Annotated in this window: 845 protein-coding genes, 30 tRNA genes, 7 rRNA genes, 2 other RNA genes, 9 pseudogenes and 3 riboswitches (2 of these 896 cut by a window edge); of the genes and pseudogenes, 561 read left to right on the plus strand and 332 right to left on the minus strand. The window is 32.5% G+C overall.

The window, feature by feature from the left end; translation table 11 throughout:
- Both EW093_RS12460 and EW093_RS12465 read right to left on the minus strand, forming a co-directional pair.
- Positions 1-807: the beginning of an acyl-CoA dehydratase activase gene (locus EW093_RS12460; protein ID WP_149568731.1), read on the minus strand. Its footprint begins 3,468 nt before the window's first position; the window shows 807 of its 4,275 coding nt (coding positions 1-807); the start codon lies at positions 805-807; its stop codon lies beyond the left edge, outside the window.
- Positions 808-1,404, minus strand: coding sequence for a TetR/AcrR family transcriptional regulator (locus tag EW093_RS12465; protein WP_149568732.1), 597 nt, complete (start codon positions 1,402-1,404; stop codon positions 808-810).
- 108 nt (positions 1,405-1,512) lie between these two features.
- On the opposite strand from EW093_RS12465, the gene EW093_RS12470 reads away from it, so the two are divergent.
- From EW093_RS12470 to EW093_RS12485, 4 genes are all read left to right on the plus strand, one after another.
- Positions 1,513-2,781, plus strand: coding sequence for an MFS transporter (locus tag EW093_RS12470; RefSeq protein WP_149568733.1), 1,269 nt, complete (start codon positions 1,513-1,515; stop codon positions 2,779-2,781).
- Positions 2,782-2,878: 97 nt separating this feature from the next.
- Positions 2,879-4,576, plus strand: a complete 1,698-nt coding sequence (locus tag EW093_RS12475; RefSeq protein WP_149568734.1) for an FAD-dependent oxidoreductase — start codon at positions 2,879-2,881, stop codon at positions 4,574-4,576.
- A 20-nt stretch (positions 4,577-4,596) separates the two neighbouring features.
- Positions 4,597-5,814 (plus strand): YeeE/YedE family protein, encoded by a 1,218-nt coding sequence (locus EW093_RS12480; RefSeq protein WP_149568735.1) that lies wholly within the window; start codon positions 4,597-4,599, stop codon positions 5,812-5,814.
- A 153-nt stretch (positions 5,815-5,967) separates the two neighbouring features.
- Positions 5,968-7,011 (plus strand): ACGS family protein, encoded by a 1,044-nt coding sequence (locus EW093_RS12485; RefSeq protein WP_223111604.1) that lies wholly within the window; start codon positions 5,968-5,970, stop codon positions 7,009-7,011.
- 285 nt (positions 7,012-7,296) lie between these two features.
- Here EW093_RS12485 and EW093_RS12490 read toward each other — a convergent pair whose 3' ends face one another.
- Positions 7,297-8,763 (minus strand): beta-N-acetylhexosaminidase, encoded by a 1,467-nt coding sequence (locus tag EW093_RS12490; RefSeq protein ID WP_187759701.1) that lies wholly within the window; start codon positions 8,761-8,763, stop codon positions 7,297-7,299.
- A 46-nt stretch (positions 8,764-8,809) separates the two neighbouring features.
- On the opposite strand from EW093_RS12490, the gene EW093_RS12495 reads away from it, so the two are divergent.
- Positions 8,810-9,514 carry a DNA alkylation repair protein gene (locus tag EW093_RS12495; protein ID WP_149568737.1) on the plus strand — a complete coding sequence of 235 codons (705 nt, stop codon included), beginning with the start codon at positions 8,810-8,812 and terminating at the stop codon, positions 9,512-9,514.
- Here EW093_RS12495 and EW093_RS12500 read toward each other — a convergent pair.
- Positions 9,511-11,043, minus strand: a complete 1,533-nt coding sequence (locus tag EW093_RS12500) for an NAD(P)/FAD-dependent oxidoreductase (RefSeq protein ID WP_149568738.1) — start codon at positions 11,041-11,043, stop codon at positions 9,511-9,513. The genes EW093_RS12495 and EW093_RS12500 overlap by 4 nt on opposite strands.
- Positions 11,044-11,159: 116 nt before the next feature.
- Here EW093_RS12500 and topA point away from each other — a divergent pair, with 116 nt between their 5' ends.
- The 5 genes from topA (at position 11,160) to EW093_RS12525 (ending at position 18,863) form a co-directional block, all read left to right on the plus strand.
- Positions 11,160-13,505 carry a type I DNA topoisomerase gene (gene topA / locus EW093_RS12505; RefSeq protein WP_149568739.1) on the plus strand — a complete coding sequence of 782 codons (2,346 nt, stop codon included), beginning with the start codon at positions 11,160-11,162 and terminating at the stop codon, positions 13,503-13,505.
- A 4-nt stretch (positions 13,506-13,509) separates the two neighbouring features.
- Complete coding sequence (locus tag EW093_RS12510; protein ID WP_187759702.1) at positions 13,510-15,177, plus strand: sensor domain-containing protein; 1,668 nt, start codon at positions 13,510-13,512, stop codon at positions 15,175-15,177.
- Between the two features lie 63 nt (positions 15,178-15,240).
- Positions 15,241-17,364 carry an ATP-dependent zinc metalloprotease FtsH gene (gene ftsH, locus EW093_RS12515; RefSeq protein WP_149568741.1) on the plus strand — a complete coding sequence of 708 codons (2,124 nt, stop codon included), beginning with the start codon at positions 15,241-15,243 and terminating at the stop codon, positions 17,362-17,364.
- 49 nt (positions 17,365-17,413) lie between these two features.
- Complete coding sequence (locus EW093_RS12520) at positions 17,414-17,626, plus strand: hypothetical protein (protein ID WP_149568742.1); 213 nt, start codon at positions 17,414-17,416, stop codon at positions 17,624-17,626.
- 34 nt (positions 17,627-17,660) lie between these two features.
- Positions 17,661-18,863, plus strand: coding sequence for an SPFH domain-containing protein (locus tag EW093_RS12525; protein ID WP_149568743.1), 1,203 nt, complete (start codon positions 17,661-17,663; stop codon positions 18,861-18,863).
- 18 nt (positions 18,864-18,881) lie between these two features.
- On the opposite strand, the gene EW093_RS12530 is transcribed toward EW093_RS12525, so the two are convergent.
- The gene (locus tag EW093_RS12530; RefSeq protein ID WP_187759703.1) at positions 18,882-19,217 is read right to left on the minus strand and encodes a PilZ domain-containing protein; all 336 of its coding nucleotides are present in this window, start codon (positions 19,215-19,217) and stop codon (positions 18,882-18,884) included.
- 116 nt (positions 19,218-19,333) lie between these two features.
- Here EW093_RS12530 and proC point away from each other — a divergent pair, with 116 nt between their 5' ends.
- From proC to proB, 3 genes are read left to right on the plus strand one after another with little or no spacing between them, the layout of a single operon-like run.
- Positions 19,334-20,125, plus strand: a complete 792-nt coding sequence (gene proC, locus EW093_RS12535; RefSeq protein WP_149568745.1) for a pyrroline-5-carboxylate reductase — start codon at positions 19,334-19,336, stop codon at positions 20,123-20,125.
- Entirely contained in the window at positions 20,122-21,396 is a 1,275-nt protein-coding gene (locus tag EW093_RS12540; protein WP_149568746.1) for a glutamate-5-semialdehyde dehydrogenase, read from the plus strand. The genes proC and EW093_RS12540 overlap by 4 nt, the downstream gene beginning before the upstream one ends.
- Positions 21,393-22,157 (plus strand): glutamate 5-kinase, encoded by a 765-nt coding sequence (gene proB / locus EW093_RS12545; RefSeq protein WP_149568747.1) that lies wholly within the window; start codon positions 21,393-21,395, stop codon positions 22,155-22,157. Before EW093_RS12540 ends, proB begins: the two co-directional genes overlap by 4 nt.
- A 31-nt stretch (positions 22,158-22,188) precedes the next feature.
- On the opposite strand, the gene EW093_RS12550 is transcribed toward proB, so the two are convergent.
- From EW093_RS12550 to hisD, 7 genes and pseudogenes are all read right to left on the minus strand, one after another.
- Positions 22,189-23,613 (minus strand): MATE family efflux transporter, encoded by a 1,425-nt coding sequence (locus EW093_RS12550; protein ID WP_149568748.1) that lies wholly within the window; start codon positions 23,611-23,613, stop codon positions 22,189-22,191.
- A complete protein-coding gene (locus tag EW093_RS12555) occupies positions 23,613-24,011 on the minus strand; it encodes an RrF2 family transcriptional regulator (RefSeq protein WP_149568749.1) in 399 nt (132 codons plus the stop codon). Before EW093_RS12555 ends, EW093_RS12550 begins: the two co-directional genes overlap by 1 nt.
- On the minus strand, positions 24,012-26,576 hold the full coding sequence (gene pepN / locus EW093_RS12560) for an aminopeptidase N (RefSeq protein ID WP_149568750.1): 2,565 nt from the start codon (positions 26,574-26,576) through the stop codon (positions 24,012-24,014).
- Positions 26,573-27,361, minus strand: coding sequence for a hypothetical protein (locus EW093_RS12565; protein ID WP_149568751.1), 789 nt, complete (start codon positions 27,359-27,361; stop codon positions 26,573-26,575). The genes pepN and EW093_RS12565 overlap by 4 nt, the downstream gene beginning before the upstream one ends.
- Positions 27,358-27,753 (minus strand): hypothetical protein, encoded by a 396-nt coding sequence (locus EW093_RS12570; RefSeq protein ID WP_149568752.1) that lies wholly within the window; start codon positions 27,751-27,753, stop codon positions 27,358-27,360. The genes EW093_RS12565 and EW093_RS12570 overlap by 4 nt, the downstream gene beginning before the upstream one ends.
- Positions 27,754-27,755: 2 nt before the next feature.
- Entirely contained in the window at positions 27,756-29,027 is a 1,272-nt protein-coding gene (locus EW093_RS12575; protein WP_149568753.1) for a bifunctional folylpolyglutamate synthase/dihydrofolate synthase, read from the minus strand.
- Positions 29,027-30,324, minus strand: a pseudogene (gene hisD, locus EW093_RS12580) (histidinol dehydrogenase). The gene EW093_RS12575 and the pseudogene hisD overlap by 1 nt, the downstream one beginning before the upstream one ends.
- A 177-nt stretch (positions 30,325-30,501) precedes the next feature.
- On the opposite strand from hisD, the gene EW093_RS12585 reads away from it, so the two are divergent.
- A complete protein-coding gene (locus EW093_RS12585; RefSeq protein WP_149568754.1) occupies positions 30,502-30,936 on the plus strand; it encodes a response regulator in 435 nt (144 codons plus the stop codon).
- Between the two features lie 16 nt (positions 30,937-30,952).
- Here the strand turns inward: EW093_RS12585 and EW093_RS12590 are convergent, their stop codons facing one another.
- The 5 genes from EW093_RS12590 to EW093_RS12610 form a co-directional block, all read right to left on the minus strand.
- A complete protein-coding gene (locus tag EW093_RS12590; RefSeq protein WP_149568755.1) occupies positions 30,953-31,627 on the minus strand; it encodes an anaerobic ribonucleoside-triphosphate reductase activating protein in 675 nt (224 codons plus the stop codon).
- On the minus strand, positions 31,627-32,142 hold the full coding sequence (locus EW093_RS12595) for a thioredoxin family protein (RefSeq protein ID WP_149568756.1): 516 nt from the start codon (positions 32,140-32,142) through the stop codon (positions 31,627-31,629). Before EW093_RS12595 ends, EW093_RS12590 begins: the two co-directional genes overlap by 1 nt.
- A gap of 3 nt (positions 32,143-32,145) precedes the next feature.
- The gene (locus EW093_RS12600; protein WP_246745112.1) at positions 32,146-34,230 is read right to left on the minus strand and encodes a ribonucleoside triphosphate reductase; all 2,085 of its coding nucleotides are present in this window, start codon (positions 34,228-34,230) and stop codon (positions 32,146-32,148) included.
- A 21-nt stretch (positions 34,231-34,251) separates the two neighbouring features.
- Positions 34,252-34,707, minus strand: a complete 456-nt coding sequence (nrdR, locus tag EW093_RS12605; RefSeq protein WP_149568758.1) for a transcriptional regulator NrdR — start codon at positions 34,705-34,707, stop codon at positions 34,252-34,254.
- 92 nt (positions 34,708-34,799) lie between these two features.
- Positions 34,800-36,125, minus strand: coding sequence for a hypothetical protein (locus tag EW093_RS12610; RefSeq protein ID WP_149568759.1), 1,326 nt, complete (start codon positions 36,123-36,125; stop codon positions 34,800-34,802).
- Positions 36,126-36,244: 119 nt separating this feature from the next.
- On the opposite strand from EW093_RS12610, the gene EW093_RS12615 reads away from it, so the two are divergent.
- Positions 36,245-36,757, plus strand: a complete 513-nt coding sequence (locus EW093_RS12615) for a nitroreductase family protein (protein ID WP_149568760.1) — start codon at positions 36,245-36,247, stop codon at positions 36,755-36,757.
- Positions 36,758-36,772: 15 nt separating this feature from the next.
- The gene (locus EW093_RS12620) at positions 36,773-37,918 is read left to right on the plus strand and encodes a DUF8084 family protein (RefSeq protein WP_149568761.1); all 1,146 of its coding nucleotides are present in this window, start codon (positions 36,773-36,775) and stop codon (positions 37,916-37,918) included.
- On the opposite strand, the gene EW093_RS12625 is transcribed toward EW093_RS12620, so the two are convergent.
- The 3 genes from EW093_RS12625 to EW093_RS12635 are packed head-to-tail and all read right to left on the minus strand — an operon-like array spanning position 37,919 to position 40,727.
- Positions 37,919-39,178 carry an alanine racemase gene (locus tag EW093_RS12625; protein ID WP_149568762.1) on the minus strand — a complete coding sequence of 420 codons (1,260 nt, stop codon included), beginning with the start codon at positions 39,176-39,178 and terminating at the stop codon, positions 37,919-37,921.
- A 51-nt stretch (positions 39,179-39,229) separates the two neighbouring features.
- A complete protein-coding gene (locus tag EW093_RS12630) occupies positions 39,230-40,483 on the minus strand; it encodes a M48 family metallopeptidase (protein WP_149568763.1) in 1,254 nt (417 codons plus the stop codon).
- A gap of 49 nt (positions 40,484-40,532) precedes the next feature.
- Positions 40,533-40,727: a hypothetical protein gene (locus EW093_RS12635; RefSeq protein ID WP_149568764.1), complete on the minus strand. Its 195-nt coding sequence runs from the start codon at positions 40,725-40,727 to the stop codon at positions 40,533-40,535.
- 94 nt (positions 40,728-40,821) lie between these two features.
- Here EW093_RS12635 and ung point away from each other — a divergent pair, with 94 nt between their 5' ends.
- Both ung and EW093_RS12645 read left to right on the plus strand, forming a co-directional pair.
- Entirely contained in the window at positions 40,822-41,475 is a 654-nt protein-coding gene (ung, locus tag EW093_RS12640; RefSeq protein ID WP_149568765.1) for a uracil-DNA glycosylase, read from the plus strand.
- Positions 41,476-42,276, plus strand: a complete 801-nt coding sequence (locus EW093_RS12645; protein ID WP_149568766.1) for an SDR family NAD(P)-dependent oxidoreductase — start codon at positions 41,476-41,478, stop codon at positions 42,274-42,276.
- Here the strand turns inward: EW093_RS12645 and EW093_RS12650 are convergent.
- Entirely contained in the window at positions 42,273-43,385 is a 1,113-nt protein-coding gene (locus tag EW093_RS12650) for an adenylate/guanylate cyclase domain-containing protein (protein WP_187759704.1), read from the minus strand. The genes EW093_RS12645 and EW093_RS12650 overlap by 4 nt on opposite strands.
- Positions 43,386-43,438: 53 nt before the next feature.
- Here EW093_RS12650 and EW093_RS12655 point away from each other — a divergent pair, with 53 nt between their 5' ends.
- The 3 genes from EW093_RS12655 to EW093_RS12665 all read left to right on the plus strand — a co-directional run bounded on the left by EW093_RS12655 (position 43,439) and on the right by EW093_RS12665 (position 46,710).
- Entirely contained in the window at positions 43,439-44,650 is a 1,212-nt protein-coding gene (locus EW093_RS12655) for a patatin-like phospholipase family protein (protein WP_149568768.1), read from the plus strand.
- 244 nt (positions 44,651-44,894) lie between these two features.
- Entirely contained in the window at positions 44,895-46,007 is a 1,113-nt protein-coding gene (locus EW093_RS12660; RefSeq protein ID WP_149566950.1) for an IS110 family RNA-guided transposase, read from the plus strand.
- A 61-nt stretch (positions 46,008-46,068) separates the two neighbouring features.
- Positions 46,069-46,710, plus strand: a complete 642-nt coding sequence (locus tag EW093_RS12665; RefSeq protein ID WP_149568769.1) for a PRC-barrel domain containing protein — start codon at positions 46,069-46,071, stop codon at positions 46,708-46,710.
- A gap of 5 nt (positions 46,711-46,715) precedes the next feature.
- On the opposite strand, the gene EW093_RS12670 is transcribed toward EW093_RS12665, so the two are convergent.
- Together EW093_RS12670 and EW093_RS12675 are read right to left on the minus strand one after the other, a co-directional pair.
- The gene (locus EW093_RS12670) at positions 46,716-47,750 is read right to left on the minus strand and encodes a lactonase family protein (RefSeq protein WP_149568770.1); all 1,035 of its coding nucleotides are present in this window, start codon (positions 47,748-47,750) and stop codon (positions 46,716-46,718) included.
- Positions 47,751-47,768: 18 nt separating this feature from the next.
- Positions 47,769-48,611: an AraC family transcriptional regulator gene (locus EW093_RS12675; protein ID WP_187759705.1), complete on the minus strand. Its 843-nt coding sequence runs from the start codon at positions 48,609-48,611 to the stop codon at positions 47,769-47,771.
- Between the two features lie 154 nt (positions 48,612-48,765).
- Here EW093_RS12675 and EW093_RS12680 point away from each other — a divergent pair, with 154 nt between their 5' ends.
- Genes EW093_RS12680 through EW093_RS12690 form a run of 3 tightly spaced genes read left to right on the plus strand, consistent with a single transcriptional unit; the run spans position 48,766 to position 52,731 of the window.
- Positions 48,766-51,186: a beta-mannosidase gene (locus tag EW093_RS12680; protein WP_149568772.1), complete on the plus strand. Its 2,421-nt coding sequence runs from the start codon at positions 48,766-48,768 to the stop codon at positions 51,184-51,186.
- Positions 51,187-51,199: 13 nt separating this feature from the next.
- Entirely contained in the window at positions 51,200-51,880 is a 681-nt protein-coding gene (locus tag EW093_RS12685) for a D-lyxose/D-mannose family sugar isomerase (protein WP_149568773.1), read from the plus strand.
- On the plus strand, positions 51,868-52,731 hold the full coding sequence (locus tag EW093_RS12690; protein ID WP_149568774.1) for a carbohydrate kinase family protein: 864 nt from the start codon (positions 51,868-51,870) through the stop codon (positions 52,729-52,731). Before EW093_RS12685 ends, EW093_RS12690 begins: the two co-directional genes overlap by 13 nt.
- Before the next feature lie 56 nt (positions 52,732-52,787).
- Here the strand turns inward: EW093_RS12690 and EW093_RS12695 are convergent, their stop codons facing one another.
- The 3 genes from EW093_RS12695 to EW093_RS12705 all read right to left on the minus strand — a co-directional run bounded on the left by EW093_RS12695 (position 52,788) and on the right by EW093_RS12705 (position 56,277).
- Positions 52,788-54,182 carry a Do family serine endopeptidase gene (locus EW093_RS12695; protein ID WP_149568775.1) on the minus strand — a complete coding sequence of 465 codons (1,395 nt, stop codon included), beginning with the start codon at positions 54,180-54,182 and terminating at the stop codon, positions 52,788-52,790.
- A 63-nt stretch (positions 54,183-54,245) separates the two neighbouring features.
- Complete coding sequence (locus EW093_RS12700; RefSeq protein WP_149568776.1) at positions 54,246-55,619, minus strand: sensor histidine kinase; 1,374 nt, start codon at positions 55,617-55,619, stop codon at positions 54,246-54,248.
- Entirely contained in the window at positions 55,606-56,277 is a 672-nt protein-coding gene (locus tag EW093_RS12705; protein ID WP_149568777.1) for a response regulator transcription factor, read from the minus strand. The genes EW093_RS12700 and EW093_RS12705 overlap by 14 nt, the downstream gene beginning before the upstream one ends.
- A gap of 71 nt (positions 56,278-56,348) precedes the next feature.
- Here EW093_RS12705 and ilvY point away from each other — a divergent pair, with 71 nt between their 5' ends.
- A complete protein-coding gene (gene ilvY, locus EW093_RS12710; RefSeq protein ID WP_149568778.1) occupies positions 56,349-57,239 on the plus strand; it encodes an HTH-type transcriptional activator IlvY in 891 nt (296 codons plus the stop codon).
- Here the strand turns inward: ilvY and EW093_RS12715 are convergent.
- The 5 genes from EW093_RS12715 to EW093_RS12735 all read right to left on the minus strand — a co-directional run bounded on the left by EW093_RS12715 (position 57,190) and on the right by EW093_RS12735 (position 60,747).
- Positions 57,190-57,870, minus strand: a complete 681-nt coding sequence (locus EW093_RS12715) for an energy-coupling factor transporter transmembrane component T family protein (protein WP_149568779.1) — start codon at positions 57,868-57,870, stop codon at positions 57,190-57,192. The genes ilvY and EW093_RS12715 overlap by 50 nt on opposite strands.
- Positions 57,858-58,601 (minus strand): energy-coupling factor ABC transporter ATP-binding protein, encoded by a 744-nt coding sequence (locus EW093_RS12720; RefSeq protein WP_149568780.1) that lies wholly within the window; start codon positions 58,599-58,601, stop codon positions 57,858-57,860. The genes EW093_RS12715 and EW093_RS12720 overlap by 13 nt, the downstream gene beginning before the upstream one ends.
- Complete coding sequence (locus tag EW093_RS12725; protein ID WP_149568781.1) at positions 58,594-59,151, minus strand: biotin transporter BioY; 558 nt, start codon at positions 59,149-59,151, stop codon at positions 58,594-58,596. Before EW093_RS12725 ends, EW093_RS12720 begins: the two co-directional genes overlap by 8 nt.
- A 4-nt stretch (positions 59,152-59,155) precedes the next feature.
- Positions 59,156-60,034 (minus strand): HTH domain-containing protein, encoded by an 879-nt coding sequence (locus EW093_RS12730; protein ID WP_149568782.1) that lies wholly within the window; start codon positions 60,032-60,034, stop codon positions 59,156-59,158.
- Between the two features lie 640 nt (positions 60,035-60,674).
- A tRNA-Met gene (locus EW093_RS12735) sits at positions 60,675-60,747 on the minus strand.
- Between the two features lie 186 nt (positions 60,748-60,933).
- Between EW093_RS12735 and EW093_RS12740 the strand changes: the two genes are divergently transcribed.
- Complete coding sequence (locus tag EW093_RS12740) at positions 60,934-61,206, plus strand: response regulator (protein ID WP_149568783.1); 273 nt, start codon at positions 60,934-60,936, stop codon at positions 61,204-61,206.
- A gap of 5 nt (positions 61,207-61,211) precedes the next feature.
- Entirely contained in the window at positions 61,212-61,535 is a 324-nt protein-coding gene (locus EW093_RS12745) for a helix-turn-helix transcriptional regulator (RefSeq protein ID WP_149568784.1), read from the plus strand.
- A 22-nt stretch (positions 61,536-61,557) separates the two neighbouring features.
- Here the strand turns inward: EW093_RS12745 and EW093_RS12750 are convergent, their stop codons facing one another.
- Both EW093_RS12750 and EW093_RS17855 read right to left on the minus strand, forming a co-directional pair.
- On the minus strand, positions 61,558-62,823 hold the full coding sequence (locus EW093_RS12750; protein WP_281283523.1) for a sensor histidine kinase: 1,266 nt from the start codon (positions 62,821-62,823) through the stop codon (positions 61,558-61,560).
- A pseudogene (locus tag EW093_RS17855) lies at positions 62,815-63,159 on the minus strand (7TMR-DISMED2 domain-containing protein); the annotation flags it as partial. The gene EW093_RS12750 and the pseudogene EW093_RS17855, both read right to left, overlap by 9 nt.
- Before the next feature lie 299 nt (positions 63,160-63,458).
- On the opposite strand from EW093_RS17855, the gene EW093_RS12755 reads away from it, so the two are divergent.
- The 6 genes from EW093_RS12755 to EW093_RS12780 all read left to right on the plus strand — a co-directional run bounded on the left by EW093_RS12755 (position 63,459) and on the right by EW093_RS12780 (position 72,574).
- Positions 63,459-64,616: an IS4 family transposase gene (locus EW093_RS12755; RefSeq protein ID WP_149567391.1), complete on the plus strand. Its 1,158-nt coding sequence runs from the start codon at positions 63,459-63,461 to the stop codon at positions 64,614-64,616.
- Positions 64,617-64,739: 123 nt separating this feature from the next.
- The gene (locus EW093_RS12760) at positions 64,740-66,311 is read left to right on the plus strand and encodes an ATP-binding protein (protein ID WP_149568786.1); all 1,572 of its coding nucleotides are present in this window, start codon (positions 64,740-64,742) and stop codon (positions 66,309-66,311) included.
- Positions 66,308-67,876 (plus strand): ATP-binding protein, encoded by a 1,569-nt coding sequence (locus EW093_RS12765; protein ID WP_149568787.1) that lies wholly within the window; start codon positions 66,308-66,310, stop codon positions 67,874-67,876. The genes EW093_RS12760 and EW093_RS12765 overlap by 4 nt, the downstream gene beginning before the upstream one ends.
- Complete coding sequence (locus EW093_RS12770; protein WP_149568788.1) at positions 67,873-69,441, plus strand: ATP-binding protein; 1,569 nt, start codon at positions 67,873-67,875, stop codon at positions 69,439-69,441. Before EW093_RS12765 ends, EW093_RS12770 begins: the two co-directional genes overlap by 4 nt.
- Positions 69,438-71,006: an ATP-binding protein gene (locus tag EW093_RS12775; RefSeq protein ID WP_149568789.1), complete on the plus strand. Its 1,569-nt coding sequence runs from the start codon at positions 69,438-69,440 to the stop codon at positions 71,004-71,006. The genes EW093_RS12770 and EW093_RS12775 overlap by 4 nt, the downstream gene beginning before the upstream one ends.
- Complete coding sequence (locus EW093_RS12780) at positions 71,003-72,574, plus strand: ATP-binding protein (protein ID WP_149568790.1); 1,572 nt, start codon at positions 71,003-71,005, stop codon at positions 72,572-72,574. Before EW093_RS12775 ends, EW093_RS12780 begins: the two co-directional genes overlap by 4 nt.
- A gap of 157 nt (positions 72,575-72,731) precedes the next feature.
- On the opposite strand, the gene EW093_RS12785 is transcribed toward EW093_RS12780, so the two are convergent.
- From EW093_RS12785 to EW093_RS12795, 3 genes are all read right to left on the minus strand, one after another.
- The gene (locus EW093_RS12785; protein WP_149568791.1) at positions 72,732-74,660 is read right to left on the minus strand and encodes an InlB B-repeat-containing protein; all 1,929 of its coding nucleotides are present in this window, start codon (positions 74,658-74,660) and stop codon (positions 72,732-72,734) included.
- 13 nt (positions 74,661-74,673) lie between these two features.
- On the minus strand, positions 74,674-76,437 hold the full coding sequence (locus tag EW093_RS12790; protein ID WP_149568792.1) for an InlB B-repeat-containing protein: 1,764 nt from the start codon (positions 76,435-76,437) through the stop codon (positions 74,674-74,676).
- Positions 76,438-76,801: 364 nt separating this feature from the next.
- Positions 76,802-76,874 (minus strand) — tRNA-Met (locus tag EW093_RS12795).
- Positions 76,875-76,938: 64 nt separating this feature from the next.
- Here EW093_RS12795 and EW093_RS12800 point away from each other — a divergent pair.
- Positions 76,939-77,853, plus strand: a complete 915-nt coding sequence (locus tag EW093_RS12800; protein ID WP_149568793.1) for an aldose 1-epimerase — start codon at positions 76,939-76,941, stop codon at positions 77,851-77,853.
- A gap of 116 nt (positions 77,854-77,969) precedes the next feature.
- Here EW093_RS12800 and EW093_RS12805 read toward each other — a convergent pair whose 3' ends face one another.
- Positions 77,970-78,491 (minus strand): hypothetical protein, encoded by a 522-nt coding sequence (locus EW093_RS12805; protein WP_149568794.1) that lies wholly within the window; start codon positions 78,489-78,491, stop codon positions 77,970-77,972.
- An 82-nt stretch (positions 78,492-78,573) separates the two neighbouring features.
- On the opposite strand from EW093_RS12805, the gene EW093_RS12810 reads away from it, so the two are divergent.
- Positions 78,574-80,454, plus strand: a complete 1,881-nt coding sequence (locus EW093_RS12810) for an AMP-dependent synthetase/ligase (protein ID WP_149568795.1) — start codon at positions 78,574-78,576, stop codon at positions 80,452-80,454.
- Between the two features lie 55 nt (positions 80,455-80,509).
- Here the strand turns inward: EW093_RS12810 and lon are convergent, their stop codons facing one another.
- The gene (gene lon, locus EW093_RS12815; RefSeq protein WP_149569614.1) at positions 80,510-82,804 is read right to left on the minus strand and encodes an endopeptidase La; all 2,295 of its coding nucleotides are present in this window, start codon (positions 82,802-82,804) and stop codon (positions 80,510-80,512) included.
- Positions 82,805-82,920: 116 nt separating this feature from the next.
- On the opposite strand from lon, the gene recO reads away from it, so the two are divergent.
- The 6 genes from recO to EW093_RS12845 all read left to right on the plus strand — a co-directional run bounded on the left by recO (position 82,921) and on the right by EW093_RS12845 (position 90,374).
- Entirely contained in the window at positions 82,921-83,655 is a 735-nt protein-coding gene (recO, locus tag EW093_RS12820) for a DNA repair protein RecO (RefSeq protein ID WP_149568796.1), read from the plus strand.
- Between the two features lie 3 nt (positions 83,656-83,658).
- Positions 83,659-85,761, plus strand: coding sequence for a single-stranded-DNA-specific exonuclease RecJ (gene recJ / locus EW093_RS12825; protein WP_149568797.1), 2,103 nt, complete (start codon positions 83,659-83,661; stop codon positions 85,759-85,761).
- Positions 85,758-86,705: a M23 family metallopeptidase gene (locus EW093_RS12830; protein ID WP_149568798.1), complete on the plus strand. Its 948-nt coding sequence runs from the start codon at positions 85,758-85,760 to the stop codon at positions 86,703-86,705. Before recJ ends, EW093_RS12830 begins: the two co-directional genes overlap by 4 nt.
- A gap of 5 nt (positions 86,706-86,710) precedes the next feature.
- Complete coding sequence (gene rpsU, locus EW093_RS12835; protein ID WP_149569615.1) at positions 86,711-86,920, plus strand: 30S ribosomal protein S21; 210 nt, start codon at positions 86,711-86,713, stop codon at positions 86,918-86,920.
- Between the two features lie 86 nt (positions 86,921-87,006).
- Entirely contained in the window at positions 87,007-87,393 is a 387-nt protein-coding gene (locus tag EW093_RS12840) for a rhodanese-like domain-containing protein (RefSeq protein ID WP_149568799.1), read from the plus strand.
- A 17-nt stretch (positions 87,394-87,410) separates the two neighbouring features.
- Positions 87,411-90,374 carry an insulinase family protein gene (locus EW093_RS12845; RefSeq protein ID WP_149568800.1) on the plus strand — a complete coding sequence of 988 codons (2,964 nt, stop codon included), beginning with the start codon at positions 87,411-87,413 and terminating at the stop codon, positions 90,372-90,374.
- Here EW093_RS12845 and EW093_RS12850 read toward each other — a convergent pair.
- Positions 90,363-91,538 (minus strand): lipoprotein N-acyltransferase Lnb domain-containing protein, encoded by a 1,176-nt coding sequence (locus EW093_RS12850; RefSeq protein ID WP_187759706.1) that lies wholly within the window; start codon positions 91,536-91,538, stop codon positions 90,363-90,365. The genes EW093_RS12845 and EW093_RS12850 overlap by 12 nt on opposite strands.
- Before the next feature lie 131 nt (positions 91,539-91,669).
- Between EW093_RS12850 and EW093_RS12855 the strand changes: the two genes are divergently transcribed.
- The gene (locus EW093_RS12855) at positions 91,670-91,855 is read left to right on the plus strand and encodes a hypothetical protein (RefSeq protein WP_149568802.1); all 186 of its coding nucleotides are present in this window, start codon (positions 91,670-91,672) and stop codon (positions 91,853-91,855) included.
- Positions 91,856-91,930: 75 nt separating this feature from the next.
- Here the strand turns inward: EW093_RS12855 and EW093_RS12860 are convergent, their stop codons facing one another.
- The 6 genes from EW093_RS12860 to EW093_RS12885 form a co-directional block, all read right to left on the minus strand.
- Entirely contained in the window at positions 91,931-92,638 is a 708-nt protein-coding gene (locus tag EW093_RS12860) for a pentapeptide repeat-containing protein (RefSeq protein ID WP_149568803.1), read from the minus strand.
- A 65-nt stretch (positions 92,639-92,703) separates the two neighbouring features.
- A complete protein-coding gene (locus EW093_RS12865; RefSeq protein WP_149568804.1) occupies positions 92,704-92,952 on the minus strand; it encodes a TM1266 family iron-only hydrogenase system putative regulator in 249 nt (82 codons plus the stop codon).
- Positions 92,953-92,954: 2 nt separating this feature from the next.
- The gene (gene tkt / locus EW093_RS12870) at positions 92,955-94,916 is read right to left on the minus strand and encodes a transketolase (protein WP_246745035.1); all 1,962 of its coding nucleotides are present in this window, start codon (positions 94,914-94,916) and stop codon (positions 92,955-92,957) included.
- Between the two features lie 121 nt (positions 94,917-95,037).
- Positions 95,038-95,109: transfer RNA gene (locus EW093_RS12875), tRNA-Cys, on the minus strand.
- 49 nt (positions 95,110-95,158) lie between these two features.
- Positions 95,159-96,184, minus strand: coding sequence for a hypothetical protein (locus EW093_RS12880; protein ID WP_149568805.1), 1,026 nt, complete (start codon positions 96,182-96,184; stop codon positions 95,159-95,161).
- Between the two features lie 27 nt (positions 96,185-96,211).
- Positions 96,212-97,120 (minus strand): alpha/beta fold hydrolase, encoded by a 909-nt coding sequence (locus EW093_RS12885; RefSeq protein ID WP_149568806.1) that lies wholly within the window; start codon positions 97,118-97,120, stop codon positions 96,212-96,214.
- 108 nt (positions 97,121-97,228) lie between these two features.
- Here EW093_RS12885 and EW093_RS12890 point away from each other — a divergent pair, with 108 nt between their 5' ends.
- The 14 genes from EW093_RS12890 to EW093_RS12955 all read left to right on the plus strand — a co-directional run bounded on the left by EW093_RS12890 (position 97,229) and on the right by EW093_RS12955 (position 113,797).
- On the plus strand, positions 97,229-98,569 hold the full coding sequence (locus EW093_RS12890; protein ID WP_149568807.1) for an acetate kinase: 1,341 nt from the start codon (positions 97,229-97,231) through the stop codon (positions 98,567-98,569).
- Between the two features lie 84 nt (positions 98,570-98,653).
- Positions 98,654-100,060: a polysaccharide biosynthesis protein gene (locus EW093_RS12895; protein WP_149568808.1), complete on the plus strand. Its 1,407-nt coding sequence runs from the start codon at positions 98,654-98,656 to the stop codon at positions 100,058-100,060.
- Positions 100,051-101,253 carry a DegT/DnrJ/EryC1/StrS family aminotransferase gene (locus EW093_RS12900; protein WP_149568809.1) on the plus strand — a complete coding sequence of 401 codons (1,203 nt, stop codon included), beginning with the start codon at positions 100,051-100,053 and terminating at the stop codon, positions 101,251-101,253. Before EW093_RS12895 ends, EW093_RS12900 begins: the two co-directional genes overlap by 10 nt.
- Before the next feature lie 39 nt (positions 101,254-101,292).
- Positions 101,293-103,098, plus strand: coding sequence for a toprim domain-containing protein (locus EW093_RS12905; RefSeq protein WP_149568810.1), 1,806 nt, complete (start codon positions 101,293-101,295; stop codon positions 103,096-103,098).
- Complete coding sequence (locus tag EW093_RS12910; protein ID WP_149568811.1) at positions 103,098-105,017, plus strand: DNA topoisomerase IV subunit A; 1,920 nt, start codon at positions 103,098-103,100, stop codon at positions 105,015-105,017. Before EW093_RS12905 ends, EW093_RS12910 begins: the two co-directional genes overlap by 1 nt.
- On the plus strand, positions 105,018-106,316 hold the full coding sequence (locus tag EW093_RS12915; RefSeq protein WP_149568812.1) for a cyclic nucleotide-binding domain-containing protein: 1,299 nt from the start codon (positions 105,018-105,020) through the stop codon (positions 106,314-106,316).
- Positions 106,316-107,116, plus strand: a complete 801-nt coding sequence (gene cdaA / locus EW093_RS12920) for a diadenylate cyclase CdaA (RefSeq protein WP_149568813.1) — start codon at positions 106,316-106,318, stop codon at positions 107,114-107,116. Before EW093_RS12915 ends, cdaA begins: the two co-directional genes overlap by 1 nt.
- Positions 107,113-108,051: a CdaR family protein gene (locus EW093_RS12925; protein WP_149568814.1), complete on the plus strand. Its 939-nt coding sequence runs from the start codon at positions 107,113-107,115 to the stop codon at positions 108,049-108,051. The genes cdaA and EW093_RS12925 overlap by 4 nt, the downstream gene beginning before the upstream one ends.
- Positions 108,048-108,422 (plus strand): holo-ACP synthase, encoded by a 375-nt coding sequence (acpS, locus tag EW093_RS12930; protein WP_281283434.1) that lies wholly within the window; start codon positions 108,048-108,050, stop codon positions 108,420-108,422. The genes EW093_RS12925 and acpS overlap by 4 nt, the downstream gene beginning before the upstream one ends.
- A gap of 1 nt (position 108,423) precedes the next feature.
- On the plus strand, positions 108,424-109,281 hold the full coding sequence (locus EW093_RS12935; RefSeq protein WP_149568816.1) for a DUF2225 domain-containing protein: 858 nt from the start codon (positions 108,424-108,426) through the stop codon (positions 109,279-109,281).
- Positions 109,281-110,027, plus strand: a complete 747-nt coding sequence (truA, locus tag EW093_RS12940; protein ID WP_149568817.1) for a tRNA pseudouridine(38-40) synthase TruA — start codon at positions 109,281-109,283, stop codon at positions 110,025-110,027. The genes EW093_RS12935 and truA overlap by 1 nt, the downstream gene beginning before the upstream one ends.
- The gene (locus EW093_RS12945; protein ID WP_149568818.1) at positions 110,027-110,671 is read left to right on the plus strand and encodes a uracil-DNA glycosylase; all 645 of its coding nucleotides are present in this window, start codon (positions 110,027-110,029) and stop codon (positions 110,669-110,671) included. Before truA ends, EW093_RS12945 begins: the two co-directional genes overlap by 1 nt.
- A complete protein-coding gene (gene priA / locus EW093_RS12950) occupies positions 110,664-112,622 on the plus strand; it encodes a replication restart helicase PriA (RefSeq protein WP_149568819.1) in 1,959 nt (652 codons plus the stop codon). The genes EW093_RS12945 and priA overlap by 8 nt, the downstream gene beginning before the upstream one ends.
- A gap of 83 nt (positions 112,623-112,705) precedes the next feature.
- Positions 112,706-113,797: a hypothetical protein gene (locus tag EW093_RS12955; protein WP_149568820.1), complete on the plus strand. Its 1,092-nt coding sequence runs from the start codon at positions 112,706-112,708 to the stop codon at positions 113,795-113,797.
- Between the two features lie 74 nt (positions 113,798-113,871).
- Here the strand turns inward: EW093_RS12955 and EW093_RS12960 are convergent, their stop codons facing one another.
- Positions 113,872-116,568, minus strand: a complete 2,697-nt coding sequence (locus EW093_RS12960) for a CHASE2 domain-containing protein (protein WP_149568821.1) — start codon at positions 116,566-116,568, stop codon at positions 113,872-113,874.
- Positions 116,569-116,685: 117 nt separating this feature from the next.
- On the opposite strand from EW093_RS12960, the gene EW093_RS12965 reads away from it, so the two are divergent.
- The 13 genes from EW093_RS12965 to EW093_RS13025 all read left to right on the plus strand — a co-directional run bounded on the left by EW093_RS12965 (position 116,686) and on the right by EW093_RS13025 (position 130,298).
- Positions 116,686-117,132 (plus strand): hypothetical protein, encoded by a 447-nt coding sequence (locus tag EW093_RS12965; protein WP_149568822.1) that lies wholly within the window; start codon positions 116,686-116,688, stop codon positions 117,130-117,132.
- Position 117,133: 1 nt separating this feature from the next.
- Entirely contained in the window at positions 117,134-118,435 is a 1,302-nt protein-coding gene (locus tag EW093_RS12970; RefSeq protein WP_149568823.1) for an alginate export family protein, read from the plus strand.
- A gap of 23 nt (positions 118,436-118,458) precedes the next feature.
- Positions 118,459-119,454, plus strand: a complete 996-nt coding sequence (locus EW093_RS12975; protein WP_149568824.1) for a FecR domain-containing protein — start codon at positions 118,459-118,461, stop codon at positions 119,452-119,454.
- Positions 119,455-119,465: 11 nt separating this feature from the next.
- A complete protein-coding gene (locus tag EW093_RS12980) occupies positions 119,466-120,935 on the plus strand; it encodes a hypothetical protein (RefSeq protein ID WP_149568825.1) in 1,470 nt (489 codons plus the stop codon).
- 130 nt (positions 120,936-121,065) lie between these two features.
- Positions 121,066-121,941, plus strand: a complete 876-nt coding sequence (locus EW093_RS12985) for an Rpn family recombination-promoting nuclease/putative transposase (protein WP_149568826.1) — start codon at positions 121,066-121,068, stop codon at positions 121,939-121,941.
- Position 121,942: 1 nt separating this feature from the next.
- Positions 121,943-125,053: a DEAD/DEAH box helicase gene (locus EW093_RS12990; protein WP_149568827.1), complete on the plus strand. Its 3,111-nt coding sequence runs from the start codon at positions 121,943-121,945 to the stop codon at positions 125,051-125,053.
- A 45-nt stretch (positions 125,054-125,098) separates the two neighbouring features.
- A complete protein-coding gene (locus tag EW093_RS12995; protein WP_149568828.1) occupies positions 125,099-125,389 on the plus strand; it encodes a nucleotidyltransferase domain-containing protein in 291 nt (96 codons plus the stop codon).
- On the plus strand, positions 125,386-125,862 hold the full coding sequence (locus tag EW093_RS13000; RefSeq protein WP_149568829.1) for a hypothetical protein: 477 nt from the start codon (positions 125,386-125,388) through the stop codon (positions 125,860-125,862). Before EW093_RS12995 ends, EW093_RS13000 begins: the two co-directional genes overlap by 4 nt.
- Before the next feature lie 166 nt (positions 125,863-126,028).
- Complete coding sequence (locus tag EW093_RS13005) at positions 126,029-127,549, plus strand: ATP-binding protein (RefSeq protein WP_149568830.1); 1,521 nt, start codon at positions 126,029-126,031, stop codon at positions 127,547-127,549.
- Between the two features lie 206 nt (positions 127,550-127,755).
- Positions 127,756-128,964 carry an ATP-binding protein gene (locus EW093_RS13010; RefSeq protein ID WP_149568831.1) on the plus strand — a complete coding sequence of 403 codons (1,209 nt, stop codon included), beginning with the start codon at positions 127,756-127,758 and terminating at the stop codon, positions 128,962-128,964.
- A 108-nt stretch (positions 128,965-129,072) separates the two neighbouring features.
- Entirely contained in the window at positions 129,073-129,540 is a 468-nt protein-coding gene (locus EW093_RS13015) for a DUF4143 domain-containing protein (protein ID WP_281283524.1), read from the plus strand.
- 88 nt (positions 129,541-129,628) lie between these two features.
- Entirely contained in the window at positions 129,629-130,057 is a 429-nt protein-coding gene (locus EW093_RS18120) for an AAA family ATPase (RefSeq protein ID WP_484421974.1), read from the plus strand.
- Entirely contained in the window at positions 129,957-130,298 is a 342-nt protein-coding gene (locus EW093_RS13025) for an ATP-binding protein (protein ID WP_149568833.1), read from the plus strand. Before EW093_RS18120 ends, EW093_RS13025 begins: the two co-directional genes overlap by 101 nt.
- 36 nt (positions 130,299-130,334) lie before the next feature.
- On the opposite strand, the gene EW093_RS13030 is transcribed toward EW093_RS13025, so the two are convergent.
- Complete coding sequence (locus tag EW093_RS13030; RefSeq protein WP_149568834.1) at positions 130,335-130,574, minus strand: hypothetical protein; 240 nt, start codon at positions 130,572-130,574, stop codon at positions 130,335-130,337.
- A gap of 314 nt (positions 130,575-130,888) precedes the next feature.
- Between EW093_RS13030 and EW093_RS18125 the strand changes: the two genes are divergently transcribed.
- The 6 genes from EW093_RS18125 to EW093_RS17860 all read left to right on the plus strand — a co-directional run bounded on the left by EW093_RS18125 (position 130,889) and on the right by EW093_RS17860 (position 134,927).
- Complete coding sequence (locus tag EW093_RS18125) at positions 130,889-131,245, plus strand: KOW motif-containing protein (RefSeq protein WP_425473404.1); 357 nt, start codon at positions 130,889-130,891, stop codon at positions 131,243-131,245.
- Positions 131,246-131,387: 142 nt separating this feature from the next.
- Positions 131,388-131,636, plus strand: a complete 249-nt coding sequence (locus EW093_RS13035) for a hypothetical protein (RefSeq protein ID WP_149568835.1) — start codon at positions 131,388-131,390, stop codon at positions 131,634-131,636.
- Positions 131,637-131,917: 281 nt separating this feature from the next.
- On the plus strand, positions 131,918-132,730 hold the full coding sequence (locus EW093_RS13040; RefSeq protein WP_149568836.1) for a hypothetical protein: 813 nt from the start codon (positions 131,918-131,920) through the stop codon (positions 132,728-132,730).
- Positions 132,720-132,989 carry a hypothetical protein gene (locus EW093_RS13045; RefSeq protein WP_149568837.1) on the plus strand — a complete coding sequence of 90 codons (270 nt, stop codon included), beginning with the start codon at positions 132,720-132,722 and terminating at the stop codon, positions 132,987-132,989. The genes EW093_RS13040 and EW093_RS13045 overlap by 11 nt, the downstream gene beginning before the upstream one ends.
- Positions 132,990-133,107: 118 nt before the next feature.
- The gene (locus EW093_RS13050) at positions 133,108-134,628 is read left to right on the plus strand and encodes an ATP-binding protein (protein WP_149568838.1); all 1,521 of its coding nucleotides are present in this window, start codon (positions 133,108-133,110) and stop codon (positions 134,626-134,628) included.
- A 173-nt stretch (positions 134,629-134,801) separates the two neighbouring features.
- The gene (locus EW093_RS17860; RefSeq protein ID WP_281283436.1) at positions 134,802-134,927 is read left to right on the plus strand and encodes a hypothetical protein; all 126 of its coding nucleotides are present in this window, start codon (positions 134,802-134,804) and stop codon (positions 134,925-134,927) included.
- A 49-nt stretch (positions 134,928-134,976) separates the two neighbouring features.
- Here EW093_RS17860 and EW093_RS13055 read toward each other — a convergent pair whose 3' ends face one another.
- Together EW093_RS13055 and EW093_RS17345 are read right to left on the minus strand one after the other, a co-directional pair.
- Positions 134,977-136,452 carry an SLBB domain-containing protein gene (locus tag EW093_RS13055; RefSeq protein WP_149568839.1) on the minus strand — a complete coding sequence of 492 codons (1,476 nt, stop codon included), beginning with the start codon at positions 136,450-136,452 and terminating at the stop codon, positions 134,977-134,979.
- Positions 136,452-137,672, minus strand: a complete 1,221-nt coding sequence (locus tag EW093_RS17345) for a GNVR domain-containing protein (protein ID WP_187759707.1) — start codon at positions 137,670-137,672, stop codon at positions 136,452-136,454. Before EW093_RS17345 ends, EW093_RS13055 begins: the two co-directional genes overlap by 1 nt.
- Before the next feature lie 65 nt (positions 137,673-137,737).
- On the opposite strand from EW093_RS17345, the gene EW093_RS13065 reads away from it, so the two are divergent.
- From EW093_RS13065 to EW093_RS13300, 49 genes are all read left to right on the plus strand, one after another.
- Complete coding sequence (locus EW093_RS13065; RefSeq protein ID WP_149568840.1) at positions 137,738-138,232, plus strand: transcription termination/antitermination NusG family protein; 495 nt, start codon at positions 137,738-137,740, stop codon at positions 138,230-138,232.
- A gap of 383 nt (positions 138,233-138,615) precedes the next feature.
- A complete protein-coding gene (locus tag EW093_RS17700) occupies positions 138,616-138,747 on the plus strand; it encodes an AAA family ATPase (protein WP_281283525.1) in 132 nt (43 codons plus the stop codon).
- 100 nt (positions 138,748-138,847) lie between these two features.
- Positions 138,848-139,033, plus strand: a complete 186-nt coding sequence (locus tag EW093_RS13075) for a hypothetical protein (protein ID WP_187759708.1) — start codon at positions 138,848-138,850, stop codon at positions 139,031-139,033.
- Between the two features lie 502 nt (positions 139,034-139,535).
- Positions 139,536-139,775, plus strand: a complete 240-nt coding sequence (locus EW093_RS13080; RefSeq protein WP_149568842.1) for a hypothetical protein — start codon at positions 139,536-139,538, stop codon at positions 139,773-139,775.
- Complete coding sequence (locus tag EW093_RS13085; protein WP_149568843.1) at positions 139,762-140,136, plus strand: type II toxin-antitoxin system VapC family toxin; 375 nt, start codon at positions 139,762-139,764, stop codon at positions 140,134-140,136. The genes EW093_RS13080 and EW093_RS13085 overlap by 14 nt, the downstream gene beginning before the upstream one ends.
- A gap of 116 nt (positions 140,137-140,252) precedes the next feature.
- A complete protein-coding gene (locus EW093_RS18130) occupies positions 140,253-140,378 on the plus strand; it encodes a DarT ssDNA thymidine ADP-ribosyltransferase family protein (protein ID WP_187759709.1) in 126 nt (41 codons plus the stop codon).
- Complete coding sequence (locus EW093_RS13095) at positions 140,362-141,018, plus strand: macro domain-containing protein (RefSeq protein ID WP_223111605.1); 657 nt, start codon at positions 140,362-140,364, stop codon at positions 141,016-141,018. The genes EW093_RS18130 and EW093_RS13095 overlap by 17 nt, the downstream gene beginning before the upstream one ends.
- 299 nt (positions 141,019-141,317) lie before the next feature.
- Positions 141,318-142,247, plus strand: a complete 930-nt coding sequence (locus EW093_RS13100) for an Rpn family recombination-promoting nuclease/putative transposase (RefSeq protein ID WP_149568844.1) — start codon at positions 141,318-141,320, stop codon at positions 142,245-142,247.
- Positions 142,248-142,459: 212 nt separating this feature from the next.
- Complete coding sequence (locus EW093_RS13105) at positions 142,460-142,798, plus strand: hypothetical protein (RefSeq protein ID WP_149568845.1); 339 nt, start codon at positions 142,460-142,462, stop codon at positions 142,796-142,798.
- A 276-nt stretch (positions 142,799-143,074) separates the two neighbouring features.
- Positions 143,075-143,611, plus strand: coding sequence for a winged helix-turn-helix transcriptional regulator (locus EW093_RS13110; protein WP_149568846.1), 537 nt, complete (start codon positions 143,075-143,077; stop codon positions 143,609-143,611).
- Positions 143,612-144,019: 408 nt separating this feature from the next.
- Complete coding sequence (locus tag EW093_RS17350; RefSeq protein ID WP_187759710.1) at positions 144,020-144,157, plus strand: hypothetical protein; 138 nt, start codon at positions 144,020-144,022, stop codon at positions 144,155-144,157.
- A gap of 355 nt (positions 144,158-144,512) precedes the next feature.
- Positions 144,513-145,235, plus strand: coding sequence for a glycosyltransferase (locus EW093_RS13115; protein ID WP_149568847.1), 723 nt, complete (start codon positions 144,513-144,515; stop codon positions 145,233-145,235).
- Positions 145,236-145,243: 8 nt separating this feature from the next.
- Positions 145,244-145,672, plus strand: a complete 429-nt coding sequence (locus tag EW093_RS13120) for a glycosyltransferase (protein WP_246745114.1) — start codon at positions 145,244-145,246, stop codon at positions 145,670-145,672.
- Complete coding sequence (locus tag EW093_RS13125; RefSeq protein ID WP_149568849.1) at positions 145,669-147,075, plus strand: lipopolysaccharide biosynthesis protein; 1,407 nt, start codon at positions 145,669-145,671, stop codon at positions 147,073-147,075. Before EW093_RS13120 ends, EW093_RS13125 begins: the two co-directional genes overlap by 4 nt.
- Entirely contained in the window at positions 147,068-148,306 is a 1,239-nt protein-coding gene (locus tag EW093_RS13130) for a glycosyltransferase family protein (RefSeq protein ID WP_149568850.1), read from the plus strand. The genes EW093_RS13125 and EW093_RS13130 overlap by 8 nt, the downstream gene beginning before the upstream one ends.
- Positions 148,307-148,308: 2 nt before the next feature.
- Positions 148,309-148,656, plus strand: a complete 348-nt coding sequence (locus tag EW093_RS13135; RefSeq protein WP_187759711.1) for a hypothetical protein — start codon at positions 148,309-148,311, stop codon at positions 148,654-148,656.
- A 38-nt stretch (positions 148,657-148,694) separates the two neighbouring features.
- Positions 148,695-148,994, plus strand: coding sequence for a hypothetical protein (locus EW093_RS13140; RefSeq protein WP_149568852.1), 300 nt, complete (start codon positions 148,695-148,697; stop codon positions 148,992-148,994).
- Positions 148,994-149,572, plus strand: coding sequence for an O-antigen ligase family protein (locus EW093_RS13145; protein ID WP_187759712.1), 579 nt, complete (start codon positions 148,994-148,996; stop codon positions 149,570-149,572). Before EW093_RS13140 ends, EW093_RS13145 begins: the two co-directional genes overlap by 1 nt.
- Positions 149,547-150,374: a glycosyltransferase family 2 protein gene (locus tag EW093_RS13150; RefSeq protein ID WP_149568854.1), complete on the plus strand. Its 828-nt coding sequence runs from the start codon at positions 149,547-149,549 to the stop codon at positions 150,372-150,374. Before EW093_RS13145 ends, EW093_RS13150 begins: the two co-directional genes overlap by 26 nt.
- Before the next feature lie 9 nt (positions 150,375-150,383).
- Positions 150,384-151,409: a polysaccharide biosynthesis protein gene (locus EW093_RS13155; protein WP_149568855.1), complete on the plus strand. Its 1,026-nt coding sequence runs from the start codon at positions 150,384-150,386 to the stop codon at positions 151,407-151,409.
- Entirely contained in the window at positions 151,409-152,518 is a 1,110-nt protein-coding gene (locus tag EW093_RS13160; protein WP_149568856.1) for a polysaccharide biosynthesis C-terminal domain-containing protein, read from the plus strand. The genes EW093_RS13155 and EW093_RS13160 overlap by 1 nt, the downstream gene beginning before the upstream one ends.
- Before the next feature lies 1 nt (position 152,519).
- A complete protein-coding gene (gene wecB / locus EW093_RS13165) occupies positions 152,520-153,677 on the plus strand; it encodes a non-hydrolyzing UDP-N-acetylglucosamine 2-epimerase (protein WP_149568857.1) in 1,158 nt (385 codons plus the stop codon).
- A 61-nt stretch (positions 153,678-153,738) separates the two neighbouring features.
- Positions 153,739-154,827 carry a glycosyltransferase family 4 protein gene (locus EW093_RS13170; protein WP_149568858.1) on the plus strand — a complete coding sequence of 363 codons (1,089 nt, stop codon included), beginning with the start codon at positions 153,739-153,741 and terminating at the stop codon, positions 154,825-154,827.
- Positions 154,828-155,709, plus strand: a complete 882-nt coding sequence (gene rfbA, locus EW093_RS13175) for a glucose-1-phosphate thymidylyltransferase RfbA (protein ID WP_149568859.1) — start codon at positions 154,828-154,830, stop codon at positions 155,707-155,709.
- Positions 155,699-156,250, plus strand: a complete 552-nt coding sequence (rfbC, locus tag EW093_RS13180; protein ID WP_149568860.1) for a dTDP-4-dehydrorhamnose 3,5-epimerase — start codon at positions 155,699-155,701, stop codon at positions 156,248-156,250. The genes rfbA and rfbC overlap by 11 nt, the downstream gene beginning before the upstream one ends.
- The gene (gene rfbD, locus EW093_RS13185) at positions 156,250-157,089 is read left to right on the plus strand and encodes a dTDP-4-dehydrorhamnose reductase (protein ID WP_149568861.1); all 840 of its coding nucleotides are present in this window, start codon (positions 156,250-156,252) and stop codon (positions 157,087-157,089) included. The genes rfbC and rfbD overlap by 1 nt, the downstream gene beginning before the upstream one ends.
- A 2-nt stretch (positions 157,090-157,091) precedes the next feature.
- The gene (locus tag EW093_RS13190) at positions 157,092-158,303 is read left to right on the plus strand and encodes a dTDP-glucose 4,6-dehydratase (protein WP_223111606.1); all 1,212 of its coding nucleotides are present in this window, start codon (positions 157,092-157,094) and stop codon (positions 158,301-158,303) included.
- 10 nt (positions 158,304-158,313) lie between these two features.
- Positions 158,314-159,414 (plus strand): Gfo/Idh/MocA family protein, encoded by a 1,101-nt coding sequence (locus EW093_RS13195; protein WP_149568863.1) that lies wholly within the window; start codon positions 158,314-158,316, stop codon positions 159,412-159,414.
- Positions 159,407-160,717, plus strand: coding sequence for a nucleotide sugar dehydrogenase (locus tag EW093_RS13200; RefSeq protein WP_149568864.1), 1,311 nt, complete (start codon positions 159,407-159,409; stop codon positions 160,715-160,717). The genes EW093_RS13195 and EW093_RS13200 overlap by 8 nt, the downstream gene beginning before the upstream one ends.
- Positions 160,717-161,790 carry a non-hydrolyzing UDP-N-acetylglucosamine 2-epimerase gene (gene wecB / locus EW093_RS13205; protein ID WP_149568865.1) on the plus strand — a complete coding sequence of 358 codons (1,074 nt, stop codon included), beginning with the start codon at positions 160,717-160,719 and terminating at the stop codon, positions 161,788-161,790. The genes EW093_RS13200 and wecB (EW093_RS13205) overlap by 1 nt, the downstream gene beginning before the upstream one ends.
- A complete protein-coding gene (locus tag EW093_RS13210; RefSeq protein ID WP_149568866.1) occupies positions 161,772-162,860 on the plus strand; it encodes a DegT/DnrJ/EryC1/StrS family aminotransferase in 1,089 nt (362 codons plus the stop codon). The genes wecB (EW093_RS13205) and EW093_RS13210 overlap by 19 nt, the downstream gene beginning before the upstream one ends.
- Positions 162,850-163,413 carry an acyltransferase gene (locus EW093_RS13215; RefSeq protein ID WP_149568867.1) on the plus strand — a complete coding sequence of 188 codons (564 nt, stop codon included), beginning with the start codon at positions 162,850-162,852 and terminating at the stop codon, positions 163,411-163,413. Before EW093_RS13210 ends, EW093_RS13215 begins: the two co-directional genes overlap by 11 nt.
- A 201-nt stretch (positions 163,414-163,614) precedes the next feature.
- Positions 163,615-163,911, plus strand: coding sequence for a phosphomannose isomerase type II C-terminal cupin domain (locus EW093_RS13220; RefSeq protein WP_149568868.1), 297 nt, complete (start codon positions 163,615-163,617; stop codon positions 163,909-163,911).
- A 200-nt stretch (positions 163,912-164,111) separates the two neighbouring features.
- Positions 164,112-164,249: a PD-(D/E)XK nuclease family transposase gene (locus EW093_RS13225; protein ID WP_149568869.1), complete on the plus strand. Its 138-nt coding sequence runs from the start codon at positions 164,112-164,114 to the stop codon at positions 164,247-164,249.
- Positions 164,239-165,267 (plus strand): virulence RhuM family protein, encoded by a 1,029-nt coding sequence (locus EW093_RS13230; RefSeq protein ID WP_149568870.1) that lies wholly within the window; start codon positions 164,239-164,241, stop codon positions 165,265-165,267. Before EW093_RS13225 ends, EW093_RS13230 begins: the two co-directional genes overlap by 11 nt.
- Positions 165,268-165,571: 304 nt before the next feature.
- A complete protein-coding gene (locus tag EW093_RS13235; RefSeq protein ID WP_223111607.1) occupies positions 165,572-166,270 on the plus strand; it encodes a cupin domain-containing protein in 699 nt (232 codons plus the stop codon).
- A gap of 188 nt (positions 166,271-166,458) precedes the next feature.
- On the plus strand, positions 166,459-166,740 hold the full coding sequence (locus tag EW093_RS13240) for a nucleotidyltransferase family protein (protein WP_149568872.1): 282 nt from the start codon (positions 166,459-166,461) through the stop codon (positions 166,738-166,740).
- Positions 166,733-167,107, plus strand: a complete 375-nt coding sequence (locus EW093_RS13245) for a HepT-like ribonuclease domain-containing protein (protein ID WP_149568873.1) — start codon at positions 166,733-166,735, stop codon at positions 167,105-167,107. Before EW093_RS13240 ends, EW093_RS13245 begins: the two co-directional genes overlap by 8 nt.
- A 12-nt stretch (positions 167,108-167,119) precedes the next feature.
- Positions 167,120-167,665 carry a hypothetical protein gene (locus EW093_RS13250; protein WP_187759713.1) on the plus strand — a complete coding sequence of 182 codons (546 nt, stop codon included), beginning with the start codon at positions 167,120-167,122 and terminating at the stop codon, positions 167,663-167,665.
- 176 nt (positions 167,666-167,841) lie between these two features.
- Positions 167,842-168,696, plus strand: a complete 855-nt coding sequence (locus EW093_RS13255; RefSeq protein WP_149568875.1) for an Rpn family recombination-promoting nuclease/putative transposase — start codon at positions 167,842-167,844, stop codon at positions 168,694-168,696.
- Between the two features lie 751 nt (positions 168,697-169,447).
- A complete protein-coding gene (locus EW093_RS13260) occupies positions 169,448-170,086 on the plus strand; it encodes an Rpn family recombination-promoting nuclease/putative transposase (RefSeq protein ID WP_149568876.1) in 639 nt (212 codons plus the stop codon).
- A gap of 126 nt (positions 170,087-170,212) precedes the next feature.
- Positions 170,213-171,259, plus strand: a complete 1,047-nt coding sequence (locus EW093_RS13265) for a hypothetical protein (RefSeq protein ID WP_149568877.1) — start codon at positions 170,213-170,215, stop codon at positions 171,257-171,259.
- A 421-nt stretch (positions 171,260-171,680) separates the two neighbouring features.
- Entirely contained in the window at positions 171,681-171,869 is a 189-nt protein-coding gene (locus EW093_RS13270; RefSeq protein WP_149568878.1) for a hypothetical protein, read from the plus strand.
- Positions 171,859-172,104 (plus strand): type II toxin-antitoxin system RelE family toxin, encoded by a 246-nt coding sequence (locus tag EW093_RS13275; RefSeq protein ID WP_149568879.1) that lies wholly within the window; start codon positions 171,859-171,861, stop codon positions 172,102-172,104. The genes EW093_RS13270 and EW093_RS13275 overlap by 11 nt, the downstream gene beginning before the upstream one ends.
- A 110-nt stretch (positions 172,105-172,214) precedes the next feature.
- A complete protein-coding gene (locus EW093_RS13280) occupies positions 172,215-173,045 on the plus strand; it encodes an Rpn family recombination-promoting nuclease/putative transposase (protein ID WP_149568880.1) in 831 nt (276 codons plus the stop codon).
- Between the two features lie 548 nt (positions 173,046-173,593).
- Complete coding sequence (locus EW093_RS13285) at positions 173,594-173,893, plus strand: transposase (RefSeq protein WP_149568881.1); 300 nt, start codon at positions 173,594-173,596, stop codon at positions 173,891-173,893.
- A gap of 8 nt (positions 173,894-173,901) precedes the next feature.
- On the plus strand, positions 173,902-174,729 hold the full coding sequence (locus EW093_RS13290; RefSeq protein WP_149567444.1) for an IS3 family transposase: 828 nt from the start codon (positions 173,902-173,904) through the stop codon (positions 174,727-174,729).
- A 126-nt stretch (positions 174,730-174,855) separates the two neighbouring features.
- Positions 174,856-174,972, plus strand: coding sequence for a type II toxin -antitoxin system TacA 1-like antitoxin (locus EW093_RS18135; RefSeq protein ID WP_425473405.1), 117 nt, complete (start codon positions 174,856-174,858; stop codon positions 174,970-174,972).
- A gap of 2 nt (positions 174,973-174,974) precedes the next feature.
- Positions 174,975-175,496, plus strand: coding sequence for a GNAT family protein (locus EW093_RS13300; protein ID WP_149568883.1), 522 nt, complete (start codon positions 174,975-174,977; stop codon positions 175,494-175,496).
- 466 nt (positions 175,497-175,962) lie between these two features.
- Here the strand turns inward: EW093_RS13300 and EW093_RS13305 are convergent, their stop codons facing one another.
- Complete coding sequence (locus EW093_RS13305; RefSeq protein ID WP_149568884.1) at positions 175,963-176,199, minus strand: helix-turn-helix domain-containing protein; 237 nt, start codon at positions 176,197-176,199, stop codon at positions 175,963-175,965.
- Positions 176,177-177,406: a type II toxin-antitoxin system HipA family toxin gene (locus EW093_RS13310; RefSeq protein ID WP_149568885.1), complete on the minus strand. Its 1,230-nt coding sequence runs from the start codon at positions 177,404-177,406 to the stop codon at positions 176,177-176,179. Before EW093_RS13310 ends, EW093_RS13305 begins: the two co-directional genes overlap by 23 nt.
- A gap of 205 nt (positions 177,407-177,611) precedes the next feature.
- On the opposite strand from EW093_RS13310, the gene mntA reads away from it, so the two are divergent.
- The 6 genes from mntA to EW093_RS13340 all read left to right on the plus strand — a co-directional run bounded on the left by mntA (position 177,612) and on the right by EW093_RS13340 (position 182,447).
- Positions 177,612-178,007: a type VII toxin-antitoxin system MntA family adenylyltransferase antitoxin gene (gene mntA / locus EW093_RS13315; protein WP_187759714.1), complete on the plus strand. Its 396-nt coding sequence runs from the start codon at positions 177,612-177,614 to the stop codon at positions 178,005-178,007.
- Positions 177,991-178,413 (plus strand): type VII toxin-antitoxin system HepT family RNase toxin, encoded by a 423-nt coding sequence (hepT, locus tag EW093_RS13320; RefSeq protein WP_149568887.1) that lies wholly within the window; start codon positions 177,991-177,993, stop codon positions 178,411-178,413. Before mntA ends, hepT begins: the two co-directional genes overlap by 17 nt.
- An 85-nt stretch (positions 178,414-178,498) precedes the next feature.
- Positions 178,499-180,061, plus strand: a complete 1,563-nt coding sequence (locus EW093_RS13325) for an ATP-binding protein (RefSeq protein ID WP_149568888.1) — start codon at positions 178,499-178,501, stop codon at positions 180,059-180,061.
- On the plus strand, positions 180,061-180,537 hold the full coding sequence (locus tag EW093_RS13330) for a hypothetical protein (RefSeq protein WP_149568889.1): 477 nt from the start codon (positions 180,061-180,063) through the stop codon (positions 180,535-180,537). Before EW093_RS13325 ends, EW093_RS13330 begins: the two co-directional genes overlap by 1 nt.
- Positions 180,534-180,824 (plus strand): nucleotidyltransferase family protein, encoded by a 291-nt coding sequence (locus EW093_RS13335; RefSeq protein ID WP_149568890.1) that lies wholly within the window; start codon positions 180,534-180,536, stop codon positions 180,822-180,824. The genes EW093_RS13330 and EW093_RS13335 overlap by 4 nt, the downstream gene beginning before the upstream one ends.
- A gap of 78 nt (positions 180,825-180,902) precedes the next feature.
- Positions 180,903-182,447, plus strand: coding sequence for an ATP-binding protein (locus EW093_RS13340; RefSeq protein WP_149568891.1), 1,545 nt, complete (start codon positions 180,903-180,905; stop codon positions 182,445-182,447).
- 128 nt (positions 182,448-182,575) lie between these two features.
- Here EW093_RS13340 and EW093_RS13345 read toward each other — a convergent pair whose 3' ends face one another.
- The 5 genes from EW093_RS13345 to EW093_RS13365 all read right to left on the minus strand — a co-directional run bounded on the left by EW093_RS13345 (position 182,576) and on the right by EW093_RS13365 (position 185,722).
- Entirely contained in the window at positions 182,576-182,851 is a 276-nt protein-coding gene (locus EW093_RS13345) for a nucleotidyltransferase domain-containing protein (protein ID WP_187759902.1), read from the minus strand.
- Between the two features lie 97 nt (positions 182,852-182,948).
- Positions 182,949-184,517: an IS66 family transposase gene (tnpC, locus tag EW093_RS13350; protein ID WP_149566823.1), complete on the minus strand. Its 1,569-nt coding sequence runs from the start codon at positions 184,515-184,517 to the stop codon at positions 182,949-182,951.
- A 41-nt stretch (positions 184,518-184,558) separates the two neighbouring features.
- The gene (gene tnpB / locus EW093_RS13355) at positions 184,559-184,906 is read right to left on the minus strand and encodes an IS66 family insertion sequence element accessory protein TnpB (protein WP_149566822.1); all 348 of its coding nucleotides are present in this window, start codon (positions 184,904-184,906) and stop codon (positions 184,559-184,561) included.
- Positions 184,906-185,211 (minus strand): IS66 family insertion sequence element accessory protein TnpA, encoded by a 306-nt coding sequence (gene tnpA, locus EW093_RS13360; protein WP_149566821.1) that lies wholly within the window; start codon positions 185,209-185,211, stop codon positions 184,906-184,908. The genes tnpB (EW093_RS13355) and tnpA (EW093_RS13360) overlap by 1 nt, the downstream gene beginning before the upstream one ends.
- Positions 185,212-185,293: 82 nt before the next feature.
- Positions 185,294-185,722: a nucleotidyltransferase substrate binding protein gene (locus EW093_RS13365; RefSeq protein ID WP_149568892.1), complete on the minus strand. Its 429-nt coding sequence runs from the start codon at positions 185,720-185,722 to the stop codon at positions 185,294-185,296.
- A gap of 81 nt (positions 185,723-185,803) precedes the next feature.
- Between EW093_RS13365 and EW093_RS13370 the strand changes: the two genes are divergently transcribed.
- The 7 genes from EW093_RS13370 (at position 185,804) to EW093_RS13395 (ending at position 190,650) form a co-directional block, all read left to right on the plus strand.
- Positions 185,804-185,932: a sugar phosphate nucleotidyltransferase gene (locus EW093_RS13370; RefSeq protein ID WP_149568893.1), complete on the plus strand. Its 129-nt coding sequence runs from the start codon at positions 185,804-185,806 to the stop codon at positions 185,930-185,932.
- Positions 185,933-186,198: 266 nt separating this feature from the next.
- Positions 186,199-187,347, plus strand: a complete 1,149-nt coding sequence (locus EW093_RS13375; protein WP_149568894.1) for an RNA-binding domain-containing protein — start codon at positions 186,199-186,201, stop codon at positions 187,345-187,347.
- 295 nt (positions 187,348-187,642) lie between these two features.
- Positions 187,643-189,208, plus strand: coding sequence for an ATP-binding protein (locus tag EW093_RS13380; RefSeq protein ID WP_149568895.1), 1,566 nt, complete (start codon positions 187,643-187,645; stop codon positions 189,206-189,208).
- A 300-nt stretch (positions 189,209-189,508) separates the two neighbouring features.
- A complete protein-coding gene (locus tag EW093_RS17355; RefSeq protein ID WP_187759715.1) occupies positions 189,509-189,676 on the plus strand; it encodes a hypothetical protein in 168 nt (55 codons plus the stop codon).
- 52 nt (positions 189,677-189,728) lie between these two features.
- Positions 189,729-189,875: a sugar nucleotide-binding protein gene (locus tag EW093_RS13385; RefSeq protein ID WP_149568896.1), complete on the plus strand. Its 147-nt coding sequence runs from the start codon at positions 189,729-189,731 to the stop codon at positions 189,873-189,875.
- Positions 189,872-190,186: a nucleotidyltransferase domain-containing protein gene (locus EW093_RS13390; RefSeq protein WP_149568897.1), complete on the plus strand. Its 315-nt coding sequence runs from the start codon at positions 189,872-189,874 to the stop codon at positions 190,184-190,186. Before EW093_RS13385 ends, EW093_RS13390 begins: the two co-directional genes overlap by 4 nt.
- Positions 190,174-190,650 carry a hypothetical protein gene (locus EW093_RS13395; RefSeq protein WP_149568898.1) on the plus strand — a complete coding sequence of 159 codons (477 nt, stop codon included), beginning with the start codon at positions 190,174-190,176 and terminating at the stop codon, positions 190,648-190,650. Before EW093_RS13390 ends, EW093_RS13395 begins: the two co-directional genes overlap by 13 nt.
- Before the next feature lie 7 nt (positions 190,651-190,657).
- Here EW093_RS13395 and EW093_RS17705 read toward each other — a convergent pair whose 3' ends face one another.
- Positions 190,658-191,218: a YecA family protein gene (locus EW093_RS17705; protein ID WP_246745037.1), complete on the minus strand. Its 561-nt coding sequence runs from the start codon at positions 191,216-191,218 to the stop codon at positions 190,658-190,660.
- A 684-nt stretch (positions 191,219-191,902) separates the two neighbouring features.
- On the opposite strand from EW093_RS17705, the gene EW093_RS13405 reads away from it, so the two are divergent.
- The 5 genes and pseudogenes from EW093_RS13405 to EW093_RS17870 all read left to right on the plus strand — a co-directional run bounded on the left by EW093_RS13405 (position 191,903) and on the right by EW093_RS17870 (position 195,334).
- Complete coding sequence (locus EW093_RS13405; RefSeq protein ID WP_149568899.1) at positions 191,903-193,315, plus strand: HAMP domain-containing protein; 1,413 nt, start codon at positions 191,903-191,905, stop codon at positions 193,313-193,315.
- A gap of 20 nt (positions 193,316-193,335) precedes the next feature.
- Positions 193,336-194,004 (plus strand): methyl-accepting chemotaxis protein, encoded by a 669-nt coding sequence (locus tag EW093_RS13410; protein ID WP_281283528.1) that lies wholly within the window; start codon positions 193,336-193,338, stop codon positions 194,002-194,004.
- 3 nt (positions 194,005-194,007) lie between these two features.
- Positions 194,008-194,106, plus strand: a complete 99-nt coding sequence (locus EW093_RS17540; protein WP_223111608.1) for a sugar phosphate nucleotidyltransferase — start codon at positions 194,008-194,010, stop codon at positions 194,104-194,106.
- 94 nt (positions 194,107-194,200) lie between these two features.
- A pseudogene (locus EW093_RS17865) lies at positions 194,201-194,737 on the plus strand (sugar phosphate nucleotidyltransferase); the annotation flags it as partial.
- An 84-nt stretch (positions 194,738-194,821) separates the two neighbouring features.
- Complete coding sequence (locus EW093_RS17870; RefSeq protein ID WP_281283529.1) at positions 194,822-195,334, plus strand: phosphomannose isomerase type II C-terminal cupin domain; 513 nt, start codon at positions 194,822-194,824, stop codon at positions 195,332-195,334.
- Positions 195,335-195,394: 60 nt separating this feature from the next.
- Here the strand turns inward: EW093_RS17870 and EW093_RS13420 are convergent, their stop codons facing one another.
- Positions 195,395-196,438, minus strand: coding sequence for an MraY family glycosyltransferase (locus EW093_RS13420; RefSeq protein ID WP_149568901.1), 1,044 nt, complete (start codon positions 196,436-196,438; stop codon positions 195,395-195,397).
- A gap of 144 nt (positions 196,439-196,582) precedes the next feature.
- On the opposite strand from EW093_RS13420, the gene EW093_RS13425 reads away from it, so the two are divergent.
- The 26 genes from EW093_RS13425 to EW093_RS13550 are packed head-to-tail and all read left to right on the plus strand — an operon-like array spanning position 196,583 to position 224,948.
- Positions 196,583-197,335: a DUF6675 family protein gene (locus tag EW093_RS13425; protein ID WP_149568902.1), complete on the plus strand. Its 753-nt coding sequence runs from the start codon at positions 196,583-196,585 to the stop codon at positions 197,333-197,335.
- Between the two features lie 41 nt (positions 197,336-197,376).
- Entirely contained in the window at positions 197,377-198,477 is a 1,101-nt protein-coding gene (locus tag EW093_RS13430) for a Gfo/Idh/MocA family protein (protein WP_223111610.1), read from the plus strand.
- Positions 198,470-199,780 carry a nucleotide sugar dehydrogenase gene (locus EW093_RS13435; RefSeq protein WP_149568904.1) on the plus strand — a complete coding sequence of 437 codons (1,311 nt, stop codon included), beginning with the start codon at positions 198,470-198,472 and terminating at the stop codon, positions 199,778-199,780. The genes EW093_RS13430 and EW093_RS13435 overlap by 8 nt, the downstream gene beginning before the upstream one ends.
- Positions 199,780-200,853, plus strand: a complete 1,074-nt coding sequence (gene wecB, locus EW093_RS13440) for a non-hydrolyzing UDP-N-acetylglucosamine 2-epimerase (RefSeq protein ID WP_149568905.1) — start codon at positions 199,780-199,782, stop codon at positions 200,851-200,853. Before EW093_RS13435 ends, wecB (EW093_RS13440) begins: the two co-directional genes overlap by 1 nt.
- Entirely contained in the window at positions 200,835-201,920 is a 1,086-nt protein-coding gene (locus EW093_RS13445; protein ID WP_149568906.1) for a DegT/DnrJ/EryC1/StrS family aminotransferase, read from the plus strand. Before wecB (EW093_RS13440) ends, EW093_RS13445 begins: the two co-directional genes overlap by 19 nt.
- Positions 201,917-203,776 (plus strand): hypothetical protein, encoded by a 1,860-nt coding sequence (locus tag EW093_RS13450; protein WP_149568907.1) that lies wholly within the window; start codon positions 201,917-201,919, stop codon positions 203,774-203,776. Before EW093_RS13445 ends, EW093_RS13450 begins: the two co-directional genes overlap by 4 nt.
- Positions 203,777-203,783: 7 nt before the next feature.
- A complete protein-coding gene (locus EW093_RS13455; protein ID WP_149568908.1) occupies positions 203,784-205,100 on the plus strand; it encodes a hypothetical protein in 1,317 nt (438 codons plus the stop codon).
- A gap of 9 nt (positions 205,101-205,109) precedes the next feature.
- Complete coding sequence (locus EW093_RS13460) at positions 205,110-206,456, plus strand: exopolysaccharide biosynthesis polyprenyl glycosylphosphotransferase (protein WP_149568909.1); 1,347 nt, start codon at positions 205,110-205,112, stop codon at positions 206,454-206,456.
- Positions 206,446-207,978, plus strand: coding sequence for a capsule assembly Wzi family protein (locus tag EW093_RS13465; RefSeq protein WP_149568910.1), 1,533 nt, complete (start codon positions 206,446-206,448; stop codon positions 207,976-207,978). Before EW093_RS13460 ends, EW093_RS13465 begins: the two co-directional genes overlap by 11 nt.
- Before the next feature lie 21 nt (positions 207,979-207,999).
- Positions 208,000-209,466: a lipid II flippase MurJ gene (locus EW093_RS13470; RefSeq protein ID WP_187759717.1), complete on the plus strand. Its 1,467-nt coding sequence runs from the start codon at positions 208,000-208,002 to the stop codon at positions 209,464-209,466.
- 1 nt (position 209,467) lies between these two features.
- Positions 209,468-210,586 (plus strand): glycosyltransferase, encoded by a 1,119-nt coding sequence (locus EW093_RS13475; protein WP_149568912.1) that lies wholly within the window; start codon positions 209,468-209,470, stop codon positions 210,584-210,586.
- Positions 210,583-211,665, plus strand: coding sequence for a glycosyltransferase (locus tag EW093_RS13480; protein WP_149568913.1), 1,083 nt, complete (start codon positions 210,583-210,585; stop codon positions 211,663-211,665). Before EW093_RS13475 ends, EW093_RS13480 begins: the two co-directional genes overlap by 4 nt.
- The gene (locus EW093_RS13485; protein WP_149568914.1) at positions 211,665-212,798 is read left to right on the plus strand and encodes a glycosyltransferase; all 1,134 of its coding nucleotides are present in this window, start codon (positions 211,665-211,667) and stop codon (positions 212,796-212,798) included. Before EW093_RS13480 ends, EW093_RS13485 begins: the two co-directional genes overlap by 1 nt.
- Entirely contained in the window at positions 212,792-213,700 is a 909-nt protein-coding gene (locus EW093_RS13490) for a GNAT family N-acetyltransferase (protein WP_149568915.1), read from the plus strand. Before EW093_RS13485 ends, EW093_RS13490 begins: the two co-directional genes overlap by 7 nt.
- A 3-nt stretch (positions 213,701-213,703) precedes the next feature.
- Positions 213,704-214,999 carry a polysaccharide deacetylase family protein gene (locus EW093_RS13495; RefSeq protein WP_149568916.1) on the plus strand — a complete coding sequence of 432 codons (1,296 nt, stop codon included), beginning with the start codon at positions 213,704-213,706 and terminating at the stop codon, positions 214,997-214,999.
- Positions 214,996-216,087, plus strand: coding sequence for a GumK N-terminal domain-containing glycosyltransferase (locus tag EW093_RS13500; protein ID WP_149568917.1), 1,092 nt, complete (start codon positions 214,996-214,998; stop codon positions 216,085-216,087). The genes EW093_RS13495 and EW093_RS13500 overlap by 4 nt, the downstream gene beginning before the upstream one ends.
- Positions 216,077-216,646 carry an acyltransferase gene (locus EW093_RS13505; protein WP_149568918.1) on the plus strand — a complete coding sequence of 190 codons (570 nt, stop codon included), beginning with the start codon at positions 216,077-216,079 and terminating at the stop codon, positions 216,644-216,646. Before EW093_RS13500 ends, EW093_RS13505 begins: the two co-directional genes overlap by 11 nt.
- Entirely contained in the window at positions 216,647-217,174 is a 528-nt protein-coding gene (locus tag EW093_RS13510) for a D-glycero-alpha-D-manno-heptose-1,7-bisphosphate 7-phosphatase (RefSeq protein ID WP_149568919.1), read from the plus strand. It begins immediately after the preceding gene.
- Complete coding sequence (locus EW093_RS13515) at positions 217,164-217,754, plus strand: D-sedoheptulose-7-phosphate isomerase (RefSeq protein ID WP_223111611.1); 591 nt, start codon at positions 217,164-217,166, stop codon at positions 217,752-217,754. Before EW093_RS13510 ends, EW093_RS13515 begins: the two co-directional genes overlap by 11 nt.
- The gene (rfaE2, locus tag EW093_RS13520) at positions 217,747-219,159 is read left to right on the plus strand and encodes a D-glycero-beta-D-manno-heptose 1-phosphate adenylyltransferase (RefSeq protein WP_149568920.1); all 1,413 of its coding nucleotides are present in this window, start codon (positions 217,747-217,749) and stop codon (positions 219,157-219,159) included. The genes EW093_RS13515 and rfaE2 overlap by 8 nt, the downstream gene beginning before the upstream one ends.
- Entirely contained in the window at positions 219,152-220,240 is a 1,089-nt protein-coding gene (locus EW093_RS13525; RefSeq protein WP_149568921.1) for a glycosyltransferase family 9 protein, read from the plus strand. The genes rfaE2 and EW093_RS13525 overlap by 8 nt, the downstream gene beginning before the upstream one ends.
- Positions 220,234-221,604 carry a hypothetical protein gene (locus tag EW093_RS13530; protein ID WP_149568922.1) on the plus strand — a complete coding sequence of 457 codons (1,371 nt, stop codon included), beginning with the start codon at positions 220,234-220,236 and terminating at the stop codon, positions 221,602-221,604. The genes EW093_RS13525 and EW093_RS13530 overlap by 7 nt, the downstream gene beginning before the upstream one ends.
- A complete protein-coding gene (locus EW093_RS13535; RefSeq protein WP_149568923.1) occupies positions 221,605-222,000 on the plus strand; it encodes a GtrA family protein in 396 nt (131 codons plus the stop codon).
- Positions 221,990-222,919 carry a glycosyltransferase family 2 protein gene (locus EW093_RS13540; protein WP_149568924.1) on the plus strand — a complete coding sequence of 310 codons (930 nt, stop codon included), beginning with the start codon at positions 221,990-221,992 and terminating at the stop codon, positions 222,917-222,919. Before EW093_RS13535 ends, EW093_RS13540 begins: the two co-directional genes overlap by 11 nt.
- A gap of 9 nt (positions 222,920-222,928) precedes the next feature.
- Positions 222,929-223,711: a DUF6675 family protein gene (locus EW093_RS13545; RefSeq protein WP_149568925.1), complete on the plus strand. Its 783-nt coding sequence runs from the start codon at positions 222,929-222,931 to the stop codon at positions 223,709-223,711.
- A 16-nt stretch (positions 223,712-223,727) separates the two neighbouring features.
- Positions 223,728-224,948: a glycosyltransferase gene (locus EW093_RS13550; RefSeq protein ID WP_149568926.1), complete on the plus strand. Its 1,221-nt coding sequence runs from the start codon at positions 223,728-223,730 to the stop codon at positions 224,946-224,948.
- On the opposite strand, the gene EW093_RS13555 is transcribed toward EW093_RS13550, so the two are convergent.
- A complete protein-coding gene (locus EW093_RS13555) occupies positions 224,937-226,229 on the minus strand; it encodes a hypothetical protein (protein WP_149568927.1) in 1,293 nt (430 codons plus the stop codon). The genes EW093_RS13550 and EW093_RS13555 overlap by 12 nt on opposite strands.
- Before the next feature lie 60 nt (positions 226,230-226,289).
- Between EW093_RS13555 and EW093_RS13560 the strand changes: the two genes are divergently transcribed.
- Complete coding sequence (locus EW093_RS13560) at positions 226,290-227,303, plus strand: 3-dehydroquinate synthase (protein ID WP_149568928.1); 1,014 nt, start codon at positions 226,290-226,292, stop codon at positions 227,301-227,303.
- A gap of 5 nt (positions 227,304-227,308) precedes the next feature.
- Here the strand turns inward: EW093_RS13560 and EW093_RS13565 are convergent, their stop codons facing one another.
- Entirely contained in the window at positions 227,309-229,828 is a 2,520-nt protein-coding gene (locus EW093_RS13565; RefSeq protein WP_149568929.1) for an oligonucleotide/oligosaccharide-binding fold domain-containing protein, read from the minus strand.
- 162 nt (positions 229,829-229,990) lie between these two features.
- On the opposite strand from EW093_RS13565, the gene EW093_RS13570 reads away from it, so the two are divergent.
- Entirely contained in the window at positions 229,991-231,523 is a 1,533-nt protein-coding gene (locus EW093_RS13570; protein ID WP_149568930.1) for a cache domain-containing protein, read from the plus strand.
- Positions 231,524-231,546: 23 nt separating this feature from the next.
- On the opposite strand, the gene EW093_RS13575 is transcribed toward EW093_RS13570, so the two are convergent.
- The gene (locus EW093_RS13575; RefSeq protein ID WP_187759718.1) at positions 231,547-232,176 is read right to left on the minus strand and encodes a Crp/Fnr family transcriptional regulator; all 630 of its coding nucleotides are present in this window, start codon (positions 232,174-232,176) and stop codon (positions 231,547-231,549) included.
- A gap of 76 nt (positions 232,177-232,252) precedes the next feature.
- Between EW093_RS13575 and EW093_RS13580 the strand changes: the two genes are divergently transcribed.
- Positions 232,253-233,191, plus strand: coding sequence for a nucleoside hydrolase (locus EW093_RS13580; RefSeq protein ID WP_149568932.1), 939 nt, complete (start codon positions 232,253-232,255; stop codon positions 233,189-233,191).
- 263 nt (positions 233,192-233,454) lie between these two features.
- Entirely contained in the window at positions 233,455-234,795 is a 1,341-nt protein-coding gene (locus EW093_RS13585; RefSeq protein WP_149568933.1) for a PhoH family protein, read from the plus strand.
- A gap of 8 nt (positions 234,796-234,803) precedes the next feature.
- Here EW093_RS13585 and EW093_RS13590 read toward each other — a convergent pair whose 3' ends face one another.
- On the minus strand, positions 234,804-235,160 hold the full coding sequence (locus tag EW093_RS13590; RefSeq protein WP_149568934.1) for a hypothetical protein: 357 nt from the start codon (positions 235,158-235,160) through the stop codon (positions 234,804-234,806).
- A 94-nt stretch (positions 235,161-235,254) separates the two neighbouring features.
- Here EW093_RS13590 and EW093_RS13595 point away from each other — a divergent pair, with 94 nt between their 5' ends.
- The 6 genes from EW093_RS13595 to EW093_RS13620 all read left to right on the plus strand — a co-directional run bounded on the left by EW093_RS13595 (position 235,255) and on the right by EW093_RS13620 (position 241,707).
- Positions 235,255-235,476: a hypothetical protein gene (locus EW093_RS13595; protein ID WP_149568935.1), complete on the plus strand. Its 222-nt coding sequence runs from the start codon at positions 235,255-235,257 to the stop codon at positions 235,474-235,476.
- A gap of 134 nt (positions 235,477-235,610) precedes the next feature.
- A complete protein-coding gene (gene fliS / locus EW093_RS13600) occupies positions 235,611-236,030 on the plus strand; it encodes a flagellar export chaperone FliS (RefSeq protein ID WP_149568936.1) in 420 nt (139 codons plus the stop codon).
- A gap of 369 nt (positions 236,031-236,399) precedes the next feature.
- Positions 236,400-239,081 (plus strand): DNA polymerase I, encoded by a 2,682-nt coding sequence (gene polA, locus EW093_RS13605; protein ID WP_149568937.1) that lies wholly within the window; start codon positions 236,400-236,402, stop codon positions 239,079-239,081.
- On the plus strand, positions 239,081-239,647 hold the full coding sequence (gene coaE, locus EW093_RS13610; protein ID WP_149568938.1) for a dephospho-CoA kinase: 567 nt from the start codon (positions 239,081-239,083) through the stop codon (positions 239,645-239,647). Before polA ends, coaE begins: the two co-directional genes overlap by 1 nt.
- A gap of 10 nt (positions 239,648-239,657) precedes the next feature.
- On the plus strand, positions 239,658-240,368 hold the full coding sequence (locus EW093_RS13615) for an SPOR domain-containing protein (protein WP_149568939.1): 711 nt from the start codon (positions 239,658-239,660) through the stop codon (positions 240,366-240,368).
- A gap of 73 nt (positions 240,369-240,441) precedes the next feature.
- Complete coding sequence (locus tag EW093_RS13620) at positions 240,442-241,707, plus strand: hybrid sensor histidine kinase/response regulator (RefSeq protein WP_149568940.1); 1,266 nt, start codon at positions 240,442-240,444, stop codon at positions 241,705-241,707.
- Here EW093_RS13620 and epsC read toward each other — a convergent pair.
- Together epsC and EW093_RS13630 are read right to left on the minus strand one after the other, a co-directional pair.
- Complete coding sequence (epsC, locus tag EW093_RS13625) at positions 241,694-242,578, minus strand: serine O-acetyltransferase EpsC (RefSeq protein ID WP_149568941.1); 885 nt, start codon at positions 242,576-242,578, stop codon at positions 241,694-241,696. The two genes, EW093_RS13620 and epsC, sit on opposite strands and share 14 nt — an antisense overlap.
- 51 nt (positions 242,579-242,629) lie before the next feature.
- The gene (locus tag EW093_RS13630) at positions 242,630-243,292 is read right to left on the minus strand and encodes a GntR family transcriptional regulator (protein WP_149568942.1); all 663 of its coding nucleotides are present in this window, start codon (positions 243,290-243,292) and stop codon (positions 242,630-242,632) included.
- A 98-nt stretch (positions 243,293-243,390) separates the two neighbouring features.
- Here EW093_RS13630 and uxuA point away from each other — a divergent pair, with 98 nt between their 5' ends.
- The 4 genes from uxuA to EW093_RS13650 are packed head-to-tail and all read left to right on the plus strand — an operon-like array spanning position 243,391 to position 247,590.
- Positions 243,391-244,467 (plus strand): mannonate dehydratase, encoded by a 1,077-nt coding sequence (uxuA, locus tag EW093_RS13635; protein WP_149568943.1) that lies wholly within the window; start codon positions 243,391-243,393, stop codon positions 244,465-244,467.
- Position 244,468: 1 nt separating this feature from the next.
- Complete coding sequence (locus EW093_RS13640) at positions 244,469-246,040, plus strand: mannitol dehydrogenase family protein (protein WP_149568944.1); 1,572 nt, start codon at positions 244,469-244,471, stop codon at positions 246,038-246,040.
- A 45-nt stretch (positions 246,041-246,085) separates the two neighbouring features.
- Positions 246,086-247,024, plus strand: coding sequence for a KamA family radical SAM protein (locus EW093_RS13645; RefSeq protein ID WP_149568945.1), 939 nt, complete (start codon positions 246,086-246,088; stop codon positions 247,022-247,024).
- 2 nt (positions 247,025-247,026) lie between these two features.
- Complete coding sequence (locus tag EW093_RS13650; RefSeq protein WP_149568946.1) at positions 247,027-247,590, plus strand: NUDIX hydrolase; 564 nt, start codon at positions 247,027-247,029, stop codon at positions 247,588-247,590.
- A 1-nt stretch (position 247,591) separates the two neighbouring features.
- Here EW093_RS13650 and dnaE read toward each other — a convergent pair whose 3' ends face one another.
- Genes dnaE through EW093_RS13670 form a run of 4 tightly spaced genes read right to left on the minus strand, consistent with a single transcriptional unit; the run spans position 247,592 to position 254,473 of the window.
- On the minus strand, positions 247,592-251,026 hold the full coding sequence (gene dnaE, locus EW093_RS13655) for a DNA polymerase III subunit alpha (protein WP_149568947.1): 3,435 nt from the start codon (positions 251,024-251,026) through the stop codon (positions 247,592-247,594).
- 48 nt (positions 251,027-251,074) lie between these two features.
- The gene (locus tag EW093_RS13660; protein ID WP_149568948.1) at positions 251,075-251,917 is read right to left on the minus strand and encodes an FAD binding domain-containing protein; all 843 of its coding nucleotides are present in this window, start codon (positions 251,915-251,917) and stop codon (positions 251,075-251,077) included.
- Entirely contained in the window at positions 251,914-252,387 is a 474-nt protein-coding gene (locus tag EW093_RS13665) for a (2Fe-2S)-binding protein (RefSeq protein ID WP_149568949.1), read from the minus strand. Before EW093_RS13665 ends, EW093_RS13660 begins: the two co-directional genes overlap by 4 nt.
- Complete coding sequence (locus tag EW093_RS13670; RefSeq protein ID WP_149568950.1) at positions 252,377-254,473, minus strand: molybdopterin cofactor-binding domain-containing protein; 2,097 nt, start codon at positions 254,471-254,473, stop codon at positions 252,377-252,379. The genes EW093_RS13665 and EW093_RS13670 overlap by 11 nt, the downstream gene beginning before the upstream one ends.
- A gap of 233 nt (positions 254,474-254,706) precedes the next feature.
- Here EW093_RS13670 and EW093_RS13675 point away from each other — a divergent pair, with 233 nt between their 5' ends.
- The 6 genes from EW093_RS13675 to rsmA are packed head-to-tail and all read left to right on the plus strand — an operon-like array spanning position 254,707 to position 261,620.
- A complete protein-coding gene (locus tag EW093_RS13675; protein WP_149568951.1) occupies positions 254,707-256,050 on the plus strand; it encodes a hypothetical protein in 1,344 nt (447 codons plus the stop codon).
- Between the two features lie 40 nt (positions 256,051-256,090).
- The gene (locus tag EW093_RS13680) at positions 256,091-257,245 is read left to right on the plus strand and encodes a PilZ domain-containing protein (protein WP_149568952.1); all 1,155 of its coding nucleotides are present in this window, start codon (positions 256,091-256,093) and stop codon (positions 257,243-257,245) included.
- 30 nt (positions 257,246-257,275) lie between these two features.
- Positions 257,276-258,169, plus strand: a complete 894-nt coding sequence (locus EW093_RS13685; RefSeq protein ID WP_149568953.1) for a hypothetical protein — start codon at positions 257,276-257,278, stop codon at positions 258,167-258,169.
- Positions 258,170-258,171: 2 nt separating this feature from the next.
- The gene (locus EW093_RS13690; RefSeq protein WP_149568954.1) at positions 258,172-259,353 is read left to right on the plus strand and encodes a HEAT repeat domain-containing protein; all 1,182 of its coding nucleotides are present in this window, start codon (positions 258,172-258,174) and stop codon (positions 259,351-259,353) included.
- 37 nt (positions 259,354-259,390) lie between these two features.
- Complete coding sequence (locus EW093_RS13695) at positions 259,391-260,776, plus strand: ComEC/Rec2 family competence protein (RefSeq protein ID WP_149568955.1); 1,386 nt, start codon at positions 259,391-259,393, stop codon at positions 260,774-260,776.
- A complete protein-coding gene (rsmA, locus tag EW093_RS13700) occupies positions 260,742-261,620 on the plus strand; it encodes a 16S rRNA (adenine(1518)-N(6)/adenine(1519)-N(6))-dimethyltransferase RsmA (RefSeq protein ID WP_149568956.1) in 879 nt (292 codons plus the stop codon). Before EW093_RS13695 ends, rsmA begins: the two co-directional genes overlap by 35 nt.
- A 48-nt stretch (positions 261,621-261,668) precedes the next feature.
- Here rsmA and dapA read toward each other — a convergent pair whose 3' ends face one another.
- The 3 genes from dapA to pta are packed head-to-tail and all read right to left on the minus strand — an operon-like array spanning position 261,669 to position 264,339.
- Positions 261,669-262,544, minus strand: coding sequence for a 4-hydroxy-tetrahydrodipicolinate synthase (gene dapA / locus EW093_RS13705; protein WP_149568957.1), 876 nt, complete (start codon positions 262,542-262,544; stop codon positions 261,669-261,671).
- 13 nt (positions 262,545-262,557) lie between these two features.
- Positions 262,558-263,304 carry a 4-hydroxy-tetrahydrodipicolinate reductase gene (gene dapB / locus EW093_RS13710; protein ID WP_149568958.1) on the minus strand — a complete coding sequence of 249 codons (747 nt, stop codon included), beginning with the start codon at positions 263,302-263,304 and terminating at the stop codon, positions 262,558-262,560.
- A gap of 39 nt (positions 263,305-263,343) precedes the next feature.
- Positions 263,344-264,339 (minus strand): phosphate acetyltransferase, encoded by a 996-nt coding sequence (pta, locus tag EW093_RS13715; protein ID WP_149568959.1) that lies wholly within the window; start codon positions 264,337-264,339, stop codon positions 263,344-263,346.
- Positions 264,340-264,441: 102 nt separating this feature from the next.
- On the opposite strand from pta, the gene EW093_RS13720 reads away from it, so the two are divergent.
- From EW093_RS13720 to EW093_RS13790, 15 genes are all read left to right on the plus strand, one after another.
- Positions 264,442-265,185: a prephenate dehydrogenase/arogenate dehydrogenase family protein gene (locus EW093_RS13720; protein ID WP_149568960.1), complete on the plus strand. Its 744-nt coding sequence runs from the start codon at positions 264,442-264,444 to the stop codon at positions 265,183-265,185.
- Between the two features lie 2 nt (positions 265,186-265,187).
- Entirely contained in the window at positions 265,188-265,544 is a 357-nt protein-coding gene (locus EW093_RS13725; RefSeq protein ID WP_246745038.1) for a bactofilin family protein, read from the plus strand.
- A 2-nt stretch (positions 265,545-265,546) separates the two neighbouring features.
- Positions 265,547-266,197: a tetratricopeptide repeat protein gene (locus EW093_RS13730; RefSeq protein WP_149568961.1), complete on the plus strand. Its 651-nt coding sequence runs from the start codon at positions 265,547-265,549 to the stop codon at positions 266,195-266,197.
- Positions 266,198-266,262: 65 nt separating this feature from the next.
- Positions 266,263-267,186 carry a hypothetical protein gene (locus EW093_RS13735; RefSeq protein WP_149568962.1) on the plus strand — a complete coding sequence of 308 codons (924 nt, stop codon included), beginning with the start codon at positions 266,263-266,265 and terminating at the stop codon, positions 267,184-267,186.
- Positions 267,183-268,433 (plus strand): PorV/PorQ family protein, encoded by a 1,251-nt coding sequence (locus EW093_RS13740; RefSeq protein WP_149568963.1) that lies wholly within the window; start codon positions 267,183-267,185, stop codon positions 268,431-268,433. Before EW093_RS13735 ends, EW093_RS13740 begins: the two co-directional genes overlap by 4 nt.
- Positions 268,434-268,435: 2 nt before the next feature.
- A complete protein-coding gene (locus EW093_RS13745) occupies positions 268,436-269,128 on the plus strand; it encodes a hypothetical protein (protein ID WP_149568964.1) in 693 nt (230 codons plus the stop codon).
- A 115-nt stretch (positions 269,129-269,243) separates the two neighbouring features.
- Complete coding sequence (locus tag EW093_RS13750) at positions 269,244-270,011, plus strand: hypothetical protein (RefSeq protein WP_149568965.1); 768 nt, start codon at positions 269,244-269,246, stop codon at positions 270,009-270,011.
- Between the two features lie 315 nt (positions 270,012-270,326).
- Positions 270,327-270,399, plus strand: a tRNA-Lys gene (locus EW093_RS13755).
- A gap of 44 nt (positions 270,400-270,443) precedes the next feature.
- Positions 270,444-270,515, plus strand: a tRNA-Glu gene (locus EW093_RS13760).
- Between the two features lie 86 nt (positions 270,516-270,601).
- A tRNA-Lys gene (locus EW093_RS13765) sits at positions 270,602-270,674 on the plus strand.
- Between the two features lie 19 nt (positions 270,675-270,693).
- A tRNA-Glu gene (locus tag EW093_RS13770) sits at positions 270,694-270,765 on the plus strand.
- An 86-nt stretch (positions 270,766-270,851) separates the two neighbouring features.
- Positions 270,852-270,924, plus strand: a tRNA-Lys gene (locus EW093_RS13775).
- 19 nt (positions 270,925-270,943) lie between these two features.
- Positions 270,944-271,015 (plus strand) — tRNA-Glu (locus tag EW093_RS13780).
- Positions 271,016-271,095: 80 nt separating this feature from the next.
- Complete coding sequence (locus tag EW093_RS13785; protein ID WP_149568966.1) at positions 271,096-272,163, plus strand: uracil phosphoribosyltransferase; 1,068 nt, start codon at positions 271,096-271,098, stop codon at positions 272,161-272,163.
- A complete protein-coding gene (locus EW093_RS13790; protein ID WP_187759719.1) occupies positions 272,141-273,031 on the plus strand; it encodes a tetratricopeptide repeat protein in 891 nt (296 codons plus the stop codon). The genes EW093_RS13785 and EW093_RS13790 overlap by 23 nt, the downstream gene beginning before the upstream one ends.
- On the opposite strand, the gene EW093_RS13795 is transcribed toward EW093_RS13790, so the two are convergent.
- Positions 273,032-273,658 (minus strand): adenylate kinase, encoded by a 627-nt coding sequence (locus EW093_RS13795; protein WP_149568968.1) that lies wholly within the window; start codon positions 273,656-273,658, stop codon positions 273,032-273,034.
- 226 nt (positions 273,659-273,884) lie between these two features.
- Here EW093_RS13795 and EW093_RS13800 point away from each other — a divergent pair, with 226 nt between their 5' ends.
- From EW093_RS13800 to rrf (EW093_RS13820), 5 genes are all read left to right on the plus strand, one after another.
- Positions 273,885-274,385, plus strand: coding sequence for a hypothetical protein (locus EW093_RS13800; protein ID WP_149568969.1), 501 nt, complete (start codon positions 273,885-273,887; stop codon positions 274,383-274,385).
- 314 nt (positions 274,386-274,699) lie between these two features.
- Positions 274,700-276,238, plus strand: a 16S ribosomal RNA gene (locus EW093_RS13805).
- 224 nt (positions 276,239-276,462) lie between these two features.
- A tRNA-Ala gene (locus tag EW093_RS13810) sits at positions 276,463-276,536 on the plus strand.
- A 197-nt stretch (positions 276,537-276,733) separates the two neighbouring features.
- A 23S ribosomal RNA gene (locus EW093_RS13815) occupies positions 276,734-279,703 on the plus strand.
- A 180-nt stretch (positions 279,704-279,883) separates the two neighbouring features.
- A 5S ribosomal RNA gene (gene rrf, locus EW093_RS13820) occupies positions 279,884-279,992 on the plus strand.
- The 16S, 23S and 5S rRNA genes sit together here with 1 tRNA gene alongside, the layout of an rRNA operon.
- A 221-nt stretch (positions 279,993-280,213) precedes the next feature.
- Here the strand turns inward: rrf (EW093_RS13820) and EW093_RS13825 are convergent.
- Positions 280,214-280,414 carry a SlyX family protein gene (locus EW093_RS13825; protein WP_149568970.1) on the minus strand — a complete coding sequence of 67 codons (201 nt, stop codon included), beginning with the start codon at positions 280,412-280,414 and terminating at the stop codon, positions 280,214-280,216.
- Positions 280,415-280,478: 64 nt separating this feature from the next.
- Here EW093_RS13825 and EW093_RS13830 point away from each other — a divergent pair, with 64 nt between their 5' ends.
- On the plus strand, positions 280,479-280,781 hold the full coding sequence (locus EW093_RS13830; protein ID WP_149568971.1) for a Trp family transcriptional regulator: 303 nt from the start codon (positions 280,479-280,481) through the stop codon (positions 280,779-280,781).
- On the opposite strand, the gene EW093_RS13835 is transcribed toward EW093_RS13830, so the two are convergent.
- A complete protein-coding gene (locus tag EW093_RS13835; protein ID WP_149568972.1) occupies positions 280,767-282,545 on the minus strand; it encodes a B12-binding domain-containing radical SAM protein in 1,779 nt (592 codons plus the stop codon). The two genes, EW093_RS13830 and EW093_RS13835, sit on opposite strands and share 15 nt — an antisense overlap.
- 73 nt (positions 282,546-282,618) lie before the next feature.
- On the opposite strand from EW093_RS13835, the gene ylqF reads away from it, so the two are divergent.
- A complete protein-coding gene (gene ylqF / locus EW093_RS13840) occupies positions 282,619-283,545 on the plus strand; it encodes a ribosome biogenesis GTPase YlqF (RefSeq protein ID WP_149568973.1) in 927 nt (308 codons plus the stop codon).
- Entirely contained in the window at positions 283,546-284,157 is a 612-nt protein-coding gene (locus tag EW093_RS13845) for a hypothetical protein (RefSeq protein ID WP_149568974.1), read from the plus strand. It abuts the gene before it with no gap.
- A 9-nt stretch (positions 284,158-284,166) separates the two neighbouring features.
- On the opposite strand, the gene EW093_RS13850 is transcribed toward EW093_RS13845, so the two are convergent.
- From EW093_RS13850 to glpK, 5 genes are all read right to left on the minus strand, one after another.
- The gene (locus EW093_RS13850) at positions 284,167-285,183 is read right to left on the minus strand and encodes a hypothetical protein (protein ID WP_149568975.1); all 1,017 of its coding nucleotides are present in this window, start codon (positions 285,181-285,183) and stop codon (positions 284,167-284,169) included.
- 57 nt (positions 285,184-285,240) lie between these two features.
- Positions 285,241-286,521, minus strand: coding sequence for a malic enzyme-like NAD(P)-binding protein (locus tag EW093_RS13855; RefSeq protein WP_149568976.1), 1,281 nt, complete (start codon positions 286,519-286,521; stop codon positions 285,241-285,243).
- 66 nt (positions 286,522-286,587) lie between these two features.
- Positions 286,588-287,190 (minus strand): tetratricopeptide repeat protein, encoded by a 603-nt coding sequence (locus tag EW093_RS13860; RefSeq protein WP_149568977.1) that lies wholly within the window; start codon positions 287,188-287,190, stop codon positions 286,588-286,590.
- Complete coding sequence (locus EW093_RS13865; protein ID WP_149568978.1) at positions 287,191-288,312, minus strand: Ldh family oxidoreductase; 1,122 nt, start codon at positions 288,310-288,312, stop codon at positions 287,191-287,193.
- 3 nt (positions 288,313-288,315) lie between these two features.
- Positions 288,316-289,800 carry a glycerol kinase GlpK gene (gene glpK / locus EW093_RS13870; protein WP_149568979.1) on the minus strand — a complete coding sequence of 495 codons (1,485 nt, stop codon included), beginning with the start codon at positions 289,798-289,800 and terminating at the stop codon, positions 288,316-288,318.
- A gap of 87 nt (positions 289,801-289,887) precedes the next feature.
- Here glpK and EW093_RS13875 point away from each other — a divergent pair, with 87 nt between their 5' ends.
- The 5 genes from EW093_RS13875 to EW093_RS17710 all read left to right on the plus strand — a co-directional run bounded on the left by EW093_RS13875 (position 289,888) and on the right by EW093_RS17710 (position 293,612).
- Entirely contained in the window at positions 289,888-291,201 is a 1,314-nt protein-coding gene (locus EW093_RS13875; protein ID WP_149568980.1) for an MBL fold metallo-hydrolase, read from the plus strand.
- An 11-nt stretch (positions 291,202-291,212) separates the two neighbouring features.
- Positions 291,213-291,593: a hypothetical protein gene (locus EW093_RS13880; RefSeq protein WP_149568981.1), complete on the plus strand. Its 381-nt coding sequence runs from the start codon at positions 291,213-291,215 to the stop codon at positions 291,591-291,593.
- A gap of 283 nt (positions 291,594-291,876) precedes the next feature.
- Positions 291,877-292,020, plus strand: a complete 144-nt coding sequence (locus tag EW093_RS17360; protein ID WP_187759720.1) for a hypothetical protein — start codon at positions 291,877-291,879, stop codon at positions 292,018-292,020.
- Between the two features lie 12 nt (positions 292,021-292,032).
- On the plus strand, positions 292,033-293,115 hold the full coding sequence (locus EW093_RS13885; RefSeq protein ID WP_246745039.1) for a peptide chain release factor 3: 1,083 nt from the start codon (positions 292,033-292,035) through the stop codon (positions 293,113-293,115).
- Positions 293,116-293,222: 107 nt separating this feature from the next.
- The gene (locus tag EW093_RS17710; protein WP_246745117.1) at positions 293,223-293,612 is read left to right on the plus strand and encodes a hypothetical protein; all 390 of its coding nucleotides are present in this window, start codon (positions 293,223-293,225) and stop codon (positions 293,610-293,612) included.
- A gap of 1 nt (position 293,613) precedes the next feature.
- Here the strand turns inward: EW093_RS17710 and tsaB are convergent, their stop codons facing one another.
- The 19 genes from tsaB to EW093_RS17370 form a co-directional block, all read right to left on the minus strand.
- Entirely contained in the window at positions 293,614-294,282 is a 669-nt protein-coding gene (tsaB, locus tag EW093_RS13890) for a tRNA (adenosine(37)-N6)-threonylcarbamoyltransferase complex dimerization subunit type 1 TsaB (RefSeq protein WP_149568982.1), read from the minus strand.
- Entirely contained in the window at positions 294,279-294,698 is a 420-nt protein-coding gene (tsaE, locus tag EW093_RS13895; RefSeq protein ID WP_149568983.1) for a tRNA (adenosine(37)-N6)-threonylcarbamoyltransferase complex ATPase subunit type 1 TsaE, read from the minus strand. The genes tsaB and tsaE overlap by 4 nt, the downstream gene beginning before the upstream one ends.
- Positions 294,699-294,700: 2 nt before the next feature.
- Entirely contained in the window at positions 294,701-294,964 is a 264-nt protein-coding gene (locus EW093_RS13900) for a hypothetical protein (RefSeq protein ID WP_149568984.1), read from the minus strand.
- 26 nt (positions 294,965-294,990) lie between these two features.
- Positions 294,991-296,079 carry a PilZ domain-containing protein gene (locus tag EW093_RS13905; RefSeq protein ID WP_149568985.1) on the minus strand — a complete coding sequence of 363 codons (1,089 nt, stop codon included), beginning with the start codon at positions 296,077-296,079 and terminating at the stop codon, positions 294,991-294,993.
- Between the two features lie 5 nt (positions 296,080-296,084).
- A complete protein-coding gene (locus tag EW093_RS13910; protein ID WP_149568986.1) occupies positions 296,085-296,957 on the minus strand; it encodes a hypothetical protein in 873 nt (290 codons plus the stop codon).
- Position 296,958: 1 nt separating this feature from the next.
- The gene (gene fliD, locus EW093_RS13915; RefSeq protein WP_149568987.1) at positions 296,959-298,938 is read right to left on the minus strand and encodes a flagellar filament capping protein FliD; all 1,980 of its coding nucleotides are present in this window, start codon (positions 298,936-298,938) and stop codon (positions 296,959-296,961) included.
- Positions 298,939-298,961: 23 nt separating this feature from the next.
- On the minus strand, positions 298,962-299,285 hold the full coding sequence (locus EW093_RS13920) for a flagellar protein FlaG (RefSeq protein ID WP_149568988.1): 324 nt from the start codon (positions 299,283-299,285) through the stop codon (positions 298,962-298,964).
- A 61-nt stretch (positions 299,286-299,346) separates the two neighbouring features.
- Positions 299,347-300,459, minus strand: coding sequence for an IS110 family RNA-guided transposase (locus EW093_RS13925; protein WP_149566950.1), 1,113 nt, complete (start codon positions 300,457-300,459; stop codon positions 299,347-299,349).
- 306 nt (positions 300,460-300,765) lie between these two features.
- Complete coding sequence (locus EW093_RS13930; protein ID WP_149568989.1) at positions 300,766-301,614, minus strand: flagellin N-terminal helical domain-containing protein; 849 nt, start codon at positions 301,612-301,614, stop codon at positions 300,766-300,768.
- A gap of 240 nt (positions 301,615-301,854) precedes the next feature.
- On the minus strand, positions 301,855-302,715 hold the full coding sequence (locus EW093_RS13935; RefSeq protein ID WP_149568990.1) for a flagellin N-terminal helical domain-containing protein: 861 nt from the start codon (positions 302,713-302,715) through the stop codon (positions 301,855-301,857).
- A 124-nt stretch (positions 302,716-302,839) separates the two neighbouring features.
- Positions 302,840-303,943 (minus strand): tetratricopeptide repeat protein, encoded by a 1,104-nt coding sequence (locus EW093_RS13940; protein ID WP_149568991.1) that lies wholly within the window; start codon positions 303,941-303,943, stop codon positions 302,840-302,842.
- Positions 303,944-303,964: 21 nt separating this feature from the next.
- Positions 303,965-304,798: a PilZN3 domain-containing protein gene (locus EW093_RS13945; RefSeq protein ID WP_149568992.1), complete on the minus strand. Its 834-nt coding sequence runs from the start codon at positions 304,796-304,798 to the stop codon at positions 303,965-303,967.
- Between the two features lie 59 nt (positions 304,799-304,857).
- Positions 304,858-305,038, minus strand: a non-coding RNA gene (gene ssrS / locus EW093_RS13950) — 6S RNA.
- A 1-nt stretch (position 305,039) separates the two neighbouring features.
- The gene (locus EW093_RS13955) at positions 305,040-305,315 is read right to left on the minus strand and encodes a cell division protein ZapA (RefSeq protein ID WP_149568993.1); all 276 of its coding nucleotides are present in this window, start codon (positions 305,313-305,315) and stop codon (positions 305,040-305,042) included.
- Positions 305,315-306,133 (minus strand): cell division protein ZapB, encoded by an 819-nt coding sequence (gene zapB / locus EW093_RS17715; RefSeq protein ID WP_246745040.1) that lies wholly within the window; start codon positions 306,131-306,133, stop codon positions 305,315-305,317. Before zapB ends, EW093_RS13955 begins: the two co-directional genes overlap by 1 nt.
- A gap of 3 nt (positions 306,134-306,136) precedes the next feature.
- Positions 306,137-306,496 (minus strand): 50S ribosomal protein L20, encoded by a 360-nt coding sequence (rplT, locus tag EW093_RS13970; protein WP_149568994.1) that lies wholly within the window; start codon positions 306,494-306,496, stop codon positions 306,137-306,139.
- Between the two features lie 15 nt (positions 306,497-306,511).
- Positions 306,512-306,709 (minus strand): 50S ribosomal protein L35, encoded by a 198-nt coding sequence (gene rpmI / locus EW093_RS13975; RefSeq protein WP_149568995.1) that lies wholly within the window; start codon positions 306,707-306,709, stop codon positions 306,512-306,514.
- 21 nt (positions 306,710-306,730) lie between these two features.
- Positions 306,731-307,249, minus strand: coding sequence for a translation initiation factor IF-3 (infC, locus tag EW093_RS13980; RefSeq protein ID WP_149568996.1), 519 nt, complete (start codon positions 307,247-307,249; stop codon positions 306,731-306,733).
- A gap of 625 nt (positions 307,250-307,874) precedes the next feature.
- Entirely contained in the window at positions 307,875-308,018 is a 144-nt protein-coding gene (locus tag EW093_RS17370) for a hypothetical protein (RefSeq protein ID WP_187759721.1), read from the minus strand.
- A gap of 5 nt (positions 308,019-308,023) precedes the next feature.
- Here EW093_RS17370 and EW093_RS13985 point away from each other — a divergent pair, with 5 nt between their 5' ends.
- The 3 genes from EW093_RS13985 to EW093_RS13995 all read left to right on the plus strand — a co-directional run bounded on the left by EW093_RS13985 (position 308,024) and on the right by EW093_RS13995 (position 310,319).
- The gene (locus EW093_RS13985) at positions 308,024-308,746 is read left to right on the plus strand and encodes a hypothetical protein (RefSeq protein ID WP_149568997.1); all 723 of its coding nucleotides are present in this window, start codon (positions 308,024-308,026) and stop codon (positions 308,744-308,746) included.
- A gap of 111 nt (positions 308,747-308,857) precedes the next feature.
- Positions 308,858-309,613, plus strand: a complete 756-nt coding sequence (locus EW093_RS13990; protein ID WP_149568998.1) for a flagellar filament outer layer protein FlaA — start codon at positions 308,858-308,860, stop codon at positions 309,611-309,613.
- Positions 309,600-310,319, plus strand: coding sequence for a flagellar filament outer layer protein FlaA (locus tag EW093_RS13995; protein ID WP_149568999.1), 720 nt, complete (start codon positions 309,600-309,602; stop codon positions 310,317-310,319). The genes EW093_RS13990 and EW093_RS13995 overlap by 14 nt, the downstream gene beginning before the upstream one ends.
- Before the next feature lie 283 nt (positions 310,320-310,602).
- On the opposite strand, the gene EW093_RS14000 is transcribed toward EW093_RS13995, so the two are convergent.
- Positions 310,603-311,451 (minus strand): HDOD domain-containing protein, encoded by an 849-nt coding sequence (locus EW093_RS14000; RefSeq protein WP_149569000.1) that lies wholly within the window; start codon positions 311,449-311,451, stop codon positions 310,603-310,605.
- Positions 311,448-312,236, minus strand: a complete 789-nt coding sequence (locus EW093_RS14005; RefSeq protein ID WP_149569001.1) for a TatD family hydrolase — start codon at positions 312,234-312,236, stop codon at positions 311,448-311,450. The genes EW093_RS14000 and EW093_RS14005 overlap by 4 nt, the downstream gene beginning before the upstream one ends.
- Before the next feature lie 129 nt (positions 312,237-312,365).
- Here EW093_RS14005 and EW093_RS14010 point away from each other — a divergent pair.
- The 7 genes and pseudogenes from EW093_RS14010 (at position 312,366) to EW093_RS14040 (ending at position 317,198) form a co-directional block, all read left to right on the plus strand.
- Positions 312,366-312,449, plus strand: a tRNA-Leu gene (locus EW093_RS14010).
- Positions 312,450-312,495: 46 nt separating this feature from the next.
- Positions 312,496-312,579, plus strand: a tRNA-Leu gene (locus EW093_RS14015).
- A 247-nt stretch (positions 312,580-312,826) separates the two neighbouring features.
- Positions 312,827-313,042 (plus strand): annotated as a pseudogene (locus tag EW093_RS18140) (transposase); the annotation flags it as partial.
- A 594-nt stretch (positions 313,043-313,636) separates the two neighbouring features.
- The gene (locus EW093_RS14025; RefSeq protein WP_149569003.1) at positions 313,637-314,311 is read left to right on the plus strand and encodes a transposase; all 675 of its coding nucleotides are present in this window, start codon (positions 313,637-313,639) and stop codon (positions 314,309-314,311) included.
- 461 nt (positions 314,312-314,772) lie between these two features.
- Positions 314,773-315,366 (plus strand): peptidoglycan DD-metalloendopeptidase family protein, encoded by a 594-nt coding sequence (locus EW093_RS14030; RefSeq protein WP_149569004.1) that lies wholly within the window; start codon positions 314,773-314,775, stop codon positions 315,364-315,366.
- A 48-nt stretch (positions 315,367-315,414) separates the two neighbouring features.
- On the plus strand, positions 315,415-316,374 hold the full coding sequence (locus EW093_RS14035) for a sigma-70 family RNA polymerase sigma factor (RefSeq protein WP_149569005.1): 960 nt from the start codon (positions 315,415-315,417) through the stop codon (positions 316,372-316,374).
- Between the two features lie 38 nt (positions 316,375-316,412).
- The gene (locus EW093_RS14040; protein WP_149569006.1) at positions 316,413-317,198 is read left to right on the plus strand and encodes a hypothetical protein; all 786 of its coding nucleotides are present in this window, start codon (positions 316,413-316,415) and stop codon (positions 317,196-317,198) included.
- On the opposite strand, the gene EW093_RS14045 is transcribed toward EW093_RS14040, so the two are convergent.
- Genes EW093_RS14045 through EW093_RS14060 form a run of 4 tightly spaced genes read right to left on the minus strand, consistent with a single transcriptional unit; the run spans position 317,195 to position 319,703 of the window.
- Positions 317,195-317,572, minus strand: coding sequence for a (deoxy)nucleoside triphosphate pyrophosphohydrolase (locus tag EW093_RS14045; protein WP_149569007.1), 378 nt, complete (start codon positions 317,570-317,572; stop codon positions 317,195-317,197). The genes EW093_RS14040 and EW093_RS14045 overlap by 4 nt on opposite strands.
- 1 nt (position 317,573) lies before the next feature.
- Positions 317,574-317,984 (minus strand): hypothetical protein, encoded by a 411-nt coding sequence (locus EW093_RS14050; RefSeq protein WP_149569008.1) that lies wholly within the window; start codon positions 317,982-317,984, stop codon positions 317,574-317,576.
- Positions 317,985-317,999: 15 nt separating this feature from the next.
- On the minus strand, positions 318,000-318,503 hold the full coding sequence (locus tag EW093_RS14055; protein WP_149569009.1) for a hypothetical protein: 504 nt from the start codon (positions 318,501-318,503) through the stop codon (positions 318,000-318,002).
- Positions 318,504-319,703, minus strand: a complete 1,200-nt coding sequence (locus EW093_RS14060; RefSeq protein WP_149569010.1) for an LIC_12708 family protein — start codon at positions 319,701-319,703, stop codon at positions 318,504-318,506.
- Positions 319,704-319,879: 176 nt separating this feature from the next.
- On the opposite strand from EW093_RS14060, the gene secA reads away from it, so the two are divergent.
- Together secA and EW093_RS14070 are read left to right on the plus strand one after the other, a co-directional pair.
- The gene (gene secA / locus EW093_RS14065) at positions 319,880-322,612 is read left to right on the plus strand and encodes a preprotein translocase subunit SecA (protein ID WP_149569011.1); all 2,733 of its coding nucleotides are present in this window, start codon (positions 319,880-319,882) and stop codon (positions 322,610-322,612) included.
- A 53-nt stretch (positions 322,613-322,665) separates the two neighbouring features.
- Positions 322,666-322,944: a helix-turn-helix domain-containing protein gene (locus EW093_RS14070; RefSeq protein WP_149569012.1), complete on the plus strand. Its 279-nt coding sequence runs from the start codon at positions 322,666-322,668 to the stop codon at positions 322,942-322,944.
- A 22-nt stretch (positions 322,945-322,966) separates the two neighbouring features.
- On the opposite strand, the gene EW093_RS14075 is transcribed toward EW093_RS14070, so the two are convergent.
- Entirely contained in the window at positions 322,967-323,599 is a 633-nt protein-coding gene (locus EW093_RS14075) for a redox-sensing transcriptional repressor Rex (protein ID WP_149569013.1), read from the minus strand.
- A gap of 124 nt (positions 323,600-323,723) precedes the next feature.
- Between EW093_RS14075 and EW093_RS14080 the strand changes: the two genes are divergently transcribed.
- The 4 genes from EW093_RS14080 to pyrB are packed head-to-tail and all read left to right on the plus strand — an operon-like array spanning position 323,724 to position 329,345.
- Complete coding sequence (locus EW093_RS14080; RefSeq protein WP_149569014.1) at positions 323,724-324,833, plus strand: class I SAM-dependent RNA methyltransferase; 1,110 nt, start codon at positions 323,724-323,726, stop codon at positions 324,831-324,833.
- Positions 324,834-324,855: 22 nt separating this feature from the next.
- On the plus strand, positions 324,856-326,298 hold the full coding sequence (locus EW093_RS14085; protein WP_149569015.1) for a hypothetical protein: 1,443 nt from the start codon (positions 324,856-324,858) through the stop codon (positions 326,296-326,298).
- A 9-nt stretch (positions 326,299-326,307) separates the two neighbouring features.
- Complete coding sequence (locus EW093_RS14090) at positions 326,308-327,741, plus strand: P83/100 family protein (protein WP_187759722.1); 1,434 nt, start codon at positions 326,308-326,310, stop codon at positions 327,739-327,741.
- A 17-nt stretch (positions 327,742-327,758) separates the two neighbouring features.
- Complete coding sequence (gene pyrB / locus EW093_RS14095) at positions 327,759-329,345, plus strand: aspartate carbamoyltransferase (protein WP_425473362.1); 1,587 nt, start codon at positions 327,759-327,761, stop codon at positions 329,343-329,345.
- Here pyrB and EW093_RS14100 read toward each other — a convergent pair.
- Complete coding sequence (locus EW093_RS14100; RefSeq protein ID WP_149569017.1) at positions 329,342-329,596, minus strand: hypothetical protein; 255 nt, start codon at positions 329,594-329,596, stop codon at positions 329,342-329,344. The two genes, pyrB and EW093_RS14100, sit on opposite strands and share 4 nt — an antisense overlap.
- A gap of 77 nt (positions 329,597-329,673) precedes the next feature.
- Between EW093_RS14100 and EW093_RS14105 the strand changes: the two genes are divergently transcribed.
- The 3 genes from EW093_RS14105 to EW093_RS14115 are packed head-to-tail and all read left to right on the plus strand — an operon-like array spanning position 329,674 to position 331,651.
- Positions 329,674-330,360, plus strand: a complete 687-nt coding sequence (locus EW093_RS14105; RefSeq protein WP_149569018.1) for a YggS family pyridoxal phosphate-dependent enzyme — start codon at positions 329,674-329,676, stop codon at positions 330,358-330,360.
- Positions 330,360-330,692, plus strand: a complete 333-nt coding sequence (locus EW093_RS14110) for a hypothetical protein (protein WP_149569019.1) — start codon at positions 330,360-330,362, stop codon at positions 330,690-330,692. Before EW093_RS14105 ends, EW093_RS14110 begins: the two co-directional genes overlap by 1 nt.
- 5 nt (positions 330,693-330,697) lie before the next feature.
- Positions 330,698-331,651 (plus strand): RluA family pseudouridine synthase, encoded by a 954-nt coding sequence (locus EW093_RS14115; RefSeq protein ID WP_149569020.1) that lies wholly within the window; start codon positions 330,698-330,700, stop codon positions 331,649-331,651.
- On the opposite strand, the gene EW093_RS14120 is transcribed toward EW093_RS14115, so the two are convergent.
- Both EW093_RS14120 and EW093_RS14125 read right to left on the minus strand, forming a co-directional pair.
- The gene (locus tag EW093_RS14120) at positions 331,626-332,195 is read right to left on the minus strand and encodes an MBL fold metallo-hydrolase (RefSeq protein ID WP_149569021.1); all 570 of its coding nucleotides are present in this window, start codon (positions 332,193-332,195) and stop codon (positions 331,626-331,628) included. The genes EW093_RS14115 and EW093_RS14120 overlap by 26 nt on opposite strands.
- A complete protein-coding gene (locus EW093_RS14125) occupies positions 332,182-332,688 on the minus strand; it encodes a pentapeptide repeat-containing protein (RefSeq protein WP_149569022.1) in 507 nt (168 codons plus the stop codon). Before EW093_RS14125 ends, EW093_RS14120 begins: the two co-directional genes overlap by 14 nt.
- Positions 332,689-332,823: 135 nt before the next feature.
- Between EW093_RS14125 and murI the strand changes: the two genes are divergently transcribed.
- The 14 genes from murI to EW093_RS14195 all read left to right on the plus strand — a co-directional run bounded on the left by murI (position 332,824) and on the right by EW093_RS14195 (position 345,386).
- On the plus strand, positions 332,824-333,606 hold the full coding sequence (murI, locus tag EW093_RS14130) for a glutamate racemase (protein WP_149569023.1): 783 nt from the start codon (positions 332,824-332,826) through the stop codon (positions 333,604-333,606).
- Positions 333,607-333,608: 2 nt separating this feature from the next.
- On the plus strand, positions 333,609-334,529 hold the full coding sequence (gene rsgA / locus EW093_RS14135) for a ribosome small subunit-dependent GTPase A (protein WP_149569024.1): 921 nt from the start codon (positions 333,609-333,611) through the stop codon (positions 334,527-334,529).
- A gap of 40 nt (positions 334,530-334,569) precedes the next feature.
- Positions 334,570-335,193, plus strand: a complete 624-nt coding sequence (locus EW093_RS14140; protein WP_149569025.1) for a hypothetical protein — start codon at positions 334,570-334,572, stop codon at positions 335,191-335,193.
- A gap of 1 nt (position 335,194) precedes the next feature.
- Positions 335,195-335,593, plus strand: coding sequence for a hypothetical protein (locus tag EW093_RS14145; protein WP_149569026.1), 399 nt, complete (start codon positions 335,195-335,197; stop codon positions 335,591-335,593).
- Positions 335,594-335,627: 34 nt separating this feature from the next.
- Positions 335,628-337,037 (plus strand): pyruvate kinase, encoded by a 1,410-nt coding sequence (pyk, locus tag EW093_RS14150; RefSeq protein ID WP_149569027.1) that lies wholly within the window; start codon positions 335,628-335,630, stop codon positions 337,035-337,037.
- 61 nt (positions 337,038-337,098) lie between these two features.
- Entirely contained in the window at positions 337,099-337,446 is a 348-nt protein-coding gene (locus EW093_RS14155) for a hypothetical protein (RefSeq protein ID WP_149569028.1), read from the plus strand.
- Positions 337,447-337,602: 156 nt separating this feature from the next.
- Complete coding sequence (locus EW093_RS14160) at positions 337,603-338,214, plus strand: V-type ATP synthase subunit E (RefSeq protein WP_149569029.1); 612 nt, start codon at positions 337,603-337,605, stop codon at positions 338,212-338,214.
- A gap of 4 nt (positions 338,215-338,218) precedes the next feature.
- On the plus strand, positions 338,219-338,776 hold the full coding sequence (locus tag EW093_RS14165; RefSeq protein ID WP_149569030.1) for a DUF2764 family protein: 558 nt from the start codon (positions 338,219-338,221) through the stop codon (positions 338,774-338,776).
- Positions 338,777-340,543 (plus strand): V-type ATP synthase subunit A, encoded by a 1,767-nt coding sequence (locus tag EW093_RS14170; RefSeq protein ID WP_149569031.1) that lies wholly within the window; start codon positions 338,777-338,779, stop codon positions 340,541-340,543.
- A 6-nt stretch (positions 340,544-340,549) separates the two neighbouring features.
- Positions 340,550-341,848: a V-type ATP synthase subunit B gene (locus EW093_RS14175; RefSeq protein WP_149569032.1), complete on the plus strand. Its 1,299-nt coding sequence runs from the start codon at positions 340,550-340,552 to the stop codon at positions 341,846-341,848.
- Between the two features lie 3 nt (positions 341,849-341,851).
- The gene (locus EW093_RS14180; protein ID WP_149569033.1) at positions 341,852-342,451 is read left to right on the plus strand and encodes a V-type ATP synthase subunit D; all 600 of its coding nucleotides are present in this window, start codon (positions 341,852-341,854) and stop codon (positions 342,449-342,451) included.
- 13 nt (positions 342,452-342,464) lie between these two features.
- Positions 342,465-344,243, plus strand: coding sequence for a V-type ATP synthase subunit I (locus tag EW093_RS14185; protein WP_149569034.1), 1,779 nt, complete (start codon positions 342,465-342,467; stop codon positions 344,241-344,243).
- Positions 344,244-344,256: 13 nt separating this feature from the next.
- Positions 344,257-344,685: a V-type ATP synthase subunit K gene (locus tag EW093_RS14190; protein WP_149569035.1), complete on the plus strand. Its 429-nt coding sequence runs from the start codon at positions 344,257-344,259 to the stop codon at positions 344,683-344,685.
- A 131-nt stretch (positions 344,686-344,816) separates the two neighbouring features.
- A complete protein-coding gene (locus tag EW093_RS14195; protein ID WP_149569036.1) occupies positions 344,817-345,386 on the plus strand; it encodes a hypothetical protein in 570 nt (189 codons plus the stop codon).
- Positions 345,387-345,430: 44 nt separating this feature from the next.
- Here EW093_RS14195 and greA read toward each other — a convergent pair whose 3' ends face one another.
- Positions 345,431-348,112, minus strand: a complete 2,682-nt coding sequence (gene greA, locus EW093_RS14200) for a transcription elongation factor GreA (protein WP_149569037.1) — start codon at positions 348,110-348,112, stop codon at positions 345,431-345,433.
- A gap of 18 nt (positions 348,113-348,130) precedes the next feature.
- A complete protein-coding gene (locus EW093_RS14205) occupies positions 348,131-349,108 on the minus strand; it encodes a tetratricopeptide repeat protein (protein WP_149569038.1) in 978 nt (325 codons plus the stop codon).
- A 98-nt stretch (positions 349,109-349,206) separates the two neighbouring features.
- Here EW093_RS14205 and rpe point away from each other — a divergent pair, with 98 nt between their 5' ends.
- The 6 genes from rpe to recA all read left to right on the plus strand — a co-directional run bounded on the left by rpe (position 349,207) and on the right by recA (position 354,834).
- The gene (rpe, locus tag EW093_RS14210; RefSeq protein ID WP_149569039.1) at positions 349,207-349,881 is read left to right on the plus strand and encodes a ribulose-phosphate 3-epimerase; all 675 of its coding nucleotides are present in this window, start codon (positions 349,207-349,209) and stop codon (positions 349,879-349,881) included.
- A 52-nt stretch (positions 349,882-349,933) separates the two neighbouring features.
- Positions 349,934-350,785 (plus strand): tetratricopeptide repeat protein, encoded by an 852-nt coding sequence (locus EW093_RS14215; protein WP_187759723.1) that lies wholly within the window; start codon positions 349,934-349,936, stop codon positions 350,783-350,785.
- A complete protein-coding gene (locus EW093_RS14220; RefSeq protein ID WP_149569041.1) occupies positions 350,782-352,131 on the plus strand; it encodes a right-handed parallel beta-helix repeat-containing protein in 1,350 nt (449 codons plus the stop codon). Before EW093_RS14215 ends, EW093_RS14220 begins: the two co-directional genes overlap by 4 nt.
- The gene (locus tag EW093_RS14225) at positions 352,124-353,236 is read left to right on the plus strand and encodes a tetratricopeptide repeat protein (protein ID WP_149569042.1); all 1,113 of its coding nucleotides are present in this window, start codon (positions 352,124-352,126) and stop codon (positions 353,234-353,236) included. The genes EW093_RS14220 and EW093_RS14225 overlap by 8 nt, the downstream gene beginning before the upstream one ends.
- Positions 353,237-353,683, plus strand: a complete 447-nt coding sequence (dtd, locus tag EW093_RS14230; RefSeq protein ID WP_149569043.1) for a D-aminoacyl-tRNA deacylase — start codon at positions 353,237-353,239, stop codon at positions 353,681-353,683.
- Between the two features lie 80 nt (positions 353,684-353,763).
- On the plus strand, positions 353,764-354,834 hold the full coding sequence (gene recA / locus EW093_RS14235) for a recombinase RecA (RefSeq protein ID WP_149569044.1): 1,071 nt from the start codon (positions 353,764-353,766) through the stop codon (positions 354,832-354,834).
- A 22-nt stretch (positions 354,835-354,856) separates the two neighbouring features.
- On the opposite strand, the gene EW093_RS14240 is transcribed toward recA, so the two are convergent.
- Positions 354,857-356,731, minus strand: coding sequence for an ABC-F family ATP-binding cassette domain-containing protein (locus EW093_RS14240; protein ID WP_149569045.1), 1,875 nt, complete (start codon positions 356,729-356,731; stop codon positions 354,857-354,859).
- 109 nt (positions 356,732-356,840) lie between these two features.
- On the opposite strand from EW093_RS14240, the gene EW093_RS14245 reads away from it, so the two are divergent.
- Positions 356,841-357,635 (plus strand): hypothetical protein, encoded by a 795-nt coding sequence (locus EW093_RS14245; RefSeq protein ID WP_149569046.1) that lies wholly within the window; start codon positions 356,841-356,843, stop codon positions 357,633-357,635.
- Positions 357,625-358,236, plus strand: coding sequence for a uridine kinase (gene udk / locus EW093_RS14250; RefSeq protein ID WP_149569047.1), 612 nt, complete (start codon positions 357,625-357,627; stop codon positions 358,234-358,236). The genes EW093_RS14245 and udk overlap by 11 nt, the downstream gene beginning before the upstream one ends.
- On the opposite strand, the gene EW093_RS14255 is transcribed toward udk, so the two are convergent.
- The 3 genes from EW093_RS14255 to EW093_RS14265 all read right to left on the minus strand — a co-directional run bounded on the left by EW093_RS14255 (position 358,237) and on the right by EW093_RS14265 (position 362,299).
- Positions 358,237-359,724, minus strand: a complete 1,488-nt coding sequence (locus EW093_RS14255) for a glycogen synthase (protein WP_149569048.1) — start codon at positions 359,722-359,724, stop codon at positions 358,237-358,239. It lies immediately after the preceding gene.
- A 61-nt stretch (positions 359,725-359,785) separates the two neighbouring features.
- On the minus strand, positions 359,786-360,637 hold the full coding sequence (locus EW093_RS14260) for a GNAT family N-acetyltransferase (RefSeq protein ID WP_149569049.1): 852 nt from the start codon (positions 360,635-360,637) through the stop codon (positions 359,786-359,788).
- 3 nt (positions 360,638-360,640) lie between these two features.
- Entirely contained in the window at positions 360,641-362,299 is a 1,659-nt protein-coding gene (locus tag EW093_RS14265) for a glycoside hydrolase family 3 protein (protein ID WP_149569050.1), read from the minus strand.
- Positions 362,300-362,419: 120 nt separating this feature from the next.
- Here EW093_RS14265 and EW093_RS14270 point away from each other — a divergent pair, with 120 nt between their 5' ends.
- The 5 genes from EW093_RS14270 to csrA are packed head-to-tail and all read left to right on the plus strand — an operon-like array spanning position 362,420 to position 366,727.
- Positions 362,420-362,914: a hypothetical protein gene (locus EW093_RS14270; protein WP_149569051.1), complete on the plus strand. Its 495-nt coding sequence runs from the start codon at positions 362,420-362,422 to the stop codon at positions 362,912-362,914.
- A gap of 8 nt (positions 362,915-362,922) precedes the next feature.
- A complete protein-coding gene (gene flgK, locus EW093_RS14275) occupies positions 362,923-364,800 on the plus strand; it encodes a flagellar hook-associated protein FlgK (RefSeq protein WP_149569052.1) in 1,878 nt (625 codons plus the stop codon).
- Between the two features lie 3 nt (positions 364,801-364,803).
- Entirely contained in the window at positions 364,804-366,045 is a 1,242-nt protein-coding gene (locus tag EW093_RS14280; protein ID WP_149569053.1) for a flagellar hook-associated protein 3, read from the plus strand.
- A gap of 8 nt (positions 366,046-366,053) precedes the next feature.
- Positions 366,054-366,509, plus strand: a complete 456-nt coding sequence (fliW, locus tag EW093_RS14285) for a flagellar assembly protein FliW (RefSeq protein ID WP_149569054.1) — start codon at positions 366,054-366,056, stop codon at positions 366,507-366,509.
- The gene (csrA, locus tag EW093_RS14290; protein ID WP_149569055.1) at positions 366,503-366,727 is read left to right on the plus strand and encodes a carbon storage regulator CsrA; all 225 of its coding nucleotides are present in this window, start codon (positions 366,503-366,505) and stop codon (positions 366,725-366,727) included. Before fliW ends, csrA begins: the two co-directional genes overlap by 7 nt.
- On the opposite strand, the gene EW093_RS14295 is transcribed toward csrA, so the two are convergent.
- A complete protein-coding gene (locus EW093_RS14295) occupies positions 366,724-367,593 on the minus strand; it encodes a DMT family transporter (RefSeq protein WP_149569056.1) in 870 nt (289 codons plus the stop codon). The two genes, csrA and EW093_RS14295, sit on opposite strands and share 4 nt — an antisense overlap.
- A 53-nt stretch (positions 367,594-367,646) precedes the next feature.
- On the opposite strand from EW093_RS14295, the gene EW093_RS14300 reads away from it, so the two are divergent.
- Genes EW093_RS14300 through EW093_RS14315 form a run of 4 tightly spaced genes read left to right on the plus strand, consistent with a single transcriptional unit; the run spans position 367,647 to position 371,364 of the window.
- The gene (locus tag EW093_RS14300; RefSeq protein WP_187759724.1) at positions 367,647-368,255 is read left to right on the plus strand and encodes a YgjV family protein; all 609 of its coding nucleotides are present in this window, start codon (positions 367,647-367,649) and stop codon (positions 368,253-368,255) included.
- A gap of 46 nt (positions 368,256-368,301) precedes the next feature.
- On the plus strand, positions 368,302-369,456 hold the full coding sequence (locus tag EW093_RS14305) for a glycosyl hydrolase family 18 protein (protein WP_149569058.1): 1,155 nt from the start codon (positions 368,302-368,304) through the stop codon (positions 369,454-369,456).
- On the plus strand, positions 369,453-370,748 hold the full coding sequence (locus tag EW093_RS14310; RefSeq protein ID WP_149569059.1) for a radical SAM/SPASM domain-containing protein: 1,296 nt from the start codon (positions 369,453-369,455) through the stop codon (positions 370,746-370,748). Before EW093_RS14305 ends, EW093_RS14310 begins: the two co-directional genes overlap by 4 nt.
- Positions 370,749-370,764: 16 nt before the next feature.
- Entirely contained in the window at positions 370,765-371,364 is a 600-nt protein-coding gene (locus tag EW093_RS14315; RefSeq protein ID WP_223111612.1) for a tRNA threonylcarbamoyladenosine dehydratase, read from the plus strand.
- Positions 371,365-371,590: 226 nt separating this feature from the next.
- On the opposite strand, the gene EW093_RS14320 is transcribed toward EW093_RS14315, so the two are convergent.
- From EW093_RS14320 to EW093_RS14350, 8 genes are all read right to left on the minus strand, one after another.
- Positions 371,591-373,702: a glutamine synthetase III family protein gene (locus EW093_RS14320; protein ID WP_149569060.1), complete on the minus strand. Its 2,112-nt coding sequence runs from the start codon at positions 373,700-373,702 to the stop codon at positions 371,591-371,593.
- 332 nt (positions 373,703-374,034) lie between these two features.
- Positions 374,035-375,318 (minus strand): sigma-54 interaction domain-containing protein, encoded by a 1,284-nt coding sequence (locus tag EW093_RS14325; protein ID WP_342781917.1) that lies wholly within the window; start codon positions 375,316-375,318, stop codon positions 374,035-374,037.
- Positions 375,285-375,584: a hypothetical protein gene (locus tag EW093_RS17975; protein WP_342781918.1), complete on the minus strand. Its 300-nt coding sequence runs from the start codon at positions 375,582-375,584 to the stop codon at positions 375,285-375,287. The genes EW093_RS14325 and EW093_RS17975 overlap by 34 nt, the downstream gene beginning before the upstream one ends.
- A gap of 137 nt (positions 375,585-375,721) precedes the next feature.
- Complete coding sequence (locus tag EW093_RS14330; RefSeq protein WP_149569061.1) at positions 375,722-376,063, minus strand: P-II family nitrogen regulator; 342 nt, start codon at positions 376,061-376,063, stop codon at positions 375,722-375,724.
- A 13-nt stretch (positions 376,064-376,076) separates the two neighbouring features.
- Positions 376,077-377,390, minus strand: a complete 1,314-nt coding sequence (locus EW093_RS14335; RefSeq protein ID WP_149569062.1) for an ammonium transporter — start codon at positions 377,388-377,390, stop codon at positions 376,077-376,079.
- A gap of 233 nt (positions 377,391-377,623) precedes the next feature.
- A complete protein-coding gene (locus EW093_RS14340) occupies positions 377,624-379,348 on the minus strand; it encodes a motility associated factor glycosyltransferase family protein (protein ID WP_187759725.1) in 1,725 nt (574 codons plus the stop codon).
- Positions 379,349-379,422: 74 nt separating this feature from the next.
- Positions 379,423-379,494 carry a PASTA domain-containing protein gene (locus EW093_RS18145; RefSeq protein WP_425473406.1) on the minus strand — a complete coding sequence of 24 codons (72 nt, stop codon included), beginning with the start codon at positions 379,492-379,494 and terminating at the stop codon, positions 379,423-379,425.
- A 14-nt stretch (positions 379,495-379,508) separates the two neighbouring features.
- Entirely contained in the window at positions 379,509-381,275 is a 1,767-nt protein-coding gene (locus EW093_RS14350; RefSeq protein ID WP_149569064.1) for a peptidoglycan D,D-transpeptidase FtsI family protein, read from the minus strand.
- 74 nt (positions 381,276-381,349) lie between these two features.
- Between EW093_RS14350 and EW093_RS14355 the strand changes: the two genes are divergently transcribed.
- The 6 genes from EW093_RS14355 to EW093_RS14375 all read left to right on the plus strand — a co-directional run bounded on the left by EW093_RS14355 (position 381,350) and on the right by EW093_RS14375 (position 385,306).
- Positions 381,350-382,390 (plus strand): M23 family metallopeptidase, encoded by a 1,041-nt coding sequence (locus EW093_RS14355; protein ID WP_187759726.1) that lies wholly within the window; start codon positions 381,350-381,352, stop codon positions 382,388-382,390.
- A gap of 8 nt (positions 382,391-382,398) precedes the next feature.
- Complete coding sequence (locus EW093_RS17875; RefSeq protein WP_281283440.1) at positions 382,399-382,533, plus strand: hypothetical protein; 135 nt, start codon at positions 382,399-382,401, stop codon at positions 382,531-382,533.
- Between the two features lie 221 nt (positions 382,534-382,754).
- Positions 382,755-382,967, plus strand: coding sequence for a 4Fe-4S dicluster domain-containing protein (locus EW093_RS14360; RefSeq protein WP_149569066.1), 213 nt, complete (start codon positions 382,755-382,757; stop codon positions 382,965-382,967).
- 11 nt (positions 382,968-382,978) lie between these two features.
- Positions 382,979-384,019 carry a 3-methyl-2-oxobutanoate dehydrogenase subunit VorB gene (gene vorB / locus EW093_RS14365; RefSeq protein ID WP_149569067.1) on the plus strand — a complete coding sequence of 347 codons (1,041 nt, stop codon included), beginning with the start codon at positions 382,979-382,981 and terminating at the stop codon, positions 384,017-384,019.
- The gene (locus EW093_RS14370; RefSeq protein ID WP_149569068.1) at positions 384,012-384,761 is read left to right on the plus strand and encodes a thiamine pyrophosphate-dependent enzyme; all 750 of its coding nucleotides are present in this window, start codon (positions 384,012-384,014) and stop codon (positions 384,759-384,761) included. Before vorB ends, EW093_RS14370 begins: the two co-directional genes overlap by 8 nt.
- A 2-nt stretch (positions 384,762-384,763) precedes the next feature.
- Positions 384,764-385,306 (plus strand): 2-oxoacid:ferredoxin oxidoreductase subunit gamma family protein, encoded by a 543-nt coding sequence (locus EW093_RS14375; RefSeq protein WP_149569069.1) that lies wholly within the window; start codon positions 384,764-384,766, stop codon positions 385,304-385,306.
- 15 nt (positions 385,307-385,321) lie between these two features.
- Here the strand turns inward: EW093_RS14375 and EW093_RS14380 are convergent, their stop codons facing one another.
- A complete protein-coding gene (locus tag EW093_RS14380; protein WP_149569070.1) occupies positions 385,322-386,293 on the minus strand; it encodes an asparaginase in 972 nt (323 codons plus the stop codon).
- 51 nt (positions 386,294-386,344) lie between these two features.
- Here EW093_RS14380 and EW093_RS14385 point away from each other — a divergent pair, with 51 nt between their 5' ends.
- The 7 genes from EW093_RS14385 to EW093_RS14415 all read left to right on the plus strand — a co-directional run bounded on the left by EW093_RS14385 (position 386,345) and on the right by EW093_RS14415 (position 393,659).
- A complete protein-coding gene (locus tag EW093_RS14385; RefSeq protein ID WP_149569071.1) occupies positions 386,345-386,992 on the plus strand; it encodes a hypothetical protein in 648 nt (215 codons plus the stop codon).
- Positions 386,993-389,278 carry a helicase C-terminal domain-containing protein gene (locus EW093_RS14390; protein WP_149569072.1) on the plus strand — a complete coding sequence of 762 codons (2,286 nt, stop codon included), beginning with the start codon at positions 386,993-386,995 and terminating at the stop codon, positions 389,276-389,278.
- A 63-nt stretch (positions 389,279-389,341) separates the two neighbouring features.
- Entirely contained in the window at positions 389,342-389,782 is a 441-nt protein-coding gene (locus tag EW093_RS14395) for a tetratricopeptide repeat protein (RefSeq protein WP_149569073.1), read from the plus strand.
- A 168-nt stretch (positions 389,783-389,950) separates the two neighbouring features.
- A complete protein-coding gene (locus tag EW093_RS14400; protein ID WP_149569074.1) occupies positions 389,951-390,973 on the plus strand; it encodes a type I glyceraldehyde-3-phosphate dehydrogenase in 1,023 nt (340 codons plus the stop codon).
- Between the two features lie 135 nt (positions 390,974-391,108).
- Positions 391,109-392,176, plus strand: a complete 1,068-nt coding sequence (locus EW093_RS14405; RefSeq protein ID WP_149569075.1) for an AAA family ATPase — start codon at positions 391,109-391,111, stop codon at positions 392,174-392,176.
- A 4-nt stretch (positions 392,177-392,180) separates the two neighbouring features.
- Complete coding sequence (locus EW093_RS14410) at positions 392,181-393,284, plus strand: vWA domain-containing protein (protein WP_187759727.1); 1,104 nt, start codon at positions 392,181-392,183, stop codon at positions 393,282-393,284.
- A 33-nt stretch (positions 393,285-393,317) separates the two neighbouring features.
- Positions 393,318-393,659: a hypothetical protein gene (locus EW093_RS14415; protein ID WP_149569077.1), complete on the plus strand. Its 342-nt coding sequence runs from the start codon at positions 393,318-393,320 to the stop codon at positions 393,657-393,659.
- On the opposite strand, the gene EW093_RS14420 is transcribed toward EW093_RS14415, so the two are convergent.
- The 3 genes from EW093_RS14420 to EW093_RS14430 form a co-directional block, all read right to left on the minus strand.
- Positions 393,656-394,393, minus strand: coding sequence for a lysophospholipid acyltransferase family protein (locus tag EW093_RS14420; protein WP_149569078.1), 738 nt, complete (start codon positions 394,391-394,393; stop codon positions 393,656-393,658). The two genes, EW093_RS14415 and EW093_RS14420, sit on opposite strands and share 4 nt — an antisense overlap.
- Before the next feature lie 123 nt (positions 394,394-394,516).
- The gene (locus EW093_RS14425) at positions 394,517-395,854 is read right to left on the minus strand and encodes an MFS transporter (protein WP_187759728.1); all 1,338 of its coding nucleotides are present in this window, start codon (positions 395,852-395,854) and stop codon (positions 394,517-394,519) included.
- Positions 395,841-396,431 carry a YkgJ family cysteine cluster protein gene (locus tag EW093_RS14430; protein WP_149569080.1) on the minus strand — a complete coding sequence of 197 codons (591 nt, stop codon included), beginning with the start codon at positions 396,429-396,431 and terminating at the stop codon, positions 395,841-395,843. The genes EW093_RS14425 and EW093_RS14430 overlap by 14 nt, the downstream gene beginning before the upstream one ends.
- A gap of 90 nt (positions 396,432-396,521) precedes the next feature.
- On the opposite strand from EW093_RS14430, the gene ispG reads away from it, so the two are divergent.
- The 17 genes from ispG (at position 396,522) to EW093_RS14515 (ending at position 418,390) form a co-directional block, all read left to right on the plus strand.
- Positions 396,522-397,568: a flavodoxin-dependent (E)-4-hydroxy-3-methylbut-2-enyl-diphosphate synthase gene (ispG, locus tag EW093_RS14435; RefSeq protein WP_149569081.1), complete on the plus strand. Its 1,047-nt coding sequence runs from the start codon at positions 396,522-396,524 to the stop codon at positions 397,566-397,568.
- A complete protein-coding gene (locus EW093_RS14440; protein WP_149569082.1) occupies positions 397,558-398,442 on the plus strand; it encodes a hypothetical protein in 885 nt (294 codons plus the stop codon). Before ispG ends, EW093_RS14440 begins: the two co-directional genes overlap by 11 nt.
- Positions 398,443-398,451: 9 nt before the next feature.
- Complete coding sequence (uvrA, locus tag EW093_RS14445; protein ID WP_149569083.1) at positions 398,452-401,268, plus strand: excinuclease ABC subunit UvrA; 2,817 nt, start codon at positions 398,452-398,454, stop codon at positions 401,266-401,268.
- Positions 401,269-401,374: 106 nt separating this feature from the next.
- Entirely contained in the window at positions 401,375-404,788 is a 3,414-nt protein-coding gene (locus EW093_RS14450) for an LPS-assembly protein LptD (RefSeq protein WP_149569084.1), read from the plus strand.
- A gap of 103 nt (positions 404,789-404,891) precedes the next feature.
- On the plus strand, positions 404,892-407,051 hold the full coding sequence (locus EW093_RS14455; RefSeq protein WP_149569085.1) for an HD family phosphohydrolase: 2,160 nt from the start codon (positions 404,892-404,894) through the stop codon (positions 407,049-407,051).
- Positions 407,051-407,512, plus strand: a complete 462-nt coding sequence (ybeY, locus tag EW093_RS14460) for an rRNA maturation RNase YbeY (protein WP_149569086.1) — start codon at positions 407,051-407,053, stop codon at positions 407,510-407,512. Before EW093_RS14455 ends, ybeY begins: the two co-directional genes overlap by 1 nt.
- Before the next feature lie 2 nt (positions 407,513-407,514).
- The gene (locus EW093_RS14465; RefSeq protein WP_149569087.1) at positions 407,515-408,273 is read left to right on the plus strand and encodes a hemolysin family protein; all 759 of its coding nucleotides are present in this window, start codon (positions 407,515-407,517) and stop codon (positions 408,271-408,273) included.
- Positions 408,273-410,255 (plus strand): tetratricopeptide repeat protein, encoded by a 1,983-nt coding sequence (locus EW093_RS14470; RefSeq protein ID WP_149569088.1) that lies wholly within the window; start codon positions 408,273-408,275, stop codon positions 410,253-410,255. Before EW093_RS14465 ends, EW093_RS14470 begins: the two co-directional genes overlap by 1 nt.
- A gap of 193 nt (positions 410,256-410,448) precedes the next feature.
- Positions 410,449-411,630, plus strand: a complete 1,182-nt coding sequence (locus tag EW093_RS14475; protein ID WP_149569089.1) for a phosphoglycerate kinase — start codon at positions 410,449-410,451, stop codon at positions 411,628-411,630.
- 60 nt (positions 411,631-411,690) lie between these two features.
- Positions 411,691-412,443 carry a triose-phosphate isomerase gene (tpiA, locus tag EW093_RS14480; protein WP_149569090.1) on the plus strand — a complete coding sequence of 251 codons (753 nt, stop codon included), beginning with the start codon at positions 411,691-411,693 and terminating at the stop codon, positions 412,441-412,443.
- Between the two features lie 23 nt (positions 412,444-412,466).
- Positions 412,467-412,826: a preprotein translocase subunit SecG gene (gene secG / locus EW093_RS14485; RefSeq protein ID WP_149569091.1), complete on the plus strand. Its 360-nt coding sequence runs from the start codon at positions 412,467-412,469 to the stop codon at positions 412,824-412,826.
- Between the two features lie 43 nt (positions 412,827-412,869).
- A complete protein-coding gene (locus EW093_RS14490) occupies positions 412,870-413,280 on the plus strand; it encodes a hypothetical protein (RefSeq protein WP_149569092.1) in 411 nt (136 codons plus the stop codon).
- An 11-nt stretch (positions 413,281-413,291) separates the two neighbouring features.
- A complete protein-coding gene (locus EW093_RS14495; RefSeq protein WP_187759729.1) occupies positions 413,292-414,329 on the plus strand; it encodes a peptidylprolyl isomerase in 1,038 nt (345 codons plus the stop codon).
- 3 nt (positions 414,330-414,332) lie between these two features.
- Positions 414,333-414,710 (plus strand): transcription antitermination factor NusB, encoded by a 378-nt coding sequence (nusB, locus tag EW093_RS14500; protein ID WP_149569094.1) that lies wholly within the window; start codon positions 414,333-414,335, stop codon positions 414,708-414,710.
- A gap of 62 nt (positions 414,711-414,772) precedes the next feature.
- Entirely contained in the window at positions 414,773-416,488 is a 1,716-nt protein-coding gene (locus EW093_RS14505; RefSeq protein ID WP_149569095.1) for a tetratricopeptide repeat protein, read from the plus strand.
- A gap of 2 nt (positions 416,489-416,490) precedes the next feature.
- On the plus strand, positions 416,491-417,777 hold the full coding sequence (locus EW093_RS14510; protein WP_149569096.1) for a trypsin-like peptidase domain-containing protein: 1,287 nt from the start codon (positions 416,491-416,493) through the stop codon (positions 417,775-417,777).
- Positions 417,778-417,790: 13 nt separating this feature from the next.
- Entirely contained in the window at positions 417,791-418,390 is a 600-nt protein-coding gene (locus EW093_RS14515) for a phosphoribosyltransferase (RefSeq protein WP_149569097.1), read from the plus strand.
- A gap of 43 nt (positions 418,391-418,433) precedes the next feature.
- Here the strand turns inward: EW093_RS14515 and thiC are convergent, their stop codons facing one another.
- The 7 genes from thiC to EW093_RS14550 form a co-directional block, all read right to left on the minus strand.
- Positions 418,434-419,735 (minus strand): phosphomethylpyrimidine synthase ThiC, encoded by a 1,302-nt coding sequence (gene thiC / locus EW093_RS14520; protein ID WP_149569098.1) that lies wholly within the window; start codon positions 419,733-419,735, stop codon positions 418,434-418,436.
- Positions 419,725-420,774, minus strand: a complete 1,050-nt coding sequence (gene thiE / locus EW093_RS14525) for a thiamine phosphate synthase (protein ID WP_187759730.1) — start codon at positions 420,772-420,774, stop codon at positions 419,725-419,727. The genes thiC and thiE overlap by 11 nt, the downstream gene beginning before the upstream one ends.
- Positions 420,762-421,361 (minus strand): sulfur carrier protein ThiS adenylyltransferase ThiF, encoded by a 600-nt coding sequence (thiF, locus tag EW093_RS14530; RefSeq protein WP_149569099.1) that lies wholly within the window; start codon positions 421,359-421,361, stop codon positions 420,762-420,764. Before thiF ends, thiE begins: the two co-directional genes overlap by 13 nt.
- Complete coding sequence (gene thiH / locus EW093_RS14535; RefSeq protein WP_149569100.1) at positions 421,358-422,461, minus strand: 2-iminoacetate synthase ThiH; 1,104 nt, start codon at positions 422,459-422,461, stop codon at positions 421,358-421,360. Before thiH ends, thiF begins: the two co-directional genes overlap by 4 nt.
- Positions 422,454-423,224, minus strand: coding sequence for a thiazole synthase (locus EW093_RS14540; RefSeq protein ID WP_149569101.1), 771 nt, complete (start codon positions 423,222-423,224; stop codon positions 422,454-422,456). Before EW093_RS14540 ends, thiH begins: the two co-directional genes overlap by 8 nt.
- 1 nt (position 423,225) lies before the next feature.
- On the minus strand, positions 423,226-423,426 hold the full coding sequence (thiS, locus tag EW093_RS14545) for a sulfur carrier protein ThiS (protein ID WP_149569102.1): 201 nt from the start codon (positions 423,424-423,426) through the stop codon (positions 423,226-423,228).
- 99 nt (positions 423,427-423,525) lie between these two features.
- Positions 423,526-423,625, minus strand: a riboswitch (TPP riboswitch).
- Positions 423,626-423,652: 27 nt separating this feature from the next.
- Positions 423,653-424,654: a beta/alpha barrel domain-containing protein gene (locus tag EW093_RS14550; protein WP_149569103.1), complete on the minus strand. Its 1,002-nt coding sequence runs from the start codon at positions 424,652-424,654 to the stop codon at positions 423,653-423,655.
- 45 nt (positions 424,655-424,699) lie between these two features.
- Between EW093_RS14550 and EW093_RS14555 the strand changes: the two genes are divergently transcribed.
- Positions 424,700-424,969 carry a hypothetical protein gene (locus tag EW093_RS14555; protein WP_187759731.1) on the plus strand — a complete coding sequence of 90 codons (270 nt, stop codon included), beginning with the start codon at positions 424,700-424,702 and terminating at the stop codon, positions 424,967-424,969.
- Positions 424,970-425,001: 32 nt separating this feature from the next.
- Here EW093_RS14555 and EW093_RS14560 read toward each other — a convergent pair whose 3' ends face one another.
- Positions 425,002-425,682 (minus strand): hypothetical protein, encoded by a 681-nt coding sequence (locus EW093_RS14560; RefSeq protein WP_149569105.1) that lies wholly within the window; start codon positions 425,680-425,682, stop codon positions 425,002-425,004.
- Positions 425,683-425,761: 79 nt separating this feature from the next.
- On the minus strand, positions 425,762-426,310 hold the full coding sequence (locus EW093_RS14565; RefSeq protein ID WP_149569106.1) for a hypothetical protein: 549 nt from the start codon (positions 426,308-426,310) through the stop codon (positions 425,762-425,764).
- A gap of 63 nt (positions 426,311-426,373) precedes the next feature.
- On the opposite strand from EW093_RS14565, the gene coaD reads away from it, so the two are divergent.
- The 4 genes from coaD (at position 426,374) to rnc (ending at position 428,122) form a co-directional block, all read left to right on the plus strand.
- A complete protein-coding gene (gene coaD / locus EW093_RS14570; protein ID WP_149569107.1) occupies positions 426,374-426,847 on the plus strand; it encodes a pantetheine-phosphate adenylyltransferase in 474 nt (157 codons plus the stop codon).
- A 71-nt stretch (positions 426,848-426,918) separates the two neighbouring features.
- Positions 426,919-427,107 (plus strand): 50S ribosomal protein L32, encoded by a 189-nt coding sequence (gene rpmF / locus EW093_RS14575; protein WP_149569108.1) that lies wholly within the window; start codon positions 426,919-426,921, stop codon positions 427,105-427,107.
- 27 nt (positions 427,108-427,134) lie between these two features.
- A complete protein-coding gene (gene acpP / locus EW093_RS14580; RefSeq protein WP_149569109.1) occupies positions 427,135-427,371 on the plus strand; it encodes an acyl carrier protein in 237 nt (78 codons plus the stop codon).
- A gap of 46 nt (positions 427,372-427,417) precedes the next feature.
- Positions 427,418-428,122, plus strand: coding sequence for a ribonuclease III (rnc, locus tag EW093_RS14585; protein WP_246745042.1), 705 nt, complete (start codon positions 427,418-427,420; stop codon positions 428,120-428,122).
- Here the strand turns inward: rnc and EW093_RS14590 are convergent.
- A complete protein-coding gene (locus EW093_RS14590; RefSeq protein ID WP_149569110.1) occupies positions 428,106-429,341 on the minus strand; it encodes a CCA tRNA nucleotidyltransferase in 1,236 nt (411 codons plus the stop codon). The two genes, rnc and EW093_RS14590, sit on opposite strands and share 17 nt — an antisense overlap.
- 54 nt (positions 429,342-429,395) lie before the next feature.
- Between EW093_RS14590 and EW093_RS14595 the strand changes: the two genes are divergently transcribed.
- The 3 genes from EW093_RS14595 to EW093_RS14605 are packed head-to-tail and all read left to right on the plus strand — an operon-like array spanning position 429,396 to position 431,765.
- Entirely contained in the window at positions 429,396-429,644 is a 249-nt protein-coding gene (locus tag EW093_RS14595) for a motility associated factor glycosyltransferase family protein (RefSeq protein WP_149569111.1), read from the plus strand.
- Positions 429,608-430,027: a motility associated factor glycosyltransferase family protein gene (locus EW093_RS14600; protein ID WP_187759732.1), complete on the plus strand. Its 420-nt coding sequence runs from the start codon at positions 429,608-429,610 to the stop codon at positions 430,025-430,027. The genes EW093_RS14595 and EW093_RS14600 overlap by 37 nt, the downstream gene beginning before the upstream one ends.
- Positions 430,020-431,765, plus strand: a complete 1,746-nt coding sequence (locus EW093_RS14605; RefSeq protein ID WP_149569113.1) for a DUF5312 family protein — start codon at positions 430,020-430,022, stop codon at positions 431,763-431,765. Before EW093_RS14600 ends, EW093_RS14605 begins: the two co-directional genes overlap by 8 nt.
- Here the strand turns inward: EW093_RS14605 and EW093_RS14610 are convergent.
- The gene (locus EW093_RS14610) at positions 431,740-432,579 is read right to left on the minus strand and encodes a hypothetical protein (protein WP_149569114.1); all 840 of its coding nucleotides are present in this window, start codon (positions 432,577-432,579) and stop codon (positions 431,740-431,742) included. The two genes, EW093_RS14605 and EW093_RS14610, sit on opposite strands and share 26 nt — an antisense overlap.
- Before the next feature lie 252 nt (positions 432,580-432,831).
- Here EW093_RS14610 and EW093_RS14615 point away from each other — a divergent pair, with 252 nt between their 5' ends.
- The 32 genes from EW093_RS14615 (at position 432,832) to EW093_RS14770 (ending at position 460,250) form a co-directional block, all read left to right on the plus strand.
- Positions 432,832-434,733 (plus strand): ABC transporter substrate-binding protein, encoded by a 1,902-nt coding sequence (locus EW093_RS14615; RefSeq protein ID WP_149569115.1) that lies wholly within the window; start codon positions 432,832-432,834, stop codon positions 434,731-434,733.
- 88 nt (positions 434,734-434,821) lie between these two features.
- Positions 434,822-435,775, plus strand: coding sequence for an ABC transporter permease (locus EW093_RS14620; protein WP_281283530.1), 954 nt, complete (start codon positions 434,822-434,824; stop codon positions 435,773-435,775).
- An 8-nt stretch (positions 435,776-435,783) separates the two neighbouring features.
- Positions 435,784-437,196: an ABC transporter permease subunit gene (locus EW093_RS14625; RefSeq protein ID WP_223111614.1), complete on the plus strand. Its 1,413-nt coding sequence runs from the start codon at positions 435,784-435,786 to the stop codon at positions 437,194-437,196.
- 13 nt (positions 437,197-437,209) lie between these two features.
- On the plus strand, positions 437,210-438,370 hold the full coding sequence (locus EW093_RS17725; protein ID WP_149569117.1) for an ABC transporter ATP-binding protein: 1,161 nt from the start codon (positions 437,210-437,212) through the stop codon (positions 438,368-438,370).
- Positions 438,360-439,328, plus strand: coding sequence for an ABC transporter ATP-binding protein (locus EW093_RS17730; RefSeq protein ID WP_149569118.1), 969 nt, complete (start codon positions 438,360-438,362; stop codon positions 439,326-439,328). Before EW093_RS17725 ends, EW093_RS17730 begins: the two co-directional genes overlap by 11 nt.
- The gene (locus tag EW093_RS14640) at positions 439,319-439,561 is read left to right on the plus strand and encodes a hypothetical protein (protein WP_149569119.1); all 243 of its coding nucleotides are present in this window, start codon (positions 439,319-439,321) and stop codon (positions 439,559-439,561) included. Before EW093_RS17730 ends, EW093_RS14640 begins: the two co-directional genes overlap by 10 nt.
- A 65-nt stretch (positions 439,562-439,626) precedes the next feature.
- Positions 439,627-439,968, plus strand: a complete 342-nt coding sequence (locus tag EW093_RS14645) for a hypothetical protein (protein WP_149569120.1) — start codon at positions 439,627-439,629, stop codon at positions 439,966-439,968.
- A gap of 3 nt (positions 439,969-439,971) precedes the next feature.
- Complete coding sequence (gene aroH / locus EW093_RS14650; protein ID WP_149569121.1) at positions 439,972-440,325, plus strand: chorismate mutase; 354 nt, start codon at positions 439,972-439,974, stop codon at positions 440,323-440,325.
- 2 nt (positions 440,326-440,327) lie between these two features.
- Complete coding sequence (locus EW093_RS14655) at positions 440,328-441,803, plus strand: glycogen/starch synthase (protein ID WP_149569122.1); 1,476 nt, start codon at positions 440,328-440,330, stop codon at positions 441,801-441,803.
- A 1-nt stretch (position 441,804) separates the two neighbouring features.
- Positions 441,805-442,521: a M24 family metallopeptidase gene (locus EW093_RS14660; protein WP_149569123.1), complete on the plus strand. Its 717-nt coding sequence runs from the start codon at positions 441,805-441,807 to the stop codon at positions 442,519-442,521.
- A gap of 68 nt (positions 442,522-442,589) precedes the next feature.
- Positions 442,590-442,661 (plus strand) — tRNA-Thr (locus tag EW093_RS14665).
- Positions 442,662-442,668: 7 nt separating this feature from the next.
- Positions 442,669-442,749 (plus strand) — tRNA-Tyr (locus EW093_RS14670).
- Positions 442,750-442,810: 61 nt separating this feature from the next.
- Positions 442,811-442,882: transfer RNA gene (locus EW093_RS14675), tRNA-Thr, on the plus strand.
- 7 nt (positions 442,883-442,889) lie between these two features.
- Positions 442,890-442,970, plus strand: a tRNA-Tyr gene (locus EW093_RS14680).
- Positions 442,971-443,031: 61 nt separating this feature from the next.
- Positions 443,032-443,103: transfer RNA gene (locus EW093_RS14685), tRNA-Thr, on the plus strand.
- 7 nt (positions 443,104-443,110) lie between these two features.
- Positions 443,111-443,191: transfer RNA gene (locus tag EW093_RS14690), tRNA-Tyr, on the plus strand.
- 98 nt (positions 443,192-443,289) lie between these two features.
- Entirely contained in the window at positions 443,290-443,724 is a 435-nt protein-coding gene (locus tag EW093_RS14695) for a YkgJ family cysteine cluster protein (RefSeq protein WP_246745043.1), read from the plus strand.
- Positions 443,721-443,903, plus strand: a complete 183-nt coding sequence (locus EW093_RS14700) for a hypothetical protein (RefSeq protein WP_149569124.1) — start codon at positions 443,721-443,723, stop codon at positions 443,901-443,903. The genes EW093_RS14695 and EW093_RS14700 overlap by 4 nt, the downstream gene beginning before the upstream one ends.
- Positions 443,900-444,925 (plus strand): endolytic transglycosylase MltG, encoded by a 1,026-nt coding sequence (mltG, locus tag EW093_RS14705; RefSeq protein ID WP_149569125.1) that lies wholly within the window; start codon positions 443,900-443,902, stop codon positions 444,923-444,925. Before EW093_RS14700 ends, mltG begins: the two co-directional genes overlap by 4 nt.
- Complete coding sequence (gene dnaG / locus EW093_RS14710; protein WP_149569126.1) at positions 444,925-446,685, plus strand: DNA primase; 1,761 nt, start codon at positions 444,925-444,927, stop codon at positions 446,683-446,685. The genes mltG and dnaG overlap by 1 nt, the downstream gene beginning before the upstream one ends.
- On the plus strand, positions 446,686-448,776 hold the full coding sequence (rpoD, locus tag EW093_RS14715) for an RNA polymerase sigma factor RpoD (protein ID WP_149569127.1): 2,091 nt from the start codon (positions 446,686-446,688) through the stop codon (positions 448,774-448,776).
- An 11-nt stretch (positions 448,777-448,787) separates the two neighbouring features.
- Positions 448,788-449,591: a zinc ribbon domain-containing protein gene (locus EW093_RS14720; RefSeq protein ID WP_149569128.1), complete on the plus strand. Its 804-nt coding sequence runs from the start codon at positions 448,788-448,790 to the stop codon at positions 449,589-449,591.
- Between the two features lie 6 nt (positions 449,592-449,597).
- Positions 449,598-449,954, plus strand: an RNA gene (gene rnpB, locus EW093_RS14725) — RNase P RNA component class A.
- A 19-nt stretch (positions 449,955-449,973) separates the two neighbouring features.
- Positions 449,974-450,906, plus strand: coding sequence for a tetratricopeptide repeat protein (locus tag EW093_RS14730; protein WP_149569129.1), 933 nt, complete (start codon positions 449,974-449,976; stop codon positions 450,904-450,906).
- 15 nt (positions 450,907-450,921) lie between these two features.
- On the plus strand, positions 450,922-451,956 hold the full coding sequence (locus EW093_RS14735) for a rod shape-determining protein (RefSeq protein WP_149569130.1): 1,035 nt from the start codon (positions 450,922-450,924) through the stop codon (positions 451,954-451,956).
- Positions 451,957-451,964: 8 nt separating this feature from the next.
- Positions 451,965-452,810 (plus strand): rod shape-determining protein MreC, encoded by an 846-nt coding sequence (gene mreC, locus EW093_RS14740; protein WP_149569131.1) that lies wholly within the window; start codon positions 451,965-451,967, stop codon positions 452,808-452,810.
- Complete coding sequence (mreD, locus tag EW093_RS14745) at positions 452,803-453,315, plus strand: rod shape-determining protein MreD (protein WP_149569132.1); 513 nt, start codon at positions 452,803-452,805, stop codon at positions 453,313-453,315. Before mreC ends, mreD begins: the two co-directional genes overlap by 8 nt.
- Positions 453,315-455,153 carry a penicillin-binding protein 2 gene (gene mrdA, locus EW093_RS14750; RefSeq protein ID WP_149569133.1) on the plus strand — a complete coding sequence of 613 codons (1,839 nt, stop codon included), beginning with the start codon at positions 453,315-453,317 and terminating at the stop codon, positions 455,151-455,153. The genes mreD and mrdA overlap by 1 nt, the downstream gene beginning before the upstream one ends.
- Positions 455,153-456,481 (plus strand): rod shape-determining protein RodA, encoded by a 1,329-nt coding sequence (gene rodA, locus EW093_RS14755; protein WP_246745044.1) that lies wholly within the window; start codon positions 455,153-455,155, stop codon positions 456,479-456,481. Before mrdA ends, rodA begins: the two co-directional genes overlap by 1 nt.
- Position 456,482: 1 nt before the next feature.
- Positions 456,483-458,948 carry a TIGR03936 family radical SAM-associated protein gene (locus EW093_RS14760; protein WP_149569134.1) on the plus strand — a complete coding sequence of 822 codons (2,466 nt, stop codon included), beginning with the start codon at positions 456,483-456,485 and terminating at the stop codon, positions 458,946-458,948.
- 10 nt (positions 458,949-458,958) lie between these two features.
- Positions 458,959-459,192, plus strand: a complete 234-nt coding sequence (locus EW093_RS14765; RefSeq protein WP_149569135.1) for a VF530 family protein — start codon at positions 458,959-458,961, stop codon at positions 459,190-459,192.
- An 80-nt stretch (positions 459,193-459,272) separates the two neighbouring features.
- A complete protein-coding gene (locus EW093_RS14770; RefSeq protein WP_149569136.1) occupies positions 459,273-460,250 on the plus strand; it encodes a PHP domain-containing protein in 978 nt (325 codons plus the stop codon).
- 21 nt (positions 460,251-460,271) lie between these two features.
- Here EW093_RS14770 and EW093_RS14775 read toward each other — a convergent pair whose 3' ends face one another.
- From EW093_RS14775 to EW093_RS14790, 4 genes are all read right to left on the minus strand, one after another.
- On the minus strand, positions 460,272-460,682 hold the full coding sequence (locus tag EW093_RS14775; protein ID WP_149569137.1) for an FMN-binding protein: 411 nt from the start codon (positions 460,680-460,682) through the stop codon (positions 460,272-460,274).
- Positions 460,679-461,350: a 4Fe-4S binding protein gene (locus EW093_RS14780; RefSeq protein ID WP_149569138.1), complete on the minus strand. Its 672-nt coding sequence runs from the start codon at positions 461,348-461,350 to the stop codon at positions 460,679-460,681. The genes EW093_RS14775 and EW093_RS14780 overlap by 4 nt, the downstream gene beginning before the upstream one ends.
- Before the next feature lie 111 nt (positions 461,351-461,461).
- Positions 461,462-463,231, minus strand: a complete 1,770-nt coding sequence (locus EW093_RS14785) for an alpha/beta hydrolase (protein WP_149569139.1) — start codon at positions 463,229-463,231, stop codon at positions 461,462-461,464.
- Between the two features lie 74 nt (positions 463,232-463,305).
- A tRNA-Gln gene (locus EW093_RS14790) sits at positions 463,306-463,377 on the minus strand.
- A 110-nt stretch (positions 463,378-463,487) separates the two neighbouring features.
- Here EW093_RS14790 and EW093_RS14795 point away from each other — a divergent pair.
- Genes EW093_RS14795 through EW093_RS14810 form a run of 4 tightly spaced genes read left to right on the plus strand, consistent with a single transcriptional unit; the run spans position 463,488 to position 466,846 of the window.
- Positions 463,488-465,248, plus strand: a complete 1,761-nt coding sequence (locus EW093_RS14795; RefSeq protein WP_149569140.1) for a bifunctional homocysteine S-methyltransferase/methylenetetrahydrofolate reductase — start codon at positions 463,488-463,490, stop codon at positions 465,246-465,248.
- 40 nt (positions 465,249-465,288) lie between these two features.
- Positions 465,289-465,723, plus strand: coding sequence for a hypothetical protein (locus EW093_RS14800; RefSeq protein WP_149569141.1), 435 nt, complete (start codon positions 465,289-465,291; stop codon positions 465,721-465,723).
- A 13-nt stretch (positions 465,724-465,736) separates the two neighbouring features.
- A complete protein-coding gene (locus EW093_RS14805; protein WP_281283531.1) occupies positions 465,737-466,486 on the plus strand; it encodes a YaaA family protein in 750 nt (249 codons plus the stop codon).
- A gap of 9 nt (positions 466,487-466,495) precedes the next feature.
- Positions 466,496-466,846 carry a Spx/MgsR family RNA polymerase-binding regulatory protein gene (locus tag EW093_RS14810; RefSeq protein WP_149569143.1) on the plus strand — a complete coding sequence of 117 codons (351 nt, stop codon included), beginning with the start codon at positions 466,496-466,498 and terminating at the stop codon, positions 466,844-466,846.
- Between the two features lie 51 nt (positions 466,847-466,897).
- Here EW093_RS14810 and EW093_RS14815 read toward each other — a convergent pair whose 3' ends face one another.
- The gene (locus EW093_RS14815) at positions 466,898-468,520 is read right to left on the minus strand and encodes an ABC-F family ATP-binding cassette domain-containing protein (protein ID WP_149569144.1); all 1,623 of its coding nucleotides are present in this window, start codon (positions 468,518-468,520) and stop codon (positions 466,898-466,900) included.
- A gap of 120 nt (positions 468,521-468,640) precedes the next feature.
- Here EW093_RS14815 and EW093_RS14820 point away from each other — a divergent pair, with 120 nt between their 5' ends.
- Both EW093_RS14820 and EW093_RS14825 read left to right on the plus strand, forming a co-directional pair.
- On the plus strand, positions 468,641-470,236 hold the full coding sequence (locus tag EW093_RS14820; RefSeq protein ID WP_149569145.1) for a methyl-accepting chemotaxis protein: 1,596 nt from the start codon (positions 468,641-468,643) through the stop codon (positions 470,234-470,236).
- Between the two features lie 12 nt (positions 470,237-470,248).
- Positions 470,249-471,751, plus strand: coding sequence for a carboxypeptidase M32 (locus EW093_RS14825; RefSeq protein ID WP_149569146.1), 1,503 nt, complete (start codon positions 470,249-470,251; stop codon positions 471,749-471,751).
- 12 nt (positions 471,752-471,763) lie between these two features.
- Here the strand turns inward: EW093_RS14825 and EW093_RS14830 are convergent, their stop codons facing one another.
- Positions 471,764-472,636 (minus strand): DMT family transporter, encoded by an 873-nt coding sequence (locus tag EW093_RS14830; protein WP_149569147.1) that lies wholly within the window; start codon positions 472,634-472,636, stop codon positions 471,764-471,766.
- A 41-nt stretch (positions 472,637-472,677) separates the two neighbouring features.
- Here EW093_RS14830 and EW093_RS14835 point away from each other — a divergent pair, with 41 nt between their 5' ends.
- The 5 genes from EW093_RS14835 to EW093_RS14855 all read left to right on the plus strand — a co-directional run bounded on the left by EW093_RS14835 (position 472,678) and on the right by EW093_RS14855 (position 477,352).
- Entirely contained in the window at positions 472,678-473,331 is a 654-nt protein-coding gene (locus EW093_RS14835) for a Crp/Fnr family transcriptional regulator (protein WP_149569148.1), read from the plus strand.
- Positions 473,332-473,394: 63 nt separating this feature from the next.
- Entirely contained in the window at positions 473,395-475,008 is a 1,614-nt protein-coding gene (locus EW093_RS14840; protein WP_149569149.1) for a glycoside hydrolase family 3 N-terminal domain-containing protein, read from the plus strand.
- A 61-nt stretch (positions 475,009-475,069) separates the two neighbouring features.
- Positions 475,070-475,405: a hypothetical protein gene (locus EW093_RS14845; RefSeq protein WP_149569150.1), complete on the plus strand. Its 336-nt coding sequence runs from the start codon at positions 475,070-475,072 to the stop codon at positions 475,403-475,405.
- Positions 475,405-476,097 (plus strand): response regulator transcription factor, encoded by a 693-nt coding sequence (locus tag EW093_RS14850; RefSeq protein ID WP_149569151.1) that lies wholly within the window; start codon positions 475,405-475,407, stop codon positions 476,095-476,097. The genes EW093_RS14845 and EW093_RS14850 overlap by 1 nt, the downstream gene beginning before the upstream one ends.
- Positions 476,087-477,352, plus strand: coding sequence for a sensor histidine kinase (locus EW093_RS14855; protein WP_149569152.1), 1,266 nt, complete (start codon positions 476,087-476,089; stop codon positions 477,350-477,352). The genes EW093_RS14850 and EW093_RS14855 overlap by 11 nt, the downstream gene beginning before the upstream one ends.
- Positions 477,353-477,424: 72 nt before the next feature.
- Here the strand turns inward: EW093_RS14855 and EW093_RS14860 are convergent, their stop codons facing one another.
- Positions 477,425-478,870: a DUF6937 domain-containing protein gene (locus tag EW093_RS14860; RefSeq protein WP_187759733.1), complete on the minus strand. Its 1,446-nt coding sequence runs from the start codon at positions 478,868-478,870 to the stop codon at positions 477,425-477,427.
- A 199-nt stretch (positions 478,871-479,069) separates the two neighbouring features.
- Here EW093_RS14860 and EW093_RS14865 point away from each other — a divergent pair, with 199 nt between their 5' ends.
- Together EW093_RS14865 and EW093_RS14870 are read left to right on the plus strand one after the other, a co-directional pair.
- On the plus strand, positions 479,070-479,336 hold the full coding sequence (locus EW093_RS14865; RefSeq protein WP_149569154.1) for a TIGR03905 family TSCPD domain-containing protein: 267 nt from the start codon (positions 479,070-479,072) through the stop codon (positions 479,334-479,336).
- 70 nt (positions 479,337-479,406) lie between these two features.
- Complete coding sequence (locus EW093_RS14870; RefSeq protein WP_149569155.1) at positions 479,407-480,318, plus strand: phosphatase PAP2 family protein; 912 nt, start codon at positions 479,407-479,409, stop codon at positions 480,316-480,318.
- Positions 480,319-480,506: 188 nt separating this feature from the next.
- Here the strand turns inward: EW093_RS14870 and EW093_RS14875 are convergent, their stop codons facing one another.
- The 7 genes from EW093_RS14875 to EW093_RS14905 all read right to left on the minus strand — a co-directional run bounded on the left by EW093_RS14875 (position 480,507) and on the right by EW093_RS14905 (position 487,981).
- Entirely contained in the window at positions 480,507-481,856 is a 1,350-nt protein-coding gene (locus tag EW093_RS14875; RefSeq protein ID WP_149569156.1) for an MFS transporter, read from the minus strand.
- Positions 481,857-481,951: 95 nt separating this feature from the next.
- On the minus strand, positions 481,952-483,472 hold the full coding sequence (locus tag EW093_RS14880; RefSeq protein ID WP_149569157.1) for a sensor histidine kinase: 1,521 nt from the start codon (positions 483,470-483,472) through the stop codon (positions 481,952-481,954).
- Between the two features lie 7 nt (positions 483,473-483,479).
- Positions 483,480-485,231 carry a type 2 periplasmic-binding domain-containing protein gene (locus EW093_RS14885; protein ID WP_149569158.1) on the minus strand — a complete coding sequence of 584 codons (1,752 nt, stop codon included), beginning with the start codon at positions 485,229-485,231 and terminating at the stop codon, positions 483,480-483,482.
- 49 nt (positions 485,232-485,280) lie between these two features.
- Positions 485,281-486,246 (minus strand): serine hydrolase domain-containing protein, encoded by a 966-nt coding sequence (locus tag EW093_RS14890; protein WP_223111615.1) that lies wholly within the window; start codon positions 486,244-486,246, stop codon positions 485,281-485,283.
- Between the two features lie 66 nt (positions 486,247-486,312).
- Positions 486,313-487,065: an MFS transporter gene (locus EW093_RS14895; RefSeq protein WP_149569160.1), complete on the minus strand. Its 753-nt coding sequence runs from the start codon at positions 487,063-487,065 to the stop codon at positions 486,313-486,315.
- A gap of 179 nt (positions 487,066-487,244) precedes the next feature.
- Complete coding sequence (locus EW093_RS14900; RefSeq protein WP_149569161.1) at positions 487,245-487,496, minus strand: MFS transporter; 252 nt, start codon at positions 487,494-487,496, stop codon at positions 487,245-487,247.
- Between the two features lie 23 nt (positions 487,497-487,519).
- Positions 487,520-487,981, minus strand: coding sequence for a DUF134 domain-containing protein (locus tag EW093_RS14905; protein WP_149569162.1), 462 nt, complete (start codon positions 487,979-487,981; stop codon positions 487,520-487,522).
- Between the two features lie 147 nt (positions 487,982-488,128).
- On the opposite strand from EW093_RS14905, the gene EW093_RS14910 reads away from it, so the two are divergent.
- From EW093_RS14910 to dxs, 14 genes are all read left to right on the plus strand, one after another.
- Positions 488,129-489,478 carry an FAD-dependent oxidoreductase gene (locus EW093_RS14910; protein ID WP_149569163.1) on the plus strand — a complete coding sequence of 450 codons (1,350 nt, stop codon included), beginning with the start codon at positions 488,129-488,131 and terminating at the stop codon, positions 489,476-489,478.
- Between the two features lie 292 nt (positions 489,479-489,770).
- Complete coding sequence (locus EW093_RS14915; RefSeq protein WP_149569164.1) at positions 489,771-490,232, plus strand: DnaJ domain-containing protein; 462 nt, start codon at positions 489,771-489,773, stop codon at positions 490,230-490,232.
- Positions 490,232-491,098: a YitT family protein gene (locus tag EW093_RS14920; RefSeq protein WP_149569165.1), complete on the plus strand. Its 867-nt coding sequence runs from the start codon at positions 490,232-490,234 to the stop codon at positions 491,096-491,098. The genes EW093_RS14915 and EW093_RS14920 overlap by 1 nt, the downstream gene beginning before the upstream one ends.
- On the plus strand, positions 491,091-491,684 hold the full coding sequence (locus EW093_RS14925; protein ID WP_149569166.1) for a flavin reductase family protein: 594 nt from the start codon (positions 491,091-491,093) through the stop codon (positions 491,682-491,684). The genes EW093_RS14920 and EW093_RS14925 overlap by 8 nt, the downstream gene beginning before the upstream one ends.
- 32 nt (positions 491,685-491,716) lie before the next feature.
- Positions 491,717-492,499: a DUF5715 family protein gene (locus EW093_RS14930; protein WP_149569167.1), complete on the plus strand. Its 783-nt coding sequence runs from the start codon at positions 491,717-491,719 to the stop codon at positions 492,497-492,499.
- A gap of 66 nt (positions 492,500-492,565) precedes the next feature.
- The gene (locus EW093_RS14935) at positions 492,566-492,943 is read left to right on the plus strand and encodes a hypothetical protein (protein WP_149569168.1); all 378 of its coding nucleotides are present in this window, start codon (positions 492,566-492,568) and stop codon (positions 492,941-492,943) included.
- 230 nt (positions 492,944-493,173) lie between these two features.
- Entirely contained in the window at positions 493,174-493,881 is a 708-nt protein-coding gene (locus tag EW093_RS14940) for a hypothetical protein (RefSeq protein ID WP_149569169.1), read from the plus strand.
- Positions 493,882-493,906: 25 nt separating this feature from the next.
- Positions 493,907-494,587 carry a hypothetical protein gene (locus tag EW093_RS14945; protein ID WP_149569170.1) on the plus strand — a complete coding sequence of 227 codons (681 nt, stop codon included), beginning with the start codon at positions 493,907-493,909 and terminating at the stop codon, positions 494,585-494,587.
- Between the two features lie 90 nt (positions 494,588-494,677).
- Positions 494,678-496,105, plus strand: coding sequence for a UDP-N-acetylmuramate--L-alanine ligase (gene murC, locus EW093_RS14950; RefSeq protein ID WP_149569171.1), 1,428 nt, complete (start codon positions 494,678-494,680; stop codon positions 496,103-496,105).
- Between the two features lie 3 nt (positions 496,106-496,108).
- Positions 496,109-496,975, plus strand: coding sequence for a YicC/YloC family endoribonuclease (locus EW093_RS14955; protein WP_149569172.1), 867 nt, complete (start codon positions 496,109-496,111; stop codon positions 496,973-496,975).
- On the plus strand, positions 496,965-497,489 hold the full coding sequence (cmk, locus tag EW093_RS14960) for a (d)CMP kinase (RefSeq protein WP_149569173.1): 525 nt from the start codon (positions 496,965-496,967) through the stop codon (positions 497,487-497,489). Before EW093_RS14955 ends, cmk begins: the two co-directional genes overlap by 11 nt.
- Before the next feature lie 60 nt (positions 497,490-497,549).
- Positions 497,550-497,759 (plus strand): DNA-directed RNA polymerase subunit omega, encoded by a 210-nt coding sequence (locus tag EW093_RS14965; protein WP_149569174.1) that lies wholly within the window; start codon positions 497,550-497,552, stop codon positions 497,757-497,759.
- A 16-nt stretch (positions 497,760-497,775) separates the two neighbouring features.
- Positions 497,776-498,663 (plus strand): tRNA (adenosine(37)-N6)-dimethylallyltransferase MiaA, encoded by an 888-nt coding sequence (miaA, locus tag EW093_RS14970; protein ID WP_246745045.1) that lies wholly within the window; start codon positions 497,776-497,778, stop codon positions 498,661-498,663.
- Between the two features lie 268 nt (positions 498,664-498,931).
- A complete protein-coding gene (gene dxs, locus EW093_RS14975; protein ID WP_149569176.1) occupies positions 498,932-500,845 on the plus strand; it encodes a 1-deoxy-D-xylulose-5-phosphate synthase in 1,914 nt (637 codons plus the stop codon).
- Here dxs and EW093_RS14980 read toward each other — a convergent pair whose 3' ends face one another.
- Genes EW093_RS14980 through EW093_RS14990 form a run of 3 tightly spaced genes read right to left on the minus strand, consistent with a single transcriptional unit; the run spans position 500,846 to position 503,300 of the window.
- The gene (locus EW093_RS14980; protein WP_149569177.1) at positions 500,846-501,157 is read right to left on the minus strand and encodes a hypothetical protein; all 312 of its coding nucleotides are present in this window, start codon (positions 501,155-501,157) and stop codon (positions 500,846-500,848) included.
- Positions 501,157-502,140 (minus strand): hypothetical protein, encoded by a 984-nt coding sequence (locus tag EW093_RS14985; protein WP_149569178.1) that lies wholly within the window; start codon positions 502,138-502,140, stop codon positions 501,157-501,159. The genes EW093_RS14980 and EW093_RS14985 overlap by 1 nt, the downstream gene beginning before the upstream one ends.
- A complete protein-coding gene (locus EW093_RS14990; RefSeq protein ID WP_149569179.1) occupies positions 502,137-503,300 on the minus strand; it encodes an HD-GYP domain-containing protein in 1,164 nt (387 codons plus the stop codon). The genes EW093_RS14985 and EW093_RS14990 overlap by 4 nt, the downstream gene beginning before the upstream one ends.
- Positions 503,301-503,420: 120 nt before the next feature.
- Here EW093_RS14990 and EW093_RS14995 point away from each other — a divergent pair, with 120 nt between their 5' ends.
- The 4 genes from EW093_RS14995 (at position 503,421) to tyrS (ending at position 508,838) form a co-directional block, all read left to right on the plus strand.
- The gene (locus EW093_RS14995) at positions 503,421-504,656 is read left to right on the plus strand and encodes a pyridoxal phosphate-dependent aminotransferase (RefSeq protein WP_149569180.1); all 1,236 of its coding nucleotides are present in this window, start codon (positions 503,421-503,423) and stop codon (positions 504,654-504,656) included.
- Between the two features lie 67 nt (positions 504,657-504,723).
- Complete coding sequence (gene gltX, locus EW093_RS15000; RefSeq protein ID WP_149569181.1) at positions 504,724-506,187, plus strand: glutamate--tRNA ligase; 1,464 nt, start codon at positions 504,724-504,726, stop codon at positions 506,185-506,187.
- Positions 506,188-506,232: 45 nt separating this feature from the next.
- The gene (locus EW093_RS15005; protein ID WP_149569631.1) at positions 506,233-507,597 is read left to right on the plus strand and encodes a glycine--tRNA ligase; all 1,365 of its coding nucleotides are present in this window, start codon (positions 506,233-506,235) and stop codon (positions 507,595-507,597) included.
- Positions 507,597-508,838, plus strand: a complete 1,242-nt coding sequence (gene tyrS, locus EW093_RS15010; RefSeq protein WP_149569182.1) for a tyrosine--tRNA ligase — start codon at positions 507,597-507,599, stop codon at positions 508,836-508,838. Before EW093_RS15005 ends, tyrS begins: the two co-directional genes overlap by 1 nt.
- A gap of 109 nt (positions 508,839-508,947) precedes the next feature.
- Here the strand turns inward: tyrS and EW093_RS15015 are convergent, their stop codons facing one another.
- Complete coding sequence (locus EW093_RS15015) at positions 508,948-509,133, minus strand: cyclic di-GMP-binding domain-containing protein, MshE-related (protein ID WP_149569183.1); 186 nt, start codon at positions 509,131-509,133, stop codon at positions 508,948-508,950.
- Positions 509,134-509,251: 118 nt separating this feature from the next.
- Between EW093_RS15015 and EW093_RS15020 the strand changes: the two genes are divergently transcribed.
- The gene (locus EW093_RS15020; RefSeq protein ID WP_187759734.1) at positions 509,252-510,007 is read left to right on the plus strand and encodes a substrate-binding periplasmic protein; all 756 of its coding nucleotides are present in this window, start codon (positions 509,252-509,254) and stop codon (positions 510,005-510,007) included.
- Here the strand turns inward: EW093_RS15020 and EW093_RS15025 are convergent.
- Together EW093_RS15025 and EW093_RS18150 are read right to left on the minus strand one after the other, a co-directional pair.
- Positions 510,004-510,366 carry a VOC family protein gene (locus EW093_RS15025; protein WP_149569185.1) on the minus strand — a complete coding sequence of 121 codons (363 nt, stop codon included), beginning with the start codon at positions 510,364-510,366 and terminating at the stop codon, positions 510,004-510,006. The two genes, EW093_RS15020 and EW093_RS15025, sit on opposite strands and share 4 nt — an antisense overlap.
- A 55-nt stretch (positions 510,367-510,421) precedes the next feature.
- Positions 510,422-510,493, minus strand: a complete 72-nt coding sequence (locus tag EW093_RS18150) for a pyrimidine dimer DNA glycosylase/endonuclease V (protein ID WP_425473407.1) — start codon at positions 510,491-510,493, stop codon at positions 510,422-510,424.
- Between the two features lie 171 nt (positions 510,494-510,664).
- Here EW093_RS18150 and EW093_RS15030 point away from each other — a divergent pair, with 171 nt between their 5' ends.
- From EW093_RS15030 to EW093_RS15055, 6 genes are all read left to right on the plus strand, one after another.
- Complete coding sequence (locus tag EW093_RS15030) at positions 510,665-511,078, plus strand: nuclear transport factor 2 family protein (protein ID WP_246745046.1); 414 nt, start codon at positions 510,665-510,667, stop codon at positions 511,076-511,078.
- A gap of 20 nt (positions 511,079-511,098) precedes the next feature.
- Positions 511,099-511,509, plus strand: coding sequence for an SDR family NAD(P)-dependent oxidoreductase (locus tag EW093_RS17880; RefSeq protein WP_149569187.1), 411 nt, complete (start codon positions 511,099-511,101; stop codon positions 511,507-511,509).
- 23 nt (positions 511,510-511,532) lie between these two features.
- Positions 511,533-512,030: a Rossmann-fold NAD(P)-binding domain-containing protein gene (locus EW093_RS17885; protein ID WP_281283444.1), complete on the plus strand. Its 498-nt coding sequence runs from the start codon at positions 511,533-511,535 to the stop codon at positions 512,028-512,030.
- The gene (locus EW093_RS15045) at positions 512,020-512,976 is read left to right on the plus strand and encodes a YbgA family protein (RefSeq protein ID WP_223111616.1); all 957 of its coding nucleotides are present in this window, start codon (positions 512,020-512,022) and stop codon (positions 512,974-512,976) included. Before EW093_RS17885 ends, EW093_RS15045 begins: the two co-directional genes overlap by 11 nt.
- An 11-nt stretch (positions 512,977-512,987) precedes the next feature.
- The gene (locus tag EW093_RS15050) at positions 512,988-514,559 is read left to right on the plus strand and encodes a phytoene desaturase family protein (protein WP_149569190.1); all 1,572 of its coding nucleotides are present in this window, start codon (positions 512,988-512,990) and stop codon (positions 514,557-514,559) included.
- 118 nt (positions 514,560-514,677) lie between these two features.
- Positions 514,678-516,774: a methyl-accepting chemotaxis protein gene (locus tag EW093_RS15055; RefSeq protein WP_149569191.1), complete on the plus strand. Its 2,097-nt coding sequence runs from the start codon at positions 514,678-514,680 to the stop codon at positions 516,772-516,774.
- A 14-nt stretch (positions 516,775-516,788) separates the two neighbouring features.
- Here EW093_RS15055 and EW093_RS15060 read toward each other — a convergent pair whose 3' ends face one another.
- The 3 genes from EW093_RS15060 to modA are packed head-to-tail and all read right to left on the minus strand — an operon-like array spanning position 516,789 to position 518,948.
- A complete protein-coding gene (locus tag EW093_RS15060; protein ID WP_149569192.1) occupies positions 516,789-517,487 on the minus strand; it encodes an ATP-binding cassette domain-containing protein in 699 nt (232 codons plus the stop codon).
- A gap of 2 nt (positions 517,488-517,489) precedes the next feature.
- Complete coding sequence (gene modB, locus EW093_RS15065; protein WP_149569193.1) at positions 517,490-518,173, minus strand: molybdate ABC transporter permease subunit; 684 nt, start codon at positions 518,171-518,173, stop codon at positions 517,490-517,492.
- Positions 518,174-518,189: 16 nt separating this feature from the next.
- Entirely contained in the window at positions 518,190-518,948 is a 759-nt protein-coding gene (modA, locus tag EW093_RS15070; protein WP_149569194.1) for a molybdate ABC transporter substrate-binding protein, read from the minus strand.
- Between the two features lie 229 nt (positions 518,949-519,177).
- On the opposite strand from modA, the gene EW093_RS15075 reads away from it, so the two are divergent.
- The gene (locus EW093_RS15075; RefSeq protein ID WP_149569195.1) at positions 519,178-519,681 is read left to right on the plus strand and encodes an FKBP-type peptidyl-prolyl cis-trans isomerase; all 504 of its coding nucleotides are present in this window, start codon (positions 519,178-519,180) and stop codon (positions 519,679-519,681) included.
- Positions 519,682-519,731: 50 nt separating this feature from the next.
- On the opposite strand, the gene EW093_RS15080 is transcribed toward EW093_RS15075, so the two are convergent.
- The 3 genes from EW093_RS15080 to EW093_RS15090 all read right to left on the minus strand — a co-directional run bounded on the left by EW093_RS15080 (position 519,732) and on the right by EW093_RS15090 (position 523,044).
- Entirely contained in the window at positions 519,732-520,232 is a 501-nt protein-coding gene (locus EW093_RS15080; protein WP_149569196.1) for a cupin domain-containing protein, read from the minus strand.
- A complete protein-coding gene (locus tag EW093_RS15085) occupies positions 520,229-522,265 on the minus strand; it encodes a methyl-accepting chemotaxis protein (protein ID WP_149569197.1) in 2,037 nt (678 codons plus the stop codon). Before EW093_RS15085 ends, EW093_RS15080 begins: the two co-directional genes overlap by 4 nt.
- Positions 522,266-522,357: 92 nt before the next feature.
- Positions 522,358-523,044, minus strand: a complete 687-nt coding sequence (locus EW093_RS15090; protein WP_149569198.1) for a hypothetical protein — start codon at positions 523,042-523,044, stop codon at positions 522,358-522,360.
- A 114-nt stretch (positions 523,045-523,158) separates the two neighbouring features.
- Here EW093_RS15090 and EW093_RS15095 point away from each other — a divergent pair, with 114 nt between their 5' ends.
- The 5 genes from EW093_RS15095 to EW093_RS15115 all read left to right on the plus strand — a co-directional run bounded on the left by EW093_RS15095 (position 523,159) and on the right by EW093_RS15115 (position 529,622).
- On the plus strand, positions 523,159-523,797 hold the full coding sequence (locus EW093_RS15095) for a TetR/AcrR family transcriptional regulator (protein ID WP_149569199.1): 639 nt from the start codon (positions 523,159-523,161) through the stop codon (positions 523,795-523,797).
- 105 nt (positions 523,798-523,902) lie between these two features.
- Positions 523,903-526,593, plus strand: coding sequence for an MMPL family transporter (locus tag EW093_RS15100; protein WP_149569200.1), 2,691 nt, complete (start codon positions 523,903-523,905; stop codon positions 526,591-526,593).
- 13 nt (positions 526,594-526,606) lie between these two features.
- Complete coding sequence (locus tag EW093_RS15105) at positions 526,607-527,371, plus strand: outer membrane lipoprotein-sorting protein (RefSeq protein ID WP_149569201.1); 765 nt, start codon at positions 526,607-526,609, stop codon at positions 527,369-527,371.
- The gene (locus tag EW093_RS15110) at positions 527,371-528,702 is read left to right on the plus strand and encodes a hypothetical protein (protein ID WP_149569202.1); all 1,332 of its coding nucleotides are present in this window, start codon (positions 527,371-527,373) and stop codon (positions 528,700-528,702) included. Before EW093_RS15105 ends, EW093_RS15110 begins: the two co-directional genes overlap by 1 nt.
- Before the next feature lie 68 nt (positions 528,703-528,770).
- Positions 528,771-529,622 (plus strand): YitT family protein, encoded by an 852-nt coding sequence (locus EW093_RS15115; protein ID WP_149569203.1) that lies wholly within the window; start codon positions 528,771-528,773, stop codon positions 529,620-529,622.
- Here the strand turns inward: EW093_RS15115 and EW093_RS15120 are convergent.
- Positions 529,619-530,068, minus strand: coding sequence for a hypothetical protein (locus EW093_RS15120; protein WP_149569204.1), 450 nt, complete (start codon positions 530,066-530,068; stop codon positions 529,619-529,621). The genes EW093_RS15115 and EW093_RS15120 overlap by 4 nt on opposite strands.
- A gap of 86 nt (positions 530,069-530,154) precedes the next feature.
- Between EW093_RS15120 and EW093_RS15125 the strand changes: the two genes are divergently transcribed.
- Positions 530,155-530,682: an epoxyqueuosine reductase QueH gene (locus tag EW093_RS15125; RefSeq protein WP_149569205.1), complete on the plus strand. Its 528-nt coding sequence runs from the start codon at positions 530,155-530,157 to the stop codon at positions 530,680-530,682.
- Between the two features lie 18 nt (positions 530,683-530,700).
- On the plus strand, positions 530,701-531,540 hold the full coding sequence (gene nfo, locus EW093_RS15130; RefSeq protein ID WP_187759735.1) for a deoxyribonuclease IV: 840 nt from the start codon (positions 530,701-530,703) through the stop codon (positions 531,538-531,540).
- Here the strand turns inward: nfo and amrS are convergent.
- Positions 531,537-532,493 carry an AmmeMemoRadiSam system radical SAM enzyme gene (amrS, locus tag EW093_RS15135; protein WP_149569207.1) on the minus strand — a complete coding sequence of 319 codons (957 nt, stop codon included), beginning with the start codon at positions 532,491-532,493 and terminating at the stop codon, positions 531,537-531,539. The genes nfo and amrS overlap by 4 nt on opposite strands.
- Before the next feature lie 60 nt (positions 532,494-532,553).
- Here amrS and EW093_RS15140 point away from each other — a divergent pair, with 60 nt between their 5' ends.
- The 10 genes from EW093_RS15140 (at position 532,554) to EW093_RS15185 (ending at position 561,476) form a co-directional block, all read left to right on the plus strand.
- The gene (locus EW093_RS15140) at positions 532,554-534,887 is read left to right on the plus strand and encodes a diguanylate cyclase (protein WP_149569208.1); all 2,334 of its coding nucleotides are present in this window, start codon (positions 532,554-532,556) and stop codon (positions 534,885-534,887) included.
- 114 nt (positions 534,888-535,001) lie between these two features.
- Complete coding sequence (locus EW093_RS15145) at positions 535,002-537,257, plus strand: anaerobic ribonucleoside triphosphate reductase (RefSeq protein ID WP_223111617.1); 2,256 nt, start codon at positions 535,002-535,004, stop codon at positions 537,255-537,257.
- Positions 537,258-537,719 (plus strand): anaerobic ribonucleoside-triphosphate reductase activating protein, encoded by a 462-nt coding sequence (gene nrdG, locus EW093_RS15150; RefSeq protein WP_149569210.1) that lies wholly within the window; start codon positions 537,258-537,260, stop codon positions 537,717-537,719.
- A 125-nt stretch (positions 537,720-537,844) separates the two neighbouring features.
- Positions 537,845-541,849: an Ig-like domain-containing protein gene (locus EW093_RS15155; protein WP_149569211.1), complete on the plus strand. Its 4,005-nt coding sequence runs from the start codon at positions 537,845-537,847 to the stop codon at positions 541,847-541,849.
- Positions 541,771-552,180: an Ig-like domain-containing protein gene (locus tag EW093_RS15160; RefSeq protein ID WP_149569212.1), complete on the plus strand. Its 10,410-nt coding sequence runs from the start codon at positions 541,771-541,773 to the stop codon at positions 552,178-552,180. Before EW093_RS15155 ends, EW093_RS15160 begins: the two co-directional genes overlap by 79 nt.
- Positions 552,181-552,194: 14 nt before the next feature.
- Entirely contained in the window at positions 552,195-553,457 is a 1,263-nt protein-coding gene (locus EW093_RS15165) for an ABC transporter substrate-binding protein (RefSeq protein ID WP_187759736.1), read from the plus strand.
- A 146-nt stretch (positions 553,458-553,603) separates the two neighbouring features.
- Positions 553,604-559,507, plus strand: coding sequence for an Ig-like domain-containing protein (locus tag EW093_RS15170; protein WP_187759737.1), 5,904 nt, complete (start codon positions 553,604-553,606; stop codon positions 559,505-559,507).
- 51 nt (positions 559,508-559,558) lie between these two features.
- Positions 559,559-560,077 (plus strand): LacI family DNA-binding transcriptional regulator, encoded by a 519-nt coding sequence (locus EW093_RS15175; protein WP_149569215.1) that lies wholly within the window; start codon positions 559,559-559,561, stop codon positions 560,075-560,077.
- Positions 560,078-560,097: 20 nt separating this feature from the next.
- A complete protein-coding gene (locus EW093_RS15180) occupies positions 560,098-560,565 on the plus strand; it encodes a LacI family DNA-binding transcriptional regulator (RefSeq protein WP_246745120.1) in 468 nt (155 codons plus the stop codon).
- A complete protein-coding gene (locus tag EW093_RS15185) occupies positions 560,565-561,476 on the plus strand; it encodes a hypothetical protein (RefSeq protein ID WP_149569217.1) in 912 nt (303 codons plus the stop codon). The genes EW093_RS15180 and EW093_RS15185 overlap by 1 nt, the downstream gene beginning before the upstream one ends.
- Here the strand turns inward: EW093_RS15185 and EW093_RS15190 are convergent.
- From EW093_RS15190 to EW093_RS15210, 5 genes are read right to left on the minus strand one after another with little or no spacing between them, the layout of a single operon-like run.
- Complete coding sequence (locus EW093_RS15190; protein WP_149569218.1) at positions 561,438-562,214, minus strand: PilZ domain-containing protein; 777 nt, start codon at positions 562,212-562,214, stop codon at positions 561,438-561,440. The genes EW093_RS15185 and EW093_RS15190 overlap by 39 nt on opposite strands.
- Positions 562,215-562,237: 23 nt before the next feature.
- A complete protein-coding gene (locus EW093_RS15195) occupies positions 562,238-564,229 on the minus strand; it encodes a bacteriohemerythrin (protein WP_149569219.1) in 1,992 nt (663 codons plus the stop codon).
- A gap of 58 nt (positions 564,230-564,287) precedes the next feature.
- Positions 564,288-564,812, minus strand: coding sequence for a 3-isopropylmalate dehydratase small subunit (locus EW093_RS15200; RefSeq protein ID WP_149569220.1), 525 nt, complete (start codon positions 564,810-564,812; stop codon positions 564,288-564,290).
- Positions 564,812-566,095, minus strand: a complete 1,284-nt coding sequence (locus EW093_RS15205) for a 3-isopropylmalate dehydratase large subunit (RefSeq protein ID WP_149569221.1) — start codon at positions 566,093-566,095, stop codon at positions 564,812-564,814. The genes EW093_RS15200 and EW093_RS15205 overlap by 1 nt, the downstream gene beginning before the upstream one ends.
- Before the next feature lie 4 nt (positions 566,096-566,099).
- Complete coding sequence (locus EW093_RS15210; RefSeq protein ID WP_149569222.1) at positions 566,100-566,681, minus strand: helix-turn-helix domain-containing protein; 582 nt, start codon at positions 566,679-566,681, stop codon at positions 566,100-566,102.
- 108 nt (positions 566,682-566,789) lie between these two features.
- On the opposite strand from EW093_RS15210, the gene EW093_RS15215 reads away from it, so the two are divergent.
- The gene (locus EW093_RS15215; RefSeq protein WP_149569223.1) at positions 566,790-568,769 is read left to right on the plus strand and encodes a S1 family peptidase; all 1,980 of its coding nucleotides are present in this window, start codon (positions 566,790-566,792) and stop codon (positions 568,767-568,769) included.
- A 30-nt stretch (positions 568,770-568,799) separates the two neighbouring features.
- On the opposite strand, the gene EW093_RS15220 is transcribed toward EW093_RS15215, so the two are convergent.
- Genes EW093_RS15220 through EW093_RS15240 form a run of 5 tightly spaced genes read right to left on the minus strand, consistent with a single transcriptional unit; the run spans position 568,800 to position 575,000 of the window.
- A complete protein-coding gene (locus tag EW093_RS15220; RefSeq protein WP_149569224.1) occupies positions 568,800-570,794 on the minus strand; it encodes an ATP-dependent helicase in 1,995 nt (664 codons plus the stop codon).
- Positions 570,778-572,403 carry a M28 family peptidase gene (locus EW093_RS15225; RefSeq protein ID WP_149569225.1) on the minus strand — a complete coding sequence of 542 codons (1,626 nt, stop codon included), beginning with the start codon at positions 572,401-572,403 and terminating at the stop codon, positions 570,778-570,780. Before EW093_RS15225 ends, EW093_RS15220 begins: the two co-directional genes overlap by 17 nt.
- Positions 572,400-573,143, minus strand: a complete 744-nt coding sequence (locus tag EW093_RS15230; protein WP_149569226.1) for an aminotransferase class IV — start codon at positions 573,141-573,143, stop codon at positions 572,400-572,402. Before EW093_RS15230 ends, EW093_RS15225 begins: the two co-directional genes overlap by 4 nt.
- Positions 573,124-574,434: an anthranilate synthase component I family protein gene (locus tag EW093_RS15235; protein WP_149569227.1), complete on the minus strand. Its 1,311-nt coding sequence runs from the start codon at positions 574,432-574,434 to the stop codon at positions 573,124-573,126. Before EW093_RS15235 ends, EW093_RS15230 begins: the two co-directional genes overlap by 20 nt.
- Positions 574,431-575,000, minus strand: a complete 570-nt coding sequence (locus EW093_RS15240) for an anthranilate synthase component II (RefSeq protein ID WP_149569228.1) — start codon at positions 574,998-575,000, stop codon at positions 574,431-574,433. Before EW093_RS15240 ends, EW093_RS15235 begins: the two co-directional genes overlap by 4 nt.
- A gap of 80 nt (positions 575,001-575,080) precedes the next feature.
- On the opposite strand from EW093_RS15240, the gene flgF reads away from it, so the two are divergent.
- Together flgF and flgG are read left to right on the plus strand one after the other, a co-directional pair.
- Positions 575,081-575,929 carry a flagellar basal-body rod protein FlgF gene (gene flgF, locus EW093_RS15245; RefSeq protein WP_149569229.1) on the plus strand — a complete coding sequence of 283 codons (849 nt, stop codon included), beginning with the start codon at positions 575,081-575,083 and terminating at the stop codon, positions 575,927-575,929.
- Positions 575,930-575,938: 9 nt separating this feature from the next.
- A complete protein-coding gene (gene flgG / locus EW093_RS15250) occupies positions 575,939-576,733 on the plus strand; it encodes a flagellar basal-body rod protein FlgG (RefSeq protein WP_149569230.1) in 795 nt (264 codons plus the stop codon).
- Positions 576,734-576,756: 23 nt separating this feature from the next.
- Here the strand turns inward: flgG and EW093_RS15255 are convergent, their stop codons facing one another.
- The 3 genes from EW093_RS15255 to EW093_RS15265 form a co-directional block, all read right to left on the minus strand.
- The gene (locus EW093_RS15255; RefSeq protein WP_149569231.1) at positions 576,757-577,146 is read right to left on the minus strand and encodes a ParB N-terminal domain-containing protein; all 390 of its coding nucleotides are present in this window, start codon (positions 577,144-577,146) and stop codon (positions 576,757-576,759) included.
- A 3-nt stretch (positions 577,147-577,149) separates the two neighbouring features.
- Positions 577,150-579,663: a transglycosylase domain-containing protein gene (locus tag EW093_RS15260; RefSeq protein WP_149569232.1), complete on the minus strand. Its 2,514-nt coding sequence runs from the start codon at positions 579,661-579,663 to the stop codon at positions 577,150-577,152.
- Between the two features lie 88 nt (positions 579,664-579,751).
- A complete protein-coding gene (locus EW093_RS15265; protein ID WP_149569233.1) occupies positions 579,752-583,183 on the minus strand; it encodes a PPi-type phosphoenolpyruvate carboxykinase family protein in 3,432 nt (1,143 codons plus the stop codon).
- Positions 583,184-583,425: 242 nt separating this feature from the next.
- Between EW093_RS15265 and EW093_RS15270 the strand changes: the two genes are divergently transcribed.
- From EW093_RS15270 to EW093_RS15290, 5 genes and pseudogenes are all read left to right on the plus strand, one after another.
- Positions 583,426-584,526 carry a BMP family lipoprotein gene (locus EW093_RS15270; RefSeq protein ID WP_149569234.1) on the plus strand — a complete coding sequence of 367 codons (1,101 nt, stop codon included), beginning with the start codon at positions 583,426-583,428 and terminating at the stop codon, positions 584,524-584,526.
- A gap of 59 nt (positions 584,527-584,585) precedes the next feature.
- Positions 584,586-586,106: an ABC transporter ATP-binding protein gene (locus EW093_RS15275; protein WP_149569235.1), complete on the plus strand. Its 1,521-nt coding sequence runs from the start codon at positions 584,586-584,588 to the stop codon at positions 586,104-586,106.
- Positions 586,103-587,164: an ABC transporter permease gene (locus EW093_RS15280; protein ID WP_246745047.1), complete on the plus strand. Its 1,062-nt coding sequence runs from the start codon at positions 586,103-586,105 to the stop codon at positions 587,162-587,164. The genes EW093_RS15275 and EW093_RS15280 overlap by 4 nt, the downstream gene beginning before the upstream one ends.
- Positions 587,165-588,110, plus strand: a pseudogene (locus EW093_RS15285) (ABC transporter permease).
- 102 nt (positions 588,111-588,212) lie between these two features.
- The gene (locus EW093_RS15290) at positions 588,213-589,286 is read left to right on the plus strand and encodes a BMP family lipoprotein (protein ID WP_149569236.1); all 1,074 of its coding nucleotides are present in this window, start codon (positions 588,213-588,215) and stop codon (positions 589,284-589,286) included.
- 25 nt (positions 589,287-589,311) lie between these two features.
- Here EW093_RS15290 and EW093_RS15295 read toward each other — a convergent pair whose 3' ends face one another.
- Positions 589,312-590,619: an NCS2 family permease gene (locus EW093_RS15295; protein ID WP_149569237.1), complete on the minus strand. Its 1,308-nt coding sequence runs from the start codon at positions 590,617-590,619 to the stop codon at positions 589,312-589,314.
- A gap of 91 nt (positions 590,620-590,710) precedes the next feature.
- Between EW093_RS15295 and EW093_RS15300 the strand changes: the two genes are divergently transcribed.
- Positions 590,711-591,832, plus strand: coding sequence for an ROK family protein (locus EW093_RS15300; RefSeq protein WP_149569238.1), 1,122 nt, complete (start codon positions 590,711-590,713; stop codon positions 591,830-591,832).
- Here the strand turns inward: EW093_RS15300 and EW093_RS18155 are convergent.
- The 3 genes from EW093_RS18155 to EW093_RS15310 form a co-directional block, all read right to left on the minus strand.
- The gene (locus EW093_RS18155) at positions 591,829-592,005 is read right to left on the minus strand and encodes an EAL domain-containing protein (protein ID WP_149569633.1); all 177 of its coding nucleotides are present in this window, start codon (positions 592,003-592,005) and stop codon (positions 591,829-591,831) included. The two genes, EW093_RS15300 and EW093_RS18155, sit on opposite strands and share 4 nt — an antisense overlap.
- On the minus strand, positions 592,002-592,154 hold the full coding sequence (locus EW093_RS17380) for a hypothetical protein (protein WP_187759738.1): 153 nt from the start codon (positions 592,152-592,154) through the stop codon (positions 592,002-592,004). Before EW093_RS17380 ends, EW093_RS18155 begins: the two co-directional genes overlap by 4 nt.
- Positions 592,155-592,234: 80 nt before the next feature.
- Positions 592,235-593,860, minus strand: coding sequence for a sensor histidine kinase (locus tag EW093_RS15310; RefSeq protein ID WP_149569239.1), 1,626 nt, complete (start codon positions 593,858-593,860; stop codon positions 592,235-592,237).
- A gap of 504 nt (positions 593,861-594,364) precedes the next feature.
- On the opposite strand from EW093_RS15310, the gene EW093_RS17385 reads away from it, so the two are divergent.
- The gene (locus EW093_RS17385) at positions 594,365-594,502 is read left to right on the plus strand and encodes a hypothetical protein (protein WP_187759739.1); all 138 of its coding nucleotides are present in this window, start codon (positions 594,365-594,367) and stop codon (positions 594,500-594,502) included.
- A 57-nt stretch (positions 594,503-594,559) separates the two neighbouring features.
- Here EW093_RS17385 and fbaA read toward each other — a convergent pair whose 3' ends face one another.
- On the minus strand, positions 594,560-595,639 hold the full coding sequence (gene fbaA / locus EW093_RS15315) for a class II fructose-bisphosphate aldolase (RefSeq protein ID WP_149569240.1): 1,080 nt from the start codon (positions 595,637-595,639) through the stop codon (positions 594,560-594,562).
- Positions 595,640-595,770: 131 nt separating this feature from the next.
- On the opposite strand from fbaA, the gene EW093_RS15320 reads away from it, so the two are divergent.
- A complete protein-coding gene (locus EW093_RS15320) occupies positions 595,771-597,030 on the plus strand; it encodes a M23 family metallopeptidase (protein ID WP_187759740.1) in 1,260 nt (419 codons plus the stop codon).
- On the opposite strand, the gene EW093_RS15325 is transcribed toward EW093_RS15320, so the two are convergent.
- Genes EW093_RS15325 through EW093_RS15335 form a run of 3 tightly spaced genes read right to left on the minus strand, consistent with a single transcriptional unit; the run spans position 597,027 to position 599,689 of the window.
- Positions 597,027-597,788 (minus strand): ABC transporter ATP-binding protein, encoded by a 762-nt coding sequence (locus EW093_RS15325; protein WP_149569242.1) that lies wholly within the window; start codon positions 597,786-597,788, stop codon positions 597,027-597,029. The genes EW093_RS15320 and EW093_RS15325 overlap by 4 nt on opposite strands.
- Positions 597,788-598,780: a FecCD family ABC transporter permease gene (locus tag EW093_RS15330; RefSeq protein WP_149569243.1), complete on the minus strand. Its 993-nt coding sequence runs from the start codon at positions 598,778-598,780 to the stop codon at positions 597,788-597,790. Before EW093_RS15330 ends, EW093_RS15325 begins: the two co-directional genes overlap by 1 nt.
- The gene (locus tag EW093_RS15335; RefSeq protein WP_149569244.1) at positions 598,781-599,689 is read right to left on the minus strand and encodes an ABC transporter substrate-binding protein; all 909 of its coding nucleotides are present in this window, start codon (positions 599,687-599,689) and stop codon (positions 598,781-598,783) included.
- A gap of 32 nt (positions 599,690-599,721) precedes the next feature.
- Positions 599,722-599,856, minus strand: a riboswitch (cobalamin riboswitch).
- A gap of 53 nt (positions 599,857-599,909) precedes the next feature.
- Here EW093_RS15335 and EW093_RS15340 point away from each other — a divergent pair.
- Positions 599,910-600,479, plus strand: a complete 570-nt coding sequence (locus tag EW093_RS15340; RefSeq protein ID WP_187759741.1) for an FKBP-type peptidyl-prolyl cis-trans isomerase — start codon at positions 599,910-599,912, stop codon at positions 600,477-600,479.
- A 56-nt stretch (positions 600,480-600,535) separates the two neighbouring features.
- Here EW093_RS15340 and EW093_RS15345 read toward each other — a convergent pair whose 3' ends face one another.
- A complete protein-coding gene (locus EW093_RS15345; RefSeq protein WP_149569246.1) occupies positions 600,536-600,841 on the minus strand; it encodes an isoamylase early set domain-containing protein in 306 nt (101 codons plus the stop codon).
- Between the two features lie 113 nt (positions 600,842-600,954).
- Here EW093_RS15345 and EW093_RS15350 point away from each other — a divergent pair, with 113 nt between their 5' ends.
- From EW093_RS15350 to EW093_RS15360, 4 genes are read left to right on the plus strand one after another with little or no spacing between them, the layout of a single operon-like run.
- Positions 600,955-601,842 (plus strand): HD-GYP domain-containing protein, encoded by an 888-nt coding sequence (locus EW093_RS15350; RefSeq protein ID WP_149569247.1) that lies wholly within the window; start codon positions 600,955-600,957, stop codon positions 601,840-601,842.
- A gap of 2 nt (positions 601,843-601,844) precedes the next feature.
- Positions 601,845-602,207, plus strand: coding sequence for a YraN family protein (locus EW093_RS15355; RefSeq protein ID WP_149569248.1), 363 nt, complete (start codon positions 601,845-601,847; stop codon positions 602,205-602,207).
- The gene (locus EW093_RS17390; RefSeq protein ID WP_187759742.1) at positions 602,204-602,365 is read left to right on the plus strand and encodes a hypothetical protein; all 162 of its coding nucleotides are present in this window, start codon (positions 602,204-602,206) and stop codon (positions 602,363-602,365) included. Before EW093_RS15355 ends, EW093_RS17390 begins: the two co-directional genes overlap by 4 nt.
- Positions 602,349-602,798, plus strand: a complete 450-nt coding sequence (locus EW093_RS15360) for a hypothetical protein (RefSeq protein WP_149569249.1) — start codon at positions 602,349-602,351, stop codon at positions 602,796-602,798. Before EW093_RS17390 ends, EW093_RS15360 begins: the two co-directional genes overlap by 17 nt.
- 6 nt (positions 602,799-602,804) lie before the next feature.
- On the opposite strand, the gene glgX is transcribed toward EW093_RS15360, so the two are convergent.
- From glgX to EW093_RS15385, 5 genes are all read right to left on the minus strand, one after another.
- A complete protein-coding gene (glgX, locus tag EW093_RS15365) occupies positions 602,805-604,901 on the minus strand; it encodes a glycogen debranching protein GlgX (RefSeq protein WP_149569250.1) in 2,097 nt (698 codons plus the stop codon).
- Between the two features lie 56 nt (positions 604,902-604,957).
- Positions 604,958-605,029: transfer RNA gene (locus tag EW093_RS15370), tRNA-Gly, on the minus strand.
- Positions 605,030-605,047: 18 nt separating this feature from the next.
- A tRNA-Gly gene (locus tag EW093_RS15375) sits at positions 605,048-605,119 on the minus strand.
- A 19-nt stretch (positions 605,120-605,138) separates the two neighbouring features.
- Positions 605,139-605,210, minus strand: a tRNA-Gly gene (locus EW093_RS15380).
- A 25-nt stretch (positions 605,211-605,235) separates the two neighbouring features.
- Positions 605,236-605,307: transfer RNA gene (locus EW093_RS15385), tRNA-Gly, on the minus strand.
- A gap of 166 nt (positions 605,308-605,473) precedes the next feature.
- Here EW093_RS15385 and pflB point away from each other — a divergent pair.
- The 28 genes and pseudogenes from pflB to EW093_RS15525 all read left to right on the plus strand — a co-directional run bounded on the left by pflB (position 605,474) and on the right by EW093_RS15525 (position 636,746).
- Positions 605,474-607,714, plus strand: a complete 2,241-nt coding sequence (gene pflB / locus EW093_RS15390) for a formate C-acetyltransferase (RefSeq protein WP_149569251.1) — start codon at positions 605,474-605,476, stop codon at positions 607,712-607,714.
- A gap of 294 nt (positions 607,715-608,008) precedes the next feature.
- Complete coding sequence (locus EW093_RS15395; RefSeq protein WP_149569252.1) at positions 608,009-609,340, plus strand: flagellar hook-length control protein FliK; 1,332 nt, start codon at positions 608,009-608,011, stop codon at positions 609,338-609,340.
- Positions 609,341-609,352: 12 nt separating this feature from the next.
- Entirely contained in the window at positions 609,353-609,787 is a 435-nt protein-coding gene (flgD, locus tag EW093_RS15400; RefSeq protein WP_246745048.1) for a flagellar hook assembly protein FlgD, read from the plus strand.
- A 14-nt stretch (positions 609,788-609,801) separates the two neighbouring features.
- Positions 609,802-611,199, plus strand: coding sequence for a flagellar hook protein FlgE (gene flgE / locus EW093_RS15405; protein ID WP_149569253.1), 1,398 nt, complete (start codon positions 609,802-609,804; stop codon positions 611,197-611,199).
- 5 nt (positions 611,200-611,204) lie between these two features.
- Positions 611,205-611,408: a flagellar FlbD family protein gene (locus EW093_RS15410; RefSeq protein WP_149569254.1), complete on the plus strand. Its 204-nt coding sequence runs from the start codon at positions 611,205-611,207 to the stop codon at positions 611,406-611,408.
- A gap of 4 nt (positions 611,409-611,412) precedes the next feature.
- Complete coding sequence (locus tag EW093_RS15415; protein ID WP_149569255.1) at positions 611,413-612,189, plus strand: motility protein A; 777 nt, start codon at positions 611,413-611,415, stop codon at positions 612,187-612,189.
- Between the two features lie 3 nt (positions 612,190-612,192).
- Positions 612,193-612,927 carry a flagellar motor protein MotB gene (motB, locus tag EW093_RS15420; RefSeq protein WP_149569256.1) on the plus strand — a complete coding sequence of 245 codons (735 nt, stop codon included), beginning with the start codon at positions 612,193-612,195 and terminating at the stop codon, positions 612,925-612,927.
- Positions 612,928-612,999: 72 nt separating this feature from the next.
- On the plus strand, positions 613,000-613,566 hold the full coding sequence (locus EW093_RS15425) for a flagellar basal body-associated FliL family protein (RefSeq protein WP_149569257.1): 567 nt from the start codon (positions 613,000-613,002) through the stop codon (positions 613,564-613,566).
- A 13-nt stretch (positions 613,567-613,579) separates the two neighbouring features.
- On the plus strand, positions 613,580-614,608 hold the full coding sequence (gene fliM, locus EW093_RS15430) for a flagellar motor switch protein FliM (protein ID WP_149569258.1): 1,029 nt from the start codon (positions 613,580-613,582) through the stop codon (positions 614,606-614,608).
- Positions 614,605-615,786: a flagellar motor switch protein FliN gene (gene fliN / locus EW093_RS15435; protein ID WP_246745049.1), complete on the plus strand. Its 1,182-nt coding sequence runs from the start codon at positions 614,605-614,607 to the stop codon at positions 615,784-615,786. The genes fliM and fliN overlap by 4 nt, the downstream gene beginning before the upstream one ends.
- Positions 615,776-616,348 (plus strand): flagellar biosynthetic protein FliO, encoded by a 573-nt coding sequence (locus EW093_RS15440; RefSeq protein ID WP_187759743.1) that lies wholly within the window; start codon positions 615,776-615,778, stop codon positions 616,346-616,348. Before fliN ends, EW093_RS15440 begins: the two co-directional genes overlap by 11 nt.
- Before the next feature lie 20 nt (positions 616,349-616,368).
- Positions 616,369-617,163: a flagellar type III secretion system pore protein FliP gene (gene fliP, locus EW093_RS15445; RefSeq protein ID WP_149569260.1), complete on the plus strand. Its 795-nt coding sequence runs from the start codon at positions 616,369-616,371 to the stop codon at positions 617,161-617,163.
- Positions 617,164-617,171: 8 nt separating this feature from the next.
- Complete coding sequence (fliQ, locus tag EW093_RS15450; protein ID WP_149569261.1) at positions 617,172-617,438, plus strand: flagellar biosynthesis protein FliQ; 267 nt, start codon at positions 617,172-617,174, stop codon at positions 617,436-617,438.
- Positions 617,439-617,648, plus strand: a complete 210-nt coding sequence (locus EW093_RS17890) for a flagellar biosynthetic protein FliR (RefSeq protein ID WP_149569262.1) — start codon at positions 617,439-617,441, stop codon at positions 617,646-617,648.
- Between the two features lie 26 nt (positions 617,649-617,674).
- On the plus strand, positions 617,675-618,223 hold the full coding sequence (locus EW093_RS15460; RefSeq protein WP_342781938.1) for a flagellar biosynthetic protein FliR: 549 nt from the start codon (positions 617,675-617,677) through the stop codon (positions 618,221-618,223).
- Positions 618,216-619,349 (plus strand): flagellar biosynthesis protein FlhB, encoded by a 1,134-nt coding sequence (flhB, locus tag EW093_RS15465; protein ID WP_149569264.1) that lies wholly within the window; start codon positions 618,216-618,218, stop codon positions 619,347-619,349. Before EW093_RS15460 ends, flhB begins: the two co-directional genes overlap by 8 nt.
- Positions 619,350-619,360: 11 nt before the next feature.
- Positions 619,361-621,462, plus strand: a pseudogene (gene flhA / locus EW093_RS15470) (flagellar biosynthesis protein FlhA).
- Positions 621,459-622,601, plus strand: coding sequence for a flagellar biosynthesis GTPase FlhF (gene flhF / locus EW093_RS15475; protein WP_149569265.1), 1,143 nt, complete (start codon positions 621,459-621,461; stop codon positions 622,599-622,601). Before flhA ends, flhF begins: the two are co-directional and overlap by 4 nt.
- A gap of 3 nt (positions 622,602-622,604) precedes the next feature.
- Positions 622,605-623,507, plus strand: a complete 903-nt coding sequence (locus EW093_RS15480; RefSeq protein ID WP_149569266.1) for a MinD/ParA family protein — start codon at positions 622,605-622,607, stop codon at positions 623,505-623,507.
- Between the two features lie 71 nt (positions 623,508-623,578).
- The gene (locus tag EW093_RS15485; protein WP_149569267.1) at positions 623,579-624,139 is read left to right on the plus strand and encodes a hypothetical protein; all 561 of its coding nucleotides are present in this window, start codon (positions 623,579-623,581) and stop codon (positions 624,137-624,139) included.
- Between the two features lie 12 nt (positions 624,140-624,151).
- On the plus strand, positions 624,152-624,940 hold the full coding sequence (whiG, locus tag EW093_RS15490) for an RNA polymerase sigma factor WhiG (RefSeq protein WP_149569268.1): 789 nt from the start codon (positions 624,152-624,154) through the stop codon (positions 624,938-624,940).
- Positions 624,941-624,948: 8 nt separating this feature from the next.
- Positions 624,949-626,907, plus strand: coding sequence for a FapA family protein (locus EW093_RS15495; RefSeq protein WP_149569269.1), 1,959 nt, complete (start codon positions 624,949-624,951; stop codon positions 626,905-626,907).
- The gene (locus EW093_RS15500; RefSeq protein ID WP_149569270.1) at positions 626,888-627,208 is read left to right on the plus strand and encodes a hypothetical protein; all 321 of its coding nucleotides are present in this window, start codon (positions 626,888-626,890) and stop codon (positions 627,206-627,208) included. Before EW093_RS15495 ends, EW093_RS15500 begins: the two co-directional genes overlap by 20 nt.
- 2 nt (positions 627,209-627,210) lie before the next feature.
- The gene (locus tag EW093_RS15505) at positions 627,211-627,720 is read left to right on the plus strand and encodes a hypothetical protein (protein WP_149569271.1); all 510 of its coding nucleotides are present in this window, start codon (positions 627,211-627,213) and stop codon (positions 627,718-627,720) included.
- 1 nt (position 627,721) lies between these two features.
- On the plus strand, positions 627,722-629,602 hold the full coding sequence (locus EW093_RS15510; protein ID WP_149569272.1) for an ATP-binding protein: 1,881 nt from the start codon (positions 627,722-627,724) through the stop codon (positions 629,600-629,602).
- A gap of 63 nt (positions 629,603-629,665) precedes the next feature.
- Positions 629,666-630,664, plus strand: a complete 999-nt coding sequence (locus tag EW093_RS15515) for a DUF128 domain-containing protein (protein ID WP_149569273.1) — start codon at positions 629,666-629,668, stop codon at positions 630,662-630,664.
- A gap of 131 nt (positions 630,665-630,795) precedes the next feature.
- A complete protein-coding gene (gltB, locus tag EW093_RS15520; protein WP_149569274.1) occupies positions 630,796-635,322 on the plus strand; it encodes a glutamate synthase large subunit in 4,527 nt (1,508 codons plus the stop codon).
- A complete protein-coding gene (locus tag EW093_RS15525; protein WP_149569275.1) occupies positions 635,322-636,746 on the plus strand; it encodes a glutamate synthase subunit beta in 1,425 nt (474 codons plus the stop codon). The genes gltB and EW093_RS15525 overlap by 1 nt, the downstream gene beginning before the upstream one ends.
- A 41-nt stretch (positions 636,747-636,787) precedes the next feature.
- Here EW093_RS15525 and EW093_RS15530 read toward each other — a convergent pair whose 3' ends face one another.
- Entirely contained in the window at positions 636,788-638,311 is a 1,524-nt protein-coding gene (locus tag EW093_RS15530; RefSeq protein ID WP_149569276.1) for a response regulator, read from the minus strand.
- 200 nt (positions 638,312-638,511) lie between these two features.
- On the opposite strand from EW093_RS15530, the gene EW093_RS15535 reads away from it, so the two are divergent.
- Entirely contained in the window at positions 638,512-640,095 is a 1,584-nt protein-coding gene (locus EW093_RS15535) for an IS1182 family transposase (RefSeq protein WP_149569277.1), read from the plus strand.
- 198 nt (positions 640,096-640,293) lie between these two features.
- Here the strand turns inward: EW093_RS15535 and EW093_RS15540 are convergent.
- From EW093_RS15540 to EW093_RS15565, 6 genes are all read right to left on the minus strand, one after another.
- Positions 640,294-640,366, minus strand: a tRNA-Asn gene (locus tag EW093_RS15540).
- Between the two features lie 62 nt (positions 640,367-640,428).
- Positions 640,429-640,501: transfer RNA gene (locus EW093_RS15545), tRNA-Asn, on the minus strand.
- Positions 640,502-640,517: 16 nt separating this feature from the next.
- Positions 640,518-640,590, minus strand: a tRNA-Asn gene (locus EW093_RS15550).
- Positions 640,591-640,662: 72 nt separating this feature from the next.
- Positions 640,663-641,841, minus strand: coding sequence for a methionine adenosyltransferase (metK, locus tag EW093_RS15555; RefSeq protein ID WP_149569278.1), 1,179 nt, complete (start codon positions 641,839-641,841; stop codon positions 640,663-640,665).
- 49 nt (positions 641,842-641,890) lie between these two features.
- Positions 641,891-642,559 carry a hypothetical protein gene (locus EW093_RS15560; protein ID WP_149569279.1) on the minus strand — a complete coding sequence of 223 codons (669 nt, stop codon included), beginning with the start codon at positions 642,557-642,559 and terminating at the stop codon, positions 641,891-641,893.
- 3 nt (positions 642,560-642,562) lie between these two features.
- Positions 642,563-643,507 (minus strand): cupredoxin domain-containing protein, encoded by a 945-nt coding sequence (locus EW093_RS15565; RefSeq protein ID WP_149569280.1) that lies wholly within the window; start codon positions 643,505-643,507, stop codon positions 642,563-642,565.
- A 48-nt stretch (positions 643,508-643,555) separates the two neighbouring features.
- Here EW093_RS15565 and mfd point away from each other — a divergent pair, with 48 nt between their 5' ends.
- From mfd to EW093_RS15580, 3 genes are all read left to right on the plus strand, one after another.
- A complete protein-coding gene (gene mfd / locus EW093_RS15570) occupies positions 643,556-646,960 on the plus strand; it encodes a transcription-repair coupling factor (RefSeq protein ID WP_149569281.1) in 3,405 nt (1,134 codons plus the stop codon).
- 57 nt (positions 646,961-647,017) lie between these two features.
- Positions 647,018-647,680: a tRNA (guanosine(46)-N7)-methyltransferase TrmB gene (gene trmB, locus EW093_RS15575; RefSeq protein WP_246745050.1), complete on the plus strand. Its 663-nt coding sequence runs from the start codon at positions 647,018-647,020 to the stop codon at positions 647,678-647,680.
- A 75-nt stretch (positions 647,681-647,755) separates the two neighbouring features.
- Entirely contained in the window at positions 647,756-649,132 is a 1,377-nt protein-coding gene (locus EW093_RS15580) for a citrate/2-methylcitrate synthase (RefSeq protein ID WP_149569283.1), read from the plus strand.
- A gap of 36 nt (positions 649,133-649,168) precedes the next feature.
- Here the strand turns inward: EW093_RS15580 and EW093_RS15585 are convergent, their stop codons facing one another.
- Positions 649,169-651,703 carry an ankyrin repeat domain-containing protein gene (locus tag EW093_RS15585; RefSeq protein ID WP_149569284.1) on the minus strand — a complete coding sequence of 845 codons (2,535 nt, stop codon included), beginning with the start codon at positions 651,701-651,703 and terminating at the stop codon, positions 649,169-649,171.
- A gap of 110 nt (positions 651,704-651,813) precedes the next feature.
- On the opposite strand from EW093_RS15585, the gene EW093_RS15590 reads away from it, so the two are divergent.
- The 13 genes from EW093_RS15590 to rrf (EW093_RS15650) all read left to right on the plus strand — a co-directional run bounded on the left by EW093_RS15590 (position 651,814) and on the right by rrf (EW093_RS15650) (position 665,423).
- Complete coding sequence (locus EW093_RS15590) at positions 651,814-653,910, plus strand: Tex family protein (protein WP_149569285.1); 2,097 nt, start codon at positions 651,814-651,816, stop codon at positions 653,908-653,910.
- Positions 653,911-653,953: 43 nt separating this feature from the next.
- Entirely contained in the window at positions 653,954-654,343 is a 390-nt protein-coding gene (locus EW093_RS15595; RefSeq protein ID WP_149569286.1) for a hypothetical protein, read from the plus strand.
- A 26-nt stretch (positions 654,344-654,369) separates the two neighbouring features.
- Entirely contained in the window at positions 654,370-654,729 is a 360-nt protein-coding gene (locus tag EW093_RS15600) for a hypothetical protein (protein WP_149569287.1), read from the plus strand.
- A gap of 263 nt (positions 654,730-654,992) precedes the next feature.
- A 16S ribosomal RNA gene (locus EW093_RS15605) occupies positions 654,993-656,530 on the plus strand.
- A 464-nt stretch (positions 656,531-656,994) separates the two neighbouring features.
- Positions 656,995-659,964 (plus strand): 23S ribosomal RNA (locus EW093_RS15610).
- Between the two features lie 191 nt (positions 659,965-660,155).
- Positions 660,156-660,264, plus strand: a 5S ribosomal RNA gene (gene rrf, locus EW093_RS15615).
- Positions 660,265-660,830: 566 nt separating this feature from the next.
- Positions 660,831-661,181, plus strand: a complete 351-nt coding sequence (locus EW093_RS15620) for a tyrosine-type recombinase/integrase (RefSeq protein ID WP_149569288.1) — start codon at positions 660,831-660,833, stop codon at positions 661,179-661,181.
- Positions 661,182-661,222: 41 nt separating this feature from the next.
- Complete coding sequence (locus EW093_RS15625; RefSeq protein ID WP_149569289.1) at positions 661,223-661,513, plus strand: toxin; 291 nt, start codon at positions 661,223-661,225, stop codon at positions 661,511-661,513.
- Positions 661,503-661,778, plus strand: coding sequence for a hypothetical protein (locus tag EW093_RS15630; RefSeq protein WP_149569290.1), 276 nt, complete (start codon positions 661,503-661,505; stop codon positions 661,776-661,778). The genes EW093_RS15625 and EW093_RS15630 overlap by 11 nt, the downstream gene beginning before the upstream one ends.
- Positions 661,779-662,026: 248 nt before the next feature.
- Entirely contained in the window at positions 662,027-662,536 is a 510-nt protein-coding gene (locus tag EW093_RS15635) for a hypothetical protein (RefSeq protein WP_149569291.1), read from the plus strand.
- A 170-nt stretch (positions 662,537-662,706) separates the two neighbouring features.
- Positions 662,707-663,051: a hypothetical protein gene (locus EW093_RS15640; RefSeq protein WP_149569292.1), complete on the plus strand. Its 345-nt coding sequence runs from the start codon at positions 662,707-662,709 to the stop codon at positions 663,049-663,051.
- Between the two features lie 876 nt (positions 663,052-663,927).
- Positions 663,928-665,283: an MATE family efflux transporter gene (locus tag EW093_RS15645; protein WP_149569293.1), complete on the plus strand. Its 1,356-nt coding sequence runs from the start codon at positions 663,928-663,930 to the stop codon at positions 665,281-665,283.
- Positions 665,284-665,314: 31 nt separating this feature from the next.
- Positions 665,315-665,423 (plus strand): 5S ribosomal RNA (gene rrf, locus EW093_RS15650).
- A gap of 94 nt (positions 665,424-665,517) precedes the next feature.
- On the opposite strand, the gene EW093_RS15655 is transcribed toward rrf (EW093_RS15650), so the two are convergent.
- The 4 genes from EW093_RS15655 to EW093_RS15670 are packed head-to-tail and all read right to left on the minus strand — an operon-like array spanning position 665,518 to position 668,718.
- Positions 665,518-666,573, minus strand: coding sequence for an NAD(P)H-dependent glycerol-3-phosphate dehydrogenase (locus EW093_RS15655; protein ID WP_149569294.1), 1,056 nt, complete (start codon positions 666,571-666,573; stop codon positions 665,518-665,520).
- Between the two features lie 20 nt (positions 666,574-666,593).
- Positions 666,594-667,037 (minus strand): nucleoside-diphosphate kinase, encoded by a 444-nt coding sequence (gene ndk / locus EW093_RS15660; protein ID WP_149569295.1) that lies wholly within the window; start codon positions 667,035-667,037, stop codon positions 666,594-666,596.
- An 8-nt stretch (positions 667,038-667,045) separates the two neighbouring features.
- Positions 667,046-667,756 (minus strand): hypothetical protein, encoded by a 711-nt coding sequence (locus EW093_RS15665; RefSeq protein WP_149569296.1) that lies wholly within the window; start codon positions 667,754-667,756, stop codon positions 667,046-667,048.
- Positions 667,756-668,718, minus strand: a complete 963-nt coding sequence (locus EW093_RS15670; RefSeq protein WP_149569297.1) for a hypothetical protein — start codon at positions 668,716-668,718, stop codon at positions 667,756-667,758. The genes EW093_RS15665 and EW093_RS15670 overlap by 1 nt, the downstream gene beginning before the upstream one ends.
- Before the next feature lie 204 nt (positions 668,719-668,922).
- Here EW093_RS15670 and EW093_RS15675 point away from each other — a divergent pair, with 204 nt between their 5' ends.
- On the plus strand, positions 668,923-669,177 hold the full coding sequence (locus EW093_RS15675; protein ID WP_149569298.1) for a YbeD family protein: 255 nt from the start codon (positions 668,923-668,925) through the stop codon (positions 669,175-669,177).
- On the plus strand, positions 669,177-671,024 hold the full coding sequence (locus tag EW093_RS15680; RefSeq protein WP_187759746.1) for a BRCT domain-containing protein: 1,848 nt from the start codon (positions 669,177-669,179) through the stop codon (positions 671,022-671,024). The genes EW093_RS15675 and EW093_RS15680 overlap by 1 nt, the downstream gene beginning before the upstream one ends.
- Here EW093_RS15680 and EW093_RS15685 read toward each other — a convergent pair.
- The gene (locus EW093_RS15685; protein ID WP_149569300.1) at positions 671,014-673,188 is read right to left on the minus strand and encodes an ATP-binding protein; all 2,175 of its coding nucleotides are present in this window, start codon (positions 673,186-673,188) and stop codon (positions 671,014-671,016) included. The genes EW093_RS15680 and EW093_RS15685 overlap by 11 nt on opposite strands.
- A gap of 83 nt (positions 673,189-673,271) precedes the next feature.
- On the opposite strand from EW093_RS15685, the gene rlmN reads away from it, so the two are divergent.
- Positions 673,272-674,306 carry a dual-specificity RNA methyltransferase RlmN gene (rlmN, locus tag EW093_RS15690; protein WP_149569301.1) on the plus strand — a complete coding sequence of 345 codons (1,035 nt, stop codon included), beginning with the start codon at positions 673,272-673,274 and terminating at the stop codon, positions 674,304-674,306.
- Positions 674,307-674,328: 22 nt separating this feature from the next.
- Here the strand turns inward: rlmN and EW093_RS15695 are convergent, their stop codons facing one another.
- From EW093_RS15695 to EW093_RS15715, 5 genes are all read right to left on the minus strand, one after another.
- On the minus strand, positions 674,329-675,039 hold the full coding sequence (locus EW093_RS15695) for a DUF445 domain-containing protein (protein WP_149569302.1): 711 nt from the start codon (positions 675,037-675,039) through the stop codon (positions 674,329-674,331).
- Positions 675,040-675,105: 66 nt separating this feature from the next.
- Positions 675,106-675,179: transfer RNA gene (locus EW093_RS15700), tRNA-Arg, on the minus strand.
- Between the two features lie 13 nt (positions 675,180-675,192).
- Positions 675,193-675,265, minus strand: a tRNA-Pro gene (locus EW093_RS15705).
- 26 nt (positions 675,266-675,291) lie between these two features.
- Positions 675,292-675,365: transfer RNA gene (locus tag EW093_RS15710), tRNA-Arg, on the minus strand.
- 13 nt (positions 675,366-675,378) lie between these two features.
- A tRNA-Pro gene (locus EW093_RS15715) sits at positions 675,379-675,451 on the minus strand.
- Positions 675,452-675,599: 148 nt separating this feature from the next.
- On the opposite strand from EW093_RS15715, the gene EW093_RS15720 reads away from it, so the two are divergent.
- The 5 genes from EW093_RS15720 to trpA are packed head-to-tail and all read left to right on the plus strand — an operon-like array spanning position 675,600 to position 681,942.
- Positions 675,600-677,003: a chorismate-binding protein gene (locus tag EW093_RS15720; protein WP_149569303.1), complete on the plus strand. Its 1,404-nt coding sequence runs from the start codon at positions 675,600-675,602 to the stop codon at positions 677,001-677,003.
- On the plus strand, positions 677,000-678,580 hold the full coding sequence (locus EW093_RS15725; RefSeq protein WP_149569304.1) for a bifunctional anthranilate synthase component II/anthranilate phosphoribosyltransferase: 1,581 nt from the start codon (positions 677,000-677,002) through the stop codon (positions 678,578-678,580). Before EW093_RS15720 ends, EW093_RS15725 begins: the two co-directional genes overlap by 4 nt.
- 1 nt (position 678,581) lies before the next feature.
- Positions 678,582-679,991: a bifunctional indole-3-glycerol phosphate synthase/phosphoribosylanthranilate isomerase gene (trpF, locus tag EW093_RS15730; RefSeq protein WP_149569305.1), complete on the plus strand. Its 1,410-nt coding sequence runs from the start codon at positions 678,582-678,584 to the stop codon at positions 679,989-679,991.
- Positions 679,988-681,196: a tryptophan synthase subunit beta gene (gene trpB / locus EW093_RS15735; RefSeq protein WP_149569306.1), complete on the plus strand. Its 1,209-nt coding sequence runs from the start codon at positions 679,988-679,990 to the stop codon at positions 681,194-681,196. The genes trpF and trpB (EW093_RS15735) overlap by 4 nt, the downstream gene beginning before the upstream one ends.
- Positions 681,193-681,942: a tryptophan synthase subunit alpha gene (gene trpA / locus EW093_RS15740; protein ID WP_149569307.1), complete on the plus strand. Its 750-nt coding sequence runs from the start codon at positions 681,193-681,195 to the stop codon at positions 681,940-681,942. The genes trpB (EW093_RS15735) and trpA overlap by 4 nt, the downstream gene beginning before the upstream one ends.
- Here trpA and EW093_RS15745 read toward each other — a convergent pair.
- On the minus strand, positions 681,931-682,602 hold the full coding sequence (locus tag EW093_RS15745) for a hypothetical protein (protein ID WP_149569308.1): 672 nt from the start codon (positions 682,600-682,602) through the stop codon (positions 681,931-681,933). The genes trpA and EW093_RS15745 overlap by 12 nt on opposite strands.
- Positions 682,603-682,725: 123 nt before the next feature.
- Between EW093_RS15745 and EW093_RS15750 the strand changes: the two genes are divergently transcribed.
- Positions 682,726-683,826: a diguanylate cyclase gene (locus EW093_RS15750; RefSeq protein ID WP_149569309.1), complete on the plus strand. Its 1,101-nt coding sequence runs from the start codon at positions 682,726-682,728 to the stop codon at positions 683,824-683,826.
- Here EW093_RS15750 and EW093_RS17550 read toward each other — a convergent pair whose 3' ends face one another.
- Together EW093_RS17550 and EW093_RS15760 are read right to left on the minus strand one after the other, a co-directional pair.
- Positions 683,827-684,285, minus strand: coding sequence for a Sua5 family C-terminal domain-containing protein (locus EW093_RS17550; RefSeq protein ID WP_425473408.1), 459 nt, complete (start codon positions 684,283-684,285; stop codon positions 683,827-683,829). It lies immediately after the preceding gene.
- Positions 684,262-684,773, minus strand: a pseudogene (locus EW093_RS15760) (L-threonylcarbamoyladenylate synthase); the annotation flags it as partial. The pseudogene EW093_RS15760 and the gene EW093_RS17550, both read right to left, overlap by 24 nt.
- 130 nt (positions 684,774-684,903) lie before the next feature.
- Here EW093_RS15760 and purK point away from each other — a divergent pair.
- Both purK and purE read left to right on the plus strand, forming a co-directional pair.
- A complete protein-coding gene (gene purK, locus EW093_RS15765; protein WP_149569312.1) occupies positions 684,904-686,055 on the plus strand; it encodes a 5-(carboxyamino)imidazole ribonucleotide synthase in 1,152 nt (383 codons plus the stop codon).
- 9 nt (positions 686,056-686,064) lie between these two features.
- Positions 686,065-686,580: a 5-(carboxyamino)imidazole ribonucleotide mutase gene (purE, locus tag EW093_RS15770; protein WP_149569313.1), complete on the plus strand. Its 516-nt coding sequence runs from the start codon at positions 686,065-686,067 to the stop codon at positions 686,578-686,580.
- Between the two features lie 32 nt (positions 686,581-686,612).
- Here purE and hisS read toward each other — a convergent pair whose 3' ends face one another.
- From hisS to EW093_RS15780, 3 genes are all read right to left on the minus strand, one after another.
- Positions 686,613-687,911: a histidine--tRNA ligase gene (hisS, locus tag EW093_RS15775; protein WP_149569314.1), complete on the minus strand. Its 1,299-nt coding sequence runs from the start codon at positions 687,909-687,911 to the stop codon at positions 686,613-686,615.
- A 66-nt stretch (positions 687,912-687,977) separates the two neighbouring features.
- Positions 687,978-688,118 (minus strand): hypothetical protein, encoded by a 141-nt coding sequence (locus EW093_RS17395; protein WP_187759748.1) that lies wholly within the window; start codon positions 688,116-688,118, stop codon positions 687,978-687,980.
- Between the two features lie 47 nt (positions 688,119-688,165).
- Positions 688,166-688,900 (minus strand): class I SAM-dependent methyltransferase, encoded by a 735-nt coding sequence (locus EW093_RS15780; protein WP_149569315.1) that lies wholly within the window; start codon positions 688,898-688,900, stop codon positions 688,166-688,168.
- Positions 688,901-688,998: 98 nt separating this feature from the next.
- Between EW093_RS15780 and EW093_RS15785 the strand changes: the two genes are divergently transcribed.
- Genes EW093_RS15785 through EW093_RS15795 form a run of 3 tightly spaced genes read left to right on the plus strand, consistent with a single transcriptional unit; the run spans position 688,999 to position 698,144 of the window.
- On the plus strand, positions 688,999-694,224 hold the full coding sequence (locus EW093_RS15785) for a FlgD immunoglobulin-like domain containing protein (protein WP_149569316.1): 5,226 nt from the start codon (positions 688,999-689,001) through the stop codon (positions 694,222-694,224).
- A 9-nt stretch (positions 694,225-694,233) separates the two neighbouring features.
- Entirely contained in the window at positions 694,234-696,366 is a 2,133-nt protein-coding gene (rlmKL, locus tag EW093_RS15790; protein ID WP_187759749.1) for a bifunctional 23S rRNA (guanine(2069)-N(7))-methyltransferase RlmK/23S rRNA (guanine(2445)-N(2))-methyltransferase RlmL, read from the plus strand.
- Positions 696,348-698,144, plus strand: a complete 1,797-nt coding sequence (locus EW093_RS15795; RefSeq protein WP_149569318.1) for a hypothetical protein — start codon at positions 696,348-696,350, stop codon at positions 698,142-698,144. Before rlmKL ends, EW093_RS15795 begins: the two co-directional genes overlap by 19 nt.
- On the opposite strand, the gene EW093_RS15800 is transcribed toward EW093_RS15795, so the two are convergent.
- The 13 genes from EW093_RS15800 to EW093_RS15860 all read right to left on the minus strand — a co-directional run bounded on the left by EW093_RS15800 (position 698,127) and on the right by EW093_RS15860 (position 710,075).
- Positions 698,127-699,260: a tetratricopeptide repeat protein gene (locus EW093_RS15800; RefSeq protein WP_149569319.1), complete on the minus strand. Its 1,134-nt coding sequence runs from the start codon at positions 699,258-699,260 to the stop codon at positions 698,127-698,129. The two genes, EW093_RS15795 and EW093_RS15800, sit on opposite strands and share 18 nt — an antisense overlap.
- A 16-nt stretch (positions 699,261-699,276) precedes the next feature.
- Positions 699,277-699,618: a hypothetical protein gene (locus EW093_RS15805; protein WP_149569320.1), complete on the minus strand. Its 342-nt coding sequence runs from the start codon at positions 699,616-699,618 to the stop codon at positions 699,277-699,279.
- Between the two features lie 23 nt (positions 699,619-699,641).
- Positions 699,642-700,232, minus strand: a complete 591-nt coding sequence (gene hisB / locus EW093_RS15810; protein WP_149569321.1) for an imidazoleglycerol-phosphate dehydratase HisB — start codon at positions 700,230-700,232, stop codon at positions 699,642-699,644.
- A gap of 2 nt (positions 700,233-700,234) precedes the next feature.
- Positions 700,235-700,849: an ATP phosphoribosyltransferase gene (gene hisG / locus EW093_RS15815; RefSeq protein ID WP_149569322.1), complete on the minus strand. Its 615-nt coding sequence runs from the start codon at positions 700,847-700,849 to the stop codon at positions 700,235-700,237.
- Positions 700,846-701,949, minus strand: coding sequence for an ATP phosphoribosyltransferase regulatory subunit (locus EW093_RS15820; protein ID WP_149569323.1), 1,104 nt, complete (start codon positions 701,947-701,949; stop codon positions 700,846-700,848). The genes hisG and EW093_RS15820 overlap by 4 nt, the downstream gene beginning before the upstream one ends.
- Positions 701,950-702,011: 62 nt before the next feature.
- Positions 702,012-703,958, minus strand: coding sequence for a LysM peptidoglycan-binding domain-containing protein (locus tag EW093_RS15825; protein ID WP_149569324.1), 1,947 nt, complete (start codon positions 703,956-703,958; stop codon positions 702,012-702,014).
- Between the two features lie 43 nt (positions 703,959-704,001).
- Complete coding sequence (gene rsmD, locus EW093_RS15830; RefSeq protein ID WP_149569325.1) at positions 704,002-704,532, minus strand: 16S rRNA (guanine(966)-N(2))-methyltransferase RsmD; 531 nt, start codon at positions 704,530-704,532, stop codon at positions 704,002-704,004.
- Positions 704,533-704,546: 14 nt separating this feature from the next.
- On the minus strand, positions 704,547-704,795 hold the full coding sequence (locus EW093_RS15835) for a hypothetical protein (protein ID WP_149569326.1): 249 nt from the start codon (positions 704,793-704,795) through the stop codon (positions 704,547-704,549).
- A gap of 63 nt (positions 704,796-704,858) precedes the next feature.
- Positions 704,859-706,931, minus strand: a complete 2,073-nt coding sequence (gene recG, locus EW093_RS15840; RefSeq protein WP_149569327.1) for an ATP-dependent DNA helicase RecG — start codon at positions 706,929-706,931, stop codon at positions 704,859-704,861.
- A 6-nt stretch (positions 706,932-706,937) separates the two neighbouring features.
- The gene (locus EW093_RS15845) at positions 706,938-707,522 is read right to left on the minus strand and encodes a YggT family protein (RefSeq protein WP_149569328.1); all 585 of its coding nucleotides are present in this window, start codon (positions 707,520-707,522) and stop codon (positions 706,938-706,940) included.
- A gap of 25 nt (positions 707,523-707,547) precedes the next feature.
- Positions 707,548-708,204, minus strand: coding sequence for a methyltransferase domain-containing protein (locus EW093_RS15850; protein ID WP_149569329.1), 657 nt, complete (start codon positions 708,202-708,204; stop codon positions 707,548-707,550).
- Complete coding sequence (gene smpB / locus EW093_RS15855) at positions 708,197-708,664, minus strand: SsrA-binding protein SmpB (RefSeq protein WP_149569330.1); 468 nt, start codon at positions 708,662-708,664, stop codon at positions 708,197-708,199. The genes EW093_RS15850 and smpB overlap by 8 nt, the downstream gene beginning before the upstream one ends.
- Positions 708,651-710,075: a PEGA domain-containing protein gene (locus EW093_RS15860; RefSeq protein ID WP_149569331.1), complete on the minus strand. Its 1,425-nt coding sequence runs from the start codon at positions 710,073-710,075 to the stop codon at positions 708,651-708,653. The genes smpB and EW093_RS15860 overlap by 14 nt, the downstream gene beginning before the upstream one ends.
- A gap of 158 nt (positions 710,076-710,233) precedes the next feature.
- On the opposite strand from EW093_RS15860, the gene lepB (EW093_RS17895) reads away from it, so the two are divergent.
- From lepB (EW093_RS17895) to hemW, 3 genes are read left to right on the plus strand one after another with little or no spacing between them, the layout of a single operon-like run.
- On the plus strand, positions 710,234-711,157 hold the full coding sequence (gene lepB / locus EW093_RS17895; RefSeq protein ID WP_149569332.1) for a signal peptidase I: 924 nt from the start codon (positions 710,234-710,236) through the stop codon (positions 711,155-711,157).
- 8 nt (positions 711,158-711,165) lie between these two features.
- A complete protein-coding gene (lepB, locus tag EW093_RS15870; protein ID WP_149569333.1) occupies positions 711,166-711,903 on the plus strand; it encodes a signal peptidase I in 738 nt (245 codons plus the stop codon).
- Complete coding sequence (gene hemW, locus EW093_RS15875) at positions 711,884-713,071, plus strand: radical SAM family heme chaperone HemW (RefSeq protein WP_246745123.1); 1,188 nt, start codon at positions 711,884-711,886, stop codon at positions 713,069-713,071. Before lepB (EW093_RS15870) ends, hemW begins: the two co-directional genes overlap by 20 nt.
- Here hemW and EW093_RS15880 read toward each other — a convergent pair.
- Positions 713,065-713,664, minus strand: a complete 600-nt coding sequence (locus EW093_RS15880; protein ID WP_187759750.1) for an SET domain-containing protein-lysine N-methyltransferase — start codon at positions 713,662-713,664, stop codon at positions 713,065-713,067. The genes hemW and EW093_RS15880 overlap by 7 nt on opposite strands.
- Positions 713,661-714,320 (minus strand): PAQR family membrane homeostasis protein TrhA, encoded by a 660-nt coding sequence (gene trhA, locus EW093_RS15885; RefSeq protein WP_149569336.1) that lies wholly within the window; start codon positions 714,318-714,320, stop codon positions 713,661-713,663. The genes EW093_RS15880 and trhA overlap by 4 nt, the downstream gene beginning before the upstream one ends.
- A gap of 74 nt (positions 714,321-714,394) precedes the next feature.
- Between trhA and sbcB the strand changes: the two genes are divergently transcribed.
- Complete coding sequence (gene sbcB, locus EW093_RS15890; RefSeq protein ID WP_149569337.1) at positions 714,395-715,843, plus strand: exodeoxyribonuclease I; 1,449 nt, start codon at positions 714,395-714,397, stop codon at positions 715,841-715,843.
- Position 715,844: 1 nt separating this feature from the next.
- Here the strand turns inward: sbcB and EW093_RS15895 are convergent, their stop codons facing one another.
- Entirely contained in the window at positions 715,845-716,720 is an 876-nt protein-coding gene (locus tag EW093_RS15895; protein ID WP_149569338.1) for a hypothetical protein, read from the minus strand.
- A 148-nt stretch (positions 716,721-716,868) separates the two neighbouring features.
- Here EW093_RS15895 and EW093_RS15900 point away from each other — a divergent pair, with 148 nt between their 5' ends.
- The 5 genes from EW093_RS15900 to deoD are packed head-to-tail and all read left to right on the plus strand — an operon-like array spanning position 716,869 to position 722,269.
- A complete protein-coding gene (locus tag EW093_RS15900) occupies positions 716,869-719,238 on the plus strand; it encodes a chemotaxis protein CheA (protein WP_149569339.1) in 2,370 nt (789 codons plus the stop codon).
- Positions 719,239-719,250: 12 nt separating this feature from the next.
- Positions 719,251-720,552, plus strand: coding sequence for a CheR family methyltransferase (locus EW093_RS15905; protein WP_149569340.1), 1,302 nt, complete (start codon positions 719,251-719,253; stop codon positions 720,550-720,552).
- Positions 720,553-720,602: 50 nt separating this feature from the next.
- Positions 720,603-721,067, plus strand: a complete 465-nt coding sequence (locus EW093_RS15910; protein ID WP_149569341.1) for a chemotaxis protein CheX — start codon at positions 720,603-720,605, stop codon at positions 721,065-721,067.
- Positions 721,068-721,076: 9 nt separating this feature from the next.
- On the plus strand, positions 721,077-721,511 hold the full coding sequence (locus tag EW093_RS15915; protein WP_149569342.1) for a response regulator: 435 nt from the start codon (positions 721,077-721,079) through the stop codon (positions 721,509-721,511).
- Between the two features lie 50 nt (positions 721,512-721,561).
- Complete coding sequence (gene deoD / locus EW093_RS15920; RefSeq protein ID WP_149569343.1) at positions 721,562-722,269, plus strand: purine-nucleoside phosphorylase; 708 nt, start codon at positions 721,562-721,564, stop codon at positions 722,267-722,269.
- Between the two features lie 12 nt (positions 722,270-722,281).
- Here deoD and hisI read toward each other — a convergent pair whose 3' ends face one another.
- From hisI to EW093_RS15935, 3 genes are read right to left on the minus strand one after another with little or no spacing between them, the layout of a single operon-like run.
- Positions 722,282-722,659: a phosphoribosyl-AMP cyclohydrolase gene (hisI, locus tag EW093_RS15925; RefSeq protein WP_149569344.1), complete on the minus strand. Its 378-nt coding sequence runs from the start codon at positions 722,657-722,659 to the stop codon at positions 722,282-722,284.
- Positions 722,652-724,127: a UTP--glucose-1-phosphate uridylyltransferase gene (locus tag EW093_RS15930; protein WP_149569345.1), complete on the minus strand. Its 1,476-nt coding sequence runs from the start codon at positions 724,125-724,127 to the stop codon at positions 722,652-722,654. The genes hisI and EW093_RS15930 overlap by 8 nt, the downstream gene beginning before the upstream one ends.
- A 6-nt stretch (positions 724,128-724,133) precedes the next feature.
- Positions 724,134-724,574: a hypothetical protein gene (locus EW093_RS15935; protein ID WP_149569346.1), complete on the minus strand. Its 441-nt coding sequence runs from the start codon at positions 724,572-724,574 to the stop codon at positions 724,134-724,136.
- A 117-nt stretch (positions 724,575-724,691) separates the two neighbouring features.
- Between EW093_RS15935 and rpsF the strand changes: the two genes are divergently transcribed.
- The 5 genes from rpsF to dnaB are packed head-to-tail and all read left to right on the plus strand — an operon-like array spanning position 724,692 to position 727,676.
- On the plus strand, positions 724,692-724,973 hold the full coding sequence (rpsF, locus tag EW093_RS15940) for a 30S ribosomal protein S6 (RefSeq protein WP_149569347.1): 282 nt from the start codon (positions 724,692-724,694) through the stop codon (positions 724,971-724,973).
- Positions 724,974-724,997: 24 nt separating this feature from the next.
- Positions 724,998-725,507 (plus strand): single-stranded DNA-binding protein, encoded by a 510-nt coding sequence (locus tag EW093_RS15945; RefSeq protein ID WP_149569348.1) that lies wholly within the window; start codon positions 724,998-725,000, stop codon positions 725,505-725,507.
- An 18-nt stretch (positions 725,508-725,525) separates the two neighbouring features.
- Positions 725,526-725,795 carry a 30S ribosomal protein S18 gene (gene rpsR / locus EW093_RS15950; protein ID WP_149569349.1) on the plus strand — a complete coding sequence of 90 codons (270 nt, stop codon included), beginning with the start codon at positions 725,526-725,528 and terminating at the stop codon, positions 725,793-725,795.
- A 16-nt stretch (positions 725,796-725,811) separates the two neighbouring features.
- Positions 725,812-726,333, plus strand: a complete 522-nt coding sequence (gene rplI, locus EW093_RS15955; protein ID WP_149569350.1) for a 50S ribosomal protein L9 — start codon at positions 725,812-725,814, stop codon at positions 726,331-726,333.
- Positions 726,333-727,676, plus strand: coding sequence for a replicative DNA helicase (dnaB, locus tag EW093_RS15960; protein ID WP_149569351.1), 1,344 nt, complete (start codon positions 726,333-726,335; stop codon positions 727,674-727,676). The genes rplI and dnaB overlap by 1 nt, the downstream gene beginning before the upstream one ends.
- Here dnaB and EW093_RS15965 read toward each other — a convergent pair whose 3' ends face one another.
- The 3 genes from EW093_RS15965 to EW093_RS15975 form a co-directional block, all read right to left on the minus strand.
- Positions 727,677-728,846, minus strand: a complete 1,170-nt coding sequence (locus tag EW093_RS15965; protein ID WP_149569352.1) for a hypothetical protein — start codon at positions 728,844-728,846, stop codon at positions 727,677-727,679. It lies immediately after the preceding gene.
- A gap of 76 nt (positions 728,847-728,922) precedes the next feature.
- The gene (locus EW093_RS15970) at positions 728,923-729,690 is read right to left on the minus strand and encodes an outer membrane lipoprotein-sorting protein (protein WP_149569353.1); all 768 of its coding nucleotides are present in this window, start codon (positions 729,688-729,690) and stop codon (positions 728,923-728,925) included.
- A gap of 2 nt (positions 729,691-729,692) precedes the next feature.
- Positions 729,693-731,864: an RND transporter family protein gene (locus tag EW093_RS15975; protein ID WP_149569354.1), complete on the minus strand. Its 2,172-nt coding sequence runs from the start codon at positions 731,862-731,864 to the stop codon at positions 729,693-729,695.
- Positions 731,865-731,965: 101 nt separating this feature from the next.
- On the opposite strand from EW093_RS15975, the gene EW093_RS15980 reads away from it, so the two are divergent.
- Positions 731,966-732,262, plus strand: a complete 297-nt coding sequence (locus EW093_RS15980) for a late competence development ComFB family protein (RefSeq protein WP_149569355.1) — start codon at positions 731,966-731,968, stop codon at positions 732,260-732,262.
- 26 nt (positions 732,263-732,288) lie between these two features.
- Here the strand turns inward: EW093_RS15980 and EW093_RS15985 are convergent, their stop codons facing one another.
- The gene (locus tag EW093_RS15985; RefSeq protein WP_149569356.1) at positions 732,289-733,947 is read right to left on the minus strand and encodes a diphosphate--fructose-6-phosphate 1-phosphotransferase; all 1,659 of its coding nucleotides are present in this window, start codon (positions 733,945-733,947) and stop codon (positions 732,289-732,291) included.
- Positions 733,948-734,092: 145 nt separating this feature from the next.
- Here EW093_RS15985 and EW093_RS15990 point away from each other — a divergent pair, with 145 nt between their 5' ends.
- On the plus strand, positions 734,093-735,322 hold the full coding sequence (locus EW093_RS15990) for an ATP-binding protein (RefSeq protein ID WP_149569357.1): 1,230 nt from the start codon (positions 734,093-734,095) through the stop codon (positions 735,320-735,322).
- Here the strand turns inward: EW093_RS15990 and EW093_RS15995 are convergent.
- The 28 genes and pseudogenes from EW093_RS15995 to EW093_RS16130 form a co-directional block, all read right to left on the minus strand.
- Positions 735,315-737,276 carry a WD40 repeat domain-containing protein gene (locus EW093_RS15995; protein ID WP_149569358.1) on the minus strand — a complete coding sequence of 654 codons (1,962 nt, stop codon included), beginning with the start codon at positions 737,274-737,276 and terminating at the stop codon, positions 735,315-735,317. The two genes, EW093_RS15990 and EW093_RS15995, sit on opposite strands and share 8 nt — an antisense overlap.
- The gene (gene rseP / locus EW093_RS16000; protein WP_149569359.1) at positions 737,276-738,526 is read right to left on the minus strand and encodes an RIP metalloprotease RseP; all 1,251 of its coding nucleotides are present in this window, start codon (positions 738,524-738,526) and stop codon (positions 737,276-737,278) included. Before rseP ends, EW093_RS15995 begins: the two co-directional genes overlap by 1 nt.
- A 4-nt stretch (positions 738,527-738,530) precedes the next feature.
- Entirely contained in the window at positions 738,531-739,652 is a 1,122-nt protein-coding gene (dxr, locus tag EW093_RS16005) for a 1-deoxy-D-xylulose-5-phosphate reductoisomerase (RefSeq protein ID WP_149569360.1), read from the minus strand.
- Positions 739,652-740,515, minus strand: a complete 864-nt coding sequence (locus EW093_RS16010; RefSeq protein WP_149569361.1) for a phosphatidate cytidylyltransferase — start codon at positions 740,513-740,515, stop codon at positions 739,652-739,654. Before EW093_RS16010 ends, dxr begins: the two co-directional genes overlap by 1 nt.
- Positions 740,512-741,207, minus strand: a complete 696-nt coding sequence (gene uppS, locus EW093_RS16015) for a polyprenyl diphosphate synthase (RefSeq protein WP_149569362.1) — start codon at positions 741,205-741,207, stop codon at positions 740,512-740,514. Before uppS ends, EW093_RS16010 begins: the two co-directional genes overlap by 4 nt.
- Positions 741,207-741,749, minus strand: a complete 543-nt coding sequence (gene frr, locus EW093_RS16020; RefSeq protein ID WP_149569363.1) for a ribosome recycling factor — start codon at positions 741,747-741,749, stop codon at positions 741,207-741,209. The genes uppS and frr overlap by 1 nt, the downstream gene beginning before the upstream one ends.
- A gap of 55 nt (positions 741,750-741,804) precedes the next feature.
- On the minus strand, positions 741,805-742,629 hold the full coding sequence (gene tsf / locus EW093_RS16025) for a translation elongation factor Ts (protein WP_149569364.1): 825 nt from the start codon (positions 742,627-742,629) through the stop codon (positions 741,805-741,807).
- A gap of 41 nt (positions 742,630-742,670) precedes the next feature.
- Positions 742,671-743,393: pseudogene (rpsB, locus tag EW093_RS16030) on the minus strand (30S ribosomal protein S2); the annotation flags it as partial.
- 44 nt (positions 743,394-743,437) lie between these two features.
- Entirely contained in the window at positions 743,438-744,022 is a 585-nt protein-coding gene (locus EW093_RS16035) for a Maf family protein (protein WP_149569366.1), read from the minus strand.
- Positions 744,013-744,735 (minus strand): SH3 domain-containing protein, encoded by a 723-nt coding sequence (locus EW093_RS16040; protein ID WP_149569367.1) that lies wholly within the window; start codon positions 744,733-744,735, stop codon positions 744,013-744,015. The genes EW093_RS16035 and EW093_RS16040 overlap by 10 nt, the downstream gene beginning before the upstream one ends.
- Entirely contained in the window at positions 744,729-746,402 is a 1,674-nt protein-coding gene (locus EW093_RS16045) for a BatD family protein (protein ID WP_246745124.1), read from the minus strand. Before EW093_RS16045 ends, EW093_RS16040 begins: the two co-directional genes overlap by 7 nt.
- An 8-nt stretch (positions 746,403-746,410) precedes the next feature.
- Positions 746,411-748,201 carry a vWA domain-containing protein gene (locus EW093_RS16050; protein WP_149569369.1) on the minus strand — a complete coding sequence of 597 codons (1,791 nt, stop codon included), beginning with the start codon at positions 748,199-748,201 and terminating at the stop codon, positions 746,411-746,413.
- Entirely contained in the window at positions 748,201-749,190 is a 990-nt protein-coding gene (locus EW093_RS16055; protein ID WP_149569370.1) for a VWA domain-containing protein, read from the minus strand. The genes EW093_RS16050 and EW093_RS16055 overlap by 1 nt, the downstream gene beginning before the upstream one ends.
- On the minus strand, positions 749,183-749,560 hold the full coding sequence (locus EW093_RS16060; protein ID WP_149569371.1) for a hypothetical protein: 378 nt from the start codon (positions 749,558-749,560) through the stop codon (positions 749,183-749,185). Before EW093_RS16060 ends, EW093_RS16055 begins: the two co-directional genes overlap by 8 nt.
- A 125-nt stretch (positions 749,561-749,685) precedes the next feature.
- The gene (locus EW093_RS16065; RefSeq protein ID WP_149569372.1) at positions 749,686-750,579 is read right to left on the minus strand and encodes a DUF58 domain-containing protein; all 894 of its coding nucleotides are present in this window, start codon (positions 750,577-750,579) and stop codon (positions 749,686-749,688) included.
- A 1-nt stretch (position 750,580) separates the two neighbouring features.
- A complete protein-coding gene (locus EW093_RS16070) occupies positions 750,581-751,585 on the minus strand; it encodes an AAA family ATPase (RefSeq protein WP_246745051.1) in 1,005 nt (334 codons plus the stop codon).
- Positions 751,586-751,721: 136 nt separating this feature from the next.
- Positions 751,722-752,579 (minus strand): hypothetical protein, encoded by an 858-nt coding sequence (locus EW093_RS16075; protein ID WP_149569373.1) that lies wholly within the window; start codon positions 752,577-752,579, stop codon positions 751,722-751,724.
- A gap of 13 nt (positions 752,580-752,592) precedes the next feature.
- The gene (locus tag EW093_RS16080) at positions 752,593-753,219 is read right to left on the minus strand and encodes a hypothetical protein (protein WP_149569374.1); all 627 of its coding nucleotides are present in this window, start codon (positions 753,217-753,219) and stop codon (positions 752,593-752,595) included.
- A gap of 176 nt (positions 753,220-753,395) precedes the next feature.
- Positions 753,396-754,220: a purine-nucleoside phosphorylase gene (locus EW093_RS16085; protein ID WP_149569375.1), complete on the minus strand. Its 825-nt coding sequence runs from the start codon at positions 754,218-754,220 to the stop codon at positions 753,396-753,398.
- 27 nt (positions 754,221-754,247) lie between these two features.
- Positions 754,248-755,195, minus strand: coding sequence for an ABC transporter permease (locus EW093_RS16090; protein ID WP_149569376.1), 948 nt, complete (start codon positions 755,193-755,195; stop codon positions 754,248-754,250).
- On the minus strand, positions 755,195-756,244 hold the full coding sequence (locus tag EW093_RS16095; protein ID WP_149569377.1) for an ABC transporter permease: 1,050 nt from the start codon (positions 756,242-756,244) through the stop codon (positions 755,195-755,197). The genes EW093_RS16090 and EW093_RS16095 overlap by 1 nt, the downstream gene beginning before the upstream one ends.
- Complete coding sequence (locus EW093_RS16100; protein WP_149569378.1) at positions 756,234-757,760, minus strand: ABC transporter ATP-binding protein; 1,527 nt, start codon at positions 757,758-757,760, stop codon at positions 756,234-756,236. Before EW093_RS16100 ends, EW093_RS16095 begins: the two co-directional genes overlap by 11 nt.
- Positions 757,761-757,904: 144 nt before the next feature.
- Positions 757,905-758,141, minus strand: coding sequence for a hypothetical protein (locus EW093_RS16105; protein WP_223111620.1), 237 nt, complete (start codon positions 758,139-758,141; stop codon positions 757,905-757,907).
- Between the two features lie 9 nt (positions 758,142-758,150).
- Positions 758,151-758,543, minus strand: a complete 393-nt coding sequence (gene cdd, locus EW093_RS16110; protein WP_149569379.1) for a cytidine deaminase — start codon at positions 758,541-758,543, stop codon at positions 758,151-758,153.
- A 9-nt stretch (positions 758,544-758,552) separates the two neighbouring features.
- Entirely contained in the window at positions 758,553-759,719 is a 1,167-nt protein-coding gene (locus EW093_RS16115; protein ID WP_149569380.1) for a phosphopentomutase, read from the minus strand.
- Between the two features lie 10 nt (positions 759,720-759,729).
- Entirely contained in the window at positions 759,730-760,395 is a 666-nt protein-coding gene (deoC, locus tag EW093_RS16120; RefSeq protein ID WP_149569381.1) for a deoxyribose-phosphate aldolase, read from the minus strand.
- Positions 760,382-761,389 carry an adenosine deaminase gene (gene add, locus EW093_RS16125; protein ID WP_149569382.1) on the minus strand — a complete coding sequence of 336 codons (1,008 nt, stop codon included), beginning with the start codon at positions 761,387-761,389 and terminating at the stop codon, positions 760,382-760,384. The genes deoC and add overlap by 14 nt, the downstream gene beginning before the upstream one ends.
- A gap of 9 nt (positions 761,390-761,398) precedes the next feature.
- Positions 761,399-762,712 carry a thymidine phosphorylase gene (locus EW093_RS16130; RefSeq protein ID WP_149569383.1) on the minus strand — a complete coding sequence of 438 codons (1,314 nt, stop codon included), beginning with the start codon at positions 762,710-762,712 and terminating at the stop codon, positions 761,399-761,401.
- A 165-nt stretch (positions 762,713-762,877) separates the two neighbouring features.
- Here EW093_RS16130 and EW093_RS16135 point away from each other — a divergent pair, with 165 nt between their 5' ends.
- Entirely contained in the window at positions 762,878-763,912 is a 1,035-nt protein-coding gene (locus EW093_RS16135) for a LacI family DNA-binding transcriptional regulator (RefSeq protein ID WP_149569384.1), read from the plus strand.
- On the opposite strand, the gene EW093_RS16140 is transcribed toward EW093_RS16135, so the two are convergent.
- Positions 763,913-765,145 carry a DEAD/DEAH box helicase gene (locus EW093_RS16140; RefSeq protein WP_149569385.1) on the minus strand — a complete coding sequence of 411 codons (1,233 nt, stop codon included), beginning with the start codon at positions 765,143-765,145 and terminating at the stop codon, positions 763,913-763,915.
- Positions 765,146-765,352: 207 nt separating this feature from the next.
- Here EW093_RS16140 and EW093_RS16145 point away from each other — a divergent pair, with 207 nt between their 5' ends.
- From EW093_RS16145 to EW093_RS16155, 3 genes are all read left to right on the plus strand, one after another.
- Positions 765,353-765,799 (plus strand): hypothetical protein, encoded by a 447-nt coding sequence (locus EW093_RS16145; RefSeq protein ID WP_149569386.1) that lies wholly within the window; start codon positions 765,353-765,355, stop codon positions 765,797-765,799.
- A 31-nt stretch (positions 765,800-765,830) separates the two neighbouring features.
- Complete coding sequence (locus EW093_RS16150; RefSeq protein ID WP_149569387.1) at positions 765,831-766,682, plus strand: nitroreductase family protein; 852 nt, start codon at positions 765,831-765,833, stop codon at positions 766,680-766,682.
- A gap of 184 nt (positions 766,683-766,866) precedes the next feature.
- A complete protein-coding gene (locus EW093_RS16155; RefSeq protein ID WP_149569388.1) occupies positions 766,867-767,370 on the plus strand; it encodes a hypothetical protein in 504 nt (167 codons plus the stop codon).
- Here EW093_RS16155 and EW093_RS16160 read toward each other — a convergent pair.
- From EW093_RS16160 to EW093_RS16185, 6 genes are all read right to left on the minus strand, one after another.
- Positions 767,367-768,302 (minus strand): ABC transporter ATP-binding protein, encoded by a 936-nt coding sequence (locus tag EW093_RS16160; protein ID WP_149569389.1) that lies wholly within the window; start codon positions 768,300-768,302, stop codon positions 767,367-767,369. The genes EW093_RS16155 and EW093_RS16160 overlap by 4 nt on opposite strands.
- A gap of 1 nt (position 768,303) precedes the next feature.
- The gene (locus EW093_RS16165) at positions 768,304-769,911 is read right to left on the minus strand and encodes an ABC transporter permease (RefSeq protein ID WP_187759752.1); all 1,608 of its coding nucleotides are present in this window, start codon (positions 769,909-769,911) and stop codon (positions 768,304-768,306) included.
- A complete protein-coding gene (locus tag EW093_RS16170; protein ID WP_149569391.1) occupies positions 769,911-770,936 on the minus strand; it encodes a thiamine ABC transporter substrate-binding protein in 1,026 nt (341 codons plus the stop codon). The genes EW093_RS16165 and EW093_RS16170 overlap by 1 nt, the downstream gene beginning before the upstream one ends.
- A 28-nt stretch (positions 770,937-770,964) precedes the next feature.
- A riboswitch (TPP riboswitch) is annotated at positions 770,965-771,060 on the minus strand.
- Between the two features lie 39 nt (positions 771,061-771,099).
- Positions 771,100-773,328 (minus strand): caspase family protein, encoded by a 2,229-nt coding sequence (locus EW093_RS16175; protein WP_149569392.1) that lies wholly within the window; start codon positions 773,326-773,328, stop codon positions 771,100-771,102.
- A complete protein-coding gene (locus EW093_RS16180; RefSeq protein ID WP_149569393.1) occupies positions 773,316-774,044 on the minus strand; it encodes a hypothetical protein in 729 nt (242 codons plus the stop codon). The genes EW093_RS16175 and EW093_RS16180 overlap by 13 nt, the downstream gene beginning before the upstream one ends.
- Positions 774,045-774,518, minus strand: a complete 474-nt coding sequence (locus tag EW093_RS16185) for an RNA polymerase sigma factor (RefSeq protein WP_187759753.1) — start codon at positions 774,516-774,518, stop codon at positions 774,045-774,047.
- Between the two features lie 194 nt (positions 774,519-774,712).
- On the opposite strand from EW093_RS16185, the gene EW093_RS16190 reads away from it, so the two are divergent.
- The gene (locus tag EW093_RS16190; RefSeq protein ID WP_149569395.1) at positions 774,713-775,153 is read left to right on the plus strand and encodes an FAS1-like dehydratase domain-containing protein; all 441 of its coding nucleotides are present in this window, start codon (positions 774,713-774,715) and stop codon (positions 775,151-775,153) included.
- 10 nt (positions 775,154-775,163) lie between these two features.
- Positions 775,164-775,577, plus strand: coding sequence for a MaoC/PaaZ C-terminal domain-containing protein (locus EW093_RS16195; RefSeq protein WP_149569396.1), 414 nt, complete (start codon positions 775,164-775,166; stop codon positions 775,575-775,577).
- Between the two features lies 1 nt (position 775,578).
- Here EW093_RS16195 and EW093_RS16200 read toward each other — a convergent pair whose 3' ends face one another.
- Genes EW093_RS16200 through EW093_RS16210 form a run of 3 tightly spaced genes read right to left on the minus strand, consistent with a single transcriptional unit; the run spans position 775,579 to position 777,679 of the window.
- Positions 775,579-776,421, minus strand: coding sequence for a peptidoglycan DD-metalloendopeptidase family protein (locus tag EW093_RS16200; RefSeq protein WP_149569397.1), 843 nt, complete (start codon positions 776,419-776,421; stop codon positions 775,579-775,581).
- The gene (locus EW093_RS16205) at positions 776,405-776,842 is read right to left on the minus strand and encodes a hypothetical protein (protein WP_149569398.1); all 438 of its coding nucleotides are present in this window, start codon (positions 776,840-776,842) and stop codon (positions 776,405-776,407) included. Before EW093_RS16205 ends, EW093_RS16200 begins: the two co-directional genes overlap by 17 nt.
- A 9-nt stretch (positions 776,843-776,851) precedes the next feature.
- A complete protein-coding gene (locus EW093_RS16210) occupies positions 776,852-777,679 on the minus strand; it encodes a PHP domain-containing protein (protein WP_149569399.1) in 828 nt (275 codons plus the stop codon).
- 126 nt (positions 777,680-777,805) lie between these two features.
- Here EW093_RS16210 and EW093_RS16215 point away from each other — a divergent pair, with 126 nt between their 5' ends.
- Positions 777,806-778,762 carry a cyclic nucleotide-binding domain-containing protein gene (locus tag EW093_RS16215; protein ID WP_149569400.1) on the plus strand — a complete coding sequence of 319 codons (957 nt, stop codon included), beginning with the start codon at positions 777,806-777,808 and terminating at the stop codon, positions 778,760-778,762.
- A gap of 6 nt (positions 778,763-778,768) precedes the next feature.
- Entirely contained in the window at positions 778,769-779,404 is a 636-nt protein-coding gene (locus EW093_RS16220; RefSeq protein ID WP_149569401.1) for a Crp/Fnr family transcriptional regulator, read from the plus strand.
- Here the strand turns inward: EW093_RS16220 and EW093_RS16225 are convergent.
- Positions 779,401-779,886: a hypothetical protein gene (locus EW093_RS16225; RefSeq protein ID WP_149569402.1), complete on the minus strand. Its 486-nt coding sequence runs from the start codon at positions 779,884-779,886 to the stop codon at positions 779,401-779,403. The two genes, EW093_RS16220 and EW093_RS16225, sit on opposite strands and share 4 nt — an antisense overlap.
- 31 nt (positions 779,887-779,917) lie before the next feature.
- Positions 779,918-780,352: a hypothetical protein gene (locus EW093_RS16230; protein WP_149569403.1), complete on the minus strand. Its 435-nt coding sequence runs from the start codon at positions 780,350-780,352 to the stop codon at positions 779,918-779,920.
- Between the two features lie 231 nt (positions 780,353-780,583).
- Here EW093_RS16230 and folD point away from each other — a divergent pair.
- The 6 genes and pseudogenes from folD (at position 780,584) to EW093_RS16260 (ending at position 786,321) form a co-directional block, all read left to right on the plus strand.
- Positions 780,584-781,467 (plus strand): annotated as a pseudogene (gene folD, locus EW093_RS16235) (bifunctional methylenetetrahydrofolate dehydrogenase/methenyltetrahydrofolate cyclohydrolase FolD).
- A 16-nt stretch (positions 781,468-781,483) separates the two neighbouring features.
- Positions 781,484-782,179, plus strand: coding sequence for a hypothetical protein (locus tag EW093_RS17900; protein ID WP_149569404.1), 696 nt, complete (start codon positions 781,484-781,486; stop codon positions 782,177-782,179).
- Positions 782,172-783,428 (plus strand): IMP cyclohydrolase, encoded by a 1,257-nt coding sequence (locus EW093_RS17905; RefSeq protein WP_223111621.1) that lies wholly within the window; start codon positions 782,172-782,174, stop codon positions 783,426-783,428. The genes EW093_RS17900 and EW093_RS17905 overlap by 8 nt, the downstream gene beginning before the upstream one ends.
- Positions 783,429-783,448: 20 nt before the next feature.
- Positions 783,449-783,715, plus strand: coding sequence for a hypothetical protein (locus EW093_RS16250; RefSeq protein ID WP_149569405.1), 267 nt, complete (start codon positions 783,449-783,451; stop codon positions 783,713-783,715).
- Positions 783,708-784,652, plus strand: coding sequence for a hypothetical protein (locus EW093_RS16255; protein WP_149569406.1), 945 nt, complete (start codon positions 783,708-783,710; stop codon positions 784,650-784,652). Before EW093_RS16250 ends, EW093_RS16255 begins: the two co-directional genes overlap by 8 nt.
- Before the next feature lies 1 nt (position 784,653).
- Positions 784,654-786,321 (plus strand): YcaO-like family protein, encoded by a 1,668-nt coding sequence (locus tag EW093_RS16260; protein ID WP_149569407.1) that lies wholly within the window; start codon positions 784,654-784,656, stop codon positions 786,319-786,321.
- On the opposite strand, the gene mazG is transcribed toward EW093_RS16260, so the two are convergent.
- A complete protein-coding gene (gene mazG / locus EW093_RS16265) occupies positions 786,310-787,095 on the minus strand; it encodes a nucleoside triphosphate pyrophosphohydrolase (RefSeq protein ID WP_149569408.1) in 786 nt (261 codons plus the stop codon). The genes EW093_RS16260 and mazG overlap by 12 nt on opposite strands.
- Positions 787,088-788,578 (minus strand): pallilysin-related adhesin, encoded by a 1,491-nt coding sequence (locus EW093_RS16270; RefSeq protein WP_149569409.1) that lies wholly within the window; start codon positions 788,576-788,578, stop codon positions 787,088-787,090. The genes mazG and EW093_RS16270 overlap by 8 nt, the downstream gene beginning before the upstream one ends.
- A gap of 255 nt (positions 788,579-788,833) precedes the next feature.
- Between EW093_RS16270 and guaB the strand changes: the two genes are divergently transcribed.
- The 5 genes from guaB (at position 788,834) to EW093_RS16295 (ending at position 794,030) form a co-directional block, all read left to right on the plus strand.
- Positions 788,834-790,273 carry an IMP dehydrogenase gene (gene guaB, locus EW093_RS16275; RefSeq protein WP_187759754.1) on the plus strand — a complete coding sequence of 480 codons (1,440 nt, stop codon included), beginning with the start codon at positions 788,834-788,836 and terminating at the stop codon, positions 790,271-790,273.
- Between the two features lie 10 nt (positions 790,274-790,283).
- Positions 790,284-791,513 (plus strand): adenylosuccinate synthase, encoded by a 1,230-nt coding sequence (gene purA / locus EW093_RS16280; protein ID WP_149569411.1) that lies wholly within the window; start codon positions 790,284-790,286, stop codon positions 791,511-791,513.
- Positions 791,498-793,048 carry a glutamine-hydrolyzing GMP synthase gene (gene guaA, locus EW093_RS16285; RefSeq protein ID WP_149569412.1) on the plus strand — a complete coding sequence of 517 codons (1,551 nt, stop codon included), beginning with the start codon at positions 791,498-791,500 and terminating at the stop codon, positions 793,046-793,048. The genes purA and guaA overlap by 16 nt, the downstream gene beginning before the upstream one ends.
- Positions 793,049-793,139: 91 nt before the next feature.
- Complete coding sequence (locus tag EW093_RS16290) at positions 793,140-793,514, plus strand: Fur family transcriptional regulator (RefSeq protein WP_149569413.1); 375 nt, start codon at positions 793,140-793,142, stop codon at positions 793,512-793,514.
- 30 nt (positions 793,515-793,544) lie between these two features.
- On the plus strand, positions 793,545-794,030 hold the full coding sequence (locus EW093_RS16295; protein ID WP_149569414.1) for a ferritin family protein: 486 nt from the start codon (positions 793,545-793,547) through the stop codon (positions 794,028-794,030).
- A 27-nt stretch (positions 794,031-794,057) separates the two neighbouring features.
- Here EW093_RS16295 and EW093_RS16300 read toward each other — a convergent pair whose 3' ends face one another.
- From EW093_RS16300 to EW093_RS16310, 3 genes are all read right to left on the minus strand, one after another.
- Positions 794,058-795,392 carry an FAD-dependent oxidoreductase gene (locus tag EW093_RS16300; protein ID WP_149569415.1) on the minus strand — a complete coding sequence of 445 codons (1,335 nt, stop codon included), beginning with the start codon at positions 795,390-795,392 and terminating at the stop codon, positions 794,058-794,060.
- Positions 795,393-795,472: 80 nt separating this feature from the next.
- Entirely contained in the window at positions 795,473-796,513 is a 1,041-nt protein-coding gene (locus EW093_RS16305; protein WP_223111622.1) for a ribonucleotide-diphosphate reductase subunit beta, read from the minus strand.
- 9 nt (positions 796,514-796,522) lie between these two features.
- Positions 796,523-798,781, minus strand: a complete 2,259-nt coding sequence (locus EW093_RS16310; RefSeq protein ID WP_149569416.1) for a ribonucleoside-diphosphate reductase subunit alpha — start codon at positions 798,779-798,781, stop codon at positions 796,523-796,525.
- A 173-nt stretch (positions 798,782-798,954) separates the two neighbouring features.
- Here EW093_RS16310 and EW093_RS16315 point away from each other — a divergent pair, with 173 nt between their 5' ends.
- The 4 genes from EW093_RS16315 to EW093_RS16330 all read left to right on the plus strand — a co-directional run bounded on the left by EW093_RS16315 (position 798,955) and on the right by EW093_RS16330 (position 801,689).
- The gene (locus tag EW093_RS16315; RefSeq protein WP_149569417.1) at positions 798,955-799,539 is read left to right on the plus strand and encodes a peroxiredoxin; all 585 of its coding nucleotides are present in this window, start codon (positions 798,955-798,957) and stop codon (positions 799,537-799,539) included.
- Positions 799,540-799,614: 75 nt separating this feature from the next.
- Entirely contained in the window at positions 799,615-800,826 is a 1,212-nt protein-coding gene (locus EW093_RS16320; protein ID WP_149569418.1) for an FprA family A-type flavoprotein, read from the plus strand.
- A gap of 2 nt (positions 800,827-800,828) precedes the next feature.
- Positions 800,829-801,296 carry a thioredoxin-dependent thiol peroxidase gene (gene bcp, locus EW093_RS16325; protein WP_149569419.1) on the plus strand — a complete coding sequence of 156 codons (468 nt, stop codon included), beginning with the start codon at positions 800,829-800,831 and terminating at the stop codon, positions 801,294-801,296.
- 15 nt (positions 801,297-801,311) lie between these two features.
- On the plus strand, positions 801,312-801,689 hold the full coding sequence (locus tag EW093_RS16330; protein ID WP_149569420.1) for a desulfoferrodoxin: 378 nt from the start codon (positions 801,312-801,314) through the stop codon (positions 801,687-801,689).
- A 46-nt stretch (positions 801,690-801,735) separates the two neighbouring features.
- Here EW093_RS16330 and EW093_RS16335 read toward each other — a convergent pair whose 3' ends face one another.
- Complete coding sequence (locus EW093_RS16335; RefSeq protein WP_149569421.1) at positions 801,736-804,186, minus strand: FAD-dependent oxidoreductase; 2,451 nt, start codon at positions 804,184-804,186, stop codon at positions 801,736-801,738.
- Between the two features lie 252 nt (positions 804,187-804,438).
- Here EW093_RS16335 and purB point away from each other — a divergent pair, with 252 nt between their 5' ends.
- On the plus strand, positions 804,439-805,863 hold the full coding sequence (gene purB / locus EW093_RS16340; protein ID WP_149569422.1) for an adenylosuccinate lyase: 1,425 nt from the start codon (positions 804,439-804,441) through the stop codon (positions 805,861-805,863).
- A 40-nt stretch (positions 805,864-805,903) separates the two neighbouring features.
- On the opposite strand, the gene EW093_RS16345 is transcribed toward purB, so the two are convergent.
- Positions 805,904-807,931, minus strand: coding sequence for a M3 family metallopeptidase (locus tag EW093_RS16345; RefSeq protein WP_149569423.1), 2,028 nt, complete (start codon positions 807,929-807,931; stop codon positions 805,904-805,906).
- 162 nt (positions 807,932-808,093) lie between these two features.
- Between EW093_RS16345 and EW093_RS16350 the strand changes: the two genes are divergently transcribed.
- Entirely contained in the window at positions 808,094-809,251 is a 1,158-nt protein-coding gene (locus EW093_RS16350; protein WP_149567391.1) for an IS4 family transposase, read from the plus strand.
- 75 nt (positions 809,252-809,326) lie between these two features.
- Entirely contained in the window at positions 809,327-810,691 is a 1,365-nt protein-coding gene (locus EW093_RS16355) for a TP0584 family protein (RefSeq protein ID WP_149569424.1), read from the plus strand.
- Positions 810,692-810,707: 16 nt separating this feature from the next.
- Here EW093_RS16355 and EW093_RS16360 read toward each other — a convergent pair whose 3' ends face one another.
- On the minus strand, positions 810,708-810,977 hold the full coding sequence (locus EW093_RS16360) for a response regulator transcription factor (protein WP_149569425.1): 270 nt from the start codon (positions 810,975-810,977) through the stop codon (positions 810,708-810,710).
- 607 nt (positions 810,978-811,584) lie between these two features.
- Between EW093_RS16360 and EW093_RS16365 the strand changes: the two genes are divergently transcribed.
- The 5 genes from EW093_RS16365 (at position 811,585) to EW093_RS16385 (ending at position 817,308) form a co-directional block, all read left to right on the plus strand.
- A complete protein-coding gene (locus EW093_RS16365) occupies positions 811,585-813,168 on the plus strand; it encodes a peptide ABC transporter substrate-binding protein (protein ID WP_246745052.1) in 1,584 nt (527 codons plus the stop codon).
- 135 nt (positions 813,169-813,303) lie between these two features.
- Positions 813,304-814,233, plus strand: coding sequence for an ABC transporter permease (locus tag EW093_RS16370; protein ID WP_149569426.1), 930 nt, complete (start codon positions 813,304-813,306; stop codon positions 814,231-814,233).
- A gap of 22 nt (positions 814,234-814,255) precedes the next feature.
- Positions 814,256-815,338 carry an ABC transporter permease gene (locus EW093_RS16375; RefSeq protein WP_149569427.1) on the plus strand — a complete coding sequence of 361 codons (1,083 nt, stop codon included), beginning with the start codon at positions 814,256-814,258 and terminating at the stop codon, positions 815,336-815,338.
- Positions 815,339-815,347: 9 nt separating this feature from the next.
- The gene (locus EW093_RS16380) at positions 815,348-816,334 is read left to right on the plus strand and encodes an ABC transporter ATP-binding protein (RefSeq protein WP_149569428.1); all 987 of its coding nucleotides are present in this window, start codon (positions 815,348-815,350) and stop codon (positions 816,332-816,334) included.
- Entirely contained in the window at positions 816,334-817,308 is a 975-nt protein-coding gene (locus EW093_RS16385) for an ABC transporter ATP-binding protein (RefSeq protein ID WP_149569429.1), read from the plus strand. The genes EW093_RS16380 and EW093_RS16385 overlap by 1 nt, the downstream gene beginning before the upstream one ends.
- A 29-nt stretch (positions 817,309-817,337) precedes the next feature.
- On the opposite strand, the gene EW093_RS16390 is transcribed toward EW093_RS16385, so the two are convergent.
- Genes EW093_RS16390 through EW093_RS16400 form a run of 3 tightly spaced genes read right to left on the minus strand, consistent with a single transcriptional unit; the run spans position 817,338 to position 819,277 of the window.
- Entirely contained in the window at positions 817,338-817,841 is a 504-nt protein-coding gene (locus EW093_RS16390) for a hypothetical protein (RefSeq protein WP_149569430.1), read from the minus strand.
- Between the two features lie 3 nt (positions 817,842-817,844).
- Positions 817,845-818,444, minus strand: coding sequence for a hypothetical protein (locus EW093_RS16395; RefSeq protein WP_149569431.1), 600 nt, complete (start codon positions 818,442-818,444; stop codon positions 817,845-817,847).
- Positions 818,441-819,277, minus strand: a complete 837-nt coding sequence (locus EW093_RS16400; protein ID WP_149569432.1) for a beta/alpha barrel domain-containing protein — start codon at positions 819,275-819,277, stop codon at positions 818,441-818,443. The genes EW093_RS16395 and EW093_RS16400 overlap by 4 nt, the downstream gene beginning before the upstream one ends.
- A 100-nt stretch (positions 819,278-819,377) precedes the next feature.
- Here EW093_RS16400 and trpB (EW093_RS16405) point away from each other — a divergent pair, with 100 nt between their 5' ends.
- Positions 819,378-820,589: a tryptophan synthase subunit beta gene (trpB, locus tag EW093_RS16405; RefSeq protein WP_149569433.1), complete on the plus strand. Its 1,212-nt coding sequence runs from the start codon at positions 819,378-819,380 to the stop codon at positions 820,587-820,589.
- A gap of 167 nt (positions 820,590-820,756) precedes the next feature.
- Here the strand turns inward: trpB (EW093_RS16405) and EW093_RS16410 are convergent, their stop codons facing one another.
- The gene (locus tag EW093_RS16410) at positions 820,757-822,037 is read right to left on the minus strand and encodes a glucose-1-phosphate adenylyltransferase (RefSeq protein WP_149569434.1); all 1,281 of its coding nucleotides are present in this window, start codon (positions 822,035-822,037) and stop codon (positions 820,757-820,759) included.
- Between the two features lie 60 nt (positions 822,038-822,097).
- Complete coding sequence (cimA, locus tag EW093_RS16415; protein WP_149569435.1) at positions 822,098-823,663, minus strand: citramalate synthase; 1,566 nt, start codon at positions 823,661-823,663, stop codon at positions 822,098-822,100.
- A 215-nt stretch (positions 823,664-823,878) separates the two neighbouring features.
- Here cimA and rplU point away from each other — a divergent pair, with 215 nt between their 5' ends.
- From rplU to rsfS, 8 genes are read left to right on the plus strand one after another with little or no spacing between them, the layout of a single operon-like run.
- Positions 823,879-824,190: a 50S ribosomal protein L21 gene (rplU, locus tag EW093_RS16420; RefSeq protein ID WP_149569436.1), complete on the plus strand. Its 312-nt coding sequence runs from the start codon at positions 823,879-823,881 to the stop codon at positions 824,188-824,190.
- Between the two features lie 3 nt (positions 824,191-824,193).
- On the plus strand, positions 824,194-824,553 hold the full coding sequence (locus tag EW093_RS16425; RefSeq protein ID WP_149569437.1) for a ribosomal-processing cysteine protease Prp: 360 nt from the start codon (positions 824,194-824,196) through the stop codon (positions 824,551-824,553).
- Positions 824,528-824,782, plus strand: a complete 255-nt coding sequence (gene rpmA / locus EW093_RS16430; protein WP_149569438.1) for a 50S ribosomal protein L27 — start codon at positions 824,528-824,530, stop codon at positions 824,780-824,782. Before EW093_RS16425 ends, rpmA begins: the two co-directional genes overlap by 26 nt.
- Positions 824,783-824,793: 11 nt before the next feature.
- Positions 824,794-825,780 carry a GTPase ObgE gene (gene obgE / locus EW093_RS16435; RefSeq protein ID WP_149569439.1) on the plus strand — a complete coding sequence of 329 codons (987 nt, stop codon included), beginning with the start codon at positions 824,794-824,796 and terminating at the stop codon, positions 825,778-825,780.
- Entirely contained in the window at positions 825,777-826,358 is a 582-nt protein-coding gene (nadD, locus tag EW093_RS16440) for a nicotinate (nicotinamide) nucleotide adenylyltransferase (protein ID WP_149569440.1), read from the plus strand. Before obgE ends, nadD begins: the two co-directional genes overlap by 4 nt.
- The gene (gene yqeK, locus EW093_RS16445) at positions 826,327-826,911 is read left to right on the plus strand and encodes a bis(5'-nucleosyl)-tetraphosphatase (symmetrical) YqeK (protein ID WP_149569441.1); all 585 of its coding nucleotides are present in this window, start codon (positions 826,327-826,329) and stop codon (positions 826,909-826,911) included. The genes nadD and yqeK overlap by 32 nt, the downstream gene beginning before the upstream one ends.
- On the plus strand, positions 826,898-828,076 hold the full coding sequence (locus EW093_RS16450) for an LCP family protein (protein ID WP_149569442.1): 1,179 nt from the start codon (positions 826,898-826,900) through the stop codon (positions 828,074-828,076). The genes yqeK and EW093_RS16450 overlap by 14 nt, the downstream gene beginning before the upstream one ends.
- On the plus strand, positions 828,057-828,422 hold the full coding sequence (gene rsfS, locus EW093_RS16455; protein ID WP_149569443.1) for a ribosome silencing factor: 366 nt from the start codon (positions 828,057-828,059) through the stop codon (positions 828,420-828,422). The genes EW093_RS16450 and rsfS overlap by 20 nt, the downstream gene beginning before the upstream one ends.
- Here the strand turns inward: rsfS and EW093_RS16460 are convergent.
- Both EW093_RS16460 and EW093_RS16465 read right to left on the minus strand, forming a co-directional pair.
- Positions 828,395-828,679, minus strand: coding sequence for a hypothetical protein (locus tag EW093_RS16460; RefSeq protein WP_149569444.1), 285 nt, complete (start codon positions 828,677-828,679; stop codon positions 828,395-828,397). The genes rsfS and EW093_RS16460 overlap by 28 nt on opposite strands.
- Positions 828,680-828,752: 73 nt before the next feature.
- On the minus strand, positions 828,753-829,229 hold the full coding sequence (locus EW093_RS16465) for a chemotaxis protein CheX (RefSeq protein WP_149569445.1): 477 nt from the start codon (positions 829,227-829,229) through the stop codon (positions 828,753-828,755).
- Between the two features lie 268 nt (positions 829,230-829,497).
- Here EW093_RS16465 and EW093_RS16470 point away from each other — a divergent pair, with 268 nt between their 5' ends.
- Together EW093_RS16470 and EW093_RS16475 are read left to right on the plus strand one after the other, a co-directional pair.
- Positions 829,498-830,406: a substrate-binding domain-containing protein gene (locus EW093_RS16470; protein WP_149569446.1), complete on the plus strand. Its 909-nt coding sequence runs from the start codon at positions 829,498-829,500 to the stop codon at positions 830,404-830,406.
- 187 nt (positions 830,407-830,593) lie between these two features.
- Positions 830,594-831,694 carry a sensor histidine kinase gene (locus tag EW093_RS16475; RefSeq protein ID WP_149569447.1) on the plus strand — a complete coding sequence of 367 codons (1,101 nt, stop codon included), beginning with the start codon at positions 830,594-830,596 and terminating at the stop codon, positions 831,692-831,694.
- A 15-nt stretch (positions 831,695-831,709) separates the two neighbouring features.
- Here the strand turns inward: EW093_RS16475 and EW093_RS16480 are convergent, their stop codons facing one another.
- Complete coding sequence (locus EW093_RS16480) at positions 831,710-832,453, minus strand: hypothetical protein (protein ID WP_149569448.1); 744 nt, start codon at positions 832,451-832,453, stop codon at positions 831,710-831,712.
- Between the two features lie 134 nt (positions 832,454-832,587).
- Between EW093_RS16480 and EW093_RS16485 the strand changes: the two genes are divergently transcribed.
- The 11 genes from EW093_RS16485 (at position 832,588) to EW093_RS16535 (ending at position 858,833) form a co-directional block, all read left to right on the plus strand.
- Positions 832,588-833,928 (plus strand): hypothetical protein, encoded by a 1,341-nt coding sequence (locus EW093_RS16485; protein WP_149569449.1) that lies wholly within the window; start codon positions 832,588-832,590, stop codon positions 833,926-833,928.
- On the plus strand, positions 833,928-849,785 hold the full coding sequence (locus EW093_RS16490) for an OmpL47-type beta-barrel domain-containing protein (protein ID WP_149569450.1): 15,858 nt from the start codon (positions 833,928-833,930) through the stop codon (positions 849,783-849,785). Before EW093_RS16485 ends, EW093_RS16490 begins: the two co-directional genes overlap by 1 nt.
- A 304-nt stretch (positions 849,786-850,089) precedes the next feature.
- Positions 850,090-850,980 (plus strand): 4-(cytidine 5'-diphospho)-2-C-methyl-D-erythritol kinase, encoded by an 891-nt coding sequence (gene ispE, locus EW093_RS16495; protein ID WP_149569451.1) that lies wholly within the window; start codon positions 850,090-850,092, stop codon positions 850,978-850,980.
- Between the two features lie 22 nt (positions 850,981-851,002).
- On the plus strand, positions 851,003-851,281 hold the full coding sequence (gene spoVG / locus EW093_RS16500; RefSeq protein WP_149569452.1) for a septation regulator SpoVG: 279 nt from the start codon (positions 851,003-851,005) through the stop codon (positions 851,279-851,281).
- Between the two features lie 144 nt (positions 851,282-851,425).
- Positions 851,426-852,016, plus strand: a complete 591-nt coding sequence (locus EW093_RS16505; protein WP_149569453.1) for a 50S ribosomal protein L25 — start codon at positions 851,426-851,428, stop codon at positions 852,014-852,016.
- 1 nt (position 852,017) lies between these two features.
- Positions 852,018-852,590: an aminoacyl-tRNA hydrolase gene (gene pth, locus EW093_RS16510; RefSeq protein WP_149569454.1), complete on the plus strand. Its 573-nt coding sequence runs from the start codon at positions 852,018-852,020 to the stop codon at positions 852,588-852,590.
- Positions 852,580-853,566 carry a tRNA lysidine(34) synthetase TilS gene (gene tilS, locus EW093_RS16515; RefSeq protein WP_187759755.1) on the plus strand — a complete coding sequence of 329 codons (987 nt, stop codon included), beginning with the start codon at positions 852,580-852,582 and terminating at the stop codon, positions 853,564-853,566. Before pth ends, tilS begins: the two co-directional genes overlap by 11 nt.
- A 44-nt stretch (positions 853,567-853,610) precedes the next feature.
- On the plus strand, positions 853,611-854,936 hold the full coding sequence (locus EW093_RS16520; RefSeq protein ID WP_149569456.1) for a tetratricopeptide repeat protein: 1,326 nt from the start codon (positions 853,611-853,613) through the stop codon (positions 854,934-854,936).
- Positions 854,933-856,660 (plus strand): S1C family serine protease, encoded by a 1,728-nt coding sequence (locus EW093_RS16525; RefSeq protein ID WP_149569457.1) that lies wholly within the window; start codon positions 854,933-854,935, stop codon positions 856,658-856,660. The genes EW093_RS16520 and EW093_RS16525 overlap by 4 nt, the downstream gene beginning before the upstream one ends.
- Before the next feature lie 52 nt (positions 856,661-856,712).
- The gene (lepA, locus tag EW093_RS16530; RefSeq protein WP_149569458.1) at positions 856,713-858,521 is read left to right on the plus strand and encodes a translation elongation factor 4; all 1,809 of its coding nucleotides are present in this window, start codon (positions 856,713-856,715) and stop codon (positions 858,519-858,521) included.
- A 72-nt stretch (positions 858,522-858,593) separates the two neighbouring features.
- Positions 858,594-858,833, plus strand: coding sequence for a cold-shock protein (locus tag EW093_RS16535; RefSeq protein WP_149569459.1), 240 nt, complete (start codon positions 858,594-858,596; stop codon positions 858,831-858,833).
- A gap of 16 nt (positions 858,834-858,849) precedes the next feature.
- Here EW093_RS16535 and EW093_RS16540 read toward each other — a convergent pair whose 3' ends face one another.
- Positions 858,850-859,134: a hypothetical protein gene (locus EW093_RS16540; RefSeq protein WP_149569460.1), complete on the minus strand. Its 285-nt coding sequence runs from the start codon at positions 859,132-859,134 to the stop codon at positions 858,850-858,852.
- Positions 859,135-859,206: 72 nt separating this feature from the next.
- Here EW093_RS16540 and EW093_RS16545 point away from each other — a divergent pair, with 72 nt between their 5' ends.
- Genes EW093_RS16545 through EW093_RS16560 form a run of 4 tightly spaced genes read left to right on the plus strand, consistent with a single transcriptional unit; the run spans position 859,207 to position 862,053 of the window.
- On the plus strand, positions 859,207-859,767 hold the full coding sequence (locus EW093_RS16545) for a 3'-5' exonuclease (RefSeq protein ID WP_149569461.1): 561 nt from the start codon (positions 859,207-859,209) through the stop codon (positions 859,765-859,767).
- Positions 859,768-859,769: 2 nt separating this feature from the next.
- The gene (rnhA, locus tag EW093_RS16550; protein ID WP_149569462.1) at positions 859,770-860,213 is read left to right on the plus strand and encodes a ribonuclease HI; all 444 of its coding nucleotides are present in this window, start codon (positions 859,770-859,772) and stop codon (positions 860,211-860,213) included.
- A 59-nt stretch (positions 860,214-860,272) separates the two neighbouring features.
- Positions 860,273-861,604, plus strand: coding sequence for an HD-GYP domain-containing protein (locus EW093_RS16555; RefSeq protein ID WP_149569463.1), 1,332 nt, complete (start codon positions 860,273-860,275; stop codon positions 861,602-861,604).
- Entirely contained in the window at positions 861,604-862,053 is a 450-nt protein-coding gene (locus EW093_RS16560; RefSeq protein ID WP_149569464.1) for a YaiI/YqxD family protein, read from the plus strand. The genes EW093_RS16555 and EW093_RS16560 overlap by 1 nt, the downstream gene beginning before the upstream one ends.
- Positions 862,054-862,123: 70 nt before the next feature.
- Here EW093_RS16560 and EW093_RS16565 read toward each other — a convergent pair whose 3' ends face one another.
- The 8 genes from EW093_RS16565 to rpsO are packed head-to-tail and all read right to left on the minus strand — an operon-like array spanning position 862,124 to position 870,849.
- Positions 862,124-863,470, minus strand: a complete 1,347-nt coding sequence (locus tag EW093_RS16565) for a HEAT repeat domain-containing protein (protein ID WP_149569465.1) — start codon at positions 863,468-863,470, stop codon at positions 862,124-862,126.
- Positions 863,471-864,586: a tRNA guanosine(34) transglycosylase Tgt gene (gene tgt / locus EW093_RS16570; protein ID WP_149569466.1), complete on the minus strand. Its 1,116-nt coding sequence runs from the start codon at positions 864,584-864,586 to the stop codon at positions 863,471-863,473.
- Between the two features lie 11 nt (positions 864,587-864,597).
- Positions 864,598-865,686, minus strand: coding sequence for an LptF/LptG family permease (locus EW093_RS16575; RefSeq protein ID WP_149569467.1), 1,089 nt, complete (start codon positions 865,684-865,686; stop codon positions 864,598-864,600).
- A complete protein-coding gene (locus EW093_RS16580; RefSeq protein ID WP_149569468.1) occupies positions 865,686-866,954 on the minus strand; it encodes an LptF/LptG family permease in 1,269 nt (422 codons plus the stop codon). The genes EW093_RS16575 and EW093_RS16580 overlap by 1 nt, the downstream gene beginning before the upstream one ends.
- Positions 866,955-867,971, minus strand: a complete 1,017-nt coding sequence (locus EW093_RS16585; RefSeq protein WP_149569469.1) for a ligand-binding sensor domain-containing protein — start codon at positions 867,969-867,971, stop codon at positions 866,955-866,957.
- Complete coding sequence (gene dut, locus EW093_RS16590; protein ID WP_149569470.1) at positions 867,952-868,380, minus strand: dUTP diphosphatase; 429 nt, start codon at positions 868,378-868,380, stop codon at positions 867,952-867,954. Before dut ends, EW093_RS16585 begins: the two co-directional genes overlap by 20 nt.
- Before the next feature lie 43 nt (positions 868,381-868,423).
- Entirely contained in the window at positions 868,424-870,565 is a 2,142-nt protein-coding gene (gene pnp / locus EW093_RS16595; RefSeq protein ID WP_149569471.1) for a polyribonucleotide nucleotidyltransferase, read from the minus strand.
- Between the two features lie 17 nt (positions 870,566-870,582).
- Positions 870,583-870,849 (minus strand): 30S ribosomal protein S15, encoded by a 267-nt coding sequence (rpsO, locus tag EW093_RS16600; RefSeq protein ID WP_149569472.1) that lies wholly within the window; start codon positions 870,847-870,849, stop codon positions 870,583-870,585.
- Between the two features lie 216 nt (positions 870,850-871,065).
- On the opposite strand from rpsO, the gene pyrE reads away from it, so the two are divergent.
- The 4 genes from pyrE (at position 871,066) to EW093_RS16620 (ending at position 874,978) form a co-directional block, all read left to right on the plus strand.
- Positions 871,066-871,740 carry an orotate phosphoribosyltransferase gene (pyrE, locus tag EW093_RS16605; RefSeq protein ID WP_149569473.1) on the plus strand — a complete coding sequence of 225 codons (675 nt, stop codon included), beginning with the start codon at positions 871,066-871,068 and terminating at the stop codon, positions 871,738-871,740.
- Between the two features lie 198 nt (positions 871,741-871,938).
- Positions 871,939-872,463, plus strand: a complete 525-nt coding sequence (locus EW093_RS16610) for a hypothetical protein (protein ID WP_149569474.1) — start codon at positions 871,939-871,941, stop codon at positions 872,461-872,463.
- Complete coding sequence (locus EW093_RS16615) at positions 872,460-873,503, plus strand: alpha/beta fold hydrolase (protein ID WP_149569475.1); 1,044 nt, start codon at positions 872,460-872,462, stop codon at positions 873,501-873,503. The genes EW093_RS16610 and EW093_RS16615 overlap by 4 nt, the downstream gene beginning before the upstream one ends.
- Positions 873,504-873,685: 182 nt before the next feature.
- Positions 873,686-874,978 (plus strand): MATE family efflux transporter, encoded by a 1,293-nt coding sequence (locus tag EW093_RS16620; RefSeq protein ID WP_149569476.1) that lies wholly within the window; start codon positions 873,686-873,688, stop codon positions 874,976-874,978.
- 990 nt (positions 874,979-875,968) lie between these two features.
- Here EW093_RS16620 and EW093_RS16625 read toward each other — a convergent pair.
- A complete protein-coding gene (locus tag EW093_RS16625; protein ID WP_149569477.1) occupies positions 875,969-876,850 on the minus strand; it encodes a GNAT family N-acetyltransferase in 882 nt (293 codons plus the stop codon).
- Positions 876,851-877,267: 417 nt separating this feature from the next.
- On the opposite strand from EW093_RS16625, the gene EW093_RS16630 reads away from it, so the two are divergent.
- On the plus strand, positions 877,268-878,374 hold the full coding sequence (locus EW093_RS16630) for an IS110 family RNA-guided transposase (protein ID WP_149569478.1): 1,107 nt from the start codon (positions 877,268-877,270) through the stop codon (positions 878,372-878,374).
- Between the two features lie 214 nt (positions 878,375-878,588).
- Here the strand turns inward: EW093_RS16630 and EW093_RS16635 are convergent, their stop codons facing one another.
- Both EW093_RS16635 and EW093_RS16640 read right to left on the minus strand, forming a co-directional pair.
- Entirely contained in the window at positions 878,589-878,876 is a 288-nt protein-coding gene (locus tag EW093_RS16635) for a hypothetical protein (protein ID WP_149569479.1), read from the minus strand.
- Complete coding sequence (locus EW093_RS16640) at positions 878,873-879,736, minus strand: hypothetical protein (protein ID WP_149569480.1); 864 nt, start codon at positions 879,734-879,736, stop codon at positions 878,873-878,875. Before EW093_RS16640 ends, EW093_RS16635 begins: the two co-directional genes overlap by 4 nt.
- 340 nt (positions 879,737-880,076) lie before the next feature.
- Here EW093_RS16640 and EW093_RS16645 point away from each other — a divergent pair, with 340 nt between their 5' ends.
- From EW093_RS16645 to EW093_RS16655, 3 genes are read left to right on the plus strand one after another with little or no spacing between them, the layout of a single operon-like run.
- Positions 880,077-880,823: a site-specific integrase gene (locus EW093_RS16645; protein WP_149569481.1), complete on the plus strand. Its 747-nt coding sequence runs from the start codon at positions 880,077-880,079 to the stop codon at positions 880,821-880,823.
- A complete protein-coding gene (locus tag EW093_RS18160; RefSeq protein ID WP_149569641.1) occupies positions 880,793-880,963 on the plus strand; it encodes a tyrosine-type recombinase/integrase in 171 nt (56 codons plus the stop codon). The genes EW093_RS16645 and EW093_RS18160 overlap by 31 nt, the downstream gene beginning before the upstream one ends.
- Before the next feature lies 1 nt (position 880,964).
- Entirely contained in the window at positions 880,965-882,068 is a 1,104-nt protein-coding gene (locus EW093_RS16655; RefSeq protein WP_149569482.1) for an IS91 family transposase, read from the plus strand.
- A gap of 406 nt (positions 882,069-882,474) precedes the next feature.
- Here the strand turns inward: EW093_RS16655 and EW093_RS16660 are convergent, their stop codons facing one another.
- The 6 genes from EW093_RS16660 to EW093_RS16685 form a co-directional block, all read right to left on the minus strand.
- Positions 882,475-883,080 (minus strand): hypothetical protein, encoded by a 606-nt coding sequence (locus EW093_RS16660; protein ID WP_149569483.1) that lies wholly within the window; start codon positions 883,078-883,080, stop codon positions 882,475-882,477.
- A complete protein-coding gene (locus EW093_RS16665) occupies positions 883,081-883,458 on the minus strand; it encodes a hypothetical protein (RefSeq protein ID WP_149569484.1) in 378 nt (125 codons plus the stop codon).
- Positions 883,452-884,156, minus strand: coding sequence for a hypothetical protein (locus tag EW093_RS16670; protein WP_149569485.1), 705 nt, complete (start codon positions 884,154-884,156; stop codon positions 883,452-883,454). Before EW093_RS16670 ends, EW093_RS16665 begins: the two co-directional genes overlap by 7 nt.
- A gap of 356 nt (positions 884,157-884,512) precedes the next feature.
- Positions 884,513-884,773, minus strand: coding sequence for a Txe/YoeB family addiction module toxin (locus EW093_RS16675; RefSeq protein WP_149569486.1), 261 nt, complete (start codon positions 884,771-884,773; stop codon positions 884,513-884,515).
- Complete coding sequence (locus tag EW093_RS16680) at positions 884,773-885,015, minus strand: type II toxin-antitoxin system Phd/YefM family antitoxin (protein WP_149569487.1); 243 nt, start codon at positions 885,013-885,015, stop codon at positions 884,773-884,775. Before EW093_RS16680 ends, EW093_RS16675 begins: the two co-directional genes overlap by 1 nt.
- Positions 885,016-885,723: 708 nt before the next feature.
- On the minus strand, positions 885,724-886,116 hold the full coding sequence (locus EW093_RS16685) for a hypothetical protein (protein ID WP_149569488.1): 393 nt from the start codon (positions 886,114-886,116) through the stop codon (positions 885,724-885,726).
- Between the two features lie 58 nt (positions 886,117-886,174).
- Here EW093_RS16685 and tnpA (EW093_RS16690) point away from each other — a divergent pair, with 58 nt between their 5' ends.
- The 7 genes from tnpA (EW093_RS16690) (at position 886,175) to EW093_RS17400 (ending at position 890,962) form a co-directional block, all read left to right on the plus strand.
- Positions 886,175-886,480, plus strand: coding sequence for an IS66 family insertion sequence element accessory protein TnpA (gene tnpA / locus EW093_RS16690; RefSeq protein WP_149566821.1), 306 nt, complete (start codon positions 886,175-886,177; stop codon positions 886,478-886,480).
- On the plus strand, positions 886,480-886,827 hold the full coding sequence (gene tnpB, locus EW093_RS16695) for an IS66 family insertion sequence element accessory protein TnpB (RefSeq protein WP_149566822.1): 348 nt from the start codon (positions 886,480-886,482) through the stop codon (positions 886,825-886,827). The genes tnpA (EW093_RS16690) and tnpB (EW093_RS16695) overlap by 1 nt, the downstream gene beginning before the upstream one ends.
- 41 nt (positions 886,828-886,868) lie before the next feature.
- Positions 886,869-888,437, plus strand: a complete 1,569-nt coding sequence (tnpC, locus tag EW093_RS16700) for an IS66 family transposase (protein WP_149566823.1) — start codon at positions 886,869-886,871, stop codon at positions 888,435-888,437.
- 67 nt (positions 888,438-888,504) lie between these two features.
- Positions 888,505-888,798, plus strand: a complete 294-nt coding sequence (tnpA, locus tag EW093_RS16705) for an IS66 family insertion sequence element accessory protein TnpA (RefSeq protein ID WP_149567402.1) — start codon at positions 888,505-888,507, stop codon at positions 888,796-888,798.
- Complete coding sequence (gene tnpB, locus EW093_RS16710; RefSeq protein ID WP_149567401.1) at positions 888,798-889,145, plus strand: IS66 family insertion sequence element accessory protein TnpB; 348 nt, start codon at positions 888,798-888,800, stop codon at positions 889,143-889,145. Before tnpA (EW093_RS16705) ends, tnpB (EW093_RS16710) begins: the two co-directional genes overlap by 1 nt.
- Positions 889,146-889,188: 43 nt before the next feature.
- Positions 889,189-890,718, plus strand: a complete 1,530-nt coding sequence (gene tnpC / locus EW093_RS16715; RefSeq protein WP_149567400.1) for an IS66 family transposase — start codon at positions 889,189-889,191, stop codon at positions 890,716-890,718.
- A gap of 106 nt (positions 890,719-890,824) precedes the next feature.
- On the plus strand, positions 890,825-890,962 hold the full coding sequence (locus EW093_RS17400) for a hypothetical protein (RefSeq protein WP_187759756.1): 138 nt from the start codon (positions 890,825-890,827) through the stop codon (positions 890,960-890,962).
- 135 nt (positions 890,963-891,097) lie between these two features.
- Here EW093_RS17400 and EW093_RS18165 read toward each other — a convergent pair whose 3' ends face one another.
- From EW093_RS18165 to EW093_RS16740, 5 genes are all read right to left on the minus strand, one after another.
- Positions 891,098-891,466 (minus strand): AAA family ATPase, encoded by a 369-nt coding sequence (locus EW093_RS18165; RefSeq protein ID WP_149569642.1) that lies wholly within the window; start codon positions 891,464-891,466, stop codon positions 891,098-891,100.
- Positions 891,424-892,839: an AAA family ATPase gene (locus EW093_RS16725; protein ID WP_149569489.1), complete on the minus strand. Its 1,416-nt coding sequence runs from the start codon at positions 892,837-892,839 to the stop codon at positions 891,424-891,426. Before EW093_RS16725 ends, EW093_RS18165 begins: the two co-directional genes overlap by 43 nt.
- Before the next feature lie 4,767 nt (positions 892,840-897,606).
- Positions 897,607-898,926 carry an ATP-binding protein gene (locus tag EW093_RS16730; protein ID WP_149567813.1) on the minus strand — a complete coding sequence of 440 codons (1,320 nt, stop codon included), beginning with the start codon at positions 898,924-898,926 and terminating at the stop codon, positions 897,607-897,609.
- Between the two features lie 1,390 nt (positions 898,927-900,316).
- A complete protein-coding gene (locus EW093_RS16735; RefSeq protein WP_149569490.1) occupies positions 900,317-901,435 on the minus strand; it encodes a helix-turn-helix domain-containing protein in 1,119 nt (372 codons plus the stop codon).
- 18 nt (positions 901,436-901,453) lie between these two features.
- The gene (locus tag EW093_RS16740; RefSeq protein WP_187759757.1) at positions 901,454-901,762 is read right to left on the minus strand and encodes a type II toxin-antitoxin system RelE/ParE family toxin; all 309 of its coding nucleotides are present in this window, start codon (positions 901,760-901,762) and stop codon (positions 901,454-901,456) included.
- Positions 901,763-902,025: 263 nt separating this feature from the next.
- On the opposite strand from EW093_RS16740, the gene EW093_RS17915 reads away from it, so the two are divergent.
- On the plus strand, positions 902,026-902,160 hold the full coding sequence (locus EW093_RS17915; protein ID WP_281283449.1) for a hypothetical protein: 135 nt from the start codon (positions 902,026-902,028) through the stop codon (positions 902,158-902,160).
- 260 nt (positions 902,161-902,420) lie between these two features.
- Positions 902,421-903,611: an integron integrase gene (locus tag EW093_RS16745; protein ID WP_223111623.1), complete on the plus strand. Its 1,191-nt coding sequence runs from the start codon at positions 902,421-902,423 to the stop codon at positions 903,609-903,611.
- Between the two features lie 8 nt (positions 903,612-903,619).
- Here EW093_RS16745 and EW093_RS16750 read toward each other — a convergent pair whose 3' ends face one another.
- The 6 genes from EW093_RS16750 to putP form a co-directional block, all read right to left on the minus strand.
- Entirely contained in the window at positions 903,620-904,384 is a 765-nt protein-coding gene (locus EW093_RS16750; protein ID WP_149569492.1) for a tryptophan-rich sensory protein, read from the minus strand.
- A gap of 48 nt (positions 904,385-904,432) precedes the next feature.
- Positions 904,433-904,942 carry a DUF1643 domain-containing protein gene (locus tag EW093_RS16755; RefSeq protein WP_149569493.1) on the minus strand — a complete coding sequence of 170 codons (510 nt, stop codon included), beginning with the start codon at positions 904,940-904,942 and terminating at the stop codon, positions 904,433-904,435.
- Between the two features lies 1 nt (position 904,943).
- Positions 904,944-905,768 carry a 23S rRNA (guanine(745)-N(1))-methyltransferase gene (gene rlmA / locus EW093_RS16760; RefSeq protein ID WP_149569494.1) on the minus strand — a complete coding sequence of 275 codons (825 nt, stop codon included), beginning with the start codon at positions 905,766-905,768 and terminating at the stop codon, positions 904,944-904,946.
- A gap of 337 nt (positions 905,769-906,105) precedes the next feature.
- Complete coding sequence (locus EW093_RS16765; RefSeq protein ID WP_149569495.1) at positions 906,106-907,602, minus strand: B12-binding domain-containing radical SAM protein; 1,497 nt, start codon at positions 907,600-907,602, stop codon at positions 906,106-906,108.
- A 75-nt stretch (positions 907,603-907,677) separates the two neighbouring features.
- Positions 907,678-909,144: a ketol-acid reductoisomerase gene (gene ilvC, locus EW093_RS16770; RefSeq protein ID WP_223111624.1), complete on the minus strand. Its 1,467-nt coding sequence runs from the start codon at positions 909,142-909,144 to the stop codon at positions 907,678-907,680.
- Positions 909,145-909,293: 149 nt separating this feature from the next.
- Positions 909,294-910,727, minus strand: coding sequence for a sodium/proline symporter PutP (gene putP / locus EW093_RS16775; protein WP_149569497.1), 1,434 nt, complete (start codon positions 910,725-910,727; stop codon positions 909,294-909,296).
- A gap of 324 nt (positions 910,728-911,051) precedes the next feature.
- On the opposite strand from putP, the gene EW093_RS16780 reads away from it, so the two are divergent.
- From EW093_RS16780 to EW093_RS16790, 3 genes are read left to right on the plus strand one after another with little or no spacing between them, the layout of a single operon-like run.
- On the plus strand, positions 911,052-911,798 hold the full coding sequence (locus EW093_RS16780; protein ID WP_149569498.1) for a basic amino acid ABC transporter substrate-binding protein: 747 nt from the start codon (positions 911,052-911,054) through the stop codon (positions 911,796-911,798).
- Complete coding sequence (locus tag EW093_RS16785) at positions 911,786-912,580, plus strand: amino acid ABC transporter permease (protein ID WP_149569499.1); 795 nt, start codon at positions 911,786-911,788, stop codon at positions 912,578-912,580. Before EW093_RS16780 ends, EW093_RS16785 begins: the two co-directional genes overlap by 13 nt.
- Positions 912,573-913,301 carry an amino acid ABC transporter ATP-binding protein gene (locus EW093_RS16790; RefSeq protein ID WP_149569500.1) on the plus strand — a complete coding sequence of 243 codons (729 nt, stop codon included), beginning with the start codon at positions 912,573-912,575 and terminating at the stop codon, positions 913,299-913,301. Before EW093_RS16785 ends, EW093_RS16790 begins: the two co-directional genes overlap by 8 nt.
- On the opposite strand, the gene EW093_RS16795 is transcribed toward EW093_RS16790, so the two are convergent.
- The 6 genes from EW093_RS16795 to EW093_RS16820 are packed head-to-tail and all read right to left on the minus strand — an operon-like array spanning position 913,273 to position 920,753.
- Positions 913,273-914,094 (minus strand): TlpA family protein disulfide reductase, encoded by an 822-nt coding sequence (locus EW093_RS16795; protein WP_149569501.1) that lies wholly within the window; start codon positions 914,092-914,094, stop codon positions 913,273-913,275. The genes EW093_RS16790 and EW093_RS16795 overlap by 29 nt on opposite strands.
- Positions 914,095-914,151: 57 nt before the next feature.
- Complete coding sequence (locus tag EW093_RS16800; RefSeq protein ID WP_149569502.1) at positions 914,152-915,597, minus strand: bacteriohemerythrin; 1,446 nt, start codon at positions 915,595-915,597, stop codon at positions 914,152-914,154.
- Positions 915,598-915,647: 50 nt separating this feature from the next.
- Entirely contained in the window at positions 915,648-916,001 is a 354-nt protein-coding gene (locus EW093_RS16805; RefSeq protein WP_149569503.1) for a hypothetical protein, read from the minus strand.
- A 48-nt stretch (positions 916,002-916,049) separates the two neighbouring features.
- On the minus strand, positions 916,050-918,011 hold the full coding sequence (locus EW093_RS16810; protein WP_149569504.1) for an adenylate/guanylate cyclase domain-containing protein: 1,962 nt from the start codon (positions 918,009-918,011) through the stop codon (positions 916,050-916,052).
- Positions 918,008-919,954, minus strand: a complete 1,947-nt coding sequence (locus EW093_RS16815) for an adenylate/guanylate cyclase domain-containing protein (protein ID WP_149569505.1) — start codon at positions 919,952-919,954, stop codon at positions 918,008-918,010. Before EW093_RS16815 ends, EW093_RS16810 begins: the two co-directional genes overlap by 4 nt.
- Before the next feature lie 40 nt (positions 919,955-919,994).
- Complete coding sequence (locus EW093_RS16820; protein ID WP_149569506.1) at positions 919,995-920,753, minus strand: hypothetical protein; 759 nt, start codon at positions 920,751-920,753, stop codon at positions 919,995-919,997.
- Positions 920,754-920,882: 129 nt separating this feature from the next.
- On the opposite strand from EW093_RS16820, the gene EW093_RS16825 reads away from it, so the two are divergent.
- Positions 920,883-922,490 (plus strand): SulP family inorganic anion transporter, encoded by a 1,608-nt coding sequence (locus tag EW093_RS16825; RefSeq protein ID WP_149569507.1) that lies wholly within the window; start codon positions 920,883-920,885, stop codon positions 922,488-922,490.
- Here the strand turns inward: EW093_RS16825 and EW093_RS16830 are convergent.
- Positions 922,485-922,746, minus strand: the 3' portion of a protein-coding gene (locus tag EW093_RS16830) for a diacylglycerol kinase family protein (protein WP_149569508.1). 95 nt of this gene lie beyond the right edge of the window; the window shows 262 of its 357 coding nt (coding positions 96-357); the start codon falls outside the window, past its right edge; it ends in the stop codon at positions 922,485-922,487. The two genes, EW093_RS16825 and EW093_RS16830, sit on opposite strands and share 6 nt — an antisense overlap.

The raw sequence follows: 922,746 nt of genomic DNA on the forward strand, positions 1-922,746 counted from the left end.
AGCTTGGGATAGGGTTGTTTTATCTACTCCATCATTATGAAGAGCTGCACCTACAGCTGGGAAAAGTTCTGAGTAATTAGTCTCTACCACTTCACTTTTATCTATTTCCAGTATATCTAAAAATGCCTTTCTTAATTCTGGTTGAAATGTTAATGGTCCACCAGTGAACATTATTTTTGTAAGAATATCTTGACCCCTTGAAAGGGAGTTTATTGATTGGAATGCTACAGCTTTATAAATAGATGCTACAATATCGGAACTTGGAATATCCCTACTTATTAGGTTTTGAATATCTGTTTTTGCAAAAACCCCACATCTAGATGCAACAGAGTATGTCTGTGTTGAGTCTTTTGCCATATCATTAAACTCTGTAACATTTCTATTTAATAAAGAAGCCATCTGGTCAATAAATGCACCTGTACCTCCTGCACAGTTACCATTCATTCTTATATCTGGTTTCCCATCTTCGTTAAAGAAAATAATTTTGGCATCTTCCCCACCTAGGTCAATTAAAGTTCGTACATCAGGGTGCAACTGTTTTACTACTTCTGCTGAAGCTACAACCTCTTGAACAAAATTCATACCTGTTTTTTCAGAGATTCCCATTCCTGCTGTTCCAGTTATGGATGCTGTTATCTCCTCATCACCAAGTTCATTTTTAGCCTCTTTTAAAAGTTTTAGTATAGTTGTTGCTATTTCTGTATTATGTCTTTCATATTTTGAAAAAACAATTTTATTCTCTTTATCTAGAATAATTACTTTTGCTGTTGTAGATCCAATGTCGATCCCTAATTTATTACTTTTCATTTATTCTCCTTTTATATCTCTCCAAAGTAGTCTAATTATCTCTTCTTTACGTTGTTCAACTATCTCTTCATTACTATCTTGCTCTAAAAATGATCGTGTTATTGGTAACAATAAGTTTGAGGATAGGATTAAGCTTACTAAATTCAAGTACAAATTAAGCGGATCCATACTGCGTATAATACCATCTTCTATTGCTCTGTTAGTCTTGTTTATAAAATCATCTAAGTGGGCAGACCCCATGATCTCTTTAATAATTACAATAAGTTTTTTATCATTAAAATACTCCCATAAAAGGAACATTAGTTGTTTATCATGTTTAAGGATGAAAGCTGTATAGGAGTCTATTACCGCACCTAAGTACTTAGGGTAGTCTTCAACGGTTCTAACATCTACAGTATGGAAGGTTGACTGCATTCTTTCTAGAATATCTTTAACGCAGCAAATAAATAACTGCTCTTTACTGGAGTAGTAGTAGTGAATTAGAGCCTTATTTACACCTGCATCATCTGCAATTGCCTTTGTCTTGGCTCCGGATTTTCCGTACATTAGAAACTGTTTTAAAGCAGACTCTAAAATCTTATCTTTAATATTAACCATAAGGTTAAACTATATGGTTGAAATTGTTTTTAATCAATAATAAATAGTCTAATTATTTACAAAAAGTACCTTTATGGTAGAATAACGCTAATTAAGTAAGGAGATTTAATGAAGATTAATAAAAAAATACTCAGTTGGAGCCTTTATGACTGGGCTAATAGTGCTTTTGCTACAACAGTATTAGCCGGATTTTTCCCAACTTTTTTTAGATCATATTGGTCCACAGGGGATAGTGTAGATACTACCTTCTATTTAGGACTTGCAAGTTCTATATCATCCCTAGTAGTTGCAGTATTAGCCCCATTTTTAGGAGCAATAGCTGATAAAACTTCAACTAAAAGAAAGTTTTTACTATTTTTTAGTTTTATAGGAATAATAATGACTGGGTCTCTATCCCTTATTCAATCTGGGAATTGGCCTATGGCCCTTATGTTTTTTATATTAGCATCAATTGGTTGGTCTGGTGGTAATCTCTTTTATGACTCTTTAATAATTGGGGTTGCAGAACAGGATGAGAAGATGTGTGATGACGTCTCTGCTTTAGGTTTTAGTCTAGGGTATATAGGAGGAGGTCTACTGTTTTTAATAAATGTATTAATGTTTAAATTTCCAGAATCTTTTGGATTTCCCAATGGGATTGTTGCAGTAAAAGCATCCTTTTTATCTGTAGCTATCTGGTGGGCCATCTTTTCTATTCCACTTTTTATATTTGTTAAAGAGCCTAAAGTAGATAAGAAGTTATCAATTTTAGGAGCTATCAAAGCAGGTCTAAGTCAATTGAAAACTACTTTTAAGGAGATTCAAAAACTTAAGGTTGTATTTACTTTTTTATTAGCCTATTTTTTCTATATAGATGGTGTTGATACAATAATCAAAATGTCTGTAAATTATGGCGCTAGTTTAGGGTTTAAATCCGAATCCTTAATTGTTGCCCTTCTAATAACCCAGTTTATAGCTTTTCCTGCAGTACTTATCTTTAATATGATAGGTAGAAAAGTTGGGGTGAAAAACTCACTTTATGGTGCTATTTTTGCCTACTCTCTTATTACAATTGCTGGTCTTTTTATGCAAAACGAGACACATTTTTATATTTTAGCAATTTTTATTGGCCTTTTCCAAGGTGGAGTTCAGGCTGCAAGTAGAAGCTATTTTACTAGGCTTATACCAAAGGATAAGGCTGGGGAGTTTTTTGGCTTCTATAATATGTTAGGTAAGTCAGCTGCTATTCTTGGACCATTTTTAGTCGCTATTGTAACTAAATTAACCGGTAGTAATCGAGTAGGGATGATTTCTATTTTATTACTATTTATTTTAGGTTTTATTTTCCTTAAAAGAGTTAATACAGAGAAGGGGAAAGAGTTAGCACAGATTTTGTAATAACCTACCTGGAAGGTAGGTAATCGGTAAAAAAATATTTATTTCCTTTCTTGATAAATATTTTAGTGATAAAATTACTCTATTCATAGGAGGAATTATGTCAAGAAAATATTTAGTTGTAGGAGGGGTCGCTGGAGGTGCATCTGCCGCTGCCCGACTTAGACGGCATAGTGAAGAGGATCAAGTAGTTATATTTGAAAAAGGACCCCACGTTTCATTTTCAAATTGTAGTTTGCCTTACTATTTAAGTGGACTTGTTGAAAACTCTGAAGAGTTGGTAATGATGAATCCAGAAAAGTTTAAAAAACAGTACAATATTGATGTAAGAACAGAAAATGAAGTTTTATCAATTGATAGAAAATCAAAATCTGTAACTGTTAAAGACTTAAAAACTGGTAAGAATTACACAGAAACATATGATAAACTTATACTTTCTCCAGGTGGAAAACCTATTGTCCCTCCCATTCCAGGAATTGAGAATGCAAACTGTTATACCATTAGAAATGTAGTTGATATTGTTAAACTAGGGGATGCTCTTAAGGGGGCACCAAAAAAAGTTTCTGTAATTGGTGGTGGTTTTATTGGAATTGAGACTGTAGAAAACCTAAAAGAGGCAGGTCATAGTGTCACTTTAGTTGAAGCTATGCCACAAATTCTAAGAATCTTAGATGAAGATATGGTTCAGATTCTTCATAAGGAAATCTATGATCATGGTGTAAATTTAATTGTTGGCGATAAAGTATCTGCCTTTGATAAAAGTAATGTAATATTAGAATCAGGAAGAAGGGTCGAAAGTGATGTAGTTGTTTTAGCTATTGGGGTTCAACCTGAAACTGATCTTGCTAAAGGTGCCAATTTAGATCTAGGGAAAACAGGTGCCATGAAGGTAGACCAGAATTTTAAAACCAATGATCCTGATATCTATGCAGTAGGAGATGTTATAGAAGTATATAGTTACCTTTTTAATGACTACTTTAAACTTCCATTAGCAGGACCAGCTCAAAAACAAGCTAGAGGTGTTGCTGACCACATAAATGGAATGCAAATTGATAATAGGGGTTATATAGGTTCATCGATATTAAAGGTTTTTGACTACAATGCTGCATCTACAGGTTTAACCGCTGGATTTATTGAACATGCTAAATTAGGGATTGATTATGACTGTGTTCGAATAATACCTGGGGATAAAGTAGGTTTAATGCCATCAAGTAGAGCTTTACATTTTAAATTAATCTATGAAATCCCAACTGGAAGAATTCTAGGAGCCCAAGCAATTGGTAAGGGAAATGTTGATAAAAGAATTGATGTTATTGCAACAGTCATTAAGTTTAATGGAACCATACATGACCTTAAAGATTTAGAGCTTTGTTATGCGCCTCCATTTGGAACTGCAAAGGATGTTGTTAACTTTGCAGGATATGTAGCTGCAAATATTTTAAAGGGTGATTTCAAACATATACATGTAAATAAAGTTCGATCATTACAGGAGTCAGGCGCAACAATTATAGATGTTAGGGAAGAGTCAGAGTATGAGGAATCCCATATTATAGGAGCTAAAAACATCCCGTTAAGCCAGCTTAGAGATCGAATAGATGAGATCCCTAAAAACAACCCAGTCTATTTACACTGTAGAAGTGGTCAGAGAAGTTATAATGCTGTTCTTGCACTACAGAATTTAGGATTTGATAATCTATTTAATGTTTCTGGTGGTTTTATGGGTATATCTTTTTATGAGTTTTACATAGATAAGATTACAAATAGAAAGCCTATACTTACTGATTACAATTTTGATTAAAAATAAAAAAGGAGATAATAATGAAGAAAATTGAAAACATTATTGGTTTTGTTTTACTTGGAGTGTTATTAATAGTAGGGCAATTATGGTTTAAAGCTAACTTTTTTAGATTGGTAGTAGGTCTAGGATTTGGTTATGCCTTATCTAGGGCATTTATGGGATTTGCTGGTAGTGTAAATAGACCCTATCGTACAGGATCCACAAAGCTGATTAGAACATTGGTCATTATGTTTTTAGCTACAACAGTTATAACAACAGCGTTCTCTTATAAAGATTCTTCTGTTTTAAGTTTATGGATTAGACCAATAAACTTAGGTATGATATTAGGTGGACTTTTATTTGGCTTTGGTATGTCCTTCTCATCATGTTGTGCTACAGGGGTTCTAACAGATTTAGTTACAGGTCTACCAAGGGCATTTATTACATTGATATTTTTTGGAGCAGGTGTATTTTTGGGTAATCCAATTCAAAAAAGCGCAACTTGGATTACTAAAAGTGTAGTTAGTGTGGGTGATAGAAATGGTATTTTTATGCCGGATATGTTCAAATGGGATGGTATGAATGGATTTTTAGGTGCAACTGTTTTGACAGCCCTTTTAGCAGGTTTAGTAATACTTGTGGCTACAAAATATGAGACAACAAGGAAAAACAAAAAAACATATACCGGTGTTGAGTCAGAAAACGTTGAATTATTAAATAGCACAATGTACGAAAAACTTTTTGTAAACCCATGGAGCTTGAAAACTGGAGCTATGGTTATAGTTGCTTTCTTTGCAATTTTAACTGGAATAAGTGGTTCAGGTTGGGGAGCTTCAACTATTCATGGAATTTGGTTTGGTCGAACTCTAAATCTATTTGGTGTATCAGCAGAATCAATGGCAAACTTTAGTAAACTTCCTGCCGCTATGTTAACAGGGTCCTACCTACAACATCCAGTTGCAATACAGAACTTTGGAATAATACTTGGTACTTTTATATATTTACTTACAGCAGGGATATTCAAAAAAACATTTTTTACAGAGTTTAAAATTACGTGGAAGGAAGGTCTGTTATTTGCTCTTGGTGGTTTGTGTATGGGATTTGGTACTCGATTTGCTAATGGCTGTAATGTTGGTGCTCTTTATACTCCAATTGCTAATTTTTCTCTATCTGGGTGGTTATATTTTGCCTTTTTAATTTCAGGAGGTATTATTGGGAATAAGTTAGGTCAAAAAACTAAAAAGGATTGTATTAATTAGCATTTATACTTAATGGCTCCTGAAATATGGAGCTTTATTATAAGGGGGGTCAGAATTAATCTTATTGGAAAAATTGTAAGTACTCTAGGTAGTACATTATGGGGAGTTTTTTTACCTATAATAATATTTTTAGGTATTTATGTAATTTTTAAGATGGTTAAAAATCTTGAAGATATATCTAAAAAAGATAATGGTAAGCTAACATTTAAAAAGGCAAAAAGTGCACTTTCTATATCAGTATCATCTAAAATTGGTACAGGAGCAATAATTGGTGTATTAGCAGCACTTTGGAAAACCTCGGATAATGGAGTAGGAGGGGAGGCCATTGTTCTTTGGGTCCTAATTGGTATGATAATCTTAGTCCCATTAACATATGCTGAGGTTTTATTTTCCCAGGTAACAAAAAAGCTTCCTAGATTATTTGTTGAATTTAATTTAGGTAGTAAAAGTAGTCTTATTTATATTATTTCTTTAGTAATTTTATACTCGTTTGGTTTTGTTGGGTTTCAATTTACTGGGATTCAAACTGTAGGAATAATTCTTTCAGATAAACTATTAGGTTATACTCTTAGCTCTACTCAGATGTTATTTTTTATTGTAGTACCAATGATAGTAGTAACAGCAATAATAATACTAACAAAAAGTCACCTTCTATTTATTAATGTTTTAGGATCTCTCATTTCAATTGTAATTATATTTTATCTAATTATGTTTATTATTTTTTTATATAAAACCAGGTCGTTTATTCCTGAATATATCTCAGATATGTTTAATGATTTCTTAGATTTTAGAACCATGGGGATAGGACTTCCTATAGGTTTAGTTTTAGGATTTCAGAGAATAATACAGATAAGTGAAACGGCGTTAGGGACAAGTGCTCTAGCATCATCTGATAGGGAGAATAGCCCTCGTAAAGAGGCTTTTTTACAAGTTGTGGCAACACTTATTACACTTTTTGTAGCAGTAGGAATCACATCATATGTTTTTGCTTATGGAAGAGCAAACATTGCTGGAGTAGAGTTAAGTGGTAATGGGTTTAATAGAATTGTAGGTTATATAAAAAGTGTTGAAACAATAACTGGAAGTTATGGATTGTTTGTTATACTAATATTCTTTCTTTTTTCAGGGTATTGTACAGTTTTAGGTTCTTTCCACTTTCTTAATACTTCTATGAAGATATCAGATAATAAAAAATAATTTTCTATCTATTTTTGATAACTATATCTGGTATTCTTAGTGTCTCAAATTTTAGTTTTATTTTTGATGTAGTGGATTTATTAATGTTTGTAGTAGGTTTAATTATTATGATCTCACTATTTAATTTTACTAGACGGGGATATATACGATAATTATTAAAAAAAAATTAAAAAAACAAATCTTGATAAATTTGATATTCATTTTTTATTGAATTATAATTAAAGTATATTTTTCTCCAGAGGAAGATTAGTCATTGAGCAATAGCACTAGTCTTCCCCTTTTTTTTTATTCTAAATCTCCCCTGTAATAATTTACTCCCATATTATCTAAGGTTAATTTAAAACTTTTCAATCTATTTTTAAACTCTTCCCAGTCTCTATCCTCAACTCCATACCACATTGTTTCACTTAGGGCTGTTAATCTTGGAAACACCATATACTCTAGGGTTTTAGGATACATAATTAGCTCTGTCCATGTATTCCCTTGCACTCCTAAAATGTGTTTCTTAGCCTCTTCTGTAATACCTTCTGCTATAGGGTTAAAACTCCATGTATCTTTTACACTACAAACACCTAGCCATCCTGGTTCATCTTCATCGTCTAAATGTTTGTGGTCAAAATAACAGGCGGATTGATTTGGACACATAATAACATCGTGTCCCTTATTGGCAGCTTCAACTCCAACTTCAACACCTTGCCAGGAAAAAACGGTAATATCATCAGCAAGGCCACCTTCTATAACTTCTTCCCAACCTAAAACCTTTTTTCCATACTTATTTATAGTTTTAGAAACCCTTTTAATAAAGTAACTCTGTAGCTCTTTTGTATTTTCTAAGCCCTCATCTTCCATTCTCTTTTGGCATAGTGGGCAGCTTTCCCAGTAGTCTTTTAGAGCCTCATCCCCTCCTAGGTGAATATATCTCCCTGGAAAAAGCTCTGCTATCTCTTTTATTACATCATCTAACCAGGTAAAAACACTCTCTTTCCCTGCACAAAGTATTTTATTGTGTACTCCCCATGTAGTTGCAACATTTAACTCTTCATTTATACATGACAACTCTTTTATAGAAGCTATTGCGGCAGTGGAGTGACCAGGAATATCAATTTCAGGTATTACCTCTATATGTCTCTCCATTGCATACTTAACAATACTTTTTATATCCTCTTGGCTATAGAAGTCTGATGAATAATACTCTTTTACAGTATTTAGGACTCTTTTAGAGCCTATTTTAGTTAGTTCTGGGTACTTCTTTATCTCTATTCTCCAGCCTTGATCGTCAGTAAGGTGCCAGTGAAACTTATTAATTTTATGTATTGCTAACAGATCTAAAAACTTTTTTAAGGATTTAACACTCATAAAGTGTCGAGATGTATCCACCATTGCACCCCGCCAAGTAAACCTTGGACTATCTGTAATTATTATGCCAGGTGCCTCTACTCTTCCATCATTAATACAGCATAGCTGTTTAAGGCTTTGTATTCCATAAAATAGCCCAGCACTGTTATTAGCACAGAGTGTTATTGTCTCTTTATATATATTTAGTGTATAGGACTCATCACCTTTTATATCCTTATTATATAGAAACTTAATATTGGCCTTTTCTAAATCTGTAGTGGTTTGAACGTTAAAATGTTCAACTAAACAACTTTTTTCAGTTTCAAATAACCTATCGATAAATAATAACCCTTCTAGATTAAAATTATCCTCTTCTCCTAATAACTTGTAACTCTTTGGTCTTGGTATAATATTCATATTTTTATTATACATCAAAACTATTATCTGTTATATAATTTTTATTATGTTACAAAAATTAAAGAATGAACTAATAAATAAGGCTAATGAAGATAGAAAAATAAAAATGCTTCGATATTTTAAAACTGGGAAGGGTGAGTATGGAGAAGGAGATATCTTTTTAGGGATTTCCAACCCCCATATTAGGAGTTCCATTAAGCCATATATTACTACTTTAACAATAGACGAGATTTCAGAACTTTTAAGGTCAAAGGAGCATGAGTTCAGGTTAGCGGCTTTAATAATTATGGTGGAAAGATATAGAAGAAAGAGTGGGGATAGGGAGTTAATAGTAGATTTATATATAAACAGTACAGAGTATGTAAACAACTGGGATTTAGTTGATTGTTCCGCCCACTATATTTTAGGTCCATGGTTAGAGAGTAGGGAAAAGAGTATTTTATATGAGTTTGCAAATAGTGGAAATATATGGAAACAACGGATTGCTATTATGTCTACTTTTCACTTTATAAAAAAGAATAGGGAGTTTAAAGATACATTTGATATTGCAGATATTCTATTAACCCATAAAGAGGATCTTATACATAAGGCTGTAGGTTGGATGATTAGGGAGGTAGGAAATATCTCAATAATTGAAGAAGAGAAGTTTCTTAAAAATAGATATAATAAGATGCCTAGAACAATGTTACGTTATGCAATAGAGAAATTCCCTAGGGATAAACGTACAGAGTATTTAAAGGGAAGAATTTAGGACTCCCTTTTTATAATATCTAGTGCTCCTTTAATACCATCAGCTCCACTTGAGACTATGCCTCCTGCCCATCCTGATCCCTCACCAACAAAGTATATGTTTGTAAAACCACTACATAACCCTTCCCTAGATCTTTCAACCTGAATAGGAGACGATGTTTTACTCTCTAAACCTAAAATGTTTCCAGTTTCATATCCATATAATTTCCTAGAAAAATCTTTTAAACCCAACCTTAAGGGGTCAACTACACCTTTAGGAAGAAGATCAACTAAATTATAGGGTGTTAGGCCTAAACTGTAGGATGTTTCTCCAATATTAGCTGTAGCTTTTCCATTAATAAAATCGGATATTCTCATTGCTGGAACACTATATCCCCCTGTAGCTCGGTAATATCCCTCTTCTAAATCCTGTAGAAGATCCAGGGATTCTAAAGGGCTAACTTCTCTTTTAAGCTCCTGAGAAAAATTAAAGGATGAAACTACTGCTGCATTTGCAAACTTCCCATCCCTATTATAATTACTCATTCCATTTACTACAGATGTTCTATCTAGGGCTGCTGCTGGAACTACTGTTCCCCCTGGACACATACAAAAAGAGAAGACAGATGAACTATCAGTTTTAGATGTTAACCTATACTCTGCAGCTTTTAACCCCTTTATAGAGTCTACACCCCACTGGGCGTTGTTTATTAAACTCTGTTCATGTTCAGCTCTAAAACCAATTGCAAAATTCTTATTCTTAAATATTAATCCTTTTCTAATTAACTCTCTATATGTTCTAAATGAGGAGTGGCCTGTGGCAAGGATAAGATAGTCACAATCTACTACACCCTTATCAGTTTCTATGTTATTAACCCTACCAAAGCTATCTTTAAAAGTGATAAATGTTGTATTAAACTCAATATTCCCACCTAGGCTTAGAAATTCATTCCGCATATTTTTTGCAACTATCTTTAAATTATCAGAGCCTATATGGGGGTGAACCATGGAGAAAATCTCCTCTGGAGCTCCATTATTTATAAAAGTTGAGAGTATGAACTCTTTCTCCTTAGAAATATGTTTACTTCTTGATGTTAACTTACCATCGGAGTAAGTACCTGCTCCACCCTCACCAAATGCAAAGTTTGAAGTTGGGTTAAAAATAGCTTTATTAAGGAGGTCTTCTATATCACCATCCCGGCTACTGACCTTTTTCCCCTGTTCAATTAGGGTAACATTAAAACCAGCTTGTAAAAGAACAATACCTGAAAAAATCCCAGCTGGACCAGAACCTACAATAACTACATGTTTGTCTCTATCTGTTTTTATTAGGTTTAATGAGCTTTTTGCCCTCTGTTCAAAGGTGATATGGGGCGTATCTATTTCTACCTTTATATTCCAGAATATATTACTTTTCTTTCTGGCATCTAGGCTTTTTCGTAAAATCTTATAATTTGTAAATTTTGAGGCACCTTGTTTTTTAAGGCTATCAATAATCCCTTGATTTGTGTAGTTAATTGGTAATTTTAACTCAAATGTAGTTTTTTTCATTAAAATATTATATATTTTTCTTGACGTAAACGCTATCCTTTATTATTAATTCATATACTAAGCTCGTCGATCCATTCTATTTTCTGAAGTGAGATCTATTAAATAAGGAGATTTTTTTGGCAACAAAAGAGAAAAAACTACTAATTGTGGAGAGTCCCGCAAAAGCTAAGACAATAAAAAAATTCCTAGGAAAAGATTTCACAGTAAAGGCTTCTGTTGGTCATATCCGTGACCTAAAAAAAGGCCGAGGGAAAAAGGCATTTGGGATTGATGTTGATAATAACTATACCCCAGATTATGGAATTATTAAGGGAAAAGAGAAAACAGTTAAAGAGCTTAAAGAGGCAGCAGAGAAAGCAGATGTTATCTACCTTGCACCGGACCCCGATAGAGAGGGTGAGGCTATTGCGTGGCATTTAAAGGAAGCACTTGGTCTAACAGATGAACAGGCTAATAGAGTAACCTACTCAGCGGTAACTAAAAAGGCTGTTTTAGATGCTGTTGCAAACCCATCTAGAATCGATATGGATAGAGTAAATGCCCAACAGGGACGTCGAGTCTTAGACAGATTAGTAGGTTTTAACCTATCCCCATTTTTATGGACTAAAATTGCAAAGAATTTAAGTGCAGGAAGGGTACAGTCTGTAGCTGTGAAAATAGTTGTAGAGAGAGAGCGTGAGATAGCTGCATTTATTCCTGAAGAGTTTTGGAAAATATCAGCAGACCTTAATAAAGATTTAGACTTTAACGCAGAACTAATTAAATGGAAGGATGAAAAATTCGCCCTTGGTAATAAGTTTGCACAAACTTCTGATTCTGTTCTAGAGATTGGGAAGATTCTTAGAGAGAGCGACTTTGTAGTTAAAGATATTGTAAGTAAAGAGAGTAAGGGTAAAGCTGGAGCTCCATTTATTACATCTACCCTACAACAGGCCGCAAGTACAAACCTAGGTTTTGGAACTAGTAGAACAATGCAGGTTGCCCAGAGATTATACGAGGGTACAGAAATAGAGGACGGAGTTCATACAGGTCTTATAACTTATATGAGAACTGACTCTACAAGAATTGCTCCTGAGGGTATTGAAGAGGTTAGAAAGTATATCGGGGAAGTTTATTCCGATAAGTATTTACCAGAGACAGAAAATAGTTGGAGTACAAAAAAGAATGCCCAGGACGCCCATGAAGCTATAAGACCCACATCTGTATATAATACACCAGAGAAAATTAAACCCTTTGTAACAGAAGAGCAGTATAAACTTTATAAATTAATATGGGAAAGATTTGTCGCTTGTCAAATGAAACCTGCAATATATAATATTACTACAATTTCAATAAATGCCAACCAAGGTCTTTTTGAAGCTAAGGGACGTGTTACAATATTTGATGGTTATACTATACTTTTAAAAGATAGTAAAAAAGATGATGATAAGTATCAGGATCTTCCTAAAGTTCAAATTGGTGATAAGATTGATCTAAATAAATTAACCGAGAGTCAGCACTTTACTAAACCACCAGCACGGTTTAATGAAGCAAGTTTAGTTCGAGCTCTTGAAAAAGAGGGTATTGGTAGGCCATCAACCTATGCTCCAATTGTTAAGACAATAAAAGAGCGGGGTTATGTAAGGTTAGAGAAGAGAGCCTTCCATGCTACCGAGCTTGGAATGGCTGTAAACGACATGTTACAGCAAAACTTTACCAATATTATGGAGTTGCAATTTACAGCTGATATGGAGTCTGACCTAGATAAGGTTGAACATGGCCAGAAAGATTGGGTAAAACTAATTGATGAGTTTTACAAACCCTTTTTAGAAGCCATAGAAGTAGCTACTGAGAAGGCTGAACCCCTAAAGGGTAGACCGTATTTAGGTGAAGAGAAGTGCCCTAAGTGTGGTAAGGGTCTTGTTATTAAGTACTCAAAAAATGGAGCATTTTTAGGTTGTTCCGACTATCCAGAGTGTAAGGGTTTAATCGCAATGCCAGGTGAAGGGGTAGAGGATGAAGAGTCTGAAAGATATAAGGATGAGAAGTGTCCTATATGTTCTAGTCAGTTACTTCTTAAAACCACAAGGTATGGAAAAAAATTCCTAGCTTGTAGCCAGTATCCCGACTGTAAAGGTTCTGTATCCCTGGATAACGAAGGTAATATTGTTACCCTTCCAAAAATTGATATGGATTGTAATAAATGCGGAAAAAAAATGGAAGTTAAGGTTGGACGAATGGGCCCATTCTTAGCTTGTTCTGGTTATCCAGATTGTAAAAATACAATAGCTCTTGATAAGAATGGAGAACCAGTTATACTTCCTGAAGTAGAAGGTGAGGTGTGCGAGAAGTGTGGTGCAGATATGGTTGTAAAAAATAGTAGAAGAGGACCATTTCTTGCTTGTAGTGCTTATCCTAAGTGTAAAAATGCTAAGCCTTTGAAAAAAGATGATGAGACTGAAGAAAAGGAAGTTAAAGAATAAAAGGGTGAAGTTTACAAAAGTAGACCGAAGATTTATAGATTTATTGTTAAACTCAACATCAGAGGGTGTCTTTATTTTAGATCACCACAAGTCATTGGTCTATTCAAATAAGCGTTACTTAGAAATAACTGGAAATATTTCAAATAATATAACCGGTAAAATTCCAACCTCTGTTTCCTCTGGCTGGCATGATAACGGTTTTTATAAAAGAATGTGGGAGATTATAGATGTTAATGGTTTTTGGGAAGATGAGGTCTGGGATACTAATAAGCTAGATAACTCTCTTTATGTTATGAACCAAAAATTATTAAAGTATAGGGATGGTTTTAAAACAAAGTATCTAGGAATTATTTCCGACGTAACCGCTAAACTTCAAACTCTGCAAGAGTTACACTATCTTGAACGGATCGATCAAAGTACTAATGTTGCCAATAGGTTTTTTGGTGAGAAAAAACTTAATGAATTTATTAAAGAGAAAAGAGAGAATATTGCAGTAATATATCTAGATGTTAATAATTTTTCTCTAATTCCTGAAACTTTTGGACATAAGCAAGGGGACTCTGTATTAAAAGAGATAGCCTTTAGACTAATTGATTGTATTAAGAGTGAAAATATATTTAGTTTTGGTCTAGATAGGTTTGTTCTCTATTTTACTTATGTTAACTCTGAAGATATAGAGAGCCGAGCCTTTGAAATTATAGACTCATTTTATGAACCATTTAACGTTAAAGGAAATGACTTTTTTCTATCTGTTAACCTAGGGATTGCTCTTTATAATTCCGACGGAGAAACATCAGAAGAGCTTATTCGAAACGCAGATTCAGCAATGCAGGAGTCGAGAAAAGAGGAGTTTAATACCTTCTGTTTTTATGAATCAAATATGAATGAATCAGTTGTTGAGCAGTTCCAATTAATTAGTGATCTTAGAAAATCCATTGAGAGAAGGGAACTTAAGATGGTTTACCAGCCCCAGGTAGATATACTTAAGAATAAAACCGTAGGAGCTGAGGCCTTAATAAGATGGGAAAACAGAGATAGAGGGTTTGTATCCCCAACTAGATTCATTCCAATAGCTGAAAAAAAGGGTTTAATGACTCCTATAGGGGAGTGGGTTCTAAGAAATAGTTGTAATCAATTGGAAAATTGGAAGGAAAATAACCTACGTGAAACAACTATGGCTATAAATATTTCAGGGGTACAGTTTAATGATAAAAGACTACTCCCATTAATTAGAAATATATTTTATAATAAGGTTGATACATCACTAATTGAACTTGAAATAACAGAGAGTGCTTTTGTTGATGATATAGATCTATCAATAAAAACTATGTATGGTTTAAAAGATATGGGTTTTAAACTAGCTATAGACGATTTTGGAACTGGATTCTCATCCCTTAGTTATTTAAAGAGGTTCCCAATTGATAAACTTAAAATAGATAAATCATTTATAGAGAACATTTTAGATGAGCAAGGGAATATTGCTATAGTTAAAAGTATCTTAAACCTAGCCCAAAACCTGGACTTGAAAGTAATTGCAGAGGGGGTTGAAACTGTGGAACAGAGGGATTTTATTAAAAATTTAGGTTGCCCTCTAATTCAAGGTTTCTACTATAGTAGACCTTTAGATGCAAAAGAGTTTATTCTTTTTCATAATGATAAGATTAATAAATAGGCTTTTACTTTACTTTTTGCTTTTTTATACATAAATTGTTAATAACATACCAAGGAGAATACAATGGCCAGTGGCGATAATAATAATCCAGATAATGGAAATAAAGATAAGATTGATGAGGTTATGAAGAAATTAAAGGGTGGAAATGGTAAATTCCCATTTATCTACCTTATTGGAGTAATAATTGCTATAGTTGCAATAAACTCCTACTTTTCAAATATCTCTACTAATACAATACCTCTAAGTGATTTTAAATATAAAATTTCAACTGGCGAAATTAAATATGTTAAAATTGTTGATGGCTTTTATGAAGGTTATTTAACCGATCCAAAGAGTTCTGATATGACTAGAATATCATCTTATAAGGCTGTCCCTCTACCTGCATTAACAGACACTAACTTTACAAAGATGTTAGAGGATTCTAAGGTTGAGTATGAGGTTATTCCAGTTGATAACAACCCTCTAATAGGAATGTTATTACAGTGGGTTATTCCCCTTGGTTTAATGTTTTTAATATGGCGATTTATGTTTAAAAAGATTGGTGGTATGGGTGGTTCCAATGTTATGAATTTTGGCCAAAATAAGTCTAAAATTCTTTCAGAGACAAATACTGGAGTCGTTTTTAATGATGTTGCAGGGTGTGAAGAAGCAAAATATGAGTTAGAAGAAGTTGTAGACTTCTTAAAGAACTCAAAAAAATATACTGAGATTGGTGGGAAGATACCTAAGGGTGTACTACTAGTAGGTCCTCCAGGTACTGGTAAAACTCTAATGGCCAAAGCTGTAGCTGGTGAGGCTGGTGTAACATTTTTTAGACTAAGTGGTGCAGACTTTGTTGAGATGTTTGTTGGTGTAGGTGCTGCAAGGGTAAGGGATCTATTTAAACAGGCTAGGGAGAAATCTCCAGCAATTATTTTTATTGATGAGTTAGATGCTATTGGTAAAAGTAGGGCAGCTGCTATGTCTACAAATGATGAGAGAGAGCAGACTTTAAACCAGTTATTAGTAGAGATGGATGGGTTTGATACCCAAACAGGGGTTATACTACTAGCTGCAACAAATAGACCTGAAATTCTAGACCCAGCACTATTAAGACCTGGACGTTTTGATAGACAGGTTTTAGTTGATAAACCAGACCTTTTAGGTCGAGAAGAGATCCTAAGAATTCACTCTAAGGGTGTAAAGTTAGATGGTGATCTGTGTCTAAAGGATGTTGCTAAGGCTACACCGGGATTTGTAGGTGCAGATTTGGCAAATATTGTTAATGAGGCAGCACTATTAGCTGTAAGAGCTGGTAGGAAAACTGTAATACAGAGCGACTTTGAAGAAGCTATTGAGAAATCAGTTGCTGGTCTTGAGAAGAAAAATAGATTAATAAACCCAAGGGAGAGGGAGATTGTAGCATACCATGAAGTTGGACACGCATTAGTTGCTGCATTTACTCCAGATCAAAATCCTGTTCAGAAGATTTCAATTGTACCTAGGGGATTTGGTGCTCTAGGTTATACAATGCAGACTCCTACAGAAGATAGATTTTTAATGACAGAAGAGGAGCTAATTGGGGAAGTTGATGTCCTTTTAGGTGGACGAGCTGCAGAGCTTTTAATATATAATAAACTTTCAACTGGGGCTTCTAATGATATTGAAAGGGCGACTAAAATAGTTAAAAATATGATTACTGTATATGGTATGAGTGATCGATTTAAAAACGTTGCCTTAAGTGTACAACAAAACTCCTACTTACAAGGTGGAGGAAGTACCAAAGAGTACTCTGAGACAACTCAGCAGTATATTGATGATGAGATTTCAAAGGTTTTATCCGAGAGATATGAACACGTTCAAGTACTACTTAAGAAACATAAGGTATTATTAGAGTCCTTAACAGAGATTTTGATGCATGATGAAGTTTTAACAAGTGAAGAGTTTATGAAGTTCGTTAAAGAGGATGCTGTAGGTTCTCAAAGTTACAGTGATAGAAAAGCGCTGGATATGAAGCCTTCAGAAAGAGCCCAAGAGACTGGAAAAAAACGTAACGATGAGATATTAGAGAGAAATAAAGCTATTATGGAGGCAAAAAAGAATGCACCTCCTAAGGTTAATGTTGAACATAAAAAAGAGAACCCATTTGTTAATGAAGTTGAGTTGAAATTAAAAGATCCAACTAAGGATAAGAAAGAGGATAAATAATAGAATACCGGAGTCTAATCTCCGGTTTTTTAGTTTGGAGGTAAAAAAGTTGATATTTTATAGGTTTATAATTTTTTTAATTCTCTGCTTTGGTGGTTATATTATCTACCGTGTAGCTACAGATGCTTGGAGAAAATCTGATATTGAAGATAAAATAGATAATATTGAGTTAGAAAAAGAGATCCATGATGAAATTGATGGAATTGATACAAATCGAGTAAAAACCAATAAAAGTGACATTGATAATTTTTTAAAATCTTAATATTTAAAATAATAATAAAAAGAGGAGTTTTTTAATGGGGGAAGGGAAATCCACAAGTCCTAGAAAAGTAGGAGTAGTAGTTTTTGTTGTAATAGCAGTAGCAGCACTGTTATTTTTATCTAATTCTTTAGTAACAACAAATAAATCTGGTTATTATCAGGTAAAACAGGCAGCTGTTACTGGAACAATGAGTGTTAGAAGTAAACCTGGTATGTATCCACAACTATTTGGTGATATTACTACATATCAAATATCAGATATGTATTACTTCTCTAAGTATGATGAAGAGGGTGGCTCAGGTTTTGAAGCTGCTCCTATAAAAGTTCGATTTAACGATGGTGGTACAGCAGAGATATCTGGTTCTATAAAGTATAGACTATCCCTAGTTGAGGATACCCAGATAAGTTTACATGCTGATTATAAGTCCTATGAGGCTGTAAAACAGGATCTTGTAAGACAGGTTGTTACCGAGGCATTAATGCAAACTGCAACTTTAATGAAAGCAGAGGAGTCCTACTCATCCAGGCGTTCAGAGTTTACATCTTTAGCTGAAGAGCAGGTTAAGCTAGGAATCTTTGAGACTAGTTCAGAGGAAATTAAAACCAAAGATGCTGATGGCAACCAGTTTATAGAGAGATATGTTGAAGTTAAAGTAGGTCCTGATGGACAAAGATTGATAAGAAAAGAGTCGCCATTTGTTCGTTACCAAATAGAAGTTCTACAGTTTGTTATTAAGGATATTGACTTTGATCAAACAATAGACTCCCTAATAGCAAAGAAAAAAGAAGCAGAGCAGCAGAGGGTAGTAGCTAAGGCAAATGCTGAGAGAGCTAAACAGGATGCAATAACTGCCGAGGAACAGGGTAAGGCAAAGGAAGCTGAAGCTAAAGCTTTAGAGAATGTTGAGAAGATAAAAGCAGTAACAAAGGCTGAAAAAGAGCGGGATGTTGCTAATTTACGATATGAGACTGAAAAGCTAAATGCCCTAGCAACCCTAGAGAAAGCTAAGGCAGAGGCTGAGAAAAATAGACTCTTAGTATCAGCGGGGTTAGCTCCTGAGATGGAAGCACAAATAAATAAAGAAGTAGCTATTGGCGTAGCTGCTGAATTAGCTAAAGTAAAATTCCCAGAGATGATGATTTTAGGTGGAAGTAATGGTGGGGCGTTAAACCCCTTTGATGCCGTTGGACTAGAATCCTTCCTTAAGATACAGAAAGAGTTTTCCGCCAAGGAATAAGTTTTTAAAAAAGGGGTTTTAAAACCCCTTTTTTTTATCCTTTCTCGCCTCTTCAAAGGCTCTCTCTATTGCTCTATCAACAATAAGATTGATATTTTTTGTTTTAAACTCTATACCAGCTACTTGACCCTGTACATTGGCTACAGTTCCTACTATAACATCATTTGTATTATTAATATCTAAACATATTTCTAACTCATCCCCAACAATTAATGTCTGCTTAATCCTAAGTAGAGTTCCAGACTCACTTATGTCATATATATAACAATCCTGCCACTTATCTGCATACCTTAGACGAAAGTACCCATCAAAATTGGCCTGAAATCTGGTTTTTTTTCTAAATTTTTCATTCATAAAAATAACATAAATTAAATATGAATAAAAAGCCATAATTAAATCTAACCTTTTAAGATATTGAAAGAAAAATTATTATGGTTCATTATAATAATGAGTAAAATAGAGGGAGAGATATGAAAAAAATTAGTTTTATTGGCGCTGGTAATATGGCATATGCCATGGCGGATGCTCTTTTTAACGGGAGTAAAGAGAGTACAATAGGTGTTTACGACATAGATAGTAATAGGGTTAAGCTTTTTTTGAACTCTTTTAATACTGCTGTAGAATACCCCTCAATTAAGTCCCTAGCTGATAGTTCGGATATAGTTATCTTAGCAGTTAAACCCCAGATAATTGATATTGTATTAGCAGATCTAGTAGATTGTAATAAGATCGTTGTCTCAATAGCCGCTGGAATAAGCCTAGAGTCATTAGTTGAAAAACTACCTAAAGCCTTTGTTACAAGGGTTATGCCAAATACTCCATCCTTAGTAGGTGAAATGGCAGCAGGTGTATCTTTCTCTAAAACCATGAGTGAAAAGCAAAAAAGTGATGTTCTAAGTTTTTTAAACTACTCTGGGATGGCTATTGAAGTGGAAGATGAGTCTATGGATGCTGTTACAGGAATAAGTGGTTCAGGTCCCGCCTTTGCTGCAAGAATAATGAACCATTTTATTAATGCTGGTATTGACCAGGGCCTAGATAGTCAGACATCAAGGAAGTTAGCACTTAATACATTTTTAGGAACAGCTAAGCTGCTTCTAGAAAAGGATATGGAAATAGAGGAACTAATTAAAATGGTTAGCTCTCCTGGAGGTACGACCGTAGCAGGTAGAGAAATTCTGGAAAGTTCTAATATTGAAAAAATTATAAAAGAGACTGTTATAGCAACTGTTAAAAGAAGTAAAGAGTTAGGTGGAAAATGATAAAAGATAGTGTAATAGCCTTAAAGGGGATAAGTTCTAAGTTGTCCTCAATAGATGTAGATATAAGAAATAGAGCCCTTTTAAGTATAGAGAAGGGGCTACTTGATAATATAGACTATATCCTCTCTGAAAATAGAAAGGATTTAGATAGTTCCCAGGGGTTAAATAACTCTCTATATAAAAGATTAATTTTATCAAGGGACAAAATTGAGACAATTATCTCAGGTATCCAGGAAGTAAGGGGGTTAAAAGACCCTTTAGGGCAGGTGCAATTAAAAAGGGAACTTGATAGCAATTTAACTCTAACTAGGTTCTCAGTTCCTATAGGGGTAATAGGGGTTATTTTTGAATCTCGACCAGATGCCCTAGTTCAAATATCATCCCTATTTATAAAATCTGGAAACTGTGGAATTCTAAAGGGTGGAAAAGAGGCCATCCATACAAATAGAGCCCTCTTTAAAGTAATTAGAGAGAGTCTTTTTACAGTTAGTGAGACTCTAGCTTCTTCCCTTGAGTTAGCTGAATCCCGGGAAGATATAAAAGAGATCTTAGAACTAGATCAGTATATTGACTTAATGATACCCCGGGGTGGTAATGAGTTAGTTCAATATATAAAGAATAATACAAAAATTCCTGTAATGGGTCATACAGATGGTATCTGCCATCTATTTATGTCTAAGGATGGGGACATTGATATGGGGCTTAAATTAACCTTAGATTCAAAGTGTCAGTATCCTGCAGTATGTAACGCCATAGAGACTCTACTTGTGGAAGAGTCAATTGCTAAGGAGTTTTTACCTAGGGTTAAAACATTTTTAGAGGATAATAAAGTCGAGCTTCGAGGTTGTGATAAAACTGTTGAAATTATTGATATTAATAGGGCTACAGAAGTTGATTGGGATACAGAGTATAATGATTATATTCTCTCTATTAAGATTGTTTCCGATCTAGAGGATGCTATATCATTTATTAATAAACACGGTAGTGGGCATACGGACTGTATTGTAACTGACAATAGTGAGAGTTGGGATAAATTCTTAATGAACGTAGACTCTGCATCAGTATTTTTAAACGCTTCAACTAGATTTGCAGATGGGAATAGATATGGATTTGGAGCAGAAGTTGGTATCTCAACTAATAAAATCCATTCAAGGGGCCCTGTTGGTCTAGAAGGTTTAACTATATATAAATATAAGCTAATTGGTCATGGAGATATAGTTGCCGACTACGCAAGTGGAAAAAAATGCTACAGCCATAAGGATATAAAATGAGGATTGTTGTAAAAATAGGAAGCGCCTTAATAAGTCGTGGATGTAGTATTAACTATAACTGGATTGGTGATAAAATTAAGGAAATTTCCGCTTTAATGAAGGCTGGACACGAGGTGGTTTTAGTCTCTTCTGGATCAGTAGCAGCAGGTATGGAGGTTCGTAATGTAAAAGTTAGACCAAAGGACACTGTTGAACTTCAACTATTATCTGGCCAGGGACAGGTTAAACTTATGGAATTCTATAGGAACTGGTTTAGGGATGAATCAATATTTGTTGCTCAGATATTAGTGACCCACCATAATTTTGCGACTTCTAAGGAGAAACAGTCAGTACACAATATTATTGAGGCCTATTTAAAGCGGGGTATTCTCCCAATTATGAACGAGAATGACCTTGTAAATAAGGAGGAGTTAGATTACGAGCGGCTATTTACCGATAACGATATTTTATCCTCCCTTATTGCAAAGGAGATGGAAGCTGATCTACTACTTATGTTAACAGATGTTGATGGATTATATGATGGGAACCCAAAAAAGGACAAAAGTGCAAAACTAATTGAATTAGTAGAAAAAATTGATGATTCAGTTAAAGATATGGCAACACCAGAGACCAATTCCCTAGGTTTAGGTGGAATGATCTCCAAGGTTACTGCTGCTGAAACTTGTACAAAAGCTGGTATTGATACAATAGTTGCTAGTGGTCATAAAAATCTTACAGAGATAATTAATGGTTTAGTACCAAGGACACTTTTTAAGGCATAAAAATTCCTCCCAGTTGGGAGGGATTTATTTATTATATTGTTTTGAGTTTACCTAATTTAAGTTTTTTCATAGAGCTTTTCATCCAGAACCATGCAACTATTGCAGTAACAATCATTGCTGTAATATGACCGTATAACATCCCGTGGAAACCAAGGTCAAAAACAAATACATATATAAGCATTGAAGGTATTACTATTACAAAAAAACGTAACGATGTAAGCATTAACCCAGGTATTGGATAACCAATTGCCTGGTAGACAGCCCTAGTTATAATTACAACAGCGGATATAAGCATAAATGGCATTATTACCCTTGTTTGGGTTACTGCATAAAAGGTAACCTCAGGGGTTTGTTTAAATAATCCATAGATCTTTTGAGCAAATATAAAAAACATTGATGATGTAAATAGAACTATCCCTGCGGATATTAACATACTTACCTTCCACGTTTTTTCTACTCTATCTACACTCTTTCGACCCATATTTTGACCAACTACTGTTATAGTAGCAGCGGCTATTGCAAAAAGTGGCATATAGACTAGCTGTTCGACCCTACCTACAAGGGAGGAGGATGTAACAATTAATGGATCTATTTTTGTAGCAATTAAATTCATAATTACAAAAGCAAAGGACATAATTAACTGACCAAAACTCTGGGGAAAACCTATAAAAAATATTCTTTTCATTATAGATGGGGTTACATGGGAGAATTTCCACTCTAAAGTTACTAATGTCTCTTTTTTTATAAATATTGAAACCAAGTATATAAAGGAGAAAAACTGCCCTATAACCGTGGCTATAGCAGCTCCCTTAACTCCTAGACCAAGACCTGGAATCGTAATAAATTTAAGGTTTATACTTTCAAATATAAAGAAGGGGTCTAATACTATATTTAAGACTGTTCCAATTATCATATAGTTCATAAACTTCTGCATCAAACCTTCACCCTGTAGAATTCCGCCTAGTACAGATCCAAATAACATAAATCCAGTTATTGGTAAAATATAGATAAAGTAGTCGTGTCCATATTTAAAGTAGTCTCCTGTTGCCCCTAAACCAAGAATTATCTGTTCAGAGAAGACGTATCCAAAAACATAAACTAATACAGATATTACTAGGGCTATAAATAGACCAGACTCTGCAGTTTTATATATAATATTATCATCTTTTTCCCCAATACCCTTTGCAACTAGGGCGGATAGCCCTACAGAGAGACCATTAGATAGTGCCATCGCAACAAACATAACTGGAAATATGTATCCAGTACCACCTAAAATAGCTGGGTTTTTAGGGTCTATAAAGTTAATAAACGCTGTATCAACTATTGTATAAAATAGCTGAAATACCATACCTGCCAAAATTGGCATTGCTAACTTAATAATAACAGGAGATAGGGGACCAGTAAAAATCCCTTTAATCTCAGATTTGTCAAATTTATTCTCTTCCATTTTTTCCATCACAGTTTAATTTCTCTTTTTATAATATCTTCAATAGTAATCTTACTAAAAAAGTCCGTTACGTACTCTCTTGTCATTGTCCAAAAGTATGATATATCACACTCCTTTCCACACTTATCCGATGCACAGGGTGTAGGGTTGAACTCTTCGCCAATAGCCTCTAAAACCTCTAAAACTGTAATATCTCCAGGCTGCTTATTAAGGGTAAAACCACCATGGGCTCCACGAATAGACTTAATAATTCCACCTTTTTTTAAAGATCTAAATATTTTTTCTAAAAAGTCAGAGGAGATAGACTCTTGAGTTGCTACCTCCCTAACTGACTTTTGGGTATTAATTGAAAGGGAGAGATTTATTACCGATCTAACGGCATACCTCCCTTTTGCAGATACTTTCATTTAATCCCTAGCTTTTAAAGTTTTTAAAATTATCTCATTTAAACCTGTGGAAATACCCTCTTTTTGGGATATTCTAATAAGTTGCTCTTTCATTAATTTAGCCTGCTTCTCCCCAAGATACTTATATGGCTGGAATGCTGAGGCTAAAGAGGATGAAACGTGGGAGTTATATGAGTCGATATCAATTATTTTATCAGCAATAAATTTATACCCCTGTCCATCTTCACTATGGAAGTGGGCACTGTTTCTACCTGCAAAAGCACCAAATAGGCTTCGAATCCTATTAGGATTTGTATTATCAAATAGTTCATCTAAACTCAGCTTTTTAATATCATCTAAAACAGTCTCATCATCCCTTATTGCCTGGGTTATAAACCACTTATTCATAACTAGGAAGTTATCTTTCCACTTCTCTTTAAAAGATTTGTTCGCTTCGATTCTAACAGTATCACTACACTTTTGAAGGCTCATAAATGCAGCCATATAATCTGTCATATTCTCTGCTAAGGCAAACTGCTTCTGTGCTATCTCTGCAATATCATCTCCTAGGAAACTTAAAATTGAGAGGGCACTGTTTTTTATACTTCTCTCCGCTACAGCATCTATTGCAAGATTATCTTCAAAAAGTCTAAAGAGGTTTGATTTTAACTCTGTTGCTAGCTGTTTTAAGTATATATTTCTAGCTCTATTTGCTAATTTAAAATCATACTCTTCCATAGTTAAAGCGATATCTTTAACCTCCGGAATATATAAAAGAGTTGCTAAATATCTCTTCTCTAGGGTAGGGTCGGTTAAAAGTTTTTTATATGATTCAATTATTCTCTTATCAATACTACACTCTCTATTAGTCCTAATATCCCCAATAATAGTATCTATTGAGATCATAGTTAGTCTTCTAGCTGCATCAAATTTATTAAATTTATCCTTATCTGCAGTTAAAAGTGTAATTAATTCATCGGTGGAGTAGTTATATCTTACCTCGATAGGAGCAGAAAATCCTTGGGCTAAAGATGGTATTACTCTATTTTCTGTTTTAAAAGTAAACTCTTCATACTCCTTGGATATTATTAAATTCTTCCCAGCCTCTGGAGTTAAATCTCTACCATCTTTATCGTAAAGACCAATAGGGAATGGAAAAAATAGGGGTTCCCTAGGACAGTTGTATGATGTTTTTGGTATCTCCTGTTTAACTTTAAGAGTAAACTCCCCATTATTATAGGACGAATCTACACTTATAACAGGTGTTCCCGCTTGGGAGTACCATCTTTTAAACTGTGTTAGATCAAAGCCTGATGCATCTTCCATTGCAGAGACAAAATCCTCTGTTGTTACAGCTTCCCCTGTGTGTCTTTTAAAATATAGATCCATACCTGCTCTAAATTTTTCTTTACCAAGTAGGGTAAAAATCATTCTTATAACTTCAGCTCCCTTTTCATAAACAGTAGCTGTGTAAAAGTTATCAATTGTAAAGTATGATTCTGGCTTAATTGGATGGGAGTTCGGCCCCTTATCCTCAGGGTATTGATGACTTCGTAATATTGATACATCACTTATTCTTTTAACTGTTCTATCAGTTTTATCTGAGGAGAACTCTTGATCTCTAAATACAGTAAGGCCCTCTTTTAGGGTTAATTGGAACCAATCCCTACATGTAACCCTATTTCCTGTCCAGTTATGGAAGTATTCATGGGCTATAACCCCTTCAACACCTTCAAAGTCACTATCTGTAGCAGTTTTTGGGTCAGCTAAAACATAGGCTGAATTAAATATATTTAAACCTTTGTTTTCCATAGCCCCTGCGTTAAAAGAGTCAACAGCGACTACCATATAAAGATCAAGGTCGTACTCTAGTCCAAAGGTATCCTCATCCCACTTCATGGATTTTTTAAGTGACTCCATTGCATGATATGCCTTGTTTGATTGTCCTGGATCTGTATAAATTTCAAGATCAATTACTCTACCGGATTTTGTTGTAAAGGAGTCCGTTATAGACTCTAAATCTCCAGCAACTATTGCAACTAAGTAACAGGGTTTTGCAAAGGGATCTTCCCATTTATTTCTTAATCGGTTCTCTCCAATAGGAGTAGACTCAACTAAATTACCATTACTTAAAAGTTTAGGAAAAACCTTTTTATCTCCTTCTACAGTTATTGTATATTTTGACATAACATCTGGTCTATCTGAGAAAAAAGTTACCCTTCTAAAACCTTCAGCCTCATTCTGTGTACACAGTATGTTTCCAGATTTATAAAAACCCTCCATGGATTTATTGTTATATGGGTCTATTGAAACTGTTGTTGTTAATACAGCCTTATTAGGTAGGTTTTTAATAGTAAGTTTATCATCACTATAGTCAAAATCAAAAATCTCTTTTCCATCTAATAAAACAGAGTGTAATTTTAACTCCTTCCCATCTAGCACTAGGGGTGTATCACCACTACAGTTTTTAACAATAGTTAACATTGATGTAACTACAGCTTCCTTCTCTAATATATTGATATATAATTCAACATTTGGGATTAGGTAATTTGGTTCTATATAATCCTTTAAAAAAATCTCTTTCATCTATTTCCTCCGTATATTTTGAAATTTTCTGATATATTTTCAGTTAACATATTATTCATCTTGTTAAGTTGCCTCTTTTTAAAAATCGACTTGTTTTTAAGTAGAAAATCCTCTGGTGCTTCTAGGTAGTTATTTATACTATAGAGTTCTATTGCTTCTATAGGGTTATACTCTGTTACTATTCCCATAAATATTAAAATAGTACTCTTATCATCCCTACTATAAACAGAGGAGATCTTTTTCCCTGCTGGAATCTCTTGGACAATAGGGAATAGATCACTGGTTTCCCTAATTCCTACCATTTTGACCTCTATCTCATTACCACTTCCCTCTATATTGGGATTATCACTTTCAGGTGAAAGAATTAGAAGTTTATCAAACTCTGTAGGCTTGTTTCCTGTAAACTTTATCCCACTATCCTTAAAGAATGTATAGATATCGATAAACTCTTTAAACCCTAATTTAGGTTGTTCTTTTAAAATTGTATCAATAACTGGTATGTTTTCATTAAAATTAGGTAGACCCTCTAGGTAGATAGTTAGTTCTCCACTCTTTTTAATTATAGCTGAAATGTACTTAATTAGACTATAACTTTGGGAAACATAGTCAGGATAGCTTAGTATAACTGTATCCTTAGACTCTAACTCAGTTTTAATTAGAAAGTCTGGGTTAGTACTATTGGTTGTATAGTATTTAACATCATCATAACTAGGTCTGTTTATCACTTCCTCTCTTTGGCAAGATAGTAAAAATATTAGTGTTATAATTGTAATAATTCTCTTCAACTTAAATCCTCTAAAATGCTTACAAACTTTATTAACTCTCTCTTGTTTAGTTTTAGCTCATAACTCTTATTATTAAATGTAAATTTTACCAATCTACTGTTTATTTTTTCATAGGATACAAAATCTTTTTTGTATAAAACCACAGGATGGTTATGAAAAGTATTATAAAGCAGTATTTTATCCTTTGTTACTCTAGCTTCCGGGTCCAAATGGTTAATTAACAGTAAGACAAGTATAAATATTAAGCCTATAGAGTACTGAATAAGGCTAGAGAGTTTATAATTGTTTATTAATGTTAATAGTGCAAACAAAAAAGGAATCATAGCAAGATAACCATATAGTTGCAGTCCTATAACCTTATGGAATTTTATTACATTATCCTTTTTTCCCATTATTATAATATAATCCTCCCAATCTCTCCAGCCATATAAAAAGAACCTGTTACAAGAATAGGGTTTCCTATATCTTTTGCATAGTTATATGCCCTAAGTGGGGAGTTTATCTTTTTAACTCTGCAATTTAACCCCGTAAATATATCCTCAATAAAGTCTATATCTGACTCTTTAAATGTGCCAGGTGTAGATATAATAATATTTTCAAAGTTTTTTGATACTATATTAGCCATTGATATAATATCTTTACCCTTAATAACCCCAAAAATTATAGTCCCTTTGTTGTATAAGCTGTTAAATGTTTTTACAACTTCTTCTATAGAACCCTTAGTATGGGCCCCATCTAGTACAACTGTAGGTGTTAAATTTACAACCTGGAATCTCCCAGGGATTTTGGCTTCCATAAGACCCTGTTTTATTGTCTCTATATCTATTTGGGGGAGTATCTGTTTCACTGTTTCTATTGCTAAAACTCCATTAATCCCTTGAACACGACCCTCAATACCAAGTTTGTACTTTTCACCTTTATAATATAGGGAACCACCTTCCTTAGTTATTTCATACTTAAAATCCTTTGTGGTAGCGTAGAAACTAGAGGACCTATCTTTAGCTATCTGACTTAGTGTATCTAAAACCTCTATACGGCTATTAGAGGTAAAAATAGGTCTACCTTGTTTTATAATTCCACCCTTCTCAAAACTGATTTTCTCTAGGGTATCCCCTAATATCTCAGTATGTTCTAACTCAATTGATGTTATTATTGATGCCTCAGGTAAAACCACATTTGTAGAGTCTAACCTTCCCCCTAAACCTGTCTCTATTACAGCCCAGGAACAGCCCTCATTTTTAAAAATAATAAAGGCTGCCAGGGTCATAAGTTCAAAGGTTGTAGGTTCCCCACCAGGGAGTATCGATGGTTCAATACTATCTAATTTATCCTTAATGTTATTAATACAGTCTAAGTAACTCTCTTTAGTAAAAAAAGTATGATTATCTGTTATTCTCTCCCTATAATCTATAAGGTGAGGGGAGGAGTACACCCCTGTTTTAAATCCAGCCTTTGTTAAAATAGAAGCCAAGAAAGCGCAGGTTGATCCCTTTCCCTTAGAGCCAGCGACATGAAGGGTTTTATATGCCCTATGAGGGTTCCCAAAAAGTTCTAGAAGATACTCCATCTTATCAAGACGGTATCCTCTCTTTGTAAGATCCGGTTTCTTTTCAAAATTAGTAAAGGATACCATCCATTCAAAAGCTTCATTAATACTACTAAACACTATTTCCTCAATTTAAAAGCATTACCATGGGTAGTAAAACCCTCATACTCTGCAAGTATTGGCACATGTTTATTTAAAGTCTCATACCCTCTTTTTGTAGAGTAGATTACAGATGAAAATTTAATAAAATCCCTAACTCCTACAGCGGAGAAAGTTTTAGCCTTACCACCTGTTGGTAGTACAGCATTAGGTCCTACTGAGTAGTTTACAGCGGAGAACGGAGTTGAATCTCCTAAAATAATCTCTCCAGCATTAGTAATTTTACCCATTGTATCCCAGGGATCCTCAGTATGTAGGGATAGATGCTCAGGTGCAAACTGATTGGATATATCACACGCTTCGTTAATATCCTTGGTTATTATTACTCCACCATACCCTTGTAGAACATCTGTTACAAATGTTTTTCGTGGTTCTGGCAGGTCTTCTATCATCTCTTCCATATATTTTGCACATAGTTCTGCATTCTCCTTTGAATCAGTTAAAAGTAGTGCAGAGGAGTCAGAACCATGTTCAGCTTCTACTAGTAAATCTAATGCCATGTTGTATGGGTTTGCATATTTATCTGCAATTAAAGCAGACTCAGATGGCCCTGCAGGAAGTCCCACATCTACTACACTATATAATAATCTTTTAGCAGCTGTTACATACATACTTCCAGGACCTGATATTTTTACAACAGGTTTAATACTCTCTGTTCCATAGGTTAGGGCTGCAATAGCCTCTGATCCACCAATTTTATATACCTCAGAAATACCACAAAGGAAGCATGCATAAAGTACGCCACTATCGGCTAAACCCTTTGAATTAGGTGGAGTTGTAACACAAATTCGTTTTACCCCAGCTATAACTGCTGGTACAGCTAACATGTATAACATGGATGGGAATGTCCCCGACCACCAGGTACATATAAACCCACCGAATCAATTGGTGTTGCTCTCTCCCCGGCAAAAATACCCTCTGATGTCTCCATCATTGTTATGGCTTCAGGTTTCTGAGCCTCGTGGAATTTTTTAATATTATTAATTGAGAACTGTATTGCCTCTTTAACTTCATCAGTTAACTCATTTTTGGCCTGTACAAACTCTTCTTCGCTTACTTTTAAATAGTTTTTATCTGAAGGTATACCTAGAAATTTCTCATTATAATGGAGTAGGGCCTTATCTCCATCTTTTTTTACATGATCAATAATCTCCTGTACTACTGGTAAAACATCTTCAATATTTTGTTCAGATCTCTTGAAAATCTTTGCTCGCTCATCCTTGGAAATACTCTTCCACTCTCTGATATTAATCTTCATTTATTTAACCCCTTTATAGGATATAAAGATACTTCTATGACCCAAAAATCTCAATAGAAAAAAAGATAAAGATAACAAAAAAAGAGACTGGGCGAAAAATTATTTTTTTTCTATTGCTAATTGTGTCTTGGGTGATTAAAATGGAAGTAGAAATAAAAACAAAATATGGAGTAACTGATGAAGACAAATTCTGACTTCCCATCTATAAACACAAAATCTCCCGATGGAGTGAATGCGGCTGGACAATCATATAGAGTACTTGTTGTTGATGATTCAATGTTTGTTCGAAAACAAATTTCACAAATTCTTACTAGCGAAGGATTTGAAGTAGTCGCCCAAGCTTGTGATGGAGCTGAAGGTCTTGAAATGTATAAAGAACATCATCCAAATGTGGACCTTGTAACAATGGATATTACTATGCCTAAAATGGACGGAGTAACATCCCTTGAGAAAATTATAGAGTTTGATAAAGACGCTAAAGTTATTATGATTAGTGCATTAGGTAAAGAAGAGTTAGTTAAAAAATCTCTTTTAGCCGGAGCAAAAAACTATATTGTAAAACCTTTAGATAGAAAAAAAGTTCTAGAACGAATACTTCAGACTTTAAAGTAGTTATACATTAAGTTCGTTATCGAAGGGTGCAGTTAATACCTGCATCCAAACAGATATCTTTAAACTCTTCTAACTCTTCTACACTATAGGGTTCATTTATATTATACGATGGATCCAGTGTGTTTCCTCTGTTAAAATTAGTAATAAAATATCTCTCTACACCGGAAAGTAGGGGTAAAATTGATATTAAATCACTCTTTGTAAAAATAATTGGAGCAGCAGTGGTTCTAATCTCGTAATCAATCCCGGAAACTTTTAACCAATTTAGACTCTCTAGAATCTTAACTGAATCACTAAAACCAATTGCAGGGTATTTATCTAATGATGTCTTTAGATCCATTGCTATATAATCTGGTTTTAAAGTTTTAATAAGAGATGGGTTTGTACCATTAGTATCTAATTTAACTTTTAAGCCCCACCCTTTAAACATCTCTATATACTCATTTAGATCCTCGTAAAGGGTTGGTTCTCCCCCGGAAATAACAACAGCCCCTATAAGGTTTTTTCTCTTATATATTGCATTTAATACGTCTTCTATAGCATCAAGGGTATCTATTTCTGGATGAACAATTGTAGGGTTGTGGCAATAGGGGCAGGTTAAATTACAACCAGGTAGAAATATCACAGAGGATACCTCTCCCGGGTAATCAAGAAGGGTTGTAGGAAGAAACCCTGCCTGTCTAATTTTCATTATATTATTTTTCTCTCACTAAGTAGTTTTTTAAGGTCAGAGGGTTTTGAAGTTCTACTTACCTCTACCCCTTCACTATCTAAAAAAAGTACAGTTGGAGCAGTGAATATTCCATGTTTTGCAGCCTTTGTAAAACCATTTGAGCTATCTGCATTAACACTCTCCCCATCAATTTCTAGAGAGTCTATAATTGCCTTTACAGGGGGACAGTTTGGACAAGTTGTCCTGTAGAAAAACATATATTTTACAATTTTATTAGTAGAAATTTCTGATTCAGCTTGTTGTTTTACTCTATTTTTTTGCTCTACTGTTCCGTTAGTCTCTTTATTAAACTCTGTATTACTAAAGTTAACCCGGAATTTATACTCTTCTTTCTTACCCTTATTCCAGTTTTTAACAGCTCTGTAGTAACCAACTATTCTTGCGTACTGTTCAGTTTCCCGACCCTTAACACTTAATAACTGTTGCTCTAAAGCTTCAATTTTGTCGTTAATTTTACTCTTTGCCTGAATCATTTTTTAAACCTCTCCATTTGTAATTTTTTGTTTTTTAAGCTCTTCTATCTGTTTGTTTATTTTCATTTTTTCTTCTTCTCTGCATTTGGGACAGTTATCATGGGCTCCGGCTAAATAACCATGAACACTACATATTGAGAAAATTGGGGAGATTGAGAAAAATGGTAGCTTGTAGTTTTGTGATATAGTTTGAACTAACTTTCTACACGCCTTCCAGTCCTTAATAGCTTCCCCAAGCATACCGTGGAATACTGTTCCCCCTGTATACTTAGTCTGTAGTGCATCCTGAAGATCTAGGGCTTCAAATATATCCCTTGTAAAATCAACAGGAAGTTGGGTTGAGTTTGTATAGTATGGGTCATCCTCTCCTGCAGTTATTATATTTGGATAAATCTTTTTATCATGTTTTGCTAATCTATAACTTGTACTCTCTGCAGGTGTAGCCTCTAAATTAAATAGATCCCCTGTCTTTTCTTGATAGTCAGCTAATCTGTCCCTCATGAAAATTAGAATCTCATTAGCGGTATCCTGTCCCTCTTCTGTTGTTAAGTCTGTACCGATATAGTTTTTAAGGCACTCATTCATACCTACTAAACCTATTGTAGAGAAGTGACTGTTTAGATTACTTAAGTATTTTTTAGTATATGGGAAAAGACCGTTTTCCATCATTTTATTAACAACCTTTCTCTTTAATAGAAGGGATGAGGCTGCTAAATCCATCATGTGGCCTAGGTTGTGGTAAAACTCCTCTTTAGTATTACTTAAATAACCAATTCTAGGTAGGTTTATTGTAACAACCCCAATTGAACCAGTTAACTCATCACTTCCAAAAAGACCACCACCCCGTTTTCTTAGCTCTCTTTTATCCAGTTGTAATCTACAACACATGGATCTAACATCCTCTGGGTTTAGATCGCTATTTACAAAGTTCTGAAAATACGGTGTTCCATATTTTGCTGTTATTTCAAAGAGAAGCTTAGCATTCTCTGTCTCCCAGTCAAAATCAGGTGTTATATTGTAGGTCGGAATAGGGTAGGCGAAACCTCTACCGTTGGCATCACCCTCTAACATAAGTTCTAAAAATGCTTTATTTACCATTTTCATCTCTTCTACACAGTCCGAGTAGGTGTAATCCTGTTCCTCTCCACCAACAATTGCTTTTTTATCCTTTAAGTCAGATGGAACAGTCCAGTCTAGTGTAATGTTAGTAAAAGGTGCCTGGCTTCCCCATCTTGACGGGGTATTTACACCAAAAATAAAACTCTGAATAGCTTGTTTTACCTCTTTGTATTCTAAGTTATCAGCCCTTACAAAGGGGGCTAGGAAGGTATCAAAACTTGAAAAAGCTTGAGCTCCAGCCCACTCATTTTGCATAATCCCAAAGAAGTTAACAATCTGGAACATCAGTGTTGACAGGTGGGATGCTGGTTTTGATGATATCTTCTCAGAAACACCACCTAAACCATTTTGTATAAGCTCTCTTAGGGACCAACCTGCACAGTACCCTGAAAACATTGATAGGTCATGGATATGAAATGCTCCAGTTGAGTGGGCCTCTGCAATCTCCTTTGTATATATGTTTTTAAGCCAGTAGTTGGCTGTAATGGTTCCAGAGTTGTGTAAAATTAATCCACCTAGGGAGAAGTTAATATTAGCATTCTCATTAACCCGCCAGTCGGATTGGGATAGGTAACCATCCATTGTCTCATCTATATCTAATAATAGTTTATTTTGGTCTCTAATAGCCTCGTGTCTCGATCTATATAGTATGTATGCTTTTGCTATATCTATCTCTTTAGCTTCCATTAGAGTTGTCTCTACAATATCTTGTATCTCTTCAATGGCTGGAATGGAGTTTGGATGTCTAGTAAGTTGAAATTCTTCCAATTTTTTTTCTGTTAATTTTGTAAGTTTACTATCAAGTTCAGGATTATCAACACCTCTAACAGCTTCAATAGCCTTAGATATAGCCGCAGCAATTTTCTCTGGTCTATATGTGTCTATACTTCCATCCCTTTTTATTATCTTCTTAATTCCTGTTTTAGGGATATTAAGATCTTTATCACCTAAAATTTCACTCCAATCAATACCTGCCAATAGTAACTCCTTTTAACTTTTTAATTTATTAATCTCTTCAATAAACTCATCTACACTCTCGAATTTTCTGTAGACCGATGCAAATCGAATATATGCTACTCTATCAATTTCCGCTAACTTAGAAAGAATTAGGTTACCTAGGAAATCCGAAGATATCTCATGGTTCGCCTTACCTCCTAATTCTGCTTCATCCTCTATATTGTGTAGAGCCTTCTCTATTACCATTTGGGGTACAGGTCTCTTCTCTACAGCTCTGTTAAGGCCCCTCTCTATTTTCTTAATATCAAATGGTTGACGTCTCCCATCATGTTTTATAACCATTAATGGTAACTCTTCTATTTTCTCGTAGGATGTAAACCTGTAGCTACAGGCTGAGCACTCTCTTCTTCTACGTATAGATGTCCCACTGCTGTTTTGTCTAGACTCTAGAACCTTATCTTGTATTAATCCACATAGGGGGCATTTCATAACTTTTTTGTAGCTCCTACACTATATATAGCGTTTTTAATTGAATCTATATTCCTTCTAAATTAAGTTTTTGTCAATAACTTTTTTAGTCATTATTTAAGTTCTAATATAATTGCTATTAAAGTGATAGTTACAGTTAGTGTAATAATACTTAGTATAATATCCCCAGTGTGGGCAATTTTATTCTGTCTTCTGTGGGTAAACCTGTAATAACTTTCCTGAAGGAATATAAATGGGCAAATAAGAATTGTAAGGATAATATTACCTGTAAATGAAGAACCGTTAAAAATATTTACAAAAAAACTATAACTACCATTTAAAAATCTTAAAAATATTAGGGATATAACAATTGGACTTAAAATTACAAATGTCTTTTTCATAGCCATGGTTTTACTATTTATATATAACATAACTATAACAACTTGCCACATAAAAAATGTTCCAAGGGGTAGGAATATAAAGCAGAAAGTAAGGTAGATAAGTGTTGATAGATAGAAACTAGAGTGACTATAAAAATATGGGGACTTTGAGAAAGATGAGTCTTTAATTATATGAAAGCTGATCCCATATATGAAAAATAGAATAAGATGTTTAATAATAAAAATTGTCTTAGGAAATTCTACTAAAAAATCACTATTTCCCGACAGGGTAACAACGTACTCTATAACCAGGCTTGATATAAAATAGAATATGTAGATCATTAAAATTTTTAGGGGTATTGTAAATAGATATTTCCTATTGTGTTTCAAGTGAAATTTAGCTTTTTTTGAGTATAAGTTTATTAAAAGAAGTACTAAAAATGTGAATATAAGGAATGAGTATAAAATATAGGACTCGTTTATATAAAAAACCTTGTCAAAAAAAATATGTATATAGTAGTGGGTGTGAATGTTTTCGTAATTGATATCAGTTTCTAATGTTTTTAGTATTATGTCAGGATCGATCTCCCCCCTAATAATAAGTATTGGGATGTTGTATTCCCCATATATATTTTGTATTTCTGGGCTACGTATTAGGGATGTTAGGTAGAGTGGGAACTCCATTGCAATCTTTTTTTCTAGATTTAACTCCGATAAAAGGATTTTTGCTACTTTAAATGGGGGCCTGAATTTTTTGCTAAAACCGTATAGTTTAATACTGTTATTTTCAACTTCATCTATATAAAAACTAAAAAGAGGTGGGGTTATTATCTGATTATTTAAATACTCTTTTGAGCCTTGGTAGTCTGATTCATCAATTTTATCCTTAACAAGAATAACTTCCACATCATAATTTATGCTTTTACTATTTAAATCCACAATGTTTTTAAACTTTTGATAGGAGTTTTCTTTAGTAGTTACAATAAGTACATTTTCTCTAGAGTATAGAGTAAGGGTTTGTAGAAGAATAATTGAGTATAATAGAATCTTTTTTAGCATTAACCTAGCATAAGTTAACAATTTAATTGGGTCAATAAAACATAAACAAAATTGATAAAAGTTCTGTTAATGAATTAAAAACATTTCCATGATTTTAGAAGATATGTTAGACTTCATTTATGGCAGTTATAGATTTAATAAAGGGACGCTCATCCTGTAGAAATTTCAGTGATAAAAGTATTGATGAGTCTATAGTTAATAGTATTGTAGAGGCGGGGAGACTTGCTCCATCTGCAAAGAATAGACAGCCTTGGAGATTTATAATAATTTCTGAAGAAAATAGAAAAAATAGGTTACTAGAAGCATGTTTTGGTGCAGATGTTATCAAAACTGCCGATAAGATAGTAGCTGTATGTACCACAAATATTAACTATGTTATGCCAAATGGTCAAAATGCCCATGATATGGATCTTAGTATAGCTACATCTTTTATGATGTTACAAGCTGAACATGAGGGGCTAGGATCTTGTATTGTAACTACGTATAATGAAGAGATGATACGGGAGTTATTAACAGTTCCGTTTTCAATGCGTGTATACTGTTTGTTAGCCTTAGGATATAAGGGTGATACTGCTGAAATTAAAAAAGAAAGGAAATCTTTTCAAGATGTTCACAATATGGAACACTGGTAGGGGATAATGGTAGAAGTGGATACAAACCTAATAGAATTGCCGGTTAAATTACTTTTTTCAGATCAAGGTGTTGATTTTTTTATTAAAAATAAAAAGCCTATGAATAAATTTAAGATGCCGGATAATAGTACACAGTACGGGATCGCTTTAAATCAATATAATCATAAAACTGTAAAGCACATGATAGCAATAGGGTATCTATCAAGGATAGAGATCTCAAGATCTGAATTTACATCTAAGAGACAGGATATATTATCAATGACTAAGAGTAATGTTTTTGGTTTCCTTGTTAAAAGATTTGATGAGATGGTTTTTGATATTGTTATGGATTCTGAACTTATAAAAAATTGGAATAGATCTAACCATGGTAGTATATTAGATAGAAAAACAAATATAAACGAGACTGTATTAAGACAGTTATTAGAGAAGAATAAGGATGTTGTTAAGTCTGTAAAAGAGACCCTAACCCTAGCTGTTCATAAGGACTTATATAAAAATGATACATTAACAGAGGATGAGATTACAAGCCAGTCCCTATTATGTAGTGAGTATCTAACATCTCTAAGATCATTTACATGGTTTATTCTCTCTAAGTTTAAGGATGCCCCAACCTACGAAATTCTAATTTTAGAGATATCCCAGCTATTAATTGAGTTTATGAGTAGAAATAAGATCTCCGAGTACATCTCTTTAATGTTAATGGAGCTTCTAAATAGTGCGGAAAATAGGAACCTTAAAGAGTATATTAAAATGATGTATCCAACCCTTGCTTATAATGACATCCTAGAAGAGCCTGAAGCTAGAGTAGGCCTTTTAAAAGAGATGCAGGATAAGGGGAATCACTTCTCATTAAGTTATAAGTTTGATAAGTCTGAAACTAAAATAAGCGCAAAAAAAAGGTTTGAAGTAGCTGTCTTTAATAAGGAGAGCGAAGTTATGATGTTAAAAGAGAAGGTTGATCAACAGATGGCCTCTAAAGTTCGAAAACAATCATTAACCGATTTTTATAGGCGTTCTGGTGGTGATGGGTCTGATCTAGGAATGTTCTATCTATCCTACTTAGGGGAAGAGTGTTCTAAGGTTGGTATTAAGTTTGAATCCCAGGTAAAGGAGATACCAGGATCTGGACAATCCTATACCTCCTTAAGTTTAACCTTATAATTAGTAGCTCTCTAAAAGTTTATCTATATCATTTATTACATCTATATGCTTTACAGGTTGTAACCTACTATTTAGTGGGTTCCTTCCATTATCTAAAATATAGTGTACTTTAAGGGGTCTTTCCCCAGAAATTCCAGAGATTGCAACTTGGTAGCTTCTTGTCATATGCATCTGAGTTCTATATGCTCCAATTACACTATCTCCTATCTCTATTTTCTGGTTTTTATTAGGTATAAGCTGCATATGGTAGTCTATATCCTGTACTATACTGTGATTGTATAAAACCATCCCCTGTTTTTTTGTTTCAGCCCACTTACTTCCTACAAATGTAAACATTTTATCGCTATAATTAGTATGGTAACAACCACCACCATATGCGTAGTATCTATCTTTATACTTATGGGATATCTCAGATAAGTAGAGTATGGCTGTTGATTCCGCTAAATCCTGATAAAATGCGTGGGAGGGGGATGTCCCTATAACCGCATTCCCAGGTTCTACATGGGTAGCCCCTAACTTTTTAAGTATCTCCATCTCACTTGATGATGTATTTCCAGGCATATTGACCTGTTTTATATCAATATTACTATTTTTTAGTATCTCTAAAGCTCTGTTTACTGCACCAATATTTGAAGTAGGGGTAATTTTTTCCTGGGCGGTGTTGTTGTAGTTAAGACAGGGAAATGCGGTAACTCCTACAATGTTAATATTTTTTAACCCACTAATCTGGTTGATAAATGTTTCTATTTCATCAACATGAAATCCACCCTCCTGACCATCAAAAACATAATCTTCATTGTTATATACACGAATTAAAATATCCTGTTTATATCCTAACTTTTTACAACACAGATCAATCCATAAAGCGTGTTCTATATTGTATACAGTAAAAACTTCGGGTTTAAGTTTTAAAACTTCCTCTATAAGGTGTTTAGGTATCTGATTAAGGTGTCCTACATGTCCTAGGGGAATATTGTAATCTCTACAGGCTAGAGCTCCCTGGAAGTCCACAGCAACAATTTTATTTAATCCCATTTTTATAGCTAATGCATTGATATATGGGTTTCTATTATGCTGTTTTGACATTAGGTATGTGGATAGTCCATTTTTTTTAGCACTACTACTAAGAGCCTTAGCATTTTTTGCAACCTGATCTAAGTTTATTACCCATGAGTTAACAGGAATTTCACCCTTTTGATGTAGTTCCATGGTTATTTCTACCATTCTCTCATTGTTTTTTAAAATATTATCTATATACATAACTTCTCCATTATTTAATATTAAACTATGGAGAAGCTTATATTAATTCACTTATTCTACTAAATCTTTCAAATTCTTTACCCTCTCAATTACAGGGGGATGGGAGTAGTGGAATGCCGAATAGTTTTTATCCGGTGTTAAGTTACTTAGATTATCCTTGGATAGCTTTAAAAGTGCCTGTATTAAAGAGTCCGACTCTCCCCTTAGATTCTTGGCAAAACTATCAGCCTCAAACTCATGTTTTCTAGAGAGTAAGTTAGAAAGAGGTGAAAAGAAGAAGGTAAAAGAGCTAGAAATTAACATCATTAATACTAATAGTCCATGATATGTACCCTCTACCATATTAAATGTTGTATAGAGAGGTTTAAAGTTAAGTGCTAAAGAGAGGATAAAAAAAGATAGGGGAACAGAGATAAAGGTTAATATTAGTCTCTTTTTTATATGCCCCTTACTCCAATGACCAATTTCGTGGGCTAGAACACCACATAACTCCTCTGTGCTTAGGTTCTCTATAAGGGTATCGTATAACACAATACGTTTACTGCTACCAATTCCAGTAAAGTAGGCGTTGGAGTGGCCTGATCTCTTTGACCCATCCATAACATATATACCATTAATTTTAAAATTAGCCTTTACTGCCATCTCTTCTAGGGCAATTTTTAGTTCTCCATCTTCTAATGGGCTAAACTTATTAAATATTGGAGCAATAAAATTAGGATATATAACGAGTAGAAGTAGTTGAAATGATATAAAAAATATAGAAGCCCATAACCACCAAAGATCCGCTGTCTTATCCATAAATATAAATAGTGTTGTTAATATAATTATTCCTAGAACAAGGGATAATACTATCTGTTTAATCATATCCCCTATATAAGCCTTAATAGTTAACTTATTAAAACCAAACTCCTCCTCTATTACAAATGTTGAATAGAGGGATAGGGGTAGATCAAATAGACCTAATATAAGTGATACTACTCCAAGGAATAACAGTCCTAATATAATTTTATTTGATGTAAGACCCATTAATATCGACTCTATACCACCTAAAATACCTGAAAACAGGATAGTTACAGTTAATATTAAGGAAAATACTAATCTAAAAATAGAGAAGTGCTCTTTTTTTAATGTATAGGCGATGCTCTTTTCATACTTCTGGGGTGAAATTATGGATTTAAAAATATCAGGAATGTTATCCCTATTTTTTAATACTGAATTTATATTTAGTAGAGTTAATGTATAAAGAGTAATAAACTCTATTGTTAATAGTGTTAAATATATTGTAGCGAAAATGTAGTTGTTCATAAATCTCCTTATAAATAAAAAAACCCTGCAGGACAGGGCTTCATTTTAATTAAAGAGCTGAAATAGCTTCTTTTAATTTTCCGTTTTTAACAGCTTTGTTACACTGTTTACAGATGCTAACTTTCTTCTCGTTTAGCTCGTTTTCGTAAACAGCCTTAATAGCTGTTCTTTTACAAAGTGGACATGTTGTTCTTCCGCTTTTTACTTGGTCTCGGATACCTGCGCCTCTATGTGCTTTTGACATTTATACACCCCTAATAATTATTAGTTATTTATGATTAATCAGTTATGTAATATACTTCTGTTGGAAAATCTTGTCAATGAACCTAGGAGAGTAAATGGCCGTAGAGTGGGAACAATTTATAAAAAATGAGTTAGATGAGGAGTATTTTAGGGTTTTACAGGATAAAATAGCAAAGGATAGGGAAATCTTTACAATTTATCCTAAGGAGTCAAATATTTATAAAGCTTTTGAAATTACTCCTGTAGATAAAATTAAGTGTGTAATAATTGGACAGGATCCATATTTTAATCCAGATGAGGCCCAGGGTCTTGCCTTTTCAGTTGATAGTAGTATTAAAATACCTCCATCTTTAAGAAATATTTATAAAGAGTTATTAGATGACCTGGGGGTATCTAGGCCAGATGGGAACTTATTACCCTGGGGTAAACAGGGTGTTTTTTTAATAAATAGGGTATTAACAGTTAGAGCAGGGGAGCCAAACTCCCACAAGGATTATGGCTGGCTTATATTTACTAAAAAAGTTATAGAGTATATCTCATCCCTAGAGAGACCTATAGTATTTATGTTGTGGGGGGCGGAAGCTAGGAAATTAAAGGGAGTAATAGGTCGTAGACACTTAATTTTAGAGGCTCCCCATCCTAGTCCCCTCTCATCCTATAGAGGTTTTTTTGGTTGTAAACACTTTTCTAAGTGTAACAAGTTTCTTAAAAAAAATGGATTAAAAGAGATAGATTGGGGGAGAGAGTAGATGGTAGCACTTATTACAGGGGCCACAAGTGGTATAGGGAAAAGTTACAGCACCTTATTAGCAAGTAAGGGTTGGGACTTAATAATTACAGGAAGAAGAGATGATATAATAATAAAACATGGAAAGCTTTTAGAAGAGAGATATAAAGTAAGAGTTGAAGTTGTCATTGTAGATTTTAATAGTAGGGAGTCTTTTAACTCTTTTTTAGATAACTACGTAAAAGATAGCTCTAGGGAGATTGGATTTTTAGTTAACAGTGTTGGTTTTTCAAATAGATGTGATTTTTTTAATACAGACTTTGATATTACCCATAAAATGATTGAAGCACACATCTCTAGACTAAGCGAAATAACCCACTATGTGGTAAATAGCATGAAAAAGTATAATAGGGGAGGTTTTGTTGTTAATGTCTCATCCCTTGTTGGTTATCTTCCCTCCCTTCATGACCCATTTTACTCCGGTTCAAAGTCCTTTATCTCTACCTATTCGGAATCCATATCTATGATACTAAAACCCTTTAACATAGTTGTTCAATCCCTATGTCCAGGTTTTACAAAGACAGACTTTCATAAGGATATGAACCTCGCTGAGGATGAGTTTAAAAACAGAGGGTTAAAAAGGTGGATGAGTGCAGATGATGTGGTTTCCTACTCTTATAAAAAATTAAAACCTGGTAAAGTTATTGTAATACCGGGTATCGCTAATAAGATTATATACTACGCTGTTAAAATACTTCCTAAACCTCTTTATTATAAAATAGCGGGGAATAATAAAACTTTAACAAACCGAAGTTTAAATTAATCTTTAAAATTTAGGATATAGATATCTCTTTTGTTATCTATTCCTCTTAATTTAACCCTACGCCTTGTTAGGGTTTTTATACTGCTTTTTAAAATGCTTTTTACCTCTTGATCTTTAAACATATTCTCAGAGATTATAATCTGATTGTTTTTCGCCTCTCCCTGTATTCTTGCTGCAATATTAACAGTTTGGCCAAAGTAATCTAGGGATTTATTTAGAGTAACCATAATTGTTGAACCCTTATGTAAACCCATCTTAACAAGGATCTCCTTCTCTGACTCAATTTTAGTATCGTATTCCTTTAAACTCCTACGTATCTGTATAGCTGCGGATATTGAGTCTCTAGGTGTTTTAAAAGATGCCATAACCGCATCCCCTATGGTCTTTATAACTATTCCTCCATGATCTATAATTATTTTAAAGAGAATATCAAAGTGCTCCCTAATTAATCTGTAAGCTGTAGCATCCCCAACTCTGTTGTATAGAGCTGTTGATCCCTTTACATCTGTAAATAGAATAGATATGTTTTTTATCATTAAGGACTCATCAAATGGAAGATTATCATCATCAAATAGATCTCTAAACTCCTCTATATGTAGGCAGTCTAAACCTGATACAAAGGTTTTTCCCTTTAACATCGAGACCACCTCCATCTTCTGGTCACTGCTTCCATTTATTGCCATTTTCCTCATTTTTTCGAGACCTTCAAGGAATTTTTTAGGTATTTTGATAAACTCCTCTGATGGGGTAAATGCAACACCAATATTCTCATCTAAAATATTGTAGAAATCTACTTGGCACATTTTACAGGATGAGGATTTGGAAACTTCAGCTAAGTGGTTATGAACTTCGGCTACCCCATTACAGGATGGACAGTGGTACTCCCAGCTTATATCCAGTAACTCGTTTTTTGCCATAGTAATAAAGCTCTTTAACATTCTTTGGCTATCTATATTTAAGGATTCTGATAACTCTAATAAATTTATCTGGTATACATCTTCAATTTTAGCAACTCTTTCCCACTCTTTAAATCTTGAATATTCATCACTATTAAAATCTAACTCACTACTTATACTCTCTACTCTATCCCTAAACTTACTAAGTATCATTTTATTCCCCATATTTGTTAAATATTATATAATTATAGTGGAGAGTTTGTTACATGAAAAGAAAAATTGGTTTAGTTCTAGAAGGTGGTGGGGCAAAGGGTGCATATCACCTTGGTGTATATAAGGCTTTAATGGAAATGGGTTATCACTTTTCTGGGGTAGCTGGAACTTCAATTGGTGCTTTAAATGGAGCTTTAATTGCCCAGGGGGATTGGAAAAAAGCCTGGGATTTGTGGTATTACTCATCTAATAATTCTGCCTACGGAATAGATGAGGAGACTTTTAAAAGTATTGGAAAGGGACACTTTAATCCTGAGAATACTAAATACGCTGCAAGTTTTATTACCGATGTAATAAAGGGGCGAGGTTTAGATATAGAGAGTATGAAAAAACTCTTTTTAGATATTTTTAATGAGGATAAAATTAGAAAGTCCAAAACTGAACTTGGAATTGTAACTGTAAAACTACCAGAGTTTAAAAGTGTTGAACTTTTTAAAGAGGATATTCCTAAGGGTGAGTTATTTAACTATTTAATAGCAAGTGCTAACTTTCCCCTCTTTCAAACCAATAATAAGATGGATGGGGCATATATTGATGGTGGTTTTAAAAATAACCTACCTCTAAACATGCTTCCAATGAAAGATATTTATGAGTTAATAGCTGTTAGAACATTTGCCCCAGGAATTACTCGAAAGTTAAAAAGCAAAGACATTAAAGTTACATATATAGAACCTAGTAAAAGCCTAGGATCGATGTTGGATTTTGATAGGGATAAGGCTAGGAGACACTTACAACTAGGTTATTTTGATGCATATAAAAAGATAAAAGGTTATGTTGGAAGGGAGTTCTGTATAATTCCATTAAAAGAAGATCTTGTCTATATAACCAGTATGTTGCAAACGGCGGATGATAGAATTCTATTAGCTGCTAAGGTTATGGGGTATAAAAATGTTAATCCTAAAAGGTTTATGTTCGAAAAACTCTTTCCCCAGATCGCCTACTATTTAGAGATGGATTTAAATACATCCTACGAGGTCTTAATTATTACTTTTTTCGAAGAGGTAGCAATGACTTTAACAATGGATAGAGATAAAATTTATAAGGCTGACGAATTTATATCCACTGTAAGGGAGCTTTTTTTTATTCAGCATAAAAATTACTCAAAATATAAAAATCTTCCTAAGATAATTCAGAGTAATAGTTTCTTTTCATCCTTTGTAAAAAGCGATTTTTTTAAATTTATTATGGATATTTTCTTTAAATAGGTATTATAATTAAAAGTAGAATTGAATATAGGAGGAATGATAAAAAGTAAATATAACCCCTTTGGTTGATAGACTGTTTTATAATTAGTAAGACAGCAAAGCTACTGTTCGTCATATTTATTGGTCTGCGAGACCGCAAAGGAGATTGAAGAGCTGTAGCCGTAACATTCAATGGTCTGCGAGACCGAATAGGAGATTGGAGTTAATCAACCGTACAGGAGCTGTCTAATATAGGGGGCAATATATGAAACTTAGTATAGGTTCAGACCTACACAAAACACAATTTACAACACTTTCACTTAGTGAAGATCGTAAAATTGAAGAATCAGGAATGTATCCAACAAATAAAACGGGGTATGGAGAATTCTTAAAACAGGTTAAAGAATGGATAGAGCAAGGATACGAAATATCTATTGCTGTTGAATCAACTGGAAATGCAAGATTTTTTAGAAACAAAATGATTAGTGCAGGAATTGAAGTAAAAGTTGTGAATACACTGAAGTTCAAAGTTATAAATGAGTCTGTGAAGAAAACAGATAAGCATGATGCAAGAACATTAGCAGAGTTTTTGGAAAAAGATATGCTTCCAGAGTCGATTTTATGTTCTCAGGAAAGTGAAGATATCAGAAGAATATTAAAGTCACGATCTATTTTAGTAAAAACTGTTGTTTCTTTAAAAAATCAAGTTCATGGTCTATTACTTGGATATGGTATTGAATCCAAAAGAGGACAGTTGCAAAGTAAAAAAGAGAGGCAGCGAATCCTTGTGGGTCTCGAAGACCATAGGTTTAACGGAAACGCCGCCAATGCGGTAAGACCGCTACTTAATACGATAGATCAGGTATCATCAGAAGTCAAGATTTTAGAAAAAGTCTTAGCTAAAATGGTTGAAGAAGATGAAGATGTTGCACTTCTTCAAACAATACCTGGTGTTGGAATAATAACAGCATCAACAATAAGAGCATTTACTGATGATATTGAAAGATACAGTAGTGCAAAAAAATATGCAGCACATGCAGGACTTGTTCCATGGGTTCAAAACTCAAATATGACAATACATCATGGTCATATAACGAAAAGAGGACCAGTAGAGCTTAGAACTGCATTTGTACAAACTGTAATGGGAATGATTAGAAGTAAAAAACATACTATGGGATACAGATTAATGAGTAGGTATACAGATATGAAAAAACATAAAGGTTCTGGGAAAAGTATTATAGCTACAGCCAGAAAAATGAGTACCATAGTTTATACAATACTAAAAACTAGAGAACCATTTGATCCTCAGAAAATGGCTCACAATAGTAAATATAGAGAAATGCAGGCGACAGCATTAGGTGCCGCACTTGCTGTGTAGAACAGCACGATATATGCTTTTTTACGGAAGGGTATATATTGACTTTTTATAGGAGATAGTTATGAAGATTCCATTAAAAGCCAAAGTTATATGTAAGGATGGGGAGTATGGAAGTATAAAGGAACTTCTTATTGATCCCTTAAAAGAGAAGGTAACCCATGTTGTTGTTCAGAATAAACATAATGGTAATCAGATAATTATTTCAACTAATATTATCGATTATACATCGGATACTGTTGTTACAATTGAGAAGACAGCCAATGAGTTAAATGACTTCCCTAAATTTATTGTTCATGAGTTTGTTAAGGTCCCTACAGGGGATTCCCAATATGCCTTTTGGGGAGCTGATCCAACAATGCTCCACTCTTACACTATGTTTCCCTATGTAATGCATGAGGGTAACCCAGTTGTGGAAGTTACAAAAGAAGTTGTAGATGATGATGAGCAGAGACTTAGAAAGGGTCTTAAGGTAAAGGATGTTAATGGAAAAAACCTTGGGCACATTGATGAGTTAGTTGTTAATAAGAAAAATGATTTTATTACCCATATTGTTATGAGAACCGGTCATATCTTTGGAACAAGGGAGGTTGTTGTTCCTAATATTAATATCAGATCATTTAAAGAGGACTCCATTATTCTAAATATTGGAGAGGATCAGGTAGCTGACCTACCTGAAGTAGCTTTAAAACGTACTTGGGAGTAGTTCTGTTACAACTCCTTTGTTATACAGACTGGAGTTCCTATATTTAGGGGGAGACCCCACTCCTCCTTTGGAATACCGGTTTTACAATTAAAGGACTTTATAGTAATAAGGCTAGAGTCCTGGTTTGCTATTAATAACCAATCCCCATCTTTAGAGAATTCTATATCCCTTGGTGTTTTACCACCCGAGCTAAATCTTGATTCTAATTTAAACTCTTTCTCAATGTTGAATATGGATATTTTATCTTCAAATCTATTTGAACAGGCTATAGTTTTACCAGAGGGGTGTAACTTTATTGCAGCTGGAGCCTGTAAACTATCAAAATCCTCTACTAGGGGTATCTCTGATTGATATTTAAGAGATCCGTCACTCTCAATTTTTATTAAACAAAGTATTGGTTTTAACTCATTTAATATATAAAGGTTGTCTTGATTAGGGCCAACTATTAGGTGTCTAGGGCCATAACCATTAGGAAGCCTAAACTGCTTTGGATTATTAAAATCCCCATTCCTATGTATCCAAATTGAGTCGCTACCTAAGTCACAAACATATAGCTGTTTATGTTTGTAATCCACTGTTACCTGGTGGGCATGGGGACTCTCCTGTCTATCTTTATTGGGACCAAAACCTGTATAGGAGTGTTCAGATTTTTTTATCAGTGTACCATTTTCTCTAGTATAACTGTATATCTTTCCGTCACCGTAGGATGCTGTATAGTAGGTCTCTGTAACACTGTTTTTAGTAATGTGGCATAGGGACCTTCCAGAGTTTAAAAGGGAGTTTTCTAGCTTCATATTATGGTTATCAACTAGGGATATTGTATGTAAACCTGCTAAATCTCCTTCATTTTCAGCTATAGATACTATCTGTTTATACTCCCTATCCCAGTATAAGTAGGATGGGTTTTTTATATCTAGTTTAGAGTTTATTTCTAAGACTCCTTTGTTTTTATCAAAACTGATTATGACTACTCCATCACCACAGGCATTTGGGGCATGGGGTAACTTCTCTGTATATGTTCCTACTATAAAAAAATCCATTTGCTGCACTTTATACTCCTATATATAAGATAGTAAATTTTTCTCCCTATATTTTCTAGGGGATGTTTTATACTCTTTTTTAAAGAGATTATAGAAGTGGCTATGGGATGGGAAACCTGCCATATCACTAATATCTAATATTTCTAAATTTGTTTGTATTAATAGGTTTGATGCATAGATCAGTTTTTTATGATTTATATACTCTGTAGGTGTCACATTTAGATATTTTTTAAAGTTTCTACTAACATGCTCCCTACTTCTTGTAGCAATAGAGTAGAGGTAGTTTACACCTTTAGTGTAGTTTGCATCCCTCTCTATCTCCATTGTTAGCTTTTGAAACCAATCCGGCTGTCTATTAACCTTATAAAAGTTTGAAGTTATAAATAGAGGTAATAGGGACGTAAGTAGTTCTACGTTGTGTAAACTTCTTATTTTTAGATCTAATGTGCTAATATCCCGCTGAAATTTTCTTTTATAGATCTCAATATCCCCTTGGTTTAGTTTTATACCTGGGGGAAGGTCCCTATCTAGTAGGTTCTCTTCTATTAGTTTCCTATCGTAGAGGGAGAATATTTTATCAAAAGTATCCTTAGAGAAAACTAAATTGTAGAATGCAAAATCTTGGGTACTATCTAAATACTGGTGAGTATCCTCTGGTCGAATAAAAATTAGAGACCCACTCTCTATTGGTGTTTGGACACTATTACACCAGTGAATTGCACTTCCCTCTGTTACAAAGAATATCTCATAAAAATTATGGCTGTGGGCATAGGGGATTATACTATCTCCAATGTGGAAGAAGGTCTGTATTCCAAATCTAATATTTTTATGGCTATCTAGGGCTAATTTATTAATACTCATCACTCTTAATACATTTAAATATATAACCATATAAATATCAATCTCTATTTCTAATAGGTTAAATCAACTTTTATCAGTATTGAGTATTAAAATATCATAATAGAAGAAGAAAATAGTAGAGAGCTATAATAGAGTTAAGGAAATGGGAGGACACATGGTTATAGATTTACAGGGTTCATGGACACTATTAGATGGTGATAATAATAAGGTTTGTAATGTAGAGATTCCTGGGGATATCTACACTGGTTTAATCGATTCAGGAGTTAAAGAGGATCCATATTATGGAAATAATGAGTTAGATTTCCAGGACTTAGCCAAGGAGGATTGGGTTTTACAGAGATCTTTTAATATAGAAAAATTAGAAGATAGAGAAGTTATACTAGATATAAACTCTCTAGATACCTACTGTGACATCTATATAAATAGGGAGCTTGTTGGTAAGTCAGAGAATATGTTTGTTCCATTTAAAAAAAATATAAAAGAGAAGCTTGTTTTGGGGGAGAATAAAATAGATATAAAATTTCACTCAGCTGAAAATAGGGCTCTTGAATTAGAGAAGAACCATCCATATAAACTACCTTACATGATTCTTCCCCTGCAATCACCGGCAAGGAATTATACAAGAAAGGTTCAGTGTCACTCAGGTTGGGACTGGGGACCTGCGTTAATGGTTTCTGGTATTTACAACTCAATTAAAATAAACTCTTACAATCAGGGAGTTATTGAATCGTGGGATTTAGATTATAAGTTAGATAATAGTGAAGTTAATATAAATATTATTATAGAGTATCGGTCATTAGTTAAAGGCAGTACCAGTTTTAATCTCTATGATGGGGATATAAAAACTACTTATAGTCGAGATGTAAACGTCGGTTTAAACATTATAACTATTAATCTTAATAAGGGTGATGTACAACTCTGGTGGCCAAACGGATATGGGGATCAACCTCTATATTGTTTCAAACTAGAGACACTAGATGAGATTAAGGTTAAAAGAGTTGGGTTTAGAGATCTAGAAGTGATTTCTAAAGAGGATAAAATTGGTAAAAGCCTATATTTTAGGGTTAATGGTGTTGATATTTTCTCTAAAGGAGCCAACTGGATACCTGTAGATGCTCTACCATCTAGACAGAGTGATGATAAGTACTACTCCCTAATTAAAGATGCTAGGGATGCAAACATGAATACCCTAAGAGTCTGGGGTGGGGGGCAGTATGAGAAGGATATCTTTTACGATCTATGTGATGAGATGGGTCTTCTAATTTGGCAGGATATGATGTTCTCCTGCTCTGTTTATCCTGCAGATAAAGAGTTTTTATCCAATGTCGAGTCTGAGATAAGGTATCAGATTAAAAGATTAAAAAATCACCCTTCTATTGGTTTGTGGTGTGGAAATAATGAGAATGTTGGGGCCTTAACCTGGTTTGAAGAGAGTAGAAAAGATAGGGATATCTATATAATTGATTATGATAGACTAAATGAGGGTGTTTTAGGTAAAAATATTAAAAAGATAGATCCAAATAGGGCGTGGTGGCCTAGTTCCCCATGTGCAGGAGAGGATGACTATTCTGACTGTTGGCATGATGATAGTAGGGGGGATATGCACTATTGGAGTGTATGGCACGAGGGTAAATCATTTGATGCCTACTACGATGTAATACCTAGATTCTGTTCTGAATTTGGGTTTCAATCATACCCTTCATTAGATGTTGTAAAGAGTTTTGCACCAGAGGAGGAGTTAAATATAACATCTCCATTTATGGAGCATCATCAAAAAAATGAAAAGGGGAATCAGATAATTCTTGAGACTATGTCTAGGTATTATAGAATCCCAAAGGATTTTGAAAATTTCCTATATGTAAGTCAGGTTCAGCAGAGTGTGGCTATAAAAACTGCAATAGAGTATTGGAGATCAAATAGACCTACTTGTATGGGGATTCTATATTGGCAATTAAACGATTTATGGCCTGTTTCGTCCTGGTCATCAATTGAGTATGGTGGCAGATGGAAGCCTCTACACTACCAAATAAAAAAAATATTTGAGCCGGTACATCTTATATCATACTATAAAAAAGATGGCAGTTGTTCATTCTCCATTGTTAACGATAGGTTAGAAGATACCCTTGGGGATGTGAAAATAGATTTTAAGGATTTTAGTGGTAACTCCCTATGGTCAAAAGAGTTTAATATAACTGGAGTGGCCCAAAGTGTTACAAAAATTTTGGATATAGATCTAGAGAGTTTTGACTTTAATAGAACTGATGGATTTTTCTATATAAGTGGTGGGTTTGAAGGTAGGTTGATAACAAACACTCTATTTATAACTGAGCCTAAGCGTTGCAGAATTAATAAGTGTGAAATTTCTACTGTTATAGAGCAGAGAGAAAATGGGGTTTCTATTAAATTATTAAGTAATAACCCAGCCTTTAATGTTGTTTTAAGCTCTAAGGATGGTTCCAGATTTTCAGATAATGATTTCACCCTATTAAATGGTGAAGAGAGAGTAATAGATGTTGATGGAGATATAGGTCTAGATGATCTGAATATTCTCTGTTTAAACAATAGTTTTATATAATAAGGAGATTTAAATGAAAAGATCAGAGATAAATAGGGAGATATTAAACTCTAAAAAACTGTTTGAGTCCATTGGTTTCAAACTACCTGTCTTCGCTTCATGGAGTCCAGAAGATTGGACAGGTATGGGTGATGAGGTTGATGAGATTGTAGAGAATAGTCTAGGTTGGGATGTTACAGATTATGGACTAGGGGATTATAATAAAGTAGGACTGTTTCTTTTTACCATTAGGAACGGTAACTATAAAAATAGGGATAAATACCCTAAGGGCTATGCTGAAAAGATTATGGTAATTAAAGAGAACCAGTTAGCTCCAATGCATTTCCACTGGAATAAGAGGGAAGATATAATTAATCGAGGTGGGGGTATTCTATCCTTAACCCTATATAAAGCGGATAAAGATGAAAATCTAGGTGATGAGGAGTTCTCTGTTTCTATTGATGGAGTTAGAAAGAATTTAAAACCTGGAGCTGTAGTACTATTAAATCCAGGGGAGAGTATCTGTTTAGAGCCATATATATATCACTCATTTACAGGGGTTAATGGGGACGTTGTTGTTGGTGAAGTATCGGATGTTAATGATGATGAAAATGATAATAGATTTTTTGAGCCTATTGGTCGATTCCCTACTATTGAAGAGGATGAAAAACCTATACATCTACTATGTAACGAGTATGTAAAATGGAAAAAATAGTAGGATTAGGGGAGATTCTGTGGGATCTGTTTCCAGATGGGGCTGAACTAGGTGGAGCCCCTGGGAATTTTGCAATGCATGTAAACTCTTTAGGAATGGAGGGTTATGTTGTTAGTTCTGTGGGTAGGGATGACTTAGGTGATAGGGCCATATCTATATTTAACTCTAGAAATTTAAAACATATAGTCTCTAGGTTAGATAAACCTACAGGTACTGTTATTATAGATCTAGACAATGAGGGTAAGGCTACCTATGATTTTACAAAAAATAGTGCCTGGGATTATATTACCCTAGGTGAGGAGTCTCTAAAATTAGCTAGGGAGTGTAGTGCAGTCTGTTTTGGGTCACTTGCCCAAAGAAGTCGTAAATCCAGAGAGTCCATATATAAATTTTTGGAAAATACTAAGGAGAGTTGTTTTAAGGTTTTTGATATTAATATTAGGGAGGATTATTACTCTAGGGATATTATTGAGAGTAGCCTTAATTATGCAAATGTACTTAAGTTAAACGATGAGGAACTACCAATAATTATAGATATGTTTAACCTCTCCTTAGTGGAAGAGCTCGCACTTGAATCCTTAAAAAATAAATTTAACCTGGATTTAATTATAGTTACCAAGGGGTCTGGTGGGAGTAGACTTTACCGTTCAAAAAGTGATGATAGTTTTACAACTCCAGAAAAGACAGAGGTAGTTGATACTGTAGGGGCAGGAGACTCATTTACTGCTGCTGTAGTTGTAGGTCTTTTACGGGGAGAACCTTTAAATAAAATAAATAGAGACGCAAATAGGGTAGCGGCATTTGTTTGTGGCTTTAAGGGTGGAACACCAGATATATCATGTTTGAATTGATTGTAAAAAAAGCCTAGCCCCAACCTTTGGTCGGGGACTAGGAGGAGTGAAGAAAATTATTCGTTAGATAAAATTAACTTTATTTTTTGATTATTTCTAATAACGCTAAAGGATACTTCGCTATCAGCCGTAGAAATTTCATTAAAAAATTCAGTAACATTTTTAATGTTATTGCCTTCTACATTTGTAATTATATCCCCAGGAAGAACACCTGTTAGTTTTGCTATTGAGTCATTTGCTACAGAGATAACAATTACACCCTTTGTAGATGTTCTTAAATTACTGTTGTAGTGTTCATTTATACTATCTACTATTTCTTTAGTAAGATTAACAACATTTATACCAGGCCATAATAGGGATTTTAAACTCTTAGTATCCCTTAGTTCCGGGAATATTTTTAACTGTAAATTTTTATTATCCCTAACTAGCTCAAAGTTGGCAGCTTCTCCTGCAGGAAGATTCCCTACAGAACTTAATAAGTCCTCACTATCTTTGATTACTCTTCCATTAACCCTAGTAATTATATCACCAGGCTTAAGACCACCTTTATCCGCTGGAGAGTCTTTAAATAGACTATGAACAAATGCACCCTTAAGATCCTTATCTCTTAGATCCTGGGAAATATCATTTGGAATATTACCCATACTAACACCAAGCCATCCATACTCTACAGAACCCTTTTCTATTAAGGCTTTAATAACAGGCTTTGCATTATTTATTGGAATTGAGAATCCAAGGCCAATATTTCCCCCAGAACCAGATGCTATCCATGTGTTTATACCAATGATCTCACCGTCGATATTAACCAATGCTCCACCGGAATTCCCCTGGTTTATTGCAGCATCAGTTTGAATATAGTCAGTAAAGTCTGCTTCCATACCTGTAACAGATGGTCTACCCACTGCACTAATAATACCCAGGGTAACAGAGGACTCATAACCTAGAGGGCTACCAATAGCAATTGCCCAATCTCCAATGTACAGATCATCAGAGTCACCTAGTTTTGCTATAGGAATATCATCTTTTGTTTCAAAAACAATTAGACCTAAATCCCTTCTTTTATCCTCTCCAACAATTTCTGCATCGTAACTTCTACCGTTAGAGAAGTGGATAGAAAGTTTGTTTGCATCCTTTATTACATGGGAGTTAGTTAAAACATACTTTTTGTTTCCCCTAGACTCTACCACTATCCCAGAGCCTAGACCTCTAGATTCAAACTCCCTATATTGGGGTGTTTCATTTTCTGAGCCATCCTGGTTCTTAAAGAAAAAATCAAATGGATTTTGACCTGTTTTAACCTTTGTTTTTGTAACAGTATCTATCTGAACCACAACAGGTATTACATCTTTAGCAACCTTTCTAAATGGATTATCACTTGCATTTGAAGCAAATGCCAATGCTGAAATACAACCTAAAAGAATTATTAAAATCTTTTTACTGCTTTGAATCATAACATTTCTCCTTTATATATATAAAGTATACTAATAAATAATTGCTTTTGTATTTCCAGAGCATTACTTTTTTGTAAGGGGGAGGTTTATTGTAAATGTTGAGCCTTCTCCTACAATACTCTCTACATTTACATTCCCATTATGGGCTGTAATTATTGCTCTAACCATACTTAATCCAAGTCCTAAACCTGGTTCATTTCTACTTCTTGTAGAACGGTATAGTCTATCCCAAATATTTTTTATCTCATCTTGGCCAATACCTATACCAGAATCCTTAATCTTTATTATTAATCTATCTTCTATTGAGTATACAACTATCTCGACAACTTCTCCCTTACCAGAGTACTTAACAGCGTTATCTAGAATGTTGGCAATTGCCTGTCTAATCTTAATCTCATCCCCATAAATATACTCTTGGTTAAAATCAAATTTCAGTAGAAGATTAATCGCCTTGTCCTCGGCTATAAAACTATAGAGATCCACACTTTTTTCAATAAGATTTTTAATATTAAACCTCTGAATATCTAGTTTTAATACACCGTTTTCTGAAGCTGTAATATCTAGTAGCGCGTTTAATATTTTTATTATAGAATCAATCTCCTCAATGGTATCAGATAGGGCCTCTATATGGGATTCTGGGTCTGGATTAGTAAGAGCCACCTCGGATATTCCTCTAATTCTTGTTAGTGGAGTTCGTAAATCGTGGCTTACATTATCTAGTGTCTCCTTCATTCCTCTTATTAAGTTTTCATTTGAGTCAAATAGTGTCGAGAATAGGTTTACTAACTCTGATAGTTCATCATCCCCACTATATTTTTTTATCTCTTTTTTTCTTTTTCCAGTCTCTATTATCTCCTTTATAGTATTTGTAAGGTCTAAAACTGGTTTTAAAGTGTTTTTAGAGTACCATAGTCCAAAAATCATACTTGTTATAATTAATGGTATAAGTAGTATGATAAAAACCTTACGCAGGACTCTGGCAAATTGTGTAATATACTGGTTACTAATACCAGTTTGAAAAATTGTGCCATCTTTTGCTATATGGGTTAATACCAGTAGGTTAAATTCATGGAATTCAGACTTTAATATTGTTATGCTGCCTGGTTCAACACCGTTTAATAGAGAGTAGTTGTAATCTGTTTTCCATACAGATGGTCCCATATCGAATACTGAGGGCCCCTTTTGCATTCTAACAAAGTATGGTTTTCCCTCGTACATCATATTTGATATATCAATATCTGAGATTATTAAGTTTAAACCGCCCTTCTCATACTTTGATTCTAAAACATCTAACTGATATCTCATTTGACCGTAGTCTTCGTTTCTTAAAAATCCCATAATTAGTAGGGATAGGGCAGTAAAGATAATTATTGATACAATTGTTGAAAAAAGGGTAAAGGTTAGTGCTATTCTAACATTTACCTTATTTAAGAACATATCCTACACCTCTTATAGTGTGGATTAGCTTCTCATCAAACTCTTTATCTATCTTATTCCTTAATCGACATACTAATACATCAACAACATTTGTTTGAGGGTCAAAGTTATACTCCCAAATATGTTCCATAATTAGGGTTTTAGATAAAACAATTCCCTGATTCCGTATAAAATACTCTAAAAAGGAGAACTCTCTAGGTTGACACTCAATTATTTGCTCTCCCCGTTTAACTTCCCTTGTTAAAAGGTTTAAAGAGAGATCTTTATAGTGTAACTCTGTACTTGTATCCGCCATTGTGGATCTTCTAATAAGAGCTTGTAACCTAGCTAGAAGTTCTGCAAAGGAGAAGGGTTTTGTTATGTAGTCATCACCACCCTTTTGGAAGCCTATAATTCTGTCATCTACACTTCTTTTTGCACTTAAAATTAGAACTGGGGTTTTTATAGAGTTGTCCCTCATTTTCTCTATAACCTGGAGACCATTAAGCTCTCCTGGCATCATTATATCCATAATAGCAGCGTCATAACTGTTGCTTTTTAGCATAATGTAACCCTCTTCACCTGTGTATACCTGATCCACACTGAATCCTGATTCTCTTAGGCCCTTAGAGACAAAGGCTGAAATTTTTTCATCATCTTCTACTATTAATACTTTCATACCATTAATTGTAGCAATAAAATATCTAAAATAGAATTGGATTTTTATTAATTTTATGTAATCCTATTAATATGGATATAAGGGAACTTAAACTTTTTCTAAAATTAGCTGAAACACTACACTATGCAAGAACAAGCCAGGTAATGGCTATTAGTCCATCGGCACTAAGTCGAACAGTACAAAGGTTAGAGGACGAGGTTGGAGAGAAGTTATTCGAACGGGATAATAGGTCTGTAAGTTTAACACCCCAAGGTGCACATTTTAGGGATTATGCAAAGGATGTAATTGAGAGATGGAGTATTTTACAGGAGACCCTTCAGGGTGAGTCTGATGTTGTTAGTGGTGAGATAACGGTATACTCTTCGGTAACAGCGTGTTATGAAATCCTTCCTCCAATTTTAAAGAAACTTAGGGAGTTACATCCAGATGTTCATTTAAACCTAATAACAGGATCTGTTAATGAGGCCTTTGCCCAAGCAGGGGAGGGGGTTGCAGATATAGTTATTTCCGCAGAGCCTGATAACCTACCAGCTACCCTTGAGTTTTTTCCAATAATCTCCACTCCTATGGTATTTATTGCACCTAAGTTTGATGAGAATTTTAAAGTAGATATAACTAGTAGCGATTTTGATCCTACCCAAACAGAACTTATACTTCCCAATAAGTCTCTATTTAGAAAGAGAATTGATGATTGGTTTTTCGAAAGAGGCATTAAACCTGAATCCTACTCTGAAGCCTCTGGGAATGAGGGTATATTAGCCATGAGTAAGTTAGGTTTTGGAGTTGGTATAGTTCCTAAGGTTGTTGTGGATCACTCCTTCTTTGGTTCTGAGATGACGGTTGTTGAGTCTGATATGAAGCCCTTTAATGTTGGTCTTCTAATCCAGAAGAGACGACTCTCTAACCCAATAGTTAAGGCATTTTTAGATATATCAAATATGGTAAAAGAACCAATAAAATAAGTGTAAAATTAATGTTCCTATCCTCTATATCCTCTTTAATCCATCCGTTATAAGACCTTGAGTCCATAGCTTTAGAGATGGTATCAGCCTTTTTGAAAGTTTCAATTAATAGGGGAACAAGGAGTCCTTTAACTAAGTTTAGAGGGTTTCTTTTTATATAAACTCCCCTAGATCTAGCAGATAGCTCAATCTCTTTCCATGTAATTAAAAAAGTAGGAATTAGGTTTATAGTTAGGCTTATATTTTGGGCTAATCTTCTACTTCTAACTATATTGTAGATTCCTGGGGATATCTCATTTGGTCTAGTACTGCCTATAAAAATAGTTCCAAGTAGTAAAATATCTCCAATTCTTAAAATATAGATTAGTGCACCTTTTACAGATAATTGAAGTATCGATATTATTACACCTAAAATAATTAGATATTTTATATCCTTAAATAACATTTTTATACTTAGAGTGGTTATAAAGAAACCAGATAAAATCAGTATGGAAAAATAGGATAATATAAAAATGTTTCCCTTTGATATCATATATGAGGATAACATAAGAAGTATAATTTTTACTGTAGGGTGGGTCCTATGAATAGGAGAGTCTCCCTTTTTGTAAATAAAGATATTCAATTCAGCCATGTCATATCTTCTATTCTATCTTGAATAGGTCGTCTAATATTATATCTCTCAACACACTCAATAAGATCTTTAGGTTCCCCATCTTCTACAATTTTCCCACTATCCATTATTATTAGTCTATTCCCATAACTGGCTATTTTCTCAAGGTCATGTGTTATAATTATTACAGTATATCCCAACTCTTTAAGCCGAATTAAACTCTTTGTTACACTTTTTACCCCAGGGAAGTCTAAACCTATAAATGGTTCATCAAAGATAATTACCTCAGGTTCCATTGCCAAAACTCCAGCAATAGTCACTCTTTTTTTCTCCCCCCCTGAAAGGGTAAAAGGGGCTCTCTCCCTAAGATGGGATATTTCCATCTCCTTAAGGGCTGTTTCGACTACTAATCCTATCTTTTCTCTACAAAAACCAAGGTTTTTTGGGCCAAATGCTATATCGTCATAGACTGTTAGGCCTATTATTTGACTATCCGGATTTTGGAAGATCAATCCAACTTTTGTTTTTAAAAAGTTATCCTTTTTATAACAATCAATACCACTATAGAAAATAGTACCCTTTTTAACAGGGTACAAGCCGTTTAAATGTTGCATAAGAAGGGTCTTTCCAGACCCATTAGCCCCAGCTATTATTAGGAAGTCCCCTCGGTTTAAGGTAAAACTGACCGAGTCTACTCTTTTAATTCCATTAAAGCTCTTTGTAATATTTTTAACTTCTAATAGATTACTCATTGGATAAAAAAGGATCAACCTTCCCTTTAAATAGCTGTATAAATGTTATTGCAAGGGCTATTTTAATTAGGTCTGGTATTAGAAAAGGTGTTACACAGTACTTCATGGTTGTTGCAAAATCCCACAGAGGTTTATTATCCACTGGTGCTATTACATTGTTATATACATACATAGCCCAGGGAATACCTACAGCATATAGGGTTATTGATCCTATTAAAACCGCAACTATTCTAATTATTAAATTTCTGTTATATGCCAGGGATGAAATCAACATTAAAGGTATAAAACCAAATATAAATCCTCCTGTTAATCCTACTAAATGACCAAGGCCTCCCTTTCCATTGGAGAATACAGGTAGACCTATTGCTCCTAATAAAACGTAGGTTGATATTACAATTAGAGATTTTTTGGGCCCTAGTAAAAGTGCTATTAACACTATAAAAAAGTTAGTTAATACTATAGGTACAGGACCTATAGGTAGTGAAATATAGGCTCCTATAATCACTAAAAATGTAGAAGCTGCTATTATAACAATATCCTTTGTCTTCATTAATTTAATCCTCCTGGGTTGAATCCCCAATATATATATTTTTTGAACTATCAAATGTTCTAAGTTCCAATGTTCCTAATCTGTCTATTTTATTAACTAATCCCTGGTATCTAATATTTTTAACCAAAAATGTGTGGTTAAAACCTATAATATCAAGCTTTTTTATATATAGGGGGAGTATTTGACCTGGATTTGATAGAAGATCCTTTATTCTAAACTTAATTTTCTCTAGTATCTCCCTTCTGGGAATTTTAAAACCTGTATAGATTCCAATTCCGACTGTTACCCAACTTACCTTGTTACTAATTACCGAAAAGTCGTGTAAAATACCTGATATTTTTATATTATTAGACCATGTCTCAAATGGCCAACGACTCTGTATAGGGATTTCAAGCTCCTTACTTAATATTTCATTTATAGCTATAACCCCAGCCATAGGAGGTAGGTTTACATCCTTTAGAGCTAGATTGTTCGGTTTTACTATTATGGTAAAGTAGAGGCCTCCTAGGGGGCTGTTAAACCTACTACCATCCTTACTTATTCCAGACTCCTGCTCTTCGGTTAAAACCACGCTCCAATTTTTAGCCTTACCTAAATGGATTAGATCCCTAGCTAGGAACATTGTAGAGTTCATACTCTTTTTATAGATGTAGAGTTCCTCATCCTCTTTAAACTCCATTGGTAGTAGAAGATCTTCCTCCTGTATTAATTGATAACCGTTATTGGTTTTCTCTATATTATACCCTTGGGATATAAGGCTATTTATATTTTTCCATATAGCAGTTCTAGATATTCCTATCTTACTACTTAAAAGCTCACCAGAAATAGGAGCGGGATTCTGTTTTAAAATATTTATAATCTGTGTTTTACTGTTAACCTTCATTTGTTTAAAGGTTAACGAAAAGAGGGAATTGTTTCAAGAGTATAATTTAAAATTAAAGTAGCAGGGGTAGGACTTGTCTTCCATTCGTCAGCATCCTGCTTCCTCATTACAGACACCTTCGTTCACTGTCGTCGACGTCCTGTCGACTACTCCTCCCTAGGGTCGGCGTTCACTTCGTTTCAAGTCCATATAATTAATGAAAGTAGGTTATAAATAAAAAAAGAGATAACCGTAAAAGATTATCTCTTGTAATAGCAGGGGTAGGACTTGTCTTCCATTCGTCAGCATCCTGCTTCCTCATTACAGACACCTTCGTTCACTGTCGTCGACGTCCTGTCTACTACTCCTCCCTAGGGTCGGCGTTCACTTCGTTTCAAGTCCATATAATTAATGAAAGTAGGTTATAAATAAAAAAAGAGATAACCGTAAATGATTATCTCTTGTAATAGCAGGGGTAGGACTTGTCTTCCATTCGTAAGCATCCTGCTTCCTCATTACAGACACCTTCGTTCACTGTCGTCGACGTCCTGTCGACTACTCCTCCCTAGGGTCGGCGTTCACTTCGTTTCAAGTCCATATAATTAATGAAAGTAGGTTATAAATAAAAAAAGAGATAACCGTAAAAGATTATCTCTTGTAATAGCAGGGGTAGGACTTGAACCTACGGCCTTTGGGTTATGAGCCCAACGAGCTGCCAACTGCTCCACCCTGCGTCGTTTCGAGAACTAATATAATAAACTTCTATACAAATGTCAACTATAATGACTTTTATATCTATAATTCCACAAAATGGTTATAGGATTATTTACAAAATTAAAAAAAATCATACTATAGTATTATAATTATTGTATTATCAAATTGAGGGAAAATAATGGCCAAATATTCAGTTCTAATAGCAGATGATGAAAAAAACTCCAGAGAAAATCTGGTTAAACTTTTGCAATGATTACAAAGATATTGAAATTAAAGCTCAGTCAGCAACAGGTGATAATGCACTTACTCATTTAGAACAAAGATACTTCGATTTGGCTTTCATTGATATCGGAATACCAGGAAAAACAGGTGTTGAGGTTGTGCGAGAAGCAATATCTAGGGGCATTAAACTGCATATATTATTTTTGTTACGGCATTTTCCCATTATGGGGCAGAAGCATTCGAACTTGGAGCTATAGATTATTTGTTAAAGCCTGCTTCTGAACAGCGATTAAAAACAGCTATGGATAAGTTTTTAATTTATAAAAATTCTGGTAATTCAACAAGAGAGATGACCATGGAACAGGCTCTTAAGTGTAAATACAATTTAACCAAAAAAGAGATTGATATTTGTTTACTTATTAAAAATGGTTTAATAAGGGAAGATATTCAGAACAAACTTAATCTTTCAACACCAACATTAAAAACCCATTTAACCCATATATACGAAAAAACAGAATTAAATAACAACAGAGAGGGGAGGGGAGATAAATTTTCCCAACTCCTCTACCTGTTGTTTAATCTATAGTTTTACCTAGGGTCACTGAAGGTTATTCGTGCAATAATATTCTGTTTTTCCTGGGGCATAATAAGATTAGAGTCCTTAATATACCCTTTAATCTGTTAATAATATTACCAAGGGATCTTGAGTAATCTACGTGTCCCAGCTTATCCATAGCTAAGTTAATAATTTCAAGATGAACTATTCCATTAATTGAGTGTATTTTTATTTCAATTTCTTTTTGTTCCATTTTATTTAAACTGTATTTAAATGCATTTTCAGCAGGGGGTTGAAGTATAAATGGAGGAACAGGAATCTTTGATAATTCATCATCAATATTGTAAATAATTTCCAATATATCAGGCCATCGTAGCTTCATTAAATCCAAATAATTTTTTAAAAAATTAACCTCTTCCTGTAGTTTAACAATTCTCTTATCGTTGAATTCGGTAATAAAGTGGTAGTTATCAGATAGTAATTGTAAGCTTTCCATTGCACCCTTTGGGGACTCTAGTATTTGGTTAAAAATAATATTCATTGAGTTAAATAAGAAGTGGGGCTTCATTCTATTTTGTAATATTCGGTTGTTTGCATCAATTAATGCTTCCTCTGCTTCAAGTTTCTTGTTCTGTATCATTAGAACTCTATCACCTAATGCAAAGGCCAATAATATTGACTCTACAACGGTTCCAAAATATATCGCATACTCTGTTAGAATATTATCTGGAAGCACATGCACCCTTCTTAGGGTTGTAGCTGCGGAACCTACAATTAGAAATATCCAGGCAACTATATAAAATCTTGCGGGCCTGTAACCCTTTAGGGATATGTATAATCCAGATAAAAATAGTAGCATTATTCCATAAAAGAAGCATAGGGTCGTAAAATTAATAATAATTTCCGAAAGTGGTAACATGAATAAAAGAATATTTAATATAAATATTATAATTGTAATGTTATATACTTTTAGAAGTTTTGAACTATAGGTTTTTACTGATAAAAATGACTTTGCAAAAAAGAGTACAAACACAAAGCTTAAAGACATAAATATATTGTAGTCTTTAGATAAAAACCAATGCCAATTAGGCCATAGGTAATATCTACCAAATCCTTCAACTGTAATGTCATACATTAACATGAAAAATATGTACAAAAAATAATATAGGTAATTTCGATCTTTGGTACTAATAAAAACTATAAGGTTGTAAAGTGCAATGGATATAATAGCTCCAAATACCCAAAAAAGGATTCTTTCATCCCTTATATTATCCTGAAAATAATTTAAAGCTCCGGTAATTTTTAGGCCTGTATGCATTTTTGATCTACTATCCACAGAAACATAGATATCAACTGGTTCATTAGCATTTAAGTAGACTTCGAAGGCTGGGCTTCTATGACTAAACTCTCTTTCTGAAAATTTAACATCACTTCCTGCTGAATCTATAACTATTTTGCCATTAGGAAACATTGCATAAAAATTTAGTCTATCTGCCTTTGTCCACCTACTAAAGATAATCCATGACCCACTTTCTTTAGCCTGTATCCTATAGCGTTCCCATACTCTACTTTTGGTTATTCCATGATCAAATTTAGTTTGAGTACTAAATTCCATATTGTAGATAGTATCTATAGAATATTCTCTATTTTCATCAAATAGCCACTGCCCTTTGTTTCATAATTTTTTTATTTCATATTTATTAGTGATTTTTTTGAGTTTCTAGTGAATTTAAATTGGTAGTAAGAATTATAATTAAAAATAATAAGTAATTTTTTTTGCATATTGATATTATGAGTCAACACTTTTATTTATATCAAGCTTTTTTTATTAAAAATTCTTTTATAGTCTATCATAGCTGTCCAAAACAAAAAAACTACAATTTAAGTATTTTATAAAAGTAATCTCCAAGGTATAATCTAAGTACCACACAAAGCACACACAAGGAGATTACTATGAGTTTTCATGATACTATTTTTCGACAAATACTACAATTAATTCCGAGATATGAATTTGAAAAAATTGTAAAATCAGAAAAAGGAGACTTCGCGAATAAAGGATTTTCCTGTTGGAACCAGTTTTCAGCAATGCTATTTGCTCAATTAAGCGGACAAACAGGTCTAAGGGGAATTGAGAACGGTTTAGAGCTTCAAAGTAAAAAGCTGTATCATTTAGGGATATCCAAAACTAAACGCTCAACGCTCTCTTATGCAAATAATAATCGTCCAAATGAGATCTATGAAAAACTATTTTACTCTTTATTATCAAAGCTTCATAGTAAACATAAAAATCATAAATTTAGATTTAAAAACCCACTTTATAGCGTAGATGCGAGTACTATAGATCTTTGTCTGAGCATGTTTGATTGGGCTCATTTTAGGAAAAAGAAGGGAGGAATTAAACTCCATGTGACATTAGATCATTCCAGTTATATTCCCTCATTTGTTACTGTGACGGATGCAAAAGTACATGAATCTAATGAAATTAAAAATGTTCCTTTTAAAAAAGATGATGTTATTGTTTTTGATAGAGGGTATACCGATTACCAATATTATTCAGATTTAGGTGAAGAAGGTATTTATTTTGTTACAAGACTGAAGAAAAATGCCAAATATTCTGTGCTTGACGATAAAGACGTTTCAAAGTATGAAAATATACTGTCTGAAAAAATCATAGTTTTTGATAAAATAATATCTAAGAAAGGAAAGCCTCTAAAACTGCGGCTTGTTGAAAGTTATGATCCTGATTTGAAGAAAAGTATAACACTAATTACAAATCACTTTTCATGGTCCCCCAGAACTATTTCAGCAATATATAAAGATAGATGGCAAATTGAAATTTTCTTCAAAACAATTAAGCAAAACCTAAAAATTAAAAGCTTTTTAGGAACAAGTCGAAATGCGGTTCTAACTCAAGTTTGGATCGTTATGATTTCGTTTCTGATATTGAAATATATGGAATTTCAATCTACTTTAGGTTGGACTGTATCTTCAATAATGGCTATATTATCTACGATATTATTTGCAAATCTAAACTTAATTGATTGGTTAACAGTCCCGCCTGATAAACAAGCTCCACAGAAAAGTTATCTGCTACAAAAGGAGTTGTTTTGATTGTATTGGACAGCTATGATAGTCTATATTTAAACAGGAAAGGTGTCTGAATTTAGAGAACGTAAACTAAATTGCATTTAACAGTTGGTTAATGTATAATAAAAGCATCCTGGAGTAAATAGAATGAAAAATCTACCTATTGGTATAAGTAATCTAAACATGATAATAGAAAATAATCTTGTTTATGTAGATAAAACAGAAATTGCTTATAATTTAATTAAATCTCCTGGGCGTTATTTTTTATCTAGGCCTAGACGTTTTGGTAAATCCCTGTTCCTGGATACTTTAAAGGAGATATTTGAAGGTAATAAAGATCTTTTTAAAGGCCTTTTTATTTACGACAATTGGGACTGGGACAAAAAATATCCTGTTATAAAAATTGATTTTGCAGGTGGTTCTGTAAAGAACATTAAAGATCTTAATAATAAAATCCAGGCAAATATTAACCATTATAAAAACCTGTATAATATCCAGTTAAATGAAACAGGTATATCCAATCAATTTAATGAATTAATATTCAAAATTCAGGATAAATTCTCATCTAAGGTTGTTGTACTAATTGATGAATATGATAAACCTCTTTTAGATAATATAGAAAATCCTGAAATGGCAATGGAAATTAGGGAAGGCTTAAAGAATTTTTATTCTGTATTTAAAGAACAGGATGCTAATATTCAGTTTGTATTTTTAACTGGTGTTAGTAAATTCAGTAAAGTTAATATCTTTTCTGGAATTAATAACCTTGAGGATATTACACTTAATAAAGATTATGCAACAATTTGTGGCTATACTCAAAATGATCTAGAAGTTTACTTTAAGGAACATCTTGAAGGGGTTGATAGGGAACTACTAAAAAACTGGTATAACGGTTATAATTTTCTAGGCAATGGGTATGCATCTGCTGTATATAATCCCTTTGATATATTACTTTTTCTAAGTAATGGTAAGACCTACAGAAATTACTGGTTTGAAACAGAGACACCCACTTTTTTAATTAAATTACTCAAAAAAAACAATTATTTTTTACCTGACTTATCTAATGTTGAAGTTGGAGAAGAAATATTAAGTTCCTTCGAAATTGATTCGATATCAATTATAACTTTACTTTTCCAAACTGGGTATTTAACTATTGATAGTGTTGATGATAGTATGGGAAAACAGTTTTATAGTCTAAAAATACCTAATAATGAGGTAAAAATAGCCTTAAATGATTATATAATTACTGCTTACACCGATCTTAATGAGCAAAAAACTCCGATACAAAAAAGTACTTTTAGTGCCTTAAAAAGTGGGGATTTTAAAAGCCTTGAAAAAACGATAATTAGACTTTTTGCAGGGATTCCATACCGAAACTTTACAAAAAACAAGATGTATGAATACGAGGGTTATTATGCCTCTGTTCTCTATGCCTTCTTCTCTGCTATAAACTGTGATGTAATACCTGAGGATATTACAAACCATGGACAAGTAGATATGACTATTAAACTTGGTAGTACTATTTGTGTTATGGAGATTAAAACCACTACTAATTTTGAACCAAATTCCCAAAACCTTGCCCTAAAGCAAATACAGGATATGGATTACGCTAAAAAGTACCTAGGAATAACGAACACCACCACAGTCTATGAACTAGGCCTAGTCTTTGATATGGATAAACGAAACTTGGTTCAGTTTGATTGGAGAATAAGAAGATGAAAAACCTACCTGTTGGGATAAGTACATTATCTAAATTGCTAGAAAACAATATGGTTTATGTCGATAAAACAGAAATTGCATACAAACTTATACATAAAGCTGGAGCATATTTTTTATCTAGGCCTAGAAGATTTGGTAAATCTTTGTTCCTAGATACTTTAAAGGAGATATTTGAAGGTAATAAAGATCTATTTAAAGGTCTTTTTATTTACGATAATTGGGACTGGAATAAAAAATATCCTGTTATTAAAATTGATTTTGCAGGTGGTTCTGTAAAGAACATTAAAGATCTTAATAATAAAATCCAGGCAAATATTAACCATTATAAAAACCTGTATAATATCCAGCTAAATGAAACAGGTATATCCAATCAATTTAATGAAGTAATATTCAAAATTCAGGATAAATTCTCATCTAAGGTTGTTATTCTAATTGATGAATATGATAAACCCTTACTTGATAATATCGAAAATCCTGAAATGGCAATGGAAATTAGGGAAGGCTTAAAGAATTTTTATTCTGTAATTAAAGAACAGGATGCTAATATTCAGTTTGTATTTTTAACTGGTGTTAGTAAATTCAGTAAGGTAAATATTTTTTCCGGTATTAATAACCTTGAGGATATTACACTTAATAAAGATTATGCAACAATTTGTGGCTATACTCAAAATGATCTAGAAGTTTACTTTAAGGAACACCTTGAAGGGGTTGATAGGGAACTACTAAAAAAATGGTATAACGGTTATAATTTTTTAGGCAATGTGCATACATCTGCTGTATATAATCCCTTTGATATATTACTTTTTCTAAGTAATGGTAAGACCTACAGAAATTACTGGTTTGAAACAGGAACTCCTACCTTTCTAATTAAACTGTTCCAAAAAAACAATTATTTTCTACCTGATCTTAATGACATAGAAGTTGGAGAAGAAATACTTAGTTCCTTTGACATTGATAATATTGAACCTACAACCCTACTGTTTCAATCTGGTTATTTAACTATAAAGGAAGTAACCACTGTTATGGGAAGGTTAAAATTTAAGTTACAGTTTCCAAATTTCGAAGTAAAAACATCATTTAATGAATACCTTATAAATGGTTATACTTTTTATACCACCCAGAAGATGAAATTAGAGGAATCCATATATAATTCTTTACAAAGTGGCTCCTTTGATACACTAGAAAAAACTATATCCCGTATTTTTGCAGGGATTCCATACCGAAACTTTACAAAAAACAAGATGTATGAATACGAGGGTTATTATGCTTCTGTTCTCTATGCCTTCTTCTCTGCTATAAACTGTGATGTAATACCTGAGGATATAACAAACCATGGACAAGTAGATATGACTATTAAACTTGGTGACACTATTTGTGTTATGGAGATTAAAACCACTACTAATTTTGAACCAAATTCCCAAAACCTTGCCCTAAAGCAAATACAGGATATGGATTACGCTAGAAAGTACCTAGGAATAACGAACACCAAAGTCTATGAACTAGGCCTAGTCTTTGATATGGATAAACGAAATTTGGTTCAGTTTGATTGGAGAATAAGAAGATGAAAAACCTACCTGTTGGGATAAGTACATTATCTAAATTGCTAGAAAACAATATGGTTTATGTCGATAAAACAGAAATTGCATACAAACTTATACATAAAGCTGGAGCATATTTTTTATCTAGACCCAGAAGATTTGGTAAATCTTTGTTCCTTGATACTTTAAAGGAGATATTTGAAGGTAATAAAGATCTATTTAAAGGTCTTTTTATTTATAATAATTGGGACTGGGACAAAAAATATCCTGTTATAAAAATTGATTTTGCAGGTGGTTCTGTAAAGAACATTAAAGATCTTAATAATAAAATCCAGGCAAATATTAACCATTATAAAAACCTGTATAATATCCAGTTAAATGAAACAGGTATATCCAATCAATTTAATGAATTAATATTCAAAATTCAGGATAAATTCTCATCTAAGGTTGTTGTACTAATTGATGAATATGATAAACCTCTTTTAGATAATATAGAAAATCCTGAAATGGCAATGGAAATTAGGGAAGGCTTAAAGAATTTTTATTCTATATTTAAAGAACAGGATGCTAATATTCAGTTTGTATTTTTAACAGGTGTTAGTAAATTCAGTAAAGTTAATATCTTTTCTGGAATTAATAACCTTGAGGATATTACACTTAATAAAGATTATGCAACAATTTGTGGCTATACTCAAAATGATCTAGAAGTTTACTTTAAGGAACATCTTGAAGGGGTTGATAGGGAACTACTAAAAAACTGGTATAACGGTTATAATTTTCTAGGCAATGGGTATGCATCTGCTGTATATAATCCCTTTGATATATTACTTTTTCTAAGTAATGGTAAGACCTACAGAAATTACTGGTTTGAAACAGGGACACCAACTTTTTTAATTAAATTACTCAAAAAAAACAATTATTTTTTACCTGACTTATCTAATGTTGAAGTTGGAGAAGAAATATTAAGTTCCTTCGAAATTGATTCGATATCAATTATAACCTTACTTTTCCAAACTGGGTATTTAACTATTGATAGTGTTGATGATAGTATGGGAAAACAGTTTTATAGTCTAAAAATACCTAATAATGAGGTAAAAATAGCCTTAAATGATTATATAATTACTGCTTACACCGATCTTAATGAGCAAAAAACTCCGATACAAAAAAGTACTTTTAGTGCCTTAAAAAGTGGGGATTTTAAAAGCCTTGAAAAAACGATAATTAGACTTTTTGCAGGGATTCCATACCGAAACTTTACAAAAAATAAGATGTATGAATACGAGGGTTATTATGCCTCTGTTCTCTATGCCTTCTTCTCTGCTATAAACTGTGATGTAATACCTGAGGATATAACAAACCATGGACAAGTCGATATGACTATTAAACTTGGTAGTACTATTTGTGTTATGGAGATTAAAACCACTACTAATTTTGAACCAAATTCCCAAAACCTTGCCCTAAAACAAATACAGGATATGGATTACGCTAAAAAGTACCTAGGAATAACGAACACATCTGTTTATGAACTAGGCCTAGTCTTTGATATGGATAAACGAAACTTGGTTCAGTTTGATTGGAGAATAAAAAGATGAAAAACCTACCTATTGGAATAAGTAATCTAAGTATGATAATAGAAAATGATCTGGTCTATGTAGATAAAACAGAGACCGCTTTTAAATTAATTAAATCTCCAGGACGTTTTTTTCTATCTAGACCCAGACGTTTTGGTAAATCTTTATTCCTTGATACTTTAAAGGAGATATTTGAAGGTAATAAAGATCTTTTTAAAGGCCTTTTTATTTACGACAATTGGGACTGGGACAAAAAATATCCTGTTATAAAAATTGATTTTGCAGGTGGTTCTGTAAAGAACAGTAAAGATCTTAATAATAAAATCCAGGCAAATATTAACCATTATAAAAACCTGTATAATATCCAGTTAAATGAAACAGGTATATCCAATCAATTTAATGAATTAATATTCAAAATTCAGGATAAATTCTCATCTAAGGTTGTTATTCTAATTGATGAATATGATAAACCCTTACTTGATAATATCGAAAATCCTGAAATGGCAATGGAAATTAGGGAAGGCTTAAAGAATTTTTATTCTGTAATTAAAGAACAAGATACTAATATTCAGTTTGTATTTTTAACTGGTGTTAGTAAATTCAGTAAGGTAAATATTTTTTCCGGTATTAATAACCTTGAGGATATTACACTTAATAAAGATTATGCAACAATTTGTGGCTATACTCAAAATGATCTAGAAGTTTACTTTAAGGAACATCTTGAAGGGGTTGATAGGGAACTACTAAAAAACTGGTATAACGGTTATAATTTTTTAGGCAATGGGTATGCATCTGCTGTATATAATCCCTTTGATATATTACTTTTTCTAAGTAATGGTAAGACCTACAGAAATTACTGGTTTGAAACAGGAACTCCTACCTTTCTAATTAAACTGTTCCAAAAAAACAATTATTTTCTACCTGATCTTAATGACATAGAAGTGGGAGAAGAAATACTTAGTTCCTTTGACATTGATAATATTGAACCTACAACCCTACTGTTTCAATCTGGTTATTTAACTATAAAAGAAGTCACAACTGTTATGGGAAGGTTAAAATTTAAGTTACAGTTTCCAAATTTCGAAGTAAAAACATCATTTAATGAATACCTTATAAATGGTTATACTTTTTATACCACCCAGAAGATGAAATTAGAGGAATCCATATATAATTCTTTACAAAGTGGCTCCTTTGATACACTAGAAAAAACTATATCCCGTATTTTTGCAGGGATTCCATACCGAAACTTTACAAAAAACAAGATGTATGAATACGAGGGTTATTATGCCTCTGTTCTCTATGCCTTCTTCTCTGCTATAAACTGCCATGTAATACCTGAGGATATTACAAACCACGGCCAAGTAGATATGACTATTAAACTTGGTGACACTATTTGTGTTATGGAGATTAAAACCACTACTAATTTTGAACCAAATTCCCAAAACCTTGCCCTAAAGCAAATTCAGGATATGGATTACGCTAAAAAGTACCTAGGAATAACGAACACATCTGTTTATGAACTAGGCCTAGTCTTTGATATGGATAAAAGAAATTTGGTTCAGTTTGATTGGAGAATAAGAAGATGAAAAACCTACCTGTTGGGATAAGTACATTATCTAAATTGCTAGAAAACAATATGGTTTATGTCGATAAAACAGAAATTGCATACAAACTTATACATAAAGCTGGAGCATATTTTTTATCTAGGCCTAGAAGATTTGGTAAATCTTTATTCCTGGATACTTTAAAGGAGATATTTGAAGGTAATAAAGATCTTTTTAAAGGCCTTTTTATTTATAATAATTGGGACTGGGACAAAAAATATCCTGTTATAAAAATTGATTTTGCAGGTGGTTTTGTAAGAAATAGAGATGAACTTGATGTAATACTTAAAGAAAAATTTAATGCTATTAAAAAATATCATAATATTTCTATAGAATCTGAAACTGTTTCAGGTATATTCAGTGAGACAATTGGATCTCTTGCATCTAAATATTCTTCTAAAGTTGTTATTCTAATTGATGAATATGATAAACCCTTACTTGATAACATTGAAAATCCTGAAATGGCAATGGAAATTCGTGATGGATTAAAAAGCTTTTATTCTGTAATTAAAGAACAAGATACTAATATTCAGTTTGTATTTTTAACAGGTGTTAGTAAATTCAGTAAAGTTAATATCTTTTCTGGAATTAATAACCTTGAGGATATTACACTTAATAAAGATTATGCAACAATTTGTGGCTATACTCAAAATGATCTAGAAGTTTACTTCAAGGAACACCTTGAGGGTGTTGATAGGGAACTACTAAAAAACTGGTATAACGGTTATAATTTTTTAGGCAATGTGCATACATCTGCTGTATACAACCCCTTTGATATCCTACTTTTTATTAGTAATAATAGAAGTTACAGAAATTACTGGTTTGAAACAGGGACTCCTACTTTTCTAATTAAACTATTCCAAAAAAACAATTATTTTCTACCTGATCTTAATGACATAGAAGTGGGAGAAGAAATACTTAGTTCCTTTGACATTGATAATATTGAACCGACAGCCCTACTTTTTCAGTCAGGGTATTTAACTATAAAAGAAGTCACAACTGTTATGGGAAGGCTAAAATTTAAGTTACAGTTTCCAAATTTCGAAGTAAAAACATCATTTAATGAATACCTTATAAATGGTTATACTTTTTATACTACCCAGAAGATGAAATTAGAGGAATCCATATATAATTCTTTACAAAGTGGCTCCTTTGATACACTAGAAAAAACTATAACTCGGATTTTTGCAGGGATCCCATACCGAAACTTTACAAAAAACAAGATGTATGAATACGAGGGTTATTATGCCTCTGTTCTCTATGCCTTCTTCTCTGCTATAAACTGCGATGTAATCCCCGAGGATATAACAAACCACGGCCAAGCTGATATGACTATTAAACTTGGTAACACCATTTGTGTTATGGAGATTAAAACCACTACTAATTTTGAACCAAATTCCCAAAACCTTGCATTAAAGCAAATACAAGATATGGATTACGCTAAAAAGTACCTAGGAATAACGAACACCACTATCTATGAACTAGGCCTAGTCTTTGATATGGATAAAAGAAACCTTGTACAGTTTGATTGGAATGTAAGGGGGAATTAGAATATTTAGAAAATATTTTAGCTAGACTAAAAAATTATTACAAGGATGCATCTTTAAATGTGTATAAAGAACATAATATGATAATATCCGAAATAATTATTTAATATATATTAAAGGGGGGGCAAAAGCCCCCTAATTAAAATGATATATTATATTACTAAAAAGATTGAACAGCCCGAACCGGATAATTTATGTTCTTAGGGTGGGAGCCCTGACCGCCAGTGACTAATGACTGGACCAACGCCAAGGAATCATTGTTCTCGGACGACGACCAATAGTAAACACCGGTAAACCCACCAACAGCTGCCTTGTTCAGATAAAGCTTATTTAACTCATCTTTTGACGCTAAATACCAATCATCATAAGTTACTCCATCCTCTACAGTTGAGTATTCATAACAAAGTCTGGCTGCATAACTTAATACGTTTCCCTGATTATTTACTATTGTTGTTGTATTTCCCTGGCCCGTTCCAAGTGCCGTTCCGGTTGCCCCGATTGCTATATCATGTTGGTGGGCCCATTGTATTCCAGTACTTAAGTCTGCTGTCGATGCAATAAGTCCGTGGGTTTCACCAGATACATACCCTGGATCACCAGATTGCAGAAAATATGCAATAATCCCTCCCTGAAATGGCATACCTACATAAGGAGCTCTATACACCACCACTGTCTTTGATAAAGTATTTACTGTAACAGTTACATTTTCAGCATTTCCAACAGTAATATTTGAAATAGTTAGTGTTCTTGTAGCTCCTGTTCCAGTTAATGTACTTTTTGTTGCTCCTGTTAAGGTTATATCATCGACTGTAATTGCACCTGGATCAGTACTAAATGTTAGGGTTAAGCTAGCTGTATCTGTAGTTCCTGATACACCGTCATTTTGTGTTACACTGTTAAGAGCAAGCCATTTAGGGTATAAAGTAACATTAGTACTTACCTGAGTAGATGATGTATACTCTGTTCCTCCACCATTAATTGCACTAAACCAACCAACAAATACATACCCATCCCTAGTAGGGTTTGTTGGTAATGAAATTGTTCCGTTTGGTGCAATTTCTTGGGATGGAACAGTAGTTTCTTCACTAATACTACCTCCATCTAGATTAAACTGCACAAGATAAGGGAAAGTTATAGGTCCTATTACATTACTTGGAGCGGAATCTCCAATACTATTGGAAGCTACTAGTCTAAAGTAAATTGTTGAACCTCTATTTTGAGTTATTATCATTGTTTGAGTTCCCCCATCGAAATCTATCCTGGGAGAAAAATCATCATTTTCAGAGAATGAGAAATCTAAACGGAATTTTTTCTCATTATTTGAGTTATCACTCCATGTTAATAAAAGTTTCCCTACATTTAGTTCTGTAGAAGGAGATAGTGTTCCTTGTAAGTTACTTGGTGCTATAGGTTTTTTATTAAAGTCATCTTCTGTAAGATTAATTGTTGATTTACTTATTAAGCCACACTCTATTTGAACAATATCTGTATAGATGCATAAATCCTTATAGTTTTCATCTTGTAGGTATAGTGAAATTTTATATGTTCCCTTATCAAGGGTGTCATTTGTATAGTTAAATGTATTTGTAGCTATATCAACCTCTTCATCGTATATAATAGATATTGGTTCGGCTATTGTACCAAATCTCAAGTCATATTTTGCAACAGGTATTGTTGTTGGCCAGTTAAAAGTAATATCAACGGTACCTTTACTTGTAGTGTTACTATTAGTTATTGTAAAACTTAGGGTTACAGGGGAATCTCCAAGGACTTGGTCTGTTAAAGTGTTACTACCAAATAAATTATCATCATTTTTAATAGCTTCAAGTTTAAACTCCCAGGTTCCTTTTTCTAGGGTAAGAACCGCTGTGGATAAATTTGTGTAAGTTCCAAGTAATTCTTCGGTCTCTCCGGTTTTATTTCCATATAATTTATACTCTTTAATATCTGCACTAGGCATAATTGTTCTTGAATTATCTAATGCAATAGTTACATTAACTAAGTTGCTTTCTTCAGTTTGGAATAGATTACAACTGAATATCGATATTAATAATAACAATGAAGTTAGTATTTTTGTATGTATCTTCATTTATTTCTCCCTTTTAGTTTGTAATGGTTACTCTGAAATTTTTTGAATAATACTGACCATCAGTATCTTTTATTAACAGTGTGAATAATTGAGTTCCGATATCATTTGACGAAACGTTTATACTTATGCTCTTGCCCCAAAACGTTCTTCCATAATAATCTTCATCTCTGTAGTTCCACTTGTAGTCAGAATCATTATCAGAAAATATTTCTGCAACCGATAGTTCCATAGTGTCTCCAACTTTGTAGGTATCCTGTAGACCGATAATAGTTATGGTTTTGTCTACAGTTCCTTCTATGGTTACTCCTACTGTTTGGTTCGGGGAAAATTTAGCATAGAATACTTTGTTTCCTGTGGAACCTTGTGCTATAGATGTAACTACAGAATCAGAGAAGTCATCAGTGGTGTACCAACCGTTAAAAGTGTAGTTTGTTTTAGTAGGGTTTAGTAAGGTAATTGTATCAGTCTCTACAGTGTAAGTTGCTGGGTTAGCAGCATTAGTACCATCATTTAGGTTATAGGTAATAGAGTAGGTTATAGGGGTGAATTTTGCATAGAATACTTTGTTTCCTGTGGAGCCTTGTGCTATAGACGTAACTACAGAATCAGAGAAGTCATCTGTGGTGTACCAACCGTTAAAAGTGTAGTTTGTTTTAGTAGGGTTTAGTAAGGTAATTGTATCGGTCTCTACAGTGTATGTAGCTGGGTTAGCAGCATTAGTACCATCATTTAGGTTGTAGGTTATATCGTAGTTTATAGCAGAATACTTAGCAAATAAAGTAGTATCCATAGTTACTACATCTGTGGAAAAATTCCATTTATTTGTGTAAGAATCTTCTTTGTACCAGTCTATAAAAGTATACCCATCTTTTACAGGTTCAACTGGAGCAGTAATTTTTTCATTTTCCTCTTGTGTAATGTCAGAAATTACAGATCCACCATTTGTATTAAATGATACCTTGTATTCATTAGGTGGAAGAATTTCCCATTTTGCAAATAAAGTTGTATTTTCAGTAACTTTATCAGTAGAAAAATTCCATACGTTAGTTAAACTATCTTCCTTGTACCAATTAATAAAGGAATATCCATCCCTTGTTGGGTTAGAAGGAGAAGAAATTGTAGAATCTTTTGGAGCTTTTATACTGGAAACATTAGTTCCTTGATTACTATTAAATGTAATAGTAAAGTATTCTATTTTATACGATGAACTTGAAACAGAACTATTATTCATTCCATCTTTAATTCCAATAGCCTTAATTGTAATCTCTGCACCATCATTCTTTATTTCTATAGGAGAAGAGTATAAAGTTGAGCTACTAGTTGGTTCTTCATTGTTAAGTGTATAATAAATAGAGCAATTCTCAGTTTCTGAAGTTAAAGAAACTGTTATATCAGAGTTGTAAGTACCCTCAGTAACAGAGAAGGTTATATTCTTTACAGATTCAGCAGCTTCTTCTTTTAAGGTGTAGTTAAAAATTGTCATTGCACTGGAAAGATAACCATCCTTAATTGCAATAGATTTAATTGTTAAATCTTTGTCTAAAAGTATTGGACTAGAATAAACAAAGTCATCAACTGTTGGTTCTTCATTATTTAAAGTGTAATAAATGGTTACCCCATTGGTTTCACAACTTAACGTTATTTCCTTTTGTTCTGAATACTCTCCAGGTTCTAGAGAGGATTTTACACAGGCGATACTTTCATCAATATCTGGGTTACAGGATAGAATTAGCAATGATGAAAGGAAAATAAAAATCATTTTAAAATATAGTTTCATTATTAACTCCTTTTTTTATTAAAATTAAATTAATAATGAAAATTGGGAATCATCTTAAAGTATTAAGCTATAAAAAAAAATAGGATGTTTATAATACTAAAGTATTAATATGGGAGTAAAAAATTAGGTTATAAATAAAAAAGAGATAACCGTAAAAGATTATCTCTTGTAATAGCAGGGGTAGGACTTGTCTTTCAATCGTCAGCATCCTGCTTCCTTTTTTCAGACACCTTCGTTCACTGTCGTCGACGTCCTGTCGACTATTCCTCCCTAGGGTCGGCGTTCACTTCGTTTCAAGTCCATAATATACTTTAGTAATTATTTATAACAAAAAAAGACAACCTTATTGGATTGTCTTATTAAATAGCAGGGGTAGGACTTGAACCTACGGCCTTTGGGTTATGAGCCCAACGAGCTGCCAACTGCTCCACCCTGCGTCGTTTCGTTAAGTAATATACATAAGCCTTGAACTATAGTCAATACTCTTTTAGAATATATCCTATGATTAAACGAAATATAATAGATGGACAGGAAGTTATTACGCTTTCTGCAGGAAAAAATAGCGTATCTGTAGTAAAGAGCTTAGGTGGAATGATCTACGAGTTAGAATTAGATGGTAAAGATGTACTCTTTTCAGATAGGCATAGTGAGCTAACAAAAAATGATCTATTTAGAGGGCGCTTGTTATTTCCATTTAACGACAGAATCCCAAAGGGTGAGTACTGTTTTGACGGAAAAACCCATGCTTTCCCTTTAAATTGTGATGGAAAGGATAGTATCCATGGACTAATTTACAATAGAACAATGGATGAAATTAATACAAAAGAGGATGAAAACACTACAACATTAACCCTAGAAACAGTAATAGATAACTCCGAATTTAAGGGTTATCCATTTAAAATAGGTCTGAATATTAACTATATCATTAGTAATAATGGGTTTAAGATGGATTTCAAAATATTTAATCCAGGGGAGAGCCAGGCTCCCTATGCCTTTGGTTGGCACCCATACTTTACCTTTGGAAATGTTATAGATCTAGCTACTCTACAGTTTGACTCCAATGAGTATTACGATGTTGATGAAAATCTATATTATAAGGGGAACCACTATAGTGTTAAAAACACAGAGTATGACTTTTCAAGCCCTAGGGTAATAGGTGATATGGAATTAGATATTGCTATAAGCCTTAAAGATAGGGGAGAGTTTGTATTAAGTGACTGTTGTAAAAAAATAGAGGTAAACTTCTCAAAAGATCTCTTTCCTGCACTTCAGTTATTTATACCAGATGATAGGTTATCAATAGCTGTAGAACCTATAACTGGGCCATCGGATAGTTTTAACTACCCAGAAGCTGGTCTTAAACTAATAAACCCAGGTGAAGAACACCTAGGTTATGTAGAGGTTAAATTAGGCTGAAACCTTCTCTAATGGAAGAGTTAAAACCGCATGGGTCTCATCGGAGGCCCTAAATATTCTTAGTTGATTAGGGTCTAACCCCATCTCCTTTAACATCATAATCATCATTGCTATACCTAACCCTGCCCCTCTGATGAGTCTGCAAGAAGGGTAAAAGCCTCTGCTACATTATCAAAACCCTTTACTAACTCGAATTTCTCTTTAATTCTGTTCTCTTCAATCTCAGTTAATGGCACATTGTTTAATATACTTAGATCAATGGATTTATCATTCTTTTTTATTTGGAATTTAATATATAGGCCATGTTCCTTTTTTGTTTCATGGTATTTATCCATATTGGAAAATGCCTCATCCTTAAAGTTTTCCATTCCCTTATTATAGTGTTCACTATCCTCAATATTTAGCTGCTTATCCTTAAAATAGCTTCTTTTTGTATTTGCTCTACAAGCATTTCCAGCTAATTCGTGGATACAGTAAGTTAATTGACTAGTTAGATGCTCTAAGTCAGTCTGTTTTAGATACATCTCTACAATTTCATCAATATAATTTCTCTCTTCTGCGAGATATTTATATATTGTAAGAGTCAACCTTTTTGAGTTATCTATAGCGTATGTAATATGAGAATTATTTTTATCCATAACCTATAATATCATAGAATTTTAATACGTAAAATAAAAAATAACCCTTGTTATTCCTACCTTTCAGTATTAAAGTCTATATATGAGTAATACGATATCGCAAATTCTTAAAGATTATGCAACAAAATACAAGGATTACCCTTTGCAGTATATAAAAAATAAGCAGGGTGAATTTGAAGAAGTATCCTATAGTGAGTTCTATAATAAAACATTGGTTTTAGCAACAGCACTTACTGGATTAAATGTAGTTAAAGGTTCAAAGGTCGGAGTTATCTCCGAAAATAGGGGTGAGTGGTTATTAATAGATCAAGCACTAGCTGCACTTAGGGCCGCAAATGTTCCAAGGGGAGTAGATGTTACAAAGGGAGAGTTAGAGTATATTTTAAACTTTGCCGAATGTGAAACTGTTTTTGTTGAGAATAAAAATCAATTAGATAAAACTATTGAAGTAATAGATAAGCTACCTAATGTAAAGAACATTATTATAATTGAAGGTGATAAGATTCAGATCCCTGGAAAGAGTTTATATACATTTGATGAACTTTATAATCTAGGTCTTGGTAAGGATTCATCCTTTGTTGAAAAGTCCATTGATAGTGGGGAGAAGGATGATTTAGCTACTATAATTTTTACTTCCGGTACTACTGGAGACCCTAAGGGGGTTATGTTAAGTCAGTATAACTTTGTTCATCAAACTAAACAGATAGACTCAAAAATACATCTTACACCTGGTAAGGATATTTGGTTAACAGTTTTACCTGTTTGGCATAGTTATGAAAGGGCCATACAGTATATAGCACTAGCTTCAGGTTCAGCATTAGCCTATTCTAAACCTATTGGGTCTGTAATGTTAAAGGATTTTGAAACCCTTAATCCAACCTGGTTAGCATCTGTTCCCAGAATATGGGATGCCCTTAAAACAGGGATATATAAAAAGGTGAATACAGGCAGTAAGGTATCTAAATCTCTATTCCACTTTTTTACTAAAGTCTGTATATACCATAGACATAAGACAGATACTCTATTAGGGCTTAATCCAAGATTTACCCATAGCTCTAAGCTTATAGATAAGTTATTTGCAATACCAGCATGGGTTGTTTTTGCCCCATTAAATGCCCTTGGTAAAGTCTTAGTTTTAAATAAGATTAAGTCCAAATTTGGAAACAGATTTGTTGCTGGTATTAGTGGTGGCGGGTCCCTTCCTGCTCATGTTGAAGAGTTTTTTAGTGCAGCAGGTATTCTACTCCTAGAGGGTTATGGATTAACTGAGAGTGCACCTATAATTGGTTTAAAACATCAGGATAAACCTGTTCGTGGTACAATTGGAACTCCATTTGGTTGTGAGTTTCAAATAAGGGACGAAGAGGGTAATATCTTAACTCCAGGACATAAGGGTGTTTTATATGTTCGGGGTGAACAAGTAATGCTTGGTTATCTTAAGCGGGATGATCTTACAAAAATTGCTATTGATAAGGACGGTTGGCTAAATACTGGGGATATAGCAATAGAGAGTCTTGATGGTGAATTTAGAATTGTTGGCCGAGAGAAGGATACAATAGTTTTATTAGGTGGTGAGAACCTTGAACCTGGACCAATAGAGAGAAAACTAGGTGAGTCTATGTATATTCAGACTCCTGTTATTGTTGGTCAGGATAAAAAGTATCTATCTGCCTTAATAGTTGTTGACATAGATACAATTAAATCCTTTGCTAATGATAATAATATAAGCTACTCCGATGAAGAGGCTCTATGTGAACTTCCTGAGATAAGGGAGATGATAAATGATGAAATTAATAGACTTGTATCAGTAGAAAATGGCTTTAAAACCTTTGAGAGAATCTATAAGTTTAAACTCTTAACTAAACCCTTTGAAGTAGGTAAGGAGTTAAGTGGAAAACAGGATTTAAAACGTCATGCTATAGATGAAATTTATAGAGATGAAATAGACGAACTCTTTAAGTAACTCTTTAAACTTTAAATAATAAGAAGGCCTCCTGTTATAATGGAGGCCTTTTAATTTATAATAAAATATCAATAACTTCTTTCATTAGAGTCACAGGATAAAATGTGATACCCTTTTTTACCTTCTCTGGAATTTCATCTAAATCCCTTTCATTTTGAATAGGTATTATTATATGCTTAATTTTATTTCGCCTTGCAGCAATAACCTTCTCTTTTAATCCACCAATAGGAAGAACCTTCCCAGTTAGGGATAACTCTCCTGTCATGGCAAAACCCTTTTTCACCTGCTTATTTTTAGCTAGGGATAAAAATGTTGTAGCCATGGTTATACCAGCTGAAGGTCCATCCTTAGGTGTTGCTCCCTCGGGAATGTGCAGATGGATAGTATTTTTTTCAAAGAAGTCAGGTTTAACCCCATAATCCTTAGCTATACTCTTAATATATGTATATGCAAGGTTAGCAGACTCCTTCATAACATTCCCCAACTGTCCTGTTAGTTGTAGGGCTGTTTTCCCAGGGGTTTTAACAGTCTCAATAATTAGGGTATCTCCACCGTAGTTAGTCCATGCAAGGCCTATTGCCATACCTGGCTCTGTAACCTTTTTAACCTCTTCATCCCTAAAATATGGTTTTTTAAGATACTCCTCTAAAACATCAGGTGTTATCTCTATAGGCAGTTCTGGCTTTTCTAATATAATCTTCTTTACAACCTTTCTATTTATCTTATCAAGGGCGTGTTCAAAGGTTCTCATACCAGCATCCCGTGCGTAGCCCTCTCCAATAGCCTTAAGAGTCGCATTTGGGAATTTTATTTGAGATTTTTCTAAACCGTGTTTTTTTATAGATTTAGGTATAAGGTATTTTTTAGCAATCTGTACCTTCTCATCTAATATATATCCAGATAACCTAATTATCTCCATTCTATCTAGTAGGGGTTTAGGTATAGTATCTAAACTATTGGCTGTTGCTATAAATAGAACATGGGATAAATCAAATGGTAGGTCAATATAGTGGTCCCTAAATGCGATATTCTGTTCTGGGTCTAAAACCTCTAATAAAGCAGAGGATGGATCTCCCATTGGGCTAGAACTAAGTTTGTCTATTTCGTCTATCATAAAAACAGGTGCCTTTGTTTTTACAATTTTAAGACCTTGAATTATCTTACCGGGCATAGAACCAATATAAGTTCTTCTATGACCTTTAATTTCAGCCTCATCCTTCATTCCACCAACACTAAACCTAAAAAAGTTTCGTCCCATGGATCTGGCAATTGACTTACCTATCGATGTTTTTCCAACACCCGGAGGACCAACTAGGCATATAATAGAACCCTTAGTATCATTTTTTAACTTTCTTACAGCTAAATACTCTAGAATCCTCTCCTTTACATCATCTAAACCGTAGTGGTCATGGTCTAATATCTTTTTACCCTTTTTTATATCAATGTTATCTTTTTTAGGATCACTCCAGGGTAGACCAATTATTGTCTCTAAGTAGTTCCGTGTTACAAAAAACTCCGAGGAACTAGGGTCCATTAGAGAGAACTTCTCTAACTCCTGTTCAACCTGCTCCTTAGCCTCATCCTTAAGATCTAATTTAGCTATTGCCTCTTTAAACTTAATAACATCACTACCCTTACCATCTGCAGGCTCACCTAACTCTTTTTTAATAGCCTTCATCTCTTCCCTAAGGAAGTACTCTTTTTGGTTCTTCTCTATCTTCTCATTTATCTGGTTAGATATCTTTTTCTGAATCCTTAAAAGATCCTGCTCTTTTTTAATATATATTAATACAGCCTCTAGTCTATCCCTTATATCAAATGTACTTAAAATCTGCTGTTGTTGTAGTCTATCAATGTTTAAAATTGAGGCGATGAAATCCGCAATTTTACCAGGTTCATCAATATTAACCATATTAAGACGAACCTCTTCAGATAGAATATGGTTATCATCTGTTATCTGTTTCATCTCAGAGATTAGTGACCGGGTTAAAGCCTTAATCTCTACATTTTTTTCTACTACTTCATCTATATATTTTACACTTGCTATAAGTGGATCCTCATCAATAAAAAAACTTGTAACTTCAAATCTTTTAATTGTGGATATAAATATATTAATACCACCATCTGGAAGGTTTACCTTTTTTACAATTTTGGCAACTGTTCCTATATTAAATAAATTCTCAGGGGAAATGTTATCATCTGTATCATCTATTAATAATAAAAGTCCAATTACCTTATCTCCTAACATAGCATCTTCAACTACTTTTATATCCTCTTGGGAGACAATTAGTATAGGGGAAAAAATGCCTGGAAATATAGGTTTACCCTGTAGTGGTATTATGGGAAGCATAGCCGGTAGATTTTTATCTTCTGGAATTATATCTTTTTTATCCAATTTTCTTTCCTTATTACTCTTTTATATCTTATTATAAATCTATAAATAAAAAGGGCTAACAGCAAGGATAAATGGAAAGAAATATTAAAATCGACTGTATAACACTAAAAAAACTCCAATTAGGGGAGAATAATATAGGAGTTTCCCTTTTAACATCGGATAATGAAGTTCTTTTTGTTATGGCTTTTGGAGCAATGAAACCGAAGAGTAAGTTATTTTCAGGGGTTAACCCCTTTGTAGAGGCTAGTTGGGACCTCTATTATGATCCTGTTAAGGAGTATTACAGGGCTAAGGAAGTTGTTGTTAATAATTTTAATCAGGAGATACAGCTCTCCCTAGAGAGTTATTATACAGCCTCTCTGTTTTTAGAGATAATTTTAAAAAGTCAGGGAAGTGACGGAGTCTATCCTATTTTAAAGCAGTGTCTCTACTATCTATCTAAGGGGGAGAATAGTAAAACTGTTTTAATTCAGTTTCTATTAAGGGTTTTCCTTGAGCAGGGTCTACTTCCCTCATTTAATAGCTGTTCTAACTGTTACACCCAGATTGAAAAAGAGTCTCTATTCTACCCTGGGGATTATGAACTACACTGTTGTAGGTGTAACAGTAGCAGAAAAGCTTTAGAGTTAAACCCAGGGATACTTCGTTACTGTATAAATACTCCCACCCTAGATTTTAATAAAGCACTTAGAATTGGTTTAGGGCAGGACTCTTTAGAACTATTAAAAAAATACCTTTTAGAATTAATAAAAAATTATACCGGAGGAAAGCTTTTGACTTTAAATTCCTCAAATGGTTTAATATAGCCCATGATTTGGGAAAAAACAGAAGTAGAGCCAACAATAGTTAGAGCTCTTAGTGAAAAGTACGGAATAGATACCCTATTGTCATCAATATTTGTAAGAAGGGGGATAACAGCCCCTAATGATATAAAGTTCTTCTTAGAGAAGGATACAAGATTTTTACACAACCCTTTTCTTTTTAAGGATATGGAAGATGTTATAGATCGACTTCATCTTGCAAAGGAAGAGGGTGAGAAGGTCCTTGTTTTTGGTGATAAGGATGTTGATGGGGTTACAAGTAGTGTAATACTCTACGAAAGCCTAGGTATATTAGATTTAGATTTAACTATTACTGTTCCCACAGGAAGTGATAGTTATGGACTCTCTGTAAAAGTTGTAGATGAGGCATACAATAAGGATATCTCTTTAATTATAACAGTAGATTGTGGAATATCCGCATTTGATGCAATTAATAGGGCTAAAGAGCTTGGGATATCTATAATTGTTATTGATCATCATAATCCAAGGGATGGTGAACTCCCTAATGCGGACTTTATAATTAATCCAAAGGTTCTTGGTTCAGGATACCCATTTAGTGGTCTTGCAGCCTGTGGAGTTGTATCTAAGGTTGTATGGGCTCTATGTTTCTCTTTAATAGACTCTATATATAAGTCACCTATATGTTTTTTACATGGTGAAGATAGAAATGGTGATATCGAGTTTAGTGCTGTAAAACTACACAACCTGGTAGAAACTAATAGGTTAGTTAGTAATGATAAGGAAGAGTTAATCGATTTCCTTAGGGGGGAGCAGATCCTTGTCTATGGAGAAAAGTTTCAAAAATCACTTTTTAATAAAGTCTTTGGGACAGCAGTTGAAATACATTTTTTAGATATTGAACCTGAGATACACAGAGTTTTAAGGGGTATTGTAGGGCGAAGTTTACAGGAGTTAACCTCCCTAAGTAAAATGAGACTATATAGTGATTTAGAGTTTAGACAGATAGATTTAATAATAAGCCTTTTTACTACTTATATTGATAGAAGATATATGGATAACTTTGAACCATTTATTAAAACCCTAGATTTAGTAGCACTTGGAACAGTTGCCGACTTAATGCCCCTAAAGGGAGAGAATCGAATCCTTGTAAATAAAGGGATGGATATTTTGTCAAAAACAAAGCGGGAGGGTCTTCTTGCTGTAATGTTAAAGCAGGGGCTACTTGGTAGGGATTTAAATAGTAAGGATATATCCTGGGGTTTAGCACCTATTATAAACTCCGCAGGAAGAATGAAGAAAGCAGATATTGCTGTTGAAGTACTTTTAAATAGAGATTCAAACCAAAAAAACAGGTTAGCCCTTGAACTTTTGGCACTAAATAAGGAGAGAAAATCAATTTCCGACTCTATTTGGAGTGACGTTTATGGGGAGCTGCACTCGGTATATGAGGAGTTTAATAATAAGCTTATAGTTTTATACCATAAAAATATGTTTAAAGGTGTTACAGGTATTATAGCATCAAGAGCCCAGTCCATTTTTAATGTTCCGTCCATTATATTGGCAAAAGAGGATGATGAGTTAACAGGCTCTATTAGATCTCCAGGTAATTTAGATATAAACCAGTTTTTCCAAGGCTTAGGGGATATTCTACTAGAGTGGGGTGGCCATAAGTGTGCTGCAGGTTTTAAATTAAAATATAGTGACCTCTCTAAATTTCTAAGTAGAGTAAAAAAACTACTATCTAGTGGAAAAATTATTACTAAGTTAAACTTAAAGTCTGACAAACTAAAAATTGATGCATTTATACCCTCAGACTACCTGTCTCCGGATATTATTAAGATAAATGACTATTTTGAACCCTATGGAGAAGCCAATAAACCCCTTGTTTTTGGAACAAAGAGGGTAAAAATAGTAGATATTAATTTTATGGGTAAGATGGAGAAAAAACACTTAAAATTACTATTTGAGATTGGTAATTATAAGTGGCCAGGAATATTTTGGAATAGCGCAGAGAGGGTAGGAGTAGAGTTTACTAAGGATGATATTGTTGATATTGCCTATAGGGTCGAAAAGAATTTCTACGGTGGAAACGAGACACTTCAGCTAAATATTATGGATATTATAAAATGAGAAAACTACTATTTTTAACTCTATTGCTTATTGCTTTAACTATTGGAGCTAATGAGTTCTATATGAATGACAGTGTTGTTCAAGGGGAGGTCTTAACCCTTGTTATATCCCCAGTTGAAGAGAGTCTCGATTATATTTTTGAGCTTTTTGATTTTAAAGGTAGTAAAATAGTAACTATTAGTGGTTTTAACTACTACTACTATGAAAATATGACATCCATGGTTTTAGGTTTAATGGGTATCCCATCTAATTTACCCCCTGGGGAGTATAAGGTTAAGGCTACGGGTAGGGGACTTTTAAATACCTATTTTTTTGAAAGGCCCCTATATATAGAGTCTGGAGAGTATCCTACTAGTGAGCTAATAGCCAATGAAAAAATGGACTCAATTATAAATACCCCACTAGATGATGAAAGAATTGAACAGTCAAAAAGATTATGGGATGCTATATCAACATTCTCTCCCTACATTTTACATGAGGATGGACCCCTAATAAAACCAGTAAAGGGCAGGCATTCATCCCCCTTTGGTTATACAAGGTTTACTAAGTTCCCTAGTGGAAGGGATAGTAGTTCTGTCCATAAAGGGGAGGATTTAGCAGCCGATATTGGAACCCCTGTTCTAAGTGACGGAAGGGGTAGAGTACTACTCTCGGAGAGTCGAGTTGTAACAGGGAATACAGTTGTAGTTGAGCACCTACCTGGGGTGGTTTCAATCTACTATCATATGGATAGTTTAGTGGTCGAGAGGGGGGATTACCTTGAAAAAGGGGATAAAATTGGAGAGGTTGGTTCAACAGGATATTCCACCGGTCCCCACCTACATTGGGAGTTAAGATTTGGTACAGTTCCTGTAAATCCAATGGTCTACTTATCTAAGCCACTCCTTGACAAATCTCTTATAATGACTATGATTAGTGAAGCAAATAATAAAAAAGGGGGGTGATTTCTATCGCCAACATTAGGGTTCATGACGATGAGTTATTGGAAAAAGCTTTAAAGCGTTTCAAAAGACTTGTTGAGAAAGAAGGTATTGTTCGAGAATATAAACGTCGAGAATACTTTGAAAAACCTTCTACGATTAACCATCGAAAACGAAAAGCTCTTGTTCGAAAGCAAGCTAAAAAGCTTAGAAAGATACAGGGCAACAAGAATTATTAATATATGATAATTACTTGAGAAGAGGCTGTTCAGTTTTTAACTGTTACAGTCTTTTTTTTTAAACAATTTTGTGATAAAATATCTTCATGTCAACAGCCATTGAGAGGATATCCAAAAAAATTACCTCATTATTTATAAAAACAGAGTATTTCGAAACAGGGTTTTGTGATGAAAAATACAGTGATCCTAAAAATCTACTAAATCTTATAGAGTCTGATAATATAGACTACTGCCTTGTTGATTCCAGGGATAAACGGGATTATGAGAAAGGGCATATTAAAACTGCAAAAAATGTTCCATACTATCTAATTGAGGGTAATTTGCCTTCAGAGAATTTATTTACAATAATAATTGTGTATGGTTATAGCAAAAGGTCTAGTATTAAGGCTGCAGAGGTTTTAAATGAACTTGGCTATTTTAATGTTGTACCATTTGGTCCATATTCTAAATGGACTAATTTTATTGGCAACTAATAAAACGAGGTAAAAAAATGAAAAATATAAATATTAACGTAGGAAATAAAATCCACGGTTTTAAACTGATAAATAAGTATGAATTAGAAGAGTATCGAAGTTTAGGGCTAGAGTTTATTCACGAAAAAACTGGCATGAAACTCTTTCATATATATAATGATGATGTGGAGAATACTTTTTCGTTCTCCTTTAATACTCCGGTTACAAGTAGTAATGGAATTCCCCATATTATTGAGCATTCGGTTCTAAGTGGTTCAAAAAAGTATAACTTAAAAGACCCATTCCAGGCTATGATGACAGGTAGTGTTAACACCTTTTTAAACGCCTATACATTCCCGGATAAGACATCCTATCCAGCCTCTTCTGTTTTAGAGAAGGACTTTTTCAATTTAATGTCTGTATATGGAGATGCTGTATTTTTTCCAAGACTTAGTAAGTTTACATTTTTACAAGAGGGGTGGAGACTCTGTGTTAATGATAATGATGAACTTTACTACTCTGGTGTTGTATATAATGAGATGAAGGGAGTATATAGTTCCCATGATTCAGTAGTTGCAGATATGTCTGTAAAATCAGTATTTAGTCAAGGACCATACACCTTCGATTCTGGTGGTGACCCCCAATATATTCCTAATCTAACATTTAAGGAGTTTAAAGATTTCCATAAAAAATGGTATAAACCCTCAAACTGTTATGTCTATCTATATGGTAATATATTAACAGAAAAGAGCCTTAAGTTTTTAGATGAAACCTTCCTATCCAAGTTTGATCAGGCTAAATTAAACTTAAACGATACGGGAGTAACCCAAAGTTGTGAGGTTTGGGATAGCCCTAGGGAGTTTTTTACATATACTCCAGCACTAGAGGGTGAAAACAGTAAGGGAGACCTACTTCTTAGTTGGAAACTCTTTAATCACGAAAATCCTGAGGATGGCTTAACCCTGGAGTTAATTAATAAAATTCTATTAGGTAGTAGTGCTTCTCCTCTTAAAAAAGCACTTACAGATAGTGACTCCTGGGATGATCTCTCATCCTCTTCAGGTAGTGAGAGTGAACTGTGTAACTACGTATACACAGTAGGGGTTAGGGGAGCTTCTAAAAATAAGTTTAAAGAGTTTAAAGAGCTGGTTTTTAAAACCCTTAAGCAAATTGTAACAGACGGAATCGACCCTGAACTTCTAGAGGGAGCTTTAAGGGAGCTTGAGTTTCGAAATAGGGAAATCCAAGGCTCTTTAGGTCTAAGATTAATGAGAAAGTCTATTAGAGGGTGGTTACACGGCTACTCTCCTATTCAAACATTGGAGTTTGAAAAGTGGATGAGTAATATTCGTAACAAGTGTCAAAAATCTGGCTACCTAGAGGGTTTAATAGAAAAATTCTTTATTAAAAATAACCACAGAGCTGAAATAGTTGTTGAACCATCCTATAAAGAGGGATTAAGACAGAAAGAGAGCTTGGAGAAAAAACTTCGTCTTATTAAAGAGAGTCTAGATCAAAAGGATATTGATTTAATTAAAAGGGAGAATAGGGAGCTAGAGGAGTATCAAAACAGACCAGACTCAACAGAAGATATTAACTCTCTACCTAGATTAGAGCGAGGAGATATCCCTATAGAAGTAAATAAAATTGATACTGTTAAGTTAGAACTAAATGGATATGATTATTATAAAACAGACCTATATACCAATGGAATATTGTACTTTGGTATCGGTTTTAATATGGAGTATTTAGATAAGTTCTTTTTTCAATATCTATTAATATTCTCTAGAATGTTTACAAACGCAGGCTTTAAAGATAAAAAATATGATGAAGTCTCGAAACTAGTATCCCTTAACTTTGGAGGTTTAGGTTCATCTATTGAGACATCAAATACCCTAAAGGATAGAAAGCCAAACTTCTATATTGAAAATTTCTATATTAGGGCTAAGGTTCTAGAGAGCTCCCTTAATGAGGCTACAAACATTATTATCAATTTTTTAACTAAGGTTGATTTCCATGATTATAAAAGATTAAAAAGTATAATTATAGAGCTTAGAAACGATTTAAAGGCGTCCCTGGTTCCTAATGGTTCTTCCTATGCCGCCCTAAGATCAGCTAGAAAATTTTCCCTTTCATCCTGTAGGGAAGAGAGCTGGTATGGAGTAAGTCAGGCCCAATTTTTAGAACAATTAGTTAATGATATTGATAAAGAAGGGAAACTAGAGGAAGTAGCTACTATTTTAGATGGAATTAAAGGGGAACTTATTACTAAACAGGGGCTGTTTTTTCATAGTTCCGGGGACGAGTCCAATAACCGTAAAATAGAGGACTCTCTTAAAAAGGTTATAGATAGCCTACCAGAGGGAGATAGTTTTTTACATCCAATAGAACACTATGATATAAATGATAATATAGAAGGTTTGGTAGGTAACAGCCAAGTCTCCTACACTGGTCTTACTGTTAAGGGGGCCTTTATTGGAAGTAGGGACTACCCTGCCCAATCTATCCTTTGTTACATTTTAAAAACAGGCTACCTATGGGAGAATGTTAGAATGAAGGGTGGAGCCTACGGTGTCTTTGTCTCACCATCCGGGTTAGATGGTTCAATTACATTTGGTTCATACCGTGACCCTAATATAAAATCAACTATAGACCACTTTAAAAGGAGTTTAGAGTGGGTAGCTGCTGGTAATATTACCCAGGAAGAGATCGACCTAGCCCTAATAAGTGTTGTTGGGAAGGAGCTAAAACCTTTAACCCCTAATGAAAAATCGATAATTGGTGTAAGGCGTAAAATAATTGGAATCTCCGATGATCTAAGGCAGGACAATATTAAAATGTTAATGGGGGTAACAACCCAGGACTTAATGGACTTTGCTGCAGCTGTGTTACATCATTTCCATGAGGGGTCTATTGTTGTTTTATCCTCTAAAGAGTTATTAGAAGAGACCTATAGTGAGTTTCCTGGGCTTGAGTATAACCTTGTAGATCTACCTCAGTAGTTTAAAAGAGGAGTTAACAAGATAGAGTGGGGCTATAAGTGCTATAATCTCACCATTACCCTGGACTATTAAACCAGTAGCCTTTAATACTAACATAAAGGCTATTAGTAGAAGTGTGGAATCTATATATAGGGATGAAATACGATAACCTAGATTTTTGAATCTTTTGGTTAGTTTTAAAACTCCACTAATGAATAGTGATATTGTTAGTGGATTTATCATTATTAAATTCCAGTTATTATGAATGTAGTAGTGTTCTGTGAAAAATGACATAAAAAACAGAAGGGATCCAGCAAGTCCAAATATTAAACCTACTAGAACCTGCATTATATTAGATACTTTTCTAAAACGGGATAAACCAAGGGATATTAGGGCCAAAATTGAACCTATAATTAGGTTTAAGACAACCTTAGGTTTAGCATTAACAATTACAGGGTCCCTACCTTTACTTCGGTTTAAAATTATCTTATCCCTAACCAGGGGTTTTTTCCCTCCATTACCATTGGATATATAGACTTCATCAGCTCTTTTAGCAGTGTAGTCTGGTAGAAACATACTCTCTTTCTGGGTAATATTGTAGTCGACCTTAGATCCTAGAACAAACATAATTAGGGTATTGTATAGGTAGTTACTAGAGACATAATCCCTTGATAAATCCCTAAAACTTCTACCAGTTAGTTTAGATGTACCCTTATAAAACTCACCATCTGTTAAGTTGTCTAAAAAGTCACTCATCTGACTTACACAGTTATTATAATAGTGGTCGTACTGGTAGTATCTATTTTCTGGTTTAACCTCATTTAGGAGTTTCTCTATATAAATATCTACCTGTTTTGGTGTTAAATTTAACTCTTGTAGTATTATATCCCTATTCTCTAGGGTGTATGCTCTAAGTTCGTAGTCAGCGGACTTTCTAAGCTTCAAATATGTCATTATACCCTTTATAAAGTTTGGTACAAACTCATCCTGGGAGAATGAAAAGTTTCCATAATCAAAAAGAAGGTCCTTCTTCTCTGGGTAATCTACAACAATGGCAAAGTGCCCCCATCTTAAAAATATATCATCACCAGGTCCAATAGTTGCAAGATATATTTTTGTCTCACTTGAGTAGAGCTGGGTAAAAGTTGAAAAAAGTAGTAATAATATTAGAATTTTAGATTTCATAAGAAATATTATATAATTAATATTACCCATGTAAACGTTATTTGGTATTATATAAAAAATAATTTTTTTTTATGTACAAATTTAATATAGTTGTGGTATTGTTTGTATATTAAATAGGCAAGGAGATTAAAATGGCTGAAAAAGAGGCATTGGTTGTTGCATCAAAAATTAAAAACTATATTAAAGAAAATGGTGATCTTAAGTGTTCTGCAAAGGTTATTGACGCGTTATCTGATAAGATTAGAGAAATTTTAGATAAAGCTATTGTTGATGCTAAAAATGATAAGCGTAAAACTGTTCAAGAGAGAGATATTTAGTTTTTACGTTGCTGGGAAATAAAAAAATCCGGTTTAAACCGGATTTTTTTTATTTATAACATAGAGTCTAAAACTCTATTCCTTAATATTTATCTCTTTCTCATTAGTAAATATATTTCTATTAAGCCTATCCTTAGCCCTTAGATTTTCCTTTAACTGGGAACTCTTTTTTTCGTGTTCACTTTGTATTCTAGAAACTTTTCTTAGTGTCTCTTCCTGTTTAGCTATTTTCCAAGGGGATAACTTCTTTTTTTCTTCTGTTGTTAACTCTCTTCTCTTAGGTTTAGGTTTTATTTTAGTGGTTTTACTCTTAATAACACCCTTCATATTGGTTTTATTTAGACTTGCTAATTTAAGGTTAGTATTAAGAATATTAGCATTTTCTAAATTAGCACCATCAAGGTTTACACTAGTAAGGTCAGACTCTTTAAAAATTGCCCCTACTGCTTCACACTCCTTTAAACTCGCTTCCTTTAGGTAAGAGTTAGATATAACTGCTTTAGTTAGGTTACAGTGGTCTAGGGTAGCCTTCATAAGTTTTGTTCTCTCTAGGTTTGCCCTTGTTAGATTGCACCCTTCAAGATTAGCACCTACTAGATTAGCACCCTTTAAATTTATCTCTTTTAGATTTAAATAACTAAGATTTATTCCGGTCAGATTGGCTACAAAGTACTTTCCACTTGATTTTACAAAGTTATTCCATTGTGGAATATCATTCTCTCTTATTGCTTTTAATAACAATTTTAACTGTCTTTCATTACCAATGAAATTTTCCTGTTCCAATTCTTCCCTTCCCGATAAATAGTTGTGAGAATATAATAATGATTTACCACTACTAAGGCAATAGTCTAAACCTTACAAAGTCCAGATTTTACATTAACTCCATTAAGTCTACCTAATTTCCCTGTTAGTGCTCCTAGTTCATCTGTTGTTGTTTTAACTATTAGGGTAATAACAGAGATAGAGCCGTCTTCGACGGCTGGTATCCCCATTCTACCCATAATAATATGGGAGTAGGTAGTTAGGATTTTCTGGACTTCGATACCAGTTGTAATCTCTGTATTAATCGTTATACCAACAAATCCATATCTACTCATTATTATAATAATCCTAAAAGTTTTTCTGGTGTTAAGCCAATCTCGTTTGCTACCTGATCACCAGGACCTGAGATTCCAAATCTATCAATACCAAATAGAGCATTATTATCAGTTGCAATACTCTCCCAGCCTGTTGTTACACCAGACTCAGCGGTTACAACCCTAACTCCACTTGGAAGTAGTTTTGTTCTATACTCTAAAGGACTCTGTAAAAACAGCTCCTTAGATAACATAGAGATAACTTTAACTCTCTTTGTTGATAATTTTGCAGCCTCTAGTGCAACGTTTACTTCAGAACCTGTAGCCACAATAATAACTTCCGGGTCTTTAACATCTTTAACAGTGTAGGCACCATTTTTAATGTTCTCCATCCAGTTCTCATCGTCTTTTTTGTAAACAGTAATATTCTGTCTGGTTAGTAGAAGGGATGTTGGTCTTCTTTTTTCTTCTACAGCCATTAACCAAGCAATGTTTGTCTCTTGGGCATCTCCTGGTCTAAAAACCTGCATTCCAGGAATAATTCTAAGGGCTGCGTAGTGTTCAATAGGTTGATGGGTTGGACCATCCTCCCCCACATATATTGAGTCATGGGTTAATACGTATATCCCTGGAAGGTTCATTAAAGAGGCAATTCTCATTGCTGGTCTCATGTAGTCACTAAAAACTAGAAAAGTTGCACAAAAAGCTCTATAACCGTGGAGAACTAATCCGTTAACTACTCCAGCCATGGCATGCTCTCTAACTCCAAAGTGGATGTTTCTTCCTGATCTATTGGAAGATGTATAATACTCCTCTCCCTTTATTACAGAATTGTTACTAGGTCCTAGGTCTGCAGAACCACCAATTAGAGATGGAAAAACCTTTGCTATAGCGTTTAATGCGTTACCTGAGGCACTTCTAGTTGCAACCTTATCACCAATATTATATTCAGGGAACTCTATTTTATCTAAGTTACCCTTTCCATTTTTAAAATTATCCCACTCAATTTTTAGTTCTGGGTTTTTATCTGCCCATAACTTAAAGTTACTATTCCATTCATCCTCGGCTTTAGCCCATTTAGCCCTTTTTTCTTCAAAATAGTTAGTTGCTATAGGGCTAATATAATAGGATGTCTCCAGGTCGATACCTAGGGCTTCCCTTGTTAATTTTATCTCATCTGGGCCAAGTGGTGCTCCATGGGCTCCAGCTGTACCACTCTTATTAGGTGAACCAAAACCAATTTGTGTATTTAATTTAATAAGTGTTGGTTTTTTACTCTCTGCCTTAGCCTGGTTTATTAAGTTGTAAACCTCTTCTAAATTGTGTCCATCACCCTCTAATGTTTGCCAACCATATGCTTCAAATCTCTTTAAAACATCCTCTGTAAAAGTAATATCAGTTGAACCTTCAATTGTAATCTGGTTTGAGTCGTATAAAACTATTAGTTTCCCTAACTCTAGGTTTCCAGCTAAACTTGCAGCCTCTGCTGTAATTCCTTCCATTAAACACCCATCCCCAGATAAGGCGTATGTATAGTGATCAACAATTTTAAACTCATCAGTATTAAATTTCTTTGCCATCATAGTCTCGGCCATTGCCATTCCTACTGCATTGGAAAACCCTGCTCCAAGGGGACCTGTTGTTGTTTCAACCCCGTCTGTATGACCATACTCTGGGTGTCCTGGAGTTAATGAGTTTAACTGTCTAAAGTTTTTTATATCATCTAAGGATAGTTTATATCCTGTTAAGTGAAGTAGTGAGTATAAAAGCATGGAACCATGTCCAGCTGATAATACAAATCTATCCCTATCATCCCAGCTACTATTTGCTGGATTGTGTTTTAATATCTCTCCAAAAAGAACAGATCCCATATCCGCACAACCTAAAGGTAGTCCTGGATGTCCTGAGTTTGCATCCTGTATAGCATCCATTGAGAGTGCTCTGACAGATAACGCCGAGGCTTTTAGCCCATCTAAATTAATCATACTTTCTCCTAAAATAAGTTGGGTTTATTATGATAAATCTACAGGTTTAAGTAAAGGGAAATTGACATAAAATAGAATTAGAAAAAAAAAGAGATAAAGAACATGTCTTTATCTCTTAAAGAGGCGCCGACCGGATTCGAACCGGTGAATGATAGTTTTGCAGACTACTCCCTTACCACTTGGGTACAGCGCCATTTGATTGCTTGGACAATATAGCAAATTCATTTTTTTTTGTCTAGTGTTTAAAGGGACAATGAACCATTTATCTCCCATCTATTAAATAATGAGCTAATAGGTGTAGTAAATTTAAGGTTAAATGACCACTCTTTTCTACTATATTCCAGTTTAGATACAAAAACTCTATTAACCCTATCCTCATAACTAATTTTAAACTGATTCTCAAATTGTAAATCTTTACTTATTTTTAAAGTAGTTATTAGGTTTAGATAGTATAGGGGAGTGTTTATATAACGTAGCCTTAGACTTAAACTACTACTAAATCTATTTAAATCTAGTTTCAAACTATCCTCAATAGTGTACTCTCTTCCCTTTTTGCTTCTTATTTGTAATTTTGTATAGTGGGTAAGGTTTGATATGTTAAAAAGTAGCTTTATACTGTTTAATCTTTCATAATTGCTATTTGTTAGGGTTAAATAATTAACGTAAGTAAGCTCTTTATAATAATCTTTATACTCTACCTCAGTTTTAACTTTCATAGAGTTTTCTAGCTCTATAAGCTCTGGAGTTATGTAGTTATTTCTATAATCAAACATTGAGCTTAATTCTAGCTCTCTTATTTTAAAACCGTAAAATAGAAGAAGCCTCTCTCCACTTATATAACTATTAGAGAATAGTTTTGTAAACATTAACTGTAGGGTGTTTACACCATCTCTTTTTAATACTATTCCGTGGTGTACCATGTTATCCTTCTTATCTTCGCTATTTGAGTAGATATTAAAAAATCTAAACTCTATATCTTCTAAACTCTTAAGGAATTCCACTGTATATATAAATCTATTATCCCTTTTTTTTAACTCAAGGGAGATAGTGTTTACAGGGTAAAAAATTAGGTCTAATAGGTCTGGGTCTGGATACTCTTTATTGGGTTTTAGGTTGTTGAGGGTTAAAATAGACTTATCAAAAAGGGTTGAATATATAAAAGCTCTATATCCTGTACTATTTATTACTCCGTACTGGGCAGCAGGGGGTGTGGCAGAAAATAGAGGAAAAAAAAGAAGTATAAAGATTGTTAATAATAATATCTTCATACTTCTCTATAACAAAGTTAATTATATCTACTTCAAAAAGAAGTTAGAAAACTCCTTAAATACTTCGACTTTATTAGTTTCGTTAACACTTTCGTGTCTTCCTCCCTGGTTAATTTTCATCTGAACATTTAAACCCAAATCTTTATATAGTTTAAAAACTTTTTTCACTCCAGAGGCATTTTTTCCTCCAACAGGGTCCATGTCACCGGAGTAGAGGAGAATTTCAAGGTTTTTATCTATCTTTTTCATAGATCTTTTAGAGCATGCAACAGCTACTATCCTAAAAAAGTCTTTATAAAACTTATTTGTACAGATAAATCCACAATTGCTATCATTTATATATTTAGCAACCTCTAATGGGTCTCTAGATAACCAATCAAAGGATGTTGTTGGGTTTTTAATTGCTGCAGCAAATGGCTCATTTACCATTTTATCAAGTAGGACCGCATCTGCTCCTGTGCCCTTAAATTTACATATTATACCCGCTAATAGGGATGCAGATCTGGCTTTTAAAACAGGCTCAAAACCGGTTCCTGAAAGTATTAATCTATTAACTGGTAATTGGTAACTCTGTAATAACGCCCTAGTTACATAGGAACCCATACTGTGGGCTAGGTAGTTAATTTTTAGCTCAGGATGATTCTTTTCTACAAAATAAAAAAACTCACTCTGATCCTTAATAACTCTTTTAAAGCTATCGTTATATGTAAATATCCCCTTTTTCCCAGAGGTTTTTCCATGACCTCTTTGGTCTGTTCCATATACGATTAACCCTAACTCATTCAAATAACAGGCTAACTCATCATATCTTTCAATGTGCTCAGCCATCCCGTGAACAATTATCACAACCCCTTTAGGGCTTTCCACACGATCCCATTTTTTATACGCCAGGGAGTGTCCATCATCTACTTTAAAAAAGCTATAATCTAAATTCATACTTAATATTATAGCTTATTTACAAAAATATTAAAGATTAATATTGCACAAATATTTCAACATGTTAATATAATAACTTCGAGTATTATAAGACTGGGGGGTCTATTTATGATAATTTTAACACTAAACTGCGGTAGTTCATCGGCCAAGTACCAGGTATTTGACTGGGATAAAAGAGAGGCTATCTGCGTTGGTCTAGTTGAGAGAATAGGTGAAGATGTATCACATATTGAGAACGAATCTAAGGATAAAGAAGTTTATGATGCTCAAGAGTATTTTCCTACACATAAGGAAGCTGTTGAGTTTATCTTAAAAATAATTACAGATGAAACCTATGGTTGTATCCAAAGTAGGGATGATATTAAAGCTGTTGGACATAGAATCGTTCATGGTGGAGAGACATTTACAAAATCTGTAGTTGTTACAGATGCTGTTTTAAAAGATATCGAAGATAATATTCCTTTAGCTCCACTACACAATCCAGGGCACTTAATGGGAATTAAAGCTACAATGGATGTTTTACCAAAAGTACCTAATGTAACTGTTATGGATACAGCTTGGCACCAAACTATGCCGGAGAAAGCTTTTAGATACGCTGTTCCTAAACAGTGGTATACAGACCATAAAGTTAGAAAATATGGTTTCCATGGTACAAGCTTTTTATATACAACTAAACGGGCTGCAGCACTTTTAGGTAAGGATCCAAAGGATGTTAACCTAATTATTGCCCACGTTGGTAATGGGGCAAGTATGTGTGCTGTTAAAAACGGAGTTTGTTACGATACAACTATGGGTTTAACTCCATTAGATGGTTTAGTAATGGGTTCAAGAAGTGGAACATTAGATCCAGCTGTTATTAGATACATGGCACATAAAGAGAGTATGACTGTAGATGAAGTTGATACAGCTTTAAATAAAAAATCTGGACTTTTAGGTGTAACAGGTAAGTATATTGATAGAAGAGATGTACTTAAAGGTGCTCTAGAAGGGGACAAAGACTGTATCTTGGCAAATGATATGGAGTGTTACAGAATCAAAAAATATATTGGTTCATTTGTTGCAGCACTTGGTAGAGTTGATGCTGTTATCTTTACAGCTGGTGTTGGAGAGATGGCCCGTCACGTTAGAAAGGGTGCCTTAGAGGGTCTAGAAGTTATGGGTATTAAAATGGATGAGAGAAGAAATGAATTATCCTTTACTCAAAGGGCTGAAACAATAATTTCAGCAGATGACTCTCCAACTAAGATCTTTGTAATACCAACAGATGAAGAGCTAGTAATGGCAGAGGATACTGTTGCCCTACTTAATGGTAACTACGATGTACATACAAATTTTGAGTATAGCTTCCAAAAGCCGGACTATGTAAATAAATCAAGAGCAATTGCCCTTGAGAAACAACTAATTGATAGACCAGAGTTAAAAGAAGTTATTGTTACTCCAAAAATGTAGTAAAATATATAATTTTTAACATATAGACCAGGTAAATTACTGCTTTTACTTGGTCTTTTTTATTTATAAGAGTATTATATTTGTATGATTAATATCCTAATAATTGGTGCCGGGGAAGCTGGACAAACTGTATTAAAAGAGATTCTGGAAAACAGAACATTAAATAGACGTTTTAACGTTGTTGGTTTTATAGATGATAAAAAGGATAGTGTAGAGGGTTATTCGGTCTTATCTTCCATCGATAACGTAAGTACAGTTATTAAAAGTTACAATATTCAGGAAGTCATTATAGCAATACCCTCGGCAAAACGTGGAGTTATAGAGAGAATAATATCCTCCCTTAACGACTGTGATGTTACTATAAAAATTGTTCCAGGTGTAATGGATATTATAAACGGACACTTTAATATTAATCAGATTAGGGATATTGAGATTACAGACCTTCTAGGCCGGGAAGAGATAGGGTTTGATGAAGAGGAACTTATTCTTCAATATAGGGATCAGGTAGTTTTAGTCACCGGAGGTGGTGGTTCTATTGGTCTCGAAATAATTAAACAGCTACTTTTACTGCCTACTAAAAAGGTTATAGCCCTAGGCCATGGGGAGAACTCTATATATGATCTAATAGGAAAATTTGGTACAGACCCAAGATTTGACTATATAATTGGAGATGTAAAGGATTATAGTAAACTGATCCATGAGTTTAATAGGTTTAAACCAGACAGGGTCTTCCATGCTGCTGCCCATAAACATGTACCTTTAATGGAAAAGTTCCCTGATGAGGCTGTAAAAAATAACATTATAGGCACTTATAACTGTGCAAAGGCATCTATTGCATCTGGAGTTAAAAGGTTTAACCTGGTCTCAACTGATAAGGCGGTAAACCCTACATCTGTTATGGGGACTACAAAGAGAATTGGAGAGATGATAATACACTCATTAAACTCAATTCAGACCGGTTGTAAGCTCTCCTTTACCAGGTTTGGAAATGTTTTAGGCTCAAAGGGTAGTGTTGTTCCACTTTTTAAAAAACAGATAAATAATGGTGGGCCATTAACTGTAACCCACCCGGATATAACACGGTATTTTATGTCTATACCAGAAGCCGCAAGGCTTGTTTTAAAGGCTGGTGTTTTAGAGGATGGGGATCTTTTTATTTTAGAGATGGGAGACCCTATTAAAATTACCGATCTTGCAAAAAAAATGATCTCCCTATCAGGTTATGCCCCGGAAGATATTGATATAAAGTATACAGGACTAAGGGCTGGAGAGAAGTTATACGAAGAGTTATTAACTAAAAGTGAAGAGATTGTAGAGACCGGTTACGAGAGACTTCTAGTATCAAAACATAGACAGAAGAACCTAACAGAGGATGAGATCTATCAACTAATAAATAATCTAAAAGAGATATGCGAAACCTACGATAATGACTTAATAAAAAAAGAGTTAAAAATATGGGTAAATGAGTACCAGGAGACAGTTTGTCAATAAAATTTTCACCACCGGATATATCAGAAGAAGAGATTGAGGCTATAACAGAGACCCTAAGGTCGGGATGGATAACAACAGGGCCTAAAACCAGGGAGTTAGAGGAGTTAGTTACAGATTATACTAACTCTAAAGGGGCTGTCTGCCTAAATAGTGCAACAGCGGGAATGGAGATGGTATTAAGACTGTTTGATATAGGCCCCGGGGATGAAGTAATAACAACACCCTATACCTATAGTGCTACTGCTGCTGTTATTCTCCATGTAGGGGCAACACCTGTATTTGCCGATGTAAAAAAAGATAGTTTTATAATAGACCCTAAAGAGATAGAGAGAAAAATAACAAGTAAAACTAAGGCTATAATTCCGGTGGATATTGCTGGATATCCAGCAGATTATGATGAAATATTTAAAATAGTTAGAAATAATAGAGTTTTTAGACCTAAAAAGGGGAGTTATCAAGAAAAATTAGGCAGAATCCTGGTTTTAGCCGATGCAGCCCACTCAATTGGTGCTAAGTATAAGGGAAACTCTATCGGTTCAGTTGCCGACTTCTCATCTTTTAGTTTTCATGCTGTTAAAAACGTAACAACAAGCGAGGGAGGGGTTGTAACCTTTACAAATCTTGATAGCAGGTTAGATACTAATAGTGTCTATAAGGAGCTTAGAACCCTAAGTCTACATGGTCAAAGTAAGGATGCAATTAATAAAATTAAACCAGGAAGTTGGGAGTATGATATTCTATTTCCAGGTTATAAGTGTAATATGACAGATCTAGCAGCCTCTCTAGGTGTAGTTCAGCTTAAACGGTACAGAAGTAGTCTCTCAAACCTTAGGGAGGAGTTTTTTAACCTCTATTCAAAAAAATTAAGTAGGGATAGCAGGTTTATCCTTCCTAAATATATAGATGAAGCAGAGGGGACAAAAAGCTCCTGTCACCTATATCAACTTCGAATAAAAGGTCTAACTGAACAGGAGAGAAATAGAGTTATTCTAGATCTTGCTAATAAAGGGATCCCCCTTAATGTTCACTATAAGCCCCTTCCTCTTTTAACCTGTTATAAGGATCTAGGTTATAAAATGGAGGACTACCCAAATGCCTACAATCAGTATAAAAACCAGGTAACTCTACCACTACATACACTACTTACAAGGGATGATATAGAGCTAATAACAAAAACTTTACTAAGCATTTAGTACTGTACAAAATAGACTTCTATCTGTATTATTTTTAATATGGCAGAAAAATCTACAAAAAATCATTATGACGAGAGTAAGATACAAACTCTAAGCCCCCTAGAACATATTAGACTTAGGTCCGGTATGTATATAGGTCGTTTAGGAGATGGATCTAACCAAAACGACGGTATATATATCCTGCTCAAAGAGATAGTTGATAACTCTATAGATGAGTTCATTATGGGTAATGGTAAGAGAATCGATATCGATATAGACGATAAGGGTTTTGTTAAGTGTAGGGACTATGGTCGAGGTATTCCCCTAGGGAAAATTGTAGACTGTGTTTCTATTATAAATACAGGTGCAAAATATGATAATGATGTATTCCAATACTCTGTAGGTTTAAATGGTGTTGGTACAAAGGCTGTAAATGCCCTCTCCCAACACTTTTTAGTAAGATCATTTAGGGAAGAGAAGTTCTCAGAAGCCATTTTCAGCCGAGGTAAAATTATATCAGAGAAAAAGGGTTCAGCCCCAGGGGAAAAGGATGGAACATACTTTGAATTCCTTCCCGACTCGGAAATATTTGGGGACTGGGAGTACTCTTTCGAGTATATAGAACAGAGAGTTTGGAACTACGCCTGTCTTAATAAGGGTTTAAAACTATACTTTAATAAGCAGAAGTTTGAATCTAAAAGAGGAATTGAAGATCTACTCTACTCCGAAGTAGGGGACGATACCCTCTACGAGATCGGTTACTGTACAGGGGACAAAATAGAGTTTGCATTTACCCATACAGGTAACTACGGTGAGACATACTTTAGTTTTGTTAATGGACAGTTTACCTCCGATGGAGGAAGTCATCTCTCCGCATTTAGAGAGGGTTATTTAAAGGGAGTAAACGACTTTTATAAAAAATCCTTCTCTGGAGTTGATATAAGGGATGGAATAGCAGGAGCAGTAGCTGTAAAAGTTAAGGACCCTGTTTTTGAGAGTCAAACTAAAAATAAACTGGGAAATTCAGACATTAGGGCTTGGATTGTAAACGAAGTTAAGGCTGGAATTGTAGACTTTCTTCATAAAAACCAGGAAGCTGCAGATAAACTACTAGATAAAATAATAAATAATGAGAAGTTAAGAAAAGAGTTAAACGCTGTAAAAAAAGAGGCTAAGGCTGCAGCGAAAAAAATATCAATTAAAATCCCTAAACTAAAGGATTGTAAAAACCATGTTCAAGATGGAGAGAAGGGCGAAGGCTCTATGATCTTCTTAACAGAGGGGGATTCAGCATCTGGTTCAATGGTCTCCTGCAGGGATGTATATAAACAGGCTATTTTTAGTTTACGGGGTAAAATCCAAAATGTTTATGGTAAGGGACGGGCTGCAATATATAAAAATGAGGAGCTTTTTAACCTTATGATGGCCCTAGGAATCGAGAATGATGTGGAGAACTTAAGGTATAGTAAAATTGTTATTGCAACCGATGCTGACTTTGATGGTTTCCATATTAGAAACCTACTTTTAAACTTCTTTTTATCCTACTTTGAGGAGCTAGTAGTCTCGGAGAAGATATTTATATTAGAGACCCCACTTTTTAGGGTAAGAAATAAAAAAGAGACCAGGTACTGTTATACAGAGAAGGAGAGGGATAAGGCTTTAAAAGAGATATCCCACCCGGAAGTAACAAGGTTTAAGGGACTAGGAGAGATAAGTCCTAAGGAGTTTGGACAGTTTATTGGAGAGGATATTAAACTTGTACCTGTATTGGTAAAATCTTTAAAATCAATTCCAGAAACACTAGAGTTTTTTATGGGTAAAAATACACCCCAGAGAAGAGACTATATTATGGAGAACCTAATCTAATGGCTTATGTACAGAAATTATTTGATAAAAACTTTTTAGAGTATGCATCCTATGTAGTTAAAGATAGGGCTATACCCCACTTAGATGACGGTTTAAAACCGGTACAAAGAAGAATAATCCACTCATTAATAGAGAAGGATGATGGGAAGTTTCACAAGGTTGCAAATATAATTGGTCATACTATGCAGTATCATCCCCATGGTGACTCATCTATAGGAGGTGCCTTAGTAACCCTTGCTAACAAGGACTTATTAATTGATAAACAGGGAAACTTTGGTAACAACTTTACCGGGGACCCAGCATCAGCTGCCAGGTATATAGAGTGTAGGTTAACCCCATTTGCCAAGGAGATTTTTTATAACCCTGAGTTAACCCAGTACGAAGACTCCTATGATGGTAGAAGAAAAGAACCAATAACTTTCCCATGTAAAATCCCCTTAGCTATAATACAGGGTGTTGAGGGAATTGCAGTTGGTATGTCAACTAAAATACTACCCCACAACCTTTTAGAGGTCCTAGAAGCGGAGAAAAAGTGCCTAAGAGGGGAGGATTTTCAACTATTTCCAGACTTCCCTACAGGTGGGCTAATAGATGTTACTAACTACGATGATGGTTTAGGTAAGGTCTTAGTTAGGGCCAAACTAGATGTTTCTGACCCAAAAAAAATTACAATTACAGAGATCCCCTTTGGTTCAACAACCGAGAGCCTAATGGACTCTATAGAGAACGCTGCTAAAAAAAATAAGATAAAGATTGGAGCAATTAACGACTTTACTACAGATGAAGTAGAAATAGAGATTAAACTTCCAAGGGGAGTACACTCTAACGATGTTGTAGATGCTCTATACGCATTTACCGATTGTGAAATGTCCATTAGCGTAAACCTTCTACTTATTAATGAAGCTAGACCGGTAATTATGAACCTAACCCAGGTAGTTCAGTATCATGCTAATAAACTAGTCTCTATTTTAAGGGCGGAACTGGAAAATGAGAAGAGAAATTTACAGGATAAACTCCACGCAAGAACCCTGGAGCAGATATTTATAGAAGAGAGAATATATAAGTTAATAGAGGAACAAAAGAGTCGAGTTGGTGTAATAACAGCAGTTCAAGAGGGTTTTATCCCATTTATGTCAAAAATTAAAAGGGAGATAACCGAAGATGACATTGAGAGACTATTAAAAATTCCTATTAGAAGAATCTCCCTATACGATATAAATAAAGTTAAAAAAGAGATGAAAGAGATAAAGGATCGAATTAAAGAGATTAACTTTCACCTGGATAATATTGTAGACTACGCCGTAAGTTTTATTGATAGTATCCTTTCTAAAAAGGAGAATGACTTTGAAAGACAGTCAAAAATTGTATCTTTTAATAAAACCGATGTAAGGGAAGCAGCAGTTAGAAACCTTAAACTAAGATATGACAGTGATTCTGGATATCTTGGATTTGGTGTAACTACAGGTAATATAATTGCAGATGTTTCAGAGTACGATAGGGTATTAATTATTAAAAAGGATACCCACTACTTTGTAACAAATGTCCAGGAGAAAAACTTTATAGGTAAGGGTATACTATATGTTGGCCTTGCAGATACAGAGACAATGGAAAAAGTTATTTTTAATATTCTTTATAAAAATGAGCAAAACTGTGTATACTTAAAAAGATGTAGAATAGAGAAATTTATTTTGGAGAAAGAGTATGACCACCTAATACCAGAGGGTTGTAGCTTTTTAAAACTCTCAATAAAAGAAGATATTTCAGTCTCGGTGGATTTTAAGCAGAAGAAGCTTTTAAGAATTGCCGAGGATCTATACGAAGTAGATAGTTATCTTGTAAAGGGAGTTAAAGCTAAGGGTGTAAGGCTAAGTCCTAAAGAGTTTTCTTCAGCAAAATTTATAAAGTCAAAGAGGTCATAAATGGGTTCAATAGGGTTTATTAATAGTGATAAAGAGTTAAAATCAAGGGTTGAGGAACTCTTTGAAGTAAACGAGTATTATGAAATTGTTTCAATGGACAATAGACACGATATTTCAGACTTTTTAGACTATGAGTTATCAGAGATATTAATTATAAACTTTTCCGATGTTAGTCGTAGTCTAATAGATACAGTTGTTAAAAAACTAAAGGAAGACTCATGGTTACACTCCTTTGGAATTATAGGTGTATACGATGACGACGATGAAGAAGAGGAGTTACTAGATAGATATAGTGACTTAAATATCATGGTAATGATGAGCCAAAGACGTTTAAAATCCCATTTAATAAAATCCCTGGATATAATAAGCAGGGAGAGGCATATTATATTCCAAAAGGTTTTAATAGATAACTTAGTGGAAAATGCATCAGGTACCTTCTTAATAGAGTCGGATGTTTTTATCGCCTCGATATATGCAAGTATTATTACTACAGCTCTAAGCCAACGTGGAGTAATAGCTAAGGATAAAAAGATGTTTATGCAACTAGTTTTATCCGAGATGATAGTAAATGCTATAGAGCATGGTAACTGTGGCATTACCTACGAAGAGAAGAGTGAATTTTTAGAAAAGGGTCTAAATATTGTTGATCTTATAGCAAAAAAGTGCGAAGACCCGGCAATTGCAAGAAAAAGAGTCTACTTTGAGTGGGCAGTAAATAACCAGGAGACTGTTTTTGTTATACGGGATGAGGGATCAGGTTTTGATGTTAACAAATTAAAATCTAAAATAGAAGAAGAAGGTGCCCTTGCCCTCCACGGTCGTGGAATAAAAATGGCTGTTAAATTAGCCAAGGAGATAAGGTATAACAAAAAGGGGAATCGACTAAAATTAGTATTTGAAAACGATGAAACGGTACATAAAGAGACTCCAGGTGGTTTTGATACCGAAGAGGTATTAACCTTAAATAAGGGTGATGTTGTTTTTAGAGAGGATGAGTTAGGTGACTTTTTATACTATATAATTGCAGGTACCTATAATGTCTATGTAGAAGAGGTCCTAGTTGGAAGAATTACCCCTTCAGATGTTTTTATGGGGGAGATGTCCTTTTTAATGCAGAACCATAGAAGTGCTACAGTTATTGCTAACTGTCCAGGAAAGATATTAAAGATATCTAGAAACTCCTATATAAACGCAATAAAAAAATATCCCCACTATGCAATTTTACTATCCAAGTTATTGGCTAAAAAATTAGTAAGAGCTAATGACTTTAAGGTTAGAGGGGAAATCTCAGAGGTATAATGGACTTTTTAAATTGGATTATTGATTATTGGTTTATTAAAGATATTCTAAGACCTGTTATAGATATAATTATAATTACAATTATATTATATCAAGTTTATAAAATACTTGTTCAAACCAAAACAATGCACCTGGTAAAGGGGATATTATCCCTTATGTTACTATACCTATTTGCATTAATATTTAAAATTGACACAGTTTTATGGGTAATGACAAATTTAACCCAGGTTTTAATGATAGCTATAGTTGTAGTTTTTCAACCGGAACTTCGTAAAATCTTTACTAAAATAGGTGTTAGTGGACTATTTAATATAAGGGGAAGGGTAACTTCTAATAATATAGATAGTGCAGTCTCTGCTGCCCAGGTTTTAGCGGACAGAAGAAGGGGAGCTTTAATAGTATTTTCCAGGTCAATGAATCTTAAAAATATTATTGAGACAGGAACTACTATAAATGCCGATGTAACAGCCCCATTAATTATATCCCTTTTTGAATACGATACCCCACTGCATGATGGAGCTATTGTTATTGGAGGAAGCAAAATTGTTGCTGCAGGCTGTTTTCTCCCCCTGTCTAAACAGGATGATATAAAACAGAGTTTTGGAACAAGACACAGAGCTGCCCTTGGACTGTCAGAGGAGTCTGATGCAATAGTATTAATCGCATCAGAGGAGACAGGAGCCCTATCTATAGCCTATGACTCTAACATATATTACAACCTTCCAGTAGACGAGATAACATTTCTAATTAATAAAATTCAATCCTCCGGAAGTGTAGATGTCGAGGTAGGCCTTGTATGATGTTTAAGCGAATTCTACACAACTGGCATGTAAAAGTAATCTGCCTTGTAATTGCTATGGTTTTAGTATTTTTTACAAAGGCAAATGCACTAAAAGAGGAGCCGGTTGTAGTTTTTTTAGAGACAATTACAAATAATAACTACACGTTTACCGAGTCTCTACCATCTAGGGTTACATTAACCCTAAAGGGAGAGGAGTCGGAGATAACAAAAGTCCCGGTAGATGACCTAGTAGCATATATAGATGCTAGTAAAATAACCAAAGATGGAGTTTATGAACTACCTATTCTAATTAAGCAGGATGGAGTTCTTGAGTTTACAAATAATGTGGAGATATCAGTATTTCCAATATCAATAACAACAAAGGTAGAAGAGAAGGTTACAAAATATTTAAAAGTTGAGAGTGTAATTACAGGTATTCCAGCCCATGGATATGAGCTAAATAGTAGGTTTATTAACCCTAGGGTAATAAGTGTAACTGGCCCTAAAAAACATATGGAAGCTCTAGACTCTATTAGCACAGAGCCGGTGGATTTAACTGGTAAGGATAGTGACTTTGTAACAAGGGTTAAGTTAGATAGTTCTGACTCCCTACTTCTATTCCCGGAGGGTAACTTTGTTGAGTTCCAGGGTATTATTACCGAGACTAGTGTTGTAAAAGTATTAGAGAATGTAAATATAGCTATAAAAGATTTAAAAGAGGGACTTGAAGTTGTATCGGAACTACCTCAGATAAGTGTAAATGTAGAGGGTAAACTTTTAAGTCTTCAGAACTTTAGTAAAAATAATGTCTCTTTAACAATAAATTTAAAGAGTATAGAAGTCCCAGGAACCTACGAAGTGCCTATTAACTACTGGACACCTAAATACGCCCATGTATACGATAAATCCAGGGATACAGTTGTTATCTCTGTTAGAAAAAAGGTTTCAAATTGATCTTAGGTACAGGAATAGATATGGCAAAGGTTAAAAGGTTTGATAAGTTTTTAGATAACGAAGCCTTTTTAAATAAGTACTTCCATAAAAGTGAAATAGATTATGTAAAATCCAAGGGAGTATCTGCAGCCCAATCCCTAGCCGGGAAATTTGCAGCAAGAGAGGCGTTTTTTAAGGCCCTTGGAACGGGATTTATAGGTTTTAGTCCCAGGGATATCTCTGTAGATAATAATAAAAGTGGTAAACCCTATATCACCCCTAACCAGAGTGTAATAAACGAGTTAGATAGACTAGCAAATAATTGGAAAATCCACCTCTCAATTAGTCATGAAAAAGAGTACGCTATAGCCCAGGTAATTTTGGAGGCCTAGAATGTCAGAGAAGTCAAAGATAAGTTACTATTCTAAAAATGTTATAAACTGTCCTGTTTGTGGAAAAGAGTTTAAAAAAGAGGACCTTCTAAGTGGTGGAGGTAGAATGAATGCCGGGAATTTAACTGATGAGTTACACAGACTATATATTCCAACTAAAAAATATGGGCCAATCTATCCGTTAATCTACCCTGTAGTTGTATGTCCTACATGTCTCTATAGCGCCTACATCTCAGATTTTGAAACCATATCCCCAGACTCAATATTTGAATTAAAAAATAAAACAGAGTTAAGGAAGGAGGAGGCAAAAAACCTTTTTCCAAGATATAATTTTAGTAAAAATAGAACTATTATAGAGGGAATACTTAGCTATATATTAGCTGCAATTTGTTACGATAGTATCGATTCATCCCACCAACCTATATATAAACAGGGCTTAAGTTGTCTAAGGGCCGCATGGTTGTGTAATGATTATCATTTAGTAGAGCCAAATGAAAATTTTGACTACTTACGGGATGTAATGTATAGAAAGGCAGACTTCTTCTATTCCCAGATGGTAGAAGCAGAGAAAGATGGTATAGAAGAGTACGGAACTATTACCCATTTTGGTCCGGATATTGACCATAACCACGGTTTTGATGGTGCTCTATTTTTAGCAGGTCTGTTAGTATATAAACATGGACAAAAGGATGATAAGGTTAAGAGGCTTAAATCCCTGCATACTGCTAAAATAACTATTTCGCGAATAGTAGGTATGGGAAAGGCTTCTAAATCTAAACCCAGCGACTTTGTAGAGAGCGCTAGGGAGTTACATTCTAAAATAAAAGATGAGATAAATAGATTAGAGGAAAACAGTTAATGAGAAATATAAGATTGAATATTGCCTATGATGGTACAAAGTACTGTGGCTGGCAAATTCAACCTAGGGATATTACAATACAGGAAGTTATCGAGAAGGCCCTAAGTAAAATCCATAAAAAAAAGGTTGACCTAATAGGTTCTGGTAGAACTGATAGTGGAGTACATGCCGATAAGCAGGTTGCAAATTTTGTAACCGATATAGACTCTATTCCAGCTAATAGGTTTAGAGCAGCTATTAACTCCTTACTCCCCCTGGATATTAGGGTTTTAAGTAGTAGGGAAGTTCCCCTGGAGTTTCATTCCAGGTTTAACGCCTTTAGACGAACATATAAATACTATATAAAATTAGCAGATGTTGGACATCCTAGATATAGGGATTTCTGTTATTTAGTAAGAAGGCCTCTTAATTTAAACCTATTAAACGACCTGGCAAGGGAGCTGGTAGGAGAACATGATTTTACAACATTTGCAGCAGCTGGGGATCAAGCCCCAACTAAAATTAGAACTATATACAGCGCTACATTCTACCCTGAGGGGGAGTTTATAGTCTTTAAAATATGTGGAAACGCATTTTTACAAAGAATGGTAAGGTCCCTAACCGGAACCCTTTTAGACTTCTCCTTTAAGGGGAAAACCCCAGAGGATTTAAGATTTATACTACTTGCAAAGGATAGGTCCCTTGTAGGACCAACTGCCCCGGCAAGAGGACTTTTTCTTAATAATGTTGAGTATCCGGAGGATTAATGGAAGAGTTTTGGGAACTTCTAAATTTAGTAGAAGATAAGATAAAGTATGGATATAAGGGGGAGCATGAAAAACCCCAGTTTAAAAATATAAATCCACAAGAAACAGAGTGTCGGGACTGTCCTCTCTACCTAATTAGAAACAGTATTGTCTACGGTAAGGGGTCAGACTCTCCTAAATTAATGTTAGTAGGAACATGGCCTATAGACCAGGATGAGACATTAAATTCCCCCATATCGGCTAATTGTGGGGAGTTTTTAAATAAGTGGATAACAGCCATGAAGTTATCCCCATTTGCAGATACTTATGTAACAAACCTTCTAAAATGTAAAACTGGATGGAATAAGAGGGGTTTTAATGGAGCCCACAACTTATCCGAGGAGATTACAACCTGTTTTAACCACCTGGAAGAGGAGATTAAACGGTTACAACCCCGGGTTATATTAACCCTAGGGGAGAGGCCTGCCCAGGTTTTAACCGACTCCGATAGGGAGCTTGAACAATTAAGGGGACATATCCATAACTATAAAGGAATCCCTGTTGTCTCAACATACCATCCAGAGGTTGCACTAGAGAACTACGAAGCCCTAAGGGGTCCAGTATGGGACGATTTAAAACTAGTTATGTCTAAATTAAATGGATAACTTTCTACAAGTAGTTTTTAATATTCCAGTTAAAGCTACATATACATATAAAAACCTGGAGGATAACCCGGGAAAAGTTGGTTATCGGGTGGAAGCAATGTTAGGAAGGCGAAAACTTATTGGGTTTGTAACTAAAACTACCAATGTGGAACCTACAGAGTTTAAGGCTAATCCTATACTTAGAGTTGTGGATAAAGAACCCCTTTTTAATAGTATCTTATTAGAATTAGCCAACTGGGTTGCTGACTTTACCATGTGTAGTGTAGGGGAGGCCCTAGGTGCCATGCTTCCCGGGGGAAAGAGGGAGAAGGGACTACCAGCCTCATCTATAGAGGAGATCCCGGACCCTAAGGATATTACCCTATCCACAGAGCAGGAAGTCGCAATAACGGCTATTTTAAATGATAAAAACCCTATTTTCTACCTATTTGGAATAACAGGAAGTGGTAAAACAGAGGTTTTTTTACAAGCAGCAAAAGAGGTATTAAATAGGGGGGAGAGTGTAATATATCTTGTCCCTGAAATATCTTTAACACACCAGGTTGTAGACACATTAAAAAGCCGTTTTACCCAGGGTGTAGCTGTTCTTCACTCCCATTTAACCCCAAGCCAAAGGTTAACAGAGTGGAGGCGTATTCAAAGTGGAGAAGCCCCACTTATTATAGGAGCAAGAAGTGCTATCTTTGCCCCCTGTGATAAGTTAGGTCTAATAATAATTGACGAAGAGCACGAAAACTCATATAAATCATCAAATACCCCTAGATACTCAGCAAGACAGGTTGCCATGAAGAGGGCCAGATTACAGGGTTCTAAACTTGTTTTAGGTAGTGCAACCCCATCGGTTGAATCCTGGAAGTTAATGGATGACGGAAAGATAAAGAGATTAAACCTAACAAAACGGCTATCAGGTGGTGCCATGCCAAAATCTACAATTGTAGATATGCGACATGAGGATGGGGTTTTAAGTAAAACCCTAATAAAAAAGATCGAAGAGGCTTATAATCAGGGCAGGCAGACCATTTTATTTCTAAATAGAAGGGGGTTCTCCTACTTTTTCCACTGTAACAGTTGTGGTTACGAGATGGTGTGTAAAAACTGCTCAGTCTCTTTAACCTATCATAAAAACAAAAATAGAATGGTATGCCACTATTGTGGGTATCAGGCCTATCCAATATCAGTTTGCCCGGAGTGTAACTCCTTAGATATTGGTTCTACTGGTTTTGGTGTAGAACATATAGAGGAAGAGGTTGGTAAAATATTCCCTAGCCTAAATATTAAAAGGTTAGATAGTGATGTTCTTAATCAAAAAAACAGTAAAACCCTGTTAAAAGATACACTAAACGACTTTAAAAACAAAAAAATTGACATCCTTTTAGGGACCCAGATGGTGGCAAGGGGGCTTAACTTTCCCGGAGTAAAACTAGTTGGTATAATTATGGCAGATACTGGACTTAAAATGCCCGATTTTAGGGCAGCAGAGAGATCCTTTGGTCTTATTGTACAGGTCTCCGGTAGGGCTGGAAGATACGCCCCGGATGGGGAAGTTGTAATCCAGACCTTTATGCCACAAAATAGAACCATTAATTTAGCCGCAAAAAGTGATATTAACTCCTTTTATACCAGTGAGTTAGAGGATAGAAAACTTTTAGAGTTTCCCCCATATACAAGAATGATCCGTCTAGTTTTTAGGTCTAAAAGATTAGGGGAGATGTTAAAGGTTATAGACAGTTTTGAAAAAGAGTTAACAAGGGGTATAGATAACAGTACCGAGATCCTAGGCCCTAGTGAGTGTCCTATTTCTGTTATAGCAGGAAGTTACAGGCACCAGATATTAATAAGAACAACCAATTTAAATAGTGCCCACAGTGTTACCTACTCCCTACTACAAAGAAGTAAAATTCCAGCCTATATCTACATAGAGGTGGATGTAGACCCTATTTCACTCTTATAATAAAAGAATATCATTAAATAATTCTAAAAAAAGATCTAGAACTGTGTATTGTTTTATATTACATTTAAATAAAGGAGTATTATGTGAAAAAGTTAATATTAATACTAAGTATCTCAAGTTGTTTTTTATTTAATATATATTCAGAGGATGCAGTAAATCTAGTTCCATTAGGGGATGACTTAACAACTCTGTTTTTGGGTATAGGCCAGGATGTAGTTCCTCTTTTACACCAAAATGCCCTCTCGGGGGACACCTATGGTGAGGCTGAAATAGATCAGGTCTTTTTACCCTTCTATCTCTCTATACCATCTATTGGGTTATCTACAACCGACGGAATTGCTACAGTACTATCTAATGATAGTCAGGAGTGGAAATTTGCTATCCAACTTCCAACTTTAGTAGACTCCGCATTAGAAGGGGATAGTAAGGAGTATTTTGACATAGCACAAAATATTTTTGCACTACCAACAGTAAAATTGGGCTTTGGTTTTAAGCTACCTTCTAATTTTGAACTTCATATATCAGGTATATACTTACCTCCACTAGACTTTGGATCCCTTGCCTCTGTTTCGGCACTGGATAACCTATCTTTAAATATAATGGATGTTGGTTTTAAACTACGTAAAACAATATTCCACGACACTTTTTTTAAGCCGGCATTCTCTATTGGAGCCCACTACTACTACTCAACTTTTGAGATGGACTTTACATTTAACCAGATAACAGACTTCCTGGATTCCAGGGTAGATGCAGGAGTTTTAGGGGACTTGGATCTAGGTGGAACTTTTAATATTAATACAAAGGTTCAAAGTTTTGGTCTAGACTTTCACCTATCAAAAAGGTTAATAATTTTTACTCCATTTATTAAACTATCTCCAACTCTATACTACTCTACAATCAGCACCACTGCGGATCTAGATGCAACTCTATACGATGTTGGTACAGAAATTAGTAGTGCAAATCTTAACTCTGGTGGTAGTGTTAATAGTAATGGTGTAATGTTATACGGTTCTGCAGGAATTGAGTTTAGGTTACTATTTATGGTTATACACCTAAGTTTTAATGCGGATCTGCAAAACCCAACACTAACCTTAGGAGATGCAACAAGTGGGGACTTCTCGGAAACATATATTGACAAGTTTGGACTAAACTTAGGGTTTAGATTTAACTTCTAAGCCAGACTATTTTAAACTTAGGGTTTAGATTTAACTTCTAAACCCTAACTTCTAAACACTAAATTCTTAACAGTCTACTTACTACTCATTTTAAACACTCCATCCCAGTCGGAAGGTGGGGCTTTTTTAATATAATCATTACACCTGTTAACATATAGTATCGATGCCGAATCATTTTCTAGTACTTCTAGAACACTATTAAATAACTTTTTAGCTTCTAACCACTCTTTATTTTCAAATAGAGTAAGGGCTTTATCAAAAATAGAGTAGGCTTCTAACTCATCCTTAGTTACAAAACTTCTCTCTTCTATTAACTCATAAAGTCTAATTGGGGTTTTTATACCAATAACCCTAACCCTATCCAGTCGCCTAAATAGAAGGGTGTCTGGACACTGATTCCTTGTCTCCTCGCTTACCATAATCCATGTTCCATATAGTTTATTTACACCCTCAAGCCGTGCTGCAAGGTTTACCGAGTTACCCATAATGGTATAATCCATCTTTTTATCTGTACCCATGTTCCCAACAACCATGTCCCCGGTATTTATACCTATACGGGTATTTATAACATCCTTTGTCCACTCATCCTCTAAAAACTTCTTATTTAATTCAACTTCCACCCGCTTCATAACAACTGCACTATAACAGCACTTATATGCGTGGTTTTCGTAGTAGATTGGAGCCCCAAAAAAGCAGATAATAGCATCCCCCTCATACTTATCTATAGTTCCTTTATTATCCATTACAGTGTTACTCATTGCTGTTAAGTAGGCGTTTAAAAGCCTAACTAAGTCCTGGGGGGATAACTTCTCGGAGAAGGTGGAAAAAGCTCTAATATCTGTAAACATAGCTGTCATATACTTAGACTCTCCACCTAGTTGTAACTTACTTGGGTCATCTAAAATCTCTTTAATAACATCTGCACTAAGGTAGTGGCTAAAAGCCTTATTAATAAAGGACTTCTCCTTTTCCGAGGATAAAAATCTAATTGCTGTAAGGGTAATAAAAGTTGTGACAATAGATAGGGCGGGGAATAGAAGGTCAATATATACCGACGTATACCTAAATATTAGAGCTAATATTGCTATTATTATAACAAGGGCAAAAATACCTATAATCATCGACCTTTTAGGTGGAAGATTTCTAATTACTACTGTTAATAAAAGTGCACTAATTAGGGCAATTATTAGGACAAACAACCTAGGCATTAGGGATATATACTGCTGGTTTAATATTGTATTTACCACATTGGCATGGGTTCCTACGTTCATATACTCCTTCTCAAAGGGGTTTGTACCAATATCTGTAGTTCCTGTAGCTGTATTTCCTATTATTGCAAAGGAGTTATCTGCCTTATCCTTTAACTCTTCCCTTATATCCATTAATTGGGTAAGGGCCTCCTGGGTTTTATTAAACCAACTAGGTATGTCCCTACTTATGGTATTGTAGTTATCATCATCTATAACACCTGCTTCCTTTAACTGCTCTAACCCGGCTAACATAGTATTAGCGCTATCTGTAGTTATAAAATTAACTAACTCTGTAAGTAGAAACTCCTTAGCAGATATATAGGACTCCATATCCGGGGATTTTGAATTAAAAAGTGCAATCTTCTCGCTCTCTATATAGTTTACAACATCTAAAAGAGGGGTTCCCCCGGTATAGGCGTTTAAATAACCCCAATCGGCCCTATCCTTTAGGTTCTTTATAACATAGTTATAAAGTTTGTCGTGGTTCATTAAAGCATCAAAGGGAATGTGTTTAAAACTCTCTTTATAACTCTTAGGGAGCCAGTTAATATTTAATGACCCGGTTGTATTAATTGGAATTACCATTTTATCTAGTTGTCCAAGGGTTGGGTGTATAGGGTTAATTAGGGTAATTTTATCCTTTTCTAATTTAATATCCGGGTCACCTAACATATTTAGTAGTGGCCTAAAGGATAGCTGGGCAAAATATGTACCATTTATACTTCTAAGTAGGTCTACCTTTCTTCTAACACCATCTTCATCAATTAATACGTTGGTAAATCCAGCCCCTGCTGAGTACCTGCTAACATTTAAATTTGTAGGTAGGGCTCCTGTAAAGTTTAATTCAGGGATATCATCAACTACTTCTATATTTTTAATAGAGAAGTTATCTTTAAAAAAAGTATACTGGGGAGTATCTAGGGTATCAGTTCCAGGGTTAACATTAATTGTAAAAAAAAGATTCCCAAATACCCTGGCAGCCTGGCCTAGGTAGATATCATTATTTCTAACAATACTCTGTATTCTATTAACAACATCATCCTTTGTAGAGTTTGTCATATCAACTAAGTCAGGTATAAACTCTTTAACATCCTTAACAGGAATATCCCCACTGGATACTGCTGCAAATAGATCCGCTGTATTTTTACTAATAGAGGATAGTTGCCTATCTATATACTGGGGTACATCCCTGTTTAAAACCTGGTAGTCTACCCCAACAGGGCTTGGGTCGATAAACTCAATATCAAAAACTGTATAATTTGATCCTAACTCCTTAAGTAAAAATATCCCATCGGCATATATATCCCTACTAACCGGGTAGACTTGGGCAGTCTTTATAGCATTATCCCCAAAATCTACTAATAAGATATCGGGATTCTCTTCTATATCCTCTTTTATTAACATAGCAGCATTGTATATAGAGCCTTCTAACTTTTCAAAAATTGGGCTTAATGTAGCTAAACTTAATAAGAGTACAATACTTATTGGTATAACAATAAATTGAACTATATGTTTTCTCATATCTACTCCTTTTTATAACTAGTATAAATTAATTGACTAAAATATTTTACTATTAAATCCATTTCGTATAAAATTAAAGAGAATAAGTAAATTTCTTTCAATTAAAAAGGAGTTAAAATGAAAAAAGTTTTATTTTTCTTAGTGGTTTTAATAGGCTTAAACCCACTATTTTGCCAGTCTAATACTATTATTGATCAGGTCTTAGGCCAGGATTTAGTAGCTTTTGATAATGCAGTTTATCTTATTTTGTCCGCAGGGGATAAGATTGATGAGAATATTTCACCAAAAGAGGCCCTTTTGGAACTAGAGAAACTTAATTGGTCTATAGATATTAAGCAGGCAGAGGATACTATAAATCTATTTGATGCCTCCCTATTAATAATGAACTCACTAGAATTAAAGGGTGGATTAATGTATAAACTATTTCCAATTAAAAGATACGCCTTTAAAGAGATGGTATTTAACGGACTATTCGAAAATGCCAAGGATGGTAATAGGGAGATCTCCGGTATTGAACTATTAACAATACTAGGCAAGAGTCTAGCTTTTAAGGAGGTTCAGTAGTATGTTAAATTTTAAAAGGATATTAATTGTTAACCTGCTAATAATAACAACAACTCTATTCTCTGTAGATTACGGTCTATCTATTGATGAGAGTATTACTGTAAACTCAGGCCTTAGTAACTCTATAAAGGCTACAGCATGGAGTAACATTGGTCTTGGGGATACAAAATTTGAGTTTAAAGGCTCCATATCCCACTCAACAGCCAGCCAGCCGGATTTTCCATATTTTATGGATGTGGATCTGCTTAAGTTCTCTACACTTTTTCCAAAATCCACACCTAAAATGCCAGATACCAGAATATCCCTTGGTAGGTGGACAATGTCGGACCAGACAGGTTATGTAGTTGCCCATAAGTTAGATGGACTCTTTATGAACCTAAAGTATAATACCTTGTCCCTATATAACTATTTAGCCTATAGTGGTCTACTTTGGAAGTCAGGTTCTGGGATTTCCCCATCTGAGTTAGATAGTTTTTATGCCGGGCTTGATAGCCAAACCCTTGGTAGCCCCCGTTTTATAACTATTACAGGGTTAACTCTACCACCAATATTTAAACAGAGAGTAGGGCTAGAGGTTATTTATCAGGTCGATTTAAGGGATGAAGAGTATGTAATTAGCGAGTATCAAGCTCTACCGTCAGAAGGTGATGAAGCCCTTGAGGGTGGTGGTCTTTTAAATACTTTCTACGCCTCTATGAAATTATCAGGGGATATACCGGTTGTAGAGGATTTAAATTACAAAGTTAATTACATATTTAATTCCGGTAGTAAGTTAGGCCAGATCCAGGAAGATGATACATATTACCAAAATTCCACAATATTTGCCCATTTAGTGGATTTAAGACTAGAGAAATTCCTACCATCAATTTACAATTCAATAGTAAGCTACAGGTTTGTTTATAGTAGTGGTGATGGGGATAGTAGTGGAAATGATACTACATTTCTACCAATTACACGGTCTGGCTTTGGAGCAGTTTTTTCACCAAGTTTAGGGAATATTATAGTAAACGATATAAGTTATTCTCTAAAACCATTAGATAAGCTTCAGACCATTGTTAAAGTTTTAGCTTTTACCAGGAGTACAACAGGTAGTATATCTGAGGATGGTCTAGATCCAAACAGTAGTAGTCTGTATTTAGGTTCCGAGCTGGATGTAACAGCGAACTATAGACCATTTTCAGATTTAGGGTTATCCCTAACAGCAGGTCTATACTTCCCATCAAGTGCAACTTACAGTGCAGCTTATTTAGAAGAGAGTCCTATTTTAGGATCAATAAAATTAAATGTTTCGTTTAGCATGTAAATATAGATTTTTGGAGGGTTAGTATGAAAAGAATTATAACCATACTGTTATTTTTAATGTGTAGTTTTGCTATTTATAGCCAAACAGGTGTGCTTAAAAATATTAAGGGTAAGGTCGAGATAAGTAAGGATGGCTCAAATAGTTGGGTTAAAGCTACAGAGGGTATGTCTGTAGAGTTAAGTGATACTATTTCTACAGGTTTTGGAGCCGCAGCAACCCTGGATTTAGGTAACTCGAAGGTCGCGTTAAAACCACTTACAAGAATGAGTGTCGATATGTTCCTAGAGACTAGTAATAAGGTCTCAACTTCCCTGTTTTTACAGGTAGGCTCTGTAGAGGCCGAGGTTGACTCGTCTAATATTAAACAGAGTTTTCAGGTTCAGTCTCCATACTCTACAGCTTCGGTTCGTGGAACCAAGTTTGATTTTGATGGTAGAAAAATCACTGTAAAAGAGGGTACAGTTGCCCTTTTTGTGGGAAAACCAAAAAGAATTATTCAAAAAGCGATAGTTCAAAGAAAAAAAGAGAAGAAAAAAGCTGAAGAGGCCCAGGCCTTAGAAGAGAAACAGGCCGCGGAAGCAACAGGGGATGCTACTTTACAAGAAGAGGAACCAGCTTTAGAAGATGAAGAACCAGCTTTAGAAGAGCAGCCGGAACTAAGTGAGGATTTTTTACAGGAAATAGAGCAAGAAGTTGCTAGTCAGCAGTCGGATTTTAGTGATGATGGAGCAATTTTTGTAAAACAGGGTCAAAGTGTTCAGGTTGTTGTAGAGTTAACTCCTACTAAAAAAACAGAGAAGAAAAAACCTAAAGATGGGGAAGAGAAGGAAGAGGAAGCCTCTATTATAACAGATAAGGATGAAATTGTATCAAACTCTACAGTAATTGCAGATACATCTGTTGCAAAATCTACTCCAAAGAGTGGGTCAGAGAGCGAGGCGGAGACAGAAACACCAGAGGTTTTTGTTCCACCAGTAACAAAACCAACCCGGACTGATATAACAATAATCTGGGAATAAGGGAGGGTATTATGAGAATTAAACTAATATTATTAACACTATTAAGCTTTTTACTTCTATCCTGCTCCATGGTTAGCGAGAAGGGTTCTATCCCTATCAACCTACCAGAAGTAGGACCAGGTAGAGCTTTAGAGAATACAGATACAGCTAGAATATATCTTCTCTCTAGTACTGGGGATAAAAATATTGACCCAACAACTAAAGAGATCTATGTAGATGTTCCTATGGATAAAGGCTCCTACTTAATAGAGGATATTAAGTCAAATAATACCTACCAACTACTTGTTCTTTTTGGAACAAAAGTTGATGGTGTTTTTTCAAATGTTACACAATACGCAGCTAAGGAGAACCTTAAAGTAACTGCAGGTATTAATAACTCTATTAAAATGACAATAGAGGATTCTAAGTTTACTTGGAACTCTAGTTACACAGGTAAAAGTGTAGAGCAAGTTTTAGAAATTAATGGTTCCATATATGTAAGAGCAGTAATAGATGGATCATCAGTTATATATAAAGATGGAGAAGCCCTAGAGATTGATGCAACTGATATTGGTACAATACAGTCCATTGGAAAGGGTGTAGACTTAGAAGGGTTTAATGTTCTATGGATAAATACTAATATTGGTATCTTCCCATATATAAATGGGGATATAGATATGGACTTCCATAAGGGTCTAGTTTCCAATACCCTGGATATTTCCGAGTCCTACGGTTTAAAACTAAGTGATGCTACTAATTCGGAAGATTTTGTATTAATAGCTTACTTCCAAGGCCCGGGTTCAGTTGGTGGTACATTAATTGACAGTGAAACCCCTAAAGAGAGTTGGGAGTGGTTTGATAAAGAGTCTATAATAACAGAGATGCCGGAAATGGAGAGTATATTAGGGGATGTTAACTCTTTAATTTACGACTTTGTATCAAATGGTAACTACGCCTACCTATCAACAGCCCTTCCTATAGCTGCATTTAGGGTAGGGTCTGATACATTCTCGGAAGATAATTCCTTATCAGATGATCCTACATTTGCAGATATACAGGAGTTATTAGACTTTATAGTTGTAAAAGACTCCTCTAACCAGCAGGGAACTGTTACATCCATTGGTCTAGAGGGTTCAACCCTATACCTGGGTTCAGAGTCTGGCCTCTATTATACAGAGATAGACCCTGCTACCGGTGCATTAGTAGATAAAGAGGCAGCAAAGACCGCTGGTACTGAATTTGCCGGTGTAAAAAATGTAATTGTTGGTACAGAGGGGCTATATTTTAAAAAGATAGTTACAACTTCCGGTTATATTGCAGCCTTAACTAATAAATCCATATTAGTAATAGATACAAAAACAAATACAATAACCGATACTTTTAAATTCTACCAGGGTATGCCTGGTAAACCTACTAAGTTAGCAACTGACTTAGCCTGGGACGGTACAACACTATATGTTACCGGGGAGTCTGGTTTAGTTACAAAGAGTTACGGAAATTAAGAATAAAGTTTAATTGTTGTTGACCACCTTATTTAGGTGGTCTTTTTTTAGATTATATATTTGAATTTAATTGTTTATTATACCTATATAATAGTAGCTATTTAGTGGATAATAATTATAGGAGAGTTATATGTATTTTTTAGATGTTAAAACAGATTATGCTTTTAAAAAGGTTTTTGGTAGCCTAGAGAACAAGGATATATTAATAAGCTTTTTAAACTCCCTTATAGACTTCCCCAATAATAGGTATATTACTAGCTTGGAAATAGTAGATCCATACAATATCCCAATGTTAAAGGGTATGAAGGACACTTATGTAGATGTAAAAGCTCTATTAGATAATGGTACTATGGTAATAATAGAGATGCAGATTTTAAACCACTCTGGTCTAGAAAAAAGAATACTATACAATGTGGCTAAAAACTACTCTGTTCAGTTAACCCAGGCAGAGGATTATACACTATTAAACCCTGTTATAGCTTTAACAATTGTAGATTTTGATATGTTCCCAGATACCCAAAGTGTAGTTTCCAGGTTTAAACTACTAGAGAAAGAGTCATTTATTAATTATGCAGACGATATCGAGCTTATATTTATCGAGCTACCAAAATTTAAAAAGCAGTTAGAAAATCTTAAAAATATTAAGGATCAATGGATATATTTTATTAAAAATGCAGGAAGTTTAGAGTATGTTCCAGAATCATTATCTCCTACTGTAAAACAAGCCTTAAATGTAGTAAATACGGCAGGGTTTTCTAAAGAAGAACTAGAGATACAACATAAGAGAAAGGAATTTATATTTATTCAAAATGCATCAATAGATAAGGCAACTAAAGATGGACTAAAAAAAGGTATAAAAAAAGGTATAGAACAGGGTATAGAAAAACGAGACATAGTTATTGTTAAAAATATGTACAACAGTGGTTCAACTATAAACTATATATCCGAAATTACAGGCCTGGATCAGGATAAAATTAAGCAATACTTAAACAAAAAGGTTAATTAGATTGGAATACACAGAAAACGACATAAAAACATATCTTGGAGATATAATATTTTACCGAGCAAAAGATTATTTTAACAAAAACAAAGTACTTATTGTTGCCCCTGAGCAGAAAGCATACCATGGAGAAGTTCTAGGAAGTGGTGGTCAAATTTACAGTGTAGAAGTTGGATACGATGGCTACCATAACTGTTCTTGTCCATATAACGGGCCATGTAAGCATATAGGTGCTGTATTGTTAGAACTATTGCAAATTGAACAAGAGGTCGAAAACTTCGATCCAGTAGAAGAGTTTAGGCATTATGAAACTTTAAAATCCCAGGATTTAGAAGAATTTAACAAAGAGATGTTTAACGATTCAAGTTGGAGAGGGATAAATAAAAATAATAATGGAAGAGAGTCTAGTTTTAAGGTTCAATTTCAGATTGTATGTTCCAATACAAACAAACCTTTAATAAAAGCCGTTCTTCGTTATATAAAAAAAGACGGTGATTTAGGACGGACTGAAAATTTTAGTTATTCTAAAAATATTACAGATATTACAAGTAACTCAGAAGCTGTTCTAAACTATTTACAATTAAAAATGGATTATCAGGAATCCCTTCACACCTGCCTCCCCCTATTGCAATATCAGGAACAGGATATAGTATATAAGGATAGTATAGTTAATATTAAAAGTTTTAACCGTGTAGAAGTTAACTTTACTCCCCATATAAAAACTAATCATAATGTAACATTTACACCGCTATTTAACCTTTATAATGGAGATGAGTTATTGGCAGCTAAAATTCCATTAAGGGATATAGAGCCTAGCCCTGGACGTATAACAGTATTTGATAAAAACAGTAAAACAATACTAGTTAACAATTCCTTTAATATGATTAATAAATTCTTTATAAAAATAGATAACTTATTTGCTCTTTTTTACAAAGATATTACCCTTTTAAAAGAAAAATTTGACGATTCTACTAATATTATTATTAATTTTAACTTAAAAGGAATAAAGAGTTACACTTTAAAACCTGTTCCTGTATTAAAACTAAGGGAAGGTTATTCTGGAGTAGAGTTAGACATCTATTTTAGATATAAAAATGAGGAATTACATATAAATAGTAGTAAAGATATATCAAAACCGGTAATAGAAACTGATTATATAGAGGTCCTAGAGCGGGATTATATGTTTGAAGATCTATTTTTAGCTTATCTAAATAAAATTATTTCCGGATTAAAACCAGCATACAACTGGGAAAAACATAACTACTATTATTCTGGTTTTTTAGACCGTTTTATTCAGCTATATGGAAAAACTTTAGTTGATGATGGTGTAATTTTAAATGTGGATAAAAAAGATATAACAGTTTCTAAAGGAACATTAGGTTATAGTGTTGAGAACAAAATAGACTGGTTCGATATTAAACTATACTTAAAAGATGAAAATGGTATTAGTACACCTATTACAGCTAATACTATAAACTCATCAATAATTAAAGCCTCTAGTGGTTATTTTCTACTAGATAAAGAGTCCATAAAAAGTGTTGATTCTATTAAACGTCAAGCTGAAGTTAAAAATGACCAAATACTTGTAAATAAAAATAATTTTAATATGGTTGATTTTTTATATAATAATAAGACAGATAACAGTAATAAAGCCCTAGAGAAGCAGTATAAAATACAAAAGAGTCTTAAAAATTTTAGTGGAATAGAAGAACAAAAAATAACAAAGGGTTTTAAAGGGAAACTAAGAGATTATCAAAAAGCAGGTTACAACTGGTTGCAATTTCTACACAAAAATAGTCTAAATGGTTGTCTTGCCGATGATATGGGGCTAGGAAAAACAGTACAGACATTAGCTTTACTACAGAGTTTAAAAGATCAAAACAAATTTAAAACATCCCTTTTAGTTGTTCCTGTTGTAACAATGGGTAACTGGGAGAAGGAGTGCGAAAAATTTACTCCTGAAATTGTAATAGAGAAACACGAAGGCAGTAAAAGGGTTAAGGATATAGATTATTTAAAAGAGTTTGACTTAATAATAGTAAGTTACCACACTTTAATTAGAGATATTGAACTATTTTCTAGCCATATTTGGTACTACTTAATTTTAGATGAAGCCCAATATATAAAAAATCCTAAAACAAAGCTTAACAAAGGTATTAGATCCATAAAAGCAGAGCATAGGTTATCCTTAACAGGTACACCTGTTGAGAATTCAACTACAGATTTATATTCTCAAATGGAATTTTTAAATCCTGGTATTCTTGGAAAGCTTGAAAAATTTAATAAAGAGTATGCTAAACCCATAGATAAAAATGGAAATAGTGACATTGAAACCGAGTTATCTAAAAGAGTAAACCCTTTAATTCTTAGAAGAAAAAAAGAGGATGTATTAAAAGATTTACCAGAAAAAGAGATAGTAGTCCAATATATCGAAATGGGCAGTAAACAAAAAAAATTGTATAACTCTTATAAAAAGAGTATTAGAGATGAGGTTGTTGGTATTATTAAAGAGAAGGGTATTGAAAAATCCACAATTTCCATATTAGATGCACTTTTAAAATTAAGGCAGATAGCTTTATTCCCCCAATTAATTAGTGATGAATATAAAAAAACAGAATCCTGTAAAATGGATACTCTAAAAATAATGTTACAGGATATTATAGCCGATGGACATAAAGTTTTAATTTTTTCTCAGTTTGTAAAAACCTTGGAAATAATAGAACTGTGGTTAAATGAATCCAAGTTAGAGTACAGTAAAATTACAGGGAAAACAAAGGATAGAACAAAAGAGATAGATAATTTTAATAATAGTAACAAAGTGTTTCTACTTAGCCTAAAAGCTGGTGGTGTAGGTATTAATTTAACAAGTGCCGACTATGTAATACTTTTTGACCCATGGTGGAACCCTGCTGTAGAAAATCAGGCTATTGATCGTTGTTACAGAATAGGGCAAAAAAACAAAGTTTTTGCATATAAAATGATTGTTAAAGATACTGTAGAAGAGAAAATAATTGAACTTCAGAATAAAAAAAAGGAGTTAGCCGAAGGTTTAGTCTCTGCCGAATCCGGAATTATTAAATCTTTAACAAAAGATGATTTAATGGGGTTATTCCAATAGTTGATGTGAATCCAATATCGTTGCTATAATAATTTGAGGTACAAAATGCGTTTAACATCATTTGAAATTATGTCCATTAAAAATACATTTAAAGAAACTTTTGAAAACGGTAGTATATATCTTTTTGGCTCCAGAGTCGACGATAAAAAAAGAGGTGGAGATATCGATTTGTATCTGTGTCCTACTAAAGTATTTCAAGATGAAAGAAAGAAAAAGATCGAATTTCTAATAAAACTACAATCACTAATTGGTGAACAAAAAATAGATGTTGTTGTTTCTAAGGATAAAAATAGACTAATTGAGCAGGAAGCTTTAAAAAAAGGAATTGAGTTGTGATAGAGAAATCAGAAACATTTTTAGAAAAAATACATGAATGCAATCAGCACAAGTTAAGGTTAAGTAAAGCAAAAAGACATTTAGAAAAAATAATGCCACTTAATGAAAAAAACTATAAAAACTTAGATGATATTAGTATGGGTTTTATAGATCAGTTAATTTTTAGATTTTCTAAATTACAAGATACTATGGGTGATAAATTGTTTTCATCTTTTTTAGTGCTTACAGGAGAAGATATCAAAAAAATGACTTTTATAGATAGACTTAACAGGTTAGAGGAATTAGCGATAATAAATAAAAATGAATGGATTACTTTAAGAACATATAGGAATGATATAGCCCATGAGTACTCTTTTAACCAAGATGAAGTTGTTGCAAGTATAAATATAATTTATGAAATATCTGATCAACTAATTGTTATTTATGATCTGTTTATAGAATATTGTAAAAATAAACTAGAGTTTATGAAGTAGTTATGAAAAAAAACATCCTAGAATATAAATGGGAGAAAGTATAAATTCTGGAAAATCTAAAAGTTATAGGACCAACTTACTTTAGTGACAATACTAAGGGATTAAACTATAATTGATTATATCTCAAAATGATGCTTCGAATACTATAATAAATATAGGAGTTTTAATGACAAAGTTACCAACAGGAATTCAGACATTTTCAGAAATACGAGAAGACAATTATGCCTATGTGGATAAAACTAAAGATATCTATAATTTAATTGAAAATGGGAAATATTATTTTTTATCTAGGCCTAGACGTTTTGGTAAATCACTGTTAATTGATACAATTTCGGAACTATTTAAAGGTAGTAAAGAGTATTTTAAAGGACTTTTTATCTATGATAAATGGGACTGGACTGTAAAATATCCTGTAATAAATATTAACTTTGGTAGTGGTGATTATTCCTCTTCTAATAATTTGAAAAACGGAATATCAGAATTCCTTGTGGATATAGCAGATGATTTTAATATAAAAATTAATATATCTTTAAACTTAAAACAATTAATAAAACAGGTATATAAAACTTTTAACCAAAAAGTAGTAATTTTAATAGATGAATATGACAAACCTATAATAGATGTTTTAACAAATTTAGAAGTAGCTAAGCAAAACAGATTAATCTTAGGAAGTTTTTATTCGGCAATAAAAGCAAGTGACAAATATGTAAAATTTGCAATGTTAACTGGGGTCAGTAAATTCTCTAAAATAAATCTTTTTAGTAACCTAAATAATTTTACAGATATAACTATAGATAAAGAGTATGGAACAATAACTGGTTATACACAAAATGATTTAGAAACCACTTTTAAAGAGCATTTAGTAGGGGTGGATATGTCCAAGATAAAACAATGGTATAATGGTTACAATTATTTTTCAGAACCAATTTACAATCCTTTTGATATTTTAGTGTTTATCTCAAAAAAATACATTTTTGACAACTACTGGTGGGAAACTGGAAACCCAACATTTTTAATAGATATTCTTAAGAAATCTAGATTTTATATACCCGATCTTTCTAATCTGGTAGTAACAAAAGAGATGCTTAATGCTTTTGATGTCGATAAAATCGATTTAATAGCACTACTATGGCAGACAGGATATTTGACTTTTGAAAAGATGGAACAATTTGATAGTGGGATAGAATACACAATGAAAATCCCTAACTTAGAAATCAAAAATTCCCTAAATAATTTGTTTCTATCTTACCTTACTGGGGCAGATATTTGGTTACCTAAAAAATCAGAAATACATAATATTATATCAAAAAAAGACATCGATTCATTTATTTCAAGCTTAAAATCTCTGTTTTCAACCATACCTTATAATAATTATGTAAAAAATGAAATTGCTAACTACGAGGGCTATTATTCATCGGTAATTTATACTTTTCTATCTAGCCTTGGTTACGATACTGTGGCTGAGGATGTTACAAATAGAGGTCGAATAGACCTAACCTTAAAAACAAAATCAGCCATATTTATATTTGAGTTTAAAGTAGATTTAAAAGAAGAAGCCATAAAACAGATTAAAGATAGAAAATACTATGAAAAATATCAAGTTGAAAATAAAGATATATACATAATTGGAATAAACTTTGATTCGGAATCAAAGAATATTTTAGAATATAAATGGGAGAAGATCTAAATTTTTAGCCATAAACAATCAGCAAAGATTAGTCGGTTAATGTCAGAGTAAAAATGAGTATGTTTTAAGTATTCCAAAATGGCTCCTGAGCTACACTACAGATTTGTACTTATCCAACAGACAATAATCAGTTAGTTATACCGATTGCAAAATAGGTATTATAGGACTATACTCGTTAATAGTTGTAAATAAACAGGAGTGTAGTCATGATTAATAAATTATTATCAACATACAAAAGACTTTTAAAGCATACAAATTTTAATCATCATAGATATATTTATAAAGTATTTAATACAAATAATAGGCTAACAGGTTTAATTGGTCCAAGAGGAACTGGAAAAACAACTTTATTACTCCAATACATCAAAGAAAATTTAAAAATTGACGAATGTATTTATACTTCATTAGATAATATCTATTTCTCTCAAAATAATTTAATTGAATTTGTAAATGAACTATATGATGTATATGGAGTTAGATACTTTTTCTTTGACGAAACTCATAAATATCCTAACTGGAATCAAGAATTAAAAAACATTTATGATTCCTACCCAGATGTAAAAATTGTATTTTCAGGTAGTTCTAGTCTAGACCTAATAAAAGGTTCCTATGATTTATCTAGAAGAGGAGTAATATATAGAATTGGAGGAATGTCTTTCCGTGAATATTTATTATTTAATAATATCGTAAATATAGAACCAATAACTTTAGAAGAACTACTTTCAAACAAGAATAAATATGAATCAGAAATTGGATCTATACCAAAAATTCTAGGTTATTTTAAAGAGTATATAGGGTCAGGCTACTATCCATTTATTTTAGAAGATACATTATCCTATAGTCAAAAGATTCAAAGAGTAATTGAAAAAACTATATATGAAGACATATCTAATCATTATAGATTAAAAACTGAAAATCTAATAAATTTTAAAAGAATAATATCTTATATGGCAACAATTCCTCCAGGAGAACTAAATAAAAATAATATAGCCAAAAATATAGGATTGGATAATAAAACAGTTCAAAATTATTTAGAAATATTACAAGAAACAGGACTAATTGAATTAATATTAAAAAATAAAGCAGGTAGTAATATTTTAAAGAAAACAGAAAAAATATTCTTAGACAATACAGATTTATATAAATCTGTAAGTGAAGAAATTGGATTTGAGACACCAATTGGAACTCTAAGAGAGATTTACTTTATCAAAATGATCCTAAATTCCGATAATAAACTTCATTATAGTCAAATTGGAGACTACACCATAGGTAATATAAATTTTGAAATTGGTGGTAAAAATAAATCTTTAAAACAAATAAAAGATAATTTAGAAAACTCATTTCTAGTTAAAGATGATATTTTAACTGGGAGTAAATATGAGATACCATTATATCTATTTGGATTTTTATATTAACAACAGGTCTAATGACAGAGTTAATATTTAACTCATTTTGTACATTTAATATAGAATTAAAATATTAGGCCCAAGACAATCGGGGAAAACAACAATTTCAAAGAAATTATATATAAGTTAAAACCATTTCACAAGAACTATAATAAAAGGATTGTTAAAAATCCAAAAATCTATTTCACTGATACTGGACTGGTTTGTAGTCTTCTTGGGATTAGGAAAAAAGAAGATATAGATTATCATTTTCTAAAAAGAAGTCTATTTGAAACATTTATTGTGAATGAATTTATAAAATCTAGCTTCAACTGTGGTGAAAATTACGACCTTTATTTCTGGAGAGATAACCACAATAAAAAAGTTGATTTAATATTAGATCTAGGAATAGAACAGTATGCTTTTGAAATAAAGTATATTTTTCTAATTTATGGTGGTAATGAAAATTATCTAAGAAATAAATTTAATGTATTATCTTGGGATAATATTTATGATGGACTTATTAAAAATATTATATGTAAGATTAATGAACCAGATTTAATCTATTTATCAGCATTAGCAGCTATGTTGCAAAGTCTTGTATAATAGAATAATATTCCTATATAGCATTAAAAGTCTTTTACAAAAGACATTTATGATATGGAGAGGTTAAAATGTTAATAAAGAAGAAATTATTTACATCAACTTTGAATGGCTAGAACATGAAGAATTAAAGGATTATAAATCACTTAACCAATATATAGAAAATAAGAAAATCCCAGGGAAAATAAACTATATCTTTTTAGATGAAGTCCAGGAAGTCCTAGGTTTTGAAAAAGTTGTAAACTCATTAAATTCTAAGCTTTTATCAGGAGAACTTGCCACATATTTAACATGGCGTTTTTATACTATAGAAGTTCTTCCTCTATCATTTAAGGAAATGTTACACCATGTAAATAGTAAAGATGATCTATTTAATAATTATATACGTTTGGGAGGAATGCCTGGTAGACTTCAATTTGATGATGAAAGAACAGAAAAAAATAATCTTATGGATATGTATAACTCTATACTTCTTAAAGTCGAAGCAGCGAAAAGTACATACCTTATCCACGGGGTATGAAATTTATGTTGGAAAATTAGATAATAAAGAAGTCGATTTTGTTGTTATTGATGGTAATAACAAATTTTATATCCAAGTAACATACTTGCTATCAGAACAATCTACTATTGATAGAGAATTTTCAGTCCTTGAACAGATAAATGATAACTATACAAAAATTGTTATTTCAATGGATACAGTAAATAGAAGTAGAAATGGAATTATTCATAAAAATATAAAAGACTTTTTATTAGAAGAATAAATAATTAATGTTGACCACCTATTTAGGTGGTCTTTTTTACTGAATATAGTCTGCTATTTGGGATCCAAGAACACCTAGTGTTGCAATTGTTGTTAACCATGCTGCATACTCGTTGGGTTTTAAAAATGGGTTGTGTTTTTTATTTGCATAACGTGTAAACTGGAAAAGGTCGTAAACTTTTACACTTCCGTCTTCGCTTCTTATCTCTATATCCCTAAAACTAGCATAGTTAGTAGTTTTTCCACTAATAATAGATGCTAGGGTTGTTAGGCTCATGGCGTCTAATATTTGTGCCTGTTTAACTTCCCCTAAAAGGTATACTCTAAATTTACCCGGGGCTGCAATTATAACATTTACAATAGAACCTGGGTAGGCGTCTAATATAGTCTGTTCAGACTTTCCACCAACAAAGAAAGTAATATCATAAACATCCCCTGGGGTTGCAAGGTAGTCCGGGTATTGGTTTGCTATTATTATAGCAGTGCTAGATGCCGCCTTATTTATAGACTCTGTACTATTTACGTTAGATTGACTAAAAACAGTTAAACTTATAAATATAAGGATAGATAAAATTAAACGAAGTAAAAACCATTTTTCCAGGTTATATATTTTTAAAAACTAAAGAAAACATAGATAATGTAACTCTGCAATTATTAAAAGATACAAAAAATGTTGTTAAAATATTAAACTCCTACAAGGACCCTATACCACTTTGCTGCAACCAGTTAGACTTAATTAAACCTCTGTTAAATCCTAACTTTAAAGCTGAACTATCAAATGTTAATTTTAATAAGGATGATAAGATTGTAGTAATAAATGGTCCTCTTAAGGAGTTAGAGGGTCAAATTATTAAGGTAGATAAAAGGAAGCAGAGGGTTACTGTACAAATAGAGATGTATAACAAGGTTCATAAAATTAATTTCTCCTACATTGATATAAGTAAATAAAGTTCTCAGGATATGCTGATGCGTTACTTGACCTCGAAAAAAGTATAAGGGATAATAAATAATCCAGTATTTACTAGAGGTTTTTTATATGTCAAAAGTAAAAATCAAGCAAGTTTCCTTAAATTTGATTTATGATTATCCCGTGTATTGGTCAAAGTACAAAGTCCTAAGGGACTTTATACAAAACTTTTATGACTCTGTTCCTAACCATGAGTTCCACCAAAGATTCAATTTTAATCTAGAAGATGATAAACTTGTAATGTCCATAAAAAATATAGGTTTTAATTATGAATGGTTAATGCACATAGGAGCATCCACTAAGAGGGAATCAGAAAAAAAACATGCTGGCTATTTTGGAGAGGGATTTAAAATCGCCTCTTTATGTGCCTAAAGGGACCATAATTGGGATATTTCTATAGAGTCAAAAGAATGGCTGTTAAAAGTAACAACAGAGCATTTGCAAATAGATAACAAATACATGAAGACCTTAGCATACGATATTTATGAAAGGAATAATGGTAAAAATGATACTATTCTTGAAATTAATAATTTTTTTGAAGCAGATATAGAAATCTTTTATGCGGCTCTTTATACATTTTATTATAAAAAAATCCTTTATTTGCTGAGTGCCTCTTCGAAAATGAAAATGTAGCAGTTTTTAGACGCTCTAAAATGGAAAAACCCAATGGTTATCCATCTATATCAAAAGATAATGGAGAAGGGATTACCTTTGGCTCATTTCAGGCTTTAGGATCACTAAAAATCCCGTTTATATTTTGTGATCATAGTTATAAATTAAGTGATATGGATAGAAATTCCTTTACAAAAATTGATACAATTAATATTTTAGTTTCAGTTGCGTCAAATTTACCAAGTGATATTTCCAGGATACTGTTGGGGGAATTTGAATCCTACTGGTATTCCTATCCTAAAGAAAAATATGGTCATGATTCATACTATGCTTTTATTAGAAAATTAATTATTAGAGTTTCTTTTTCAGGGTTACAAACAGAATTATTTAGAAAAAATAATCCCAATTTATTGGTGGCAAATAAACTTCTAGGGAGTAATGTACACAAACAAAATTTAAGAAAATTTGCATTGATTTGGCTAAAAAAAGAAGAAAATAGGTATAAATTGGTTCAGGATAGTTTTGAAAGATTGGGGTATAAATCCCTAGAGAAAGCCTGCGAGGATGCTGGAGGATATTCTAATGTTAAAGAACCATCTATTATTGAAATAAATTACATTAAGGTACTAGAAAAATTAACAATTGATTTATTTAAAGATTTATTTAATAAAAATTCCTTTCATTCGGCTTTATCAACTTATTTACATGAACTATGCCATATGTTTGGTGGGGATAAGTCAGCAAAATTTTCTTTAGTATTAACTAAGGCAATAGAAATTTTAATAGCAAATAATCATAAAATTAATAACTATAAAAAAGATTGGGTAGCTGTAGGATTAAAACATGATAAATGACTATAGAAATAGTTCTAGCTACAAAGAAGCCTATGCCCATTCATTTAGAAAGGGTCAAGCTATAGGTTTATTTGAAATACTGATAAACTGTATAGAATACTTTGTTCCCGGTTATTATAAAATGAATAAAAAAAACATTGACTGGTTAAGCGATTATCAATGTAGACAATTATTTGACTTCCTTATAAAAAAAGAATTAAGAACCCTAAAAGAAGAGTTAAGATTTAAAACAATAGTTAACTATATTGATAATTTATAATGGCCAAAGCTACAGAAGGAACGCTTCCTGATCCACTAAATCTTACCCATTTGTTTTTAGTGACATTATTAAGGTATTTCACTATAATAAATTTTGTGTAAATTGAATAGGAGTTATAATGACAAAGTTACCAACAGGAATTCAGACATTTTCCAAAATAAGAGAAGACAATTATGCCTATGTCGATAAAACTAGAGATATATATAATTTAATAAATAATGGAACATATTATTTCTTATCCAGACCTAGACGTTTTGGTAAATCGTTATTAATAGATACAATTTCAGAACTATTTAAAGGTAGTAAAGAGTATTTTAAAGGACTTTTTATCTATGATAAATGGGACTGGTCTATAAAATATCCTGTAATAAAAATTAACTTTGCAGCTGGAACAGTACGTACACCTGAAACTCTAAATTCTAAGATAAATTTTATTCTGGAGGATAATTGTAAACGATTAGGAATAAATTATAATAAAAACATCGATTTGTATCACTTAATACAAAGTGCCCATGAAAAATACGGGCAGAAAGTTGTTGTCTTAGTTGATGAATACGATAAACCAATAATAGATGCAATAAAAAACAAAGTTGTAGCCGCGGAAAATAGAGAAATATTAGGGGATTTTTACTCTGCAATAAAAGCTAGTGATGAATACGTTAAATTTACAATGTTAACAGGGGTTAGTAAATTCTCAAAAGTAAACCTTTTTAGTAATTTAAATAATTTAACAGATATAACCATGAACAAAACCTATGGTACTATAACAGGTTATACCCAAAATGATTTAGAGACCACTTTTAGTAAGCATTTAGAGTGCGCTAATATTAAAAAAGTCAAACGTTGGTATAATGGATATAACTATTTTTCAGAACCAATCTATAACCCATTTGACATCCTGCAATTTATTTTTAATGATTTTATATTTAAAAACTACTGGTGGGAAACTGGCAACCCTACATTCTTAATTGAAACATTAAAAAAATCTAACTTTTATATTCCAGATATTGACCGTCTGATAGTAAAAGAAGAAACACTAAATGCTTTTGATGTCGATAAAATAGATTTTATAGCACTACTTTGGCAAACAGGATATTTGACATTTGAAAAAATGGAACAATTTGATAGCGGGATAGAGTACACCATGAAAATTCCAAATTTAGAAGTAAAAAACTCACTTAACTATCTGTTCTTGACTTATCTTACCAGTGGCGATACATCCCTGCCAAATGGGTCTGAAGTTAGCAAAATATTAAAAGAGGAAAATATTGAATCCCTTATTATTAATCTTAAATCTCTATTTTCAGCAATACCCTATAATAATTATGTAAATAACGAAATTGCTAACTACGAGGGCTATTATTCATCTGTAATTTATACTTTCCTCTCTAGCCTTGGTTATTTTACTGTGGCTGAGGATGTCACAAATAGAGGTAGAATAGATTTAACCTTAAAAACAAGATCAGCCATATTTATATTTGAGTTTAAAGTAGATTCAAAAGAAGAAGCCATAAAACAGATTAAAGAGAGAAAATACTACGAAAAATACCAAGTAGAAAATAAAAATATATACATAATAGGAATAAACTTTGATTCTGAATCAAAGAATATTTTAGAATATAAATGGGAGAAGATCTAAATTTTTAGCCATAAACAATCAGCAAAGATTAGTCGGTTAATGTCAGAGTTAATAGAGTGGTACTATAAAAATGAGTATATTTTGCTAATTTATGGTGGTAATGAAAATTATCTAAGAAATAAATTTAATCTATTTATCAGCCTATAGAAGTTCTTCCTCTATCATTTAAGGAAATGTTACACCATATAAATAGTAAAGATGATCTATTTAATAATTATATACGTTTGGGAGGAATGCCTGGTAGACTTCAATTTGAAGATGAAAGAACAGATTTGTTGTTATTTCAATGGATACAGTAAATAGAAGAATAAATAATTAATGTTGACCACCTTATTTAGGTGGTCTTTTTTACTGAATATAGTCGGCTATTTGGAATCCAAGTACACCTAGTGTTGCAATTGTTGTTAACCATGTTGCATACTCGTCCAGGTAGGACATTGGATGGTTTCTTTTAACCCATATTACATTCTCTGGGCTAATTATTGTATCCTTTGGTAGTTTTTTCCCGTTAATATCCCTAACTGTATAGGAACCAAATAGGTTCTCGGATCTATTAGGCCCACCAGATAGCCCTATGTAGTACTCTGCTGTTCTGTTCTCTATAAATGGTACAGCACCACTACTGTTTACAGCTCCACCTACATATACTACTAACTGTTTAAATGGTATTACTAAAATATCTGCATCTTCCATTACAATGTCAAATTCACTATTTATATTACTTAGAACATCAGTAATATTTATATCAATTTTATCGGAACCCCGTAGTATAAATGCATTGTCTAAGTCACTAGATAGGTTAAAACTCCCATCCATTTTACCTATTACTGTGGATACTCTATTACCCTCTACTATTGTTACAGGTATTTTATTGGATACTGTATAACCAATTTTAGCTGTTTCAGAGTTTATTATTTCATTATTTCCATGGGTTACAGCCCCTTGAATAACAACTCTACTAGAGTATTCCATTTTATTTGCTACTTTTATATTGTCAAAGTCGGACAATTTAACTAAGCGTAAATCCTGTTTATCCCCATTTAAATAAAAAGTCTCCTCTTTATCTACAACCCTCTGTATCTCTATATTAGATTTTTGGGCAAGTTTAGTAAAACCATCGGCATATATGTTAATTAGTGTTTCCAGGGTGTCCCCATCTAGTAGTTGGTAACTACCTGGTCTTTTAACTTCCCCACTAATATTAACTGTCCTTTTATAAGGTCTAATTGTAATTACATCGTTGGGCTTTAAAAATGGGTTGTGTTTTTTATTTGCATAACGTGTAAACTGGAACAGGTCGTAAACTTTAACACTTCCATCCTCACTTCTTATCTCTATATCCCTAAAACTAGCATAGTTTGTGGTTTTACCACTAATAATAGCTGCAAGGGTTGTTAGGCTCATGGCGTCTAATATTTGTGCCTGGTTAACTTCCCCTAACAGGTAGACTCTAAATTTACCCGGGGCTGCAATAATTACATTTACAATAGAACCTGGGTAAGCGTCTAATATAGTCTCTTTTAACAGGTTTTGAACTTCCGAATATATTAGGCCTTTAACATTAACTACACCAATAAAGGATAGGTCTATATTATAATCACTATCTACAAAACCTCTTAATGTTTGGTTTCTCTCCCCCCCTGTTAAAAAGAATATGTCGTATATATCCCCTGGGGTTGCCAGGTAGTCTGGGTATTGGTTTGCTATTGTTATAGCAGTATTAGATGCTGCCTTATTTATAGACTCTGTACTATTTACGTTAGATTGACTAAAAACAGTTAAACTTACAAATAAAAGGATAGATAAAATTAAACTCTTCTTCATTATTTCTCTCCCCTTAATCTCTTCATTTTCTCTGGATCATTTTTAATATTCATCCACGCCTCTTTTAAAAATACAAAGAATATACTAAAAAAGAATCCTGCAAAGGTTACAATTATTACTAACTTTCCTCTACTTGGTCCACTTTTCATCTCGGGTACTTCGGCATACTCTAATACCTGGAATGTGGACCCTGTTCCCTCTGCTGTTAATTTTAAGGTTTCCGACTGTTGTACTAACGCTTTATAAGCTACTAGTTTAACATCTGCCTCTCTTTTTAGTTTTGTTAGTTCTAAGGCTAATCTTGGTAGGTCTTTAACTGGTGGGTAGTCCCCAACTTCTCCGTTTTCTAACTTACTTATAGCGTTTAATATAGCTTCTTTCTCATTTATTAATTTAGTATAACCTGGGTCTCTAATATTAGATACTTTCCCGTAGCTCTCTATCTCTACCTCTTTTTTAAGTAGTTCCGACTGGAATTCAGATACCTGTTTTACTAACTCTTCTGCTACAATTTCTACATCCATTATATTATGTAAGGTCTGGAACTCTATAATCTGGTCCTGTAATCTCTCTAAATCCGCCTCTACAACAGACATTTTATCGGTAATTACACTATACTGGTCTGTATTACGTATCTTATCTATTTTAGCAAACTCTTCCTCTAACAAACTAGTAACCCTATTTACAATATTAGTAGCTAACTGCTTATCTATATCTGTATAGCTAATTGTTAACATTCCTGTATCTTTATCTTCAGCTATAACTAACTTTTCGCTAATTATTTTTCTTAAATCAGTCTTAGGATAGTCTGACTCATAGGTCTCATATACATTCTCTAAATCGAACTGGGTAGAAATTTTATTAATAAAACTATTAGTAGTAACAAGTTTAATAGCTAAAGCACTATCGGAGACTCCACCACTACCACCGGATATCCCTGCAAGGCCTGCTAGGGCACCCATGCCAGAACTATTTATTAAAGAGTCTAAACTACCACTACTACTACCACTACTATTTAACATCACAATAGTTTTAGGGCTAAATTCATTTGGCAGGTAACTCTTATCTGCTGGTAGTTTAAGGCTAATTATTGCATAAATTAGTATCCCAACCATAAAAATAAGGGATATAGCAATTATCCATTTAATATTTTTAACCAATACACTTACTAGGTCTAGTAAGTCGATCTCATCTTCTTTTATTACTTCTATTTCAGACATAAGTATAAAAATAAAGTAAAAACAACCTTTTGTAAACTTACAGATTGTAATAAAATAGCAACCCTATGAATTATTATGTATTACAGGTTGTTACAGGTACTGAGAATAAGGTTAAAGACTCTCTAAGTAGTTTAGATGTAATTAATCCAGAGCGAAAATTAATTATTAGGCGTAAAGGTAAAAAGTTAAACGAAGTAAAAAGCATTTTTCCAGGTTATATATTTTTAAAAACTAAAGAAAACATAGATAATGTAACTCTGCAATTATTAAAAGATACAAAAAATGTTGTTAAAATATTAAACTCCTACAAGGACCCTATACCACTTTGCTGCAACCAGTTAGACTTAATTAAACCTCTGTTAAATCCTAACTTTAAAGCTGAACTATCAAATGTAAATTTTAATAAGGATGATAAGATTGTAGTAATAAATGGTCCTCTCAAGGAGTTAGAGGGTCAAATTATTAAGGTAGATAAAAGGAAGCAGAGGGCTACTGTACAAATAGAGATGTATAACAAGGTTCATAAAATTAATTTCTCCTACATTGATATAAGTAAATAAAGTCCTTAGCATACGATATTATTTGCTGAGTGCCTCTTCGAAAATGAAAATATAGCAGTTTTTAGGGCTACAAACAGAATTATTGGTTGCAAATAAACTTCTAGGGAGTAATGTACACAAACATAATTTAAGAAAATTTGCATTGATTTGGCTAAAAAAAGAATTAAGAACCCTAAAAGAAGAGTTAAGATTTAAAACAATAGTTAACTATATTGATAATTTATAATGGCCAAAGCTACAGAAGGAACACTTCCTGAGCCACTAAATCTTACCCATTTGTTTTTAGTGACATTATTAAGGTCTTTCACTATAATAAAGTTTGTGTAAATTGAATAGGATTTATAATGACAAAGTTACCAACAGGAATTCAGACATTTTAAGAAATACGAAAAGATAATTATGCCTATGTGGATAAAACTAAAGATATTTACAATTTAATTAAAAGTGGGAAATATTATTTCTTATCCAGGCCTAGACGTAAAATCCATGGCTATGGCATTTGCAAAATGATATAAATATTTTATTTCAGATGATCGTGGTGCTAGAGTTTCGGCTAATAAACATTTACAGAATATTGATGGAACAACCTTAAATACAATTAATATGAAAGATATAATGATTCACATTAAAGAAAATTCAGTTGAGTTGAGTATTTCTAGAAAAATGGCTAAGCAACTCTATTTATATGGTGTTAACCCTAAAATAACTGAGAATAAATCACTTAAATCAAGACTAGAAGAAATTCATTCAAGAATGAAAATGGATTTTGATATTAAGGATAATCAGATCTATTATTCTTAATAGAGAACTCCTGTTATAAACATCAATTAAAGTTAACAACAACAAATAAAGAGATTAATGATCCAACTGTTAAGATGCTATTCTGAATCTTTCTTACCTATGGATGAATTTGATAATATTTGCCTGGTCGTAAGCAAGCTTACTGCTCGGCCATGCAGCCTGATTTAGTTGAAAGATTGGATGAAGTCACAAGAACAATATTAGAATATAATAAATAGAGATTGTTTTGTAAACGAATTGCTAATCAGACAAGAGTTGTTTTGTCGCTATACAGGATGCTTTGGGCGTTCCCTTATAAACAAGGTCGGGCTTTCCGCTACAACTCCTCGAAGCAAGCTTCTGTGGGGTTTTCGCTGCAATCCCTAACGCTTTAGGTATAATTGTGTTTAATTAAATGGTAATTGCTCAAAAAGCTTAGAAATAATCTTATCTAATTAAAATGGGACTATTATTGCTTTATAGTCATCATTGGAGGTATAATAAAAAAGGTAGGTAAAACTAAATGGAAGCATTAAGAAAAATAATAGAAAGTGATGAATTGCAGAAAATAATAGCATTACCAGAGAATTTTAGGCATAGAAAGTTAGAGCTAGTTATACTCCCAGCTTCTGATGCAAATTTTATTCATGAACATAAAAAAAGTGTAAGAGGTCTTTTGAGTGAATTTAAAAATCTAGATTTAATTAAATTAGAGAATACTGCTTGGGAAAGTGCGGTTGTAGATAAATATGGCAATAATTGATGCAAATTATATTTTAAGATACTTGCTCAAAGATATAGAGGAACAGTATATTATTTCATCTAATATTATTGAGAATACAGAAGTGACTTTGTTAAATGAAGTATTAGCTGAAGTGGTCTATGTTTTGCAGAAAGTATACAAGGTAAACAGAGAATTGATATATAACGCTTTAGGTTCTATTCTTAATTATCAGAACATCTATTGTTATAATAAAGATGTATTAAGGCTTGCAATTGAAAAATATAAAGATACAAATTTAGATTTTGTTGACTGTATCCTATTTTCATATTCAAAAATTGAGAATGAGAATATTTACACCTTTGACAAAAAATTAAAAAACACTATTGACGAAGATTTTTGAAATCAAACTAGAAGTTACAACTAATCTTTTAAAATCTGGTTTTGGTCTAGAACAAACATCTAACCTAACAGGTGTAGCAAGCAGAATTTTTAATAGAAAATAAACTACCATTCCAATTGATTGAAAAAATTGGTGTCATAGATAATGATATTAAACAGGAAGTTTTACAGATATTAGCCAATTCTGAATACAAACCAGATGTAGAAATAGAGCCGTCATGGTATTATGAACATAGAGGTTAGGATGATATGTTTTAAAGAGGGAAGTCTTCTTAATGATAATGTAGAAGCATTAGTAAACACTGTTAACTGTGTTGGAGTTATGGGAAGAGGAATTGCATTACAATTTAAGAAGAAGTACCCAGAAAACTTCAAAGATTATTCCATAGCATGTAGGGATAAAAAAATCAAAACAGGCACTATGCTTGTACATAGGACTGAAAGTTTAATGAACCCAAAGTTTATAATAAATTTCCCTACAAAGGATCATTGGAGAGGTAAAAGTCAGTTAAGCTATATCGAGAATGGTTTAATTGATCTTGTAAAAATTATTAAGGAATTAAATCCTAATAAAATGATCCAATTGTTGCCTGGTGCTTATTCAAAAGCATCTAGCTACTTACAAAATCATAAAGACACTCAGTCTAATTTTAACAAAGTAGCAGATTTAGTAGAGGGTTTTGAATCCTCCTATGGCCTTGAACTCCTTTCTACTGTTCATTGGGTTATTAAAAACAATAATCTAAACAGTTTCGAAGATTTAGTAAAAACTACCTATGAATGGAACGATAGAAAAAAAAGATTTACCGTAAATCAAATTAAAACAGCTTACACCATTTTATATGATAAGAACTGGTTATCAAAATCTTTTATATTAGAATAGTTCCGGTATGTAAAGAATATTAAACTTCATAGTTTAGATTAGGTTCATAGGATTATTTGTTATTACTCGTTGTAGGATATAGCTACTAATAAGGAAGATTTGGGCGTTCCCTTGCAAGCAAGGTCGAGCTTTTCGCTACAGATGTATGCACATTGCCTCGAAGCAAGCTTCTGTGGGGTTTACGCTGCAATCCCTAACCGGGTAGGTTAATTGGTGTTGTGTTAAACACCCTAGTGATTTTAAAATATAAATAGATTCTCTTCCTGAAGAAATATACAAAAAATTGCTATATAAATAGCATGGAAAATGAAAAAAAAGAAAAAAGAGAAATTGTCCACTTTGATTGGGCTATTAAAAATGTATTAAGAGAAAAGGCGAACTTTGTTGTTCTTGAAGGGTTTCTTTTTGCAGTAATGGGCGAAAAGATAGAAATACTTGAGATATTGGAGAGTGAAAGTAACAAAGAAAGTGAAGACTTAAAACTCACTAGATCAGATATTGCTGCAAAAAATAAGAGTGGAGAAATAGTTCTTATTGAGATCCAGTATAATAAGGAATTAGATTTTTTAAAAAGATTACTTTTTGGTGCATCTAGAAGTATTGTTGATAATCTAAAAGCTGGTGAAAAATATGAAAATGTAAAGAAAGTTTATGTAGTAAGCCTAATTTTTTTTAATTTACATTTTATACTACCTGATAATAGTATTGCTAAAGAATATGTTGTTCATGGAAAAACTTCTTTTACAGGTTTACACAGCAAGGAAGTAGTTTTTATAGACAAGAAAGCTATTGTTGACTATGATAAATTAAGAAAAGAGGAAAATGTATTCCCTGAGTACTATATTATATCTTTAGGTCTCTTTAATGATGAAAATGTTAAAGATTCTCTAGATCAATGGGTTTCTTCTATAAAGAACCATTGCGTAAAGGATGAATTTGATGCCCCCGGAATTAAAGAAATGAAAGAAAAACTTGATTTTTTATCAATGACCGAAGAACAAAAGAAATCTTATATAAAATATTTGGCAGATCAAGCCTCCAGTTATGGTGTAATTGAAGCCGCTAGAGAAGATGGTCGAGAAGAAGGTAGAGAAGAAGAAGCAATTTTAAAAGATATAGCATACATAAAAAATATGACTTCAGAAGGTTTGTCTCTAGAAACTATTTCAAGAATTTCTGGATTAAGCATTCAAAAAATAGAAGATATTATAAATAATAAAGACTATTGACGTTGTAAATTGCAAGATAATATATCCGTAATCTGAACATCCGATATATATCTCGGGAATTTCTTAATCAAAACAGTTTATCTGAATTAAACAATGAAGAAAAAACTGTTTATGAACCTCAAAATACTATTGATACAATGGAATCTGAACCAGAAATGACTCCAGGGAGAGCTTAGTGTCCCCTATGCTTGATCCTTATATTTCCATAAAATATGCAAGAATCCGGGGAGAATCTGCCCCCAAATGCTGAAAATCTTAGACATGTACTAACCCGATATAATGATGGTGGCGATGATCCAAACAAAATGATCCAATTGCTACCAGGTGCTTATATTAAAGCTTCTAACTACTTACAAAATCATAAAGACACTAGGTCCAATTTTAACAAAGTAGCAGATTTAGTAGAGGGTTTCGAATCCTCCTATGGCCTTGAACTCCTTTCAACTGTACATTGGGTAATTAATAACAATAATCTAAACAGTTTCCAAAATTTAGTAGATACTATCTATGAATGGAACGATAGAAAAAAAAATCACTGTAAATCAAATTAAAACTGCTTACACTATTTTATATAATAAAAACTTTTTATCAAAATCCTTAATATTGTAACTTAAAATTAATAATAAAAAATAATAAACTCTATTGACGTATAATAAATAGCAAGTTAATATGTTCGTAATCTGAACACCCGAGATATATCTCGGGCATTCCTTGATCTTTAGCATGTTGCGGCTGCAAAGGGAAAGTCCATTAAGCATTAAATTAACTACTGCCAATGGACGAGAACCCTTCAAATTAATAAATCAATCAAATAACAAAGAATAATTATGGAAAAAGATACCCAAGAATACCTAATACTAAAATCAATCCACGATGGTGAAGAGACCATAAAACAGAGGGATATTGCTAAAATTGCTAATATTTCCTTGGGTAATACAAATTCCATTCTTAAACGTCTAATTGATAAGGGTTTTGTTAAAGCAAGCCACATTAATCAAAAAAGCTTTAACTACTTATTAACCCCTAAGGGTTTAAGTGTAATAACTAAAAGAAGTTCTGACTTCTTAAAAAGAACTATTAGAAATGTAGTTGTGTTTAAAGATGCTATAGAACTAATTGTTAAAGATATAAAAGATAATAACTTTAAATCTATTAACCTAATTGGTGAATCCGATCTATTATTCTTAATAGAGAATTCTTGTTATAAACATCAATTAAAGTTAACAACAACAAATAAAGAGATTACTGATCCAACTGTTAAGAATATCTATTCTGAATCTTTCTTACCTAAAGAAGAGAATAGTAGTAACATATACTTAATAGATAGTTTAGATGAGGCTACTAGAACTATTTGTGATTATTAGTTAATTATATAATTAAGAAGTAGTTATTTTTTAGGTTGATAATAAAGTAATATTAGGGGAGAGATGGGCGTTACCCTAAAGGGTCGGGCTTTCCGCTACAGATGTATGCACATTGCCTCGGAACTGAAGTTCCTGTGGGGTTTTCGCTTTAATCCCTAACGCAGAGTAGGGTAATTGGGTGTTGAGTCAAACACCCAAGAATTTTAACACATAAATAAATTCTTTACAGATGCTATATACAAAAAATAGCTATATAAATAGCATGGAAGAAGAAAACAGAAATTATATATTTTAATTGAGCAATAAACAACATTTTGAGGGAAAAGGCTGGTCATACCCTTTCGGTTACTGCTCGCCCATACAATCTGGAGCAATTTTATTGTTATAGAAGGGTTCCGTTTAGAATTAATGGGCGAAAAGATAGAGATACTGGAGAGCGAAAGTAATAAAGAAAGTGAAGATTTAAAGCTAACCTTATCTGATATTGTTGCAAAAAATAAGAGAGAAAAAATAATTCTTATTGAGATCAAGTATAAAAAGAATTAGATTTTTTAAAAAGATTACTTTTTAGAGCATCTAGAAGTGTTAATAAAAACCTAAAAACGGTTGAAACATATAAAAAATTAAAGAAAGTTAATATAGTAAATCTAGTTTTTTTAATTTGTATTTTATATTACCTGATAATAGTACTGTTAAAGAGTAAGTTTTTCTTTGAAAAACAATTTTTACGATATTAAAATTTATAAAATTTCAGCTGAAAATATAAGCACCTACTTTATTATTAATAGATTTAACAGTGTTTTTATATATATGATATAATATATACTTTAGTTGTATATTATTTGTAAAAAAATGATTAATATTTATTCTCTCGAGAAATTAATTGCTTACAGGATGTTATATGCATGTTTTAATAATACCTTCTTGGTATCCAGAAAATAAAAATGATATTGGTGGTAGTTTTTTTAGGGAACAAGCGTTAGCCTTAAATAGGGCTGGTATCCAAGTAGGTGTAATATATCAAAAGATGGTTCCAATACAGAAATTTAATATTAAATTATTATTGTCAAGAGAGAATAGTTTTATTGTTGATGAGAATGTTCCAACATTTTCTAGTTCAAAGTTAGCTTTTCTTCCTAAAATTCCTTTTGGAAATTCTTACATTGCTGAAAAAGAAGGTATGAAGTTATTTAAAGAGTATTGTAACAATTATGGAATGCCAGATGTAATTCATGTCCATTCTGCATTATATGCTGGCGTTATAGCTCAAAAAATAAAATTAATATATGGTGTTCCATATGTAATTACAGAGCATAGTTCATCATTTTTTAGAAACCAAGTTAATTGGTGGAAAAAAATTATAGCACATAAAGTATTTGATAATTCATTCTTTAATATAGCTGTTAGTAAGCCATATTCTAACTACTTGAGTGAGTATTTTCCTACTAGTAAATGGATTATCGTTCCAAACATATTAAATGATATTTTTTCTAATTCTAATGAGCATTGCCCCAAAAATAATAATTTATTTACATATTTACATATATCATTATTAGATGAGAATAAGAATGTGTCACTAATTCTTAAAGCATTTTCTGAATTAAATAGAACCGAAAAAAAATAGAACTCATTATTGGTGGGCATGGATCTAATTTAAAAAAATTAAAAGAATTAGCTAGTAAATTAGGCATTGAGGATAACGTTTATTTCGTAGGGATGTTATCTCGTGAAAAGATTATAGAGTATTATAATAAAAGTGATGTTTTTATTCTTTCAAGTAACTTTGAAAGTTTTGGTGTTGTTATTATAGAGGCTCTATCACAGGGTCTTCCTGTTATTTCAACTATATGTGGTGGACCTGAAAGCTTAATAGATAATGAAAATGGTATATTGGTTTCAAAAGATTGTGTAGAAGAAATGGTTTTAGCTATGAAAAGTATGAAAAAAAACTATAATCAATATGACCGAGTAGAAATTAGAAATAAAACTCTTAATGAATACGGTGAAAATAATATTACATCTATACTGATAAAGTTGTACCGAGAGGTTGTAAAACATTGATAAATAGAAATAAGAATTTTTTAGAAAGTTTACTGACATTTTCTTTAGGCCCTTTTATCTCGGCTTTACTAGGATTTTTGTTTATACCGTTAACAACAAAACTTATATCACCAGTCGAATATGGTAAAGGATCATTTTTTATAACAATAGTAAATTTGATTAGCTTAGTTATTATATTAGGTCTAGATCAATCTTATGTTAGGTTTTTTAATGAGAGTAATGATAAAAAAAAACTTTTGTATAATTCTGTTTTCATCCCAATACTACTTTCAGTTTTAATAGGTTTTTGTTTGATCCTTTTTTGGAAACCTTTGTCAATATTTTTATTTAGTGAATCTGATTTTTATATAATGTTTCTGCTATCAGTTAGTTTGCTTTTTTCAATTCTTTTAAGGTTTTCATCCCTTGTAATAAGAATGAAAGAAAAAGGATCTCTGTTTTCAATCTTTACAATAGTTAATAAAATTGTCCTTATACTTGTATTGTTTTTATGGGCAAAGTATGTATCAGACAGAATGATCGCTGTTGTTATGTCTTATGTCATATCGTTATTTGTTATATTTTTTTTACAAATACTTGTAGAAAAAAAAGAATGGAATTTTGATCATTTTACCCCCAGTTTAGATGAACAAAAGGCTATCTTAAAATTTGGACTGCCACTTATTGTTAGCGGTGGATTAATGTGGGTGTTAAATTCAATGGATAAAATCGCTCTAAGAGCTTGGTCTGATTTTGAAGAACTAGGATTATATTCAAATGCTTTTAGAATAGCTGGATTATTAACAGTGATTCAGACTTCTTTTACAACATTCTGGATCCCAACAAGTTATCGTTGGTACACTGAGAAGGTAGATTATAATAAATTTAATAAAGTCAGTGAAATTTTGACATTAGTATTGACTTTAGTATTTATATTAATAGTTTGGTTAAAAGGATTTTTTAGATTTTTTATAGATGAAAGTTATTATGATTCAATTGCGATGGTATCTTTTTTGCTTTTCATGCCATTGATGTATACATTATCCGAAACAACAGGGCTTGGCATATCTTTTTCAAAGAAGTCTTGGTTATCAATTTTGGTTGCTCTAATTGCTTCCAGTACAAATATTGTAGGTAATTATATTTTAGTTCCTAGACTAGGTGGTATAGGTGCATCAATTAGTACCGGGCTATCATTTATTGTTTTTTTCTGGGCTAGAACTATAATTTCTAATCGTCTAATGAAACTAGTGAAAATAAAGTTACAAATTATTGCAACGTGTATAATGTTACTATTTGCTTGTTTTTCATACGGAAATAGTGAGTTTATAGAACTATCCAAGATCGCTTTACCCCTTATTGTTATAGTCTCTATAATTCTGATATATAAAATAAAATATAAAGGATTACAAACAAATGTTTGATTTAAGTAAAACACGAATATTATATTTAACTGCTGGAGAGATTCCTTCAAAAAAGAATCTTATATATTCTCAAGTAATAAAAATGGCTATGAAAGTTAAAGAATTAGAGGTTTTTGATGATGTTTGTCTTTTTTCATTCATACCGATAAGAACAATATTAGCTTCCTATTTAAGAAAAAGACCTGCTTCCTTCAAATGGTATAAAGATTTAAATTTGAAAGCAAATTGGGCTAGGTCACTAATGGTTATTGATAGTGTATTTGCCCATTTTTTTAAAGACATGATTATAGAGGCAGATACTAAAAAATTAATAAAAAAATATAGTTTTGTTGAAGGTTTTTCATATATCATTCATTGCCGAAGTTATATTGCTACTGATATTGCCTTAAAAGTATGTGAAAAGTTTCCTGATATAAATATAAAAGTTTTATTTGATATGAGAAGTATACTACCACCTGAATTGTATTATTCTATGGGTAAACTAGGAGACTTTTTCTTTGTCAAATCAAAGATATGGGAACGAGAACTTTTAATGCGTTCAGATTTATCCTTGTTAACTACTGATAGAGGAATTGAATATATTAAACTTGAATCGCCTTTTGTTAATCTGAAGAAGATAAATATTCTAGGATTTGACACTGATTTTAATAATGATGCAGATAAAATATTTGAACATCGCTGGAACGCAAAAAATATATCTTATATAGGTTCTATTGGATTATGGCATCCTTTAAAGATGATAGAAAATTCATTGATTTATATTAATAATAAAATTCAAAATTGTCATGTTAGTATAGTTTCAAGCCAAACCATTGAGACAAATATATCAATTTCACAAAAAAATCATGATGAAATAATGGACTATTACAATACTCTGTTAGCAATAGTTATTCCAGGGAAAGCTCCTACTACATATTTTGATACAATGCAAATGAGTATAAATTTGTTTTCTACTAAAGCATCAGAAGCTCTTAGTATGGGTGTACCAATAATTGTTAATGAAACAATTGTTGAGGTAGCAAATCTTGTAAGAAAAAACAATTGCGGGATTGTTTTTAGAATAAATAAAAATCACGAAATAATTATAGAAGATAATGTTCTCAGTAAGATAAATAATAAAGATTTTTGGTACGAATTGACGAAGAATGCTCATGAATTAGGTACGAATTATACTTTCAAAAAAACTTTAGATACTTATCTAGAATATTATAAAAATATTGATGGAGCATAATGTTGGCTAAATTATCTATAAAAAATACTGGTTTTGAAATTACACCAATTGTATTGCTTTATGGTGTGATTTTATCAGTGATAAATTTGAAATTTTATTTTTTTTTAATATTTCTTGCTTTTTTAATGTTTTCATATAAATGTATGCAAATAAAGTTTGGTACCCCTAAAAATATATTTTTACCTCTGCTTCTTTTTTTTATTAATGGAATATTTGTTTTTATTTTAAATCCCAAAAATGCGAATAGTTTATATCACTTAGGAATATTATTTTTTAGTTTTACTTTAATTATAGCTATGTATTTTTATGGATATAATAATGATTTATCTAAACTAATTAATCTTTTTTAGTATATATTGCTCTTCTTTTTATAGTCTCTATACTTGAAATGAAACTTGATTTAGTTTTACCTATGTCAGCAAAAGCTGAGAATTCTATCTATTCAGAAGCCTTTAAAGGAATTCCTACAGGTTTTTTTTATAATTCAAATGACTTTGCAAGTGCTATATCTCTAGTCATGATTTTTGCATTTACATTTCTGAGTTTTACGAAAAGCAATAAAAGATGGATAATTTTATTTCTTTCTGCCATGATTTTGCTATTTACCGGTTCTAGAGGAGCATTAGTTTCACTTCTTTTTTACCGCTGGCTATTTCTATATCAACTAGAAGAAATAGGAAGAGGATAGTGTTAATATATTTTATATCATTTCTGTTCTTATTCTTTACTCTTACTTTTGTTTCTCTAAGTTCTATTTCCTTTGGTCCTTCAATCTTTGGGAGGACACTAAATAAATTAGTAAGAGGCATTAATATCTTTCAAGGTGGCGGAGATTCTTCTTTTCTAGCTAGATTTTTAATCATAAAATACTCTTTTTCAAATATTTCAAACCTAGTTATAGGTACTGGTCCTGGTGGAGCGGAATCGTTTCTCATAGGATCAAATCCTCTTGGTATAGTAAATCCTCATAGTTTCTTTCTTGAGATTTTAATTAATTATGGGTTTATAGGTTTTATTTTGTCATTGTTTATTTTTATACATGCATTTCTCATATTAAAAAAAATATTTTTAATTACAAACAATATAAATATCAAAGCTTCAGCTGCTGGTGGAATGTCAATAATTTTATTGTTTCCAATTGTATCTGTTGTTTCATCTAGTTTATTGAAAGATTGGGCATTCGCTTGGCTTCCAATTTCGTTAGCATATGCTACATTAGGTAGTTTTAGGAGAAGTAGGCATGAATATTCTAATAGTTATAGTTAATTTTAATGATTCATTTGTTACATTAAACTGTATTGAATCAGTTAATAAATCCAAAAATCATGTAAATATTGATTTGTGTATTGTTGATAACGCATCTGATAAGGAGAATGTACAAATATTAAAAAATGCAAATTTAATAAATTGTAATATAATATTCAGTAATATTAACTTGGGCTATTTCCCTGGTTTAAATCTAGGATTAAGCCATTATAATTTATCGTCTTATGATTATGTCATTGTAGGAAATAATGATATCATTTTTAGGGGAAATTTTTTCAATATTTTATCAGAGAAACAATACTCTGATAAATATTATTGCATAGCACCCAATATTATAGCCATTGATGGATATCATCAAAATCCACATGAGGTAATTAAAATACCTCTTATGCGCCAATTTTTATATAAATTGTATTTTTCAAGCTTTATTTTAGGTAATCTAATGTTTAATTTACAGCAATTGATAAAAAAAATAAGAAATAGAAATAATCGAGTTAAAAATTCTGATAATGAATGTGAAATATACTTAGGTTATGGTGCATTATATATTTTGACAAAATCTTTTTTTGTAAATAATCAATTACTTGAATATCCTCATTTTTTAATGGGAGAAGAGGTTTATCTATCTTATCAAGTATATAAAACTGGAGGGTTCATTCTATATGATCCATTATTAGAAGTAAGCCATTTAGAACATTCTAGTGTATCAAAGATGAGTAGTAGAAAAATGTATGATATAACAAAAGAATCGTTTAAAGGGTATTCTCAATTATTTAACAAGATAAATTTTAAAAATAAGTAAGGAGACTATATGTTTAAGAATAATGTTTTACTAATTACAGGTGGTACAGGTTCGTTTGGTAATGCTGTTTTAAGAAGATTTCTTGATACGGATATTAAAGAGATAAGAATTTTTTCTAGGGATGAGAAGAAACAGGATGATATGCGAAAGAAGTATAATAATCCTAAGTTAAAGTTCTATATTGGTGATGTTAGGGATAAAGAGTCTTTAGTTGATGTTATGAGGGGAGTTGATTTTATCTTTCATGCAGCAGCATTAAAACAAGTTCCTTCCTGTGAGTTTTATCCAATGCAGGCAGTAAAAACTAATGTTTTTGGTACAGATAATGTTTTAAACACAGCAATAGAATCTGGTGTAAAAAGAGTTGTATGTTTAAGTACAGATAAAGCAGCCTATCCTATAAATGCTATGGGGATCTCTAAGGCAATGATGGAAAAAGTAGCTCTTGCAAAAGCTAGGAATATTGGAGGCAAAGGAATGACCATCTGTGTTACCAGATATGGGAATGTTATGGCCTCTAGAGGTTCAGTAATTCCATTATTTTTAGAGCAAATTAAAGCAGGGAGCCCTTTAACAATTACCGATCCAAATATGACAAGATTTATGATGAGTTTAGATCAAGCAGTGGACTTAGTGCTTTTTGCATTTAATAACGGTAGAAATGGAGATTTATTTGTTCAAAAGTCACCAGCATCTACTATTAAAAACTTAGCAGAATCAGTAACTGAAATGGTAGGAAAACCAGACCATAAAATAAATATTATTGGTACAAGACATGGTGAAAAACTCTATGAAGTACTACTTACAAAAGAGGAAAGTGCTAAATCAGAGGATTTAGGAGATTATTATAAAGTTCCTGTTGATGATAGAGATTTAAATTATAATAAATTCTTCGAAGACGGAGAAGAAGTTATAACTGAAGCAGAAGAGTATCATTCCCATAATACCCATAGATTAGATCGAAAAGAAATGATTGATATGTTAAAAGGCTTGCATGAAATTCAGGATGAACTTAAAGAGTTTGGTGTAAAATAATGAATATTTTAGTTACAGGTGCTAAGGGTTTTATAGGGAAAAACTTAATATCAGAACTTAGAAATAAAGGTTATAGCAGTATTTTCGAATACGATATAGATACTTCTTTTACAGAATTGGAAGATTTTACCAATAAATGTGATTTCGTGTTTCATTTAGCTGGGGTAAATAGACCAGAAAATCAAGATGAGTTTATGAAAGGGAACTATGGATTTACTACAGACCTTTTAGAGTTATTGGAAAAACAAAGAAGACAAATTCCTGTACTAATAACATCTTCAATACAGGCTACTTCAGATAATCCCTATGGAAAAAGTAAGAAAGCAGGTGAAGATGTTATTTTTGAATATGGGGAAAAAACAGGAAGTAATGTATATGTTTATAGGTTACCAAATGTTTTTGGCAAATGGAGTAGACCAAATTACAATACAGTTGTAGCAACCTTTTGTTATAAAATAGTAAGAAATCAAGATATTCAAATTAATGATCCAAAAGTCGAGCTTTCCTTAGTTTATATTGATGATGTTGTTACTGAATTTATTAAAACTCTTTCAGGAATAACTGTAAAAGAAGATCAATATTCCATAATACCCGTTGTATATAAAATTACATTAGGTCGCTTAGCTGAGCTGATTAAATCCTTTAAAGATTCAAGAAATAATTTATCAGTTATTAATACCTTAGATGAACTGGAAAATAAATTATATGCTACTTATTTAAGCTTTCTTCCACAGGATGATTTTGGATATAATCTAAAAATGAATGTAGACTCAAGGGGTTCATTTACTGAATTCTTAAGAACTGGTGACAGAGGCCAAGTGTCTGTAAATGTAGCAAAACCTGGAATAACCAAGGGAAACCATTGGCATCATACTAAAAATGAGAAATTTTTAGTTGTAAGTGGAAAAGCTTCAATTAAATTTAGAGCACTTGATAGCAAAGAGATTATTGAATACCTAGTAACTGGTGATAATTTAAGAGTCATAGATATCCCTACAGGATATACACATAATATCGAGAATATTGGAGATACAGATTTAGTTACTGTAATGTGGGCTAATGAATGCTTTAATCCTGAAAAACCTGATACATATTTTTTAGAGGTGTAAAATGAAGAAATTAAAAGTAATGACAGTAGTTGGAACAAGACCAGAAATTATAAGACTCTCTGCTGTTCTAAATATCTTAGATAATTCAGAAGCAGTTGAGCATATTTTAGTTCATACTGGTCAAAATTATGATTATGAATTAAATGAAGTTTTCTTTAAGGATTTAAACCTAAGAAAACCAGATCATTTTCTAAATGCTGCTACTGGAACAGCAATAGAGACAGTTGGTAATATTTTAATTAAAATAGACCCTATTTTAGAATCAGAAAAACCAGATTCTTTCTTAGTTCTTGGTGACACAAATAGTTGTCTCTGTGCAATAGCTGCTAAAAGAAGAAAAATTCCAATTTTTCACATGGAAGCAGGGAATAGGTGTTTTGATCAGAGAGTTCCAGAAGAGACAAATAGAAAAATAGTAGATCATACTGCAGATATTAATATGACGTATAGTGATATTGCTAGGGAATATTTATTAAGAGAAGGCTTACCTGCAGATAGAATAATTAAAACAGGTAGTCCTATGTTTGAAGTTCTTAATTCAAAAAAGAAAGATATTGATAATTCTGAAATATTAAAGACGTTAAATCTACAGAATAAGAAATATTTTGTTGTATCTGCACATAGAGAAGAAAATATAAGTTCTGAACAGAATTTTATGGAGCTAGTTGAATCCCTTAACGCGATTTCTGAAAAATATGATTTACCAGTTATTGTATCTACACACCCTAGAACTAGAAATATGATAAATTCAAAAAATATAGAATTTCATAAAAATGTTCAATTATTAAAACCCCTTGGCTTTAACGATTATGTTAAACTACAAAAGAATGCAAAAGCCGTTTTAAGCGATAGCGGTACAATTAGTGAGGAATCATCAATACTAGGTTTCCCTGCCCTGAATATTAGACAAGCCCATGAGAGGCCTGAGGCTATGGAAGAAGCATCTGTTATGATGATAGGTCTAAATAAAGATAGAATTATGCAGGGTCTAGCAATCTTAGATTTGCAACAAGATAATACTTTGAGACACGTCGCTGATTATAGCATGCCCAATGTTTCAGAAAAAGTTTTAAGAATAATTTTATCATATACTGACTATGTCAACAGGATAGTATGGAAAAGAAAGATTATTAATTGTAACAGAAAGATTTTATCCTGAAGAATTTTTAATTAATGATCTTGTTCTAGAGTTTGAAAAAAACAACTATATTGTAGAAGTTTTGACTCAAATACCAAGTTATCCTTTTGATAAAATTTATGATGGATATACTAATATTGATACTATTGATTATTATAAAGGGATTAAGATTCATAGAGTAAAAACATTCTTAGGTTACAATAAAAGCACTGTAAAAAAAATTGGGGGTTATTTATTATTTGCTTTTTTTACTTGGAAGAAAGCCTTTAATTTAGCTAAAAATATCGATAAGGTCTTTTTTTATCACACAGGCCCTGCCACAATGGCTCATTCATCTATGGTCTTTAAAAAAATATACAAAAAAAAATGTTATATTTGGACTCAAGATATTTGGCCTGATGCCATTTACGCCTATGGAATTAAAAAAACTTTTCTTAGTAATTTATTATTGAAAACATACTTAAAAAAATTATATAAAAATTTTGATAAAGTATTTGTGTCATGCCCAGGTTTTATTTCAATAGTTAAAACATATTATTCTAGAGAAATAAAATATATTCCACAATGGTATCCTTTAGAAAATGATGTTATCAAAATAGCTAAATTAAAATCATCAAATGAAAAATTACAGTTTACATTCTTAGGGAATTTAGGGACTGCACAGAATCTAGAAAATGTATGTTTAGGATTTTTAAAAGCAGTTGATGATGGACTAGATGCTACTTTAAATATTGTTGGAGATGGAGTTTCTTACACAAAATTAAAACAAATTATAGATAATTCAAAAACAGATAAAATCATATTATGGGGTCGAAAGCCACAAAGTGAAATGAATTCTTTTTTAGAAATGTCTGATGTGATGATAGTGTCATTAGCAGATGACCCCTTATTAAATATGTATATTCCTGCCAAATTCCAAGGTTATCTTTGTGCAGGAAAGCCTATTTTAGGGATTTTGAATGGAGAAGTATCTAAAATAATTAAAATAAATAGCTTAGGAGTTACTGTGTCTCCATCAAATATAGAAGAAATATCAAAATCATTTGAATCATTTGTAGGAAAAAAAGATAGAATAATTGAGTTTAGGAAAAATAGTTCAATATTTTATGAAAAAAATTATTTAAAATTTAATTCTATCGCAAATTTAATAACTAATATACAAGGAAAATAAATGAAAGGAATAATACTAGCAGGTGGTAGCGGTACTAGGTTGTATCCAGCAACAGAAACAATTTGTAAACAGTTATTGCCAGTTTACGATAAACCAATGATTTATTACCCATTGTCAACACTTATGTTGGCAGGGATTAAGGACATATTAATTATATCTACTCCTGAAGATACTAGTAGGTTCGAGAATTTATTGGGAACAGGTGCTGATTTAGGAATATCATTAAATTATGCAATTCAGGATGCACCTAATGGGTTGGCTGAAGCTTTTATTATTGGTGAGGATTTTATTGGTTCTGATAGTGTTTGTTTGGTTTTAGGAGATAATATCTTTTATGGACATGGTTTTACTTCACTAGTCCAAAAAGCTGCTAAACAAGAAAGTGGAGCAACAGTTTTTGGTTATTATGTAAATGATCCAGAGAGGTATGGGGTAGTTGAATTTGATAAGGCAGGTAAAGCGGTCAGTTTAGAAGAAAAACCTTTGGAACCTAAGTCTAATTATGCGGTTGTAGGGTTATATTTCTACGATAATTCTGTAGTTGAGATAGCTAAAAATGTAAAACCTTCCCATAGGGGAGAAATTGAGATAACATCTGTTAATCAGGAATATTTAAGAAAAGGAAAATTAGCAGTAGAATTAATGGGTAGGGGTTATGCTTGGTTAGATACAGGAACCCATGATTCATTATTAGAAGCTTCAAACTATGTAAAATTAATAGAAGAAAGACAGGGGTTAAAGATAGCCTGTATAGAAGAGATCGCCTATAGAATGGGTTATATTAGTAAAGAACAATTAATGGTTTTAGCTTCTAAGTATAAAAAGAATAATTATGGTAAATATATAGAAAGACAAATTAATGAGGGACAACATGCCTTTTAATTTTAAAAGAACAGAAATTGAAGGTTTAGTTATTATAGAACCAAGGGTATTTGCAGATGGCAGAGGTTTTTTTTTAGAAACCTATAAAAAAAGTGACTTTGTCAAAGAAGGAATTACTGAGGAATTTGTACAAGATAATCATTCCTTTAGTTGTAAAGGAGTTCTAAGGGGAGTTCATTTACAAAAAGGAGCTTCAGCCCAGGGTAAACTTGTTAGATGCTTAGCAGGAGCTGTTTGGGATGTAGCGGTTGATTTAAGACCTGGTTCTGCGACCTTTGGTAAGTGGTTTGGAATAGAATTATCTTCAGAAAATAATATAATGTTTTATATCCCTCCTGGTTTTGGACATGGGTTTGTAACACTAGAAGATAATACTCATTTTTTATATAAATGTACCCATGAGTATGACCCTAAAAATGATAGTGGAATAATTTGGAATGATGCTGATTTAGCAATTGAATGGCCATTAACAGATGGTCTATCTTTTTCAGATAAAGATTTAGTTCTACAAAGCTTTTCAAAATTTAAGGAAGGGTTGTAATGGTTCTACTAACAGGAGCTAATGGCCAACTAGGTCAGGATTTCCAGAAATTATTTACAGGTTTAGGCGTAAAATTTGTAGCTACAGATTATTTAGAATTGGATATTACATCTTTAAGTGCTGTTAGAGAATTTGTTTCTAAGCGTGTTATTTCTCATATTATTAACTGTGCAGCATATAACGATGTAGATAAAGCAGAATCAGAGCCCGATAAGGCTTTTTTATTAAATAGGGATGCACCAGTTTTACTTGCTAAAGTAGCTTCAGAAATTGGAGCAATTTATGTTAACTATTCCACCGATTTTGTATTCGATGGAACTAAGGGTTCGCCTTATGTAGAAACGGATACAGTTAGCCCAATTAGTGTTTATGCAGATAGTAAAGCTCAGGGAGAGAAGGGTGTTTTAGATTTATATTCTAGAAGTTTTGTAATTAGAACATCCTGGGTTTTTGGTATGGGTAATAACAACTTTAATAAACAAGTTATAAACTGGTCAAAGAATAAGGATATTTTGAATATAGTGGATGACCAAAAATCATCCGCAACCTATTCATGGGATTTAGCAGAATATTCGTGGGCTTTAATTTGTACAGGTAAGTATGGGCTATACCATTTAAGTAATGGCGATGAGTGTTCAAAATATGACCAAGCAAAGTATGTCTTGGATTCAATTGGTTGGAATGGTACATTAGGTATAGCAAAAACAGCAGATTTTAATTTACCTGCAAAAAGATCGGAATATACTAAATTAGACAGCAGTAAACTTGAAGCCGTTATAAGCAAGAAAATACCTAGCTGGCAAAGTGGAATAGATAGATTTTTAAAGGAGTATTTATAATTATGACTTATTTAGTAACAGGTGGAGCAGGTTTTATAGGAGCCAACTTTGTAAAATATATTTTAAAAATACATAGTGACTGTATGGTTATTATCTTAGATAAATTAACCTATGCAGGGAACTTAGGAACAATTAAAGAAGAATTATCTGATAGTAGAGTATCCTTTTATAAAGGTGATATTTGCAATAAAGAGTTAATTGAGAATATTTTTATGTCTCATAATATAGATACGGTTGTAAACTTTGCAGCTGAGAGTCATGTAGATAGAAGCATTGAAGACCCAGGAATCTTTTTAAAAACAAATATACTAGGTACTCAAACCCTAATGGATGTAGCAAAAGCTAATTGGACTACAGGAAAAGATTCAAATGGTTATCCCACATTCTTAGAAGGTAAAAAGTTTTTACAGGTCTCCACAGATGAGGTTTATGGGCATTTAGATAGGGACATTCCAGAGGGAAAAGTACTTGAAGTTACAAATGATGCTTTAAAAGAAGTATTGAAGGGTAGAGAAGATATGCCAAAGGCCTTTGGTAAAGAATTCTTTACAGAAGAAACATCTCTAAAACCAAGATCCCCTTATGCAACAAGTAAAACTGCTGCTGATATGTTGGTTAGAGCCTATGCTGAAACCTATCATTTCCCTGTAAATGTAACCAGATGTAGTAATAACTATGGTCCATATCACTTTCCAGAAAAACTAATACCTCTAATAATTAAAAACATACTAGAAGGAAAATCTTTACCGGTTTATGGAGATGGAAAACAGGTTCGAGACTGGTTGTATGTAGAAGACCACTGTAAAGGAATAGACATGGTAATTAATGGTGGTACTTTAGGTGAAGCATATAATATTGGAGGATTTAACGAAGAATTAAATATAAATATAGTTAAAAAGACCATAGATATTGTTAGAGAATTAGTTTTTGAGGGTGAAAAAGTTAAACCAGAATACTCTTCCTTTGTAAAAGTTAGCTATAATGAATGTAGTTATAACTTAATTAAGTATGTAGCCGACAGACTTGGACACGATGCGCGATACGCAATAGACCCAACTAAGACAGTTAAGGAACTTGGGTTCTACCCAGAAACTCCTTTTACTGTAGGTATTAGAAAAACGATTAAGTGGTACCTAGATAATCAAGATTGGGTTAATGAAGTAGCTAGTGGTGATTATCAGAAATATTATCAAGCAATGTATGGGAATAGGTAGGAGCTAAAAAATGAAATATAAAGTAGCAATTATTGGATGTGGTAGAATAAGTTATAAACATATAGAAGGGTTTATTAGTGTTAAGGATAGGGTAGATGTTGTAGCTTTATGTGATCCTTCTATGGATAAAATGAATGATAGGGTTAAACAGTATAGTTCTGTTGTTTCTGGAAGTGATGTTAAATGTTTTACATCTTATAAGGAGATGTTATCTTCAGTTGATTTAGATTTTGTTACAATAGCTACAGAATCTGGAACCCATCGGGATATAACCATTGATTGTTTAAATGCTGGGGTTAATGTAATAGTTGAGAAACCAATGGCATTAAGTACTAAAGATGCAGATGATATGATTGAATGTGCTAAGAAAAATGGATTAAAGTTAGCAGTTTGTTTCCAGAATAGATTTAATGGACCAATAGTAAAAACTAGAGAAGCATTTGAAAAAGGTAGATTAGGGAAATTATTACATAGTAGTGTACAGGTTAGATGGAATAGAAATATAGATTATTATAGTCAAGCAGATTGGAGAGGAACCTGGGATATAGACGGTGGAACCCTTATGAATCAGTGTACCCATGGAATTGACTTATTACAGTGGATGAATAATTCAGACGTAGTTAAGGTTCATGGAGTAACAAGAAGGTTTCAAAGACCTATAGAGGCCGAGGATTTTGGTTGTGCAATATTAGAGTTTGCAGATGGTTCTGTTGGTATAGTTGAGGGAACTGCAAATGTTTACCCTAAGAATTTAAACGAGAGTTTAAGTTTATTTGGAACTGATGGAACAGTTGTAATTGGAGGACTCGCTGTAAATAAATTTGAAACCTGGAGATTAGCGGATTCTGATAAAGTAGGGGATACTGAGGATAAGGTAATTGATCCAAATGCAAAGGATCCTGATTCAGTTTATGGAAAAGGGCATGGCGCACTATTTGCAGATTTTATCGATGCTTTAGATAATAACAGGGAGCCATTAACAAATGGAGCTGAATCTAAAAAAGCATTAGAAATAATATTAGCAATATATAAATCTCAGAAAGAAGGAAAACCTGTTGAATTACCAATAGATTTTGCTACAACAGAGATGAAAGGAGTTTTTGGTGAATAGTTTTGATACAATAATGAAAAAGATTGAGAATAATACAGAGGTTGTAGGTATTCTTGGTCTAGGTTATGTTGGTTTACCCCTGGCTGTATTAATGGCTAATAAAGGTGTTAATGTTCTTGGCTTCGAAAAAAATCCAAATAAAGCCGAAAATGTTAATAATTGTAAGAACTATATTGGTGATATTACTGAAGATGAGTTAAAAAATGCTGTAAATAGTAAAAAATTATCTGCAACATCAGATTTCTCAAGAATTAAGGAGTGTGATGCAGTAATAATGTGTGTTCCAACACCCCTAGATAAATTTAAAAAGCCTGATATGAAATACATAGAGTCTGCTTGTAGAGATATAGGTAAGTACATGAAAAAGGGAACTTTTGTTTCTTTAGAAAGTACAACTTATCCTACAACCACAGAAAATTTCATGAAGCCTATAATTGAGGAAGAGTCTGGGTTAACAGAGGGTGATGATTTCTGGTTATGTTTCTCCCCAGAGAGAATTGATCCAGGTAACCATACATTTAAAACAGAAAATACCCCAAAGGTTGTGGGAACTCTATCGGAAGATGGGATGAAAATAGCAATGGGAATATATGGAAAGGCAATTAAACATTTACACCCAGTTTCTAGCCCAAGGGTAGCTGAGATGGTTAAAATATTAGAGAACACCTATAGATTAATTAATATCTCTTTAATTAATGAGTTAGCTCTACTCTCTGGGAAAATGGATATAAATATTTGGGAAGTAATAGAAGCTGCAAAAACAAAACCATTTGGATTCCAAGCCTTTTATCCAGGTCCTGGTATTGGTGGACACTGTATCCCTCTAGATCCATTTTACCTAGAATTTATTGCTAAAAACTTCAATTTCGACTTAAAAATGATAGAAACAGCGGGACATATCGATAATATGATGCCACACAGAATGTCAATAAAAATAGCATCAGCATTAAATAGACATAAAAAATCTATAAATGGGTCAAAAATCCTATTTATGGGTGTTGCATATAAACCAAATATTGATGATGCAAGAGAATCTCCTGCTTTAAAACTAATAGATGAAATTGCAGGAAAAGGTGGAGAGATTCTATACCACGACCCATATGTAGATACATGCAAAACACCTAAAGATGTAGTTTATAATAATTCTGAATTAACAGATGAATTACTATCTTCTGTAGATTGTGTTGTATTTACAACAAACCACAAATGCTTTAATGCAGATGAAATAGTTTCTAAATCTAAGCTGGTAGTAGATTTAAGAAATATGGTTAAGGATGCATCTGATAAGGTATATAAACTGTAATGAAGAAAATAGTAACAATCATTGGGGCAAGACCCCAATTTGTAAAGGCTGCAGTAATTAGTCGTTTAATTAAAGAAAAATATAGTAACGAAATAACAGAATATTTAGTACATACAGGACAGCACTACGATGCTAATATGTCAGATATTTTCTTTGACGAGATGAAAATCCCTAAACCGGATCTTAACCTTGAGGTTGGTTCAGGAAGTCATGGTAAAATGACAGGTTTAATGCTGCAAAAAATAGAGGAAGTATTATTAGAGCAAAAACCAGATGCTTTATTAATATATGGGGATACTAATTCAACCCTAGCAGGGGCTTTAGCCGCATCTAAAATATTAATACCTGTAGTACATATTGAAGCAGGACTAAGAAGTTATAATATGGCAATGCCTGAGGAACAAAATAGAATATTATCAGACCATGTTTCTACTCTATTACTATGTCCTACACAAACAGCAATTGATAACCTTAAAAGAGAAGGCATAACAAAAGGTGTTTCCTTAACAGGTGATGTAATGTTTGACGCATCTATTTTTTATAGAACCCTAGAAAACACTAACTCCTTACTACCTAAATTACCTGAAGATTTCTTTTTAGCAACTATTCACAGAGCAGAAAATACAGATTCAAAAGAAAGACTTACTAATATTGTTAGAGCATTAAATGACTGTGGTAAAAATGGTGTTCTTCCGCTCCATCCAAGAACAAAAAAATATCTAGATATGTACGGACTTACTTTTAATAAAAATATAATGCTTATTGACCCAGTTGGATATTTTGACATGTTAGAACTGGAAGCAAAGGCTAATATGATAGTAACAGATTCTGGTGGAGTTCAAAAAGAAGCATATTTTTTTAATAAACCATGCGTTACCCTAAGGGATCAAACAGAGTGGGTTGAAACAGTTGAAGCTGGTTGGAATAAAATAGTTGGATCAGAATATAATGATATTTTAGATGCAATAAGTAATTTTGTACCGCCTCAGGCTCATCCAGACTTGTATGGTGATGGAAATAGTGGGGATAAAATAGTTAAGGAGTTATTAAAGTTATGGAATTCTGCGATTTAAAGAAACAATACGATTTATATAAGACTGAAATAGATAAGGCTATTCAGGGTGTAATTGATACAACCAGTTTTATTAAAGGGCCTGCATTAACTGAATTTGAGAAGAATTTAGCTAAATATACAGGGATAAAACATGCTATTGGATGTGCTAGTGGTACAGATGCACTAGTTTTACCATTAATGGCATGGGGAATAGGTGTTGGAGATGAAGTGATTGTTCCAGATTTTACCTTTATAGCTACAGCAGAAATGGTAAGTTTTGCAGGAGCTACTCCAGTTTTTGTAGATGTTGATCCAATAACATATAATATGTCACCAAAAGCATTTGAGAATGCAATTACAGATAAAACTAAAGCAGTAATTCCAGTATCAATATTTGGACAAATGGCTGATTTAGATGAAATAATTGAAATTGCTCATAAGCATGGGATTAAAGTTATTGAAGATGGAGCACAATCCTTTGGAGCAGAAAGTAAAGGAAGAAAATCGTGTTCAATAGCAGATTGTTCAACAACAAGTTTTTTCCCAGCTAAACCCCTTGGTTGTTATGGTGATGGTGGAGCTGTTTTTACTAACAATGATGAACTAGCTAATAAAATGAGAATAATTTTAAATCATGGTCAAGTAAAAAGATATCATCATTCTGTTGTTGGATTTAATGGTAGATTAGATACTATTCAAGCAGCAATATTAGATGTAAAACTTTCACATTTCGAAGATGAAATAGTCCTTAGGAACAAAGTAGCTAGTGAATATACTAAAAGACTAAAGGGTATAGTTGGAACACCAGAAGTTTTAGTAGAAAACAACTCCGTTTGGGCTCAGTATACTATAATGGTAGAGAAAAGGGATGAACTTGCTGATTATTTAAAACAAAATGATATTCCTACATCAGTACATTATCCAATACCATTAAGCCAACAGGATGTATACAGAAATGAAGCTAAGGTTTCTAATCCTGTAACAGAAAAAATATCAGCTAGAGTATTATCTTTACCAATGCATCCATTTTTAACAACAGAAGAAATTGATTTGGTATGTAATACTATAAAGGCATTTTATGGAAAATAATTATTTTGTACATGAATCTAGCTATGTTGATGAAGGTGCAGAAATAGGGGAAGGAACAAAAATATGGCATTTTAGCCATATTATGCCTAAAGCTATTATTGGAAAAAAATGCGCTATTGGACAAAATGTAAATATTGGTAGTAAAGCAGTTATTGGAAATGGAGTTAAAATACAAAATAATGTTTCTGTTTACGATGATGTTATACTAGAAGATAATGTATTTTGTGGACCATCCTGTGTTTTTACTAATGTAATTAATCCTAGAGCCTTTGTAGAAAGAAAACATGAGTATAAGGAAACTAGAGTAAAAGAAGGAGCATCCATAGGAGCTAATGCCACTATAGTTTGTGGAGTAACCCTAGGTAAATATTCTTTAGTAGGAGCAGGTTCTACAGTTACTAAGGATGTTAAGGATTTCTCCATGGTATATGGAAATCCAGCAAGACATAAGGGCTGGGTATGCGCCTGTGGTGAGAAATTAGATGATAGTTTGGTTTGTAAGTGTGGATTTAAATATAAGTTTAATAAAGATGAACTAAGTTTTGTTGAATAACTAGCTAAAGAATAGATTCTAAAGGTTATTATAATCTGTAGAATCTTTTCTTTAAATTCTTCGGGATTTTTAATATATATAAATTTTGTATTATACAATTGATAACTACCGTGAAAGGGATTGTAAGGGTGGCGAAGCCAAACAACGACAGTTGTTCGAAGCGAAGCGTAGCCCTGAAAAGCCCGACCTTGCTCTGCAAGGATTCGCCCATATAATAAATTACAGGATGAAGCAAGTTCTAAAGGTAAAAAACTAAGTTTACAGTTACACCATAAAAGACAGGAACACTGGACAGTAGTTGAGGGATTAGCTAGGGTAACAGTTGATGATAAAGTAATGAATTTAAGTAGGAATGAAACAACCTATATTCCAGCAGGTGCAAAACATAGGTTGGAGAATTTGGGACAAGTACCACTTTGTATTATTGAAACACAGATTGGCTCCTACTTTGGAGAAGATGATATCGTCAGGTTCGATGATGACTGGAATAGAAATTAGTATAGAAAGAGGCTTATGGTCTCTTTCGTTGTTTATAATTGTTGCAAATTCATTTCTTGTTATTTATACTTAACGTATGAGTAGTTTTATTTGATTTTTTTGTAGTATGGTTTGGATTTTTAATTAAATTTAAGCAATTTTCTACAAATTGATGCTATGTAGATAATAGGTTATTATTAAATTAGCCTTTGGAGGGTATTATGAGAATTGCAAATCCTAGGAATGATGTAGCTTTTAAGAAGATATTTGGAGATGAGAATAAGTCAGAGATTTTAATATCCTTATTAAATTCCATTTTAGATTTTAAAGATAGCAATAGGATGATTAATGATTTCTAATACTATTCCGGAGAAATTTTCTAACTTTGTTTTATTTCAAACCAAAGATGGAAAGGTTAATATAGATGTTTATCTATATAATGAGACCCTGTGGTTAAGTCAGAAACTCATTGCAGAGTTATTTCAGAAAGACAGAACCGTAATATCTAAACATCTAAAAAAAATCTTTGCTGAAGGTGAATTGGATGAGAAAGTGGTATGTGCAAAATTTGCACTAACCACTCGACATGGTGCCATCGATAGTAAAACCCAGGAAAAAGAGGTCATGTATTATAATCTTCGAGCCATAACTGCCGTAGGTTATCGGGTAAATAGTCATCGTGCTATCGAATTTAGAAAATGGGCTACAGAAATTCTTCATGAATACATCATCAAAGGTTTTGCAATGGATGATGAACGGCTTAAGCAGATAAAACATTTTGGTAAGGATTATTTCGATGAGCTTTTAGAACGAATCCGAGAAATCCGTCTTAGTGAACGGAGACTTTATCAGAAAATAACCGATATCTATGCCCTTTCTGCGGATTATGATAAAAATGACGATACTACAAAGGATTTTTTTGCAACAGTTCAAAACAAAATGCATTGGGCTATACAGGGTAAAACTGCTGCTGAGATAATTTATTCAGAAGCTGATGCCCAAAAAATATACATGGGCTTAAAAAGCTGGAAGAATTCACCCAGTGGAAAAATCTTAAAATCAGATGTTGTCATTGCCAAGAACTACCTTAATCAAGAGCATCTTAAAGAACTTGAAAGAATAGTTTCAGCCTATCTTGATCTTGCAGAAAACAGAGCCCGTCGGAATATCGTTACTAACATGAAAGATTGGGTACTGTTTCTAGATAAATTCCTAGCACTTTCAGATTATCCCATACTTTTGGATAAAGGGAAGGTATCTGCATTGGAAGCAAAAATAAAAGCAGAGGCAGAATACGATAAATTCAGGGTTATTCAAGACAGGCTATACATTTCAGATTTTGATGAAGAACTAATAAAACTAATTGAAAAAGAATAAGAGTTAATTTTTTCAAAATTATTATTAAAAAAACATTTAAGTGGTACCTTGATAAGCAAAAATGTGTTAATTAAGTTAGCTAGTGGATACTACCAAATATACGACCAAGAAATGTATGGGAATAGATAAAAAAATTAACAAGGAATTTTTAAATCATAATAAATTCTGTATTATACACTATATAACTACCGCGAAAGGGATTGTAAGGGTGCGAAGCAAACAACGACAGTTGTTCGAAGCGAAGCGTAGCCCTGAAAAGCCCGACCTTGCTCTGCAAGGATTCGCCCATATAGACTATGCTGTAATGGAGAAAAGTTCGATTGTTAAAGTAGTCCCAGCAGATATTGGTTGGTCAGATCTAGGATCCTTCGATTCAGTTTATACAGAGATGTATAATCCAGCTAAAGAGAATGCTATATTAGGTAGTGTAGAGCCTATACTTGTAGATAGTACAGAGAATCTAATAATGTCCGATAGGAAAGTAGCACTTGTTGATGTTTCCGATCTACTAGTTATTGACACCGAGGATGCTTTACTTATTTCTAAAAGGGGAAGTAGCCAAAAGGTTAAGGAAGTAGTTAGTACCCTTCAGAAAGAAAATTCAGTACTACTAGATTCACATATTACAGTTAAAAGACCTTGGTGGCAGGATGCATGGCCGAGCAGTAAGCTTCGCTTACGACCAGGCTCTTATACAGTACTACAGGATGAAGTTAATTTTAAAGTTAAGAAACTAATGGTTACACCAGGTAAAAAACTAAGTTTACAGTTACACCATAAAAGACAGGAACACTGGACAGTAGTTGAGGGACTAGCTAGGGTAACAGTTGATGATAAAATAATGAATTTAAGTAGGAACGAAACAACCTACATTCCCGCAGGTGCAAAACATAGGTTAGAGAATTTGGGACAAGTACCACTTTGTATAATTGAAACCCAAATTGGTTCTTACTTTGGAGAAGATGATATAGTCAGGTTCGATGATGACTGGGGAAGAGAATAGAAAGAGGCTTATGGCCTCTTTTGTTGTTTATAATCCTTGCTATGTAGATAATAGGTTATTGAAGTTTACTAATCCTAAGAATGATGTATTATACTTCTAAGGCATTTAATATTGCAAAACAATTTCTAGAGGACTTTTTAGAGGCTATAGTCTCTTTTTTTTGCCCGATTAAAATGTATAATATCATTATGAATGAAATTGATTTGTTAAAACAGTATTATAATGAACATAAAAATGAATTCGGGATAAAAAAAATAGGTTTTTTTGGTTCTTTTGCCAGAGGTGATTATTCTAATTGTAGCGATATAGATATTGTTGTAGAATTAAGTAGTCCTAAAATGTATAACTTAGTTGCCATAAAGCAGGATTTAGAAGATGTTTATCATCGAAATATAGATATTATTAGAATTCGAGAACATATGAATCCGTTTCTCAAAAAAAGAATACAGGCAGAAGCAGTTTATGTATGATAAATTATTAGTCGTAGAAGTAATAAATCAAATACTACAGGCGATATCAAGAATTGAATATCGGTTTAAACCTGTTACTAACCCAGATTATTTTTTAGCTGATGAAGCTGGTTTAGAAAAACTGGATTCTATTTGTATGGCACTCATTGGTATTGGTGAGAGTTTAAAGAATATCGATAAAATATCTGAAAAGAAATTGTTTATTAATTATACAAATATCCCATGGAAAAGAGTTATGGGTATGAGGGATATCATAAGCCACCACTATTTTGATATAGATGCAGAGACTGTATTTGATGTATGCAATTCAGAATTGAATAAGATTAGGATTGAATTAGAAAAAATTAAAGAAGATTTACTAAGATGAAAAAGCTACCAATTGGAATACAAACCTTTAGCAAAATTAGAGAAGATGATTATTACTATGGGAAACAAACTTGTTTTTATGTTCCAAAAAAATATAGCCTCTAACCTTGAAAGTAACAGAAGTAGCAAAAAGTATAAAAGATGGTTCGATTTTGCAACAAAAACTAAGGATGATAATAATAATGTAAATGATTTTACAGAATTTACCAAGGACAAAGTTTTCTCAGAGGTAATTAAAAGACTAAGAAGGGATAAACTAACAGATGATGATATAAAATATATAGAATCGGAAGAGGAACATATAAAACTAACCCAGGATTTCTATTTAAAACAAAAACTACAGCTTGATGAAAGGGAACAGGAAGGGATTTATATAGGAGTTGGAATAGGTGTTGATAAGGGAATTGGAATAGGAGTAAAAAAAGAGAAAGCTAAAAATAAAGCAGAAAAAAATAAAATGATAAAAAATATGGAATCTAAAGGATTGTCTGTAGAGGCCATAAGTGATTTAACAGGCTTATCTCTAGAAGAGATTAAAAATATTAAGGCTGATGACTAGAATCTTTGTTTATAATTCTTGTAATTTCTTTTCTTAATATTTATACTTAACGTATGAGTAGTTTTATTTGATTTTTTTGTAGTATGGTTTGGATTTTTAACTAAATTTAAGCAATTTCCTACAAATTGATGCTATATGAATAATAGGTTAATATTAAAGTAGCCTTTGGAGGGTGTATGAAGTTTGCTAATCCTAAGAATGATGTAGCTTTTAAAAAGATATTTGGAGATGAAAATAAAACTGAGATTTTAATATCTTTATTAAATTCCATATTAGATTTTAAAGATGGAAAAGAAATAGTATCTGTTAGTCTAGCTAATCCCTATCAGGTTCCAAAAATAGAAGAGTTAAAACAAACAATTTTAGATGTAAAAGCAGTAAACAGGGATGGAGAACATTTTATAGTAGAAATGCAAAATAAGGATTTAGGGGATTTTGCTAAAAGAAGTTTGTACTATACCTCTAAGGCTTATGTTAGTCAGATTAATAGAGGGGAAGACTATATTAATTTGCAGAAGGTTTACTTTATCGGAATCCTTAATTTTAATATGTTCTCTGGGGATAATTATACCTCAAGACATTTAATTTTAAATAAAGAAACCTTTGTTCAAGAGATTGCAGATTTTGAGTTTGCATTTATAGAGCTAACTAAGTTTAATAAAGGATTAACTGAATGTACTTCTGTATTAGATAAATGGATCTATTTTATTAAGAATGCAGAAACCCTAGATATTGTTCCACCTGAATTTAAGGATAGTGTCATACTAGAAGCCTTTGAAATAGCAAAACAAAGCGCTTGGGATAAAAAAGAGTTAGAAGTTTACGATTATATAGCCCTAAAGGAAATGGACGAAAGAAACATGATTACTACGGCAGAAAAAAAAGGGCAACTAAAGGAAAGAGCTAAAAATATAGCAGAAAAATATAAAATGATAAATAATATGAAGTCTAAAGGATTAACTGTAGAGGAAATAAGTGATTATACAGGCATGTCTATAGAAGATATTGAAACATTTGGACTAGATTTATAGTTTTTTGGTAAATTATTATTTTTTATTAAGAATTATGGTGGGTATAGTTGCAAAGATAATTAATCCTCTTTAAAAAAATATACAAAAGTTGTAATTTGTTATTTAATGATATATAATATGTATAAAGGAGACTATTATGGCTACAAAATCTTTTACGAGAACAATTGTAATTAGCGAATCAAAAGCTATTGATAAATTAAGCAGAACTAATAAGTCTCGGATAGATAAAATTCTTAGTAATAATAAAGAAATAATAACTAAAAAGATAAAACCTTCAACCGTTACTTCTATTCTTAATAATTTTTGATGAAAATAGATAGAAATTTTTCTCTATTACCTCTAAAAAATTATTAGAGGATTTTTCTATAGATGAAATATCAAAACAATTTGATATAGATAGTCAAAAAATTCTATATAAAAATAGTTATGAAATATTGATAAATAACCAATCAATAGAATCTTATAGCAAAGATACAATATCTTTAAAGAAAATAAAAGAAAATGCAGAATTTAGAATAAAACAATATTTATCAACTTTTTCATGCAAAAAGAATAATGATGTTGAAAATTTTTTACATAATATAAGCATAACCTTCCAAAAGAAAAATAAAACAAGAACTTATCTTATTGTTTCAGATGACAATTCTTCAATTATGGCATATTTTTCACTGGCAATCAAACCAGTTTTCATAAAAAATGGATCTATATCAAATACAAAATGATTATAAAACAAGAAGAAAATAGATGACTTGTGTATTATGTAAAACATGCTAATCCTAAAAATGATGTAGCTTTTAAGAAGATCTTTGGAGATGAGAATAAGTCAGAGATATTAATATCTTTATTAAATTCCATTTTAGACTTTACAGATGGAAAAGAAATAGTATCTGTTAGTCTAGCTAACCCCTATCAGGTTCCAAAGATAGAAGAATTAAAACAAACAATTTTAGATGTAAAAGCAGTAAATAGGGATGGAGAACATTTTATAGTAGAAATGCAGAATAAGGATTTAGGGGATTTTGCTAAAAGAAGTTTGTATTATACCTCTAAAGCCTATGTAAATCAGGCCGGTTGCACGCCGAGCAGTAAGCTTGCTTACGACCAGGTACATCGTGGTGAAGATTACATTAACTTACAAAAGGTTTATTTTATCGGAATCCTTAATTTTAATATGTTCTCTGGGGATAATTATACCTCAAGACATTTAATTTTAAATAAAGAAACCTTGGTTCAAGAGATTGCAGATTTTGAGTTTGCCTTTATAGAGCTTACAAAATTTAATAAGGGATTAACTGAATGTGTGTCTGTATTAGATAAATGGATATTTTTTATTAAGAATGCAGAAACCCTAGATATTGTTCCCCCAGAATTTAAGGATAGAAGATATTGAAACATTTGGACTAGATTTATAGTTTTGTTGGGGAATTAAATATATTTTTTAATAAAATTAGCATATTTCTAGTAAATTGATGCTATGTAGATAATAGGTTATTATAGAATAGCTATTGGAGAGAGTATGAAGTATTTAGCACCATTAAATTATGATAGATTCTTTAGGAAGGTATTTAGCGATAATACTATAGCAAAACAATTTCTAGAGGATTTTTTAGAGGCAAAGATTGAAGAGATAGAACAGTTAGGGGATAAGCATAGAATAACTGATGATGCGGCTATAGTTGAATTTGATTACAGGTGTAAAATTAATGGAAAGTACATAATTATAGATATGCAGCAGTGGTATAAGCCAGATGTAATTAGAAGGTTTTATCTTTACCATAGCCTAAAGGATAAATATGTTATTAGTGATCCTTTGGTAAGTAAGGGGAAAGTAAAACAAAAGAATTATAGTTTAGTGGAGCCAGTTTATACCCTAATTTGGATGGTAGATGATAATTTAAATTTTAGTGGGGATTATGCAGAGTTTAGTTTAAACCATCAAGATTTAATAAATTTTGTTAGAGATGAACATTTATGGCTAAATCCCGATATTTACGAGATAGCTAAAAGACGAAAAGAGATAGTTCAATTAACAGATAATCAGTTTAAAGATGTAAATTTCTTAGCAGAAAACAAACTTGTTTTTATGTTCCAAAAAAATATAGCCTCTAACCTTGAAAGTAACAGAAGTAACAAAAAGTATAAAAGATGGTTCGATTTTGCAACAAAGACTAAGGATGATAATAATAATGTAAATGACTTTACAGAATTTACCAATGACAAAGTTTTCTCAGAGGTAATTAAAAGACTAAGGCGGGACAAACTGACAGATGATGATATAAAATACATCGAATCGGAAGAGGAACATATAAAACTAACCCAGGATTTCTATTTAAAACAAAAACTACAGCTTGAACAAGAAAAACAGGAAGGGATTGATATAGGAGTTGGAATAGGTGTTGATAAGGGAATTGGAATAGGAGTAAAAAAAGAGAAAGCTAAAAATAAAGCAGAAAAAAATAAAATGATAAAAAATATGGAATCTAAAGGATTGTCTGTAGAGGCCATAAGTGATTTAACAGGCTTATCTCTAGAAGAGATTAAAAATATTAAGGCTGATGACTAGAATCTTTGTTTATAATTCTTGTAATTTCTTTTCTTAATATTTATACTTAACGTATGAGTAGTTTTATTTGATTTTTTTGTAGTATGGTTTGGATTTTTAACTAAATTTAAGCAATTTCCTACAAATTGATGCTATATGAATAATAGGTTAATATTAAAGTAGCCTTTGGAGGGTTTATGAAGTTTGCTACTCCTAAAAATTATGTAGCATTTAAATATTTAATGGAAGATATAGAGGTTGCAAACTTCTAATTTCAACTATTATAGGGCAAAAAATTATTTCTTTAGAATCATGGTTAACAACATGTTTATTAAAGGATTAACTGTAGAGAACATTAGTGAATTGACAGGTTTGACTATAGAAGAGATTAAAGATATTTAATACTCTGTAAATATGTTAATATTAATTAGAGAGGTTAATAATGAAATCTATTACCATAAATATTGATAATGATAAATTGGTAGATAAAGTGACTTGGTTGTTGGATCATTTTAAAAATGATGGATTGGAGATAGTTTCGACAGAAGATATGGAAGATCTAAATATGCTTAGAGCAACTAGAAAAGAAGACTCTATTTCATTTGACCAATACATTCAAAATGGAAATTAGAATACGTAAAAGCGCTATAAAAGATTTATCAAAGATAGATAGTAAACATGCTACTAAAATAAAAAAAATGATTCTTAAATTAGGAGATTACCCAGATGTTTCAAATGTTAGGAAATTAACTAATTTTGAACCAGCATTTAGATATAGAATTGGTAATTATAGAGTTCTTTTTGATATCGTAGATAATGTGATCTTTGTAGGTAGAGTTTTACATAGAAAAGAAAGCTATAAATAATATTAATTTTCCTACAAATTGATGCTATGTAGATAATAGGTTATTATTGAATTAACCTTTGGAGGGTTTATGAAGTTTGCTAATCCTAAAAATGATGTAGCTTTTAAAAAATATTTGGAGATGAGAATAAAACTGAGATTTTAATATCTTTATTAAATTCCATTTTAGATTTTAAAGATGGTAAGGAGATAGTATCTGTTAGCCTAGCTAACCCTTATCAGGTTCCTAAGATAGAAGAATTGAAACAAACCATTTTAGATGTAAAAGCAGTAAACAGGGATGGGGAACATTTTATAGTAGAAATGCAGAATAAGGATTTAGGGGATTTTGCTAAAAGAAGTTTGTATTATACCTCTAAGGCCTATGTAGGGCAGATTAATAAAGGGAAAGATTATAGTACCTTACAAAAGGTCTACTTTATTGGAATCCTTAATTTTAATATGTTCTCTGGGGATAATTATACTTCAAGACATTTAATTCTAAATAAAGAAACCTTGGTTCAGGAGATTGCAGATTTTGAGTTTGCATTTATAGAGCTTACAAAATTTAATAAGGAATTAAGTGACTGTAAAACTATTCTAGATAAATGGTTATTTTTTATTAAGAACGCTGGTTCTCTGGACATTATCCCACCTGAATTTAATGAAAATAGGGAACTATTAGAAGCCTTTGAGATTGCTAAACAAAGCGCCTGGAATAAAAAAGAACTGGAAGTATACGATTATATAGCCCTAAAGGAAATGGACGAAAGAAACATGATTACTACGGCAGAAAAAAAAGGTGAAATTAGAGGTGAAATTAGAGGTGAAATTAGAGGTGAAAAAAAGGGAATTACAAAAGTTGCTAAAAACATGATAGCTAAGGGACATTCCGTTGAGGACATAAGTGATTTAACAGGCTTATCCCTAGAAGAGATTAAAAATATAGAGACTGATGACTAGAATCTTTTCTATAAATTCTTCGGGATTTTTAATATATATAAATTTTGTATTTTACAATTGATAACTACCGCGAAAGGAATTGTAAGGGTGGCCAAGCCAAACAACGATAGTTGTTCGAAGCGAAGCGTAGCCGAGCAGTAAGCTTTGCTTACGACCTCTTTCGTTATATATAATCCTTGCAATTTCATTTCTTGATATTTGAACTTAACGTATGAGTAAATAAATTTGTTTTTTTGGGACTTTAGTTATATTTTCTACAAATTGAAGCTATGTAGATAATAGGTTATTATTAAATTAACCTTTAGAGGGTTTATGAAGTTTGCTAATCCTAAAAATCCTATGATATGCATGTGTACATTGTCCGTACATGATGGTATTATCAATTAAGAGGTTTATATGAATTTAAAGACAACTAGAATTGAATTTAGAACTGATCTTGATTCCAAGAATCTAATAGAAAAAGCAGTATAACGGTCTAACTTTTTTAAACAGCATATTCTAAAAATTAAATTCACTCCTGTATATATAAATGTATAATAGGAGATAATATGGGTAGAAGAAAAAAGCATGATAGTGCATTTAAGTTAAAAGTAGCCTTAGAAGCTATCAAAGAAGAAATTACAGTAAGTGAAATAGCTAGTAATTATGAAATTCATCCTCAGCAAGTTAGGCAATGGAAGAGGGAATTCTTACAGAATGCAGAATCAGTTTTTCAAAAAGATGATGTAGATAAGAAGAAAGTAGAAGAATTAGAAACTGAAAAGGAAGACCTCCAGAGTTTAATAGGACAACAAACTATAGAGATCAATTTCTTAAAAAAAAACTTGAAAAAGTTGAACATCGATTGAAGGTGCCTATGGTCTCTAAAGATGAAAAATTATCACTTTCAAAACAGTGTGATCTACTTAATATTAATCGCTCAAGGATATACTATACCCCTAGAACGAAGTCCAAAGAAGATCTTATGATAATGCGTCTTATTGATGCTTTATATCAAGAGAATCCTTGTATGGGTAGTAGAAGAATGAGTAAAGAAATCTCTAAGACTCATGGTATAAAACTAGGTAGACTTAGAGCTCGTAGGTTGATGAGAGAAATGTGTATAAGTGCTATATATCCCAAGAAAAACCTTTCAGTACCTGATTCAGAGCACAAAATCTATCCATATCTGCTTAGAAATTTACGGATAGAGAGACCTAATCATGTATGGTCTACAGATATTACATATATTCCGCTTTCAGGTGGTTTTGTATACCTTACGGCTGTTATTGACTGGTATAGTAGAAAGGTTCTGACATGGAAACTATCAAATACAATGGATGTTGGCTTTTGTAAATCTGTAGTAGTTGAAGCTATAGCTAAATATGGTACTCCTGAAATATTTAACACAGATCAAGGGTCTCAATATACAAGCAAAGAATTTACAGATCTACTTAAAGATCATGAAATTAAAATCAGTATGGATGGTAAAGGTAGAGCTCTAGATAATGTATTTGTTGAAAGGTTATGGAGATCAGTTAAACAGGAAGATGTATATCTTAAGGATTATAGAGATATTAGAGATGCAAAAAGGCATCTAACTAATTATTTTGAGTACTATAATAATAGACGAAGACATCAATCTTTAGATGATGAATTCCCTGAAGATATATATTATGGTAAGGTTAAATTAATAGCAGCTTAATGGCGGGTGTGAATTTAATTATGCTATATGCCTGTTTGATTAATTAGACCACTATACAGCGATAATCAAAGGACAAACATTAACGTCTTATATCTTAAATAAAATTATAGAATCTGCCAAAAAGATATTGAAGAGGTTGAATCCCTACACGCATCAGATAGTGATAGGGATTTATTTTATTCTCTACTAACAGATCCACCCACCCCTAATGATAATCTTAAAAATCTATTTCGGTTAAAATAAGAATGACCTTAAATATTAAGATTATTCCAATTTCTAAAAAATTAGAATTAAAACAATTTGATTGTGGAATAAATGAATTAAATGTTTATCTTAGTCAATATTCCATAGCAAATGATAAAAAAAATATAGGTAAAACCTTTGTTGCTGTAGGAGAAGAACATAATTTCCCTTTGGGGTATTACACAGTTAGCATGGTTCAAGTATATTTTCATGAACTAACAGACGACATTAAAAAAAGTTTACCTAAATATCCAATCCCTTCAATGAGAATTGGGAAATTAGCAGTTTCTAAGGGAGTACAAGGAAAAAGAATAGGAGCATATTTACTTAGAGACTCATTTCTTAGAGCCATAAGAATATCGGAAGATGTGGCATTAAAATTCATTGTAGTAGATGCATTAAATGAGAAATCTAAAGAATTTTACATAAGATATGGTTTTATACCTTTAAAGGATAATCCTTTAAAACTAGTAATATCACTAGATACAATAAAAATGGCTTTTTTATCCTTTCATAATCTTTAGATTTTTACTTTGTTTCATGCAACTTCTGACAAATTGATGCTATGTAGATAATAGGTTATTATTAAATTAACCTTTGGAGGGTGTTATGAGAATTGCAAATCCTATATACGATGTTGTTTTTAAATATTTAATGGAAGATATAGATTTAGTTTGTTGCTTTAAATTATAAAAGTTAATAGTAAAAGAGATATTATGTTTCATTCAAAAGTTATTGGGGACTTAAATAGAAATTGCTAGCCTATTCTCCAATTACCTATAAAGTAAAAAGTCTTTAAGTAACACAAGGTAAGAATTTAAGCCTACAATACCACAATAAAACTAGGAACACTGAACCACTGAAGACACCCACACTTCTGTGACTAAACAAATACAATTATGCATTATAATTATGGAACTTTTGTTCCATATTCTATCAATATTTAAGGGAGTTTTAGGACTCTCTTTTTTATTTTATAACTAATGTGATTTATATTTCATCTAATGTAGGTAGTCCAAAGCCCTCTTTGTTTTTAAACTCTATCTCTAATCCTAGGTTATCTAGTATTAGATCGAGGGTTTTAACTGAAATACTTACAACTAGACCCCGTTCTAATCTGCCTAAAGTTACTCTACTTATTCCAGACTTATCCGCTAACTCTTGTTGGGTTAAACCGTTATCTACCCTAAGGGTTTTAATATTTTTACCAATTTCGAATAATTTCATCTGGCATCTCCTTAATAGTCTCTAAAGTGAGTGATGTTTTAAATGAGTCGATCATTCTGTATCCTATAGTTTCAAAAGTTGGATTGTTTTTTATATATTCTTCGATCTCGGTGACAGTCTCTTTTAATATATGTAAGCAATTGTTGTAGATCTTATCTGCATCATTTTTTGTTAAATAACAACTCTGCATTGCAAATTTTATTAAATCTTTTTTACCAGACCATAGTTTATTTCCAAATAGTGTTAAGGCTGGTCTATCTTTAAATATATACGCTGTTGTATTAACAATATCATAAGCTGGTGCAAGTTCAATTACTGTAAAATCGGTGTTATAAACAATTCCAAAGTTCTTTAGGTGTGCATCACCATTTTTAAGTAGATAGTTCATAACTATAATTTTAAATAGATCCCTCATAGAACTGTTTTTATTAGTTGTTACACTATATACAACCTTTGCCACCTGCTCGTAACTACCTGAATATTTTCCATCACTATTTTTACCTAATAATCCAAGGATCTCCTCAAAACCTAAAAAAGTATTATTCTCAAAGTCGTAGTTAAAACGCTCAACAAGTAAAAAGTTTTTATTATAGGATAGTATTATGTTTGGAATTTTTACACCTGTTTTCTCTACGGCTTTTAGACAAAAGTACTCATTTTCTGCTAAGTTTGGAAACTCCTCTCCCCAGGTTTTTACAATATACTCTTTTGTTGTAAAACTTGTTTTATTGTTTAATAGGGCTAATGTTTTAGGCTGAACACCAGATATGGCATTTAGCTTTAAAAAAGTGTTTAAAAGCATGGAAAATGTATCTTTTGTATCATTATGTATTACATCTTCTATATCTATCCCATTTATCTCTGATCTATTTAAACTACTTATATAACCAATTCTACCATCAATATTAGGGCCTAAGTATGTTAGTACTAAAAAGTCATTTATATAGCCATGCTCTTTACTAAGTCTATTTTTGAATAATTCATATAAAAAGCCCTCTGGCATATTCATTTCAAAAATTGGGTGTAATCTATTTTTCCTAAAATAAGTGTTTTTTCTATAAGGCATAATTAGGGATATAGGAGCTATATTACTAGTATAGTTAAAGCCATATGTGCTATCTAAACTATTAAAAAATAGTTCACCAACTTTTTCTTTATTAACCGTTATATCTATATTTTTAGATTCATCCATAAGTAAATGTATCATATAGGTATCATTTGTTTCAATATATTATTAAATGTAAACTATAGTTATCTAAATTAATGTTAGCAGGGATTAAGGAAGTTTTATATTTTTATGATAATAGTGTTGTAGTTAAACTACCGGTAAAAAGATCGACTTATACTAAACCAGATTAGAGGGGTATTTTGCCTCTCTTTTTTTTTATCCATTTAAAATGTATAATTATTTTATGAGCATATATGAGCAGGTTGTTTCGAATATTACTAATTATGTAAAAAATGATAGTAGAATTATCTCTGTTTATCTTTTAGGTAGTTATGCTAAAGGAACATTTACAAGTAAAAGTGATATTGATATTGGTATTATATTCCATAATGAACACCTAATTACTAGTTTAGATATATCTTCAATAGCAACAGATCTTACTTACGAAATAGGTATAACAGTAGATGTAGGAGTTATATCATCAAAAAACTTAGTCTATGCTTCAGAAGTTATATATACAGGGAAACTACTATATTGTAGCAATAAAGATTTAGATAATTTAAAAAAAGCAAATTTACTAGGAATGTATCATAGGTTTAACGATGACAGAAAGGAGATTTTAAATGCCTATAGAACTTGATAATGTTGTTTATAATAAAGCATCTATTATAGAAAGATCATTAAACCGTGTTAGGGAAGAGTATTTAAAAGACACTGAACTTAAAAATTATACATTTATTGATGCTATGGTATTAAATATTGAAAGAGCTTGTCAGGCAGCAATTGACTTGTCAAATCATATTGTTGCTAAAATGCATTTAGGGATCCCCCAAAACAGTGCTGATTCATTTAAACTATTAAGTAAAAACAGTATTATAACTGAAGTTATTGCAAAAGAGATGGTAGGTATGACAGGCTTTAGAAATATTGCAATACATGAGTATCAAGAGCTTAATATGTCAATTTTAAAAATAGTAGCTGAAACTAAATATAAATCTCTTATAGATTTCTGCAGCCAATTAGGTATTAAAATTATTGTTGGATAAATTTAGTTACAGACTCCTTTCTTTAATCTTTTAGGTTATGTTACCCTCTCTTTTTTTTTGTCCATTTAAAGTGTATAATTATTTTATGAAAAAGCTGCCAATTGGGATACAGACATTTAGAAAGATAAGGGAAGATAACTTTTACTACGTTGATAAAACCAGGTTTATTAAAGAGCTGGTGGATAATGGTGGAGGATATTACTTTTTATCTCGACCTCGTCGATTTGGTAAAAGCCTTTTTTTAGATACTATTGCATCTGCTTTTAAGGGAGAGAAGGAACTTTTTAAAGGTTTGTTTCTTTATGATAATTGGGATTGGGAAAATCCTGATCTATCTGGAGTACCGGTAATTAAAATTAGTTTTGGATCGGGTGTTAATAGATCGGTAGATGAGTTACAACAATCTTTTTCTTATGTGCTCAATAATATTAGTGGTGAATACAGTATTGAATCAGAGTATTCTGACCTAAAAAACAAATTTTCTGACTTAATTAAAAAAATATACGAGAAGTATAATAAACAAGTTGTTGTTCTTGTTGATGAGTATGATAAACCAATATTAGATTCTATAACAAATAAAGAGTTAGCAACAGAGCTTAGAGAGGAGTTAAAAAACTACTACTCTGTAATTAAGGATTGTGATAGGTATATAAAGCTATGTTTTATAACTGGCGTTAGTAAATTCTCTAAAGCAACGTGCACACGTCTGGGTTTCAGTGGGTTAAACAACTTAAATGATATCACGATAAGACCTGATTATGGTGATATTTGTGGATACACAGAGAATGAGCTATACGCTGTTTTTAAAGATAGAATAAAGGATTTTGATAAAGAGCAAGTAAAGTTATGGTATAATGGATACTCTTTTACTGGTGAATCAGTTTATAATCCATTTGATATACTTCTTTTGTTTGATAATAAAGAGTTTAGAAACTACTGGTTCGAGACAGGAACACCTACATTTTTAATTAAATTACTAGAAAAAAATAGCTATTTTATACCAGAAATTGAGTGTAAAGTTGCAACTGAGAGATTAATAGGAAACTTCGATATTGATGATATTAATGTTGAGACTTTGCTGTTCCAAACAGGATATTTAACAATTAAAAATAAGATGCACAAAGGCAATAGAATTGTTTATACCTTGGACTATCCTAATATTGAGGTAAAAATGAGTCTAACCGATTCTATTTTATCCTATCTATCTAATAATAATATTGAGAATCAACAGAATAACCTTTACGACTCTCTATTAGATGGTAAAGTGGATATGCTTGAACCTGTTTTTCATAGTTTCTTTGCTTCCATACCAAATGACTGGTATAGAAAAAACTCTATGGGTAACTACGAGGGCTACTATGCATCAATTTTTTACTGCTATTTTACAGCTTTAGGTTTAGATGTAATTGCAGAAGATGTTACTAATTTGGGAAGAATCGATTTAACAGTTAAAATTGAAAATATTATATATATTATCGAGTTTAAAGTAGTAGAGATTGTCACAGATGGTAACCCGGCAATAGAGCAGATTAAAAACCGTAAGTATTACGAGAAGTATACTTCATCCTGTGCTGATATCTACCTACTTGGGGTAGAGTTTAGTAAAACCGATAGAAACATAACCCGGTACCAGTGGGAGAAATTGTAATGAAGAAACAGAATGCAATATTATTGGCAAGGTTAAATAAACTTGGTAGTCAGTTAAGTGCTTTAATTGAGTATAAAAATGAGATAGATAAAATATTGTTAGTTAAAAATATTTTTGATATTGAAGTTTTTCAAACACTAAACATAATGGAAAAAGCATTATTAGATGCATACCTAAAAAGGTTTAGTTCTATTCAGGATTTTTTAGGAGCAAAAATTTTTCCATTACTATTAGAAGTTTCAGGTATTGGAACCAGTAAAATGAGTGAAGTTTTAAATTATATTGCTAAAGAAGAAATTATAGATTCATTAGAAAACTGGATTGAAATGAGAGAAACAAGAAATGATTTGGAACACGACTATCCTGATAATATTGAATCAGCTTTAAATGATCTAAAAAAATGCCTTGATTTGTTTTCTTCATTAAAAAACTACACTGATAATTCAATTAGTTTTGCTAAAGGATATTTAGAATGAGATTATCTCCTCGGTTACAAAAACTTTTTGTTAGCACAAGTAGAAATCTGTTTGGTGAATCAAATATCTACCTCTTTGGAAGCCGTACTGATGATAGTAAAAAAGGTGGCGATTTTGATATTGCAATAGAGTATCCTGAATCGGCTGATGAATTTAAGAAATTAAAAATAAAATTTATTACATCAATTATACAACAGGGGTATGATATTAAAATTGACCTTGTTCAGCTTGATTCTTCTAATAGTTTAATAAACTCCGAAATTAGAGAAACTGGTATTTTGTTATAACGAAGATATGTATGGTAAATTTAGTAGATAATATTAAAACTCTTGGTTTAAAAGATAATTAAAGGGTATAATTAACCTATGAAAAAGCTACCAATTGGAATACAAACATTTAGTAAAATTAGAGAAGATGATTTTTACTATGTGGATAAAACACCATTTATAAATAAACTTACCAATACAGGTGGGGGGTATTACTTCTTATCTAGGCCAAGACGTTTTGGTAAGAGTCTGTTTTTAGATACAATTGAGTCAGCTTTTAAGTGTGAAAAAGAGTTGTTTAATGGGCTTTTTTTATATGATAACTGGGATTGGAATAGTCCTCACCCAGTAATTAAAATAAGCTTTGGTTCTGGTGTTTCCAAATCTGTTGTTGATCTTAAAAGAATATTTAGTTATAGTCTGGATCAAATTGAAGAGTATTACAGCATTGATGAAGTGTATACAGATTTAAGGGATAGATTTTCTAATCTAATTAAAAAGTTGTCTGTAAAATATAACTCCCAAGTTATTGTTCTTATCGATGAATACGATAAACCTATTTTAGATAATATTACTGATTCAAAGCTTGCAATAGAACTAAGGGACGAATTAAAAAACTACTACTCTGTAATTAAAGATTCTGACAGATTTATTAAACTCTGCTTTATAACAGGCGTAAGTAAATTCTCCAAGGTTAATCTTTTTAGTGGGTTAAACAATTTAAATGATATAACCATAAGAGCGGATTATGGAGATATTTGTGGGTATACCCAGAGTGAGTTAGATTGTGTTTTTAAAGATAGAATCTGCGATTTTGACTCTACTATGGTTAAGAGTTGGTACAACGGTTATAGCTTTACTGGGGAGTCTGTATATAATCCCTTTGATATTTTATTACTATTTGATAATAAAGAGTTTAAAAATTACTGGTTTGAAACAGGAACACCTAGATTTTTAATAGATTTAATAGAAAAAAATGATTATTTTATTCCAAATATTGAAAATATAGAGTTATCAAGTAATTTAATTGGGGATTTCGATGTTGATAAAATTAATCTTGAAACTTTACTTTTTCAAACTGGATACCTTACAATTGATAAAGTAAATAAATTAGGTAACAATATTTTATACGCTCTAAAGTATCCAAATATTGAAGTTAAAATGAGTTTAACAGAGTATATCTTGGACTCATTAGTTCAAAAAAATATACCAAAAACTAAAAATAATATCGCTCTATATAGAGCAATGCAAAATGGAGAATTAGATAAGCTTGAATCAGTTTTTCACTCATTTTTTGCTTCTATTCCAAACGATTGGTATAGAAAAAACAGTATGGGAAACTACGAGGGCTATTATGCATCAATATTCTATTGTTACTTTACTGCCCTAGGGTTAGATGTTGTAGCAGAGGATGTTACAAATGTAGGAAGGATAGATCTAACTGTAAAAATTGAAGATAAAATCTATATAATGGAGTTTAAAGTCGTTGAGATTGTAACAGATGGGAACCCAGCAATAGAGCAGATAAAAAGCCGTAAATACTACGAAAAATATATAGGTTCTGGAAGTGATATTTATATCCTTGGTGTCGAGTTTAGTAAAACCGACAGGAATATAACCCGGTACCAGTGGGAGAAAAAATAACAGAGTAAACAAGATGTTACTGGTTTAGTTGATATCTCTATAGCTTTAAATGAGCTATCGGAGCTAGGGGGTGTAAATTTTGATAATATGAAAAAGATGGAGAGTGAAGTTAATAGGTTTAAAACAAACTAAATTGTGGAATAGGTGAGTAGGTTAATTCCAACCCTTTTTATATGCTGTTTTAGGTTTTCATTCTCAATATTACAGTATAATGATAGGTCTATTTTATATGGTAACATTAAATCCTCTAGGTTTTCTTCTATTTTGTATAGAGTTTTAATGCTGATATCCTTCCCTGTTATTGTTAAGTCTATATCCGATCCATTTTTGTAACTACCCTTAGCTCTAGAGCCGTATAGAACGACACTATCTATATTTTTATATTTTTTAAATACAGTAATTATTTGATCTAATGTTTGTTGTTTTAATCGTAACCGTCAAATCTATAGGCAGTAACAACTGATATTTAAATATTTAATATTTTAAAAAGGGAATAGCTCTCTAAGAAGGTAACATAATTTTATTAACTTCTATTGGATCACATTTCCATGGAGCTAATTCTTCTAATGAGGAGCCTTCTGGTAATAATGGAGCCTTATCATATAACCATTTTAAATATGCGTATGGATTTAAATCATTTAATTTTGCCGTTTCAATTAAAGAGTAGAAAAAACATAATGCATCCGCACCTTCAGGACTACCCGAAAATAAAAAATTTTTACGACCCATAACAAGTGGTTTTACCACTCTCTCCGCAGCGTTATTATCTGGAGTAAGCTCTGCACAATCAAGGTAATTTATCATTTTATCCCATTGGCCTAATGTATATTTTACAGCTTTCCCCAATTTACTTTCTGGTCTAATATTTATAGCCTTTTTATCAAGCCAGTCTTTTAGGTTATCAAGTAATGGTGTCGCTAACTTCTTTCTTTCTGCTACAAATTCTTCCGGTTTGAGGTTCTTATCTCTAAGTTGTTTTTCTACAACATATATCTTTTGAATTTTATTAATTACAACATTAGACTTATTTAGTTGCTTAGAAGCTTTATAGGCATCGTAAAGCTCTCTCCGACAATGTGCTAAACATGTTACATGTGTTATTTTGTCACTATTTTTAAAAACGGCATTGTAACCTGGGAAACCATCTGACTGACAAAACCCAGAAAAGCCTTCAGTAAAATCTTTAATATATTTTGAACTTCGAGATCTATTATATTCATAGAGAGCTATACTTGAGTCTTTAGGCCCACCACAGGTGACCCATATGTAAGAGTTACTAGAATCTAATTTACCAACTTCCCCATGAACTTTGAGGACTGTTTCATCCATTTGAAGATATGTACCAGTCTTTATGTGATCTTTCATAATATCATTAAGACCTTTTAATTTTCTATAAGCTTTTATAGTCCAGTTTGACATATTCTGTCTGCTTATCGGAATCCCATACCTCTCAAATCTTTTCTCTTGCCGATAAAATGGCAGGTAATCACAAAATTTATTTGTATGGATGTAAGCAAGAAGACCACCAGTCACTATACTTCCTGAAATCAATGATGGTGGTGCAGGAGCAACTCTAAAAGTTGGTTTATCTTCATCTCCTGAACCTTCACAATTCCTGCAGGCATATTTTGGTCTTATATGTTGTTCTACATAAGACTTTTCAGGAATAATCTGTACCCTTTCTGTTACTACTTCATCAATTTTAACCATCTGACATCCACAAGCACACTGTTTATCATCTTCTGATATATCGTGAATGATTTGTTTTCTAGGTAGGGATGGATCTATAGGTTTTCGACCTTTCTTTTTTCTATTATATGCTGGAATAGATATAACTTCAGGTTCATCCTCTTCTTCTATATCCAAGGCGGTTTGCTCAAACTCATCAAATAATTCAGATTGTAAAGGTGTAACCTTTTCACTAGATTTTCCAAATCTCTTTACTCTTTCGAGACGCAACTCTTCTTCTAGTATTTTAACCCTATTTTCAAGAGATTTATTTGAGTTTTCAAGAGACTCAATATATGTAGATATTTCTTCAGGGATTACCTGTTTTTTTATTCCGCCCATCGAGTAAATACTACAATTTTATAAAAGATTATAAAACCCTTTTAATTCATCTCTTTAAAATATATTTCTTTATGGGCTTTCCAAAAATCTATACCAGACAATAGAAGTTTTAATTGTTCTAAAGTTATCTCTTCTGCATCATCTGCCGTTTGTGGCCATGGGAACTTATCTTTCTCGAGTTTCTTTTGCCACATTGCAAAACCATTTTTATCCCAGTATATACATTTCAAGTTTTTTCTGTTTTTGCTACAAAACAAAAATAAACTTCCAGAACCAGAATCTAATTTCATTTCACTTTCAGCTAAAACTGATAACCCATTAATCTGAGATCTCATATCTGTTGATCCAGGGCGAACGAAGATTGATATTTTAGTTAGGTCTAAAAACATCAGTTAACTTCCATTAGTACAGCGATTATTTTACTAATTTTATCTGAATTTATAACTCCACAGATCTCAATCTTTGTATCATTAACAATAATTTTAATATCATGAGTTTTCTTAGAATTACTCGTTTTAGGTTTTATCTTAACCAAATTTGATTTTTCAGTATTTATAGAGAACATTTTAACCCAATAAATAAAAGTTGATGCTTTTAGGTTATTTTCTCTACTAAAAGCTGCAACTGACTGGCCTGATTTATTGAACTCTGATACTAATAATTTCCACTCTTCGTGGCTCTTTCGACTTTTCATATTATCCCTCGGACTTAAGGGTGTAATATTTTATTTATTTTTTTAAGGGCATACTAAATTGACGGTTACTTTTAATCCAAACTTATTCATTATTATCTTCTGTATCTTTAAGTTGTGTCATTTTTAAATTTAATTGGTTATACTCTTTAATGTAATCACCAACAATCAGTTTTATTATCTCTTTTGCTGTACTTTTATTATAAGAATGGGAAGTTCTATTTCTACTTTTTATCATACTCATCCATACTTCACCATTTGTTATTAACCCGTATTTAAAAGCCTCTTTAGTAGCATCCCTTGAACCGTATATCGATAAATTTCCTCTGTATTCAAGAAAATCTTTAAGTAGATTCCAGGCAAGTTCATGGTTATATTCAAAAGATTGAATTAAACCTTGTTCCTCAAGGTCCGAAAGTTCCCTTGTATTATATAATTGGGTTGCACTGTTAAGTTGTTTAAGTGCTCTTTTAAAGTTATCGAATCTCTGAATCCACCTAATATCATTTATCATATTTTGATAATATCATTTATCATATTTATGTATCAATGCATTATACTAGAAGGCAATAACTTTATATGATATATTTTAACTATGAAAAATTTAATACTTTGTGGTGTTATAGGCAGTAGGTTATGGCCTTTAAGTAGGACCTTGATGCCAAAACAGTTCTATCCACTAATTACTGGGAAATCTCTTTTTGAAGATACAGCCCTTGTTTAGCTACAAATAGTTCCCAATATAATAACTGGAATAGATCTTCTAATGATAAGTAAATAATTTCACTTTCACTTCTGTGATTAAACAAATACAATTATTTTTTATAAGGGACTTAACCCTGCAATTAGGGGCTGTACATGGTGGGTTCATCAGATGTATGCACATTGCTGTTCGGTTTTGAATCCAAATCTAAGCTTACTGTTTTTCTATTTATAATTCAGAATTAATTTGCTCTCTTTTTTTTATTTACTAAATGTATATAATAAATTATGGATTTAGACTCGTTTAATCAGATTATTAACCAAGGTGAAAATATTTCAGTAGAGTTTAAAAGTTCTGAAGTAAGAAAAGAATCTCTTGCAAAAGAGATATGCTCTTTTTCTAATACGTCCGGAGGGGTTATACTTTTAGGTGTATCTGATAATGGTGAAATAAAAGGTCTTAATCAGAATTTTAATTATGAAGAGTGGGCTATGAATATTGGCCGAGACCATGTTGTTCCTAGTGTAACTCCTATATATTCTCAGATTGAAATTAATAGTTTACAAGTTGGTATTTTAGAAATTCCAAAGGGTTCGAATAAGCCTTATCAGACTATTGGTAATAAATTCTTATTAAGGGTCGGATCTACTAATAGGGTTGCAACTCAAGCTGAGCTTATGAGGTTGTTTCAGCAATCAGGAATGTTCCATTACGATTTATTACCTGTAGAAAATACAACAATTAATAGTTTAAACAGCTCTTATCTGTCCGATTATTTCACAAAGTATAATATTGATTACACAGATGAGTCAGATGATGAGAGAAAAAAATTACTTATTAATACCGATGTTTTAGCAGAAGATGGTAGTTGTACTGTTGCAGGGTTGTTACTTTTTGGTTTAAAACCCCAGAAATATCTTTATAATGCTTCAATTTCTATTGCAAGATTCAAGGGTAATTTAGTTGGCGATGAATTACTTGATAAACAGGTTATAGAAGGTACTCTCTCTAATCAGATAGATATATCTACATCGATTATAAAAAATTATATTCCTGTTGCAAGTAGAATTGAGGGAAATAAGAGGATCGATATAACTGATACTTATAGTGAAAGAACTATTCGGGAAGTTTTGGTTAATGCTGTTGTCCATAGAAATTATTCAATATCTGGCTCTAGAATACGTATTTTTATATTCGATAATAGGGTTGAATGTATAAGTCCAGGTAGACTACCTAACACCATTACTACAGAGAAAATAAGATATGGTGTATCCTATGCTGTTAATCCAGTACTTGTTAAGTTTATGGAAAACTTAAGGTATATAGATAAGCTAGGAAGAGGTATACCTATGGTCTGCTCCGATGCAAATAAAATTGGTAAAAAAGTAGAGTTTCTGGAAATTGGGGAAGATTTCAAAGTAGTTTTGTGGTTATAATTGTTCTTTAAAATTCTGTTATTAACCTAACTATTGCCAATTGTTATAAATTGGGGGTTTAGGGTTTATAGTTTTTTTTTACAGTATTTTGGGCAGAGGATAAGCATTCTTTGTAGTAAATTTCAACTTTATTCTTACTTATATCCATAACTATTATCTTCTTTATTAATAAATAGTTCACCTACTAAAGAGTTTTCAATTGATACTTGAATATTATCTTTCATCTTTAAATGATAAAACTGGTTATCATAGATGTAATCACTTTTTTTGCCCAATTAATGTATATAATTAACCTATGAAAAAGCTACCAATTGGAATACAGACATTTAAGGATATTATAGATGGAAATTATTACTATGTTGATAAAACTCCATTTATTGATAAGTTAATGCAGGGATCAAAGTACTATTTTTTATCTAGGCCAAGACGTTTTGGTAAGAGTCTGTTTTTAGATACAATTGAGTCAGCTTTTAAGTGTGAAAAAGAGTTGTTTAATGGGCTTTTTTTATATGATAACTGGGATTGGAATAGTCCTCACCCAGTAATTAAAATAAGCTTTGGTTCTGGTGTTTCCAAATCTGTTGTTGATCTTAAAAGAATATTTAGTTATAGTCTGGATCAAATTGAAGAGTATTACAGCATTGATGAAGTGTATACAGATTTAAGGGATAGATTTTCTAATCTAATTAAAAAGTTGTCTGTAAAATATAACTCCCAAGTTATTGTACTTATCGATGAATACGATAAACCGATATTAGATTCTATTACAAATAAGGAACTTGCAACAGAACTAAGGGACGAATTAAAAAACTACTACTCTGTAATTAAAGATTGTGACAGATTTATTAAACTCTGCTTTATAACAGGTGTAAGTAAATTCTCTAAAGCAACGTGCACACGTCTGGGATTTAGTGGGTTAAACAATTTAAATGATATTACCATAGATTCCAATTACGAAGATATTTGTGGTTATACCCAGAGTGAGTTAGATTGTGTTTTTAAAGATAGAATCTGCGATTTTGACTCTACTATGGTTAAGAGTTGGTACAACGGTTATAGCTTTACTGGCAACGTGGATACACCTACTGTATATAATCCCTTTGATATTTTATTACTATTTGATAAAAAAGAGTTTAGAAACTACTGGTTTGAAACAGGAACACCTAGACTTTTAATAGATTTAATAGAAAAAAATGATTATTTTATTCCAAATATTGAAAATATAGAGTTATCAAGTAATTTAATTGGGGATTTCGATGTTGATAAAATTAATCTTGAAACTTTACTTTTTCAAACTGGATACCTTACAATTGATAAAGTAAATAAATTAGGTAACAATATTTTATACGCTCTAAAGTATCCAAATATTGAAGTTAAAATGAGTTTAACAGAGTATATCTTGGACTCATTAGTTCAAAAAAATATACCAAAAACTAAAAATAATATCGCTCTATATAGAGCAATGCAAAATGGAGAATTAGATAAGCTTGAATCAGTTTTTCACTCATTTTTTGCTTCTATTCCAAACGATTGGTACAGAAAAAACAGTATGGGAAACTACGAGGGCTATTATGCATCAATATTCTATTGTTACTTTACAGCCCTAGGGTTAGATGTTGTAGCAGAAGATGTAACAAATGTAGGTAGGATAGATCTAACTGTAAAAATTGAAGATAAAATTTATATTATGGAGTTTAAAGTAGTTGAGATTGTAACAGATGGAAACCCGGCAATAGATCAGATAAAAAGCCGTAAATACTACGAAAAATATATAGGTTCTTGCAGTGATATTTATATCCTTGGTGTCGAGTTTAGTAAAACCGACAGGAATATAACCCGGTACCAGTGGGAGAAGGTCTAAAAAACAATTATGGAATTATAGTTACATATTCTATCAACTTTTAAGAGAGTTCTATGACTCTTTTTTTTATTTTATAACTTGTGTTATTGTATAATAATTAATATTTTTAGGTTATGCCTGGTTAGATACAGGAATCCACGATTAATTACTAGAAGCTACCAAATGGTCTTAAAAGGGTTTATCTTTTTTTTGATGAAATTCATTTAGGTCAATTATTTGAATAATGATAAGTAATATTATCTGTAATATTGGATATTCAACCTCTTAGTTTTACAAATAGTTAAAGTGTATAATTAACCTATGAAAAAGCTACCAATTGAAATATTAACATTTAGTAAAATTAAAGAAGATGATTATTACTATGTTGGAAATTGTAATATACTTTCCATAGGAGCCGTACACGAGCCCCGTATGTACGGTTCTGCAAGAGGGATGAAGCGAGAAATAAAGCCGCGTTATACTACTTAATTATTTTATAACTAATGTGTTATTATATAGCTATGAAAGGAATAATTTTATTGTGGATGATCAAAAATCATTGGCTAAAAGGTCGGCTTATACTAAACTGGATAGTAATAAAGTAGAGGCTGTCATTGGTAAAGAAATACCTAGTTGGCAGAGTGGAATAGATAGATTTTTAAAGGAGTATCTTAATTTAAGATTATGAGATTAACAAATTCTGAATTAGATATTATTATCAAAGTTTTAACAAAATATTTTGGAGAAGATTCTATTATAACACTATTTGGTTCAAGGGTAGACGATAGTAGTAAAGGTGGAGATATAGACCTTCTAATTGAACATAATGAAAATGAAAAAGAGCAGTTAAAATTGAAACTTATGGCTATATCTGAAATGCAAATAAAACTTGGCGATAGAAAAATTGATTTAATTACACATAGTAATTCAGATGTTAATGATACTAGGGCTATATTTTCTGAGGCCAAAAAGACAGGGATAATTTTATGGAAAAAATAGACAGCGCTGAAATTACTATTCAATCTTCAATACAAGAGTGTGATAGTCATGTAAACAGAATTAGAAAAGTACTTAACAATATTAATATTCATAAGCCAGTATTAGAGAAAGAAATTAAAAATGATGAAAATGATATTGTAGCTAAAATAGATCAGTTAATTTATCGGTTTACTAAACTACAAGACTCCATGGGTACTAGGCTATATCCTTCTCTATATACAATACTTGAAGGAAATAATAAAATTATACCATTTTTAGACATTTTAAATAGGTTAGAAAAATTAGGTGTAATAACATCAGTTAGTGATTGGCAGTTTTTTAGAAACCTTAGGAATAACCTTGCTCATGACTATCCTGACAGTTTAGGTAAAACAGTAGAAACAATAAATTTACTTATTTCTGAGATAGAAAAATTGATAGATATGTTTAATCATGCTAAAAATTATTATATAGAAAGGTCATAAAACTTATTTAGCCACAGCACCTTTTATATTTTTTCCCACTACCACAGATACAGGGATCATTTCTTCCTATCTTTTTATATTGATTAAACTGTTGTAAATTAAGACCTGTATTTTCATTTAAGTATTTTTTATAGATTTTTCTAAGAATTTCATGTCTTTTTTTGACATTTAAATTAATATCTGGATATTTCTTTAGTAATTCATTCATAATTCCGTCTATTGAAACTTCATTTGCCCATGTTCCTTTAGAATAATTATATAATATTTCAGAATAGCCCTTTTTTTCTTCAACCTTTTTATCATGAACTTCAAATACAACAAAAAAGACATCTTTACATTTACAGCTAGAGTTAAGGCAATAATAATCTACCAATAAGTATGTTTTGTCATTGTATTCAAAAATAAACTGATTACTATAGGGAAATAAATCTCGATAAATGACCATTGTTCCATTTTCTTCAATTCCAAATTCTAATGATGAAAAGTCATATTCAAGATCATGCAAGTTTTGAGTATCTTTGAATATTTTAGTTTTGAAGTTCTGAAATAAACGGATATATAATCCCACTCATCATCCTTTAAATTTGAAATGAATGACTTTACAAAGTTTTTAGTAATCTGGTTTTCACCTATATCTTTATGTTGCAATAGTTCTTTTTTTGTTATATCGAGATAAAAGGTATATTGATAGGAGCCTTTACTAAAATCTTCCATATCACTTATCTGAAATAGTACATTTGTGCATCTGCACATGGGATTTTGACATAGAATGGACATATTTACATAATATTTTTCTCCTTTGTGTTCTCCCTTTTCAAAATTAAACTCCATTTTGTTACTAATTGTTTTCATGTTTTTTATACCTCATAATTCTTATCGTTTTCTATGAATTTATTAAGTTAGACTTAGGCAGTGTTGTTTTATTAATATAGTTATAGCACTAATTTATCTTAAAATTCATATTTAGTATTAATCTGTTATAGATATTATCCCAGAGTTAGTAGGTCAATTCAAACTCTTTTTATGTGTTGGATTATATCCTTAAACAGGTCTATCCAGTTGTTGTCAGCAAAGTCAAGATTTAACATCACATTATAGTAACAGAGAAGGGAGAGGTTTATTCAATAAAAATCAATAATCTGATGGATTAAAATCGCGTTTCATAATGAATTGCTGAACTAATATCATTTTTCATAATAACATTTATGCTATTTTTGTATCAATGCACTATAATTAATTAGAGGTTAAAATTATGAGCAAAAAAAGTAGTTTTAAAAGAAAGATTTTAGTAATGTCTGGTCTAATATTAGCAGTATCTTTAACTGCTGTTACCTTTATTAATAGTAGTATTGCCAAAGCTAGTATTACAAACAGGTTATTAAACTTTGAAATACCCGCAATAACTAATAATATTATTGCCCTGGTACAAAAGGATATTACCTCTGTATCTATTGGGTTATCAGTAATTGCTGAAGACCCTAATATACAACAGTGGATAATAGATGGAGAACCAGAGGATCTAATTCCCTATATAAATAAAAGGTTAACCTTAACTGCTAATAGGTTTAATACTATGGGGTGTAACCTTGTTGTATGGGGTAGTAAAAACTACTACGAATACGTTAATAATTCTTATAATATAAGAAAGGTTCTACCAGAGGATACCTGGCTTGCAGAGTTTAATAATAGTGGTGTAGAAGTTGGTGTAAACGCCTATACAAACTATCCTCCCTTTGGGGATGTAGCCTTTATGAATGTTAGAATAGATAATAATGGGGATTTTTTAGGGGTTATGTCTGTTGCTATAAATTTAAAGGATTTTGTTCAAAGTGTTAATAATACTACTATTGGAGATTTAGGACAAAATATTATGGTTGATTCTAGTGGGGTAATTAGGATACATCCCAATAGGGAGTACATTAGTAATAAAAATATAAAGGATGAACAGGGATACATAGACCAGTTTAATAATATTAATAATAGGGGTAGTTACAGTTTTAGCTATCTAGATAATACAGGGGATACCCGCTATGTAAATAGTGTATATTTACCCCAACTAGATTGGTACTTAATTACAGAGGCTAGTGGAAATGAGATTTTTAAGGATATTAATGATGCTATAGTAAAAACTATAATAATATCCATAATTCTACTACTTGTTGGTTATGGAATACTATATATAATTACAACTGTAGTCTCTAAAAGCCTTGGAAAACTAACAGTAGCTGTAGATGATATCTCCGAAGGGGAGGGGGATTTAACTAAAGTTATATCTGTTAACTCTAGGGACGAAGCTGGAATATTAGGGGCCTCCCTTAATCTATTTATTTCTAAACTTAAAGACCTGGTTACAAATATTAAAAGTGTTACAACTAGTAGTAAGGAGCTAGGGGAGGTTTTAGCTACCAATGCCGAGGAGATATCATCTACAGTTGTAGAGATAGCATCTACTATGAACTCTATAAACAGTAAAACAGATATTTTAACTAGCCAGATTGATAATTCCCACAAGTCTGTACTAAAAATACGGGGACAAATTGTAAATTTAAATGAGAATATAGAGAGGGAAGGCCAGTATATATCCGAGTCTTCTGCTGCAATTGAACAGATGGTAGCATCTGTTAAAATGTTTCTAAAATATCCGAAAGTAAAAAAGAGGCCATAGAGGAGTTAACTAAAATATCTATTTCCGGGGAAGAGGATATGGAAGCTACCGTAGACTCTATACAATCTATTTCTAGCTCTATAAACTCCCTGTTTGATATGATAGGTGTAATTAATAGTGTATCGGAACAGATAAATATACTATCTATGAATGCGGCAATAGAAGCAGCCCATGCCGGGGATGCAGGTAAGGGTTTTGCTGTAGTAGCAGACGAGATTAGAAAGTTAGCCGAGGCTACATCGAATAATACAAAGGTTATGTCCGACTCTATTAATAAAATAATTAGTGAGGTTCGGGGTGCCGAGGATCTATCAACTAAAACAGGTGTAACTATAAAAACTATAATGGGGGAGATTAAAGATGTATCTGGTAGTTTAACCGAGATTGTTTTATCTTTAACCGAGATATCCCAGGGGACAAACCAGATTACAACCTCCCTAAGTGGTTTAGTTGATATTTCTAACCAGGTAAAGTACTCATCGGAGAATATTGATGACTCCTCGGTACAAATTGAAGAGGCTTTTAGTAAGGTTACAGACCTATCCCTACAAAATAGAAATGGGATAGAGGAGATAAGCCACGGGTTAGATGATATATCTACTGCATTAAATGAGCTATCCGAATTAGGTGGTGTTAATTCGGATAATATGATTAAAATGGAAAAAGAGGTAAATAGGTTTAAAACATAGCAGATGAAAAATTTAATACTTTGTGGTGGAATTGGTAGTAGGTTATGGCCTCTAAGTAGAACTCTAATGCCAAAACAGTTCCCAATATATGTTGGCTACTGACCAACTTTTAAAACATGGGTTAAAAGAGAGTGGTGGGGTTATTGTATGAACCTAAAGGTTTTCTGATCGAAAACTTTAGTGTGGTAGAAATACGGCTCCTGCAATAGCCCTATCTTGTATGGGGTTAGATAGGGACGAGTTAGTACTTGCTACACCCTCCGACCAGTTAATAAGTAATAAAAAAGCCTACAAAGCTGCTTTAAATAGGGCGGTGGAGTTAGCAGAACTTGGTAATTTAGTTACCTTTGGAATTAAACCAACATTTCCCGAAACTGGATTTGGATATATTGAAGCAGATGGCGAAGATGTAGTCTCATTTAAAGAGAAACCTGTCTATTCTGTAGCAAAAGAGTATTTTGAATCCGGGAGCTACTATTGGAATAGTGGAATGTTCTGCTTTAAAGCTGGAGTTTTTTTAGATGAGTTAAAAAAACACTCCCCTAGGGTTTATGATAGATGTTTTACTGTTTTTAATGAGTGTAGTGGTAGTTTAATTAAACCAACCTATGAGTCTATGATGAGTATTCCATCCATTAGTATCGATTACGCAGTAATGGAGAAGAGCTCTATTGTAAAGGTAGTTCCTGGGGATATTGGTTGGTCTGATTTAGGTTCTTTTGATTCAGTATATAACAAAATGTATAACCCAGCTAAAGAGAACGCTATATTAGGTAGTACCGAACCTATACTTATAAATAGTACAGAAAACCTAATAATGGGAGTTGGCGGCACAATTTTTACTAATCGTAAAATTGTCTGTGTAGATGTTTCTGACCTTCTTATTATTGATACAGTAGACGCCCTACTAATTTCTAAAAAGGGTAGCAGCCAAAGGGTTAAAGAGGTTGTTAATATACTGGAAAAGGATAACTCTACTCTATTAGACGAGCCTACTACAGTTAAAAAGCCATGGGGTAGTTACACTGTGTTACAGGACCTTCCATCCTATAAAGTAAAACAACTGGAGATAACACCAGGAAAAAGAATTAGTCTGCAATATCACCATAAAAGAGAGGAGCATTTAGTAGTTGTTCAAGGTCTGGCAAAAATTGAGATAGATGGCATTATTAAAACATATAGTAGAAATGAAACAGCCTTTATTCCAACTAAGGCTAGGCATAGGATAGAAAATATAGGGCAACTTCCATTAATAATTATAGAGACCCAGATAGGTAGCTATTTTGGTGAAGATGATATTATTAGAATAGAGGATGACTGGAATAGATAATAGGGTATAGGCAGGCCAAAAACCTGCTTATACCACTTTAGAACTATATGTAAACTAAATTTATCTTTTAATAACTCCAGCCTTTTTTCTTCTATGTAAAAAACCAAAGAGAATTAAATGTATTATTAAGTTTAGAACTAAACCAATCTCTGTTAATATGTTTGTATTAAAGATAAACAGGGAGGCTAGTGTTCCAGATAATATACATATAGAGTAGATAACAAGAAGTATCTGTTTAGTTCCTAAACTTGTAAAATCTATAAATTTATGGTGAATATGCCCTCTATCAGGGTGGAAAAATGATATTTTTAATTTAGTTCTTCTAATCATAGCCGAGAATACATCGAATATTGGGATTAATAATACAGCTATACCAACAAGTAGAACCCTTCCTTTAACATCTGTATCCTGGAATAATAGAGGGGCTGCAGCTAAAAAGAAACCAATTGTAAGTGATCCACTATCCCCCATAAATATTTTAGCAGGAGGCAGGTTGTAGTTTAAAAAACCAATTAAGCTACCGGCTAATATAAAGCAGATAACTGTTATATTAGTTTGTCCTAATAATAGGGCTACTATTCCTATAGTTATAGATGCAATTACACTAACACCACCAGCTTGCCCATCCATTCCATCTAGTAAATTTAGTGCATTTGTAACACCAATTACCCATATAAAAGTTATAGGATATTTTAAAATTCCAAAATCCAAATTATACCCAATAAAAGGTATATATATATGGGAAAGGGTAAAACCACCAACTATTAGGGTTAAAGATGCAGCTATTTGGGTTAGAAGTTTTACATAGGCCCTAACTGGTTTAACATCATCTACTATTCCACTAATAAAAATTATAGATATTGCTATATAAAAGGAGATAGAAACACTACTTTTTATTAAAATATACATAGTAATAGCGGAGATAACAGTTGCAAGAAAAATACCTATACCACCTAAACGGGGGATATTTCCCACATGGGTTTTCCTGTGATCAGTTACATCAAAAAGGTTCTTTTTGTGGGCAACTGCAATTATAATTGGTGTAAAAATTAAATTTAGTACTAGGGGTAATAAAATACTTAGAGTTAAATATAGAAAGTTCATGATTTTCCTTTTTTTAATATATTTAATATAAAATAATTTTACTTTTTTAATTCCGTAAGTGCAAGGTAATTTAAAAAATATATTATCTAAAACACCTATCTATGATATTAATTAGTAACCGTTTAATAGTAAAAAGGAGCTGTTTTGAGAAGTTTAATATTAAGTTTAATTGTGTTTTGTATAAGTTTTAATCTATTTTCTGTGGATTTAACCAGTAGTGATATTAGCCGTATAGAGTCTGGAAGTTATGCATTAAGGGAGAGAAGTAATTTAAATAGTTTAGAATTACTACCAGAGAGTGATCTAAAAAAAGATTTTATAGAGAACCTTAAACAATACAACCCGGAAATATGTATGGAGATGTTATATATAATAGACAAAAGCAGTGTAGAAAATAGCGATACAGTATCCCTTCTAAATAGTTTAATAGCTTTTTCTGACCAGGTTGGAGTTGAGTACTTCTCTAATAGAAGACAAGCTATGCACCCACTTATAGATGAGTCATATTTTGTAGCAAAGGATGGGAAAACCCCGGTGGCCGACCCTGTTTTTTCTACGGTTGGTCAGATAAAAAATAGAGTTTATTACCAAAAAGATACCACTTTTGATGGAAACTATTATAACCTGCAAACAAAGATTACCCAAAATACTGTATGGTTACAGACTGAGAATTTAGAAAAACTTAAAGTTTACAAAATATTTAAGGCCCTAGATAAGGGTGGGGTTAGAACAAATATTTTAGTTACAACTAATAACGATAAACTATATTTATATATTTTAGCTGCAATAAAAGAGGAACCTAAGCTAAAAAAAATATTGACCTACGAAGTGAATATTCCCTACTCCTTTGAGAGAAGAATGAATTCCATTGCCTTATGGTATTTAGATAGATTATAAAGTATAGATTATTTTATTTAAAAAATGTTATTTTATAGATTATGAAATATAAAGTAGCAATAATAGGTTGTGGTAGAATAAGTTATAAACATGTTGAAGGATTTATAAATAATGTAGAGGGTGTAGATCTAGTAGCACTTTGTGATCCTTCTGTAGATAAAATGGACGCTAGGGTAGAGCAATATACTAATGCTGTACCTGGTGCCACTATTAAGAAGTTCCTCTCTTATAAAGAGATGTTATCATCTATGGACTTAGACTTTGTAACAATTGCTACAGAGTCTGGGCTACATGCAGGAATAACCATAGATTGTTTAAACGCTGGGGTACATGTAATTGTTGAAAAACCAATGGCTTTAAGTACGTCTGATGCAGAAGCTATGGTTAAGTGTGCCAAGGATAATAATAAAAAACTAGCAGTCTGCTTTCAAAATAGATTTAATGCACCAATAGTAAAAACCAGAGAGGCATTTGAATCAGGCCGATTAGGTCGATTAATGCATAGCTCTGTTCAAGTTAGGTGGAATAGAAATATAGATTATTATAAACAGGCCGATTGGAGGGGAACCTGGGATATTGATGGTGGAACTTTAATGAACCAGTGTACCCATGGAATTGACCTTCTCCAGTGGATGAATGAAACAGATGTAGTAAAAGTACACGCTGTAACCAGAAGATTCCAAAGACCAATAGAGGCAGAGGATTTTGGTTGTGCCATATTAGAGTTTGCAGACGGTTCTGTTGGAATGGTCGAGGGAACAGCTAATGTATACCCTAAAAACTTAAATGAAAGTCTTTCATTATTTGGTACAGATGGGACAATTGTAATAGGTGGTCTAGCTGTTAACAAGTTTGAGACCTGGAGACTAAAGGATTCTGATATTGTTGGTGATACTGAGGATAAAGTTATAGACCCTAATGCAAAGGACCCTGACTCTGTTTATGGTAAGGGACATGGCGCTCTATTTGCAGACTTTATAGATGCAATTAAAAATAATAGAGAACCGTTAACCAATGGGGCCGAGTCTAAAAAAGCATTAGAAATAATATTAGCAATATATAAATCACAAAAAGATGGTAAACCAGTTGAACTTCCTTTGGATTTCTCAACTAGTGAGATGAAAGGAGTTTTTAGTGAGTAGTTTTGATGAAATAATGAAAAAGATTGAGAATGACAGTGTAAAAGTTGGAATTCTTGGTTTAGGTTATGTTGGACTTCCCCTAGCTGTATTAATGGCAAACAGAGGGGTTAATATTCTTGGTTTAGAAAAAAACGAAGATAAGGCTAATAGAGTAAATAACTGTAATAACTATATAGGGGATATTACATCAGAAGAGCTAGAGTCTGCTGTAAAAAGTGGAAACCTAGAGGCAACATCTGATTTTAGTAGAATTGCCGAGTGTGATGCAACAATTATGTGTGTACCAACACCTTTAGATAAATTTAAAAAACCAGATATGAGATTTATAGAGTCTGCATGTAAAGATATTGGAAAATATATGACTAAGGGAACATTTATCTCCCTAGAGAGTACAACATACCCAACAACAACAGAAGATTTTATGAAGCCAATAATAGAGAGTGCTTCCGGTTTAAAAGAGGGTGAGGACTTCTGGTTATGTTTTAGTCCAGAGAGAATTGATCCAGGTAACGAGACATTTAAAACAGAAAATACACCAAAGGTTGTAGGAACCCTGTCTGAAGATGGAATGAAAATAGCAATGGGTATTTACGGTAAAGCGATACAGAACTTACACCCGGTATCCTCTCCTAGAGTTGCCGAGATGGTAAAAATATTAGAAAATACCTATAGATTAATAAATATCTCCATGATTAACGAGCTTGCACTTTTAGCTGGTAAAATGGATATAAATATATGGGAAGTTATAGAGGCTGCTAAAACTAAACCATTTGGATTTCAGGCCTTCTATCCTGGACCTGGAATTGGTGGGCACTGTATACCTCTAGATCCATTTTATTTAGAGTATATAGCTAAAAACTTTAATTTTGACTTAAAAATGATAGAGACAGCGGGACATATTGATAATATGATGCCCCACAGAATGTCAATTAAAATAGCATCCGCATTAAATAGACATAAAAAAGCTATAAACGGTTCTAAAGTTCTATTTATGGGTGTTGCATATAAACCTAATATCGATGACCCAAGGGAGTCCCCAGCACTTAATGTAATAGATGAAGTAGCTGGCAAGGGAGCTGAGGTTCTATACCACGACCCATATATAAGTAACTGTGTAACACCAAAGGGGCGAATGTTAAATAACTCCGATTTAACAGATGAACTTTTAAATAGTGTAGATTTAGTTGTATTTACAACAAACCATAGCTGTTTTGATGCAGAGGATATTGTATCAAAATCTAAGCTAGTAGTAGATATGAGAAATGCTGTAAAAGAGGCATCGGATAAGGTTTATAAACTGTAATGAGAAAAATTGTATCAATAGTAGGGGCAAGACCCCAGTTTGTAAAAGCCGCTGTAATAAGTAGACTTATTAAGGATAAATACTCTGATAAAATTACCGAGTATTTAGTCCATACAGGACAACACTACGACCAAAATATGTCGGATATCTTTTTCCAGGAAATGAGAATTCCTAAACCTGACTTAAACCTGGCTGTAGGCTCTGGAAGCCATGGTAAAATGACAGGGGAGATGTTGGCAAAGATAGAAGAGGTTCTACTAGAGCAAAAACCTGACGCACTACTTATTTATGGTGATACAAACTCAACTTTAGCAGGTGCTTTAGCCGCATCTAAGCTTCATATTCCTGTTTGCCATGTAGAGGCAGGCCTTAGAAGTTATAATAAACTAATGCCCGAGGAACAAAATAGAATAGTTGCAGACCACCTGTCTGAACTTTTATTATGCCCAACACAAACTGCTATAGATAACCTGGTTAAAGAGGGAATAACTAAAGGGGTAAGTTTAACTGGGGATGTTATGTTCGATGCATCTATTTTTTATAGAACATTGGAAAATACCAATTCAAAATTAGTTAATATTCCAGAAAACTTCTTTTTAGCTACAATTCATAGGGCTGAGAATACAGACTCTAAAGAGAGGTTAACAGCTATTGTTAACGCCTTAAATGATTGTGGGAAAAATGGAGTACTACCCCTGCACCCAAGAACTAAAAAATACCTTGATGATTATGGCTTAACTTTTAACAAAAATATTAGTTTAATAGACCCTATAGGTTATTTTGATATGTTAGAGTTAGAGGCAAATGCTGATTTTATAGTAACCGACTCTGGCGGTGTGCAAAAAGAGGCATACTTTTTTAATAAACCATGTATAACTCTACGGGATCAAACCGAGTGGGTAGAGACTGTAGATGCCGGGTGGAATGTAATAGTTGGTGCAGATTATAATAAAATAGTCTCTACTATTAAGGATTTTACCCCCCCTGTAGAACATCCAGAACTATATGGTGATGGAAACAGTGGTACAAAAATAGTTGAGGAGCTATTAAAATTATGGAATTCTGCGATTTAAAGAAACAATACGACTTATATAAAGAAGAGATAGATAAAGGTATAGCTGAAGTAATTAATACAACCAGCTTTATAAAAGGCCCAATATTAACTAAATTCGAGACTAACTTAGCTGAATTTACAGGGGTTAAACACGCAATTGGTTGCGCTAGTGGTACAGACGCCCTAATTTTACCCCTAATGGCTTGGGGTGTAGGTCCTGGTGACGAGGTTATAGTTCCAGACTTTACATTTATAGCCACAGCCGAGATGGTATCCTTTATTGGTGCTACACCTGTTTTTGTAGATGTGGACCCAGTAACATATAATATGGACCCTAAGGCCTTTGAGGCAGCAATTACTAGTAAAACCAAGGTTGTAATTCCAGTTTCAATATTTGGACAGATGGCTGATTTAGACTCAATTATAGAGATTGCCCATAAAAGGGAGATCAAAGTTATAGAAGATGGTGCACAATCCTTTGGTGCTTTAAATAAAAATAGAAGATCCTGTTCTGTAGCTGACTGCTCAACAACCAGCTTTTTCCCAGCAAAACCTTTAGGTTGTTATGGTGATGGTGGAGCAGTTTTTACAAATGATGACAAGCTAGCTAACCAGATGAGGGTTATACTAAACCATGGTCAGGTTAAAAGATATCACCACAGTGTTATTGGTTTTAATGGTCGGCTAGATACAATCCAGGCTGCTATTTTAGATGTAAAACTATCCCACTTTAAAAATGAGATAGAGCTAAGAAACAGAGTTGCAGAAGAGTATACAAAAAGACTTAAAGATATAGTTAAAACTCCTATTGTTTTAGAAGAAAACCTTTCAGTTTGGGCTCAATATACAATTATGGTAGAAGATAGGGAAGATTTAAGGGATTACTTGGCAACTAAGAGTATTCCTACAGCTGTTCACTACCCAATCCCCCTAAGTAATCAGGAGGCTTTTAATAATATAAAAAGTTTAGATAACCCAGTTACAAAGGAAATTTCAGCTAAAGTAATGTCCCTTCCTATGCACTCATTTTTAACAATAGAAGAGATTGAGGAAGTTTGTGGGGCTATTAAGGAATTCTACAAATGAAAAGATTTTTAACAATTATACTCTTAACACTTAGTCTTAATATTTATTCACAAAGCCACCTTTCTATTGATATTAATGACCCAGTATATCTACTTTTAGAAACATCAGAAAAAAGGGGTGTATTAAACTTTCTACCCCTATCTAAACCCTATGCTAAATCCTATGTAATTAAACTTCTAAATCAGATTAATTTACATAGGGATCAATTTTCCCAGGGGGAATTAGATGTCCTAGACTACTATTTAGCCGAGTTCGGTGAAAATAGTAAAAAAAACCTGCTAAGTTGGAATAGTAAGGGGGATGGTAACATTCCAGGGTTAGATAACTTCTCTGTTGGTACAATTGTATCAGGTAATTATAGAAGTAACTTAAATAATAGTAAAAGTCCAAATATATATAACGGTTTTTCTATGTTTTTTAAGGGTGATATAGGTTCATCAGCCTCCTATTTTGGACAGTTTGGATTTTCGGTGGATAAGATATCCCCAGATCTATTTTATAATAATATCTCCCTCTGGTTATATAGCCAGGAGAATGACACCCATGGTAATGAGTATAAATACTACATCTCTGGTGGTAAGGTAAACTTTTACTCAGGGGATAATAATGATTTTGTATATCCTGGAACCTACGCTCCCTATCAGTTTGATAGTAGTGCATGGTCTGGACACCATACTCTTTTAAGTGCCGGGTTAATTGATGGTGTTTCCAATGAGTATTCCTATGGTTTAAATACTAAGGATGAGATATCAGTACAGTTATATGATAATAATTTAAGCCTAAGAATGGGAACAATAAAGAGAGAGTGGGGGCATGGTGATGGTTCATTATACCTATCTGGTACTTCAGTTCCCTTTGAGGGAATCGACTTTAATATTAAACCATCTAAGTGGTTTGAATACTCCTTTGTTGTAGGATCTTTAGGTAATTGGTTTGTTGATACATGGATAGATAATAGTGTATCTAACCCTGAGTTTTTCTCAGAACAGAAGATGATATCTCTACAGCAGTTTTCTCTAATATATAATTGGGGTTCTTTATCCCTAGGTAGTTCTGCTATTTGGGGTAAGAGGTTCGAGTTAGCCTATCTATCCCCACTTTTAATGCCTTTTATGAGCCAGGAGTATAATGGTGACTTTGATAATGTTAATATATTTGGTGGAGCAGAGGTTAAGGTTCCTTACTTAGGAAATATATATTTATCAATATTTTTAGATGAGACAAGTCTATCAAAGTTTAGTGAGATTTTTACTTATGCTAGAAATATGTACGCCTACCAAGGTGGTTTACAAAGATCCCTAGCCCTACTTCCATTTGGACAGTTAACCCTACAGTATACTAAGGTAAATCCCTTTGTTTATTCCCACTATGCAGAGGGTAACTACCCCCAGTATAATGTTCCTGTAAGTATGACATATACACATGGTGGACAAAATTTAGGTTACTTTATACCTCCAAATAGTGATGAAATATTATTAAAATATCAGGGTTTTCCTAGGCCAAACCTACTATTTACAGGGTCCTACCAACTAATAAGACATGGAACTAACGAAGTAGTTTATGATGAAGCTGGAGACCCAATCGCTTTTGGGCAGATATTTGGAGATATTTATATTCCCTTTAATTACAAAGAAGTTGATAGCTACCCGTTAAAGGACTTTTTAAATGATGGTATTTACGACTGGTCAAATATTATAAGTTTAAAGGCTGAATACTCCCTTAGTAATAGACCTGTTAAAATTGGTTTAGAGTATATATTCTCTAGTACATTCTGGGTTTTAAATGGAAGGGATATAACAGTTCCTGATACTATTTATCAGAATATTTTAGCTTTAACTTTTAGTATAAATAAGTAGGGCCTAGGTGAGAAAAATACTCTTTGTAGCTATATTTTTAGTTACTGGTTTTATCTATGCAGATCTACACTTTGATCTATCTCCAAATATTCTTCTAGGTAGTAGTGATGTTGTAGATACACCCACACTTTTGGAATTTTATGACTGGTTAGATAGACCATCCTACTCAAAACTCTATCTTGACCTTGGTGATGATATTTTTAAAATTTTTTTTCAGTTGGAACTAAAGTCAGATTTAAAGTCAAACTTTAGTATAGATCCAAACTACCCGGAAGTAGGATATGGAGAGTTTAATTTTGATATTTTTAAGCTATCTATAGGTAGAAGGAAACTAGCTACAGGGCCTGGTTTTTACGGGTTAAATATTGCCCAGCAGGCTCCCTATTTTGACCATATTTGGTTTGAAGCTGGTAAACCTGAAGTAGGTAGATGGAGGTATTATTTTACCACTATTACTACGGATAACTTAGCTACTGGGCAGATATCTGAAAAAGAAGATCCATATAAAACATATATTTCCCACTCTTTTAGTTATGTTTGGGATAATTTTATTTTAAATATTATAGATAGTAGCCTAATTTATGGACGAGTTCCTGATCTACAAGAAGCTGCACCATTTATTCATTACCACGGTCTCTACCAAAGGGGACAAAACGTAATTTTGGATATTAATTTTGACTGGTTGGTAAATAGTAGATTAAGACTCTATGGAGAGGCTCTTATAGACGAGTTCCAGTTAAGTATAGAGAGTAGTGATAGTAACCCGGGAGCTATGGGTTTTATTTTAGGTTCCCAATTTAAAATAAAAGATGGTAGAGGGGCAAAAAAAATACTAAATACCTCTAAGGATCACCTATTAAGAACAGAAAATTTTATTTTTGATAGTGGTCTATATATTAGTTTTGAATCGATGTTTACAACAAAGTATTTATATAATAGGGATGTGGAACTAGGTAAAATAACAAACCCTATACTATATATGTGGGATAATGACTCTGTAATATTTAATACATACTTTGGTGCTGCCTATGGTCCAGATGCTCTTGTAAACAGGTTAGGTCTAACATATAACGTAGATCCATTTAAGATGGATTTAACCTTTGAATCCTTTAGTTTTGGAGGATTTGGGATTAATGGTAGTTTTGACCCTCCCTACAACAACTGGTTATCAATTACATCCCTTACTAATTCTAATTTTAGGATAGCCTTAAATTTAGAATGGATATATAATAGCAATCAAACTTTCTATAGCAATATCAAATATGATTTTGGTTTGTTCAATAACCTTCAGTTTTTATTAGGTTGGGGTATGAAGTTATTTTAGGAGGTCGATTTGCTTAGAGAGCATCATAAATTATTAACTTTTATTCGGGTTTTTTTAGACGTTTCAATATCAATTAGCTCATGGCTAATTTCATACTTTATTAGGTTTAAAATTATTGGTGGTGGACAGCCGGATCTAGGAACATTTTATATTAAATTATCCCCTTTTGTAGCTTTAGCCACCATATATTTCCTATATAGAAAAGGTTTATATGGTCCTCAAAGATTTATAACCTGGCAAAGAGAGTTATTTAATACCTTTATGGCTTCCATATCTGCCTTTGGTGTTATTGTCTTATTCTCCTATTTTATAATGAATGTAATACTCTCAAGATTAACAATATCTATATTTTTAATTATCTCCACAACCTTATTATTAATTATGAGAATAATTATTAGAAATACCATTCAAATGTTTAGAAGAAAGGGACAGAATTTAAGGTATGTTTTAGTAATTGGTTTAGGGGAAAAACTAGAGGAATATTTAAGTAAAATAGAGAAATATAAGGAGATGGGAGTAGTTGTTAGTTCTATAATAAACCCAATAGAGGAGGGTTTTGATATTAGCCAGCTACTTCAAGAGCAATCTGTTGATCAGATTGTTATCTCAATACCCGAGGGGTATGAGTTATTAGAAACAGAGATTTTAAAGGCCTGTTCTAACCAACTTATACCTGTTGTTATTATTGCAAATATACCATACTCTTTTATCGGTTCAAATATTTTAGATTTTAAGGGTATACCTGTATTGGAGTTTAACTCTCCAAGTATCGGCTTTAGTAGTAGAACAATAAAACGAACTGTGGATATTTTTGGTAGCCTGTTTGGTTTAATTGTATTATCCCCTATATTTCTAATTTTATCCCTACTTGTTAAGTTTACATCTAAAGGTCCTATATTTTATGGTCAAGAGAGAATGACCAGGGAAGGGCGTGTATTTAAAATGTGGAAGTTTAGGTCAATGAAGGTTAATGCAGAGAATATTGGATCTGGCTGGACTGTTAAGGATGACCCTAGGCGGACTGTAATTGGCCCATTTTTACGGGCAAGCTCCCTTGATGAGTTACCCCAGTTATGGAATGTATTAATTGGGCAAATGTCCTTAGTTGGACCTAGACCAGAACGTCCTATATTTATAGACCAGTTTAAGGACGAAATTCCTGCATATATGTTACGACATAAAATGAAGGCTGGTATAACCGGTTGGGCACAGATTAATGGTTGGAGAGGGGATACCTCTATAAGTAGAAGAATTGAGTGCGACTTATACTATATTAAAAATTGGAGTATCTTTTTAGATATAAAAATACTTCTACTTACATTTATTAAGGGGTTTATAAATAAAAATGCGTATTAAAACTATCACACTATTTGTTATATATATCTGGAGTACTTTTATTTTTGCAGATGTAGGTGTATTGAACTTTTATAATGATATCGAATATTATAATCGATTAAGTTTAGAAGTTGATCATATTTCACAATATAAAGAAGGTTTTATTGATAAAGATAATAGAGTTTTATTAGAGGGAGATTCTTGGGATTTTAAGATATTTAATCCAACACTTTTTTATTCCTTTAATAGTAGTTTTTCCACTGGAATTAATGATGGTGCATTATGGCAGGGAAAAGGTTTTAATGGACAGCTAGAAACAGGTTTCATTTTTAACTCAGAGAATATTGTTATAAGGCTTTTACCTGAAATATGGTTCGCTCAAAATAAAGATTTTGAAATTGCTCCCTCTAAATACCTATATGGTTCCGTTATAACATGTATAGACTCTTATCAAAGACCTGGAAATGAAACATATTACGATATTAATTTAGGGAAGAGTTCTCTTTTATTCAAATATAATATTTTTGAAGCAGAGCTCTCCTCTGATAATATAATATTGGGGCCTGGAAGAATTTCTCCAATAATTATGAGTGATCATAGTGAGGGGTTTTATCATATAAGATTAGGTTTTGATGAGTGGAAATCCCCAATTGGTTCATTTGAATATAATGCATTTATTGGAAAACTTGATGAATCGTCATTTTTTGATGAGGATGAAACTAATAATTCAAATCTAATTACAGCATATAATTTTGCATATTCCCCTGTATTTATTCCTGGTTTAACATTAGGGTTTAACAGATCTTTAACGGCTCCAATGAGTGTCGTTTCTCCACAGATTATCTTTAAAATTTTCGACCCCTTTATTGCTGGAGGATATATCGGAGAACCTTTTGGTTACGATAAAACAGATCAAAGAATGTCTATAGTTATCGATTGGATATTTCCTGAGTCAGGGTTTAAAGCTTATACTGAAATTGCTAAAAATGACTACTCTACGAATATTGAATTATTATTACGAACTCCAGAGCATACTCTTGCATATACGATAGGATTTTCTAAAATTTTAGGTGATTTTTTATTAGAATTTGAACATACAGATTTACAAGAATCAAGAGAATATGTCTTAGGGGGCTTAGGAGGAGGAGGGTCCTTTTATCGGCATCATATAGTTAGCCAAGGTTATACTAATAATGGACAACTCTTAGGGGCTGGAATTGGATCTGGGTCAGACTCACAAACATTATCTTTATCTCATTTCCTAAAAGATAGAACCTTGAAGGCTTATATTCAACGTATAGCTATTAATAAAGATTATATTTATGGTAAGTATTTAGATCCTGATAATAGACCCTCTGGTTCTCCTTATGCTGTAGATGAGTTGCAGTTTAATATAAGATTAGGTTTTAAAGGTCTTTTTGACTTCGATTCAGTATCCATGTTTGCAGAATTTGCTTATGATTATAGGTCTGCCTTTAACTTCATCCCATATGAAAAGATGAATAATATCTATTTAGCATTAGGCTTACAATATAAATTTTAATAGTAGAGGATAATATTTATTTTGAAGTTTTTAAAAGGAAAAAATAGTTATGGAGAAGCTGTTAAGATACTATTTATATTTGATAATCTAACAAAAATTCTAAATTTTGCAAAAAACATTATAATAGCTGCTGCTTTAGGTTTTACAAAAATCCCTGATGCATATAATTTATCACGTTCAATTAATGGTACGTTTTATGGTACTTTAACAGAAGCTCTACTTGCTGGCTCTCTTCCTCATTTGAACGAAAGAGAAGATATTCAGGAGAAAATAAATTTTCTATATTCACTAATAATAGTTGTTATCTCTTTCTTTACAATTATAAGTTTAGTTCTTTTTATTTTTTTCCCAAATATTATGGATTTATTAGCTCCAGGATTCACTATAGAACAAAAAAGGTTAGTGTTCATATTTTTTCTTTTACAACTTCCAATGTCTTTTCTGACTGTTTTTTCATATGCATTTGAAAGTTATTTTAGGTCTGAACAAATTTTTGGAATAGTTAATGTTGTTAAGTTTATTGTTGCTATAATCGCATTTTCATTAATGTTCTTTTTTATTAAGAATAATTTTTACTTTTTAGCTTTAGGTCCTCTTATTGGAACCGTTATTGGATTTCTATTTCTTCTATCCCAAATCCCTAAAAAAATGACTAAATTTGACCCAAAAGTTATTCAGTTGTTAAGATTTGCATTACCATTAATATTAGGAGGAAGCTTTACTATTATTAATTCTTTTGTAGATAAAGGGTTTTCTTCAACATTACCAGTTGGGCAGTTAACCACACTTGATTTATCTATGAGACTGGTTGAACAGATAAAAGGCTTAATTGCAGGACCACTTGTAGGAGCTTTATATGCCTTTTTATCCCTTTCAATTACAAGAAAGAATTATAAAGTAGCACAACAGCAATTATCACAAATAACGGATAATCTCATTACCTTGTTTTCTTTAGTTTTTATTTTATTTATTCTTTTTGGAAAATTCGCCTTGAGCATTATGTTTCAGCATGGAATTGTTAATTCTGATGATATTAACTTGTTATACGAGGTGACACTTATTAGCTTTCCTGTTTGTTTTAGCCTTGTTAATGTTTTAGTTATGGTTATGTATTCATTTAAAAATTCAAAAATAGTAACTATATCAGGTATTTTTACCACACTTCTTAATGTGTTTCTTAACTTTGTTTTTGTCAAAGTATTTGGAATTTATGCGTTAGCTTCAGCTACTCTTTTTGTTGTACTATTAAATGCATTAATAATATCTTTATTTGTTAAACATAAGTATAATTTTGTGACATATACTTGGAAACATTTTATTATCATATTCACTTCAATTGTCTCCTGTTATTTAATTATTATTTTTGATATTGATATCTATATATCAACAATATTCATTTTAATTCTTATTGGAGAGTTGTTAGCTTTTAGATTGATTACTATGGATAAGATACTAAGTTTAAAAAATAAAGTTATAAAAAGGAGATAGTATGAATATTTTATATATCGCTAATGGTTTCCCTGAAGCCCACAATATTTCATCTGGGGTTTTTAACTATCATAGATACAAAAAGTTAAAGGATTTAGGCCATAATGTTATTATATGTAAGATAAATCACATTCGTGAGAATGGATGGAAAAAAAGTTATAATTTAGAGTTTTTAGATCTACCTGAATTAGATGTTATGTATATTAATTATTTACAAGTTCCAAAACTAAATTTTTATATTGGGTTAGTTTCCAAGCTAAGCAGAATTGTAAAAGAAAATAGTATTGATATAGTACATGTACACTATGCTACTCAATCATTTGCTGCATATCTATTAAAAAAGAAAACTGGGACTCCCTATGTTATTACTTCCCATGGTTCTGGGGTGTCTGTAAATATGTTAAACGCTTTATACGCTAAAAAAACTAAAAAAGCATTTCTATTTGCAGATGCAGTAATGTATGTCTCAAAAGATTTACAAAAATTAGCCCATAATTCAGATCTACATAATTTAAATGAATATATTACCTATAACGGTGTTGATTTTACTCTTAATCCTATTAATAGAAAAATCGAAAATGATAATTTAAATAAAATTTGTTTTGTTGGTAATCTCATCGATATAAAAAGAAGCCAGTATCTGCCAGAAATATTTAGGAGTATAAAGGATAAATATCCTTCTGCTGAATTTACTATAATAGGTAACGGAGAAAATAGAGAATTAATAAAAGAAAAACTTTCTGTATTAGAATTAAATTCATGTGTTAATCTTCTAACTGATACTATTCCTCAAATTGAGTTATTTAAGATCCTTTCTAACAATGACTTATTAATACTACCAAGTAAATACGAAGCATTTGGTTGTGTTTTAATTGAAGCTATGATGTGTGGTTGCCAAGTAGTTGTAAGTGAAAATGGTGGAATGCCTGAAGTTGTTGGAGATTTTGGTTCAATAGTCCCTGATTCAGAGGCATGGATTAATGATTTCTCTTCAGCTGTAGTATATAGACTTTCAAATCCTGTAGGATATGAGAAGTTAAAATTAAGGGCAAAAGAGTTTTCATGGGAGAATACTGTCAAAATGGAAGAGTCTATATATAAAAGGTGTTTAACTAAATGAATATAATTTATCACATACCTTGGGAAATAAAAGTAGGAAGAAAGTCTGCAACTGGAATTAGACCCTTGGAAATGTTAGAGGCTTTTAAAAACCTAGGCTGTAATGTTTATACTGTTATGGGTAGTGGTCATGACAGAAAAGTTGCAATTAGAAGTATAAAAACACTTATAAATAGTGGTGTTAAATTTGATTTTGTCTATTCAGAGAGTTCAACAGCACCTACATTTATAGCAAGTGGTTGGAAAGACTTTTTAAAATATGGAAGTTTAGATTTAAAGTTTCTGAAATATTGTAGAAAAAATGGGTTAAAGTTAGGTCTTTTTTATAGAGATATATACTGGCGATATCCTGAATATATGGAAGAGATACCTTTTTTAAAAAGAATAATTCTTCAATTAACTTACAGGTTAGATCTAATTTGGTATAAAAAGTGGGTAACTAATTTATATCTTCCCTCTGTTAAAATGAGTAGGCTGTTAGGAAAATATAGTTTTAATGTTAAAGGTCTACCTCCAGCAGGGTCAGAAATAGATTATATTGATAATTTAAATAACAAAAAACAGGATCTTAATCTTTTTTATGTTGGTGGTACTAATGAAAATTATAAGTTACATAAACTTTTTAAGATAGTTTCAAATAAGATAGGAACAAAACTAAGATACTGTACACGGAAAGATGAGTGGAATATTGTAAGTTCCCAGTATAAATCAGGTAGCAATATAGAGGTTATACATAAAAGTGGTAAAGAGTTAAAGGAAGAGCTTATTAATGCAGATATCGGCATGCTGTTTTTTGAAACAGATGAATACCGTACTTTTGCTATGCCTGTTAAAATGTTTGAATACTTAAGTTATGGTATTCCTGTTATAGCCACTGAAGGCACAGCTGCAGGTGACTGGGTTAAAAAGAATGGGGTTGGTTGGACAATACCTTATAGTGAAGAAGCATTGGATAATTTGTTAAATAACTTAATTGAAAACCCTAATCAAATAGTTAACACTAAAAAAAATATTAGTAATGTTTTAAAAGACAATTTATGGTCTAGTAGGGCAGAACAGGTTATTAAGGATTTACGTTAATGAAGGTATTAGTATTAGCATCATGGTATCCTAGCCCCATGTGGGAAGATCTAGGGGATTTTGTAGAGAAGCAGGTTAATGCACTAAACAAAAATGGGATAGAAACAGATGTAATTTACCCAAATATATACTCCCCAAAACGGATTTTAAAGTGTAAAAAAATCTCCCTTGGTATAAAAAAAGATAGAAGAAATAATAACAGTGTTTATATAGGGTATGGAATTAAAACCCATTTAAACTCTTTTGATAGTTATCGAACTAAAAGATTAGGCCAGAAACTTTTTAAATTATATGTAAAGGAAAATGGATTACCAGATATAATCCATCTGCATAACTTTATGGCTGGAGATCTGGCAGTATGGATTAAAAATAAGTATGGAATCCCCTATATAGTAACTGAGCACTACACTGGCTTTGCCAGGAATATTGTAACACCCTTTGAAAAAAAGATCGCCGGCAGAGTTTTTGAAAATAGTAGTAGGAATATAGCTGTAAGTGAACCTTTTAGAAAAATTTTAGAAGACGTTACAAATAAAACTTTTATAACAATACCTAACCTTATTGATACTGATTATTTTATACCTGGAGGTAGTAAATTTGATCATTATACCTTTATTAATGTAGCAGATGTTGTACCTAAAAAAAATCAACAGCTACTATTAAGAGCCATCTCTAAACTAGTAGAAAAGGGATTAGATATTCGTTGTATCTTTGTTGGGGATGGACCTGATAAAAAAGGTCTTGAAAATTTAGCAGTATCATTAGGTATTGATAGGTTTGTTACATTTACTGGTTTTAAACCACGGTCAGAGGTTAAGACTTTATTGCAAAAATCCCACTGTTTTGTATTGCCAAGTCTCCACGAAACTTTTGGTATTGTTGTTATAGAGGCTTTAGCTGCTGGTATTCCTGTTATAGCTACTCCCTCAGGTGGTCCTGAGTGGATCTTAAAAAATAGTAATGTAGGGCAAATAATTGATTGGAATATTGAAGAATTGACCCAAGCAATGGAAGATTGGATGACTATATCCATTAATTCTGATACCCTCCATAGCTGGGTAGTTGATAACTATTCGGATAGAGTAATATGTCAATCCCTAAAAAAACTTTATAAAGAGGTATTAGATTGTTAGACCCTAATTTACCAATATTTCTACAGGATTGGTACCTAGAAGCTGTATGTGGACAAGGAAACTATAAAAAATTAGAGATAAAAAAAAATAACAGTGTAATTGCGTGGATGCCTATATTTTTTAAAAAAAGAGGTCCATTTAGATATATAACTCAACCAAATTTCTCCCAATTCCACGGACCTACACTATACTTCCCTAAGGATCAAAAGGTTGTTAAAAAAAACTCTTTTATAGATAAAAATCAGGACCTTATATTAGATCTATTGGAAAAGGAGAAATTTCACTCATATAACCAAAATTGGAATCCAGATGTCTCTAGTTGGTACTCTTTTTATAAAAGAGGATATAATATGTTAGTTCGATATACCTATATTTTAAGGGATCTTTCTAACTTAGACGCTGTCTGGGCCGGCTTTGATAATAGGCTTAGAACAGATATTAGAAAGTCCGAAAAGAACTTTACATATGAAGTATCTGATAGTGTGGATAACCTATATTCAATTGAAGAGAAAACTTTTAAACGACAAAATCTATCAGTACCATTTTCAAAAAGTGATGTAAAAACACTTTTTAATGCAGTAAAAGAGAATAATAGTGGAGAACTACTAATTGCAAAGAGTGAGACTGGGGTTATCTCTGCCTGTGTATATTTAGTATGGGATAAAAAAACATGTTATTATATATTAGGTGGTGCCGACCCAGAGAATAGGGTAGGTTCCCCCCAAGCATTTTTATTATGGGAAGCAATTAAAAGAACTGCAGATAGAGGTCTAGAGTTTGACTTTGAAGGAAGTATGGTTCCTGGAATTGAAAAGTTTTTTAGATCCTTTGGTGGGGAGAGAGTACCCTATTATCAGGTTTGGAAACATAGATCAAAGATTTTTGGTCTGTTAAAGGGTTAAAAATTGATAAGAGTAGAAGGTCCAGATAATAATAGAGTTCAAAGAGAGTATATATGTCATGTTCTATTTAATGAGATCCTAGGTATAGAGTATACATTTACACCTTCTAATAAAGATTCCTGGACAATAGGCTTTGATAATGGACTTATAATAATTCCAGATTTACTTAAGGATAAGTATAACAAAGAGGATATACCCAAGGTAGTTAACTTTTATGAACTTCCATTTACTCCTGAAAAAGATATTCCTGGAATATTTACCCATGGAGAGTATAATAGAAGTGGTAATGTAGTAACCCTTCCCATAGATATCTTCTCCTCTAGCTTTTTTATGTTAAGTAGGTGGGAAGAGTCGGTTTTAAGTGATTTAGCACCAAATGGACGTTTCTCGGCTACCGATAGCCTTTCATATAAAAATAACTTTTTAGATCGACCAGTAGTAAATGAGTATATAACCTGGATATGGAATATTTTAGTTGAATTAGGTTACTCATCAATTAAAGAAGAGAAGAATTGGGAACTAGTAACAACCCATGATATTGATATGATTAGATTTCACCGAGTTAAAAGGTATTTAGGCGATATTGTTAAACACGCCTCCATCAAAAGATTTTTAGGTAGATTAATGTTACTTGGAAGTAATCCCTGGGATAGTTTTGATTGGATAATGGATCTGTCAGAGAGGGCGGGGATAAAGTCTCATTTTTATCTTTTAGTAGGTGGAAAGGATAGAATGGATAGGGATTTTAATCTTAAAGACCCACTAATTAGAAATATTATAGACAAAATTAAGAGAAGAGGTCATATAGTTGGTATACATCCATCATATAGTTCCGCTATAGAGAAAAAACAGTGGCTTCTTGAACTAGATAAAGCAAAAACTTTTACAAATTGTAATATTGTTGAGGGCCGGCAACACTATTTAAGATGGCTCCCCAAATCTACTCTGACTATGTGGGAAGAGGGGAATATGGAGCTTGATTCAACACTTGGCTATCATAATGCTCCAGGTTATAGGTGTGGTACTGGTAATATATTTACACTATTTAACTTAGAAAAAAATAGACCTTCTACTGTAAAGGAGCGGCCTCTTATATTTATGGATGGTACTTTTAGAGACTACTTAAAAGTTACACCAGAGAAGAGCCTAGACTACTTTAAACTCTTTAAAGAGAAATCCGTTAAGTATTCAATGCCCCTAACTATTTTATTCCATAATTCTAGTTTTGATAGACTTACTTGGGCTGGTTGGGACTCTTTATATACTTCTATATTAAATCTATCGGGGGGAAAAAAATGAAAAAGGTACTTTTAGTATCTCCATATCCATACTCTAAAACAGGACGAGGTATGGATGTTTTAACAGAGTGTTTTGAAGAAGAGGATTGGGATACTAACCATTTAAAGTTTCCAAACGTCTTTTATTCTGTAAATAAATCAAACTCTTTTGATACTAAGGTTACAGAGTTTACCTCTAAAAAAGCCCTTATTCCATATGTTGATGGTTTTATGAAGTGGTTTCCAAGGTTTTTATTTAACATAATGGTAAAGTATCAGCAGAAAAAAGCGAGTTTTATAGATTTTAGTAAATACGACTATGTTGTATTAGAGAGTGGTAAACCCCTCTTTCTATTAGATAAAATCCCCCATAAGACTAAAATTATATATAGACAATCAGACTCTGTTCGGCATGTACTAGGGAAAAACAGATACTATATCGCCCTTGAGGATAAAGTTTACAGTAGAGCAACAAAGATTATTGTAGTAAAGGATAGATTTAAAAATTTACTAGATAGCCAGACACAAAAAAAGGTTAGGGTTATAAGAAATGGCTATTCATTTCCAAAGGATGTTAATCTTTCTAATCCATATAGGGGAGATAGAAAAAACGCTATATATGTTGGTTTAACTAAACTAGATGCTCCAACATTAAAAAGTATCTGTTTAAAAAATGATAATCTTGATGTTCATATATTTGGAAACTGTATTACCCCCTGGGATCTAAAAAAACTAAATAAAATTGAGAATTTTTATTACCATGGGTTTGAACCTAGGGATGTCTACCTTTCATATATAAAATACGCAGATGTAGCAATTTTTCCATTTAAGCCATGGGATGCTATGGAGTGGGTTGGTTTTACTTCTAAATACCTAAACTTTATGTATTTTAAGCTTCCTGTTGTTTCATATTTAACAGGTGAATTAAGCGAGTTTGATGGTATGGGTGTTCTATTTCCTAAAGATGCGGAAGAGTTTGCAGTTATGGTTAAGGATGTTATAGAGAGGGGCGAGAAGGTTGATTCTAAAATTGACTTTCATTTCTATTCCCATCCACAGAGAAAAAAAGAGTATAAAGAGTTTATAAAGGAGTGTGAAAATGGAGACTGAATATTTTATTCATGAGTCTAGTTATGTTGATGACGGGTGTAAAATAGGTCCTGGAACCAAAATATGGCATTTTACACATATTATGCCAAATAGTGTTATTGGGGAAAACTGTTCCATAGGTCAAAATGTAAATATTGGAAGTAAGGCAATAATTGGTAATGGTGTTAGAATTCAAAATAATGTCTCTGTATACGATGATGTAATATTAGAAGATGATGTTTTTTGTGGCCCATCATGTGTTTTTACTAATGTGATCAATCCTAGAGCTTTTGTTCAGCGAAAAAATGAATACTTGGAAACTCGGGTTAAAACTGGGGCATCAATTGGCGCTAATGCAACAATAGTTTGTGGTGTTACCCTAGGGGAATTCTCTTTTATCGGTGCTGGTAGTGTTGTTACAAAAAATGTACTACCCTACGCTTTAATGTATGGTAATCCAGCTAGACAACATGGTTGGATATGTAAATGTGGTGAGAAATTACCTAAGAACTTAAAATGTGAATCATGTGGTGTTATCTATAAAAATGATGGTAACACTATCGATGTAAAAAATAGTTAAATGAATAGGGCTCTATTTTTAGATAGGGATGGAATAATCATAAAAGATGTATCCTATCCCCATAAGATTGAAGATCTTATTATTAATAATGAAATTATACCTTATTTAAAACATTTTTTAGAGCTTGGTTTTAAACTTATTATTGTTACAAATCAAGCAGGTATCTCTAAGGGAAAGTTTACTATGGATCAGTATAAAGAGTTTCAAAAAGAGCTGATTAATAGATTATCATTTTTAGGAGTATATATAACTGATACCTACTTCTGTCCATATCATAAAGATGGGGTTGTAGAGCCCTTTAATGTGGACTCTTATGATAGGAAACCAAAGCCAGGAATGTTTTTAAAGGCAGCTAAAGATCATAATATTGATATTAGTAGGTCGTTTATGATTGGTGATAAGTTTAGTGATATAATAGAACTTGAGTCACTTAAGTGTTATATTTTAGAGAGTGAGTATAATAGGGGAGAACCTGGTACTTATACTACAGTAGATGATATTTTTTGGGAGATAAATAGTGAGTTATAACGAAATTATTTTACAACGGTTAGGTGAATCCTCATCAGTTAAAAAAAAGATGGTAGAGTCTACCAAAATAATAGAATCTATAAACACTAGTGTTAAAATTATACTAGATAGTTATAAAAATTGTGATGGATCAATATTTTTTGCAGGAAATGGCGGGAGTGCAGCGGATGCACAACATTTAGCTGCAGAACTTGTTGGACGGTTTTATTTAAATAGAAAATCATTAAAGGCTGAGGCTATTACTGTAAATACTTCAACTATTACAGCTGTTGCAAACGATTATGGTTACGATAATATCTTTTCAAGGGCAATAGAGGGTAAGGGTCGTAAAGGTGATGTCTTTGTAGGCATCTCAACTAGTGGAAACTCAAAAAATATTGTAAATGCAGTTAAACTCTGTAAAGAAATAGGTATTAAAACAATAGGTTTTACAGGAGAAAATCTTGGAATAATGGATGATATTTGTGATGTAATGGTTAAAATACCATCCTCGAATACACCAAGAATACAAGAAGGTCATATCCTTGCCGGGCACATTATATGTGAATTAGTAGAGAAGGAGATGTTTCCTAATGTTTAAAACTATTAAAGAGTCCCTTAATTCTAGATTAAACTATCTAATTATTGGGGATGTTATGATTGATAAGTATATTTTAGGAGAAGTTAAAAGAATTAGCCCGGAAGCTCCTGTTCCTGTATTAAAGGTAAAAAATAAAAAACATAATCCAGGAGGAGCTGGAAATGTTGCTGTAAATATATCTGGATTAAACTCGGATGTTACAATTGTAGGTTTTACAGGGAGGGATGAATCCTTAGATCTTCTAAGTTTAGACTTAGAAGGTTATAAAAATATTGAACTTAGGCCTACAATTTGGTCTAGGAATACCATAACTAAAACTAGACTAATATCTGGGCAGCAACAGATTGTAAGAATCGATGAAGAGGAGAGTTTTTCTCCTACAAGCTTGGAACTAGATAATCTTCTAAGTGATATTAATAATATAGATTTGTCTAATTTTAACGGTATTGTTTTATCCGATTATGCTAAGGGCGTCTGTTCAGATTCTGTGTGTCAAAATGTAATTAAAAGAGCTGCAAATTTAAATATACCAACAATAGTAGATCCAAAGGGGTCTAATTGGGAAAAGTATAAGGGAGCCACAGTTTTAACCCCAAACCTTAAAGAGGTTGGAGATGTTTATGGTATGGAGATACCTAATAATGATAGTGAAGTTGAAAGGGTAGGTCTGGAGCTTTTAAATAGATTTAACCTAACTAATATAATTATAACAAGAAGCGAAAAAGGGATGACCCTTATAAATAGGAATACAACTGAACATTTTCCTACAATGGCTAAGGATGTATTTGATGTTTCTGGTGCTGGTGATACGGTTGTAGCAGGTGTAATAAGGTTTCTAACAGCGGGTTTAGATATAAAAGATGCAATTAATATAGCTAACTTTGCTGCGGGTATTGTTGTTGGACATGTAGGTACCTGGCCAATAAAAATGGAAGAGTTATTGGAAAAATCATCGGATAGTAAAACCCTTAACAGCACTATTATAGACCTTAAAAAGAACCACAAAAAAATTGTTTTTACCAATGGTTGTTTTGATCTACTACATCCAGGCCATGTAGATTATATGCAGAAGGCTAAAGAACTTGGGGATTATCTAATAATTGGACTTAATTCCGATGAGTCTGTTAGAAGATTAAAGGGTAAAGATAGACCTGTTAATAGTGAACAAGTTCGTAAAACTATGTTAGAAGCCCTAGGTTGTGTAGATGCTGTAGAGATTTTTAATGAAGATACACCTTACCAGTTAATTAAAAGGATTTCACCTGATATTTTAGTTAAAGGTGGTGATTATAATATAGAAGATATAGTTGGTCGTGAGTTTGCAAAGGAGACAAAGACAATAGAGTTTCTTGAAGGATTCTCAACTACTAGCTTAATAGATAGGATTAAACAAGCATATGTGTGATAGAGGAAACAGTAGTTTAAGGTTTTTTGATAGATACTTGGGAATACCAATAGTTTTCCTATTAGGATTATTTCATTTTAAAAGGAAAAAACCAGAGAGATTTAATAGTGTTGGAGTTCTTGCTACAGCAGCTATTGGAGATACTCTTTTAATCTCCCCCATATTAAAGGATTTAAAAAAAAGATACCCAGGTTCCGACATTACAATATTTTGTGGAAAAACAAATAAGGCTACATTTGAGATGGCACTACCTAGTTTTAAACTAGTTGTAATCCCTGTTAATAATCCCTTAAAAAGTCTAAAAATAATTAGATCAAATAGTTTTGATATCTTTATAGATTTTGGACCCTGGCCAAGGTTAAACTCTATTTTATCCTATTTTGCTAAATCTAAATACAGAGTTGGGTTTAAATCAATAAATCAACATAGGCATTTTGTTTATGATAAAGTTGTTGACCATTTGGATACTAACCACGAAATTGATAATCTTAGAAGAGTTGTTAAGGAGTTTGATGTAGTTTCTGAATCTATACCATCATTAGGGGATTCGACACCTAACTTAGAAAATCCCTATGTTGTTGTTCATATGTTTCCAAGTGGATATAAGGCTTTTTATAAGGAGTGGAGTGACTATAAGTGGGTAAATTTAATTAATGGTTTAACTGATAATGGTATCAATGTTAAACTAACTGGAGCTCCAGTAGATGTAGAACCTTGTAATAGGATTGTTTCTAGTTGTAAAAATTCTAGTAAGATTGAAGTTCTAGCAGGCAAAACTAATTTAAAACAAGCTGGAGAAGTTTTACAAAAATCTACACTTGTTATTAGTGTAAATACTGGTATTATGCATATGGCTGCAGCATATAATAAATATGTTATAGGCCTACATGGACCAACATCACCCTTAAGGTGGGGACCTATATGTAATAACAAAACAGATTTTACTGCCACAACTAAGGGGGCAGGTTGTCTTCATCTAGGTTTTGAGTATGTTGTAGATGATGTAAATTCCCTTGACTCAATAGATGAGTCTTTAGTGTTAGAAGAAGCTGTTAGGATATACAAGGGAGTATTATGTTAGGGAAAAAAAGGGTTAGTTTTTACATTCCATATCTCTTTATCGCAGCCCTCTATTGGATATTTCACTTAAAGTATATGCCTGAATATTTAGATGATGCATGGACCCTATCCTGGGCATACCGTTTAATGAAATTCAACGACGTTACCGACTATGTTTTTGGTTATGTAAATACAAGGGGATCAATACTTTTTGGACGGGGGTATGCCTACTTTTATGGTATTATTCTTGAACTTATTGGCTGGAGTAGATCAAACGCTGTAATTATATCTACTAGTTTAACTTGGTTAACAGCCTTTATCTGGTTTAAAATAACAGTAAATCTTGGTTATTCAAAAAAGATGGCAAAAATAGTTTCTATATTATTTCTAATTATGGAGATATATTTTGCTTTAGGTAATAAGTTAAGATCTGACTCTTTAGCACTATGTATAATTAGCTTTGCATTTTATCTGTTTATTAAAAAACACTACTTTTTTGCAGGACTTCTATCTATTATAGCATTTGAAGTGCATGTTATATCCCTTACCTACTTTTTATATATATTGGCCTATTTAATATCTATTTTTAAAGATATGAGGGATAGACCTCTATTCTATGTAAAAGGTGCTATAGTTTTTTTACTTGGTGTATCTGTTGGCTTGGTGTATTACTTTTTTTTACAGAGAGAATATTTAGAATACTTCTTTTCCCAAACTACAAGTGAGATGGTAGGCCATACTTTTTACTCTTATTTTTGGAAGATGAAGTTTGCTTGGAGACATTTGCCTGAACTAGTAATAGTATTGGTCTCATTAATTATATTTTTTAAGAAGAAATTGTATAAGATTGATAGTTTTATACTTCCTTTTTTTATATGTACTATTCTATCCACATTTATATTTAGACGGGGAAATTATCACTATACAGCTTTTGTCTACCCTTCAGTTTTATTGTTAATAGCGTTTATTGTTACAAATATTAAACAGGAAAAAATATTTTGGATACTGCTACTATGTTATCTAATACCCCAGTACGGTTTTTTATATTATACTAACCATAGTTTTAGTCAAAAAGAGTATGAAGCCTCTCTACAATCATCTATTCCCAAGGATGGAAGGTTTATATTGGGAAATCCCGGGGCTTGGTTTGCTCTTAAAGATAGGGAATTCCATGAATATGGATATTTTAAAAGGGGTAATCGAGAAGTCTATGAAGTTCCAAATGAGCTCTATCTTATAAGTACTAAGGATTACAGAGATAACATAATGGATCAAAAAGAGTGGAATGATACATTTATGAAGGATTATTTAGAAGAAAAAGTTGACTCTTTCTCTACTTTTGATGGTAATATAGTTGATATATTGCTACTAAAAAAAAGGAAATAAATGCAAATAATTAAACAGGCCGCTAAATTTTCCATTGTTGGGCTTATAAATACTGGTATAACAATTGGATCTATTTTTATTTTGACAAAAATATTTTCTGTAAATTATATAGTTGCAAATGCTATAGGTTATATTTTAGGTCTTATTAATAGTTTTTTTCTAAATAGGTCTTGGACATTTAAAAGTAGGGGTAAATTTAGATCCCAGGGATTAAGGTTTGTTCTTGTTTTTATAATGTGTTACACACTACAATTAGGGCTCTTAATAATCCTTAAGGAGAGATTATATATAAATGTCGATATATCTCAAATTATTGGTATGGTTTTTTACACAGGATTAAATTTTATCTTAAGTAAGTTTTTTACATTTAAAAAGGAGTCTTTATATGAAAGTTAGTATTATAATTCCATGTTACAATGAAGAGGAAGTTATTTCACTAGCCTACCAACGGATTTATAAAGTTATGGAACGTATTAGTTATCAATATGAAATAGTTTTAGTTAATGATGGTAGTAAAGACAATACTTATAACATATTAAAAGAGATATCTAGTAAGAATGACACTGTTAAAGTTATTAATCTTTCTAGAAATTTTGGTCACCAGCCTGCAGTAACAGCTGGTATTGAGCTATGTAGTGGGGATATTGCCATAATAATGGATGCAGATATGCAGGATCCTCCAGAACTAATACCAGATATGATAGATGTCTATTTAAAAGAAGAAGCAAATGTAGTATATGCAGTTCGAGAGAGTCGTAAAGGGGAGTCCTTCTTTAAAAAAGTTACAGCTAAGCTTTTTTATAGGTTCTTGAATTCAGTTTCTGAAATAAAACTTCCATTAGACACTGGTGATTTTAGGTTAATTGATAGATCGGTAATTGAAGAGTTTAAAAAATTAAAAGAGAAAAAGACATATATACGTGGACTAATTACATGGGTAGGTTATAAACAGGTTCCATTTTATTATAAAAGGGATCAAAGGTTAGCTGGAGAGACAAAATATCCTCTTTCCAAGATGTTAAAATTTGCTTCTAATGGCATTATGTCCTTTACTAAAAAACCACTTGAAATTGCCATCGGTTTAGGAACTCTAAACATAATAGTAGGAATTATACTAAGTGTATATGTATTTATCTCCCACTTTTCTAATAGTATAACCACTGTCCCGGGTTGGGCCTCATTAATGATTGTTGTTATATTTTTTAGTGGAATACAGTTATTAAGTTTAGGTTTTATTGGTATTTATTTAGGAAGGGTTTTTGATGAAGTAAAGGATAGACCTGATTATATAATATCAGAGAAAATTAATTTTTAAGGAAGAAGAATGAAAAATATTTTTATTACACTACTTTTACTGTTAACATTGGATATATCTGCATTTAATAGTTTAATGCCAGACTTAACAGATGGGCAAAAAGAGCTTTTTAACAAACAATCCTATCTAAAGGAGAGTGATGTTAAGTATAAGGATGGGTTTAGATTAATACCTAAAGATTACCCTCTTAAAAGCGAATTTTTGAAAGAAGTTAATGAGTATAAACCTGAGTTATGTATTGAACTTCTATTTGAGTTTGATAAACCAAATTTTGAAGGTGAAAAGTTAACTAAATTTTTACAAGAGAATATATTGGCAGTTTCAGACCAGGTTGGTATTGAGTACTTCTCTTTTAATAGAAATAAAATGTACCCTCTAATAGAAAAGTCATATATGGTGGAGAGTTATTCAAATAAAAAAGAGAAGATAAGTGATCCTGTAATTAATGAGGTTAAAGAACTAAGGAGATATACCCTTTTTCAAAAGGACTCTACATTTGGTAGTAATTACTACTCATTAATAAGTAGAACTAAGAAGGGTATTATATGGAATCAAATGGATAATATTACAGACCTGTCTGTCTTTAAAATTTTTAAGGCGTTGGATGAGGGAAGTCTACGTGTTGATTATATGATAATCCCTAATCAAGATAAACTACTTCTTTACTCTGTTGTGCAGATTAAAGATCCTCCAAAGGTAGAGAATGTTCTTGGTAGAAAAGTTAATATACCTGATTCTGTTAGAAAAAGGATACAAGCCATTATTGAGTGGTATATAAAAAAAATTACCTAAAAGGAATTAATAAAAGATGAAGATTGCGATTTTTACTGATACATTTTACCCACAAATTAACGGGGTTGTAACATCATTAACAGATCTAGCAAAGGGAATGACCGATAGAGGTCATAAGGTTTTTATTGTAGCACCAGAGGATAAGGGTGATTATACAGAGTTCCAGTATAAGGATATTGAGGTTCTAAGACTTCCTGCTATTAATGCTTCTTTTTATGAGGGTTTTAAATGGTCTGCTATAATGCATAAACCATCTTTTAAAAAGTTAAAGGAAGAGGATATTGATATTGTACATTTTATGACTCCTATAACAGTATCCGTTTTTGGTATTTTAGTTGCAAAGTTATTAAAAAAACCAATGATTGGTACATATCATACTTTTATTAGTGAGTTAAGTTATATAAGGCAGTTTTTTCCCCACGCTGGTCCTGCAACTCAAAAATTTGCATGGCAATATAGTAACGCCTTTTACAATAGAGCCCACCTAATTACAACACCTTCGGATTTTACAACTAATGAATTAATTAAAAACGGATGCAGACAGAGGGTCATTACTGTATCTAATGGTATTAACCTTTCCTGCTTTGATAATAGTAAAAAAGATGAGATTAAGGCTAAATATAATCCTAATGGTCATATCGTTCTATATGTTGGTAGAGTCTCTATCGAGAAGAATATGATGATTCTATTAGAGTCATATAAAGAGGTTTGTAAAACAGATAAAACAACAAAGTTCTTAATTGTTGGAAATGGCCCATTTTTTCTAGAGAGTAAGGCCTTTGTTAAAGAGGCAAATCTAGAGGATCGAATTATCTTCCTTGGTTCAATACCTAATAATGAGTTAAAAGTCTCTGGTCTTTTTGGTGCATCCCGTCTATTTGTTACAGCATCTAAAACCGAGAACCAGCCTGTAACTGTTCTTGAGGCCAAGGCAAATGGGATTCCATGTATTGGTCCAGACTCTATGGGTATGCCAGGAGTTATAGAGGATAATTATAGTGGTTTTATTGTACCAAAGGATGACTCCAAGGCTATGGCAGAGGTTATTATTAAAATTCTATCAGACGATAGTTTATATGAACAGTTCTCTAAAAACTGTTTAGAATCTGTTAAAACCCATGAACTAGGATTTATATTAGATGAGTGGGAAGAGAGATATAAACATCTAATAGAAAACCCAGTTCGTTTAAAAAAACATAAAAGTTTTAAAAGGGCTAAAGCTAGTTTAAAAGAATAAGCTACTAGTAATATCTATCTCTAAATCTTCCTTCCAGTCAAATGTACCTGAGTCGAAGTCTGAAAGATTTAGGGATATAGAGCCCCTAGCTACAAGGGATTTTAACTTATCCACATAGAGTATAAAGTCTGCTCCTGTACCAATTTTTGGTTTTAGGTAGTCTGTAATACCAAAATCCAGGTGGGGACTAAATATAGCCTCTGCAATATTTTCCAACTTTATAACCCTAATAAAAACGTTGTTATTAGAAAAGATTCCAAATGTACCGTATAAGTCTCCACTAGGGACACCTCTTACATTTCCTCCTAATCCTAATAACTCACTATTAACCGATATAGTGCTTATTAGTTTAGAACCAATTGATATTGGTAGGTCTCCAAAGGTTTTAAAATAGGATCCACTTAAAGAGAACTCTGTAGTTGGTTTTATCTCTTTAGTATGTGTCTGTACAAGGGATATTGAGTTACTAATTCCATAGCTGTAACCGTCCCTAAAGTTCCCTATCCAGTTTACACTGCTTTTCCCTAGGCCATGGCTATATGATAGTGATAATGGAACTTTATACTCATTAATTATAGCGTCACTTGTTATACTGTTTACAGGTTTATGATCGTACTCTGCTATAATAGAGATTTTAGGGGAGTAGTTATACCCCTTAATAAAGTTAAATGTTGAGCTAAGGCTTAATTTAGACTTTAAATAACTCCACTCATAGTCATCCTTGTTACTCCTTTCTAGGGTTTGGTTGTAGGATATATTATAAAATCTATCTAAAATAAGTATCTTATCCACCGATAAACTTGTATCCCAGGTTAGAACCTCTAACTCATTAGTTTCACTATTAAGACCAATATTTACGCCACCTTGAATAAGTGTATTTGTTAAGGTTCCTAAACTATTGTACCAATAGAGTTTCATTGCAACTCTACCACCGGTTTCAGAGTTATACTTAGGGTATCCAAAGGGTATTATACCCCATGCTTCATCTAGATATATACTAATGGTAACGCTATTACCTATTAAACTGTATGTTACATCTGAATCTTCAAATATTCTTAAGTTATCAAGGCTCTGCTTTAATGTTGCAACGTAAATTTCAATCTCTTCTATGGAATTAAAGGTTATATCCTTTGTTATTCCAAGTCTCTTTTCTAAAAAGTATGGTTTAGTAGAACCCTTTATATCATATTTTATATCAGAAATATTATATGATACATTCTCTGCTACTAAAAATGTTATTCCATACAAAAATGTAAGTAAAATAAGTAGTAATTTCTTCATGGAAATAATATATCATATAAACTACTTTAGTCATATATTAATTCTTGATATGATAAATATATGAGTAGTTATGAATTTAATTTTGGACAGTTTAAAACAGCAGTAGGTTTTTACGAACTAGAAAACCTTATACCTGATAGTGGATCACTTTTTATCGCAGATGAAAATACATCCTATTTAATCCCTAAAAAATACTTAGATCGTTGTGTAATTCTACCCCCAGGGGAGGAGTTTAAATCCTGGGAGAGCATAGATAAAATACTTACTAAGGCAGTTGATTTAGAACTAGCTAGGGACGCTAACTTTGTAGGTGTAGGTGGTGGTGTAATATGTGATATGACAGCTTTTGCTGCATCTCTATTTATGCGAGGTTGTTCTGTAACCCTTATTCCCACAACCCTTTTATCCATGGCCGATGCAGCCCTTGGTGGTAAAACTGGAGTTGATTTTAAGGGGTATAAAAATTTAGTTGGTAGTTTTTATCCAGCTAAGGAGTTAAGGATTGCAGTAGACAGTTTAAAAACCCTAAGTAAAAGGGAGTTTTTATCCGGTCTTGCAGAGGTAATTAAGTCTGCTATGATTGGGGATGTAGAACTTTTAGAGTATATAGAAAATAGTAGAGATGATATTTTGGATTTAAAGAAAGAGTCCTTAAACTATATAATTAATAGCTGTATTAAGGTTAAGGGGAGAATTGTAGAGGAAGATCTATATGAGAAATCAGTTAGAGCAAACCTTAATTTAGGGCATACATTTGGTCACGCCCTAGAGAGTGTTACCGGTTTTTCAACATTTAGTCATGGAGAGGGTGTCGTTTGGGGTATAACTAAGGCCATGGATACTTCCCTGGAACTAGGTATTGTTTCTAAGGATTATCATAGTAGGATTCTCAGTTTATTAAAAAGTTATAACTATAGGTTAGAAGCGGATGTTAAAGCTACAGATATTATAGATGCAATGAAACTTGATAAAAAGAAAAAGGGTGGAGTTGTTAAATTTATACTTCAAACAGCCCCGGGAGAGACTCTAATTAGAGAAGTTCCCGAGGATGTTCTATATAGTGTTCTTAAATAGTCTAACTACAGATAAAAAGAGTCTAACTTACTATAAACCCTATTTATAATACTCCAACTATCAGGTTTTACCTGGTTTTTGGAGCTATTAGCCAATGCCGAAATTGCTTCGGTACTCTGGTTTAATGCTGTGTTAAATCTCTTAGTAGACTTAAACCAGTATGTTCCATTGTTATCCGTATTTAGGCTTAAAAAGCCTAACTCGTTTTTACTCTTTTTCTTTTTACTAACAGGAGTTAGATTCATAACATATTTAAGGGATGGTATTAATAACTTCTCAACATCCTCCAGGCTATTTATATGAAAAGTCTCAGATGGAAAATCCATTATTATCTCAGACTCAGGGTTTATTAGTTTTACAGCTTTAAATATTTTATTAACCTTTGCCTCTTTTAGAATTACAAAGTTTTTGAACTTTAACTCACCTCTTAAGTTACCAAGGGATGGAATCTCTTCCCATTTTATACTCTCTACTGCAGGTTTTATATCAAACCAGTTAAACTCCACATACTTATTACCTCTAAACTGTTTTATCGGGAATGTATACTCACCTAAATAGATCTGATTAGTAGTATCTTTCTTAGTTTTATGTGTCTCTCTCTCCCGTTCCCTTTTATTATTAGAGCCCTTCATTATTCCACCAGTAATTAAGTCCAGGTATAAATCCTGGGATATATCCTTAATCCACTGTTTTTTTAAGGGGCTTACACTTCTTGCATACATTCTGCTTGTTTTTACAATTTCTCCTGCTACAATAAAGTCTGGTTTCTCCCTAAAAAGAACGGATCCTGGGTGTATAATTACCTTGTCAGTTGTTGGAGTTCGGTAGATACCTCTACCGGTTTTTGCTCCTATAAACTGTATTAAACCAGCACTTAAACTAATAATATACTCTTTAAAACTAAAGGGTGCATCTAGGGATATTGGTATGCCCATTTCGCTAATAATCGAGCTTAACTGCTCGTGGATATTAACAATTTCGAACATTATCTTCTCATCTAAATAGAATCTTTTACAAAACTTATCCTTTTTTACAGCTTGGTTAAACATTTTAAAAAGTTTTAGATAGGCCGAGAAGTCTCCATTTTCATCTCCAAAGGATGCATGGGCTTCCCTGGCATCTATTTCCTCCCCTGGAGGTAGGGCGTAGGGGCTTCTTGTACTAATAAAACTTGTTGCAATAATTACTTCGTTTAATACATTAGGGTACCTTAAAATTGATTCTACTATCATTCTAGAGTGTCTAGGTAGTAGGGGAAACTGTACCATCATCTCTCCTATACTACTTAGAGAGTTATCACTATTTAATGCTCCAAACTGTTGTAGGGTTTTTACAGCCCCTGTTATACCCTGTTTCCCAGGGGATGATAAAAAGTCAAAGGAGTGGAAATCCCTAATTCCTATCTCTGACATTCTTAAAACAACTTCGGATAGGTCAGTTCTAAAAATCTCTTCTGGTGTATATTTATCCTTTAGTTCATAATCTTTTTTTGAGTAAAATCTATAACAGGTTCCAGGGGCAGTTCTTCCTGCCCTTCCTTTTCTTTGGTCTGCCGAAGCCTTTGATATAGAGTTTTCTATTAAGGACGATGTAAATGTATGGGGGTTGTAGTAATTTAGTTTACTTAAACCAGAGTCTAATACACAGGTAATACCATCAATTGTTACAGATGTTTCTGCAATATTAGTTGATACTACAACCTTTGTTTTAAACAGGGGAGTTTTAACAAAAATCTTCTCCTGCTCTTCCTTACTTAATCTACCATATAGGGGGATTACTAATAGTTTTTTATTAACAATTGAACTCTCAAGGGCTGTTACAGTATCTTTAATAAGTTTTTCCCCGGATAGAAAGATTAAAAAATCTCCATCTCCCTTCTCTTTGTTAATAACATTACGCTCTACTGTCTCTGTTATAGCCCTTATTAGCTCATCTGTATTGTCACTTTTTAGTGGGTGATACATTAGATTTACAGGGTAGGGTTTAGTCTCTATAGAGATTATAGGTGCATTAAAAAAGTAATCAGAAAAACTCTGGGTATTTAAAGTTGCTGATGAAATTATAACTTTAAAATCGGCTCTTTGCCTTAAAATACTCTTTAGTAGACCAAGTACAAAATCAATATTTAGACTTCGTTCATGGGCCTCATCTACAATAATTACACTGTAAGCAGATAAAAGTGGGTCATTTTTTACTTCCTGGAGAAGTATTCCATCTGTCATTATTTTAAGTGCAGTTGTCGGGACTGTTTGGTCGTCAAACCTCATTTTATACCCAACATAACCCGGGATTGTTGTTTTTAGCTGTTTAGCCATATACTCTGAAACAGAGAGTGTTGCTATTCTTCTTGGTTGTGTAATACCAATAACACCGCTTGTTGTATAACCAGCCTCGTTTAATATAAGTGGTAGCTGGGTTGTTTTTCCAGATCCTGTAGGACTCTCTACAATTACAACCTGATTATTTTTAACTGCTTCTAGTATTCTCTCTTTCTCTTTATATACGGGCAATTCTTTTGGATTCATATTATAAGTTTAACACAAAAATGAATCTTTGTCTTTTATCATATTTATATGATCTAATTCTAATTTTAAGACCTTTCTGTTGCAAACTCTTAATTTTGGACAAAGGTTATTAAATAACTTATTATTATAATTATGGATTCTTTAGTGTAAGGTTGGTTACAGATGAAAAAACTTAAAATTGATATAAAACATTTATTATTGTATATACCTTTGCGTTGGTTATTAGTTACACCACTTGTTATTCTATTTATAATTTCCAGTATTAGTATTTTTACTCTTTTTACTGGTGCCTCAAATGATTCTACTAAAGAGAGTGTAAGCCTACTTATGAACCGAATCCAATACGAGTTAAAGTTGGAGTTAGATACCTACCTTGAAGAAGCTTTACATATAAACCGTACAAATAGCCGTTATTTAGAGCTTAATATTGTTGATCCTTATATTCCGGAAGTTCGAGAACCATTTTTCTCTTCAATACTTGATATTTGGGATAGCCCAGTTATGTCTTTTTTTGGGGATCCAAAGGGAGAGTTCTATGGTGCTCGTCGAAACATAGATGGGCTTATAGAAGTAGTCGAAAATAATCAGGATACCAATGGAGCCTCACATTATTTTTCAATCAACGATAGTGGTCGTGCTGAAAAAGTTGCAGCTGAGTATCCTGGATTTGACTGTCGAACCAGACCATGGTATAAAGCAGCCCTTGAGAACAAAACAGCGGTTTTTAGCCCTATTTATAAACACTTTGTTTTCAATGATCTTGCAATAACAGCAAGTCTTCCGATGTACAGGGAAGATGGGGAGATTATAGGTGTTTTTGGTGTAGACTTTTTACTTAATAGAATAAACACATTTTTGAAGGAAAACCGGATAATAGACAATATGGTGATATTTATTGTCGAAAATGATACTGGTCATTTAATAGCAAATTCTGAAAATGTAGCCAACTTTATATCAGAAGATAATAACAAGCTAAGAAGACTCAGACCAGATGAGAGTGGACACACCCAGCTAAAACAAATTTACCTCTCTTTAATGTCAGTAGGAGATAATACTACTGTTCGTAGGGATAGCAACCTTATAGGACACACTAGTTATAAAAAGGAGAACCTTAAGTGGGACTTATACATTTCTATTCCTGAGGAAACTTTCCTCTCTGTTTTTAAACGTATAAGTATAATTTCGATCTTTTATATAATTTTGTTCATTATTTTAACTATTATTATGGCTCTATATCTCTCTAAAACTATTACAGGGCCTATAAGCAATTTATCACTAACAGCAGAATATTTCTCTAATAACCATTTAGACATTCGGGTTCCAATTAAAGGTAATAATGAAGTAACTCGTCTATCTATTTCATTCAATACCATGGCAGAGGAGTTACAGGATTTTTTTGAAAACCTGGAAAAGAAGGTTTCAGAGCGGACAATAGAGCTAACTGACAAAGTACAAATTATTGAAGATAAAAATAGGGATCTAAGATTAGCCCTCGAAAAGATAAATACTTTAGAAGGTATTATTCCTATCTGTTCATACTGTAAAAATATCCGTAACGACGAAGGTTATTGGAAGAGAGTAGAGGAGTATTTCTCTGATGTTACAGAAGCGCAATTCTCCCATAGTCTTTGCCCTGATTGTGTTAAGAAATACTATCCTGATATAGCAAATAAAATTTTAAAAGAAGAAGAATAGGTTACAAGTTTTATTAATAATTATTAAAACTGTTCTACTATTTGTTTTATATCTTCAATTTTATTGATTGTAAAATGTTTATTATCATATTCTAATATCCCTTCTTTTTGACAATCATTTATTATTCTATTTAAACTTCGAATTGGTGTTGCTGTCTCGTTACATAACATTTTTTTTGTTACTGTATTAAGGGACCCTAACTTATAGTGGTAGTATAAACTGCTTAAAACCCTTTCTTTTATAGTCATAAGTGTTAGTTTTAACCTGATCTTTGATGTCTCAGCCAGCCTTTTAGTCAACTCTTCAATAATTAAGATTCCAAGTTCTGGTTCAATACGAATCCATTCTTTAAGTTTAACACCACTTAATTGGTATATTTTACAGTTAGTTTTAGCTTTGACTGTTAATGTTTTATAATCATTATTAAAAATTTCCATCTCCCCAAAATATGTAAAAGGCCCATATTCTCGAATGTTTACAATAGAGCCGTTATATCCCTGTTTATATATTTCTACTCTCCCTTGTAAAATAATATATAGTATATCGTTTTTCATATTTGGATCTAATATAAATACATCTTCCTTATAGTTTTTTTCAACGAAATGATTTGAAATAATATTTGGTGTTCTGTTAAATAATTCTTTAAAATCCATAAAAATCTCCTTTCGGGTCATTTGACCTATATGAACCATACTATAATACCCTATTATATTACTTAAGGAGAATGTTATGAGAAAATTTATTATAGATACTGATACTGGAAGTGATGATGCAATTGCACTAATTATGGCATTAAAAAGTAAAGAAATAAATATAGAAGCAATTACTACAGTATGCGGAAATATTACATTAGAGCAAGCAACATTAAATGCTTTAATGACAATAGAAGTAACAGATACTGTCAAACCACCAGTATTTTCTGGTTCAAGTAAACCATTAAAACGGAAATTGGAAACAGCTGAAGGTGTTCATGGACAAGATGGTATGGGGGGCAAGGGATTAATACATCCAACCCTGAAAAAAACAGGTAGTAATGCAGTAGAGAAAATATTATCAATAGTAGAAGAAAACCCAGGAGAGATAGAGATAATTACAATTGGACCAGTAACTAATCTTGCTCAAGCTATATTAGAAGCACCAGAAACAATGAAAAAAGTTAAGCATATTTATTCTATGGCTACAGGTGGGTTTGGTCCTGGAAATGTCACTCCAGTTGCAGAATTTAATGTTTATGTCGATGCAGAAGCATTTGATATAATGCTAAGATCTGATATTCCAATAACTATAGCTGGTTTTGATATCTGTATTGGGGATGCTGCATTTAATGAGGATGAAATAAACTTCTTGCGTAGTTCAGAAAGTAGTCTAGCTCGATTTGCAATGGATATAAATAGCCAAAAGATTGAGTGGAATATAAAGACATATAACCGTTACGCTGTAAATTTACCTGACCCTGTTGCTATGGCGGTTGCTCTATGGGACGATATTGTTATCGAAAAGGTAGAAGCTCATTGTCACACTTGTATAAAAGAAGAAGCGGCATATGGGCAGGTAATTGTAGATACAGGAAAGTTTGGTAATAAAACAGAAGATTTTAATGCTGTTGTTATTAAATCAATAGATGCGGATTTGTATAAAAAACGTCTGATTAAATTATTAGTAGATTAATATATTTTTTTAATTTTATCATGAAAATAAATAGAGAACTGTCGGTAATGGTTATTGGTAAAGCTATATGAAAATGGAGTAAAAACTAAATATTAGGATTATTTAAATTTATGTATTATAGTTTAAGTAGAGAGGTACTTGAAATGGATACTGAAAAGAAAATCTTTAAATACGATATGAACTCTCAAGAAGTATTATATTAGGTAGCAAAGTATATTCAGCACCATTTTATTTGTCTATAAATCATATTAAAGGAGCTTGCCATGGGTGATATTGATAAAAATGGAAGAAATGCAAAAATTAACAAAGATACTAAAACGTTCGTTATTGATACCAACGTTTTAATTCATCGTCCTGATGCCATATTTTCTTTTAAAAATAGTAAGGTTGTTATTCCTATTGAGGTATTTGAGGAGTTAGACAAACTTAAATCAGAGCACCACTCTGGTAGGGGTAAAAGTGCAAGAACAGCAGTTAGATTAATAGATGGAATTATTAGTAAAAGGGATGTTTCTAAGGGTGTAAAAATGCCTAGTGGAGGACTTCTAGTAATCCCCATTCTAGAGGATTTTAAGGAGTTTCACGGTCTTGTAAAGGGCAAAAAGGATAATCATATACTTTTAACAGCCCTTGCATTAAAACAACAGGGGGATTTAGTATTTTTTGTCTCAAAGGATATAAATGCTAGAATTAAAGCTGAAGCCCTTGGCATTAGAGCTGTTGATTATGAGAAACATAAGGTTAGTACAAACGACCAGTATAAGGGGTATGTTGAACTTGAGGTTTCCGAGGATAAGTGTAAAGAGTTAGAGGAGATGAAGTCTGTAGAACTTGAGGGTAACTTCTATGACAATCAATACTGTTTTTTAACAAACTCATCATCATCTACTATATATATAGGTCGATACGACAAGGAAGCTGAGTGTTTTAGGCATATACCATCTAATTTAGAACCTGTAACAGGTATAAGCGCTTTAAATACCGAGCAGAGGATAGCTTTTGATGCACTTCTTAACCCAAATATCAATCTTGTAACCCTAGTAGGGGCAGCTGGAACAGGAAAGACTCTTTTGGCCATAGCTTCTGGATTGCATATGGTTACCTTTGAAAAACAGTACTCCAGGGTTTTAGTTAGCAGGCCTATTGTTCCGATGGGTAATGATATTGGTTTTTTACCAGGGGAGAAGTCCCAAAAAATGTCCCCTTGGATGCAACCTATTTTTGATAATCTGGAGTTTATTATCGAGAGGTCTAATAAACAGAATGTTAAGAGTGTGGATCAGCTAATTAATAATAAGATATTGGAGATTGAGGCTTTAACCTATATTAGAGGTAGAAGTTTGCCAAAGCAGTATATAGTTGTTGATGAGGCACAAAATTTAACAACCCATGAAATTAAAACTATTGTTAGTAGAGCAGGTGAGGATACAAAGGTTATATTAACTGGAGACCCATACCAGATAGATAACCCATACTTAGATTCGGAATCAAACGGATTAATAACCCTGGTTGAGGCTTTTAAAGAGGAGAAAATATCTGCCCATGTAACATTAACAAAAACAGAGAGAAGTTCCTTAGCTGAGTTAGCTACACAACTTCTTTAATATACTAATTATTCCAGGGTCTCTTTTAAATCTGATAATAGAGTATCAGCATCAAAGGGGCCCATATATTTTATCTTCTTATTTACAGTTAATATAGGAAATGAAAAACTCATGTTTATTAGGGTTTTTACATCCTGATACTCTGATAGATCTTCCTTATATATATCTTTAAACTCTACACTTACCTTATGTTGTAGGGAGGCTTTAATTACAGAATCTTGAAGCTGTTTTGTTAGTTCTCTACATGTTATCTGGGGTATGTTAACAGTGCACTTGTGATCTCCATTATCATCACACCCGCTACACGATGAACAACTACTTGTAATTGGGGACTCTTCTTCACCAAATAATATAATTTCATTCATTCCTCTATTTTGCACATTTAGAAATATAATGTAAATATTAATTAAAGTTTATTATTGTTTTGCATTCCTCTAATATGGTTATTATAATAAAGATATGAGAGATATAGAAAAGTGTGTAATTTGCAATAACGAGATCACAAATACTATGGTATTATGTCCAAACTGTGGGAACGTTATAAACAGAGCAGATTACAGTGAAAATAGGGTAAAGTATAATTACACCCTAGATAAAAATATAGAATCCCTAGAAAAAATTGATATGGCATTATGCCATTTAGAAGAGGAGTTAGATGCCTTTTTGTGTAAAAAAAGATAGACAATCTTCAAATATCTAACACAAAAAACTTTCAAACTATTAAGTTTAATGATAGTGTATCTTTTATTACATGATAAGTTAAAGAGATAGAGCCAGTTTGTCGATAATGACTATAATAACTTTAAGGAGGTCCTATGAGGCGAGGGGCATTAAACTCATATAAAGAGACTAAGGTAACTACTGCAACACAGAGTAAGTTAATTATAATGTTATATGATGAGGTTATAAAACAGATTACTATTGGTGTTGAAGCAGTAAAAACCAAAAAAGCAAAGGATGTTTCACACAACGCTTTTGTAAAATCCCAGGATTGTATATCGGAGCTTATGGTCTCCCTGGATCTTGAGAAGGGTGGTGATATAGCCCAAAACTTATTTAGCCTGTATAACTATTTTAATAGGGAGTTATTGGAAGCTAATACTAGTGGGAAAATAGAAAAAGCACTTGATGTACAGAGTATGATGAAAGAGTTAAGATCGTCTTGGGTCTCTATCTCTGGTACCACTGAACATGAAACAACTCCGGATAGAGTAGGAATAAATATCGCTGGATAGATTAGAAGTTTTAGAAGAGAGGGTTTTTAAATCCATAGAGGAGTATAAAACCCTAATTATTTCCCTTAAAAAATCATTTAAAACAAAAAACACAGATCAGATAACCTTTTTACAGCTAAAAGAGAAGGAACTATTAAAAACCCTAACTAGACGGGTAAAACTCTATAACAGCTATATTAAGGATCAGAAACTACCTCCTGGGGATATAAATAATCGATTAATTGAATTAAACTCATATATAAAAAATATTAGAGACGAGCTAATATTAGATAAAGAGATATTAAAAACAGAAATTTCCAGGGTTAATAAAGTTGTAAGACCCCTTGGGAAAGGACGTGACTATACCGCAGGGAGGATAGATATAACTACATGAGCAACAAGGAACCTTTATATATATTAGATGGATACGCTATTATCTTTAGATCATATTATGCATTTATAAATAGACCATTAAAAAATAGCCAGGGTAACAATATAAGTGCTATTTTTGGATTTTATAGAACACTTTTTAATTTTTTTAAGACCTATAAACCAAAGAATTTTATTGTAGCCCTAGATAGTAAGGGCCCAACCTTTAGAAGTGATATATTCCCGGAGTATAAGGCAAATAGATCCCCTGCTCCAGAGGACTTAATAGCCCAATTTCCTATAATAATAAACATATTAGAGGAGCTTAATATCCCCTCTGTAGGGTTAGTTGGTTATGAGGCCGATGATATTATAGGAACCCTTGCATCCCGGTGCGAAAAAGAGTCTAGGCAGTGTTTTATTATTTCTGGGGATAAGGACTTAATGCAGTTAATATCGGACAATGTAACCCAGTTAATTCCTGATGGTAAAGGAAGTTATACCGTATTTGATAGTAAAAAAGTATTTGAAACAAAGGGAGTACACCCAAATCAAATAATTGACTACCTATCTCTTATGGGGGATTCTGCAGATAATATTCCCGGGGTTAAGGGTATAGGAGAGAAGACCGCAGGTAAACTTTTAGACCAATTTAAAACTCTTGAGAACCTGTATGCTAATATTGAAAATGTTAAAGCTAAGGGGCAAAGAGAGAAGTTAATAAATGGAAAAGAGAGTGCTTTTTTAAGTAAAAAACTTGTTGTATTAGACTTAAATACCCCAATTGACATTGAACCTAAAGACTGTATTCTCCCTGAAATTGATGGGAAGCTAAGCCAGGAGCTATTCGCTGCCCAGGGAATTAATGCCGTATCCCCAGGTGGAACTTCTTCTAATGAGAAACCTAAAGAAGAGGGTAAAAAGGGTAGTTATAAGGTAATTCTGGATAAAGATGAGTTAGATTTAGTTATTAATAAAGCTATTGAGAGTAAAATTGTAGCATTTGATTGTGAGACTGACTCTTTAGATGCTATAAGTGCAAACCCTGTAGGGTTTTCAATATCATTTGTTAAAGAAGAGGCCTACTATATTCCTTTAAAAGCAAAGGGGTGTGAACCACTTGAAGAGGAAGTAGTTAAAGATGCCCTTAAAAAACTGTTTAATAGTGCCCAGATTGTAGGGCAAAATATAAAGTATGACTATAAGGTTTTAGCTAAATGGGGTCTTAATATAAAGAATATTATTTTTGATACAATGGTCGCAGCCTGGATATTAGACTCATCTATTACAAGCTACTCAATGGATAGTTTAGCAAAGAGTAGACTTAATTATACCACAGTAGCATTTAAGGATATTGTTCCAAAAAATGGTGTTTTTAGTGATGTCCATATAGATTTAGCTACAGAGTATGCAGCAGAGGATGCTGATATAACATATAGATTATACCTTGATATGGTAGATGATCTAGATAGGGATGCAACACTTAAAAAATTACTTTATAACATTGAAATACCTCTAATTAATATTTTAGCGAATATGGAGATTGAGGGGGTTTTATTAGATGGGGAGAACCTTAATAACTTCTCAAAAGAGTTAGAGAATAGTATTAAAGAGTGCGAAAAAGAGATTTTTAACATATGTGGAAAAGAGTTTAATATAAGCTCTACTAAGCAGTTACAGGAAGTTCTGTTTGAAGATAGGGGACTTACTCCTATTAAAAAAACAAAGACCGGTTACTCTACAGATACAGCGGTTTTAGAGCAGTTGGCTAAAGAGGATGTTGTTCCAGAAAAAATTATAGAGTACCGTGGTTTATCTAAACTTAAATCAACTTATGCTGATGCCCTACCTAAACTAATAAATAACAGAACAGGAAGGGTTCATACCCACTTTTTACAAACAGGAACAGCTACTGGTCGATTAAGTAGTAAGGATCCTAACCTACAAAATATTCCGGTAAAGGATGATAGGGGAAGACGTATAAGGTCAGCCTTTGTTCCAACGCCAGGTAAAGTATTTTTGTCCGCCGACTATTCACAAATTGAGCTTGTTGTTCTTGCCCACCTTTCTAAAGACCCGGGGTTAGTTAGTGCCTATAATAATGGAAGGGATATTCACACCCAGACTGCGGCAATTATTAACCAGGTAGAATTAGAAGATGTAACACCTGGAATGAGAAGAGTCGCTAAAACTATTAACTTTGGTGTAATGTATGGAATGAGTGCTTTTAGGTTATCTAACGAGTTAGAGATTCCAAGAAAGGCAGCAGCAGATTTTATTAATAGATATTTTACAGAGTTTGCGGGTATTAAAACCTTTATGGATGAGACCCTTCTAGAGGCGGAAGAGCACGGTTATGTATCAACAATTTTAGGTAGAAAAAGGGTTTTACCTGGTATAACAAGTAGTAATAAAATGGTTAAGGCTGGTGCCCAAAGAGCAGCTGTAAACAGTGTTGTTCAAGGTTCCGCAGCCGATATTATGAAGCTTGCTATGTTAGAAATAAACAAGAGAATAAAAGAGGAGTGTCCAAACTCTAAAATGGTTCTACAGGTACACGATGAGTTTATCTTTGAGGCGAACTTAGATGAGGTGGAAATATTAAGATCCCTTGTTAAAGAGTCTATGGAGGGGGCGTATAAGCTAATTGTGCCCCTTACATCCTCAATTGAGACTGGTAATAATTGGGGGGATATTCATTAATGGTTATTGCCCTATCTGGAAAGTGTTGCTCAGGAAAAAACTACATAAGTTCTATTTTTGAGAGTAGGGGATTTAAAATAATAGATGTGGATATTCTTGCAGGAGAGATCTTCTCTAAATTAGATAACCAGATTCTTAAAATTTTTGGAAACACTGTTTTAGTTAATGGAAGAGTAGATAAAAAGAGAGTAGGTGATCTTCTTTTTAAGGATAAGGAAAAAAGAGAGGAACTAGAGGGGATTATTCACCCCTTAGTTTATGATAGAATAATTGAGATAATAGGTGATAAAGGGGACTATATAATAAATATTCCCCTGTTAAAACCAAGTATTTTAGTGGATTATTTAGATTATATAGTATGGATTAAATCTCCACTTTTATTAAGATTATATAGGGCAAAACATAGGGACAACTACACTTTTATTACATTAGTTAGAAGAATATGGGCTCAAAAAAAACTTAGTGTTAAATATTTTATAACTACGGTCGATATTTATTATATATATAATAGTTGGTTTACTAAGGGACTAGATAAACAGGTTAGTTCAATTTTAAACAAGCTTTAAAGAGGTTAGAATGGCAGATAATGTTAAAAAAGATATAAATGATACTAAAATTTCCACAGATACGCTCTTTGTACTACTACTTGTAATTTGCGGGATAGCTGTAATTATCTTAGCCGCCTACCTACTGTACAAACCCCACCAGGGAAGTAATGATGTTGTAATTAGGGATATAATTGTCTCCGGTGCAATTCCAAATGAGAGTGAAAGTGTTCAAAGTGTAGAGGACTCTTTAAAAAATAGTTATTTAGTGGAGCCTACATTAGATGAGGAAAAGAAAGAAGAGCCTAAATTAGAAGAGAGTATAGAAGATGAGACTCTAATAACTAAAAAAGACCAAGACCTTCCGGTAATTAAGGATAAACCAATCTTCAAAAAATCAACTACAACCCCTGTATTAAAACAGACTGTAACTAAAACTACAGTTGTTAAACCTAAAAAGGTTCAACAAAAATTAGTTACAATTAAGGCTTATTGGATACAGGTTGGCTCCTTCTCTTCCAGTGCCCAGGCTAATAAAAGTGTAGACCTTCTTAAATCCAAGGGACTATCTTCCAGGGTTGTATTAAAAAGTGTTAACGGAAAGAGTGTTTATAGAGTTAGAATAGGCGCCTACGAAAGTAAGGATGAAGCTGATAAATTTTTAAGTGAAGTTCAAAAAATTGATGGCTATTCTGGAAGTTATGTATCGGAATCTACAACACAAAAATATATAGATATATAAAAAATCAAACAAACTCTTGCAGTTTAATGATTTTATATTAGAATTAGAGGTATTAAATAATATAAGAGATGCAATGATAGATTTAGATAATACCTTAATGTTCAAGACACTTTTTAAGTTATTGGACCATGATACTCGAAATACCTTTGTTAAGCTAAACGCACTAGTTTCGGATTTAGACGAATCTCCTGTAAAGGATATGATTACTGACTCTGTTCAAGAGCTATACGATATAATAGCCTCTTCTTCCGGTTTTATTGATGGTAAGAAGAGAATTATGTCCATGTATGATATAATATCCCAGTTATCCCTAACATCGGATAAAATCGCGTTGTCCCATCACCATAGGGTAAAACTTACTACAGATCCAAAAATATATCTGTTTGTAGAGGTTTCAGAACTCTTTAACCACGCTATTTTAAATATAATAGAGAATGCATTAAAGTACTCCCCAACTGATACTGTTGTAGAAGTTGATATAAAACGGGAAGAGAACTATGTTACTGTATATGTTAAGGATTCAGGTATAGGTATAGATAAAGGTGAGTTAGAAGCTATCTTTAATCAGGGTTATAGGGCCTCTAATGCTAAGAGTTTTGAAGGTACCGGAACTGGGCTTTGGATTACTAAGAATATTATTCAGAGGGATTCTGGTACTATAGAAGTTTATCAAAATGATGATAAAGGAACTATTTTTAAAGTGATGGTCCCAATATTTTTTACAAATAGCCTTGAAGAGTCTATGGATATTGTAATATTTAACTATGTTGAGGATAACGATGAGTTAGATAAGAGTTTAAGCAGTGTCAAAACACTAATAGATATGCATAATCCACCACCCCAGTACCACTATGACTCCCTTGTGTTTGCAAACTTACTAAACTATCTAAGAAAAGAGAAAAGAAATAAGACTGAGTCCCACTTTAAAGAGAAGTTATTAGAGATCAAATCAAAAAACCCTAATGGTAAAACAGTATTAATTGTAGATGATTCTACCTATGTTCACTACTATTTAGGTTCATTCTTTTCCAAACTCGGTTATAGGGTTTTAGATTTTGCATATAATGGACAGGAGGGTTTTAACCTATATGAAACATATAACCCAGATATTGTAACTTTAGATATTACTATGCCTGTAATGTCTGGTTTAGAAGCTAGTGAGAAGATTTTAGAGTTTGACCCAAAGGCAAAATTACTCTTTTTATCCGGGTTAGGTGGTCATGGGGGGCTTCATGCTACTATTAACAATAAGTTAAAGGGTAGACCCTATGGAATTTTAACAAAACCCTTTAAATTGGAAGATTTAAAAGACGCTTTAACTACTTTTAACCAACTATAGTGTAGTCTATAGGTTTATTATATATTTTAGAGTCCTCTGGAACAGACTTAACTATCCATACATTACCACCTATAGTTGAGTTTTTTCCAACTACAGTCTCCCCTCCTAATATTGTAGCTCCAGCATAAATAGTAACTCCATCCTCTATTGTTGGGTGTCTCTTTATATTCGCTTCCTCTTTTTTAACACTAAGTGCACCAAGGGTAACTCCCTGGTATATTTTTACACTCTTACCTATAACAGTGGTCTCACCAATTACTACCCCTGTACCGTGGTCAATAAAAAAAGATTCACCAATTGTAGCACCAGGGTGAATATCTATTCCTGTTGTTTCATGGGCGTATTCTCCCATCATTCTAGGTATTAATGGGATCTTCATTAAGTAGAACTCATGGGCAATCCTATGGATCATTACAGCCTTTAAGCCAGGGTATGATAGTATAACCTCTTCCATTGATGCTGCAGCCGGGTCTCCTGCTAAGGCTGCCTCCGCATCTAGAAGCAGTTTAGAACGTATTTTAGTCAACCTTGAAAGTAGTTCTAAGGTATGGTCAAGGGATGATGATAGACAACCTTCACAGTTACAAGAGTCCGAGGAAACTAACTTTTTACATGAAGCCTTTTTAGTTTCACTGTAGAGTTTTTTAAAAAGTCTGTTTAACTTTTCACTAGTTCTATAGGATAAAATTGATTGATCAATAACTTCATCTGCTTGGAACCCTGGAAACATTAGGGACTCTATAATCATTAATATCTTTTTAATACTCTCGCGGGAGGGTAGGGATGGCCCATCAATATGGTTTACACCTCCACCTAAGCTATATGATTTTAGTAACTCTTTTTTTATTTTATCTAATTTATCATCATCCATAAAAGTAATTTAAGTTTTCCTATGTAAAAAGTCTACCTATTGTGCTTTATTTTATAGATTATCACTTATATATTCAGCAAAGTGTTCTTTGAAGTAGTTGGACTTAACATCATTTTTAATATGTTTATTTATAAACTCTTCAATTTCAGTTTTATCCCCATTTATTAGTGCTTTTGTAATTTCTTTATGGTCACTATACAGTTTATTTAATTTCTCCTTCTCTAACATATGGAGTCTTCTATATCTTATATAATGGACATTTAACTTCTGAATTAAATTCCAAAGAAACTCTCTCTTTGCAGCTATAAAAAGATTTTTATGAAAAAGATCATCATACTTTAGAAATTTATTAAAGTAGTTCTCTTCTCCAATTACTCTATGTTGTTCCTTAAGAAGCTTTTCAAGCTCTATTATAGTCTCCTTGGACAGGTTTCCACATAGGTCTGTTAATATCTGTTTCTCTAGGGTAGACCTTAAGTAGATTATCTGTTCTACAGACTTAAGGTCTATATAGGATACTCTAGTTGCCCGTTGAGGGGAGATAACAATGTAATCATCAGCTGATAACTGTTTAAGAATATCCCTTACCGGGGTTCTTGATATGCTGTATCTTGCTGTTAATGTAGCTTCACTAAGTGCTGAACCCGGCTTTAGGGTGAGATTAAGTATTTCATCTTTTAATTGGTTTATTATTTGATCCTTTGTTAATGCCATTATTATTTATACACATTAAATATTGAACTTGACAACAGGTAATTTCTAAACTATCGTTAGATATAGTCAAACTTGTATACAAGTTTATAGGAGTTTATATGGAAATGACATGGCGATGGTATGGTGAGAATAATGATTCAATTACACTAGACCATATAAGACAGATACCCGGTGTTACTGGGATAGTTTGGTCCCTGCATGATAAGGCTGCAGGGGATATTTGGGAAATGGATAGAATCCAACAGGTTACCGACCTTATACGGAGTAAGGGATTTACCCCTGATGTAGTTGAAAGTGTAAATGTCCATGATGATATTAAACTTGGACTCCCAACTAGGGATGGATATATAGATACTTACATTGATACAATAGAGAAACTCTCCAAGGTGGGTGTTAAGGTTATTTGTTATAACTTTATGCCAATTTTTGACTGGACAAGAACAGACCTATATAAAGAGCATCCCGATGGTTCTAATGCCCTTTTTTATGAAAAAAATGCTATAGACTTAGATCCAAAGGTTATGGCTAAAAAAATTATTGACGGAGCAGGGGACTTCTCTATGCCGGGTTGGGAACCTGAGAGAATGGCTAAGCTTGATGAACTCTTTAAAGCTTATGAGGGCGTTACAGAGGATATCTTATTTGAAAACCTAAAATACTTTCTAGAGAAGATAATACCTGTATGTGAGAGGTGTGGAGTAAAAATGGCTATCCATCCAGATGATCCTCCTTGGCCTATATTTGGACTTCCTAGAATTATTAGAAGTAGAGACCACATTGCAAGATTTTTAAAACTTGTTGATTCTCCATATAATGGGTTAACACTTTGTACAGGATCTCTAGGTCCAAATCTGTCAAATGATATACCAGCAATAGTTAGGGAGTTTCAAAACAAGATAGCCTTTGCCCATATTAGGAATGTAAAGGTTTTTGATAATGGAGACTTTATTGAGGCCTCCCATAGGGGTAAAGATGGAAATGTGGATGTATATGAAGTTTTAAAAGCATACCATGATAATAACTTTACAGGTTATATTAGACCTGACCATGGAAGACATCTATGGGGAGAAGAGAAAAATTGTAGGCCTGGTTACGGATTATACGACAGAGCCCTAGGGGTTATGTATATGTTAGGGATATGGGACTCTTTAGATAAATTAAAGGAGGGTAAATAGTATGGAATTATCTTTAAACTCTTTAAAAGATAGAGAGGTCTGGGAAAATATAGATATAAAGTTACCAGAGTTTAATATAGATGAAGTAGTTAAAAACACAGAAAATAATCCTAAATGGCTACATTTTGGGGCTGGAAATATATTTAAAGCGTTAATTTGTAACAGGTATCAGGATCTTTTAGATAAAAAACTTGTAGATACAGGTATTATAGCTGTTGAATCCTTTGATTATGAAGTTATTGAAGCTATATATAAGAAGTTTGATAATCTCTCAGTTTTAGTTTTAACCAAGGCTGATGGTAGCCTGGAAAAAAGAGTAGTTGCCTCTGTTACTGATGCTATTACAACTAGAGATTCAAAGCTTAAAGAGATTTTTATTAATCCTGGTTTACAGATTGTAAGTTTTACTATTACAGAGAAGGGTTATGGATTATATAAACCTTCTGGTGAGTATTTAGATATAATAGAAGATGATATAAAGAACGGATTAGAAAATCCTACCCATTTAATGAGTATAATTACTTCTAATCTATATAACAGATATAAAAATGGAGGAGCACCAATAACTGTTTTAAGTATGGATAACTGCTCCCATAATGGGGATAAGCTTAAAAGTGCCGTTTTAACAATTGCAGTTAAGTGGCTTAAAAAATCCTTTGTTGACCAAGGGTTTATTGATTATATTCAAGATCGGTCTAAGGTATCCTTCCCACTATCTATGATTGATAAGATTACACCAAGGCCTTCGGATGTATTCAAACAGGACCTTGAGAAGTCAGGCCTAAAGAGTATGGATATTGTAATTACATCAAAAGGTTCATATATGGCTCCCTTTGTTAATGCCGAAATAAGTGAGTATTTAATAATTGAGGATGATTTTACCAATGGTAGACCAGAATTAGAAGCGGGTGGGATTATTTTTACAACACGAGAGACTGTAAACAGTGTTGAGACTATGAAGGTTACAACCTGTCTTAATCCCCTACACACAGCCCTTGCAGTAACAGGTTGTCTACTAGGGTATACCCTTATTTCTGATGAGATGAAGGACCCGTTACTTAAAAAACTTGTAGAAACAATTGGGTATAATGAGGGATTAAAAGTTGTATTGGATCCAGGAATTATTAATCCTAAAGAGTTTATAGACGAAGTAATATATGAGAGATTTGTTAATCCATATATTCTTGATTCTCCCCAACGAATAGCAACAGATACCTCACAAAAAGTAGCTATTAGGTTTGGAGAGACAATTAAGTCCTATATAAAGAGTGAAACACTTAATGTTTCTGATTTAATTGGTATTCCCTTAGCAATAGCTTCTTGGCTTAAATACTTAACAGGTATAGATGATAGTGGTAAAACTTTTACTCTAAGTCCAGACCCAGAACTTGATGTGTTAAAAGGGAAAATTAAGGATGTATCCGGAGTTAAGTGGATTTTAAGTAACCAGAAGATATTTGGACTGGATCTATATATGGCTGGTTTAGGTGATAAAATTGAGGATATGTACAATGAGATGTGTAGTGGTATTGGTGGGGTTAGAAGGTGTCTTAAAAGATACCTAGATATGTAATTAACATATTCTAAATAAGTTTAAATAGTGGTATTATACTGCTAAATGAAGAGTTTTAGAGTTACAGATTATTATAAATCAATATCAATAAATAAACCCCAACTAGAGAAACAGTTTACTCCGGATATTAGAGAGAAGGATGTATTAAGTTACGAAGTTGGGGATCCTTTAAATGAGGAAGAACACATAGTGGCCCCTAGATTAGTACATAGATACAAAGATCGGGTCCTACTGTTAGTTACAGATAACTGCAGGCTCTACTGTAGACACTGTTTTAGAAGGGATTTTATCGACAGAGGTGATAATGATATTACTGATAAAGAGATAGATGCTGCCTGTTTATATATAAAAAATAACATAGATGTTCATGAGGTTCTAATTAGCGGAGGTGATCCCTTAACCCTTGGTTATAAACGTCTATCCTATCTGTTACATAGTTTAAAATCTGCCAGGGATAATTTAGTTATTAGAATTGGGACAAGGGTTCCAATTGTTGATCCAGACTTTATTGATAATGGGATGTTAGATCTATTTAAGAGTATATCCCCTGTTTGGATGGCACTTCAGGTTAACCACCCGGATGAATTAACACCTAGGGTTAAGGAAGTATTAAATAAGTTAACTTTTTCTGGTGTAACCCTATTAAATCAAGCTGTTCTATTAAAAGGGGTAAATGACAACCTTGAAACCTTAAAGCAGTTGTGTCAAAAGCTTCTGGAGTTTAGGGTTAAACCCTATTATATTTTTCAAGGGGATCTTGCAAAGGGTACTTCCCACTTAAGAGTTCCAATCTCTAAGGGGCTTAAACTTATGGCTTCCTTACGGGATGAAGTATCCGGTATTGCAATGCCTACCTACGCTGTGGATATCCCTGGAGGTGGGGGGAAGATACCTTTAAACCCAGATTTTATAGAGTCTGAGGATGATAACTTTTATTACTTAAAAAATAGTGCCGGTTTTATAGGTAAATACCCAAAGGAGTAGATATGGTTAAAAAGTGGATTACTAAGAGTAAGGAGTTTTTAAATGACTATAGAATATTTAAAACATATAGGGTTAAAAGGGAGAGTTCTGATAGTGGAATTAGTGGAGACTTTTTTTTAGTCGACCCTCCAAACTGGGTAATGGTTATTCCTGTATTAAATAATAGTAATGGGGAGGAGTGTTTTTTAATGGTAAAACAGTATAGACACGGTAGTAACTCTGTAACCCTAGAGTTCCCTGCAGGAATGGTTGATAATAGTGAAGTGGCTATTGAAACTGGTCTTAGAGAGCTTGCAGAAGAGACTGGTTACAACACAACTAATATAAAAGAGATTGGGAATGTAAACCCAAACCCAGCTTTTATGACAAATAAAATTACAACCCTTCTAGCTAGGGATCTAAAGAGAGTTTGGGATCAAGATCTTGATGAGCATGAAGAGATTGATACTTTATTAGTACCGATTAAAGAGTTTGATAAGATGATAGGCGAGTTTACAACCTCAAACTCAGTTGTAAACTCTGCAATTACTCTACAAGCCTATCTTCTATATTTAAAGAGTCTATAATCTATTCTCTCCAGACGTTTTTTACTTTTGGTAGGTTTCGTAGCTCTATAAGAGTAGTATCACCACCATTTATAGTAAGTTGGCTAGATATTCTAATTACAACTTCCCTAACCTGACCGGGTCTTTTAATATGAAAGTAGACCTGGCTATTTCCCTTATTATCCATAATATAAGTTCTTAGATGTTCTAACTCATCCTCGGATAAATCCTCAGGGTGGAACTCCATGTGTATCTCAGGAGCTATAAGCTCTTTTAACTCATCGGGATCTTTTATCTCCTCGACTTTAAAAGATGGCTTGTCCCTAGATGTATCTACATTTCCTGTTATTCCTAAAACAGCATCTGGCTGTAGAAGGTGTCCATACTGTTCAAACTTCTTGGCAAATAGTACTAGCTCTATGGAACCATTATAATCCTCAAGCTCTGCAAATGCCATTCTCTTTCCACTCTTTGTTGTTATGGATTTCGGATTTTTTATCATTCCTAAAATAGAGTATGTCTTATCCCCAGAGGCTGTTTTGGGGTTACTTAAATCCAGGTTTACAGTTCTTTTCCACTGGTCTTTATACTTATCCATAGGGTGCCCCGAGAAGAAGAAACCAATATTCTCTTTCTCCATTTTAAGTAGCTCTAATTCTGGATACTCTTCAACTTCATCCCATACAATATCTGGAAATATCTGCTCCTCTATATCTCCAAATAGGGAGCCTTGACCAAACTGGGTACTCTCTAATTTTTTCTGAATAGTTGTTATAATTTTTTCACAGTTATTCATAATAGTTGCCCTATTATGCTTCTCTATTTTACTAAAAAGACCAGAAGTTATTAGAACTTCTAGAACCCTAGAATTTACAGCTCTTAGTTCAACCTTCTCGATAAAATCTTCAAAGTTTTCAAACTTACCCTTCTTCTGGCGGGCGGTAATAATAGCATCAACAGCGGCTGATCCTATACCCTTCATTCCAGTTAAACCGTAGACAATTTTACCATCTACAACTGTAAAGTACTTCTCCGAGTCATTAATATCAGGTGGGGCTAACTCTATACCCATCTCTTTACACTCACTTAAGTAGTCAGAAAAGGCTGTTGGGTTGGAAATTTCATTTGTAAGGTTTGCAGCCATAAACTCGGCTGGGTAGTTTGCCTTACAGTAGGCTGTTTTATATGCAACCACCGAGTAGGCTGCAGCATGGGACTTATTAAAACCGTAGCCGGCAAAGGGTACTAGCATATCAAATATTTCTGATGCATGTTCCTCGGTGTGTCCTAACTCCTTAGCTCCTTTAATGAATTCGACTTTCATCTTATCCATCTCCGCAACCTTCTTTTTACCCATGGCACGACGTAAAATATCCGCTTTACCAAGACTGAAACCACCTATTATTTGGGCAACCTTCATTACCTGCTCTTGGTATACAATAACTCCATAAGTTGGTTTTAGTGTCTCCTCTAGTAGGGGGTCAGGGTATTTTATCTGCATCTTACCCATTTTAGAATCGATAAACTGGGGAATATACTGCATAGGTCCCGGTCTATATAGGGCATTTAGGGCAATTAAATCCTCTATATTATCTGGTTTTGCCCTACGGAGGATATCCTGCATTCCAGCACTTTCAAATTGGAATACAGCACTACTTTTCCCATCCTGTAACATCCTGTAGGTTTTCTCATCATCTATTGGGACATCATCTACCTTAAAATCCTTATTATGCTTTCTTACTAACTTCTCTGTATTAGAAAGAAGGGTTAGTGTTTTAAGACCTAAGAAGTCCATTTTTACTAGTCCACAGGGTTCAATAATATCCATTGTATACTCACTGGATACAGCCCCGGTTTTCTGATCTTTATATAGGGGTACATAGTCTGTAAGTTTAGTTTTTCCAATAACCATTCCACAGGCGTGGGTAGATACATGCCTGTTCATACCCTCTAATATACTAGCTGTTTCAAATAGCTCTTTATATATCCCACCTCTGTTTTTATACTCCTGGAGTTCCGGGGTTATCTCTAAAGCGACATCTACATTTATTTTTCTTCCATCTGGGGCCTTACCCTCAGGTAGTAGTTTGGATATAGCATTTGATTCAGCAAATGGAATGTCTAAAACCCTGGCTACATCCTTTAATACAGCCTTTGTTTTAAGTGTTCCAAAGGTACATATACCCCCAACTTGCTCCCGACCATACTTCTCTGTTACGTAATTAATAACTTCTCCCCGTCTCTCAAAACAGAAGTCAACATCAAAATCCGGCATTGAAACCCTATCTGGGTTTAAAAACCGCTCAAAGAGTAGCTCATATTTAAGTGGGTCAATATCTGTAATTCCTATGGCATAGGCAATAATAGAACCTGCACCTGAACCCCGTCCCGGTCCAACTGAGATGTCGTGTTTTTTTGCCCAGTCGATAAAATCCCAAACAATTAAAAAGTAACCTTCAAAACCCATTCCTAATAGAATACCAAGCTCGTACTCAGTTCGCTTTTTAACTTCATCAGTTACTTCTTTATACCTCATCTTAATACCTTCCCATGTTATATGGGTTAGATACTCTGCCTGATTTTCAAACTCGGATGGTATTTCGTAGTCAGGTAAAATTGGTCCAGGTTGTGGAATTGTAACATTACACATGTTGGCAATTTTAACCGTATTATCTAGGGCCTCAGGAATATCCTTAAATAGTTCATTCATCTCCTGGGGGGATTTAAAATATAGGTGGGAGCCGTGCATCTTCATACGCTTAGCTTCATTTTTTTTCTTATTTGTACCAATGCATATTAATATATCCTGGGCATTTGCGTGCTCTTTTTTTTGATAGTGGATATCATTGGTTGCAACAAGGGGAATTCCAGTCTCTTTTGATAACTTTTTCATCCCCTCGATAACTATCTTCTCCTCAGGAAGTTCATGATTCATGACTTCAAGGTAGTAGCTATCCTCCTCAAATAGAGAGTTGTAATATAGGGCTCTCTCCTTAGCCTTCTCATAGTTATTATTTAGTATATTTTGTGAAATCTCTCCGGCTAAACATGCCGAAGTACATATTAATCCTTCAGAATACTTCTCTAAAAGCTCATCATCTATTCTAGGTTTATAATAAAATCCATCAATATACGCTTGGGAAACAATAGCTGTTAGGTTTTTAAATCCTATCTCATTTTTACATAGAAGTATCATGTGGTAGTATTTTTTTTTGGTTGAATCCTTATCCTGCCTCTTCCCTGGGGCTATATATACTTCACACCCAATAATTGGGTTAATCCCGGCCTTTTTACAGGCTGATTCAAATCTTAAGGAACCAAATAGATTCCCATGATCAGTTAGGGCAAGATGTTTCATATCGTATTTTTTAGCCATTTCTACTAGGCCATTTATAGTTACCGCTCCATCTAAGAGGGAGTAGTCTGAATGGTTATGTAGGTGTACAAAATCTCTCATTTTAACTCCTGTTAAAAAACTCTATATTATAATTTTAGAAAATTCTACTTAAAAACCCTCAAGGAAGTGAAGTATTATCTGTGCCATTCTATAAATCTCACTCTCTTTTAATCTAGGGTTATCGCTTAAGCTAGTTTTTATAATTGATAATAGAGGCTCTCTAGATCTATAACTAATAGGCATATGTTTTCCTATTAATTCCGCCTCAATCTCCTTGGTTCTAATAATTTTTTTGTTCTCAATATTAAAAGCCATGGACAGGGAGGATATATTACTTTTTTCTATCTCTGCAATAGCGGAGAATGAAATTTCCTTAAATAGGTTAAAAGAGTGGCCCGTTTTATAATATGAACAAGTAGTTGTTGTAATAAGAGGAATCCTTACCCTGGTTATTAGATGCAATCCCCTCTCATCCTTTGTTGAGATATACTGGGTTAGAGATTCCCATTTTGCCCTATTTTTTTTATCTACTAGGGGTATAACCTCTACTTTACAGTTTAAAATTAGAAGTAGGGGTATTATATCGGAAATAATATCCTTATTTGCTATTGTTCCACCTATTGTTGCTAAATTTCTTATAGGGTAAGGAGCCATGGATTCTAGACTCTCTAATAGTATTTTAGGTAGGTTATTTTTTGAACCACAAATAATCTCTTGTATGGTAAACATACTACCGAATTCAAAGTATCTCTCAGTCCTATTCTCTTTTTTTAGTTCAACAATATCATCGAGTATTATTATTACTCCAGGAATTATTAAATTATCACCATTTATTGTTCTAAAAAGAGAAGTTCCCCCTGCAAGTAGAGTAATATCCCTCTCTTTTTTTACTATTTCTTTTAGATCTCCAACTGTTTTAGGTCTGAAAAATCTTGTACCTTTCTTTTTCAAAAGTTACCACCTTCGTAAAAGTTTGCAGATAGGTAGATAGCCTCTTTTAAACTCTTATTATCTGTACAGTCACAGGTTACACTTTGAATAATATTCTCTATCATATCACCTGTTAGCTCTTTACTTCTTCCTAACTGGTAATAAGTTATAAGTAGTCTTGATGGGGCACAATTTGGACATAGATCAACATTAGCTAGTTCAAAGCCCTTTATAATATTGTTATACTCTGATTTTTGTGTAATCCCTTCCAGGGTTACTATAGTCTGGTTTTGTGCCTTTGTTGCAGGGTATAGGCAAGAGTATATTGGTTTATCATTTAATAAAATTAGGCAGTATCCACACCTTCCACATCCACAACTATGTTTTACAGCCTTCCGTCCTAAAATCTCCCTTAGTAATACGGATAATCTAATGTTTGAAGGGGCATCAACCTCCTGCTCTTTACCATTTACATTAAGTTTAAATATCATCTTTTATCAACTCTTTATATATCATCTCTTTATTTATTGGAAATGTATTAATATTTGACCCAATAGCTTGATTCACACCTTGAATATACGCCCCTGGGAGTGTATTTCTAATTAGGGAGCCAACCCCCCTGGGTATATTTTTATTTTTTCCTGTCTCATATATTGAGATATTAATTATAGGGTTAGATTTAACCAGAGGTTTATTATAAAAGTAGTGGGTAGAAAACTCTCCATCCCTCTCTTTGGGTTCGCTATTTTGCAACCAGTTAATAGTCTGATTTATCTCCCTGGATACGGAGTTTAGAAGAGCCTGTTTATTTAAAATTAGACCAACTTCCAACTGAATCCATATCTCCTTTATTATACAGCTTAAACTTCTTTTGTCTATTTCTACTTCCACTGCACAGGCTGCATAAGAGCTGTTTTTAAAGGGTTCTCCCTTCCAGTTTTCATAATTCCAAACATTAGATGATTTTTTCCTTGTAACTTTAAACTGTCTAATAGGTAGTGGATCTTTAAATCGTCTAACCTTAATTTCATCTGCACATTGCTTAATTAGAGGTGTTAAGATTGTTACGTTTTTATTATCTATATTTGGACCAGAGTCCATTATCATGGTAAGGTCCTCGGTAAATATTTTAATATTCTCCCTCTCTATACCTAGTGTTTCAACTAATATATCTTCCCAAACTGTTAAAAGATCTAAATTGTTTATTCTACAACTAACTTTTAACTCTACCATTCCATTTCTCTCTAACTCTACTACTACACTATGGGCAGAGATGTTTTTTTCATTAGAGATAAAACCATTTCCATTATATCCTACAGAAATTCCAACCCCCCTCTTTGCAGAGTAGTGTATTCTCTTCTCTTTTCTTAATAAGGATAGGTTTATAGAGGAATTCTTTCTTAAAAAATCAGACTGCTCAACAACGTTTTTTAACATTATATCCAGGGGTAACTCTCTTTTTATAACGCTTCCTGTTGAGTTTCTATACCCTTTTTTGATTAAATTTTCATTTCTATATAGGTATTGGTCCTTTTTACTCTCTTTTATTATTTTACTAATTAAAAGTTCTGCTACAAATAGAGCATCGGCAAGATATATATCCTTAGAAAGACCAGCTGGTGGAAGATTTGATTTATAACCTGTAACCGTAACCTCTATATTTCTATGTTTATAGTAGGAGGTAACACCGTGTAAAACCCTTAATACCTTCTCTTTTACAAAAATTGGGTATGCTCCACAGTTTATCTTAATATCTAGTTTTATTCCAAGAACAGTATCTTCTGAGTCAAATACAATCTGCCAATTTGCCTCTAGTCCATAAAGTTTGTTTGAGTATAAATATTGATCTTCTGGGGTTGGTATATAAAAGACATTCTTTTTAATAATTGATGAGGATATAGTCGTAAAGGCTGCTGCACTATAACTATCTAGAAGGGGATACTCATCCTCTCCTGTAGTTGTTGGAGTTACTATCTTAATCTTATCAGATTCAACCCCACATATATTTGCTATATTATCCCTTAATGGATACTCCCATATAGATGATGAGTAGATATTATATGAGTCTGCCTCTCTTTTAGTAAATGAACCTAGAAGATACTTACTTTCAATAACGCTTTTTGGTGTTTTAATACTACCAGAAAGGGTTTTATATGGAGTTGTAAAAGCCTCTAATGTATCACCTATCTTTATTGTTTTGCTAAAGAAGATCTCATCTGAAACCTCTTGATCAATATCTATTTTATAAGTTATTTCTATCTTTTTATGTATAGCCTTAAGTTTAGAAATATTAGGTCCTACTAATAGTAGTATTGGCTCACCTATATAGTTTACTTTTTTGTTTGCGAGTATTGGAATTTTATTTCCATCAATTTTCAAGAAATTTTTTCCCTTTAAATCCTTGGAGCTTATTATAGAGTAGTTTTCCTCAACTTCCGGTAAGCTTATATTCTCTATTAAACCGCGTTTTACAGTAGATCGATATACCAATATTTTGTAACTCTTTTTAGTTGCTGTATCTAAGGGTAGGGCATATTTTCCTGAATAGATTAACTTTATGTGTTCGGCTTTATTCATACATTCAAATTATGTGAATTTTTTCTAAAAAAAACAATAGATAATATATAATAGAGCGGGTTCTATAAACTGTTATCCTAGTATTTTATATTATAAACCTTGTAATTAATTTTGATAAGTAGTTACAAGGCTTATTGTTTCTAAAGTTATTTTAATTATATAAAATAAAGTTTAATATCTCTATTTAGATAATAATTAAAGTAACCGATAAAATGACTAGGAGCCTTTAATCAATGAATAAACAGAGTTATTTCGCTATATTATTTTTATTATGTGGGTCAATTTTTGCCCAGTCAACATATTCAGGTAACCTCTCTGTATCCGATGACAACTTTTTTAAAGGATGGGAAGAGAGTTCCGATTACCACTTAGGAGGGTGTAATGCTTTTCCAATTGGAACTTATGTTAATGTTAAATTACCTTATTCTGATGATTCAGTTAATGTAAAAATTGTTACAAGGATACCTGAAGATGGAATTTTTATCTTGGTAGATAAAAGTGCAGGTGAGTCTATGTATCTTGAAACAGGAGATGTTCTTCCTGTAAGAATTCAGGTAATTAACTATATTCCACCTCCTATTTCAGAAATTGATGAATCTATTGATCCTACCCCTGAAATTAAAGGTCTTACTGCTGAAGCCATTAAAAATAACCGGGATGTTTTGCCAGAAACAGAAGTTCTACCAGAAACAGAAGTTCTACCGGAAACTGAGGTTTTACCGGAGACAGAAGTTTTACCGGAGACAGAAGTTTTACCGGAAACTGAGGTTTTACCAGAGACAGAAGTATTACCAGAGACAGAAGTATTACCAGAGACAGAAGTATTACCAGAGACAGAAGTATTACCAGAGACTGAAGTTTTACCGGAGACAGAAGTTTTACCGGAGACTGAGGTTTTACCAGAAACTGAGGTTTTACCAGAAACAGAAGTTTTACCAGAGGCAGAAGTTTTACCGGAGACAGAAGTTTTACCAGAAACAGAAGTTTTACCAGAAACAGAAGTTTTACCAGAGGCAGAAGTTTTACCAGAGGCAGAAGTTCTACCAGAGGCAGAAGTTTTACCAGAGGCAGAAGTTTTACCAGAGGCAGAAGTTTTACCAGAAACAGAAGTTTTACCGGAGACTGAAGTTTCACCTAAGAAGGATACAATTATATATGAGGATGAATTACCTGTAGAATCAATGTTTTCTAATGATAAAATTGTTGAGCCAATTACAGAGATTATTCCTAAAAAAATAAAAAGAGTTTTCTTTTTAGAACCAGCAAATAATAAACCTCCTGAAGGTGGAGTACCAGATATAAAACTTATACCAGTTACTACTGAAAAAGAGAAAGATTTTCAGGATGGGTACTACTTACAAGTTGGTATTTATAAAAATAGTGATATTGCCGAGTTAGATAGAAAAAAATTAGATGAGCTTCATTTTCCTAATATCACTGTTAGAGAAAAAGATGAAGAAATGAGACATAGGCTACTTGTAGGTCCGGTAAATAACGATGAACTTGGAGTTATAATGCTCCATTTAAAAAATAGAGGATTCAAGGAATTTTTCAGATATAAGAAGAAATCTGAATAATAATAATTGCCAATTAGTTTGAATCATAGTATAAGAGAGCATGGCTATTTTTTTAACTTTCTTTCTTATACTATCGTTCTTAATAATTATTCTCTTTATCGTTGGTAGTAGTCAATCTATCTCCCTTGGTGGTGTTGATTTTATAGCTAAGGGTAAAGAAGCTGGTCTTACTGCAAAAGAGATTAAAATGCTCAAAAAGACTGCGGATATCCTAAAATTAGAGAAACCTTTAATACTTCTTGGATCTATTAATAATATTGACGATGCTATATTAAAGCTAAACTCAAAATTACAGGATTGTGATTATCACGATTTAGAGATTATTGATCTTTTAGAAGATCTACATAACTATAGACGAAATATCGAACTTGAAAAGTTAGATAAACGGGGTGTCATCTCTTCATCTAGAGAGATGTCCGTAAGCCAAGAAGTAAAAATTACTGTAGGAAGCATGGAGATTCCCATTGTGGGGGTTGTATCAGATATCACTCAAAATTTTATTACAATAGATTTAAAAAATGAGACAGGGGTAAGACCTGGTGTAAATTGGAATGGACCTATAAATATCTACTTCTGGAGAAGGGACGATGCAGGGTACTATTTTGAATCTAAAGTAATAGAGACTCCCGGAATCTTAAAATGGAATGTAAGCCACTCTTCTAATTTAATTAGAAGCCAAAAAAGGTCAGACCTTAGAGTAGATTATGAAACAAACTGTTATATCTATAAGCTTGAGGATATCACAAAACGAAACTATAATTTTCAAGGCTTTACAGGAACATTCGCCCAGCTAAAGAATATATCCGAGGGAGGAGCAGCTTTTTTAGTTAATGGAAAGGTTCAACCTGGGCTCCCACTAAAGATGGAGTTTAAACTTGATAACAAAAATATAGTTCTATGTGGTCTTGTTAAGGATTCCTCATATAATCAATCAAATAATATATCCTATGTTAGGGTTAAAGTTGTTGATCCTCCCTTTGAGATGCTCTCAATTTTAAGGCCTTTTTTATTTATAAAAAGCAGGGAGATTAACCTAATAAATAAGAATAAAGTTGATAATAGTGTTGAAAATATAGATGAAATAAACAACAATAATAATAATGTGGTAGATAGAGAAGAGATTACTGAAAATGAGGCTGAAGAAGAGATTTTAGAAGTTGAATATCTACCCGAGAGCAGTGGTGCTCTAAATTAGAACATAATAAAATTAAAAGAGGTAACAAGAATGAAACTATTTAAAGGATTTTTACTTACTTTATCCATTGCTTTTATTTTTTCATGTGCAACAACTGAAAAAGGGCCAAAGGAATTAGATTCCGAAGTGGTTGAAGAGCAAGCACAGAAAGAAGAAATAGAGAAAAAAATGGTTGAGAAAGAAGTTGAAGTAAAAACATACTATCCAACAATTGAAGAAACATATTATGGTGACGGTCAAATTGATACAATTACTAAGTACACCTATAACGATAACTATGATCTTATTAAAAAAGTACAAACTAATGAACAAGAAGAAGTTTTAGAGTCCCACATTTATACTGTTGAAAATGGTTTAAAAACAAAGGATGTAAGTTATGGCTTTGGGAATGTATTAAATAGTTATTCCACCTTCGAATATGATGTTAACGGTAATTTAGTTAAAGAGACTCTTTTTGATAAAAATGACTCTGTTCAATCAATTAACACTTATGAGTATCAAGGTAAAAATTTATCAATATGGAGAACCCTAGGTCCTTCAGAGGGTGTATTAGCTATAACAGGATACTTCTATGATTCAAATAACAATATAACTAAAGTTGAAATGAGAAACGGTGGTAATGTTGTAGATGGTACTATTCAAAAGAGTTATAGTGATAATCTTATTACAGAAGAGAAGATATTAGACTCAGAGGGTAATATTGAGAAGTCAATATCCTATATCTATGATGGTAATTTACTTATAGAAAAGATCTATCTTGATGATAAGGGTAATAAAAAAAGAAGTGAAAGTTTTGAGTACTCTGAGTCTAAGCCTGTTCCAGATAGAATAAACCAACTCTATAGGAGTGGAGCTGTTGAAGCTTATACAAATATTCAATATGATCTTAAAATAGTTACAAATATAATTCTAGTTGAGGAGTAAAAATGAGAAAATATTTAATTCTCTCTGTTTTTGTTATTACAGGAGTATTTCAGGGTTTCGCTGGAGATAAGGCCGAGGTTTGGTCTAGACTATATAAAAGAAGTGTTTTACCAGAATTTAAATACTCTATTATGCTAAATATTGTAGAACTTAATGATAGAGCGATGATTCCATTATTAGAAGAGATTTTAACAGAGGATATTATTGCTAATCTAGATAATAAACGTTCTGTAACAGAGGAACGAGATTTTAATGAGTTAACAAAACTAGTTGTTAGAGAGCTAGGAGAGTTAAAGTCTAAGAGATCAGCATCCCTTGTATATACTATTGCAAAAGAGACAAGTGACCCTCTTTTAAAAGTCGATGCTATTGTTGCTCTAGGTAATATGAGAGCAACTGATTATTTAAACGATATCTCTTTTATCTTAAGAAATATAAATATGCGGCCTGTGAAAGGTAAGTCTGCTGAGTTAGAAGCAGAATCAAAAATTGCCTATGGAGCAATTAGTGCCCTTGATCGTTTTAAATCTATAGAGGGTTATTCTTCTGTGTTTTTCGCATCAATTGGATGGTATGATCAAAGGGTTAAATCATTTGCGGATAAGGTTTTAAAAACTATTGTTGATAATCCAATAGAAGCTCTTATTCCAATAATCACAGATGGATTATTTTCTGAGAAAGAGAAAGCTATTTTAGAGGTTGCTAAGTGTGATGCTCCAACTGAAGATAAGGCAAAAGCAGCTAGAGAGGCTATGAAACAGGGGTTAGACAATGTAGCAGAGACTATTAAAGAGGGAATGACACTTACCTCTATAAGAAAAAATGCTATAAAAGTTCTTTACTTTAGTAAGTCTAGTGACCCTGAGGATGTATACTACTTAAGTCAATCAGTTCGAAGTGGATCAGATTTAGAAGAGAAGATCTATGCTATTAGAACTCTAGGATTAAATGGTTCAGATGAGGCTATTGATGGATTAGTTTCTATCTTATCAGACTTTAATGAAAGAAGTATTAGTGGCCTTGATATCTCCTATTCAGACCAAGATATTATTAAAGAGATTATTGTAACTCTTGGTAATACAGGAAATGAGAAGGCAAGTGGTGTTTTAACAGAGGTTCAGTTCTCAAACTACTCTTCTGGAATTGTAAAAGCAGCTAAAACTGCTTTATCTACTCTAAATTAATTGAAGTAAAAATATATAATCTCTCTATTTATTAAATATGAATAGAGAGATTTTTAGTCCATTATCAATTGGGGTTGTTACTATTTGGGTAATAATGTCCTTCAAGATTTTTATTAGTTACTACATACTACTAATAATTTTTTCAGTACTTATAAGCCTTTATACTATCTATAAGGTCAAACTTTATTACAATGTTATTATAATAATTATCGCACTATTTATCGGCGTATTTTCTGTTAATAGAGTAAAAATAGAGTCGAAATATAACTACATCCCAACTTTAAGAAACAGTATTACTAGTGTAGATGTAACTGTAATAAAGGACTCTATCCCTGTTTCAGGTGGTTATCTCTCCTCTGGTTTAGTTTTTCGTGTAAATAGTAGGCAGCATAGTATTATTGCAAATAGCAAAGTTACAATATTCTCAAAAAATAGCTTATATATTGGTCAGATATTCAGAGATATAGATGTAAAGTTTAAAGATGATTCAGCATTTATTAATATTAAAGATCATGGTGAGTTTAAGTATGAAAGTAGTTATTATAAATTTAGAAGTAAGATTTTAAATGGATTAATTGGTCGAACATCTTCACCTCTCTTAATCGCATTAATAACAGGTAATAAGTCTTTACTCGATCTAGATATAATAGAACTCTTTAGAAAAAATGGTTGCTCCCATATACTGGCTCTGTCAGGTTTTCATGTAGGGGTTATTACCGTAATAATTATACTGTTTTTAAGAGTTTTTATTTGGGGTAACTCCATATACATACTTTCATCCTTAACTCTTATACTATACCTTCTATTTGTAGGCCCAACAGCCTCTTTAATTCGATCAATACTAATGTTTATTATCGCCTCAATTTTTAAAATTAAACAGCAAAGGATATCTATATATAAAATTTTAATTATCTCCTTTTATATTATTCTAATTTTTATACCTAGGGAGTTTGAAACCCTATCTTTTAAATTATCCTATCTAGCACTTTTTGGTATTGTTGTTTTAGGGCCTGAGTTAGATAAACTTTTTATATTTAAAAAAATCCCAAAGGTTGTTAGGGTCCCCTTTACCACATCCCTATCTGCGCTTATTTCAACTTCAATTGTAATTATTCCTGTTTTTGGAGTTCTATATCCCTCAGGTCTATTTGTTTCAATACTTATTACACCTATTATTACACTTTTTATGTGGACGGGAGTTTTATCATTAATTGTTCCAAAGTTAGATAGTGTTGTAAAAATATTGGAAAAATCCATATTTTATTTATTAGATTTCTTTTCAAAAGGTGATTTAGAATTAAATTGTGATATAAATTCTCTACTTATACCTTTAATTTTGGCTTCAATTCCTGTTATATTAGTAATACTTAAAATATATAGGAGAGCAGATGCCAGACGATTCAATCTTAAATTTAAATTATGACTCACCCCAAGAGATAAAAGAGTTATTAGATATTATGGGCTTGGGACCTAGAAAGAGGTGGGGTCAGAATTTTTTAATTAATAGTGGTGCAAGAAAAAGAATTGTTGACCTACTAGAGATGAAAGAGGGTGACACTGTTTGGGAAGTAGGACCGGGACTTGGTTCTATTACAAAAATAATTTTAGATAGGGGTGCAAAGTTAAAGGTATTTGAGATCGATCCAGGCTATATTGATTACTTAACAAAAGCGTTTGAAAGTTACCCTAAATTTTCTATTGTTCCAGGAGATGTGATTAAAACATGGAAAGGACATAGACGAAAACCACCAAAAAGGTTTGTAGGAAACCTACCATATAATATTTCATCAGCTATAGTTTCATCCTTTATAGAGAACGACTTTATTCCTGAAAAGATGGTTTTTACTGTTCAACGAGAGATGGGGCAAAGAATGACCGCTAAGCCAAATAATAAAAACTACTCTTCCTTCTCTGTTTTATGTCAATTTGCCTGTGATGTTAAGGAAGTAGGAGTATTAAAGCCAGGTTCTTTTTATCCTGTTCCAGGAGTTTCATCAGCTATTATTTCAATGGTACCCCACCAAAGATATAGGGAACTAGAGGATAAAGAGACATTTTTTAAGGTTACTAGGCAGTTATTCTCATCTAGAAGAAAGACACTAAAAAATAATATTAATTTAAGCCCATATTTAAAAGAGTTTAATAAGGATGATGTGTTTAAAGCTTTTGAGATTGTTGGGATTGATGTAACTAGAAGAGCAGAAACAGTCTCTGTTGATGAGTATGTTGAGTTAGCAAAAGAGATAAGTAAGTTAAAAGATAAATAAAAAAAGGCTGTTGAAAGTCATAATGACTTCTGCAACAGCCCCTTTTTTTTATATTAAATTACTCTCTTTAAGTAAAGTTTTTAGTTTCTCTCTTGTTGAATCCATTGGTTCACAAAGGGGTAGTCGGTATACTTCTTTGCAAATACCCATTAGTGCTAAGGCAGATTTTACAGGAATAGGGCTTGTTTCAAGGAACATTCCCTTACATAAAGGTAGAATCTCGTAATGAATTTTTCTCGCCTCTTCTATATCACCACTTTTAGTTAATGAAACTAATTTTTCCATCTTTCTTGGTATTATATTACTAATAACAGAAACAACTCCATCTCCCCCAAGGGCTACAAAAGGAAAAGCTATATTGTCATCACCAACCATTACAGAAAAACCTTCAGGTTTATTTCTAATAACATCCATCATCTGGGCTAAATCACCGCTTGCCTCTTTAACTCCCACAATGTTTTCATGTTTTGCCATTCTTAATAGGGTATCTGTCTCTATATTAACACCACTTCTTCCCTTAATATTATAAATTAATAGGGGGATATCACACTTATCAGCAATTGTCATAAAGTGTCTATATAAACCTTCTTGAGTTGGTTTATTATAGTATGGAGCTACTTGTAATGATGCGTCTGCACCCATGGATTTAGCAATAAGAGTCATATCAACAGCCTCTTTAGTACTATTGGAACCAGTACCTGCAACAACAGGTGTCTTCCCATCGGCTATTTTTATTGCTTCCTCAACAACTTTTAAATTCTCCTCATGGGAGAGAGTGGGACTTTCACCTGTAGTTCCTACAGGAAGTAGACCTGTTATTCCCTCTTTTATCTGGTTGTTAATTAGGGCCCTATATGAATCAAAATCAATTGATCCATCCTCTTTAAATGGTGTTATAAGAGCTGTGTATACTCCGCTGAACATAAATATCTCCTGTCTATTTTTTTAGAAGTTCTTCAATGAAGTCTTCTACTGTAAAAAAACCTTTTTTATCTTGTAGCCACTCAGAAGCCATAACTGCTCCTAGGGCAAAACCACTTCTATTTCTAGCATTATGGGTTATTTGAATAGAGTCGGCAAAGGAGTCAAGTGTAACAGTGTGTATTCCAGGGATTTGACCACCTCTTACAGATGCTACATGTAACTCATTATCATCTATAGCCCTATCTAACTTATCAGTCCAGATTTTCTCTTTTCTATTATTATTTTTAAGTATTTTTTCCGCAGTTGTTAAAGCTGTACCAGAAGGTGAATCCTTTTTTTTGTTATGATGGTACTCTAACATCATAATATCATACTCTGGTGTATTATTAATTAACCCTGCAGCTTTAGATACTAGGTCAAAAAATATGTGCGCACCAACTGAAAAATTTGAACCGTAGAGAAGGGTACTCTTATTATTTAGAATAATATCTTTTATAATATCTTTTTTATCATCCCAACCTGTAGTACCAATAACAACAGGTGTTTTGGATTGAGCGTAAAGCCTTATATTATTTTCTATACCCTGGGGTAGTGAGAATTCTATAACTACATCAACACCCTTAAGTCCATCTGCAGTTACTTCTGTACAATCCCCATAACCACCCTTGTCTACTCTAAGGGCAATCGAATGCCCCCTTTGGATAAGGATGTTTTCAATCTCTCTACCCATTCTACCATAACCAGTTATCATTACATTCATATCTAATATAATAGCTAACTGGTTATATGATGTAAAGTGCTATTTGCACTGAGTCATTGTAACAGCTGTTGTGTTAACAATATCATCTATGCTACAACCCCTAGATAAGTCGGATATAGGTTTTGCAAAACCTTGTAAAAATGGACCATAGGCACCAGCACCAGCAAATCTTTGAACCATTTTATATCCAATGTTTCCTGACTGTAAATCAGGGAAAATAAGTACATTCGCTTTACCAGCTATAGTTGAGCCTGGAGCTTTTTTAGCAGCAACACTCTCTATTATAGCAGCATCAGCCTGAAGTTCTCCATCAACAATCAGTGTAGGTTCCTCTTCTTTTACGATTTTAAAAGCTTCTGTAACTTTATCTACATTTGGATGTTTTGCTGAACCCTTTGTTGAAAATGATAACATTGCTACCTTTGGCTCTGTATTTAAGAAATCTCTACACGATTGGGCAGATTGTCTAGTAATTGCGGCTAGCTCAACACTTGTTGGGTCCACAATTGTTGCACAGTCACTAAAAATCATAAGACCATCTTTACCCCATTTTGCATCTGGCATATCCATTACAAAACAAGAAGATGCTGTTTTTACACCAGGAGCTGTTTTGATTATTGTAAAACCAGCAACCAACACCTTACCTGTAGAGTTCTCGGCCCCAGCTACCATAGCATCAGCATCATCTAGTCTTACCATCATAGCTCCCCATTTTAATGGGTCAACAATAGCAGTTTTAGCTTCATCTTCAGTTAAACCTTTATGTTTTCTTAATTCATAATACTCTGTAGCGTACTTATTAAGTTTTTCTGATTTTGATGGATCGATTAGAGTAATTCCATCTAAAGATGTATCTACACCCTTTGCAATAGTGTTTATCTCGTCCTTTTTTCCAATTAAAATAACATTACTACATATTTTCTCATCAATTAGAATTCTTGCTGCTTGAATTGTTCTAGGTTCACTACCCTCTGGTAAAACCACAGCTTTTTGTAATTCTATTGCTTTCTCTTTCATTTTATTTACAAATGACATGTTTGACTCCTGGTAAATTGATAATTATATATATAATTTAAACGTAATTTTTTTTAAATACAATAGTGTTTTTTTTATAGATCTCCTTTATAATCACTATTTATGACGATAGGGATATATGGATTAGGTAGATTTGGTGTTTTTTGGGGAGATCAGCTCTCAAAAGTTGCTACGGTTAAGGGTTATAGCCGGAATAGCAGTAGAGTAGCTCCTTCAACAATAAAGAGGGTTTCTGAGGATGAAGTTTTATCCTGTGATGTAATTGTTATTTGTGTTGCAATTTCAGCAATGGAGAGTTTTTTGCACAATATTAAGGATAGGGTTAAACCTGGAACTTTAATAATGGACACTTGTTCTGTAAAAGTTCATCCTATTAAACTAATGTTGGATTTATTACCTAGCAGTGTCGATATTATAGGTACCCATCCTATGTTTGGGCCTGATTCTGGTCGTTTTGGAATTGCAGGGCTACCTATAGTTGTGTCTGAAGTAAGGGTGGATAAATCTAAATATAATAAATGGATTGATTTATTTAATTCTTTGAATTTGTCTGTTATAGAGATGACTCCCCAGGAGCACGATAGAGAGGCAGCGTATACCCAGGGTATAACACATTTTATAGGTAGGACTCTTTCAGATCTTCACTTAAAAAATAGTGCAATATCTACAAGTGGTTACAATAGCCTACTTGAAATAATAAAACAGACTTGTAATGATGAATATCAGTTATTCTTAGATTTACAAAAATATAATTCATATACGTCGGATATGAGAAGGGATTTAAAATCCTCTTTAAATAAAGTTTTAGGCGTTGTTGAAGCAGAAATTAGCGATAAGGAGAGATAAAATTGGCAGAAATTCATTCAAGTAGGGTTAAAGAACACGAATTAGATACAGTAATGGGTGAAGATATAGAATTTACTGGATCCTTAGAATTTAGTGATCCTCTAATGATTAAGGGAAAATTACATGGAGATATAGACTCTGTAGGAATATTATATATAGAGAAGGATGCAAAAGTTGAGGCTAATATTAATGCTGCTAGTGTAAACATTAGAGGTGAAGTAATAGGGGATATTAAGGCCACAGAGAGTGTTATACTTTTTTCAACAGCAAGAGTTACTGGGGATATTGAGGCTCCAAAAGTAAAAATGGAAAATGGTTGCTTCTTTAGTGGTAAGTGCCAGATGACAGGGGAGGCCTAGATTTGCTTAATAATAAACTTAGATCCATATTTTTAATTCTTTCTCTAATGTTAATAACCCTGCCAATCTTCTCTCAAAAAGAGAAAAACGCCTTAGTTTCATGGCGCCAAGGGAATTATGATGAGGCTGTAGATATCTGTTTAGAGGAGCTTGATACCCTGCCTGAGTCTAGTTTTGCAGAGAGAATGGACTCCTATACGGTACTTTGTTGGTCTTTACTTGGGCTTAAAAGGTATGATGAAGTAGTTAAATACGGCTCTGAAGCCTTTGAGAAATCCTCTAGGGATTGGCGATTTGTTGCAGTTTTAGGGGAAGCCCACTACTTTTTAGGTAATAATAAAGAGTCTTTATATTTTTTAGAGAAGTATATAGAGCTTCGAAGCTCTGGGGATAAGGCGGACTATATGTACTACCTTATGGGACATGTTTTTATTCGTCTTGAGGAGTATAATAGGGCTGATGTAGCTCTATCTATGGCTGTGTATTTAAAACCTTTAGATGCTAAATGGTGGGCTAGGTTAGGTTATGCTAGGGAGCAGGCTAAGGATTATCAAAGAGCAAAGGATGCTTATAGTAAAGCGTTATCTATAAACTCATCATTAGTGGATGCTGAGAGAGGTATGAAAAGAGTTCATGAATCTTTAGGTTTATGATTTGTGTATTAGTTCTAACTGGTTTATAATAAGTATGTAAGTAAGTATTATTTAAGGAGTAGGGTATGAAGTATTTGTTAAAGCACATACCAATTGTGTTTTTGTTAATTGGCCTAACATCCTGTGATGTGGTAACAAGCCTATTAACTACAAATTATTTTGAAGGGTTTAGTGATATTAATCCATTTAGCCTAGTAGTTGATGAAAATAGTTTCCCCACAGATGATGATGAAGCTGCTATATTACTAATAAATAAATATACTGATGTTGCTCTATCTGATGATGCAGAGAATTTTTTTGCAGCATTAAAGGGATTGGATACCTATAGGAGTGACTTAATAGCTTATTATAACTCTATTCTTATTACAAAACCTGATAATACACTACCTACCTACCTAGATGATATAGATATCTACCAAAGAAGATCATTAGCCCTTGCTAAAATAGAGCTATACACTAGGAATGCCTATGCAATAGATGGCTTTGATAGACTTTATACAAAATATGTAACAGGTGAAGAAGATGCTGATTTAACTATCAATCTTTTAATTGAGAATGTTTTTAATACAGAAGACCCAGATGTAACACGAGTAAGTTTAGAAGACGATTTCCAAGGATTTTTTAATGCAGGAGACGCTATAGACTTGTTAGGTAAAACTATAGTTGATACTGATAATCCTACTTCTAAAGTATTAGATGAAAATGAAGGTGTATTTATTCTTTTATCATCTATAATCAATAGAGTAGTTGAGCTCTCCCTTGAAGGTGATTTAAGTAATACAAAAAATGAGAATGATGTCTTTGTAGCTCTAGCTGCATACGTTTTAAATGGAACGACTTCGTCTCTCTTAGTATATCCCCAGGACCTACCTCCTGAAGGTGGACAAAGTATGATTGAGCACTATCTAGGTTTAGGTGGGGCTTTAGCATATACAGCCTCAGGTTTCGAACTTCCTGGAGTATCAATTCTTGGAGGTAGTCAATTATGAAAAAATTAATACTACTAATTATAAGTATCTTAATTATATTTAACATTCATGGGGAAGACTCTTTTTTTGAGAAGAAGGTATCTTTTAATAGTCCTAAGATTTTGGGAATGGGAAATACCTTTGTTGCAAATGCCAATGGATTAGAATCCTTTGAATATAATCCTGCAGGATTAAATGGAGATGGAAGTTTTACTATTTTTAATGGTAACTTTAATCTTATTTCTAACTTTATCCAATTAAGCGATGATCTTGTAGCCTCATATAATGAGGCCAATAGTACAGATAAAACTTCTATTGAATTAGGAGATCTAAGTTATTATTTGGACCCAATAAACAGAAGAGAGATAATAGGAGCCCTTATATCTCAAGCTACTACACCCTATTTAAATAATAAATATGCTAATGGACTTGGTTATAGCTCTTCTATTTCTTTAGGGTATGCTGGAAATGGTTTTGGTTTTGGTCTACTTTTCTCACTAGATTCCGAGGTTTATGGGGAGTCTTTAACCGTAACCCAACTGGATAGTATTTTAACAACATCCCTTTTGCTTGGTTATGGGATTTCCCTTGATCTAGGAATTATTGGTTTAGAGATAGGTGCTGCGGCAAGGCCCATGTATAAGATTAGAACTACTACCAGTTTAAACCCTGTTGTTGAGTATCTATTAGCTGAAAACAGTGGTAACACTACTTTTATTGAAGAGTTAGATTATAAAACAGGAGTTGGTATTGGTTTTGATCTAGGTGTAAAAGCCCGTTTTATGGGTTTAACCGCTGGTATCGCTCTATTGGATATTTTTGGAACTACAATTAATTATAGTTCTAGTAGTTATGATGACATTATTAATGGAGACTTTTTAGGCTCTAAATCAGTAGATGATATCTATATAACTCCAACAACCCTTAATCTAGGATTATCCTTTAATCCAGGTCTAGGTAGTGTAAGTAGGGTTTTTAATCCAACATTATCCATAGATTACAGTGTTCCTTTTATTACAGATGGTTCACTGGAAGATTATGCCATGTCTAGCCAGTTTTGGAGGAATTTGTCTTTAGGGGCTGAGGTTGAGTTATTCTCTCTATTATCTTTAAGATCTGGACTAAATCAGGGATATTTTACCGCAGGTTTTGGTTTAGAACTCTTTATCTTAGATGTTAACTTTGCTATATACTCTAAGGAGCTTGGTGCTAGGGTTGGAGATAGGCAGCAGATGGGTGCCGCTTTTGAGATAGGGTTAAGGTTATAAGTATGAGATCAGCTATACTTCTACTATTGATATCTCTTCTCTTAGGCTGTCAGGACATATTTACAACTAGTTATCTATCATCCTTTAAAAAGGATGCATCAGATATGAACTCAAAAGAAATTGCTGAGTATTTATCAACAACACCCTTATCAGAGATACCTGCAGCTGATCTATTAGCTGCAGAAGAGACTCTAGATAATTCTAGAATTACTCTTAGTGAGTCAGATTTAACTAATCCTGTTAAAGTGCAGCAGTATTTAGATGAAACAGCCCAGCTAATCGCTATAAATATGGAGCAAGCTAATATTGATGGATTAATAGAGGATGTTTTAAGTTTAGGTGATTCAGAAGAGGACTCAGATTTTTTAACTAACCTTGTAGAAGATAGTGACCGTTTAGCAAATATAGAGGAGGCATCCTCCTACGCTGTGGATGCTTTTTTAGTAGATCCAGAGAGTTTAACCAGTACTGAGCTTGTAATCGGAAGTGTTGGCTTAGTTGGAAATATCCTACAGGACGAGGATCGATTGACTGATCTTTCAGAAGCTGCAGATTTAGAGACAGCTACCCTTATAACTGCTGGTTTTACTGCAGATGAGATAGATGATATTCAAACCGCTAGTGAAATGTTAGAGCTTGCCAAGTCCGGTTTAGGGGATGATATGGCGAGTCTATTTGAAGGATTGCCATTTTGAAAAAAATACTGATAATACTGTTTTTGTTTTATACCCTATCTACAGGGTACTCTCTATCGGAGGTTACTAATAATACATCTTTATACAATGTTGCGTTAGGGGGCCTCATACTGGGTTGGTACAGGGGTTTGACTCATTTTATAATAATCCAGGGTTATTAGCTTATTACGATGATGAAATATCTTTTTTTAAATTAAATGTTAATCTAAAGGGGGATGCTTTAGATGTTTTAAACCTCTATTTAGGTGGAGATTTATCCCCAGATGATCCTGCAGCACTCTTAACTACACTTCAGGATAAGGGGTTAACTAACCTTCTAGTTGGTTTAGATATAAATGGGCCTCTATCTATAGGTGTAATAGGGAATAACTGGGGATGGTACTTAAAAAACTCAACAAATGTGTATTTAGACCTTCCTGGGATAACTTCTACAGCAGATATTGTTCTTAGGGAAGATTTAGTATTCTCTGCAGGTATAGCTGTTCCATTTAAAATGAGGTTTGGAGACTCTTTTTTTCTAGAGTTAGTGCCTGGAGTAATGTCTAGAACAACTTTAAGGGCAGAGCTACGTATAGAAGAGGATTTATTAGGGTTTATGGGGTATATGAGCGATTTTTCATCCTTGTTAGCAGATTTTCCTCTTAATATTAGTCCAATGTTTGCCCTAGATGCAGGATTTGTTATTAATGTATACGATATAGTCTCATTAAGCGGGGTTGTGAAGGATATATATACTCCTATATTAAAATATCCTGTCTCCTCTTTATCCGATGCTTTAGGCATTTTCACTAGTGGAAATGATACAACAGGTAATTTGGTTTATAGGGAGATAAATTTTGGATTAAGTTCAGATATCCCCTTGGAGTACTATCCTATTTTATAAGCGACCTGGATGTTTATATAGACTATTATGATCTACTTAAATTTGAAAAGAACACCCTATTACATCTAGGGTTCGGAGTAGATCTAGAGCTTTTAGAGAAGTTCCATCTTCTTTCTGGGGTAAATCAAGGACTACTCTCTTTAGGACTAAATGTGGACTTAGGAGCTCTGAATATAGGATTTGCAATGTATGGAACCGAGGAGGGATCCCAGCCTGGTGCTAACTCGGTTTTTAACTTTTTATTAAGTATTGGAATTTCTTTTTAGAATGGTTGACTCTTTTTTAGGAAGTCTATATATTTAGTCTTCGTTGAGCGGGCCGTTAGCTCAGTCGGTAGAGCAACGCCCTTTTAAGGCGTGGGTCGTTGGTTCGAATCCAACACGGCTCAATAAAGAGATTGTATAATCTTTTATGAAGTTTACTTCAGTTTAAGTCTTGTTCGTCTAGGGGTTAGGACACATGGTTTTCATCCATGCAACAGGGGTTCGATTCCCCTACGAGATGTCTGCTTTGAAAAAAGCAAAAAAGTAAGGATTAGGTCTTTACAAACTAAGACGCTTTTATTATTATTCAAGCGTTAATAAGTACTTGGGCTGTTAGCTCAGTCGGTAGAGCAACGCCCTTTTAAGGCGTGGGTCGTTGGTTCGAATCCAACACAGCTCATTGGTTTATCCAAGTACGTGTCTTGTTCGTCTAGGGGTTAGGACACATGGTTTTCATCCATGCAACAGGGGTTCGATTCCCCTACGAGATGTCTGCTTTGAAAAAAGCAAAAAAGTAAAGATTAGGTCTTTACAAACTAGGACGCTTTTATTATTATTCAAGCGTTAAAAAGTACTTGGGCTGTTAGCTCAGTCGGTAGAGCAACGCCCTTTTAAGGCGTGGGTCGTTGGTTCGAATCCAACACAGCTCATTGGTTTATCCAAGTACGTGTCTTGTTCGTCTAGGGGTTAGGACACATGGTTTTCATCCATGCAACAGGGGTTCGATTCCCCTACGAGATGTAGAAAAGCAGATAATTTATTATCTGCTTTTTTTTTGCTCAAAATTATTATATATTTAATTGAACAGAGTGAGGTATAAGATGTCAAATAAAATTATATTAAAAGCTGATGCGTTAGATGGTTATTTAACCAATGAAGATAAAAAACATATAGATGATGTTACACTTTTATATGAAGAGACAATGAAACAATTTAAAATTCTTGATGAACAATCTGAGAATGATAATTTATATGATGAAACAAAAAAGAAAATAATTTCGCTGTATCAAGAGATGGGTGACTTAATGAAGGATATATCTAGTAGGGAAGAGAACCTAAAGATATATGCATTTGAAACTCATCAGACTAAACACGGAGAGGCTTCTAGGATCATTGCTAAACTAAGGGATGAGAAAACAGGGCACGAAGAGTTTGTTTATTATACTCAACGGGCTTTTGAGTTAATGTTTAACCTGGTTTATGGAGATGAAGCTGGTAAGAATAAGAATCATTTAGTGGTTAAAACTCCTGTTACACACCCTGTCCAGAACTATGCTGTTCATAAAATCCCAGATGTAGATAGTGCAATAAACAATACTGTTATGTGTGTCATGTTAAGAGGAGCACTTCTTCCATCTATGATTATGAGTAAGGAAATTCAGGAGTATTCATCAACTGGACATGTTACACCATTTGCTCTATTTAAGATTAAAAGGGATGATTCTAAACATGAAGCTGATATGGAGTATCTATTGGATCTTGATAAGTCATATTTCAACTTAGATGAGATGCAGGATAAAGACCTTATATTTGCTGACCCAATGAACGCAACAGGTGGAAGTATGGTAACTGTTGTTAAATATCTGTTAGATAGTGGTGTAAAGCCTCGTTCTATTAAGTTTATTAATGTTGTGTCAAGTTTAAAAGGTGCCCTGCAAATTTTAAGAGCTTTAGATAATATAACCTGTTATACATTATGGATGGATCCAATATTAAACGATAAAGCCTATATTTTACCTGGATTAGGGGATGCAGGTGATAGACTAAATGGAAAAGATGCGGATGAATATCCTAGGAATATGTTACAATTAGTTGCTGATTATGGGACTAATATTTCCCAATTGTATAGATCTCAGGTTCGTAAGATTGAAGAAACTATTCTGGGTTAATCTATCTTTTATACTACTGTTTTCATGTGTCTCAAATAAAGAAGAGATTGATATTGTTTTAGAGTACTACAATATTGGTAATGCCTTCTATGAGTTAGATCAATTTGATAAAGCAGAGGATTATTATCTTAGAGTATTAAAGATTGATCCAGATTTTCATAAAGCTAGGAACAACTTAGTTTATATATATGTAAAAAAACTTCAGTTTGACTTAGCTAAAGAGAATATTCAATATTTAAAAAATAGCGATAGTGAAAATATAGTTGTAAAAAAGCTAGATGCCTATGTTAAATATAAAGAAGGGAATCTTAAGGATTCTCTTAACCTCTATTTGGAGATATATAATGGGGGAGATAAGTCTAAGAGTGTAGCTATTAGTATTGTTAAACTTTATTATCAATTAAACGAATTTACTAAAGGGCTTAGTTTAATAGAAACACTTATTTTTGATAGTGAAGATTCGAACCTGTTTTTTATTGCTGCATTACTAGCAGAAGGTGCCGGAAATATAGAAAAAGCTATAACTTATTATGAGAATGCTATAATTTCTGGAAATAAAGAAGAGGATATTTTTACTAATTTACTAGCTCTATATAAGGAGTCTAAAGATTATATTAACCAGGTAAGAGTTCTTGAGCTAATTATTAAAGATTTTAGTGGAGAATTAAAATATAATTCATTATTCTTATTATCAAAAATTTATTTCTTGGAAAATAATGATTTTAGTAAGGGGTACTCATATTTAGATAAGGCTATTACTGAAGGTTTTAATAATAAAGAAGAAGCTGAGGATCTTCTTAAGCAACCTGATCTAATTGAAGTAGATAAGATCAGGCAACTATTTAAAGAGAATAGAATCTTAGATTAGCTATTTTAAAACTTCTAATACACTTTTTAATACTTCTGAAGGTGCAGGAGAAGCATCAATTGGACATAAAGAACCAAGCTCTTTATAATAAGCTTTTAATGGTTCTGTTTGAGAGTAATAAACTTCTAGTCTATTTTTGATTGAATCTATTTGATCATCTTTTCTTGTGTAGAGTTCTCCTCCACAGTCATCACAAATTCCATCTTTTTTAGGCGGAACAAAATCTACATGGAAGCTATTACCACATGATTTACACACTCTTCTACCTGATAATCTTTTGATTAGTTCTTCATCATTTAAACTTAGATCAATCACCTTATCTACGGTAGAAAATTTTCCTAATGCTTCAGCTTGAGCTGGAGTTCTTGGAAATCCATCAAGAATGTAGCCATCATTTGTATCAGACTCATCTAATCTTCTTTTAACTACTTCTATAGTAACCTCGTCCGGCACTAGATCTCCTGCTTCAATGATGGATTTAATTTTTAAACCTAAATCATTTTCAGCCTTTATTGCAGCTCTAAAAAGATCCCCTGTAGATATATGTGGTATCTTTAACTCTTTTGTAATTTTTGAGGCAATTGTTCCTTTTCCAGAGCCTGGAGGGCCTAAGAATATAACGTTCATTATTACTCCTTGATTTTTTGAAGAAATCTTCATTACATCTATATTAATTTAATACTAGATTACAGTCAATTCATAGGTAGGTTCATTGCACTTTTTTGTACTTTGAATCGTTGTTGAGTTTTAAAAGCTTTTAATTTTTTTTAACATATACTATTTTATTATGTGTTATATGAAATATATATAATTATGTGTTATATGAAATATATATAATAATTTAGGAGTTAACATGAAAAAACTAAGTTTGTTAATTATTACATCAATTTTTGTTGGTACATCATCCCTTTTTTCTTTGGGTCTAGGAATCCAAGGAAATATAAATGCTGGAGAGTTTTTTGCTCCAGGTGTGGCTTTATCTCTTAAACTAGATTCTGTCCCTTTCTATTTTGCATTTAATTGGCAGTTTGAAGAAGAAGTTAAGAATTTCTCGTTAACCTCTGATTATTGGGCATTAAATAAAACAATGTTATATGTTAATAATCAACCCTTAAATCTCTTTTTTGGTTTAGGAGCCTATTGTAATGTCACAATTGATCAGAGTCAAAATGGAGACTATTTTCAACCATCCCTTGGGCTAAGGATACCAGTAGGAATCAATATGTATATATTAGATAGAGTTCTTGAACCTTTTATTCAGGTTGCACCATCCTTTGGTATTCACTTTATTCCAAGTCTAGGAGCTGATACTGTCTATTGGCCATTATCTGTTGGTATTAGGATGTGGTTATAGCTAAAGATGAACTATTATGTTTTAGTTGTTAAATAGACATATGAAATGTTTTTTATATTTTTTTTGAATGTTTGTTGACAAAAAAAATGTGAGTTGGTATATTCATCGAGCGTTGCAACAGCAACTCTAACTTAAGAGTCTGTTGAGACGAAAAACTTAATAACTTTTATTAGTTGTTAAGGCATGAGCTACTTTGTAGTATCATGTTTACAGTAGTAATAGAGAAGGGAAGAAATACTTTAACATTTAATGTTAATTAAAACCTTGAGTATAAAGATCAACTTAGTTATTACTAACTTCGGTTAGTAAACATAATAACGGAGAGTTTGATCCTGGCTCAGAACGAACGCTGGCGGCACGTTTTAAGCATGCAAGTCGAACGGTAGGAAGTGCTTGCACTTCCGAGAGTGGCGAACGGGTGAGTAACACGTAGATGATCTACCTTTTAGTTGGGGATAGCCCATGGAAACATGGAGTAATACCGAATAATCTCTTTAAGCTTTAGCTTTTAGAGGAAAGCAGCGTTTGCTGCGCTGAAAGATGAGTCTGCGCACTATTAGCTAGTTGGTGGGGTAAGAGCCTACCAAGGCGACGATAGTTAGCCGACCTGAGAGGGTGATCGGCCACATTGGGACTGAGACACGGCCCAGACTCCTACGGGAGGCAGCAGCTAAGAATCTTCCGCAATGGACGAAAGTCTGACGGAGCGATGCCGCGTGGATGAAGAATGCAGAGATGTTGTAAAATCCTTTTATGAGTGAGGAATAAAACTACTAGGAAATGAGTAGTAGATGACGTTAGCTCATGAATAAGCTCCGGCCAATTACGTGCCAGCAGCCGCGGTAACACGTAAGGAGCGAGCGTTGTTCGGAATTATTGGGCGTAAAGGGCGTGTAGGCGGTTAATTAAGTCTTGTTTGAAAGACCGGTGCTCAACACCGGAAACGGACAGGAAACTGATTAACTAGAATCCGGTAGGGAAATGTGGAATTTCTAGTGTAGGGGTGAAATCTGTTGATATTAGAAAGAACACCAATGGCGAAGGCAGCATTTTGGGCCTGGATTGACGCTGAGGCGCGAAAGCATAGGGAGCAAACAGGATTAGATACCCTGGTAGTCTATGCCGTAAACTTTGTACACTTGGTGTCGGGGGTCAAACCTCGGTACCGAAGCTAACGCGTTAAGTGTACCGCCTGGGGAGTATGCCGGCAACGGTGAAACTCAAAGGAATTGACGGGGGCCCGCACAAGCGGTGGAGCATGTGGTTTAATTCGATGATACGCGAGGAACCTTACCAGGGTTTGACATATTAGTGACCGTTCTAGAGATAGTTCTTTCCTTTCGGGGACACTATTACAGGTGCTGCATGGCTGTCGTCAGCTCGTGCCGTGAGGTGTTGGGTTAAGTCCCGCAACGAGCGCAACCCCTATCGTATGTTACCATCATTAAGTTGGGGACTCATGCGAGACTGCCGGTGACAAACCGGAGGAAGGTGGGGACGACGTCAAGTCATCATGGCCCTTATACCCTGGGCTACACACGTGCTACAATGGCCGGTACAGAGTGATGCGAAGCCGCGAGGTGGAGCTAACCGCAAAAAGCCGGTCTCAGTTCGGATTGGAGTCTGAAACTCGACTCCATGAAGGTGGAATCGCTAGTAATCGCATATCAGCATGATGCGGTGAATACGTTCCCGGGCCTTGTACACACCGCCCGTCACACCACCCGAGTTGGGGGTACCCGAAGTCGTTAGTCTAACCTTTATGGGGGACGGCGCCGAAGGTATGCTTAGTAAGGGGGGTGAAGTCGTAACAAGGTAGCCGTACTGGAAAGTGCGGCTGGATCACCTCCTTTCTACGAGAAAGGGAAGCTTAGTTTTTACTAAGTACCTTAAAGATTTATCTTTAAACCCTAAATGTCTTGGGTAAAAGACATTCAAGAGAGGTAACTCTTGTAAAGTAAAACTGCAGTACAATAGGTTAGTATTTTTTCCTTTTCTTTTTTATATTTGATTTTTGTTGAGCCATGGCTTAATAATGATCAGCTAATAGATATAGTTTTACTATATTGATAAGCCTGGGGGTATAGCTCAGTTGGCTAGAGCACTAGATTTGCATTCTAGGGGTCAAGGGTTCGAATCCCTTTACCTCCATAATTAGAAGTTCTTTGAGCTTCTTTTTTTGACTCTTAAATGAGTCTGCAACAAAGAAAGCTTGCTTTCTTTTACAACTAAATAGCGAAGGGTATAAAAATTATAGTGTGAAAGCACAAATATTTTTGATAGTAACAATATGTCTATCGAAGTTTCTTTGAAACTTTTGTCGACTATATTTTGCTAGCAAAATATATGGTCAAGCGAATAAGGATCCATGGTGGATGCCTTGGAGCTATCCGACGATGAAGGCCGTGGTAAGCTGCGAAAAGCTGGGTTAAGGAGCAAACATCCTTTGACGCCCAGATTGCCGAATGGGGTAACCCAATAGACAAGATGTCTATTACCTTTACATGAATAAAATAGTGTATTGGAGTGAGACTCAGGGAACTGAACCATCTAAGTACCTGAAGGAAAAGAAAACAATTGTGATTCCCTTAGTAGCGGCGAGCGGACGGGGAATAGCCCAAACCTTTACTGTGTAATATCTGCACGGAGTTGCAGTAGGGGTGTTGTAGGATGTACTGTTTTGTATTGTGTGATGCGAACTGCAGTAAGAAACTATATTAGTAGCAGAAATTAGCTGGAAAGCTAGTACCAGAGTGGGTGATAGTCCCGTAAGCGAAACTAATATAGCTGTAGAGTATATTCCTGAGTACAGCGGGACACGAGAAATCCTGCTGGAATCTGGGGGGACCACCCTCCAAGGCTAAATACGAGATAGCTACCGATAGTGAACGAGTACCGTAAGGGAAGTGGTGAAAAGCACCCCGGGAGGGGAGTGAAATAGACCTGAAACCGTGGATTTACAAGTGGTCAAAGCGTCCTTGAGACGTGATGGCGTGCCTTTTGTAGAATGAGCCTGCGAGTTACGTTAATATGCAAGGTTAAGGTATAGAAGTACCGGAGCCGGAGGGAAACCGAGTCTTAATAGGGCGCCAAGTATGTTGCCGTAGACCCGAAGCCGAGTGATCTATTTATGAGCAGGTTGAAGCTTGAGTAAAATCAAGTGGAGGACCGAACACTAGTCTGTTGAAAAAGGCAGTGATGACTTGTGAATAGGGGTGAAAGGCCAATCAAACTCGGAGATAGCTGGTTCTCGTCGAAATGGTTTTAGGATCAGCGTGATATGATTTTTGTCGGAGGTAAAGCACTGATTAGGCTAGGGCCCTTCACCGGGTACCAAACTTATTCAAACTTTGAATACCGATAAACAAAATATTGCAGTGAGACTGTGGGTGATAAGATCCATGGTCAAGAGGGAAAGAGCCCAGACCGTCAGCTAAGGTCCCTAAACTATGCTAAGTGGAGAAGGAAGTTCGATTGCAAAGACAGCCAGGAGGTTGGCTTAGAAGCAGCCACTCCTTGAAAGAGTGCGTAATAGCTCACTGGTCGAGTAGTCGAGCGCCTAAAATGTAACGGGGCTAAGCATAGTACCGAAGCTACGGATTCGTATTAATACGGATGGTAGACGAGAGTTGTGTAGGCTGTTGAAGGTGATCTGGAAGGATTGCTGGAGGTATCACAAGTTAGAATGCAGGCATGAGTAACGAAAAGGAAGGTGAGATCCCTTCCCGCCGAAAGCCTAAGGGTTCCTGGGTAAAGGTTTTCTTCCCAGGGTGAGTCGGCCCCTAAGACGAGGCTGAAGAGCGTAGTCGATGGGAAACTGGTTAATATTCCAGTACTTCTGTTAATTTCGATGGGATGACGCATAAGGAGATTCTATGCCGGAGAATGGTAGTTCCGGTCCAAGCAATAAGCTGTTGAGAGATGTAGGCAAATCCGCATTTTGAGGTGAGTTGTTAAGGGTACTAAACCTACGGGTGCAGGAAGATAGAGGATTCATCGTGCCAGGAAATAATCTCTAAGGTTCGATTAACAGGAACCGTACCGCAAACCGACACAGGTAGGCGAGCTGAGTATGCTAAGGCGTACGGGATAACTCGGGTTAAGGAACTCGGCAAATTACATACGTAACTTAGGGAGAAGTATGGCCTACTCCGCGAGGAGAGGTTGCAAAAAAGAGGTCCAATCGACTGTTTACCAAAAACACAGGTCTCTGCGAAATCGTAAGATGAAGTATAGGGACTGACACCTGCCCGGTGCCGGAAGGTTAAGAGGAGTTGTTAGATTTATCGAAGCAGCGAATTGAAGCCCCGGTAAACGGCGGCCGTAACTATAACGGTCCTAAGGTAGCGAAATTCCTTGTCGGGTAAGTTCCGACCCGCACGAATGGTGTAACGAATTGGACGCTGTCTCAACCCGAGACCCGGTGAAATTAAAGTATCGGTGAAGATGCCGATTACATGTGGTTAGACGGAAAGACCCCGTGAACCTTTACTGCAGCCTGATATTGAAATCTGGTTAAACATGTGTAGGATAGGTGGGAGACTATGACCCCTGATCGTTAGGTTGGGGTGAGTCGTTGGTGAAATACCACCCTTGTTTAATTAGTTTTCTAACAGAAGCCGTTATCCGGTTTTTGGACAATGTCTGGTGGGCAGTTTGACTGGGGCGGTCGCCTCCTAAAGAGTAACGGAGGCGCGCAAAGGTTACCTTGATCTGGTTGGAAATCAGATTGTAAGTGCAAAGGCAGAAGGTAGCTTGACTGCGAGACTTACAAGTCGAGCAGGTACGAAAGTAGGTCTTAGTGATCTGGCGGTCCCGAGTGGAAGGGCCGTCACTTAACGGATAAAAGGTACTCCGGGGATAACAGGCTTATTTTGCCCAAGAGTTCATATCGACGGCAAAGTTTGGCACCTCGATGTCGGCTCATCGCATCCTGGGGCTGAAGCAGGTCCCAAGGGTTTGGCTGTTCGCCAATTAAAGCGGTACGTGAGCTGGGTTCAGAACGTCGCGAGACAGTTCGGTCCCTATCTGCCACATGCGTTGAATGTTTGAGAGGATCTATTTTTAGTACGAGAGGACCGAAATGGACGAACCTCTGGTGTATCTGTTATCGTGCCAACGGTAATTGCAGAGTAGCTAAGTTCGGGAGGGATAACCGCTGAAAGCATCTAAGTGGGAAGCCCGCCTCAAGATGAGACATTCCTGAGAGTTTAACTCTCCTAAAGGGACCAGAGAGATGATCTGGTTGATAGGCCTCAAGTGTAAGTGCAGTAATGTATTTAGCTGAGAGGTACTAATCTCCCGTGAGGCTTGACCATATTTTTATTTTCCTTAACAGGATATGATTTTTATACCCTATTTAGTTATTTCCCTTCGGGAAATAATGGAGTATAAATAAGTAGAATAATTTAACTCCAGCGTTATTTAAAATAAACTTAAGTTTTCTTAAGTTGTTTTAATTAAACACTTTTTTTAAGAGTTTTTAATTAAAATTTTTGTCTAGTGATGATAGCACTTGGGCCACACCCGTTCCCATACCGAACACGGAAGTTAAGCCAAGTTGCGCCGATGGTACTGCGTTAGTGGGAGAGTAGGTGATCGCTAGACTTTTTTTTATTAATTTTCTTTTTTTAATCAACACGTTTTGTTTAACATGAACTAACGCAGTTCCATCTCGATGGTACAATGCCAATTCAATCCAGTCATGCAAATAATATATTAAGTTCCATATCAATCTCCTAGTTTAGCAAAACAATTTCTGATCGAAATGTTTTGAGTGGGAGAGTAGGCTAATAACACTGCAATTAGATTTTATGATTATATTTAAATCAATAATGAGGTGGAGGAGTATGATCTAAAGGTTGTTTGGTATTCTCCTCTAATATCATGATCTTTTCTTGTAGAACAGAATTTACTTCTATTAACTTATCCAACTTAATACCCTGCTCAATAATAATTTTATTCATTTGCATCATATAATCTTCTAAATATATAATTTTCATCTCTAAATCTAGTATTTTTTTATCCATAATACATTTATATCAAATTTTAACTTTTATTGACAGAAGCAACTCTATTTAATATGCTCTAAATATGACAGATGAAATGAGTATTAGGGCATTAGATGAACTTTCGCTCTCTTTAGCCAAAATTGAAGATAAAGAGTTGATTAAAGAGTTCTTAGAATGCATTTTAACAGAAAATGAGATAAGTGGTGTTACTTCGAGATGGACACTTGTAAGGCGTCTAAACGAAGGACAGACACAGAGGGGTATAGCAAATGAACTAGGACTTAGTCTTTGCAAAATTACCCGAGGTTCAAAAGAGTTAAAAAAAGAGAGGTCAGCTTTTAAAAAAGTAATAGATATATACGATGATATATTAAGTAAAGAGTAATAATCCACTCTCTTGTGCAAAATTTAAAAATTCTATATCAACATCTCTATCAATTAATTTTGAAGAGATTTTACCATTTACACTATTTAAAAAAGTCATAATCCTTTTGGTATACATTTCAAAAATAACTTCACCACCTAAGTGATACCAACATATAACATTGCTCTTACTAGGTTTAAAATATTTTTTTATCTCAGAAATGGTGTATAAACCGTTATCAAACGCATCTAAAACTGGGTATTTAAAGTATATAAATGAAGATGAATTTGATAGAGTTGGAACCGATTCCATTAACTTATTTTTTGAAATATATGTTCTTTTTTTCACACTCAGTAACGCTTTAGAGTAAGCTGAATGATAATTTATAATATCACAAATAAGAGAAAATTTTTCAGGATTAAAACTATCGTTAATGTACTTTTTAATAATATCAATATCAGTTAATTCTCTATTTTTCCTATAATTAGTATTCCATTTAACAAAATCTTCAATAAATTTGATTGTACTAATTTTTAACTCTTTAGTAACCTGTAACAACCAGCCGGTACTTTTACATTTATTATATATAAAGTCACAAGACTCTTTTAATAATTTAGATTTTCTCATATCTTCTTTACTAAATGTTGGTGATGAAATTACAGTATATGGAGGATTTTTATCAAAGTTTAACTCTAACTCTTCACTATTATCCCAAAGAGCTGTACCAGGTAATACAGATAGAGGGAAAATATCTAAATGGTTTGGTTGCAATGATAAAACAAATTCCATACTTTCTTTAAAACCTTCATAACTATCCCCAGGAAGTCCATATATTAAGTCCAGGCCAAAAGTTACACCATGTTCATTTAATATACCTATTTTATCTTTAAAAAGTTCTCTATCTAAACCTCTATTTACTAATTTTAGAACACTATTATGTGAACTTTGAATTCCTATTTGTAAAGAGGCTTCTATCTTGTTAAATAGGGATGCTATCTCTCTATCAATAAGCTCTGCTCTAACTTCAAAATGAAAATGTGTTCCTTTATTCAATTTTAGTATCAATTCAAGAATTGTTTTTGCCCTTTTTAAATCCTTATTAAATGTAGGATCTAAAACAAATACTTGAGGTACATCCTGTTTAATAATCTCTTTTAACTCTAATTCTACTCTCTCTAAACTGTAATAACGTACACCTTTAGCACCCCTTGATTCAAAACAGAAGTCACAACTAAAAGGACACCCTCTAGATAACTCCCATAAAAAGCCATCATATTTTGTCAGGTCAATAGTTTTATTAAGAATTGGAGATGGAATAGTATTTAAATCATTAACTAGAATAAGATTATTATCGTTAACTCCAGAGATTTCATTTGGATCAGTTTTATTTAGAATACATTTTATAACTTTAGAAAATGTCTCCTCTCCCTCTCCTTGGATTGTATAGTTTATACCCTGTTTTAACAGTTTTAGATAGCTAGACCTTACTTCTGCCCCACCAGCTATAATAATAAGTTCGGAGTTAATAGTTCTAATATAATTAACAAGTTCTAAATAAAAATCTCTGTTCCATAAATAGACAGAAATACCTAAAATAGTAGGCTTTTTTCTCAAAATTTCCGTTGCAAACTCTTCTATCTCCTTATCTAATGTTGATTCTAAGATATCTACCTTAATTTCCTTATTTAAAGAATCCTCTAATAAATATGATTTTAAAAGCGCTGGTGCTAGGGGAATTGCATCTGGTGTCTTATTTATATGTACTGATGTTAATATAATATTCAATTTAACTCCTATTGTTTCCTTGAAAAATAGTATAAGATTATTAATAATATTGCCAGTTCTTAGGGAGTAATTAATGCAAATTCAATGGTTTCCTGGTCACATGAATAAAACCATAAATATAATAAAAGATACATTAACAAAAGTTGATGTAATTATCGAAATTCTAGATGCTAGAGTTCCTGTCTCCAGTAGTAACCCAATGATAACAGAGTTAATTGGAAACAAACCTAGATTAGTTGTTTTAAATAAATTTGACCTTGCTGATCCTGATACTACAGATAGGTGGATGGAATACTTTAGAAATTTAGAACATACACTGCCTGTAAAGGTTTCTAGTAAAACAGGATACAACCTTGATTCTATATCTAAGGTCTGTAAAGAGTTATGTCATGGGGCCAAATGGATTGATAGACGAGAAGTAAGAGGCATGGTTGTTGGTATTCCAAATGTTGGTAAATCTACTATAATCAATGCATTATCTGGTAAAAAAAAGGTAGCAGTAGGTAATAAACCTGGGTTAACTAGGGATCTACAAAGAATAAATATAACTAACTCCTTGCAAATATATGATACACCCGGAATTTTATGGCCTAAATTTGAAGATAAAATCGTTGGGTATAATCTTGCAGCTTTAGGTTCGATAAAAGATACTATACTTGATCTTGTTGCTGTTAGTAGACACGCTATAGAGTATCTTCAGTTAAGATACTCCGGTCGATTAGTAGCTAGATACAATTTTGATGAATTATCCGATGACTCCTATGAAATCCTATTACAAATAGGGAAAAGGAGGGGTTGCTTGCAAACAGGTGGAATCATTGATATTGATAGAGCTGTTGCTTTTTTCCTAAAAGATCTAAGAGATGGAAAGCTTGGTTTGCTATCCCTTGAAGAACCTGATGATATGATAAAAAGGGAAGAGCTTGCAAAGGAAGAAAAGTTTAAAAGAGAAGAGAAGTTAAGACTAAAAAAAGAGAAAAGAAACAAAAGGATAAAGTAGATGAAAAAAGTAGTAATAATTGTCGTTTTTTTATTTATAGGTTTAAATATTCAGGGAGAAAACATTGTTAATATTTGGGCCGATAATTCTAGTCTATACCTAGGATTATCTAAGGATAGAGTTTGGTTGAAATCATATTTTCTATCAAATTTCCAATACTATTCCACTCTAAAGACAGAAACAAAAAAGGGAATTCCAACCATTGTTACAGCCTCTAGGGATCTCTATTTTTTACTAGATAGTTTACTTAAAAATGATAATTATTATAAAAAGGACTCATTTTCAATTTCTAGAGAGGATAAGATCTATACTTTTATAGATGACTCAAATCAATTAGAGATTTCTTTTGGTTTAGAGAAACCAACTAAGGAGATTTTTAATATAATAAACATGGTTTATGAAAATGATCCCAAAACTAGGAAAATAGTTACTGATCACTATTTAGAGAGTTGGGTTATACGTATTTTCTCTGCTGAAAATGTTATTTCTCCAGATATTAATAGTTTAGACTTTGATGATATACTTATTAGTGCAACAATTATTGGTGAAAAGTCCCAATGGTTGTGGGGTGTGCATGATGGAGTAGATTATATTTATAGCTCATTAAAATAAAAACAATCCCTATTCAGGGATTGCTTTTATTTGCCACTTACCGTTATCAAAACCGATCATAAAAACAGCCATTTGTGTTTTTAATACTCTTTCTCCTGACTTTTTCATCATATTGCCAAGAAATAAGAAATCATTTTTACTTGGTCTCCACTCTCTATTTTTATCTATCCAGTGGGGGAAGAGTTCAATATATTCATCATATGAAATTAATTGAGGTTTATAGTTATCTTTATAACTTGCCATAGTAATATATGTATCTTTTGTGATCTCTTTTAAGTTTTCATATAGTGGGAAATTATCCTTGTAATATACTGTCCCATATTCAAGGGAGTAACACTTATCAGATATCAATTCTGTAAACTCTTTCTCATCCTTATTAAATATAGTAGCCATAACTTGTAATGCAAAGTCATTAGCTTGTTCAACAGTCTTAATAGCATTATCGCTTTTAAGTTTATTACTTATATCTACACTAGGTAGAGCTCTACCAGATGCTGATTTTATTTTAGCCTCTTCAGAGAGTTTATCCCATGCCTGTAGTTCAATTCTATAAATCTTTCCCTTATTTATTGTTGTAGGTGGAGATATTATTCTTGCATAAATAGCAGCGTCCCCATCATATATTCTTGATTTACTTCCATCTTCAAACTGGAACCAGTCAGAAAAGCCTTCAAGATCACCATTAAAACCTAAAGGTCTTGTAAATGTAAATGTAGGTCTTTTGAACGTAGAAGTCATAAATTTAATTTGAAAGCTAGTTTTAATTGATGGATCAGAATCTGAGTATTTACTAAAAATCCTCCACTTCCTTACATAACCTTCAGCAGGTGGTGGGAAATCTTCTACAAACGGTTCATTCATAGAACCTATTTTAACCCATTGGGAATTCGCTGACAAATTTATATAGTTACTATTGTCACTACTGTATACTATTTTTTTATCAACTAATCGCCAATCTTCTGTTTCATCAGTATAAGCTGTGTTTAATAAAACAAAAAATAATAAACAAATATTTAAAAATTTCATAAATGCTCCTAAGTAATTTATCGGTTAAAAATAAGTAAAAATTGACATCTTTAGTTGTTATTTCCAATGTTTCTTCATTCTTTCCTTAAGTTCCTGCTTATATAAATCCCAATCTTTTATAGGGTATTTCGCCAAACCTTCTTCACATGCGGCTTTAGCCACAGCTACACTTGCCCACTCTATAACCCTTGGGTCAAATGGTTTTGGTACAATGTAGTTAGGTCCAAAAGAAAAGCTTTGACCATAAGCTGATATAACTTCCTTAGGAACAGGCTCCTTTGCAAGGCTTGCAAGTGCTTTTGCTGCCGCCATCTTCATACCTTCAGAGATTTTTGTAGCTCTAACATCTAAGGCTCCCCTAAAAATGAATGGGAATCCTAACACATTGTTAATCTGATTAGGATAATCACTTCTACCAGTAGCCATAATAACGTCTTCTCTTGTAGATTTAGCAAGTTTATAATCAATTTCTGGGGTAGGGTTCGCCATAGCAAAGACTATAGGATTATTTGCCATTTTTTCTAAGTACTCAGGTTTTAAAGCTCCAGCAGCACTAAGTCCTGCAAAAACATCTGCATTAACTAAGGCTTCTTCTAAGCTTCTTAAGTCTGTATCCTGTGCAAATAAACTCCTCTCTTCAGAGTTATTATCCTCAGAATCTTTAAATATCACACCATTTCTATCGCATAATAGTAGATTCTCAATTCTCACTCCAGCTTTTACAAACATTTTTGCAACAGAAATTCCCGCAGCACCGGCTCCATTAACAACTACCTTAAGGTCACTTAATTTTTTACCAGCAACTTCTGATGCATTAATTAGACCAGCTGTTGTTATTATTGCTGTCCCATGTTGATCATCATGGAAAACAGGTATATTACACTGTTCTATTAGGGTTTTCTCTATAATAAAGCATTCTGGACTTTTTATATCCTCTAAATTGATACCACCAAAAGTTGGTTCCATAAGTTTTACAGTATCAATTATTTTCTGAGGATCCTCAGTATCTAATTCAATATCAAAACAGTCTATATCTGCAAAACGTTTAAAAAGGACAGCCTTACCTTCCATTACAGGTTTACTTGCAAGTGCCCCTCTATTTCCTAAACCTAAAATAGCTGTACCATTAGTTACAACGCCTACTAGATTTCCTTTTGCTGTATACTCATATGCCTTTTCCTTATCCTTATCAATCTCAAGAACTGGTTCAGCAACCCCAGGGGTGTATGCTAATGAAAGTTCATCAGCGCTGCTACACAACTTAGTAGGTATAACTTCAATTTTTCCAGGTTTTCCATTTTTATGATATTCTAAGGCTCTCTCTTTTAGGTTTTTCAATTTTAAGCTCCTATTATTTTATGAGTTATTATCACCTAAAACTGAGATTTATTAAATAGAAAATGATCACCTATAGTTGTTAATTAATCTATCCCTATCTCCCAATTCAAGTAGATTAATTGTCTTTGCGATACTTGGGTATTTTATTGCAGCATCGCTGAGTCTTAAATTATCATAATCTTCAGGTTTGTCACGTTTCAAAAGTTTTAATACCATAACCCGATTGATTGCTGCAATAAAAGATCTCTTTTCTGCTCCAATAGTAATAGTTTCTGGTCTATTTGATAAAAGTTCTAATGCTTTTTCAAGAACAACAACACTCTCCATATTTTTACCAATAATCTCTAATAAAATACCTTGGGTGATTCTGTGATCAATACTATTAGGATCAATTTTTAAGATTGAATCTATAGTGTTTATAGCATCCTCATATCTTTTTAACTTAATTTCTAATTGGTATTTTTTTTGACGTAAAGCTTGGTGTTTTGTAAATTTAGGTAACAATACTTCTATTTCTCTTATTGCATTCTCTATTTTTTCACTATTATTACTCTCTAAAGCATAATTTACACTGTTAAGTGTTACTTCTAAATCCCTTAGATCCTGCTTTCTTGTTCCACATGATAATAAAAGTAATATCATAGTCGTAAATATTATATATTTTTTCATCTAGTTATCCTTCAAAGGGTTTTCTATTGAAAACCTCTGGCTTAGTTCCTTAATAATAAGTTCTAAAGACTCAGGAATAGGACAACCTTTATCCTTTCTTAAGTTCCAAGCTAACCACTCTTTCTCCCCTGCAGTATATATACGTTCTTCGTGGGGAGATTTTTTACTCTCTCTAAGGGATCTTAGAATTGTTCCAGCAATTTTTTTAAATAAATTTCTTCCCATAAAGAAGTCAGGGTCAATAACTATAAAAAAATGACCAAGAGGGTAGGGAATTGGGTCTCCATTTTCATCTTTACCACTTAAATCTTTTAAAAATTTACCATCTTGTAGTGCAGCAGAAAATATTTCAACTATTGTTGCAAAACCATAACCTTTATATCCTCCACCATCTTCACCACTACCTCCTAGGGGATTTAGAGCAGCTTTACCACTTGTTAGAGCTGATAAAATATCAAGACTATTAGTCATTGGATTCCCATCCCTATCAATTACCCAATTGTTAGGGGTCTCTCTCCCTTCTCTTGCATATACCTCAATTTTTCCCCTTTGGCTTATACTTGTTGCACAGTCTAATACAAAAGGAAACTCTTCATCAGTTGGAATACCAAATGTAAATGGGTTTGTTCCTAACATATTCTCCACTCCAAAGGTAGGAGCTATACTAGGTCTTGCATTGGTTCCTGTAATTCCAATCATACCCTCTTTTATAGCCATTAATGGATAGTATCCAGCAATACCATAATGGGTCGAATTTCTTACAGTTACCATAGAAATACCATACTCTTTAGCTTTTTCAATAGCTAAATTCATTGCCTTATATGAAACCACATGTCCTAATCCATTATTTCCATCTAAAACAGCGACACCCTTATTCTCTTTAATAATAGTAACTTTTGTTTCTGGGTTTAGGATACCATTATCAATTCTATCAATATAGATTGGCTTCAATCTACCAATTCCGTGGGAGTCTATCCCTCGTTTGTCAGATGTTATCAAAACATCCGCTACAATTTCAGCTTGATCTTCAGGAACACCTACATTGGTTAAAGATTTAATCATAAAATCTTTTAAAACTTCAAAATCAATCCATTTACACTTATCATACATTTTTAAATCCATTATCTAATCTCCTATTGCTTTTTTTATGGCCTTGCTCCATTCATTAACTCTTTTTTCCCTAGTCTTACTATCCATAGAGGGTTTAAAGGTTCTATCAGTCTTTTTTAAATGCTTAAGTTCATATATATCCTTCCAGAATTTTGAGTATAGACCGGCCATATAAGCCGCTCCTAATGCAGTTGACTCAGTGTTAGTAGGACGTACTATATCCACATTACTAATTCCTGATTGAAACTCCATTAAAAAATCATTTCTACAAGCTCCTCCATCAACTTTCAAACTGGATATTTTTATTTCTGAATCTAGTTCCATTGTATTTATAACTTCCATTGTTCTAAAAGCAATAGATTCTAAAGCTGCCCTGACTATATGAGCTTTTTTTGTACTACGACTAAGACCAGATATTTGCGCCTTTACATTACTACACCAATATGGTGTACCCACCCCTTGAAAAGTAGAAATAAAAATCACACCATTATTATCTTGAACTGACTTAGCTAAAGTATTACTCTCTGAAGCATTTTTTATAATACCAAGCTCGTCTCTAATCCACTGTATTACAGCCCCTCCAACAAAAACACTCCCTTCTATTGCGTAGTAACATCTATTATCATATTCCCATGCCACTGTTGTTAATAGACCGTTGTTACTAAATACAGGCTTTTCTCCTGTATTCATCAATGTAAAACATCCGGTCCCATAGGTATTTTTTATATCTCCAATATCAGTACATAGTTGCCCAAATAGAGCTGACTGTTGATCACCAATTAGACAGTGGATAGGAATACTTCCTTCAAAAATAGAATTTGATATATTTCCAAAGTGGTAAGCAGTGGGTTTTATCTCTGGGAGAATAGTTCTAGGAATGTCAAGAATATCTAATAAGTCATCATCCCACTTTTTAGTATTAATATTAAAAAGCATTGTTCGCGAAGCGTTTGAAACATCTGTATAATGACTTTGTCCATCAGTTAACATCCATAATAACCAGGTATCAACGGTTCCAAAAAGGATATTCCCTTCCTCGGCTTCATCTCTAACTCCATCAATATTATCTAAAATCCATTTTATCTTTGTTGCTGAAAAATATGGATCAAGAATTAATCCAGTTATTTTATGAATCATATCAGCATAACCAGAATTTCTTAACTCATCACAAATATTACTACTTCTTTTACACTGCCATACAATAGCATTATATACAGGTTTTCCAGTTTTTTTATTCCATAATATAGTTGTCTCTCTTTGATTTGTTATTCCAACTGAGTAAATTTGATCTGGAAGTATGTTATTTTTTATTAAACAAGACTTTAATGTATATATTTGAGATTCATATATCTCTAGAGGATCTTCTTCAACCCAACCGTTTTTAGGATAATACTGCTTTATCTCTTTTTGATTTATATCAACTATTTCACCTCTATGATTAATAATTACAGATCGTGAACTTGTGGTTCCTTGGTCTAAGGATATTATATATTTAGTCATAACTATTATTATACAATAAAAGAGTAAATTGTTGATATATTTTTTTGTTGTTGTAAATATCCAAAAATATAATCTATAATTATTCTAATGAAAAAAACTGTAATCACAAAAGGAATTACTTATTTAGAGGTACCAGAAGAGAATATTCGGATTTTATGTGGTTGCCCTGAAAATAGTATTAAATTTATAATGCAGATCGGTTTGACTCAACCTGTTGATATAAATGGCTTTAAACTAGTTAGTGGGCCAAATGCTATATTACTAAATGATTATTCTATTTTAAATTCCCATTTTCTAAACTTTGCAGAATTCCCGCTATTACATCACCAATACTTCCAAGGTGCATCTTTTAATGGTACAAATGAGAAATTTATTCTTATAGGAAATAAGAATAGGGTAGATGATCAATATGAGTATATTAGGAGAGGATTACACGGATTAACCTCATTAGAGGAGATTCTAGAAGCAGGTGTTGATGTTATAACAGCTGAACGAATACTTGCTATTGGAGATTATCATAGAGGTAAAAATAAAGAATTTAATATTATTAATAAGGTTTATCTAGACAAAAAGACCAATATTAAGGGGGATCTGTTTGTCCAACGATTAGCTATTAATAAGTTTAAATTTACATATAATAATGAAGAAGAAATAATTGACATTAATTTAAATGAGTTTTCTAAAGGTGTGGGCCTGCCTTACAAAATACGTAATAGACATATCAAGTTCGATGAGTTTAGTGTCACTACTGTTGGCGATGGGAATGGATGGAATTCAGATGTTCCATGTATGGGAGCAGTCATAAACAGTAAGGGAAAACGATTTTTAGTAGATTCAGGTCCTGGTTCTTTAGATCTAATACGACATTTAGGAATAATGCCATCGGAGGTTGAGGGTGTATTTGTTACCCACTCCCATGATGATCACTTTGCAGGTCTGTTATCCCTATTAAATTCAGAAAATAAGATAAAGTTTTTTTCGACTCCACTTATTATCTCTTCTGTTCAAAAGAAATTCCAAGCCCTATTAAATATTAGTAGAAACGAGTTAAAAAGGCTTATAGATTTTATCGAGTTAAAGGAGAATATGTGGACTAATATTGGGGAGATGGAAGTTAAACCTAACTACTCATTTCATACAATTGAGACAAATATATTTTATTTCAGAGTAAAAAATAGTGATGGTGATTGGAAATCCTATGGACATATAACAGATATAATTTCAAGGAAAGATCTTGATTACATGTTAGAGCATGATCAGAGTCAAAAGATTACTAAGGATTGGGCTAACCTCTGGTTTAATCACTATCTAGAGGAGTGTGATTTAAAAAGAGTTGATGCAGGGGAGGTGTTGTACATGGAGACTCCCACGATTTTTCTGGAGACAACTCAAAAAAAATAATTTTAAGTCATTTGAATCATGATATAGATGTTAGTGAAAATGTGAGGTTCTCCCATCCTACAAAATTTGGACATACTGAAGTTCTAATTAGAAGTGAATATAACTATTTATTGGAAAAATCAAAAAATATACTTAAAGAAATATCCAACTTAACTAAAGAAGTTAAGCTAAATATTTCATATAAAGATATACTCTTAATTGAACCAGGAGAGATTTTACATAAAAAAGGTGACAAGCTTGAAAATGTATATTTAGTTTTATCAGGATTGTTTAAGGATTATGATACAACAGGATATGAAAGAAAATATGTTCAGGGAGATTTTTTATACACATTCAATAATGAAAAAAGAGTAAAACAGAGTTTAGAGCTGTATCATATAGTTATATTTTAAAAATTAAAAATAAGAATTTTAGAAACTGTCTATCCCACATAGGGCTATCACAATGCTTTAAAAGTTTAAGAAAAAATAGATATTTTACATACGGTTTTTCATTAGTGAAATTAATACAGTTGTCTAATATTATGACAAGGAAAAAAATCAAAAAAATCAAAAGATAAATTTTGGAGATAATGATTACTTTTTTATTGAAGATGGCGTTGTAATTATAAATTTTAAAAATAAGAAAGATGTTTTATTAGACTATTCTTCTCTATTTGTATATGACAAAACTGATGTGGATATAGATATTAATGTAAAAGAAAATGGCTATATCCTTCTATTTAAAGATAGTGATCTTAAAGAGTTCACATCTGTTTTATGGTCTATCTTTGAAGAGAAATCGAAAATTAGAACTATTGTTGAAACGGATTTTATATAATATACTTCTGCCATGTCTGAATTAGAAAAAGAAATTAGCAAAAGGTTAACTTTTGCAATTATAAGTCACCCGGATGCAGGTAAAACAACTATTACCGAAAAGTTATTACTTTTTGGTGGAGCTATTCATGCTGCAGGAGCAGTAAAGTCAAATAAGAGTAATCGAGGTACAGTCTCTGATTTTATGAAAATGGAACAAGAGCGTGGAATCTCTATCTCTACATCTGTAATGGGTTTTAATTATAGAAACAGAAAGGTTAATCTATTAGATACTCCAGGACACGCCGATTTCTCAGAAGATACATATAGAACTCTAACTGCTGTAGATAGTGCTCTTATGGTAATTGACTCAGTAAAAGGAGTTGAGGAGAGAACAAGAAAGCTTTGTGAAATTTGTGCTATGCGTGACACCCCTATTATTACTTTTTTAAATAAACTTGACCGTGAGGGTAAAGAACCAATAGAGTTACTTGATGAAGTTGAAAAAGAGTTGAAAATTACGGCATGTCCTATGAGTTGGCCAGTTGGTCAGGGACGTAATTTTAAGGGCGTATACAGTTTATATGAAAATAGATTAGTTTTATTTGACTCTAATAGTTTACAAGATTCCAATAGTATTGAAGTTACTGATATTAATGATCCTAAATTAGATGAATTAGTTGGTTCTGAAGCTTCTAAATTAAGGGACGATGTAGAACTTATTAAAGAGATCTATCCTACATTTGATATGGAAGATTATCTTAGTGGAAAAATAACACCCCTCTTTTTTGGAAGTGCAGTTAATAACTTTGGTGTTAGAGAACTGTTAGATTGTTTTGTAGATATTGCACCATCTCCAACAGTTAGAGAAGCAGATAATCGAATTGTTGAAGCAAAAGAAGAAAACTTTTCTGGTGTTATTTTTAAAATTCATGCCAATTTAGATCCAAGGCATAGGGATAGAATTGCATTCTTAAGGATTTGTAGTGGAACATTCGAAAAAAATAGACAATATAACCTTGTACGAACAGGTAAAAACTATAAAAGCTCTAATCCTACAGCTTTTATGGCTCAAGATAGAAATATTATTGATAAGGCTTACCCGGGGATATTATAGGTTTACATGATACCGGTAGTCTTAAAATAGGAGATACTTTAACAACTGGCGAGAATTTTAATTTTATTGGAATTCCTAGTTTTGCTCCTCAAATATTTAGATCTGTTATTAACACTGATCCTTTAAAAGATAAACAGTTTAAAAAAGGATTAGACCAATTAGGAGAAGAGGGTGTTGTTCAGATATTTACAAGAACTACAACTAAACAGAAATTAGTAGGGGTCGTTGGAGCCTTACAATTGGAAGTAATTAAAGCTCGTATGGCAGAAGAGTATAAAGCATCATGTAAGTTTGAACCTGTTGATTTTACTACAGCCTGTTGGGTAGATAGTGAGGATAAGGCAGCCCTTGATAATTTCATGGCTTATTATGATAGTAAAATGGCTGTAGATGTAAGGGGTCAAAATATATTCTTAGCTCAATCTAAATGGATGTTAGACCGAATACTTGAAGAACATCCTAAAGTAAAGTTCTACTTTACATCTGATTTAAAATAGTCTATTTGCTACTTTCGTGTAGAATTTCAGCTTCGCTTTTTCTTATATATAGTGGTCCTTGATCTATTTTATCAGGACCATTATTATTGTATTCCCTAATACCAAGATTAATTAAGTTAATTCCATATTGATCAATTCTATTAACATCAAGTTTTGTGTTAATCTCACCTTCTAGTTTATTGTGTAGTAGAGGCGAATCTGGTCCTGTAAGTAGAATTTTATGTTTATCCTTTAATAGTTTTATAACTTCATTAAAGGGTAAATCAAGATCTTCAGTTATCTTATTTCCATTTGTATATAAAGATAGGTAGAAACTTTTTTTTCTAGCATCAATAATAGGTATAACTATACCATCAAAGTTGATATTCTCTGCATAAACATCTAGTGTGGGTATAGAAACTAATGGTATATTAAGACCTAAACTAATACCTTTAAGGGTAGACATACTAATTCTTAGTCCAGTAAAGGATCCAGGACCTCTAGTGCAAACTAATAGATCAAGATCTTTTATAGTAATATTTCCCTTAGATAGAAGTTTCTCAATCGTTGGTATTATATTTTCTGAATGTGTAAATCCCTCATCTATAATTTCATAATAGTAGTTCCCATTACTTTTTAAACTAATTATTAATAATTTTGTTGCTGTATCAATAGCAAGTATGTTTTTCATATCTCTACACCTTGAATATTTAGAATTCTATTATTATCACTATCTACATTTATTACTATTTTAATAATATCATCTGGTAGATACTCTTGGATTCTTTCACTCCACTCAATAACAGTCACTCCTTCACCAAAAAGGAGATGATCAACACCTAACATTTCAAACTCATCATAATCTGAGATTCTATATAGATCCATATGATAGTAAGGAATCTTACCACTGTATTCACATATAATATTATATGTAGGACTTGTTATATCCTCTTTTACTTCTAAGGATTGTCCAATTCCCTTAGCTAGAACAGTTTTTCCAGCTCCTAAGTCTCCATTAAGAGTAATAATTTGACCTGGTTTTACTTTTGCTCCTAATTTTAGACCTATATTAAAGGTTTCATCATGAGTTTTACAAATAATTTTCATATTTAAGGTAAGAGTCCCTCTCTGTCATAGTTTTTAATCTCTTCTACAAGAGCTTTTTTAACTGGAAGGGTAGGATAATCTAAATCTTCTATTTCATCAACACTATATACTTTTCCTGAGATAGGTGTAACTTCAATTGCGAACTCTATTTTTGCTCTATTTGTCACAGTACTAGAAATCTCTATCTCTGCAATTGCAGTGTATTTATTCCTATAATAAAGAGGAACATCTTTTCTAATTATATCAATAATTCTAATAACTTTCATATTTTATCCTTAATAATAATTCTAATTTATCCCAACGAATAAATAAAGTTATTTATCAAATTTAAGTTTTTTGCATTAGCTCGGGTAAATTTAACGTGGGTAATTTTACGCCCCCGTGCAATTCGTAATTTTAAAATCTTACCCTGTAATCGAACACTCTTATTTTCATCTATATCAAAATCTAGTTGAATAATACTACCTTCCGGAAAGGGTGTCTTCATGGTAAGAGCACATCCTCCACTGGAAATATCTATAACTTTTCCTACTCTTCCTAATGATTTATTAATTTTATAGGAGTAACGTTTTTTCCCTGGATCAAATGTTTTATTTACAGGATATACATATGTTGAAATAGCGACATCTACACGTTGAAATCCTCTTGCTATACTGTGGCTAGATCGTATTGTATGGGATATTATAATTGCATTAGATGAACCTACATTCTTAATTCCAAGAGTTTTTGACATGAAATGGGACTCTTTATCATTTCTATCAAAGGCTATTATTTTAACCATAGAACCTTTTTTCCACTTTATTTGATTGCCAACAGAATCTATTGGAAGCTTAATACAGAAATAGTTTTCGTAGTTACCAATAACTGAACTTGTATAGGATTTTTTATCATTTCTCTCTATAACAACTTTAGTTCCAATCGATAGCTCATGGGTAGTTTTTACTTGAGAGCTTTTTTGGTACTTATCTAGATGATGTTTTATTCTATAAATTTCTATAATTCTATTCTGTTTGACTGTATCAGAAGTACTCTCTTTCTTTATATTTCTAATAGCCTTTCTAAGTAGAGTATTAAGGTTAGCAGGATGAGTTAGAACCATAAGAGGTTTTTTTATATCTGACTCAATTAGTAGTCTAGACAAAAGCTTTATCTGGTTCTTATTTAGTTGTAGCTCTTTTGCTTTTTTCTTAAAAGTTCTTTTATATTGTCGAAAGTTGCCACTACTACTAAAAATTTTATTAAATACTAATGCTAGTATTACAAAAAGAACTAAAGCCCCAATTGTTATTAACATAGTTTTCGGGTCTGTCTCTTTTTTTGCTCCTAGTAAATTCCCTGAAAAACGTAGTTTTGACTGTAACAATGGTATATTATAAATCATAATAACTATCCTTTTACAAATAAGTCTTCTAATTTTTCAATTCGTGAAGATATTTCATACTCTAATATATCACCAATTAAAACAGTATCTTGGCTTTCATAACCATCTAATAGTTCATTTAATATATCATCTAATCCATCTGTAAATTCATTTAAATCATTACCATTTGTTACTTTCACATTGTTAATATTAAAATTAAGAATTCTTAATACTTTATGTAAAATGTGTGTAAATGTATTCATAACCTTAGCAGCCTTCTCTTCATTCCCGGCCTGAAGATATATCGCAACTGACTCTAAATCTGGTTTTAAAGAGACTAAGACCTTTATACTAGTTATTAACTCCTCTTTTGGATTAGAGAACTCTCTTAATCTTTCATTTAATAGTAGTATAATATCCTCAAAGATATCATTAATACTCTCTTTATCAACACTCTCTTCTTTACAGTTTAAGTAGTTATATCTGTTTAGTAACTCTAAAATAATCTCATTTTTACCATATTCTGGAGTTTTATTATCCAAAGATAGTATATTAGGTAGATGGTTTAGAACAAAAGGGATTTCATCATTAACTTGTAGAAGAATTTCTCTATCCCAATTATCCAAAGCCAAAGTTAGTCGTTGAAAGAAATATTTAATCCAAGATATATTATTTATATTAAGCTCAGTAAAACTTAAAGTTTCGATCTCAATACTTCGTATATCGTCAATTTTTACATTTAAATCCCTATTGGAGTAATCTTCATTATCTATATATAGTTTCTCTACTATTAATTGGTTTTTACTTAACCAGCTACTAATATTAGAAATTACTTCATTTAGATATTTCTCGTTCTCTAATGAAAAATCAATATTATTTTTATCTATTGTTAAAGTCATTTTAGTTATCCCCACTATTTGTTAAATTCTCTATAGCTGTCATACTACTATTTAAATTATTAATTGTTGCATCCATCTGACCATATTTTCGTCTAATACTATCTTCATATGTAATTAAATCATCTTTATAATCTGTAATATCCTTATCATTTCTCTTTATTTGGCTATCAATAGTAGATATTCTATTTGATATAATGCCTCCAGCTCTAGTATATGGCTTTATATTATCATCTACTAACTTAGCAACACCAGTATCAATAATAAAATCATTATTTGAATCGTATCCAAAAAGATTTTTTACCGATGTTATATTATTTTTAAGGGCAGCCTCGAGCTCTTCCACATTAGCCTCTATATAACCCCTTAGTTTGGAAACATTAACACCAGTAGAACCTGATGCATTTGTAGAAATCCCTATACTTTTTAATAAGTTATATTCATTATCATCATTTGTAGCATATGCGTTTGTTATTGTTCTAAGTAGACTCTGTTTAATACTATTTAAGGTTCTATCACCTCTTAATGTTCCCTGTATCTCTTCTGCTTTTTTTTTCGCATCATCATTTGCAAATTCTATCTCTGATATTACAGCTTTATCATCGTTAGTTAGAAGGATAATTTTTTTCATGGATTCATTATAGTTATATACGAAGTCTAAAATTTGATCCCTAGCATAATCCGTATTATAATCGATATTTAATGTAACCTTTTCATTTGGATCAGCACTTTTTAAGTGTAAAGTAGTCCCATCTACTAGGTCATCAATATCATTACTTTCTCTCTCAATTTCCATTCCATTCATATATAACTTAGCATTTTTAGCAATAGTTATTGGGTTTATTGGAACATATTCACCTCTGCCAGCCCCTTTTTTTTGGGTTACTGAGTTAACCAATAAGGTTTTATTACTGTTGTTATTTATAATATTTATGCTTTTAAGTTTTTTTATCTCCTTACCTGTAAAGGTTAGAGTCTGTTTTTTATTATTTATATCAACAATTGGGTTAAGTTTTGTTGTATACTTTTCATCTGAAATTGTAACTATGTTCATATCTAATATAGGTGTACTACTATTATCATTAGGGGAGAATCTTTTTAAAGGCTCACCTATTTCATTATTAATAGTTATATTCTCTAGTGTTACATTAGGAATATTTAAATCTTTTAATAGGGTAGGGTCATTCCCATCCTCTGAAATATCTTTTAATTCAACTTCAATCTCAAAAATATCGTTTTCATTAATACCTGAATCAACTCTAAAACTTACTTTAGACCTAGGGGAGAGATTTAATGTATAAGTTGTTTTAGAAATATCACCAGAAGAAGATATTAGATCATTAACTTTAATTTTGTTGTTTTCGATACTATTTTTTTCTATAAGTCCAATATCTAGACCTAGCTTTATTGCGTCATCTTTTAACTGTAGACTATTTTCGTTACCAGTTTCTAAACTCTCAATTAATAATACTTGAGATGTTTTACTATTTTTGATTAAGGAAGCATGTAATTTGTCAGGATTTCTTTTGTTTAATTTATTAACAAAATCTTCAAAGTCTCCACCACGATATTTTAAGGTAGTTAATTCTTCACCTATAAGAAAAGAGTAGGAACCCTTTTGTACTTTAGCCTCACTATCTATTTGATATGAGACAAATTTATCTGTAGTTGCTATGCTTTCAATTATAAAACTTAGATTCTCATCTATAGCTGTTCTTTCTGTCTCAGCAGTTAATATACTTTCATTAGAACTTATTACACTTTTTTCGTTAAAAGGATTTTCAAATCCATATAGTTTATTTGCTGAATCAGATAGTTTAGAAAGTGTTACATTTAAATCCTGCCAAATACCCTTTAAATCAGTATATTCCTCTTGTTTTATTTCCATTTTTTCAAGAGGAATACGTTTGGCTTTCATTAAATTTTCTATCATTTTAGCTGAATTACTATCACTACTAAAACCAGGAATCGCAATATCAGACAATAAAAACCACCTTTAACTATATTTTATATGAGTTCATTAAAGAGTACACCCATATGAGTTCTAAAATGTTTTCTAAGAACTTGTATATCATGGGAAGGAATCTCTTTAATAATTTTATCGGTTTTTTTGTCCATCACTTTAATGATAAAACCATTATCTTGTTCATCTACACTATATTTTAACTTTGTCTCTTTTAAAATATCAGTTAGTTGAATTTTAACTTCAGGAAGTGTAAGTACATCTTCATTACTTATTTTAGTTTTAGCTTGAACATTTGCTGTTTTTTCATTTCTTACATTACTCTCCCTAAGATCTTGTCTTATAACATTTTCTGTAATAACAGTCATAAGAACCTCCTATAAAAAGTCAATATATACCCTTCCGTAAAAAAGCATATATCGTGCTGTTCTACACAGCAAGTGCGGCACCTAATGCTGTCGCCTGCATTTCTCTATATTTACTATTGTGAGCCATTTTCTGAGGATCAAATGGTTCTCTAGTTTTTAGTATTGTATAAACTATGGTACTCATTTTTCTGGCTGTAGCTATAATACTTTTCCCAGAACCTTTATGTTTTTTCATATCTGTATACCTACTCATTAATCTGTATCCCATAGTATGTTTTTTACTTCTAATCATTCCCATTACAGTTTGTACAAATGCAGTTCTAAGCTCTACTGGTCCTCTTTTCGTTATATGACCATGATGTATTGTCATATTTGAGTTTTGAACCCATGGAACAAGTCCTGCATGTGCTGCATATTTTTTTGCACTACTGTATCTTTCAATATCATCAGTAAATGCTCTTATTGTTGATGCTGTTATTATTCCAACACCAGGTATTGTTTGAAGAAGTGCAACATCTTCATCTTCTTCAACCATTTTAGCTAAGACTTTTTCTAAAATCTTGACTTCTGATGATACCTGATCTATCGTATTAAGTAGCGGTCTTACCGCATTGGCGGCGTTTCCGTTAAACCTATGGTCTTCGAGACCCACAAGGATTCGCTGCCTCTCTTTTTTACTTTGCAACTGTCCTCTTTTGGATTCAATACCATATCCAAGTAATAGACCATGAACTTGATTTTTTAAAGAAACAACAGTTTTTACTAAAATAGATCGTGACTTTAATATTCTTCTGATATCTTCACTTTCCTGAGAACATAAAATCGACTCTGGAAGCATATCTTTTTCCAAAAACTCTGCTAATGTTCTTGCATCATGCTTATCTGTTTTCTTCACAGACTCATTTATAACTTTGAACTTCAGTGTATTCACAACTTTTACTTCAATTCCTGCACTAATCATTTTGTTTCTAAAAAATCTTGCATTTCCAGTTGATTCAACAGCAATAGATATTTCGTATCCTTGCTCTATCCATTCTTTAACCTGTTTTAAGAATTCTCCATACCCCGTTTTATTTGTTGGATACATTCCTGATTCTTCAATTTTACGATCTTCACTAAGTGAAAGTGTTGTAAATTGTGTTTTGTGTAGGTCTGAACCTATACTAAGTTTCATATATTGCCCCCTATATTAGACAGCTCCTGTACGGTTGATTAACTCCAATCTCCTATTCGGTCTCGCAGACCATTGAATGTTACGGCTACAGCTCTTCAATCTCCTTTGCGGTCTCGCAGACCAATAAATATGACGAACAGTAGCTTTGCTGTCTTACTAATTATAAAACAGTCTATCAACCAAAGGGGTTATATTTACTTTTTATCATTCCTCCTTTAGGATATCGAATTAAGGGGAAGGACGCGTCTCCCCCTGAATCCTTAAAGATAAATAATAATTAACATCATTATTTAAAAATACGGAGTATTAGTTTAATAAAGAAAGTACTGATTGTGTCTGAACATTTGCCTGTCCAAGCATTGCAGTACTTGCTTGTTGTAAGATTTTATCTTTCGTTAAACTTACAACTTCTGTTGCCATATCGGTATCTCTAATTCTAGATTCTGCTGCTTGCATATTTTCAGATGCAATTGCTATCCCTTTAGCTGCAGTTTCAAATCTATTTTGATAAGCTCCAAGATCTGCTCGTTGAGCATTCACTGTTTTCATAGCATCATCTAAGACACCGATGGCTCTGTTTGCTTCATCAGTACTAGCCAATGAAATTGATGCACCATCACCTTGCTCATTAGTTAATCCTAGTGCTGTTGCAGTCATAGTTCTTACAGCGATTGTTTCGCTTTGATCCATGTTAGCCCCAACTTGGATTGAAAGAGCACCACCACTTTCTTCTGAAAATCTCCCAGTTAACATATTCATTCCGTTAAATTGTGCTTGGGAAGCAATTCTATTCACCTCATCAACAAGTTGAGAAACCTCTACTTGAATCATAGCTCTATCTTCATCGCTATAAATACCATTTGATGATTGAACAGACAGCTCTCGCACTCTTTGTAGAATATCAGTAGTTTCTGTTAGGAATCCTTCAGTTGCCTGAATGAAGGAAACACCGTTTTGAATATTTTTTTCAGCTTGATTTAAGCCTTTGATTTGACTTCTCATTTTTTCAGATACTGCTAAACCTGAAGCGTCATCAGCTGCTTTATTAATTCTCATCCCAGAAGAAAGCTTTTCCATTGAATTGTTAGAAGCATTCTGAGCCAGTCCTAGCTGTCGATTTGTATTAACAGCTGCCATGTTGTGATTTATTATCATTATTCCCCTCCATGATACTAATTAGTAGGCATCCTTTGCCTACATAAATTATCATAGTGCACAACAAGGAGGATTCAGAAAAAAGTACGCGTCTTTTCTGCTCCGTGTAATCTCCTGTGTCACTAAGATCTTTATCACTTGTGATAAACACCTTAATGCTGTTGTTTTAAACGGGGTCGTATGTCAAAGATCAAAAGTGATGTTAGTAAAAATACTAACATCACCATAGAGTATAATACGTTATTGGAGAAGCTGCAACACTTGTTGTGGAGCAGATTTCGCTTGAGCAAGCATAGCATTGCTTGCTTGGCTAAGAATTTGATCTTTAGTAAGATTAACAACTTCTTTTGCCATGTCAACGTCTCTAATTCTAGACTCAGCAGCTTGTAAGTTTTCAGCACTAATATCAATACCTTTAACAGCTGTTTCTAATCTGTTTTGGTATGCTCCAAGGTCTGCTCTTTGTTTGTTTACTTTTTTAAGAGCTTCGTCTAGAACACCAATACTTTTATTAGCCTCATCTGCTGATTCAAGGGACATAATATCATCAGTTCCTAATTGTCTTACACCTAATGAAGAAGAAGTCATTGTACCAATGTGCATTCTCTCTCTTTGATCCATGTTAGCTCCTACGTGAATCCACATAGAACCTGTAACAGTATTTTCACCTGTCTCTTCTGCAAATCTACCTGTTAGCATATTCATACCATTGAATTGAGCTTGAGATGCGATTCTGTCAATTTCGTCTACAAGTTGAGAAACCTCTACTTGAATCTGCATTCTATCTTCAGCAGTATAAATACCATTTGAAGATTGTACAGATAACTCTCTTAATCTTTGTAAGATATTAGTAGTTGACTCTAAGTGACCCTCTGTAGCCTGAATAAAAGATATACCATCAGATGCATTTCTAGATGCTTGATTTAAACCTCTTATTTGACTTCTCATTTTTTCTGAAACTGCTAATCCAGATGCGTCATCAGCTGCTTTGTTTATTCTTAAACCAGATGATAATTTAGACATACTGTTCTGAATTCCAGAAGTTTTTGTTGCTCCCACTCTTAGTGAGTTCATTGCGCTCATGTTGTGATTAATAACCATACTACATTCCTCCATGAATGATCGATAAATTTTTTATGGAACATCCTTGTTCCAAGTTGAGAAATACTTCTCATATTTATATATCGGAGAGTAGGGGGTATAAACTTTACTAAGATAAAAAAAATTATTCCAATTTTTCTAAATAAAGTTTTGCAATAGAGTCTTCTTCATCATAAACAAGAACAGTTTCAAAATATTTCTTAGCTTCATCCATATTTCCTTGCTTCATCTGTAATATTCCCATATTAGAAATGATTTTTACATCTTCTGGCGTTATTTGAAGAGCTTTTTCAAGAGCCTTTTGACTTTTATCAAAAAGGCCAACTTCTAAATAACAGATAGCAAGTTCATTGTATATATCTACATCTTTTTCATTTAATTTTAGTGCTGTTTCTAAAGCATTAATTGCTTCGGTAAAATTAGACAATCTTCTATATGCCCAACCTAGTAAAAACCACCCATTCCAAATGTTCTCATTATCTTTTAGAAAGCTGATTAGAGCTTCTATTGCTAATGGCTCCTCTTCATTTAAAATTGCAGTATAAGCGTTACTAAATATATCTTCATTACTTATAATACTTTTGTAGTTTAATAATACTTCCTTAGCTTTTTCTATTTTGTCTTCATCATCACTATACTCTATAAATGCACTTAAGCATAATTCGGCTTTTTCAAAATCTCTAATTTTAATAAAGAAAAACCCTCCATTAAAATATGTATCTGTAAGAACACTCTCCCTATCAAGAAGCTGTAAATATATCTCTTTTGCTAAATTTAATAGCTCTTCTTGTTTTTGGAAATCACCTTTTTTACCAAACCAATCAGCTTCATTCTCATTAAGAACAGCTAAATTAAGTAAATTTCTATCCTTTCCTGGGGTAAGTCCATCTAGAGCCAAAAAAATCTCTCTTGCTAAAGAGAAACTATTTTCACTTGATTTAAAAATTGCTGAATCAGTTAACTCCTGAATTATATTAGGTCTAACAGCTTTAACAAAATTTCTGTAATAATCTATATCTTTATGGTTTCTATTATATGCCAATATTTTTAACATAGCTGATACTATAGACTCCCATGTTAGATCCTTAGGTTCCCAGTTTTCTAAACCATTTGTTTCAATTGGAAGAAGGATATTTTTATCTATAGTGAAATCATCAAACTCATTTTTAAAATTATCAGGTATTGATATATAATATATATCTTTTAGTGGGTTATTTATATTTTCCATTTTATGCTCCAAATATTTTTCTTACTCTTTAACTTCAATATCTGTCTTTAATTTGTTCATAAACTTATTAGATTTTAAGTATTCATTAAGTATTATGTTATATTGGACAGGGATATATTTATCGTCGAATTGTACAGCTAATAATACAATATCTTTTCTATTTGCCATAGAGTCTGCACGGATACTTTTACCTAAAAGTGTAATTAGACCGTAATCCTTATTTGAAAATTCAACTTTAATAACTTTGTTGTTTAAAAATTTTGCATTCCCAGCTAAAAGAAATTTCATACCATGGAATGAGAGATCTCGAATAATCGCTTGTCTAGGGATATTATCAATTATCAATTTAATAGCTGTAGAATTTAGTCCAAGTTTTGAAAAATTATTTTTATCAACAATTATTCTCTCTTCAGACCTTTCAGAAGCAATTCTTTTAGCCTCTAGTAATCTACCCAAAATTGTTATTAAAGCTTCGGGTGGCTTACTAATATATTCAAAATGAATAATGTATAGGTTTTGTTCCGGTTTATATGGAGTAATATCTATTGTTCTGCACTTAATAAAGAAAAATAGTGAATCATTCTTCTTCTCTTCATTTTTTAAGGCAAATCTAAGATTTATATTAGTTTCTGTTTTTATAATTTCAATTATGGATTTTGGAACACTAGCAATGATTTTAGCTTTAGTCATTGAGGATGAATAGATTATACACGGCCTTTGAATATCTTTAAATTTAAAATAGATATGCTTAGGTTGTAACCCTAATAATGATGCGATACTCTTTGTGAAAATAACTTCTTCATTTTGATAATTTTTATAAAAATTATCAATGTCTTGTTTTGTTAGTAATCCCATATATGGTTAATATTAATGATATTAAAATGGGTAGTCAACTGCTAAGTTTTAAAAAAAAGAATTTACCCAAAATGCCGTCCAGCGATTTATTCTCTTGAACTCATTTGTTCAAGTGGGCTTCCTATTTAAACATCCTGTTTCACCATAAAGGCTAACAATTCAGTTTTAAAGAGTAGGAATCCCGTAGTTTTGTTTTGTAGAAAGAGAATATCACTGCACAAACGAGCATCCCAGGCACTTACTATTCTAATGCTTCATTTAGGTTTTGTACAAGCCTTTCAATGTGATTTTCTAATAAAATTGATGTGTTGTTTTGAGATTTCATAATTTCATCTACTAAAAATAGTGAAGTAAGAATTGAACACTTTAAAGGATCTTTAATTTTTAATTTTGATTGTGTATTGTTGGTTTTTTCTTTTAAAATAGAGATGATTTGCTCCATATATTCCCTGTTTTCTTTTGATTTAAAAGAAATAACAGTGTCTAATATATCTATATGGAACAAATCATCATTCATTAAAAGATTTCTAGCATTGGGATTGAATAATCACTACTTTTTTTCTTAGTAGTTCCACTTGTTGTATCTTCTACAACTGTATCTTCTACAACTGTATCTTCTACAACTGTATCTTCTACAACTGTATCTTCTACAACTGTATCTTCTACTTCTGTATCTTCTACTTCTGTATCTTCTACTTCTGTATCTTCTACTTCTGTATCTTCTACTTCTGTATCTTCTACTTCTGTATCTTCTACTTCTGTATCTTCAACTTCTGTATCTTCAACTTCTGTATCTTCAACTTCTGTATCTTCAACTTCTGTATCTTCAACTTCTGTATCTTCAACTTCTGTATCTTCAACTTCTGTATCTTCAACTTCTGTATCTTCTACTTCTGTATCTTTTACTTCTGTATCTTTTACTTCTGTATCTTCTACAACTGTGTTTATTTCATCTTCATCTGTATAGTCTTTTTCTTTAGAAGGAAAGGACTCTTCCGTAGTGTTGTCTTCTTGTTTAGAATGATCGTTTTCTACAATATTTTCATTAACGATTGCTGATTCTTCCCTAAGTGACAGCTCTTCGAAAGATTTCTCTTCTTCATTTTCCACAATTTCAAGGTTATCTAATTTAGAAATAGCATCTATTAGACCTAACTCAATTTTAGTTTGACCATCTTCAAGGGATAAAATCATTGTTTCAAGGTCAGTAACTTTATTTTCATAGTTAGAAAGAGTGGATCGCAATTGGGCGTTTTCCTCTCTTAAAGTACTTATTAAACTAACAGCCTGCTTAATCTTAGCATCCAGTTGTTGTACCTGTTCAAGAGTTATCATTTATTAAGCTCCTATTGCTTTTTTTGCTTCAGCTACAATTGCACTGAATGCTTTTGGGTCTTCAATTGCTAAGTTAGATAAAGCTTTTCTATCTAAAGCGATTTCAGCTTTTTTCAATCCGTTTATGAATCTGGAATAATTCAATCCTTCAGCTCTTGTTGCCGCTGAAATTCTAGAAATCCAAAGTCTTCTAAACTCTCTTTTCTTTACTTTTCTGTCTCTGTAGGCATACTTACCTGCTTTAGCTACAGCATCTTTTGCTGTTCTAACACAGTTTTTTCTTCGTCCCCAGTAACCTTTTGCTAATTTTAGAACTTTCTTTCTTCGATCTTTTCTTCTAGTCCCATCAACTGCTCTTGGCATTCTTTTCTCCTAATCTTAACCGTATGGTAAAAGTCTTTTAATTCTTGGTACTTCACATTCACTAACTACAGCCATGTGTCGTAATCTTCTTTTTCTTTTCGCGGATTTCTTTGTAAGAATATGACGAGTACCCATGGATTTGTACTTAACTTTTCCACTTCCTGTCATTTTGTATCTTTTAGCCGCGCTTTTTCTTGTTTTCATTTTAGGCATTGGTGATACATCCTTTATAATTTATTTTTTTACTTTAGGACTTAATATCATAGACATAGTTCGACCTTCCATCGTCGCTCTTTTATCTAAGATATAACAGTCTTCAAGTAATACAAGCACTTTATCTAAAACTACTTTCCCTAATTCAGTATGAGCTAACTCTCGTCCTCTGAATCTGATAGTAACTTTAACCTTATTTCCTTCATCTAGAAAAGTTTTTACATGTTTAGTTTTAAAATCTAAGTCATGCTTTTCTATTTTAGGTTGCATTCTAACTTCTTTTAATTTTACAATTTTTTGATTTTTTTTAGCTTCACGTTTTCGTTTTTCTAAATCAAACTTATATTTACCATAATTCAGAATCTTACAAGCAGGCGGGTTAGCTTGAGGTGCTACTTCAACTAGATCTAATCCAGCCTCTTGTGCAATCGATAGAGCTTCTGCTATTGAAACTACGCCTCTTTGCTCTCCCTCGTGATCTACTAATCTAACTTCTCTTACCCGAATTTGTTCATTGATTCTTAATTCTTTTTGTGCCAAACCTTCTCCTTTAGGATTCCTAAAAATATGTTATATAAAATAATAGTTTTACTTATCCTCGAAAATATATCATTTCATAAGAATATAGTCAAACTTAAAGATATAAAATATGACAATTAAAATAACTAATTATTGTAAATTTTTTCTTTTAATGATATTTTTCAATAATGTTGATTTTTGCAATTATTAGTATACCTACTTTATTTGTTATCTTAGAACCTAGTATAACTTATAAAAAAATAACAGTATTTTTTTGGGGAATAGTACTCTCTTCTATTCTGTGTCTACTTACATGGTCATTAAGTACTTTTTATCAGTTTGAAAGCGATAGTATCTTAAAAACTTTTACACGTATAATTTTTGTCGATTTTATACCGCTTTTTGTTTTATTTTTATATATACTGTTTGTTAGAATAAGTAAGAAGGATGTTAAAAAAGTATCGATGTCTTTCATTTATGGTTTTTTATATTGGAGTTTAATTTTCTCTTTAATAATAGATTTTAAGATTTATTATAATATTTCAATAATTTTAAAACCTATATTCTATGGGGGCATTGTAGTTGTTTTAAGCTTTTTAAGTTGCATTAAATTTGTTAAGTGGGATTATTTGGTTAAAAATATCAGTTATGTATTAATACCGTTTATAATAATGCTTTTTAATCTAATTGCTTCTAGGTCTATACTTCTATCTTTTATACCTTTAATAATACTGTATTCATTTATTATTGTCGTTAAATGGAATATGTTTGGTTTCAAAAATCGAATCATTTTAAATGAAAAATAGCATATATATTTTCTTCTTTTTAATAACTCTTGTTTCATGCGATTCATTTAAAGATAATATTATAGTTCTTGATGATTATTTTGTTAATTTCAATAATATTAATAATAGCAGTTTTGATCATATTATCAATGTAGGAGAGCCCCTAGATTTAAATATTTTTACTAATTTCAGTAGAGTTGTTCTCTCTCCTTTAGTATATAAGTTTTATAATAATGAGTTTAATAGTTTAGATGCTGAGATTATCGTTTTAGATACTAATTTTAATAATCTTAAAAAGGTGCCCAATGTAAAGGGAGTAGTATTAGATAATACAGTTGCATATAATGATATTTTCAAGATTTTTAATAATAATATTTCAGTAATAATGAATTTGAATGATGAACTAGAGTCTAATATATCTAAAAATTTAAAAAATTTAGGAGCTGAGAATAATCTTTTAATTATAGATTCTTCTATTACAAAAAATAAAATTAATAATTTTATTAAAACAAATATCCAAAATACGGATCTATGGATTATAGATAGTTACAGGTATAATAATTATGCATATGAGTTGTTAAAACACAAAAAAATAGTAATTAGAAATGGTGATAAATTAAGATTAAGCAATAATAATATCGTATATTCAATAGAAACTGATTATAATTATTTTTTAAAGCATATAAATAATACGCCCAACCGTAAAATAATATCAAAACTAAAAAAATATTGATTTATTAAACTTTCTTGGCGATAATAAAATTGATATAATGTTTGACAATAGATTCCTAAAGAAATATAATTTCAAGGAATAATTGAGTATTTACTAAGTAAGGAGTTCTAGATGAGACAAAAAGGTCTGTTTATACTGGCTTTATTATTAATTATGCCTATTACAGTCTTTGCTGATAGCTTAATAACTAAAGAAGCAATAGTTGTTGAGTCATTTGATGGTGAAGGTTTAACTAATAATGGTGCAACAGGAAATCCAGTAATATGGAAAGCGAATGGTAGTAAATTTTCTACAGAAGGATATCCAAAAGCAGCATATGCAAATGCTTTCCCAGAAGATTTATTTGGAAAGTATCCTGAGAATGCAGCAGATTTAAATAGCTTTGCTGTATTAGGAAGCTTTACAAGAAAAGGATATAACTATATTGAAATTATTCCAGGAGAAGGTAATGGTGATGAATGGCGTGCAGAACCTTTAATGCTTCCTGGTAAGGTTGAATATTTTGATCTATGGTTTTGGGGGTCTAATTTCGACTATACGTTGGAAGTGCATGTAGTTGACTTTCAAGGAATAATTCATGTTATAGAGATGGGTTCTGTTAAGCACATTGGTTGGAAGCATTTATATGTAAAGATTCCTACAAGTATTAAACAGACTAAACAATACTTACCATTTTTTGAAGGTTTAAAGTTAACTAAATTAGTAGTAAGAACTGATCCTGATGAAAAAGTTGATCTATTCTATATGTATATTGATCAGCTAAAAGTTTTGACAGATACACATGTTAATAGTTTTGATGGTGAAGATCTAACCTCTAAAGATAAAATTGAAGAGATATGGGGAGGTTCTTCTGATGTTCAAGAGTAGTAAAAAAGTTTTATTTACAATCATTGCATTATTTATTTGTACATTACATGGTTATACTCAGGAAGGTGTTTCTGAGCCAGATCCAGGTTTAATTGGTATAGAATCAGCTCAGCAGAGCCTTAGAGAAGTTTCTATTTCTAAATTTGAAGATGCAGCTTTTTGGTATGGAAAAATTGGTGCTGATGATGGTATTATTAGTGTTAGAGATAAAGCTGGTTCTCCTTCTGAAAAAGAAGCTATAGAGGGTGAACAAGAGACAGGTATTAATGAAGTAGATGAGAAAGTTTTAGGTGTTAGAGTAGATTTTTTTAGAAGAGGAATGGTTGATTTTTATATAAATCCAATTAGACCTTTACCTATAGAGGGTATAACTAAAACTGTCTCAATGTGGGTTGTTGGTAGAAATACTCGTCATACACTTAAGCTTATCATTAAGGATCACTTTGGTAATTATGCCGAGTTAACTATGGGTGATTTAAATTTCTCTGGTTGGAAAAAAATGGTTGTAGCAATACCACCAAATATAGTTCAAAGAGATTACCATTACAATGATAAAATGGGTATACAAATAATTGGTTTTAAAGTTGAATGTGACTTAGAAGAGACTTATGGTAAGTATTATTTATATTTTGATGATTTAAGAGCTGTAACTGATCTTTTTGCTGAGCAAAATAGAGATGCAGATGATATAAATGATGCTTGGTAATATTATTTGAGTATCGAATCCTGAACAATTCAGGATTTTTTATTAAGAGTATCGAATCCTGAACAATTCAGGATTTTTTATTAAGAGTATCGAATCCTGAACAATTCAGGATTTTTTATTAAGAGTATCGAATCCTGAACAATTCAGGATTTTTTATTAAGAGTATCGAATCCTGAACAATTCAGGATTTTTTATTAAGAGTATCGAATCCTGAACAATTCAGGATTTTTTATTAAGAGTATCGAATCCTGAACAATTCAGGATTTTTTTTGTTATAAATAAATTAGCTAAAAACTATATCAAGACAGATATTGTAAAATGGTGTAGAAGATATATCATCATAGTATTCATTTATATAAAAGTCGATTTGTGACTGTCTTAGATTCAATCTTGACTGATAAACAAGGAAAAGATCGTTATATAGTTCTTCATTATAACTATTGTCAATCTTTTGACTTAATAATTTAGAGATAGATACAATATCTATAACATTCTGAAATTGTGAATGTGATGAAATATTAAGATGGTTTTCAACACTATCAATAAGAAGTTGAGGAAATTCCCATGAATGAAGAACACCTGCTCCAACTTTGTGGTTATTAATACCAAACTCTTCCATCTCAACATCAATTAGTCTTCTTTTGTGTGATTTCATTTTATTTAAAACATTTTTATAGTTTTCATCAGAAAAATTAAAAAGAATAGCTTGTCCAATATTGTGAAGTAATCCTGCTGTAAAAATATCATCCTCTATTACACTTTTACCTGTATCACAAGCGATAGATTTAGCTATAAAAGCGGTATTTATGGCCTCAGACCAGAATTTTTTATAAAAAATATCCTTTTTATTGTTAATTATCTCAGAGCCTGCAATTAAAAGACATATGGTTTTTACTTTTTTCAGTCCTATTAGTGTAATTGCATCTTTTATTGAATTAATTTCTCTTTGTCTGGAATAGAAAGATGAGTTTGCTATTTTTAGCATACGACTAGTTAGGTATGGGTCCACTATAAGAATCTTTTCAATCTCCTTAGAAGATATATTTACATTACTAGGTATTGCTAAGATGTCTGATACGACCTTTGGTATTATTGGTAAATCAAAAATATATTTATTGTATATACTTGTCATAATTCCTCTTCAAGTTTAAAAATTGCTTTAATATTATTAGTTACCAACTCTTTTAAGTGAAAATCTGTTGTATTTAATTTTTCTGAAACAAAGTTATAACTGTGTATTATATTAAGTGGGGTATTTAATTTTCCTCGTAATGGAGTAGGGGATAAGTAGGGTGAGTCTGTTTCTAATAATAAGTGATCCAGTGGAACATATTTTAGACTCTCTTGTAAATCATGATTTTTTTTATATGTAACATTACCGGCATAGGAAATGTAGAAACCAAGATCTATAAACTCTTCAACCTCTTTTTTCCCCTCTGAGAAGCAGTGTATTATGCCTCTTAATTTGCCTTTGTACTTTTTTAATATAGATATCATATCTTCAGTAGCATTCCTATTATGGATGATTATAGGTAGATCGTGTTTTATTGCTAATTCAATATGAGATATAAAAAAATCTCGTTGTATACTTTTATCTACTGTATCCCAGTAATAATCTAGGCCGGTTTCTCCAATTGCTACCACGCTATTCTTATTAAGTTCACTCTGAACTTTTTTCATTCTCTCTACTAAATTTCCACCAGCAGAGTTTGGGTGTATTCCAACACTGTGGTATATTTTATTGTATTTAGAAGAGTAAAAAGTCCTATCTTTAAAGTTTAATTCATCTACTCCAATATCTATTAAATACTGACCTCCATTACTAAACCAGTTATCAAAGATGTTTTCTAGATCTAATCCCTTCTCTTTCATCTCTAGTATATGAAAATGTGAGTCACTTATATTTTCTATATTCATAATAAGTTCTATATAATCATAAATTAGTATAAAAATGAAGTAAGAAAGGTGATAATAGATTATTAAAAAAAATATTTTTGTATCTCTATTGACCAACCTTAATCATTTATATATTATCATCATTGTTACGCCGAAGTGGTGAAATTGGTAGACACAAGGGATTTAAAATCCCTCGGGCTTCGGCCTGTACCGGTTCAAGTCCGGTCTTCGGTATTTTAACTTTGTTATCTTACCAAGAACAAGTTATGCGTAACATTTTGCCGAAGTGGTGAAATTGGTAGACACAAGGGATTTAAAATCCCTCGGGCTTCGGCCTGTACCGGTTCAAGTCCGGTCTTCGGTATTAGGGGCTGTTGCAAAAGTCATTATGACTTTCAACAGCCTTTTTTTATTTATAAACGTGATTTTCAGTAGTTTTCAAAATAAAAGGGACCACAAAGTAGTCCCAACGTGCTAAAATTTGGTTGTTGACATCAAAAAGGAGCACGTAAATGTATATTACAGACTTTTCCAATCATAAACAATCATATTTAGACTTAAATATTTCTATTCCATTAAAAGTAACAGATCATGAAGCGGCACTAATGCTTATGTTACAGGGTCTAGATTATAGTAAATTTGAAAAACCTAAGAAAAAGTCTGGACGACCTCCTGCTGTGGATAGTTATACAATGATGCTGATACTTCTATATGCTCGAACACAGGGAAAGTATAGCTCTCGTGATACCGAGAAGTTATGCAAGAGAGATCTCTTTCTATTAAAAGTTCTTGATGGTAAAAAAGCTCCTGACCATTCAACCATAGATAGATTCATACAACAGCACTCAGATGCAATAGACAACCTTTTTTATCAGCAAATTAATCGTCTCGGATCTTTGGGAGAATTAACAAAAAATATAGTTTTCCAAGATGGAACCAAAATTGAGTCCAAAGCTAACAGATATACATTTATTTGGAAAAAATCTATTAAAAAGAACCTTCCTAAACTAATAAATCATATAGAAGAAATAATACATGAATCTGTAAACTTATATCCAATAGAATTAGAGAATAGTTCTCCCGAAGATGCTCTAAAAAGTATAATAGAGTATTTAATGGGAACTACTGATAACCTGAAGCCAAATAAAACAGGACGTGGTCATCGGATTACAGCGGAACAGAGAATATTTAGAGATACTAACATATATTTAAAGAAATTAGAGGATTATAAGAGTCAACTAGATGCTATGCCCGAGCGAAATAGTATGAGTAAAACTGATCCCGATGCTACTTTTATGAGGATGAAAGAGGACCATATGCGGAATGGACAATTGAAACCTGCATATAATCTTTAGGTTCTAGTTGATGGAGGTTATATTGTTGGAAACTACGCTAGTTCAGACAGAACTGATTACGCAACAATGATTCCAGCTATCGACCACATGCATGAAAGAATAGATTGGAAGTATAAAAAATATTGTGCTGATAGTGGGTATGATTGTCAGCACAACCATGAGGCATTGGAAAAAAGGGACATTGAGTCATATATAAAGCCAATGAAATATGAACACTCAAAAAAGAGGAAAGTAAAATCAGACATTGGGCTAAAGGATAATATGACCTATGATAAGGACAATGATTGTTTCATCTGTTCTAGAGGTAAAAAGTTAGTTCTAAAACATCTGAAAGTTAAGAAGGATAAGTATGGTAATGAGCAAGTTACGCATGTATACAGATGTAAACGAGGGTGTAAAAGTTGCCTTGTAAAATCTGCCTGTATGAAAAAAAGTAAAGCAAAATATAAACAGGTACAGATAAATCATACTCTTGCAGAGTTTCAGAGAAAATCTACTGAAAGGATTTCTAGTCCCTTAGGTAAAGAGATAAGGGTTAACAGAAGTATTCAAGCTGAAGGAGCTTTTGCACAGATAAAAAATAACTGGTCATTTAAAAGGTTCTTAAGAAAAGGGATTAAAGGTATACATACAGATTGGAATCTGATGTGTATGTCTATGAATATTATTCACTTGGGTTATAGACTAGCAAGAAATGAACTTGGTATCCCATTTTACCATACCCTTGAAAATTCCGCTTAGACTTTAGAGTTGATAACTATTATAAGTCGTCTCATTTTATTTGGTATTACAATCTAACTTTAAATTAAAAAGCTGTTAGAAGAGGATTTTCTTCCGTTTTTATACAATTTTTATCATAATTTATATTCTTTATGTTTATAAACAAAAAAGACTGTTACAAAATATTACTTTTGCAACAGCCCCTTTTTTTTCAAAAATATTTTTAAGAATAATGTAGTTTATAATAGTTTTAGCCGAACATGAAGTAAAGAAAAGAAAGGTGATCAATTGTTAAAAAATATATTATTATTTTATTTATTACAATCTCAATATTTACTATATCCACCCAGGAGACACATATAGTTCAAAGTGGGGAAACTCTTTATCAAATAAGTAAAAAGTATAACATTAGTGTAGACGACATTATAACTCTAAATTCCATTAGTGATATTAGTAATTTATCTATAGGCACAGTTTTAAAGTTGAATGAAGAAGATAAAAAAAGGGATAAAATATCAGCAAAGAACTATATTGTAAAAAAAGGTGATACTCTTTTTAGTATTTCTAGAAATTTTAACCTACCACTTTCCCTCTTAATGGAGTATAATAATTTAAATGCTGGTGATATTATTACGTTAGGCCAAGTATTAAATGTAAGTAAAACCTTTGAGGATGAACCCGTTAAAATTGATAATAGCGGTATTGATGTTGTTAAAACAGCAAGTCCAAGTAGTTTTGCTCCCTATTGGCCTATAAATGGTAATATTACAAAGTATTCTGGTAGAATCCAAGGAGTACAAATAGAGGGCTCTTCTGGAGACTATATTCAGGCTGTATCCTCAGGAAGAGTTATTTGGTACGACTCTTTTAAAGGGATTGGGAAAGTTGTTCTTATAGAAGGTGATAATGGTTTTGATTATCTTTATGGGGCAAAGGATGATTTAAATGTTCATCTAGGTGTTAAGATTAGTGCTGGAGAGAAAATAGGGAGGTTAAAAGAAGAAAATTCTAGTATCATTTTTTCTGTTTTTAAAAATGGAAAACCATTAAATGATATATCCAAAGCACCAAGATAATGTAGAAATTATCATTTATTTATTATTATTAGTTAAAAAAGGATTATTATGACAAAAAGAAAAATTATAAATAGTGAGGTTGCTCAAAATTTCGAGCCAGATTCTTTGGCTATATACTTAAAAAATATTTCTCAATATAAATTATTAAATATTAGTGATGAAATAGAGTTAAGTGAAAGAATGGATTACATTAAAAATCAGTTAAAACAATTAGATGATCTTCTAGATAAGGAAGAACTAACATTTAAAGATCATTATGATAGAAAAAAAATATATGAATATGAATTAGATGCAATAAAAGAAAAAATGATACAAGCAAATTTAAGACTTGTTGTTTCTATTGCTAAGAAGTACCAGCATAGAGGGTTATCCCTATTGGATCTGATAAATGAGGGTAATATAGGCCTTATAGAGGCTGTAGATCGGTTTGATTTCACCAAAGGATGTAGATTCTCTACTTATGGTACATGGTGGATTAGACAGGCTGTTATTAAATCTATAGCAGATAAAGGTAGGGTTATTAGAATCCCTATTCATATGCTTAATACTATAAAAAAATGTTATTTTGTTACTAAACACTTAACCCAGGAGTTTCAAAGAGACCCTACTCCTGAGGAGATAAGCGATTACCTTAATATATCTCCAGATAAAGTAAAAGAAATATTAAGTCTTTCCCAAGAGACTGCTTCCCTAGACTCTACTGTAGATGATGATAATGCTACTAAACTGTCTGATTTAATTAAGGATACTACAACATTAGAACCCTTTGATGCTGTATTTAAGTCTTCATTAAAAGATAGAATTACGCAGGTTTTAGAAGAACTTTCGGATCGGGAGAAGAAAATAATTCAATTACGATTTGGTCTAAATGGAGAAGAAGCTTTAACTCTAGAAGAAACTGGACATATTATGGGTATTACAAGAGAAAGAGTTAGACAAATTCAGGAAAAAGCTAAAAGCAAATTAAGACATATAAAAATAATAAAGGATTTCGAAGAATTACGTTAAAAAGAATTTTAGTAAAACCTACTTTTATAATCTCTATATTGCTATTTGTATCTTGTGTTACAAATAGCAATAAGATTGATCACTATATTGGAACAACTGGAGCTCGTTATGGAATTACTCCATTCCCTGATTCTAATAAGTGGTACTCCTATTTAGGGGATTTGAATCGGGATTTAGGCAAAAAAAAGAATTATTCTATTCTATGGAGTGTCGGTACTTATCGTTTTAATGGTATACAGATGAACTTCCCTGGAGAGGGTGATGATAATCTCTTTTATGATGAAATTGATTATAATTCAAAATATTTAGATTTCTTTAGCAAAAAGAAAGTTAATACCTACCTACTAATTGAAGTACAAAGTTTAGAGATAGATAGAGCTATTAAATCTACCCTAGAGTATTATAAGAAATTCTCAACTGTAAAAGGTATTTGTATAGATTTTGACTTTTTTTCATCGGAACTAATAGAAGATGAGCAAATAGAGTCATGGCTAAAATCTATAAAGGAAATTAATAAAAATTTTAATCTAATAATTAAACACTGGGATATAAATAGAGTTGAAGCATATAAAAACGATTCTGTTTTATACTTACAAAGTTTAGAGGATGTAAACAGTTTAGAAGAAGTAAAGATAAGAAATCTTCTTTGGTCCAAGAAATACTATCCATCAGCTGTGGGTGTTGAAATTGGCTATATAGATAGTAACTTTTGGAGTGAGTATAGTGAACCTATTAAGTATATATATAACGAATTAAATAGTAACTCTATAAGTAATACATCCATTTTCTGGAGTGAGTCATCACTAAAGAAAATTGTAGATTAAAGATGTTCTAAGAGTAGCTTGTCCGAATCAGCAAAATTATCACCAAGTTTTTTTATCTCATCAATTGTAAAGTAATCAAACTTATCATGCTCATTATACTTAATATTGTCACTTTTTAGATCTATATAAAAAGCATAAAGTTTGAATTTGTGTCCATTTGTTGAAAAGTCCTTCATTACAATAAACTTATTAACTTCAATTTCAACATCTAACTCCTCTAAAAACTCCCTTTTTAAAGCATCTTCTAGGGACTCTTTAGACTCTACTTTTCCTCCAGGGAATTCCCATTTTCCACCAATTGATCCTCCAGGTTTTCTTTTGCCCAGAAGGAACTTTTGGTCTTTTTTTATTATACCAGCTACTGATTTTGGCATTCTATAATAACTCGATTGATGGTGCTATAAAGTGTAAAACACTAATAATAATAGCGGCAAAACCAAGTACAACCCGATATTTAAGAAAACTTTTTTTGAAAAACCTAATCATTGATGAGTCTGATTTTTCTTCGTGGGCTATGTATTCAATAAAAAGAGTAACCCCCGAGATTATTGATATTAACGCAGGAATAAAATCTCCTAGAATTATCATATTTCCTGTATACCTCAAGAATAGAGCTAAAATTCCAACAATTGTACCAATACAACCTATAGTTACTTGTATTATCTCAGACTCTATAAGCTGATAAACAAGAGTAAAATTGTCAAATTTCTTATTTAAAAAATCTTTTGCTAAAATTATTCCCATTAAAAAATTACCAAGAACAACCAAAAAATATATTTGAACCACTACTTCCTCCTAAAACTACCTTTCAATGTGAGTTTTTATTTCTTTTGAAAATGTACCTGATGTCAATTTTAATTGTACATATTCAACTTCTAAAATGTTTTCAAGTTTAAAGGTTAAGTACTTATTATCTCCAAATTCTTTGGGAAAAATAATACTATCACTTTTTATTATAGAGTTATTATGAATAATTTCAACTTTTAATTTAGAAGATACTGTTGTTTCTTTTGCAGGTTTGATGTTTTGTGAAATTTTCACTGAAATAAGTATGTTTTCATCAAACTCAATTGCCTTTGCTGTTATTTTGTAGTTATCAACTCTAACATCCTTAGTAATTTTTATAAAAAAAGGAATAATTATTGTAGCAAAAAGCAGTATTATAAGTAGATCTATTATTAAAACTTTAAGTTGAGGATTTCTTTTGAAAAAACTTTTACTGTTCCTCTTCTCGTAAGCTCTCTTTGTCCCACTTGAGGCTGATTGTAATCTCTCTTTTCTACTAGAATAATAGTTAAGATCCATTTAATTCCCATCCTCTATAAGGATTTTGTCAGTTCTCCACATATTTATACCAGCAGCGTACTCTGTGCATAATAAACCAGTAAGTATACCCTCTGGATATGTTGTATAGAAACTTGAGTAAATTATATTGGAGTTATCAATATTTAAATCATATAGGCCTATAATATAACCATTCTCATTTGTAATAGTTAATGTTTGGGATTTCCCTCCATCTGTTTGGGCAATAAAATATAGATATTTACCTTTTACAATATCATGCAAAACATAGATTGTAGATTCACCTTTATCTTCGCCTACTGGAATATCCATCCAAGATATGTAGCTTTGTTCATTTAAATCGTAGTAATATACACGAGACTTAATATAATCCATTGAAATAGTTGCGCCTGTTTTTTCATCCGTTGTTTTCTTATAAAATGTTAATTCAACTAAAACCCTGTCCTTTTCTCTGTCGGGAATTATATTATTAATTTGAGTTATTGAGTCTTCCTCATTTTCTAGTTGTGGTAAATAATCTAAATCAATAATACTCTCATCAATAAACTCTCCTTCCTTAGTGAATCTATAAATTGACCAGAAATATGTAGTTTGAGTTACAACAATAATACGTTGTAAATGATCAGAGTAAATGTCATTAATAAAGGGGAATGGAGTACCCTCTAGTCCATCTTTTCCAATATAATTTATGTAGTTCCCCTTATCATCAAAAAAGGAAATAATTTGTTCGTTTAATATGTGCCTTTCTAAGTCACTTTTATCCTCTGTTGTATCATAGCTTTTATCTATATAATTTTCACTTAAAGCAGTGTCATATTTAATAGAATCAACAATGTAGATATAGTCATCATTTTTAGTTATAACACCTGGCTCATTAAAAGACCAAGAGTTTTCATCATGGGGGATTGAATCTGACTGCCTAGAAGGGGAAATTTTTAATAACAGATCACCATATGAGTTAAACTTCATTATTTTTTTTCCGTTACCATTTGAAATATAAAAAAGACCATCTTTCATTAATATATCAGTCTCTAAAGAGAACGATATCCCATCTCTAGTAAAAAAATCTAACTCGTTTTCCATATTTCCTATAGGAAGGGTAAACCTCTCTTCTTTGTCTAAAACGCCCTTGTTGATATTTTTATCACATGAAAAAAGTGTTAATAATATTGTTAAAATTAATATCAGTCTTTTTGATATCATTTTTTCTCCTTAGTAACTAGGTTAATAATAAATAATCATATCCATAATACAGTTTAATAGAATTTAAATAAAGTAATTCAATTAAATGTGGTTTTTATTATTAAGTCATATTACTCATAAACTTAAAAATAAAGAGAATCTTGACCTCTAATAAAAAAGGAGGTACATTTTAGACTATGATAGAAAAAGCATTAAACCTTTTATTTGGTTCAGAAAGAGAAAAAAATTTAAAAGAACTATTACCAATTTTAAATGAAATAAATTCTAAAGAGTTATGGGCAATGTCACTTAAGGATGAGGATTTTCCTAGAATGACTCAGAATTTTAAAGATAGATTAAATAATAATGAAACACTTGATGATATTTTACCAGAAGCTTTTGCTCTTTCAAGGGAAGCGGCTAGAAGAAAACTAGGTGAGAGAGCCTATGATGTTCAGCTCTTAGGTGGAATAGCCCTACATAAAGGTAATATTATGGAGATGAAAACTGGAGAGGGTAAAACTCTATCTTCAGTAGCTCCATCATATTTAAACTCATTAACTGGAAAAGGTGTTCATATGATTACAGTTAATGATTATTTAGCTAGTCGTGATGCTAAATGGATGACACCTGTTTTTGACTATCTAGGTTTAGAAGTAGGTTGTATCTTATCAAATATGGATCCTGAAACTAGAAAAGTTGAATATAAAAAAGATATAACCTATGGAACTAATAATGAGTTTGGTTTTGATTATCTAAGGGATAATATGAAGTGGGATATAGAGAAAAAAGCTCAAAAATCCCATGCTTTTTGTATAATTGATGAGATTGACTCCATTTTAATTGATGAGGCTAGAACACCTTTAATTATCTCTGGGGCCGTAGATGAAGACACTTCAAAATTTGATATTGTAAATCAATTAGTCTCTTATTTAGATGAAGTTGTTAAAGATCCAAAATCCGGTGAATATCCTAAAGAAGATATTTTTAATCCAGTTGAAATTATTGGAGATTATAAACTCGAAGAAAAAAATAAACGTGTCTCGTTTACTAATGATGGGATGAATAAGATAGAAGAGTTGTTGACTAAAAGAGGTGTTATTGAAGGATCTCTTTTTGATGAAGTAAACTTTGAATTTATACACTACTTTACCCAAGCTATGAAGGCTCATCATCTATTTCATAAAGACGTAGATTATGTAATACAGGATGGTCTTGTTCAAATTGTTGATGAATTTACTGGGCGTGTTTTAAATGGACGAAGATACTCTGAAGGTCTGCATCAAGCTATAGAGTCTAAGGAAGGTATTACTGTAGCAAAAAAGAATAAAACTTTAGCTAGTATTACATTTCAGAACTACTTTAGAATGTATGATAAAATATCAGGGATGACTGGTACTGCGGATACAGAGGCTAGGGAGTTCAGCAAAATCTATAACTTAGATGTTGTTGTAATACCTACAAATAGACCGATAGCTAGAATAGACCAAGAGGATGTAATCTACTTAAATAAAGAGTATAAATTAAAAGCCATAGCTGATGAGGTTAAAGAGGCTAATAAAAAAGGTCAACCTGTATTAATTGGTACAGTTTCCGTTGAAAGCTCCGAGGAGATTTCAAACTATTTTAGAAAAGCAGGGATCAGACATGAAATTTTAAATGCTAAAAATCATGGCAGAGAGGCTACTATAATTGCAGAGGCTGGTGCTAAAGGTTCTGTTACTATTGCAACAAATATGGCTGGTAGGGGTACCGATATTAAACTTGGTGGAAATCCAGAGTTAAGGGCAAGACGAAGAGTTGGAACCGATGCTACCCCTGAAGAGTATAAAAATGCATTAGAGATTGAGATCGAAAAGTCAAGGGCGGATTATGAAGAGGTAAAATCCCTTGGAGGTCTTTTTGTTATAGGTTCAGAAAGACATGAATCAAGGCGTATTGATAACCAACTTAGAGGTAGATCTGGTCGGCAGGGTGACCCTGGTAGAAGTCAATTTTTTGTATCTTTAGATGATGATTTAATGCGACTATTTGGTGGTGATAGATTTAAGTCTACTATGTCCCGTTTAGGTATGGAGGGTGGAGAACCTATTCAACATAAACTTATAAGTAACTCCCTTGAGAGGGCACAAAAGAAAGTTGAAGAAAGAAACTATGAAATTCGAAAACATCTTTTAGACTATGATGATGTTTTAAATAAGCAGAGAATTTTTATATATGAACAAAGAGATGAGGTCTTAGAGAACAGTGATCTTACATCCTATGTTTTTGAAACTGTAGAAGAGATTGTAGATATCTTATTAGATGATTTTGAAAATGAATCAAGAAGTAATAAAACTGAAGCATTTACAAGATTAACTTTAAGATTGAAGGATAACTTCTTTTATGAATTAACTGCAGATATTGATTTAGATTTAAAAAGTCTTAAAGAAAAGATAATCCAGGATCTATATCAGGATGTTGAAACAAAAAGCGAATTAGCTTCTAAGGAAGCCTTAAACCAGTTTTTAAAGTACGAATCCTTAAAAGCTTTAGACAACAAGTGGCAAGAGCATTTAGAGAGATTAGATGCATTAAGAGAAGAGGTAAATCTACGAACTTATGCTCAAAAGAATCCATTAGTAGAGTATAAAAATGAAGGTTTTGCTATTTTTGAATCTCTTATAGATGATGTTAAAGTTGATCTCGCTCGTAAACTAATGAAAATTAAGGTTCATAAAGAGAGAAGAACCCAAGGAATGAGACAAGTTCGTAACATTAATACAACCCACAGATCTATGGCACAAATGGCAGCTGTAAACGGTCAACGTCAAGAAGCTAACGGTAAAGGGGTACAGATTAAGCGGGTTGGTGAAAAGATTGGAAGAAATGATCCTTGTCCATGTGGAAGTGGAAAGAAGTATAAAAAGTGTTGTGGAGAAAATATTTAAGCACTTTTCCTTAGTAACTTTAGTTTATAGAGTATAATATCGATCATTTAACGATGAGTAATTTAAAATATTATAGAGTTCCTGATATATTAGATATAATGTATCAGGATATTATGAGTGGAATATATTTTTCAAATCAATATAGAAATGTTAGCAATAGAATACTGATTTCAAAGTGTAATATTGCTTGTGATTTATTACTTAAAACAGTTTTAACTGAAGATGAAATATTTAAGGAACTAGACTTTCCAGATAAGAATAGTTTTAAAAACTCTTTTAGAAACTTTCTAGGAATATCTCCCCTTGAATTTAGAAAAAGATTTGGAAGTTAAAAGGAGATAGCTCTCCTTTTAACTATTTACAGACTGATAGAACCGCATAGCTTGATGAGAGATCTTCTCGTAAAACAAGAACATCTTTTGGTACTTTTAGCTTTAAATTAGTAAAATTCCATATAGCAGATATTCCCGCATTAACTAACGTATCTGTTACTTCCTGGGCATTCTCAGATGGTACAGTTAAAATTGCAATGTCTACTGATTCATCTTTTACCATAGATGGAAGTTTATCCATTGGATAAGTCTCTACATTTATAATGAATTTTCCAATTTTATCTTCAGATGAATCAAATGAAGCTATTATATCCATACCATTTTGCTTAAATCCATGGTAACCAATAAGAGCTGTTCCTAGGTTTCCTGTTCCAATAACTATAGCCTTATGTTTTTTATCCCAATTTAAGAAAGATTCTATTGCGTTTTTGAGCTCTTTAACATCATAACCAACTCTAGGTTTTCCAACGATTCCTGTAACAGCCAAATCTTTACGAACTTGTATTGGTTCTAATTCTAGTTCGGATGCAATAACCGTTCCTGAGATAACTTTAAGATCTTTTTCTAAAGCTCTACGAATAACATTTAAATACGATGGTAAACGCCTAATAGTAGGAATACTAGCATCTATCTGTGAAAATCTTTTATTTTTCATGACAACCCTTAATTGAATGAATATGTATTAAGATATAAATATATCTATAATAAAATATAACACATTTTTGACAATTATGAAAATTACTATTAATATAATTTTATATCTTTTGTAATATACAAAAGTGACAATAATTAAGATTAAAATAGATAAAATCATTTCGAGTGGAGATGGATTAGGTTTTTTAGATGGTAAAGCGCATTTTGTTCCTCAAGCTCTTCCAAATGAGATAGTGGAAGTTCAGGTGATCGAGAACAAAAAAGGCTTTAATAGATGTAAACTTTTGAACATTATTAAAGCTTCTGAATTTCGAACAGAACCAATTTGTAAATACTACAATATTTGTGGTGGTTGTAATATGCAGCATACTATATATAATAATCAAATCACAATAAAAAAAGATATAATTCAAGATATATTTAGAAGAAATGGAAAAATTGAGTTAGAAGATTTTGAATTTGTTGAATCTAAAGATATTAATTATAGAAATAGAATACAGCTCCATAGGGGAAATAGTGGTATTGGATTTAAAAGAAGACAGAGTAACGAAGTTGTAGAGATTAACAACTGTCCCTTGCTTGTTGAAAAATTAAATCATTTTATACTAAACAAGTCGTATCCTAATGAGAATAAGATAACCTTATTTTCCAACGGTATTAACCATTTTATAGGCGGAAAGGATTCTGAAGCCCATGCCAAGATTCTTAACAAGGATATCTATTTCAATCCTGGTGGCTTCTTTCAAAGTAACATTTCAATACTACCTAAGTTAATTGATCTTGTTAATCGTTATGTAGTTGGTCCAAGGGTAATGGATCTATATTGTGGGGTAGGTCTATTTAGTGCTTTTTTACCAGAGAGTATCCAGAGTATTGTTGCTGTTGAGTTAGATTCCAGGGTTAAACCATTTATAGACCGAAATACTAATGGCAGAAATATAACTTTTTTCCCAATGAGCTTAGAGGAGTATATTTTAAGAGGTGAGCATGAAAAATCTATTATTGATACAATAATTGTTGATCCTCCTAGAAAGGGATTATCAGATGAGGTTAGGAATTTCTTAAAACATATATCATGCAAAAGAGTTATATATATATCCTGTGATCCAACAACCATGGCTAGGGATATAAAAGATCTTAATGAACATGGATATAAATTAATAGAGTTTAAATGTTTAGATTTTTATCCTAATACAAATCATATTGAATCCTTTGGTGTATTAGATTTTGAATAGAACCTATTTTATTATATTTATTTTGTTTTGTTCACATATATTCTCTCAAGATTTAACCCCTATCTGGCAGGTAGCCCTTCCTGGAGAGGTTGTTTCTACACCTGTAGAGAGGAAAAATAGTGAATTAATACTAATCTGTGAAGATAGACGCTTGTACTCTATAAATATAAAAAATGGAAATATAAATTGGAAAGTAAAACCTGGAGGCAAACTATCAGAACTCTATCTTTCCCCTGATGGGTCAATTATTACAAGGGATAACAGAGCTCTGTACTCTTATTATGGGGATGGAACATTAAGGTGGAGTATAGATTTTAAAGAAGGAATTACAAGTAATCTTACTTTGAATAAGAGAGGTGATATCTTTTTAGTTTCTAATATGCAGATATTTCAGATTAGTAGATTTGGCATTAAACATAGTGTTCTTAATAATGTACATACCAAAAAATTAGAAGCCATCTCTAACTCTCTAATACTGTATATTGAAGACAATAAACTATATTCAATTACTTTTGGGGGAGTATCAGCCTTCAATTTCAACTTAAAAAAGTCTCCTAAAATGATTACAAGTGATGATGATTTTTTCTATTTAGTTTTTAAGGAAGGAACTATTTCTAAGTTTAAAAACAGTGGAGAATTTGTTGAAACCTGGGAAAGTAAAATTAATAACCCTACAATGGTTGGCTTTAATCATAGAGGTGAATTAGTCTTAACTGGGGATGGAATCTCATCTATCTTTAAAAATTCGTACACATTTGAGACAAGTGGTGATAAGTCACTATTATTCTCCAATGGTTTTTTGGTTTATGGGAATGAAAAATGGATTTTAACTAGTTATCAATTAGGTTTAAATATTGAATATTATCCCTCTGGTAAAATGCAGGTTAATGATCGTTCTATCTCACTCTCAGATAAAAAAGTTTGGAATGATAGTAAATTAAGCAGTTATTATCGAAACATGATTTTAAGTGGTAATAGGGAGGTTCAATTAGGTGTGCTAAAAGAGCTTAAATTGAAAGTTGGTGATGCCGATATCCTAGATCAATATCCTAATTTTTACGAGATCCTTCTACTTGCTAGTTCTAATGTAGATATTAAGCATGATGTAAGAAAAGAAGCTTATAAAGTTATAGCTTTAAGTAAAGACCTCTCCTTTTTACCCTACTTGCTAAACGATCTTAAAAGTGAAGATTCATATATAATATTAACCTACATTTTTTATGCCTTAGGGCAGTTAGCTGCAGATATGGATGGCGATGTTATATCTCTTATTAGTGATCGAATAGATGATTATTTTGATGAAACCCTGGCAATTAATGGTTTATATGCATTGTATTATATAAATAATTATACAAATGGAGAATATGTCGATATAGTGTTTAGTGGTATAGAAAAAATACTTGCTAATGGTTATTCAAACAGTATTGATGAAAGATGTTACGATATAATAGATAGAATAAAATAGGAGTTAATTTTGAAGAAGTTATTAATATTATTAGTCTTAAGTTTATATTCAAACTTGTTTTCCGTTACTGTGGATAAGTTATTTCTAGAAGCTACTAAGTCAGAAAATCTGCAGTTTGAAAACTATATTGGACCCTATCTATTTTATAACTCAATAGGTGAAATTAGAAGTATTGGAACCTATCTAGCAAAAGAGATATCTACAGAGATTAAAAGTGATGCAAATTATTCTGATAAGTATAAGATGTATCATCGGCCTAAGTTGGAATGGGAAGAGAACATTATGTCCTGTGATGTTTTTGAGATCACATCCAAGGCTTTAATTGATAATTCAAACAATATAGAATTAATAATTTCCCAATACATAATGGATAGTTATGGGTATAATATTGATGATGCAGATCTGTTAGCCCATTTGATCCTAATGTATAATGCAGCCTACAGGTTAGATCAAAAACACTATAGTGACTATTACACAACAGAGAGTATTATATCTACAGAGAATTTAGGGATCGATTTAAGTTATTATAACTGGCCTGGAAAGACTTATATATATATACCTTTATCAAATAATATTAGCTTTGGGAAACTATCAAATATTGATTCAGATATATTAGTTGAAGATAAAATTATTGAAAAAATTACTGTAGATGATACAAATAATATAGAAATACGTGAAGATATAATTGAGTATAAAGAGAGAGAGTTAGAAGAAGTAATTGAAAATTTAGATGAACTAAAAGAGAGTTTGAATCAAATAGAACAACCAAACCAACCTAACGAACCTGAGATTATAAATGATAAGGTAGAAGAAAAACCTGAAGATGTGGCTGCAAAGGAATTAAAAAAAGAGATACTCAAAGTTCAAGAAGATATATTAGAAAAAGATGAAAAGATAGTAGAACTTAGAGATAATCTAGCAGATGATAAAAATGAACAGATAGTTGAAATAAAAAAAACTAACAGTAGTAGCAATTTTAAATATATTATGAATAGGGTAAATGGAGATTCCTACTCTGGAATTATTGTTAATCTAGATCAAGATGGTAATATTATTAATAAAAGTAGTGTAAACAGCATAAAAAATAATACTTTTAGTATCAAAGCTGACTACCTATATATTATAGCTGGTGGATCTAATTCCAATCAAATAATTACCCTTGGTAGATTATCAGCAGCAACCCTTGATAATGAATTATGGGGGGCAGTACCATGTTACGAAAAGTCACCAATATTTATTTCTGGGAAGAATATCTATGTATTAATAGTTGAAGAGGGAAAATACTACCTAGGAGAATTTGACTTAGATTTAAATCTTGTTAGAAAAAATAGTGAGCCTGTATATAAGGATAGTTTTATAGTTCTTAAGAGTGATACTTTTTATATACAAGGTCTTGATAATAATATAAAATTGGTTAATTTGTCTGATTTTTCATCAGATTAATAGATATAGGAGTTTTCATGGTTGATTTTAATAGTAAATTTTTTGGTAGGACTATAGCTGTAGTTGAGGATTTAACAATTGATGAACAGTTGTATTTATACAATAAAACTAGAGAATTAAAAGAGGCTATTTTAACTGGGGAAAATCTTGATAAATTTAAATTAAATGATCCAACATTTGGTATTTACTTAATGTTTTTTGAGAGTAGTACAAGGACAAAAGAGTCATTTAGAAATGCAGCTAAATTTCATAATGTTAAACTAAATAATTTTGATGTTTCAAGTTCTTCATTTAATAAAAGTGAGAGTATTCTAGATACAGTAAAGATGCTTTATGGCTACTCAGATAAGTCTATGTTTATTATGCGAACAGCAAGTGAAGGTGTATGTAGGTTTTTAGAAGAAAAAATCAGCGATTATAGTAACTTAACTAATCTCCCAAGAGCCGGATTTATAAATGCAGGAGATGGTAAACATGAACATCCCACTCAAGAGTTCTTAGATGAGTTTTCTTTTATGGAACACAAAAAATGGGATAGAGAAGAGATACATATAGCACTTGTTGGTGATCTATTTCATGGAAGAACTGCCCATTCTAAAGCAAATGGTCTTAAAATATTTAAAAGAGTTAAAGTAGATTTAATTGCTCCTAAAGAGTTAGCTATGCCCCAAGAGTATATTGACGTTATGGTAGAAAATGGATTTGAAATCAGGTATTTTAATTCAATTGAAGCGTATTTAAATAATGATGAAGTATCAAATATTTGGTATTTTACTAGATTACAATTAGAGCGAATGGGTGATAAAGTTTTAGATAGAGCAGATGAGTTAAGGAATTCTGTAATCTTTAATAAAGAGTTTATAGATAAATTACCACCTAATACTAAATTTTTTCACCCACTACCTAGGCACAGTATATATCCTGTTATTCCATCATTTTTAGATGATACTGAACTAAACGGATGGGATTTACAATCTATTAATGGATATTACACTAGAATTATAGAGATAGGTCTATTAGGAGGGGCATTTGGAAGTGATTTTAAAACACAAAATAGTATAAAGGCGAAATCTAATTCTAATACCTATATTAATGAAATAGAAGTAACAGGTAAGTCTAAAATCCAAGATTCATGGAAAGTTGGAATTAAACCTGTAGATAATGGGATTGTTATAGACCATATCGGACGGGGTCTACCTTTAAATGAAATTTGGGACTTAGTTGATAGAGTTCGTAGAGTTATGAAATTCAATCTAAGAAGTTCCCATGGTGTGTTTCATACTAAAGATACATCGGTTTATAAAGGGATTATCTCAATACCAGATGTTACAGATCTAGATGAAAAACAGGTCAAAATGTTATCAGCCATTTCTCCAGGTTGTTCTGTAAATATTATTAAAAACTCCTACGTTTTTAGAAAATATCGTTTATCTATGCCCCTGCAATTTTTAACTTTAAAGAGATTTCATGTAAAAATCCAAATTGTATATCAAGTAAAGATAATCACGAAAATATTGTTACCTACTTTAATAAATCATCCAATGATAAATTTATCTGTAAGTATTGTAGTAAAAGCTATAGTTATGATGAAATCTGGTAATTAAACTAGGTTGGATAAAAACTTTATACTTTTCACCTTTAATATAGGCCCATTAAATGTTTTTATCCTTCCATAGGTTTCAATTATATCACCTGGTTTTAACTCTATCTCTTTCCTTGTTGAATAATGTATACAAACATCTCCAAAAATATATTTATTTCTATCTACCTGCATCCAGAAATATACTGTATATACACCATAACAATTAATAACTGAAAATGACTTTGAACTTACAATCCCTTTTACCTTCTCCATATATGTTTTTTAGTCCTTTTTTTTATTTTGCTTCATAATTGTGTATTTTTATCATTTAATAATATAATATATGTAATATGTCGATAAAAGAAAATCTAGAATATATACATAACTCAATAGAAGAGATAGCTCTAAAAAACAATAGGGATATATCTAGTATAAAGTTATTAGCTGTATCTAAAACTAAACCCATAGAGCTATTACAGGAAGCATATAATGAAGGTCAAAGACTCTTTGGTGAAAATAGAGTTAGTGAGGCGGAGATAAAAGTGCCTCTTCTACCTAAAGATGCTGAGTTTCATCTCATTGGGCATCTACAGAGTAATAAAGTAAAAAAAGCCTGTAAATATTTTAAATGTATTCAATCTGTTGACTCATTAAAAATTGCAAAAAAAATAGATAAGACATGTTATGAGTTTAATAAGGTGATGGATGTCTATTTGGATATTAATATTGCAAATGATAAAAATAAAACAGGATTTATTGTTAATGATAGTTTCTTTACAATATTTGAGGAATTGAAGGAATTAAAGAATATAAATATATTGGGCTTAATGTGCATTGGAGCTCATGTTGAGGATAGGGATGAAATATCTAACAGCTTTAAGGATCTAAGAATGCTGTTAAATACTTTAAAATCCAAATATCCAGATTTTAATGGGGATAAATTATCTATGGGAATGAGTAGTGATTACTTTGAAGCTATAAAAGAGGGTTCGACTATGGTTCGTATTGGGAGTAGTATTTTTGGTTCGAGGTTATAGTGAAAAAACTTATAGCTTTACTTTTAATATTTTCATGTTTAAATCTATATAGTGAAGAAGCAGTTGCTGAACCATATAAAGCAGATGAGTTTAGTCCTGTTTTACATGATATTAGAAGAGCTTCAATAATATTCTGTGGAGCATTTCCCCTTGGATATATGTACTCATCTATTATAATGGATCCAGTATTTAATAGTTCAGGTGTTTACAATGATCTTGATGAGATAGAAAAGAATAATAAAGAGATAGAAACTAAACTAATTAGTAGTTTAATATTTTCAGGGTTAATAATGTTTATAGATTTCATTATAGAAAAGGTTTTTAGAAGGTAAGATTTTTGATAGAAAGAGAGAGTTTAGAGATTACTGTTAGCTGCAGTAGTACAATACGGATTGATAGATATATTTCGGAAGAAGGGATATTAACAAGAAATCAAATAAAAGAGAGGGATTTAAGAATCTTTCTTAATGATAAAGAGATTAAGCATTCAGCTAAAGCTAAAAATGGTGCTAAATATCAAATATCCTGGAATAAAGAGGTTGAAATAAACATTGAACCTGAAAAAATGGACTTAAATGTTATATATGAAGATAAAAATTGTGTAGTAATATCTAAGGAACAAGGTATTGTTGTTCACCCATCTATAGGAAATTATACTGGAACATTAGTACAAGGGTTAATGTATTATATTACAAACTTATCAGATAATTTTGATGGTGATGTTTTACGTCCTGGTATAGTTCATCGTTTAGATAAAGATACCTCAGGTGTAATAATTACAGCAAAAAATAGTGATTCACTAGCTTTTCTATCTAAGCAGTTTAAAGATAGAACAAATATAAAGGAGTATTTAGCTATAATAAAAGGTACTCCCGTAAAGAAACGAGATACAATAAAGAGTTACTTAAAACGAGATTCTAGGGACAGAAAAAAGTTTATGTCCTCCGATGAAGAACAAAATGGAAAATATGCTGAAACTGATTATGTTATTTTAGCATCTAATGGTGACTACTCTCTGGTAAAACTAATATTAAAAACAGGAAGAACACACCAAATTAGAGTACATTTAAAATCTATAGGTCATCCTATACTAGGGGACCCAATATATTCTAGAACTGATTCAAAATATAGGGAAGAAACATTAATGCTTCACTCATACCACCTAGGTATAAATTTAATGGATACAGAAGATATGTCCCATTTTTACTCTCCAGTTCCCAAAAGAATGTTGGAGTTTTTATCTAAAGAAGAGATTGAGATTCCAACTATTTTAATGGAGCATATAGATTAAACATCTTTTTTTCAGATATTAATATTGATGGAGGACCATGCCCTGGGAAAACTAGGGAATGGTCATCTAGGGTTAGAAGTTTAGTTTCAATAGAATCAATTAGAATCTCCTCTTCAAATTTAGAATCTGTTTTTCCTAATAGCCCTGCTGTAATAACATCCCCTACAAAAAGATAATTTCCAATTTGATATATTAGAGAGTCTGAAGAGTGTCCAGGTACATGTAATACTTTAACCTCTAAGTCGGATAGTATTAATACTTCCCCATCCACAAGACTATTGGACTCAAAATCTCCAATATGGGAGTAGTAAGAATAAATTTCTGCATTGTAAATCTTTTTAATTGTTTTTAATGCGGCAAAATGATGTTTGTGTGCATGGGTAATTAAAATATGTTTTACATAAAAATTATTATTCTCAATTAACTCTAACATATGAATATCCATAATAGCTGGATCAATTAGAATAGCATCTCCACCATTATCTGGACCAACAATATAAGTGTTCGCTTTTCCAAACATAGAAAAGTGTTTAAGTAGTTTCATAGTAGTTTCCTCTATCAAAAAATGCCTCTTCTATATTTGATAGTTTAAATGAGGTTTTATTGTTAATGTAGTCTGAGAAGTCTACTCTTTTTAAGTTACAGTCAGTAAACATTGAATTATCTATAAATGACCCAATAAATCTAGATAGATATAGATCTGAGTTGTTAAAAGTACTGTTTTTTATTGATGAAATATTAAAGTTGTTATTTAATATATCACTATTTGAGAAGTTAACATTTATAATTTCTGATTCAGAGAAAACAGAATCAACAATAATGCTATTCTTAAAGGATGTATTGGTAAAAGTACTATTGTTAAAGAAACATAAGCTTATCTTACTATTAATAAGTTTGGTATTATTGAAAATTCCATTACTAAAAAAACAGAAACTAAAAGTTTTATTAGACATATCAATATTTGAGAAGTCAATATTTGAGAAGTTTTCATTAAAAAATGTACTTTTAGAACAGATATAATCTTTCCATTTACCCATAATCTAACAATAATTTGTTTAGACTTAATTATCAAGGATTGTTATATAAATCTTTTTCCTGGATTTACTATTTATAATTGGTGAATTATACTGTTGAAATGTTTTTTCAAGATTTATATATTAAAGGTTTTTTTCATGGATAAGCCAATAGTTGTTTTTGATTCAGGAGTTGGAGGTTTACCCTATCTAGTCCATCTAAGGAATAGGTTTAGTTGGGAAGATTTTGTATATATTGCTGATAATAAAAACTTTCCCTATGGAGAAAAGACGGAAGAGTCTTTAGTTCAAATTATATCAATACTTGTAACAAATATTATTAAAAGGTTTAACCCTAAGGCTATTGTTGTAGCTTGTAATACAGCAAGTGTAACATCTTTAAAGTATATAAGAGAACTTACATCAATCCCTATCATAGGCGTAGTTCCAGCAGTAAAACCTGCCTCTGATATAACAAGAAATAATAAAATTGGGGTTTTGGCAACAAAAAGAACAGTGAGGGGACAGTATTTACAAGACCTAATAAATAAGTTCTCACCAGATAAAGAAGTTGTATTAGTTGGTGCTGGAGATATTGTAAATTTTGTTGAAACAAAAATGTATAATCTAGAACAAGATGAAATAAAAGAGTATATAAGAGATCAGGTTGAGCCATTTAAAAAGAGCGGGGTAGACTCTATAGTTCTTGGTTGTACCCATTTTATACACGTTTCAGATGAGATTGAAGAAGCTTTAGGAAGTGGTGTTAAGATTATTGATTCAAGGGATGGTGTTACAAGACAGGTAGGTCGTGTTACAGATATAGGTAAAGTTCGTGAAAGAGTGGGTACTAGTTCTTTCTTTTTAACAAATAGTAGGGATGTAGATTCTTATATTGTATTTTGTAAAAAACATAATGTGGAATTTAAAGGAGAATTTTAGAGTTGATAAAAGGTGTAATTCTTTGGGGTATGAACAATATATTTAATGTATTGGTAGATGGAAAGAGGATTGAGTGTAGAATTAAAGGTAAGGTTTTAAAGGATAGAACAAAAGCTTATAATCCTTTAGCAAGTGGTGATATTGTTACCATTGAACTTGATCCTATAAATGAAAACTTTGGTTTAATATTATCAAGGGAGGATAGGAAGAACCACTTTTCAAGATGGAATAAAAAAAGAAATGCACCACAAATTATCGCTGCTAATGTTGATCAAGTTATATGTGTCTGTTCCCCTGAATCTCCCCCTTTTAGACCTCGTTTTATAGATAGAGCTATAATTTCTGCTGAAAATGGTGGAATAAAACCAATAGTAGTTCTCAATAAGATTGATCAAAATATTTCAAAAGAGGTAGAAAACCGTCTAGAAGGATATCGAGAATTAGGATATGAAATTTTAAGAGTTTCTGCTAAAAATGGAGAAAATATTGAAAAACTACGTAGTATTCTAAAATCTAAAACAACAGCATTTGTTGGACAATCTGGAGTTGGTAAGTCAACTTTGTTAAATAGCTTAAATCCGGAACTAATGTTGAGAGTTGGAGAAGTATCAGAAAAATTTAATAGAGGTAAACACACCACTTGTTATGCTGTAATGGTCCCTCTAGAGGATTATACAATAATAGATACCCCAGGGATTAGAGAGTTAAATTTATTTGGTGTAGATCCATCAGTATTATCCCATTTCTTTCCTGAATTTGATATGTATTGGGGTGATTGTAAATTTAAAGGTTGTACACATACCCATGAACCTGGTTGCGCAATTAAGAAAGCTATTGAAGATGGCAATATTAACGAGGATAGATTTAAAGGATATAACTCTATAATCAGTGAACTAGAGGACTCTTTGGTAAAATTTTATTAAGTTCTATTGAAAGAGATTGTTCAAGAGGGTACAATAGACTATGCTTTTTCTGTCAAGTTTTAAATGCAAAATATTTATTATTATTACAATAACACTAATTCTTAGTTCATGTTTAACTATTGAGACGGATTTAAAGTTAAATAGTGATGGAAGTGGTATATTTAAAATTTTATATTCCTTGGATAAAACACTAAATGATATATCTAATTTTGGAAATGAAGATGATATTATCCCGTTAAATCTTAGTCGAGGTTATATCGAGGACATTATAGGGGAGAGTACTGATTTAGTTTTATCAAAATACACTTCTTCTGAAGATGATTTATTTTATAAAGTTAATGTGACTTTTGAATTTAAAACTATTGATGATTTAAATAAGCTGTTACCAAATGAGAATAGTTTTTCTCTTACTCAAGATGGAGATGAAAGTATCCTATCCCAAGGGATAAGTAGTGGAGACAGCGGTGATATAAATGAAGAGAGTTTAAATATTTTAAGAGACATTTATGGAGATCACTATTTTAGATTTTTAGTAAATGTTCCCAGGGATATTATTTCTGTTTCAAATGGTACAAAAACAGAAGATAGAGTTGCTGTATATCAGGAGAGTTTTGTGGATATTATAGCATCAAGTGAAAATAAGGCCTGGAGTATTAGGTGGTAGTATGGAAAGCGCACAATCAATAGAGTGGGATAGGCGTTTAAAAAAGATGTTTGATGAAGTAGATGATTTTCTTGAAGATAAGTATGGTCATCTATATAGACTTCATCCTAATAGGCTTAAAAGAGGTGAAACATCTAATAAAGAGATGGATGGATTGTTTAATATAGGAGCATCATTCTCTCCTGGATATGGTACAGAGTTTGGTCGCGGTTATGTTATTGATCTTCATTTATCAACATTAGCAAAAGTGGAACCTAGGGTTAAAAATGAGATTGAGTTAGATGCGATAAGTATGGTGAAAAGTTTACTTTCTAAATACTTTCCTAAAAGGGAACTTGATATAAAAAAAGATGGCACAGTATATAAATTGTGTGGAGATTTGTCCTTAGGGACATTATAAAAAGAAAATTTTTAAGCTGTGGAGGCTTGTTCGAATGGATAAAAGAAAACAAACGAAAATTGTTGCAACAATTTCAGATTTAAATTGTGGTGTGGATTTCCTTACTACTCTTTATAATAACGGAATGAATGTTGTTAGGTTAAACACTGCTCATCAGTCGCATGAGGGTTCTTTATTAGTAATTGAAAATGTTAGAAAAGTTTCTAGCTCAATTCCTTTATTAGTGGATACAAAAGGTCCTGAAGTTAGAACTTTTAATGTACCAAAAGAGGGTTTAACAGTAGAAGAAGGTGAAATTATTGCTATTGGTGACAACCTTGGTGATCAAAAAGGTTTTTTTACAAACTATGATGGATTTGTAAAAGATATCAGTGTAGGTGCAGATATCCTTATTGATGATGGTGAGACAGCTATGGTTGTTGTTGATAAAAAGGATGATAAATTATTCGTAAAAATATCTAATAGTGGTGTTATTAAGAATAAAAAAAGTATCAATACTCCAGGAGTTCACTTAGATCTACCATCAATTTCTGAAAAAGATGCTGAATACATTAAATTTGCTGCTAAACACAATGTAGAGTTTATTGCTCACTCATTTGTTAGAAACGGTCAAGATGTTAAAGATGTTCAAGCTTTATTAGATGCTGCTGGTTCAGATGCTAAAATTATTGCTAAGATTGAAAACCGTGAGGGTGTTGATAATTTAGAAGAAATTTTAGATGAGTGTTATGGTGTAATGATTGCAAGGGGAGACCTTGGTATTGAGATTCCTGCTCAGGAAGTACCTGCAATTCAAAAACACATGATTGATACATGTATCAGAAGAGCACAACCAGTAATTACAGCTACTCAGATGTTACACACTATGATTGATAATCCTAGACCAACAAGAGCCGAAGTAAGTGATGTTGCTAATGCTATTTTTGATGGTACAGATGCAATCATGTTAAGTGGTGAAACTGCTTATGGAAAATATCCATTAGAAGCTGTTCAGACAATGAATAAAATTGCATTAGAAGTTGAAGCTCATACTCCAGAGTTTAGAGACAATCCTGTTGTATCTTCTGAAAAACAAGTTAGAAGCTTTTTAGCTAAAAAAGCAGTTGAAGCAGCTATTGAACTACCAATTAAATCAATTGTTGTAGATGCTAAAACTGGTTCTTCTGCAAGAATGGTTTCATCTTATAGAGGGAAATTACCAATTTATGTAAAATGTATGCATGAAAACGTTATGAAAACTTTAGCTTTATCATATGGTGTATACGCTTCTACTATTGAAGAGTTTAAACATAGAGATCAGCTAGTTTCTAAAACAATTAGTACATTAATTGATGAAAAACTAATTGAAAAAGATGATCAAATTGTTATCTTAGCAGGTACACCTGGTGATAATGATAAAGCTCCTGAATTTATTCAGATTGCAACAGCTAGTGATTGTTTATAATTATTAAAAAAAATTGCATTAGTAAACACCTCTACTTATAATCTAAGTAGAGGTGTATATAATGGTAGTAGATCAAAACAAATATTTAAAAATTCTAGAACTAGAGCTTGAACACTTAGTTAATGACATATCAAGTGTAATTCAGTACGAAAAAGAACTTCATGACAACCGAACTCATACAAACTTTGTATATCTAGAGAATCTCGTAGTATTAAAAGATGAAATAATGGGAATAAATGGAATTTTAGGAGAAATTACTAATTTCAAAGTAGGTCCCAATGAAAATATTGAGGAAAAACTTCTTGAAAAAATAGAAGCGTTTGTAAAATCGAGGGGTTATCCTACTGCAGTATTACACCTAATAGAAAACAAGATGAGGAAAATAGAGGAAATAAAGGGAATATGCTAGAATTTAAGGTGTTTTAAAGTTGTTCTAAATAAAATATCTTATAATTTTAACTTGTAATAAACTCTTCAAGGTATTAAAATATCTAATATTATATATTTTATAAATAGGTTTAATTATTTGTCTAAAAATTGGGAATAATAAAAATTGGGGGAATTCATGGATGTTCAATTAAAAGAACTAATTGACAAAATAAAAAATGATGGTGTTAAAAGTGCTGAGGATAATGCTAAGAAAATTATCGCAGAAGCAGAGTCTAAAGCTGAGAAAATTATTAAATCTGCTGAAAAAAAAGCAGATGAGTTAAAAGAGAATTCAATTAGAGAATCTGAAGTTACTAAGCAATCTAGTATTGATGCTGTTAAACAATCCTCAAGGGATCTTGTTATTGATCTTAAAAAAGAGATTGAAGGTATTTTTGATGAGTTAATAAAACGTTCAACAGAGGATTCTTTAAAAGGAGACTCTCTTGCAAACGCAATTGTTGCAGTTTTAGGTAATTGGAATAAAGATAGTGTTTCAGACCTTTCAGTTCTATTACCTGCATCAGAAGAAGAAGCTGTAAAGAAGAGCATTAATAGTAAATTTAAAGATTTAATTAAATCAGGATTAGAGATTAAACCACATAGCTCTCTAGATGCTGGTTTTAAAATTTCAGAGAAAGATGGTAATGTTTATTATGATTTCTCTGCAGAAGGTATAGGACAAATGATGGCGGAGTATTTAAGCCCAAGTCTTACACAGTTTGTTAAGGACGTAAAGGAGAGTTAGCATTATGGGACAGTATTATTTTACTGCAGCTTCTTTACCTATATTATCACTAGAGTCCATACCTAGCATAACTTTAGAGTCATTCTTAAGTACATGTGAGCTACATCTTTCAAAGAGAGATTTTAAAATACTCTTTAATAGTAGTATTAAAATTCCTGAAAATGAGAACTCTTTATCAGGAGTAGCAAAAGTATGCTGGGATTGGGAAAAGTCATTAAGAAATGAGTTAGCAAAACTAAGAGCAGCAAAAATCAATAAGTCAGCAGAGGAGTATGTCCGAACTGGTGATATGGTCTTTGATACTCAAAGAATTGCCTCAGAAGCTTTTAAGATTGAGTCACCATTAGAAGCAGAAACATATCTTAATGTTGCTAGATTATCTTTTTTAGAATCTTTAAGTGTTGGTCACTATTTTGATATCACTTTTTTAGTAATCTATTATTTAAAACTTCAAATATTGGATAGAATATCAAATTTTGATACAGATAAAGGTTTTAAGAAATATAAGGAAATATATAAAAATATACTTACAGCTTATGAAGCTGGTGGATCGGAGATATAGATGAAAAGCGTAGGAAAGATCATTGGTGTTAACGGTAATATGGTTACTGTAGAAGTAACTGGAACTGTTTCCATGAATGAAGTTGGTTACATTCTTGTAGATGACAAAAAACTTAAATCCGAGGTTATAAGAATTTTGGGGAATACTTGTCAAATGCAGGTTTTTGAAATGACTAAGGGTATTCGTATTGGAGATAGTGTAGAATTTTCTGACGAATTATTAGCAGTTGAATTAGGTCCAGGCCTTTTAAAACAAGTATATGATGGTTTACAAAATCCACTTCCTGAGCTAGCTGAAGCGGCTGGATTCTTTCTAGAAAGAGGAATTTACTTAAAAGCATTAGATAGAGAAGTTGAGTGGGATTTTACTCCAATTGCAAAAGTTGGAGATAGTGTAGAAAAGGCAGATACATTAGGTAGTGTTCCTGAGGGACCTTTTGTTCACCAGATTATGGTTCCATTTAACTATCTAAAAAAATATAGTGTGAAATCCATAAAAGAAGCGGGCAAATATAAAGTAGATGATGTTATTGCTGTTCTTGAGGATGAAAAAGGTAATACATTTGATGTAAAAATGTATTTCGAATGGCCAGTAAAAAGAGCTATTGACTGTTATTCTGAAAGATTAAAACCAACTAAGCCTATGGTTACTAAAGTTAGGTTAGTTGATACATTTTTACCTGTAGCATTAGGAGGTACGTACTGTATTCCTGGTCCATTTGGTGCTGGAAAGACTGTTCTACAACAGGTTACTAGTAAAAATGCTGAAGTAGATATCGTAATTGTTGCTGCTTGTGGTGAGAGAGCTGGAGAAGTTGTAGAGACTTTAAAAGAGTTCCCAGAGTTAATTGACCCTAAGACAGGTAACTCTTTAATGGAAAGAACTGTAATAATTTGTAATACATCATCTATGCCAGTTGCTTCAAGGGAAGCGTCAGTATATACAGCTGTAACTATTGCTGAATATTACAGGCAGATGGGTCTAAATGTTTTACTTCTAGCTGATTCAACTTCCAGATGGGCTCAAGCTATGAGGGAGATGTCAGGAAGACTAGAAGAGATCCCTGGAGAAGAGGCTTTCCCTGCATATCTCGAGTCTGTAATAGCCGGATTTTATGAGAGAGCGGGTATTGTAAGATTAAAAGATGGCCGAGAGGGTTCTGTAACAATTGGTGGAACTGTTTCTCCTGCTGGTGGTAACTTTGAAGAACCGGTAACACAAGCAACTCTTAAGGTTGTTGGAGCATTCCATGGTTTAAGTAGAGAGAGATCAGATGCTAGAAAGTATCCAGCAATTGATCCTATGGATTCTTGGAGTAAATACCCAAGTGTATTAAATGTTGATGCTGTAAATTATGCAAGAAAAATCCTCTTTAGAGGTGGTGAAATTGAAGCAATGATGAAAGTTGTAGGTGAAGAGGGAACTGCTTTAAGTGATTTTACAATCTACTTAAAATCAGATTTCTTAGATGCTGTATATTTACAGCAAAACTCCTTTGATCCAGTTGATGCAGCAGTAATTGTTGATAGACAAAAGCATATTTTTGCATATATTTTAGAAATTATGGGTGCTGAATTCTCATTTGAAGATAAGGATGAAGCCAGAATATTCTTCAATGCATTAAGACAGGCATTTATTGATTACAATGGTGTTGAGTGGAAAACAGATGAGTTCTATAAGCGAGAAAAAGCGATGTTAGAAACTTTAAATGAAAAGAAAGTTGGGTTGGATAGTACCGCAGCTGAACTACTTAAGGTAGGGGTGTAGGCTAGTATGAGAAAAGTATATAGTAAAATTGAGTCAATTTCAGGAAACGTTATTTCTGTAAAAGCGACGGATGTTCAATACGGAGAGTTAGCAAGAGTGTCTACAACATATGGGGATACACTAGCTGAAGTTATTAAATTAGATGGTGATCTTGTTTCTATGCAGGTTTTTGCTGGTGGAAGGGGTATATCCACTGGAGATGAAGTAAGATTTTTAGGAAACCCAATGAGGGTGTCTTTCTCTGAAAACCTACAGGGAAGAATATTTGATGGGTCCGGTAAACCTAGGGATAATGGCCCTGAATTAACAGAAAATCTCATAACTATTGGTGGGCCTTCTGTAAATCCGGCAAAAAGAATTATTCCAAGGAACATGATAAGAACTGGTATCCCTATGATCGACTTATTTAATACACTAGTTGAATCTCAGAAATTACCAATATTCTCAGTTTCTGGAGAACCATATAACCAACTTCTTTCAAGAATTGCAATGCAGGCTGAAGTTGATCTAATTATTCTTGGTGGAATGGGTCTTAAATATGATGACTACCTATTTTTTAAGGAAGAGTTAGAGAATGGTGGTGCAATGAGTAGAACAATAATGTTTGTTCATACTGCATCAGATCCTGTTGTAGAGTCATTAATGGTTCCAGATATCTCCTTAGCTGTTGCTGAGAAGTTTGCACTTCAAGGTAAGAAAGTTTTAGTGTTATTAACTGATATGACAAACTTTGCAGATGCTATGAAAGAGATAGCTATTACTCAAGAGCAGGTTCCATCTAACAGGGGTTATCCTGGTGATTTATACTCCCAGTTAGCATCAAGATATGAAAAAGCTGTAGACTTTGAAGGTTCTGGGTCTATAACTATTTTAGGTGTAACAACAATGCCTGGTGATGATGTTACTCATCCAGTACCTGATAATACAGGATATATTACAGAGGGACAGTACTATCTAAAGAATGGAAGAATTGAGCCATTTGGTTCGCTATCCCGTTTAAAACAACAGGTTAATGATAAAACTAGGGATGACCATAGAGCCATTATGGATGGTATGATTAAGTTGTACGCAGCTTACAAATCATCTGTAGAGAAAAAATCAATGGGATTTAATATGTCTCAGTGGGACGAGAAACTACTTAAGTATGGTAAACAATTTGAAAAGGGTATGATGGACTTATCAGTTAACATACCTTTAGAAAAGGCACTAGATTTAGGTTGGGAAATATTAGCATCATGCTTTGAAAAGGATGAAACTGGTCTTAAAACTGATTTAATTAATCAGTATTGGCCTGAAGGGAAGTAGGGTATGGCAAAGATAAAGCTTACTAAAAATGAGCAAAAAAAACAGAAAGATGCTCTTAAAATGTATCAGCGATATCTACCTACTCTTATTCTAAAAAAACAACAACTCCAAATGGAAATTCGTCAAGTGGAGTTGAAGGTTGAAGATGTAGAGAGTAAAATCTCTATGATTAATGAGGAGTTTAAATCCTGGATAGGAGTTTTTGGTGAAGACGTAGGTCTTGATGGAAATTTACTAACAGTTAAACGAATTGTTACAGAGAATGGTAATATTGCAGGTGTGAATATCCCCATTTTTGTAGGAGCAGAGTTTGAAGATGTTTCTTATGACTTATTTTTGATGCCACTTTGGGTTGATAAAGCAGTTGAGAAGTTAAAGCAAGTTATGCTGTTAGATTTGGAGATTAAGGTTCTTAGAGAACAGGCTAAACTTTTAGGAGAGGAACTTAGAGTGACAACTCAAAGGGTTAATCTGTTTGAAAAGGTTAAAATACCTGAAACTAAGAGTAATATTAAGAAAATTGCTGTGTATCTAGGAGACCAACAGACAGCTTCTGTTGTTCGAGGAAAGATAGCAAAGAAAAAATTGGTAAAGGTGTCATGATATGATAGCTCAGATGAAGAAAGTATCTATAGTATTATTAGATAAAGATAAACAGAATTCATTAAAGAGTTTAAAGAAACTTGGTATTTTGCACCTTAGTGAAAACTTTGGCTTAAATGAAAATGTTAAAGCTATAGAAGAAAAAATAAAACATGTTGAAACATCTCTTCGTTTTACTGAAGAACACGCTTTAAGTCATAATTTAAAATTTGATGAAGAAGAAGTTATAAGTAAAGTTGATTTAGTTGTTAATCAAGGAGTTGAACTTACAGCTCTTGAAGAAGAAGTTGCAAAAATTAATAGAGATATTGAACTTTTAGAACCATGGGGTGATTTTAATCCTTCAGATCTTAAGCTGCTTGAAGATAAGGGCATAAAAGTTTCTCTTGTAGAACTTAGTAAGGAACAATATGCTAATATTCCAGCTGAGTTAAATTACTTTAATTTAGGTCACACTAAATTAGGTAATCTTATAGCTGTTATTGGTGACTTAAGTGAGAATTACGTAGTATTCGAACCACCGGAATTAGGAATGGAAGGCTCATTAAAGCATTTAGACTCTCTTAAAGTAAAAATTAAAGGTCTTATGCAATCTATTTCTGATCTATCTAAATACCACCATAATATTTTAACCTATAAAAAATTGTTAGAAGATAGGCTAGAGTTTGAAAAAGTTAAGGCTGGTATGGGATATGATGAAGATTTCTCTGTTTTAGAGGGATGGATTCCAACTGAAAAGGTTGAAGATTTCAAGTTGGTAGCTTCAAAAAAAGGGTGGGGAATTGGTTTGTCGGATCCTATAGAAGGTGATGAAACTCCTACTCTGTTAAAAAGTGGTAAAATTGTATCAATGATACACCCAGTTATGGATTTCTTAGGAAATTTACCTGGCTATTGGGAAAAGGATGTAAGTCCATTCTTCCTAGTATTTTTTGGTTTATTTTTTGGAATGATCATTGGAGATGCTGGATATGGTATGATATTTTTATTGATTACTGCAGCTGTGCAGTTTAAAATTAAAAAATTTAACACTCCATTAGCTCTATTTTACTATTTATCCTCATGTACAGTTATCTGGGGAGCACTTACTGGAACATGGTTCGCTAGTGAATCTATAAAAGGTCTAGCAATAATGCAAACTTTTCAATTACCACAGATCTCCACTGGAGCTCAAGTGATGAAACTCTGCTTTGATATTGCTTTAATACATCTATTCCTTGCAAGAATATTCTCTTTTTTCTGTGAAATTAAGAAAGGAATTGCTGCTATAGCTGACCTAGGTTGGGCTTTAATGTTATTAGGTCTATACTTTTTAGTTTTAAATATGGTATTAGATGCAACTATGTATCCTATGCCTAGTTGGGCTTTTACATCGATAATTGTTGGGTTTGTAGTTGTTATAATTTTTGGTGAGCAAACAAATGATAGAAACTTTTTCAAAAGTCTTTTATTTGGTATTGCAGGTTTACCCCTAAAAATCTTAGATTCAATTGGAGTTTTCTCTGATATTATCTCTTATGTAAGATTATATGCGGTAGGTCTAGCAGGAATAGCAGTTGCCCAAAGTTTTAACTTTATGGCTGCCCCAATGATTGAAAGTGGAAATGGAATGATTATTCCAGGATTACTTATTTTATTAGTTGGTCATGCTTTTAATATAGCAATGGCTGCTCTATCAGTACTTGTTCATGGAATCAGATTAAACGTTTTGGAGTTTTCAAATCATTCTGGTTTAAATTGGACAGGTATTAAATATAGCCCTTTTAGGGAAAAAAATTATATACATAATTAAGGAGATTATTTTTATGGAATTTGATTTAGGATTATTAGGATTCGCCGCTTCGTTAAGTTTAGCTGGTATTGGTTCAGCGTTAGGAATGGGTTTTGCAGGTCAAGCTGCAATTGGTGCTTGGAAAAAATGTTTTGCAACAGGTAAACCTGCACCATTTACACTTGTAACATTTGTTGGAGCTCCATTAACACAGTTATTCTACGGATGGATACTTATGGGAAGTCTTTTATCTTCAACTGAGTCTCCTGCAAAGGTTTTTGCAGCTGGTCTTTTTGGTGGTTTAGCTATGGGTGCTTCTGCAATGATGCAGGGTAAAGCAGGTGCAAGTGCAGCTGATGCCTTAGCAGAAACAGGGAAAGGATTTACAAATTACCTTATGGTTGTTGGTCTTATTGAGACTGTAGCCCTTTTTGTAATGGTATTTTTAATGTTAGTTGTTTAATCCTTAGTAAAAGATATAGAAGGGTAGAGAAATCTACCCTTTTTTTATTAATAGTTATTAATATTTGATTTGACTATAAGGGAAATCTAGGTAATAATTAATTAAAATAATTTAAAAATTGGAGTAAAAAAATGAAAAAAATAGGTATTAATGTCTATATTACAGAAGGATGTAGGCTTACCAAGGAGTCTTCTCTTAAACTTATCAAGAAAACCGAAGAAATCTTTAGGAGTAATGGATTTTATTTATCATTTCCTATTATATCCATTACATATGTGGAAAAGATCTTAGATGATGGAACATCTATATTTGATTTTAATATGGATAATAGAATAACAAAATCATATCTATTGAATTCAAACCCACACTTTTTTTCTGTTGAGAAACACAAAGAGATTTCAGTTTTTCCACATAACGATACAATAAATCTTGTATTAGTTAAGAGCTTACATGATACTGGTGTTGACTCATGGCCTAATGCTGCGACCTTTGAAAAGACCAATACCATATTTATATCAGAAACATGTTATGAGACTACATTAGCCCATATAATGATGAAGCACTTTGGTATATCAGATCAATATCATAATCCTAAAAATCTATCCTACGGTTGTGATCTATTAAGACTCGATACAAAGATGAGTGAAGAAGAGAAACTAATTCTTAGTGAAGAGCTAAGCGAGTCAGTTACAAATATATAAAATAGAGTATAAAAAAAACCACACTAAGTGTGGTTTTTTATATTTTAAAAATTATATTTATCTATTGAATCAATTCTGTAGTTAAACATTCGTTCGTTAATTTCGAAACTAAGAACATCTCCTACTACATGACCTAAGAGTTCAGCTCCTAAAGGAGACATATATGATATAATTCTATTAGAAGGATCTGATTCCCATGTACCAAGTATTATATAGTTCTCATTCTCATTTGAATCAATGTTATGTAACATAATAGAAGTACCAAAAGATACTTTTGAAGAATCAACACTATCAGGATCAACAATTTTTGCTTTACCAATCTCTTCTTTTAATCTACCAATTGTTATATTAAGATTTTCTTGTCTCTCTTTTCCTGCTTTATACTCAGCATTCTCTTTAAGGTCTCCCATCTCAATTGCAATACCAATCTCCTTAGAGTTTTTAGGTATTTCAACATCTAAAATATGTTTAAGTTCTTTCTGCTTTTTAGCATAACTCTCTTCTAAGCAGTATAGACCCCTTGCAGAAGAGAACGTTTGTTCCACATCTTCTTCTCCATAAAACTTCATCTTAGGGAATTTTAAAGCAATCTTATCTTTTAATCCTAATCTAATTGAAGGATCTAACTCCTTAACATCATTAATAATACTAAATAGTCTAGCTACTTCATCTTGATCAAATTCGTCTATGAAAGTATTAATTCTACCCTCTTTAAATAGGAAGCTTAATATCTGTCTATTGTACTTTCTATTATTAGCAGCGTCTTTTTTATTTTCAATATCCCTATAAGTCACTCTTAATAACTGAATAAGATTAACTAAAAGTTCACTATAACTTATATCTAGTTTTTCATACCAGTTCTCTTCATCAGCATTTCTAGCAAGCCAAATTAGAGACTCTCTGAACTCACGATGGTGGGTTATAATATCTTTAAAAAGAGAGATAACTCTATCTTTATGTCCAGTATGAATAAGTACTTCTACAGTGTGTTTATTTAAGTAGTATGGAAATAGGTTTACAAAAATATCTACCCAATCTTCACAGTTAGTTCTTATAAGTGAGAGAAAATCCTTCTTATAATCAGCTAATTTTATATTAGAGAATAGTTCTTCTAATTTTTCAATGTCATCAAAAAGTTCATTAAAACTATAGTTAATGCCTGGGTTTAAAAATGGATAAACCTTCATTATATTATTAACAAAAATATAACTTGTTACTACATACTCATTCACATTTGCTGTATTTAAGAAAGATGTGAAGTATGAGAACATCTCTCCAAAAAATTCAGAATCTGGATCAGAGTTTTCTAAAAACTCATTAATAACTTCAAGTCTATTAAAGAACTTTGAGTCAGCTCTAAATTTATTGTATGCTTTTTCCTCATATGATATAGGCTTATCTCTAACAATAAATTTATCAAGGTTATCAGGTAGGTTACCAAAGCTTGAATCAGTTTTTAATGTTTTTCTAGCCTCTGCACCCCAAGTAGTCCACTCACCTGGAGTTAACACAGAAGGTACAAGTTCAGCTTTAATTTTTTTCATATCAGCTGATTCAAAACTATTAATAATTGTAGTTAAAGCCCATTTTACATCACCTTTAACTTTTGCCTTTAATTTATCCTTAGCAATAACACCTTTTAATACCCAAATGTGCTTTTTATTTAAACTTGTTAAAGAGTTCACAGCCATTTTTAGAGACATTGAATGGCCTCTTTTTTTAACAAAATCAATAATGATATTATCACCATCGATATTTTTAATTACCCCAATATCCCATGTTCTATGGTATACAAAGTTTCCAGCATCAAAGGAGATATGTTTTTCAAAATCTGATATTGCATCGTGAACATGTCTCCAGCCTTGGCTTAAATTAGATAATCTTATATATTCGTCAAGATGACTATTATCAGAATATTTATTTTTAAAACAGTTAGTTATCTCTTTTCTTGCCCAACCATATTTAGGATCTAATATAAGAATCTTCTTTAAAATTATTATACATGTATCCCAATCTTCTTCTTCATTAAATTTAGGATAGAGTTCTTCTAAAAGAATAATTGATTTTTCAGCACCAATTATTTTTGTGTTTTTATTTGCTACATGAATAAAGAAATCAATATCAGTATGGCAATACTCGACTAATTTACTCCAAATTTCACCAATATTACCAACCATTTTTTTGTTAATATATCTGTAAATAGCTTTTTTATAATAGCTAACGGCATGGTCAATATCTCCAGCTTCTTCCTTAGCAATAGCTAGTTTTTTAATAATATCAGCTTCTTCATAATCAATTTTGATTAATCTTTCCCATACAGCGTATAAATTTTCTTTATCATTCTCTTGAGTATAGTATTCTGCTAAAGTTTTTAATGCTTGTTTATTCTCACCAAACTCTAATATTTTGTCGCATAAGTATTTAACAATATTCCACTTAGAATTTTTCACGAAGATATTAATTAAGATGATAAAACTAGTATCATCAACAAGTTGAGTTTCTAATGAAATCATTCCTGATAAATAAAGTGCAATTAAACTATTTTTAGAACCTTCTAAGTGTTCATTTGTTAGCTCCATTGCTTCATCCGCTTCATTGTTTTCCGTAATTTCTTCTAATAAATCATTTAGGATATTAAAATTACTAATGCTCCAAGATGCAATACCGCTTCCAGTCCATTTTTCTTCCTTAAGCATATCGCTTAATTTATTAATAGTTTCACTCATCTTTAAAAACACCTCTATCTAATTTAAGTATAAGTCGTAAATTTTTTTATCTAATAGTTTAATATTCAATAAAATTTCTTCAATCTCTGTTTTAGTAGCATTTGTCGAAACAAAAAAATCTAAAAGTCTAAAATAGTGATTAATTAATCTAGGAATTACGATTCCTCTATTAATCTCTCCAATAGTTAGTTGATTGTTAAGCGAGTATATACTCTGCTTTAGTAGTCCAACTTCAATTGGTTTTAGTTCTTTTTTCACTGAAAAAAGTCCTAAGATTGTACCATATACAGGTATCCACTCTTTTAATTCATTTAAAGGATACTCTTTATACTCTAAGTTTTCGATAATCTTTTTAATAATCATCGATTCTAAAGAGTCTAAATCAATATCCTGGGGAGCAATAAAAAAAGCCTCCCTAAAAAACAATTTTGAATGTTTTTCTTCATCAATTAATGAGTAAACATCTGCCAACTGGGCTAAAATAGAAGAGCTGTTTTTTGTAATAGTAACCGCCTCTTCTAGTAATTTTTGAGCTAAATCATAATCACCCAGTATCTTTTGACAAAAACCCTGCTTTAATAGTAGATCAGGATTCTTTTCATTATTAGTTAGCTCACTATATCTTTTGAAAGATATATAAGCGGTATTGTAAATCCAGTGTTCAATATCTTTAACACCATGATCGATTAATATTGAGTTTTGATGTATATAACTCTTAGTAAAACTCTTTGCTTCCCTAAGTAAATACTCACCTTTTTCAAAAAAATCATCAATTTTATCAAGTTTTACTTGACGTTCCTTCCAATACCCTGCTATTTTCATACCAGATTTAGCTTCGATACTCTCGAAATTAATCACCAAAGCATCATGAAATGCATCCCATGATTCTTCTATTTTACCTTGGTATAAAAAATCTTTGGCAAAGTTTAAATGTTTTTCAAAGCTCTTTTGATTAAATTCGCTTAACCTTTTGTTCTTTTTTACACCACTTCGCATTCCTCTAAGAATACATCAGTTAAGGGTGGAGAGTCAACAAACCTACATAAAATAATCTGTATTTGATTATAATATTAAATAGGTGGTATTATTAAAATATGAAAGATGAAGATATAGAAAATAAAAAAATCATAAGTGCACCTTCCGTTTTAAGTGCAAATTTTTCAAAAATGGGAGAAGCCATTAATACAATTAACGAAGCTGGTGCAGATTGGGTTCATTTAGATGTTATGGATGGATCATTTGTACCTGTTATAACTTTTGGTCATAAACTTGTTGAGGATATAAGACCGTTAACTGACAAGGTCTTTGATGTTCACTTAATGGTCAATAATCCAGGTAATCAAATTGAAAATTTTATTAACGCTGGTGCAAACTATTTAACAATCCACTATGAGGCTGATTTACACTTAAATAGTACTCTAAAAAGAATTAGAGATTTAGGTTGCAAATGTGGAGTGTCCATTATTCCATCTACACCTGTATCTGTTTTAGAGCATATTCTCCCTTTTGTAGATCTGGTTTTGGTTATGTCTGTTAATCCCGGTTTTGGAGGACAAACTTTAATAGAAGATACATTAATTAAAGTTACACAACTTGCCGACATTAAAAAAGAGAGAGGTTTTGATTATTTAATTTCCATTGATGGTGGAGTTAATAGAAACACTGCTTCTAAGGTCATTTCATCAGGAATAGATGTATTTGTTGCAGGATCTGCTTTTTTTGGGGCACAAAATCCTAAAGAAGAATTAAAAATAATTAAAGGGTATTAAACGGGGTATTATGTCTTCCAATAAAATTTTGATAGTTTTTTATATAATAATAATGTCAAATTTTTGCTTTGCAGAAGTTTTAGTTGATAATGATATGGTAAAAGGGATAGATTACTATTCAAAAAAGAGTTACTTAGACTCTGTATACCATTTTAATTTAGTTATAGCAAAGAATAATAAACTATTAAATGAGGCTTACTATTGGAAGGCAAAAGCACTGTATGAGTTAAACCTCTATGATCAGTCTAAAAGTACCCTAGAACTTTTTTTTAGAAAAGCTACAATTCAAACTTCATATTATGAAGACTCTAGGTTTTTATATTGTAAAATTTTCTACAAATTAAAAAAGTATGATGATGCTTTACTACTGTTTAATCAGTTTACTAGAAATAAATCATTTAATTTTTATGCTAATGCAGCTATATTTTGGATTGGAGAGACATATTTACAACTCTCTAACTTAAAATTAGCTAAAAAGTCCTTTGAACAGTACCTAAAAATATATCCTGATAATAAGATTGCTCTAAATAGGATTACTAATATAGATAATATTTTATCTATTATGGAAAAGAAGAATTCATCAGATAAAATCACAACTCTAGATAAGGCTTCATGGTTATCTGAATATGTCTCTATTGAGCAGAAAGAGGCAACTAATTCAGATAAAAAGTACATATCAAATTTTTTAGATAGCTTTGAAAATAAGGATGAGTTTTTCGATTGGTTATCAAAATACTACTTAGTAGATAAAAAAAATGAAAAAAGTAGTGATAAAGAGAATATAATTAAAGTAGAAGATAAGTCTGATAAGCCTATGGAGAGTAGTGAATTAGATTATATAGAAAAGGCTCTATTAGATGAACTAGAAATGAAAGTTTTAGAAGAGTTAGGAGTTTCAAATTGAAAAGTAAAATATTTTTACTATACTTACTTATAACTATATCACTATTTTCTGAGTCAAATATTCTAGAAAATTCCAGTTTTGGAATTAAAGAGAGTAGGGATGGGTACATTGATTTATATTTAAAAGGTAAAAGTAGTGAGATTACTACAGTTTTAGACTCTGTAAACTACCTTAACTCCAGGATTTATATAAAAGACAGCGATAAACGATTTTATTTAAGGGATAAATCAAAGTTCGCCATTACCGTAAGTGAAAATCAGTTTGAAATAAAATGGAGATCTGACTCTGCTGATGTTATTGAGATATATAAAATTAACAATCTTGGGTTTGACTACTCTATAGAGTTAATAAATAGAACAGATGTAAATAGAAATTTTGGAATTTATTTAATGTACGATACTTATTTTGGGGAAGATAGTCATGAGCATTTTATTGTTAATGATGATAAAATTGTTAAATATGAGAAAACATATAATAACTTAGAGGTTCCTTTCTCTATTAAGTCTAAAAATGAAAGAGAACAGTTTATTGAGTTTAGATTAACAGATAAAGGATTCACTAAACCAGATAGTGTAATTCTTGGAAATTGGGATCGTTTAGCCTTTAGTAAAAAGTGGCCATATATTCCTAAGGCCGGAGGATTATTCTCCTATGGTTATTACTCGATAAATGACTCTGGGATAGGTTTGGTATTTAATGGACAGTATATAGAGCCTAATGAATCAGTTGTCTTTAAATTTGGGATAAATCTTGTATCAAATAAAATAGTTAATAAAGAAAAAACTACAATTGTTAAAGAAAAGAAATGGATAACCCTAGAGAGAGAGAACGATCTACAGGCAGATGATAAAGTCGTAGAAGATAATGTAGTAGAAGATAATATAGTAGAAGATAATATAGTAGAAGATAATATAGTAGAAGATAATATAGTAGAAGATAATATAGTAGAAGATAATATAGTAGAAGATAATATAGTAGAAGATAATATAGTAGAAGATAATATAGTAGAAGATAATATAGTAGAAGATAATATAGTAGAAGATAATATAGTAGAAGATAATATAGTAGAAGATAATATAGTAGAAGATAATATAGTAGAAGATAATATAGTAGAAGATAATATAGTAGAAGACAATATAGTAGAAGACAATATAGTAGAAGATAATATAGTAGAAGATAATATAGTAGAAGACAATATAGTAGAAAATAAAAAAATAAAAACTGATAAGGAAGAACTTCTTTTAATGCTGGAATATATTCAGAAGAAAAAAAGAGGTGAGGATGTATCAGGATATAATTTTAATGAAGATGACATCTTAGAGAAGCTGAAAGAGAGAAATGAGTAAGAAGCCAAAAGAGATAAAGTTAGGACAGTTATATTTAAATAGAGGAGAGTATTCAAGGGTTATACGTCTATTAGAACCTAAAGTACCTCTTTTCTTGGAAAATAAGGATTTCTACCCAATTTTAGGTAAAGCCTTTTTTTATACTGGAGATTATGCTGGATCGAAATTGTATTTTGATAGAGGACAGAAAATCCATTGGGATATTGAGAGTTCCCTCTATTTAGCTGTTTTAGGGCTAAAAAGAAGGGATTTTAATAGTGCTATTAGAATTTGGTTAGATATTCTAGATGAAGACCCAAGTAATAAAATTGCACAAAAAGGTTTAACAACTCTTAAAAAATACTCTACTATGGATGATCTAGAGAGCTTTATACACTCAAAAAAGCTAGATAAATTAGTTCCAAGAAAATTATTGCTACCAACTAGAGGTACAATTGTTTCATTAATAATAGTCAGTGTATTAGTTTTATTCTCAGTTCTGTTTGTAAAACTAGATTTAGCAGAACACTTTATAAATCTTAATATTTCAAAAAATAATTTAAATGAAGATCGTGTAGGAGTTATGGATTTTAGTCTAGAGAGCTTAGATAAGAACTATTTAGACTTTGAAAAACAATCCATTTATACTTTTAGTAGTGCACAAATAGAAGAGTACTTTAAAACAGCATCACTACTGTTTAAGCAAGAGAAGGATAATTTAGTTCTTAGTTACTTGAATCTTATAAAGTATTCAAATGCAAATGAAACAATAAAGAAAAAGGCTGAACTTTTAAGTGGTTATTTAGTTGAACCTGAATGGACTAGTTATTCTGATGAAATAGAGTATTTTGATGTAGCAAACAATATATATCAGTATGAAGGTTGTATTGTAAAGTGGAAAGGCAGATTATCAAATCTAGAAATTAAAGATAAAAAAATACACTTTTCATTTCTTGTAGGTTATGAGAACGGTAAAGTTCTAGATGGTGTAATTCCTGTAGAGTTAAATGAAAATGTTAAGATTCAAGAGAATCAACCTATTGAAGTATTAGGAAAAGTTGTTCTTAGAAACAACACTTTTTACCTTGAAGCAAAAACTGTAATGCAGTACATAGTTAAAAATTAAATGAGAGCAGTTATACAGAGAGTCAGAGACGCTAGTGTTAGGGTCGATAGTGAAATACAGGGTCAAATTGATGTTGGTTTATTAGTCTATGTTGGTTTTGATGTGGATGATGATGATAAAGATTTAGATTGGATGATTAAAAAGATTCCAAACTTAAGGGTTTTTAATGACATTGATGATGTTATGAATCTCTCTTCAATGGATTTAGGTCATGATATTCTTGTTATTTCACAATTCACTCTTCTTGCTAACTGTAAAAAGGGAAGAAGACCATCCTATGAGCGAGCAGCTAAACCTAATGAGGCAAGGTTAATGTATGAAAATTTTATTTCTAAGCTTAGCCAAACTGGTTTAAATATTCAAAGTGGAGTTTTTCAAGCTGATATGAAAGTTCAGTATCTCAATGATGGCCCGGTAACAATAATTTTAGATAGTAAAGAAAAATAAATTCTACTTAACATTTTTTTAGTAGTATGATACTTTGAATTAATACTAATTTTAAGTGTATTATATTATTAGAGGTGTATATGGCTATTGATGATAAAAAAGAAGATAAACTAAAAGCTTTAGAGGCTGCAAAGTTACAGATAGATAAACAGTATGGTAAGGGCTCTTTAATGCGTATGGGAGAGGCTGAAAAACTTAAAGTTGAAGTTATTCCTTCTGGTTCTATACTACTTGACGAGGCTATCGGTGTTGGTGGATACCCAAAGGGCCGGATTATTGAGATTTATGGGCCTGAATCATCTGGTAAGACTACACTGGCTCTTCATGCAATTGCGGAGTGCCAAAAGATGGGTGGAATTGCTGCATTTGTTGATGCAGAGCACGCTATGGATCCTGCTTATGCAAGAAATTTAGGTGTTAATGTAGATGACCTTTGGATATCTCAACCTGATACAGGTGAGCAAGCTTTGGAAATTACTGAGTCTTTAGTAAGATCAGGAGCTGTGGATATAATCGTAGTTGACTCTGTCGCTGCTTTAACTCCCCAAGCTGAAATTGATGGGGATATGGGTGACTCCCACATGGGACTACAAGCTAGACTTATGAGTCAAGCCTTACGTAAATTAACAGGAGTTATATCTAAGTCTGGATGTAGCCTAATTTTTATCAACCAGATAAGAATGAAGATTGGGGTTATGTTTGGGAATCCAGAGACTACAACTGGTGGTAATGCATTAAAGTTTTACTCCTCTTTAAGAATGGAAGTTCGGAAAATAGAGACTATGTCCAAAGGGCAAGAAGATGCTACAGGAAATAGAGTTAGGGTTAAGATTGTTAAAAATAAAGTAGCTCCTCCTTTTAGAAAGGTCGAATTAGAAATAATTTTTGGTAAGGGTATATCAGCTACAGCTAGTCTATTAGATGGGGCTCTTAAATTTGATTTTATACAAAAAAGTGGTGCTTGGTACTCATATAAAGATGCTAAAATTGGTCAAGGTAGAGAAAATGTTAAGATTTATCTTGATGAAAACCCAGAGATCTTTAATGAACTTGATATTTTAGTTCGAAAGAAAATATTTGGTGAAGTTACACCTATTGAAACTGATAAAAAAACAACAAAAGCTGCCGCTAAGCAGCCTGCTAACAAATAAAAATAGCCCCTTTGTGGGCTATTTAAACTTTTTCTCCTAACTCTTCCCATCTAGTATACTTATCTGTTAACTCCTTTTTTAGGTTTGAGTATATTTTACTGTTTTCTGATATAACATCGGGATTAGTTTCTTTGGTAAAACTCGATTCTAAATCTGAAATTTTATTTTCAATTATCTCTATCTGATTTTCAAGCTGGTCAAACTCTTTTTGTTCTTTAAAGGTTAAGCCTTTTTTATCCTGCCTATTTATCTCTTTAACACCTTTATTTTTATTCTTTTTTATCTCTTTTTTTTGCTCTGCCTTATATTCGGAATAGTCTGAATAGTTACCTGAAAAACCCTTGATATTACCATCACCATCAAAAATAAAAAGAAAATCAACAACCTTATCTAAAAAGTATCTATCATGGGATACAATAATTAAACAACCTGAATAATCTGTTAAAAAGTCCTCTAATAGTGTTAATGTTTGTATATCAAAATCGTTTGTTGGCTCATCTAGAATTAAAAAGTTTGGATTAGTAAGTAATATACTTATAAGATATAGCCGCTTTTTCTCACCTCCTGATATCTCAGAAATAAGAACATGGAACAGTGATTTTGGGAATAGGAAAAGTTCTAAAAATTGAGTTGGTGTTAAACTTCTACCATCATCTAGGGTTATTACACTAGCAATACTTTTTAAGAAGTTCATTACTGTTAAATCATTAGGTAGTTCCCGCCCCATTTGATCAAAGTATCCTATATGTGTATTTATACCCTTATCCACTGTACCACTATCAGTAGGTAAAGTTTGTGTTAATAAGTTTAAAAAAGTACTTTTACCAGAGCCGTTATCTCCTACGATACCAATCTTCTCTCCACGTTTAAATGTATAAAAAAATGGCTTTATTATTTTTTTGTTATCAAATGATTTAGAGATATTCTTTAATTCAAGAATTTTCTTTCCAAGTCTTCTATCGGTTATAGAAAAATCTGAAGAGGAGACTTCTAAGCTTTTGACTTGATCCATCATATCATAGGCTCTGTTTATTCTTCCTCTATCCTTACTAGTTCGAGCTTTAGGACCTCTCGCTAACCACTCAGTCTCTCTACGAAGTATATTGGATAATCTATTTTGTGATTTTTCTTCAGACTCCCTTCGCTCCTGTTTTTTCTGAATATAATATGAATAATTACCATTGTAAGAATAGATACTTTTATCATCTATTTCAATTATTCTATTGGTTATATTATCAAGGAAATATCTATCATGGGTAACTAATATTAGAGCCTTTTTACTTTTTACTAAGTAGTTTTGTAACCATGTTATTGTATCTATATCTAAATGGTTTGTAGGTTCATCTAGTAGTAGTAAATTATAGTCCTGTATTAGAGCGTGGGCTAGGGCTGTTTTTTTTAGCATACCCCCTGAGAGCTCACTCATCCTTAGGTTTTCATTATCTATTCCTAACTCACCTAGAATACTTTTTATTTTTGATTCAATCTCCCAGGCATCTAACTCTTCCATTTTTAAAGAGAGGGTGGCAAATCGATCTTCTTCATCATTACCCTTACTCATTGAGTCTAAGCAGTTATGATACTCTTTTATACACTCCATGATCGATCCTTCCGAATCTAAAATGTGTTCAAGTATTGTATGGTTTTTATTAAAAACTATTTTTTGTCGTAGATAGCTAATTTTAAGGTCATTATTTTTAGCAATATTTCCAGTATAATCCCTCTTTAAACCAGTCAATACTCTTAAAAGTGTAGATTTTCCACATCCATTAACTCCAACTAGTGCTAGTTTATCACCAGAATCTACGCCAAATGATACATTGTTTATTAATTCTTTATCACTTTCTATAAGGGATAATTTATCTATAGATATTAAATTCATAACTGACTTTAACATAACAACATAAATAACAATAGATAGGTGAATTAAATTCGCTTTTTTTTTGCTATTTTTTATAGATAAATATAGTGAAAGTGTACTAGAATACAGTTGATCGGAGGGGTTTATGAATCAAGATAAAGTAAAGGAAATATTATTAGAATTAGATAGTAGTGTTGAAGATTTTAGTGTTGTTTTTACTGGGAAAGAGAGTACTAAAGTTGATGGATTATATAATCGAGAGACTTGTGAAATACTAATCCATAATAGAAATTTTAAAGATGATAACGCTCTAATATATACTGCAATACATGAATTTGCACACCATATACAGTTTACAAAAATTGACCCAGATAGAAGTAGTAGAGCTCATACAGTCTCTTTTTGGAATACATTTCATAGTTTATTAGATGTTGCAGAAGAGAAGAAATACTATATTAATATTTTCAATTCTGATGATAAATTTTTAAATCTTACTAAGGAGATTAAAGAGAATTATTTAACACAGAATGGACAACTTATGAAGGACTTTGGTAAACTTTTAGTTGAAGCGTACGATCTATGTCAAAGAAATCATGCAGAGTTTGAAGATTATGTTGATAGAGCTCTATGTATGAATCGTTCTGCTGCAAAAAATATTATGAAAGTTTATGCAATGGATGTTGAACCTTCCCTTGGTTTTGATAACATGAAAATTGTTGCAGGTGTGAAGGATAATAATCAGAGAAAAAAAGCAGAAGAGTCATTTAAACAGGGTTTAAGTCCTAATGAAGTTAGAGCTGAAATTAATGAAAGTAAGCCTGAACCAAAGATCACAATTAAGAAGTTAGAGTCTGAAAAGGTTAGGTTAGAAAAATCTATTCATGCCCTTCAAGTAAAATTAGCAGATTTAGAGATGAAAATAGATGAATATGAAGGATAAGGTAACTATAGTTGGAATAACAGGTGGTTCTGGTTCTGGTAAGACTACTATTGTAAAAAAGATTGAAGAGATAGTATCAGAATTTGTATTTATTCCCCAAGATAATTATTATAAAACTGCTACTTATGTGAATAATAATAACATTACATCATTTAATTTTGACCATCCGGATGCTTTTGATAGTGATCTTTTACTAGAACAGTTACAATATTTGAAGGATGGAAAGAGTATAGAGATGCCAGAGTATGATTTTGTTAATCACTCTAGGGTGGAGAAGAGAAAATCTGTTAATAGTCAAACGGTTGTAATTATTGAAGGTATTATGCTTTTTTGGGATAAACGTATTAGAGATCTATTAGACCTTAAAATTTTTGTTGATACTCCAGATGATATTAGGTTTATTAGACGTCTAACTAGAGATGTTAAGGAGAGGGGTAGAACTTTAGACTCTGTAGTCACCCAGTATCTTGATATAGTTAGACCTGGGTACTATGAGTTTATTGAACCAACTAAATCCTATGCTGATATAATAATTCCTGAGGGAGGGTTTAATCAAAATGCTCTTCAGGTATTAGTCTCCTATCTTAAGGATTTATCTTAACTACCAACTACGTGGGTATCTATTTGTTTTTCTATCTAGTGCCCACTGATAGATCTCTCCATACTTATTAGCTGAGATCTCCCAGGAGAAGTCTTCCTCCATGGCTCTTTGTTGCATATCAAGTATATCTGCCTTTTTATTATACCAGACCCAGGTAGCCCACGCTACTGTGTCGTATATTGCTCTTGGTGTTAGATCATCAAATATAAAACCTGTACCAGTACCAGTTCTATTTTCATAACATTTAACACTATCTGCTAGACCACCTGTATTTCTAACAATTGGTAGAGTTCCATATTTTAATGAGTATATTTGATTAAGACCGCAGGGTTCATACTTACTTGGCATTAGGAAAAAATCGGCACCAGCTTCTAGGAGATGGCTTAGTTCATTATTAAATGTATTTATAAAGACTAGATTATCTAACTTTTCATCTAATATCCTTAATTCATCCTCACACCAGGACTCTCCAGTTCCTAAAATAACTATCTGAATATTTAGTTCGTGACATATATTAAATAGACTTCCATAGCCTGGTCCACATAGGGCTCCTATCCCTTTTTGATCTACTAATCTAGTTATAATTGTAAATAGTGGAATTGAGCTACTTACTTCTAGGCCTACCATTTTTTGGATATTTTTTTTAATAATACTCTTATTTTCTAGATCATTTTTTGAGTAGTTCAAGGGTGAAATATGTCTATCTAGTTCTGGATTCCATAACTCATAATCACAACCATTTAAGATTCCAAAAAGATCTGATTCTCTTCTCTTTAGTAGATCATGCAGGTTGTGTCCATACTCAGGGGTTAGTATCTCCTTAGAGTAAGTAGGACTTACAGTTGTTAAAACATCAGCCTTGGCAACTCCTGTTCTTAGGAAATTAAATATCCCATCATTGTGGCTATTTCTTGAGATATCCAAATTAGTAAAGTTAATATCTCCAAAGGAGAACCAACCTTGATAACCTAGGTTGTGGATGGTTAATACAGAGGCTGTTGAGTAAAAATCAGGATCAATGTCACTATTGTATAATAGTGCCGGAATAAGAGCAGATTGCCAATCGTGGGAGTGCATGATATTAGGGATCCAGTTAATAAATTTACAAAAGGTAAATGCAGCTTTGCATAAAACAGAAAATCTTCTAGAGTTATCTGGATACTCCTCTGTTGGGGAAGGTCCGTATAATCCATCTCGGCCATATAGCTCTTCATGGTCAATAAAGTAGATTGGTACATCTGTATTAGGTAGTGATGATTTATAAACTTTTACCCACTCCTCACCATAATCCATATTAATACACATTGGTTCTTCGATTGCATCTAACTTATTAATATCAATGGAATAATACCTTGGAAGTATAATTTTAACATCGTATCCATTAGAGTATAGTGCAGCAGAGAGAGATGATACAACATCTGCTAGACCTCCACTTTTTGCAAAAGGGTATGCTTCGCTAGCTATCATTAGTATTTTGAGTCTTTCCATTATTCATTCCTTAATAAATATAATTTTAAGGATCAGAATGATATATGTCAAACAAATTAAATTAGTTGTAATAATAATTTATTTTGTAATCTACTGGATCTATAAATCCAAGCTTTTTATATAAGTGAAGAGCAACACTATTGCTGCTTTTAACAAAAAGAGCAGATGTTAACCCTTTCTTTTCCTCTTCATTGATCATATATTTTAATAAGTTTGTAGAGTATCCCAGGTTTCTTCTACTTTTCCATGTAAAGACACCACCTATTAGAGTGTATTTTTTACTCTTATAAGTAGTTCCACACTTACTTATGGCAATGTTATTCTCATAAATATAGTACACATCATCAGTTTGTAATTTTTTTTTAAAATTTAGCATTGTGGCTTTTTTATTTAGCTCTTTAGGATTAAGTAGTACTTCCTCTTTTTGGTACTCAATCTCAAGGGGTAATAATCTATTTAAATCCCTAGGTGAAGCTTTTAATATATTGTGGGTATTATCTATTATAAGTTTAATATTATTGTCTCTGTGTAGCAGAATGTAGTTATTAATGCCCCTTATTCTCTTAAAGATTATTGAGTCTAAATAATCAACATCATCTTTTAATCCAATAATCCCGTGGGTATTGAATTTAATAGAGGCTAAAATTCTAATCAACTCATTTTTAGATGATATTTTTTCTTGGCTTGTCATCCTAATTATAGGATATAAAAGACCCTTAGCTGTTATGACAATCAGACTGGTAATGACCCCATTATCCCTATAAATAATAGTTAAAACACTACCTCTTAATGGTTGTTTATAATTTCCTTCAGATAGGTATTCTGACAAAGCTTGAATGTTCTTCCATTCATATACTTGTAGGAATTTAATAATATCTATAAGATCATTTTTGTCTGAAATTGTCCAAGGCACTAATTATTCCATCTCTTTAAAATTTAAGGGAAATGTTCCATTAGCAGGTGTAAATCCCTTTAAAGCGGAAAATGCACCACGCATTGACTCTTCTCCCTGGCCATAGGCTGCAATAAAAGTATCTACCCATGGTAGCTCATCAAGATATACAGGAGTTAAAAATGAGAGAACAATTAATTTCCCCTTATACTCTTTTAAGGTTTCTAATACCCTTAGATTTGTTTTACTAGTAAGGCAGAAGATAACAGTATCAAAGTAGTTTGCAGTATCTTTTACATTTTTAAATGTCTCAGGATCAATGATCCAAGTTCTTTTCGCTTCAGGATAGAACTCTTTTCCTATTGTCATAAATCTATTGTAGTTACTAATAAGCAGTACTGAATCGCTGTTATCTGCATTTATATATGGAAAGTTTTTATCCTTAACAACAGTTATACTCCTAGCTGCTTGGCTCTGTATAAATTCATCAGTTCCATCAAAGGGAATATTTTTTATATCTGATACTTGTGGGTTTAGTGTTACGCTACCTTCTCCCTTTAAATACTCTAGTTTTAATCTTAAAACCTTAGTTGCCGCATCTATTACTCTATTTTTTAGTTCTTGGTCACTTTTCATATCCTTTAGTAGACCATCCCAAATTTGTTGGTGAAATCTTGCTGTCTTTGAAACTAATAAAATATCGTTTCCTGCTAAAAGTGCTAACTTACACTCGTCGGCAAATGTTAATCCATCAACCCTTGCTCCATGCATAAAAAGGTCATCTGTAATTGCAACACCTTTAAAACCCATCTCTTCTTTTAGTAGATCTGTAACAAACTCCTTTGATAGGGAGGCTGCTTCAATGGTTTTTGTTATGTTTGGGAATCCTAGGTGACCCATCATAACAGCAGGGACACTCTCTTTAAATAAAAGTTGATAAGGGATTAAATCATTTTTATATAGGTCATCTAAGGTGCTTTTTATAATAGGAAGAGTTCCGTGGGAGTCTTTATCAGTATTTCCGTGTCCAGGAAAGTGTTTTGCTGTTGTAATAACCCTTGTTTTATCTAAACCTTTAAAAAATGCGACAGATAGGTTTGCTGCAAGTACTGGGTCACTTGAAAATGATCTAGGCCCAATTACATCAGCATTTTTATTTTGATATATGTCTACAGTTGGAGCGAAATTCATATTAATACCAATTGTTTTTAGTTCATTCCCAATTAATACTCCAGTATTATAGCTGTCAATTAAATTCCCTGTTGCACCAAGACTTAAGTTCCCTGGGGTAGTTGATAGGTTACCCCTTATATGTTGAACCCATCCACCCTCTTGGTCTGTGGCAATAAGTAGGGGGATTTTGAATCTCTTATTTTTAGCTTCCTCTTGTAAACGTGATATTGTTCTAACCATGTTATAAAGACTAGTTGCATTCCAACCAAATATTTTTATTGAGCCAAGAGATTTTGTTTTAACCCAATATAAGTTTTCTGCAGAGACCCTATCTCCTTCATAACTAAACATTAGGACTTGGCCTAAAAGTTCTTCATCACTCATCTGTGAGATAATTAAGTCACTTAACTCTTTATTTGGTAGTTCAGAGTAAAAATCTACCTCTTGTGAGTATATATTTTGTGCAAAAATACTAATTAATATTGTTATAATTATATGCTTTTTTAACATTTACCAACCTTATACGTTTAAAATCAGTTAAATATAACATATTTTCAAAAAATATTAATAGTTTGTTTTTTTATTAATCTATTTTTTTTTAAGGCCGATGATGAAAAAAGGAGAATATGTATGAATTCAGACAATTTTATAGATTTAAAAGAGAACATGGAAAACCAAGTTACTGTTTTTGAGAGGGTCATTCATGTAAATGATTTTTTTAAACAATCTATCCTTGATAGAGACTGGGGTGCTATAAATAAAAATATTGATCTATTAAATGAGTTAGCCTTTGAAGTAAACAGATTAGATGTGGAGAGAGTGGATATCTTAATATCCATAACAAAAGTTATTAATTCTAAAGAGAGTGAAAACTTATTAACTCTTATCCATAAATCTCCTAAAGAAATGCATGAATCACTTTTTGAAACTTTTTACAAATTAAAAAACGCTATTATACAGGTTAAAGGTGTATTTAAAGGTCTAGATAACTATGTACAACATAGAAAAGAAGTTTCAAAAGAAGTTATAGATATTCTAGTTAAAGACGCAAAGGGGAATGTTTACTCTAAACCTGGTAGAAGGGATTTAGATGGACAGGGCTTTTTAGTTAATAAGCAGCTATAGGAGGCGTTATGGGATCTACATTTGCAGGAATAGAATTAGGAAAAAGAAGTTTAAATGCCAATACAACAGCTTTAACAACCATAGGGCACAACCTAAGTAACGCTGGAACAGAGGGTTATAGCAGACAGCGTGTTAAATTAGGAACTGTTAACCCCTTAACTGATCCAGGACTAATGAGACCAGAAAGAGCTGGTCAAATAGGTCAGGGGGTTGAGATTACTTCAATTGAAAGGATAAAAGATAACCTTTTAGAAAACCGACTAATTTCTAGTGCTGATGAGGTAGGTTTTTGGAAGGCAAAAGACACATATTTATATATGACAGAGAAGGTCTATAATGAAGTAGGTGACTCTTCTATTAGGTCCCAATTAGATGGTTTTTGGGAGTCTTGGCAGGAACTATCAATTAATCCTGAACTTTTAGCATCAAAACAAGTTGTTGTTAAAAGGGGTGAAACTCTTTTAGACTCGATAAATACTAGATTTTCTGGACTTCAAGAGATTCAAACAATGATAAATGATGATGTTAAAGTTACAGTTGGACAGGTCAATGGCCTATTAAATAATATTAAAGATTTAAATGAGCAGATAGTTAAGATTGAAGCTATGGGGGATAATCCAAACGACCTTTTAGATAAGAGAGATCTACTTGTTAAAGAGTTATCTCAAAATATTGAAATCACTGTTGATAATAGGGATCCAAATGAGTTTAGCGTACATACAAAGGGGATGCATCTTATTCAGGGGGGTATTGTTTCTGGTTTAAGAGCAGAGCCTAATCAATTGAATCAAGGTTTTGATGATATTGTATGGGACTACAATGGAGAGAAGGTTTATCCTAAAAGTGGAAAATTAGCTGGTCTAATAGAACTTAGGGATGTTGACCTAAGGGATGAGATAAATCAACTAGATACTATGACTATCAACTTTGTTGATATGGTTAATGAGGTTCATAGAGAGTCACTTAACCCTCTTGGAGAGACAGGAGTTGATTTTTTTACTGAGAACTACTTTATAAATAATATTTCAGGTAATTATGACAGAAATGGTGATGGTGAGTATGATTCATCTTTTATCTTTAGATTAAGAGGTGGGAATAAACTTGAACCTAAGGAACAGTCTGGTTTAAATGGAGTTATTACACTGCCTAGCGCCAATGGTACAGTAGATGTTACATATAATCCAAATGATACAGTTGATGATATTATTACTAGAATAAATAATTCTGGAGCTGATATTTCAGCATCATTAAACAGGAATGGCCAACTTACATTTAAGGCTACACCTAGTAGTAATCAGGAAAATCCTGATTTTGTTATTAGAAGTTTAGAGGACTCTGGTGAGTTTTTAGTAGGTTATGCTGGCCTTCTACAACAGTCTGGTCCTGATGGAGCCTATAACTGGGAACAAGCCGATTCTGTTTTACAACTTGCAGCAGGTGACTCAGACTTCTCTGTTGCTCCATTAAATAACCCATCTGGGTGGGTAACCATTAACTCTAGAATTAAAGCTGATCCAAGTGTTATAGCTTCTGGATTTGGTAATAATAGAGATGATGTAAATGCTGGAGATGGTAGGGCTGCTTCTGCAATTGCAGCCTTAAGAAATAATGATGTAATGATAGGGAAATATAAGAGTTTTGATGATTATTTTGCATCTACCACAGCTGAGATTGCCCTAAAGGGTGAACAAGCTGGAATTTCAGTTGAGTCCCATGAACTTATTATGAATGACTTAATATCCCTTCAGCAATCAGTTAGTGGCGTAAATATGGATGAAGAGATGTCCGAGATGATTAAGTTTCAACATGGGTATAACGCTGCGGCAAAATTTATTGCTCAAATGGATGAGATGATGGATACAATAATTAATAGAATGGGAGTATAATAGATGAGAAGAATAAGTACTAACATGCCTAACCAAGATTTTAGATATAGCTTAAGTGTAAGAAATGATAAATTAAATAGTGTTAAAAATGGCATATCAGGTCAAAGTAAGATAACAGATTTAAGAAATGACCCTATAGCTGCCGCCCACTCTACAAGGTTAACTTCAAATATTAGGCACATAGATAGGTATGAAAGAAATATCGCTCATACCCAGGAGAAATACGCAATTGCAGAGGGGTATATGTCTAGTGGTATCGACGTTATGCAGAGATTAAAAGAGTTAAATGTTCAGGCTTCCCAAGGTACATATAATAAGGAAGATTTAAAAATTATGGCCTCTGAAGTTGACCAACTTCTAGGAGAATTAATAACCATTGCAAATGGAAGGGATTCCGATGGTAGTACTATCTTTTCTGGGGAGAGAAGTGATGTAGAACCCTTTGAAGTTTTAATGGGCCATGTAGAGGGTAAGTCCGGTGTATCCATTACAGAAGTAAATTATACAGGAACACTGTCAAATAATATTGTAGAGATTTCTGAAAACTCATATGTTAAGGAAAATTTTCCAGGGAATGAGGTTTTTTGGGCTGAAAATCAAACAGTATACTCATCTGTAGACTCATCAACTTATATTGCAACAGAGGACTCTAATCTATCAATAAACGGTGTTGATATTGGTATAACTAGTGGAGATAATGTACACACTATTATAGATAAAATTAACAAGTCAGATGTAGCTGTTAGAGCCTCATTAGACCCTGTATATAACTCTTTAGTTTTAAATACAACATCTCCTCATCAATTAATGATCGAAGATAGTGGGAACTCTATGGAGAGTCTAGGTATCTTAGCTCCAAATAATTTAGCACCACCTAATAATTATAATAACTCTGCCAGGGTATCTGGTGGGTCACTTTTTGATGCAGTTATTAGCCTAAGGGATAATATGTTAAAAGGTGATGTAGACTCTATTGGGTCAAAAAACCTAGGTCAAATGGAGTTAGCATTTAATAACCTTACAGCTAAGCAGGCTGAACTAGGTTCATTAGATGAGAGACTAAATTTACGAAGTGATTCCCTTGCTTATACAAAGGAGAGTAATAGTAACTTTAACTCTCTACTAACTGATATTGATATGTCTGAGGCCATTATTGAGATGAATATGTTAGAGTACGCACAAAAGGCTAGCTACCAGTTAGCAGGGAAGATGTTTAAAACTTCTTTAATGGATTATATTAGATAGAGGATAAAATGATAATTGATAGTAAAGCTTATGGTAAAATTTCCGTAGATGATAAACAAATATTTTATTTTGAAGATGGCCTATTGGGTTTTGAAAGTATTAAAAAATTTGCTTTAATAGACGCCTCACAGCCTCCATTTATGTGGCTGCAATCTGTTGATGTAACTCACCTAGCGTTTATAGTTCTAGATCCAAAAATCTTTAGAGATGACTATGATCCTGGATTAGAAAAAGAGGATTTAGAAAAAATAAATATTTTTGAGGAAAATAGCGATGTTAAACTTGTTTTATCTATAATCACAATTCCTGAAAATCAAAATGATATGACAGCTAATCTACAGGGGCCAGTTGTTCTTAATAAAGAGTCTTTATTAGGTAAACAGTTTATTTCAAATAATGATAAGTGGGGAACTAGACACCATGTTATGGATGAATTAGCTGGAAAGAGAGCTGCTACATGCTGATCCTTGCTAGAAAAAAAGATGAGTCCATAATTATAAATGATAATATCTCTATTTCAGTAATAGAGATTAAAGGTGAGAGTGTTAAAATTGGAATTGAAGCCCCAAATAGTGTTAAGATTTACAGGAAAGAGGTCTATGATGCTATTCAAAACGAAAACAAAGCGGCTCTTAATTCCAATGTAACAAAACTTCCAACTAATCTCTTTAATAAAGATTAGGTTGCCGAGTAACTTTTAACCCTTTTATAGACTATATATCCTGATACTATTATTAGAAAACCACCTAACATGGATAATATATCAGGTATCTCCTTCCACAGTACTAGGCCGATTATTATAGCAAAAATGATCCCTGTATAAGTATAGATTGATACCTCTGATGCAGGTGCGTATTTGTAAGCATGGGTTAATCCAAATTGACCAAATGATGCAAATACTCCTGTTAAAAGTAGAATCATAATTTCAAAATTTGTAGGTAGTATAAAATTCGAGATCATTAGTGGGATAGATAGGACTAGGGAGAGTAGGGAGAAGTAAAAAATAATTATACTTGGATTTTCTCTGTTTTTTAGAAATCTGACTAAAGTATATGCTCCTCCTGCGGTGATTGAAGATAGAAAGCCTGACAGTGCAGGGAGTTTAGAAAAGTTAAACTCTGGTTTAATTACCAAAATTGATCCTACTAGGGCTATTATTGTTGAAAATACCTGGGTTTTTGTTAGTTTTTCTTTTAGAAACAAAAGGGCAAAAAGTGAAACCCAAATTGGTGATATCCTATTTAATATCTGTGAATCTGCAAGTTTTAAATTAGTTATTGCATAAAAGTTCAAAACTACTCCAAGAAAACCTAGGGATGCTCTAGAGAAAAGAAATATTTGATTCTCTTTTTTACCAATAAAATCTTCTAATTTTTTAGGTCTAGTCTTAAGTATTATAAATAAGGCTACAAAAAGACTGACTAGGTTTCTAAAAAACACTTTTTCGAATACTGGGATTGTTTGTATATATTTAATTGTGACACTCATTAAGGCGAAGCTTAGAGTTGATAATAATATATAAATTAAAGCCTTTGATTTATCATTCATTTAAGTATAATAATTATTATATAGTTTAAATTAAAGATAAAATGGAGAAAAAAATGAATTATGTAGAGTTAATAGGTTACCTTGCATCAATATTAGTTGCTATATCACTTACTATGAGTAAGATATTAAGGCTTAGAATTATAAATCTTATTGGGGCAGCTACATTTTCGGTTTACGGCTTTTTATTAGGAGCTTATCCTATATTTTTTGTAAACTCTTTTATAGTATGCATTAATATTTACTACCTGATTAAAATGTTTAGAAATAGGGATGTCTTTGATATATTAAATGCAAAGAGTAATAGAGAGTATTTAAATAGATTTTACGAACATTACCAAAAGGATATAAAACACTATTTTCCTAACTTTGTTGAAGAGGATTTAGATAAGTATAAGTCGATTTTCATTCTTAGAAATATGAGGCCGGTGAACTTAGTTGTATTTAATGAGCAATCCGATGGAATAGTAGAGATCTTACTAGACTACACTATTCTAGAGTATAGGGACTTTTTAAATGGTGAATATCTATTTTCCCTATTTAAAAAAAATGAAACAAATGAGAATCAGTTAGTTACTAAATCTAATTCTAAGGAGCATATAAAGTATCTTAAGAAATTAGGATTTGTAAAAAATGACGGTGGTTTATACGTGAAAAAGATTTAACTTGACCATATTCAACTAAGACTCTAATATATTTTGGAGTTTTTTTATGAATATAAATAATGTTTATTTCCCTACTTGGGAGAAAGATTTAGATTGGGGGGGTAATTCTGGTGAGTCTACGTTAGCAAGAATTCCCTCTTACATAACCCATGTAACCCTCTCTTTTCTAAGACCTGACTTAGAGGGTTTCGATTTAAATAAAGATATGAATAGGCTGTTTTATGATGGAAATATACCTCTTTATAAACTTAAGGATGAGATATTTTATTGTAAAAAAAATGGTGGAAATAGTAGGGTTGTTTTAGCATCTGTAGGTGGTGAGATAGCCGGAAACTTTGATAAAGTAAATTATTGTAATTTAGTAGATTCTATTATTGGCTTAGGCTTAGATGGAATAGATATAGATTATGAACCTAATGGTGTTATGACTCAAACAGAGGATGAGGTAAATAGATATTGTACAATTATATCTTCCCTTCGATATGAGTTTGATAAAAGAAGTAAAATAACCGGAAAAAAATACCTTATATCCTGTGCACCAACTGGAGTTGGTCTATTTTCTAAAGATAAATTTGAAAAAAATAGTAATAAGTATTTAGATGTAATATCCAGATTAAAAGGTATAGTACCTATAGATGAGCAAGGGGAAGAGCTTAAAATAGGAGTATTAGGGGATGATAATATCCTAAAGCAGCCCAATTATTTTGTAGGGAGTTTAGCTAGTGTCTTTAACTTTGATTCTGCAGGTAAAATGTTAGATGTATTTTTAATGGTTAATAAGGGTAACTCTTTAAATGATTATCAATTTATAGGGCAGATGGTAGATATTGTTTTTTATCAAGCATATAATATTGGAAGTGGGAATATCCTATCAAGAATTATGTGCTATGAAGAGCATAGAGAGTTATCTGACTATTTTAATAGTGTGAAAGATGGTTCCGGGTTTATTATTGGTCATGGATCACATGTTGGGAAAGAAGCTTGGCCTCATTTTAGTTTTACTAAAAAAAGAATGGGGTATATATATACATACATAAATAAGTTTGGGCGTAATGGAGATGGTGCTAGTTTTTGGAGTTATTTCTCCTCGGTAGAAGATAGCTCTGATTATCTTCCAAATTATGGTATGGGATATAAAAAAAACTATGAACTTTTTAAACATGTAAGTAGTCTATTAGACATAGAAGGTGTTACAGATTGAAAATAAAAAATATACGACAGAATAAAAAGTTTTTTATATTATTAAGAATTAAAATTAACCTATTTTTTCACTATTTACCCCATGTTTTTAAAAAGAGACTCTCTTTTAAACACTTTGTTTTAGTGATAAAGAGAATAAATGTCCTTTTAAAAAGTATAAAGGGTAATAAGTTTTACAAAATTGGTAAAAAACTAAGTATTGATAATAATATTCCTTTTTATGGTAGCGAACTTTTTTATAAGTATATGGATAGGTTTTTAAATTTTGAGTCAAAACTATCCTGTTCTTCGGTTCTTCTATCCATTACAAAGGATTGCTCCTTTAATTGTAAACACTGCTATCAGAAACATGATAATGGAGAAGATCTTGATATTAGCTTATTAGAAGAGACTATTCCTGAACTTATTAACCATGGTGTTACTACATTTAGAATAGAGGGAGGAGATCCCTTTATTAAATTTGATAGATTGTATTCTCTGTGTAAAAAAATAGGACACAATGGTGAGGTTATTATAAATAGTAGTGGAGACGGTGTAACACTTGATAGATTAAAAAAGATAAAGTCTTGTTGCAATTTAAAAAGTGTAACTTTTTCTATTAACTCTCCAATTGTTGATGATGTTAACTTTTTTATGGGTCAGGATTATGCTTGGAATACTATAAAACACGGACTTAAATTGGCTAATCTAGCCTCAGTTCCATCATCATTAAACTGTTGTTTACATAGTGGTCACTATGAGAATGGTAATTTTGAATATCTAATGGAGATTGCAAAGGAATTAGCGGTTTCTCATGTAATGCTTATTCACCCAAAAGCTGCAGGAGCATGGTTGCAAGGACAGTTCCCTGAGTTTAATAAGGATGAGATAAACAGTGTTAAAATCCTAGTAAAAAAGTTTAATAAAAATCGTAAATATTATAAATATCCCGCAATTACTGCCCAGGTTATCGAAGAGGATGAGGAGCACTTTGGGTGTGCTGGAGGCGGATCTGAAAGATTTTATATTAATGCAAAAGGGGATGTTCAGCCCTGTGAATTTTTAAATATCAGTTTTGGGAATATTAATAATGAAAAATTTACTGATATCTTTGAAAGAATGAGAAAAGAGTTTAAAACTCCAGGAACATCTTGGCTGTGTGAGATTTACTCTGAAAAGGTTTTTAGTTTTTTCCAAAAAGATTATAACTTACCTTTAGATCTAGAGACATCAAAATTATTATATGAAAAATGGAGTAGGGGAGATGCAACACCTCTCTATTATAAAATTGAAAATGAATTAGTTATAAAATAATGGAATCGAAAATATTATGAGTATTAAATTTAATAGATTAATTAGATTAACAGGGGAAGAGTCATTTTCAAAAATTCAGAATACAAAGGTTATAATTTTTGGAATTGGAGGGGTTGGAAGTTGGTGTGCTGAATCCTTAATAAGAAGTGGTATAACAAAGTTAACAATAGTTGATTCAGATATTGTCTGTATTACTAATATAAATAGACAACTTCAAGCAACTATGAATAGCTTAGGTGATGTTAAGGTAGAATCCTTACGGGATAGGCTTCTCTCTATAAATCCTGATGCGGAGATTACTATAGTAGAAAAATTCTACAATAGTGATACAAGGGAAGAGTTTAATCTTAATAGTTATGACTATGTTATAGATGCTATAGACTCATTAAGTTCAAAGGTAGAACTAATAGACCATGCTCTAAAATCTAATACAACTCTTTTTTCATCCTTTGGTGCAGCATCAAAAATTGATCCAACAAGGGTTCAAGTTAAAGATATTTGGAAAACATACGGCTGTCCATTAGGTCGTTTAGTTCGTTCTAGGCTAAAAAAAGAGGAATTAAAAAAAAGTTTTTATGTGTTTTTAGTGATGAAGTACTTCCTACACATGATGTAAATAGTATAACAAAACTAGATTGTGACTGTCCTAAAGTTGATAGTTGCGGGGAAATGAACCTGGAGTTTAGTTCAAAAAAGCAGATAAATGGATCGATAACCCATATTACAGGGCTGTTTGGATTTAATTTAGCCGGTTTAGTTATTAAAGATATTATGAAATAAAGAAGGTCCACTTTCGTGGACCTAATAGTTTTTAGTTTTTAAAGTTCATATTTAATCTAAGATTACAGTTTAAATAATAGGTCTTCGTAAGAAGGGAATGGCCATAACTCTTTATCAGTTATAGTCTCAAGCTTATCTCCAAATGCTCTAACATCAGCCATAGCTTTAATTACTTCAGTTGAGTAGAATTTTGCTTGTTCTAATAGGTTATCTTCAAGGGTTAGAGCTTTAGCTTTTACTTCATTTAAAACTTTAACAGTTTTTAAAATTCCTGATAAACCATCACTTAACTCTCCTATTAAACTCTCTTGACCTGTTGTGTCTGCTTTTGGTAAAACTGCTTTAATATCAATTACAGAGTTTGTAAGATTTGAAACATACTCTGTAACAGCAGGAACAATATGTTTAATAGCCATTTCTGATGTAAGATTAGCCTCAATATTAAGCTGCTGTGAGTAAGCTTCTGAGTAGATAGCAACACGTGCTTCTAACTCAGCTTTTGTAAATACTTTGTGCTTAGTAAATAGTTCAACTGAGTAATCTTTTGCCAATTCAGGTAGCGAATCAACTGTAGTTTTTAAGTTTGCTAAACCTCTTTTTTCAGCTTCTGGTATCCATTCAGCACCATATCCATTTCCATCAAAAATTATTCTGTTATGGTTATTGTAACAATCTTTAACTATTGCTGTAACTTCAGCATTAACATCACTAGCCTTTTCTAATCTAGTAGTATATTTTGTTAATATTTCTGCAACACTTGTATTTAATACAACATTAGGACCAGCAATTGATTGATTAGAACCAACCATTCTAAACTCAAACTTGTTAATAGTAAATGCAAATGGTGATGTTCTATTTCTATCTGTAGCATCCTTAGGAAGAGCAGGAAGAGCATTAACACCCATTTCAAACTTCTCTCCAGCTTTATTTTCGATAACTTCACCCTTAGCTATTTTCTCTAAAATAGTTGTAAGTTCCTTACCTAGATAAATAGATATAACAGCAGGAGGAGCTTCGTGTCCACCTAATCTATGGTCGTTTCCAGCTGAAGCAGCACTCATTCTTAAAAGTGGAGCATAAGTATCTACAGCTTCAATTATTGCAGCTAAGAAAAGTAGGAACTGTGTATTCTCTTGAGGGTTAGTTCCTGGAGATAAAAGATTAACACCTGTATCTGTAGCTAATGACCAGTTATTGTGTTTACCTGAACCATTTACACCTGCAAATGGTTTTTCATGCATTAAAGCAACCATACCATGTCTAGATGCTATTCTCTTCATAGCTTCCATTGTTAATTGGTTTCTGTCTGTTGCAACATTTGCACTGTCATATATTGGGGCTAACTCAAACTGGTTAGGGGCAACTTCGTTATGTTGTGTTTTTGCACTAATTCCAAGTCTCCATAACTCATGGTTTAGATCCCTCATAAAGTCAGCAACTCTATCTTTAATTACACCAAAGTAGTGATCGCTCATCTCTTGACCTTTAGAAGGAAGACCTCCAAATACAGTTCGTCCAGCTAATAATAGGTCAGGCCTTTTTTCAAAATACTCTTTATCTACTAAAAAGTACTCTTGCTCTGGACCTACTGACGCTGTAACTTTTTTAACATCTGTACCTAGAAGCTTTAATATTTTTACAGAAGCCTTACTAACAGCTTCCATAGATTTTAGAAGAGGTACTTTTTTATCTAATGCTTCACCTGTATATGAAAAGAATGCTGTTGGAATACATAGAGTTAAACCAGTTTTATCCTCTTTTAAGAATGCTGGTGATGAAACATCCCAAGCTGTATAACCCCTTGCTTCATATGTATCTCTTAAACCTCCATTAGGAAATGAAGATGCATCTGGCTCACCTTTTATTAACTCTTTCCCGGAGAATTCCATCATAATAGAGCCATCTTCATCTGGATCTATAAATGAATCATGCTTTTCTGCAGTATATCCTGTTAAAGGTTGGAACCAGTGAGTAAAGTGAGTAGCACCTTTAGAAATAGCCCAATCTTTCATTGCTGTTGCAACAACATCAGCAGTCTCTTTGCTTAGTTCTATCTCACCATTTTGAACCTTAACCATCTCTTTATAGATTGTCTTTGGTAATTTCTCTTTCATTACGATTTCACTAAAACAGTTAGAACCGTAAATCTCTTCTACGTTTAAAAAGTTACTCATATATTTCTCCCAAAAAATTTTTTTGATTTAATATTCTATTATTTTGTTACTTTTAATATGCATAGTCCATGCCAATTATTAAAAAAAACAAGTTTAAAATAATAAAAAACTTTAACTTGTTGTGTAGTAAGGATTTAATTGTGGTTGATAATTTCGAATCAATAAATACCGATATGCGAAATAAATTATTGTCATACATTTATGTAAGAAAATAATTAAAAATAATTAAAATCCTACATTTATGTTATTTTGTAGTATAAATCCAGTACTTTTATGTAAAACAGTCTAAATATCATACATAATTGTATGATATTTACTGTTGTTTGAAGGTTTTAGCCAAAATAGTGGGTATTTTGTAGATTATACTTTATAACCCGTGTCCCTATTTGTCTCTCGGTAATTCCAAGGTTCCGTGCCGCTGCAGCTCTATTACCTTTGGTGTTTTTTAAAGTCTCTATTAACATCTCTTTTTCTAAAGCTTCGACAGCTTCTTTTAGTGTTGATGTATTTCTTGTTCCACTAGAGTCTGCGGATTGAAGACTTGGGGGTAGGTGATAGCCATGAATTACACTATCAGAACTTAATAAAACAGCTCTTTCTATACTGTTTTCTAACTCTCTTACATTCCCTGGCCAATGATATGAGGTGAATAATTCTATTGCCCCTGATGATATACGTTTAACATTTTTATTGTTTTTTTTATTATACTTCTCTATAAAATGATCACAGAGGGCTATTATATCAGTTTTCCTCTCCCTAATAGGGGGAATTATTATAGGGAATACATTTAATCTATAAAATAGGTCTTCTCTAAATACTCCTTTAGTTATTTCCTCTTCAAGGTTTCTATTTGTAGCAGTGATTATTCTTACATCAACTTTTATTAAGTTTGAACCACCAACCCTCTCTATCTCCCTCTCTTGAAGAACACGTAGAAGTTTTACCTGGATCATAGGTGAAAGCTCCCCAATCTCATCAAGGAATATGGTTCCTCCATCTGCTAACTCAAAGCGTCCCTTTCTGCTATTAAGTGCTCCTGTAAAGGCGCCTTTTTCATGGCCAAAAAGTTCACTTTCAATTAAGTTCTCAGGTAGGGCTGCACAGTTTACTTTTATAAAAGGTTTTGAAGCTCTTAATGAGTTGTAGTGAATTGCATGGGCTACAAGCTCTTTTCCTGTTCCACTTTCACCTCTAATTAAAACTGTCGCTTCACTTTTTGATACTTGATTTATAAGTGTAAATACATCCTGCATAGCTTGGGATGATCCAATCATATTATCTGGTTTATAAGATGCTTGAAGTTGTTTCTGAAGCCTTTTATTCTCGTCTAACAGCCTTTGATTCTTCTCGATAATACTTTGACGCATATAAACATGTTTTGCAATCATAGAGCAGATAATTGATAGGAGTTTTAAATCTTCATCAATATCTTCTATGTTTACATAGACTTTATCCATACTAAATGCACCTATTGTTTCACTACCGTGAAGTACTGGTACACAGATGAAAGATACTCTACTATTGCCCCTAGCTCGCTTTTGTCTAGTTTTATCAAGAAACTCTGGAGATGCCTTAATATCTTTTACAACAATTGGATTTCCTGATTGAATAACCATTCCAGTAACACCTTCACCTGGTTTATATGTAGTCTTTTTTGTTGGTTCTCTGTTAAGTGCACCGACGTTTCAATGGATATTTCATTCGTTTCACGGTTTAGTAGGGCTAGGGTTCCATGTTTCATTCCTAATCTATCAGATAATCTTTCAAGTATAGGGCTAATTATTTCATGTAAATCTCGACTTTCATCTAGAGTTTGGCTAATTTCAAATAGTAGGGTCAGTTCTTCTATTTTTTGTCTATAATGCTGAGATTGAGTTGGCATACTAGTTATTATGTGATTTTGTGGGAATAATTTCAATATTAATGAATTAATAGGTTGAGCTTTGTGCATTTCACTATCCTTAAAAAAGCTAACCTCTCCTTAATTGGAGAGGTAGCGTAGTCTCTTTTTTTTACTATTTAACCAATAGCATCTTCACCAGTTTCACCACTTCGGATTCTGACTGTTTTTTCAATTGGCAATACAAATATTTTCCCATCTCCAATTTGACCAGTTCTAGCACCCCTGATAATTGCATCTATAGTTTTTTCTACAAAACTATCATTTACAGCTATCTCTATCCTCATTTTATCAAGTAGGTTAACCTCTGTCTCAACCCCTCTGTATGACTCGGTAAATCCCTTTTGTTGTCCACAACCCTTTGAATTGGTAATGGATATTTTATGTATGTCATCTTTAAACAACTCTTGTTTTACTTCGTTTAACATGTGTGGCTGAATATATGCAATAATTAATTTCATTTCTTACTCCTCTTTAGACATTATGGAAAATTTGGAATCCTGGATATGATTCTGAACCGTGTTCTGTCATATCAAGCCCTTTAAGCTCTTCTTCTTTTGAAGCTCTTAACCCTATGGTATATTTGATTCCAAGGAATAGTATACCTGCTGTGGCACATACCCAACCAAAAGCTGTTAATACTCCAACTGCTTGAGCTCCTAGTAACTTTAATCCTCCACCATAAAAGAATCCTAAAACACCGTCTTCTGGTCTATTTGCAAATAATCCAACAGCTAATGTTCCAAAAGCACCACATACTCCATGAACTGATATTGCACCTACAGGGTCATCAATGCGTAAAACTCTATCAAAAAAGTTTACAGAAAATACAACAATAATACCTGCTAATAATCCTATAATTATTGCACCTGCTGGTGTAACTAAATATGTTCCAGCTGTTATTCCAACTAAACCTGCTAATGCTCCATTTAGAGACATTGAAACATCTGGTTTACCCATGGATATCCACATAGTGAACATTGCTGCTATTGCACCTGCAGAAGCTGCTAATGTAGTTGTTACTGCAACGTGGGCAATAGATAAATCTGTTCCAGATAGTGTTGATCCTGCATTAAACCCAAACCAACCAAACCATAATATAAATACACCTAATGCTGCTAATGGAAGATTGTGACCAGGAATAGCTTTTACTTCAATCTTACCATCTTTTTTAATATACTTACCAAGTCTAGGTCCTAGGATAATTGCTCCCATTAAAGCAGCCCAACCACCTACAGAGTGAACTATTGTAGAACCAGCAAAGTCCTGGAATCCCATTTCATATAGAAATCCACCACCCCATGTAAAGCTACCAAAAACTGGGTAAATTATACCTGAAATAACTACAGAGTATACTAAATAAGCGTTGAACTTAGTTCTCTCTGCCATAGCACCTGATACAATTGTTGCTGCAGTTGCTGCAAATACTACTTGGAAAATCCAGTCTCTCATTACAGATGAGTCGTCAGTAGTTAAAAATGTATTAGAACTAAAGCCTCCATATGACTTCCCATACATTATTGCCCAACCTACAGCCCAGAAAATAAGTGCTCCACCTGCAAAATCCATAAGGTTTTTCATAATGATGTTTCCAGCATTTTTAGGTCTTGTTAGACCTATCTCTACCATTGCAAATCCTGCTTGCATAAAAAATACTAATGCGGCTGCTAATGTTAGCCAAATCATATCCATAGAAGATATTAGAAGTTCAATTGAACTAGCATCCTCCGCAAATGCTGAAGTTCCTATACCCAGCAACAAAAAAATTGGTAAAATAATTTTTTTCATAATTTTCCTCCGTAACATCTATAACAAAGCAACTGCCGTGCCAATTATTGTTAAATGGAGTTTTTTTATAGTTTATACTGTATCTAATCTGTTTCTGTATAAGGAATTATAAAAAATAATTAGTCTTGGATAATTTTTCTTTGGATAAAAAATTAAGTATTAGCCTTGAACCATGTGTTACGTTTATGTATGCCAGATATGTTGTTCTTACAAAAATGTAGCAATATTTACTTTTATTTATCTTTTAAGGTTCTATCTATTGTACTTATTGATTGATTTAAATATTTAATATGCAGTCTTCCTGTATTAACAATCTCTTTATAAAGATTTTCAGACAATTTTAAACCCTCTAGGGCTGTTCCTTGTTGGGATTCTGTAATTTCATTTATAAACGGTTCAATTATAAAGGAGAGAGTTTGACTATGACTGTAACTAGTTATCGTTTGATCTATAATAGTAAGTTCTTTAAGTAGTTGATTAACTTGTAGACTCTTTTTAAAGTTTTCTTCTATAACTAAACAGATATTATACGCCTTATCTGCTAATGTTATTACTTTTTCTAAGCTATGTTTAAACTGTATTGCTGAATCTAAAATCTGGGGAAGAAAGAAGTTCTTATCAATTTTATTTAGTTTATTAAGTAAGAAAGATTTTTCTTCGATTACTAAGGGGTAGTTTAGAAGTTCTTCTATATCTTTATACTCTATACCATCTATTTTACACCCATTAGGAGATAGACTAAAACTGTTATTACTATTCTGAAGTTTAATTTTTTCTGTAAACCAATCAATATAAATTCCCATTCTTTTATCTGAAAGAATTAAATCCCCGTTGTTTGATAGTACTTTTGTTGGATAACCCCTATATATATAGTTAAATGACTGGGTCTCTATTGAGTTTATTCTATTAGAGTTTAGTAACATGTTATTTTCAAAATAGCTGTTTTTATAGTGGGTAATATTTCCTGGATACCCAAGGTCTTGGCCTATAAAAAAGATTTTAGATAGACCTAACTTATTGGCAAAATCCCATATATTTGTACTTACAGAACCCCCTGATGCAATTTTGGGGAATGGGGAGCGTACTTTTTCAAAGTACTTTCCTAGTGGAAAGGTTGATTGAGTAAAATAGACACGCTCTTTAAACTCTCTTAATGCTGAGGGTTGTATTGATGAATCTGCTATTAGGATAGTTTTGTCTGTTTTTGCCCCCTCTAGGTGTTTTGCATTCCAAAATTGAGAATCAATACTCATTACAAAGTCTGGCTCTATCCCTTCAGCTAAAAGAGATTTTAAAGCTGTATCAACAGCTAGTAATAAAAACCTATCCTTTAATACTTTAAGGTAAGGTATTATTAGCTCCATACTAGGTCCCGCTGAGATTATTATTCCTGGAATATTACTGAATTTACCAAAAATGCTATCAATATTTGATTTGTATCCCATTAGAGGTAAGTTTCTACTCTGATTTTTAACCCACAGTTTCCCGAACTTTAATAGGGTATTTCTATTTATTCTTAATCTTTTAAGATATAGTCTTATTATACTCTCTACAGGCTCAAAAAGATCCTCAAAGCCCCTTGTTCTGTTTTTTAATGGAACATACTTAATGGTCTTTATGTATCTTGGTATTAGGTAATCCTTAATAGACTCTGGTGTTTGTCCTACTAAGACTTTCACCCTGTTATTGTTAAATAGTATTGAGAAATCCCTAACTTTTAGTGCTTCCATAAAAAGATTCATATTAGGCTCATAGATTATAATTATAGCATCTTTATGTATCTCTGATATCTCCTGAGCTAGATAGCCTAAACCAAAGCCGCCTAGTATAATCAAATTTGATTTTTGAACTTCCTTAGCAAGTTTTTTTGCCTCATTTTGGGGACTATATTTTGAATGGATATATAGACCATTATATCTACAGGTTAGATCTTTAGATTTAGTTTCTACTATCTCCATTAATGGATTATCTAGATACTTGTAGTCCCTTAAATTAGGGTATCTATCTATGAGTAATTTAATATTATTTTCTATCATTTAAATTCAAGTGTTACAACTGTCTCCGGTGTTATCTCTGTTCCAGGTTGTGGACTCTGTTTTATCACATTACCACTACCTTCTATAGTAAATTTAATCTCTTTTTATCCAATGCAGATAATACCACCCGTTTGGAAAGACCAATAAAGTTAGGGATTGTTTTCCCAATTCTTATCTCCTGGCTTGATAAATTTATATTAGATTCTACCTTATAAATAGGGGATGAGTCTGTAGGTATATTTAAATAGTTTGTAAAATCATCCACAAGGTTTTTAATTACAGGTACAGCAAGCTTACTTCCGTATATGGATCTACCCTTTGGATTCTCTATAACAACATACATAATAACCTCAGGTTTCTCTGTTGGAAATATTGCCAAGGCAGATGCGATAAATCTATCATCATAATAGGTTCCTGTATCCAGGTTTGTAATTTGAGATGTCCCTGTTTTTGTAGAGATATTTAAACCATCAATTTTAGTTAATCGCCCTGTTCCCCGCTCTGTTGTAGCCTTCATCATCTCTAGAACTGATTTAGCAACCTCTGGTGTAATTACCTCTCTAACAGGTTCTCTTTCATAAACTTTTTTAATAACCCCTTCCTGGGTTGATATTTTTTTTACTATATGTGGTTTTAAAAGAACACCACTATTTGTTAGTGCTGTAGCTGCTGTAACAACCTGAATTGCAGAAACACTTATCTCCTGTCCCATGGATATTGTAGGTTTACTTCTAACAGACCAGGTTGATGGATCTCTTAAAATACCATTACTCTCCCCATTAAAAGTTATACCTGTTTGGTTTCCAAAACCAAATTTTTTTAACATTGAATATAACTCTAACTGGGATACTGTTTCAGATGCTTGGGCTGTTCCATCATTACAGGAGTGAACTAAAATATCTTCAGGGGTTACCCATCCGTGGTTACCTAGGCAATTGATAGTTACACTGTCTTCTTCGTTTACATAGAGTCCGTCACAAAAGAACTCACTCTGAGTTGTTATTCCATCTAATTCTAAAAATGATGCTATAGAGAATACTTTGTATACTGAACCTGGTTCATAGGACTGTTGTGCAATTCTATTTGTCCTCTCACTTTGGGTATATAGGTTAAAATTATTAGGATCATATGTTGGGTATGAAACATAACTTAATATTTCACCGTTTTTTGCATCCATAGCTATAACAGATACTGAGTCGGCAAAGTTAGTTTCATAGGCCTCTTTTGCAGCAATTGCAGTAAAATATTGGAGGTTTAGATCTATTGTTAAGTGAACGTTATGTCCGTACTCCTGTTTATTTGTTGAAACTATCTGTTTTGGTGATAGGGGGCCATTTAGGGTGTATTCTATTCCATCTAAACCAATATTGTCATATCCTACATAGCCTGTTATATGGGATGTTAGTTCTCCTTCTGGGTAGGACCTACCAAACTCTCTCTCAATTCTAATACCTTTTAGCTTTTGAGCATCCAGCAGTTCTTCTATTTTTCCCGCTGCATCCTCAGATATCTGCCTTTTTATATAAAAATAGCTACTCTGTCTCTCCTTTGTTAGGTGATCGTATATTATTTTTTCATCAATATTCAGTATAGGAGCTAATAGTAATGCACTCTCTTTTTCATCTTTAAGCTCTGTAACCCAACCAGCTAGGGAGGGTACCTCCTTTTGAAATGCGAGTATACGTCCATTTCTATCAACAATATTTCCTCTTGCTATTCTAGGAATCTCAGGAGGACTTGGGCTTTTCCCTAAAACCATAACACTAATGAAATTTATCAAAACTATAATAGATGTGCTTAAAGCTATTATTTTTATTATATCTATTCTTTTTAAAGATGGTTTCTTCAAATAATTCTCCTAATTGTAGATATTATATTAATATTTCTATCCCGTCTTGTCGATACTATTTTCTAGAGGAATATATGGTAATATCTTTAGAATCTCAAAATGTAAAAATGAAGCGTTATGTTTCATACTCAAATAAAAGATTGATTAATTTAAAATTTAAAAACATAAAAATTGGTGCACCAGAATTTAGAGTACCTGAAATTCATATAGGTATAAACATGTATCCATATTTTATTGGACTAATAATGTTTTTACTTATTTTTCCAGTCTCTTCAAGGTTTTTTATTCCCAAGCCTAGTACTTATATTGATATTGACTCCGTTATATTACCTGAAAACAGTGCTGATGTTGAATCGAAAAAACTAATTGATAAGTATGGGATTGTAAGTAATGATGACTATTTTTTTGATGTAACTACTTTTAAAGGTGAGACTCTCTCTGCTTTATCGGTGAAATATGGTGTCTCAATTGACACTATTCTTCAATATAATAATATTACTGATATAAAAAAGTTTTCAGAATATAAAAAAATAGTAATACCTAAATACAGTGGTTTTAATCATAAGGTTCAATCGATTGATAGTCTTAATCGTTTAAGTGTTAAGTATAGTGTGCCTGTTGAGGATATTTTTAGGGTAAATAGTCTAACATCTGAGAGTTTATCAGGGTTAGAGTGGATTTTTATTCCTAGTGTTGATCCAACTAGTTGGGGTTTTAAGAGCAATATAAGTAGATTTTTTATATATCCACTAAAAGGCAGTATTTCTAAAAGATATGGGTATTTTACAAACACTATTACAGGAATTACTTCTCTTTATGAGGGAATAGATTTTACTAGTAATTATACAGATATGGTATATGCTAGTAAGGGCGGTTATATTTCAAGAATTGGATATAGTAGTAGTTATGGACACTATATATATATAGATCATACAGGTGGGTTTAGAACCCTATATGCACATTTAGATAAAATCAATGTAGAACTCCACTCCGAGGTAGCCCAAGGGGAACCTATAGGCGTATTAGGAAATAGTGGTTTTACCAATTCTAAAAAGCTGTTTTTCTCTATTTTTTATAGGGATAAAAGTGTAGACCCAGAAATATATTTAAGGTGAGGATAAAAATGAAAAAAATTGTTTATGTAATTATAGCTGCAATGGCTTTAGTATTTTTAGTTAACCTATCTGCTTTTAATAAAAATAGTACTATAAAGATGGAGTCAAGTAGTGGTGTTTTTGAAATAAACCCTCTTTATTAATCTCTTTTACTCTAATTTTTTTCATATTTTTTTTATATCTCAAATCCTTTGTTTTAATGGTAAGACACATTTTTGTAAGCCTCTAATCTTGTATTAATTTTCTCTTTGTCAATAAAGACAAATTATCACTAAAAAAACTAATATGACACAACTTAATAAATTGTCATAATAAAAAAAATAGTGTATAGTTTTATCATAGTAATTGAAAATAGGAGCAATAAATGCGAGGAAAACCCGTAATATTTTCTGAGAAGTGTAAAGGTTGCGAACTTTGTATATATGCATGTCCTAAGGATATCTTAGTTATGTCTGAGGATACAAATAAGAAGGGTGTAAACTACTCTATATGTATAGATGAAGCAAAATGTATCGCTTGTAAGATGTGTGCAATAACATGCCCAGATAATGTTATTGAAATTGTAAAATTCAAATAGGAAGAGTTATAATGTCAAAAAAAATATTAATGAAGGGGAATGAGGCTGCAGCAGAAGCTGCGATAATAGCTGGATGTAGATACTACTTTGGTTATCCAATAACACCTCAAAATGAGATTCCCGAATATATGTCAAAAAGATTACCAGAGGTTGGTGGTACATTTATACAGGCTGAGAGTGAAACAGCTGCTATAAATATGGTTTTTGGTGCATCAGCATCAGGAGCAAGAAGTATGACAAGTTCATCGTCCCCTGGTATAAGTTTAAAGCAAGAGGGAATATCCTATCTTGCTGCTGCCCAGTTACCCTGTGTTGTCATTGATATAACAAGAGGTGGTCCTGGTCTAGGTAATATTGCAGGAAGTCAAGGTGACTACTTTCAGGCTACAAGGGGTGGTGGTCATGGAGACTATAGGGTTATTGTTTTAGCACCTGCAAACTGTCAAGAGTTAGCAGACTTAACGCTAAAAGCCTTTGATTTAGCAGATGAGTACAGAATGGTTGTTATGATTTTAGCCGATGGTTTTCTTGGACAGATGTCCGAGCCTGTAGTTCTACCTGAGCCTACAAATAAGGTTTTTAATAAGGACTGGGCAGTTGGAATTGGTAAAAAAAATAAGGTAGCTTCATTAATTTTATCCCCTGAAGATGGTTTAACTAAACATAACTATGTCTTAAAAGAAATTTATGACAGAGTTGAAGAGGATGTAAGACTATACGAAGAGTATAAGTTAGATGATGCAGAGTATATGTTATGCGCCTATGGTTCATCGGCAAGAATATGTAAACAGGCTGTAGAAGAGTTAAGATCTAAGGGTGTAAAGGTTGGTTATTTTAGACCAATTTCCCTATGGCCATTTCCATATAAAGAGCTTAAGGCTTTAAGTGTAGGTAAAAAGAAAATATTAACTGTTGAGATGAGTCTTGGCCAAATGATAGAGGATGTTAAGTTGGCAGTAGAGGGATCAATACCTGTAGATTTTTATGGTATCCCTGGAGGAATGATTCCTACCCCAGAAGCGATTGAAGAGAGGGTTTTAAGTTATGAGTAGTGAAGAGATAATATACCAAAAAGCTACAAGTATGAGCCAGGGGGAGACTCACTACTGTCCTGGATGTACTCATGGTACGGTTCATAAGTTAATAGCTGAGTGTTTAGACGAGATTAATATGGTAGATGATGCCATTGTAATAGCTCCTGTTGGTTGTGCTGTTTTAATATATGATTATTTTCAAATTGATGGTGTAGAGGCTGCCCATGGTAGAGCACCTGCTGTAGCAACTGGGGTAAAAAGAGTTCACCCGGATAAAATGGTTATCTCCTACCAAGGAGATGGTGATTTATTGGCTATTGGAATGGCTGAAACTATCCATGCCGCTAATAGAGGGGAGAATATTACTGTAATTTTTGTTAATAATGCAATTTATGGAATGACTGGTGGACAAATGGCTCCTACAACTATGGTTGGTCAAAAAACTACAACTACTCCTAGCGGTAGGCAACCAGATGATGTAGGACTTCCTATAAGAGCCTGTGAACTTCTAAATACACTAGAAAGACCTGTATATATTGAGAGGGTTAGTTGTCATAACTCTCCAAATATTTTAAAGGCAAAAAAGGCGATTAAAAAAGCATTGTTGAATCAGAAAGAGGGGAAGGGATACTCTTTTGTAGAAGTCTTAGCTACTTGTCCTACAAATTGGGGACTATCTCCTAAAAAATCATATGATTGGTTAGAAGAGACAATGATTCCTTATTATCCCCTAGGCAATTTTAGGGATAAGGAGGTTTAATTGTGTTAAAAGAAAAAATTATATTTGCAGGTTTTGGTGGCCAGGGAGTAATCTCTGCAGGGAAGTTGCTGTGTATAGCGTCAATGCGTGAGGGGAAAGAGGTTTCCCATATCCCTTCCTATGGAGCGGAGATGAGAGGGGGAACAGCAAACTGCGCCGTAGTAGTTTCTGATGAGTCTATCCCATCTGCTATTGTTCATAAACCTACAATTTGCATTGTTTTAAATGAGCCATCCCTAGATAAATTTGAACCTTTTATTGAGGAGGGTGGAGTTCTAATCTACAACTCATCTATAATAAATCGAAAGCCGATTAGAGAAGATATTAAGGTTTATGCTGTTCCATGTAATGAATTATCAGAGAAAAATGGTTCAATTAGAGCTGCAAATATGGCTGCTCTTGGTGCTCTTTTAAAGATAAAGCCAGAGCTAGCATCATTAGATAGTATGAAAGATGCCCTAGTAGAGGGTATATCTGAGCGAAATCATAAGCATAATCCAACAAATATTAAGGTTATGGAAGAAGCTTACAATTTTGTAGGTTAAATAAAATGGTAGGGATTAATCCATATCCCTACCAATTCTTTGATAAAAGAGTTGTTCAAAATTGCTGTTTTTTTGCCCTAAACTATATATCATTTTTTGTGATGCAGCGTGTACCGAAAGGTCTAATGCTGATAGAGCACCTGCCTCTTTCGCTGCAAATCCTGTTTCATACTGCTCGATTATTGTAGAACCCTTAACACAGGATGTAACTATTACAACTTTTACTCCAGATGATGTTAGTTTTTTAATAGATCCTAGAAGTTGTTTTTGTATATTCCCTGTACCGTAACCAATTAAAATAATACCTTTAATATCAACTCTATCCTCACACCACTCTAAGGGGTTTAAGCTACTTCCAGATAGTTGATTTATTACAACAACCCTATCTTCGAAGTTGGTAAAAAATTTAGGACTACCTTCATATCGTTTAATTCTATTTTCATTTAATCTTATATTTACACCTAAGTTTCCTATAAATGGTGCCCTGGGGCTATTGAAAGCGTTAAAACCCTCTACGTTCTCTTTCAGAGATCGATTACCTCTAAGTATCCTATCTCCAAAGCAGATTACGACCTCTCCAATATCGTCTGTGGCAGCTTTAACAGAGTAAAATAGGTTATTAGTACCATCGGGACCCGGGGCAAACATTGGTAGCTGGGCTCCAGTTAATACTATTGGTTTTCCCAAGTCTTGTATCATATAGTTTAGTGCACAGGCTGTATCTGGCATTGTGTCTGTTCCATGGGTTATTACAAAACCATCAAACTCTCTATAGGAACTCTCTATCTCCTTAACTATTTTTACTCTAATATCCTGGGTCATATTTGTACTATCAATTCTTTCGATTAATTTATACTTAATTTCAGCAATCTCTTTTAACCTAGGAACTATCTTAACTATATCTGCTACTCCTGGCTTAAGGGTTCCATTGTCACCCTTCTCTTGACTGATTGTCCCACCAGTGTCGATAATTAATATTTTTTTCATGTCATAAAATTATCATATAAAGTAAAATAAAAAAATAAGTTGGAGGATTGTATGAAAAGAATTTTTTACTTTATAATATTAAATATTTATATAAGCTCTCTTTTTTCAAGTGATTATAAAGTTCTAGATATAGCATTACAAAAAATTGATTATGATGAAAATAAATTTAGATACCAGACAAAAATGAGTATTTTAGGGGATAAACCCTCATATACTATCTATAGTTTTAATCCTGTTAAAACTCCTAAAGTTGAGTTATTGGAGATTGATGGAAGAAAGCCAGATAAGAGTGATATAAATAAATTCTTAAAAAATATGAATAGGGATGACTCTAGGGGTATAAATACTCTTTTAGGAAAGAAGTATACTTTTATTGAAGAGAAAAACGGTTTATCAAAATACACCTACATAACAGAAGAGAGCTTAATACCAAAAAAAGAGTCGAAAATGTTAGGTGAAGTTTTAGTAGATTTAAATAGTGAATCAATAAAAAAGATTACACTATACACTAAAAAAGAGATTGATATAACTGTGGGTGTAAAGTTACAAGAGTTTTTAATGGTATTTGTTTTTGAAGATTATGATGATGAATTTACTATTGTTAAGGAGTTAAACATGAGTATGAAGGGTAAAGCCTTTTTTAAGGAGTTCTCCCAATCTACTAAAAGTAGCTTATATGCTTATGAAATAATTAATTAGATGATAAAGGATAGAATATCAGTTAGAGACTTAGCCGAATTTAATAACAAAGATGGTAGTTTAGGCGGTAATATTTTAAATAGTTCAAGAGCCCAAATAGGGACTCTAGAGCACAAAAGGGTTCAAGACTCTAGGGGAGAAGGTTATTTAAAGGAGTACTCCCTTAAAACTTCTGTAGAAAAATTTGGAATAATGTTGGAAATATACGGCCGGGCCGATGGTATATATAGTTTAGATGATCCTATAGTTATTGAGGAGATAAAAACAACAAAAGTTGATAAAATTTCAGCCCCCCATCTCTCCCAGGTGAAGTTATATGCCTACCTATACCTTATTGAGAGTAGTCTAAAAGGTGTTCACTATCCAGGAATATCAATAAAGCTTCTATATATAAATATAATAAATAGAGAAGAGAGAATTATAAAAGAGTATTTAACAAGGGAAGAGCTAACTATATTTTTTGAAACACAAATAGACCCATACTTTCTCTACCTAAAGGGATTAAAGAGTTGGAAGGATTTAAGGGATACCTCTTTAAAAGAGTTGGTATTTCCATTTAATAACTTTAGAGAGGGGCAACGGGATTTGTCAGTAAATATCTTTAGAGCTATAAGGGATTCAAAGACTCTTTTTTCCATAGCTCCAACGGGAACAGGTAAGTCTATGGCATCGATCTTTCCCGCATTAAAAGCTATGGGAGAGGGGGTTGTTGAGAAAATTTTCTATTTAACTGCAAAAACAGTGGGGCGTATAACAGCTAGGGATACTATTAATATTCTCAGGGAAGGTGGGGCAAATATTAGAAGCATTGTAATTACTGCTAAGGAGAAGATCTGTATAAATAAGGAGTTTAACTGCTCCCCTGATAGTTGCCCCTATGCCCTTGATTATTATAAAAAGTTGTTTCTAGTAATAAATGAGATATTAGGTATTAGAGACTTTTATGAGGAGAACCTTAAGGATTTAGGGGAACAATACTCCCTATGCCCCTTTGAGTTATCCCTTGATCTCTCGAATTATTGTGATATTGTAATTTGTGACTATAACTATGTTTTTGATTTAAGAGTCTACCTTAAACGATATTTTGAAACAAAAAATAAGGGTTTTACACTTCTTGTAGATGAAGCCCATAATCTTCCTGATCGTTTAAGAAGCTCCTATTCTTGTAAACTAGATAGGGAGTTAATACCTCCTGTATTAGATATTTTATCTCCTATCTGTAAAAAAACTATGAACTCCTTAGAGGCGATAAATAGTATTATGTTAGACGCTATTAAAAGTAATAGTGGTGAATACACACTCTTTGAAGAGGTGCCTACTGATCTGATAAAAGCATTAAAAAAGTCCTGTTTAAATATAGAGGGTAATATTTTAGATTTAGATTTTAAGGGAAAAAACCTTGTTATTGACTGGTATTTTAATACTCTTTTTTTTATTAAACTAAGTGAGTTATATACAGAGGGACACTGTTTTGTACAGGTTAACCGTGGAGGTTTAGGGGTTACTTTAGAAATTTTATGTAATGATCCTTCTATACTGTTTTCTAAAATGTTACAAAAATGTAATAGCCATATATTTTTTTCCGCAACACTTACACCGATAAACTACTTTGTATCCCTACTTATTAGGGATATTGATTATGAAATAGTGGAGATCCCATCTCCATTTCCTATTGATAATTTAAAACTAATAATCAGACCTGATATAAAAACAACATATAAAGAGAGAAGCAGATATTATAGTGAAGTTGCTAATATTATTACAAAAGTCAGAAAGAGTGTTAGTGGGAATTATATGGTTTTTTTCCCCTCATATAAGTATATGGATGAAGTTGCTAAACTAATAGAGTGTGATGTATTAATCCAAAAACCTAGAATGAGTGAGATCCAAAGAGCTGAGTATTTAAATGAGTTTGAAAATAAAAAGAGTATCTTATCCTTTGCTATTACAGGTGGCGTATTCTCAGAAGGAATCGATTTAGTTGGTGATAAACTTATAGGTGTTATAGTTGTTGGTGTTGGACTTCCTCAAATATCCATAAAAAATAACATACTAAAAGATAGATATAACTATCAATTTGCCTATACTTATCCTGGGTTTAATAAAGTTCAACAAGCTATAGGTAGACTTATTAGGCATGAGGATGATAGAGGGGTTGCTATATTAATAGATGAAAGATTTAATACGTCACAATATAGGAGCCTATACCCAAATGAGTGGAGTAATTCAGTTGTATTAACAAATGATGATGATACTATTATGACCATTAAAAAGTTTTGGGAATAATTTTAACTATAGAAGGTTATAAATTTCTTTTAAATTTGGGTTTTATAGAATAAAATAACTACCATGGGTTTAGAATCTGAAACAACTATGTTACACGCTATATCACTTCTAGGTAAGGCAAAGGCGATGAAAAGAACCTCTAAACCTTTGGCTCTTATTGAGTTAATTAAGGGTGTCTCCCTAATGAATAAGTCAATAAAAATGGAACCCAATAATATTGAGAACAGGAAATATAGACTCCGACATCTTTTAGGTGTTACTATGCACTCTCCAAAGAGCTTTATTAAGGAAGTTGAAGATGATTTGAGTTTTTTCCAAGAACAGATAGGCTCTTTAACTTTAGAGGATAGGGCTTATTATCTCTCAGCATTAGGGGAGTATGAGTTTTTTAGGGGTAATAAAGAGAGGGGTATAGAGGTTTTAACAGATGTTATTAATAACTACCCAGACTCTACTATATATGAGTATTCGAAACTCTACCTTGAATCTATTATAGATAAATAACAGTTTATTTTTACATTTGTTGTGAATTTAAACACATTAAGTTTAAGTAAATAACATTCAATAGGATTGAATCATATTCCACATTATGCAATAATAAAATAAAAGATAATTTTATACCCATTGGGTAAAATTGTATAATAATTCAATTAATTTTAAGGAGTTTATTAAATGGGAAAAATCAGAGTTGGTTTTAACGGAATGGGAAGAATTGGTAAAAACGTAATGCGTGTTATCACTTCTACTCTAAGCGATCAAATCGAAATTGTTGCAGGTAATGATTTAGTTTCAGCTGCAGACATTGCAAACAGTCTTCCAAAAGATTCTATTCACGGAAGATTTCCAGTAGATGTTAAACTAATTAGTGATAATGTAATCAAAATTGGTGATAACGAAGTTACTGTATATGCTGAGAAAGATGCTAATAACATCCCTTGGGCAAAACACAATGTTGATATCGTATTTGAGTGTACTGGTTTCTACTTAAGCCAAGAAAAATCTCAAGCACACATTAACGCTGGTGCAAAAAAAGTTATTATCTCTGCTCCTTGTAAAGATGATACAAAAACAGTTGTTATTGGTGTAAACCATGAGACTTTAACAGGTTCAGAAACTATTGTTTCTAATGCTAGTTGTACAACTAACTGTTTAGCTCCAATGACACACGCTATTGATATGACTTACAAAGTAATCAGTGGTCTTATCTGTACTACACATGCTGCTACAGCTACACAAAACGTTGCTGATACATTCGGTGGTGGTAAAAACAGAGCTACATTAAATAACATTATTCCTGCAAGTACTGGTGCTGCTATTGCTGTAGGAAAAGTTTTACCACACTTAAATGGTAAATTAAACGGTACAGCATTAAGAGTTCCAACTGATACTGGTTCTGTTGTTGAGGCTGTTTACGTAATCGAAGGTACTAAATCTGCTGACGAAGTAAAAGCTGCGATTGCTGCAAACGTTGAAAAAATCAATGCATCTACTCCTTTAGGTTTAGTTGCTACATATGGTGATTTCTACGAGTGTTCACGAGACTGTGTTGGTGAACCATATACATCTATGATTACTGACAACATTCAAGTTGTTGCTGCTGGTGAAAATACATTAGTTAAAGTTACTTCTTTCTACGATAACGAAATGGGTTACTCTAACAAAATGGCTGAATTAGCTTTAATCATGACTAAATAATTTAATTATTAAGTTAATAAAGCCTCTGTTTAAAACAGAGGCTTTTTTTTGTCCTAATTATTAATCCCATCATATAGACTATAAGTCAAAAAAGATCTATTCTTTATTGGTAGTTATTACTAATAAGGAGTAACAATGAGAATAAGTCAAGCAAAGGTTGCTATTAAACAGTTATATAAAACAAAGAGTGTTACTGCTCTAATTAGTGAACGGGGTGTAGGTAAAACTTCAGCATATAAACAGTGTGCTAAAGAGCTTGGTATTGGTTATATTGACCTTTATGCTGCAGCTCTTGAAGGGCCAGACTTTATGGGGTTACCTAGTAAAAATCAGAGCATAGGTATAACAGAGTATTTAGCTCCAAGATTTTTACCTACAGTAGAAGCGATAAAAAATGGTTTATATCCAGATTCTGGAATATTGGTTTTAGAAGAGATAAATAGGGTCCCTTCAGATACAGTCTCTGTTTTATATCCACTACTTCTAGATAGAAAGATAAATGGTCACACCCTTGGAGAAAACTGGAGAATTGGTGTTACAATGAATCCGGATAACATGAACTACTTAGTAAATACCCTTGATGATGCTATGTTAGATAGATTTATTACCATATCTATTGAACCAAACATTGATGACTATATTGAATACTCTCTTAGTAGACCCCACAATAAATCTGTTTTAGAGTATTTAAAAGATTATCCTGAAATGTTAATGATAATAAATAAAAACTCTTCAGAGCTTAGTAAGTCTCCTACTCCAAGGGGGTGGAGTTTAGTTCAGGAAGTTCTAAACAGTTGTGATTTTGATGATACTATTAAAGAAGAGGTTATAGCTGGGATTATAGGTGTTAATACGTCTGTTGCCTTTTGGGCTTACTTAAATAGTTACAAGGATTATATACCAAAACCAGGAGAGATTCTTAATAATTATTCTAATATTAGAGGTCGTGTATTAGAATTATTAAGTAATAATAGTGTAGAGGATAGTATAAACTTAATAAACTCAATAATTTCAAACCTTGAAAACAGTTTGGGAAGTTATAGTGAGTTAAATCAATTTTTAAATGATCTACCTAAGGAACTTCTTACATACTTTTATAAAGAGTTAACAGTTAAAAAGCCTAAACTTCTTGAAAATATATCTGATCAACTTGAGAGTTTTGAAAAAGCGACAGACGATCTAATTGACCTAATAGTTGGATAGAAAGGTGGGTAATATACAAGATACAATTTATAAATTACTGGTAAAATACCCTTTTTATGGCTACCTACTATCTAAAATAGGGGTTAAAAAGAGTTCTAGGGTTAAAAACCTTAAAACTGTCTACAATAAAGGGTTTTATCTTCTATATAATGAGGTGTGGTTTTTAGAACTATCAGAGAGTAGAAGAATAGGAGCCATTCAACATGAGTTGTTACATATAGTACTTCATCATAGAACTAGGATAGGAAACCGTTCTAAAGCCCTATGGTCCATATCCTGTGATATAGCTGTTAATCAATTTATTAAACCAGAGAACCTCTTAGATGGTGCATTAACCTTAGACATAATAAATGAACTACTAAATGTTGAATACGATGAGTTTGAAACAAGTGAATACTATTATGATAGATTAAAAGAGTATGAAAATAGTCTAATTTTTGAGTCTATAGATAATGAGTATAAGTTGAAAAATGAAAGCAACATTTTTGTAGGGGATATTCTAGAGGAGAGTAACTTCTCTAGTTTTGGTGAGAGTGTATTAAAAGAGAGTATTAGTGATAGCCTAGAGTATTCTGAGGGGGATTCAACACTTAATAGCTATTTATCAAAAAATATTGAGGATACAAACAGTATAACAACCTTGGACTGGAGAGTTGTATTAAAAAGATTTTTATCAAAACAGGGTAAAATTAATATAAAGCGATCTTATAAAAGGGTTTCTAGGCGATTTGACTACTCTCCAGGGAAGTTAAGATCAAGTGGTGTAAAGGCTCTCTTAGCCTTAGATGAGTCCGGATCCATGGATGACTTGGTTGTAGATAAGTATTTAACAGAGTTGAAGTATATAAATAAAATAACCGGTGTTGATATAAAAGTTACTCGTTTTGATTCCGAGTGCTCAGCTCCCCAGGGGTTAAATGAGTATATTAAAGATGGGGGGAGGATAAAAAAAGGGGCTACAGACTTTAGACCAATATTTAAATTAGCAGATAACTTAAAGTCAGACCAAGTAATTATTTTTACAGATGGAGATGGAATATATCCAGAAAGTGTAAAACAACGCGTTTTGTGGGTATTAACAAAAATGGACTTAACAGGTCAAATATAGGGCAAAATGTATATTTTGAGACATAGGTAGATTATGGATGAGTATTATGAACTAATTGGTGGTTATTTAGAGTTTGATAAAAAAGCTTTTCTTTTAGATATTGTCTCTCCTAAAAGTGAAATTAGAAGATTAATTACCAGTGGGGATCGGGGATTTAAACCTCCTAAGATAGTAAAAAAAGAGAGTTCTGTTAAGGTATTATTCGATGACTCAACTGATATCGATCTGGATAAAAACTATAAAGAATACTTTACTAGGTTGAAAGAAAAATATAAGAAAAAAATGCAGGGAAGGCTTATTGTTAGGGTATCCTGCTACGCCACATTTTTTTCAAATGTTGATTTTAATAGGGATGAGAAGGCCTTTTTTTATTAGGATCTCTCCTCTTCTAGTTTTTTAGATATAGCATCTTTAACTGCGTTAGTTATATCCTTTGTCTTCTCATAATTTTCTGGAAATATTGGGTCTAAAACAAATATCTTCATATTGACTCTTTTATTCCAAACAAATCCTTCACTTGGCATCGAGTTATCGTTACCAACCATACATATAGGTAGTATAGGTCTATTTGTAGTTTTAGATAGAAGGGATGCTCCATCTTTAAACCGAAGTAGTTGCCCATCCTTACTTCTAGTACCCTCAGGGAAAATTGCAATAGACATATTATTATTTAGATGTTTTTCACTGGTTCTCATCATCTTAAACTGACTTTTAGGATCCTTTCTATTTAATAGTATATAGGAGGACATACCCATAATCCATCCAATGAAAGGGATATAAACAAGCTCTTTTTTTGATACATATTTAAATTGTAACGGCTTTAAATATGTTAACATTACAATGTCAGATAAGGATTGATGGTTAGATGCTATTACGTAGTTTTTTTTATAATCAATTTTATCTAATCCATAGGCCTTTGTATTCCAGTATGGATTTAGTGCCATAACCATCTGTCCTACAAAACAGCTTATTCTGTGGTTAATCCTTCGTTGTCTGTCAAAGGGCGTCGATATAATCCATATAATAAATGCAATTGGAGTAGTTAGGGTAAATAGTATTAACTGGGATAAATAGTAGTATATAGTTAATAGAAAGTGAAAAATAATCATTAAATATCCTTTTTTTGTATAATAAATTTCTGTTTATTTTCCTGTTTTTATTGAACTAATGTCAATATTTTTCATAAAAAAAGATGGAAACAAATACATAAATCATTTAATTAAATGGTGTTTTTAATATTTTTCATTTTTTATCATATTGTAATAGTTAATTGATATAGGATATTTCCTTAGAACTAAAATACCAATTATAAGTAGAAAAACTGGAATTGGTCCACAAAGGAAGGCTATTCCATCAAGGGTATTTTTACTCTGTAAAACTATCTGTTTTGATCCATTAACAGGTGGTATAAATCCAACAATATCTAGGGTTAAACCTATTACTAACCCAGCTAAAGCTTGACCTAGTTTTAATAAAAAGTTCCATATACTGTAATAGACACCCTCCCGTCTTATACCACTTCTTATATAATCTAACTCAATAATATCTGGAATAATAGCATTTGGCATAATGTAGTGGGTTGAGAAGCCTATTCCAGAAAAGGAGATGATTATAACAGAGGTGTATGGGCTAGAATATGGGGATAAAAAGTATATTAGGATCAGTCCTATTGAGAATATAGACATTCCTAGAATGTAACTTGGCCCTTTATCTATTCTTTTAGCGATAATAACCCATAGTGGTAGGGATAATAGTGATACTATTATTAGTCCAAATAGAGAGAGTTCAAATAAGCCTTCTTTATTGTATATATATTTGAAATAGTATAAAAATGATGTCTGTATAACAGTTACTGCTGTAACAAATAGTACCCATGGTATAAGGGCAAAAATAAACTCTTTATTAATAAGGGCTTCTTTAAATGAGAGGAATACACTCTTTTGCTTTTTTTTAGCAATCTTACTCTCCTCTACTGTAAAAACCGTAATCCATGAACTTATTAACATTATCAGGCCTAATATTACAGCCATGTAAGTCCACCCTCTATTATCTGTACCAAAATACTCTGCAATAGGTCTCCCAAGCACTGCTAATAGAGTACCTATTATAGCAAAAAACATTCTTAATCCAGTTAGTTTTGTTGTTTCATTATAATCATCTGTTAGTTCAGGCTGCAACGAGGAGTAGGGAATATTTACCAGGGTAAAAGATGTGTTTAGTAGGGAGAACATAATAGTATATACTATAAATGTTGTAACTTTAGAGCTGAATTTAGGTAGAGAGAATGTAATTACTAAAAGAGTAAAAAGTAACAGTGCTCCCCAAAAAATAAATGGTCTTCTTCTTCCAAATTTACTTTTACATCTATCCGATAGGGAGCTAACAATAGGATCACTAATAGCATCCCAAATCTTTCCTATCATCATTGCAGTTCCAGCTAATGCACCTGATAAACCCAGTTCATCAGTTAAATAGAACAAAAATATAAAACCCACAAGGGAGAAGTATAGATTACCCCCAATATCTCCTATGGCAAATCCAAAGGATGTTTTTAAACTAAGCTTTTTCATAGTAACTCCTAAGTTGAAGCATCGTATCTTTAAAAGCTCTCTTAGTTGAGAAATAGTAGAGTTTAGACTCATAATTTTGAATATTTTTATCCTTTATTAGGCTAAGAATGTTAAAAAAATCATTATCATAGGCTAATTCAAGAAGAATTGGATCAAGTATCTGTTTATTACTATTTTCAAAATCAGCTAACTTTCCAGGACAAGACTCTGTAGGTTTTGTATAGATATATTTAGACTCTTTTGAGTCATTATCGTAAATTTTACTGTGTGGAGCCAATATGCAAACTAGGGGCTTTGTATAAGGATGAAGGGAGCAAAAACCTCTAATGTTCATCTTCTCATCCACATCATTAATTAAAAAAGGGCAAAACTTATATGGGTACTTTTTAAATACCATTCTAGGGAATAACATACTGTTTTGCCCTTTAGCTATGGATACAATCCTATTATCAAATAGGGTTTTTGTAGATGTATACCCTCTATGTTTTGCTATTTTATATAGATCGTATAAGTTTAAAAATATCTCCATATCCCCAGAACAACAATCTCCGCAACATTTACACTGAAACTCTTTCATAAAAGGGATATTATTATATTGTTACATTAAGTGCAATAAAGTAGAAATAATGTAGTTGCTGATATGTTAAAAAAGATTTAAAGTTTTATTATGAAAACTAAAGAGATAAAAGTCGGAAATGTTCTTATTGGTGGGGATAATCCCGTTTCTATACAGACAATGTGGGATAGACCCATTACAGTTGTTGATAATAAACTAATAGATAAGTTAAATGATATACAGGCAGCAGGTTGCGATATAATAAGATTTGCTGTACCAAAAATTGAGGATGCAAAAATAATAGGTGATATAGCATCAAAAATATCTATGCCAGTAGTTGCTGATATTCACTTTGATTATAAAATTGCCCTAAAGTGTATGGATTACCCCATATCGAAAATAAGAATAAATCCAGGTAATATAGGAACTAAATGGAAGGTTGAAGAGGTTCTTAAAAAGGCTGTAGATAAAAATATTCCTTTAAGGATAGGGATAAATGGAGGTTCCCTTCCATCTGATTTAAGGGAGAATGACAATCTTTCAAAGGCTCTTATAACAGCAGCGGAGAGGGAGATGGAGTTTTTAGATAAACATAACTTTGATAACTTCCTTGTATCTTTAAAAGCTTCTAATATAGATGATGCATATAGGGCTAATAAAGCTTTTTCCAAAAAGTATAATAATCCTATCCATTTAGGAATAACAGAGGCAGGTTCTCTAATCCCAGCTGTTGTTAAGTCATCTATCTATCTCTACAAACTTTTAAGTGAAGGTATTGGTGATACTCTAAGAATATCCATATCAGATGATCCTCTAAAGGAGATATACGCTGCAAACGAGATTCTATCCGCCCTTAAACTTAATAAGAGGGAGAGGGTTGAATTAATCTCCTGCCCTAAATGTGGTAGAGCATCCTTTGATACCCATGAGTTTAATAACCTAATTCAAAAAAAACTCTCCACAGTAAATAAGAGTATAACTGTTGCAATTATGGGGTGTACTGTTAATGGACCTCAGGAGGCTAAACATGCTGATCTTGGAATAACTGGTTCAGGGAATAGTATTTTAATATTCAAACATGGTGAGATAATCCGTAAAGTAACAAAGGATGAAGCCTTAGAAGCCTTTACCCAGGAGATTGATAATTTTGAGAAATAGTTTACTTATAATTTGTTTAACTCTTCTATCACTACCTCTTTTTTCATTAGATAAGAAACCTAACTGGGTTAACTTTCAAGAGGCTAAAATGTTTTATGAGAGTGGGAATTTTAGAGAAGCCTTAGACTATTATCTTCAAGTTACAAAAAGCCCAACACCTAATCCAGAAGCAGAGTATATGATAGGCTTATTATACCTAGAAGAGGGTGAGTTAGAAATTGCTGAAGAACAAATTTTAAAAGCTATATCCCTTTCCCACTATTTACAGGTAAAGGAAGACTTAATGTTCTATAAGTACTCCTTGGCTAAAGTCTATCTATTGAAGGATGATTATGATAGTTATGTATCAACTTTAAAGGATATTATAGGGAAGAGTAGTATAGACCTACAGGAAGTTAGAGACCAACGAGCCTACTATGATACTATTTTAGAGTCTGGTGTTAATAGGCTACTACATCTATACAGAAAAGATGCTGATAATGTTTTAAACGCAAGAATATACCTTGGTTATTATTACAACAGTATAGGGAAATATTTAGAATCTGTTAATTACCTCCTATCTCCTATGTTATCATTGGTAACAGAGGTTATAAATGATAATATAAAACAGGATAGGGAGTATGTTTTTATCTCAATGGAGCAATTTTTTAAGGAAGTTGGAAAAAACAAGCGGGTTCAAGAGTATTTTGAAGAGAATGATTTTTATAAACTTTTCTATTATTTAGGAGAGTCCTTCTATGGCTTAGGTTTAAAAGAGCAGGCGAATGAGTTCTGGGAGCTTTTAGTAAATAGCAACCTTGAGTCAAAGTGGATTAATAAGGCTAAAAAACAGCTTAAAGATCCTAGTTTAGAAGAGTGGAAGTTTGTATATTAAAGGTTAATTATGAAGAATATAATAATAAAAGGTGCCAGAGAGCACAATTTGAAAAATATAGACCTTGAGTTACCAAGGGATAAGATGATTGTTATATCAGGTAAAAGTGGTAGTGGTAAATCATCTTTAGCATTTGATACAATATTTGCAGAGGGTCAAAGAAGATATGTTGAATCCCTCTCTGCCTACGCTAGGCAGTTTTTAGGTAAGGCTAATAAACCTGACCTAGACTATATAGAGGGGTTATCCCCAGCTATAAGTATTGAACAAAAAACAACTAGTAAAAATCCAAGATCTACAGTTGGAACCATAACAGAGATTTACGACTATTTACGTCTGTTTTTTGCAAGGGTTGGAAAGCCAATGTGCCCAAAGTGTGATATTGAGATCTATGAACAGTCCATTGACCAGATAATAGAGCAGGTAAAAAGCAAGCCTGATGGGGAGAAGATGTTAGTATTGGCTCCTGTTGTAACAGGGCGAAAGGGTGAACATAAAAAAGTCTTTGAAGATGCTAAAAAATCTGGGTTTACTAGGGTAAGAGTTAATGGTGAAGTTCTCCTTCTAGAGGATGAAATAAATCTAAGTAAGCAGAAAAAACACTCAATTGAAATTGTAGTAGATAGGTTAAAACTATCATCGGAAGTTAGAAAGAGACTCTCAGAGTCAATTGAGACCGCATTGGAAGTATCCGGAGGGAATGTTATTATTAACTACATTGATAAGGATTTAGATGAGTTTTTCTCTGAGCACAACTCCTGTCCTAATTGTGGTTTTAGTATGGAGGAGTTACAACCTAGACTCTTCTCTTTTAATAGTCCCTTTGGTGCCTGTCCTGAGTGTTCTGGCCTAGGTAGAACAATGGATTTTGATCCAAAAAAAATAATACCAGATCTAACACTATCCTATAATCAGGGAGCTATTGTAACATCAAATCCAAAAGCAGCATGGTTCTCTTCTACATTTAAGGGGTTATCTGAGCATTATGGATTTTCTTTAGATACACCATTTAATAAGTTAGACCCTAAATTAATAGATATTATGTTATACGGGACAAAGGATAAAATCGAAATACTCTATGAGAATAAGGATAAAACTGGTCGTTTTGAGATTAATAAACCCTATGAAGGGATAATTGCAGACCTTAGAAGAAGGTATAAAGAGACAGGAAGCCAGGGTATGCGTGACTGGTATGAAAAGTTTATGACCGATGAGGTTTGTACAACTTGTAAGGGGAAAAGGTTAAAACCTGAAGCCCTATCTGTATATGTTAATAACAGGAACATAACAGACGTTACATCCTTCTCTGTGGAAGAGGCTATTGAGTTTTTTAATAACTGTACCCTATCAGAATCACAGCAGGTAATTGCAGAACAAATTTTAAAAGAGATTAGAAACAGGTTAAGTTTTCTACAGAGTGTAGGACTATCCTACCTAAATTTAAGTAGAAAGGCTGGAACTCTCTCTGGTGGGGAGTCCCAAAGAATAAGACTTGCAACCCAGATTGGAGCTTCATTAGTTGGGGTATTATATATTTTAGATGAACCAACTATTGGTCTCCACCAGAGGGATAATGATAGATTATTAGCTACACTAGTTCACCTAAGGGACTTAGGTAATACACTTATTGTTGTTGAACATGATGAGCAAACTATTAAAATGGCCGACTATATTGTGGATATGGGACCTGGAGCTGGTATTCATGGTGGAAATATTGTTGCCCAGGGTAATTATGACCAGATATATAAAAACCCTAATAGTCCTACAGGGCAATTTTTAAGTGGTACTATTAAAATTGATATACCAGAGTTTAGGCGGGAAGGTAATGGGAAACAGATCATAGTAAAAGGTGCATCCCAAAATAATCTTAAGGATATCGATGTAAGTTTTGATTTAGGAAAGTTAAATATAATAACAGGTGTATCAGGGTCTGGTAAATCAACACTATTATCCCAAATTTTATACCCAGCACTTGCTAACTCCCTTCATAGATCCCACCATGAGGTTGGAAGTTATAAAGAGATTTTAGGTCTAGAGAATGTAGATAAAGTTATTAATATTGATCAAAGTCCTATTGGTCGAACACCAAGGAGTAATCCTGCTACCTATGTAGGACTATTTAACCATATTAGGGATCTCTTTGCATCTCTACCAGAGTCTAAACTACGGGGATATAAACCTGGAAGGTTCTCCTTTAATGTAAAAGGAGGTAGATGTGAGCACTGCGGTGGTGGTGGAACAAAAAAAATTGAGATGCATTTTTTACCTGATGTATATGTTACATGTGATGTTTGTAAGGGTAAGAGGTTTAATACAGAGACCCTAAATGTAAGATATAAGGGGAAAAACATCTATGAGGTATTAGAACTCTCAATTGAAGATGCCTGTGAATTTTTCAAAAATATTCCTCCAATAAAAAATAAACTAGATACTCTACTATCTGTAGGTTTAGGTTATATAAACTTAGGACAATCGGCTATAACCCTTTCAGGTGGAGAGGCACAAAGGGTAAAACTAGCTTTAGAGCTATCTAAGAGAAGTACAGGTAAAACCATATATATTATTGATGAACCTACAACTGGTTTACACTTTGCAGATGTAAAACTATTAATGGAAGTAATTCACTCCCTGGTAGATAAGGGGAATACAGCTATACTTATTGAACACAACTTAGATGTAATTAAGTGTGCAGATAAAATAATTGATCTTGGACCTGAAGGTGGGGATAAGGGTGGAACATTAGTTGTAATGGGTACTCCGGAAGAAGTTATAAAGTGTAATGATTCATATACAGGGTACTATCTTAAAGATGTTTTAGGACATTAGACTGAAAAAAGCTATAATTATACTAACTCTATTAATTAAAATCACACTGGTTTATTCCCAAGAGATAGATAAGACTCCTTTAGAGGACTTTAGTGTTATCGAGGATATGGCAATTATAAGGGACCTTGAGACTTCTAGCCTAGAAGAGTTAAATATCTGGGCTAAAAGGTTAGATTTACCAGAAGGAAGTAATAAAAACTCTTTAATCTCTTCTATTGCTAAATATTATAATGTAGATCTGCTAGGGAGTTCTAGTAAAACAAATAAAAATGATAAAACAATAAATATAAATAGGGCTGAACTCTCTAAATATTATACTATTGAAGAGGTAGATGAGAGTTTTGCTGAGTTTGAGGGTAGAGTTGAAATAGTTATTGATGATGTAGAACAGAAAATTCAGCACTCAATTATTGGAGATAAAATAAACTTTAATCGAACCTTAAACAGTGTTACAGCCCTAGGAAATGTCCAATATATCAAGACAGAAAAGGGTAAGCCAGAGTTGGTAACAGCTGAGTCCTTAACATTTAACCTATCAAATTGGAAGGGTTCAATGGTAAAGTGCATCTCTAAACAGGATAAAACTATAGATGAAGAGAGTATGGTCTTTTATTATGTAACAGGTGAGATTAAAAAAAGTGATACTGAAATTATGGGAATGAATGATGTAACAATTCAAACTGTTTCAGGCTCTCCATACTTTAATATAAGCGCCAAAGACCTTTGGATGTTAGACTCTTCAGACTTTGTGATTATTTCTCCATGGGTAAAGGTTGGTCATGTTCCCGTTTTTTGGTTCCCTTTTTACTATCACTCAGAAAACAATCTCTACTTTAATCCTGTTTATGGAGTAAGAAGTAGGGAGGGTACATTTTTACAAAATACTCTATATCTTTTAGGTGCTAAACCTGTAGATAAGGAGCAGTCTGACTTCTCATTTTTATCCTTTGATAATGGGGAAGGGGTGAGTAATAAGGAGTTTAATGGATTAACCCTTGTTCCATCTAAGGATAAGAGTAAATACAGTTCTGATTACTCAAAAATAATGTTAGACTATTACTCTAATTTAGGTATTTTTATAGGTTCAGATACTAATCTTAACTTTTCAGGAACTAAAATAGATCTTGAAACAGGACTAGGGTTTTCAAGGAGTATAAATGATTCTACAGGTCTAGTATTTGTTAATAAAGAGTCTATATGGAATCACTCTTATATGTATGGAAATGAAGTTCCCTTTAGATATAACTTTAATTTAGACCTAACATTTCCTTTTGGAAGTTTAAATATTATATCCCTCTCGGATCCTTATTTTAAAAGTGATTTTTATAATAGAAAGGAGAACTTTAAGTGGGTAGACTATTTTACTGACCAGTTAGACCAGGGGCTTGAGTCCTTCTCAAGTGGTGCTGCTTTAGACTATAGAAGGGATACATCGGAGATATCCCTTGTTAGTGAGTACTCCTGGAGTCTAGATTTTAAAAGTTACTCTCCTAATGTATCAAAGTTAAACCCATATATTGATAAATTTACCTTCGATATAAAAAAAATTGAATTGGACTTTAACTCTAAGATTACAAAGGGGGTTACCCTAGATGCCCTGGGGAATCAACAATTAGAGGTTCTATATGAGGATTACGACCCATCATATAAGTTTTTCTACCCAGAAGTAGGGAAAGTTCCTATCTTGCTAAATATACAGGGAAGACTTTTTGATACTTCGTTTAGTAAAAAAGATATAGAAAAGGTGGAGGATAATTATAATTATATCTTTGATAAGTATAACAATTTATTAGACCTTGAAAATCCAACTGTTGTTAAAACTGAAGATAAAGAGAGTTCTTTGGAGCATGGAGAGGTGGAGAGTAAACCTATCTATAATTTTGAATATAGTGAAATTTTTGGTGATGAAAAAATTGCTTCAAAAAAGAGCAACCCTGTTATCAATACAAAATTTAAATATAATGTAAACATTCCCCTAAGCTTATATCTCTATTGGGATAATACACTATGGAATAACCCGGTTGATATAGATTACTCTCTATCCCAGGATTCTATGTTATATAATACTGATCCGTATATTAAAGGTGACTACACATTAGATGTTTTAGACTCATTTATTAAGATTTCTAATACAACAAAGGGGAATATATATCTTAAAAAATATATAGAAGAGGATGATCAAGCAGACCTTATCTCTTTATATAAGTGGAACAAGAGTATTGTAGAGAATGACCTTAAATCCACTATTGATTTTTTAAAACTATTTCCAGAAATAGAAAAACACTCCCTCTCTTTAACTTATAAGCTTAACTCTATGTTATATAAAAAAAGTTTTGATCAGGATGCCTTTGATCTATTAGTAGAAGATTATCCAGTATATAAAATTGAGAACTTTAAGTGGACCAAGGATTATATTGATGATAACGAGTTGTATTTTAAATATACATATAAAGTTGATTTTTCAGAGACATCCCTAGGTTATAAAAAAATCCTCCCACCATTAGAAGAGGAGAGAAGTGTAATTTTTGAGCAAAAGTTCGATATTGATCTTTTAGCTGATCTAAATAACATAAGTACAACAACTGTAGATGTTAATAAGAGCATTACCCAGGAAGAAGTTATTGATACTTTATCGGTTGATCAGGTAAATAAGTTAAAATATAAGAGCCTTGAATTCTCTACCAAGTTTGGAAGTGAATTTGATGGTACTGTTGAGTATATATTTGATAATAAGGATAATTGGGATTTTGACCCATTAGGTTTTGAACTAAAGTATAAACCAACTAAATTTTTTGAGTTATCACTTAGCTCTGATTTTGATTTAAACAGTACAACCCTAGAGTCCTATTATGGGAAGATAAAACTTTGGGATATAGATTTTACCCTTACTTCTTCTTACAATAATCCTGTAAAATGGAATGAAGAAACACTTCGATGGGATACATTAAGTGATTTAGATAAGGTCCTATCCCCAGAATCTTTAACAATAAAACATAACTTTGACCTTAAAAAGTTTAAATTCTGGAAAAATAGAGTTACTCTTAATATCGACTCAAACTTATCATTTAAGAAAGAGTTTATAAAAGTAGACACCTCCTTTTTAAATTATAAACTTGTTTTTGGCTTAGATATATATGAATTTCTTGAACTAAATTTCACCTCATCATCAAGTAATAACTCTATTTTCCAATACATAGAAGGGGATAGTGATATTCTAGGTTTAAATAGTAATAAAAATATTTTAATTGACTTAATTAAATCATTTAACTTTTTTAATAGGGAGGATAGGGTAGAATCAAATTTTAACCTAAACTCAATGAAAGTAGATGCCATATATAAAATGCCTGACTGGAATTTGATATTTAGTTATACAGGAGAACCAAAACTTGAGGACTCAAATATTAACTGGTTTCAGAAGTTCTCATTTTTTATAGAGTGGAAACCATTATCATTAGTAAGATCAGATGTTGTAAATGACGACGATAATTGGAGTGTTTCTACTTCCGGTAAGGAAGATTAGTGCTTGACTATAAAGACTATTTTTTATTAAATGATTTTAATGGATAAATTATTGATACACAATTTTGTAAATTTTCAGATTAAAGCTTATTATAAGGGACAAGATGAAAAATAAATTCTATTTAACCAATTTAAAGCAGTATCTTTCTAGCAACTCACTCTTTACAAATATATTTGTTTTGATGAGTTTTTTGTTATCTGTTGTATTTATACTTTTTTTTAACTATTTTATTGATGCTTTTTTTAATTATAAAGAGAGTGATTTTAGGGTAGGGCAGCCAGCTAAAAGTGACTATGTTTTAAAATCAGATCTAAGTTATTTCAACGAGTTTGAAACAAATATAGCCAAGGGTGTAGAAGAGCAACTTGTGCTCCCTGTTTATAAAATTGATGATGAGATAACCAGTATAGCTATTTCTGAGCTAAAAGCTTTTTATCAATCAATTAACAGTTTATTAGAGGGGAATAGTTCCACAGACCTTATAATAGAGAGAATTAACGATACATTTCCTGATTTATTTACAAGTTATGAAATGGGGGAGTTTCTTAAATTAGACTTAAGGCATTTTTTCTCTCTTTTACTAACAGAACAGAGAAAGATCCTTAATCGTGGTTATATCTCAGAGTCTGGAACCAGTAATGGTTCCGGGTTGATAAGTGTTATATCCAGTGATGATGGAACTCTTAGTCAGGATATAAGTGCTATATCCGTATTAAAGTCCATTAAAATAGACTCATCCCTCTATGGTGATTTTGAACCATATTTTAGTAAACTACTAACAGAGTTTATGAAAGTTAACTGTTTTTATGATAATGATCAAACTAAACACAATAAGGATTTAGCACTATTAAACGTTAAGCCTGTTATTGACTACTACAGAAGTGGAGAGATTCTAATAAAGAAGGACTTTGTAGTAAGTAGTGACATACATAAAAAGATTATGGAAGCAGAGATTCTTGTTAAGAAAAATACTATATCAAATATATTTTTAGTTTTAGGATATATGTTTCTAATCTACGTTGCTGCTATAGTTCTTTTTACAAGTGGTTTTATTCAAAAAAAGTTAAATGAAAGTGATGTCGTTTTATTAGCTGGGATGACACTGTTTTATGTACTTTTTGCAGTATTATTACGTTACTTTATAGGTCTTGAAAATATATCTATATACCCACTATTACTTCCATCTATCCTAGTATCAATGTTAATAACATTTCTTCTAGGTAGTAAAGTAGGGCTTTATCACTCAATATTAACATCATTTTTAGTTCTATTAATCTCTGACTTCTCTATATATGCATTCTCTATTACCCTTATGATTTCTATTTTAAGTACTATTGTTATTCATGATGTGGAGAAGAGAATTGATTTAATGAAGTCTAGTGGTGAACTTGCCATATTACAGACAGTATTAATCCTCTATATGCTAGCCATAGATATTGTTAAAACAGACGATTTATTAATGCTACTATTTGTCTCTGTAGGCTCATCCCTGGTTTTTGGTATTCTAACCCTTGCATTACTTCCCCTATCTGAACACTTATTAAAAATATCTACCTGTTTTCAGTTAACAGAACTTTGTGACTTAAATGCTCCCCTTTTAAAGAGTATGTTAATTAAGGCTCCAGGAACGTATGCCCACTCTATAGCTGTAGCTAATATGGCGGAGTCAGCAGCCCAGAATATAGGTGCCAACGCCCTATTAGCTAAAGCCGGTGGTTATTACCACGATATTGGGAAAATAGATCAACCCCACTATTTTATAGAGAATCAGAAAGGTGGTAAAAATATGCATGATGATATGAAACCATCCCTCTCTGTTGCTGTAATAAAGTCCCATGTGAAGCTTGGAATTGAGAAGGGTAAAAAAATTGGACTACCTAGTGATATTATTGATATTATAGAGCAGCACCATGGTAAGGGCGCCATCTCCTTCTTTTTAGATAAGGCAAAAAAAGAGAGTAAGGGTGGTCTTATCTTAACCGAGGATTTTGGTTATTCTGGTCCTAATCCACAAAGTCCAGAGGCAGCTATTGTAATGCTTGGGGATAGCGTAGAGGCCGCTGTCAGATCCTTAAAAAACCCAACTATTTCCCAGCTAGAGAAATTTGTATGGGAGCTTATACTAAATAAATTAAAAGAAGGAATGTTAGATGCATGTGGTTTAACTCTATCAGACCTTACTTCTATAAAGGACTCATTTATCAGTACTTTAATGGGTCATTATCACTCAAGAATTGAATATCCTACAGGAGCAGATGAATAATGAATGATATTACTTTGATGTATCAAAACATCAATAAGGTTGATTGGGAAGAGAAGTTATTAGGTTTTACAGACTCTATACTCAATCTTTTAGAGATTGATAACTGGGAATTTTCCCTTACACTTTGCGATAATAGTTATATACACAAAATTAATAGAGATTATAGAGATAAGGATAAACCCACAGATGTTATTACTTTTGTTATGTCCGATGAACCATTTCCTGTAACACAGGAGGCGGGAGAACCCTACAGTGCTGGAGATATAATAATCTCCTTGGAAACAGTTGAGGAAAACTCAAAGTATTTCAAAGTGAGCTATGAGGAAGAGTTAAAAAGGGTTTTAATTCATGGAATTCTACACCTAATGGGGTTAGATCATGAAACAAACAGTGAAGATGAAGAGATGTTGATAAAACAGGAAAAGATATTAAAAGATCTTATAGGTAGAGGACTATTCTAAAAATGAGTTTTTTTAAAAGAGTGTTAAAAAAATCCAGGAGCGAAGAAGAGGCCAATCAAAGCATTGAGACCCAAAATATGATCAATGGGATTGTAGAGTTAACAGAGACATCGGTTAAGGATGTTTACGTTCCTAGGATTGATGTTGTCTTTATTGAAGAGGATACAACACTACCCAATGCAATAAAAATAATGGAAGAGAGCGGTCACTCTAGATTTCCAGTTTATAAGGATACCTTAGATGATATCATCGGTATTTTATACCTTAAGGATTTAATTCTTTATATTTATAATCTAGATGATGAGTCTAGTTTTAACATTACTGATGTTATAAGAAAGCCTTATTTCGTCCCTGAGAGTAAAAAATTAGACTCCCTATTAAGAGAGTTTAAAAGGTTACATGTACATATAGCTATCGCCGTGGATGAATATGGTGGAGTCTCTGGAATTGTATCAATGGAGGATATTATTGAAGAGATTGTTGGGGATATTCAAGATGAGTTTGATAATGAGATTGAAGAGATAATTAAAATAGATGACAAGTCTTGGTTGTGTGATGCTAGAGCAAATATAGATGATATTAATGAGAAGTTAGGCCTTGAAATTGATACAACTGATATTGAGACAATAGGTGGGTATGTTTTTAATCAAATAGGGGAGATTCCAGTTAAGTTTGAAAAAATTGATACACCGGAAATGACAATTATAATAACAGAAGTTTATGGTCATAAGATAAAGAGGGTTAAGTTGGTGAAGAAGTAATGATAAAAAAAATTTTATTTCCAATTCTATTTTTTTTAACACTAACATCACTATTTACCCAAACAATTTATGACTATGTAGCTTTGGCAGAAGAGAGTATGTTGTATCAAAAATACTATGAAGCTGTCGAGAATTATAAAGAAGCCCTATCAATAAACTCTGCCGATATAAAGTCAAATAAAGGACTAAGTGACGCTTTTTTTATGTTAGGGGAGTATCAAGAAGCGATAATATACATTGATAAGTGTATAGAATTGAATATTAACAATATTGAGTTTTTAAACTCTAAGGCTAGAATATTAACTGCCATTGGTGATTATAATAAGGCTAAAGAGTTATATGATAGGGTTTTAGATAGAGAAATCTATAATATTAGGGCTAAAAGTGGTTTAGCAGAGTTAAGAATTGCAGAGGGAGATATAGTAGGTTCCCTCTACGACTTTGAGAAAATTCTTAAATTCTCTCCAAATAGTAGGCGTCTACTTCTCTCCCTGGTTGTTTTATATGATAGCCAGGGTAAATATGAAAACTCTAATGAGCTTATACAACAGGCTATTAGAGTATATCCTGAAGATCCTATTGTATTAGAAGCAGCTGTAAATCACTATATAAATACTAAGAGCTATAAAGGAGCCTCACTCTATATGAGTGAACTCTTAAATGTATCTAAAAGTAGTAGCATTAGACTTCTAAATGCTAAATTATTAATTTATCTAGAAGAGTTTGAAAAGGCACTTGATGAATTAACTCAGTATATGAAGATTGAAAAAAAGAATCCAGAGGCCTACTATCTTGCAGCATTAATTTTAGATGAACTAAATCAAGATGAAAAAGCCTTATCTTTAATTAAAAGAGGAATAGACCTTAAACCAGATGATGAGATTTTTCGTTTCTATAGTGAAAAGCTAATGGGTGATATGTATATTCTAAAGGATAGCAAAAGGGATTTGTACTCTAACTGGTATTTAAATCAGGGGCTGTTATTAGAAGATAGATACTTCTATGAAAAGGCTAAAGTGTACTACCAAAGAGGAGTTGAGTTATCCCCTTTTAATAGTAGATTAAGGTATACCTATGGAAATATACTTAAGAAAATGGGGTATCGTCAGAGTTATCTAAAAGAGCTTAACTTTCTATTAAGTAGTGAGTCAAACCTTACTGAAATAGATGATGATATTGATGAGATAATTCTTATAGAGGATAGCCTTCCTAAAAAGCCATTATATGAGAAATGGGGTGAAGAGAGATGGAATTTTGATGATTATTTTAAGGTTTCAACATTTATTAATAACTCCACAGGGGAGGGGCACTTAAGCTCTGGAAAAATAATTAAAGATATTACAAATCGCTTCTTATCAGGGCAAAGTAAATACTTTGTTAGTGATATATCTCTATTTTCAGGTAATCTGTCATCCGCATTTAATCAATCTCGTCAAAGTAACAGTGATTATTTTTTAATTATTAACTTTCTTGAAGGAAGTAGAACTTTCTCTTTAAATGCAAGACTTCATCTAACAAAAAGTGGTAGACAGATTAAAAGCTTTAACTACTTAAAAACTGGGAATAACAGGATATTTAACTGCTTTGAAAATTTAAGTAAGGATCTTAATGACTTTTTACCAACTATAGGATCAGTTATTGATATAAAAGGAGAGTCTGTTCTTTTAAATATCGGTTTAAATCAAAAGGTCCAATTAGATACAGAATTTCATGTAGTTAAAAAAGGTAGCTTCTTTATTATACCCGATTCACCATTTTTAGATTTTGATTTAGATAAGCATTTAGGTGTAGTTAAAATAGAGGCTGTCGGAGAAGGAATGAGCGATGGTTCTTTTACAGCAAACAATAGTTTTAACCTGTTAAATATTGGGGATAATATTCTATATCTACCAGTAGATCAGGGTGAAAAGGTTATAGATGAGAGTTTTAAAGAGAGTATAATGGATAGTGAATTAATAGGGCAGTTATTAAAGGTTAACTAGATAATTGTATTACTGCTTTTTATTGACATTAAAGTCCTAATTTCTTAAAATGCTAATGTATAAATAATTAATGAATAATGGAGGGTAATTATCATAATAATCAACTATCTATCTATCAAATACTCTCGCATAAAAAATATAAATACTTTTTCAATTAAGCAAAAAAATATTACATATATATAAGGAGATAAGGATGAGCCTTACTACTGTTAAAGATTTAGATTTAACTAATAAGCGTGTTCTAGTTCGAGTGGACTTTAACGTTCCTCTAAAAGAAGGAAAAATTACAGATGATACAAGAATGGTAAGGGCATTACCTACTCTAAAATACATTTTAGAGCAGGATGGAGCTTCTCTTGTTGTTATGAGTCACCTAGGTAGACCATCAGAAGAGAGAGAGCCTCAGTATAGCTTAAGCCAATTAAAAGATCATTTAGCTAAATTAACAGGTACAAATGTAATTATGGCACCAGACTGTGTTGGTAGTGAAGTTGAGTTATTAGCTAAAGATTTAAAAGCAGGAGAGATCTTACTTTTAGAGAATACTCGATACCATAAAGCGGAAAAGAAAAATGACGAGGCATTTGCAAAACAGTTAGCAGCTTTAGCCGATGTTTATGTAAATGACGCTTTTGGTACAGCTCATAGAGCCCATGCGTCAACAGAGGGTGTTACTAAATTTATACCTTCATGTGCTGGTTTTTTAATGGAGACTGAGTGTAACTTTTTTGATAAAGTATTAATTGCTCCTGAGAAACCATTTGTTGCAATAATTGGTGGAGCTAAAGTATCATCAAAAATTACTGTATTAGAGTCTATGCTCGATAAGTGTTCTACATTTGTTATTGGTGGTGGTATGGCATATACTTTTATGAAAGTAAAAGGTTATGAGATTGGTAAATCAATGTTTGAAGAGGATTTCCTAGATACAGCTAAGAAGTTTTTAGATGATGCAGAGAAAGCTGGGGTTGAGGTTATACTACCATTAGACCATGTTTGTGCTGCTGAGTTTGGTGAAAATGCTTCTCCTGTAGCTGTTGATGACATTAATATTCCATCTGACCTAATGGCTTTAGATGTAGGTCCTAAAACTTCAGAGTTAGTAAAAGAGAGAGTTTTAGCTGCTAAGATGATTGTCTGGAACGGTCCAATGGGTGTTTTTGAGTTTGATAACTTTGCTAAAGGAACAAAAGATGTTGCCTCATTTGTTGCACAGTGTAAGGGTGTAACTGTTGTTGGTGGTGGTGATTCTGTTGCTGCTGTAAACAAATTTGGTTTTGCTGATCAAATAGATCATGTATCAACTGGTGGTGGAGCTTCCCTTGAATATTTAGAAGGTAAAGTTTTACCAGGTGTTGTAGCACTTAGAAAATAATTTGCTAGCTAGGGGAGACTCTAGCTTTTATTAACATTAACATATTATATAGGAATTAAAATGAGAAAAACATTTATTGCAGGAAACTGGAAAATGAATAAGACTCCTTCAGAAGCTGTAGCTTTTGCAAAGGAACTAGTAGTATCTTTAAAGGATTCAGATACAAAATTAATGATTGCTCCATCTATGACAGCAATCTCACAGGTTGCTGATGTAATTAAAGGATCTAATATTATATTAGGTGCTCAAAACATGGCATCTGTAGAATCAGGAGCTAGAACAGGTGAAACTTCTGTATTAATGTTAAAAGATTTAGGTGTTGAAGCTGTTATTTTAGGTCACTCAGAGAGAAGATCTATTTACGGTGAGTCAGATGTTTTAATCAATGAAAAAATTAAGTTAGCACTTTCCCACAACTTAGAAGTACTATTTTGTATTGGTGAGACTTTAGAAGAGAGAGAGGCTGGTAAAGCTGAAGAAGTTTGTTTTTCTCAAACTGAATTAGGACTTAAAGGTATCTCTGCAGAGGAAATGAAAAATATTGTAATTGCTTACGAACCTGTATGGGCAATTGGAACTGGTAAAACAGCTTCACCTGAGGATGCCCAGGCTATTCATAAGGCTATTAGAGGCAAAATTGAAGAACTTTATTCAAAAGAAGTTGCAGAAAAGGTAATTATCCAGTATGGTGGATCTGTTAAGCCTGGAAATGTTAAAGAATTAATGGCTCAGCCAGATATAGACGGTGGTCTTATTGGCGGTGCAGCTTTAGACACTGATTCATTCACAGCTTTAGCAAATTACAATAAATAAAATATCTTAGACTGGAGAATGAAATGGAATTTGTTTCAACTCTGCTATTAGTACTGTTTATAATTGTAGCAGTTTTATTAGTGGCATTAGTATTATTACAGGATGATCAAGGTGAAGGCCTTGGTAGTATGTTTGGTGGAAATAGTTCATCACCTTTTGGTGCAAAATCTGGAAATGTTTTAGTAAAAACTACAACTGTTCTAGGTATACTATTCTTTGTTTCTTCCCTTGGTTTAGCATGGGTTTCAAGAACACAAAGTGATGATGACATTCTTAAAGCAGCTGTTAAAGCAGAAATAGAGAGTGTTGAAGGTAGCGATTGGTGGGAAGAACCAGCTACTGAGACAGAAACGGACACTGTAACTGATACTGTAAATGAATAATAGATAGGGGGTTCGACCCCCTTTTTATTTATAAGGATTGTTCATGAGAATTTGTATAGCATATAGCTCTACTAAAAATAAAAAAATTGAAGATTACGCTAGGTCATTAGCTAAAGGTATTGAAGATAAAAACAGTGCTGTTATTGATCTAATTAATATAGATAAAGAGAGTGATAAAAGACTAACAGGTTATAATTATATAATAATTGGTAGCAGTAAATCCTCTTTTTTCGGTTCTAAAGTTGATAAACCGATATTACATTTTTTAAAGAACTGCGGTTTTATTACTGGTAAACATACTTTTGTTTATACTACAAGTGGTTTTGGATCTCATAAATATTTAGCATCATTTATGAAAGCAGTTGAAAGTGAAGGCGTATTGTTAAAGAATTCAGCAACAATTAGTTCCAATGATGAAGCTAGAGTAATTGGAAGTAAGTTACACATAAAATAATGGAGTTTACAATGAAAAAAATATTTTTAATAGTTTTAAGTGTATTATCACTTACCATAGCATCAGGGCAGAGTGTTTTTGATACAGTTGTTGCTCAGGTTAAATTAACCAAAACAGAACTAATTAAGTTAAGTTATGTTGAAGAAAAATTAGATGCGGCTGAGAAACAGGTCGGACGGCCATTTACAGTTGAAGAGAAAGATTTTATTTTAGACTCAATTATAAATAATGAAATTATAAAACAAGCTGCAGCTAGAGATGGAATTAATGTAACTGAAGATATGATTCTAAATATGTTACGTCAACAAGCTGGAGGAAATGCCTCAGACCAGCAGATTAAGGACGCAGTTGTTGCCCAATACAAAAGTTCATGGGAAGATGTTTCAAAAGCTTTAATTGAGCAGTTATCTTTACAAGAGTATATAAAAATAGCTGGAGCTGAAGAGTTAAAGAAGTACGCTGTACCACCAACCCAAGAAGAGATAGTTGAGTTTTATAACAATAATAAAACAAAATTTGTGAATCCTGATATGGTTAGAGTAAATCATATTTTCTTTTCAACCCAGGGTAAGGATGATAAAGGAGTTCAAGAAGCTAAAAAGAAAGCTGATGATGCTTTATTATTAATAAAAAAAGGTTCTAAAACATTTGACGAGTTAGTACAAGAAGTTAGTGAAGATAGAAACTCAGCTTTAAATGGTGGAGAACTAGGTTTTATTGCTAGGGATGATGCAAATACTGTACAGTTATTAGGTACAGAGTTTATTAATACTGTTTTTAACCTTCCTATGGATAAAATACATGGTGTATATAAATCTAATTCTGGTTATCATATTGTTGAAATTACCGAGAAAAGATCAGCTAGATTGTTAAAGCTTACAGATCCAATAAATCCATCTACTCCTGCAACAGTTGCCCAGTATATTCAGCAGAGTCTAGGTCAACAGAAATCAACTCAAGCCTTTGCTCAAGTTACAGAGATCGTTATTCAACGATTAAGAAAAGAAGCTGTAATTAAAGTTATGGATAAAAGTATCCCTTGGAAATAATCTGTGGAACCCCGGCATAAGGGCAGAGAGCTTGCCTTTAAAGCACTATATAGTTGGGAATTAAATAAATCCACAATTTTTGCCGATATAACCAATATAGATAATGAATCTTCACCCTTTGGTGAAGATTTGTTTACAGGTGTTATTGGTAATATTGAATATATCGATCAAATATTAAGTAAAAACTTAGTTAATTGGCATATAAATAGAATAAATAAAATAGATTTATCTATTCTAAGACTAAGTATCTACTCTTTAATATTTTTAAAAGATATTCCTAAAGTTATTACTATTAACGAAGCGATAAATATATCAAAGGATTATGGTACAGATCAATCATATAAATTTGTAAACGGTATTTTAGATTCAATAAATATTTAATTAGGAGTATTAAAATTAAGATCAAAAAAAATCTTTTAATAACTGCAGTAACTCTTTTTATATTGTCACTACTATTTTTAAGTGGTTATCTCTATCTAAGTTTTAAAAATAAAAACAGTATCGAGTCCCAAATTATAGTTATAGACTCAAATATTGAGAGTGGTAAATTAGATAAGGCAATAAAGTTACTATCTAAAGCTAGTAAAAATGTACCAGATAGATATAGTAGTTATAGACTACTTAAACGTTCAATTAATATTGCTGAATCAACTTCTAACTACAAAGTTTTTTTAGATGTTGCTTTTAACATTGTTAATACCTTTCCCGGAAATGAGGACCTACAGGCCTATTATGTAATGTCTCTACTTAAAGTAGGAGAGTATGATAAAGCTAAAGAAGTCGCCCTTGATCAATTAACCTCGTCAGAATTTAAACCTCTATTAGCACAGACTATACTTTTTAGTGATAATAAGTCCCAAACCGATAAAGATATTATACACTATATGGAGGGGCGTTTAGATCCATCATTTTTTGAATACTTAGCATCCCTTTTAAATGATACTTCCCTATATATAAATTCTGCACTTTTATGGGCAAAAAATGGAGAACTAGAGAAGGCTTATAGTTTAGTTTCAAATTTAAATAGTAAAAATATAGAAGAGTTAATATCTCTTTTAGCCTATGATACAGGAAGAAGAAGTGAAGCTCTACTACGTCTATTAGAGTTACCTAAGAGTGACTCTATAAAATATACAAACATCCTCTTGATTGCGGATTTATTATACTTAAAAGATAACTATCCACGAAGTCGTTTTTACTATGAAAAGGCTTTGGAGTTAGATGTTATTGATGCAAAACCATTTATCAATATTACATCCATATATAGAAAGTTAGATGACATTAAACAAGCAATAACCTTTGTAGATAGAGGTGTTTCCCTTTTTAATAAAAAGATACGAGAAAAGATTTCCTCTATTGATGAACTTAAAGAGAGTAGTAAGTCATTAAGTGATCCAAATGAGATTAAGCTCTCTAAAACTTTACTACTCCAAAATCAAGATGATCTAACAAAATTAGAGTTTGAGTATAAAAAACTAGTTTTATTATCCTATCATCTATATAAAGAGGTTAACTCTACTAGTGCAATAAAAATATTAGAGGATTATAGAGAGTTATTTCCAAATGATGTAAAAATACAATTACTCTATTTAAGAGAAAATAATAGAACCATTGATCCAGCAATTTATCAGGCCAGATTATGGAGTTTACTAAATAGTGATAAAAATAGTAAAGAGGTTTCAGAATTTCTTGTTTGGTACTATTTGGGTATTAATGATTTTGATAATATCAATCTAATTTTAGAGAGAAGCGAAAATAGATATCCTAATCAGAGCTGGACAAAATATTATAGAGGAATATTAGAAGGTCTACATGGTAACTATAAAGAAGGTATAAAACTATTAAGCAGTAGAGATATAGATGTTGATGAGTGGGAGTTGCTCTTTAATAGAGGTATTTTAGAGATGGGACAGAAAAACTACTCAAATGCAATGGAACTTTTTAATAAGAGTATTATAGCGATTAACCAGAAGGCCTATTTAAAAAATAGAGATGTCTATCTATCTAAAATTAAGACCAAAATTGCAATTGTTCTTATAACTCTAAACGAAGTTGATGAAGCTATTAGGGTTCTTAATAGCGCAATAGAGTTAGATCCAAACAATTATACCAGTGACCTTTTAAAGTCCATAAATATAGATCTTAAGGAGAGTAAATAGATATGTTAAAAAAAATTCTTATTTTATCTTTATCTATATTTTTAATTGGATGTACTACATCAAGAAGTTACCTAGAATCAAGATATATTAATATTGCAGAGGAGGTTTTACCCTCAGTTGTTGAAATAATCTCTGTTGGAATAGAAGAGGACTCAAAGAATAAGTGGTTTGATTTCTTTCAAGATCAAGAAGATTTTCAAAGAGATGATATTAATACAGGTGTTGGTTCAGGTGTAATTCTCTATAAAGAGAGTGATTCTTATTTTATATTAACTAATAAACATGTTGTTGGTAACTTAGATGAGGTTAGTGTTCTTTTATATAATAACGAATTATTAAAAGGTAGTGTTATTGGATTTGATGTAAGATTTGATATTGCTGTTGTTAAAATTGAGACAGATTTGGAATTAAGTGTAGCGGAAATATCCCTCTCTAGTAGGCTTCGTGTTGGACAGTTTGTTGCAGCCCTTGGTAGTCCAATGAGTTATGCTCAATCAATCTCCATGGGTATTATAAGTAATATTGGAAGATTTGGAGGACCAAAGGATAATTTAAGTAACTATATACAAACTGATGCAGCAATAAACCATGGAAACTCAGGGGGTCCCTTAGTAAATATGAAGGGAGAGGTTGTTGGAATAAATACCTGGATTTCATCCCCTACTAGTGGAAATATAGGTTTAGGTTTTTCTATGCCTATAGAGAATGTCTACCCATCATTTTTGAGTATTATAGAAAACGGGTTTGTTCCTGTTGGTTGGATAGGCATAAGCTCCTATGGTTTTCCCGATTCAGACTTTTACAACGTTAATAGTGGGGCATTTATCAATCAAGTTGTTGTAGGCTCCCCTGCATATAAAACAGGACTGCTTCCTGGAGATATAATTTTAGGTATAAATGAGACTAAAATTAGCTCTTCAGAAGAGTTATTTTTAAAAATTTCACTATTAAAACCAAAAGATATTGCAAACCTTAAAATTAACAGATATTCTGATGAACTAAATATTTCTCTTGAATTAGGAGAGAGTGATAAGAATGTTCTTGAGACTTCTAAAAATGTTTTTCCAGGTTTTATTTTATCTGAAAATGAAAATGGGTTAAAAATCATTGAAATATTACCAAAATCAATAGGTTTATCATCGGGTTTTAAAAAGGGTGATATAATAAGTTCTATTAACGGTAATAGAGTCATCGAACTTCAAGAGTTCTACAAGTTTATAAATCTGGGTAATAATCAGTTAATTATTACTAGAGAAGATAAAGAACTTCAATTAGAATTAAAGTATTAAGAGGTTAACTACAATGAAAAAAGATTTTGTTCAATATGACGAAATGAGAAATAACATACTTAAAATGGTCCATCAAATTCATACAGAGGGATTTAGCCCAGATGTAATATATCTATCTTTAAGGGGTGGAGCTTATATGGGGAACATCATGAGTGAGTATTTTAAGATTGTTAAAAAAGATGAGAGACCAGTTCTTTTTGCAGCTGTTGTTGCTAGATCTTATCTTGGTGTTAGACAGCAGAGTAAAGTTATTATAGATGGTTGGACATACGCCCCTGAACACTTAAGACATGGAGATAAGATTCTCTTTGTAGATGATATTTTTGATACAGGTCGAACTCTAAATCATCTAGTAGAAGTAATTCTAGATAAGGGGATACCAAGGGAAGATATTAAAGTGGCAGTATATGACTATAAAGTTTTTCCAGATAAGGAAGCACTTCCAATACAACCTGACTACTACTGTAATAAACATGTAATTAGTGAAGATAATGATAATCCATGGATTCACTATATGTCCCATGAGTTAGTTGGTTTAACAAAGGAAGAGTTTGAAGAACACTATGTTAAAAATGATAGCTCTTTAAAAGATATTACTTCTATTTTTAAATAGTTAAAAAGGCATCATAATCTGATGCCTTTTTTTAAAACTAATTTTAGCTAATTTTAACCTCTTCACCACTTAGAATCTTATTCATATTTTTCACTGCACACATCTCTCCACACATTGTACAAGTATCCTCTTTATCTGGTTTAGCAGATTGTCGATATTTATAAGATTTTTCAGGATTTATCGATAGGGATATCATCTTCTCCCAGTCAAGCTCTGCCCTAGCCTTACTCATGTTATTATCTTTTTCTATAGCACCTGGAAATTTCCTAGCAACATCACCAGCATGAGCTGCTATTTTTGTAGCCATTATTCCCTCGATCATATCATCTTCATCTGGTAGTCTTAAATGTTCTGCAGGGGTTACATAACAGAGAAAGTCAGCTCCAGAACTTGCAGCAATCGCTCCACCTATAGCACTAGTTATATGGTCATAACCAGGAGCAATATCTGTTACTAATGGTCCAAGAACGTAGAATGGAGCGTTAAACAGGAGTTTTTTAGCAATTATCATATTTGTTTTAACCTCATTTAAAGGAATATGCCCTGGCCCTTCTACCATTACTTGAACATTTTTAGCCCAAGCTCTTTTAGTCAGTTCTCCTAGGGTTATTAACTCCTCTAGCTGGGATGCATCTGTCGCATCATGTATGGAACCGGGTCTACAACCATCTCCTAGGCTAATAGTTACATCATACTCATATAAAACATCTAAAAACTCTTCATAGAACTCATAAAATGGATTTTCATTCCCAGTCATCTCCATCCAAGCAAAGAGTAGGGAGCCTCCCCGTGAAACTATATTGGTTAATCGCCTATTTCTTTTTACCCTTTGTGCTGTTTTTTTATTTAAACCGGCATGAATTGTCATAAAGTCAATTCCATCAATAGCGTGATCTTTTACACATTTTAAAAAATCATCCTTAGTTAGATCCTTTAAAGCTTTACCACTGTTACCTATCATATCGTACATTGGAACTGAACCTATCATACATGGGGATACTTCGACTAGATTCTGTCTAAAATCCCTTGTATCACCCCAACAGCTTAAATCCATTATTGAGTCAACATTTAGCTCTATAGCTTTTTTTACTTTTTTTAATTCTACATCCTTATCTGGGCAATCCTTTGATATTCCAATATTAACATTTACTTTAGTGGATGATAGTTCCCCAATGGCTACAGGTCGTATATTTTTATGGTTCTTATTCCCAGGGATAATAAGTCTTCCATTAGATACTTCTTTAATTAGTAACTCCCTATTTATATTTTCATTAGTTGCAACATACTCCATCTCTTTAGTAAATATACCCTTCCTAGCTGCCTCAATTTGTGTTTTATACTTCATTGTAACTCTTCTCCTCTATTTTTCTTATTACTGCTTTTACCTTAGAACTAATGTCATTACTTAAAGTTAATTCTGATACTATTGCTACAGATTTAGCCCCTTGGGAGAGAACTGAATCTATATTTGCTTCTTTAATTCCACCAATTGCCACAAAAGGGATTGATATATTTTTCTCTACCCACTTAAGATAATCTAATCCAACAGCTTTGCAGACATTTACCTTTGTTTTGGTTGGAAAGATTGGACCAACACCAATATAGTCCGCTCCATCTAACTCGGCCTTTTTTGCTTGGGATGGGCTGTGGGTTGATACTCCTATAATTTTATTTTTTCCAATAAGCTTTCTTACTCTATTTATTGGTAGATCATCTTGGCCAATATGGACACCATCTGCGTCTACTAATAGGGCTATATCTATATCATCATTAACAATAAAGGTTACATTATTTTTAGATGTAAGCTCCCTTATTTTTATACACTCTTTAAGTTTCTCCTTCTGGGAGAGATCTTTTTCTCTATACTGGATCAGTTTTAAATCCGCTTTAATAAACTCTTCTACAATATCAATATTTGAACGGCCTCTAGACCCTTTAAGGTAGGTAATCCCATATAAACTAGGAAGGGTTAGAAGTGGTTTTTCCTCTATATAAAATATAATCTCTCTCTCTAGGTTGTAAGTAACATATCTAACCTCTTTAAAAAGAGTATTCTCCTCAAATCTATTAAGACTTTTGGCTATCTCTTCTAAAGTTCTAAGGCCCTCCTGTACTCTTTTAAAATTACCTAATATTATTGATTCTATAGACTTAAACTCTTCTAGATTAAGATCTTGATCAACAATAAGCCCAATGTCCGACTGGACATCCCTATGGTGTAAAAGGGTCTTATCTAATTGATACAGGGATGTTCGAATCCTGTGCCTTGAGACCTTCAACCTCTTTGTAAGATTTAACTCGTTGTATTTAAATCGTAAAATATCTTCAATTACACGAAAGCCCTCACACACCCTATTAATGTTACTATCCATTAGTCTGTACATCTTAAATCCTTAATTGAGTATTTTAAAATTAGTGCCGCCTGTTTAGCTGAGCAGATAGAAACTCCAGGCATAATTGGGCTTATACCATCCTCAATACCAGACTTAAAATCACCAACTACTGTTAGTCTAGAATTTAACTCTCTCTCAACTATTCCATCTGTTTTCCAAAAATTACCAAGACCACTAGCAGAAACACACCTTACATTAGTGGGAATATTCTCTAATAAAGTTTTTTTGGACTCTATAGTATCAAGACCTTCAACAATAAAGTTACAACTTGAAAAAATTTTAAAGATACTATTTTTATCTAGTCTCTCCCTAACAATATCTACAGTTATATTAGGGTTAATCATAAGAAGATTCTCTTTTAATGCTTCTACTTTATAATCTCCTATCTGTTTATAGAAATAGAACTGTCTATTAAGATTAGAAATATCAATTCTATCAAAATCTACTAGGATGAAGTGTTTAAAACCCATTCTTACTAGGTTTAATGCGGTATTAGAACCTAAACCTCCACACCCTGCAATACCAACTATCTTCTTCTCTATACTTAATAGCTCTTGTTTTGTATATAGACTTGTCATACCGTTACCCAATCCTTATAAATAGGTTGATATCCTAAATCTCTTAACCTAGAATCAATTTCAAAGATTGATCTATTATCAGATATTTCAAACTGTTTATCGCTTTTACTTTTTGTATAACCACCTACATCTGTTTTTGAACCTGCAGAGATCTTGGTTACTCCAAGTTGTAATAGGTTATCCCTAAGCTCTGAACTCTCCCTTGTAGATAAAGATATACCCGCTTTTGGAAGGAATAACCTAAATACCACTATAAGTTTAGTGAAAAGCCTGTCATCTATAGTGTACTCCTGCTTAAAATTACCACTACTACTTTTGATTCTTGGTAGTGACATGGTTAAATCTGCATGGGGGTACATCTTAAATAGATATAAACTATGAATTGAAGCCATAAAAAAATCGATAATTGGGTCTCCTAAGCCTAGTAGGACACCTAAGTTTATACTTTTGATTCCGTTAGATAGAGCTCTCTTAGGAGCCTCTAACCTAAAATTATAGTCTGACTTCTCTCCATATAGGTGTAGTTTTTTATATAGGTTCATATTATAGGTCTCTTGGTAGATTGTAACATTGTGAACACCTAAATCTCTTAACTCCTTATATTCCCTATTACTCATTGAGTACATCTCTATTGAAATCGAATCAAAATATTTTTTTGCTGTTTTTATTGACTCTTTAATGTATTTAATTGGACTTTTAACCCTATCCCCACCTGTAAGAAGTAGAATGTGTCTAATACCCTCTTGTTTAAGCTTCAAGCATTCGTTTTCTAGCTCGTAACTACTTAATCGTGATCTTTTTATAGAGTTATCCTTATTAAATCCACAATAAACACACCTATTATTACAGTGGTTTGAAAGATATATAGGACTATATACTAAAACAGTTTTTCCAAACTCTCTAATAGTTAGAGCCTTAGCCCTAATAGCAAGCTCCTCTAAAAGATCATCAGAGGCTGGACTTAGAAGTGTTAGTAGGTCTAAGGGTTCTAGATCCCCTTTATTTAATACCTTTAAAACATCATCTTTAGTAAAACTTTTAAGACTCTTCTCAAAATTATAATTAAGCCAATATTTAAGATTGTTATTAAAATCATCCATTTAAAAAACCTGTTAGGGGGCTAGAGGCCACAGCTATAGAACTTCTACAACCTAAACCTGCTAGATAGGCATTTCTGCCAGATATTACAGCATCTTTAAATGCACTTGCCATCAATATAGGGTTAGGGCTAGATGCAATAGCTGTATTTACTAAGCAAGCATCAACACCCATTTCCATTACAACTGCAGCATCAGAAGGTTTCCCGATCCCCGCATCAACAATAATAGGTAGATCAATAAGCTCGACTAAAACCCTAATCATCTCCATACACCTTATTCCTCGATTACTTCCAATTGGACTTCCTAGAGGCATTATTGCTGCAGCTCCGGCATCCTTTAGGCTTCTTCCTAGGTATAGATCCGCATTTACATATGGAAGAACTATAAAGCCATCCTTAGAGAGTTCCTCGGTAGCTTTTAATGTTTCATAACCGTTAGGTAATAGATACTTGTTATCACTAATAACCTCAATTTTTATAAAGTTACCATGACCTGAAGCTCTAGATATTTGAGCTATTTTTATAGCTTCCTTAGCATCTCTTGCTCCAGAAGTATTGGGAAGTAGTTGTATATTAGGGGGGATGTAGTCCATTACAGACCTATAGGGAGAGTCAAAATCCACTCTTCTAAGTGCAACTGTTATTATCTGGGACTCACTAGCACTTGTTACTTGTGGGATTATTTCATCTGTTGAATACTTTCCAGTTCCTGTAAGTAGCCTTGAATTAAAAAATTTACCACCTAATTCAAATAGATCTTTCATCTCAACCCCCACCTACAATAGACAGAATCTCGATTTGAGACTCCTGTATAATAGAAGTAGACTCAAAGTGTTTTGACTTAATTATTTCTTGATTAAGCTGGATAATAATCTTGTTAGGATCGACTTTAAGATCTTTTAATAGTTCTAATATAGATAAATTGTTATCTATATCCCTTTTTTTACCATTGATAGTAACTTTCATTTAGTCTCCTCTGTGGGGAAACCTTTGAACATTAAAAAAGTCTAAAAAAAAGGCTTTTGAAAATATTACAATTCAAAAGCCATAAATATAAAAAAGTATATTTTTTATTTTAGGCTTCCCTACGACAGTATTAACTGTATCAGGTTCAAAGGGTCAGTATATAACTTCTCAGCCTAAATAGGCTCCCCTAGCATTTATTGAAGATTAACCAATTTTAATTTTTTATTCAAGTCTCTAAATTTAATCGTAAAAAATTTTGAGAAAAGTTAAAATTATCTATTTCTGAGGTAAAAAAACTATTAAGGTGATTCTGTGATCTTATTGCGTTTTCGAGTACTTTATATGCATAACCATATAGGGATGGTGCATTTAATAGTTTTGTATAATAATATCCATCTAAAAAGTCTCTTACTCCACCTGAAACAATAAACTCCTTCTCTTTTCCAAGACCTAGAGAGAGTAGGGTATTTACATTTTTAATCATATCAAACTTACTATTACCAATATTAATAAGAGGTTGACTATTTATCGCTTTACAAGAATTTTTATCCCTTAATAGCTCTAATTTCGTAAAATTAGTCCCACCAAAGGATGCTAAATCAATAACATCTATAGGAAGTTTTAATAACTCTTTTAAGCTACTAGGTCCAAATCCTGCACCAACTTCCTTAACAATTATTTTTGTTTTAAACTGTGGTAGTGTTTTTTCTAAGGTTATTAGTGGACTCTCTTTTAAAAGATCTCCACCCTTTTGTACCCACTCCTGTAGAGGATTAATATGAATAATTAGACCATCTAAATCTAAATTTCTAATAACCTTCTCTATTTTAAATAGCTCATCCCGATTTACTAACTGCTCAATTTGGGAAATACCTAGATTCCCAAAGAGTAGAACTTTATCTCCTGTAAACTCCCTTAGGACAAAACTCTTTGGGTTTTTATTCTCTAAATAGGGGCGTAATGAACCTACACCCATTGGAAGATTAAAAATTTTAGCTGCTGTAGCAATCCTTTTATTTATCTTTAATGATTTTCTACTACCCCCCGTCATACTCGATAAGAAGATTGGAGCTCCAATATTTTGTCCTAAGAACCTGTAGGAGTAGTGCTGAGTTTGATGGTTAGATATTAGTGGTTCATAATTAAATCTAACATCTAATAAATTCTCAGCTACCTGGGATTTTTTAGATAGCTTTATATGTTGGTTTTTTCTTAAACTTATACTCATATCTATAGTATAATATGTTACTATAAATTATTTAAGGAGAATATGTTGGAAGAGGTAGATGGAATTTCTAGATTATCCGAAGTTATGTATATAGAAAGGGACTCTAAGGGTAAGATCTCTAGGGTTTTTGATGTTGATAATAAAGAGATTGATAAAAAAATGTTACATAGATCATTTATGATTCGGGTGGAGAAAAAAGGGTTTTATTATAAAGATGAGTTTATAAAGATGGAAAATATTTTAGAGACTATGAAAAAGAGAGCGTTAGGTTATCAAAGAAGACGTAAGGGTCATAGCTTTGATTCAATTTGTTAAAGGGTAAAAAAAATCCCCCAAAGGGGACTCTCTTATTTAATATTTTTTAGGACTTCCAAAGCCTTATCTGTTACAACTTGTATATAACCACTATCAGGAAGTGTCATATTTGATATTAACTCAAATATCTTATTATTAGTAATCTCAATGTTATTTTTATTTAAATTATCTACAGCTAATAAAAAAGCGTAGGCAAAGTTATGGTCTTTAGAAGAACCGTGAACTTCCATTAATCTAGATATAGTATCAACAACTAACTGAGGATCAGCTGCTGTATTTTTAGATATACCTACAATAATCTCAGAAAGAACCATAGATTCAGTCTCCATCTCTCCAAGTTCAATTAGAGAATTTGCTGAGTTTACGGTATTAATATTACCAAGTAATCTTGTTGCCTTTTGTCTAACCATAGGAAAATTATTAACAATTCGTCCATTGTTAATAGAGATAATACCGGTACCTTCTGCCCCAAGGTCTGTAATAATTCTCATTACAAATGGATCGTTTCCATTGAGTCTTCCCTCTTCGTTCATGGCGGTTAAATCATCAATTGCCATACTCTTTAACTCCCTGTTAGGGGATGATGCTTGGCTGTCGATAATCCTAGTTTCAGCAGGGACTTTTAGATATAAATCCTCAACAGTCTCTTCCTGTGAAGATACAAATGCCAAAGAAGTTGTAAGTAATAATCCTAATAATATTGTTCTTTTCAAATTAAACTCCATATAATAACAAATATTCTAGTTACAATTATATACCATCTTCAAATAAAATAACTAGCTTTTTTTAATACTAATCTGATATGATCCATCCATTATCAGTTCTTATTAACAAATAGACCACAAATTTTTGGTTGTTTGTAAATGTTAATGCCTTAATTTTATTCTCATCGATAAACTGTATTTCATCAATAACAACATTTGATCTACTAGGAATTACTACATAATTAAAGTAGTCTCTTAGTTTTTTAAGCTTAATTCCATAATCCTTTAGTACAGGATTATCTGATAGCTCTTGTAAAAACTTTGTATCACCATACTTATCTATATAGGATTCAGACAAAAGTGTTTGCCAAGTTACAAAATCCCCAGAAGAGATAGTTTTATTTAAATCTGATATAAAAACTTCTATTTGATCAAAAGTTTTATCATACTCTTCCTCAGTAACAACAAAAACCTCAGGTTTTTCTTCGGGAATTATCTTTGGCTCTTCTTTTGGCGTTATTACTTCCGGTTCTACCTTCTCTACAACCTTTTCCTCCACAACTGGAGTTTCAACTTTAGGAGTTAAGCAAGATGTTAATAATAGTATAGTTATAAGAATGTATAATATTTTTTTCATAATATATAAAATAGCACATTGTTATAGCTATTGTCAAAAAAAGTAGGAGTGATAATTTAAATAATGATAAAAGTAGTATTCCCTGGGTCCTTTGATCCACCGACTAAGGGGCATTTAGATATTATTAGAAGATGCTCCAGGATTTTTGATAGCGTAACAGTTTTAATTGCTGAGCACCCAACAAAGAAGGGAATGTTCACAATAAATGAAAGATTAGAATTATTAAATGAAATGATTAAAGATTTTTCCAATGTAAGTGTTGATTATTATGATGGTCTCGTTGTAAAATACGCGGAGCATAATGAGATAAGTGTTATTGTTAGGGGATTACGTAACAATAGTGATTATCAGTATGAGTATGAGTTAGATATGGCCAATAAAGTTGCTTCTAACTCTATAGAGACTTTTTTTATAAATGCAACACCTGGTATGGTTAGTATTAAATCGTCTCTAGTTAAGGAATTATTTGGATATAGTGTTGATGTTTCATCTTTTGTAACACCTAATGTTTATGAAGCGATGAAGAGGAGACAATAATTATATTGACAAAAATACAAAAGTGTCGTAATGTTTTTTTCAACGGCGCATATTAATAAGGAAGGTTTACAATGGCAGTACCTAAATTTAAAGTGTCAAAGGCAAGAACTCGGAGAAGAAGATCAATTAACATGAGAATGACTGCTCCGAATCTAATTAGCTGCTCAAGCTGCGGAAATAAGATCCTAAGACATAGAGTTTGTCCTAAGTGTGGATTTTACAAAGGGCAACAGGTTCTTGAATCTGTAGAGATGGCTTAGTCTTAATTTTTTAGAGGAGAATTGATTATGGATGAATTATTTAACCAGCTTAAAGAGTTGATTGTTGACAAATTAGAAGTTTCTGCAGATGCAGTAACTCTAGATGCGAGATTTAGAGAAGATCTTGGTGCTGATAGTTTAGATACTTATGAGTTAGTTTATGCGATTGAGTCTGAAATGGATATTGAAGTTCCAGATGAAAAAGCAAATGAGTTTGAAAAAGTATCTGATGCTTTAGATTATATTAAATCTCAAAAGAACTAATTTGAAAATTTCTTTTTTAAAGAAATTTAAAGAATCTAATTCTGTTTTGACCAGATCACGTCTGGTTGAACTTAAGACACTTACTAAAGAATTAGATATAAGGTTCAGAAGTTATGAACTTCTGAACCTTGCATTGACCCATCGTTCAGTTATAAGTAAATCACATCATAAATTAAATAATGAAAGGTTAGAATTTCTTGGTGATTCTGTATTAGGACTAGCTGTAACAGAGTATCTCTATCTTAAATTTCCCAATAGTAAAGAGGGTGATCTTGCTAAGATTAAATCCTATGTTGTTAGTGAAGAGGTCCTATCCCAGATAGGGTTCAATATCGGTTTAGATCGATTTTTACTAATTGGAAAGGGTGAAGAAGCTAGTGGAGGTAGGAAGAAGAAAGCAATTCTTGAAGACGCTTTTGAGGCCTTGCTAGGAGCATATTATCTAGATGTGGGGTATAAAAAGAGTAAATCCTTTATACTTTCTTTATTAGCACCAGAAATAGATAAAGTTCTTGATGGGGATTATAAAAAGGATTATAAAACTATTTTTCAAGAGTATATTCAGAAGAAAAGAAAGGTATGTCCTAAGTATAAGTTATTAAGAAAAAGTGGCCCTGACCATGATACGATGTTCATCTATCAAGTAATTGTAAGTGGTGAAGTTATGGGTACAGGTCGTGGTAAAAGTCGTAAAATTGCCGAGCAGAGTGCTGCTAAGACCGCATATAAAAAGATTATTGAAACTCCCTAGCACAGTTTATTAGTTTTTCTTTTGTGTTTAAAGATGGGAATTCTAGGGTTAAAACTAGAAGTTTCTTTAGAATAATTCCAATATTTGGTCCTGGAGTTAAGTTTAAACTTGTTATAAGATCATTTCCTGTTACATCAAGATCAGATATCTTAAATGGAAACTTATTTTCTATCTGTCTCTGTATTACTGTGAAAAGAGTTTTTAGAGAGTTTTTATCAACTGACTTCATTCCTAACCAGATTGTTCTTAGATCATATATATTATCAACTCCAACTTCAGATATAAATCTTCGTACCTGGAAATCACTCTTAATTTCATTTATGTCTATATGGATAAATTTTATTAGGTGTAGGGAGGAATTTATAAAGTTATTAGAGAGTTTTAACTCTTTAAGGCTTTCAAGATGGGTCTTCTCTGGAGTTATTGATAATAACCTAGAGAACTTAATATATGGTTTATTACTTTTAATACTGTCTATATCCTCTAAAGCCCTATTAAAAGTTTCATAGGAGTTATTAGAAACCTTAAAAATTGTAGGAAAGAGTATTTCTAACATTCCACAGTTAAAAAAATGTGTAAAGGCAATAGATGGCTTACTGCTTTTTAAAATTTTAATTAGTTCTTCACTAATTCTCTCTTTAGATACATCCTTTAGTTTGCTTAGAGTAGTAGCCATGGCAATATAGGTTAGTTTTTCAATTGTAAACTCAAGTTGTGCTGCAAAACGACAAGCTCTTACCAATCTTAATGCATCTTCATCGAATCGTTTTTCAGGAATTCCAATAGCCCTAATTATATTATGGCTTAAATCCTCCATGCCCCTATTAATATCTAAAATCTTTCCATTTTTAATATTGTAAGCTATAGAGTTTATTGTAAAATCTCTACGTAAAAGATCCTCTTCAATAGATGGGGTAAACTGGATTTTATCTGGTCTTCTTCCATCGGTATATTTACCATCAATTCTATAAGTAGTTATTTCAAAGCTCTGATCACCAATTAAAATTGTAACAGTTCCATGTTTTATTCCGGTAGGAATCACTCTTTTGAATAGTTTAATAACTTGCTCAGGTTTTGCATTGGTTGTAAGGTCAAAATCCTTAGCTTTTTTGCCAAGAAGCTGATTTCTTATTGCTCCACCAACTAAATAACATTGAAAGCCAGAATTATCTAGAGTATTACTTATATATTTAATCTCTTCAGGTATAAATAAATCCATGTTTAGCAAATTATAACCTTGTAACTTAATTGTCAATGACTTTATAGTAAAACAATGAAGTGCGTTTTAATAACAGGTGGGGAGAGACCACCTTTTTATATGGTTAGAGAGTTAATTAAAGCTGACTATACATGTATTGCTGATTCGGGATTTGATTGGGCTTATGAAAATAGTTTGGAATTTAATATAATTGTTGGAGATATGGACTCGGTTAAAAAGTTAAAAGAGTTTAATAGTATTGATAAAAAAAGATTCTTAAGCTACCTGTGGATAAGGATGATACAGATACTCTATTTGCATTAAAACATCTTCACTCCCTAAAACCAAGCTCTATTACTATTGTTGGCGGGGGTGGTGGACGGATAGACCACTTATTAGGTATTTTTTCCCTTTTGAAAACTGATCTAGCCCCAAATATTTGGATTACAGGTAGGGAGATCATTTACAGGGTTTCCGGACTTTTTTCATTAAAAGATTTTCTAGGAAGTTCTATTTCGGTTTTTCCTTTGGATAAAGATGTTTGCAGTATTAACTCTTATGGTTTAAAATGGGACTTAGACTCAGTAGATTGGAAGTATAAATCTATAGGTATAAGTAACTATGTCCAGTTAGAAGATGGGTGGATAGATTCTGGTAATAATCAAATACTTATAATTATACCTATTAATAGGAAATGTTTTGAATAATAAAAATTTTAATGATCTTGCCCATAATTTAAGTGACTCAGAAAAAAAATCTTTATTGAATCAGATAAACGATAATTTAACAGCAAATCCTATTCAGGTTGATGAAAAATATGCAAGTTTTATTGAAAAAGAGAATAAAGACTTTAAAACCAAGAGCCTTAAAAAAGATGTACAAGAACTTGGTTTTTTTCAAAAGCTTTTTTTAAATATTAGAAGTTTTATCTTAGGTAAAGACATTTTAGAAGTATATAATCATGACTTATTACAGAATATAGAGAGGAGAATTGTATATAGTGCACCCACCCTTGTAAGTGTAAAGCAAAAGAGGTTTACAAGCTTAATAATAAATGATTTTTTAAAAATAAACTCCCTGTCACTCCCTTTTGTAGAGTGTTTTGCAGAGCTATGGGATAGCCCTATAGCTCTAGAGAGATTGATTGGGGCTATAATAGGAGAAAGATATAATTCTATTAAAAGCAATTTGTATGACTTTCTACGGGAGTCAGAAATTGATAAGAGTATAGCCGCTGGGGAGAATCTAGAAACAATAAAAAAAAATCTCTTAAGGTCTATGTATGATTATAGGAAAAAAATACCAGATTTTATTTTCCCTGAGTCCGAAGATGAGCTCTTAAGTTTAATATCTTTAAAGAATATTGTAATGTATAATTACTCTCCTATGTTTAAATTAATGGGTATTAATCAGGGGGATGATTTTAGCTCTGTTTCTAGTAAAACTGTCTCTATGAACCTTGTAGTTAAGTATTTAGAGGAGTTTTATAAGCTACTAATACATTTTACAGGGTCTAACCTTCAAAGAACCAGTATTACTGCTATTTATGAGATGACAAAGATTAATGATGATGGTGATGATTCTGAATTATGGGATAGTTATACTAAGCTATCAGAGAAACTTAAAAATATGACTGTAGTTTATCCATTTGACGATATTATAAAATACTCTAGGAATAATCCCTTTTATAAAATAGATTTTTCAATTCCAAAAATAGATATGGAAGAGTTTTATTTCTCAGCTTTAAAAAAAGAGATGATGTCTGAACTAACTACGGTTTTTGATGTAAGGGAGAAAGCTGTTATTAAGGTTCTGTTTGATAGTTTTTTTAGTAATTATGACCTATTACAACTTAATAATTACAATGTTTTAAAAGATTTTGACCCGATTAAATTAAGTCTACCTTATTTTAAATACATTGAAACAATCAATATTCTATTAAACTTTCTTAAGCACTACTATATTAGGGAGTATAAGGATATTTTGTTTGTATTGAGTAAGCATATATTGGAGAAGAATCACGTACTTCAAAGTAGATCTTTAGAGGTTTCTATTGGGGTTGAGACACTACTAGAGAGAATTCTTAAATTTGATAGATCACTTGCCCATGATAGTGAGTCAGGGAAAACAATGAGAACTCTTTTTAATACAGTAGCAACTAATAGGCAAAACTTAAGAATGTATAAAGCTTTTATTAAACAAAAAGATGAAGAGGCTCTTGAGCTCTGTTCTCTTGGTGCTAAGCTGCTTTTGGAGTTAGATAAATTAATAAATCAGACAGTTAAAAATCCATCTGATACTATTAAGTTACAGGTATCAGCTATCCACCCATCTATAAGTAGAAAGAGCACACTAAAGGATATACTGCTAGATAAGAGTAAGGAGCTTAAAAAGTTCTTAGATATATATAATAAAAAGATTATTTTTGATTCTGAGAAGAGATAAAATCATCTAAGGATGCCCTATCTAAGAGCTTACCTTGATCAATTTTTAAATACTCAATCATAATAGGGTATTTTGTAAATACTTCTCCATACTGCTTAAGTAGGTTTAATCTAAGTTGTTCATCATTTTTTTGTTTTAGTGCTTCTACTAAATACTTCTCATCAGCCTTACTTTGTGCTTCAAAGTTTTGAATATATCTGTTTTTACTTAGAGTATATAGCTGCATATCAGGACTGTTCATGTTTATACTTATTTCACTAAAATCTAAAAAGATGTATTTATCTATTAATAAACTTGATGCTGCCCCTTCTAGGGTTAATAACTGGTTATCCTTTATTTTTGTTAAAATAAATGTCTTTAATACATTTTGTATTTCTAAAGTCTTTTCTGTTTGCCACTGAATAAAGGACTCTTGATCAAAGGAACCATCTTTCAACATTGATAGTAGGTAGTTTGGATCAAATTTAAATGAACCAACTAGGGAGTAGTTGTAGCTAAAGTTTTCAGGGGGTATTGCTGTAAATTCACTATAGAGTTTAGCTGAAGGGAGTTCTCCATTTTCACTATAACTAAACTTAATACTATCAATTTTAAATTTATGTATAGTGTAGTTTGTTGGAATAACCTTCTCGAAGCTCCAATTAAAACCATCTGTACTAATTATTTTATCCTTCCATCCACTTGTTTTGGTGAAAACTGCAGCATATGTATTCTCGCTAAGCTCTAATTGCTCCCAACCTAACCAGAAGATAAAACCAGCAAAAGCTATAATAATTAAAAGTAAAATTCTATTAAAAAAAGATTTAATCTTCATTTTGTTTCCTCGAGCATATATTATGTAACTCTTTATATTTTAAGGAGTTAACATGATTACTGACTATAAGTATAAATGAATATATTTCTAAAATCAAGCAAAAGAAGATAATGGTAATTATTATGACTCTATGTCTATGTTTTTTATTTCTAATGGTAAAGATTTATAATCTTATTGACTGAATAAGTTTAATATTATTAAATAAATTAAGTATACATTAAGTATACAAATACAAAGGAGTGAAATAAAATTATGAAAAAAATACTATTAACTATTTTAGTTATTCTAGTCTCTTTAAGTTCAAATTTATGGGCTAAAGGTCAAAAAGATTATTCAAATGAGCCTGCACTTGTATTAGGAAGCGATGCTTTTAACGAAAAGTTTAGCCCTTTCTATGCTGAGTCAGGTTATGACATGGAAATAAATAAGTTGATTCAAGCAGATCTTATTGGTTTTGATCGAAATGCACAACCGGATAATACTGGGTTAGCCTACTATCAGGATCCAAAAGAGATTATTGGAGCAGATGGTAAAGTAGAGAAAACAATCTATACTTTTAAATTAAAAGATGGAATTACTTTTAGTGATGGAACACCTGTTACAATTGATGATGTAATGTTCTCATATATGGTATTAGCAGATCCTAACTATACTGGACCTTCTACACTTTATTCAGTAAATATTATTGGAATTAATGAGTATCGATTTGATGATATGGATTATACTGATACTGTAGCTGGAATTAAATCAGCTGCTGATAATTATGAACCAACAGAGAAGGAAGTAGCTGATATGGCTGCTGAATTAACAGAATTATATGCAGCCTATGGGGTTAAAGTAGAAGACTTTTTGCCTGAAGGTCCATATTACGAAGATGATACTCTATCTGAAATTAGAAGTAGAAAATATAAGGCTGATGAAGCTGCCTATATTACAGGTAACTTATCAGATGGTATAGATGTGTTATCAATTCCTGGTATTGTTGCTAAGGATGATAAAACTATAGAAATTACAATTGTTGGGGTAGATCCTGCAGCAATATATAAAATAGGTGCTATAAATGTTGCATCTAAAGCATATTATGGAAATGGTTTTGTTAAGGGGTCTCTAGAAGGTATTGAAGCTTTAAATGGTGCTCCAATGGGTGCTGGTGAGTATAGATATGTCTCTTTTGAGAATAACGTTGTATCCTTAGTTGCAAATGATTTATATTATAAAGGTGTTCCTAAAATTAAAAAAATCAAATATCAGGTAACTTCTACTTCTAATAAACTAGAGGCAGTTAAGTTAGGTGATTTTGATATTTCAGATCCAACTGCATCCCCAGAGATGATTAAGAGTATAGAAGAGTCTGATAATATTCATTATGAACTTATTGATAACCTAGGTTATGGTTATATAGGAATTAATGCTACAAATGTTTCTGACAAAAATGTTAGAAAGGGTTTAATGCATTTAATGGATAGAAAGCCGGCAATACAAGCTTATTATGGAAACTTAGCATCTGTTATAGAGAGACCAATGTCTAGGGTTTCATGGGCTTATCCTAAGGACTCAACTGAGTTTTATGGGTATAATACAGAAAAAGCTTTAGAGTATTTTAAGGAAGCTGGTTACTCTGTTGTTGATGGTATTTTACAAAAAGATGGTGTTCAGTTAAGTGTTGAGATTGGTATTCCAGCTGATGGGAGTGGTTCTCACCCAGCCTATGCAATCGTTTTAGGACTAAAAAATGCTGGGGAAGCTATGGGTATGGCTGTTAACTTAACAGATTATGCAGATGGAAATAAGTTCTGGGATGACTTAGATGCAGAGAAGTTAGATATTTGGTGTGCAGCTTGGGGTGCAACTCCAGATCCAGATATGTATCAGATTTATCACTCTAAAGGTCCATCTAATAAATACAAAATTAATGATCCTGAATTAGATAAACTTATTATAGCTTCTAAAGCGACTGCTAATATTGAAGAGAGAAAAAAAATGTACTCCAAAGCCTTAGATATTATTATGGATTGGGCTGTTGAAATGCCTACTTACCAAAGGAAAAACATGTATATCTTTAATACAGATAATGTAAATGTTGATTCGATTCCTAAGGATTTAACTCCATTCTTTGGTTATATAGATGAAATTGAAGTTATGGAATTAAAATAGTCTAAATAATATTTAAAATAAAACAATCCCCTTTATTTATTCTATGGGGATTGTTTTATAAAGGAGTAACGTTCTGAAGAACTTTATTATTCGTCGTCTTTTATTATCAGTCCTAATTCTTTTTGGAGTTTCGATGATAATTTATACAATTGTTCGTATGATGCCAGGAGATTATATATCAAGTATAACTGCTGGTAATCCAATGGTAACCCCGGAAAAAATTGCTAGACTCCGTATGTTGTATGGTCTAGATACAGGAGTAGTAGAAGGATATTTTAAGTGGCTGTCCCAGGCTATAAGAGGTAACTTTGGAGATTCTTTTATCTATAGAAAACCTGTTGCAGAGATCATAAGCTCGAAAATGTGGACTTCTTTTTCTCTAGCTTTTACAGCTTTTATTTTGGAAATAATAATAGCTGTACCATTAGGTATTATTTCTGCAACAAGACAATATTCTAAAACAGATTATGCAGTTACAACCGTAGCTTTAGTAGGTATTTCACTTCCTACCTTCTTTTTTGCAGCTATTTTACAACGTGTTTTTTCCATGGAATTAGGTCTTTTACCACTTCAAGGTATGGTTACTGCCCGTTATGATTATCAGGGATTTATGTTGTTTTTAGATATTGCTAAGCATTTTATACTGCCAATTACTGTTTTTGTTATAACTGGTGTTGGTTCCTTAATGAGATATAGTAGAACAAATATGTTAGAAGTTTTAAATGCGGATTACGTTAGAACAGCTAGGGCTAAGGGGTTAAGTGAGCAAACTGTAATTTATAAACACGCGTTTAGAAACACTCTTATTCCAATTGTAACTTTAATTGGAGGATCACTTCCTGGTCTATTTTCTGGGGCTATTATTACAGAAGGGATATTTGCAATTGATGGTCTAGGTCGTACAGCTTTAATCGCACTAAGAATGGGTGATATTCCGTTTATTATGGCATTTAATATGTTTCTTGCTGTATTAACCCTGTTAGGTACTATAATAGCAGATATTTTATACGCTGTTGTTGATCCTAGGGTAAGGTTAAGTTAGGGGGGATTATGAGTAGTGAAGAAGTGATTAAAGATGAAAAGATAATAACTCCTGGTCAATTAGTATTAAAAAGATTCAAAAAAAATAAGCTTGCCATTGTAGGTGTTTATATTCTTATTTTTATGTTTTTATTCTCTTTTATAGGACCATTTTTCTCCCCATATGGTGAGTATGAAATGTTCTATATAGATGAATTTAACTCCGGAGTATATATTATTGGTGAAAATAACAAAATTACCGCATTAAATGGTGGAGATGGTGGTGTTAGGTGGTTTTTAGAGCTACCTAAGGACATATCTAAAGGACAGACTGCCAGTGATGGTTCTCTGATTGTAACATATAGTGATGGTGAAGTAGTTGCAATCAATCCTAAAACTGGTTTAATAGATAAAGATTTAAGTATTAATATAGAAAACCCTATAGAGTTTAATAGAGATTGGCCAGATGAACTTGATATAACCTTAGAAAGTGGAGAATTATATGCAACTAAGGGTGGAACAATACAAAAGTGGAGTTTTATTCATACAAGTAAAATTGTTTCGGAACCTGTTCAGGATGATTCTAGGAACCTTTTTGTATATAGTGATACAGATGAACTAATGTCAATTAATCCTGTAAGAGGTTTTTCTAGATGGGAGTATCAGAGTAATGATAAAATTAAATTTATTGTTAATGGACCTCAGATGGCAAGAACCCTAGCTACAAAAATGTTACCTAATAAAAAACATATTTTAGGAACAGATCGACTAGGATTGGATGTATTAACACGATTAATGTATGGTGGTCGGATCTCATTAATGGTTGGGTTTGTTGTAATAATAATCTCCCTAACACTAGGAGTATTCCTTGGTGGTGTTGCAGGTTATTATAGGTCTTGGATTGATGTCCTAATTATGAGGATTGTAGATGTTTTCAACTGTATTCCTACTATTCCAATAATGTTAATAATTAGCTCGGTAATGATATCATTAAATGTTGTACCCCAACAGAAAATATATGTTCTCATGTTCTTTTTAGGAGCTTTAGGTTGGCCATATATTGCAAGGGTGGTTAGAGGACAAATTTTATCTCTAAGGGAACAGGAATTTATCACGGCTGTAGAGGCAACAGGTATTAAACCTATGAGAAAGATCTATAAACATTTAATTCCAAATGTAATGCCCCAACTTATTGTTATCGCAACACTTAGTATTGGTAGTGTTATATTAACAGAGTCTGCCCTCTCCTATTTAGGAATGGGGTTGGCTTTCCCCTACGCATCCTGGGGTAATATGGTTGAAGCTGTAAACGACCCAGAAGTTCTAAGAGGATATACAAATATCTGGTTTCCACCAGGTCTATGTATTCTATTAACTGTATTGTCATTTAACTTTATAGGTGATGGTCTAAGGGATGCATTTGATCCCAAGATGAAGCGTTAGGGGGCTAAATAGAATGATTAAAACAATAAAATCACTCTTTTTTGCCAGTGGTGAAAGTAGAGAAGAGTTAAAAAGGGTTGCAAACGAAAATAAAGTAGCTATGAATCTATATAAAGCTAAGAAAAAGCGTAAATTTATTCCAGAGTCTGAATATATAACCCAAATGGAAGACTCTAATAATGTTATAGAGTTCGACAATTTACATACTTATTTTTACACAGATACAGGAACTGTTAAGGCTGTTAGTGGTGTTACTTTTTCAATTCCCAAGGGAACAACTGTAGGTGTAGTTGGAGAGTCTGGCTGTGGTAAGTCTGTTACTTCTTTATCCCTTATGAGATTGATACAAGAGCCTTCGGGGCAAATAGTAAATGGTTCTATTAGGTATAACACGGGGGATAAAGTATTTGACTTAGCTAAAGCCCCTATAAGTAAAATGCAGGAGTTAAGGGGTAATAAGATAGGTATGATCTTTCAGGAGCCTATGACCAGTCTAAATCCTGTATTTACAATAGGCTCACAGATTGATGAGACCATGTTATTACACTATCCAAATACCACTAAGGAACAGGCTAAGGCCAAATCTATTGAAATGTTAAATATCGTTGGTATATCTAGACCAGAGGGCATATATGACTCTTATCCTCATGAGTTATCAGGAGGTATGAGGCAGAGGGTAATGATTGCTATGGCCCTAATCTGCGAACCAAACCTAATTGTAGCAGACGAACCAACAACAGCCTTAGATGTTACTATTCAGGCACAGATTTTAGATTTATTACGGGATCTAAAAAGTAAGGTAAATGCTAGTATTATGTTAATAACCCACGACCTAGGTGTTATTGCAGAGATGGCAGAAACTGTAGTTGTGATGTATGCAGGTAGAGTAATAGAGCAGGGTACTTTAGATGAGATTTTTAGAGAACCTAAACATCCCTATACAAAGGGACTTCTTTTAAGTAAGCCGAGTGGAGATGGAGTTAAAAAGAAACTCTACTCAATTCCAGGAAATGTTCCAAATCCGATTGATATGCCAAATACTTGTCATTTTAAAGATAGATGTGAATTTGCAGTTGATGCTTGTAGTGGTGTCTATCCCCCAATAACCCAGACTTCTCCAACTCAGAAAGTTGCATGCTGGTTATATAATGATGGAGAAAAAGATGGAAAATAATTTAGTAGAAGTTAAAAACCTTAAAAAGTATTATCCTATAAAATCAGGAGTTTTACAAAAGGTAACAGGTCATGTTAAAGCAGTAGATGATGTATCTTTTAATATTGCAAAGGGTAAGTGTTTTGGTTTAGTGGGAGAGTCTGGTTGTGGTAAAACTACAATTGGTAGAACTATGATGAGACTCCACGATGTGACAGCAGGTGACGTTTCAGTTGATGGTAATGATATCTTTAAAATGAAAAATGAAGCATTAAGAAGATTTAGACCACAAATGCAGATGATATTCCAAGATCCTTACTCATCTTTATCTCCAAGAATGCCTGTTGGAGAGATTATAGCTGAGGCTGTAAGAGAGCATAATATAGTTCCTAATAACGAATTAAGAAGTTATGTATTAAAAATGATGGATGATTGTGGTTTACAAAGACATCATATAGATAGGTACCCCCACGAATTCTCTGGAGGTCAGAGGCAACGGATATGTATTGCAAGATCATTAGCATTAAAACCAAAGTTTGTTGTAGCTGATGAACCTGTTTCTGCCCTTGATGTCTCTATCCAGGCTCAGATAATTAACTTAATGATTGATCTACAACATGAGTACGACTTAACTTATCTTTTTATATCCCATGATTTATCTGTGGTTGAGCATATTTCAGACAATATAGGTATTATGTATCTAGGTAGTTTAGTTGAGTTTGGACCTAAGGATCAGGTTTTTTCAAAACCTAAACATCCATATACAAAAGCTTTATTTAGTGCGGTACCATCCACAGACTTGGATAAGAAAAAAGATCGTATTATATTACAAGGGGATATTCCTTCTCCAGCAAATCCACCAAGTGGATGTAAGTTCCATACTAGGTGTCCATCTGCTATGCCAGAGTGTTCCCATATAGCTCCAGTTGAGAAGATGATAACTCCAGAGCATGGAGTATCCTGTCATTTATGGAAATAGAGGATGATGGAAGAACTATAGCGTCAATGGATTTTGATGCTATAGGAGGAAGAAGGAAAGGCATTAAATTTCCTAGAAAAAGTAGATCTACGTTCCAAGGTATAATTTTGACTAAAAAAGAGCGTTTTGCTATGGTAAAGGCTGCTATGTTAGCAGTCTTTCCTATTGTTTTTGCTTTTGGTGGACTATTTTTATTAGCTTTTATTCTAATGGATGTTTTTTGGCTTAATTAGTATATTGTGTTAATATTTTTTATATTTTATAATATTAAAAATAAGACTAAAAGTGAGGGGATTTATTGTTCTATATAAATAAAAAGTATTGGGCTTTTAATCTCTTATTCAAAATATCATCAACACTATACTTTATGAGCTTAATAGTTTTTATAAGTTTTTTTGTTATTTCAAGGCAGGGGATTAGTATTCCTTTAGCAGCGGAATATATTGATATTTTAAGCATGATAACCTATATATCTATTGTTTTAATGTTTTTATCAATTGTAACTATTTTTGTGGTCAAAAGTCGTGTTATGAATAAAATAAAACAGTTTTTTAAGCTACTGTTTAGGATTGTATTGTGTAGTGGTATTTTACTATTTGTAAATACAATCTATATCTTTAGTTTAGGAATAATGGAGTAATAAATGGTAACAGCAGTTAGAGGTGCAACAACTGTAGAGTTTGATACAGAGAGTGACACTATCGATAGAGTTTTAGAATTAGTTGATAACCTTTTTGAAAGTAATAAATTAGAAGAGTTTAATATTATTAGTATTATTTTTTCTGTAACAGATGATTTAGTAGCCATTAACCCTGCAGCAGCTTTAAGAGCAAAGGGTGGTTATGGTGATTACCCTCTATTTTGTACCCAAGAACCCAAAAGTATTGGGGCCTTAAAACAGGCTATAAGGGTTCTTATTACTTGGAATGGAGATGGTACAAAGGGGATCCCTTGTTATCTGCACAATGCAAAAGTCCTTAGACCAGATTTAGTTTAATAGTGGTTGTATATCAATTATCAAGGGAGTTTTATCCTTTTGCTAATGCAGGTGGATTAAAAGAGGTTGTAACTGGAATTGGTGAATCTCTCTATCTAACCGGACATAGTAGTTCTGTCTTTATTCCTTGTTATGGGTTTATTGATAAAAGTAAATATGATGAACCTGATGAATTTAGTATAAGTCCTGGTGGAATTGATACTTCTATAAGGGTTTATAAGACCGAATATAATGGGATTAGAGTCTATCTATTGGAGTTTTCATACTTATTAGATAAAAATGATGTTTATACCTATACACACTTAGATGAGAAAAATAATCCTCTTTTTAAGCGGGGACATGGGTTTATTGATAATCCTGAGATTAATATTATATTTCAATATGCATTCTTAAAGTATGTTGAGCTTTTTTTAATAAAACCCGATATTATCTTACTTCATGATGGGCATACTGGTTTAGTTCCAGTTATGGTTAAATCAAATCCTATATTACGAAAACTTTTTAAATATACTAAAATTTTCTTTATAATTCATAATGCAGGAATTGTTTATCATCAAAGATTTTTAAGTAAAATTTTATATAAATATAGGGTTGTAAGTAAAAAGCTAATCGCTAAAGGGTGTTTTAATGGAGAGATAGATCCTATTTTTATTGCCGCATTATACTCTAATCCCTTAACTGTTAGCCCCTATTATGCAGAAGAGATTTTAAATTTAGTCCATGAGGATACATCTGGTAACTTTGGTCAGTTTTGCAATGAAAACTCTATTAAAATTTACGGTATTACTAATGGAGTAGATATTAAACATTTTAAAAAAATCGGAATTGAAGGTCTCCCAAATGATTACGAGAAGAATATGTTTAAAATCTCTGTATCAGAGAGTATTGGAAGGATCCGTAATGTTAAAGTATGGGGTAATATTAATTTTGATAAAGATACACCTCTTTTTCTATTTCAGAATAGAGTAACAGAGCAGAAGGGCATTGATAAATTTATTGATGCTTATAAAAGTGTGGAGAAAAAAAATATTAAGGCTCAGTTTATTGTAATGGGTCAGGGTGAAACCAAGTATGAGAATAAGCTAATTGAGTTAGCTGAAAAATATCCAAAGAACTTCTGTTATATTCAGGGGTATGATGAAAAAAGTGCTTTATCTCTTTTTATCGCATCTGACTATTTTATTCTAACATCTTTATGGGAACCCTGTGGATTAACGGATTTTGAGGCTCAATTAGCTGGTTCTATTCCTATTGTACATAAAACTGGAGGTCTAAAGAAAGTTATTAATGGAGAAACAGGCTTTGTTTTTGAGGATTTTAAGGACCTTGAAGAGACTATCTATAAGTGTGTAGATATGTTTTATGATGATAAAGAGACTATAACATTAATGCAAAATCGTAGTTACAAAAACATTGAGGAAAACTACACATGGAAAATGGTTTTACAAAATAGATATTTACCATTATTTTTTAAATGATATGCGTGCATCTTTAAAAATTGCTGGGAAAACCCATGAAACCCTTTTCTATAATTTAGAGCCTTTAGTTGTACCGGGGGTAACTTTAATTTTTATATACAATTTTTGTATGGACTTTTTTAAAAGTAAATCCTTGAATATTATCCCCGATACCATTCCTGTAACAATAAATACTAATAATATAGTTTATCATGGTCAAAATTTAGATAGGGTTTTGATTCAAGGTGATATTGTAACAATAGATGTATGTTTTAGATTGGGTGATGGATCTGTAGATGGTGCAAAAACATTTATTGTTGGAAACTGTAGCGATAGAGTTAGAGATCTTGTTGATGTAAGTCGAGATGTTATTAAAGAAGCTGTTAACAGGATTCGTCCTGGAGTAAAAGTTAATGAAGTTGTTAGTTTCATTAGCGACTATATCTCAATTCGTGGTTTTTATCTACTTCCTGATGGAATAGGTCATGGTATTGGAGAGAGTCTACATGTTTCTCCCTTTATATCACTCAATGATTTTACCGACTTTAACTATGTTTTTAAGGTAGGGGATCTATTTACTCTAGAACCAGTAGTTTTAATGTTTAAGGAGGTAATTACTGAGTCTGATAGTGGTGAAGGTATTGCAGATATTACTAATTTTTCTTCCCAGTTTGAAATTACAATTTATATTGATAAGTATGGAAGCATTGTTATTTTGAATAAGGCTTTACTAAATTAATTGATAAACCTATTGACCTTTATCAATGTTTTGATTAAATTACCAAACGTGGCTAATTGCCAGATAATGCCGTCTTAGCTCAGTGGTAGAGCAACGCACTTGTAATGCGTAGGTCATCAGTTCAACTCTGATAGACGGCTTAATAATGGGGAGGTTCCCGAGTGGTCAAAGGGGGCAGACTGTAAATCTGTTACTTCGGTTTCGAAGGTTCAAATCCTTCTCTCCCCATAATTCTGTTTTACAGAATATCTAATCTTATTGGTTAGGCGTACTTTATGTACAAGACAACGCCGTCTTAGCTCAGTGGTAGAGCAACGCACTTGTAATGCGTAGGTCATCAGTTCAACTCTGATAGACGGCTTAATAATGGGGAGGTTCCCGAGTGGTCAAAGGGGGCAGACTGTAAATCTGTTACTTCGGTTTCGAAGGTTCAAATCCTTCTCTCCCCATAATTCTGTTTTGCAGAATATCTAATCTTATTGGTTAGGCGTACTTTATGTACAAGACAATGCCGTCTTAGCTCAGTGGTAGAGCAACGCACTTGTAATGCGTAGGTCATCAGTTCAACTCTGATAGACGGCTTAATAATGGGGAGGTTCCCGAGTGGTCAAAGGGGGCAGACTGTAAATCTGTTACTTCGGTTTCGAAGGTTCAAATCCTTCTCTCCCCAATATTTTATACTAAAATTTTACATTAAAGTTTCCTTGTTTAGACAAGTTGCACTTCTTAGGCTCCTTACTTTTAAGGAGCTTTCTTTTTGGAGAAATTATGAATGATTTTTATGAAAACGGTCTGAATTTTACATGTCAAAGATGTAGTGGGTGCTGTCGCCATGAACCAGGGTATGTGTTTTTATCTGAAGAAGATGTAAAAAAAATGTGTAAACGTCTTGATCTTTCTAGAAAAAAATTTATAAAAAAATACTGTAAAGTAGCTGATTTAATTGGTGTAAAAAGATTATCTTTAATTGAAAAGCCGAATAATGATTGCATCTTTTGGGATAATGGGTGTACTGTTTATGAAGCTAGACCACTACAGTGTAAAAGTTTTCCTTTTTGGGCTCATAACTTAATAAATGAAGAGTCCTGGGCTAGTGTTGTAGAGAGTTGTCCTGGAGCAGGACAAGGTGAATTAAGGTCTAAGGATGAGATTGATAAGTGGCTAGATAAAAGACTTGATGAGCCTTTTATTAACCCTAAATGAGTCTTGATCTAGAAGAGAGGGAGCTATTATCACTATATTTCTTTTTATCTGATAAAGAGGAGTTGCCTGAGCAAGTTGATAGTTACTTACTGAAGTTGGAAAAAAAAGTCTTTAATTGTTTTTCGGTAATGGATATTGAAATGTACCGTAAAAACTATGATGATAAGGGTAAAATTTGAAGAATTTTTTTATATTTTTTTCTATTATTGTTTTAATTGCAACAGGGTTTGGTATATTTTATATAGTACAAAGCCTTGAACCTCAATCTCAAGATACCAAGAAGGTCTCATTCTTTGTAGAAAAGGGTGAAACACTCTCCTCTATTTCATCACATCTGTATGAAAAATCCTTAATAAAAGATGAATTAGTATTTAAGTATTATGGTATTTATAAAAAATATGACGCTAAGTTAAAAGAGGGTGAGTATGAAATCTCACCTTCCCATAGTGTAGAAGAGATATATGCTATACTTCTTGAGGGAAGGCAACAACTAATATCTGTTACAATACCTGAGGGTTATACTTCAAGTAAAATAGCAAAAATACTAGAAGATAAGGGTGTTGTAAGTAGTGACGAGTTTTTAGAAGCAATTAAAAATAAAAATCTCCTAGAGGTTTTTAATATTCCTTTTGACACTGCTGAAGGTTTTTTATTCCCAGATACATACTCATTTCAAGAGGATTATCCAGCCTTGTTAGTTGTACAGAGTTTTTTGAAAAACTTCTTTAAGAATATGGATGAAATTTATCCAAGTTATACAAAGTTAACTCCAAAGCAGTTAGCGGATAAGGTTATATTAGCCTCTATAGTAGAGAGGGAGTATAAAAGTCGATCAGAGGTTAAAAAAATTGCATCAGTCTTTTATAATAGATTAGATAAAGGAATGATGTTACAATCCTGTGCAACTGTAATGTATGTTTTAACAGAAGAGATGGGTCAAGACCATCGTGATCGTCTATTTTTTGATGATTTAGAAGTACCGTCGGATTATAATACTTATCAACATGTAGGGCTTCCACCTGGGGCTATTTCAAATCCTGGTTATTACGCTTTAGAAGCCGCTTTTCACCCTGATAATACAGATTTTATATTTTTTGTAGTTAGGGATAGGGATAAGGGTTTACACCGATTTTCCAGCAAGTACAGTGATCATGAAGCGGCTAGACTTGAGTATTTAAGTGGTTTTGAGAGCAAGAATTAGTGAGAATTCCAGAGAGTACTATTCAGGAGATTTCAGATAAAGCTAGTATTGTAGATGTAGTTAGTGAGTATACATCATTAGTACTAAAAGGTGATAAGCATTGGGGGTGTTGTCCCTTTCATAACGAAAAAACACCATCATTTACAGTTACCGAAGATAAAAATATGTTTTATTGTTTTGGTTGTCAAAAGGGTGGTTCAATATTTAACTTTATAATGGAAATAGAACATATGTCATTTGTTGACGCAGTTGTTCACTTAGGGCAAAAATCCGGAGTCCGTGTAGAGCTATCAAATAATAATCAGAGTGATGAACAGGTAAATTTAAGGGATTCTCAATTAAGTATTTACGATAAGGTTTGTGGTAGTTTTTCTTATATTCTTGAAAAAAAAGAAGAGGGGAAAAAAGCCTTAGATTATCTTTATAGCCGGGGTCTTAATGATGAAATTATTCAGAAATTTAGGCTTGGGTACGCTCCTGTAGGTAGTGGCTGGTTATATAACTTTCTGCGTAATAAAAATTATTCAGATGAATTTCTAAAGTCCACTGGGTTTTTTTCAAAAAAAAATAGCAGGGTTTCAATTTTCTTTGATAGGGTAATGTTTCCTGTAATAAATCATCATAATCAGGTTGTTGCTTTTAGTGGTCGATCCTTATCGGATTATGGTCCCAAATATATAAACTCTCCAGAAACAATGGTATATCATAAAGGGAGTATTCTTTTTGGTATAAACCATGCAATTAAAAGTATTCGAAATAAAAAAGAGTTTATCCTATGTGAAGGGAACTTAGATGTTATTGCTTTACACCAAGTTGGTCTATCTAATGCGGTTGCTCCCTTAGGTACAGCATTTACTGAGTCCCAAGCAAAACTACTTAAAAGATATGCAGATAAAGGTACAATTCTTTTTGATGGAGACTCTGCGGGAATTAAAGCCACGGAGAAAGCGTGTATAATTTTAGAGAGGGTTGGAATAACACCATCGGTGATTTCATTAGCAGAAGGACTCGATCCAGCAGAAATTTTAAAAAAAAATGGCCCAGAGGCATTGATAAAGAGTTGTAAATACACTATAAATAGTTTTGATTATCTACTGAAAAGAGTATTAACTCAGTTTGGTGGAGAATCTCCGGAGAGTAAAGAAAGCGTTGCAAAAGGTATGCTTCCATACATAAATAGTATTATCTCAGACATCAGGAAGGAAGCTTGTTTAGAAAAACTTGCTACTGAGCTTGGTGTAAGTGTGTCTTCAGTATTAAATGCTTCTAAGGCTAATAGTCAAAGAACATTTATTAAAAAGAGAGAGGATAATGGTGAGATTTACGATATTTATAATGATAAAGAGCTATATTTAATGTGCGCCTTAGTTGTAAACAGTGAGTATTTTAAAAATGTGAACCAATATGTTGATGAATTTGGTGTAACAAGTAGACCTGCTCTTACTGTTTATAATGCCATCTCTAACTCATTGAAGGAAGGTATAACCTCTATAGAGTCTATCATTAGAAGAGTTGATAATGACAAATTGAGGCAGCTTATAATAAGCAAATGTACTTCAAGCGAATTTGATGACAATCCGGGTAATATAATTATTGACTCTCTTGTTTTTTTAAAAAGAAAAGCTCTTTTAATTAAAATAAGTGAGCTAGAGAGACATTTAAATGATGTTAGCAGAAGTGGTGATATCAAAGAAATTTCTCTACTATTAAAACAGAAGTCAGAATTAGACGATAAACTTGGAAGAATTGAGGATTATTAAATGGCACAATTGGATAAGAATCCGGCAATAATTAAGTTGTTAGAGTATGGTAGAAAGAAAAGAGTTTTGTCCTATGAGGAAGTAAATAATATGCTCCCTGAGGATATTTTAAACTCTGATCAAATTGAAGATGTTTTAACTTTGATTGAAAAAAATAATATATTATTGGAAGACGATGAGGATGGCTCTGTTGTTGTTCCTGTCGGTCATGTCTTAGTTCCTGATTTAGGAGAAATTGATAGTGACGAGAAAGAAGATGATTCAGAAAGTGATGAAATTGAAGACTCAGAAGAAGACATTGATGAAGATATAGATGAAGAAATTGATGAAGAAATTGATATTGAGGATCCGGATTTTTCATTAGAGGATGATGCTGAAGAGGAAGAAGAAGAAGAGCTTGAGGAAGATGATGACGATGAACCAATTATTGATCCTTCAGCCCTAGGTTTTGGCTCTGATGGAGACTCTAGTGATGACGAAACCCTTGGGTTTAAAAGTAGCATGGAGCTTGAAGAGATTGATGTTACTATAGACGAAGATTTAGAGATTGAAAAAATTTCTGATAATGATATTCCTAAAAGTGTTGCAAAAAAACTGATTGTTGATGAGAAGGACTCTGTAATTGATGATCCTATAAGACTTTACCTTCGGGAAATTGGTAAAGAGAGTCTATTAACTGCGGAACAAGAAGTTGAACTTTCTAGAAGTATGGAAGAGGGTGAGTTAATAATAAAAGAGATTCTTCAGGGTAATGGGATGATTATATCCGAGTATATTAGGCTAATGGAAAAGGCTTCGTGTAAGGATGATCCTAGGGAGCTTGACTTAAGTAAAAAGGAAGTTTCTGAAATATTAGCTGCAAGAAGAAGATTAAACGCCCTATATAGAGAACCTTTAAGAAAGGTGATGCCAAAACTTAAAAAATATATGGCTCTTAAAGAGAAGGTTACAGCAACTGAAGGGGATCCTTTAACTGATGAAAAAGTTTTAGAATTTAAAGAATCTTTAGTTAAAGAGTTAAGTCTTGTAGAGTTATATCAAGATGAGATTATAGAGTTTTCTGATAAGTATATTGTTGCAATTAGAATGATAAATAAACTTAGAAGAGAGCAGTATCTTTTACAAAGGGATCTTAAAGTAAAAAGTTTACGGGAAGTAAGAACTCTTGGTAGAAGTTTAGCCCAGCAGAGTAAAAAGGCACAAATAGAAGAGGAACTAGGTTACACTGCTGATCAGTTAAAAGATAAAATTAGAACTCTGCAAACTAATTATAGAGATCTTAGAAATATAGAATTAGAGTTTGAGAATAGTGCAGATGAAATCTTAGTAATGGGTGATGATATTTCCCATGGTAAGGTTATGATGAAAACTGCTAAGGATAGGCTAATAAAAGCCAATTTAAGACTTGTAGTAAGTATTGCAAAAAAATATACTAACAGAGGTTTACACTTTTTTGATTTAGTTCAAGAGGGAAATATTGGTTTAATTAAAGCTGTAGAGAAATTTGAGTATAGAAAGGGATATAAATTCTCAACCTATGCAACTTGGTGGATAAGGCAAGCTATTACGAGATCTATTTCAGACCAAGCTAGAACGATACGTGTACCTGTTCATATGATTGAACAGATAAATAAAGTTGTTCGAGAATCAAGACTTCTTATGCAGATAAAAGGTCGTGAGCCAAGTGATGAAGAGATCGCTGAGAGATTAGGGTGGAATGTTCAAAGAGTAAAATCTGTAAAGAATGTAGCTAGAGAGCCTATCTCCCTAGAGACTCCTATTGGAGAAGAAGAAGACTCCTTATTAGGTGACTTTATTGAGGATAAAGATGTTGAAAATCCTGCTAATCAAACAGCATTTAAGGTTTTACAAGAACAGTTATCTGAGGTATTATCAACATTGCCTCCTAGAGAGCAGGAAGTGTTGAAGATGAGGTTTGGTTTGGATGATGGTTATTCGTTAACTCTTGAAGAAGTAGGTTTATACTTTAATGTTACTAGAGAGCGGATTAGGCAGATAGAGGCTAAGGCATTAAGACGTTTAAGACATCCAAATAGAAGTGTTAAGTTAAAAGATTATCTAGAGAATTAAGGGGAATATAGGTGGAAAAAACTTTTGAAAAATTAAGACACTTACAAGAAGTGCTTTCAAAGAGAATCGAAATAGAAAAAGAGATTGATGAAATTCCAAAAGCTTTATCTGTTAAAGAAGAGTTATTAAATCGATTACAGAAGTCCTTTATTGAAAAAAATGATAATAAGGTTGCATCTGAAGCTGAACTTTCAAGATTAACAAAGCTTATGAACGAGGCTGAGAGATCTAGAGAAGCTAGTGAAAAAAGAATGGATGAAATTAGTACTCAACGGGAGTATGAAGCTTTAGAGAGAGAGATAAAAGTATCAACTGAAGCGGAACAAGAATATAGAAGAGAGATCCAAAAAGTTGAAAAAACACTTGAAGTTTTATCTGATATGCTTACCTCGGAAGAAGAGTTATTAAACCAGCAAAAAGAAGAGATTGAAGAAGAGAAAAATCGAATTATTTCAATAATTGAAGAAAAAGAGAAAGTTAAAAATTCAATGATCTCTGATGAAAAAGTTATTAGTCAGGATATGGATTCAGAGATTCTTTTTAAGTTTGAAAGAATTATTAAGAATAAGTCTGGTCTTGGTATAGTTCCTGTTAAGGCAGGAGTTTGCTCCGGTTGTCATATGACACTACCTGCTCAATTTGCAAATGATGTTAGAAGAAGCGAAGAGATCTTGTTCTGTCCGTACTGTTCTAGGATTTTGTTTTATGAAGAGTCTGATGATCAATATGTTGCAATTGATGATGATGATGATGACTCTTTAGAAGATCAAGCATCACTTTCTGATCTTATTGACGATGAGTTTTTATTAGATTAATTATTTTTTTCAGACCTAACTATCGCCTGCCTTTAAATAGGTAGGAGGAAAGTCCGGGCTCCATAGAGAATAGTGCCGGGTAACACCCGGGAGCTATTTAGTTCTCTAAATAGCGACAGACAGTGCCACAGAGATATACCGCCTAGGAGTAATTCTAGGTAAGGGTGAAAAGGTAGGGTAAGAGCCTACCGGGAAAACAGTAATGTTTTTTGCTAGGTAAACCTCACTAGGAGCAAAGTCAAGCAGTAGTTCTGGATTTCTCGTCCTATAGGCTACGGGTAGACTGCTAGAACATTAAAGTGATTTAATGTGTAGATAGATGATAGTTTTTAACAGAACTCGGCTTACAGGTCTGATTTTTTTATATTCTGGAGGAAAATAGGTGTATAAAATAAATAAAAAGAAATTTTCTAAAAGAAAAAGTTCTATCTATTTATTAATTATTCTTCTCCCTTTTTTATTTATTTTCATAACTTACTCATTGAATCAAGGTATAAACGTTTATGGTAATACTCTTGTAAAGTCCTTTGAAGAAGAGGATTTGAATAAGTTATGGGAAGATAAAAAGTACTCACAAATAGTTTCAATTTGTGAAGAAGTTTTAAATGAGAATTTTTTAGAACTTAACTATTTATATTTCCATGGGATTTCTAACTTCTATTTAGGTATATCCCAGATCTCCCTAGAGATGAAAATACCACTTATAAATCAGTCTATTATTTCACTTCGTAAAGCATTTATACTATCCGATGGAAAACTAAAAGGTGATATAGCCTATGTTTTAGGTAAAGCTTATTATTATAAGGGGCGAAGTTACTCCGATTTAACAATTAAATATTTAGATATAGCAACCAAGGAAGGATATTTAGGAAAAGATATTTACGAATTTAAAGGTTTGGCGTATTATGAGTTAGGTCAATATACTAAAAGTATAAATGAGTTTAACTCTTTACCAGAGGAGAGACACTCGCCTGAAATAGTTTATATTATTTCAGAGGCCTACGGTTTAATAGGAGATTATGATAAACAAGAAGATTTATTAAATGGAATATTAGAGGGAGCTAGTCAAAAAAATGTTAAACTTAGCTCTAGAATGGATTTATCTGAAATATATTTTAGGAGTAGAAGATATTCTGAAGCTATAAAACAAGTAGAAGAGATTTTGAAAGTTAGAGCTGATGATTTTGATGCTCAGATTATATTGGGAAAATCACTGTTCTTAAGTGGTAATGAAGCAGAAGCAAATAAAATATTTAGAAAATTAATAAAACAACAACCGGGTAATGATGAAGTTATCAGATGGTTAAAAAAATAGATTAAAGGGGTTAAAATGGGGCTTTTTAGCGGTTTCGCATCAGATATAGGTATAGATTTAGGTACGTGTAATACATTAATATATGTTAAAGGTAAGGGGATAGTAAGTAGTGAACCCTCTGTTGTCGCAATTGATCGTAATACAAAGAAAGTTGTGGCAGTTGGTGCCGATGCTAAGAGAATGCTTTGGAAAACTCCAGGTAATATTGATGCAATAAGACCTTTAAGAGACGGTGTAATAGCTGACCTTGAAACAACAGAGAAGATGATCCGTTACTTTATAGCAAAAGTTCTCCCTAATAGAAGGTTAGTAAAACCTAGGATGACAATAGGTGTACCATCTTGTATTACAGAGGTTGAAAGAAGGGCTGTAGAAGAGTGTGCATATAAAGCCGGTGCAAGGGATGTAAAAATTATAGAAGAGTCTCTAGCTGCTGCTATTGGTGCAGATATACCTATTTTTGAGCCTGCAGGACATATGATCTGTGATATAGGTGGAGGTACAACTGAAATCTCTGTAATTTCTCTTGGAGATATGGTTGTAACTAACGCAATTAGAATAGGTGGTGATGAGTTTGACGAGGCTATTATTAAACATGTAAAAAAAGTGCATAACCTTATTATTGGTCAACAAACAGCTGAAAAACTGAAAATGACAATTGGTAATGCTACTCCTGAAACTAAAATTGAAAAAATGGAAATTAAGGGAACTGATGCTATAACTGGACTTCCTAGAAGACTTGAGATCGATTCTGTAGAGGTTAGGGAAGCTTTGCAAACACCTATATCCGCAGTAATACAAGAGGTGAAAAGAACTTTAGGTCAAACACCTCCAGAGTTAGCTGCAGATATTGTTGAAAGAGGTATAGTTATGACAGGTGGTGGTGCTAATTTAAAAGGTTTACCAAAGTTATTAGCTAAAGAGACAGGAGTACCAGTAATATTAGCTGAGAATCCTCTTTTGTGTGTAGCTTTAGGTGCTGGACGTTATTTTGAGTTTGCCAAGGATAATTCAGATAATAGAAGCATCTATGATAGTATAAATTCGTAAGGTTCGTTGTGCATATAAAAAAAAAGAGATTTGATAGATCAATAACTCTTTTTATAACTCTTTTTATTCTCTCTTCTGTAATGCTTTTATCAAATGAAAGTTTTAGAGCAGCAAAAGAGGGAACTTTATCCTTTTTTTCTCTCCTTCAAGCTGGCTTAGATAATACTGTTAAGTTTACAAGGAATACGGTAAATTCAGTTGGAGAATTGAAAGATCTAAAAAATAGATATGATCTACTTTATGCTGAACTAGATGAGTATCGTGGTATACATAGGGATTTTTTAGAGGTTAAAAGAGAAAATAGAGAGTTTAAAAAGTTATTAGGATTTATGGACTCATTAGACCATGATTCAATCCCCTGTGAAATAATAGGTAAAGATCCTAGTAATCTTAGTTCAACTGTGATTATAAATAAGGGTTCAAAACATGGTATAGAGAAGAATATGCCTGTGGTTGCTGAACAGAATGGGATGATTGGGATTGTAGGAAAAGTTATTAATGTAGGAATACAGTCCTCCCTTGTATTACCACTTTTAGATCAAAGCAGCTATATTGCTGGAAGATTATCTAAGTCTAGGTTTGAGGGGTTAATCAATGGTCTTGGCTCTAATGAAGGGTTTTTAGAGCTAAACTATGTTAAAAAAATAGCGTTAAATGATATCTCTGTTGGGGATCTTGTGGAGACTAGTGGAATGAAATCTTTATACCCTAAGGGGTACTATATAGGTAGAATTGTAGATATTAGCAGGGTAGAGTATGAGACCTCTTTAAGTATCAAAGTTGAGCCTATAATCGATTTTTCAAGACTAGAATATGTATCAGTTTTAAAAACTACAGGAGTCAGTTATGAATAATAAGTTATTACTATTTTTATCGGCTCTTGGTATATCTGTTGTTTCCATAGTTATTCAAAGTGTAATATTCCCAATATTTTTTATTAATGATTATATGCCAGATATCTCATTAATCGCCCTAATTTATTTTTCAATTAACTATGGAAAGGTCTTTGGGCAGTGGCTAGGTTTTAGCACTGGTATTATCTTTGACTCATTAAGTGGTGTCCCGTTTGGTCTAAATACGCTTGTAAGGTTAATATTAGGTTTTTTTCTTGGATTTTTTGAGGGAAAGATATTTATGGATAAAATAATTTTACCGTGTATTATTATTACACTTTGTACAGTGGCTAAGTTTTTCCTAATTTCTCTAGTTGGATTATTCTATCCAATTGACTTAAATATTGACTTTTTCTCAGTAAGATATGTCATAGAGATTGGTATGAATATTCTGTTTACACCAATAATATTTATTCTTTTTAATTTTATATCAAAGAGACTAATTTCAAATAGAGATAGAGTTTAATGGATCATAGTGTTAATAAGTTTAGAATTTACACACTTCTAGCAATAGTTGTACTCTCCTTTGGTTATAATTTATATCATCTTTATAAAATGCAAGTAATTGATCAGATTATGTATCAAAAAAAGGCTACAGCTGTTTCAAGTCGAAGTACTTCTATTCGAGCCCCTAGAGGGGAGATTTATGATAGGAATTATGATGTACCCTATGTTGATAATACAGAGTCATTTAGTGTTGTTATAAACCCTGCAAGTGTCGAGAGTGAAGAGTATCCCGAACTAATTGAGAAGCTAGCACTATATTTGGAAGTGGATAAAAGCATAATTGAAAAAAAACTTCCATATTCTGTTCGTCGATCATACAAAAACATTGAAATTCTAGACTCTGTTTCATATGATAAAATTGTATCTATTGCTGAAAATATTGATCATCTTCCTGGAGTTTCATGGGAGAGTATCCCAATAAGAAATTACCTCTTTTCCGGTTCCATATCTCATATTTTAGGTTATGTAGGTAATATCTCCCAAAGTGAGTTTCAAGTTTTATATAACGATGGTTATACTTTAAATGATGATATTGGTAAAAATGGCGTTGAAAAGCAGTATGATATTGTTCTTAAGGGTAAGAACGGACTTAAGTATAAGACCGTAGATGTAAAAGGAAGAAAACTAGATAAAGAAAACTTAAAAGAGGACATTGCACCTATTCCAGGTAAAAACCTTGTTTTAACAATAGACAGAAAAATTCAGACTTTAGCGGAAAAAGCACTTGGTGAAAGAAAGGGATCAGTTGTGGTTTTAAAACCTAGTACAGGAGAAATTTTAGCAATGGTATCCTATCCATGGTATGAACCAAGTGAGTTTTATATCCCTGGGAAAAATGCTTTTGGAAATATTTTGTTGGATGAAGATAAACCTCTACTAAATAGAGCTATACAGGGTTATGCACCAGCTTCAACCTTTAAAATTATAATGTCAGCCGCAGCTTTAGAAGAAGAGGTTCCAGAGGATTTAACCGTTGAGTGTACTGGTCGTGTCTTTTATGGAGATAGGTATTTTGGATGTTGGAATAGAGCAGGACATGGAACTGTAAACCTAGAGTCAGCATTAGAGAACTCATGTAATATCTATTTTTATACTATTGGAAGAGACTATCTAGGCATTGATAAGATTAATACATATGCTAGGGAGTTCGGTTTTGGTCAAACTTCAGGTATCGATCTACCAAATGAAGCAGCAGGTCAGGTTCCAACCCCAGAGTGGGTAAAGAAAAAATACGACGTTACATGGACCCATGGTGATACTATGAATGTCTCTATTGGTCAAGGAAGAACTCTTGCAACACCACTTCAAATAGCTGATCAATTAGCTTTTATTTTAAATGGTGGTGTGGTATATAAACCCCATGTGGTTAAAGAGATTGTTGATCCTCTAACTGGGGAGGTTTTAGAAGTTATACCAAGGGAAGTTATTTTAAAATCATCATACAAACCAGAGACATTTGAGAAGGTTAAATCATATATGAGGGGTGTTATAACAGAGGGTACAGCAAAATATGCAATTTCTACTAAAGCTGTAGAAATTGCTGCTAAGACTGGAACAGGAGAGGTTGGTTTTTCTGATAAATTCCACGACTGGTTTGTATCCTATGGACCCTACGATGCACCCCCTGAGGAGCAGGTTGTTATGGTAGTAATGATAGAGGCTTCCAATGATTTAGATAAATACAGACCATGGGCGCCTAAGGCTACAAACCTAATATATCAGGGTATTTTTGCAGAGCAAACTTTTGAGGAAGTTGTTAAAACCCTAAGACCATACTATTTAAGAGAGCTATTCTAATGAAAAATAAGATAGATGTAGGTAAAAGTTTATCTAGAATTGACTTTTTTATGTTAGCTGCAGTATTTGTTTTAATGTTTTTAGGGGTTATGTTTATATATTCTAGTGGTATCTCTTCAATAGGGGTAAATACATCTAATGAGTATGTAAAGCAAGTTGTTAGAATAATATCAGGACTCTTTGTTTTAGTTTTTTTCTCCCTATATGATATTGAGAAAATTAAGAGTATATCCCTAATAACATATCTGTTTCTTATATTTGTTTTAATCTATACAAGGTTATTTGGTACCCTTGTTAATGGTGCTAGGTCATGGATATATGTAGGGGGGTTCGTTTTTCAGCCATCTGAATTTACTAAACTAACTACTATTTTATTTTTAGGAAAGTATTTAGATGATAATCAAAAGGATATTAGAAGTTTAAAAGTATTTATTACATCATTTATAATAATTTCTATTCCCTTTGGATTAATACTTCTGCAACCGGATATGGGAACAGCATCAGTCTATATCCCAATTTTTCTTGCAATGCTTTTTATATCTGGTTGTAATATAAAATATCTGACCTATTTAATACTTTTAGGTGCTCTAACACTTGTTCTTACAATGTTACCTGGATGGGAGACCTATATATTACAGAGTAATAATACCTTTGTATCTGTATTAACAGAACCTAGACTTATTTTATATTTAATAGGTTCCATAACATTCTCAATTTTACTATCTCTTATTGGGCTTTTATATTTTAAAAAAGAGTATTTTAATTGGTTAATCTACTTCTTTTCAATTATTGTATTCTCACTTATATTATCATTTGTTGCTAGAGAGTACGTTTTAAAAGATTATCAAATAATGAGACTAATAGTTTTTATGAATCCCCAGGTTGATCCTCTTAATTTTGGTTGGAATATAATACAGGCTACCACTGCAGTAGGTTCCGGAGGTTTTAGCGGGAAGGGGTTTTTACAGGGAACCCAGTCCCATTATCAGTTTTTACCCGAGCAAAGTACAGACTTTATATTTTCTATCCTCTCAGAAGAGTTAGGGTTTCTTGGAGCTTTATTAGTTTTTGGGTTATTTTTAATAATTTTAATAAGGGGTCTGTTGATTTTAACCTACGCGAAAAACAACTTTTCCATACTTGTTGGCTCTGGTATTATAGGGATGATTTTCTTCCATGTAATTTTAAATGTGGGAATGAATATAGGATTAATGCCAATTACAGGAATTCCTCTATTTTTCCTCTCCTATGGAGGATCTTCTCTATGGACAGCATTGGCTGGAATAGGTATCCTACAAGGAATTTATCAACGACGTTATAGGAATTAAAATGAATAATATAATTAACAGATATAAATACGATCTTCTAAATATAAGAATGCCTGGCAGGTATTTAGGAGGTGAGTTTGGGTCTATATACCCCACAGGTGATGAAATATTAAAAATGGGAGTATCCTTTCCTGATCTTTATGAGATTGGGATGTCAAATCAAGCTCTTAAAATTTTGTATAATCTGTTTAATAGTGTTGAAGGTGTTATATGTGAGAGAGTTTTTGCTCCAGCTCCTGACTTTGAAGAGTTTTTAAGGGATAAGGAGTTATCTCTTTTCACATTAGAGAGTGGATTTCCTTTAAAGAAACTTGATATTTTAACATTTACGATAGGTTACGAACTATGTCTTACAAATCTATTAACAATGTTAGATGTTTCTAATATTCCATTAAAAGTAGATGATAGAGGGGAGGATGATCCTATTATAATTGCTGGAGGTCCAGCTACAACAAACCCTGTGGCCTTTGGACACATTGTAGACTTTGTTTTTATAGGTGAGGCTGAAGGAGCATTTGAAGTGCTTCTTGAGGATATTGTTACACTTAAAAAAGAGGGAAAAACTAGAAACTCAATATATGAATTTATAAAAAAACAAGATTATATATGGCATAAAGATAAAAAAGACCGGGTTAAAAGAGTATTTTGGAGGGAGTTTGGTTTATCTGCCCAGAAAAGAACTCATCTTCCTGTTGCCTCTATAACTCCTGTTCAAGACCACGGTGTTGTAGAAATTATGAGGGGATGTCCTAACGGTTGTAGATTCTGCCATGCAGGTGTTTATTATAAACCATTTAGACAAAAAGAGTTTGAACACATTGTAAAAGAGGTTGAAGACCTTGTAGATATTTGTGGCTATAGGACAATAACTCTTTCTTCCCTATCATCCGGTGATTATAATGGTATTCATACCTTAGTTAAAGGTTTAAATAATAGGTTTAAAAGTAGGGGAGTCTCATTTTCTCTTCCCTCATTAAGGGTTAACTCTGTCTCCTTACCACTAATTGAGGAGTTATCTGAAGTTAGAAAGAGTAGTTTAACATTTGCCCTCGAGACCCCTAAACTAGGTTGGCAAAGGGGTATAAATAAAGAAGTTCCTAAGGATAGAATAATTGAGATTTTATTAAAGGCTAAGGAGCGGGGTTGGAAGCTTGCTAAATTCTATTTCATGATCGGACTACCTGTAGCCGGTGGAGAAGATGAAGTAGGACCTATAATTGATCTTATTAAGGAGCTTTATGCTGCCACAGGATTAAGGTTTAATGTTAATGTAGGTGTTTTTATTCCAAAACCACATACAACCTATGAGAGATCCTATCAATTTGGTGATGAGCTAGGCTTCTTGAAGTTAAAAGAGATTAAAAGTGGTCTTAAAGGTAAAAATATAAAGGTTAATTTCCACTCTCCATTTTTATCATTTTTAGAAGGTATTTTTACCCGAGGTGATGAGAGGGTTAATGACTTATTAATAAGTGCATATAAAAAGGGAGCTAGACTTGATGCATGGGATGAGTATATAAACAGGGATTTATGGAGAGAGGTTATATCTGAAGCTTCATGGGATGTGGAAGATTTTGTAACAAGGGAAAGGTCTTTAGATGACAAACTACCATGGGGAAATATCTCTCTATTAGAGAGTTCAGCCTTTAAATGTGATCAGTTAGAGAAATCCCAAGAAGAGGAAGCTTCATCCCTTTGTACAGATGATTGTGACCATAACTGTGGTGTATGTAAAAAGGATATCAAGGTTAAATACGCTAAAATTGTAGATAACTTTGAAACAACAGAGCATAAAGATGTTGTTGATAAATCTACCTATAAAAAGATAGTATTTAGGTTTTCTAAAAATGGAAGGGCTATCTTTGTCCCACATCTAAGTACTATGACAATTATTGAGAGGGCTTTTTTTAGAAGTGGTATTGAAGTACGGTTTACTGAGGGATTTAATCCTAAACCAAAATTAGAGTTTGCCCACCCTTTAACTATGGGATTAAGTTCAGATTATGAGATCTTTGGTATTGAGATCTATAACGGTTATGATAATTTAGATGAGAGCATTAAAAAGCTGAATTCCAACCTTCCAGAGGGATTTGAAATAATAAAGGCATATCCAATGAACGATATAGCCCAGGGGCGATCCCATAAAAAATTAATGGCTCTATATGCTGGAGCAGATTATGAAATTTACACTTTAAACTCACCCCTTAATAGCGAGGAGTTAAAAACAAAAATTGAAGAGTTTATAAAAGATAGTGATGTTCTGGATGATTACACCCTGGAGATTATCGATGATAATATTCTTAAAGTAAAAGCCATGTTTAATAATAAAAAGTGGAATAACTGTGTAAAAATGGTTTCAGAAGCAGTTGGAGAGTCCGCTCTTACTAGCGGTTACGATTTTAAACGTACAAGATGTTATGCTAAATCTAAAAAGGGAACTATTATTCTCTTTTCGGATATGAAGTAGGAGCTATTAAATGCAGAAAGAAAATGATCATAGTAAAGATATGCTACATGGGGTTAAATTAAACGATATAGTCACTTTTTTAGTAGACTATTATGGTTGGGAAGAGCTTGGTAATAGAATTAATATTAACTGTTTTATTAATGAGCCATCAATAAAATCAAGTCTTAAATTTTTAAGACGAACACCCTGGGCAAGGAATAAAGTTGAGAAACTATATATTGAAACTAGTGGAGCTACATTATAGATCAGTTTAACAAGATTGTAGTATTAAATGATATCTCCAGTAATATAACAGATATTCTTATTCAAAGAGTTCTTTATCGAATGAAGAAGTCAATTTTTAATGATTTACTTATAATCATTGGTGATAAGGATGAACTAAGTTCTAATATTATAGAAATCCTAAATAGGTCTGCCCTTGAATATATTATAGTTTCTAATATAAGGGAGAGTATTTACGAGAACCTATATGGTTTTCAATTTCCTAAATTCTCTTCTTCTCCATATCCATATATCGTTGTAGATGATTTAGTTGCAAGAAAAATTAAGAGATATAATTTAATTATTGATAAAGAATTAGAGTTGTGGGATAACCATATTCATACCCAATTAGCCTATTGTAGTGAAAATATGAGTGTTGAGAAAAACATAAAACTTGCAAAACTGTTTGGTCTTAAAGGTATTCGTATAACAGAGCATGCTGATCATCTATATTTTAATAGTAGCAACTACAGTGATATAGAGTGTTATACGAAAGGAATTTCATACTCTTTTAAAGAAGATTATAGGATTAAAGAGTTCTTAGAATATAAAAAAAAATTCTCTGATGACTTTGTTGAATTTGGAGTGGAAGTTGGAATCGATTTTAATGGAGAGCTATTAATAGATCCAGAAGATTTACAACATTTTGATTATATATTAGGTGCTATACATGTTTTGAAAGAGTGTACAGCTAATGGGTTTATCTCTACCCTAGAGAAACTACTAAAACATGATATCGATGTATTAGCCCACCCCTTTAGAATATTTAAAAGAAGTGGTGTAGCTGTCCCTAATCAGTTATTTAAACCGGTAGCAAAATTACTAAAAGAGTATAATACTGCAGCCGAGATAAACTTTCATACTAATGAACCACCTGTAGATTTTATTAAAGAGTGTCTATCCCTAGGAGTAAAATTTAGTTTCGGAAGCGATTCACACAATCTAGCAGAGATTGGAGACTTTAGTTATCAATTAAATCTATTAAAAGAAGCTGGTTTTTTTGGAGACTTAAAAGAGATCATGTGGAGTAAAATTACATAATCTCTTAACTTTATGTCTATTTTAGCTATATAGCTTTTTTAGAGCATCTTCAACAGCAGACATAATTCCTTTACTTGTTGCTGTAGCTCCAGATACCGCATCTACCTCGCTTTTTTTCTCGTCTACAATAAAACTTGGAATATATTTTATAGGGGTACTATAAAATCTACTTCCTACTTCATTATGGGAGATAATTTCTACAGAGGTTAAGACCCCTTTTTCTATAGTTATTTCCACTGTTAATCCAGTTCCAAATCCATTTGCAACACCTTGGTAAGTTCCATCTTTTAAATCTAATTGGGATATTATCATACCCTCAGGTATTGAATACTGGATACTACTGTGTCTACCTGACTTTGAAAACGGATTTGCAGTTATCACAAAGCTGCTTAAAACTGTGATAAATAATAATATTGATATCATTTTTTTCATTTTATCTCCTTGTTTATTTTATTTAAAACAAAATTATATGTTAAACACCCCTCTACTGGGCAAGAATTTATACACTCTAAACAGTTAATGCAACTAGGATCTCTTACATGTTTAACTGTTGATATATTAACTTGCATAGGACATTCCTTGTCGCATTTTTTACAATTAATACAGGTTTTAACCTCTCTGTTAATTGAGAAGATTCTAAGGGTACTAACTGCCCCATATCTTGCTCCTTCAAAACATAAGTACCTACAAAATGGTCTCTCTATAAATAACCCAATTATCATTAGTATTCCAAATATAACCCATGAAGATATAGATATAAATTTAAAGTTCCAACTTAGTACCCCGGCGAAGACTCTATATGGGCTATCTAATAAAATGGCAAAAGAGAAACCAAATAGTATAAATATAAATAAAATATACCTACTAAATTTAATAACTCTTTCTACATTTTTATTTACTCTTATCCTAGGGAGATGTAAGAATTTACCAATTTTTGATAAAATATCCTGGGCAAAACCTAAGGGACATAACCATCCACAAAAAAATGGTCCTAGTATAAGTGAACTGATTAAAAAAACAATAAACATTGTGTAGTTAACTGTTATAAGCCCCAGAACTGATAAAACTATAAAAATAATTTGTACTATTTTCCTTTTCATGTAGCTAATTTACTACAAAGATAGCTATTATTGGTTAATTTTAGGTAAAGTTTATGTAAACTTTTGTAAACATGAAACGTATATAAAGAAAATGACATGTCCCTTCAGCTATTACAAATAATAGAAATTATTAAATAATATACTCCCTTCAAAATTTTTAAGATTTATTTCTATTCTATCCCAAGGCTTGTTATCTATTGGAATTTGGAAGTATTGGAAATTAGGATCAATTCTATCTTCCTTTGAGAACGTATTTATTTTAAAAATATTTTTACTTATACCTGGTTCTAACCTGTAGACAAACTCTTTAACACTGTTATCTTTAATAACATTAACTAAAAGATCCAATTCTTTATTAGAAGAGTTTGCCAATGAGAAGATAATGTTCTTAGTTGAAATACTATCTAGCTTATTATTTAGTATAATTTTAGAGTTGTAATTAATCGTAAAATCCCATGTACTTTTACCATTTTTATAGAACGAACGTTTGTGAATATCTTCTGTTTTTAAGTTATAGTTTATTGGCTTATAGTTACTACTTAGAAAGTCGGTGATAATAACTGTATTAGGGAGAGTTGGAATTAAACTAGGTTGTTTAAGGTATTTAACTTCATCTACTACATTTAGTAACTTAAATCTAAATAGTTTAAGACTTAACTCCTTTGCAATCTCTCTTTGATCAATTGCTTTTAAATTATTATTTCTTCCATAAAAAAGCTTTCCTAAACTTGTTGAGTCAATTAAACCCCAATCACTATTAAATTGGGAGTGGTTCACACCCTCAAGGTAGTAGGTTGCTTTTATATTATACTCACTATCATTTGTAAAAGAGATCCTATTAAATTGGGATCTAGCCTTAAAACTTTTAAGATCACCATCATTAGCACCATGCAGTGCAATATAGGATATATTTGTTAGGTTTATACTCTCTCTAAACTGCCTATCTGTCCCAGATAAGGACATAACAGCCTTTATTGGGTAGTATGAGTATTTAGCTGCTATACTAACAGCTTCTCCTCCCCTAGAGTGGCCAACTAACCCAATATTTGATATATCTACCATATTGTAAAAAATTGAGTTTTTATCCCTATTTAGCTGATCAAACAGTTTTATATGTTCTAAGAGTAAAAAAGCCCTAGCATCATTCTCCTTAGGTTGCCCTTGGCCAAGGCTCGTCCAGTTCCCATTTAGGAAATTTTCATCAATAGAAACTGCAATAAAACCGTTAGCTGCTAAATGTTTTAATAGGTAGTCATAACCTTTATGGGATGGATTCTCTGCTAATGCGTTACCGTGTAGTATAAAAACTATTGGGAATACTCCACTTTTTTTGGGGTAATATACCCGTCCATTTAGGGGGAGATTTTTTGTGAACCCCCAAAACATCTTATCATATAGTTTAGCTATGCCACTATTCCCATTATAATATTTACTACTATCAACTATTTTTAATCTGTTATACTCATAAAAATTAAGATCTACTTGTGTCTCTGTTTGTAAAAGATTTGATTTATAATCAATTTTAAAACCCTGCCACATAGATAAAGCTGTTAATGTAATAAATAGCCCCTTGGAGATATTATTTAAATATTTATGTTTAGAAAATAACAATAATAGCATTATTGTAGTTATTATCTGGAGGATTATAGTTGTTTTAAGGGAAACTCTACTAAACTCCTTAAGTAAAAAGAAAAAGATAATATTTATTAAGATGATAAAAAACTTAATCTTTTTTCCTTTTAAGTATTTTATAGGAAAATAGAACAGAAAAGAGATAATAAGTGTTGATAATAAATTTAGAAAAAAAAGAGATCTAATTGGAATAATTCCAAAAAGTAACATTATATATAGGACGTAATAAAACAGAGGAATAAAAATCATTTTTACATTATATAGGAATATTAAGTATAATAAAAAGAGTAAAAAAAAGGGATAAGATTAACTCTCATCCCTAACTTGGTCGGCAGGATTCGAACCTGCGAATGCATGGATCAAAACCATGTGACTTACCGCTTGTCGACGACCAATTGCTTTACGAGATGAATAATACATAATTATATTTTCTTGGTCAACATAAAAATTACAAAAGTTTTATAAATCACTAGATAATGATTATTAATTTATATATGTTTTATTTATGATAAAGGATTTTATAGAAAAAAATATAATTATTTCCGATGGAGCAATGGGAACATATTATTCAGAGTTAACAAAGGATTCTGTAAATAGGGTAGAGGAAGCTAATTTATTTAATAGGGACTTAATTACATCTATTCACAAAGAGTATATTGAAAGTGGTGCTTCTTTAATTAGAACTAATACTTTTGCTGCAAACACTATCTGTCTAAATATAAGTAGAGAGAAACTAAAAAATATTATAGAAAATGCTTGTTTAGCATCAAAGGATGCTAAAGGGGATAAAAATCTGTTTATTGCTGGTAATATTGGCCCTATACCAGAATTTGAAGATGATGGGTCAAAACTCTTATATAAAGATATTTTAGATGAGTATAAATTTATTATTGATTGTTTCCTCAATTGTGGTGTAAATATCTTTAATTTTGAAACCTTTGCTACAGATAAGTATTTAAAGGATGTATTTGAATATATTAAATTAAAAGATAAAGACTCTTTTATTATGGTTCAGTACTCTATATCGAAAAGTGGTTTAACAAGGGTTGGAATAAGTATAGATCAACTAATACAAGACTCTTATCCCGTTGATGTCTTAGGTTTTAATTGTGGAACAGGACCAACACACTTAATAAATAATATAAGGGATAAAAGTTTAAAATATCCCTTATCTCTCTATCCAAATGCAGGTTATCCAGAATTAGTTAACAATAGAACTGTATTTAATTCTGATCCTAAATATTTTGCAAAAGTAGTTTTAGAAGGGGTTGATTTTGGTGCTAAGATAATTGGTGGATGTTGTGGAACAACTCCTAAATATATAAAGAGCATAAACGATCTTTTAAATGGGAATAGAGCAGAGACTCCTGTTGTAGAGGTAAAAAAAGTTGAAACTAAAGAGAGCATTCCAAATAGTGATAAAAAACATATTATTGCAGTTGAACTTGACCCCCCATTTAAACCTAATTTAGATAAATTATTAGAAAGTGCTAGAGAGTTAAAGGATATAGGTGTTGATTTTATTACTGTAGCAGACTCACCCTCAGGGAGAATGAGGCTAAACTCCATATCTGTAGCAGCTAGAATTAAGAGGGATGTAAATATTGATGTAATGCCCCATATTTGTTGTAGGGACCGAAACTTAATAGCGTTAAAATCAGATATACTTGCAGCCCATAGTGAGGATATAAGAAAAATTCTAGTAATAACAGGGGATCCTGTTCCTTTAGAAGAGAGGGATGTTGTAAAAAAAGTATTTAACTGTAACTCTGTCTCTTTAATGGAGTCTATCTCTGGTTTTAATAAGGGAGTAGTTAGTGATTCTCCCTTTATTATTGGTGGTGCATTAAACCTAAACTCGAAGAACCTAGATGTTCAATTAAAAAAATTAGAGGATAAGGTTGAAGCTGGAGCTACACTTTTTTTAACTCAACCTATATATGACAATAGGGCCATAGAATTTTTATCAAAAATTAAAAAGAAACCAGGAGTGAAGATTTTAGCTGGAATACTACCTCTAGTTACATATAAAAATGCTCAATTCTTAAATAATGAGTTTCCAGGTATAACAATTCCAGATGAGTTAATCCAACGTTTTAATCAGGATATGAGTAGGGAAGAGGCCCAAAAGATTGGCATAAATATCTCTATAGAAACAGTGAACAGATTAAAGTCCTTTGTTGATGGCTTCTACTTTATTACACCATTTTTTAGAACATCAATGATTAGAGAAATTATATCAAAAGCATTGATGAATAATAGATAATTAGGTATAAAACAGTATGTTTATAGAATATTTTAATATAATGACAGAGAGCGCACCAGGCGGATCTATTTTTTTAACAATTTCATTTTTACTTATTGTTATAGGTTTTGTATATTTAAAGATTAGGAAAACATCCCCAAGGTTAGTTAAAATAATTCCTATATTAGCTTTCATATCAATTTTTGGTTCTATTTTTAATAAATACAATACTTCTAAGGATTATAGATATCTAAGAGATATCCTAATTAATAAAAAACATAGTGTTGTAGAGGGCAGGGTAGAGAATTTTAAAGAGATGGATGATTTTAATCCAGAATCTTTTAGTGTTGACGGTGTTGATTTTTTTTATAGGGATGATAGATCCAATAGTGCGTTTAACAATATAGCTGCTAATGGTGGCCCTATTAAAGAGGGTTTAGAAGTGCGAATTTTCTATTATGAAAATAGGATAATTGGTCTTTGGATAAAAGAGTAGAATTCTGAAAATAATTTTATCACCTACTAAAAAACAGATTATCTCTCCTCCATCTAAGATTGAACTAAATACCCCCTCCTTTATAGATAAGGCGTCAACTTTAATGGATCTTTTAAGGGGTAAAACATCTAATGAGTTAAAAGAGTTACTTAGTATAAGTGATAAAATTGTAGAAGAAGTATTTCTGTATAATCAGGTGTGGCGTAACAATCCAAAAAAAAATACTGGTTCCACCGCTGTTTTTACCTTTGTTGGAGAGGCTTTTAACTATTTAAATCCTAAGTATTTAACAGATGATGAATTAGAATACGCAGATAAAAAGCTACTAATATTTAGTGGTTTATATGGTTTTCTAAAACCCCTGGATATAATAATGCCCTATAGGTTAGATATTGCTGATAGATTAAAAATTAAGGAGTACAACTCCCTATACGATTTTTGGTCAAAGGATCTAACTTCTTTTTTATCTAAGGAAGTTGAAAAGGATAATTCAGGCCTACTTCTAGATTTAAGTTCTAAGGAGTATTCAAAAGCTATTAAGTTTAATAATATTCCTGCTAAAATAATAACCCCGGAATTTAAGGTAGAGATAGATGGTAAGTTAAAAACAGTAGCTATATGGGCAAAAAGAATGAGGGGCCTAATGAGTAGGGAAGTAATTATAAATAAAGTAACAACAGAAGGTGGGCTACAAAACCTAAAATTTGAGAATTTTATACTTGAGGATGTTACTGATAATAGTTATCTTTATATTAAAAGATAGGAGTTTATTATGAAAATATGGAAATATAATAGATGTGGTAGCTGTAGAAAGGCAATAAAATATTTAGATGAGAAGGGGTTAGAATATACAGCCTTAGAAATATTAGAGACACCACCAACTGTAGATGAATTAAAGTTAATGTTAGGCTATTTAGATGGAAACATAAAAAAGTTATTTAATACTTCCGGTGTAAAGTATAGGGAGGGTAACTATAAGGATAAAATTAAAACTCTATCCCAGGATGAAACACTAAATATACTCTCCAAGGAGGGTGCTTTAATTAAAAGACCTTTTATTTTAACTGAAACTACTGGTACTGTTGGTTTTAAGGAAGAAGTCTGGGATAATATTTTTAAGTAGTTCATAAATTTATAAAGGCTCTCAATTTATTATTTTAAGAGCCTTATTAACCTAAACCGAAGCCTTCTTTGATTCGTAATAGTCGTAATCACCCTCGTATATATTTAGTTTCCCATGATCAACTTCAAATACCCTTGTAATAAAGTGCCTTAAAAAGTATCTATCATGACTTACTATCATAACTGTTCCCTTAAACTCTTTTAAAGCATCTAGTAAAACTTCTCTACTAGCAATATCTAAGTGGTTTGTTGGCTCATCTAGTATAATAAAGTTATATGGTTGGGATAGAAGACAGGCTAACATAACCCTACTTTTTTCTCCACCAGATAAAACAGATATGGGTTTATCTATATCATCTCCACTAAATAAGAAGGAACCTAACAGATTTCTTACATATCCTACAGTCTCATTTGGTAGTATAGAGGATACCTCTTCAAATATTGTGTTTTCGGGTTTTAAAACATCGGAAGAGTACTGGCTAAAGTATCCAATCTCTGTACTAGGTCCAACTGTTGATGAACCCTCTGTTGGTTCCGTTAAATTATTTATTATTTTAAGTAGTGTAGATTTACCTGCACCGTTAACACCTGTTACAGCAATCTTATCCAATCTATTTACGGTTCCTGTGATACCGCTAAAGACTGGATGGGTAGAGCCATCTCCTAAAATATACTCTTTCCCTAGATTCTCTAGGGCAACAACAATGTCCCCTCCACGTTTTATCTGGGGGAGTTGAAGTTTCATAACCTTAGGCTCTGGGGGTATAACTATTCTCTCAATCTTCTCTATGGTTTTAACCCTAGATTGAACCTGGGCGGCGTGGGATGCTCTAGCTGCAAACTTTGCTATAAACTCCTCTTCCTTAGCTAACATTGCATCCTGTTTTCTTTTTGATGCGATTAATTGCTCCCTCCGAATAACCCTCTCTGCCATATAAAAGTCATAATCCCCTGAGTATAGGGTAATAGATCCAGGGGCTACTTCTAGAGTTCTATTACAGAGTCTAGTCATAAATTCCCTATCATGACTTGTCATTAATATTGAACCTTTAAACTCTCTTAACCACTCTTCTAACCAGATAATAGTCTCAATATCTAAGTGATTTGTTGGCTCATCAATTAATAATAGGTCAGGATTAAGTAGAAGTATCTTAGCAAGGGCAATTCTCATCTTCCACCCTCCAGAGAAGGATTCTACAGGTTCATTCCATCTAGACTCTCCTATTCCTAAACCGGTTAATATTGTTTTTGCGTTTGTTTCTAAATCATACCCACCTAAGTCCTGGTACTCCATCTGAACTTTGCCATACTGTTCCATAACTTCATCCATCTTATCTGGATCTAAGTCTGGGTCGCACATATCGTGTTCTAGTTTTGTTAACTTTTTTCCAAGTTCAAAGGCTTTACCAGCACCTAATTGTGCCTCTTCTAAGGCTGAATGGCCACTCATCTCCCCAACATCCTGGGAGAAATATCCTATTACAAAGTTAGAAGGGATTGTTACTGTTCCATCATCGGCTTTCTCTTCCCCACTTAATATTCTAAAAAGTGATGTTTTTCCAGAACCGTTAGGTCCAACTAAACCAATTTTATCCTGGGGTCTTATTATAAAACTTCCATTTCTATAGAGGTTTCTTCCTCCATAACTTAAAGCTATATTCGATACATTTACCATGGAATAAATCTATATTATAAATATATAAGCTTCAATGGTAATTCTATTTAACTAGTAAAAATTTATTTTGATTAAACTATTAAAACTATTGTATACTCATTATGATTAAAGGGGCACTGTGTGAAATTAAATAAAAAAATTAGTGAAATATATAAAGATAGCGATTACGGTGTGCAAAGAATGGCACCAGCTTTCTGGATATTAAGTATAGTTAGTGTTGTTCTTATGTCACTTATACTTATCTTGAAAATTATTAATAAAGAGTCATTTATAGAGAGTATTAATACATATATAATTATTACCGCAATAATATTCTCTCAATATTTTTTATATAAAGGTAAGTATGATGTAGCTACTCTATTTTTCTCTTCCGGTGTATTTTTAGGCTTAACTACAACTATGTTTTTAGAATCTAGGGTAACAATACAAATCCCATATCGTCACGCTGTAAACTATATGCTTTTAATTATATCAACAGGTATGATTAGTCATAAACTTTTTAACCTAAAAATAATTTTTTCAGCAACAATTTTATCTTATGTATTAATTACATATATGGCTATTTCTAAGGGGTTAGTAGAGAGTCATGTTAAATCTCTAAATCTACAATTAATACTACCTACATTTGTAATGTTAGCAGGATCAATTGCAATATATTTTATGAAAAGTATAGAGCTGGGAATAATTCGGGATATATATAATAAACTTAAAATTGCAGATGAAGAGAAGGGTAAACGTCAGGAAGTTCTAAACTCTATTAAGGTTCAATTAAATAAGAGTAGTGATTTAATAACACTATCTGGAACAGCAAATAGTGCTAGTGAAAGTATAGATGAGAGGGTTCAACAGGTAAAAGTACAAATGGATATTCTTCAAACAAAGTTTAGAAATTCTTCTACGGCTCTAAATACAATTTCAAATGAAATAATAAATCTAAAGAGTGTTGCTGATAATCAGTCTGTTAATGTAACACAAACCAGTGCTTCTATAGAGGAGATGAATGCATCTATACTAAATGTTGCCAATGTTATTTTTAAAAAGAAGGATACTGTATCCTCTTTATTAGACTCATCTGCCAATGGGGAGAGATCCATAAACGAAACAATCAACTCATTTAATGAGGTTATTGAGAATTTTGAAAATATAAAGGAGATGACTACAGTTATTGATGACATTGCATCTCAAACTAATCTTTTATCAATGAATGCAGCTATAGAGGCCGCCCATGCAGGGGATGCAGGTAAAGGGTTTGCTGTTGTTGCAGATGAGATAAGAAAATTAGCAGAGAGTAGTTCTTCAAATGCTAAAAATATTGGAAACAGGATTATAGACCTGGTAAAATCTATAGAAAATACAGGTAATGAAGTTAAAAGATCAGGTGATTCATTTCAGAGTATTCACCAGGAAATCATAGAAGTTTCTAGGGCGATGGAAGAGATCTCTTCTAGCGCCTCGGAACTCTCTGAAGGTAGTAATGAGATACTAACAGCAACATCTCTATTAAACAGTTTAACAACAAAGGTTAGTTCTGGTGTTGAAGAGGTTTTAAATAACCATAATATTGTAAATAGTGATCTATCTGGAATTACAGAAGCTTCTGGTAATATTCTCTCATCCCTTAGTAGTATTACCAATGATACATCTACAATTAAGGATGATATAAAAGAGATATCTCAAATGGCTAGGGAGATTGATTCCCATATGAACTCAATATAAAAGGAAAAAATTATGAATTATTTAGAAGCGTTAGAACGATTTAAAAAGTATGTAGAGGATATTAAAAATATTAGTTATGCGGTAAATGTAATGCATTGGGATGGGTCCACAGACGCACCTAAAAGCAGCTTCCCTGTTAGGGGTGAGAGTCTTGGTTTTTTCTCCACCCTAGAGTATGAAATGTTTGTAACAAAGCAGATGGATGAAGACTTAAATACCCTATTAGAAAATATAGATAAGTTAGATGATAAAGAGTCTGTAATGGTACATAAAGCCCGAAAGGAGTATGATAAACTTGTTAAAATACCTTCAGATGAGATTAAAGAGTATCAAATATTAACAAATAGAGCTCAACATAGTTGGGAGGAAGCAAGAAAGAAGGATGATTTTTCAATTTTTAGCCCAGATTTAAAGGAAATTATTAAAACCCTAAGACGATTTGCAGATTATAGGGGTATTAAGAACCATCCATATAATATCTATTTAGATGATTATGAAGAGGGTATGACAAGAGAAAAACTAGATATATTCTTTGATACATTAAGAAAGAGGATTGTTCCCCTATTAAAAGGAATAATGGACTCTAAAAAAAATATAAGAGATGAGTTTTTAAGCAGAGACTACCCCCTTGATTCCCAGAGAGAGGCAGCAACTGAACTTTTAGAGTTTATGCACTTTGATCTAGATAGAGGTCTATTAAAAGAGAGTACCCACCCCTTTACCATGGGTTTAAATATTGATGATGTTAGATTAACTTCTAGGTACGATAAAAATAATATGATCTCTGGTATGTTATCTGTAGCCCATGAGGGAGGACATGCCCTATATGAGCAAAATATTAGTAGAGATTTAATTAATACAACCCTTGCTACTGGAACTTCCCTTGGAATACATGAGTCCCAATCAAGAATATATGAAAATAATATTTTTAAAAGTAGGGAGTTTATAAATTTTTACTTCCCAAAATTACAAAAGAGGTACCCTGAACAACTAAAAGATGTATCAGAGGAAGAATTTTATGAAGCAATTAATAATGTAAAACCAAGCTTTATTCGTGTAGATGCCGACGAGCTTACCTACTCTCTACACATTATGGTTCGATATGAGATAGAAGTTGCACTAATTGAAGGAAGTATAGAAGTCGATGAACTTCCCGAGTATTGGAATAAAAAAATGGAAGAGTACCTAGGTATAGTTCCGCCAAATAATAGATTAGGAGTTTTACAAGATGTTCACTGGTCCCATGGTTTATTTGGCTACTTCCCGACCTACGCCCTAGGTTCAGCCTATGCTGCCCAATTTGCAAATAAGATGGAAAAGGATATTAAACTTAAGGAGACCCTATTAAAGTCTGATTTTAAAACACCCCTAGAGTGGTTAAATAAAAATGTACATCAGTTTGGGTCCCTTCTAACACCAGATGAGATTAGTTTAAAAAGTACAAATGAGTTATTAAATCCTAACTATTTTTGCGAATATTTAGAAAACAAATACTCTAAGATATACAATCTATAAAAAGGTATGGGGTTATACCCCAGCCTTTTTATTAAGTTTAATCTCCCCAAGGAATAGTCCGCAAATAATTAATATCATAGCTATAAACTTCTCCTTAGAAAATGGTAGACCAGTTGTATAGTCAAGTAGAATAGCACTGGATAGTTGTCCTGTATAAAGAAGTAGCACATAAGTTATTGGTTTTAGTTTTAATAAGAGGTAACTTCCCACTGAGACTATAAATATAGCAATAGACCCTCCACCAATAACAAATTGTAATGGAACTTGTCCACTTAACACCTTGGATACAGAGTCCCCCAAAGGTATAAAAATCATCATAATTAAAAGAACAGCCAAGGTACTTCCATAATGAATAATTAGTGTTTTTTTAAAACCAATAGAGAGTATGTTTTGGCTATTCATGTATGATTGTAACATAACAAGCATACCGGGTATCCAAGAGATAAATATCCAATAAAACTCTATATTACTCCTAAGTCCAATAATTGTAGCACCGGGTATTACTAACAGTAGGGAGATAATTTTACCAATTGGCACTCTCTCTCCATTTTTATTGTGCTTAACTAACTCCATAATAGATGCCATTATAACCTGGCCGGCAAGAGTCCCTCCAAGGGTTAATAAGACTCCTCCCATGTTGTATACAGTATTGTTAAGGGTAACTACAACAATTCCCATTACACCAGCTAGTAAAAACCACTTACTCTTTTTTTCCCGTTTCCTAGGTCTCTGTTTTTTTAAAAAGGATAGAGATATTAAAATAAAACCTGTAGAGTGAATAAATAGTAGGGATGGGAAATTCCCTATATAACCATCTAAGGAACCATTAAAAAAGATCATAAGAGATATGCATATCCCTGTTATTAGTGTTAAAATTATATTCATAAGATAACTATAGACCTATTTGTTATAAGGAGAAAGGACAAATGTCCTATTCGGAATTTATTAAGTGTTTTCCTAAATATAATTTTTTAAAACCTCTCTTTGATAAGAATTTAATCCCATATAAGACATGGGACAAGGGAGAAGTTATTTGTAGGTGTAATAGGGAGTTAGACTCTCTTTACTTTTTTACATCAGGCCGGGGTCGAGCATATAGAGGTCTAAATAATGGAAAAGAGGTAATTTATTGCCTATATAGTGGAAAAGAGATAGCAGGGGATGTTGAGTTTTTAATAGATACAGGTACTACATGTAATATTGTAAGTAGTGGAAACCTCTCAGGATTTAGGGTTAAAAAATCTATAATTGACGAGAAGATATATAATCAGCTATTTAACCTTTTAGCAAAGGAGGTTGCTTACAAATTTGTAACTAACTCCTCAAGTACAACTATAAAATTAGGATATAAATTAGAAGAGAGGGTTGCGTACTATGTTTTATATGAGTACGTAGACAGTGTCTACTTAATGGAGGAGTTAGCTGGACTTCTTGGAACCACATATAGACATTTAAGCAGGGTTTTTAAAAAATTTAACGATGAAGAACTACTAAGATTAGATAATAAAAAAATTACAATCCTAAATAGAAGAGAGTTAGAGAGACTATCTAGCGTAATAAAGGAAGAGTTTTATGATTAAGTTTGGTTATATGGCGAAACTTATTACCTTATACTATAATAATATATAGTATAAGGAGATTTTATGAAATTTAAGATTGAAATATTAGAAGATACTAAGCAGAGAGTAGAACAGATGTCTCTAAAACAGTTATTAGGGATACTGTGTTGTCCTAACTATATGAGGGAGGATCAAAATTTCTTTGATACAGCCACAGCTTTTATCCATGAAGGGGATAAAGAGTTTCATAAAAAAATAATGAATAAGATTACAGCCTCTTGTAAAGATAGACCCTTTGTATGTTCCGACTTTGAAGCGGGACCAGGAACTATGATAAATGGAGGTACAGCCTTTCCATCACTCTTTAGTATATCCGTTACTGGAAAACCAGAGTTTGCCTATCAAATGGGTAAAATTGCAGCCTTAGAGGGAAGAGAGTTAGGTTATAACTGGACTCTTGGGCCTGCTGTAGATATTTGTGCAAACCCAGATACTCCTACAACAAGTAGTCGAGGGGCTGGTTTAACCCCGGAGGAGGTTATAACATATGGAGTACAATATTTAAAAGGTTGCCAGGACTACGGGATGATAGCCACTGCAAAACACTTTCCTGGAGATGGGTTTGGAATATACGACCAACACTTAACAACTCCAGAGATTCCACTAACAGTTGACGAGTGGTGGAGAACATCAGGGAAGGTTTATAAAGAAGTTATAGATAGCGGTGTTATGAGTATAATGCCCGGTCACCTAAGTTTTCCAGCATATGATGATATTTGCAGTGAAAATGGACTGTATCCCCCTGCTACAATTTCAAAAAAACTTATGGATAATCTTTTAAGAAAAGAGTTAGGTTTCGATGGAATTATAATCTCAGATGCAGTAGAAATGGTCGGATTTTCAGGGTTTATGAACTACTACGAGGCCTGTGCAAAGTTTTTAGATTTTGGAGGAGATATTCTGCTTTTTGCATCTCCTAATGATAAGATGGAATCTGAATTTAGTAAGTTAATAGATAAGGGCGTTATTACTCTAGATACCCTTAAAAACAGGGCCACTAGGGTATTGTCCTTTAGAAAACAGGTAGATAAGCTCTTTAAAAGTACTACTAATGATTTTAATAAAGATAGGCATGAAGAAGTAGCAAAGGAAGTTATTAGCTCCTCTATAAAAGTTGTTAGGGATAGAAAAAAGATCCTTCCGATAAAAAATACTAAGGATAAAAATGTCCTTCATCTCATTATATCTATACCAAACTTTAAACAGTTATCCCTATTAGAATCAATGAAAACTGAGTTAGAAAGGGAGTTTAAGAGTGTTGAGCAGTGGGTAGATCCAGGTAGCCAAAAAATAATTGATGCGGTTGATAAAAATAAATTTGATCTAATTATCTGTTCTGTAGGGAATGATTATAACTTTGGAACAAATGTTATACGGCTAAATGGTTTTCAATCCAGGAATTTAATGGGAGGATGGGTTCATTTAGATACTCCTGTAATCTTTATATCCCACTTTCATCCCTTTACCCACCTAGAGTATAAAGCTTTAATGTCTACAGTTATTAATACCTATGGAACTGTTCCAAATACAATAAAAATATTAGTTGATAAAATTTGTGGTAAAGAGAAGCTAGAGTTTTCTACAGTAGACTACTCCTTAAGGGACTGGACCCTTAGAGAGTGGTTAAATCATCATTAATTTTCTAATGTGAATAAATTCCCTTGCCGATATATTTAATATTGGAAAGGGAACTATTATTATGGAAAAAACTGTTATAGAACGTAAATTATCCAAACTAAATGCACTACATTATGGTGCTAAAACAGAGGGTGAACGTCTATCGGCTATTAAGGCTAAAACTAGAATTTTAAAAAAATTAGAGACAATAAATAGTGAAGTCGAATATAAATTCTCTTTAAAGAGTAGTCAAAATGTAGATATATTTATTGATATATTAAATAGGTATGAGATTAATCAATATAGAAAACTTAAGAAGGCAGATACAACAATAATTGCAAAGGTTCCGGGACTATTTGTTGATAAGATAATTTGGCCAGAGTATATTTCTACCCCAAATAGATATATAATATCATAATGGAATTAATATTTTTAGTTGAGGATAACAGCAATCTACGGGAGGCTATATCCTCATATCTACTTCTTGAGGGGTACAGGGTTAAAGAGTTCTCCGTTTTAGAAGGTGTCATCGAGTCAGTAAAAAATTTAGAACCAAGCCTAATTATTTTAGATGTTATGTTACCTGATGGGGATGGATTTCTTTTAACAAAAAAAATTAGGGAATACTATGAAACTCCAATAATATTTCTAACAGCAAGGGATTCTGAATCTAGTAGGATAACAGGTTTTGAAATAGGTGGGGATGACTATCTAGTAAAACCATTTTCTACAAGAGAATTAGTTTTAAGGGTTAAGGCACTATTAAAAAGGTCATCAAAAACTAAACCAAAGCATCAAGTAAATAGCTGGAAATATAATAATAATACCCTGGTTCTTGATATAGACAGTCATACCGCTCTATTAAATAGCAAGGAGCTTTTTTTAACCGCTACAGAGTGGAAAATATTAGAATACTTTACATCATCTGCAGGTATTCTTTTACAGAGACAAAAACTACTAACAGCCTGTCTAGATTATAGTATTGATATGTCTGAGAGAACAATCATTACACATATTAAGAATCTAAGGGCTAAACTTGATGATCCAGGTTGGATCGAGACTGTTAGGGGTTTTGGTTATAGATTTAAGGGTGTAGTCAATGAAGATTAACTCTATCTTTTTTAGAATATTTAGTGGTTTTTTAATAATTATAACCCTATTTTCTATAATCCTATTAGTTTCATATAATTGGGGTCTAAGTAGTGCAATTAAAAATTGGAGCAATTACCACTTAAAGAACAGTAAGAGTCTTGCAAAAAGTATTCTTCTTGGAAATGAAGTAGTAGTTCCCCAGGATAACCCTATATTTGTATATAACTTAGATAGAGAACTGATTTTTTCTAATAGGGGGCTAGGACGAAAGAGTGGTGTAGACCAAGAGCTTGAACCTATTCTCTCTAACAACATTTTAACAGGTTATTACTATAGCCCTAGAATGCAGTTTTTAGATATTGAGGCTAATAAAGAGTTTACAAAGGCAATTACAAAGGCTTTGATCCTTGCACTAATTATTTCTACAATAATAGCTACTATTATAGCCCTATTATTTAGCGTCAATATAAGTAGATCTACGCAAAAAATTGTGAAATTTTTAAAGAGATTATCAAAGGGAGACTCCGGTAGTTATATAAAGGTTGAAGGGAGCACAGAAGTTCAGGAGATTATTAACGCTATTAATAACCTAAGTAGAGAGTTATTAAGAGAGGAGGAGTTAAGGTCCCAATGGTCTAGGGATATAGCCCATGATTTAAGAACACCTATAGCTGCTTTAAAAGCCCAATTTGAAGGGATGGAATCTGGTGTCTTAGATATAAATATAGGGCGAATTAAGCAAAATATTAAAGAAGTTTATCGTTTAGAATATATGGTTGAAGATCTATCTGAATTAATGAAACTAGAGGATCCTAAAACATCATTATATATTGATGAAATAAATACCTTAGACTTAATAAACCAAATAAAAATTATTTGTGTTGAGGATATAAATAAAAAGAAGATAAAAACATCTTTTAATAGTAGTTTAACCTCTTTTATAGGGGATGAAATGCTTCTATATCGTGGAATATCAAATATATGGGTTAACGCAGTTAGACATACAAATGTTGGTGGCTCTATAACATTCTCTATATACCAACAAGATATGAATATTATTATAGATATTAATAACAGTGGTGAGATTATACCTAAAAATGAGATAAGTCGTATATTTGATAGATTATATCGAGGTGAGAAATCTCGAAGTAGTCAGGGCTCTGGTCTGGGATTAACCATCTGTCAACAAGTAGTAAGCTTACACAATGGAGATATTACCGTTTGTAGTGATAAATCCACAGGAACAACTTTTAGTATAAAATTACCATTATAAATAAAAAGCTGTAGTGGGTTAGCATAGGAGGAGTACGCCACTATAAAACCACTACAACAAATTTCATTTATATTACTTATTTTTTAATAACTCAATAACCCTATAGGCACCGTTGTATGTTCCAATGTTATGAGCCTTTAGTATATTTTCTGTCATCATTCTTAATATGTTTTTCTCGGTGAACATTAAATTAAGCATTAATTCAATTTTATCACTTGTATCACACTCAATAGTTCCATCTCCAATCTCTGCTGCTCTAACTGCACCCCATGCTTCATGTCCTCCTACTCTTTTAATCATTAATTTAGGAACGGGGTAGAATGCAAGTTCACTAGGTTTTGTAGCTAAAATATCACTAGCCCTCATTAAAAGGTTAGTGCTATATACTGCTGCATATATGTCTTGGTGGTAAAATGTATGAATCCCTTTTATTTCACCATTAATAGCCTGGGATGAGAAATCTAAAGTATCCTGCCAATTATTCATATGTTCTGTTGTACTCTCTTTTAATAATGGTATATCAGAACACAGTTCATCCCACACTTTTTTATGATCACCTACATTTATTAAAAGCACAGCCTTATTGTTATTTACTAGAGGGATTAGCTGATTGATTATTTTTACAAACATCTCTCTTTGGGCTCCAGCTCCACCAACAGTTATTAATACCCTTAAAGCTTTACCGTTATTAATTCTATCTAGCCTTTTAATACAATCATCCTCAATATTTGTAACAATTTCATGGTCTATATAGTGTCCCACCTCAAATAGCTGACCATCTGGCATAGGTTTTAATGTTTTTTTACCCATACCATTTAAAGTCTTATAACCAAAATAGGATGATGGAGTTTGAACAGCGTGTTTTGAACCCTCTGCTAAGTGTAGAGCCATAGGCCAATTATCAGGAATAACATTTACAACATTTGTAAAACCTGCATGGATTGCAGCCTGGGCCGGCCATACATGGGTTGCCGCATATGGTATGTTCTTAGGTATATTTTTTAATACTGGAGCCATTAATTCTGAAACTTTTTGATCCGCCGAATTGTATGTTAATTTTCTAAAACCCTCACTGTTTAGTGGTTCCCAGTAGAATTTATTAAATAGTTTTGATTTTTGTGAAAGTCTTGAACCAAAGGAGTATAAGTTATTTAAGTGGGAGATTACCTTTCCCCCAGTACTCTCTTTATAGTCGTGTAGGTCAAGCCAGTAGGGAGTATATCCTAGATGTTTAGCTGCTGAAGCTATTGCCATAGAAATTCTGTAGTGTCCAAATCCCATTCGGATATTTCCTACAATAAGTGCTTTATCAATATCGATTTGCTCTCCATTATCTTCTAATACAATCTCTTTTACACCTAGTGCTGGTCCAATTATTGGGTTTGATCGAATCCCAATTGGGTAGTTTTTATTTGAATCATCCCCGAATTTTTTAATAAACTTCTTTTTATTTTTTATTGCTTTTTTATATGTAGTATTACTAATTTTATTACCAAATATCACCTTACTCCTATCCATAGGACCTCCCAATTAAAAATATTAATATAATTAATAATTTTATATTAGGTTAATTTTTATATATATTTTACTATGTGTCAACTAAATATTAATCAGATACTCCTAATTCTTTTTATTTTAACTTACAAAGAACTGTAGTCTTTATATATAGTGAATATTAAATATTGACTATTTTCCTATTTATATATATTTTACAGCCATGGAAAAACATAAAATTACACCTAATGGTGTTTGTGCAAAACAAATTGATTTAACAATAACTTCTGATAACCAATTAAAAGATCTAAAATTTACAGGTGGTTGTCCTGGTAATGCAATTGGACTTTCTAAACTTGTAGAGGGCATGGATATAAATAGAGTAATAGATACATTACAGGGAACGTCTTGTGGAAAAAAAGAGACCTCTTGTCCTGATCAATTAGCTTTAGCCCTTAAAAAACTTATAGCAACTAAAATATCGGCTTAATTAACCTTAGCCTAGGTAGCTTTTATAATTTTTTTGTATTGGAAAATATTCTTTAATGATATAATTTTTTATGGATTTTAATATACTCTTTTTTATACAAAAAATAGGGGAACCTTTAATACCAATTATGAAGTTTGTATCTCTACTTGGTTATGGTGAACTATACATTGTTTTAGTGGCTTTTTTATACTGGTCAATAAATTATAAATCTGCTATTAGGGTTGGTTTTACTCTATTTTTAGGAACTCAGATTAATATGGCTTCTAAATTAACTTTAAAATCTCCAAGGCCCTACTGGTTAGATAGTAGTATATCTGCCCATGGTGCTGAAGATTCCTTTGGTATGCCTTCTGGCCACGCCCAGGGAAGTATGCTTTTTTGGGGGCAGTTTGCCTACACGGCTAAAAAAAATTGGTTTTATATTGTTACTGCTGTTATTATATTTTTAACTGGAGTTTCCAGAGTTATTCTAGGAGTTCATTTCCCATCTCAAGTTGTAGTTGGCTGGCTTTTAGGTTTTTTTACAATTGTAACTACTAATTATTTTGAAAAACCATTTATTCGTTGGTTTTCTAAGAAAAGGCTTATATCTCAACTAGCTCTAATACTTATTTTTTCTTCAATTTCTATTATTTATATAGGTGTATTAAGTTATATTCAGGAACCATGGTCCATTCCAGATAATTGGATAAATTGTTCAGCCTCTCTAAGAGACTCTTTTATAGGACTTATTCAGGTTTCAGGAATGTTATTTGGTTTTATCTCTGGAGCCATTTTATTAAAAAGGTATTTTACTTTTAATAGTGATGGAACAATATTTAAAAGAGGCCTTAGATTTTTGGGAGGGTTAATTGTAATCTTTTCAATCTGGTATGGGCTAAAATTTGACTCTTATATTTTACAGTATTTAAGATCTCTTCTATTTGGTTTCTCGATCTCATTTTTATGGCCTTGGATATGCATAAGAATTAAACTATCATAATTAATATCTATGGAGTAGTGATATTAGCAAATCAGTTATGAAAATTGATAAGAGATACGCTATTCCAAATATTTATAGTTATTTAAATGGGGAACCATTAGATCAAAAAGAACCATGGTTATCAATGGAAAATATTGGTACTTGGTAAAATATTTCTATATAGAGGGGCTTCCCCCTCTAATTTATCTTTACTCATCCTTTAATATCTCTTCCGGGTAGAAAAAATATAATACAGCAGATATCAAAAAGCTAATAAGTGAGAATATAGCCGTATAATAGATACCAGTTTGTTGTGCTTTTTCTGGAACTGTTATAAGGCTCTCAATAAAACTTAAGTTTGAACCCATTACTAATATTACAGGAATAACAAAACCGGATATCATAAAAGCTAACTTTAAGAAAAATCCCTGTATTCCAAAAAATATACCTTCAATTTGAATCCCTGTCTTTTGAGTAGATACAGCTGTAATCTCAGATAACATAGCAGGAGGGAAGATGAAACCAGCTCCTGCAATAGGGATACCAGCTAAAGCAAAAAATAGATAGCCTAAATTAGTTGGGAAGATCTTACCAAGGTTAAACAGCAGTAAAGAAACCCCTGATAACATAAAAAGGGAGATAATCATTAGTTTTCTATAACCAAACTTCTTAGAAAGAATATTTACAGGATAGAAAAAGAGTGCTGAAACACCAAAAAGTAGTGCTGCTACAATTGTAATAGAACCAGTTCCAAGTCCCATTATATCAATAACATAATAGTTCATTGTGGCTCTTAGGGTATTAAAACCTATAAAGAAAAAGAGAAATCCAAAAAGGTAGATAATAAAGGCTCTATTTTTAAATGCATGTCTTAAGGACTCCTTTAAACCGTAGTTTGAAGTTTTACCCCCTGATAATTTTTTCTCATCAATAGTAAATACAGTTATATACATTCCTACAGCAGCTAAAATACATAGGGATATAACCATATATCTTACTCCCTGAAGAGTATCTCCCTTACCTAGGACTTTTATTAAAATCCCTGGGGCTATCATTGCAACTGCAGTATAAATTAGTCTAAAAACAGACTGCCAGGTTGATAGGTTTATTCTATCTTTTTGTGAGTGGGAAATCTCTGGAATTAGAGCATTATAAGGTGCACCAACTATGGTATAAAATATAAAAAACAGACACCCTACTATAGATAGGTGTAAAAAGACCATATACTGGGTAGAATCCTTAGGTGGATAAAAAAACAGAACCGTTACAAGTAGTAGGGGAATTGCTCCTACAGCAATAAATGGTATACGTCTTCCCCATTTAGATGTCACCCTATCTGACCAATAACCAACTAAAGGGTCTGCAATAGCATCTACAAACCTTGAAATTAAAAATGCTAGACCTATAAATATTGGTGGAAGTAGAGGAGTTAAACCTGACCCTTCTGGAGGTAGGTAAAAATATATAACCCATTGGGAAAATATCTGATCAACTATTGCATAACTAACACCAAATCCATAAAAGATTTGAAGAGCTACTGTTAACTTAGGTTTATTCATTATTTATCCTTTATTCTTAAATGTAATAAAATTATTATATAAACCAAATCCTTTATTAGCAACCAATTTATATTTCTAGACTATCTATATAAAATTTAACTAATATTTATTGGGATTAAAATAGTTATGTTTATTCCTTTATCTACTCTACTACTACATTGGATTGATCCACCTAAAGTTTGAGTAACAAGATTGTAGACTATATTCATACCTAAACCACTTCCACCACTTCCTCTTTTAGTTGTAAAAAATGGTTCAAAGATTTTCTTTAAATCTTTTTCTATCATTCCTTGTCCATTATCCCGGTATAATATTTTTATATACTCATCAATCTTAATTATTTCAATAATTATTTGGCCATTATCTATATGCTCAAACCCATGAATCAATGAGTTTAATAATAAATTTGTGAACACCTGGGATATAGCCCCTGGATAACTACTCATAAGAATCTCTTCTTTACATTTAATTACTACTTCAATATTGGTTCTCTTAAATTTATAGTGCAAACTTTTTAATATGTCATTTGTATATTCAAGTATTTTAAAATTTCTTTTTTCTTCACTTGTTTGGTCTGTTGCTATATTTTTAAAACTCTTTATTAAACCTGCTGCTCTACTTAAATTTGAAAATATTAATGTTGATGTATCGTCTATTCTATTTAAATAACTCTCAAAGAGTAATTTTGTCATACTATTTGAGTTGTATTTTTGTTTAATTGATTCTGTCTCTTCTATTACAAAGGACGTAGCTGTTATACAAATACCAACTGGGGTATTTATTTCATGGGCAACACCTGCAACTAAATTTCCTAGAGCTGCCATTTTTTCAGATTCTACTAGCTGTTCTTGGGTTATTTGTAACTCCATTAGGGAGTCCCTAAGCTCTTTTGTTCTCACATTTACTTTCTCTTCTAGACCCTTTTTAGACTCCTCTAATCTTTCCACCATTATATTCAAATTTTCTGATAAAATACCTATTTCATCATTACTACTAATCTGGGCTCTAATTGATAGGTTATTATTAGCCATCTCCTTTGCTAAAAGGGTTAGTTTTTCCATTGGTTTTGTTATTTTGTTGGAGATAATAAAAACTATTATAATTGATATAAAAATATTTATTAAAGAGAAGAGAATAAAAATTCTTGTTGCATTGTCGATGGGGGCATAGATAGATCTCTCTTCAGTTCCAGAGATCAAGATCATATTCCAATTGGTAAACTTTTTATAATAATAAAAGTATGTGATGTTTTTTTCTTGAAAAGGTTCTAAATTTCCCTTTTTGAAACCACTTCCCCCAGAAAGGTCAAGTTGACTCTCATTTTCTTTTATTATAAACAGAGGATCCCCAGTGTTTTGTAATTGGGAAGCAAACTGCTCTACTGATTCCCATGATTTTTTGTTAAAAAAACTAGAACTACCTAGACTTAAACTATTAAGATAATCGTATTCAGCCTCAGCAAAACGGTATACCGAATCCAACCTTAGCTGAAGTATTTCAGATTTTCTCTCCATTAACATACCACGACCAACTTTAGAATAGATTATACCAGCTAATAAAATAGGTAAAATGATAAAGGGGAGAATTGTTACCTGTAGTTTTAATCTAAATCTCATAATTCTATTACTCTTTAATTAGATTTAAATAATAATCAAAATCTACACCGTTTGCTTCTTTCCAGAGTCTTCCAAATATACCATTGTCTAATGATTTGTTAAAATATTTTTCCAGTATTGTTATTAACTCAATATTATCTCTACGAACAGGCCAACCAACTGAAAGTCTATCAAATTTTATTGGGGAAACAACAATACCATCAAGATTTTTCATACCTTTAGCCACATATACAGCACCATCAATTACGTAATCCGCCTTTCTATCCTTTACAAAATTGAGTGGGTCATCATAGGTTTCCATATATGAGAATTCAACTGAGAAATTCTTCTCTTTCATTATTTCTGTTATTAGAGTTTCTTGATATGAACCAGGTATAACCGCAAGTTTTTTACCATCTAGCTTAATTATGTCATCAATCTCTTCACCAACTCTTCCAGCTAAAACTTGACCCATAGGCATCATTGGTACAGTTTTTAGTAATTTTTCACGCCATGGGAGAATTGTAAATGGGGCAGTATAAATATCAACTTTATTTAATAGATCGGGAGTATATATTATTGTTGGATCTGTTACTACCCTGTTATCAAAGACACCATCCTTTGAAAAGAAACTTGTAATATCTTCCTGGAGTTGTACCTCTAATTTTAATCCTAGAGTTTGGGCAAAATTTTTGGCTAAGTTATAATCAAAACCATTAATAGTTCCATCGTCTTCTACCTTATATATATCTTCTGCACTAATTGTCCCAATAATTATTTTACCTGTTTCTCTTTTTTTCTCAAGCCATTTTATTTCAGATGGTGTTAAATCCAGTTGATACAACTCTACACCGTCATATTCAATTAAGGAATAGTATTTCTCTAGCTGTACATTGTAATTTTTCTTAAATAACCCATCCATTATTCCAGCCTCATGGGTATATTTAAAAAACTTTTGGATAATCCCCGCAAGAATTTTATTTCCCTTTTTAACACCCCAGGCAACATGTTCTATATCACTAGCTGGTAGTTCCGCCACTAGATTTGGATAATTTTGAAGGGATATTAGCAGGTTTTGTAGGTCTAAAACTGTTCCGTCAATACTACCTTCACTTATATCTTTAAGTATATTTTCTTCAAAAGGAAAGGACTTAAGGGTTAAAGAGTTGTTTAGACGATTATTTATCTGCAAAAGAGTATGTTCATAGGATGAGCCTATTCCGTATCCTATTATTTTACCTTGTAAGTCCGTCAACTCTCTTATTGGATTATCAGCCCTACTTACAAACATCTCCTTTGCTGGAAGATAGGGGATCATATCCATAATCTGTTGTCTCCATGGTAGAATTGTAAGGAAGCTTACATTTAGGTCAGCTTTATTAAAAATGTCAGGGTCATAGGTATAGGCTGGATCTGTTTTTATTCGATCAGGTATAGCTCCATCCTTAGAGAATAGTTCAGAAAAAAGAACTGTTTGTATTTTAAAATCTATGTCTAGGAAATCTGCAAACTCCTTAGTTAAATCATACTGAAACCCAGAAAATGTCCCATTAAATTTTTCCTCAAAGCTTCCCACCATTAAATGGGAAACAACACTAAGGTATCCTTTTTCTTTTAATTTATTAATATAAGCTTTTTCTTCTAAAGTAAAAACAGGAATTGATATCTCCCTATTTTTTATTATTTGCTTATTATCTTCTAATATAACCGGACTCTTTTTGTTACATGAAAACAGGTTCAAAATAATGGTAGAATAAATTATCAATTTTTTAATATTCACAATAGGGCCCCTAGAGATAATTATAAGTTTATGCACATCTTTTTGCAAATTATATCATTCTTAATATTTTTACTATTCTGTTGTTTATTATTTCTGAAAGGTTCCAATTGTAGAGTTTTGGATCCGTGGTACTATAGAAGTTGACAATAACAGCATCTATATCCTTATAATAGTTTGCAAAACTTTGATAACCAGGAACCCAACCAGAATGTTCATACTCATAAATTGAGGAATAAATATTCTGCTCTAAATCTTTAAATATAGAACCGTCGTTTAAAGCTCTTAAAAAAGTACCTACATCTTTAGCTGTAGCAAGCATGCCATAATCATTTCCTTTTAAATCATGGGGATAACCTACATGGTACCCACTCATAACATCATTTATATCAACTTGCTTTAGGGAATTGAATGTATTATTTAGGTTAAGTGGTTTTAGAATTTCATTTTGAATAAATTCAAAGTTATCATAACCTAGTTCTAAATCCATGATTTTATTAATAAATAGATAATTAGTATTACAATACTCATACTTTTTCCCAGGTTCAAAATTTCCAGGTTTATCAAGAATCAAAGAAAGACTTTCTTCATATTTATTTGTAGGCGATTCCCAGTAACCTGGTGAATCTGTAAAATTAGGTAATCCACTTTTGTGTTGAAGCATTAACCTTAGAGTAATTTTATCAGCGTTTTCAATTCTGCCTACAAGTTCCGGAATATAATTTGCTAAGGTTTTATCTAAGGAAAGACGTTTAGATGCAACTAATTTAGTAACCGCTACAGCATCATATAATTTACTAATACTGGCAATCTTGAATAAAGAGTTGGGATCAGCTGATATTTTATCTTCTTTATCCTTCCAGCCTGCAGAGTAAAAAGCAGGTTCTTTTCCTCTTTGGTCTATATATACGATAACTCCATCAAATCCATAATCTAATGCTTCATCTACCTGTTCTTGAATAGTACGTGGTAAAGGACTAATCCAAGCTTTTACCAAGAGCCATGGTACAAAAAACATAGAAACTATTGTACCCAAAAAAAGTATTATTCTAAATATTTGTTTTCCTTTATTATTGGCCATTTATTAAATTACACTCTTTTTTCTAAGTATAATCAAGATTACAGATCCTGAAATTAGAGTAGTAACACCCATTATTGTTAATGCCTGCTGAATATTATAAATATCTGCAGTCCATCCAATAACAGGTATTATTACAGCATATATTAATCTACCTATAAAGCTTTCTGCAGATAAGACAGTAGCTCTCATACTAGATGTTGTTAGCTGATTTATATAATCAGTTACTGCTGCATTTTTAAAACCTCGTACAAATTGCTGTATATAACAAAATGTAAAACTGAATAAAAAAATTAAGTTACTCATTAATAAATAACTTCCACCTATTAACAATGTTAGCATTATTAAAGAGTACTTTTGACCTAGTTTTTGCTCAATTTTATATGCTAATTTTGAAGAAAATCCTGCAACTATCTGAAAACTTGCAAATACAATCCCAAAATATATTATATCTAAGCCTGTTACTTTGAAATATGGCTGATATAACCATAGGGCTGACTGATTAAATGCATATATAACACCAGAATATATTATAATCCAACGAAGTTTTTTATTTTCAATTAGTGATATTTTTAAAATTTTAAATAGTTCTTTTGTATAACCTTTTTCAACGATAATTTTATTTCTTTCAGGTTCATGCATAGTAAATATCAGTGGGATGATTAAAGAAAAAAATGGGATTGTAGCGTAAAAAGTATATCTTAGATTATATTTACCTATTACTCCTCCTAGGGAATTTGCAACAGCTAATGCAATCAATCCATAAAAAAGAGCATTACCCCATATTTTTTTATATTTTTCCTCTTCTCCTAGATTCTGTAGAGTGTCAAAAAGAAAGGCAGAAGCAGTACCAGAAGTAAATGAAACATGAAGAGCAAAAAATGATTCTGCAATAAGAAAGTGAAAAAAGCTATGCCCAATACCATAGGAGACTATTGCTAATACCCCATAAATCCTGCAATTAACAAAGTATTCTTTCTACCATATATATCCGCAAAATAACCAGAAGGAATTTCAAGAATAACTGTTAATAAAGCAAAGAAAGATTGTAAAAGCATAATTTCAGTAAGGTTAAGGCCATTCTCTTGCCAAAATAAAACCAAAATGGGAACTGAAAAAAACATGCCCATAAGTATTTTATATAAATAGAATTTTTTTATGTTTTGTTTTAACTTTTTATTTTCTATCATTATTCCTCTGTTTCTTTATAGAATTATAAATTCTCTTCATCCTCGCAACAATTACAATCACCATGACAAGCACTTCTTGCTTTTATAATCTCTGAACTTTTACAAATAGGACATAAAAGGTCTTCCTTAACATCATGTTTAAAAGGTCTTTTACATATTGTACAGCAATAAACATCTTCTGAGAAAAGAATGGACCCTCCTGATATAATTAGGGTTTTTCCATCTATAATTAATTCCGAAAGTTTCCCCCTTGCCTTATTAAGAAGTTTAGTAAAAGTTGGTCTAGAAACTCCCATTATTTCGGCTGCTTTAGCATGATCGTATCCATTTTTATCAACAAGTCTAATTGCTTCAAACTCATCTAACCTCATTATTACAACAGATTCATCTGGTGGAAAATTAGTTTTTGTTTTATCAGCACTGAATCTAAAATTCTTAGGTGGAGATTCTACTGTTCTTTTTTTTGTTGTCTTCCCATGATGCATTAACTCTACTGTACTCTTTTTTTCAGGTCAAGCTTTACAAACTTAATACTATTCAGTAATATTGAACCATGGTTCAATAAAAAGTTTAAACTAATTCTAGAGGAGACTTTTTTTACCAAATTTAAATCTCATATAAAGGGTACTAAAGTGAAAAAGACAGATATACTAGTAATAGGTGGTAGTGCTACAGGTCTTGTTGCTGCTATGACAGCTAAGTCCGACAATCCACATAAAAATGTTACTGTGATTAGAAAAGAAGAAAAAGTAATGATTCCATGTGGTATACCATACATTTATGGAACTACTGAAACTAGTGATAACAATATTTTACCAGATGGAGGATTAATTAAACTTGGTGTTGATATTGTAGTAGATGAAGCTACTAAAATTGATACAAAAATTAAACAATGTGAAACAAAATCTGGAGAAATATTCTCATATGAAAAGCTTATTTTAGGAACAGGTTCTATACCAGCTGTACCTAAATGGCTAGATGGTACAGAACTTGATAATGTATTTACTATTCCAAAAGAAAAAGTATACCTCGATAAACTACAAAAAAAGTTAGAAGGTTTAAATAAAATTGTAGTTGTAGGGGCTGGTTTTATAGGTGTTGAAACATCTGATGAATTAAATAAGATTGGTAAAGAAGTTACTTTAATCGAGTTATTACCTCATATTTTAGGAGCTACATTTGATGACGAATTTGCTTCTGATGCCCAGGACCAGTTAATATCCCGTGGAGTAACAGTGCGGAGTAATTGTGGGATAAAATCTATAACTGGTAAGGACAAAGTTGAAGCTGTAACTTTTGTTGATGGAAGCTCTTTAGAAGCCGATGCAGTAATTCTTTCTCTTGGTTACATACCTAATACAGACCTTGCTAAGAATATGGGATTAGATCTTAATGAGTTTGGATTTATAAAAGCTGATCAATACCGTAGAACATCTATTACAGATGTATTTGCAGCCGGTGATTGTGCAGAAAAAACGGACTTTGCAACAGGTAGACTAAGCAAAATAATGCTTGCATCAACAGCATGTACAGAAGCAAGAATAGCAGCATTAAGCCTCTATGAACTAAATACGTATAGCAGTTTCAAAGGGACTGTTGGAATCTATTCTACATGTATTGGGGATACAGCATACGGTGTAGCAGGTCTTATTGAAAAAGTAGCTAACAAAGAAGGATTCAATATAATTACAGGTTCTTTTACAGGAATAAATCGTCACCCAGGAAAGATAGAAGATTCCCATAAAGAAACCGTTAAACTAATTGTTTCTGCAAAATCTGGTGTTATTCTAGGTGGAGAAGTACTTGGTGGAAAATGTGTTGGACAATTAATAAATACTATAGGTCTTGCAATACAAAATCATATGACTGTTCATGATCTAATTATGACTCAGATTGGGACACAGCCATTATTAACAGCATCACCTGCAGGTTTTCCTTTAATTAAAGCAGCAGAAATTGTAGCAAAGGAATTAAGAAAATAGAACAAAACTGGGCTTCAAGTATAGTCCAGTCTCTCTAAAAATCCCCAAGCTGTTGCATCAAAAAAATTAAACCGTAAATAGGGTAAGTGCTGAATGATTTATAACCATTTTTGTTTCTAAGGAATAATGATATTTTTATTCAGGTCAAAGTGAGACTTAGCCCTTAATAACTTGTTTTTATTTATGGAAATTTACCCAAAATAAATAAATAAAGTTATCAATTACATATTGTTAATGATTATTTAATAGACTGTCCTGTGCAAAATAGATATATTTAATGTAGGAGTATATTTTGTTTAGAATTATAGGTGGAGTAATAGGTTTTTTTATGGGATCCTTTTTAGGATTGTTTGGAATGTTAATTGGGGCTTATATTGGTTCTTCTTTAGGGCGTTCTGTAGAGACCCTTCTATTTGGCACTAGAAATGATAACTATACAAACCAAAATGCCCAAGACGCTTATAGAAAATTTTATGAGCAATTTTATCAAAATGCTAGCTATGCAAACAATGGCAGATATGACTATAATAACATAAATACTGGGGCTTCTGACAGCCACTATGCTGATATAGGTTGTTCAAGGGCAGATAGTAACGATGTTATTAAAAAGAGATATAGGAAGTTAGTCTCAGAGTATCACCCTGATAGAATAGCAAGTAAAGGGTTATCCCAAGTAGAGATGGCCCAGGCAGAAGCTAAATTTAAAAAGATCCAGGAATCCTACAACATGATAAAAAAGGAAAAAGGAATTTAGTGTTAAAAAAACATATTATTAAGGAACTAAGGGATTGGAAACTATATATAGGTATATCCCTTGGTTGTATTATTTCTGCAGTGGCAATTGGAATCTTTTTAGCTCCAAATAGCGTTGCAAGTGGTGGAGTTACAGGTGCTTCAATGGTAATAAATAGTTTTTTACCAATGTTACCTGTAGGAAAGTTAAGCATACTATTAAATATTCCTATATTTATTCTATGTTTAATAGTTTTAGGGCCCTCATTTGGTGTTAAGTCCCTTTATGCCACATTTTTTCTAGGTTTTTCAATCGATTATTTCTCTTTAGTTACAACACCAACCCACGATATTTTTTTAGCATCCGTTTTTGGTGGAGTTATCCTAGGTTTAGGTCTAGGAATGGTTATAAGATTTAATGCAACAACAGGTGGAACAGATCTTTTAGCAAAGATAGGTCATAAACTTATACCAAGCTTTAGCATTGGTCAGATACTATTAGTTATCGATGTTATTGTTCTAATATCTGCAGCAATTGTTTTTGATAGTGTCGAGATCGGTTTATATGCTGCTATATCACTTTTTATTACAACAAATGTTATAGATGCTGTTATCCTAGGTATCGACTTCTCAAGAGCAGCATACATTGTCTCAAGTAAGAGTGACCAGATAGCCCAGGAGATTCTAACTACCCTTGATAGAGGGGTAACAGGTCTAAGTGGTAAAGGAATGTACTCTGGTGATGATAAAATGGTTCTACTATGCGTCTTAAGAAAGAGGGATATTCCTAAGTTAAGGCAGCTTGTAAAGAGAATTGATAACAATGCATTTGTATTTCTCTCGGAAGTTCGGGATGTAATAGGGGAGGGTTTTAACCCCCATGAGTAAAGTTAGATGGAAACCAGGTAATTTAATATACCCACTCCCAGCAGCCCTTGTTAGCTGTCGGTCAAAAACCCATGGGGATAACTTAATTACCATAGCTTGGACAGGTACTATCTGTACCAACCCTCCAATGTGTTATATTTCAATAAGACCAGATAGGTACTCCTACGACATTATTAATGAGTCAAAAGAGTTTGTTATTAATTTAACAACAACCCAGATGGCTAGGGGAACAGATTGGTGTGGAGTTAAGTCAGGCCGGGATTATGATAAGTTTAAAGAGTGTGGTTTTACTAAGGGAGAAGCTGAGGTTGTAGATGTGCCTCTTGTTAATGAGTCTCCACTAGCTATAGAGTGTAAGGTTGTTGAGATAAAGGAGTTAGGTTCCCACCATATGTTTATTGCAAATGTAGTATCAGCTACTGTAGATGATAAATATTTAGATGATACCGGGGCCTTTAACTTAAATCAAAGTGATCTAATTTGTTACTCTCATAGGGAGTATAGAAAGCTTGGACAGAAGATTGGACACTTTGGATACGCTGTTAAAAAACTTAAAAAAAAACCTAGAAGAAAAAAAATTAATTGACTTTTATCTCCATGAAGGTCTAAATATAAAGTGTGACTAGAAGAGAATATAAACCAAAAGAGTATAAAGCGTTAGTTGCTAAACTCCTTAGTGAAAACCATGAAATATGTAGAATAAAGGGCTTACCTAATACTTTTTATAGGTCAGCACAGGGGGTAGAAGTACTCTCAAATTTTGATTATGTATTTAACTCTTTTGTAAATGAATTTCCCCTATCCCACCTTATGAGCCATGAACAGGTGGAATTTACATTTAAGGTTCTACTTCAACAACAGTTAGACAGCTATTGGTACTCAGGGTTTAAAACTTATTCTACTAATTTAGAGATATATAATGATGATGACCTAGTCTGTTTTAAAGATGTGGATACTAAATTTCAGTATCTACCCCTAGAAGATGGTAAGTATAAGACATCATTACTAAAGAGGTTAATGTTAAAAATTACAAACTCCCCTCTTAAATACTCTACAGGAGTCTTTCTTCCCTACGCTCCATACCCAATGTTTAACTTTTTAAATAAAATATGCCAAGATCTTGATACATCCCTTGTTGTTACAAATGTAATTCGGAGTATTGAATACCAAGAGAGGTTATTAAAACAGGGGCATATAACCCCGTATGAGTCCTCTCATCTATATGGTTACTCTGTGGATATTGACCAGAAGTGGTACAAAAAAAATGATCCACAAAAACATAGGCAAATTGTTAATTACTTAACAAAACTAGAAGATGATGGACAGGTAAACTTTGTAGACTATGGACATATCTGGCACATCTGCCTCTCTCCCTGCTTTTTATCCCTCTATTTTAATTAATTACTTTAAAAAAGTGACAGAATTAAGTAGTATTGTTTTTAATAAGTTATAGATAGTAGGTTTAAAATGAAAGTTATTAAAATATCAATTATTACAGTAATTATACTCTTATCCCTTTGTTGTGTTACTACTAGTAATAAACTTCCTAGTTGGGTAGAGATAAAGCCGGAAAACAGTAAAAATGATATATTCTTCTCCTTTGGTCCTGCTAGTAGTAGAGAGCTGGCAAAAAAGGGACTTTATAAAGAAATTTCTGAATATTTTGGGGTTAACGTATCCTCAGTTGATAAATTTGTAAAAAGTGTTGAGTACAACAATGGGGAGAGTAGTGTTAATCAAACCAAGGAGAGTAGCGTTGAAGTTACCTCTAGGGAGAAGGGCTTAGATTCAATACAAATCAGGGAGATTTGGAGTGATTCTAGGGGAATAACTGGTGTATATTAGCTTCAATCGATATTAACTCGGTAAAGGAGATAGAGAATCAGATTTCTATAGATATAGAGAAGGATCGGGTATTAGGTATATTATCCCTATCGGAGGGGTATACAAAGCAATCTAAGGATATTCTTAATACTATTGATAGCAGGTTTACAGAGATTAAGGGCTTAAGTCTAGAACTAATTAAGGGGTATAAGAGGGTACAAGAGCTAATAAGTAGTAGTGATATAATTCAGATGTCCAAAGCGAGTTTAGAACTATCCAATAAAATATACAGCCTAGATAGTGAGTTAAGTAATCTATTTAATCAGATAGAGATTTTAAATAAAAAAAACAGCCTACTTAGAACCCAGGTAGATATTAATGATATAGCATCTACCGAGTTAGGTTTTTATATAGATGAGAATCAAAAGAGTTTAGAGTTGTCCCAAAATGTTCTTAAAAGGGTTAGGGATATAGTTACAACAACTAGAGATATTACCCAAGAGCTAAATACCCTGCTTCTTAATAGTGAACTTGATACCCAAAGAGATTTAGAGTTGTTAATGTCCCAAATTAATAGTGATTACTCTAAAATTAACAGTTTAAGAGATGAGTCAGAGTTATTATTATCTAACAATGAGAATAACCTAAGAAAGCTAAAGCAGATACTAAATAGCACAACAATAGATAGTGATAATAAGAGTAAACAAACTAAAGAAATTGTTAAAAATATGGAAGATAATTATAATAGGGCAGAGGATATTGTAGGAGATAGTTTTATACTTAAAAACAGTATAGAGAGTAATTATCAAACTATCTCTAAATTAAATAGTGTTTCTGGGGATAAGTTTAATAATTTAACAGAACTCTATAATAATATTAGTGATCCTATATCATGGATAGAGATATATAAAAATAAAAGTTTTGTTCTATATAATAATGGGAAAAAATTAACAGAATAAACATGATTATAATAAGGAGAATTTTATGAAGACAATTCTAAAAATTGTAACAGTTGTATCAATTTTAGTTTTTACAACAGCCTGTGTAACTAAGGAAGAACCAAGGGTTGCAGGGGAATTACCAAGAAAGTGGTGGACAATGGATGTTGATCCACTGGAGAATTTGTATAGAAGCAGTGCTGATGGTGTTGAAACAAGGGTTAAACTCTTTATTGCAATATCCGATGAACCTACTAACGCAACAGAGGTTGATGCAATTGAAGATGCAAATATGAAGGTTGCTGTCCAAGTTTCTAGATATCTAGCTCTTTTAGTTACAAACATCTCCCAGTCTGCTAAGTTTAATGACTACGTTAAACAGGTTGTTCAAGACAGCAGTGTTGAGGGTGGTAAGGTCGAGAGTGTTGTTAATGAGATTAAAAATCAGACAAATAACTTCTCAGCTATGATAACAACTACTCAATTCTCAAGTATGAAGGTTATTGGATCCCATGCAGAGAAGGTAAAAGGTAGTGATAACTATAAGGGTTGGGTTTGTGTTAGTATGACTGATGATATCCTTGAGCAGACTCAGAAGTTACAAGAAGCTGCATTTAAAACAATCCTTGAATTAAACCCGGACTATAAGCAGATTATTGCTGATATTAATACAGAGATTACAAGAAGTATAAAAGAGAATATTACAGATAATACAGAACTTAGATAGTTTTAATATACCCTAGAGAAAATCTAGGGTTATTTTTTAGAATTAGCTAACTATCTAGAACAAAAATTGTTAATCTTGTAACATGGTCCTATGAAATATAAACTTCCAGAATCACTAGTTGGTTACAAAATATTTATGGTAGGTATAAAGGGGACAGGAATGGCCGCTTTAGCAGAACTTTTAACAAAACAAGGGGCTATTGTTACAGGTTCTGACGTACCCCAACATTTTTTTACTGATGACCTATTAAAAAAAGCTAATATACCATATTTCACTGAGTTTAAAGCAGATCATATCGATAGTACAATTCAGATGGTTATTCACTCCTCCGCATACTCTAAGGATGATAATCCAGTTTTAATAAGGGCTAAAGAGCTCTCTCTGCCCACACTTATATATACAGAAGCCCTAGGCTTTTTATCTGAACTATCCTTCTCTGTTGGAATATCAGGTATCCATGGGAAAACTACAACTACAGCAATAACTGGTACAATAATTAAGGAGTTAGGCCTAGAAGCTTCGACATTAGTTGGATCAGGGGTCCCAAGTTTTGGTGGATCAGCTATTAATGTTAATGGTAATAACTATTTTATAGCAGAGACCTGTGAGTATTATAGGCACTTTTTATCTTTTAGCCCAAATATTGTTTTAGTAACATCAATAGAGATGGATCATCCTGATTACTTTAAAGATTATAATGATATTATAGACGCTTTTACATCCTATATTTTAAAGTTACCAGAGGGTGGTGAGGTTATTTACTGTGCCGATGATAATGGGGTTATGGACTTAATTACAAGTTGTAAAGAGTTAAGGGGTGATATTAAGTATACCGGTTATGGTTCTAGGGCAGAGGGGGACTTTAAGTTAGTTAAACACAGTAGTTCCTCTGGTCTAAATAGCTTTTATCTTAAAGGATTTAATGAGGAATTTAGGCTTAAAGTTCCGGGATATCATACGGTTTTAGACTCTATTGGTGGAATATGTATAGCATCCTCACTTTTAAAAGAAGAGGGAATAGACCCCTTAGATAGAGTCTCTGATATCCAAAAAGGTCTTTTAAAATTCTCTGGAACAAAAAGAAGAAGTGAGATAATTGGAGAGAGGGATGGGATTCTATTTATTGATGATTATGGTCACCATCCTACAGCTATAAATACCACTTTAAAGGGTTATAGGGATTTTTATCCAGGTAGAAGAATAATAGTTGATTTTATGTCCCATACTTATACTAGAACAAGTGAGTTATTAGATGAGTTTGCATCTTCCTTCTCATCTGCCGACATTGTTATATTAAATAAAATATACTCTTCTGCAAGAGAGTTGTATAATGGTAAAATAGATGGGGAAACTCTTTTTAATGAGACAAAAAAATATCATGATAGTGTATATTACTGTCCCGAGTATGAAGATGCTATTATAAAAGTAAAAAGCATCTTAAAACCTGGAGATATTTTTGTCACTATGGGTGCTGGTAATAACTGGCAGGTTGGAGAGAGAGTTTTTAAGGAGGTATGATAAATGAGAAGTATGACAGGGTATGGTACAAGTGAGTACTCCGATGAGAATATAAGAATATCTGTAGATCTTAAAGCGTATAATAATAAGTATTTAGACATCTCATTAAATATGCCATCATGGTTAGGTCCGTTAGAAGGGCGGGTTAGGGATATTGTTAAAAATAAGAGAATATTTAGAGGACGAATTGAGTTTAATATAAGAATTAAAGAGTTGGTTGAAAATATTAAAATTAATATAGATGAGACATTAGTAGAGAGTGTTGTCTCTAGTCTTAACTCTGTTATAAAAAAATCATCTTTAAAATCCGAGATCCAACTAAGCGATATCTTGAATTTTGAGGGTGTAATTAAAACCGATAAAACAAGGGACCTTGAGGGTATCTGGGAGCTTCTCTCCCCTGAAATAGAGGCTGTTTTAGATCAGTTTATATTTGAGAAAGAGAGGGAGGGGATACTACTAAAAGAGGATATTTTTAGCTCTTTGGATCTAATTACTTTGGATTTAAAAAATATAACAAAGTATATTCCCTTAGTTGAAGAGAAGATAAAAAACAATTTTAGAGAGAAGTTTACAGAGGTTTTAGGGAATGAAATTGATGAAAACAGAATCCTTAGCGAATTAGGTGTACTTCTTGTTAAGTATGATATAAACGAAGAGATTGTTAGGCTAAAAAGTCATATAGAGAATTTTAAATTAAGTAGTAGGGAGATCCCCTGTGGTAAAAAACTTGACTTTATTTGTCAGGAGATGAATAGGGAAATAAATACAATTGGTTCAAAAAGTCCAATAATAGAGATTAGTAAGTTAGTTGTTAATATGAAAAATAGCCTAGAGCAAATTAGGGAGCAGGCAAGAAATGTTGAATAAAGAGATAAGAATAGCTATTTCTGGAAAGAGTGGGTGTGGAAACTCAACTGTTTCTAAAATTATAAGCCAAGAGTTAGAGTGTAAAATGGTAAATTATACATTCCATAATATAGCTGAAGAAGAGGGTATGGACTTTAAGGAGTTCTGTCTTATGGCGGAAAAGGATCCTAAATGGGACTATTTAGTTGATAAAAAGCAGGTCGAGATGGCAATGGAGTCTTCAAGTGTTTTAGGTTCAAGACTTGCTGTATGGATGTTGGAGAAGGCTGACTTAAAGGTATTTTTAACAGCTAGTAAAGAGACAAGGGCTAAAAGAATATTAGAGAGAGAGGGTGGGGATTTATCTGTTGTATTAGAGGAGACTGATGCTAGGGATAATAGAGATTCTGCTCGGTACAAAAAGTTATATGATATAGATAATAGCGATTATGGTTTTTGTGATCTAATTATTAATACTGATAATCTAGACCAATACCAGGTATCCAAGATAATTTTAGCTGCTATAGGTAAATAGCATTTACAATTTATAGTAAATCTATTATTATTAGATTCACTTTTTATAAAAGGGGCTTTAATGGACGAATCCAAAATGATCATACCTATAGAAAATCTTGTTAATAATACTGGTAATATTTACGAAGTTACTAATGCTGCTATTTCAAGATCAAGACAGTTATCTAAGACAGGGTCTAAGGATTTAGACGACAATTTAGGTAAAATTGTATCAGTATCAATAAAAGAGATTGTTACAGGTAAGGTGAAATATAAATACGAAAAAAAATAAAATCCCAGTTATCTTATTGTTTGGACCTACAGCTGTAGGTAAAACAGAGTTGCTCCTAGAGTTGTTCAAAGATCGTGGAGAGGTTATTAACGCTGATTCTATGCAGGTCTATAATAGACTAGATATAGGGTCAGCTAAACCCACTGAAGAGTACATAAAATTAATCCCACACCATTTAATATCAATTATAGAGCCTAAAGAGCAATTTAGTGTTGCTGACTTTGTAAACAGAGCTGATAAGTTAGTTCTAGATATATATAATCGGGGGAAAATTCCTGTTATTTCAGGTGGGACAGCCTTCTATTTTAAAAACTTTATATTTGGACTTCCAGAACTACCTTCTATTGATAAGGAAATTAGGGCTGGTATACAGCTAAAGTTAGAAAAAGAGGGTATAAGTGGGCTTTATAATGAACTTTTTAAAGTCGACCCCCAAGGTGCAAAAAGTATAAATTCTGGTGATACGTATAGGGTAACAAGAGCTCTTGAGGTATTTACTCAAACTAAAAGATCTATACTCTCCTACCAGGTTTCTAAATCACCTAGGGATAACTATGACTTTTTAATAATTGGGTTAACAAGGCCAAGGGATGAGTTGTACTCTAGAATTAATCGCCGGGTTGATATAATGTTTAAAGAGGGGTTGTTAGAAGAGTTTATAGGACTATATAATTCAGGCCTTACACCTGGGGATCCAGGGATGAAGGGTATTGGTTATAGTGAGTTTTTTAACTATATGTTATCGGGTTGCTGGTTATTAGAAGATTTAAAAGAGGATATTAGACGTAATTCAAGAAGGTATGCTAAACGTCAGATAACTTTTTTTAACTCTTTTGCAGATGTTAAATGGGTTAATCCAGATAATAAAGAAGAGTTAGTTAGATTAGTTAATGAGTTTCTGTAGAATTTATTTTGTAGAAGCCTTGACTATAGATTGAATCATTTGCATAATGATTTAAGTTTTATAACAGTTTAAACTAGGGAGTATTTCAGTGCCTTGTGGTAAAAAGAAAAAGCGAAAAAAAATAGCGACTCATAAGAGAAAGAAAAAGCTAAGAAAAAACAGACATAAACATAAATAGTTTTATGCCTTAAGATCATTAAGACAGCTCTTATATGTATAGGGCTGTCTATTTTTTTTCTAACAAAATTCATTTAAAAAGGAGAGTTCCTTGTCTGAATATCAGATACTATCCAAAATTGAGGGTCCTGAAGATTTAAAAGGTCTAACTCAAAAGGAACTTAACCAGTTATCTTCAGAAATAAGAGATTTTATAATAGATAATGTAAGTAAGACTGGAGGTCACTTTGCCTCAAATCTTGGTATTGTTGAACTTACTATCGCCTTACACACTGTTTTTAATTCACCAAATGACAAATTTATCTTTGATGTTGGACATCAATGTTACCCACATAAAATACTAACTGGTCGAAAGGGGCTTTTCCCTCAAAATAGACAGCTTAATGGTATGAGTGGTTTTACTAGAAGATATGAGAGTCCCCACGATTTTGTAGATGCAGGACACGCTTCTACATCTATATCTTCAGCAATGGGTATACTTTTAGGGGAAGAACTTCAGGGTAAATTTAACTATATTATTCCAATAATTGGGGATGCAGCCCTAACTGGTGGTATGGCCTACGAAGCTATGAACCATTTAGGTCATTTAAGAAAAAAAATGATTGTAATCTTAAATGATAATAATATGTCCATTGATGGTAGTGTTGGTGCTATCTCATCAAATCTAAGTAAAATGACTGCAACTAAGAGTTATCAGACGTTTAAGCACTTTGCAGATTGGACAATGTTACATATACCATTTATCGGTAAGTCATTCTATTCAGGTGTAATGCGGTGGAAAAAGTCGGTTAAAACATTCTTTTATAAATCAAATATTTTTACAGATTTAGGGTTAAAGTATATAGGTCCAATAGATGGGCACAATATAGGTGAGTTGCAGAGGGTTCTAAAAAGAGTTAAATTATTAGAGGAACCAGTACTGCTACATGTAATTACTAAAAAAGGAAAGGGGTATAAACCTGCAGAGGAGGATCCAGGATCCTATCATGGTGTTAAACCCTTTGATCCAAAGTTAGGGCTATTATCTTCCCCATCAAGTAAGACTACATATACTAACGCCTTTACTAAGGCTATTTTAGAGCTGGCTAAAGATGATGATAAAATTGTAGCTATAACAGCTGCTATGATGACAGGAACAGGTCTTTCAAAGTTTTTTAATACTTATCCTAATAGAAGTTTTGATGTTGGTATTACAGAGGAGCATGCGGTTACCCTTGCTTCTGGTATGGCAATAGCCGGGATGAAACCTGTTGTCTCAATATACTCTACATTTATTCAAAGAAGTATAGACCAAATAATTCACGATGTAGCTATTCCAAGATTACCTATCGTATTTACTCTAGATAGGGCAGGTATTGTTCCTGCTGATGGTGAGGCACACCAGGGGTTGTTTGACATCTCTTTGTTAAAAAGTATTCCTGGGATGTTAATTCTAGCTCCTTCAACAGAGAGGGAGATGTTATGGATGTTAGATTTTGCATTAAAGCATAACGGTCCATCAGTTATTAGGTATCCTAAGGATTATGTATTAGAAGAGGATGATACCCTCTCTAAACCTCTAGTAAAGGGGCAGGGGGTTCTTTATAATAACCACAAAAATAGGGTTTTATTAATAACCTATGGAGAACTGGTTAAAGACGCATTATTAGCATCTAATATGTTAACCGATAAGGGTTTTGATACAGATGTATACTCTATGCGCTTCCTATCTCCATTTAATAAAAAAGAGTTATTAAGTACTATCAAATCCTATGATATGGTTGTTGTTTTAGAAGATGGTATTATAAAGGGTGGTATTGGAGAGGAGATTGAATCTCTATCTAGAAATAGATCCCAATCTATATATATATTAGGTGTTGATGGGAATTTTTTAACCCACGGGACAAGGGAAGATTTAAAAAAGATCTCACAATTAGACCCAAATTCAATTACGAATTTTGTTATAGAAAAATCTGACGAAGTTAGACATAGGGAAGTAGTAGAGAGAATTAAAAATAAGTGGTAATTAACCCTTTATACACTCTATCCACTCTCTTGTTTCAAGGTTTTGGGGTTTTAACCCTAACTCCTTGATCTCTTCAAGGGAGTCGTAGGGTATATTTCTAATTAAGTTGAAGCGAGCTCTTAGTAGGTCTGTTTTTATCATACTATAGGATAACTCAACAAGCTGTCTCTGTTTTGGTGATAACTCACTTTTTAAAAGTAGTTTGTAGGCATCCTTTACTGTTTGGTTATTACTAGTTTTATCAATTTTAAGAACAGTATATGGATTGATGTTAAGGTTTATCTCATCAAAAATATTATTAAACTCTTTCATTAAAAAAGTTCACCCTGTACAACTTTATCTATATTGGTATTGCTGTTATTTGCCACAATTTTGAAATCTAAAGCCCGTTTTAAGTTAGTTAGAGGGTTAGAAGACTCTTTAAACTCCAATGTGTGGAAATCCCTAAGGATATGGATAAAGATATTGGACTCTTTTGTAAACTGTCTTTTCTCTTCCCTGTTAGTAAATATATACTTCTCTTTAATTAGAGCCTTTACTATATCCTTAATAATAAGGAGTAGAGCCTTAAAATTCTCATCATCAGAATCATCAAACTCTGCTAAATTAGCGTAACTAAAAAGATATCCTAAGCTTTTTACCGGGAATTTATACATAGTCCCTAGAGCCATTAATCTTGTTGATTCACTAATAGGTATAAATGGAATTATGGATTTGTGTATAACTTCCAATGGAATATTATCAACAGACTCCTCTACAATTGTTAAAATTGTATTTAATAACTCATCTTCTTTTACATTTTCTATATCATCTAGTAGTAATTTAACAGTTTTTGGATACATATCTATTAAAGAGTTTTCTATTACCTCTTTTAATGCATCCACACTGGTTACTAGGTTTTTATCTTGGACAAACAGGGCTGTATCCCTACCTTTAATTAAATATTTGTTTAGGTTTTTAACAGGAGAACTTTCAGCTACCTCGTTAAGGTACTCTGTTACAAGAGTTTGGTTGTTATTGTAAAACTCCTTTATTGCTAAAACACCACATCGGAAGGAGTATAATGGAGAACACTCAGGAATATCAAGTAGTTCAGCCTCCTTATCATCCCCTGTTATTCCATTATTATATGAGTTTAATACATCTAAAATTAAAATAGCTTCATCTAAAAGAACGTGATTAGATGGAATTACCATAGATTCAATTATCTGGGAAGGTGAGTATATTAAGGCTTCTAGGGGTTTAGGATCCTTATCTTCAAAGTATTTTAATAGTGTAGTATCTAAAATGTTCAACTGATTTTGTGTTTTTCCTCAAAATCAACTGCTTCAGAGTAGGATAGAACCTTTTTAACCTGGGAACTATTATCCTCAGATAAGCTAAAGATAGGTCTCTCTGTTAGAACACTATTAGCTGTAGTAGTAATCTGTTGCAGTATTGGGAATGTTGGGTTATCAGGGTTATAGTTTATAGACCTGGCAATTGCCCCATTATCCATCTGAACGTAACACCCTAGAGGATAGATGGTTAAAAGACCTACAAGAGATTTAATAAGTTTATCGTCATACATTGTTCCAATTTGTTGCATCATGTTAAGTAGGCTTGTATGGGCGTCTTTTCCCTTCCTAAATGGCCTATCTGATATCTGTGCATCAAAGGAGCAGGCTATAGCTATTATTTTTCCAAATAAGGATATTTTATGACCAGGTAACTTTTGTGGATACCCAGAGGAGTTTTCCCTCTCATGGTGCTCTAGGACTCCTAGTAAAACATCCCTGGAAACGTTAAGTGTTTTTAATATTCTAAAACTTAAAATAGTGTGGGTTGATAGTGCTTTCTTTTCATCATCATTAATTGCCCCAGTTCCGTTATACAGTCTCTCAGGTAGTTTAAGTAGCCCTATTTCATGGAAAAGACATGAAATACCTAACTCAACTAATTTATGTTGGGGTAGTTTCATTTTATCCCCAAGGGCAATACTTAAAATTGTAGTTTTAGTTGCATGGGTAACCATATAGTCGTGATCAAAACTTGGTAAGCTAGCTAATCTTAATACATATACTGGATCTGTCTTAACCTCTTTAATAATATCTTTTATCTTGTCACTTACACTATTTAGATTTAACTTCTCGTTATTTCTAAAATCTCTAAAAAGTATATTTATAAACTCTAAGCTCTTTCTAAAAAATATCTCTGCTCTCTGTTTCCCCTGTTGTTCCTCTACACCAGCTGTTATTGATGAAGTTAGGGATAGTGGTGCAACTCGATCTTCCTCTGATATCTCCTGTAACTCATTATTGGAGTAGACAAATCTAATATTCCATCGTTTTAGATTATCTGCTATATCCTGGGTAAATTGCATATCAATTGGAAGAAGAAGAAAATTCTTATCTAGATATAGATCAGCATTGTAGTAGTGGTTTATTTTCAGTTGATTTGCAGATGTCTTTATCACTTTATAATATTACTCCCTAATATTTTTACGGATTATTTCAATATTAACTTTAATATATATTTGCACATTTTTACAACTTTTTATAGTATTGATTTGTATTTTATGAATAAAGGGATGAAAATGTATAAAATTACCAAGTCAAATAAGCTTAAAAATGTTTGTTATGATATTCGAGGTCCAATCTTTGATGAAGCTAAAAAGCTAGAAGAAGAGGGTTACCGACTAATTAAACTTAATATAGGGAATCCTGCTCCCTTTGGTTTTCAAACTCCAGAGGAGATAAGTAGGGATATTATTAGAAACTTTTCTGATGCAGATGGATACTCAATGTCTAATGGTCTCTTCTCAGCTAGAAAAGCTGTTATGCATGAGTGTCAAAAAAAGTCTATTAAAAATGTTGATGTAGAAGATATTTTTATTGGTAATGGGGTTAGTGAACTCATTGGAATCTCTATGCAGGCTCTTTTAAATGATGGAGATGAGATTTTAATACCATCCCCTGATTATCCATTGTGGACAGCATCTGCTACATTAGCTGGTGGGAAGGCTATTCATTATCGTTGTGATGAGGAGAATTATTGGTATCCAAATTTAGAAGATATTGAGTCTAAGGTAACAAAGACTACAAAGGCTATAGTTGTAATAAATCCAAATAATCCAACAGGAAGCCTATATCCTGTAGAAATATTAGAGGGAATCATTGATATTGCAAGAAGACACTCCCTGATTATTTTTTCCGATGAGATCTATGATAAAATTCTTTATAGTGGGGAGCATGTATCTATCGCTAGTTTAGCAGATGACCTATTTTTTGTAACTTTTAATGGTTTATCAAAATCCTATAGAGCAGCAGGTTATAGGGCTGGTTGGATGATTCTATCAGGAGAGAAGTCCCAGGCTAAGGATTATATAGAAGGTATCTCTATGTTATCTAATATGAGGTTGTGTGCAAATGTTCCAGGGCAGTTAGGAATACAGACAGCTTTAGGTGGATTTCAGTCAATATATGAACTAACAAAAAAAGGTGGAAGATTATATGAACAGATGAACTACTGTTATAATCGACTAATTAATATTCCAGGTATTACATGTACTAAACCCCAGGGAGCCCTTTATTGTTTTCCCAAAATTGATACTCAGATGTATCAGATAGATGATGATAGCCAGTTTATTAAAGAGTTATTAATAGAGACAAAGGTTTTATTAGTTCAAGGGTCAGGTTTTAATGTAGATACTCCGGACCATTTTAGAATTATATTTCTTGCGGATTTAGAGCTTTTAGCCGAGGCATTAGATCGAATTGAGGGGTATCTTAGAAAGAGAAGAGCAAAAAACCTGAAAGAATCAAATTCCTAGATCACTTGTTAGAACCATGGTTTTTTTTATATAATAGTTTTTCATACAATTAACAAGGAGGTTCCCTATGGAAGTTAGGGTACGATACGCTCCTTCACCAACCGGTTTACAACATATCGGAAGTGTAAGAACGGCGTTATTCAACTACTTTTTTGCTAAGGCAAATGGTGGTAAATTTATTTTAAGGGTCGAGGATACTGATAGAACTAGATATTCTGACGAAGCTTTAGAGGACTTATACAACACTTTTAAGTGGCTAGGTGTAGAATTTGATGAGAGTCCAGAAAAAGGTGGAGAGTATGGACCTTATGTGCAATCAGAGAGAACAGAGCTCTACAGAGAGTATGCACAGAAATTAGTTGAATCAGGTAAAGCCTATTATTGTTATTGTACAGAAGAGAGATTAAATGAATTAAGAGAGTACCAGCAAGCTAATAAGCTAGACCCTGGTTACGATAGAAAGTGTCAACATATATCCGATGAAGAGAAACAGAGGCTTATAGATCAGGGGGTTAAACCTGTTTTAAGGTTGAAGATACCTACAGAGGGAAAGACATCTTTTGATGATATAGTATTAGGTAAGATAACTAGAAAAAACAAGGATGTAATGGTAGATCCTATTTTAATGAAGGGGGATGGGTTTCCAACCTATCACTTAGCAAATGTTATTGATGACCACCTAATGAAAATAACACATATTTTAAGAGCTCAGGAGTGGATACCCACCGGACCTGTACATGTTATGTTATACGAAGCCTTTGGGTGGGAACCACCTAAGTATGCACACCTTCCAAATGTAAATGGTAAGGATGGAAAGAAGCTGTCTAAGAGACATGGTTCTACCTCTATTAAGCAGTTTATTGATGGAGGATATATACCCGAGGGCTTAATTAATTATGTAACATTAGTTGGTTGGTCCTATGATGATAAAAGAGAGTTTTTTACAAAAGAGGAGTTTGAACAGTTATTCACTTTGGATAAGATTAGTAAATCTCCTGGTATTTTTGATTATAAAAAACTTGATTGGTTTAATGGGCAATACCTAAGAAAACTTGAGGACTCTAAGTTAGAGGAGTTATTAATTCCAATTTTAGAGAGTAGTGGTGTTGTATCTAATCCAATTACCCAACAAGAGCGGGATATTTTTATTGGAGCTATGCCTATTTTTAGGGAGCGACTAGTACTAACAACAGATATTGTGGAGTGTATTAACTTCCTTTATAACGATATAGAAGAGTATGATTTAGATATTCTTATACCAAAAAAAATGGAGAAAGAGGATGTTGCTAAGGTTTTAGAGACAACGATCCCTCTATTAGAAGATTTTGATAATCATTCTGTTGATGAGAATGAGGAGATCTTTAAAGAGTTAACTACAACTTTAGATATTAAAGTTGGTCAACTATTTATGCCATTAAGAGTTGCTGTTACAGGAACAAAGGCTTCTCCTCCACTTTTTAGTTCTATTAAGTTAATTGGAAAGGATAAGGCAATAGAGAGGGTTAAAAAGGCCCTAGAAGTTTTAAGATAGAGGAGTTAATAGATGGCTAAAAATAAAAAAATAACAGCAAACAATATGACGGATGAATCTGGAGTTTCAATGGAGAAACTTGTATCTCTATGTAAAAGAAGGGGATTTGTATACCCATCATCAGAGATATATGGTGGATTATCTGCCACATGGGATTATGGTCCCCTAGGTGTTGAGCTTAAGAAAAATATTCAAGAGATCTGGTGGAAAGAGATGACTAGGACCCAGGACAACATTGTAGGTTTAGATGCAGCAATTATGATGCACCCTAAAACCTGGGAAGCCTCCGGTCATGTAGCTAACTTCTCAGACCCTTTAGTTGACTGTAAAAAGTGTAAAACTAGATTTAGAGAGGACAAATTAGAGCAACAGTATGTTGATAACAAAGAGTGTCCAGAGTGTGGAGGCGAATTAACAGAACCTAGAAACTTTAACCTAATGTTCTCAACTCAGATGGGTGCTGTTGAAGACTCATCTATGAAGGTGTATTTAAGACCAGAGACAGCCCAGGGTATATTTGTTAACTTTAAAAATGTTGTTGATACCTCTAGGGTTAAAATTCCCTTTGGGATTGCCCAGGTAGGTAAAGCGTTTAGAAATGAGATTACAACTAAAAACTTTATCTTTAGAACTTGTGAGTTTGAGCAGATGGAGATGCAGTTCTTTGTTAAACCCGGTACAGACGAGAAGTGGTTTGAGTACTGGATGGAAGCAAGAAAAGCGTATTACACAGAGAAGCTAGGTGTTAGACCTACCCACCTTCAGTTCCATAGACATGGAGAGGGTGAGTTAGCATTCTATGCTAAAGACGCATTTGATATTGAGTATAAATTCCCATTTGGTTGGGAGGAGTTAGAGGGAATTCACTCTAGAACAGACTACGACCTATCCCAGCACTCAAAATTCTGTGGTAAAGAGATTAACTACCTAGATCAAGAGACAAATGAGTGGTATATACCATATGTTATTGAGACATCAGCTGGTTTAACTAGATCGGTTTTAATAGCTTTAACAGACGCTTATGAGGAAGAGACCATTGGTGTTGATAAAAAGGGGAATCCTGATGTTAGAACAGTTCTACACTTTCACCCAGATGTTGCCCCTGTAAAAGTTGCAGTATTACCACTTGTTAAAAAAGACGGCATTGATGAACTTGCAAAAAGTATTGAGAAGGAGTTAAGGGAAGATTATAACACTTTCTACGATCAGTCTGGAGCTATTGGTAAAAGATATAGACGAATGGATGAGATTGGTACACCTTTTTGTATAACAGTAGATTATGACTCTAAAGAGGATGACTCTGTTACACTTAGATTTAGGGATTCCATGGAGCAGGTTCGGGTTAAAAGATCGGAATTATCTGCTAGAATCAAGTTAGAGATGAAGAACTACAAAAGGGTAAATAAGTAATGGCTACAACAGATGTAATACAAGTTTTAAAGGATAGGGGTTTTTTTAGTCAGTGTACTGACGAAGCTGGTTTATTAGAGAAGTTAAAGGAACCTACCAGATTCTACTGTGGATTTGATCCTACAGGGCCATCTCTCCATGTTGGGCATTTAGTACCTGTTTTTGCGATGGCTCATATGGAAAAAGCTGGACATAAACCAGTTGTTTTAGTTGGGGGTGGAACTGCAAGGGTAGGGGATCCATCTGGTAAAACAGATATGAGAAAAATGTTAACTATTGACCAGATAAAATCAAATGTTGAAGAGTTTAAAAAGCAACTTGGGAATTTTATTAGTTTTGATGATAAAGATGGGGCTATAGTTGTAGACAATGCAACTTGGCTTGCACCTTTAAACTATATCGATTTTTTAAGGGATATTGGTAAACACTTCTCTGTAAATAGAATGTTAACCTTTGAGGCTTATAAAAAACGGTTAGAAACTGGTTTAAGTTTTATTGAATTTAACTACCAACTGCTACAGTCCTATGACTTTTTAGAGTTAAATAGACAGTATGACTGTTCACTACAAATTGGTGGGGATGATCAGTGGGGAAATATTGTTGCTGGTATGGAGTTAATTAGAAGGATCGAGAGAAAAGAGTCCTACGGTTTAACCTTTAATCTTGTAACCCGTTCAGATGGAAAAAAGATGGGTAAAACTGAGAAGGGAGCTGTTTTCTTAAATAAAGAGATGACTTCTGTTTACGACTTATACCAATACTGGAGAAATGTAGATGATGCTGATGTTGAAAAATTTTTAAAGCTGTTTACATTTTTACCAGTAGAAGAGTGTATTAGACTTGGTTCTTTAGAAGGTGCTGCAATAAATGAAGCTAAGGATATTCTAGCCTATGAGTTTACAAAGATAATACATGGGAAGGAAGAGGCTGATACTGCAAGAGAGGCTGCTAAGGCTGCTTTTACTGGTGGTGGAAATGCTGATAAATCTGGTATGCCAACTAAAGAGTATGGTAGAGATATATTTGAGACAGGGATTAATATTATTGACCTATTTACAGATTGTGGTTTATCAACATCTAAAAGTGAAGCTAGAAGATTGGTAACACAGAATGGTGCATCAGTTAATGGTAAGAAGAATAGTGATCCTAAAGCAATTATTGGAGTAAGTGATATTACAGAAGATAGTGATATAATTCTTAAATCCGGTAAGAAGAAGTTTTTTAGAATAGTTATTAAATAGTATAAAGAGCCTACGGGCTCTTTTTTTTATTATCTACATAGAGACCTTAAATAATTACTTTAACACAAAAAAAGAGATTTATCGACTTTTATAAAGTCATGAATTATCTCTATATCCTACTAGGGGTTTTTTCCAAAAAATACTCAATATCATCATGGGTTATATATCCAAGCTCAATAGCAATTTCACCAAATTTTTTATTAGGTTGTTCTTCCTGTATCTTTAAAATTTCTTCAGCCTGATCAAATGATAGAAGATCGAGGCGTACTAAATATTGACCAATTTTCTCATTCATATCTAATTATATCATATAATATAAAAGTAATTCTATTAATTTCTAGTTAGATAATTATGTTAAATAGTTAAATATGCATTATACTTAATTATATTTAAGAATTTAAAAGGAGGTGTTTGTGAAAGTTTTTATAACAGTGTTACTATTTATAACTCCCCTATTTATATATTCACAAAATAGTACAATAAAACTTTTAACTGATGATAATTTTCCACCTTACTCCTATGTTGTAGATGATAAAATTGTTGGTTACGATATTGATGTTATTAGGGAGATAGAGTCTAGATTGGGACTTACTATCTCTGTTGAGGCTGTTCCATGGAATAGGTTATTAAAATACATTGAATCTGGACAGGTTGATGGTGGTTTTTCTCTATTTAAAAATAGTGAAAGAGAGTCATGGGCAAAATTTACTTCTATACCAATTCATCGTAGTCGATTTACAATTTTTACTAGAAAAGATAATCAGTTTGTTTTTAATAACTTAGATGATTTAATTGGTAAAAATATTGGATTAGATAGAGGCTTTTTAATTAGTGATGAGTTTGATGAGCTAAAGAGTAATAAAACCATTAGTGTTATAGAGTCTGAAGATGCATCAATTAATTTTAAACTTTTAGAGAATAAAAGAATCGATTGTTATATAGGAAACTATTTTACAAGTCTATATGTACTTAATATGTTAGATAAGTTAGATGAGTTTTCAATAATAAAGAGGGATTTAGTTCCAAGTAGAAGTGCATACTTAGTATTCTCTAAAAAGAGTAAAATAGGGAATATTGATGCACTAATAGCTAGGATTACTAAAACTTTAGAAGAACTAGAGATTGATGGTACTTTAGAGCGTATATCTAAAAAATATATCTCAAACTAAACTTCCTCTACAAAAGATATGGCAAGCTTATTAGGATCATAAAACCTTGCAAACTTTAGACCATTTGGTAGTACAATAGAATCAAAGGGTATTCCAATATCATTCAGCTTTTGATTTATCATTTCAATATTTTTAACTTGAAATGTCAATGTTATAGATGAGTTAGAGTTATCTATATCAGTTCTCTGTTTACTCTCAATTAATTCAATGTTTAATCCTGTCTGGTTTGATAAAAAAGTTATAACCATATCATCATTTGGAGAAAATGTATGATCTACTTTAAAATCTAAAACTTCAGAGTAAAATTTTGTTGACTCTTCTAGGGAGTTAACACCTATAGTTACAATGTTTTTTTGCATAAATTAACCTCCGTTTTATATATATTATCACATATCTATATAATTTCCCACTCCTCTATATCTCCCTCCATAGAGCTACTAAACCCTTTGAGTCTAAATATTTTAGATTTATTGACCATAATCTCATAATCACCTCTAATTAATATTTCAAAACGTTATTTATTTTAGGTTAACATTAAGTTTTAGACAAGTTGTTTGACATTAATATCTCGATATGTGATAATAATTCATAATTTTTTTTTTAATTGAAGATTTTGAAATCCGTAATAGAATTAATAATGATCATTTAGGAGTAATTATGAAATTAAATAAAGAGCTAGTATTAGAGCTTTGGTCTAAAACCTACAATACAAAAGGAAAGCCTGATTGGACCCATATTTTTCCTTATTATGATGAAAATATAATCTTTCAGGACTCTATTCAAAGGATAGAGGGAAAGATGGATTTTATAGATATGTGTAATCGATTAACCAAGCGCTGTAAAGAGTTAAATATGGAAATAGTAGATATAACCCAGGAGGGTGATATAATTATTTTTGATTGGATTATGACTATGATGTTTAAAAAATATCCAAGCACTCCTATGTATGGTGCAACAAAGCTCACTTTAGATAGTGAGGGTATTATAGTAGAGCAGAGGGACTATTACGACATGTGGGGGATATCTTTAATAATATTCCAAGGTTTGGTAAAAGTTATAGAAAGTTTCTAAAAAAGAAGTTTGGGTGATATATGAATTTAAAAGCAAGTGATTGGTTAGGTTTTTTATATACAAGTAGGCTAAAGCAGAAGAGTTGTAATTTACAAGCTGATGGGAAGTGGGTTCTAATTACAGGGGCTACATCTGGGATAGGTTATATAACATCATTAAAATATGCCTCAATGGGTACTAATATTATTCTTTTAGTCCGGAATCCTATAACAGGTAGCAAACTTAAAGAGAAGTTAGAGAGGGATTACTCTATTTTATGTAAGCTTTATATAGCCGATTTTGAAGATTTAGAAAGCGTAAAAAAAAGTGCGGAATTAATAGTAGAGCAAAATAGGGTTATTGATATTTTAATTAATAATGCAGGTGCTTATAGAACAAAAAAAGATTACTTGGTAATGGGGTCGACTCAGTTTTTACTGTTAACCATTTAGCTGCATTTTTAATAACAAACATATTGGTAAAATCCCTAAGAAATAGTGATAACCCAAGGGTAATTAATGTGAATTCCGAGGGACATCGTTTTGGTAATGTTAAAATAAATGATCTAGGATTTAATAAAAGGTTATATAGTGGTTTACGTAGTTATGGTGCATCAAAAACAGCACAGCTACACTGTATGTATATACTAAAAGATATTTTGGTAAAAGATAATATTACAATAAATTCTATGCACCCAGGAGCTGTTAGGTCAAATATTGGCAGTCATAGTGGAAGACTCTATAACTTTTATATGAATAATGTATTAAAGTTTTTTTTAAAGGATCCAAAAATTTCTGCTAATGCACTCTACTATCTAGGTGTAAGCCCAGATATGTTAGGGGTTTCTGGTAATTTCTATAATTTAACAAACAAAGAAATTCCTGCACCCCATGGGCAAAAGTCAAACTTCTCTGTGGAAGTATATAATAAAAGTTGTGAATTAACAGAAGTAGGGGGATATGGTGATAAATGAGTTTGTTAAACCAAAAGTTGGAATTAGTACATGTCTATTAGGTGAGGCTGTTAGATATAATGGTGGGCATAAATTAGACCACTACATAAGGGATACCCTAGGGAAATTTGTAGACTTTGTACCAATATGTCCTGAAGTAGAAGCTGGTTTTGGTACACCTAGGGAGGCTCTACATCTCCATGAGACTGAAAATGGAGTTGTTATGCTTACTGAAAAAAGTAAGGAAGATTTAACAGAAAAAATGACATCCTGGAGTAGGAATAAGTTAAAAGAGATAGAGGATATAGAGTTGTGTGGTTATATCTTTAAATCTAAGTCCCCTAGTTGTGGAGTTTATAGAGCTAGAATCCAGAGAGAGGAAAAAGGAGTTAATCTAAATGGTCGTGGACTTTTTGCCCAGGAGTTTATCAGTGCCTACCCACAACTAATTGTAGAAGAAGAGGGGAGACTACATGACCCTGTAATTAGAGATAACTTTATACAGAATATTTTTATTAATCATAGATGGAATGAGCTTAATAAAAATAGAAGTATAAGGGGATTAATGAAGTTTCACGAATCTTTAAAATATTCTCTTATGTCCCATAGTCCTAGGATACTTAAGGAGATGGGGCCAATTGTTGCCAACTCTAATAAAATTGATACAGATGAAGTATTTGATCTATATAAGGTAAAACTTGTTGAAGCTTTAAAAGAGTTAAGCGACAAAAAGAAGAATAAAAATGTTTTAGATCATATAATGGGATATTTTAAAAATAATTTAGATAAAAGTGAGAAAGCCGAACTAAAAGAGGTTATAAATAATTATTATAATGGATTGTTACCTATAATTGTTCCAATTACACTTTTGAATCACTATGTAAAAAAGTATGATGATATTTATTTACAGGGGCAGTTTTATCTAAATCCTCACCCACTTGAGTTAATGTTACGTAATCATGTTTAAGGATATTTAAAATGAATAGAGTAGATACTGTAGTTGTAGGTGGTGGTATAGCAGGTTTAACCGCTACTTCTTATATAGCACAAAAGGGAATAAGTGTTTCTCTTTATGAGAAAGGTCACTATTTTGGCGGTTTAGTGAACTCCTTTAAAAGAGGGGATTTCACCTTTGATGGAGGACTTAGGTCAATAGAGAACTCTGGAATTGTATTTCCTATGTTAAGGGAGTTAGGTATCGATATAGAGTTTGTAAAGAGCCATGTCTCCCTAGTTGTTGGTAAAAATGTTCTTAAATTAAACGGAACAAATAGTTTAGATGAGTATAAAGACTTCTTAATTGAGGAGTTCCCAAATAATAAAATAGAGATTATCTCAATTATAAAATCTATTAAAAAAATTACAGGGTATATGGATATCTTATATGGAATAGATAATCCTCTTTTTTTAGACCCTATAAAAGATAGGGAGTATTTTATTAAGGTTATTACCCCTTGGATATTTAAGTTTTTATTAACAGTTAATAGGATAGAGTCCCTTAACCTACCAGTAAATAGTTATTTAGAGAAGTTTACTAAAAACCAAGCTTTAATAGATAATATTTCCCAACATTTTTTTAAGGATACCCCCACCTCCTTTGCCCTAAGTTATTTCTCTTTATACAATGATTATAATTATCCAATAGGAGGAACAGAAGTACTTCCTAAAAAACTAGAAGAGTTCTGCATTCTTAATGGGGCTGAACTACTTAGTAAGAGGGGTGTTGTTGAGGTTAATCCTGAACAGAAGTATATCGAAGATGAGTATGGGGAGAGAAAATATTACAATAATCTTATTTGGGCCTGTGACTTAAAACAGCTCTATCGTGGGATTAATAAGGATAGTATTAAGAGTAAGAGCTTAAGGAAGAGGGTTCTAAAAAGGGAGTTAGAGTTAGAACAATTACGAGGTGCAGAGTCGGTTTTTACCCTATATCTCACCCTAGATCTTCCTCCATCCTATTTTAGTAGTATAGCAACGGAACACTGTTTTTTTACACCAATTAAAGATGGCCTATCTACTCTAAATTTAGAGTTTGATAAGAGTAATAAGCAGTCTGTTAAAAACTATCTTAGAGAGTATGTAAAGTATAATACCTTTGAAATATCAATCCCATGTTTAAGGGATAGTAATTTAGCTCCTGAGGGTAAATCAGGGTTAGAGATTAGCATCTTATTTGATTATGATTTAACAAAAAATATTATTGAACAAGGGTGGAAGAGGGAGTTTAAAGAGTATATGGAGGACCTTTTAATTGAGCAATTAAATACTCTTTATCCAAAATTAAAAAAGAGCATTATTAAGAGATTTTCTTCTACTCCCTTAACAGTTGAACGGTATACTAGTAGTAGTGATGGGGCAATAATAGGATGGGCCTTTACTAACCCTAAAATGCCTGTTATTCATAAATTCCTACAGGTTGCTAAGTCTGTAAAAACTCCTATAGACTCTGTTTATCAGTGTGGACAGTGGACATATAGTCCTGCAGGGCTACCTATATCCATTTTAACTGGGAAATTGGCGGCTAACAAAATTCTTAAGAAATATTAGCCTAATGTTTAGGTTTTATTAGATTTTTGTTAAACCGTACCTTAAATAAATAATGGAATTTACATATTTTTTTTTAAGGGATATAAACTTCTTAATGACTTATTAAGGAGTATTTAATTTGAGCATAAAGTCAAAGTTAATGTTATATATTGGAGGAACCCTTTCTGTTCTACTTGTCTTCTCATTTTCAATTTTAATCTACCTATCTTATATAGAAATAAAAGATAACCTTGATATAGAGATGAATAATGAATCTACTACTATTACGAAGCAGGTATCAGATTTAATAAATACTTCCGCAAAAAGTTACTTAATGGGTGTTGGTAATAGTGCACTAGTTATATCCCAAAATTTCAAAGGTGATAATAAAGAACAGTTAATTAGTGATCTAGTTAAAATACGTTTTTTAAAAACAGGGTTTATATTTATAACGGATGAAAAAGGAATAATAATTGGTCATCCTAATAAGGATTTAATTGGAACCATCTCTCCTATGCTCTCCTGGTTACAAAGGTTAAAGCATGATGAAAATGAGTTTAAAGAGTACGATGAATTGAATCGAAATAAACTTGTTTATAGGGTCTATGATACACACCTAGGGATAAATATATGTGTTTCAGCTTATACATCAGAGTTTATTAATGCTGTTGATTTAAAAGAGTTAAATAAAACTATGAATAATATAAAAATTGGTAAAAGTGGATATCCCTTTTTAATAGGGTATGATGGTAGAATTATCACCCACCCTAACAGGGAACTTTTACATGAAAACGGAAATGAACTTATAACTAAGATAGTTGAGAGTAAAAGTGGCTTTATTTTGTATAATTGGAGGATTAGTGATGAGAAAATTAGAGAGAAGTATGTTAAGTATAAAAATGATAAAAACTCAGAAATTATAGTTGCTGTTACCGGTTATATAGATGAAGCTTATAGAACACTACATAATCAGATTAAATTAATAATAATTATAGGTTCTCTAGTTTTAATAGTTGTATTACTTCTAATAACCCTTGTTTCTTCAAAAGTTACGACCCCTTTAAATAAATTCACAGACAAATTTAAGGATATATCTATAGGCCAAGGAGATTTGACCCAAAGAATGGAAGTTAAAAGCGGTGATGAACTTGGTATTATGGCAGAATATTTTAACAAGTTTTTGGACAATTTACAGAAAATAGTTAATAGTGTTAAAAACTCTTCATTAAAAACAATGGAGATTAAAAATAGAATATTGTCAGACGTTGATGAGACTTCTATAGCTTTAAGTCAGATAAATAGCAATGTTAATAGAATAAACGGCCAGACAGATGATCTATTTATCAATGTTAATAGTAGTGCCCTTTGTGTAACTACAATAAGCAAGGATATAAAAGAGCTTAATAGCTCAATAAATAAACAGGTTAAGATGTTTGATTTAACCTCACTAGATGTTTCTAATATGATTGAGTCTATTTCAAATGTACTTAAAATAACCGAATTTAAGCAAGAGTCTACAAAAAAATTAGTTGAGAAGTCCCTAGAAGGGGGTGAAATAATTAATAAAACATTAATAGCGGTAAAAGAGGTTAGTTCTAAAGTAAGTAGTATAAAAAATATGGCTGAAGTAATAACAAATATTGCTAGTCAGACCAACTTACTATCAATTAATGCTGCTATAGAAGCCGCCCATGCAGGTGATTCTGGTAAGGGTTTTGCAGTTGTTGCAAATGAAATAGGGAAACTTGCTGATTCTTCTAGTAAAAACTCAGTAAAAATATCATCTGTTATTAAGGATATTGAAAAGTCTATAATTGCCACGGATGATTTAAGCCATAAAACAAGTGATAGCTTTAATCTAATATTGTCAGAAATAAATGAATTAGTTGAAACTTTAGATAGTATAAATAAACGTAATAGAGAGTTAAATAATGATGGCAAAAGTGCTTTAAGTTCAATTAATGAGTTAAATAGTCAATCGCATCTTGTTATGAATATGATAAACTCTATAAAAAATGAATCAGATGAGGTAAAGAGTGCTATGGATAAGACAAAGGTAGTAACTACAAATTTAGTTAGCGGGGTAAAAGAGATTAGTATTAGTGTCAAGGGGATAACAGAGTCTATTGATGGGCACAAATCTACCACTGTTGAGCTTGAAGAGAATAGTCTTTTATTAGATAAACAGATTAATAAGTTTAAAAGTTACCCTATGTCCGAAGTGAGTAAGTCTTAAATAGACAGTATACCCTATCTTCTATATAGGTCATATTTTTTAATTGGATTGCTCTTAATTATGTCAAATATTGAGCCAAAGCCAACTTTTTTGCCCTTTTCTATAACATAAATGTCATCTGTAATTCTCTGTATATCCGGTAGATCATGACTAATTATAAGCATTGGAATGTTTAAACTATCCCCAACTCTTTTTATATATGGTAAAATTGACTCTCTAAGATTGTTATCAACAGCATTAAATGGTTCATCTAATAGTAGTAACTTTGGGGATGTTAAAATAGCTCTTCCAATGGCAACTCTCTGTTGTTCTCCTCCTGATATCCTATTAGGCATAACATCTAAAAGATTATTTAATCCTAATAGTTCTGTAACTTCGCTTAAAGAGATGGATCTATCTTTAATATATCTACAACCAAACTCAAGATTTTCCCTAACATTTAGATGGGGAAATAGAAGTTTTTCTTGAAAAACTACTCCTATTCTCCTCTTATTAGGGGGAATGAAAATTTTCTGTTTTACATTAACTAGAGTCTCTCCATCTAATTTAATAAATCCTGTTGAAGGTCTTAATAAGCCATTTAATAGGGAGAATAAAGAAGTTTTTCCAGCCCCAGAATGGCCATAAATCCCATAGGTTTTATTGTGAAACTCAGCGGATAAGTCTAGTTTAAACTCTCTTCTTTCCAGTTGAATATCAAACTCTAATCCCATACTTAATTCCCTCTCTTTTTTATTTTTTTCTCAAAAATATTAGATATCACCAGCGCTAAAAATGAGATTAAAATGGATATTGTCACAAGTAGGGCGGCATAACCCTCCTCCCCAGGAATTTGAAGTTTCGAGTAGACTGCCAATGGAATTGTTCTTGTTACTCCACTAATGTTTCCTGCAAAAGTCATTGTTGCACCAAACTCTCCAAGGCATCTTGCAAAACCTAAAACAACACCATTTATTATACCAGGAATAATTTGTGGAAGAGTAACTCTTAAAAGTATACTATATCTACTTGCTCCTAGGGTTTTTGCAACACCTTCTAATTTTTTATCCAACATTTCTAAGGAAATTTTTATGCTTTTATATATAAGTGGGAAGGAAACAACCATGGATGTTATTACAACAGCTGCAGGTGTAAATGCTACTCTAATATTAAACCATTTAAATATAATAGACCCTACTAAGCCATTTTTCCCTAGGATTATTAGTAGTAAATAACCTATTGTAACAGGGGGCATAACAAGGGGTAGGTTTATTACTCCATCTAGTAAGCTTTTTCCGTGGAAATCCCCCTTTGTAATAATTAGGGATATAAATAGAGCTATTGGAAGGTTTATAATAGTAGCTAAAGTTGCCATTTTTACCGATAATAGTATAGTTGTTATAAGCTCATTATAATCCATATATTCCCTCTAAAAGCTATTTTTTAGGTATAAAACCATACTTAGTGAATATCTCTTTAGCCTCATTACTATTTACAAGGTAGTCATAAAAAAGCTTACCCTCTTTTGAACTAAACTTTGTTAATCCACAGTAGTACTCTATACTTGGGTGAGACTCTACAGGGAATTGGGAAACAATTTTTACCCTATTTGACTTTTTTGCATCTGATAAATAGACAATGCCTAACTCAGCCTCAGAAAACTCGATAACAGATAGGGCTCCTCGGACATCTAATGTTGGTTGTATACGATCCTTTAATACTTTAAACCAATTAAAATACTCTAAGGCAGCTTTTCCGTAGGCTCCTGCAGGAACAAAGGTAGGGTCTCCTAGGGATAACCTTCCACTAAATAAACTAGGTAGTGAACTATTTTTATCCATATCAAAACTCCTAATTTCCGAATCTATAGGTGCTATTAAAACTAATCTATTACTAAGAAATGGTTTAAAATCTAATAACAATTTAAGGTTATTAACATACTCTATCCATCTACTAGAAGCTGAAATATAGACGTCTGCTACACCTCCACTGTTTAACTGTCTTGCAAGGGTTCCACTTGCTCCTGGGTTTGTATTTACTTTAATACCACTACTTTTTTTAAAAGTTTCTGCAAGCTCTTCAATTAAATCAGTGGTACTAGCGGCGTTATATATTGTTAGCTCTTTTCTCTCATCCCCAAATTGAGCAGGAACTACAATAATTAAATAACAAAGAAAAAGTAGTATTTTTTTCATAAGTTAACTCCTTATAGGAATTACTGTATTATATATTTGATTAATAATCAATATTACCGTAAAAAATTGAGACAATTTACATTTTTGTCAAATTTTAGTTAAAATTTTACATAAATGTAAACTATAAGAATTAATATGAACTTTTTCTGAAATAACCAATTATGTAATTTAAACTATAGAAAAAAAATATGTAAATCTATATTATAATTGCACAATTAAGGATGGTTATATGGTAATAACAAAAAATAGTATGGTTACAGTAGATTATACTCTTAAAGATGATAAGGGTATTGTTATAGATAGTTCAAAAGAGAGTGGTCCATTCTCTTATATTCAAGGAATGGAGGAGACTCTACCTGGAATGGAAGAGATATTGGAAGGACAAAAAGAGGGTTTTACATTTGATGGAGTTATCCCATGTGATAAAGCCTATGGAAAAAGAGATAAAGAGTTTTTTATGCCTGTTCCAAAAGGTGATTTTGAAAATGCTGATGCTTTAGAAGTAGGTATGTCTATCTCAATAATTAATAATTACGATGAAGCTCAAGAGATGGAAATTATTGCTATTGATAATGAAAATATTACTATTGATGCAAATAGCCCATATGCAGATATGGATATTCAGTTCTCTTGCAAGGTTCTAGAGGTGCGTGAAGCTACAAAAGAGGAGATCGAAGAGTCTTTAGAAGAGTTACACCACCACGATGAGGATTGTGACTGCGGTAACCATTAATAAAAAAAGGGGCTGTTGTAAAAGTCATTATGACTTTCAACAGCCTTTTTTTATGTCAACTTTTCAATTATAGTGCTATGTTCTGGATATAGCTTTATAAGCTCTTTGCTTTTAAATAGTTCAAAGTCCATAAAATCAAAACCAAAGCTTACCATACAGCCAACTAGGGATACTCCCTTTCCTGATTTAATATAAGATCCAAATATTGTTCCTGCAGGTACTATTACCTGGGGATACTCATTTTTATTTACATCTAATCCAAGGGTTATCTCACTTAACTTACCACTATTATCTATCATAACAATAGTTAATGGTTCACCTCCGTGGAAATACCACACTTCATCGGATTTTAGCCTATGGAAGTGGGAAACCTCCATATCGTTTAGCATAAAATATATACTACTGGATAAAGCCCTATATTCACTTCTCTCAAGACCAAAATCTCTACCATTTAAAGTGATAGGGGATCTGTATGTTTGTGAATAATAACCTCCCTCAGGATGTGCCGTTAGGGATAGTTTTTTTATAATGTTCTCTCTGTCTATGTTCATAATATGAATCCTTCTAATAATTTTTCTAGGTCATTAGTTGCTTCTTCATTTTGTAATATTACTCTTTTTAACTCTTTAACACTATTTTGAATATTTTTTGTACCATTACTCTGTTCTAGAGATGCCTGTTCAATCTGCTTAAAACTATTTTGTAACCCCTCTATAGAGCTATTCATAATTACGTTTTTAGACTGTTGTAACTTAGTTATCTCTCGTATCGATTGGGTTGAATCCATTAAGGATGTTATCGCCCCTAAAACTTCATTTGTTCCTGCAGACTGCTCACTCATAGCTAAGGATACTTCATCTATTAACTGGCTTGTATGTTTTACATCAACACCTACAATATTTAATGCCTTACCAGCTCCTTCAGATAATTCAACCCCGTTATTAACTAGGGAGATCATTTTTTTTATGTGGTCAGATATCTGTTTTGCACTACCAGATGAATCTTCAGCTAACTTTCTTACTTCCTGGGCTACAACTGCAAAACCTTTACCGGACTCCCCTGCGTGAGCTGCCTCAATAGCTGCATTCATTGCAAGAAGGTTAGTTTTATCTGCGATATTAGTAATAACTGAAACCATCTGTATAATCTCATCAGAAAACTCCTCAACCCGCTTAACAGCTACTATTGATTGGTTTACAGCCTCGCCACCCTTATTTGCTACAGTTACTAGGTTGTTACTAAGGTCATTAGCTGATCTTGTTGTTTGGTTTACAGACTCAATATTTGCTGCCATCTCATTTATTGAGCTTGAAGTTTGTTCAACAAATGATGCCTGGGTTTCAATATTTTGTGCAATCTGTTCCACCGACTCTAACATCTCTTTTAGGTTGTTTGTAGTCTCATTAGCGATCTCAATTTGATCCTTAGTACTTTTTGAAGTCTGTTCATTTGCAGCTACAATGTTATAGGTAGAATCCTCAGTTGTGATTAGAACATTTTTTATTACATTTGCAGATTGTTTTACATTACTCCCTAGGTTTTTAACCTCTTTCAGTAGACTTCTTAGGCCCCCTAGAAAGTTATTAATTGTATCAGTTAGTTCACCTACTTCATCATAATCTAGAATCTCGACCTGTTTTGTTAAATCCCCATTACCCATAGAAATTTCCTTCATCTTACTATTTAGATTTTGCAACTGTTTTCTCTGAAATAGGGATGATGTATATTGAAATATAATTGTAACAATAAGTAGCTGAAAGAAATATATTATATATATAGGGGTTACACTAGGTTTTGTATCTTTGGTGAAATCATAGGGGAATGTTATAATACTTTTATCTACTTGTAAAAACTGGGCAGTCTCCTCTATATAATTCCTTCTTGCCTCATTTAAAGTTAAATCCCCTTTTACTACTTTGTGCAGTAACTCTTCGTACATCATCTCTGAGGTGTATATCATTTTACTAGCATCAATAAGAGTTAGGGATATAAAAACTGTTAATGAGGTTATAAGTATTACATTTTTTCTATGAATAGGCATCTTCCTAGGGGAAGATTCTATTGTATAAATTTTTAGTAGGGACTTCGCCTTATAGATAGACATATTAATAATGTTATACTCAATAACTGAGAATATAGCTGCGGTAGAAAGGGTGTAGAGCAGACTAACAATAAAACTGTTCAAAACAAATGGACTAGTTATTAGGTTTACAATAAAGGATATTAGATAGACAAAAATATTCATAATAATAATTACACTATTTAACCGTGTAATAATTTTTATAGCTCTATCCCTCTCATTTGTATCTAACTCTTCTTTGTTAAATATTTTATAAGTCGTATCATGAAAGGGTTTTAAGTATTTATTTAATATTACACCAATTATAGTTCCAGGTAATAAGCCATATAATAAGGACTCTTTAATTAGGCTTATTCCAAGTCTCTCTTTGTTAACTATTCCATGCATTAAACCCATGGTAAGATTTGAAGATAGGGTTGTTAATGCCAAACTTGCCGATATTACTATTATCGATGTCAGTACTACTTTTAATCTAAATTCCGGATATTCACTGTTTAATCTCATTTTTTTGACTCCACTTATTTTATTAAAATAATTCCTTTAGTTGCAGTAATCAACTATATTATAGAATATTAACAAAAATTTAATGTTTACAATTAATCTTCCTCTAGAAGAATCTCATCATTAAAAAACTCTTCATACATAATATCTTCGATAATCTGAGTTACTTGAATATGTAGATCCTTAGTATAAATAAGTTTATGATCTAGAAAAAGTTGAGCCCTATAATCCTCTCCCTCACTCTCTAAAAACAGAGTTATAACATCTATTAATTCATCTATATCACTTTTATCCTTAACATAAACTTCTATGTTTTCTAAAAGCCGGTTAAAAGCGCTGTATGGTTCATAATCTAAATCTGATAAATCCTTATCTTTTTCGGATTGTAACTCTAGCTGCCCTAAAAGAGATATTAAATAGTTAAAGGCCTCCCTTGTTTTATTATAATTCGATGTAAAGTAGTAGCTATCAAACTCATCATTACCCTTAATTAGAGATAGTTCAAGTTTATGTTCAATCCTCTCACCTATATAATCAGCAATTATTGTTTTATCAAATAGAGTCTCATCTTTAAATTTTACACTTAAAGCTGTAGACCAGTTGTTATCTACACCTAGGTTAATATTTATATACTTATAACCATTTTTTAGTTCCCATGTTTCAACTTCTATATTTGTATTGTATATTGTTCCATTATTAAAAAGATCAATATCCTTAGGTTTAAATATATAACTACTATTAATAAACTGTTTTATACCTAACTTTACTAGTATATCTGTCATTTTATTCTCCTCTCCTATATATAGTTAACAAATATAATTTTAAAATAGGAAAGTGGCAATTGCTATAAGATATCTTTTGATTTACAAGATCCATTTATATGATAATATCAGTTTATGGGACGAACAGAATTAACACCAAAAGAACGGGCTAGAAGATTGAATATTATCCTAGAGGCTTCAAAAACGATATTCCTTAAAAAAGGGTATTTTAAGACTACTATGGAAGATATCGCAATTGAATCTGGTTTAAGCAGAAGGACTATGTATCTCTATTTTAAAAATAAGGATGAGTTATCCTACGAGATAGTATTAAGAGCATTTAAGAGTTTAGAGAAGATGGTAAAAGAGTCTTCCCTCTCTAATAGGTGTGGTTTAGATAGATTAAGGGATGTAAGCCAGGGCTACTTAAACTATTACAAAACAAATTTTGCAGATTTAACATTTACTATGTTTTTTGACTTTAAAATTAATACCAATATTTTAGGAGAGTCCCAGATAAAAGAGTGTCTCTTCCTAATTAGTGAGATTATTAATACAATTGATGACTGTTTAAAAATTGGAATAGAGGATGGCTCAATTCGTAATACTATTAGTGATACACGGAAAAGTGCCATAGCCATAATAAATATTATTCATGCTACAATGCAAAAACTTGCAGTTCGTAGGGATATTCTCGAAACAGCATCTACCTACTCTGCAAATGATCTTATATATGAGATGTTTGATATATTCTTTAATTCAATAAAATCATAATTTTTTTATATTTCATTGACCTTTATAAATTATCTTATTATTTTGATTACACAGTGAGTGTATTAAATACACAGTGTGAGTAATTTAAATAGTAAGGAGTTCATTTTGAAGTGGATATTAAAACATTCAAAAATTGTAATTAGCGTAATTTTACTAATTACAGCTTTTTTAGGGTATCAAATAAAAGATCTAGTAATAGATAATGACGTAAATAATTTTTTCCCTAAAGATAACCCAGTATATGTTAGAACAAAGGCGATAGATGACATATATGGAAGCCAGGTAGTTATGGATATTGCTATTACATCAAAGCAAAAAACCATATTAACAAAGGAAACAATTGAGGTTATTAAAAACATAACTAGAGATATTGAGAATCTAAAGTATGTTGATGATGTAACAAGCCTAACTAACAGTGATTTCCCAGAGGGATCAGACCTTGGAATGACTGTAGAGTCCCTAGTAACAGATGACTTTACAGGTTCTACTAAGGAGTTATTAACTTTAAAACATAAGTTGTTAGACTGGCCTGATATGTATAGAAGGGTTTTATACTCTGACGATTTTAAGTCTACCCAGATTATTACATCTATAGACCATAAAATTGAGTCTGATTCCCTAGGGATACTTTATAATCAAATCCTTGATATATGTGAAAAATATAAAGATGATAACCTTGAGTTTGCAGTAGCTGGTAATCCTGTTGTAAATGAGGTTGCTAAGACCTATATGTATACGGATTTAGCAATACTAATCCCATTTGTTGTATTAGTGATTCTCTTTTCACTTTTTATATCCTTTAAAAAGATAGAAGGAACTATCCTTCCCCTAATTACTGTTGTTATTAGTACCATTTGGACTGTTGGGTTAATTTCCATGTTACATTATGACTTTACAGTTGTAACAACCTGCTTACCTGTTTTATTAATTGCAGTCGGTAGTGCATTTGGAATACATATTATTAACCACTACTACCACGAATTAGAGAAAAAAGCTGGAACTATTTCTAAGGAAGAGCACTTTGAAGTAATTATTGACGGTTTAAAAACTGTAATTAAACCAGTTATTTTAGCATCAGTTACTACAGTGTTAGGTTTCTTATCAATATTATCTAGTCCTGTTGGCCCACTAAAAACCTTTGGTTTATTCTCGGCTATAGGTGTAACAATAGCCCTAGGTCTATCCCTTGTTTTTATTCCAGCTATGTTAGCTACAAAAAAGAGTCCAAAGGGTCTAGTTTTAGTAGATAGCGATGAAATTGAAACAGGTTTTTTAATTAGCCTATATAACTACTTTAGTAAAAAGACTCCCCGGATAATTTTTATTACACTAATTCTATTATGTGTCTCTTTTTATGGTATTAAAAGATTAAATATAGAGAGCTCCCTAATTAAATACTTTCCAGAGGACTCTTTTATTAGATTAGACAATGAGTTAATTGCTGATAAGTTTGCAGGAACTAACGCCTTTGCCATAGAGATAAAGGGTAGTGAGCCTGGGGATTTAACAGATCCAATAATAATTAAAAAGATGGATGAACTCTCGGAGTATATTACAAACAATAATCCAGAAGTTGGTAAGGTATTATCCTTTAGTGATTTTATTAAAAGAATTAATAAGGTGATGAACTATCCAATAATTGATGAGTCTAATATAACAGATGAGTATGTTGATGATAGTTCTACAGATTATACAGAAGAGGACTCCTTGGGCGACTTTTTTACAGAGGATACATCCACTGAAGATGACTCCTTTAGTGACTTTTTTACAGAGGAAACTTCTAGTGAGGATGACTCCTTTGGTGACTTTTTTGCCCAGGATGAAGAAACTGTTGATAGTGAGTTAACAGGGGATTCTAATAACTATACAGAGCAGTATGTAAAAGAGATAACATATAGTGATTTCTTAGATCTTCTACACGATATTCACCAAAATAGTAGCACATTTAACTTAAGTGGTGATGAACTTATTGAAGAGATAAATAAAATATACAACTATAACGGTGCTGCTTATAATGAGGTACCAACAGACCCTAAAAAATATGGTGCAGTGGATACAGAAGAGTTAAAAAATCTTATTTCCCAATACCTACTACTATATTCAGGATCCTTAGACCTATTTGCAGACGATGCATTAGCTCCCTCTGCAGCAAGAATGGTTGTATATATTAAAAATAACGAAACAAATACAACTAAGAAGATTATTAAGGATGTTGAGAACTTTGCAGCAATTAACTTCCCAGAAAATATCACTGTTGAGTGTTCAGGGGTAGCTGCATTAGAACTTGCATTAACAGATATGATTACAGGTTCCCAGATAGTAAGTTTATTAATCGCTCTACTACTGGTTTACATAATTATATCCCTATCATTTAAATCACCAATTGCTGGTCTATTTGGTATTGTACCACTATCAGTAGCAATAGTAATCAACTTTGGAATTATGGGTATATTTGGTATCAACCTTGATATGATAACAGCCCTTGTAGCTTCAATCGCCATTGGTGTTGGAGTTGATTATACTATCCACTTTTTAAATACATATCACAAACAGAGACTACTAAGCGATGACTTAAAAGTAGTTTCTAAAAATACAATTGTTACATCTGGAAAGGCAATTATTATAAATGCCGTTTCAGTAGCCCTTGGTTTTATGGTTTTAGTTTTTAGTAACTTTATTGTTCTAAGATATATAGGTGTATTAGTTGCAATAATTATGATTACATCATCTCTTGCAGCACTAACAATCTTACCAATTTTATTAAAAATCTTTAAACCAAAATTTATATTGAAGTAATTAGGAGAGAAAAATGAAGAAGTTAATAGCTTTATTAAGTTTAGTTTTTATAGCTTCAGGGGTTTACGCCCTTGATGGAAAAGAGATTGCAACTAGCGCACATAATGTTTCAAAGAGTAAAACAACCCATAGTGCAGTATCTATGACTCTAGTTGATAACAATGGTAAGGAAGATGTAAGACTTTTAGAAGAGTTTGGAAAGAAAGAGAACGACCTATCTACAACAGTTATGGTATTTAGATCCCCTGCATCTGTAAAAAATACAAGATTTTTAAAACAAGAGAACGATGGCAGTGCAGATGATAAGTGGATATATCTTCCAGCTTTAAAAAGGGTTAGAAGAATTGCATCCTCTGATGGTTCAAAATCATTTATGGGAACAGATTTTACATACGATGATATGGAGACAAGGGATGTAGAGAGGGATATTCATACATTATTAAAAGAAGAGGCTGTAAACGGTGTGGATTGTTATGTTGTTAAGGCTGAAGCTAAGGACTTAAATGATTCCCAATACTCATACAGGGTTTCTTGGATTAGAAAGGATAACTTTGTCCCAATTAAAATGGAACTATATGATTCTAATAAAGAGTTATTAAAAGTGATGAAGGTTCTTGATTTACAAAATATTGATGGTTTTTGGACTCCAATGGAAGTAGTTATGGAGAATGTTCAAACAGAGCATAAAACAATTTTATCAATAAAAAAAGTAGAGTTTGATAAGGGCGTTAATCCAAAGGTATTTACTCAAAGTTACCTATCAAGTGGGAGGATCTAATGATTAAGTCAATTAAACTACTATTACTTACTACGATATTTACTGTTCTACCCCTAGTAGCAGATGATTTTTTTGATGACTTTGCAACAGATGAGGCAGGTTCTACAAATGGTGTAGAGATTAGTGGAAGTATTGACCTAGGTTTAAGGTCATACAACTTTGAAGATATGTTAGATGAAACAGCAGATGTGGATACAAATGCTAACTTAAAACTTACTTACCAAGGGTCATTAGCTGATATAACTTTAACTACTAAGGTTAATAAAGAGTCTATAACTCTAGATGAGTGTTATACTAATATGTATTTTGATAAGTTTAATGTAGAAGCTGGTATATTAAAAACTGTATGGGGTAAGGGGGATAAACTACATGTTGTTGACCTATTAAACCCTACAGACTACTCAACATACTTTATTACAGACTATTTAGAGAATAAAATTGCAACTCCTACAGTTAAATTTAATATTCCTTTAGGTGCTACAGGACTATTAGAGTTAGCCTACCTTCCAACTTTTAGTTCAGATGTTCTACCAACAAGTGGTAGATGGGTACCAAATGATGTAAAGGTATTATTATCAACTGTTACAAACTTGGTAAAAAGTAGTGCTGCAGCTAAGTACGGTGAAGTTTATACTGCAAATATAGGAACAGCTACACCTGAGCAAATTGGGAATGCTACAGGGTTAGCTTATGCTGCATCACTTGAAGTTCTACAAGCTGGATCAGATATGTCCCAATACTACCAGGATACAAACAGCCTCTCCTTTGGTCAGTATGCAGTACGGGGTACAGCAAGTCTAAGTGGATACGACTTAGGTCTACTCTACTACTATGGGTATAATTCTAAACCAGAACTAAATGAGTCAAAAATGCTTTTAGAGTATGAGAAGAAGCAGATGATAGGGTTAGAGTTTGGTAGAGCTATTTTAGGATTTAACCTAAGAGGTGAGTTAGCATACTACTTAATGGATAAAAGTGAAAACTCCTTAAACTATGTTGCTGGATTCGACTACAATTTTCCTATTCACAATCTTAATTTAAATGCTCAAATTAAGGGTAACTACTTTTTAGATAGTGAAAATGACAATACAAATATGGTTGTAGGTAAATTATCAGATACCTTTAACCACGAAGCAACATCTCTATCTGTAACTACTATCTACTTTGTAGAGGATAAAGATTTTATGATTAAGCCAGAATTTACTACAAATATTGGTGATACAACAAAATTAGAAATTACCACCTGCTTGTTTAATGGTGATAGTGATACAATGCTAGGGCAGTATGATGATAATGATTATATATCAGTTAACATAAATTATATGTTTTAGTTAATTTTTTATTTCCTTTGGCAGGTATTAGTTTACCTGCCTTCCTTAAAATGATATGTTTTATTGTTATGAAAAATATCAAAAAATTTCTACTAATAAACCTAGGACTAATTATTATGTCAGTAGGATTACACTTCTTTCTAATTGCATCGGACTTAGCAGCCGGGGGAATTATCGGTTTAGCTATGGTCATTAACCATTTTTTCCCAATATTACCCATAGGTATTATTATGACTGCCTTAAATATATTACTTACAATTGTTGCTTTAATTCTTTTTGGTAAGAAATTTACAGCTCATACTGTTTATTCAAGTTTAGCCCTATCAGGTATAATATTTCTCTTTGAGTTACTCCTCCCCTTAGATGGACCAGTTGTAGAGGATACACTACTTAATCTAATTTTTGGTATTGTAATACAGGGGATTGGAATGGCTATTATCTTTTATCAGGATGCATCAACTGGGGGCACAGATATTATAGCTAAGGTTTTAAACAAATATTTTCATACAGAGATTGGCCGGGCACTACTAATTACAGACTTTGTTGTTGTAATATTTGCAGGTTTAGCCTTTGGATTTACCCTTGGTTTATGGGCATTAGTTGGAATTATATTAAATGGACTAGTTATAGATAGGGTAATAGCAGGTTTTGAAGAGAAGCTACACATTTTAGTTATTAGCCACAGATATGAAGATATAAATCGCTTTGTTTTAGATAAGATTGATCGAACTACTACAATTTATGATGCAAGGGGTGGTTATTCTGGTGAGAAGAAAAATGTTATCCAGGTAATACTAAATAAAAAAGAGTATATAAGGCTTAAACAGTATATAAGAAGTATAGATAAGGATGCATTTATTAGTGTAAGCTTTACCCACGAAGTCCTAGGTGAAGGGTTTAATCAATATCTACACTCCTAAGGATGATATATTCCACATTTGTAGAAACTCATTATTACTGTGTTTAATTGGAAATTATCCCTATATAGAGTTAAATCTTTTAAATTATACATTAAATGGATATAAGATTTTGTAAACCAACTCTCACTTCCATGGTGTAGTTTTAGTAGGGGTAAAAAACTATCTAGGTCTTGGTTTATAATAAGTTTATACTCTAGTTTTAATAACCTCTTAACTTTTTTACTTATGTGTAGGTTATTAAAGTGTAGTACAGCATAGGCCTCCTGCATCTCTGGGAGTAGAATATCCCCTATATAACAAAAGTTATTGCTGACACAAATAAGCCCCATTTGGGATAGTTTAATATATAACTCCTTGGAAAAATTATCGCTCCAGTAGTAACCTATCCCAGGCTTAAAACCATTCTCTATCATATCTATTGAAATATATGGTATTGGGTCTGTCATTGAGCCTCCTATTTGTTAAACAAGCACATATGTAAACTATACCTATTTTAGAATAATTGTTAATATAACTAAAGGGAGTTTAATAGATGGATGTTTTATTACATGTATGTTGTGGACCCTGTGCAGTTGGTTCTATACCTAAAATAGAGGAACATAATGTTACCCTCTACTTTTCAAATTCAAATATAAATAGCTATGAAGAGTTTGAAAAAAGATATGAAACTGCGGTTACGGTTTCTAACTACTATAAAGAGAGTATAATTAAAGATAAATATGAACACAACAGATGGTCAGAGCATATTAAAGGTTTAGAGGGTGAGCCTGAAAAGGGTAAAAGGTGCCTTAAGTGTTTTGAGTATAGTTTTATTCAAAGTGCAAAAAAAGCTAAGGAGTTAGGGATAGATAATTTTACATCCACCTTAACAATTAGCCCACATAAAAACTCAAAGATTATAATGGAGATCGGAGAGAGGGTTGCAAAGGAGTATGGTTTAAACTACGTAATGGTAGACTTTTGCAAAGAAAATGGTTTTAAACTGAGTACCGACTTATCAAAAGAGTTAGGACTATATAGACAGAAATATTGTGGATGCGAATACTCAATATGGTTTTAAAAACAATGGAGAATTAATATGAAATATATAGGTGCCCACGTATCAGCTAGTGGGGGTGTTGAAAATGCACCATTAAATGCTAATAAAATTGGTGCAAAGGGATTTGCTCTCTTCACTAAAAATCAGAGGCAGTGGGAAGCTAAGGAGTTAACAAAAGAGAGTATCGATCAATTTAAAAAGTATATGGAGGAATTTGGGTATAACGCTAGTCATGTACTACCCCATGGAAGTTATTTAATAAATCTTGGTAACCCTGATCCTCTAAAACGGGAGAAGTCTCTAAACTCTCTAATTGGAGAGATGAAGAGGTGTTACTCCCTTGGGCTAGATAGGCTAAACATTCACCCAGGTAGTCACTTAAAAGGATACTCAGAGGATGAGTGTCTAAAGATCATAGCTCAGCAGGTTAATAAAGCTCTTGGTGAAACTACCGGTGTATCAATAGTTTTAGAGAATACAGCCGGTCAGGGAACTAATTTAGGTTATAAGTTTGAGCATATAAAGCAGATAATTGATCTTGTAGAGGATAAGAGCAGAATAGGCTTTTGCCTAGATACCTGCCACGCCTTTGTTGCCGGGTACGATATAAGAACAGAGGATGAGTATAATAAAACAATGGATGAATTAGAATCCAAAATTGGTTTTAAGTATTTAATGGGTGTTCATGTAAACGACTCTAAGGCTGAACTTGGTAGTAAGAAGGATAGGCACCACTCCATAGGTGAGGGGTTTATTGGAATCGATGCTTTTAAGTTTTTAATGCAGGATGATAGATTTAACAAAGTCCCTATGGTATTAGAGACTATTGACGATACTATTTGGGATAAAGAGATTGAGATTTTAAACTCTTTTATTTAATAAAGACCTCCTAACCCTCTACCACATTTAGGGTTGGGACAGACACCATCTACTAAGTTGTTTTTTATATGGGAATTCAATCTATCCACTAAGATACCCCCACAACTAGGACAGTAGGTATTAGAGCTTGTTTCTCCAGTTATATAGTCTGGGTATACATGTCTTAGTCCAACCTCCTTAGCAACTCTAATAGCCTTGGTTATCATGGGTTTTGTTGTCCCTTGTATGTTTTTAAACTTGTAACTTGGATGGAATGCTTTAAAGTGAAGGGGAATAGAATCTCCTAATTTATTAAAAACCCAGGAAGCTAAGTTTGTTATCTCTGTGGTTGAATCATTTAAGCCAGGGATTAGCAGCATTGATATCTCAAGCCAAGTATCTGACTTTGATAAAAAAAGTATAGTATTTAAAATCGTATCAAGATCACCACCAAGAATACTTTTATATCGATCATTATTAAATAGTTTTATATCTATATTTACAGCATCAATATTTTCAAAGAAGCTAGATAGGTATTTAGAGGATATATATCCACAGGACTCCATATATGTTTTAATACCATGTTTCTTAAATAGCTTAGCTGCATCTACTATATATTCATAGGAAATTATTGGTTCATTATATGTAAATGTAATAGAGTTTAGGCTTTCACTAACGGCCAAATTAAGTAGCTCCTTGGGTTTAAAGTATCTTAAAGTATTACTTTTAAATTTAGAGTGCTCCCTACTAATACTCCAGTTTTGACACCATGGACAAGTTAGGTTACATCCTAGGGAACCCATGGATAGGGTCTTAGTTCCGGGGTATACATGGTAGAGGTTTCTATTTTCAATCTTATCTATACTGCCTATTGAGAACATACCTAGGTTTTGTGTTCTATTTCCACACTTACCAAAGCCATTAGGGGTTAAGAGACAGTTATTAGGGCATAGATCACACTTAAATTTATCCATTAATTTAAGTGTAGGTTAAAAGTTTTTGAATTTACAAATAAATACACATATACTTTATTTATGATCAATGTTGGAATAATAATTACAAATTTATACGACCACTATCAACAAACACTTTTACGAGGAATAGAGTACTACTGTAAAGATAAAAATATAAGATTTTTTGCCTTTGTAGATATGGGAATTACAGATACTCCCTTATCTTCTATTATATATAAAAGTAACTTAGATGTTGTTGTTTTATTATCACCATCCTTAGCATCCTTATATGGTTATGAGAATTTAAGTAGTTTTGTAGATTCCCTTCCGGACATACCTATTATTAGTGTAGGTCTTACACTTCCTGGTTGTTATAATATCCTTGTGGATAATAGAATGGGTGTTTTTAATCTTATGAACCACTTAATTGTAGATCATGGGAAAAAAAGAGTTGCATTTATTAAGGGGCCAGATACAAATAGAGAAGCATTTGAGAGGTTTGAAGCTTATAAAGAGAGTTTAAACCATAATAACATCCCATTTAACTATAAATTAATATCTCCTGGTAATTTTACTCCAGGTGATGGACGAAAGGGCCTATCCCTTATTATGGATATACGAAAGGAGAGTTTTGATGCTGTTTTTTGTTGCCATGACCTATCAGCCTATGAAGTAATCCAGAGTCTTCAAAGTCGTGGTTATAAGGTTCCTGAAGATGTAGTAGTAGTTGGATTTGATAACTTTGACTTAAGTAGTAGCTTCTCTCCTGCATTATCAACTGTAAAACAACCAGTATATAATATTGGATTAATTGTTGGAGAGTATATAGATGGTATAACAAGGGGTAAAAATATATCTAAGGACCTGCTAATTGATACCCAAATAGTTCTAAGGGAGTCATGTGGTTGTATTAGGTCTATTAATTCTGATTTAAAGTTTAAAAAACCAGAAAAAGAGAGGAGTATAGAGGAGTTAGTACAAAAGGCCCAGGGAATAATCCTAGAATCAAATAAATTCAAATATGAAGTAGGAGAGTATAATAAAAAACTTCAAAAATCTATATCATTTTTTTCTGCAAAGCTACTTGAGAGTATAAAAAATAGGGATTCGATAATTCTACTTAAAGAGATTAAGGAACTTCAAATGGGAACAAGTAGTATGGATCTTGATCTTCCATTTTGGAAATATGTCTTAGAGGAGTATAATTTAGTAATTTTAGAAGGCTTATTAGATAGTGAGCTTCAGCTATATATCTCTTCAATATTAAATATGGCCCTTATTATACTCTATGAAAATGAGAGAAAACTAGTTGATGTACAAAATGTAGATAATAGATCAATTATTCAGTATACAAATGAAATAGGAGACCTACTTTTAACATGTAAAAATGACGAGGAGTTGAAAAAAATATTAAAAAATGGTCTCTCAACTGTAAGAATAGATAACTGCTTTATTGTCCTGTTTACAAATAAAGAGGATGTAGGAGAACTCTATTTTAGTAGGAATATGGAGAACCTTTTTGAAAATGACTCCTATGAGTTTAATCTTAGAAGTATAATCCCCAATAATCTTGGGAAAGCATCATTAAAGTCCTATATTTTTTGTGGCTTACAAGTAAATAAAAGCTATGTTGGATATATATTAATCGAGAATGGAGACTACCCTAATATGATGTATAGCTTTATATCTAAAAAGGTCTCCTACGGATTTAAGAATATCTCATTAATAAAAAAGATGAACTCCTACGCTATGGAGCTTGAAGAGGCTGTAAAAGAGAGAACAGCAGAGTTGGAAATGGCAAATAAGAGACTCCAGGAGAGATCAGTAAGGGATCAGCTAACAGGTCTGTATAATAGAAGATTTTTAAATGAGAGTATTATCTCAATAAATGATGTTGGCCTTTATGGTGTTGTGCTAATAGATTTAGACCATTTTAAGCTTGTTAATGATGTTTATGGGCACACTTCTGGGGATAATGTTATTAAAGAGTTGGCAAAGAGTTTAACCTATGTTGTTAGACCAGAGGACTATGTAATAAGGCTTGGAGGAGAGGAATTTCTTTTAGTCTTAAGGAATTTTAAAAGGGAATTTATTAAAAAGTTTGTAAATAAAGTTAGAGATGCGGTTAAAGAGACTAAGTTTATAATGGAAAATGGTGATGAAATATATAAAACTTGTTCCCTTGGTGCCATGGTTTATAATCCTGTAGAAAATAATGTTTTAAATTTTACATCCGCTATTTCAATAATTGATAAGTGTTTATATATATCTAAAGAGAAAGGCCGGGACAGGGGTGTTATTATAGATGTATATATAAACCAGTTTACCGGTTGTTCAGATATTGGGGAGTACATTACAAAGAACTTTCAGAAGTGTATAGAGACTCAAAAAATAAAATTAATCGAATCAAATTAGTTCTAGATATAGACTAGAATCAGAATCTTAGGTATATTAACTCTCCCGAAGCAGATACACAACAAGTAGCGTGTATAGCTGCTTCTTCTGTTTAATAAGCACTAGGAGATATATATGAATATAGTAAAAAGAGATGGAAAAATTGTAAGTTTTGATAGGACAAAGATAGAAAATGCAGTTTTAAAGACCTGCCAAAATTTAGGATATAAATTATCGGATAAGTTATCTAATGTTCCTTCTATTGTGGAGAACCACCTTTTAAAGGATGGGGTTAAACAGATTGAGATTGAAAAGATACAAGACCTTGTAGAAAAAGAGTTAATGCATATCGATGAGGATATTGCAAAAGAGTATATTCTTTATAGAAACAGACGAAATAGAATTAGACGAAGCCGGGTTTACCATCAGATCGATGAAATGATACAGGCTAAAAAAAATGACCTTACAAATGAAAATGGAAATATGAACACAGAGACCCCATCAGGAATGATATCTAAAGTTGGATTTGAGAGTTCTAAGGAGTTCGCATTAGAGAGTCTACTAAACCATGAAGATAGGGTAGCCCACGAAAAGAAGGATATGCATATTCATGACCTAGATTTTTATCTTACAAAGTCTTTAACTTGTATCCAAACAGATCTTGGTAAGGTTTTTAAAAGTGGTTTTGAAACTGTAAATGGAGGAGTAAGAGCTCCAAAGAGAATATCTACAGCTGTTGGATTAACAGCAATTTCAATTCAAACCTCCCAAAATGAGATGCATGGAGGACAATCCATCCACGCCTTTGACTTTAATATGGCACCCTTTGTTTTAATGTCTTTTAAAGAACACTACAGAGAGGGGTCTGATATTCTAGCCATAGATGTAGAGGGTTTAAAGGACTTTTCAATTTCTGAATATAGTAATAAACCCCTAGATGGTTTGCAGGGTGAACAGAGAGTATATCAGTACGCAATAAATAAAACTGTAAAAGAGACAAAACAGGCCATGGAGGGTTTAATCCATGACTTAAATATAATGAACTCAAGAAGTGGAAATCAAGTTCCATTCTCTTCAATAAACTTTGGTACAGATACCTCCCCAGAGGGAAGATTAGTTATTAAAAGTTACCTGGAAGCTGTTCAAAACGGTGTTGGAAATGAGAGAAAGACTGCAATATTCCCAATCTCAATTTTTAAGGTTAAAACCGGAATAAACAGAAGAGAAGGGGATAAGAACTACGATCTTTTCCTCTTTGCTCAAGAGGTTACATCCCAAAGATTTTTTCCAAACTTTATTAATCTGGATGCACCCTTTAATCAGAGTGATAAGTGGGATATTAATGACCCTAACAGATGGTATCATGAACCTAGTACAATGGGTTGTAGAACAAGGGTATATGAGAATCGATTTGCAGAAAATAGCTCTGTTGGTAGGGGTAATGCTTCATTTACATCTGTAAATATTGTAAGAATAGCCTTAAAGTCACTATCAATTGCTGATGACTTAAAGGGTAGAATGGAGTATTTCTATACTGAGCTTAATAATATTTTAGAGAGCGCTGCAAAACAGTTAGTAAATAGATGGAATTGGCAAAAAACTGCGCTAGCTAGGCAGTTCCCCTATGTTATGAAGTATATTGCAGAACATAACGATGGTATTAAGGGTAATGATAATGTAGAAGATATTATAAAGCATTTCTCCCTAAGTATCGGGTTTATAGGTCTAGCTGAAACTTTAGTCGCCCTAACATCAACTAAGGACCTAGATGGTAACTATGTTAAGGGTAAACACCATGGAGAGGATGATACTGTTCAAGAACTAGGTATAGAGATTGTCTCTTTTATGGATAAAAAGTGTAAGGAGTTAGCTGAAACTTATGATAAAAACTTTGGACTTTTAGCTACACCAGCAGAGGGTCTAAGTCACACTTTTACAGACTCTGATAGAAAACTTTTTGGAATAGTAGAGGGAGTTACAGATAGGGAGTATTATACTAATAGTAACCACGTTCCAGTATATTATAAGTGTTCTGTATTTCATAAGGCCCAGGTAGAAGCTAAATATCACTCTTTAACCCCTGCAGGTCATATCTTCTATATAGAGATGGATGGAAATCCATTAGATAACCTTAAAGCAGTTAAAACAGCTTTAGACTATATGTTAGATATAAATATCGGTTATGTTTCTATAAATCACTTTGATAATAGTTGTCTAGATTGTGGTGCCCATTTCTACAATAGACAACCAGAGAAGTGCCCTATGTGTGGTAGCCAGGATATTGATATAACTGAGAGAATTACAGGGTATTTAGTTGGAACACTAGACAAGTGGAATAGGGGTAAATTTGCAGAACAGAGGGATAGAGTATCCCATAATTTTGGAGCTTAAATGTTAAATATTTCAGGGTTTTATGATAGCAGTTGTACAAATGGAGAGGGATGGAGAAGTGTTATCTTTTTTTCAGGATGTCCCCATAAGTGCAAGGGGTGTCATAACCCTGAAACCTGGGACTTTAGTTCAGGAGAACCAATTAGTGTAGATGAACTAACTAGTATGGTCTTAAAAAACAGTAGTTATATTGATGGTGTAACCCTAAGTGGAGGGGAACCCTTTCAAGAACGAAATATTGATGAGTTATTAACTTTAATTAATAATTTAAAAAAACATAACCTTACTATTTGGTGTTACTCTGGTTATAAGTATGAGGATCTTTTAATAAATCCCATGTTTAGGAAGCTTTTAGATAAGATAGATGTCCTAATTGATGGTCCTTATATAGAAGAACTCTTTGATCCTAACCTGAAATTTAGGGGTTCTTCAAACCAAAGTGTTAAATATTTAACAAAATAAAAGAAGCTACCGATAATTATTACTATAAAAGATTAACTAACATTAATAAGTCTTGATTTATATGTTTACCTCATTTATAATGGGACATATTAATTTTTTGTAATATATTTTAGCTTGGGGGCTTCATGATATCAAAGATTTACTATTTTATAGTAGCAACTCTAATTATAGCAACTTTAGTTGCGTGTGAACTTTTTACATCAGGTTATGGGGAGAAGGTTGACTTAAGTGAACCTAGTATCTCAATAAGCGATCCTGTTAATGTGGAGTATAAGGGTGGAACTTTTACTCTAAAGGGTGTTGCCTCTGATGATACTAGTATAAAAGAAGTTGTTGTTGAATTTAAAAGCCCTGTAACTAATGATACAAAAACTAGAACTGCAACTTTAAGCGATAATAACTGGTATTTAGATATTGATAGTGATGACTCCTCCATATTTAAAGATGGAGAAGTTGAATTTACTGTTACTGCTATAGACTCTGTTGATAAAAAGAGTAGCAAAAATATTATAGTTTATCTAGATAACACCCTTCCTACTGTTTTAGTTGAATCCCCAAATTCCCAGGATAAAGATATAATTAATGGTATTCTTGATGTTATAGGATCAGCCAAAGACGCAAGTCTAGAGAAGCTTGAAGTTTACATTGTTTCGTCAGATGATCCTACAAAAAGATATTTAGGTGTAACAGAGGGAACTTCTAGTTGGAAAGCAACATTTAATACAGAGAAATTAGAAATAGGTCTATTATCAAGTCAGACATACTATTTGGAAGTAATCGCCTATGATGTTGCAGGTAATCAGAGTAGTTACTTCTATTATAATGATGACTTATTTAGTGAAGAGATGACTCAAATAAAATCAGACCTTGGGATAAATAGTAGACCTATTGATATGTTAGCAGATATTAATAATATCGATCTTTTTGAATCGATACAGAGGTCAGATAGCTTAGCTGATAGGCTTAATTTTAATATATACCAAGATAGAGATAGACCAGAGATTATTTTGTCTAGTGATTGGGATCTTTCTTCTCCAGATAATCTTAAATCATTTACAAATAGTGTAAATCTATCAGCTCAAGTTAAAGATGACGATGGTATTAAGACCATCGTTTTATCTGTTTATAAAAAGAGTGATAATTCACTTGTTAGACAGGGGACAATTAAACCTCTTGGATCTAGGAGCTATAATTTAGATGTAATACTAGACTCGGTTAATTGGTCTGGGTTTACTATGACCCCTGATCTTAGTAGTGGAATACTTCCAGAGGACTCTTACTATTTTACCCTAACTGTAACTGATATAGAGGGTGCATTTTCAGGTGTTGCAGATTTACCTAACCCGGCAAATTTTGGAATAGACAGAAATAACCCAGAAGTAAAAATATTATCCTCATTATCAAATAAATATTACAATTCAAATGTAGATGTTATTATTGAAGCGAAGGATAATGTAGGTGTAACTAAGGTTGATCTATATATTAACGATGTAGATGATAAAACCCCTCTAAGTGCAATAAAACAAGATGATGGAAATTGGAAATATACAGTAAAAACTTTAGACTATATAACAGAAGAAGATTTAGATGTAAACCTAAGTATAAAAGTTGTTGCCTCCGATGCTAGTGGAAAAACCGACACTGAGAGTATGTCTATTTACTTAGATATATTACCTCCAGTGTTAGAAGATTCAAAGATAACTATGCCAGCTAGTTTAAATCAAACTGTGGAAATAGAAGTTACTCCTGTAGATAAAAACCTTGATAGTGTCGAATATAATTTAGATAATGAAGAAGATTGGAAACCAGTTAGTAAGGTTGATGGTTCTACTAGTATAATTACTCTGTTAACAACAGATTATGCGGATGGAAATCATACTCTTAACTTAAAGGCAATTGATACTGCTGGGAATATTACTGAGCTTTCTAAAATTATTACCATAGATCAAGATTCTGATAAACCTGTAATTACATTTAAAACACCAGATGAAACAAATGATATCAATAGTTTTTCAGGCGCTGTTACTATTTTGGCTGAACTTAAAGATGATGATGCTATTGATGAAGAAAGTATCGTTTTAAAAATTGATGATGAAAAAGTTATTGCTTCAGAATATATAAAGCAGAATGTTGGGGGAGTTGTTACATTAAAATATACTCCAACATTTGATGATGATGGTGATCATAGTGTTTCAGTATTTGTAGCAGATAAAAAAGATATTGGTGTTGTGAAGGATGTAACAAAAAATATAGATTTTGTAATCGACTCTCGTGGTCCTACTATCAATAATATAAAAGTAGATTCAGAAGTTATCTCTAGTTTAATGTATAAAAAATCAGACTTTACTCTTTCGGGTAATGCAGCTGACTTAAAGGATGTTTCAAAGATTACAATAAAAGCTACATTTGGTGATTCGGAACCAGTTATTTATGTTATACCTTTTGATGCTGTTACTCCAAATGTTACATGGATTCAAATTATCAATGTGGATGGTAATGTTAATGATAGTGAAGAAAAGCCTCTTACAGTAACAATAGAAGCAATAGATGCAGCTGGTAATTCAAGCGGTATTGTTACTAAAAATTTAATTATTGATAAAATAAAACCTGTATTAGATAGTGTATTATCATCGAATATTGAGAATTTAAATGGAATAGAGACTATATCTGGAGGAGCTAGTGATGATCATTTATCATCAGTTAAAATAGCTTATATCGGTAAGAATGATGGTAAAACATCTTGGCTTAATATTGAAGGTTCACCGTATTCCTGGAAATATTATCTTGATACTAAAAAAATTGAAGATGGAAATTCCACTTTTTATGTACAAGCTACAGATCTTTCAGGAAATATTTCTAATAAAGAATACACTATAAATATAGATCAGCTAAGCGATAAACCTCAGTTTATATTTGATAAACCTATTATTAGCGGGGGAAATGAGACTACAAACTTGTTTGGATCGTCTGCTTCTGTTTCAGGATCAGTAACAGATGATGACGGTATTGATAGAGGTGAAATAAATATTTATCTATATGATTATGATAATGTATTACTATACACAACAAATTTTATCCCAACTCCAGGTGGTTCTGATAAATCCATACCTTGGGAATTTGATCTATCTTCCTTGTCTCAGGGGATTTATTATATTCAAGTTGAGGCTAAAGATGATATAGATTATAAATTGAATGGAGATGTAGTCTCTTCTAATATTTCAAATAAGAATATTTTTGCTATCGACTTTGGTGCACCAACTTTAGATATATCTTCCCCTTTAAATGCCACTACAGAAATAACCTATCTAAATAGTCAAATGATTCTAGCTGGTAATGTAAAAGATGGTTTAGGAGTTAAAACATTAACTTATCAATTAGGTTCTTTAGACAAAGTTACTATATTTACAGATAAGCAGTACTTAGACTACAACTGGTCTAAAACATTAACTTTAGATGAACTTAAATTAGCAGGAACAAGTTTTAGTATTAACTTAGAAGCTACAGATATTACAGGAAAAGTTATTAAATCTACTATGCCTGTTTTTATTGATGAATCAGGACCAATACTTACAGTTACTACACCACTTAATAATTCTATTAATGAATCAAGTCCTATATCTTTAGAAGGTACTATTCTGGATCTAGGTTCCGGGTTTAGTTATCCAGTGGATGGTGATTTAAGTTCCTTAAATTATGATTTAGCTTATAGTTTAAATAGTGGAGTAGATGTGCCTATTTCTTTAACAGAGGGTGATACTAAGTGGCTAAAAGATTTAGAACTTACTACAGAAGGAACATACAATCTTAAATTTAAATCTAAGGATAGAATAGGGAATGTAAAGAATAGCTCAAATATAACATTCTATTATGATAAATCTAAACCTGATTTTACAGAAGTTGACTCTACTTACAGCGAAACTGAAGTTTTAACTAATAGTAGTGTTAATTTTGGTGGACACTTATCTGATAGTAATGGGCTATTAGCTTTTAATGTTAAAGTAAATACTGAAGATGAAATCAATTTATTAAGTTCTGTAGAGTCTAATGGGACTTGGTCATATACCCTTCCAAAGGTCGATGGGATTATAGTGTTACATTTACAGCAACAGATAAAGCAAATAGATCGGTAGAGATAAATAGGAAGATAAAGATTGATGCGACTCTTCCAGAATTAAATGTTAAAAGTATAGTTTCAGATGTTTCAGGTGTTGATGATGGTAAGGAAGTGCTTTCAGGTAATTATAAATTTGAAGGTAGTTCTTCTGATACAGGTTCAAATGTTAAATCGGTATATTATAGTTTAAATGGAAATGAATACCTGTTAGCAACTGGTACAACAATATGGAATGTAACAGTAGATACCACGTCTTTACCTGAGGGTGTAAATAATATAAAATTTAAAGCTACAGACAACTCAGGAAACTTTGTTGAGAGTAGTGATATAGAGTTTGTTGTAGACCAAAGTGCCCCAATACTAAGTGAAACATTTATAGGTTCATCTCAAAAGAAAACAAACATCTCTTATACTTTAGAAGGAACAATTTCCGATACCTATGGAATAGCTAGCTTAACAATAAATGGTAATGCTCCAACAACAAATAGTGGTGGATCATGGACATATAGTGTAACAACTCCAGTAGAGGGAGAAGAAACTTATACGGTAGTTGCTACAGATAACTCTGGTAGAAAAACAAGTTTAACAAGATCCGTATTATATGATGTAACAGCTCCTGAAGTAGATGGAATTGATGCTATAACTGGTTTTGTAAGTGGTAGTTCATATACATTTAAAGGAGTGGCTTCCGATGATAATGGAGTTACTAACTCTGGGATAAATAAAGTTGAGTACCAAGTAACAGCAAAAGATGTTGCAGTTGTAGAAGAGGATTGGGTAGCCGCTAGTGGAAGTACTAGCTGGAATGGAACCTTTGCTCTTAGTATCTCAGAAGGTGATAAGACAGTACATGTAAGGGTAACTGATGAAGCAGGAAATGTAAGTGTAATATCAACAAAAGATTTTGTTTTTGATCAGGGAGTACCAAGTCTAGCTGTAACAACAAACCCTGTTTCCATAACTAAAGGTTTCTTTACAATATCAGGAACAGCTAGTGATAGTAATGGATTAAAAGATAATAAAATAAACCTAAATGTAGCAGGAACAGACTACCTAATAACAGTAACAGATGGATCTTGGACATATACAGGGGATTTATCTGGTAAAACTGACGGTTCATACGACATAACAGTACTTGCCACAGATGTAGCAGATAGACCAAGTGTAGAGCTTGTAAAATCTATTCAGGTTGATAAGGTAGCTCCACTAGTAGAAGTAGGAACAGTGTCACCTCTTGTAAATACAGATGAAGTAAATGGAACAATAGAGTTTAGTGCAACAGCTTCAGATCCTAATGGATTAGAGGGTGTTCGTTATTGGATACTCCCATCAACAGATGAAGCCCCAAGTTGGGATACTACTAATTATACTCTTTTTGGAGCAGCACCATACTCCGTAACAGGAATAGATACAACAGATACAAGTAAGTTCACAGATGGGAATAGCTACAAAATTTGGGTATTAGCTCGGGATAAGGCTGGTAATGATAATATCGATTCAAAATTAATAACAGTAAACCAGGCCTCAGATATCCCAACCGTTGACTTTACTAATATTGAAAAAATAACATCAGAGATAGCAATAGATTCAACTCCATCAGCAACAAAAAATCTATTTCTATCAACAGTTAAAATAATAGGAACAGTTGCAGATGATGATTCTGTAGATGCTTCTACAATCCAAGTAAGTTTAAATGGAGCAGCTCCAACAGGTGTTACTACAGGTAACAGTTCATCAAATGGTTCTTTAGTCTACTGGGATAATACATTTGCTACTGGATTAGTAGATGGAAATAATACTTTAGTTGTAACAGCCACAGATACAAATGGGAAAGCTTTTACCTCTGATACGTATAACTTTTTTGTAGATAAATCGAATCCAAGTTTAACAATAACAGACAATAAACCTGCAGAAGGTAGTAGTGTAAAAAGTGTTATAACACTTTCAGGAACAGTCTCAGATGCACACTTAGAAAGTGTATTAGTAACTCTAGAAGGTGGAAATGTAACAGAGGCAACAGTAAGTGGTAGTAGTTGGAATCTAGTTTCAAACGCATCAGGGTTTGATGCAGAAGGAACTAAAACTATTACAGTAACTGCAACAGATAAATTTGGTAAAACAACCGAGAAAGAGATATCTGTTTTATATGATAAAACAGCACCAACCTTAGCTCCTGGAGAAATCGACTCAGATGTATCAGGTGTAGCCGAAGGTCTAGAAGTGATATCTGGAGAGTATATATTTACTGGAACTGCAAGTGATACGAACTCTTTAGTAAGCAAAGTAGAGTACAGTTTAAATGGTGCAGCCTATGAATTAGTAACAGGTACAAATAGTTGGAATGTAACAGTAGATACCACGTCTTTATCTGAGGGTGTAAATAATATAAAATTTAAAGCTACAGACAACTCAGGAAACTTTGTTGAGAGTAGTGATATAGAGTTTGTAGTAGACCAAAGTGCCCCAATGCTAAGTGAAACCTTTATAGGTTCATCTCAAAAGAAAACAAACAGCTCTTATACTTTAGAAGGAACAATTTCCGATACCTATGGAATAGCTAGCTTAAAAATAAATGGAAATGCTCCAACAACAAATAGTAGTGGATCATGGACATATAGTGTAACAGCTCCAGTAGAGGGAGAAGAAACTTATACAGTAGTTGCTACAGATAACTCTGGTAGAAAAACAAGTTTAACAAGATCCGTATTATATGATGTAACAGCTCCTGAAGTAGATGGAATAGATGCTATAACTGGTTTTGTAAGTGGTAGTTCATATACATTTAAAGGAGTGGCTTCCGATGATAATGGAGATACTAACTCTGGGATAAATAAAGTTGAGTACCAAGTAACAGCAAAAGATGTTGCAGTTGTAGAAGAGGATTGGGTAGCCGCTAGTGGAAGTACTAGCTGGAATGGAACCTTTGCTCTTAACATCTTAGAAGGTGATAAGACAGTACATGTAAGGGTAACTGATGAAGCAGGAAATGTAAGTGTAATATCAACAAAAGATTTTGTTTTTGATCAGGGAGTACCAAGTCTAGCTGTAGCAACAAACCCTGTTTCCATAACTAAAGGTACCTTTACAATAGCAGGAACAGCTAGTGATAGTAATGGATTAAAAGATAATAAAATAAACCTAAATGTAGCAGGAACAGACAACCTAATAACAGTAACAGATGGATCTTGGACATATACAGGGGATTTATCTGGTAAAACTGACGGTTCATACGACATAACAGTACTTGCCACAGATGTAGCAGATAGACCAAGTGTAGAGCTTGTAAAATCTATTCAGGTAGATAAGGTAGCTCCACTAGTAGAAGTAGGAACAGTGTCACCTCTTGTAAATACAGATGAAGTAAATGGAACAATAGAGTTTAGTGCAACAGCTTCAGATCCTAATGGATTAGAGGGTGTTCGTTATTGGATACTCCCATCAACAGATGAAGCCCCAAGTTGGGATACTACTAATTATACTCTTTTTGGAGCAGCACCATACTCCGTAACAGGAATAGATACAACAGATACAAGTAAGTTTACAGATGGGAATAGCTACAAAATTTGGGTATTAGCTCGGGATAAGGCTGGTAATGATAAAGCAGATTCTAAAGAGATAACAGTAAACCAGGCCTCAGATATCCCAACCGTTGACTTTACTAATATTGAAAAAATAACATCAGAGATAGCAATAGATTCAACTCCATCAGCAACAAAAAATCTATTTCTATCAACAGTTAAAATAATAGGAACAGTTGCAGATGATGATTCTGTAGATGCTTCTACAATCCAAGTAAGTTTAAATGGAGCAGCTCCAACAGGTGTTACTACAGGTAACAGTTCATCAAATGGTTCTTTAGTCTACTGGGATAATACATTTGCTACTGGATTAGTAGATGGAAATAATACTTTAGTTGTAACAGCCACAGATACAAATGGGAAAGCTTTTACCTCTGATACGTATAACTTTTTTGTAGATAAATCGAATCCAAGTTTAACAATAACAGACAATAAACCTGCAGAAGGTAGTAGTGTAAAAAGTGTTATAACACTTTCAGGAACAGTCTCTGATGCACACTTAGATAGTGTTTTAGTAACTCTAGAAGGTGGAAATGTAACAGAGGCAACAGTAACTGGTAGTAGTTGGAATCTAGTTTCAAACGCATCAGGGTTTGATGCAGAAGGAACTAAAACTATTACAGTAACTGCAACAGATAAATTTGGTAAAACAACCGAGAAAGAGATATCTGTTTTATATGATAAAACAGCTCCAACCTTAACTCCTGGAGAAATAGACTCTGAGGTATCAGGTGTAGCCGAAGGTAGAGAAGTGATATCTGGAGAGTATATATTTACTGGAACTGCAAGTGATACGAACTCTTTAGTAAGCAAAGTAGAGTACAGTTTAAATGGTGCAGCTTATGAATTAGTAACAGGTACAAATAGTTGGAATGTAACAGTAGATACCACGTCTTTAACTGAGGGTGTAAATAATATAAGTTTTAAAGCTATAGACAACTCAGGAAACTTTGTTGAGAGTGGTGATATAGAGTTTGTAGTAGACCAAAGTGCCCCAATACTAAGTGAAACCTTTATAGGTTCATCTCAAAAGAAAACAAACAGCTCTTATACTTTAGAAGGAACAATTTCCGATACCTATGGAATAGCTAGCTTAACAATAAATGGAAATGCTCCAACAACAAATAGTGGTGGATCATGGACATATAGTGTAACAACTCCAGTGGAGGGCGAAGAAACTTATACAGTAGTTGCTACAGATAACTCTGGTAGAAAAACAAGTTTAACAAGATCCGTATTATATGATGTAACAGCTCCTGAAGTAGATGGAATAGATGCTATAACTGGTTTTGTAAGTGGTAGTTCATATACATTTAAAGGAGTGGCTTCCGATGATAATGGAGTTACTAACTCTGGGATAAATAAAGTTGAGTACCAAGTAACAGCAAAAGATGTTGCAGTTGTAGAAGAGGATTGGGTAGCCGCTAGTGGAAGTACTAGCTGGAATGGAACCTTTGCTCTTAGTATCTCCGAAGGTGATAAGACAGTACATGTAAGGGTAACTGATGAAGCAGGAAATGTAAGTGTAATATCAACAAAAGATTTTGTTTTTGATCAGGGAGTACCAAGTCTAGCTGTAACAACAAACCCTGTTTCCATAACTAAAGGTTCCTTTACAATATCAGGAACAGCTAGTGATAGTAATGGATTAAAAGATAATAAAATAAACCTAAATGTAGCAGGAACAGACTACCTAATAACAGTAACAGATGGATCTTGGACATATACAGGGGATTTATCTGGTAAAACTGACGGTTCATACGACATAACAGTACTTGCCACAGATGTAGCAGATAGACCAAGTGTAGAGCTTGTAAAATCTATTCAGGTTGATAAGGTAGCTCCACTAGTAGAAGTAGGAACAGTGTCACCTCTTGTAAATACAGATGAAGTAAATGGAACAATAGAGTTTAGTGCAACAGCTTCAGATCCTAATGGATTAGAGGGTGTTCGTTATTGGATACTCCCATCAACAGATGAAGCCCCAAGTTGGGATACTACTAATTATACTCTTTTTGGAGCAGCACCATACTCCGTAACAGGAATAGATACAACAGATACAAGTAAGTTTACAGATGGGAATAGCTACAAAATTTGGGTATTAGCTCGGGATAAGGCTGGTAATGATAAAGCAGATTCTAAAGAGATAACAGTAAACCAGGCCTCAGATATCCCAACCGTTGACTTTACTAATATTGAAAAAATAACATCAGAGATAGCAATAGATTCAACTCCATCAGCAACAAAAAATCTATTTCTATCAACAGTTAAAATAATAGGAACAGTTGCAGATGATGATTCTGTAGATGCTTCTACAATCCAAGTAAGTTTAAATGGTGGCTCTTATGTTTCTGTTGATTCTGGAACAACATCAGATAATGGTTCATTAGTTAGTTGGAGTCATACTTTTTCTAGTTCAGACTTAATTGAGGGAGACAATGAATTTACAGTGAAAGTTTCTGATATAAATACTTTAGCTAAAACTTTAACTTCCGAAGTTTATCATTTCTTTGTTGATAAATCTGACCCTGTAGTTAATGTGTCTGAACCAATACAAAGTGCTTATGTTAAAGGTTCAGCAAGAACCAGTGGAGAAGCATATGATGGTACATCTTTAGCATCATTTACAATTACTGCAAATAATGCATCAACTACATCAGTAATAAATGTAGATAATGCAAATACCCAATGGGGATTAACAACCACAGAAAACACTGGTGAGTTTTATTGGGATACTACTAATGAAAAATATATCTGGGATTTTGCACTCGAACAGTTACCAGATGAATATGAAAATAGACCAATAACAATTTCTTATAATGCAGTCGATTCATTTGATAAAAAGAGCGTTGTAGATAGATCAATTACTATTGATTCTGTATCTCCAGATGTCGATATTCAATATCCTGCACTAGATTCAGTTGTTACTGGATCAGTAACAATTAAAGGGATAACTACAGATGAAAAGATGAAAACTGTTGAAATTAAACTTGGAAACAGTGGTTCTTGGGAGTTATTAGATGGTACATATAACTGGAGTAAAACTATTAATACTGTTGCCACTTCTGTTTATACTGATGGAAATGATCAAGGTGATGGTACATGGGAATATCCTGTACAAATTAGAGCTACAGATTCTGCAGGTAATGTTACTATTGAAAATTCATATCAATTTTATATTAGTCCAGACCTTGATAAACCAACTGTTAGTATTACATCCCCTTCAAATGGAGCAAAACTAGGTGGAACAATATTACTAATTGGAACAGCCACAGATAATGAAGCTGTTAGTAAGGTTTATATTAGAGCAGATGTAAATGGAGATGGGGATTTTGTAGACTCATATGATCTAGATAATAATCCAGGAACTTCTCATATTTTTGATAATGAGTCTTCGTGGACAGAAATTACAAACTTTAGTAACAGTGTATGGCAACAGGAGATAAATAGTGATGGTCTTCTTTACAGTGAAAATTCAAATATTACAGGTGCAACTGGTGTAATAAATATTCAATTCAAAGCTGTAGATCTAAAGGGTGTAGAGAGTCTGTTGGTTACAAGAAATATTGATATTGACAGTACATTCCCTGAAATTACTCAATTTGAAGTACTTGATGATAATTCTAATCCTATAACAGATGTAAAAGGTACTTTTGATATCAAAGTTTCTACAACAGATAATGAAGGTGGAATAACAGCTATAGATATTAGTTATAATGGTGGAATTAGCTATGAATCTGTATTAAGTACAGGTTCTCCTAATGTTACTGAAACGTTAACAATCCCTGTAGATTCTATAAATGAACTAGGTTATACAAATAGTAGTGATATAATTAACGTTAGATTAAAAGTAACAGATACAACAGGTTATCAGTCTTTTAAAAGTCTTCAATTAAGTATTGATAATATTAATCCTACAGCATCTTACACTGGCCGAGTTGATGATATTGGAACTGCAGGGGGAACAGGGGTTGAGAATCGAGTAACTGTTTCAGGTATTTATGAAGATACTGGTCTTGTAAGTAGTTTTGGTAGAATTGAAGCATACTTATCCCAGGATGGAGTAATTATTGATCCAAATACTGGAGAAACAAGTAGTAATACCACTATAGATTTTAATGATGGCAATGGAGCTGTTGTTTATCCAGATAATAATAAAGATCTTATCACAATTGATTGGGATGCTGCTGTCCTAGAGAGAGGGAAAGATGACTCTGGAGATGGAGATGGATATTACGAATATATTTCAACAGCTTCTGGTGTATATAACTGGTCTGCAGAGTTTGATACTAGTTCTATTGATACAGACTTAGGAGCCGTAGAACTTCACTATGTTGTATATGATAAAGCAGGAAACTCTAGTCACTATGTAGAAATAATGTTGATTGTTGGTTCGGACTTAGATGATAGTGGAGTAATTGAGGAGTCAGAGCAGATGGCATACCCTCAATCCTTCCAAGCAAGAAGTGGATTACTTTATGTTGAATTATTTGGTGGTAGTAAAGCAAACTATTATCTAGAAATATCAGACTCTTCAGGTGTGGTTAAAACAACAGATAAAAATACAACTGAAACAACTTTTAATACTTCAGCCTATGATGGTGAAACAGAGTTCATTATTAGGGTTTACGACTATGTTGATGGTGTGAATGATACTTTGAAATTAACTAAAAATTTAGAAGTTGATATGAAGGGAGCTGATACAATTCCTCCTACAATTACAGTTAGTGATTTAACAACTAATTCTGTTGTTGATGGTCATTTAGATGTGGGTGATTTTAGTTCTAATCCTGCAACAAACACCAATGATAAGGATATTAGTGGAGAGCTTCAATTTATTGGAGTAGCAGCTGATGATTCAAGAATAAAAGATATAACATTAAGCATAACGGGAGAAAGTGATGTAGTAATTGCACAGTGGGTTGAAGGTCTATTTAAATCTGTAGATCCAAATACAACAATTGTTAGCCAGGAATTACATTGGAAAGATGGTCATACTGTTAATTTTACATATAACTGGGATACTGAAACTTTAACAAATGTTGCTGATGAAAATAGAGTTGTTGAATTTACAGTTAATGATTTTATTGCAGACCACACTGTAAGTGATATTGACCAGTTTGATGTAGTTCCATATATAACTTCTATTACTAGAAATGGTTTTAATACTAATAGATCTAAACTAGGATTCTACCCAGTAAGAAGAGAAGAGACTGGTTTAATTATAGATGGGTTTAACCTAAGAAGTACAACAATACCTGGTAGTGTTACTATTGATAATATTTCCATTTCATCAACAATTAGTGGAAGTAGTGATAGTTCAATATTAATTGATATACCAACAACAGCAAGATCAGGATATTTAGAACTTACTGTAAATGGCGTTTCAGCCATAAATAATAGTAATAATAACAACTATACTACAAATAGTGAGAAGAATCCTTACCTAGAAGAATCAGAGTTATGGACAGATGATAGATATATTCATATTTGGCAATCTAACAATACATCAACTGGTTCAAATAGAGGGTACTTTACAGGCAGTGATTCACCTAAGTATCCAGCAATGACAATAGACAATAGTGGTCTTTTATATGCATCTTGGAGTAATTATGCTGATTCAACAATAAATTATGCTCCTAATAATGGAAATGCTACACAAATTTATCAGGCATATGACCCATCAGAACATACAGACATCTCCTTTGGAGACAGACTCTCTGTTGTTTGGAATGCAAATATCTATGGGAATAATAGGTGGGATGTAACAGGAGCCGGAGGTGTTTATGTATGGGATTCAAATGCAAATGCTGCAGCTTCTAGAAACTCTGGTAATGCCTATGAATCTGAACTTTTATATCATGATGAACAGTTAATGCAGTTTGTTAATGAGAGAGTTATTACAAATGGTAATGATATTCATGTTAGTTATTATGATACTGATACTAAATCTATAAAATATTGGCATAAAACAAGCGGTAGTAATCCTAGTTATAGCTGGGACAATACTGAAAGAAAATATATTTTTGATAATGAATCCCAGTACTATACTTGGGTAAACTTAGATGGTTATTATGATACCCACGATACTTATAATACAAATCGTGTTTTAGGTGGAACTGGTAGTAGAACAGATACTATGAAGGCTGGTGAGTATAGTGCTATTGATGTAAATAGTAATGGATACCCACTTGTAGCATATTATGATTTAACAAATCAGAAAGTTAAATTAGCTGTTTCAAGTTCGACAAATCCTAAAGTTGGAGACTGGTTAACTCAGGATGTAACATCTAATAGCAGTTATACTGGTAAGTTTATCTCAATGAGAGTAGATTCCAGTAATTATGTTCATATGACATTCTATAAAACAAGTACAGGAGACCTTATGTATATTAAATCAACAAATAATCCATCTGACGGAACAGCTTACACATTTGATGATCCAGTATTAATAGACTCAAATGGATCCGTAGGAATGTGGGCAGACTTAACGTTAGATGGAACAACTCCAATTATTTCATATCTTGATTCTTCTAGAGTTAATACTTTTGATGGTTTAAAAGTTGCAACAATTGAAACAGATTTTGATATAAATAACGATGGCTCAGCTGATACAGTATGGGAAACCCAAAACATACCTTTAGCCTATGAGGCAGACAGTGTAAGAACCAGCGTAGAAGCAGATACTGGAACAAACTTCTGGGATAAGGCTGTTGGATATGGCTCTAGTGATTATTATAGAATTGCTTATTATGTTCCAAAACAGTAATGGGTAGGTTTACATTGAAAGGAAAAGTAATAATAGCAGGTCTTATATTATCATTAGGCCTGTTTTTAACATTTTTAATAGTCATAAATAACAGAAAAAAAATAGAAGGTGAAATTAATTTAGTAATTAATTCCTCAAATAGTAAATACGATAATTTTAGTGAAAATATTTTGAAATCTTATTCATATAAGAGTGATAAGAGGGTTAAAATTACCACGTCGGTTAAAAATGAATCAAATTATTTAGGATATATAAATAAAAGTTTTTTATTAGAAAACAGTGAGGATATTTTTTATACAGTTTTTAGCTCTCAGTTATATAATAGTTTAAGGGAGAAATCAGGGCTTAGATACTTCGATAATTATATAACGGAAGATCTTGTAAAACCATTTTACACCTTAAGTATGGATTCAAGTAGTTATTTTTATATACCTATAACTTGGTCTCCTTGGGGTATATATTATAATAAGGAGATCTTTAAAGAGTACAATTTGAAAGAACCTTCTACCTTAGATGAGTTAGATACTCTTTGTGCAAAGATGCTAGATTACAATATTACTCCTTTTTCTATGCTACAAGATTTAAAATGGCCAATAACCGCATGGTTTGATTACCTTAATATTAGATTAAACGGTATTCAGTTTCATAAAAACTTATTAAATGGATTGATTGAATTTACAGATCAAAGAGTCTTACAAACTTATGAAAGATTATATCTATTGATAAATAAAGGATATTTCTATTTCGATGATTCGATTGAGTGGACAGAAATGTTAAAACAGATTGATAGCAGAGAAACAGCTATGGTTTTAGGAGGAGCATTTTATTACGAAAATGCATCAGAAAAATTAAAGAAGAATTTAGGTTGGTTTCCTTTCCCTCTAGTTGATGTTGGAGAAAGTTATAATGAGATAATATCATCTTCTGGTTTTGTTGGCAAAACTGTTGCAGGTGTAAATGAAGATGTTTTCGAAGACTTCTATAAATATGCTCTATCAGAAGGTGGACAAAATATTGTAGTAAATTATTCAAATTTATATCCTATTAACGAAAAATCTTTAAATAAACTAAATCGAGAAGATTTAAATAAAGCATATACTCATATAAAAAATTCTACATCATTAACATCTTCCTTTGAAAGAAATAGTAATGAAACAATTATACAACCTCTTAAATGGTCTATTTCTTCATTATTTAACATTAGTGATAAAGAAGAAATAAAAGTAATTTTAAGCAAACTAGAAGAAATTCGTATCTCAAGTCTAAAATTGGAATAATATAGATAATATTAAAGAGATGTTTAAAATATATCGTTAATTAAAGTATAGTCTAAATACAATATTACCAAATATTAATATTTGTTGTAATCCTGTAATAAATAGGTTAAAATAGTACAAAATTTACACTTTTAATGAGGTTCTTAATGAAGAAATATATCTATATATATCTACTGGTTATTTTTCTACCAGCAATTGGTTTTTCCCTAGGACAGACAGAGGAGTCCGATTATAAACAGGTCTCTGGAAAGGATAACTGGGAGTATGAAGTTCCTCTAGAAGGGAAGGAGCCTGGAGAGTATAATCTTCTAATAAGAGCTAAAGACAAGGCAAATAATGAGGTGTTTACTGGCCCCTTTGATATCTTTGTTGATCCAGAGTCCGATCTACCACTAGTTTCAATTACAAATCCATCATCCTTTATGAGGGTTGGTGGTAATCTTAATATTGTAGGTACTGCTAGGGATGATGATAGTGTAGATAAAGTTTTAATAAAAGTTAATGATGGTGAGTTTGAAGAAGTTGTAGGTACACAGTTCTGGAGCTACTTTTTAAGTGCAGATAAAGTAGAGGATGGACAGCATACAATAACTGCAAAAGCTGTGGATATTAATGGTCTAGAAGGTAGGGAGGTCTCTGTAACCTATAATCAGGACACCTTAAAACCTACAAATACAATAGAGAACTACAGTAATGGAGTTATTTTTTCAGGTAAGGTTAATATTAAAGGTAAGGTTGTTGATGCCAATGGAATAAAAAATATATCCCTTAGTACCGATGACCAAAAATCATATAACTCTATAAAGTTTGAGAAGGATAAAACCAGCGAGTTTTATTTTTTTGATATAGATATAGATACTAGAAAATTAGAAGATGGGCCTAATATCTACTGGATTAAAAGTGATGATAAAACAGGTTCAACAGCCTATACTGCATTTCTCTTTTTTGTCGATAATATTGGACCAGAAATAACCATTATTGACCCTGTAGAGAAGGATATACTAAATGGTAGGGTCTCTTTAAGTGGTAAAATTAGTGATAAGATTGGAATAAAATCCTTTAAATATATATATAACGAAGTAGAGAAAGAGATAACATTAAAAGCTGGGAACCCCTATTGGACTACAAATATAGATTTTTCAGCTGAGAATAAAATCGATCCTGAAATAGTTTTAATTACAGAGGATACATCTGGAAACTCCACAGAGTTAAAGTACAAATTTAATATAGATAGAGAGAGTGATAAACCTCTACTTAATATAACATCCCCTCTATTGGATACAACATATAAAGAGGATCTAATAATTGAGGGGTATGTTACAGATGATGACTATGTAAAGGGGATATCCTATACATTAGATGGGGATGAACCAGTTGTAATAGAGACATTTAACTCTTTCTCTAAAACATTAGAAAATCTGTCATCTGGATCCCACACAGTTAAACTTAGGGCTATAGATAGTAACGATCTCTATGGAGATGAGATTGAAATACCCTTTGTTATAGATGGAAAATCCCCTGAGATTTTATTAGAAAACCTAAAAAAAGGTGAGAGTGAAATACCCTTTACACCTGGAATAAATGTGACTACAGATGGTGGTTATAGTATAAATGGAAAAGTTTTATCTGGTAATAACATAGTCTCTTTAAAGTATAAGATTGGTAGGGGGGATTTTATTGAGCTTCCCCTTAAAAAAAGTGACAATATTGGAGAGACAAAATTTGCTATAAACATTGATAGTAGTTTTTTTTATGGAGTTCTGGATTTTACCATATATGCTAAAGATGAGTTTGGGAATGAAGTCTCTAAAGAGTCTAATATCTATGTAAAAAACTACTCAGTAGTAAATGAAAATTGGGGTCTATCCTACGCCTCTCTTCCTGGAAGAAATAATATTCTATTAAGGGAAAATAAACCATTTACTATCTATTTTAATGGGCCAGATATTAAGTCGGTAGAGTCAGAACCAAAAAGCGATGTTATTAAAATAAATAATGATACTCAAGTTATTACAATATCAAGTGGAAAAGAGGGCAGAGTAGAGGATTTAAAGTTTATAGTTAATACTGATAAGGGTGTATATGAAACTACTAAGTTTAACTTTAGTGTAGATGTTACAAACCCTATAATAGTGCTAGACAATCCAAAGTTAAATTCTAATCAATCTACAGCCTTAGCTGTTTCTGGTTCTATTAAGGAGACTCTATTAAGTAAGTTAGAGTATAGGTACTCAAATGAAGAGGGATTTAAGGATATTAAGTTTTCAGGAACCACTGGAGATTATAGTTTTAGAACTACTCTAGATATTCCTGTAGTAAGTAGTGAATCACTATCAATAGAGTTACAAGCAACGGATAATTTTGGAAACAGCTCTACAATTAGTAGATCCTTTGGTATAAATGAAAATAAGTTTGTTCAGACTCTTCTTAAGGAGGAGTTAGATTTAAATAGTGGGAAATCCTCTGATAAACCTGTTTTAGAGGTTAACTACCCACAAAATAACGAGGTATTTTTTGATAAGCCTCTGCTCTCTGGGTTTACAAGGGATGATGACTCTATTAAGTCTATTAAAGTAAGTGATGGTTTAGAGGGAGGTAAAGAGATAACTGTAGCAACAAATGGTTTTTTTGATATTCCTCTTACAGAGTTTGGTGAGGGGTCTAAAACCCTCTATGTTACAGCAATAGATATTAATGGGGTCGAGTCTAAATCAAAAAAAATAAGTTATACATTTCAGGCTAAAAAGAGTTCTATAAATATAAAAAGATATAGAGAAGAAGCTTATGAAGGGGATTATAACCTTGGTGTTTTAATTAATAGAGAACCATCTGCATCTTTGATTGGAAGTGTTCTAGAGGATATTAATGGAGACTTAAGTTATAGAATAAATGATGACCCTTTAAAGAAAATTGAGATTATAGATGGCAGTTTTACCATTAACCTACCAAAGGGCCTTCCATGGGGAAGAAATGAGGTTCTCCTTACTTATACCGATATGTATGGTAGAGAGGAGAGCTTCAAATCCTTCTTTTTTATTGTTGATAAGATAAATATAAATGGTATAAAGGATGAGTTAGGTCTATATTTTTCCGATGAAAGATTATCTAGTGAGTATATTGATCTAGGTTCAAATAAGCCTTTAATTGGTTATTTTAATGGTAGAAGTATCAAAGATATAACTTTAGAAGCAGAGAAAGGCACAGTTCCTGATTTTATAGAAGTAAAAAATAGAGATAATACTATTATTATAGACTCTAAGGGAAATGGTATATCTAAGGGTGTTCGAGTTGTTGTTACAACTGTAGATAATGATATATTTTATTCAAACTTTTTTAAGTTTATTAAAGATGATTTTAGTCCGGAGATAGAGTTAGAAACCCTTGATAATCAATTTATTAGGGGTAGCATAAATTTAATTGGTAGGATAAAAGACAACCTAAAAGTAAGTAGTTTAAGTTACTCTATAAATAGTGGAATTACATGGCAGGATCTTGAATTAGCTATACCAAAGGAGCCTGTTAAGAAGGAGAAGTACACAGCTACCTCCCCATTAGATAATATAAAAGTTGTAAAAGAGGAACCAAAAGAGTTTATCTTTACCCAAGAGGTAGATTTTAGTAATAGGGCTGATGGTGGTTATAGCATCTGGATTAAAGGGGTTGATTTAAGTGGCAGGGAAGTTGTAAAAAAAATATCCTTTATTAAAGATAATACAAATCCCGAAATCTCCCTATTTATACCGGGGAACGATGAGATAAATGGTGTAATTACATTAATTGGGAAGTCAAAGGATAATATCGAGTTAGACAGTATATCATACTCTAAGGATGAAAAGAGTTTTACCCCAGTAGTTGCTTCTGGTGTTTTTAACTTTGACATCGATTTTGGAGAGGATGAAGTATTTCCTGAAACTTTTGTAATAAGAGCTCTTGATAAAGCTGGTAATTATAAGGATATATACCCTCTATTTAACATTAATAGGGAGGGGGATAAGCCTGTAGTTCAAATTCAGACACCTATAAATAAAGAGATAATAAGGAATGACTTTATTATTTCAGGTATGGTTTTTGATGATGATGGAGTAGGGGAGATTCTCTACTCGCTAGATGGTGGAGATCTCTATCCTATAGCTAAAAATGAGAATAACTTCTCGGTAAATATTCCCTTAGAGAGTATTACAAATAATGAACATACAATAACTGTAAAGGCTGTAGATGTATTAGGGGTAGAGAGTGATGTTGTAACTTCTACTTTCTGGGTCTCTAAGGAGGAGCCAACTAGTAACCTTATTCTACCAAGCATTGATGATACAAAAAATGGTACAATAAAGCTTGTTGGAACTAGTTTTGATGAAAATGGAATAGACTCAGTTTATGTTTCTACCGATAATGGTGTTTCATATCAAAAAGCCCAGGGTAAGGATAACTGGACATATAATTTTAATACAAAAAATATAAAAGATGGTACATACTCCCTATTTGTTAAAGCAATTGATAAATTAAAAACAGAAGGGTTTTACTCTACCCTTATTAATATTGATAATACCCCTCCTGAGCTTGTGATAATCCAACCGGTTGATGGTGATATCCTATCAGATAAAATTGTATTTAGTGGAAGAAGTAGCGATAATATTGGCCTTAAACGTGTAGATTATAAGATCTATACCCATACCCAGGCAGAAAGTAATAATATAGTTGTAGGGGAAGGAAACCTTACTAACAATGGTATATTTAATATTGATATTCCATTAGAAGGATTTGAGCCTGGTGAGTATAATATAGAGCTAATAGCCTATGATAAAGCTGATAATAGATCTATTTCTACCCGTAATTTTACAGTAACTCCTTCTGATAATGCAGGAGATATTGAGCTTCTATTTCCACAACCCGGCTCTAATCAGACAGGTGTTTTTGAGATATCTGGAAAAATTCTTGGTTTTAAACCTGTAGATTTTGTAGAGTGTTTTATTGATGGGGAGTTATTTAGTGAGATTAAAGTTAATGAATTTAACTACTTTAATCTTAAAGTTAATACTAGAAGTTTTAAAGATGGAGAGCATACTATATCTTTAAAAGGAACCCTTGAAGATGGTCAGGTTTACGATACTCCAAACTACACCTTTAATATTCAAAATAGTGGTGCTTGGTTGGAAATAACAAATATGAAAACCGGAGAGAATATATCTGGAAGGCCATTTTTAACTGGAAAAGCAGGATATATTGGGGATGAGAGTATTACTCCTATCCTAGTAGAAGTAAGTCTTGATAATGGACAAATATTTCATCCTGCAGTTGGTCAGTCCTCTTGGGAATTTAGAGTTGAAACATGGCAGTATGAAGACGGATTAACTCCAATACTTGTACGATCTAAATACTCTAATGGAGAGAGTAAAACAAGTAGAGTTGCTGTTAATATTGATAGAACTGACCCTACGGTCTCTGTTATAGAAGACCTTGAAATGGGTAGGTTTAACGATAGTATTAAAATGTCTGGTACAGCTTTTGATTCCAATGGTTTAACTGATATCTCTGTTATATTAAGGGATGGATCTAAGTCAAACTATGAGGTACCAGGTCTTTTCCAAGGAATGTTTATAGATATTGAGACAGGATATGGAAAGCTTTATGGAACCGGTATAGGATTCACATTTTTTGACGACAATGTAAAACTTCAATTTACATATGGAGAGACAAGAACATCTTCTATTGATGCTAGGATTAAGGGAGCATTTTATGGCGGTAAGTTGTTGGCTAATATCTATACATTAGAGTACGGGGCATTCTTAGGTCCAGATTTTAGCCCATTCTCTTCATCTCTGGCCTTTGGGGCAAGTTTTACTAATAAAACCCTATCTGTAAGTGATATGGATTCAATAATGTGGTACTCAGCTGTTGTAAGTCAATTAGAGTTTATTAAAGTTAAATTTGACTCAAAATATATCAGTTCTCTATCCCTATATTTAGACTTTGAAGCTACACTTATAAGTTCTGAGAATACTGGTGGTTTTTTCCCTAGGTTAGGAATAGGTTCTAGGATAACACTGTTCTAGTAGATACTTTATTTTTTTATACTAATTCTATAAAATAGCTTAGAGGTTTATATGGCAGTAACAATTAATGATGTAGCAAAAATGGCAGGTGTTTCCCATACAACGGTATCATGGGTAATACACAACGATCCTAGAATTACTCAAAAGACAAAGGATAAGGTAAATAAAGCTATTGAAAAGCTAAATTATCATCCTAATTACAATGCGAGAAGTCTTGTTAAGGGTAAAACCGATGCTATTGCTGTAGTTACAAGCTTTTTCTCAACATACTTTGAGTTAAGTGTATTAAGGGGTATAGAGACTGCCATGGGCAACTGTAAGAAAAATTACAACCTTAACCTATACTCCACATCAAATAGGGAAGATGAAGTATTAAACGAGATTCTTTACGGAAGAAGAGCTGATGCAGTAATACTTTTAAGTGAATCTCCATCACAAAAAATAATTAATGATTATAATGCAAAAAACATACCTCTTATTCTTGTAGAAAATTATCATGATGAACTTATATCTGTAAAGTCAAACAGTATTAAGGGGGTAAGGATGCTGCAGATTATCTCTTTAGTATAGGTTTAAGTAAAATTGGAATAATTGTAGAGAATTTAACAGATGAAGATATTCCTGGTCTTAGTCAGGTTGAAAGAATGATAGGGTTTAAAAAGTCCTTTGAAGAGCACGGTTTAACTGTTAATGAAGATTTAGTATTTGAACTAAAACATTTTAGAATGGAAACAGGCCGTAATTTTGCAAGAAAGATTGTTAATGAGAATATCGATATAGATGGAATTTTTTGCGCAGCAGGGGATAAGGTTGCACTAGGTCTAATAGATGAGCTTAAGAAGCTTGGCAAACGGATACCAGAGGATTATGCTGTTGTTGGTTTTGATGATATTGATATAGCAGAGTTAGTATCACCACCTTTAACAACTATTAGACAGGATTTACACGGACTAGGTGAGACCGCATATAATTTAGCTGTTCAGGCTATAGAGAAGGAAGAAATTACCCAGAGACATATAGAGTTTGATACAACATTAATAGTTAGGGGAACAGCTTAATGATAGGTTTAAAGATATATAGCGTCCCAAAAAACATTGAGGATTTTTTTGAGAAAATTAAGAGTATTAATGTTGATACTCTATTTATATCCAAGGAAGTATACTCTTCTAAGGAGTTTGTTTTTACGTTAAAAATTAGGAAAATAACTTTTTACTGTATATTCCAAGTATTTTATAATCCTAGCTATCTTAAAGTTAACCCCTCTGCTTACTCAATAACAGAGAGGGGAGAGAAGGCAATTGATGAGTGGGTACACTTTGTTTGTCCAAGTGATAATAAGTATAAAGAGTACTTAATAGGTGAGGTAGCTTATATAACAGAACAGATAAAACCTACAGGAATAAGTTTAGATTTTATAAGGCAGTTTATCTTTTGGGAAAAAGTTCACGATGTCAGTTCTGAAAGACTTATAAAGAGTTGTAAATGTCCAAGATGTAGGGATAAATCCCCATCTAAGGAGATTACAAACACTGTTAAACTATTTTCATCTTTTATAAAAAAGAGCCAACCAGATTGTATTATCGGCCTACACAGTGTGCCTTGGAAAGAGGGGGAGTTTAATAACGGCTTATTAGAAATTGCAGGACAGGATTTAAATAAATTAGGGAGTTATGTAGATTTTATATCTCCTATGTGTTATTCCCATATGCTAAAAAAAGAGCCTAACTGGATTAACCAAGTTGTAAAGGATCATAAAAACCGGTCACAAATAAGTGTAATCCCAGCAGTACAGGTTAAAGAGTGTTATTTATCAAATAAACTCAATAAAAGTGAGTTAAAAGAGATAATAATAGAGTCTATTAAAAAACCTTCTGGAGGGATTATTTTATGGAGTTGGGATTACATAGTGGATAGTGAAATATATAATTGGTTAAACGTAGAGTTCAGAGACCTCTTTTTCGATATTTGACTGTAGAATATCACCAATATAACCATGAATCTTATTTTTACTATCATCACTCATACTATTTGTAAACATTATAACAACTAATCTCTCTTTATCGGATATATCCCTAGAGCCAAACACAATACCATCAACTAATATTAATTTACCATTTAATTTTAACTGCATTTTTCTTAATAGAGCATTCTTTGATAACTCTACATCTTCATCAAATATACAGGACATACCAACTGAGCTTATATCGTGAATTGTTCCGGTATTTAGTTGTCCTGCAATCTGAACATTAAAGGTTGATTTTGATTTATTTGTTGAAGTCGCTCTAATATACTTTCTCTTTCCCTTACACTCATTTACTTCAAGAGTTTTAAGAATAATCTGTTTACTCTCTTCCTTTCCAAGTTTTAGTTGGATAAAGCCACAGGTAATAGATAGATCCATTAGGTATTTCTCTGCTAAATCATGGTTTTCGTTATATGTCAAAATCCCTATTTGAACTCCTTTTAAGTCCTCATTAGTAGAGATCGACTGAACATAGTCAAACCACTCCTGCTCAGTAAGGTTTTCATCGATATTAATAAATATAATAGAATCATTATACTTTTTTAATAAAAGTTTAACCTTTCTATAGTCGACTAATTTGTATATCTCGTACTCTGAAGATATTAAATCATGAAATACATCCTGCTGAATAACACTATGTGGGTAGAGGAAAAAAACCTTCTTACCAAATTGATTAGAACTCATAACTAATTGTAACAACTCCTTTTTTAGATAACTATATCTTTTCCTTTAAAGAAACTACTATAATCCTTATCAATACCCATTATATGATTAAGAATCCAGTCTTGAAGGAACTCTAGAAGTTCGTTTGATAATATTTTATTTCCAGCCTCAGCATCACTTAATATCTTATCTGCACTATCTAACATATTTTTATGTATCTTTTTATGGGATTCCTTATCTGGATAGTTATACATGTCAAAGGCCTTCTCTTCTGCAGCAAAATGCCAATGTGTATACTCTACTAACTCTCTAATAATATCGATAACTTGACTCTCTCCTAATCCATTTGACATAGCTGTAGATAGCTTATTAATTAGGTCAAAAAGAACCTTATGATGTTTATCAAACTCATTAACACCAACAGATAGTTCCGGTGTAAATGTAACAAAGGCCTGATTATTTATAGTAGATAAAATCTCAACTATTCTGTTTGAATTATCAACTACTTTATTAAAAGTTTTATTTGCCTCTATTAAATTTTCTTTAGCGACATTCTCACAGATAAGTTTTATATTTTGATGAAGTTCGTTATGAACTATGTCTAGATTTTTAATCTGATCACTATTAAGAGATTGCTTTCCAAATTTTGTTATCCACTGACCTAACCTACAATCAGAGCTAGTAATAATACCAGCATCTTCAATAGACATAGTTCCATCAATAATTGCTCTTGATTTTGCTACCCAATTTATATGACCTAGAATTAAATTTTTATATTTAACCTTTTGTGCTAAGTTGGAGTCTGTGTCTGAGTTGGCATTTGACTCTAATTTTGATACTTCTTTTATTAATTTCAATAGTACACCATTTATATCAAAGTAAGACTGAGAAAGTTTAGTTGATACAATATTAATTTCCTTAGACTCATTGTGGAGCTTTTTCATAGACTCATTTAATATTTGAGATAACTCTTTTGTTCCCTCAAATGTCTCTGTAACTCCATTTGCACCAATTTCCATCTCATTCATTGAATTCTTATTATGTTCAGATATCTGTACTAACTCCTGAATGTTTTTTGTAACATTTCTCGCATTACTTAGTAAGGTATCCGATTTATTTGTTATTTCGTTAAATGTATCTACTACTCTGTTAACACCTGTATCAATCCTCTTAAATGTTTCACCACTTTGACTACTCAATTCAGAAGCTAGAGTTATATTTGTATCTAAATCCTTTAATGTAAGAGAGATGTTTTTAGCATTACTAGCAGTTAAGGATGCAAGCTTTCTAATCTCCTCTGCAACAACAGCAAAACCCTTACCGGCTTCCCCAGCATGGGCAGCTTCTATTGCTGCATTCATACTTAAAAGATTAGTCTTAGAAGCTATACTATTAATTACAGTATTTAAAGAGAGAACATCCTCTACACTTCCCTTAACTGTTTTTATAAACTCATTTGTTTTATTTATTTTCTCAGAACCTACTGAAGTTAAGTCTACTAACTCTTTAGACTCCCTAATTCTATCATTTGCTGTTTTGGATATATACTCAATTGATCCGGTCATCTCTGTAATTGAGTTGTAGTTTTCATTTACTTTACTGTTTTGTATAGTCATTTTATCACTAAGACTTGCTATTGAGGCTTGAATCTCTTCTATAGCTGCAGAACCCTCCATAATGTAGTCAGATAAAGTAAGGGTACGCTCCTTATTTTCACTAGCATCAATACTAATATTAGATGCATTAATTAGAATTTTTTGAACTTGGGTACTTAAACGGCTACTCGCCTTCTCTGTATTTATGCTTATATTGTTTATTGACTGGAAAAAAGAGGCAATATTATGCATTCCCTTTTTCAATTTAAGTAGATGTTCATCCCCAGGAATTAGGTCGGGTAGACCATCAGTTTTCTCTATATGTCCCTTAACAAAATCATCAATAACTTTATAAAGATCATCCTTTTTATCCCTTTTTTTTAATAGAAGAATAGTTTCTAATATTAAGGCAATTATTAAAATAAGTATAACTATTAGCATTTGAACTCCAAATTTTAAGTTATACTCATTTTAATCTATAAATAGGGTTTATACTAGCTCAATATTTACTATCAGCATAGCTTAACCAGCCTCCAGCTCTAACTAGATCTTTATCAAAGTCAGATATACTAAATGTAAACTCACTTTTTTTATCACTAGAGGATACTATTATTAGGTTTTTCTCGATATCTACACCAATAATTGTATCTAAACCGGAGAATTCCTCAAATATTTTATCTATACTCTTCTTATCCAGGGTTATTGCTAACATCCCACAGTTGTACATGTTTTGTCTAAATATTCTTGCAAAACCCTCGGCTATAACAACATTGATATCGTTCATCTCTAAAGCCCAAGGTGCATGTTCCCTTGAGGATCCACAACCAAAATTATCCCTTGTTACAATAATTGAGTTTGGCTCAATATCTGTAGTTACATTAAACCCTTCCATTTCTAGATCCTCTAATAAGTAGGGTTTTAAAGCTATTTTTGTAACTTCAGTTAAATATCTTGCAGGTATTATCTCATCAGTATTAATATCAGATCTATCTAGAAATAGGACTTTCCCTTTAAAATTTTTCATTATTTATCCTCCGAAGCTAAAGTTATTTCTCCTGCTATAGCTGTTGCTGCTGCAGAAGCAGGACTCATTAAATGTACCATTCCGCCTTTACCCATTCTTCCTGAAAAGTTTCTATTTGTTGTAGAAGCACAAACTTCACCCTTAGCTAATACTCCGTTACTCATACCTAAACACGCTCCACAAGTTGGGTTTGTAACACAGAAACCAGCAGTATCAAAAATTTCTAATAGTCCCTCTTTAAGCGCCATATTATAGGTTTTAGGACTTGCAGGAGATACTATTGCCCTTACAAATTTATTAACCTTTTTACCCTTAAGAACTGCTGCTGCTTCTCTTAAATCTTCAATTCTACCATTAGTACAACTTCCAATATATACCTGATCAACTTTAGTTCCAGCTAGGGATTCAATTGTCTCTACTTGATCTGGCTTAAAACCAACTGTTGCCACAGGAACTACATCATCAATAGAGAATTCAATAACCTGTGCATATTTTGCATCATCATCGGATTTCCATTTAGCGTACTCTTTTACAGCCATCTCTTTAGTCTTAAACTCGTCCTCAATAAATGGCCACAGGTAGTCTACAGTAGTTTCATCAGGGTAGCAGATTCCAACAGTTCCACCAGCTTCAATAGCCATATTACAAACAGTCATTCTCTCTTCCATTGTCATATCATCAATAACACTACCTGTAAATTCGATAACCTTATTTGTCGCTCCGTTTACACTTAGCTTTTTAATTATTGATAAAATTATATCCTTGGCATAGACACCTTTATTTCTCTTCCCTGTAACATTTATTTTTATTGTTTCAGGTGTTTTAAAAGTACATATTCCCTTTAGAATTCCAACCTGAAGATCAGTTGTTCCTACTCCTGCAGCAAAAGCCCCAAAGGCACCATGGGTACAAGTATGACTATCACCCATAATTATTGTGTAACCTGGCCTTGAAAAACCGTTCTCGGGGAAAAGAGCATGACAAACACCGTTATTTCCAATATCAAAGAAATCCTTAATATCATGACGTCTAGCCCAATCTCTAAGAATCTTAGCCTGCTCTGCAGTTTTACTATCCTTAGATGGGGTAACATGGTCTACAACCGCTTTAATTTTAGTATTATCAAATACCCTATCTAATCCCTTAGCTACAAGATCATTTATTGCAACTGGTGTTGTTATTTCATGACAAAATACAGCATCAAGTTTTAAAACACTAATGCCTCCACTTAATGTGTCTACTGTGTGGGCTTCAAATATTTTTTCTGCTATTGTTTTTCCCATATTTTTACTCCTTAAAAAATAGTATTTTTGGTGGATTAACCATCCAAAGTGCCTTCAGGGGCTCATTGGAAAGACACTCTACCTTATGTGGAATCTCAGAAGAGAAGGAGATGCTGTCTCCAGCTTTAAAAAAGAACTCATCCTTACCGTAGGTCAGTTTTCCTTCACCTTCTAAAATATACCCAAACTCATTCCCTGTGTGACCATAGTCGTCGTGTCCCTTTTGTGAACCCTTACTTATTTCCATTATAAAGCTCTCAATTGCATTCTTTTCTATAGCCCCTGGCAGTACTGAGAGTTGGTGATAAACTATACCATCAGTCTCAATTTTTCTTCGATCTTCTTTTTTTAAAATAGATACCTTTCGTTTCTTCTGGTAATCAGAGAATAGATAGTCTAAATCTACATCTAAAGCTTCTGCTATAGAGAATAGTGTATCTATAGATGGAGAGACTTTATTTCTCTCTATTTGGGATATTAAACTCTCAGATACTGCAACTTTAGCAGCAACTGTTTTTAAAGTTATCCCTTTTTTCTCCCTAATATCTCGTAATTTTTCACCAAATCTATATACTGTCTTCTTCATGTCTACTTAACTCTCTTAAGTATATATTAAGTATATAGATATCTTTAGTCAATATTTAATTGACTAAATAACTTTTAAAGTCCAAAATAATTTTAAATTGAGGTGTTTATGAAATTTAAAAATAGAATAAAATTTGTTGTTATAGCTATAACTATTAGTTTTTTAGGTTGTGTTTCCCCTAAAGATGGTCAAAATCGTACTCTTTCTAACAGAAAAAGAGAGATTGTTTTAAACTCAACTTTTGAAGTTTTAATTAAAAAACCTGTTAAGGATAATTTAACTTATGAAAGAGATTTACCATGGGATAATATCTCCTATAATATAAGGAATGATGAGTACTACTCTATAGGTACAGCTTTCTCTGTATCTGATAAGGAGTTACTTAGTGCCTTCCATGTTATACAGCTAGGAGAGGACTCTTTAGTCTATAGAAATTACTATATAAGAGATAACAAGGGTAATGTATATGAGGTTGACAATGTTACATCTTTTAATAAATCTAAGGATTTTATAAAGTTTACTGTAAAAGATTACACTTTTGATTATTGGTTACAACTTGAGGATACATATACAATTAATACTACTGTATTCTCTGTTGGGAATGCCTATGGTGAGGGTATCATTATTAGGGATGGAAATTTAATTGGTACAATACCTGAGTCGGAAAATGGTCAATGGGTATTTTTAAAGAGTTCATCGGATGTTAATTCTGGAAACAGTGGTGGTCCTTTATTAAACTCAAATGGTAAAGTTATTGGAATTGTTTCTAGTAAAAAAGATAATATAGCCTACTCAATTCCTATAAATGAAGTAATAAGTCAAGAACCAAATAAAGGATTTTTCCACTATAATTTAAGATATGGTTTTAGTCTTTTCCCTGAAAGATTAAAAGCAGAGTACTTTGATTTTAGCTTTGACTTGCCAATGAACTATCAACGAATTATAAAAGAGACTAAGGAGATAGTTAATAGGGAGTATAAGTTAAAAATGGATATGCTTTTTGAGGAAAATCGAGGTGAGACATTTCCCAATGGTAATTCATCCCTAGAAGCGTTAATTGGTAATACCTATAGTTTTATGCCACAGGTTATATTTAAGGATCAAACGAGTAAGGTTTGGACAATATCTGGAATAGAGAATAAGTCTGAAAATCTAAGGGGTGAGGGGAGTTTATCCTATAGTTCACTTTTTGATGAGTCATTTATTATTAATATAGATAAACCAGATAAAATATCCCTAGGTGAGTTAGTTAGTGACTCCTCTAAAGTCATGGATCTGGTGCTAGAGGGTATAAATGTCCCTAGAAAATTTGCTGGTGAGGATATTCGAATACTATCCTATGGGAAACCTATGGAGAGTCGTTTTATTATGGATGATTATGGCAGAAAGTGGAAACGATCAATATGGTTAATTGATTTTTCAGATGAAGTTTTAATATCCTATACACTACCAACACCTAAGGGAGTTTATGGAATAGTTACTAGTAGTCGAAGTTCTAATTTGCATGACCTTGCCTATGACTATGATAAAATGCTTAATTTTGTAGAAATATCCTACTATGGAACATTTGAAGAGTGGTCTGAATTCCTCTCTTTATCAGACTTAATTCCTAATAGGTTTAAGGATATTTCTATTTACAAAAATAATGATGGAAAAGTAGTATTAGACTCCTCTATATTTTCTGTAAATGATTATCAAGATATCTTTGAAAACAACAGTAAACTAGAGATTACACTAGATTTTGATATTTTTAAAAAGAGTGAAAAAAATATATGGGATATAAGAAGGGTAGTTTTTGCAGAGGAGAATAGGGATAACTTTTTTGTTTTATATAATAATCTTAAACCACAAGCTGCTATGAGAAAGGCGTATAAGGAGTCTTGGGAGGACTTTTTAACTGTAAGTCACCCATTTAATAGTTCTCCATTTATTGAGGATAGCTCAGCTAAAATTGGTAAACTTTTAAACTTTGACATTGGAGAGGAAGCTCCTGATGAGATCTTCTCTATCTTTTTAAGTAAAGAGGGTAAAGTTGAAGATGATTTAATGGCTAAATATTTAGACAGTATTAACATATCCCTTAAATAGTATTAGAAATAATCCCATAATTATATGGGATTATTTTTTCCAAGGCATTCTAGAGAAAAATACTTTAGCTTCTTCTTCCTCTTCAACAACATTGTCACACTCAACAACTTCTTTAAGGTTATCAGGAATTTCATCTAGAAACCGGGAAGGAATCGCCTCTACGGTATCATTCATAGACCTTCTTTTTTGACAAGCAGTAATGTATAGATGCTCCCTTGCCCTAGTTATAGCAACATAAAATAGTCTACGCTCTTCTTCCACATTTCCAGACTCTTCCACACTTTTCTGATGGGGAAGTATATGATCCTCCACACCTGCTAAAAATACATTGTTAAACTCTAACCCCTTAGAAGCGTGTATTGTCATTAAGTTAACCTTACCCTTATCGTCATCATCGGATTCACTTCTTGTAATAAGTGTTATTCTATTAAGGTATTTTTGTAGAGTTGGTTCTGTATTATCCGGGTTATTTTCCCATCTAGTAATAAAATCTATAAATGTCTGAATATTATCATACTTCCATTTGGCTATTTTTTCATTATCCGGGTGCTCTGTTACTAACATTCCCCAATAATCAATCTCTTCAACAAACTCTCTTACTGTATCTGATATTTTTAATTCCTCATCATGAAATTTAACCTTAAACTCTTCAATTAAATCTATAAAGTCTGCTAAACCTGAGTGGGCGGCACCTTTTAATGGGGTGAATTGGTCAAAAACTAGCTCTGTTGAGGCTGAGTATAGGCTGGATCTTCTCTCTGTAGACTTTCCTATCATGATTTCCAATGATTTTTTACCAACACCCCGTCTTGGAGTATTTATTATCCGGAGAAAATTAACATCATCATCTGTATTAACTATAAGTTTTAAATAGGAGATAATATCTTTAATTTCCTTTCTTTGAAAGAAACTTGTTCCTCCAGACATAACATAGGGGATATTACATGCTAACAGAGAGTCCTCAATAGCTTTTGATAGGCCATTTGTCCTAATTAGAATACCAAAGTCATCATATTTTTTTCTATCCCGTATAACAGCGCTGGCGATAGTCTCTGCAATAAAGTCAGCTTCAGCTCTCTCATCTTCAGGGTAACTAGTCTGAATTATCTTTGCATTAGGATCGATCTCAGTCCACAGATCCTTGGATTTCCTATTTGTATTATTTTTAATTACAGAGTTGGCTGCTTCTAAAATTATCCCTGTAGATCTATAATTTCTCTCTAACTTAATCTCTTTTAACTCTGGAAAATTTCGCTCAAAAAGTAGTAGGTTTTCGTAGTTTGCTCCTCTCCATGAGTATATTGATTGATCATCATCACCAACTACACAGATGTTTCTATACTTGTCAGCAAGTAGTTTTATAAAGTTATATTGCAGAATAGAAGTATCTTGAAACTCATCAACCATTATATATTTATACCTATTTTGGTACTCCTCTAAAACTTCAGGATTACTCTCTAAAATCTCCTTTGGTCTTACAATTAAGTCGTCAAAATCAACAGCATTATATAGTTTTAGGTGCTCGTTATACTCATCATATAGGGGTCTATGGAGCTCATTATTTGTGTCCCATTTTATTCTTCCAGTTTTTAACCCCGAAATTATATTGGATAACTCGTTTAGTTCTGCCCACTCATATTTTAACTTAAGCTCCCTTGCTGCCTCTTTTATACAGCTATTTTTATCAGTAGGATCATATATGGTAAAGTTAGGTCTATATCCTAAGTAGTGTATTTTTTCCCTTAATATTTTAACTCCAAAGGCATGAAAAGTAGATACAGTTAAATTGCTTAGCTTCTTACCGGTTATAGATTTAACCCTCTCTTCCATCTCTCTTGCTGCCTTATTAGTAAAGGTAAGGGCTAGAATGTTTGATTGGGGAATCCCATGGTTAAGCATATTGGCTATTCTATTTGTAACAACACCGGTCTTTCCACTACCTGCACCTGCAATAATTAATACAGGACCCTCAATTGTGTCTACTGCAAGTTTCTGTTCTGGATTTAAATTAACCTTTGTTCCCATAATACCTCTTCCATATTTTTATATTCTCTCGACCATCCATTTCAAGCTGAATTAGTTTGTATAACTGTGAACAACCAAGCCAACTAACCCTAGAAAAATTGATGCTAAGGCAGTTATTATTATTTAGTTTTGATATTTTAATCAATAGTAATCTTAAACCTTTTAGTAGGTTTGATGGGTCTAGTTTTAGTAGTGATTTAGGATCAAATTCCCCACTATTTAATATTAAAATGTCTTCTTGTTGAAGTAACTCAATTGATCCTACTTTATTATTACTATCCATAATCTCAATAGTAGATTTAGTACTACTCTTTTTATATAAAAGTTTTATCTGGGACCTGCTTGTAAGTGGTATAGACTTAATAAAGTAGTCATTTTCAATTGCTTTTAAAATATTATTATAAAAAAAATCTACTCTATTCCTAAAATTTGACTCAGTTGAAAGATCATCGATTCTTTTACGTATAATAAGGGGTAGATTTTTAAAATCACTTTTTACCCTATCTTCAACAAACTTATAAATGTTGTATGTAAGGTCTGGGCCCTTATTCCCACACTTAACCTTAAAATACTCGATTACTTCTGGCTTTAACTCTGAACTATATAGTTTGAACTCTAGTAAAAGATCAATGTTATAGTTTTTCATTAAGTTTATATTAAGAGGATCATTTTTTATATAATCATTAAGACTTTTAATCTTAATCCCTCTTTCTATATTATTAATAATCTCTTGATTATAGCAGTTAAATTTTAGATCACCTATATCAATATCTTTAATAACTTCATTTAAAGTAATATTTGATAATATTAAAAGAAGTGGAGATAATATATTCCATGATCTAGGATCTAGAGTCTCAATTTTGTCATCTAAGCTATGGTTTGTAAGCCAACTTTTTGGTAGTTTATTAGGGTTCATCTTGTAATCAATAGCTTCTCTATATGGGAGTAGGGAGATAAGAACGGCTGGATACTCGTTTAATATAAGCCCTAAATCATCGGAAAAAAGTGGATTTAAGTAGAAAAACTCACCACTATTTACACTTAATAAAATCTCCTCAGCATTGTTTTTAACCCTATTTATTCTGCCTCTTATAGTGGAATCAATATAACTTTTTTTATAGTGACTCTTAATTAAGTTCTCCCCAGCAGTGCCTAAAAGTATAGTTGTACCAATTCCACACATATCAAAAACATAGAAACTTAGATTATTAATACTCTTAGATCTTAAGTATCTACCTAATTTGTAGGATCCCTGGGATGTAACTGATGAGTCTCCTACTAACTCCTCTTTATCTGTAAAAATAATAATACTATTGTGTTTTTTATTTTTTATACGTTTTCCATGGTATAAAAGGTAAAATACAGCAGCGCTATTATCATTTGCTCCAGGGGTGTTTTCAACCCTATCATAGTGGGCTAATAAAACATTAGAGTGCTCTTTTGATACAAGGTTGTATGGGAAAAGTACTATATGAATAGAGTCTTCAAAGTTTATTATTGAGTAGGGAATACCCTCTCTCTCTAATATCGATACAATTATCTCTCTTCTGTTACAGTTAAGTTCACAAAATTCTTTAAATATCTTCTGCTCTTTTAAACTATTTTTCATAATTTAAGTAAACCTTGGATGTTTTTAACCCGATCTGTTGGTATTCTTAAACTGTCAATCCTACTAACAACTTCTATCCCTCTAATTGAGTTTGTTATAAAAAACCCATCACAACTCTTTAAATCTTCTGTATATATTTCCTTCTCAAAAATTGTGTATCCCCCAATATTTTTTAAAGATAGTAGGTGTGTTCTAATTACTCCAGGTAGTAGTGGCAGAGTAGCAGGAGGTGTTAAAATACTCTCCCCATTTATTAAAAAAATATTTGCTATACCAGTTTCTAATAATCTCTCTTTATGGTCTTTAAAAATTGTATTACTATTTTGTAAATTATTGTAATAATTTAAACTCTTGTAGTTGTATATTGGGTCATTACCCCTTATTTTTTTTGATACTTGAAGCTCATGGACCATAGATTTATATGGGAGTTTAGTTGTTGAAATTAAAAAAGATACTCTCTCTAGATCCTTAAATATCACAATTTTAACCCTTGCTGAGTTTAGGTTGTTCTCCCTAAGAACTGTTTTTATTAAATTCTCAAAGTTCAGTTTAGGAAGATTAAAGTTAAAAAATATAATACTCATCTCTATTCGTTCTAAGTGGTAGTTTAAATGTAAAATATTGTTTTCAATAACTTTAATAGTTGTAAAGAAGCCTTCCCCAAAGTTAAATCCGCTACATAGGGGAGATATACATCTATCATTTTCATCTAAAACTCTATTATTGAATATAATCTTCACAGTTTACCGCCTTAAAAATAGATTTTAGTTTAACTAAGAACTCCAGATACTCATCTGTAGGATCAGAATCTATTGTAACAGCTCCTCCAGAATTAAAAACTATTTTATTATCTTTTATTACAGCGCTTCTAATTACAATATTACTATTAAGATACTCTTTATTCATTATAAATAGCGTTCCGGTATATAAGTTTCTTGAGGACTTCTCTAGCTCTTCGGTAATTTCCATACATCTTATTTTTGGGCATCCAGTAATAGAACCTCCTGGAAATGTAGCTTTTATTAGGTCTACTATGGAACAGTTATCCTCTAGTACACCATTTATAATTGAGACAAGGTGGTGTACACTTTTATAGTGTTCAACTCTTTTTTTATTTACAACCTGAACACTTCCTACTTTACAAACCTTAGATAGATCATTTCTTAGTAAATCTACAATCATATAGAGTTCTGCCTGATTTTTTGAAGATTTATATAGCTTTTTTTGAAGCTCCATATCCTCCTGTAGGTTATCAGAGCGTTTAATAGTTCCCTTTATAGGTCTACTTTCAACTAATCTATTTTCAACGTTAAGGTATAGTTCTGGACTATTGGATATAATAGTATATCCATCTCTTTCTAAATATGCGGAGTAGGGAGCACTGTTTTGATAGTATAATTTTTTAAAAAGAGCTAGTGGTGAGCCTACAAAGTCACCTATTATTCCCTGGGTTAAGTTAACTTCGTAAACCTCCCCATCTAGTATGTACTCCTGTATCTTTTCCACATTTTTTATATACTCTGATTTAGAGAAGTCAGGTGTCAAATTTTCAACTTTAAAATCCGTATCTTTAAAACTCTCCCCAGAAAAGTTATTCTCATCATGGTAACTAATACTTATCTTAAATAACTCTCTATTACTGTTATCGAAATAGTAGTACTCCTTATATAGTGTCCAGTTAAAATAGGGGAATTTTATTAAATCTGTTGTCTGCTTTTTAATATTTTCAATAGAGTGTAAAGCCTCGTAACTTATATAACCAATGGCACCTATTCTGTTTATTGGGTATGGATAGGTGTGAAAATCTGTAGAATTATTTAACTCTTCTACTCTCTGCCAGAAACTGTCTAAGTCTGTAATAGTTACATCCCTAGCAGGTTTAATACCAATAACAGACTGTTTTGAAATATCATCTCGACCTTCTCCTGTTAATATTGAAGGTTTAAAATCCCTATCTAATTGAAGAAAAAATGAGGTGGGTTCACAATAATCGATTTTACTGATTTTATAACTCAATATTCTATTGTTCATATAAGATTATACTCCACAAAAAAATTACTAACTAATTTGTCTCCATACTCTGTTAAAAATGATTCAGGGTGAAACTGCAAGCCGTATATAGGTCTAGTTTTGTGGGTAATGGCCATAATCGTTCCATCCTTTGAGTACCCTAATATCTTAACTTCTTTAGATGGCTCTATAACTAGAGAGTGATATCTAGCTATTTCAATTGTTTTAGGTATATTCTTAAAAAGTGGACTTGTTTTATGGGTAAATATTGATACTTTACCATGTATAGGCCTTACCCCTCTAACAGTTTTACCTCCAAAATACTCATTGATACACTGCATACCAAGACATATGCCTAGAACTGGAGTTGATATTTTTATATTATCAAGAACTTCTTTAACAATTGGTGTAGCCTTAGGCCTACCTGGGCCAGGAGAAATTATAATGGCACTATAATCATCTATTTTATCTATGGATATCTCATAATCCCTTAAAACATCAATAGGCCCTGGATACTGACTTTTTATTAGATGTAACAAGTTATATGTAAAAGAATCATAGTTATCAATTAATAGTATTCTATTCATATCTATTTTATATCAAAAAAAATATCTTTACTAAAGTAAAATCTACATATACCGAAAATAGATTTAAGGGAGGATTGTATATGGTAAGAGGACTTTATACAGGTGCTAGTGGCATGCAGGCTCAAATGCATAAAATGGATGCACTTTCTAACAATTTGGCAAATGTTAATACTACAGGGTATAAAAAAGATACCTCTGTGCAAAAAGCTTTTCCCCAGTTATTACTTAGTAGGTTAAATGATAATGGAGTACATAAATTTCCATTTGGCTCTAGTGATTCCGCACCAATTGTAGGCAAATTGGGTATGGGTGTAGAGTATAATGAAAGTTTTACAGTTTTCGAGCAAGGTTCATTAAAACAGACAGATAACCCATTTGATTTAGCCCTGGAAGATAAGGGGTTTTTCACTATAGATACACCCTTTGGTGAGAGATATACACGGAATGGAACCTTTACTTTAGGTAAAGAGGGAATGTTGTTAACAAAAGAGGGCTATCCTGTAATGGGAGAAGAGGGTCCTATATATATAAAGAAAAACAATTTTATGATTGATAAAGATGGAAATGTTTTCCAAAATGGGGATTATTCAGATGATCCAAAACAGATGGTTTCAATGGAGTCTAATGAGTGGAAAAATACTGAAAAGGTAGACTCTATTAAGATTGTAGGCTTTGACAACGATAGGTTCATTAAAAAAACAGGTTCTTCTTTATGGGCAGCTACTGAGAATTCAGGAAGCGCTGAAATTTTAAGAGGAACAGAAAGACCTAAGGTATCCCAAGGGTTTATAGAGGCATCAAATGTTAACTCTGTTAACGAGATGGTAAATCTTATATCAGTAAATAGAGCCTATGAAGCAAATCAGAAGGTTATATCTACCCAGGATAATTTAACTGGTAAACTTATAAATAACGTGGCAAGGGCTTAGGAGTAGTATATGATGAGATCATTATGGACCGCAGCATCAGGTATGAACGGTCAACAATTTAATATAGATACAATTTCAAATAACTTATCAAATGTTAATACAACAGGCTTTAAAGAGGTTAGGGCAGAGTTTGAAGATCTACTCTACCAAAACTCAAGAATTGCAGGAACCCCAGCAACAAGGGATACTGTAGTACCTACAGGTATACAGGTTGGACACGGTGTAAAAGTTGCTGCGACCCAAAGAATGTTTACCCAAGGGTCTATAAGGCAGACGGATAATGACGCGGATATGGCAATAACTGGTGAAGGTTTTTTTAGAATACAGCAGTTAGATGGCTCTGATGGTTTTACAAGAAATGGAGCTTTTAAAATTGATGTTAATGGACAGGTTGTAACAGCAAATGGAAATAAGGTTGAACCAGAAATTATTTTACCAGAGGGGTTTATTAGAAACTCCCTTGCTATAAGTGCAGATGGTAGGGTTACTGTAAAGGTTCCAGGGAACGATGATAATATAGAGGTAGGGCAGATGGAAATTTATCGGTTTGTAAACCCTGCAGGTCTACAAGCTATTGGTTCAAATACGTTTAAAATTACAAATGCATCTGGGGAAGCAATTGGTGGTAGACCAGGTTTTGATGGAATGGGTGAGATTAAACATAAGTTTTTAGAGAGTTCAAATGTTTCTACAGTAAAAGAGATGGTTAATATGATAGTCGCCCAAAGAGCTTACGAATTAAATTCTAAGGCGATCCAAACATCTGATAGTATGTTAGGTATTGCAAATAATCTTAAAAGATAGATCAAAATGACTGGTAAATCCAGTCATTTTTTTTTGAATAACTTATTAAAAAAGTTTGATATACAATTTATTATTTTACTAAAAAAGGATGGGTTTTGAAGTTTTTTCAGTCTTTGGTAGGCAGATTGTAATTCATAATCTGTAAAATCTTTTCTTACTAGGTTCTCTTCTAACTCCCTCTCAATTAACTCTATTTTTGAAGGGTCATCAATAACTTTAGTCTCAATTAGTTGCCAACCAAGCTGTTTAGCAGACTCTAATCTTCTAAAACCAGATATTAGTTCATACCTATCGTTGATTATTATAGGGTGAAATAATCCATACTTATTTAGGCTATCCTTTAATACTTCCAAGTCCCCTATATCAATTCTGATTCTTTTTTTTATTCGAATCTCTGCTATTTTTACCAACATTTTTTAGTCCCATAATTCGTCTATAGATAAATCCTCATCACTATTACTCTCTGGTTCACTATTTTCAAAGAAGTCTGTTTCCATCTTAATACTATTAAGTATATTCTGATCCGGAGATATTTCAACCTCAATCAGATCCATAATTTTAAATATGGTCTCATTTCTTGCTTCTTGAACAAATGTGTGGTATTCGCAGAAGGTTGTTGGTTCAGTTCCTGTCTTATATACTTCTCTAATGGTATCTGGACAGTTTTGAGATGCCAGGTCTCCAGAAACAGCACAAATAGTTCGCTCAATTATACCATTAGGTCTAAAGAACTGTTTTACAGGTAGATCCTTATGAATTTCAGCCATATATTTTGCCCATACAAAACCGGCTAATACTGCTCCATTATTATTTTGACCTAGTGTATTTGATCCTTTGTCAAAACCATACCATAAACTTGTTGTATAATAAGGAGAGTAACCTACAGCCCAGCTATCCTTCCAGTTTTGACTGGTTCCTGTTTTACCAGCAATAGCCATTCCATTAAAACCTATACCGTACTTCTCTTCTGTTCTCCACCCATAGTTTAGTGTTCCCCCAGGAGCCTTAGTTGTCTCTAATATACTTGTCATAATATATGCATCCTGGGCAGACATAATCTGATTTTCAGGCCTATATGACTTTTGTAGCATGTCATCCTCAACGTGGGTAATTATTGCACCATTTTGATTCTCAATAAATTTAATACCGTATGGGTCATTTGCTTTCCCTTGATTTGCAAATGTTGCAAAAGCTCTTACCATTTGACCTGGAGATACTGTAGTTGTACCAAGTGCCATTGGGAATTTTCTATCAAATTTTCTTCTAATGACACTAGGATCAGTTATTCCAAGTAGAGCAGCAGATCTAGATATTGCGTCATCAAAACCAATTTTTTCCAAGGACTCAATAGCAGGAATATTTAGAGATTTATTTAAAGCATATCTTAATAAAACGTGTCCATACCAATGTCCTCCATAGTTGTTTGGAGTATAAGGCTCTGCACCATCTAAAACAAATGTTTTAGGTTTATCAGTAAAATGGGTACCTGCTGTTAACTTATTACTACTTATACCAGCAGACATATATAGGGGTTTAAAAGCTGATCCAGGGGATATTTGTACATCTGGATTTAAAACTCTATTTAGTTGATTTGTATATTCAAATTTACTACCACCAATTAGTGCTAAAATCTGACCATTTGTATTATCTACAGTTATTAATGCAGTCTCAATCTGGTTATCCAGTGTATCCTTTGACTCATTTAAAGAGTACTGGCTAACACTGTTTAAGGAGTTTATACCGGATATAAGGGATAATAATCTAATTTGAGGGGATAGACTCTTATTAAAGTAGTCGTGTTCCTTCTGCTGTTTAGCCTTATCCTCTACCTTAATATCTTTTATATTGGAAACTAGTCCCATTAAGCTTATTATTGGGGAGAACTGGTTATATACTAACTCTTTTTTTGCATTTGATTGATTTTTAAAACCATCTCTAACCTTTGTTAATCTGCTTAAAACAAATTTATCTGCTGCGGCTTGATAGTTTAAATCCAGGGATGTATGTATTGTATAACCATCTTTATATGGATCCTGTGTTCCATATAGTAGGTTTTTTAACTCTTCCCTAACATACTCTGTAAACCAAGGTGCTTTATCGTCTCTTTTTCTTGCACTATGTACATTCTCAGCTCCATCCCTAGACCAGTCATGATTAAGCCAATATGTTGCAAAACTTTTATCCGCATCTTCTGCTGAAATGTATCCGTTTAACACCATCTGATCTAAAACTCTACGTTGAACTTTTTTAGCACCACTTGGATTTCTAAAAGGGGAGTAGAGTGTAGGTCTAGCTACTTGTATAACACTCATAACAGACTCTGCAGCACTATTTTCCCTAGCTGAATGTTCGAAAAAGTAGTTACTTATCGCCTCAATACCATAGGCTCCATGACCAAAGTTAACTTTATTTAAATACATTTGAAAAATTTCTTGTTTTGAGTACTGTCTCTCAACCTGCCAAGCTTCCCACAACTCTTCTAGTTTTGTAAAAATACTTCGATTAAAAACATTATCTAGTCTAATTTTTGCCAATTGCTGGGTTAAAGTACTACCACCACCACCATCTAGGTTTCCATTCTTTAAAATAGAAAAAACAGCCCGGGAGAAACCACGAACACTAAATCCATTGTGTCTAAAAAATGGGTTATCTTCCCTTGTAAGAAGTGCAAATACCTGATATTTAGGAAGATCATTAAACTCTAACAGGGTTCTCTGTTCAACTCCAACTAATTCAGATATAACTTCACCATTTCTATCTAATACAACAGATGGTAAAGATGGCTTTTCCAAAATAAAATTCTCTATATTTTTGTTATTTATATTAATAGAAACAGCAAAAGCTAGTCCTACTGATAAAACAATTAATAATAAAGTGAATAATGTAAAAAATATTCTAAATCCGATACGGTGTTTATGGGTAAAAATCATAATCAAATATTACTCTGTCTGCCTTAGGGTAGTCAATGGTAAAAAAAAAGCCGGAGAATAAATCCCCGGCTTTAACTTAATGATAAAATTATCTAGCTAATGGGTCAGCACCTATAGTTCCTACAAGATCTTCTCTATATTTAGCAGATTTGTAATAACTTAGTAACTCTTCAGCTTCTTTTAAAGCTACCTTAGCTTTATCAATAACACTCTCTTCATGGGGCTTTGATGAACCTATAAAGTTATTTAAATATTCAACGTTGGACTCATAAAGCTTAATGCTTTTCTCTTGCATAGCATCAAGTCTGTCTTGGTACCATTTAGAGTTTAATACTTCATCTCTAGTAAACATTTTTCTAAACTGGGGAGAGTTTAATGTCATTCCCTGGTATTCACCCTGGGACATAATGTACATTAAAGCCTTTAAAGGAGGCGCAGCAAACTCTACAGATCCATCTTTAATATATTCTGTAGATATCTTCTTATATGTTTCTGTAATATTATCAATTCCATCAACAAATGCCTCTAGATCTTGTAATTCAGGTTTTAACATATCCTCAGGGAATATTGAGTCTGGATTATCAAATATCTTACCTAGGAAGTCCTGGGTAAACTTTTTAGTTAATCTCATTCCTAAAATACTAGCAGGAATAGTTCTGCCTTTGTAATCAAAATCCTCAACTCTCTCTAAATGTCCATTTTCTAATAATTTGTATGCATTTCTCTCATCTTCTGTTAGTCTACACCACAGTTCAGGAATTAAAAGAGACACATCATGGGCAACCTTATACTTATGACCAATATTACCAGCTGCTGATGAATAACCATTATATTCACCTAAAATGTTTGATAACATAACGTTGTTTAAATCTGTAGTTGCAACTAATGCGTTAAAAGGTCCCTTTGTTAATGCACCCTCTGAACCTGCACCTGTTGTAGAAGGAGATTTACCTGTTAAGCTACACATAAAGTCCATTAATAACTCAGGTAGTTCTTGGAAGTGAATTGGTCCATATACAGCTAAGGGTCTAATTCCCTCTTTTCTGTCAATTGGGTTGTTTCTTCTTCCTGATAATATTGCGTTTACAGGATTATGTAGAGGTTTATCCATTGGGATTTCCCTAGATAATCTTGCTCCAATTTTATGAACATCAGATTTTAAAGAGTTGATTAAATCCTTTTGGGTTTCAAGGTATCTAGGGTTTTTAGTTGGGGCACCATTTACAATTCTAGGGTGGCTAGAAATTACAAAGTACTTAATACTCTCATCCCTTTGTACTTCTAATAACATGTCTTTTACAGGGTCCGTATACTTGTTAAAATTAATAGTATCATTTATTAACTCTGTAGCGTACTCCCTAGGAAACGGCTCAAAGTTAGAAATAAACATTCCTGTTGAAGATAGATCTTCCTCAGCCTGTTTATCATAACCTCTAATTATAGCATCATCTGGTCTTTGGAAGAATCTAGACTCAGAGTTAGCTGCCATTTTAACACTTTGGTTTTTATACATTGGGTTTAGGTTTTCTAACATTCTAGCTGGAACAGTTACACTTGCTGTTATATCATCCTCTAACTGTAGTTTGTCAGCTGGTAGGTAGTCTTGTCTTAACTTGTATGTTCTTCCAACACCCTTTGTATCCCTACCAATTCTTAGGTAACTACCACTAATTTTTCTACCATTAAATTTAAACTGATTACCAGGTTTTCCGTTAATAAAATCTACACTAAACTTATCCTTCCAGTTATCTCCCCATGATGGTTCATAAAATCGTTTAACCAAGAAAACAATGGATTTAATTCTTGATGGAACACTCTGCAACCAGTTGTTAAAATCGTCACTCCAGTCCGGGTTCTCGTTTAATAGTCTAATTACTGAACCTAAAGATCTATCCTGGGACAATATTTTTCTACTAACGTTGTTTTTTCTTGGTACTCTATATCTATCGGAATAATCTTTGTTTATAATTTCTTCAACTAAAACAATATCCTCTTCAAAGTCACCAGTAAAGATTGGTCCAAAGTCTATTGCGTCCCATATAGATTTGGAGATCTCTGATTTACCACCACCAGAAACAGTACATGGTTTATGGCAAAAAGTACCTTCAGCATCTGTTCCTACAAGTCTCCAAGCTGGAGTCTGTGGATGTTTTTCCATTCTTACTTTATATCCAGATGGTAAAACGTAGTAAAAGCCAGGTAAAATATGGATCTCTCCACCTTTCCATGTTGCTTTTTGACCATCAATTAATGTAAATAGTGTATCTTCTGGTACATAAATTAATTCAGGATGTCTGTTATCTACAGCGTATCCTTCAGGTTTAATAGTTACATGATCTTTTAATAATTCCATAGCTTTTTTAAAAGTATGTTCCGTATCTATTGTACTATCGGCCTTATAACTCTTTCCAAGGTTTTTACAAGTATAAGCTAGGGCTCCACCAGCATGTTCCTCTTCGTATAAACCTGAAAGGTTTGCAGAGTAACCCATCTGAGTTTTAACCTCTTTTTTACTATAACCAAAGTAGTTATCACCTATTATTGTTACTATAACTCCTCTATCATCCCTAGCTGTTATTTTATATGGTGTACCATCATTGTATAGCTCGTCTTCTTTTTCCCAGCACATTCCATCTTTAATTTGTCTCTCTGTAGCATCTTTTATATTTGGAAGTCCTAAATCTTTCTTTTTTAATTTAGTTATTTGTGGTGCTAAAATAACGCAACCTGTATGACCAGTCCAATTTTTTGGGTTTAATGCAGCATCATTTTCTGGTAGTAGTGGATCACCACCATTTCCAAAAATAGACTCTACAAAATCTAAGTTACAAACTATATTCCCTGGTGCAAAAAAACGAATTTCCATAGATTTTTCTTCTGTGTATCCAGGTATCTCAGGACATACTATAGGCCTTAATAGTAGGGAAACAAAGGTCTCAGCATGTTTCTCCTGGCTAGATGTAAATGGAAGTTTTTTAAACTCTGATCCAGGGTTTAAAGCCGATTTTAATATTCTAGAGAATGCAACCTTTGGAACCTCTTTTTTGTCAAATGGTACAGGTAGACCACCTTCAACAACATGGAATGATCCTTTAGTTGTTCTTCTATCATTTTTAGGGTTGTGAACTACACCCTGTTTTATTCTATATGAACTTACTAGTTCTGTTTTAAATTCATCCTTATCTACAGGAAGAGATAAAACCCTAGCTAATCCGTGTTTATCTAATACAAAAGTATTTGAGGGTAGTCTTTCAGTTTTATCATCAAGATCGTTTAAATAACTATCAAGAAAGTTTTGAATCCTAGTATCAGCTGGACTTAAGTGAGTAGATAATAGTCTATCTTTCTCTCTAAAATGTTCAATTAGATCCCAAGCTGTCTTTAATTCTTCATCATCTTTTCCTTCAAAGTAGGGTAGGCCCATAGAAGCTAATTTCATATTGATATATTTAATATATTTATCAATATTTTCACTTCCCAAAGGGTTAACCTCAATTCCAAAATCTCTATTAACTCGCATTCATATTCTCCCGTTATTGTTGTTTGATATTAGAATCAGTAATACATAGAATCTAATTTACTAATAATATATACAATTTGGAATAAAATGAAAAGGGTTAGAAAATTTTTATTTTGACACATATTAAATATGTCAAGTTAAAATACGACCAAAAACCTTTTTTTGAAGATTATGTTTGACCTTTGCTACTCTAGTATATAAAATTGTTTTTATATTCTACAAAAAATTAGGAGATGTTTAGAATGAAAAAAATTGCTAAAATTCTAGCACTAGTTACAGTTTCATCATTATTGTTTGTTTCTTGCTCAAAAAAAGCTGAGGATACTACAAAAGATGCACCTAAAATGGAACAGGTTAAATTAAAGGTTGGTATGGTTACAGATGCTGGAACTATCGATGACAAATCATTTAACCAAGGTACATGGGAAGGTATTCTAAGAGCTGGAGATGAATTAGGTGTTACAGTTAAATACTTAAAGCCTGTTGGAACAACAGAGGCTGACTATTTAAAAGAGATTGGTAACCTATATGACGCTGGTTATAAATTTATTGTAACTCCAGGTTTCAAATTTGAAACTACTATATTTAAAGCTCAAGATAAATATAAAGACGCCAAGTTTATTTTATTAGATGGTATTCCACACCCAGGTGACTACTCTGTAAAAGTTGGTGAGAACACAGTTTCTATTAACTTTGCTGAGCACGAGTCTGGTTTTGTTGCTGCTATTGCTGCTTCTCTTCAATTAAAAGAGGGTTCAGTTGGTTTTATTGGTGGTATGGAAATTCCTGCAGTTCAACGATTTAACTGGGGATTCCAACAAGGTATAATGTATGCAAACGAAAACTTAGGTACAAGTATTGAACTTGATGCTGAGAACATTATTTATCAAGGTACATTCTCTGATGTAGCTGCTGGACAACAATTAGCTGCTCAAATGTATGATAAAGGTGTAGATGCTGTATTCTGTGCTGCTGGTGGTGTTGGTGTTGGAGCTATTAATGAAGCTAAAAATCGTGCAAAATCAGGTGAGAAAGTTTGGATTATTGGTGTTGACGTTGATCAATATTCTGAGGGAATCTATGAAGGTGATAAATCTATCGTTTTAACTTCTGCAATGAAGAGAATTGATAATGCATCATTTGATATGGTTGCAGCAGAGTTAAAAGGAAACTTCCCTGGTGGTCAAGTATTGACTTTTGATGCTGCAAATACAGGTGTTGGTATTCCAGCTAAAAACCCTAACTTAAGTGCAGATGTACAAGCTAAAGTTGCTTCTATTTATGCTGATCTTCAATCTGGTAAGATTACAGTTGCTGCAGAACAAGGTGATTTAGTTAAATAATATTAATAATTTAATTGGGAAGGTTGAAAAATACCTTCCTTTTTTTTTAGGGGGCTTTTATGGACTACGTTATAGAAATGGAGAAAATTCGTAAGGAATTTCCTGGAATTATAGCTAATGATGATATTTCTATTAATCTTAAAAAAGGGGAGATTTTAGCTCTTCTCGGTGAGAACGGGGCTGGAAAATCAACACTTATGAGCATTTTGTTTGGTTTATATAAACCTGATGGTGGTCATATAAAAGTTAATGGAGAAGAAGTAACTATTCAGAATCCAAACCAAGCTGGTGAACTGGGTATAGGTATGGTGCATCAGCACTTTAAACTTGTACATAACTTTACAATTACAGAAAATATAATTTTAGGTAATGAGCCTAAGGGTTTAAAGATTGATTTAAGTGAGGCTAGGAATAAAATTATATCCCTATCTGAAAAGTATAATCTGAATGTTGACCCAGATGAAAAAATAGAAAACGTTTCAGTAGGTATGCAGCAGAGAGTAGAGATTCTAAAAATGCTCTATAGAGATGCTCATATATTAATTTTTGATGAACCTACAGCAGTATTAACTCCACAAGAGATTATTGAGTTAATGAAAATTATGAAGAATTTAATTGATGAAGGTAAATCAATTATTCTAATAACACATAAATTAAAAGAGATTAAGCAAGTTGCTGATAGATGTACTGTTATTCGTCGTGGAAAAGTTATTGATACTGTTGATGTAAAAAATGCAACATTAGCTGAGATGGCAGAAAAGATGGTTGGTCGAAAAGTCTCTTTCTCTGTAGAGAAGGGTGAGTTTAATCCTGGTCGAGAAATTTTAAAGGTTCAAAACCTTAATGTTATAAATAGTAGAAAAATCCTGGGTGTTAAAGATTTCTCAATAAATGTAAGAGCTGGGGAAATTGTTGGACTTGCAGGTGTTGATGGTAATGGTCAGACAGAACTAATTGAAGCAATTACTGGTATTAGAAAATCCGAGAGTGGTATTATTGATTTAAATGGTAATAATCTTATAGATAAAACAATAAAAGAGAGAATAGATGCGGGGATTTCCCATATTCCTGAGGATCGGCATAAACACGGACTTGTTCTTGATTACTCCTTAGAAGAGAATATGGTATTAGAAAAGGTCGACAGTAGTAGATTTTCTACAAATGGTTTCTTGAATAAGGATGAAATAAGAAAACACGCATTAAAAGTTATAGAAGATTTTGATGTAAGATCAGGGAGAGGTCCTTTAACAGTTACAAGGTCCATGTCTGGTGGAAACCAGCAAAAGGCGATTGTAGGTAGAGAGATTTTTCAAGATCCAGACCTACTTTTAGCAGTCCAACCAACTAGGGGTTTAGATGTTGGGTCTATAGAGTATATTCATAAGCGACTAATAGAGCAGAGAGATAGTGGGAAAGCTGTATTATTAGTATCCTTGGAGTTAGATGAAATTTTAGACCTTTCAGATAGAATTGTTGTTATTAACAATGGAGAACTTATTGGGGAAGTTGATGCAAAGGATACAAATGAAAACCAAATAGGTTTAATGATGGCCGGTGTTAAAGAAGGAGAGCAATCTTGAATTCAGAAAAATTACGACCACTTTGGGTCGCATTAGTTGCAGTATTGTTAGGTTTAATTGCCGGTGCAATACTTATGCTTTTTACTGGAAATAATCCTATAGAGGGGTATTTATATCTTTTTAGAGGTGGATTAATGAACCTCGAAAGGGTTGGAAATACATTAGCAACTGCTACAGCCCTAATACTAACAGGGTTATCTGTCGCTTTTGCATTTAAAACAGGACTCTTTAATATTGGTGCTTCTGGGCAGATGTTAATTGGTGGTTTATTGGCTACAGCATGTGGTTTAACACTAGATTTACCTAAACCTGTACTTATCCCAATAGTAATATTTGCCGGTATTATAGGTGGTGGTCTTTGGGCTCTGATTCCTGGGATTTTAAAAGCAAAATTTAACGTTCATGAAGTTGTTGCTACAATAATGATGAACTGGATTGCATATTGGACTGTAAACTACTCAGTTCCCGCTTTTTTTAAAGGGCAGTATTTAGAGACAGAGTCTAGAAATATTGGAGCAAATGCATCCTTAAGAGTCGATTGGTTAACTAATCTATTTGATGGTTCCTATATTAATATGGGACTTTTTATTGCAATTTTCTGTATTATAGTTATTTCTATTATACTTAATAAAACCGTATTAGGATTTGAGTTGAAAGCTGTAGGTTATAATAAGGACTCAGCTAATTATGCAGGAATGAATGTAAATAGAAACATTGTTTTATCCATGGTTATAGCTGGAGCATTAGCAGGGTTAGCTGGAGTTACATACTACCTTGGATACTCATCAAATATTCAGATCGGCGTATTACCAAGCCAAGGTTTTGATGGAATAGCTGTTGCACTACTTGGTGCAAATAATCCTTACGGAGCATTAGCTACCGCTATATTCTTTGGAATACTACACTCAGGTAAGGGTTTTATGAATGCAATGACAAGTATTCCTCCTGAAATTGGAGATACTATAATTGCAATAATAATCTACTTTGCAGCAACAAGTATGTTAATTCATATGTTCTTAGATAAAATTACAGCCTTTATTAAAAGGGGGAAAAAATAGATGTTTGATATAATTTCAGGGTTATTCCCTTATGCGATAGCTTATACAATACCTCTTTTAATAACAAGTTTAGGTGGCCTTTTTAGTGAAAGAAGTGGGGTCGTAAACATTGGACTAGAAGGTCTTATGGTTATGGGTTCCTTTGCTGGTGCTATTACCATTTCATCCCTTGAAGGAGCTATGCCTAATGGTTCTATATGGATTGGTATTCTAGTTGCCGGCTTAGTAGCTGGTATTTTCAGTCTATTACACGCTTTTGCAAGTATCCACCTAAAAGCCAATCAGGTTATTAGTGGTACAGCTATTAATATGATAGCAGGAGCTATAACAGTTTTTTTTGCAAGAAATATTACTGGAAGTGGGAATATTAGAATCCAATTAGGACTACCTAGGATTTCAATACCTATTTTAAAAGATATCCCCTACTAGGAGATCTCTTTTTCTCAAATACATATATGACTACATGGGTTGTTTTAGCATTACTTTTCATCTCAAAATTTGTAATATCTAACACTGCATTTGGCTTAAGATTAAGAGCCTGTGGAGAGCATCCCAAGCAGCAGCTGCAGCTGGTATAAATGTATATTTTATACGGTATGTAGCAGTTTTTATATCAGGTGTTTTTGCTGGTATAGGAGGGGCTGTAATACTAGTTACTTACTCAGGAGAATTTAATGGATCAGTTGCAGGATTAGGTTTCTTAGCCCTAGCAGCACTTATTTTTGGACAGTGGAAACCATTGGGTATCTTAGGTGCAACATTCTTTTTTGGGTTTGCATCTACAATCGCCAACGTATCCCAGGCTATACCTCTATTAGCTTCCATCCCAGGGGTTATACTAAAAATATTCCCTTATGTAGTTACATTAATAGCACTTGTAGCGTTTTCTAAAAGCTCCCAAGCTCCAAAAGCAGCTGGGGAACCCTTTGATCAAGGAAAAAGATAAACAACCAGAGCTTAGGCTCTGGTTTTTTTTATTGATTAATAAAATATATAATACTATTATGAATAAAAGTTAATATTTATTAGAAATTATTAAGGTGGAATCATGAAAAAATATTTACTCTTTTTATCAATATTATGTATAAATTTCTCTATTTTCTCTTCAGGTAATAATGAACCGGTACTTAAAGTTGAAGACAAGATAGTTGTTGGGTTAATACTCGACTCACCAGGACTTGGAGATAGTTCAAGTAATGATAGTTGTTATTTAGGTTTAGAGCAGGCAGCTGAAGAGGGATTAATTACACTAAGAGTAAAAACATCTAAAAGTCTTGAGGATTCTGTTTTAATTTTAACTAAATATGTTGAGGATAGAGTTGATATTGTATACGCAATTGGTGATAAAAATAAAAAACTCTTAATAGATGGTGCTAAATTGTATAAAAATACAACTTTTGTAGGTATTGATATACTATTTGATGAGAGTGAAATAAGAGAAAATCTATATGGAACTACTTTTAAAGAGCAGGATGGAGGCTACTTAGCAGGTCTTGTTGCTGGGAGCTTGACATATAAATACTTTAATAGACACCCTTTTTTAAACGAGGTAAATCGGGTTGGTATTATTCTGGGAAAAAATAATCCAGAGATAAATAGTTATAAACTAGGTTTTTATTCAGGTGTTAAAAAGGTGAATCCACCATGTGAAATTATTGAAATTAACTTAAATGACTTAGATAATGAAGAGAAGGGGGCAAGTGCAGTCTCTGAGTTAAAGGGAAAGGGTGTAGATATTGTTTTTACTGTTGCAGGGAATTCAGATATCGGTGTTTTTAAATCTGCTATAGAGAGTGATATTTTAGTAATTGCAGTAAATAAGGACCAAGGTGGTTTAAATAATACACTAACTTCTATAGAGAAGAAAATATCAGTTACAAGTTATTTAATGACTAAAAAAATTACAGCAGGTGAGTATAGTACTGGTTCTAATGTAGTTTTTGGTTTAAAAGAGGGGGGAATATCCTTAGCGCCCTATTATAACTTTGATAAATATATTCCTAAAGATCTAAATGTTCTAATTAAGAATAAAACAGAAAAACTTATTAAGGGGTCTGAAATTATACCATTAACTATTGAAGAAATAGAATTTGATCCAGAAGATATTCCAGAAATAGAGTAAGTGGGCTTTCACCCACTTAAACTTTTTAATTAGACTTTAAGAAAAAATCAATAATAAAGAAGGCTGTTATAATGTATGATAATACAGCTACTTTTTTACCCTTACCTGTAAATAAGTGTAATAAAACATAGGATGTCATACCAAAAGCTATACCTTCAGCTATTGAGTAAGTTAAAGGCATCATAATTATTGTTAAGAAGGCTGGTATCGCTTCTAAATAATCATTCCATTTAATCTCAACTACTGGAGACATCATAAAGACTCCAACAATAATAAGAGCAGGTGCTGTAGCCGCACTTGGAATCATTAAGAATATTGGTGATAAAAATATTGCTAAGAAGAAAAGTAGGGAAGTTGTAAGAGCTGTTAAACCTGTTCTTCCACCCTCAGTTACACCAGAGGCTGACTCTACATATGTTGTAACTGTACTAGTACCCATACAAGCACCAAAAGTTGTTCCAATAGCATCGGCAAGTAGGGCTTGCTTAGCGTTTGGTACTTTACCATCCTTAGTTAACATTCCAGCCTTAGTTGATACACCAATTAAAGTCCCAACCGTATCAAACATATCAACAAAAAGAAATGTAAACAGTACAACTAACATATCAATAGATAATACTTGGGAGAAATCAAATTTAAATGCGATCTCAGATAAGTTGAAATTTAAACCCCAATTAGTTGGTAGTGGAGTTATTCCCATTGGAATACCAATTACAGTGGAAGCTAGGATACCAATTAAAAGAGCACCATGAACTTTAAGTACTAATAAGATAGAGATAATTAGTAAACCAATAACAATTAGTAAAGCTGGAGAATTCCATGATAATTTACCAAGTATTAATGGTACAGAGTTAGCATCTCCTAACTGTACAATACCTGTATTACTATTATATAAACCGATAAAAGCTATAAATAGACCAATTCCCACAGATACAGCTTTTTTTACACCAACTGGTATACAGTTGATAATTGCTTCCCGTACATTTAAGAATGTTAATATAATGAAGATTATACCTTCAATAAATACTGCAGCTAATGCCATTTCCCAGGAGTAGCCCATTCCAAGTACTACAGTAAAGGCAAACAGTGCATTTAATCCCATCCCTGGTGCTAATGCAAAAGGTAAGTTGGCAACTAACGCCATAACAAGTGTTGCAACCCCTGCAGAAATAGCTGTAGCTAAAAATACTGCGTTTGCATCCATTCCAGTTGCAGATAAAATGCCTGGATTCACGGCTAAAATATATGCCATAGTCATAAAAGTTGTAATTCCAGCAAGTACTTCGGTTTTTACCGTTGTATTATGCTCTTTAAGTTTGAAGAATTTCTCCATATTTAACCTCCTAAAATTTTATTTATTATAAACAGGTAACAATATGTTTGCAAGTATGTATATTATAATGAAAATATGATAAGTTTTGTGCATGAAACATATTGAATTCTATTTAGCTTTAGACATTGGAGCAGGAGCCGGTGCTAAAATGGGTATCTTTTCTAAGGATAAAACACTAATTAAAGAGATGATGTTACCAAAGAGTCATTATGGAAGCCATGGTGATGAATTTGCTACTGCTTTAGAGGGTATAATTGAAACCAATGTTAAAGAAGCTGGTTTGGATATTAAGAACCTCTTATCTATTGGTATCTGTTGTGCTGGTATATTGGCCTCAGATGGAACATTTATACTATTTAAGAATCAGCCACAATTTAATGGGTATAATATTAGGTTAGCCTTGGAAAATTATTTCTCAGTACCTACTCAGATTGAGAACGATGCAGATGCAGGTGGTCTAGCTGAGTGGAGTGTTTTAAAAATGGAGTTATGCTACTGGGTTTTTGGTGGCGGTTGGGGAGGTGTTTGGATCTCAAAGGATGGAGATATAAATTACCCTTCCTACGACTGGGATGGAAAGGATAGTTCTCTCCATGTCTCAAATGAACCAGGTTACTCTATTGCCCTTGATAAATTAAAATTGAAAACACTATTTTATAAAGCTGGTGCATCCTATGATAATTTTGAAAAAATTTTAAAAGAGGATGAGTCCCTACCTAGTGGGGTTCTTGTTGGTCCTAATGGTGACCCTGGAACACTTAGAGCGGAGACTATTCTATCTGGCCCTGGTAGATGTAGATTATTTCGAGCAGTTGTTGGAGATGATACATTTTATGAGCGATTTTTAGATATTCATGAAGTTGCAAAAATGCATGACCCGTCTGTCGCTGGAGCATTTATTAGTAAGTTATCAAGTATGGGTGTAGATGCTGCAATTAAGACAGATGAATTATATGGTAATATTCTAGCAGTTGCCGCAGGAACATTAATTAATAGTTGTAAAAAAGATGGTATGAAACCAGGAATCCCCCTTTGTTTAGGAGGTAAACCTAGTTATGCACTACCTTATTTTGGACCCTCTTGCCAAAAAAGCCTAAGTAAAATTGGTATCTATAACTATTTAAGGCCCTCTGTAATTGATGAGAGTGGTCAAAGTGCTAATATGTTAGGTGCCCTAGTTATAGCTGAGTTAGCATTAAAAAAACAGAACTAAGGTTTATTTTTTTTCTGTTCTAATAATAACTCTTCAAAATCAGAGACAGGTCCAGGCTTACAATAAAAGTAACCCTGGGCTATATCACAATCAATACTTCTTAATACATTTTGCTGATGGGAATTTTCTATACCCTCTATAACTATTCTTATATTAAGTGCATGACCCTCTATGAATTAAAAGACCTTGTTTCAATGGCAACTAAATCAAACCCTTTTTTTATTGACTCAAGTCTAATATTATCTACTATCTCTCCTAGATAGTATCCATTTATAAATGGAGAAATAACTGCAATTCTTAAAGGTTTCGAAACTTTTTTCATTAATGTCCTTTTATAAAAGATAATTAATATTATATGGTACAATTATAATATATTTAATTACAATCTTAAATATTTTTTGTCTAAGATTTTGTAAATGGTATTGTAACAGTGAATTTACATCCACTTATAACCTTGCCATCACTTCTTTCATAGGGGGAGTTTAGTTCTATATTCCCGTTTAATAACTTAACCTTTTTAAGTATTAGGAAAAGCCCTAAACCACTTCCTGAAATTTGTTCCCTATGGCTTCTTTCCCCTCTATAAAATGGATCAAAAATATATCTTTTCTCTTTTTTAGATACTCCATAACCATTATCTTCTACAGTAAAAATTAAGTTGTTTGGTAGGCTTGTTTTACTATAAACTCGTATGACTCCTCCACTATTATAGGCATGTTTTGCAGCATTTATTATTAAATTTGTAAGTATTAATTCAATTGATTCTAAATCTGAAATAAATTTTTCAGGTAGAGATAATTTTAGTTGTAACTCTGCAGAGTACTCCCTTAAAATTAACTCTTTAATAGATTTTAGACTATCTTCTATCTTTTTACTCTCTATCTGTTTTAGAATAGGAGGCTTCTCTGACCGTCCCTCAAGGCGTGAAAATAGTAGTATCCCTTCGATTAAAGATGTTAACCTCCTTGATTGTCCCTTTATTAAATCCCCATAAGTTAAAATCCTATCAGGTTTTATAATTCCTGTTTGCATATTATCTGCAGCTAACTCAATAACTGCTAAAGGTGTTCTTAATTCATGGGTTACAGAGGCTACAAACTCCTTTTCCATAGATCTTAATTTTTTTAATCTTTTTATCTGTTGGAGTATAATAATGTAGAATAAACCTAGTCCTAAAAGTAATAGTATTGTTAAGATCCACTGCTTGCTTAGAGAGTCTTCTTTTATTTGTAAAAGTGACTTACCCCTAGATGTAACTTCAACAAAAAGATTGGACTCATTAGGTGGTCTTTTAGGGTTTAAAGGTCTAAAATTGAATTGATGGGGGAATTTCCCCCTATCAAATTCAATGAATAAGTTTACCTCAATAAGCCAACTTGGGTTTTGGTTAGTTAATAATCTTTTAATAGATTTAAGAGGAGAAAAGGTATAGACTCTCTCATCTAAAATAACACTGTTTTCAGGTTGCTTAAAGAACCATTTGATTTCATAATTATCTAAAAATGGGTCGCTCCTATTCTCGATATTTTCCTTGTAAAATAAGAGAAGGTCAAAATAAATAAAAATAGTTACATCCTTATTTGTTTTATCAATAAAGCTATATTTCACCAAGCCTGTGTTATATTTATCTGGGATAAACATCCCAATATCCCTGCTATCAAATCTATAATAATTACTAATATTCCAGCTCTTTCCATCATAAATGCTAAGAATGTTATCAGGATTTATGTAACCTATACTACTGATGTATTTAAGATCTATTCCCTCTAACTCTAACCGAAAATCATCCTCATTCTCTTTATAGCTAACATCATATAGGTTATTTAATTCAAAAAAATTGTCTTTTAATTCATAATAGAGAGATCTATATAAAGAGAAACTTAGATTTTTATATAACTCTGTAATATCCTTCTCCCCAGTTGATATTAACCATCGATGTTGAATTATTGATAAAAGAACAAGGGTTATAATTACTAGACTTGTTGAAATTAAATTTAATATTTGACCTTTTGTTTGACTCTTTTTCATGGTTTAAACATAACCCCTTTTTTTATGCCCTACAATAAATAAATTGTGATTTTATACTATTTTTACAATGTTTTTACAAAGTGTTAACCATTTAGAATCTATTTAGGAGTAGCGTTGGTTAACGGAGGATAGGTATGGTTGAAATAGAGATTATACAGGTTGATGATTCATCACCCCTAGTACCTAAACATAAAGAGTTAAAACTGCAATGGGACTAGGTTTTTTTGTTCTAATTATAGGAATAGTTATAGTCATTATATTTCTTCTAAATTTGATGTTCCTAGTTTATAACAGGATATAGAAGCTGATAATTGGAGATTAACACTACATAATCAAGAAGTTTTAAATTGAGAGATTGACAATGAGCAATCAGGTTCAATTGGTGTTAATTATAAGCCATTTAACCACAGTTTAAATGTAATTAAGCCAAATATAACTTTAAAATACAGCAGAAAATATATAAGGCTGAAATTAATTTTCTCTCAAAGTTAGGGGTTTTAGTAAATGATATTAATGGATTTTAAAATTGCTGAAATAGAGTATGAGGAGAGTAGACTCTATTATGTTGAGGCTCAGAATAGACTTTTTGAATCCCTTGTTCAGGAGTATATCTCTTGGATGAATATTCAGGAGTATCTTTAAACATAAAAAAAACCCATCAACTGATGGGTTTTTTAGATAATAATTAAACAAAATTGCTTAGTTTCTATCCATAGCGTTTAAGTCTTTATAAGCTTGTAATACTCTGTTTACTAAGCTCTCTTGACCTTTTCTTAACCAAACTCTTGGGTCGTAGTATTTTTTGTTAGGAGCATCTTCACCGTCTGGGTTACCAATTTGTCCCTGTAAGTAAGCTTCTTTTTCAGTATAGAAGTTTTTAATACCTTCCCATGTAGCCCATTGAGTATCAGTATCAATATTCATTTTAATTGCACCGTAACCAATAGCTTCTTCAATCTTAGCTGGCTCAGAACCTGATCCACCATGGAATACAAAGTTAACTGGTTTATCAGCTGTATTGTGTTTTTCTTGAATGAATTTTTGAGACGCATCTAAGATTGATGGAGTTAATACAACATTACCTGGTTTATATACACCGTGTACATTTCCAAATGATGCTGCAATAGTAAAGTTTGGAGAAACTTTGCTTAACTGCTCATATGCATAGTTAACTTCTTCTGGTTTAGTATATAGGTCTTCTTTAGCAACGTGTGAGTTATCAACACCGTCTTCTTCACCACCTGTAATACCTAACTCTATCTCTAAAGTCATACCCATTTTAGCCATTCTTTCTAAGTATTTAGCAGAAATTTCCATGTTCTCTTCGATAGGCTCTTCAGATAAGTCTAACATGTGGGAAGTAAATAGAGGTTTACCATTCTTTTTAAAGAACTCTTCACCTGCATCTAATAATCCGTCGATCCATGGTAATAATTTTTTTGCACAGTGGTCAGTATGTAATATTACAACTACACCATACGCTTCAGCTAATCTATGTACGTGTTCCGCACCAGAGATTGACCCAAGAATAGCTGCTTGTTGACCATCAAGTTTTAAACCTTTACCAGCATTAAAAACACCACCACCATTTGAAAATTGGATAATAATTGGCGAGTTAGCTTTTTGAGCAGCTTCTAAACACCCGTTAATAGAGTCTGAACCAACACAGTTAACTGCAGGAATTGCGAATTTGTTTTCTTTTGCAATTCTAAATACTTCTTTTACATCATCACCAAATATAACACCTGGCTTTACTTTGTCAAAAATTTTATTAGACATGTTTGTTTTCCTTAAAATTTAGATATAATTAATTATTATTTTATTCTTTTTAATTTTATCTTTCAATAGAATATGGTAGAAAAATAGAATCTATGTTTATCAAAATAAACTTTTATACCGAAAAGAATAAAATGAGCAATGTAAGTCAAAAATCAAGTAGCCAGAAGGCTTTAACGTATTTATTAATAATAGTTTGTGTAATAGCTATGAACATCTACTCTAATAGGAAGTACCTAATTAACTCCTTTAATATAACTCCTCAAGAAGAAATTACCCTCCAGGACAGTAGAGTTAAGACCTTCTTAGAGCCTGAAACATACAATAAACTAGTTAAGGTATTAAGTGGTTACTCTATAGACTCCCTACTGATGAAGGAAGATATTTCAGAATCTTTAGTTATTGCTTCTTCTAGGGCTCTGAAATCTGTTTTTGATCCAAGAGATTTAAAAGCTGGGAGTAGGGTTACAATCTCCTATGATTGGAGGGATCGAAAGAAATTTTTAGGTTATGAGATTGATTTAGGTTATGATCAATCGGTAGTTGTAAAAAGGGATAAAACAGATAATTTTATTGCTAATATAGTAGAAAAAGAGTATTTTACTAAGGTTTTTAATGGCCAAGGTGTAATAGATAATACACTTTATCAGTCAGGTATAGAGAGTGGTATAAGTCCAAATGTTATAATGAACTTAATGCAGTTATACTCCTTTGATGTAGATTTTCAACGGGATATTGTAAGTGGTACAGAGTTTGAAGTTAACTATGAAAACTATTTAGATGATAGGGGAGAAATTATAAAGCATGGGAATATACTCTCTGCTGTTTTAAAAATAGATGGTACTCGATACCCAATATACCGATTTACAACTGATGATGGTAAAAGTGATTATTATAATGAAGAGGGAAAGTCTGCAAGAAAAGCTCTATTAAAAACTCCAGTGAATGGTGCTTATATATCATCAGGTTTTGGAATGAGAATACATCCAATATCATCATATACAGCATTTCATAGAGGTATAGACTTTGCAGTAAGACAGGGAACACCTATATATGCATCAGGGGATGGGGTAATTTCTGCTGCAGTTGTTAGTAATACAGGTTACGGAATTCATATTAGAATTAGGCATCCTAACGGGTATGAGACACTATATGGACATATGGTATCCCATGCAAAAGGGATGAAGGTGGGAGTTAAAGTTACACAAGGTCAAATTATTGGATATGTAGGCTCTACAGGTAACTCTACAGGGCCTCATCTACATTATGAGACAAGATATAATGGTAAATTTGTTAATCCTAGTAGTATTAAAATACCTCCAGGTAGAACATTAGAAGGTAAAGAGTTAGATCGCTTTAAAATTGAAATGGAGAAGGTTAAGTTACATTTCTAAATTGTTAAAATATGTTTCCTACCACTTTTATCTATAACTATTTCGCTACTAATTCCGTAGATGTTTTTTATATTTTCTGGGGTTAAGAGTTTTTTTGTTTTGCCTTGTAACTCTAATTTACCCCGATTAAGCATAATTATGTTGTCACTATAGTGAAGGATTGAGTTAAGATCGTGTAATACTATAATTGTTGTTAATCCTAGCTCCCTTGTAAGTTTTTTTAAAAGTTTCATCATCTCAATATTATGGGCTATATCAAGGTTTGATGCAGGTTCATCAAGTATAAGGTATTTAGGTTCTCCTGCTAAGGCCCTTGCCAGTAGTACTCGCTGAAGTTCTCCTCCACTTAAAGAGTTAATTGACCTATCTCTAAATACCTTAGTATCAGTTAGATTTAGTGCCAGATCTATAGCTTTTTTATCCTTTGCATAGTTCCACTCCTTCTTAAATGGGTATCTACCCATCTCTACAACTTCGTATACAGAAAAGTCAAAATCTCTATATATATCCTGGGATACATAACCTAATATTCTGGATTTTTCTTCAACTGAATATCTACGTATATCCTTATTATTTAAATAAATAGAACCCTTTTCTATCTTTATTAGTGACATAATACCCTTTACTAGAGTACTCTTTCCAGAACCATTGGGGCCTGTTATTACTGTTATCTCCCCTTGGTTAAAAGTTGTTGAAATGTTTTTTAGTATTCTGTTTTTTCCGTAACTAAAAGATAGATTGTTAATATATAGACCCACTAACTACTCCTTTTCTTTAATAGATAGACAAAGACAGGGGCTCCAACTAAGGATGTAATAACTCCAACAGGAAGTTCGTTTGTTAAAATAGATCTAGATAGAGTGTCGCATATCATCATAAATATTGCCCCTAAAGGTAGGGATAAAGATATTACTTTTTTATGTTCAGAGCCAACAAAAAGCCTTGCTAGGTGGGGTATTATTAGACCTACAAAACCTATAATTCCAGTAAAGGATACTATAACCCCTGTTATTATAGAAGCTATAGCTAATAATAGAGTTCTATATTTTTTAACATTTAAACCTAGTGTTTTTGCCACAGGAATACCCATAGTGAAAATATTTAACTCCCTAGAGTAGTAAAATAGTAGTATTACTCCTATTAGATCGGCTAAAAGCATAAGGGTTACTTTAAAATAGTTCATTGTCGAAAAGCTACCTAGTGTCCAAAAGAGTATATCACTACTCTTATTGTGGTTTAGGCTAATTATTAGGGTTAACATAGATGATAGGAAAAAGTTAAGAGAAACCCCATATAAAATTATTCTGTTGGTATTGTAGCTATTACCAGCTATAAAAATAACAAGTATGGATGCTAAAAGCCCCCCTGTTAGTGCAAAAAATGGTACAAAGTTTATACTTAAAACTATAGAAATAGCAGCGCCTAGGGCTGCTCCAGAGGATACTCCTAAAATGTATGGCTCCGCCATAGGGTTTCTTAAAATTGCCTGAAAAATTATCCCTGACATAGTTAAACCCATACCGGCTAGGCATGCTCCTAATATTCTTGGAAGTCTAACAAATACTATGTTTATTTCACTATTAACTGGGAAATCAGTTACATCAAAAATAGTATAAACCCTGTTAATAAGTATCTTTATAGTTTGAACTACTGTTATATTTGCATAACCTATAGTTGTAGAGATTAAAATTACTATTAATATAGCAACTAGGCCTATAAGTAATTTAGACCTATTGTTTTTATTTTTCACTTAGAATAACTCAGGGTGTACTATTTTAATTAAAGCTTCTAAACCATCTCCAACCCTTGGTCCTTGTCTATCAATAAGGTTGTTATCTATCTCATAGACTCTGTTATTTTTTACAGCAGGTAGCTCTTTATACCCTGTAGCACTCTTAATGCCCTGGAGTGTATTATAATATTTAGAGCAGATTATTATATCTGGATTTTTCTCAACAATCTTCTCTAAGGAGTAACTCCAGCCCATGGAGTCTTTAGCAATATTTATTCCACCGGATAATTCTAGTAGTTGGGATATAAATGTATCACCCCCAGAAGTAAAGTCACCATACTCTCCGTAGCTAATTACATAGTATAGGGATGGTTTATCTAGATCTTTAACCATATTGCTTAGCTCTTCAATTCTACTTTTTAAATTGTTTACTACTAAATTTGCCTGATCCTTTTTATTAACAATCGACCCAACATCTAAAATATTACTGTATAATCCCTCTAAACTTCCTAACTCATCAATAATTATAACCTTTAACTTTATATTCTCTAATTTAGTAAGTAGTTCATTTGAAAAATGGGTACTTGCAATAATTACATCAGGATTAAGCTCTACAATCTTTTCAATGCTTGGTTGTAAAAGAGTTCCAATGGACTCTATTTTATCTACTTCTACAGGGTAGTCACAGTAGTCTGTTCTTCCTACTAACTTATCCTCTGCCCCTAGTTTGAAAATTGTTTCAGTAATATTTGGTGCTAGTGATATCACCCTTTGTGGTTCACTAGCCAATACTACTTCCCGTCCTCTATAATCAGTTATTTGTAAAAAACTGTTAGAATTGTTATTGGTTTCACTATTTGATGTAGCGAAAATTACATTTGATGTAAGTAGTAATAAGTATATAACTACTTTTTTGAGATTTCTCATTATTTCTCCTTAATCTGTTCATCGCAGATTATTATTAAAGGTATAAAATGGATGGTAATCCGACTTAAAAATAGAAAATAACTACTTTAACACGGTGGCGGGACCGTAGAGGAGTTTAACCTCTTTCCCCAATTATCTTAAAAAGAACCATTTTGTACTAATCTAATTATTGTTGTTTATAAAGTCAATTGCTATAATGTCTATTTTTAAGGAGAACTATATGAATATAACAGAAAAGAGTGTTGTAAAATTAGACTATAATCTTTCTGATGAATCTGGAAAGATTATAGATTCATCGGAATTAAATGGTTCACTAATATATATACACGGTGTTGGAATGATGATGCCAGGAATAGAAAATGCAATAAATGGACAGGGAGTAGGTTATAGCTATACAGGAATAATTGAACCTGAGGATGGATATGGAGTATATAAGCCAGAGAATGTTATGCCTGTTCCCCGAGCCCAGTTTGCCCACCTAATAGACCAGATGGAGGTGGGGAAGTTATATAATTTTGATGTTGGTGGTGGTAATACTCAACTACTTAAGGTTGTTAGTATTGATGATGAATATGTAACAGTTGATGCAAATCATCCCTATGCAGGAGAGAAGTTAACACTAAATTGCACTGTCCAAGGTGTAAGACCAGCTAGCCTTGATGAATTAAACAGTCTATCTGGTGAATCCTCAGGTTGTGGATGTGGATCCCATGGAAGTGACTCTTCAGGTGGATGTTGCTCATCTAATGATGGTGCTAAGGGGGGATGTTGTTCCTCTAAGGGTGATTAAAAAAGTAGTTGTGGGTGTAACCACTAATAATTAAATGGGGGGTAGCCCCCATTTAGTTAAAGTCTAACTACTGAGTTTTCACTATTAAACTCTGTAGGGGCGTAATAATCTGCTTCCCAATCATTTACCCACTTTTTACCATCTATAAGATATCTAAAATGATAATCCTTACCAACTTCCAGTGTAACTGTAACTGAATAATCTCCAGTTTTATTTTTTTTAAGTTGTGTATCTTCCTTATCCCACCCATTAAAATCACCTACTAAATGTATTGATTTTGCATCGTGGCAAGCTTCTTCGTCTAATTTAAAGGTTACTTTACATTCTGGTTTAGTTTTTAAAAATCTCTTTGTTAATGACATATATCCTCCATTACTTTATTAAGTTTAATTTATTAAATTATTTTTTTCAAAGATTTTTTTTAAAAGGAAAATGAAGAGACAAGAAAATGATAAAACAGTATAATTAACCTATTATGAAAAATAATTATAATGTTGAATACGATATACTTCTCTCTAAAGTTCATAGATGGGGAGAACTTATAAGATTTGGTGGAACTCTTTTAATTGATGATATAGAAGAGGATGTACAAAACTCACTCTATTTGATTCAAAATCAGAGGGACCAGTTTGTATCAAAGGTTTTTTCTAAGAAAAACCTCGATGATATTAAAAAATATGAAATTGAAGCTGTAAATATATGTATTCTATCACTTATTGTTGGTGTTGATCTAAATCTACCCCATGGGGATTTAATTGATCTAGGTGTCGCTGCACTTTTAAAAGATTTAGGAATGAATAGGGTTCCTAAGGAAATCTTGTATAAAAGTGGTCAGTTAAGTGAAGACGAGATAGCTGAAATTAGGAAACATCCTATTTATAGTTCCCAAATATTAGAGGATTTAGGATTTACAAAAAAAATTATAGATATTGTTTTAGATCATCATGAGAGGTGGGATGGTAAAGGGTATCCAAGGGGTAAAAGCCAGGATGAGATTAACTATTTATCTAGAATCCTATCTGTTTTAGATGGTTATATCTCTATGAGGGAAGATAGACCCTATAGGGAGTCTCTGCATGGCTATGATGCTATAAAGTCAATAATTGGTGATAATGGACAGAGATATGATCCATCAATCCTAAATATAGCGGTTAAAAGTATAGGGATATATCCTATAGGTTCATATGTTGCTTTAAATGATGCGTCCATATGCCAAGTTGTAGCTATTAATAAAAGTACTCCTTTAAAGCCTATAGTTAAAGTTATTGTTAATAAAAACGGGACAGAGTCTAAGAGCAATCAACTTATCGATATCTCTGATAATAACAGCTTTTTTATAGTTAAGTCAGTTTTGGAAAGTTAACTTTGGGAAGTTATGAAAAGGGATATTCTGGAGAAAGTTGTGCTTGTGAATATCTTAAGAAAAAAAATTATGATATTATTAAAAGAAATTTTAGGTGTCGGTATGGAGAAGTCGATATTATTATATATAAGGATGGTGAGTTAGCCTTTGTCGAGGTGAAAACTTGGGATACGTTGGATTCATTTGACCTTTCTTACGTAATTAACCGTAAGAAACAGAAAAGAATAACTAATGCTTCGGCAGTTTTCTTACGAGATTATAAGGGTGAATATACATCTATTCGTTTTGATGTTCTTTTATTAAAGAGTAACAAGACTGTATTTGAATACTATACTAATATATATATGGAGAATGGTCTTCCATGATTAAAATTGCGAAACATACTGACCCAGTAAAATTAGAGCAGCTTAAGCATATGATCCATGATGAGGGTTACTTATCAATTGCTATATCCCGTATAGCAATTGACCTAACTAATGGAATTCTTAAGCAGAAAGAGGGATTAAGTGAGTCAAAACACTAACGACAAAAAGAGTAATAGGTATAAGGGTAAACATAGACCTTCGTGGAGGTCTGGTGGTTATAGAAAGAAAAAGTCTGATACTGTAGCACTTTTTACATGTCCTGTTTGTAACGAGGGTGTAAAGGAAGTTGGTAATGCTATTGACTTTAAAGGTGAGGGACCTACCCATTTTGACTGTGTTATAAGATCTTTAACTGAAACTGAAGATCTTAAACCCGGAGAGAAAATTGCATATGTAGGTAGCGGCCGTTTTGGAGTAATTAATAATAAAAAAAATAGTTCTGGTGTTCCATTTACCCTATTAAGAGAGATTGAAGTTGAAGATAGGGAGAAGGTTTTAACCTGGAGAGATGAACGAAAAGTCCATGTCTCAGTTGAAGACCGAAGTAAGCATAAAACAGCCCAAGACAGTGGTGAGGAGAGTAATAAGTGATTTACATCACTTATTACCATCTTCTATAGGAATAGACTCTAGAAGTACTAGAGATTTAGCATCAACAGTATAACTGGTTTGAGTAGGTAAATCTCCAAATTCACCTTTAGGGTATATATCTAAGGGTGAATTATTAGCCGTATCTATTTTAACAACCCATTTTTTATTTTTAGGTGCATTAGAGAAAACAAACTGCATCTTCTGGCTTGTAGAGTTAAGCATTACATAAAAATCATTATCATCTTTCTCTGCAGCTATCTCCTTTCTTGAACCGTCAATAATGAAAGCTAGACATTTATGTTCCTCATTCCAGTTCATTTCATGGCCTGTATAGGTGTACCATGTAATGTCTGCAAGGGAGTTATTACTTATATCTAATCCTGTATAAAAATCAGGTCTTTGAAATGCGGGGTGTCTTTTTCTAAAATTAATCATAATTTTTGTAAATCTTAGAATCTCTTCATTAGAATTTTTCCAATCAAACCAAGATATTTCGTTGTTTTGGCAGTATGTATTGTTGTTTCCACCCTTTGTTCTTCCTATCTCATCTCCCCCTAGTATCATAGGTGTCCCCTGGGAAATAAGTAAGGTTGCAAGGTGGTTTTTAATCTGCTTTACCCTTAATTTCGTTACGATAGGGTCATCTGTATATCCCTCAATACCACAGTTATGGCTTAAGTTATTATTAGAACCATCTCTGTTATCTTCCCCGTTATCAAAGTTGTTTTTATTAGAGTAGCTCATTAAATCCATAAGGGTAAAACCGTCGTGGGCAGTAATGAAATTTATACTATGAAATGGTTTTTTATTTGAGTGGGAAAACATATCAGAACTACCTGCAATTCTAGTTGCTGCTCTTTTAAAGTAGCTTGAGTCCCCCCTCCAAAACTGTCTAATATCATCCCTGTATCTATCATTCCACTCAGCCCATCTCTGGTTGGAGAAATTCCCTGTTTGATGGGCTCCAGCAGCATCCCATGGTTCTGCAATTAGCTTAGTGTTTCGCAGTACAGGATCATCACCTATTCTTCTAATAATAGTCGCGTTCTCGTTAAGTTGGCCATTTTCGTCCCTAGCTAAAATTGATGCTAGATCAAATCTAAAACCATCAACATGCATTTCTGTTACCCAGTACCTTAGGCAGTCAATTATAAAGTCACTAACTATAGGATTATTACAATTAAATGTATTACCACAACCAGAGTAGTTTTTGTAATTTCTTTTATCCCTTTCTAGCATATAGTAGAGAGAGTTCTCTATTCCTTTAAAGGAGTATATAGGACCATCTTGGTTTCCTTCTCCTGTATGGTTGAATACAACATCTAGAACCACTTCTATACCATTTTTATGAAGTTCTTTAACCATCTGTTTAAACTCGGTTACTTGGTTTCCTCCACTATTATTATGGGCATACATCCCCTTGGGGGCGAAAAAAGCACTAGTACTATATCCCCAGTAGTTTTCAAGAGTTTTTCCAGTTTTAGGGTGTTTTCTAGACCCTTCAAATGAGTCAAAAGCAAAGATTGGTAGAAACTCTATAGTAGTTATTCCTAGATCTTTAAAATAGGGTATAAGTTCTAAAACACCCATATATGTTCCTGGGTATTTAAAGTTACCGTTTTTTGTTAATCCCGCAACATGTGCCTCATATATTACTGAGTTTTTCATAGGAATATTTAGTGGTTTATCATCTTCCCAGTTAAAATCTCCGTGACATATCGCAATAGATTTAGGCATGGTACCGTTTCCATGGAGATCCCAAATAAAATTATCTGTAAGGGCTTTAGTGTATGGGTCTATTAAATAATTATTTTTATCATATAGTAAGCCGTTATCCGGATCCCACTGGCCATCCATTTGGTATAGGTATAGAGTTCCATGACTAACTCCTTTAATAAAAATATGCCATATATCACCTGTCTTATTTTTAATTGGATCTAAAGTATAACTTTGTGAAGGAATGTTATCTTTTTCATGTTTGAAAAAATTTAGAACTACTGATTTTGCATTTCTGGAAAAAATTGAAAAATTAATACCTTCATTTGTTATTGTCGCTCCTAGAGGTAGAGCTGAACCTAAATATTTACAACTGTTTTTCTTCATAAAATGAATTATAGTCTAATAGAAGGTGATTGGGTATATAAAAAAGGAAAAAATTAAGCGCCTGATCGGAATCGAACCGACGTCATCAGCTTGGAAGGCTGGGGTAATAGCCATTATACGACAGGCGCGTTAAGTTTTATTTGAAAAGCGCCTGATCGGAATCGAACCGACGTCATCAGCTTGGAAGGCTGGGGTAATAGCCATTATACGACAGGCGCGCTTAGTTTTATTTGAAAAAGCGCCTGATCGGAATCGAACCGACGTCATCAGCTTGGAAGGCTGGGGTAATAGCCATTATACGACAGGCGCGCTTTTCTTTTAAGTTGTAATAGTAAGCGCCTGATCGGAATCGAACCGACGTCATCAGCTTGGAAGGCTGGGGTAATAGCCATTATACGACAGGCGCGCTTTACAACTTGTGAACGATGCTAATTTAGCAAATTATATTGTTAAGGTCAATAGAAATGTTTACTTTTAATTTATAATTTGTTTTAATCATTTTAATAGTAAGGACTTGATACGTTTAGTAGTAGTAATTATTATTAGATATACGAATATTTGGGAGATAAAAAATGAACTTCTTTGATAATGAATGGCGAGGATTTAAAAGTGGTCGATGGAGTGAGGGCATTAATTTACAGAGTTTTATAATGTCAAATATTACTTCTTATAATGGTGATGAATCATTTTTAGAGTCTCCAACAGAGAGTACTAAGAAACTATGGGAAAAAGTTTCAGAACTTTTTAAACAAGAGATTAAAGCGGGGGGTCCTTTAGAGATAGATGTTGATACTATATCTACTATAAGTTCCCACAATGCTGGTTATATAGATAAGGGTTTAGAGAAAATAGTAGGTCTACAGACTGATAAACCCCTCAAAAGATCAATTATGCCATATGGTGGAATTAGAGTGGTAGAAAACTCATGTAAGGCTTATGGTTACGATTTAAACCCAAGTGTTAGTGAAATATTTACTAAATATAGACGAACCCATAATGATGGAGTATTTTCTGCATATAACTCTGAAATTAGAGCTGCTAGAAAATCAGGTATTATTACTGGTCTTCCAGATGGGTATGGTCGTGGTAGAATAATTGGAGATTATAGAAGAATTGCTCTTTATGGACTGGACTACTTAATTGAAGATAAAAAGAATCAAAAACTATCCCTAGATGGGAAGGGTGTTAACGAAGAGTCAATTAGAAATAGAGAGGAGTTAACAGATCAGTTAAAAAGTCTCGCAGAGATAAAAGTTATGGCCAAAAGTTATGGTTATGATATCTCTAAACCAGCACAAAATACATTGGAAGCATTTCAATGGGTTTATTTTGGCTATTTAGCTGCTATTAAGGAGCAAAATGGGGCGGCGATGAGTCTTGGTCGTGTGTCCTCCTTTTTAGATATATATATAGAGCGTGATTTAAAAGAGGGCACTATTACAGAGGTGGAAGCCCAGGAGATTATGGATCATTTTGTAATGAAACTACGAATGGTTCGTTTTTTAAGAACACCATCCTATGATGAACTTTTTAGTGGAGATCCAATTTGGGTTACAGAGGCTATTGGTGGAATGTCATGTGATGGTAGAAGCTTAGTTACAAAATCATCCTATAGGATTTTACACACTTTATATAATTTAGGACCATCTCCAGAGCCAAACTTAACAGTGTTATGGTCAACAAGAAGTCCCCAGAATTGGAAGAATTATTGTGCTAAGGTCTCTATTGATACAAGTGCTATTCAGTATGAGTCAGACTTTTTAATGAGAAAAGAGTTTGGTGATGATTACTCTATTGCCTGCTGTGTATCTGCAATGAGAACAGGTAAGCAGATGCAGTTTTTTGGTGCTAGATGTAACCTTGCTAAAACACTTTTATATGCTATAAATGGTGGAAAAGATGAACTTAGTGGTATCCAAGTTGGACCAAGGTTTGAACCTATTACTTCTGAGTACCTAGATTATGATGAGGTTATGGAAAAGTTTGATAACTTTATGAGTTGGATTGCCCATATCTATGTAGATGCTCTTAATATTATACATTATATGCATGATAAATACGCATATGAGAGTGTGCAAATGGCACTTCATGATCTAGAGATTCATAGAACAATGGCCTGTGGAATAGCTGGTCTATCAGTAGTTGCAGACTCCCTATCTGCAATAAAATACGCAAAGGTAAAGGTTATTAGAAATGAGGATGGTAATGCTGTCTCATACGAAACAGAGGGTGATTTTCCAAAATTTGGTAACGATGATAATAGGGTAGACTCTATAGCAACTGATTTAGTTGAAAGATTTATGCATAAACTACAGGAGAACAGTGCATATAGAAACTCTAAATTAACCCAGTCCATTTTAACAATTACGTCTAATGTTGTTTATGGTAAAAAAACTGGTGATACACCATGTGGGAGAAAAAAGGGGGAACCATTTGCTCCTGGAGCTAACCCTATGCATGGAAGGGATAGTAGTGGTGCTATAGCTTCTATGGCTTCAGTTGCTAAACTACCATATGAGTTTGCAGAAGATGGTATATCCTATACATTTAGTGCTTCCCCTTCTTCCCTTGGAAAAACTAGGGACGAGCAGGTTAATAATTTAACAAGAATATTAGACGGTTATGTTAGGCAGGATGGGCACCATATAAATGTTAATGTTCTTGAGAGAGAGATGTTATTAGATGCGATGGATCATCCTGAGCAGTATCCTCAATTAACTGTAAGGGTTTCAGGTTATGCTGTAAACTTTGTAAAACTAACAAGGGAGCAACAGTACGACGTAATAAATAGGACTTTCCATACAGAGTTCTAAAAACATTATATTACTCCGTTTAATATTTAAACGGAGTTTTTACTTTTTTTTAATTAGTTTTAAACTGTTTTATTTGTTCCTGTAGGGCCTTTGTTGTCCTATCTAAAACACTATTATCCTTATCTAGTTTCCCAACTATATCTTTGAGCTATCTTTTACTTCGCTTGAAATCCTATTAAGAAGGGCTAGGGCGTTTAATATCTCATCTCCACCAATTTTATATCAGAAAATAATAGTTTTACTCATGAGAATTAAAAATCTTTCGATACTAATAAAAGAACAAGGGGATAATTCATGAGAATGATGTCAATGTCTGTTGCTAGGGAGATAAAACCTAAAGAGATAGATAATAAAAAACAACTTGAGAATAAGAGTTTAGAAAAACCTAATAAAATTATTGATCCTAAAGAGACCAATAACTCTAAAGAGGGTAAAGTTGTAGAGAAATCAAATTTTGCTAAAGAGTTAGAAGAAAAACTCTCTGCCCAAGATGATAAAAAAAGTCCTAAAGATAAAGAAGCTAATAAACTAGTTAAAAAGAGACTTGTTTTAAATAGTGACGAAATAAACTCTAAGTTAGATAAAAGTAGTGAGAAGAAAAAGAAACAGCTAACAGATGGTGTTGAAAAACTTAAAAATATTAAAAATTCTACTACTAACAAAAAAGAGGTAGTAAAAAATAAAACAGAAGATAAAAAAATAGATAGCGAAGTAAATCTTAAAAAAAGGGACAAGGACGTTGATTCCCAATCTATTGCTGGAAGTACGGTTGTAGAGGGAAAAAATGAGAGTGTTGATACTAATAAAAATAGTACACCCTTTGATACTGATAATAATGATAACGATAATGATAATAAAATAGATAGTCTAAAAAATGGTAAAACGGAAAATAAGCCTGAGATATCCCTTAATCTTGATACGAAAAGTAAAAAAGAGATTTTAGATAAAAAGAGTAATAAAGATAGTGATAAAAAAACTGAAGGTAATAAGAGTAAAATTACTGATTTAAGAACAAACAAAAAATTTGATGATGTTGTTGATAATAAAAAAAATATAAAAAATCAGGATGTTGAGGTTAAAAATAGTGAAGTTAAGTTTGAAGAGTCAAGCTCTGATGAAAACAGTACTATAACCCTTGGCTCAAAGGAAGTAACTGCCGAGGGAGATGGAGGTAAAACTCAAGCTCCTGTAATGAAAGAGGCGACCCAGATTCTAAAACAACAGTTAAAAGATTTTGGTAATGACTCAATAGTTAAGCAGAGCAGGTTCATTTTAAAGGATAACAATGTAGGGGAAATAAAACTTATTTTAAAGCCGGAATCCCTTGGTGAAGTGAAAATTAATCTTAATTTGAAACAAAATAGTTTAGCAGGACAAATAGTTGTCGAAAATAATAGTGTTAGGGAAATTTTTCAGGAGAATATGGCTCATTTATCAAAGGCCTTAGAGGACCAGGGGTACGATTCTGCTAATTTAGAGCTTTCATTAAATGATAAGGGTGAAGGTTCTAAGGATAATAAAAAAGAGAACAAGCAATATTTTAGTGATAGATTAAAAAAGATTGATCAAAGTGGAAATGTTATCAGGTATGGTTCTGCTACTTCTGGAATCAATCTAACAGCTTAGGAGGGCGTTGTTGTGAGTAATGTAAATATGTCAGGTGCTGAGTATGCAAAGGTTACAAGTGAAGTAAATAACTTTAATAAAGTACTTAATGATGGCAAAGTAAAAAGTCAAGATATGGGTAAGGATGAGTTTTTAAAAATTTTAATAACCCAACTTCAGAATCAGGATCCAACAAAGCCAATGGAAGATAAAGAGTTTATATCTCAAATGGCACAGTTTTCATCCCTAGAACAGATGAATAATTTAAATACACAATTTGAAAAAGTTTCAAATAATCTGGCAAGTAATCAGGCTGTATCCTTGTTAGGTAAAAATGTTTCTTTAACAGATTTAGGTGGAAACAATATAACAGGTAGAGTAGAAGCTGTAACTAGTGGTGCATATCCACAGATACAGGTTAACAATAGATTATATGACTATTCAAGTTTAGAAAAAGTAACAGAGTAAGGAGAGATTAGCTTATGATGCGTTCATTATATTCAGGAGTATCAGGTTTACAAAACCATCAAGTAAAGATGGATGTTTTAGGTAATAACATTGCAAATGTAAACACAATTGGTTTTAAAAAGGGACGAGTAACATTTCAAGATATGGTTTCTCAAAATATGTCTGGAGCTGCTAAACCTACAGAAGAGTTAGGTGGGGTTAACCCTAAACAGGTAGGTCTTGGAATGTCTGTTGCTTCTATTGATACAATACATACCCAGGGGTCTTTACAGACTACAGGGGTAAGGGAAGATCTTGCAATCCAGGGTGAGGGATTCTTTGTTTTAAAAAATGGTGATAAAGAGTTATATACACGGGCTGGAGCCTTTGGTGTTGATAAGGATGGAACATTTGTAAATCCTGCATCAGGTCTTAAGGTTCAAGGATGGTCAGCAGAGATTATTGATGGTCAAACCATTGTAAATACTGCCTCTGATCCAGGGGATTTATATATACCTATAGGTGGTAAGGATGCCGCTAGGGCTACAACTGAGGTTGAGTATGCTTGTAACTTACAAAAAACAACACCTGTAATACCAGAAAATGCATCGGCTGCAGAGATAGCTGAGGGGACATGGACTGTAACAAAGGATGTATATGACTCCTTTGGAGAGAAACATAAGTTACGAGTTGACTTTGTTAAAGATCCTGATTTTAATAACCAGTGGATAGCTACAGCAACAATTGATGCTGAGAGTGCTGCAGGTTCAAATGCAAGAATTTCAATTGGTGGTGCTGAAGCAGATGGTGATCAGTTTAGACTACAGTTTGATAACTTTGGAACACTGCAAAGAGCATTTTCAGGGGATGATATAAATGGTGGAATTAATACAGGAGATCTAAATGTTCAGATTACTTATGATGTTCAAGGATCAAATGTTGATACAGCGGTAGAGGGTTTCCAAACCCAAACTTTTAACTTAAACCTTGGTGAAGTAGGTAGTAATACATCATCAATTACCCAATATGGTTCATCTAGTTCTACAAAGGCTTTTGCCCAGGATGGATACTCAATGGGTTATTTAGAAAACTTTCAAATAGACCAGAGTGGTAATATTACCGGAGTTTATTCTAACGGAACAAATAGGGTTTTAGGTCAGGTAGCACTGGCTACATTTACAAATCCTGGTGGTTTAGAGAAGGCTGGGGAGACAAACTTTGTAGTATCAAATAACTCAGGGGATGCAAACATTGGTCCTAGTGGTATAGCCGGTAAGGGTAAGTTTATATCAGGTGCCCTTGAGATGAGTAATGTTGACTTAGCCGGAGAGTTTACCGATATGATCGTAACTCAAAGAGGTTTCCAGGCTAATAGTAAAACAATTACAACTTCAGATCAGATGTTACAGGAACTTCTGACTCTAAAGAGATAGTTTAAGTGATTGAAGTAACGTTTCTTGGGAAAAAAGGTGAGGTTATGTATTTAAATCCTCACCAAATTGAGTATATACAGTCAAAACCTGATACGGTTATTATGATGTTAAGTGGTAAAAAACTTGTAGTAGCAGAGAGTTATGAGGAAATATATAGAAGAATAGTTGAGTACCGTCGAGAAATTGGTGCTTTTAAAAATGAGGAATAGATAGATGGATTTAGCTTCAATTGGTGGATTTGTTCTTGGAATGGGTCTTATATTATGGGGTATTTTATTTGGTGGTAATGCCCTTGTTCTTTATTGGGATGCCCCTTCTCTAGTTATTGTTGTAGGTGGTTCATTTGCAGGTATGCTTGCAATGAGCCCTATAAGCCGAATAACAGCTTTAGGAAAACTTTTTGGTGTATTTTTTAATATGCAGGTTTTTAATAAAGAGGAGATTATATCCCAACTTGTAGCATTTTCCGAAAGTGCCAGAAAAGAGGGTTTACTAAGTCTAGATGATGCTTTAAATGATGTAGAAGATGACTTTTTACGAGGAGGAATGCGACTTGTTGTTGATGGATCAGACCCTGATGTAATTAAATCGGTTTTATATAGTGACCTTGATAAAATAGAGAGTCGTCACCAAAAGGGGATCGATTTTTTTGGAAACTGGGGAACTTTAGGTCCAGCATTTGGTATGATCGGTACTCTTATTGGTCTAATTGGTATGATGGCGAATCTTGAGGATATATCCTCTGTTGGTAAAAATATGGGTGTTGCCTTAATTACAACATTTTACGGTTCAATTTTAGCCAACTTATTTCTTATTCCTATACAGAAAAAACTAGAAGATAAACATCAGGATGAGATGTTAGTTAAAGAGATTATGGTTGAAGGGATTTTATCAATTCAAGCAGGGGATAACCCAAGAATTCTAGAGCAAAAACTATATACATTCCTTGCCCCAGACGAGAGACCGGCAGGTGGTGGCGGAGAGGAGTAATATATGGCTGATCCTGAACAAAAAAAATGCCCCAAATGTGAAGATGGAGCTCCAGCTTGGCTTGCAACATATGGGGACATGGTAACACTTTTAATGTGTTTCTTTGTTATTTTAATGAACCCTGAAGCTATAGATGGTGCAAGATTAGAGCTGATTTTGGCATCTTTTACAGGTTTAGGTCCCCTAGAAGGTGGTAATACCCTAGAGGTTGGAAACTTAGCTGAACTAGGTAACTCTGTAATGACCCTACCATCAACAGCAAAGGGTCGTGGATTAGATAAGGCTAGGCAGAGTGCAGTAAGTCTATTCTCTCCTGAAATTAAATCTAAACAAGTTATGATTAAAGAGGATGAGAGAGGGTTAGTTATATCCCTTGCAGGGGATTCCTTTTTTAGACCTGCTAGTGCAGAGGTTGATATAGAGAGATCCAGGGAGACTTTGAAAAAAGCAGCAGATCTTCTAAGTAGTTCCCTATTAAGCGATAGAAAGTTTAGAATAGAGGGACATACAGATTCAGGGGCTGTTGATCCAAATGGTAAATGGCCAAGTAACTGGGAATTAGCTAGTGCAAGAAGTAATAATGTATTAAAATATTTAGTAGAATTTGGTTCCGATGAGAGTCAATTTAGTACAGCATCTTTTGCTGATACAGTTCCTGTGGATACAAGTGGAACTCCAGAAGGGGATGCATATAATAGAAGGGTTGAAATAGTTGTTTTAGCCGATGGACATTTATAAGGTAAATAGTTTTATCTATTTGCATTATGTGAATTTTTCTGATATTGTAAAAAAATATGATAGGTGTAGTTTATGTCTGATGAAGAAGAGTTATCAAACGCTATAGAAGGTGATGATGGTTTTGATGCTGGTGGTGGTGTTCCATCTGCTGGTAGTAAGTCCAAAAGTGGTCTTGTAAAAATATTAACATGGGTTGTAGGTATAATTTGTGGTACAATATTTATTGTTACTGTAGTTGTTATAACAATTAAGGTTATAGATAGGGGTAATCAGTCCCAAAGTTTTGCCCAAGTATCTGAAGAGTACAACGCAAAACCTCCAATAATGGTTTTTTATGGATCTAATATGCCTCAAATACGGGGTAGAACTGCGGATAAAGTTCCTCAATCCTTTATTATAGAGTTAGATTTAGGTTATCCTGAGAGTATAAAAGAAGCTCTTTCAACTGAGATAACCTTAAGATTACCAGCAATTGTGGATCTGATTAGAAGTTATTTTAATAGTAAAAAGGCTGAAGAGTTATCCTACGAGAATGAGGAATTTTTAAAACTTCAGTTAAAAGAGAAAATAAATAGAATTTTAACCAATGGTCCTATTGAGACTGTTGTTTTTACAAAAAAAGATATATTTGCTTATTAAGGTTGGATAGTAGATGACAGAAGTTCTTTCCCAGGATGAGATAGACCAATTATTGACGGTTATTTCAGCCGGGGATGTTGAAGGTGAAGATACAAAACAGATCACAGATAGAAAAAACATAAAGATTTATGATTTTAAACGTCCTGATAAATTCTCAAAGGATCAGATAAGAACAGTTTCGGTTATGCATGATGCATTTGCTAGGCATACAACTACTTCTCTATCTGCAATGTTAAGGTCATTGGTAAATGTACATGTTGCCTCTGTAGACCAGTTAACATATGAAGAGTTTATACGATCTATCCCATCAACTACAGCTCTGGCTCTAATTAATATGGACCCTTTAAAGGGTTCAGCAATTTTAGAGATAGATCCAGCTATTACATTTTCAATGATTGATAGACTTTTTGGTGGCCCTGGGGAGAACTCTAAGGTTAACCGTGAGTTAAGTGATATTGAGCAATCAGTTATTGAGAGTATAATCGTAAGAATTTTAGGTAACCTTCGGGAGGCATGGTCCCAGGTAATAGATTTAAGACCAAGGCTTGGTAATATTGAGACTAATCCTCAGTTTGCTCAAATAGTTCCACCAACGGAGATGGTTATTTTAGTAACACTAGAGACTAGAATAGAGGATGTAGAGGGAATGATGAACTTTTGTATTCCATATCTAACTCTAGAGCCAATTATATCTAAACTTTCAGCACAATTTATGTATTCAACAATTAGACGTGGTTCCACTACGGAAAATTTAAACATATTAAAAGAGTCACTTTCTGTTATAGATGTTCTACTTTCTGCCGAAATAGGTAGTATGGAACTACCTGTAAGGGATGTAATATCAATACAGCCTGGGGATACCATACGACTACCAAATGTAAAGATTGGAGATCCTATGATCTTAAAAATTGGTAATAAGGCCAAATTTAAGTGTAGGCCAGGAATGGTTGGTAACTCTGTTGCAGTACAGGTTACTGAAAAACTAGAAGATATTACACCAGAAGAATTTGAAGAGTTAACAGGGGAGGATATTGACGAATGATGAGTGACGGTTCACTATCGCAAGATGAAATAGATGCATTATTATTCCAAGGAGGCAGTGATTCATTAGATGATTCATCTACTCCTAATATAACAGAGGCGGATAAGGATAATGTTCTCTCTTTAATAGATAAAACTAAAGAATCAATTTCAAATACGCTATCTGGAATGTTAGGGAAAAGTGTAAAACTCTCTCTAGGTTCTGCAGATATTACAAATAAAAGTTCACTTTTATCTAAACTGCCAGATGAAATGGTAGAGATAAAACTGGATTACAGTGGAGAGGCTCCAGGAGAGCATCTATATATAACAGAAAAAGATGATGCCTTAAAAATTGCAGGATTAATGTCTGGGCAAGATGGATTAGAACTTGATGCGATGGCACTTGCATCTATTGGTGAAGCGATTTCTCAAATAACTGGAACTCTTTTAACATCAATAGAGAGGGAGGCTAAAAAAAATGTCTCTCCATCAGCTCCAGAGGCTCAAAAAGTTCCAAAGGCGATGGTTAGATTCCCAGATGGCGATTTTGTATCAATTGAATTAATTCTAAATATCGAAGGGGATGGAACTGTTAAGTTTTATGAAATTTTTGATTCATCAATTGTTACAGCTTTAAACTTTCTTCCCCAGGATATCCCCCAAGCTCCTTCCTATATGGGTAATCAACAGCAACAACCACAACAGCAGCAACAGCAACAGCAGCAACCTATGAATATGGGGCAAAACCAACAGATGAATATGGGGATGGGACAAAACCAGCAGATGAATATGGGACAGAACCAACAAAATCAGATGGGAATGGGTCAAAATCCACAGATGATGGGTGGAGGTATGTATCAACAACCTATGTATCAGCAGCAGAATGTTCAAGGTGTTCAATATCCAAATCTAAATCAAGTTGATCTAAGTGGTATAGATAGTAGAAATATCGGCCTATTAATGGATGTTTCCATGGAGCTTACCGTTGAACTTGGTAGGACTAAGTGGCAAATCAAGGAGATTCTAGGTATTGGTGAAGGTACAATTATCGAGTTAGATAAGTTAGCTGGGGAACCGGTTGATATTCTTGTAAATAAAAACTTAATAGCCAGAGGGGAGGTTGTTGTTATTGACGAGAACTTTGGTGTAAGGGTTACTGAAATTGTATCTGCGGGAGCTAAATCCGTTGAGAATTAGAACATTAATAGTGATATTTCTATTCTCAATAAATTTTACTATCTTCTCTCAAGAGGGTAATGAAACAAAAAGAGATGAAGTTGATGAGACTAAGTTAAGCTTAACTGAGAATGCGAATAATACCCCTGAATTAGGTAATAATACCGTGGGGGTAAGGGACTACTTAGTCGTAGTTTTTGTATTAATACTAGTTATAGCTGCTCTTTACTTTGTTCTTAAGGTAATAAAAAAAGTTGGTGGTAATAGGGTAGGATTAGATAATGATTTAATACATGTTATATCAACAAAGGCTTTAAAGGGAACAACAGCCTTACATTTAGTTGAGGTTGGTAATCAGGTTTTTTTAATTGGAGCTACAGATAACAGTATTAACCCGATAGCAGAGATTACTGATAAGGAGACAAGGGATATGATTTCCTTAAATCTCTCCAGTGATAATGTACCACAAACATCTTTTTTTCAGTTTTTTTCAGATAAATTAAAAAGTAATAATATTGAAGAATCTAGTGAGCAGGCAACTCCCAAGGTTCAAACTAATAAGGATAAATTAGATAGATATTAATTTCACCTACTGGGGGGGAGATGAAAAAGTTTCTACTTATAATAGCTCTATTTTTAGCTGTTTTTAATATAAGTGCACAGGAGAATAATCCTGATGGTACAACAACTTTTGAAGAGGGGAATACTACACTTAACTCTATACCTTTTATTGATCTTGCAGTTAGGTCTCCAGAGGATAATAGGGAGGTAGCACTCTCTATACAACTTCTACTATTTTTAACTATATTAACCCTCTCACCAACTCTATTAGTCCTATTAACAGGTTTTTTGCGTATAGCAATTGTTCTAGACTTTGTAAAAAAAGCTCTCTCTCTACAACAGGTCCCTCCTAACTCCGTTATTTTTGGTATAGCCCTCTTTGTTACATCATTTGTAATGTGGCCAGTATTTACTCAGATGTACGATAATGGATTTAAGCCATTTAGTGAAGGACAGATCGATACAACTCAGATGCTTAATGAGGTAGAGAAACCTATAAGACTATTTATGTTTAGGCAGTTAGATGGACACTATGATAATGTTGAACTGTTTATGAGCCTACGGGATCTTCCTGCTCCAAACAATTTATCTGAAGTACCAACACATATATTAATACCAGCTTTTGTTATAAATGAGTTAACAGTAGCTTTTAAAATGGGTATATTAATATATCTACCATTTATAATTATAGATATGATAGTTGCATCAACACTGATGTCAATGGGGATGATCATGTTACCTCCAGTAATGATATCAATGCCATTTAAGCTTATTCTGTTTATATTAGTAGATGGTTGGAGTTTAATTGTATCATCCTTAGTTAGAAGTATCTTGTAGGAGGAATCATGGATAGTGCTATGATAACAGAGATTGTTAAACAATCAATTATTACAATAATTTTAGTAGCTGCACCAGTCTTATTAATAAGTATGATTGTAGGTCTTATTGTCTCCATATTTCAAGCAACAACTTCTATCCAAGATCAAACCTTGACTTTTGTACCAAAAATTATGGCTATTTTTGGAACATTAATTGTATTTGGACCTTGGATGGGGGAGACTGTAATTGATAAAACCCTTTGGATCTTTGGACTAATAGCAGAAGTTAGTTAGATGTTTTTAGAGAGTCTAGCAAATAACTCCGAAATCTATTTTCTCATTTTTGCAAGAATAATTGCCCTGTTTATGACGTCTCCTATTTTATCAAATGCAGTTGTTCCAGGAGTAGTAAGGAATTCACTAGCCCTAATGATAACTATAGTTATATATCCATTTGCAAAGGAGTATATGATACCAGACGATGCAATTTCCTTTTTTTTCTAGCCCTTGGTGAGGTTGCCCTTGGGATTATTACTGGTTTTTTTATTACGATTATATTTGCTATATTTCAATTAGCTGGTCAGATGTTTGCAGTTCAGATGGGTTTTGGTGCATCCCAGGTATTTGACCCAATGGCCCAGGTACAGATCCCTGTAATTGGTCAACTCTTTAACTTTGTTGCACTATTTATTTTTATTACAACTGGGGCTTTTCAAAAAATATTTATAATTGGAATTGTAAGATCCATAGAGTTTGTAAAGGCAACAGACTTAATAGTACAACAGGAGTTTTTATTAGATAGAGCTATTTATGCCTTTAGTACACTATTTTCCCAGGCTCTAATTATAGCTTTCCCAATGTTAGGCACATTGATACTTCTATCTGTAACAATGGGTTTGTTGGCTAAAGCGTCACCACAAATGAATCTTATGATGGTTGGTTTCCCAATTCAAATTACAATTGGTTTTGTTATGATAGCCTTTTCTCTGCCATATTTAATCGAAAAGTTTAGTATAATTTTAGATAATAACTTCTACTTTATTGCAGAGATATTCTCTAGGGTTGCAAACTATGAGTAGGGATCTATATTATAAATATGGTGAAGTTGACCTTCCTTATATAGGGCTTCAATGGTTTGCTGCAGAGGATGAAGGTCGAACTGAGGACGCCACAGAGCAGAAAAAAAAGAAGAGTAGGGAGGAAGGGAAAGTTGCAAAGTCATCTGAACTTGTAGCAGCCCTTGTTGTACTTCTGCCTATATCTACACTAGGTATATTAGGCTCTTTTTTTTGGGGAAGACTATACTCAATGATGAGGTTTTACCTATCTAATATCGATAGGTTTGAACTTATGGAGTTTGGTACTTTAATACCAAGTTTTTTTAGTTATTACGGCTCTGTAGTAGGGCCTATTGCCATAATTGCGGTGATCTCAGCAATACTAGCGAACCTATTACAGGTTGGGTTTCTTTTTACTACAAAGGCTATTGAGCCAAAGTTCGAAAAAATAGCTCCAAATATTGGGAAATATATAACCAAGACCTTATTTTCTATGGAAGCTGTTTATAATTTATTAAAATCAATTTTTAAGATAGGAATCATTGGATTTTTAGCTTATCTTAATGTAAAATCAATTATGCCAAATTTGGTGGTTCTTATGAATCACTCTATAACGGAGTCATTTTCATTAATTGCAGGAACAGCTTTTAAGATGATGATCCAAGCTGCTGTTATTATGCTTGCTATATCTATACCTGATTACCTTTTTCAAAGGAATCAGCATTTAGACTCTATAAAGATGAGTAAGCAGGAAGTTAAAGAGGAGTATAAGCAGATGGAGGGAGACCCCCAAATTAAAGGTAGACTTAAGCAGAAGATGCAAGAGATATTAAATAGTACTATGATACAAAACGTACCAAAGGCTGATGTAGTTGTTACAAACCCTACTCACTTTGCAGTAGCATTAGAGTATGATAGTCAGACCATGATAGCTCCAAGAGTTAGCGCTAAGGGTCAGGATAATATTGCACTTAATATTAAACAGGTTGCAAAGGATAATGGAGTTCCTATTATTGAGAATAAACCATTGGCTAGGGGTTTATATGCAGATACTGAAATAGGGGATACGGTTCCTGATAAGTATTGGAGTATAGTTGCAACAGTATTAGCGGAAGTTAAGAGAATTGATAAAAGTATTAGGGGTTAATTGTAAATAAGATGGCAAGTATTGGTGACAATGTAAAAAAAGTATTAGGTGGAAATACCGGGGATTTTGCCCTTGCATTTGGTATTATTGGTTTAATTGCAATTATTGTAATTCCAATGCCTACCGGCTTTTTAGATTTTTTAATGATTTTAAATATAGCAGGTTCAATAGTTATTATTTTAACTGTAATATATTCTAGAAGTGCATTAGATTTCTCACTATTTCCAACCATGTTATTAACCTCAACAATTTTTGGTCTATCACTAAATATCGCTTCTACAAGGCTTATTTTAACAAAGGGTATTAACTTCTCTGGAAGAATGGTTAGGGCCTTTGCTACAGTTGTTGTTGGAACAAGTGGGGCTGAGGGTTTAGTTGTAGGAATTGTAATATTTATAATAATTATAGTAGTGCAGTTTATGGTTATTACTAAGGGAGCTACTAGGGTTGCAGAAGTTGCTGCAAGATTTAGTTTAGATGCTCTTCCTGGAAAACAGATGTCAATAGAGGCTGAGTTTAATTCAGGTTCATTAACCGAGGATGAAGCTAGAAAGAAGAAGGAAGACCTACAAAAAGAGGTTAACTTTTATGGTGCTATGGATGGTGCTAGTAAGTTTATATCTGGGTCGGTAAAAGCTGGCCTTGCAATAACTTTTATTAATATAATTGCCGGTTTTATTATTGGGATAAGTATTCGTGGCGAGGCCGCAGGAGCTGCTGCTGAGGTATATACCCGTTTAACAATTGGTGATGGTTTAGTATCCCAGGTTCCAACCCTATTAATATCATTTGCAACAGGTTTAATGGTAACAAGATCCATATCAGATGGTACTTTTAGTGCCGATGTTAAAAATCAATTTACAAGAACTTCAAATATCTACTGGGTTGCATCAGTATTTTTATTATTATTATCTTTTATTAAGGGTTTTCCTTGGTACTTATTGGCACCTTTATCAGTCCTAAGTGGATATTTTGGTTATGTTTTAAGCCGTGGGGAGAGAATTAAAGAGGAAAATATTAAAAAAGAGGAAGAACAGAAAGCCAATAGTGTAACTAAAGAGCCAGAAGAGATGGCTCCTGTTGTCCCCTTAGATCCTCTAGCCTTAGAGTTAGGGTATGGCCTTATTCCCCTTGTAGATCAAGAACATGGAGCAGAACTTCTTAACAGAATTACAAAAATTAGAAGGGAAGCTGCCCTAGATTTAGGTTTGGTTGTTCCTCGAATTAGAATTGTAGATAATATGAGATTAGAACCAGCTGAATACTCCTTTAAGATTAGGGGGGTATCAGTAGGTAAGGGAATAATTAATTTAGGACAGTACTTGGCTATAAACCCGGGAGGGGAGAGGGAAGAGTTACCAGGTTCCCACACCACAGACCCAACCTTTGGGCTTCCAGCTATTTGGATAAATGATGACGTAAGGGATACTGCGGAGAGGGCTGGATATACAGTTGTAGACTCGCCATCAATTATCGCAACCCATCTAACAGAGATTATTCGTAACTTTGCCCATGAAATTTTAGGTAGGCAAGAGGTTAAGTCCATAGTTGATGCTCTTAAAGAGAACTTTTCAGCAGTTGTTGAGGAAGTTAATAAGGAGTTTAGTATTGGGGATGTACAAAAAGTTTTACAAGGCTTATTAAAGGAGCAGGTTTCAATTAGAAATATAGTCTCGATTTTAGAGACAATGAGTGACTATTCTGGAATTACTAAGGATACAAACTATTTAATTGAAAAAGTTAGACAATCCCTTGGTAGGCAGATATGTCAACAATACATTAGTGATGACAACATATTACACGTAATTACAATTGAACCATCCTTTGAACAGGAGATAATTGACTCCGCAATGGAGACTACTTCCGGGCGTATTGCAGCCCTATCCCCTGATCGGCAGAGACTTTGGATAAATAGTTTAACAAATGTTATGAATAATGTTGGAAACATGGGCTTTTATCCTGTATTATTATGCTCAGAATCGGCTAGGCCAATTGTTAAAAAAGTATTGAGAGGGATATTGCAGACTTAGCAGTATTATCAGTTCATGAAATATCTGAAAAGGTTAAGGTTGAATCCCTTGGATATGTATCATTAGAGGAAGTTAGCACATGATGTATTTTACAGAGACAGGCCGTACTCACCAGGAACTAATTTTATTAATTAGGGATAAGTATGGTCCTGACGCTACAGTTTTAAGTAGAAAGAAAATTACAGTAGGAGGTTTTTTAGGTTTTTTCCAGAAAGATGGCCTTGAGTATTCAGGTTATGTTTCATCAAAAGGTAGACCTAAACTCTCCGAAAACGATAAAAAAGAGCAGAAGAAAATTTTAGACAGTGTTAAAGTGGAAAAGAAGAGGGAAGACTCTCTACAAAAAATATTAGATGAAGTAAAAAGTCTAAAAGAGGATATTAAATCCGCCCCTTCCAATGAGGGTGGAGGTGAGTTACCTTCACTATTGGCCATTGAAAACTATCTCTTTGAGAACGACTTTTCCCTATCTTATATAAAAAAGACCTTGGATAGACTTAAGGCAGAACTCCCCTTTGCCGAACTTAATGATTTTGAAATTACAATGAACAGAGTTAATAGTTGGATTGAGGAGAGTATTACTATTCATCAGGATCGTAATAAAAAGAGAAATGTTTTTATACTTGTAGGTCCCACAGGAGTTGGGAAAACTACCACTATTGCAAAACTTGCCGCCCAAAAAGGATTAGGTATAGCAGGTAGCCAAAAGTACTCTGTTAGAATGATTACCATAGATAATTACAGAATTGCAGCAAAAAAACAGATCGAAACCTATGGTGAGATTATGGGAATTCCTGTTACATGCTGTGAAAGTTATGAAGATTTAAAGCGAGAAATTGATATTAATAGTGATGTTGATTACATTTTTGTCGATACTATAGGCAAAAGCCCAAAGGATTTTGTTAAGTTAGCAGAGATGCGACGGATTTTAGAGGGTTGTGGGCAAGAGTGTGAAGTCCACTTAGCTTTTAGCGCAACTACAAAAACATGGGATATTAGGGAGATTATGAAACAGTATAATCCCTTTGGTTATGACTCGGTTATAATAACAAAACTGGATGAGACTACAAGGTGTGGCAACCTAATTAGTCTATTACACGAACAGAAACAGAAGGTTTCATATATTACAACAGGTCAAATGGTTCCCCAGGATATAGAAGTTGCAACTAAGGAAAAAATAATGTCATTACTTGTTGGAAGTAAACAGGTAACAAAAGGATAATTTATGGCAGATCAAGCAGAATCGTTACGAGAGTTAATGAAAAATCAGAATGGTGATAATAGCAATACAAATACAGCTATACTTGAATCTACTCCAGAAAAAACAACGGGAAAAACAAGAATAATTGCTGTTGCTAGTGGAAAGGGTGGTGTAGGTAAAACTAACATCTCTGCAAATCTAGCTATTACATATGCTAAACTAGGAAAAAAGGTTGTAATTTTGGATGCAGACCTTGGGCTAGCTAATGTTAACGTTATTTTAGGAATAATCCCTAAATTTAATCTATACCATGTTATTAGAAAGCAAAAAACAATGGAAGAGATTATATATGAAACTGATTATGGAATAAGAATGATAGCAGGAGCTTCAGGTTTTTCTAGAATAGCAAATCTTACAGAAGATGAGAGACAAATATTTATCTCTTCATTCCAAGCATTTGATGATGCGGACATCTTAATTGTTGATACTTCAGCTGGGGTATCTGAGAGTGTTTTATCCTTTTTAGAAGCGGCTGATGATGTTATTATTGTAACAACACCAGAACCTACAGCAATAACTGACGCCTATGGGATTATCAAGGTTATGTCCACAGAGATAGATAGAACTGATCTAAATATTAAGCTTATAGTAAATAGAACCCAGTCAGTAATGGAAGGGAAAAAAGTAGCCACAAGGGTTATTAATATAGCAGGGCAGTTTTTAAATCAGAAAATTGATTATCTAGGTTGTGTTTTTGATGATATTGCGGTACAAAACTGTGTTAGAAAGCAGAAACCTTTTACTATTTATGAACCTAAATGTAAGGCTTCTATGTGTCTAGACCATCTAGTTCATAGACTTGAGAATATTGAGTACAAGGAAGGAAAAGGCCTTAATAGCTTTATTCGTAAATTCATAAATAAATAGAAATCAATAATTGCTTGACTGTAGAGGTTTTTTTACTTAATCTAATAGGGGGATTAATTAAAAAGGACTATATGGATTTAAATATTAATAATGTAAATAAAAAAATCGTAATCTTCTTTTCTGTTTTTAGCTTTATCCTAAGTTTTATCTCTGGAATATTTGCTGGAAGTAGTTTTATTAATCTCATTTTTAGTAGTATTATATCAGGCGTTGTTATAGGTTTATTAATAGTTGCACTAAATTTTGTTGTTATTATTTTTTTACCAGAACTTCTCGAGGATAGTGATCAGATTGATTCAGACACCTTAGATGGTAATAACCGGGTTGATATAGTAATGCCAGAAGAGAGTTATAAAGTACAATCTAGGAATGAAGATGATGATACTCTTGATGCTCAGGTAGGAGAAGATACAGGAGATACACTTGATTCTGGATTTAAAGAAGTTAGCTTAGGTAATTTAGAGAGTTTGTCTTCATCGGATTCATTAACCTCTGATGATTCACAGATAAAAGAGGATTTTTCTGAAAGTGATAGTTTCACACCCTCTGGTTCTAGTGGCTCTACAGGAGTAGAAAGTCACTCTGTAGAAGAGATGGCTAAAGCTGTAAAAACAGTACTTAAAAAAGATTAAAAAGGGATGAGCATGAGTGATGTAATGATTGACGGAATGACTGAAGCTGAAGTTTGGAAGGAGTATAAAAAAAGTGGTGCTCCTAGACTTCGTGATGCTATAATTGTACAGTATGCACCCCTCGTAAAATATGTTGCAGGAAAATTAGCTGTAAATATGCCAAGTAATGTAGATTTTGATGATTTAGTTGGTTATGGTACATTTGGTTTAATAGATGCTGTAGGTAAATATAATCCTAATAAGGATGTTAAGTTTAAAACATATGCAGTTACAAGGATAAGAGGGTCTATCTTTGATGAACTTAGAAGTATGGATTGGATTCCAAGATCAGTTCGTCAGAAGGCAAAGGAAGTAGATTTAACCGTACAGATATTAGAGTCCCACCTAGGTAGGACTGCCACAGAGGATGAGATTGCTGATTATATGAATTTATCCCTTTCTGATTTAAGAAAGACAATGGTAAAAATTAGTGGGACATCTCTTTTATCCCTAAATGAATTATGGAGTACTGGAAATGATAACGATAAGGTCTCTATACAAGATAGTATTGAGTCTCCTAGTGGCCTCCAGCCTGATGTTATTATTGAAAAAGAAGAGATAAAAAGGGTAATTGCAGAGGCTATAACAGAACTTCCTGATAATGAGAAGAAGGTTTTAGTTTTATACTATTACGAGGATTTAACCCTTAAAGAGATAGGACAAATCTTAGAAGTAACAGAGTCTAGAATATCTCAACTACATACAAGAGCTATTGTTAGATTGAGAGGAAAATTAACAAATATAAAAAAAGGTTTATACTAAGAGGTTATATGGTAACAGTCGACGATTTTCGTGAGTACATGACGGAGCAACTAAAGTTGGATAGAGAGAGAAAATCCGTCCAAGTAATTGGTCCTAGTGTTGATGAAGCGTTGTTATCTGCATCTGTTGAGTTGGGAGTACCTAAATTTAGTTTAGAATATGAAGTCCTTGATAAGGGTTCTAAGGGCTTTTTTGGTGTAGGAAGACGAGATTGTATTTTAATAGTTTATCAAAGAGAGAAAAAAGATCACTCCCTACTTACAGACTCTATTGGGGATGACTTTGGGCTTGGTTCGGATATACTAATTAATGAAGATGGTTATTTTACAATAAATCTTAGTGATAAAGGTGCAAACCTCCTTGTCCACGAACAAGTTGGAACAGGAGACCCTGTAAGTGTCGATGCCGTTATACATGGGCTAATAGAACGGGGTGTTGAGGGTTTTGATAGAGATGAAGTAGAAAGAGTTGTAGAAGAAAAGGCTGATGAATTTGTTAAAATTGGGGATTTTACCCATAACTCTTTAAATGATGCCTCCCTAGACATTTCTATTTCTCCAGATGAACTCTTAGTCGAAATGTACGTTACTCCTCCAGGTTTTGGTGGAATGAACCTTACTGAAGAGCAGATAAAAGACGCTTTAGAAGTTGGTGGTGTTCAGTTTGGTATACGTCTAGATCTTATTGAAGATTTTATTAAACATCCTATATACAATGAAAATTATGTGATTGCCGAGGGTCAACCTGTTAAAAATGGTGAGGACTCTAAGCTAATCTACAGCTTTAAACAGACAGGTGATATTGACTTAAAGCAGGATAAAGATGGTCGAATTGACTTTAAAGAGCTAAATAGATTTACAAATGTTGTAGAGGGCCAGCCCCTTGCTACTATTAAGCCTCCAGGTATTGGGGTTGATGGTAAAACAGTTTTTGGAAAATACATTCCGGCAACAGATGGAAAGTATATTGAGGTTAAGCTTGGTAAAAACGTATCTATAGTTAATGATAAAACAATAATAGCTGATGCTAGTGGTCAAGTTCTTCTTATTAACGGTAAAATAACAGTAGAAACCATACTTGTTATAGATGGTGATGTAAATGTAGAAACTGGTAATATAAACTCCCTAGGCTCTATTGTTATAGAGGGTAATGTAGAAGATGGATTTACAGTTAATGCCCAGGCAAATATCGAGGTTAATGGTTACGTTGGTAAATCCACATTAACTTCTGGTGGAGATATAATTGTTAAGCAGGGTATTAACGGTGGTGCAGGAACAGAGATCTCAGCTGGTGGAAGTGTATGGTCAAGTTTTATAACTAACTCCAGGGTAGAATCCGGGGATAGGGTTATAGTTAGTGATGGTATAGTTAACTCCCAGGTAGATGCTACTAAGAAGATACTTTGTAAGGGTAAAAGAGCAAAGATAGTTGGTGGACATTTAAGGGCTGCCCAAGAGATAAATGCAGCTGTTTTAGGTACTTCTGGTGGAACTGAAACATTAGTAGAAGTAGGATTTGACCCTAAAACAAAGGGTGAGATTGAAGAGTTGAGTAGTCAATTAAAGCTTTTAAGTAATAAGCTAGAAGAGGTTAATAAAAATCTTCACTCATTAGTTAAAATGAAAAAGATTAATAATGAGTTATCTGAAGAGAAAGAGAAATTCTTAAAAGAGTTAAAGGTTGAACATAATAATTTAACTAGACAGAAAAACAATCTATCCGATGAACTAAAAGAGAAGGGGGATTATCTTTCTAGTCTCTCTATTGAAGGTGTCGTTGGAGCATCAAAAGAGGTTTTCCCTGGTGTTGTAATAATGGTGGAAGATAAGGAGTACGAGGTTAAGAATGCTTTTAAAAAAGCTGTATCCTTTGTACTAGATCCTGAAGGGTATATTGTTACTAAGGATTATGTTGAGATACAAGAAGACATTGAAAGGAGATCCATTAATGTCGATAACGCCCCTTGATCTTCAAACTCTTTTTTTAAAGATGGCTAATGTTGGTAAAGAACAGGCTACTATTCAAAAATCTGTAGAAAATCAGCAGAAACGTGAGGCTAATCAATTAATTAAAGAAGAGAATAACCGGGATCATTCGGTTAATAGAGTAGATGAAGATAAGGCGACTGAAAAGATAAACGATAAGAGTAATAATCAACAACAGGATCGTCCTAAAGGTGAGAAAAAAGAGACGGATGAGGATCCAGAAGAGACGAAAAAGTATTTTACAGACCCTAATAGGGGACATAATATAGATATATCGGGGTGATAATGAATACAGTTTTAATATGCCTTATAGTTTGCTCTGTTTATAGTATAATTATATATGGGGTTTTAAATTCTAAAATAAATAAGAAAATTGACAATAAAAGCTTTATGAAAGATGTTCGTAATGAGATAAATTCCTTGATTACCCAGATTAATGAGACTTCTGATAGGAACGTTTTATTAATAGAAAATAGATTAGAGCGTTTAAATGATCTACTAGCAGTTTCAGATATAAACATTGCAAATTTAAAAAGTATAAATAAAGCAAAGGAAGTAGAGAGTGTTACTCCTGAGATAAGTGAAGATAAGGTTGTAGCTAAAGCTCCTATTGAGATAGAAGAAGTCATAATTGATAATATCGAAAAGCAAAGCGTTATTGATGATAAATCCTTAACTAGACGGGAAAGGATACTCCTACTGCATAAGCAGGGGATATCTCCAACAATTATAGCTAGTCAGACAAAGGCTACAATTGGAGAGGTTGAATTGATAATCTCATTAAGTCGAGGGTGATATGTTAGTTGAAGAGCTATCCCATAAAAGTGAATTTATATTTGATACAGAAAAAATCCTAGATCGACTTAATATGCTTTTAGTCTCATCTGATTTTCTAGTTCCACAGATATATAGAGAGATTCACTCTTTAAAAGGTGCTGCTGGTTTTGCAGGATTAACTAAAATGGAGAGTTTGGCCCACTCTCTAGAGGGTATTCTAAGTAGTATCAGAAATGGGGAGCAGAGTCTTGATAGTGAAGTTGAAGAGATCTTTTTTAAATCAATAGATTATTTTGTTAAGGACATTAATTTTTGGAAATCTAACTCTACAGAGTTAGAAAGTAACAACTTAGTCGAAATGATTGAGAGTCGAAGCAAGATAAGTTCCGGTTTAGCCATTGAAGTTGTTGATGATAGTTGTGAAAGTAGTAGTTTTTTTACAGATTTTGAAAAGACACTTTTAAAAGAGGCTATGTATAGGTCAGAGCAGTTTTACCGTATAATATGTCATATAGATCGGGATGAAGAGATGAAGTATCCTAGACTGTTTCTCGTTGTAAATAATTTAGAGAAGCTAACTAATGTAGTTAAAATTGATCCACCTATGGCAGACGTATCTAAAAATAGAAGTAAAGAGATTACCCTTTATCTAACTACAAATAAGAGTAAGAGTTTAATATATAAGGGGCTTAGCTTTGATCGTATAAGGGAAGTAGAAGTCTTAAGGTTAGAATACTCGTCCTATATTTCCAATGATATTAAAAAAAATAAAGATAGTGAAACAAATTTATATGGTAAAACCATAGAAGTGGAGACATCAAAAATTGAGGAGATATTTAATTACTCCCAGGACCTACATAACAAACTTCTAAGTGAGGATTTTTTAATTCCAAGTAAAAGAAAAATTGTAGAAGAACTCTTATCTGGTATGAAAAGCTCCCTATCATCTTTAACAACTATAAGTGTAGAAAATGCCTTTTCATACTTCACTAGTTACTGTAATAAGTTAAGTAGAGAGTTAAATAAGATTGTTGATTTTAAAATAGTTGGTGGAGAGATAAGTATTGATAGACAGTTAGCCGAGACCTTAAAGGAGCTACTAATACAGCTTGTTAAAAACTCTATAGACCATGGTATTGAGTTACCAAAAAAAAGATTAGAAAATGGTAAAACTGAGATTGGGCATATAACTTTAAAAGTTTCTAATATTAGTGGAAACCTTGCAATTAGTTTAGAGGATGACGGTGCAGGGGTAGACCAAAAACAAGTTGTACAAAGAGGTATTGATAGTAACTTTATCGATAATAAAGAGGAAATATCCCTTTTATCCCTACTTTCTAGACCAGGATTCTCAACATCAAAAGAGATAAATTACTACTCAGGTCGTGGTGTAGGACTGGATATTGTTGTAAATAGGGTTATTAATAAGCTAGATGGTAAAATTAAACTAAATAATAGACCAGGTTTGGGGCTATCTGTTGATCTATTGATTCCTCCATTAACATCAATTAAAAAATATACTATTTTTAAATATAGAAATCACTCCTTCTGTTTTTCTATGGTAAATGTTGTTGATAAGATAACCCTTGATCCAGAACAGGTCTCCCTAGGTGATAATAAAACTTTAAACTACACGTATAATGGAACTCTCTATCCAATCTATACTCCATGGGGTCGATTAAGTAGTAATACCCCTGAATTAGATGAGAAATATGGCTTTTTAATTAGGTATTTAGGGAAAAGAGCATTTTTCCCTGTAGATGAATTTATTGTTGAGAAAGAGTTTTTTACATCAGTTATTAAGTTTATTGATACTGAGACTCCAACACATAAGCTACTAAAGATTGGAGAAAAGAGAGAGGATTATACTCTTATTCTACCTTCAATTATTAATAGTTAACATTAATGGCAATCACTTGCCGTTTAATTGACATAGATGTAACTTTTCTCTAATATACAAAATATGTCAGATAGTGTAGAAGATAAAAGGCTTAAAATTTTAAATATCTTAAGAGATAATAATGAAGCTTTAAGTAGTCAAAAAATAACTAATCATCTCAATGAACAGGGTATACAGATCTCTGAAAGAACTGTTCGTTTCCACCTTTTAGCAATGGATAAAAAAGGTTTTACCCAGTATATAGGAAGAAAAGGGCGTCTATTAACAGCTCTTGGAGAACAAGAACTTACCAAGGTTAAGGCCTATGAAAAGGTTGGTTTTTTATCATCAAAAATCGATGAATTCTCCTATAATATGAATTTCGATTTAGAAAAAAAAGAGGGATCAGTTCTTGTAAATGTAACACTAATTAGTCAGGATGATTTAAAAAACTCTATTGAACTTCTATATACAGCCTTTGAACACGGATTTGTTATGGGTGAACTTCTTACAATATTTTTTCCTGAGGACAGTGATGATAAAATTGAAATTCCAAAGGGTTTTGTTGGTATTGGTTCTGTCTGTTCAATTACATTAAACGGAATACTCTTGTCTAAGGGAATACCGGTCCACTCTATATTTGGAGGACTCCTTGAAATAGAGGATAGAACTGCAAAAAGATTTGTAGAGATTATACAGTATAACGGAACATCATTAGACCCATTAGAGATATTTATATCTAGTGGTTTAACAGATCATACTAGGTTATGTAGTAGTGGGAGTGGGGTTGTTGGAGCAAGTTTTAGGGATGTTCCTGCATCTAGTAGGGAAAAAGTAATTCAAATATTTGAGAGATGTCAAGAGATTGGGTTAGGCAGCTTTCTTGAGATTGGTTACCCGGGTTCTCCCTTATTAGAAATTCCTGTTTCAGAGGGGAGAGTTGGTTTTATTGTTACAGGGGGATTAAACGCTGTTGGACTTTTAGCGGAATCTGGAATAAAACTATATTCAAAGACCCTATCGGGTTACGTTGACTTTAAAAAATTAGTTAATTATAGAGAGCTTAAAAAGTATTTTAAATAATTTGATTTTAGCATTTAGTTCTTGCGTTAGATGGGATAATAAATATTCATGATTGACAATATTGACATAGGTAGTCATTTTAAGATAGACTTTATGGCATAAAGTTGCCATGAAAACAGTGAGGGTAAAATATGATAAAAAAACAGGGTTTGTATGATCCAGCATTTGAGCATGATGCGTGTGGTGTTGGTTTTATAGCTAAAATTGACGGAGAAAGATCCCATAGTATAGTACAGGATGGAGTTCAAATTCTCTGTAATTTAGAGCATCGAGGAGCAGTTGGTGGTGATATGAAAACTGGTGATGGAGCCGGTATGTTATTGCAAATGCCCCATAAATTTTTTAATAAAGTTACCGATTTTACACTACCTGCTGAGGGTAGTTATGGAGCTGGTATGCTTTTTTTACCTATTGATAGTAAAAGAGCAGATGAAGCAGTAAAATTAACTGAAAAAATATTAAAAGAAGAGAGTGTTACTATTCTAGGTTGGAGGGATGTTCCTGTGAACCCTGACTGTCTTGGAGAACAGGCTCTATCGGTAATGCCGTCTTTTAAACAACTCTTTGTTTCCATTGGAGATTTAAAAGGTGAAGAGTTAGAAAGAAAACTATATATAACTAGAAAAGTTCTTGAAAACAAAGCTAATGATAACGGTTTTCCCCAGGAAGAGTACTACTTTCCATCATTCTCATCTAGAACCTTTATATATAAGGGTATGTTTGTATCTGCACAGTTTGAAACATTTTATCCAGATTTAACAGATCCAGATTTTGAATCGGCAATAGCTTTAGTTCATCAGCGATATAGTACTAATACTATGCCAACATGGCCTTTAGCCCAACCTTTTAGGTATATAGCCCACAATGGGGAGATAAATACATTAAGAAGAAATGTAAATAATATGAAGGCTAGGGAAGCTACATTAGACTCTCCGCTATTTGGTGAAGATCTTAAAAGAATGTATCCTATAGCTAGTTCTAAAGGGTCTGACTCTGCTGCATTTGATAACGTATATGAACTACTAAATCAGGGTGGAAGATCACTAGAGCACTCGGTTATGATGATGATACCAGAAGCGTTTGGTAGTAAGTATCATATATCTGAGGATAAGAGATCTTTCTACGAGTACCACTCTGCAGTTATGGAGCCATGGGATGGCCCTGCCGCTATGGCATTTACAGATGGAACAAAAATAGGAGCAACACTGGATCGATCTGGTTTAAGACCAGCTAGGTATACAATAACTAGAGACGGTAAAATGATTTTAGGTTCTGAGACAGGTATAATTGATGTAGAGCCAAAAAATGTTCTATCTAAGGGAAGACTTGCTCCTGGTGGTATGATTGTTGTAGATACTTCATTAAATAGGGTCTTAACTGATAGGGAAGTAAAATCAGTTGTATCAAGAAGAAAACCATATAGAAGATGGTTGGAGCAAAATGGTATACATTTAAAGGGGCTTTTAGGCACAAGTGGTAAGATTCATGTAGATTCGGAGACTTTAGCCCTTAGGCTTAGAACATTTGGATATACTATGGAAGATATTCAGACAATTGTTGCCCAAATGGCTGTTAACTCCCAGGAGCCTCTAGGTTCAATGGGTAATGACTCCTCTTTAGCTGTACTATCAGAGAGACCTCAACTACTTTTTAACTACTTTAGACAGTTGTTTGCCCAGGTTACAAATCCACCAATTGATCCATATAGAGAGAATTTAGTTATGTCTCTAATGAGTTTTGTTGGACAGGAAAGAAACCTACTAGATGAGACTCCAGAACACTGTAAGCAGTTAAAATTAAAACATCCTATATTAACTAATGATGATATAAGAAGATTACGAAATACACAAAATGAGGATTTAAATACAGCTACAGTCTCTATGTTATTTAGAATAGATGAAAAGAAGGGTGACTTAGAGAGAGCTATTGACGATCTTTGTAAAAATGTTGAAAAAGAGGTTGATAAAGGGAATACCTTTATTATCTTAAGTGATATTGGGACTACAGAACATTTAGCACCAATACCGTCACTCTTAGCAACATCAGCTGTTCATCACTACCTTGTAAGAGTTGGGAAAAGGCATTTAGCAGGATTAATTATTGAGTCTGGAGAGGTAAGAGAAGTTCATCATTTTGCGACTCTTATTGGATTTGGTGCATCTGCTGTAAATCCACACCTAGTTTTTGAATCCTTTAATGACCTTAAAGAGAGGGGGTACATCCCTGAAGATATCTCAATTTCAACAGCAGTTGATAACTATGTAAATGCTGTTAAAAAAGGTATTTTAAAGGTTATGTCTAAAATGGGTATCTCAACTTTAAGAAGTTATAGAGGAGCACAGATCTATGAAGCTGTTGGACTCTCCACAGAACTTATTGAAAAATACTTTACTAATACTCCATCTAAAATAAGTGGTATTGGTTTAGAATCTATTGAGAGGGATGTAATAGAGAGACATACTAAGGCATACTCTAAAAATGATACAAATACAGGGCGTCTCCACTCTGGTGGTAAGTACTCCTATAGAAAATTTCAGGATAAACACCTATTTACACCAACAGCGGTTATTAATTTACAAAAGGCTGTAAGGGAAGGAAACTACGATACTTTTAAGAAGTATTCTAATGAAGTAAACAATGTTAGTGAAAACCTATGTACTCTACGTGGACTATTAAAGTTTAAAGAGAGTAAGGCAATAGATATAAATGAAGTTGAGCCTGCTAGTGAAATTGTAAAGAGATTTGTCTCCTCAGCAATGAGTTTTGGTTCTATATCAAAAGAGGCCCATGAGTGTATGGCGATTGCTATGAACAGAATTGGAGCGATGAGTAACTCTGGAGAGGGTGGAGAAGATGAAAATCGATATACCCCCTTAGCTAATGGAGATTCTGCAAAAAGTAAGGTTAAACAGGTTGCCTCTGGTAGATTTGGAGTTACAAGCCACTACTTGGTTAATGCAGAGGAGCTTCAGATAAAGATGGCTCAAGGGGCAAAACCTGGTGAGGGTGGACAGCTTCCTGGGCATAAGGTTAATGAGGTTATTGCTAGAGTTAGGCACTCAACTCCTGGTGTTATGTTAATTTCACCTCCTCCACACCATGATATCTACTCTATAGAGGACTTATCACAACTTATATTTGACTTAAAGAACTCTAATCCTGATGCTAGGGTATCGGTTAAGTTGGTTTCTGAAGTTGGAGTAGGAACAGTTGCAGCTGGAGTAGCTAAGGGTAAGGCAGATATGGTTCTTATCTCAGGTTCTGATGGTGGAACTGGAGCATCCCCTCTTTCAAGTATTAAATATGCAGGTTCATTTTGGGAGTTAGGATTAGCAGAGACTCAGCAAACACTTGTTTTAAATAAATTAAGAGACAAGATTAGGGTACAGGTTGATGGACAGATAAAAACAGGTCGGGATGTTATTATAGGTGCAATGTTAGGTGCTGAAGAGTTTGGTTTTGGAACAACTACCTTAGTGACAATGGGGTGTATAATTATGCGTAAATGTCATACTAATAGTTGTCCTGTAGGTATTGCTACCCAGTGTGAAACCCTAAGAAAAAGATTTAATGGTAAACCAGAGAATATAATTAACTTTATGATGTTTGTTGCGGAAGAAGTTAGGGAGATTATGGCTGAATTAGGGTTTAAAAAGTTTGAAGATTTAGTAGGTCGAGTTGACTTATTAGAGGTTAATCAAGCTGTTAAACACTTTAAAACAGAAGGCTTAGACTTTTCTCCAATTCTTCATAAGCCTATAGTTCCAGAGGGGTCTGCTATAAGATGTACTTCTAAGCAGGAGCATGATTTCTCCCTATCCCTCGATGATGGTTTAATAAAACAGGCTAAGGACGCCCTTGAAAATGGTACTCCAGTCGTTATTAACCAGAAGATAAGAAACTGTAATAGAACAGTTGGTACAACATTAAGTTCAGAAGTAGCTAAAAGATATGGTGGTAAAGGGTTACCTGATGACACAATTAAAGTAAAACTAGATGGTGTTGGTGGTCAATCTTTAGGAGCCTTCCTATCTAAGGGTATTACTTTTGAAATAAAGGGTGAAACAAATGACTTCCTAGGTAAAGGATTATCTGGTGGAAAAATTGTTCTTTATCCCCATGATGAGATCTCTTTTACAACAAGAAGAAATATTATTGCTGGTAATGTTGCTCTATTTGGTGCTACAACAGGAGAAGCTTATATAAACGGAATGGCAGGTGAAAGATTTGCTGTTAGAAACAGTGGAGCCTTAGCTGTAGTTGAGGGTGTTGGGGATCATGGGTGTGAGTACATGACCGGGGGGACTGTAATTGTTCTTGGTCAAACCGGGGTTAATTTTGCAGCCGGTATGTCTGGTGGTGTTGCTTATATCTTTGATGAAAATCAACTTTTTGATACACACTGTAACCTTGAGATGGTAGATATAGAGTCTGTTGTTGATAGTAAAGATCAGAACTTTTTAAGAGAGACTATTTTAAAACATATTGAGTATACAAATAGTACTGTTGCTAAGGATTTAATAAAGAACTGGGAAGAGTCTTTACCACTATTTGTTAAAGTGATGCCTTTAGATTATAGAAGAGCATTAGAGAAGATTAAGGCTGCAGAGATGCAAGAATCAGATAATTCAACCCTTACAGAGGAGGTGTACAACTAATGACAAATGTATTTGGTTTTTTAGAAAAAGAGAGAAAGAATCCTCCATATAGGGATGTAAAGGATAGAGTTAAAGATTATAAAGAGGTTGCTACTCAGTTAAGTAAAGATGAACTTAAAGAGCAGGCTGAACGGTGTATGAATTGTGGAATCCCATTTTGTCACTCCTACGGTTGTCCTATTACTAACTTAATTCCTGAGTGGAATGATGCGGTATATAACGGTCAGTGGAAAGAGGCTTATGAGAGATTAGAGATTACTAATAACTTCCCGGAATTTACAGGGCGAATATGTCCTGCACCCTGTGAAACAGCTTGTACTTTAGCGATTAATACTGACTCTGTAACCATTAGAGAGTTAGAGTTAAATATAATTGAGGACGCCTTTGCAAATGGACTTGTTGTTCCCCATCCGCCTAAGGTTTTAACTGGTAAAATGGTTGCAATAATTGGTGGTGGACCTGCAGGGTTAGCTGCTGCTCAACAGCTTAGACGAAGTGGTCATGAAGTTACAATTTTTGAAAAATCTACTAAAGTAGGTGGACTTTTAAGGTTTGGAATACCAGATTTTAAACTTGAAAAATCTGTAATAGATAGAAGATTGCAAATTTTAAAAGCTGAGGGCATAGAGTTTGAAAATGGCGTAGAGATTGGTAAGGATATCTCTGTATCATATCTTAGAAATAAATATGATGCTATTTTAGTAACAGCTGGTGCAGGTCAACCAAGAAACCTTCCTGTAGAGGGTAGGGATCTAGAAGGCGTTCACTTTGCAATGGATTTTTTAAGCCAATCAAATAAATTTGTATCTGGTGAATTAGATAAACTTCTAATTGATGCAAAGGATAAAAATGTTCTGGTTATAGGTGGTGGAGATACAGGTTCTGACTGTGTTGGAACATCTATTAGACAGGGTGCTAAGAACGTTTACCAAATTGAAATTATGCCTAAACCTATGGAGTGGAATAAACCCCACAATCCAGATTGGCCAGATTGGCCAAGAATCCTAAGAACTTCCTCTTCCCACTTAGAAGGGTGTGATAGAAGCTGGAATGTGACTACTGATAAGTTCAGTGGGGAGAATGGTAGGTTAAATAAGGCTCATCTCTCAAATATTGAGTGGAAAGCATCAGAGAGTGGTGGAAGACCTGATATGGTTAAACTTGATAGCTATGAATTAGATGTTGACCTTGTATTTTTAGCAATGGGTTTTGTTCATACCGAGCATGGAGTTTTTACAGACCAACTATGTTCTGAAGGGGTTAAGCTTGATGAGAGGGGTAATATTGCAGTTACTGACTTTAAAGCCACTGATGACGGTATATTCGCTGCTGGGGATGCAATTACTGGTGCATCTCTGGTAGTAAGGGCAATAGGTAGTGGAAGAGAGGCTGCATATGAAGTACATCAATATTTAACAAAATAGAGTAAAGATAAAAAAAGCAGACTAAAGTCTGCTTTTTTTTATTAACTCAATCTTTTAACTATTCCTAATATATCATCAATATTTTCTAGGAATATATCAACTAACTTAGGATCAAAATGTTCTCCTCGCTCTCCTTTTATTAGATCTATAATCTTCTCAAGGGGCCATGCTTCCTTATAACACCTCTTATGGTATAGAGCATCAAAAACATCAGCTAAGGCTGTTATTCGTCCATATATGTGAATATCATCCCCTTTTTTCTGGTTAGGGTAGCCCTTGCCATTCCACTTCTCATGATGCTCATAGGAGATTATTGAGGCTGCCTTTAACAGAGGTCTTGTGGATCTTCCTAAAATATCTCTACCAATTTGAGTATGCTGCTTCATAATCTCATACTCTTCTTCTGTTAGTTTATCTGGTTTTAATAAAATTGAGTCGGGAATCCCTGTTTTACCTATATCGTGTAAAGGGGAAGCCATTGTAATTTTTGTAGCTTCATCCTCTGGTAGTCCATACTTTAAAGCAAGGAATCTTGAGACTTGTGCAACCCTTAAGACGTGGTTTGATGTCTCTTTTGATCTTTTCTCCACTACCTCACTTAGGGTCTCAATTATCTCTTTTTGTGTATCAAGTATTTCATGGGTTAGGTGAACATTATTAAACGCCACTGCTACATTATTAGAGAAGATATCCAAAAGGCTTTTATCATATTGATTTATCTCAGACTCGCTGGAAATTAATATTAAGTTGACCATATCATTTTCATTTTTGAAATAACCAACATAATCAAAATGGTCAAAATAACTCTGGCCCAGGGATATAGCTTTATTAAGTTTATCAGTTATGCTTTTTGTAAATAAGTATTCACCTTCTAAATTTTCAAATGAACCCTTAGATGCAATTTTATTAAACTGATTGTTTGAAGTATCTACTATCATGGCGTTAACTTTGTTATCCTTAAGCTCTACTTCTTTGCTTAAGTTTAATAGAACAATTAACTCATTAAGAACAGAGTCAGCAAAAAGTGCACTGCTTTTAAACTGCATTATCCTTCTTGTGGATTCTAATATCTGTTCTAAGCCCTTTTTATTCTTTTCAATAAGATGAAGGTCTCTATATGACCTTAGAGCTGTCATAACTGTTGTAAATAGCTTAGTTGTTGTTAGCTCTGTTTTCTCTTTATAATCGTTTATATCATACTTTGATATAACATCCTTCTCTGGGGCAGAACCTGGTTGTCCTGTTCTTAAAATAATTCTTATTAAGTTGTTTTTTAATGTTTCTCTTATATCTCTTGCTACTAACAATCCTGCATCATCAGTCTCCATAACAACATCTAGAAGCAGAACTGCTATGTCATCATGCTCTTTTAGTATCTCTATTGTCTCGCTTCTAGAATAAGCGTCATATATTTCTACTTTTCTATTTTCATATATAAAATTAGATAAGACAATTTTTGTAATTGTATGTATCTCTTTTTCATCATCTGAAATTAAAATTTTCCAAGGTTTAAGTGAGATTTTTTGTGTTTCAGTAATTTCTTCTGCAAAAATAAAATCGTCCATAAAAATAATTGTAGCAGAGTGGGATTCTAAGGTCAAATAAAATATAAATAAAAAAGGGGCTGTTGCAAAAGTCATTATGACTTTCAACAGCCTTTTTTTATTTATAAACGTGATTTTCAGTAGTTTTCAAAATAAAAGGGACCACAAAGTAGTCCCAACGTGCTAAAATTTGGTTGTTGACATCAAAAAGGAGCACGTAAATGTATATTACAGACTTTTGCAATCATAAACAATCATATTTAGACTTAAATATTTCTATTCCATTAAAAGTAACAGACCATCAAGCGGCACTAATGCTTATGTTACAGGGTCTAGATTATAGTAAATTTGAAAAACCTAAGAAGAAGTCTGGACGACCTCCTGCTGTGGATAGTTATACAATGATGCTGATACTTCTATATGCTCGAACACAGGGAAAGTATAGCTCTCGTGATACCGAGAAGTTATGCAAGAGAGATCTCTTTCTATTAAAAGTTCTTGATGGTAAAAAAGCTCCTGACCATTCAACCATAGATAGATTCATACAACAGCACTCAGATGCAATAGACAACCTTTTTTATCAGCAAATTAATCGTCTCGGATCTTTGGGAGAATTAACAAAAAATATAGTTTTCCAAGATGGAACCAAAATTGAGTCCAAAGCTAACAGATATACATTTATTTGGAAAAAATCTATTAAAAAGAACCTTCCTAAACTAATAAATCATATAGAAGAAATAATACATGAATCTGTAAACTTATATCCAATAGAATTAGAGAATAGTTCTCCCGAAGATGCTCTAAAAAGTATAATAGAGTATTTAATGGGAACTACTGATAACCTGAAGCCAAATAAAACAGGACGTGGTCATCGGATTACAGCGGAACAGAGAATATTTAGAGATACTAACATATATTTAAAGAAATTAGAGGATTACAAGAATCAACTAGATGCTATGCCCGAGCGAAATAGTATGAGTAAAACTGATCCCGATGCTACTTTTATGAGGATGAAAGAGGACCATATGCGGAATGGACAATTGAAACCTGCATATAATCTTCAGGTTCTAGTTGATGGAGGTTATATCGTTGGAAACTACGCTAGTTCAGACAGAACTGATTACGCAACAATGATTCCAGCTATCGACCACATGCATGAAAGAATAGATTGGAAGTATAAAAAATATTGTGCTGATAGTGGGTATGATTGTCAGCACAACCATGAGGCATTGGAAAAAAGGGACATTGAGTCATATATAAAGCCAATGAAATACGAACACTCAAAAAAGAGGAAAGTAAAATCAGACATTGGGCTAAAGGATAATATGACCTATGATAAGGACAATGATTGTTTCATCTGTTCTAGAGGTAAAAAGTTAGTTCTAAAACATCTGAAAGTTAAGAAGGATAAGTATGGTAATGAACAAGTTACGCATGTATATAGATGTAAACGGGGATGTAAAAGTTGCCCTGTAAAATCTGCCTGTATGAAAAAAAGTAAAGCAAAATATAAACAGGTACAGATAAATCATACTCTTGCAGAGTTTCAGAGAAAATCTACTGAAAGGATTTCTAGTCCCTTAGGTAAAGAGATAAGGGTTAACAGAAGTATTCAAGCTGAAGGAGCTTTTGCACAGATAAAAAACAACTGGTCATTTAAAAGGTTCTTAAGAAAAGGGATTAAAGGTATACATACAGATTGGAATCTGATGTGTATGTCTATGAATATTATTCACTTGGGTTATAGACTAGCAAGAAATGAACTTGGTATCCCATTTTATCATACCCTTGAAAATTCCGCTTAGACTTTAGAGTTGATAACTATTATAAGTAGTCTCATTTTATTTGGTATTACAATCTAACTTTAAATTAAAAAGCTGTTAGAAGAGGATTTTCTTCCATTTTTATACAATTTTTATCATAATTTATATTCTTTATGTTTATAAACAAAAAAGACTGTTACAAAATATTACTTTTGCAACAGCCCCTTTTTATTGTAATTACTCCCCCGGACGGGCTCGAACCGCCGACCTAGTGATTAACAGTCACCCGCTCTACCAACTGAGCTACAGGAGAAAGTAGGTTTTTTTAGTTCTCCTTATGAACTTTTTTAGTAAGTAAAAACTTATCTAAAATTACTCCTCCAGACGGACTTGAACCGCCGACCTAGTGATTAACAGTCACCCGCTCTACCAACTGAGCTATAGAAGAATATTAGTTAAAGTTTCTCCCCCGGACGGACTCGAACCGCCGACCTAGTGATTAACAGTCACCCGCTCTACCAACTGAGCTACAGGAGAATATCTCTAACAACAAGCAGTAATATACAAAAGAGTTAAAAATGTGTCAATATTCTTAACTCTTTTTTTTTATTATAGTAGTGCCTTTTTTAACGCCTCTACAACATCTGTCTTTTCCCAAGGGAAATCTGGTCTACCAAAGTGACCATAAGCAGCTGTAGGTGAGTATATAGGTCTTTTAAGATCCAATGTTTTAATTATACCAGAAGGTGTAAGGGAGAAATTATCCCAAACAGCTTTCTCAATTAAGCTATCATCGATCTTACCTGTATTAAATGTATTTACAAAGACTGAAACAGGTTCAGCTACTCCAATAGCATAGGCTAATTCCACTTCACATTTATCTGCAATACCAGCTTTTACTATGTTTTTAGCAATGTATCTAGCCATATATGCTGCAGACCTATCAACTTTAGATGGGTCCTTACCACTAAAAGCACCACCACCATGGGCAGCAGCACCTCCGTACGTATCTACAATTATTTTTCTACCTGTTAAACCTGCATCACCCTTTGGTCCACCAATAACAAAACGACCTGTTGGATTCATATGGAATATTGTTTTATCGTCGATTAAATGACTAGGTAGGGCTTTTTTTACAATCTCTTCAATTAAACCCTCTCTAATCTCTTCATATTTAATCTCCCGCCCATTAACAAACTCATCGTGTTGATGGGAAAGAACTACAGCAGGAATTCTATATGGAACTCCATCTTTGTACTCAACTGTAACCTGGCATTTTGAATCCGGTCTTAAGAAGTCTAAGACCCTGTTATGTCTAACTTCTGATGCTTTTTTCATAATCTCATGGGAGTAGAAAATTGGTGCAGGCATTAACTCTGGTGTATCCTTACACGCATAGCCAAACATCATCCCTTGGTCTCCGGCTCCCTGCTCTTTATGTAGTCCAGCTCCAGCTGTAACTCCCTGGGAAATATCAGCTGATTGTTCATTTATAACAGAAAGTACTGCACAGGTTTGATGATCAATTCCATACTCGGCATTATCATAACCTATCTTCTCTAGGGTTTTTTTTACAGTTTTTATAATATCAATATAACTATTGGTGGTCATCTCTCCACCAACTAGAATCATACCAGTTGATGCAAAACACTCACAACCTACCCTTGATTCTGGGTCGCTTGTTAAAGCTGCATCTAATATAGCATCTGATATTTGGTCACATACTTTATCAGGATGCCCTTCCCCGACACTTTCAGATGTAAATATATAGTTATCTCTATTAGCCATTATTTAGCCTCCATTCGTAATTAAGTATAATATATTATAAATCATTATTTTATACAAATAGGGTTTTAGTTAAGGATTTGTAATCTGTTGAATCATTAATAATTTCGCAAAGTAGGGTAGAACCTAGTAGTTTTACTTTAAAATCTACATTAATGATACTCTCATCAATAGATAATGAGGAGTTTAGAATAAGATCATCATTTTTTATATTAGCTATTTCATCTATGGATTCTGGTAAAAAAATAAAACTATCCCGATTTATTTGGGTTATATAACCTGAGATAAAAGAGAAGTCTTCTGGTTTTACAAAACCTAATCCAATCTCATCCTGTTTGGGAAAGTAAACCTCTGTGCTTATACTTTTAGGTAGTTTCTCCAATATTAATTTTTTTACATCTTTGTAATTTTGATTGTTTATAGGAACTATCAAGCTACCACGTAGAAAATTAAACTCTTTTATCTCTTTATTACCTAGTTCTCCTTCTAATATAAATAGGGTTTGGGTCTCATTGTAGATATCCCTTAGGGATGATAAAAATATTTTCCACATTCTAGGGTAGTCATTACAGGAAAAAAAAACGACACTTGGCTCAATTTCTACTAAGTTATCAATCGCTTTTAATGGATTTTTATATGAAATAGTCTCTATTCCTAGGGATTTGTAAAGGGATTTATATCTATTGTCAAATGGTTTTTCACCAACATAAATCAGTTTCATCTACTACTCTGTTCCAAGATTTAATACTTCATATGTGCTTATATACCAAATACCATCTGTTTTATTTAGATGATATATATACTTTTTATTCTCTATATAGTCTGGAAATTTATACTTTGTATAAACAACTACCTCGGCTTTCTCAGAGGTATAACTAGTATTTGTTATTTCAAACGAGTAGGGAATAGATATCATATTACTTTCAACACTACCATCCATTATATCTCTTTTAAAGTTATCCATCATAGTTAACTGCTCTTCCTCAGTTGCTCTACTGTATTTCCTGCTTCTATCCTCATTATTTAAAAATAGTTGTTTTAAGTCTAAGTATAAAAAGAATTTATTCCACTGGGATTTTGATCTAGCAAGTATAGTGTATTCAACTACCTTATCTGGAGATAGGGCATCTTTTTTTAATACTTCCTTTGTTATCTCTTTTGCAAGTTCCTCTTCTGTGTCCTTGTTTGAACCATTTTTAACAGATAAGACTAGGCTGTTACTCTCGATAACACTATTTTTTACACCATTACTTATATCAGTTAAGAAGTTAGCAGTAACTCTATATAGTCCTGGTTTGTCAATTATTATATATCTTGCAAGGTCAACAATAAAATTATACTCATCCCCAGGTTCTAATCTAACTTCTCTTATAAATACAGGTTGATTTGTGTTCCTCGCTATGATAAATTTCTCCTGGTGGGGAAGAATCTCTTTTTTTAGGGTTTCAACAACAAAGTCAACGTTGAAAATACGTTGATCTGCAATATCAAAAGTTTTGGAAGAAGTAGAGTTGTTTTGTATTAATATCTTTACTGGGATGCTTTTATTTGGATAATAAATAGTTTTATTAAAGTACCTAATTGTGCACTGTAGCTCATTGTTTGCTGCAAAAGCCAATGATGAGAAAATTGAAAATATTATTATTGCTGTAATATGTTTTTTTAGCATGTTTACTCCACACTTGTTATTGTTATTTTTATAGTATCGGATGTTTATATGGTTTCATTATTAGAAAATAAAATTTTATCACTCTTAAATAAAAGTGAGAGTTTCAATTTAGCTACTTCAGCTTTTATTAATAGGGAGTTCCCTATCGAGGTAACTGGGGTACGTGGTGGCTTCTCAACTTTCCTGCTATCAGCCTTTAATAGGTATACAAAGGAGAACTCAGTTATTGTTGTTCCTACTGAACAGGACGCAATAGATCTATACAATGATTTAAGTTTAGTTACAGATAGTGTTCAAATTATGCCTTGGTGGGGGACCATGCTTTATAAGGGTATATCCCCTGGTTCCCAGGTTTTTGGTAAACGTGTTGATTGTTTAAATAACCTGCTATTTAATAAGAAGATAACTACTATCTTATCCCTTAGAAGTTTTATCACCAATTTACCAGATCCTAAATACCTAAAACCTTTAAATAAAGAGTTAAAGATCAAAGATGAGATAGATCTTTTTGAGATTGATACTCTATTAAGTAGTTTTGGATATAATAAGGTTCCAAGGGTAACTATTCATGGGGAGTTTGCATTAAGGGGAGAGGTTTTAGATTTTTTCCCTCCAGGATCTATGGAGGCTGTTAGAATTGTATTTGAATTTGATGAAATAGAGGATATTAAACTTTTTGACCCTGTAAATCAGATCTCCACAGAGAGTATTAAAAAAACAACTATACACCCTATAAAAGAGGTTACTTGGACTGATGAAAGAATCAACTGTTTAGAAAAGAATATCGCGAACTCCTTTGATGGGGACTTCTCTGACCTGATACAGAAGCTAAAGGATTTTAGGGAGTTACGTGGAGAAGAGCTGCTATTTCCTTTAAGTTTTGATGATAAGTTTACTATTTTAGACTATTTAGAGCCATCTTCCCATGTTTATATAATTGACCCTGAGTCCCTTGAGGCTAGAAGCCATAATCTTGATAAGGAGTATTTAGAACTCTATACAAAGGCGCTAGCAACAAACTTAATAGTTCCCAATCCAAAGGATGTTATGTCATCCTATAGTGATCTTTATAATAAGATTGAAAGACTGGTTCTTTTTCCTGCATTGAAGCAAAAGTTTGATTACAATACTAAAGTAAACGTCGATTTTATATGTGAATCTGGAAGGTCTTTTTTTGGTAATGTAAACTACTTAAAAGAAGAGCTTACAATGTATAAAAACAGTGGGTACTCAGTATATATTTTCGCAGAGAGTAAATCCCAGGGAGAGAGAATCTCTCATATGCTTAAGGATTATGATGTTAATGTTATAACAGAGGGGATCTCCTCTGGTTTTATACTACCAAAACTTAAAATAGCTGTAATACAAGAGAATGAAATTTTTGGAAGAAGAAAACGTAACTCAACTGCTGTTAAGAAGGTTAAATCCCAGGTTATTGACTCCTTTATAGAGCTTAATCCTGGGGACTATATAGTTCATGTTAACCACGGAATAGGTCTATTTCAGGGTATTAAGAGAATGACTGTAGGTGGTAATGAAAGAGATTATATAACCCTATTATATGCCGAGGAAGAGACTGTCTTTATCCCTATTGAACAGGTTAATATGGTTCAGAAGTATATAGGGCAAGAGGGGAAAAATCCAAAACTAGATCAGATCGGTGGTAAAAGCTGGGCTAAGAAAAAAAATAAAGTAAGAAAAAGTGTAGAGGACTTAGCGGATATGCTTATTCAGCTCTATGCTAAAAGAGAGAGGGCTGTAGGCTTCTCATTTCCTGCTGATGATGACTTTCAATTAGGTTTTGAAGCTTCATTCCCCTATCAAGAGACATCTGACCAACTTACTGCAATAGCTGAAATTAAAGAGGATATGGAGAGGCCTAAACCTATGGATAGACTGCTTTGTGGAGATGTTGGTTTTGGAAAAACCGAGGTTGCTATGCGTGCAGCATTTAAGGCCGTAATGGGTGGAAAACAGGTAGTCTTTCTATGTCCAACTACAATTTTAGCAGAACAGCATTATGAAAATTTTGTTGAGAGGTTTAAGCAATTCCCAGTTAAAATATCTATGTTATCTAGATTTGTTAATAAGGCTGATCAGAAAAAAACTCTAACTAATATAGAGAGTGGGGAAGTAGATATTATAATTGGAACCCATAGGCTCTTATCAAAGGATGTAAAGTATAAAAAACTAGGTCTAGTTATGGTTGATGAAGAGCAGAGGTTTGGAGTAAAGGATAAGGAGAAATTAAAGGATATGAAAAACTCCATTGACTCCCTGGCCCTATCTGCAACACCAATTCCAAGAACACTTCATATGTCCCTTGTTAAAATTAGGGATATGTCTGTATTAAAAACTCCTCCATATAATAGACAACCTGTAGAAACATTTGTACAAGAGTTTACAGAAGAGGTTGTAGTAAAGGCTATAAGACGGGAAGTTGACCGGGGAGGACAGGTCTTCTTTCTGCATAATAGGGTAGAGAGCTTAGATAATATAAGACTCTTTTTAGAGAAACTAATGCCGGAGGTACTAATTGAGACAGCCCATGGGCAGATGAGTCCCCATGAGTTAGAAGATATTATGCATAGGTTTATCCATGGTGCTTACCAGGTTCTAGTTTCAACAACAATTGTTGAAAACGGTATAGATATACCAAATGTAAATACAATAATAATTGATAAGGCAAATACCTATGGACTCTCCCAACTATACCAGTTGCGAGGAAGGGTTGGCCGTGGAGGCAAACAAGCCTACGCCTATCTACTATACCCTGATGGCAGGGCTTTAACAGACATAGCTATGAAGCGACTACAGATAATTTCAGATTTTACAGAACTAGGTGCCGGTTTTAAAATAGCAATGAAAGATATGGAGGTAAGAGGGGCTGGAAACCTTCTTGGAAGAGAGCAGTCTGGTGAGATTCATACTGTTGGTTTTGACATGTATCTAAGACTTTTAGAAGAGGCTGTATTAGAGAGGTCTCCAGATGCTAAGGATAGGGCTCCTGAAGTATACTTAGAGCTTAGTTATACAGGATTTATTCCCGATTCATATATTACAAGTCAAACAGAAAAGATGGAGATTTACAAAAAAATTGCTGCAATTGATAGTGAAGCTGAACTTGAGGCTGTTCATAAGGAGATTTATGACAGATTTGGACCACTTCCTGATGAGATACTTAGTCTTATATCCCTATCTGAGATTAAAATTGTATGCAAAGAGTTGTGGATTAAGAGTATTTTAGAGAGAAAAAATATACTAGATATTGAGTTTGGGAAGTTAACAGTAATTGAGCCAGATAGAGTTTTAAGATTGATAACAATAAGTAAGGGTAAAGTGCGTTATAATCCAAGTCGACCAAATTTTTTAACTATGGAAGTTGACCCAAATATTGGTTTAAAAGAGAAGTCTGAATTTATAAGGGATAGAATTTCAATGCTTAAGTCATAGTCTTTCTGCTTGATTTTTATACATCTTTTTAGTAATATATATTCAATGGATAGTAAAATGAAGCAGATTAAGAGTTATGTCTTAAGAGCTGGAAGGATGAGCCCTGCCCAAAAAAAGTCTTATGATGAGTTTTTTCCTAAATACTCAATTGAATATAAAGATCATAAAATTGACCTAAATAATATATTTGAGCAAAAAAAAATAGTAGTTGAAATCGGCTTTGGCATGGGTGATGCAACATGGCAGATTGCAAAAGAGAATCCTGATGTAGGTTATATTGGTATTGAAGTCCACACTCCAGGGGTTGGTAAACTACTACATCAAATGAAGAGTCATAACTTAAGTAATATTCGTGTTATAGAACATGACGCTGTGGAAGTATTTAATAACATGCTAGAGAGTGAATCCCTAGATGGAGTACATATATTTTTCCCAGATCCTTGGCCTAAGAAGAAACATCATAAAAGAAGACTGATTCAGGTCGATTTTATAAATAATATTCTTAAAGCAGTAAAACCTGGTGGCTATATTTATGCAGTAACTGACTGGGAAGAGTACGCTGAACATATTTTAGACGTTTTTGAATCTATAGATAGTTTAGAAAATCCTTACAACGGTTTTGCTACGGCACAAGATTGGAGACCTAGAACAAAATTTGAGAACAAAGGTTTGGATAAAAACCATAAGATAAATGAGGTTTTATTCAGAAAAAATAGTTAAACTATTTTTTTACACTTAGCTGTGAAAAATAGTACAGACAAATAGACTTATAACAACAACAGGAGGCTAACCCAAGTGAAGAAGCAAGTTAAGAAAGATGTAGAGGGACAAAATCCACTACTTAGTAATTATTCAGGGTTAGCCCAAGAACACAACAAAATCCCCAGGGATCTCTATGAGAAGTATAGTGTTAAAAGGGGTTTAAGAAATCCTGATGGTACTGGTGTTGTAGTTGGTTTAACAGAGGTTGGAGAAGTTCACGGTTATATTATGGAAGAGGGGGATAAAATACCCCACCCAGGAAGATTAAGATATCGTGGTTATGATCTTTACGACTTAGTTGAGGGATTTCAAAAAGAAGATCGGTTTGGATTTGAAGAGACATGTTTTTTACTACTTCTAGGTAAACTCCCAACAAAGAGTGAATTAGACGACTTTAACTACTATCTTGGACAGCATAGAGAGTTACCCGATGGTTTTATAGAGGATATGATTCTTAAAGCTCCCAGTGATGATATTATGAATAAGCTAGCTAGAAGCGTCTTAGCTTGTTATACATTTGATGACGATCCTGATAATTTAGATATTAGTAATATAGTTAAACAGAGTATGACTCTAATTGCACAACTACCTGTTATGGCAGCCTATGCTTATCAGGCTAAAAATCACTACTATGATAGACAGTCTCTGCATATACATGCTCCAGAGCCTGGTTTTTCCACTGCAGAGAATATATTACGGCTTCTAAGACCAAATAAAAAATTTACTAAACTTGAAGCTGAGATTTTAGATCTCTCCCTGGTTATTCATGCTGAACATGGTGGTGGTAATAACTCTGCATTTACTATGCATGTTGTATCCTCATCAGGAACAGATACTTATTCATCAGTCTCCTCTGCTATTGGTTCTTTAAAGGGACCTCTACATGGTGGTGCTAATATAAAAGTTAGACAGATGATGGAAGATGCAATGAATACAATTCAAAATTGGGATAATGCAGAGGAGGTAGAGAAATATATTCGATCTCTACTAAATAAGGAAGCCTTTGATAAATCCGGTCTTGTTTATGGAATGGGGCATGCAATATATACTATCTCGGATCCTAGAGCTGTTCTATTAAAAAAGAAAGCTAGAAGTTTAGCTATAGAGAAGGGACGGGAAAAAGAGTTTCATCTCTATCATTTAATAGAGACATTAACACCAAAGATTTTTCAAGATTTTAAGAAAACTGATAGGGTAATGTGTGCAAATGTGGATCTCTACTCTGGTTTTGTTTACAATATGTTAAGTATCCCATGGGAGATGTTTACTCCTATATTTGCAATTGCTAGAATTTCAGGGTGGTGCGCCCATAGAATTGAGGAGATTGTATCAGGTGGTAAAATTATTAGACCTGCGTATAAGGCTGTTGCAAAAAAACATCTCTATTCTGATATTTTTGAACGAACATAAAAAAAACCGCATTTAAATGCGGTTTTTTTCTCTAATCTATTTTACTAAAGCTTCTGCTTCTTCGTAATTCTCTTTTACGGCTAGGTCATATGGAGTATCCCCATCCTTATTTATATTCTCTTTATTGGCTCCTATATCAAGAAGATAATCAATTACTTCAATATCAGCATGGTATTTAATTGCTAAATGTAGAGGTGAAAATCCTTTATTATCCATAGAGTTAATATTTTTATCATCAAAAAATGTATTAACACTACTTAGACCATATGTTAGGGCAATAGATACAGGTGTATCCCCATACTTATTTTCTGCATATATATCAGACTTTTTACTAATAAGTATTTTTACAGTATCTTTATTTTTACCAAAAACTGCAGCGTGTAAAATTGTGTTTCCTTGTCTATCCCTAAGTGAAATATCTGCTCCAGCATCTAAAAGTAGGTTTAGTATATCTGGGAAGTTATTTTTTACTGCATAAAATAAGGGAGTTTGCCCATTATTATCCCTAGCATTTAAATTGGATTTGTTTTTAATAAAAAAGGTTACAATATCAGTATCTTCTGTTAAAACCGCCTCGTGTAGTGGTGTTCTGTTTTTAATATTTTTTGCATTGATATCAGCCTTTTTCTCAACTAAAAGGTGGGCGGACTCATATGCATTCCAATAGACACAGGAGTGTAGAGGTGTATTGAGTTGGTTATCCTTTGCTTCAATTGATGCTCCCCTTTCAATTAGTAGGTTAGCAACTATAACATTGTCAGTTGTAATTGCTTGATGAAGAGGTGTCTCCCCATTAATGTTTTTTGCATTTATATCAGCACCTTTATCTAGGATTACTTGAACAATCTCCTTTGAGCCCCAGTCTATAGCATAGAATAGTGGAGTATTTTGTCTGTTATTTCTAAGTGATACTAGTTCAGGGGTTAATATTTCAGTTGCAAACTCTACACCTTTTTGAAAAATAAGATCAAATGGGTTATCTCCACTGTTGTTTATGGCAAAAAAATCAGCTTTATTAACATTAAGTAGGTTTATTATATCTGAGTTGCCAACCATAATAGCTTCATGTAGTGGTGTAGACCCACTTTTGTTTCTAGTGTCAACCTTTGCTCCTTTTTTAATTAGGAACTCTATAATTTTAGAGTCAGCTTTCTCCCTTATAGCTATAATAAGAGGAGTATCTCCATCATTATTTTTAAAATTAATGTTGTTATTATTCATTAACCACTCAAGAACTACTTCACCTTTTTTTATTCCAAGAGTTAAAGGAGACTCTCCTTTATCATTTTTTGCATATATCTCTGCGTCTTTTTCAAGTAGTAATAGTGCAATTGATTTATTGTTTTTATTTACAGCTTCAGTAAGTGGCGTATTTCCTGCCTTATTTCTAACTGTAACATCAGCCCCATTATTAATTAATAACTTGGCAATAGAGCTATCTAGTTTAAGGGAGAGTGTTAAATGTAACGGAGTATTACCAAAATTATCCTTTGCATCTATGTCTGCTCCCTTTTTAATTAAATAGGACGGAATTTGATCTGAGTAACTAAATGCTAAAGAGAGATGTAGTGGTGTATTATTATTAAAATCCCTGGCATCAATATCTGCACCACTATTAATAAGTAGTTCGATTATTTTAAAGTTATTGTTAACTACTGCACCATGAAGAGCTGTATTTCCAGGTCTATCCTTAAGTTCAAGGTTTACACCCTTTTCTATAAACAGTGCCGCAAAACCATAATGTCCATTTTCTGAAGCAATATGGAGGGCTGTTTTATTGAAATCGTATCTAAACTCTAAGTCCTCTGTTTTTAGAACTCTATAGATATACTCAAAATCATCATTTTGTGAGTTCAAAGATCTATTTTTTATTAAAATCTCCGCTGTTTTAGCATGATCTAAAGAATCTTTATCCGTTAATGCATAATCAAGGGGTAGAAGTGATGCCTTATCCCTTAAATTTACATCAGCTTCACTCTCTATTAGATACTCACATACTTTATAATCTCCAGCTTGAGCTGCTAAATGTAAGAGAGACATGCCCTTACTATCTACGCTTTTTATACTCTCTGGGGAGATAAGTGCTTTAACACTCTCTATACCCATTTTTACAGCTTCATTGTAAGGTGTTCTTCCTAAATTATCTTTAATGAAAATGTCCGCACCATTTTTTGCCAAGATTTTTGTTAACTGGGTATTTCCACTTTTAATAGCTATATGAAGCGGTGTATACCCCTGTTTATCTTGTATGTTTATTTTTGCTCCTTGAACAATTAAAAGTTGAGCTATTGTTATGTTTCCTGACTCGCAAGCTACATGTAGTGGTGTTCTTCCATTTTTATCTAGTTCATTAATATTAGTATCAATTTTAAATATTTCATTTAATTTTGATTCATTTCCAGAAAGGACTAATGCGTGGAGTGAGTCTGTTACTACCCCTTCATCTACTGTTTCTACATCCTTTGAGTTATTAGAGTTTCCCTCTTTTACTTCTGGTTGAGAAAGAGCATTAGTAAAAGATGTAAATAAGAATAGATTGACTAGTATAAAAATAAAGCCTTTTTTAGACATAAAATCTCCTGTATATAGTTTTTTTTATTATCGACAAATTTATTTATTGGTAAAGTAAAAATAATAATTTATTCCTATTTTAAAAACTAAAAATTAGTTATAATGTCACTATGAATTTATATTTACAAATTGGAAAAGATTTTGGGATTAGGGAAAATCAAGTAAAAAAAGTAGTAGAGTTATTAGATGACGGATCTACAGTACCCTTTATCTCTAGGTATAGAAAAGAAGTTACAGGTGAATTAGACGAAGTAGCCGTATTAAATATTAAGGAGTCTCTAGAGAAGTATAGGGATTTAGAAAAAAGAAAGGTCGCTATATTAAAGTCCTTAAAAGATAATGATTTTTTAACTAAGGATTTAGAGTCTAAAATATCCAATACCACTTCTATGTCTGTTTTAGAGGATCTATATCTGCCATTTAAACCTAAAAGAAAAACTAGGGGAGTTAAGGCTAAAGAGGCTGGACTAGAACCCCTTGCAAATGAAATCCTTTTAGGAAAAAGTTTTAGTGTTGAAGACTTTTATAATGATATTGTAAAAAACGAGGAAGATGCTATTAAGGGCGCTAAGGATATTATTGCTGAATTGATAAATGAAGATCCTATGGTTAGAAGTTCCTTAAGAGGTGTTTATGAAAAAAGAGCCTCTCTAAAGTGTAGTGTAGTAAAAAGTAAGTTAGATGATGATGCTGAAAAGTTTAAAGATTATTTTAAATATGATGAGCCATTAAATAAGGTTCCTTCCCATAGGTTATTAGCCATTTTAAGGGGAGTGTCAAAGGGTTATTTAAAATTTGGAATCTCGATAGATAAAGATGAAGCCCACTATGTTATTAGTAAATACTACCCCGGTAATAGGCATAGAACTATTATTGAAGACTCTATAGCTGATAGTTATAAGAGATTGCTTCATCCATCTTTAGAAACAGAGATGAAAAATAGGTATAAATTAAGCGCAGATGAGACTGCTGTAGAGATTTTTCAAGGGAATCTAAGGGAGTTGTTATTAGCACCACCCCTAGGGGAGAGGGTTGTTTTAGCTATTGACCCGGGTTTAAGAACAGGTAGTAAAGTTGTATGTCTTAATAAGCAGGGTAATTTATTAGAAAATGTATTAATAAAACCTCTTCCTCCCCATAATAGAACAGAGGAGTCTGGAAAAGTTTTAAAGAGTCTATGTAAGAAGTATAATGTTGAGGCTTTTTCTGTTGGGAATGGAACAGGTGGACGGGAGATGGAGGAGTTTTGTAAATCCCTAAACTTAAATATACCTATAATAATGACCAATGAGTCAGGAGCTAGTATATACTCTGCTTCAAAGTGTGCAAGGGAAGAGTTTCCCGATCTAGACTTAACGGTAAGAGGTGCTATCTCTATTGGAAGAAGATTAATGGACCCTTTAGCTGAGTTAGTAAAGATAGATCCTAAATCAATTGGAGTTGGACAGTATCAACATGACGTTGATCAGAAGTTATTAAAAGTTTCCCTTGAGAATACTGTTGTTAGTTGTGTAAATGCTGTAGGAGTTGAACTTAATACTGCTAGTAAGGAGATCTTATCCTATGTAGCAGGGTTAAATAGTTCTACAGCTTCAAATATTGTGGATTATAGGGGCACTGTTGGTGGATTTAAATCAAGATCAGAACTATTAAAGGTAAAGGGTGTTGGTAAGAAGGCTTATGAGCAAGCTGCTGGTTTTTTAAGGGTTAGAAATTCTAAAAACATACTTGATCATAGTGGGGTTCATCCAGAGAGATATAGTTTGGTTGAAACTATGGCAAGGGATCTTAATGTTAAGGTTGATGACCTGATTCTTAATAGTAGTTTACGGGATAGGATTGATTTAAAAAAATATATCTCTGAGGAAGTAGGTATTCCTACATTGAATGATATTTTATTAGAGCTTTCAAAACCTGGTCGGGATCCAAGGGATGAATTTGAACTTTTTGAATTTGAGGATTCAATTAAAAATATTGAAGATTTAGGTGTGGAGATGATAGTCCCTGGTATTGTAACCAATGTGACAGCTTTTGGAGCTTTTGTTGATATTGGAGTGCATCAGGATGGGCTTGTTCATATTAGTCAATTATCAAATTCATATATTAGCGATCCTTCTCTGATTGTAAAAACGGGGCAGAAGGTAAAAGTTAAAGTTATGGATGTTGATATTAAACGTAAAAGAATATCATTAAGCATGAAATTATAGAGTTAATTTGACTTATAGAGTCAATAAATATATAATCCTGCCTATGATTGGATTTATTATTAAGAAAGCTTTTTTTGATACTTGGGATAACTTAATTAGGTTTATAGTATTTAATTTTATGACTTTGCCATTTTTAATATTGGCATATTGGGGCCTAAAGTTAGTCGCTTTAGGTGGTTTTATAGGTTTTGTTGTTATTCTAATAGCTCTTATGGGGTTAGTTGTGCACCAAGGTACTATATTTTATTTTTTAAGAGATATAGGGAACTCTCACGCTGTATCTCTTAAAGATTATCTTAAATACTTAAGATTAGATTTAAAGATAAAAATACAGTTTGCTGCAGCTTGGGCTATATTTATTACTGTTACGTCGTTTTCCATAGTTTATTATTTAAATGGAAACGGTGTAATCTCTCTTATCCCCTTGCCCTAGTTTTCTGGTTCTCTGTAATGACTTCTATGGCAACACTTTTCTACTTTCCTATTAAAATAAGGTTAGAGGGTGATTTTAAAAAAGTTTTAAAGAAGTGTTTTATACTTTTATTAGATAATCCGGGTGCAGGAATTTTTGTTTTTATATATACAATTTTTCTACTTATTTTATCTATTCCTTCTTTAGGGTTATTACCGCCTGGTTTAGCAGCTATTGGTTGTGTTATAGATACAACGGTACATCTATATGAACTTAAGTATGACTATTTAGAAAAGAACCCGGATGCTAATAGGAAGAAAATACCATGGACTGAGTTAACTTGGGACCTAAATGAGAATATTGGACCTAGAACTTTAAAGGGCATGATTTTCCCTTGGAAGGATTAGTTGTTTTTTTTTGAAATGTTTATTGACAAAAAAAATGTGAGTTGTTATATTCATCGAGCGTTGCAACAGCAACTCTAACTTAAGAGTCTGTTGAGACGAAAAACTTAATAACTTTTATTAGTTGTTAAGGCATGAACTACTTTGTAGTATCATGTTTACATTAGTAATAGAGAAGGGAAGAAATACTTTTAACATTTAATGTTAATTAAAACCTTGAGTATAAAGATCAACTTAGTTATTACTAACTTCGGTTAGTAAACATAATAACGGAGAGTTTGATCCTGGCTCAGAACGAACGCTGGCGGCACGTTTTAAGCATGCAAGTCGAACGGTAGGAAGTGCTTGCACTTCCGAGAGTGGCGAACGGGTGAGTAACACGTAGATGATCTACCTTTTAGTTGGGGATAGCCCATGGAAACATGGAGTAATACCGAATAATCTCTTTAAGCTTTAGCTTTTAGAGGAAAGCAGCGTTTGCTGCGCTGAAAGATGAGTCTGCGCACTATTAGCTAGTTGGTGGGGTAAGAGCCTACCAAGGCGACGATAGTTAGCCGACCTGAGAGGGTGATCGGCCACATTGGGACTGAGACACGGCCCAGACTCCTACGGGAGGCAGCAGCTAAGAATCTTCCGCAATGGACGAAAGTCTGACGGAGCGATGCCGCGTGGATGAAGAATGCAGAGATGTTGTAAAATCCTTTTATGAGTGAGGAATAAAACTACTAGGAAATGAGTAGTAGATGACGTTAGCTCATGAATAAGCTCCGGCCAATTACGTGCCAGCAGCCGCGGTAACACGTAAGGAGCGAGCGTTGTTCGGAATTATTGGGCGTAAAGGGCGTGTAGGCGGTTAATTAAGTCTTGTTTGAAAGACCGGTGCTCAACACCGGAAACGGACAGGAAACTGATTAACTAGAATCCGGTAGGGAAATGTGGAATTTCTAGTGTAGGGGTGAAATCTGTTGATATTAGAAAGAACACCAATGGCGAAGGCAACATTTTGGGCCTGGATTGACGCTGAGGCGCGAAAGCATAGGGAGCAAACAGGATTAGATACCCTGGTAGTCTATGCCGTAAACTTTGTACACTTGGTGTCGGGGGTCAAACCTCGGTACCGAAGCTAACGCGTTAAGTGTACCGCCTGGGGAGTATGCCGGCAACGGTGAAACTCAAAGGAATTGACGGGGGCCCGCACAAGCGGTGGAGCATGTGGTTTAATTCGATGATACGCGAGGAACCTTACCAGGGTTTGACATATTAGTGACCGTTCTAGAGATAGTTCTTTCCTTTCGGGGACACTATTACAGGTGCTGCATGGCTGTCGTCAGCTCGTGCCGTGAGGTGTTGGGTTAAGTCCCGCAACGAGCGCAACCCCTATCGTATGTTACCATCATTAAGTTGGGGACTCATGCGAGACTGCCGGTGACAAACCGGAGGAAGGTGGGGACGACGTCAAGTCATCATGGCCCTTATACCCTGGGCTACACACGTGCTACAATGGCCGGTACAGAGTGATGCGAAGCCGCGAGGTGGAGCTAACCGCAAAAAGCCGGTCTCAGTTCGGATTGGAGTCTGAAACTCGACTCCATGAAGGTGGAATCGCTAGTAATCGCATATCAGCATGATGCGGTGAATACGTTCCCGGGCCTTGTACACACCGCCCGTCACACCACCCGAGTTGGGGGTACCCGAAGTCGTTAGTCTAACCGTAAGGAGGACGGCGCCGAAGGTATGCTTAGTAAGGGGGGTGAAGTCGTAACAAGGTAGCCGTACTGGAAAGTGCGGCTGGATCACCTCCTTTCTACGAGAAAGGGAAGCTTAGTTTTTACTAAGTACCTTAAAGATTTATCTTTAAACCCTAAATGTCTTGGGTAAAAGACATTCAAGAGAGGTAACTCTTGTAAAGTAAAACTGCAGTACAATAGGTTAGTATTTCTTCCTCCTTCTATTTTTATATTTGTCCTAGTGACAGTTAAGTCTTTGGTAAGTATTATTCTGGTTCGATTCCAGTGGCTTAAATATCAAACTTTTCTATTAGAAATGTTTGACTTGCCTTAATTGGCATAAAACTCAATTTAAGTTTCTAAGAGACTTTTTTAGAGTACAACCTTATCGAAGTTTCTATAAAACTTCTGTCAGGTACAACTAAGTAGCGAAGGGTATAAAAATTATAGTGTGAAAGCACAAATATTTTTGATAGTAACGATATGTCTGTCGAAGTTTCTTTGAAACTTTTGTCGACTATATTTTGCTAGCAAAATATATGGTCAAGCGAATAAGGATCCATGGTGGATGCCTTGGAGCTATCCGACGATGAAGGCCGTGGTAAGCTGCGAAAAGCTGGGTTAAGGAGCAAACATCCTTTGACGCCCAGATTGCCGAATGGGGTAACCCAATAGACTGGATGTCTATTACCTTTACATGAATAAAATAGTGTATTGGAGTGAGACTCAGGGAACTGAACCATCTAAGTACCTGAAGGAAAAGAAATCAAACGAGATTCCCTTAGTAGCGGCGAGCGGACGGGGAATAGCCCAAACCTTTACTGTGTAATATCTGCACGGAGTTGCAGTAGGGGTGTTGTAGGATGTACTGTTTTGTATTGTGTGATGCGAACTGCAGTAAGAAACTATATTAGTAGCAGAAATTAGCTGGAAAGCTAGTACCAGAGTGGGTGATAGTCCCGTAAGCGAAACTAATATAGCTGTAGAGTATATTCCTGAGTACAGCGGGACACGAGAAATCCTGCTGGAATCTGGGGGGACCACCCTCCAAGGCTAAATACGAGATAGCTACCGATAGTGAACGAGTACCGTAAGGGAAGTGGTGAAAAGCACCCCGGGAGGGGAGTGAAATAGACCTGAAACCGTGGATTTACAAGTGGTCAAAGCGTCCTTGAGACGTGATGGCGTGCCTTTTGTAGAATGAGCCTGCGAGTTACGTTAATATGCAAGGTTAAGGTATAGAAGTACCGGAGCCGGAGGGAAACCGAGTCTTAATAGGGCGCCAAGTATGTTGCCGTAGACCCGAAGCCGAGTGATCTATTTATGAGCAGGTTGAAGCTTGAGTAAAATCAAGTGGAGGACCGAACACTAGTCTGTTGAAAAAGGCAGTGATGACTTGTGAATAGGGGTGAAAGGCCAATCAAACTCGGAGATAGCTGGTTCTCGTCGAAATGGTTTTAGGATCAGCGTGATATGATTTTTGTCGGAGGTAAAGCACTGATTAGGCTAGGGCCCTTCACCGGGTACCAAACTTATTCAAACTCTGAATACCGATAAACAAAATATTGCAGTGAGACTGTGGGTGATAAGATCCATGGTCAAGAGGGAAAGAGCCCAGACCGTCAGCTAAGGTCCCTAAACTATGCTAAGTGGAGAAGGAAGTTCGATTGCAAAGACAGCCAGGAGGTTGGCTTAGAAGCAGCCACTCCTTGAAAGAGTGCGTAATAGCTCACTGGTCGAGTAGTCGAGCGCCTAAAATGTAACGGGGCTAAGCATAGTACCGAAGCTACGGATTCGTATTAATACGGATGGTAGACGAGAGTTGTGTAGGCTGTTGAAGGTGATCTGGAAGGATTGCTGGAGGTATCACAAGTTAGAATGCAGGCATGAGTAACGAAAAGGAAGGTGAGATCCCTTCCCGCCGAAAGCCTAAGGGTTCCTGGGTAAAGGTTTTCTTCCCAGGGTGAGTCGGCCCCTAAGACGAGGCTGAAGAGCGTAGTCGATGGGAAACTGGTTAATATTCCAGTACTTCTGTTAATTTCGATGGGATGACGCATAAGGAGATTCTATGCCGGAGAATGGTAGTTCCGGTCCAAGCAACAAGCTTTTGAGAGATGTAGGCAAATCCGCATTTTGAGGTGAGTTGTTAAGGGTACTAAACCTACGGGTGCAGGAAGATAGAGGATTCATCGTGCCAGGAAATAATCTCTAAGGTTCGATTAACAGGAACCGTACCGCAAACCGACACAGGTAGGCGAGCTGAGTATGCTAAGGCGTACGGGATAACTCGGGTTAAGGAACTCGGCAAATTACATACGTAACTTAGGGAGAAGTATGGCCTACTCCGCGAGGAGAGGTTGCAAAAAAGAGGTCCAATCGACTGTTTACCAAAAACACAGGTCTCTGCGAAATCGTAAGATGAAGTATAGGGACTGACACCTGCCCGGTGCCGGAAGGTTAAGAGGAGTTGTTAGATTTATCGAAGCAGCGAATTGAAGCCCCGGTAAACGGCGGCCGTAACTATAACGGTCCTAAGGTAGCGAAATTCCTTGTCGGGTAAGTTCCGACCCGCACGAATGGTGTAACGAATTGGACGCTGTCTCAACCCGAGACCCGGTGAAATTAAAGTATCGGTGAAGATGCCGATTACATGTGGTTAGACGGAAAGACCCCGTGAACCTTTACTGCAGCCTGATATTGAAATCTGGTTAAACATGTGTAGGATAGGTGGGAGACTATGACCCCTGATCGTTAGGTTGGGGTGAGTCGTTGGTGAAATACCACCCTTGTTTAATTAGTTTTCTAACAGAAGCCGTTATCCGGTTTTTGGACAATGTCTGGTGGGCAGTTTGACTGGGGCGGTCGCCTCCTAAAGAGTAACGGAGGCGCGCAAAGGTTACCTTGATCTGGTTGGAAATCAGATTGTAAGTGCAAAGGCAGAAGGTAGCTTGACTGCGAGACTTACAAGTCGAGCAGGTACGAAAGTAGGTCTTAGTGATCTGGCGGTCCCGAGTGGAAGGGCCGTCACTTAACGGATAAAAGGTACTCCGGGGATAACAGGCTTATTTTGCCCAAGAGTTCATATCGACGGCAAAGTTTGGCACCTCGATGTCGGCTCATCGCATCCTGGGGCTGAAGCAGGTCCCAAGGGTTTGGCTGTTCGCCAATTAAAGCGGTACGTGAGCTGGGTTCAGAACGTCGCGAGACAGTTCGGTCCCTATCTGCCACATGCGTTGAATGTTTGAGAGGATCTATTTTTAGTACGAGAGGACCGAAATGGACGAACCTCTGGTGTATCTGTTATCGTGCCAACGGTAATTGCAGAGTAGCTAAGTTCGGGAGGGATAACCGCTGAAAGCATCTAAGTGGGAAGCCCGCCTCAAGATGAGACATTCCTGAGAGTTTAACTCTCCTAAAGGGACCAGAGAGATGATCTGGTTGATAGGCCTCAAGTGTAAGTGCAGTAATGTATTTAGCTGAGAGGTACTAATCTCCCGTGAGGCTTGACCATATTTTTATTTTCCTTAACAGGATATGATTTTTATACCCTATTTAGTTACTCATAATCTTAGATTATGAGGGAGTATAAAGAATGCTTGCATTCTTGGGCTCTTAGCTAAGCTTTTTGTTGAAATAAACTTAAGTTTTCTTAAGTTGTTTTAATTAAACACTTTTTTTAAGAGTTTTTAATTAAAATTTTTGTCTAGTGATGATAGCACTTGGGCCACACCCGTTCCCATACCGAACACGGAAGTTAAGCCAAGTTGCGCCGATGGTACTGCGTTAGTGGGAGAGTAGGTGATCGCTAGACTTTTTTTATTTATAATAGTTTTATTTACCATGTATCTGTATTAGGATTTCTCCACTATCGCAGTACAAATATCTTATCATTATACTTAATAAAAAATTACATAGGATTATAACCGCAAATTTAGGAGTGTCAAACATTCTCTGATCGAGAAGTTTGATGTTAGTGGGAGAGTAGGCTAATTGCACTGCAATTAGGTTCATACGCTAGACTTTTTTTATTTATAATAGTTTTATTTACCATGTATCTGTATTAGGATTTCTCCACTATCGCAGTACAAATATCTTATCATTATACTTAATAAAAAATTACATAGGATTATAACCGCAAATTTAGGAGTGTCAAACATTCTCTGATCGAGAAGTTTGATGTTAGTGGGAGAGTAGGTGATCGCTAGACTTTTTCTTTTATAATCAACAGCTTTAAGCTGTGTTAATATAGATCGCCAACCTTTTGAAAGTATTTTATGAAAATAGAATTTATTTCTGGTTGGCTTTTTTATTTATAAATCAGAGCAGAAATAGTTTTATTAAGATAGTATCAATAAAGTAATTTATATAGTTTTCTAAATGTTATCTAGGAATTTAAGTGGTCATAAACCTAAAGGAGTAGATATAAATCAGAAATCTCTCTTTTTAAACTTCTCCTATCAGAAACTATCAGCAGATATGGTAAGAAGAAGGTTTAAGAAATACCTAGAGTTATCAGACCTTGATGGTCAGGGTTTTACTCCCCATTCTTTACGCCATAGCTGTGCTACACACCTACTGCAAAACGGTGCAGACATTAGATATGTTCAGGAGTTATTAGGACATGACTCTATCCAGACTACAGTTGGTTATACCAAAGATATAGTTAAGGGATTAAAGAAACTACATAAAACTTATCATCCAAGAGAAAATGAGCTTTATCCAGAATAAAAGATATTGTTTTGTCTGTACATTCGATGTACAATAGTAACGTGAGATATGAATGGAATCCAGAGAAAAATGAATGGTTAAAGATAGAACGTAATATTTCTTTTGAGAAGATTGGTTTTCATTTAACTAGGGGAGATGTTTGGAAGATTATTAAGCATCCAAATAAGGAACAATATCCAAACCAAGAAATATATTATGTTATCGTCGAAGATTACATTTATGCTGTTTCTTTTGTTGTAGGTACAGATTATGTATTTCTTAAGACAATAATTCCTAATAGAAAAGCAACAAAGGAATATCGTAAAGAGATGGAGATAAACGATGAAATTTGATGAAGAAGAAGAGATGATTCTCAGTGCAATAGAAAATGACGAAGTAGAAGCAAGAACACCTAGTAAGGAAGATATCGAATTTATTAAAGAGACTGCTAAAAATACTTTTAAGAAGAATAAGAGTATTACAATTAGACTCTATGAACATGACTACGTTAATATACAAAAGAAAGCTATGGAGATGGGAATCCCATATCAGACTTTAATATCAGGTTTAATTCATAGGTATGTAGAGGGTGATGTTTCACTTAAAACTGTTTCGTAAAATTTAGTGGTTTTTATTCTATAGCTGAGTTATATTATTGATAGATAGTTAAGAGAAGGGAATTTTTAGAGAGAGCTATAGTGTTTTGATTTCTTTAATTTTGTGTGAATCGCTGAGATGGTAACAACTGGTTTATTTATGCTGGTAATAACCCATTAAGATTCATAGATCCTACTGGATTAGCAAGTCGTGATGCTGATGGTAATTGGTCATATGATGGAAATCTAAATTTATATGAAGCTTCAGATATGGATAATAATGACTCTTCAAAAGGTTTATTAGCTACACATCAAGAAGTTGATTCTGCATATGCTACAAATATAAATAAAGAACTAGACTCTTCTGCTGATATTGCTATAAATGATAATCTAACAATGAAATGGGGTGATTTATCGCAGCAGTTTAAAGAAAACGATCTTATGAAATCCGATATTAAAAAGAACAATTCGAAAGCTGGTGATTTCTTATTAAACGATGGTTTTATGTCGCTAGATGAAGCAACTGAAATATTTGATAATTTTAACAAGACAGGAGACTTAAATGTAGATGATCTTACTGTTCACTTCAGTGTTCGGTACGCATTAAATGATAATTTACAATTTAATAAAATTTCTCCATCTCAGAAACAAAGTCTAATAAATAATGATAATGTTTCTATGTTTGGTACAAATTGGAATTCATTGTCGTTTATTAAGTCTATATTCATGGTCCATTTAGTAATAAAAAGTGGGTTAGTGAAAATGGTCATAGAGAATTAGTAACTAATAAGAAAACTGGAAATGTTGTTACAGATTTTAATATCTTTGGAACATTTAATTTCCGAGGTCCAGATGACTTTAATGGACACAAAAAATATGATGTAGACCCTTATGGTAAATATGGATCTACTCCAGAAGAATATTTTAGTAAACAATAAGGTTGTGTGTACATGATAAAACGTAATGGGATAGGCTTAAATATTATTATTTATACAACTATTGCTCTTTTAAGTACAATTGTTTATGAGCAAATTTTTGACTTTGGAATTTCTTCTACATTCTTAATTGTTTTTGTAGGTTTGATCTTACAATGTTTGTTAAGTATAGCTTTAATTGGGAGTGGAACCTTTTATTTAGCTATTGGAATAATTAATATTTTATTCAGCATTGTGGCAGTTTTCTATATTATTAAGTTTATTAAACATAAAAAGAGTACTTTTTTAGTTGTTAATACTATTTTATGGGCAATTTCAGGGAATGTATCTATTTATTATTTGTTAGTTTATAGTGTGTAAAATTGATATATTAAGCGTAAGCTTTTAGATTTAGTAGTTATTATTATCCATAATATGGACATTGGAGTAGACCCAACAAGTTGGGCAACTCAATTTTTTCATTATGGTTATTTCAGGTAACAGTTAATTTAATAGGCTATCCGGTTTGGGTAGCCTTTTTGAGTTTATAGTCACATCAAATAATATTTGACCCCAAGTAAAAAGGTAGATCGAGGTTGTTTTTACGATAGTTTGGAATATAGACACCTATTACCCTATTCGTAGGAAGTTCTTGATGAAGTAAACAACTTCTGTTTGTGCTTGGACAGGTGAACAGAATACTTCTTATCGGGTGGAAGCGAAGCCGTAACGAACCGTTAATTTAGTTTAGTGTCTTTGACTGCAACAGTTTGGGAAAACTACCTATAGCCTTAATTTAACCTTAACTAAGTTCACTGCCAATAACCCGTGTTCTGATCTTTCCAGAAGGAATTCCCTGGTTAATTATTATGTACTAACAAAAAGTTATGATAAATAACATTCATATCAACTCTTTGTAATTAATTTTAATTACATTGTATGTACAATATATGTATTAGTTGTTTAAAGTTTGAATAGGAAAGGTAACTGTTACTTTAATTAAGTAGTCTAATGTTTTTAGTAGGGCTCTTTTTTATAATCAATAAACTTCTATATTTCAGTTAGTTTAATCTGTATTAACTCTTTTGATTTTCCTATAACAGAAATTGTTGACCAATAATTTTTCATTATGGAAATCTACTTAATAATCTTTCTCTATTACTCTAGGCAACAAATTATTAAAATTATATTAATTGTTAGTAAATAGTATAGTTTTAATTATGTAAAATAGTAAAATGTATATATATAGGAGATTAAATGAACAAAGAGATGAATAAACTCGGTACAGAAAAAATTGATAAATTACTATTTAAAATGTCAATGCCAGCAGTTATTGGAATGATGGTAAATGCTCTGTACAACGTAGTTGATACAATATTTATTGCCAGAGGAGTAGGTACAGATGCCATAGGTGGATTAGCTATTGCATTTCCAATACAGATCCTAATTATGGCATTTGGAATGTTATTTGGAACAGGAGCAGCTTCAATAATTTCAAGGGCCTTAGGAGAGGGTAATCACGACAAAGCAAATAGTAGTGCAGGTAACGTTTTAATTATATCTGGAATTGTAGGTATACTTATTGCAATTCCTTCAATGATCTTCATTGAACCTATTTTACAGCTATTTGGAGCAACTGACAATCTACTTCCATACAGTAAAAGTTATATGGAAGTTATATTATTAGGAGCACCACTAATAATATTTTTAATGGGTGGGAATAATATTGCAAGAGCCGAAGGTAATGCCAAGGTTGCAATGGTTTCTATGGTTATAGGAACAGGTCTTAATATTGTTCTAGACCCTATTTTTATATTTATTTTCAACTTAGGGATAAGAGGAGCAGCTTTAGCCACAATAATTTCACAGTTTGTATCTGTAATTTATCTATTAAATTACTTTATTAGGGGTAAAAGTTCATTACATTTTACAAAACACGCACTAACACTCCAACCTAAAATAGTAGTTAGTATACTCTCTCTTGGTGTTCCATCATTTATTAGACAGGCAGGTGGTAGTTTTGTTGCAGTAATCCTTAATAACGCTTTAGGTACTTATGGTGGGGATATTGCTATCTCTACATTTGGGGTTATGAATCGACTATTAATGCTTGGTTTAATGCCTCTATTTGGAATAGCACAGGGTTTTCAACCAATTGCTGGGTATAACTTTGGTGCTAAAAAGATGGATAGATTATGGGAGGTTTTAAAACACTCAATGGTGTATGCAACAATACTCTGTTTAATTTATAGTTCAATACTATTTTTCTTTCCAGAGTTTATGTTATCGATATTCTCAACAGATCCTGAACTAATCTCTCTTGGGTCCTACGCAATGAACTATATAATAATGTTTTTGCCATTTATTGGTATTCAAGTAGTAGGTTCTACATACTTTCTTGCAATTGGTAAAATTGCACCATCTTTTGTTTTAGGATTAAGTAGACAGGTAATACTACTACTTCCATTAGTATTGATTTTACCAAAGTTTTTAGGGATTCAAGGTATATGGTTATCATTTCCTATTGCTGATGGCTTAGCACTTTTATTAACAGTTACCTGGCTTGTTTTAGATATAATTTATCTTAGAAAGAAAGAGTTAAATAAGTGTTGACTTAAAAGAGTAAAAAGTATTAAATATCAAGGTCAGCGATGATAGCTCCAAGGCCACACCCGTTCCCATACCGAACACGGAAGTTAAGCTTGGATGCGCCGATGGTACTGCGTTAGTGGGAGAGTAGGTGATCGCTGGCTTTTTTATTTATAACCAAAAGAATCAATCAGCTAATTACTATTAAACATAAAAAAAAGCCTGTAAAAATACAGGCTTTTATATTAGATTTGAAAATTAAAATTTTGTTATTTTTAAGTACTTTTTAACTTCATCTTCTGGAGTGGAGTTCTTATTAAGGATATTCCAAACAGTATTTATTATATCTAATTTCAAACCATGCTTTTTAGCTAATTTATATGCATGGCCGACTGCTACAGCACCTTCAGGTAGATATGGAAGTTTATCTAAGTTATCTATTAAGTCATCATAGTCTTTAAAGTTATCTAAAATATTGTTTAGTATAATATCCCTACCAAATCTTCTATTTCGACCATGTATACTTCTACATGTAACATCTAAATCCCCAACACCAGCTATGGATGTAAAAGTCTCAGCATGGGTTGCACCTAAACTTTTACCTAGGGACATAATCTCATTTAAACCTGCAGCTAGTAAAAGTGATTCAGTATTATCTCCAATAGCACTCGATCTCTCTTTTATAGCATCAAGTACACCAAAGGCTATAGCTATTACATTTTTTACAGCAGCTGATATTTGTACACCTACAACATCAAAACTTGAAAAAACATTTAATGAGTCAGAACTTAATAACTCTCTGATTTTTATTGAGTTTTTTGGGTTTTTAGAAGCACTAATTAGGCCAGTAAAGCCTCCAGTTGCAACCTCTTCAGCATGACTAGGTCCAGATATATAGACTAAGTTATCCCTATAAAAACCAGGTAGATAGTTCTCAATTGTTTCAAGGATAAGTTTAGGTTCATCCTTAGATGGAATAAATCCTTTAGCTACAATACCAATTGTCGTTTTTCCCTCTTTTACAAATGGAACATCTAGTAATTTTTTTACACTATCTAATATAAATAGTGACGGACTTGCTAATATTATAATCTCTTTATCATTAGCTGCTTCTAATATTGATGTAGTAGCAGTAATATTTTCTGGTAATTTTATTCCTGGTAAAAATTTCTTATTTTCATGTACTGAATTTATTTGATCACAGCCCTCTTTATCAAAGGACCACATTGTAACATCAATACCTTTTTCTGCAACTATTTTTGCAAGGGCAGTTCCAAATGCACCAGCACCAATTATACCTATTTTGTTAACCAAGTTATTTCTCCTAAGGATATTTAATCTATCCACTCTCTATTGTTATCGTTATATTCTATAATTTCTTCATCTTTAAAATATATGCTTATCTCTCTCTCTGCGCTCTCCACAGAGTCTGAAGCATGTATTATATTTCTCATGGAGAATCCATAATCTCCACGAATTGTACCAGATGGAGCTTCTGGTGAAAAGGTCGGACCTACAATACTTCTTAAAATTTGTACTGAGTTTATACCCTTTAATACTAATAAAACTACTGGACCACTAGTTATATATTTTTCCATACCTGGATAGAAATCTTTATCTAGGTGCTCTTTATAATGCTCCTGGGCTAAACCTTTAGTTAATTGTATCATTTTTAAACCGACAATTTGAAAACCTTTTTTTTCAAGTCTACTAATAATCTCTCCAACAATCCTTCTTTGTAAAACTCCAGGTTTTAACATAGCAAAAGTTCTTTCCATTTTATCTCCTAATTATATGTAAAAGAGTATATAAGAGTTTTTTTTAGAAGGATAACATCTAATAGTGGAATATTAAATATTGCACTACTGTTATTCTCTATTTTACCCCCAACAATACTAGTTATAGTTCCATTTATATTAATTTTTAAGTTAATGTAAGATCCTAAAATATCATTAGGTCCATCATCACCTAAAGAAAAACTCATCATCTCCATGTACTCATCTTGAGAAATACCTTGATTTGCATCAGGGCCTAACATATCTATACTCTCAAGTTTTAGTATAGGCAAAAACTCTTTTAAATATTTATAGTTATCTATGGATAAGTTTATTTTAAATGTTTTATCACCATTACCTTCGGTTATGGAAAATATTTTATTATTGTCAGGTATATTAATAAGTGGATTATAAAAAATATTGTTTATATTAGATACATTAAAGCTACCTGAATACCTATTTTTTATTGTTGATTCAACATTTACATTACTAATACTGTAGTTTCTCTCAAGACCTTTTTCTAATTCTTTAGGGTTTATAATTGAACCATTGTTATTACTATCTATAGCCCCCCACTCATATAGGGTCTTAACTAAGGACTCCTTATTTAAGGTATTAAACTTTACAGTAGCGCTATTATCTTCATTTATATCAATTATATGATTAGATGAGCAGGATAATACAAGAAAGGTCGTTAAAAATAATATTATAATGTTTTTCACTATTTTACTCCGTAGAAATTAGACATTCTCCTATCTGTACCTACTAGCTCATTGTCGCTAAAATCAAGGGTTTGAGTATTATACTTAAAAATATAATCTCTATTGTTTTCAATGTCACTAATATTATACTCTACAATTATGTAAAAACCATTAATAAAATTTATACTATTAGCTTCAACAATATACTTAGGTTCTCTGTCTGAAATGTTACTATAAAACTCTTTTCTTAGTATAAGGTTATTATCTTCCCCTAGGTATAAAACTATCTTTTTATATTTAGCTGGCTCATAAACTACTTTATCCTCTTTAGGTTGAGTTATAATACTAGGTGTTAATGGTGTTAGGGGATATGAATTTTCTTCTTTATTATTATTTAATAAAGATGAATCTTGACTCTTTGATAAATCTAAAAAAGTTGATGTTTCATTTACAATTTCTGAATCTTCAATAGTATTCTCTTCTATTGAAGGAATCTCATCACTTGTTGTATTCTCTTCTATTGTAGGAGCCTCTATTACTTCCTCTTTTTCAGTTACTAAAATTTTATCAGCATTTAAACCTTTATATTTAAATACAGAAGATTTTTCTAGAATTTTAAAATCTACATTTCTGAATCCATAGTTTAACAGGTCAAGGGGTAGGGAGTCATAAAAATAGTTGTTATCTTCCATTTTTGAATTGTTTTTGTAACTAATGTCATTAGTTTTTTTTGCTGATGATTGGTATAAGTCTTCATTTATTTTAATAGACAAATCAAAAAAGCCATCTCTGTTTTTTGTTCTATATATTTTAAAAGAATCTATACCCTTTTTGCTACTTATACTTCCCTGTGCAAATAACATTTCACTACTTGCATTGAAACTATCTTCTAATAAATTTTTATCTATTATATTTTGACTATTAATTACAAAAATATTAAATAATGATATAATTAAAAAAACTAATACACTTCTTTTATACATATAAATCCTTTATATAACTCTTTATTCTAAAATAAATTATGTTATTTTATGTGTAAAACATTATAATGTAAATGAAAGTTAGAATCAAGCTTAGGTTTAAAGTGTATAATTGTTAATATTTGTAGTACAAATTATTGCTTAGGTAGTGATAAAAGCAGGTTTTTTATGTTAATATTTTCAAATAATTATTAAAAAAGAGGTATTATGAAACAAGAACTTCAATTTCCATTAATATATGATTTAAGAGTTATTTATGGAGGTGTAGCTACTGAAGGAATTTCAAAAATTACTAGACTGCTAAAGGATCTTTCAATTGAGTGTTGTAATGAAGTAATTAAGCCTGGGGGGAAACCTAATCTTTCTAGATTAGCTTTTAGTATTACTTTAATTAGTAAAGAGCAGATGGACTCCCTTTATAGTAACTTAAACAGTGTTCCAGGGATTAAATGGGCGACATAATGGATAGAGAGGAAGAGTTATATAGAGTTCTACTAGAAGCTAAGGATAAGTATTATAACAGTGATACTCCTAAAATGAGTGATGCCCAGTTTGATTCCTATGAAGATGAGTTAAGGGAGTTAAATCCTAACCATGAATATTTTAAAATAGTCGGTAGTGAGGATGTTAAATTAGGTAAAATTGTTCACCCAGAACCTATGTTATCAATGGGTAAAGCCAAAACTGCTGAGGATGCAAATAAGTGGTTCAAGAAATTAGATCTACCTGGTATTGAGTACTGTCTACAACCTAAAATTGATGGCCTAGCTGCAACTTGCAAATACAATAATGGACGCCTTGTCTATGTAGCCACTAGAGGGGATGGGAAGATTGGTCAGGATATTTCACATATTGCCAAATATGTTGATGATATAAAAGAAGGTATAACTTTCTCCCTTGGAGAAGTAGAGGTTAGAGGTGAATTATATCTACCTAAAAATACAGAGTATGATACAAAGGGTAAGGCTCTACGTAATAACTGTGTAGGATTAATTAACAGAAAAGAGAATAGGGCAGACTTAAAGTATGTTAGGTTTGTTTGTTATCAAATATCTGGGGATCATAATATAACACTAGAATCTAAAAAAATTGAAACACTGGCTAAAGATGGTTTTAATGTTGTTGATTTTTCAGTACTAAAAACTGGATCTGATATAGGAAACTACTATAAAGAGTATCTAAAAAGCAAAAGAGTTGTTTGGGAGTATGAAACTGATGGAATAATTCTTACTGTAAACGATAATACAAAACATCAAGAAATAGACTCTAGATGGGTTGTTGACCACCATCATCACTATAATTTAGCTATTAAACCACCCTCTGAAGGTAAGGAGACAAAACTACTAGGTATAGATTGGCAGGTTAGTAGACAGGGAAGTATCATTCCTGTAGCCATGTTTGAACCAATAGATATTGGAGGAGCAAAACTAGAGAGGGCTACGCTGCACAACTATGATAATGTCGTCAGCTTAAAATTAAAAAAAGGTGATATTCTCTATGTCGAAAGGGCTAATGATGTTATTCCATATGTAAAAGAAAACAGGTCAAATATTAATAGAGAAGAGGATTTTTTAAGTAACCTTATTCCTAAAAATTGCCCATCCTGTGGGGAAGATTTAGATAGAAATGGTGTTCACATTAAATGTAATAATACAGATTGTAAAGAAATTCTTATTCAACAGATAATATATTGGGTTAAAGAGTCTGATATTGATGGTGTTGCAGAAGGAACCCTTCGAGCACTTTATAAAGAGGGAAAAGTTAAACATATAAAAGACTTATATCATCTAAAATATGAAGACCTTTTTGGGTTAGAAGGTTTTGGGGATAAAAAAATAAATGGTTTTATTAATGGTGTAAAAAATTCAAAAACGGTTACTGCTATAAAGTTATTAAGCAGATTAGGTATACCCCTTGTTCAAGAAAAAGCGTTAATGAAATTGAATATTAAAAGTATTGATGATTTTCTAGTTTTTAATGATGAGACTTTTGTCACAGGACAAAATATTGTAAAGTGGAAAAAAGATCGAGTTAATTTAACATTTTTAGAAGAGTTAATAGAGTCTTTAGATATAATCAAAACTGAGGATGTGGAAAGTCGTGGATTTATATGTATGACTGGAAAGGGTCCAAAATCAAGGAAGGAAATTATAGAGATTATTGAATCTAAAGGATGGTCATTTTCATCTACTATCTCAAAAGATGTTGATATTCTACTTTGTGAAGATCCAGAAGGTAGCAGTAGTAAGTTAATAAAGGCAAAAAAATTAGGAATTAAATTACTCTCTTATAGTGATTTTATTGAGTAGATATTTTTAACCACTTATCCACTTCCCTTAGAAACATCTGCTTTCTTATTGGTTTTGTTATTATACCATTCATTCCAGTATCTAGGCATGTCTGCTTTGCTGTATCCATAGCGTTAGCAGTCATGGCTAGTATTGGAGTAGTGCTATTTAAACCCGATGCTCCACGAATCTCTTTTGTTGCCTTAAATCCGTCCATTATAGGCATTTGTAAGTCCATTAAAATAAGATCAAACTTTATCTCTTCACACTTAATAATTGCTTCTTGTCCATTTTCTGCAATTGTAACTATGTGATTATCCATTTCTAGATGTTTTTTAGCTACAATTTGGTTAACAGGATAATCTTCTACTAATAAAATCTGACTACCCTCTGTATGTTTAATATTATCATCCTGTATCTCAAGGGTTTCATCTACTTTTTTTTCTAAAGTTTGTGCTTTAACAGGTATTTTAATATTAAAAGAGCTTCCTCTATTTATTGTACTCTCTACAGATATGGAACCACTCATTAATTCTATAATTTTTTTACATATAGTAAGTCCTAATCCAGAACCTCTAAACTTTCTAGTTAAACTACCATCAACCTGTTCAAATTTATTAAAAATTGAGTCTATTCTATCCTCTGGAATTCCAATTCCAGTATCAACTATTAATATATCTAGTATTAGATTTTCATCATTATCCATATTTGATGAAATTTTGATTTTAACACTACCTGTTGGTGTAAACTTAATCGCATTGTAAAAAATATTAGAAACTATCTGATAGAGTCTTAACTCATCAGATATAATAATATGTGGTACATCTTCATCAATCTCGCTATATAAAATAATATTTTTATCTCCAGCTTGCACCTGTCCTGACTTCATTAAACTATTTATTAATGATCTTATACTAAGTTCTGTTTCAACTATATTCATTTTACCTGCATCAATTTTTGAATAGTCTAAGAAGTCATTGATTAAATGTAAAAGAGTCTCAGACTCATGAAGTATCTGTTTTACCTGAACAGTTACTGATTCACTGTGATCTTCAGTTAAAATAATATCACAGAATCCCATAATACAGTTTAAAGGAGTTCTTATCTCATGGGATATATTTGCTAAGAATTGGGATTTAAGTGCATTTGCTTCTTCCGCTTTTTTAATAGCCACTGTTAATTGATCATTAGTAGAAATTAGCTCCTGGGTTCTTTTATGAACAACACTTTCCATCTGCTCAAATGACCTAAATAGTTTTATTTCAGAAAGTTCTCGACTTAATAAAACCTTATTAAATGTCTCGGCTAGTTTTTTGAACTCATCATAGGGGTAGTCAAATCTATTTAACTTTTCACAAACTTCATGGGCTGCTAGTTTCTCTGTATTTTGTACTAGATCATCTAATGGTTGAATAATCTTTCTAATATTTCTTTTAGCATTTAAGATTGATGCTAAAAATCTAAATGTTGAGAATATTAGTATAGCAATAAAAAGTTTTAGGTTATCAAGATATTGCTCCTGTGTAGAAAAATATACATATATATCTTCTATGGAATTCTTTACTTTAAGTTTCTTTAAAAGTGTCTTGCTTGTGGACTCTAATTTAACACCGTTAAATATAAATTTCTGATCATTAAATATAAAACCCATTAAGCCATCTTTTTTATATAAAGTTAATAAACTTTTACAATTATTAATATTAAAAAACTGGATGTATCTATGCTCCTTAAAAGTTCTCTCATTTAAAATATAGAGGTTATTATTGTAGGTAACTATTTTATTAGTATAGTCCTTGGAGTTTAAAAATCTTTTATATATTTTATACTCAATTGGTTTAAGTTTTTTTATTAATGGATCATCTATATTACCAAAAAAGATCGAAACACCTCCACAAAATGAAAGTTTATTATTAATTAGGGTGTTTATTTCCGCTATGTATGAGTCTTGATTATCTGCTTTAGTAGTTTCTAGTTTAGAGATTTTATTATAAATTTCATCATTAGTATTAATATTGTTTATATAATCTGAAATATAGATCTTTGACTCATTATATTTGTTATTATAAATGTTTCCTATTAAATTTATACACAGTAGCAACAAAAGTGATGATGTTAATACATTTGTTATTATTGATGTGATAAATGTTGACTTATATATTGTTTTTGTAAATGATTTTAATTTCATAATTTAAGAATTATATTAACTTTTATTCTTTTAGTTCGCAAGTTATTATTCCTTAGATCTAAAAAAAATAATATTATGAAAAAATGATAAATAAAAAGAACTTAATTGGGATGACTCTATTAGAATTAGAGAGCTTTGTTCTAACTCTTAATATGAAAAAATTTAGAGCAAAACAGATTACAGACTGGATATATAATAAAAAAGTAACAAGTTTTGATGAATTTACAAATTTTTCTAAGGATGATAGGGAGAAGTTAAAAAACAGTGCTGTAATTAACTCTCTTAAACCATCTAAAGTTATGGTTTCCAAAGATGGAACAAAAAAGTATCTATTTACCATTGATAGTTGGAAGTCAATCGAGGTTGCATATATTCCTGAAAAGAGGCGTAATACACTATGCATATCTTCCCAGGTTGGCTGTAGAATGGGGTGTCAATTCTGTATGACTGATAAACAGTCATTACAGAGAAGTTTAACTTCCTATGAGATAATAAATCAAATTTTATCCCTACCAGAAGGGGATAGTATTACAAATATAGTTTTTATGGGTATGGGTGAACCTCTTGATAACTATGAAGAGGTGACAAAGGTTTTAGATATTTTAACTAAGCCCTGGGGGTTGAATATTAGTCCCCATAAGATAACCCTTTCAACTGTTGGTCTAATCCCAAAATTGAAACAGTTTTTACAAGAGAGAGAGTGTAATTTAGCCTTAAGTGTTCACAACCCTATTAGTGATGAAAGAAGTTCATTTATGCCAATAGAGAGGGCATATAAAGTTAAGGATGTAATTGATGTAATTAGAGATTTTGATATGCCTAAAAACAGAACTTTTTCAGTAGAGTATATTTTGTTTAAAGATTTAAATGATAGTTTAAAACATGTTAAAGCTCTGGTGAAACTTCTTCATGGACTACGAGTAAAAGTTAATCTAATATCATATCATGAAATACCAGGGGAGGATTATAAAGGGTTATCCTATGATAATATGGTGTGGTTTAAGGATGAATTGAAAAAAAGAGGTGTTATTACAACTATTAGGAAAAGTAGGGGGCAGGATATAGATGCGGCCTGTGGACTATTATCTACAAAAGAGAGTCTTGGTTTAAAAAAATAGGAGGATTAAATCCTCCTACATATTATTTAATAAAGTTCATCCCTGCACCAATTAGGCCTCCAAAGACACCTCCCCAGACAACTAACCATCCAAGATGTTTTTTTATCATATCCTGAATAATTTGTTTAACCATCTTAGGTGTAAGTTCTTCTAGTCTAGACTCAATAATTGTTATTATCTTATCCTCAACACCTCTGTTTATATCAGATGAGAATGCAGCATCTTTAAGGGCTAACCTAAATTTATCCTCATTAGATGCTTCAACTATTCCATCCTTCATTTTTTCAGCAAATGGTTCTCTAAAGGATTCAAGAGCGGAAGCTCCACCAAACATACCTAACATACCACCAAAACTTGAAGATAAGATAACTTGGGATAACTTATCAAAAAAGATGTTGTAGTTTATGGTCTCAGCTACATGAGAAAAATCAATTTTATCAATCGCATCCTCAGATTCATTAAGGAATCTATCTATATTTTCCTTAGTGAAAAACTCTTCCATAATCAGATGTTTTATTCCCGCTTTAAATTCAACAAAATGGTTTGGTATTACTCCTGAACCATAAAGCCCTGGAACCTTCTCAAATAACATGTGAATTGCTAACCAGTTTGTAATAGCACCTGATAATGCAAAGTAACCAATTGATAAAATTAGATCACTAAAAACAGGTGTTATAAACCCTACAATAATTAATAAAACTGCAACTAAATTTGTAACTATACTCTTATTCATAGAAAGAAGTTACTAAATCGAAATGTAAATGACAATAGGAAAATTAAAAGATATGAAAATAAAAATTAGGCCCAAGAGGATTCGAACCTCTGACCCTCGCCTTAGAAGGGCGATGCTCTATCCAGCTGAGCTATGGACCCATATTTTATTATATCGGGATGGCAGGATTCGAACCTGCGATCCCCTGGTCCCAAACCAGGTGCCCTAGCCACTGGGCCACATCCCGTTATATACTACAAAATAAATAAAAATTAGGCCCAAGAGGATTCGAACCTCTGACCCTCGCCTTAGAAGGGCGATGCTCTATCCAGCTGAGCTATGGACCCATATTTTATTTTATCGGGATGGCAGGATTCGAACCTGCGATCCCCTGGTCCCAAACCAGGTGCCCTAGCCACTGGGCCACATCCCGTAGTACGTTAAGAACTATACAGATTCCTTTTTTTTTAATCAATAGGATTTATAAACAAAATTAAGAATTGTTTATAAAATTTAATGTTTCTATTGACAGTAACAATCTCTTGTTGTACTTTGTATCTATTGGTAGAAACGAGGTGAGTATGAAAAAAAGAACAGATGGAATAATTAAAGTCATTTCTGGTGAGAGATTCACTCCATTTGCATTGGCGGAAAAACTAGATGCTAAAGTTATTTTAGAGTCATCTTCCTTAGAAAAGGGTAGGGAGAGATACTCGTTATTATTAATTGAAGAAGCCTTTAGGGTTAAGCAGATAGATGATCAAATAACCCTAATAAAGGATGGAAAGAGGTTTAAGTTGGAACATAAGGGTAGGGATATTCTCTCTGTTCTAGAGTATTTTGCATCCCAACATCCAACAGTTCATCAGGATTTTCCATTTCCAGCTGGTGGTATTGGTTTCCTATCCTATGAGTTTTGTAGGTTTTGCGATGATATTAATATTTCTAAGCAAAACAATGAGTTAGACTTACCAGATGCTGAGTTTATATTTCCCCATGTAGTTGTGGTTGTTGATCACTACTCTGACCTTATCTACTTAATTGGTTTAAATTATAAGGAGTCTGAAACAGACTTAAATGCTCTTGTAGATGAAACTGAAAATAGGATTCATGATCTCAATTTTAATTATATGGCAAAAAAAGAGAGGGAGTATAAGTCTGAAATATTAACACTTGGTGCTGGTAAAGATGAATTTATTAGAGGTGTTGACCTTATTAAGGATGAGATAATAAAGGGTAACCTGCTACAGGGAGTTTTATCTAGAAGACTAGATATAAAAACTGATATACCTGCCTTTGAGGCTTATAGAAATTTACGTTCAGCAAACCCATCCCCATATATGTTTTATATAGATTTTGGTGAGTATCAACTATTTGGTGCTAGCCCTGAAGTCCATGTGAAAATTGATAATGATAGGGTCTTAATGCGTCCAATAGCTGGAACTCGAAGGCGAGGGAAGGATTACCAGGAGGATCAAGATTTGGAAAAAGAGCTCTTAGGAGATGAGAAAGAGAAAGCTGAGCATCTAATGCTAGTTGATCTTGCAAGAAATGATCTAGGACGAATTTGTAAGGGAGGAAGTGTTGTTCCTACTGATTTTATGAGAATAGAGAGATATTCTAAACTTATGCATATTGTCTCTGAAGTTGAAGGAAGACTCCCAGAAGATTTTAAACCCTCTGATGCTATAAGAGCTACTTTCCCTGCTGGTACAGTATCAGGAGCCCCAAAAATAAGAGCTATCGAGACTATCTCAAAATTAGAACCAGAAAAAAGAGGTTTTTATGCAGGCCTTGTTGGTTACATGGGTGTAGAAGGCGAGCTTGATACATGTATTAGTATTAGATGTGCCTTAAAAAGAGGTGAGCATCTATATTTACAAGCAGGGGCGGGGATTGTATATGATTCAACACCCCAGAGAGAGTTTGAAGAGACAGGTGAAAAGATGAGAGCTTTAGCCTTAGCTGTAGGAGTTAACGTATGATACTTATATTAGATAATTTTGATTCGTTTACCTTTAATGTCTATCAGCAACTTTTGCAAGTTACAAATGAAGATGTAAAGGTTATTAGAAATAATAAGATTAGTGTTGATGAAGTGAAAAAACTTAAACCTACCCATATTATTATATCCCCTGGGCCTGGTCGTCCTGAAGATGCTGGTATTTCCATTGATATAATTAAAGAGTTTAAGGGGGTTATTCCTATTCTAGGGGTCTGTCTTGGGCATCAAGCTATAATTAGCGCTTTTGGTGGTGACATAATTGGAGCAAAGAATATAGTCCATGGGAAGGTTGAACCTATAAAATGCGATGGAAAGGGAATTTTTAGAAACCTTGGATCTCCAATAAATTTTACCCGATACCACTCCTTAGTTGGAGATATAAATACTCTTCCGGAATGCTTTGAAATTACATCAACAAGTAGTGATGGGGAGATAATGGGGGTAAGACATAAAGAGTATGATATTGAAGGGGTTCAATTTCATCCAGAGTCTATTGCCAGTGAAAATGGATTATCCCTATTTAAAAACTTTATTAATTATAAAAGAGAACCTTTTGATACTACAAATAAGTTAGAAAGAATAATCTCTGGAGAGGATTTGACCTTTCTTGAAGCTAAAGAGTTTATGGAAGAGTTAACAGATGGTAATTTAAGTGACTCTATTATCTCTGCATTTTCTATAGCCTTAAATTGTAAGGGTATAAGCTCCCAGGAGATAGCTGGATGTGCTAAAGCTCTTAGGGATAAAAGAACCAGGGTTAATGTTCAAGTTCCAGTTATTGATACCTGTGGAACAGGTGGAGATGGGTTAAATACATTTAATATTTCTAGCTTTTCAGCACTTATTGTTGCCTCATGTGGGGTTAATGTTGCTAAACATGGCTCAAGGGCGGTTTCTAGTAAAAGTGGTAGTTCTGACTTTTATACAGAATTAGGTATTAGTTTAGAATCTGATCCAAATTCGATTGTAGATAACATAAATAATACTCAATTCTCATTTATGTTTGCACCCCACTTCCATAAAGCTATGAGGTTTGCAGCCCCAGTTAGAAAAGAGCTTAAGATAAAAACTATATTTAACCTTATTGGTCCCCTTTCAAATCCTGCTAGTGCAGATTATCAAGTTATTGGAGTTTGGGATGAGAGGTTTTGTTTAGTAGTTGCAAAGGCTGCAAAACTATTAGGAGTAAAAAAAGTGATGGTCGTTCATGGCTTAGATGGTATAGATGAAATATCAATCTCTGATAAGAGCAGGGTTGTATATATTGATGAAAATGACAAGGTTGAAGAGTTTATATTTGACCCAAAGAGTGAAGGGATACCAATGTATAACCTATCTGATCTTAGTGGTGGTAGTGCTGAAGTTAATGCATCTATGGCTAGGGAAATATTAAATGGTGGAGGATCAGAGGCTATAAAAGCGGCATGTAGTTTAAACGCCGGAGCAGCCCTAATGGTATATGGGAGAGTTTCAACTATAATAGAGGGGTATGAACTTGCAATGGATGCCATTGAAAGTGGAAAAGTTAAAAATAAGCTAGTAGAGATAGTAGGCTAGTATGGATATAAGAGAAGAGATATCTAATAATAGGAAAAAAAGAGTAGAGAGAGAGGGATATGGGTTATCTATAACTATTCCCGAAAAAAGAGAAGCTCCTTTAATTGATTTTAGTAAGGGTCCCTTTGTCATATGCGAAGTAAAAAGAGGATCTCCTTCAAAGGGACATTTTGCTAAAGAGTTGGACGAAGTAGAGCAAGCAACAAAATATTGGGATAGTGGGGTTAAACATGTTAGTATTTTAACAGAAGAGGACTACTTTTACGGTTCTCTACAAGATCTAATAAACATAAAAAAAAGGTGTCCCACCCTTTCAGTATTAAGAAAGGATTTTTTATTAGACCTTACAGATGTGGAAACAAGTTATCTCTGTGGAGCAGACGCATATTTATTAATTACTTCCCTTCTTGATAGAGACCTTTTATACAGTATGTATTGGCGTGGTAAAGAACTAGGTATGACACCATTAGTCGAGGTTCATGATAAAGATGATGTAGAAAAGGTTAGAGAACTAAGACCATCTATAATAGGTATCAACTCAAGGGATTTAAAAAATTTTACGATCGATCCTTTAAGACCACTTAAAATTAGATCCTATATCGATTGGGAGTGTGACATTATCTATGAGTCTGGAATTAGTTCTAAAGAAGATGGGGAGTTTGCCCGTGACTCTAATTTTTCTGGGGTTTTAGTTGGTGAGTGGGCTGTTAAAAAAGAATCCCTACCAGGGGAATTAGTTTCAGTATTTGAAAAAAGTAGGGTCTATAATCCTTGGGAAAGACTTTTTAATAGTTACAAAGAGAATAGACCCTTTATTAAAATTTGTGGTTTAACCAATAAAGAGGATGTCGATCTAGCAGTGGATCTAGGGGCAAATCTTCTAGGCTTTATACTAGCAGAATCTCCAAGGAAAGTTGAGATAGACTTTATTAAAACCCAAATAATTGATAAAAGAATTTTAAAAGTAGGTGTTGTTGTACTCTCTAAAGGAGAGAAACTATCAGATGATATTAAGCAGTTAGTTTACGATGGTTATTTAGATTTTATCCAGTACCATGGGGATGAAACCCTAAAAGAGTGTATTAATAATGGTGTTCCATTTTATAAAGCTATAAGTATAAAAAATAGGGAATCACTAAATAAAATGAATAGTTATGGTCCTGTCGTTCTATTAGATTCATTTTCAGCTAGTAAGCGGGGAGGAACAGGTAAGAGTATAGATAGAAAGTTAACAGCCATAGCAAGGAATAACCCTAATCTTTGGTTAGCAGGGGGACTTAATACGGAAAATATTAGTTCTGTTTTAGAGGAGTTTAAACCTGAATTTATAGATGTTTCTAGTGGATTAGAATTGTACCCGGGTAAAAAGAGTAAAGAGAAAATGATTAAATTTTTTAAGGAATTGATATGAAAAAATACAATAACTTTTTTGGTAGATTTGGTGGAAGATATGTAGCTGAAGTTTTAAGGGAGCCCCTTAGGGAGTTAGAAGATGCATATAAGAAATATATAGTAGATACTGATTTTATAGATGAGTTAAATAAGTTTGCTAAGGATTTTATAGGTAGGCCAACACCATTACTATTTGCAGAGAACTCTACAAATCAGATCGGTGGTGGTCAAATTTATATTAAACTAGAAGGGCTTGCTAATACAGGTGCACATAAAATAAACAACGCAGTTGGTCAAGCTTTGTTGGCTAAAAGAATGGGTAAAACCCGGGTTATCGCAGAAACTGGAGCTGGACAGCACGGAGTAGCAACAGCAGCTGCATGTGCAAGGTTAGGTCTTGAGTGTGTAATTTATATGGGAGCAGAAGATATAAGACGGCAACACCCAAACGTCTACTGGATGGAGCTATATGGCGCAAAGGTTGTATCTGTTGAATCAGGTTCTAAAACCCTAAAGGATGCAGTAAATGAAGCTTTAAGGGATTGGAGTGGTAGTTTTAATAATACCCACTACATTATAGGTTCTGCCCTAGGCCCATCACCGTATCCAGATATGGTTAGGGAATTCCAATCTGTTATTGGTAGGGAAGTTAAGGAGCAAGCTAAGGATTTAGACATAGCAGTTATGGTCGCCTGTGTAGGTGGAGGTTCCAATGCTATAGGTTTTTTTGAACCATTTTTAGAGATGAATACACCTAGGCTTGTTGGCGTTGAAGCAGGGGGTAAGGGATCTGGTTTAGGGGAAAATGCTATAAGAATGACTGATAGTGGTAAAGATGGAATAGTTCAGGGATATAAGAGTAAATTTCTTATTGATTCTGATGGACAACTTAGTGAAACCCACTCGATTTCCGCGGGACTAGACTACCCGGGGATTGGGCCACAATTAGCAAACCTAGGGGAGATTGGAAGGGTTGAGTTTACATCTATAAATGATAATGAGGCCCTTGAAGCTCTAAAGTTTTTTGCAAGGAATGAAGGTGTTATATTTGCAATGGAGTCTTCCCATGCAGGTGCAGCAGCGATTAAAATTGCTAAAGGACTACCTAAAAATCGAGCAATTATAGTTAATATGTCAGGTCGAGGGGATAAGGATATATTTATTTCAGCTAAAGCTTTAGATGAGAAACCTTGGAAGGAGTTTTTAATGGAGGAGTCAAAATGAATAGAGAGATAGTTTCCCACTTAGTAGCAGGTTATCCCACATTAGAGGGTTCTTTTGAGGTCGCTAAAGGGTTAATTGACGGAAAAGGTTATGCCCTTGAGATCCAGATACCATTTTCTGACCCTTCTGCAGATGGCCCAACTATTGAAGTAGCTTGTTCCCAATCATTGAAACTCGGTTTTAAGGTTGATATGGGGTTTGAACTAATTAAAAGAGTTAAATTATACAGTCCAGAAACACCTATATATTTAATGAGTTATGCAAGTATTGTTTTTACAAACGGTGTGGAAAACTTTGTAAAAAAAGCTAAGCTATATGGTGTTGAGGGATTAATAATTCCTGACTTAACAGTAGGAGCTGATGAGGGTTTATATGAACTAGGTAAAAAGTATGATGTAAACATTATCCCTGTTCTAGTAACCTCTGTTCCCAAAAATAGAGTAGATGAAATTTTGAGGAACAGTAGTTCAGACTGGGTTTATATCGCTTTAAGAGGGGGAATTACTGGAAGTTATACAGAGATCACCAAGGATAACTTAGACTTTCTAGACTATGTTAAAGGGTATAATAAACATGTTATGGCAGGGTTTGGTATACAGTCAAAGGAGCAGATAGATGTTTTAGATAAGCATGTGGATGCATCTGTTGTTGGGTCATATTTTGTTAAAAAGACAAAAGAACTTTTTGATAAAAAAATGGATCTATCAAAGGGTATTAGTCAGGTTATTTCAGATCTAAGAGAGTAACTTAAAAAAAGTCTCCGGTGATGATTTAAAGGAGTACTGTTTCTTTATTGTTGAAGGAATACCTAAATCACTGGAGTTGACTCTTAAAAGAGTCACATTTGGCAGTGCTGTAGCAATATTTTCAAACGGTCCCTTTATTAGTTTTGTATCTAACTCGCTTGTTTCAATCTCTAGTAGCAGTATTTTATTATTGTAATTCTTATGTATCCATTTGTAATAGGATTTTTCTTGAATCTGTAAGTGCTCATCTACAAAGTAGGTATCTGTTGTTATATTCATAATTAAAGGGGAGTTACAATAGGGGCATTTAGGATGGGAAGACCTATCTTTAAAATCTATAAAATCCCATAATTCCTCTGTACAAGCGTTATAACACTGTAGCTTGTTACAACTACCGTTTGGTGTAAAAACTCTACCAATATGGTCTGATAAGTTACTATTCCATGATGTGGAAATAATAAAATAATCCTTATTATTGAATATTTTACTAATTTTACTATTTATATCTATTGTGTTAGATAGGAATCCATTGTATTCCTTAATCTCATCCCAATTAAGTGGATCTATAGGAGGATCTACTTTTTTTAAAATTGAAGCACCTAAACCAATTAATATATAACTTGACTCTTTAACTATTTTTTTTATCTCTTTTACTTTCACAAACTCTATCCTAGATAAATTATAGTTTAGATATAAAATTAAGGAAATAATATTCGTATATTTAATTATAATTTTATTGATTTAAAATATCATTAAATATAATCTATTAATAGGAGTATAATCATGTTAGATAAAAAGTTTAATGACATTTATAAGAATCATTTTTTTGATGGATTATTAGAAGATGAGCTTAAAAGTGTGGATATGAGACTTTTTAAAGAGAAAAAATATAAGGCTGGAGATGTTGTTATACAACAAGATACCCGGGGAGACTTTATGTTTTTAATAGTATCTGGCGAGGTTATAATATCAAAGGTTATGCCCACATCTGAGATTGAGTTAGCTAGAAGAGTTAGTGGTGAATATGTCGGAGAGATGGCTCTTTTTGATGGACAATTACGTAGTGCTAATGTTGTCGCAAGTAGCGATGTAACTGGTTATATAATAGATGCAGACCTTTTTTTCTATCTTTTTAGAAATTTTGAACAGATAAAAATAAATATAATTAAAATTATCAACTCAACAGTTCGAGATACAGGTATAAAGCTTGGTGAGAGTAGTGTAAGTCATAATAAACAGCTCTCAATAAAGGATTCCGAGCTTCTAAAAACTAGAAGTTTATTAAACGAAACAATTGAGTTAAAAAGATATATAGATGAACAGAAGTGTGAATTAGAGTTGATTAATAGGGAGTTAGAAAAGAGAAATAAAGAGTTATATCAACTAACTATTAAGGATGATCTAACCCATCTCTACTCTAATAATCACTTTAATACACTATTAGAAAACGAGTATTCAAGATCAATAAGGTACAGTATTAACTTCTCCTTATTAATGGTTGATATAGATGATTTTGCAAATTTTAATAAAAACTACGGCTATTTTACAGGTGATAGGATTTTAAAGGAGATGGCCTCCACCCTATCAACACTAGTTAGAAAAGAGGATGTTTTAGGTAGAGTTGCAGGGGAGAGATTTGGTATAATTTTACCCCATCAATCTATTGATGATGCAGTAGAATTATCAAATAAGATCTTAAATACTATTGAGAGTAATATGTTTATTTTAGATGGCAAAAAAACTGGACTAACTGTAACTATAGGTATAACTGATAATTATATAGGAGATCCTAATTCAAGTGATGATATGAGAAGTTATGCTGAGATAGCAATGAAAAAAGCTAAGGTTAGGGGTAAAAACTGTTTAGAAGTTTTTATCAAGTAGTTATGCAGAAGCTCTTTTTAGCTTGTCATTTATAGCTTGTCCTATACTTATCTCCGGTATATATGATGTTAATATAAGGTCAAAATTCTCTTTATCAAGATCCCTTAAAGCGCTATATAAATTCTCTCCAGCCTCTATATAATCACTATCTTCTGAAAGATTAACAACACTACTAAGTTTTATATTAGGGGTATTATCCCCAAAAGCTATAAATGCTATATTTCCAGAGTACTCTTTATTGTTATCATATATTTCCAGTTTAGTTGTTGGTGCATAGTGCTTTTCTAACATTCCAGGAGCTTCCGGCTTTGATGAGCTATTAATATTTACAGTAACACTTCCAATGACACTCTCAATCTCTTCCTTGGTAATCCGTCCTTTTCTTAAAATTGTAGGAGTACCAACAAGTGAAATAATTGTAGACTCTATACCAACTCTACAGCTACCTCCCTCTAGGATATAATCAACACCCTCTATAAGGTCTGTAATATGGTTACTCTTAGTTGGGCTTATATAGCCAAATTTATTAGCACTAGGCCCTGCTACAGGTCTATTGGCTTTTTAAGAAACTCAAGGGCTACAGGATGTTCTGGAATTCTAACACCAACACTATTTAGGCCTGAAGTAACAATATCAGGAATATCCTTACTTTTTTCTAAAATTATAGTTAGAGGGCCTGGCCAAAACTTATTAGCAAGCATCTTAGCATTTTCTGGGAAGTTTGAAACGACTTGTTCTATTTTATCAACAGAGTCTATATGGACAATTAATGGATCGTAACTAGGTCTCTCTTTAACTTTAAAAATATTCTCAACAGCACTCTTATCCAGTGCATTAGCTCCTAGACCGTAAACAGTTTCTGTTGGAAATATAACTAAACCACCACTCTTTATTATATTACCAGCTCTGTCTGTATCAATACCAATCTTGTCCATAAAACGCTCCATAAATAGTTATTAGATAATAGTTTAATCAGTTATAGCATGTCAATTGAGTTTATATCTTCTCTATTGATTAATATTCATTTTTTTTAGATATTTATACCTTCTAATAGATGATATTTTAAGGAGTTATGGGATGTACCCTCTTAGTAAGAAAATAGGTATAGTAGGTGGTGGCCAATTAGGTAAAATGATGATTCTAGACGCAAAAAGGTTAGGTTTTTATGTTGTCGTCCTAGATCCATCAGAGAATTGTCCAGCCCACTCAATATGTGACAAACATATAGTTAAATCATTTGATGATATAGAGGCATATAGGGAGTTAGCAAGTTGTGTTGATGTTATAACATATGAGTTTGAACACATCAATTCAAAAATACTCCAAGAGATTGAAAACAGTGGTCATCCTGTATATCCAAGTCCCCACTCATTAGAAATTATTCAAGATAAGAAGATCCAAAAGGATACAATTGTAAAGCACGGTATAAAAACACCAGAGTATATAGCTATAAATAATGTAGAAGATATTAAAGTTGCTGGGGAGAGATTTGGTTACCCTCTTATGTTAAAAGCTCGTAAGGGTGGTTATGATGGAAAGGGTAATACTGTTGTTAGAAATATAGATTCTATTGATAAATCTTATAAAAAACTTGGAAGTGGTAATATCCCACTTATTGCTGAGAAATTTTGTAGTTTTGAAAAAGAGATCTCTGTTTTAGCTTGTCGTGATATTCAAGGGCAGATATATGTATATCCAGTTGCGGAAAATATACATATTGATAGTATTTTAGATGAGACCTTAGTACCTGCATCGATAACAGAAGAGAGTCGGGTAAAAGCTATGGAGATGGCCCACTCTGTTATGGAAGTATTCTCAGATGTTGGAATGTTTTGCACAGAGATGTTTGTTACAGCTGATGGAGAGATTCTTCTAAATGAAGTAGCTCCTAGACCCCATAACTCTGGGCATTACACTATAGAAGGGTGTTATACTAGCCAATATGAAGCACATATTAGAAGTATTGTAGGCTTACCAATAGGAGATGTTTCTCTAAGATGTCCTACTGTTATGAAGAATATACTAGGTAGTGGAATAGAGGGTGTAAGTAAAATAACTGGAATAGATAAGATGTATAGGGACCCATTTGTAAAACTTCATCTATATGGTAAAAATATCTCTAAACCAAAAAGAAAAATGGCACATATAACAGCTATAGGAAAAACATTAGAAGAGGCACAAACTCGGGTCAAAAATGCCTATAATGAAATAGAAATAAAAGGTGAATAGGAGAAAAAGATGAATCCATTAGTAGGAATAATCATGGGCAGTGACTCTGACCTTCCAGTTATGAAGTCAGCTGCAGAGATGTTAGATAAGTTGGAAATACCCTATGAGTTAACTGTAGTATCAGCCCATAGAACACCTGATAGATTAGTTGATTATAGTAAAAAAGCTAGGGATAGGGGAATTAAGGTTATAATAGCTGGAGCTGGTGGTGCTGCCCATCTTCCTGGAATGGTTGCATCCATGACACCTCTACCAGTAATTGGAGTTCCTGTAAAGACTAAGGCATTAAGTGGTTTAGATTCACTATACTCTATTGTTCAAATGCCTCCTGGTATACCTGTGGCTACTGTTGCTATAAATGGGGCGAATAATGCAGGAATTCTTGCAGCTTCTATTTTAGGTGTGTCAAATTCAGATATTTTAGATAGGGTAACTCTATATAAGAGGGAACTTGAAGATATGGTTTTGAATAAGGCGTCTAAGTTAGAAGATCTAAAGTATAAAAGTTATTTAGATCAAATGTGAAAATAACCCCGTTAATTCGGGGTTATTTTTATCTATTCTAAGATAATATCTATAGCCTTACTAATAGATATTCCTTCATAGTTATCTTTTGTATTTAAATCCTTAAGATTAATGGTATTGCTAGCCACTTCATCTTCACCACAAAAAATGAGGTATGGAATTGTCTTGTTATCAGCGTATTTAAATTGTTGTTGAATCTTTTTCTTTATTGGGAAGACTTCTACATTTATCCCATTTTTTCTAAGTTCTGTGGCTATCTTATGGTAGTGACCAATAATTTTATCATCCAAAACTAGGATTAAAACCTGGGTTAGACTCTTTAATTCTGATTTTTTACCTAAAACTTCAAGACCAGCTAACAGTCTGTCTAATCCTATAGATGCACCAACACCAGGTAGTTCAGTTTTTGTATAAAGGGAAGCTAAATTGTTATATCTACCCCCTGAACATACAGATCCAATTTCTGGAAGTTCATTTAAAAATGTCTCATAAACTAAACCTGTGTAATAGTCTAATCCTCTTGTAATTGAAGGGTCTAGGATAAAGGATTTCTCAATTTTATTATCAATAATATATGAGTATATCTCCTCTAGTCTCTTTGTATCATCACTCTCTCCCCCTGATAAAAATATCATCTTATCTAAGGTATCTCTAAAGTTTTTACCTGGCTTTATAAACTCAAGAATTTTTAATGCATTTTCTGTTGTAGTAAGCTCTTCTAATAACTCAACTACTTTTACTTCACCAATTTTACCAAGTTTATCTACAACTCTTAAAACCTCAACAGTTTTATCCTTAAGGCAGAGAGTCTCTAACATTCTATTAAAAATTCCACGGTGGGAAAATCTTATAGTTACATCATTAACACCTAGTTTAAATAGGGAACTTTGCATCATTAGCATTATTTCAAAGTCACTTGAGGGTGAGTCTACTCCAACAATATCAAAGTCACACTGGGTAAACTCTCTATATCTTCCTCTTTGTGTATTTTCCCCTCTCCATACTTTTGCAATATGGTATCTTTTAAATGGAAGATATAACTCATCTAAATGTTGGGATATATATCGTGCAAATGGAACTGTTAAATCAAAACGCAGTGCAACATCCCGTTTCCCACTGTCTTGAAAATTATAAACCTGTTTATCGGTCTCTCCACCACCTTTACCTAGAAGAACTTCTGTATACTCTAGAGCAGGGGTATCAATTGGTACAAATCCAAAATTTTCAAAAATATTTTCAAGCTTTTTTATAACTGATTTTCTCTCAATCTCATTTTCTGGTAAAAAGTCTCTAAACCCTTTTAAAACCCTAGGCTTAATTATTGAACTCATTATATATCCTTATTACTAAATTATAGACTATTTTGCATCAAAAAGAGTTTTAATTCAATCTTTTGTTTAAACTGTTCTTTTAGTTGTTGATGTTCTAGCCTTTACTATCTCTAGTTCTTTTACTAAATCATCTCTGTTGTTTTTTAAGGATTGAACCGCCTTTTGAAGTTCAACTATTTTTTTATCTAATGCAGTGATTCTATTCATTTCATCTCTCCTTAAAATAAATAACGGCACCTTCTAAAAAAAGTTTATTATTTAGTTCCTATTACTACTAATCTTTTTGAATCCATATTATAGGGATCCCCACTGTAATTTCCAAAGATCTCTACCTCTTTAAAGCCTACACTATACATCATTGTTGCTAACTCTACCGCTGAATAGATCCTTGTATCAAATGTTCTCTCGTGCATAACACTATCCTTGTAGTACATCCATTTACTCTGTAAAACAGTAAAGCAGTCCTTTACTATATACTCTAGAAATACTTTAACCCCTCCAGACTCAAACCAGATGTTTCTTTCGTAATCCCTACACAGTAGCTCTTTGCCTTGGGTATCTATTAGATATTTCCCCCCAGGTTTCAATCCGTTAAAAACGTTTTTCAAACCTTCTATTTCATCATCTTCACTATCTAGCAACCCAAAGGATGTAAACATGTTAATAGCGTAGTCATATTTATCAATCTCTTTAAGCTCTGTTATATCACCTAATATATAGTCAAGGTTTTTTACACCTTTTCCGCTCTCTATAGCCCTATCTATATAGTATTTTGTAATATCGATACCTGTAGTTTCAACTCCTTTAAGAGCAAAAAGTTTGCTATAACGACCAAAACCGCAGCAGACATCTAGAAGTTTGTCCCCTTTTTCTAATTTAAGGAGTGTAAATAAATTATCAACATCTTCTTTGGTTTTATCCATTCTGTTTCTATCATACATAAGTAATTCAAACTCTTTCCAAAAAGATTCATCATAACAAATATTCATAAATACCCCTTAACACGTTAAAATAGTAATTTTATACTATATTCTAAAAAAAGATATGTATATAATAAAGAATAGAATTATGGGGAGGTTAATTTTTCATGAAGAAATTTAACTCAGTTGTAGCACTACTATTAGTTGGAAACTTATTATTTGGTGATGTTTTAGAATTAGCTTCACCTGGACTTACTGCAAGTTCAGCTTATTACGAAAGTAATAAAAACACATCAATAGCAATAAAAAATCCTGCTTTAACAGCGGATATACAAAGATATACTTTTGATTTAAGTTATCTATTATTACAGGGAATAACAGGGGATGAGACAGGAACAGGTCACTCTATAGGTATAGGTGGTGCCTTACCATCTAAGTACGGTGTCTTCTCAACATCCTTAAACCTACTTTTAACCAACGGGTTAACCACATCTGATCTTAAGGTGGGAACAGCCGCAGGTTTAAATTTAAACTTTTCAAAGGAGATCTATAGTGATCTCTATTTTGGAGCTGGATTATCATCTATATTTGGTTCTGATTCAACTGGTTTTGATTGGAGTCTTGGTTTAAATCTTGGAATTGTCAAAAATTCAGGAGACTTATCTAAATACTTTAAGGATGTTAGATGGGGTTTTGCTCTAAATAATTTAGGAAAAGGGTATAAACAGGATGGTTTAATAGATGCAAACTCACCATCACCAACCTTTACTCCCTCTGGTTTTTTTGAATTCTCTCTTCTTAATAATTCTGTTTTAGATCTAAATATCGCATCTGAGGTTTCACTTCCATCTTTAACGGATCTAAATCTTGAAATTGGAGCAAGGGCTGTTTTATATAATAAAATAATTATAGATACATCTTTAAATGCAAATCTAAGGGAATTAATTGATGGAGATGTAAGTAGGTTAATTCCATCCCTCTATTTTGGGTATGATTTTAATCTAGGTTCTGATGAAGCAAGGGGTTCACTATCTGCTAATCCATATGCAAACGGAGTTTGGGCTATAGGAGCTTCAGGAACCGTTCCCTTAGGAGATAAGGATAAAAATCCTCCTGAAGTGGAAATTAATTATAATGATATTCAGTATGTATCTCCAAACTTTGATGGAGTAAAGGATGAATTAAACTTTCCTGTAAATGCCACTGACGAGAGATATATTGTTGGATATGAGGTTGTTATTAAGGATAACTTTGGTAAAGTTGTAAAAAGAATAGTAAATAAGGATGAAAGACCTGAAAATGAGTCTATAAAAAATCTATTTACTAAACTAGTTGGTCCAAAAACAGGAATACCAGTGCCAGAGAGTTTTAGATGGGATGGTAAAAAAGATGATGGAGAGCTAGTCCCTGACGGTCAATATAGCTTCTTTACAAAGTTTATAGATGATAATGGAAATTCAACCACATCTGAAATCTATAAATTCTACATAGATAATACAAAACCAAGTCTTGAGATCTCTGAACCTTCCGGTTTAGACCTGATCTTTAGTCCAAATGGTGATGGTAATAAGGATCAGTTATTAATCCCTCAATCAGGGAGTAATGAAGTAAGATGGTATGCTGAGATTACAGATTTTCTTGGTAATGCTGTTAAATCCCAGGCTTGGGATAATAATGAATTAAGTGATTTTACCTGGGATGGAAAGGACGATAGTGGCCAATTAGTTCCAGATGGTGTGTATAAATATAAGGTTTCAAGTACAGATTTAGCAGGTAATAGCAACGAAGACTCTGTTGATAATATAATTATCAATACAAAACAGCCTCCTATAGGGATTAATATAGACACTAATACCTTTTCTCCAAATGATGACGGTGTAAAGGACTACATGGAGTTTGTTTTAGATATACCAGTGAAAACAGGAATTCTTAACTGGAATTTAGTTATTAAAAATAAAAGTGGGGGGATTGTTAACGAGTTCTCTACTAAAAAACAGGGTTACTCAGTAATAGAAGATAATATTAGATTTAATGGAGAGGACTTAAACGGCAAGTATCTTGAAGAGGGGATCTATACTGGAGAGTTAAGTGTAGTTTATCAAAATGGACATAGTCCAAAAGTTTTATCCCCTGAATTTAGTATCGATAATACTGCTCCAAAGGCTAGTGTAAAGGCTAAATATACTATGTTTTCTCCAAATGGAGATGGTAGTAAGGATCAGATTATATTTGATCAAACATCCTCAAAGGAAGAGGAGTGGTTTGGAGAGATTTTTGATGAGTTTGGAACATCAGTTTATAATGTTAACTGGAAGGGTGAGATTGATAAACTTTTCTCATGGAATGGAAAAACAGATGATGGAGAACTTCTAAATGACGGGAAATTCAAATATATTTTATCATCAACTGATAAGTCTGGTAACAGCTACAAAGGTGAACCTGTTGAATTTGAGATTAATACAACTCCAACAGGAATAGACTTAGCCCTTAATAAAGACTCTTTTTCCCCTATTGATGGTAAAGACTTTATAGAACTAAAACCTGTTGTTCAAAGTAGCGTAAACCTAACTAACTACTCATTAGACATTGTTGATAGTAGGGATAGGGTTGTTAAAAATATATCAAATAGTGGAGAATTAGCCCCATCCTATAAGTGGTATGGAAAGGACAACCGTTCTAATCAGTTAAAGGATGATAACTACTATGCTAGAATATCCGGGGAGTTTTTAAATGGAAACAAGGTGGTAACACTCTCTTCTCCAATTATATTAGATACTACAACTCCTGAAGTAACAGTAGTAAGAAAAGACAAATTTAGCGTATTTAGTCCTAATGGTGATGGTAAAAATGATTTTATAACTTTCTCTCAGAAAACTTCCAATGAAGATCAATGGATTGGAGAGGTAAAAAATAGTATTGGTGATACAGTATTTACATCTAAATGGAGTGGTTTTGCTCCTAATGAATATATGTTTACCGGTAAAGATATGGATAACAAAAATCTTCCTGATGGTAAGTATATTTATACTCTTTATTCTAGGGATAAGGCTGGGAACATTGGTCGATCTAAGGATATGAGTGTTGAAATTGATACTGAAAATGTAGAACTCTTTGTAAGTAGTGATAAAACTCACTTTTCGCCTAATGGGGATAGTGTAAAAGATAGTATCGATTTTATTCCTGTTATTAAAAAAAGTGATGGTATCGACTCTCTAACCTATGATGTATTAGACAAGGGTAATAAAACCATCTATTCAAAAAAACTTACAGGAGACTTTACTAATAAAATAACCTGGAATGGTAGAAGTAGTGATAATAAGAAAGTTGCTGATGGGGAGTATTTAGTTCGTCTTACTGTAAATTACAAAAGGGGGGACTCTCCTAATGCATCTACTAAATTTATCCTAGATACAGTGGCTCCTGTAGCTAACATTACAGTTAATAACCTAATATTCTCACCTAATGGTGATGGAAATAAAGATTTTGCAGAGATTATTAATAGTTCAGAGGATAAGGCGACATGGACTCTCTCTATAAAAGATGAAGAGAATAGGGTTGTTAAAGAGAGAACCTTAAATGGTCTAGTAATTAAAGAGTGGAATTTTGATGGTAGAGCCCAGGATTTATCTCTACTTAATAATGGTCGATATACTTACTCTTTAAATGGAATTGATGAAGCTGGTAATAGTTTTAACTCTAAAAATGTTATATTAACTATGGATAACAGCTCTTCTACAGTACTCGTAACCAATGATTATGAAGTTTTTTCTCCTAATAATGATAAAATAAAGGATGAAATAACATTTACAACAAGGGTTGATTCAAAAAGTCCTGTAGAGTCTTGGCTATTTAAAATTGTTAATGAGAAAAATGTAACTGTAAAAGAGTTTAGTGGAAAAAGAGCTCCTAAAGAGATTGTTTGGAACGGACTTAAGGATGATGGTAAAAACCTTGTTAGTCAGGGTAAATATAAGGGCGTTATGAGTGTTATCCATGAAAATGGTAATAATCCTTCAACTTCAACACCTCTATTTGAATTAGACTCACTATATCCAGAGATTGATATAAAAACCTCTAATAAGCTATTTTCACCTAATGGTGATGGTTTAAAAGACTCTGTTTATATTACTCAAAAAGCTACTGGAGAGGATCTATATCATGGTGTCATTTATGATGATAAAAATAGTGTTATAAATGAGTGGTACTGGAAAAACTCTATAGATAATCTAAACTGGGATGGTAAGGACTCATCTGGAAACACTGCTAGGGATGGTGTATATAAGTATGTTGTTGATACTACCGATTTAGGTGGGAATAAAAGTGTAAAAACTATTAAGGATATTACAATAGATACAGAGGATACAGATATCTTTATTACTTATAAAAAACCTGTATTTGCACCGGACCTTTCAAATAGACTCGGGGGGCAAATATTTGGTTTAATTGTAAATAATAGAAAGGGTATTGAGAGCTGGAAAATAACAATTAAGGATAAGACAGAAGTTATTAAGGTTGTAGAAGGTGAAGGATCAATTCCTGATACATTAGAGTGGGATGGAAGGGATAAAAATGGTTCCTTTACAAATGGTTTATTAACTGCCGAGTTTAACGTTGTTTATACTAAAGGGAACTCACCTACCTACTTAACTAAAGAGTTTGTTGCAGATAGTGATACCCCTTTAATTAGAGTAGAGACAACACCTACTCCATTCTCCCCTGATAACGACTTTGTAGATGATGAGTTAGAGATTAGTATAGGTGTAAAAGATCTCTCTAGTATAAAGAGTTGGTCATTTGATATAAAAGATCCTAAAGGAAATGACTTTATCTCATTCCAAGGAGAAGGTAAGCCTGGTAATAAAATTATTTGGGATGGTAAAAGTAGTAAGGGTGAGCTAGTTCAAGCAGCAGAAGAGTACTCATATACTATGAGTGTAGAGGATGTTGCAGGACATACTGGAGTATTTAGAGGTGAGATACCTGTAGATATTATGGTTATTAAAGATGGAAATAAGTTAAAAATTAGGGTTTCAAGTATAATTTTTGAACCTAATTCTTCAAGATTAGCTCTGTCTGGAACTAATGGGGAAGCAAACTTAAAAATACTTAAAAGATTAAGTGAAATATTAGATAAATACTCAAGTTATAAAATTGAGGTTGAAGGTCATGCCCATAATATTTATGGAAATAGAATAACTAAGAGTCAAAGAAGTAGCCTAATAGATTTTTCTAGAGAGAGGGCAGAAGAGGTAAAATCTTCCCTTGAAGATCTAGGAATCTCAGGTAACAGAATGACAACAGTTGGTATTGGTGGTAATGACCCTGTAGTTGAATTTGATGATGTAGAGAATGCATGGAAGAACAGACGAGTAGAGTTTGTTCTTGTGAAATAAGAGGATATATTGATTAAAGATTTAAAATTATTTTGTACCTGCCCTTTAAATACAGAGGAGTTATTAGTTAACGAGCTTGTAGATTTAGGGGCAGAAAATTGTAAGATATCACCATCAGGTGTTGCTTTTAATGGAAATTTAGAGATTGTCTATAAGGCTTGTCTATGTTCTAGAATTGCAGGAAAACTGTTTCTAGAATTAGTTGAGTTTGATCTTAATGATCAACATGATATCTATAAATTTGCTAAAGAGATTCCATGGGATGAACACTTCTCTGTTGATGATACCTTTGCTACTTCTGCTGCTGTAGTTAAAAGTAGGGTAAAAAATAGTAAATATGCATCCCTGTTAGTAAAGGATGCTATAGCTGATTATTTTAAAGATAAGTATGAAAGAAGGCCAAATGTAGACCCTAAAAAACCTTCGGTTAAAGTACATCTGCATATTAGTAAAAATAAGGCAAGTATCTCCCTTGATCTCTCAGGGGAGTCTCTGCATAAACGGGGGTATAGGGATGGGAATGCCCATGCTGCTTTAAAAGAGAATGTTGCTGCTGCACTACTATATCGTGGGAACTGGCCAAAAATGTCCAAGGAAGGTCTAAACTTTTTAGATCCAATGTGTGGTTCAGGAACACTTTTAATAGAAGCTGCATATATCGCTACAAATACCCCTCCTGGATATTATAGACACTACTATGGGTTTCTAGGTTGGCTTAAACACGATGTAGACCTATGGGATGAGGTCTTTGATGATGTTGAAAAGTCTATTAGACCTTATAGTGGAGTAATACGAGGTTTTGATATGGATAGGGATGCAATATCTCAATCTATTCATAATATTAGTAATGCTGGTTTCTCTAAGCTAATTCACGTAGAAAAATCTGAGTTATCTGAATTTGAAGTTGTTGAGAGTATGACCTACAAAAGTGGATTAATATGTATAAACCCACCCTATGGTGTAAGGTTAGGGGATGTCCCTGAACTTAAAAAACTTTATGCAGAGTTTAGTAACCTGTTTTTAGAAAAATTACCTGGTTGGAAACTCTCTGTAATTACTGGCGAGGATGAACTTTCAAGGGTTATACCACTAAAAATCGATAAAAAACATACCCTTTTTAATGGGGCAATAAAGTGTACAGTCTCCCATTTTACCCTTGAGGATAATAAAAAGAAGGTTGAAGCACCTCTTTCCCAGGGTGGTATTTCCTTTAAAAATAGATTGATAAAACGTAGTAAACACTTAGGTAAATGGGCTAAAAGATCAGGGGTATCCTGTTACAGAGTATATGATGCTGATCTTCCAGATTACAATGTAGCAATAGATATATATGAGAATACTTGGATTACTGTTTCTGAATACCAAGCTCCAAAAGAGATTGAGTTACATGTTGTAAAAAAAAGGTTAGATGAAGTTTTAAGGGTTGTTCCAGAGGTTTTAGACGTAGATAGTGATAACGTATATCTAAAAGTTCGAAAAAGACAAAAAGGTTCGACACAGTATTACAAAAATGATACATCAAAAGAGTTTAATATTGTACATGAGTCGGGAGCAAAATTTTATGTTAACTTTAAGGATTACCTAGATACTGGTATATTCTTAGACCATAGACCTATAAGGCGATGGATTAGGGATAATGTTGAAGGAAAGTCTCTTTTGAATTTATTTAGCTATACAGGTACAGTTACTAGTTTAGCAGCTATAGGAGGTGCTAAATCAACAACAACAGTTGATGCAAGTAAAACCTATATAGAGTGGGCTAAAAGAAATATACAGTTAAATGGACTCTATAGTGAGAATCATAAATTCTTTGTTTCTGATACCAAGGAGTGGTTAAAAAAAGATAGAAATAGTTACGATGTAATATTTTTAGACCCACCTACCTTTTCTAACTCTAAAAGTGGAAGAGATATATTTGACGTGCAAGTGGATTATATTGAATTAATTCAATTATGTGCTAAAATACTTAAAAAGAGTGGTGTAATAATATTTTCAAATAACTTTAGAAAATTTAAATTTGATGAAACACTCTTTCCTGATCTTGAGATAAAAGATATTAGTAGTAGTACTATAGATCAAGATTTTAGTAATAATCCTAAAATACATAGATGTTGGGAGATTAAATGGCAGACGAACCATTAGAACTGGAAGATTCAGAGATAGTATTAAATCCGATACCTGATTATATAAATAAGGATAGAAAGGAGAGAGAGTCCTTTCTATCCCAAGTTGGTAACTTCTCAACAGAGGAGAGAGAACTTTTTAACCTATTATGCGACAACTGGGAACATGAGATAGGTTATGCAAAATTTGTCACAAAAATAAATAAAAAACATCCTATTGATGAAAAATTCCTCGACTCTCTAATGAAAAAATTACGATCAAGTAGTTGTGGGATTTTACTAACTAAATTTGTTAGAGGTGAGAGGGGAGTAGATAAGATAATATTAACTAACGTTGATTCTCATTTTTTCTACTACTACTTTATTAATAATGAGTTCCAAAAAAATCTGGAAGAAGTATCAAATGATTTTATAGATGAGTCTAATTTTGAAAAGTATGATATTAATACATCATCTTTTACTCCATTAGAACTTCCTATTAATCAACTAAATAAGGGTTTTATTCGAAGAGAACAGAATAGAAATAGTGTTTTTCAGATAAAGTTAGAGGGGTATAAAGCCTTCTATGTTACTAGTGAATCACTCCAAGATCTACTGAAAATTTCCATAAGAAAGATAAAGTACTATTTTAAAAGTGATAATTTCATCGCCTTTATTGCAAAAATATTGAATAGCTCAATATCTAAAGTCAGAACAATAATTGCAAATTTTGATATATCTACTTGGAAAACATTTTCTTTTGAAATATTAAAAAACAAGAAACTAATTAACTCTAAATTCAAAAATATGAGCAGTAGCTTTTTTAAAGCTGTAAGTATCCTTTACCACTATAGTAATAGTGAACTTAAGCAAAAAGATAAAGAATTAGAAGACGAAAAAAAATTAAAAGCTACTCTAAAGGAAATTTCAGAGAAAGTTAGAGCTAATGAGTTTAAACCACTAACTCAAGAGAGCTTTAATTCACTATTTGAAGTGTATGATAAGAGTGCACCTGAAATAAAGGCTAAATTTTATGAACTTTATGTTGATAATAAGACTAAAACAGGGTTAACAGAGGTTGTTTTTGTTGGGCAATACTATATTCATCAAGACAACTTATATAAGGTTTTTTTAGACCAGGTAGCATTAGCAACAGCTGAATTAAACGAGTATTATATTGGAGAGTTTAGAAAGTGTCTCTTATCCAATAGTTCAGATGCTTCACTTTTAGAGGGCTATCCATTTGAAGCTAGTATTTCTGATAAACTACAGTCCGATTATCCAATTATATATGATCTTTTTAATAGAAAGGGGATATTAGCTGAGTCTATTATACATTTTTCAAAAAAGCGGAGTCACTCCCAGGGTAAAATGCACAATTTACTTGCAATGTATTTTATAGAGGGGAGTTCAGAATTAAAGAGTTTTAGTCGAATTTTCAATTTAGATGTTACCAATCTATTTGAAAAGGCCTATGATATCCTTCCAATTGTTAAACGATTTTTTATTATAATCTTTGGACAATATAATAAGTATGTTGAAAGGTTCACAGGACATAAAAAATCCAAGAAGGGGAGCAATAAAAAGGGGCGAACTAAAAGTAGTTCATACTCATCATACTCCAATAGTAATGACTACTCTAATATAAACGATTATAGCCCTAGAAGCAAAACCAAGGAAAAAGATACAAAATCTTCTTATAAGCAGAAAAAAGTATATAATAAAGAGCAAATTGATGATGCTTGGAATAATCTAGGTAGTGAATTGACTAAAAAAAGAGAACTTAAAGTTCTCTTTTTTTTATATCTTTTGTCTTAATTCTAAAAGGTAATCTGAAACCTGGGAGTTTCTTATTCCCAGCTTTTGGAACTGGTTTAAGGCTTCAATAGCTTTACCAATTTCATTTTTAGCTTCGTAACACTCTGCAATTTCTATATATAGTCTAAAGTTTTTAGGCTCGTTATATACTAAATCTACTAGAGAGGATATAGCCTCTTCAAAGTTTCCTTCTTCTTTATTTATTAGAGCAATACCTATAATAGCGTATACGTCAAACTCAATGTTTAGAGCTTTTCTATAGTATCTTTCAGCATTTCCAAGATCACCCATATGACGGTATGCATCCCCTGCTCTTGTTAATATCACCTTATTTCTTGGATCTCTTTCCAATATTTTTAACCAATGAACTAGAGACTTATCAGGCTTATTTAAACCTCTAAAACAGTCAGCTAAACCAAAAAGAGCATAAAAGTTGTTTGGCTCTATAAGTAGGGCTTTTTCAAAATATTTAACACCATCTTCATAGGTTTTTAACTTCCTATGACAGTTCCCTAGGGAGGTTAGAACTCTAATATCTACATTATCTTCATTATGATTATACATCTTTTCCCAATATTTCAGTGCAGATGTATACTCTTTAAAGTCGTAATGAAGATGACCTAATCCTATTAATGCGTAGGAGTTTTCAGGTTGCATATCTAGAACTTTTAAATATATCTCATTGGATTTTCTAAAATTTCTAACCTTTCTATAGGCATCAGCTATTCTTGTTAAAACAGTAATGTTTTTATCATCGTGTTTTAAATACTCTTCCCATATATCAATAGCTCGATTAAATTGTTTAAGAGCTTTAAAACAGTCAGCTAAACCAAAAAGAGCATAGTTATTACCACCATGTAAATCTAAGCATTTTTGATAATAATTAATAGCATCACGATACTTTCGATCTTTTCTATATGTATCCCCTAATCCAACTAATGCATAATTGTTATTATCATCAATATTAAGAATTTCTTTAAAACAACTAACAGCTCTATCTGTTAGACCCTCTTTCAATAATTGATAACCTCTTTTGGACAACTCTGAAATCTCATTAATCTGATCCTCATTTAGATCACTTACGGGACTCTTTGGGATTTCCAAATCTTCAAACATATCTAATACCTCTTTATTAACTTTTTAACCAAACTCTTAACACATCAGCCATTTTTTTAGATATGTTTTCGAGTTTTGCTTGGGCTTTCGCCGCTTTATACATTTTAAGAGCTTCTAGAGTATTACCATTATTTTCATAATAATCTCCAAGTCTAATTAGACCAGCAGAATACTCTATGGCTAAGTAAATTCTTTTAGCTCCATTATAGTCTTTTTTATTCATCAATTCATTTGCTTTACGAACTAATACAACTCTATCCCCAGAACTAACAACAACAGAACCTGTTTTGGGGATTTTAATAAAACCTTCTTCAGGTATAATATTAAATATAGTCTTTTTTTTATTATTATCAACCAATTTTATATACCATATTTATTATATTAAAGTTTTCCCTTTGTGGACATAGCATCAGTTCCACTTTCTATTGGTGTATAAGCATCCTTAATAGCCATACCTAAAGCTTTAAATAAAGCCTCTGACATATGATGGGAATTCTCTCCATATCTACAAATAGCGTGAAGGGTAAATGCTCCCTTAGAAGTTAAACCATGGAAAAACTCTCTAAGTAGATGCATCTCAAAATTACCAGATCTCTCTTGAGGATAGTTAACATTATATACTAAGTAGGGTCTCATACAGACATCAATTACAACCTCAGATAGTGCTTCATCCATAGGAATAACTTTGTAAGAGTATCTCTTTACTCCCCCATACTTAGTAACTGTCTCTTTTAAAGCTTCTCCTAAAACAAGTCCTAGATCCTCTACAAGGTGGTGTTCATCAACTTCTATATCCCCACTCGCAACTACTTCTAAGTCGAACTTACCATGGAAGGCCATAGCTGTAAACATGTGGTCTAAATAAGGTATGCCAGTTGTGGATTTTACTATACCACTACCGGAAAGATTTAACGTTAAATCTATATTTGTCTCTTTTGTTACTCTATTTATATGTACAGTTCTATCACTCATATCTAATCCCTAAGTATCTCAATTAATTTATTTATTTTCTCATAATTTGTCTTATAATACGATGGGTTAGCAATCAAATTAACTTTAATATCACTTAAAGTTCTAATAACTTCTAAATTATTTGCTTTTAGAGTACTTCCTGTCTCTACTAAATCCACTATATATGGAGTTAAACCTAAAATTGGAGCTAACTCTACAGAACCATTTAAGTTAATTATTTTTACAGGAGTTCCTTCATTATGAAAAAAATCCTTTGTAAACTCAGTATAACTTGTTGCAATTCTAAGCCCATCAAGATCTGATTTTTCACCAATACCCTTAGGTCCACATAGACAGATTTTAGTTCCACCAAAATCAAAGGGTAGTAGATTATTAAATTTTAATCCAGATTCATAAACTACATCGTCTCCACATACACCTAAACCAGCTATCCCATAGTTAACATATGTAGGTAGGTCACTGTTTTTTACTAAAAATATTTTTAATAAACCCTGGGAATCATAGGCTGTTAGCTTTCTTTTTTCAAAAGAGAATTCAATGCCTTTAGTAGCAAAATGTTTCTGAACATTATCAAAAAGTCTACCCTTAGGCAGAGCAAGAGTTAACGGTTCGCTCATATGTTTTCTCCTTTAATTATTACACATTTACCAGAAGATCTTAACTCTTCCGCTCTTAGATATTTAGCTGAAAATCCATTTAATCCATCCATTATCACTGTTTCTGGAGGATTAAATCTATCTGAGTTTATTTTATGTTCTATCTTTCTTAATAGAATAGAGAAACCAACAGATGGTATTTTCTCACCAAAACTACTTATTAAGTTATCATACCTACCACCAGAAGCGATGGCACTATCAATATCCTTTGTATAAGCCTTGAAAACAATTCCGGTATAATAATCCCTATTAGCAACTTCTGATAAATCAAATCTAAAATCATCTATAATCTTTATATCCAGTAGAGTTTTACCAATATTGTGAAGATACTTAATTGATTTAGTAATATTTAGTTCGAGAAGAAGTTTTTCATTTATTGATACAAAATCATTAAACTCTTCAAAAGTTCCAATAAATAGGAATAGTTTTGTTATCTTAAGTGCAATAGTAGAGTTTGCAAAACTTTCCAAATAAGTTGTTAGTGCCTCAGGATCCCTTAAATTTATTAGGGAGATTAATCTATCAATATCAACTGTTGGAAAATTATGAACTACTTCATCTAAGAGGGATCTTGACCCTAAATGTATCTTAGTCTCAGCAAGTTCTAAATCCATAAAAATTCTATGGAGTAGGGTTATAGCTTCTAAATCTCCATCCATACCCTTTGCCCCAACTAGGTCGGCCCCTGTTTGGAAAAATTCGTTACTAGATATATCAATTTCAGACTGATGCCTTAGTATTGAGTCCGCATAGTGTACTCTAATTACATCATCTTTCTTTGCTACTCTACCTAATTGTCTTGCTAAAAAAAGTGTTATATCGTTTCTTAATAGAAGAAGTTCTCCATCCCTATCCATTAATCTAAAACAATTTTTTTTACTTTCTGCTGATAATAACTTTTCGTAGGTCTCATAGTAGTCAAAAACAGGAGTTTTTATTGGTAGGTAGCCCCATGTTGTATAGATATTATTTATTACTTCATTAATCTTTTCATGTTTATACGCCTCATCTAAGAATATAGATTCAGCACCCTGTGGGGTCTTTAATAATTTCTCTTTCATTTCATACTCCGAGTCAATATTATATGTAATTTAAGGGATCTTGAAAATATTTAATCCTATTATTAATGCTTTTTGGTATAGTTTTTTATACCATTTAATATCATTAAAGCATCTTCTTGCCTTTTATTATTATCCAAAAGGGCCATAGCCTCTTTTAAATGAGCCATATTTCTTAACTCAATTAGAACTTTTACGTCTGCATTGTTGTTGTGTAATACAGCTAAAGTCATACCATCAGCTGTTGCATTATCCCCAAGTGAGGGTAATAAGTAGTTTGCAAAATCCTTACTTTTTTGATCCTCTATACTATTTCTTTCGCTATATAAAACTAATTTTCCTACATCCCTATCTACATCGTTGTCTGCATGAATACTAATAAAAATAGTCTTCTTGTTTTTAGAAACAGATAAGATGTTATTTGTTATCTTCACCCTCTGTTCTAAACCCCACTGACCTCCAACAGGCCATACAGTACTATTATTGTAGGAGTTTAATTTATAATCATTATATACTTCATTCTTTTCATTAATAAATGTAGTCGCATTATCACTAGGATTCCTTGCTATATGGTCTGGACTTAAAATTGTCATATATACATCCGCACCATTTCTTTTTAATAACTCGTATAGTCTAACAGCAGTATCATAGGCGTACTCATCTTCTACAATGTATCTCTTTTTTCCATTTAAAGTAACTGTTGCAATTGCTCCAGGGTCTTTTCCCCCATGTCCTGGATCAAGTATAACTGTCCATCCTTCTAGATCATTTGACATCTGCTCTTCATTTGATATTAATTTTGAAAAGTTTTTCCAATTCTCTTTAGCTTTATTATATTTATCAAGGGGGTTTTTAAGTTGATCTATAGAGTAACTTTTGTAGGGTTGGGAGAGTGTTGTATTGTGTTTATATTTAAATGAGACAAGGCTAAAGTTATCCTCTTCTTGGGTATGGGTTACTACACTATAATCATAAAGCGTTAACAGTTTACCCTCTGGTACTAGAGTTGAGTTTAAGTGGTTGTACTGCATAAGTTGGTCTACTGAAATATCATGTTTTTGTGCAATAGACCAAAGAGTATCACCCTTTAAAACCCTGTAGGTTCTACTCTCCTGGGGTATAAGTTTTATAGAGTCTCCAATCTTAATTTTATCACTATCTAGGTGATTTATTTCCCTTAGTAGAGTTTCAGATATATTGTAATCTAAAGCTATTTGGGAGAGGGTGTCTCCTTTTTCTACAATATGGTAGATATTATAATCAATTGGTTCTCTCTTTTTTGCATAACTAGGTAGGTAGATAGTATCTCCTATTTTTATATTTGTACTATTAAGATTGTTAAGGCTACTTATATCAGAAACAGATGTTTGGTACTCTAAAGCTATAGCAGATAGGGTATCCCCTGCTTTTATAATATACTTTAACCCCTTATCTTTTAAAACTTCTTCATTATCAATTAGGTTTAATGAAACTGCAGCTTGTTTTACTATTTTCTCTGGTTTATCACTACTTATCAGTTTTAACTCTTGGCCTACAACTAGACTTCCATCTTGTATCTTATTAAGTCTCTTTATTTTTTCAATATCAATGTTATAAGTCATTGAGATCCAACTTAATGTATCCCCTTTTTTTACTATATACTCTCTTTTTTTTTCAGGAGTTGTAGGTACTATTAGTGTCTCCCCAATTTTTAGAGAATAATCATCAGCTATTCTATTTACTAATAATAGGTGTTTAAGGGTTATATCGTGGTTATATGCAATACTAGAGAGTGAGTCTCCAGGTAGTACCTTATATCTATCTGGCTTTAGTTTCGTAATATTAATCTTCTGTCCAATATATAGATTATCAGACTCTAAGCCATTCTCAATCTTAATAATATTAGTGGGTACTTCATATTTTAATGATAAGCCAAAAAGGGTATCACCCCTTTCAACTATATGAATTATTGTATCTGAATATATAAAAAATGTTACTAATAGTAACAAAAGTAGGGACAGCAGTCTTTTCATAGATATATTATCGTTATATTTGAAAGCCTACTTAATTAAATCTTTAATCCCTAGTATAAAAAATCAATACACTTCTTCCATATTTTCTTGTATCATACTTTCTAAGACTTCCAATTAAGTCAGGGTAGTTCTCTTCATCAGGGTAGTGCATCATAAGTGTTCCATTTGGATTAAGAATACTGTTCTTATCAATTAACTCTAAATATTTAATTTTATTTTCTAAGGGGAAGGGAGGGTCCAGGTGAATAATATCAAAACTTCTTGTTGCCCTTTCTAGGTATATCCCCGCGTCCATAAAGTTAACATTTATTTTTTCTTTAGCAATTGAAAGGTTTTCTAACATAACCTTCTTTTTACCACCATCAAGTTCAACCAGTTGTATATCTGTTGCCCCTCGACTAGCAGCCTCAAGACCAATAACCCCAGAACCTGAGAAAACGTCTAAAAAGGAGAGGTCCCTTAGGTCTCCTAGAATGGAAAACATGGATTCTCTCATTCTATCCATTGCAGGTCTTATAACTCCAGGTGGACATTTAACCACTCTACTTCTGTATTTTCCACCTGTTATTCGCATAAAAACCCCTTAAATTAATTTAACATTGCCTCTTTGTTTGCAATATCTACAATGTTAGAAATTGTTGGATCATCAACTTTAATATCATTTAATTCAACTATGAAATCTTCATTATGATCCCCTTGTAACTCTGTTACAATTATCTCTACATTGGCATTAATATATTTTGAAAAATATTTGTCAATATGTCTAAGTTCTTCAACTAGGTCTGAACTAAAATCTTTTTTTACACTTAATTTGTATTTAACAGCCTTTTTTTTCATAATATCTCCTTTTTTATCTATATATAATATGTGAGATTATCTTTTAGTACAAGCCAAACTTTTTTACCCAAGAGTTATAAAGTTTGATGAAAAGGGAGGTGCTACACTATATAATTCCCGTAGGGAACTATTCTCCTGGGATAATAATCCAGGGTCATCTTTTAGTAACTTAAAAGCATCCTCCCTAGCAAGCTCAATTATATCAATATCCCTAACTAAATTAGCAATTGAGAACTGCATAAAGCCGGACTGTTTTATACCTGCTATATCTCCAGGACCCCTAAGTTTTAAATCTTCTTGGGAGATTATAAATCCATCATTTGTATTTTTCATTGTCATTAACCTTTTTTTCCCATCATCAGTTAATAGATTGGAGTAGATTAAAAAACAATAGGATTGGTGATTCCCTCGTCCAACCCGACCACGTAATTGGTGTAGAGCAGATAACCCAAACCTCTCAGCATGTTCTATTACCATAACAGTTGCATTTGGAACATCAACCCCAACCTCTACTACACTAGTTGCAACTAAAATGTCAATTTTCCCACTATTAAAATCATTCATAGAGTTTTCTTTATCCTCTTCAGAAACTTTAGAGTGTATTAAGGCTACTTTATAAGATGAGAATATTTTTTGTAAGTTTTCATACATTGATTGAGCATCCTTTAAATTCATTTTTTCAGATTGTTCAATTAAGGGGTATACAAAATAGACTTGGCGTCCCTTTATTAGCTCTTTAAAAATAAAATCGTATACCTTTTCCTCATTACCAATTCTAGATAGATGGGTTTCTATAGGCTTTCTTCCTACTGGCATTGTCTTTATAGTTGATACATCTAGGTCCCCAAAAAGTGTTAGGGTTAAGGTTCTTGGTATAGGTGTCGCAGTCATTAATAGTATATCAGGGTTATCCCCTTTATCTTTTAAAGACATTCTCTGCTTCACCCCAAATCTATGTTGCTCATCAACTATTATTAAGTCTAGTTTTTTATATATTACATCCTGGGTAAACAGTGCATGAGTCCCAATAATTAGGTCAATATTCCCCTGTTCTAACTCTGTTAATAGAATTTTTCTACTACTACTTTTAATATTACCAGATATAAATGCTGTTCTTATTCCTACTGAGTGTAGGAGTTCATAGGCTTTTTCGCTGTGCTGTTTTGCAAGTAATTCAGTAGGAGCCATTAAGGCAACTTGACCCCCTGACTCAATTATTGGAATAGCACTTAATAGTGCAACTAAAGTTTTACCTGAACCAACATCTCCCTGGACAAGTCTATTCATTCTCTTTGTAGAGTTAAGATCCCTGATAATATCTTCAATAGCTGCTTTTTGATCCTTAGTAAGATCAAATGGGAGTTTATTTATTAAACGTTCTTGTAGTTTAGTTGAGAGTTGCTTTTTAGTTTTAGGTTTTACATCCCTATTGATCACCTTCTTACCAGTAATAAGTTGGAGATGGAAAAGCTCTTCATATATAAGGGTTTTTTTTGCTATACTTAGTATCTTATGATCCATGGGAAAGTGAATATACTCAAGTGCTCGATTTTTATCAATTAAATTATATTTATCTAATATGCTTCTAGGTAATTCGGTTGTTACATGTTCCCCGTATAGAACTAAGCTACTATAAATAAATTTTCGCAAATTATGTTGGGTTAATTTCCCACTTAACTTGTATATAGGTAGTAGCTTATTAAACTGTTTTGGCTCTGTATCAGGAATATATTTTTCAAATTCAAAGCTACTACACTGTAGTTCTGAAAATTTATACTGAATATTACTACCATAAATATAAAAATATTCTCCAATAGGGAGTTTTTTTTCTAAAAAATTGCGACCAAAGCAGATTAGAGAAAGGTAACCAGTTTTATCTTGAACTAAAACCTTTAAAGTTTTTTTAGAACCAAAACCAATGTAACTATGTTCGATAACTTTAACTAGGGTATTTACAAATCCAGTAGATTTCCCACTGCTAATAGGTGATGAAGTTAATCTATCTTCCCACCTTATAGGATAGTGTTTAAGAAGGGATTTTATATCTAAAATTCCAAGGTTTTTTAGATCCTTTAGTGTCTCCGTTCCAATTCCCTTTATTCTATCAACTGGATAATTTAGTTCATTAAGAAACATCTCTATTTAAAATAGGCTTAATAAGAAATTTATACCAAAACCTAACACATATCTAATAATAAATATGGATACAATGAAAAAAAGTAAATTAAATTTATAGGATGTGAATTTTTTAATTATACTTCCTTTAAATCTTCTAACTAAGGGTTCTAAATAGCCATCCATCGTTTGGAAAATTAGTGAGTATTTATTTAACTGTAAAAATATAACTCTAATAGCTAAAATAATTATAAAAATTGTTACTAAGCTTGAAACTAGTGACCATACTGATACTAATATCAATTTTATTAAATATATTAGAGATATTGTTCCCGTCAAAGCTATTCTAGAAGTTATGTTGCTAATAAAATAGAGAACAAATATTGCAAGCATTGCAGAGAAGTCCATCATTCCAATTTGTAAAAACTTAAAACGTCTAAACCAGTTCAGGTATGGATCTGTAATTGAGTATAAAAAGTTAGTTATCTTGTTTTGTGGAATTCCATTACCACTGTTTCTTAAGTCAAACCAACTAAATATTATTCTTATAAAAATTAGCAAGCTGTAAATTGTTAATGTTATTGATATAAATGCAAATATTGTTGATATCATTATCTCTCCTTATATAAACAATATACTATTTTTTTTTCAATATGATAATATCTTTATCAAAAAACTGAATTTCACAGTTAAATAACTGGGCTAAATAGTTAAATGTATTTTTGGAAAAGAAGCAGATATGGGTTGGATCTCCCTTATAATACCATGCGTTAAAGTTTTCAACGCCATCGTATAGTCTAGTCATAATGGCTAAAAAGCCCTTTTCATTAATAATCTTCCAGAGGTCTATCAGAACCTCTCCAGGCTTAATTAAGTGTTCTACAACCTCAGTTGAAACTATAAAATCCCAATTTCGTTTAAGAAGTTCTTTGTCATTTTTAAAATATAGATCGTACTCTTCTAAAACTAAGTTACTCTTTTCTAGTATTTTTTTTAGTACTGGACCTGGGCCACAACCAAAATCTAAGCCCTCACTACTATCTATATTTGTAATATTCGATAATAAAGGACCCACTATTCTACTTAAAAAGTTTAAATAGGATGGATCATCTATAGAGTTATCATGTTTAACATATCTGCTTCTCTCTTCAACACTAGTTAGATGATAACTCTTAGGAACATATATTAATTCACAACTGTTACAAATTAAATACTCTCTTTTTTTATCTTTTAAGTAAAATTTGACTTCTAAACTATTACAGAGAGGGCATATACTATGGGTTTGATTAGTCATATTTTGATTTTCTGTTTTGATCTCTATCCATATCTCTATTTTTTATAGTATCCCTCTTATCGTAAAGTTTTTTACCCTTACATAGACCAAGTTCAACCTTAACTAAGGAGCCTTTTAAATAGAATTTTAGAGGAATAAGTGTAAAACCCTTCTCTCTTATTTTCTTTTCTAGCTTTTCTATTTCCTTAGAGTGGGCTAACAATCTTCGAGGTCTATCGGTTATATGGTTGTGTATATTACCAAATCCATAGGGATTGATATTCATTTTATATAACCACAACTGGCCATCTTTTATATCACTATAACAGTCAACAAAGTTAAAATGACTAGATTTAACAGATTTTACCTCAGTTCCCTTAAGCTCTATTCCACACTCCATACTCTCTACAACAGTATAGTTAAAATAAGCCTTTCTATTTTTTCCAAGGGTCCCTGGACTCTCTTTTTTACTCTTTCCCATTACTTTTCCTTATTAATACAGGTCTAAAGCTAAGAAATGGAGTACACCAACTTGCATTTTGTACACCACGACTAGACTCAGCCTTAGTATTGTATTTATTTTTACCAACAACGAGTTTTGCTTCTATCTGATCAAACTCATCTAATATAACACCGCTTTTTTTAGTTAGAAAGTGATCATAAATATAAAAACCTTGATTCGTCCACTGCCATGCATCAACGTTATCTAATATATCAAATTGATTTGCACTTAACCATAGATTCTCACTTGGTAGTGATATTTTATAATTGCTGGGTATATTGTAATATTCATTTGCCCACTCACACCACGCTTTAGCTGCATAATATGAGATATTTGTTATATAATCCTCATCATTTGAAAAATCTAAATAAAATTTATCTACTAAACCTTTATTAATTAACTCTTCTGTGTTCTCTTTTGACCATTTAGGATTATCCTCTAAAAACTTGAAGTAGTTATCTCTATCTACCATTTCTTCTAAAATGTAGAAACTCTCATTAGAGATGTTATGAATAAAATTCACATCAATAGTTGGGATTTGTGACTCAGGAATATTAATAAAATTTAAATTTTCTACTTTTATAGAAGAGGATTGTTCTTTAAAACTTACCACATTTTTATTGATCTTAAGTTGATGATCCCTTGCTATTCTCTCTAATGCAGGGGATTTTATATCTAAAGATCTTCTTAATAGTATCTTATTATATATTAATAGGGATAGGTTAGGGGTACTATTTAGTAGTTTTTCAATAAAAGAAGCACTGTTTTTAATTGATGAAACTGAGAGTAACTTTTTATTTGATGAGTTAATCGCTAGAGCTCTTAGATAATCACTTAAAATAAACTCGTTAGTAATCAATTTTAGGGATGACTCTAAATAACTCTCTAGGCTCTCTCTATTAAAATCATTAGCTTCATAATAGTCTAAAACTGGTTCAGATATAATATTGGGGATTCTGTACCTATTTGATAGTTGGTTTGAGTTTACTAAACTCCATCTAGACCCGTTGGCGTAACCATTTTTTAAAATATCTAAACCTTTTTTAGACTCAAGATCAATATATATTACTTGTGATTTTCTACGTTCAACAACCTCTGTACTAGTATAATCAAAAAAATGTTCTTTTTTTACGGTAAACTCTCTGCTCCCTTTAGGTAGGGATATTTCTAAGGGGGTAGAGCCTATTAGCTCATTATCAATAAATACTGCTGCACCTGTTGGTGAACTTTTTATTATTACATTGGTTCTATTATTTAATAACCCTGGGATTACAGTAATTAATAGCAGTATAAATATTAGAAGTAAACCGTAAAATATTGGTATATATGTATTAGGTGAAATTTTAAATATATCTTTTAATTTTATGTTTATATGTGATGTATCAATCATTTAATAATATCGCTTAATTCCTTATATAGTTTGTATTTATGATTATAAAGTGTTATAGAGTATAATATATATATATATCCTAATCAACCTTGATACTACTTAAGTAGTATAGGGAACATTTCTATTGTAAACCAAACATTATTGTGATAATTTAAGTTATGCAATTTTTATCAAAAAAGTTAGTGACATTTACAGAGAATACTCTTACACATATTAAAAGGAAAAATTATATAAAAAGAGAGAAGCAGAAGAGGCTACATCCTTTTCTTGATTGGTTGGGAGCTTTTTTATGGGCTGCATGTGCTGTTTTTATAATAAATCAATTTCTATTTCAAGCCTATGTTATTCCTTCTAAATCTATGGAGAAAAGTCTGTTAGTTGGAGATAGGATTCTTGTTAATAAATTTATCTATGGTCCTGAACTGCTCCCGGGTTTTTTCAAAATACAAGGTTTTAAAACTCCAATAAAAGAAGATGTTGTAGTATTTGAAAATCCTGAGTATAGAAATAGAGGAACAACATTTGATATTGTTTCTAGACTTATATTTATGTTAACCCTCTCCATGGTTGATATAGATAAAGATTTAAATGGAAAACCTGCTCATCATTTCCTAATAAAAAGGGTTATAGCTACTAATGGGGATGTTGTAAAAATAGAAGATGGAGATGTTTTTATTAAACCTAGGGGATTAGAGAACTTTTTTAAAGAAAACAGTCATAACTATGAACCAATTCGTTCCTTTAATAACTCTTTCTACTCTGAAACAGAAAAAGAGATAAGGCAGATGGTCTACAGTAGTCAAATAAGCAACTCTTCTAAATATACTCAGGATCTATTATATAGTAGAAAGATTAATTATAAATATCTTTCCCATATCTCCCCATCAATGGTAAATTATTATCAAGAGTATAACATTAAAGATATTGGGTTTTATGTACCAGAAGGTTGGTTACTCCCCCTAGGTGATAATAGGGATAACTCAAAGGATGGCCGATATTTTGGGATAATTAGAGATTCTGAAGTTCTAGGCAAAGCAAGTCTTCGATTCTGGCCTTTTTCCAGATTCGGTAGTATAAAATAGGGGATTAAATGGGACGATCATCAAACAAGAGATACAGGTCATACAGCGAAAAGAAGTCACAAACTAAAAAGTTTAGAGTCTATTTTATAAGGATAGCAATCCTAATCCTATTTTACTCGATATTCACAGCTTTTGTAGCAATAAGTATAAGAGTTGATGGTAATTCTATGGAACCAACAATAGATCTAGGAAGCTCTCTTATTTTACAACCATCCCAAAATATAAATAAACTTCTTAAAAGGAAAAACATTAAAAACCTAAGAAGAGGGGAGGTTGTTTTAACTAGTACTAATTATGTTAATGAGCCTAAATTAATAGAGGAGTTTTTAGATCCAATAGTTAGAATCTTTACACTCCAAAAACGGTCCGTAGTATATGATAATAGGGGATATAAAGGGAGATCCGAGTTACTAAGAGTTGTAGGGCTACCTGGTGATACAGTTAAAATAAAAGATGGTACAGTCTATATAAAACCAAGTGGACAGGATTTTTTTCTTAGTGAGTTTGAACTTACAAAACTAGATTATGATATTATTAAGAATGAAGACTCAGATACATGGAAAAAAGAGTTTCCCTTCTCATCAGAGTATAGGGAGACCTTTGTAACAGAGGGACACTACTTTTTAATTTCAGATAATCGTAGGGTGTTTAACGACTCTAGAGTATTTGGACTCTCCTCTAAGGAGAACATACTAGGAAGAGTTGTTTTAAAATATTGGCCTATTGATGAATTTAAAATCTACTAATATATCCCTCTATGTACACATCCCATTTTGTAGTAATAAGTGTAAATATTGTGATTTTTATTCAGAAACTGATGGATTTAATCGTATTCCTCTTGTTGTAACCCAGATCATAAATCAGTTAGATTTTTGGTTGAATAAGTTGGGAAGTCCTAATATCACAACTATTTTTATAGGCGGAGGAACTCCATCTATTCTTCCTATAGATGAACTAGATCGACTTTTAAAACATATAGATAGGTTAACTCCTAACAGAGTTGAGTGGAGTATCGAGTCTAATCCTGAATCCATAACAGATAGTTTTTTGAATTGTTGCAATAGATATGGAGTCTCTAGGCTAAGTATTGGAGTCCAAAGTATAAATAATGCTACTCTTAATGTATTAGGCAGAAGGGTTGAACCAAACAGAGTTGTAGATGCCCTAAAACTTGTAAAAAAATATTGGAGGGGACAATTTAGTTTAGACTTTATAACTTCAGTTCCAAATCAGAGTAGAGAAATGGTCCTAAATGATATAAATTTTGCAATTCAATCTAATCCTGACCATATCTCTTTTTACGCCCTATCCCTAGAAGATGGAACAAAGTTGGAGGATGAAGTCTCAAAGGGAATTATAGAAGAGTTGGAGCCTAAAAAGTCTGAAGATCTATGGCTTTATGGTAGAGAGTTACTTAAAAATGCTGGTTATATTAACTACGAAGTTTCTAATTATACAAAGTCTACACCCTGTCTTCACAATATAAATTATTGGGAGTTAAAACCCTATTTAGGTATAGGTCCAGGGGCTGTATCCACATTAATAGATAAGGATAATCAGATAATTAGGGTAAGTAATAAAAAGTCCATTAATGAATTTCTTAAAGGTAGAGAGAGTAATTGGGGGGAAGAGTATGAGAGGCTTAACCCTGAAGAGTTTTTAGAAGATTACATTATTATGGGTTTAAGGTTAAAACGGGGGATAAACCGAAAAAGATTTAAAAATATCTTCAATGTTGATATATGGGATGTTATACCCATATCAAAAAAGCTTGAAGAAGATGGAGTTATTAGTACCGATAGTGACTTTTATAAGTTTTCAAAGAGGGGGTTTAATATAATGAACACTTTTTTAGTAGAGATATTAGACTCTATAAAGGGGGTGAAAATTAGAGATTTAAACTGGTTTTATTGACTTAGACTCCTATAATCAGTATCCCAATAAGCCTCACCATAGGAAATTATAACTTCCTCATCTTTTTTTATAACCCTATTACTTATAAAGAATATGTACCACATATTGTTAACAACTGTATGTTCCACATCAATATTAGGTTCAGATCCATGGTTGGCAAATCTAAGCTCATTCCCAGAGTATTTTGCATTTATTTCAAGTTGAGGAAACCCTTCTATCTCATCTGGAAAATCCCAGGCATAGTCTGTATCAAATCCACTCTCATCAAATGGAACCATCTCATCTTCTTCCCTAATAATTCCTAAATAGACACCAATAAATGAGTCTTTTTCTATATCCCTATTGGCAAATAATCCATAACCTCTATCTATTGTTTTTTCTATATAAAGGTCATTTAACTCTCTATTTAAAATCTTCTCTCCAAATCTATCTGCTAAATTTTCAAACTCAGCTCTGTTATCTAGATAGTATTCACTTGTATAAAAATCTACTGTAAGGATCTTGTTAAACTCTATTTTATAGTTGTCTAAGTATTCAATACCTAGACTTTTAAATAAGTTAAGGGTATCAACTCTATTTGATGTTTTTATCATGATAAATACGTATAAATTCCAATATACATTGAAGCTGCCCCTGCAACAACAAAAAGATGCCATATCCCATGGTAATAGGGAATCTTTTTAAGACTATAAATAATTACACCAATAGTATATAGAACACCACCTAAAAGTATATCCTTTGCAAAACTTATTGGAACTAATTTAATAAAATCTGACCATACTAGAACAATCATCCATCCCATAACTAAGTAGAAAAATACATGAAGAAATTTTAATCTACCCCAGAATTTAAGGGTAAATATAATACCTAATACAGTTAAGACCCACTCAAAAAGTATAATAGTAACGCCCATTCTACCCCCAATGTATATAGCTAAAGGGGTGTAAGTTCCAGCAATTAGTAGGTATATGTTACAGTGATCTAAAACTCGTCCAACTCTTTTTAATATAGGGTCATTTAGCCAGTGGTAAATTGTAGAAGCTGTAAAAAGAAGTAACATTGTTAAACCGTAAACTATAGTAGCCCCTTTTAGATGGGGAGTGGTTGTATTCTTTAAAAGTAGAAAAATAATTCCAATTATTGATAGAATTATACCAAAAAAGTGTGTTAAACCATTTATAAACTCTTCCCTCTTATTGTCATGGGAATGAAGTGTAATATTTTCTAATAACCAGTTTTTAATTTCCATACTAATGTTTTATCATATGTAAATATTTATTTAAAGCTATTTAGTAAAAAGAGTTTTTTCCTTATAATATAAAAATGGCAGATACATTATTTTGGTACGATTTAGAAACTTTTGGTAGGAATCCAGCATGGGACAAAGTAGCCCAGTTCGCAGGTATAAGAACAAATGAGAAGTTTGAGATTATTGGAGAACCTATTGTTCTATATTGTAAAATAACTCCAGATTATATCCCTGATCCTGTAGCTTGTTATATAACAGGGATAACTCCCCAGTTAACAATAGAGAAGGGGTTAACAGAGTATGAGTTTATAAAGCGAATAGATAAGGAGTTCTCCCAGCCAGGAACCTGTGTTGTCGGTTACAACTCTATAAATTTTGATGATGAGTTTATTCGAAATCTATATTATAGAAACTTTAAGGATCCATATTTAAGGGAGTGGAGTCGGGGTAATACTAGATGGGATATTCTTAATTTAGTTCGAGGTGTCCACGATTTTAGACCTGAAGGATTACAGTGGTTAAATCATGAAAATGGAAAACCAAGTTTTAAATTAGAAGAGCTTAGTAAAATTAATGGAATAATTCATGATAATGCCCATGATGCACTATCCGATGTAGAAGCTACTATAGGTTTAGCAAAAAAAATTTATGAAGCGCAACCAAAGTTTTTTAAGTTTAACTACTCTTTAAGAAAAAAAGAGGGAGTAAAAAAATACATAGATATATTTAGTAGAAAGCCTTTTTACCATACCTCAGGTATGTTTACATCGGTTAGGGGTTGTACAACAATGTTATCCCCAATTGCTGTTGATCCAATAAATAAAAACTCAATAATATGTTATGATTTAAGGTATGATCCTTCAGATCTAATAAAACTAAGTGTAGAAGAGATACAAAGCCGACTTTTTGTTTCAGATTCTAATCTATCTTCTAATGAGTCAAGGGTTCATCTTAAGTGTGTGCACATAAACAAAAGTCCTATGATTTCTCCCCTTGGAACTTTAACAGAACAGGCATCCCTTAAGTTAGGTATTGATACAAAAGTATGTCTTGAAAATTATGATAAATTAAAGGATGTAAAGGAGTTAACTCAGAAGGTTATAAAAGTATTTCAACCAAATAGTGGACAGGTTATAAATAAAGATCCTGACTTTCAGATCTATAGTGGCGGTTTTTTTAGGGATGAGGATAAGGCCAAATTTACAATGATTCATAATACACGAAAAGAGGATCTTTTGGATTTAAATCATAACTTTGAAGATAGCAGGATCTCAGAGATGTTATGGAGATTTGTTTGTAGAAACTATCCAGAGGTTCTAAGTTCAAAGGATTTAGATAAATGGAGAAGTTTTTGTGCTACAAGAACTTTATATCCCCCATGTAGTGATGCTCTTGATATTAAGAGCATTGAAGAGAAACTAAACCTAACTATGGAGAGTAAGGAGACCTCAAATAAAGATAAGCTTATAACTAGGGAGTTACTTCAATACATAGATGTTTTAAAAAGAAAAATATTGAATTGAACTACAATCTGTAAATAATCCCAATATTAAGCCCCCAACTAAACTCATTTGACGAAAAAGTATCAACATCTTTTAATGGGAATTTTATTAAATGTAGAGTTGTTCCTACATCAATAGTAAAGTTCTCAAGAAAAAGTAATGTAAAATTTGTTGTTAAATATAGGGTAGCTGCCTGTTTGTTTGTAGTAGCTAAACTTGTAAGAGTGATTTCGTCATCTACAGAGAGCTCAGAATTTAGTGTGTTTATACTTCTTGCAATAAAATTCCAACCCAAGTCAATGCTTATTCTATATTTTGTATACTTATTAAAGAGATCCATATTTAAAAAGTATTTATTATCAACTGTAGATGTGGAGGTTAAAATTGTTCCTTTAGTGCTACTTTCAGACTCCATATTTCCACTTATAATCGCTTCTCCAATATAAAACCCGATTTTTATGTTATAATTATTAATATTTACACCACTCTCTAGTGGTGATGTGTTGGGGATTGTATTATTTAAATCCAGGTTAACTAAAAAGAAACCTGGAATTACAAAATCCAACCCGTAATTTAGTCCTGGTGTTAATATTTTACTTCCGCCGTTTAAAAAGTTTGTAAATATACCAAGGTTAAAACCAAAAAGATCATTACTTATTCTAAAATCGGTAAATATAGACCAATCACTTATTAAGCTCTTTGTTATACCCGCATCTAAATTAAGACCATCACTTATCTCTTGACTAATGATCTCTCCATATTCATAGTCATAATTTGATGAAGTAATGTTATTATTAGAGTCAAAATGAAAATTATTTAGAGTAAAATATGTATTTGAGTCTAAAGCAAACATAACATTACAAATTATTAATAATATAAACAATAAAGAATTTTTCAATGTACACCACCTACATATTATTATAGTACAAAGAGTGTATAAATGAATATCAATTTATAAGTTTTTTATAGCGTCTATTTTAAATTAGATTAAGTAGTTTAGTTTTTTAACTTGACTTTCACTTCTTTTTGCAAGAAAATTAACTATTATGAGCGATTATTTAGACCCAAATAATGAAGAGTTATTAAAAGATTTCTTTATTGAAGCACAGATGCAAGTAGAACAGTTAGAGCAAAATATTTTATCAATTGAGAATAATCCAAATGATAAGGATTCAATTGATGAGATATTTAGAGCTGCTCATACCTTAAAAGGTGGCGCTGCTACAGTGCAGATGGCGGAATTAGCATCTTTTACCCATATTGTAGAAGATCTGCTGGACGATATACGTGCCGGACAGATATCCATAACAGGAAATGTCGTAGATAGCTTATTGAGCTCTCTAGATATCATTAAGTTGATGTTAGAGGCAAGGAGTGAAGGTGACATTTATAATGAAGATATAACTTCTATAGAAAATACATTACACTCTTTTAAAAATGGTACGACGGTTAGTGAACCTGCTATTTCATCTAATTCATCTAAGCCTACTGTTAAAGTTAAAAACAGTAATGACCTTAGTGAGTATGATCTATTAGAGCTTAAAAACGCAGCTGGAAATAGCGATTTATATGTTGTCGAAGTAACCTTTGATCCAGATAATCCTATGAACAGTGTTGGTGGAATACAGATTTTTACATCACTTAAGTCCCTTGGTGAAGTCTTAAAAACATCCCCAGATTTTGATGTTTTATATGATGATAATTTTAATGAGAAAGTAAAGTATTATTTAGCTTCAAATGAGGATATAGAATTAATTAAAAAGAAGTCAGAGCTAACAGATGTTACCCTATCTAGTTCTGTAATCGCTCTATCTAATAGTGATATCTCTTCAAGTACAAGTCAGGTTGATGTAGAAGACGTTCGTAAAATAGATGAAGTAGTCGAAAAAGTTAAATATGAAGATCCTGTTGAAGTTAAAGAACCTGATAGTGAAGCTAGTTTTTCAGAGAAAGAAGAGGTTGAGGATGATGGTAACAGCTCATCTCAAATTTCTAAAAAAGGCAAAAAGAATGTTAATAGTCAAGGTTCCATATTAAGAGTTGATAGTAGACGAATTGACGAGATTCTAAATCTTGTAAGTGAAGCTGTTATTACAAAAGCAACTTTTAATCAAATTAGTAACCAGTTTGCAGACTCTTTAATGAGTTTCCAAAATAGTGAAACACAATATAAAGATCAACTTAAGCGATTCTTTGATGCACTACCTGAATTAATTGACCGATTTAATAGGGAAGGTACAACTTCAAAGGAGATTAAGAAGTATATAACTGATGAATTTAGTAGCCTAAATAGTGTCTTTGATGACTTTGAGACTAACCTAAAATCTACAGTTAACCTATTTAGAAGTACCGCAACAAATCTTGGTAGAACTACAGGTGATCTCCATGAGAGTGTTTTAAGAGTTCGAATGGTACCTATAGGACAAGTATTTTCTAGATTTCCTAGGCTTGTTAGGGATCTCTCTAAAAAGTTAGATAAAAATATAAATCTAATAATAGAGGGTGAAGATACAGAGCTTGATAAATCTGTAATTGAGGATTTATTAGACCCATTAATGCACTGTGTTCGTAACTCTATAGATCATGGAATTGAGAGTAAACAAGATAGAGCAGCTAAAGGCAAATCAGAGGATGGTCATATTCTTTTAAAAGCAAAAAATGAAGGGAATATGATCGTAATTGAGATAGCTGACGACGGTGCAGGTATTGATGTTAAAAACATTATGGCTAAGGCTGTTAAAAATGGAATTATCCATGAAAATAAAAATCTAACAGATTTAGAGGCATTTAACCTTATATTCGAACCTGGATTTTCAACTGCTAAGTCAGTTACTGATATCTCAGGAAGAGGTGTTGGTTTAGATGTTGTTAGAAGGAAGATTGAGAAGCTAAATGGTTCTGTAAGTGTTTGGTCTGAACTAGGCTCTGGTACAAGGTTTACTATTAAACTTCCACTAACACTCGCAATTATTCAAGGTTTACTAGTTCGTGTTGGAAAAGAGATATTTGCAATACCAATAACATCTGTTGCAGAGAGTCATAGAATTAAACCTAATGAGATTAGATTTATTGATAATTATGAGGTGTTTAATGTTCGAGAGGATGTTATATCACTTCTAAGGTTAAACAGGCTTTTTAGACTACCTGATGATAATAGTAGTGAGTATAAATTTGTTGTTATAGTAGGAAGTGGTGAAAAAAGAATGGGATTAATGGTTGACTCTTTAATTGGTGAAGAGGATGTTGTTATTAAACCACTAAATGATCATTATACTAGTTCTCCAGGAATAGCTGGTGCTACTATATTAGGTGATGGAACTGTTTCTCTTATAATTGATGTAAGCCAATTACTTGAGTTAGGTATGAAAAATGAAGTAGCTGAGAGAAAACAACGTGATGCTCTCATTCTTGGATAGAGGTTTAGATAGATGGAAGAAGAGAAAACAAGTGTAGCAACTGAAGAAAAAGACATCTCTGTAAACATAGATTATAAAATGGTAACTTTTACACTTGCTGGAAAAGATTATGGGATAAATATAATGAATGTTGCTAGTATTTCTAAGGCAGATAGATTTACATTTGTTCCTAATACAGCACCATTTGTAAGGGGTGTTTACAACTTACGGGGAGAGATTATATCAATAATAGATTTACGTCTGTTTTTTGGTTTAGATGTCCCTGTTAAAAAAGAGAATGAATTAGAGAATATGGTTATATTACAGTTAGAATATGGCCATCTAATCGGTGTTATTGTTGATGGAATTGATAGGGTAGTTGGTGTATCAAGTAGTAAAATACAACCGTCCCACCCTCTTTTTGGCGATGTTAATATTGAGTATATTCATGGTGTTGTTGAAAATAGTAATAAACTATATATAATTTTAGATGTTGAGAAGATTTTTTCAACAAATCCAGAAGTTGTTGATAAACAGATAGAGGCTATAGGTCTTCTAAACAAACAGGAAGAGCTTAACATTACCAAAGAAGAGTCCATTGATATGGGATTTTTTAAGGATACTCTAAAAACTTTTAAGAACTTTAATGTTTCTCCTATAAATCTAAACTGGTTGAAAGATCGTGGAAGAGTATGGAAGCAGTATCGTAATGCTGAAGGAAAGGATTTTCAACTTGAATCAGATGCTTCTGCTAGTGAGTTTTTACTACCATTCTTCTCTCCATATACAGGGAAGTTTTGGAGTACTGAGTACATTGAAGAGGTTAAAAAAGTTCTTCCAGAGGTCTCTTCAGGTATTATTCAAGTTTGGAATCCAGGCTGTGGTAAGGGATATGAGTCATACTCAATAGCCTGTATGTTAAAAGATCACTATAGGGATACTCAAATTAAAATACATGCAGGAGATTCTGACTTATTAAGCATTTCATCTGCACCGGCACTTAATTTTTCAAAAGCTGATGTGCCCAATAGTTATCTTGATTATATTGAGGAATCAATAAATGGTTATCAGTTTAATAAAGAGATAAAGGACGCTATAAGATTTGAGTATCATGATGTTAGTAATACGGACCATTTTGCTGGTTACCAATTAATTGTAGCTAGGGATATCGTTTCATTTTTATCAGAAGAGGATCAGATGAAATTCTTTGCATCCGTTTCTAAAAAGATGAAATCTGGTGGAGTTTTAATTCTAGGTGAGAATGAAGAACTTCCTGATATTGATAACTGGAGTGAAAAAAGCGTAGGCTCGTTAAAAGTTTATGTAAAAAAATAGCTCTTTATTAAAAAATATATTAAGTTTAAATAAGAAGGAGATTGTGATCCATGAGAGTAGAATATATTAACCCATTTGTTGAGTCAGCATTTAATGTTTTAAAAGAAGTTTTAGGCACTGATGTTCAAAGGGGAGAACTATTTCTGAAAAGAACTACACAGCCAGTAATGGGTGTTGCAGCAATTGTAGGTTTAGCAGGAGATGTAGAAGGTAGAGTTCTTTTTGATATGAGCCTCCAGACTGCTATAGATGTAGCCTCAGCTATGAATGGAGAAACTCTCCCTAGTTTAGATGATCTAGGGAAAGCCACAATTACTGAGCTTGCTAATATGATAACAGCACAGGCTGTTACGAAATTATACGATTTAGGCTTTAAATTCGATCTAACTCCTCCTGCTATAATTACAGGTGATAATATGCAAGTTACAGATATGGATGTAGAAGCATTGATTGTTCCTATGCAGTTATCTGTTGGTAAAATTGAAGTAAATGTAGCAATTCGAGAACGGAACTAGGAGGCTTATATGAAATCAAGTAGTGACTTGCCAACAATTAATGATAGAAAGCCTGAAGGAAAAAATGCACAAGGGGCAGCATATAGAGTATTAGTTGTTGATGACTCTGTATTTGTAACTAAGCAGATATCGCAAATTTTAAACTCTGAAGGTTTTGAAGTTGTTGCTACAGCTGGAAATGGTGAAGAGGGCTTGGAAAAGTATAAAGAACTACACCCTAATATAGATGTTGTCACTATGGATATCACAATGCCTAAAATGGATGGTGTTACAGCCTTAGAGAAAATAATGGAGTTTGATAAAAATGCAAAGGTCATAATGGTTAGTGCTTTAGGTAAGCAAGACTTAGTTAAGAAAGCATTAATGACTGGTGCAAAAAACTATATAGTTAAACCCTTAGATCGTAAAAAAGTATTGGAACGAGTTGTCAGCGTTCTTAAGTAGAAGAAGCCACTAGGCTTCTTTTTTATTTGAAAATTTGTGAGGTAAAACAGATGAGTGTTCATATCAATGCAGAAAAAGGTGCAATTGCAGATAAAATATTATTACCAGGAGATCCTTTAAGAGCAGAATTTATTGCTAATAAGTATTTAGAAAATCCTGTATGTTACAATAAAGTACGTGGAATGTTAGGCTTTACAGGAATGTATAAGGGGGAGAGGGTTTCTGTTCAAGGAACAGGAATGGGTCTTCCGTCCCTTTCTATTTATGCTAATGAGCTTATACGAGAGTATGATGTTAAAAAGCTTATTAGAGTGGGTTCTTGTGGTTCAATGCAGAAGGATATACATGTTAGAGATATTATTCTTGCGATGTCATCCTCTACAAACTCTTCAATGAATAAAAATAGATTTAAAGGTATGGATTTTGCTCCAACTGCAGACTTTTCTCTATTTAGAAATGCTTTGGATGTAGCAAAAGGTAGTAACCTTGAAATAAAAGCGGGGAATGTTCTATCTTCAGACTCATTTTATACAGATGATCCAGATGAGTGGAAAATGTGGGCTGCCTTTAATGTTTTAGCGGTTGAAATGGAGACCTCTGCTTTGTATACATTAGCGGCAAAGTATGGTGTTAGTGCTCTTTCAATATTAACAGTTAGTGATTCCTTAGTTACATGGGAAGAGACTTCCAGTGAAGAGAGAGAGAAAACTTTTACTCAGATGATGGAGTTAGCACTTGATGTAATAATTAAGAAATAAAGGGGAGACCCTTTATTTCTTGTAAACTACTTTTGGATCAAAAATTAAATCACCAGTAATCTTAAGATCATTGTTTTTTATACTTCTGTAGTAACAACTTCTGTAGCCCTTATGACATGCAGCATCACCTATCTGTTCAACTAAAAAAATAACTGAGTCTAAATCACAATCTACTTTTATCTCTTTTATTTTTTGTACATTTCCCGAAGTTTCACCTTTTTTCCAAAGGCTTTTTCTGCTTCTAGAGTAGTAAACTGCAACGTTATTCTTTATAGTTAACTCCCATGCTTCTTTATTAATATAAGCTTGCATAAGTATCTCTTTTGTTAAGTAGTCTTGTGCTATTGCAGGTATTAAACCACCACTTTTATCAAAGTCTAAATCAATCATTTGGTATCCATTCTCCATCTTTTAGGTATAAATTGAATTTGTTTTTTAAGTTATTAACTAAACCTCTATTAAGTTCTACAGCACACTGTTTTAAAGTCTCGTCATCTATATTTTGTACAAGACCACTAGTTGCTAGATTTTCAAGTAGTAGTTTTGAAGCTAAAAATCTATCATATTTATCAACAGCTAATATAAGAAAATCATCTAGTATGCTTATTACCTCCCATGTAACCTGTTCAGCCTGGGAATACAGTCCAACATCTTTATTTTGATCTGTAAATCTAGTTGGTAGTTTATCAATTATATAATCAAGGTTTTTAATAAGATGTTCAAGATTAAAAAGGCCTGTAGCACAGTTAAATAGAATTGGTTTATCCATAGACTCAGCAGCTACTACTTCGTCCTTAGAGATCGCTACACCAAGGTCTGCACAGTTAATTTTATTGCTACTCTCCCTTATTAAAACTCCACCTTTTACGTCAAAGGTAGTTTTAAAAGAGAAATCAAATGTTGCCTCTTTATTGGTTATTCCTAATAATGCTAAGGAGAGAGGGTCTACAGTATAACCTATATTGTCTACATTCCCAATTGATACAAACTTAATTCCCCTATTATATAGTTCATGAAATGTTTGTTTTAGGGTGTAGAAACAGTGTCCATGGCCACCTGGTAGTGGTAGAGGATTCCCTTTCTCATCAAGGAAAATCTGCTTTTTTGCCCCATGTTTAGAGTGGGTGTATGCTAATATTAATGGCTGTACACCGGTTAAAACATCAGTAATGTTAATTCCCGTATCCCCTGTAAGTTTTTTCAGATATTTACTGCTTTTTATCGATTGGTAGTAGCTAATAATTGAGTCGTTATTAGAGGTTGATGTCATTTGAAATATTGGGAATAGTTGTTTATTTCCCTTCCCTGTTAACTTCTTATATCTTTTAGCTTCTAATAACAGGGATCTCATTTTTAATTCCATAAATGAGGGGCCAGCAACACCGTTTGGGTTAATAAAAGCTGGAGTTATACCCTTTGCTCTGTTTTTATAAAGAGCTGTTAGATTCTCAAATATATCACTTAGACTATTTAATAGTTGGGGGCTAAAATCTCTGTTTTTTTTGTAATCTACATAGCTTGTAGCTGATCCTCCATTTAAAACCCCAAAGGAAAAAAAAGGGTATAGGTTAACTCCAATCTCCTCTAATAACTCTCTATTTAAAATAAAGTTAGAAGCTTTACATCTACTGTAGAGTTCCTTATTTAGGTTATATTTATTAAAAAAGTTATCTATTTGTTCCTGGGTAAAGGACATCTCTGTAAAATTTTTAAGGTCAATAACAGTTTTATTATCAATTATAGGAAACTCTTTTAGCTTTATACCGCTATCCTGACCTATTTTTTTATTATTATAATTATCTAAAATTATGTTTGTTAAATCTATATCTATACTGTTTTCTAGTAATTTTTTTCGCAAAATATTTTAATCCTCATCTTCCATGAATAATATATTTAATTCTTCGTTTGTTGTTAAGTCCTCTTTATTAATCTCTTTATATATTTCATCTAAGACTCTTTCAATTTTATTAATATCTTCCTTGTTTGTTTGAATTATTTCAGAAAAATCTTCTTGTTTTATAAAATCTCTTTTACTTAGCTCTTTAATCTCATCTATAAATAGGTTTTTTAGTCCTAACATAGAGTGTAGTTGTTCATCCTTAGTTATTAATTTTTTATTTGTAAGTAGATGTTCAAAAAGAATATTAGAGGTTTTATATATAAAAATAAGATCATCTTTTAGTTTTTTTTGAAATAACTCCATGTTAATATTTAAAAATCTAGCTTTTGTAATATTATTTATTGTTAATTTTAAGTAAAATATATTTTCTTCGTATCTTATTAGACTATTTGTTAACTTTTCCATGTTTCATTTATCGTATGATATGCCTAAGTTCTTGACTCATATTTTTTACTATGATATTTTACATACAGCCTCTTTATTCACTGTTAGTGAATCATAGAAGTCCGCAAGGAGGAACAAATGACAAAATATGAATTAGTGTGTCTTTTTAGAACTAAAGAAGATAACTACGCTAAAGGTCTAGCTGCTGTAAAAGCACTATTGACTGATGCAGGTGCAGAGTTTTTAAAAGAAGAGGATATGGGTGACAGACAAGTTGCTTATCCTATTAAAAAAGAAGACAGATCGCACTATCACTTTTTCTTAATTAAGTTAGATGGTTCAAAAGTAGCATTACTTGATGAACAATTTAAACTTAAAGAAGAGCTTTTAAAATATCTTTTTGTTAAATCAGAAAAATAGATTATATCATGGATAGGGGTTGTTATGGCTGCAGATATTAACAGTGTTACAATTGTAGGTAGACTTACTAGGGATGCAGAACTTAAATATACTAATAGCGGTTCAGCTGTAACTGGGATGAGTATTGCTGTGAATCGAACTAGAAAAGACGGAGATCAATGGGTTGAAGAGGCCAACTTTTTTGATGTAAGTCTTTGGGGTCGAAGGGGAGAATCTTTAAATCAATATTTACAGAAAGGAACCCGAATTGCAGTAACTGGTGAGTTAAGGCAGGATAGATGGGAGCAAGATGGACAAAAAAGAAGTCGTGTTGTTATCCATGCTAATAATATTCAGTTATTAGGTGGTAATTCTCCAGGTCAAGGTACTCCAGGACAGGGATTCTCTGGTAATAATCAGAGACCTAACCAGGGATATCAGAACTCAGGGAATAATAGCTATAATAACGTAAGTAACAATAAACCGTCCTACGAGAATTATCCATCCGGAAATGCGGGTGGCAGTGGTAACTTCGAAGACGATATACCATTTTAAAAAATATAGGAGTTAACTATGAGCGATGAGCAAAGAGTAGACTCTGGAGAAAGAAAGAGTTTTAAACCTAGAACTAATAAATTCTTCAGAAAAAAAGTATGTAAATTTTGTGTAGGTAAAGCTGCAATGGATTATAAGAATGCTGAGTCTTTAAAAAGATTTGTATCAGATAATGGTAAGATTTTACCAAGAAGAATTACTGGTACTTGTGCATCACACCAAAGAGCATTAACTAGAGAGATTAAAAGAGCTAGAACTATAGCAGTTCTTCCTTTTGCTGGAAAATAAATTTTAGGGGATCATAATGAAAATTATTTTAACAACAGACGTTCTTAACCTAGGTGAAGAAGGTGACATTAAAGTAGTTGCTGATGGTTACGCTAGAAATTATTTAATTCCAAATAAATTCGCAGTACTATGCAACAAAGCTAATTTAACTGTTCTTGAGCAGAGAAAAAGAACAATTGAAAAGATTAAAGAAGAGAAAAGAAAAGCTGCTTTATCTCTTAAAGAGAAGATTGAGTCGGAAGAGTTAATCGTAAAAATGCCTACAGGTGAAAAAGGAAAACTTTTTGGTTCTGTTAATAACGCTACAGTTGTAGAAGAGTTAACTAAGAAAGGTATCTCTGTTGAGAGAAAGAAAGTAGAAGTTCCTGGTCATAACATTAAAGTTATTGGTACTTACTCTATAGAGATTAAGCTTTATGGAAATGAGTCCGCTAAATTAAAGTTAACTGTAGCTCCAATTGAAGAAGCAAAAGAAGTAACTACAGAAGCTCCTGCTGCACCTGCAGTAAGTGAAGTAGAAGCAGATTCTGCTGAATAATGAGCCTTAATAACCTTAAGGATAAGAGCGCGCCCCACAATTTAGAAGCTGAAAAGGCATCTGTTGGGGCGTTGCTCCTAAATTTTAGTACAGAGATCTTAGATAATGTATTAGAGTTTGTAAAACCTTCCGACTTTTATCAAAACGCAAACAGATTAGTATTTCAAGCAATAATTGATCTATCAAGTAATGGTAGTGCCGTAGATTTAGTAACACTAGTGGATTATTTAACATCCAAGGGTGAACTAGATAAGGCTGGAGGACCTGCATATATAGCAAGTTTAACCAGTTCTGTTCCAACGGCAGCTAATGTTAGTTATTACGCTAAAATTGTTGCAGAGAACTCTGTTAGAAGAAACTTAATCAGTGTTGCTCATAATATAATTTCAAATGCCCATGATGAGACAGAAGACTCTAAGTTAATAGTAGAAGAGGCTGAAAAGGCTATCTTTGAAATTAATGATAAGCAACAAACAAATAAGTTTAAAGATGCAAAAGAGGTTGTACAGGCTACTGTCGAGGCTATTGAAAAACGGTATCAGACCAAGGATACATATACAGGTGTACCATCTGGATTTAACCGTTTAGATGATATGACAAGTGGTTTTCAAAAGCAGGAAATGGTAATTATTGGAGCAAGGCCATCAGTTGGTAAAACTGCATTTGCTCTTACCTTAGCAGCAAATACTGCTATTAAACAGAAGATCTCTACTGGATTTTTTACCTTAGAGATGTCTGCAGAGTCTTTAATGCAAAGAATAATTGCAGCTGAAGCAAGGATAGAGTCCCAACGTATAAGATCAGGTTTTTTAAAAAACTCAGACTTTCATCTTTTAACCGATGCAGCTGGTAGAATTTATGATTCACCACTCTATATTGATGATACACCAAATATAACACTTTTAGAATTAAGAGCCCAAGCAAGGCGAATGAAGGCCAAACATGATATAAATATTATATTTATTGACTATATTGGTTTAATAACATCTGAGAACAAACAGATTCCTAGACATGAGCAGATGTCTGAGGTAAGTAGATCCTTAAAAGCATTGGCTAGAGAGCTAGACATTCCAGTGGTTGTACTTTCCCAGGTAGGTAGACAATCAGAGGGTAAAGCCCCTGGTTTAGCTGATTTAAGGGAGTCTGGAGCCATAGAGCAGGATGCGGATATGGTTATGTTTTTACACAGAGATAGGGGAATAGACAGTGATGATGGACCACCAGACTCAATTGAGACAGAACTTATAATAGCTAAGCAGAGAAATGGTCCAGTTGGTGTTGTTAAAATGGCATTTATTCCACACTATACTAGATTTGAGCCTCTAGCCTATGATAATAACTAATTAATACTCAATTTTTAACCGTATATAGTAGTTATCGCCACCTATATTTTCCTCTAGTATTTTAGGTTTATATTTACCTGTATAGATGTCAAGGCCACTATCTATGGATATGTTGTCTTTTAGTTTGTAACTCAATCTTGGAGCAATATAAACATCTGGAGAGAAAAAATAACCAATATTTAGACCAAGATAGAGTTTTTCTCTAAGAAAATTATCGTGTAGGTGTATAATAAAAAATAGAATATTATCAGTTGGTTGGAGCTGAATATCATTAACTGCTTTTATATAATCAGTATCATCATTATAATTAAAAATATACTGGTATATTGTATTAATCTGTCCATATGTTCTACCAAAAAGAGTTTTAGTTAATTGTGTATTAACTGTTATATCCGAATTCTTAATTCCATGATTATTCCCATTAAAATTCTCTGTTAAATTAAATGCTATCTCCTGGACAATACTTATAGGCCCTAAAGAGCTACTTATTGCCCCTCCAATGGTTTGTACTCTATTATAGGTAGTATCAATTATTAGCTTTGTTTCATCAATAGCATAATTGGGGGAACCATCTAGATAGTTTCCATAGGTAATTTGTAGATCATAGAGATAGGAGTAACTATTGTAGGTTAAAAACAGGGAGTGGGAATTGTTAGTCAGGTATCTCTGTTGGTTCTCTAACAGTTTATACTCCTTATTATCAAGAACAATATCTGTTGGTAGGTTTCCAAAGTAGTCGGGTCTAGGGAAGGGTATATAGAGAAATTCTAAAGAGCTATCATTATCTAAATAGTACTTTAGTTCAAGACTTAAATCAGGTCTTTTCCCCTGATATGGATCGTCTAAACTCAATAAGCCCCTATATGAGCTATTAAAGATATTTAGAGGACTAAAGACATCTACTTTTCCCTTATTTGTAAACTTTTGTCCTACTATAATATCTCCCCATAGACCAAAATAAGTGATATAAAACTCTCTAAGAATATTATCAATGGAAGGGACACTATTACTGTTAAAAAAGTCATAGTAGTACTGGGCAGAAATTGTCGCCTGAGTGGTATAATCGAATAGGTCAAGGCGCAGTTCAGGACGTATATAGTTTCTCTGTCTTAGTGTTTCGTAGGGGCTACAAGGTTCAATTTGACCATAATAGTCAGAAAAAGATAACATTCTGAGCTCCAATGAGCCTATGTTATTTAAAAGTAGTAATAAAAGTATCAATAAATAGTATTTTTTCATTTAAAACCTACCTTGTTAAAAATCTTGTGGTAAAATATCTATCCGGAAGCTCTTTTATCTCAATATCTGTAACAGATATAATTGATTTATGTTTATTTTGCTGGTTCTCCATAACTATCTCTGTAGGATAGATATATTCACCAAGTACTTTTATTTTTTTTACTCTATATGTTTTTAATAACTCCCCAGAAAGTTCGTAAAAATCTCTTCCTATTAAAAAAGATGTCTGCTTATTGTAGTAGTTTATAATGTATGAGTACCCAAGTTCATTTTTCTCTTCTAAGGTTGTTCCATACTCCTTTACAACATAGCAGTTTTGATTCTCAATAATCTCTTCTCCAATTAATTCTTGGGTATAGTTAGAGTAACTTCTACTTATAAAATCAGAGTAAGAAAAATCACTTCCCATAAAATACCCACCTCCAGAGTTTTCCAGGGATATTCTTTTTATTTTTTTTACAACAGGTAGATATATCCACATTTTGTTTTCACCTTCACTATAAAAAGAGTGGATTAAAAAACCTGTATCCCGGACACTTGGAGGGTAGCTAAAAAGAAATAGTCTATTCATCTGGTTATTATCGCTCATCTTTTGGTAAGCATCCGCTTTAATCTCCCTCTTATCTCCGTTTTTAGATATTAAAGTTATTGAAAACTTCCCATATAGATTTGGAATTCGAATCCTATTGGCAAATTCATTTAAAATATTATCAAGGTTATCACCAAAAAGCGTCATTGATATAAGTAAGAGTAGTGTTATCCATAATTTTTTCATAATTATACCTCTAACTGAATTTTAGTAGGTAATATTAATATAGGCAATAAATAAAAACTTAGTATATAGGAAAAAATTAAAGAAGTAAAAAGTAGAATCCCAAGGTTCCTAGCTCCACTAAAGGAGGATAAAAATAGAACAGAGAATGAAGATAGGGATGTTAAAAAGCTTAAAAAAAGTGGAATACCACTATAGTTATTTATATAGCTAAACCCCTCTCCTATATCTTTAATTGGAGGTAGTTTATCAATTGCAGAGAGGGTGTGAATACTATAGTCAATTACAAGTCCTGTTATAATTGCTACAAATATAATAGAGAATGAATCTATTGTTACTCCTAAGGTGGTAATAATACCAAAGGATAATATCATACTTAGAAACCCTGGAAGTAGGGATAGTAGGGCTAGTGATAATTTTTTATAAAAAAGTAAAACGGTTATGAAAATTAGGAAGCTACCTAATAAGAAAGAAAATATCCAGTTTTTTGTTAAACCGTTTTTCTCCCTATTTAGGTCTTTTATAGTTCCATTTACACTTATTGACCACCCTTTAGGCAGACTCTCTCTTATTCCATCAATAGTGTTATAGAAATTATTGAGACTCTCAACATTGGAATACCGTATAAATCCTTTAATGGAAAAAAATCTGTATGAAGGATCAACAAGGGATTCAAACTCTAACGGGTCAACACCTGTAGTATAATAGAGTAGGTACTGTTCTATTAAGAAAGGGTAGTTATCATCAAACTCTGTTCCGTTAAGTAGAGACTCTTCATTACCCCAAAAGTAGAAATTTATACGTTTTAAAATAGTTAATAGTGAGTAACTATACCCGACTTCATCACTGTTATTTAGGGTTTTGTGTAGTTTCTCTAATATTTTTAAGCTATCTTTTTCCAAGAACTTGTTTGCCTCTCCACTATCTATTTCTAGGAAAAATGGAAGAGAGCCATAAAAATTGCTGTTAATTATACCCTCAGCTTTACGAATTGTGCTACTCTTTGGAAGTTGTTCTATTGGGTAAGGCTCTGTTCGTAGGCTTGGCAGTTTAATTAATCCCCAAAAAATACCTATTATTAATAGAATTAGTAGAATTTTTTTGTTTTTATATAGTAGTTTAAAAAGTCTAACTTGATAAGTGGAGTATCTTATTAATATTGGTTTCTTAGGCAGTTTTAAGTATAAATATGGTAACCAGAATAGAACCCCAATAAAGGTAAAAAGCACAGATAATGCAACTATACCACCAAGGATTATATGGCCTGATGCATTTATATATATAAGGGATAAAAACCCTGTAATAGTAGATAATGCGGTTAAACCTAGGGGATAGAGTAAATTTTTACGTATTTTAAAAGATGTAAGTTCACCCTTTTCATAAAAAAGGTGGTAGATGTAGTGTATAACATAGTCACTTAATAGACCAAGGGAGAATACTGGAACAAGAAGAATTAGTGGAGTTATACTTATTCCTGAGAATCTTATAAGAGTATAGGATAGAGTAATAGAGAGCAGAATTATAACCCAAGATAGTAATATTGCCTTTCTTGATCTAAAACTTAAAAATATAATCATAATTAAAATAAATAGTATCGGTGTAAAAATTAATATATCATTTGATAATAATTTTTCTGTTATAGATATTATGGGGGACTTACCGGTAAAATTAAACTTTATATCACTAGATCTATTTATATCTTCAAGATCTTTTAATATTTCTGATGGTATTACAGAGTATCCAAAATTTATATAGAAGAGTAGTGAGGTTTTATTACTGTCTACATAGAGTTTTAACTCTGGATACTGATTAATAGAATTAATTTTACCCTCTAACTGACTCTCATTAATATCTTGTTTAATAAACTGACTAATCTCTATATCATCATTAGATGAGGAGATTGTTGTAGCATTTAGAAGAGAGTCTACACTATTTACACCTGGTATATTTTTTAACTGATCGTTTAAATCTTGTAACTGTTTAATAGTTGAGATTTTTTTAAGATTTAAGTTATTCTCTATTAAATTTACTGTAGTTATTACTATATTTTTTTGGGGTATAAGGAGTTGATTATCTCCATCTATATATACGGATAAACCCTGTGATTTTATTGGTGTTATGGTATAGAATAGTACTATTAAACTTACCATAATTATTGGATAAATTACTTTTTTCATATAATAATGATATCTTGTATTTATAAAAACATAAAGAATTTTTGTTAAAGTATTTGTTGCCTTAATAAAAATAGTATTACAATTAAAATTAGGAGTATGTAATGTCAATTAAAGATGATTATGATTTTAGCATTATAGAAAATACAATAAAAGAGAAAGTTATTGAGATGTTGGAAGAGGAGTTTAATAACTTAGAAGAAAATATTTGTCAGTGTGAAGAGTGTGTTATTGATATGGTTTGTTATGCTCTTAATAGAATAAAACCAAACTATACTGCTTCACTTTATGGAGCTCTTTATTCAAGGGCAGATGCAGATAATAGATCTGAAGATATTAGAGAGAAAGTCTTAGATGCAATTGAATTTGTATCATCTAATAGATCTCACGACTTAAAATAAAAAAAGGCTGCCAGGCAGCCTTTTTTTTATTTTTTTTCTAATGCTAAAGTTCTAGTTGTTAAATCACAAACTTCAGATGGTCCATAATACTGAATAGCACCTGGGAATAGGTAACTAGTATTAACAGCCCACTCATCTCTATTAGCCTTAAACTCTTTAAAAGGAGCACCGTCTAGTTCAACTAAAGCCTTTTTAATAACTGGCTTTAAGTGTCCGTGTCTCTGCTCCATATTCATCATCATTGTTAATGGAACACCACCTGCAACCCACTCTGTTGCTGGCTTATCTAGGTTTTTAACATTTGAAATATAACCAGTTAAACCTTGGTTCATTAATAAAAATGCAGTATAACCTAATGAGTAACAGTAGTCAGCATCGAAGTTAGATGGGAATGCACATCTACCTTCATAACCGAAGAAGTGGTTTAAACCATTAAAAGAACCAGAGAACTTACCAGCTGCTTTTAAGTCGTTTAACTTTTTATCAACCATTTCTATTAATAATTTCTCAGTCTCAATTCTTGATACTTGAACATTCCCATGGGGATCTCTATCCATTAATAATTGAGCTTGGATTCCCTTAGGAAGTGATGCAAATACATCAGAAGCAGCTTTTGTTGTTTTAGATATAATCCACTTAACCTGTTCGTCAAATCCAACAGCTTTTGCAAAGGATTCAGCTTCGATTGCTAATAGATTATTTAACTCTGAAATTAAAACATTCATTTCTGGTATAAACTCAATTAATCCCTCTGGAATTAATGCAACACCAAAGTTATCACCATTTTGTGATCTCTTAACAACAACATCAACAATATCATCAACCACAGAGTCTAAAGTTTGAGCCTTAGCTTCTATTTCCTCTGAAATTATACAGATATTTGGTTGAGTTTGTAATGCACACTCTAAGCCGATATGGGATGCACTTCGACCCATTAACTTAATAAAGTGCCAATATTTTTTTGCTGAGTTCGCATCTCTTTGGATATTTCCAATAAGTTCTGAGTATGTTTTACACGCTGTATCAAAACCAAAAGATGTTTCTATGTGCTCGTTTTTAAGATCTCCATCAATAGTTTTAGGGCAACCAACTACAGTAATCCCAGCATTATTTGCTGCAAAATATTCAGCTAAAACTGCACCGTTTGTATTTGAGTCATCACCACCAATAATAATAACAGATGTAATATTGTTTTTTTCACAAGTAGCTTTTGCCATTTCAAACTGCTCTGTAGACTCTAGTTTATCTCTACCAGAACCGATCATGTCAAAACCACCAGTGTTTCTATACTCATCCATAAACTCAGGTGTAATTTCAACAAGATTACCATTCATAATTCCTGCAGGTCCACCCTTGAATCCAAATACTTTAGAATCTTTGTTTCCGTTTTTTACACCGTCATAGATACCAGCGATAACATTGTGTCCTCCTGGAGCTTGACCACCAGATAAAATAACACCTACGTTTATAACTTTTCCTGCATTTTCATTTGTACCTTCTACAAACTTTGCAACTGGTAAACCATAAGTCTTTTTGAATAAGTCTTTTACTTCTGCTTGATTTGCTATAGATTCCGTTGGAGAACCTAGCTCTACTGTAATGTTTTTAACATCACCTTTTAATACAGTTGGTAACTTAGGTTGGTATTCGTATCTAAGTTTCTGTAATGGGGAAAGATTTGCCATTTTATCTCCTATTTATATTGCATATAAGCAATTATTTATAGATTAATTATAATAAATATTATACTTCTTAAGGGCTAAGGTCAATCGATCTAACCTAATTTCCATACAGCTTGTTTCATGTTGTAAAGCAAGGTAAAATGAGTTTATGAAGAGGTTTGCATACAATCAATTATTAGAATGGAAAAAGATGGATAATAGCCAATTATTGTTAATTGGTGGGGTTCCAAGAGTTGGTAAAACAGGTTTAATCCTACAATTTGCTAAAACAGAATTTAAGAAATATCTCTATTATGAAACTAAATCCTCTTTAATAAAATTACAAAAGGATGTTGAAGAGTTAGAGAGTGGGTCACTAATTATTCTTGATAATCTTAATGGAGATAAGGATACACTATTTGAAGTAAAACAGCTCTCTTTAAAATTTGATAATATATATTTTATACTTATAGACTCCTTTGCCAAGGTTGCAAGGGGTGAGTCTAGAAGGATACAACTAAATTATTTAATAATTTATCCCTTAACATTTGAAGAGTTTTTAATAAATGTAAACTATGATCTCTTTTGTAAGTTAGCTTCCATTAATAATATTTTAGATTTAGATAAAGAGTTTAATGATAATATTCTTAAATACTTCCATGACTACTTATTTGTTGGTGGAATGCCATCGGTGGTTGAACTATATATAAATAGTGGGTTAGTTTATGAGGAGATAAGAGAGAATCAGGCTCTGGTTTTTAATGAGATTTTAAGTCGAATAGATAAATTCTACAAAACTACAGAGTCTAAGAATTTAATTAAAATATTAAGATTAATATTCCCTACATTAGTTAGAGAGAACAGAAAATTTAAACTATCTGATATCTCAATTTCAAAGAGATTTACAACTTTTAAAAGCTACTTTGATATCTTAGAAAAATTAAATTTAGTCTATATTACAAGACAGTTAAAAAATAATATAAATGATATTGATCAGAAGTCGATGAATATTTTTTTATTTGATATAGGACTATTAGGTTTTCTTGGAGATGTACCCCACTCGTTATATAACAGTTATCTTCTATTAAATCAGATAACAGTAGGTTTACTACAAAATTTTGTAGCTAATGAACTCTACTCAACAACAAATAAAAAAGTCTTTTTTTGGAATCATAATATGGCTAAAATTGAGTTTGTTTTAGTTAATGATGATTATATATTACCAATTGAGGTTAAGAATGATTTAAGTGGAAAACTTAAGAGTTTAAATACATTCTCTTCAAAGTTTGATATTAGTAAAAAAATTAGGCTAAATTTAAGTTCACCAGAAAAGAGGGCAGATGTTAATATCTACCCTATATATCTGATTAAGAATTTATATAGAAAGTTTATTAGTTAATACTTATATATTTTTTAGAGTTTGGGGAGCCAAAAGCAGTAACACTGTCTGGTGTTATTGCTACCCATTCATTGTCCTTAAAAAGATAAAAGTCAATTATTTTTCTGCCTGTTGTAGGACTCCATATAGATAGTGATTTGTTCTCATTTACTGTATAAATAGCACCATTATTACTGATAATACTATTTGTCTGATTTATAGTTATTTGAAAGGGTTTTATTCTTCTATTTGATGGATCTACTTTAATTAAAGATTTTGTACCTAGGTTAGTATATATAATATTCTTATCATCAACTTCAAAGTTTGAATATAACTCTTCCTGGCTATTTTTGATTAAAACTCTCTCTCTATTGGTTAAAAGGTTAAATTCATTAAGGTATGTATTGTTTGTTCCATTAACATTTTTTATACCTGTAATATAGATAATGTAGTCCTTATCACTCTCTAATATATTAAATACAACATCTAGAGATGTTTTAAGGGGTAGTGTCTCCTTAGTTTTTAAATCTACAACCATTATGGATCCGCCATGGGATATATCAACACCTCCAATAATCTCATTTTCATTAAAAAAGCCTACAGATGTAAACCCTGGGGATTTAAATGAGAAAGTTATGGAATATTTCTCTAAGTCGATTATTTTTACCAAACCATTTTTATCTAAAACTAGAAGCCTATTATTCCTTACTTTAACATCTACAATTTCTGATGAGAACTGAAAATTAAAGAGTGTCTCTCCAGTAGTTATATCAAAAAGAACAAGGGAGTCATTCCATAATAATAGGTTTCCATTTAAGTTTCTTGACCCAATAGGACTCTTTAATGGAGAGTTGTATGTACTTAGATCAAAATCAGTTAATCTTTTACTATTTTTAATTTTATCACTAAAAAAAGGTGACTTAAAGAGAACAATAGTGTCTGAAGTTAATAGCACCCCAGTATCATCAATTATAGTAACATCATTAATGTTAATTAGGTTGTTTGTTAGGAAATTACTACTCTCTTTACTCCAGTAGTTATATGAGTCTATATTACCTAAAGAATCTGCATATACTATTTTATTATACTCGGAACTAAATATATCAATTGGGTTTTTTACTATTACATCACTTTTTGAAGAATCAAAGAAACTTCCAGAAATAATTTGCAGGGTTTTTACACTCTTTTTATATCGATTATTTATATAACAAATTAACTCACCTGTAGTAGTATTTAACTTTATTTTATTTAAATCGGATATCTCTTTTTTATCGTAAATTTTTCCATCATTTCGTCCAATAATATAGATAGTTTTATCTTTCTTACCAATTATGAATTTTTTATCCATAGTTAATGTTATATCAGTTAAATTTTTTACAGTTTTAATACTTTTTATCAGTTTGGAATTGTTTAAATATCGAATATCTAGGGTACCTGTGGTAGAAGAGTAGAGATAAGCGGTTTTTTCTGAACTTCCAATGTAAATAAAATCGATATAACTTTCATTTTTATTTAAATAAGTAGTTGATGCTCCTGTTCGTGCATTAAAAACTCTTACCGGCTGGGATGAAATAGATGATACATAGATATAGTTTCCTGAACCAGAGAATCCAATGGTCATTGGGAATTCATCTAGGTTTATAGAGTAAAGTTTCTTCTCTAACTTCCAATTCCAAACGGATATTATAAATTTTGATGCACTATCATTTTCTACAACTGCTAATCTGTCATCTTCTGATAGAATCATTTGTGAAATACTGTTACTGGTTATAAAAAATCTCTTTGATATTTTTTCATCATCAGCTTTTTTAATAACTAGTGTTCCATCTTCACTAAGTGAAAAAAAACTCTTTTCACTATCTAAATATTCAATAAATTTTACTGGTGCTTGATGGCCTGAATTTATAACATTTTTCGAAAACGCAATAAAGGGTAGAAGTAAAAAAAGTAGAAAATATATTGGCTTATTGTTCATTATAAATCTCCAAAATAAAATATGTCATTACCTATTCCTAGGGTAAAAAGTAGTAGTATAATTATTAATCCGATTGTTTGATAACCGTATATAAATTTACTGTTTAATGGTGAACCTTTTATTAAAGTTATAATATTAAATAGTATTTGACCACCATCTAAGACTGGTATTGGTAATAAATTAATAAAACCTAGAGTCAGACTAATAGATGCTATAATTGTTAAAAAAGTCTCTAGGGTTATTAATAGTGAGCTATTTGAGTAGACTGTATCAATACTATTTCCAACATCGTACACTAATCTTAGAGGAGATGAAATACTTTTTGAAACATCCCCGTTTTTAAAAAGATCAGCAAAGAGATAGAAAATTTTATCCAGCATAGAGAAGGTGTTTTTAAAACCCATAATAGTTGATTTTACTGGGTTGTAGGATACAAACTGAGTAAACTGGAGCCTACTTAACTCCTGGGGGGTCATAGTCAAATTTATTTGTTTATTATCTCTAATAACTGTTATATTAAAATTATCCAAACCATCTGTAACCTTATATAAATCCATATAGTTATCTACATTAATACTATTAACCATAATAATTTTGTCATTAGACTTTATTTTTTCTATTTGACTATGAAATACATTTAGAGGGATATATGGATAGACACCAATTACATATTGACCATTATTTTTTTTAGCCTCTAACTCTAAACTAATTACTCTATCATCCCTTTCTATAATTAAGTCAAGTTTATCCTGGGTTAAGTATTTTGAAATATCTAAGAAACTATTAATATCGTTTCCGTTAATTGATAATATTTGATCACCTTTTTTCATCCCAGAAATCTCTGCTGGAAGATTATCCCCTAAAACAGGTAGAACAGTTGTAGGAAGTATTTGGTTTATAGGTAGCATAAAAACTATAGATAAAAAGATTATAGTTAAAATAAGGTTAAAAAAAGGTCCAGCAAAATAGATTATTGCTCTTTTTAGTGGGTTTATAAAGTCCATAGAGTCACTGTCCATGTTAGGATTTTGAATATCCCCACCTTTAAGTTTACAATAACCACCTAGGGGTATTAAGGATAGTGCATACTCTGTCTCCCCAAATTGTCTTGTTAATAGTTTTTTCCCAATGCCAATTGAGTAGACTTCTACTTTAACTTTAAACAGTTTTCCTGCAATTAGGTGTCCTAACTCATGAATGGCAATTACTAAACTTAGAGCAAGTAGAGGTATTAAATATTTAATTATCAAATCTTCATCCTATTAGTGTTTTTGTTTTACTTCTTACTAATTTATCTATTTCTAAAATATTATTTAAATTTTGTGGTTCAATTTTAATGTTTGATTCTAATATTATTTTTGTATAATAGGGTATCTGTAAAAAAGAAATCTCTCTATTTACAAATGCATCAACTAAAACCTCATTACAAGCGTTATATGCAATAGTATATGCATTCCCTTTTTTTAAAGCTAAATATGCTAAATCAAGCATTTGATATTTTTCTAAGTCTGGTAGGGTAAAACTTAAATTTTTACCTACAAGGTCAAGATATGTTGACTCGACTCTTTCTAATTCTGGGTATAAAATAGCATTTTGAATAGGTAATTTCATATCTGGAGCACTAATTTGTGCATACATAGAACAATCTTTTACTCTTATTAATGAGTGGACATAACTCTGTGGATGTATTAAAACCTTAATTTTATCAATGTCTAAATTAAATAACATTGCTGCTTCTATTACTTCTAAACCCTTATTAGCCATGGAAGCTGAATCAATTGTTATTTTATTCCCCATACTCCATGTTGGATGTTTCAAAGCATCCTGGAGGGTAACTTCTTTTAATTTTTCAATTGGCAGATCTCTAAAAGCTCCTCCTGATGCTGTTAAAATTATCTCCTCTACATCCTCTATCTTTCTATTTTCAAGTAAGTGAAAAATTGCAGAGTGTTCTGAGTCTACAGGAAGTAGTTTTATATTATGCTCCCTAGCTAACTTGTTAATTAGGGGGCCTGCCATAACCATAGTCTCTTTATTAGCTAAAGCAAGATCTTTACCTGACTCTATTGTTGCTATAGATGGGAGTAAGCCACTAGAACCAGCAATACCATTTATTACAATATCCGCATCACTATTTTTAATAGCTTCAAGGAGTTCTAACATTCCAAAACTACTTATATTAGAGTATTCTGAGTTATCTTTTCCTGTAAGTACTAAGTTATTAACATCTAACTTATAACCTAATTCAGATAGTTTTTTATCATTAGAATTGGCAGAAAGTCCTACAATTTTCAATAGATGGGGGTAATCATTTACAACATCGATTGAGCTTTGTCCAATTGAACCTGTGGAACCTAAAAGAAAGATTTTTTTCATTACATACCTTTTTCTGCATAGGTTTTAACAATGTAATAGAAAAATGGGGCTGCAAGTAGTAGTGAGTCTATAGAGTCTAAAAGTCCACCTCTACCCATAATTATATTTCCAGAATCCTTAACTTTACATGACCTTTTCATTGCTGATTCTACAAGATCTCCAGTTATTGTTACAGTAGAAATTACCATTGCTAAAATGATATAAACATAAAGTGGCATTGCAGATAACTCTGGTATCTGGAATCTAGCTAAACCAAGGAATAAAAATGTTCCAATTGTCCCACCAACAAATCCCATTACACTTTTGTTTTTGCTAACCTTTACTACACCACGATTATTTTTACCAAAAAGTACTCCTAATAACCAAGCTCCAGAGTCATTCATAAAAATCATTAATATGAAATAACATATAATAAGACTAGCATTTTGAAACTCTGAAAATCGTATGATAAAAGAGATAAAATATCCTGGATATAACACTGATAATAGGGAAACAGATATAAAAGTAATGTTATTTGAAAAATCTAAATCACTTTTTTTTGTTGAAATTGACATCATTAAAATAAATATTACTATTGAAGTAAAAACAATGGAAAATAGGTTAGGATTCATATTAAATCTAACTATTAAGTAGGATGTAATTGGAAGTAACATGCTTAAAAAGGGAAGGCTTCTACTGTTTAAAGTAATCCCCTTACTATTAAACATTAATAGAAGTTCTTTAGTTGCTATATATGCTGTTATTACAGCAATTATATTAAAAAATAGATGCTTTTGAAATGGCAGAAAAAATATTGCCCCAGCAATTAAAGGAATAGCTACTATAAAGAGTAAAACTCTTTGAATTACGTTATTATTTGTCATTTTATACCACCAAATCTTCTAGTTCTTTTATTGTATGCTTCTAGAGCTTTATTAAAATCGTCCACACTAAAGTCAGGCCACAAGACATTAGAATAATAAAATTCTGAATATGCACATTGCCATAATAAGAAATTACTTAATCTCTCTTCTCCACTGCTTCTAATCATAAGATCCACATCTGGGATCATTGGATTATCAAGATTTTTTTGAATATCACTTTCAGTTATATTAGTTAGATTTTTAGATATTATTTTATTTACAGCTCTGGTTATCTCATCTCGACCACCATAATTGATTAAAAGATTTACTGTTAAACCTTTAAAATCTTTGGTGTCATTTACAACTAAGATAATCTCTTTTTGAACATCTTCAGGAAGACCTTTTAAGTCTCCACTATGAACTACTCTGATTTGATTCTCTCTATAAAAATTATACTCTTGTTTTAAGTGTTTTTTTATGAGAAACATTAGAAAAGAGACCTCTTCCTGGGCTCTTTTCCAATTTTCAGTTGAAAAAGCATACAGAGATACAAATTTTATACCTATATCCGAAGCATACTTTATAATATTCTTAGCAGTATCTAGACCTTCTTGGTGTCCCTTTGTTCTAACAAGACCCTTTTCTCTAGCCCATCTACCATTTCCATCCATTATAAAACCTATATGGGATGGAAGATTTGACTTCAAATCCATTAAACTTCCATTATCTCTTTTTCTTTCTCTTTAAATACAATATCAACTTCTTTTATATATTTATCTGTAAGTTCTTGTATCTCAGTTTGTCCAGACTTAACTTCATCCTCAGAGAAATCACCTTTTTTGATAAGGTCATTAGAGTCTCTTCTTATGTTTCTAATGGCAATTTTACTGTTTTCACCAATATTTTTAGCTTGTTTACTTAACTCTTTTCTTCTCTGCTCTGTTAGAGGTGGAATGTTTATCCTTATAACCTTTCCATCATTACCTGGTGTAAGGCCTAAGTCAGAAGCAAAAATGGCTCTTTCTATCTCATTTAAACTATTTTTATCAAATGGTTGAATTACAATAAGCCTTGCTTCTGGAATACTAATTGTAGCAAGTTGATTTAATGGAGTAGGTGTCCCGTAATATTCAACTCGAATTTTATCAAATATAGATGCTGATGCTCTACCTGTTCTTATAGAATTAAATTCATTTTTAAGTGCAGATATACTCTTTTTCATTTTGTTCTCAGCACTTTGTTTAATAGTATCCATTTTTTATCCTTATAATTATAAACAGGCTACCTAAATAGATAGCCTGTTTTATATTCTATTTTCCTACAACAGTAAGAGCATAGTCTACTAATTCAACTGTTAAACCAGTCTCTTTAGCTACTTCTTTAGCTGCTTCTGCAACAGAAATTTTATCATTCTTTACGAATTTTTGATCAACAAAACAAATTTGTGCAAGGTGTTTATTAACTTTACCTTTAACAATACCAGCAACAATGTTTTCTGGCTTACCTAAGTTAGCTGTTTGAGTAGTAAAAATATCTTCCTGCTCTTTTAAGTAGTCCGCATCAACTTGTGTTCTATCAAAGTATAAAGGTTGGAAAGCTGCAGCATGTAGTGCACAGTCAAAAGCAAATGCTTTTACAACATCATTAGATGTATCAGAAGTTTTAACTTTAGTTAAAACAGCTACAATTCCACTATGAACATAGTCTACAACTACTTCATCAGCAGCTACATCCATAACTACAACAGTTTTTACAACCATATTCTCTTTTAATAGAGCTATATACTCTTTTAAAAGCTCAGCTAGCTCTTCGTTAGGAGCTGTGTAACCATTTTCAAGAATAGCATCGATAACTTTGTTACCAGCTTCTTTAAAGTGATCAGTTTTAGCAACAAAGTCTGTTTCACATGTAATTTGTACTAAAACAGCTTTATCAGCAGTAACTCTAGTAAAAACTCCACCTTCGTTTGTAGCTCTATCACTTCTGTTTCCAGCGTTTGCTAATCCTTGCTCTTTTAAATGCTTTTCAGCTGCTTTAAAATCCCCATCAGTTGCGATTAATGCTTTTTTACAATCAAGCATTCCTGCACCAGTTGCTTCTCTAAGTTTTTTTACGTCTTGTGGTGAAACTGCCATTACTTGTTATCTCCTGCCTCAGCTGCTAATCTAGCCTCTTCTTCTTCTTCTTCTTGTAAAGTTTCGATTACTCTTAAACCAGTTTCGTTTTCAGCTTCAATTACTGCATTTGCAACAACTGATGTAAACAGACTGATTGCTCTAATAGCATCATCATTACCAGGAATAGGGAAGTCGATTCCTTCAGGGCTACAGTTAGTATCTACAACTGCAACTATAGGTATATTAAGTTTTCTTGCTTCTGCTACTGCGATAGCTTCTTTTTTAGTATCAACTACAAATAAAATACCCGGAAGGTCTTTCATCTCTTTGATACCACCAAGAGTTTTTTCTAATTTTGATTGTTCTTTTTGAAGTTTTGAAACCTCTTTTTTAGTTAATGCATCAAAAGTTCCATCAATTTCCATCTTCTCAATCTTTTTTAATCTGTGTAAAGATTTTTTGATAGTTGAAAAGTTAGTTAACATACCACCTGGCCATCTCTGGTTTACATAGTACATTTCACATCTTTCAGCTTCTGACTTAATTGCACCTTGTGCTTGTTTTTTTGTACCAACGAAAAGTACTGACTTTCCTTGTAAAGAAACTTTTCTTACTGCATCGTAAGCTTCTTTAATTGCTACAATTGTTTTTTGTAAATCGATGATATGTATACCATTTCTTGATGTAAAGATATACTTCTTCATTTTTGGTTCCCATCTTTTTGTCTGATGTCCAAAGTGCACACCTGACTCAAGTAGGTTTTTCATTGTTACTACTGCCATTTTAGGCCTCCTATTTTAAGTTCCCTTCGCTTTTTTCTCAGTAATTAGATTACCGGATTAATAAAATTTAATGATACAAACATGCCATAAATGCGACTTATTGGCAACCCCATAACCGACGAGTAAGAGCCATTTATATAATCAATTAGAATTTCTCCCATATTTTGTATTTGATAAGCCCCAGCTGCATCCTGCCACTCATTAAAATTTAAGTAATAATCTACAGTTTTTTTATCTAAATTCTTAAATTTAACACTGGTTATATCTAGTTCTGTAACAGTTTTATCTAACTCTTTGGAGTATATTGCAACACCTGTTAATACTTGGTGGGTTTTTCCAGAGAATTTTGTTATCATATTAAATGCCTCAACCCTGTTTTTAGGTTTTCCATAAATTTTATTGTCTAAAGTAATAAATGTATCCGCAGTTAAAATTATCTCATCATTTGGATTGTTTTCCCTTACACTGTTTAGTTTATCTAGGGTTATCTTTATTGCATTTTCCTGAACACTTAAGTTTTCATCACAAATCTCTTCGATATTAGGGGGTTTGACTACAATATCCACACCTAATTTTTTTAATAATTCATATCTTCTTGGAGATTTTGATCCTAATGTTACTAATCCCATAATTTCCCCACACTCTCCCTCTCTATCCAACCATATCGATTATTTTTATCAGTAATATAGTAGTAGTCTTGGTACTCATCGGTTATGACAACTATTGCTCCTTCCTTTCCTATAAATGTTTCATCACTACCAGGATAGGGTGAGATATTAACACTGTTTTTTTCCACAATTATTCCTTGATTTTTTTTTAAGTAATAGTTGGCATTACCACCTAAAGAGAGTAGTAGGAGTAGTGTTGTAACAGAAAGAATTACCTTTCTTATTCTAAAAAAGAGACTTTTATCATTTTTTTTATATGATAATAGAATAAAAATTGTTATTAGCACTCCTGTTAATGTAATTAATACCAGTGTTAGATTAATATTTTGAGAGTAGGATAGAGGGGAGTAGAAGTTAAGTTGATCCTCTAGATCTAATCTCTTCTCAATATTTTTTATAAGTGATTGGATGTTTTTATCCCTAGGGTTTATTAATAGGCCTTTATAGAGGTAGTAGAGGGCATATCCATCTCTGTTTAATTTTATAGCCGTATTCCCTAGATTAAACAGAGTGTTAATGTCATACCCATTATTTTGAATCTCAAGCAGGTAGTCTTTATTTGCACCTTGATAATCCTTATTACTAAACTCTAAATTCCCATTTTGAAAATCATCTGCAAAAATATTAAAAGATAACACAATTAAAAATATTAGACTTACTCGTTTAATTAACATTTTAACTCCTTTTTTATCCCATCTGCTAGAGCTTTGTAGGTTTCAAAATCGATACTCCTACTGGTATATTTAAACTCATCTAACTTAACCATTATATCTTTAATTTTACCATCTTCTATATCTAGATGTGTTATAGCCTGGGGTTCACATTTTAGTCTATCCGACACTGTAATTTGAATAAGGTTTTTATATAAATTTAATGCTTCTAAATAATTTTTACTGTTTTCCAATAATTTAATTTTTAATAAAAGGTTTTTTTGGTCTCTTTTTAAAGTTGAAACGTCACTGCTTTGTCTTTTACTTAATATTGATATAACTAGTATTGTAATAAGTGTTAACAGTGTTGACGTTAAAGCTACATAGAGTAGAGGGTTTTCAAATATTGTTCTGTTAAAATCTACCTTTTTTTCAACTTTATGTCGTATCTCTTCTTTTTTTTCATTAAAACTGTTATTAGATTCATCTACTACTTCTTTATTTATAAACTGGGATGGGCTTACACTTATAGGGAATTCAGTACTACTTATTATGTAGTATTTCTCTTCAATTGGATTGAAATATGAGAATGTAAATTTGGGGGTAGTTGTTACTTTATCTGTTGTTGGAGCTAATATCTGCTCAAAGGATTTTACCCCTTGATAGTTAGACTTATTTGTTCCCCTATATGATGATGATTCTGGATACAACTTCCATGACTCTGATTCACTAGATATCTTTGGTACATTTATTCTTTGAAAGTTTCCTTCTCCAAAAATATCCATTGTAAGGGTTACTGGATCTCCTACGCTAATATCTGTTAGGTTAATAGAGTCATTTAGTGAAAAGTCTCCTATAGCACCGGAAAAGCTATCCGGGCGGTCATTTATTGGTAACATTTTAATATTCAGTGTCTTAATTTCCGTAGTAGTTTTAATCTCCTGTCTTTCTGATGAGGAGAAAAAACCTCCATTTGATGTTGGTTTATCAATGTAACTATCCATAACAATTTCCAAGTCTAATTTACCAGCTTTAAGTGGGGTTAAGTGACTTTTCCAATATACCTGTAACCAACGCTCTCCATTTATTACTTTCTCTGGTCTATCATTAAAATACTTCTGCCCTGTGTCTACAACAAATGAACCTGTTTTAATATATGGTGATCGGTCAATACCTGGTTGATAACTTGTAGAAAAATAGGCAACTATCTCTACAGGTATCGCTTCTCCAACATATAGGTTTCTATCTGGAATATCTATAAAGAGTTTCACATACTGGGTCTCAAACTCTTTTGTAGTGTCGTGTTTAGTTATAATGTCATCTTTTAACTCTTCCACATAGAGAACTAGCTGATCACTTTTTATACTCTCTCCATTGGAGTTTTCTGAATAAAATATAGGAAGTTTAAGGGTTCCTGCTTTTTGGGGTTTTACCCTATATGTTAATATTAAACTACTACTTTTACTTCCATTTAGAACCAGGTTAACAGAGCTACTTTTTCCAATCTGGGTTATTGTTAGATCCTTAGGTTCACTATATTTTAAGTTAGTAATGTTTCCCGAAACTGTTACCCTGAATGTTGTCCACTCTCCAAGGTTTACATAACTATCCTGTAGTTCTATATCGATAGTTTGGGAAAATAAAAATCCATTTATTGTTAAAAAAATTAAAATTATGATGTTTTTTTTCATTGTTCTCACTACCATTCACCTGTATATGAGTTATCTCTATCGTTTACTAGATATTTTAACTCAACTTCCTGATCTTCTAATGCGTTTAATAGAGCTTCAGCCTGCTCTCTACTCATCTCTTGGGGCTGATCTTGCTGATCTTGCTGATCCTGCTGATCCTGCTGATCTTGCTGATCTTGCTGATCTTGCTGATCTTGCTGATCTTGCTGATCTTGCTGATCTTGCTGATCTTGCTGATCTTGCTGATCTTGCTGATCTTGCTGATCCTGCTGATCCTGCTGATCCTGCTGATCCTGCTGATCCTGCTGATCCTGCTGATCCTGCTGATCCTGCTGATCCTGCTGATCCTGCTGATCCTGCTGATCCTGCTGATCCTTAAGTTTATCAAGAATGATTTTTACAAAATCCCTATTTTTTACAACCTGTTCATCACTATTATCAAGGGCTATTGAACCATCATAACTTTTAACAGATTTTTCTAATAAAGATATCTTTTCATTCATATCCTGGCTAAGTTCACTAGCTTTAAAATAACTATTACCAAGATTGTATAAAATCCTTTTTTGCAAATTACCATCTGCTTTTTTTAAACTATCTTCAAATTGAAGAGTAGCATTGGCAAAGTCTCCTTTTTTATAATAAGCTGTACCTAGGTTATACTTTGTTATTGGAGAGTCTTTTTCTTGTTTATATAGAGTAATAGCTCTATCGAACTCCCTATTTTTTAAGGCGTCATCCCCAGGGGTTGCATAAATAAGACCAAAGTTTAAAAGAAATATGGCTGTAAATATACCCTTTTTATTAACTCTTTTTTTTCTGATATTAACAACTAAGAACTCAATTAAAAGTAGAATTATTACCGGTATTAAAAACACTCTATAGATATCTATAGGGATTCTACTTCTCTGCTCACTCTTATTCTCCTGTTCTAACTCCTTAAGCTTCTCTTTGTAAATCTGAAGGATTCCATTTCCATTGGAAGAGAGATCTCTATAATCTCCACCTGTAGCTAAAGCAATCTCTTTTAGGGAGTCTTCATCTAATTTTGATTTAACAATATTTCCTTTCTTATCCTTAAGGTATTCTCCTGGATTGTTAGGGTCGGGGATTAATTCCCCAAGTTTAGTACCAACTCCCACAGTGAAAATTTGAACCCCACTCTCGGCAGCTTTTTTAGCTTCTTCAACCCCTTGATTTGCTAAATCCTCCCCATCAGTTACAAGAATTAAAATTTTATATCTATTTTTATCCTTAAAAATCTCCTGGGATGAGCTTATGGCGCTCTTTAAATTTGTACCACTTTTAGGGATTGTATTTGTATTTAAAGTCTTAACACTTTGATTAAAAATATCGTAGTCAGCTGTAAATGGAGTCATTACAAAGGATGATCCTGCAAAGGGTATTAGAGCAATTCTGTCACCTTTTAGCTCCCCACTAAGCTCAAGTAGTGCCATTTTTGCTTTAGTTAACCTATTTGGTGTTATATCAATGGCATCCATACTCTTTGATGTATCAACTGCAACAGCAATATCTATTCCAGTAGTTATACTCTCCTGCCAAATAAAACCTTTTTGGGGTCTAGCTAGGCAAATTATTAGTAAAAGAGCGGATATTATAATTAGTATATACCTAATAACTGTAATTTTTTTATTAAACGTAGGGAATAGACCTTTTGTATTATTCCCTATAAATGTTTTTAAACTAGCAGCCTTTCTTTTTTCTACCCAGATAAAAATAGGTATAAACAGTATTAAGAAAATAGGTATAAGGATTAAAACTCCCGGGTTTTGAAACTCCATTAATAAACCCTCCTTAATTTTGTTGATGTTAGAATAATTTCAATAAGAAAAAGTAGAAAACCTATAATTAGTGGAATCATAAAGTAGTATTTATAAAGAACTGTTTTATTGGATACCCTAGTTGTCTTCTCCATCTTATTTATTCTGTTATAGATCTCTTCTAGGGAGTTAATATCCTTCGCTCTAAAATAGAGACCCCCTGTTGATGTAGCTACATCTGTTAACATCTCTTCGTCAATTTTAACATCAACATACTGTATATCTGAACCAAAAAAACCGTTTACTTCGTAGGGAGCTTTTCCCTCTTTTCCTGCACCTACTGTGTAGATTTTTACTCCTAGAGCATTAGCAGCTTCCGCAGCTTGTCTTGGTTCAATAACACCACTGTTATTCTCTCCATCTGTAAGTAGAATTACAATTTTAGACTTACTCTCCACTCTGTTAAGGCTATTAGATGCAGAGGCTATAGCGGAACCAATTGCAGTTCCTCCTTCTATCATACCGGTTTGCAACATGTCTAACCGTTTTATTAACCAGCTGTGGTCTAGGGTTAGTGGGCTTGCAATATATGGTGCTCCAGCAAAAGCTACTACACCAATCCTGTCGTTAGGCCTACTATCTATAAACTCTTTAACAACTTTTTTTACTGCATCTAATCTTGTCTGCTTTTCCCGTTTTGTAGAGAAATCTAAACCTTCCATGCTCCCTGATACATCTATTGCTACAATTATATCTATTCCACTTGCTTCATTATTCTCTATACTATTCTCTTTTATAGGCCCTGCAAGGGCTAAACTTAAGAGTATTAGAGTTAGACAACGTAGAATGTAGGGAAGGCTTGTTAAGTGATTTTTTTTAGCAGCTACTTTAAGTAGAGTTAACTCTGAAAAGCCAATTCCACTACTCTGTTTCTTCTTTAGCTTTAATATAGTTAAAAGTATTACTATTGGAATTATTAATAGAAATATGGGGTACTGAAACTTAATCATTTTCCACTCCAGTTTCCTTATTGTAGAGTTCAGTAATTACATCTACACATGTTTTAATTATTTGATTCTTTTTATCCTTAGGAATTTGATATTTACCAAATTGCCCTGGTTCTAGTTCGTTTAGGAAGAAGTTTACCAAGTCCCCGTTATTAAAACTAAAATTCCTCTCTAATTTAATTAACATCTCCTGATTTGTTGAAGATAAAAAATCTACACTATAGAGGGTGGATAGGTAGCTTTTGAAAATGTAGGAAACCTGTAGCGAGAACTGACTTGTGGTTAAGGTTTCTATACTATTTTGGATCTCTAAGTATCTATCTAGAGTGTTTTTATAGGACTCCTGGGGGTAATAATCCTTTCCTTCTTCCAAGGCTTTTTTAGGATAAAAAATATAACTAAACCTAAAACAACTGCTGATAGAAGTATAATAAAAACTGTATTTAGGTTAGATGTTTCCCTATATATTGGTTCGTAAATATCTATAATATCATCCATCTAAGCACGTCTCTCCCTTAGGGTAAAAAACTTAAGCAGGGTAGGCATATAGTCTTGGTTAGTATTTATATCTAACAGATCAACACCACAAGCCTTTATTATATTACTTATATTATCATCCCGTTTTTTAATCAGCTCCTTATATACTTTTCTTGTTTTAGAGTTATTTGTATCAACTTCCACAATCTCTCCACTCTCTAAATCTTCAAGGGTTATTATTCCAATAGATGGTATATCTATCTCATTTTGATCCTTAACTCTTACGGATATAAGATCATGATGTTTTCCAGATGACTTTATTTTAGTTTTAAAATTATCTGGTAGATTATTTATACTAAAGTCCGAGATTAAAAAGGCTACAACTGTTTTACTAAATGTCTTATTAACAAAGTTAAGAACTTTTAATATATCTGTTTTTTTTCCTACAGGTTTAAAAAATAGTAGCTCTCTAATAATTCTTAGAAGGTGGGTTCTACTTTTAGCCGGAGGGATAAATAGTTCTATTCTGTCTGTAAAAAGTATCAAACCTACTTTGTCATTGTTTTTCTCTGCAGAGAATGCTAAAACACTGGATAACTCGGCAATTAACTCTTTTTTACTCTGGGCTGAACCAAATATTGTAGAGGGACTAATATCAACCATTAAAATAATTGTCCTCTCCCTCTCTTCGTTATATTTTTTTATATGGGGGGTGCCCTGTCTTGCTGTTACATTCCAGTCGATGTTTTTAACATCATCCCCATTTACATACTCTCTAATCTCGCTAAAGTTCATCCCTTGACCCTTAAACACAGAGTGGTAGTGACCTGCTAAGGCATCATTAACTAAATTCTTAGTTTTAATTTCGAGATTTTTAACTTTTTTTAAAACTTCCTTTGTAAAGTTTTTTTCCATTTTATGGTACCGGTACTGTTTCTAAAATTCTGTTTAAAATATCTAGACTTGTTAACTCTTCAGCCTCTGCCTCGAATGTTAAACCGATTCTATGTCTTAGTACATCAGGGGCTATAGCCTTTATATCTGCTGGGGTTACATAACCTCTTCCTTGTAGGTAGGCGTAGGCTTTAGCTCCATCCCTTAGGTTTATAGTTGCTCTTGGGGATGCTCCAATTTTAATATAATCCTTAATATCTATACCAAACTTTTGTGGGTCCCTAGTTGCATAAACAATAGATACAATATAGTCCTTAATATTGTCATCCATATAGATATCTTTAACTATCTCCTTTGTTTTAAGAAGTTCCGATATATTTACAACATTATCAGCCTTTTTAGGTAGATTAGAACCACCCATATCTAGAATTATTCTCTCCTCGGAGACTGTAGGATAGTCGATTACAACTTTTAACATAAACCTGTCTAACTGGGCCTCGGGTAGTGGGTATGTTCCCTCCTGCTCCACTGGGTTTTGGGTTGCTAAAACTAAAAAAGGTGAGGGGAGTTTAAAGGTTTCGTTACCAATTGTTACCTGTTTCTCCTGCATTGCTTCTAGAAGTGCACTTTGAACCTTAGCAGGGGCTCTGTTAATTTCGTCGGCTAAAATAAGGTTTGCATCGATAGGCCCTTTTTTTACTATAAAGTCTAGGTCCTTAGGGTTGTATATCTGGGTTCCTGTTATGTCTGCTGGTAACATATCCGGTGTAAATTGAACCCTTTTAAAGTCAATATTTATACACTCTGCAAGGGTTTTAAGGGTTAGGGTTTTAGCTAGTCCTGGAACACCTTCTAACAATACATGTCCATCTGTTAACATTGCTATTAATAACCTGTCTATTAGTCTATTTTGACCAATTACAATTCTACCCATCTCTTTTCTAAAACGTGTAATCCATTCAGATGTATCTTTTACCATACTGTTTATTTCGTTTATATCAACTGTCCTAATCATTGAACTTTCCATACCTGCTCCTATATTACATAAATAATATATGGTATTGGCCTTACTTGTACATTTCTCTTTTATTAAATAAATGTAATGTTTATTTGGGCATAAAAAAACAGGCTCCTAGAAGCCTGTTAAAGTGTTTTAAATTATCTTAGTATAGGTTTATATATTTTACACCCTCATAAGTTCCACCACCAACATAGTGAACTTTAAAGTTTATATACATATCATAACCACTCCACCAATTATCATCATCATCTAAGAGGTGTTGAAGATTTGAATAATATATATCCACATAATTTCCATTAGTCAGCATATATCCTGTTTGATAGGCCCAATTATAATAGTACCCACAAACAGCTCCTTGATGATCTGTAATTTGCCACTCTATAGATTCAACTGCTAGGTTGCTATTATTAGGTGTTATGTAGAATCTACTATTACCATCAGCATCACCACTATAACTTAAGTAGTCTGGTCCTGAGATATTAAAAGAGTAGTCTATAGTATTATTCTCAAACGCATTAGTTATTGCTGGACTTAAAAGACTTGAATCTGTGAAATTTTCAGTTCCAAATAGTGTTGTAGACTCATTATATGATCTAAAATCAAATACATCTTTATTAAATGAATCTCTTAATAGAATACCTCTTTCTCCAGTATCTGGTTTATCATTATTATTAACATCATGGAATACTATTACAGAGTATGTTTCTTTACCTAGAAAGTCGAAATAGGTATTTATATAGCTATAGTTGTAAAAGCTTTTTACCCTAGTATTGTGAATATCGTAGGTTCCTCCATATACTGGAATTAACATTACTTTTATAGGGTTCGAATCATAAGTTAAAGCTATTGGTACATCTAAATTAACCCGTATCTCATTATTTACAAACTCTTCTCCAGCACTTAGATCATACTCTGGATATGCTGAGTTTAATATAGCATCACAACCTGTAAAAAGAAGTATGACGATGCTTGTTAATATAATTATAAGTTTTTGTTTCATCTTTTATCTCCTTTTATAAGTGTAATACAAAACCGATAGATGGAATTATTCTAGACATAAAATCATCCATAGCACCTGGTTCCTGGTCTGAAAGTCTAGACATGGTTGCAGATAGTTGATCAAAACTATTAAACATAGATGTCCCTGTAAAATTAATACTAAATGCACCAAACTGGTACCCAGCACCTATTCTAAGGTTAACACCTAAACCTGCATCCTCAACTTGTTCGTACTGGCTGTGGATGTATAGGTCATTAAAACCTATTGTTGCTAATAGGTATATTGGACCAATTTTAGGTCTAATACCAAAATCTAGGAAGTTCATAAAACCCGGGGCATTTATACCACTAACCGGTGTACCATCGGCCTCTGTGTATGTTGTTGTTTGGTATACAAACCAGGGTGGCACAATTAACGAATCGTAGGATGCGTAAAACAACCACCAAAAAGAGTAACCAAAATGGAACCCTAAAAGGCTCTCATCACTAGTACTATCAGCTCCAACCCATTGCATTGCTGCCGCTGTTTCTTCTGTTACTAATACATCTCCTGGGGTAAAAGATAACCCAAGTTCTATTTCAGCGAAGATTGTTGTTGATAGTAATACCAGTGTAATTAAAACTGCTATTTTTTTCTTCATTTATAACTCCTTTTAAAATAACTACATTTAATTTTATGATTAAAAAATATAAAATTCAAATGTTTTGAAGGCATTTCTAATAATTAAACAGTAGTTTATTACAATTGTGTTACTATTATAAAGAAAAAACCTACTCCAATAAAAGAGTAGGCCTAAGAATTATATAATAATATAAATTACATTACATCAGATTTAAGAATGTCGATTATTAGTTTAGAGAATTTCTCTTTTACCATCTGTCCTGTTTCTATAACTTCATCACCATCTAGTGGTTGGTCAAGAATTCCAGCTGCCATATTTGTTATACATGATATTCCTAATACTCTAATACCAGCATGAACAGCAACTGTAGTCTCAGGTACTGTGGACATCCCTACAGCATCTGCACCTAGGGTTCTTAAAGCTTTAATCTCCCCTGGTGTCTCGTAACTAGGACCTGTCATATATGCATAGATTCCCTCTTTAAGAGTAAGACCAGATTTTTTTGCAATTTCATGAACTTTTTTTCTAGACTCCTTAGAGTAAGGGTCGGACATATCGTTAAACCGTGGTCCAAAATCCTTATAGTTAGGACCAATTAAAGGATTGGTGCAGAACATGGATAGGTGGTCTGATATTAACATTAAGTCACCTGGAGCAAATGTTGTATTAACTCCACCTGCAGCATTTGTTACAATTAGATCTGTTATTCCTAACATTTTCATGGTTCTTACCGGGAATACTACTACATCCATGTCGTAACCTTCGTAGAAGTGGAAACGCCCCTGCATTAGTAGCACATTTTCGCCTTCTAACTCTCCAATAACTAATCTACCCTTATGTCCCGGTGCAGTAGATGTAGGGAAGGCTGGAATATCTGCATAGTTTAAGTATACAGGGTTTTTTACATCCTCAGCTAACTCCCCAAGTCCTGAGCCTAGAATAATTGCTCTAGTAGGCATAACATCTACCTTACTTTTAATATATTCTGCCGCTTTTTTTATATTTTCTAAATCCTTCATTATATCTCCTTATATTTAATAGTAGTATTATCTTTTACCAGAATCAAATGGTTCTCCAGCAGCCCTTGGAGCACTGGAACTTTTAGAGAAAAGTATTAGTGCTATTAGGGTCATAACATATGGGAAAACCTTTAATATTATACCTGGTATTTGTGCTAAAGCCGGTACCGCCTGGGAAACATTTGCAACAGTACTAGCAAATCCAAAGAAGAATGTTGCTCCTACAATTCCAAGGGGTTTCCATTGACCAAAAATTAGTGCTGCTAGTGCTAAAAATCCTAGTCCTGCAACTGATCCGTTAAACTCTCCAGAGTATGTTACTAAAATTATTGCTCCACCTAAACCAGCAAAGGCACCTGATATTATTACACCTAAGTATCTAATATTATGAACTTTTATACCAGCTGCATCCGCTGCCTGCGGGTGCTCTCCACATGCTCTTAATCTTAGACCGAAAGCTGTTTTATATATTACAAACCAGGATGCTATAACAATTATAATTACTAACCAGGTTGATGGATAGGTATTTGTAAAAAACATTTTACCAAGTAGTGGAATATCCTTAAGCAGGGGGATAGACCATCTGTTAAAACCCATTGTTATTCTTATGTTTCCACTACCTGTAAAACTTCTTGCTACAAAAATTGTTAATGCTCCAGCTATCATGTTTATAGCTGTACCACTTATTACCTGGTTAGCATTTAGGTTAATACTTGCAAAGGCGTGTAGTAGGGAGAAAATACCTCCTAATATCATAGCTGTTAATAAACCTAACCAGATAGCTGGTGTTTGGGGCATAAAATTTTCATAAATATTTATTGATATTGCACTAGCAAATGAACCTACAACCATAAGTCCTTCAAGTCCAATGTTTACAACTCCACTTCTTTCACTAAAAAGTCCACCTAGACTTGTAATTAGTAAAGGAATTGTAAAGGCTACAGCATATGGGAAAAGATTTAAAATTATATCCATTATTTTTTCTCCTTAAGTTTTAATGTAAGTTTGTTTAACCCACGTTCAATTAATACACTTACTGCAGAGAAGTATATAATTGTTGCAATTATTGTATCTCCAATCTCTGGTGGAATATCTGTCATAGCACTCATAAATCCTTTACCTGAGTGGAGTAGACCAAAGAATATAGCCCCTGCTAAGGCTCCATATGGGTTGTTTGCACCTAAAAGGGCAACTGCTATTCCATCAAAACCTGCTGTAGGTAGTATTCCTATCTGCATATTAGATGCGTAACCAACGTAGAAAGTAGCTCCTGCTAAACCAGATAAAGCCCCGGCAATAACCATTGAGAGTACAATGTTTTGGTTTACATTCATACCAGAGTATAGGGCTGCATCCTTATTAAACCCTGTAGCTTTCATCCTAAAACCTGTAACTGTTCTATTAAGTATTACAGATATTATTATTACTACTATAACTGCGATAAAAAATCCTAAATTTATATATGAACCATTAAAAAGCTCTGTTAACCATCCTAACTTTAATGATGAGTACTCTGGAATAAGTCTAGACTCTGTTTCAAGGGATTGTCCTTTAAAATATGCTGGTATTGTGTAATATACAATCCAGTAGGCTATCCAGTTCATCATAATTGTTGCTACAACTTCATGTACATTAAATTTAGCTTTAAGGTAACCAGGAACTATACCCCAAATACCACCACCTATCATAGATGCTAAAATTATTATAGGTAACATAACAGCTTTTGGTAAGTTAAGTGTAAGGGCTATAGCTGTGGCAAATAGACCACCCATTAACATCTGTCCAGAAGCTCCAATATTAAAAAGTCCGGTTTTAAACGCAAAAGCTACAGAGAGTCCAGTTAGGATAATAGGAGTAGCGGTAGCTAACGTATTTCCAACTCTCTCTATACTCATTAACCCACCTTTAAAAAGATAGGTATACCCAGTAAATGGATTATTTCCAATTAAAGTCATTAATAAGGCACCGGCAAGTAATCCTAAAATAACGGATATTATACCTACTATTAATTTATTATTTTTCAAAGTTCTCTCCTTTAGTTATTCCAGCCATCATTAACCCAACTTCGTTTTCGTTGGTTTCTGCTGAATTTACAACGCCTATAAGGTTTCCACTGTTTAAAACAGCTACTCTATCTGAAAGATCTAAAACTTCATCTAATTCAAGGGAGATTAAAAGTACTGCTTTACCTTGATCCCTCTGTTCTATTAATCTTTTGTGAATATACTCAATTGACCCAACATCTAAACCCCTTGTAGGTTGTACCGCTATTAAAAGGTCAGGGTTGTGTTTGATTTCTCTTCCAATTATTGCTTTTTGCTGGTTACCTCCAGACATAGTTCTAGTAATAGAGACAGGGCCTCGACCTGATCTTACATCAAAGTCTTTAATAATCTCTAATGCGTGTTCCCTAATAGGTTTAGTCTGTAAAAATCCATTTTTTGAGAAGGGTTCATTGGATATTATTTCAATAACCATGTTCTCTTCAATTGAGTAATCTAAAACTAGACCGTGTTTATGTCTATCTTCTGGTATATGTGCTATTCCTACATTTAATCTCTCTTTAATAGAGAAGTTGGTAATATTTTGACCATTATGGATAATTTGACCACTTTCGGCACTTCTTAAACCGGTTATAGCTTCCACTAACTCGTTTTGACCATTTCCATCAACACCAGCAATACCTACAATCTCTCCAGCTTTTATTTCTAGGCTGAAATCTTTTAATCCTAAAACTTTTCTAGAGTTTAAAACATTAAGATTTTCTAGTTTTAATATAGTCTCTCCAGGAGTACAATCCTTTTTATCAACTTTAAATGAGATTTTTCTCCCTACCATCATCTCTGCCATTTGGGAGACAGAACTCTCTTTTACATTAACAGTATCTATAACTTTTCCACGTCTAATTACCGTACATCTGTCAGCAGCTTCTTTTATCTCTTTTAATTTATGTGTAATTAAAATTATAGATTTACCCTCATCTATAAGGCTTTTAAATATTTTTAGTAGTTCCTTTATCTCTTGTGGGGTTAATACTGCTGTAGGTTCATCGAATATTAATACTTCTGCATCTCGGTATAACATTTTTAGAATCTCTACTCTCTGCTGCATTCCAACAGAGACATCTTCTATTTTTGCAAAGGGATCCACGTCTAAGTTATACTTATCGGATAAGGATTTTATCTTTTTTGCAGCGTCTTCTAAATTTAATAGTAGACCTTTTGGTTCCATTCCTAAAACAATGTTCTCAGTTACTGTAAAATTATGTACAAGTTTAAAATGCTGGTGAACCATTCCAATTCCATACTCCGATGCATGGTTTGGGTTGTTTATTTTTGCTTTTTTACCCTTTATTTTTATTTCACCTTGTTCAGGTTTGTATAGACCAAAAAGAATACTCATTAGAGTTGATTTACCAGCTCCATTTTCTCCTAATAGGGCTAAAACTTCCCCTTTTTTTAGGTTTATTGAAATATTGTCATTTGCAATTATTCCAGGGAATTCTTTTGTAATATTTGACATCTCTACAACGTATTCCATTTATATATCTCCCATAAGATTTTATCTTGATGTAAGATTACAATGCTTTTTCTGATACGTCAAACAATTATTTCATAAATTTTACATTTTATTACATTAGGTTTTTTTGATAATAAAAAAAGGCTGCATTAAGCAGCCTTTTACCTAAGCTTCTACCTTATATAGCTTAGTTAGAAAGTAAATGTCTATTAAGACTATTCCAAAGTTCATAATAAATGTTGGAAATGAACCAATTAATATTGAATAGACAGAGAACATTGCTGCTCCTATTAAATTGATCCAACGTAATTTAATTATCGATCCCATTGTTAAGGATATTAAAACAACAAACGAACCCATATAACCAAAAATCTCTAATAGACTAATCCCAAATAATTCCAAAAAAAACTCCTATAATTTAAATCTGTAGGGTAGTAATTCATCAATATCTAATATTTTATAATCACCCTTTAAATTCCCTAAAATAATAACACTATCATCATTAGCAAACTCACTAATAACCTGTCTGCATGCTCCGCATGGGCTAACTGGTCCAGTTGTATCTGCTACAATGGCAATAACACTTATGCTTTCCATTCCCTGGGTTTTTGCTGTAAAAATTGCAGTTCTCTCTGCACAGTTAGTAAGTCCATAGGAGCCGTTTTCAATATTTGCTCCTATATGGGTATTACCGTTGTTATCTATTAAAGCAGCTCCTACCTTAAAGTTAGAGTAGGGGGTGTAGGCTCTCTCTCTTGCCTGTATTGCTTTGTTTACGATATCTTGTATCTCTGCTTCTGTCATATTTACTCCTTAAATTAGGGTTGAAAAGCTATTATCTAAATCTGTTCCAAGTAGTAGATTCTCAATTGTAGATGCAATATCTGTAAATGACTCTCTTACTCCTAGGTTGCTAGGTTTTACATTTTTTCCTGCAACTAATACTGGAATGTACTCCCTTGTATGGTCTGAACCGGCAAATGTTGGATCACAACCGTGATCTGCAGTTATAATTAACAGTTCAGATTCCCCCATATTAGATAATATTTCTGGTATATAGGAGTCAAACTCTTCAAGGGCTTTTTTATAACCTAAAGGATCCCTTCTATGACCATATAACATATCAAAGTCTACTAGGTTTGTAAAAATTAGACCCTTTGTATCCTCTTTTAAGGCAGATAGGGTTTTTTGTATTCCATCTAGGTTACTTTTATTTGTCCCCTTAGTCTCTGTAATACCTTCTCCACAGAAAATGTCGTTTATTTTACCAATAGCAACTACGTCTAATCCACTATCTTTTATTCTGTTTAGAGCAGTTGGACTATCTGGTTTAATAGCATAGTCATGTCTATTTGCTGTTCTAGTGTAGTTACCCTTTTCCCCAATATATGGCCTTGCAATTACTCTGGCAACAGGTGATAGCTCATTACATATTTCAAGGGCTATTTCACAAGCTTTGTATAACTCTTTAAGTGGTATCTGTTCCTCGTGGGCTGCAATCTGTATTACAGGGTCAGCAGATGTGTAAACTATCCATTTCCCACTGTTTTTTTGTTCTTCCCCATAGTCATCTAATACTTTAGTTCCTGAGTATGGAAGGTTACATAGAACTCCACGGCCTGTTCTTTTTTCAAGTTCTTGTAATACTTTGTCTGAAAATCCATTAGGGTATGATGGGAAGGGAGTCTCTTTAACTAGACCTGCTAATTCCCAGTGCCCTACAGTTGTATCTTTTCCCTTGGATTTCTCCATAGCTTTCCCATAAGCACCTGTGGTATCTGTAGTTGGTTTTACACCTAATATATTTGTTAAATTACCAAGGCCTAATTTTTCCATGTTTGGTAGATTTAACCCACCACAACTCTCTGCTATATGGCCAAATGTATTGCTTCCCACATCACCGAATTTATCTGCATCTGGAAGCTCTCCTACACCTGCACTATCTAATACTATTAGTGTTACTCTATCAATTTTGTCCATGTAAAACTCCTTAATATTGTCCTTCTACGGCTTTTCCAGTTGTCATTAATGATACGCCTGAGCTAGTTCCAAGCCTTGTTACGCCCATATCTATATATTTTGTAGCTGTTTCGAGGTCACGAACACCACCAGAAGCTTTTATCTGCGCTTTACCTTCTACAATGGATTTCATTATCTCTACATCTTCAAAAGTTGCTCCGTTTGTTCCAAATCCAGTTGAAGTTTTTACAAAATCAGCTCCAGCTGAAACAGATAGTCTACAAGCTTCCCTTATTTCGTCTTTAGTTAAATAACAAGTTTCAAGGATCACTTTTAGAACATTAGTACCAATACTCTTTTTAATATCTCTGATCTCTTGTTCTACTTCTTTGTACATGCCTGATTTCATAAAACCAACATTTAAAACCATGTCAATTTCATTTGCACCGTTATTTATACAGTTTTTTGCTTCGTTTATTTTACTACTACTATCCATAGCACCAAGAGGGAAGCCTACAACTGCTGCAACTTTAACATCTGAACCTTCTAACTCTTTTTTAGCTAATTCAACATAACAGCCGTTAACACAAACAGAGTAGAACTTGTATTGGGTAGCTTCTTTACATAATTTCTTTATATCATCTGGTGTTGTAACTGCCTTTAAAACCGTATGGTCTATGTATCTATTTAATTCCATTCTTATCTCCTAATAACCTTTTTCTAAGTAATATTTTTTCATCATCACTAATAAATGCATGATTTATGGCATTTAAATTAAATAGTAAAATATCTTCACTATCTACTTCAAAATATTTTTTTAACAATAAAACTTCATTGTTAAAATTTGTATTTGAAACTCTTCTGTTATCACTATTTAAAGTAACTTCTACCTTGTCTTTTAAGTATTGCATTATAGGATACTCTGAAAAATTTGGTATAGCATTTGTATCTAGGTTGCTTTTAGGGCAACACTCAAGACATATGTTGTTCTCCTTAATTAGTGCCAGGGCGTTTTTATCCTCATAGGCTCTAATACCGTGGCCTAATCTAGATGCGCCAAGTTCAATTGCATCAATTATACTCTTGCAGCCTCTAGCTTCCCCTGCGTGTATAGTAAAGGGAATATTCTCTCTTTTGGCCTTGGTGAAGAAGTTTTTAAAAAGTGTAACAGGGAAACCTGCCTCATCTCCTGCAAGATCTAGTCCTACAACTCCTCTTTTTTTATATCTTTTACATAGATCTATTAAAAAATAGTTGTCTTCCTCTTTTATATGCCTCATGGCGCATAGCAGTAGAGTCACTTTTATATCATATTTCTCCATAGCCCTATCAAAGCCGGTTAAAATGGATTCCACTACTAAATTAGGAGTTAGCCCCTTTTTTATGTGTTGAATAGGGGCAACCCTAATCTCTGCATAGATAGTGTTTTCTAATGCTAAATCTTCTACTAACTCAAAGGATACTCTCTCTAATGCCTCTTCTGTCTGCAGAATAGCAATTGGTAGGTCGAATTTTTTTAAGTAATCAACTAGGGTTTTATCCCTCTCTCCAATGGAGACCATCTCCTCTACTTTTTCTAAGGTTATATCCTGGGGTAGAACCTTACTTGAAACCCCTAACTCATGTAGTGTCTCCACTCGAATAGAGCCATCAAGGTGCAGGTGTAGTTCTACTTTCTTAACATCATTCATCTCTGTAACCTAAACATTAACCGATTCAATTTCAATAACAATATCCCGCTCTTTTGTTTGAGTATTGGATATTGTGTAAGCATCTAATATCATCTGTTTAGAGCTCTCAATGTTTTTATCATCATTATAATAAACAGTTGCTAAAAGTTCCCCTGTCTCAATTTTATCCCCAACTTTCTTGTTTAGAATTAATCCAACGGCGTGGTCAATAACATCCTCTTTTGTTGCTCTTCCCGCACCTAAAACCATAGCAGCCTTACCAATTGTTTCAGCCTCTATCGTGTTAACATAACCTGAATCTTTAGCGTAAACAGCTACTGAGTTTTTCGCTGTTGGTAGTAGTTTATAGTCATCAACTATGTTTTCATCACCACCTGCTGATTTTATAAAGGCTTTAAGCATCTTAGCCGGCTTTCCACTCTGTATCATATCTTCGACCATTTGTCGTCCCTTATCTAAATCTTTAACATCGCCTTTAAGTTGTAAACCTATAGCGGCAAGTGTTTTTACAAGGTATGAAAACTCTTTAGGACCTCTACCTTTTATTGTCTCTATAGCCTCAATTATTTCAAGGGAGTTTCCTACGGCAAAACCTAGGGGTTGGTCCATATCTGTTATGCAAGTAACAACTTTTCTATCTAATGAGTCACCAATTTCTCTCATTGTTTTTGCTAGCTTTCTTGCATCATCCAGACTCTTCATAAATGCACCACTACCAGTTTTAACATCTAGAATAATTCCATCAGCATGAACTGCTAGTTTTTTACTCATAATAGATGCTGCAATTAAAGGTATACTTGAAACTGTAGCTGTAACATCCCTTAAAGAGTATAGTTTCTTATCTAAAGGTACTATTTTATCAGAGTAACCCATAATTCCTGTACCACACTCATTAACTAACTCTACCAACTCCTCTTTTGTTTCTGGGAAAGTAAAGCCTTTAATTGATTCGAACTTATCAATTGTACCACCTGTATGGCCTAGTCCTCTTCCTGATAGTTTAGCTGTTCCTATATCAAAACTAGCAAATAGGGGAGCTAACGCTATAGTTGTTTTATCACCAACACCACCGGTGCTGTGTTTATCAATTAATATTTTATTTATACCTTTAAAATCGATTAAATCTCCGGAATTCATCATTTTTTCAGTAAATACTTTTAATTCATGTTTTTCCATTCCATTAAAGTAAACAGCCATTAAAAATGCAGACATTTGGTAGTCTGGAACATTACCTTCTAAGTACTCATCTAGTAAATAAGCGATCTCTGTATCCGATAGTTTAATACCATCTCTTTTATTCTGAATAATATCTACAATTCTCATGTTAACTCCTTAACTCTATTTATATGACTTATTTATATAATAGTCTAATTTTTGTTACTTGTAAAACAATATTTGTAATTTTCTGTAATAAAATGTAATTTAATGTAAGTAGATGAAATTTTTATATGTTGTAAGATTTTATAAGTTGGGTTAATATGTTTTAAGATGAAAACTTTACCAAGAAAAAAAATAGTAATAGATGATGTTGCAAAGAGTGCTGGAGTTTCCACTGCTACAGTATCCAGGGTTATAAATGGATATGAAGGGGTTAGTATAGATGTCTCCAATAGGGTTAATGCTGCAATAGAAGAGTTAGGGTATATAAAGCCTATTAAACCAAAAGACAGGTCAAATTCCAATAAAAAGATTGGCGTTGTCGTTCCAAACATACAAAACCCATACTCTTCAAATCTTGTGAAGCAGATTGAGGATACACTGGATAATTTTGGTTACTCTGTTATGGTTATGGATTCAAAAAATGATCCAGATAAGTCTATAAACTGTGTTGAAACCCTTATTGATAGTGGTGTTGCAGGATTAGTATATATTCCTACACATATTAAGTGTGAACAAGAGAATGTTCTTAAGGATATAGACCTTCCTATAGTATTTTTAGGTAGAAAGGTTGACTTTAAAGAAGCTTGTTTTGTTGGTTCTGAAACATTTATAGGTGCATATAATGGAGCAAAGTATCTTCTTAGTCTTGGACATAAGGATATACTCTATATTACTGGTGATAGCAGTAATTTAAGTGAAAAAAGTAGTGCTAGTGTGGATAAGCAGGGGTATAGTGGTTTTATTGAGGCTTTAGAAGAGAGTGGTATAAACTTTGATAAAGATAACCTGGTATCCGGGGACTATAATATGAATACTACATATGAACTTGTAAGAGAAGCTATTACTAATAAGAGCTTTACTGCTATTTTTACTTCCGGTGATGTTATGGCCTATGGTGCATATAAGGCAGTATTAAGTTCAGGTTTATCTGTACCTAATGATATATCGATTCTAGGTTTTGATGATCTACCAATGTCATCTGTATTAGACTTAACAACAATTTCTCAAAATGCCTTTGGTATTGGTCAAAATGCTGGTCTTTTATTACATGATCTTATTGAGGAGAGAAAAGAGGGTCCACAGGAGATAATACTTCCTACTAATCTGTGTATTAGATCAACCTGTGGAATTAAAAAGGAGTAATTAACTCCTTTTTTTATAAAAACTTTTACCCTTTTTATTCCCTGCTTTCGGGTTATATTGGAATGGATCAGGAACTTTTTTCTTTGAAGGCTTATTTTCATCAGCTTTAGGTTTAAAACCAGTAACTCCAACCACATTGATACTATTTTTAAGCATCTTTTCGATTTTTTTAAGTTGTTGCTTTTCATCTGGTGATACTAGGGATATAGCTTTACCACTTTTCCCTGCTCTACCAGTTCTACCTATTCTATGAACATAATCTTCAGCGACTTGGGGTAGGTCATAGTTAACTACATGGCTTAAGTCCTCTAAGTGAATTCCTCTAGCTGCAACATCTGTTGCAATTAACGCTTGAAGGTCTCCCTTTTTAAAATCCTTAAGGGCTCTAGTTCTTGCCCCCTGACTTTTATCCCCATGGATAGCTGCAGATGGTATTCCGTTTTTATCTAAACTTTTTGCAAGTCTATTAGCTCCATGTTTTGTTCTAACAAAAACTAAAACCTGATACCAATTTTCGGTCTCAATTAGATGTTTTAGTAGGTGTTGTTTCTGAGTTTTATCTATGTGATGAACAATTTGATCAACCTTCTCTGCGGCACTATTTCTCTTTGTAACTTCTACTGATTTTGGGTTTTTTAGAAGTTCATGGGCTAGGGCTCTAATCTCAGTCCCATAGGTAGCAGAGAATAGTAGGTTTTGTCTTACATTAGGAAGTTTAGTCATTATTTTTTTTATATCCCTAATAAAACCCATATCCAACATTCGATCTGCTTCATCTAGAACAAATATTTCAATACTGCCTAAATTAAGTGTACCCTGGCTTAAATGATCTAATAGCCTACCTGGTGTAGCAACTAAAATATCAACACCATTTTTTAATGCTGAGATCTGGGGGTTTATTTTAACCCCACCAAAAATAGTTAAAATATTAAGTTTTAGATTATTTCCATAGTGTCTAAAACTCTCTCCAACCTGGGCTGCTAACTCCCGTGTCGGTGTTAATATTAAGGCTCTAGGGTGTTTCGATACTCTCTCTTTATCACTTAAGTTATTTAAAATAGGAAGGGCAAAGGCTGCTGTCTTTCCTGTTCCTGTTTGGGCTCCACCAAGAAGGTCTCTTCCTTCTAAAATTGCAGGTATCGCTCCTACCTGTATTGGAGTAGCCTCTTTGTAACCCTTAGATTCAACTGCTCTAAGAATTTGGGAATTTAATCCCAGTTTATCAAATTTCAATTATAATTCTCCTAAACCAACCTGCATTAATAAATGCTCCAGTCTAGGTGGTTATAACTTTTTAATCAGTTTTTTGACTGGATAATTACTGTCGAACTGGAAAAATAACATTTATATCAAAAAAAGTATATAAAGGAATTCTATATATTAGAAAATAATTTGATTAGTTACATTTACCCGACTATTATATTGTTTTACAATTATAGAATGGATGATGTTAGAGAGCAGTTTATAAAAGAGAGGGAGGAGAGGTATGGTGGTAGTATATCTTTTATCTCATTTGCGAAGTATATAGGAAGTTCTTTGGGTAATAAGCCTGAGAATTTAAGTGGTTTAATCTATATAATAGGACAAAATATCTATTTTGAAGATTTTCAACCATCCCCTAGTATTTTATTAACTAATAGGGATCAGACCCCCTATAGGAAATTTGAAATAGCAATTAACTTGGATGATATTTTAGAAGCTGTAAATGTAAAAGAGTTAGAATGTAAGAAATCTATAAATGGTCTTACACCTAGTAGCGAAATAACAGGAATTAAAACCTGGTTTGAAAAACTCTTTTTTAAATCTGTAGTTATGATAAGGTTAAAGGATAAAAGTTCTATCTTCTTGGATATTACAAATAATAAGGTATTTTTAACCAAAATTTGATCTTATCTCTTTTTAAACTTATATTTTAGACATGAAGAATATAAACTCGATAAAAAATAGAATTTCTGTAAGATCTTTTAAGGATAGAGAACTTAGTGAATCTTTAACTAAACAAATCCAGGAACTAGTGAATAAAAGATATGTAGGTCCATTTGGTAATGAGATCAAATTTAAGATTATTGATACAAAGAGTAGGGAGTTAGCCAGTTTAGGTAAGATGACATCTTATGGTGTTATAAAAGGGGCTAGGCTCTATATTGTTGGTTATTGTAAACCTGACAATGAGTCTCTATATGATTATGGCTACTGTTTAGAAGAGCTAATACTAGATTTAACAGACTTAAATGTTGGGACTTGTTGGTTAGGTGGTACATTTGGTAGAGGTTTTATATCAAAGGCTGTTGACTTACCAGATAATATGGTTATACCTGCAATTACTCCAATTGGTCTTATCCATGAGAAACGAAAATTTAGTGATAAATTGGTTAGGTATATTGCTAAATCTGATAAGAGGAAAACCCATGACCAACTATTTTTTAACCTAAATAAGTCTGGGGATGTATCTGTTTTAGATTTTAATGAGAATAAACCCAATGTTACACAACTTCTTGAAATGGTTAGAATCGCCCCTTCAGCTTCCAACAAACAGCCATGGAGAATTATAGTAAATAGAAGTAGTTTACACCTCTATTGGGATTATGACCAAGCATATAATTCAGGTATTAAAAGCCATAATATTCAGGCTCTTGATATGGGTATTGCTCTTTCACATTTGAAAATAAGTGCAGATGATTTAGGAATAAGTAACTCTTTCTCTGTTAATAATCCTAATATTGATAATGTGTCTTGGAACTATGTAGGAACATTTAACATAGGGGAGTAAAAAATGAAGAAGTGCTTATTATTAACTACCCAGGGGATAATCACAATATTGCTAAAAATCAAAGGGTTGCCCAGGAGGCTGACTTAGAGTGGTTTAGAGGGTTTATTAACAGATAAAAAATATGCCATTTGGCATATATTAAATAGGTGAAAGTAGCTTTAACATATTAGAAGGAGTAGTAAGTATGATTTCTAATAAAACTATGGAACACCTGGAAAAAATAGCCAGTAAAAACAGTTGTGAGCTTAATCAAGAGTGTGTAGAACTAATTGTAAAAGGTTTTGTTGAAAAGCTTGAGTGTTTTGATAATTTAGTTAAGGATAACTCTTTAGAAGAGATAAAATACTTTAATAAAGATGATCCATCCGGGGTTTTAGTTATAACATATTCTGGTTCACTATTAAGTATTGGGCCACTTAAAAATGGGGTTAGAAAGTCTAGGTATGCAAGCATTGGCATTAGAAGAGATGTCCCAAAGATTGCTACCGATGACTTCTCGACTCTGCTTAGTGATATTTCTATGGATAAGTCTATACATTTTAAATCAGGGCCAATAAATAAGACTTCCTGTATTTATAAGTTAGCAAGGGTACAAAACAACTTAGATTTAGAAAAACAGGAGACTATATTAAGTGGTGCTACTATGGTTTTAGTTAAAGAGTTTATTAAGGTAAATAATGAGTATTAAAACTCAATAATATCCTTGTAATCCACATGATACTCCCCACTATGAAGGTGGTTATAACTTATAACATTTATTAAATTATCCTTGGTTTTAAGAACTCCTCTGCTAAAGTGTCCTAGATATTCACTTTTAACTATTTCACCCTTAAAATTAATTGAATTTTCTTGGCTTTTACCTAGTTTAACTGATTCTGGCCTAAAAAAGAGTTTCCTGTTTTCTAATATAATATAGTTTGACTCACCTATAAATTTACCAACAAATAGGTTCTTTGGTTTTGTATATAGTTGTGTAGGGGTAGAGAACTGCTGCAATCTACCATTTTTTAATAGTGCTATTCTGTTAGAGACAGTTAATGCCTCTTCCTGGTCATGGGTAACATAAAGAGTTGTTATTTTAAACTCTTCTTGAATCGATTTGATCTCATATCTAAGTCTCTTTCTAAGGTCTGCATCTAGGGCACTAAGTGGCTCATCAAGTAGGAGAAGTCTAGGTTTTATAGCTAAGCTTCTGCCTAAAGCGACCCTCTGTTTCTCTCCCCCAGACAATTGGGAAATAACTCTTTTATTGTAATCCTTAAGGTGAAGAGAGTCTAAAATAAAATTTACCTCATCCTTTATAATACTTTTCTTGATATTTCTAGCTTTTAAACCGTAGCCAATATTATCCTCTACATTTAGATGGGGAAATAAGGCGTAGTTTTGAAAAACAATACCTATATTTCTTTTATTAGGAGGAATCTTATTCATATTTATTCCATCTAAAATAAAATCCCCTTTATCTGGTTGTAAAAAACCTGCAGCTATTCTAAGGGCTGTTGTTTTTCCACAACCACTAGGACCTAAAAGGGTAACCAGTTCACCCTTATTTATACTTAAATCTAACTTTAGGTTAAAACTATCTAAGTTTACTTCTATATCTTTCCACTCTACAAACATTCTAAATATCCACGCTATCCATTAATCTAAATGATAAAAAACTTAATAATAAGAGTATAGAGCCAAGGGCACACGCTCCGTAAAAATTATATGAACCTATTAATTGATAAATTGCTAGGGGTAGTGTCACAAAACCTGATGGAGCTAACATAATTGATGCATTCATCTCTCCTACAGATAGAGAGAATGAAAATACTCCTGCAGTTATTATACCTCCTTTAATAAGGGGTAGCTCTACCTTTAAAAAAGTTTTAAACCTTCTGTATCCCAGGGACTCTGAAGCTTCTATTAGAGAGATATCAATAGTCTTGTAGATATTATTAATCGACCTAATTGAGATAGGCAGAGATATAAATGTATGGGCAAAAACTATAAAAATAAATGAGCCTGGCAGGTTTAGATTTAGGTAGCTTAATCCAATTATTATAGATGATATTCCCATGGGTAAAAAGAATAAAATTGTATATATGGATTTAAGTTTAAAATTTTTATTTATATTAAATGTAACTAATAGGGCCATGGGTATAGTCATTAAAAGAGTTGATAAGCCTAGTAGTAGGGAGTTTTTTATCGCTTCAATAGATGTCATATTAAAGCTATTTGTTAAACTTCCAAAAATTGATTTATACCAGTGAAGGGAGAAATAGACTCCTCCTGTAAAGCCCTCTTTTCTTAAAAATGAGCTAATAACTATAGCTACTAGGGGTGCTACTAATATTAATGTTAAGGGTATAATATAGGTTGAAAATAATAACCCTGTTTTAATACTAATTTTTTTAACCAGGTTACTTCCATCAATAAACTTAGGCTCTCTCGATTCACTTTTAAGGTATAAAAATAGAATTAACAGAGTAAATAGACTCTCTATTATGGAAAGGGAGGCCGCCTTAGGAATATTTAGGGATATACGTGCAAATCTGTAAACTTCAACCTCTATTGTTGATAAATTTGGTCCACCACCTAAAACAAGTATTATACCAAAACTCATAAAGCAATATAAAAATATCAGGGTAAAACTTGTTAAAATACTTGATGTTAAATAGGGAATTGTAACTTTAAAAAAAGTCTTAATCTTTCCTAGACCTAGGGAGTATGAAGCCTCTATAACCTCATAGGGTATTTTTTTCCATCTAGAGGATATAATTCTAATGGCCAGGGGGGTGTTATAAAATATATGGGCTAATAAAACAGCTTTAATGGAGTATAGAATTTTTAAAGGTGGAGATTTAAGTTCAAATAAACTCATTAATAAATTATTTAAATAACCACTATTTCCAAAAAGTAAAACAAAGCCTAATACAGTTAAAATTGATGGTAGAATAAATGGTAGAGTTGATAGGGATAAAAATACTCTCTTACCAATAAAGTTGTATCTTGTTAAAAGATATGCTCCAGGTATTCCTATTAAAACAGATAATAGGGCACTTAAAAGCCCTTGATAAACCGTAAATGATATTATCTTCTTATAATAAAAACTATTATAAATATCCTTAAAAAATTCAAAATTTAAACCTTGAATTAAAACCTTTAAAAGGGGGAGATAAAAAATAGTAATTAGGAAGAGAAGTGGCAGTAAAATTAGAATTTTACTGCCTTTTATTTTAAACACTATTTTACAGCGTTTTCCGACCACTGATTAATCCAGACTTCGTAATTCTTTTCAATATCACTAAAGTCTAGTTGTAGGGATGTCTCAGGTTTTAGGGCTGAATCATAGGATTTTGGTAGTTCTACAGAGTTATTTACAGGAAACATCCAGTTTGTAAGTGGAATGATCTGTTGTGCATCTGCAGATAACATAAAGTCGATGAATTTTTTAGCATTAACTTCATTTTTAGAACCTTTAACAATACCTAAACCTTCTAATTGCATATAGTTCCCTTCTTCAAAAAGTAGAGCTTTATATCGATTATTATCTTCATACTCTATATGGTAGCTGGGACTTGTTGTATAACTTAATACCATAGGAGCTTCCCCCTGGGTAAAAAGTCCATAACCTGATGTCCAACCATCGGTTATAGTTAAAATTGAAGGTTTTAATCTGTTCCAGTAGTCTAAGTATTTATCCCCATATACTGAGATTGTCCATAATAGAAATCCTAAACCTGGGCTAGAAGTTCTTGGGTCCATAAGGATTAAAGAGTTTTTATACTCGGGTTTTGTTAAATCTTCTAAAGATTTTGGTGGATTACTTAATACTTTTGAGTCATAAATAATTGAGAAGTATCCGTAGTCAAAGGGGATAAGGCTACTCTTTTTATCAAATTGAAGCCCCTTATCTAAGCTCTTAACAGTGTCACTAGAGTATGGTTTAAGAACATCACTCTTTAAAGCTTTAGCTAATAAATTGTTGTCTATACCAATTACTATATCTGCTTTTGGTGCCTCTTTTTCACTAATAACCTTTGTTAATACAGATCCTGCATCACCAAAACTTACCATGTTAACTTTTACACCATACTTCTCTTCAAAAAGTGGAACTATTTGAGGTCCTGGACCCCACTCAGAGGTAAAAGAGTCATAGGCATAGATGACTAATTCATCTGTAACTGTTTGTTTTTCTTCATTATTACTTGATGCAAATAATGAGAAGGACATAACTATTAATAAAAATAGAAGTGTTAGTTTTTTCATTTTTTTTCTCCCAAAATGCTTTTTTGGGGGTATTGAGATAAGTTCTCCCTACGTTGGAATTATCCAAATCAGGTTAACGGGTTTAATCTCAGATCACAAAGAGTGAACACCCCGGAATTACCTCACATTACATTTTTTTATAAATTAAGTAAACATATATCTATCAAATTCTGAAACCAATAAAAAATGAGTGTTCAGCAATCTCTATATCATCTAAATATGTATTATTAAGTGTATTATTGGAGAATATATCTTCAAATTCAAAATTTATACCAGCAAATATTGCAAAGTCATCCCATAACGGTAGAGCTAACTTTAAGCTTAAATTTGGATGACTTCTTAAATATTCAATATTGTTTTTAGTATATAACAATCTGTTATTTAAGGAGAAGTCAGCTTCAGTATATAGACTTCCTAGTGGGATATGAAGACCTAACCCTGCCCCAATACTAAAGGTCTCAATATTTTGTAGGTCCTTAGGTAATCCAACATATAGTAGATGATATAAAATACTAGATCCAAACTGATAATCTATAAACTGTTCTTTAGTTGTATCATTGTACCTATAGTTAAAGTTTTTTATTCCATCTGTTGAGATATTTATTAATCCAATAGAGAGGCCTTTAATATCCTTATTAATATTAATTAGACCTATTTGAGTTCCATATACATAGTCAGCTTTATTAACTAGGGATATCTGAGCACCATAAACATTATCTGCACTATTATAAAGGGATGAAACTTGTATACCTTTAAACTGCTCCCCACTGTTAAATAAAGATGATATTTGCAAACCATTCATATTTTTAGACATATTAAAAAGTCCAGCTAATTGGATACCAGACGTATTTTTACTACGATTATAAAGACCTGTTAGCTGTATATTAAAACCGTGGGAGTTCCCTCCTATAAAGTTGTTTAGACCAGATAATTGAACAACATTTCCCTCAGTATCAGATCCTATATGGTTAAATAGACCAGAGCTTTGAAGTGTTACAGAGTCTGAACCATTACTTATCCAATTGTATAGTCCTGAGATCTGTACTCCGTAGTTCTCAATATTCCCTCCAGTTGTATTAAATAGACCTGATAGTTGTAACCCGGAAAGATCTCCACCATTTACATTAAAGAGTGCTGAAATCTGGGCCCCAAAGGCATCATTGATAACCATACTACCTAGGGCAATTTGAAATCCATTAAGGGAACCTGCCTTAGAAAAAAGATTTATATCACTTCTTAACTCACGTATATTATCCATTGTGGACCATCCAAAAACAGCTGTGGCTTCAGGAACATTTAAATCATACTCAATTTGATTACTTTTTCCTCCACGGATTACATTCTTCTCAGGTGTAAACTCTTTATAATTATTTAGTGTTAGGGGCTTACTATCACCAACGTAGAGGGTAATTTGTTGCTTATAATATATCCCATCAACCTCTTTTATTACTGTATAAGTTGATGAAGGTACTGATATTCTAAGGGATGAACCATATTTTTTATTAACCTCACTAATTAGATTATCCTCCCTATCTCTGATAAAAAATCTACCAAAATCTTCATCAGCTAACTCAAGGCTGGACTCTGCATTTCTTAAATCTGTTAAAACGATATCTCCAGAGCCTGAGAGTCTAAAGTCATAGGATGCATGTTGTGCCCCAGCTTGTGTTGTTTCTGTCCTAGCTAGGGTCTCGTTGGAGGCGTAACTATAGGCCTCATGGAGTGATACTTTACCATCTAGGGACGTATCTGCAGCTCCCCTAAGTGCAGATACAAGAAAATGGGTAAAAAATGATGCCTGAAGAGTATTTGACTCCTGGGCTGACTCATCCTCTGCAGATGATGTGATAAATGCGTGTCCAGTTGTTTTTATAGACTCATCAACTAAAAATGCAGCACTGTGTTTACCACCTTTTAAAAGGGTAAATGCCCCAGAGGAACAGGAGTCTAGAATTCCTATTTTAACATCAGCTGTTGTGTTCTCAAGATCCTGCTTTAAGGTTAAATATGAGTATAAATCATCTCTAATTAATAATCCCTCCTCTGTTGAGTGGCCAGAGTAGTAGAATACAAGTTCAGTTCTAGTTTTATCCCCATCAGACATTATTCTTTTTGTTAATCGGTCTAGGGATCTTTTAATAGTAGATAGGGTAGGGTTTAGAAGTAATATACTATCACTTTTCTCAATCCCACCAATATCCGAGAAAACTTCTGCTATCATTTTAGCATCGGACTCTGCGTATCTTAATATGGCTCTCTCATCCCCACCATCATTAACCCCAATAAGTATAGCGTACCTTTTTACTAAACGGTTCTCATTTGAATAAAGTGATATTGATAATAGAAGAAAAATTGCTATTCTTATTTTTTTATCATTTTTTATTCCTTTAATAGTGTTATAGTTTTAATATTGTATTTTGATGGCAGTTCTAAATCTGTTACAATTTTTCCCTGATCAATTTTTATATCAAGTGTTGCATTTCTTACAAAGGAGAAATCAAATGAGCTATTTGAAGTTACTAAGTAGAATTTCTCAAAGTAGGGGGCAGCATCTAGGGTATAAGAGGATGGAAGTGTTACCTCTTTACCAATATCAAGTTTAGTAGAGCTAAAGACCTCCTCTGGATAGTGAAATGTTATATTGTTTAACCCATCAACAGAGAAGATAATCCCAAAATTGTCTGATGTCTTATATGTTATCTGTAGTTGATCATTCTCATAAACCCTATCTAGGTCTCTCAATTTTTCAATTTTATCCATATCTTTTAAATATATGTTAATCTGCTCAGAGCCCTTAAGTAGTATATCATCGCTATCTTTAGAGTCTGCTGTAGGAAGAATATTAAAAACAAGGATTAGGCATGCAGCAGCAGTTAATAGTCCTGTTACTACTTTTTTGGGGAATTTTACAATACTAGGGCTATTATCTAATCTAGTTTTTGTCTCCTCTGCAAGTTCACTAATATTAAATTTTTCAAAGAAGTTTTTATTTGAGCTCTCAATGTAATCTAAATACTCTTTATCACTCTCATTTAAATCTATCTTCTTGTTTTTTAAGTCATCCAGTTTATACTGCTCAAGGCGAAGGTTAAATTTCTTATCTGACATCTATTGCTCCTTTAATAGTAGAGACTTTTCTCTTAAATTTCTTAATCTTTTTCTAACTCCAGAGACAGAAAGGCCTACTTGGTTGGCTGTCTCCTCTAGTGTAAATCCATCAACATAGTGCAGAACTGCTATAGTTTTTGTAGAACTTTTCTCACTTTTGAATAATCGCTCTAAAAAATGATTTGTGAGAACTAATTTAGTAGGATCATCATAACTTGCAATTATTTGTAGGATCTCATCAGACTCACACTCAGGAGTGTTTTTCCTTTTTCTTATGATATTTAAGCAGGTATTTGTTGCTATTGTATATAAAAGACTTGATGGAGCATCCATAGTTAAATCATCCTTTTTTCTAATTAATTGAACAAAAACATCCTGCATCGCATCTGTAGCTTGCTCTTCATTTTTAAGCATTGTCTTACACCGTCTATAAACCATAGGTCCATATTTTTTGTACAATAATTCTATATCCATTTTCGATTCCATATATGTAAAACCTCTACCTTATTAATATGTTACTTTTTTAATTATTATATTCATTGGCAGACTAATGTAAATTAAGTTATATATTTTTATTTTGACACTTTTTGAATATTATTATATAAAAACATTTAATTTTTAAACTTTTTATTATATAGTTAATTATAAAATCTTTTAGGAGATGGGAAATGGCATTAGATATGAGTTATAAGGGAAAAGAGTTTCCTTCTTATAGTTTCAAAGTAGAGCACTGCAAAATTAAAGAACTTTGTGGTGCAATTGGTGATAAGAATCCAATATATTTCGATTCAGAAGAGGCAAAAAAAGATGGGTATAAGGACAGTCCTGCACCTTTAACATTTGCTTCATTGATGAGTTTTTGGGGATACCCTGAGATCTGGAATAGAATGACTGAGATTGGTATTGATATTAAAAGGCTTCTTCATGCAAAAGAGGAGTATGAATATTTAGAACTAATTTATCCAGGTGATGAACTTACAGGTACTGTATCTGTGGACTCCTTAAGGGATGGAAAGATGCAGATGGCTTGTTTTAAAACTACATTTAAACGGGGAAGTGAAGTTGTTTTAATTGCAAAAATGACTATTATGGTTCCACCGGCAAACTAGGGAGAGTAATATGAGTTTAGATATAAATAAATTGAGTGTTGGAGATATTATCCCTGAAATTAAATTTGATGAAGTAACCCAGGTACAGCTTATTAAGTACGCTGGAGCTGCAGGAGATTTTAACCCAATACATACAGTCCCATCCTACGCTAAAGAGGCGGGTTTAGACGGTACAATTGCCCACGGTATGTTGATAATGGGTATGCTAGGAAAGCTTATATCAGATTGGTCTGGTATAAAACACGTAACAAAGTACGGTGTAAGTTTTAAGAGTAAAACTGTACCTGGTGATACTTTAATTGCAAAGGGTGAGATTAAGAAAATTACTCCAGGAGACGGGTTTTCTTTAGTTGATTGTAAGGTTTATATAGAAGATACATCTGGTGATGTAAAAGTTGATGGAAAGGTTACAATAAAGCTATAATTTATACTTCACCAAGAAGTAGTCTTGGGTTAATAGGCTCTTCATTTAGATGAATTTCAAAATGTAGATGAGGGCCTGTTGACTTACCACTGTTCCCCGTAGTAGCAACTAAATCACCTTTTTTTAACTTATCTCCCACCTTTAAAATTACCCTGTTTAAGTGGTAGTAGTGGGATGAATACCCATTGGGGTGTTTAATTATTAAATAATTCCCATAAAATTCAGAATAACCTATATTATTAATCTCTCCATCATAGGGGGATAGAACCTTAGTCCCTATAGATGCCCTAAAATCTAAACCAGAGTGGAACTCTGTATTCCCTGTATATGGATTCTCTCTATTTCCAAATTCTGATGTTATTATTGGACTGTTTAATGGACTTTTAAATGGAGTTACTAAAAAATTTAGTCTTTCCGTAGCAGAAAACCCTCTTCCCGGGTATAGTTTTATGTTTTTATTATTAAAATTAACTTCAACTATATTGGAATCTTTAAAAATCTTTTCAGTATATATCCCTGGACAGGTAGGAATATAGACGAATTTAAGACTTGGAAAAAAAAGTTTGTTTTCTAAGCTATTTAGGGTCGCTATGGAGTCGTAGCTTATATTAAATCTAGATGCAATAGAGAAAATAGTGTCTCCATTTTTAATAATATACTTATAAAATTGTGGTTGAACTATCTTTTTTCTCAATAATATTCTCTTATTATTCTCTTTGATATCAGCAACAACCTGTTTAAATAAGATATCACTATTTCTAGTTGAAATTTCTGGATATGAGAAAAGAGTAATTGAGTTTATTAGTGTTAGTAATATTAAAAAAATCTTATTTTTTAAAACCAAATTTTATAATCCCGTATATAAATAATAAAAAAGTTGTAGATAAAACTCCAAGGAGTAATGAGCTACTATAGAGGTAAATAGTAAGTAAAATTGTAGATATTAAAAGAGCTATTTTGAATATCTTTGTAAAAAAAGGTATAAGGTATGTAGTTAAAAAATAAATAAAACCACCGCTTTTAATTACTGATACTATTTTAAATAGTATGTAGGATATTACTACTACTATAATTGTGATTTTTACAAACTGGGAATAGCTAGCAGGGGATTTATCGGCTAAGAACCAAAGGGGGTAGACAACTAAAACCGATACACCAAAAACAAATAGTATAAAAAGTATAACTTTAAATCCTGTTAATATCGATTTACTCCCTTTTTCCAAAAGGCTTGAATACCCTACAACCATTTTTTTAATTAAATTCATCTGTAACTCCTATATAAAGTTGGATAAAAATATATCCGGAATACTTCTCTCTCCAGCACCAACACCTAAGACCCTGTCTTCAATATTTAGTCCATGGTAATCAGAACCACCTGAAACTATAAGTTTAAGGTCTGAAGCAATTTTTTCAAACTTTGTACAATCCTTCTTACTGTTTCCACCGTGCCAAGCTTCAATTCCATCTAAGCCTAGACTTTTATACCCTTTTAGGATCTCAGGAAGTTTACTCCAAGATATATATAGGGATTGGGGGTGGGCTATTACAGCTTTTCCCTCTGATTCGTGTATTAAATTTATTGCATCCTTTAGCTCTAATGATCTTTTTGGGACAAAATAGGGGCAGCCTGGGGTTAAGTACTTTTTAAATGCCTCATTTTGATTTTTTGCATACCCATTATTTACTAAAAATCTACTAAAGTGGGGCCTCGCAATAATTTCCCCTCCTGCAATACTTGTTAGATCATTATATGAAATATTGATTCCATCCTTATTCAGCAGATGAATCATCTCTCTATTTCTCTCTATTCGATAATCTTGCAATTCATCTAAAGCTCTACTTAAAGCACCATCATTTTTTTTTAAACCAAGACCTAGAAGATGAAACTCTCCTTTATATGGATATGTTATCTCAAGTTCCACACCTGGAATAAATGTTATATCACTTTCTATGGCAGCTTCTTTCCCATCTTTTAATCCAGATAGTGTGTCATGGTCTGTAATTGCAATAGCTTTTAAGCCAATCTCTTTTGCTTTTTGAATTAATTCTTTAGGAGTCAATGAACCATCGGAACAAGTTGTATGTGAATGTAAATCTATCATTGTATATAATTTACTTTTTATACAGTATATAATAAATAGTTATTTATGAATTTGTTTGTAATTTAATAAAGTTATTGACAGTGTCATACCCCACCTTTTATTATTAAAATAGCTCCAGGAGATATAATGGGAATTAAAACTGTTAAGTATAAATCAAACTCTATTGTCTATTTTAAAGGAGATGCTCCTAATAGGGTTTATATTCTTAAAAAAGGTTCAATTGTAACAAAATCCAAGGATTTAAAGAGTAATGAAGATATATTAACAATGATCAAAGTAGGTGAATTTATTGGTGTTAAAAATGTTATTAGCAACCAACCTTACTCAGAAACAGTGTCTACTTTAACAGATTCCGAATTAGTTGTTTTTTACAAAGAGGATTTTGAAGCGTTTATACTAAGTAATAATAGAATTATGATGCAGACATTGGTTGTTTTTTCTAACCAATTGCGGAAAATTCATAAGGACATTAAAGAGTTAAATGACCAAAAAGAGAGTAGTGTTCACTCTAGTAGTGATCCTGAAGAGAATTTATACGAGTTAGGTCGGTATTTTCTAAAACAACATAAGGTAGAACATGGTAATTACTGTTTTAAAAAATATAATGAACTTTATCCTAATGGTAAGTATATTAATGATATAAAAACCGGATCATTAAACTCTGTTAGTAAAAAACAAGCAAGTAGTCCTCTCGGTGAGACAACTAAGGAAGATGATGAGGATATTGCCCTATTCTTCCAGGAAGGTGAGAACTATATGGCTGAAGAGAATTATGGAAAGGCCCATGAGTGTTTTTCTAAGGTTTTAGAATCTCAGGATGGTTATCACAAAGTAGATGCTCTCTATTTTAATGGAGCCTGTTTATATAAGCTTAAAAACTATAAGCAGTGTATTCAAAATTACTCAACGTTTTTATCTAAGCATAAGGATTATAACAAGATTAATGAGGTTATGTTCTATGTAGGTAGTTCGTATAAGGAGTTAGGAGATTTAGAGCAGTCTAAATTATTCTTAAAACAGGTTATGAAAAGGGCTGAAGGTACACCTTTGTCTCATCTTGCATTAAAGGAACTAAAGGGTTAATTATTAATGGACATGTCAATATTTAAGAAATTTGAGGTTAGATACTCAGCTAATGAGATGATATTTTGTGAGTTCGAACCTGGTAACGAATTTTATTTAATCCAAAGTGGTTCCGTTCGTGTTGTTAAAGTTATTAATGATGTTGAGAAAACCCTAGACGTTTTAAAAGCCGGAGAGTTTTTTGGAGAGATGGCAATTTTGGAAAATGCTCCTAGAAGTGCTTCCATTATAGCATATGAAGATTGTGTATTACTTGAATTTAATAAAAACAACTTTGAAATGTTAATGAAGGGGCAACCACAGTTAGCATTTAATCTTTTAAAAATATTATCTAAAAGGATCTTTGATCAACGAAGGCGATTTATGACATTAACTATAGATGATCTTGAAGTTAAATTATACGATGTTTTATTAATGTTAATTGAGAAACAGACAAACTTTGGTGTTTTGCGACCAAATACTGTAATTGATGCAAATATAAGTGATATAGCCCATTGGGCTGGTATCCCCGAAAATGAGTGTAAATCAGTATTAGAAAAGATTGTTAGTAAGAATAAAATAGAGATTTTAAGGGATCAGATTGTTGTTAAAAAACCAGATTCTTTAAAAAGAACAGTCTCCCAATATAGAAAGAGTAACTAGTATTTATACATTATTCCAAGACTTAGAAGTAGTTTATTATTTGAGTTTAGAAAATCATAGTCATAGGATGCATATATAGTGTATCCCCACTGTTCATCAACATTCCACTGTAAACCTGAAAGAGCATATATAAAGGAGTCGATCCCTTCTTGATTATCAGGACTTAGGGAGAAACTTTTAATTTTCAAACCATAACCAATATTAAAAGGTATAGATAGGTTTGAGTTAATTTTTAGATCAAAACCTGTTAAACCTATTAGAGATGTATAGTTTTTATTAATAATTTTAAAGGAGAAACCCCAATAGAGGTTGGGTATAAAATATCTTATTAACCTGATATTAGCGCCTCTTGGTATAGTCTCTTCTTCATAAACAGGATCAACAACAAAATCTATATTAATTGCACTTTTAATGCTATCTAATGAAAACCCTTTGAATGTTACTATACTAAGAAGCAATAATATTAAAAATTGTCTATTCACATGTTACCTTTTAGGAATCCAAAATGGATTTTTATAACCTAGATAATTTTATTTTTGCAGATAGTCGTGTAAAGAATGATTTTGACTCTCTTAATATAACAGCATAACACGCTTTGTTATAATATGTACTTCTATCCGATTCCATTAAATAAAAATACTCGGTAGATACCATTTTATATAGTTCATATGGTGTATATTTATTTAATATAGTTAGTATATTCGAGTTAACCATTTCAGTCCATTGAGGGAAAAATACATTTTCATACCATGAAAAGAAAGCCTGTTCTAGGGTTATTGTGTAGGGAATCTTCTCATTTACTAGCCACTTATGCTTTTCAATGTAGTTAGCAATTCTCTCTAAAATACTATCAGTATTTACTACCTTTTCTCCTCCTAAATTGTTTACTACATCTGGATACAACTTTAGTAAGTCACTAATTATTTGTCTTTCTTCTTCTGTGCTCATAATTCTTTCCTTTATTATTAAAATATAAAATTTTTATTTAAAATAGTCCAACGATAAACAATAATTTGTCACCAATGTTATATAGACTACTTATATATATAGTACACTTTTTCTGAGCCAAATGCACTAATAAAGTGAAATTGTTTATGCAATCTATTTATGTAAGAAAATCCCATAATTATATATACAGATAGAGTTTAATTATGATAAAAATAATTAAGAGGAATATGAATGGGAAATATTATTGATGGAAAGCAAGTTGCAAAAGAGATAAGAGAGGAGTTAAAAGCTGAAACTACACTTTTAAAAGAGAAAAATATAGTTCCAGGATTAGCTGTTGTTTTAGTTGGAGAAGATCCTGCTAGTATCTCTTATGTTACTGGTAAAAAAAGAGCATGTGAAGAGGTTGGTATACTTTCAAAAAGTTATGAGCTTCCCGCAACAACTACAGAAGATGAGTTATTAAAATTAGTCTCAACACTAAATAATGACAATGAAGTTAATGGGATTTTAGTACAACTGCCACTACCAAAACATATAGATGAATTAAAAGTGATAAATGCAATTGACCCAAATAAGGACGTGGATGGATTTCATCCTGTTAGTATTGGTAATATGATGATTGGTGTAGATACATTTTTACCCTGTACTCCCTTTGGAATTTTAAAACTATTAGAGAGAGAAAATGTTAAAACAGAGGGTGCTGAAGTTGTAGTAGTTGGGAGAAGTAACACTGTTGGTGCCCCTGTTGCAAATATGTTGTTTAAAAAGAGTAATCCAGGGAACGCAACAGTTACCATCTGTCATACAAGAACTAAAAACTTAAAAGAGCACTGCTTAAAAGCTGATATTTTAATAGCTGCAGCAGGTAGAGCAAATATGATAACAAAAGATATGATTAAACCAGGGGCTGTTATTATTGATGTAGGTGTTAACAGAGTTGAAGATAATACTAAAAAAAGTGGTTATAGATTAGTAGGCGATGTGGATTTTAATGGTGCTAAGGATATTGCCTCAAAAATTACACCGGTACCCGGGGGGTTGGACCTATGACTATAACAATGTTGATGTATAACACTGTAGAGTCAGCTAAACGAGTTAATAAAATAAAATAGATATAGGAGATTAATTATGGCTCTTAATAGAGTAAGCAAAATTGATAAAAGAGTTAAAATTAATAACGTTTTAATTAGTGTTTCAAACAAAGCAGAAATAGAGACACTAGTAGCTGGTTTAGTTGAAGTAAACCCTGGTATTAATATTTACTCAACAGGTGGGACCTTCACTAAAATTAAAGAAATTTTAGGTGATAAATGGTCAAAAAATTTAAGAGCAGTTTCTGACTTCACAGGACAACCTGAGATGCAGGGTGGTTTAGTTAAAACCTTAGATTTTAAAATCTATTTAGGTATTTTAAGTGAGACATATAATGAGTTTCATAAAGAGGACCTAGTTAGAACAGAGGGAGTTGCCCTTGATATGGTTGTTGTTAACTTATATCCATTTAAAGAGACTATTGCCAAAGAGGGGGTAACTGTAGAGGATGCTAGGGCCAATATTGATATTGGTGGCCCATGTATGTTAAGAGCAAGTGCTAAAAACTACTTAAGAGTTGTCTCCCTGTCAAACCCTACAATGTATAAAGATATTGTTGATGAATTAAAACAAAACCAGGGTTACATCGGGTTAGAGAGTAGATTTAACTGTGCAAGAAACTCCTTTAGCCATACCGCTGATTACGATAAGGCTATTAGTGAGTATTTATTAAAACAGGACGTAGCTAAAGTTATGTCTCAATATGATTTCCAGGATAAATTAGATGATTAAGAAAGATTTAAAACAGGCGTATAAAACAATTAATAGTGACTCTTTTCCTAAGAATATGGAAGTTTCATTTTTTAATGATTCTACTGATAGACAGACAATGTTATATGAGAAAGTTACATGGAGTATAGATGGTGAAGAGAAGGGATTAAGATATGGAGAGAACCCGTGTCAGCCAGCAGCCCTTTATAAACTTGTAGATGGGAACCTAAACTTTGGAGACGTAGAGACTATTAAGCCTGGGAACTATCTAGGTTCCGATGTAGAGTTATTACAGTCTGGTAAACACCCTGGTAAAATAAATATTGCTGATATTGATAGTGCTTTAAATATTTTAAGATACATGGTTGATAAGCCAGCTACAATAATAATTAAACACAATAACCCCTGTGGTGTTGCAATTGCAGAAAATGTTTATGACTCTTATTATAAGGCTTTAATGGCTGATAGAATTGCAGCCTTTGGTGGTGCTATAGCTGTAAATCGAGAGTTAGATTTAGAAACTGCAAAAAAGATGGTTGAGTACTACCATGAGGTTATTATAGCTCCATCCTTTGCTGATGGTGTATTGGAAGTTTTTGCATCAAAGAAGAATTTGAGAGTTGTTAGGGTTAAAAATATAGAAAAACTACAAAAATTTGCAAAAGAGCGAGTTCTTGAAGTAAAAGCTATGATTGATGGTGGGATGATGGTACAATATTCATATACACCTCAAGCTCAATCCGCTGCTGATTTTTTACCTGCGGAGACAACTTATAAGGGAACTGAGTATAAAGTTAATAGAAAACCAACAGAAAAAGAGCTAGAGGATATGATTTTTGGCTGGCTTGTAGAAGCTGGTGTTACTAGTAACTCTGTAATTTATGTAAAAGATGGTGCTACTGTAGGAATTGGTACAGGTGAACAGGATAGAGTAGGTGTTGCTGAGATTGCTATTGATAAAGCTTACAGAAAATTAGCAGATAGAAAATCATGGGAGAAATATCAAACACCTTTTAATGTTTTAGAAGATAAGGCAAAGAGGGATGAGATTTTAAAAGAAGTTGAAAATGAGAAGGGTGGTTTAATTGGGAGTGTTATGATTTCTGATGCCTTTTTCCCATTTAGAGACGGAGTTGACATTGGTTTAAAACAGGGTGTTACAGCTATTGTTCAACCAGGTGGTTCAATTAGAGACTTTGAAGCAATTGAAGCTTGTAATGAGTACGGAGCAACTATGGTTTATACAGGACAAAGAAGTTTTAGACATTAAAATAGATATGGAGAGATGTTATGATTAGAAGATTTTTTATACAGATTATTATTATTTCATTTATAGTATGTTTTTTTGGATTAAATTTTGATACAAAAGTTAGTATAAGGTTTTGGTTTAATGATGCTTTGACATTTAATAACATCTCTCTATTTATATCCTTAGCAGTTTCCTATTTATTAGGAGTAGTTACATTTCTCCCTTTTTATATTGCTAAGAACTTTAAAAGTAGAAAAAAAGAAAAAGAAAAAGGAACAGTGATTAAAAATATAGAAATTGATGAATAGGTTATTTTTAATATTATTTTTTGTTTCTACGTCTATTATCTTCTCCGATTCATATGATGAAGCTTTAAAATATGAAGCACTAGGTGATTATGATTCCTTTGATGTTGAGATCAGAAGATATTTTGAAGAAAACATTAATGATATAAACCAAGACAGTATTATTGAGCAGTTACTGTATAGTGCAACACTTTTTAACTCACTAGATCAAACTTTGAATTTTCTAACAACCTATGTGAAATTTATGGAGAATAAAGAGTCTAGATTTAGGATATATAAAAAGATAGCGCAGATTTATGAGCTAACAGGGCAGATACAGAGTGCTGGTATATATTATGAAAAGGCAGCTTACATATCCCCAAGTTATATAGATTTATCATCACTATTAAATTCAATAGATATGTTAATACTATTAGGTTATCACTCTGAATCATTAAGTAAGCTTCTAGATTTGGAAAAAAGTATTCCTAGTGAGCTAAATAATAGGTATAACTCTATGTTATCCCATCTCTACCGATTAACTGGTGAGATTGAGCTGGCTAAATACTACTTATTAAAAGTTGATAAGAGCTATTTTAATTATGATTTTCTAAAATATGAGTTATTTAATAATCCGATCCCAGATAGTAATAGTTTAAACTATTTAGTCTCGAAAAATCGCTATATGTTATTAAAGGATCCAAATAACTATATTGGTATAGATAGTGAATTAAGGCAGATACCCCACTTACCTAATAAGGAGAGTAGTGATTTTGAAATAAATGTCGGTCAATTCCAGAATAAATTAGAAGCTGCTGGAATAATAAATATAGTTGAGCAGATGAAACTTGACTGGTTTTTTGATAAAGTTGGAAATGTGTTTGATCTATATATCTTTACTAAAAATAGGGATAAAACAATTGAAGAGTTAAAACAGATAGGTTTGTATATAAAGGAATGATATGGCTAATATATTAGGAAAATATAGGGATGTTTTAGAAACAATAACTATTGTTAAGGGTTTATTAAAATCTGCTGGTTTTGATTTAGAAGAGAAGGAATTAATTCATCAAGTTGAGAATATTTGGTCAGTTAATCTTCAAGATAAGGACTCTCCTTTTTATACAAATGGTAAAGGATCTACAAAAGAGAACTGTTTAGCTAGTGCATATTGTGAGTTTTTAGAGCGTTTAGGTACAGGTTTTTTCTTTTTTGATTACGCCTTAGATCACTTAGGTGAAGAGGGATGGCTCTACTCCCCAGATGAAGTTCGAGTTCCTAATGATAATAATTATAAAAAGAGTTTATTAAATAAAAAATTATGGAAGTTTTACGATCCTAATAATGTATTGGAATCTAATGCTTTTTTAGACTCAGGTCTTTGTAATAAAGAGTCTATTATATCCCTGCCATTTACACATAATAAGGGTGGTGTTGTAAACTTTCCAGTTGAGTTGTTAAGGAATATCTACGCTAGTAATGGTTTATCAGCAGGGAATAGCGAGGTTGAAACCCTTGTTCAAGGAGTATCTGAAGCAATTGAAAGGGGAGTTAAAAACTATATAATAAGTGAGGGGTTATCCCTTCCTGATATCGATAGAAGCTATCTTGTTGAAAATGATTTTATTGATACTATCAATGAGATTGAGAGCTTTGGTTTCTCTGTAAAAGTAAAGGATGCATCTTTAAAGGGAAGATTTCCAGTTATCTGTGTTTTATTAATCAACTTGGAAAACGGTTCTGTTTTGTCATCCTTTGGTTCACACCCTATAGTAAATGTAGCTATTGATAGAAGTTTAACAGAGCTATTACAGGGAAGAAAGTTAGAATCTTTTGAGGGATTCTCAAGCCTCTCTAATAATTATGATCAGGTTGCAGATGAAGCTAATCTTGAGTCCCACTTTATTAATTCTTCCGGAATACTTCATTATAATATTGTAAAACCCATAAATGAAGAATTTACCTTGTGGCAATATGATAAAAATACTAGTGATTTGGATTTTCTAAATACTGTATTAAAAAAAGAGGGGTATGAGTACTTTTATAGAACCAAACAGATTGGTGATATGTGGGTCTCCCAAACTATTATTCCCCACCTTTCTGAGATCTACCCTGTTGAAGATTTGGAGTATGAATATAAAAACAGTGTAGGTTATATTCGATCATTTTTAAAAAGAGATTTAGATAATGATATTTTATTGGAGAATATAGAGTGGTTCAACTGTAGTTATATTAGTGGTGATACTAGAATAGTTGAGTATTTAGGGATATCAACAGATGAAGAACATCTTCTGCATAGTTTATTGGCAGACGAGGTTGAACTACTATTATATATACAGCAAAAAAATGTAGATAAAATTAAGTATATTCTAAATTATCAAATTGACTTAAGTTTAGTTGATAAGAGAAGATTAGGTTTTTGGAGTGGACTTAATCTGGCTATATTGGATAATGACTTTGACACCTTAAGTGTTCTTTATACTAAGGAGATTATTAAGGATATAGAGATGGCTATAAATGGGGTAATTCCTAGAAGATTATTTCCACTAATATTAGATGATTATTCAGATCTGGATAAACATAAAAAGATTAGTGGTGTGTATAAGAAGTATAGAAAATTACTTCTCTAGCTCCTTGGACTTATCCCAAAGTTCATCCATTATTTTAAAGTTGTCCTTATGTAGAACTAACTCTTTACTTCTCATTTGATCCTCTATAAAGCTGAATCTTTTAAGGAATTTATTATTAGTTCTAGCTAAAGCTTTAGAAGGATCAATTTTAAGGAATCTAGAGAGATTAACAACTGAAAATAGCAAGTCTCCTATCTCCATTTCTAGATTATCCTGGTTATTTGAGTCTATCGCATCCTTAACTTCCTGTGTCTCTTCTAAAATCTTATTAAAAATATCATTAATATTTTCCCAGTCGAAACCTACCTTTTCAACTTTTTTTTGTATCTCAAAGGATTTTTCTAAAGGAGGAAGACTTGTTGGGATTTTATCTAGAAGATTTTTCTTAACTCTTCCTTCCTGATTCTTTTTTATTTCTTCCCACTGTTGTAGAACTTTTTCACTACTGTCTACACCCTGTGTATTTGAAAATATGTGTGGGTGACGTCTTACCATCTTATCATTAACATTTTTTATTATATCATCTATTGAACCATTATTCTCTTGTTCTATAATATATGAAATTAGTGATGTGGTAAAAATAATATCACCTAACTCCTCTTTAATGTTTACTAAATCCCTATTATTGACACCGTCTATACACTCGCAACACTCTTCTAAAAGTGCAGGGGCTAGTGATTCTACACTCTGTTTTAAATCCCATGGACAACCACTTTGTGGGTCTCTTAGCTTTTTTATAATGTCTAATAATCTACTATATTCAGAATTATTCATTACTAATTACCTCTGTCTGTTCAAATTTTATTGGGTTTACATCGGATTTAATTTCTATTCCATGGGTAGTTAAAACTCCCTCATGTATTTTTATTGTTCTAATAGCTTGGGACTCTAATTTCTGCTCAGAGTACCACAACTGGTAATTTTTAACATTATATACTGATCTAAGACTGCTTTTTGCTCTTAACTGTAAAATTAATTGATCATCTTCTAGTTTTAAAAGTTCAAAAGTTCCCTCTTCAATAGCTCCTGTTATTGAATCTGTTTTAGTGTAGTCAGGGTATGAGAAATTTAATGTATAAGCTACATTTTTATATATTCCTGTAAATGGAATCTCCTTTTTTATATCAATATTCGTATCTGATATTAGAGAAGATTTAATAACATTATTAATCCTGTTATAACTACCGTCCCATAGGGTGGAGGTATTTGAAGGAGGTGTTATTGTAAATGAGTCTGTGCTATCTAAAGTAAAATATAGTTTGTATGGTATAGTTGATACATCTGAATTCCTTAAGTTTATTATTAGTTTTTTAAAACTTTGATAGAAGCTATAGATATAGTACTCTTCAACTCCATCTTTATATTTAAATAGAACCTTATCATTTTTTGAGTCAATTATAATTATTCTATTCTCCTGGGGGTCTAAACCCTTAGATAGCCACTCTCCGTTTATAAATTTTAGAAAGTTATTTTTATTTCCATAATATACGTTTCTTAACTTCTCTTTAACATTTATTTTCTGTTCAGTTGTCTCAGCACTCTCTCTAAAAAAAATATTTCTACGTTTATCCCAAACCCAGTTCTCTTTTGTAATGGCAATTGTATTTTCATTAATAATATTTGTCTGTTCAACTGCCACACTATAGGGGATATCACTCTCTTTTCGACTCTCATTGTAGTCTAAACTTCTATTTGGAGTAATTAATTCTATTGTTCCTGTTGTTTCATAGGAAAAAATAGTTTTGTAATAGATATGTATTCCCTTAGGAGGTGCAGACTTTCTAAATATATAGAGTGCATTGTTATTGGCTATAGTTGTTCCTGAAACAACAAGTTCCATATTGTGTTTATAGGCTAGTATATCCTGCTCACTCATACTAAAATCTGAGTTATATATAAAAGGAAGTCTAACTTCCCAGGCCACAAAGTATTCTCTAGTAATTTTATTAAAGTCTGCAACTAAAATTGTTACTAAATTTAGGTTATCTATTAATATAATAAACTGCTCTATAGACTCATCTAGGTCTAAGTTAGAGTCTTTTTTCTCCACAGCTGTTAACTCTGGATATAGTTGATCAACATCGATAAATGTTTCGATGGATTTATTCAGTTTCTCATCTACAATTTTTTTTTCTTTAATATTTGTAATTTCTTTTATCTCAATCTCTTTTTTTTCTAATTTATCATCTCTATTACTCTCTTTACAAGAAATCATTAAAAGTAGTGTTAATAATATTAAAAAGTGTCGTTTTACCATATAAAGAATGTTATAGAATGTTAAAAAAAAATACTACTGATATTTAAAAAATATCCCTGTTAGACTTTACAAAACTATATCTTTCTGCCATATTTTCTTATGGAAACACATCTAATAATAAATACTTACATAAAAAATAAATATCACAGAGAATATATACTTTAATTTAATAAGCCCATATTAATAACTTTAATATGGGCTTTTTATATATAAAAGAGTTAGTTTTAGTTTAAATAAATATAAGGAGTTATAAAAATGTTAGAAATTGAAGAAAAACTTAGCTATGATGATGTATTATTAGTCCCAAGTTATGCGGATTTTTTTTATGCAAATGCAGACGTAAAAACAAGAATTGCTAAAGGGGTATATTTAAATGCTCCAATAATGTCAGCAGCTATGGATACTGTAACCGAAGACAAGATGGCTATAGCACTTGCCCTGCAGGGTGGAGTTGGTGTAATTCATAGAAATTTATCATACGAAGAACAAGCTAAACAAGTTTCTAAGGTAAAAAGATACCTAAATTGGGTAATTGATTCTCCTATAACAGTCGATAAAAATCAAACTATAGCAGATGTTAGAATTATAATGGAAAAGTATCAGGTTTCAGGTCTACCTGTAGTAGAGGGTGGAAAGTTAGCTGGAATAATAACTGGCCGGGACCTTCGTTTTTGTACAGACTTTACTCTAAAAGTTGAATCTATAATGACAAAAAATCCTGTTGTTGAGAAAGGTGAGCCTACTGTTAAAACAGCTAAAGAGAAGTTTAATAAACATAGAATTGAAAAAGTTCCAGTAATTAACGATGAAGGGGAATTAACAGGTTTAATAACTGTAAAAGATCTTGAAAAACATGAACAGTTTCCCAATGCAGCAATGGATGCTAAAGGTCGACTGTTATGTGGTGCTGCTATTAGTCCCCAAGACTACCATAAAAGGATTCCTTTACTAAAAAAAGCAGGAGTTGATTTTATTGTATTAGACGTAGCCTCAGGTGATACTAAATCAGTTATAGATTGTATAAAAGATATTAAGGCTACCTATGATATTATTGTTATTGGTGGTAATGCAGCAACAAAAGAGGCTGCTCAGAGATTAATTGATGCAGGTTCTGATGCTATTAAAGTTGGAATTGGTCCTGGTTCAATATGTACCACAAGAATTGTGGCTGGTATTGGTGTTCCCCAATTATCAGCAGTTGCTGATGTTTGTGAAGTAGCAGAGAAATATGATATTCCAGTAATTGCAGATGGAGGAATTAAATTTTCTGGGGATATCTCTAAAGCGATTGGTGCTGGAGCAAATGCTGTAATGGTTGGAAATCTGTTTGCAGGACTAAAAGAAGCTCCAGGTAGAGAGATAATATATGAAGGTCGGATTTTTAAAACATATAGAGGTATGGGATCTGTTGGAGCTATAGTTGATGGTTCAGGGGATAGATATCAGATGAAAGAGGGAGACTCACCAGTACCTGAAGGAATTGAAGGAAGAGTTCCATATAAGGGTGAACTTAAGCCATATTTAGAACAACTTGTAACAGGATTGAAAAAAGGTATGGGATATACCGGTTGTAAGAGTATAGATGAATTGCGAAAGTATAAGAAATTTGTTAAGATATCATCCGCAGGTCTTCGGGAGAGTCATGCCCATGATGTAAGCATTACTCAAGAAGCACCAAATTATTCACGAAGTTAAGGAAGATTAGATGAAACTTGTTGTCATCGGTGCCCAGTGGGGAGATGAAGGTAAAGGTAAAATTGTTGATTATTTAGCAGAAAAGGCTAAGGTCGTAGTTCGTTATTCCGGTGGGGCTAATGCTGGCCATACCATCGTTAATGGAGACAAAGTATACAAACTTCATCTTGTCCCATCAGGAATTGTATATCCTAATAGTGATGTATTGTTAGGTCACGGAGTTGTTATTGATCCAACACAACTATTTAAAGAGTTGGAAGGTATCAAGGCTCAAGGTTTAGAGTGGGAAGGGCGAGTTAAGATCTCAGATCGAGCTCATTTAGTTCTTCCATTCCATAAAGAACTAGACCTGGAGATGGAATCTAAAAGAATTCGACCAATAGGAACTACTGGTAGAGGTATTGGGATAGCTTACTCTTTAAAGGCTCATCGGGATAATATTAGGATAGGTGACCTCTATGATGAAGGATTTTATAACTCCTTAGATCAAGAGATTAGGGATTATCTAGATCCTTATAAAAAGAGAATGGAACCAATGGTTGTTAATGGGGCCTACTATCTTAATTCAATTAAAGATGAGGATATTCTTTTTGAAGGTGCCCAAGGAACTCTATTAGACTTAGATAATGGAACATATCCCTTTGTATCATCTGGTTATTCATGTGCAGGTGGGTCATCTGTAGGAACTGGTATGGGTCCAAGGGCGATGGATAATGTTATAGGTGTTTTTAAAGCTTACTCTACAAGGGTTGGTAATGGTCCTTTTCCTTCTGATATTAAAGAAGCTGGAGATGGGGATTTAGAGAATCTCATTAGAGAGATAGGTGGAGAGTATGGTGTAACAACTGGTAGAGCACGTAAGTGTGGTTACCTAGATATGGTTGCACTAAAATATGCTTGTATTTCCAACTCTTTAGACTCCCTAGTTTTAACTCACTTAGATGTTTATGATCAGATGGATGAAGTTAAGGTTTGTGAATTCTATGAAATAGATGGGAAAAAAACCGATGAGTTTCCAACAAGAATTGATCTACTTAATAGTGTAAAACCTGTTACAAGAACATTTAAAGGCTGGAAGTGTGATATATCAAAAATAAAAAAATATGAAGATCTACCTAAAGAAGCAAGAGAGTATATTGATTACATTGAAGAGTATACAGGTACACCTATTAGTATTGTGTCTGTAGGTGCTGATAGATCATGTACATTTAATAGAAGGGATCCATGGACAAAATATTAATTTTAGATTTTGGTGGTCAAACATGCCAATTAATAGCAAGAAGAATTAGAGAGTTTGGTGTTTATACTGATATTGTACCTGGTGACATAGAGTTAGAGGAGCATTTAACAGATGATGTTAAGGGTGTAATTCTATCAGGGAGTCCTTACTCTGTATACCAAGACGGAGCACCTGTTCCTGATAAGAAAATATTTGATTTAGATGTACCTCTTTTAGGAATATGTTACGGCCTTCAGAGAATTACCTACGATTTAGGTGGGAAAGTAGCACCTTTGGCAACTAAAGAGTATGGTAGAAGTAAAATTTCATATCAAAATAAAAATGATCTATTTAAGGATATACCTGATGGATTTGTTTCATGGATGTCCCATGGTGATAGTTTAGATGTCTTAGCTGATGGTTTTACATTAACAGCCCTATCTGAACACAATCTACCAGCATCTGTTTGTGATGTTAATAGGGGTATTTATGGTCTACAGTTTCACCCTGAAGTAACCCACTGTGAGTTTGGAACTAAAATTCTGGAAAACTTTGCCTGTGGTATTTGTGGTGCTAAAAAAGAGTGGAGCATGGAGACTTATATTGCCAAAGAGGGTGAAAAACTTAGAGAACGAGTTGGTGATAAAGAGGTTCTTTTACTAATCTCAGGGGGAGTAGACTCAACAGTTGCTGGTGGACTTCTTCTTAAAACTTTAGATCCTAATAAAGTACATTTTATGTATATTGATACTGGTTTAATGAGAAAGGGTGAGTCTGAGGAAGTCTCAGAGAACTTAAAAAAGCTAGGAGCTAAACATCTTCACTTAATTGATGCAAGAGATCGGTTTTTAGGTCCTTTAAGTGGTGAGTCAGATCCAGAAAAAAAACGTAAAATAATTGGTAATATGTTTATTGAAGTGCAAGAGGATGAGATTAGATCAACCCTAAGTGGGGACTACTTCTTAGCCCAAGGAACACTATATACAGACTTAATAGAGTCAGGAAAGGGTGTTGGAAAAAATGCACAGGTAATTAAATCCCATCATAATGTTGGCTGTAAAGCAATTGAAGAGAAGAGAGAAGCCGGATTAATTATAGAACCATTAGAGTTTTTATATAAAGATGAAGTTAGAGAGTTAGGTCGAATCTTAGGTATAAGTAATACAATAGTAGATAGACACCCATTCCCTGGACCTGGTTTAGGAATAAGGATTATAGGTGAAGTCTCAAAAGAGAAGTGTGATATATTAAGAGACGCAGATTATATATATGTAAATGAACTTCGAAAACGTGGTTTATATGATAAAATTTGGCAAGCTTTTAGTGTTCTTCTTCCTGTGAAAAGTGTAGGGGTAGCTGGTGATGCTAGGGATTATAGCTACGTTTTAGCTTTAAGAGCCGTTGTTTCCTCTGATGGTATGACCGCTGATGTTTATGATTTCCCAATGAAGGATCTTTTAGAGATATCAGCTCTTATTACAAACTCTGTAAAGGATATTGGAAGGGTGACTTATGATATCTCTTCTAAACCTCCAGCAACTATAGAGTGGGAATAATAATAGTAATGATTACTATAACTAGACAAATAGTTACCACTGTGATATAGTTAAACATTCTATATATAAATAAAACAATAGAGGAGTTTTTATGGTTAGAATGACAAATCAGAGAAAGGTTATTTTAGATGAACTCATGAAACATGTAGACCATCCCACTGCAGATGAAATTTATGTGGAAATTAGAAAAGTTCTTCCTAAGGTTAGCCTTGGTACAGTATACAGAAATTTAGATCAAATGAGTCAGCAAGGGAAAATTTTAAAATTGGAAGGGGCTGGACAAAAAAGATTTGACCCTGTAGCTACACCACATCCCCATTTTAGATGTGTTCAATGTGGCTGTGTTGAAGATATTCATGAGAGAGTTACTTCTCCAGTAATTGATGAGAACAGTCAGTGGTACAAAGATAGATCTTTTTTAGGTTTTAACTTAGAATACTATGGTAAATGTTCTAAATGTAAGTAATAAAACTTTTATACATCAAGAGGTAAAGATATGAAGTATAGCTTAAGTGAAATAATGGATATTGCAAGTGGAATAGAGAAATCAGGTTATGATTTTTATATTAAAGCTGCAAAGAAGATCAATAAATTCTCTGACTTTTTTAATTTTTTAGCTAAGGAAGAGATTGCCCACGACTCTGTATTTAAAGGATTAAAAAAAGAGTTTGTCTCAACTGATGAGCTTAATACAGTATATGATCCTGATAATATAATATCAAAGTATATTGAGTCCTTAACAGACTCAATTATATTTAAGAGTGATGAGGATTTAGATAGTCTTCTCTCTAGTTCTGACTCTATTGAAGATATTATAGATTGGTCAATTCAGAGAGAGCACGATACTATCCTATTCTATGTAGGCCTTAAAAGTTCCTTATCTTCAGAGTCTGATAAAATTATTGTTGAGAAGATTATTTCCGAAGAGATGAATCATGTTCATATTTTAATGAATAAAAAAAGTGAGTTACTTATAAAATAAAAAAATCCCTCGTCAGAGGGATTTTTTTTACTTTGCATCTAGTGCTACAGAAGTTAGATATGATACTGGTTTATTAAAGTGGGGTAAAAAGAAGAAATCTGTTAAAGCAAATTGGTCAACTGTTAGCTGCTGTTGTATAGCTAGTGATAGGGTGTGTATACACTGGGTGTAATCACCTGTTGATAATATCTGAGCACCTAAGAGTCTTCTAGTTTCACTATCATAGACAACTTTTATCTGTACATCATCATATGTCGGCATAAACTCTGGTCTGTTTGTATCAGTTACTGTATTTGTTTTTACATTTAAACCTCTAGCTTTAGCAGCTGTTTCAGATAGACCTGTTGATGCCATCTTATATTCAAATATACTAATTGCGTTTGATCCCTGAGTCCCTGGATGCTTAATACTTTTATTTATAATGTTTTTACCAGCTAGAATACCCATTCTAACAGCATTTGTAGCAAGGGCTATGTACGCTGTATCATTTATCGCATTTGAGTAAATTGATGCGCAGTCTCCAATCGCTAAAACATCTGGATCAGAGGTGTACATATACTCATCCACCTTTATCGCTCCATTTGGAAGCATCTCTAGATGTCCCTTGGCAAAGTCTGTTACAGGCTTAAATCCTACTGACATAATTACCATATCTGCAGGATAAACACCCTTGTCAGTTACAACCTTAGTAACATGTCCATTCTCTCCAATAAACTCCATAACCTTCTCTTGAGTCTTAACAGCAATCCCCTTATCTTCTAAGGACTTTGTAGGTTTTTCTGTAAACTCATTATCAAAGTAGTTACAAAGGATTCTATCCTGGGCCTCTACTAATGTTACGTTCTTCCCGTGTTTATAAAATGCTTCAACAAGTTCAATACCAATATATCCAGCACCTACTACAGTTATATTTTTAACTCTATCAGACTTTATAGTTTCAATAATATTCTCTGCATGTTGAAATAGCTTTGAAAATTTTATTCCATCATTATCAATTCCTGGTATAGGTGGTTTAATAGGCCAAGATCCAGTAGCCATAACTAATTTATCATAACTATCTGTAAAGGTATCACCTGTTTCCAGATTTTTTATATTAACTTCTTTAGCTTTAAAGTCGATACTAAGTACTTCGTGTCTCATATGAACTTCTGCACCTAGTGCAGCTAGTTTCTCTGGTGATGAATAAAACAGTCCATCGGGTTTTTTTATTGTATTACTAACCCATAGTGCTATACCACAGGCTAGAAAAGAAATATTATCATTTCTATCATAAGAAACAACTTTTGTCCCTGGATTCTCTTTTAAAATGTGTGTAACTGCTGCTGTTCCTGCATGATTATTTCCTAAAACTATTACTTTCATATATGCTCCTTATTATTAATTTAAATATTATCGATAAATAAAGAATTAATCAATATTGATAATTATTATTATTTAAAAAATTATAGATTTTCCCATCCACTTATTGCACTAGATTGATTGTAACTAGTAACTGTACTTTCAAAAAAGTTAGCTTTTACATCTCCAGCTCCTTCAGTGTCTGCAATTCTCTCTAAATGAGCATATGGATTAATATCGTAACCTTTATATAAGGGGTTCATATTAATAGATTTTAACCTCTGATTAGCTATATATTTTGTGTATGACTCTGTACTATTAACTGTAATACCTAGGATCTCATTTCCTAAAATATGGTTTGTCCACTCAATCTCTTGTTTTACAGCCTCTTGGAACATAGGATAGACCAACTCCTCTGTAATTAAACCGGGACTCTCCTCCATAATAGCTAAAATCATCTCTTTAAATAGAACTACATGGGTTAATTCATCCCTATTTATATACCTAATTATATCGGCAGAACCTGGCATTAAGTTTCTACTAGCCAATAGGTAAAAAAAGTTAAAACCATTATAAAAATAGACTGATTCTAAAAGAAAATTAGCTATTAAACTCCTTACAAAATTTTCACTGCTATCCTTATCATGAAAGTCTTGATAAATTTGAGCTATAAAACTTATCCTTTCGTATAGAATTTTATCATCCCTCCAAAATTCATATATATTGTTTCTCTTATCACTTGGTATTAAGGACTCAATCAAATATGCATAACTTTGGCTATGTATAGCTTCCTGGTATGTCTGTATTGCAAGTATTAAGTTTACCTCAGGGGCAGTTATGAAATCCGAAATTTTGGGTATATTGTTTGTCTGTATTGAGTCAAGGAATACTAAAAAGGATAATATTCCATCATAACCTTTTCTCTCATGTTCTGTTAACTTTTGATAGTCCTGAAAGTCAGAAGTTAAGTCAACTTTCTCTGGTATCCAAAAATTTTCCATCATTGATCTATACAGTTTATTTGCCCATGTATATTTTGTATTATTTAGATTGAAAAGATTTGTACTATTCCCTCCAATTATTTTTCTATCATTTAAATTATCACTACCTGTTGGATTAAACAGTTTTTTCTCTTTTATCTTCACTTTTTCTCCTTAATTTGCACAAGATACACAGCTTTCTATTTCAGATATAACACTACTATTTCTCTGTATCGTTCTAGTATAATATACTGTTTTACAACCACTCTCCCAAGCTTTAAATAGAGTGTCATAAATGTCAGTTGCAGTTATATTGTTATTTAAATTATATAGTATTTCCATACTAATTCCTTGATCTATCCACTTTTGTATAGATGATATAACAGTTATAATATCTTTTTGATCAATGTTTTTACTCTCTTTGTAAAACCAGAATGATTTTTTTATAAATGGAGGACATATAGGGATAGCTCCATTTGCATTTTTATCAATATGGAACTTACTATATACCGGTAGTACTCCTGGAGAACATCCTTGAAGTAGGGAACTTGAAGTATTTGGAGCTATAGCAAGAAGTTGACCATTTCTAATTCCACTCTTTTTAACCAAATCAATTACCTTACTCCATCTATCCCTTAGATCAGAATTATTAATAAACCAACTCTTGTCTTTATTAAAAAATATACCATTACTCCATTTACTATCCCTAAAAGCTGGATATGCACCTCTATCCTTTGATAGTTCTGCACTCTCCTCAACAGCGTAAAGAGCTATCTGTTCAAATAGTTTATCAACAAAACTCTCTGACTCATCGTACTTAATAGACTCCCTTGCTAAGTAGTCAGCTAAGCCCATAGCGCCTAATCCTATGGTTCTATATCTATTATTATGCAGGATACTTTCTGCAATAGGTGAATTAGTTAATTCTAAGGCGTTGTCCAATATTCTTATACCTAGTTTAGTATTTCGCTCTAAATCCTCACTATCTTCAATATTTGCTAGATTTAGGCTTAGTAGGTTACATGTATGTACTAGGCCATCTCTACTTTTAGCTGTGACCTCATCTCCATGAATAACTTCATCTAGGATTTCTGAAGGTCTAAAGTTTGAGAATGATTCTTGACATAAATTACCACTACCAATAAAACCATCATGACTATTAGGGTTTGCTCTGTTAACACTATCTTTAAAAAATAGGTAGGGCATTCCTGTTTCAATCTGTGACTTCATTATCTGTTTAAAAATATCTATTGCAGATACAACCTTTCGTTTTTTTATAAAATCAGAACTCTCTAGTAGTTTATATGTATTTTCAAACTCCTCACCCCATAAAACAGCCAAATCCTTTCCAATCTCTTTTTTTACTTCATGGGGATCAAAAAGAGTCCATGAACCCCTGCTTTTAACTCTATTCATAAATAGGTCAGGAACAACTAACTGTGGGAAAATATCATATGCCTTTTTCCTTTGATCCCCTGTCTCTGTTTGAAGTTCTAAAAAGTCTAATAGGTCTAAATGCCATATATCTAGGGCAACAGTTACAGCTCCAGCCCGCTTTCCAAGTTGATTAACAGCAACAGCAGTATCATTTAATATTTTAATCCAAGGAATTACACCCCCTGATGCATTTGGTACACCTTTGATTTCTGATCCAGTGGCTCTTACTCTAGATATGTTTATACCAACACCACCTCCATTTTTAGAGATCTGGGCTACCGTATTGATATTGTAGAATATAGAGTCTAGGGAGTCATCCATAGCCGAAATAAAACAGCTTGAAAGATTACCATTATCCTTTCTCAAATTTATTAAAATGGGAGTAGCTAGGGATATTTTACGTCCGGCAACAGCATTATATATATTTTTTGCAATATCAACTCTGTTACCCTTCTCTGTAGATGCTAAATAGAGACTAATAGACATAAACATCTCCTGGGGTAACTCAAAAGGTGCATTACCATCGGTAATTAAGTATCTATTTGCTAGTAGATTTGCCCCAGCATAATCAAACTCATAATCATATGAAGGTTTAATATTATTCCCTGCTTCAATAAACTCATCTTTAGAATAAAGGTCTAGGATTTTTGATGAGTATAACCCCTTATCCACAGCTTCAAGTATAAAATCATAATAATTTTCATAGTGAGATCCAAACTTTCTTCGTTTTAATGCTTCTTTTGTATAATCCATTATTAAAAGTCTTGCGGCGACTAATCTATATTCAGGTTTTTCTACAGATGTTAGTCTTGACGTAATCTCAATTAGGGATTTTTGAATTTCAGAAGTTGTAATCCTATCCCTATATATAGTATCAATATGGCTCTCTATCTCAAGATAATCTATATCAATACCTTCACACGCTTGTTTAAGTGCTTTTCTAATCTCTTTTATATCAATATTAGACTCTCTTAAATCCCTTTTAATAACCCTCATATTCAACTCCTAAAAACTATTGTAATTGTATATCTACTTTTTTGATAGAATATATTTCCTAATACAAAAAGTCAACTAATAATAATTATTACTAATAACCCTTGACAGTAAAAATAGATGTTGATATATTTAAGTTAATAGTAATTATTACTAATTAGAAATAGGAGAATATAATGTCAGTATTAGTAACAAAACAAGCACCAAATTTTAAAGCAGCAGCGGTTTTACCAGATAATACATTTGGTGAAATAGAATTAAATGATTATAAAGGTAAATATGTAGTTCTATTTTTCTATCCACTGGATTTTACCTTCGTTTGCCCTACAGAAATAATTGAGTTTAATAGAAAGTTAGATGAGTTTAAAAAACGAGGAGTAGAGGTTATAGGTATCTCTGTTGATTCAGAGAACAGTCACTTTGCCTGGAAAAATACACCAGTAAATGAAGGTGGAATTGGAGATATTCAGTACCCACTTGTATCAGATATTAAAAAATCCATATCAAAAGATTATGATGTTCTATTTGATGAGTCTATCGCTTTAAGAGGTCTATTTTTAATAGATAAAGATGGTATTGTTAGACATCAGGTTGTTAATGATCTACCCCTAGGTAGAAATGTTGATGAGGCTATTAGGGTTGTTGATGCACTTCAACATGTTGAGAAGTATGGAGAGGTTTGTCCTGCAGGTTGGAATCCTGGTGATGATGCTATGAAACCTACAAATGATGGTGTCGCAGACTATTTATCAAAACATTAGTATATAGGGCTGGAATTTTTCCAGCCTTATTGTAATATGTAATGTATAAGATTATAGATTACAATGGAGGAGTACTTGAAAAGTAATAAGATTGCTGATGGAATTTTTCAGTTAGGTGCTAATATTAATAATGGAGATCTTTTTGAGGGATTATGGCCTATTCCTGATGGAGTTTCTTTAAACTCTTATATAGTTAAGGGTGAAAAAACAGCTTTAATTGATTTAGTTGATGATTGGGATAATGCCCCTAATAATTTATTAAATCAATTAGACCAAATAGATATTGAGTTAGAGAGTATAGATTATATTGTATTAAATCACCTTGAACCAGATCATACTGGATGGATTAAGGGCTTTTTAGAAAAAACTAAGGATGTTGTTATAGTAACTTCTCCTAAGGGTGAAAAGATGCTTAGAGCTCTTTTTAGCTACCAAGGTGAAGTCTTAGTTGTTAATGACGGGGATGAATTGGATCTAGGTGGTCAGAAATTAACTTTTTACCATATACCCTTTGTACATTGGCCTGAAACAATGGTTACATTTCATAAAGAGAGTGGTGTATTGTTTTCATGTGATGCATTTGGTTCCTACGGAGCCCTTGGTAATGAAGTATTTGATGATCAAATTAGTGAAGAGAAGCATAAGTTTTATGATAATGAATCATTAAGGTATTATGCAAACATTGTTGCTGGTTACTCCCTTCCTGTTATTAAGGCTATAGATAAATTAGAGGGATTAGATGTTAAAGTTATAGCTCCTTCCCATGGTATAATTTGGAGAGAAAACCCAAGTATAATTATTGAAAGATATAGAAAATTTGCTAAGTATATGTCTGGTGAAGCTGAAAAAGAGATAACAATGATTGTAGGCTCTATGTATGGTAAAACTAAGGCTGTTGTTAGCTCTATTGTAAAAGGGATTAGATCTGAAGGTATACCTGTTCATATCTTTAATGTTCCAGAGGATGATATATCATTTATCCTATCCTCAGCCTGGAAATCAAAAGGTCTAGTAATTGGAATGCCAACCTATGAAGGTAAAATGTTTCCTCCTACATCATCGGTATTAGAGATGTTCTCTTTAAAACATGTATGGAATAAAGAGGTTTTCAGGTTTGGTTCCTACTCATGGAGTGGTGGAGCTCAAAGGGATTTTGAAAATAAAACTGAAAAATTAAAATGGAATTGTATTGAGCCTTTAGAGTGGTTAGGTGAAGCTAAGGAAGAAGAGTTAAATAGTGCTTATCTTCAGGGTAAAAAGCTTGCTATTAAGGTAAAAGAGAGTTAAAAATGAGTATGAAGTTGGAAAAAAATACTAATGCACCATTTTTTGAATTAAAAAATCAAGATGGTAATACTGTATCCCTTGATGATTTTAAAGGTAAAAAATTGTTTATTTATTTTTATCCTAGAGCTAATACTCCTGGATGTACAACACAATCCTGTGAAGTTAGGGACTTTAGGGAAGAGTTATTAGGCTTAGGAGTAGACGTTCTAGGTATAAGTAATGATGACCCTAAAAAGCAGAAAAAGTTTGAGGATAAAAACTCTTTGAATTTTCCCTTACTATGTGATGAAAATCACTCTGTATCAGAATCTTATGGTGTGTGGGGTGAGAAAAAACTCTATGGTAAGGTCTATATGGGTTTGATTAGATCATCTTTTTTAATTGATGAAAATGGTAAGATTATGGAGTCTTGGTATAAAATTTCTCCAAAGAAAACTATACCTGAACTTTTTAAATACTTAAAAAAATAATATATGGAGGCTATAATGGCAAAAAAATTAGAAATTTATAAATGTGAAGTATGTGGAAACTTAGTTGAGGTTACTGACGCAGGTGCAGGAACTTTAACATGTTGTAACCAAAAAATGACTCTTTTAGAGGAAAAAACAGCGGACTCATCAACTGAAAAACATGTTCCTGTAGGCTCTGAAGGGAAATATGGAATTAAAGTAACTGTTGGTTCTACACTACATCCAATGACAGAAGAGCACTATATTCAGTGGATAGAAGTTATTAATGGTGATTATGTTAATCGAAAAGAGTTAAAGCCTGGTGATGCTCCAGAAGCTGAGTTCTATGTACCTTTCAAAGAGAACTTAATTATTAGATCATACTGTAATTTACATGGTCTTTGGAAAAACTAGTTTTAGTTTAAAATATAAAACTACCTCTTTCGAGGTAGTTTTTTTTTTATATAAATAGATTTATACCAGAGGTTGATGCTGACTCTAGATAGTTTGCTACTCCACCGATTGTAGCTTCATCTATTAACTCTTCCTGCTTAACACCCATAACATCCATGGACATCTGACAAGCAATAAATTTTGTATCATTTTCAATTAAAGTATTTAACATCTCTTGCAGGGTATTTATTTTTAGGTTTTTCATGATTCCTTTCATCATAAAAGCACCTATTCCACCCATATTCATTTTTGATAAACCAAGTTTATTTAAGTTATTAGGTAACATCATCCCAAACATTTTACCCATTATACCTTTTTTCACCCTAACCTTATCACGTTTTTTTATTATACTTAGACCCCAAAAAGTAAAAAATATTGTTACTTTCTTTCCAGAAGCTATTGCTCCATTTGCAATTACCATAGAAGCTAGAGCTTTATCCATATCATCACTAAAGCAGATAATTGTTACTTCATTTCCAGAGGTACTTACAGAGTAACCTGTATTGTTAACACTCTCTGTTTTTGCTGACTTTTCAATTAAGGCAACAACTTTTCCTTTAGACTGTTCAACACCAATTATTTTGTTTCCTGTCATATTACACCAAGATGTAACATCCTTATAAAACCCTGGGTCGGATGCAGTTACTCTTAACTTACTACTAGCTGGAATTTTATCAATTTCTGTTTTTAGTTTAAGGATAGGTCCTGGACATTGAAGACCGCAGGCGTCAACATCAATAAAACCACCAGTAAATTCATTAACTAAATTTTCTGGAACTCTATTTGGAGAAGTATTTGTAAACTCAATTTTATTTGTCTGTTCTTTAATAGATGAGAAAAAGATATTTAATCCACCAGATAAGATACTAACACTCTTAAACCCTTCTTGTCTTAGAATTCTTTCAGTTAGATAAGCTCTTAATCCCCCGGAGCATAACACTACAATTTTTTTATTTTTAGGAATTTTTTCTAAGTTAGATCTAACTTCACTCTTATCCATTTGTAATGTTCCACTTAATGGGTGTAACTCTCTCTCATCAACAGTTCTTATATCTAATAATACATAATCCGGATTATTAGTTGTAATTATCTCATTTAACTCATGCCATTTAGTATGTGTTGATCTATTTAGAAGAACATTTTCAGCAGTAAAACCTAGAATATTTACAGGATCTTTACTTGAAGAGAATGGAGGAGCATAGGCGTGTTCAACTTCTGTTAAGTCATTTACTGTTCCACCCATTCTAATAACTGCTGCAATCATTTCTAATCTTTTATCAACACCCTCGTATCCAACACCTTGAGCTCCTAATAACTTACCTTCCTTATCAAATACAAGTTTAAGGAATAGTTGCATTGCTCCAGGATAATACCCCGCGTGACTTGATCCATTAACAATAACAGAGAGAGAATCTTCTACGGATTTTTCAGGAAGTCCAGTAGTTGCAACTGTTAAATCAAATATTTTTGCAATTGATGTTCCAATTGCGCCTTTATATGGTTTTTTACTATTATATACTAGGTTGTCAGCTAAAATCCTTGCCTGTTTCCCAGCTGGCCCTGCTAATGGAACAATTGCATTTTTCCCAGTAATCCCATGTTTCATCTCAGCTGCATCACCTAATGCGTATATATCTTTAGCTGATGTCTCTAAAAACTCATTTACTACAATACCCCTATTAACATCAATTCCAGCATTCTCTGCTAAAACTGTTAGAGGTTTAACTCCAATGGATAAAACAACCATATCTGTAAATATTCTTTTACCACTTTGTAGTTCTATCTCTATTCTATTTCCTAGATCTTTTAAACTCTTTACTCCATCAGAAAGATATAGGGCTACTTCTTTAAACTTTAAATGTTCGTGGACTTGTGCTGCCATTTCGTAGTCTAGTGGAGTCATAACCTGATTCGCCATCTCGACAATTGTTACATTTAATCCTCTATCATATAGATTTTCAGCTGCTTCCATTCCTATGAATCCAGCACCAATTACCACTGCACTTGTAGGTTTATCATTATCAATTGCAGCTTTTAATTTATCCGCATCAGGGACATTTCTTAGTGTAAAAACTTTATTACTATCAATTCCACTTATAGGGGGAACAATGGGAGTAGCTCCTGGAGAAAGAATTAATTTATCGTATGATTCAGTTGTTATATTGCTATTAGTTAAATTTATAACTTTAACAGTTTTATTAATTTTATCAATGGAGAGAACCTCGTGATTATTTTTAACATCAATATTCAAATTTTCTTTAAATGTTGAAGGGTTTTCTAAAAATAGTTTCTCTCTGTCTTTTATCGTTTCACCTACATAATAGGGTAGACCACAATTTGCATAGGAGATGTATTCTCCTTTTTCAAAAATAATTATCTCTGCATGTTCATCGTTTCTTCTTAACCTTGCTGCTACTGCTGCACCACCTGCAACACCACCTACAATTACATATTTCATATACCCTCCAATTTTATCTATATAAATATATCTTAATATTTGTAATTCTATATGTATTGATATAAATATGCAATAAAATATTATCTATTTAGTCAAAATCATAAAATTCTTAGTTTAAGATATATAATTAATCTTAATCTAATACTTGATAAAAAAAATTATAAAAATTAAGTGAATTTACCTTAGCTTGTTTTAAACACTATTTTTTGATATAAATAAGCAAACTAAATTTAATGTAATTGTAGGATATGGATGAATAAAATCACAAATGTTTTAGCTGAAAGATATGCTTCTAAATCTATGAAGGATATCTGGTCTGGTGCAGGCCGTATTGTAATGGAAAGAGAGTTATGGATTGCTGTAATGAAGGCACAAAAGGATTTAGGTCTTGATGTAACAGACGAAGTTATTAAATCCTATGAGTCTGTAATAAATATTGTTAATCTTGACTCGATTGATAGTAGAGAGAGGGTTACAAGACATGATGTTAAAGCTCGAATTGAAGAATTTTGTGAATTGGCTGGTTTTGAGCATATACATAAAGGTATGACAAGTAGGGATTTAACCGAGAATGTTGAGCAATTACAAATCTATAGATCATTAAAATTAATTAGAGAAAAAGCTGTTACGACTCTATATAAGATGAGCTTAAAAGCAACTGAGTATAAAGATCAAATTATAACAGCTAGAACACATAATGTGGCTGCACAACCTACAACATTAGGTAAAAGAATCTCAATGTTTGGTCAAGAGTTACTACTTGGATTAGAACACTTAGATAGGGTAATTGAGAACTACTCTGTTAGAGGAATTAAAGGAGCTGTTGGAACACAAATAGATCAAATGACTCTTTTTGATGGAGATACTAGTAAGGTTAGAGACCTAGAAAATAAAATTGTATCCCATTTAGGTATAAAGAGCTCAATAAATGCTGTAGGACAGGTATATCCTAGAAGTTTAGACTTTACTGTGGTTAGTGCTCTCTACTCACTTACTAGTGGGCCAAGTAGTTTTGCAAAAACACTACGTATAATGGCAGGAAATGAGACAGCTTCAGAGGGCTTTGCAAAGGGTCAAGTTGGTTCTTCTGCAATGCCCCATAAAATGAACAGTCGATCCTGTGAAAGAGTTAATGGTTTTCATCTTATATTAAATGGATATATGAATATGTTAGGTGGTTTAGCTGGAGATCAGTGGAATGAGGGTGATGTTTCTTGTTCAGTTGTAAGAAGGGTAGCGCTACCTGACTCATTTTTTGCCGTTGATGGACTTTTTGAGACGTTTTTAACGATTCTAGATCAATTTGAAACATTTCCTGCAGTTATAGAGAGTGAAAATAATCATTATTTTCCATTTTTATCAACAACAACAATAATGATGGAAGCTGTTAAAAAAGGTGCTGGTAGAGAGGCTGCACATGAAGCGATTAAAGAACACGCCGTACAGACAGTTAAAGATCTAAGAAATGGAATTGTAAAAGATAATGACCTATTAGAGAGGTTGGCAGAGGATAGTAGGTTAGGTTTAGATATTACAGAACTTCAATCAATAATTGATCGAGGGCGGGAGTTAGTAGGAGCTGCAAATTCCCAGGTTTCAACATTCACCAATGAAGTTGAAAAATGGATTAAATTGTATCCTAACGCAAAGTTTTATAATCCTGGATCAATACTTTAAGAATTATAAAAAAAGCTCCATATTGGAGCTTTTTTTATCTCTATATAAGACCATCCCGTTTTAAAAGTGCTTTACTATTTGGAAGTGTTCCCCTAAATTTCTTATACAACTCCATTGGGTCAACAGTATTTCCTTTAGAGAGGATATTAGATCTAAATGAGTTGGCAACTTCCTTATTAAAAATGCCCATTTCTTTAAAATATTCAAAAGCATCTGCATCTAATACTTCTGCCCACTTATATGAGTAATATCCAGATGAGTATCCACCTGCAAAGATATGTCCAAACCCAGTTGATGTATTCCCTTCAGTTTTAGGAAGAAGCCGTGTTTTTTCATTAATTTTATCCTCAAACTCTTCAACGCTTCCAATATCTTTTGGATCGGTAGTATGCCATGCCATATCAAGAAAACCTAAAGAGAGTTGTCTAATATTCATATTTCCAGCATTAAAAGTTTGTGATTTAACAACTTTTTCAATTAGATCCGTAGGTAGAACTTCGCCGGTATTGTAGTGTTTTGCAAATAGAGATAATGTTTCTGGTTCAAGAAGCCAATTTTCCATTATCTGAGAAGGAAGTTCCACAAAATCCCAATAAACATTTGGACTTGCTAAGGATTTATATCTAACATTACTTAGAAGTCCATGTAATGCATGACCAAATTCATGAAAAATTGTTCTTGTTTCATCAAAACTTAAAAGAGATGGTTTAGACTCTGTTGAAGGTGATAAATTTCCACAGATTAAAACATGTGGCCTCTCAATCTCTCCATTAGAAAGTCCCTGCACCTTAAATGTATTCATCCAGGCACCACTTCTTTTAGTCTCTCTAGGATATAGGTCTACATATAAAAGTCCAATATATGAATCATTATTATCCCTAACTTCGTAGGTTGTTACATCCTTATGGTATAGTTCTACGTTATTAACCTCTATAAAATTAAGGCCATACATCTTATTTGCAACATCAAAAACTCCATTAATAACATTTTCTGCTTTTAAATAGGGACGTAACACCTCAGGATCAAAATTATATTTTTTTAATTTTAACTTTTGGGAGTAGTAAGCAAAATCCCAACTATTAAAATCTTCAATATTATCCATCTCTTTTGCTAGCGCTTTGACCTCTTCAAGCTCATTTTTAGCAGCTGGATAAGCAGTTTCATAAATTTCGTTTAGAAAATTATCTACAATTTCAGGAGTGTTAGCCATCCTCTTCTCAAGAGTATAATGGGCGTGGGTATTGTAACCTAATAACCTAGCTCTTTTGAATTTAAGATCTATTGTCTCCTTGATAATGTCTCTGTTATCATACTCTCCGCCAAGATTTTTAGTTCCATAAGCTAGGGATAACTCTTTTCTAAGTTCTCTATCTTCTGCGTACTGCATTACAGGCAAATAACTTGGCATTTGCAGGGTAAAAACCCAGCCTTGCTCATATCCTTTGTTTTTAGCTGTAAAACTAGCAGCCTCTAGAGAGCTTTCAGGCAGACCTTTTACTCTTATAGGATCTGTAATATGTAATTCAAAGCTATTTGTTCCATCTAATGTGTTTTTTGAAAACTGTGGACCTAATAGACTTAGTTTTTCATCAATCTTCTGTAGCTCTATCTTCTCATCATCTTTTAATAGAGCCCCATTACGTCTAAAACTATTATACGTAATATCAAGAAGTCTTTTCTCTTCGGCTGATAAAGATAAATTTTCTCTATCATTATATATTTTATTCACTCTATCAAATAATTGAGTATCAGTAAAAATATCACCAGAAAATTTAGCTAGTTTGGGAGATATTTTCTCTGCTAGTTTCTTGAAATCAGCATCAGAGTCAAGACTATAAAGGTTAAAATATACATTGGCTACTTTATCAAGGTCCTCAGAAACAAATTCAAGAGCTTCTATTGTATTAGTAAAGTTAGGAGGTTCAACGTTGCTTTTTATCTTTTTAATATTGTTGTATGCATTAATCAACCCTATCTCTAGAGCTGGCAAGTAGTCATTCATTTCTATCTTAGAAAAGGGTATTGAGCCATATTTTGTATCATATTTATCTATTATCGGATTTTTCATCTATCTACTCTCCATTTTATTTATTAGATAAAGATATCATCAAAATAATATAAATTAAAGCATAGCTGTCCAAAACAAAAAAACTACAATTTAAGTATTTTATAAAAGTAATCTCCAAGGTATAATCTAAGTACCACACAAAGCACACACAAGGAGATTACTATGAGTTTTCATGATACTATTTTTCGACAAATACTACAATTAATTCCGAGATATGAATTTGAAAAAATTGTAAAATCAGAAAAAGGAGACTTCGCGAATAAAGGATTTTCCTGTTGGAACCAGTTTTCAGCAATGCTATTTGCTCAATTAAGCGGACAAACAGGTCTAAGGGGAATTGAGAACGGTTTAGAGCTTCAAAGTAAAAAGCTGTATCATTTAGGGATATCCAAAACTAAACGCTCAACGCTCTCTTATGCAAATAATAATCGTCCAAATGAGATCTATGAAAAACTATTTTACTCTTTATTATCAAAGCTTCATAGTAAACATAAAAATCATAAATTTAGATTTAAAAACCCACTTTATAGCGTAGATGCGAGTACTATAGATCTTTGTCTGAGCATGTTTGATTGGGCTCATTTTAGGAAAAAGAAGGGAGGAATTAAACTCCATGTGACATTAGATCATTCCAGTTATATTCCCTCATTTGTTACTGTGACGGATGCAAAAGTACATGAATCTAATGAAATTAAAAATGTTCCTTTTAAAAAAGATGATGTTATTGTTTTTGATAGAGGGTATACCGATTACCAATATTATTCAGATTTAGGTGAAGAAGGTATTTATTTTGTTACAAGACTGAAGAAAAATGCCAAATATTCTGTGCTTGACGATAAAGACGTTTCAAAGTATGAAAATATACTGTCTGAAAAAATCATAGTTTTTGATAAAATAATATCTAAGAAAGGAAAGCCTCTAAAACTGCGGCTTGTTGAAAGTTATGATCCTGATTTGAAGAAAAGTATAACACTAATTACAAATCACTTTTCATGGTCCCCCAGAACTATTTCAGCAATATATAAAGATAGATGGCAAATTGAAATTTTCTTCAAAACAATTAAGCAAAACCTAAAAATTAAAAGCTTTTTAGGAACAAGTCGAAATGCGGTTCTAACTCAAGTTTGGATCGTTATGATTTCGTTTCTGATATTGAAATATATGGAATTTCAATCTACTTTAGGTTGGACTGTATCTTCAATAATGGCTATATTATCTACGATATTATTTGCAAATCTAAACTTAATTGATTGGTTAACAGTCCCGCCTGATAAACAAGCTCCACAGAAAAGTTATCTGCTACAAAAGGAGTTGTTTTGATTGTATTGGACAGCTATGAAATTAAAGATAAAAATAGGGATGTCAATTTGAGATAAATATACTAAGATTATTAATATGGAATATAATGAACAGATAAAAGAACTATTAGAATCCTATCATGATAAAATTGAAACTGATATAATGCCTCAATTAACAAAGGAATTCTATAAATTATATGCAGGAGTTACAGAATTTTTTGGAAAATTAAAAAATAAAGGGCTTATTAAAGAAGATCCATACTTCAAAGAGTCTGAGATAATTGAATTAACAATTCCATCCCTTGAAATGTTTGAGGAAGCTGATGCTCAATGGAAGGTTGCTGAAAGGTTAACCCATTATGTATCTATTTTATCATTTATAACTCATAATTATACATTTAGTTTAAATACATTTAACTTTTCTGAATTAGAGAAAATCAAACAATTTTTAGATTATTATGATTGGAAGAGCCTATTAAATCCCTCAACAGCGGAACTAAATACCAGATCATTAGGTAAAATAGCTATCGAGTTTAGAAGTGCAACAGGTGATACCTTAATATTAAAAACCTATGAAAAATGTATAGATGGAATAATTAAAAGTATTGATCAGATACTTATTAAATTAAAATTTGTTCTTCTCTACTTAAAAGAGAGTTATAAACTTTTTATTAGAGTTGATATTCTTCCAATAATTAAAGAGAAAAATCCCAATATATTAGTATCTAAAGTTCTGGATTCAATATCAGATGAAATTAAAAAGAACTACTCTTATTTAAAGTTTTATAAAAAATTTATAAGTGAAGTTATTAACGAAGAGTTCTCATCAGATGGATCAGTATTAAAAGATAACATAATAAAAAAATTGTCTATAACAAAAAAGAACGAAACAAAAGAGAAAAAAGATGATAAAGTTGATACAACCAAGAATTTAATACAGCTTTTAATGGAGATTGGTAAAATACGAATTCATCTAGCCTCTAGTATGGAAAAACTCTATTTTAATCATAATAATTTAAGAAAAGCTGATGGGAACTTCATAATAAAATTCTTTAGATTTCTTGGTTCTCAATTATTTAATACAAAAACTAAAACAGTTTATAATATTAGTATCCCTACTAAGTCAGGAAAGGGTAAAAGCTTAGAGATACATTTTGAGAAATTTTATGATGAGATTAAAAAACTAGAGTTTGATTTATTAAATTTTGCGGAAGAAGATAAAACAACTTTCTATGTTAGGGATAATAAATCTGAAATTAATAAAAAAATAGATATCCTAATAACCAGCATTAAGAAGCAGATAAAGATTTTTGTAGGTCTAGATAACTACTTAAAGTTTGAATTAAAGAATAGTCACTTAAAGGCTAAAGGTATCAAGCCTGAAATTACAGTTATGAAAACAATAATTAATAGTAGTACGGCTATGTATAGAGAGTACTTAGATGAAGTAGATGGTAAATAATTTACCATCTATTAATTTAACACGCTTTTTCAATATAACTTCTATTGTTTAATATAACTTTAGAAATTAGTTCAAACCTACTATGTATATTTAACTTGTTAAAAATATTGTAAACATGTTTTTTTACAGTTGTTTCTGAAATGAAAAGTTGACTTCCTATTTTCTTATTATTTAGACCTCTTGTTATTAGGAATACAATTTCAATTTCCCTCTTTGTTAAATTGTACTTTATTAAATTTAACCCCATTTTAAATTCTGAAAATTCAGAACGCAATAAATCATTCATGATATACCTCTACTATTTAATTGGTAGAAGATTATAGGACTTTAAACATCTCAGTTTCTCAAAAAGCCATAATTTGTATAATCTTGAATTACTAATATATTATTTAATTTTTAAAGTGATGTCAAACAGAATTTTGTTCAGTATTTGTAATGAAACTTAAGTATATATTAATAAATATCTGAATAAAGAAGGATAATTCCAAAATAGTATCTGAATAATTATACATATTTTAAGTATAGATATTCTTAAATGGTCAATATAGTTTGTTGGATGAAATAAATATACATTTAATCAGATGTTTTTGGTTAAAAGCTAAAAAAATATAGATTAAATAGTTATCTCTCTTACATATTAAAGGTTAAATTTAGTTGTAAATGGTCTGTTTAAGTAATTATAACCCAACTAAAAAATATAATTTTCTTAAGTTTTACTTAACATTAGTTCGTTTAACGAAATGTGGTTGTGAATTTTTACTCAGATACGTATAGGGTTGATTATATGTTACTAAATTCGTAATATGTTGAAAACTATTGTCATAATTCGTATTAGAAGGTTAAAATATAACAAATAAAAAAGAGTGATTTATAATTACTCAAGAGGAGAAAATGTGAAAAAGAATTTATTATTTTTCATTGTTGCTTTAATGACAGTTGTTAGTTCTTTTGCTAGTAATAATGCAGAAGAAGGGAACATGAAAGAACCTGTTGTTTTTAGACTTATTAATGGAGGTGAACCTGCTTCTTTAGACCCTGCTATGATACAAGGTGTTCCAGAGAACAGAATTTATCAATCATTATTTGAAGGATTAGTTGCTTATGATTACGAAACAGCAAGAGCTATTCCTGGTGTTGCTCAGTCTTGGACTGTAAGTGATGATAATACTGTTTATACATTTAAATTAAGACAAACATCATGGAATGACGGTGTTGCAATTACAGCACAAACTTTCGTTGATTCATGGTTAAGAGAGTTAGATCCAAATACTGCTGCTCCATACGCATGGTTCCCATCAATGTTTGTAAAGGGTGCTGCAGAATATAATGCTGGTACTGCTGGAGCTGAGGCTGTTGGTGTTAAAGCTATTGATGATTATACATTAGAAGTTACTTTAGTTGGTCCACTACCATATGCATTAGATGCTTTTGCTCACTACTCATTTGGAATTGCTCCATTACATACTATTGCAGAACACGGTGATTCATGGACAAATGTAGATAAAATCGTAACTAACGGACCATACAAATTAAAAGAGTGGGTTCCTCAAGATAAATTAGTTGTAGAAAAAGATCCAAAATATTGGGACGCTAAAAATGTTAAAGTTGATCAATTTGTATACCTACCTGTAGAAGATAACAATACTGGTTATTCTATGTTCTTAAACGGTGAGGTTGACTGGATGACAACTGTACCTACAGATAGAATGAAAGAAGGTTTATTAAGAGATGATGTTATTGTTTCACCAAACCTAGCTACTTACTACTATGTAATTAACAATAAAGTAGAGCCTTTAACAGATGTTAGAGTAAGAAAAGCCTTATCAATGTCTATTAATAGAACAGAGTTAACTGAGAGAATTGGTCAAGCTGGTCAAATTCCTTCAGCAGCTATGGTTCCTACAATGGAAGGTTACCCAGCACTTGAAGGTAATACTTTTAACGTAGCAGAAGCTAAAAAACTTTTAGCAGAAGCTGGTTACCCTAACGGTGAAGGTTTCCCTGTATTACCTATTTTATATAACACTTCTGAAGGTCATAAAAAAATGGCTGAGTTTATTCAGGCACAGTGGAAAGAGAATCTTGGTATAGATGTAACTTTAGAGAATCAAGAGTGGAAAACATTCTTATCTTCAAAAAACCAACACGACTATTCAATTGCTAGATCTGGTTGGGGTGGAGATTATCAAGATCCTAATACTTTCTTAGATATGTTTGTAACTGGAGCTGCTATGAATGATATGCAGTATGAAAATCCTGAGTATGATGCACTAATTGAAAAAGCTGCAACTATGAAAGCAGGAGCTGCAAGGTTCGAAGCTTTAAGAGAAGCAGAATCTATGTTAGTTGAGAGAGATCAAGCTCTTATTCCGTTATATACTTATGTAAAAGTTAACTGTATTGACTTAAATAAATGGGGTGGTTGGGCTCCAAACGTTTTAGATTTACACCCACCAAGACAAATCTACAAAAAATAATTCATCAAAATATGATAAAGAGTCGCTATATAGCGACTCTTTATTGACTATTTATAAAAGTACATCAAAAATAAACTTAAAAAAAACCAGCAATTTTGCTGTTTATATATTACAATAAATTTTTAAGAGGGGTATATGATAAAATACATACTTAAGAGATTCCTTGGTATGATACCAACCATGTTTGCTATTATTACTATTGGATTTTTTCTAATTCGACTTGCACCAGGTGGACCATTTGATCAGGAGAAAAAAGTTCCAGAGCAAGTGATGAGAAATATAGAGGCTAAATATAATTTAGATAAGCCACTATATCAGCAATATTTAATGTATATGGGTAGTGTTTTAAGGGGTGACTTAGGACCTTCTTATAAATACACTGATAATGATGTTAATTTTTATATTTCTAATAGTTTACCTAACTCAATGTTATTAGGGTCAATATCCCTATTAGTGGCAATAATATTAGGTGTTCTTGTTGGAATATCTTCCGCTATAAATCAGAATAGTTGGATTGATTATACAGGTATGAGTATAGCAGTTATAGGTATATCTGTTCCAACATTTGTTGTCGGTCCTGTTTTAATGTATTTTTTAGCCCTTAAATGGCAGTTGCTACCAACATCTGGTTGGATTTCATCTAGTAACGGTTTAAAGACATTAATAATGCCGGTTATTACACTATCATTCCCTTATTTTGCAACAATTGCACGTCTTTCTAGAGCTAGTGTTTTAGAAGTTTTAAGAAGTTCTTATATAAGAACAGCCTACGCAAAGGGTTTAAGAAGCTCGGTTGTTATTTTTAAGCACGTTTTAAAAGGTGCAATGTTACCTATAGTTAGTTATTTAGGGCCAGCTTTTGCTGGAATTATAACTGGTTCTATTGTTATTGAGACAATTTTTAGGGTACCAGGACTTGGTAAATTTTTCGTTCAATCAGCACTAAATAGGGATTATACCCTTATAATGGGAGTTTTAATTGTCTATTCATTAATTCTTATTATTATGAACTTTGTTGTTGATGTTGTTTATGCCTTCTTAGATCCTAGGATCAGCTACAGGTAATTTTTAATTAATTGGAGAAATTATGGGGAATCCCGAAAATAGTATAACAAAAAATGTAAATGAGTTTAATCAGGTTGTAAAAGGAACGAGCCTAACTCAGGATGCAATTAAAAGATTAAAAAAGAATAAAATGGCAGTAACTGGGTTATGGGTTATTGTAGCTTATATTATTGTTTCAATATCAGCACCTATTTTACCTATTTATTCATATAGAAAGCAGATTATTGAGCACCAATATCTACCACCATCATTTAGACCAGCAGGGGAACTTCTTCTTGAAAAAGAAGAGACTTATATGTGGAAAGTTGCTAAGAAGTTAGGGAAGGATACTCTTTCTGAATCAGATATTGCAAAACTAGATGATATTAAAAGAAGAATAAAAACTGAGACACAAATTATTGATGGTGAAGAAGTTTTAATTCACCAAAGAGTCTATCTTTTAGGTACTGATGATTTAGGGCGAGATATGTTATCTAGAATTATCTATGGAGGTCAGATATCTATTGCAGTTGGTATTATTGCAACAATTATATCTATTTTAATAGGTATGTTCTTTGGTTCAATTGCAGGATACGCTGGTGGTAGAACAGATTATATAATTATGAGAGTTGTAGATGTTATGTATGGACTTCCATATATGTTCTTAGTTATAATTTTTCAATCACTGTTCGGAGGAAGTATTATTAACTTCTTTATAGCTTTAGCAGTAGTATCATGGTTAACAACTGCAAGGGTTGTTCGTGGTCAGGTAATGTCACTTAAGAACTCTGTCTTTGTAGAGGCTGCAAGATCCATGGGTGCTAGTTCTGCTAGAATTATAGCAAAACACTTATTACCAAACAGTTTAGGTATTATAATTGTTTATGCAACTTTACAAGTTCCAAGTTTTATAATGATGGAGTCATTCTTATCATTTCTTGGTTTAGGTATTTCTGCACCATATGCTTCTTGGGGTTCTTTGATTAAAGATGGTATTGATGGTATGACACTTTATCCATGGAGACTGTTTTTCCCTGCATTAGCAATGACAATATTTCTATTTGCAATGAACTTTTTTGGTGATGGACTAAGAGACGCTTTCGATCCCCAAAGTAAAAATAAATAAGGAACTTTTATGAGTAATAATGACGTGATATTAGAGGTGAAAAACCTACACACATATTTTAATACTGATGCAGGTGTTGTAAAAGCTGTTAACGGTGTTAATTATAATCTAAATAAGGGTGAAGTATTAGGGATTGTTGGAGAGTCTGGTTCTGGTAAGTCAGTAACAAGTCTCTCTATTATGAGCCTGATACCATCTCCTCCTGGAAAAATAGTTGACGGAGAAGTACTTTTTAATGGAAAAAATCTTCTAAAAATGTCAGATAGAGAGCTAAGGTCTATACGTGGTGATAAAATTGCCATGATTTTCCAAGATCCAATGACATCTCTTAATCCATTTTTAAGAATATCAACACAACTTATGGAAACTATTGAGTTACATCAGAAACTAAATAAAGAAGATGCAAGAGCAAAAGCTATTGAGATGTTAACCCTTGTTGGGATACCTTCTCCTGAGCAAAGAATAAATAACTACCCTCATCAATTTTCAGGTGGTATGAGACAGCGGGTTATGATAGCTATGGCTTTAAGTTGTAATCCTGAGGTATTAATTGCTGATGAACCAACAACAGCTTTAGATGTTACAATTCAAGCTCAAATTCTAGATCTAATTAAAGATCTATCAAAGAGATTAAATACGGCTGTCATAATGATAACCCACGATTTAGGTGTTGTTGCTGGTATGTGCGATTCTGTTTGTGTAATGTATGCTGGTAAGGTAGTTGAAAAAGCTTCCAATGATGATATATTTAATAATCCAAAACACCCATATACTGAGGGACTTATTAAATCAGTTCCTAGACTTGATAAAGCAACATCTCAAAAATTATACTCAATTGAGGGACAACCACCAAATGTTATTGACCTTCCTGAATGTTGTCCGTTCCATCCTAGATGTGATAAGGCGATGGATAAGTGTAGAAATACATATCCTCCAGAAGTTAATTATGAAAATGGAAGACAGGTTCGATGCTGGCTTTATGAGGGGGACAAGTAATGGAAAAGATTTTAGAAGTAAAAGGCTTAAAGCAACACTTTCCTATTAAAGGCTCCAAAAGAGTTATTAGAGCCGTTGATGGAATTGATTTTGATCTTTATGCAGGTGAAACATTAGGTTTAGTTGGTGAATCAGGTTGTGGTAAATCTACAACTTTAAGAGCTATCGATCAACTATATATTCCTACTGAAGGGGTTGTTAATTTTGAAGGTGTTGACCTTGCATCACTTTCAAAAAAAGATCTAATAACAGCAAGACAAAATATGCAAATGGTTTTTCAGGACCCATATGACTCTTTAAATCCAAGAATGACTGTTTCTCAAATAATTTCAGAACCTCTAGAAATCTACAATAGTAGAGGGATTATAAAGTTAAGTAAAAAAGAGATTGCTGATAGGGTAGAGGAATTAATGGAAACTGTTGGGCTATCTAAATTTTTCAAAAATAGATACCCCCATGAGTTTTCTGGTGGTCAAAAACAGAGAATCGGTATTGCAAGAGCTTTAGCTCTAAATCCTAAGGTTCTACTTTTAGATGAGCCTGTAAGTGCCCTTGATGTATCTATCCAAGCTCAGATTTTAAACTTATTAGTTGATCTTCAACGTAAGCTCGGTTTATCTTACCTTTTTATTGCCCATGATTTAGCTGTAATTGAGTATATTAGTGATAGAGTAGCGGTTATGTATCTAGGAACTATGGTTGAGATTTCACCATCTGCTGAGCTATATGAAAAACCTCTCCATCCATATACAAAAGCTTTACTTTCAGCTGTTCCTATTCCGGATCCTGAAATAGAGAAGAGTAGAGAAAGAATTATTCTTGAGGGAGATGTACCTTCCCCAGATGTAGAGAGAGTAGGGTGTTATTTTTATGATAGATGTCCAAAGAAAATGGATAAGTGTAAAAATAATATTCCTAAACTAACTAGTGTAGACGGAAGTGAACACAAGGTTGCATGTTTCTTATATGAATAAAAAAAAGAGCACAATAAGTGCTCTTTTTTTTATCTTTCAACTTTTTTTTGGGTAATACTCTCAATCTCATCTAACATTAGAGTTATATAATCTTTTTTCCTTGCAGTTGTTGTAATTAGTGTAATATCTTTGCCATTAGTAAAATGTATCTTAATGGATAAGTACTTTTTTTCAAAAATAGAACTCTTACTATTTGTCATATTTGTAGGGTTTTTCCCCTTAGTAAATTCTACTAATTCAATTAGCTCTATATTTTCAAATTTTTGTGTTTTTGTCTTATATATAAAACCAATACCAACTTTACTTATTATTAAGCCACTATTTTTATCAAAAACCCAAGATTCTCTATATGTCAAGGATATAAAAGATAGGATAAATATTGAGATTGAAAAAATTGATGCTCCATATAGGACAATACTTAAAAAAAGTATTACTGTTATTAGTGAGAAAACTATATAAAAGGATCTAGGTAAGCGTATTATAGTCTTCTCTAAATCACTTTTTTTTGATAATACAACATCGAAATCAAACATAAACTACTTCACCTCTAAAACTTTATTAGAGTTAAAAATAATAAGATCTTCTTCATTCTCTTTATCCCCAAGGTAGCAATATAGGTAATCATCAACAATCTCTTCTACTACTAGGACTATATCCTCTATTTGACCATCATACTCGATTTCGATTTTTACTCTCGACTTCTCTTTGATTTTATCTGATAAGTTAACTTTACTATCTACTATTTTAATATCGTTTTTATTTAAAGTTATTTTACTCTTTAACTCTTCATCATCAGTAGTAAAAAGCATTACCTCAAATAGCCATTCGTATGCTAAAGATACTTTTTCTTCACATTTTTTTTGTTTTTTTAGTTCTTCATAATCGTCAAAAGCATTATTAAGTTGTAATGATATATAATCCTGTATATCATCACTTTCAAAATGGGTTGTATACGACTCATCACTGGAAAAAATATCATCAATCTCCTCCGAAAGGGCCTCTATGTTATCACCTAATATATTATAAGATGAAACAATGTCATTTCCGTACTCTTTATTGCTTTTATGTCCATCAATTAATGTCTTGTAATTTTTTATTGAATCAATTGAAATCTCTAATAGGCTTTTTATACTCATCCCTTTTCCTTTAAAATAATATCAAAGTTTAGCAGTCTCTTATCTAGTACTCCACTAACTAATTTATCATCTTCTTTTTGTGTACTAATTGGAGATATATACGTCTCTCTCCATTTAAAATAATTTACACTTCTAATAAAATCGTTACATTCAAGTATGATTTTATTTTCGTCGCTTTCAGTTATTATACATTTATTTGTTGATGAAAAAATATCAATAAACTCTTTTGTTTCACTATTTATACTATTTTTGTAATATATATGTGTATAATTCAGATTTAAATAGCTTTTAATTAAATTATTTGTCCAGTATTCAACATTATTTACACTCTCTGGCATATCAATAATTGCAAAGATATTAGGCTCAACTATTTTGGTATTTAAATCTTTTGGGTTATAAAGGACATTATATAATTGATTATTAAGTAACAATTTTGGATTACTACAAATTACACACTCAATATTTAGCTCTAATAATTGATCAACCTCCAGACTATTTTTAACTCTAGGAATAAAGAAAAATCCGTTATGTTTAAGTTCTTTAATAAGTTCAATGTTAAATTTATCTAAAATGAAAAACTGAGCACCATTACCAGCAGCTTTATATGCCATTTCTATAGATGTTACTCCTTCTACAGCTATAAAAAGGTCCTCTTTAAAGGCTATTTCTTTTAAGATATCGTCCCAATTTTCCATTGTATTAGAATTTATTACACATAGTGGTAAGTTTGCTCTTTTTAGGGATTTTACTATATCTAGAGCTCTATCTTGATCTAGAATATTAAATCTAATCATTAGCCCAAAATCTCTGCATTTTCTAAAAATTTTATTCATGACTTCATATTATATGAATCTATTAAAAAAGAAAACTCTTTACAAAATTAGATCTTAATATATATAATGTTCTTATATATAGAAACGTTAAGGAGTAGATATGTCAGTTAAAAAGTTTGATCCAATGCCTACAAAGGATGGGTATTTTGGAGAGTATGGAGGATCTTTTATACCTCCCCAACTTGAGAGTGTTTTGAATGAAATTACTTATGAATATGAGAAAATAAGAAATGATGAAAACTTTATTAAAGAGTTATCAGATTTATATAAACACTATGTAGGACGACCATCTCCAATATTTTTTGCTAAGAGAATAAGTAATATGGTAGGGGGTGCAGATATCTACTTAAAAAGAGAAGACCTTAATCATACAGGTGCACATAAGATAAACCACTGTTTAGGGGAGGCTCTTTTAGCAAAAAAAATGGGAAAAACAAAGCTAATAGCAGAAACTGGAGCAGGACAACATGGGGTAGCTTTAGCAACTGCAGCGGCTCTTGTTGGATTAGAGTGTGATATCTTTATGGGTGAAGTTGATATTAATAAAGAACATCCAAACGTGGTTAGAATGAAAATTTTAGGTGCAAAAGTAATTCCTGTTTCCCACGGAAGGCAAACACTAAAGGAAGCAGTTGATAGTGCATTTGAAGCATACTTAAAAGACCCTGTAAACCAGTTCTATGCTATTGGGTCTGTTGTAGGACCCCACCCATTTCCAATGATGGTTAGGGATTTTCAACAAATAGTAGGAGAGGAAGCAAAAAAACAGTTTATGGAGATGACAGGGAAACATCCTGATAATCTTGTTGCCTGTGTTGGTGGTGGTTCAAACGCTATTGGTCTTTTTACACCTTTTTTAGAGGAAGAGGATGTTAATATCTATGGAGTTGAGCCTGCAGGTCGAGGTTTTAAAGATGGGGATCATGCAGCAACTTTAACCCTTGGGAAACCTGGAATTATTCATGGATTTAAGTGTTATTTATTACAGGATGAGAATGGAGATCCAGGAAAAGTCTATTCTGTAGCAAGTGGTTTAGATTATCCTGGTGTTGGTCCTCAACACTCATATCTAAAGGATATTAATAGAGTTAATTATGATTATATAAATGATGATGAAGCGATAGATGCATTTTTTACCCTATCAAGATTAGAGGGAATTATTCCTGCTATAGAGTCCTCCCACGCTGTAGCTTATGCAATTAAATTGGCAAAAAAAGAGGGTAAGGGAAAAAGTATTTTAATTAACTTGTCTGGTAGAGGTGATAAGGATATTGATTTTGTAGTCGAAAACTTCGGTGACAAATACATTTGATCAAAATTGTATTTGCCGTACATTTGATCAAAATTGTATTTGCCGTACATTTGATCAAAATTGTATTTGCCGTACATTTGATCAAAATTGTATTTGCCGTACATTTGATCAAAATTTTATCTGTGCATAAAAAAAGCCTGTTTAAAAACAGGCTTTTTTGGTTCAAATTAAATGCAAGTACCATTTGGAATTATTGCATTTTTAGGAATAACAATAATTCCATCTTTAATAAAATAGTTTTCGTGTTCCTGGTCTCCTCTATCTAAGGAGTCAACACCAATTCTACAACCACTACCAATTCTTGCATTAGCATCGATAATTGCCTTTTTAATAACAGTACCAGCACCAATTCCTATATTAGGAATATTGTTCTTTTCATTTTCCTGCTTTTGCTCCATTGTCTCATAACTATCAGCACCCATACAGTAGACACCTTCTAAGCTTGCACCAGTCTCTATAAGAGTTCTAATGCCTATTATAGAGTTACTGATAAAAGCATTACTAATTATAGAACCATCAGTTGATAATGAATTTGAAATAGTACAAGAATTAAGTTTTGATGGAGCAAGGTCTCTTCTTCTTGTATAAATCTGATACTCTTCATCATACAGGTTAAACTGTGGGAAAGGACTTGCAAGATTGATATTTGCATCATAAAAAGACTTAATTGTTCCTATATCTTCCCAATAACCATAATAAATATATGAATTAACCTTCAACTCTTTAATTGAGGTAGGAATTACTTCTTTCCCAAAATCTGTAAAGTCATTATCTAATGCCTTATGCATTGCATCTGCATTAAAAATATATATTCCCATTGATGCTATGTAGTTTTTCTCTTCATTTATTGCACTCTCAGATAGGAGCTCTTGGGGAGCTTTTAGATGATCTATGTTTTTCTCAAAACCAGGCTTCTCTTCAAAATCTTTAATTGTACCATCATTACTTAACTTAAGAATTCCTAAATCATTTGCATCATGTCTGTTTACAGGTGTTGACGCAATAGATATATCAGCTCCACTTTTTATATGCTCATTTAAGAATGCCTTTAGATCCATTCTATAAAGTTGGTCTCCGGATAATATCATATAATATTTTGCATTCTGAGTTTTAAAGTGAGCTAAATTTTTTCTAACCGCATCTGCAGTACCATTATACCAGTCTGAATGGGAAAAAGTTTGTTCTGCAGCTAATATTTCAACAAATCCCTTAGTAAATGAATCAAATTGATAAGTCGAATTTAAATGCATATGTAATGATGCTGAATTGAATTGGGTTAATATATAGATCTTTCTAAAATTTGAGTTGATACAATTTGATATAGGAATATCAACTAATCTATATTTTCCACCAAAGGGTACAGCAGGTTTACTTCTCTCTTTAGTTAGGGGGTAGAGTCTAGTTCCTTTCCCCCCTCCTAATACTATACTTACTACTTCATTTGACATTAAAACTCCTTTTTATACTAATTAAATTATAGTATATAAAATTTAATGTTAAAAGTAATTTTATTTAGTTTTTCTTGTGTTGTAATAAAATTCCATACTATCAACTAATGCTTGCCATGAAGCCTCAATTATATTTTCAGAAACACCTACTGTTTCCCAGTCAATCTCTCCATCTGTAGAGGATATAAAAACACGTACCTTAGCCTTTGTTGCATTTTCTGGATTTAAGACTCTAACCTTATAATCACTTAGAGTCATCTCATCTAAAAAGGGGTGATAAACGGTAAGGGCATCTCTTATAGCTGCATCTAGTGTTCCAACTGGTCCAACCCCAACACCTGCACCCATATACTCTTTCCCTTCGGATTTAAGGAATATTCTTCCAACAGTTTTAGAGTCAACACCCCAAGTTTTATAGGTCTCAAGATGATAATTATTAAGTTCAAAAAGAGGTCTATATCTACCTAATGCTTTTAGCATTAATAACTCAAAAGAGGCTTCTGCTGACTCATATTCAAAGCCTTCACCCTCCTTCTCTTTTAGAGTATTAAATAGAGCAATTACCTCTTTTGACTCTTTTGTGTAATCTCCGAATTTATTCATTTTTTCAATAATTGTAGATTTTCCAGCTAACTCAGAGAGTAGAATTTGCCTCTCATTCCCAACTTTATCTCCTGAAATGTGTTCCATAAGGTGGGGAGCTTTTACAATAACATCAGCGTGCTGACCAGCTTTATGACCAAATGCTGCAGTTCCTACATAGGGTTGATTTTTTTCAGGTATTATATTTGCTTTATCTGCTATATATCTAGATAGATGAGTTAATTTATTCATCTTGTTACTCATGGTTAAATCATAATCTAACTTAATAGCTAGATTTGGTATTATTGTACATAAATTGGCATTACCACATCTCTCTCCCCAGCCATTAATAGTTCCTTGAACATGGGAAGCCCCTGCTTCTACTGAGAGAATAGAGTTTGCAACAGCACAACCTGTATCATTATGAAAATGTACACCAATTTGGGCAAGTCTCTCTTTAGGCAATTCAGATATGATCTTTGTAACTTCGTTTGGAAGTGTCCCTCCGTTGGTATCACAAAGAACTAAACTAGAAGCCCCAGCTGAGGTGGCTAATTCAAGAATCTCTAAGGATTGTTTAGGGTGTTCTTTGTATCCATCAAAAAAATGTTCTAGGTCAAAAATAACTTCACGACCCTCTCTAACTAGTAGTTTTATAGAGTCTTCAATCATCTTCATATTTTCTAAAGTTGTAGTTTTAATAACCTTGGTTATATGTTGAATCCAAGCTTTTCCTACAATTACAACACTTGGGGATTCAGCATTAATAAGTGCTAATAAATTTTCATCTTCTGTAGCTTTTCTCCCTGGTTTTCTTGTGGAGCCAAAAGCTGTAATTTTTGCGTTTTTAAATTTCTCCTTTGCAGTTATTTTAAAAAAGTCTGCTTCTCTTCTACTTGCTAGGGGAAATCCTCCTTCAATATAATCAATACCTGCTTCATCTAAAGCGTGGGCTATCTCAATCTTGTCGTTTAGAGTAAAGTTTATTCCAACGCCTTGAGTTCCATCCCTTAAAGTGGTATCAAATATAGATATTTTTTTCATATAATTACTCCTAATTTACTTTAGATATAATAATATAATTCAAATAAATATAAAAGATATAAGATATAGACAAAAAATTGAGTTATTTTCCGCTTTTTCTCTTTATTTAAGATCCTAAATAATATATTATACATGACAGTCGTTGGTTATCGTCGACTAAAATACTACTAGTTGGTATTACGATATACTGGCAAATAAATAACAGAGGTAAGTAAATGTACGCTTTAGTTGAAATTAAAGGAAAGCAGTATAAGGCTGAAAAAGGATCTTTATTAAAGGTTGACAGTCTTAAGAGTGAAGTGGGTACCGAAGTAGAATTCGATACTGTATTAATGATTGGTGGGGACAATAGTAAAATTGGAACACCATATGTGTCTGGTGCAAAAGTAAAAACTGTAATAGAGCACAATATCAAAGATAAGAAAGTTCGTGTTTTTAAATATAACAGAAGAAAAGCTTATAGAAGAACTCAAGGACATAGACAACAGTACTCTTTAATTAGAGTTTCTGACATTCTAGAGGCTTAATATTTGATAGAAGTTATTTGCATTACAGAGGATTCTTATTTAACATATTTAAAAGTTTCCGGTCATGCAAGTAAAGATCGAAATAATACTATTATTTGTTCAGCAGTTTCATGTTTAACAAGAACAGTATGTGAGATCACAACAAGGCTTAAGGGTGTTTCTTCTAAGTGTAGTGCCCCCAATCCTGGTGATGTTTTATTAACTATTGAAAGAGTTAATGAAAACATTAAAGATAGATTCTGTGGTATAACAGATTACTTACTTATAGGAATTATAGGAGTAGTTAGAGATTACCCAGATTCTGTAACACTTAAAATTAATAATAAGGAATGGTACGATGGCTCACAAAAAAGGTGGTGGTAGTTCTAAAAATGGTCGAGATTCTCAATCTAAACGACTTGGTATAAAAAAATTTGGTGGCGAAGTTGTTAAAGCTGGTGAAATTATTGTAAGACAAAAGGGTACAAAAATTTATCCAGGTGAAAACGTTGGATTGGGTCGAGATTACACTCTTTTTGCTAAAGAAGCAGGAAAAGTTGTTTTTGGAACTAAAAAGAACAAAAAGAATGTATCTATAGCTGTAGAGGCATAAGGAAACTATATTTGCGTGGTTTTATAGACGAAACTCGGATTGAAGTTTTCTCAGGAAACGGAGGTCCGGGTGCAGTCTCTTTTCGAAGAGAGAAATACGTAGAAAAGGGTGGTCCCGATGGGGGCGATGGGGGAAAAGGCGGAAACGTTATTTTCCAAGTTAGAAGAAACCTAAAAACTTTTTCTCACCTTAATTCTAAACATACTTTTAAAGCTAAGAATGGTGGACAGGGTATGGGACGAAAAAAACACGGTGCCAATGGTGCCGATGTTCTTATTCAAGTTCCTCCTGGTACAATTATTAGGGATTATAACTCAAAAGAAGTGATTATTGATTTTTCTGATTCTACAGAAAAAGATTTTGTTTTTTTAGTTGGTGGACGAGGTGGTCAAGGAAACTGGCACTTTAGATCTGCTAAAAGACAGCTTCCTCGTTTTGCTCAACCAGGTGAAGAGGGGGAATATCGAGAACTTCTTCTAGAATTGAATATGATAGCCGATCTTGGTTTTGTTGGTTTTCCTAATGCGGGGAAATCGAGTCTACTAAAAATGTTAACTAATGCGGATCCTAGGGTCGCAGAATACGCTTTTACAACTAAAATACCTAACTTAGGAGTTATGAGAATTCACGATAAAGATGTGATATTGGCAGATATTCCAGGTATTATAGAAGGTGCCCATAGGGGAACAGGATTAGGTATAAGGTTTTTAAAGCACATATCAAGAACAGCAGCTTTAGTTTTTATGGTGGATTTAAGTAATCCTGAATTCCTAACTCATTATGAAAAACTCTTATTTGAAGTTGGAGAGTTTCAGCCTGAACTTTTAGAAAAACCTAGACTATTAATTGCTACTAAAACAGATATCGAAGGTACTGACGTAGCATTGAAAGAGTTAAAAGAAACATATCCTGATCTTGAAATTACAGCAATATCTGTTTTTGCTAGAACAGGAATTGAAGAGATAAAGAAGAAATTCTTTGACTTATCACATAAATGAAAATAGCTATTTTAGGGGGGACATTTAATCCTCCCCATTTTGGTCATCTTTTTTTTGCAAATGAAGTAAGGCAAAAATTTGGGTTTGATAAAATCATTTTCGTCCCAACATATATATCTCCCCACAAGCAATATAGTATATTATCAAGTTCTAAAGATAGGTTAGAAATGCTTAAATTAGCTACTAAAGATATACCTTGGGCTCTAGTTTCTGATTGTGACATTAAACGAGGTGTTATTACTAGAACTGTGGATACAATTGATGATATCAATAAATTATACAACTTAACTGATAAACCAAGTTTTATTATAGGAGATGATTTAGCTCCAACATTTCACTTATGGAAAAATCCCAAAGAGTTAGTAGAGAAGGCAAATATAATAATTGGAGTACGAGAAAACCTAAGTTTCGACTTTAAATATAGCCATTCCCTTATTAAAAATAGAGTCTTCCCACTATCTTCATCTGAGATTAGAGAAAGAGTTTCTTCAGGTCTAGATATCGATTTCCTTTTACCAAAAGAAGTGATAGAATACATAAGAGAAAATGGATTATACAGAAGTAATAGTAAAGATTGATAATTATTTAAAGAAAAATATAAGTGAGGGTAGGTATCTTCATTCAATAAAAGTTGCTGAAATGTCTTCTTTGATAGCAAAATTAACTAGAAATGATATGGATATAGCTTATATTTCTGGTCTTGCCCACGATATTGCTAGAGAGTTTAAGGTAAGAGATTTAAAGGAACAAATTTCAAAGTTCAATATTTTTTCAGAAGAGTTTTTAAAAATGCCTCAACTTTATCATGGGCCAGTAGGTGCTGCTTTTGTAAAAGAAGAATTCTCTATTATTAACAGTGATATTTTAGAAGCAATAATGTTTCATACAGTAGGTTTTCCTAATATGTGTAATAATGCTAAAATTATATATGTTGCTGATTATATTTCCCTAGATAGAACCCATATAGATAAGGGACTAAGGGAAGCTATTTTAAATAAAAGTTTAGATAAAATGGTTTTGGATGTTATTAATCTTTCAAAGGATTTTTTAATTAGTAAGGGTAATTCCTTGGTTAAGGAGACAGAGGATATGTATAAGAGTTTAATGGAGATTAATTTTGAAAAAAAATAAAGAGTTTGATAAAAGCTTACTAATTTTATTAGCCATAATACTTATAACAGCAATGACAGCATTCTCCCTTTATTTAAATGTTCGAGTTGATAAAATATCCCAATTAGTTAAAGAGAAGGGTGTTATTAGTATTTTAATAACTATTGTTGAGGATAAAAAGCCATTATTAACCCAGGTTTTACTAATTAATACCGAGACTAACAAAGGTGCACTAATTGACGTTCCTGAAAACACTGGGACTATTATGTCCTCTATGAAAAGGTATTCTAGGGTTGACTCTATTTATAATGAACAAGGTGTTGATGTCTTTAGGGATAAAATCGGAGAGATTTTAGCTGTAGATTTACCATATCACTTGGTTATAGAAAAAAACAACTTCTCCCAATTAGTAGATCTTTTTGATGGATTAGATATTTTTATTTCAAAGGCTTTAGAGGATAATACTACCCACTACAGTATACCTTCTGGAAGTGTTGTTCTTGAAGGTGATAAAGTACTTCAGTACTTAGATTTAGAAATATCTACAGAGCATAAGACTGGTAAAGTTAGTCGTAAACAAAAAATAATGCAGAGCTTTTTAATGCAGGTTAAAAAGTATTCAAAAAAAATTGTAATAGAAAAAAACTTAGTTCAAATATCAGAAAAAATAAGAACTAATTTGGATATGAACTCCTTAAAAAAATTGTTTGATTATCTAGGCCAATTAGAAGTGGACAGACTTGTTTTGCAGGGGATATTAGGGGAGAGTAAAATTGTTAGTGGTGATGAACTAATCTTCCCTTACAATAATGAGAATCTTATTAAAGTAAAGGTGAAAATGATACTGATAAATCTTAGTAACCCTGAGGTTATTAGTGATGAAAAAATTAATTTTAATATAGAAGTTTTAAATGGAACAAATGTTCCAGGATTAGCATCCCGTGCTGCTAACCATCTAAGTAGTTTTGGTTATACTATTTCAGGTATTGGCAATGCAGAACGTGGGGATGAAGAGCATGAGTTTACCAGTATACTTATTAGAAAAGATAATAGGGAAGCTGCAGAAGCTATAGGCGAGTTGATCAATTGTGATTATATACACTCTCAAGTAGAAGAGGGAATAGATGATACAATTGATTTTACAATCATATTAGGAAAGGATTTTGATGGAAAACGTTGTAATTAATGATGTGTTAACATTAGCAAAAGAGATTGAAGGGTTAAAGGGTAGTAATACATTAGCTCTTAATTTAATGGAACACTGTTCATGGACAAGTTATTTTATAATAACAACATGTAGTAGTAATGCCCACTTAAAGGGTGTTGTAAATGAAATAAGAGGGAAAATTCACTCTATGGGATACTCTATAAAGCAAAATAGAAAGAATACTGGTGATAGTAACTGGGTTCTTCTTGACTGTGGAGACTTTATTATTCATCTTATGAATGACGAATTAAGAGAGTACTACAATCTAGAAGAACTATGGAAAGATTCAGAAGTTGTTTACTCTTCATCTTCCAATGTATCATAGTGATCCGCTTCTTCTTGATCTATAATACTTAAGTTATCGATAATATCTGGGTCAACTGGCTCAGGTATGTCACTCTCCATCTCATCTTCAAAATCTTCATATTCATCCTCTATGGATTCATCTAAGACAATGCCATCATCTAAAATAGAATAACTATCATCTACTTCTTCGTAGTGATCATCTTCGCTATCACTGTATAAAAATTCATTTGAAGAAAACCCCATCTGTTTTTGACTGATCGATAAACCTGAAAACATAATATTCCTCTTATTAGAAAGTTAATATGAATATATTTATAATACATTGTCATTGTCAATAAGGTTTTCTTAATTAAGTGATATTAATGCAAATAAAGATTTTAAAAGTACCAAAAGCATCATTAATGTAGTATGTTTGGGAGACATCATAGTCTGAAACGCTAGAATATATCGAACTTCCAACTATTATAGATGGAGGAGTTATATTTGAGTCTAAGCCAATACTAGAAAGGTGAATTGTAGATCTACCGGAAATTTGATTAGTTATTTCACAAAATGTAGACTTGTGGAAGTCTCCAAAGCTTGATGAATCTATCTCCATACCAATATAATCAGCTAAAATATTAACAAAATTTGTAGCACTTTCAAAATCTGTTTGCAACATTAAATATCCGTGCAATCTTCCTGTAAACCCAATAGTGATTAATATGGAAGACTCAATATCTCTCTCTTCTAGACTTATCGTTGCATTATGGAAACCTGATTCATTCATTATCTCAGATATTGATTTTTTGAAACATTCTAATGCCTCTTCAGATATTTTACTCATAATAGAATTATAGGAAGTAAATTTTTAGTTGTCAAACGTATAATATTTTTTTTATTACAATCTGTTTTTGTGGGTTCTAGGGATTAAATGAGTAGAGTAAAGTTGTTTTAAGTAAATTGAGCACTAAAGCTGCTTTCGGCCTCTCATTAGGCGATTATTAGCCATATTTAGAGTTTTTAAGGTGATGCCCTGATCATATAACAATAAATGATCACTCTACAGAGATTAAAAACTAGAATCTTTAACTTTTTTATACTAAAGTTTAATTATGAAAAGATATGTATTCATTATTCTCTGTTTAGCACCATTATTAAATTTATACACCGAAGATGTGGCTGTTATTACTGCTGGTGGTGGGAAGTTTTTTTGGAATGAGATTATTAAGGGAGCATTACAAGCTGGGGAGGATTATAACCTTACTATCTATTCAAGAGGTCCATCAGATGAACAAAATTATCAGAGCCAAAATGCAGCTATAAGTACCGCAATTGAAAGGGGGTGTAAAATTATACTATTAGCTCCAACTTCAAAAGAGCAAAGAGTCTTTATTAAGGATTTAAAGGATAAAGGGTATCCTACTATATTTATCGATAGGGATATAGGTGGAGATAGGGTAGCTCTTATTGAAACTGACAACTATAGTGCAGGAGTTCTAGCTGGAAAAAAGATGGTAAAAGCTTTAAATGGTAAGGGCAGAGTTGCTATTTTACGGATGGCAAAGGGTCTACTATCAACTACAGATAGGGAAGAAGGGTTTAAAAAAACAGTTACTGAGTTAGGACTTGAAGTTGTTTTCGATGATTATATAGGGGTTGATGTAGGTGTTGGTAGAAAAAACTCATATGATATATTAGAAAAACTCCCTGAAATAGATGGAGTATTTACTCCTAATGAGTCTACTACAATATCCACCATAGTTTCTTTAAGAAGATTACATAGGGAAGGTGATATTATTCACATTGGTTTTGATACTTCTGATCTAATATATAGAGCAATTGAGTCTAAAGATATATACGGAGTTATTATTCAGAAACCTTTTGATATTGGTTATAATGGAGTTAAAGAAGCTAGTAAATATTTAAATGGCTTAACAGAAATTGAAGGTTATAAAACTGGATTTGACTTTATAAACTTTTTAAATATATCTGATCATCTAGCAGATAATGACAGAGATTAAACATCTATATTTATGTAGATTTGGAGTGTAAATTGAAAAAAAAGAGTTATAATGAAAAAAATATACTTTCCATAATACTTATAGTTTTTATAATAGCAAATTTTTTGGTGGGTTCCAACTACTAACAACAAATAGCGATAGAGTATATATATCAGTTATTCCAACAATTTTTATCCAATTCTCTCTTTTGATTATAAGTAAAAAAATTAGGACAGAAATAACAGCTACAATAATTGGATTATCCCTAGTATATACTTCAATTACAACTGTAATATTTGGGGATATTTCTAAGGAGTATAATAACCCTCTAATTCCTATTATTATGGGAATCGTAATTGTAGGTGTCTTTTCATATAGAAAAAGGTTAACTATTTCAATAATTATCTTATCAGTAGGCACCATGATTTTTTATCTATTTAAGCAGTTAGAATTAGATCCAACTGATGCAGTTTATGGAACAATTATCGCCTATATCTTAAACTTTGTAATTATATCTGCTATATCAATAAACTCAACTATAATGAATTTTAAAAGATATAAACTATCATTACAAATTGAATCAACTAATAAAAGAATGTTAGCTGGAGAGAAACTTAAAGGGTCAGAGATTATTATGCCAGCTATATCCCATGAAATATCAGGACCTTTAAGTAACTCTAGATTGGTTGCAGAGGTTTTATCAAATGAGATATCAGCATTAAAATTAAATTATATTCATGGTGTCAAAGAGTCTTTAAATATACTCTTTGACTCTCTAGATAGAGCAAATAATGTAATAAATAGGTATAAAAATATTTCAAGGAAAAATGATGTTACCAATCCTGCTATTTCAATTATTAAGTTAATTGATATGGTTAAAGATAGCTTAAATCTCTCACAGAATCTAGATTTTATTATAAATATTAACTCTTTAGATGATATGAATATAGTTAGTGGATCAGCTTTTATTCCAATTTTAAGAGATATATTTGAAAATTCTATAGTTCATTGTGGGGGAAATAGTACTACAGTTATAACTATATCTTGGAACTATATAAATGGCTCTAACCTTTGGGAAATTATTATTACTGACAACGGATCTACTGTTGATAAAAATATAAGTAAATACCTTGAACAACCCGTTCTTAAGAGTCAAAATGGTGTATCTAAAACCACTCTAGGGCTTTATTTTAGTAGACTAAGACTTGAACATGAATTTGGTGCTAAAATTTATTGTGATGAATCAAATAAACAGGGTACAAAAATCGTAATATTAATGCCAGCTAGTTTTATTGAGATTCCTAAATAATATTTAAGATGAAAGTTAATCTAAAAATACTCTGTTAATAATTAAAGTTTCATCACTATTAGTCATATAGTATAAAATATTTTCTTTCAATCTATAATATTTAAAGCCCATATTATCTTCTAACTCTATAGTTGTGTAACTCTGTGATGTTTTTGACTTAACTATTCTATTCCCCAACCTATCTATCCAGTATAAGTAGTCTCCACTGTTTCCAATGTAATATGCATCTATTCCTTTATTAAAAAAGTTATAGTTAATTGGTAAAATCTTTTCTTTTAATATAAACATTGGGTAGTTCTCTTTATCTCCTAATCTTCCAATATCTAAAAGTCTTTTTGAGTCTAAAACAACTGTCTTTTTATCTTTATTATATATTTCTGGTAGCTCTAAGTAGATAAAATCATTATCAGAATAGATAAACTTAGGTATACAACCAATTGGAAAATTTCTTTGTGCCATAAGTGACCCTGATCTATTAAATAGGTATAAAACATAGTTATTATATATTAGATATTCACTCTTTTTTACTTCAAAGTAGTTATTTTTAGGTAGTAGTTTTTCTGACAATGTAATGGTCTTTATAATTTTACTACTCTTAATTATTGAAATAGTTTTACTATCCATTGAGGGGATGTGTAAAAAGCCGTCAGAATCTATGTCGAAAAAAATATCATTCAATTTATAGTTTTTAGTATCCTTTACTATTTTCTGAGGAAATATATCTAAAGCTATTAATAATAAAATAAGAAGTATTTTCATTTCTATATCTTAAGTTCATAAAGTGGGATAAATCAATAATAAAAAAATATTATTCGGAAATTATATGTTTTTTGAAGTTAAGGCCAAATATTAACTATAGGAGGAGTTACAAAGTCAAATATAAGTAGGTTGTTATGAAATATTATATCTTTATTACTCTATTGTTATCCTTCTCATTTACTTTCTCCAATGAAAATATTTTTGAGAATAGTTATGAGCTCTATGGAGTTTCTAATCTAACAGATCAAGCTATGATTAGATCAAGAAGTGGAGATGATTATTTTTTTGGGATATCCCAGGGGAATTTAATTGCAAAAAAAAAGGCTGTAAATAGTAGTTATTTTGATACCTATTATTTAGATTTTGGTCTTTTTGATATTGATATAATCCATGGTGTTAAAAGTGTAAATTTTAGTAATGATAATAATATATTACTTATACATTGCAGGTCTAATTCTACTAATTACATTTTACTATTTAGATTTATTAACAACTCTTTAGTTTTAGTTAGAGATATATACCAAAGCGATAGTATTATAAAGTTTAAATCTATTAAGTTATTATTTGATGAAGCTATATTTATAATATATGAAAAATCAAAAATTATACTTCTGAATTATTATTTGAATAAAGATGAAGTATTAAAAAACAGTATACCTATAGATGGGGATTATGAGAAAGATATTGTTTATACTGATGTTGCATATAATATAAACATTTCCCTAATATTAAGGGATAAAAAAAGTTATCAACTTTGGCACTTCTATATCCATAATAAAGAAGTCGTTTCTAAATATATAAAAGAGATGCCTATTAATGACATTAAATCCTTTTCAATTATACAGACTACACCAAAAATACTCTTATATTCAGAAGATAAAGAGTTAAGTACTTACTACTATTTTAAAAATAAGGGTTTAATGTATTTTGAAGTAGATAATTATTCTAAGGAAGGGCTTAACTATTACAGTAATAGGTTAAACAATTATTTAGCATTATATAGTGGTGAGAAACTTTTTTCATTAGACACTTTTGAGGAGTTAGATCCAGATCAATATATAATTGATTCAAGTATAAAGTACGCTTTTGAAGATATAAAAATTACTAGTACTGGGGAAATAATTTCTGTTGAGTCAAATACTCAATCTTATCAAATAGATACATCTGTTATAAATAATTATTTTTTATTAAATAAGTTCCTTTTTACTATTAAGGATAGTGGTATATCTAAAACTTTATCCTTAAATTATTTAAGTAAAGAAGGGATTGTTAATTTTTCTGAAATAGAGATGAATAATTTTGTTTTGAATAGTGGTCTTCTAGATTATAAGCCTGGATTATTTATTCTACCTATAGAGAATCTGTATATTATAGAGAAAAATTGGGACTATCTTTTTTCTGATCACCCTCCAATAATATTTGATAACTATATTCTATTTAGTATAGCAAATGTTAAATATATAGGGGCTTTATAATGGGTAAAAAAAGTCTCATAATTTACTTATTTTTAATAACAGTTAAACTCTTTTCATATGAAGCTGTTTTAATTACCCCAACATCTTCACAAATTGATAATTATTTTAAAGAATCTATTACTATCTATTGTCAAGCTGACGTTACAAGGAAGACAGCATCTTTTGATTTTGAAGTCTACTCTGAAAAAGGGAAGTTATTAAAAACGAGAAGAATAACTAATGATTATATCATGGATTTACCGGTTAAAGATCCTGGAGTCTATACATTCAAAATTTATTATCGATATTTTTTAGGTTCTGGACGTGAGGAGCTTGACACTGCATCAATTACTGTTTTTAAAGATGTAAAAGCTCCAACTCTTTCAACTTCTATAAAACCTAACTCGTGGACAGATGGCCTTGTTACTGTAACTGCAACTGGAGAGGATGAAGAGTCAGGGTTAGATGAAATTGAGTATAGTCTAAATAATATCACATTTAATAAAGGTTCTGAGGTTAAATTATATAGTAATAACTCATATGTTTATTTTAGAGTGAAAGATAAAGTTGGAAATTTGTCTGAAACAATAAAAAGAGTTGTTAATAATATAGATAAAATATTACCTTCTTTATCAGTAATACAAAACCCAAATAATGACACTTGGACAAATAAAAGTGTTTACCTTACAGTAAGCCCTATTACTGGACCATCAAAAGTTAATAAAATTTTATATAGGGAAGGAGATACTGGTAGTTGGAAATCTTATAGTTCTCCTATTAAAGTTAACGATAATAACTTTTTTTACTTTAAGGTTAGAAATAATGCGGGAATATGGTCAAAGGAGTATAAACATTTTGTTAAAAATATTGATAAGACTCCAGCTATACTAAATTTTTCAAACTTCCCCAATATATGGACAGATGGTTCTGTAACTGTTACTCCTACACCTTTTGATGATGAGTCAGGAGGCCCCTATATAGTTCAAGTAAAAAATGAAAATGATATATATACAAGTGTTGATAGTGTAAAAGTTGATTCAAATAGTACTCTGAATTTTAGAGTAAAAAACAGGGCAGGAAGTTGGTCAAATGATATACCATATGAAATAAAAAATATTGATAAAAGTGATCCAGTAATTGAACTTTTTGAATCTCCAAAGGGTTGGACAAATAACTCTAAAACTGTAACTGCTATAACTTCAGACCCAGAGTCTGGAATAATTTCAACAGAGTATAGTTTTGATAAGATAAATTGGTTTTATGGGAAAACTACAACTTCAATTGTTGAAAATTCAAAAATCTATTTTAGAACTACAAATGTTGCAGGTAGCACAACTTATAAAGATTTTATTATAGATAATATAGATAAAACTCCACCAACTTTTAATCTTAAAACACCTTCTATACTACAATCAGATCAATTTCAAATCGAAATTTTAGACCTGAACACTAAGGATTTAGACTTAGGTACACTAAATGTTACAGTAGATGATAAAACAAATATTAACTTTATAGCTAAAAAGGATAGTGTTAATAATAAGTATGTTATTGATTTTAATATATTATCAAAACTAAAATTAGGGCCTCATACTATTAAATTTACAGTTACTGATAATGTTGGTAATAAATCTAAAGATAGTTCTTTTACTTTTTGCAGTGTTAAGGGTTTGCAGTTAAGTCTAGATAAATCCTCTTTTTTTATTATAGATAATTATACCCAAGGTGAAATAGTTTTAAAAACTTTAAGTTTGAAAAAACCAAGTGTTTCTGGTTTTAAACCTAATTCTACATATAAAAATAGATATTTAAGTAGTTCAGAATTTAACTATGAATATAGTACTGATGGAAAGAACTGGGTTCCCCTTATAAAGGACCTAAAGAGAGATACTGTTATAGGTAGTAACAATCAGCTAGATATTCTTGATGGTTCTAAAACTCTTTTTGTACGTGTTGTTGATAGTTATAATAATTCAAGTCCAGCTTTAGTTTACAGTTATACTGTTGATAAGACCCCTCCACAACTTAAGTTAATAACAACTTCGCCTTCAAACTCTTGGAGTTCAAAGGATATTAACTTACAATTATCAGTTTTAAATGAATCAGAGGAGTATAATATCTTCTATGATTATAAACCATTAGGTTCTGTAAATGGAACCCAATACCCTTTAAATGATAGTGGTCTTATTACCCTAGGAACTAACTCTGATAATGGAAGTTACTCGTTTTATGCAAAAGATAGAGCAGGAAATATTACAGAACAAAAAAATAGAGTAACTTTCATCTCAAAGATTGATAAAAAAGTTCCCACAATATCTATTAGTGGAAATCCATCTACATGGACAAATAAGAGTGTAACTTTAACATCAAATATAATTCATGGAGAATCGGGGATAAAAAGAACTCAGTATTCACTTAATGGTGGAGTTCAGTGGATAACAGGAGACTATGTAACTATTCTCCAGAATCAGAATGATATTATGTTTAGAACTCAAAACAATGTTGATATCTGGTCTCCTGTAACAAAAATTGATGTTATATATATTGATAAAAAAGAACCTGTTATCGACTTTAGTATTAGTGTAAATGGTAATGTTATGGATACTAAAGCTAATTCAAAAGTGGATATATCCCAACTATCTATAGAAGAGGATAATCTTAAAAATATTAAATATCTAATTGAAGGAACTAATATAACTAAGGAGTTAAATATAGGTAGTTCTTCAGATTTTAGTATCCCTCTTCCTAAATCCCTTGCAGAGGGAACTTATAATGTTGTTATTTATGGTGAAGATTTAGCAGGGAATATTGGTTCTCATAATAAGAGTTTTGTTTTAGATAGAACCCCACCATCGATTAAAGGTTTAGATTTGATAATCTCTAAGGATAATAAAATCTTAGGTAATGATGATGTTACAGGAGATCAAAATCTAAATATGAAATACTCCGGTTACGATAAAAGTATAATTAATCCAAGGTATAAATTCTATATAACTAAGGATCAACCAGGGGTTATAGAGAGTTTAGAATCAAAGGTTAAATTCTATAATTCTGAAACTAAAATTAATCTTAAAGAAAATGGGCTATATTATATCTATACATATCTCGTAGATGATGCAGGAAATCTCTCTGAGGATTATATGTTTAGAACAATTAGATTTAATAGTAGCTCCATTATGCCTCCTGAAATCTTCGGTGTTAAAGAGGCTAAACTAGCCACTGATGTTATTACATATAACAGTCCTCAATTTATAATAACTCCTAAACTTAAAGATAGTCTCGGAGTTAATATTGATTATGGAGATATTATTATCACAGGGTATAATTATAAGTTATTTAAGGGTAGTTATTTAAATTTTGAAGAAGAGAATAATTTTTTATCAGGGGAGATTAGTGCAGAAGATGGCATATATACACATTTAGGGTTTGAATCTTTAGAAGATAATCTACCTAGCGAATTCTATACTCTAATTGTTCAAGCTAAAAGTAATACAGATCAGTTAAGTCCCTATTCAAATAAATATCATTTTAGAATTGATACAACTCCCCCTGAGTTTTTAGAGGTAAACTCTTCTTCTCATACTGATGAGAATAAATATTACTCCTATGATTATGTGGATATTTTCTGGGATAATCCTTGGGATATGACAGGAGTAAAAAAGTATAAGTATTACTTAAGTAGCGATGGTCATAATTTCTCAGAAGGAGATACCAGCAATGTTATTAAAAATGGAGATAGATTTAACCTACACATACCCTTTGATAACACTACAGTAAATGGCTCCCTATTTGTTCATGTTGATGCCATAGATTATGGTGGTAATGTTAATAAAAATAATTCAAGAACTCTTGAAGTTAAGATAAATAGAGATATTCCTGAAGTTAAAATAGGTTCAATAAAAAACAGTATAGAGACTAGAAGTTCTTTGATTCGTTGGGAAGTTAAAAATCGTATAATATCCCAATCTATTGTTTTGGTAAAAGATGGAGTTAGTATAAGTACTATACTTCCAGGTTCTTCAAGGGAGTATTTATTAGATAACCTTGAACCTGGAGAGACATATAAAGTAAAGATTTATGCTTTTTCAGACTCTACAGAGTCCCTTATTGGCATGGATTCAATAGAGTTTAACATTGATGATATTAGTAATACTATTATTGAGCCAGAGAGTATAGGTTACACATCCCAGTTTAGTGGTTATAGAGTCGAAGGTGAATTAAATAGTAGTAATATATCATTGTCAACTGGAGTGCTTTTCATTCCAAAGGTTTTAGATTTTATAGATGGTGATGTAGTTATTAATGAGGTTAGTTTAGACAATCTTCTATTTGATAATAATAAATTTATTTCTGGTGAGAATAATAGTCGATCCTTTTCTACGACAATACACGGCTTTAAATTAAATCCTAATCTAAATAGTAGTATCATTATAAATCAAGGAGATGGATTGACTCTAACTAAAAGGAGTTTAGAGTACAAAATAAATGAGAATGAGTTAAAAAATATTCTGTTTAATAATATATATATAAAATCTGCCTCAAGTTTAGATTTAGAATCAGATCAAAATGAAATTATACCCTTTGAAATTTTATCAACTTATAAAAATACCCCTTCATGGTTAATTTCAGGAGTCTCAAATGTCTCATTATATAAAAAGTTTTTAAAACTTAATAACGGATTTATTGATTTGAATCCTTATTCTGATCTAAATATTGTTGACTTTAACAATAGGGCTAGTAAAAAAATTGATCTATATAATATTCTTCTAGATTCTAGTAGAACATTTATTAGTGGAGATATAGAAAATACACTACTATTTACCATTGGATTTGATGAAACTTCTTTAGGTTTGAAGGTTACAAATTCAAGAATTATACAAAATAAGCTAGTCATTGATAAAGCAGAGTTAAATTTGAAGCCAGGTTACAATGTTTATGACTCTGAAGGTAATATTAGCAAGGTAGAGATTGTAAACTTAAGAATAGATCAATACGGAAATATTCTCTCTTCTCCCACATTAGTATCCCCCTTTTATATAGATAAAGGGAATAGTTCCTTAATATATATTGATAATCTTAATTTTTCAAAGGGTGGGATTAGTGGAGACGGCAATGTTTTATATAATAACAATGTCATTAAGAACTCCAATTTTAAAAATCTCTCCCTAACTAATTCTGGGGTAAGTGAATATTCTACAGGAGATTTAATAAACAATTTCAGTTTAATAACTAGATCAGGTTTTAATCTATTTGCCTTAGCTAATAGTATAAAAATAGTAAATAATGGTTATCTTATAGACCTAGGAGTTATTGATTTATCTCCCTTTGAAACAGGGTTGAAATTCAATATATTCGATATGATTATTGATTTTAATTATAAGGATATTATTAGAAAAGGTATTAACTCTGTAGGGGAAGTCTTATTATTAAAAAATATAGACTATTTCAAAACCGTAGATAACAGTTTTAAGGTTACTGATCTAGAACTTAATAATAGTAACCTAGTTGCAAAAAGAACGGAAATACAACTTCCAGATTTTTTTAAAACTGAAAATATTGTTATTCAAGATATTGTACTTGATATTAACCCTCAGACAAAAGTAGGAACATTTGGTAGTGGAGTAATTGATTCAGAAACAAAATCCATAACCTTAGAAAATGGCTTTAAGATGATATTTAAAACAGGCCGATATCACGATAACTTAATAGAGATTCCAGAGTCCTATATATCACTTCCTACTGGCTCGAGTATAGAAAAAGTTAAACTATTAAATTTAAAAACAAATTTTTATGCTACTACTTATGATCCTCTACCTTCTAAAATAAGTTTTGAGAAAAATGGATGGAAGTTTAATATATACAATCCATATTTTACAAAAGAGGGAATTACAGGTGAGACAGTTCTTGAATTACCTATCCTAGGAACTTTAGAGAGAGTAAATCTTGATAATTTTATACTAAAATCTGATGGAACCTATGACATATTAGATACCGTTACTAAAACTTCTCAAGTTAACATTGGTGGCTATAATGTTTTAGTAGATGGAGTAACTATTTTAGATAATGCAAATGAACACATAATTAATTTTAAATCAGTAAACTTTTACAATCGGGATAAAAGTATTAATTTAGAAATTAAGGATATTTCTTTTAACAGTAATGGAGAGATACTTGCCTCAGGCTCAGAAGTTATCCCTGAATCTTTTGTAAGTGAAAATGGTTATACCGTAGAGGCTAGTGGAATTCAATATAGAGATGAGAAACTCTATTTAAAGGGTGACTTATATCTTCCAGAATTTATGGGAGCTTTAAAACCCTTAGTTTTTGATAACTATTCTATGGAAATAGACCTAGATTGGAATATTATATCTCCTCCTATTAAGAGTTCTTTGGGAGTCTTTTTTAATAATGTAGAGGTAAATATAAGTAATTTTATAATATATGAAGATGGAATATTTATTGAAGATAGCTTGGTCAAACTAGATGATAATAACTCATTTATCATTAAAAATAGCGCATTTGATAGTGTTGGGACTATTTTAAGCAGAGGTTATATAGAAGTTGAAAATCAATCAATAACAATATCTGACTGGTCTATGATTTTAACACAGGGTGGATTTTCTAAAAAAGGGATTTTCCTAGAATCCCTGGTCACACTACCTAAGGAGTTAGGTTATGGAACACTATACTTTGAAGATATGTTGCTTTATAGGGATTCGGATATAGTCAAATTTAAAACAAATACAGTTATTGACTCATTGGAATTTTACTATAATAAAACGTTCTTTTCATTTGAAAAAATCAGATTAAACCCAGACTATATCACTATTTCTAATGGTATAATAGAACTCCCTCAAAATGAACTTTTAAATGGTGAGGCTATAAATATAAGCTCTTTTAGAATCGGTAAGGATGGTTCTTTTCAACTTTCTGGATCAGATGTAGAACCTATTAGCATAGATGGATTTGAGTTATATATAAATAACTTATCTCTTAAAGATAGTGTTTTGGATTTAGCGGGGTCTGTACAATTTCCTGTAGGTTTTGGGATTTCAGAATTAGCGGGAAGAGTATTTTATATAAAAACATTTAATTACAACTTCGAGTCAAATCAATTAATTTTTGATGTTGAGTTAGATAGTGTTATTATAGAAGTTTTAGATGGCTGGACTACTGAGATATCAGAAATTAGTATTTCAAATAGAGGTATTATTGTTGGAAATGGTATTATAAATTTTCCAACTACTTGGTTAAATAATATCTCTGTTGATAGTGTTGGATTTACAGATTTATACTTTGATTTTAATACAAATAAATTCGATATTGGTTCTATTGATATTAGTAACGTTATTGTTGATTGCCAAGGGTACAACTTTACTATTAATAATATTTCATACTCCTCTTTAGACGGATTTATATTAGCTGGAGAGTTTCCATTAGATAATCTATTTAAAGGTGAAAAAACTTCTCCTGTATTAGTCATTGATAAGTTGCAAATAAATAGTGATTTTTCAATAAGAGAATTAATCGCTGGAGTTAAAGGCTTTAACCTCTCTTTAACCCCTAATAGAGAATTACTATATTCTGGTTATATCGGTATTGAATCATCTATAGACTATGGAGTTTTAATAAATTTAGATGGGAAGATAGAAATAGGGACATCATTCGCTGTTGAAGATATGGTTGGAGATAGTTTACAGATAGAATCCTTTAGTTTTGATATGTTCAATAGGGAAATTATTAGCCTAAATGCAAAAGTTTTAATTGATGAAAAACGTTTTTTAAGTACTCAGGTTAGTGATTTTGAATTTGGTGTAAACTTTACTAACAAATCTGATGTTATAACATTTGTTTTAGGTGGTAATGTAGAAATCCCTAATTCATTTCCTGGAATTGGTGGAGAGATTTTTACACTATTTGGTGAGTTTGACTCCCTTGGTAATGTAAATAATTTTATCTCAAGTCTAACTATATCATCAGATAAACCACTATTAGGTGATATAACTTTAAAATCTGGTTCTAATGTAACACTTCTACCTATCCATAAGGTCGTAGGAGATAAAAAATCTCTTAGTGGTTTAGAGTTCTCATTTAAAAATACGATGTTGGAATTTAGTAATAACTTTACAATAGAGAGACTTAGGGGAGGATCTATTGAAGTTAATGAGTTAATTCTTAATACAGAGATGGGTTTTGATAAATGTGACTTAAATTTTGAAATACCTGAAAGCTTTGACCTTTTTGATAATATTAAACTTTTAAATGGTTCAATATCCCTATTATCAAATCATGAGAATGATATAGTTACTTCCATCTCTGGTTCTCTTCAATTACCTAAAACTGTAGGTGACATTATTATAGATATTAACAACTTTAGCGTTAGTTCTAAGGGTTATTTGAATCTTGATATTAGTGGTGAAGCTGATAATGTTACAATTATAGACCAACTAAAACTGAATAATGCTAAAATTACAGTAGGAAGCAGTGTTAATAATGACGCACTGGATTTCTATATAAGTGGTGATTTTAAACTATTAAGTAGTTCGTTACCTAAGGAGATAAGAAGTTCACTATTAACTGGTTCTATAATATTCTCAACTAATGGTGGTATAAAGTCTTTTAACCTAGGTTTAAATTCAGGAGAACCTCTAGAATACAAACTTATAAAAGGTGTTACATTATCCCTTAAAAAGCTATCGATTTCTGATCAGGGTATAAATTCCTCTGTCTCTTTAATACTAGAAAATGGTTTTTATGGACTTGAAGGTTCATCTAGAACAGAGGGCTCCATTTTTATTGATTGGAATGGAAAGATTACTCAATCCAACATAACATTAACTACACTGTATCTTAAATATGCAGATATGGGTTGCCTTATCTCAAATATGAAATTAAATGAGAATGGGCTTAATTTCCAGTCGGCAATATTAGAATTACCAACTTCTTTAGGTAGTGGCCAAGTTGAAATTAATAATGGTGGTATAAATAGTAGTGGAAACTTTTATGGAGATTTTAATGTTGGAGTTTTAAAGGTTGATATTTTAGGGTGTTCTATATCCCTCTTTACTCCAAAGTTAGATGTAAACAACCAACAAATAACTTGCTCAAAAGCAATGTTTGAACTACCTGATGCATTAGGGGCAGCAAGTGTAGAGTTAGCAGATGTTTCTATAGATTCAAATGGATTAAGTATTAATGGGGGTGGTTTTACACTTCCAGATATTGATACTGGGGTGATGAAATTCTCTAATATGGCTGCAATATTAACAATAAGCGGTGATGACTATGAAATTGGTGCAACAGGAACTGTTTTTATAGCAGGTATGGGTGAAATTGAAGCTACAATCTCATTTGTAGATTTATCAATACCAAACTACCCCATTGGGTTAAAATATGCGTATTTTAGTTTTGAAGCATCAACTGGAGGTATTCCTTTAGCTACAACCGGTATGTTTCTTACAGGTATAAGGGGTGGTTTGGCATTTGGTCCTCCTGGTAACGACCTTCCTAATGAGTTTAGAGAGAAGTTTACAGATGGAATGAGGATTCAGTTAGGAGTTACTCTTACTGATAAGCTTAAAAAAATTCAAGGTGAAGCAGACTTCTGGTTAAATGTCTCCAATATGGATTTTGCCCTAAAAGGAAAACTCCAATTCTTAAATGGATTATTTGAAGCTTGGGCTTTAGCTTTGTATACACAATCATATGGGTTAGAGGTTAGTGCTGGAGTCGATGTAAATTTAATAAATAAGTTTTTTGTAGAGGGATTTATTCGAGCTCATATTTTTGAGAAAAACAATATGGCAAAGTTCTGTGGTGAAGCAACTGCAGGAGTTTCTGTTCAGGACCTATTGTTTGGTTTTCCTGATAAACCTTTTAATTTAGGGGTTCTAGGACTAGAAGTTGGGGACTTTAAAGGGGATAGGCACGGGTTTAAAGGTTATATCTCCCTGAAAATAATAGGGAAAAAGGGGTTCTATGTAGGAACAAATGGTGACTTTAAGCTTGGAGATGTTAATTCATATTCTCTTCTTGATAGTGTATCAAGGTCTATTAAGCCTAATAACTTATTAGGAGGATTAATAAATAAGAGATATTCAGTTGTAAGTGAGAATACTTTAAGTCGGAGTATAGAAAAACCTAACAGTCGGGAAAGAATTATATTTAGTCTTGATTTTATAGATGGAGATCCAATTATAGTTGCAATAAGTCCTTCTGGAGTAAGATATTCAGAGGGTGATGAAAACGTGGTTGTAGAGAGAATTGCTAATAAAATATTAATGGCAGTCGTTAACCCTGAAGATGGCCAGTGGGAAGTTGAGGTTAATAACTTAGTACTAGGTAGTGAGTATAATTTAGAGGCTATTAGTTTTGATAAAAACCCTGAAATAGAGCTGGTTTCTCCTAGCTTTATTAAAGAACATAGTACAAAAAAGTATGATGTAAATGGTACTTACGTTATCTATAACAATCAAAATCCTGAAATTTCAATCTACGCTTCAAGGGAAAAGGGTGCTTTAAATGGGATTGAGTTAGGATCATTTTTTCCTAAAAAAACAGATATATTTGATTACACCATAGATACTAGTGGATTAGATAATGGTGAATATTATATCTATGCAGGTATTTATGATGGTCAAAATCCAGAGCTATACAGCTATGCAGAGGGTTCAATAATTGTTAATAATGATATTCTTGGATTTCCTAAAATAAATGATTTAGTCGCTGGAATTTCAGATGATAATGTTGTTAATATCTCTTTTAGTCATGAATTGAAGTCTAAAGCTAAGGGTTTTAACTTAAATATAGAAAATAATGAAACAGGTGAGATTGAAATTTTAAACATTGGTTATTTAACAAAGTTTACACTTTCAAACCTAACAAAGTCCGATATATACACCTTATCTGTAATACCTTATGACCATATTGGTCAAGCAGGGAAGAAATCAAACTTAGTTGTTGTTGACTATAATAAGAGTAAACAGTTAGTAAATAGTTTTAATTTACAAACAGACTCAATAATTGTTGATATAGATAGTAGTTCAAAAGGTTCAATAGTAGTAGAAGCAGAGCAATTTATTCAAACTAATGGTTCAAACGATTATGTTGAGTTAGAAATAAATAATATCCCTAGTTTTCTATCATTAAGACAGATAAATAATAGGATAAATTTAGAAGATATTGGCAGTTTTGATTTTGATATAATATGTGTAGGAGAATATTTAATTCAAAATAATTATGGAATTGAAGTAAAAAAATATGTAGAACCAGGTGAGTATTTTATAGATGTCTCAGTTAAAAACATAGGGAATGAAAATGTTTTCAAGGATATTTCTATTCCAGTAATAATAAAATACTCTGATCCCCAGATAGATAATATAATACCAAAAAACTGGCATGTTTACGATGAAACAAAAGTTGAAATTAAGGGTTCAGGTTTTTCAACTAATACTACAGTTAGTTTTGGAGGTGTAGAGTGTGAAGTTGTTAGGCAGAATCAGACTACACTAAATGTTATTGTGCCAAGTCTTAATTTAGATAATAGTGGGGTACTTAAAATTTTAAACCCAGGATCTTTAGATGGAAGTAAAAAGATAAACCTATTAAAGCCATATTATAAAATTAATGAAATTAAAAAGTCAACAACAATAATAAGTGGTGGAAGTACTTGGCTATATAGTAAAATTAAACCGTATAACAGGTTTGAAGAAAGAGTATATTTTGAATTGATAGAAGCTCCAAAAAATTGGGATATATCCATAACAGAGAGTATAGATGTTAACTCTAATTTTGTGTTAAAGGTTACTGTTCCATTATTGACTCCTAATGGTTCATATCCTATTAAAGTTAAAACAGGTAATAGTATAAATACATATTTTGTAAATGTTGTAGATAAATATCCCTCTCCATATATCTCGGCACTCTCATCCCATAGAGGCAATATAGGAGATTCTATTACAATCTATGGGTACGGCTTTTACCCTGACTCCGAAGTTAACTTAAATGGTATAACTATACCCAAATTTAATCAAAGTGAAGATTATATACAATTTATTCTACCAGAAGATGCAAAAAATGGTGTATTAACAGTCAAAAGAGGTATGCAAACTTCAAATGGTGCCCTTTTTGAGATCCAAAATAATAACTTTAATATTTATCCTCCTAGAGATACTATTCAACTTGTTCCTGGAACGAGTATCACAAAAAGAGTTTATATAAATGGATATGCTGATAATGTAAAATTAGATGTATATGCAAATAGTAGCTTAATAAATCCTATTTTAAGCGAATCTAGTATTACTCCAAATGGTTTAGTTGATATAAGAATAGATACTAATAATAGTATAAAGAGTGGGACATATAATGTAACTATAGAAGGAAGAAGTAAGAGTATTATTAAAAGTAGAGTGATAACAGTTTCAATTGGGAATAATATCGCTTTTAAAAATAGTGTTTTAAAGGACGCAAGAGTAGATAATGAGTATAGTGATAGACTCATTGTGGAGAATAACCTAAATGGTTATTCATTTGATCTATTAGAAAATAGTACTCTCCCTTATGGTTTAAGTTTAAATCGATTAACTGGTGAGATATATGGAGTCCCAACTAATCCTGGTTCTTATAATTTTAAAGTTAGAGTTAGTGAATCTAAACAAAGGTATAGTGAAAAAGAGTTCACAATTACAGTTCTTGATAGCGGCTGGTTTAGACAGCAGGGGCCTAATGGAAATAATAAATTTAATAATACCTTATCTCCTGGTAACGATAAAGTTTTATGGGAGTCTAAAAAAGATAAAGATGCAGAGTACCTCTTATCATCAATGGGAAATATTTATAGAGTATCAAATTCAACTATAGAGGCTTTTGATAAAATAACAGGGAAACTTAAGTATAGAATTAACGCAGAGATTGTAAAAACATCACTAAGTGGGGGATTTATTCTATCCTTAGAACGTAGATTTAGAGACTCCTTAGATTTAACAAGTAGTGTTAGTAATACTCTCTATAATGATCAATATCTTATTATATATGATCAGAACACAGGAGGAGAAGTTGCAGCTTTTAAAGGAGTTTCACAGTATAATACCCTAAAAAATCGGGTATATATAAGGATAAATGGTAGAGTTGAATCCCTCTCTATTGATAACTTGGATGTTAGATCAGGTGTAAACAGTGTAGTTTTAGAAAATGGAGTAATTACCACAGAAGATTCTCTTCTCAAGCTTAATGAGAATAGGATTGAAGAGTTTCAAAATAACAATTTCAACCTAGTTATTGAAGAAGATGTAAAGATCTGTTTTGTTACAACATATAAAGAGAATCTTTTTACTATGAATAACTATGGAAGATATCAAGAGTACAAAACAGGAAAAACTATTAACACCGGGATAGCTGATGGAAAATTAGCTGTTGGTGAGTATTTTACAGTTGCTTACAATGATTCAGAAATCTGCATATTAAATAGATCAGATATGTCTTTAATTTATAAAAATATTAAAGTTGACGAACAACTGTTAACAAAGGATAAACTAATAATTTTAAATGAAACAGGGATAACTTCAATTAATTTATTCTCTGGAAAGATCATATGGAGAGGATTGGGAAACTACAGATCTCTGATTTCATGTGGTAAAAATCTCTATGTTTTAGATGAAGAGAATAGGGTTATCTGTTTTGGAGGATCAGTAAATATTGAACCTCCTGTTACTACTCTTAACATTACACCAATAAAACCTAATGGATTAAATGGTTACTATAATATTAATCCAATTTTTGATCTCTCTTCTTTTGATAAGGAAGGGGGGTGTGAGGCAAAATACAGTATCGATTCTAATAATTATATAAAGTATTCAGAGCCTAAAACTCTAGGTGATGGTAAATATACTCTTAGTTACTTTTCAACAGATAATTTAGGCTTATCAGAGAAATTATCATCACTAAAGCTAAAAATTGATACAGTTAAGCCAAAAACAGAAATGTTTATCGATTCAAAAAATAAAAATAGAGGTTTTTATAGGCAGGCTCTTACTCTGAATCTATTTGCCACCGATGAGTTAAGTGATATAAATAGTACTTATTATATAAAAAATGGGAAAAAGTTCACATATAAAGATCCAATATTTTTAGACAAAGAGGGCTCCTTCCAACTTTCATGGTGGAGTCAGGATAATGCAGGAAACTTAGAGTCAAAAGTTAGTAAAACCATATCCATTGATCTTAACAATCCAACGGTTAGTTATAACCTTGTTGATGATGGGGATAAAGAAATTTTATCTATAGAGGCGGAGGACTCATTTAGTGGGATTAACAGAGTGGAATATAAAATTGATGACAGTATTATTTCTAAATATAGTGAACCTATCTCTTTTAATAAAGGCAAAATATATAAAATAACCTTTAGGTCTGTTGATAACTCGGAAAGGAGCTCCTACTGGAAAGAGATAGTTTTGGATCTTACTAATATTGAGTCTGCTAATTTAATAGAAAACTTATCAACTAAGTGGGGTCAAAGTAGAGTCTCTATAAATAAAAATATTCAAATTGGTGATGATCTATTTACAATAAAAAATAGTAAAAAGAAAGATATAAAGATAAAACAGCTTCCTGATTATTTAGCAGGTGGCGAGATGGTTCTTAACGACTATAATAATAAGAATTCAATGGATAAAAACTTTTACAGTTTTAATGCTGGATTAATAATAGATTTATATCTATTAAAAAACAAAGATTCTAGGATCATTTTAGATGATAGTTGGGATTTAGTTGAAAAGGATGTGGAAATTTCCCCTGGTTATTTTCCTGGAGGGGCAGATGTCTATCATAAAATATTTGCACAGGGAGATTTTATTGTAATTCCTGGATCATATAATTGGAAAGATTCAAGTCCAAATATTATTATTGCAAAAAGAAATTCAGGAGCAAGTCTAAATATTATAAGTCCTACACCAGGTAAATCTTTATATCCATTAAGTAATTATTTCTGTAAATCTTCTTTAGTTGCAGGAGAAGTTTCTAGATTATGGTCTTATAGATTGTTAGGGGATGATTGGATCTCTCTAGGATCTAATACTAAAGGATTTTTAGAACTTCCATATCTAGACCAAAACAGTTCATTAGAGCTTAAAGTTGATGTTAGAGTGGAAAATCCTATGGATAGAGTAAAATATTATACTATATCAAAAAAAAGGGTATACAGTGTTAAAAACCGTAGTGGATTAGTTATATCTGAACCAGTATCAGGTTCACAAGTTCTTCTTAATATAACTACACCACTTAAGTACTCTGTTACGGGTATAGAGGGGGATACTATTATTCCCAAAATTAGTTGGGAAACAAATTCTGGAGAAATATCTCAGGGCAATTATACCCCTAATTTAATAGGAATAACCGAGATTAAATCTATGTTTCTTACTTATGGTGAGTACATGAAGATAAATAAACATAAATTAAATGTGGTAGAGAAATATAAAAAAGAAGTTTTTAACTTTACAGAGGGCTTTTTAGGTAGGTATTCAACCCATGAAGATGGACGAGTTTATGGTTTCTCAGAAGATCACAGTTCTAATGCAAAGATAAATAATGGAAAAGTATCAGTTTATCTAAAGAAGAACTCATCCTTTGATTATCTGGTTAATAATGGCTTGTACCAAGTAAAAGTTTTATTAGGACCATTAAGTAAAAAAGACGTTCCTTATATAAAGTTTGAGGATGATACTATATTTATAGATACAACTCAGAAAAGTAAAATATATAGTGTGGAGACATCTGTAGATGTTAAGGATAATATCCTTACAATAAGCGGTTCTGATAATCTTAAAATTATTAGTATAGAATTAGTAAGAACATTTAATCATATAAAAAATGTAATTACTGGCCATTAGCTTGATTAGTTGATTTAAAAAAACCGCCTTATTCGTATGTAATAACGCTTTTTATCGAAAAAGTTTTACTTTTATTTTATTTTTAGGCGGTTTATTACAGGATTATTCAACAAAAGTTTCTATTGACAGTAGAGGTCTATTGGTAGAAAAAAGCATTTTTTCATCTGTATAACTGTGTTTATTTTTAATGATCTATAGGTGGAATGTTGATTGACCTAGGAAGTTATAATTGTTTTTTATACCCTATTAATTATAGTATAAAATATTTATATACAAATAGTTTTCAAATAAATATAATATAAGAATGAAATACGAATATGTAATTAACTCCCCATGTAAAATCAATCTTCACTTAGATGTGCACAATAAACGAAGGGATGGATACCATAATTTAACATCAATTTTTCAACTGATATCTCTACAAGATAGAATTTATGCAAAAATAAACAATACAAAAACAATAACAATTGTTGGTGATTTTGATTGCTCATTGGAAGATAATTTAATTTATAAGGCTGGGAAGAAGTTTTATAATAAATTAGGTATAAAAGAAGAGATAGACTTTTGTATAGAAAAAAATACACCTAGTGGTGGTGGTTTAGGAGGGGGGAGTAGTAACTGTGCAGCAGCTCTACGACTTTTGAATACCATTTATAATAAGCCTTTATCAGATAAGGAGTTATTTGATATAGCTCTTTCCTTAGGAAGTGATGTTCCTTTTTTCTTAGGTAGTGGTACAGCGCTTGTTCAAGGACGTGGAGAAATTGTTACACCACTAAATACAGTTAAAGGATACCATGTATTGGTTGTAAACCCCTCTATACATATATCAACAGCTAAAGCTTTCTCTTTATTAAATGATGCTGGGGTAATAACAGAAAATAGCAGTCAAAACCTGGGTTGTATAAAAGATACTTATACCCAAGGCATAGATAATTTTAGTAATTTTAAAAATAGTTTTGAAATCGCTTTATTTTCAGATTATACTTTCATAAATGACATAAAGACGATTATGTTAGAAGAGGGTGCAGCTATGGCAGCATTATCAGGTAGTGGTAGTACAATGTTTGGCTTGTTTAAGCATAAAAGTGATTCACAAAGGGCTAAGGATAGACTAACAGAGAATCGTCAATATAAAATTTTTATAGTTGAGCCCCTAGAGGATTTTCCAGCAACAGAGAAAATAGTCTTCTAAGGTCTACTACAGGAGGAACACTATGGAGATTACCGACATTCGTATTAGAAAGGTTGATGCCGAAGGTAAATTAAAAGCTTATGTTACAGTTACATTTGACGACTCTTTTGTTGTGCATAATGTAAAAGTTATTGAAGGGGATAGTGGAGTGTTTATTGCTATGCCAAGTAGAAAAACAAGAAAGGGTGAATTTAAAGATGTAGCCCATCCGATAAACACTGATTTTAGAAATAAAATGCAAGCACAAATTCTTGAATCATTTAATAATTCTGATCATTATGAGGATGAAGAAGAGTATTAGCAACTTTTCGACTAAAAGTATTGACGGTGAATCTCTAAATGATTATTATACAATTCCATAAACTATTGGATATTGACTAATTTAAACACTTATGTTTAAAAGTTTTTGTTGAAATTCGATTATTATAAATTAAGGAGAATAGATATGGATAAAAGAACCTTATCTGTTGTTAAAAGAACAAGCGTAGGTAAAAACTCATTAAAATCTTTAAGAAAAGAAGGTTTTATTCCTGCGGTAATGTATGGTCATTCTGATAATACATTATTTTCTGTTAACGAAAGAGAATTTGGTAAGAAATTTAAAGTTATTTCTGAGAATACAATTATTGACCTTAAAGATGGTAAAGATGTATATCACGTTCTTATCAAAGACTTTGACGAAGATGTTTTAAAAGGTAATATTTTACATCTTGATTTTTACGAAGTAGAAAAAGGTAAATCATTAAATACTATAGTTCCTTTACATATTGAGGGAAGCTCTGTCGGAGTAAGATTAGGTGGAAGCTTAGAAACTTTAGTACATGAAATTCAAGTGGAGTGTCTTCCAAAAGATATTCCTGAAGAGATTATTGTTAATATTGAGAACTTAGAAATTGGTCAATCAATACATGTAAAAGATTTAGCAGAGATTAAAGGTGTTAAATTTCTTACTAGTCCTGAGCAAGTAATAACTCATGTAACAAAAGCTGGAGCAGCTGCTATTGAAGAAGATGAAGCTGAAACAGTAGAAGAGTAAAATGACTCTTCTAGTAATAGGTCTTGGTAATCCAGGTAGTAAATACCATGGGACAAGACATAACACTGGCTTTGATGTTGTTGATAAACTTGCATCAAAGTTTGGTGTTAAATTTTCAAAGCCTTTTTTTAAGAAGTATTTTATAACTCATATCACTTACAATTCAAACAAATTTATTCTTGTAAAACCAACAACATATATGAATCGCTCAGGAGAAGTTCTTCCTTCACTACTTAGTAAGTATAAATTAACAAATAGCAGTGTTGTTATTGTTGTAGATAATTTAGACATTGAAAAAGGTCTATTAAAGTTTAAGCTTAAGGGATCAGATGGAGGTCATAATGGTTTAAAGTCCATAAATGATTATCTAGGTTCTAATGAGTATAAAAGATTGTTTGTTGGTATAGGAAGACCACCAAAGGGAGAATCTATTACAGAGTATGTTCTCTCTCCTATTGAAGATAACGAAGTTCTCGAAGCTGAGGATAGAGCTGTAGAAGGTCTGCTTAGGCTTACATCTGATAGTATTAGTCAAGTTATGAACTATATAAATAGACGAAAAATTGATAAATAGTATTAGGAATTATCTAATAGATAATAAAATTTTTAATAAAAATATTTTAGTAGCGTTATCTGGTGGCCCAGATTCAGTATCTCTACTTTTTCTGTTAAATTCAGTAAAAGAAGAGTTTTCTATAAACCTCTCTGCAGCATATGTAAACCACGGTTTAAGATCAAAGGAAGAGAATCTAGTCGATTATGATATTGTAAAAGAGCACTGTTCAAACCTCGGGGTAAAATTACATGTTAAAATATTTAAGCAGGGAGAAATATTTGAGATATCCAAGGAGAGAAGAAATAGTATTGAGTCTGTTTCTAGGGAGTTAAGATATAACTTCTTTAATCAACTTGTTGCTAAAGATGATTTAATAGCAGTTGCCCACAATAGAGATGATCAAATCGAAACACAAATTATGCGTTTTTTTCAAGGTAGTTCATATGAGGGTTTGATTGGAATAAAAAGCGAACGAGGGAATATTATACGTCCCTTGATAAATATAGAGAAGAGTTACCTATTAAGTTATCTAAATAGTGAAAGAATTAAATTTGCCCTTGATAAAACAAATAGTGAGAATGATTATCTAAGAAATAAAATTCGTAATATCCTTATTCCAACAATAGAGGAAGTTTTTCCATCTTTTAGAAACTCTTTATCAAAACTAGAAGGAAAACTAATAGATTTAAATCAATTTATTAATCTAAAATCAAAGGATTTAGAGTGGACTAATATCTTAGGTTCTTGGGTTACAAGTTACAATGATTTCTTGAATTTGTCCTACTTAGAGCGAGAAAATGAGATATATAGGGTTTTTGATAAAACATTTCATGGAGATATTCCTAGCTACCGACTTCCTAATAGATTTCTTAAGCCTATTAGAAAACTAAACTTTAAAAACAATGAGATTATTTTAGAAGGTCACGGAATACAGTTTTATAGGAATAAAGAACATTTAATTTGGACCCTGTTGAATAATAAACTATTAAAATAGTTAAATATGTTGTAGATAAATAAAATCATCATTAAAATAAATGTATGATAAAGCATTTTATAATAACTTCTCTACTCTTTATATTTTCGATAAATATCTTTTCTTTAGATGGACTTAATAAAGACAAGTTGCTATCTAAGGAACTTTTTAATAGTTATAAAGAGGATATTACTTTAGAGCAACTAAATAAGGTTTTAGAGTTTGATAAAAATAATCAGGTAGCATTAATTAGTAAAGCGATCTATCTAGATAAAAATAACTATGACTTGAATTTAGTTAAGAAAAACTTGGAACTCTCAACCCTCCCAACCTTTGAGAGTCAGTTACACTATATAACAACTCTGTATAGACTAAATATGTATGAGCAAGTTCTTGGTTATACATCCAAAATAGATTTAGGAGATATAGGCAGAATGGATGTTTTATTCTATATTGCTGATTCCTATATTAGAACAGGACAAAATATGGATGCTTTAAAGATAATAAAAAGTGCCCAACATCAATATCCTAATGAAGTTAAATTTTATGAATTAGAATATCTAATAAAACCATTAAGAATAAATTTAACAAAAGTTTTAAACAGAGAAACATCCCTTCAGAGTTTAATAAGACTATATCAGAGGTGTTCTGGTCTAGTTCCAAAAATTACGATTGAGGTATTATTAAATAAACAACTTAGAAAAGCTAATATAAATGAGATTAATGGTTTAGTTGGTAACTACATGGTTATACCTCTGTTGCTTAAAATATTACCCAAAGAAGAACTCTCTGGATTCTATTATTTGGATACAAATAGTGATACATATCCAGATACCCAATTTTGTCTACAAAACGGTATTATTGAATATAAAAAAATAGACTCTAATCAGGATAATATATATGAGCTACAGTTTTATTTTAATGATTCAATCCCATATTTAATAAGATATAATGAGTCTGAATTATATTATGATAACTACCCGTTTATTGATAAAATACTCTTAAGTGAGAGACCTGATTACAAAAAAGAGTATGACTTATATAAATCATATACAAAATTTAAAATTCCAAACCCTATTATTAATAGTAAGATTAAATTAGATTTTAGTCTATTAGATCGATTAAAGACCATATCCATAACAACATATCACAATAACCAGTTAGTAGACAAAAAAAAGTTTATCAATGATAACACCTATTTTTTATTAGAAGAGTATAATAAGTATGGTGGTTTTGACTTATCTACATATTTTGAGGATAATATAAAAAAATACAGTCTAGAGGATATAAACTCTGATGGCTTATTTGATATATATAAAAAGTTTAGTGATGATCTTGTAATTGAAACCAAATACAATCAGGAGAATTTAGAAAACTGGTGGCTAAAGTGAAGAAGTTTGTTTATATAATTGTTGTTTTATTTTTATCTTGCACAACCGAATTAATTGAGTATGAAGCTGACTTGGATGTTATTATTGTTGAAGAGATTAACAGTTGTTTAGATGAGTCTAATATTTCAAAAGCATTTCAACTGTTAGTTTATTATGAGGATATAACAGGGGGGAGTGAGCAACTAGATGAGAGTAAAATTAAATTGCATAGTTTAATGACTACAAAACTTAATGAGTATATTTTAAATGAAGATTGGAGTAATTTTTTTATATTATATCAAAATCTTGAGATTCTAAGGTTTAACACAGATGAGTATCAATACAATAACTATCTTTATCAATATCTAATTAAAGATACTTCTGCAATATTAAGTAAGTCTGGAGTCTTTTTAGGGGAAGATGAGTTAGACTATTCTAAACTTAGCAGTGATCAATTAGTCGATCTAGAGATTGAGTATAATAAAGTCTCTCCAAGTAGTGACTATCCAAAATTAGTTAGTGAGCTCAATAGTCGAAATACCTATATTAAAAGTGATATAGGAAATAATGAATACATAGACGGAAGTATAACTGTTTTTGTAAACAAAGGGATAAGTTTTCAAAATGGTGTAGGGACCCAGGATATTGTGGTAGGAAGTGGCTTCTTTATTGATAAGCTTGGGTATGCCGTTACCAATTACCATGTAGTTGAGTCTTTAGTAGACACAGAGTATGAGGGTGTTGCTAATCTTTATATTAAACTAAATGGATTAATTGATAAAATCCCTGCAAAAATTGTAGGCTGGGATAAGGTTTTAGATCTTGCTTTAATAAAGGTTTCTCATATTCCTGAGTATGTCTTTTCCTTTGCAAAGGATAATGATATTAGTATTGGGGATAGGGTTCTTGCATTAGGTTCTCCTGGTGGATTAGGTAGTACTGTAACATCAGGAATTGTCTCTGCAAAAAACAGATCTCTTCTTGAGATCGGATCTGTTATACAGATTGATAGTGCTATAAATCCTGGAAATAGTGGTGGACCATTAATTGATAACAATAATAGGGTAACAAATGTCGTATTTGCTGGGATAGAGGACTTTGAAGGGATTAACTTTGCAATACCAGTTAAATACTTAAAAAATAAATTACAGGAACTCTATATGGGGGGGGAAGTTAAGCACCCTTGGTTAGGAGCTGGCTTAGTATATAGAAAAAATAGTATAGAGGTTGTTTATGTTAAGCCTAAATCACCAGCCTTTTATTTAGGTTTAAATAAGAGTGACATTATAGTATCTATAAATGAAAAAAAATTCTCATCAATTATTGATATTCAAGACTATATTATGGGCTTTAATATTGGAGAAATAGTAAAGGTCAACTTTAAAAGGGGTAGTAGTTATTATGAAAAGTATATGACCCTTGGCGAGAGGCCTAAAGTTATCATGGAGAGTATAATAACTGGAGATACATCAGATAAGTTATATATTCCTCTTTTTGGAATGGATATTAGATATACAGGAAAAATATTGTGGAATAAGGAGTATCTTATAAATGATGTATATCCTGGAACCATTGCAGACGAGTTAAGTCTTCAAGTTGGAGATATAATAGAAGTTAAGGATTGGGAGTATAATAAGGATTTAAAATCTGTTATTTTACAGTTTGTAATACAGAGTAAAAAGGAAGGTTTTTGGGAGAAATCCATACAGGTCGCTGCTCCTATAAATGTTAATTTCTTTATATAAAGAATTGATAGATTTATTGATGTAAATTGAACCTTACTATATAGTATCAGATATGATAGACGAACAAGAATTAATACGGAATTTCTGTATAATAGCACATATCGATCATGGTAAGTCCACATTGGCAGATAGATTCATTGAGAAATCACAGATTATTTCTTCAAGAGAGTTCCAAAGTCAACTATTAGACTCTATGGATATTGAGAGAGAGCGGGGTATAACTATAAAATCCCAAGCAGTTACCATCCCTTTTACAAGTAAAGATGGTAAGACATATAAGCTTAATCTTGTTGATACTCCAGGACATGTAGATTTTTCCTATGAGGTATCAAGGGCTATAGCCTCATGCGAAGGAGCTTTATTACTCGTGGATGCAACCCAGGGAGTTGAAGCTCAAACTCTCTCAAATATGTATATGGCTGTGGAGCAGGACTTAGAAATAATTCCAGTTGTAAATAAAATGGATCTACCAAGTGCAGATATTGGAAGAATTAGAGAGCAGGTCGATCATGATCTAGGATTAGACCCAGATTTAATCTTTCCTGTTTCTGCTAAATTCGGAACTGGTGTTGATGAGTTATTAGAAGGTATTATTGAGTGGATCCCTTCTCCTAAGGGAACTTTAGATAAACCTTTAAAGGCAAATATCTTTGACTCACACTATGACCCTTATAAAGGGGTAATAATGCATGTTCGTGTATTTGATGGAGAGTTGAAACTAGGGGAAGATATAAAGTTTTACTCAACCGGGAAGGTTAATAAGGTAGAAGAGTTAGGTTATTTTAGAATAACTAGAGACTCTAAAAAATCTTTAAAAGCTGGTGAAGTTGGTTATATAATAGCGGGAATTAAAGATATTAGTGAAGTTCGTGTTGGGGACACTATAACAACTTTGAAAAATCCTTGTGAAGAACCATTAGATGGTTTTAGGGATGTAAAGCCTGTTGTATTCTCTTCAATATATCCAGTAGATGCAGACCAGTATGAGGATTTACAAGCTGCAATAGATAAGTTAAGACTTAACGATGCATCTTTAGTCTACGAGAAAGATTCATCGGCAGCCCTAGGTCTTGGATTTCGATGTGGGTTTTTAGGACTTCTACATTTAGAAGTAATACAAGAGCGTCTTGAGAGAGAGTTTGGATTAAATATCGTATTAACTTCTCCATCTGTAAGGTATAGAATAACTCCTAAATCAGGAGAGGTTTATTTTTTAGATAATCCAACAGAATTTCCTGATCCAGGGGTTATTGAAAGAGCTGAAGAGCCATATATTAATGCTGTTATAATTACCCCTTCTGAATACCTAGGTAATATTATGAATCTATGTACAGCAAAACGTGGGATACAGACTGAGTTGGAGTATCTAGATGAGAAAAGAGTGGAGATTAAATATGAGATGCCACTTGCTGAGATCCTATTCGATTTTTACGACAGGTTAAAGTCTGTTTCCAGGGGTTACGCTTCATTTGATTATGAAGAGAATGACTTTAAAGAGACTGAACTTGTAAAACTAGATATTCTTCTAAATGGAGATGTTGTAGATGCTCTATCCCAGTTAGTATTTAAAGGAAGTGCCTATGATAAAGCCCGAAACGTATGTAAGAGATTAAAGGGTGAAATTAGTAGACATCAATTTAAAATACCAATCCAAGGGGCAATTGGTAGCAGTATTATTGCTCGAGAGACAATACCTGCATTAAGAAAAGATGTTACTTCTAAATGTTATGGTGGAGACATCTCTAGGAAAAAGAAACTTTTAGAGAAGCAAAAAGAGGGTAAAAAGAGAATGAAGATGGTTGGTCGAGTTGAGCTTCCTCAAAATGCCTTTTTATCAGTTTTAAGAACAGATGAGGAGTAATCTTATTTTATTCATTGATTAATGTGGGTATAAAGGTTATATTGTTAATATATTTATTTTAATGAGGTCATAATGGAGACAGGAACAGTAAAGTGGTTTAATTCTACTAAAGGATACGGTTTCATTACACAAGCTAATGGAAATGATTTATTTGTACACACAAGTGGAATTAACGGTTACATTGATGAAGGTGATACTGTGGAGTTTGAAATTGGTGATGGTCAAAAAGGCCCTTGCGCAATCAATGTAAAAAAGTTTAATTTAGTTTTTAATCAATTTTTTATATTTCAAATCATAAAAAAAGGAAGATAATATCTTCCTTTTTTTATTAATTTTTATTTCGTTTTAATTTTAAAGAGTATATGTTATTAAAGATATCCCGAATATTTGATTCATCCATTCTGTTTCTATCAGATAGATCTTGAAGATCTTCAATAAATCTTTCTTCCATATTATAAACTCTCGCTTCCAGCTCTCCAGAGCTAATAAAAGAGGTTAAATCATTCTCTCTATTTGACATCTCTATACACTCTAAGGCTATATTATTTGCTAGATACCATCTTACATCATTTAACTCAAATGAGTATTCTTTCATTAATTCTTTAATATTCATATAGTCTATTATGCATATATTTAACTCTTTTTCTATTGCTATAAATTAATCATAAGGGTAAAGTTTTAAAATATGCTTATATTAAATAACTATAAAGAACTATATAATACTAAAAAAGAAATTGTTGTTTTTGATCTTGAAACCACGGGTTTAAACCCAAAGAGTGAGAGGATTATAGAAATTGGTGCCCTTAAAATTAGGGATAATGAAATTGTAGACCGGTTATCAATGTTAGTTAACCCTGGAATACCTGTTCCATTCTATTCCACAAAGGTAAATGGTATAACTACTGATATGTTAATAGGGTGTATTAGTGATATTGAGGGCGTTAAACAGTTTATTGAATTCTCTAAAAACTGTATAATTGTAGCTCATAATATATCCTTTGATATCGGTTTTATTAACTCGTATTTAGAGAGAGCTAATACTCCAATATTAGAAAATATGTTAGTAGATACAGTAAGATTAGCTAGGAAAGCTTTCCCTGGTGAGAAAAAATACTCCCTTGGTATAATTGCTTCTAGGCTTAATATTGATGTTTTAAATGCACACAGAGCTGAAGATGATGCCAGGGTATGTTATGAGTTGTATACTATGTGCATAAATAAACTAAAAAATACGGAGATGATTTAAAGATGAATATAATTATATATACAGATGGTGGTTGCACCGGAAATCCAGGTCCAGGAGGCTGGGGTAGTGTCCTTTTAGTTGATGGGAAGGAGATTCTTTTATCCGGAGGTGATGAATCTACGACTAACAATAAGATGGAGTTAACTGCTGTAATAAAGGCCCTTGAGTATATTGGTGCAGAGTTTGGTTTTAAAAATAATTTATCAATATATACAGACTCCCAATATGTTAAAAATGGTATTACAAGTTGGATTATAAATTGGGAAAAAAATGGTTGGAAAACAGCTGCAAAAAAACCTGTAAAAAATAAAGAGTTATGGATAGAGTTAAGAACTCTTACAAAAATGACAGAGATTAAATGGTTTTGGGTAAAAGGTCATTCTGGAGATAAATATAATGAGATATGTGACAGCTTAGTTGCAGAAGAAAGAGCTAAATTTTTCTAATAAAATAGAAAAATGTCTTAAAGCACACTATAATTATTGTATGTATAAAAGGAATTAATATGGCTAGGAAGTATATATCATTAGATATTTTAGATAGTTTAGAAAAAACACAATTAGATACTATTACTAAAAATCCTATTAAAATTTTATGTAAAAATTTTGATACAGAAGAGCAGGAGATAAAGCTTCTTAATGAACTCTACAAAAAAAACCCCAATTTTTGGAGTGACGAAAATAATAAATGGTCCTACTATATAAATGAGAAGGATATTGTTGACTTTAAAGAAGGGAAAGAGATAGAAGAGGATTTTTATGGCTTTAATGAGTTTTACAAAGAAGCTACACAACTCTCTGATGAAAAAAGGTTAGAAGGTTTAAAGGATAATAAAAGTAGGCTTAAACTCCTTGATTTAAAGAGATTAAAGAAAGATGAAGAAATTGGTGAAGCTTTAATTTCTAGTACCAATGAGACTATAATGCTAAATAAAGTCATTTTTGATGACTTAATGAAGTTGACTCCTGAAAAAGCTAAAATTAAGTCTAAAAAATCAGTTGATGAGACGACAGAGATTGTTAAAATTGCATCAAACCTTTTAGGGGATTACTCAGGAGATTACTCTATATTTTCAGAGTTAATTAAGAAATCCAACGGATCTACAATTAAACATATGACAAGAACATTTGTTATGTCTTTATCCTTTTATAAATATTATAACAAACTATTAAATAATGGTTATGCATCAAAAGTAAGAGTTAATTTTGTGGCTAAATATAGGGATAAATATGAAAAACTTTTACCCCATGAAAAAAACTTCCACTTAATTACCCTTGAACGTGTTTTTATGGGTGGAATGTCCACTGTATCAGAATTAGAATCAAATGCAATTGGTGTTGGTTTTCTACTACATGATATAGGTAAACAGGTAGATTTAGAATATTTTGAAGGATCAGAGGGATATATTAAGGATAGGATTCAAGCCCATGTAACTAATGGTTTTAATGAACTCCTAAAACGAACCGTATATCCACCTGTTGTTTCTGCAATTGCTGGTTTTCATCATGAATATTATGGGGACGATAGTGGATATGGTCCCTTAAGAGACTTTATTAAGCGAAAATTTCCAGAGGGAACAAAGTGTGATCACTGTATATCATACTCACTAAAAGATGTATATAATGGAAATGCACTATGTTTCTTTCCTGCTAAATTGTTAGAGATTGTTGATGTTTACGATGCATTAACAGACCCTGAGAGAAAGTATAGGGAGCCTCTAACACCAATTGCTGCAATTGAGTTTATGAGGGATGTTTTTATAAAGGAACATGTTAAGGTAGATCCAATACTTTTTGATATGTTTGAGTTATTTTTAATTGATTCAGGAGAGATTTAGTGAGAATATGGGTAGATGCAGACTCATGTCCAGTTAAAATAAGAGAGATTATTTCCAAGGCGGCAAAAAGAGTAGAAATTGAAGCCTTATATGTCGCAAATAGAGTTATACCTGTACAGGAGCATGATTATATAAGAAAGATTGTTACAAGTAACGAAGATCAAAGTGCTGATAAGTATATATTAGATAATATTAAAGAGAGCGATATTGTTATTACTAGAGATATACCACTTGCAGATGAATTAGTTAATGAGGGTTTAACAGTACTTAATGATAGAGGTGATATCTATACTAAGGAGAATATAAAGGAGAGACTCTCAATTAGGGATTTTATGAAAGAAGCCCGGGAGTTAGGATTAGGTTATGAATCTACAAACCGTTTTGGTCCTAAGGATGTTCAAAATTTCTCAAACTCTTTTGATAAGATATTAAGACAAAAAACAAGCTAGTTGTTTTTTGTCCTGATCAATGACTTCTGATAATATATATTCTGTCTACTTATATATTATATAAAAGAACCTAGAGTTCTTCTATAGCAGAAAGTGCGTGTTTTTTAATATTTTTATTTTTATCTGTTGTTGATAATGTAACTAACTTCTCTTTAAATTCTGATAGCTTGTTAAGCCTTATTCCTTGAATAGCATATAAACGGTAGATATAATTATCATCAGCTAGTAGCTTGTTATATAGGTCTACTCCAAATTTATACTCTTTATTAACAAAGAATTTAATAGTAGCATCTAATATTGGCTTTCTCTTCTCTAGTCTATCCTTGTTATATCTCTCTTCAATTGATGGGTAAATCCAATCTACATTATGCTCTATAAGTTTTTCAATTGCCAATATCTTTTGTGTATCACTATATGATTTTTCAGTATAAACTTCCTTAAGGAAATCTCTACACTCTTCACTATCTATATCTCCAATTGCGTAAAAAGCCTTCTTTTGTATCTTAGTTTCAGGATCTTTAAGAGCTTTATATTTTAATATATCAAAAGCTTTTGTTACTTTTTTATCTCCTAATGCTTCAATTGCTTTTTCACGAATTGACCAGTGAGGATCCCTAAGGGACTGTATTAATATGTTATCCATATCAGGAGATGAGAACTTTCCAAGAGCTTCTAATGCGCTTAATCTTAGCAGATAGTTAGTTCTATTCCCTAGGCATCTCTTAAGCACAGGAATCCCTTCTTCATCTCCAATTTCCCCGAGACTATAACATACAGCATTTCTTATAGTTGTCTCTTCGTCCTCATCATCAGCAATTGGTATTAATAGCTTAATAGCTTCTTTAGATTTTATACTTCCTAGGGTTTTTATTACCTGAACATATACACTTTCTTCTGTATCATCATCTTCTAGATAGGATAATAGAGTTTTTTCCTGGGATTTAACTCTATTTTTACCTATTAATTTCATCGCTGCGATTACAATTTTATCATTATCACTATCAAGTATAGATCCAATATCGGAGATTGCTTTTTTTGACTCAATTTCACTTAAATAATCAATACAAGATATGGCATAGTTGTCGCTGAATTCCTCTTGATAAATGATTAAATCAAATACTTTTAAGGCTTCATCTTCGCCATCACTAATTTCCATTTGGGTATAATAATCTAATATTGCAAGTTTAAGAGATTCATCATATGTACTCTCTAATATAGAGTTTAACTCCTTATTAAAACCCGTAATTTTATCTTTTTTTAATTTTGCTATTAACTCTTTAACTTCAGAATCGATTCCATAAAGTAGAGTTTCACTCCTTTCTTGATCTATAGAAACTATTTTTTCATTAGGTTCTTCAGAAAAGATTACACATGTTAAATAGATGATATAGATTAAAGAAAGAAGTGTTTTTTTCATTTATAGCCCTTTATATCTTTTTAGAAAATTTTGTTTGTATAGATAAAAATTCCCAACTTTTATAGATTCTCTGATCTCTTCCATCATATTTGCTAGGAAGTATAGATTATGCTCTGTTACTAACATCGGTGCAAGTATCTCTTTAGCTTTAACTAAATGTCTAATATATGACCTGGTATATTTTTTACAAACAGGACAATTACACTCAGGATCTAGGGGTAAAAGTGATAATTCATGTTTTGCATTTTTAAGCATAATAAGACCATCTCTTGTAAATGCTGTCCCGTTTCTCGCTATTCTTGTGGGATAAACACAATCAAAGATATCTATTCCATTCTCAACAGCTGAGAGTATATAATCAGGTGTTCCTATACCCATAACATATTTTGGTTTTTCTAAGGGAAGAAACTCTGCAGTATAGGAGAGATACTCATGAAACTCTGCTGGAGTCTCCCCTACTGATAATCCTCCAATAGCGATACCAGGAGTATCTAACTCAAGTAATTCTAGGGCACTTCTTTTTCTTAACTCTTTATAAAAGTTACCCTGAACTATTGCAAATAGTTTCCCATCGTAACCATCTATTCTCTCATGCCAACGTTTAGTTCCTCTTTTTGCCCATCTAGTTGTTATATCTAAGGCTTCTCTTGCTTCCCTCTCTCCAATTCCTGGAGGTGTACATACATCAAGCATCATAAGTATATCACTTCTAAATACTTCCTGCTTTTCAATTACATTTTCAGGTGTAAACATATGGTATGAGCCATCAATATGGGATCTAAACTTAACACCCTCCTCTGATATTTTTCTAAACTCAGATAGTGAGAATACTTGGAAACCACCGGAATCTGTTAAGATATTTTTATCCCAAGTTGTGAAATCATGGAGGCTACCTGCATTTCTAATAACATCTAGACCGGGTCTTAGGTATAGATGGTATGTGTTTCCTAGAATAAGGTCATAACCCATCTCTTTTAATGACTTATGATGAAGAGCCTTAACTGCTCCATTTGTTCCAACTGGCATAAATGCTGGAGTCAATACATCTCCGTGGGGCAAATGCATTATACCATTTCTTGCATTTGTATTTTTGTCTCTTTCTAATTGTGTAAACATTAATTGTCCTATTAGGTTTTAGCCTTTTTAAATTGAACTAAACCTATGATTGTAAAAAGTATAAATGGTGCCCAAGCTCCCATTAGTGGAGGAATGTACTCGACTCTAAGGGAGACTTCTACTGTTATCATTTGAAAAACATAATAACATACAGATATAGATAATGACGAGAGTAAACTCATAAGAAGAACATTCTTTTTGAACTTTCCACCTAAAGCACATGATAAAAATGCTACTATAAGTGGAGTTAGTGTCATTGTATATCGTTTAAGATACTCCATATAGTCTTCCATGGCTCTATGGGTTTTACCTGTAGTTTTAAGAAGTTCAATCCATTTTCTACTGGTTTCTAGATCCATTTCAGATATATCTTTTATTGGATCTTTAAAACTCTCAGGGGTTAAACTATATTTATTATTTATATACTTAGCTCTATTAGTAACAGTAAAATAGTCGTTATTATCTTCTAACTTATATATTAAAGTATCTTGAAACTCCCAAGTCTGATTTTTCCAGTAAGCTATTTTTGCATCAACCCTTTGAATTAGACGATTTCTAATATCCCGTTCAATTATAATTATATCAGATAGGGATTTTTTTGTATCATTATAATATTTAATATAGTAGATCACACTTCGGTCCTTATTTGTTAGGGCCACATTATGATTATCAAAGGATTTAACCCTACTTAAGGCTCTATCCTGTAGTTCATTCTTTTTACTGTAGGTTTGAATAACAACTTTATCATCAAAATAAAAACCAAAAATACTTAGAATAAGTCCAAATAGGATTAAAGGATATACAAATCTAAAAAGTTTAATACCAGAAGCAAAAATCGCAATTAATTCATTGTTAGAGTATAAGTTCCCAAGGGTAAAGGAGATGGAGAATAAAAGTGCCATAGGAAGAGATGTATTTATAGCTTTAGGAATATAAAAAAATACAATTTGTAATATAACTAAAAGTGGAACATCTTCATTAATATAGTTGGATATATTTGAAAATAGATCAATAACCTCTAAAAGTACGACAAAAAAGGTAACTGCTCCTAGAAATGTTGGGATAAAAAGTTTAAGTAACATACTGTGTAGATATTTCATTATTTTTTAAACCTTATTGGGATTATTATTGCTGTTATAAGTAAAACAAAAATGTTAGGAATAGCCATAATCAGTAGTGTATTCCCTACCCCTTTATATGCATATATTTTGGTCCCCATTAAAAGTGACCAGTAAACTATTGTAATAAATAGTCCTACACCAAAACCCATCATCTTTCCGCTTCTTTTATTTGTTAAACCTAATGGGAATGCTAATAATAAAAAACTTAGACATGATAGAGGTATTAGAATCTTTTGGTATAATCCTATTTGCCAACCTAGTAGTTCTCTGCTTTTAATTTTTGATGAGGACTTTTTTATATAATCTCTTTGTAAGTTTTGTAAACGATTTATGCTCTGGGCATTTATAGATTTCATAGATATTAGTGTATTATACTCTTCTTCAATTTTACTTTTTATACTGTAGGATTCTAGAATGTCTGTTTTGACTTTAGAACTTAACTTATCCTTTATTCTTCTTACACCTTTATATATATCAACACTTCTCATCTCCTCTGGGGTTATTGAAGTGTTGGTTGTCTGCATATCACTAAATAGGATGTTATACTTCATTGAATCACTGGTAAAATATTCAAACTCAGATGATTTATGCTCATCTGCAGAGAGTGAAAAGACACTGTTTAAAGATAGAGTTAATAAACCCTGTTGTAACTCACCATCTAACATCTTCGCCTTTTCTGCCATAATAACTCTATTTAAGCCATCTTCATTTCTATCAATTATTACAAGATCTTCTATTCCAGTTTCACTATTAACATCACCATTGATAATTACTCTATCCTTATAAATTTTAGTAGAAAATGGTTTTAAAATAAGGTCAGGATTTCTTTGAATCAACTCTCTTCTTAATTTTCTTGACTTAGAATTACCTAAAGGTTGTAAATAGTCATTTATGATAAATGAGATAATTGATAGCACTATCCCAATAAATATTATTGGGATATATATTTTGAAGTATGATATTCCGGATGATAGACAGGCTAAAATTTCATTATCAAATGATAGTTTACCAATAGCCATTAAAGCTCCTACTAAGACTCCAAATGGGAAGGATAAGGCAATTACTATAGGTAGAGAGTACCAAACTAGTTTTAGGACTTCGATAAAGGGCATCTCTTTTAACATCTGTCCCATAATATAGAGGATTTGATTTACAAAAAAAACAAAAAAGAAGAAAAGGAAACTTATTAAAAAGGAGAATAAAATTTCTTTAACTAAATATCTATTAATAATTGATGATCTTATCATTTAATAATTATACTCCTGAACTGTAACACCTTTTTTTATATTACCTAATATTATGTTTTTTTCATACAATTCGATAGAAGTTATATTGTTGGTTTCTAAAAAAGTATCAATAGATTCAAAATAGTTTCTATTTTCTATCTCAACATATAACCCATCTCCAATAAATGAGACAACTTTTATATTATTACTCAGTGCAATAGATGATACAGAGAGATCTGGATAGATTACCTCTACAGAGTTATCCTCAATATTCCACTTTATTAGACCTCTTTTAGCACTACCAATCCAGAATACATTATTTAACATTTTTATATCTAATATGTTTTTATTAAATAATTGGATGGGTAACTTTGTCCTTGATAAAAAAATATCTTTTTCAATATTATATATATAGAGTCCCTGTCTCATTGAGCCAATGTAGAGATTGTTGTCATTTATAAATAGAGTTGAGATATATTCATCATTTAAATTTATTTTTCTGAAAATATTATTATTAGTATCAAAACTCCATAGACCGTAACCTAGAGTGGAAATATATAGAATACCATTATGAAAAACAATATCTGTGGCCCTAGATATTTCATTTCTGAAAATATGTGTATATATTTTATCATTTTTTTTATTGATTTCTAAAACTCTATCACTTTGAAGCACTAAAATCTTATTATTGTTATCAATTATTTTTTTAATTGAGAAATCTTTTATTGTATATTCATCTTCTAGGAAAACTTTAAGATCACCAGTGTAAATATTATATCTAAGGAGTTCTCCTCCTAATTTTCCTATCCAGAGGTCACTATCAATTAGTTTTAAAGTAGAGATAGATCCAGAAGTTAAAACTTTTTTTTTCTCATTAATTCCATTAAATGTATCTTCAATATCTGTTTCTAATAATTCTTTAAACTTTTCCGAATTAGGAAAAGAAACTGTTTTAACAATAGTAGGTTTACTATTTTCTACTGTTGTACAGGAGATAAGAAATAACAGAATAGGAATTTTAAAGACCTGTCGAACCAAATCCGCCTTCACCTCTAGTTGTTTGATTTAATTTAATATCTTTTTGAAAATTAGCTTTAATAACTGGAGCTATAACTAGCTGTGCAATTCTATCTAAATTACTAACGATAAAATCATTTTGACCAAGATTAATTAAAATTACCTTAATCTCTCCCCTATAATCAGAGTCAATTGTTCCTGGTGTATTTAATACTGTAACTCCATACTTAGCTGCAAGTCCTGATCTAGGTCTAACTTGTGCTTCATACCCTTTAGGTATTTCTAAATAGATACCTGTAGGGATTATAGATCTCTCTAGTGGTTTTATTACTATATCTTTATCAATAAAAGCCTGGATGTCAGCTCCTGCAGCTTCTTCTGAATGGTACTTAGGTGTATTAGTACTATATTTTATATCAATTGTTTTCATATTATTCCTACTATAAAAAAGGCAGCTTAAAAGCTGCCTTGTATTATTTTCTTTGTGGTCTATCACCTTGCGGTCTAGGAGGTCTACTAGGTGTTCTTTGAGGCTTCCAATCAGGATTATCAGCATCCACAATACTTAAATTAAGTCTACCCATTCGGTCTACTTCAATAAGTCTTACTTTAACTTCTTGTCCCTCTTTTAATGCATCAGAAACTTTTTGAACTCTCTCTTTTGCAATTTTAGAGATATGACATAAACCCTCTTTCCCTGGTAATATTTCAATAAAAGCACCAAAATCTGTTAGTCTTGTTACTTTTCCTGTGTATATATTACCAGCTTCAGGGTCTTCTACCATTCCTCTAATATCAGCTTCACAAGCTTCGGCTTGAGCTGATGTAGCTGCAAAAATAGTTAATAATCCACTCTCTTCAATATTAACCTTAGCAGTATATTTCTCAGATAATCCTTTTATGTTTTTTCCACCAGGTCCAATTATCATACCTATTTTGTCTGTAGGAACTTTGAAACTAATAGTCTTAGGAACATTTTCAGGAATGTTATCTGATGGTTCAGAAATTACACTGTTCATTCTCTCTAAGATATGAAGTCTACCTTCATGGGCTTGGTTTAATGCTACAGTCATAACCTCTTTACTAATACCTGAAATCTTAATATCCATTTGGAATGCAGTAATTCCATTTTTAGTACCAGCAACCTTAAAATCCATATCTCCCATATGATCTTCTTCACCAAGAATATCAGATAGTACTTGGAATTTATCTCCCTCTTTAATTAGACCCATAGCTATACCTGCAACAGGACTTTTAATTGGAACACCAGCTGCTAACATAGATAGAGATCCACTACAAATAGTAGCTTGGGAAGAGGACCCATTTGATTCTAATATTTCAGAAACTATTCTAATAGTGTATGGGTAGATATCTTTTGGAGGTAAAACTGGCTCTAAAGCTCTAAAAGCTAAATGACCATGTCCTATCTCTCTTCTACCTGTCATAAGTCTTCCAACCTCACCAACTGAATAAGGAGGAAAGTTGTAATGAAGCATAAACCGCTCTCGTTTATCACCATCAATATTATCTAATATCTGCTCATCTAATGCTGAACCTAAAGTAACAACACCTAGGGATTGAGTCTCTCCCCTAGTAAATAGTGCTGAACCATGGGCTTTTGCTAAGATACCAATTTCAGAAGTAATTGCTCTAATAGTCTTTGGATCCCTACCATCACATCGTAACTGTTTTTCAATTACTGCAGCACGCATTATTTTCTTCTCTATTTCGTTAAAAAGTTTACTAAATAGAGGTTTTGTCTCATCTGTGATATTTTCAGCAAATTTCTCTGCTGCTGCATTTTTTACTTCTTTTAAAGCTGCTAATCTCTCAAATTTACCTTTAACAAATGATGCTTCTTCAATAAGCGGAGATAAATACTCCTCCATTGCTTCACTGTTTTCTAAAACTAAAGCAGATTCATGAAAACCTAACTTCTCTTTACCACAGGCATCCTGGAATTCCTGCATAAATACTAAAAAGTCTTTTAAAAACTCTTCGGCTTTACTTATTGCTCCAAGCATCTGGTCTTCGGAAACTTCTTTTCCTCCACCCTCTACCATGCATATACCATCGTTAGTTGCACCAACAACAATATCTAAAACAGATTCATCAATTTGATCAAAGGTTGGATTAATAACATACTCATCATTAACTAATGCAACTCTTACAGCCCCCACTGGGCCATTGAAAGGTATGTCTGAAATCATAACTGCTGCAAATGCACCAATCATACCTAAGATGTCCGGTGGGTTAATTTGGTCTGTTGAAACAACTGTAGGAACAACTTGTAGTTCTCTGCTGAAAGCCTTATAAAAAAGAGGTCTCATTGGCCTATCAATTAATCTTGATACTAAGATCTCTTTATCTTTAGGTCGAGCTTCTCTTTTTAAGAATCCACCAGGTATTTTACCAGCTGCATAATACTTTTCGTTATACTCAACTGTTACTGGAACAAAGTCTAATCCCTCTTTTGGTTCAGAAGAACAACATGCTGTGGCTAACACTTCACTTCCACCTAAACGAACGATAACTGCACCGTTTGCCTGCTTTGCCATTCTTCCTGTTTCAAGAATTAGCTCTTGCCCATTAATTTCAAATTTTGCTGTATACATTTTTAGTCCTTGTTTTTTTATCTTCTAAGTCCAAGTTTTGCTATCAATTCTCGGTACGCTTCTAAGTTTGTTCTCTTTAAGTATTTTTGTAATCTCTTTCTTTGTCCAATCATTTTTAAAAGACCAGTTCTTGAGTGGTGATCTTTTTTGTGTTCGCTAAAGTGATTTTGTAAATCCTTTATTCTCGCTGTTAATAAAGCAATCTGAACCTCTGTAGATCCTGTGTTTTTAGTATCACCACCAAAATCAGCGACGATTTGTTCTTTTTGTTCTTTTGTAAGCATTTTATGCTCTCCTTAATATCTATTATTATACTTTATTTTTTTAAACCAGATAGAGTAAAGTAACACCTTGCAATAACCAGTAAGAAATAAAGTCAATTTATTAAAATTAACCTCTATAGTTTAATTGTATTTGACTAAAAGTCAATATCTACTTTAGTTCTGGTAGGTATTAACAGTAATTTTATATTAGGATATATTATTACAAAAGGAGTTAATGTGAAACAATATAAGAAAGATTTTATACATTTTATGATAGAAGCAGGAGTACTTGTTTTTGGTGATTTTACCACTAAAAGTGGTAGAAAGACACCTTTTTTTATAAATGCTGGAAATTATAAAACCGGAGAACATCTCTCTCGATTAGGGGACTTTTATGCAGAAGCAATTGATGAGAACTTTAGTGATTTTAATATATTGTATGGTCCAGCATATAAAGGTATTCCACTTGCTGTAACAACAACAATCTCTTTAAACAAATTAAAAAATAGAAATGTTGCATTTTGTTCTAATAGAAAAGAGGTTAAGGATCATGGTGATACTGGTATCCTACTTGGTAGTAAGTTAAAAGATGGGGATAAGCTTTTAATAATTGAAGATGTAACAACAGCTGGTACATCAATTTATGAAAATATGCCAATAATTAAAGCTCAGGGAGATGTTGATGTTTTAGGTTTAATAATCTCTGTGGATAGAATGGAAAAGGGACTTGGAGATAGATCTGCATTCTCTGAACTTAAAGATAAATTTGGTTTTAAACCATGCTCTATTGTAACTATGGAAGAGGTTGTTCAATATTTACATAACAGGGAAATAGATGGACAGATAATTATTGATGATAAGATGAAGTCTAAAATAGATGAGTACTACTCTATTTATGGAGCTTCAAAATAATGAGTTAAAGCCCTTAAGAGCTATATTAAGGGCTTAGATTAAAAAAGTTTTACATGTTAATTGTTTTTTCTAATTTTTTTATATATATAAATGTATTAATGCCTACCTATCTTTTAATATGCTATTAAAACATCTAGTTTCTTGACGATTATTATTTATTTAAGTATTATCTACCAATATTTTTAAAAAGGTTTTTATATGAAAAAAATATTATTATTAGGATATATTATATCTCTTTCATCACTATTCTCTGTAGAGACAAAATTTGCAGTAAGTGGTAGTTATTATAATGAGTTAATGCTTAAACCTGGAGTATCTTTATGTAGTGAGGTTGAAGTAGCATTAAATGATAAAAACTCATTGATACTTGGTATACCAACAATTAATTATTTCTACTATCCAGGGAGTAGTCAATCCATCTCAATTTTCCCAGAAGTTACATATTTATATAGGTCTTCAAAAAGTTTCTTTATCGGCTTATCAATTGGATCAGGAGTTTCAATAAAAGAGTACATCGTTCCTGTTTATGATAGGTATGGAAATATAAGTAATAAGAATAAAGAGTATCAAAGTATCTCTTTAGCTGGAATTGTTTTTGGTTTTGATAACTTTTATGAGGGAGAGTTTGAAGCTTCTTTAGGGTGGAAAGGATTATATCCATATAATTTAGGATTCCAACATCAACCTTATTTTCAAGTTGGTTATAGGAGGTATATAAAATGAGAAAGATGCCTTTTTTTATACTACTATTAATACTTTTTTTTCAATCATGTTCTTTTTTAGAAGATACAGATGAACTAGTATACATGGAGTACGATGGAGCATATCTTCCTATTTATTCAAGGGGTAATAAGGATAGTGATGTTGTAATTTTATGGACCCATGGAGGTCCTGGATCTTCTGGTATGTATTATGGTGATATTGATGAAATCTCATCCCTTCATAATGACTATCATATTATTTATTGGGATCAATTAAGTTCAGGTGGATCAATGGGGAATCCAGATAAAGATGATTTTACAGTTGAGAATTTTAGTAACCAATTAGATGGTGTTGTAAATATTGTAAATAATAGATATAAACCTAAAAAGTTATATCTACTTGGCCACTCTTGGGGTGGATATTTAGTCTCCTACTACCTAGCAGATAGTGTAGAACATCAGGAAAATTTTGAAGGGTTAATTCTGCTTAACCCAATATTAGATATACCTAGAGCTCTTACCACAAGTATAGAGGATGTAGATAAGTATGCAAAAGATAAAATTAGCATTGGGGAAGAAGTAGATTTTTGGAAAGATGCTCTAGATTGGTATTCAGAGAACTTAACTGATACAGGAATACTTATTGGTGAAAATATCGCAACTCACTATGACTTTATAGAGGAGACAGGTGGGATGCTTAAAAAGAGAGATCGAAATGATGAGTTAGAGTTTGAACTCGGCATAAAAATGGCCCTATTCTCACCTTTTCATTTTTATAATTACTACTCAAATCAGAGTAATATTAGAACATATTTACAGATTGAAGACGCATCTTTAGACAATGTAAAGCATAACGGAGATCAAACTTTATCCAATATAACAATAAGAACTCTTTTTATTGCTGGAGAAGATGATAAGATTGCTTCAATAAAGATGAGTGAAGACTGGGAGGGACAGTTTGGATCAACGGTACAGTTTAAAGACTACTCTGATTGTGCCCATGCAGCATTTCTAGATAGACCTGAAATGTTCTTGGATGATATTAGGGGTTTTGCAAAGTAATTTTAAAAATACAAGATAAGACATTAATTATTTGATTTCTCGTTGACAAAAACTTTATAAGTAACTATTCTCTTCTCTAGAAAAGAGGGTGTACCTGGTTTTAGAGGTTCTTTAGGATTTCTTCCTGCGCTGAAACTGTTAAATGTCCCCTTTAGAAGGAATCCTTTTAACGGAGGATTCAAATGATTAATATCTTAAAAAAATCAAAAACACTGCTCATTTTCTCTCTACCAATAATTGCAGGACAAATAGGACACATGTTATTTACTCTTGGCGATACTGTTTTAATTGGTAGATACGGAACATCAGAATTATCAGCTCTTGGGATTTCTACAGCATTAAGTACACCATTTTTCCTAATTGGTCTAGGTACAACTTATATTATTAGCCCACTAAAAGCTGGAAAATTAGCCTTAAAAGAGAGTACCAAGGGGTATCTATATACAACAATTATTATTGGGCTAATTATAGGATCAATGTTAAACATTATTGTGTTATTTCTTTCTAAAATTGTGATCTATATTGGGTACACACCTGAAGTAACTGGGCTAATTTCATCTTATTTAAGGATAACATCCTTCTCTATGATACCAGCTATTTTATTTCAGATATTCAAGGAAAACTTACAAGCGTATGAAAAAACAATGATTCCTAATGGAATTATATTAATATTCAATGTTGTTAATATAATTTTAAACTATCTCTTTATTTTTGTTCTAGACCTAGGTATTGAAGGGGCTGCTATTGCAACAACTTTATCAAGATTTTTAATGCTGATACCAATATCTCTATATACTTTAAAACATGTAAACAGAGAGAGAGTTTTTATATCAAGTTTATTTAAACTTGTACTAAGCAAAGGAATTCCAGTTGGGTTGAATACAGTTATTACTGCTGGAATGTTTTCAGTTGTAACTTTGATCTCTGGAAAATTTTCAGTAACTGCATCTGCTGCAAATAATATTATAATTACCCTATCCTCCCTTACATATATGATCCCTGCATCAACTTCTAGTGCAGTATCTGTTAAAATTGGAGCTGCTTATTCTCTTAAAAACTTAAAAGAAGTCAAGGAGTATTATATTGGTTCTTTAATTATGGGGATTACAATAGCCTTAGTTACTGTTTTTATTCTTGTACTCTATCCTTATAAAATATTAGGATTAGTTTCTAAAGACCCAGAGGTTATTCAGTATGGCGCATCTATACTTTATATTGTCGCTATCTATCAAATACCTGATTTTATTCAAGAAATTTCTATAGGTGTTTTAAGGGGATGTCGTGAAACTTTAAAGCCGATGATATTTACTGGAATAGGAATCTGGGGTATTGGATTTCCAATTGCTTTAATATTTAGTTTTGTTCTAAATATGGAGGTTAAGGGACTTTGGCTAGGTCTTACTGTTGGCTTAACAATTCTTTCTATATTTAACTCATTATTGGTAAGAAGCAAAATAGTTAATCCAAAATATTAATAGTTCTCCCTGTAAAATTTTTTTGATTTAAATCTATATGCAACAGAAATATTCTCTTTTTGTAGAACCTGTGGGTTTATACCATTATATCTTTTAAAGGCTTTTGAAAATGCTGCAGGTGATTCATATCTAAATTTTTATGAAATCATAGATACACTTTTATTTGTAATTACGAGTTCCTTGTGTTGCTAGAGAAATTCTTTTACTGTTTTGTCTGTTATAATTCTGAATATTCTTAAGAAACGATATTTTGAAGAGTTTGCCTGAGATCGGTATATGTCAACATAAGTGAAGAGATCTTCATTATTATTTGGTATTTATCATTCAGTAGCGGCCCCAGTTTTGAAATAAGGGGCCTATAGACCCTATTTCAGAAAATTTCTGACGGAGTAAAACTTTGTTGAAGCCGTTAGGCTGAACCCTGTTTGACGAATCATATCATGTAATTATTAAAATAACCAAAGGTAAAAGTTTTGACTTACAGTGTCCAGAAGGTTTTTATATCCTGTTCAGCATGTGGTAAAGAGATGAAATTTATGTTTTCTATACTTCCAAATAATATAAGAATTAGGGGGTCATCTGGATGAAAATATATAAAAATTACATCTCCAAAAATAGGAACTATCCATGTTTCACAAGTGAGGTATATTTTAATGTTTTTACGGAGTTAAATAATTGGGGAAATAACAAAAAAGATGGATTTTCTGATGTGAAATCGTTCTCTCTTGGGTTCTTAAAGTTGAGTATAAAAATAATCTCGAGTATTTTATGTTATAAAATCCTCTTTAGAATGTAGCGATTATTTATCAATACCCTATATGGAATACTCTTTCGTTGGCTTACAGGAACATTGGATTGAAATCGACGATAAAAACCATAGAAGAGTCTCTTTTAACTGAAGATCACCTGATGTTTGGCCTTTATAGTCGAATCAATCCTTAGGGTTATATGGTGAGTATCAATTAGTCTTAATCTCTTTTTTTACTTTCTTTATATATTATTCAAATCTAATTCAAATCCATTATCGTAGTTTGAGATAGAAAACCCTAATTTTTTATATAAGTTAATTGCTGGAGTATTATCTAATCCTGTACGCACATATACTTTATTTGCGCCATAATTTTTGAGGTTTAATAATGTCCTCACCATAGCTGAGAATGCTAATCCTTTACCACGATGCTCTTCAATCGTTCCAACTGGTTCAAATAATCCACACTTATCTACTTCATCATACCAACAAATACATCCTGAGACGATTTGTACATTTTTATGTATAACCCTAATTCCAAGATCATCATTGTATTTATCAGATTTAATTATATTTTTATTCTCTTTATTTGAACTTTCTTCTCCTGTAATTTGAGTAGTTTTAGGGAAATCATTTATTGTTACGAATGAGTAGTCAACAGGAAGTTTATATTCTGGGATATTTTTTAAATCCCTTTGCATAAATACAATAGGGGCATCGAATGGCTTAAAATTATTTGCTAAAAGGAACTCATTTTTTTTCTTATCTATATCTAAACAACTAACTTCTATACTATTAAGATTTAACTCTTTAGCTCTCTCAATTGTCCATACAATCATATCTTTTGATATAATTGTATTGTAATAATCAGGATTAATCTGGAATTCAGGATTACTTTCAGTAGTTAAATATAATACAAAGCCAATGATAATTCCCGATTTTTCCCAAATTTGAATGTCTTTGAGGATATCAAAATTATTTGATTCTTTATTCGTTCTAAAAATTAAATCCCCAAGATGAAAATATCCTGCTGGAGATACTAAATTTCTCATTTCAGATAAAAATATTTGTAGCTTTTTAATATCATATAATGAATTGAAACTTCGTCTATTTATTTTTTTCATTTTATATCCTTAAAATATGCTTTTTGTGAATTACTTAATTATTTGATAATTAATATTAGTTAAGTGAAATACTACTTTAGTATTGAATTCTTTATTATCATGTTTATAGATATTTCTCTTTTATTAAGGACATAGCAGATAAATTATGGGAAAGGACTTGTTTTGGCATCCATATAACGATGCTATGATAGTAAGTGTAATAGGTTGCGACTGGTGTTATAATTAAGTCAGTACTTCTTAAAAGAAGAACGACCGATGGCTGTTGCGGGACTGGGAACTTATGTATCCCGTTATAACGATTAGCAGTCATCAGTCGCATTAACATTTTGAGGATGAGAAAATTTATCATACCCCGTATAGACGCATGATTATTATACTCCTCTTCTTTTAGGAAAGAAAGTAATTAGGAGGAATGGTATGGAATTTATGGGAATTGACCTTCATACAGACTGCTTTAATCACTGTACTCTAGATGAAGGGACAAAAAAGAAAGTTGGAACTTATTCGATTGATAAAGAATCTTTGGAAAAATTTTACAAAATATTAACACCTGAAACCTATGTAATTGTTGAATCAACAACAAACTCATTCAAATTTACAGAGCTAATCCAGGACAAAGTTAAAGATGTTAATATTTCTAATACTTATGCTATGAAACTAATTAGCTTTACAAATAAAAAAACAGATAAAGTTGATGCTGAAAAATTAGCCAGGGTATTAAAGATGCAAATTTTAAGTGGAGAAGAGCAGATAAAAAGAGTGGAATTGCCACCTCCAATTATCCAAGAACTAAGAGCTTTATTTTCAACGTATAAATTTCTAGGAAAGCAAAGAACTCAACTAAAAAATAGAATTCATTCTTTATTAAAACAGAACCTTTACCCTTTTAATAAAGTGATGATATTTAATAATAAAATTAGAGATAAAATCTTAAATATATCTGAAGCAAGAGGATTGAAGTTTCAACTGAAGATTCTATTTGATGAGCTGGATCATTTAGAGGAAACTATTAAGTTACTTGTAACAGAAATTGAAGTTATGGGTTCTTCTTATATGAAAGAAATAGAGATATTAACTTCAATGCAGGGGATAAGTGTTTTTACTGCTATAGCTATTATTTCAGATATAATTGATGTTAAGAGATTTCCAAATTCTAAGAAATTTGCCTCATATTTAAGATCAGCACCAAAAGTTGAAAGTTCAAATAATAAAACATTAATTAAGAGCACAAATAAACAGGGAAGAAAATTAACAATTTCTCTTCTGTATCAATCATTGAACCATTTCATAAACTCAAACAGATCCATTGAGCATTGGTATGATAAATTAAGCGAGTATAAAAAAGTTGGTAAAGTGAGAATGGGAACTTGCAGGAGATTTATTACTGTCATTTATCAGTTACTTAAAAAAGAAGAGTATTATAGGTTCATGGACATTAAAAACCATGACCGGAAAATGCATGCTTATATGGTTTTACTAGAAAAAAATAAGGTAAATATTAGCAAATGGAAGGAGGTTTCTTGACTTTCATCATAGACGTCCTGTTGAGGTGACTGCTCGTTCCTGTAGCGAAGCGAAAGGATTGGCGTGCTTCTTGCTCAATTATTACCCATTAAAACTAAAATTTAGGATAAAAAGTACTGATTTCTAGTTTGAACTTTTAGTATGGGTTCATGCGAGAAGCATGACAAAGACAGTTCACTTCCAACAGTTTGTTATCTACCGAAGGTATATCTTTTCAGGATAAATTATTTATAAATTCTTTCATTTCATTTAGATAATCTTCTCTATAAAAAGAGTAGTAATAAGTTTTAGTTAATCCTATTTTAGATTCTCCTTCAAATGTCAACCAGTCTTCAACATTGCCTAATATACTATTTGTATGAGTTACTATATCTAATTCTATATTTTTAGAGGTATTTCCAGTTCTCATATGAGTTGTAACAATTTTCCTTTGAATTCTTAAATTTTTTAATTTTAATAGTTTCTTTTTTGCTTTGTCATCTAAGGAATATAGCCTTCTCATGGCATATATTTAGGATCATCTGTTATTCCATCCCAACCAGCTAATATAAATCCTTCTTCAAGAAGATCGTTACATAAATCATTTTTTGATTCATCATATTTTATTAATTTTTTTGTATAAAACCAAACTAATTTTGAGGAATTATAAACTTCTAATTTCCCTAAATACCAAGAACCTCCATGTTCATCATTTTTTGTTTTACCAATTACTTCTATTATATCACCCTGTATAAACATCTTTATACTTACATCTACTCCATTATTAAAAGCATATTTCATAGTTTCTATTGGTTCTGTTGTATTTGTTAAGTTTTCATAAATATTTACATTCTCGATATTGTAATATTTACCAGTCATTTTAATCAGTTCAGTTCCATTATAATCAAATATTGAACCTTGTTGTGGTTCAGAACCTAGAGGATATAAATTTATTTTTTCTCCTATTAGTCCATGTTCAAATGATTCCTTTAAATCTGTTTTAAACGTTAAAATAAATTCTTCATTATTCCATTCCTGTTTATTTGATTTGATATCATAGAGATGTAGTTCATTTTCTGTTATTAAATATTTTCCTTCTACATCTACACCAGATGGAACCCAGCCTATTTTGAAAACATTATCAATGTAAAAAATAAACAGCCGATTATATCCAGTTGGATCTGAATCAAAAACCCATTTAGTTGAGCATAACTTGTCTATAGTTAGTTTAGAATTATTAATGTCATAATTTTCATGACGTTCTTTCCATGAATATCCATCTTTAGGACCTTCTGAGTATTTTGAGTGTAATTTACTATATTCATTTCCATATAGATTTAATAAATTAAGAATTAATATTATACAAAATGCATATTTTTTCATATTTCCAATAATACTTGTAGTTTGAGATGATGTCTATTGTTTTATTATATAAAAATATATCGTTTTAGAGTGTAGATAACGTCCTTTTAACCTGCCGGATTGTGCCCGAAGGGATTGGCGGGCTATTTGCTTTAGAGCGAAGCGAGCAAATAGCATGACAAAAATTCGGACTGGTTCAAAAGCTTGTTCAAGTAAGCCTTGCAGGCAGCTCTCAACATAAAACTACATATGTATAAAATAAATTAACTCCATTCAAATCTCCAAGTATTAAAATTTCCTTATCACAAAAAAAAGGTTAGTTGGTATATCAACCTTCTTACCTAAATCCAAGGAGATAAGAATGGAAAAAAATAACAAATGGTATAAGCAGTTTACTGACAAACTAGAGTTAACAGGTTTACGTCCAAGAACGGTAGATGTCTACTCTAGAGCTGTGAAACAGCTTCAGGATCATTATGATAGAAACCCTGAAAAAATAACAGAACTTGAAGTTCAAGAATACCTATTATACAGAAAAAACACTTCAAAATGGGCTCCTGCAACTCTAAATACAGCTCTTTGTGGTATTAGGTATTACTATCAAATGATGTTAAATGTTAATTGGGAGCTATTTAGGATTGCGAAGTTTGCTGCTGAAAATAAGCTACCCACAGTTCTAACAAAAGAAGAAGTTGACAGGATTCTAAGGTGTGCTAGACCCTTTAATAATTATGTCTACTTAGTTTTAGTTTATAGTTGCGGTCTTCGTTTGAGTGAAGCTCTAAATCTTGAAGTTTCTGATATTGATCGTGGAAGAATGATAATTCATATCCATAGAGGAAAGGGTGCAAAAGATAGACTTGTTCCTCTTCCACATTCAACACTAAAACTTTTAGAAAGGTATTGGAAAACACATAGGCATCCTAGGTTTATATTTCCTAGAACCCAAACTAATAAAAGGGGTGCACCTGTAAATGATTTAGCTGATGATACAGTTAATAAAGGATGTGCTCAAAATGCCATGAGAAATGCTGTTAAAAAAGCCAATATCAATAAAAAGGAGTTTCAGTCCATACTCTGCGACATTGTTACGCTACACACCTTTTAGATTCTGGAGTAAATCTAAGGTACATTCAAATTTATCTAGGTCACTCAACTATTCTTTCAACACTGGTGTATCTTCATCTAACAGCTGCAGGAAACAGTGATGCCTATGGAATTATTGATAACTTAATGGATAGGTTCTGATATGGGAGCTACGATAAAAGAGATTTTTACACTTTATGCTTGGGAATACCTTATGATAAATGAGGGTAAGGTTCCAACTAACCATAAGAAAGTTATAGATGCCATAATCAATTGTAGAACTGATGTTTATGGTATTACTTTTTACAAATGTGAAGGCTGTGGAGAAATTCATACCAGTTTTAGATCCTGTGGAAATAGACACTGTCCTACCTGTCAGGATCATAAAACAAAACTATGGACCGCAAAGCAACTTTCTAAAGAACTCTCTACAAATTATTTCATGATAACCTTCACTGTTCCTGAAGAAATAAGAGATTTTTTCCTTCAGAATCAGAAAGAGGCTTACTCTGCACTTTTTAAAGCATCATCTGATTCAATAAAGGAATCAACACAGAAAAGTAGAACAATGAGTGGAGCTACTACAGGATTTTTTGGTGTACTTCATACTTGGGGGAGACAGATCCAATATCACCCTCATATCCATTACGTTGTCCCAGGTGGTGCTTTGAATATAAAAAAACAGAGTTGGATAAGTTCATCAAAGGACTTTTTTCTACCTATATTTCAGTTATCAAAGTTATGTAAGGATAGATTTAAAACTCTTATGAAGAATAAAGGATTACTTCATCAAATACCTCATGTAGTGTGGGTGTGGGAACGTGGTTGGAATGTTAATATCCAATCTGTTGGATCTGGAAGGAACACCATAAAATACCTATCAAGATATGTTTTTAAAGTAGCTATTTCTGATTACAGGATTCTTAAAGTCCAAAATAGAAGAGTCTATTTTAAGTTTAGAAGTAAAAAAACTGGGCAAGTTGTTACTACTTCTTTGGAAGTCTTAGATTTTATTAAAAGGTATCTACTTCATGTATTACCTTCAGGTTTCATGAAAATTCGATATTTTGGTTTTATGCATACATCATTTAATATGGAGTATAAGGACATTAGATTAATTATCGATGGCTTAGTTGCAGTACTTAATAAACCCGTAAAACCCATTATTCAGAAGGTTTTTATATCCTGTTCAGCATGTGGTAAAGAGATGAAATTTATGTTTTCTATACTTCCAAATAATATAAGAATTAGGGGGTCATCTGGATGAAAATATATAAAAATTACATCTCCAAAAATAGGAACTATCCATGTTTCACAAGTGAGGTATATTTTAATGTTTTTACGGAGTTAAATAATTGGGGAAATAACAAAAAAGATGGATTTTCTGATGTGAAATCGTTCTCTCTTGGGTTCTTAAAGTTGAGTATAAAAATAATCTCGAGTATTTTATGTTATAAAATCCTCTTTAGAATGTAGCGATTATTTATCAATACCCTATATGGAATACTCTTTCGTTGGCTTACAGGAACATTGGATTGAAATCGACGATAAAGACCATAGAAGAGTCTCTTTTAACTGAAGATCACCTGATGTTTGGCCTTTATAGTCGAATCAATCCTTAGGGTTATATGATTTCCTTTGTAATATAGCTAGTATTTGTAGGAAATAATTTTCTATATTTCATAAAATTTATATTTAAAAATTCTATTTCTTACTAAAGAGTAATTTGGATGATTTACTGGTAAACTAATCGAAACAAAAACAGGGTTCCCTGTATTAATTTCTATGAACTTATTTAAATTTATAAAACTCTTGTAGTATCTAAAATAGTAATTTGAATTGTAATTTCCTAAAGTATCTGAGAACCAAATTCTGTTTGTTGATTTATGATACTTTTTAACTGTTATGCAATGTGGTGATTTACTTGATAGCATTATTTCAGAAATTATTGGAACATTTAATGATAAAAAGTAAAATAAATCATTAATTGTTGCATCATAAGTCCATAATGTTTTTAGATTAAACTCATCTCTAGCATGTAATGCTAGTATACCTTTTATAGCTATAGTTTTATTAGCTTTAATATATTTTTTAGTCCAAATCATTTCAGGATATTTTTTAATTAATTTTCTATAGTATATCCACTTCCTATCGTTTATTTTATGGTATGAATCATGTACTAAATTTACTTGAAAATCATGTTTTTTTGTTTTTATGAATAACTTATTAATTTTACTAATTATCTCATAAACAATGACCTTTATCCAATATAAAATCATTTACTTATTCTTTATATGAAGTTTTAAATCTCCAGGTATCTCAAGTTTAATATCTTCTTTTTCATAATTAATGTTTATGTCATAGGTTTTATTTTTTGTTTTATCTTCAATGGAAATATATATATTTTTTTTCTTATCAGGTGATATATTTTTTATACAATTAAGAATTGTCCCTTTTAAAATATCAAAAGTCAAACCAGAGCTAGCACTTTCAATAACAAAAACTAACCCAATAATTATATAATCTTGAATTTCGCCAAAACCAATACTATCCCTAACAAATTCATAATTGATATTATTCTCAGATAACGATTCTATAAGATCCCCATATTGCTCTTTGAAGAGTGATTCTGATGCACATTCTATTTTTACTAACATAATTTAACTCCTGAATGATATTTTTTTCTATTTAGGATAGTAATTCTTTTGTCTAAGTTCCAACTTCTAGTTTTATCTAAATATGACTCTAAGTCATAAAAGTTTGTCCAATAATGCTGATGAAATGATTTATGAGGAGATTGAACCAGATCCCTCATTAAAAAGCATAGATATTGATGAATATCAAACCATTTTGTAATAGTTACGACATCCAATTTTTTTATTTCTTCTGAAGTTTCTCTAACTTCTCTAGTATTATATTTATTTAAAGCATAAATCCATTGTCCATGTGCAATTTTATTTCTTAAAAGCTGTGGTTTTTCTATATAGTCTTTAATAATGGATTTTATTATATTTCTTTTTTTTTCTAAATCAGGATTTTGTGTCCAATCTCCAACTCTAGTCAAAGAAACTTCAAGTAGCTCTTCCCATTTCAGAACAATATTATTTATTGAACTTATTTTTTCTATTTCTGAATAGTAGAGTCCATTTGGAGTATATAAAATCTGTGTAAACTGAGCCTCAGAAAGAGTGCTGAATAATAATGATAGCATTTTTGTCTTAAAGTCTACGGAAAAGTTATCATTTTTTCTAAGTCCAATATTATTATCTTTGATAAAATTCTTTTGAACTTTTTTGAGATATTTTACATTTTTTGTTTGCAATTTATACAATGTTTTTATTTCATCATTATTCATAATATTTTTAGTGGGGGGAAGGGAATCGAACCCTTCTCTCTTTGTAAACAAAGCGCATTAGTCCTATGTATGCTACCCCATGTTAGCCTAAATTGTAATTCGTAAAATACTACTGGTCAATTATTAATATATTTTGGTAAAAAAGTTTATATTATTGTCATCAATTTTAATTATTACTTTTTTTGAAATTTTACCGCCATTGGCGGCATATAACGTCGTTTTAACCTGACGTTGTGTCCCGACGGGTTGGCGCATTCTCTGCATTTTTCTTGCAGAGAATGTGACAAAACAAAGTTCTGGTTCAAAACTTTGTTATCTGAGCACAACTGGTTTCCAGACAATACTAATGAATTGCATTACTGATAATGAGTCCACATTCGAAGTACTTTTACTATTTTTTTATCTTCTAAAACTTGATATACTATTCTATGTTGAATATTAATTCGCCTTGAATATGAACCTGTTAAATCTCCAATTAATTTTTCATAAGGTGGATAATCTATAAAAGGATCCTTTTCCAATTGCGATAATATTTCTTTGGCTTTATTTTTTAGATTTGATGATGCTAACTTTTTAGCATCTTTTTGTGATTGTTTAGTATACAATAATTTATACATTACCAATCCAAATCTACAGATAATTCATCCGTATCTGTATTCATACCTTCAATTATAGATTCTCTCATTCCAGGGATTGATGTGAGTAACAATGTTTCTTGTATACTACGCCAATCTTCTTCTCCAATCAAAATTGCTGAAGAATTTTTCCCAGTAATAAAAACAGGCTCATGAGTTTCATTAACACTTTTAACTATTTTATATAAATCTTTTCTTGCAGTTGTAATATTCATATTACTCATACGTTCCTCCAGTAGTACGTTATTACGTATTAATAGTCTACCATTCTTTTGAGTTGGTTTAAAGATCAAAAATGTTGAAAATATTAAATAAATCAAGATAAGACAATTTTTATGGATAAAGTAGATGTAAATTATCATTGATACAATTTTATTATGAAGAACACTATTTCTTAGGAGAACCGTAGGTTAAAATTCCTCATTGAAACTATTTTATTTTCCAAGACACTATTGCTTAGGAAAACCGTAGGTTAAAATCCCTTATAGAAACTATTTTATTTTAAAAGACACTATTTCTTAGGAGAACCGTAGGTTAAATTCCTCGCTGGAACTATTTTATTTTCCAAGGCACTATTAATTAGGAAAACCGTAGGTTAAATTCTTCATAGAAACCGTTTAAATTTTAAAGAAACAGTTAATTGGGCTAATAAGCACTCTCTGTTTTATGATAATAATATTTTCTTTTCTCTTTTTCGCAATTAATTATTTCTCATATTATACTATAAATTAGAGTAATAATTCATACCAAAAAGAATAAAGCAGTATTTATTTTATATTTTTCTTTATTTTTTTATATTTTTTCTACCGGCTTGCCGGCAGATAACGTCCATTTAACCTGCCGAATTGTGCCCGAAGGGATTGGCGTACTATTTGCATTAGAGCGCAGCGGGCAAATAGTATGACAAAAATACGGACTGGTTCAAATGTTTGTTAAACTGAGCTCCCATTATTCTGTATTATAAATTTATAGATTTCACCCCTATCATCTTTAATTTTTTCATTATAAATAATATTAAAATCTGTCTCTAATTGATTTATTTCTTCGCTAGAAATTCCAATTTGATATTTTGAACTATCAATACCCAGATTATCTTTTATAAAAGTACAACAATATAAAACTCCATCGATTTCCAATAATTTTAAAATTTCTTTCAATTTCGCAATTGTAGGAAAATAGTGAATCATTGTAATAGTATTAAACTTTTCATTTATAATATCAAAAGAATCATATTCTATATTTAATAAGTAGGTTTGAATTTTAATATTTCTTGCTTTAGCTATATTTTTAATTTTATTAAGAGCTATTTCAGAGGTAACCGTCAATTTAGTATGCCCTTAAAAAAATAAATAAAATATTACACCCTTAAGTCCGAGGGATAATATGAAAAGTCGAAAGAGCCACGAAGAGTGGAAATTATTAGTATCAGAGTTCAATAAATCAGGCCAGTCAGTTGCAGCTTTTAGTAGAGAAAATAACCTAAAAGCATCAACTTTTATTTATTGGGTTAAAATGTTCTCTATAAATACTGAAAAATCAAATTTGGTTAAGATAAAACCTAAAACGAGTAATTCTAAGAAAACTCATGATATTAAAATTATTGTTAATGATACAAAGATTGAGATCTGTGGAGTTATAAATTCAGATAAAATTAGTAAAATAATCGCTGTACTAATGGAAGTTAACTGATGTTTTTAGACCTAACTAAAATATCAATCTTCGTTCGCCCTGGATCAACAGATATGAGATCTCAGATTAATGGGTTATCAGTTTTAGCTGAAAGTGAAATGAAATTAGATTCTGGTTCTGGAAGTTTATTTTTGTTTTGTAGCAAAAACAGAAAAAACTTGAAATGTATATACTGGGATAAAAATGGTTTTGCAATGTGGCAAAAGAAACTCGAGAAAGATAAGTTCCCATGGCCACAAACGGCAGATGATGCAGAAGAGATAACTTTAGAACAATTAAAACTTCTATTGTCTGGTATAGATTTTTGGAAAGCCCATAAAGAAATATATTTTAAAGAGATGAATTAAAAGGGTTTTATAATCTTTTATAAAATTGTAGTATTTACTCGATGGGCGGAATAAAAAAACAGGTAATCCCTGAAGAAATATCTACATATATTGAGTCTCTTGAAAACTCAAATAAATCTCTTGAAAATAGGGTTAAAATACTAGAAGAAGAGTTGCGTCTCGAAAGAGTAAAGAGATTTGGAAAATCTAGTGAAAAGGTTACACCTTTACAATCTGAATTATTTGATGAGTTTGAGCAAACCGCCTTGGATATAGAAGAAGAGGATGAACCTGAAGTTATATCTATTCCAGCATATAATAGAAAAAAGAAAGGTCGAAAACCTATAGATCCATCCCTACCTAGAAAACAAATCATTCACGATATATCAGAAGATGATAAACAGTGTGCTTGTGGATGTCAGATGGTTAAAATTGATGAAGTAGTAACAGAAAGGGTACAGATTATTCCTGAAAAGTCTTATGTAGAACAACATATAAGACCAAAATATGCCTGCAGGAATTGTGAAGGTTCAGGAGATGAAGATAAACCAACTTTTAGAGTTGCTCCTGCACCACCATCATTGATTTCAGGAAGTATAGTGACTGGTGGTCTTCTTGCTTACATCCATACAAATAAATTTTGTGATTACCTGCCATTTTATCGGCAAGAGAAAAGATTTGAGAGGTATGGGATTCCGATAAGCAGACAGAATATGTCAAACTGGACTATAAAAGCTTATAGAAAATTAAAAGGTCTTAATGATATTATGAAAGATCACATAAAGACTGGTACATATCTTCAAATGGATGAAACAGTCCTCAAAGTTCATGGGGAAGTTGGTAAATTAGATTCTAGTAACTCTTACATATGGGTCACCTGTGGTGGGCCTAAAGACTCAAGTATAGCTCTCTATGAATATAATAGATCTCGAAGTTCAAAATATATTAAAGATTTTACTGAAGGCTTTTCTGGGTTTTGTCAGTCAGATGGTTTCCCAGGTTACAATGCCGTTTTTAAAAATAGTGACAAAATAACACATGTAACATGTTTAGCACATTGTCGGAGAGAGCTTTACGATGCCTATAAAGCTTCTAAGCAACTAAATAAGTCTAATGTTGTAATTAATAAAATTCAAAAGATATATGTTGTAGAAAAACAACTTAGAGATAAGAACCTCAAACCGGAAGAATTTGTAGCAGAAAGAAAGAAGTTAGCGACACCATTACTTGATAACCTAAAAGACTGGCTTGATAAAAAGGCTATAAATATTAGACCAGAAAGTAAATTGGGGAAAGCTGTAAAATATACATTAGGCCAATGGGATAAAATGATAAATTACCTTGATTGTGCAGAGCTTACTCCAGATAATAACGCTGCGGAGAGAGTGGTAAAACCACTTGTTATGGGTCGTAAAAATTTTTTATTTTCGGGTAGTCCTGAAGGTGCGGATGCATTATGTTTTTTCTACTCTTTAATTGAAACGGCAAAATTAAATGATTTAAATCCATACGCATATTTAAAATGGTTATATGATAAGGCTCCATTATTACCAGAAGGCTCCTCATTAGAAGAATTAGCTCCATGGAAATGTGATCCAATAGAAGTTAATAAAATTATGTTACCTTCTTAGTATCCGTCAAAACTATATGCCATTAAAATATTTTGAAAAGTGATTCATCCTCTATTTGGGAGGATTTATGAAATCGAAATATACTTTAGAAGAAAGAAAACAATTAGTTATAGAACAACAAAAATCAGGTTTAACAATAACAGAGTTTACTAAACAAAAAAATATTAAACAAACAACCTTTCAGAATTGGCTTAGGAGATTAAAAGAAACAGAGTCAGAAAAGTTTGTGAAAGTTAAATTGAAATCAGAGAAACCTTTAGAACCAACGCTGCTAATGATAAATAGTATTAAACTAGAGATTCCCGCCACAGTATCATCTTCAAAGATAGCTCAGATTATTTCTGTGATAAGAGAGATATAATGATACTAGATTTTACAAACCTATCTATATATGTAAGACCTGGAGTAACAGATATGAGAAAACAAATAAATGGCTTATCTGTACTGACAGAAGACGAAATGGGAATGGATTCCGGTTCAGGAAGCCTTTTTCTATTTTGTAGCCGTAACAGAAAAACATTAAAGTGTATTTACTGGGATCGAAATGGATTCTGTATGTGGCAAAAAAAACTAGAAAAAGATAAGTTCCCATGGCCAATGACTGAGGAAGATGCTCAAGAAATAACTTTTGAACAGTTAAAGCTACTTTTAGATGGTATTGATTTTTGGAAAGCCCATAAAGAAATAAAGTTTAAAGAAATGAACTAAAGGGGTTTTATAATTATTATTAAAATTGTAGAATTCTTTTGTAATGACAGATATTAACAAGCAGGAATTACCTGAGGAAGTTTTAAAATATATAGATTCTCTTGAGAATAAGGTTACTCTTTTAGAAGATGAACTTCGCTTATTAAGAAGTAAACATTTCGGCAAATCTAGTGAAAAGATGCCTCTTCAAAAAGAACTCTTTGAGGAGTTTGAAGAAACTCCAATGGAAGAGGAGCCTGATGAAGAGATTATTGTTTCTGAATATAAAAAGAAAAAACCGGGAAGAAAGCCTATCAGTGATGAACTTCCAAGAAAAGATATAATTCATGATATTTCAGAAGAAGATAAAAAATGTGCTTGTGGTCATGAGCTTGTGAAAATAGATGAGGTTGTAACTGAGAGAATTCAGGTTATACCTGAAAAAGTATATGTAGAGAGACATATAAGACCTAAATATGCTTGTAGAAACTGTGAAGGTTCTGGAGATGAAGAGAAACCAGTTTTCAGAATTGCTCCTGCAGCTCCATCATTAATACCCGGTAGTATAATAACAGCAGGACTTCTTGCTTATATCCTGACTAATAAAATTTGTGACTATCTTCCATTTTATAGGCAGGAAAAGAGATTTGAACGGTTTGGAATCCCAATAAGCCGACAAAATATGTCTAGTTGGACTATAAAAGCATATAAAAAGCTTCAAATACTTTATGATATTATGAAAACCCACATAAAAACAGGTAATTATCTCCAGATGGATGAAACCGTTTTAAAAGTTCATGGAGAAGATGGGAAATTAGATTCAAGCAATTCATATATCTGGGTCTCCCGTGGAGGTCCAGTAGGCTCTGAAATTGTTTTATATGAATATAATAGATCGCGTAATGCCAATTATATAAAGGATTTCACACAAGGATTCTCCGGCTTTGTCCAGTCTGATGGATATCCCGGGTACGATAAAATATTTAAAGACAATGATGATATTATTCACGTAGGCTGTTTAGCTCATGCAAGGCGTGCTTTGTACGATGCTTATGTTGCTTCTAAACAGAAAAATAAGTCTAATGTTGTAATAAATAAGATCCAAAAGATATATAACGTAGAAAAAAAACTAAGGGCTAAGAATATGACTCCAGGTGAGTTTATTGCAGACAGAAGAAAGCAGGTTGAACCTCTTTTAGAAGACCTTAAAAAATGGTTGGACAAGAAGGCTGTAAATCTTCGACCAGAAAGTAAGCTCGGAAAAGCTGTGAAATATACTCTTGGACAGTGGGATAAAATCATTAACTATCTAGATTGTGCTGAACTAACTCCAGATAATAATGCTGCGGAGAGAGTCGTAAAACCTATGGTTATGGGTAGACGTAACTTCTTATTTTCTGGAAGTCCTGAAGGAGCAGAATCTCTATGTTTTTTCTACTCTATAATTGAAACTGCTAAACTTAATGGGTTAAATCCATACGCGTATTTAAAGTGGCTTTTTGAAAATGTAGTTTTACTTTCAGAAGGTGAATCGATGGAACACCTCACCCCTTGGAATTGTGATATGGTAGAAGTTAATAAGATTATGCTTTAACTGCCCAAGAAAATGACGGATACTAAAGAAAGAAGAAACATATTCATATATTGAACAGAGGGTCCGAGATGTGTCTTCTGGGGCTAATTTATTCTCAAAAGGATCAATGAATTTAATACACGATGCTTCTAATGGTGTTATGAGGGTTATTAATAATATGGCTAGGAATGCTTTATTTAAAGCTCATCTATCAAATTCACCAATAGTAGAAAAAGAGCATGTTCAGGCTGTTCTAAGTCGCTAAACTTAGACATTAATTTTAAAGCGGGATTTCCCGCTTTATTTTTTGCTTAAATTATTTCAGAAATGACAAATGATATATGATTACGGGAAATTAGAGTATTTAAAGCTATTATTTGTAACAGATTAGTTCGGGAATTTATGCTATTTTAAATCGGGAATCAACATCATCAATCCATATAATTAGTTTTTTATCTTTAGTTTCTATTTCTTCTAATTTAGCCATAAAATAACAAAAAGAAATTAGACTGCTTTCCCCTTCACTTAAATTATATGCAACATGATCACCTCTTTTAATAACAAATCTATAATTTCCTTCACCTTCTTCATGTTCAAGTTTTAAACTATTGTGACCAAAATAATTATTTAAATATTTATTTACTTGATCTGCACCTTTTTTCTCATCTTTTGTTTGAGATTTTAACTCTTCAATCCTTCCAAGCTTTTCATTAATTTCTTGTTCGACTAATTCATATTTTTCATACAGCTCTTCATATTCTTTTTTAATTTTTCTATATAATCTTTTTCATTTTTGTAGTTTATAGAAGTGATGAAGTTATTAACTTCATTTTTTCTAAGAAGTTTACTAGCTAAATCTTGCTTTTGTGATAATGAATCTGATAAAGAATTACTTTCTGTAAATAATAAGTTAATTGATTTCTTTAACTCTGTAATTTCTTGAGTAAGATTTTTAAAAGGAAGTAATTTTGTTTCTTTAAAAGTATTAACTACTCTAGATTCTAGCTGAGATACAACTTGATTTAATTCTTGATTGTAATTTTCTATATTTTTATTTAATTGATTGTAGAGTTTTAAATACTGATCATGATATGAGCTGTATAAGAGATTAATATCAATAAGTTCATATTTTTCTAGTTTTAAATTTTCTATAATTTTTATTTGTTTTTCTAGTTCATTAATTAATAATTCTGATTCTTTACTGAAATGTGAATCTAATTTTTCCCATAAATCTGAAGGCAAATCTTGACCACAAAATGCACATGAAGTTCTTTTCTTTTTATGGTGATCAATACCATCTTTGACCCATTTTTGTAATAGCGTATCGTTTAGTAAATCTTGTATCGCTTTTGTTGGGGTTATTTTCTTGCAGAGTAATTCTTTACATTCTTTAATATTATTACTTATATCAGTATCCGAAATATTTAATAATAGTATATCTTTCTTTATGTTTTCTTTTAATAATTTCTTTTTCTCGTCTATTTCATCATCAGTTAATTTGATGTAGCTAGAATTTAATAATTCTTCTATATCATCTTTAATATTTCTTATTTGGTATGTTACCTTATTATATATCTTAGCATTTTCTTTTATTTCTTTTGCTTTTTGTTTTAAATTTGCTTCTAATTTAGATTCGTTTTGATTATATAACTTTTTTTTCTCAATATAAGCTTCATATTTAATATTTTTCTCTTCGTATAATCCTGAAGCAGGTTCTATTGTTCCTAGTTTTTTATTTAAAGATTCTATTTCTTTTTCAATTTCTTGATTTGTATCTCCTACTATAGCAAATGGTGAAATAGCTCCTTCTTCATCTATTAAGCATCTAAGATTTCTATTCACAAAATCTGAATTATATACTCTAAAATGATATTCATGATCCTCTATGTTATTTTGATTAAAGCTATTTCCATCACTAAATGTTAATTGAAACTCAGAATTCAAGTATTTTGGATGAACTTCTTTTTCTTCAAAGGAATTAAACACTCGAGATAATGTAGTTTTACCAGAATAGTTTCTTCCATAAAAAATATTTAACTTTTCGAAGTTAACTTTATTATTACCCTTATCTCTGACATGATCGTCCCAAACGAAGTTATTGTATATAGCAAAGTTTTTAATATAATCAATTTTACTTATCATTTTTATTCCTGTTTAAAATATTTTATTATGCTTTCAACTTTCTGTATACTAATAAATAATTAATTATCGTATTGAAGTATGTTTAACGCCCATTTAACCTGCCGATTCGTCACGGAGTGTTGGCGTGATTTTTGAATGGAGGGACGATTAGTCCTGGAATGGCTGAAAGCAAAAATCATGACAAAGAATCGGACTGGTTCAAATGTTTGTTATGTAGCGCCCCCAGTTTTGAAATAAGGGGTCTATAAACCCTATTTCAGAAGATTCCTGACGGAGTAAAACTTTGTTGAAGCCGTTAGGCTGAACCCTGCCTGACCGGATCATATCATGTAATTATTAAAATAACCAAAGGTAAAAGTTTTGATTTACAGTCCCCTATTTTTCCTTTTTTTATTTTTTTAATATGTTTTAAAATCTCAAATTTTTACCAGTTAGAATCTGATTATACCCCAATTTAACATTGAGTCGCAAAAGTGCCTACATAACGTCCATTTAACCTGCCGATTCGTCACGGAGTGTTGGCGTGATTTTTGAATGGAGGGACGATTAGTCCTGGAATGGCTGAAAGCAAAAATCATGACAAAGAATCGGACTGGTTCAAATGTTTGTTATGTAGCGCCCCCAGTTTTGAAATAAGGGGTCTATAAACTCTATTTCAGAAGATTTCTGACGAAGTAAAACTTTGTTGAAGCCGTTAGGCTGAACCCTGGCTGACCGGATCATATCATGTAATTATTAAAATAACCAAAGGTAAAAGTTTAGACTTACAGTCCCCTCTTTTTCCTTTTTTTATTTTTTTAATATGTTTTAAAATCTCAATTTTTTACCAGTTAGAATCTGATTATACCCCAATTTAACATTGAGTCGCAAAAGTGCCTACATAACGCCCATTTAACCTGCCGATTCGTCACGGAGTGTTGGCGTGATTTTTGAATGGAGGGACGATTAGTCCTGGAATGGCTGAAAGCAAAAATCATGACAAAGAATCGGACTGGTTCAAATGTTTGTTATGTAGCGCCCCCAGTTTTGAAATAAGGGGTCTATAAACCCTATTTCAGAAGATTCCTGACGGAGTAAAACTTTGTTGAAGCCGTTAGGCTGAACCCTGCCTGACCGGATCATATCATGTAATTATTAAAATAACCAAAGGTAAAAGTTTTGATTTACAGTCCCCTATTTTTCCTTTTTTTATTTTTTTAATATGTTTTAAAATCTCAAATTTTTACCAGTTAGAATCTGATTATACCCCAATTTAACATTGAGTCGCAAAAGTGCCTACATAACGCCCATTTAACCTGCCGATTCGTCACGGAGTGTTGGCGTGATTTTTGAATGGAGGGACGATTAGTCCTGGAATGGCTGAAAGCAAAAATCATGACAAAGAATCGGACTGGTTCAAATGTTTGTTATGTAGCGCCCCCAGTTCTAAAATAAGGGGTCTATAAACCCTATTTCAGAAGATTTCTGACGAAGTAAAACTTTGTTGAAGCCGTTAGGCTGAACCCTGCCTGACCGGATCATATCATGTAATTATTAAAATAACCAAAGGTAAAAGTGTAGACTTACAGTCCCCTATTTTTCCTTTTTTTATTTTTTTAATATGTTTTAAATCTCAATTTTTTACCAGTTAGAATCTGATTATACCCCAATTTAACATTGAGTCGCAAAAGTGCCTACATAACGCCCATTTAACCTGCCGATTCGTCACGGAGTGTTGGCGTGATTTTTGAATGGAGGGACGATTAGTCCTGGAATGGCTGAAAGCAAAAATCATGACAAAGAATCGGACTGGTTCAAATGTTTGTTATGTAGCGCCCCCAGTTCTAAAATAAGGGGTCTATAAACCCTATTTCAGAAGATTTCTGACGAAGTAAAACTTTGTTGAAGCCGTTAGGCTGAACCCTGCCTGACCGGATCATATCATGTAATTATTAAAATAACCAAAGGTAAAAGTTTAGACTTACAGTCCCCTATTTTTCCTTTTTTTGTTTTTTTAATATGTTTTAAAATCTCAATTTTTTACCAGTTAGAATCTGATTATACCCCAATTTAACATTGAGTCGCAAAAGTGCCTACATAACGTCCATTTAACCTGCCGATTCGTCACGGAGTGTTGGCGTGATTTTTGAATGGAGGGACGATTAGTCCTGGAATGGCTGAAAGCAAAAATCATGACAAAGAATCGGACTGGTTCAAATGTTTGTTATGTAGCGCCCCCAGTTTTGAAATAAGGGGTCTATAAACCCTATTTCAGAAGATTTCTGACGAAGTAAAACTTTGTTGAAGCCGTTAGGCTGAACCCTGCCTGACCGGATCATATCATGTAATTATTAAAATAACCAAAGGTAAAAGTTTAGACTTACAGTCCCCTCTTTTTCCTTTTTTTATTTTTTTAATATGTTTTAAAATCTCAATTTTTTACCAGTTAGAATCTGATTATACCCCAATTTAACATTGAGTCGCAAAAGTGCCTACATAACGTCCATTTAACTTGTTTTACGGCCGGAACGAAGTGAAGGTGTTGGCGGCTTTCTTGCTTTTTCTGCAAGAAAGATGAAAACAGTAAAATCCAGTTCAAATGTTTGTTATCTGTCGAACAGACAGCTTTTTAATATTTTTTAAGTTATTTATATATTTCTCTTAAGCTAATTATGCCTGATGAATAAAACTTTCTATCGGAATTGAGTCCTTTACAATTCCCTTTAGTAGATGCTTTTCTTTTTTCTTGTATAAACTTTCAAGTTTTATTTCCACTATTTATAGAATCAACTATTTCGTGTTGTTTATATTTTGACAATAGCAAAATATAGTCTCACTTTTTATATTTCCTTTTTGGGTTGTAAATTTAAACTGGGCTACACTTTTTATATTATAAATACTGCAGGTTAAATTCTAATATCCAACTTCTACAATTTTATCACATATTGCCACAGGGTTACCGTAGGTTTATTTCTAGTATTCAACTTCTACAATTTTATCACATATTGCCACAGGGTTACCGTAGGTTTATTTCTAGTATTCAACATCTACAATTTTATCACATATTGCTACAGGGTTACCGTAGGTTTATTTCTAATATTCAACATCTACAATTTTATGACACATTGCCACAAGGTTACCGTAGGTTAAATTCTAATATTCAACTTCTACAATTTTTTGACACATTGCTACAAGGGTCAAATAAATGTCATTTATAAATAGCAAGAGTTTGCACCTTTGCAAACTCTCCATCCCTTTTTTTCAACTATTCTTTTTGGATTTTTAAATAAATAACTTTTTTTCAATTAACTTTTTAATATGTTTAAAGAATACACCTGGTTAATTGATTTTAAAATAATCGAAATTACTCAATTTATATAGGGAAATTTCCTATTCATGTATCATGGATTTTTAATAAACAATATTCGATAAAAATTTATAGTATCTAGAGTGCAGATAACGTCCATTTAACCTGCCGATTCGTCACGGAGTGTTGGCGTGATTTTTGAATGGAGGGACGATTAGTCCTGGAATGGCTGAAAGCAAAAATCATGACAAAGAATCGGACTGGTTCAAATGTTTGTTATGTAGCGCCCCCAGTTTTGAAATAAGGGGTCTATAGACCCTATTTCAGAAGAATTCTGACGAAGTAAAACTTTGTTGAAGCCGTTAGGCTGAACCCTGCCTGACCGGATCATATCATGTAATTATTAAAATAACCAAAGATAAAAGTTTAGACTTACAGTCCCCTATTTTTCCTTTTTTTATTTTTTTAATATGTTTTAAAATCTCAATTTTTTACCAGTTAGAATCTGATTATACCCCAATTTAACATTGAGTCGCAAAAGTGCCTACATAACGTCCATTTAACCTGCCGATTCGTCACGGAGTGTTGGCGTGATTTTTGAATGGAGGGACGATTAGTCCTGGAATGGCTGAAAGCAAAAATCATGACAAAGAATCGGACTGGTTCAAATGTTTGTTATGTAGCGCCCCCAGTTTTGAAATAAGGGGTCTATAAACCCTATTTCAGAAGATTTCTGACGAAGTAAAACTTTGTTGAAGCCGTTAGGCTGAACCCTGCCTGACCGGATCATATCATGTAATTATTAAAATAACCAAAGGTAAAAGTTTAGACTTACAGTCCCCTCTTTTTCCTTTTTTTATTTTTTTAATATGTTTTAAAATCTCAATTTTTTACCAGTTAGAATCTGATTATACCCCAATTTAACATTGAGTCGCAAAAGTGCCTACATAACGTCCATTTAACCTGCCGATTCGTCACGGAGTGTTGGCGTGATTTTTGAATGGAGGGACGATTAGTCCTGGAATGGCTGAAAGCAAAAATCATGACAAAGAATCGGACTGGTTCAAATGTTTGTTATGTAGCGCCCCCAGTTTTGAAATAAGGGGTCTATAAACTCTATTTCAGAAGATTTCTGACGAAGTAAAACTTTGTTGAAGCCGTTAGGCTGAACCCTGGCTGACCGGATCATATCATGTAATTATTAAAATAACCAAAGGTAAAAGTTTAGACTTACAGTCCCCTCTTTTTCCTTTTTTTATTTTTTTAATATGTTTTAAAATCTCAATTTTTTACCAGTTAGAATCTGATTATACCCCAATTTAACATTGAGTCGCAAAAGTGCCTACATAACGTCCACTTGAGATGACGGCTTCGAGCCTGGAGCGAAGCGGAAGGATTGGCAACCTACTTGCCCACGAAGTGGAACAGCAAGTAGGATGACAAAGAAACGTTCTTCTCCAAGTGTTTGTTATACAGCCCCTCTATATATATTTATCTAAATTCTGCATTCCAAGTAATAAATATTCTACACTATAGTCTTTATATTTTTTTAATAATTTTACAGATTTATTTTTTAGATCATTCATTTTAGCTTTATCAAGGTTCATTTTTATTTCGCCAATTATAATTTTTTTATCAAGATCATTAACAGCAACTAAATCTATTTCATTAAGATTACCACGTTCCCAATAATTTCCAATAATATTAAATTCAGATTTCTCTTTGAAGATCTCTTGATACATCTTTTCTAATAATGGGCCTTTATAAACCTGTATATATTTTTCATAATATTTTTTTATATATTCAAAATTATAATTTTCTATTGCAGTTCTATTTATTTGTATAAACCTAAACCAAAATTTTAAAAAATTATCTTTTATGTGATACTTTTGAACTTTTCCAGTTGGTTTCGCTCCTACAGGTTTATTTTTATTTATTAAGTCATAATCTATTTCTAGTTTTTCTAAATATCCACCAATATTTTTTTCTAGTATAGATTCTATTTCAGAACGAGATGTTCTACCCTCCGACATTAATTCTAGTATAGAGAAATAAGTTCCATATTCTTTTCCAAATTCTTCTATTAATATTGTTTTACCCTCATTAATAAATGGAGAATCTTCACTAATATAATAATCAATTATTAATTTCTCAGACCATTTTTTATCATTAACTAGTATTTCTATATATCTTGGTATTCCACCAGTAATTAAAAATATTATGAACAGATTTTCAGTAGTAAAGCTATTATTATCTAACAATATTTGTTTTATTGTTTTTGGAGAAAAAGGTTTTAAGTATACTACCATATCAGCTCTACCAAATAATGGTTCTTTACTATTTTGAAATATCTTATGCATTAATGAATATATTGATCCTATAAATATCACTTGCATTTTTGATTCAAACTTATAACTGTCCCATAAATTTTGTAAATCAGAATATACAGATGGATTAATGTTATAGAACTCTTGAAACTCATCAATTATTATTACAATTTCTTCTTTCTTAGCTATTTCTAATAAAAGTTTGAATATATCTTTAAAGTTAGATATTTCTCCAATCACTGGATAATCTAGTTTATCTTGTATTGTTGCAACGAATTCTTTACAAAGAAGCTTCTCTGATTTCTTTGATATAAATAAATAAAGTGATTTCTTATTATTAGCAAATTTTGTAGCTAATGAAGTCTTCCCTATTCTACGACGTCCAGTAAGAACAGTCATTTTTGATGATGAACCTAATGTTGTGTATTGTTTTTCAAGAAACTGTAATTCCTTTTCTCTAGCGTAAAATTTCATTTAGTTTACCCCTTATAGTAATTGTAACACACATTATGATAACTGTCATTACTATAAGAGAGCGTTTAGAGTCTGTATAACGCCCATTTAACCTGCCGATTCGTCACGGAGTGTTGGCGTGATTTTTGAATGGAGGGACGATTAGTCCTGGAATGGCTGAAAGCAAAAATCATGACAAAGAATCGGACTGGTTCAAATGTTTGTTATGTAGCGCCCCCAGTTTTGAAATAAGGGGTCTATAAACCCTATTTCAGAAGATTCCTGACGGAGTAAAACTTTGTTGAAGCCGTTAGGCTGAACCCTGCCTGACCGGATCATATCATGTAATTATTAAAATAACCAAAGGTAAAAGTTTTGATTTACAGTCCCCTATTTTTCCTTTTTTTATTTTTTTAATATGTTTTAAAATCTCAAATTTTTACCAGTTAGAATCTGATTATACCCCAATTTAACATTGAGTCGCAAAAGTGCCTACATAACATCCATTTAACCTGCCGATTCGTCACGGAGTGTTGGCGTGATTTTTGAATGGAGGGACGATTAGTCCTGGAATGGCTGAAAGCAAAAATCATGACAAAGAATCGGACTGGTTCAAATGTTTGTTATGTAGCGCCCCCCAGTTCTGAAATAAGGGGTCTATAAACCCTATTTCAGAAGAATTCTGACGAAGTAAAACTTTGTTGAAGCCGTTAGGCTGAACCCTGGCTGACCGGATCATATCATGTAATTATTAAAATAACCAAAGGTAAAAGTTTAGACTTACAGTCCCCTATTTTTCCTTTTTTTATTTTTTAATATGTTTTAAAATCTCAATTTTTTACCAGTTAGAAACTGATTATACCCCAATTTAACATTGAGTCGCAAAAGTGCCTACATAACGTCCTATTGAGCAGTTTTACGGCCGGAGTGAAACGGAGGTGTTGGCGCATTATTTGCTTTTTCTGCAAATAGTGTGAAAACAGTAAAATCTGTTCGAATAGCTTGTTATGTAGCGCCCCCAGTTTTGAAATAAGGGGTCTATAGACTCTATTTCAGAAGATTTCTGACGAAGTAAAACTTTGTTGAAGCCGTTAGGCTGAACCCTGCCTGACCGGATCATATCATGTAATTATTAAAATAACCAAAGGTAAAAGTTTAGACTTACAGTCCCCTATTTTTCCTTTTTTTATTTTTTAATATGTTTTTAAATCTCAATTTTTTACCAGTTAGAAACTGATTATACCCCAATTTAACATTGAGTCGCAAAAGTGCCTACATAACGTCCAATTAACTTGTTTTTCGGCCGGAGCGAAGCAGAGGTGTTGGCGCATTATTTGCCCACGAAGTGGATCAGCAAATAGTGTGAAAACAGAAAAATCCAGTTCAATTGTTTGTTATACTTCTTACTACATTATCCAAAATTAATTTCACTAGGAAATTTATCTTTTACTTTCTTCTTATATTTGTTCAGTTTTCGGTAATCAACATACCCTTTGTGTTGTAAAATTCCTAAAATTACAGATTGTTCAATTTTAAGTTTTTTGGAGATTATATTTAATTTTTCTTCAGAAAAATACTTAGTATATTGTAATGATTCAGTAATTATTTCTTCCACTCTGAGTAATTCTTCAGCTTTTTCATCAGCTTCTTTTTCTAATTGATCATTAGAGTCATTATTTGTTAAATCATCTAAAAAGTACTTATCTTTAAAGTTTGATAAATGTTTTATCACATGTGCTATTTCATGAGCTAAAGTGAACCAAAAATTATCTATCCTATCATATCTACAAGTGTAAACAATTACTGGATTTTCTTCATCGTAAAAACAAGCTCCATCTAAATAAGTTTTAGTTAAATGTGAAAGAACTAAAAATTTTATACCTGCTTGATTTAAATCTGCTATAATTTCATTTATACCATTAGTGGAAACAGTATAACTTGTATAATTTTTAATAATTTTATGTAATTTATCCTTATTATACTTAGGTACATTTATAGTTTTTGCCTTCAATAAAGCGATTCTTTGCCAAGTCGTAGAGTAATAATTTGTAAATTCTTCATTTGTTTTGCTTTGTCTAGCACAATATTTTTTTTCACAATTCTCATATATAGATATATCATTTGGCTTTTTATCCCAAATATTTTCATACAATGACTCATATCCAGAAGCAGTATTATCTATAGAAAACCAACCTTTTTTTCTAATTTCTGAAACAGGCATGAATTTTCTTATTTTAGCTTTTATTTGAGTTGCTGTCTCTTTGTCTGTAATAGGTTCCAATTTTAATCTATATTGTGTATCGAGGTTTACCCAAAATTCAGCACTAGTACTAAAGGCATCAGCTAATAATTTAGCCACTTTTATAGTTATATGTGCTTTATCATTAATTATTTTACTTAATTGTTTTGGTGATATATCAATTATTTGTGCCAAATCTTCTTGATTCCAACCTCTGGATTCAAGGTATTTTTTTATAGTATAACCAGGTCCTATATTAATAAATGGTCTTAGATTACTAACTGTATTCATATCTTGTCTCCTTAATAATTATTGGTAATGTTTACTGACTTCATCAATACCAACAATTCCTATAGTTTGATCATCATTTTCCCACTCTATATCAACTTCAAGACGATATTTTCTATTAATCCTAAATGAGTGCCTATTTTTAAAACCCTGTAATTTCTCAAAATTTAGTGAAGGTTGATCCCAGAAATCATATATATCTTTTGCCGCATCTATAATACCAACAAGCCATATAAAGTCACGTACAATTTCTTCACTTAATTTATATTTTTTACTTTTACCTGTTGTATACAATTTTTCAAGTTTCTTATTAGAGAAATAACATTTCACAATTTAATTTTCCTATTAATACACCTATATGTCAACACGTATTACCTTTTAGGTTAAATTTAGTTGACGTTTTTAATTTGTAGGTGTATATTATTTTCATGGAGTAAAAAAAAAGCTCCACCCATACAAATAATGGAATGAAGCCTGTTTATTAATCTGCAAATTAACAATAACAGCTTAAAATTCTTCTGTCAATTATTTCAGTTCTTTTAGTGTTACTTCAAGAGTTATTTGTGTTAAGCTTAATTAAAAGGACATATAAAATGGCGAATAAAACAGTACCTGTTAAACCACATAGAAGGTCAAAGCCTTCTACACCAGCTTATCCTGGCCCAGGAAAGAAACCTGGCCCAAAAACAGTACCAGTTAGACCTCATAGAAGATCTAATCCATCGTAGTTTTCGCTGGGTTTTTAATACCCAGCTTTACTGATTTTCCATATAAAATACGAAATATTAATAATATCTTTGAATTATGACTCAAATATCGATGAAATTTAAGTAAGTATAACATATTATATAACTAGTTTTGACATCCTTTTTTAGCAAATGATTACAATATCAACATAAGCCTATTAAAAATAACATTTAATTGAAGCTATATAAACAAACTAACTATAGTTGTTATGCGGAAACGTAAATAATAAGGGGGGCTAGTAATGGAGATGGAAGAGTTCTTAATATCAAAAGGTGTGCCAAATCATAAAATTGTATTTTTTAAATATTGGATCGATTCATATATAAGTTTTATCTCAACAAATAAAAACGTTAATGATAATGTATTTTTTAGTAAATTGGACCTTACAAGTCCAGCTTGGAAAATATCCCAAGCAAGATTGGCTATAAAATATTATAAGGATTATTCAAATAAAATAGAGAAAAATGATTCAACATGGGATGAAATCCTATTAAGACTTAAAAATGAATTAACACTTCAGCATAAGTCATTAAATACAAATAAAGTTTATATCTATTGGCTTAAGGATTTTATAAAATATATAGGAAAGAAGCCAGCAATACACATAAAAGAGCATGATATAAAGCAGTATTTATCATACTTAGCGTCAAGAAGACATGTTTCTGCAGCAACACAACAACAAGCTTTTAATGCTCTGTTATTTAGTTGTAGATTTATATTAAATATTGAAATAAACGAACTAGTCTCAGTTGTTCGGTCAAAAGCAAAAAAGAAATTACCAGTTGTACTTACAGTAACAGAAATAAAAGAAATTTTTAATCATATGGAGAAAAATAAACTGTTAATGGTTCAATTGATCTATGGAGCAGGTCTAAGACTTAATGAGTGCTTAAACCTTAGAATTAAAGATATTGATTTTAGTCGATCAATAATAATTGTAAGATCTGGGAAGGGAGATAAGGATCGTGAAACTCTATTACCTGGGTTTTTGACAACTTATCTACAAAACCATATAAGTAGTATTAAAAAGTTATATTTAGATGATAGACATAATATGGTCAATGGAGTTATTCTGCCTGGGGCCCTTGAAAAAAAGTTCCCAAATGCAGGGAAAGAGTGGTCATGGTTTTGGGTATTTCCTGCAAGTAAGTTATCAGTAGATCCCTTAACAAATACAGTTCGTAGGTATCATATATATCCAAGTACACTACAAAAATCTTTTAAAGATGCATTAAAAAGATCATTAGTACCAAAGGTAGCATCAATTCATACCCTAAGACACAGTTTTGCAACTCATCTAATAGAGAACGGATATGATATTCGTACAGTGCAGGAACTCCTTGGTCACAACGATATAAGTACAACAATGATTTATACCCATGTTGCAACCAAGAATAAACTAGGTGTAATTAGTCCTTTTGATAGGTTATAATGAAAAGTCTATATATTTTTCTTTCTTCTAAAAAGTGTATATATGGAGGTAATCACTAAAATAACAATTGAAAAAATTGATACGACTATTATAGATTGGAATAATGGCTCAGTTGAACTTCTTTTAATAAATATGCCTAAATATGCCCATATTACAACTAGGGCAAATGGGATATTATTATATTGAAGTAACATTAAAGTTGTAATTATTAAACCTATTATTATTAGTATAATTGTCCAAACTACTTCATTAAGTGGAGATCCGTCCCATCCTAATGTGACAAATAGTGCGGTAAAGTTTGCAATTGTTGCTATTGATATCCATCCCCAATATACACTGTTTGTAATAAAAAATATTTTTTTTAGTTTGCTCTTATTCATACTTTTTAAATGTCTATCGAATTTAAAGAGTGTATAAAACAATCCTATCATAATAATTAGGGATAATGGGACTAGCCGATAATGCCATGATAAAATCCAAAGTATATTTAATATAAAATTTATTCCCAATAAAATATTAAAAGGAACAAGTTTTTTACTAGGGTCCTTAAGGGAGCTAGCTATATTAGAGAATACTAAAATTGTAAGTAGTATATATATAAGACCCCAGATGGAAAATGTTATACCAGCGGGAACAAATAAGTTAGGGATTAAATCTGAAAGCTCCCCTGTATTATAATTGTTTATTGGTAAAATGTTTGCTAAAGCATTAGTTAAGATTACTCCTACAAATAAGAGAAGGTTTACAATTGATAAAATTTTACTATTCTTCATTTTTATCTCCTTTTATTTTAAGTTTAACCTATCATGCAAGGATTTAAACTAAATATTTTTTATATAGTTTAAAATATTAAACTTTTCTATTGGAAGATTATTTCTAAGGTATAGAGGATGATGAGGATGACCTTTTTTTGATATTTTTCCTATTGAATAGATCTTATTGTCTTCTAAGATTTTACTTAAATCAAATAAACATCTTTTTAAATATTTTCTTTTTTCTATTAAGGTACCCCATGCAACCCAAATATCATAGGAGTTTCCCATAAGAAGTTCTGAAATAGCTTTTAAATTTTCTCTGTGGATTTTTAAGTCTATGTTTTTGTGTAATTTATTAGGGTCTGTTGCTCGCTGGGGATAAAGATTTATCATAATCCAGGAGTCATAACCTAAGGAGAGAGCTCTACTTTTAACAACTCTCAGTGTATTATCAAGTTTGTAAGGTGTCGCAGTACTTGGGTTAACCCCAATACAAACTAAAGGGTTTTTTCCTCTTTCTCCTAGGATATACCGGCTTTTATTGTTTAAGGTATTATTATATATCCAATTTCCCACTTTAAGTTACCTTCTTATAGATATCAATTTTAAAATCGCTCTCAATTTCCCATGTAGATTTAGATAGCATAAACTCTAAGGCATCTTCTGATATTTTCCATCCAAATGGTGTCATATCTAAAAGGTTACGAACTATATTTTTTTCAGTTATCTTCATTGTATAGGTAAGATTATCACTAGATATCTTTTCAAAGTTTTCTGACTCATCTGATTTATTTGAAAGGTTTAAGACTTCCTTATATATTATCTCTCTTAACTGATATAAATGCCTTTCCCCAGGTGTTACTGTTATTAGATACCCACCCTTTTTTATTACTCTATTTAACTCGGTTAAGGATGATGGGGCATATACTCTATACAGTAGATCGATAGAGTTATCTGCTATAGGTAATTCAAAAGCACTTGCTGTACAAAATTGTATATTTTTATATCTTTTTGAACCATATTTAACAGCGATCTTAGAGATATCTACTCCATATATTGTATTGTGTTTATTAACGATGTTTTTATCTATTATTCCGGCATAGTACCCTTCTCCACAGCCTAAATCTAATATGTTTGCACCTGTAATGTTTTCCAATATACTATTTATTTTATCTGATAAGTTTAATGCAAGTCTTTTATAATATCCTGATTCAAGAAATTCACGTCTTGATAAAAGCATTTTTCTATTATCCCCTGGATCCTTTGTTTTTTTGCTTTTTATTGGCATTAAATTTACATAACCCTCTTTTGCTATATCAAAGCTATGATTGTTGGTGCATTTGAATGTTGTATCTATTTTCTGTAAAGGTTTTTTACAGACTGGGCATGTATAAATTATCATCTATGTACTCCATACAGATTAACTTTACTCTTTTTACCCCTTAGGGATAGTTCTTTATACTCTGTAATATGAAATTTATCTATAGGTTTTAGTGAGTTAATAATTCACCCTTTGTTGATAAAATTCCAGAAGTTAGATCAATAAAGAATTAATTTGATATATGTTTGATTATTATTCCTATGAATAAACATATTAACCCACCATTAGTTTTTAAAAAAAGGACTACTAATAATGCTTTGATATGTTATTAGATAAGTAAAAATAGAACAAGTTACAAAAGATATGGTTCCAACTAATATAAGATGTCTTAATTGTTGTTTTAATAACTCTCCATTTATCATTTTAAATCATTAAAGAAATATGCATGATTTGCATTAAAAATTGGTGGTGTTCTATTAAGTATAGCTTTAATCTTTTCTTTTTGTTTCAACTCTTTTTTTAAGAAATCTCTAATATTTTTTCTGTTCCATCCCTTAGGATGGTTAAACCCAGAATATAGTGTTAGATCCGCATCTGAGAAATTATATGTATCCTGCTGCCTTGATATTTCGCTGTTAATTGGTAGATTAAATATTGCCATATTTAAATATGTAATATAACTATGAAATTTAATTAAAAAATCCATTGTCTTTATTGCAGATTTATAATCCTCAGCAGGAGTTCCAAATAGTATATAAATAAATGTTTTAATTCCAGCCTCTTTAAGATTTTTAAGAATTATAACTACATCCTGGAGTTCTATCCCTTTGTTCATACTATCTAAAACTTTTTGATCCCCAGACTCTAGTCCAAGTTTTAACATAAAACAGCCCTTTGTTTTTAGTTTTTTACAAAAGTCTAAATCCTTTAGGTTTGAATAAAATTTAGTAAATCCATACCATGGAATACTATTGTTAGACTCTGTTATTGCTTTTAATACAGATGGATTTATCTCATTGTCTAAGAAGTGGAAGAGTGTGGGTTTGTATCTTTTTGCTAAGTATGCCATCTCTTCTATTACTTTTGCGGTTTTTTTTGCTATAAATGGGTTATCTTCAGCCTTTTCCGGGCAAAAAGTACACTTTTTCCAACTACAGCCTAGGGAGCCACTTATTGGAATTATTCTACCAGGGGAGTAGTATTTATAAAAATCTGTGAAATCATAGTCAGGTTTTAAGGATATTAGTTTTTCTCTATTTGGCTCAATATTTAGATACTCTAAGAGTTGAACTTCCCCAGGACCAATAAAGATTTCATCTACTACACTATTAAACGGATCATCCCAATAGGGTGATTTTACCCATGATGTAATTAGTCCTCCACCTATAATTATTTTAATATGTGGATAGTTATCCTTTAGATAACCTATTAATGAAAATGTACAAACTGCCTGATTTAAATATTGTAGTGAAATCCCAATATTTTTAATGTTAGAGTTATCTAACAGTTTTGGTAATCTATTTTTATAATACTCATAAAAGGGATTGTCCTTATAATTTTTAGCAGCCTTAAGAAGGTCTAAACTTTTTAGGGAGTCATAATCACTACTTAAAAAGTTAGCCATAGTAATAGTGCTTTTATTATCTAAAGTATTGTTTAATCCCCTAGTCAGTTCAGCGATTACTTTTATATAGGTATCGAAGTTTTTATACCCCTTTGATGTGGTAATTAGGTCGCGATTATGTCTTTTTTTAGGGTTATCTTTAAAGTAAATATCAAGTAAGAACTCCTGTCCTTCGTAGTTCATATCAACAATTTTATAATCAACATTATGGGCTTTTAATACGGCTCCTAATATTGGTAAACCACCTGGTGGTTCACAAGCTTTAGCCACTGGTGGGAAAATTAATAACATAATTTAATATATAATAATGATAAAAAAAAGCTACTAGGATTAAACCTAGTAGCTTATTCATGTACTGTATAATATTTAAAGTATTGACTTCATTGCAGTCATATAACCTCTTAGCTTATCTCCAACAATTTCAACTGGATGATTTCTAACAGCTTTATTTACTTCAATTAATTTTACATTATCTACACCATTATCTCTATTGTCTAAACCTTTACCAATAACAGATAGGTCAATTTTTTTCATAAAGTCACCTAATAGAGGTTCACAAGCATTTGCAAAAAGATAACAACCATACTCTGCTGTATCAGATATTACAACATTCATTTCGTAAAGTTTCTTTCTTGCAATTGTATTCGCAATAAGAGGAGTTTCATGTAGTGATTCATAGTAGGCAGACTCTGCAATAATTCCGGAGTTAGTCATAGCTTCAAATGCTAATTCAACTCCTGCTTTAACCATTGCTACCATTAGGATACCTTTATCATAGAACTCCTGTTCAGTTATCTCCATATCTCCAGATGTTGCTTTTTCAAATGCAGTCTCACCTGTAGCCTTTCTCCACCCTAATAGGTTAACATCATCATTAGCCCAGTCTTCCATCATAGTTTTAGAGAAGTGACCACTAATAATATCATCCATATGTTTATTAAATAGATCCCTCATTATCTCCTTTAACTCAACAGATAAGTCATAAGCTTTAATTTTAGCTGGGTTCGAAAGTCTATCCATCATGTTAGTAATACCACCATGTTTTAACCCTTCTGTTATAGCTTCCCAACCATACTGAATAAACTTAGAAGAGTAACCTTCATCCATTCCCTCTTCAATCATTTTATTATAACAAAGGATGGAACCAACTTGTAACATACCACAAAGGATAGTTTGTTCACCCATTAAATCTGATTTAACTTCTGCTACAAAAGATGACTGTAGACAACCTGCTCTATCTCCACCTGTTCCTGCAGCGTAGGCTTTTGCAATATCCCATCCGTCCCCATTAGGGTCATTCTCTCTATGTACTGCAATTAGTGTAGGAACACCAAAACCACGTTTATACTCTTCTCTAACCTCAGTTCCAGGGGATTTAGGTGCAACCATAATAACAGTTAAGTCTTCTCTTATTTGCATTCCCTCTTCTACAATATTAAAACCATGGGAATATGCTAGAGTTGCCCCTTTTTTCATTAAAGGCATTACTGCAGATACAACATTTGAGTGTTGTTTATCTGGAGTAAGGTTAATAACTAAATCAGCAGTTGGTAACATTTGGTCATATGTTCCTACTTTAAAACCATTTTCACTAGCATTTAAAAATGATTGTCTCTTTTCTGTTATTGCTGCTGCTCTTAGGGTATATGAAACATCTAACCCACTATCTCTAAGATTTAGTCCCTGGTTTAGACCCTGAGCACCACAACCTACTATAACAATTTTTTTGCCTTTAAGCTTTTCAACTCCGTTGAATTCTGATCTATCCATGAATCGGCATTGGCCTAACTCATTTAACTGTAATCTTAACGGTAATGTATTAAAATAATTCATAATTTAATCTCCTAATGTGAATATAATATTATACTTCAAATGGTGACTCAATAGATTAAACCCTGTTTCCTAGTGCTATATTAGAAAGACATGATTCCACTTAATGCAACACTAGATTATTTTTATCCCTGTAATCGGTATTTATATTACTATTTTAAATATTCAACCAGTTCAATCATATCTTTTGATGGTTTTTTAGTGAATAAACTTACAATAATTATAGAGATAAATGAGAGAATAAACCCGGGTAATAGCTCATAGAAGTACTCACCATCAATTTTAATATAGTTTTTTACAATAAAAATTGTAGCTGCTCCAACTAATATTCCTGTAATGGCTCCAGCCTTTGTCGTATTTTTCCACAGAAGAGATAAAATAATTATGGGACCAAAGGCTGCTCCAAAACCACCCCATGCATAACCTACCATAGATAAAATAGATCCTTTGTCATTAAAAGCTATTAAAAAAGCAATTAGAGCAAAACCTAAAACACCAAAACGACTAATCCAAGCCTTCTCCTTTTCACCCCTTTTAGAAAAGAATGGTATATCTTCAGTTAAAGATGATGTTAGAACTAAGAGTTGAGAGTCTGCTGTAGACATTACTGCTGCAAGGACAGCAGCTAATACAAAACCAGAAAATAGTGGATGGAAAAGAGCTGTACTTAGAGCTAAAAATATACGTTCTGAATTTTCTGCTACACCATCTAGTGGGATTATAGCATTATAACCTATACCAATAAGACCTATTGTTATGGAGAATATTAGGGATATTACCATCCAACTAACTCCAATTCTTCTAGCTTTTGGTACTGATTTAACACTATCTATTCCAATAAACCTAGATAAAATATGTGGTTGACCAAAGTATCCAAAACCCCAGGCCATAAGAGAAGCTCCAGTTATTATTGTAGTTTTAAATGTAAAGGCGTTTGTATTAACACTTTTTATAAGTTCAGTATTATTAGTAATATAATTAAAACCCAATATTACTGTAAAAACTAGAGCTGTTAACATTAATAGTCCTTGAATTAAATCTGTCCAACAAACAGCCATATATCCACCTAAAAATGTATATGATACAACTACAAGAGTTGTTATTATCAAAGCAACACTTTTTGAAGCGTTAAATGTATATGAAAATAGTAGAGTGCCCCCCTTTAAGCCTGATGCTACATATAGTGTAAAAAATATCATTATTACAACTGTTGAGAAAATCTTTAAAATATTACGACTATCCTCAAATCTATTAGATAGATAAGAAGGTATAGTTACAGCGTCTAATTTTTCAGTAATGACCCTTAGTTTACCTGCAACTAATAACCAATTTAGATAAGCTCCAATTGTCAGACCTAGGGAGATCCAGACACCTTCTACAAGACCACTTGCATATACAGCTCCTGGAAGTCCTAACAATAGCCAACTAGACATATCAGAGGCCCCAGCGCTTATAGAAGTAACAAATGGTCCTAAAGATCTACCTCCTATTATAAAATCCTTATTGTTTTTTGTATTTTTCAATGAAATATACCCAATAAATAACATAAGACATAGATAAATTCCAAACTGTATAATATTTAACATATTATCTCCTTTTCATATTTTAAATGTATATTACTAGGCTAAAAAAGTATTTACAACCTAATAAAATGAATAAATATTCACTAAAACACAATGTTTTTATTTTTTTTCACAATTATTAATCATACAATAATGTAGGTTTAAAACTTAATTTTCCGTTAAATAGATTTTTATTTAAAATAATAAAGGTAAATCATTTATAACATTTTAAATATTACGAAAAACATTTCTAAGAGCTACATATATGTTAGGTTCCCTATATATAGGATAATTTGACTCTAGTTTTTTATTGATATAAGATAAATTTGAAATTAAAAGGAGTAAATAATGAAAAATATTATTAAAGGAGTATTTCTAATATTATTAGTATCACTTCTATTTGTAGGTTGTCAAAAGAAGGGTAATGATAAGTTAGTTTTTGCTAGTGATGCAACATGGCCCCCAATGGAATTTGTAGATGAAGCCGGTGATATTGTTGGTTTTGACATGGACTTAATAGCTGCAGTTGCAGAAGAAGCTGGGTTTGAATATGAAGTTAAAAATACAAACTGGGATGGTATATTTGCTGGTCTAGCAAATGGAGCCTATGATGGAATTATCTCATCTGTAACAATTACAGAAGAGAGGCAAAAAGCTATGAATTTTACTACACCATACATAAACGCAGGACAGATATTACTTCTTAGAGTAGAGACTACATCAGTTGAAAAGATAGAAGATATGGCTGGTATGAAGGTAGGGACTCAACAGGGAACTACTGGAGATTTTGTTGTTGAAGAGATATCTTCAATTGATAGAAGAGCCTACGACGATATAGGTTTAGCAGTTGAAGATCTATTAAATGGAAATGTTGATGGTGTAGTTTGTGACTCTCCAATTGCTGCTGATTATGTAATGAATAACCCCGCCTTTAAAGGGAAACTTAAAATAGTAGGAGAACCATTTACAGAAGAGTTTTTTGGAATTGCAGTTCAAAAAAACAACGAAGAATTATTAAAAACTCTTAATGATGCTCTAGATAAAGTAATAGCATCTGGTAAAAGAGATGAATTAATTAACAAATGGCTGCGATAGATAAAAATATTAAGAGTCCCCGGATAGATGTTACAGATGGGACTCTTATACCTACAAAGTCAAATAGAGGAATATTTAACTCATGGAGAGTATCCCTTGCTGTTGCATTAATTCTAATAACCTATTTAGTTTTTTTTGCAAAAGGTGATTTCAAGGAGATCTTTTTAGTAGTTTCTAAAGGGATTCCTGTGACATTTCAAGTTACTATTTTTGCAATATTAGGTTCTATTATATTTGGGTTATTTACAGGCTTAGGACAGATAGCTAGACATAATATACTCAACTTAATTGCGGGAGTTTATGTTGAAGTTATCCGGGGTATTCCCCTATTAGTTCAACTGATATTTATCTATTATGCCCTGGGTAGGGTTTTTAAAATTGATGGTGCATTAGCTGCAATAATCGCATTATCAATCTGTTATGGTGCCTATATGGGAGAGATTTTTCGTGCTGGGATTCAGTCTATTCCTAAGGGTCAGATGGAGGCAGCAATTGCCCTTGGTTTAACAAGAGGTCAGGCTCTAAGAAGAATTATCATTCCTCAAACAATGAAGATAATTATCCCTGCAATTGGAAATGAATTTATCGCTATGTTAAAGGACTCTTCTTTAGTATCTGTTATCGCCTTAAGGGATATTTTAAGACGAGGAAGAGAGCATATATCTAGAACTTTTTTGTCCTTGGAAACCATGGCTGTAGTAGCTCTAATTTATCTAATAATAACACTAATTTTATCTAGAGTTGTTGCTATTATGGAAGAGAGGATGAATAACAATGAATAGAATTACTATAAAGGATGCATGTAAATATTTTGGTGAAATAAAAGCACTGCAAAACGCTAATCTAACAATTAAATCTGGTGAAGTGGTTCTAATTATTGGTCCATCTGGTTCTGGGAAAAGCACCCTATTAAGAAGTGTTAATCGGTTAGAAAATCTTACCAGTGGTGATATTTGGGTAGATGAAGATCATGTGACTGGAGTAAACTCTGATATAAGGAAAATTAGGGAAGAAGTTGGTATGGTTTTCCAAAATTTTAACCTATTTCCCCATTTAAGAGTTATAGATAATATTACACTAGCTCCAGAGTTGGTAAAAAAGAGTGATAAAAAACTTACAAAAGATAAAGCTAGAGAGCTTCTTAAAAAAGTAGGTCTTAGTGATAAAGAGAATGCATGGCCAAATCAATTATCAGGGGGACAGAAACAAAGGGTTGCCATAGCTAGAGCTCTTGCTATGGAACCAAAGGTAATGTTGTTTGATGAGCCAACATCTGCTTTAGACCCAGAGATGGTAAAAGAGGTTTTAGATGTTATGTTAAGCCTTGCAAAGGATGGTATGACTATGATGGTTGTAAGCCATGAGATGGGTTTTGCAAGGGCAGCTGCTGATAGAGTTGTTTTTATGGATGAGGGTCAAGTTGTTGAGGTTGGTAAGCCTAGTGACATTTTTGATAACCCTAAAGAACTTAGAACTAAAAGGTTTTTAGAGCATATTTTATAAGAGTATCCTCTGAAATGACACCAGTATGCCTATAAATATAAGTTTTACTATTCTTAGTATATATAATTATAGTTGTAGGTATACTCTCAATTTTAAAATAGTCTGATAATACCCCCTTATCATAATAAATAGGAAAAGTTATATTATAATCCTCTATAAATATTGATGGGTCATCTTTTTCAGTTTGTAACATATTTATACCATAAAAATCAACTTTATTTTTATACTCATTATAAAATTTATTAAGGCTAGGTATCTCAGCCTTACATGGAGGACACCATGTCGCCCAAAAATTAAGTATCACTGTTTTTGATTTTGTTGTATTTATCTGTGTAACTTCAAAATCTTCATCTAAAATTGTTAATTTCTCAAAGGATTCTATATAATCCATTGATAATTTATTTACATCTACACTATTAACAATTAGAAGAGACAGAAAACACAATAGAATGTATAGGCTAACATAGTATTTATATTTTAATTTATTTCTTATAAACTGTATTACAATGTATAAAGCTATAACAATAAATGCAACTTTCTCACCTAGTACTCCACCTTGTAGGAATAGTAAGCTAGAAGGGTTTTGTATGACAGTTTTGTAATTAGTAAATATTGGAGTTAATTTCCAACTAATAAACCCTAAAAATAGAGTATTGGTTAAAAGTGTTCCAATCTCCTTTCTTATATCCTTATTACTTATAGTGAAGAAAATATATAATTTAAATATTACTAGGTAAATTAATCCAATTAGTAGAAGTAATGGAATTGATAGGTTGAAAATATTTATTATCATAATAGAAATATATCAAAAGTCATATATAAAAAAAAGCCCCCAGTAGAGGCTTCCTTATTAAATTAAATTGTTTTCTGCTAAATATCTACCATACTCTTTATCTACAGTAGCAATATGCTCTATTAACCATGTAACAACTTTATCCTGGATATCTATTAGGATTAAAGCTTCATAATCTCCATTTTTAATTCTCTCCTGGATATCTCTAAAGTCATCTTCATACTTTTTATGAAGCTTTTTATGTTGGTCAAGTTTAGGATATTTATGTTTTTCAAGTAACTTCTCTTCATCCCTAAAGTGGTAATCTATATAATCACTTAAATAGTTACTAATCTCAATTAAGTTGTATTTTTTGTTACGATCTAACATTGCTACTAAGAGGGAGTTAATTCTTTTAAATAACTCTTTATGTTCATCATCCATATCTTTTACATCTACAGATAGTAGATCAGACCAGTCTATCTCTGCTGTAATATCCTTCTCTTTAACATCAACACCAGTATTTAAGTTTTTAGTCTCTAAATATAAAAGACTATTATTATACTTATTCTGATTCCCAAATGCTGAAACCATTAGTGATATGGAGTTTAACTCCTCTGTTAAAGATGAAACATTTGAGATGACCTCATCTGTTTTATGGGAAGATATATTAACCTGCTTTATCGAGCTGCTTATAACCCCTGAACCATTGGATATATTATCCGTAGCATCTTTAACTGAATTACTAGTTGAAACTAATGTTGATACTGATTCTAGAATCTCATTACTTGCTATAGATAACTCATTCATGGATAGTGAGACCTCTTTTAGAGATGATGCAAATAAATCAACTTCGTGTCTTATAACTTTAAAACTCTTTTGACTCTCATTACCAGCTTCAGATGCGAGATAAATCTTATCCCTAGTCTCTTTTAAGCTCTCCCCTATTCTTCCCGCATTTGATCCTGTCTCTTCTGCAAGATTCCTAATCTCGTGGGCTACAACTGAGAATCCCTTTCCTGCATCACCAGCATGGGCTGCCTCTATTGAAGCATTCATAGCCAGTAGATTTGTTTGGGAAGCGATATTATTGATAATATCAACCATACTCATCATATCTTCTGCTTTAGATAGAATCTCCTGAATAAAATGGTTTGTATTTTCAACTTTTTGACCACCATTATTAATAAGGGATGTTAGAGTATCCATAGTTGATAATCTTCCCTCACTAATTTTTGCTACATTGGAAATTGATCCCATAATCTCTTCAGTCGATGCACTAGACTGCTCTATAGCTTTAAACTGAGTTTCAACCTCTATGGTTAACTGGTTAACTGCAGATAGAATATTCTCTACAGATGATGATGCATTACTAACAGCATCTAATAACTCTGCACTGTTATTTTTAAGATCACAGATCTCTTCATTAATATTTTTTATTGCATAGGTACTATCCTTAGAGGACTTGTTTAAGTGAAGACTTAAGACTCTGTTCTTTTGAACAACTTCTGCAATATTTGCCACTGAAGATCTTAGATTTTCTATAAAAGAGTTAAATCCTGAGGATATAATACTTAGTTCACTCTTTTTGAAACAACTAGTTTTGATGATAATCCATCATTATCACTTTTTAAAACTTTAAACTTATCTGTAACTTCTTTTATTGAACGATTAATACCGAGATAATTTATAATCCCTACTATAAGGACAATTAAAGATCCAACTAAACCAATAAGAAAAATAGTTCCCTGAGCCTTAGTTATCTGCCCAACTATCTGTTCTATTATCTGCTTTTCCTTAGCCCCAAGATTTAATTGTGACATAACAAAAGTTATCTTAGTTAAACTAATATTGGTAACAAAGTTTAATACTATAACAACTATAAAAGTAAAAAGCGTATACCCTAATATTTTAAATTTTATTTTCATAATATAATTATATACAGAATATGAAAAAGGTCTAGTAAAAACGAACCTTTAAGATTGATTATCTTTATTGATATCCAATACAAAGTAAAGATGATCCATCTTAATAAATTCCTCTAATTGTTTTATATATAATTGGGTTAAGATGCTATCGTATTTATACATATTTGCTAACTTAAAATAGTTAAGAGATTTTACAAACTGTTTCTGATCAATATATTTAATGGCACTTCTAAATGCATCTAAAAAGAGCTTATCATAGTTACACTTATTAGATAGAATTTGATAAAGTTTAATAGGCTCTTCTTCATCTTGTAGTAAAACTGTACCTAGACAGACTACCTCATTTAGTTTTAATGATGATAGAGTTAATGATTTTTCTGTAATAATCATCTCGACATTAAAAAGGGACTGGAAGTGATCAATTTTATTTAATATTCTAGTTACACTTGATATGGCAGTAGCCTGTATCCTATTTTCTGAACCTATAGTCCCAAGAACTATCTGGCCAAAATGTATTGATAATCCAATATCCAGTTTTATACTATTTAATACAATATCACTTATAGATCTACCTGCATTAATTGCATCATCTGGAGAGTTTTTAAATATGACTTTTACTCCATCTCCACCGTAGGATTCAACATAACCGTTAAACTGATCTACCTGCTTTCCTATAATTTCATAAAAGCGATTGATTAGGTTAAAGCTCTCCTGGGATGATAATCCTTCAGTTAACTGAGTAAAACCTCTTATATCTATAAACATCATTGTGGCAATCTTTATTACTGAGTCTCCAGGTGGTCTATCCTCTAATAGAGTATTTCCTATATCATTTAATATATCCAATGGGACAAACTTAGTAAAAGCGTCTCGAATATTCCTATTTTTTAACTGTTTAATACGGATGTACTCTTGGAGTTTTTTACTTTCTTGAGCTATGAATATAAATATTACAATTAAACTAAAAAGAACAACATAGGATCCTAGTAGATTATAACTTATGTGATCCTGGTAACCTAAAATTATAGATAAAAAGTATAAATTTACTGAAAGAAGAAGTGCTAAGGACAAGTTTCTTTTATTAAAAAGAGCCTGAAATAGTCTTAAGTTTAAGTATAAAGCTGATATATAAACAATATAGTGTTGTAATAGGCCAATACTGATAAAATTAGTTATCTTAAATGGAAGCAAGAAAAATATAGAAACAAAAACCATTAGATATATTATCATCTTAGATGTAAAATTCGAGAATTCATAGGGGTAGAGATATCTTAAAAAAAGAAGTATAAAAACTATTCCATAAATTTCACTAATACCTATAATTCTATAACTTAAAGCCCAGCTGAAATTTGATAAAAAAATATTTGAATTTGAGTTTAAAAAGAATAGCCTACTAGCATTTGTTATTGTAAAAAGTGTTATAAATATATTATATCTATTTTTGATATTAACTATGGAAAGTAAAAAAAAGAGTATAGAGCATATAAATAGAGATCCAATAATTAGATAGTCAAGACTTCTATTTTTTGTATAGATTCTTTGAATATTCCTACTCTCTCCTATTAAGATCCATTTATATAGAGACCTATCCATATTTATATAATTACTAAATTCGATAAAGATATGTGTAAAACTCTCCTTCGGGGTAAAGAAGATTATGCCCTCTTCAATTTTAGGTTTATAGTTAGTCTTTACCTTAGATATAATCCCTGAACTCTTATAAACATTATTGTCTATCCAAATTTTAGATGCTGTAGAAAAGCCCGATGTATAAATGGCGTAGGATTTTCCTTTAACTAGATTTAGCTCTATAAAGAGAGTTCCATATTTTATACTGTTATTATACTCTTTAAGATTTACACCTTTTATCCCTTCTAGATTTATGTTATCACTTTTTACAAAAACATTTTTATATAGTGTAATATCATCTTTACTTACTGTATATGGATCAATATTACTACATGATAAAAATAGGCTTAATAGAGTTAAAGTTAATAATACTTTTTTCACTTCTCATTATCCTCAAGCTTTTTATTTTGGTAGATAAGTCCGAGATAGTAGTTGGTGGGAGTGTGATATTTATACAGTGATTTAATTCTTGTTAGAACACCTTCTAATTCATATAGAGGACTATAATTAAGCTTTTGCATTGTTAAACTAAATAGTTTATCAGCCTCTGTTGGTTCACTGGTATTAACAGAGTATATACCTATGTATTTTATCTTACCTTTAAGTTTTACCCGTCCCATAAACATTAAATTATATATAGATTTATTTTTAATCTCGTTATAAACACTTTCGCTAATTAATATATTTTTATCTATTTTATTTGTAAATGAGCTTATCCTACTTGCAGTATTTACAACACTGGAGATTACTGTGGCATCTACTCTTTTATTATCCCCTACAATACCAATATATTGATTTCCTAAATGTATTCCTGCTCTAACAACTATAGGATTTTGTCCCTTATTAGTTTTATTAAAATCTATAATAGCTTTATTTATCTCTATCATTGCATTAATTCCATCTTCAGGTGAGCCTGGAAAGAGCGCCATCATAGTTTCATCAATAAATTTATCTATAAATCCATTATGTTTTTTAATTATGGGAGAGGTTATAGCGTAATACCTATTTAAAAGATCTATACTATACTCTGCACTATTAACTCTTACGTATTTTTGAAAGTCCACAATAGTTGCAAAGATTATTGTCATTTTTTTCTCTACCCCATCTCCCTTTTTTATTGTAAGAAGATCACCTAAACCAACTGTTTTAAAAAAAGAGATAGGAACAAACTTATATAGGTATTTATTTATTTTTATATTCTCTTGGGTTAGTACTTTATTTTTTTCAATATTAAGTATCTCATTTCTAAAGATATTATAAAGCATAAAAAGTATAAAAAGCATAAGAGTTATAGACATAATATGTCTCTCTTTTGTATTAAAAAGTACTAGGCTTATATCATAGAATGCACCGGTACTGATAAAAATCAGGGAAATTAATAATTTAAACGAGTCTTTTAACTTCATCCTTACATAGATTATCAATAAAATTATTACAAAGAATATTGTGATAGCACCAGTTACGAAATATGGAAACAAAATATATTTATATATGCTTCCCGGAAAAAAGATTGCTATTATAGGAAAGAGTCCTGTTACTAAAGAGATTAAATTCAATAACTTTTTATGTGGATTATATGTAAAATAGTTCTTAACAAATAGAATAAATAGACATGGGAGAGAGTAAACACATATATACTCAAGTTTTTGTACTAAATATCCACTTATTTCTGGTAATAGATAGAAGATTAATTTCTCATTTATAACTAAACCTCTAATTGTAAGGGCTAAACATAGTAGAGAGAAGTATAAATTGTACCTATCTGTCTTACTATTGAAAAATAGTATAAGGAAAAATATGGATATAATTAGGGAGGCTCCGGAGAAAAAGGAGTCCCTTATAAAGTTCTCCTCATGCATTTTTAACATAGAGTAACTACTACCAATAAATGGAGTATTCCGAATTCCACCCACAGGATCATTTTTATTAATAATATCTAATTCTAATATGTTTAACCCTTTTTTTAGAGTAATAGGAATATAGTTTACTCGATATTGGTCTTCAAACCAGATTTTAACTCCGTTTAGATAGAGAGTATATTGGGAATTTACCTGTTTTGGAGTAAGTAAAAAGTTCTCTCTATCCTCGCTTAAAATATTTAATCGATATTTTACACGATTAGTATCTTCCTTCCATTGACCAGGAACTTTAGAGTATTTTGATGAGCTATCTTCTGTAGTTATAAACCAATTTCCAGATAGGGGAATAGGTTTATTTTTATCTATCTGAGCACTTGTTAAGTCTATACTACCATTAACAACCCTAGAGGAGAGTCCGCCAAGTAGGATTATTAGGTAGATAATTAACAGTATTTGTTTTTTCATTCACAATTATTATATAATATTTATGAGTATGAACAAGTTTTTATTTACATTTATTGTAGTCATAGGAACTTGTTGATAAAAGTATTAATGCCGGAGTGTAAAAAATCCATGTTGAACTTGTTGCAATCTCTTTAAAAATAATATTATCTGCTAATATTCCATAACCTACTGTAAAATCGCATAAGAAGAAAAAAGACATCCCAACTAGTATCATAATTGAGTTTACTTTTGGAAAATAACCTATTTTAATTGACAACCAAGAGATAAATACAGATAAACAAAGGACTAATGAGTAGAGTGTAAACCCCCACATTACCATTTGATTATCGATATTACTGTAAAAAACTATTTTTAATAAAAAGATATCTATTATTAGAAGAGTGATCAAAATTATCGATATATAGAGTTTATCTTTAAGAAAACTTTTAGAGTTAAAGTATTTTTTAATTCCATTGGAATTTCTAAAAGAGATGAGAAGTTGACCAATGGCAAATGTAACAATTCCAAGGGTTGTATGACCTGTTGTAAATGATAGATCTCCTAAAAATATGGCTATAAATGCAACTCTAATTCTCTTAGAGTCTGTTTTAGTAATAGAGCAGTTATATGTAGTAAAAGCTAATAGTAGACATAAAAATGATACAGTTAATTTTAAGAACTTTACAACTCTAAATGAGTCTATATACCTAATTGTATTACTATTAATTAGAAAGAGTCTTGACCAATCAAGGGATACATAGGACCCAAACAGTATAAACATTATCCCTATAATAATTAAATTTTTTCTTTTTATATTCATATTTTCTCCTTTTATAATATTTAGAATTATTGACTAGGGGATTAACAGTTGTCAATTTTTTTATAAATAAAAAAGTATTGATTAGATTCTTATTCCTTTATATCATTTTTAAACTAATAAGGATGATAAATGAATAACATGTTTAAACCAAAATTTTTTACTCTGCTTAAAAGAGGATTTACTAAAGATCAAGTAGTATCAGATATTCTTTCTGGTGTAGTTGTTGGAATAGTCGCCCTGCCCCTAGCTATAGCGTTTGCTGTTGCATCTGGTGTCTCTCCTGAAAAGGGTATTATAACTGCAGTAATTTCCGGTTTTATAATATCATTATTAGGGGGAAGTAGGGTTCAAATTGGGGGGCCAACTGGAGCATTTATTGTTATTGTTTATGGTATTGTAGAGACCTACGGTATTAATGGACTAATTATTTCCACAATTTTTGCTGGAGTTATTCTTCTTATTATGGGGGTTTTTAAATTAGGAGATCTAATAAAATATATCCCACACCCACTTGTTGTTGGTTTTACTACAGCAATTGCAATAATTATCTTTTCAACCCAGATAAAAGATGCATTAGGTTTAAACATAAATAGTGTTCCATCAGATTTTCTAGGTAAATGGGTTGTTTATTTTAATAATATTAAATCTATAAACATCTATTCTGTAACAATTACAATACTGACAATCATAATAACAGTATGTTCATCCAGGTATGTAAAAAAAATTCCAGGATCCTTTATTTCAATAATATTTTTAACATCTGTTGTAAGTCTTTTTAAAATACCTGTTAGTACTATAGAGACTTTTTTTGGTTCAATACCTAATAATATAGAGTTTATTAGACCTCAATTTAGTTGGGATATGTTACATATATATATAAAACCTGCCTTTACTATAGCTATTCTGGGTGCAATAGAGTCTTTATTATCTGCAGTTGTTGCAGATGGTATGATTGGAGGGAATCATAGGTCAAATACAGAGTTAATAGCCCAGGGAATAGCAAACATAGTAACACCTTTTTTTGGAGGAATCCCTGCAACTGGAGCTATTGCTAGAACAGCAACAAATGTTAAAAATGGAGGTCGTACACCAATAGCCGGTATAATACACTCTATTACTCTACTATTTATTATGGTTTTTCTTGGTAAGTGGGCAAAACTTATCCCCATGGCGACATTAGCTGGAGTATTAATTGTTGTATCATATAATATGAGTGAGTGGAGAACCTTTTTATCCATATTAAAGGGCTCGAAATTTGACTCAGTTATACTTTTAACAACATTTTTCTTGACACTTTTCTTTGATCTGACAGTTGCAATTGAAGTTGGTGTTGTTCTATCTGCATTTATATTTTTAAAAAGAATGACTGACTCATGGAATATAGAATTAAAGGATAGGGATTGTGATGATATTGATACATATAAAAATCTCCCTAGTGATGTAATTGTTTATGAAATTAGTGGTCCCCTCTTTTTTGCAACGATTAAAGAGTATATAGAAGTATTAAAAAATAGTGGTATAAACTACTCTAGAATAATTTTACGAATGAGACATGTTCCTTTTATTGATGGTACAGGTCTTCACAATCTAAAGGATATTATTACAAGGTTAGAAAAAGATAATAAAACAATTTTTATTTGTGATGTTACAGAGAGTATTAAAAATAGCTGTGAAAACAGTATAATTAAGACAGAAAATATTTTTTATAGGTTTGATGATCTAGTTAAACTTCTATAACAGATAGGGTAAATAAATAAATACTGCTATTATAATGGAGATTATTACTGATAATAAAACAGCACCCGCACTTATGTCTAAAATCTTTTCGGCAAGTTCATGGTAATCATCAGTAAAGAGTTTTACTAAAAACTCAATAGCAGTATTAAACAGTTCAGCAACTAAAACTAGTCCAATAAGAAGAATTATAATCATCCAGTCACTTTTACTAAACTCTAATAAAATAGCTGAAAAAATAACTGAGATTGTTGCAGCA

The organism is Thiospirochaeta perfilievii, from assembly GCF_008329945.1.
Classification (GTDB): domain Bacteria; phylum Spirochaetota; class Spirochaetia; order DSM-2461; family DSM-2461; genus Thiospirochaeta; species Thiospirochaeta perfilievii.

Coding starts and splice junctions, on each gene's coding strand:
- EW093_RS12465 (WP_149568732.1), bottom strand. CDS start 1,404: ATGGTTAATATTAAAGATAAGATTTTAGAGTCTGCTTTAAAACAGTTT.
- EW093_RS12470 (WP_149568733.1), top strand. CDS start 1,513: ATGAAGATTAATAAAAAAATACTCAGTTGGAGCCTTTATGACTGGGCT.
- EW093_RS12475 (WP_149568734.1), top strand. CDS start 2,879: ATGTCAAGAAAATATTTAGTTGTAGGAGGGGTCGCTGGAGGTGCATCT.
- EW093_RS12480 (WP_149568735.1), top strand. CDS start 4,597: ATGAAGAAAATTGAAAACATTATTGGTTTTGTTTTACTTGGAGTGTTA.
- EW093_RS12485 (WP_223111604.1), top strand. CDS start 5,968: ATGGTTAAAAATCTTGAAGATATATCTAAAAAAGATAATGGTAAGCTA.
- EW093_RS12490 (WP_187759701.1), bottom strand. CDS start 8,763: ATGAATATTATACCAAGACCAAAGAGTTACAAGTTATTAGGAGAAGAG.
- EW093_RS12495 (WP_149568737.1), top strand. CDS start 8,810: ATGTTACAAAAATTAAAGAATGAACTAATAAATAAGGCTAATGAAGAT.
- EW093_RS12500 (WP_149568738.1), bottom strand. CDS start 11,043: ATGAAAAAAACTACATTTGAGTTAAAATTACCAATTAACTACACAAAT.
- ftsH (WP_149568741.1), top strand. CDS start 15,241: ATGGCCAGTGGCGATAATAATAATCCAGATAATGGAAATAAAGATAAG.
- EW093_RS12525 (WP_149568743.1), top strand. CDS start 17,661: ATGGGGGAAGGGAAATCCACAAGTCCTAGAAAAGTAGGAGTAGTAGTT.
- EW093_RS12530 (WP_187759703.1), bottom strand. CDS start 19,217: ATGAATGAAAAATTTAGAAAAAAAACCAGATTTCAGGCCAATTTTGAT.
- proC (WP_149568745.1), top strand. CDS start 19,334: ATGAAAAAAATTAGTTTTATTGGCGCTGGTAATATGGCATATGCCATG.
- EW093_RS12540 (WP_149568746.1), top strand. CDS start 20,122: ATGATAAAAGATAGTGTAATAGCCTTAAAGGGGATAAGTTCTAAGTTG.
- proB (WP_149568747.1), top strand. CDS start 21,393: ATGAGGATTGTTGTAAAAATAGGAAGCGCCTTAATAAGTCGTGGATGT.
- EW093_RS12550 (WP_149568748.1), bottom strand. CDS start 23,613: ATGGAAAAAATGGAAGAGAATAAATTTGACAAATCTGAGATTAAAGGG.
- EW093_RS12555 (WP_149568749.1), bottom strand. CDS start 24,011: ATGAAAGTATCTGCAAAAGGGAGGTATGCCGTTAGATCGGTAATAAAT.
- pepN (WP_149568750.1), bottom strand. CDS start 26,576: ATGAAAGAGATTTTTTTAAAGGATTATATAGAACCAAATTACCTAATC.
- EW093_RS12570 (WP_149568752.1), bottom strand. CDS start 27,753: ATGGGAAAAAAGGATAATGTAATAAAATTCCATAAGGTTATAGGACTG.
- EW093_RS12585 (WP_149568754.1), top strand. CDS start 30,502: ATGAAGACAAATTCTGACTTCCCATCTATAAACACAAAATCTCCCGAT.
- EW093_RS12590 (WP_149568755.1), bottom strand. CDS start 31,627: ATGAAAATTAGACAGGCAGGGTTTCTTCCTACAACCCTTCTTGATTAC.
- EW093_RS12595 (WP_149568756.1), bottom strand. CDS start 32,142: ATGATTCAGGCAAAGAGTAAAATTAACGACAAAATTGAAGCTTTAGAG.
- nrdR (WP_149568758.1), bottom strand. CDS start 34,707: ATGAAATGCCCCCTATGTGGATTAATACAAGATAAGGTTCTAGAGTCT.
- EW093_RS12610 (WP_149568759.1), bottom strand. CDS start 36,125: ATGCTAAAAAAGATTCTATTATACTCAATTATTCTTCTACAAACCCTT.
- EW093_RS12615 (WP_149568760.1), top strand. CDS start 36,245: ATGGCAGTTATAGATTTAATAAAGGGACGCTCATCCTGTAGAAATTTC.
- EW093_RS12625 (WP_149568762.1), bottom strand. CDS start 39,178: ATGTATATAGATAATATTTTAAAAAACAATGAGAGAATGGTAGAAATA.
- EW093_RS12630 (WP_149568763.1), bottom strand. CDS start 40,483: ATGAACAACTACATTTTCGCTACAATATATTTAACACTATTAACAATA.
- EW093_RS12635 (WP_149568764.1), bottom strand. CDS start 40,727: ATGTCAAAAGCACATAGAGGCGCAGGTATCCGAGACCAAGTAAAAAGC.
- ung (WP_149568765.1), top strand. CDS start 40,822: ATGGCCGTAGAGTGGGAACAATTTATAAAAAATGAGTTAGATGAGGAG.
- EW093_RS12645 (WP_149568766.1), top strand. CDS start 41,476: ATGGTAGCACTTATTACAGGGGCCACAAGTGGTATAGGGAAAAGTTAC.
- EW093_RS12650 (WP_187759704.1), bottom strand. CDS start 43,385: ATGATACTTAGTAAGTTTAGGGATAGAGTAGAGAGTATAAGTAGTGAG.
- EW093_RS12655 (WP_149568768.1), top strand. CDS start 43,439: ATGAAAAGAAAAATTGGTTTAGTTCTAGAAGGTGGTGGGGCAAAGGGT.
- EW093_RS12660 (WP_149566950.1), top strand. CDS start 44,895: ATGAAACTTAGTATAGGTTCAGACCTACACAAAACACAATTTACAACA.
- EW093_RS12665 (WP_149568769.1), top strand. CDS start 46,069: ATGAAGATTCCATTAAAAGCCAAAGTTATATGTAAGGATGGGGAGTAT.
- EW093_RS12670 (WP_149568770.1), bottom strand. CDS start 47,750: ATGGATTTTTTTATAGTAGGAACATATACAGAGAAGTTACCCCATGCC.
- EW093_RS12675 (WP_187759705.1), bottom strand. CDS start 48,611: ATGAGTATTAATAAATTAGCCCTAGATAGCCATAAAAATATTAGATTT.
- EW093_RS12680 (WP_149568772.1), top strand. CDS start 48,766: ATGGTTATAGATTTACAGGGTTCATGGACACTATTAGATGGTGATAAT.
- EW093_RS12685 (WP_149568773.1), top strand. CDS start 51,200: ATGAAAAGATCAGAGATAAATAGGGAGATATTAAACTCTAAAAAACTG.
- EW093_RS12690 (WP_149568774.1), top strand. CDS start 51,868: ATGGAAAAAATAGTAGGATTAGGGGAGATTCTGTGGGATCTGTTTCCA.
- EW093_RS12695 (WP_149568775.1), bottom strand. CDS start 54,182: ATGATTCAAAGCAGTAAAAAGATTTTAATAATTCTTTTAGGTTGTATT.
- EW093_RS12700 (WP_149568776.1), bottom strand. CDS start 55,619: ATGTTCTTAAATAAGGTAAATGTTAGAATAGCACTAACCTTTACCCTT.
- EW093_RS12705 (WP_149568777.1), bottom strand. CDS start 56,277: ATGAAAGTATTAATAGTAGAAGATGATGAAAAAATTTCAGCCTTTGTC.
- ilvY (WP_149568778.1), top strand. CDS start 56,349: ATGGATATAAGGGAACTTAAACTTTTTCTAAAATTAGCTGAAACACTA.
- EW093_RS12715 (WP_149568779.1), bottom strand. CDS start 57,870: ATGGCTGAATTGAATATCTTTATTTACAAAAAGGGAGACTCTCCTATT.
- EW093_RS12720 (WP_149568780.1), bottom strand. CDS start 58,601: ATGAGTAATCTATTAGAAGTTAAAAATATTACAAAGAGCTTTAATGGA.
- EW093_RS12725 (WP_149568781.1), bottom strand. CDS start 59,151: ATGAAGACAAAGGATATTGTTATAATAGCAGCTTCTACATTTTTAGTG.
- EW093_RS12730 (WP_149568782.1), bottom strand. CDS start 60,034: ATGAAGGTTAACAGTAAAACACAGATTATAAATATTTTAAAACAGAAT.
- EW093_RS12740 (WP_149568783.1), top strand. CDS start 60,934: ATGATGAAAAAAACTCCAGAGAAAATCTGGTTAAACTTTTGCAATGAT.
- EW093_RS12750 (WP_281283523.1), bottom strand. CDS start 62,823: ATGCATACAGGCCTAAAAATTACCGGAGCTTTAAATTATTTTCAGGAT.
- EW093_RS12755 (WP_149567391.1), top strand. CDS start 63,459: ATGAGTTTTCATGATACTATTTTTCGACAAATACTACAATTAATTCCG.
- EW093_RS12760 (WP_149568786.1), top strand. CDS start 64,740: ATGAAAAATCTACCTATTGGTATAAGTAATCTAAACATGATAATAGAA.
- EW093_RS12765 (WP_149568787.1), top strand. CDS start 66,308: ATGAAAAACCTACCTGTTGGGATAAGTACATTATCTAAATTGCTAGAA.
- EW093_RS12770 (WP_149568788.1), top strand. CDS start 67,873: ATGAAAAACCTACCTGTTGGGATAAGTACATTATCTAAATTGCTAGAA.
- EW093_RS12775 (WP_149568789.1), top strand. CDS start 69,438: ATGAAAAACCTACCTATTGGAATAAGTAATCTAAGTATGATAATAGAA.
- EW093_RS12780 (WP_149568790.1), top strand. CDS start 71,003: ATGAAAAACCTACCTGTTGGGATAAGTACATTATCTAAATTGCTAGAA.
- EW093_RS12785 (WP_149568791.1), bottom strand. CDS start 74,660: ATGAAGATACATACAAAAATACTAACTTCATTGTTATTATTAATATCG.
- EW093_RS12790 (WP_149568792.1), bottom strand. CDS start 76,437: ATGAAACTATATTTTAAAATGATTTTTATTTTCCTTTCATCATTGCTA.
- EW093_RS12800 (WP_149568793.1), top strand. CDS start 76,939: ATGATTAAACGAAATATAATAGATGGACAGGAAGTTATTACGCTTTCT.
- EW093_RS12805 (WP_149568794.1), bottom strand. CDS start 78,491: ATGGATAAAAATAATTCTCATATTACATACGCTATAGATAACTCAAAA.
- EW093_RS12810 (WP_149568795.1), top strand. CDS start 78,574: ATGAGTAATACGATATCGCAAATTCTTAAAGATTATGCAACAAAATAC.
- lon (WP_149569614.1), bottom strand. CDS start 82,804: ATGCTTCCCATAATACCACTACAGGGTAAACCTATATTTCCAGGCATT.
- recO (WP_149568796.1), top strand. CDS start 82,921: ATGGAAAGAAATATTAAAATCGACTGTATAACACTAAAAAAACTCCAA.
- recJ (WP_149568797.1), top strand. CDS start 83,659: ATGATTTGGGAAAAAACAGAAGTAGAGCCAACAATAGTTAGAGCTCTT.
- EW093_RS12830 (WP_149568798.1), top strand. CDS start 85,758: ATGAGAAAACTACTATTTTTAACTCTATTGCTTATTGCTTTAACTATT.
- EW093_RS12840 (WP_149568799.1), top strand. CDS start 87,007: ATGTCAACAGCCATTGAGAGGATATCCAAAAAAATTACCTCATTATTT.
- EW093_RS12845 (WP_149568800.1), top strand. CDS start 87,411: ATGAAAAATATAAATATTAACGTAGGAAATAAAATCCACGGTTTTAAA.
- EW093_RS12850 (WP_187759706.1), bottom strand. CDS start 91,538: ATGAAATCTAAAATTCTAATATTATTACTACTTTTTTCAACTTTTACC.
- EW093_RS12855 (WP_149568802.1), top strand. CDS start 91,670: ATGGCTGAAAAAGAGGCATTGGTTGTTGCATCAAAAATTAAAAACTAT.
- EW093_RS12865 (WP_149568804.1), bottom strand. CDS start 92,952: ATGAGTAGATATGGATTTGTTGGTATAACGATTAATACAGAGATTACA.
- tkt (WP_246745035.1), bottom strand. CDS start 94,916: ATGATTAATTTAGATGGGCTAAAAGCCTCGGCGTTATCTGTCAGAGCA.
- EW093_RS12880 (WP_149568805.1), bottom strand. CDS start 96,184: ATGAAGATATTATTATTAACAATCTTTATACTTCTTTTTTTTCCTCTA.
- EW093_RS12885 (WP_149568806.1), bottom strand. CDS start 97,120: ATGAATTTAGATTATAGCTTTTTTAAAGTAGATGATGGACACTCCCTG.
- EW093_RS12890 (WP_149568807.1), top strand. CDS start 97,229: ATGATAATTTTAACACTAAACTGCGGTAGTTCATCGGCCAAGTACCAG.
- EW093_RS12895 (WP_149568808.1), top strand. CDS start 98,654: ATGATTAATATCCTAATAATTGGTGCCGGGGAAGCTGGACAAACTGTA.
- EW093_RS12905 (WP_149568810.1), top strand. CDS start 101,293: ATGGCAGAAAAATCTACAAAAAATCATTATGACGAGAGTAAGATACAA.
- EW093_RS12910 (WP_149568811.1), top strand. CDS start 103,098: ATGGCTTATGTACAGAAATTATTTGATAAAAACTTTTTAGAGTATGCA.
- EW093_RS12915 (WP_149568812.1), top strand. CDS start 105,018: ATGGGTTCAATAGGGTTTATTAATAGTGATAAAGAGTTAAAATCAAGG.
- cdaA (WP_149568813.1), top strand. CDS start 106,316: ATGGACTTTTTAAATTGGATTATTGATTATTGGTTTATTAAAGATATT.
- EW093_RS12925 (WP_149568814.1), top strand. CDS start 107,113: ATGATGTTTAAGCGAATTCTACACAACTGGCATGTAAAAGTAATCTGC.
- EW093_RS12935 (WP_149568816.1), top strand. CDS start 108,424: ATGTCAGAGAAGTCAAAGATAAGTTACTATTCTAAAAATGTTATAAAC.
- truA (WP_149568817.1), top strand. CDS start 109,281: ATGAGAAATATAAGATTGAATATTGCCTATGATGGTACAAAGTACTGT.
- EW093_RS12945 (WP_149568818.1), top strand. CDS start 110,027: ATGGAAGAGTTTTGGGAACTTCTAAATTTAGTAGAAGATAAGATAAAG.
- priA (WP_149568819.1), top strand. CDS start 110,664: ATGGATAACTTTCTACAAGTAGTTTTTAATATTCCAGTTAAAGCTACA.
- EW093_RS12960 (WP_149568821.1), bottom strand. CDS start 116,568: ATGAGAAAACATATAGTTCAATTTATTGTTATACCAATAAGTATTGTA.
- EW093_RS12965 (WP_149568822.1), top strand. CDS start 116,686: ATGAAAAAAGTTTTATTTTTCTTAGTGGTTTTAATAGGCTTAAACCCA.
- EW093_RS12970 (WP_149568823.1), top strand. CDS start 117,134: ATGTTAAATTTTAAAAGGATATTAATTGTTAACCTGCTAATAATAACA.
- EW093_RS12975 (WP_149568824.1), top strand. CDS start 118,459: ATGAAAAGAATTATAACCATACTGTTATTTTTAATGTGTAGTTTTGCT.
- EW093_RS12980 (WP_149568825.1), top strand. CDS start 119,466: ATGAGAATTAAACTAATATTATTAACACTATTAAGCTTTTTACTTCTA.
- EW093_RS12985 (WP_149568826.1), top strand. CDS start 121,066: ATGTATTTTTTAGATGTTAAAACAGATTATGCTTTTAAAAAGGTTTTT.
- EW093_RS12995 (WP_149568828.1), top strand. CDS start 125,099: ATGCGTTTAACATCATTTGAAATTATGTCCATTAAAAATACATTTAAA.
- EW093_RS13005 (WP_149568830.1), top strand. CDS start 126,029: ATGACAAAGTTACCAACAGGAATTCAGACATTTTCAGAAATACGAGAA.
- EW093_RS13010 (WP_149568831.1), top strand. CDS start 127,756: ATGATTAATAAATTATTATCAACATACAAAAGACTTTTAAAGCATACA.
- EW093_RS13025 (WP_149568833.1), top strand. CDS start 129,957: ATGATGAAAGAACAGAAAAAAATAATCTTATGGATATGTATAACTCTA.
- EW093_RS13030 (WP_149568834.1), bottom strand. CDS start 130,574: ATGAGCCTAACAACCCTAGCATCTATTATTAGTGGAAAAACTACTAAC.
- EW093_RS13040 (WP_149568836.1), top strand. CDS start 131,918: ATGGAAAAACCCAATGGTTATCCATCTATATCAAAAGATAATGGAGAA.
- EW093_RS13045 (WP_149568837.1), top strand. CDS start 132,720: ATGATAAATGACTATAGAAATAGTTCTAGCTACAAAGAAGCCTATGCC.
- EW093_RS13050 (WP_149568838.1), top strand. CDS start 133,108: ATGACAAAGTTACCAACAGGAATTCAGACATTTTCCAAAATAAGAGAA.
- EW093_RS17860 (WP_281283436.1), top strand. CDS start 134,802: ATGTTACACCATATAAATAGTAAAGATGATCTATTTAATAATTATATA.
- EW093_RS13055 (WP_149568839.1), bottom strand. CDS start 136,452: ATGAAGAAGAGTTTAATTTTATCTATCCTTTTATTTGTAAGTTTAACT.
- EW093_RS17345 (WP_187759707.1), bottom strand. CDS start 137,672: ATGTCTGAAATAGAAGTAATAAAAGAAGATGAGATCGACTTACTAGAC.
- EW093_RS13065 (WP_149568840.1), top strand. CDS start 137,738: ATGAATTATTATGTATTACAGGTTGTTACAGGTACTGAGAATAAGGTT.
- EW093_RS13075 (WP_187759708.1), top strand. CDS start 138,848: ATGATTCACATTAAAGAAAATTCAGTTGAGTTGAGTATTTCTAGAAAA.
- EW093_RS13080 (WP_149568842.1), top strand. CDS start 139,536: ATGGAAGCATTAAGAAAAATAATAGAAAGTGATGAATTGCAGAAAATA.
- EW093_RS13085 (WP_149568843.1), top strand. CDS start 139,762: ATGGCAATAATTGATGCAAATTATATTTTAAGATACTTGCTCAAAGAT.
- EW093_RS13095 (WP_223111605.1), top strand. CDS start 140,362: ATGAACATAGAGGTTAGGATGATATGTTTTAAAGAGGGAAGTCTTCTT.
- EW093_RS13100 (WP_149568844.1), top strand. CDS start 141,318: ATGGAAAATGAAAAAAAAGAAAAAAGAGAAATTGTCCACTTTGATTGG.
- EW093_RS13105 (WP_149568845.1), top strand. CDS start 142,460: ATGCAAGAATCCGGGGAGAATCTGCCCCCAAATGCTGAAAATCTTAGA.
- EW093_RS13110 (WP_149568846.1), top strand. CDS start 143,075: ATGGAAAAAGATACCCAAGAATACCTAATACTAAAATCAATCCACGAT.
- EW093_RS17350 (WP_187759710.1), top strand. CDS start 144,020: ATGGGCGAAAAGATAGAGATACTGGAGAGCGAAAGTAATAAAGAAAGT.
- EW093_RS13115 (WP_149568847.1), top strand. CDS start 144,513: ATGCATGTTTTAATAATACCTTCTTGGTATCCAGAAAATAAAAATGAT.
- EW093_RS13130 (WP_149568850.1), top strand. CDS start 147,068: ATGTTTGATTTAAGTAAAACACGAATATTATATTTAACTGCTGGAGAG.
- EW093_RS13140 (WP_149568852.1), top strand. CDS start 148,695: ATGAAACTTGATTTAGTTTTACCTATGTCAGCAAAAGCTGAGAATTCT.
- EW093_RS13150 (WP_149568854.1), top strand. CDS start 149,547: ATGAATATTCTAATAGTTATAGTTAATTTTAATGATTCATTTGTTACA.
- EW093_RS13155 (WP_149568855.1), top strand. CDS start 150,384: ATGTTTAAGAATAATGTTTTACTAATTACAGGTGGTACAGGTTCGTTT.
- EW093_RS13160 (WP_149568856.1), top strand. CDS start 151,409: ATGAATATTTTAGTTACAGGTGCTAAGGGTTTTATAGGGAAAAACTTA.
- wecB (WP_149568857.1), top strand. CDS start 152,520: ATGAAGAAATTAAAAGTAATGACAGTAGTTGGAACAAGACCAGAAATT.
- rfbA (WP_149568859.1), top strand. CDS start 154,828: ATGAAAGGAATAATACTAGCAGGTGGTAGCGGTACTAGGTTGTATCCA.
- rfbC (WP_149568860.1), top strand. CDS start 155,699: ATGCCTTTTAATTTTAAAAGAACAGAAATTGAAGGTTTAGTTATTATA.
- rfbD (WP_149568861.1), top strand. CDS start 156,250: ATGGTTCTACTAACAGGAGCTAATGGCCAACTAGGTCAGGATTTCCAG.
- EW093_RS13190 (WP_223111606.1), top strand. CDS start 157,092: ATGACTTATTTAGTAACAGGTGGAGCAGGTTTTATAGGAGCCAACTTT.
- EW093_RS13195 (WP_149568863.1), top strand. CDS start 158,314: ATGAAATATAAAGTAGCAATTATTGGATGTGGTAGAATAAGTTATAAA.
- wecB (WP_149568865.1), top strand. CDS start 160,717: ATGAAGAAAATAGTAACAATCATTGGGGCAAGACCCCAATTTGTAAAG.
- EW093_RS13210 (WP_149568866.1), top strand. CDS start 161,772: ATGGAATTCTGCGATTTAAAGAAACAATACGATTTATATAAGACTGAA.
- EW093_RS13215 (WP_149568867.1), top strand. CDS start 162,850: ATGGAAAATAATTATTTTGTACATGAATCTAGCTATGTTGATGAAGGT.
- EW093_RS13225 (WP_149568869.1), top strand. CDS start 164,112: ATGAGAATTGCAAATCCTAGGAATGATGTAGCTTTTAAGAAGATATTT.
- EW093_RS13230 (WP_149568870.1), top strand. CDS start 164,239: ATGATTTCTAATACTATTCCGGAGAAATTTTCTAACTTTGTTTTATTT.
- EW093_RS13235 (WP_223111607.1), top strand. CDS start 165,572: ATGGAGAAAAGTTCGATTGTTAAAGTAGTCCCAGCAGATATTGGTTGG.
- EW093_RS13240 (WP_149568872.1), top strand. CDS start 166,459: ATGAATGAAATTGATTTGTTAAAACAGTATTATAATGAACATAAAAAT.
- EW093_RS13245 (WP_149568873.1), top strand. CDS start 166,733: ATGTATGATAAATTATTAGTCGTAGAAGTAATAAATCAAATACTACAG.
- EW093_RS13255 (WP_149568875.1), top strand. CDS start 167,842: ATGAAGTTTGCTAATCCTAAGAATGATGTAGCTTTTAAAAAGATATTT.
- EW093_RS13265 (WP_149568877.1), top strand. CDS start 170,213: ATGAAGTATTTAGCACCATTAAATTATGATAGATTCTTTAGGAAGGTA.
- EW093_RS13270 (WP_149568878.1), top strand. CDS start 171,681: ATGAAATCTATTACCATAAATATTGATAATGATAAATTGGTAGATAAA.
- EW093_RS13275 (WP_149568879.1), top strand. CDS start 171,859: ATGGAAATTAGAATACGTAAAAGCGCTATAAAAGATTTATCAAAGATA.
- EW093_RS13285 (WP_149568881.1), top strand. CDS start 173,594: ATGGGTAGAAGAAAAAAGCATGATAGTGCATTTAAGTTAAAAGTAGCC.
- EW093_RS13290 (WP_149567444.1), top strand. CDS start 173,902: ATGGTCTCTAAAGATGAAAAATTATCACTTTCAAAACAGTGTGATCTA.
- EW093_RS13300 (WP_149568883.1), top strand. CDS start 174,975: ATGACCTTAAATATTAAGATTATTCCAATTTCTAAAAAATTAGAATTA.
- EW093_RS13305 (WP_149568884.1), bottom strand. CDS start 176,199: ATGAAATTATTCGAAATTGGTAAAAATATTAAAACCCTTAGGGTAGAT.
- EW093_RS13310 (WP_149568885.1), bottom strand. CDS start 177,406: ATGATACATTTACTTATGGATGAATCTAAAAATATAGATATAACGGTT.
- mntA (WP_187759714.1), top strand. CDS start 177,612: ATGAGCATATATGAGCAGGTTGTTTCGAATATTACTAATTATGTAAAA.
- hepT (WP_149568887.1), top strand. CDS start 177,991: ATGCCTATAGAACTTGATAATGTTGTTTATAATAAAGCATCTATTATA.
- EW093_RS13325 (WP_149568888.1), top strand. CDS start 178,499: ATGAAAAAGCTGCCAATTGGGATACAGACATTTAGAAAGATAAGGGAA.
- EW093_RS13330 (WP_149568889.1), top strand. CDS start 180,061: ATGAAGAAACAGAATGCAATATTATTGGCAAGGTTAAATAAACTTGGT.
- EW093_RS13335 (WP_149568890.1), top strand. CDS start 180,534: ATGAGATTATCTCCTCGGTTACAAAAACTTTTTGTTAGCACAAGTAGA.
- EW093_RS13340 (WP_149568891.1), top strand. CDS start 180,903: ATGAAAAAGCTACCAATTGGAATACAAACATTTAGTAAAATTAGAGAA.
- tnpC (WP_149566823.1), bottom strand. CDS start 184,517: ATGGGCGGAATAAAAAAACAGGTAATCCCTGAAGAAATATCTACATAT.
- tnpB (WP_149566822.1), bottom strand. CDS start 184,906: ATGTTTTTAGACCTAACTAAAATATCAATCTTCGTTCGCCCTGGATCA.
- tnpA (WP_149566821.1), bottom strand. CDS start 185,211: ATGAAAAGTCGAAAGAGCCACGAAGAGTGGAAATTATTAGTATCAGAG.
- EW093_RS13365 (WP_149568892.1), bottom strand. CDS start 185,722: ATGATAAATGATATTAGGTGGATTCAGAGATTCGATAACTTTAAAAGA.
- EW093_RS13370 (WP_149568893.1), top strand. CDS start 185,804: ATGAAAAATTTAATACTTTGTGGTGTTATAGGCAGTAGGTTATGGCCT.
- EW093_RS13375 (WP_149568894.1), top strand. CDS start 186,199: ATGGATTTAGACTCGTTTAATCAGATTATTAACCAAGGTGAAAATATT.
- EW093_RS13380 (WP_149568895.1), top strand. CDS start 187,643: ATGAAAAAGCTACCAATTGGAATACAGACATTTAAGGATATTATAGAT.
- EW093_RS17355 (WP_187759715.1), top strand. CDS start 189,509: ATGAAAAAGCTACCAATTGAAATATTAACATTTAGTAAAATTAAAGAA.
- EW093_RS13390 (WP_149568897.1), top strand. CDS start 189,872: ATGAGATTAACAAATTCTGAATTAGATATTATTATCAAAGTTTTAACA.
- EW093_RS13395 (WP_149568898.1), top strand. CDS start 190,174: ATGGAAAAAATAGACAGCGCTGAAATTACTATTCAATCTTCAATACAA.
- EW093_RS13405 (WP_149568899.1), top strand. CDS start 191,903: ATGAGCAAAAAAAGTAGTTTTAAAAGAAAGATTTTAGTAATGTCTGGT.
- EW093_RS17540 (WP_223111608.1), top strand. CDS start 194,008: ATGAAAAATTTAATACTTTGTGGTGGAATTGGTAGTAGGTTATGGCCT.
- EW093_RS17870 (WP_281283529.1), top strand. CDS start 194,822: ATGGGAGTTGGCGGCACAATTTTTACTAATCGTAAAATTGTCTGTGTA.
- EW093_RS13420 (WP_149568901.1), bottom strand. CDS start 196,438: ATGAACTTTCTATATTTAACTCTAAGTATTTTATTACCCCTAGTACTA.
- EW093_RS13430 (WP_223111610.1), top strand. CDS start 197,377: ATGAAATATAAAGTAGCAATAATAGGTTGTGGTAGAATAAGTTATAAA.
- wecB (WP_149568905.1), top strand. CDS start 199,780: ATGAGAAAAATTGTATCAATAGTAGGGGCAAGACCCCAGTTTGTAAAA.
- EW093_RS13445 (WP_149568906.1), top strand. CDS start 200,835: ATGGAATTCTGCGATTTAAAGAAACAATACGACTTATATAAAGAAGAG.
- EW093_RS13450 (WP_149568907.1), top strand. CDS start 201,917: ATGAAAAGATTTTTAACAATTATACTCTTAACACTTAGTCTTAATATT.
- EW093_RS13465 (WP_149568910.1), top strand. CDS start 206,446: ATGCGTATTAAAACTATCACACTATTTGTTATATATATCTGGAGTACT.
- EW093_RS13475 (WP_149568912.1), top strand. CDS start 209,468: ATGAATATTTTATATATCGCTAATGGTTTCCCTGAAGCCCACAATATT.
- EW093_RS13480 (WP_149568913.1), top strand. CDS start 210,583: ATGAATATAATTTATCACATACCTTGGGAAATAAAAGTAGGAAGAAAG.
- EW093_RS13485 (WP_149568914.1), top strand. CDS start 211,665: ATGAAGGTATTAGTATTAGCATCATGGTATCCTAGCCCCATGTGGGAA.
- EW093_RS13500 (WP_149568917.1), top strand. CDS start 214,996: ATGAAAAAGGTACTTTTAGTATCTCCATATCCATACTCTAAAACAGGA.
- EW093_RS13505 (WP_149568918.1), top strand. CDS start 216,077: ATGGAGACTGAATATTTTATTCATGAGTCTAGTTATGTTGATGACGGG.
- EW093_RS13510 (WP_149568919.1), top strand. CDS start 216,647: ATGAATAGGGCTCTATTTTTAGATAGGGATGGAATAATCATAAAAGAT.
- rfaE2 (WP_149568920.1), top strand. CDS start 217,747: ATGTTTAAAACTATTAAAGAGTCCCTTAATTCTAGATTAAACTATCTA.
- EW093_RS13525 (WP_149568921.1), top strand. CDS start 219,152: ATGTGTGATAGAGGAAACAGTAGTTTAAGGTTTTTTGATAGATACTTG.
- EW093_RS13530 (WP_149568922.1), top strand. CDS start 220,234: ATGTTAGGGAAAAAAAGGGTTAGTTTTTACATTCCATATCTCTTTATC.
- EW093_RS13535 (WP_149568923.1), top strand. CDS start 221,605: ATGCAAATAATTAAACAGGCCGCTAAATTTTCCATTGTTGGGCTTATA.
- EW093_RS13540 (WP_149568924.1), top strand. CDS start 221,990: ATGAAAGTTAGTATTATAATTCCATGTTACAATGAAGAGGAAGTTATT.
- EW093_RS13545 (WP_149568925.1), top strand. CDS start 222,929: ATGAAAAATATTTTTATTACACTACTTTTACTGTTAACATTGGATATA.
- EW093_RS13550 (WP_149568926.1), top strand. CDS start 223,728: ATGAAGATTGCGATTTTTACTGATACATTTTACCCACAAATTAACGGG.
- EW093_RS13555 (WP_149568927.1), bottom strand. CDS start 226,229: ATGAAGAAATTACTACTTATTTTACTTACATTTTTGTATGGAATAACA.
- EW093_RS13560 (WP_149568928.1), top strand. CDS start 226,290: ATGAGTAGTTATGAATTTAATTTTGGACAGTTTAAAACAGCAGTAGGT.
- EW093_RS13565 (WP_149568929.1), bottom strand. CDS start 229,828: ATGAATCCAAAAGAATTGCCCGTATATAAAGAGAAAGAGAGAATACTA.
- EW093_RS13570 (WP_149568930.1), top strand. CDS start 229,991: ATGAAAAAACTTAAAATTGATATAAAACATTTATTATTGTATATACCT.
- EW093_RS13575 (WP_187759718.1), bottom strand. CDS start 232,176: ATGGATTTTAAAGAATTATTTAACAGAACACCAAATATTATTTCAAAT.
- EW093_RS13580 (WP_149568932.1), top strand. CDS start 232,253: ATGAGAAAATTTATTATAGATACTGATACTGGAAGTGATGATGCAATT.
- EW093_RS13585 (WP_149568933.1), top strand. CDS start 233,455: ATGGGTGATATTGATAAAAATGGAAGAAATGCAAAAATTAACAAAGAT.
- EW093_RS13590 (WP_149568934.1), bottom strand. CDS start 235,160: ATGAATGAAATTATATTATTTGGTGAAGAAGAGTCCCCAATTACAAGT.
- EW093_RS13595 (WP_149568935.1), top strand. CDS start 235,255: ATGAGAGATATAGAAAAGTGTGTAATTTGCAATAACGAGATCACAAAT.
- fliS (WP_149568936.1), top strand. CDS start 235,611: ATGAGGCGAGGGGCATTAAACTCATATAAAGAGACTAAGGTAACTACT.
- polA (WP_149568937.1), top strand. CDS start 236,400: ATGAGCAACAAGGAACCTTTATATATATTAGATGGATACGCTATTATC.
- coaE (WP_149568938.1), top strand. CDS start 239,081: ATGGTTATTGCCCTATCTGGAAAGTGTTGCTCAGGAAAAAACTACATA.
- EW093_RS13615 (WP_149568939.1), top strand. CDS start 239,658: ATGGCAGATAATGTTAAAAAAGATATAAATGATACTAAAATTTCCACA.
- EW093_RS13620 (WP_149568940.1), top strand. CDS start 240,442: ATGATAGATTTAGATAATACCTTAATGTTCAAGACACTTTTTAAGTTA.
- epsC (WP_149568941.1), bottom strand. CDS start 242,578: ATGGATGATGATAAATTAGATAAAATAAAAAAAGAGTTACTAAAATCA.
- EW093_RS13630 (WP_149568942.1), bottom strand. CDS start 243,292: ATGGCATTAACAAAGGATCAAATAATAAACCAATTAAAAGATGAAATA.
- uxuA (WP_149568943.1), top strand. CDS start 243,391: ATGGAAATGACATGGCGATGGTATGGTGAGAATAATGATTCAATTACA.
- EW093_RS13640 (WP_149568944.1), top strand. CDS start 244,469: ATGGAATTATCTTTAAACTCTTTAAAAGATAGAGAGGTCTGGGAAAAT.
- EW093_RS13645 (WP_149568945.1), top strand. CDS start 246,086: ATGAAGAGTTTTAGAGTTACAGATTATTATAAATCAATATCAATAAAT.
- EW093_RS13650 (WP_149568946.1), top strand. CDS start 247,027: ATGGTTAAAAAGTGGATTACTAAGAGTAAGGAGTTTTTAAATGACTAT.
- dnaE (WP_149568947.1), bottom strand. CDS start 251,026: ATGAGAGATTTTGTACACCTACATAACCATTCAGACTACTCCCTCTTA.
- EW093_RS13665 (WP_149568949.1), bottom strand. CDS start 252,387: ATGATATTTAAACTTAATGTAAATGGTAAAGAGCAGGAGGTTGATGCC.
- EW093_RS13670 (WP_149568950.1), bottom strand. CDS start 254,473: ATGAATAAAGCCGAACACATAAAGTTAATCTATTCAGGAAAATATGCC.
- EW093_RS13675 (WP_149568951.1), top strand. CDS start 254,707: ATGAATAAACAGAGTTATTTCGCTATATTATTTTTATTATGTGGGTCA.
- EW093_RS13680 (WP_149568952.1), top strand. CDS start 256,091: ATGGCTATTTTTTTAACTTTCTTTCTTATACTATCGTTCTTAATAATT.
- EW093_RS13685 (WP_149568953.1), top strand. CDS start 257,276: ATGAAACTATTTAAAGGATTTTTACTTACTTTATCCATTGCTTTTATT.
- EW093_RS13690 (WP_149568954.1), top strand. CDS start 258,172: ATGAGAAAATATTTAATTCTCTCTGTTTTTGTTATTACAGGAGTATTT.
- EW093_RS13695 (WP_149568955.1), top strand. CDS start 259,391: ATGAATAGAGAGATTTTTAGTCCATTATCAATTGGGGTTGTTACTATT.
- rsmA (WP_149568956.1), top strand. CDS start 260,742: ATGCCAGACGATTCAATCTTAAATTTAAATTATGACTCACCCCAAGAG.
- dapA (WP_149568957.1), bottom strand. CDS start 262,544: ATGTTCAGCGGAGTATACACAGCTCTTATAACACCATTTAAAGAGGAT.
- dapB (WP_149568958.1), bottom strand. CDS start 263,304: ATGAATGTAATGATAACTGGTTATGGTAGAATGGGTAGAGAGATTGAA.
- pta (WP_149568959.1), bottom strand. CDS start 264,339: ATGTCATTTGTAAATAAAATGAAAGAGAAAGCAATAGAATTACAAAAA.
- EW093_RS13720 (WP_149568960.1), top strand. CDS start 264,442: ATGACGATAGGGATATATGGATTAGGTAGATTTGGTGTTTTTTGGGGA.
- EW093_RS13735 (WP_149568962.1), top strand. CDS start 266,263: ATGAAGTATTTGTTAAAGCACATACCAATTGTGTTTTTGTTAATTGGC.
- EW093_RS13740 (WP_149568963.1), top strand. CDS start 267,183: ATGAAAAAATTAATACTACTAATTATAAGTATCTTAATTATATTTAAC.
- EW093_RS13745 (WP_149568964.1), top strand. CDS start 268,436: ATGAGATCAGCTATACTTCTACTATTGATATCTCTTCTCTTAGGCTGT.
- EW093_RS13785 (WP_149568966.1), top strand. CDS start 271,096: ATGTCAAATAAAATTATATTAAAAGCTGATGCGTTAGATGGTTATTTA.
- EW093_RS13795 (WP_149568968.1), bottom strand. CDS start 273,658: ATGAACGTTATATTCTTAGGCCCTCCAGGCTCTGGAAAAGGAACAATT.
- EW093_RS13800 (WP_149568969.1), top strand. CDS start 273,885: ATGAAAAAACTAAGTTTGTTAATTATTACATCAATTTTTGTTGGTACA.
- EW093_RS13825 (WP_149568970.1), bottom strand. CDS start 280,414: ATGGATAAAAAAATACTAGATTTAGAGATGAAAATTATATATTTAGAA.
- EW093_RS13830 (WP_149568971.1), top strand. CDS start 280,479: ATGACAGATGAAATGAGTATTAGGGCATTAGATGAACTTTCGCTCTCT.
- ylqF (WP_149568973.1), top strand. CDS start 282,619: ATGCAAATTCAATGGTTTCCTGGTCACATGAATAAAACCATAAATATA.
- EW093_RS13845 (WP_149568974.1), top strand. CDS start 283,546: ATGAAAAAAGTAGTAATAATTGTCGTTTTTTTATTTATAGGTTTAAAT.
- EW093_RS13850 (WP_149568975.1), bottom strand. CDS start 285,183: ATGAAATTTTTAAATATTTGTTTATTATTTTTTGTTTTATTAAACACA.
- EW093_RS13860 (WP_149568977.1), bottom strand. CDS start 287,190: ATGAAAAAATATATAATATTTACGACTATGATATTACTTTTATTATCA.
- EW093_RS13865 (WP_149568978.1), bottom strand. CDS start 288,312: ATGGATTTAAAAATGTATGATAAGTGTAAATGGATTGATTTTGAAGTT.
- glpK (WP_149568979.1), bottom strand. CDS start 289,800: ATGACTAAATATATAATATCCTTAGACCAAGGAACCACAAGTTCACGA.
- EW093_RS13875 (WP_149568980.1), top strand. CDS start 289,888: ATGAAAAAAACTGTAATCACAAAAGGAATTACTTATTTAGAGGTACCA.
- EW093_RS13885 (WP_246745039.1), top strand. CDS start 292,033: ATGTCTGAATTAGAAAAAGAAATTAGCAAAAGGTTAACTTTTGCAATT.
- tsaB (WP_149568982.1), bottom strand. CDS start 294,282: ATGAAAAACATACTTGCTATTGATACAGCAACAAAATTATTAATAATT.
- tsaE (WP_149568983.1), bottom strand. CDS start 294,698: ATGAAAATTATTTGTAAAACTCATGATGAAACCTTTAATATAGGTCTA.
- EW093_RS13900 (WP_149568984.1), bottom strand. CDS start 294,964: ATGAAAGTTATTAGAATTATTGATATAATTAGAAAAGATGTTCCTCTT.
- EW093_RS13905 (WP_149568985.1), bottom strand. CDS start 296,079: ATGATTTATAATATACCATTGTTACAGTCAAAACTACGTTTTTCAGGG.
- EW093_RS13910 (WP_149568986.1), bottom strand. CDS start 296,957: ATGACTTTAACAATAGATAAAAATAATATTGATTTTTCATTAGAGAAC.
- EW093_RS13920 (WP_149568988.1), bottom strand. CDS start 299,285: ATGACTGTTATTACAGAAAATGTTATAAGACAAGATCTTAGGGAGAGT.
- EW093_RS13925 (WP_149566950.1), bottom strand. CDS start 300,459: ATGAAACTTAGTATAGGTTCAGACCTACACAAAACACAATTTACAACA.
- EW093_RS13930 (WP_149568989.1), bottom strand. CDS start 301,614: ATGATAATAAATCACAACATGGCAGCTGTTAATACAAATCGACAGCTA.
- EW093_RS13935 (WP_149568990.1), bottom strand. CDS start 302,715: ATGGTTATTAATCACAACATGAGCGCAATGAACTCACTAAGAGTGGGA.
- EW093_RS13940 (WP_149568991.1), bottom strand. CDS start 303,943: ATGGAAAATATAAATAACCCACTAAAAGATATATATTATATATCAATA.
- EW093_RS13945 (WP_149568992.1), bottom strand. CDS start 304,798: ATGGGATTACTAACAAAACAAGACATTGATAATTTTTATAAAAATTAT.
- EW093_RS13955 (WP_149568993.1), bottom strand. CDS start 305,315: ATGAATGATGATTTGTTCCATATAGATATATTAGACACTGTTATTTCT.
- zapB (WP_246745040.1), bottom strand. CDS start 306,133: ATGATAACTCTTGAACAGGTACAACAACTGGATGCTAAGATTAAGCAG.
- rplT (WP_149568994.1), bottom strand. CDS start 306,496: ATGCCAAGAGCAGTTGATGGGACTAGAAGAAAAGATCGAAGAAAGAAA.
- rpmI (WP_149568995.1), bottom strand. CDS start 306,709: ATGCCTAAAATGAAAACAAGAAAAAGCGCGGCTAAAAGATACAAAATG.
- EW093_RS17370 (WP_187759721.1), bottom strand. CDS start 308,018: ATGATTCGATTTTTGAAACCAAACATATTCCATTTAACGACAATAATA.
- EW093_RS13985 (WP_149568997.1), top strand. CDS start 308,024: ATGAAAAATAGCATATATATTTTCTTCTTTTTAATAACTCTTGTTTCA.
- EW093_RS13990 (WP_149568998.1), top strand. CDS start 308,858: ATGAGACAAAAAGGTCTGTTTATACTGGCTTTATTATTAATTATGCCT.
- EW093_RS13995 (WP_149568999.1), top strand. CDS start 309,600: ATGTTCAAGAGTAGTAAAAAAGTTTTATTTACAATCATTGCATTATTT.
- EW093_RS14000 (WP_149569000.1), bottom strand. CDS start 311,451: ATGACAAGTATATACAATAAATATATTTTTGATTTACCAATAATACCA.
- EW093_RS14005 (WP_149569001.1), bottom strand. CDS start 312,236: ATGAATATAGAAAATATAAGTGACTCACATTTTCATATACTAGAGATG.
- EW093_RS14025 (WP_149569003.1), top strand. CDS start 313,637: ATGATTCCAGCTATCGACCACATGCATGAAAGAATAGATTGGAAGTAT.
- EW093_RS14035 (WP_149569005.1), top strand. CDS start 315,415: ATGACAAAAAGAAAAATTATAAATAGTGAGGTTGCTCAAAATTTCGAG.
- EW093_RS14045 (WP_149569007.1), bottom strand. CDS start 317,572: ATGCCAAAATCAGTAGCTGGTATAATAAAAAAAGACCAAAAGTTCCTT.
- EW093_RS14055 (WP_149569009.1), bottom strand. CDS start 318,503: ATGGATCTTAACTATTATTCTAGTAGAAAAGAGAGATTACAATCAGCC.
- EW093_RS14060 (WP_149569010.1), bottom strand. CDS start 319,703: ATGATATCAAAAAGACTGATATTAATTTTAACAATATTATTAACACTT.
- secA (WP_149569011.1), top strand. CDS start 319,880: ATGATAGAAAAAGCATTAAACCTTTTATTTGGTTCAGAAAGAGAAAAA.
- EW093_RS14070 (WP_149569012.1), top strand. CDS start 322,666: ATGAGTAATTTAAAATATTATAGAGTTCCTGATATATTAGATATAATG.
- EW093_RS14075 (WP_149569013.1), bottom strand. CDS start 323,599: ATGAAAAATAAAAGATTTTCACAGATAGATGCTAGTATTCCTACTATT.
- pyrB (WP_425473362.1), top strand. CDS start 327,759: ATGGTTGATTTTAATAGTAAATTTTTTGGTAGGACTATAGCTGTAGTT.
- EW093_RS14100 (WP_149569017.1), bottom strand. CDS start 329,596: ATGGAGAAGGTAAAAGGGATTGTAAGTTCAAAGTCATTTTCAGTTATT.
- EW093_RS14105 (WP_149569018.1), top strand. CDS start 329,674: ATGTCGATAAAAGAAAATCTAGAATATATACATAACTCAATAGAAGAG.
- EW093_RS14120 (WP_149569021.1), bottom strand. CDS start 332,195: ATGAAACTACTTAAACACTTTTCTATGTTTGGAAAAGCGAACACTTAT.
- EW093_RS14125 (WP_149569022.1), bottom strand. CDS start 332,688: ATGGGTAAATGGAAAGATTATATCTGTTCTAAAAGTACATTTTTTAAT.
- murI (WP_149569023.1), top strand. CDS start 332,824: ATGGATAAGCCAATAGTTGTTTTTGATTCAGGAGTTGGAGGTTTACCC.
- EW093_RS14140 (WP_149569025.1), top strand. CDS start 334,570: ATGCTTTTTCTGTCAAGTTTTAAATGCAAAATATTTATTATTATTACA.
- EW093_RS14145 (WP_149569026.1), top strand. CDS start 335,195: ATGGAAAGCGCACAATCAATAGAGTGGGATAGGCGTTTAAAAAAGATG.
- pyk (WP_149569027.1), top strand. CDS start 335,628: ATGGATAAAAGAAAACAAACGAAAATTGTTGCAACAATTTCAGATTTA.
- EW093_RS14155 (WP_149569028.1), top strand. CDS start 337,099: ATGGTAGTAGATCAAAACAAATATTTAAAAATTCTAGAACTAGAGCTT.
- EW093_RS14160 (WP_149569029.1), top strand. CDS start 337,603: ATGGATGTTCAATTAAAAGAACTAATTGACAAAATAAAAAATGATGGT.
- EW093_RS14165 (WP_149569030.1), top strand. CDS start 338,219: ATGGGACAGTATTATTTTACTGCAGCTTCTTTACCTATATTATCACTA.
- EW093_RS14170 (WP_149569031.1), top strand. CDS start 338,777: ATGAAAAGCGTAGGAAAGATCATTGGTGTTAACGGTAATATGGTTACT.
- EW093_RS14175 (WP_149569032.1), top strand. CDS start 340,550: ATGAGAAAAGTATATAGTAAAATTGAGTCAATTTCAGGAAACGTTATT.
- EW093_RS14180 (WP_149569033.1), top strand. CDS start 341,852: ATGGCAAAGATAAAGCTTACTAAAAATGAGCAAAAAAAACAGAAAGAT.
- EW093_RS14185 (WP_149569034.1), top strand. CDS start 342,465: ATGAAGAAAGTATCTATAGTATTATTAGATAAAGATAAACAGAATTCA.
- EW093_RS14190 (WP_149569035.1), top strand. CDS start 344,257: ATGGAATTTGATTTAGGATTATTAGGATTCGCCGCTTCGTTAAGTTTA.
- EW093_RS14195 (WP_149569036.1), top strand. CDS start 344,817: ATGAAAAAAATAGGTATTAATGTCTATATTACAGAAGGATGTAGGCTT.
- greA (WP_149569037.1), bottom strand. CDS start 348,112: ATGAGTGAAACTATTAATAAATTAAGCGATATGCTTAAGGAAGAAAAA.
- EW093_RS14205 (WP_149569038.1), bottom strand. CDS start 349,108: ATGCGAAGTGGTGTAAAAAAGAACAAAAGGTTAAGCGAATTTAATCAA.
- rpe (WP_149569039.1), top strand. CDS start 349,207: ATGAAAGATGAAGATATAGAAAATAAAAAAATCATAAGTGCACCTTCC.
- EW093_RS14215 (WP_187759723.1), top strand. CDS start 349,934: ATGTCAAATTTTTGCTTTGCAGAAGTTTTAGTTGATAATGATATGGTA.
- EW093_RS14225 (WP_149569042.1), top strand. CDS start 352,124: ATGAGTAAGAAGCCAAAAGAGATAAAGTTAGGACAGTTATATTTAAAT.
- dtd (WP_149569043.1), top strand. CDS start 353,237: ATGAGAGCAGTTATACAGAGAGTCAGAGACGCTAGTGTTAGGGTCGAT.
- recA (WP_149569044.1), top strand. CDS start 353,764: ATGGCTATTGATGATAAAAAAGAAGATAAACTAAAAGCTTTAGAGGCT.
- EW093_RS14240 (WP_149569045.1), bottom strand. CDS start 356,731: ATGTTAAAGTCAGTTATGAATTTAATATCTATAGATAAATTATCCCTT.
- EW093_RS14245 (WP_149569046.1), top strand. CDS start 356,841: ATGAATCAAGATAAAGTAAAGGAAATATTATTAGAATTAGATAGTAGT.
- udk (WP_149569047.1), top strand. CDS start 357,625: ATGAAGGATAAGGTAACTATAGTTGGAATAACAGGTGGTTCTGGTTCT.
- EW093_RS14255 (WP_149569048.1), bottom strand. CDS start 359,724: ATGGAAAGACTCAAAATACTAATGATAGCTAGCGAAGCATACCCTTTT.
- EW093_RS14265 (WP_149569050.1), bottom strand. CDS start 362,299: ATGTTAAAAAAGCATATAATTATAACAATATTAATTAGTATTTTTGCA.
- EW093_RS14270 (WP_149569051.1), top strand. CDS start 362,420: ATGAATTCAGACAATTTTATAGATTTAAAAGAGAACATGGAAAACCAA.
- flgK (WP_149569052.1), top strand. CDS start 362,923: ATGGGATCTACATTTGCAGGAATAGAATTAGGAAAAAGAAGTTTAAAT.
- EW093_RS14280 (WP_149569053.1), top strand. CDS start 364,804: ATGAGAAGAATAAGTACTAACATGCCTAACCAAGATTTTAGATATAGC.
- fliW (WP_149569054.1), top strand. CDS start 366,054: ATGATAATTGATAGTAAAGCTTATGGTAAAATTTCCGTAGATGATAAA.
- csrA (WP_149569055.1), top strand. CDS start 366,503: ATGCTGATCCTTGCTAGAAAAAAAGATGAGTCCATAATTATAAATGAT.
- EW093_RS14295 (WP_149569056.1), bottom strand. CDS start 367,593: ATGAATGATAAATCAAAGGCTTTAATTTATATATTATTATCAACTCTA.
- EW093_RS14300 (WP_187759724.1), top strand. CDS start 367,647: ATGAATTATGTAGAGTTAATAGGTTACCTTGCATCAATATTAGTTGCT.
- EW093_RS14305 (WP_149569058.1), top strand. CDS start 368,302: ATGAATATAAATAATGTTTATTTCCCTACTTGGGAGAAAGATTTAGAT.
- EW093_RS14315 (WP_223111612.1), top strand. CDS start 370,765: ATGAGTATTAAATTTAATAGATTAATTAGATTAACAGGGGAAGAGTCA.
- EW093_RS14320 (WP_149569060.1), bottom strand. CDS start 373,702: ATGAGTAACTTTTTAAACGTAGAAGAGATTTACGGTTCTAACTGTTTT.
- EW093_RS14325 (WP_342781917.1), bottom strand. CDS start 375,318: ATGGTTATTCAATCAGGAAATCCAATTGTTGTAAAAGATATTAAGGCA.
- EW093_RS17975 (WP_342781918.1), bottom strand. CDS start 375,584: ATGCCAACTCAATCTCAGCATTATAGACAAAAAATAGAAGAACTGACC.
- EW093_RS14330 (WP_149569061.1), bottom strand. CDS start 376,063: ATGAAATTAATTATTGCATATATTCAGCCACACATGTTAAACGAAGTA.
- EW093_RS14335 (WP_149569062.1), bottom strand. CDS start 377,390: ATGAAAAAAATTATTTTACCAATTTTTTTGTTGCTGGGTATAGGAACT.
- EW093_RS14340 (WP_187759725.1), bottom strand. CDS start 379,348: ATGGAGATAGTAGAAACTAAATCTAAAGATCTAACCTGTAGATATAAT.
- EW093_RS14355 (WP_187759726.1), top strand. CDS start 381,350: ATGGTAATATCTTTAGAATCTCAAAATGTAAAAATGAAGCGTTATGTT.
- EW093_RS17875 (WP_281283440.1), top strand. CDS start 382,399: ATGAAAAAAATTGTTTATGTAATTATAGCTGCAATGGCTTTAGTATTT.
- EW093_RS14360 (WP_149569066.1), top strand. CDS start 382,755: ATGCGAGGAAAACCCGTAATATTTTCTGAGAAGTGTAAAGGTTGCGAA.
- vorB (WP_149569067.1), top strand. CDS start 382,979: ATGTCAAAAAAAATATTAATGAAGGGGAATGAGGCTGCAGCAGAAGCT.
- EW093_RS14370 (WP_149569068.1), top strand. CDS start 384,012: ATGAGTAGTGAAGAGATAATATACCAAAAAGCTACAAGTATGAGCCAG.
- EW093_RS14380 (WP_149569070.1), bottom strand. CDS start 386,293: ATGAAAAAAATATTAATTATCGACACTGGTGGGACAATCAGTCAAGAG.
- EW093_RS14385 (WP_149569071.1), top strand. CDS start 386,345: ATGAAAAGAATTTTTTACTTTATAATATTAAATATTTATATAAGCTCT.
- EW093_RS14390 (WP_149569072.1), top strand. CDS start 386,993: ATGATAAAGGATAGAATATCAGTTAGAGACTTAGCCGAATTTAATAAC.
- EW093_RS14395 (WP_149569073.1), top strand. CDS start 389,342: ATGGGTTTAGAATCTGAAACAACTATGTTACACGCTATATCACTTCTA.
- EW093_RS14400 (WP_149569074.1), top strand. CDS start 389,951: ATGGGAAAAATCAGAGTTGGTTTTAACGGAATGGGAAGAATTGGTAAA.
- EW093_RS14405 (WP_149569075.1), top strand. CDS start 391,109: ATGAGAATAAGTCAAGCAAAGGTTGCTATTAAACAGTTATATAAAACA.
- EW093_RS14415 (WP_149569077.1), top strand. CDS start 393,318: ATGGATGAGTATTATGAACTAATTGGTGGTTATTTAGAGTTTGATAAA.
- EW093_RS14420 (WP_149569078.1), bottom strand. CDS start 394,393: ATGATTATTTTTCACTTTCTATTAACTATATACTACTATTTATCCCAG.
- EW093_RS14425 (WP_187759728.1), bottom strand. CDS start 395,854: ATGAAAAAGCTTAGTTTAAAAACATCCTTTGGATTTGCCATAGGAGAT.
- EW093_RS14430 (WP_149569080.1), bottom strand. CDS start 396,431: ATGAAAGAGTTTCAGTGTAAATGTTGCGGAGATTGTTGTTCTGGGGAT.
- ispG (WP_149569081.1), top strand. CDS start 396,522: ATGAAAACTAAAGAGATAAAAGTCGGAAATGTTCTTATTGGTGGGGAT.
- uvrA (WP_149569083.1), top strand. CDS start 398,452: ATGAAGAATATAATAATAAAAGGTGCCAGAGAGCACAATTTGAAAAAT.
- EW093_RS14450 (WP_149569084.1), top strand. CDS start 401,375: ATGGCAATTATAAGGGACCTTGAGACTTCTAGCCTAGAAGAGTTAAAT.
- EW093_RS14455 (WP_149569085.1), top strand. CDS start 404,892: ATGAAAAATAAATTCTATTTAACCAATTTAAAGCAGTATCTTTCTAGC.
- ybeY (WP_149569086.1), top strand. CDS start 407,051: ATGAATGATATTACTTTGATGTATCAAAACATCAATAAGGTTGATTGG.
- EW093_RS14465 (WP_149569087.1), top strand. CDS start 407,515: ATGAGTTTTTTTAAAAGAGTGTTAAAAAAATCCAGGAGCGAAGAAGAG.
- EW093_RS14470 (WP_149569088.1), top strand. CDS start 408,273: ATGATAAAAAAAATTTTATTTCCAATTCTATTTTTTTTAACACTAACA.
- EW093_RS14475 (WP_149569089.1), top strand. CDS start 410,449: ATGAGCCTTACTACTGTTAAAGATTTAGATTTAACTAATAAGCGTGTT.
- tpiA (WP_149569090.1), top strand. CDS start 411,691: ATGAGAAAAACATTTATTGCAGGAAACTGGAAAATGAATAAGACTCCT.
- secG (WP_149569091.1), top strand. CDS start 412,467: ATGGAATTTGTTTCAACTCTGCTATTAGTACTGTTTATAATTGTAGCA.
- EW093_RS14490 (WP_149569092.1), top strand. CDS start 412,870: ATGAGAATTTGTATAGCATATAGCTCTACTAAAAATAAAAAAATTGAA.
- EW093_RS14495 (WP_187759729.1), top strand. CDS start 413,292: ATGAAAAAAATATTTTTAATAGTTTTAAGTGTATTATCACTTACCATA.
- EW093_RS14510 (WP_149569096.1), top strand. CDS start 416,491: ATGTTAAAAAAAATTCTTATTTTATCTTTATCTATATTTTTAATTGGA.
- EW093_RS14515 (WP_149569097.1), top strand. CDS start 417,791: ATGAAAAAAGATTTTGTTCAATATGACGAAATGAGAAATAACATACTT.
- thiC (WP_149569098.1), bottom strand. CDS start 419,735: ATGAAGTATAAAACACAAATTGAGGCAGCTAGGAAGGGTATATTTACT.
- thiE (WP_187759730.1), bottom strand. CDS start 420,774: ATGTACAGACTAATGGATAGTAACATTAATAGGGTGTGTGAGGGCTTT.
- thiF (WP_149569099.1), bottom strand. CDS start 421,361: ATGACAAGTCTATATACAAAACAAGAGCTATTAAGTATAGAGAAGAAG.
- thiH (WP_149569100.1), bottom strand. CDS start 422,461: ATGGATGATTTTAATAACAATCTTAAATATTGGCTTAATTATAATTTT.
- EW093_RS14540 (WP_149569101.1), bottom strand. CDS start 423,224: ATGAAAGATCTATTTGAATTAGGTGGTAAATTTTTTAATTCAAGGCTA.
- thiS (WP_149569102.1), bottom strand. CDS start 423,426: ATGAAAGTTACTATCAATGGTAAAAAAAGGGATATAGATAACAATTTA.
- EW093_RS14550 (WP_149569103.1), bottom strand. CDS start 424,654: ATGAGTATAAGTTTAAGAAAAAACCAACATATAAAGCTATCTAAAAAA.
- EW093_RS14565 (WP_149569106.1), bottom strand. CDS start 426,310: ATGAAAAAAATATTATACATTCTTATAACTATACTATTATTAACATCT.
- coaD (WP_149569107.1), top strand. CDS start 426,374: ATGATAAAAGTAGTATTCCCTGGGTCCTTTGATCCACCGACTAAGGGG.
- rpmF (WP_149569108.1), top strand. CDS start 426,919: ATGGCAGTACCTAAATTTAAAGTGTCAAAGGCAAGAACTCGGAGAAGA.
- acpP (WP_149569109.1), top strand. CDS start 427,135: ATGGATGAATTATTTAACCAGCTTAAAGAGTTGATTGTTGACAAATTA.
- EW093_RS14590 (WP_149569110.1), bottom strand. CDS start 429,341: ATGGATTTATTTATACCTGAAGAGATTAAATATATAAGTAATACTCTA.
- EW093_RS14595 (WP_149569111.1), top strand. CDS start 429,396: ATGAAGTGCGTTTTAATAACAGGTGGGGAGAGACCACCTTTTTATATG.
- EW093_RS14610 (WP_149569114.1), bottom strand. CDS start 432,579: ATGAAGATTAAATCTTTTTTTAATAGAATTTTACTTTTAATTATTATA.
- EW093_RS14615 (WP_149569115.1), top strand. CDS start 432,832: ATGAAAAAAATACTATTAACTATTTTAGTTATTCTAGTCTCTTTAAGT.
- EW093_RS14625 (WP_223111614.1), top strand. CDS start 435,784: ATGAGTAGTGAAGAAGTGATTAAAGATGAAAAGATAATAACTCCTGGT.
- EW093_RS17725 (WP_149569117.1), top strand. CDS start 437,210: ATGATTAAAACAATAAAATCACTCTTTTTTGCCAGTGGTGAAAGTAGA.
- EW093_RS17730 (WP_149569118.1), top strand. CDS start 438,360: ATGGAAAATAATTTAGTAGAAGTTAAAAACCTTAAAAAGTATTATCCT.
- EW093_RS14640 (WP_149569119.1), top strand. CDS start 439,319: ATGGAAATAGAGGATGATGGAAGAACTATAGCGTCAATGGATTTTGAT.
- aroH (WP_149569121.1), top strand. CDS start 439,972: ATGGTAACAGCAGTTAGAGGTGCAACAACTGTAGAGTTTGATACAGAG.
- EW093_RS14660 (WP_149569123.1), top strand. CDS start 441,805: ATGCGTGCATCTTTAAAAATTGCTGGGAAAACCCATGAAACCCTTTTC.
- EW093_RS14695 (WP_246745043.1), top strand. CDS start 443,290: ATGAATGATTTTTATGAAAACGGTCTGAATTTTACATGTCAAAGATGT.
- EW093_RS14700 (WP_149569124.1), top strand. CDS start 443,721: ATGAGTCTTGATCTAGAAGAGAGGGAGCTATTATCACTATATTTCTTT.
- rpoD (WP_149569127.1), top strand. CDS start 446,686: ATGGCACAATTGGATAAGAATCCGGCAATAATTAAGTTGTTAGAGTAT.
- EW093_RS14735 (WP_149569130.1), top strand. CDS start 450,922: ATGGGGCTTTTTAGCGGTTTCGCATCAGATATAGGTATAGATTTAGGT.
- mreD (WP_149569132.1), top strand. CDS start 452,803: ATGAATAATAAGTTATTACTATTTTTATCGGCTCTTGGTATATCTGTT.
- mrdA (WP_149569133.1), top strand. CDS start 453,315: ATGGATCATAGTGTTAATAAGTTTAGAATTTACACACTTCTAGCAATA.
- rodA (WP_246745044.1), top strand. CDS start 455,153: ATGAAAAATAAGATAGATGTAGGTAAAAGTTTATCTAGAATTGACTTT.
- EW093_RS14760 (WP_149569134.1), top strand. CDS start 456,483: ATGAATAATATAATTAACAGATATAAATACGATCTTCTAAATATAAGA.
- EW093_RS14765 (WP_149569135.1), top strand. CDS start 458,959: ATGCAGAAAGAAAATGATCATAGTAAAGATATGCTACATGGGGTTAAA.
- EW093_RS14770 (WP_149569136.1), top strand. CDS start 459,273: ATGAAGAAGTCAATTTTTAATGATTTACTTATAATCATTGGTGATAAG.
- EW093_RS14775 (WP_149569137.1), bottom strand. CDS start 460,682: ATGAAAAAAATGATATCAATATTATTATTTATCACAGTTTTAAGCAGC.
- EW093_RS14780 (WP_149569138.1), bottom strand. CDS start 461,350: ATGAAAAGGAAAATAGTACAAATTATTTTTATAGTTTTATCAGTTCTG.
- EW093_RS14785 (WP_149569139.1), bottom strand. CDS start 463,231: ATGATTTTTATTCCTCTGTTTTATTACGTCCTATATATAATGTTACTT.
- EW093_RS14795 (WP_149569140.1), top strand. CDS start 463,488: ATGATAAAGGATTTTATAGAAAAAAATATAATTATTTCCGATGGAGCA.
- EW093_RS14800 (WP_149569141.1), top strand. CDS start 465,289: ATGACAGAGAGCGCACCAGGCGGATCTATTTTTTTAACAATTTCATTT.
- EW093_RS14810 (WP_149569143.1), top strand. CDS start 466,496: ATGAAAATATGGAAATATAATAGATGTGGTAGCTGTAGAAAGGCAATA.
- EW093_RS14815 (WP_149569144.1), bottom strand. CDS start 468,520: ATGGTAAATGTATCGAATATAGCTTTAAGTTATGGAGGAAGAAACCTC.
- EW093_RS14825 (WP_149569146.1), top strand. CDS start 470,249: ATGAATTATTTAGAAGCGTTAGAACGATTTAAAAAGTATGTAGAGGAT.
- EW093_RS14830 (WP_149569147.1), bottom strand. CDS start 472,636: ATGAATATAATTTTAACACTAATAACAGGGATATGCATATCTCTTATG.
- EW093_RS14835 (WP_149569148.1), top strand. CDS start 472,678: ATGTCCTATTCGGAATTTATTAAGTGTTTTCCTAAATATAATTTTTTA.
- EW093_RS14840 (WP_149569149.1), top strand. CDS start 473,395: ATGAAATTTAAGATTGAAATATTAGAAGATACTAAGCAGAGAGTAGAA.
- EW093_RS14845 (WP_149569150.1), top strand. CDS start 475,070: ATGGAAAAAACTGTTATAGAACGTAAATTATCCAAACTAAATGCACTA.
- EW093_RS14850 (WP_149569151.1), top strand. CDS start 475,405: ATGGAATTAATATTTTTAGTTGAGGATAACAGCAATCTACGGGAGGCT.
- EW093_RS14855 (WP_149569152.1), top strand. CDS start 476,087: ATGAAGATTAACTCTATCTTTTTTAGAATATTTAGTGGTTTTTTAATA.
- EW093_RS14860 (WP_187759733.1), bottom strand. CDS start 478,870: ATGGATAGGAGTAAGGTGATATTTGGTAATAAAATTAGTAATACTACA.
- EW093_RS14865 (WP_149569154.1), top strand. CDS start 479,070: ATGGAAAAACATAAAATTACACCTAATGGTGTTTGTGCAAAACAAATT.
- EW093_RS14870 (WP_149569155.1), top strand. CDS start 479,407: ATGGATTTTAATATACTCTTTTTTATACAAAAAATAGGGGAACCTTTA.
- EW093_RS14875 (WP_149569156.1), bottom strand. CDS start 481,856: ATGAATAAACCTAAGTTAACAGTAGCTCTTCAAATCTTTTATGGATTT.
- EW093_RS14880 (WP_149569157.1), bottom strand. CDS start 483,472: ATGAGATTTAGATTAAAACTACAGGTAACAATTCTCCCCTTTATCATT.
- EW093_RS14890 (WP_223111615.1), bottom strand. CDS start 486,246: ATGTTTTTTGTACCATGGCTCTTGGTAAAAGCTTGGATTAGTCCTTTA.
- EW093_RS14900 (WP_149569161.1), bottom strand. CDS start 487,496: ATGATAGAAAATAAAAAGTTAAAACAAAACATAAAAAAATTCTATTTA.
- EW093_RS14905 (WP_149569162.1), bottom strand. CDS start 487,981: ATGCATCATGGGAAGACAACAAAAAAAAGAACAGTAGAATCTCCACCT.
- EW093_RS14925 (WP_149569166.1), top strand. CDS start 491,091: ATGAGTAAAGTTAGATGGAAACCAGGTAATTTAATATACCCACTCCCA.
- EW093_RS14935 (WP_149569168.1), top strand. CDS start 492,566: ATGAAAGTTATTAAAATATCAATTATTACAGTAATTATACTCTTATCC.
- EW093_RS14940 (WP_149569169.1), top strand. CDS start 493,174: ATGTCCAAAGCGAGTTTAGAACTATCCAATAAAATATACAGCCTAGAT.
- EW093_RS14945 (WP_149569170.1), top strand. CDS start 493,907: ATGAAGACAATTCTAAAAATTGTAACAGTTGTATCAATTTTAGTTTTT.
- murC (WP_149569171.1), top strand. CDS start 494,678: ATGAAATATAAACTTCCAGAATCACTAGTTGGTTACAAAATATTTATG.
- EW093_RS14955 (WP_149569172.1), top strand. CDS start 496,109: ATGAGAAGTATGACAGGGTATGGTACAAGTGAGTACTCCGATGAGAAT.
- cmk (WP_149569173.1), top strand. CDS start 496,965: ATGTTGAATAAAGAGATAAGAATAGCTATTTCTGGAAAGAGTGGGTGT.
- EW093_RS14965 (WP_149569174.1), top strand. CDS start 497,550: ATGGACGAATCCAAAATGATCATACCTATAGAAAATCTTGTTAATAAT.
- EW093_RS14980 (WP_149569177.1), bottom strand. CDS start 501,157: ATGAAAGAGTTTAATAATATTTTTGATGAGATAAACCTTAACATCAAT.
- EW093_RS14995 (WP_149569180.1), top strand. CDS start 503,421: ATGTATAAAATTACCAAGTCAAATAAGCTTAAAAATGTTTGTTATGAT.
- gltX (WP_149569181.1), top strand. CDS start 504,724: ATGGAAGTTAGGGTACGATACGCTCCTTCACCAACCGGTTTACAACAT.
- EW093_RS15005 (WP_149569631.1), top strand. CDS start 506,233: ATGACGGATGAATCTGGAGTTTCAATGGAGAAACTTGTATCTCTATGT.
- tyrS (WP_149569182.1), top strand. CDS start 507,597: ATGGCTACAACAGATGTAATACAAGTTTTAAAGGATAGGGGTTTTTTT.
- EW093_RS15015 (WP_149569183.1), bottom strand. CDS start 509,133: ATGAATGAGAAAATTGGTCAATATTTAGTACGCCTCGATCTTCTATCA.
- EW093_RS15025 (WP_149569185.1), bottom strand. CDS start 510,366: ATGCAAAAAAACATTGTAACTATAGGTGTTAACTCCCTAGAAGAGTCA.
- EW093_RS15030 (WP_246745046.1), top strand. CDS start 510,665: ATGAAATTAAATAAAGAGCTAGTATTAGAGCTTTGGTCTAAAACCTAC.
- EW093_RS17880 (WP_149569187.1), top strand. CDS start 511,099: ATGAATTTAAAAGCAAGTGATTGGTTAGGTTTTTTATATACAAGTAGG.
- EW093_RS15050 (WP_149569190.1), top strand. CDS start 512,988: ATGAATAGAGTAGATACTGTAGTTGTAGGTGGTGGTATAGCAGGTTTA.
- EW093_RS15060 (WP_149569192.1), bottom strand. CDS start 517,487: ATGGGATTAGAGTTTGATATTCAACTGGAAAGAAGAGAGTTTAAACTA.
- modB (WP_149569193.1), bottom strand. CDS start 518,173: ATGGATTATAATGAGCTTATAACAACTATACTATTATCGGTAAAAATG.
- modA (WP_149569194.1), bottom strand. CDS start 518,948: ATGAAAAAAATACTACTTTTTCTTTGTTATTTAATTATTGTAGTTCCT.
- EW093_RS15075 (WP_149569195.1), top strand. CDS start 519,178: ATGGTAATAACAAAAAATAGTATGGTTACAGTAGATTATACTCTTAAA.
- EW093_RS15080 (WP_149569196.1), bottom strand. CDS start 520,232: ATGAACATAGACAGAGAGAACATTATAAAAAAACTATCCCTAACGGCA.
- EW093_RS15085 (WP_149569197.1), bottom strand. CDS start 522,265: ATGAGATTAAACAGTGAATATCCGGAATTTAGATTAAAAGTAGTACTG.
- EW093_RS15090 (WP_149569198.1), bottom strand. CDS start 523,044: ATGACAGATATACTAGTAAAGTTAGGTATAAAACAGTTTATTAATAGT.
- EW093_RS15095 (WP_149569199.1), top strand. CDS start 523,159: ATGGGACGAACAGAATTAACACCAAAAGAACGGGCTAGAAGATTGAAT.
- EW093_RS15105 (WP_149569201.1), top strand. CDS start 526,607: ATGAAGAAGTTAATAGCTTTATTAAGTTTAGTTTTTATAGCTTCAGGG.
- EW093_RS15110 (WP_149569202.1), top strand. CDS start 527,371: ATGATTAAGTCAATTAAACTACTATTACTTACTACGATATTTACTGTT.
- EW093_RS15115 (WP_149569203.1), top strand. CDS start 528,771: ATGAAAAATATCAAAAAATTTCTACTAATAAACCTAGGACTAATTATT.
- EW093_RS15120 (WP_149569204.1), bottom strand. CDS start 530,068: ATGACAGACCCAATACCATATATTTCAATAGATATGATAGAGAATGGT.
- EW093_RS15125 (WP_149569205.1), top strand. CDS start 530,155: ATGGATGTTTTATTACATGTATGTTGTGGACCCTGTGCAGTTGGTTCT.
- nfo (WP_187759735.1), top strand. CDS start 530,701: ATGAAATATATAGGTGCCCACGTATCAGCTAGTGGGGGTGTTGAAAAT.
- amrS (WP_149569207.1), bottom strand. CDS start 532,493: ATGGATAAATTTAAGTGTGATCTATGCCCTAATAACTGTCTCTTAACC.
- EW093_RS15140 (WP_149569208.1), top strand. CDS start 532,554: ATGATCAATGTTGGAATAATAATTACAAATTTATACGACCACTATCAA.
- EW093_RS15145 (WP_223111617.1), top strand. CDS start 535,002: ATGAATATAGTAAAAAGAGATGGAAAAATTGTAAGTTTTGATAGGACA.
- nrdG (WP_149569210.1), top strand. CDS start 537,258: ATGTTAAATATTTCAGGGTTTTATGATAGCAGTTGTACAAATGGAGAG.
- EW093_RS15155 (WP_149569211.1), top strand. CDS start 537,845: ATGATATCAAAGATTTACTATTTTATAGTAGCAACTCTAATTATAGCA.
- EW093_RS15170 (WP_187759737.1), top strand. CDS start 553,604: ATGAAGAAATATATCTATATATATCTACTGGTTATTTTTCTACCAGCA.
- EW093_RS15175 (WP_149569215.1), top strand. CDS start 559,559: ATGGCAGTAACAATTAATGATGTAGCAAAAATGGCAGGTGTTTCCCAT.
- EW093_RS15185 (WP_149569217.1), top strand. CDS start 560,565: ATGATAGGTTTAAAGATATATAGCGTCCCAAAAAACATTGAGGATTTT.
- EW093_RS15190 (WP_149569218.1), bottom strand. CDS start 562,214: ATGAGTTCTAATCAATTTGGTAAGAAGGTTTTTTTCCTCTACCCACAT.
- EW093_RS15195 (WP_149569219.1), bottom strand. CDS start 564,229: ATGCTAATAGTTATACTTATTTTAATAATTGCCTTAATATTAGAAACT.
- EW093_RS15200 (WP_149569220.1), bottom strand. CDS start 564,812: ATGAAAAATTTTAAAGGGAAAGTCCTATTTCTAGATAGATCTGATATT.
- EW093_RS15205 (WP_149569221.1), bottom strand. CDS start 566,095: ATGGGAAAAACAATAGCAGAAAAAATATTTGAAGCCCACACAGTAGAC.
- EW093_RS15210 (WP_149569222.1), bottom strand. CDS start 566,681: ATGAAGAAGACAGTATATAGATTTGGTGAAAAATTACGAGATATTAGG.
- EW093_RS15215 (WP_149569223.1), top strand. CDS start 566,790: ATGAAATTTAAAAATAGAATAAAATTTGTTGTTATAGCTATAACTATT.
- EW093_RS15220 (WP_149569224.1), bottom strand. CDS start 570,794: ATGGGAACAAAGGTTAATTTAAATCCAGAACAGAAACTTGCAGTAGAC.
- EW093_RS15225 (WP_149569225.1), bottom strand. CDS start 572,403: ATGAAAAATAGTTTAAAAGAGCAGAAGATATTTAAAGAATTTTGTGAA.
- EW093_RS15235 (WP_149569227.1), bottom strand. CDS start 574,434: ATGAACAATAGAATATTGAGTTATAAAATCAGTAAAATCGATTATTGT.
- EW093_RS15240 (WP_149569228.1), bottom strand. CDS start 575,000: ATGAATAGAATACTATTAATTGATAACTATGATTCTTTTACATATAAC.
- flgF (WP_149569229.1), top strand. CDS start 575,081: ATGGTAAGAGGACTTTATACAGGTGCTAGTGGCATGCAGGCTCAAATG.
- flgG (WP_149569230.1), top strand. CDS start 575,939: ATGATGAGATCATTATGGACCGCAGCATCAGGTATGAACGGTCAACAA.
- EW093_RS15255 (WP_149569231.1), bottom strand. CDS start 577,146: ATGTTGGTAAAAATAGCAGAGATTCGAATAAAAAAAAGAATCAGAATT.
- EW093_RS15260 (WP_149569232.1), bottom strand. CDS start 579,663: ATGATTTTTACCCATAAACACCGTATCGGATTTAGAATATTTTTTACA.
- EW093_RS15265 (WP_149569233.1), bottom strand. CDS start 583,183: ATGCGAGTTAATAGAGATTTTGGAATTGAGGTTAACCCTTTGGGAAGT.
- EW093_RS15270 (WP_149569234.1), top strand. CDS start 583,426: ATGAAAAAAATTGCTAAAATTCTAGCACTAGTTACAGTTTCATCATTA.
- EW093_RS15275 (WP_149569235.1), top strand. CDS start 584,586: ATGGACTACGTTATAGAAATGGAGAAAATTCGTAAGGAATTTCCTGGA.
- EW093_RS15290 (WP_149569236.1), top strand. CDS start 588,213: ATGAAAAAATATTTACTCTTTTTATCAATATTATGTATAAATTTCTCT.
- EW093_RS15295 (WP_149569237.1), bottom strand. CDS start 590,619: ATGGAGAAATTCTTCAAACTTAAAGAGCATAATACAACGGTAAAAACC.
- EW093_RS15300 (WP_149569238.1), top strand. CDS start 590,711: ATGAAACATATTGAATTCTATTTAGCTTTAGACATTGGAGCAGGAGCC.
- EW093_RS17380 (WP_187759738.1), bottom strand. CDS start 592,154: ATGAAAAAAGTTTCGAAACCTTTAAGAATTGCAGTTATTTCTCCATTT.
- EW093_RS15310 (WP_149569239.1), bottom strand. CDS start 593,860: ATGAAAAAGAGTCAAACAAAAGGTCAAATATTAAATTTAATTTCAACA.
- EW093_RS17385 (WP_187759739.1), top strand. CDS start 594,365: ATGATATTAATGGATTTTAAAATTGCTGAAATAGAGTATGAGGAGAGT.
- fbaA (WP_149569240.1), bottom strand. CDS start 595,639: ATGTCTAATAAAATTTTTGACAAAGTAAAGCCAGGTGTTATATTTGGT.
- EW093_RS15320 (WP_187759740.1), top strand. CDS start 595,771: ATGAGCAATGTAAGTCAAAAATCAAGTAGCCAGAAGGCTTTAACGTAT.
- EW093_RS15335 (WP_149569244.1), bottom strand. CDS start 599,689: ATGAGAAATCTCAAAAAAGTAGTTATATACTTATTACTACTTACATCA.
- EW093_RS15340 (WP_187759741.1), top strand. CDS start 599,910: ATGAATATAACAGAAAAGAGTGTTGTAAAATTAGACTATAATCTTTCT.
- EW093_RS15345 (WP_149569246.1), bottom strand. CDS start 600,841: ATGTCATTAACAAAGAGATTTTTAAAAACTAAACCAGAATGTAAAGTA.
- EW093_RS15350 (WP_149569247.1), top strand. CDS start 600,955: ATGAAAAATAATTATAATGTTGAATACGATATACTTCTCTCTAAAGTT.
- EW093_RS17390 (WP_187759742.1), top strand. CDS start 602,204: ATGATTAAAATTGCGAAACATACTGACCCAGTAAAATTAGAGCAGCTT.
- glgX (WP_149569250.1), bottom strand. CDS start 604,901: ATGAAGAAAAACAGTTGTAAATATTTAGGTTCAGCTCTACCTCTAGGA.
- pflB (WP_149569251.1), top strand. CDS start 605,474: ATGAACTTCTTTGATAATGAATGGCGAGGATTTAAAAGTGGTCGATGG.
- EW093_RS15395 (WP_149569252.1), top strand. CDS start 608,009: ATGAGAATGATGTCAATGTCTGTTGCTAGGGAGATAAAACCTAAAGAG.
- flgE (WP_149569253.1), top strand. CDS start 609,802: ATGATGCGTTCATTATATTCAGGAGTATCAGGTTTACAAAACCATCAA.
- EW093_RS15415 (WP_149569255.1), top strand. CDS start 611,413: ATGGATTTAGCTTCAATTGGTGGATTTGTTCTTGGAATGGGTCTTATA.
- motB (WP_149569256.1), top strand. CDS start 612,193: ATGGCTGATCCTGAACAAAAAAAATGCCCCAAATGTGAAGATGGAGCT.
- EW093_RS15425 (WP_149569257.1), top strand. CDS start 613,000: ATGTCTGATGAAGAAGAGTTATCAAACGCTATAGAAGGTGATGATGGT.
- fliM (WP_149569258.1), top strand. CDS start 613,580: ATGACAGAAGTTCTTTCCCAGGATGAGATAGACCAATTATTGACGGTT.
- fliN (WP_246745049.1), top strand. CDS start 614,605: ATGATGAGTGACGGTTCACTATCGCAAGATGAAATAGATGCATTATTA.
- fliP (WP_149569260.1), top strand. CDS start 616,369: ATGAAAAAGTTTCTACTTATAATAGCTCTATTTTTAGCTGTTTTTAAT.
- fliQ (WP_149569261.1), top strand. CDS start 617,172: ATGGATAGTGCTATGATAACAGAGATTGTTAAACAATCAATTATTACA.
- EW093_RS17890 (WP_149569262.1), top strand. CDS start 617,439: ATGTTTTTAGAGAGTCTAGCAAATAACTCCGAAATCTATTTTCTCATT.
- flhB (WP_149569264.1), top strand. CDS start 618,216: ATGAGTAGGGATCTATATTATAAATATGGTGAAGTTGACCTTCCTTAT.
- flhF (WP_149569265.1), top strand. CDS start 621,459: ATGATGTATTTTACAGAGACAGGCCGTACTCACCAGGAACTAATTTTA.
- EW093_RS15480 (WP_149569266.1), top strand. CDS start 622,605: ATGGCAGATCAAGCAGAATCGTTACGAGAGTTAATGAAAAATCAGAAT.
- EW093_RS15485 (WP_149569267.1), top strand. CDS start 623,579: ATGGATTTAAATATTAATAATGTAAATAAAAAAATCGTAATCTTCTTT.
- whiG (WP_149569268.1), top strand. CDS start 624,152: ATGAGTGATGTAATGATTGACGGAATGACTGAAGCTGAAGTTTGGAAG.
- EW093_RS15495 (WP_149569269.1), top strand. CDS start 624,949: ATGGTAACAGTCGACGATTTTCGTGAGTACATGACGGAGCAACTAAAG.
- EW093_RS15500 (WP_149569270.1), top strand. CDS start 626,888: ATGTCGATAACGCCCCTTGATCTTCAAACTCTTTTTTTAAAGATGGCT.
- EW093_RS15505 (WP_149569271.1), top strand. CDS start 627,211: ATGAATACAGTTTTAATATGCCTTATAGTTTGCTCTGTTTATAGTATA.
- EW093_RS15510 (WP_149569272.1), top strand. CDS start 627,722: ATGTTAGTTGAAGAGCTATCCCATAAAAGTGAATTTATATTTGATACA.
- EW093_RS15515 (WP_149569273.1), top strand. CDS start 629,666: ATGTCAGATAGTGTAGAAGATAAAAGGCTTAAAATTTTAAATATCTTA.
- gltB (WP_149569274.1), top strand. CDS start 630,796: ATGATAAAAAAACAGGGTTTGTATGATCCAGCATTTGAGCATGATGCG.
- EW093_RS15525 (WP_149569275.1), top strand. CDS start 635,322: ATGACAAATGTATTTGGTTTTTTAGAAAAAGAGAGAAAGAATCCTCCA.
- EW093_RS15530 (WP_149569276.1), bottom strand. CDS start 638,311: ATGGACGATTTTATTTTTGCAGAAGAAATTACTGAAACACAAAAAATC.
- EW093_RS15535 (WP_149569277.1), top strand. CDS start 638,512: ATGTATATTACAGACTTTTGCAATCATAAACAATCATATTTAGACTTA.
- metK (WP_149569278.1), bottom strand. CDS start 641,841: ATGGCTAATAGAGATAACTATATATTTACATCTGAAAGTGTCGGGGAA.
- EW093_RS15560 (WP_149569279.1), bottom strand. CDS start 642,559: ATGAAACTGATTTATGTTGGTGAAAAACCATTTGACAATAGATATAAA.
- EW093_RS15565 (WP_149569280.1), bottom strand. CDS start 643,507: ATGCTAAAAAAACATATTACAGCAATAATAATATTTTCAATTTTCTCA.
- mfd (WP_149569281.1), top strand. CDS start 643,556: ATGGTTTCATTATTAGAAAATAAAATTTTATCACTCTTAAATAAAAGT.
- trmB (WP_246745050.1), top strand. CDS start 647,018: ATGAAGCAGATTAAGAGTTATGTCTTAAGAGCTGGAAGGATGAGCCCT.
- EW093_RS15585 (WP_149569284.1), bottom strand. CDS start 651,703: ATGTCTAAAAAAGGCTTTATTTTTATACTAGTCAATCTATTCTTATTT.
- EW093_RS15590 (WP_149569285.1), top strand. CDS start 651,814: ATGAATTTATATTTACAAATTGGAAAAGATTTTGGGATTAGGGAAAAT.
- EW093_RS15595 (WP_149569286.1), top strand. CDS start 653,954: ATGATTGGATTTATTATTAAGAAAGCTTTTTTTGATACTTGGGATAAC.
- EW093_RS15600 (WP_149569287.1), top strand. CDS start 654,370: ATGGCAACACTTTTCTACTTTCCTATTAAAATAAGGTTAGAGGGTGAT.
- EW093_RS15620 (WP_149569288.1), top strand. CDS start 660,831: ATGTTATCTAGGAATTTAAGTGGTCATAAACCTAAAGGAGTAGATATA.
- EW093_RS15630 (WP_149569290.1), top strand. CDS start 661,503: ATGAAATTTGATGAAGAAGAAGAGATGATTCTCAGTGCAATAGAAAAT.
- EW093_RS15635 (WP_149569291.1), top strand. CDS start 662,027: ATGGATAATAATGACTCTTCAAAAGGTTTATTAGCTACACATCAAGAA.
- EW093_RS15640 (WP_149569292.1), top strand. CDS start 662,707: ATGATAAAACGTAATGGGATAGGCTTAAATATTATTATTTATACAACT.
- EW093_RS15645 (WP_149569293.1), top strand. CDS start 663,928: ATGAACAAAGAGATGAATAAACTCGGTACAGAAAAAATTGATAAATTA.
- ndk (WP_149569295.1), bottom strand. CDS start 667,037: ATGGAAAGAACTTTTGCTATGTTAAAACCTGGAGTTTTACAAAGAAGG.
- EW093_RS15670 (WP_149569297.1), bottom strand. CDS start 668,718: ATGTATAAAAGAAGTGTATTAGTTTTTTTAATTATATCATTATTTAAT.
- EW093_RS15675 (WP_149569298.1), top strand. CDS start 668,923: ATGAAACAAGAACTTCAATTTCCATTAATATATGATTTAAGAGTTATT.
- EW093_RS15680 (WP_187759746.1), top strand. CDS start 669,177: ATGGATAGAGAGGAAGAGTTATATAGAGTTCTACTAGAAGCTAAGGAT.
- EW093_RS15685 (WP_149569300.1), bottom strand. CDS start 673,188: ATGAAATTAAAATCATTTACAAAAACAATATATAAGTCAACATTTATC.
- rlmN (WP_149569301.1), top strand. CDS start 673,272: ATGATAAATAAAAAGAACTTAATTGGGATGACTCTATTAGAATTAGAG.
- EW093_RS15695 (WP_149569302.1), bottom strand. CDS start 675,039: ATGAATAAGAGTATAGTTACAAATTTAGTTGCAGTTTTATTAATTATT.
- EW093_RS15720 (WP_149569303.1), top strand. CDS start 675,600: ATGAAAAAAAGAACAGATGGAATAATTAAAGTCATTTCTGGTGAGAGA.
- EW093_RS15725 (WP_149569304.1), top strand. CDS start 677,000: ATGATACTTATATTAGATAATTTTGATTCGTTTACCTTTAATGTCTAT.
- trpF (WP_149569305.1), top strand. CDS start 678,582: ATGGATATAAGAGAAGAGATATCTAATAATAGGAAAAAAAGAGTAGAG.
- trpB (WP_149569306.1), top strand. CDS start 679,988: ATGAAAAAATACAATAACTTTTTTGGTAGATTTGGTGGAAGATATGTA.
- trpA (WP_149569307.1), top strand. CDS start 681,193: ATGAATAGAGAGATAGTTTCCCACTTAGTAGCAGGTTATCCCACATTA.
- EW093_RS15750 (WP_149569309.1), top strand. CDS start 682,726: ATGTTAGATAAAAAGTTTAATGACATTTATAAGAATCATTTTTTTGAT.
- purK (WP_149569312.1), top strand. CDS start 684,904: ATGTACCCTCTTAGTAAGAAAATAGGTATAGTAGGTGGTGGCCAATTA.
- purE (WP_149569313.1), top strand. CDS start 686,065: ATGAATCCATTAGTAGGAATAATCATGGGCAGTGACTCTGACCTTCCA.
- hisS (WP_149569314.1), bottom strand. CDS start 687,911: ATGAGTTCAATAATTAAGCCTAGGGTTTTAAAAGGGTTTAGAGACTTT.
- EW093_RS17395 (WP_187759748.1), bottom strand. CDS start 688,118: ATGAATAGAATCACTGCATTAGATAAAAAAATAGTTGAACTTCAAAAG.
- EW093_RS15780 (WP_149569315.1), bottom strand. CDS start 688,900: ATGAATATTTGTTATGATGAATCTTTTTGGAAAGAGTTTGAATTACTT.
- EW093_RS15785 (WP_149569316.1), top strand. CDS start 688,999: ATGAAGAAATTTAACTCAGTTGTAGCACTACTATTAGTTGGAAACTTA.
- EW093_RS15795 (WP_149569318.1), top strand. CDS start 696,348: ATGGCAGACGAACCATTAGAACTGGAAGATTCAGAGATAGTATTAAAT.
- EW093_RS15800 (WP_149569319.1), bottom strand. CDS start 699,260: ATGTTTGAAGATTTGGAAATCCCAAAGAGTCCCGTAAGTGATCTAAAT.
- hisB (WP_149569321.1), bottom strand. CDS start 700,232: ATGAGTGATAGAACTGTACATATAAATAGAGTAACAAAAGAGACAAAT.
- hisG (WP_149569322.1), bottom strand. CDS start 700,849: ATGAGCGAACCGTTAACTCTTGCTCTGCCTAAGGGTAGACTTTTTGAT.
- EW093_RS15820 (WP_149569323.1), bottom strand. CDS start 701,949: ATGAAAGAGAAATTATTAAAGACCCCACAGGGTGCTGAATCTATATTC.
- EW093_RS15825 (WP_149569324.1), bottom strand. CDS start 703,958: ATGAAAAGACTGCTGTCCCTACTTTTGTTACTATTAGTAACATTTTTT.
- rsmD (WP_149569325.1), bottom strand. CDS start 704,532: ATGCGAATAACAGGTGGAAAATACAGAAGTAGAGTGGTTAAATGTCCA.
- EW093_RS15835 (WP_149569326.1), bottom strand. CDS start 704,795: ATGAAAAAAAAGGCTGTTAAATACAAATTAAGTGTAAAAAAAGATTTT.
- recG (WP_149569327.1), bottom strand. CDS start 706,931: ATGTTTCTTAATGAACTAAATTATCCAGTTGATAGAATAAAGGGAATT.
- EW093_RS15845 (WP_149569328.1), bottom strand. CDS start 707,522: ATGATATCAACAATATTTGCATTTATATCAATAACATTAACAATTTAC.
- EW093_RS15850 (WP_149569329.1), bottom strand. CDS start 708,204: ATGACTAATCAAACCCATAGTATATGCCCTCTCTGTAATAGTTTAGAA.
- smpB (WP_149569330.1), bottom strand. CDS start 708,664: ATGGGAAAGAGTAAAAAAGAGAGTCCAGGGACCCTTGGAAAAAATAGA.
- EW093_RS15860 (WP_149569331.1), bottom strand. CDS start 710,075: ATGATTGATACATCACATATAAACATAAAATTAAAAGATATATTTAAA.
- lepB (WP_149569332.1), top strand. CDS start 710,234: ATGCAATTTTTATCAAAAAAGTTAGTGACATTTACAGAGAATACTCTT.
- lepB (WP_149569333.1), top strand. CDS start 711,166: ATGGGACGATCATCAAACAAGAGATACAGGTCATACAGCGAAAAGAAG.
- hemW (WP_246745123.1), top strand. CDS start 711,884: ATGAATTTAAAATCTACTAATATATCCCTCTATGTACACATCCCATTT.
- EW093_RS15880 (WP_187759750.1), bottom strand. CDS start 713,664: ATGATAAAAACATCAAATAGAGTTGATACCCTTAACTTATTTAAAAGT.
- trhA (WP_149569336.1), bottom strand. CDS start 714,320: ATGGAAATTAAAAACTGGTTATTAGAAAATATTACACTTCATTCCCAT.
- sbcB (WP_149569337.1), top strand. CDS start 714,395: ATGGCAGATACATTATTTTGGTACGATTTAGAAACTTTTGGTAGGAAT.
- EW093_RS15900 (WP_149569339.1), top strand. CDS start 716,869: ATGAGCGATTATTTAGACCCAAATAATGAAGAGTTATTAAAAGATTTC.
- EW093_RS15905 (WP_149569340.1), top strand. CDS start 719,251: ATGGAAGAAGAGAAAACAAGTGTAGCAACTGAAGAAAAAGACATCTCT.
- EW093_RS15910 (WP_149569341.1), top strand. CDS start 720,603: ATGAGAGTAGAATATATTAACCCATTTGTTGAGTCAGCATTTAATGTT.
- EW093_RS15915 (WP_149569342.1), top strand. CDS start 721,077: ATGAAATCAAGTAGTGACTTGCCAACAATTAATGATAGAAAGCCTGAA.
- deoD (WP_149569343.1), top strand. CDS start 721,562: ATGAGTGTTCATATCAATGCAGAAAAAGGTGCAATTGCAGATAAAATA.
- hisI (WP_149569344.1), bottom strand. CDS start 722,659: ATGATTGATTTAGACTTTGATAAAAGTGGTGGTTTAATACCTGCAATA.
- EW093_RS15935 (WP_149569346.1), bottom strand. CDS start 724,574: ATGGAAAAGTTAACAAATAGTCTAATAAGATACGAAGAAAATATATTT.
- rpsF (WP_149569347.1), top strand. CDS start 724,692: ATGACAAAATATGAATTAGTGTGTCTTTTTAGAACTAAAGAAGATAAC.
- EW093_RS15945 (WP_149569348.1), top strand. CDS start 724,998: ATGGCTGCAGATATTAACAGTGTTACAATTGTAGGTAGACTTACTAGG.
- rpsR (WP_149569349.1), top strand. CDS start 725,526: ATGAGCGATGAGCAAAGAGTAGACTCTGGAGAAAGAAAGAGTTTTAAA.
- rplI (WP_149569350.1), top strand. CDS start 725,812: ATGAAAATTATTTTAACAACAGACGTTCTTAACCTAGGTGAAGAAGGT.
- dnaB (WP_149569351.1), top strand. CDS start 726,333: ATGAGCCTTAATAACCTTAAGGATAAGAGCGCGCCCCACAATTTAGAA.
- EW093_RS15965 (WP_149569352.1), bottom strand. CDS start 728,846: ATGTTATCTTTTTCTGACTATTATGGTCAAATTGAACCTTGTAGCCCC.
- EW093_RS15970 (WP_149569353.1), bottom strand. CDS start 729,690: ATGAAAAAATTATGGATAACACTACTCTTACTTATATCAATGACGCTT.
- EW093_RS15975 (WP_149569354.1), bottom strand. CDS start 731,864: ATGAAAAAAGTAATTTATCCAATAATTATGGTAAGTTTAATAGTACTA.
- EW093_RS15980 (WP_149569355.1), top strand. CDS start 731,966: ATGTCAATTAAAGATGATTATGATTTTAGCATTATAGAAAATACAATA.
- EW093_RS15985 (WP_149569356.1), bottom strand. CDS start 733,947: ATGGCAAATCTTTCCCCATTACAGAAACTTAGATACGAATACCAACCT.
- EW093_RS15990 (WP_149569357.1), top strand. CDS start 734,093: ATGAAGAGGTTTGCATACAATCAATTATTAGAATGGAAAAAGATGGAT.
- EW093_RS15995 (WP_149569358.1), bottom strand. CDS start 737,276: ATGAACAATAAGCCAATATATTTTCTACTTTTTTTACTTCTACCCTTT.
- dxr (WP_149569360.1), bottom strand. CDS start 739,652: ATGAAAAAAATCTTTCTTTTAGGTTCCACAGGTTCAATTGGACAAAGC.
- EW093_RS16010 (WP_149569361.1), bottom strand. CDS start 740,515: ATGACAAATAATAACGTAATTCAAAGAGTTTTACTCTTTATAGTAGCT.
- uppS (WP_149569362.1), bottom strand. CDS start 741,207: ATGGATTTGAAGTCAAATCTTCCATCCCATATAGGTTTTATAATGGAT.
- frr (WP_149569363.1), bottom strand. CDS start 741,749: ATGGATACTATTAAACAAAGTGCTGAGAACAAAATGAAAAAGAGTATA.
- tsf (WP_149569364.1), bottom strand. CDS start 742,629: ATGGCAGTTTCACCACAAGACGTAAAAAAACTTAGAGAAGCAACTGGT.
- EW093_RS16035 (WP_149569366.1), bottom strand. CDS start 744,022: ATGGGATTAGTAACATTAGGATCAAAATCTCCAAGAAGATATGAATTA.
- EW093_RS16040 (WP_149569367.1), bottom strand. CDS start 744,735: ATGTTAATTAAACGAGTAAGTCTAATATTTTTAATTGTGTTATCTTTT.
- EW093_RS16045 (WP_246745124.1), bottom strand. CDS start 746,402: ATGAAAAAAAACATCATAATTTTAATTTTTTTAACAATAAATGGATTT.
- EW093_RS16050 (WP_149569369.1), bottom strand. CDS start 748,201: ATGGAGTTTCAAAACCCGGGAGTTTTAATCCTTATACCTATTTTCTTA.
- EW093_RS16055 (WP_149569370.1), bottom strand. CDS start 749,190: ATGATTAAGTTTCAGTACCCCATATTTCTATTAATAATTCCAATAGTA.
- EW093_RS16065 (WP_149569372.1), bottom strand. CDS start 750,579: ATGGAAAAAAACTTTACAAAGGAAGTTTTAAAAAAAGTTAAAAATCTC.
- EW093_RS16070 (WP_246745051.1), bottom strand. CDS start 751,585: ATGGAAAGTTCAATGATTAGGACAGTTGATATAAACGAAATAAACAGT.
- EW093_RS16075 (WP_149569373.1), bottom strand. CDS start 752,579: ATGAAACAAAAACTTATAATTATATTAACAAGCATCGTCATACTTCTT.
- EW093_RS16080 (WP_149569374.1), bottom strand. CDS start 753,219: ATGAAGAAAAAAATAGCAGTTTTAATTACACTGGTATTACTATCAACA.
- EW093_RS16085 (WP_149569375.1), bottom strand. CDS start 754,220: ATGAAGGATTTAGAAAATATAAAAAAAGCGGCAGAATATATTAAAAGT.
- EW093_RS16090 (WP_149569376.1), bottom strand. CDS start 755,195: ATGGATATAATTTTAAATCTTTTCCCATATGCTGTAGCCTTTACAATT.
- EW093_RS16100 (WP_149569378.1), bottom strand. CDS start 757,760: ATGGAATACGTTGTAGAGATGTCAAATATTACAAAAGAATTCCCTGGA.
- cdd (WP_149569379.1), bottom strand. CDS start 758,543: ATGACAGAAGCAGAGATACAAGATATCGTAAACAAAGCAATACAGGCA.
- EW093_RS16115 (WP_149569380.1), bottom strand. CDS start 759,719: ATGGACAAAATTGATAGAGTAACACTAATAGTATTAGATAGTGCAGGT.
- deoC (WP_149569381.1), bottom strand. CDS start 760,395: ATGGAATTAAATAGATACATAGACCATACGGTTTTAAAGGCAGTTACA.
- add (WP_149569382.1), bottom strand. CDS start 761,389: ATGAATGATGTTAAGAAAGTAGAACTACACCTGCACCTTGATGGCTCT.
- EW093_RS16130 (WP_149569383.1), bottom strand. CDS start 762,712: ATGAGAATTGTAGATATTATTCAGAATAAAAGAGATGGTATTAAACTA.
- EW093_RS16135 (WP_149569384.1), top strand. CDS start 762,878: ATGAAAACTTTACCAAGAAAAAAAATAGTAATAGATGATGTTGCAAAG.
- EW093_RS16145 (WP_149569386.1), top strand. CDS start 765,353: ATGGATGATGTTAGAGAGCAGTTTATAAAAGAGAGGGAGGAGAGGTAT.
- EW093_RS16150 (WP_149569387.1), top strand. CDS start 765,831: ATGAAGAATATAAACTCGATAAAAAATAGAATTTCTGTAAGATCTTTT.
- EW093_RS16155 (WP_149569388.1), top strand. CDS start 766,867: ATGATTTCTAATAAAACTATGGAACACCTGGAAAAAATAGCCAGTAAA.
- EW093_RS16160 (WP_149569389.1), bottom strand. CDS start 768,302: ATGTTTGTAGAGTGGAAAGATATAGAAGTAAACTTAGATAGTTTTAAC.
- EW093_RS16170 (WP_149569391.1), bottom strand. CDS start 770,936: ATGAAAAAACTAACACTTCTATTTTTATTAATAGTTATGTCCTTCTCA.
- EW093_RS16180 (WP_149569393.1), bottom strand. CDS start 774,044: ATGTCAGATAAGAAATTTAACCTTCGCCTTGAGCAGTATAAACTGGAT.
- EW093_RS16185 (WP_187759753.1), bottom strand. CDS start 774,518: ATGGATATAGAATTATTGTACAAAAAATATGGACCTATGGTTTATAGA.
- EW093_RS16190 (WP_149569395.1), top strand. CDS start 774,713: ATGGCATTAGATATGAGTTATAAGGGAAAAGAGTTTCCTTCTTATAGT.
- EW093_RS16195 (WP_149569396.1), top strand. CDS start 775,164: ATGAGTTTAGATATAAATAAATTGAGTGTTGGAGATATTATCCCTGAA.
- EW093_RS16205 (WP_149569398.1), bottom strand. CDS start 776,842: ATGAATTTAATTAAAAAAATGGTTGTAGGGTATTCAAGCCTTTTGGAA.
- EW093_RS16210 (WP_149569399.1), bottom strand. CDS start 777,679: ATGATAGATTTACATTCACATACAACTTGTTCCGATGGTTCATTGACT.
- EW093_RS16215 (WP_149569400.1), top strand. CDS start 777,806: ATGGGAATTAAAACTGTTAAGTATAAATCAAACTCTATTGTCTATTTT.
- EW093_RS16220 (WP_149569401.1), top strand. CDS start 778,769: ATGGACATGTCAATATTTAAGAAATTTGAGGTTAGATACTCAGCTAAT.
- EW093_RS16230 (WP_149569403.1), bottom strand. CDS start 780,352: ATGAGCACAGAAGAAGAAAGACAAATAATTAGTGACTTACTAAAGTTG.
- EW093_RS17900 (WP_149569404.1), top strand. CDS start 781,484: ATGGCTCTTAATAGAGTAAGCAAAATTGATAAAAGAGTTAAAATTAAT.
- EW093_RS17905 (WP_223111621.1), top strand. CDS start 782,172: ATGATTAAGAAAGATTTAAAACAGGCGTATAAAACAATTAATAGTGAC.
- EW093_RS16250 (WP_149569405.1), top strand. CDS start 783,449: ATGATTAGAAGATTTTTTATACAGATTATTATTATTTCATTTATAGTA.
- EW093_RS16255 (WP_149569406.1), top strand. CDS start 783,708: ATGAATAGGTTATTTTTAATATTATTTTTTGTTTCTACGTCTATTATC.
- EW093_RS16260 (WP_149569407.1), top strand. CDS start 784,654: ATGGCTAATATATTAGGAAAATATAGGGATGTTTTAGAAACAATAACT.
- mazG (WP_149569408.1), bottom strand. CDS start 787,095: ATGAATAATTCTGAATATAGTAGATTATTAGACATTATAAAAAAGCTA.
- EW093_RS16270 (WP_149569409.1), bottom strand. CDS start 788,578: ATGGTAAAACGACACTTTTTAATATTATTAACACTACTTTTAATGATT.
- guaB (WP_187759754.1), top strand. CDS start 788,834: ATGTTAGAAATTGAAGAAAAACTTAGCTATGATGATGTATTATTAGTC.
- purA (WP_149569411.1), top strand. CDS start 790,284: ATGAAACTTGTTGTCATCGGTGCCCAGTGGGGAGATGAAGGTAAAGGT.
- guaA (WP_149569412.1), top strand. CDS start 791,498: ATGGACAAAATATTAATTTTAGATTTTGGTGGTCAAACATGCCAATTA.
- EW093_RS16290 (WP_149569413.1), top strand. CDS start 793,140: ATGGTTAGAATGACAAATCAGAGAAAGGTTATTTTAGATGAACTCATG.
- EW093_RS16295 (WP_149569414.1), top strand. CDS start 793,545: ATGAAGTATAGCTTAAGTGAAATAATGGATATTGCAAGTGGAATAGAG.
- EW093_RS16300 (WP_149569415.1), bottom strand. CDS start 795,392: ATGAAAGTAATAGTTTTAGGAAATAATCATGCAGGAACAGCAGCAGTT.
- EW093_RS16310 (WP_149569416.1), bottom strand. CDS start 798,781: ATGAGGGTTATTAAAAGGGATTTAAGAGAGTCTAATATTGATATAAAA.
- EW093_RS16315 (WP_149569417.1), top strand. CDS start 798,955: ATGTCAGTATTAGTAACAAAACAAGCACCAAATTTTAAAGCAGCAGCG.
- bcp (WP_149569419.1), top strand. CDS start 800,829: ATGAGTATGAAGTTGGAAAAAAATACTAATGCACCATTTTTTGAATTA.
- EW093_RS16330 (WP_149569420.1), top strand. CDS start 801,312: ATGGCAAAAAAATTAGAAATTTATAAATGTGAAGTATGTGGAAACTTA.
- EW093_RS16335 (WP_149569421.1), bottom strand. CDS start 804,186: ATGAAATATGTAATTGTAGGTGGTGTTGCAGGTGGTGCAGCAGTAGCA.
- purB (WP_149569422.1), top strand. CDS start 804,439: ATGAATAAAATCACAAATGTTTTAGCTGAAAGATATGCTTCTAAATCT.
- EW093_RS16345 (WP_149569423.1), bottom strand. CDS start 807,931: ATGAAAAATCCGATAATAGATAAATATGATACAAAATATGGCTCAATA.
- EW093_RS16350 (WP_149567391.1), top strand. CDS start 808,094: ATGAGTTTTCATGATACTATTTTTCGACAAATACTACAATTAATTCCG.
- EW093_RS16355 (WP_149569424.1), top strand. CDS start 809,327: ATGGAATATAATGAACAGATAAAAGAACTATTAGAATCCTATCATGAT.
- EW093_RS16360 (WP_149569425.1), bottom strand. CDS start 810,977: ATGAATGATTTATTGCGTTCTGAATTTTCAGAATTTAAAATGGGGTTA.
- EW093_RS16370 (WP_149569426.1), top strand. CDS start 813,304: ATGATAAAATACATACTTAAGAGATTCCTTGGTATGATACCAACCATG.
- EW093_RS16375 (WP_149569427.1), top strand. CDS start 814,256: ATGGGGAATCCCGAAAATAGTATAACAAAAAATGTAAATGAGTTTAAT.
- EW093_RS16380 (WP_149569428.1), top strand. CDS start 815,348: ATGAGTAATAATGACGTGATATTAGAGGTGAAAAACCTACACACATAT.
- EW093_RS16385 (WP_149569429.1), top strand. CDS start 816,334: ATGGAAAAGATTTTAGAAGTAAAAGGCTTAAAGCAACACTTTCCTATT.
- EW093_RS16390 (WP_149569430.1), bottom strand. CDS start 817,841: ATGTTTGATTTCGATGTTGTATTATCAAAAAAAAGTGATTTAGAGAAG.
- EW093_RS16395 (WP_149569431.1), bottom strand. CDS start 818,444: ATGAGTATAAAAAGCCTATTAGAGATTTCAATTGATTCAATAAAAAAT.
- EW093_RS16400 (WP_149569432.1), bottom strand. CDS start 819,277: ATGAATAAAATTTTTAGAAAATGCAGAGATTTTGGGCTAATGATTAGA.
- trpB (WP_149569433.1), top strand. CDS start 819,378: ATGTCAGTTAAAAAGTTTGATCCAATGCCTACAAAGGATGGGTATTTT.
- EW093_RS16410 (WP_149569434.1), bottom strand. CDS start 822,037: ATGTCAAATGAAGTAGTAAGTATAGTATTAGGAGGGGGGAAAGGAACT.
- cimA (WP_149569435.1), bottom strand. CDS start 823,663: ATGAAAAAAATATCTATATTTGATACCACTTTAAGGGATGGAACTCAA.
- rplU (WP_149569436.1), top strand. CDS start 823,879: ATGTACGCTTTAGTTGAAATTAAAGGAAAGCAGTATAAGGCTGAAAAA.
- rpmA (WP_149569438.1), top strand. CDS start 824,528: ATGGCTCACAAAAAAGGTGGTGGTAGTTCTAAAAATGGTCGAGATTCT.
- nadD (WP_149569440.1), top strand. CDS start 825,777: ATGAAAATAGCTATTTTAGGGGGGACATTTAATCCTCCCCATTTTGGT.
- yqeK (WP_149569441.1), top strand. CDS start 826,327: ATGGATTATACAGAAGTAATAGTAAAGATTGATAATTATTTAAAGAAA.
- rsfS (WP_149569443.1), top strand. CDS start 828,057: ATGGAAAACGTTGTAATTAATGATGTGTTAACATTAGCAAAAGAGATT.
- EW093_RS16460 (WP_149569444.1), bottom strand. CDS start 828,679: ATGTTTTCAGGTTTATCGATCAGTCAAAAACAGATGGGGTTTTCTTCA.
- EW093_RS16465 (WP_149569445.1), bottom strand. CDS start 829,229: ATGAGTAAAATATCTGAAGAGGCATTAGAATGTTTCAAAAAATCAATA.
- EW093_RS16470 (WP_149569446.1), top strand. CDS start 829,498: ATGAAAAGATATGTATTCATTATTCTCTGTTTAGCACCATTATTAAAT.
- EW093_RS16480 (WP_149569448.1), bottom strand. CDS start 832,453: ATGAAAATACTTCTTATTTTATTATTAATAGCTTTAGATATATTTCCT.
- EW093_RS16485 (WP_149569449.1), top strand. CDS start 832,588: ATGAAATATTATATCTTTATTACTCTATTGTTATCCTTCTCATTTACT.
- EW093_RS16490 (WP_149569450.1), top strand. CDS start 833,928: ATGGGTAAAAAAAGTCTCATAATTTACTTATTTTTAATAACAGTTAAA.
- ispE (WP_149569451.1), top strand. CDS start 850,090: ATGAAATACGAATATGTAATTAACTCCCCATGTAAAATCAATCTTCAC.
- spoVG (WP_149569452.1), top strand. CDS start 851,003: ATGGAGATTACCGACATTCGTATTAGAAAGGTTGATGCCGAAGGTAAA.
- EW093_RS16505 (WP_149569453.1), top strand. CDS start 851,426: ATGGATAAAAGAACCTTATCTGTTGTTAAAAGAACAAGCGTAGGTAAA.
- pth (WP_149569454.1), top strand. CDS start 852,018: ATGACTCTTCTAGTAATAGGTCTTGGTAATCCAGGTAGTAAATACCAT.
- EW093_RS16520 (WP_149569456.1), top strand. CDS start 853,611: ATGATAAAGCATTTTATAATAACTTCTCTACTCTTTATATTTTCGATA.
- lepA (WP_149569458.1), top strand. CDS start 856,713: ATGATAGACGAACAAGAATTAATACGGAATTTCTGTATAATAGCACAT.
- EW093_RS16535 (WP_149569459.1), top strand. CDS start 858,594: ATGGAGACAGGAACAGTAAAGTGGTTTAATTCTACTAAAGGATACGGT.
- EW093_RS16540 (WP_149569460.1), bottom strand. CDS start 859,134: ATGAATATTAAAGAATTAATGAAAGAATACTCATTTGAGTTAAATGAT.
- EW093_RS16545 (WP_149569461.1), top strand. CDS start 859,207: ATGCTTATATTAAATAACTATAAAGAACTATATAATACTAAAAAAGAA.
- rnhA (WP_149569462.1), top strand. CDS start 859,770: ATGAATATAATTATATATACAGATGGTGGTTGCACCGGAAATCCAGGT.
- EW093_RS16555 (WP_149569463.1), top strand. CDS start 860,273: ATGGCTAGGAAGTATATATCATTAGATATTTTAGATAGTTTAGAAAAA.
- EW093_RS16565 (WP_149569465.1), bottom strand. CDS start 863,470: ATGAAAAAAACACTTCTTTCTTTAATCTATATCATCTATTTAACATGT.
- tgt (WP_149569466.1), bottom strand. CDS start 864,586: ATGTTTACACAATTAGAAAGAGACAAAAATACAAATGCAAGAAATGGT.
- EW093_RS16575 (WP_149569467.1), bottom strand. CDS start 865,686: ATGAAATATCTACACAGTATGTTACTTAAACTTTTTATCCCAACATTT.
- EW093_RS16580 (WP_149569468.1), bottom strand. CDS start 866,954: ATGATAAGATCATCAATTATTAATAGATATTTAGTTAAAGAAATTTTA.
- dut (WP_149569470.1), bottom strand. CDS start 868,380: ATGAAAACAATTGATATAAAATATAGTACTAATACACCTAAGTACCAT.
- pnp (WP_149569471.1), bottom strand. CDS start 870,565: ATGTATACAGCAAAATTTGAAATTAATGGGCAAGAGCTAATTCTTGAA.
- rpsO (WP_149569472.1), bottom strand. CDS start 870,849: ATGCTTACAAAAGAACAAAAAGAACAAATCGTCGCTGATTTTGGTGGT.
- EW093_RS16610 (WP_149569474.1), top strand. CDS start 871,939: ATGAAAAAAATATTATTATTAGGATATATTATATCTCTTTCATCACTA.
- EW093_RS16615 (WP_149569475.1), top strand. CDS start 872,460: ATGAGAAAGATGCCTTTTTTTATACTACTATTAATACTTTTTTTTCAA.
- EW093_RS16620 (WP_149569476.1), top strand. CDS start 873,686: ATGATTAATATCTTAAAAAAATCAAAAACACTGCTCATTTTCTCTCTA.
- EW093_RS16625 (WP_149569477.1), bottom strand. CDS start 876,850: ATGAAAAAAATAAATAGACGAAGTTTCAATTCATTATATGATATTAAA.
- EW093_RS16630 (WP_149569478.1), top strand. CDS start 877,268: ATGGAATTTATGGGAATTGACCTTCATACAGACTGCTTTAATCACTGT.
- EW093_RS16635 (WP_149569479.1), bottom strand. CDS start 878,876: ATGAGAAGGCTATATTCCTTAGATGACAAAGCAAAAAAGAAACTATTA.
- EW093_RS16640 (WP_149569480.1), bottom strand. CDS start 879,736: ATGAAAAAATATGCATTTTGTATAATATTAATTCTTAATTTATTAAAT.
- EW093_RS16645 (WP_149569481.1), top strand. CDS start 880,077: ATGGAAAAAAATAACAAATGGTATAAGCAGTTTACTGACAAACTAGAG.
- EW093_RS16655 (WP_149569482.1), top strand. CDS start 880,965: ATGGGAGCTACGATAAAAGAGATTTTTACACTTTATGCTTGGGAATAC.
- EW093_RS16660 (WP_149569483.1), bottom strand. CDS start 883,080: ATGATTTTATATTGGATAAAGGTCATTGTTTATGAGATAATTAGTAAA.
- EW093_RS16665 (WP_149569484.1), bottom strand. CDS start 883,458: ATGTTAGTAAAAATAGAATGTGCATCAGAATCACTCTTCAAAGAGCAA.
- EW093_RS16670 (WP_149569485.1), bottom strand. CDS start 884,156: ATGAATAATGATGAAATAAAAACATTGTATAAATTGCAAACAAAAAAT.
- EW093_RS16675 (WP_149569486.1), bottom strand. CDS start 884,773: ATGTATAAATTATTGTATACTAAACAATCACAAAAAGATGCTAAAAAG.
- EW093_RS16680 (WP_149569487.1), bottom strand. CDS start 885,015: ATGAGTAATATGAATATTACAACTGCAAGAAAAGATTTATATAAAATA.
- tnpA (WP_149566821.1), top strand. CDS start 886,175: ATGAAAAGTCGAAAGAGCCACGAAGAGTGGAAATTATTAGTATCAGAG.
- tnpB (WP_149566822.1), top strand. CDS start 886,480: ATGTTTTTAGACCTAACTAAAATATCAATCTTCGTTCGCCCTGGATCA.
- tnpC (WP_149566823.1), top strand. CDS start 886,869: ATGGGCGGAATAAAAAAACAGGTAATCCCTGAAGAAATATCTACATAT.
- tnpA (WP_149567402.1), top strand. CDS start 888,505: ATGAAATCGAAATATACTTTAGAAGAAAGAAAACAATTAGTTATAGAA.
- tnpB (WP_149567401.1), top strand. CDS start 888,798: ATGATACTAGATTTTACAAACCTATCTATATATGTAAGACCTGGAGTA.
- tnpC (WP_149567400.1), top strand. CDS start 889,189: ATGACAGATATTAACAAGCAGGAATTACCTGAGGAAGTTTTAAAATAT.
- EW093_RS17400 (WP_187759756.1), top strand. CDS start 890,825: ATGAATTTAATACACGATGCTTCTAATGGTGTTATGAGGGTTATTAAT.
- EW093_RS16725 (WP_149569489.1), bottom strand. CDS start 892,839: ATGATAAGTAAAATTGATTATATTAAAAACTTTGCTATATACAATAAC.
- EW093_RS16730 (WP_149567813.1), bottom strand. CDS start 898,926: ATGAAATTTTACGCTAGAGAAAAGGAATTACAGTTTCTTGAAAAACAA.
- EW093_RS16735 (WP_149569490.1), bottom strand. CDS start 901,435: ATGAATACAGTTAGTAATCTAAGACCATTTATTAATATAGGACCTGGT.
- EW093_RS17915 (WP_281283449.1), top strand. CDS start 902,026: ATGGCGAATAAAACAGTACCTGTTAAACCACATAGAAGGTCAAAGCCT.
- EW093_RS16745 (WP_223111623.1), top strand. CDS start 902,421: ATGGAGATGGAAGAGTTCTTAATATCAAAAGGTGTGCCAAATCATAAA.
- EW093_RS16750 (WP_149569492.1), bottom strand. CDS start 904,384: ATGAAGAATAGTAAAATTTTATCAATTGTAAACCTTCTCTTATTTGTA.
- rlmA (WP_149569494.1), bottom strand. CDS start 905,768: ATGATAATTTATACATGCCCAGTCTGTAAAAAACCTTTACAGAAAATA.
- EW093_RS16765 (WP_149569495.1), bottom strand. CDS start 907,602: ATGTTATTAATTTTCCCACCAGTGGCTAAAGCTTGTGAACCACCAGGT.
- ilvC (WP_223111624.1), bottom strand. CDS start 909,144: ATGAATTATTTTAATACATTACCGTTAAGATTACAGTTAAATGAGTTA.
- putP (WP_149569497.1), bottom strand. CDS start 910,727: ATGTTAAATATTATACAGTTTGGAATTTATCTATGTCTTATGTTATTT.
- EW093_RS16780 (WP_149569498.1), top strand. CDS start 911,052: ATGAAAAATATTATTAAAGGAGTATTTCTAATATTATTAGTATCACTT.
- EW093_RS16785 (WP_149569499.1), top strand. CDS start 911,786: ATGGCTGCGATAGATAAAAATATTAAGAGTCCCCGGATAGATGTTACA.
- EW093_RS16790 (WP_149569500.1), top strand. CDS start 912,573: ATGAATAGAATTACTATAAAGGATGCATGTAAATATTTTGGTGAAATA.
- EW093_RS16795 (WP_149569501.1), bottom strand. CDS start 914,094: ATGATAATAAATATTTTCAACCTATCAATTCCATTACTTCTACTAATT.
- EW093_RS16805 (WP_149569503.1), bottom strand. CDS start 916,001: ATGAAAATAAAATTTAAAATATTAGGGTATACGCTTTTTACTTTTATA.
- EW093_RS16815 (WP_149569505.1), bottom strand. CDS start 919,954: ATGAAAAAACAAATACTGTTAATTATCTACCTAATAATCCTACTTGGC.
- EW093_RS16820 (WP_149569506.1), bottom strand. CDS start 920,753: ATGAATATAAAAAGAAAAAATTTAATTATTATAGGGATAATGTTTATA.
- EW093_RS16825 (WP_149569507.1), top strand. CDS start 920,883: ATGAATAACATGTTTAAACCAAAATTTTTTACTCTGCTTAAAAGAGGA.